Genomic DNA, 906553 nt, shown 5'->3' with positions numbered 1-906553 from the left:
CGGCGGAGCTCTGTGAAGCCGGCGATCCGGGCACGCCGCGACCATTGTGCCACGCGCCCACGCCCGGGGGCGAGCGGCCCGCGCCACCTTCGAAACACCACATCCCGTCCGAAACACCGCGCGTCGCCGGGTGTTTCGGACGGGATGTGGTGTCTCACCCGGCGGCGGGCGGGGCCGGCGGCGGGCGGGGCGGGTCAGATGACGGCGGCGCTCCAGGGGTCGGGCGTGCCGTAGCGGTGCGCCGTGATCGAGATCGACTGCTCGCGCAGGAACGGCGGCAGCTCGAGACGCCCGGCGGTGGTGACCTCGTCGGCGTAGACGGCGAGATCCGGATCCCCGGCGACCGCCGCGGCCAGCGCCCGGTGCAGCGCCGTGACGCTCTCGCGCGCGCCCACCAGCCGCGCGCGCGGAGGGCGAGGGGCGGATGCTGCGGCCTCGTCGCCGTCCGGGGTGCTCGGCGCGACCATCCGCTGCATCCACTGCTCGTCGGTCTCGACGGCGACGGGGACGCCGAGGTCGCCCAGGGCGCGCCGGACCTCGCCGGGGAGCCCCACCGGGGTGCTCAGCGTGAAGCCCCCGCCCGCCCGCACGCCCGCGAGCACGACGCGCAGCACCGCCTGCCACGGAGCATCCGCCGTCGCCCGCACCGCCACGCCGTCGACCGGCCGGTAGCGCAGCAGGTTGCGCTCGACGCCGAGACGGGAGACGTCCTTCACGCGGCCGAACTCCCGGTCCCACGCGATCGCGTCCGAGAGGGCGCCACGGCGGAGCCACTCGAACGCCTCGTAGTGCAGCGTCGACTGCGCGGCCTCGATGAGGCCCGTGATGCGCGAATCGAGCCCGCGCAGGTGCAGGGTCGAGGATGCGGGTCCGCCGCTGGTTCCCCGCCACGACCCCAGACCGACGAGGTAGTTCGGGCCGCCGGCCTTGGCGCCGGGGCCCACGGAGGAGCGCTTCCACCCGCCGAAGGGCTGGCGCTGCACGATCGCGCCTGTGATGCCGCGGTTGACGTAGAGGTTCCCCGCCTGCACGCGGTCCAGCCACAGCGCGAGATCGCCGGGATTCTGCGTGTACAGCCCCGCGGTGAGGCCGTACTCCACGGCGTTCTGCAGCTCGACGGCCTGCGCGAGGGAGGACGCGTGCATGATGCCGAGGACGGGTCCGAAGAACTCCTCGCGGTGGAAGCGCGACCCGGGCGACACGCCGGTGCGGATGCCGGGGGTCCAGTATCGACCGGCCTCCTCCGGGCCGAAGTCCAGCTCCCGCGGTTCGACCAGCCACCGCTCCCCCTCGTCCAGCGTCGTCAGCGCCCACGCGAGCTTGCCCTGCGGCGCCTCGATGAGGGGGCCGACCTCGCTCAGCGGATCGGAGGCGGGGCCCACCCGCAGCGACGTCGTGGCGTCCACGAGCTGCTGAGCGAATCGCCGCGACCGCGCGACGGGACCGACGAGGATCGCCAGCGACGCGGCGGAGCACTTCTGACCGGCATGCCCGAACGCGCTTCGGACCAGATCGGATGCCGCCAGGTCGAGGTCGGCGGAGGGCATCACGACGATCGCGTTCTTGCCGCTCGTCTCGGCCAGCAGCGGCAGGTCCGGGCGCCAGGAGCGGAACAGCTGCGCGGTCTCCCACGACCCGGTGAGGACGACCCGCTCGACGGCGGGATGCTCGATGAGCGATCGACCGAGGGTCTCCTCGTCGAGGTCGACGAGCGCGAGCACCTCACGGGGGATGCCGGCGTCCCACAGGGCCTCGGCGACCACGGCGGCGCAGCGGCGGGCCTGCGGTGCGGGCTTGAAGACCACGCCGCTGCCGGCGGCGAGCGCGGCCAGCACGCCGCCGGCGGGGATGGCGAGGGGGAAGTTCCACGGCGGGGCGACGACGGTCACCCGTGCCGGCGTGAAGACGGCGCCGGGGACGCGGTCGAGCTCGCGCGCCGTCGCGGCGTAGTAGTCGGCGAAGTCGACCGCCTCGCTCACCTCGGTGTCGGCCTCGGCGAACACCTTGCCGGTCTCGGAGGCGGCGACCTCGATGAGCAGCCCTCGCCGTGCGGCCAGGACTCGGGCCGCACGCGTGAGGATCTCCGCGCGCTCCGCCGCGGGGCGCGCCGCCCAGGCGGCGGATGCGTCCCGCACGCCGCCCACGACGGCATCCAGCACCGCCGCATCCGCCACGCGCGCATCCGCCAGCACGGCGTCGCCGCCGACCGAGGCGGGCACACGGGCGAGGACCGCGGCGGCCCACTCCCGGTTGGCCGGGAGTGCGGGATCCGAGTCGGGGGCGTTGCGGAACCCGGGCGCGCCGACGGCGGCCTCGTCGTCCTCCCGCGCGGAGTACACCGCCGTCTCCACGAACGCCTCCCCGCCGAAGACGACCCGGCCGGGATCGTCGTCGTCCGGCGTGGCCGATCGCGCGATGCCGAGCACCGCCTGGGTGAGTCCCTCCTCCGCGGCCGGGGGGTCGCGGAGGATGCGCGGCGCGTCCGGCGCGGGCTCGCCCTCCCGCTCCTGGCTGCGCCGGGCGCCGACGGGTAGTCGCGGATCGGCGGCGCGCTGGACGGAGGCCAGGTACCGCTCGCGCTCGCGGGCGAACAGCTCAGGATCATCTGCGAGATCGAACGCCGTGGAGAGGAAGTTCTCCCCCGCCGCGTTCTCCTCCAGGCGGCGCACGAGGTAGCTGATCGCCACGTCGAACTCGTCGGGCCGCACGACCGGCACGTACAGCAGCACGGCCCCGACCTCACGGGCCACGGCAGCGGCCTGCCCCTGGGCCATGCCCAGGAGCATCTCGACCTCGACGTCGGCGGTGACCCCGCGCTCGGTGGCGAGGAGCCACGCGTGGGCGATGTCGAAGAGGTTGTGGCCGGCCACCCCCACCCGCACCGCGGCGGTCGATTCGGGCCGGAGGGCTTCGGAGAGGCACCGCAGGTAGTTCGCGTCGGTGTCGAGCTTGCTGTCATAGGTGGCCGTCGTCCAGCCGTGGAGCACCGCGTCCACGCGTTCCATCGCGAGGTTGGCGCCCTTTACGAGGCGGATCTTGATGCGCGCAGCACCTCCCGCCACCCGCTGACGCGCCCACGCGGTCAGTTCCCGCAGGGCCGGCAGCGCGTCCGGCAGGTACGCCTGCAGCACGATCCCGGCCTCGAGCCCCGCGAGGCGCGGATCCTCCAGGACGCGCGTGAACACCGCGATCGTGAGGTCGAGGTCGCGGTACTCCTCCATGTCGAGGTTGATGAACGTGCCGTCGGCGGCGGCGCTGAGGTACAGCGGCATGAGGCGCTCGGCCACGCGCTCGACCATGTCGTCGAAGGCCCACAGCGACAGGTGCGACGCGATCGCCGACACTTTGACCGAGACGTAGTCGACGTCGGGTCGGCGGATGAGCTCGTGGATGCCGTCGAGCCGACGCTCGGCCTCTGCTTCTCCCAGCACGGCCTCGCCCAGCAGGTTGAGGTTGAGCCGCGCGCCGTTCTCCCGGAGCTTCGCGAGTGCCGGGCCGAGCTTGGCGGGGCGGGCGTCGACCACAAGGTGCCCGACCATCTCGCGCAGTGCGCGGCGCGCGATCGGCACGATGGGGGCGGGGAGCGCGGGCGCCACGGCACCGCCGACGTGGACGGCGCCGCGCAGGTACCACGGCAGGAAATCGGGCACGAGCGGGGCGATGCGGTGCAGCTGGGATGCAGCGGCCGAGAGGCTCTCGGGGCGCATGACCCCGTCGACGAAGCCGATCGTGAACGGCAGCCCCTGCGGATCGCGGAGCACGCCCGCCAGGCGTTGCGCGGACCGATCCGCCGGCTCGGCGGAGGACTCGGACACCCACCGGGCGGCGAGTTCGACGGCACGGTCCGCGAGGTCGGGCGGCAGCGCGGGCGCAGTCGTGCTCATGCTCGACAGCCTAGGCAGGTGCCCCCGGCGCCCGGATGCGCCGTGCCGCGCGCCACGGCAACTCTCCGTGCCGCCTCACGACCGACCGACTTCCGTATCGATCCGCCGGACGTGCCGTCAAGAGTGTCCGTAAAGGTGAACTGCTCGATAACCTGGCACCACGTGCGTCCGGCGGGGGTCCGGAACGGCGCGTTCCGAGGGGGAACACGTGCTCGCTTCCGTGCTCTGGTGGGTGGGTATCGCCGCAGCCGTTCTGCTGCTGGTCGCGGGCGTCCTGCTGGTGGTGTTCGGCGCCCGTCGCCTGCGGCGCCGTCCGGCCCCTGCGCCGACGGAACCGGCGGGGCCGACAGCGGCCGCACCCAGCCCCCACTACGCCCACTACGACCCGGCCAACCCGCACTACCGCGACGGCTGGCAGTTCATCCAGGGCCAGTGGACGCAGGTGCAGGTGTGGGATGCCTCGTCGCAGCAGTGGTACGTCCACGGGGTCGACGCCACCGGCGCCGCCACGGCCACGGCGGTCGGCGTGACCGCCGCCCCCGCCGTATCCGCTCCGAAGAAGCGGGCGGCCGGCATCGCCATGCTCACCGTCGGCGCCCTGCTCGCCGTGGCCGCGATCCCCCTCGGCGTGGCATCCGCCGGTCCGCTTCTGACCAGCACCGCCGCCGCCGGCAGGCTGCCGACGGACATCGTCTCGGAGTCCGACGAGTTCCGTTACACCGCCGCGATCACGATCGCCGACGATGAGGAACTCACCTTCCGGTTCCGTGTCGACCCGGAGCCCTACGACGACGCGGCGTACGAGAACAACGAGCGCAACACCGCGATGGTGGCCGCCTACTACGACTCCGACTTCAGCCAGCTGGCCGATTACTACCTCGGCTCGTCGTCCATCGACCACTCCGTCACGCTCTCACCCTCCCCGCCGAAGTTCCGAAACGCCGACGCCGATCCGCTCTTCGAGGAGGACCAGCGGCGGTCGTGGGCGCCGATGGACACGCTGTACGTCGTGCAGTACCTCGACCCCGACGGCAAGGAGTTCGACAAGCCGATCGTGACGATGGCGCACGTGCGTCCGACCACCGAGGTGCCGGCCACCCCGCAGGTGCAGTACACCGCCGCCGCCGACGGATTCCTCGAACTCACGTGGGCACCGGTCGAGGGCGCCGTGGAGTACGTGCCGCTGCTGGCCACGACGAATCCCGACCTCGGGTACACCGATTACGAGGCGCTGGGCACGGTGGACGGCTCCGCGACGGCCTGGTCGACGCGGGATGTCGAGACCGCGGACTGCTGGTTCAGCGGTATCGGCGACAGCGTGCAGAACTGCGCCCTGAGAGGGGCGTACCTCGCCCTCGAGAACGGCGAAGCCATCGGCTACGGCCTGATGGCGATCGGCGCGGATGGCGCCCGCTCGTTCATCGACCGCTTCGACGGCCGCATGCTCAACGCGATGCTGCCCGGCGAGGTGTCGATCGAACGCCCCGCCGGCACCACGACGGTGTACACCGGCACGCTGGACAGCTTTCCCACGACCGCGCGCACCCTCACTGTGGGAGCCACCCAGGGCGACGTGCCGCTCGTCTTCGACCGCGCCGAACGCGAGGGCGCGATCGGTTACATCCACGCGCGCGTGCCGGGCACCGTCGCGGCGGTCTCGCTCGGCTGGGATCACGTGGACGGCACGTGGGACGCGTTCGTCGAGGGGGTGCGCGCACGACTGGAAGCAGCGCTCCCCCGCCCCACCGGCATCTTCGAATCGTCGTACCAGGAGCTGGCCACGCCCGCGTCCGACGCTCCCGTGTCCCGGGAAGCGCCCGACGTGGACTTCCCGCTGCCCGACGAGTTCGGGGAGATCGGCGAATACGTCGCAGCGAACCTCATCGCGGGCAACGAGCGCATCGACATGGATGCGGTGGCCAACCCCTTCGCGCCCGGCGAGCTCGTGGAGGCCGTGATCAGTCAGACCCCGTACGCGATGGTGCGCACCTACAGCTTCCGGCAGGTCGACGAGCGCCTCGTGCTCGAGGTGGACTATCCGCTCCCCGTCGAGGAGATGCGCCGCGTGCAGGAGGAGACCCGCGCCAAGGCGCAGGCGGTCGTCGCGGAGGTCGTCCGCGACGGCATGGGCGAGCGCGACATCGCGCTCGCCCTGAACGACTGGATCACCGCCCACGCCGAGTACGACTACGTCGCCTTCGACGCCGTCCAGGCCGACCGCAGCCGCTGGTACGCGCCGGAGTACGCGCCGGCGTGGCGGGCCGACGGGATCCTGCTCGGCGGGTCGGGGGTGTGCGCCGGGTACGCCCTCGCCTACAAGGCCCTCTCCGACGAGGCCGGGATCGACACCGTGTACGTCCTGGGCAACGCCAACGCGACCGGTCACGCCTGGAACAAGACGTTCATGGACGGCAAGTGGCAGGTGGTCGATCCGACCTGGAACGATGCACCGACACCCAACGAGCTGTTCGGCATCTCCGACGAGGTCGCGCTCACGCAGTGGAGCCACGAGCTCAGTTCGACGCGATGGACGATCCCTTCGATGGTGGGGCAGTACGCGGCCGGCTGATCAGTCCCACACGCTGGGGGCGGGCCGGCGCTGCGAGGGCAGCGCGGATGCCGCGGCCCACTCGTGCACCCACGACTCGACGTCGGGCAGCCCCTCGGGGTAGCCGAGCGCGGTGAACAGCTCGTCGTGGTCGACGGTGCCGCCCGAGCGCTTGAGCATGCGGGCGCGGATGATCGCCCGCGCGTAGATCTCGCCGCGCACGACCGCCCGGTGCTCGAGGTACAGCGCCCGGTCGTCGTGGCCGATGAGGCGGGTCTCCAGCTCGAAGCGCTGCCACAGGTTGAGCGACTTTCGGAACGTGACCGTCTCGCTGGAGACGACGGGGTACCACCCGTGAGTGTTCATCTCCTCCAGCAGGCCCGTCCGCACGAGCAGATCCCACCGCCCCAGGTCGAACACCGACAGGTAGCGGCCGTTGTTCATGTGCTTGAGGATGTCGATGTCGGTGGGGAGCGTGGTCAGCCGGATGCGGCCGACCGCGCTGGGCGGGAGCCGCTTCCCCGAGCGGCGCACCGAGCGCCGAGCACGGGCGATGACCAGGAGGGTGCGCCAGAGGAGATTCACGATCCGCGATCGTAGCTTCCCCGGCCACCCACGCACACTCCGTTGTGGGATGGCGACAGTCCTGCCGCCTCCCGGCCCGGCCCCGTCCCGCCCCAGGCTCAGCCCCACGTTCGCGCCACATCCGTGCATCCGCGCCATTTCTTAACGGCGCGGACGCATCGAACAGGCGCGGACGTGGGATCGGGCCGAGGGACGGGGGTCAGGTGCGGGCGACGTCCAGCTGCACCACGGCCCACGACAGCGGGGGCAGCGTCGCGCGCAGCGTGCCGTCCTCGAGTCCGACGGAGCGCAGCGGCACCAGCCCTACCGTGTCGGGGGCGTCCTGCGTGTTGGCGGCGTGCCGGTCGCCGCCCTCCGGCAGCGTCAGCACCTCCGCGTCCCGCACGCCCGTGACCCCGAGCCCGCGCACCTCCAGGGTCACCGAAGCCTCCTCGTCCAGCGAGCGGTTCGCCAGGAACAGCGCGGCGCGGCCCGACTGCTCGTCCCACGTGGCCGCCGCATCCACCGCATCCACGTCGCCGAACTTCGTCGTCGCCAGCTGCGACGACTCCACCGCCAGGCGCAGGATGCGGCCGCGCGCCAGCTGCGCGATGCGGGCGAAGGGCCAGAAGATCGTCTGCCGCCACGCCGGGCCGTTCTCCTCTGAGCGGATCGGGGCGATGACGTTGACGAGCTGGGCCTGATTGGCGATCCGCACGCGGTCGCCGTGGCGCAGCAGGCTGTGCAGGAACGTGCCGACGACGACCGCGTCGGTGACGGAGTAGGTGTCTTCGATGAGCCGCGGATGCTCCCGCCACTGCCGCGCGACCAAGTGCGGCTGGTCGTCGGTCTGCAGCCCCTCCTGATACCAGACGTTCCACTCGTCGAAGGAGATGTCGACCTGCTTGGTGTGCTTGCCGGCCGCCTTGACGGCGTCGATCGTGGCGATCACGCCCTCGATGAACGCATCCATGTCGACGGCTTCGGCGAGGAAGGATGCCGCATCCTCGTCGCGCTCCTGGTAGTACGCGTGCATGGAGATGTAATCCACCTCCTCGTACGCGTGGGTCAGGACGGTGTGCTCCCACGAGCCGAAGGTCGGCATCTGCCGGTTCGACGACCCCACCGCGACCAGCTCGAGGTCAGGGTCGACGAAGCGCATCGCCTTCGCCGTCTCCTGCGCCAGCCGGCCGTACTCGTGGGCGGTCTTGTGCCCGATCTGCCACGGACCGTCCAGCTCGTTGCCCAGGCACCACAGCCGGATGTCGAAGGGCTCGGGCGACCCGTTGCGCCGCCGCAGGTCCGACCAGTACGTCCCGCCCGGGTGGTTGGCGTACTCCACGAGCGCGCGCGCCTCCTCGACGCCGCGCGTACCCAGGTTCACCGCCTCCATCACCTCGACGTTCGCCTCACGCGCCCACTCGACGAACTCGTGCAGGCCGAAGGCGTTCGTCTCGACGGTGTGCCACGCCCCGTCGAGACGCCGCGGCCGCTCGGCCACCGGCCCGACGCCGTCCTCCCACAGGTACCCCGAGACGAAGTTGCCGCCGGGGTAGCGCACGACCGTGGGCCCCATCTCCTTCACCAGTGCGAGGACGTCGCGGCGGAACCCGCGCGCGTCGGCCTCGGGGTGCCCCGGCTCGAAGATGCCGGTGTAGACGCAGCGGCCCATGTGCTCGACGAACGAGCCGAAGAGCCGTCGGGGCACCTCGCCCACGGTGAAGTCGCGGTCGATGACGATGCGGGCGCGGGGCATGGTTCTCCTGTTCGACGAGGGGTGGGGATGCTGCGCAGACGGCTCAGGTGCCGCCGAAGCCGGTCGTGGCCACGCCGCGGACGATCTGCTTCTGGAAGATCAGGAACAGCACGATCAGCGGCACCGAGGCGAGCACGGCCTGCGCCATGATCTGCGCGTACTGCACGCCGTACGCGCTGATGACGGTCTGCAGGCCCACCGGCAGCGTCATCAGGTTGGTGTCGTTGATGATGAGGAAGGGCCAGAGGAAGTTGTTCCAGGTCGTGATGAAGACGAAGATCGCCACGGCCGCGAGGATGCCGCGCGACAGCGGCAGCACGACCGACCAGAACACGCGCACGCGCCCCGCTCCGTCCACCCGCGCCGCGTCCTCGAGCTCGATGGGCACCTGATCGAAGAACTTCTTCAGGATGAACACCATCGCCGGCGCGACGACCTGCGGCAGGATCAGCCCCAGGGGGGTGTCGACGAGGTTGAAGGCGAGCATCTCGTAGAACAGCGGAATGATGAGCACCTGCGGCGGCACGACGATCGAGGCGATCACGACGCCGTAGAGGAAGCTCTTGCCCGGGAACTCCAGCCGCGAGAACGCGTAGGCCGCGAGAGCGGAGATGGCGATGGTGATGAGCGTGACCGCGGCGGAGGTCCACAGGCTGTTGAACGCCCAGATGTAGACGTTCCCCTGCGCCAGGATCGTGGAATACGCGTCGATGGTCGGACCGGTCGCTCCGATCCAGCTCCCCCCGGACGCGGCATCCGTCTCGGTCATGAACGACGTCGCCACGGCCCACAGGAACGGCAGCAGCCAGCCGATCGCCATGAGGGCGAGGGCGATGAAGGCGAGGACGTTGAGAAGGCTGAACCGACGGGCGCCCGGCTTCCGGACACGATCGGGGGTGTCCGCCGCGCCCTCGGGGGTGGCGAGAGGGGCGCGGGCCTGCGCGGTGGTGCTCATGACTGCTCCCCCCGGCGACGCAGTGCGAACGCCTGTATGACGCCGATGATGACGATGATCGCGAAGAAGACGTACGAGATGGCGGCGGAGTACCCGAAGCGGTAGCCGACGAACCCCGCCTCGTAGATGTACTGGACGATCGAGCGGGTCGTGTCGCTCGCGATGCCGCCGAGCATCTGGTACGCCTGGTCGAAGAGCTTCAGCGAGGCCAGGATCTGCAGGATGACGATGAGCACCGTCACCTGACCGAGCTGCGGAAGGGTGATCGACCACAACTGCCGCCACGGCCCTGCGCCGTCGAGGGACGCCGCCTCGTACTGCTGCTCGGGGATGTTCTGCAGCGCTGCGAGGTAGAGCAGGAAGTTGAAGCCCACCGTCCACCACACCGTGGCGATGACGATCGCGTACATGTTGGTGTCGGGGCTCTGCAGCCAGGCGAGCGGCTCGAGTCCGAAGGACTCCAGAATGCGGTTGGCGGCGCCGATCTGCGGGTTGAAGATCCACACCCAGATCTGCGAGATCACGGTGGAGGCCAGCAGATACGGCAGGAAGAACGAGAGCCGCCACAGCCATTGACCGGGAAGGCCGCGGTGCACGAGGAGCGCCATGACCAGCGCGACCAGCACGAGCGGCACGGTGGAGAGGATCGTGAACCACGCGGTGTTCCCCAAAGAGCGCCACATGACCGGATCGGTGAGCGCCTCGGCGTAGTTCGCGAATCCCACGAACGCTCCCCCGGCGCCGGTGAGGGACTGGTTGGTGAAGCTCAGATACAGCCCGTGCAGGAGCGGCCACACCAGGAACAGGAGGAAAGCGAGGAGGAAGGGCGCGAGGAAGCCCCACGCCGCGGCCGCCTTCCGTCGCTCCCCCGCATGGCGCCGGGTGCCGGCGGCGGCGCGCCCGGTCACCACGGTCGTGGTCGTGGGGGCGGATGCGGTGGCGGTCATGCCGTGCCCCCTTCCGGGTTGGCCGGATTGGGCGTTCTCAGTTGCGAGTCCAGCCGGGAGCGGAACCGCGCGATCGCCGCGGAGGGGTCGTCCCCGCCGAGCAGCACGTTCTGCACCGCCGAGCCGAACTCGGCCTGGAAGCGCGACCCCGAACCGGTGAACCACGCCGGCGGGTCGTAGCGCACGTACTCGGCGGCCTCGGCGTAGTGGGCCTGCGGAAGCAGGTCGGCGTAGTCGGGCGCCTCGGTCACGGGCAGGTACGCCGGGATGTGCCCGGCCCCGGCCCAGTCGAACGAGCCTTTCAGGATGTCGGCGACGAACCGGTAGACGAGGTCGCGGGTCTGCGGGTCGGGGGCGTTCTGGTGGGGCAGGGTGAACGCGTGCGAATCGGCATAGACGCTCGGGGTTCCGAAGAGGCTGGGGATGATCGTGGCGTCCAGCGGCAGATCCTGCTCCTGCATCGAGCGCAGCTCCCACACGCCGGTGAGGAACAGTCCGCTCCGACCGGTTGCGAATTCGGCGATCGCGGACTGGTAGTCGTTCTCGCGCGCGGCGATCTCGCCGTCCAGGAGCTGCTGCATGAACGTCAGGGACGCGACCGCCACGTCGTCGTCCATGTCGGCGCTGCCCCCTTCGGGCAGCCCGATCTCCATCCCGTGCTGGGTGTAGAAGGTGTAGAACAGGCGCCACATCTGGGCGCCGTCGCCGAGGTACCCGTACGACAGGCCGTGGCCCTCCGATTCCCCGGCCACAGCGCGGGCGAGTTCGAGGAACTCCTCCGGCGATGACACCGGACGCAGCCGCCCGTCGCCGTCCAAGACGCCGGCGCGCTCGCAGATCTCGGTGTTGTACATCAGGATGAACGGGTGCGCGTCCAGCGCCAGGCTGTAGAGGTCGTCGCCGACGAAGCCCTTCTCCCAGATCGCCGCGGGGAACGTGTTCTTCTCGACCCCCAGTTCGGCGAGCCGGCCCACATCCCACGGGTCCAGGAGGCCACCGGGGGCGTACCCCACCACGCGCGACGCGTGCATGACCGACAGGTCCGGCGCCCGCCCGCCGGCGGCCGCCATCGCGAGCTTGGTGTAATACGGCTCACCCCACGACAGCACCGTCGGGCGCACGAGGTAGGAGCTCTGCCCCGCGTTGGCGGTGTCGATCAGCCCCGACATCGTGACGCCGTCGGCACCGCTGAGCAGATGCCAGAACTCCAGTGGGCGCGCGCCGGGCGTGACCGCACCGGGGGTGCAGGCCGCCAGCGCTGCCGTTCCCGCCAGCGCCGTCGCCAGTCCGAGGAACTGCCTTCTGCTGAAGGCGGAAGGTGCCGTCATCGCCACTCCTTCGTGACCCGTCCAGGGGAGGATGGACAGCATCCTTACATCGATGTAACGGCGGGGCAAGTGCTTTCGCGGAACACCGGCACTCAGCCGGCCGGCGGGATGCGGGTCGCGGTGCTCTCCCTCTCCACGACGTGGTGCGGGATGGTGACCGCCTGCGGCGCCTGCCCGGGCCGGTCGATCCGCTCGACGAGGAGGCGCAGCGACTCGTGCGCGAAGAGGCGCCGATCGAAGCCCACCGTCGTCAGGGACGGAGTCGTGAACCGCGAGACTTCGATGTCGTCGAAACCGGCGACCAGCACGTCGTCGGGCACCCGCAGCCCGGCTTCGGCGAGTTCGCGGATGGCGCCGACGGCGAGGGAGTCGGTGAACGCGAGGACCGCATCGATCTGCACGCCGCGCGCGCGCAGTTCACGGACCGCCGCGGCACCCGTCGCCATGCTCCACGGCAGAAGGTTCACCTCGCGGGCGGGGTCCGGGTCCAGCCCCGATTCGATCAGCGCGTCGCGGAACCCGGCCAGCCGCAGACGACTGGTCGCCGTGGCGTGCTCGGGCCGGTCGTCGCCACCGATCGCGGCGATGCGCCGGGCGCCGCGGGCGATCAGGTGCAGCGCCGCATCCTTCGCCGCCCGGCGGCTGTCGATGAGCACGCGATCCGTCCGGTGCTGCTCCACCTCGCCGATCAGGACGACCGGCGGCAGGTCGTCGGCGCGGTCGATCACACTGTCCTCGAGCCGGATCGGATTCAGGATGAGGCCGTCCACGAGGTGCGCGCGTGCGCGGGAGAGCAGATCGCGCTCGCGCTGCGGACGGTCGGCGGTCTCCTCGATCTGCACCGCGAAGCCGCGCTCGTGCGCCGCCTCGACGAGGAAGTGCAGGAGGTCGGCCGAGTACGCCGTCGCCAGGTCGGGGAGCGCGACCGCGATGACCCCGGAGCGCCCGCTGCGCAGACCGCGCGCGCTCAGGTTGGGCACGAAATCCAGGGCGGTCATGGCCTGCTCGACGCGCGCCCGGGTGTCGGGACGGACGTGGACGGCGCCCGTGAGCACGTTCGACACGGTCTTGGGCGACACGCGGGCAAGTGCCGCGACGTCTTTGACCGTCGCGCGGGCCGTTCGCATGTGCTCAGGATAGGGCGACGGCACGACCGCGCCGGACGGGCCGGCATCCCCCGCGTCCTCTAGGCTGGCGCCGTGAACGCGGGGGCGCCGAACGGTGGGGGCGATCAGCCGTCCGCTCCTGCCCGCGGGCGGGGGCTGCGCTGGATACGCGCAGCGACCGACCGCGTCCCCACCACGTGGTTCGCCGGTCTCGCCACGGCGCTCTTCCTCGCCGGCACCGCGGCTTTCGGAGGCCTGTCGACGGTGGCGGCCGAGCCGGTCCGGGAGCTGTCGGCCGGCCAGGAGCACATCAACGACCAGCTCGCCCTTTCGGTGCAACGCGCGGTGCTCGTCGACGACCTCCCCGAAGTCGGCGTGGAGGCCGGGGCCGGGGAGCGGGTGCTCGCGCTGATCGCCATGGTCGAGAACCGCTGGACGCAACCCCTCCCCACCGTCGGCGACACGAGCGTGACGCAGGCCGTGCGCATCTCCGGCCTCGGCGACACCCGCCCCGACGCCGTGGCACGCTACGACGACGCGACGCACTCTCCGTGGCTGCAGCCGCGCGTGCCCGCGGAGGTCGTGATGGCGTGGACCGTGGATGCCGGCGCCTTCGAGGCGGGCGACACCCTCTCCGTCGAGCTGCACGACACCCGGCTGTCCGTCGGACGGCTCGTGACCGCCGGCGAGGCGTGGGTCGATCCGGTCCTGGCCGCGCGTGTCTCGGTGAGCATCACCGACGTCGGCGCAGGCGCGTCCACGGAGGAACCGCGATGAGACGCTGGCTGGCATGGCCGATGGGCGCCGCCCTGCTCTTCGGGGCGTGGCTGGTGACGCTGGCGACACCCACCGCGGACGCCGACGAGGCTCCCTTCGTGGTGCCCGCCGCCCTGGGCGAGGAAGCGCGGGGGCGGTCCATCACGGTCACGGTGACGGATGTGCGCCTGGCAGAACATGTGAGCGCCGGCGCGTGGGCCGGCGAAGGCGTATGGCTCGTGGTCGACCTCGACGCGGCCGCCGCGAGGGAGGAGGACCGCACGGCCCTGGGTGGGGCCAGCCTCGCGATCGGCGAGCGCACCTACCGCGCCAGTGAACGGCCGCCCTCGCTCTTCCAGCAGCCGCTGCTGGTCGGCATCCCCCGCGAAGGGAGCCTCGCGTTCGAACTGCCGCCGGATGCCGTGGACGAGCAGGCGGTCCTCCGCCTGTCCGGGGATTGGGAGACCCGGCTGGACTCGCTCATCGAGCTGCCTCTCGATCTGGCCGACCTCGACCCCGTCGACAGCGTGGAGCTGACGGAGACCGGGTGGGCGCGACCGTGAGCAGCCGATGGTTTCGCCGCAACGCCTTCGCACTCGTGGCGGTCGCCGTGCTCGTCCCCGCCACGGCGGTGGTCATCGGCGGGAACGAGTGGTGGTCGATGTTCGGCCGCGACCGCGTCTTCGCCGTCACCGTCGATCAGGACGCGCCGGTGGACTTCGGCGGCGCGAGCTACGGCCCGGCGACAGCATCCGTCGTTCCTGCCGGTGACACGCGAGATCTTCCCGACGGGACGAAGGTCGTGACCGTCGAGGTGCCCGTGCGCACGGGCGAAGGGCCGGCGACGTGCGGCTCCCCCATGCTCAGGGAGCTGAGCGGGGCCGGCCGGCAGTGGGATGCGGCGGGCGGGCTCTCCGGCATCCCCTACGACGAGCGTCCGGCGTCATGCGCGCCCGACCGCACCGGCGCCTACACCGTCGTCGTCCCGTTCCTCGTCCCCGACGACGTCTCGGGCCCGCTCGGCCTCGACCTCACGATCGTGCACGAGCTGCCGCGCTTCCTCCGACTCGTCGTCGACGTGCCCTGATGCCACCACCGGTGCGCCGATCAGCGCCCCCACGGTGGCGTCGTACGCGCTGGCGACCAGCACGGTGCGGAGCGGATCGGTGATCGCCAGCACCGCCAGCGCGAGGAGGGAGTCGGCCACGAGCCAGAACGTCCAGAAATCCTGCGGCCCGATCAGCCGCGTCACGCCCCACTCCAGCATCCGGCCACCCAGGACGAGGAGCGCGTAGAGCAGGACGTATCCGCCGATGAGGATCGGCCCGCCCCGCCACATCAGCACGAGAGCGCGCCAGATCGGGCGGAACCGTTCGCCCAGGCCCGATCCGATGTCGGTCAGGCGGCGCCGGAGCAGCTGGGGCAGGGCGCTGTACCGCCCGCGCACCCGCTCCAGGATGCGCGCACGCACCGTGACGCCCTCGGGCGCCACCGCCTGCCCGTAGATCACCCCGGCGATCGTCAGCCAGGCCAGGGGCAGCAGGACGACGCCGCCGATCTCGCCGACCAGCCACTCCACCGCATCCCATGTCCAGGCCACCGGCGACACCATCTCGGCGAGCCACGTGCGCAGATCCGCCAGCCACGCCATGGCCTGACGAGCCTGCACCCACGCGTTCACCTGTCCGAGCACGTCGGAGATGAGCAGCACCGTGAGGAAGACCCATACGGCCTCGAGGTACACCGCCCCCACCGCGAACCAGCGCGGCACCCGTGCGGCCCACTTCTTCCACGCCCACCGGCCGGCGAGGGCGAGCACGATGACGGCGATGGTCCACGGCTCGAATCCGAGCCGGTCGACCGTACCGGCGGTGTCGACGGCCGACACGCCCTCGGCGAAACGCCGTTCGGTCTGCACCTCCAGGGCGCGGGACAGGTACGCCACGACGTCTTCGCGAAGGAACCCCCACGCGGCGTAGACGGCGAAGAACGGCAGGATCGCCGCCAGCAGCGCATCACGGAAGGAGCGCCGGCGGGCGCGTGCGTCGGCGGGAAGGGGCGCGATCGCGCCGAGGCGGACCATGCCCTCGCGCAGCACGAGGAACATCGCCACGAAACCGACCAGGCGCGAGAGGATCGCCAGCGGCAGCAGGAGCAGACCGCCGATCGCGGTGAAGGCCCCGACGAAACCCGCCAGTTCGATGGCGAGGTAACGCCCCAGCATCCCCGCGAGGAACCATGCCAGCAGTGCCGGCCAGTGCGCGACGAGCAGCCGTCCGACCGAGCCGACCACCGCGCGCACGCTCTCACAGTAGCGGCCGGTCTGCCGCCGGGCGCCGCCTCGCCGCGCCGGGTCCGGCCGAACCGCACGTTCGCCACACATCCGTGCATCCGCGCCATCCTTAATCGGCGCAGTTGCACGGAAGTGGCGCGAACCCGGGATGGTGGCGGAGGGCCGGATCACGTCCGCCCGAGCCGGTTCGCGCAACGGCGCGACGCTCGATTTCCGCCGCCGGGGGGCCGCGCGTAGAGTCTGCCCCATGGAAGCCGAACTGCAGACTGACATCGTCGTCCGTCCGGTGCGGGACGTGGATGCCGAAGCCCTGGGGCGCGTGCACGCGACGTGCTGGCACGAGACCTACGACCACCTGATCAGCAAGGCCGCCTTGGAGCGCGTCTCCCCCAAGCGGATGGCGGAGCTGTGGACCCACTGGGCCGTCCAGGGCCCGGAGTTCACCATGCGCGCCGCGCTGGTCAAGGGCGACATCGTCGGGTTCGCCGGCTCGGGCCCGGCCCGCGACCGCGATGCTCCCCGCAACCGCGAGCTCTACTTCATCTACCTGCTCGACGCGTGGCACGGCACCGGCATCGGCCAGATGCTCTTCGACGCCGTCGTGACCAAGGACGAGCCGCTGTACCTGTGGGTGGCCGAAGACAACCCCCGCGCGCACCGGTTCTACACGCGCAACGGCTTCGCTCTGGACGGGGCATCCCACACCGAGCCGTTCCTCGGCGAGACCCTCACCGAAGTCCGCTTCGTCCGCTGACGTGCTGCAGGTGTGGGCCCTCGAGGGCATCGGGGAGGTCGCGCCGGGCACCGACCTCGTCGAGCTGATCGCCGAGGCCGCCCGCGGGGAGCTGCAGGACGGCGACATCGTCGTGGTCACCTCCAAGATCGTGTCGAAGGCCGAGGACCGCTTCGTCGTGGCCGACGACCGCGAAGCGGCCATCACCGCCGAGACCGTGCGCGTCGTGGCATCCCGCACGTCTCCCACCGGTCATGTCACGCGCATCGTCGAGAACCGGCTCGGCATGGTCTCCGCCGCCGCCGGCGTCGACGCCAGCAACACCCCGCAGGGCACCGTCCTCCTCCTGCCCGAGGATCCGGATGCGTCGGCGCGGGCGCTCGCGGCGGGCCTGCGGGAACGGACCGGCGCCCTCGTGGGGGTACTCATCTCCGACACCCTGGGACGGGCGTGGCGGGAGGGCCAGACCGACGCCGCGATCGGGGCGGGCGGGGTGCAGGTGTTCGAAGACCTGCGGGGCGGCGTCGACGCGGAGGGCCGCCCGCTCGTGGTCACGATGCCGTGCGTGGCCGACGAGCTCGCCTCCGCCGCCGACCTCGTCAAGGGCAAGGCGGCCCGTCTTCCGGTCGCCGTGGTGCGGGGCCGCGCCGACCTCGTCGGTGCGCTCGACCTGCCCGGCGCGCGCGCGATCGTCCGCCCCGCCGAGCGCGACATGTTCCGCCTCGGCGCGGACGAGGCCTACGCCGCCGGCCTCGCGGACGGCGCCGCATCCCACCTCCCCGACTGAGGCGCCTCGCTCCGGCTCCCTCTCCTTCCTCGCCCCGTACTCCTCAAAACCGACGCGCCGGCGGGCCCGATCGGCCCCTTTTCGGCGGATCGCGGCGCGGACTTGAGGAGTTCGGAACCGGAACCGCCTCCCGGACCTCGGGCGCGGGCACGCCAAGGCGGAGAGCAGCCGCGCGCCGCGCGGGGCCGCCTCCCCTCCGCCCGGACCTGTCCCGTCCCGAACTCCTCAACACCGACGCCCCGCCCGCCCGATCGGCCCGGTTCCGGCTCATCGCGTCGCGGTCTTGAGGAGTTCGGAACCGGCGGCGGCCTCCACTGAGGGCCGGGCGAGCGGCACCGGTACCGTAGACCGCGAAAGGCGGTGCCCCGTGCCCGGTCCCCGACGACTCCGGATCGACCCGATCGCTGAAGCCAAGCGGCAGTGGGTCGCCCACGGATGGACCGACGCCGCCCCCGGCATGGCGGCGGTGACCTCGATCATGCGCGCACAGCAGCTCGTGCTCGCCCGCGTGGACGCGGCGCTGCGTCCCTTCGGCCTCACCTTCGCGCGCTACGAGCTCCTCACCCTGCTGCGACTGTCGCGGAGTGGACGGATGCCGATGGCCTCCGCATCCGCACGCCTCCAGGTGCATCCCACCAGCGTCACCAACACGGTCGACCGCCTCCAGGCCGGCGGGTACGTCCGGCGCGAGCCACACCCCGAGGACGGTCGCGTCACCCTGATCGTGCTGACCGACAGCGGACGCGAGCTGTCCGAGCAGGCCACGGCGCGACTGAACGAGGAGGTGTTCGCGCAGCCGGGGCTCAGTGCGGAAGACACCGACGAGCTGGTCGCGATTCTCGCGCGCATGCGCAAGGGCGCCGGCGACTTCGACGACCCGCGGCCCCAGCCCGACCCGCTGTAGGCCCGCCTGATCAGCGCCCCGTGAACTCCGGGGAGCGCTTCTCCCGGAAGGCAGCCATGCCCTCCTTCTGATCCTCCGTGGCGAACAGCGACGTGAAGGCGGCGCTCTCGTACCGCAGGCCCGCGCTCAGCGGGGTCTCCAGCGCCGCGTCCAGCGCCGCCTTCGCTGCGTACAGCGACGGCAGCGACTTCGCGGCGATCCCGTCGGCGACCTCTCCCGCGACGGCGAGGAGCTCCCCCGCGGGCACGACGCGGGAGATCAGCCCGGCGCGCTCGGCCTCGTCCGCACCGATCCGGCGCCCGGTGAGCACGAGGTCGGCGGCCTTGTAGTACCCGAGCGCGCGCACGAGCCGCTGCGTGCCGCCCATCCCGGGAATCACCCCGAGCGCGATCTCGGGCTGCCCGAACGCCGCGGTGTCGGCTGCGAGGATGATGTCGCACATGAGCGCGAGTTCGCACCCGCCGCCCAGCGCGTAGCCGGAGACGGCGGCGATGACCGGGGTGCGCACGGCGGCGAACCGGTTCCACGCGCCGAAGTGGTCATCCAGCACCATGTCAACCGAGCTCTTGTCGGCCATCTCCTTGATGTCGGCGCCGGCGGCGAACGCGCGCTCGGATCCGGTGACGACGATCGCACCGACCCCGGAGTCGCGGTCGAATCCCTCGGCGGCCACGACGATCTCGTGCATCGCGCGCGTGTTCAGGGCGTTGAGCGCGCCCGGGCGGTTGAGCGTGATCCACCCGACCCGTCCACGCTGTTCGACGAGGATGGTGTCATAGCTGGTCATGTCGCTCCTTACGCGGCCTCACCGGACCGGATGGTGTGGATGATCCCGGAGAAATCCTGCCCTGCTCCGGGCCCCTCCGCGAACTGCGCGTAGAGCGCCTGGGCCAGCAGCCCCATCTGCGCGTCCACTCCGGTGCGGGCGATGGCGTGGGCGGCGAGCCCCAGGTCTTTCGCCATGAGGGCGCCGGCGAAGCCGGGGCGGTAGTCGTTGTTCGCGGGGCTCGTGGGCACGGGGCCGGGCACGGGACAGTTCGTCGTGAGCGCCCAGCACTGCCCCGACGCGTTGGCGGCGACCTCGAAGAGCGCCTCGTGCGACAGGCCCAGCCGCTCCCCGAGCACGAAGGCCTCGGCGACCACGATCTGGCTCACGCCCAGGATCATGTTGTTGCACACCTTCGCCGCCTGCCCGAGCCCCGGACCGCCGCAGTGCACGACGCGCCGCCCCATCCGTTCCAGCAGCGGGCGGGCTTCCTCGAGGTCGGCCTCGTCGCCGCCGACCATGAACGCCAGAGTCGCGTTCTCGGCGCCGACGACCCCGCCCGACACCGGGGCGTCGAGGCTGCGGTGCCCGGCGGCCTCGGCGAGCGCGTGCGCGGCACGCGCGTCGTCGACGGCGATCGTGGAGCAGTCCACGAACAGCGTGCCCGGCCGGGCGGACTGCAGGAGTCCCGCCGAGTCGTCCGACCCGCGATAGGCGGCGAGCACGTGGCGCCCTTCGGGGAACATCGTGATCACCACGTCGGCGGATGCGGCGGCCTCGGCGCCCGACGCCACTGCCGGCAGCCCCGCCTCCCGGCCGGCGTCCAGCGCGGCGGGGACCACGTCGAACACCACGACCTCATGTCCCGCGGATGCGAGGTTGCGGGCCATCGGCAGCCCCATGTGTCCCAAGCCCAGGAATGCGATCCTCATCGTGCGGTCTCCTTCGTCCGATCGGTCACGCGGCGACGAGGTGCCGGCCGATGATCACGCGCATGATCTCGTTCGTGCCCTCGAGGATCTGGTGCACCCGCAGGTCGCGGACCACCTTCTCGATCCCGTAGTCGTGCAGGTAGCCGTATCCGCCGTGCAGCTGGAGCGCGGCGTTGGCGACGCGGAACCCGGTGTCGGTGGCGAAGCGCTTGGCCATCGCGCACCGCACGGATGCATCCGGAGCCTTGGCGTCGACGGATGCCGCGGCGTCGAGCACCATCGTGCGCGCGGCGTACAGATCGGTGGCCATATCGGCGAGGGTGAACACGACCGACTGCCGCTCATCCAGCGGCTCACCGAAGGCCGAGCGCTCGTGCACATAGCGCGTCGCCCGCTCCAGCGCCCACTGCGCGCCGCCGAGGGAGCAGGCGGCGATGTTGAGCCGCCCGCCGTCCAGCCCCGACATCGCGATGGCGAAGCCCTGCCCCTCCCCGCCGAGGAGGTCCTCTGCGCGGACGCGCACGCCGTCGAAGACGACCTGCCGCGTGGGTTGGGCGTTCCACCCCATCTTCTTCTCGTTCGCCCCGAAGGAGAGACCCGGAGCGTCGGCGCGCACGAGGAACGCGCTGATCCCGCGCGCCCCCGGTCCGCCGGTGCGGGCCATCACGACGTAGACGGCCGCCTCGCCTGCTCCCGAGATGAACTGCTTGACGCCGGTGAGCACGAAGCCGTCGCCGTCGCGGACCGCGGTCGTGGTGATGGCCGCCGCATCCGATCCCGCCCCCGGCTCGGTCAGGCAGTAGCTGCCGAACCCCGTCATGCCCGTCAACTGCGGCAGCCATTCCCGCCGTTGCGCGTCGGTGCCGTACGCGTCGATCATCCACGCGACCATGTTGTGGATCGAGATGTAGGCGGCCACGGCGGGATCGCCCTTGGCCAGCTCCTCGAAGATGAGGACCGTGTCGGCGCGGCTCAGGGCACTCCCGCCGACGTCCTCGCGGACGTAGATGCCGCCCAGCCCGAGTTCGCCGGCACGGCGGAGGGCGTCGCGGGGGAAGTGCTTGCGTTCGTCCCACTCCAGCGCGTGCGGCGCGAGCTCGGCCTCCGCGAAATCCCGGACCGCCGCGACGATGGCGGCACGCTCCTCGGGATCCATGGGTTCGGTGGGCAGGGCGGTGGTGGTCATCGGATTCACGTCCTTGTGGGAGAAACCTGCGTGCGTCGGCGCGGGGTGGTGCGCGACGCCCTCACTTTAGCTGGACGCCCTAGGAGTCGCTAGCGCTCCGAAGTGTCTCCGCCGACGCACGCAAGCCTCAGGACGGTCCATCGTCGGCGAGCGCGGGGACGCTCGGGAACCGTCGCGCAGCGGGTGTCACCCGCTCCCCCCGGCACGCAGCCGGGGGAAGCGGTCGGGCTCACCGGCCGCTGACCTTGCCGAACAGACGCGCGATGGGCGCCAGCACGAGCGGCCGCGCCGCGATCCAGGCGGCGGCCATGACGACCACCGAGCCGACGAAGATCCAGAACCCGGTCCAGTTGTCCGCATACGCGTTCGGATCCACGGATCCCTGCGCCGCGTACATGTGGTTCAGGTTGCGCAGCGCACCCGTGGCGAACACCAGCGCGACGTGCGCGACGATGAACACCACGAAGTAGATCATGACGGGGAAGTGGATGCGCCGAGCCCACTCCAGCGGATACAGGCGGTTCAGCGTGGTCGCGTCCTTCGGCCAGATGCCGCTCATCCGCACGCCGGTCAGCGCAGCCAGGGGCGCGGCCACGAAGACCGTCGTGAAGTAGGCGAGCTGCTGGAGGGCGTTGTAGTTGACCCATCCGTTCTCGGTGGGCCAGTCCAGCGACACGTACTGCAGCGCCGCCGAGACGGCGTTGGGGAAGACCTCCCATGAGGTGGGGATGATGCGCATCCACTGCCCGGAGATGAACAGCAGGATGACGAACACCACGCCGTTCACGAGCCACAGGATGTCCAGCGACTGGTGGAACCACAGTGCGAGGCTGATCTTGCGCTTGGAGTTGCCGCGCGGCGACCAGAACACGCTCGGCCGCTTCTCCCGGCGCACCTGCAGTCCCGATCGGATGATGAGGATGATCAGGAACGCGTTGAAGAAGTGCTGCCATCCCAGCCACGCCGGGAACCCGACGGGGGCGCCCGCGGGAAGGTGGTATTCGCCCGGGTACTGCGCCAGGAAGCCCTCGCCCCACTGCGTCGACAGCAGCCACCGCACGAGAGCGACGGCCATTCCCGCGGCGATGAGCAGACCGGCACCGAGCACGACGACGGCGCCGGCCCACTGCAGGCGCGTGAAAGGCCCGTAGCGCCGGGGCTCCGCACGCTCCGCGGCCCGAGGAGCGGATGCGGCGGCTCCCGGCCACACCGCCGGCGTGAAGGGCAGCGGCGCGCGCGGCCCGGAGGGCACCGGCACGGCGACCTCGGCCGAGGCGGCAGGGGGCTGCTCGGAGACGACCGCCGCCACCGCATCCGGGTCCGCCTCGGCGGCGGGGGCGGAGGTCGGGGCGAACCCGGCGGGCGGCCAGGGCTCGCCGCCGGCTACGCGCGGCAGCCCTCGGCGCAGTGCGAGGCCGTCACCGGCCGCTGCAGCGGCGACGGGAGGAGCGGACGGACGCGCCGATGCGTGTGCGGCGGGGCTCTCCGCCGCGGCGGAGGACTGCGGCGCCGGCTCGGCGGAAGCGTGCGGGGAGGCGACGGTGGCCTGCGCTGCAGGGACGGCGGCGTCGGCCGGAGGCCACGGCTCGCCGCCGGGCACGCGCGGGAGCCCCCGGCGCACCTGAGGCCGTGACGCGGTCGTCCGGGCCGGCGCCGTGGCGGCGTCGTTCACTGCGGGAGCGGCCCGCTCGACGGCGGGCGCCGGCGCGGACGCGGCCGCGGGAGCCGGGGATGCGACGGCGGCAGCCGTGTCGCCCTCGGGTCCGTCAGCCGTGACCGCCACGACGTCGGCGGGCGGCCACGGGTCGCCCCCGGCCACGCGCGGCAGGCCGCGGCGCACCGATCTCGCGTACGTCGCCATGTGCGCGCCTACTTCTTCTTCGCCTCGAGCGCCGCGATCAGCTGCGGCACGACGGTGAAGACGTCGCCGACGACGCCGAAGTCGGCGATCTCGAAGATCGGCGCATCCCCGTCCTTGTTGATCGCCACGATCGTCTTCGCCGTCTGCATCCCCGCCTTGTGCTGGATGGCGCCGGAGATGCCGAGGGCGATGTAGAGCTGCGGCGACACCGAGACGCCGGTCTGCCCGACCTGGTAGGAGTGCGGCACGTAGCCGGCATCCACCGCCGCGCGCGAGGCGCCCACGGCGGCTCCGAGGGCGTCGGCCAGCTGATCGACCAGCTCGAACTTCTCCTTCGAGCCGAGTCCGCGGCCGCCCGCGACGACCTTGGCGGCGCCGCGGAGCTCCGGCCGGGTGGAGGTCGCCTGCACCTGGTCGAAGGATTCGACCGTGGCGGAGGGGGCGCCGGCCGGTGCCACCTCGAGCGGCACCGCGTTCAGCGGCTGCGCCTCAGCTCGCGCGTCGATCGCGCCCTGGCGCACCGTGATGACCGGCGCGCCGAAGGTGACGGCGGAATCGACGTTGTACGCGCCGCCGTAGACGGAGTGGTGCGCCACGATGCCCTCGTCGTCGCGTGAGACGCCGACGGCGTCGGCGGCGATCCCGGAGCGTGTGCGTGCGGCGAACCGTCCGGCGATGTCGCGCCCCTCGATGGAATTGGACACGAGGATCGCGTCCGGACGGACGAGCCCGGCCGCCGCGACGAGCGCGTCGACCGCCGGCGCCGAGAGGACGCTCGTGTCGCCGGTCGCCGTGAGCACCGTGTGTGCGCCGAGGGAGGCGGCCTGCTCGGCGGCCGCGGAGAGCAGCTCGGGCGTGGTCACGACGACGGCCACGGGGGTGCCGACACCCGAGGCCGCGCCCAGAAGTCCTGCGGCACTCTTGGCGAGCTCGCCCGAGGGCATGACGTCGACCATGACGAGGATGGAATCCGCTGCGAAATCAGTCATCTCGATGCCTCTCACACCAGGCGGTTCGACGCCAGGAAGTCGGCCAGCTTCTCGCCGGCGTCGCCCTCGTCGGTGATCTTCACGCCCGCCTCGCGCGGGGGCTTCTCCGAGACGGCGATCATGATGGATCGCGCTGCACCCGGGTCCATCGGGTCGACCTCGAGGTCGGCCAGCGACAGCGTCTCGAAGGGCTTCTTCTTGGCGGCCATGATGCCCTTGAAGTTGGGGAAGCGCGCGTCGGGAAGGGCTTCGGTGATCGAGATCACCGCCGGCAACGGTGCCGACACCGTCATGGTGCCCGCGTCGGAGGCGCGCGCGCCGCGCACGACGTCCTCGCCGATCTCCACCGAGCTCAGCGCCGTCAGATGCGGCACCTGCAGCAGTTCGGCGAGCATCGCCGGCACGACACCGCCCGTGCCGTCAGTGGACTGGTTCCCCGCGATCACGAGATCGAACCCGGTCCGCTTCACCGCGGCCGCGAGAACCTCGGCGGTCAGGCCCATATCTGCGCCCCGCAGACCCTCATCCACCACCTGCACGGCGGATCCGGCACCCATGGCCAGGCCCTTCCGGACCGTCGCCTGCGCGCTTTCGGGCGCCATCGACAGGACGACCACCTCGGTGCCGGCGTTCTTGTCCGCGAACGACAGCGCCACCTCCAGTGCGCGCTCGCCGATCTCGTCCAGCACGCTCTCGCTCGCTGCTCGATCGGCCAGACCCGTCTCCAGAGAGAGCTTGCGGTCCCCGTAGGTATCCGGGACTTCCTTGACCAGGACGACGATCTTCATGTCATCTCCTCACGATGCTTCGAGTCTACGGCGCGGAACGCAATGTACCCAATCCGGCGCCTGCGCGGTTCACCCGGGCACTCACACCGCGTTTATGTATACATACCGTGGCGCGCACGCGGCGGCATGTCGACCCCTGGTCTCGCGGTGGCGGCTCAGCAGTCCCACCGGCGGAGCAGAGCCGCGAGGGCCTGGCCTCCCCCGATGCACATCGTGACGACGGCGTATTCGAGGTCGCGGCGGTGCAGATCCATCGCCGCGCGCAGGGTGAGGATCGCGGCCGTCGCGCCGACCGGGTGACCGAGGGCGATTGCGCCGCCGTACGGGTTCGTCTTCGCCGGGTCCAGTCCCGCATCGCGGATGACGGCGATGGCCTGCGATGCGAAGGCCTCGTTGAGCTCGATGACGTCCACATCGCTCGGCGAGAGACCGGTCTGCTGCCACAGCCGATCCAGCGCGATCACGGGCGCATAGCCCATGATCTCCGGCTCGATGCCTGCCGTCACGACCGCCTCGATCGTGGCGAGGCCGCTCAGGCCGCGCTCGCGGGCGTCCGACTCGCGCATGAGCACCGTCGCGGCGGCACCGTCGTTGATGCCGGAGGAGTTGCCCGCCGTGACGCTGCCACCCTCCTCGAATGCCGCACGCAGCCCGGCGAGCACCTCGACCGTCGTGCCCGGGCGGGGATGCTCGTCGACGGAGACCTCGACGGGGCGGCGAACGCCCGTGGTGACCGGCACGATCTCCTCCGCGAACGCCGCACGCGCCGCATCCGATGCCGCCCGTCGCTGGCTCTCCACTGCGAACTCGTCCTGCGCCTGCCGGCTCACCCCGTAGCGCGTCGCCACCGTCTCGGCGGTGGTGCCCATGTGCCGGCCGCTGAAGGGGTCGGTGAGGATGGCGAGCGTACCGTCGAGGAGCTTCCGGTCGCCCAGCCGCGCGTTGGACCGCGCCTGGAAGTCGAGGAACGGCGTGCGCGACATGCTCTCGTCGCCGCCGGCGACGACGACGTCGACGCCGCCCCACAAGAGCTCCTGCGCGCCCGACCAGATGGCCTGCAGGCCCGATCCGCACAGGCGGTTGACCGTGAACGCGGGGATACGCGGGTGCAGGCCCGCGGCGAGCGCGACGCGCCGCGCGTTGTACGCGTCGGGACCGTTCTGGGCGATGCATCCCATCACGACTTCGCCGACGTCCTCGCCGGAGACGCCTGCCCGCGCGAGCGCCGCCGTGACCGCCGTCGCGCCCAGCTCGTGCGCCGGCACGCTCGACAGCGACCCGGCGAAGCTGCCGACGGGCGTGCGGGCGCCGGCGAGGATCACGACTTTCTCGGTCATCAGCCCGCCGCTTCCTCCGCGCGCTCGGCGACCTCGATCACCGCGGTGTCGGGGACGTACCCCTCGATGTGCCGCTCGTCGGGCCCGTTGTACTCCGACAGCGGGCGGATGAGGGCGTTGGCGGCCTGCTGCTCCATGATGTGCGCGGTCCAGCCCGTGATGCGGGCCGCGACGAACAACGGCGTGAAGGTGAGGATGTCGAACCCGATGAGGTCGTACGCGGGGCCCGACGGGTAGTCGAGGTTCGGGTAGATCCCCTTGCGCTCGACGAACTCCCGCTCCAGGGCGTCGTACAGCTCGGCAACGTCGGGGCGGTCGTAGTGGGCGACGAGGGTCTCCAGCGCCGCCTTCATCGTGGGCACCCGCGAGTCGCCGCGCTTGTACACGCGGTGCCCGAAGCCCATGATCTTGCGCTTCTCGGCGAGCGCGGCATCCAGCCACGGCACGACGTTCTCAGCCGTGCCGATCTCCTCGAAGATGTGCAGCACGGCCTCGTTGGCCCCGCCGTGCAGAGGACCTTTCAGCGCACCGATGGCGCCCACGACGGCGGAGTACAGGTCGCTGAGGGTCGAGGTGATGACGCGCGCGGTGAAGGTGGAGGCGTTGAAGGAGTGCTCGGCGTAGAGGATCATCGAGCGGTTGAACGCATCGACGACCACTGTGTCGGACTCCTCGCCGAAGGTCTGCCACAGGAAGTTCGCGGCGTAGTCGAGGTCGTCGCGGGGCTCGACGAGCTCCAGTCCCCGGCGCCGGCGCTGGCCATAGGCGACGATCGCGGGCAGCTGGGCGAACAGGCGGATGCTGCGATCCAGGTTCTCCTCGGGAGTGCCCACCGCGTCCATCACGTTGGCGATGCCGGCGGTGCCCTGCGCCCCGATGACGCTGACGGCGGTGCGCACCTCGTCCATCGGGTGCGCGCTGGTCGGCAGCAGGTCGATCGCGGACTTGACGTCGGGATGCAGCGCCCGATGCTGCCGCTCCGTGGCGCGCAGTTCCGCGAGCTGCTCGTCGGTGGGCAGCTCACCGTGCCACAGCAGGTACGCCACCGCCTCGAAGGGCTGCGTCGCCGCGAGCTCGTGCACGGGGTAGCCGCGGTAGAGCAGGCTGTTGGTCTCCGGGTTGACCTTGCTGACCGCCGTGTAGTCCACGACGACGCCGGCGAGGCCCTTCTTGATGTCGGTGTCGGTCATTGCCGTTCCTTAGAGGATGCCGCGTCAGCGGGCGACGGTGAAGTTGAACACGCTCGTGTCGAAGTGGTTGTAGCCCTCGTAGTCCATCAGGTCGTAGAGATCTGCGCGATGCTGCATCTCGTCGAGTTTCGACGTGAGATGGCCCTCGTCGACGAGCGTGTCCAGCGCGCGTTCGGCCGCCCCCATCGCCATGCGCAGCAGCGACACCGGCCAGATGACGATGTTCACGCCGACATCACGCAGCTGGTCGACCGAGAACAGGTCGCTCTTGCCGAACTCGGTCATGTTGGCCAGGATCGGCACGTCCACCGCCGCGCGCACCGCGGCGAACTCCTCCAGGGACCGCATCGCCTCCGGGAAGATCGCGTCCGCGCCGGCGTCCACGAGCGCCTTGGCGCGGTCGATCGCCGCATCCAGTCCGTCCACGGCGCGGATGTCGGTGCGTGCCATGATGAGGAAGTTCGGGTCGCGCCGCGCGTCGACGGCGGCGCGGATCCGCTTGACGGCGGTGTCGGCATCCACCACCGCCTTGCCGTCGAGGTGGCCGCACCGCTTGGGGTTCACCTGGTCCTCGATGTGCGTGCCGGCAAGGCCCGCGTCCTCGAGCGTCTGGATCGTGCGCGCGAGGTTCATCGGCTCGCCGAACCCGGTGTCGGCGTCGATGATGGCGGGGAGCTCCGTCATGCGGGCGATCTGCTGCCCGCGGCCGGCGACCTCGGTGAGCGTGGTGAGGCCGATGTCGGGCAGCCCGAGGTCGGCGGAGAGCACGGCGCCGGAGATGTAGACGCCCTCGAAGCCCTTCCGCTCGATGAGGCGGGCCGAGAGCGGGTTGAACGCCCCCGGGAACCGCAGCAGCTCACCCGTGGCGAGCCGCTCGCGGAAGAGGCGGCGCTTCTCGGCCGCCGGTGTCTGCGCGTACAGCATCAGCGTTCTCCTTCGTTGTCATGTCCGGAATTCAGGAGACACGCCGCGACGGCGCCGCTCCGGGGCATCCGGCGGCCGGTTTCTCCTGAGTTCTGAACAGGGCGGGGCATCAGAACAGCCCCTTCGGTGCGGGCGCCATGGCCAGCACGCCGGGCTTGGCGGTGATGTTCAGCTGCAGCACCTCGGCCGCGGTGAGCTCGGGAAGGCGCTGGGCCAGGTCGAGGAAGCGCTCGATCTCCTCCGGCAGCAGCACCGGCTCGGCCAGGAGCCGGAACTTGCGGACGTAGTCCTCCCGCGCGAACGGGCGGGCGCCGAGGGGGTGGGCGTCGGCGACGGCGATCTCGTCCTCGATCGTCGCGCCGTCGGCCAGCGTGATCACGACCCGGCCGCCGAAGGCCTTCTCGTTCGGATCCTCCGAATGGTAGCGGCGCGTCCACTCCGCGTCCTCGGCGGTGGTGACCTTGTGCCACAGCTCGACGGTGTCCAGGCGCCCCGCGCGCTCGGGGGCGTACGAGTGGACGTGGTGCCACGCCCCGTCCTGCAGGGCGACGGTGAAGATGTACGGGATGGAGTGGTCGAGGGTCTCGCGCGAGGCCGTCGGGTCGTACTTCTGCGGGTCGCCGGCACCGGAGCCGATCACGTAGTGCGTGTGGTGGCTGGTGTGCAGCACGATCGAGGCCACGTTCGCGGGATCGCGGAGCTCGGGATGCTCCGCCCCGAGGCGGCGCGCGAGGTCGATCCACGCCTGCGCCTGGTACTCCGCGGAGTGCTCCTTCGTGTACGAGTCGAGGATGCCGCGCTTGGACTCGCCCTCACCGGGGAGGGGCACGTCGTACGCCGCGTCCTTGCCGTCCAGCAGCCACGCGATGACGCCGTCTTCACCCTCGTAGATGGGCGAGGGACTGGTCTCGCCGCGCATCGCGCGGTCCACGGCCTCGACCGCCATCTTCCCGGCGAACGCGGGCGCGTGCGCCTTCCACGTGGAGATCTCGCCCTTGCGCGACTGCCGCGTCGCGGTGGTGGTGTGCAGCGCCTGGCCGACGGCCTGGTAGATCGTCTCGATGTCCAGGCCCAGCAGCGTCCCGATGCCGGCCGCCGCCGAGGGGCCGAGGTGGGCGACGTGGTCGATCTTGTGCTTGTGCAGCGAGATCGCGCGGACGAGGTCGATCTGGATCTCGTAGCCGGTGGCCAGGCCCCGCAGCAGCGCGGCGCCGTCACGGCCGGTGTGCTGGGCGACGGCGAGGATCGGCGGGATGTTGTCGCCGGGGTGGGAGTACTCCGCGGCCAGGAAGGTGTCGTGGTAGTCCAGCTCGCGCACGGCGACGCCGTTGGCCCATGCCGCCCACTCGGGGCTCGTGCGCCGCTCGAGTGCGCATCCGAAGACGGTGGCGCCGACGCCGCCGATCGAGACGGGGTGGTCCAGGGCCTGCTGACGGGCGGCGCTGACCGGGCGGCGGCTGAGGGATGCCGCGGCCACGGCGGCGTTGTCGATGACGCGGTTGATGATCATGTCGGCGACGTCTTCGTCGACGGCGACCTCGTCGGTCGCCACGCGCGCGATCGCCCACGCCAGCTGCCCCTCGCGGGGAAGGTCCTCGTCGCTGCGGTGCACGCGAACGTGGTGGGTGATGGTCATGGCTGTTCCTCCGGGAGGGACTCGAGGATGGTGGTCAGAGCGTTGTGCAGGTGCACGTGGGTCGCGTGCGCGGCGAGGTCGGCGTCGCCGGCGGCGATGGCGCTCGCGATGAGTTCATGCTCGCGCGCCGATTCGCGCAGGCGTACGGGGTTGTCCCGCGCCATCCGCCGCACCCGCACGAGGTGCGTGCGCACCGTGCGCAGGGCGGAGGTCAGGTATTCGTTGACGACGGCCGCGTCGATCGCCGCGTCGAAGCGGGCGATGAGGGCGTAGTAGGCGTCGGCCCGGTCCGAGGGTTCGGCGGCGGCGAACTCCGCCGCGAGGGCGGTGAACGCGGATCGGTCGGGAGTCGAAGCGGCGAGCCGCGCAGCCATCTCCTCAAGGGCACGGCGCACGGTGAACAGTGCCCGGATGTCATCGGCGTCGATGCCGGCGACGACGGTGACGCGCGGCGAGGCCTGCTCCACGAGACCGTCGGCGGCGAGACGCCCGAGGGCCTCTCGCAACGGCGTGCGGCTCACGCCGAGTCGCGTCGCCTGCTCGACCTCTGCGAGAACCGCACCGGGGGGCAGCGCACCGGACTGGATCTCGTCAAGGAGCGTCGCGTAGGCGCGGTCACTGGCCCGCATGGCTGCTCCTTCGGCGATCATCTGAACTCCAGTGTATACACCGAAGAGATCCGATCTCGAGATCGCCCGAAATTCACGCTTTTAGGTATACATCAGTTTCAGCAGCACGGGCGCCCGGTGCCGCATCCCGTCAGCCGTTGCTGCCCTCCGGGATGTAGACGGGCGACCAGTTCTCGGTGAGGTGTCCGATGATGAGGGCGCCCGCGGGCACCCCGGTCGGGGCGTCCCGCAGCTTCGGATGATCCGTCGCCAACTCGGCGAGCACGGCGTCCCGCACCCGGACCACCTGGGCGGCGCGGTCGCTCCCGAGTTCGGCCAGCACGTCGTTCTGGATCTTCGCTACCCCTTCCCGCAGGAGCGGAGCCGCGTTGAGATACGCCATCGGAATGGCCATGTCCATCTCGTGACGGGCCTCGGCATCCCGATGGCGCGTGGCCACCACCCACACCAGCGTCGCGAAGGACACGACGGCACCCGCCAGGGCGCCCTCCACTCCGGGCAGGTCCCCGTTCGCCAGCGCGACGGTCGTCACCGCGAGGAGCACGGGGGTCGGTGCCAGGGCGCGCGGGAAGGCACGGCTCAGGGTGCGCGTGCGTGCGACGGCGAGAAGCAGAAGGTCCATCGCGGCCACCGCCAGGCCCAGCCAGCCGGAGACGCCCGTGTCGGTGGGAATGCGTTGCACGCCGAGGGCGGTGACGAGCGCGAAGGCCGCCGCCAGGAGCGTGAAGAACAACAGCCACCCCAGCCATCCGCGATGGGGATCGCGCGGACCGAACCGCTCGCGGAGGGCCCGGTTCACCTCCCGCCGCGCGGACTCGGCCACGCCGCGCGCCGCGTGCCACGTGCGATCGGCCAGCCCCTCGCCGGCGACCCCGTCGATCGCGGCGCGCTCGACGTGCGCCGCGTTCAGGTGCCCGCGGACCACCTGCAGCGAGGCGATCCGGGTGTGGGTGATCAGCGCGTCATCGGACATCGTGCTCCTTCGCCGGCCCCAGTGTGCCGGGCCGGCATCGCATTCCGCAAATGCCGGTCCGGGGGGATGCCACCAACCCCGCACCGGCGTAGCGTCCCGCCCATGGAAGCTGTCATCCGCACGCGCGGGCTGCAGAAGCGCTACGGACGCGTTCTGGCGCTCGATGGGCTCGACCTCGACGTGTCACCCGGCGAGATCCACGGGTTCCTCGGCCCGAACGGAGCGGGGAAGTCGACGACGATCCGGATCCTCCTCGGCCTCGCACGCGCCGGCGGCGGCGAGGCGTCCGTCCTCGGAGGTCATCCGTGGCGCGATGCGGTCAGGCTGCATCGACGGATCGCCTCCGTCCCCGGCGACGTCAGCGTGTGGCCGAACCTCTCCGGCGGCGAAGCCATCGACCTCCTGTGCCGGCTTCGCGGGGGCGGGCGCTCCGCCGCCTACCGCGACGAACGGGCGCGCCTCCAGGAGGCTTTCCAGTTCGATCCCCGCAAAAAGGGCCGTGCGTACTCCAAGGGCAACAGACAGAAGGTCGCCCTCATCGCCGCGTTCGCCGTTCCCGCCGACCTCTACATCCTCGATGAACCCACGAGCGGGCTCGACCCGCTGATGGAGATGGTGTTCCAGCGGGAGCTGATGCGCGTGCGGGAAGCGGGGAGTTCGGTGCTGCTGTCCAGCCATATCCTGTCCGAGGTCGAGCAGCTGTGCGACCGGGTGAGCATCATCCGCGCGGGCCGGGTGGTCGAAAGCGGCTCGCTCAGCCAGCTGCGCCACCTGACCCGCACGCAGGTCTCCTTCGCCGCGCCGGACGGGCAAGTACTGCCACCCGTGCCCGACGCCCACGACCTGGAGGTGAGCCAGGGGCGCATGCGGTTCACCGTCGACAGCGATCGCGTGGTCGCGGTGCTTCCCGCCCTCGTCGACGCCGACGTCGCGGGGTTGCGCATCGAACCCGCCTCACTCGAGGAGCTTTTCCTCCGCCATTACGGCGACGACGTGGCCGGCGAGCAGGCGCCGTCGTGACGCGATTCCTCCTGCTCCTGCGTCACCGCGCGCGGCGCGACGTCCTTCAGCTGGCGCTGTGGATCCTCGGCACGGTCGCGCTCGCGGCCGCCGCCTACACCGGTGTCCGCGAAACGTTCGGCACGGAGCAGGATCGCACCGCGTTGCTGGCTGCGGCGATCGCCAATCCCGTCATCCTCCTCTTCCGCGGACTGCCGTCCGGGTCGGAGGAGGGCGCGTTCATCGCGTTCCTGATCCTGCCGTTCCTCGCCCTCCTGGCCGCGTTCATGAGCAGCTTCCTCGCGGTGCGCCACACGCGTGCCGACGAGGAGCTCGACCGAGCCGAGCTCGTCGCGGCCACTCCCGCCGGACGCGTCGTCCCCCTGGTCGCCACCCTGACGCACGGCGTACTGGCCAATGCGGTGCTCGCCCTCCTCGTCTCGACGACCCTTATCCTGCTGGGCCTGGGCAGGGGCGGGAGCATCCTCGCCGGCGCGGCCAGCGGCGTCACCGGCATCGTCTTCCTGGGCTTCGCACTGCTGGCGGCCCAACTCGTGCGCACCGCGCGCGCGGCGAACGCGGTCGCGGTCTGGGCGATCCTCCTCAGCTATCTGGCGTGTGGGATCGGCAACGCCCTCGGAACCCCCCGCGCCGACCTGCAGGAGATGGAGAGTGCGCCACTGGCGTGGTTCTCGCCGTTCGGCTGGGCGGAGAACACGCGCCCGTTCGATGCGGACGATCCGCGCCCGCTCGTCCTGAGCGCCCTGCTGGCCTCCGTGTGCGCGGCTGCAGCCGGTCTCGTGCAGGCCCGCCGCGATCTCGGCGGCAGTCTGCTGCCCGAGCGCCTCGCTCGTTCCACGGCGACGCGCGCTCTCGCGGGCCCGTGGGGACTGAGCTGGCGGCTGTCGCGGGGCGCGATGCTGGGGTGGGCGGTCGCCGGGCTGCTCGTCGGGCTGCTGTCGACCCGGCTGTCCGACCTCATCTCACGGATCGGCGACACCATCCCGTCGGTGGAAGCCCTCCTCGCCGCGCTCGGGACGAACGGAACGCTCGCGCAGGACACGGTGACGATCTTCTTCACGCTGACGGGCGTCCTGGCCGCGTGCGCCGGTGTGCAGACCGTCGTCCGCGCCCGCCAGGAGGAAGTGCGCGGCACGGCGGAGCCGGTGCGTGCCGCCGCCGTCGGTCCCGTGCGCTGGCTTGCGGGGTATCTCGTCATCGCGGGAGCGGCCATCCTGGCCACCGTCGGCAGCGCGATCGGAGGAGCGATCCTCGGCCTGGCGTCGCTGGAGGACCCGGATTGGTCCTTGGCGGAGGTGGCCCTGATCGCCGGCCTCGGTCAGGTGGCCGCGGCGGCGGTCTTCGGGGCGGCAGCCGCAGTCGTCTTCGTCGTCGCCCCGCGGCTGAGCATCGCCGTGGGCTGGACGCTCATCGCGCTCGCGACCGTCGTCGGCCTGTTCGGGCCGCTCCTGGGCTTTCCCGACGCCGTCGTGAACCTGTCGCCGATCGCCATCACCCCGGTCGTGGCCGGCAGCGACGTCGACCCGCGCGGGCTGTGGTGGCTCGTCACGGCGGCCGTCGCCGGCACCGCCCTGGCCCTCGCCCTCATGCGCGGGCGGCAACTGGCACCCGCCGAGTGAGGCCCCCGCCCGTCGCGCGGCAGGGTCAGATCTCCGCGAGGTGTGCGAGGAGGGCGTCGAGCGCGGGGCGCTGACCCTTCACGAGGCGCTCGCGTGCCTCGTCGGGCGTGCACCATTCGATGCGGTCGACCTCGGGAAAGCGCGCCGTCCTCCCCGAGCGGGGCGGCCACTCCAGGTCGAACTCGCCGAAGTCGAGCTCGTCGGCGGCCGGGTCGAATCCGTCACCGTCGGCGACGAACACCACGATCTTCTTACCCGACGAATACGCGAAGGTGCCGAGCGCCGCGTACTCGGCGTCGGGCGGATCGACCCCGAGCTCCTCGCGGAACTCGCGGCGTGCCGCATCCAGTGCGCCCTCGGCGTCGATGTCGTACTCGCCCTTGGGGATCGACCACGCTCCGGCGTCCTTGGACGCCCAGTACGGCCCGCCCATGTGCGCCAGGAGCACCCGCACCACGCCCTCGCCGCTCAGGCGGTAGAGCAGGATGCCGGCGCTCCTGGCCGCCATGTCAGGTCAGCCGGCGCTTCGGCGAGACGGTGTAGGTGTCTTCCGCGTCGCGGTTGACGGTGTCGCCGAGGGCCTCGTCGATCGCGGCGAGCGTGTCGGCGTCGAGCGTGACGCCCGAGGCCTTGACCGTGTCGGCGAGCTGCTCGGGCCGGGATGCCCCGACCAGTGCCGCGGCGACGTTGGGGTTCTGCAGCACCCACGCGATCGCCATCTGCGGCATCGTGAGCCCCGCCTGCTGGGCGATGGGCTTCAGGCGCTGGACGGCGGTGAGCACCTCGTCGCGCAGGAAGCTCTTGATGAAGGTCGCGCCGCTCTTCTCGTCCGTGGCGCGGGAGCCCTCGGGCACCGGCTGGCCGGGCAGGTACTTGCCGCTGAGCACGCCCTGCGCCATCGGCGACCAGACGATCTGCGAGATGCCGAGCTCTTCGCTGGCCGGGACGACCTTGCCCTCGATGACGCGCCACAGCATGGAGTACTGCGGCTGGTTGGAGATGAGCTGGATGCCGAGGTCCTTCGCGAGCGCGTGACCTGCGCGCAGCTGCTCGGCGGTCCACTCGGAGACCCCGATGTAGAGCGCCTTGCCCTGGCGGACGAGGTCGGCGAAGGCCTGGAAGGTCTCCTCCAGCGGCGTCTCGTAGTCGAAACGGTGGGCCTGGTAGAGGTCGACGTAGTCGGTGCCGAGGCGCGTGAGCGATCCGTGGATCGACTCGAAGATGTGCTTGCGGCTGAGCCCGGTGTCGTTGGGTCCCTTGGGGCCGGTGGGGAAGTACACCTTCGTGAAGATCTCGAGCGACTCGCGTCGCTGCCCCTGCAGGGCCTTCCCGAGGATGACCTCGGCGGCGGTGTTGGCGTACGTGTCGGCGGTGTCGAACGTCGTGATGCCGGCATCCAGCGCGGCGTGCACGGTCTTCACAGCCGCGTCATCCTCGACCTGCGACGCGTGCGTCACCCAGTTCCCGTACGTGATCTCCGAGATCTTCAGGCCGCTGTTTCCGAGGTACCGATAGTTCACCATCCCCCTACGGTATCCGCGTCGCGCCCGTGCCCGGCCCGTGCTCAGCGAGCCAGCAGGCCGAGCTCCATCGCCCTCGTGACCGCTCGGGTGCGGTCATCCACCTCCAGCTTCGCGAACACGTGCAGAAGATGCGTCTTGACCGTGGCCTCACCGACGTGCAGCCGGGAACCGATGGCGCGGTTGCTCAAGCCGGCGGCCACCAGGCTCAGGACCTCCCGCTCCCGCGGGGTCAGCACAGGAGCGGGCGGCCGCGGATGCGAGGCCTGACGAACCAGCACGCGCGCGACGCTGGGGGCGAGGGCCACCTCCCCCGCCGCGACGGCACGGATCCCCGCGAGCAGTTCGTCCTCCGGCGCGGCCTTGAGGAGGTAGCCGCTGGCACCGGCGCCGATGGCCCGCAGAATGGCGTCGTCGGTCTCGTAGGTGGTGAGGATGACCACACGGGCCTCGGGAGCGACGGCGAGGATGCGGCCGGTGGCCTCGTCGCCGTCCATCCCCGGCATGCGCAGGTCCATCAGCACGACATCGGGTGGCGCCGCTTCGACCGCCGCGACCGCATCCTCCCCCGTGGCCGCCGTGCCCACGACCTGGAGGTCGGGGGCGGCATCGACGAGACCCCCCAGCCCCGTGCGCACGATGGGGTGGTCGTCGACGATGAGGACCCGGATCATGCGGATGCTCCCGCCGGGACGCGGGCGAGGAGGGTGGTCGCACCCGGGGTGCCGTCCACCACGAGGTCGCCCCCGAGGAGGCCGACCCTGGCACGGAGGCCGCTGAGCCCGAACCCCGCCGACGGCGCGTCAGGGTCGAAACCGCGCCCGTCATCGCGCACGCGGAGCTCGGCCCATCCCTCCCCAGCCCGCAGGCTCAACCGCACGCTGCGCGCACCCGCGTGGGCGCGCACGTTCGCGAGGGCCTCCTGCGCGCACCTCAGCAGCGCGACCTCGCTCTCGCGGTCCAACGGGATCGCGACGGCCGCGTCCACATCGACGTGCGTGCCCGTCTCCCGCGCGAACCGGTCGGCCAGGGCCTGCAGCGCGTCGATCACGCCCCCGCCGCGCAACTCGATCGGGGCGTTGCCGGCCACGAGGGCCCGCGTCTCGGCGAGCGCGCTGCGCGCGGACTCCTCCAGCAGCGCCAGCGTGTCGTCGACCGCCCCGCCGCCGGCCGCCTCGCGGCGAGCGCGCTGCGCGAGCAGCACCGTGCCCGCCAGTGACTGCGCGATCGTGTCGTGAAGTTCGCGCGAGAGACGCGCGCGTTCGGAGGTGACGCCCGCGTGACGGTGCAGCGCCGCCACCTCGTCCTGGGCGGCCGTCAGCTCCGCCAGCAGACGTTCGCGCTCTTCGGCGTACTGGTAGACGTTCGTGATCCACAGCCCCAGCACGACGCTGACGCCGAACGAGATCGCCTGCGTCAGTGCGGCGTTCGCCGCCCATTCCGGGTCGGACCCCATGCTCACGGCGAAGCCGGCGAACACGACGACCGCGGCGACGGCGGAGGTGATGACGGCCGCGGGGATCGTGGCGGTGAGGACCCAGATCAGCGGATACATCCAGAACTGGAAGAGCGCGTTGCCGGCCTCCACCGCCGTGAGGGCGCCCGCCGCCGTCACCGTGACGACGACCGACGCCCATGCCCGCGCTGATCCCTCCGCCGCCGGCCGTGTGACGAGGGCGAAGAAGAGGACGTACGCGATGACCCCGGCCACCACGAGCGCGACGTCCAGCGCCGACCCGGCTCCCGACGCGAACTCGATCGCGGTGACCACGCAGCACGCCAGCGCGACGGCGACCAGCGCGACGGCCCACCACCGGGAGGGGACCGCGCGCCGGTCGCTGACCTGGTTCATTCAGCCATCCTTGCGGATCCAGCGGAATGTCGCCCGTACGACGATGAGCCCCCCGACCAGCCACGCGAGCGTCACCAGGAGCGTGAGGCCGTGCTCCCACGACCCCGTCGCCTCCGCGGTGGCGAAGGCCTCGGGGAGGAACACCGATCGCATACCCTGGGCGAGCCACTTCAGCGGGAAGACGCTCGCGATGTTCTGCAGCCATTCGGGGAGCACCGAGAACTGGATGAACACCCCGGAGATGAACTGCAGCACCAGCACGATCGGGATGACCACGGCCGTCGCGCTCCGCCCGCTGCGCGGGATCGCACTCAGGCCGATGCCGAGGATCGCGCACGTGGTCACACCGAGCAGGAACACCCACGCGAACGTCGCCCAGCGCTCGGGCTCGGTGGGCAGGTCGACCCCGAAGGCCAGCACGGCGACCGCGATCAGGAGCGCCGCCTGCAGCGCACCGGTCACCAGCACCTGGCCGAGCTTGCCGATGAAGTAGGAGATGGGCGACAGTGGCGTCCCGCCCAGGCGCTTGAGGGTTCCGTCGCTGCGTTCCATCGCGATGTCGATGGCGAGGTTCTGGGTGCCCGACAACAGCAGTCCCGCGGCGAGCATGCCCGGCAGGTAGTACGCGGCCGACGACACCTCGTCTCCCGGAGGGCCGAAGGTGTCGGAGCTGAACGCCACGGCGAAGATGAGCAGGAACAGCACCGGGAACAGGAAGGTGAAGAACACCGAGTCGCCCTGACGGAAGTACGAGCGCACTTCGAACCCGATGCGAGACAGGCCCCGTCGCAGCAGGCGCCGGCCACCACGCGGGGTGGCGGGGCGGCTCACGGCCGGGGCGGCGGTGGGAAGCGTGGCGGTCATGCGCTCACTCCTTCGGTCTGGATGGATGCGGAGGGCTTGAGGAAGGACAGGTAGATGTCTTCCAGGCTCGGCCGGACGACTTCGAGGGAGGCGGGTTCGCCCGCCTCGGCGGCGAACAGCCGCGCGACCAGTTCTGCGGGCTGCTCGGTGCGCTCTTCGCGCAGCCGCCCGCCGTCGTGCCAGCGCACGACCGGAACGCGTGACTGGGGGCCGCCGAGGCTGTCGATCGGTCCGAGCGAGGCCAGCTCGCCCCCGACCAGGATGGCCGCGCGCTGGGACAGCTCCGCGGCCTCGTCGAGGTAGTGCGTCGTGAGGAGGATCGTGGTGCCCTCCCCCTGCAGACCGCGGATGAGGTCCCAGAACTGCCGCCGCGCCTCCGGATCGAACCCGGTCGTCGGCTCGTCCAGGAAGAGCAGCTCCGGACGTCCGATGATGCCGAGGGCGACGTCGACCCGCCGCCGCTGCCCTCCGGACAGGCGACGCACGGGCGTCTTCGCCTTGTCGGCGAGACCGACCGCGCCGATCACTTCGTCGACGTCGCGTGCACGCGGGTAGAAGCCGGCGAAGTGCGTGAGGAGCTCACGCACGGACGCACTGGGGGCCTCGCCGGTGTTCTGCAGCACGATACCCAGCCGGGCCCGCCACTCCAGCGTCGCGCGATGGGGGTCGGTGCCCAGCACCGATACGCGACCGCGGCTGCGGTCGCGGTATCCCTCGAGAATCTCGATGGCCGTGCTTTTGCCGGCCCCGTTGGGCCCGAGTAGCGCGAAGGTCTCGCCCTGCCGGATGTCGAAACTCACGCCGCGGAGGGCGTGGAAGCCGCCGCGGTAGGTCTTGTGCAGGTTCTCCACCTGCACCACTGGATCTGTCATGGCCCCAGGCTCTCGCCCGGGGGCATCCCGCCGCGACGACCGTCCGGTGGGTTTCCCGTCTCCACCGACCGGTGGATGAGCGGGCCCGTCAGGCCGGGCGGGGATCGGCCTCGTCGTCACGGCGGGCCCCGCGGGACGTCCACCGCCGATCAGCTGTCCGCCTGAAACCGAACTCCTCAAAACCGGCACCGACATGCCCGCGAAAGCCGGCTCCAACCGATTCCCGTAGCGAGAATTGCGGAGTTCGGGCTGCGGCCCGCGCGCCCGGACCCGCCCTAAACCCGCGGCCGGCACGCCGGATTTCAGAGCACGCCGGCGCCCTCGGTCTCCCGCCGCTCGTCCTCGTCGGCGGCATCCGCATCGGGATCGGTGGCCGCGTGCTGGAACTGGGCGTTGTACAGGCGGAAGTAGGCCCCACGGGCGGCGATGAGCTGCTCGTGGGTGCCCTGCTCGACGATCGCCCCGTCCTCCATCACGAGGATGAGGTCGGCGTCCCGGATCGTGGACAGGCGGTGCGCGATCACGAACGACGTCCGCCCCTGGCGCAGCGCCGCCATCGCGCTCTGCAGGAGCAGCTCCGTACGCGTGTCGACGGAACTCGTCGCCTCGTCGAGGATCAGGACGCTCGGGCGGGCCACGAACGCCCGCGCGATCGTGATGAGCTGCTTCTCCCCCGCCGAGATGTTCGACGCATCCTCGTCGAGTTCGGTGTCGTAGCCGTCGGGGAGCGAGTGCACGAAGCGGTCGACGTAGGTGGCCCGCGCCGCCTCGAGGATCTCCTCGTCGGTGGCGTCGGCGCGCCCGTAGCGGATGTTCTCGCGGATCGTGCCCGCGAACAGCCACGGGTCCTGCAGCACCATGCCGGTCTTGGCGCGCACGTCGTGGCGCGTCAGCTCGGCGGTGTTCTGGCCGTTGAGCAGGATGCGCCCGCCGTCGAGCTCGTAGAACCGCATGATGAGGTTCACCAGCGTCGTCTTACCGGCGCCGGTGGGGCCGACGATCGCGACCGTCTGCCCCGGCTCCACACGGAAGGACAGGTCGGAGATGAGCGGGCGGTCGGGCGAGTACGAGAACGACACGGAGTCGAACTCGATCGTGCCGTCGCCGTCCACCGGTGCCGGCGCATCCGCCGCATCCGGCTCCTGATCGGGCTCGTCCAGCAGCTGGAACACCCGCTCGGCCGAGGCGGTGCCCGACTGCACGACCGCGGCCATCCCGCCCAGCTGCGACAGCGGCTGGGTGAACTGCTGGGAGTACTGGATGAAGGCCTGCACATCGCCGAGCCTCAGCTGCCCGCTGGCGACCATGAGCGCCCCGAAGACCGCGATGCCCACATACGTCAGGTTTCCGATGAACGTCATCGCCGGCATCATGATGTTGGAGAGGAACTGCGCCTTGAACGACGCCTGGTACAGCTCCTCGTTCTCGACGCGGAAGGCCTCGCGCGAGCTCTGCTCGCGGCCGAACACCTTCACCAGCGCGTGACCGGAGAACGACTCCTCCACGCGGGCGTTGAGCCGTCCGACCTTGCGCCACTGCGTGCCGAACGCCTTCTGGGAGCGCGGCCCGATCACCCCGAACAGCACGGCCATGAGCGGGAAGCTGATCAACACGACGAGCGTGAGCTGCCACGAGATCGACAGCATCATGATCAGCACGCCCAGCACGGTGAGCACCGAGGTCAGCGCGCTGGAGAGCGACTGCTGCATCATCTGGGTGATGTTGTCGATGTCGTTCGTGACGCGCGAGATCAGCTCGCCGCGCTGCGTGCGGTCGAAGTAGCTCAGCGGCAGGCTGTGGATCTTGTCCTCGACCCGCTCGCGCAGGCGCCACATCGTGCGCACCATGATGACGTTGATGACATAGCCCTGCACCCACGACAGCAGCGAGGCGGCGATGTAGAGCGCCATGACGGCGGCGAGGACCTGCCCGAGCCTGGTGAAGTCGACCCCCTCTCCCGGCCGGAAGTTCTGCAGGTTCGCCACGACGTTGGCGAGGTCCTGCTCGCCCGACGCGGCCAGGCCGTCCACGACCTGCTGCTGCGTCGCTCCGGCCGGTGCCATCCGCGACACGACACCCTCGAAGAGGATGTTCGTCGCCTCCGCCAGGACCTTGGGCGCGAGGACGGCGAGCACGACGCCGATGGCGCCCAGGATCGAGACGATGACGAACGCGACGGCGTTCGGGCGCAGCAGCCCCAGGAGCCGGCGGAACGACGGGCCGAAGCGCGCGGGCTTGCCGGGCGCGACCGCGCCGCTCCAGTCGTCGGCGCCGATGCGCGCCTGCTCGGCCTGCTCCAGGTCGCGCTTCTCCTCGTCGGTCAGTTCGTTCTCGCCGGTCATCCGGTCACCTCCGCGGCCAGCTGCGATTCGACGATCTCCCGGTAGGTCGGGTTGTTCTCCACCAGCTCGTCGTGGGTGCCCAGGCCCACCATGCGACCGTCGTCGAGCACGACGATGCGGTCGGCGTCGGTGATCGTGGAGATGCGCTGAGCGACGACGATCTTCGTGACGTGGGGCAGTTCTCGCCACAGCGCCTGGCGCAGTCGCGCATCGGTGGACAGGTCCAGCGCAGAGAAGGAGTCGTCGAAGACGAGGATGTCGGGCCGGTGCACGATCGCCCGGGCGATCGCGAGGCGCTGCCGCTGCCCCCCGGAGACGTTGGTGCCGCCCTGTGCGATGGGCGCGTCGAGCCCGCCCGGCATCTGCGCGACAAAGTCGCTCGCCTGTGCGATCTCCAGCGCCTCCCACAGCTCGGCGTCGCTGGCCTCCTCCCGCCCGAACCGGAGGTTCGAGGAGACGGTGCCGGTGAACAGGAACGGACGCTGGGGCACGAGGCCGATCATGCGCCACAGGGCGTCGAGGTCGGCGCGGCGCACATCGACGCCGCCGACGAGGACGGCGCCGCCGGTGGCGTCGAACAGGCGCGGGATGAGCGACACCAGCGTCGTCTTGCCGGCACCCGTCGACCCGACGATCGCGACCGTCTCCCCCGGCTCGGCGGCGAAGGAGACGCCGGCGATGACCGGCTCCGCCGCCCCGGGGTACGTGAGCGCGGCGTCACGGAATTCGACCCGGCCACGGGCGGGGAAGTCCCGCTGGGCGTCGGCAGGCCGGCTGAAGGACGCGGTCGTGTCGAGCACCTCGCCGATGCGCTCGGCCGAGACCGCCGCGCGCGGGATCATCATCGTCATGAAACTCGCCATCATGACGCCCGAGAGGATGATCATGACGTACTGCATGAAGGCGAACAGCGTGCCGATCTGCACCTCGCCGGCGTCGACCTTCATCCCCCCGAACCACAGCACGGCGATGACCGTCAGGTTCAGGATCAGCATGACCGCGGGGAACAGCAGCACGAACAGGGAGCCGACCTTGCGGCCGACGACCATGATGTCGGTGTTGGCCTCGCGGAAGCGCCGCTCCTCGATCGGCTCGCGCACGAACGCGCGGATGACGCGGATGCCGGTGAGCTGCTCGCGCATCACGCGGTTGACCGCATCCAGCTTCCGCTGGAAACTGCGGAACAGCGGCACCATGCGACTGATCACGAGGAAGGCGATCAGCAGCAGCACCGGCACCGCGACGGCGATGATCCACGACAGGCTGAGGCTCTGCGACAGAGCGAGCACGATGCCCCCGACCGCCAGCAGCGGCGCGGTCACCAGGAACGTCGCCGCCATCATGGCGAGCATCTGCACCTGCTGCACGTCGTTGGTGTTGCGGGTGATGAGCGAGCCGGCGCCGAAGGCGGTCACCTCGCGCTCGGAGAAGGCGGACACCCGTTCGAAGACGTCGTCGCGGATGTCGCGGCCCGCGCGCATCGCGGCGCGCGCGGCGAAGTAGGTCGCCACGATCGACGCCAGGATCTGGGAGAGCGAGATCGCGAGCATGAACACGCCCGTGCGCCAGATGAACTCGGTGTCGCCCCGGGCGATCCCCTCGTCGATGATCTGCGCGTTCAGGCTCGGCAGGTACAGGGACGCCAGCGCCGACGCGGCCTGGAACACGAGCACGCCCACGAGCAGCCAGCGGGACGGCTTGAGGTAACGGATGAGCAATGAGACCAGCACGAGGACTCCCGGGCAGGGCGGCGCGATCGGACGCGCGGGTGGATCAGGCAAGCCTGCCACGGCCCGCCGACATCCGCATCGGTCCTGTCACCGCGTCCGCTGACGGCGGATTCAGGCGTCTTTGCGGATCCAGCGGAACGTCAGCCGCACGGCGATGAGGCCCACCACGAGCCACAGCAGCGTCACGATCAGGGTGAGCCCGTGCTGCCACGTGCCCGACGGCTCCACCGACGCGAACGACTCCGGCAGGAAGACCGAGCGCATCCCCTGCGCGAGCCACTTCAGCGGGAAGACGCTCGCGACGTTCTGCAGCCAGTCCGGCAGCGACGAGAACGCGATGTACACACCCGAGATGAACTGCAGGATCAGCACGATCGGGATGACGACGGCCGCCGCGCTCCGGCCGGACCGCGGCACGGCGCTCAAGCCGATGCCGAGGATCGCGCACGTGGTCACCCCGAGCAGGAACACCCACGTGAAGGTGAGCCAGCGCTCGGGGTCGGTGGGCAGCTCGACGTCGAAGAGGGTCGCGGCCACGGCGATCAGCAGCGCGGACTGCAGGATGCCGGTGATCAGGACCTGCCCGAGCTTGCCGATGAAGTACGACACCGGGCTCAGCGGCGTGCCCGCCAGCCGCTTGAGCGTTCCGTCGCTGCGTTCCATCGCGATGTCGATGGACATGTTCTGCAGACCCGACAGCAGCACGCCCGCCGCGACCATGCCCGGCAGGTAGTAGGCCGCGGAGGAGATCTCCTCGCCGGGCGGGCCGAACCCGTCGGATGCGACGACGGAGAAGATCAGCAGGAGCACGAGCGGGAACAGGAACGTGAAGAAGAGCGTGTCGCCCTGCCGGAAGTACGAGCGCACCTCGAAGCCGATGCGCGACAGACCCAGTCGCAGCGTGCGGCCGATGCCGAAGGACGCGCTGCGCGCGGCGACGGCGGTCACGCCGTCACCTCCGACGCTTCCGCGGCGTCCTCGCCGAGGAACGACAGGTAGATGTCCTCGAGACTGGGGTGCACGACCTCCAGCCGCTCCGGCTCGCCACCCTCGGCGACCAGCTGAGCCACGCGCTCGCCGGGGCGTCGGGTGCGCTCCTCGTGCAGGCCGTGCTCGTCGGCCCACCGCACGATCGGCACGCGCGCCTCCTCGCCGCCGAGCGCGTCGATCGGGCCGAGCGACGCGATCCGCCCACCCACCAGGATCGCCGCGCGCTCGGAGAGCACCGCGGCCTCGTCCAGGTAGTGGGTCGTCAGCACGATCGTGGTGCCCTCGTCCTGCAGGGACCGGATGAGGCCCCAGAACTGCCGCCGGGCCTCGGGGTCGAAGCCCGTGGTGGGCTCGTCGAGGAAGAGCAGTTCGGGCTGACCGAGGATCCCGAGCGCGACGTCCACGCGGCGGCGCTGGCCGCCGGAGAGCTTGCGCAGGCTCGTCTTGGCCTTCGCGGTGAGGCCGACCGCCTCGATGACGGCGTCGACGCCCCGCGGGTTCGGGTAGAAGCCGGCGAAATGCGCGAGGAGTTCCCGCACGGTCGCGGTGGGTGCCTCGCCGGTGTTCTGCAGCACGATCCCCAGGCGCGCCTTCCACGCCAGCCCGCCGTGCTGGGGGTCGACACCCAGCACCGACACGTCACCGGACGAGCGGTCGCGATAACCCTCGAGGATCTCGATGACGGTGCTCTTGCCGGCACCGTTGGGACCGAGGAGGGCGAACGTCTCGCCGCGGCGGATGTCGAAGGTCACTCCGCGCAGCGCCTCGAAGCCGCCGCGATACGTCTTCCTCAGATCCGAGACCTGGATGACCGCATCCGTCATGTCGGCCCCGCCGGTCAGCCCACGGGCGTCGCGGCGGCGACGACCTGGTCCTCTTCTGTGGCCACGAGCTGGCCGCATGCGCCGTCGATCTCCTTGCCGCGCGTGTCGCGCAGCGTCGTGGGGATCCCGGCCGCGTTGAGCCGGCGGACGAACTCGTTCTGCACCGGCACGTCGGATGCGGTCCAGATCGAGCCGGGCGTCGGGTTGAGGGGGATGGGGTTGACGTGCACCCATCCGCGGCCGCGGGCGTTGAGCTTCTCGGCGAGGAGGTCGGCGCGCCAGCCGTGATCGTTCATGTCCTTGATGAGCGCGTATTCGATCGACACGCGCCGCCCGGTCTTGTCGAAGTACGCGCGAGCGGCGTCGAGGGCCTCGTCGACCTTCCAGCGCGAGTTGACCGGGATCAGTTCGTCGCGCAGTCCGTCGTCGGGCGCGTGCAGCGACAGCGCGAACGTGACGGGGATGTTCTCGTTGGCGAGCTTCGTGATGGCCGGCACGAGACCCACGGTGGAGACCGTGATGCCGCGCGCGCTCATCCCGAGGCCGTGGTCCTTGTCCACCATGACGCGCACGGCCTGCATGACGCGGGCGTAGTTGGCCAGGGGTTCCCCCATGCCCATGAAGACGATGTTCGACACGCGCTCGGGCGCCTGCCCCGGTCCATCGGCGGGGCGACGGCTCTTCCCACCGAGCCCGCCCTCGGCGATCAGGCGGTTGGCGCGCACGATCTGCTCGATGATCTCGGCCGCCGACATGTTGCGCGTGAGGCCCGCCTGCCCGGTGGCGCAGAACGGGCAGTTCATGCCGCATCCGGCCTGGCTCGACACGCACAGCGTGATGCGGCCGGGGTAGCGCATGAGCACCGACTCCACGAGCGCGCCGTCGTGCAGCTTCCACAGGAACTTGATCGTGTCGCCGCTGTCGGTCTCCAGGCGCCGCACCTCGGTGAGCAGCGGTGGCAGCATGCCGGCGACGAGTTCGTCGCGACCGGATGCGGGCAGGTCGGTCATGTGCGCCGGGTCGGAGGTGTAGTGCGTGAAGTAGTGCTTCTCGAGCTGCTTCGCGCGGAAGCCCGGGAGCCCGAGCTCCTGGACCTTGGCCACCCGCTCCGACGGCGTGAGGTCGGCCAGGTGCACGGGCGGCTTGCCGCGCTTGGGGCTGGCGAACTGCAGGAGCGGCCGGCCCTCGGCATCCTTCTTCTGCGACCAGCCTTCTGTGGTGGGGCGCACCTGGCGGGGCTTGGTGGTGCGCACGGGGGGCTGATCGGTCATGGATTCCAGGCTACCGGGGCCGCCTGCACGCAAGCTGTTCTTGCCCCAGCCCGCCGAAAGTGCATCGTCTCGGCGAGAGTGCACCGGATCCGGTGCGGATTCGCCGAGGTGATGCACTCTCCGGATGTGGGTGGGGTGCGCTCAGCGGGAAGGCGAGAGGAGGTGCGTGCGACGGGCGCCGACGGCGAGCAGGAGGGCGCCGGCCGCGACCCAGGCGGCGAGGGTCAGTCCCGCCGCCAGGCCGCCCGCGCCGCCGAAGTACGCGGCGGAGCGGACGAGCGTACCGGCGGCTCCGGGCGGGAGGATCTGTCCGATCGCGCCGAGCCCCGCCGGCAGCCACGCGGCGCCGGTCGCGATGCCGGCGAGGGGATTGCCGACGAACATCATGATCATCGCGCCGATCGTGAAGCCCTTGCCTCCGAACACTTCCTGCAGGCCAGCCAGCGGGAGCGCGAGGCCGGCGACCCCGAGGGCCATGGCCGCGGCGACCGGCCAAAACGCCGTCGTGATGCTGCCGAAGAGGAACATGAGGACGGCGGCCACCACGATGCCGCCCACGGCCGCGAAGGCGAGGATGCCGCCGACGGCCCAGCCGAGGCTGCGCGAGAACACCTTGCGGAAGGCCACCGCCGGCACGATCCCCCCGAACACGAGGGGGAAAGCGAGGCCGCCGATGCCGACCCCCGTCGGATCGGACTCGGGAAGGGGCACGACGTCCTCGATCTCCGCGCTCGTCCCGGCCTTCTCCGCCAGGCTCTGAGCCGTGCCGGAGATGGTCGCCGAGATCGCCGTGGACCCCGCGCCGACCACCAGCGCGTGGACCCCGCCCTCGTCCACGAGGATGCCACCGACCACGTCGCGATCGAGCACCGCGTCGCGCAGGGCGGCCTCCGATGCGAATGCCCGCGTCGTATAAGCGCCGGGGGCCCCCGCATCCAGGCCCTCCTCCACCTGCGTGACGGCGGACGACGGACCGGCGAGACCGATCGGGAGGTTGTGGGCGCCGCTCTTGAGCGACGGCATGATGAACAGCATCAGCAGCGCCACGAGGATGACGCCGAGCCCGGCGGTGAGACCGACCAGGAGAACGGGCTTGGACGGGGTGCGGCGCACCGTTGCGGGAGCGGCGTCGAGGGGGGTGAGGGCGGCCATGGGATCCAGACGGGATAAGTGGAGGTTAAGCCTCCGATTATACGGAGGCTCATCCTCCGATTTCGCTGGGAGTCGCGCCGCGGAGGGTTCCCCGACACGATGGATGCGGAGGTGGAGATGCGCTCGGATGCCGCGAAGCGACGCGCGACGATCCTGCACGAGGCCCGGCGACTGTTCGCCGAGCACGGCGGGTCGGTCGCGCTGGAGGCGATCGCGGAAGCCAGCGGCGTGGGGATCGCCACGCTGTACCGCAACTTCGCCACGCGCGCCGAACTCGCCGACGCGGTGGCCCTGGACATCCTGGCCGACATCCGCGCCGCCGCCGGCGCCGGCCTGGCCGTGGTCGATGACGCAGCGACGGCGGCGTGGGACGACTTCCTCACGCGCCTGGTCGGGCTCGAACTCGGCGCGCTCGCCGACGCCCTCGCCCTGCGCGCACCGGCGGAGCTGACCGCCGCCGTCCGCCAGGCGCAGGACGATGCGCTCGGCGAGGTCGCCGCCCTGCTGGCAGCCGCCCGCGCGAGGGGGATCGTCCGGGCCGAACTGGACCCCGTCGAACTCGTGCTGGCGATCGGCGTGATCACGCGGCCGCAGCCTGCCGCCCTCCAGGCCCGCGCCCCACACCTCACCGCGCGCCTGGCCGCGATCTTCGCCGCAGGCCTGCGCGCGTAGCCTGGCGCCGCTGCATCCGGTGGTGCGCCGGCCCCGCCGAAAGTGCATCGACCCGGCGAGAGTGCACCGGATCCGGTGCGGATTCGCCGAGGTGATGCACTCTCGCGGAGGAGGTCAGGCGGATGCGAGGGCGCCGAGGTTCACCAGGGTGCCGTCGGGGTCGCGCATTTGCGCCACCCGCTCGCCCCACGGCATGTCCGTCGGCTCCTGGACGGTGACCGCGCCGGCATCGACCATCCGCGCGAAGGCCGCGTCGACGTCGTCCACGTAGAACCACAGCGCCGCACGATCGCCGGTGGCGTCGGTGGCCGCTGCGTCGCGGCCGATCGCGAGGGTGGCGGCCCCGATCGTGAGCGACACGTACGCGTCGGCGCCGTTGTCATCCGTGAAGCGGTAGCCGACGACGGCATCCATCGCCGCCTCGTAGAACGCCACGAGCCGCGGCAGGTCGCCCGTCAGCAGGATCGGGAACAGCGACTGCACCGCCATGCGCGCCACAGTACCCCCGCCCTCCCGCCCCCGAAAGTGCATCGACCCGGCGAGAGTGCACGGGATTGGGTGCGGATTCGCCGAGGTGATGCACTCTCGGGATGCGGCGGGGGCGGCGGATGCGGCGGGGGCTCAGTCGAGGAAGATGTCGGGGAACAGGGCGCTGTCGGGGGTGCCGGGCACGGCGGCGTAGCGGGCGAAGTCGGTGACACCGGCCTCGGTCAGCACGTCCTCGACGATGAGCGACTGCCCGGTGCGCTCGCGCGAAAGCGTCGTGAGCACCTCGTACGCGGCGTCCGCGTAGATCTCCGGCGTGCGGCTGGCCGCCATGATCCGCTCGCCGCCGAGGATGTTCTGCACCGCGGCGGTCGCGATCGTCGTGCGCGGCCACAGGGTGTTCGCGGCGATGCCGCGGTCGGCGAACTCCTCCGCCATCCCGAGGGTGACCATCGTCATCCCGAACTTCGCGAGGCTGTAGCCGGTGTGGGCCCCCAGCCACTTCGGGGTGGTGTTCAGCGGCGGCGACAGCGACAGGATGTGCGGGTTGGCAGCGTCGGAGAGCATCGGGATCGCCGCCCGGGAGAGCAGGAACGTGCCGCGCACGTTGACGTCCTGCATCAGGTCGTACTTCTTCGTCGCCAGCTCCAGCGAGCCGGACAGGTCGATGACGCTGGCGTTGTTCACGACGATGTCGATGCCGCCGAACTCCCCCTGCGTCTTCAGCACCGCCTCGGTGATGTCGTCCTCGTTGCGCACGTCGCCGACGATGGGCAGCGCCTTACCGCCGGCCTCCTCGATCGCAGCGGCGGAGGTGTGCACGGTGCCCTCCAGGCGCGGATGCGGCGCATCCGTCTTGGCCAGCAGTGCGATGTTCGCGCCGTCCCGGGCCGCCCGCAGGGCGATCGCCAGCCCGATGCCCCGGCTGCCGCCCGACATCAGGATGGTCTTCCCGGCCAGGGTGTTCTCGCTCATGCGATCTCCTTCGCGTGTGACGTGGGGGTGTGCGTGCGCCGACGGCCGGGCGATCTTCAGGCGCGGGGCTTCGAGGATGCGGCGGCGAACGCGGCCACGCGCGCCTTCGCGTCGGCGGTGTCGAAGGCGGCGCCGATCGTGCGGGCCTCGTCGTCGAGGTTCTCGGCGAACGTGCGCTGCGCGCCGGTGCGGACCAGCCGCGCCGCCTGCCCGAAGGCGGCCGTGGCGTTGTCGAGCCAGAAGCGGGCGACCTCCTCCGACCGCGCGGCGACGGACGCGACGGGCACGACCTCGGCGACCAGGCCCCACTCCAGCGCCTCGGCGGCCGACAGCGAGCGGTCCTGCAGCAGCAGCTGCAGCGCCCGGCGCTGCCCGATCGCCGCCGGCAGCAGCGTCGAGACACCCAGGTCGGGGGTGAGCCCGATGTTGGCGTACTTGCTGACGAAGCGGGCCGACTCCGAGGCGACGATGTAGTCGGCGGTGAGCATGAGGCCGAGACCGCCACCGGCGACGGCACCCTGCACGGCGGCCACGACCGGCACGGGAGCTTCGACGAACGTGCGGATGCCCTCATGGATGACGTGCGCCGTCGCGGTCAGGTCGGCGCCGGCGGCACCGGAGGTCGCCATCGCCACGACATCGCCGCCCGCGCAGAAGGCCGGGCCCGCGGCATCCAGGATCACCGCGCCCACACCCGGGGCCGTAGCCGCGCGGGCGGCGTCGCGCCACCGCTCGGCCATCTCGAAGTCCATCGCGTTGAGAGACCCCGGACGGTTCAGCGTCACGCGGGCCAGCCCGCCCTCGATCGAGACCAGGATGCTGTCGCTCATCGTCGTTCCTTCGGTGGGGGCGGTCATCGCGGCGCCATGCGGATCGCGCCGTCGAGGCGGATCGTCTCGCCGTTGAGGTAGCCGTTGTCGACGATCGCGAGCACGAGGCGCGCATACTCGTCGGCTTCGCCCAGGCGCGCGGGGTGCGGCACCTGCTGCCCGAGGGAGTCCTGCGCCGCCTGAGGCAGGTTGCGCAGCATCGGCGTCTCCATGATCCCGGGCGCGATCGTGACGACGCGGATCCCATAGCGGGCGAGCTCCCGGGCGATCGGGAGGGTCATGGCGTGCACGCCGCCCTTGCTCGCCGAGTACGCGGGCTGGCCGATCTGCCCGTCGAAGGCGGCGACGCTCGCGGTGTTGACGATGACGCCGCGGTCACCGCCCTCGTGCACCGGCTCGGTGCGCGACATGACGGCGGAGGCCTGGGCGATGACGTTGTACGTGCCGACGAGGTTGACGCGCACGATCCGCTCGAACGTCTCCAGGGGCGTCGGCACGCCGTCGCGGTCGAGCACCTTTCCCGGCGGCGCGATCCCGGCGCAGTTGACCACGACGCGCAGCGGTCCGGTCTCGGCGGCGACGGCGACCGCCGCCGCCATCTGGTCGGGATCGGTGACGTCGGCCGGAGCGAAACGCCCGCCCAGGTCGGCGGCCACCTCCTCGCCCGGTGAGGAGGGCAGATCGACGATCGTGACGATCGCTCCGGATGCGGCCAGCCGTCGTGCAGTCGCACGCCCCAGGCCGCTCGCGCCGCCGGTGACGAGTGCGCTCGATCCCGCGATGTCCATTCGTGCCTTCCGTTTCGTCGTCGATCAGGAACCGGGTCCCACCCTAGCCGGGACTGAGGATCGACCCTGCGGCGGGCTCGGGGCCTCTCACCCACCCTGCCGTGCCCGGGGCAGGATGGGAAGGTGACGCTGCGCATCGAAGAGGTTCCCGTGGACGATCCCCGGGCGGTGAGCCTGCGGTCGCTTCTGGACGCAGAGCTGCAGAGCCGCTACGGTCCCCTCGTCGCCGGCGAGCCGGCCGAGATCACGGCGGCCCGCGATGCGGCCCTGGCCGTGCATCCCGGCGATGTCGTGGCGACCCTCCTCGCCCTCGATGACAGCGACGGCGGCGACGGCGGCGAGGCTCTCGGCCACGTGATGCTCCGGCGTCTCCGCGAGGAGTGGGAGCTCAAGCGGCTCATCGTGCCGCCGGAGGGACGCCGCCGCGGCATCGGACGCGCCCTCACCGATGCCGTGCTGCAGCGGGCGCGGGCCGGCGGCGCACGCCGGGTCATCCTGCAGACCGGCGCGCCGCAGCCGGAGTCGGTGCGGCTGTACGCCGCCGCCGGCTTCACCCCGATCCCCGTGTACGAGCCGTACGTCGCCACGATGTCGGAGTCGCTGTGCTTCGAGCGCATGCTCTGAGTCGCCCGCAGCATCCGACGTCAGGAGATATGCCCAAATCAGGCCGATTCGCCGCCGAAACCGCCTGATTCCGGCGTTTCTCCTGAATTCGGGTGCGCCCTCAGCGATCCCGCCGTGGCCGCTTCCTGCCGGTCATGTAGGGCAACCCCCTCCCCACGGCGGAGAAGGTGCTGGCAAGGCGCGCACCCAGCCCGAGCGCACGCGGTGGCGGGGGTGCCGCATCCAGAGAGCCGACATCGACGAAATGCGCGCCGATGCTGCCGATTCCCTCCAGCTCGGCGGCGATCTCCTGCCGAGTCTCCCCGAGCGCCGTCTCATCCGTGCGGAAGAGCTCATCCGTGAGGAGCACGTACTCGGGGATCGTCACATCGTTCTTCAGCAAGCGGTGGACGAGGATGACGTCGATGCCGACGAGCTTGGTCCGGCCCCGGATGCTCTGCGTGGCGACATCGCCCACGTGGGCGACGAACTTCAGCGTGAGGTCGCGCGCCTGCCGGCATCCCCCGCACGGGCACAGGTTGGCCACGACATAGGCGCGTTCGTCATGGAAGGCCCGATGCATCGCCACCGCGACAGCCAGCAGATTCGAGAGAGTGCCGTCCGGCTCTGCGGGACTCGTGCGACGAGCCAGGAACGCGGCGTCGCCCTCGATCTCGATGAGATCGAAGTCGGGCGCCGCGCGGATCATGCTCTCGAGCATGCGCGCGGTATTGACCTCGGCGTGCGCCAGGGTCATCCGATGCGCGCCCATGTAGTCGGTGTATCCGCCGATATCGGCGATCAGCAACGCCGTGCGTGCAGTGGTCACGAGTTTCGCTCCTCGGATTCGGGTGGGGACGGCTCTTCGACGACGGGGGCCTCGGGCGGTCCGACAGGGGTGAACCGGGCCAATCGTCCGTCGACGTCCTCGGTTGCCGCTGCCGCGCTGGGACCGTAACCGAGCACGATCCCGCCGAAGCGTTCCGATGTCAGGGACGACAGACGCACCGGCTCGCGGGCGACGACGGTGGCCGTGCGTCGGGTTCGGCGCAGAAGCGCGATCTCACCGAAGCCGTCGCCTCGACGCAGTGTCGCCACCACCCGCCCGTCTCCCACGACGTCCACGGAGCCCGCCCGGATCACGTAGTACCGATCGCCGATGTCGCCCTGCAGGAACACCGTCGCACCTTCGGGCAGGTCGACCGGCTCCATCGCGCGGGCGATCTGCTCGATCGCGGGCAGCGGAAGCGGGCGGAGCATCGGCACCTGCTGGAGCAGCTCCACGTCCTCGTCGAGGTCGCCCACCGAACGGTCGAGGGAACGCAGCCGCCGCCACGCGAGGACGGCGAGCACAGGGCAGAGGGCACCGATCGCCAGGAGCGCCCCTTGCAGACCCAGCCACGCGATCAGCGCGGAGGCGAGGATGGAGCCCACCCCGATCGACACGGCGACGAGGCTTTCCAGGACTCCGAAGACCCGGGCCATCACATCGTCGGGAGTGAGGCGCCCGATCAGGGTGAATCCGGCGAGGTCGATCAGCGCGTTGCCGACGCCCACGAGAGCGAGCAGCACAAGCGCGGCGGCCTCCCCGGGGAACAGGCCGATGAGGGCGAGCGGCAGTCCCCATAGAGCCACACCCACCGCGAACCAGCCACCCAGCCGAGCGGTGCCCACCAGCAGGGATGCGGCGGGGGACCCCGCGACCGCGCCGACTCCGACCGCGGCCATGAGCGTCCCGGCGCCGGACTCTCCGATGCCGAGCAGCTCGATCGCCACGACGACCGAGAACACCGTCAGGGCTCCCCGCGTGAGCGACTGCGCCGCGGCCAGACCCAGGATGAGACGCAGACCGCCGTTGCGCAGCACCGCACGCAGTCCCTCGGCCGCCTCGGTGAGCAGGTTCCGCCGCGGAGCGGCGGGTCGCGGAGCAGTCTCGTACCGCACGCGCGAGAGCAGAAGCGCCGCCCACAACGAGGCCGCGGCGGCCACGGCGAAGACGGCCGACACGTCGGCGAAGGCGAGGAGGAGGGCGGCGAGGAGGGGTCCGATCAGCGTCGCCACGGAGTCGAGCAGGCCGCGGACCACGTTGGCACTGGCGAGCTCGTGGCCGGTGCGACTCAGGGCGGGAAGGAGGGCGGAATGCGCGGGCCGGAACAGCGTGGCGGCGATGGTCGAGACGACGGCGAGGACATAGACGACGACCACCGGTCCGGAGAGGGCGACAACGGCCGCCGCGCCCCCTGTCGCCGCGCCGCGCAGCAGCGAGACGATCACGAGCACCCGCTCACGCCTGCCGCGGTCGGCGAACGGCGACAGGAGGGGCGCGAGCACCGCTGACGGCAGCATCCGCAGGAGGCCGACGAGTCCGACGGCCAGCGCGCCCCCATCCACGTACGCCACGATGCCGAGGCCCACCGTGAAGGCCCATTCCGCTGTCCACGCGCCGAGGAACCCCAACTGCGCGCGCCGCAGATTCCGATTGCGCCAATTGCTCGAAAAAGCCTCCGCGGCGTCGCGGAGGTTGTCGCGGGTCCCCACGCCCATGTGCGGACCCTAGAGCCTTGCTGCGGTCGAGACCAGGGGTACGGCGACACGGGATGATGGAGCGATGAACCCGGACGCACGGGAGACGTGGCAGCAGGCCTTCGCCCCGCCCACCACTACGCCGGTGCCCGCACATGTGCGCGACCTCGCCGAGGGCGCGGCGCTGGACCCGGTGTGGGAGAACGAGATCGGCGGATTGACGTTCCGCGCGAGTGGGGTCGAGGGCGTCCGGTACATCAAGTACGGCCCCCTCAACGCCGAGACGTCGATGGCGGCGGAGGCCGAACGGATGAAGTGGGCATCGGCCTACACGCCGGTGCCGAGGGTGCTCGCCGTGGGTGCCGACGACGCGCACGAGTGGCTCGTCACCTCGGGCCTTCCCGGCCTCTCGGCCGTCGACCCGCGGTGGACGGCCGAGCCGGCGACGGCGGTGCGGGCGATCGGGCGGGGGCTGCGGGCGCTGCACGAGGCTCTTCCCGTCGACGAATGCCCGTTCGACTGGACCGTTCCCACCCGCGTGGCGAACGCGGCCGGGCGCGGCATCATCCTCCCGGCGGCGCTGCGCGAACCTCCGCCGATCGACCGGCTCGTGGTGTGCCACGGCGATGCGTGCGCACCGAACACGCTCGTCGGAGACGACGGCGCGTGGAGCGGGCACGTCGACCTGGGCGCCCTCGGGGTCGCCGACCGGTGGGCCGACATCGCCGTGGCCGCCATGAGCACGGAGTGGAATTACGGTCCCGGCTGGCACGACGCCCTGGTGGAGGCCTATGGCATCAGCCCGGATCGCGAGCGCCTCGCGTACTACCAGGCCCTGTGGAACGCCACGTGAGGCCGAGGCCTGCCCGGGTCAGGACGGGCCGAGGATGAAGTTCCACGCACCCGTGAGCACGGCCGCGAGCACCGCGACGGCCGAGATCGCGGCTCCGACGGCGACGAGCGCGATGTCACCGGGGCCGAAGTGCGATTCCCGCGCCCATGTGCGCCGACCGGGTGCGCCGAAGCCGCGCGCCTCCATCGCCGTGGCGAGCTTCGAGCCGCGCCGGATGGAGAGGACCAGGAGTGCGAAGGCCATGCCCGCGAACCGGCGGATGCGGCCCCGGTCGGCGACGCCGCGCGCCCGCCGCGCGAGCTCGAGGGCGCGCCAGTCGTCCAGGAACAGCCCGACCATCCGCAGGCCCGCGAGCGCGCCGAGCACGAACCGGGCCGGCAGCCGCAGGATCTGCGCGAGCCCGTCGGCCAGATCGGCGGGGTCGACGGTGACGAACAGCACGACGGAGGGCAGCGCGATCGCCAGCACGCGCAGCAGGGTCGCGAGCGCGAGTTCGAGGGAGCCGTCGCTCACGCGCAGCAGGAGCCATTCGACGTAGACCCGGCCGGACGCCTCGCCGTAGAGCGCGATCGTGACGGCCGTGAGGGGCGCGGCCACCCACACCGGCCACGTGCGCAGCCAGAACTCGCGCCATCGCAGCCCCGCGAACGGCAGGAGCAGGCATTCCAGCGCCAGCGCGACACCCGCTGACACGGCATCCAGCGTCAAGATCAACGGCAGGGCGATGAGCGCGCTGGCGGCGAGCTTGGACAGCGGATTGAGCCGCGCGACCGCGCCCGTGCGCGCGGTGGCGTCCAGGAGGGTCACCGCAGCGCTCCGGCCAGGGCGAACCGACGGGCATGCAGTGCCGTCACGACGTCTTCGTCGTGGGTGACGGTGACCAGTGCCACGCCGTCGTCGCGCACCTCGGCCAGGAGGGCGACGAGCTCTGCCCATGTGCGGGCGTCCTGCCCGAAGGTGGGTTCATCCAGCACGAGCACGCTCGGGCGAGTGGCGAGCGCCGCAGCGACGGTGAGCCGCCGCTTCTCGCCGCCCGACAGCGTGTACGGGTTCGCCGCCGCGAGGGCGGACAGGCGCAGCCGCTCGAGGAGCTCGTCGATGCGGCGTGCGTCGACGGTGCCGAGCGCGGCGGGTCCGACCTCCAGTTCGTCCCGGACGGTGCGGGTGAGCAGCTGGTGCTCGGGGTCTTGGAACACCGTGCCGATCCGCGTCAGGAGCTGCCGCGACGTCCAGCGGATGGGCGACGCGCCGGCACCGTCGGCGAGGGCGGCGGATGCGGCCAGCTCGCCCGACGCGGACGGCAGGAGCCCTGCCAGGGTGAGCCCGAGAGTGGACTTGCCGGCGCCGTTGGGCCCGGTGATGGCCAGCGCCGCTCCCGCCTCCACCGCCAGATCGATCCCGCTCGCGACCGGTTGCCTGCGCACCCGTTCGACACTCAGATCGCGCGCGGTCAGCAGGGCGGGCCCGGGCGCAGCCTTCGGCGGCGCGGGGTGGGCCGGCGGGATGCCGGGGACCCACACGCCCGCTTGGGCCAGCGACTCGCCCTCGTCGGCGAGCACGCGCTCGGGCGATCCGTCGGCGATCACGCCGCCGTCGCCGAGGACGATCACGCGGTCCACGATCGGCAGCCACACGTCCACGCGATGCTCCACGACGACGAGCGTCGCCGGGTGGGCCGCGAGGCTCCGGTCGACGGCGGCGCGCACTTCGGCCACACCGGCGGGGTCGAGGTTCGCGGTCGGCTCGTCCAGCAGGAGCAGGCCTGGCCGCATCGCGATGGCTCCGGCCAGCGCCAGCCGCTGCTTCTGCCCGCCGGAGAGCGCCTTGGTCGGGCGCTGCAGCGGAACGTCCAGGCCCACCGCATCCAGCGCCGCCGTCACGCGCGGCCAGATCTCGTCGCGCGGGACTCCGAGGTTCTCGCATCCGAACGCGACGTCGTCGCCGACGCGGGCGAGGATCACCTGCGAATCCGGATCCTGCAGCACCAGTCCCGCGCGTCCGCGCAGACGCACCGCCGGAACGCCGTCCAGCAGCAGCTCGCCACGGGATTCGCCCTCCTCCTCGCCGCCGAGCACGCCGGCCAGCCCCGCGAGCAGCGTGGACTTGCCCGAGCCGGAGATGCCGAGGAGCAGCACACGCTCCCCCGGCGCGATGCGCAGCGAGACCTCGCGCAGCGCCCACGCCCGACGCGAGGCGTGCCGCCAGCCCCAACCGCGGGCGACGACCTCTGCCGGCCGCTCCACCGGGCTCAGACGCGCACGCGGGCGGATCGGCCCGCGGCGAAGCGGTCCAGCGCGCCGGTGGCGGCCAGCCCCCGGGCCAGCAGCCACGCGAGGCCGGCGGCGAGCACGGCACCGGAAACGGCCGTACTGACGAGGTAGACGACGGTGAACGCGGTGTCGGCGCCGGCGTACCACAACACGAGGTTGTTGATCCCGCCCGCGAGGGCTGCGCCGACGCCGGCGAGCACCGCGACGCCGAGGTTCCAGCGGCGGTAGAAGAACAGCAGGAACACCAGTTCGGCGCCGAGTCCCTGGACCAGGCCCGCCTCGATCGTGAGGAAGCCGCCCCACTGGTTGCCCATCAGCGCGGACACGACCGCGGCGAGGGTCTCGGTGTAGATCGCCGCGCCGGGTTTGCGGATGATGAGTGCCCCGAGCACACCGGCGAGCAGCCAGGGCCCGTCGAGAAGGCCCTGCACGCCGGGCAGGAGCGGTTCGAGCAGCGCTTTGGGGCCGAGGTACCCGATGTTCCAGAGCAGGAAGATGAGGCCCGACGCGACGCCGAGGACGCTCGCCACGACGATGTCGATGACGCGCCAGCGGAAGCGGTGCGTCCCGGTGGCGGTTCCGGTGGGCGCGGATGTGGACGTGGAAATGTTCATTTCGCTCCTCCCTGCGCTGGCATGACCCAGATCAGGTTCGACGGTCGAAGCGTGGATCGCTTCCTCTCAGCCCGGCTCACCGGACTCCCGTGGTTGTCGCGCCCGAGTATAGCGCCGAGGGAGGCTAAATTAGCCGGGTGACCACGGACGCGCCTCCCCCGACCCGGCGGGCGCTGCGGCGTGGCGACGGGGACGCCGACGGCGCCGCCCCGGACGCCGACGGCGCGGCCCCGGACGCGGCCGCCGACGCAGACGTGGCCCCGGAGGAGGACGCGGATCCGGGCGTGCTCGTGCTGCAGCAGCCGGCCGACCCGCCGGTCGCGGCGGAGACCTCCGGGCCGGTGGCGCTGGGCTGGGTGGACGAGGAGCGCATCACCCTGCCGGCCCCGGTGACCGGGCCGGCGGAGAGCGCACCGGATTCCGCACCGGACCTGCTCGCCGGCGTCCGCCGGCGCTCACCCTGGCGCCCGGGCGTTCTCGTCCCCACCGCATTCCTGGTCCTGGTCACGATGGCGTACGCCGCGATCACGCTGCTGTGGCCGCTGCACGCGATCCCGCCCCGCATCGAAGCCGTCGCGGTGCAGACGGCCCCCGCCCCCGCCGCAGCCCCCGCCTGGCCCGGGCAGGGCAGCGCGGCGATCTCGGTGGCCGGTATCGACGGGGCGCAGGCCTCCAGCGGGGACGCGGTATCCATCGCCAGCATCACGAAGGTCGTCACGGCGCTGCTGGTGCTGGATCGGATGCCGCTGGCGGTGGGTGAGAGCGGCCCCGAGTACCGGTTCTCCGCGGCCGACCGTGCGCGGTACTGGCAGTACCGCGCGAACGGCGAGTCGGCGCTGGATGTGCCCGTGGGCGGCAGCCTCACGCAGTACCAGATGCTCGAGGGGATGCTCATCGGCTCGGCCAACAACTACGCCGACCGCCTCGCGGCCGATCTCTGGCCCTCGGACGAGGTGTTCGGCGCGGCCGCCCGCTCGTGGCTGGCCACGCAGGGCATCCCCGGCATCACGATCGTCGACCCCACCGGCATCGAGGCGGGGAACACCGCCAGCCCGGAGGCGCTGCTGACCCTGGCCGCCCGGGCGATGCGCCACCCCGTGATCTCCGAGATCGTGCGGAAGCAGTCCGTCGAACTGCCGGGGGCGGGAAGCGTGACCAACTCCAACCCGCTTCTCCTGGACCCCGGGATGGTCGGCATCAAGACCGGCACGCTGGATTCCTACAACCTCCTCTCGGCCAAGGACGTCGTCCTGGGCGAGACGACAGTGCGCCTGTACGCCGCCGTGCTGGGGCAGCCCGACACCACGGCGCGCGACGACGCGACGCGTGCGCTGTTCACGCAGGTGGAGGACGAGCTGCGACTGCGTCCGTCGGTGACGGCCGGCACGGTCGCCGGCCGGGTGATGACCCGCTGGGGCGAATCCTCGGATGTGGTCACCGCATCGGATGCCTCGGTGATCCTGTGGAACGGCATCGCCGCCACGGCCGCGTCCGAGTTCGACCTCGGCGACCGGGAGAGCGAGGGCGACGCCGTGGGCACGCTGTCGGTGGCGGGGCCGCTGGACAGCACGACGGTCGAGCTGCAGCTGGCCTCGGATCTGGAGGGACCGACCGCCTGGTGGCGGCTGACCCATCCGCTGGACCTGCTGGGCCTGAACGGCTGACGCGGCCTCAGAAGGGCCAGATGAGGGGCACGTAGAGCACCGCGAAGGCCACGAACACCACAGCCAGGGGCAGCCCGAGCCGCCAGTAGTCGCCGAATCGGTAGCCGCCCGGCTCCAGCACCATGAGGTTCGCGGGCGTGGCGACGGGGGTCAGGAACGCGGCGGCCCCGGCCACCGCCAGGCCCACGATGAACGGCAGGGCGCTGACCTCCAGCGTCGCGGCGATGGAGACGGCCACCGGCGCGACCACCAGCACGGTCGCCACGTTGGAGATGAACTGTCCCAGGACGACCGTGACCAGGCACACCACCAGCAGCGCCAGGTGGGGCGAGGCGGTCCCCACCAGCCCCAGCACGAGGTCGGCGAGCGCGTCGGCGGCGCCGCTGTCCAGGACGGCGTTGGACAACGGGATCATGCCCGCGATGAGGATGATCGTCGTCCACGAGATGCTGTGGTAGGCCTCATCGGCGGGCAGCACGCGCGTGAGCAAGATGGCCGCGGCGGCGAGCAGGCCGGCCACCGCCGGCGGAACGAGCCCCGTGGCCAGCAGCACGACCATGACACCCGCGATGATCAGCGTGCGCCGTGCGCCGCGTCCGAGGCCGCCGGCGGCGCGGGGCACGCGGGTGGCACCCGTGCGCACGGTCTCCGGGACCAGCGCGAGGTTCTCCTCCTCACGCTCGGTGAGCGGGACGTGCGGTCCCGGGCCGTGGGCGGGGAGGGCGCGGGGAGCCCACACGAGCATGACCAGTGCGCTGACGATCAGGAGCGGCCCGCCCACGAGGGCGAACTCGACGAAGCCGATCGGACGCCCGACCGCCTCCTCGGCGAGTTCGGAGGCCACGACGTTCACGGGTGTGCCGGTGAGGGTGAGCAGCGATCCGGCCGATCCTGCGAAGGCCAGCGGGATCATCAGCTGCGACACCGGGATGCCCGACCGCCGCGCGACGACGGCGGCCACCGGCACGAGCGCGGCCACCGCCCCGTTGATGCTGATCAGCGAGGTCAGCAGGGCGGCGACCCCGATGATCCAGATCGTCACCGGCCCCCGCCGGCTGCCGGCCCGCGCCACGATGAAGCCCCCCGCCCAGCGCGTCACGCCCGTGGCATCCAGTGCCCCCGCCACCACGAACAGGCTCGCGATGAACAGCACCGTGGGGTCCCCGAAGCCTGCGAGCACCTCCGGGAGGGTGAGCACCCCGGTGGCCCACAGTGCCAGCGCGACGCCGATGGCGATGACCTCCAGCGGGATGCGTCCCGACAAAAAGGCCAGGATCGCCGCGGCGAGGATCAGGAGCGTCGCGAGAAGGGGATCCACGCCCCCACGCTAACCCGCACGGGCGGAATTCAGACGTGCCGTACGCGCTGCTGCAGCCGGGTGCGGATGTCGAACAGCTCCGTCCCGCCGATCTCGCGGGCGCCGGCGACCCCCTGCCGCAGCACCGTGGACAGCGCACTGCGGGCGGCGACGGCCACCGGGGTGCCGCGGACCTTCCCGAGCTGGGTGATCGCGTCGAGGGTGTCGCCGTCGGGCAGGACGACGATGGCGCCGCTGAAGCGCACGCCGGCCGACCGTGCGATAACGCGCAGCCTGCTGACCAGGCCGGTGACCGGGGCTCCGACGACGTGGGGCCCGACGATCTCGCCGCGGCGGAAGCCCACGGGGCCTCCGAAGTCCTCCGAGAGCACGGCGTACAGGCCGCTGGGCCCGAGCACGACGTGGTCGATCTTGTCGTCGGGAACGCCGTCGCGGGATGCGGCGACGTCATGCCACACGGTGTACCCCATCCCCAGGTCGGCCACGACGCGGGCCGTGGCCTCTTCGGCGAGCGCATCGGCGAGGAGGCGCCGCAGGTCGTGCGGGGCGGAGCGGACGAGCTGCGGATCGTACGGGTCAGCGAGGTCCACGCCGCGTCCGACCCACTCGCGGATCAGCGTCAGGTACCGCTCGCGGCGCCAGCCGCCGGGCTGGCCGTAGGAGCGGGCCCGCGGGCGGGTGTCGGGCCGCGGGGACGCGGGCGCCTGCGGCCCGGCCCACTCCGCGCTCGAGGATCCCCGGCCGCGGTCGTACGCCGCGCGGGCCTCGGGGGTGCCGATCAGCTCCCACGCCCGCTGCACCTGGATGAACACGGCCGCGTCGCCCCCCGCGTCGGGGTGGCTCTGCCGGAGGCGGAGACGGTACGCGCGGCGGAGCGCCTCGTCGTCGGCCTCGGCTCCCACGCCGAGCACCTCGTACGCCGACGCGGATACGGGACTGTCGAACACGTCTGTCAGGCTAATCCGCAGCGGATGTGGGTCGGCTGTCCGTTCGCTCTGGGCGCGCCCACTGCGTGCGCCGGCTCACGACTCCCACAGGGGCAGGGCGGGCGCGTGGGCGAACGCCTCCGCCACCGAATCCGGCGACGCCTCGCTCTGCCAGCGGGGTGAGCGGTCCTTGTCGACCACCTGCGCGCGGATGCCCTCGACCAGATCGGGCTGCGTCGTGACGAACCACATCACCAGGGCGTACTCCTGCGCCAGCGCCGCCCGGAGATCGGGCAGCTCCCGCGCGCGGCGGACGGCCTGCAGGGTCACGGCGAGCGAGGTGGGCGACAGCGCGGCGAGCGTATCGGCCGCCGCGGCGGCCTCGGGCTCAGACCTGGCCCGGAGGCGGCCGACGATCTCGGCCACCGTGCTGCCGGCGAACGCGTCGTCGATCCACTCGCGCGCCTGGGCGAGACCGGACGGGCGCGGTGTGTCATCGAAGAGCAGGACGAGCTCGGCGGGGTCGGTGCCGTCCGCGTCCGCCCCGAGCGCGTCGCGCAGCGCCCCCAGGCGCGTGGTGGGCACGAGGTGGTCGGCGAAGCCGGCGTAGATCGCGTCGGCCGCATCCATCGACGCCCCGGTGAGGGCGAGGTACTCCCCGAGACGGCCGGGGGCGCGGGCGAGGAGCCAGGATCCGCCGACGTCGGGGGTGAACCCGATGCGGGTCTCCGGCATCGCCAATCGGGAGCGCTCGGTGACCACGCGCAGCGCCGCGTGACCGGTGAGGCCGATGCCCCCGCCCATCGTGATGCCGTCGGCGATGCTGACCACGGGAACGACCGAGGTGGCGATCGCGGAGTTCAGGCGGTACTCGTCCCGGAAGAACCGGGACGTGTCGGCCGTGTTCCCGGCGACGATCTGCTCATACAGCTGCCGGATATCCCCGCCCGCGCAGAAACCGCGATCGCCGGCCCCGTCCAGCAGGACCGCGTCGACGTCGGGGGTGTCCTGCCATCCGGCCAGCGCGGTGGCGAGGTGCTGGATCATGGCGTGGCTGAGCGCGTTGAGCGCTTTCGGGCGGTTCAGCGTCAGCCGTCCGAGACGGCCGCCGACTCGTACGAGGACGTCAGCGTCCCCCTCATCCGTCATGTTCCCCACGCCGCCACGTTACCGGCCGACACGTCCGGGCGGCGTGAGCTCCCGCGTAATCCCGCGATATCCGGGAAGATAGGGGGAATCGCACAACGACGAGAGGTTCGGCATGCCCGAAGGACAGGTGCTGGAGTTCTCCGGCGTCACCAAGCGCTTCGGCCCCGTCACCGCCGTCACGGATCTGTCCGCACGCGTCGAGCCGGGGCTCGTCACCGGCTTCCTCGGCCCCAACGGCGCCGGGAAGACCACGACCCTGCGCATCCTGCTGGGCCTCGTGCGTGCGAGCGAGGGCACCGCGACGATCGGCGGCGTGCCCTACGCCAAGCTCGCCACCCCCCTGCAGTCCGTCGGCGCGGTGCTGGAGGCCTCGAGCTTCCATCCCGGTCGCACGGCCGCCAATCACCTCCTCGTGTACGCCCGGGCGGCGGGCATCCCCCGCGCCCGCGTCGACGAGGTGCTGGGCCTCGTGGGCCTCTCGGATGCCGCGGGCCGCAAGGTCGGCGGATTCTCCCTCGGCATGCGCCAGCGGCTGGGGCTCGCGTACGCGCTCCTCGGCGACCCGGGCGTGCTCGTCCTGGACGAGCCGTCCAACGGCCTGGACCCCGAGGGCATCCGGTGGATGCGCGGACTGCTGCGCGCCCTCGCCGCGGAGGGACGCACGGTCCTGGTCTCCTCCCACATGCTCGGCGAGGTGCAGCAGACCGTGGACGCGCTGCTGATCATCGCGAAGGGACGCCTGGTCTTCCAGGGCGGCATCGAAGACCTCGCCGAGGCATCCGATCAGGCCACCGTGGTCGACGCCGCCGACCGGGCCGCCCTGGAGGCGGCGCTGACGGCAGCCGGGCACTCGTTCGAGGTGCTGCGCAACGGCCTGACCGTGCGCACGGCCGAACCCGTCGAGGTGGGCGCGGTGGCGCAGGCGGCCGGGATCGCACTGTCGAGCCTGCAGCGCCGCGGCGCGACCCTCGAGGACGTGTTCCTCGAACTCGTCAGCGGCGAGCGCGTGCACGTGAGCGCCGGTGGAGCGGTGCCGCCGCCTGTGGCAGCCGAGGCCGCCGAGTTGAGGCCCGAGGCGCAGGCCGAGATCGAGCCGGAGCCACAGCCCGAGGCCGAACCGGCGCCGGAAGCAGAACCGGACGCGGAGCCGCCCCACGGCGGCGGCGACGAACCTCCCGCGGCCGCCGCATCCTTCGCCGTGGCAGCCACGGGCGTCATCGACATCGTGCTCCCCGCCCGCGACGACGACCACGTCGCCGATCGTGAGCGCTACCACTCCGAGGGGGGACAGCGATGAGCCTCGTCACGGCGAGCCGATCCGAGCTCACGAAGCAGTTCACGACCGCGATCTGGTGGATCCTCGGGCTCGTCCTGGTGATCTACGTCGGCCTGACCGCCGCGGGATTCGCCCTGTTGCTCACCTCCCTCGCCACCGGCGCGCTGGGCGGCACGGAGACGCCGCTGGTCCCCTCGGACTCCCTGCCCTCGGTGATCTACAGCACCGCCACCTCGTTCGGGTACGTCTTCCCACTGCTGGTGGGCACGCTCATGGTGACCACCGAGTTCCGGCACAAGACCCTCACCCCCACGTTCCTCGCCGTCCCCCGTCGCGGTGTCGCGCTCGCCGCGAAGGTCGTCATCGGCGTGGTGATGGGGCTCGTGTTCGGCGTGCTCGGGCTCGTCGCCACCGTCGGCCCGGGCGCCGTGATCCTCGCCGCGTCCGGCCTGGAGACCGGCCTGGCGTCGTCGGACACGTGGGCGCTGGCCGGGCGGATGCTCCTGGCCTTCGTGCTGTGGACCCTCGTCGGCATCGGCGTGGGGTCGGTCGTGCGCAACCAGGTCGTGGCCATCGTGATCGTGCTGGCCTTCACGCAGTTCATCGAACCGCTCGTGCGCCTGGCCGGCGGATTCGTCGAAGGCCTCCAGCCGGTGATCAACGCGCTCCCGGGGGCCGCCGGCGACGCCCTCGTGGGAGCCAGTGCGTTCTCGCTCGGCATGCCCACGGCGACTGATCCGCTGTCGTGGTGGGGCGGCGGCCTGGTGCTGCTCGCCTACGCGCTGGTGTTCGTCGTCCTGGGACAGTTCACCAGCTGGCGGCGCGACGTCAACTGACGCCGGGGGCCACGATCGGGCGGCGCGGACGCACCTTCGGCTTGCCCTTCACGCGCTGGGCCAGCACGGCGACGTCTTCGGGCTCGTCGGCGACCTCCAGCCGCAGCGCACGCATCAGCGCCACACCGTGCCGGGTCGTCAGGATGAGCCGTTCGAACTCCTCGTGGCCGGACAGGTCGATCACCACGCCGGGGCGGCGACGGCGGATGAGGGCGAAATCCACCCCGAAGGCCGACTTCCACGACCCCATCGCGACCGCCGACGGCAGGTAGGTGCCGGGGCTGGGCACGCCGCGCAGCCACGTCCACGCATCGTCGGTCAGCTGCGCCTTCACCATCTGCTCACGCGGCACGACGATGTTGCGCCGGCGGAACGACAGCGCACGCTCGACGGTCGAGAGCACGACCTCGAGCTGCGTCGAGTCCAGCAGCAGCGTCACCATGCAGACAGTCTGCCAGCGGCGCCGGACCACCATGTGCGCGGATGCTCACAGGTCGGCAACGATCCGACGCGGACGCGAGCGTCAACCCCCCGCTTCCACGGAGCCCGCCCCGACCGATCGGGATAGCCTGAAGGCATGACCACCGGCAGCGTCGAGCCGCAGGTGACACCCCGGGGCCTGCCTCAGACCGCCGTCCGCGATGTGCTCGCGCGGGCGGCGGCGGGAGCACCGCTGGATGCGGACGACACCGAGGTGCTGCTGGCGGCGACCGATCACGACCTCGAGGCGCTGCTGGATGCTGCGGCCGCCGTGCGCGACGCGGGGCTGGTCCACGCCGGCCGGCCCGCGGTGCTCACGTACTCGCGCAAGGTGTTCGTCCCGTTGACGACCCTCTGCCGCGACCGCTGCCACTACTGCGTCTTCGTCGACACCCCCGGTCAACTGCTCAAGAAGAACAAGCCGGCGTACATGTCGCCCGAGCAGGTGCTCGCCGTCGTCCGCCAGGGGCAGGCGCTCGGGTGCAAGGAGGCGCTGCTGACCCTCGGCGACCGGCCGGAGGACCGCTGGCCCGAGGCCCGCGCATGGCTCGACGAGCACGGCTATGCCTCGACGCTCGAGTACGTCGGGGCCATCGCGCGACTCATCACCGCCGAGACCGGGATGCTCGCGCATCTGAACCCCGGCGTCATGAGCGCCGAGGAACTGCGGGTGCTGCGCCCCACCGCACCCTCGATGGGCATGATGCTCGAGACGACGTCGACGCGGCTGTTCCTCGAGCCCGGCCAAGTGCACTTCGGCTCGCCCGACAAGGACCCCGCGCTCCGTCTCGCGGTGATCGAGAACGCCGGGCGGCTGCGGATCCCGTTCACCACCGGCATCCTCGTCGGCATCGGGGAGACGCTGCGCGACCGCGCCGAGTCGCTCATCGCCCTCCGAGACCTCCACGAGCGGTACGGCCACGTGCAGGAGGTGATCGTCCAGAACTTCCGGGCGAAGCCGCACACCGCGATGCAGGGGGTGGCCGACGCCGACCTGCGCGAATACGTCGCCGCCGTGGCCGCGGCCCGGCTCGTGTTCGGGCCGCGCATGCGCATCCAGGTTCCGCCGAACCTCTCCGATCCGGCGGAGTTCGATCTCCTCATCCGCGCCGGCGCCGACGACTGGGGCGGGGTGTCGCCGCTGACCGCCGATCACGTGAACCCCGAGCGCCCGTGGCCGCAGATCGACGAGCTCGCCCGGCTCACCGCCCACGCCGGCTACGCGCTGCGCGAGCGGCTGACGGCGCATCCGGAGTTCGTGCGAGACGCCGCGGAGTGGATCGACCCTGCGCTGCACCCGGCCGTGTCGGCCCTGGCCGACGCCGACGGTCTTGCGGTCGATGTGCGCCCGTCGCCGCTTCCCCCCGTTCAAAACTCAGGAGACACGCCGAGCGGAGGCGCCGCAACGGCCCCGGATGCCCCGGATCTCCTGAATTCTGCGCAGCTGAGCGAAGTGCGGCGGCTGGTCGAGCGCGCGGCCGGCGACCCGCTCGCCCTCGACGACGCCGAGTGGGAGACGCTGCTGCGCGCCACCGGCTCCGACCTCGGCGCCCTCACCGCCACCGCCGACGACGTACGCCGGTACACCGTCGGGGAGACCGTGAGCCTCGTCATCAACCGCAACCTCACCTCCACGGGCTACCGCGCGGCGGGGCGGGACGGGGCGGGCACCTTCGGGCTCGCCGATGCCGCGGCCATCGCCGCCGACGCCGCGCGCCTCGGCGCGACCGAACTGTGCATCCAGGGCCGGTTGCCCGACGAGGAGGATCCGCAGGCCTACCTGGAGATCGTGCGTGCCGCCAAGGGCGCCGCCGGCGACCTGCACGTGCACGCCTACCGTCCGCAGGACGTGTGGGACCTCGCCGAGCGCGCGGGTCTGGGACTGGGAGGCGCGCTCGGCGCCCTGCGAGCCGCCGGCGTCGACACCGTGCCGGGCACCGGCGTGAAGGTGCTCAGCGAACGCGTGCGCGCCCTCGTCGCGCCGGGCGACCTCGAAATCGATCGCTGGATCGAGGGCATCACCGCGGCCCATCGCGCGGGTTTCCGCTCGACGTCGGTGCTGTTCTACGGGCACGTCGAGACGGCGCGGGAGCGCATCGCGCACCTCCGCGCCCTCCGCGGCATCCAGGACTCCACGGGCGGCTTCACCGAGTTCGTCCCCATCCCGCTGCCGGGATACGGCACGCCCCTGGTTCCGGGTCGCCCTCGCTCCGACGAGCACCGGGCGATGGTCGCGGTGTCACGGCTTCTGCTCTCCGGCAGCATCCCGCACATCCAGATCCCCTGGACGCGCGTCGGCCGCGGCGTCGCGTCCGAGCTGCTGCGCGCCGGCGGCGACGACCTCGGCGGCTCGCTCCTGGACGGCCGCGTCCTGCCCGACACGGGCATCGAGCAGGGGCTCGAATTGCCGGTCGCGGATGCGGAGCGCATCGCCGCGCGCCTCTTCCGCCCGTTCCGCCAGCGCACCACCGACTACCGCACGCTCCGGCAGGCTCCGCGATGACCCGCACATCGGTGGCGATCATCGGCGCGGGATTCGCCGGGCTCGGGATGGCGATGGCGCTGCGCCGCGCAGGGCGGGACGACTTCGTCGTGCTCGAGCGCGGAGCATCCGTCGGCGGCACGTGGCGCGACAACACCTACCCCGGCGTCGCGTGCGACGTGCCCTCGCACCTGTACGGCTTCGCCGCCCACCCCAACCCGCACTGGTCGGCGACATTCGCGCCGGGCCCGGAGATCCACCGCTACCTCTCCCGCGTCGCCGAGACCGAGGGGCTCGGCGACCGCGTGCGGCTGCGCACCCCGATGCTCGGCGCCGAGTGGGACGCCGATGCGGCGGTGTGGCGCATCCGCACGGGCGGCGAGCCGGTCGTCGCCGACACCCTCGTACTCGCGTGCGGACGCCTCACCGAACCCGACGTCCCCGCGATCGCGGGGCTGGAGACCTTCCCTGGCCCGATCTTCCACTCCGCACGATGGGACCACGACGTGCAGGTCGCCGGCCGCAGGGTCGCGGTGGTGGGCACCGGCGCCAGCGCCGTGCAGCTCGTTCCCCAGCTGGCGCGGGTCGCCGGTGCGGTGACGCTGTTCCAGCGGACCCCGGCGTGGATCGTCCCGCGCGGCGAATCCACATACACGGCGGACGAGCAGCGCCGCTTCGCCGAGCACCCCGGCGAGCTGGCCCGCCTCCGCGCCGAGCTGTACGCAGAGGGCGAGGCGCGCTTCGCCTCGCGCTCGGGCGACGCCGGTGCCGCCGCCGCGGCGCGGGAGATCGCGCTGGCGCACCTCGAGTCCCAGGTCGCCGACCCGGCGCTGCGGGCAGCGCTCACGCCCGACTACGCGTTCGGGTGCAAGCGCGTGCTGCTCTCGGACGACTTCTACCCCGCCGTTACCTCGGATGCGGTCACCCTGGAGCCGTCCGCGCTGGCGGCGGTGGAGGGTTCGACGCTCGTCTCCGCGAACGGGACGCGCGTGGAGGCGGACGTGCTGATCCTCGCCACCGGATTCGCCGCGTCGCAGCAGCCGTACGCCGATCTCGTCCGCGGGGAAGGCGACCGGACGCTCGCCGAGCACTGGTCGAGCGGTATGACGTCGTTCGCCTCGACGGTGGTGTCGGGGTTCCCGAACATGTTCGTGCTGAACGGCCCCAACGCGAGCCTCGGCCACAACTCCTCGGTGCTCATGGTCGAGGAGCAGGCGGCGTACGCCGTGCGCGCCCTCGCCCTGCGCGATCGCCGCCCCGGCTCCGTCCTCCGCACCCGGCGCGAGGCCGAGGAGGCCTACACCCGCGAGATCGTCGAGGCCGCCGCATCCACACCGTGGGTCACCGGCGGATGCCGCAACTGGTACGTCGACGCCCGCTCGGGGCGTCTCACCCTGCTGTGGCCGGGAACCGTGCAGGCCTTCCGCGAGCGCCTCGCCGCCGCAGACGGGTCGGAGTTCGAGATGGAGCACGCCCCCGTCCGCGGGGCGAGGGGAGAGGAATCATGACGGTACCGCTGCGATTCGGCTACAAGGCCTCGAGCGAGCAGTTCGGCCCGACCGAACTGCTGGAGTTCGGGGTGCTGGCGGAGGAGATGGGGTTCGACTCGGTCTTCCTCTCCGACCACTTCCAGCCGTGGATGCACGACGGCGGGCACGCTCCGGCGGCGCTGCCGTGGCTCGGGGCGCTCGGTTCCCGCACGTCGCGGATCGTCATGGGCACCTCGGTGCTCACGCCGACCTTCCGCTACCACCCCGGCGTCATCGCGCAGGCGTTCGCGACGCTCGGCGTCATGTACCCCGGCCGCGTCATCCTGGGCGTGGGGACCGGTGAAGCGCTCAACGAGGTGACCCTGGGCCTCGACTGGCCGGAGCCGCCGGAGCGGTTCCAGCGCCTGAAGGAGGCGATCACGCTCATCGAGAAGCTGTGGGACGGCGAACGCGTCACCTTCGAGGGCACCTACTACTCGGTGAAGGATGCCACGATCTACGACCGTCCCGCCGCCGACGAGAAGGTGCCGATCTACATCGGTGCGTCCGGACCCGCCGCCACGAGGCTGGCCGGCCGCATCGCCGACGGGTACATCACCACGAGCGGCAAGGCGCCCGAGCTGTACACCGACACACTGCTGCCGGCCCTGCACGAGGGCTTGCGCAAGGCCGGCCGCGCCGAGAACGCGATCGACACGATGATCGAGGTGAAGGTCTCGTACCACCCCGACGCCGACACGGCGCTGAACAAGTGCCGCTTCTGGGCGCCGCTCGCGCTCTCGTCCGAGGAGAAGATGGGCGTGCACGACCCCATCGAGATGCAGCGCCTGGCCGACGCGCTGCCCATCGAGCGCGCCGCATCCCGCTTCATCGTCTCCACCGACCCCGAGGAGCACGTCGACCGGATCGCCCGGTACATCGACCTCGGCTTCCGTCACCTCGTCTTCCACGACCCGGGTGAGGACCAGGCGGAGTTCCTCCGCATGTACGGGTCGGAGATCCTCCCGCGCCTGCGCGCGCGCTATAGCTGACCCCCTTCCCCCTTCGGCGCCCGCGCGGCGCAGACTCGACACACGCAGGACGGACGACCGCATGACCCCGAAATCGCCCCTGGACCCGCTGGCGAACGAGCCGGAGCACGGCTCGGAGGGATGGGTGGTGATCGTGCCGGTGAAGCCGGCGACGGTCGGGAAGTCGCGCCTCGCCGAGGCCGCCGTCGACCGCGCGGCACTGGCCCGGGCGATCGCCCTGGACACCATCGCCGCCGCCGCCGGCGCGACCCGCGTCGCGCGCGTGGTCGTGGTCACCGACGATCAGGAGCTGATCCGGGCCGCGTCCGGCCTGCCGCGGATCACGACCGTGCCGGAGACCGAGGCGGCGGGCCTGGATGCGGCGATCGCCCTGGGTGCTGCGGCCGCCGGTCAGGGCGCACCCCGGGCCGCACTCCTGGGCGACCTCCCCGCACTGCGTCCCGCCGACCTCGATGCGGCGCTGGCGGCGGCCGGGTCGGTGGAGCGCGGGCTCGTGCCCGACGCGGAAGGCACGGGCTCCACGCTCGTGACCGCGCGCCCCGGCGCGGTGTGGACCTCGGCGTTCGGGGAAGACTCCGCCGCGCGGCACCGTCTGCTCGGGTGCACCGACCTCGACGTCCCGGAGGACTCGACGCTGCGCCGCGACGTGGACACGCCCGCACAGCTGGCGGAGGCGGAGTCCCTGGGCCTCGGGCCCCGCACCGCCGCGCTGCTGAGCACCGCACCCGTCGCATAGGCGGCGCGCGGACGCCAGAACGAGGGGCGTCAGGACGCGGCGGCGAGTGCGGTGTCGACGATCGCGGCCGAGGCGGCCACGTCGGTCATCCACAGCGGCGTCACCACCGGACGGATGCCCGCGGCATCCACCGCCGGCGCCGTGGCGGCGTCCTCCTCGGCGATCAGCCACGCGTCGAGCAGGCCGCCCGCGCGTCGCGCAGCGTAGTGCGCGGCGACGGCCGCCGCGGAGGTCTCCACGCCGATCGCGGTCAGGCACACGTCGGCCATGCCGCGCACGACCCGGCCGCCGATGATGGGCGAGACGCCGACGACGGCGGATGCGGCGGCCAGAGCCTCCCGCATCCCCGGCACCGCGAGGATCGGCCCGATCGAGACGACCGGGTTCGACGGCGCCACGAGCACGACGTCGGCCGCGGCGATGGCCTCGACCACGCCGGGCGCCGGAGAGGCGGCGGCGATACCGGGGTTGCCGAAGCGCACCGGCGTGAGCGCGGCGCGATGACGCGTCCACCACTCCTGGAAGTGCAGGTCGCGCTCGGCGCCGTCGGCGTCGCGCACCGTGACGATCGTGTCGGCCTCGGCATCGGTCATGGGCAGCAGTCGCGCGCCCAGATCCCAGCGGCGCGCCATCCGCTCGAGCACCTGCGTCGGGGTGAGGCCCTCGCGCAGCCATCCGGTGCGGGCCAGGTGCGTGCCGAGGTCGAGGTCGCCGAGCGCGAACCACGGCCAGCCCGCCCCCCACTCCTGGAGTTCGGCGTGAACGCGTTCGGTGTCGCCGGCCCGACCCCAGCCGCGGGAGGTGTCGTTGACACCCGCGAGGGCGTAGGTGATCGAGTCGACGTCGGGCTGCAGCCGGACGCCCGAGAGCCACACGTCGTCTCCCGTGTTGACCACGACGGTCGCCTCCGGCGCCCCGCGGCGGGCGAGGGCCGCGCGCACGCCGAGCGTGAACTTCGCGCCGCCGACCCCGCCGGCCAGCACGACGACGCGCGGGCCGCCCTCCCCCGCCGAAAGTGCATCATCCTGGCGAGAGTGCACAGGATCCGGTGCACTTTCGCCGGGATGGTGCACGCTCGCGGCGGCGGGACCGGGATCTGTCACGGCGCGACGGCGGATGCGGCGGTCCGCGCGGCGGCGGGGAGGGCCTCGATCACCCGTCCCACGGCGTCGTCGTCGTGCGCGGCGGTGAGGAACCACGCCTCGTAGACGCTCGGCGGCAGCGAGACGCCCGCGTCGAGCATCGCGTGGAACAGCGGCGCATAGCGCCACGACTCCTGCGTGAGCGCGGTGGCGTAATCGCGCGGGGCATCGGGGAGGAACGCGACGCCGAACAGCGACCCCGCCCGCGGCACCGCGTGCACAACGCCCTCGGCGGTGAGCGCCGCCGACAGCGCGTCGGCGATGGCGGATGCCGCAGCATCCACGCGCGCGTAGACCTCCGGCGTCGCCCCGCGCAGCGTCGCCAGGCCCGCCGCGACGGAGAGCGGATTGCCCGACAGCGTGCCCGCCTGGTACACCGGTCCGGCCGGGGCGAGGGCGTCCATGACGTCGGCTCGTCCGCCGAGGGCGGCCAGCGGCATCCCGCCGCCGACGACCTTGCCGAACGTGAACAGGTCGGGCGTGTACTCCTCGCCGGCGTCCTGCTGCAATCCCCAGAACCCGGCCGGATGCACGCGGAACCCGGTGAGCACCTCGTCGAGGATGAACAGCGCGCCGTGGGCGTGCGCGATGTCGGCGAGCGCGGCGTTGTAGCCGGGCAGCGGCGGCACGACGCCCATGTTCGCCGCGGCCGCCTCCACGATCACCGCGGCGATGCGGTCGCCGTGCAGCGCGAACGCCTCGCGCACGGCGTCGAGGTCGTTGTAGGGCAGCACGAGGGTCTGCGCCGCGATGGGCGCGGGCACGCCCGCCGATCCGGGCAGGGCGAGCGTCGCGATGCCGGAGCCGGCGGCGGCCAGGAGCCCGTCGGAGTGGCCGTGGTAGTGCCCGGCGAACTTCACCAGCAGGTCGCGTCCTGTAACTCCGCGGGCGAGGCGGATGGCGGTCATGGTCGCCTCGGTGCCGGTGGAGACCAGCCGCACCTTCTCGACCGGGTGGCGCGCGCCGGCGGAGACTCGGGACGCGATGACACCCGCCAGCTCCACCTCGGCCGAGGTCGGGGCGCCGAAGGAGAGCCCGCGGGATGCGGCATCCTGCACCGCGGCGACGACCTCGGGATGGGCGTGGCCGAGCAGGGCGGGACCCCACGACGCGACGAGGTCGACGTACGTGCGGCCGGCCTCATCCGTCACCGTCGCGCCGCGCGCCGACGCCAGGAAGCGCGGCGTGCCGCCGACGGACCCGTACGCGCGCACGGGCGAGTTCACCCCGCCGGGGATGACGCTGCGCGCCCTGTCGAACCACTCGTCGTTGCGGTCGGTCATGTGCGGTTTCCCTTCCACCCACGTCGGCGAATGTCGCGAAGGTCGGAGGATGCGGGGGACATCCTCCGACGTCGGCGCGATCCTCCGACGTTCACAGATCGGCGCGGAGCCAGCGGGCGGCCTCGGCCGCCCAATACGTCAGGATGGCGTCGGCGCCGGCGCGGCGGATCGACAGGAGGCTCTCCTCGATCGCGCGGCGACGGTCGATCCAGCCGTTCGCGGCGGCGGCCTCGACCATCGCGTACTCGCCCGACACCTGGTACGCCCACACGGGCGCGTCCACGGCGGCACACACGTCGGCGAGCACGTCCAGGTACGGCAGGGCGGGCTTGACCATGACGACGTCGGCGCCCTCGTCCACATCCAGCAGCGCCTCGCGCACGCCCTCGCGGCCGTTGCCCGGGTCGAGCTGGTAGGTGCGGCGGTCGCCGGTCAGCTGCGAATCGACGGCTTCGCGGAACGGTCCGTAGAACGCCCCGGCGTACTTGGCCGAGTAGGCCAGCAGCATCGTGTCGGTGAACCCCTCGGCATCCAGCGCCGCGCGCACGTGCGCGACCTGGCCGTCCATCATCCCCGACAGCCCCAGCATCGCCGAGCCGGCACGGGCCTGGGCGAGGGCCATCGCGGCGTAGCGCTCGAGGGTCGCGTCGTTGTCGACCGCGCCGCGGGCGTCCAGGACGCCGCAGTGGCCGTGGTCGGTGAACTCGTCCAGGCACAGGTCGGTCTGCACCACCAGCGCATCGCCCACCTCGGCCACGAGCGCCTCGGTGGCGACGTTGAGGATGCCACGGGGATCGTCGGCGCCGGAACCGACGGCGTCGCGCACGGCGGGGACGCCGAACAGCATGACGCCCCCCAGACCCGCGTCGGCGGCATCCACGGCGGCGGCCCGGAGGGAGTCGAGCGTGTGCTGGTGCACGCCCGGCATCGAGGAGATCGGTGCGGGCTCGGTGATGCCCTCGCGCACGAACAGCGGAAGGACCAGCTGCGAGGGGACGAGGTGCGTCTCACGCGCGAGACGGCGGACGGCCGGGCTCTGGCGGAGGCGACGCGGGCGATGCTGCGGGAAGCTCACGGCTGCAATTCGTCGGAGGCGTGCGGGAGGGGGAAGCGGGAGACGGCGTCGATGAGGGCGTCCACGGTCTGCTGATCGGCGATGACGTCCACGCTCAGGCCGGTGCGCCGGGCGTCCTTCGCGGTGCGGGGGCCGATGGCGGCGATCACGGTCGCCGGCGGGATGTCGGGGAACTGCGCGTGCACCTGCTCGGCGACCGACCCGCTCGTGACGAGAATGGCGTTGATCCGGCCGGATGCCACGTCGGTCGCGACCTTCTCGGCCACCGGAACCCCCACCGTCCGGTACGCGACGACGCTGCGCACCCGATGCCCGGCCTCGCTCAGCAGCCGCGTGAGGACGGGCTTGGCGATCTCGCTGCGCAGGGTGAGCACATCGCGCGGCTCGCCCTCGCGCGCGATCATCTCCTCGGCCAGCCCGGCGGCGGAGTTGTCGCGCTCGGGGACGAGGTCGACGCGGTAGCCGACGGCCTGGAGGGCTGCCGCCGTCGTCTCTCCCACGGCTGCGACCTTCGTCTTGGCGGGGATCTGGGCGCGGTAGGCGTAGAGCACATCCACCGTCGTCGCGCTGGTGACGGTGAGCCAGTCGAAGGCCCCGGCGGCGAGGTCGGCGAGCGCCTGGTCGAGGGTCGCCTGATCGTTGGTCGGGGCGAAGTTGATCAGCGGGGCGATCACCGGCACGGCGCCCTGCTGCCGGAGGGTCGCCGCCACGCCGTCGCCCCACGGGCCCCCGCGCGGCACGAGCACGCGCCAGCCCGCGAGGGGCTTGCCGGGTGCCGGCGTAGACCGGGAGCTGTGATTCATGGGGTCGACTCTCGTGGTACCAGGTCGGCCGCCCCGCGTTCGAGCAGCCGACGTGCAATGTCGAACCCGGTGCGCGTAGCACGCGCGATCGGGTCCGCGCCGTCGGCAGCATCCGCACCATCGCCGCTACCTGGGTACCCACCATACCCCCGCTCGTGCGGGGGAGGGACTTCCAGCCGCACGGTGCGGTCCAGACCCACCCGGTGCGCGCCGTCGAGGGCGTACACGATGGCGCGCACGCGCAGATCCCCGTCCGTCACCTCCGCATGCGTTCCGACCGGCGCGGAGCATCCCGCATCCAGTCCGGCCAGAACCGCGCGCTCGGCGGTGACGGCGGTGCGCGTCGCGGTGTCGTCGAGGAGGGAGATTGCCGCGAGCAGATCGGGGTCGGCATCGGTCGTCGTCTCGACGGCGAGCGCGCCCTGGCCGGGGGCCGTGGGCCAGTCGGCCAACCCCAGCGGCTCGGCGTGCAGCCCGCCCAGATCGCCGCCGAGCCGGGAAAGCCCTGCGGCGGCCAGGATGACCGCATCCAGCTCCCCGTCGCGCACGCGGGCCAGGCGGGAGTCGACGTTGCCGCGCAGGTCCTGCACGCTCACGCGCGGGTTCCGGCGCCGCACCTGGGCGATGCGCCGCGGGGAGCCCGTCCCCACGACCGCGCCGTCGGCCAGATCGCCCAGCGGCGTCCCGTCGCGGGTGATCACGACATCGCGTGCGTCCTCCCGCAGCGGGGTGGCGGCGATCACCAGACCGGGAGGCTGCGCGGTGGGCAGATCCTTCAGCGAGTGCACAAGCAGGTCGCAGCGCCCCGCCAGCAGTGCCTCGCGCAGCGTCGTGGCGAACACCCCGCGGCCACCCAGCTGGGACAGCGACGCCCTCGAGACATCGCCTTCGCTGACGATGGGGACGAGCTCGACGGACCGGCCCGACGCGGCCGCGAGCGCGTCGGCGACCTGCTGGGATTGGGCAAGGGCCAGCGCGCTGCGCCGTGTGCCCAGACGAAGGGTCATCGGCGCCTCACTGCAGCACCTCGGGCACCTCATGCACCTCGATGAGCCGTCCCGTGAAGAACGGAACCTCCTCGCGGACGTGGCGGCGCGCCTCGGTGTAGCGCAGCTCGCGCATCATGTCGACCAGATCGGTGAGCACGTCGGCTTCCATGGGCAGCAGCCACTCGTAATCGCCCAGGGCGAAGGATGCGACGGTGTTGGCGGTCACGCCGGTGAAGGCGGCCCCCTTACGGCCGTGGTCGGCGAGCATCGCACGGCGCTCGGCCTCGGGAAGGAGGTACCACTCGTAGCTGCGCACGAACGGGTACACCGTGAGCCACTGCTTGGCCGGAACGCCGCGGAGGAAACCGGGCACGTGGGCGCGGTTGAACTCGGCGTCGCGGTGCACGCCCATCGCGTTCCACACCGGCAGGAGCGGCCGCAGCAGCTCGGTGCGGCGCAGCCGGCGCAGATCGCGCTGCAGCGCCTCGGGGTCGGGGCCGTACAGCCAGATCATCAGGTCGGCGTCGGCGCGGAGACCGCTCACGTCGTAGAACCCGCGCACCGTGACACCGCCGCTCTCGATGAGGGCGACGATGTCGCTCAGTTCGGTGTCGTCGGGCTCGGCGACAGGGTTCTCCGGGTCGCGACGGAGCACGGCCCAGAGGGTGAACACGGATTCGGGAGAGTCCTCGGACATGCCTCCAGTCTGCTCCGCGGCGCCCGAGCCACCAAACGCGCTCACCTGGTGTAGAGCCGCACCAATCCCCAGACCGCCAGGCCGGCCGCCACGGCGACTCCGACGACGGCGGCTGCCGCGCCCGTGGGGTTGACGCGTGCGAACTCCCGCGCTTGCGCGACACCGCGGTCCACGCCATGCCCCACGCGCTTGGGTACGTTCGCCTTGACCTCGATGGCTGCCAGCGTCGCCTTCAACTCGGCGCGCGCCTTCTCGACGGGATCGGAGATACCCAGCGCGACGGCGGTGCGGGGGACGGGAACGGGTCGATCAACGCTCATTCGCGTGCCTCTTTCACGATCCGGATGTCTTCTGCGACGGCCTGGCCGGGATTCTCCCCGGAGCCGAGTCGACGGAATCGCATGATGCCCAGGAGCGCGAGGATCGCGACGAGAACCAGCATCACGCCGAACACCACGAGGGCCGACAGCCACACCGGCCACCACGACGACAGGCCGGCGATCACGAAGGCGAAGAAGACCGGCAGCGACCAGAACAGCACGAACAGGGCGCCGACGAACCAGCCGGCCCCGATCCCGGCCTGCTTCGCCGTTTCACCCAGCCACTTCTTGGCGGCATTGATCTCGGCGACGACGAGATTGCGCACGAGCTCGGGGATGTCCCCGAGCAGGGTGAACAGACTCTCGTCGGCGCGGTCGCGGAACCCGCGCGGCGTGGTCATCTCAGTCAGCTCCCGGCGCTGGTGGCGTTCTTGGTTTCGCCGGCCTGCGGCTGACCCGAGGTCTTCGCGTCGTCGGAGTTCTTCGTCCCGGCGGAGTCCGTGTCACCGGACGTGGAGCCGCCGGCGGCCTCTTCGGCGTCTTCCAGCGAGTCCTCCACGGCTTCTGCGACGTCGCGGGCGGCCGACTTCGCAGCCGCGGCGGCGCGCTGCGCCTTCTCCGACACGCTGCCCGAGCCGCCGGCTGCCGTGGTGACGCGCTTCGCGCCGTCCCACAGGACGCCGGGGACGACCTTGGCCGCCGAGGTGCCGAACGCCTTGGCCTTGTCGACCTGCTTCTGCACCGGGTCGGTGTGCCAGGCCTTCAGAGCCTGTTCCTTGATCTGCTCGTAGCGTTCGCGGCCCGCGCGACTGCCGAGCACGTATCCGGCTGCGAGGCCGATGACGAGTCCTACTTTGCCCTTCATGGGGCTCTCCTCACGATCGATGATGGGAGGTGCGGTGCGCTCCCACAGTAGCCCCGTATTCCTCTCGCGGCATTCGCCCTTGACATCCTCCGACCGGGAGGGCAGGGTCACGCGCCCGAGGCCGTCTCCCGCCACAGCAGCGCCGAGCGGACGCGCTCGGCTTCGGCGCGCGCGTCGGGAACGACCTGGGCGAGGCCCGTGCCGGACAGCCACGCGCCCGTCGCCCCGAGGCCTGCGACGGCCCGGACGGCGCCGCGGGCCGCGGCCGTCGTGGCGGCGCGGCCGATCGTGGCCGCAGGCTGCGCCTGCGCGTACCGTTCGCGCTGCGCGCCGCGCAGGCTCGCCGCGCCCAGTTCCACGCCCAGCATCCTGGCCGCCTCCGCCAGGGCGAGGGATGCGGCGGCGTCGTCGTCGAGGGCGGCGGTGGCCGGTTCCTCGCCCTGCGCGCCGAACGAGACCCGCAGCACGTGACGATCCCCGCCGGCTGCGGCCGCGACCCACTCCCACTTGGCGGTGGAGTGCGTGAGCGCCTTGGCCGGTCCCGTGCCCGGCACGGTGAGCACGCCGGATCCGCGGGGCGCGGCGTCGAGGGCGGCGGAATCGACGACGAGGGTGACGACCTCCACGACGGGCGCGGGCGCGGCCTCGCGATCCAGCAGCGGCGCCACCGGGGAGAGCAGTTCCCGCGCCGCGCGCTCGGGCACCGCGACGATGACGGCGTCGGCGCGCATCGGGGAGGCGCCCCCGGCTGCCGCATCCGGCTGCTCCCCCGCGGCCTCGCCGTCGGCCACGTGCACGTCCCACGCCTCCCCCGTGGCCTGCAGGCCGGTGACGCGTGCACCCGTGCGGATCTCCCCGCCCAGTTCGCGCACACGCTCGGCCAGAGCGTCCACGAGCGTCGACATGCCCCCGCGCAGGCCCTCGACCGCGCTCCCCGGTGCCGCCGTGCGGCCGCCGCGCAGCTCGGCGACGGCGCCGCTGAGCGACCCCGTCCGGGTCAGCGCGGCGTTCAGCCCGGGTGCCGCCAGGTCGACGTCGATGTCGTCGGGCCGGGCGGAGTAGACCCCGCTGGTGACAGGAGCAACGAGCCGGTCGAGCACGCGCGCGCCCATGCGGCTGCGCACGAGCGCCCCCAGGCTCTGCTGATGCCCGATCGTGAGCGGCGGGCGCAGCCGGTCGAGGTAGGCCCGCCATGCGCCGCGCCATCCGATGATGCGCCGCACCTCCGGGGCCCACGGGTTGTCGGGGATGCCCAGCACGCCGCCGCGCGGCAGCGGTGCCGCCGCCCCGCCAGGCAGTCCGGCGACCCACGCGCCGGCGGGGCGGGGGGTGGTGACCGCATCGCTCAGCCCGAGTTCGTCGACCAGGGAGCGGACAGTGCCGCCGCGGGTGGCGTAGCTCTCGGCACCCACGTCCAGGACCAGGCCGTCGATCTCGGCCGATCGCACGACGCCACCCACCCGCGGGTCCTGTTCGAGCACCGTCACGCGCACACCGACCTTCGCGCATTCCCACGCGGCGACGAGGCCCGCGACACCACCGCCGACCACGACGACGTGCTTCTGGCGGGCCTGCGCGGCGAGGCGGTCCAGCGGGCCCTCGCTCATGCGGCCTCCTCGTGGGCGAAGGCGACGATCCGGCTCAGGACTGCCGGATCGATGTCGGGCGGCACGCCGTGGCCGAGGTTGAGGATGTGCGCGCGCGCACGTCGACCGCGCGCCAGGACGTCCGAGACATGCGCGAGCAGGACCTCCTCGGGAGCGGACAGCAGCGCGGGGTCGATGTTGCCCTGCACGGTCGTGTCCTCCCCGAGCACCGCGGCCGCCTCATCCAACGGCTGGCGCCAGTCGACGCCCACCGCGTCGGCGATCCCGTCCAGGCGCATGTCGGCCAGGAACGGTCCCGTGCCCACGCCGAAGTGGATGCGGGGCACCGTCACCCCCTCGAACGCCGCGCGCGAGTGCGGCGCGGCGAAGGCCCGGTAATCGGCGGTGGAGAGGGAGCCGGCCCACGAGTCGAACAGCTGCACGGCCGAGGCGCCGGCCGCCACCTGGGCCTGCAGGAACGCCGACGACACGGCGGCGAGCCATCCGGCCAGGCGGTGCCAGGAGGCGGGATCGGAGTGCATCATGGCGCGCGCACGCAGGTGCTCCTTCGACGGGGCACCCTCCACGAGGTACGCAGCGAGCGTGAAGGGGGCGCCGGCGAATCCGATGAGGGGCGTGTCGCCGAGCTCGTCGGTGACGATCCGGACGGCCTCGCGCACGGGGCCTGCAGCCAGGGCGACGGCGGCCGGATCGATCGCCGTGACGCGCGCGACGTCGGATGCGGTGCGCACCGGGTCGGCGAAGACCGGGCCGCGTCCGGGCTCGATCTCCACGTCGATGCCGGCGAGGCGCAGCGGGATGACGATGTCGCTGAAGAAGATGCCCGCATCCACTCCGTGGCGGCGCACCGGCTGCAGCGTGATCTCGGCCGCGAGGTCCGGCGTCAGGCACGCGTCCAGCATGCGCGTGCCCACGCGCAGCTCGCGGTACTCCGGCAGGGAGCGGCCGGCCTGGCGCATGAACCACACCGGGGTGCGGTCGGGGCGGTCGCCGCGGAGGGCGCGGAGGAGGGGTGCATCGGGTGAGGCCACGTCTCCCATCCTCGCACCCGCCGTCCGGGCGCCGGCTGGGCGTCAGGCCGGGGCGCCGCGCCCCGCGAAGTCGGCCAGCAGCTCGGCCGGACAGGCGGCGCGGGCGTGCTCCGCTCCGGCGAGCGCGCCGAGCCGATCCAGGGCGGCGAGCGTGCCGATGCGGTCGGATGCGGCGGCCAGCGCGCGCACGAGCGCGTCGGCCGCCGCGATCTGGCGTGCCGGATCGCGCGCGTTGGTGGCGATCTCGAGGGCCTCGCTCAGGTGCCCGATGCGTTCACGGGGCTGGGCGGCGGCGGCGGCTCTGAGCATGAGGGCACGGTGCAGGCAGCGGAGGTCGCCGAGGCGGCGGAACGCGTCGACGAGGTCACCGAGGTCACCGGCCCCCGCCAGCCCGAGGCCTGCCTGCACCAGCTGCGCATGCGCGGTCTCGTGCGGGTTCTGCATCGCCTCGGCCGCCGCGCGCGCCTGCGCGGCCCACCCGATCGCCCGCTCACGGTCGTCCGGGTGCTCGGCGGCGACGGAGGCCATCATGTACCGCACATTGTTGACGTGCACGAGATCGCCCGCGCGCGCGTACGCGCGCATCGACGCCGTGAACGCCGCCAGCGCCGCGGCCCGGTCCGGCGTGGCGCCTGCCCGCAGAGCGATCCCCCGCGCCTGGAGGATGGCTCCCCGGTCCCAGTCCCCGCCGTGCTCGCCGACGAGCCGCTCCGCGGCCGCGCAATGCATCAGCGCGGTCTCGACATCGCCCCGGTAGGCGGCCGCCCAGGCGGACAGCTGCTCCGCGGCGCGCGTGCCGTCGTCGTCCGCGGCCCCGGCAGCCGCCCGATCGGCGAGGGAGCGGACGAGGTCGATGTCGACGAACGCGAGCGCCATGCCCACGGCCAGCAGCTGCTGCGGCGTGGCCGAGGCGAGCACTCCCTCATCCCGGGCGGCGTCGGTGAGCGCGTCGATGCTGTCGATGTCGGCCCCGTACTGCTCGACGCCGACGGCGAGGTCGGCCGCGAGTGCGATCGCATCGGGGTGACCGGCCGCGATCATCCAGCGCAGGGCGGCGTTGACCTCCGGGCACAGCACCGCCGAGCGGTGCGACGCCGACGCGCTCGCATCGGTGCGCGCGGTCCGGATGAAGGCCCGGGCGGTCTCGGTGACGGCGACGGCGTGCAGCTCCAGGACCTCGCGGATGGTCGCCGCCGCGGTGCGGGCGTGGACGAATTCGCGCATCACGGCCAGCAGCCGGAAGCGGCCGGGGTGCGTGCGCGTCGGGATGATCAGGGAGTGATCCAGCAGCCGCAGGACGACGCCCGTCGTTCCGGGGCCCGTCACGGCGGCCGCGAGGTCCATGTCGAACGTGCGGGGAAGGGCGGCCAGGCGCCGCAGCACATCCTGCTCCTGCATCGACAGCAGGTCCCACGTCCACCCGAAGGCGGTGTCGAGGCTGCGGTGGCGCCCGGGGGGAGCGGCACGGTCCAGCGTCGCGAGGTCACGCGCCAGGCGTGCGTCCAGTTCGGCCAGCGGGAGGTGCCGGGCCACGGATGCGGCGAGCTCCAGGGCGAGCGGAAGTCCGTCCAGCCGCTCCGCGATCCTCGCCACCAGGGCCGGCTCGCCGGCGTCCGCTCCGGCCGCGCGCAGGCGATCGGACAGCAGGGCGCACGCCGGCGAGTCCGCGCCCTCCGCCGCGAGCGGGCGGAGGGCGTGCACCGCCTCCCCCGGCGCGCCCAGCGGCGTGCGAGAGGTCACCAGGACGCGCACGGACGGGACGCGCATGCGGAGGGCGCCGACCACTGCGACGGTGGCCGGTCCGACCCGGTCGGCGTTGTCCAGGAGCAGCAGGTGCGGGCGCGCGGCCAGCGCGACCGAGACGGTGCCCTGCAGGTCGCCGGGGGCTGCCTCCAAGCCCAGCGCGCGGGCGATCCGGGGAGCCACGTCGTCGGGGGTGGCATGCTCGAGCTCCACGACGAGCGGCGTGCGCTCGCCGTCGCCGTGGGCGGTTTCGAGCCCGAGGCGGGTCTTGCCGACCCCTCCTGCCCCCACGATCGTGACCCACCCGTGGCGTTCGAGGAGCGTGCGCACGGCAGAGAGGTCCTCATCGCGGCCGTGCAGGGTATCCGCAGGAACCGGCACCGACGACTCGTGCCGCGCTCGGGCGGCTGCGACGAGGGCCGCACGGCTTTCGGCGGCGAGTTTCCGCCGGAGGCTGGCGATGTGGCTCTCGACGGTGCGCACGGAGATGAACAACTCCGCGGCGATCTCGGGGTTGGTCTGTCGCCGCTCCACCGCGGCGAGCACCGCGCGCTCGCGCGGTGTGAGGGCGGACCCGCTCACGGGCGCCACTCTACTCAGGCCAGGCCAGGGTGGAAGAGCGTGTCAGGACAGCGCCTGCAGCACAGGCTCCAGTGCGTCGGTGATCGCTCCGGCGGGCCTGGAAGAGCCGGGGTCGGCGGCGTCGGCCTCGAGCTCCGCGATCTGTACGCCGACCACTTCGCTCCGCGCGATCGCCCGCGCGCACGCGCTCAGCTGCGCGAGCGTCATCCCGCCGGGGACGCGATAGTCCGTCGGCACCGTTCCCGGCTCGAGCACGTCGCAGTCGATGTGCACGTACACGGGCCGGCCCGCGAGCGCGCGGCCGAGGTCGTCGTCCATATCGCTGCCCACGGGCACGAGGGGCACGGAGCCACCGTCGACGAGGCGCTGTTCGGCGGGGTCGAGGTCGCGGGCTCCCACGAGGATCACGTCCGTCAGGGCGAGCCCCGCTCCCCATCCGGAGTCCCACAACCCCACCGGACCGGACAGCGCGAGGCCGCCGAGGAAGCCCGTCGTCGTGGTCTGAGGGGTGTTGAGATCGGCGTGCGCGTCGAACCACACCACCACCGCATCCGGCCGGTGCCTCACGACGACCGGCAGCGTCGCCAGGGCGACGGCGCACCGGCTGAGGGCGGTGACGGGCGATGCACCGGCGCGGAAGAGGCGGTCGAAGTGCCCGGCCAGCTCCGCGAAGGCCGGCGCCGCGACGACCAGCGCCTCATCCCACGGGGACGGCTCCACGGGCCGGCGCTCACCGATCACGATGGGCTCGACCGCGAGTCGCTCCGCCAGCACCGCCGTCAGGACAGGGGAGGCAGCCATGGCGCGATCGCTGTGGTCACCGGCTCGACCGGCGAAGTGGGTCAGGACGACGGACACGGTTGCTCCTTCGGTGCGGCGAGCGCATGGCGGCGACCGCCACGGTAGGAGACCGTGGCCGGACGGGCAATGACCCGCCCGGCCACGTGCAGCGGATTGCCGCCATCCCCCGGCATGCCGCCCTGGTCACCGCACGGTGGCGGTCACCAGGAGGTACTCCCACTGCATCCGGCCGTCGACGATCGCCGCATCGGCCAGCGCGTCCAGCGCCGCATCCAGCGCCGCCACCTGCGCGGGGTCGTCGGCGATGCGCCGATAGACCGCGATGGTGGGCCCGTAGTGCGAGGCGAAGTACTCGCGGAACCGGCCGCCCGCATCGAAGCGGTCGATCGTGACCGTCTCGCGCACGGCGGAGAAGTCGGTGACGGATGCGCCGAACAGCTCGCGCACGTGCGCGTCGTCGCCCCACAGCGGTGCCGGCTGCGCTCCCGGCGGGGGCGGCGCGTTGAACGGCTTCATCGTGGCGAACATGCGGCCCACGAATCCCTGCGGCGTCCAGCTGAGCACGCCGATCCGTCCGCCGGGGCGCGTGACGCGCAGGATCTCGGTTGCAGAGCGCTCGTGGTGCGGCGCGAACATCACGCCGACGCTGGAGACGACCGCATCGAACGCATCGTCGGGGAAGGGGAGCGCCTCGGCGTCCGCCTCGCGCCATTCCAGTTCGGCCCCCGCCTCCCGTGCACGCCGGCGACCGGCGTCGAACAACTCCGGTGTGAGGTCGGAGGCGACCACCGTGGCTCCGCGCAGCGCCGCGGGGATCGCGGCATTGCCGCTGCCGGCGGCGACATCGAGAACGCGGTCGCCGGCCTGGACGCCGACGGCATCGACCAGGCGCGGGCCGAGCGACCAGATCAGATCGCTCGCGAGCGCCGGATAGTCCCCCGACGCCCACATCGCACGATGCTTCGCCTTGAGCGCGCGATCGGCCTCATCGACGACGGATGTCTGCGTATCGGTCATGTCCGTTCCTTCCTTGTCGCTCGAACACGGCCCACCCTCCTCCCCGTGCGCGACCGCGGCATCCGTGCACCGCACGGAGATCCGCACGCACGCGCACGCGCGGATCGCTCGGCGTCGAGGCATCGGGCCGCCCGGTTGCGGCACGCGGGTAGAATCTCCTCTCGTGCTGCTGTGCGTCTCCGCGAGTCACAAGACCGCGTCCTTCGAGCTCCTCGAGCGCCTCAGCGTCCCCTCCACGCCCGTCGCCCCCCTCATCGCGGCGCACTCCGAATGCGTGCAGGGCGCCGTCGTGGTCGCCACGTGCAACCGCTTCGAGGCCTACGTCGACATGGATGAACCGGTCACCGCCTCCCGCGTCGTCGGCGTGGAGGCCACGCTCGCCGCGATCGAATCGGCCACCGGCGTCTCCGCCGCCGAACTGGAGGGCTCGTACCGGGTCCTCGGCGGCGACGAGGTCGCCGAGCATCTGTTCGCCGTGGCATCCGGACTGGAATCGGTCGTCATCGGTGAAGGCGAGATCGCCGGACAGGTGCGCCGGTCGCTGAAGGAATCGCGTCGTCTAGGCACGACCTCGGGCGAGCTCGAACGGCTGTTCCAGCGGGCCTCGGAAGCCCAGCGCGGCGTGAAGAACGCCACGGCCCTCAGCCGCGCCGGGCGCTCGCTCGTGCGTCTCGCCCTCGAACTTGCCGACAGCCGGATCGCCGACTGGTCGGCGCTGCGCGTGCTGCTGGTGGGCACCGGCGCCTACGCCGCCGCCACCGTCGCGGCACTGCGGGACCAGGGCGCGCAGGACATCTCGGTGTACTCGCCGTCGGGCCGGGGCGCGAAGTTCGCGGCGAAGTACGGCCTGCACAACCTCGCCGCCGAGCGTTATCCGTCCGTCGCCGCGCACGCCGACCTCGTCATCACGTGCACCTCTGCGGAGCACCCCGTCCTCAGCGCCGACACCCTGGCAGCCGGCCGGACCGGGTCCGAAACGGTCGGCCCCGCAGCCGAGGTGCCCCCTGCCGGCCCCCTCGCGCGCCGGCTCGTGATCGACCTCGGCCTGCCGCGCAACGTCGATCCCGACGTGGCCGGGGTCCCCGGCGTCGACCTGCTCGATCTGGAGACCATCCGGCTGCACGCTCCGGTGGAGGAGCTGCAGGCCACCGACGCCGCCCGCGAGGTCGTGCGCGACGCCGCGCGACGCTTCGCCGTGGTCGGCGAGCGCCGCAACGTCACCCCCGGGATCGTCGCGCTGCGCACGCACGCGTTCGGAGTGCTCGAGGGTGAGATCGCGCGCGCCCGGGCGCGCGGAGACGACGACGGTCGCACCGAGCAGGCCCTCCGCCACCTCGTCGGCGTGCTGCTGCACGCCCCCACGGCGCGCGCGCACGAGCTCGCCGAACTGGGGCGCGGCGAGGAGTACTTCGCCGCCCTGTCGACGCTCTTCGGCATCGAGGTGGCCGACGAAGAGCCCGACGCCGCCGCATCCGATACCGGCGCCGCCTGATCCGATCCAGTCCCTACCCGCTCGCGCAGCCGGCGGGTTGGATGGTTCGTGCGCGCCATCCGGGCATCCCGGCCGACGCCGATGAGAGGAGTGAACGAGTGACGGAACCGACGACAGTACGGGTGAGCGTCATCATTCCCGTGTTCGAGCCCGGTGCCGGCTTCGACGACCTCATCGCGTCGCTGGACCGGCAGACACTCGACGCCGGTCGGTTCGAGGTCCTCCTGTGCGACGACGGCTCGGGCCCGGAGACCCGGGACCGCCTCGCGCGCGTGGCCCAGAGCCGGCCGAACGTGCGCGTGCTCACCCTCCCGCACACCGGGTGGCCCGGCGCTCCGCGCAACGCCGGCATCGACGCCGCCCGCGGGCAGTACGTCTTCTTCTCCGACCAGGACGACCGCCTGTTCGAGGGGGCGCTGGAGCACCTGTGCGACTACGCCGACCGTCACTCCTCCGACGTCGTCATCGGCAAGGTCGTGGGGGTCGGCCGGCGCATCCCGCAGATGTTCCGGCGCGACATCCCGCACGCGCAGCTCGGCAAAGACCCGCTCCTGGAACTCCTCACGCCGCACAAGCTCTTCCGCACCTCGTTCCTGCGCGAGCACGGCATCCGCTTCCCCGACGGCAAGGTGCGCCTCGAGGACCACCTGTTCGTGATGCAGGCGTACTTCGCCGCCACGACCATCTCCATCCTCTCCAGCGAACGCTGCTACGCGTGGCTGAAGAACCCCGGCAGTGCCAGCTCGTCCCGGATCGATCCGGAGACCTACTTCCCCCACCTGGAGGCCGTGCTCGACATCGTGGAGGAGCACACCACCCCGGGCCCGCTGCGCGACACACTCCTGCGGCACTGGTACCGCGGCAAGATCCTCAAGCGGCTGGGCGGACGGCGGATGGTCCGCTACCCCGACGACTACCGCGCCCGGTTCCTCGACGTCGTCATCCCGCTCTCGCGCCGCAGATTCGGGCCCGGCGTCCAGCAGGGCCTCGCCTTCCCGCTGCGCGTGCGGTCGGCGCTGCTGCTCGGCGATCATCGCGACGAGCTCGTCCGCCTGGCCGAGTTCGAGGCCGCGCTCACGTGCAGCGCCGACCTGACCGCAGCCCGGTGGATGCGCCGGGGCAAGCTCGTCCTCACCGTCCGCGTCGGCGCCCTGCGCGTGGGGGACCAGCCACTCGTGTTCGAGGAGCGGCCGGTCGCGGCCGAGCACGGTGCCGCGGATGCCGGCTCGGGTGCCACGAGGGCGCTCGTGTGGCGGCCCCCCGCGCACCTGGGCCTCGACGTCCTGCCGGAGGAGACGTTCGATGCGACGCGTGACCTGCGGGACGACCAGGTCGAGCTCTTCCTGCGCGACCGGCGCGGCCCCGCCCGCCGCGTCCCCGGCCCGGTGGCGAGGAAGCTGGACGCCGCGACGCTGACCATCGATCCGCTGCACACCTTCAGCCGTCGCAGCACCTCGCGCGGCGGCCCGCTCCGCGTGCGCGTGCAGCACGCCGGCTGGAGCGTCACGGTGCCGCTGCGGGCCGATCAGGCCACCGTCGACGCCGTCGGACGCTCGCCCCTGCTCGCCGGCCGCCGGTGCACGCTGACCGGCAACGACGACGGGACGCTGGCCCTGAAGCGCGAGTGGCCGCGCGGGCAGGCGCGCGACACGGTGGCCCGTGCTGTGCGCCGCGCCGGCCGGGCGGTGCGCCGCATCCGCCGGCGGGGCTCCGGCGCCGGTGGAAGGATGGCAGCATGAGCCTGCACATCACCGCCGACGCCGACGCCGACCAGCTGCTCAGCGACAATCCGCTCGCCCTCCTGGTCGGGATGCTGCTGGATCAGCAGATCGCGATGGAGACAGCCTTCACCGGGCCGCTGAAGATCCGCAATCGCATCGGGGCGATGGATGCCGCCACCATCGCCGGCTACGACCCCGACGCGTTCGCCGAGGCGTTCAAGACGCCGCCCGCCGTCCACCGCTTCCCCGGGTCGATGGCCGGTCGCGTGCAGGCGCTGTGCGCGGCCGTCGAGCAGGACTGGGGAGGTGACGCCGCCGCGATCTGGACGCAGGGCTCCCCCTCCGGCGCCGAGGTGCTCGCGCGGCTGAAGCGGCTGCCGGGCTTCGGCGAGCAGAAGGCGAAGATCTTCCTCGCGCTGCTGGGCAAGCAGTGCGGCTTCGACGGACCCGGCTGGCGCGACGCATCCGCCCCCTACGGCGAGGAGGGCTCGTTCCGCTCCGTCGCCGACATCATCAGCCCCGAATCGCTCACGAAGGTGCGTGAGCACAAGCGCGCCATGAAGGCCGCCGCGAAGCAGCAGTAGCGCCCGCGCCGGTCAGGCGCCGCGGAGGCGCTCGGTCAGGTAGGCGTGGAGGACGTCGAGGGGCACGCGCTCCTGCGCCATCGTGTCGCGGTCGCGCACCGTGACGGCGCGGTCGTCGAGCGAGTCGAAGTCGACCGTGACGCAGTAGGGCGTGCCGATCTCGTCCTGACGGCGGTAGCGCCGCCCGATCGCTCCGGCGTCGTCGAAGTCGACGTTCCACATGCCGCGCAGCCCGTCGGCGACCTCGCGCGCGAGCGGGGAGAGCCGCTCGTTGCGCGAGAGCGGCAGCACCGCGACCTTCACGGGAGCCAGGCGCGGGTCGAGCTTGAGGACGGTGCGCGTATCGACGCCGCCCTTGGCGTTGGGAACCTCCTCCTCGACGTACGAGTCGACGAGGAACGCCATCATGGCGCGAGTCAGGCCGAACGAGGGCTCGATCACGAACGGCGTGTACTTCTCCCCCGACGCCTGGTCGAAGAAGGTCAGGCTCTGACCGGATGCCTCGGAGTGGCTCTTCAGGTCGTAATCGGTGCGGTTGGCGACACCCATGAGCTCGCCCCACTCCTTGCCGGGGAAGCCGAAGCGGTACTCGACGTCGATCGTGCCGTCGGAGTAGTGCGCGCGGTCTTCGGCCGGGACGTCGTAGCGGCGCATGTTGTCGGCGTCGATGCCGAGGTCGATGAACCAGTTCCAGCACGCCTCCACCCAGTGCTCGAACCACTCGTTCGCCTCGGCGGGCGGCGTGAAGTACTCGATCTCCATCTGCTCGAACTCGCGCGTGCGGAAGATGAAGTTGCCGGGGGTGATCTCGTTGCGGAACGCCTTGCCGACCTGACCGACGCCGAACGGCGGCTTGCGCCGCGACGCGGTGAGCACGTTGCTGAAGTTGACGAAGATGCCCTGCGCCGTCTCCGGACGCAGGTAGTACAGGCCGCTCTCGTCGTCGACGACGCCCAGGTACGTCTTCACCAGGCCCGAGAACGCCTTCGGCTCGGTGTACTGCCCCTTCGTGCCGCAGTTCGGGCACGGGACATCCGCGAGCCCGTTCTCGGCCGGCCGGCCCTTGCGCGCCTCGAAGTCGTCGATCAGGTTGTCGGCGCGGAAGCGCTTGTGGCAGTGCAGGCACTCCACGAGCGGGTCGGTGAAGGTCGCGACGTGTCCGGATGCCTCCCACACGCGCTTGGGCAGGATGATCGAGGAGTCCAGCCCCACCATGTCGCCGCGCCCGCGGACGAAGGTCTGCCACCACTGGCGGCGGATGTTCTCCTTCAGCTCCGTGCCGAGGGGCCCGTAGTCCCACGCGGAGCGGGATCCGCCGTAGATCTCGCCCGCCTGGAAGACGAACCCGCGGTGGCGGGCGAGGGCGATGACCTTGTCGAGGCGGGACTGTTCGGCCACGGTGGCTCCAATGGTCGCAAGAGGTGGGATGCCGCGGAATCTCGGCCCCTCGATTCTACCGAGCGGCGCCCGGCCCCCTCGCCGCGCTGCTGTGGGGCTCCCGTGCGGCACGGCACTCGCGGAGCTGGCGCGTTGTCATGCGCCGCCGAAGCCGCACCACTCCGCGACCCACGACAGCATGCGCGCCTTCATCTCCGGCGGTGCGGGGATGTCGACCTCACCCCGCACGTCGCCGACGACCGCGTCGACGGTGAAGATCGTGCCGCGCTTGTCCTCCTGCACCACGTGGGGGTCGCAGCGCTGCGGCACCAGCGGGATCTCGACGGTGCGGGCGGATGCGGTGGGGCCGATCTCGATGCCGAGCGGGTGGGGAGCGGGCGGGGCACCGGCGGCGTACATGAGCAGCGTCGTCGAGTCGACCGCTTCCAGCCGAGCAGTGCCCGCACCGGTGGGCTCGATCGACAGGACCAGCGCGCCCGCGCGGCCGGCGGGGGCCGGCGTGAACCCGGAGATCGACACGGTCGCGACCTCGGCGAGCGCATCCGCGAGGCACTCGCGCGCGTACAGCTCGGGGAGGAACCCGAGCGTGTCGACGATGTCGGATTCCGCACGGTACGCGGTGTCGCCGACCTCCACCTCCATCGCGATGGTCGTGGTGGCAGCATCCGGCGCCGCGCAGTCCATCGGCGGCAGCTGCACGCGGACGTCCACTCCGCGGCCCGGTGCCAGCGTCGTGGCACGGTCCACGACGCGCGCGGCGACGCCGTCGAACCGCGGATCGGCGACCTCGACGGCGCCGAGCGTCACCGGCGCGTCGCCGTCGTTGTGCACGCGCACCTGCGCCTGCCGCGCCGCCACGTCCGAGCGCTGCTGCACGAGGCTCACCTCGACCCCGGGCGGGAGCCCCTCCGGCTGCGCACCGGCGCCGCCGCATCCGACGAGCAGCGCCGCCGCCGCGAGCGCGAGCATCGCGCCCCTGACCTCCTTCATGCGGTCAGGGTACTCGCGCTCCCCCGCCGCGCCGAGAGTGCATCACCCCGGCGAATCCGCACCGGATTGCGTGCACTCTCGCCGAAGTGGTGCACATCCGACGTGGAGGGGGCGGGAACGCTAACGCCGGGAGCGACGGATGTAAAGGGTGTCGGCGAGGGGAAAGCGTGCTCGTAGCGTCGAGCCATGGACACCTCCGACTTCTCCCCCCGCCGTGCCATCGTCACCGCCTCGGACTCGGGAATCGGCGCGGCGTGCGCCGTCGCCCTCGCCGAAGCGGGCATGGACGTCGGCATCACGTGGCACTCCGACGAAGAGGGCGCAGAGCGCACCGCCGAGGCCGTGCGCGCGCGCGGCGGTCGCGCCGTGATCGCCCGGTTCGACGCCACCGACCTCGCCTCCGCGGGCGGTGTCATCGACGGCCTCGCCGAGGAGCTCGGCGGCGTCGACGTCTTCGTCAACAACGCCGGCGGCGGCTCGGGCGGCGGCGCCCTCGACCTCGATCTCGACGGCTGGCGACAGGACCTCGGCCTGAACCTGGACGGCGCCTTCGTCGCCATCCAGGCCGCGGCGCGGCGGATGGCCGCGGCCGGAACGGGCGGCCGCATCATCGCGATCACGAGCGTCCACGAGCATCAGCCCCGCGTGGGCAGCGCCGCCTACGTCGCGGCCAAGCACGGCCTCGGCGGCCTCGTGAAGACCCTGGCGCAGGAGCTCGGCGCCCAGGGCATCACGGTCAACGCCGTCGCCCCCGGCGAGATCGCGACGCCTCTGAACGACATGGACTCCGAGGACGCGCAGAAGACGCACCGCCCGGGCATCCCCCTCGGTCGCCCCGGGCGGCCCGAGGAGATCGCCGCGGTGGTGGCATTCCTGGCCTCCCCCGCCGCCTCCTACGTCACCGGCGCGAGCTGGGTGGTCGACGGTGGGATGCTGCAGATGGGGCCGCAGGCCGGCTCCGACCTCACGAGCGACGACTGGCGCAACGCCGGCTGATCCACTTCGACGACCGCAGGAGAATCCATGAGCGACCCGCAGAGCGACCCCCAGAGCGACGAGGACAAGCGCACCGATCAGCTGACGACGGCGCCGAACGCGACCGAGGAGGACGCCGCACCCCGCATCGACGTGACCCACCGCGAGGGTGTGACGCGCGTGGACATCCGCGAGGATGCGGCCGTGCGACCCGGGCCCGGTCAGGGCGACCCCGCCGCCGAAGAGGACTGACCGCGCAGAACTCAGGAGATCCGGGCCCTGCGCGGTCGTTCCAGACCTGCGGGGCGCGATTTCTCCTGAGTTCTGCACGATCCCGCCCGCGGGGCCCCGCTAGGCCCCGACCTCGGCGAACGCCCGCACCGGGAACGTGCCGAATCCCTCCACCGCGGGCGGCGCCGCGGTGAAGCGGGCGCCTCGAGCGGGCACCTCGCCGAGCCGCGTGAGGTGCTCGACGATATGAACCCCGGCCGCCAGGAGCGTCGAATGCGCCGGGCGCTCCCCGCCGGATTCGATGTCGTCGATGTTGAGCGAGTCGATGCCCACGAGCGCGGCGCCCTCCTCGACGAGGAACCGGGCGGCCTCGCCGGTGAGGAACGGCGCGCCGTGTCCGTACTCCTCCCGACCGAACCACCGGTCCCAGCCGGTGTGCAGCAGCACGGCGGCTCCGCGCACGTCGCGATCGGCGAGCGTTTCCGCACGGATGCCGCGAGCCGCAGCATCCCACGCGTCCTCGAGGTGGAACACCTCGGCGCGCAGGCGCACGAGGGTCGCGAGGTCGAGCCCGGCCAGATCCGTCCCGCCCGCATACCGGTGATAGGGCGAGTCGAGATAGGTCCCCGTGTTGCCGACCAAAGTGATGACATCCATCGCGAACTCCGTCCCGGGTGCGTACCGGGCGCGGCAGTCCTCCCGCGTGAGGTGGGGCTCGATCCGCGGGGCCGGCAGCCCCGGGTAGGTGACGAGGCCGGCGCGGATGGGATGGCTCAGGTCGATGACCCGCCGCGACCGTGCGGGCGCCGCATCCACGCCGCGGCTGCCGCGATGCTGCTCTTCGACGAACCGCACATCCCGCAGCGTCACCTCGGCCACCAGCGCGAGCCCGAGATGACGCACGAGGAGCCGGGCCAGGGCGTCGTCGTCGAGATCGGCGGCGGGCACGTCCAGGCGGAACCCGGTGCCGGTCAGCCCTCCGCCGTTGGCGAAACGGATATCGAAGTCCACGTGCGCGCGATACTCGCTCATGGCGTGAGCCTAGGCAGGCCCGGCCGCACCCGGCATGCCGGAAGGCGCCATCGTCCGCACGGTTCCGGACGCGTGCTCAGGATGGGGCGGTGGCGGCGAGGTGGTTCTGGATGACGTAGCGGGCGATCGCGATGGAACTGGTCGCCGCCGGCGACGGGGCGTTGCGCAGCAGCGTGACGGCGCCGACCTGGTCGACCTGGAAGTCGTCCAGCAGCTCTCCTCCGCGCCCCCACGCCTGCGCGCGCACACCCGCGGCGGTCTTGTGCGTCAGGTCGGCCAGGCGCAGTTCGGGGATGAAGCGCCGGGCCTTCCGGTAGTACAGCGGCTTGAGCAGCGATCCGCTGATCTCGTCGACCCCCATGCGCCAGTGCTTCTTGGCCAGCGGCCACGCGCCCGGCCACCGCAGCGACTCCCACGTGTCCCGCGCCGACACGCTCAGCCACGAATAGCCCTCCCGCGCCAGCGCCGGAACCGCGTTGGGCCCGACGTGGACGGTGTCGTACACGCCCCGCGTGAAATGCACGCCGAGGAAGGGGAAGCGCGGGTCGGGGACGGGATAGATCATCCCCGCCACGAGATCGGTGCGGTCGGGCGCGAGCTCCCAGTACTCGCCGCGGAAGGGAAGGATCTTCGGCGCCGGGTCTGCGCCGACGTACCGCGCGACGACGTCGGAGTGCAGTCCCGCGCACACCACGACGCGGTCGAACACGTCGTCCGACGCCGCCGTGATCAGGCGGACAGCCCCCGCCTCCGAGCGGATCGCGGTCACCTCCTGGCCCAGGCGGATGCTGCCGCCGGCGGTGCGCACATCCTCCGCCATCGCCTCGGTGATCGCGGCGTAGTCCACGATCGCGGTGTGCGGTGAGTGCACCGCTGCGACGCCGGCGACGTGGGGCTCGATCTCCCGCATCCGAGCCGGGTCGTCGATGCGTGCGAGGCCCGGAACGCCGTTGGCGATCGAGCGACGCTCGATCTCGGCCAGGGCTTCCCGCTCGCTGTCGTCCACGGCGACCACGAGCTTGCCCACCTCACGGTAGGGCAGCGCCTTCTCCTCGCAGAACTCCCGGATGAAGACCCGTCCGGCCGCGCACAGCTGCGCCTTCAGCGACCCGGGCGCGTAATAGAGGCCAGCATGCACGACGCCGGAGTTCCGCCCCGTCTGATGCCGCGCGAGCCGGGTCTCCTTCTCGAAGACGGTGACCTGGTCGCCGCGCGCGCTCAGTTCGCGCGCGAGCGCCACGCCCACGATCCCTCCACCGACGATGCCGACGCGGTCAGCCGCATCCGTCATGTGCACTCTCCCCCAGGCGGCGAGGCTCGTGCCGCGGTCCCACCCGCGGCCCCCGCCGGTCCCAGCATCCCCGGGAACCGCCCGGATGGCAAGCGGCGCGGATGCCGCATGCCCCCGAGCCGCCGACCTCGAGCGCTCGCCGGGCGTCAGTCCTCGACGCCCGGCGTCAGTCGGCGTCGACGAGGAGGTAGCCGCGTTCGTCGTCGAAGCCGCCGATGCGGAGCCCCGCCTCGAGGTGCCTCTGCAACCCGCGCCGCACGGAGTTGCGCCACGCCGCGGCCGCCGCGGGCATCTCCCGCCGCATCGCGTCGATGTCGCCGGGGATCCGCACCTCCGCCGCCACGGCGCCGTCGGGGGTGGCCGCGGGCGGCTCGGCCAGCGCCCACGACACCAGCAGCCGATCGGAGGGGACACCGCGGTTGGCCGCATCCGGCATCGCCCCGTACTGATCGACGAGGTAGTCGGTGACGCGGGCGCCGAGCACGCGCAGAGTGAAGTGGGCGTTGCGGGCGATCAGCGGATCGAAGGTCCACGTGATGCGGCCCACCCCGCGCTCGAACGCCCAGTCGCGCTGGTGCTGCTTGAGCACGCGCCCGACTCCGCGTCCCTGGTACTCCGGCAGCACGCCGGTGACGTGGGAGTGCATCGTGCGTTCGGCGGGCGGTCCGAACCATCCGGCGGATGCCCCCACCATGCGCTCGCCGTCGTACACCCCGACGACGTAGTTGCCCGAGTGCTGCAGTGCACGCAGGGCCTGGGCGGGCAGCGCCTGGCGGTCGGACCGCCACACCTCGGCGAGCACGGCGGCGGCGGCGTACACCTGCGCGACGTCGACCAGTTCGCGGATCTCGATGCCGGAGGGCTCGCTCACACGCACAGTCTGGCACCGAGTGCGCTGGACCGCCCGTATGCGACCTTCTCGCCCGTCGCGCCCCGATAGCCTGGATCGGTGACGGGCGACGGGGACAGACGCAGACTGACCCGGCTCCCCCCTCAGGCCCTCATCGTCGCGGTGCTCGCCGTGGCCGGTCTGTGCTCGTCGTTCATGTTCACGCTCGTCGTGCCCATCCAGACGAGGCTCCCCGATCTCCTCGACGCCCCGCGGGAAGACACCGCGTGGGTGGTGACGGCGACGCTGCTGTCCGCCGCCGTGATCACCCCGATCGCCGGCCGGCTGGGCGACATGTACGGCAAGCGCCGCATCGTGCTGGTGCTGCTGGCGGCGATGGTGATCGGCTCGGTGATCGCGGCGCTGTCCACCGACATCGTCGGGGTGATCGTGGGACGGGCGTTCCAGGGTGCGGTGACCGGAGTGGTTCCGCTGGGAATCTCGATCCTGCGCGACGTGCTCCATGAAGACCGGATCGACTCCGCCATCGCCCTCATCAGCGCGACCCTGGGCGTCGGCGGATCGCTGGGGCTGCCGATCAGCGCCGTGATCGCCGACGAAGCCGACTGGCATTTCCTGTTCTGGATCTCCGCGGCCCTCGGGGTTCTCGTGCTCGTGCTCGTGGTGTGGATCGTCCCGGAGAGCGTCTTGCGCACCGCCGGCCGGTTCGACTTCGTCGGCGCGGCGGGCCTGGCCGTCGGGCTGCTGTGCGTGCTGCTCGCGGTCTCGCGGGGCAATGAGTGGGGCTGGACCTCACCGCTCACGCTGGGCCTGGCGGCCGGAGGGGTCGTCGTGCTCCTGGCGTGGGGATGGTTCGAGCTCCGCGTGCCCGAACCGCTGCTCGACCTCCGCGTCGCCGCCCGCCGGCCGGTGCTGCTGACCAACCTCGCGTCGGTGGCGATGGGATTCGCGCTCTTCAGCTCGCAGGTCTCCTACCCCCAGATGCTCGAGCTCCCCGCCGCCACCGGCGTCGGGTTCGGGTTGTCGCTGCTCGCGGCGAGCCTGGTGATCATGCCGTCCGGGCTCATCATGATGGCCCTCTCCCCGCTCTCCGGCCGGCTCGCCCGCCTGGTGGGCCCGCGCGTCCTGCTGATCGCCGGGGCCGCCTCGCTCGTGCTCGCCTACGGGTTCTCTCTCGCGTGGGCGACCGAGGTGTGGCACCTGCTGGTGGCGAACATCCTCATCGGCTTCGGGATCGGCTTCGGCTACGCCAGCATGCCGATGCTCATCATGCGCTCGGTGCCGCCGAGTGAGACCGGAGCATCCAATGGCCTGAACGCCCTGTCGCGCTCACTGGGGACGAGCACGGCCGCCGCGGTGGTCGGGGTGGTTCTGGCCAGCATGTCGACGACGCACGAGGGGATGCAGGTGCCCAGTGCCGACGCCTTCCAGACGGCGTTCGTCCTCGGCATCGGCGCCGCCGTGGTGGCTCTCGTGCTGGCCTTGCTCATCCCGGCGCGGCCGAGCTCGATCGAGCGGCACCCCTCGCTGCCCGAGCCGCCCCGCCGCTGACCCCGCCCTCCGCCATCCGCCGTGCCCGCGCCCCTCGTCACGCGCCGAGATCAGGCGAATCGCCCGGATCAGGACGCCTGAGGCACAATCCCTCCTGATTCCGGCATTTCTCCTGATTTCGGGCACGACCGGACCCCGGGTCAGGAGCGGTCGCGCACGGGTGCCGGGCGGCCGGCGAGGAGCACCCCGGCCCCTCCGGCGACGGCTGCTGCGGCCAGGACTGCGGCGGAGAGGGCGGTCGTGACCTGGGGGGCGGATGCTCCGCCCACCGCACCGCCGAGCCACGGTCCGATGGCGATCCCCACGTTGAACAGCACCACGATTCCGGCGCTGGCCAGCGTGCGGGTGCGGTCGGTGGCCGCGCGCATGAGCGTGGCCTGCAGCAGCGGGAAGATCGCACCGATCGCCGAGCCCCACAGGACGAGCGCCACGACCACCGCCGCCGGCGTGGACATCGCCGCGGCCAGCGTCGCCAGGGCGACGGCGAAGACCACGAGCGTCGCCGCCAACGCGCCCCGCGGGAAGCGATCCGCCAGCCACCCGGCCACCACGACGCCGATCAGTCCCGCCGTGCCGTAGACGAACAGCAGCGCCGCGGCCCACCCCTCGTCGAAGCCGGCGAACGACAGCAGCGGACGCACGTACGTGAACGTCGCGAACTGCCCGAGCGCGATGAGCACGGCGGCGATCCCGAAGGCGGCGATCGCCGGCAGCGACGGGTCGCGCCAGAACCCGCCCGCACTCCCCTCTTTGTCGGGGCGTGGCGGGCGCAGCCGCGGCATCCGCGTCACCACGAGCACCGCCATCACGAGCGCGGCGATGCCCAGGGCCGCGAAGGCGATCCGCCACCCGACCAGCTGAGCCAGCACGGTCCCGGCGGGAAGCCCCGCGACGGTGGCGGCCGTGCCCCCGGCCGTCACGATCGCCAGCCCGCGCCCCAGGTGCGAGGGCGAGAGCAGCGCCGTGGCGTAGACCATGACCACGGCCCAGAACACGCCGTGCGCGACGGCGGCGGCCACGCGCGTGGCCAGGGCGATGCCGTAATCGGGTGCCCACGCCGTGGCCACGTTCGCCAGGGCGAACACCGCCAGCGACCCGCCGACGACCAGGCGCCGGTCGACGAAGGCCATCACGCGCGCGAGCGGGATGCTGGTGACGATGACCGTCACGGCCCACACCGAGATGAGCAGGCCGACCTGCTCCGGCGAGACGCGCAGGTCGGCGGCCATTTCCGGGAGCATTCCGGCCGGCAGAGCCTCGGCCGTGACGGTCAGGAAGACACCCAGGGACAGCAGCAGGAGCGCGGCGGCAGGAAAGGATCGCACGGCGACCGGAACGGGTCGGGATTCAGCCATGCTCCGACGCTAAAGTGTGACATCAGTGTCAAGGTCAAGGGGGCCGCACATGAGGATCGGCGAACTCTCGCGTCGCACCGGGATCCCTCCGCGGATGCTGCGCTACTACGAGGAGCAGGGTCTGCTCACCTCTCACCGCACCGCGAACGGATACCGCGCCTACGCCGAGACCGCCGTCGCCGAGGCCGAACGGGTCCGCGGGCTCATCGCGGCCGGGCTGACCACGCGCATGACGCGACTGGTCCTCGACATCGAGCGCTGGGACGACACCCCCGCGCCCGCGGAGTGCACCCGCGGCCTCGCGGAGGAGCTGGCCGGCGAGCTCGCCGCCATCGAGGGACGCATCTCGTGCCTCACGCGCAGCCGAGACGCCCTCACGCGATACCTGCAGCGCACGCGGCACGGCGACCTCGTCGGGCATCCCGCCTCCGCGGGCGACACCCCCGCAGGGTGATCCGCGCCGCCCCGCGCGCCCAGATCAGGAGAATCGCCCAGATCAGGACGCCGGGGCAGGAATACGTCCTGATTCCGGCGATTCTCCTGATTCCGGGGGGCCGGGCGACGCGCGTCAGCGTCGCGGGCGGCGCGGCGCATCCAGCCCGAGGTGGACGCGCGTGCGCCGGCGCTCGAACACGATCATGACCGCACCCAGGAGCCACAGCGGCACCTGCGTGAGGAACGCGATCCGGAACGCGTCGAGGGTGTAGGTCTCGGGCGTGCCGGCGCCCTGCGCATCCATCGCGATGCCGATGAACAGGATCGCCAGGAGCCCCGCGAGGAACCCGCCGCCGTTGACGATGCCGGTGGCGGTGCTGAGCCGATGGCTGGGGTTGTAGGTGCGGGCATGGTCGAACGCGATCATCGAGGTCGGTCCGCCGGTGCCCAGCGCGAAGGCGAGGACGAACAGCAGCCACAGCGGCGCGGGGCCCGGCCACGCGATCACCGCGAGCCACGCGGCGGCCTGGAAGGCGACCGCCGGCAGCACCAGCAGACGGGATCGCCGCATCGGATGCCGCATCGACAGCGCCCCGATGACCGGTCCGAGCGCGATCAGGAACACGATGAACGAGGTCACCACCAGGGACGCGGCGGCGGGTGAGAGCCCCTCGCCGGCGGTGAGGAACGGAAGCCCCCACAGCAGGCCGAACGTGGTCCCCGCGAACGGCGTGGCGAAGTGCGACCAGAACGCCAGGCGGGTGGCCGGATGCGCCCACGACTCCCGGAACCCCTCCCGCAGGTCGGCGGCGGAGCGGACCACCTGGATGGCGCCGGTGTCGGTGTCGACGGCGACGTCCGACGTGCGTCCGGGCGGGCGGCTGCGGATGACGGCGAAGGCGAGCACCGCGAACAGCACGCCCATGCCCGCCAGCGCGCCGAACGCGATCGACCAGGAGGTCGCGTGGAGCAGCAGCGCCAGCGGGATCACCGACAGGATCTGCCCGAACTGACCGATGGTGGAGGTCAGCTGCACGAGCACGGGCGCCCGCTGGGCGGGGAACCACAGGGCGATCACGCGCAGGACGCTCGGGAAGATCGCCGCATCCCCCGCCCCGATGAGCACGCGTGCGAGCAGGCCGATGCCGACGTCGGAGGCGAGCGCCATGACGGCCTGCCCCACCGCCATGAGCACCATCCCCACTGTCACGATCGGGCGGGCGCCGAAGCGGTCCAGCAGCAGTCCGACGGGGATCTGCAGGCCGCCGTACACGGCCAGCTGCACGACGGCGAACATCGACAGGGCGGATGCGTCGGCGTCGAAGCGCACCGCCGCGTCCACGCCGACCGCCGAGAGCGAGCTGCGGTTGGTCACCGACAGCATGTACGCGCCCACGCCCACCGCCCACACGAGCCACACGCGCCATCCCGGGGCCAGAGCGGGCGCAGCGGAGGTCACGGCATTCCGGGGTGGTAGGAGACGGCGCGGATCGGCCGCGTCCAGCGTATCCCGCCCGGGGGTCCCCCTCGGGTCGCAGGACCCGTGTGCATCCGGCGACCCGGGATTAGCCTGACGCCATGTCGGATTCATCCCACAGAGGTGACGACACCGGCGCCACCGCCACGAGAGGCGACACCGGCGACGCCGACACGCGGTTCTTCGGCCAGCCGTGGGCCCTCGCCCATGTGTTCGGCGTGGAGATGTGGGAGCGATTCAGCTTCTACGGCATGCAGGGCATCCTGCTCATCTACATGTACTTCACCGTCGCCGAGGGCGGGTTGGGGATCGACCGATCGATCGCGGCGGGGATCGTCGGCGCCTACGGCGGGACGGTGTACCTCTCCACGATCCTGGGCGCATGGGTGGCCGACCGCCTGCTCGGCTCGGAGCGCGTGCTGTTCTACAGCGCGATCGTGATCATGGCCGGCCACATCTCCCTCGCTCTGCTGCCTGGGCTGTGGGGGCTGGGCGTCGGCCTCATCCTCGTCGCGGTCGGATCCGGCGGCCTGAAGGCCAACGCCACTTCGGTGGTCGGTTCCCTGTACCGGGCCGAGGACACCCGCCGAGACGCCGGGTTCTCGCTGTTCTACCTCGGCATCAACCTGGGCGCGTTCTTCGGCCCGATCATCACCGGAGCACTGCAGTCCACCGTCGGATTCCACTGGGGCTTCGGCGCCGCCGCCGTCGGCATGGGCCTGGGCCTGCTGCAGTACTCCTTCGGGCGCACGCAGCTGCCCGCCTCCTCGCGCACGGTGCCGAATCCGCTGCCGCCCGACCGCCGGCTGCTGGTCGTGGGAATCGCCGCGGCCGGCATCGTCGCGGTCGTGGCGCTCGTGCTGCTCGGGGTGATCCGCGCCGAGAACCTCGCCGTCATCGTGATCCTCGTCACGGTCGCGGCCGCCGTGGCGTACTTCGCGGTCATCCTGACCTCCTCTGCCATCAGCGCGACCGAGCGCTCCCGCGTGTTCGCGTTCATCCCGCTGTTCGTCGTGAACGTCGGTTTCTGGTCGCTGTATCAGCAGCAGTTCACCGTCGTCACGATCTACTCCGACGAGCGGCTGAACCGCGACATCCTGGGGTGGGTGATGCCGGTGTCGTGGGTGAACTCCATCAACCCGATCTTCGTCATCATCCTCTCCGGCGTCTTCGCCGCCGTGTGGACCAAGCTCGGCCCGAAGCAGCCGTCGACACCGACGAAGTTCGCGCTCGGCTCGATGATCATGGGGGCGGCGTTCCTGCTGTTCCTGCCGTGGGCCAACGGCGCCCCCAACTCCACGCCACTGCTGGCGATCGTCGCCATCCTCCTGGTGTTCACGCTCGCGGAGCTGTTCATCTCCCCCGTCGGCCTGTCGGCGTCGACGAAACTCGGCCCGCAGCGCTTCCACACGCAGATGGTGGCGCTGTACTTCCTCTCCGTCGCCCTGGGGACCTCGATCGCCGGATGGCTCGCCCAGTTCTACGACCCGAGCAATGAGGTGCCGTACTTCACCGTGCTGGGTGCCATCGCGATCGTGCTCGGCATCGCGCTGCTCCTGGCCGTGCGGCCCGTGCTGCGCCTCATGAAAGGCGTGCGCTGACGCGCTCCCGACGCGTGTCAGTCCTGCGCGAAGACCTCGGCGGCGATGCGGAAGGCGGTGTTGGCCGCCGGCACGCCGCAGTACAGGCCGGCCTGCAGGATGACCTCTCGGATCTCCGCCACCGTCAGGCCGTTGCGCAGGGCCGCACGCAGGTGCATCGCGAGCTCCTCGTGGTGCCCGAGGGCGATCAGGGCCGTCAGCACGGCGACCGAGCGCGAGCGGCGGTCCAGGCCAGGGCGTGACCAGATGTCGCCCCACGCGACGCGCGTGATGAAGTCCTGGAAGTCGGCGGTGAGCTCGGTGGTGCCCGCGACGGCGCGATCCACGTGCGCGTCGGAGAGCACCTCGCGCCGCACGACCATGCCCTGGTCGTAGCGCTCCTGGTCGCTCAGCCCCTCGCCGGCCGGGCGCGTCATGCGCGGGCCCCCGAGACGTCGCCGAAGAAGTCGCGCAGGAGGGATGCGGTGGCCGCCGCGTCGTCCGCCGGCGCGAGGTGCGCCGCATCCGCGATGCCGGCGGCGCGGCCGTTGCGGACGCCCTCGGCGATCTCGCGCGCGGACTCCTCCGGCGTCACGCCGTCATGGGCGCCCCACACCGCCAGCACGGGGGCGGTGATCCGGCCGAGCCGGTCGCGCACGTCGAATCCGGCGAGCGCCTCGCAGCACAGCGCGTAGCTCTCGTCGTCGGTCTCCTGCAGCACCCGCAGCAGGCGCCCGGTGATGTCGGGGTTCTTCTCGATCGACCCGGGCGCGAACCACCGCTGGGCCGAGCCGATGATGAGCGTCGACGTGCTCTGCGCACGGACCTGCGCGGCCCGCTCCTGCCACCCGTCGTTCGTGCCGATCGCCGCGCCGGTGCACAGGAGTGCGGCGGCGCGCACGCGGTCGGGGTGCCGCAGGAGCAGCTCGAGTCCGACGCATCCGCCGAGGGACACGCCGGCGTACAGGAAGGGCCCGGGGACGGCGTCGGCCACCGCATCGGCGAGGTCGGCGACGGTGAAGGGCTCCGTCGCCGGCGGCGCCTCTCCGTGCCCGGGGAGGTCCCACGTGAGCAGCCGGTACCGTTCGGCGAGGGCGGGCGCCGTGGTCTCCCACAGGACGGTGGATGTCCCCAGTGACGGACCGAGCACCAGCAGCGGGGCGTCAGCGGGCCCGATGGGTGCGCTCAGCGAGATCGGCGGGGTGCTCATGCGTTCTCCTGTCCTGCGGCGGGGTGCTTCGGGGCGACGACGTCGTCGACGAACTTCTCGGCGAGACCGGTGTAGCCGGCCGGATCGAGCAGCGCGGTCACGAACGCGCCGGAAGAGGATGCGCCACGCTCCTCCGCGACGGTGCGGACGGCGGGTTCTGCCGACAGCAGCGCGGCGAGGTCGTCCCCCTGTGCGGCGGCGCGCACGAGCTCCGACACGCGGGCGGCTCCCAGAACGGGTCCCAGGACGAGGGAGAGCCGCTCTGAGACGAGGAGCCCGCCGGTCGCGGCGACGTTGCGGGCAAGGGCCTCGGCGTCCACGCGCAGTCCTGCGGCCAGGGCCGCCGCCGTCGCCGTGGCGCCCAGTGCGAGGCGGAGCAGCTCGCGCAGCGTCGGCCACTCGGCGTGCCACGCGCCGTCGGGGCGCTCGTCGACGGCGAACGCTGCGGCCAGGTGCAGCGTCGCACCCAGCTGCGGGGCGCGCAGGGCGGCCGAGCGCACCAGCACGGATGCGGCGGGGTTCTGCTTCTGCGGCATCGCGGAGGATCCGCCGCCGGTGCCCTCGGCCAGTTCGCCGATCTCGGTCCGGCTGGCGGTGGCGACGTCGGCGGCGAGGACGCCGACGGCGTCGATCGCCTGGACGAGGGCGTCGCCGAGCTCGGTGACGGGCCAGCGGACGGTGTGCCAGGGCGCGTCGGGGGCGGCGAGCCCGAGTTCGTCGGCGAATGCTGCGGGCAGCGCGGTGGCGTCGCCTGCTCCGGCGATCTCCACGAAGGAGGCCAGGGTGCCGGCGGCGCCCCCGAGCTGCGCGGGCAGGCGGTCGCCCGCCTCGGCGAGCCGGTCGGCGGCCCTGCGCACGCCGCGCAGCCACATGCCGGCGCGGTGCCCGAGGGTCGTGGGCACGGCATGCTGCGTGAGCGTCCGGGCCGCAGCCACGTCGCCGCGGTGGGCGGCGGCGAACGCCGCCAGCGCCGCATCCACCGCGCGCAGCGACACCTGGATGTCGCCGACCGCACGGCGCGCGACGAGCATGAGGGCCGAGTCGAGGATGTCCTGGCTGGTGGCACCGCGGTGCACCCACACCCGCAGCTCGCCGGGCACGTGCTCCCGCAGCATCCCCACCAGCGGGATGACGGGGTTCCCGCCCGCGACGGATGCGGCGGCCAGCCGCGGCACGTCGGAGCCGACGCGCTCCCCCGCCGACGCCACGGCCTCCGCCGCTTCCGCCGGGGCGATGCCCAGCCGGACGTAGGCCCGCGTCAGCGCCGCCTCGACCTCGACGAGCGCGCCGAGGACCGCCGCATCCGTCACCGCCTCGTCGTGACCGACGGTCACCGGAGACAGCAGTCCGGCGTCCACAGCGCGTGCGGGGCCGGCGGATGCATCAGAAGGCAAGGAAGACGGTCTCCTTCTCGCCCTGCAGCCAGATGTCGTGGTGCAGATGGCCGTCGGACGTGCGTGTTGCGATGAGCGTAGCGCGCTCCTCGGGCTCGAGAGAGGACAGCAGGGCATCCTTCTCGCGCAGTTCCTCGTACTCGGGCAGGTAGATGCGCGTCACGAGCTTGTCGGGGAGACCCCGCGCGAACACGACGACCGAGAAGAACGGCGCCCCGCCGTCGACCGGTCCGGGGTTGCACGTCCAGAACTCGTAATGCCCGACATCCGTGGTCGCCGAACGTCCGAAGCCGGTGAAGGTGTGGTCGTCACGGCGGAGAGCGCCCTGATTGCGCGGGACCTGACCGTTCGCGTCGGCGCTCCAGATCTCCACGACCGCGTCGGGGATCGGCGCACCGGCGCCGTCGTACACGGTGCCGCCGAGCACGATCGCGCCGGGGCTGTGCGGGAAGACGACTTCGTGCTTCTTGGCGTAGTCGAGCCCGAACGCGAAGAACGGGCCGACGGTCTGGCCGCCGGTGGCTTCGTGCGTCTTGGGCTCCTGGGGGCGGCGGATGGCCATCAGTGTTCTCCCTCGGGCTCGAACCAGGTCGCGTCGGGGCCGTCCACGACGATGTCGAAGCGGTACCCCATCGAGAACTCGGGCACCGACAGGTCGTGATCGTAGATCCCGATCAGGCGGTCGCGGTCCTCCTGACGCCAGATCGTGTTGTAGATCGGGTCGAGGGGGAACAGCGGGTCGCCCGGGAAGTACATCTGGGTGACGAGGCGCTGAGTGAAGCCCGAGCCGAAGATGGAGAAGTGGATGTGCGCGGGGCGCCACGCGTTGACGTGGTTCTTCCAGGGGTACGGCCCCGGCTTGATCGTCGTGAAGAGGTACTCGCCGTTGTCGTCGGTGATCGTGCGACCGGCGCCGGTGAAGTTGGGGTCCAGGGGCGCGGGATGCTGGTCGCGCTGGTGGATGTAGCGGCCTGCCGCATTGGCCTGCCAGATCTCGATGAGCTGGTTGCGCACGGGGCGGCCCCACGAGTCCAGCAGGCGCCCGCGCACCGTGATGCGCTCGCCCTGCGGCTCGCCGGTGTGCTGCAGGGTCAGGTCGGCCTCGATCGCGGCGACATCGCGCTGGCCGTAGGCGGGCGACCACAGCTCGATCGTCTCCGGGTCGACGAGCTTGAGGTTCTTCGTCGGGTGGCGCAGAAGGCTGGAGCGGTACGGCGGGAAGTCGTGCAGGCTGATCGGGAGCTTCTCGCCGGCGTCGACACGGCGCTGCGCGGCGGCGTGGTAATCGACGATTTCCTGCGTGATCTGGTTCTGCGACGGCATATCGGGCGAGGCCAGCAGCGATTCGGGTGCTGCGGCGGTCGGCTCCGCGGGCGACGAGAACGCTCCCCGCTCCGGCGCGTCGGGCTGCGCTGAGGTCATGTGGACTCCTTTGACTCACCTGTCGTGTCCAGGGTCGCATCCGTCGCCGCGCGCTCCGGCCTTCATTCTCACCGAGTGGGAATCAAGCTGGGACGGGGGACCCCCGGCACTGGACTAGAGTCCCTGAGGATGGGCGAGGACACGAACGCGACGCGGCTGCCTCCCGCCGCATCCGGCATCGCCCTCATCGTCGCCGTGTGCCTGGTCGCGGCGAACATGCGGCCGACCGTGACAGCGGTGGGTCCGCTCCTGGACCGCATCGGCGACGACACCGGCATGTCGATCGCGACCCTCGGGCTCATCACCTCCATCCCGCTCATCGCGTGGGCGGTCGTGTCCCCGCTCGCTCACGACCTGAGCCGCCGATTCGGGCTGTCGCGGGTCGTGACGTGGGCGCTCGTGCTGCTGACCGTCGGCACGATCGTGCGCTCCCTTCCCGGCATGCCCGCCGCGCTGTGGCTGGGGACGGCGATCATCGGTGCCGCCCTCGCCCTGACCAACGTGCTCATGCCGGCCGCCGTCAAACGCGACTTCCCCGGGCGCACCGCCCTCATGATGGCGGTCTACACCGCGCTGCTCGGAGCCGTCGGCGCTGTCGCCTCCGGCGTCGCGGTGCCGATCGCGCAAGCCGTCGGCGACGACGCGGGCTGGCGCGTCGCGCTCGTGATCACCGGCGGCGGGCTCCTGCCCTTCGCGATCGCGGCCTGGGCGTGGGCCACACGCGGCACGCACCCGCCGCGCCCCCCGCGCGGAGCGGCGCGCCGGCGGCGGACGGGCATCTGGTCCGACGGCACGGCATGGCTCGTGGCCGGCTACATGGGGCTGCAGTCGTCCACCTTCTACATGCTCGTGACGTGGCTCGCGACGATCTCCGTGTCGACGGGGCGCAGTCCGGTCGTCGCCGGGTTCGACGTCATGATCTACCAGCTGTGCTCCATCGCCGGCTCCCTCGTCATCCCCCTCGTGCTGCGGGGCGCGGCGGAGCGGTTCGTCCCTGCGCTGATCCCCGTCCTGGGGGTCACGGGCACCGCCGGGCTCATGCTCGCCCCGGGCGCCATCCTCGTGTGGTGCGTGCTGCTGGGCCTGTTCGGCGGGGCTTCACTCGGGATGGCGCTGACCCTCGTGGCCCACCGCGCACGCGACCACGACACCGCGACCGTCCTGTCGGGCATGGCGCAGTCGGTGGGCTACCTCGTCGCCGCCGCCGGACCGGTCGCCTTCGGCGCCCTGCACGCGGCGTTCGGCGGATGGTTCACCTCACTGTCGCTGGTGCTCGCCGCGATGCTCGCCCAGTGCGTCGTGGGGGTGTTCGCCGGTCGCGACCGCTTCGTCCTCGAGCCGCGCCCGTGAGCGCGTTCAGTCGGCGGGGAAGGCCAGGCGGCGCAGCAGCAGGATGAGCTGGTCCCGCTCGTCTGCGCTGAGGTCGGCGTGCACGCCGGCCTCCGAGCGCCGCGCGGCCTCGGCGGCCACGGCGAACAGCGCGCGTCCCTCATCCGTGGCCACCACGACGTTCGCGCGCCGGTCGGTGGGGTCGGGCTGACGCTCGACGAGCCCGCGCGACTGCAGATCGTCCACGAGCGCGACGACCTGGCTGGGGTCGAGCCGGAGGAACTCCGCCAGCTCACGCTGCGACGGCCGCGCGTCGGTGGCCGACAGCGCGAGCACGGAGTACGAGCGCGCCCGCAGGCCGTGCTCGGCCAGAGCGGCGTTGCCGGCGGCGAGCGAGAGCGCGTTGGCCCGCGCGAGCAGGAAGCTCAGATCGTCGGTGAGCACCGAGTCGCCCAGACCGGCCCTCGAAGCGGCCGTGTCCGCGGGCTTCGACATGGCATCGATGTTAGCCGACTTGATGGACAACGCGAATGATTGACATCTTCAACGGTGTGCAGTTGGATGAGTCTGAACGAAGGAGTCATTCATGTCGCTCGAAGGCAAGGTCGCCATCGTCACCGGTTCGGGCCGGGGACTGGGTCTCGCATACGCGCAGGAACTGGCACGCCAGGGTGCCGCCGTGGTCATCAACGACGTCGACGCCGCCACCGCGGCCGACGCCGTCGCATCGATCGAATCCGCCGGGGGCAAGGCCGTCGCCGTCGTCGCGCCCGTCGGGCCGACCGAGACGGCGAAGCAGCTCGTGCAGACCGCCGTGGACACGTACGGCCGGCTGGACATCCTCGTCACCAACGCCGGGGTCCTGCGCGACACCGTGCTGTGGAAGATGAGCGACGACGACTTCGACACCGTCATCAACGTGCACCTGCGCGGGACGTTCACGACCGTGCGCGAGGCGGCGTCCTACATGCGCGCCAACGAGATCCCGGGGCGCATCATCACGATCGGCTCCCCCACCGGGCAGCGCGGCAACTTCGGGCAGACCAACTACGCCGCAGCCAAGGCCGGCATCGTCGGCATGGTGCGCACGTGGAGCCTCGAGCTGAAGAAGGCGGGCATCACCGTCAACGCCGTCATCCCCGTCGCCGCCACGGCCATGACGGCCACCGTGCCGTACTTCGCCGCCGCCGTCGAGGCGGACGAGAAGGGCGAGCCGATGCCGGCGTTCTTCCGCCACGACCTCGGTTTCGGCACGAGCGACGACGTCGCCGGCCTCATCGCCTACCTCGCGTCCGATGAGGCCGCCGGCGTCACCGGCCAGGCCATCGGCGTGGGCGGCGACCGCCTCCAGCTGTGGTCGCACCCCGAGCCGGTGGCCACGGCCTACCACGACGGCGGCTGGTCGTACCAGGCGCTGCAGGACGGCTTCGCCGACGCGGTGGGACCCCTGCAGTCGGTCGGCGAGAAGTTCCCGCCGCTGCCCGACGACCTGCAGCGTCCGGCGCCGGGCGCCTGACCCCGCGCGCCCAGGGCCGACGATGACCCGCTACGAATCCGCGATCGACCTCGACGCGATCACCGCGATCGACGTCCACGTCCACATCGAAGTCGATGGGCACGGGCACGCCTCGCTGCCGCCCGACCTCGCCGAAGCCGCCGCGAAGTACTTCAGCACCGACGGCGGCGCCCCCGACCTCGATGGCGTGGCCGCCTACTACCGCGAGCGGAAGATGGCGGCCGTGGTGTTCACGGTCGATTCCGAGAGCAACCTCGGCCACGCGCCGCTGTCCAGCGCCGAGATCGCCGACGGCGCCGCGCGCAACAACGACGTGCTGATCCCCTTCGGCTCGGTGGACCCGCGCAAGGGACCGGCGGCGGTGGAGCAGGCCCGCCGCCTCATCGAGGACCACGGCGTGCGGGGCTTCAAGTTCCACCCCACCGTGCAGGGGTTCGACCCGAGCGATCCGCAGTGGTTCCCGCTGTACGAGACGCTGCAGGACGCCGGTGTCGTGGCCCTGTTCCACACCGGCCAGACGGGGATCGGCGCCGGCATGCCCGGAGGCAGGGGCTTCCGCCTGGCGCTGTCGAACCCCATCCTGCTGGATGCGGTGGCCGCGGAGTTCGGCGACCTGCAGATCATCATGGCCCACCCCTCCGTGCCGTGGCAGGACGAGGCGCTCTCGGTGGCCACGCACAAGCACAACACGTGGATCGACCTGTCGGGCTGGAGCCCGAAGTACTTCCCCGAGCAGCTCGTGCGCGCGGCCAACTCCTACCTCAAGCGCCGCGTGCTGTTCGGCTCCGACTTCCCGCTGCTCACCCCCGACCGGTGGCTGCGCGACGTCGAGCAGACCAGCCTCAAGCCCGAAGTCATGCCGGGGATCCTCAAGGACAACGCCGCACGGCTGTTCGGACTGGGGGGCTGACGTTCCCGTGCTGGTCAGCGACGCGACGTTCGGCATCGACCCGCTCGGGTTCGCGCCGACGCATCTGAGCGCGCCGGCGCAGGACGCACTGCGCGGCCTGCAGCGCGTGCTCGACGACACCGTCCGGCCGCTCCTGACCGACGCGTGGGAGTCGGCGACCATGCCGCCGGCGATCCTCGAGGCCCTCGTCCCCCTCGACCTCATGCAGCCGCGGGGCGTGGACGCCGCCGAGGCGGAATCGAGCATGTTCTCGGGGTTCCGCAACTACGTCCTGGCCCGCACCGACGTGTCCGTCGCGACGCTCTACAACGCCCAGTCGGGACTGTTCCGCGCCGCCATCCGGCACGGCGGGTCCGCCGACCAGGCGGCCGAGCTCGACCCCCGCATCCGCTCGTTCGACCTCGCCGGCGTCTTCGCCCTGACCGAGCCGGGGCACGGCTCCGATATCGCCGGCGGGCTCGCCACCACGGCGCGCGCCGACGGCGACGACTGGATTCTCGACGGCCAGAAGCGCTGGATCGGCGGCGCGGACAAGGCCGACGTGATCACGGTGTTCGCCCGCGACACCGCGGACGCACGGATCAAGGCCTTCCTCGTCCCGCGCACCGCCGACGGGGTGCACCTGCGCACCATGACGGGCAAGGTGTCCCTTCGGCCCATGCAGAACGCCGTCGTCACCCTCGACGGCGTCCGGGCGCCGGCGTCGGCCCGCTTGCTGCAGGTGAACGGATGGCCCGACGTGGCCCGCATCCTGCGCGTCATGCGGTCGGACGTGGCGTGGATCGCGGCGGGCCTGCAGGCGGGCGCGCTGGACGCAGCCGTCCGCTACGTGCGCGAGCGCGAGCAGTTCGGCCGCCCCGTCGGCGGGTTCCAGCTCGTGCAGGAGAAGCTCGCGCGGATGCTGGCGAACCTGACGTCGTCGCTGGGCATCGTCGTCCAGCTCTCCGCCCGCCAGGACGCCGGCGAGTACGTGGACGAGAACTCCGCGCTCGCCAAGATGCAGACCGCGCGACTGGCCCGGGAGACCGTCGCCCTGGCCCGCGAAGTCGTCGGCGGCAACGGCATCCTCCTCGAGCACGACGTGGCGCGCTTCTTCGCCGACGCCGAAGCCGTCTACTCCTACGAAGGCACGCACGAGATCAACTCCCTCATCGTCGGCCGCGCCCTCACCGGCGTGTCCGCATTCCTCTGATCGAAAGGCACCACCATGACCACCATCGCCGCATACGCCGACGCCCCTGCCCTCGCAGGCACCGACCTCGGCTGGTCGGAGTGGCTCGAGGTCACGCAGGACCGCGTCAACCTCTTCGCCGACGCCACCGACGACCACCAGTGGATCCACGTCGACCCCGACCGCGCCGCATCCGGGCCCTTCGGCGCTCCCATCGCGCACGGATTCCTGTCGCTCTCGCTCACGGTGAAGTTCTGGTCGGAGCTGTTCGACCTGGAGGGCGTCACCACGAAGGTCAACTACGGCCTGGACAAGGTGCGCTTCGTCTCCCCCGTGAAGGTCGGCGCGCGCGTGCGCATGAACGCCGTCATCGCCGAGGTGACCGAGGTGGCCGGCGGCTACCAGTTCGCCGTCGATCAGACCATCGAGATCGAGGGCGGCTCCAAGCCCGCCATCGTCGCGCGGGGCCTGTACCGCTTCTACGCCTGATCCACGCCGCCCCTCGGGGCTCCGAGCAACTCGACGGAGAGTTCCATGCACAACCACGGCCTCGGCTCCTGGATGGCCAAGCGGCGACTGAAGTCGCCGGAGAAGACGGCGCTCGTCTTCGACGGGCGCGAGACGACGTACAGCCAGCTGGCCGACGCCGCCGACCGCGTGTCGGCGGTGCTGCGCCAGCGCGGCGTCGGCAAGGGCGACCGGGTGGCCTACCTCGGCGAGAACAGTCCAGAGTTCCTCCAGGTGCTCTTCGGCACCGTTCAGCTGGGCGCCGTGTTCGTGCCCGTCAACACGCGGCTCGCGCCCCCCGAGGTGACGCATGTGCTGACCGACTCGGGCGCCGTGGCGCTGATCCACGACCCCGAGTTCACCGAGCGCGTCGCGCCCGGGGTGGCGGCCGGGCGCATCGCCCACGTGCTGGTCACCGGGGAGGGGTCCGCGGATGCCGCCGGCCTGGCACCCGCGCTGCGCGGCGCGTCGGGGGGTCACGCCGACGCCGACGTCGAGCTGGACGATCCGGCCGCCATCATCTACACCTCGGGGACCACCGGACGCCCCAAGGGCGCCATCCTCAGTCACGGCAACCTCACGTGGGTGTCGATGAACTGCATCGTGGACTACGACGTGGTCTCCGCCGACGTCGCCCTGCTGATCTCTCCGCTGTTCCACGTGGCGTCGCTGGGGATGGGGGCACTGCCGGTGATCCTCAAGGGCGCGACGATCGTTCTGGAGAAGGGGTTCGAGCCGGGCCGGGCCCTCGCGCAGATCCAGCGTCATGGCGTCACGATGCTCAGCGGCGTCCCCACCACCTATCAGCTGATGGCCGACCATCCGGAGTGGGCGGCCACCGACCTCTCGACCCTCGCGAAGCTCACGTGCGGCGGTTCGGCCGTTCCCACCCGCATCCTCAACGCGTACGAGGAACGCGGCCTGTCGTTCTCGCAGGGCTACGGCATGACCGAGACCTCACCGGGTGCCACGTCGCTGGCGCCGCACATGACGCGTGCGAAGCAGGGCAGTGTGGGCGTGCCGCACTTCTTCACCGACGTGCGGATCGCGGATGAACACGGTGCGATGGTGCCCAGGGGCACCGTGGGCGAGATCGAGATCTCGGGGCCGAACGTGTTCCTCGGCTACCACGGGCTGCCCGAGGCCAGCGCCGACGCCTTCACGGCGGACGGCTGGTTCCGCTCCGGCGACCTGGGGTATCTCGACGGCGAGGGCTACCTCTTCATCGCCGATCGTCTCAAGGACATGATCATCTCCGGCGGCGAGAACATCTATCCCGCCGAGGTGGAGAACCTCGTCAGCGACATCGAGCATGTCACCGGCGTCGCCGTCATCGGGGTTCCGGACGAGCGGTGGGGCGAGGTGCCGTGGGCGGTGGTGACGGTCCGGGACGGCGCATCCGTCGACACCGAGACGGTCCGTGCGCACCTGGACGGCAAGATCGCCCGGTACAAGATCCCCAAGAACACGATCGTCGTCGACGAGCTTCCCCGCACCGCATCCGGCAAGGTGCGCAAGGGCGATCTGCGCGCCCGGTACGCCCCGCGCGCAGCCGACGCTCCGCGCCCCTGACGGCGGCTCTCCGCCGTCAGGGGCCGGGCCGGGCTATCCGGGAGACGCCTGCAGGGTGTACGGCCGGTTGAACGGCTCGGGCTGGAACGGGAGGAACCGGCTCTCCCCCAGCCCCAGGCGGGACGCGTGCGCGTTCATGCGGCCCGGCTTGTCGCGGTTGCCCCACGTCCCGGTGTCGAGGCGGTGCAGCAGCAGCTCGGCGGCGGCGACCCGCTCCGCCGCCGTGAAGGCGCAGTGGCCGGCGGAGTCGACGTAGGTCTGCCGCAGCAGGTCGGCGTCGCCGGCGCGGCGGGCCTCCGCCTCGTACTCCGACATCTGCGCGACGGTGGATATCTGGTCGCCGATGTTGCTCATCGTGACGACGGGGACGGAGATGCGGCCGTCGAACTCGGTGCCGCGCTCGAACCGCTGCACCGCGGCCGGATCCGCCGCGATCCGCTCGGCGCCGTCGACCGTGGACAGGTCGGCCCGGAGGGACAGACCCGCCTCGCGATACAGCCGCTCGACGACGCGCTTGACCTGCGGGGAGAGCGCCTGGAACTGCACGGCGTAGTCGACGCCGGTGTTCCACGAGGGGTTCCCGCCGATGAGCGTCTCGAGCGTCCGGCGGCTGCTCATGCCCTGCCCGATGTACGGCAGACCGTCGCCCGTGAGCGCGCCGTACCATCCGGCCTGGACGCCGTCGCGGTCGCCGGGCGCGGGGCGCGGAGCCGACTGCGAGTAGGCCGGCAGCTGCCCGATCGCGGCGGCCAGGGCGATGCGCGCGCGCCCGTCCGGTGTGGACTGCGCGGCGGCAAGGCTGGTCTGCCACGCCGCCACGGCCCCGGCGACGTCGGCGGGGATCCCGATGACCGGGAGGGTCCCGGCCGGATCGAGCAGCTCGGACAGCACGAAGACGGTGTCGAGCTTCTGGTTCCACTGCGACACCGACCCCGACAGCCCCCCGCACAGGGACACCACCCCGTCGATCTCGTCCGGATGCCACTGGGCGACTCCCGCCGCGACGGCGCCACCCATGGAGGATCCCATCGCGATCCTGCGCGAGGGCTCGCCGACCGCGTCGGCGAAGGCGTCGAGCGCCTCGACCTGGTTGTCGATGGCCCCGGGGATGTTCCACCCCGTCACCGAGCGCGTCGTGCCGCCGTACGCCGCGCCGTCGTCGAGGAGATGCTCGACGTCGGCGCCAGGTCTGGCTTGAGAGGCGAAGTCGAGGTCGACGAAGACGGTTCCGTTCCAGTCGGCGGGGACGAGGAATCGGTAGGGGGTGGAATCCGCCAGCACGCCGGCGATCACCCTGGGTGCTTCGGCGGCGGCGGCGGGTGTCGCGCCCGCGATCGCCGCGGGCACCGCCAGCGCGGCAGCCAGGAGGGTCGCACCGGCACGTCTGGACCTGGGGGGAATGGTCATCACCGCTCCTTCGACGACGTCGTCGCGGGTCGCACCATCGCGACGGAATCTCAGCCTGATTGAGACTCTTTTCGCGACCGTATCGTCCCATGCACGGCGCGTCAACGGCGACGAGGCGTCGCGGAAGCGCGCGTCAGCCGACGAGGTTCGCGAACTCGCGCACGGCGGGGAAGGCGAACTCGCGGTGACGCCGCTGGAAGAGCTCGAACGACCGGTCGGAGGGCCAGTCGGAATCCATGTACTGACGCGGGAGGCGCGGGTCGGCGCGCAGCAGCGCGAGCCAGTCGGCCACCAGGAGCACCCGCGCGGAGAGGGGATACGGCTCCTCCGCCTCGCCGTGGCTCTCCCAGCGGGCGGCGAACTCCTCGTGCGCCCGGCGGATCCCTTCGACGTCCCACGCGGCGCGCACGGCCTCGTCCATCGGGAACCCGGCCAGCTCGCTGGCGGCGAACGCATTCACCGAGCCCGGCGGGAGGTCGGGGATGATCGCGTCCAGCGCGGCGGCGAGATCCACCTCGCCCGGGGCGATCCAGAGTCCATCCCGCACGAGGGCGAAGCCCGACCAGGTCAGAGCCGCGCGCAGGCGGTGGCGGAGCGTGCGCATGTGCTCGGGGACGCTGAAGGTCACGAGCGTCCATCCGGCGCCCTTCGGCTCGAACGGGGCGGGGCCGTTGACGCGGCGCGAGGCCTCCCGCAGCACCTCGATGCCGTGCGGCGTCAGCTCGAACGCGATCTCGCGGCCGAGCCGACGCCGCTCCAGCAGTCCGCTGTGCACCATCCGGTCGAGGTTGGTCCGCACCGCCGACGCGGCCACTCCGGCGCCCTCGAGAACCGTGAGCAGCACGCTCGTGCGCAGCGGCTGGAAATACCGATCGCACACGTACTCGCCGAAGAAGGCCAGCAGCAGCTGCCGCGGCTTGCGGACCATGACGGCCCCTCCGGCAGCCGCGGCCGCGGATGCGGTCGCGGCCGCCGTGGTGGTCACGCCGGCATCCCCGGGCGGATGGCCTCACCGCGCTTGGCGCGCTGGATCTGCTCGTACACGTGCGTGCGGAGCTCGGTGAAGCGAGGCAGCGCACGCGTGGTGATCTGGTCGCGCTCGGGGGCGAGGTCGATCGCGAGGTCCTCCTGCACCCACGTGGGCGATTTCGACAGGACGATGACCCGCTCGCCCAGGTACACCGACTCGTCGATGTCGTGCGTGACGAACAGGATCGACATCCCGCGGTCGCGGTGCAGGGCGCGCACGAGATCCTCCAGGTCGGCGCGGGTCTGCGCATCGACGGCGGCGAACGGCTCGTCCATGATGAGCACCTCGGGCTGGTACGCCACGGCGCGGGCGATCGCGACGCGCTGCTGCATGCCCCCCGACAGCTGCCACGGGTAGCTCTTGGCGGCGTGGTCCAGCCCGACCGCCTGCAGCGCGTCGTCGATCAGGCCGTCGCGTTCGGCGCGGCTCAGCTTCTTGTGCTTGAGCGGGAGCTCGACGTTGCCGCGTACGGTCAGCCACGGGTAGAGGCTGCGGCCGTACTCCTGGAACACCAGCGCCATGTTCGGCGGCGGACCGGTGACCTTCTTGCCGTCCAGCTCGACCAGTCCCGCGGTGGGCCGCAGGAGCCCGGCGACGCACTTGAGCAGCGTCGTCTTGCCGCATCCGGAGGGCCCCACGATGCACACGAGCTCGCCGGCGTTCATCGTGAAGCTGATGTCGCCGATCGCCTCGACATCGCCCGTGGACGCTTCGTAGACCTTGTTCAGGTGCTCGACCTTGAGCAGCGTCTCAGGCATGCTCGACCTCCTTGATTCCGTGGTACCAGCGCAGCACCCGGCGCTCGGCGAACCCGAAGATCACCGCGAGCAGCACGCCGATGAGCCCGAGCAGCACGATGCCGCCCCACATCTCGGCGATGAGGTAGTTGCGCTGGAAGTAGACGATCTGGAATCCCAGACCGGATGACGAGAAGAACATCTCCGAGATCACCATGAGGATCAGGGCGATCGACAGGCACTGCCGCACGCCGGCCATGATGCGCGGGCTCGCGGCCGGCAGCACGAGGTAGCGCAGCCGCTCCCCCCTCGTGAGGGCGAACGAGCGTGCCGTCTCGGTCATGACCGAGTCGGTCGACCGCACGCCTTCGATCGTGTTCAGCAGCACCGGCCACAGCGCCCCGGTCACGATGACCACGACTTTCATGAGGTCGTTGGCCCCCACGAGCACGGCGACGATCGGGATCAGGACGGGCGGAGGGACCGCGCGGAAGAACTCGAAGACCGGCTCGAGGAGTTCGCGCAGCCACGGGACGAGCCCGATCACGGTGCCGGCGGCGATCCCGATGGCCACCGCCAGCACGATGCCGATCGCGAGCCGGCCGAGGCTGGGCAGGACGTCGACGAAGAAGGCGGGCCCGATCCACGTGCTGATGAAGGCGTCCAGGATCACGAGCGGACCCGGGAAGAACCGTGCCGACGACACGGTCGACCACAGTCCCCAGATCACCAGCAGGAGGAGCGGAAGGCCGAGGGCGAAGGCGGTGTTCTGCCCGAGCCTGGCCCACGTGCGCGACCGGCGCCGCGGGGTGACGACGGTGCTCGTGTAGAGGGCGCTCACAGGACCTCCTCCCCTCGGACGGACTGATGCCACGACAGCGAACGCCGCTCGATGACCCGGAAGATGAGATTGATGACGAGCCCGAGGAGTCCCGTGACGATCACCAGCGCGTAGACCGTCGTCCACTGGTTGGCCTCGCGCGCCATCATGAGCGCCCGGCCGATCCCCGGGTTGGAGATGAACATCTCGGCCGTGATGGCCAGGATCAGCGCGACCGTCGCCGCCAGGCGCAGGCCCGTCATGAGGTACGGCAGGGCGGTGGGGAAGACGAGGTTGAGGATGCGCGAGCCACGCGTGAGCCCGAAGCTGCGGGCGGTGTCGCGGGCGACCGTGTCGACGTCGGCGACGCCGTAGAGCACCTGGATGAAGACCTGCCAGAAACTGGCGAACACGATGATGAGCAGGGCCGACTGGAGCTGATAGCCGAACACCAGGATCGCAAGCGGGATGAGCGCGACCGACGGGATGGGGCGCAGGAACTCCACGGTCGTGTGCGTGGCCCGGCGCAGGAACGGCACGAGGCCGATGACGGTGCCGAGGACGACCGCGAGCACGGTGGCGATCAAGAGGCCCAGCCCCCACGCGGTGAGGGTGCGCCCGACGTTGCGCCAGAACTCCAGGTCCTGGAGGAGGACGAAAAGCTGAGCGATCGTGTCGCTCGCGGTGGGGAAGTAGGCGGGGTTGACGATGCCGATCGTGGGCAGCAGCTGCCACGTCAGCAGGAAGCCGACGATGCCGGCGACGCCGAGCACGAGCTTGCGCATTCCGCGTCGTCGCTTGCGCTCGGGTGCGCGGCGCGGCGCGGGGTGCGTCACCGCGGCCGGCAGACCGTCGGCGGTCGGGGAGTCGACCAGATCCATGGAGACCCTTCGATGGAGACGGACAGACAGAGGAGGGGCGGGGCGGGATGGCGCGGCATCCCGCCCTCGCTGCTTACTGCTGCTGGATCAGCCGGTCGTAGTCGGGCTCCGCGTCGATGTATCCGAAGGTCACGGCCATCTCGCCGAGCGTCTGGATGTCCTCGAGCGTCAGCTCCCACGTGAACACGGGCAGCGTGATGCCGGCCGCTGCCTCCGCCGGGATCTCGAGGTTGGTCGCGATGGCCTCCCGCACCGCCTCCTCGTTGTCGTTGGCCCAGGCCAGCGCCTCTTCCATGGCGGCGGAGTAGGACTCCACGAGCTCGGCATCGTTGTCGAGCATGTCCTGCGTGGTGATGTTGGTGAGCACGGTCAGGCCCGGGATCGTCACCTGGTAGGGCTGGACGACCGACACCCCGCCCTCGCCGAGGATCATGCCGCGGAACGGGTCGGGGACCCACGCGGCATCCATCGTGCCCGCCTCCAGCTGCGCGGGGACGTCGGGGAAGGCGACCTCGACGAACTCGATCGTCGAGGGGTCGCCGCCGTCGTCCTCCACGGCCTTCCGGATGGTCAGGTCACCGGCGGCGCCGATGGTGTTGACCGAGACCTTCTTGCCGGCGAGGTCGGCCGGGCGCGTGATGCCGGCGTCGGCGGAGGCGACGACGGCGTTGACGTCGGTGCCGTCGTCCAGGCTGTTGGCGTAGTCGCCGACGACGACGACGCCGAGATCCTGCAGGTCGGCGCGGATCGGACCGAACGGCTGACCGATCGCGAACTGGATGTCACCGCTGAGGAGGGCAGGGATCGCGTTGGCGCCACCCTGCGCGGGGACGACCTCGATGTCGAGGCCGTGCTCCTCGAAGATCCCCTCGTCGATCGCCGCCCACAGGGCGCCGGTCTCCGCGATGGGCAGGGCTGCGACGCGCACCGGGGTCAGTTCTCCCGAAGAGCCCTCGCTCGGGTCGGCGGAACCTGCGGGCGCGGCGGAGTCGGTGCATCCGCTCAGGACGAGAACGGCGGCCGCACTCAGTGCGGCGGCAGCAAGAGCCTTCTTCATTGACAGACCTCTTCACAACAGTGAGCGCGAGCTCATGGACGGGTAGGCGTCGACGCGGGCCCGAGCCCCGTTCCCCTGTCCGGGATCGGCACGACCGCGTGTCGACACCTGTGATCCTGTTGCCCCGCCTGGCCATTGTCAAGGGTCTCGTGACGGGCGTCACGAAACAATTGAATAAGATCCCTCCGGATCGGCTCCTTCCGCGCGGGGGCGCGGACTCAGAAATCCAGCGCGAACACGCGCCTCGCGATCAGTTCGAAGAAGGCCGCCTTCTCCTCGTCGCTGATCGGAAGGGCGTCCTGCGCCGCGACCTCCGCGGCGTCGAACTGGTAGGGATAGTCCATCGCGTACATGACACGGTCGGCCCCCACCACATCTCGCGTGAACATGATCGCCGGAGCCCAGGGCATGCCCGAGGTCGTGAGCCAGATGTTGCTGGAGAAGTACTCCGACGGCCGCTGGCGCAGCGGCTGAATCTGCTCGTAGCGCCCGGACGCGACCTGCTTCGCGTGCATGTGGTCGATGCGGTGGAGCCAGAAGGGCAGCCCCTCACCGAGATGCCCCACCACCAGTCGCAGATTCGGGTGACGGTCGAGGACGCCCGACGTGATGATCCTCAGCAGGTGCAGGCCCGCGCTCGCGCCGAAGCCGTAGACCGCGCCATCCAGCCCCGCCTCGCGATAGGGCTGGATCATGCTGTCCGGCGGCGTGTTCGGGTGCAGGTACAGCGGCACATCGAGTGCCTCGAGCTCGGCGAGGAGGGGAGCGAACCGCGGGTCGTCGATGTGCGAGCCGCGGATGTGATCGTTCAGGATCAGTCCCTTCAGGCCCAGCTCCGTCACGGCCCTGCGCACCTCGGTCACGGCAGCGTCGACGTCTTCGTACGACACCGCGGCCAGCGCGGAGAATCGAGTCGGGTTCGCCCGGCAGATCGCCGAGAGCCGGTCGTTCGCCAGCCGTGCGACTCCGATGCCCTCCTCGGCGTCCAGAACCTGCGTGCCGGGCGCGGTGAGCGCGAGCACCTGGTGGTCGATCCCGCTCGCATCCATGTCGGCGATCCGGCGCTCGGCCGCGTCCTGCAGGCGCTCGACGACGGCTCGCGGCTGGGGGTGCGAGGAGCCGAGGAAGTACCCCACAAGGCTGTGGAAGCCGATGTCGCGGATGGTCCCGTCGGCCAGGTGCCGGCGATACAGGTCGAACATCTCTGGCGGCGCCCAGGCTTCCTCCGTCGCGATGCGGAGGTAGGGACGTGGTTCGTCGGGGATGCTCATCGGTGTCCTTCCGGGTTCGAGTGGATGCGCCGGGCGCGGTCTTCGGTGGGAACGGGCTCGTCGGGTTGGCGGGAGATCGGGTCCATCCGTACGGTCACGACAGCCGAGGTCCCTGCCCGCACTTGCTCCAGTCCGGCGCGGAGCGCGCCCTCCAGCGCGCCGAGGTCGGAGACGATCGCGCTCCATGCCTCCCCCGCGGCGGCGGCGATGCCGCCGAAATCCGCGCTCTGCTGGAGATTGACCCAGTAGCGATCGGAACGGACGGCGACCCCGTCGGGATGGATCCGCTCGACGTTGCGTTTCGTCGCGTTCCAGCCGCCGTTGTCGAGGACGACGGTGAGCACGGGCAGCCCGTAACGGTGGGCGATCCAGTAGGTGGAGGAGGGGACGCTGAAGAAGAAGGTCCCGTCGCCGACGATGCTCACCACCGTGCGCTCCGGTGCGGCGAGCTTGACTCCCAGCGCTCCACCGCCGGACCACCCCAGCGACGTGCCGCGATTGCCGTAGAGGGTCCCCGGCCGCCGGCGGGGAAGGTGCTTCCAGACGGTGGGCGCAGCCGAGATCGCTTCGTTGACGACGATCGTGTCGTCGTCGAGCAGTCCGGAGAGCGTGGCCGACACGCTGGCGGGCGTGAGGCGACCGGCTCGGACGTCCGCCTCCACCTCGCCCGCCCACGCTCGTCGCACGGCGACACCGTCCTCGGCGGCCGCCTGGGCGCGGTGTGCGGCGCGGGCATCGCGCGTGGGAGCGCACCGCTCCTCGAGCTGCTCGAGGACGAGTGCACCGTCCGCGCGGATGAAGCGACCGGCGCGCACGTACCAGAGGGGAAGCGATTCTTGCAGGGGGTCTTCGTTCACCACGAAGACCGAGGCCTCCTTGCCCGGCGCCCGGATGGCATCCACCCATGGCACGTCCGTGTCGATCGCGAGGATGACGTCGGCGTCGGCGATCAGGCGGTGAGGGTCGTCACCGGCATGCAGCGGATGGTCGCGGGGGAAGTTCACGACCTCGGCGTTGTGCTCGACGACGGCGACCCCGAGTCGCTCGGCCACCCGGACGAGGGCTCCCACGGCGGCGTGCGAGCGCCCCAGGTACGTGGTGATGATGACGGGCCGCTCCGCCCCCGAAAGGGCCTCGAACAGATCGTCCACCGCATCCGGCGGCGCCGGAGACGGTTCGACGGGCCGCCACTGCGCCGCCACTTCCCGGCGCGGCTCCGAGACGCGCTCGGCGAGCACCTCCCGTGCCGCGGTCACGTAGACCGGGCCGGCTGGTGCGCTGCGGGCGATCTGCAGCGAGCGGTGCACGATCTGCGCGGCGTTGACGGCGGTGCGGATGTCGTAGCTCCACTTGACGTAGGGCCGCACGATGCCGTGCTGGTCGGGGACGTCCTGGAGGTGGTTGACGAAGGAATTCCGGCTCCCCGGCAGCTCGCCCTCGAGGGTGTAGGGCGTGAGCCCCGCGAAGACGAACACGGGCACGCGCGAGCGCGCGGCGTTGTGGACCGCGCCGCCGAGGTTGGCGGTCCCCACATCGGTGTGCACGAAAACCGCCTGGGGCTTGCCCGTCACCGCCGCATAGCCGTGGGCGGCACTCAGCGCGGTGTACTCGTGCGGGCACAGGATGACCACAGGGGAGTCGATCCCCGACTCACGGTCGGCCGCGAGAGCCTCGATGATCGCGGGGTGGTCGCTGCCGAAGTTGGCGAAGAGATGCGTGACGCCCGCCTCGCGCAGCGCGTCGACGATCAGCTGCCCGGCCGAACGCTCCGCACCGCTCACGCCGCACCACGGGCAGGCAGCGCCTGCACGTCGACGCTGTGGAACTGCAGGTACTCCTCGATGCCGTGGGGTGATCCCTCCCAGCCGATGCCGCTCTGCTTCCAGCCACCCATGGGGATCTCCCTCGTGCCCGTCGCGGAGAACATCGCACTGTTGACGAACGTCACTCCGGCTTCGAGCCGGTCCGCCACAGCGAGCGCCCGCTCGGGTGAGCGCGACCACACCGACGAGCACAGCCCGTAGTCGGTGTCGTTCGCCAGGGCGATGGCCTGCTCCTCGTCGTCGCATTCGATGACGGGGAGGATCGGCCCGAACTGCTCCTCGCGGACCACCTCGTCGTCGTGCCGGGCGTCGAGGACGAGGGCGGGGAGGAGGAAGTACCCGTCCGCCCATGTGCCCGGATCGAGCGGGGATCCCAGCACCCGGACGTCCCGACCTTGTGCGCGCGTGCGATCGAGGAGGGCCTGCACGCGCTCGAACTGGCCGGGGTTGTTCACCGGCCCCATATCGGCCCGCTCGTCCGTGGCGTCGCCGACCACCATGCGGTCCACGACCTGGACGAGCAGATCCCGGAACTCCCCGGCGATGCTGCGCGGCACGTACACGCGTTTCGTGGCGAAGCACACCTGACCGGCCCGCCGGTACGCCGACAGCGCGATGCGCTCCGCCGTATGGGCGAGGTCGGCGTCCTCCAGCACGACGGCGGGATCGTTCCCGCCCAGCTCGAGATGCACCGGGAGGAGCGACTCGGAGGCCTGGCGCATGATGTGGCGAGCAGTGGCGCCGCCGCCGGTGAACGAGACCTTCCGCACGCGGCGATCCGCCAGGAGCGCGCGCACGACCTCGGCGTCGCCGTTGACGACGTTGACCACACCCGGCGGCAGCTCGGCGGCGGCCAGCCCGGCCAGGAGCGACACCGCGAGCGGCGCGAACGGAGAGGGCTTGAGCACCACGGCGTTGCCTGCGGCGATCGCGGGGGCCAGCTTGTTCGCGGTCAGGAGGACGGGCGCGTTCCACGGCACGATGCAGGCCACGACGCCGTAGGGGCGCCGCTCGACCCGCACGAACTCGCCGGGCGCTGCGCCCTCGGCCGCAGACGGTTCCAGGACCGTCGGCAGGTACGCCGCGACCAGCCGGAACGACTCGGCAGCGGCGGCCACCTCGCGGCGGATGGTCGAGACGACACTCCCGTTCTCGCGGGTGGCCAGGTCGATGAGCGTGGCGGCGTGCGCGTCGATCGCGTCGGCGATCCGCAGGAGCCTCTCCGCCCGTTCCGCCACCGGCGTGGCCGCCCACTCCTGGGCCGTCGAGGCGGCGCTGTCCACCGCGGCCAGCGCATCCGCGGCGGTCCCGTCCGCGACGACTCCGACCACCTCCGAGGTGCGGCTGGGATTGTGCACCTCGAAGGTGCGGTCCCCCTGCCGCTCCGCACCGGCGATCAGGTGACCGAACACCGGTCCCGCGGCCTTCTCATCGATCATGGTCATCGCTCGTCCTTCCGCTGTTCGCCTGCCGGCGCTCTCACGACGCGTCCTTGGGCATCACCAGCGACAACAGGTGCCGCCGCAGCGCCAGGAACTGCTCGCTCGCCCGCGTCTCCACCTGGCTCCGCACGGTGCCCAGGCCGACGTCGACCACCTCGCGGACGACACTCGGGTTCTTGGAGAGGACGATGATGCGGTCGCTGAGGTAGATCGCCTCGTCGATGTCGTGCGTGACGAGGACGACGGTGATGCCCAGGTCCTCACGCACCTTGAGGATGAGATCCTCCAGATCGAACCGCGTCTGGGCGTCCACGGAGGCGAACGGTTCGTCCATGAGGAGGAGCTCCGGCCGGTACGAGAGGGCGCGCGCGATCGCGACGCGCTGCTGCATCCCGCCGGACAGCTCCCAGGGGTACTTCCGTTCCACATGGCCCAGGCCCACGCTGCGGAGGGTCTCCGTGACGCGGCTGGCGCGCTCGGCCCGCGACAGCCCCCGCGCCGAGAGGGGCAGCGCGACGTTCTCCCCGTTCGTCATCCACGGGTACAGCGAACGGCTGTAGTCCTGGAACACCAGGCCCAGCTGCTCCGGAACCTGCGTGAGCGGGCGTCCTTCGAACGTCACCGATCCCGCGCTGGGGGAAGCCAGCCCCGAGATGCAGCGCAGCAGCGTCGTCTTACCGGCACCGCTGGGTCCGACGATGCAGACGAACTCGCCCTTGTCGACATGGAAGGAGACCGAGTCGATGGCCATGTTGGCCTGCGCGGTGCCCTCGTTGTAGATCTTGCGGACCCCATCAACGGCGAGAACGGTCTCGGTGGCGGTGGGAGTGGAAACAGCGGATGCAGACATGTGGGTGGGTTCCTTACGACGATCCGAGCGCGCGTGACCGGTAGTACCAGCGGAGGGCGCGGCGCTCGACGAAGACGAACAGGTAGTTGAGGGCGGTCCCGATGAAGGCGAGGACCAGGATGCCGGTCCACATCTTCTTGATCGCGAACTCCGCCTGTGCTTGCAGGATGAAGACCCCGATCCCGGAGTTGGCGGCGACCATCTCGCTCACCACCATCAGGACGATGCCCACCGTGAGACTGGCTCGCAGCCCCGCCGCGATCTGCGGCGCCGCGCCGGGGAGGACGAGTCGGGTGTACGTGCGCCATCCCCCCAGCCGCAGCGCCCTGGCCGTATCGAACTTCACCGTGTCGATGCCCCGCATGCCGTCGAGGGTGTTCAGAAGCGTCGGCCAGATGGAGCCGAGCGCGATCAAGGCGATCTGACGGAGGTCGCCGATGCCGAAGATCGCGATCATCGCGGGAAGCAGCGCCGGGGCAGGGAGGACGTACAGGAAGTAGATGATCGGGTTGGCCGCCATACGCAGGTACTTCAGTCGCCACATCAGCGAACCGCCGACGACACCGATCAGCGTCCCCAGCAGATAGCCGATGAACAGGTTGCGCAGGCTCACGACCGCATTGGTCCAGGCTCCGAACACCACCCACTGATCCCACGTGTCGACGAGTATGTCGCTGAGCGGCGGGAAGAACGGCGACACCGACTCGGCGGACACGAACCACCACACGGCGATGAGCAGCAGTGGCAGCCACACCGGCGTGAGCGCTTGGCCGACTCGCCGCAGGGGGCTGCTCCCCCGGCGGACCCGTACCGTCGGCACGAGGCTCGTGGTCATCCTGCTCATGCCGCGCCCACCTTGTTCGATTCGCGGATGTTCCGCTGCGATTCGTGCCAGTGCATGACCCGCTTCTCCAGGAGGAAGAACGCCCCCGTGAGGGCGATTCCGAGGATCCCCGCGACCAGGATGTAGGCGTACATGGTCGGGTACGCCACCACTCCGGTGTTCTGCGCCAGCAGGATGTTGCGACCGATGCCCGCCGCCCCGCCGACGATCTCCGCGACGACGCACAGGATCAGTGCCTGCGCGGAGGCGATGCGCATTCCGGTCACCAGATACGGCGATGCGCTGGGCACGCTCACCATCAGGAACCTGCGGGCACCACGCACGCCCAGGGCCCGCGCGGTGTCCAGGACGATCGGGTCCATCGAGCGCACACCGTAGATCACCTGGATGAGGAACGGCCAGAACGCGGCGAAGCACACCAGGAATACCTTCATGGGGAGCGTGGAGCCGGCGATCAGGATCACGAGGGGAAGGATCGCGATCGCCGGGATCGCCTTGAAGATCTCGATGACCGGTGCCGCACTGCGCTGCGCGAAGGCGTTGAAAGCCAGTGCCGTACCGATGAGCAGCCCCAGCAGGATCGTGATCACCATCCCGATGACCCACCCTGCAAGCGTGGCGCCGATCGCCGGCCATACCCGGCCGGTGCCCACTTCCCGCCCGAGCGCCGCCATGGTGTCGGTCATCGTCGGGAACTGCGAGGGGCTCACCAGACCACCGGCGGTCACGGCCTGCCACGCCAGCAGGAGCACCGCCACGGTGACGATCGGCAGCGTCCACGTCAGCCAGGATCGCGAGGCGCTGCGCATCCCATCTTCTCCCTTCGCCCGCTCGCCGGTTCCTACAGCGCGCCCGGCCACACGATCGTGGAGACGTCGAGCTTCTCGAGGGCCGCCTTGGCGGATTCGTCGGTGCTGAACTTCACCAGCAGATCGCGAGCCACCTCGAACGCATCCACGTTGAGCGCCGGGTCGCCGCCGACGTTCCATCGCGCTCCCGCGGCCTGCTCCTCGGTGATCCCGAGGCCGTCGACGAGGGCGGCCTTCGCCGTCTCCGGGTCGGCACTGGCCCCTTCGATGGACTCGGCCATGGCGTCGGCGAAGGCGCGGACGGTGTTGGGGTTCTGATCCACGAACGACTGCGACGTGTTGAACAGCGTCGTGGCAGTGCCCTCGAACAGTTCGCGGTTGTTGTAGCCCAGCTCCACGCCTCCGGCGGCAAGGGCCTCCGCAGCGAAGGGCCACTGCATGATCGCGGCGTCGACGTCCCCGCTCTCCAGCGCGGCGGCCATCTGTCCGAAGGGCAGCTGGACCAGTTCGATCGACGCGGCGTCCGCGCCCGCGCGGTCGACGAGCTCCCACATCGTGAGCGTGTTGTGCGAGGACAGGCCCACGGTGGCCACGCGCCTGCCCTCCAGGCCGGCGAAGTCGGTGATACCCGACTCTGCGGACGCGATGGTGAGCGTGCCTTCGTCGTCTTCCTGGATCTGTCCCTCGATGGAGGTGATCGCGCGGATGGGGATCCCGTTGGCATTGGCCGTCACGGCGTGGACCACCGTGGCGAAACCGACGTCGTACGTGCCGCTGGCGAGACCCGACACGATGGCGGCGATGTCGGTCTGCGGGGTGATCTCCAGTTCCAGACCGTGCTCCTCGAAGATGCCCTCCTGCAGCCCGTAGTACAGGGGGGCGAACTGCGTGGACGGATTGATCGCGACGGTGAGGGACGCCTTCTCCGGGGCCCCTCCGTCGTCTCCGGTCCCGGCGTCTGCTCCGCCGTCCCCGCCGGAGCAGGCCGTGAGCGAGGCCGCGACGATTCCGGCGACCGCGATGGCGCCGAGGCGGCGCGTGAGGGATGTCTTCACAGTGAAACCTCCGATTCAACGGGCGCCTTCGGCGCCGCGTCGTGTCCCAGTCCGAGCAGCGCCGTGACGTTGCCGCTGTAGATGCGGTCACGGTCGGCGTCGGAAAGGATGTCCATGTCGTTCAGGTTCGCGATCGTGTCGCGGATGTAGCCCGGGCCCTTCTCGGGGTCGAACGGGGTGTCGGAGCCGAACAGGGTGTGGTCCACCCCGAAGAACTTGATCGCCGTGCGCATCGAGTCGCCGGCGCCGAAGTATGCCGTGTCGACGTAGAACTTCTTGAAGTAGTCGATCGGCCGCTGGGTGAGCGGATAGCCGGTGATGTCCTCCGCCTGATCGGCGGGGGTCCGAGACCCCAGCTGGTCCCAGCCCGGACCGACCCTGCCGGCGAAGTGCGGGATCATCGCGCCACCGTGGTGGATGAGGATCTTGATGTCGGGGAGTCGCTCGAAGACGCCGGAGAAGACCAGCCGCGACATGAACGCCGACAGGTCGTACTCCCACCCCAGCGTCCACCAGATCTCGAACTTCGACCGCTCCTCGGTCTTGTAGTCCGCCCAGCTGGCGTCGCGGCAGGGGTGGACCTGGATCATCTTGTCGCCACGGCGTGCCACGGCTTCGTAGAACGGGAAGAACCGCTCCTGATCCATCGGTCCGCCGTTGACGTGCGTGTAGATCTGCACCCCGACCGCGCCCAGGTCGTCGAACGCGCGATCCACCTCGGCGATCGCGTTGTCGACGTCGTCGAGAGCGACGGCGGCACAGAACCCCTCGAAGCGGTCCGGGTGGCGGGCCACGAGGTCGGCCATCCCGTCGTTGGCGATGCGCGCCAGCTCGGCGGTGCGCGCGCGGGGCCCCAGGTCATCCAGCGGCGGCGCGGCGGTGTTGATGATCTGCCGGTAGTCCGGTCCGAACTCGTCCATCACGCGGAAGCGCTCGTCCAGATCGACGAGGGCGGGCACGCCGCTCACGCGCTTCTGGATGTTGCGTGCCACGGCGCTGTCGGTGATCGCGAACAGTCGCTCCGCATAGGCGGTCGGCAGGAGATGGCAGAAAGCATCGATCTTCATCGAATCTGGTCCCTTCGACTCGGCGCGCTTCGTCGCGGCGCGAGTGATCCCGAGCCAATCAACCCGCGGGCGCTGCGGTAAAGCCGGCGCCTCGAGGGATTCCGCATCGCGGAATCGGCTGGCCCCCTCACCGGGCGAGATGCGCGCGGATGCCCGCGGCGCACCCCCGCAGGTGCACGACCACTTCGCGCGTGCGGCGGGACGTCAGCCGAGCGCTGGGGGCCGACATCGCCACGGCTGCGATGGTGGTCCCCCCGCGATCGCGCAGCGGCACGGCGAGGGCCCGGAGCCCCTCGACGCTCTCCTGGTCGTTGACGGCATATCCGCGCATGGACACGAGTGCCAGCTCATCGAGGAGCTGGGTGAACGTCCTCGTGTGCGGTGTGAAGCGTCGCAGCCCCCGGGGATAGAGGGCGCGCAGTGCTTCCCTGGAGAGTTCGGCCAGGAGCACCTTGCCGCCGGATGTGGCGTAGGCCGGGAGCAGGGTCCCCGTCAGCACGTGGGTGCGGGTCCGCTGGTCCGCTTCGAAGCCGGCGATGAACCGCACCGAGGACTCCTGGAGCACCATCAGGTTCACCGTCTCACCCAGCGCGATGCTGAGGTCGCGCAGATGGGGTTCGCTCACGCTTCTCAGGTCGATGGAGCGGGTGCTGGCGAAGCCCAGTTCGATGAGGGCAGGGCCCGTACGGTAGGCGCGGGTGATGCGGTCCTGGGTGACGAATCCGCGGTACTCCAACGTGGAGAGATGGCGATGAGCGGTGGAGGGCGACACGCCCAGCTCGCGGGCGACGTCGGTCACTCGCAGTTCGGAGTGCGTCCGCAGGAGGAGCAGAAGCTGAAGCGTCTGGTCGACAGCACCCACGGGGTGTCGCGGTGCCGACGCATCCTCGTCGATACCCACCTCATGAAGTTACCGCTCGAACCGTGGCGGCCGGAGTCGTCTGAAATCCCTCTTGCCATTACCTATCGCCATAGGTAACCTCAGGGAAGGAGACGCACTGCGGCGCTCCCCCTGTGAGCGGAAAGGACCTCGAACAGTGGCACATGCTTCCCCCACGGCGGACAACGCCGCCTCCCTGCGCCTCATCGACGGATTCTCGTTGGAGATGACCGGCAAGGACATCCCCGGCCTGGAAGAGGCACGGGACACCATCCCGGCCGGCACGAAGATCAACGTGACCTTCCTCGGCAACGAAGACCTCGACATGCGCGTCTCGGCCGCCAAGGCCGTCGCCGACATGGGCTTCGTCCCCGTCCCGCACATCTCCGCCCGGCGCCTGTCCTCTCAGGGGCAGCTCGAGGAGTTCCTCGGCCGCCTGCAGGAAGTGGGCGCCACCGATCACGTCTTCGCCGTCGGCGGCGACCCGGCCGAGCCCGAGGGCCCGTACCCCGACTCGCTCTCCGTCATCCGCTCCGGCGTCCTGCAGCAGTACGGCGTCAAGGAGGTGTCGATCGCGGGATACCCCGAAGGACACCCCGACATCCCCTCCGACGTGCTGTGGCGCCATCTGGAGGACAAGTCCGCCGCGCTCAAGGAGCAGGGCCTGGATGCGGTCATCCTGACGCAGTTCGCGTTCGATACCGACCCGGTGACCGCCTGGATCCAGGCGGTGCGCGACCGCGGCATCGACACGGAGATCCGCATCGGCACGCCCGGCCCTGCCGGCGTGAAGCGGCTGATCAACTTCGCCCGCCGCTTCGGCGTGGGCGCCAACGCGATGATCGTGAAGAAGTACGGCTTCTCGCTGACGAACCTCATGGGCACCGCGGGACCTGACCGCTTCGTGACCGACCTCGCGGCGCTGCTCGCGCAGAACCCGGCCTCCGGAAATGTCAGACTGCACTTCTACACGTTCGGTGGACTGCTCGCGACCTCCAAGTGGGCGCGGGACTACGCCGCCGCCCGCTCCTGAGGAGACAGCACCCATGCCTCTGCGCCCGCATTCCCTGCACGATCACGCGTGCCTCATCGTGCACGGCCCCGACCAGCCCGGGCTGGTGGCGGCCGTCACGTCGCTGATCACCCGCAACAAGGGGAACATCGTCACGCTCGACCAGTACTCCGACAACCCCGAGGGCGGAGCGTTCTTCCAGCGCGTGGTCTTCCACCGCCCCGACCTGGCCGCCGCGATGCCCGAGATCGAGGCCGACCTCGACAAGACCCTCGGCGCGCAGGGCATGACGTGGCAGCTCACGGATCAGTCGATGCCCAAGCGCATGGCGATCCTCGCCTCCACGAGCGACCACTGCCTGCTCGAGCTGCTGTGGCGGCACCGCCGGGGCGAGCTGAACGTGACCATCCCGATGGTCATCTCCAACCACACCAACACCGCAGAATCGGTGCGGTCGTTCGGCATCCCCTTCTTCCACATCCCCTCCCAGGGACCGGACAAGTCGGCCGCCGAGGCGGAGATCGTCAAGCTCCTGACCGGAAACGTCGACTTCGTCGTCCTGGCCCGGTACATGCAGATCCTCTCCGACGACTTCCTCACCCAGGTGGGGGTGCCCGTCATCAACATCCACCACTCGTTCCTGCCCGCCTTCATCGGCGCCGGCCCCTACAAGAAGGCCAAGGAACGCGGCGTCAAGCTCATCGGCGCGACATCGCACTACGTGACGAAGGACCTCGACGAGGGTCCGATCATCGAGCAGGACGTCGCCCGCGTCACCCACGCCATGAGCGCGACGGACCTGCAGGCCCGGGGCGCGTACGTCGAGCGCGCCGTGTTGTCCCGCGCCGTCCAGTGGCACGCCGAGGACCGGGTCATCCGGCACGGCAACCAGACCATCGTCTTCGCCTGACACCGGGCGCCTCGACCGAGGCGTCCACCGAGAGAACAGAGGAGTTCATCCATGGCCAACAACCTGCAAGAGCTGATCGACGGGCAGAACCCCGTCGAGATGCTGCGCAACTCGCAGATCGGCTCCTACATCTACCCCGTCGTCCCGGCGGACTTCCAGAACTGGATCAAGGAGCAGCAGGCGTGGCGCAACACCGCCGTGCTGTACGACCAGTCCCACCACATGGACAACGTGTTCCTCAAGGGCTCTGACGCGATCAAGCTCATCAGCGACACCGCCATCAACTCGGTCGCGAACTTCGCGGTCAACAAGGCCAAGCAGTACGTGCCGACCACGGCCTCGGGCCACGTCATCGGCGACGGAATCCTGTTCCGCGAGGCCGAGGACGAGTACGTGTACGTCGGCCGCGCGCCCGCGTCGAACTGGCTGATGTTCCACGGCGAGACCGGCGGCTACTCGAACCTCGACCTCACCGTCGACCGCCGCTCCCCCTCGCGCCCGTACGGGCACGCGGTGAGCCGTCAGTACTACCGCTTCCAGATCCAGGGTCCGAACGCGTGGGCCGTCATCGAGAAGCTCAACGGCGGACCGCTGGAGAAGATCGGCTTCTTCAACATGTCGACGATGCGCATCGCCGGCAAGGAGGTCCGCACCCTCCGTCACGGTATGGCCGGCGCACCGGGTCTGGAGATCTGGGGCCCGTACGCCGAGCACGACGAGATCCGTGACGCCATCGTCGAGGCGGGCGCCGAGTTCGGTCTCGTGCCGGTCGGGTCGCGCGCCTACCCGTCGAACACGCTGGAGTCGGGCTGGATCCCCTCCCCGCTCCCGGCCATCTACACCGGTGAGGCGGAGCGCGCGTACCGCGAGTGGCTCGGCGTCGACAGCTACGAGGCGACCGGCACCCTGGCCGGCTCCTTCGTGTCGGACAACATCGAGGACTACTACATGACGCCGTGGGAGCTCGGCTACGGCTCCTTCGTGAAGTTCGACCACGACTTCATCGGTCGCGACGCGCTCGAGAAGATGAACAAGGACGACCAGCGCAAGAAGGTGACCCTCGCGTGGAACGCCGAGGACCTCGGCAAGGTGTGGACCTCGCTGCTGAACGTCGACGGCCCGAGCTACAAGTTCTTCGACCTGCCGCTGGCCAACTACGGCTCGGCCAACTACGACTCGGTCGTGGACGCGGACGGCACCGTCGTCGGATTCTCGATGTTCACCGGCTACAGCGCCAACGAGCGCCGCGGTCTGTCGCTGGGCGTCGTGGACCCCAACGTGCCCGAGGGCACCGAGCTCAAGGTCGTCTGGGGCGAGCCGAACGGCGGCTCCTCGAAGGCGTCCGTCGAGCCGCACGAGCAGACCGAGGTCCGCGTCGTGGTCAGCCCCGTGCCCTACTCCACCGTGGCGCGGCAGACGTACCAGGGCGGATGGCGCACGGGCTACCAGGCCTGAACCCCGCATGACACGAGGGGCCCGGGCGCGTGCGCCCGGGCCCCTCGTTTTCCCTGGCCGCCGCATCCGCCCGTCGCCCCGGCACGGGCCCGCGTCGACCGACCGCACGTCTGAGGAGGAGGACCGATGAGCCTGCGTTACGCACTGCTCGCGCTCGTGCGGGTGGGCCCGCAATCCGGCTACGACCTGCAGAAGCAGTTCGCCGTGTCGGTGGGTCACGTCTGGCACGCTCCCGACTCCCAGATCTACCCCGAACTGCGGAAGATGGAGGCCGAGGGCCTCATCCGCGGCGAAGAGCAGACCCGCGGGGAACGCGGCACGCGCCGCATGTACCACGTGACCCCCGCCGGGCATCAGGCGTTCCTGGACTGGATGGCCTCGCCCCTCGAGTATCAGCGCGTCCGCGACCCCGCCCACCTGCGCGCCGCGTATCTGGAAGCCGCCACACCCGACCAGGCCCGCGCGTTCCTGCAGGCCCACATCGCGCAGTGGAGCGGCGAACTGGAGCAGTGGGAGGGCGAGCTGCGCCGCATCGACGCAGTCGACAACCCCATGCTGCTGCGCCGCCTGGCCGTCACTGCCGACGAGGACCGCGAACGTACGATCGCCTACAAGCGATTCGCCTACGAAGGCCTCGTGGATCGCGCGCGCGGCGAGATCGCGTGGGCGCGCCGCGGGCTCGCACTCGTGGACCGCCTGGAAGGAACGGCCGGATGACCACGGCACCTCGGACGGCGGACGCCGCTCCCGCCGTGGATCGCGAGCGCGCCGTCGCCGCGGTCCGCGAGCTGCTCTCGGCCGTCGGCGAAGACGTCGAGCGGCTCGGCCTCATGCGCACGCCCGAGCGCGTGGCCGACCTCTACCTCGAGCTGTTCTCCGGCATCGGGCGCGACCCCGCGTCGGCCCTCGGTGCCCCCGTCGCCCTCACTGAGAACGAACAGCCCGGCGAACTCGTCGGTGTCACCGGCATCCCGTTCCGGTCGGTGTGCGAGCACCACCTCCTGCCCTTCGAGGGCACCGTCGACGTGTTCTACGCACCCTCCCGTCACATCGCCGGGCTGAGCCGCGTCGCCCGCCTCGTCGACGCGGCCTCCCGGCGCCCGCAGCTGCAGGAACGCCTCGGCCAGCAGATCGTCGACGCCATGATGGCCGTCCTGAGCCCGCACGGCGTCGCGGTGCGGATCGAGGCGGCCCACGGCTGCGTCGCGCACCTGGAGCCGGCCGCCGCATCCGCGCGCGCGGTCACGGTCGCGACCGCCGGCACGCTTCCTGGCGACCTGTGGCGGCTCGCCGCAACGGCGCAGGCCTGAGGCGGCCCGCCCGGGGCCGGATCCCGAACTCAGGCAGAACTGAGCCGGATGCGCGGACGGGGGTGTCGCAACCGGTTCCCGGCCGCGGATCTGAGGAGTTCGGACACCCCGGTGGCTCCGCCGGCTCCGACCCCAACCCGAGCTGAGGCCGCATCGCCGACTCGGGCCGGCGCGTGCGCACCGGGACGGCGCATCCCGAACTCAGGCGGAACAGGGCCGGACGGCGCGGAACCCGGTGCCGCAACCGGTTCCGGTGCCCGGATTCGAGGAGTTCGGGCAGCGGATGATGCGGACCGCTGCCCGACGATCAGGCGGGGCCACCGGGGTCCGCCTCGATCCCGGCCGGAGCGGGCGATCCGCCGGGCCCGAAGAGGCCCGGCGGATCGGCCGCGGGATCGACCAGGTCGTCAGAAGACGCGGACGGCGATCTCCGCGGGGGCGGCCAGGAGCTTCTCGATCTCCTCGTCCACACGGACGGCGGTCACGGACAACCCGGCCATGTCGAGCGATGTGCAGTACTCGCCCACATACGACCGGGTGACCTGCGCCCCGCCGGCAGTGATCGCGCGGTGGGCGATGCCGTAGGCGAGATAGAGCTCGCTGATCGGAGTTCCGCCCAGCCCGTTGATCATCAGCGCCAGCCGGTCATCGCCGGACACCTGCAGGTCGGTCGCGACCGCCTCCACGAGGTCGGTCACCATCTGGTCCGCGGATGCGAGCTCGACGCGCATGCGCCCCGGCTCCCCATGGATACCCACGCCGAACTCCACCTTGTCCTGCTCGAGGTCGAACAGCGGCGTGCCCTTGGACGGCGGAGTGCATGCGGTCAGTGCGAGCCCCATGGTGCGCGTGGCGGCATTCACCTTCTCGCCGATGCGGACGAGCTCGTCCAGGTCGGCGCCCGCTTCTGCGGCGGCTCCGACGGCCTTCATGACGAAGAAGTTGCCGGCAACCCCGCGGCGGCCCACGGTGTAGAGCGAATCCTGCACCGCGACATCGTCGTCGACGAAGAGGGTGCGCACGTCGATCCCCTCGGCCGACGCCATCTCCTGCGCCATCTCGAACGCCATCCGGTCCCCCGTGTAGTTGTTCACGATGAGGAGGACGCCCTTGCTCGAGGCGAGCCGCTTGATGGTCTCGTAGACGTAGTCCACGGGCGGGGCCGCGAAAACGTCTCCCGGGCACGCGGCGGTCAGCATGCCGGGGCCCACGGTCATCACGTGCGCGGGCTCATGGCCGGAGCCGGACCCCTGGATGATCGTCACGCGCTCGTCGCTGGGGGCATCGCTGCGGTGGATCAGGTTGTACTCGGGGACGTAGACGAGCGTGTCGGGATTGGCCAGGGCCAGCCCCTGCAGCATCTCGGCGACGAAGTCTTTCGGGTCGTTGACGAACTTCTTCATGTCATTCCTTTCGTGGGGACGCGTCGCCGCCCTGACGCTCGGGCCACCTGTCGGCGACGCGCTCGGCGAGGACGGCCAGGGCCACTGCGCCGGCATCGGGCGACCCGATGCTGCGCTCGCCCGAGTAGCTCGCGCGGCCGCGCCGCGCCTGCAGCTGCGTCGTCCGCTCCGCGGCCGCCCTCATCTCCTGGGCGAAGCGCTGCACGGCAGCGGAGGAGTCGGCACCGGCGGCGACGGCCTCTTCGAGTGCATCCGTGGCGGGGACCAGAGCGTCCAGGAGGGTCTTGTCCCCCAGCTCCGCCTTCCCGCGGGCCTGGATGCCCTCGGCGGCGGCGCGGAGCATCGACACGACCGTCGCGCCATCCAGGCTCTCAGCCGTCTTGGCGGTCATCGCCGCGCGGAGGAATCCCGTTCCCCAGATCGGACCGGAGGTGCCGCCGACCCGGCTGGAGATCGTCATGGCGGCTGCTTGGATCATCGCCGCGACGCTCTGCGTGGGGTAGTCCGGCAAGTCCTCCAGAACCTTCTCGAACCCGCGCGCGAGGGAGAAGCCGAAGTCCCCGTCTCCCACCACGGCGTCCAGATCGCCGAAGTAGGTCTCCTGCTCGACGATCTCGGCGGCGACCGTCTCCAGCACGAACCGCGTCACATTGACGTCTGCGGCGCTCATGATTCCTCCGTCGTGTGTGCGATCCCGCGGGCCCGCACGTGTTCGATGTCTGTCAGGGTCGTCGCGGCCAGGTCTTCCAGGACGAGGGACGCCCCCCCGAAGTCCTCGCCGCCGGTGTAGGCGCTCTTGGTGACGATCGTCGCGATCCCCGCCCCACCGGCGGCACGCAGACCGATGGCACTGTCCTCGATCACGACGGCGTCCGACGCTCCGATGCCCAGTTCGGCGAGGGCATGCAGGTAGATGTCCGGCGCCGGCTTCTTGCGGGGAACGACGTCGCCGGCGAACACGCGGAACTCTGCCGCCAGATCTTCTCCGACGGCACGTGCCAGCACAGCCCGGACCGACGGCTCCGCGGAGGTCGACGCGACCGCGAGCGCCCACCCCTCCGCGTGAGCCTCGCGGGCCAGACGCTCCACCCCGGGACGCGGATCGATACGCCCCTCAGCGATGAGCGCCGTGTACAGCTCCGTCTTGCGACGATGCATGGCGGCGATGAGCTCGTCCTGCGCCGCCGCATCCCCCGGGAACTCCGCCCAGCGTGCAGCCAGTTCGGGCGTGAACTCGCTCCGCATGCGCTCCTTACCGCCCCCGATACGGACCTTCTCGCCATAGACCGCCGTCGACCACTCGATGGGGACCCCGAATTCGCGGAACGTCTGGTTGAAGGCCGGCAGATGTCCGTGCATCTCCGTGTCGGCGAGCACGCCGTCGCAGTCGAAGATCAGCGCGGGCATGTCAGGCCTTCCCCGCACTGCCGAAGGTGTCGCACAGGCCGGTCACGAGGTCGACGACCTCCTGGCGCGTGTGCCGGAACAGCGACGGCGGATCCCACTTGTTCGTGGCCTGCGCCCGGCTGAGGAAGTCCAGCTCTGCTCGCATGAACCGCTCCTTCAGCGCCGTGGAGATGTTGACCTTGGCGCACCCCCGCGCGATCAGGTCGCGGAACTGATCGTCGCTCAGACCGCTTCCCCCGTGCAGCGCGATGGGGACGGGGTGGCTCTCGACGATCTGCGTGATGCGCTCACCGTCGAGCACCGGTGTGGTCTTGTAGGCGCCGTGCGCGTTGCCGATCGCCGGCGCGAACACGTCGACCCCCGTCGCCTCCAGGAACGCGAGCTGCACCTCGAGGCTCTGTCGCCGGCTCTCCTCGTCGGAGCCGTGATCGTCCTCGACGCCCTGGATCGACTCGATCTCGCCCTCGACGTGCGCACCGAAGCGACGCGCTTCGGCGACGACTTCGATCGTCTGTCGCTGGTTCTCCTCGACGGGCAGTTCGGAGGCATCGAAGAGCACCGAGTTCCAGCCGTGCTGAAGACACGTCGTGATGACGTCACGGTCAGGGCAGTGATCCAGGTGCAGCGAGACCGGCACCGGGATGTCGCGGGTGAGATCGTCCCACATCGCCTTGATGAAGCTCGCGCCCAGGCTCCGCACCGTCTTGACGGAGGTCTGGACGATCACCGGCGACTGCGCCTGCACCGCTCCGGCGAGAACCGCCTCGAGCGTCAGGTCGTTGAAGATGTTGACCGCCGGGACGCCGTAGCGCTCTGCGAACGAGCGGCCGACGATTTCGGTGAGGGGGACGACAGGCATGGGCGTTCTCCTTGGGGTGTGGATCAGGACTCGCGCAGGCGCGCGGACTGGGCGCGGTACTCGTCGAAGGCTCGGGCGCGCTCGGCGGCCGCATCCGGGTCGGTGACGCAGTCGTCGTACGCGGCCAGGATGCTGTCGAAGTGCGCACGCAGGCCCTCACGGGTCTCCGGGAACGGCAGCACCCAGAACCGGTCGGCCACGATCGCATCGCGCACGTGCTGGGCGAGCTCCACCGGATCCATCCCGCCCGCGTACAGTCGGCGCTGCAACTCCACGAAGCGCTCGTCGGCGATGAAGCTCGACCCCGAGGCCAGTTCCGCGGGCCGGCGATCCAGCGTGTGTGCGATGTCGGAACGGACGCTCGCCGGGCACAGGAGGCTTACCCCGATTCCCTGGGCCGGGAGGGTCAGAGCGTAGCTCTCCATGAGGTTGATGACGGCGGCCTTCGAGGAGGCGTAGATTGCGGCGCTGGGGCTCCCCTGGAAGCCGGCCATGGATGCGACCGAGACGATGTGTCCTCCGGCGCCATGCGCGAGCATGCGAGGGAGCAGCGTCTGGATGCCGTTGACCATCCCGCCGAGATTGACGCCGAGGATCCAGTCGAAGTCGGCGTAGGTGGCCTTCTCCAGCGGGCCGAAGCCGTTCACCCCCGCCGTGTTGAACAGGAGCGACGCAGGAGCGCCCAATCCGTCCTCGATGTCGTCCGCCGCGCGCTCCCAGGCCTCACGGTCACGGATGTCCAGCCGTACCGGGTGCACCGTGATGCCGCGCGACCGGAGCGTTTCCGCCGCGGTCTCCAATGCTTCCTGGCGCACGTCGACGATCGCCACTTTGCAGCCGAGATCACCGAACACCTGCGCCTGGCCGAACCCGACCCCGGACGCCCCGCCGGTGATCACCGCCACCCGACCTGCGAAGTCCTGCACCGTGCGCTCCTTCCCGGCAGCGCTGCTCTGCGCGACCCTGACCAGCCTCACCCGGAATGGCACGCCGGGCGCGTCTCACTGTGAGACGCGCCTGGCCGTCAGAGACCGAGCGCCTGCGCCCGCCATTCGGTGGGCGACATGCCGAAGGCGGCCCGGAACTGTCGGGAGAAGTGTGCGGGGTGGCGGAAGCCGCAATCGGCGGCGATCTGAGCAACCCCCCGCTCCGACGCCGATGTCCGGGCGAGCGCCGCGCGAGCGCGCTCGAGGCGTCGGGTCCGAACCGACTGCGTGACGCTCGTCCCGTGCGCGGTGAAAGCCGCCTGCACCTGCCGCCGCGACACCGACAGAGCGCCCGCCAGCGCGTCGACACCCAGGTGGGGGTCCGCGATCCGGTCTTCGATCCTGCGCACGGCGCGGCTGTACACGTCGGTCAACCCGCCGGGGCCTACCGGCGGCGCTGCGGCGAGCAGGCTCGCCTCGAACATGCCGACGAGGCACCGCACCACGAGCGGCGCCGTCGGCCCGCGGAGCAGGTTCATGTCCTGGGCGAGCGCGCGAACGAAGGCCAGCAGAACCGGACCGACGCCCTCCCGGGATGCCAAGGGCTCGCCGAAGGGCACGTTCGGCCGCACCAGCGCAGCCCGGAGATCCTCCCCCGGCAGCCGTGCGACGAAGAGAGCGAACTCGGCGTCGAACTCCCACGAGGACGGCACACCCCAGGACGAGACCAGATGATCACCGGGGCGGAGCGTCCGAGTGCCGTTCTCCGTGGTCAATCGGCTGCTCCCCGACAGCTGGACGACGGCCAGCACGACGTCCCCCTCACCCGCGCGCACCTGGTCGGCCGAACGCACGATGGCGTGCGGGTGCGCACGCACCCGCAGAATCGCGATGGATGTGTCGTCGACCACCCGCCGGGTCACTGCGCCCTCGAATCCGTCCGCCAGGCCGTCACCGACCCACCCGGCGCCGCGGCGGATCACCGGGAAGTGCGTCGCCCACTCCGGGAAGCTCCGCGTCACAAGGTCCAGCTCCGTCGCCATATCCCTCTCCCGTCGGCGGACGCCCGCCTCCTCCGTTGCTATCACGATCGCGCAGACGACATGATCATCTGCGCAGACGGTGCCCGCATGCGCCGGGCGGTCTCGGATCCTGTCAATCGAGCGCGCCCGCCGCGCACCTGACGACCGATCCGGAGGACGCCGATGACCACCACACCGACGGAGCGATCTGGGCCGGGAGTCACCCCGGATATCGTCCGGCGACTGATTGCGATCGTCGGAGCCGGCGCGGTGACGGCGCAGGACGATCTGATGTCCGACCGCGAGTGGCCGTTGCGCGACCCGTACTGGATCCCGGGCGACGAAACCTACACCGCCGGCGTCGCCGTCCACCCCGAGACGACCGAGCAGGTGCAGGACATCGTGCGGCTGGCCCTCGAGACGGGCGTGCCTCTGGCCACCCATTCCCAGGGTCGCAACAACGGCTACGGCGGGTCTTCGCCTCGCGTCGGCGGCTCCATCTCCCTCAGCCTGCGGCGGATGAACCGGGTTCTGGAGATCAATGAGGAGCTGGCCTATGCGGTCGTCGAACCCGGTGTGCGGTGGTTCGACCTGTACGACGAGCTTCGCGCGCGCGGATCCCGGCTCCAGGTGTCGGTGCCTGACCTGGGTTGGGGCAGTGTTGTCGGCAACTCCCTCGACAACGGGGTGACCTACCTTCCCTACGGCGCGGACTTCCAGGCCCCGTGCGGGATGGAGGTGGTCCTGCCAGATGCGTCGCTCCTGCGGACCGGAATGGGCGCGATGCCCGACAACCCCGCGTGGCACACGTACAAGCGCGGCGTCGGCCCCACCCTCGATCCTTTCTTCATCCAGTCGAACTTCGGCATCGTGGTCCGGATGGGGGTGTGGCTCATGCCCTCGCCGGAGGCCTACGCGCCGCTGCTGCTCACCGTCGCCGCCGATGGGGATCTTCCGCGCGCGATCGACACGGTCCGAGAACTGCGCCTCGCCAACCGGCTGCGCGGGGTCCCGAGTCTCTACAACACGCTCATGGCGGCAACAATGACCGGGGTGGCCGACGTCATCGCGCGCGCCGAGAAGGGGTTTCTTCCCGACGACGACGTCCAGCGGATCGCCGAGGAGACCGGGTTGGGCCGCTGGTATCTCCGCAGTGCCCTGTGGGGGTCGCGGGAGGAGGTGGACCTGCAGGTTCGTCAGGTCCGGGAGGCATGGCAACGGATCCCTGGCGCCACCCTGACCGTCCAGGGGATCTACGCCCCCGACGAGTACGCCCGGATCGCGTCGATCTCCGATCGCATCACCGCGGGCGTGCCGAATCTGGATGTCATCAAACACAAGGGCGAAGGTTTCGGCCACATCGGGATCGCCCCGATCGTCCCGATGGTGGGCGAGCGCGTGATGGAGGTCGTCGATCTCGTGCGCGACATCATCGAGCAGCGCACCGGATTGAACTACAAAGCCGGGATCCTCGTCGTGAACGAGCGGTCCTGCGCCCTCGTGTCCTCGATCAATTTCGACCCGCGCGATCCGGAGCAGGCCCGCGCCGCCTATGCCACGGCGCGCGAGCTGGTGGCGGAGCTGGCCGCCAGGGGGTACAGCGAATACCGCGCCCATCTGGACTTCATGGAGGACGTCGCCGGGTTCATGTCGTGGAACGATCACGCCTATCGGCGGTTCGTGACCCGCATCAAAGATGCGATCGATCCTGCAGGGGTGATCAGCCCCGGTCGTTACGGCATCTGGCCGGCGCCGCCTGGCAGCCAGCCGCCGCGGTCGTAATCTCCCAGCGCCTCCTCGGCGAACGCGCGCAGTCGGTCGCTTCGCCCCGAGCTCTCGTGATCGCCGTACACCACGAGGCGCAGCCCTTCGTGATTGCCCTGGAACGTCCGCTCGTAGAGGTCGTGGCGGCCCGCGAACTCCGTTCCGACGGCATCCCAGAGCATCTTCATCGTCTTGACGCGCGCTTCGGCGGTCACCCCCTCCGATCCGCGAAGGTACCGTCTCAACGAAGGCGCCAGCTCGGGGACATCGAAGTCGCTGGCGTGGGAAGGCAGATAGATCAGAGCCGATCCCAGGTCCTGCAGCACGATCTCCCGCACGCGCGGGTACGCGATGGTACTGAGCCACCGATAGGCGTCCACGGCATCCGCCTGCGGCGACCACGTTCCGTCCTCCCCGCGACGCGGGTCGAGCACCATCGCGTCGGTGAGGGCATGGACCATGCTCCGCCACGCGAGCACCTCACCGACCCTCGTGCGCACCCCCCGGAAATCCCCCGTGCCGGTCGCTTCCAGCGCCTTCAGCAGGAGGCCGGCGAGGAAGTCGAACTTCACCCCCAGCCGCGTCGCGCCGTGCAGCGCCAGCCGGGAGGGGAAACCGGCGACCCCCGTGAACGCGCGGGCGCGATCGAGGTCTCGGTAGACCAGCAGGTCCTCCCAAGGGATGAGGACCCGATCGAGCACCAGGATCGCGTCGTTCTCGTCGAACCGACTGGTGAGCGGGTAGTCGAACGGGCTCCCGGTCGCCGACGCGGCTTCCGCGTACGACGTGCGGGCCAGCAGCGTGACCCCGGGTGCGGAGATCGGGACCACGGCCACTATGGCGAATGCCGGGTCTCGCAACGCTGCCCCCGTCGGCGCGATGAGGGCGAACTGCGCGCCCACCGCCCCCGTCGCGACCACCTTCGCGCCGGACACGACGACGCCGGCATCCGTCTCCCGCACCGCGTGCACCGCGATGTCGCCGATCTCGTCCGGGGGGAGGTGCCGGTCCACGGGCGGATCGACGATGGCGTGCCCGAAGAACGAGACGTGCTCCTGCGCGTGGCGATACCACCTCTGCGCGTTGGGGGCGTACTCCCCGTACCAGTCCTGGGTCGCGCCCAGCGACCCCAGGAATGCCGCCTTGTAGTCAGGGGTGCGCCCCATCCAGCCGTATGTGCGTCTCGCCCAGGCGCGGATGGCGTTGCGAGAGGCGACCAGGTGGTCGGGCGAGCGCGCCGCGAGGAAGAACGGGTGTGTCTGCCCTCCGCGTCCCGTGTCGGTAGGCAGCAGCGGGGTCGACCCGTCGTGCAGCGCGTCGTACAGACCGGCCACCGTGCGTGCGGTCTGCGCGAACGCCGGGTGAGCGGTGACATCGGCCACGCGATCGCCGCGCAGCCAGACGACGCGCTCGTCGCGCAGGCTGTCGAGGTAGTCCGCACCGGTCTGCGGCCGCGATTCCGCGAATTCCACCATCGGTTCCTCCCTCCCCTTCGGCGCGATTCTGCCAGCGGCGCCGGTCATCGGGCTGTCTCACCGTGAGACCCGGGTGGCGGAGGCGAGCGGATTACGGTCGTGACAGGTGCTTCACGGAGGAAGGAATCCCATGGGGAACGAGCATGCGGGAAACGTCCGCTACGGGATCGATCTGGGGCTTCCCGTCGTGGAGGAGAACGTCTTCCGCAACGTCGTCGGCCACTTCGCCTCGGGCGTGACGGTCATCACGACCGCTGATGGTGACGACCTGTTCGGCACCACCGTCTCGGCGGTGTCGTCCCTCTCCTCCGACCCGCCGATGATGCTCATCTGCCTCAATCGTTCGAGTGTGACCCATGACGCCGTGGCGCGGTCCGGTCGATACGCGATCAATATCCTCTCCGCCGCCCAGGGCGATCTCGCCCGCACCTTCGCACGGAAGGGCGATGACAAGTTCGCCGGCGTCGGGCACACGATCAGTCCGCGCGGCCTCCCCCTGCTGGCCGGCGCGCTCGCCTCCATCGAATGCGTGGTGGATGAGACGGCCGTCGGAGGAACGCACACCATCTTCCTCGGCCGGGTCGTCGCGGCCGAGGCACAGGACGGCGAACCCCTCGCTTACTACCGCGGGACCTTCGGCAACCTCGAGAGCGCCCTGGAGACCGCCGCGTACGAAGGGACCCGGGAGTGGGTGCTGCACCGGCGCACACCCCTAGGGGAGACGATCGACGTCTCGGCGGTGGCGTCCTCCCTCCGCCTCGAGCCGAAGCTCGTGGACCATGCCCTCCTCCGGCTGGCCACGGAATCCCTCGTCGAAAAACGCGAGGGCGGTCATTACGTACCCATCGCGATGACCCCCACGCTCGTGGACAAGCTCTACGGTGATCGCCTCACCATCGCGACGGGAGTCATCGAGCGGTACCTCACCGGCGCGTCGGACGAGCAGCTCGACCGCATCCGCCGGCTCAGCGACCAGGTGCTCGCTGCCGTCCCCACGTCCGCCGAGACACTGGAACAGTTCCTCGAGCTCAATCTGGACTATCACGCCGCAATCGTCGATCTCGCAGGTTCCCGCAAGCTGACCGCGAGCTTCCGGGCCCTCAATGTGACGACGGTGTGGCGGGAGACGTACGAGGCGGGCGATTGGGAGCGCCAGCTCGGCCCCACCTTCGTCCCGCGCCTGACCACAGCACTCGAGCAGCGTGACGTCTCCGCCGCGCAGCGCATCGCCTGCGAGCAGGTGGAGTTCGTCAAGGAAGGGGCCAAGGCGGTCATCGCCGCGCACGGCGGGGCCGTCTGACCGGGCTGCTCAGCGACTGCTGGGGATCTGAAACCCGAACTGGCGGATTCGCCGGTACATCGTCGCGCGCGAGATGCCGAGCGTCTTCGCCGCGGCGTCGCGGTTCCAGTTCGCCTCGCGGAGGGCGTCGAAGACCAGCTCCCGTTCGGTCCGGGCGAGCAGCCCCTCCCCCGTGTTCCGCCGTCCACTGCTGGCGATCTCGCGCGGCAGGTCGTCGATGGAGATGGTGTCGCCCTCGAGCCGCACCAGGATGCCGGCCAGAAGGCGCCGCAGCTGCGCCACATTCCCCGGCCAGGGATACCGCGCCAGGATGCTCATGACCTCCGGGGTACGGCGGGTGCGCGCCGCGCCGAGATCGGCGAGGAGAGCCTCCACGAGGGCGGGCAGATCCGCCGTCCGTTCCCGCAGCGGGAGGACCGCGACCGTCACCGGGAAGGTCGCCTCGAAGTCGGGGGAGACCGATTCCACCGTCGCCGCCACCCAGTGCGCACCAGCCCTGATGAGTTCCAGGACGCCGGGGCGCAGCGTCGGCGGCAGGGCGTCGAGGTGCCGGATCAGCACGTCCCCGCGGCTGAGCAGCTCGCGGCACTGAGCCATCCAGGCGGCGCCGTCGGTCGCGGCGGCCGCGGCATCCAGCTCGACCACGGATGCGACGGAGCGCACGCGGTGCGCCCTCCCCGATCCGGGCTCGCCGGTGACGAGGACGGGGAACCCCAGATCCTTCGCCCGCGCGACCGGATCGGCCGCCGGCGCCGGGGGCTCGAACCGCCTCCCGGGTGCCAGGACCGGGGGCGCGGCGACCCGGCTGAGCGAGGCCACCACGCCGTTCCTGCCCGCCGAGAGCTGCACGATCCGACAGTGCACCCGGTACCGCTCCTCCTCGAAGGTGAGCGTCATCAGCCGCGACCGGCCGGCGTCCGCCACGGCGAGGACGGCCTCACGCAACGCGTCGGTCTCCGCGCCGTCGCGGAGGAGCTGCTGAGCGGCGTTGTTCGCGATGTACACGTCTTCGCTGATGCCGACCACGGCCAGCGACGGTCGCCGGGAGTGGCGGGCGAACGCCTCGAACAGGGCGCGTTCGTCCCCGCTGGTGGCCAGGGCGAGCTGCTTCTCGATGGCGACGGCGAGCGTCTGCGTGTACGGCACGATCATGTGGTTGGCCGACGACAACCGCTGGCACATGAGCAGCACACCCGCCATCCGGCCGTACGGATCCCGCAGGGGAACGCCCACCGAGGCGAGGTTGTGCTCGGCCTCGCGGAAGTGCTCCTCGCCGACGACGAGGAAACTCTCCAGCCGTTCCACCGAGATCCCCGCACCGTTGGTCCCCACGACGGCTTCCTGGAACGTCGCGCCGAGACCGCCGCCGCGCTGCTCCCCCTCCCGCACGACCCGCGCGTCGCCGACGAGGGGGAAGACCTGGACGCACTCGCGGTCCAGCAGCATCCCCCATGCGTCGGAGTCCCGGCACTGGTCGGCGAGGTTGGTCATCACCGGCGTCGCCGCGTCGACCAGGCGGCGCGCGCGCGTCACGGAGAGCGGATTGAGGGGGACGGCCGTGCTGGCGGCGTCCACACCCAGTTCGCGCGAGCGGACCCAGGAGGTGTAGATCTCCGAGCTCACCCCGCGCAGGTCGGGCCGGGTCGCTCCGGAGAGGAATTCCTTTCGCGCCTGCCGCACGCGCGCCCGCAGGGCACTGTCGAATCGCGCGGCATCGCTCAGTCGGGAAGGTGCGTCAGCGAACGCCATGTCAGCTCCTTTGTCGACACGGTGCGCGCCGGGGCGCGCCTGTGATGATCCTACGTCGAGGACGGACCCCCGCCCTCGGCGGCCGCTCGGCGGAACTGCTGCAGCGCTTCGGTCCGCGCTGCCGCACCGCCGGGAGTGAGGTCGTCGACGACGGGGACCGCGTCCAGCACGCTGCCGAACTTCCGCTCCAGGTCCTCGCGCACCTCGGGATAGGGGATGGCGTAGAGCTCGCCGGCTTCCATCGCGCGCTTGAGGTGCAAGGCCAGGGCTTCGGGATCCATGCCGTGCCGGTACACCTCCGTCAGCGCCGAGACGAATCGCTGGTCGGTGCGGATGCCCGTGTCCACTCCGGCGTCGGGGCGAAGCTCGTGGGACGTCGCGATGTTGGACCGGATGTTCGCCGGACACAACACGGTCACACCGATGCCATGCCGGGGCAGCACCTGCGCGTAGCTCTCCATGAGGCTGATGACCCCCGCTTTGGCCGCGGAGTACGGAGCGGTCATGAGACCGCCCTCGAACCCTCCGACAGAGGCCACCGACGCGACGTGCCCGCCCTGCCCGGCCTCGATCATCCGCGGGACGAAGGTGACCATGCCGTTCACCACCCCGCCGAGGTTCACCCCGAGGAGCCAGTCGTAGTCGGCGAACGTGAGGGTTTCGGCCGATCCGAAGCCGTTCACGCCCGCCGTGTTGAAGAGCAGCGTGACCGGGTCGCCGAAGTGCGACTCCACGGCGTCCGCGGTCGCGGCATAGGCCGCCCGGTCGGTGACGTCCAGGGGAGCCCCCCAGGCCTCGATCCCCTCTGCGCGCAATCGGGTGACGGCGTCGTCGACGGCAGCCTCCCGCACATCCGCCACGGCGATGCGCGCACCGGCACGGCCGAACACGAGCGCCTGGCCGAAACCCGCGCCCGACGCCGCACCCGTGATGAAGGCGACGCGACCGGCGAACCGGCTCATGCGGTTCCCTCTCCGGAGGATGCGGTCCGACGGCGCCGCAGCGGCCGCGTGAGCCACAGGCCGAAGACCTTGAGGAGGTGTGTGAGTCCTCGCGGCTCGAACATCAGGATGAGGACCAGGAGCACGCCGTACAGCACGACGGGGAACTGTCCCACCGGAATGCCCCACGTCCCATCGGGTGTCGACGAGTTGGCCTTGAGGAAGGGGATGAACTCGGCGTATCGGCTGGCCAGGACGGGGATCGAGCAGATGATCAGGCTCCCCACGACCGGCCCCCACGCGGTGGCCAGTCCGCCCACCGTGACGATGATGATGAAGTTCAGCCCCATGGCGAGGTTGAACTGCTCCGGACTGACGAAGCGCAGCTGAGCGACGTAGAACGCACCGCCGAGGGCGCCCATCGCGCTGGAGATGGCGTACGCGCCGACCATCGAGCGCACCGGGTTGATACCCGCGACGCGCGCGGGGAGGTCCGCATCCCGCAGGGCCACGATGTGGCGGCCACCGGGGGACTTCATCAGCAGATGGACGAGGAACATGCACAGCGCGACGAACAGCCACACGAGCATGAACAGGCCCTGCTGGTAGTTGTAGGTCATACCGCCGACCTGCAGCGCTGCGAAATCCAGCGGCCCGACCGAGAGGTTCACTGCGGCCCTGCGCCCGGCCACGCCCCCGGTGAGGTCGCTCCAGTTCACGAAGATGTACTGGCCGATGAAGATCAGGCCGAGGCTCAGGACGATCTGATAGACGCCCTTCAGCCGCAGCGCCAGGGGCGCGACCAGCGCTCCCGACACGGCTCCCACCACCACGACCGCGAGCAGCCAGAGAGGCAGGGGCAGGTCCATGATCGACCCGAACCCCACCGCCGTGAAGGCGCCGATCGCGAGGAAGAACGGCTGCCCCATGTTGATCTGACCCGCATAGCCGTTCAGCACGTTCAGACCGATCGCGGCGATGGAGAAGAAGCCGACGGTGATGCCGAGTGACAGCAGGAAGGAATCGGCGGTACTCAGGGGCAGGACCACGGCGAGCAGGGTCAGGAGCACCGCTCCGTACCTGGTGACGGGTGACTGGAATATCCGCACTTCACGCCGGATGCGATCGTCGAACACACCCTGCGTCCGAAGGGTGCCGGTGCTTGCCAAGGTGGCCATATCAAGCCCTCCGGAACTCACGTGTGGCGAACAGGCCACTGGGACGGACGAGAAGAACGATGATCATGATGATCCAGGGCAGCACGGTCGCGAAGTGCTGACCGAAGGCCGCCGGGGCGTACCCGTTGGCCAGTTGCTGCAGCACCCCGAGCACGAGCCCACCGGCGACGCAACCGGGGAGGGATCGGATGCCGCCCAGGATGAGAGCCGGCAGCGCGGTGAAGGCGACGACATCCAGCGTCGGGCGCAGCCCCCCGCCGGCCTCCGTCGCCATGAGGACTCCCGCGATGACCGCGGCGCCGGCGCTCATGAGCCATGCGTACGGCGCCACCTTCCGCGGGCTGATGCCCTGAACGAATGCCGCCTGACTGTCGCTCGCAATGGCGCGCATCCCCACTCCCACGCGAGTGTGCTGGATGACCAGCCAGAAGATGATGAGGACGGCGATGCTCAGGACGATCACCCAGATGTCGCGCATCGGCACGTTGATGGCGCCGAGCCGGAGGGTGTTCAGGCCCCACGGGTCGCCCAGGAGGAGCACTTCCGCCCCCCAGGACGACACCGCCGTCGCCTGGCTGAGGCTCAGCAGGCCGATCGTGACGAGAAGGATCGCCAGGCCGGCGGCATGCTGGTCGGCGGTGCGGTCGATCCGCTGGAAGATCACATAGTGGATGGCGAGCCCCAGCGCCGTGACCAGGACGATCGCGATCAGCAGCGAGAGCCAGAAGTTGATGCCGAAGTTCTGATGGAACTGGAACAGCGTGTAGGCGCCGAGGAGCACGAACGACCCCGGCAGCAGGTTGAAGTGCCCGGTGGCCTTCAGCAGCACGACGAAGCTGAGCGACACCAGCGCATAGAGGAACCCGAGCGCGATGCCCGAAATGAGGATCTGGACGAAGGTGTCCATCAGCCTTCGCCTCCCTTCGTCGTTTTCACGGCCGACGCGTCGCCGGCGGCGGCGGCGCCCAGATATGCCTCCACGACGCGCGGGTTGGCCTGCGTCTCCGCGGGGGTGCCCAGTCCGATCGCCTGACCGAAATTGAGGGCGAGCACCCGGTCCGCCACATCCATCACCAGGAAGGTGTCGTGCTCGATGAGCACGATGGTCAAGCCCATCGCTTCCTTCAGCTCGAGCACCGCTCCGATCAACTCGTCCGTCTCGGCGTGGTTCAGCCCGGCAACCGGTTCGTCGAGCAGCAGCAGCTGCGGTGCGACGACAGCCGCCTTCGCCAATTCGATCCGTTTGCGCGTGCCGTAGGGCAGGCTCTTGATGGGCGTGTGGGCGAGGTCGGCCATCCCCATGACATCCAGCACCTCGTAGGCGTGCTGGCGCGCGTCGATCTCATCGCGGCGGGCCTTGCCGAACCATGCCAGACCGGCCGGGATTCCTGCGCCGATCTTGCTGGCTCGACCGACGAGCACGTTCTCGAGCACCGTCATGCTGGAGAACAGGCCCAGGTTCTGGAAGGTCCGGGCGATACCGTGCTGCGCGATCTGATCCGCCCGCTGGCCCGTCAGGGGTGTGCCGTCGAAGCGGATCTCGCCCGAGTAGCTCACGAGCCCGCTGAGGCAGTTGAACAGAGTCGTCTTTCCTGCGCCGTTGGGCCCGATGATCGCGAACAGCTCCCCCCTCTCGACGTCGAAGCTGACCTGGTCGACCGCCGTGACGCCACCGAATCTGACGGTCACATCCTGGGCGCTCAGCAATGCTCCACTCATCGGATCCGACCTCTCTTGCGCTCCTCGTAGGCCACACGGAAGGAACGCCGACCTTCGCCGGCGACACCCAGATACAGCTCCTGCACCACCGGATCCGCCAGCAGATCGGCGCCGGTTCCCTGCCGCGCGACGGATTTCCCATCGAGGACGTAGGCGTAATCGGCGATCGACAGCGCCATCGCGGCGTTCTGCTCGATCAGGAGGACGCTGGTCCCCTGGGCGTTGATCTCGACGATGTAGTCCTTGATCTGTTCCACGATGAGCGGCGCGAGCCCCAGCGACGGTTCGTCGAGCATGAGCAGCGTGGGACGCTGCATGAGCGCCCGCCCGATGGCGAGCATCTGCTGCTCACCGCCGGACATCAGGCCGGCGAGCTGCTTGCGCCGTTCGGCCAGGATCGGGAACATCCCGTAGACGCGCTCACGGCTCTCTTTCGCCTCCGCCAACGTCCTGGTGAAGCCGCCGGCGCTGAGGTTCTCCTCGACGGTCAGGTCCGGGAAGGTACGTCGCCCCTCCATGACCATCGAGATCCCCCGCTGTACGCGCGCGGACGCCGTCTTGGACTTCAGGTCCTGACCTTCGAACAGGACCGCGCCGGTGTCGAGCGAGCCTCCGGTGAAGGGCAGGAGTCCGGAGATCGTGGACAGGGCCGTCGTCTTACCGGCGCCGTTCACGCCGATCAGAACGACGATCTGACCGCGGTACACCCGCAGGTCGACGTTCTGGAGCGCTCGCACGGCGCCACCGGAGTAGCTGACGGACACCTCGGTCAGTTCGAGCAGGGGCAGCTCTCGCGCACCTGCTGCGGCATCGGATGCCATGGGGCACCTCTCTGTGAATCCGGCAGCTGCCGGAGACGGGTACGGAGCGGGCGGCGACGAATGCCGTCGCCGCCCGCTGAGACTCACGGAGCGACGGATTCCAGGTACTTCACCGCGACATCCGAGTCGTAGTTGTACGCCTCGAGCTTCAGGCCGGTGGGAACCGATCCGTCGATGCGGAACATCGACAGCTTGTGCGGGGGCACGTTCTCGGCGGCCGTCGCCCCGATCACGACATCGCCGCCGGTGAGGCCGAGCTCGTCCTCCCACGTGCCGATCTCCGTGGCCGCCGTGGCGATGCCTTCACGGCTGAGGTCGCCGTTCTCCAGCGCCTGGGCGAGGATGTCGGCGGTCAGCAGACCGTTGACGTAGCCCGTCAAGTGGGCGTTGGCGCTCGGGGTGTAGTCCGGGTTGATCGCCTCGAGGTCTTCGATGAGCATGGCCTGGCCCGGAGCGTTCTCTCCCAGCCACTCGTCACCGGGAACCGAGATGATCGCGTTCTCCGCCAGCCAGTCGGCGCCGGGTCCGGTCGCCAGGGTGATGTTGTAGGCGCTGTTGCCGGCCAGCACCAGCGGCGTGAAGTCCTGCTGCACCGACTGCACCGCCAGCGTCTGCAGGAAGCCGCCGGTTCCGCCGGTCATGACGACGTCACAGTCGGCGTTCTTCATCGAGGTGATCTGCGCGGTCAGCTGGTCGGCGTTCGGGGCGAAGGTCGTGTCGATGCCCTTCGTGAGACCCAGTTCCTCCAGGGTGAAGTCGAAGTTCTCCTGGATGTACTTGCCCAGCGTGTCTTCGACGGTCATGCTGCAGAACGTCGCGTCCTCCACGTCGTAGGTTTCGACCGCGTAGGGGATGAGGCTCGCAGCGTGGCTGCTGGTCATCGGCAGGCTCGGCACCAGGTGGTCGGCGAACTGGAGGTTGGGAGTCGTTCCACCCGGGATGAGGGTCATCTTGTCGGTCTCGATGGAGGGCAGCATGGCGTCGATGATCGTCGAGCCGAGCACGAGCGAGACCATCGCCACGTCGTCCTTGAATCCCTCGTAGAGCGGGATCGCGGTCGCGGCGTCGTACTTCGTGTCCTGGTTCACCACTTCGAGCGTCCAGCCCTCCATGGCACCTCCGGGCTGGGTGGCGCGGTGGAATGCGGCATCCATGCCTTCGATGTTCGTGATGGCGCCGGCGAAGACGCCGGAGACGGGGACGAGCGCTCCCACCTTGATCGTCTTCGTGTCCAGGTCGACACCCGGACCGCCCACGATTTCGCCGTCGCCGGCTGGGCCGGCGTCCGAACCACCGGTCGGGGTTCCGGCGCATCCGCTCAGAGCCAGGCCCGCGGCGGCGAGCAGTGCGATGGCACCGGTGACATGTGTTCTCTTCATTGAGTCCTCCTTGCTGTGATTTTCGGGTGGTGCTAGGGAGAAACGGGTTGCACGGGCAACACGATGTGGGACGGATGAGCGCCGTTGTGCAGGATCCGCTGCCGGGCCGTACGGCGCTGCTCCGGCGGCACGATCGCGTTGTTGCCGAGCACGCCGGCGTTGACATCCCAGTTCGGGTAGGACGAGCTGGCGATGTCGACGCGGAGGCGGTGGCCCGCCCGGAACAGCCAGCTCGTCGCCCACAGGTCGATTTCGTACTCCACGACCTCGTTCGGCCCAACGGGCGTCGCCTCATCCTGCCCGTTGCGGAATTTGGCTCGGACGATCCCGTCCACGACACCGATGGCGCGCCCGTCGGGGTGCACGTCGATGAGGCGAGCGACGAAGTCGGTGTCCTCGGCGTCCGTGGCCGCGAACAGCCGCACCGTCACCGGCCCGGTGACCTCGAGATCCTCGGCCAGTTCGTCGCCGGTGAAACGGACGATGTCGCTGCGTCCATCGAGCGGTCGCTGGTCACGCGGTCCGGCGGTCCATTCGTTGCCGCCCTCGAGGCCTCCCGCGAAGACACCGGACTGCCCTCCCCGCATGGGAACAGGGTCGTTCGGGTCGTGGATGTAGCGGGTCTCGCCGGTGTCCCCCTGCGGCGCCCGCGGGGAGAGCGACCCCCCCTCGCCGAGGAACCATGGCGTCCATCGCGTTCCCGGAAGGGGCCACTCCTGCTCCTCCCGCCAGCGTCCAGCCTGCATGACGTAGAGGCGAACCGGGGCCCCGGGCACCTCGCTCCCGTCGGCGGCCGCTCGCGCGAAGTCTGCGACCGCGGCCTCCAGTCCGAAACCGGCCGCCGAAGCCGGCGCGCCGAAGCTCATATCGCCGACGGTGCCGCTCTGGTCGATGTGCTGCCACGGACCGATGATGAGGCGCTGGCCGGCGCGGGCGCGCTCGGTGGCCGCCTCCGCGCGCAGACACGTGAAGTTCGCGATCGTCCCGCCGAGGAAGAGGTCGAACCATCCTCCGACGTGCAGCGCGGGCACCTCGACGTCGGACCGACGGTCGCGGTAGCTGATCGAGGGCCAGTACTCCCCGGTCGTGTCGGCAGCAGCCCACCGGCGCCACGTGGGGAGAACCTCGCTGAGCACTGGCGCGTCGATGAGCGCACCGGACCCGACCGAGGCATACGGATCGGCCGCATGCCGGAAGAAGCGGCCCATCACCTCGCGCACGTCCTCACCGTGCTGGGCGCGGTAGGTCAAGGACTGCAGCGTCTTCATGGTGTACCAGCCGGTGAGCTGCCCCATCTGGAACGCACCGGAGCGGTATGCCAACCGTGTCTGGTAGTCGTCCGGCGTCACGACCGGAATCATCCCGGCCAGCGCGCGGGGCTGGTCCACAGCGCCCGCGAACTGGACCATGCCGGAGTAGGACGCCCCGTACATCACGACGCGGCCGTTCGAGAAGGGCAGCGATCCGCACCACTCGATCGCGTCGACCGTGTCCGGCCCCTCGCCCTCGAACGGGACGAACTCTCCGTCCGAGTCACCCGTTCCGCGGCAGTCCTGGATCACGATCGCGAATCCGCGATCCAGAAGGGACCAGATGGGCAGGTTCCGCGTCAGCGGCTCGCCGTAGGGGTTCCGCACCAGCACGATCGGCTGCGTCTCCCGGTCCGCCATCCGGTGCACGACCGAACGCAGTGTGACGCCGTCGCGCGTCGTCATCGGCACGCCGCTGTCCACCAGTCGCCGGCTGGGCATGCCGACCTCACCCGTGCTGTCAACCATGATCGGGGCTCAGCGGGCCTTGGAGCCGCCGGCGATGCGGGCGTCGTAGTTGCGGCGCGCGGTCGGCATGACCTTCTCCGCGAACGTCCGCAGGCTGACCTCGGCCATCGACTGCGGCATACCGCCGAACGAGGGCGCCACGACGAGCTCGAACTGCCCCATCACGTCCTGCATCCAGTCCAGCTTCTCGATCAGCTGCTGCGGCGTCCCATACAGTGCGGCATCGGCGTAGTCGCGGCCGGCCTGATCGACGCCCTTCTCCCGCAGCGCCCCGGCCTTCTCGGCGTAGCGCTCGTACCCCTTCTGCGTCGCGAAGTGGTTGCCGAGGAACTCGTAGTGCTCGACGTTCTGGTGCCAGAAGTTGACGATGTACTCGTACATCCGGTCCTTCGCGACGTCGGGGTCTTCGTGGCAGTACATGTTGGCGTTGATGCAGATCGGGGCAGGTTCATCGTCCCACGTCTCACGCCACAGGTTGTTGTACAGCTCGAACGTCTCCACCAGCTTGTCGACCGGACGCAGGATGAAGGACATCACGCTGACGCGGTTCTTCACCGCGGCGATGATCGAGTCCTCCGAGCCGGCCACCGTGTACATGCGGCCCTTGAAGCTCCGGATCGGCCCCGGCTTGAGCTGGCGCCGCGGCTGCTCGTAGTGGGGGCCCTTGCCCTCGATGAAACCTGTCTCGAGCGCTTCGATGATCATGGGCACGGCTTCGTCCATGCGCTCGCGCGATTCGCCGACCGGGATGCGCAGGCCCTCGAATTCGACACGGGCAACCCCGCGACCCATTCCGAAGATCGCGCGCCCACCGGAGAGGTTGTCCAGCAGCAGCAGCTTCGACGCCACGCGCAGGGGATCGTTCCACGGCAGGATGACCGCGCCGGTTCCGAGGCGGATGCGCTCGGTCTTCGCCGCGACGTAGGAGAGCCACTGGATGTTGTCGGGCATGAAGGAGTAGTCGGTGAAGTGGTGTTCGACGGCCCACACGCTGTCGTACCCGAGGGGCTCCGACAGGATGGCGAGATCGGTCTCGCCCTTCACCACCTGGTACTCCGGGACGGTTTTGTCGTAGCGGCCGAAACCGAAGTTCACTCCGATGTGCATCGCCGATGCTCCTTCGCGATCGTGATCAGGGGCACCCGCGCACCCCGATTTCTGTTCAAGCTACTGAGGCTCGTGCGCGCCCCGACGTCTCATCGTGAGACGCCGGGGCTGCGTGACGGGAGACCGGCACCGACCCGTCTACCATCACTCGGATGCACCCAGAAACCGCTTCCCTGACGACCGGCCTCGCCGTCGCCTTCACGCAGCCCGGCGGCCCCGACGTGCTCCACGTGACCCGCGTACCGGTGGCTGAGCCCGGGCCCGGCGAGGCGCGCGTCCGTGTCGAAGCCGCCGCCGTACATCCGTCCGACATCGCCGTCCGGGCGGGAGTGATGCCCATCGCCGGACCCCCTCCGCACGTACCGGGCATGGCCTACGCCGGAGTCGTCGAGGCGGTCGGGCCCGACAGCCTATGGCGGACCGGTGACCGCGTCATGGGGATGGCCCTCCCCTCGAGTCCCTACGGAGGCGCCTATCGCGAGCGGCTCGTCGCACCGGACGACACCCTGGGCGCGGTACCCGATCACATCGAGCTCGACCAGGCCGCCACGCTGCCGATGAACGGCCATACGGCGATCCAAGCGATGCGCGTGCTCGATCTGCCGCCGGGGTCGACCGTCGTCGTCACGGGTGCGGCGGGCGCGCTGGGGGCGATCATCCTTCCCCTCGCTGCCGCCGAAGGGCTGCGGGTCATCGGGGTCTGCTCCGACGATGACCGTCCGATCGTCCTCGAACGAGGCGCGGCGTCGACCGTGGCGCGAGGTGACGATCTCGCCGAGCGACTCGTCGTCCACGCAGGTGGGCCGGTCGACGCCGCCGTCGATCTCGCCGTGATCGACGACGCGATCCTGCCGGCCGTCCGCCCCGGCGGTGTCGTGGTCACTCTGCGCGGCTGGGCGGGCTCGGGGGACAGCGGCGCTCGGGTCGTGCCGGTCATGGTCCCGCGCGAGTGGCACGCCGGCCGTCAGCTCCAGAAGCTCGCCGACGCACGCTACCTGACCCGGCCCCTCGAGATCTTCACGCCGCACCGGGCGGAGGAAGCCCACGCGCGCGTCCAGTCCGGACGACTCCGGTCCGGTGTCGTCATCGACTTCCGCTGATCGCCCGACGCCCCCGGGTCTGACCCCGTCGGCCGGGCGCTCGAAGACGCCCGGCCGACGGCCTCAGACAGATGCGGCGGCGGTCGCGTCGTAGTGCTGGCGGGCCTTGGGCATGACCTCGCGGGCGAACAGTTCCACGCTCTTGCGTGCTGTGTCATGCGACATCCCGCCGAACGAGGGCTGCAGCACGAGGTCGAACTGACCCATCTGCTCCTGGATCCAGACCAGCTTGTCGAGGATCTGCTGGGGCGTTCCGTACAGAGCGGCGTCGGCGTAGTCCCGGCCGGCCTTGCTCACGCCCTTCTCACGGATGAGCGCGGCCGTGTCGGCATAGCGCTCGTACCCCTTCGTGTCGGCGAAGTGCACCCCGTCCATCTCGTAGTGGGCCACATTCGCCTCGAAGAAGTTGCCGACGTACTCGTACATGCCGTCGAGAGCGACCTGTTCGTCCTCGTGGCAGTACATCGCGACATTCAGCGAGACGGGGGGCGCCTGCTCGTCCCAGACCTCGCGGTAGTAGTCGAGGTATGCCTGGAAGGTGGGCATCATCTTGTCGACCGGGCGGAGGATGAACGACATCAAGCGGCACTTGTTGTTCACGCCGGACACCATCGAGTCGTGCGAGCCCGCGACCGTGAAGATGCGGTCGCCCCACGGCGCGAAGGGACCGGGCTTGATGGGCGTGCGGGGCACGGGGAAGAACGGCCCGTCACCCTGCATGTATCCCGACTCGATGGCCTCGATGATCATCTTGGAGGACTCGTCGAAGCGGCCTCGCGTCTCCCCCAGCGGAATTCCGAACGGCTCGAACTCCTTGCGGGAGAGCCCGCGGCCCATCCCGAACAGGACGCGCCCCTCGGAGAGATGGTCCAGCATGAGCAGCTTCTCGGCGACACGGATCGGCTGGGTGTTCCACGGCAGGATGACCGCGCCGGTGCCGAGCTTGATGGACGAGGTCCGCGCCGCGACGTGCGCGAGCCACAGAAGGTTGTCGGGGCAGAACGCGTAGTCGCTGAAGTGGTGCTCCACCGCCCAGACACTGTCGTACCCGAGCCCCTCGGCGAGCACCGCGAGCTCTGTCTCGCTGCGGTAGACGTCGTGGTCGGACACCTCCGGGTCGAGTTTTCCGAAGCCGAAGTTCAGACCGATGTGCATGGATGCTCCTTTGCGCGGTGGGACGCCTGGACGCGCGAGTGCGTCGGACGGCCTCCACGCTAAGAGGGCGGCGACGGTCCGGGAGCTATCACCTTGAGACGACCAGCCCGCCGCGGCGCAAACTGAGACCTCCGTGCCCGCCCGAGGGCGACAGAATTCTCGGAGGCACGAAAGGAAGGTCCGATGGAGGGCATCAAGGATTGGAACGGCCGCGTGGCGGTCGTCACCGGTGGTGGCAGCGGCATCGGCAAGGGCATCGCCGGGGCGTTCCGGGAGGTCGGCGCCACCGTCGTCGTCGCAGATCGGGACGCCGCCGCGCTGGAGCGTGCGCGCGCGGATGGCTACTCCGCCTATGCCACGGATGTGACGGACGCGAAGGAGGTCTCCCAGCTCGCCGACGAGGTGCTCGATGCCTTCGGGCGCGTGGATCTCGTGGTGAACAACGCCGGAGTCGGGCCGAAGGCCGCGGCGAAAGACCTCACCCTCGAGGACTGGCGCTGGGTGCTCGACGTGAACCTCATGGGGGTCGTGCACGGAGTGCAGGCCTTCCTCCCCGCGCTTCTCGCTAATCCGCACGGCGCGTGGATGGTGAACACGGCGTCGATGTCGCGCTTCTTCACTCCCCCCGGCTACGCGCCCTACGTCGCCAGCAAGGCGGCCGTCGAGGGGCTGAGCCTGACCATCGCCGCCGAGTTGGAAGCCGCCGGCGACACCGTCGGCGTCACGGTGCTGCACCCGGGCGCCGTCCGCTCGAACATCAAGGACAGTCTGCGGAATCGACCGGCGGGCTCGACCGGCGGGCTCGTCGATTTCGACATCGCCCAGAAGATCACCGACACCGACATGTGGATCGAGCCGGAGGAGGCCGGGGCGATCGTCCTGCGCGCCGTGCGCAACGGCGATCGTTACGCGTTCACCCACCCCAACATGCTCGGTGACGTCGAATCATCCTTCGCGGGAGTGCGGGACGCGATGACGCGGTACTCCTGACCCGGCGCAATCCGTCCCCCTCGCAGCCCGAACTCCGGCAGTATGCGGCCGGAAGGCGGAGGACGCGCCCCTGCAACCGGTTCCCGGCAACGGTTTTGAGGAGTTCGGGCCCCGGCGCAAGGGGAGACGGGGCGGCCGTCGGTGGCCGCCCCAGTCCTGCTCAGTGCGCCATGCCGGCGAGCGCCTCGGGGTCGATCGTGGCGATCGAGCGGGTGTCCTGGAACGCCCGCACGCCTTCGATCCCCTGCTCGCGTCCCATTCCGGACTGCTTCATGCCGCCGAACGGGGCGCGCAGGTCCAGGCGCGTCGCGCCGTGGTCATTGACCCACACGTACCCGCACACCAGTTGCGATCCCACGCGCTGCGCGGCGGTGGGGTCGGCGGTCCACACCGAACCGCACAAGCCGCCCCACGTGTCGTTGGCCATCCGCACCGCCTCGTCCTCATCGTCGAACGGGATGATCGGGATGACCGGACCGAACTGCTCCTGCGTGACCACGCGCAGCTGCAGGTCGGGGTCGACCACGATCGCCGGGCGCAGGAAGTTGCCGCCGGCGAGATCGCCCGTGGGCAGCTCGCCGAACTCGCGCACGTCGGCGCCGGCGTCCTTGGCCTCCTGGATGATCTCCTCGACGAACGCCTTCTGAGCCGGCTGGTGCAGCGGGCCCATCGTCGTGCCCTCATCCAGGCCGTAGCCGAGGACCACCGTGTTCAGCCGCGCCTCCAGTCCGGCGACCAGCTCGTCCATGCGCGAGCGGTGCACGAAGACGCGCTTCGCATTCATGCAGATCTGGCCGGTGGTGTCGTAGATCGCCGCGAAGAGGCGGTCGAGGTGCGTGTCGTCGAGGATCGCGTCCTCGAGGAAGACGGCAGCGTCGTTGCCGCCCAGCTCCAGCGTCACCCTGGTGAGGGTCTTGGACGCCATCTCCATCATGCGCTTGCCGCCGTTGACCGACCCGGTGAAGCACACCTTCGCCACGTCGGTGTTCTGGATGAGGCCCGCCATGTCCGCATCGCGGCCGGTCACGACGTTCAGGACCCCGGGCGGCAGCTTCTCGGCCACCCGCTGCACCACGCGGGTGGTGGCCAGGGGCGCCGAGGGCGGCGGCTTCACGATCGCCGTGTTCCCCGCCAGCAGCGCGTGCGGCAGCGCCGCTCCCAGGATCGCGATCGGCCAGTTGAAGGGGACGATCACCGTCACCGCGCCGAGCGGCTGGTAGGCGACCTCCGTCGAGACGGGGATCGCTCCGGGCACCACCGGCAGGGTGTGCCCCTTCTCGACCTCGTCGGCGAGCATGAGCGCGAGGTTCCAGCGGATCTCGAACACGAGCGCGTCGACCCAGGCCTCCATCCGGACCTTGCCGTTCTCCTGCGACAGGATGGCGGCGTCCTCGTCGCGGTCATCGGCGATGCCGGCGATGGCCTCGGCCATCATCCGTGCCCGTTCGGCGGCACCCAGCGCCGCCCAGCCCGGGAACGCCGAATTCGCGGCAGCGACGGCATCCGCCACATCCGCTGCCGACGCCGCGGCGGCCTGCCCGACCACCGCGCCGGGCTTGGCGGGGTCGGCCACCGACAGCACGTCGTCGGTGAAGCGCTCGGCTCCCCCGATGTAGAGTCCGGTCCGCACTCCGGCAGACGTCTCGGTCATCGTCATCTCTGCGCTCCTCGCCTTCGACGCTGCCCGCACCGAGCGATGCGGCGCGGACCTCGGGATGCCAGCGCAGTGCCGCAGCGCTGCGGCATTCCATGTCCACGAATAATGCTAGCCGGATTGGTGCGGATGTCGGCGACAATATTCCTGACGCGGGAAGCCTCGCGCCGCCTGGCGGAAGGACCACGCATGACCACGCTGCCCACCGACGATCCGTCGTCGGCCGATTCGCCCGACCTGACCGTCCAGATCAGGGAGGCGATCCTGCGGGGCGAGTTCGTCCCCCACCAGCGGCTCGTGGAGGCCGACCTGTCCGAGCGCTTCGGCGCGACGCGCGCGTCGGTGCGCACGGCGCTGCTGAACCTGGCCGGCGAAGGACTCGTCGAACGCCTCCCCAACCGCGGCGCGCGGGTTCGGGCGATCTCCGTGCAGGAGGCGGTGGAGATCGTGGAGGTGCGCATCGGCTTGGAGTCGCTGTGCGTGCGCAAGGCGGCGGAGAACCTCACCGACGCCGGCGAGGCGCAGCTGCGGACGCTGCGCGACGAGATCCAGGCCGCCGTGGCCGCCGGGGACCTGTTCGAGTATTCGCGACTGAATCAGGACATGGACCGCCTCGTGCGCGAGCTCAGCGGCCATGCCACGGCGACGCTCCTGCTGGAACGCCTGCGCGCCCAATCCGCCCGCCACCAGTTCCGCCTCGCCTTCCAGCCCGGTCGCGCGATGCAGTCGGCGCCGGAGCACATCGCGATCATCGACGCGGTGCTCGCCCGCGACGCGGATGCGGCCGAGGCAGCCACCCGCGCGCACCTGCAGGGCATCGTTGAGGTGCTGCAGACTCTGGAATGACCCCCGCACGACGAACGGCCCGGGCTGTCGCAGCCCGGGCCGTCCGTCATCGCTTGCAGGGATGCGTCAGCCGAAGTCCTCGACCGTGGCGTACCCCTTGCCGTTGAACTTCTGCACGACCACCGTGGAGACGGCGGGCATGCCGCTCTCGGTGGTGTTGACCGCGGTGCCCTCGAGCATGAACGGCGCCTGGAAGTCCTCGATGGAGCGGAGTTCCTCCATGAAGTTCTCCCGCGTCGGCTCGGTCATGCTCTCGAAGACCTGCTGCAGCGTGGCGCCCACCTGGTAGCTCCACACGCAGTGCGGGAACGCCGGGACGTCCTGGTAGTCGGCGTACTCCTTGAGGTCGTCCAGGAACTCCTGGCCGCCCTCCTCCTCCGCGAACGTGGGGCTGGCCGCAGCCTGCGCGAAGGCGACGGTGTAGACGCCGGGGAACGCCGCGCCGCCACCGGGCTCGACGATCGCCGCCGGGCTGGAGGTGTTGGAGGGCAGGAACCAGCTGGGCAGCCAGCTGAGCTGCTGCGCCTTCTGCAGCGCGGAGATGGCCAGCGGCGTGATCGACATCGCGTTGAAGAAGACGTCGGCGTCGGTGGAGGCGAGCTCCGTCAGCTGGGCGTCGACGGAGGTGTCCGTGGCCTCATAGGTCAGCTCCTTGACGACCTCGACGTTGTCGGCGCCCTCGATGCCGGCCATGAAGCCTTCGACGTAGCCCTCGCCGTAGTCGTCGTTCTGCGCGAGGATGGCGACCTTGTGGTCTTCGCCCGACGCCGCCAGCAGCTCGCCGAACGCCTGGCCCTCGTTCTGGTAGATCGGCACGAAGCCCAGCTGCCACGGGCTCTCGTCCTCTTCGCTGAAGATGGGGTCGCCGGTCATGACCAGCACCTGGGGGACCTCATCCGCCATCGCCGCGTCGCGATAGGCGCGGTTTGTGGGGGTGCCCAGGCCCGCCGTCATCGCGAAGACGCTGTCCTTGAGCTGGTCGTAGTTGGACTTGGCCTTCTGCGGGTCGTATCCGTCGTCCAGCGCCTCGATCTCGACGGTCCGGGTCTTGCCGTCGCCGAACTCCACCCCGCCCGCCTCGTTGACCGCGCCGAAGTACGCCGTGATGCCGGCGACGGTGCAGGTGCCGGGGCCGGCGGTCCCGCCGCTGAGCGGGGTCGTGATGCCCAGCGTGATCGTCTCGTCGGTGATTCCCGGGCTGGCGGCGCCGCCGCCGTCGGATCCCTCCCCGCCGCCGCGCGCGCAGCCGGCGAGGGTGAGTGCGACAGCGGAGGTCAGGGCGACGATGCCCACCGCCGTCCTCGTGCTCTTTCGCATGTTCATGCCTGATCTTGCCTCTCTGTGTTGGTGCCCTCTGCGACGGTCTGCTCCGAAGCGGAGCGCGTCGGGGAGGTCGGGGGTGTCCCGGCTGGGCCGGGGTCACGGCGTCCCCCGCGCCGGGCACGCGCGATCACGCGCGGCAACGACACGAGGCCGCCGGGGAGGACGAACAGCACCAGCAGGAGCAGTGCGCCCTGCAGCAGTGCGGTCAGGTTCGGGTCGATGAGGTTGGTCAGCTGCGGCACGAGCACGTAGTAGGCACCGCCCAGGAGCGATCCCACGATGCTGGCGGCGCCGCCGATGACCATCGAGGCCAGGAGCGTGATGGAGTGGCCGAAGCTCATCGTCTCCGGCGACGTGTACTGCACGACCACCATGTACAGGAAGCCGGCGACGCCGCCGATGAGAGCCGCGACCGTGAAGGCGAGCACCTTGTAGCGATAGGGCGAGATCCCCATCGAGGAGGCGACCGCCTCGTTCGACTTGACGATCGCGAACGCCCGGCCGTACTTGCCGTGGACGAGATTGCGCGTGAGGAGGAAGACGATCCCGCCGATGATGATCACCAGGTACAGCTGCCACTGGTCGTTGTACAGCGCCGGCCACGGCGAGTCGGAGAACCGGGACGAGAGCCCCTGGGATCCGCCGGTCACCTCCGCCATGCGCTTGGCCAGCGGCACTCCGATGATCGGCAGCGCGATCGTGACCATCGCGATCGCGAGGCCCCCCAGCCGCGCCGCCGCCAGCGCGATCAGAAGCCCCATGATCCCGGGGATGAGGATGCTGAGGACGAACACCAGCACGATGTTCCAGTCCTGCTGCACGCCGTACGCGGTGACGTAGGCGCCGATGCCGACGAAGAAGATCTGACCGAGTGAGACCTGACCGGCGTATCCCATGACGACGTTCAGCCCGAGCACGGCCACCGCGAAGACGCCGATGCGCGCGAGGGTCTGGTTGGCGAATTCGGGCAGGATCAGCGGCAGCACGGCCAGCGCGACGACCGCGATCGCGACCAGGAGCCACCGCACCCAGGTACGGGAGAAGAGTTCTGCTGCTGCGGACATCAGACGCGCACCACCGCTTTCCGGCCGAACAGGCCCTGAGGTCGAACGATCAGCACGAGGAAGATGAGCGCGAACGGAACGGCGACCTTCAGGTCGTAACCGATGAACGGCACGTACACGGCGGCGAGGTTCTCCAGAACGCCGATCAGCCACGCGGCGAGGACGACGCCGATGGGGCTGGTGAGCCCGCCCAGGATGACCGCGGCCAGCGCGTAGACCAGCGCGGTGTCCATCATGCCGGGGGTCAGGGTCAGCTGCGGCGCCACCAGCGCTCCCGCCACGGCGCCCAGCGCCGCCGCCAGTCCCCAACCGGTCATCAGCAGCCGACCCACCGGCAGCCCGGAGTACGAGGCGGACTGCGGATTGATCGCGACCGCGCGCAGGGCGAGCCCGAGCTTGGTCCCGAGGAACAGGCCCTGCAGGAGGAGCATGATCGCGATGATCACGACGGTCGTGCCGATCGAGCGGATGCTGATGGACGCGCCGAAGACCTGCACCGTGTCCAGCGGGAACAGCGATGCGAACTGCTGGTTGTTGTAGGTGAACAGCCAGCCGCAGATCCCGGTGATGAGGGTCAGCAGTCCGATCGTGGCGACCACCGCCGTGTCGGGGTCACCGCCTTCGAAGCGGCGCATGACGTACCGCTCGATGAGGGCGCCCAGGACGAAGGAGATCAGGACGGAGAAGAGGATCGCGAGGATCAGCGGAACCCCGAGGCCCGTGAACCACCACGCGATGTAGGCCGCGAGCACCGCCATGCCGCCCTGGGCGAAGTTGATCAGGCCTGTGGCCTGGTTCACGAGCACGATCGCCAGTGCGAGCGCCGCGTAGATCGATCCGGTCGAGAGCCCGTCCACGACGAGCTGGATGAAGGTCCCCACGGTCAGCCTCCCAGGTAAGCGCGTCGGATCTCGTCCATGCCGCGAAGCTCGGCCGAGGTGCCGGTGAGCACGCTGCGGCCGGTCTCCAGCACCGTCGCGGTGTCCACGAGTGTGAAGGCGAGGTTGGCGTTCTGCTCCACGATGAGCATCGCGATCCCCGATTCGACCCGGAGGCGCGCGATAGCGGCGTACACGTTCTGCGCCGTGCTGGGTGCCAGCCCGAGGGATGCCTCATCCAGCAGGAGCAGGCGCGGACGGGCCATGAACGCGCGCGCGACGGCGAGCATCTGCTGCTCTCCACCGGAGAGCGCGGAGGCGTGCGAGGTGTACCGCTCCTTGAGGTTGGGGAACAGCTCGAGCATGTAGTCCATGTCGGACTGCACGCCCTTGCGGTCCTTGCGCTGGTAGGCGCCGACGCGGAGGTTCTCGCGGACGGTCAGACCACCCAGCGTCCCGCGCCCTTCGGGCACGTGCGCGATGCCGATCCCGGCGACCTGCTCGGGGCGCTTGCCGCGGATGTCCTTGCCGTCGAAGACGATGCGACCCCCTGCGCGCACGGCGCCGCTGATGGCCCGCAGCGTGGTGGTCTTGCCCGCCCCGTTGGCCCCCAGGATGCCGACGGCTCCCCCCTCGGGCACGCTCAGCGACACGCCTTCGAGAACCTGCACGGGTCCATAGAAAGCGGTGACCTCGTCCAGCTCAAGCAGCGTCATCGGTCGCGTCCTTTCCGAGGTACGCCTCGATCACGCGCGGGTCGGACTGCGCCTGCGCGGCCGTGCCCTCCATCAGCTTGCGCCCGTGGTCGAGCACCACGACACGGTCGGTCAGCGCGGAGATGAGTCCCATGTTGTGCTCGACGACGATGACGGTGATGTCGTCCTCGTCACGGATGCGGCGCACCGTCGTGATCAGGTGCTCCACCTCGGAGTGCGGCAGGCCGGCGGCCGGCTCATCCAGCAGCAGCAGCGAGGGCCGCGACAGCAGGGCGCGACACAGCTCGACGCCCTTGTGCAGACCGTGGGAGAGCTCGTCCGCGCGCATCTTGGTCGCCCAGCCCAGCCCGTGGCGCTCCAGCAGCTCAACCGCTTCAGCGCGGCGGGCGCGCTCGGCGCCTACGGTGCGCGGCAGGCGCATGCCCCACTGGAGGGGTCCGCCGGGCAGGCGCGTGTGCGCGCCGAGCAGGACGTTCTCCAGCACGGTGGCCTCCAACTGCAGCGCGGGGTGCTGGAACGTCCGGGCCAGTCCATGCGCGGCGAGGGTCGCCGGCGCGTTGCCCTCGACGGCGTTGCCGTCGATCGCGATGGTGCCGGAGGTGGGCCGGTAGTGACCGCTGATGCAGTTGAAGAGGGAGGTCTTGCCCGCACCGTTGGGTCCGACCAGCCCGAGGATCTGCCCGGGCTCGACCTCGAAGGACACGTCCTCCAGTACGGTGATTCCACCGAACCGCAGATTGAGGTCGTGCAGGGTCAGTTGCGCCGCCATCGGCCGCCTTTCGGGTCGTTGCGTCAATGCTCGCGACAGTAGCCCAGAGGGCCTTATGGGACCGTACGGACTTGCTTTCGGATTGTCAACGATTTTGGTGCCCGTCAGGCGCGATCGTTATCGAACACGCCGAGCAGCGCGGATCCGCCGGATTGTCGACGATAGTGGCGTGAATCCGCGCTCGTGGTTAAGGTGAGGCACCATGACGAGGATCGCGGTCATCGGCCTCGGCGAGGCGGGCTCCCTGTACGCGCGGGGCCTGCAGTCCGCCGGTGCGCGGGTGCGGGGTTACGACCCGTTCGTGCAGGCGACCGCCGATATCGAGCAGTGCGACGACCCCGCCGACGCCGTCGACGGCGCGGATGTCGTGCTGAGCCTGGTGTGGGCGCGCACGGCACTGGCCGCCGCCGAGCAGGTCCTGCCGCTGCTGCAGCCGGGCGCGGTCTACGCCGATTTGAACACCGCGGCGCGCGAGGTGAAGGAGCGCGTCGCCGGCCTCGGCACCACTCACCGCATCGCGGTGGCCGACGTGGCCGTTCTCGCTCCCGTCCCCCGCGCCGCCGAGCGGACGGCTCTGCTGGCCAGCGGCGACGGTGCCGCGCGGTTCGCCGCCGCCCTCACGCCGCTCGGGGTTCCGGTGGAGCTGCTCGCCGGCCCGGCGGGGGATGCGGCGGAGCGCAAGCTCCTGCGCAGCGTGTTCATGAAGGGGCTGGCTGCGCTCGTGATCGAGAGCCTCGAGGCCGCACGCGGCACGGGTGCCGAGGCGTGGCTGCGCGAGCAGATGGCGCGGGAGTTCGGAGCCGGCGGCGCGGCGAAAGTCGATCACCTGGTGAGCGGCACCCACCGCCATATCGAGCGGCGCGAGCAGGAGGTGCGCGACGCCCTGGCCGCCCTGGAGTCCGGCGGCCGTCATTCCGACCTCACGCGCGCGACTCTCGCGTGGTATCAGCGGATCCTCGCCGAGCGCAGCAGCTGACCGGCCTCACCTGAGCTGCGCACCGGGTTCAGCTGCGCACCCGGTTCAGCTGCGCACCCGGTTCAGCTGCGCAGCGCGCCGGGTGCCGGTGCGTCGGCGTCCGCGCGGGCGCGGTCGGCGATGACCTGCTCGCGGAGCCGCTCCAGGCCGACCTTGCCCGTGGGGGTGCGATCGAGGGCGCCCAGGAACAGGATGTGCCGCGGCTTCTTGTATCCGGCCAGCATCGCGCCCACATGGTCGACGAGATCCTCCGCCGTCACCAGCGGGTCGCGGCGGACCACGACGGCGGTGACGATCTCGCCGAACCTGTCGTCCGGCACGCCGACGACGGCGGCGTCCCCGACCCCGGGGTGCGCCATGATTGCTTCCTCCACCTCCTGCGGATACACCTTCTCGCCACCGGTGTTGATGACCCCGCTGCCCCGGCCGAGCAGTTCGATGTGGCGGTCGTCGAGCACCCGCACCCAGTCGCCGGGGATGACGTGGCGCACCCCGTCGATGAGCGGGAAGGCCGCCCGGGTCTTCTCCTCGTCGCCGTGGTATCCCAGCGGCAGTGCGCCCCGCTGGGCGAGGACCCCGACCGCACCCGGGCTGTCCTGGACGTCCCGTCCTTCCGCACCCCGCACCGTCGCGGTCGGCACGAGGCGGGGCCGGCCCGGCAGGTCGTGCGCACCGGTCGTCGTGGTGACCGCGAACAATCCGCCCTCCGTCGATGCGAGCATGTCGAAGATCGTGACCGGGGCGATCGCGTGGAGCCCCCGTTTGGCCTCCGCGCTGAAGCGCATGCCCGAACTCTGCACGACCTGGAGGGCGGGAAGACGGATGCCACGGCGCTGGGCCGCCGCGACGAGGGGCAGCACGATGGCGTCGCCGGCGACGATCAGCCGGTTGGCACCATGCGTGGCGGCCAGATCGAGCGCCGCGTCGGGGTCGAATGCGGCCGAAGACGTGATCAGCACCGTGCCGCCGAGCGAGAAGGTGTTCATCGACGTCGTCAGCGCGGTGCCGTGCATGAGCGGCACGAGCGGCAGGGTCGCCACGCGCGGGGTGGCCGCGTCGACGGCGATCGCGACCGCCTCTTCCAGCGTGGTCGGGAACGGCAGACCGGCCATGGCGTAGGTGGGGGTCAGCTGCGCGGCGAACATATCGCCGACGTTCCAGCGGACGGCCTTCGGGCGCCCCGTCGTGCCGCCGGTGTAGATCCACAGCTCCCCGTCGTCGGGCGCAGAGGGTGGCAGCTCCCCCGGCGCGGCCACGGCCTCCTGCCACGGGATGCCCGGCACCTCGTCCGCGTCATCGGCATCCGCGATGTGCACGGCCAGCGGCGGGCGGGCAGCCCCCGCCAGGGCGGCGGCGACGGTGTCGGCGGCGCTCGCGGGAAAGACGAGCGCGGCCGCATCGGAATCATCCAGCAGTTCGCGCAGTTCGCCGGCGCGGAAGCGGAAGTTCATCGGTGTCGGTGTCGCGCCGATCGCCAGGCACGCGAAGAACACGACCAGGAACTCGGGACGGTTGTACAGCAGGATCGCCACGCGCTCCCCCGGACCCACCCCATGCCTTCGCAGCGTCGCGGCGAATGCTGCCGCCTCCGCCGTCACGCGCGCGTAGGTCCACTCCTCCCCGGCGGCGGTGACCATGGCGATGCGCTCGGGAACGGCGCGGGCCACGCCCTGCCACAGGTCGGAGTACGGTGCGCGCATCAGCCGGCCTGCGGCCCGGAGCTCTGGGCGAGGCTCGAGAGCTCTCCCCGCCACGCCGCGTCGATCTCCTCGGCGCTCCACCCGCCGTCGCGGTCCGCTGTCCGCAGCACGGCGGGGTGGGCGTACAGCGTCAGCCGGTCGCCGCCGATCCCGATCGCCTGCCCGGTGACCGAGGCCGACGCCTCGGATGCCAGCCAGACGATGAGGGATGCCACGTCCTCGGGCGTTCCCAGCGCGTGCTCGCGCCGGTACTCGGCGGGGATGCGGCCGGTCGCCAGGAAGTCGTCGTACACCTGGGTGTAGGCGGGCATCGTGGCTGTCATGGGTGAGAGGGCGGTGGGGATGACCGCGTTGACGGCGATGCCCGCACGTGCCAGCTCGAGCGACCACGTCCGCGCCATCGCTACCAGCCCCGCCTTGGCCGCGGCGTAGTTGGTCTGGCCGAAGCTGCCGAACTGGCCGGCCGGCGAGCCGATGAGCACGATCCGTCCGCCCTCGCCCTGCTCCCGCATCCGCACGGCCGCCGCGCGCCCGCACGTGAACGAGCCGCGCAGATGCGTGTCGATCACGAGGTCGAAGTCGTCGTCGGACATCTTCCACAGCACGCGGTCGCGCAGCACGCCGGCGTTGGCGACCATGACGTCCAGGCGTCCGAACGACTGCACCGCCGCGTCCACGAGGGCATCGGCGGTGGCGGCGGGCCCGACCGCGCCCGGCACAGCGATCGCCCGTCCACCCGCGTCGGCGATCGCGGACACGGTGCTCTCGGCGGCGTCGGCGTCGAGGTCGTTGACGACCACGGCCGCGCCGGCGGCGGCGAGCGCCCGTGCGTACGCGCGGCCGAGGCTGCGCCCGGCGCCGGTCACGACCGCGACCCGGTCGTCCAATCGGATCGCGCCGCTCATGCGTAGTACCTCAGGACCAGCTCGGCCACGCACGCCGGTTTCGTCCCGCCTTCGATCTCGAAGGTGACCGGCGTCTCGATCTGCCATCCGCCCGCCACCTCGGCGACGGTCGCCACCTCGCCGCGCACCCGGATGCGCGAGCCCACAGGCACCGGCGCGGGGAAGCGCACCTTGTTCATGCCGTAGTTGACGCCCATGCTCGCGCCGGTGACCTCGAAGACCTCGGCCATCATCGGCACGACCAGCCCGAGCGTGAGCAGGCCGTGGGCGATGCGCGTGCCGAACGGCGTGGCCGCCGCGAAGTCGGCGTCCAGGTGGATCGGGTTGCGATCGCCCGTCACCGCGGCGTACTGGTCGACGCTCTCCTGCGGCACCGTCATCCACTCGCTCGGCCCGAACGTCGCCCCCGTCAGGGTCGGCAACTCTTCGATCGGCACCCGCACCGCGTTCGCACTCATCCTGGCTCCCTCGCCCGATGCATCACCGCATCAGTATCAGGCTAACTGAAACTTGAACGCCTGCGCTAGTCTCGCGTGCGTCGGGAAGGAACGGAAAGGATCCGCATGACCGAGGCAGGCGGATTCGTCTACGTGATCAAGCAGCTCGAGCTCGCGCTCCGCCCTCGCCTGGAAGCGGCGTGCGCGGAGGCGGGGATGACCGCCGCGCAGTTCACCGCCCTCACGGTGCTGCGCCGGCGTCCGGGGACCACGAGCTCGGATCTGGCGCGCCGCTCCTTCGTGCGGGCGCAGACCATGGCCGGAACGCTCGAGCCGCTGATCGAGGAGGGACTGATCCGCCGGGAACCCGACCCGGGGCATCGCCGCCGCATCCGGCTGTTCCTCACCGACGCCGGCGTGCGCGCGATCGACCGCCTGGAACCGCGCGTCGTCGAACTGGAGCAGACGCTGCTGAACGGCCTGGATGAGGACGAGCGCGAACTGTTCGCCGATTACCTGCGCCGGGCCCGTCACGCCATGCGCGACGAGCACCGATGACACGCGCCGGCGGGAGTTCGTCCTCGTCCGCCGGCGCGCGTCGTCCTACTTGGCGTTGGCGGTGCGCCATCCGCCCTGGTACTCGGTGCGGGCCGTCTCGGCGTACGGCACGGGGCTCACGATCGCGCGGATGGCGATCTGCTCGTGCGGCTCGACCGTGGTCTTGCCGGAGCCGCCGTCAGGCTCACCCCACACCACGCGCACTTCCGCGCCCACGGGGACGTCCGCATCCACCGTCGCCAGCGACAGTCCGCGCTTCTCGTTCGCCGTGACGCCGGTGAACAGCGACAGGCCGACCGTGTTGCCGTCCGCGTCGATGACGGCGTCGTAGTTGGACGAGCCGTAGTTGGCGTTGGGCAGGTCGAAGAACTGGTAGCCCGGCCCCTCGCGGTCCAGGACGCTCGCGAGCACCTTGGTGAGGTCTTCGTCGTTCCAGGCGAGCGTGACCTTGCGCCGCTGGGCCGACGGGTCGATCTTCTCGAGGGCGTCGCGGCCGATGAAGTCGTGGTCGAACTTCACGAACGATCCGTAGCCCAGCTCCCACGGGTTCAGGTAGTAGTCGTCGATGTCGGCCGACACGAACGACCCCGCCAGCGCGTTGATCGCCTCGTAGCTGTTGCCCGGAAGCCACTCGCGGTAGCGGCGCTCGATGTCGCCCCCGCTGTAGACGGCGGGCAGCGGTGAGGGGATCCAGCCCGACTCCAGCGTGTTGGAAGAATAGGCGCGCGAACCGCACGGCTCGATCCCGAACTCGGCACCGGCGGAGAGGATCGCGTCGCGGATCTTCTCGTGCTGCTCGTACGGGCCCCACAGCTCCAGACCGGGAGCTCCGGCCATCCCGTGGCGAAGCGTGCTGACCTGCTCGCCGGCGATGGTGAGGTGACCCATGTGGAAGAACTTCACCTTCTCCAGTGTCCCGCCGTTGAGCTTCTCGATGATGGCCCACGCGTTCGGACCCTGGATCTGGAAGCGGTAGTACTCGCGGTGCACGGCCTTGCCGTACGGGCGCGACGGCGAGCGGTCGTCATAGCGGAACTGCACGTCGTACCCGCCGGTCTCGGCGTGGAACTGCAGCCAGTTCGCCGCCGGCGCGCGGCCGACGTACACGTACTCGCCCTGCGTCTCGTGGAACAGGATGCCGTCGCCGATGACGCCGCCGTTGGATGCGGTGGGCACGAACTGCTTCGCGGTGCCGACGGGGAAGTTCGCGAAGCTGTTGATGCCGGTGTCGCTCAGCAGCTTCAGGGCGTCGGGGCCGGAGATGAAGAAGTTGACCATGTGGTGGGTCTGGTCGTAGAGCACGGCGGTGTGCCGCCATGCCTTCTGCTCCCGGCGCCAGTTCGTGAACTCCGCCGGCACCACCGGGTAGATGTAGGTGCCGAGTTTGGAGTCACGGAGCATCTGGACGATGCTCCCTCGCTCGTCCATCAGCTGCTGCAGGTTGTCCGCCATGTCGGCTCCCTCGACCTCGTCGTCCGTCGTGTGGGGTCCGGCGCACCGGTTCCCTCTGCCCATAGTGGTTTTCGTAACCAAGATTGTCAACAGAATCTTGCTCCGGAGACAGGAGTGTGGTTCGCTGTCACCGGATCGACCGGGCACGCACCGCGGCGTGCACCGATGACGATCCGCGACGGGAGTGGACATGGCAGAGGACGCGCTTCTGGTGATCAGCGCTCACGCAGGCGACTTCGTCTGGCGTGCAGCCGGCGCGATCGCCGCCGCCACGCAGCGGGGCGAGCGGGCGACGGTCGTGTGCCTGAGCTACGGCGAGCGCGGCGAGTCCGCCAGTCAGTGGCTGCAGGGCAAGTCGCTCGAGGAGATCAAGCAGATCCGCCGCGCAGAGGCCGAGGCCGCGGCATCCGCCCTGGGCGCCGACATCGAATTTCTCGACCTGGGCGACTACCCCCTGCGCGAGAGCCCCGAGGCCATCGCACGGCTCGTCGACGTCTACCGCCGCGTGCAGCCCACCGTCGTGCTCACGCACACCCTCACCGATCCGTACAACGGCGACCACCCCGCCGCCGCACGCATGGCGCTGGAGGCGCGCGTGCTGGCGCAGGCCATCGGCGTGGCGAACTCGGACGGCTCGTTCCCCACGAAGGACGACATCATCGGCGCGCCGCCGGTGTTCTTCTTCGAGCCCCACCAGCCCGAGCAGTGCGATTTCCGCCCCGACGTGCTGCTGGATATCACCGACGCCTTCGCGCGCAAACGCGCGGCCATGGAATGCCTGCCAGCACAGAAGCACATGTGGACGTACTACACCGACCTCGCGGTGCGCCGGGGCGTGCAGCTCAAGCGCAACGCCGGCCCCAACCTCGGTCTCGCACACGAGACGATGGGCGAGGCGTACATGCGCTACTTCCCGCAGGTCACCGGGACGCTTGCGTGAACCGGCCCGTCATCGTCACCGACATCGCCCGCGCCGACGCGGCGACGGTGGATGCCCTCGCGGGGCACGGCGTCGCGACGGTGCACGAGGCGATGGGCCGGACCGGCCTCGTCGGGCCGGGCATCCGGCCCATCCAGGACGGCGCCCGCACGGCGGGCACGGCCGTGACGGTCCTGCAGGCTCCCGGCGACAACCTCATGATCCACGCGGCCATCGAACAGTGCCAGGCCGGCGACATCCTCGTGGTCGCCACGACCTCCCCCTCCACCGACGGCGCCTTCGGCGACCTCTTCGCGACGGCGCTGACGGCGCGCGGCGTGCGGGGCCTGGTCACCACGGGAGGGGTGCGCGACATCGCCGACCTCCGCGACATGGGCTTTCCCGTCTGGTCGCGCGCGGTCCACGCGCAGGGCACGGTCAAGGCGACGCCCGGATCGGTCAACGTCCCCGTCGTCCTCGACGGAGCCGTCGTCCATCCCGGCGACGTCGTGATCGCCGATGACGACGGGGTCGTCGTGGTGCCGCGCGCCTCCGCGGCGGCCGCCCTCGCCGCGGCCGACGCACGCGTGGCGAAGGAGTCCGCCGACCGGGAGGCGTACGGCAGCGGTCGGGAGCTGAGCCTGGACCGCAAGGGACTGCGTCCCCTGTTGGCGGAGCTGGGCGTGACCTACCTCAGTCAGGCGGAGTACGACGATGGCGGCCGCTGACGCGTTCCGCGCCGGCGTGCGCTGCATGCTCATGCGCGGCGGAACCTCCAAGGGCGCGTTCTTCCTGGCCGAGGACGTGCCGGCCGATCCCGCCGAGCGCGACGACCTGATGCTGCGCGTCATGGGCAGCCCCGACGCCACCCAGATCGACGGACTGGGCGGCGCCCACCCCCTCACCTCCAAGGTCGCGATCGTCTCGCGGTCGACGCATCCGGACATCGACGTCGACTACCTGTTCCTGCAGGTCGCGGTGGACGAGCCGGTCGTCGCCGACGCCCAGACCTGCGGCAACCTGCTCGCCGCGGTGGGCCCGTTCGCCCTCGAGCGCGGGCTCGTCGCCGCCTCCGGCCCCCACACGACGGTCCGCATCCGCCTCCTCAACACCGGCGATGTCGCGACAGCCTCCTTCGCGACGCCCCACGGCGAGCCCGACTACGACGGCGACGTCGCGATCGACGGCGTCCCCGGCACGGCGGGCGGCATCTCGCTCGAGGTGATCGGGGGCGACAAGGCGCTCCTGCCCACGGGCCACGTGAGCGAGGAGATCGACGGTCACCCGGCGACCCTCATCGACAACGGGATGCCCGTCGTGCTGCTGCGGGCCGAGGAGTTCGGCGTCACCGGCGATGAGACGCCGGAAGAACTGGAAGCGCGCGCCGACCTCCACGCCGCCCTCGAAGGCCTCCGTGTCGAAGCCGGCCGGCGCATGGGGCTGGGCGATGTGACGGCCCAGACGGTGCCGAAGATGATCCTGCTCTCCCCGCCCTCGCACGGCGGCGCCGTCGCGACGCGCGCCTTCATCCCCGCCCGCGTGCACACCTCGATCGGCGTGCTGATGGCCGCGTCGGTGGCCGCCGGCATCCGCCTGCCCGGCGCCGTGGGTGCCGACTTCGCCGAGCTCACCGGCGAGGTCACCGATATCGAACACCCCACGGGGACCTTCCCCGCCACCGTCACGGTGTCGCAGGATGACGAGGGCCGCTGGCGCGCGTCGTCGGTCTCCACGCGCACCGCCCGCAAGATCTTCGATGGCACGGTCTTTCCCCGGCCGCGCCCCTGAAACGTCTGTCAGAGAGGACACCTTCATGGCCACCAGCGAGAATTTCGACATCGCCCACCTCGGCGGAGTCGAACTGTTCACCCCGAAGTTCGAGGAGAGCCTGCACTTCTTCCGCGACCTGCTCGCGATGCGCGAGGTCGCCCGCATCGGCGACTCCGCCTATTTGCGCTGCTGGGACGAGTACCAGCTGTACACGCTCAAGCTCACCGCCTCCGACACCAACGGGGTGGGACGCACGCTGTACCGCGCGTCGGGTCTGGAGGCGCTGGAGCGCCGTGTCGCGGCGATCGAGAAGTCCGGACTCGGCCACGGCTGGCGCGACCCGGAAGTGGGCGTCGGGCGCTCGTACGAGTTCGAGGACCCGGATGGGCACCTCATGGGCATCTACTACGACACCGAGCTGTACGTCGCCGACGACGAGGACCGCCCGGCGCTGAAGAACCAGGCCTCGGCGTTCCCGGGTCGCGGCGTGAACGTGCGGCGCATGGACCACATCAACTACCTCGCCGCCGACGTGAACGCGGCCGGGGAGTTCTGGCGCGACGTCATGTGCGCGCGCGAATCCGAGCGCGTGCGACTGGACGACGGCCGCTTCGGCGCGTGGTGGTTCCGCTTCAACCAGAAGTCCTACGACGTGGTCTACTCCGACGACTGGACCAAGCAGCGCGGACGCTTCCACCACTTCGCCCTCGCCCCCGACACGCGCGAGGACATCCTCAAGGCCGCCGACATCTTCCTCGAGAACGGCGTGCACATCGAGTACGGCCCGTACAAGCACGCCATCAACCAGACGTTCTTCCTGTACGTGTGGGAGCCCGGCGGCAACCGCATCGAACTGGCCAACGCGGGTGCGCGCCTGATCCTGGATCCCGACTGGCCCGTCGTGGAGTGGACGCAGGCCGAGCGCGCGAAGGGTCAGGCGTGGGGCATGAAGACGATCCCGACCTTCCACACGCACGGCACCCCGTACGTGGAAGGCCAGGAGGAGCTGGACCGCAAGGCGCTCGCCGGCGAGCTCTGAGCCGCGGGGGGCCTCAGCCCCAGACGCTGCCGGCCACGTCGAGGACGAGCCGCACCTTCGCCCACTGCTCGTCCTCGGTGAGGGTGTTGCCCTCCTCGGTGGATGCGAAGCCGCACTGCGGGCTCAGCGCGAGCTGGTCCAGCGGCGCGTACTGGGCGGCCTCGTGGATGCGGCGGCGCACGTCGTCCGCGTCCTCGAGGGCGCCGGTCTTGGTCGTGACCAGGCCGAGTACGACGGTCTTGTCGCCCTCGGGCAGGAAGCGGAGCGGCTCGAAGCCCCCCGCGCGGTCGCTGTCGTACTCGAGGAAATACCCGTCGTACGCGGTGTTGCCCAGGAGCTGCTCGGCGACCGGCTCGTAACCGCCGGAGGAGATCCACGTGGAGCGGAAGTTGCCGCGGCACACGTGCGTGGTCACGGTCAGGTCGTCGGGCTTGCCGTCGAGGATGCGGTTCAGCAGGGTCGCGTACCGCTCGGCGATGCCGTCGGTGTCGATGCCGCGCTCGCGCGCCTTGGCCAGCTCGACGTCGGAACAGAGGTAGGCCCACGCGGTGTCGTCGAACTGCAGGTAGCGGGCCCCGGCGTCGTAGAAGGCCGCGAGGGCGTCGCGATACGTGCGCACGAGGTCGTCCGTGATGGCGGCGTGCCCGTCGTAGACGGCGGGATCGATGTGCCCCGGTTCGACGCGGAAATCCAGCACCGTCGGTGCCGGGATGGTGAACTTCGGCGTCGCGCCGGTGGCGGCGGCATCCTCCTGCAGCGCGCGGAAGTGCGCGAGGAACGGGTGGTCGGCGGGGAAGCCGATCGGCCCGGAGATCTGGATGCCGCGCGGCTTGGTCTGCACGCCCTGGAACTGGATGCCGTGGTCGAGTTCGACGATGTCGACGCCGTCGAGCAGACCGAAGAAGTCGAAGTGCCACCACGAACGACGCAGCTCCCCGTCGGTGGCGACCTGCAGCCCGTTCTCGGCCTGCCGGCGTACGAGCGTCTCGATCGCGGCGTCCTCAGCGGCCCGCAGCTCCGCGTCGCTCGCCTCCCCTCTGCCGTGGCGGTGCCGGACGTCGGCGAGGGAAGCGGGGCGCAGGAAGCTGCCGACGATGTCGGCGCGGAAGGGAGGAGTGGACACCCTGCGAGCGTAACGACGCCGGGCGTCGGACCGAATCGCGGCGTCACGCGACGTCACGATAGCGTCGGGGTCGCCTCGCCCTCGGGCGATGTGCGTCGGCGAGCGCGTGCCAGCGCCCGATGGCGTGAGCCGGAACTACAGTGAAGTCGTGGACGACGTCGTGCCAGATCCCCGCGGGACTCCCGCGATCGACCGCCTCAACTACACCGCGTACCGCCTGTCGCGCGCGCTCAACCGCGCCGCGGAGAACACGGCGCTGGCGCGGGGGATCACCCAGCCCCAGCTGCTGATCCTGCAGGTGCTCGGTGAGGGTGTGCCGCTGTCCAACGCGCAGGTCGCCCGCCGCACGTTCGTCAGCTCTCAGGCCGCCCACGTCGTCTCGGAGGAGCTTCTGGCGGCGGGCTACATCGAGAAGGTCGCCCACCCCACAAATCGCCGCGTGCGGCTGGTCCGGCTGACGGAGAAGGGGTGGGCGGAGCTCCAGGAGTGCACCGCGGAGCTGCAGGAGCGCGAGCAGCGCCTCTCCGCCGAATTGGGCACGGCCCTCGGCGACTCGCTCGCCGACGTGCTGGCCCGCGCTGCGGGCGTGCTCGCCGGCGGCTATTTCGGTGACAAGGAAGCCGAGGCCGAGGCGGTCGCGAAGCGTCGCCGCCCGGCCCGCCCGACGCGGGGGCGACCGCGCACGTCGTGACCGGGTCCGGTCATCGCGATCGCGTGCGCGCGCGCACGAACGCCGCGCAGGCGAGCGCGGCGACACCCCCGATGACCATCGAGGTCTGCCACGACGTGGCGTCGATGACCGTCCCCATGAGGAACGCCCCCAGGGGCGCCATGCCGTAACTGCCCAGCGTCACCAGCGACATCGCGCGACCGAGCTGAGCGGGCGGCACGCTCACCTGCGCGGCGGCCTGCAGGACACCCAGGTAGTACCCGATCCCGATGCCCAGGACGGGCGCGAGGAAGAGGAAGACCCCGAGCGTGGGCGCGGCGGCGTTGGCGAGCAGGGCGAGACCGAACACCGCGCACGCCCACGCGAGCGAACGCACCGACACCGACACGGGGGTCGCCGCCAGCATGCCGCCGATGATCGCGCCCACCGCGTTGAGGGCGTGCGCGGCGCCGACCATCGTGGCGTCGCCGTCGAATCCCAGCGTCACGCTGGAGGTGATGACGACCATCATGTTCATCGCGAGCAGGGCGATGGCACTGTTGACGACGAGGATCGTCACGAAGTCGCGATTGCGCAGCGGCGTCCCCTGGGCCCGGCGGTGCGCCCGCCCCAGCCGCGGGCGCGCGTGCAGGCGCGACGGGCGGATGCATGCGACGGCCACGAGCACGACGGCGAAGGAGGCCGCGTTGATGACCATGCACCACGCCGCCCCGAGGCCCGCGAACGCGATCCCGGCGAGGCCGGGCCCGATCGAGCGCGCGGCGGCCAGGGCGATCGTGGAGAGGGAGACGGCGCGTGTGAGCGTCTCGGGCCCGGCGATCTCGAAGATGATCGCCTGGGCTGCCACGCGTTCGAACGTGTTGACGCAGCCGAGGACGAAGACCAGCCCGTAGATGAGCCGCAGCTCCGTCGTGCCGGCGACGACGGCGGCCGCGAGTCCCGTGGCGACCAGGACCGACGCGGCGGAGGTGACGAGCAGGATCGTGCGTGGGCGGAACCGGTCGGCCACGCGTCCTGCCGGGATCGCCAGCAGGAGCAGCGGCGTGAACTGCGCGATGGTGACCGCACTGAGCGCCTGGGCGCTGCCGGTGAGATCGAGGATCACGAGCGACAGCGCCAGGTTCTGGAACCACGTGCCGGTGTTGGAGACGACCTGCCCGGCGAAGTACAGCGAGAACCGCGGATTGGTGAACGGCCGCAGCGCGTCGAATCCCCGCACGGTCAGGGCCGGGCGGGCACGCGCGTGCGCAGGAACTCCGCGATGCGCTCTCCCACGCGTGCCTCCTCGGTGGAGCGCGCGTCGGCGTTGTTCGCGCGGATCTCCAGCACCGGGATGCCGCGTTCCTCGAGAGCCGCGCTGATGAAGGATGCGCCGGGGGTGTCGTCGGCGACGAGGTGCACGACACCGTCCACGCCGTGGGCCAAGGCCTCCTTCACGTACCAGCTGGAGGACATCGGCGGCACGTACAGCAGGTCGGTGATCCCGACGAACCGTGCCGCGAGGGCCCGGACGGGGTCGGGGCCGGAGCGGGCGTACCCGTCGGCGGCGATGGCGAGGTACATCGACCACACGAACACCGCCCCGAACTCCTCCTGGAACGCGCGGTACATCTCCAGGTCGGACCACAGGCCGCGCCCGATCCACATCAGCCGGCGTCGCTCCTCGCGGCAGACCGCGTCGCCCCGCTCGATCCGCGCGGCGACCTCGTCGTGCAGCCGCTTGGCGGCGGTCACGGCCCATTCGCTGCCCCGGTGCCACTGCGGCACCATCACGCTCGGGATGGAGTCGGTCACCGCGACGGGCGCGGGCCGTGCCGCGGCGAGCAGGTCGCGCGTGCGGCGGTTCCACTGCGCCTGCTCGTTGCCCAGCGCCATGATCTCCGCCAGGCGGGAGTGGTCGAAGCTCCGGCCGGTGCGCTCCTCGAGCCATGCGATCAGATCGTGGATCTCGGCGGCGAGCAGGTCGATCCGCTCACGTCCGAAGACCTCCTCCCACCCGTCGGCGACGCGCTCCCACCAGCCCTCGGGTGCGGGATCGGCCGCGGTGCGCGACAGCAGGAACGTCTCGGTGCCCGGGCGCTGCCCCCACAGTTCGAAGATCTTGTGGGTGACGTCGCCGCCGCGCTCGGCGACGGCGAAGGCGGGGGTGGGCAGGCCGCCCCACGGCGCGTCCTCCGCCGGCAGATCCTGGGCTCCCAGCGCCAGCGCGTCGTACTGGCGGCTGTCGTCGGGCAGCCCCAGCGCGGTGAGCCGGCGGAGACTGTCGGGGCCGCGGCGTTTGGCGGCGATGACCGAGGCCCACCACTGGTTGACGACGTAGGGGATGCCCATCGCCCGGAAGACCTCGTGCGGCGCGTCGGCGTTCACGAACGCGATCGGCGCGTCCGCTCCGCTGGATCGCCGCAGCGACTGGAACCACTCGCGCTGGTACGCCGTCGCGGCCACCGCGCTGTCGAGTCTGCCCTCAGGCATGGTGCTCCTCCCCGCCGCTCAGACCTGCCAGCACGCCGCCGACCGCGGCGTCGAGTCCTTCAGCGGTGATCCCCACGCTGCGCTGCAGCGCAATCCCGGTGTCCGCGAGGGCATCGGCCGCCGCGGCGAGATCCCACAGGGGCGCCTCATCTCCCCGCCGGATGAGGGCGAGCACGACGTCGGCCTGCGCCGCGACGGCGATCGCGCGCGTCGTGGCCGCACGCTCGGCGATCGTGGCGACGGCCGAGCCGCTCGTGCGCGCGAAGTGCGCATCGATCAGGCCCGCGTAGACGGCGTCGGCGTCCGCGGCGTCGACACCGGCTCCGAGCCACGAGAGGTCCCCGGTGTCGTGGTCGTCGGAGACGATCGTCGCCCCGGATGCCTCGAGGGCGGCGTACACCGAGGGGTCGGGATGGTTGCTGCCGGTCACGTGCACGCGGAGGCCGCCTGCGCGAGGCTCGGCGGCGGCATCCAGCAGTTCCACCGCGGCGGCGGGGGGCGCGGATGCGGCGGCCAGCAGGGCCGTCAGCGCCGTGGTCCCGCCGACCTCGGGCGGCTGGGCGCGGCGCCGCGCCTGCAGGCGCGAGACCGCGGCGCCCACGGCGCGCTCCTCGGCCGCGGCGTCACGCCACGCGGCGGCATCCGCGGTGCGGGCGGAGACCCGTTCGCAGAACGCCGTGAGGGCCGCGAGCTGCACCCGAGCGAAACGGCGGGTGGCGGGAGTGTCCTGCCGCGGCAGGTCCAGCAGGTGCACGGGCGGGATGCCCTCGCCGCGCAGCATCCGCAGCACGTAGAACAGCCTCAGGTTCGCCTGCGAGTCGTTGCACACCACGAGGGCGTCCAGCGCGTCGGTCGCTGCGCCCATGAGACCGGTGAGGATCACGGCGGCAGACCGGTCGACGGCGCCGAGGTGATCGGCCGCGACACGGTCGACGGCGCCGGCCCAGCTTCCGGTGAGACGCTGCGGGGCGGCGCCGGCGGCTCGCACGATCTGGCGGGGGACGTCGTTGCCGACGATCCCGATCGTGGGGGTCACAGCACGCCTTCGGACCGCAGCTGGTCGATGGTGGCGTCGTCGTACCCGAGCATCGCGCCCAGGACCACTTCGGTCTGCTCCCCCAGCCCGGGTGCCGGGCGGGACAGGTCGGTGGCGCTGCGGGAGAAGGTCACGGGCAGCCCGCTGCCGTAGAGGCCCTCCACGAATCCGAACTGCGGGTGGATCAGCGGCACGACCTCCTTGCGGGACAGGACGAGCTCATCGCGGACGGCCTCCGCGGTGTCGCGCACGGGGGCCGCCGGCACGGCGTGGGCCTCGAGCGCTGCGAGCACCTCGCTGACCGGACGGCGAGCCGACCACTCCTGGATGCGGCCGTGCAGGTCACCGGCGTTGCGCACGCGGGCATCGCGCGTGGCGTAGTCGGGGTCGTCGACGAGGTCGGGACGGCCGATGGCCCGCAGCAGCCCCGCCGCGAAGGCGTCGGTGGGAGCGCAGATCGCGAACCAGCCGTCCACCGCCCGGAAGGTGCCGAACGGGGCCAGGCGCGGGACGACGGCACCGGTGCGCAGCGGGATGCCGACCGATTCGAGGGCGTCGAACGGCTCGCACGCGACGAGGGAGGTGAGGCTTCCCAGCATGGACACGTCCACATGCTGGCCCTCCCCGGTCTTCTCGGCGTGCAGCACCGCGGACAGCGTCCCGATCACGGCGAACAGCGGAGCGACGAGGTCACCGACGGGCAGCCCGAACCGCACCGGCGGATCGCCGGGCTCCCCCGCCGTCATCATGACGCCGCTGAGGGCCTGGATGATCGTGTCCATCGCCTTGCCGTCGCCGCCCTGCGCGCCGAAGCCGCTGATGGAGGTGTAGACGAGCCGGGGGTTCACCTCCCGCACGGCGGCGTAGTGGATGCCGAGTCGCTCGGTCACCCCGGCACTGTAGTTCTCCACGACGATGTCGGCCTCACGGGCCAGGTCGAGGAACACCTCCCGGCTGCGCGGATGCTTCAGATTGAGGGTGATGCTCTCTTTGTTGCGCCCCCGCACCATCATCGACACCGACATGTCCTGCGCCGACGTGCGCCGCAGGCTCAGGCCCTCCTCGGTGACGTAGGGCGAGTTGTTGCGCGACGAGTCGCCGCCGCGCGTGGGGTTCTCGATCTTGATGACGCGTGCGCCCAGCCCTGCCAGCAGGAGCGTCGCGTACGGACCGGCCAGCGCCGTCGTCAGATCCAGGACCGTCTTCCCTTCCAGGGGGCCCCTCTTGGTACTCATCGTGCTGATCCTCCCTGCGCGACCAGAAGCCGGTCGTCGTGCCATGTGAAACTCGTGTCGAACCCGGCCTCGGCCGTGATGGCCCGGATGTACTCCCCGACCGACTCGCCTCGCCCGGATGCCCCGGTGGGCACGGGTCGGGCGTCGTCGTCGATCCAGCACGGCACCAGCGAGGCCGACACCGCCCCGTCGGCGGAGACGTCCGCGCGCGCGATGGCGGTGTTGCGACTCTCGGGGTGGAACGGGTAGTCGGGCATCGCCGGGTCGGGGACGAACCCGAACAGGCGCACGCGCTGGCGTGCCCACGCGGCCCGTTCGGCGGCGTCGCCAGGTTTGGCGGTGAGGGCCTGGGTGACGGTGGCGAAATTGCCGAGGCCATGGAAGATCGGCCGGTCGCGGTAGATCTCCACGCCCTTGAAGATGTGGGCGTGGTGGCCGAGGACGACGTGGGCGCCCGCATCCACCATCGCGTGGGAGATCTCGCGCTCGTAGTCGGCGATCTCGGCCGGCACGTGCACGAGTCCCTTGTGCAGCGCGACCACGACCACGGCGCCCGTGGCGGCGGTCTCGCGGACGGCGTCTGCCACGCGCTGCAGCGAGCGCTGATCGGCGAAGGTGTGGATGCGCGGCGGCCCGCCGGGGTTGGCCCCGCGCGTCTCGTAGTGGGTGATCACCTCGATGTAGGCGGCACCCGGCTTCAGCGAGGTCGCCCACGTCTCCCGCGGTCCGACGCAGTTGACGCTGAGGACGGCGACCCTGCGCTCACCGTCGGCGACGATCGCGGGGGCGAGGGCTTCGGCGAAGTCGTCGCCGGCTCCGGCGGTCAGCATCCCGCGGTCCGCGCAGTGCCGGCGGGTCTCGGCGATCCCTTCCGGCCCGAAGTCGAACACGTGGTTGCCGGCGAGGGTGAGCACGTCGAATCCCGCGGCGGCGACGGCGTCCAGCGCGCTGGGTGGTGCAGGGAGGGCGGGCACGTCGGTCGTGAGGACGCGGGCGCTGTGTACGTGCGGCACCTCGAGGTGACCGATCACGACGTCCCCGCCGGCCAGGACCGGGACGGCGGCGGCGAGCAGAGCGGTGGCATCCGGCGTCTCGAGAACGAGATCGCCGGTGGCGAGCACGGTGGTCATCGCGGCGGCGTCTCCGTCTGCGCGGTGCGCGTGAGGAAGGTCTGCAACCGGGTCGAGCGCGGGGACTCGAAGAACTCCTGAGCGGGCCGGTCCTCGATCACCTTCCCCTCGGCCATGAACACGCAGCGATCGGCGACGCTGCGGGCGAACGCCATCTCGTGCGTGACGACGACCATCGTCATCCCCGACACCGCGAGGTCTTTGATGACCTGCAGCACCTCGTCGACGAGCTCGGGGTCGAGCGAGCTGGTGGGTTCGTCGAACAGCAGCACGCGCGGGTTGGCTGCGACGGCGCGCGCGATCGCGACGCGCTGCTGCTGACCGCCGGAGAGCTGGCGCGGGTGCGCGTTGGCCTTGTCAGCGAGACCGACCCGCTCCAGCAGGTCCATCGCGCGCTGCTTCGCCTCTGCGGGGGGCACCCCGTGGACCGTGATGGGAGCCTCGGTGATGTTGCGCAGGACGGTCCAGTGCGGGAACAGGTTGAACTGCTGGAAGACCATGCCCATCCGCCGCCGCTGCCGCTGCACGTCGACGTCGCGGAGCGGCCGGATGTGGCTGCCGTGCACCTCGTAGCCGAGCAGCTCGCCGTCGAGGTACATCGCGCCCCCGTCGATCGACTCCAGCTGGTCGATGCAGCGCACGAGGGTCGACTTGCCCGAGCCGGACGGGCCCAGCACGGCGACGACCTCGGAGTCCTCCACGCGCAGGTCGACGCCGTCCAGGGCCGGGCGGTCGCCGCCGCCGCCGAACGATTTCCTCAGCCCCATGACCTCGAGGACGGGGATCGTGGTGCGTTCGACGCTCATGCTGCGGCCTCCAGACGTTGAACCGTGCGACGGACCCGGGTGGACCGCGACAGCCCGCGGCTGAACCGCGCTTCCACGCGACGCTGCACGAGGGTCAGCAGCGTCACCACGACGAGGTACCAGATGACGGCGACCAGCAGCATCGGCACCACCTCGTACGTGCGGTTGTAGATGACCTGCACCGAATGCAGCAGGTCGCCCATCGCGATGACGCTGACGAGCGACGTGCCCTTCAGCAGCGCGATCACCTGCGAGCCGGTGGGCGGGATGATGACGCGCATGGCCTGCGGCAGGATGACGCGGCTGAAGGTGCGCCACGGCGAGAAGCCCATGGCCTTGGCCGCATCCCGCTGTCCCTGGTCGACCGAGAGGATGCCGGCGCGGATGATCTCCGCCATGTAGGCGGCCTCGTGCAGGGACAGGCCGATGATGGCGGCCGTCAGGGGAGTGATGATGTCGTTCGTGTTCCACGAGAACAGCTCGGGGCCGAACGGGACGCCGACGGCGAGCTTGGGAACGAGGTAGGCGAGGTTGTACCAGAAGATCAGCTGCACCAGCGGGGGCACCCCGCGGAACACGCCCACGAACGCGATGCACGCCCACCGCACGGGTCCGAAGTCCGACAGCTGACCGGCGGCGAGCGCCGTGCCCAGAATCGATCCGAACACCATCCCCAGTGCGGTCAGCAGCAGCGACATGAGCAGCCCCAGGAGCACCGACGGTGCGAACAGGTACTGCGCCACGACCGGCCATTCGAACCGCTCGTTGGTGATGAGGAAGACCAGGAGCTGGACGACCACGAGCGCGAGGAGGACACCCACCACCACCCGCCACGGCCGGAACCGGGGGCGGGCGTCGGCGACATCCGCGGCTCCTGCGCGCGGTGGCGTGATGATCGGGGTGGTCACGGGTGCACTCCTCGCGCTCGGGCCCGGGCTACTTGCCGCTGGTGTTCGGGTTGAGGACGGGGGCGTCGATCTGGGCGTCCTCGATGTCGTAGTCGGCCATGATCTCGGCGTACCGGCCGTTGTCGAAGATGGCCTCGAACGCCGCCAGCATCGGTTCGGCGAGTCCCGAGTCCTTCGGCATGAACATCGCCAAGAGGTCCACTCCGGCACCCTGTTCGTCGGTCTGCATGACGTAGTCGTAGGTGTCCTGCTGCGTGGCGAGGAGGTCGATCGCGGACGCCTGCGTCGTGCCGACGAGGTCGGCGCGGCCGGAATTCAGCGCGAGGATCGTGGAGTTGGTGTCCTCCAGCCCGATGAACTCGGTCGGCTCGAGGCCCTCGCCGATGCACCACTCATCGAGGCGCTGCAGCTGGGTCTCCGTGACGGATCCGACGACACCGGCGACGCGCTGACCGCACACCGCTTCGCTGTCCGGGAAGTCGTCGGCACGGTCGGCCGGGAAGACGTAGCTCGTGCGCGTGGTCATCCACACGACGGCGTCGAAGTCGGCTTCGCGTTCGGGGGTCGCGCGGACGGGGCCGTTGAAGGCGTCGTAGCGCCCCGACAGCATGCCGGTGAGCATCGCGTCCAATCCCGACGACGTCACGATCTCGAACTCGACGCCCAGCTGCTCGGCGAGTGCGGCCTGCATGTCGGGGTCGATGCCGGTGAACGAGCCGTCCTCTTCGATCGTGCGGTAGGGCGGATGCGTGTCGCCGGCCATCGTGATGACGCCGGCTTCCTTGATCTCGTCGGGCAGCAGGTCGTACAGCGGCGCGTCCTCGCCCACGGGGGCGTCGACGGCGGGCTCCCCCTCCGACGCCGGATCACCGGATGAGGCGCAGCCGGCGAGGGCCAGGACGGCCACCAGCGGGACAAGAGCCATCTTTGCTCGCATGAGATTCTCCACATCGTTGTGAACTCGTGGCCCCGGGCGGGCCTCCTGTCAGAACATCATAAAACTTGATGATTGGAAACGTCAATGATTGCCGGGCGCACGTCGGCCCCAGCCGCGCCGGCCGGGCGCGCGCGGAGTCAGAACACGTACTCCATGAGGTCGAGGCCCAGGATGCGGAAGGCGTCGTGCGCGCGCAGCCGATGCGCGATGGACAGGTCGTCGAAGCACACGATCAGCGCGTACGAGACCCCGGCCCGCGGTCCGGCGAGCACGCCGGCCTCCGCACGCACGCCGTCGCCACGGCCGGTCTTGTTGACGAACAGCAACCCGTGGTCGTCGTTGTCGTGCGCGAAGGGATCCAGTCCCGTCGCCGAGGCGACCAGGCTGAGGTCGGCGTTGAGGCTCAGCCATTCCGCGACCTGCGCACTGACCCGCGCGGTGACCGCCCGCGAGTTCACGAGGGCGGCGAACAGTGCCGCGAGCTCGCGTGCCGACCCCAGCGCCACCTGCGGCGCGTCGTCGGGGCCGCGGCGGTCGCGGAACTGGTCGAGCAGCGCGGTTCGCTCCAGCCCCAGCCCTTCCAGGCGCGCGCGCACCGCGGGGAGCCCGACCCGGTGCAGCAGCGCGTTGGCCGCCAGTGCGTCACCGGTGGATGCGGCGAGCACCGCGAGATCCGCCAGCGGCAGCGCGGGCGCCTTCAGGTGCTGCCACACGCCCGACACCGACACCGGCTCCAGGGCGGCGCGGTCCACGATCTCGAGGGGATTGACGCGGCCGTCCTCGAAGGCCGCCGCCACCTCGACCAGCAGCGGGACGATCCCGAGTCCGCCGACGGGCAGCGTGTCGTTGTCGTCGCCGGCGAGCACCGTGGTGCCGCGGTCCAGATCCGCCACCCGCACGGCCACCCGAGCACCCGAGGCCGCGAGCTCGTCCAGGGCGGCGAGCACGGACGTGAACGATCGTCGTCCCGCCCCCGTCCGCCGCGGCGGGCGACGCCCGCCCGTGCGGCCCGAGGCACGCAGGGGCGCGGTGTCGCGCGACGAGTCCGGGGTGGGGGCCACGACGATGCTCCTCGGGTCTCAGGCGGTCGGTGGGGGTGACCGGATGCCGCTACCAGATCGTGACGCGCTCGCTCTCATCGAGCCACAGGGCGTCGGAGGGCTCCACGCCGAAGGCGTCATAGAACGCGTCGATGTTACGCACGATCTGGTTGCAGCGGAACTCGTTCGGCGAGTGCGGGTCGATCGTGAGCAGCCGGATCGTCTCGGCCTCACGACCCTTCTGCTGCCAGATCTGGGCCCAGCTCAGCAGGAGCCGCTGGATGCCGGTCAACCCGTCGATCTCCGGGGCGCCCGCTTCGGCGGTGTGCAGGCGATAGGCCTTGATCGCGATCCCGAGGCCCCCCAGATCGCCGATGTTCTCACCGATCGTGAGGGCGCCGTTGACGTGGTGCTCCGGCGACAGCCCCTGCGGCACGAGCGCGTTGTACTGCTCGACGAGCTTGGAGGTGCGCTGCTCGAACGCGGCACGGTCGGCCTCGGTCCACCAGTCCCGCAGCGATCCGTCGCCGTCGAAGCGGCTGCCCTGGTCGTCGAAGCCGTGGCCGATCTCGTGCCCGATGACCGCGCCGATGCCACCGTAGTTGGCGGCCGCATCCCGGTCGGCGTCGAAGAAGGGGTACTGCAGGATCGCTGCGGGGAAGACGATCTCGTTCATCAGCGGGTTGTAGTAGGCGTTGACCGTCTGCGGCGTCATGTACCACTCGTCCCGGTCGATGGGCTGGCCCACCTTCGCGAGCTGCCGGTCGTGCTCCCACACGTGTGCGCGGCGGACGTTGCCGACCAGGTCGGCCGCATCGATCTCGAGGTCGGAGTAGTCCTTCCACTTCACCGGGTAGCCGATCTTGGGCGTGAACGCGTCGAGCTTGGCGAGTGCCCGCTCGCGCGTGTCCGGGCTCATCCACTCCAGGTCGGAGATGCTCTCGCGGTAGGCGGCCACGAGGTTGGCGACGAGCTCGTCCATCGCCTCCTTGGCCGCGGGCGGGAAGTGACGCTCGACGTAGACCTTGCCGACGGCCTCCCCGAGCGCGGCCTCGACCAGGCCGACACCGCGCTTCCAGCGCTCGCGGTTGACCGGGACGCCGGTGAGCTGCGTGCCGTAGAAGGCGAAGTTCTCCGCCACGAACGGGTCGGACAGGAAGGCCGCGGCGGCGTGCACGACCTTGAACCGCAGCCACGACTTCCACTCCTCCAGTCGCTCGTCGGTGAGCAGCACGGCGAAGGATTCCAGGAAGCTCGGCTGGTAGACGACGACCTCGGCGAAGGCGTCGGGGTGTCCGGGCGCGATCGCCTCGCGCCACGGCGCCAGGTCGACGCCCGCGGCGGCGACCGTCTCATCCCACGAGCGCAGGTTGTAGGTCTTCACCGCGTCGCGACTGTCTTCACGGCTCCAGTGGTGGGTGGCGAGGTCGGTCTCCAGCGCGACCGCGCCGTCGGCAGCGGCAGCGGCATCCGCGACGCCGGCCAGCGTCAGGATGCGCTGGATGTGCGCGCGGTACGCGACGCGGGTCTCCTCGAAGTTCTCCAGCCGGTAGTAGCTCTCATCCGGCAGCGAGAGCCCGCCCTGGTAGAGCACGGGCAGGTAGCGCTGCGGGTTGCCGGGGTCGGGTTCGACGAACAGCGCGATGAGCCCGCTCACGCCGTCGCGCTCGAATTCCCCGATCGTTCGCAGGAGGCTCGGGATGCTGTCGACCGCGTCCACGCGCGCCAGCTGCTCGGCCAGGGGGGCCGCCCCCAGCTCCTCGATGCGGGCCGTGTCCATGAAGCTCGTGAAGAGGTCGCCGATCTTGCGGGTCTCGGTGCCGGGCTCGGCGTCCTGCGACTCCTCGACGATGGTCCGCACGTGCTTCTCCGCCTGCTCGGCGATGAGGTGGAACGACCCCCAGCGCGCCTTGTCGTCGGGGATCTCGGTGCGCTCGAGCCACTTCCCGTTGACGTGGCGGAAGAGGTCGTCCTGCGGGCGGATCGCGTCGCTGAGTTCGTCGAGCGCGATACCGGAGCGAGGGGTGTCGGTCATCGTTCCAGGGTAACCGCGCGCCCTGAGCGGCGGACGAGAGCCGGCGGGGGTCCCTGCGTCCTAGGCTCGACGCGTGAGCACCCGTGGCGCGTCGCTGAACCGCGACATCCTGCGTCTGGCGGTGCCGGCGTTCGGGGCGCTCGTGGCCGAGCCGCTGTTCCTGCTGGTGGATTCCGCGCTCATCGGGCACCTGGGTGTCGCACCGCTGGCGGGCCTGGGCATCGCCGGGGCCGTGCTGCAGACGATCGTCGGGCTGATGGTCTTCCTCGCATACTCCACGACGCCCGCCGTGGCGCGCCGGTTCGGTGCGGGCGACCCCACGCGCGCGGTGTCGGTGGGGATCGACGGGATGTGGCTGGCTCTCGCCCTGGGCGCGGTGCTCGCGCTGGCCGGCTCCCTCGCCACCCCGCTGCTGGTCGGCGCCTTCGGCGCGGAGGCGGAGGTGACCCGCAACGCCGAGACGTACCTGGGCATCTCGGTGTGGGGACTGCCCGCGATGCTGATCGTTTTCGCCGCCACCGGGCTCCTGCGCGGCATGCAGGACACCGTCACGCCGCTGTGGATCGCCGGCATCGGCTTCGGTGCCAACGCGGTGCTGAACGTCGTGTTCATCTACGGCCTCGGCTGGGGCATCGCGGGGTCCGCCTTCGGCACCGTCGTCGCGCAGTGGGGCATGGTCGCCGCCTATGTCGCGGTGGTGGGACGCCTGGCGCGCACGCACGCGGCATCCGTTCGTCCGCAGCGCGAGGGCGTGCGCGGCTCGGCCCGCTCGGGCGGGTGGATGTTCCTGCGCACCGTGAGCCTGCGCGCCGCCCTCCTGGCCACCGTCGCGGTCGCCACCGGTCAGGGAGCGGCCGAACTGGCCGGATGGCAGGTGGTGTTCACGATCTTCTCGGCGAGCGCGTTCGCTCTGGACGCCCTCGCCATCGCCGCCCAGGCGCTCGTGGGCAAGGGGCTCGGGGCCGGGGACGAGCGGGAGGTGCAGCGGGTGCTCCGCCGCACGACGGCGTGGGGCGTGTGGTTCGGTGTCGTCGTCGGCGCGATCGTGGCGGCGCTGTCCGGCGTCATCGGGCTCGTCTTCACCGGCGACCCCCAGGTCGCCGCCCTCGTCCAGCCCGCGCTGCTCGTCCTCGCGGTGGCACAGCCGCTGTCGGCGGTCGTCTTCGTGCTCGACGGGGTGCTCATCGGCGCCGGGGATGCACGGTATCTGGCCCTGGCCGGTGCGCTCAACCTCGTCGTGTTCATCCCGGCGCTCGCCGTCGTCGCCGCGCTGGGGGTGTCGGGGGCGGCCGGGATCGCGTGGCTGGCGGCGGCGTTCTCCGGCGCGTACATGCTCGCGCGCCTGGTGACGCTGGGATGGCGCGTGCGCGGCCGCGCGTGGATGACCGCGGGGGCGTGAGGGGTCTCAGCGCACCGCGGCGGGCACGGGTTCCGCGGCGGGCCGATCGGGCATGAGTCGGGCGGCGGGCCCGCTCAGCGCGCGCAGCGCGTAGAGGATCGTGGTGAGGTCGACCAGCTCCTGCACGAGCGCGCCGGCCACGGCGGGGATCACGCCGGTCATGGCGACGACCATGAGCCCCACGCTCAGCCCGATCCCGATCCAGATCGCCGTCAGGGCGACGGTCAGGGTGTGCCGGCCGATGGCGACGGCGTCGGCGACCGGGGCGAGGGAGTCCACCACGATGACGGCATCGGCGGCGTCACCGGCTGCCGTGGCTCCCTGTGCGCCCATCGCGATGCCGATGTCGGAGGCCGCCAGCACCGGGGCATCGTTGACGCCGTCGCCCACCATGAGGGTGGGGCGGGGCCGCAGCTGCGCCGCGAGGTGCACCTTCTCCGGCGGCAGCAGCTCGGCGTGCACGTCGGCGATCCCGACCTGGGCGGCGATCGCCTCCGCCGTCGGGCGCGCGTCGCCGGTGAGCATCACGATGCGCGCCACCCCGTGCTCCCGCAGCCACCCGATGACCCGGGCCGCCTCGGGGCGCGCGGCGTCGGCGAGGATGAGCGCGCCGGCGAACCGGCCGTCCACGGCGACGTACGCCGCCGCCTGGCCCGGTTCCACCGCCGCCGGCGACAGCCCCGGCGCCAGTGCGGCGATGTAGGCAGGTTTTCCGACGACGACGGTGCGCCCGGCGATCCGTGCCGTCACGCCGTTGGTGGCGACCTCGCTCGCCTCCTCGGCGGGAAGCAGCTCCAGCCCGCGGGCGCGGGCGGCGCGGCGGATCCCGTCGGCAAGCACGTGCGCCGAATACTGCTCGGCGGATGCGGCCAGCCGCAGCAGCTCGTCGGCGTCGAACCCCGCGGCCGGGCGCACCTCGACCAGATCGGGGCGCCCCTGCGTGAGCGTCCCGGTCTTGTCGAAGCACGCCGACCGCACGCGGGCGAGCGACTCCAGCACGACGCCGCCCTTCATGATGACGCCGGCCTTCGCCGCCCGCGACAGCCCGCCCAGGAACGCGACAGGGGCGGCGATCAGCAGCGGGCACGGAGTGGCCAGCACGAGCACCTCCGCGAATCGCGTCGGATCCCCCGACAGCGCCCACGCCGTGCCGGCGAGGACGAGGGACACGGCGGTGAAGGGCACCGCGAACCGATCCGCCAGTCGCACGACGGGAGCGCGCGAGCCCTGCGCCTCCCGCACGAGCGCCACGATCTGCTGGTACTGGCTGTCGGCGCTGCGCCGGATCGCCCGCATCCGCACGGCGCGCGTGCCGTTGACGGCGCCCGAGAGCACCTCGCCGCCCGCCGTTCGCGTCACGGGCATGCTCTCCCCCGTGAGCGAGGACTCGTCGAAGGAGGCGACGTCGCTCAGGAGCACGCCGTCCACCGGCACGACCTCGGCTGGGCGCACGAGCAGCACGTCGCCGGGAACGACGTCGTCCACTGCGACGTCCTGCAGTTCGTCGACATCGGGCGCGTGCGGGTGCACCACGACGTGCGCGACGCGTGGCGAACGGTCCAGCAGCGCGGTCAGGTCGCGCTGCGCCCGCCGACCGGCGAAGTCCTCGAGGGCCTCGCCACCGGAGAGCATGAGCACGATGATGAGCGACGCGATGTACTCCCCCACCGCGAGCGTGGCGACCATCGCGACCACCGCGAGCACGTCCAAGCCGACGTGGCCGCGGAGCACATCGCGCACCATCCCGGCCAGCGTCCACACGACGAACACCGCGACGTACGCCGTGGCGACCCACCGCCCCACGCCCGCCGCCCCCGCCGCGTGCAGGACGAGCACGGCGACCAGGACCACCACGGTGATCAGGATCGCCGGATACCGCCACCCCACCCCGCGCATCGTCATGCCCCTACCCTGCCCCTCGGATGCGCACGTCGCCAGGGCTCGGAGCCCGGGTTCACCGCCCGGGCTCACGGCGCTCCCAGGCGCGGCGCCTACCGTCGGAGCATGACGAGGCGCTCCCGGGCGATCTGGGCCCTTCTCCCCGCGGCGGCGGTGCTGACGGCGTGCGCCGGGCCGCCGGCCGCACCGGATGCCGGATCGCCCACGCCTTCGCTCACGGCGTCGCCCCCGGCATCCCCCACCGGCCTGCCCGCCGACGCGAAGGAGATCGCCGCGTGGGCGGCGATCGCCCTCCCCGAAGACCGCCCCGGCGGCGCCGGGTGGAGCGCGCAGGGGTCCGGGCGGATCGGCCCCGACGGGGCCGGCATCGACCTGGGCGACGTCACCGGCCGGACCGAGGCCGTGATCGCGTGTCAGAGCGCCGACGGGTCACCCGTGAGCGTGCAGGCCGGCGGCGAGGCCGTGGAGGTGCCGTGCACGCCGGCGGGAGGCGCGCCGGTGGCCGCGACGGCGGTGGTCGTCGACGCGCCCGCGACCGCGCTGGACGTGTCTGCGACGGCGGATGCGGTCTTCGCCTACGCGATCCGCCCGTTCACCGAGCCCGGGAGCTGAGCCCACCGCCGGCACCACTCGTACATCACCACGGCCGCGGCGGCCGAGGCGTTGAGCGACCGGGTCGACCCGTACTGGGTGATCTCGACCACACCGGATGCGGCGGCCACCGCCTCCGACGACAGCCCAGGCCCCTCCTGGCCGAACAGCAGCACGCACGCGCGCGGGAGTTCGGCGCGGTCCACGGGCACTGCCCCCTCGACGTTGTCGACCGCGAGGATCGGCAGCCCCGCGTCATCCGCCCACGCCCGGAACGCCGCGACGTCCTCGTGATGGCGCACGTGCTGGTAGCGGTCGGTGACCATCGCGCCGCGGCGGTTCCACCGCCGCCGGCCGATGATGTGCACCTCGGCGGCGAGGAAGGCGTTGGCGCTGCGCACGATCGAGCCGATGTTCAGGTCGTGCTGCCAGTTCTCGATCGCGACGTGGAACGGATGCCGCCGCGCATCCAGGTCGGCCACGATGGCGTCCATCCGCCAGTAGCGGTACTCGTCCACGACGTTGCGCCGGTCACCGTGCGCGAGGAGCTCGGGGTCGTACCGTTCGTCCTGCGGCCACGCGTCGGGTCCGCCCGGCCACGGGCCCACTCCGTACGGCAGGGCATCCTCGGCAGCGCCACCGGCGTCGGAGTCCTCGGTCACGCCTCCACGCTATCCCGCCGGACGGGGCGGATACCGGCGGACGGGCGGTGCCGGTTAGCCTGGATCGTGGCCTCTCCCGCCGTCGACGACTATCTCAAGACGATCTACCACCACACCGAGTGGCAGGATCAGCGGATCACGCCGTCGCAACTGGCGAGCGTCCTGGGGCTGGCGCCGTCGAGCGTCACCGAGATGGTCCAGAAGCTCGCCGCGCAGGGGCTGGTGACCCACCGGCCGTACGGCCCGGTGTCGCTCACGCCCGCGGGCGAGCGCCGAGCCGCGGCCGTCATCCGGCGTCATCGCCTCATCGAGACATGGCTCGTGCACGAGTTCGGCTACGGCTGGGACGAGGTGCACGACGAGGCGGAGGTGCTCGAGCACGCGCTCAGCGACCGGCTCCTGGCCGGCATCGACGCACGGCTGGGGCACCCGCGGTTCGATCCGCACGGCGACGCGATCCCGGATGCGACGGGCACGGTGCACCGCGAGCCGTTCGTCCTGCTGGCCCACGCGGCCCCAGGGCACACCGGGCGCGTGCTGCGGGTGAACGACCGCGATCCGCAGCTGCTGCGCGCGCTCCTGGACGCCGGAGTCGACGTCGGTCACACGCTCGAAGTGGGCCCGCCGGGCACCGCACGCGTGGACGGGACCCCCGTCACGCTCCCGGCCGGTGCGGCATCCGCCGTCTGGCTGACGGCGTAGCCGCACGCGCGGCCTTCTCGAACGGCCACCGCACCCCCATCGCGTCCTCGCCCGTGCGCCACAGGCGTGCGACGACCTCCGGATCGCGAGTGAGTGCCGCGGCGACGGCCTTGCGCGGCTCCCCCCGGACGAGGAAGCGCGGCCCCCACAGCTCACCGCCCCCGACCTGCGGGTCCACGAGCGCGCGGACGAGCGACGCCGCTCCGTCGTTCTTGGACTGACTGATCGGCGCCTGCAGGTTGTCGACGAACCGGGTGCTGCGCGAGGGCTCGTTGATGCCGCGGATACCGGGGGTGCGGCCGCTCGTGGAGTAGCCGGGGTGCGCCACGACGCTCGTGACCGGCACACCGGCCTCGCGCAGGCGACGGTCGGCCTCCAGGCCCAGCGCGGTGGTGGCGACCTTGGACTGCACGTACGCGCGCCAGGGCGTGTAGCCGGACACCAGCTGCGGGTCGAGGGGGTCGTACCGCCACAGCGAGGTGGCGACGCTCCCCACCCACACCATGCGTCCCTGCGCGCTCGCCAGCGGCTGCAGCAGTTCACCGGCGAGGGCGAAGTGGCCGAGGACGTTGGTGGCGAAGACGAGCTCGTTGCCGTCCACCGTCTCGCGCGTGCGCGGCGGATGTACGACCCCGGCGTTCAGGAGGAGGCCGTCCAGGCGCCCTCGGGCCCGCACGGTGGCCGCTGCGGCCCGCACCGAGCCGAGCTTGCTGGTGTCCATCAGCAGCGTCTCCATCGACGCCTGCGGAACCCGCCCGAGGAGCGTCACCTTGGCGAGGGCGAGCTTGTTCGGGTTGCGGCCGGTGGCGATGACGTGGGCCCCCGCGCGCAGAAGGTGCTCCGCGGAGAAGAAACCGAGCCCGGCCGTCGTGCCGGTGACGAGGTAGGTGCGGCCGGAGAGGTCGGGAAGGTTCCGCAGGTCCCACACCGCGCGCGTCATCCCCCTACGCTACCCCCGGCAGGCGTGCCTCCGACATGTCTTATGCCGATTCCGGCATAAGACTGGTAGGAAGGACCGGTGAGCACACCTCCCCCCGATCCGCGGCCTTCGCGCAGAGGCCGGATCATCACGTCGGTGCTGTCCGCGGTGGTCCTCGTCGGGTTCGCAATCTTCCTCGGCCAGGCGTATGTTCCGCTGCCCGGCGTCTCGGATTGCACGGTCACCGACATCATCGAGGAGGACGGGCGTCGCGGGAACCAGATCACGCTGTACGTGACGTCCTGCGGCGACTACTACTCCGATGAGGGCGACGGGATCGAGGTGGGCGAGACCTACGATTTCGCCCTCCGCGGCCTGCTCAAGCCGAACATCGCCGAGTGGACGCCCGCGTCCTGAGACAGCATCCCGTCGGATGCCGGGCATAGGGTGGGGCCATGCGCACGCGTGCGGACATCGAGTGCTGGCTGACCGACATGGACGGCGTCCTGGTCCACGAGAGCACGCCCATTCCCGGCGCCGCCGAGCTGCTGGAGCAGTGGCGCGATGACGGTACCCCGTTCCTGGTGCTCACGAACAATTCGATCTTCACCCCGCGCGACCTCAGCGCGCGGCTGCGCGCATCCGGTCTCATGGTGCCCGAGGAGGCCATCTGGACCTCGGCGCTCGCGACCGCGGACTTCCTCGCATCGCAGATGCCCGGGGGCACCGCCTTCGTGATCGGCGAAGCGGGTCTGACCACCGCGCTGCACGAAGCCGGTTTCATCATGACCGAGAGTGCACCCGACTACGTCGTCGTCGGGGAGACCCGCAACTACTCGTTCGAGGCGATCACGAAGGCGATCCGCTTCATCCGCGCCGGATCCCGCTTCATCGCGACCAACCCCGATGCCACCGGCCCGTCGGTGGAGGGCGTCCTGCCGGCCACCGGCGCCATCTCGGCGCTCATCACCAAGGCCACCGGCATGGAGCCGTATGTGGTAGGCAAGCCGAACCCGATGATGTTCCGCTCGGCGCTCAACCGCATCGGCGCGCACTCGGAGAACACCGGCATGATCGGCGACCGGATGGACACCGACGTCGTCGCGGGGATCGAGGCGGGCCTGCACACCGTGCTCGTGCTGACCGGCATCAGCGACCAGGCCGTGATCGAGCGCTACCCGTTCCGCCCCGACGAGGTGCTCGACTCCGTCGCCGACCTCGTGCGGTCGGAGCCGGTCGAGTCGGAGCTGCCGGATGCGGATCCGGCGCAGGGGCTCTGATGGGGGCGCTGGAGGACGGCGAGCGCGTCGAGGCGCGCGATGCCGACGCGTGGCGCGCGTGGCTGGCGGAGAACCACGCCACCTCCAAGGGCGCCTGGCTGATCCGCCCCCGACCCGGGTCGGGTCTGCAGCTCGTCGCCTACGAGGACGCAATCCTGCACGCGCTGTGCTTCGGGTGGATCGACGGCCCGGTGCGCACCTTCGACGAGACGCGCGGCGGGCTGTGGTTCGCGCCCCGGCGGCCCTCGAGCGGGTGGGCGGCGACCAACAAGGCGCGGGTCGCCCGGCTGGAAGCGGCCGGGCTGCTCGCCGAGGCCGGCATCCGCGCGATCGCGGTCGCTCAGGCGAACGGCTCGTGGAGCGTCCTGGACAACGCCGAGGCCCTGCGCGAGCCCGACGACCTCGCGGCGGCACTGGATGCGGCACCCGACGCGCGCGCGGCGTGGGACGCGTTCCCGCCCTCGACCCGCAAGCTCGGCATCACGAACGTCGACACGGCGCGCCGACCGGAGACGCGCGCCGCACGCATCGCGAAACTGGTGGCCGATGCCGCGGAAGGACGAAGGCCCTGATGGATGACCGCACGCTCCTCCTGCTCGTGGCGCTGGTGACGGTGTCGGGATCCCTCGTGGTCGTGATCCTGCAGTTCGTCCGCTTCCGCCGCCGCGACCGCGACTGACCCGCCCCGCCGCCCCGCCGCCCCGCCGCCCCGCCGAAAGTGCACCGACCCGGCGAGAGTGCACCGGATCCGGTACGGATTCGCCGAGGTGATGCACTCTCGGCGTGCCGGGGCGAGGCGAGCGGGCTACTGGGGCTGCAGGCCCAGGTCGTCGAGGTCGATCGCGGCGAGCCACTGCAGGCCTGCGGCCTCGACGGCGGCCTGCGCCCCGGTCTTGCGGTCGACGATCACCGCGACCGCGACCACCTCGGCGCCCTCGCGGCGCAGCGCTTCCACGGCCTTGAGCGCCGACTGACCGGTGGTCGAGGTGTCTTCGACGACGACGACCCGTTTGCCCGCGACATCCGCACCCTCGATCTGCCGGCCGCGGCCGTGGTCCTTGGGCTCCTTGCGCACGACGAAAGCATCCAGCGGCCGGTCGGCGCGGACGGACTCGTGCAGGACGGCGTTGGCGATGGGGTCGGCCCCGAGCGTCAGTCCTCCCACGGCCACGACGCCGTCGAGGTCGCGGATGAGGTCGAGCATGATGCGGCCGATCGCCGGGGCGGCGCGATGGTCGAGGGTGAGCTTTCGCATGTCGACGTAGTAGGTCGCCTTCTTGCCGCTGGAGAGCGTGAAGTCGCCGTGGAACACCGCCTCGTCCTGGATGAGGTCGATGAGGGCCTGGCGGTCGGCTTCGAGCTCGGGCGTGGAGGCGATCGTCATGCTTCCGAGTCTATTGAGCAGACGCGGCCATGCTCGGCCCTGCACAACGGCGGAGATCGTGGCGGACGCACCGGCGCATCCGGCCGCGGCACGGCGCGTCGCGCAGCATCCCCGCAGTTGGGCCGGCGCGCTGCGCGTCGGCGGCCGACCCTAGGCTGGAGGCATGCGCCTGGCCACCTGGAACGTCAACTCGATCCGCGCCCGCCTGCCCCGCATCGTCGACTTCGCCGTGCGCGAGCACATCGACGTGCTGGCGATGCAGGAGATCAAGTGCAAGACCGACCAGTTCCCGTACGAGGCGTTCGAGGAGGCCGGCTACCACGTCGCCGCGCACGGGCTGAACCAGTGGAACGGCGTCGCGATCGCCAGCCGCGAACCCCTGGAGGACGTCGAGATCGGATTCCCCGGCATGCCCGGGTTCGCCAAGGGGCACGACGGTCCGGATGCCCCGCAGGAGGCACGCGCGATCGGGGCGACCGTCGGCGGGGTCAAGGTGTGGAGCCTGTACGTGCCGAACGGCCGCGCGCTGGGCGATCCGCACTACTACTACAAGCTGGAGTGGCTGAGCGCGCTGCAGGAGTACACCTCGGAGACGCTCTCGCGCACTCCCGACCTCGCCTTCGCGCTGACGGGCGACTTCAACATCGCCCCCACCGACGCCGACAACGGCGTGCCCCAGATGGTGCAGGGCTTCTCGACCCACATCTCACCCCCGGAGCGGGAGGCTTTCGCCGCGCTCGAGGCCGCCGGCGTCGCCGACGTCGTCCGGCCGCTCATCCCGACCGGCTACACGTACTGGGACTACAAGCAGCTGCGCTTCCCCCGCAACGAAGGCCTCCGCATCGACTTCATCCTCGGATCGCACGCGTTCGCACAGGCCGTCACCGGCGCCCAGATCCACCGCAACGAGCGCAAGGGCGAAGTGCCCAGCGACCACGTGCCCGTCGTCGTGGACCTCGACCTCACGGGCCCGGAGGCGGACGAAGACCGCCCAATGATCTTCGGCTGACCCGTCAGTCGAACTGCCCGGTGGCCACCTCGGCCGACCCGGGCCCGTAGCGGAGCAGAAGCGCGCCCTGCGGTCCCGCCGCAGGCGGCTCGAGCAGGCGCAGGCCCCGCGCCGGCCCGTTCTCGGGGAACAGACGCTTGCCCGGCCCCAGGACGACCGGGTACACCCACAGGTTGAGCACGTCGAAAAGTCCCTCGGCCACGAGCGTGCGGGCGAAGTCGACGCTGCCGACCACGTGCACCTCGTCGTGGCGCTCCCGCAGCTCCGCCACCGCCGCCGGGATGTCGCGGCCGAGCAGCTGCGATCCCTGCCACGACAGATCGGGCGTGCCACGGGATGCGACGTACTTGGGGATCGCGTTGAACTTGCGGGCGATCTGCGACCCCGGCCCCTCGTACATCGGCCAGTACGCCGCGAAGATGTCGTACGTGCGGCGCCCGAGGAGCAGCGCGTCCATGCGGCCGATGCCCGCCATCACGTCCTCGCCGACGGCGTCGTCGTCGATGGGCGCCTGCCAGCCGCCGTAGGCGAATCCGCCCTCCGGATCCTCGTCGCGCGCGCCGGGCGCCTGCATGACCCCGTCGAGGGTGCTGAACAGATCGATGTGGATGGTCCCGGCCATGCTGTGCTCGCTCCTGTGCGATCGCGCCGCCGGCGCATCCGACGGTCCGCTCCGATCGTCTTCGGGCCGCCGCCCTCCTGTCAACCGCACCTGTGGCAGCACGAAGCCCGGAGGACCGACACGGGTCCTCCGGGCTTCGCGGCTCGGCGGCTCAGGCCGCGCGGGCCTCGCTGCGCTCCGCGCCCGCGGAGTAACGGGACACCAGCGCGGTGAAGGCTTCGAGGTAGCCGCGCAGGAAGCCGGCGGTGGTGTCGTCGGCGATCTCGCCACCGTCGGTCAGCAGACCCGGGTGCGACTGGATGAAGCCCTCCGGCTGGCCCAGGGTGGGCGCGTTGAGGTGGAGGAGGATCGCCTTGAGGTGCTGCTGGGCAGCGGCGGTGCCGATCGGGCTGCCCGACGTGCCGATGACGGCGACGGGCTTGTGGTCGAAGGCGCCGTCTCCGTAGGGACGGGCGGCCCAGTCCAGCGCGTTCTTGAGTACGCCGGGGATCGAGCGGCTGTACTCGGGCGTGACGATGAGCACGCCGTCCACGTCCTTGATGGCCTGCTTGAAGTCGGTGGCCACCTGCGGGAAGTCCGCGTCGAAGTCGGTGGAATAGAAGGGGAGGTCCTTGATCGGGATCTCCACGAGGGTCACGTTGTCGGGGGCGAGGGACTCCAGTGCCTGCGCCAGGCGGCGATTGATGGACGTGCTGGAGATGCTGCCGACGATGTAGCCGATCGTGTACGAGGTCACGACGATCCTTCCGTTGAGGTCTTGCGGGATTCCCCGCGTTCTATGCATGCGCAAGTAATTCTCCCGCGAGTCTATTCCCGCGCATCCGTCTCCCCCCTCAGACGGATGTCGCGCCCCGACGTCACCCCTACGGTGGAGGGGTGGCCCCGATGACCCCCGCGCAGCAGCGCACCGACGTGATCCTCGCCGTCGTCGTGTTCCTCGGCGCCCTCCTCAGCGCCGTGCTGTCGTCGATCTCCGGCCTGTACGGCGACGAGCAAGGGGAGATGGCCCTCGCCGTCGCCTACGCCTTCGCACTGGCCGTGCCCCTCGCCGTCCGGCGGCGCTGGCCGGCCACCGTCGCTGCGATCGTCTCGGTCGCCTACTTCGCCGCCGTGACCCTGCGCATCCCCGAGCTGTACGCCGGGAACATCGCGGTGTTCCTCGCCCTGTTCACTGTGGGCGCCTGGTCGGTCGACCGCCGGCGAGCGACGATCGTGCGCATCGCGATCATCGCCGGCATGTTCGTGTGGCTCGCCGTCGTCACCTTCCAGGACGTCACCTCACCGGCGACCGAGGAGGCACTCGCGGAGGCGGGGAGCCTGTCGCCGTTCGTCGCGTTCACACTGCTGACGGTGCTGATCAACGTCCTCTTCTTCGGCGGCGCGTACTACTTCGGCGATCGCGCGTACGCCCAGATGCGCGAACGCCGCGAACTCGAGGAGCGCACGCGCGAACTCGAGCGGGAACGCGAGGTCACCGCCGCGCAGGCGGTCGCCCTCGATCGTGTGCGGATCGCGCGCGAGCTGCACGATGTCGTGGCCCACCACGTCTCGCTCATGGGGGTGCAGGCCGGCGCCGCGCGCGCCGTGATGGCCCGCGACCCCGAGGAGGCGCGCCGCATCCTCGAGGCCGTCGAGGCGTCGGCTCGCGAGTCGCTCGGAGAGCTGCGTCAGCTGCTGGCCACCCTCCGCACGCCTGGGGCCGATCCCGAGCCCGAGACCGGGCCCACGACCCGCGGGCTCACGGGGCTGGCGGCGCTCGTGGAGGAGTCCACCGCGGCGGGGCTGCCCGCCACGCTCACGGTGGTCGGCCAGCCGGCGGAGGTGCCCGATCTCGTGCAGCTGAATCTGTACCGCATCGCACAGGAGGCCCTCACGAACGCGCGGCGTCATGCCGGCCCGGATGCCACGGCCGACGTGCGCCTGCGCTACGGCGCCGGGTCGGTCGAACTGGAGATCGTCAACACCGGTCGCGCCCGCCCTGCGCAAACGGGTCTCGGACAGGTCGGTATGCGCGAGCGCGCGGCCGCATCGGGGGGCACGATCGAGATGGGTCCGCGCGCGCGTGGCGGGTATCTGGTGCGTGTGAACGTGCCGCTGACCGGACGGGTGGCGGCGGATGTCTGAGATCCGGGTACTGCTGGTCGATGACCACGCCATGATGCGGGCGGGCTTCCGCACGATCCTCTCGCTCGAGGACGACATCGTCGTGGTCGGCGAGGCCGCCACCGGCGCGGAAGCGGTGGCCGCCGCATCCGCGCTCTCCCCCGACGTGATCTGCATGGACGTGCAGATGCCGGACATGGACGGCCTCGAGGCCACGCGCGCGATCGTGGCCGACCCGGCGGTGGCGGCGGCGGTGCTCATCGTCACGACCTTCGACCGCGACGAGTACCTGTTCGCCGCGCTGGATGCGGGAGCCAGCGGCTTCCTGCTCAAGAACGCCGGCCCCGAGCAGCTGGTCTCCGCCGTGCGCGTGGTGGCCGGCGGCGACGCGCTGCTCGCGCCGGAGGTGACCCGGCGCGTGATCGCGCGGTTCTCCCAGCCCGCCGAGGCCGCTGCTGAGGCCGCCCCGGAAGCCGCGCGACCGCCGGTGGCCCTGACCGAACCCCTCACCGAACGCGAAGCGGAAGTGCTCCGCCTCATGGCCGACGCACTGAGCAACGCCGAGATCGCCGAGCGTCTGTTCATCGGGGAGGCGACGGTCAAGACGCACGTGTCCAACGTGCTGCAGAAGCTCGGCGCACGCGACCGCGTGCAGGCCGTGGTCATCGCGCACCGGTCGCGCCTGGTGTGAGCGTCGGCGCCGCACCCCGTTGTCAAGGCCCGCGACGCGACGCGGCGCGCGCCTAGCCTCGATCGCATGAACACCCATGACGAGAGCACCAAGCCGGATGCGACCGACGCGCGAGCGGTGACCGGGGAGGCCCTCCCCGAGAGCGACGCCGTCCGCAAGGACATGTCCTACAGCCCGGCCAGCGATACCGACACGCAGCGCAAGCAGGACGACCCCCTCCCCGACACCATCGACGACGACATCGATCCCGACGATGTCCGGGCGGTCCCCGGGACCGGCGGGCCGGACGACGTCGGCGACGTGGACGTGGACCCGGAGGATCTGAACATGCCCGGACGCTCCTGATCCCGTGCCCGCTCTCCCCCTCACGGGGGAGGACGAGAACCCGCCCGGCGGCGGATGCGGCCGGGCGGGGCCCTCCGTACCGTGAATGGTGAGGTGCCCGACGGGTGCCGGAGGAGGAGGACACGTGCTCCAGTTGGAGAACATCACCAAGAGCTACGGCGGGCGCCGCGTGCTCGATGACGTGAGCTTCGAGATCGTCCCAGGGCGCCTGACCGGCTTCGTCGGCGGCAACGGCGCCGGCAAGACCACCACGATGCGGATCGCCCTCGGGGTGCTCGCGAAAGACGCCGGCACGGTCCTGCTGGAGGGGCGTGAGGTCACGACGGCCGACCGCCGCCGCTTCGGGTACATGCCCGAGGAGCGGGGCCTGTACCCGAAGATGAAAGTCGGCGAGCACATCGCCTACCTCGCGCGTCTGCACGGCTTCAGCAAGTCCGACGCGACGGCAAAGGCCGAGGCACTGCTGGACCGGCTCGGGCTCTCCGAGCGGCTGAACGACCTCGTTGAGACACTGTCGCTGGGAAACCAGCAGCGCGCCCAGATCGCCGCGGCGCTCGTGCACGACCCGGAAGTGCTCATCCTGGACGAGCCGTTCTCGGGCTTGGATCCACTGGCCGTCGACGTCGTCGCCGCCGTCTTGCAGGAGCGCGCCGCCGCCGGTGCGGCCGTGCTCTTCTCCTCGCACCAGCTCGACGTCGTCGAGCGGCTGTGCGACGACCTCGTGATCATCGCCGGTGGCCGCATCCGTGCCGCGGGCTCCCGCGACGCGCTCCGCGCCGAGCACTCGGGGCACCGCTTCGAACTGGTGTCGGCGGGAGACGCGGGCTGGGTGCGCGAGCAGCCCGGCATCACGGTGCTCGACTTCGCCGGCGGCTACGCCCTGTTCGAAGCCGACGACGACGGGGCCGCACAGCGCGTGCTCCGCCACGCCGTCGAGCGCGGCGACGTCGCCAGCTTCGCCCCGCAGCGCCCCACCCTCGCCGAGATCTTCAAGGAGGTCATCCGATGAGCACCACACCCTCATCCCCCAGCGAATGGCAGAGCGCGTGGCTCGTGGCCGAGCGTGAGATCGGCTCGAAGCTGCGCAGCAAGGCCTTCGTCATCTCTTCCGCGATCCTGCTGATCGCCGCTCTCGCCTCCGTGCTGTGGGGCGGTTTCGCCGCCGCCAACAGCGCCGACGAGGGCATCCCTGTGGCCGTCACGAGCCAGACCGAGCGTGACCTCGAGGGTCTGGAAGGGCTCGACGTCACCGTCGCGGACGACGCGGATGCCGCGACCGAGCTCGTCGCGGACGGCACCGTGGACGCGGCCCTCCTGCCCGACGACTCCGGCACCGGGTTCGACTTCAAGATCGTCGCCGACGACGGCGTGCCCAGTGGGCTCATGGCGATGCTCAGCCAATCGCCGACGGTCGAGCTGCTCGACCCGAGCGGCGGCATGGACGGCATCCTGCGCTACTTCGTCGCGCTCGGCTTCGGCATCGTCTTCCTCATGGCGGCGTCCATCTTCGGCTCCACGATCGCGACGAGCGTCGTGGAGGAGAAGCAGACGCGGGTCGTGGAGATCCTCATCTCCGCCATCCCCGTGCGCTCGCTCCTGGCCGGCAAGGTCATCGGCAACACGATCCTGGCGATGGCCCAGATCATCGCGCTCGCAGCGATCGCCGTGGTCGGCTTGTCGATCACGGGGCAGACCGAGGTGCTCGCCGGGCTGGGCGCGCCGCTGCTGTGGTTCGCGGTGTTCTTCTTCTTCGGATTCGTCCTGCTGGCGGCGCTGTTCGCCGCGGCCGGCGCGATGGTGTCGCGCCAGGAGGACATCGGCGCCACCACGACGCCGCTGACGATGCTGATCATGGCGCCGTACTTCCTGGTGATCTTCTTCAACGACAACCCGCTGGTGCTGGGCATCATGTCGTACGTGCCGTTCTCGGCGCCGGTCGGGATGCCGCTGCGGCAGTACCTCGGAACCGCCGAGTGGTGGGAGCCGATCGTGTCTCTGGTGATCCTCGCGGCCACGTGCGTGGCGGCCATCTGGGTCGGGGCCCGGATCTACCAGAACTCGCTGCTGCGGATGGGTGCGCGCGTGAAGCTCGCCGAGGCGCTGCGCGGCTGACGCGAACGCATCGGGAGGGGAGGCGCAAGGGGTCGGTGCGCCTCCCCTCCGCCTCGCTATGGTGTGCCCATGGCGGCGGAGACCACGACCCTTCTCATCCTCGGAGCATCCGGCGATCTCACCTCCCGCCTGCTGCTCCCGGCCCTCGGGCAGCTCCTCGCGCGCGAACCGGGCCGCCGCATCCACCTGCGCGGTGCCGGCATCGACGAGCTGGACGACGAGGCGTGGCGCGAGATCGTCCGCGCCTCCTTCGCCACCACCGACTCCGCCGGCGCTTTCGACGCCGTTGCCGACACCACCTACACCCGCGCCGACATCACCTCCCCCGACGACCTGACCGCTCTGCTGGCCGGTAACGAGGGCCGCGTGGCCCTGTACTTCGCCGTCCCGCCGGCCGTCGCCGAACGCGCATGCGAGGCCCTCACGGGCGTGGACGTGCCGGAGGGGCTCATCCTGGCGCTGGAGAAGCCGTTCGGCAGCGACGAAGCGAGCGCGCGGCGGCTGAACGAGACGCTGCGGCGGATCGTCCCTGAGTCGCAGGTGTTCCGCATCGACCACTTCCTGGGGCGGTCCACGACGCTCAACCTCGTCGGGATCCGACTGGCCAACCGCCTCATCGAGCCGGTGTGGTCGGCCGAGCACATCGAGTCCGTCCTCATCCGCTACGACGAGACGCTCGGACTCGAAGGCCGGGCAGGCTACTACGACCGGGCCGGCGCTCTCGTGGACATGATCCAGAGTCACCTGCTGCAGGTGCTCGCGATCCTCGCGATGGAACCGCCCGCGACCTTGGATGAGAGGGACTTCCGGGATGCCACGGCGGCGGTGCTGCGCGCCACGCACGTGTGGAACGACGATCCGACGGCCTCCTCGCGCCGCGCCCGCTATACGGCGGGGTCGATCGGCGACCGCGAGCTCCCTGCATACGTGGACGAGCCCGGGGTGGATGCGGCCAACCAGACCGAGACGCTCGCCGAGATGGTCTGCGAGGTGCGGACGGAGCGCTGGCGCGGCGTGCCCATCACGCTGCGCTCGGGGAAGGCCCTGGACGACGCCGATCGCGAGGTCATCGTCCGCTTCCGCCCGGTGCGGCATCTACCGGACGGTCTGACCGGCAGCACCGAACCGTCGGTGCTGCGCTTCTCGCTCGGGCCCGACCGCGTGGCGCTGGAGCTGAACCTCAACGGCGGCGACGATCCCTTCGAGCTGGAGCGCGCGTCGCTGCGCGCGGAGCTCGGCGCGGGAGCGCTGAAGGCCTACGCCGAGGTGCTGTCGGGGATCCTCGACGGTGACGCCACGCTGGCTGTCCGCGGGGATGTCGCCGAGGAGTGCTGGCGGATCGTGCAGCCGGTGCGGGACGCGTGGCGCGCGGACGAGGTGCCGCTGGACGAGTACCGGGCCGGCAGCGAGCGCCCCGACTCGTGGCCGCGGCATCCGGACGGCGCGCTCGGCCGCTCGTAGCCGAGGGCCCTACTGCTCCTCGGCCTGCAGCACCGACAGGACGTTGCCCGCCGGGTCGCGGAACCACGCGATCAGCGGCCCGCCCTCGCGCATGATGCCGCGGGAGTCGGTGGGGAACTCGGCGTCGTCGTAGATCTTCGTGACGACGCCCCGCGAGTTGAGATCGTCGACGGCCGACTCGATGTCTGCGACCGGGAAGTTCAGGATCGTGAAGGTCGCCGGCTGGTGGTTGGGCTTGGCGTACACCAGCACGTGGCCGCCGGATTCGAGGAGGAGTTCGAGGAATCCCATCTCGTCCTCGACGACCTCGAGCCCGAGCGTGTCGCGGTAGAACGCGCGCGCCGCGTCGATGTCATCCACCGAGAAGCCGCTGTATGCGGACGTCGCGTCGAACATGCTGCCTCCTTCGCGGCGCGGACGGCCGCCCGCTCCGATCGTCCGCCTCCGCTGACCCGCTGTCCAGAGGTCGCCGGCCGCGCTCCCGCTGATTAGCACGGCATACCCCGCCTCACCAGCCCCGGCCCCCTCACGGCTGGAGGTGCCTAGAGTGAACCATGACCGCCAGCATCCTCGGCTTCGGAACCGCTCTGCCTCCGACGCGTCTCGCTCAGGACGAGGTGCGCGAGATCATGGCCGCACAGCCCGACATCGACCGGCGTGCCCGGCGGATCATCACCGCCGCGTTCGCCGCATCCGCCATCGAGACGCGCCACACGGTACTGGCCGAGCTCGGCGGCGAGGCGTCCGGGCTGCACGTGCAGTCAGAGGGCCGCCTGCTCTCCCCCACCACGCGCGCCCGCAACGACGAATTCCGCCGCGCCGCGCCGCCGCTGCTGGCCGCCGCCGGGCGCGCGGCGCTCGCCTCCGCCGACGTCGACCCGGCCGAGGTGACGCACGTCATCACCGTGTCGTGCACCGGACTGTTCGCCCCCGGTCCCGACGCGCTGCTCGTCCGCGACCTCGGCCTGAACCCGTCCGTCGAACGCGACCACCTCGGCTTCATCGGGTGCGCGGCCGCCATGCCGGCACTGCGGATGGCCGCGCGCATCGTCGCCGCCACTCCGGATGCGGTCGTCCTCATCGCCGCCGTCGAACTGTGCTCGCTGCACATCCGCAGCTCCGACGACCCCGAGCAGATCGTGGCCGCCTCCGTCTTCGCCGACGGCGCCGCAGCCGCCGTCGTCTCCGGCGACCCGGCGCGCGGCCGGAGCCGGCGCCTCGAGCTGGGCGCATTCGCGACGCGCCTGAGCGATGAGGGCGAGCGGGACATGATGTGGATCGTCGGCGACGCCGGATTCGAGATGACCCTCACCGCGGAGGTCCCCCGCATCATCGGACGCCAGGTCCGCGGCATCGTCGACGACGTCTTCGGGGGGCCGGATGCGGTGGACGCATGGGCCGTGCACCCCGGCGGCCGCAGCATCCTCGACCGCGTCGAGAGCGGGCTCAGCCTCGCCCCCGACGCCCTGGCAGCCTCGCGTCAGGTGCTGCGCGACTACGGCAACATGTCCAGTGCGACGCTGCTGTTCATCCTGCGGGCGATCCTCGAGGACGACACCCGGCCCGACGGCCAGCGCATCGGGGCGATGGCGTTCGGCCCCGGCCTCACGGTGGAATCGGCCCGCATGACGGTGCGGGATGCGGCGGCCGCGCAGCATCCCGCGGAAGCTCGGCAGCCCGCCCTCGCGGCGCGATGAACCTGCGTGAACGCGACGCCGCGCTGACGGAGCTGATGGACGATCCGGCGTGCGACCCGGAGCTGCTGGCGGCGACCTACCGGCGGTTCGGCGTGGTGAACCGCCTCGTCTCCGGGTGGGGGACGGTGTGGCGGAGCACCCTGCGGCCGTATCTCAGCGGGCTGGGCCGGCCCGCGCGCGTGCTGGATCTCGGATCGGGCGGCGGCGACCTCGCCGAGCGGCTGGTCGCCCTCGCGCGGCGCGACGCACTGGCGGTCTCCGTCACCGGCGCCGACCCCGATCCGCGCGCCCACGCCGCGGCGATCACACGTGAAGGGTCGGGCGTGCAGTTCGTGTGCACCGACTCGCGCGCGCTCGTGGAGGCCGGCGAGCGGTACGACGTCGTGGTGTCCAATCATGTGCTGCATCACCTCGACTCGGAGTCGTTCGCGACCTTCACGGACGATTCGCGCGCGCTGTCGCGCGGCGTCGTGCTGCACAGCGACATCGCCCGCAGCCCCGTGGCCTACGGCCTGTACGCCGTCGGGATCACGCCGCTCGCGCCCGGCACGCTGCTGCGCACCGACGGGCTGCGCTCCATCCGCCGCAGCTACCGCCCGGAAGAACTGGAGCGAGAACTCGGAGACGGATGGCGCGTCTCGCCGGCGGCTCCCTTCCGCGTGCTCGCGGAGGCGCGCGGCCATGCCTGACGTCATCGTGGTCGGCGCCGGCCCCGTGGGCACGCTGCTCTCGGCCGAACTCGCCCGGCGCGGCGTCGACGTCGCCGTCGTGGAGCGACGGACGGACCCCTCCGAAGGGTCGCGCGCGATCGGCGTGCACGCGCCGGTGCTGGCCGCACTGGAGGGGTCCGGCGCCACCGAGCGCCTGCTCGCGGAGGCGCAGCGGGTCACGAGCGGTCAGGCCCGCTCGGGCGGCCGCGTGCTGGGCGTCGTGCGTTTCGACCGGCTCTCGCGGCGCTTCCCGTTCGTCGCGACCCTGCCGCAGCCCGCGACGCACCGGGCACTGGCAGCGGATGCTCCGGCCCCGATCGTCGGCGAGGTCACGGCGCTGCGCGGCGGGACGCATCCGGCCGTGGTGTTCCGCGCCGACGGCGTCGAGCGAGAGCTCTCCGCACGGGTGGTCGTGCTGGCCGCCGGGCCGCGCTCCCGGTCGCTGCTGTACCGGCCCGAGGCGGTGCGCGTCCAGCCCTACCCCGACCGGTACGTCATGGCCGATGTCGGCACGGGCGGGCCGGAGTACGCCGTCGTGCACCTGGACCGCGAGGGTGTGCTGGAGTCGTTCCCGCTGCCGGGCGGGCAGCGCCGGTACGTCACCCCCGCGCCATCCGGTCTGGACGATCCCACGGCACGCGCGGCCGTCCTGCGGGCGGCGCTGCACGCGCGGGGCGAGCACGCGGCGGCGGAGGAGATCGCCGCCGCCGACGGTTTCGCCATCCGCCGCACCGTCGCCCCGCGCATGCGCCGCGGCGCGCTCCTGGCCATCGGCGACGCCGCGCACGAGGTGAGCCCCATGGGCGGACAGGGCATGAACCTCGGACTCCTGGATGCGGTGACCCTGGCTCCGCTCGTCGCGCGCTGGGTGCGCTCGGGCGAGGCGCCCGATGCCGACCTGGCGCGGTGGGAGCGGCGGCGGCGGGCGTCCGCGCGCGTGTCGGGGGTCATCGCCACCATGAACACGTTCCTCGGCCGCCCGGCGTCCGCGCGCATGGACGCCGCGCGACGCACAGCGATGCGCGCGGCGCTGGCGACGCCGGCGGGGACGCTGCTCGCCCACGCCTACGCGATGGGCTTCGACCGCGACGCGTAGCTCTCCGTCGAGGCCCCTGCGTGGGCGGAACGGTGGCTATGCCGTGAGCGCGCCGCCGGTGGCGACGAGCTGCGCGGCCAGCAGGAGGGCGGCGAGCATCACGAGACGGAACACCGTGCGGTCGGGCGGACGCACGAGCACCCGGACGCCGGTCGCGGCGGCCGTCGCGGCGGCCGCCGCGAAGAAGATCCAGCCGACGACGGGCACGTCCCCCAGCTCCCCGGCGGAGGAGCCCACGAGAACGGAAAGCGCCCCGACGACGACGCCCGCCGCCGCGACGACGGCGCTGACGCGCGCACCCAGGCGGTGCGGCAGGCCGCGGATGCCGGTGGCCCGGTCATCGTCCAGGTCGGGGAGCACGTTGGTCAGGTGCACGGCGGCGCCCAGTGCCGCCCCCGCGATGCCCGCCCACGCCGGCGCGGGAGTGCCGCCGGGCAGCGACAGCGTCGCGAAGGACGGGAAGAGCCCGAAGCTCAGCACGAACGGGACGATCGAGAAGGCGGTGGCCTTGAGTCCGGCGTTGTACGCCCACGCCGCGGCCAGCGCGACCGCGTGGGCGGCCAGCATCCCCGCCCCCAGCGGTGCGGACAGGACGAGGGCGACGACGACCGCGCCCACCGCGACGCCGAGCGCGCCGCCGGCGGAGACGACGCCGGCGGCGATGGGCTTGTCGCGACGCCCGACCGCCTCATCGCGTGCGGCATCGATGGCGTCGTTGGACAGCCCGACCGAGACCTGCCCGCTGAAGACGGCGACCACCAGCAGCACGAGACGCCACGGCTCCAGCCCGGCAGCCAGGCCGAGCGCGAGCGACAGTGCCGTGACGACGAGGGTTGGGCCGGGATGCGTGGAACCCCACAGGGCCCGAATCACCCGCATCCGCCGCATCCCCCGACGCTACCGTGCGCACGAGACACCACATCCCGTCCGAAACATCACGCGATGCGCGGTGCCTCAGCCGGAATGTGGTGTCTCGTGGGTGGGTCAGTCGTCCAGGACGGCTTCTATCACCTCGTCGTCGTCGGACATGTCGGGCGGCGTGGGCGCACCGTCGGAGGTGAGCACGAGGCTCGACCCGTCGGCGGCGACATCCACCCGCACGACGTCACCGTCGCGCACGCGCCCGGCGAGGATCGCCATGGCGAGGCGGTCCTGGATCTCCGACTGGATGAGGCGGCGCAGCGGACGCGCGCCGAACACCGGGTCGTATCCGCGTTCGGCCAGCCAGGCCCGCGCGTCGGGGGTCACCGCGAGGGTGAGCCGGCGCTCGCGCAGGCGCCGCTGCAGGGCGTCGACGGCGAGCTCGACGATCTGGGCGAGGTCGTCCTCGCTGAGCACGTGGAAGATCACGATGTCGTCGAGGCGGTTGATGAACTCCGGCTTGAACGCCTGCCGCACCAGCGCCTGCACCTGCTCGCGCTTCTGCTCGGCCGACAGCGTCGGGTCGATCAGGATCGGCGAGCCCAGGTTGGACGTGAGGATCAGGATGACGTTCGTGAAGTCGACCGTGCGGCCCTGGCCGTCGGTCAGGCGGCCGTCGTCCATGACCTGCAGGAGCACGTCGAAGACCTCGGGGTGGGCCTTCTCGATCTCGTCGAGGAGGACGACGCTGTACGGGCGCCGGCGCACGGCCTCGGTCAGCTGACCGCCCTGCTCGTAACCCACGTACCCGGGAGGGGCGCCGACCAGGCGCGACACCGAGTGCTTCTCGCCGTACTCCGACATGTCGATCCGGACCATGGCGTGCTCGTCGTCGAAGAGGAACTCCGCGAGGGCCTTGGCCAGCTCCGTCTTGCCCACACCCGTGGGGCCGAGGAACATGAACGAGCCGACCGGACGGTGCGGGTCGCTGATGCCCGCGCGCGAGCGGCGGATCGCGTCCGAGACGGCCTTGACGGCCTCCTTCTGCCCGATCAGGCGCTTGCCGAGCTCGGACTCGAGGTGCAGGAGCTTCTCCGTCTCGCCCTGCATGAGCTTGCCGACGGGGATGCCGGTCCACGCCGCGATGACCTCGGCGATGTCCTCCTCGGTGACCTGGTCGCCGACCATCCGCTCACCCTCGGTCTCCTCGCGCTCGGCGGTCATGAGCTCGCGCTCGAGCGCCGGGATCTCCGCGTACAGCAGTCGCGAGGCGCGCTCGAGGTCACCCTCGCGCTGCGCCCGCTCGGCCTCGACGCGCGCAGCATCCAGCCGGGTCTTCAGGTCACCGACGCGGTTCAGCGACGAGCGCTCGCGCTCCCATCGCGCCTGCAGCTCGTTAAGACGGGCCTGCTCGCCGGCGAGGGTCTCGCGCAGCGCCGCGAGGCGCTCCTTGGATGCGTCGTCCTTCTCCTTCTTCAGCGCGAGCTCCTCGAGCTTGAGCCGGTCGACATGGCGGCGCAGTTCGTCGATCTCCAGCGGCGCGGAGTCGATCTCCATGCGCAGACGCGAGGCCGCCTCGTCGATGAGGTCGATCGCCTTGTCCGGGAGCTGGCGCGACGGGATGTACCGGTTGGAGAGGGATGCTGCGGCCACGAGCGCCGAGTCGGCGATCGCGACCTTGTGGTGCGCCTCGTAGCGCTCCTTGAGTCCGCGCAGGATCGCCACGGTGTCTTCGACGCTCGGCTCACCCACGTAGACCTGCTGGAAGCGGCGTTCCAGCGCCGCATCCTTCTCGATGAACTCGCGGTACTCGTCGAGCGTCGTCGCGCCGATCATGCGCAGCTCGCCGCGCGCGAGCATCGGCTTGAGCATGTTGGATGCGGCGACCGAACCCTCGCCGCCGCCCGCGCCCATCAGCACGTGCAGCTCGTCGATGAAGGTGATGACGCGGCCGTCGGATTCGGTGATCTCCTTCAGCACGCTCTTGAGGCGTTCTTCGAACTGGCCGCGGTACATCGCCCCGGCCACGAGGGCCGAGATGTCCAGCGCGACAAGCTCCTTGTCCTTGAGGCTCTCGGCGACGTCGCCGGCGACGATCCGCTGCGCGAGCCCCTCGACGACGGCCGTCTTGCCGACGCCGGGCTCGCCGATGAGCACGGGATTGTTCTTCGTGCGACGGGTGAGCACCTGGCTCACGCGCCGGATCTCGCTGTCTCGACCGATCACGGGGTCGAGCTTGCCCTGGCGGGCGCGGTCGGTGAGGTTGATCCCGAACTGCTCGAGGGCGCTCTGGGACTCCTCCTGCCCGGGCTGCGGGGTGGCGTTCATGTGTTCTCCTGAAAACTCGGTGCGCAAAGTTGAGTCGCGCTGGCTCAAGTTTATCGGACATCGGGCGATGCGGCAATGCACCCCCGGGCACAAAGGCCCCTACCGGCGCGCGGCGCGCGGGGTTAGCGTTCTGCGCGTCGACGCCAACGGGGGTGCCGAGCCACGGAAGGAACATGCATGTCGTTCACGAAGCGCAGACTGGCCGCCGTGATCGCGGCGGCGGCGATGGTGGGTGGGGGCGGGATCGCCACTCCGGCGTTCGCGGCCCGCGACGCCGACACCGTCGAAACCCTGACCAAAGCCGTCAAGGTCAACAACGTCCTCAGGCACCTGAAGCATTTCCAGCGGATCGCCGACTCCTACGGCGACCGCGCCGCCGGCCGCCCCGGCTACGAGGCATCCGTCGACTATGTCGTGAAGCAGCTCGAGCGGGCAGGCTACGCCCCCGAGGTGCAGGAGTTCCCCTTCACCTATACGGAGGAGAACAGCGCCCTCACCCGCCAGGATCCGGCGACGACGTGGGCGGAGGGCACCGACTTCCTGCGGAACTCGTTCGACAGCGGCAGCCCGGAGGGGTCGGCCACCGGCGCCCTCGTCCCCGTCGACCTCGTGACCCCCTTCCCGGCCGACGGCTCGAGCACGAGCGGTTGCGAACCGGAGGACTTCACCGGCTTCCCCGCCGGGGGCATCGCCCTCGTGCAACGCGGAACGTGCGATTTCTCGCTCAAAGCGCTCAACGCCGAGAACGCCGGAGCGGCGGGCGTCATCGTCGCCAACGACGGCCGTCCGGGCTTGGTCGGCATGATCGGCGACGCGACCGGCCTCACCATCCCCGCGGTGTTCGCGTCCTCCCCCGTGGGCGAGGATCTGGCGTCCACGCCCGGCGCGATCGTGACCGTCACGGTGGACTACTTCGCCGAGGAGCGCACGACGTACAACGTGCTCGCCGAGACGGGCACGGGCGATGACTCGAACGTCGTGATGGCCGGCGCGCACTTGGACAGCGTGCAGGATGGCGCGGGCATCAACGACAACGGCACCGGCAGCGCGGGCCTGCTGGAGACGGCGATCCAGATGAAGCGGGTCAAGCCCACCAACACCGTGCGGTTCGCGTGGTGGGGCGCCGAGGAGGAGGGCCTGCTCGGTTCGGAGTACTACGTCGCGAATCTCGCCGAGGAGCAGCTCGGTCAGATCGCGCTGTACCTGAACTTCGACATGATCGGCTCGCCGAACTACTTCACCGGCGTGTACGACGGTGACAACTCCGGCGGCACCGCCGAACCGGGCTTCATCCCGCCCGGCTCCGCCGAGATCGAGGACGTCTTCGAGCAGTTCTACACCTCGAAGGACCTCCCCTATCAGGACACCGATTTCTCCGGCCGCTCCGACTACGGCCCGTTCATCGCGGTCGGCATCCCCGCGGGCGGGCTGTTCACCGGCGCCGAGGAGATCAAGACCGAGGAGGAGGCGGCGCGGTACGGCGGCCTCGCCGGCGTCGCGTACGACCCGTGCTACCACCAGCCGTGCGACAACCTCACCGGTGAGGGCGCTGACCGCGCGCTCTACAAGCAGCTCGAGAGGGCCTACCGGCATCAGTTGAAGGGCAACGTCAACCGCATCGCGCTGGACGTCAACTCCGACGCGCTGGCCGCCGCCGTCATCACGTTCGCGTTCGACACGTCGACGGTGGAGGGCGCCGACGCGCTGCGACAGAAGGCGGCCGGCGCGCCCGTCGACCTCGACGCGCTGCGCGACCGCGCGGCGCAGTAGTCGCCCGGGCCCCGGCACCCCACGCGGTGCCGGGGCCCGCACGCGGTGCCGAGGCCCCGCACCTGCCGCCTGACCGAACTCCTCAAATCCGCGCCCGGACGCGGCGAGAACCGCCCCCCACGAGACCGAGGGCACCGGTCTTGAGGAGTTCGGGCTTGAGCCGGGCTGGCACGAGGAAGTGCGGGGAGCGGACCCCGACCCTCCGCTCGCGCGTCGCCGCCTGACCGAACTCCTCAAATCCGCGCCCGGATGCGGCGAGAACCGCCCCGCGCGACGCCGAGGGCGCCGGTCTTGAGGAGTTCGGGCGCGGCGGAGTTCGGGCGCGGCGGTGCGGAGGGCGCGGCCCGCTCAGGCGGCCTGGTCCTCGGTCACGTGGCGGAAGCGCGACCGGTAGGCGGTCGGCGTGAGGCCGAGGGTGCGCGCGAAGTTCTGCCGCAGGACCGCCGCGGAGCCGAAGCCGCTCTCGTATGCGATCCGGTCGAGGCCCAGGTCGGTCTTCTCCAGCAGCCGCTGCGCGTGCAGGATGCGCTGCCGAGAGAGCCATGCGGCGGGCGTGGCACCGAAGTCGGCCTTGAACCGGCGCGCGAAGGTCCGCGGAGACATGTGCGCGCGGGCGGCGAGCTGGTCGACCGAGAGATCGGCCCGCAGGTTCTGCAGCATCCAGTCGCTGACCGGCGCGAGCGACATGGATGCCGCCACCGGAAGAGGCTTGTCGATGAACTGCGCCTGGCCGCCGTCGCGCTGCGGCGGGACCACCATGCGCCGCGCGATCGTGTTGGTCATCTCCGCACCCAGCTCCTGTCGCAGCAGGTGCAGGCACGCATCCAAGCCCGCCGCCGTGCCGGCGCTCGTGATGATGCGCCCGTCTTGGACGTACAGCACGTCGGGGTCGACGTCCGCGCTCGGGTACATCTCGGCCATCCGCTGCGCGTACATCCAGTGGGTGGTGGCGCGGCGGCCGTCGAGCACACCCGCGGCGGCCAGGAGAAACGACCCGCTGCACAGACTGAGGACCCATGCTTCGCGCGCGACCGCGTGCCGTATGACCTCGAGCACGCGTTCGTCCACGTGTGCCCAGTACTCCGGCGTCGTCGGCGACACCACGACCAGGTCGGCTTCATAGGCGAAGGACAGGTCGTTCTCGATATTGATCGAGAACGGCATCTTGGATGCCACGGCGCCGGGATCGGGCGTGACGATGCGGAAGTCGAAGTTGGGAATCCCGTCGGCCGTCCGGTCCAGTCCGAACGCCTCGCATGCGACGCCGAATTCGAACGGGGCGAATCCGTCCTGCACGATCACTGCGACGGTCTTCATGGAGGCTCCTCGGGCTGGCAGTAATCGTTCGGGTCGTGGCTACTCTGCCACTGTTGGCAGGTTGAGCGCAAGCGTAGGTTTCCTGCCATGATCCTTCTTCTGCTTGCCACCGCCGCCCTCGCCACGGCCGCGATCGTCGCCACCGTCGGCGGCCTGGCCCGCGACGGATACCGGGCCGTTCCCTCCATCCCCTGCCGCGTGCCGGAGCGCTCGGCGTCCCTGCCGGATCGAGTGGCCCCCCTGCCGGAGCGATCGGCGCTCGTGCGCGAGCATTCGGCGCCCGTGCACGAGCGGCCGATGCCCCTGTCGGCGGCCGCCCACTCCGCAATCCGGCCTCCGCACGTCTTCGCGGCAGCCCGCCGGGTGCGCGTCTCTGCGCAGATGTGAGCGGATCGCGGGAACGTCCTCCGTAGACTCGGGATCCCCAGAGACGAGGAACCGTGACCACTCCACCGCAGTCGCCCGCCCCTTCTGCCCCCCAGGCCTACGGCACCCCCGCCGGATATCCGTCCCCCGCGGCCTACGCCCCGGCCGCCTCCGCCGTACGCGGAAATCCCTTCGGGCTGGCGTCGGCCGTGGTGGGCGCGGTGCTCCTGCTCTCCCTGTTCCTGCAGATGATCGTGCAGGTGGGCGCGATCGGCCGCGGCGATGTCAGCATGCTCGGCATCATCGGCGTGGCGACCAACCTCATCGAGGGGCTCCTGGCCGTCACCGCGGTCGTCCTCGGCATCATCGGACTCACCCGGCGCGGGCGCCCTCAGGCCCTCGCGGGCATCGGGACAGGGATCGGCGTCGCGATGCTGATCTCCACGATCGTGTGGGGGCTGCTGTACCCCGCAGTGCTCAGCCTGAGCTGACGCTGCGCCCCGCGATCGCCCGCTGATACACGTCCACCATCGCCGCCGTGCGGGACGACTGGCGGAACAGCTCCCGTATGCGCGACTCGGGGACGGGCGCCGTGCCGGCTGTGATGTCGGCGGCAGCCTGCCGGAGCGTCGCGGCCAGGGCCGTCGTCGAGGCATCCGCCACCGTCCAGGCGCCCGAGCCGAGCTCAGCGGCGATGTCTGGGTCGCTGACCACAGCAGGGGTCCCCAACGCAGCGGCCTCGAACACCGTCATGCCCTGCGTCTCGAAGCCGATCGAGGTCTGCACGACCGCGTCGGCCGCGGCGATGCGGCGCAGGGTCTCGGGGTAGGGCAGGCGGCCGGTGAAGACGACGGATGCCGCGGGTCGGCGCCGACGCACGAGCCGGCGGGCGGCACGTGCCTGGCCGCCTCCCCCGATGACCTCCACGTCGGCGGCGACGCCGGATTCGGCGAGGCCCTCGAGGAAGGGCAGGAGACGCTTCTCCGCGCTCATCCGGCCCACCCACACCAGCCGCGGAGGGCCGGGAGCGCGCCCGTCCGCCGGCGCTGCAGAGGCGGAGTCCAGGACGTCGTCGTCGATCCCGTTCCAGACGACGTCGACGGCGGGGTGGACCCCGTGCGCCTCGAGGCGGCGCGCGAAGTGGCCCGAGGGCGCCGTCACCGCGTCGACCCCGCCGGCCAGCAGACGCAGATACGACCACCCGTCGGATCCGGACCCCGCCGCGCGGGAGCTCACGCCGAGGACGCGTCGCGCCCCCGCGTTGAGCACGCGCAGAACCAGGCCGGGGAAGGGGGCGACCGCGGCGATTCCCACGTCGACCCGGTTGTGCATCGTGTGCACGACGGGCAGGCCGTGACGCCGGGCGAAGCGGTGCCCGATGAGCGCGCCCCAGAAGTCCGCCTGCACGTGGACGACGTCCACCGGCGGGCGGCGGGACATCGCCGCATCCACGAACCGGTCGGTGCGGGCGCCGGGAAGGCTCATCGAGTACTCCCGGTCGAGCGTGACGGGGATCGAGGGGAGGTCGACGTACGCCGCGTCGGGCGTGGCGCGGGCGTGCATGCGCGGGGCGACGATCGTGACGGTGTGGCCGGCGCGTTCGAGGAAGCGCCGCTGCAGGCGCATCGACACCTGCGCGCCGCCGGATGACTCGACGTGCTGGTCGCCGAACATCACGACGTGCACGGGCTACTCCGGCAGGGGCGTGCCGCGGTACAGGGCCTCGAACGTGTCGAGCGTGCGCTCGATGTCGTGCACCACCACGCCGTCCAGCGACGCCTGCTGCATGCGCAGGAACTCCTCCGGATCGGCCGTGAGCACGTCGGTGAGGCGCGCGGACATCTCTGCCGCGTTGCCCGGCTCGAACAGGTACCCGTTCTCGCCGTCGTGCACGAGGTGCGGCAGCGCGACGGCGTCGGCGGCGACCACGGGCAGGCCCGAGGCCATCGCCTCCATCGTCGCGATGGACTGCAGCTCGGCGATCGAGGCGATCGCGAAGACGCTCGCACGCGAGTACAGCGAGCGCAGGTCCTCTTCGCTGGCGTGCCCGTGGAAGGTCACGCGGCCGGAGATCCCCAGCTGCTCGGCGAGGGTCTCCAGGTTCTTGCGCTGGTCTCCGCCGCCGACGATGTCGAGGGTGACATCCAGCGCAGGGTCGAGCTGCTCCACGGCCCGCAGCAGCACGTCGATGCCCTTCTCCGAGGTCAGTCGTCCGACGAAGAGGATGCGGTTGGACTCGCGCGGTGCGAGGTGCGGGGAGTAGTTGCGCCGGTCGATGCCGCAGCTGACGGGAATCACGCCGTGGATGTCGATGGTCGACTCGAGGAAGTCCGCGGCCTTGCGCGTGGGGGTCGTCACCGCCCGGGTGAGGTTGAAGGTGCGCTTGGCGTCGGCCCACGCGAGCTTGACGACGACCTGGTTGAGTGCGTCGGGCAGCGTGGTGAAGTCGAGGATGTTCTCGGCCATAACGTGGTTGGTGGCGACGATGGGGATGCCGCGCTTGCGCGCCTCCCGAGCCAGTCCCCGGCCGATCACGATGTGCGACTGGATGTGCACGACGTCGGGCTTGACCGCATCCAGCACCTTGCGCGCATAGTGCTTGGAGCGCCACGGCCAGACGAACCGCAGCCAGTCATGCGGGGGCCAGCGGACGGAGGGCAGGCGATGCAGCATCATCGGCTGCCCCTCGATGACCTCCGTGCGCGGATGCGAGCGGCGATACGCGGTGTTGGGCGCCATGACGTGCACGTCATGGCCGCGCTCGACGAGTCCGGCCGAGAGGCGCTCGGCGAAACGGGCGGCGCCGTTGATGTCGGGAGCGAAGGTGTCGCAGCCCACCAGGACGGTGAGGCGAGGGGCGGCGTCGGGACTGTCAGGCGTCGCAGGGGTGGTCACGGCGGGTGGCTGCCTATCTGTGCGGCGGTAGGGGTCGCACGGTGCGGTGCATGCGCCCTGTCATCGTACCGGAGGCACCTCGCCGCGCCTGGGAAGCGCCACGGCGAGCGCGTGGCGGCGGAATCGACATAGCCTGGGAGGCATGCCGCGACTGCAGGCCGACGCCGATCCCGCCGTGTGGGTGCCCGTGACCGGATCCTTGGGGTTCCGGGGCCGGCGGCACCGGAAGGCGGCCATCCGGATGCTGCTGAGCCAGGCCAATCGCGCGGTGGGCGCGGTCGAGCGGCCGGGGAGCGGGTTCCTCGCGTGGGCGATGAGCCAGGCCGCTCCGCTCCTGCTCCGCCGCGCGGACGGCCGCGTGCTGGTGTGGGTGTGGAAGGACGACCCGGAACTGCTCGTCGCCATGGCGCAGCTGCAGGAGGCGACCCCGCAGCTGCGCACGGCCCGCGCGATGATGCCGATGGAGTACGACGACACCGAGGACTTCCCCAACCCGCACTTGGGCGTCGGGGAGAAGCTCGTGATGGACCTGCCCGCCGACCCACGCACACCGCCCTTCGCCAGCTACACGTGGGACACCGGATCGGCCTTCGTGACCCTGACGGCGGTGTGCTCGGACCGCGAGCGGGTGGGCACCGTGCTCGGCGCCGTCGACGCGATCGCCCGCACGCTCCGCGTCGTGGACGATCTCGCCGTCGACGAGTCCGGCACCATCCTGCGCCTTCCCCCCGCCTGAGCGCCGCTCGGCGGTCCCCGGCGGCGGCCGCCCGGCGGGCTCCCCACCGACGGCTCAGCGCGGATGCGGCGGAGTGTCGCCCGGTCGCGCGTTCAGGGCCGCGATGATCCGGTCGACGTCGGCGCGCGTGGCCGGCTGCTGCTCCGCGTGACCCCGTGTCGCCCGCTCGACGACCCACGAGGAGAAGCTCGCGACGATGAGCCCGACCAGCACCACCCCGCCCACCATGAGCAGCACGGCGAACGTCCGGCCCGCCGCCGTCACGGGGACGTAGTCGCCGTATCCGACCGTCGTGACCGTGCAGAACGCCCACCACAGGGCGTCCCCGAACGAGCGGATGCTGGCGCCCGGGGCCCTGCGCTCGGCCTCGAGCACGACGAGCGCGGTCTGCCAGATCAGCAGCAGCGCCGCCCCCGTGCCGTAGATCAGCAGCTTCGCCCGCAGGGAACTCCCCGCCGTCCGTGTGAACGACGTGATGCGCGTCAGGGCACCCAGCAGCCGCACGGGGCGGAGGGCGGGGATGAGGACGACGGCGAGATCGAACAGGTGGGTGCGGAACCATCGCGGCCGCGGGGAGGACAGGATGAGCCGTACGAGATAGTCGACGGCGAAGACCACCCACGCGAGCCGGATGACCGTCAGCGTCGCCACGCGCCATGCGCCCTGCAGATCCCCGATCACCTGGAAGGTGTAGGCCACCAGGAACAGGAACGCGATGACCGTGAGCGGCCAGTACGTGGCCGCTTCCCAGCGTCGCGTACGGGCCGTCTCGCCGCGGCCGTGTCTGTGCCTGCGGTGTGCGGTCGCGCGCTTGTCACCCTCGGCCATGCCCGCACTCTAGGACCGGCCGCACGGGGCGCGGCGCCGACCCGCTCAGATCCCGGCGACGCGGCCCACCAGATTGACCTTCACGCCGATCCGGTCGAACATCGCCGCCTTGGCGATGAGCGCCTTGTCGGCCGTCTCGGCGTCGGGGGCGTAGACGACCTGCGCGTGGTTGGCCTTGTGCCGCGCCATGAACTGATCGCGCGAGACGTCGTGCAGCACGACGTGCGCGATCGGCCACTCCGGGTTCGTCGCGGCCTTTCGCCGCTCGGTCTCCTCGGCGGGCAGTTCGACCGCCGTCCCACGGAAGATGTCGACCTGGAGGATGCCGTCGGCGATGAACACACGAGAGACGACCAGTTCGCCCGGGCGGGACACGCCGTTGACGGTGGAGCCGCCGGCGGGGAAGAACACCGGGTCCTGACGCCAGCCCTCCGCGTGGTCCCATCCGCCCAGGTGGGAGGCCGGGACCGACCCCGAGATCTCGTACACCCAGACGAACCGGCCGTCGTAGTCCTCGCCCCATCGCACGTCGTGCAGGGTGTTGTCGGACACGAGGCCCATGGCGCTCCACACGCGGTCGGTGACCAGCGCGTCCACGGCGACGCCTTCGTCGGCCTCGTTGAAGTGCGGCAGCGGACGGCCGGCGAACAGCTCACGCTCACCGTCGCGGGAGCGCACGGGCGGGCGCTCGGTGGAGTTCAGCATCCCTTCGGCGAGGTCGGAGGCCGGCACGAGATCCTTCAGGCCCTGCTGATACTGGATGCCGATGGCGTCCACGCCGAAGTCGTCGGCCATACGCAGGGCGGCGATGTACATCTTCATCTGCCACTGCACCTGGCCGCGCGTGAGCTCGGTGGCCTCATCCTCGCCGAGGCGGAAGGTCATGCCGTGGGAGACGAGCCACTCGTACGCGGCGTCGGCCTCCTCGTCGGGCACGCGCAGCATCTCGGCGTACAGCGCCGACTGCGAGAGCCGCTCCTTGTAGATCCCGATCGGGTTGAGCAGCTCGTCGTCGAAGATCGCGTTGTACATGCCCATGCAGCCCTCGTCGAAGACGCCGATGAGCGCCTTCTCGGCCAGCAGCTGGTCGCCCAGGGCACGTCCGAGCTGCACCTCGGCGGTGTCGGGGAGGGTGGGGAGCGCACGCACGTGGGAGGCGTCATGCGTGATGCGGCCGGTCTCGCACCACTGGCGGATGCCCTCCGCGAACCACTCGTCGGAGAAGTCGACCGACCAGATGCTGGAGTACTCCTTGCCCATCTTCGTCAGGCCCGCGTTCAGTCCGAGCAGGCCGACGAGGCCCGGCCAGTCCCCCGCGAAGTTCGCGACGGTGAGGATGGGCCCCTCGTGGGTGCGGAGCCCGGGCAGGACGTGGTGGGAGTACTGCCACACCGCTTCGGCGACGATCAGCGGGGCATCCACGGGAATGCGCGTGAAGACCTCGAGACCCATCCGCTGGCTGGAGATGAAGCCGTGCCCGGTGGCGGGGTCGACGTCGTTGGCGCGGATGACGCTCCAGCCGAGCGACTCGAACGCGCGCGTCACCGCCGCCTCCATGGCGGCCTGCGTGGCCCAGCCGGCGACGTTGGCCGACTCGCGGAGGTCTCCGCTCGCGATGAGGTAGGCGGTCTTCGGCTCGCTCTGGGGGCGGGTCACGGGGGCGGGCAGGGTGTAAGTGCTCATGCGTTGTCCTCGACTAGCTGACGGGCGTGGGATGCGGTGGCGGTGTGGCTCGCTCCGACTCCGAGACGGAGGCGAGCGGGGGTCTCGGAGGTGGTGGCGGAGATCGGCAGCTCGCGCCCGGCCAGCAGAAGGCGATCGAGCTCGAGCGTCCCGCCGTGCACGTGCAGCGCGACCGTCTCACCGTCGATCTCGACGCGCCCCCACCCCGTGCCCGTGGTGAACAACGAGCGGAAGGGCCGGTCGCCGACGGGGTCGAAGGCGAGCGTGCGGGTGGGCGCGTCCCACTGGACGCCGCTGAAGGCCAGCAGCAGTCCCCATGACGCGAGCGAGCGCGCATAGTGGTTGCCGCACTCGATCTCGTTCCACGGATTGCGCGCGTCGCCGGCGTACCGGGCGCGCACGGCGCGCTCGATCCGCAGCGCCTGATCCGGAAGGCCGGCGTAGACGAGGGATGCGGCCACCTGGTGCTCGACGCCGGTCCACACCTCGTCGGAGTACACGAAGGGGATGGCGGGCCGCCCGCCGCGCGGCCACGAGGCCAGCAGGAGTCCGCCCTCGTCGTTGAGGGCGTAGACGCGCTGCGTGCTCTCGTGCGTGCTGAGGTCGTCGCGGAAGTTGTGCGTGACGACGGCGCCCAGCGCGCTGCGCAGCCGGTGGCGCGGGAGGAGGTCGCCGAGCCCGTTGATCCACGCATGGAACTGGCCCAGCAGCTGGTCGGAGAGCACCCCGTCGCCGTACTGGTACCGGTGCGCGTCGACGTCGTCGATCACCTGCCGGTAATACTCCCCGTTCCACAGCACGTCATCCATGCCGCCGGAGGCGCGCTCGGCCCGGTCACGCCATCCCGCCGCCCGCGCGGAGTCGCCGAGGTGGTCGGCCATGCGCGCTCCCGCTTTCAGGGCCGCGGCGAAGAAGCCGTTCGCGAGCGGTTCAACACCGTGGAATTCGATGTCGTAGGTGTTGTGCAGCTCACCGTCGAGCAGTCCGTCCCCATCCCGATCCCAGGCATCGACCGCGTGCTCGAGGGAGCGGACGGCGGCCGGCCACAGTTCGCGGAGGAAGTCGTCATCGCCGCAGAACCGCCACTCCCGGTACAGGCGCAGGAACGTCCCGAGCTGGCCGTCGACGGCGGGCCCCATGAACCAGGACGGACTGCCGAACACGCGATTGGACCGGAACTTCTGCGCCCCCGCGGCATCCGTCTCCAGCAGGTACTCCACGCGTCGCGCGCTGCGCTCCAGTGATGGGAACAGCCACGCCATGGTCTGGGCGTACGACCACACGTGGGTGCACGTCCCCTCGCAGGACCCGGAGTGGTCGAAGGATCCCTCCCACGCCGCGAAGACCGGCCCCTCCCCCAGCTCCGGATTCGGCGTCTCGACGACGAAAGCGGTGGTGGATCGGGCTGCGGCGAGGTTCGCCCCCACCGCATCCGCTACGACCGGATCCAGTGTGCCGCCGTAGAGCGCGTCGACGAAGGCGAGTGTGGCGGCCTCCAGCTCGGGCAGCGCGCCGTGCAGGTGGCTCGCCGCCGCCCACGCATCCGGCCACAGCATCGCGTAGTGGTTGCGCACGACCTCGTCGGCATGCGGATCGTCGAACACGATGTGGCCCCGCCAGGCACGTCGCCGGTTCGGGAAGCTCCATGCCAGCACGAACTCGAATGCGCGGCTCTCGCCGGGGGCGATGTCGTGGACGATGCCGAGCGATCCCGTGCGCAGGCGGGGGAGCCGCTCGAACAGCTCCTCCTCCGTCATGGGTGCGGATGCGTCGGCCGGTACCGAGTCCGCGAACAGACCGCGCGGACGGTCCTCGAGGGTGAGCTTCGGTTCCGGGTCGAGGCGGCCGTCGTCGGAGAGGTCGTTCCAGAACAGGCGCGGTCCGTCGGGCCAGAACCCGGTCACCCACTGCGGCTTCACGGTGGTCGCCGCATCCGTGGTGGTGAGACTGAGGGTGCCGTAGCCGGGGTCGTCCTCGGGGAGGCGGATGCCGAAGTCCAGGCCCCGCACGTCGCCTTCGTCGCGCCACCGCACCGTCTGCGCGGCGCGCATGCCGAAGGGGCCCTCGCCGCGCCCGGCGGTATGGCTCACACTGCCGACGATCGTCACGGCGACGGAGCGGTCGCCGGGATTGGTGACGGTGTAGCGCAGCACCGCACCGGGAATCCCGGAGGCGTCGGCGTCGAGGGGGACGAGGGGCGTGAAGGCGCGAAGCGACACCTGGACGGGGAGGACGTCGTCGGCGAAGTCGATGTCGACGACCGGATACTCCCCGTGCATCGTCGCCGACTGCAGACGCGGCAGGCCGGCGAGCCGGTCGAAGGGGTAGCCCGCGTCGCCGTCGTGGCGGCCCGTCAGGCGCGCTTCCAGGACGCGGGTCACCGCGGGCCCGCTCAGCGGCGCGGCGTGGATCGCGAAGAAGGAGTACGGGTTGAACCGCCCTTTGTCGGGGAGGTTCTCCAGTTCCCAGTCACGGAGTTCTCCGCGGGCGCCGAGCGACACGTTCCCCGTGCCCAGTCCCCCCAGCGGGAACGCCGCCCGCTCCGCCGTGTGCGGGATGGCACGGGCCCGCCGCGTCACGCAGCCACCGCCGCGGGATCCGCAGGCGTGCGCGCCACGCCCGGACGGCTCGACGGCCGGTGCACGGGGGGTGCGTCATCGGCGCCGAGCGGGCAGCGGACGGACATCGGATCCTCCTCGATCGACGGCGGACGAGCCGCGTCCGCCGTACCGCGTTCACTTTAGACGAAATCGATTTCACGATCAACCGAGGGCACACGCCGGGAGTTTCGACGCGGCTACGGCCCTGAGCGCGGCGGAGTGACCGCGCGTCAGGCGGTGTTCGCGCCGCGTGCCGGGCGCACCTCGTTGCGCAGCACCACCGTGCGCGCGGGCTGATCATCGCCGTTGATGCGCTCGAGCAGCATCTTGGCCGCCGTGACGCCCATGTGGCGCGCGGGGAGCCGCACCACGGTGACGGCGTTGGGCGTCAGCGTCGTGAACGGGAGCGAGCCCACGACGGCCACGCCGATCTCGGGTGGGGTGAGCGCGTGCTCGGTGAGGACCTGGATCGCGCCGACGCCGAGGAGGTTGTTCGCCGCGACGACGGCGTCGGGCGGCTCGGGGAGAGCGAGGAGCTCCTCCATCGCCTCACGGCCGCCGTCGACGCGGAACGTGGAGTACCGCAGCAGTTCCTCGGAAGAGGCCTCCGGGAAGTGCCGCGCGACGACGCCACGCCACCCCTCCGCGCGCTCGTACGCCGTCTCGATGTGCTGCGGACCGGTGATGCAGGCGATCCGGCGGTACCCGGCCTGAACGAGGTTCTCGGTCGCCGCCTGGCCGGCGGTGCGATTGGCCATGACGACACCGTCGATGTCGTAGCCGGTGCCGCGGTCGACCGCGACGACCGGCCGCCCGGTGGCCAGGAGGTCGTCAAGGTTGGAGTGATCGGATGCCGCGGCCAGGATCACGCCCGCCATGTGCTCGGCGATCGCGATCTGGAGGTAGGTCGCTTCCTTCTCGATCTCGGAGTCGGTGTTGCACAGGACGACGGAGTACCCCGCCTGCGAGGCGACGTCCTCCACTCCACGCGCCATCTCGGTGAAGTAGGGGTTCTCGATATCGGGGATGACGAGCGCGATCACTTCCGAGGCCTGGCGGCGGAGGGTTCGCGCGGTGCGGTTGGGTGTGAAGTTCAGCTGACGCGCGGCCTCGCGCACGGCGAGGGTCTTGGAGTCCGACACCCCGATGCCGTTGAACACGCGCGACACCGTGGCCGGTGAGACGCCGGCGAGCTTCGCGACCTCGTAGATCGTGGCCATCTCACCCCATCCCGCGCCGCGGCCCGCGTTGACTTTCCCCGCGAGCCAACAGTACCGTGTTGAAATCGATTCCAAGCGCTCGCCGCTTCTTCGACGCCCCCGCGTACCGAGACGAGGATGTCCTGCCCGATGAATGCACCGCGCGTACCCGCCCCTGATCTTTCGTCCATCTCCGGTCTGCGGCCGCTGCAGACCCGGTCCATCTCCCCGGAGAACTTCGACGGCGCGGTGGGTGGAGGCGGCCGGGCCACGGAAGGCACGGGGGCCGCCAGTGCGCGCGATCTCGGGCCCGGGTGGAAGATCTCCCCGAGCGTCGACATCAAAGCCGGTGAGACGTTCGATCTGGCCGCGATCGAGGGCGCCGGGAAGATCACGCACATCTGGATCACCACGCACACCGACAACTGGCGCACCCTCGTCCTGCGGGCGTACTGGGACGGCGCCGACGAGCCCGCCGTCGAAGTGCCGTACGGCGACTTCTTCTGCAACGGGTGGGGCGTGTTCGCCCAGGTGAACTCGCAGCCGATCGCGGCGAATCCGCACGGCGGGTTCAACTCGTACTGGCCCATGCCGTTCCGAGACGGGGCGCGCCTGACGCTGGAGAACACCTCCGTCGTCGATGTGCGCGTCTACTTCCAGATCACCTACGAAATCGGCGGGGACTACACCGGAGACGGCTACTTCCACGCGCAGTGGCGGCGCTCCAACCCGCTCGGCGAGCTCGTCCCGCACACGATCCTCGAGGGCATCGAGGGGCAGGGGCAGTACGTCGGCACGTATATCGCGTGGGGTGTGAACTCCAACGGCTGGTGGGGCGAAGGCGAGATCAAGTTCTATCTCGACGACGACACCGACTATCCGACGATCTGCGGAACCGGCACCGAGGACTACTTCGGCGGTGCGTGGAACTTCGACATCCCCGGTCAGGGATACACCGAGTTCTCCACCCCGTACCTGGGGATGCCGCAGGTCGTCCGCCCCGACGGGCTCTACGTCAGCCAGCAGCGCTTCGGCATGTACCGCTGGCACCTGCTGGACCCGATCTTCTTCTCCTCCGGAGTGCCGAAGGTCGACATCCAGGCGCTCGGGTGGCGCAGCGGATGGCGCTACCTGCCGCTGCGCGACGACATCGCCTCCACGGCGATGTTCTACCTCGACCGGCCCACCGCGCGCCGGCCGAAGTCACCGACCGCCGACGACATGGAGGTCCACCTAGGGACCGCCCCCGTGCCCGACATCGGCGCCACCCCTCCCCGCGCGCCGCAGGACTGAGGACCATGAAGGCGCCGCGGGCCGCCGGGACGGGACTCCTCGTCGTGGCCCTGGCACTGTCGGCCTGCTCGGCGGCGCCTGAGGTGCCCTCGCCGGACGCCCCCCTGCGCGGCGAGGTCGCGGACGGCGTGACGGTGGTGGGGGTCTCCGACGGAGACCTGTGGCCCAGCTGCTGGGCGGACGACGACGCGCTCTACGCCGCGAACGGCGACGGCGGCGGATTCGGCTTCGAGTTCTTCGACATCGCGGTCAATCGCCTCACCGGTTCACCCGAAGACGAGGCGGGAGTGGAGGGCGAGTTCCTCGCCGGCGGAGACGCGCTCGGCCAGGTGTGGTCGGGCGCGCAGTTCACCCGCAAGCCCACCGGGATGCTGTGCACCGACGAGGCGATCTACCTCGCCGTGCAGGATCTGCGGCTCGACTTCAACGAGGCCCCGGCAGCGACGATCGCCCGCAGTGACGACTACGGCGAAACCTGGACGTGGGATACGGCCACCCCGATGTTCGGTGACGGCGTCTTCACGACGATCTGGTTCGCCGACTACGGAAAGGCGGGCCGGCACGCACCTGACCCGGAGTATGCGTACGCGTACGGCCTCGACGGCAATTGGCGCGACTCCTTCGACGACTCGGCGCCCGATCCCACCGAGCTCTTCCTGGCACGGGTTCCGCTGGCGTCGGTGCAGGACGCGGCCACGTGGGAGTTCTACGCCGGCGAGCCCGGCGCCTCCGAGCCGACGTGGAGCCCGGACATCGCGCGCAAGCGGCCGGTGCTGATCGACGAGCGGCGGAGATACCCGACGGACGCGGCGGTGCAGCCGGGACAGACCGTCGGGGCTCGGAACCTCAGCGTCCTCTCGCAGGGCGGGGTGACGTTCCTGCCGGCGCTCGAGCGATACGTCTACACCTCGTGGACCGAGCTCACCTTCGAGTTCTACGAAGCTCCCGCACCGTGGGGGCCGTGGGAGCTGTTCCTCTCCGAGGACTTCGGGCCGTACCCGTGGACTCAGGACCGCTTCGGCGGCTACGGCACATCGATCCCCTCGAAGTTCCTGTCCGAGGACAACCGCCGCGTGTGGGTGCAGTCCAACGTGTGCCCCTGCGCCCCGGCGGGCATGTCGTCGTATTGGTTCGGCCTGCGACCCCTCGACCTGGATCTGGACGGGTGAAGGCGGCAGCATCCGGGCATCGACGACGCAGACGCGTCCGCTGACGGAGCGGACCAGGCGAGGAGAGAAGGAGAGTGCGATGAGGCCTCGAAGAACAGCGGTGGCAGGAACGGCCATCGCGGGCCTGGCCATGGCGGGGGTGCTCGCCGTCGGCGGCATCAGTCCGGCGCTGGCCACGGATGCGAAGACCCCGGTGACGGTGGTGGAGAAGCTGACCGGCCCCGACGCCCCGAACAACACGTGGGGGCGGTGGGACATCAAGGCGACCGACCTGGGCGTGATGTGGGACGGCGGTGACGGACGCATCCTCACGGCGTTCGGCGACACCTTCGGCAACGGCTGGGTGGGGCCGGGCGGAGGGTCGGGACCCAACGGCAACTGGCGCAGCAACGTGCTGGTGCGCTCCAGTGACCGCGACCTCTCCGACGGCATGCTCTTCGAGAGCGCCCCGCAGTCGCCCCAGGGCATCGCCAAGGAGCTGATCCCGTCCAAGAAGGTCAGCGGCGACGAGATGACCACGATTCCCACGGCGGGGATCTCGGTGGGCGATCGTCAGTACATGGGGTTCATGTCGGTGCGCCAGTGGGGCGAGCCGGGCTACTGGGACACCAACTACGCCGGGATCGCCTATTCCGACGACGACGGGGAGAACTGGACGGTCTCATCCACGAAGTGGGAGAACGACGCCGACGGGACGAATCCGTTCCAGATGCAGGCTTACGTCAAGAAGGGCGGCGACGTCTACGTCTTCGGCACCCCCAACGGACGCCAGGGCGCCGTGCACGTGGCCAAGGTCTCGCCCCGGAAGATCCTCGACAAGGGCTCCTACCGCTACTGGGACGGCCGGCGCTGGTCGAAGTCGGAGGCGGATGCGGCGCCCGTGGTCCCCGCACCGGCCAGCGAGCTCTCCGTGCACTACGACAGCTTCAGCAAGCGGTTCCTGCTGATGACCCTGTCGGGCGAGGACATCGTCCTGCGCACGGCGAAGAACCCGGAGGGCCCGTGGACCGACCCGCAGGTCGTCGCCAGTTCGTCGGACTACCCGGGCCTGTACGGCGGGTACTTCCATCCGTGGAGCGCCGACGGCGTCATGTATTTCGCGATGTCGCAGTGGAGTCCGTACAACACCTACCTCATGCGCATGCAGATCGACCGCGACGGCGTCATCGTCAATCCCAACCTCGTGGCCGACCCGAGCTTCGAGCGCGGCACGACGATGGGCGACGGCACGAACGGCACGTGGGGGTGCACCCCGAACTGCGGGATCGACACGGCTCCTCCGGAGTCGTTCTCCGGTGATCGCAACGCGTTCGTGCGCTTCGACTCCGGTTGGCGGAACATCTGGCAGAACGTCGACGTGCAACCGGGAACCGACTACCGGCTCACTGGGTTCGTGCGCACCTCGATCAACAGCGATGCCGGGTTTTTCGGCGCACGCTCGCTGGACGGCCAGGTGATCGGCGAGGCCCACTTCATTTCGGTCGGTCCCTGGACGAAGTTCACCGTGGACTTCAACAGCGGCGCCCATGAGGACGTGCAGGTCTTCGCCGGGGTCTGGACGAACAGCGGGGACATCTGGCTGCAGGCCGACGACATCGCCCTGATCCGGCGGTGATGCGGGCGGCCGGTCCGCGGGCGCGCTGCCCCGGGCCGGCCGCCCCGGCCTCATCACGAACTCATCGAAGCGGCGACGGGCGCGCACGGGTGACCGCCTCGCGCACCCAGGCCTCCACCCGGGTGGCGACCTCCCGCGGCTGCAGGGCATCGGTGCCGATGACCTCGGCCGCCCAGCGAGGATCGCCCTTCGACCAGTCCGCCCACCGGCCCCACCGCATCCCGGTGGCGTTGTCGAGGCGGATCACCTCGGCGCCGTCAGCGGGATCGAGGGTGTGCCGCAGGAACCACTCGCCGAACCGGATGTGGTGCACGATGTCCGCTTCCGCATATCCGCGCCGTCGAAGGCGCTCGGCGCGAACGGCCGCCGAGCAGTGCAGCAGACACACCTCGATCGCGTCGAGACGATCCGCCGAGGGTGCGGCCAAGAGCTCTCCCATCGGCACCTGACCGAACAGCACGAGGTGCACGCCGCTCGTCTGAAGCGATACCGCCCTCTGCACCCACTGCTCGACTGCGGCGTGCCGCCACGCGGTGTCGGCGTCGGGCGGCACCCCCACGCTGTCGAACTCCGCGCACTCCAGCGGCAGGCCCCGGGCCGCATCGGCCAGTGCAGCAAGCGTGGTGGACTTCCCGGCCGCGCTGGCGCCGGTGACGAGGAGCAGCACGGTCCTCCTCGGGTCGTCTCGCCTGCGTCGCTTTCGGCGTCGCGGCTATTTGAGGCCGGCCATCTTGATGTTGCCGATGATCTGGCGCTGGAAGATCAGGAAGATGATGATGACCGGTGCCGCCGCGAGGGTGGACCCGGCCATGAGCAGCCCCAGCTCGGTCGCCCGCTCCGAGCGGAACGTGGCGAGGTACTGCTGCACGACGAACTGGTCGGGCGAGGTGATCGTGAGGATCGGCCACACGTAGGAGTTCCAGTAGGCGAGGAACGCCGTGATCCCCATCACCACGAACGGCGGCTTCGACAGGGGCAGGAAGACGTTGACGAAGATGCGGAAGCGTCCGCAGCCATCGAGCATCGCCGCCTCCTCGAGGCTCGAGGGGATGCTGAGGTAGAACTGCCGGATGAAGAAGATGGTCCCCGCGCTGGCCGCGCCCGGGATGACCAGGACGGCGAGCGTGTCGAGCATCTGCAGGTTCGTCACGACGATGAAGCTCGTCAGCAGGATGGTCATGCCGGGGATGAACATCGTCGTGATGACGATGACCCACAGCGTGCGCTTGAAACGGAAATCCAGGCGCGCGAAGGCGTACGCCGCGAGCGAATTGACCGACAGGGCGAGCACGGTGAACAGCACCGCTCCCAGGAAGGTCCACAGCATCGTCCGGGTGAAGGTCGGATCGGCCAGGATCTGCGCGTAGTTCTCCCACAGCCACACCTCGGGGAAGAACTGGAACGGCGTCTGCACGACCTCGGTGCGCGACTTGAAGCCGGCGATCACCATCCACGCGAGCGGGAACAGCGCGGCCAGGACGAAGACCACTCCGATGATCGCCTTGCCGACCGCGAACAGCCACCACCGCGCGTCGCGCGTGACGCGACGCGTCGGGAGGACGGCGGGGGATGCGACGGCCATCAGTCGACCAGCCTCTCGGAGTTGACGAATCGGAAGACCAGCGCCGAGACCGACCCCAGCACCACGAACAGCAGTAGCGCCGCCGCGATGGAGTAGCCGACGTTGATGTCGTTGCGGAAGTGGTTGAAGATGAACAGGTTCGGCAGCGTGGTGGAGTCCAACGGCCCGCCGCCGGTCATCACGAGGGGCAGTTCGAACTGCTGGATGGCCGCGACGAATCCGGTGATGAGGAGATACAGCAGCACGTTCTTCATCTGGGGGATCGTGATGTACCGCGTCTTCTGCCACCAGTCGGCGCCCTCCATCGCCGCCGCCTCGTAGTACTCCGTCGGCACGTCCACCATCGCCGCGACCATGATGAGCGAGGTCAGGCCCATCCCCAGCCAGATCGCCGGGATCGCGATGGCCAGCAGCGCCCACGCCGGGTCGCCGATCCACGCGATCGGGTCGATGCCGAACAGCGACAGCGTGGCGTTGAGCAAGCCCCCGGAGTAGTTGTAGATCAGCGCGAAGATGATCGAGGTGATGACGGCCGAGATGATCGTCGGGATGTAGATGCTCACCTTGAGCAGTCCGGCGAAGCGGCGCGAGACGCTCACGACGAGGCTGGCGAAGAAGAATGCCAGGATGAGCATCGGCGGCACGGTCATGGCCACGAACGCGAACCCGCGGCCGATCGCGGCCCAGAACAGCGGGTCGCTCAGCACGTTGGTGAAGTTCCGCCAGCCGACGAACTCCGGGTCTTTGTAGAAGCTCCAGTCCTGGAACGACAGGAAGGTCGCATAGACCGCCGGCCACGCGACGAAGATGCCCAGCAGCACCACCGCCGGCAGGATGAACAGGTAGGCGCTCCGGCCGTCGCGGAACCTCGTGCGGCTGACGCCGCCGCGGGGTCGGCGACCGGGCAGGATCATCGGCTCGGTCTCGGTCATCATCGTCTGCGTCGCGGTCACGTCGCACCTCCTCGTGCTCACACCGGCGACCCGGGGGCCGAAGCGATCGGCCCCCGGGTCGGGTGAGGTCAGTCCTTCGGCGCCTTGCTGGGCAGGTCGTCGCGCTGGATCACCGTAGTGATCGCGTCGCTCGCGGTCTTGATCGCGTCATCCACCGAGGCAGCGCCCTTCATGGCCGACTCCATCGCGGTGCCGACGGCCAGCGAGACATCCCACGGGTAGGTGGGCTCGGGGATGGCCGTGGGTGCGATGTCGTTCACGATGATGCCCGACCAGGGTGCATCCGCCGCCGCCGGGTCGGCGGCCACAGCCTCCTGCACGGCGTCGCGCACGGGCACCTTCGTGAACTGCGTGTTGACGAAGAACGGGACGAGGTTCTCGGCGTCGCCACCGATGGCCCACTCGAGGAAGGCGCCGGCGGCTTCGGCGTTCTTCGTCTTGGCGTCGACCACCCACTTGAAGTTGCCGAGCGTCGTGGCGGTGTCGCCGGCTGCGGAGTCGGCGTTCGGGAACGCGCCGATGCCGGTCGCACCGAGCAGGTCGGGGAAGTCCGAGCCGATCTCCGACATCATCCACGAGCCGGAGACCTTGAAGGCCACCTTCTCCTCGCCGAAGTCCTGGCCTTCGACGTAGGCGGCCAGCGCCTGCTTGGGCATGTAGCCCTCGTCCCACAACGACTTGTAGCTGTTCATCAGCTCGCGGTATCCGTCATCGTCGATGTCAGGCTCGCTCCAGTCCGATGACAGCGCGGTGTGACCGGCGAAGTTGTACTGCTGGCCGACGGTCGACCACGCGAAGGTCGGCGCATCGCTGGCCGGGGAGATGCAGTACTGACCCTCGCCCAGAGTGGGCTGGATGGCCGCGCACATGTCGAGCAGCTCGCTCCAGGTGGCCGGTCCCGTCTCGGGGTCGAGGCCCGCGGCGGAGAGCATGTCCTTGTTCCAGAAGAGCACGGTCTGCGGCTCGAGCAGGAGCGGGTAGGCGTAGAAGGTGTCTCCGACGGCGGACACCGGCTTCGCGGCGTCGATGATCTCCCCGAGCGCCTCGTCGGAGACGATCCCGTTGAGCTCGTGGAGCTGCCCGGCGTTGACGGCGTCCTGGATCGCACCCGGGTGGGTGTAGACGTCGGGCGCCTTGCCTGCGGCCTGAGCCGACTTCATCTTCTGGTCCCACGCGTCGGCCGGCACCTCCGTGGCGACGACCTTGACCTCGTCCTGGGACTCGTTGAACTGCTTGACGATGTCGGCGTACCACTCGTTCTCGGCAGGCGTGAACGTGCGGTGCCAGAACTGAACCGTAGCGACACCGTCCTCGCCGCTCCCGCCGCCGCTGGCTCCGCACCCCGCCAGCAGTGCGCCGATGCCGAGAGCACTGATCGCAATGACCGCGCCACGACGGCTGCGCGATGTCGTCCGCTTCATGACTTCCTCCTCAGGAGCCGACTCGTCGATGAGTCCTTCGCTGTATCCGACCTCCGTGGTCGGTCTTGGTGCCGAGCGGGCGGCGGCCCGGAGCCGACGTCATGAGCTCGTCGGGGCCACACTAGACGAAATCGATTTCATCTGCAACGGCGACGATCATCGTCACTTCTCGGGCCGCGTGGGTGTGCTTCCGGGAGCGGGGCGACCGCTGTCCTCGCGGCCCTCAGGCGAGATGTGCAAGCCCGCGCTAATCTCCAGACCTGAGTGCAATCGATTTCAGCACCGCGTCCGCCATCGAGTCGACGCCGCCGTACGCACCAGCCCGGGGCGGCGTCAAGCTCCCCGCGCGATGACGTGGCCGCGACGGCGTCCCGCGTGACGGCGCGCGCGGCGATCACCGGCAGTCCACCTCGCCCCCGCCCGCCGCCGGGCTGGGGTGGCGGTCACACGCCGCGCTCTGCGAGTGCAGAGAGGTCCGCGACTAGTTCCGACAAAGACCACCCGGCGGTCACCGGGTTCAACACCCCGGTCAGACGACTTAGGCCATGATCGGCGATCGGACTGCCGGCTGCGCCGCACAACGCACCGACGAGGGCAGGAAGGCTGTCCTGGTGACGCGTGATCGATAGCGCGAGGGGGAGCGCCCGCTCGTGATCACCGTCGGTGCCGCGCAGGATGGCCAGCGCCAGCGGCAGCGTCTCGGTGACAGTGCCGCCGTGGCTGTAGGTGCGCGGGGCGAACCGGGCCACGAGCGCCGGCACTGCAGCGAACGGCGAGGGCGCCGCATCCACAAGGGCGAACGCTTCGCGGATGCCGTCGACGAGCCAGTCGTCAGCGGCGGCGAGGTCGGTGGCGTCTTCGAGCGCCGTGGCGAGCGCCGTTTCCCCGAGGAGCGAGGAGACCAGCCGGGCGACGACGGCTGCCGCGTGCACGCCGACGTCGTCATGCGTCAGCGTGGCGAGATCGCGCGCGACCTCTGCCGCCACCCGAGGCTCAGCCACGGCGATACCGACCGCCAGGGATCCGGGCAGGGCGGTGTCGTCGTAGAACGCCGGGTTGTCCGCACCGGTCTGCGGCGGCCGGAGGCCAGCTGCCGCGTTCAGCAGCGCGGAGCGCTGCGCCGGTCCAGCCCAGGCGTCCTCCCCCGAGACGAGCCCGATCCAGGTCTCGAAGAGCGAATCGGCCGTCCACTCGTGCGTGTCCAGGAGCGTGCGCGCGGCGATGGCGAAGCCTTCGGCGTCGTCGGTGGCGACCAGCGGCGCTGCGCCGACCGCGGAGAGGACGAACGGAAGGACCGGACGGATGACGCGGCTGCTGTCCAATTGGGCCGCCCCCTCGCGGAGCATCCCCCGCACCCACGGGTCTCGTACCGTCCGGTGCTCGCTGGCCGGCGCCCCCAGCGCGTCACCCAGTGCGAGCCCGCGCACGAGAGCGGTCGCGCGGTGGCGGCGGTTCGAAGTCGTCATGCGCGTCGCTCCCGGTCGGCTTCGGCCCGGGCGACGAGTGCATCGGCGAGATCGATGAGATCGGTGCCGGCAGTCGCCTCGATGCAGCGGCCGGTGACCGCACGTACCCGTGCCACCCGATCCGGCGGAAGTGCCGCGGCACCGTGCAAGGCGCCTGCGACGGCTCCGCCCATGGCGGCGATCGTGTCGGAGTCGCGGCCGATGTTCACGCCCGACTCGATGACGTCCAGGCGGCCATCGACGGCGCGGAGCAGCCCCACGCACAGCGCGAGGGCCTCGGGAGCGACATCGGCCCACATGTAGTGGCGCAGCGGGATGGCCTCGAACAGCGTCTCCTCCGCTTCTGCCGGCGACGCGCAGCCCTCGACCAGGTCCAGCGCGCGGCGGACCAGACGCAGCGACCACGAGTCGGCAGGCAGGGCGGAGAGCATCGCATCCAGGACCGGCTCGAACGTCTCCGACACCATCGCGACGGCGACGCCGGCCGCCACAGCCTCGGCGCAGAAGACGCCGTCGCGCGAATGGCTCACCCGGGCATCGGCCACCGCCATACGACGGGCGAGGTTCACATCCCCGGCGGCGTAGACGCCGATCGGGGCGACGCGCATCGCGGCGCCGTCGCTCCACATCTCGGCGTTGCGACGACCGCTGGCCGGTGGCCGAAGGCCGGCCTGCAGATTCGCGATCGCGATCATCTCGCTGAACCCCGCTCCGTGGAACCCACCGCGCTGGCGCCGCAGCGCCTCCTGCCATGTCCGGGCGACGACGTCCGAGGTGAGGGCGTCGCCGGCAGCGAGCACCCCGCGAGCGCACAGCACCGCGTACTCGGTGTCGTCGGTGCCCGCGGCATCCTCCTCGACGAAGTCGGTCACCCGACCCCACCGCTCCCGGATCGCCGGCAGGGTCATCCCCTCGGTCGGGGCGCCCATGGCATCCCCGATGGCCAACCCCAGGAGGGCGCCCCGGGCGCGGTCCGTGTCCATGTGACTCACATTCTCAGAACGTTTTGCGTCTTATGTCGTCTTCTGCCTGCGACGTAACCAGGAATTTACACGGTCACGTTTGCGTCTGCGGTCCGATTCTCGCATGCTGGTGCAAAACCTTTTGCGATGTGAGGAGCACGATGGTCGGCATTCGCGACGTCGCCGAGGCCGCCGGGGTGAGCGCATCCACAGTGTCCCAGGTCGTCACAGGGAAGCGCCCCGTCGCCGCGACCACGCGCGCTCGCGTGGAGGATGCGATCGCCCGTCTCGACTACCGCCCGCACCCCGGCGCCGCGCAATTGCGCGGCGGACGCAGCGGCACCATCGCCCTGGTCGTCCCGACGCTGGAGAACCCGTTCTATCCCCTCGTCGCTGCCGGGATGCAGGACATCCTCGTGCCCCGCGACCTGCTTCTGACCATCACCGACTCCTCCGGACCCCGTCGTTCGGACAGCGCCATCCGCCGACTGGTCTCCAGGCGCGTGGACGGCATCGTGGCGGCACCCTTCGGTTTCTCCACCGAGACGCTGGCGGAGTTGCGCGACGCGGGAGTGCCGTTCGTCACGCTGGGCGCAGCGCCGGTTCCCGGGGGCGACCTCGTCCACACCGATGACGTCGAAGGCGCACGGGAGGTGACCGCCCATCTCCTGTCGCGCGGCTACCGCCGCATCGCGTTCCTCGGCGGCGACGAGAGCGCCACGCCCACCCGGCAGCGACTGGAGGGCGTGCGCAGCGCACTGGCGGCTGCGGGCGGCGATCCGGCTGCGGCCGCCGTCGCCTTCACCGACTTCACCCGCGAGGGCGGACGGCAGGGCACTCGCGAGCTGCTGGCCCGCGACCCCGCACCGGATGCGATCGTCGCGGCCAACGACCTGATGGCCATCGGCGCCATCGACGTGGCCCGGGAGCAGGGGTTGCGCGTGCCCGACGATCTGGCCGTCACGGGATACGACGACATCGAAGCCGCGTCGCTCATCACTCCGTCGCTGACGACCGTGGAGAACCCCGCGCGTGAAATCGGTCGCGCGTGCGCGCGCCTGCTGCTGGAGCGCCTGGACGGGGCAGTGGAGAACGTGACGCGAACCGTGGCCCTGTCACACCGGCTGATCATCCGCGAATCCAGCTGAGTTCCCCAGCATCCCCTTCAACCACCATCAGAAAGAGCAACATGAGCACAATCAAGCGCGGGCTCGCGGCGACCGGTCTCATCGCCGCCGCCGCGGTAGCCCTGGCCGGCTGCACCGGCAGCAGCACGTCCGAGGGCGTCAGCTATTGGGGTGCGTTCTACGCGCCCACCACCGAAGAGGCCTTCCAGGAGATCTTCGTGGACGGCTTCAACGAGGACAGCGATGTCGCCGTCTCGATGGAGGTCAAGGAGCTGATCACGATCGGTCAGCTCACCGATACCGCCGTCTCCGCCGGCCAGGCCCCTGACGTGATCTACACCGACGGCCCGTCGTCAGCATCCGACTTCGCCCGCGCCGACCGCACCCTGCCGTTGGACGAGTACGCGGCCGAGTTCGGCTGGGAGGACAAGCTCCTGCCGTGGGCGTACGAACTGAGCAAGGTCGACGGGAAGATCTCCTCCGTGCCCACCGGCTACGGCTCGATGGTCCTCTACTACAACGCCGAGGTCTTCGCCGAGAACGGGTGGACAGCGCCCACGACGCTCGCCGAGTTCGAGACGGTCGCTCAGGAGGCCGCGGACGCCGGACTCCTGCCACTGGGCGGCGGCAACGCGGGATACCAGGGCATGAGCGAGTGGCTCCTCACGGCCGTGCTCAACGCCGCGGTGGGTCCGGACAAGCTCTACGACGTGCTCACCGGCGAAGCATCCTTCACCGACGCCGAGTTCGTGGCCGCGATCGACCTCATCCAGTCGTGGCTGGACGCCGGTTGGCTCGCCGGCGGACGGGAGTCCTACTTCACCACCGATGACACGGCCAACGTCACCGGGCTCGCCAACGGCACGACCGCGATGTACCTCAGCGGCACGTGGTCGTTCAACTCCATGTCGCAGGTGTTCGAGGATCCGGACGCGTGGGAGTGGGCCCCGCTTCCCTCGCTCAGCGACGCCGTCGAGCCCGGCGTCTTCCCGCTGGCCATCGGCACCGCGCTTTCGGTCAACGCCGACGCGGAAGACCCGGACGCGGCGGCCGCCTTCATCGACTACCTCATCGGCGACGTCGACCGGACCCTGTCGTACACCGCCCGGACGGGGGAGAACCCGCCGCCCCTGGCCATCGGGGCGGACCAGTTCCCGAGCGACGTGGACGAGCGCACCGTTCGCCTGTACAGCGCCATTCCGGAGACCCCGAACGTGGGATACGCCTCGTGGACCTTCTTCCCGCCGCAGACGAACACGTACCTCATCACCGAGTTCGACAAGGTCGTGACCGGCGACATGACCTCCGCCGAATACCTGGCGGGCCTGCAGGCACTGTTCGACGAGGAGTTCGCCGCCGGCGAGACGCTCGCACCGTTCACCCCCGCCAGCCGGGGCTGATCCTTGGCCTCTGTCACGAGCTCACCGCAGACGCGGCGGGGTGCGCGCGCACCCCGTCCGCGTCGGCGGCGACCGCTCTCGAGCACGCGCACCGTCGCCTGGGTGTTCGTCGCGCCGCTGCTGATCGTGAATCTCCTGGTCATCACCGGGCCAGGGGCCGCATCGATCGTCTTCTCCTTCACGGACTGGGACGGCCTGAGCACTCCGGCGTTCGTCGGCCTGGCCAATTACGCCGAGATGCTCTCGTCAGGAGCCGTCCTCAACGCGTTCGTCCACAACATCCTCTGGACGATCTTCTTCCTGATCGTGCCGATGGCGATGGGCCTGGTCGGGGCGTTCCTTCTGTCCCGCATCCGCCGCGGCCAGATCCTCTTCCGCGTCCTGTTCTTCATCCCCTACGTCCTGGCGACGGTCCTTTCCGCCGCGATCTGGCGCCAGATCCTCGACCCTGAGGCCGGCATCGGCGCCGCCTTGGCCGGCCTGGGCATCCCGTTCCTCGCCGATGTCAACTTCCTCGGCAACCCCTCCCTCGCGCTGGGCTCGGTTGCCTTCATCAACACGTGGCAGTGGTGGGGCTTCCTGCTTGTGATCTTCCTCGCCTCCATGCAGGCCGTGGACCCCGCGCTGTATGAGGCCGCTCGCCTGGACGGAGCCGGTCCGGCGCGGGAGTTCTGGAACATCACCCTCCCCTCCATCCGGCCGACGTTCGTCTTCCTCGGTCTCATGACGGTCGTGTGGTCGTTCCTTGTCTTCGACTACATCTACGTGCTCACCCAGGGCGGCCCCGCCGGCTCCACAGACGTCCTCAGCACCGTGATGTACCGGGAGGCGTTCCAGAACCAACGTCACGGTTACGCGTCTTCGATCGCGATGCTGCTCACCGCCATCAGCGCGGCCACGGTCCTCGGATACCTCCTGCTGCGCCGCAAACTGAAATGGGACGTGTGATGAGCACAGCCACTCCGCCCGTCGCCCGCCGTTCCCGGCGCCGCCCGCAGGTCATCACCTGGATCATCCTCGCGATCCTGACCGTGTATGCGCTCGCACCCCTGCTCGTCTTCGCGTTCAATTCGCTGAAGTCCGCGCGGGAGATCGGATCGAACCCGCTCGGGCTTCCGCAGGCCTGGAACTGGGACAACTTCGCGACCGCCTGGGAGCAGGCCCGGATGGGCGGAGCACTGCTCAACAGCGGCATGATCGCCATCGCGACCGGTGTCGGCGTGGCCATCATCGCGTCGATGGCGGCGTACGCGATGACGCGTCTGGACCTTCCCGGCAAGGGCGGCTGGATCGTCTGGCTCCTGGTGTCGTCATCGCTGCCGATCCAGCTGTTCCTCGTCCCCCTGGTCTCATGGTGGTCCCAGCTCCAGCTCTACAACGAGCGCATCGGTCTGGTCATCATCTACTGGGCGGTCTACAGCCCCTTCGCCACTCTCCTGATCAGATCGTTCCTGGTCGGCGTGCCCCGGGAGTTCGAGGAGGCCGCACGCTTGGACGGTGCCGGCGAGTTCCGCCTGTTCTTCCGGGTGGTGCTGCCGATGGTGTGGCCCGGCGTGCTCACCGCGGGTCTGGTCGCTGCCCTACAGGCGTACAACGAGTTCATGCTCGCGGTGACCTTCATCCAGGACCGCGCCTATCAGCCGGTTGCCCTCTCGCTGTATTCCTTCCAGCAGGGCTTCACGACCGACTGGTCACTGGTGAGTGCGGCCGGCATCATCATGGCGCTGCCGGTGGTCATCCTCTTCCTGCTCATGCAGCGGAAATTCATCGAGGGTTACGCGGCCGGCGGGCTGGCCAACTGACCGCCCGCCACATTGCTTCGCTTCCGCGCCGGGACGGGCCCGGTCAGTCCTCGTCGTCCTGCGGGGGTTGCGGGAGATGGTGCCGCGGGCGCCACAGCACGACATCGGTCGCGCGCCGCAGGCGTACGCCGTGACGCAGCGGCACGACGCTGCCCGTCGCACCGGCGGCGAACACGCGCGCGCCGGGGCGCGACTCGCGTTCGTTCATGAGCTGTCGTTCGAGCTCCGACACGCGCCGGGACAGGGAGTGCACCTGCCCCTCGAGCGCGAGGAGCCGCGCGATGGCCGGCAGGCTCATGCCCTCGCCGGACAGGCGCGCGACCTCGCGCAGCTGCTCGACGTGCCGGACGGAGTAGCGGCGCGAGCCGCCCTGCGTGCGGGCAGGGACGACCAGGCCGATGCGGTCGTACTGCCGGAGCGTCTGCGGGTGCATGTTGGACAGCTCGGCGGCCACGGCGATCGCGAAGATCGGCGCATCCTCGTCGATTTCGTGCTCAGCCATTGTGCTCACCCCCGTACGAAATCAGGAGAATCACCGAATTCAGGACGCGCCATGCGGGATGCGTCCTGAAATCGGCGGATCTCCTGATCTCGGTCATGTCAGCTGCGCGCCTTCGACATGAGGTCGGCGCGCGGATTCTCTTTCGGTTCGAGCTCCGAGAACTTCTCCAGCGCCTCGCGGGCCGCGCCGTCCAGGTGCGACGGCACGACGACCTGCACCTCGGCGAGGAGATCCCCCGTGCCCTTGGCCGTCTGCACCCCGCGGCCCTTCACGCGCAACACGCGTCCCGACGGCGTCCCGGGTGCCACTCGGAGCTTCACCGGGTCGCCACCCAGAGTGGGCACCTCGATGGTCGCCCCGAGGGCCGCCTCCGTGAAGGTCACCGGTACGGTCACCCGCAGGTTCAGGCCCTCCCGCGTGAAGACCGGATGCGGCCGCACCGACACCTGCACGACGATGTCGCCGGGCTCGCCGCCATCCGGAGACGGCCGGCCACGACCGCGCAGGCGGATCTTCTGGCCGTCGGAGACCCCGGCGGGGATCTTCACCTTGAACGGCTTGCCGTCCTCGCCCTGGAGCGAGATCGTCTCGCCCTTGGTCGCGGTGACGAAGTCGATCGTCGTGCGGGCGGTGACGTCCGTACCCCGCTGCGGACCTCCGAAGCCCCGGAAGCCCCCGCTCGGCTGGCCGAAGCGGCCGGAGCCGAAGCTCGCGCCGCCCTGATCGAACATCGTGAAGAAGTCGTCGAAGCCGGCGTCGGTGCCGCGGGAACGTCCCCCGCGGCCCTGTCCGAACATGCTGAAGACGTCTTCGAAGCCGCCGGCGTCCGAGCCGCCCGCCGTGAAGCGGGCGCCGGAGCCCATGGCGCGGATCTGGTCGTACTCCGCGCGCTGCTCGGGATCGCTCAGCACGGCGTACGCCTCGCTGACCTCCTTGAACATCGCCTCGGCCTTGGCGTCGCCGGGGTTGGAGTCGGGGTGGTACTTGCGGGCGAGCTTGCGGTAGGTCTTCTTGAGGTCGGCTTCGCTGACGTCCTTATCGACGCCGAGCACCTTGTAGAAGTCCTTGTCGAACCAGTCCTGACTGGCCATGCGGATTAGTCCCCTGAGCTGGTCGAAGGATCAGCCGCCACGGCGACGACGACCTTGGCCGGTCGAAGCTCCACCGAGCCCAGGCGATACCCGACCTCCACGACCTCGAGGATCGTGGGCTCGGTCGCGCCCGGAGTCGGCGCCTGGAAGATGGCCTCGTGCTGCTGCGGGTCGAACAGCTCGCCGGCCTTCCCATACGCCACCACGCCCAGGCGCTCCGCCACGGCGCGCACCTTGTCGCCGATCGCGGCGAACGGCGTCCCCGGCTGCAGGTCGCCGTGCTGTGCGGCACGGTCGAGGTCGTCCAGCACCGGCAGGAGGCCCTTGGCAGCCTCGCCCTGCGCGCGCTCGATCTCGCGTTCGCGCTGCTCCTCGGTGCGCCGCCGGTAGTTGGCGTACTCCGCCTGCAGGCGCTTGAGGTCGATCACGAGCGCAGACTCGTGCTCGTCGGCACGCTCCGAGGGGGAGCCCAGGTCTTCCGCAGCGGCATCGGCGGTCTGCTCGGTCCCCAGGATGTCGTCGATCGTGAGGTCGTCCTGCGCGCCCGCCTCGCCCGACGGCGCGGGGCCGGATGCATCGGCATCCGACCCCGTCGTCTCGTCAGGAGCGGCGCCCTGGCCCCGTGCGTCGTCCGGCTCGGGGAACGTTGCGTCGTCCTTGTTCGTCATGATCCCTGCTTACTTCTTGTCGTCCTCGTCATCGACCACTTCGGCGTCGATGACGTCCTCCTCCGGGTTGGGCACAGTGCCCGCCCCGGGCTCGTTGGCGGCCGGGTCGGGGTTGCCGCCCGCGGCCTGAGAGGACTGGTAGATGGCCTCGCCGATCTGGCTCTGGCTCTGGCTGAGCTTGTCGAACGCGGTCTTCACCGCGTCGTCGTCCTCGCCGGCGAGCGCAGACTTCAGCGCGTCGACGTCGCCCTGGACCGAGGTCTTGACCTCGGTGGGCAGCTTGTCGTCGTTGTCCTTGATGAGCTTCTCCACCGAGTACGCGAGGGTCTCCGCCTGGTTGCGGGTCTCGGCCGACTCGCGGCGCTTCTTGTCCTCGGCGGCGTGCTCCTCGGCCTCGCGCACCATCCGCTCGATGTCCTCCTTGGGCAGCGAAGAGCCGCCCGTGATGGTCATCGACTGCTCCTTGCCGGTGCCCTTGTCCTTCGCCGAGACGTGGACGATGCCGTTGGCGTCGATGTCGAAGGTGACCTCGACCTGCGGGATGCCGCGCGGAGCGGGCGCGATGCCGGTCAGCTCGAACGTGCCCAGCGGCTTGTTGTCGCGCGTGAACTCGCGCTCGCCCTGGAAGACCTGGATCGCCACCGACGGCTGGTTGTCGTCGGCCGTGGTGAAGGTCTCGCTGCGCTTGGTCGGGATGGCGGTGTTGCGCTCGATGAGCTTGGTCATGATGCCGCCCTTGGTCTCGATGCCGAGGCTCAGCGGGGTGACGTCGATGAGGAGGACGTCCTTGCGCTCGCCCTTCAGCACACCGGCCTGGAGGGCCGCGCCCACGGCGACGACCTCATCCGGGTTCACGCCCTTGTTGGCCTCCTTGCCGGCCTCGCGCTTGACGAGCTCGGCGACGGCGGGCATGCGGGTGGAGCCACCCACGAGCACGACGTGCGCGATGTCGGCGACCTTGACGCCGGCTTCGCGGATGACATCCTCGAACGGCTTCTTGGTGCGGTCCAGCAGGTCCTTCGTGAGGTCCTCGAACTTGGCGCGCGTGATGGTCTCGCTCAGCGACACCGGGCCCGAATCCGTCAGCGACAGGTACGGCAGGTTGACGCTGGTCGAGGTGGAGCTGGACAGCTCCTTCTTCGCCTGCTCGGCGGCCTCCTTGAGGCGCTGCAGCGCGATCTTGTCACCGGAGACGTCCACGCCCGTGGTGTCCTTGAACTGCTTGATGAGGTACTCGACGAGGCGCTGGTCCCAGTCGTCACCGCCGAGGCGGTTGTCACCGGCGGTGGAGCGCACCTGGATGGTGGAGAAGTCGTCGTCCTTGCCCACCTCGAGCAGGGAGACGTCGAACGTTCCGCCACCGAGGTCGAAGACGAGGATGAGCTCGTCCTCCTTGCCCTTGTCCAGTCCGTAGGCCAGGGCCGCGGCGGTGGGCTCGTTGATGATGCGGAGCACGTTCAGGCCCGCGATCTCGCCGGCCTCCTTGGTGGCCTGACGCTCGGCGTCGTTGAAGTACGCCGGGACGGTGATGACGGCGTCGGTGACGGCGTCACCGAGGTACTCCTCGGCATCCCGCTTGAGCTTCTGGAGGATGCGCGCGGAGATCTCCTGCGGCGTCCACTTCTTGCCATCGACGTCGAAGGTCCAGGTGGTGCCCATGTGGCGCTTGACGCTGGAGACGGTGCGGTCGACGTTCGTGACGGCCTGGCGCTTGGCGGTCTCGCCGACCAGCACCTCGCCGTCCTTCGTGTAGGCCACGACGGACGGGGTCGTACGGAACCCTTCCGCGTTGGCGATGACCTTCGGCTCGCCGCCTTCGAGGACGCTCACGACCGAGTTGGTCGTACCGAGGTCGATTCCCACTGCACGGGGCATATTGGTCTCTCTCCTTCGTATGAGCCGCGTGGATGCGGCGGCTCGTGGTTGTCAGAAATCTGCGTGCGGCTGCACATTGAGCCGCGATGACTCAACGCTAACCCGGGGCGCCGCGAGTGTCAAGTGAACTTGATATGTCCCGGCTCAAGTTTTCGTCGGCGGGTGCGTCCTCCCGCCGACCCGCCCGGCTACTAGCCTGGGGGTGCGGCACGGGAGCCGCGCGTCGTCCCCCGGGACGGCAGCCGGATGTTCACCGAAGGGCACCACCGTGGCAGACACGTCCTCCTCGCCGGTCGCCGAATCAGCCGGGGCGGGCCCGGGCAGCACGCGCCGCGCCGTCGTGGCGTGGGGCCTGTGGGACTGGGGCTCGGCGGCGTTCAACGCCGTGGTGACGACCTTCGTGTTCACCGTGTACCTCACCGGGGAGAGCTTCGGCCCGTCGGGCCAGGTGGAGGCGCAGCTCGGGTGGGCGCTCGCGGCCGCGGGGGCCCTCGTGGCGGTCCTGGCTCCCGTCATGGGCCAGCGTTCGGACACCTCCGGGCGGCGCAAGCTGTGGCTGGCCGTGAACACGTATGCGGTCGTCGCGCTGACCGCCGCCATGGTCTTCGTCGCACCGGATCCGTCGTTCCTGTGGCTCGGGCTGCTGCTCGTCGCCGCCGGCAACGTCCTGTTCGAGTTCGCCGGCGTCAACTACAACGCGATGCTCTCCCAGGTGTCCACGCCCCGCTCCATCGGCCGCGTCAGCGGCTTCGGATGGGGCATGGGCTACCTCGGCGGCATCGTGCTGCTGCTGATCGTGTACTTCGGCTTCATCCAGGGGCTGTTCGGCATCCCGGACGAGGACGGATGGCCGGTGCGGCTGGCGATGCTCGTCTCGGCGGCATGGTTCGGGATCTTCGCGCTGCCGGTGCTGTTCGCGGTGCCGGAGTACCGCGGCCCGGGGGTCCGGCGCGAGAAGGTCGGTTTCTTCGCGTCGTACGCGCGGCTCGGCCGCGACCTCGCGCGACTGTGGCGCGAGTCGCGCCACACGGTGTGGTTCCTCCTCGCGAGCGCCGTCTTCCGGGACGGGCTGGCCGGGGTGTTCACGTTCGGCGGCGTGCTCGCCGCATCCGTCTTCGGATTCTCCGCGGGCGAGGTGATCCTCTTCGCCATCGCCGCGAACGTCGTGGCCGGCATCTCCACGATCGCCGTGGGGGCGCTGGATGACCGCCTCGGCCCGAAGCCCGTCATCGTGACGGCCCTCATCGGTCTGCTCGTGTCGGGGATGCTGGTGTTCCTGCTGCACGACGGCGGGCAGATCGTGTTCTGGACGGCGGGCCTGGCCCTGTGCCTGTTCGTCGGACCGGCGCAGTCGGCCTCGCGCACGTTCCTCGCCCGCATCATCCCGCCCGGCCGGGAGGGGGAGGTCTTCGGGCTCTACGCGACGACCGGGCGGGCGGTGTCCTTCCTCGCGCCGACCCTGTTCGCGGTGTTCATCTCGATCTTCGGCGAGCCCTACTTCGGGATCCTCGGCATCATGGTCGTCCTGGCCGCGGGCCTCCTGCTCCTCCTGCCCGTGCGCGCCCGGCAGAACGTCCTGACCTGACCGCTGTCGGCGGGGCGGCCGCGACGCGAGAGTGCATCAGGTCGGCCAGAGTGCACCGCATTCCGTGCACTCTCGCCGGGGTGATGCACTCTCGGCGAGGGGGCTCAGCGGGCGGGCCAGGCGTCGGCGAGCTTGGCGAGCAGCCGCGCGAGCTCTGACCGCTCCTGCGGAGTGAACCCTTCCAGGGCGGCTCGGACGGCGTCGCGCTGCGATCCGCGCACGCTGCGGACGAGCGCCTCGCCCGCGTCCGTCAGCGCTACGCGTGCCCGGCGGGCGTCGGCGGGATCCGGCTCGCGGCGCGCGAGTCCGAGCTCGACGGCCTGCTGGATGAGCCGTGAGGCCCTGGGCTGATCGACGCCGATCGCCTCGGCCGCCTCACTGACGCTGAGGGGATGTGATGCGGCGGCCACGGCATCGAGCAGCCGCATGCGCGCCGGCGCGCCCATCCGCCCGTGGCCCCCGGCCCAGGGCGGGCCACCGGCCCACGGCGGACCGCCGCGTCCGCCCGCGTGCTTCCCGCCCCGCGGGTCGGAACGGGGATGCGGGCCAGGACGGCTCGGGTCGCCCGGAGTCCACGGCCCGCGTTCTGCCCGCAGACGCGCGAGGGCGGCGGCGATGTCGTGGGCGGGATCGGAGGTGGTCATCCTGCCAATTTACATGCCACTTGACATGGATTGGAATCGCACGTCAGAGTACATGCACTTGCTTGTCATATGACATGCGTTATGCGGCCGCACGGTCGCCATCGAAAGGACACCCCATGGACACCCCTGACACCTCCCCCGACTCTCCCCCGGACCGCCCCCTCGGATTCTGGCTTCGCACGGTCGATTCCCTGCTCGACGACGCGTTCGCCGAGGTCCTGGCCGGCGACGACCTCTCCCGACGGGACTGGATGCTGCTGAACGCCGTGGACGGTCACCGCACCGCGCCGTGGCTCGCGCAGCGACTCGCGCGCCGCGGCGGGCGAGTGCGCCGGCTCGCCGAGCGCGGCTGGATCGAGGAGACCGCCGACGGCTGGGCGCTCACCGACGCAGGCCGGGATGCGCGCGAGCGGCTCGCCACCGCGGTCGGCGGCATCCGCGATCGCGTCGCCGGCGCCGTCGATCCCGAGGACTTCGCCTCGATGCTGACCTCGCTCGAGGCGATCGCCCGAGAGCTGGGATGGGACGAGACCCGGCCCGTCCCGGCCGCGAATCCGCGCCGATTCGGGCGTCGCGGCGGAGTCCGGCCCGACTTCGGCCCTGGCGAGCGGTCCGGTCGCGGCTTCGGCCCCGGCGAGCGGTTCGAGCGTGGCTTCGGCCCCGGCGAGCGGTTCGAGCGCGGCTTCGGCCCCGGCGAGCGGTTCGAGCGCGGCTTCGGCCCCGGCGCCCGGTCGGGCCGCGGGCACGGGTTCGAGCCTCATCGCCACGCCGGTCGGATGGAGCACCCCTGCGTCGACCACCGCTTCTGGACCGACCACGACGCCGACACCGCTTTCGAGCGGGGCTTCACGGCCGGTTTCACGCAGGGCCGCGCCGCAGCATCCCGCCCGGTCGCATGAGCGGCACCGCTGCCGCGCGCCCTCTTCGCAGTGCACGCGGCAGCGGGATCACCCGGGTGCGCCGACCGCTACGCGGAGTCGGTCAGATCGAACACGAGCCGCGCGGGAACCGAACCGCGCAGCACCTCCTCGATCGACTCCGCCGCATCCGCGAGGCGCCGCGTCTCGGCGATCACGCGCGTACGCCCCAGCGCGTGCAGTCGGAACACCTCGTTCAGGTCCTGCCGTGTTCCGACGATGGATCCGATGATCTGGATGCCCTTGAGCACCGTGTCGAAGACCGGCACCGTGAGCGTCGTGCCCTCGGGCAGCGACACGAGCACCATCCGGCCGCCGCGGTTGAGGCTGCGGAAGGACTGGTCGAACACCGACTGCGCGACGGCGAGGACGATCACGACGTCCGCTCCGCCGAGGGCCTGGATCGCCTCGGCCTGATCCTGCGTCGCGGCGTTGACCACGTGGTCGGCGCCGAGCTCCTTCGCCAGCTGCAGCTTCTCGTCGGACACGTCGACGGCGATGACCTCCGCCCCGACCAGCCGTGCGTACTGCACCGCGAGGTGCCCCAGTCCGCCGATGCCGACGATCGCGACGCGCTCGGAGGGGACGACGTGCGCATTCTTGATGGCCGCATACGTCGTCACTCCCGCACATGCCAGCGGCGCCGCATCCAGCGACGACACCTCGTCGGGAACCGGAACCGCGAAGCGGGCATCCGCCACCGCGTACTCGGCCCACCCGCCGTCGATGGAGTAGCCGGTGTTCTGCTGCGACTCGCACAGATTCTCCCGTCCGGTCTCGCAGTACCGGCATGACCCGCACGCACTGCCGAGCCACGCGAGAGCGACGCGCTGCCCGATCGGCGGCGAATCCACGCCGGGGCCGTGCTTCTCGACGCGACCGATCCCCTCGTGGCCGGGGGTGAAGGGCAGGCCGGGCTTGACCGGCCAGTCGCCGTGCGCCGCGTGGATGTCGGTGTGGCACAGCCCGCACGTCTCGATGTGGACGAGCACCTGCCCGGGGCCGGGTTCGGGGATGGGGATGTCCTCGACCGTGATGGGTGAAGTGAAGGATGAGACGACGGCGGCCTGCATGGCGGTTCTCCTGACATCATCGGCTGCGACCCGTTCGACAGCAGTGTCAGTGTGCGCCGCATCCCGTCAGCGGGCAGGAGTCTTTAGTCCCCTGCCCCCGCCGCGATCAGCGCCCGGGCGATCCGGCGTCGCTGACGCCGACGTCCGTGCGATGGAAGTTGAGGAACGACCGGGATGCCGTGGGCCCGCGCTGGCCCTGGTACCGGTTGCCGTACGTCCCCGAGCCGTAGGGGTTCTCGGCGGGAGAGGACAGCCGGAAGAAGCACAGCTGACCGATCTTCATGCCCGGCCACAGCTTGATCGGCAGCGTCGCGACGTTGGACAGCTCGAGCGTGACGTGGCCGGAGAACCCGGGATCGATGAACCCCGCGGTGGAGTGGGTGAGCAAGCCCAGGCGGCCGAGGGACGACTTCCCCTCCAGGCGCGCGGCGATGTCGTCCGGAAGCGTGATCTGCTCGTACGTCGATCCGAGTGCGAACTCCCCCGGGTGCAGGATGAACGGCTCGTCGGGGGCCACCTCGATGAGCCGCGTGAGCTCGGGCTGGTCTTCGGCCGGGTCGATGAAGGGGTACTTGTGGTTGTCGAAGAGGCGGAAGTAGCGGTCCAACCGCACGTCGACGCTCGACGGCTGCACCATGGTGCCGTCGGATGGGGCGAGTCCGATCCGTCCGGAGTCGAGTTCGCGGATGATGTCACGGTCGGAGAGCAGCACGCGCCCAGCCTAGAGCCGCCCGCCCTCCGGCGCGCGCCCGCGTCGCGCCGCTGCGGCCCGCGCCGCCCGCGTCGCCCCGCGCCGTCCACGTCGCCCCGCGCCGTCCGCGTCGCCCCGCGCCGTCCGCGTCGCCCCGCGCCGTCCGCGTCGCCCCGCGCCGTCCGCGTCGCCCCGCGAGACTGCACGCCCCCGGCGAGAGCGCGACATTATGTCGCGCTCTCGCCGGTGGGGTGCAGTGTGGCGGTGGCAGGCATGACGGCGTGGTTACCCCGGCAGCGGATGATCGACGAGGATCGACTCGAGGATGCTGCTGACCGTTCGTCGACTCAGTTCTCGCTCGACCGCCTCTTCGACCTCCTCGTACACGGACCCGAGCACCGGGCGAATGCCGTAGCCCACTGGACAGGTCTGCTTCGGTTCGTGCGGATGCATGGCGAACAGCCGCTCAGACCCCAACGCTCGTCGGACGTCGGAGAGTCTTATCTGGTCGGTCGGTCTCGCGAGCGTCCATCCCGAGCCGGGGCCGCGGCCGCTCTCCACTATGCCGGCGTCCCTCAGCGGTGCAAGCAGCCGCCGCACCAGCACCGGGTTGCTCGCCAAGCTGTCGGCGATCCGCTCCGACGTCAAAGGGCGCTCGCCTCGCCGGGCAGCGAGCTCGATCCAGCACAGCGCGTGGACGGCGATCGTGAAATGACTGTTCGCTGCCATCAGCAGGTGCCGGTCCTCAACTGGTCCGCGTCCACGTCATCACCCAGTTCGTCTCCCACGTCAGCCCATCGTCGACGGAGAACGCCTGCTCCCAGGTCGCCGCCTGAGAAGAGATCGAGTGCCACGTGTATCTTGCGAGGATCCTCTTGTCTTCGAAGGTGTCCGGTCCGACGGCGGTGAACATGCCGTCCGAATCCCAGCCGCCTCGCACGGGAGCCTGAAGATGGCCGGTCTGACTGTTCACCCAGTAGATCGTCCAGTCGTCGGCGACGCGGTCATGTACGCGGATCGATGTACCGGCGAAACCGAGTTCCGGGTACCACATCTCGTCGATACTGATCGCACCATTGTGAAGCGTCGTGGAGCGGGCCGTGGCGGGGGTCTCGTACCAATCGCCGCCACCCGAGAGTGGCCGTCTGAGCCGCCGGTTGGCGACCGACCATTCCCCGATGAGGAAGTCGAACCCGGACGTGCGCTTCTCGAGCGCTTCGATATGTTGCGGGGAGAACATCTTGCTCCATTACTGATCGATAGATCGTTGTGTGGCAATGGGGTCGAGCCGGAGAAGTTCGATGTCGATCTCCGGGTCGCTGCAGACGCCGGAGATCAGATCGACCCATTCGAGGTCGTCTGACAGCCGCACTACCGCGTCGTCACGCTCGCGCGCGGTGGCAAAAGAGGCCTGCCAGACCAAGGTCGGCTCGGGTCGGACAGGAAGCCGCGCGAAATCGTTGACGGCGGTCTCACTGACGAGGACGGATGCCCCAGCGTCCAGACGGGCCATCAGCGAAGCGTGAACTCGGGACGCGACCTCATCGGCGTCGCGGTGGTGGAGGTTCCGGATGACCATCGCGGCCGCCACGGCACACGCCTGACCGCGTCCGCCGATTTCGGCGCTCGCGGCGTGGGCGGCCCACCGGAGCAGCAGCACATCATCGCTCTCCAACATCGTTGCGTTGGCCGCGTCGCGATGCGCCGCCCACACCGGCCCCTCGTAGAAAGCCTCGAGTGCGGTGCGGCGAGACCGCATATCCGCAAAACCGCGCCACCACACGAACTCCGCCGGGGCGTCAGCATCGCGGTACAGCCGACCGATCCGCATCCCCGCAGCCGACTGGCCCGCGATCAAGTACCTCTGAAAGAGGTCATGCAACACATTCACATGCGCCGCAGATCGGAGCCGGTAGCGACGGAACTCCACCACCCCGGCGTTCGCCAACGTCGTCATCACGCCCCGCCCTCGAGTAATAGAGAACCACTATGGTTGCGTATCGTAGGCGTCGGGGCCCGGCCACGCTAGAGCGGGTCCCCCGAGAGTCGAACCCACGGGGGTCACCATCCGAGCTCCCGACGCCGGGTATCTTCGGCACTGCGCGGTCAGCGAACGGCAACCCCCGGTCCGACAGGTAAGCTGATGGGGTGGCGCCGAACTCGGGCACCACGCTCACGCGTATGCAAACCTGTACACGTCGCCTTGACTGGGATCCTCGATCCCAGTAATTTCAAGGCTTCCGGGGCTGTAGTTCAATGGCAGAACTTCTGCTTCCCAAGCAGACAGCGCGGGTTCGATTCCCGTCAGCCCCTCCACTTGTCAGTTCTCGACGCCAGTTGAGACGTTCTCGCGAGACCTGACACAACGAAGGTCGCAACTCGCGCTTCGCGAGAGCTAGCTCCGACCGTCCGCGGCACACCCTCCCTTGTTCACTCGTTCCATGCCCGAGTGCTCACGCAGACGCGCTTGAGCGTGTCGGTAGTCGCTGGAGGACCGACTTCGGTCATGCTGTCGTCATCGAGAACACGGCCCACAGCATCACTGGCCTCGGCTCGACCGCGCCAATTTCGGTGAAGGAGTTGCGAGCTGAACTCGATCCCGAGCAAGACGGGCCGTCTTTTGCAGCGAGTCGCCCTTTCTTGCAGGCGGAGACGAATTCGCGGTGAATCGCTCGATGCTGATGGCAGCGGCTGCGCTCCTATGCGCTGCGATATTGACGGGTTGTAGCACCAGCACCGGGCAGTACGCATATGGTTCCCAGGAATCGGACGTCGTCGGAGCCTGGACGACGCTCAACGGCCCGGAAATCGAGCTCGTACTCAACCCCGATGGAACTCTCGAAGCGCAGCAGTGGCCTGCACCACTGACCTGCCGCAATGTGGACGTCCCCGAAGTCGACGACTTCGCCGCGGAACCCACGGCAACGGTCACCGGCGAGTGGTCCGTCTTCGCAGGAGAACAGCCGGGAGGTTTGCCGACTGTGTCGCTGAGCATCACGGACACTTCATGCCCGGATTCTCACGTCGTCGCATATCTGTGGCGAGACGAGGAAGGCCACCTCAGCGCTTGCCTTCCACTCGAGTCGGTACTCCACCCCGATAACTTCTCGCCGAACAGGCTCTGGATGTTCACCCCTCGCAATGAGGATGCGGCTTCGGAAGCACCGTGCTTCGGTTGATGCCCTCGCCAGCGCTCGGCTGCTGAGGTGACACTGAGGCGACGGTTGTGTCGCGGACGGGCTTCGCTCACACGCGAAACCTTCCGCCTCGGAATCGGTTGCCGGAGTAGCGTCGAACGCGCTGCTTGATCTACGGGAGGCGTCGTCATGCCGAGTTGGATTCTTGGAACCGCAGCATCCGCGTGGGGGATCGTGATGGCGATCGCGCCGGTGCTGCAGATCATCCGGATGCTGCGGCGCCGGTCGGCGGAGGACATCTCGCTCGGGTACTTCGCGCTGCTGGTGCCCGGGTTCATCCTGTGGGTGGCATACGGGATCGCGACCGCGGACATCTTCCTGACCGCGCCGAACGCGCTCGCCACGCTCACCGCGCTCACCGTCATCGGCCTCACCTTGTGGATGCGCCGTGCCGCGGGAAACCGGCCCGAGAACGCTCCCCCGTCCGAACGCACCGCGGCGTAAGAGCCGGGCATGGCCGAGTTGAAGCTGGCGGAGAGCGATGTCCCCGCGTTCGTCGACCGCCTGCTCCCGCTGCAGCGACAGGCGTATGCCGTCGAAGCCGCCCTGATCGGCGACGACCGCATTCCGCCCCTCCACGAGAACGAGGCCGATCTGCGCGCGGCCGGCCTCTGCTGGCTGCTCGAAGTCGACGGCGACCGGGTCGTCGGCGCGCTCGGCTACCGCACGGAGGAGGGCGTAGTGGACCTCGATCGACTGATCGTGGATCCGTCGTTCCACCGGCGAGGGATCGCCTCGCGACTCGTGAAACGCGTGCTGGCCGAAGGATCGCGCGTCACGGTCTCCACCGGCCGCGAGAACGCGCCGGCGCGCCGGTTGTACGAGTCATTCGGTTTCGCCCACTGGGGGGACAGCGAAGTGCTCCCGGGCCTGTGGATCAGCGTCTACCTGCGCGTCTCGGAGGAACTCACGACGCACTGACGATCCGGCAGCCGTCGGGCTCACCGAATGCGGTGACACCGCCGCCAGCCTCTCCGGAGCGCGATCGGCTCGGTCGTCACCGTCCCACCGGCGCGGTCCAGGGCAGGTCCCTCATCGAGGCGAGCGACTCGATCGACGAGGTCGCCAGCAGCAGCTGTCGCGCCTGTTCGACTCCGAGCACCGGCACCGTCAGATCCTCGAACTTCCGCTGCAGCGCCGCGTCGTCGATGGGGTTCTGGGGGCTGCCGAGCCGGTCGCGCACCTCGGCCGTGAGGACGTCACCGGTGGTGAGGGTCACGGAGACGCGAGCGCCACGGCGGTGGGGAAAGTCCCGATCGAAATCAGCCGCGGCCTGAACGGTGGACTGCAGCACGAGATCCCGCACGCGAGGGTCGGTGATCCGCTCCTCATCGAAGGACGAGCGCGTCACCTCGCCCTCGACCAGCGCCACGGACACCGCATGTGGAAGACTGAACCGCGCTTCGGACGACTTCCGCGGTTGAAGGATGCCGGCTGTTTCCACCGCCGCCGAGTACGTCTCGATGCGTACGGACGAGATGTCCTCCGCTCGCACCCCCCGCTGCCGCAGGAGCAGCCCGGCGTCGATCGCGGCGAAGGTGTGTCCGCAGCACGGGTAGGGCTTGACTGTGAGCTCCTGCACGAGGAGGGCATCTCCCAGCGGCGCCCGGCACGCCGCCCACTGCGTGTCCGCCCCGGTGGCGACGCCCAGCCCGGACTCCCCCTCCAGCACATCGGGAGCGCCCGTCAGACCCGCGATCGCCGTGACCGCGGCGACGACGCCGGACTGCGCGGCGTGCCCGGCGTGCAGCGGCTTGGCACCGCCGTCCTGTCGGAAGGTCTGCTGCACTCCCCCCGCCATCGTGCCGGCGACGGCGATCGCTTGCGCGACCTGTTCGCGGGTCGCGCCCCGCGTCACGGCCGCGGCGACGGCTGCTCCGACAGCTCCTGCCGTCCCGGTGGTGTGCCAGTGGCGATAATGCGCCGGGCCGAGGTCGGCGGCCACTCGGCACCCTACTTCGATGCCGGCCACCACACCCCGCAGGAACTGCGCGCCCGTCACGTCAGAGCGGTGAGCCACCGCCATCGCTGCGGCGATCGTGGGGGCACCGGGGTGGTAGAGCCCCGGGGCATAGATGTCGTCGAGCTCCAGCGCATGCGCGGCGGTGCCGTGGATGAGGGCCGCGGTCTCCACAGACGCGAACAGGCCGCGGCCTCCGGCCAGCGGGACGTCGCCGGACCCTGCGCCGAGGGCGGCCAGCAGTGGAGCGGTGGCGGGAGCCGCACTTCCGCCCACGGTCACCGCGAACCAGTCGGTGAGGGTGCGCCCGATCGCGGGGGCGGCCTCCGGCGACGACGCGCGATCAGCCGCCTCCGAGGCGACGTCGCTCAGGACTGCGGCGAGAGGAGCATCACGCACGGCTCTGCGCTCCCCCCAAGACCTCGGCGAGGGCGCCGGATGCGGCCTCCTCGCGCGCTGCCGCGGCCACCACGTCGGCCAGCCGGGTGAGGGTGGCCGCGTCCTGCCGGCGCGCCCACCACATCGGCCCGCCCGCGAATCTGGGGAAGCCGAACCCGTTCACCACGACGGCGTCGACGTCGTCGGCGTGCCGCGCGATCCCGTCCTGCACGACCTTCGCGCCTTCCACGACCATCGCTCCGATGAGGCGCTCGACGATCTCCTCCGGCCCGATGCTCCGACGCCGGATGGACTTGCGCGCGGACTCCGCGACGATCATGTCGTGCACCTGAGGGTCGGGGATGCGGCGGCCCTCTTCGTACCGGTAGTAGCCGCGCCCGCTCCGGCGTCCCCACCATCCGCGGTCGCACAGAAGGTCGGGGATGTCGACGTACCGAGCGGGGAGACGGCCGGTGCTACGCCACCGGTCGCGAAGCGAGCGTGCGATCTGCAGGCCCGACAGGTCCGCGACCGCGAACGGCCCCATCCCGAATCCGAACCCCTCCATCGCCGCGTCGACGTCTTCGGGAAGCGCTCCATCCTCCAGCAGGTACTCGGCATGCCGGCGGTAGACCGAGTAGATCCGGTTTCCGATGAAGCCCTCCGCGTCACCGGCGAGCACCGCCACCTTCCGCAGCTGCTTGGACGCCTGCAGTGCGACCCCGAGGGTCCTCGGTGATGCCGTCGACCCGGGTACGAGTTCGACGAGCTTCATGACGTCGGCCGGATTGAAGAAGTGCATGCCGACCAGCCGGCTGGGGTCCTCCAGCGACTCGGCCAGCCTGGAGACGCTCAGATACGACGTGTTCGTGGCGAGCACCGCGTCGGGGGCGGCGACGGCTGCGGCGCGCAGCACGGACACCTTCACGTCGGGGTCCTCCACGACCGCCTCGATGACGAGGTCCGCGTCGCCCAGATCCGCCGAGTCCGTCGAAGCACCCAGTCGTGCCGACACGCCGACGGCTGCCTCCACGCTGAGGCGGCCGCGGGCGACGGCCTTGTCGAGGGTCTGCTGTATGCGCTCGCGGCCGCGCTGGGCCTGCGTCGCGTCGGTGTCGATCAACTGCACGCCGATCCCGGCGAGGGCGAATGCCGCCCCGATCCCTGCTCCCATGGCTCCGGCGCCGATGATGCCGACCCGGTCCACGCCCGGCTGCCGGGGCGTCGTGCCTGCTCGCCGCGACGCCGCCCGCTCCGCGAAGAAGATGTGGCGCAGGGCCGCGGCGTCGGGAGACAGACGAAGCTCGTCGAAGCGCTCTCGCTCCCGGCGCAGCGCCGTCTCGATGTCGCCGCTGCCCGCGCTGCCGACGAGCTCCAGCGCTGCCACCGCGTTCGCTCGCCGCGCCCCCCGGACCACGCGGCCTGCGACCGCCTCGAGGTCTTCGGTGGGGGAGTCGGGGACAGCCAGCTCGGCGACGCGACGCTTGCGGGCCGTCGTGGCGTACCGGACGGCGGCGCTCAGCAGGTCGCCGGTGACGATCTCGTCGACGATCCCGAGCTCGTGCGCCTCGACGGCGGGCACCCTCCGCCCCGACAGGATGATCTCGAGCGCCGCTTCCCGGCCGACCAGCCGTGGCAGCCGCTGCGTTCCCCCGGCACCGGGGACCATGCCGAGGGTGACCTCAGGCAAACCCACCTGTGCGCGCTGCGACGCAAGCCGCGCGTCGCAGCCCAGGGCCAGCTCGAGTCCGCCACCCAACGCGAAGCCGTCCAGTGCCGCCACGACGGGTTTGGCGCAGTCCTCGATGTCGGCGATGACGGAGGGCAGGAGCGGCTCGGGAACCATGCCGCCGAACTCCCCGAGGTCGGAGCCGGCCACGAAGGAGTCGCCGGCTCCGATGAGGACAGCGGCGACCAGCGCCGGGTCGCTCACCAGCCGCTGGATCCCCGCGGCGATGCCCGCACGCACGCCCTGCGAGCTCGCGTTGACCGGGGGGTTGTCAATCGTCAGGATGAGGATTTCGCCGTCGACGTCCTGGCGCACCTGTCCGCTCATGACCGCTGCCGTTCCTGGGCCACCCGCACCAGAGCGTCTACGGCGACGACGCCGTTGCCCTTCGTCATGACCATCACCGGGTTCGCCTCCGCTTCCTGCACGGCGCCATCCGAGACGATACCCAGACGTGAGACCGCCACCACGGCCTCTGCCAGGCCCTCGAGGTCCCCCTCGGGCAGGCTGCGATAGCCGCTCAACGCGCGCAATGCGGTGATCTCCTGCACCATTTCCCGCGCGACGTCGAGTTGCACCGGCGCGAGACGGAGGGTGCGGTCCTGGTACAGCTCGGCGAGCACACCCCCGGCGGCCAGCAGGACGATGGGGCCGACGGCGGGATCGTCACGGTAGCCGATGAGCACCTCACCGACGCCGGTGACCATCTGCTGCACGAGGACCCTCTCGACCGGCACCCCCGGGGCCTTCTCCGCCACCGACGCGACGATCGCGGCGGCGGCGGCATGCAGCCCCGCGCCGTCCTGCACTCCCAGGCGTACCCCACCCACGTCGGATTTGTGAGGGAGATCGGCCGACAGGACCTTCACGGCGACCGGACCCTCCACCGGCAGATGCTCGGGCAGGCTCCCCACGGCGAGTTCGGCGAAGGGGGCGAAGGTCAGGCCCGCGCCGGCGAGAAGCGCGGCGGATTCCGCCTCATCCATCACCCGCGTGGCGCCCTCCCAGCGCGATGCAGTCACATGCAGGTCGCGCGGCCTGCGGCGGGAGAAGGCGGAAACGATGGCATCCGCCGCCGCCTCAGGCGTGCGGAAGGCCGCGATCCCGCTCTTGCGAAGGAGTTTCAGCGCGTCGGGCGCATCGGGCATGACGAATGCGGCCACGGGCTTGGCGTACCCCGCGCTCTCCGCGATCGGTTTGACCGCATGCTCGGGGCTGAACCGCGCGGATGAGCCGGGCACGGCGAGGACGACGTCGAATTCGGGGGCCGTGCACAGGACGTCCAGCGCCGCTTTCATCACTTCGTAGCGTGTGCCCGCCAGGGTGAGATCGATCAGGGTGCCGTGCCCGACGCGCACACCCTGCGCCTCGAGCCGGGCGACCGTCTCCTCGCTGGGTGCCGTCGGAGCCGCGCCCGCCGCGCCGAGACAGTCGACCATCATCGCCCCGCCACCACCGGTGGTGGACACCACTGCCACGCGGGGCGCTCGGTGCGGGCGGTCCTCGAGCGGCGCGGAGGCGACGAGAAGTTGCGCCTCCAGCAGGGCCTCGAAGTTGGCGACCCGCGCGATCCCCAGGTCGGCGAAGAAGGCGGAGGCGACGGCGTCATCGCCGGCCATCGCACCGGTGTGGGACACCGAGAGCTCGGCCCCCGCGGCCGTCCGGCCGAGCTTGTAGGCGACGATGGGCTTGCCTCGCTCGGCGGCGCCGCGCGCGAATCGGCGCAGGTCCTCCGAGGCGTTGAGGTTCTCCAGGAAGAGGGCGTAGCTGGTGACCTGTGGGTCATCGAGAGAGCCCTCGCAGATCTCCCCCAGTGACAGGTCCAGCTCGCCGCCGGTGGAGACCAGGGCTGCCAGGCCGATTCCCATCTCCCGGCTGCGCGACAGCAGCGCGCCGATCACGCTGCCGGATTGCGACGCGACGAAGACGCCGCCCACGGGCAGGTCGCGCTCGGCGAATGCCGCGTTCGCGGTCAGCGCGAGCCCGCTGCGCACCTCTGCGACCCCGAGACTGCTGGGCCCCAGGATGCGCGTGCGGGTGCCGGCGATGGCCGCGCGAAGCGCCGCGATGCGTTCACCGCCCTGAGGGTCGCTCTCCACGAAGCCGTCGGCCATGACCGTCACGACCGGCACGCCGGTCTCGGCGCACTCCCGGACGATCCCGGCGACCAAGTCCGAGGCCGCCAGCACATAGACGTGGTCGGGCACCTCGGGGAGGGCCGTCACGCTCGGGTAGGCCTTCTCGCCGCGCACCGTGGACCGGGTGGGGTTGACCGGGTAGACGCTGCCCGCCCATCCCGCCTCCCGCAGGAATGCCAGGGGACGCGCCGTGGTCTTCGCCGGGTTGTCGGAAGCGCCGACGATCGCAATCGAGGCGGGATGGAAGAGGGCATCGTGAAGCGTCTTCATCGTCATGCCCCGGCTCGCTGGGAGAAACGGCGACCGAACACCCCCTCGGCGATGCGGTTCTTGAGCACCTCGGTCGACCCACCCGCGATCATCCAGCCCCGCGTGCGGCGGAAGCAGTACTCCACGAGCGCCTCGTCGCTGAAGCCGGTGCCGCCCAGGGCCTGCACCGCGAGGTTGGCGGCGCCGAAGCCCGCCTCGTTGGCGGCGTACTTGGCGATGGCCGTCGCCTGGGCTGACGGCATCCCGGCATCGGCTTCGACCGCGGCACGCATCAGGAGCAGCTGCGCGGATTCCAGCCGCACCGCCTGCTCGGCGAACATCCACTGCAGACCCTGGAACTCCGCGAGCGGACGCCCGAACTGCTCGCGCGTGAGCACGTGCTCGACGGCGAAGTCGAACGCGTGCTTGCCGACCGCGATCGAGCGGGCCGCGTTGCCGAGGCGTTCGACGTTGAACCCGCTGATCTGCTTCTTGAAGCCGCCCTCACCCAGCAGGACCTGGCTGGCGGGGATACGGACGTCCTCGAAGTAGATCTGGCTCCACTCCTCACCGTTCATGAACCGGGAAGGATTTCCCACGGTCAGTCCCGGCGCGTCCCGATCGATGATGACCGAGCCGATGCCGCCCACGCCGGGACCGAAGCGCACGTAGACGAGGTAGAAGTTGGCCTCCGCGCTGTGCGTGCCGAAGATCTTCGTCCCGTTCACGAGGAAGTCCCCGCCGTCCGCAACTGCCGTCGTCGCGAGATCGGTCACAGCCGAGCCCGCGCCCGGCTCGGTCATCCCGAGGGAGACGATGGCCTCCCCCGCCAGGAGCGGAGCGAGGTACCGGTCGCGCTGCTCGTCGCTGGCGTACTCCGCCAGAGTGCGGATCGCGCCGAAGTTGCCGGCCTGTATCACGTCGGCGCTACGAGGATCATGCTTGGCGATCGCCTGGATGGCGATGATCGCCTCCAGCAGAGATGCGCCCTGACCGCCCTTGTCCTCGGCGACCGTGAGCCCAAGCAGACCCTGCTCGGCCATCATCCGGGAGACATCCCAGGGGTACTCGGGGGAATGGGCCCGCTCGAGCGCGCCGGGGGCGAGCATCTTCGCCGCGAAGGACTCGACGTGCGTGCGGAGTTCCTTCACATCGTCGGGAAGATCAAAGTTCATGATGGGCTCCAGTTCCGGTCAGGTGGCAAATCGGCTGTGTCATACGTGTCATCGACCGGTCCACCGGGGAGCACGCTTCTCGGCGAAGGCGGCGACGCCCTCCACCCGGTCTTCACTGGTGTAGGGGTCGGGGTGAAAGTCGGCGCGCAGTGCGGCTGCCACGGGCAGCTCTCGTCCCCGCACGAGCGTGGCCTTGAAGCGTGCGATCGAGAGAGGGGCGCGGGTGGCGATCTCGTTCGCCATCTCCAGTGCGGCGCCGAGGGCGTCGTGCTCCACCACTCGGTTCAGAAGCCCCCACCTCTGAAGCTCGGTCGCCGCGACGAAGTCGCCGAGGTACACCCACTCGAAGTACACCGAGGACGGGACACTGCGCGCGAGGATCGTCGAGCCGAACACCGCCCCCAGCCCTCGCTTCGCTTCGGGCAGCGCGAACCGGGCGTGCGAGACGCTGACGCGGAGGTCGCACGCCAGTGCCACCTCGAACCCGCCGCCGACCGCGTCCCCATTGATGGCTGCGATGGTGGGCTTGCGGCATTCCCAGATCGCCTCGAAGGCGTTGCGCCGGAAATCCCGCATCGGCGGACGGGCTGACACGGCGCCCGCGTCCCTCGCTGCCCGTTCCTTCAAGTCCCGCCCGGAGGAGAAGGCCTGCGACCCGGCCCCCGTCAGGATGAGCGCCTTGATCGCGGGGTCCTCCTCGACGCGGACCGCGCACCGCACGATCTCATCCAGCGCCGCCTCGTTCAGCGCGTTGCGGACGGAGGGACGGTCGATCGTGAGCACGGCCACGCCACCGTGCGTCTCCATGCGGATCTCGTTGGACACCGTCGTCTCCTTCCCCACCGGGTCGTGATGGGCTACTGTACATTATATATAACGTACACTCCTGGAACCGAGGATGCTGTGTTCACCCATATCCCCGCGCTGGTCAACGACGACGCCGCGTTGCGTCGTCGCGGCCGCTTCGTCACGACCGCCTTCCTTGCCGCCGCCGGCGACGAGCATTACCTGTTCTCCGTCCACTCGGGGGAACTGACCGTCCGACCCGGACCCTTCGTGTCGCCGCGCTGGAGTTTCGCCCTGCGCGCGGAATCGGACAGCTGGCAGCGATTCTGGTCGCCCGCACCCGACCCCGGCTGGCACGACCTGATGGCGATGATCAAGTTCAAGACACTCGTAGCCGAGGGGGATCTGCACCCGTTCATGTCGAATCTGCTCTGGTTCAAAGACGTGCTTGCGGCGCCGCGTCGCCTCGCGCTCGCATCGGAGGCGAGCCGATGAGCGCGCTCTTCGACCCCATCATCGGTCGCTACGTCACGCTGGAGATCGGCGGGCGACCCCACCGCATCTATGTCGAGGAGGCGGGGTCGGGCACCCCGCTCCTGTGCCTGCACACGGCTGGCGCGGATTCGCGCCAGTGGCGTGGGGTCATGAACGACCCGGAGGTCACCGCAAACCACCGCGTCATCGCCTTCGACCTGCCCCGCCACGGGAAGTCGTCACCCCCCTCGGGGTGGAGCCTGGACGAGCCCGATTACGCCCTCACCGCGGATGCGTACATCGACACGATCTTGGCCGTGTCGGCGGCTCTCGAGCTGGATCGCCCCCTCGTGATGGGCTGCTCCATCGGCGGACGCATCGTGCTGCACCTGGCCATGCGTCACCCCGACCTGTTCGGCGGCGTCATCGGCCTGCAGTCGGGCGCGCACGTGGAGCCCTACTACGACCTGGAGTGGCTGAACCGGCCGGACGTCCACGGCGGGATGGTGTGCGCCGGCATCGTCTCGGGTCTCGTGGGCCCTGAGGCGCCGTCGGCCGATCGCTGGGAGACCCTCTGGCACTACATGCAGGGCGGCCCCGGGGTCTTCAAGGGCGACCTGTACTTCTACAAGCAGGACGGCGACATCCGTGAAACCGTGAGCCGGATCGACACCGAGACCTGCCCCGTTTTCCTTCTCTCGGGTGAGTACGACTACTCCGCCACACCGGACGACACCCGCGCGGTGGCTGCCGCGATCGGAACGGATGAGGTGACGATCATGCCCGGCCTCGGCCACTTCCCGATGTCGGAGAACCCGGCCGCGTTCCTGACCCACTTCCGGCCGGTGCTCGAACGGGCCGACCGCGCCAGGGCGCTGCGCTCGCGCTGAGCAGCGTGCGCGGAGGGAGCACGACGTTCCCTCCGCGCACGTTCAGCGCGCGGCGGGCGGCCGGTGCAGCGCGACGATTCCCTCGGGAAGATCGCCGCACGCGTATCTCGTCATGACCTCGGGGTCGTGCCCCGGGATGATGTGCTCCCACGTGTCGGCCAGTTCTTCGATGCGGACATACCCCTCGAGCATCTGCGGGAGGTCGACCACGGCCGGGAACGGGTCGCGGCGCTCGTGGTTGGCGTAGTAGTGCAGTGCGTCAGACGCGATCACGACCCAGCCGCGCTCGGTGTACACGCGGACGACCTGCAGGCCGCGGGTGTGCCCGCCGATGTGATGCAGCTCCACCCCGGGCACGAGCACTCTCGTCCCATCGATTGCCCGTACCGAGGAGGCGAAGATCCGCTCCAGCACCACCTTGAGGTCGTCGACGTCGAAGAAGTGGCTCAGCGACGGATGCCCCATGTCGGGGCCGAGCACATAGTCCAGTTCGCTCTTCTGCACCCACACGCGAGCGGCCGGGAAGTCTCCTATGCGCCCCGCGTGGTCGTAGTGCAAGTGCGTGATCACGAGGTCGGACACGGCATCCGGATCGATGCCGAGCTCACCGGCGGCATCCCGGGGCAAACGGTCCAGCCGCCTGCCCCGCTGCGGGTCCGCGCGGTCGCTCATGCCGGTGTCGACGGCGATGATCGTCTCCCCGCGACGGAGGAACCACATGTCGAAGTCCATCGTCATTTCGCCGGTCAGGTCCCTGGCGTGCAGGAAGTTGTCCCTCGCGGGGCGATCGATCCTGCCGAGGCGGACGGCGTACGCCTCGAACGGCTCCGGGATGCCGACGTCAGCCACGACCGTCGATGAGCTTGATCATCACGGGGTAGTACTCGTCCTCGTACCCGGCATCCCGCGTCCGCTCGAGCAGCTCCATCGTCTGGGTTGCTCCGGGCGCATGGATCCCGGCCTCCTGCGCGAGCGTGAGGGCCAGGCGCAGATCCTTGATCGCGTAGAGAGTGGGGAACCGCTTCGGAGCGTACTCGTCGGTCACGAGCGAGTCCATGGCCGCGTTGCGCAGCTGGAAGCTGTCGGCGGAGCCCAGCTGCAGCGTTTCGAACAGCACCTTGCCGTCGACGCCGGAGGCGCGGCCGATCGCCATCGCCTCGGCGAGGGCGTTGATGTTCTGGAACACCACCATGTTGTTGATGATCTTGATGACCTGGCCGCTGCCCAGTGGGCCGGCATGGACCACGTCGCTGCCCATGGTGGAGAGGAGGGGCAGCACGGTGTCGAAGTGCTCCCGCTCGGCGCCCACGGTGATGAGCAGAGTGCCGTCGATGGCGGCCTGACGCAGCCGCGCAACCGGAGCATCGATGAAGACGACGCCCGCCTCTGATGCACGCTCCCCCAACGCCCGGGTGCCGTTGACATCGCTCGTGCTCATGTCGACGATGATCTGCGGTCGGTCGTCGCCGGCCAGGATCTCCTCGACGACCTCCTCCACCTGCACGATGCTCGGCAGCGACAGGAACACCACATCCGCTCGCCGGGCCACCTCGGCGACGCTGCCCGCGCGGTCGGCGCCGACCTCCACCGCCTGGTCGAGAGCTGCCGCCACGCGGTCGAACGCCACTACAGGAAGGTCGGATCGACGCACCAGGTTGGCACACATCGCACCCCCCATCACTCCCAGGCCGATGAAACCGAGTGTGCGCACTACCATTGGTGACTCCTTCGCGCTTGGTCGTAGATCCGTCAGTCGAGCGACACGATGACGCTCTTGAGCTGGCTGTAGTGGTGCAGGGCCTCCATGCCCTTCTCCCGTCCCAGCCCGCTGGCCTTGTATCCCCCGAAGGGCACCTCGACCCCCGCGCCGGCGTAGCGGTTGACCTGCACCTGCCCCGCCTGAAGTCGCGCGGCCACGCGGTGGGCGCGACCCACGTCCCTCGTGAACACGCCCGCCGACAGCCCGTAGGGAGTGTCGTTCGCGATCCGGATGGCGTCCTCGAGCTCGTCGTAGGCGATGACCGACTGGACGGGGCCGAAGACCTCCTCCTGGGCGATGGTCATGCCGTTCTCGACACCTGACAGCAGCGTGGGGCGCACATAGAACCCGTCCCGCTCGGGAAGATCGCCGCCGGAGGCCACCGTGGCGCCCTCCGCTTCGGCTCCGGCGATCAGGTCGAGCACCGTCTCCCTCTGCCGCGCGGATGCCAGGGGTCCCATGTCGTGGTCGCCCAGCCCGTGCCCGATCGTGAGACCTTGCATGCGCTGCGCGATCTTGGTGATGAGCTCCTGCTCGACACTGCGGTGCACGATCAGACGCGTCGTGGCGAAACACGACTGGCCCGAGTTGCGGATGACCGCCAGCGCCCCCGCCTCAGCCGCGCGATCCAGATCCGCGTCCTCGCACACGATCGTGGGTGATTTGCCGCCGAGCTCGAGGTTGCACCCGATGATGCGCGACGCCGCGATCTCGCCGACGCGCTTGCCGACGGCGACGGACCCGGTGAAGGTGATGTGCTGCACGAGCGCGTGGCGCAACAGCGCCTCCCCGACCACGGACCCCTGCCCGAGCACCACGTTGCAGAGCCCGGCAGGCAATCCGGCCTCCGCCATGAGCACGGCGACGAACGCGGAGGTGATCGGCGTCACCTCCGCCGGCTTGACCACGACCGAGTTGCCCACCGCCAGGCTGGGGGCGACACCGCGCATCATCTGGCTGATGGGAGCGTTCCACGGCGTGATGTGGGCGATGACTCCGTAGGGTTCACGCCGCGTGTAGGCGAGCGTGGAGGAATCCTGCGGGATCGTCTCGCCCCCGAACTTGTCGACCCCGCCGCCGTAGTACTCCAGGTAGCGGGCGCTGACGGCGATGTCGGCACGTGCCTGCGACAGCGGCTTGCCGGTGTCGATCGATTCCAGCTGGGCCAGGACTTCCTGGTGGTCTCGGATGGTCTGCGCGCACCGGATCAGGATGCGTCCGCGATCAACGGGGGCCATCGCCGCCCACGCCGGCCAGGCGCGCTCGGCGCTCCGGACCGCCTCGTCCACGTGCGCCTGCTCCGACCGCTCGTAGGCCAGCACCGCCCGCGCGGTGCCGGGGTCGATGATCTGCTCGGTGTCCTCGCGACCCCGCTCGGTCCACCGGCCGTCGATGACGGCGGTGAGGATCTCGGGCAGGTTCGCGGCGCGCAGGACGTCCGCGACCATGTTCCCGTGTTCGATCGTCGAGGGCATCGAGCCCACCATCCTTTCGTGACGTCAGGAGCCTTGCTGAACCTGACGGAAGTGTTCGCTGGTCATGACGTGCGCGGCCATCAGCCGACCCGCTTCCGCGGCATCCCCGCGCACGATGGCGTCGAGGATCTCCCGGTGCTCCGCGAGGAGCACCTTGGCCTGGGACTCGACCTCCCAGATCGTCAGACGCGCCGGCAGTGCCGTCCACAGCTGCCCGATGAAGTTGGAGACGATGGGCGAGACGGCACCGTAGATGGCGAAGTGGAACTCGCGGTTCAGATGGGAGAGGTCGGTGGCATCGCCCTTGCCCTCGGTCGCCGCGAGCCGGTCGTGGGCCGCGACGATCCGCTCCATCTGCTCGGGTTCGAGGCGCTGCACCGCGGCCTCCACCGTGCTGCCCTCCGCCGCCGAGCGCAGGCGGTAGAGGTCATGGATCTCCTGCGGCTTCAGTTCTGAGACCACGACTCCCCGGTGCTGGGAGTAGGTGATCGTCCCGTCCGCCTCCAGCAGCCGCAGCGCCTCGCGCACGGGGGTCGCGCTCACGCCGTACCGGGCGGCGAGCTCTTGCTGCCGCAGGTTCGAGCCGGCGGCCACGGCACCCGACTGGATGTCGTCGCGCAGCCGTTCCAGGACGTACTCCACCTTGCTCAACGGACGCCGTGACTGTCCATCACCCTGCGACATGGGCTCCTCCTGGGATACCGGGACCTGGGGTCGTTGCCTCCATCATCGGGTACCGCCCCGGCCCGTCAATGCGACGACGAGACGGACAGGAACTTATGCTGCAGTTCCGGCGCCCGGGCGAAAGCGGCGGAATCCGACGCATGCACGACGTTGCCGGTCTCCAGGACGTACACACGCGAGGTCGTCTGCAGCACGAAGTTCAAGTTCTGCTCGGCGACGAGGACGGCCGCGCCCGTGCGCTGAGGCAGGGCGGCGATCGACTCCTGCAGCTCCTGGACGACCACTGGCGCGAGGCCCTCCGTGGGTTCGTCCAGCAGCAGGACCCGCGGTCTGGCCGCCAGTGCCCGCGCGATCGCCACGGCCTGCTGCTCGCCTCCTGAGAGCTGGAATCCCTCGCGATCGATGAGTCGGCCCATGATCGGCAGCAGATCGACGATCTCATCGACGTCGAGTTTCTGCTTGCGCATGCGCGCGGCGATCCGAAGGTTGTCCAGCACGGACAGACCGGCGAAGATGCGTCGTTCGGCCGGAACGATCGCGATGCCTGCGCGGGCGATCTGTTCGGGCACCATCCGCGTGATGTCGGCGCCATCGAAGAGGATCTGCCCGCGTCGGCGAACCTCCATTCCCATGATCGCCTTGAAGGTGCTCGTCTTTCCGGCGCCGTTGCGCCCGAGCACGCCGACCATCTCGCCGGCGTCCACCTCGATGTCGATCCCGAACAGCGCTCCGGCGGGGCCGTAGGAGGCGCTCACCCGGTTCAGCTGCAGAACGCTCATGATTCGACCACTCCCAGATACAGCTCTCTCGTCTCCGGCGCCTGCTCGACCTCGCTGGGGGTTCCTTCGATCACCACGACCCCCTGACCCATGAGAACGACCCGGTCGCTCAGGGCGAACACGACGTCCATGTCATGGGCAGTGAGGACCACCGTCATATTGCCGTGATCGGACCGGATGCGCTGCAGCGTTGCGATGGTGCGTGCGGTGTCGTCGAGCGACATCCCCGCTGTCGGCTCGTCGAGCAACAGCATCTGGGGATCCTGGACCAGCGCCATGGCCAGTTCCAGTCGCTTTCGATCGCCCTGCGGGAGGACGCCCGCCGGCACACGGGCGATGTCATGCAGGTCGAGCTCGTCCATGACGTCGGCCACGCGGGCCTGCGTCGCGCCCGCCCCGCCGAGCCGGTCCCAGAACCGTGCACCCCTGCCCTCGGAAACGGCCCGCGATATGGCGAGGTTGTCCTCGACGGTGCGCGAGGTGAACAAGCGCGCCACCTGGAAGGTGCGGCTGACGCCGTGCCGGGCCAGCCGGGCAGCGGACCACGAGGTGACGGATCGCCCTTCGAACTCGATCGTGCCCGCTGTCGCCCGGTGCTCTCCGGCGATCGTGCCGAACAGGGTGGATTTGCCCGCACCGTTCGGCCCGATGATCGACACGCATTCGGCCGGGGCGACATCCAGGTCGACCCCGCGGACCGCGTGGACGGCGCCGTAGGACTTCTTGAGCCCTCGGACACGGAGGATCGTGTCGGTCATCGGGTTGCCACCTTCCTGCGACGCTGCACAGCTCCAGCGATCTTCTTCGGCAGACTCAGCAGCCCTCCCGGCACCACGAGCACGATCACCAGCAGCGCCAGCCCGACCCAGAAGTCCGGGGCGCTGGTGGCATCCAGCAGGAAGTGCTTCACCAGGACGAGGAGGATGGCACCGATCACCGGGCCCCAGAACGAGCGCATGCCGCCGATCAGGCACATCACGATCACCTCGCCCGACAGTCCCCACGCGAGCATCTCGGGCGTGACGAGACCCTGGTGCTGGGCCATCAGAGCACCCGCCAGCCCCGCGAAGGCGCCGGCGAGGACGAACGCCCAGATGCGCACCGAGCGCACACTCACGCCCAGGGCCTCCGCACGGATCGGGTCGTCGCGTACGGCGTTCATGGCCGCACCGAAGGAGGATCCGCGGATGCGCCGCAAGATGAGCAGCGCGATGGTCACGATCACCACGACGTACCACCAGAAGGCCTGATCGGCGAACAGGTTCACACCGAGCAGCTCGCCTCGGCTGATCCCGGGGATCCCGTTCTCCCCGTGCAACTCGGGCACCCGGAAGGTCAGCAGCCACAGGATCTGACCGAAGATCAGGGTCAGCATCGCGAACTCGGTTCCGGTGATCCGGCTGGCGAGCAGCGCGTACGCCCCGGCCACGACCGCGGCGATGAGCATCGCCAGCAGCACGGCGAGAATCGGGTTGTCGATGAAGTCCTTGGTCAGGCCCACCGTGTACGCACCGACCCCGAAGTACGCGGCCTGGCCGAAGGATGACACGCCGGTCCATCCGAACAGGATGTTCGTCGCCGACGCGAACAGGGCGTAGATGACGGCCGTGGTGAGCAGGAACAGGAGCGAGCCGTCGAAGAGGGAACCAACTGCCAGCGCCACCACGATGCACGCCACGAGAACCTCGAGTGAGGGCGGCACCTTCGCCCGGAGGGCCTGCAAGCCCGTCAGGGGCTGCTTCGCCCTCCGGATGGCGACGACTGCCTGGGTCGGAGTGGTCATGTCAGTGTCCCCCAACGCGCTTCTTGGCGAGTCCTTGCGGCCGCAGGAGAAGTACCAGCGCCACCGCGATGTACAGACTGAATCCGGAGAGCCCGGGCGCGAAGTTCACCGCGAGACTGTCGGCGATTCCGAGGATCAGGGCTGCCGTCAGGGCGCCCCCGATCGATCCCAGCCCACCGATGATGACGATGGCGAAGCTCTGGATGGCGAAGGTGGGAGCCAATCCCACGTCGACGCTGACCAGCGGGGCCATGAGCGCGCCGGAGAGCCCCGCGAGCGCGGCACCTACGGCGAAGACGCCGACCTGCACCTTGCGGGCGGGCACGCCCAGGGCGCGCGCCATCTGCTCGTCGATCGAAACGGCACGAACGGTCTTGCCCATCTGCGTCTTCTGCAGAACGAAGAAGAGCGCTGCGCCGATGACGATCCCGATCACCAGCAGCAGGAGGTCGTAGGAGGCGATCCGGATGTCGCCGATACGGACGGAACCACCCAGACCCTCCACCGACGCCTGGCTCCGCGGGCGATTGCCCCAGATCATCAGCGCCAGTCCGTCCAGCGTCACCAGGAGCGCGTAGGACGCCAGGAGCGGGATCATGTGGTCGGTGCCGTACAGCTTGCGGAACACGACCGTGTCGGCGGCGGCGCCCAGGAGCGCCAGTGCGCCTGCCGCCGCGACGGCGGCGAGCAGGAACACCGGCAGGTTCACCGACTGACCGCTCAGCAGGGTGGTGAGGACGAAGGCGCCGAGCATGAAGAACGCACCATGGGCGAAGTTCAGGATGCGGAGGACGCCGAAGATCAGCGTCAGCCCGCTGGCCACGATGAACAGGGGCACGCCCTGAGCTATCCCCGAGATGATGGCTGATATGAGATCGCTCACGGCGCTCCTCTGAAGGTGATGAGGCGGATGCCTGTCAGTGCGTGTCGATCAGGTCCTCGGCGGGAACCACGAAGGTCTCGAGGAACTCGACGCCTTCCGGCGCGTCGGGGTTGCCGATCGACTGCGTGACCACGACGGGGGCGATGAGCTGGTGCGTCTCGGGATCGAATCGCAGCGTGCCGGATGACCCTTCGAACTCCAGTCCGGCAAGCGCTTCCACGACGGCGTCGGGGTCGGCCGAGCCAGCGGCGTCGATGGCCGCCACGTAGGCGTAGCCCGTGAGATAGCCGTCGTAAGACCACGCCATCGGGCGCTCGTCCGCCGCCTCGAGGAACTCTTCGACGAACCGGGTGTTGAACTCATTGTCGTAGGCGGCGTATGCGTAGTCGTACGCGTTCCACATCTCCGGCGCAGCGCCGCCCAGTCCGCGGGCGACGGGCTCGTAGCCGCCGGCGCTGGCCAGGAGCGCGACGCGATCGACGATCTCGAACGCTTCCGCCTGCTGCAGGAACGCGGTCGTGCCGGCGCCGTAGGTGGACAGGAACATCGCGCTGGAGTCGGGCTCGCCGAGTCCGTTCGACAGAGCGGAGACCTGGGAGCGGTAGTTGGTCTCGCCCAGCGGAACCCAGTACTCCTGATTCACCGCCGCGTCCACGCCGGCGGCCTTCACCCCGTCGATGTAGCCCGACCAGGTGTCGCGGCCCCAGGCGTAGTCGAAGCCGAACACGTTGTAGTCGGTGACGGTGGGGAACTGCTCGGCGAGGACGGTCGCCAGAGCGTCGCTGACCATGGTGTCGCGGGGCGCGACGGCGAACGTGCGCTCGTAAGGCTTCTCATCGGCGTACACCCCCGAGAGTTCGTTGCCGGCGCAGACCGAGGTGATGAGCACGCCGCCTGCCTGATCGGCGAGGGGGGCGACGGCGCTGCACGCCGGGGTCGTCAGCATCCCGCCGAGAAGCATCGTGCCGTCGGACATGAAGTCTCGAGCGGACTGCGCGGCGACCTGCGCGTCGGCCTGATCGTCCTTGACGTCGATCTCGAACGTGACGTCGGGGGCGAGTCCATCCTCCTGCGCGTGCTTCACGCCGAGCGCGAATCCTTCGCTGATATGGTCGCCCACCTGGGCGAAGTTGCCGCTCATCGGGGCGATGACGCCCAGCGAGACCGTGCCCGACGCGTCATCCGAGTCGGCGGCGTCGGTACCGCTGCACCCGGAGACGGCGAGCAGGATCGGGACGGAGATCAGAGCCAAAGCGGCCTTGCCATGCTTCATTGCATACCTTTCGGATCGGAACCGGGCGTTCACGACGGGATGACGATACTATATATTCTGGATAACACACAAAGCGCCTCGTTTCGGCGAAGACGTCGAGTGCGGCGTCGGCTGGACGCAGCGGCGGATCGGCCGGCTCAGGCGTACGCGTCGAGGCGCTGCAGCGCGGGCTGCGCCCCCGGCCTGGTGACCGCATCCGCCCCCACCGCGCACGCCGCCCGAAGCGCTCGCTCGGGGTCCCACCCCGCGTGGAAGGCGAGGGTCAGCGCCGCGCAGAACGCGTCTCCGGCGCCGACGGAGCTGACCGCCTGCACCGTCGGCGCAGCGACGCGCACCACCTCGAGCCCGCGACGGAACAGCGCCGCTCCGGCCGATCCGTAGGTGACCGCGACGAGCGGGGCCCGCGAGAGCTCGGGGAGCACCGCGTACTCGAGCTCGTTGACGAGAAACAGGTCGGCACGATCCACGAGCTCCGGCGGCAGCGGCTGGGCGGGTGCGGCGTTGACGGCGAGGAACCCCGGCACGGCGGTGGCGAGCGCCGCCACGACGGTCAGGGGGATCTCCAGCTGCGTCAGCACGGCTTCATCCGGCGCGAAGTCCACCCCGTCGACGGTCACGTCGTGGTTCGCCCCGGGGCACACGACGATGTGGTTCTCCCCCTCGTCGTCGACGGTGATGAGGGCCGTCCCCGTGGGCGCGTCGCCGAGCCACACGCCGCCGGCATCGACGCCGGCGTCGCTGAGGTTCTGCAGCATCGCCCGCCCGTCGGTGTCATCCCCCACGGCACCGACCATCCGCACGCGTCCGCCCAGGCGCGCCGCCGCGACCGCCTGGTTCGCGCCCTTGCCCCCGGGGTCGCGGGTCAACGTGCCGCCGAGCACCGTCTCGCCCGGCTTCGGAAGGCGGGCGACGGATGCGGTGACGTCCACGTTGATGCTGCCGACCACGCACAGGGAAGCGAGGGGAGAAGCCATCCCTCCATTCCACCACGCGGCTCGCGCGGGAATCGGGCGGCGCAGGTTGTATAACCGAACAGTGCTGCTTTCGGCGGCAGGTGGACGACGGGGTCCGCATCCGCGACGACCTCCAGGAGCCGCATGACCACCCCGATCCCCGTCTACCTCGACTGCGACCCCGGCGTCGACGACACGCTCGCCCTGGCGTACCTGCTGGCCTCGCCGAATGTCGAGCTGGTGGGCATCGGCACGGTGAGCGGCAACACCTCGGCGGCGCAGGCCGCCCGCAACACGCTCGACCTGCTGTGCCTCGCCGGCGCCCCCGCCATCCCGGTCGCCGTCGGCGCGCACGACCACCTCGACCACCCCTACGCCGGCGGCGCGGGGTCGGTGCACGGCGACAACGGCGTCGGCGGCGTGGAGCTGCCGCGCGCCCCTGGCGAGCCCGACGCCCGGAGCGCCGTGCAACTGCTCATCGACCTCTCGCACGAGTACGAGGGCCGCCTGCACGTGCTCGCGATCGGGCCGCTGACGAACATCGCGCACGCACTGGCAGCCGACCCCACCCTCCCCGCTCGCGTCGCCGAGGTCACCGCCATGGGTGGCGCCGCCCTCGCCCCCGGCAACATCACCCCCGCGGCCGAGGCGAACGTCTTCAACGACCCTCGGGCCGCGGCCGAGGCTCTCGCCGGCGACTGGGACGTCACCCTCGTCCCACTGGACGCGACGATGGAGCACACCCTCAGCGAGGAGCAGCGCGGGATGCTGCTGGCCGACGAGCGACCGTTCGTCCGCACCGTCGGGGAGATCCTCGACCACTACTTCGACTTCTACGTCGGCACCTACGGCCGGCGCACGTGCGCGCTGCACGATCCGCTCGCGGCGGTTCTCGCCGCCGGCGCCGTCACGCCCACGCGCGCACCGCGGGTGCCCATCGTGGTCGACGTCTCGGACGGCCCGGGCCGCGGCCAGACGATCGCCGATCTCCGCACCCAGCGCATCGGGGTCCGCGACCACGACGGCGTCCGCACCCGTCTCGTCCTGGACGTCGAGTCCTCGATCGGACAGCACCTGATCGACACGATCCTCGCCGGCTGAGCCCGCGGCCGGCGAGCCGCCCCGCGCCGCAGCGCCCGCGCAGCCCACGTAACCTTGGACGAGTGCACCTGAACGACTCGCGCGCGTGGAACCGCTTCTACGCCGAAGGAACCCCCGTCGACATCGAGGCGCCCACCGGCTCCCTCGTCGACCTGCTCGATGAACGCGCGGCGCAGTACGCCGACCGCCCCGCGGTGACGTTCTTCGGTGCGTCGCTGACCTATCGCGAGCTCGCCGGCCGGGTCTCCCGCGTCGCGAACGGGCTGCGGGAGCTCGGGGTGAGCGCCGGCGACCGCGTCGCCCTCGTGCTGCCCAACGCCCCGCAGCACGTCATCGCGTTCTACGCGGTGCTGCGCCTGGGCGGGATCGTCGTCGAGCACAACCCGCTCTACACGCGCGACGAACTCGAGGCGCAGTTCCGCGACCACGGGGCGTCGCACGTCATCTCGTGGGACAAGATGGCCCCCCTCATCCGCTCCTTCCCCGCCGACCTCGGCATCCGCACGGTCGTCTCCGTCGACATCACGCGCGCGATGCCGTGGACCACGCAACTGGCGCTGCGCCTGCCCGTGGCCAAGGCCCGCGCGTCGCGCGCGAAGCTGACCGCCGCGGCGCCCGGGATGGTGCCTTTCGCACGGCTGGAGAAGTCCGCGCCGCTGCCGGCCGGGTCCGTTCCCCGCCCCGGCGTCACCGACATCGCGTGCCTGCAGTACACCTCCGGCACCACCGGTGTGCCCAAGGGCGCGATCATCACACACGGCAACCTGTGGGCCAACGCCCGCCAGGGCGCCGCGTGGATGCCGCGGTTCACGCACGGCGACGGCCGCATCTACGGCCTCCTGCCGATGTTCCACGCCTTCGGCCTGCTGCTGTCGGTCATCTATGCCGTCGAGACCGGATCCAACGCGGTGCTGTTCCCCACGTTCGACCCCGAGTTGGTGTCGCAGGCGGCGAAGAAGCATCCGCCGACCTTCATCCCCGCCGTCCCGCCCATGTTCGACCGCCTGGCCCGCGTGGCCCGCGAGGGCAAGCTCGACCTGTCCGGCGTCGTGTACTCGATCTCGGGCGCGATGACCCTGACCCCCGCCGTGGTGAAGCGGTGGGAGGAGCTGGCCGGCAGCATGCTGAACGAGGGGTACGGGCTGACCGAGACGAGCCCGGTGGCCCTGGCCAACCCCTTCGACGACGCGCGGAAGATCGGCACCATCGGCATCCCGTTCCCCTCGACAGACATCCGCGTGGTCGACCCCAACGACCCCGCCCGAGAGGTGGAGCTCGGAGAGGCGGGCGAACTGCTCATCAAGGGCCCCCAGGTGTTCCAGGGGTACTGGAACCGCCCAGAGGAGACGGCCCAGGCGCTGCTGGAAGGCGGATGGCTGCGCACCGGAGACCTCGTGATGCAGGACGAGGACGGCTTCGTCACGGTCGTGGACCGCAAGAAGGAGATCATCATCACGGGGGGCCTGAACGTCTCGCCCAGTGAGGTGGAGAAGGTCCTGGATGCGGTGCCGGGCATCGCCGGTTCGGCCGTCGTGGGTGTGCCCCGCGGCGGCGGCGCCGAGGTCGTCACGGCCGTCGTCGTGCTCGAACCCGGTGCCGTCTTCGACGAGGACGCCGTGCGGGCGGCCGCGCGCGAGCACCTGGCCGAATACAAACGCCCGACCGCCTACCGCGTGTGGGAGGAGCTGCCCACGACCCTCATCGGGAAGGTGCTCCGCCGGCGCGTCCGTGACACGCTCATCGCCGACCGCCACGCGGTGCGCGCCGCGCCGGAGGACTGACGCGGGTCAGCCCGCCTGCCACTGCGCGGCCGGGGTGAGCGGCACGAGCGGCGGACGCTCTGCCGTCGTCGTCAGCTCGATCCGCCGCCCCTCGCGGGCGGAGTCCATGAGGCACGTCATGATCTCCAGCACGTGCAGGGCGATCGCGCCGTCGGCCCTGCGCCCACCGGCGACGAAGTCCAGCAGCCCGATTCCCCGCCCGGCGCCTTCGTATCCCGCGCGCACTCCGATGGGCGTCCAGTCCTCGTCGCCGGAGGGGCGCAGACGCACCTGCCCGTCGAAGTAGTTCGGGTCGGGCAGCGACAGCGACCCGGTCTCGCCGTGCACCTCGATCGGGGCCGCATCGGTGCCGGCCGCGTCGAAGCTGAACGTGACCGTCGAGATCGCCCCGCCCGCATGCTCGAGTATTCCGGTGATGTGCGTGTCGATCTCGACGGGGATCTGCTCCCCGGCCCGGGGGCCCGTGGCGATGCGGCGCAGTTCCTTCGGCCGCGACGACGCCCCGCTCACGCGGGCAACCGGTCCGAGGAGGTGGAACAACGACGTGAGGTAGTACGGACCCATGTCCAACAGCGGCCCGCCCCCGCGGCGGTAGTAGAAGTCCGGATGCGGATGCCACGCCTCGTGCCCCGGCGACACCCACGTGGCCACCGCGGCCACCGGGCGGCCGATCTCCCCGGCATCCACCACCGCCCGCGCCGTCTGGATCCCCGCGCCCAGCACGGTGTCGGGTGCGCACCCGACCCATCCGGATGCGGCCTGGGCCAGAACGCCGCGTGCCTGGTCGAAGGTCGCCGCCAGCGGCTTCTCGCCGTACACGTTCTTGCCGTGCGCGAGCCCCGCGAGGGCGATGTCGGCGTGCGCGGCGGGGATCGTGAGGTTCAGCACCGTGTCCACCGCGGGATCGGACACGAGTTCCTCCACCGAGAGCGCGCGGCAGCCGGGGAAGCGGGCGGCCACATCCGCGGCACGTGCCGCATCCAGGTCGGCGGTCGCCGCGATCCGCACCCCCGGGTGGGTGCCGAGGGTGGCGAGGTACTGCGCCGAGATGACGCCCAGACCGACTATTCCGACGCCGTGCGGCTCGTCCACAGCATCCCCCTCTCCACGATCGTGCGCACGTTGACGTCGCCGAGCACCGAGGGGCTGTGCCCCGGCGTCGCGACGAAGATGCGGCCCGCACCCCACAGTCGCGTCCACACCGCCGGGGAGGCGACCGGCCGGTGCCACGGGTGGTACGGCTGCACCGGATGCGTCGTCGTGGCCAGCACGTCGTTGAGGTCGTCGGCGAGCACCCAGTACTGCTCGGTGTCGAGCGTGAAGTCGTCGATACCGGCCATGATCCCGTGCGTGCGGCCGAGGTCGGTCACCTCGACCCGGTAGCGCAGGAAGTTGTCGGTCTCGTCACCTCGACGCTCGTCGGGGCGCTTCGACGGATGCGTCGCGAACTGGCCGCCGATGAGCTGGAGGTAGTCGGAGCTGTTGCGGTAAGAATCCGCGATCCCGCCGTGCCAGCCCGCCAGTCCGGTCCCCCGTTCGACCGCCGAGCGCAGGCCTTTCAGCGCCTGGTCCGAGATCGTCGACATGGTGACGCACTGCACGATCAGGTCGGTCTCGTCCATGACCTGCGCATCCGCGTAAACCTCGTTGGACTCCTCGATGCGCACGGCGAACCCCTCGCGCTCCAGGAAGGGAACGAACAGATCGGTGGCCTCGACGGGACGGTGCCCCTCCCATCCCCCGCGGACGATCAGCGCTCGGCGTGCGGACATGATGGCTTCCTCCACGGGGGTCTGGCGACCGGATGCTGCGGCGCGTTCGACGGCGGACACCACACGCTATCGCGCCCCTCACGCTGCGGGGCCCTCCGCGCAGGCACCACGTTTGCGCCACTTCGGTGCATCCGCGCCGCTTCGATGTGGCGCGAATGCACGAAAGTGGCGCGGCTGCGGTGCCTGCGGCGAGCGCCGAGCGGCGAAGCGCTGAGCGGCGAAGCGCTGAGCGCCGCGGGGGATTCGCGGCTCAGCCGATCGGCTCGGCCAGCGCCTCGCCCTCCGGCGGGGCGTCGCGGCGAGCGCCGCGGGCACCCGCACGCACCGCGCCGATGCTCGCGGCGATCACCAGCGCGATGCCGGCGATCTCCAGGAGCGACAGGTGCTGACCGAGGAGGAAGAACCCGGCGATGGACGCGGTGGCGGGCCCGAGGCTCATGAGGATCGCGAAGGCGGCGGCCGGGAGCCGGCGCAGCGCCATCAGTTCCAGGGCGTAGGGGATGGTGGAGGAGAGCACCGCCACGGCCGCGGCGAGCGCCAGCAGGTCGACCCGCAGCAGAGCCGAGCCGGCGTCGGCGATCCCGAGCGGCAGCGACAGCACCGCTCCGACGACCATGGCCAGCGCCAGGCCGTCCAGTCGCGGGAACTCCCGGCCGACCCGGGCCGAGCACAGGATGTAGAACGCCCAAGCCGCCGCGGCGCCGAGGGCGTACAGCACGCCGAGCAGGTCCAGCCGATCCCATCCGCCGCCACCCAGGGCGACCACACCGACCAGCGCGAGCGCTGCCCACACCAGCGCCGACGCGCGGCGGCTCGCGAGAATCGACAGCGTCAGCGGGCCGAGGACCTCGATCGTGACGGTCACCCCCAGCGGCAGCCGCTCCAGCGCGAGGTAGAACAGGCCGTTCATGAGCACCAGGACCAGCCCGAACAGCCCCACCGCGCGCCATCCGCGAGCGGAGTGCCCGCGCAGCCGCGGCCGGGCGATGGCGAGGAGGATCAGCGCCGAGAACACCAGCCGCAGCATGACCATGCCCAGCGGCCCGAGCTGCGGGAACAGCAGAACCGCCAGCGAAGCGCCGACCTCCTGGCACGCCAGGCCCACCACGACGAACAGCACCGCGACGCTCGAGCCGCGATTGCCCGGTCCGCCCCCGCGTGTCACTCGGCCGGAGGCTGGCAGATGGCGTTGGCGAGGATCGCGTCGTGCTGCTGCTGCGCCGTCCACGGCAGACCGGCCTCGGGGACGGTCTCTCCCTCCATGGCGGGAGCCTTCGACGCGATCGCTGCGAGCTCCCACGCCAGCCACGCCCCGATGTTGGGGTTCGCGCCGGAGTTGTTGAGCACGACGGCGACGGTCATGCCGGTGCGGGGGTCGGCGAAGGCCGCGGTGAGGTAACCGGGGATCGCCCCGTACTGCCCGATGAGCGCACCGGCCTGGTAGGCGCCCCCGGCTGCGGTGAACCACGTCGGCTGATCAGCGGCGACGGGAAGCGGGGACTCGAAGCGATCGGATGCGTCGGGCGTGAGCGCGCCGGTCGCCAGAGCCTGTGCGTACCGGCCGAGGTCGGTGATGTCGGTGACCGCGCCGGAGTCGGCGCCGCCGATACTCGCCGACATCTTCGTGACCTCGGGCGGCTCGGTGCAGTTCCACGCGCCCTCGGCGTTGGCGGTGGACCAGTATCCGGGCAGGACCGGGCCGTCCGCCGGCGGTGCGGCCGTACGCGTCGGCAGCGCTGTCACGGCGAGGTCGAGCGGTTCGGCGATGCGCTCCTCGAGGAGCTCGCGCATGCTCATGCCCGTGGCGCGCTCGAGAGCCGATCCCAGCAGCAGGTACCCGGAGTCGGAGTCGCGGTACTCGGTGCCCGGTTCGATGCGGTCCTGTCCCAGCCCGTACCCGGCGAGCTCGCGGGGATCCCACTGCCGCTCGAGGTTGGAGAAGAACTGCGACTGCAGCTGCGGCGTGTAGGCGCCGATCCCGGCGGTGCCGTCGCACAGCTGGCGCAGGGTGACATCCACCAGGTCGGGGAACCCGTTGACGTAGTCGGTGACGCTGTCATCGAGTTCGATGGTGCCTTCGGCCGCGACCTGGAACATCACGTCGCACGTCATGGCACGAGTGACGTCGGCCGCACGGAACGCCATGTCGGTGTCGACGGCACCGCCTCCGCCGGGGGCCTGCGTGCCGAGACCGGCGACCCAGCTCCCGCTCCACGGGGCCCACACCCCGACGATCGCGCCGGAGGATCCGGTGGCGGTCATGGCGCTGGTCACCGCCGCTTCCAGCTGCTGAGCCGTCTCGTCCGGCAGTGCACCCTCGACCTGCGGGGGCAGATCGATCTCGACCGACTCTCGTCCGGAGCATCCGCTCAACAGGGCGACGAGGGTGACCAGGCCCGCAGCGACGGCGACGACGCCGCGACTGCGAAGAGACCGCATCCTCACCCCCGGTGGAATCGAGCCGGCGCCGGATGACGCGCATATGCATTGAAACACACCGCCGCGCCCGCTCCCCCGGGTTTGACTGCATGCCCGGTCACGTCTACATCACATCTGTCCTTAAGGTGGGGCGCATGCCCCACGCCTTCGACGCCGCGGCCCTGTCGGGAGTGACCGGCCATATGAACGACGACCACGCCGACGACAATCTGCTCGTCGCACGCGCCTTCGGCAGGGCGGATGCGACGGCCGCGGTCATGACCGGCTTCGACGGCGACGGGGGCGACTGGGACGTGACGGGCCCGGACGGCACCGTGGCGCCGTTGCGTGTGGCGTGGCCCGGCGGCCCCATCACGGAGCGCCGCGAAGTACGGCGGGAGATCGTCGCCCTCTACGACGAGGCGTGCCGTCGATCGGGCGTCGAGCCGCGTCCGCACGACTGACCCGTAGCATCTTCGGGGTTAGGCTCCCCTAACCTGTCCCCTATGATGACGGCTATGAGCGACGTCATCCCCTTCTCGACCGCGCTGCGCGAGCGCTCGAGCGCCGCCCACCCCTCCAGCGAGCACTCCACCTTCATGTCCGACCTCATGACGGGCGAGGGCACGCGGGAGGACTACGTCGCCCTCGTCGCACAGCACTGGTTCATCTACGACGCCCTCGAACAGGCCGCCGAGCGCATGCGCAACGACCCGGTGGCCGCGGTGTTCATCTCCGACAAGCTCACGCGGCTGCCGGCGCTGGAGGCCGACCTCGACTTCCTCGTCGGGCCTCACTGGCGCGCCAGCATCCAGCCACTCCCGACGACCCGGCGCTATGCCGACCGCATCCGCGCGGTCGGCGCGACGTGGCCGGGTGGCTTCGTCGCCCACCACTACACGCGCTACCTCGGCGACCTCTCCGGCGGGATCTTCATCGGCCGGCTGATGCAGCGACGATTCGGGTTCGAGACCAACGGCATCGGCTTCTACCTCTTCCACGACATCGCCGATCCGAAGGCCTTCAAGGACGTCTACCGCGAGCAGCTGGATGCCGCCCCCTGGGATGCGGCGGAGCGCGAGCGCGTGATGGACGAGGTGCTCGTGGCGTACCGCTTCAACACCGACCTGTTCGACGACCTCGCCCACGCCAAGGCCGCGGCCTGACCCCGCCGCCGAGCGGCGCACTGCGCGGTCGCGTCAGGGGCGCGCGCGCAGGGCCGAGCTCATGAAGCGCTGCACGTCGGGGTCGACGCGGATGTCGCTCGGCCGCAGCGGCCGCGACAGGTACAGCCCGTCCAGGGAGGTCAGGCGGCTGAGGGCGACATAGGTCTGCCCGGGAGCGAACGCGCCGGAGCCCAGGTCGATCACGGCGCGCTCGTAGGTCTTGCCCTGCGACTTGTGGATCGTGACGGCCCAGGCCAGGCGCAGCGGGAACTGCGTGAACTCCGCCACGACGTCGCGCGAGAGGGTGCGCGTGCCGGGGTGGTAGTTGTAGCGGAACCTCTCCCACACGGCCGGTTCGACATCGTGCTCCGTGCCGTCGACCTCCACGCGCACGGTGTCGCCGGCGATCCGCGTGACGGTGCCGATCGTCCCGTTGACCCACCGGGGCGGCTCCCCGAACGACGACACGTCGTTGCGCAGGAACATCACCTGCGCCCCGACCTTGAGTCGCAGCTCCACGTCGGCGGGGTAGTTCGCGTCGCCACGGCCGAAGTCGCCGCTGATCTCGGCGTTGGCCGTCTGCATCCGCCCGACCAGTTCGTCCAGGTGGCGGCGGTTGATCGTGTTGACGATGTCGTTGCGGGTGGCCAGCGTGATGATGGGGTGCTCGCCGTCGGCCGGATGGGGCGGGGTCCGGGCACCGGCGCCGTTGAGGACTCCCGCCATCTCCGCCGTGACGCGGCCATAGCGCACCGCGTTCAGCAGCGCCTTGAAGGCGGGGTCGGCCTGCCGGTGGATCTCGGTGAGCTCCCGCACGTTCAGGTCGGCGCCGTGGCGGCCGAGGTCGAGGATCCCGTCGTCGCCGCCCTCACCGGCCCACACCTTGGCGTCGAAGAACCAGAACGAGCGGTAGTGGTCGCGGATGTACCGCATCTCATCGCCGCGGGGCGGCACCGGCGCCAGCTGGTACGGGTCGCCGAACATCACGATCTGCACCCCGCCGAACGGCTCCGCGCGGCGTCCGCGGGCCTGCCGCAGCGACCGGTCGATGCCGTCCATGAGGTCGGCGTTGACCATCGACACCTCGTCGAGGACGAGCGTGTCGATGGCGTTGAGCAGCTTGCGCGTGGCGTCGGACTGCTCGATCTCGCCGTTGGCGATCAGCCCGATGGGCAGGCGGAACAGCGAGTGGATCGTCTGCCCCTCGACGTTCAGCGCGGCCACCCCCGTGGGGGCGCACACCGCGATCTGCTTGCTCGTGTTCCACGCCAGGTGCTGCAGGAGCGTCGACTTGCCCGTTCCCGCGCGACCGGTGACGAACACGTGCTCGCGTGTGTCTTCGATGAGCCGGAACAGCGCCTCCTGTTCGGCGGAGAGGGACGGCGTGCTCACCGCATCATGCTAGTTCGCGTTCGCCGCCCGCCCGGGCGGGCGGTGCACGTGCGGGGGAATACTCGCCGTGTCTGCCTCGTTCCCCGGCACCAGAGCAGAGGAGAGACATGTACGACACGCTCATCATCGGCGGCGGCCCTGCGGGCCTTCAGGCCGCGCTCACGCTCGGCCGCGTGCACCGCACCGCCGTGCTGTTCGACTCCGGCGAGTACCGCAACGACGCCACGGCGCACGCGCACAACGTCCTCACCCTGGACGGGGTGGCACCGGGCGAGCTGCGCCGGCGCGGCCGGGAGGAGCTCACCGCGTACGACTCCATCGAGGTGCGGGGCGACGAGGTCACGTCCGTGCGGCGGGAGGGGGACGGGTTCGCCGTGACCCCGCATCCGGCAGCATGGTCACGGCGCGCACGGTGATCCTGGCCACGGGTCTCGCGACGATGACGGCCGCCAAGCTCCGCCCGATCGCCTCCGACGTCCGCATCCTCGCGCCCGGCGACCTCGCCCGCGTCGAGGAGACTCCCGACGGTCTGCGCCTGCACCTCGCCGATGGGACCGACCTGCAGGTCGCGGGCCTGTTCGCGGCGCCGCGCACCGCGCAGCGCGCACCGTTCGCGGCCGCGCTGGGACTCGCTCTGACGGAGTTCGGGGTCGTCGCCACCGACGGGCTCGGCCGCACGAGCGTGGACGGCGTGTGGGCCGTGGGCGACATGACCCAGAGTTCGGCGTGGCCGGCTCCGCTGACCTCGATCGTCCTGTCGATGTCGACCGGGCAGCTCGCGGCGTTCGACATCGTGCAGGGTCTCGCCGTCGCCGAGCTCAGCCGTGACGCCGGGTGAGCCGACCAGCGGTTTCGGAGGCGCTCTTTCCTAGACTGTGACGGTGGAGAGCCCCGGAACGACGCCTGCTCCGCGGCCCGAAGCGGTCGCGGACGACGCTCGTCATGCACGCCGCCGTCGGCGACGCCGCCTCGCCTCCGACCTCACCGCGCTCGCGCTGGTGGGCGCGCTTCTGATGGCCGCCTTCGCGGCGGGGGGCGTGGCCCTGTACCGCGAGCTGTACAGCCCCACCGCCTTCGTCCTGCGCTACCTCGATCTGCTCGCCGACGGCCGCGCCACCGACGCCCGGGCCCTTCCCGGCGTGGCGATGGATGCCGAGCAGCTGGCGGCCGCGGGCCTCCCCGCCACCGCGTCCGATGCACTGCTGCGCCGTGACACCCTCGCGACGCTCACCGACGTGGAGGTCCTGGGGGAGCGCGTGGACGGCGAGCTGACCCGCGTGACGGTCGCCTACCGGGCCGCCGGCGTGGAGGGGCAGACCACTTTCGCGGTCGTGCAGGACGGGTGGACCGGGGTCGCCCCGTCGTGGCGCTTCGCGACGAGCCCCCTCGCCGTCCTCGACCTCACGGTGCGCGGATCGATGCGCTTCGACGTCAACGGCTTCGAGATCGACAAGCGGCAGGTGTCGGCCGACGGCGTCGACGCCGATCCACTGGCGACGCTCCCCCTCCTGGTGTTCTCACCGGGGGTGTACTCCGTGGCCGTGGACACGGCGATCTCCGCCACCCCGGGAGTGGCCGTGCTCGCCGATGCACCGCGCGCGACCGTGCCGGTGGACATCCAGGCGCACGCGACGGAGGAGTTCATCGGCGTCGTGCAGCAGCGGATGAACGAGTTCCTCGGCGCGTGCGCGGCGCAGCAGGTGCTGCAGCCCACCGGGTGCCCGTTCGGATACCAGGTGCGCAACCGCATCGTCGACGCGCCCGCGTGGTCGATCGTTCAGCAGCCGGAGGTCCGGGTGGAACCGGACGGCGCCGGGTGGCGGATCGTCCCGGCCGAGGCGGTGGCGCACATCGACGTCGACGTCCGTTCGCTGTTCGACGGCTCGGTGCGCACCGTGCAGGAAGACGTGCGCTTCGTCGTCTCCGGCGGCATCACGGTGCTGCCCGACGGCACCGCATCCATCCAGGTGCAGGGCCAGAACGCCCCCTAGCCCGCGCCGCAGAAGCGGATCAGCGGGAGGCGCGGGCGTCGCGCTCGGCGAGGGCGGCCAGCTGCGCGTTGTACTCCTCGAGCTCGGCATCGCCCGTGCGGTCGGCGTGCCGGTCGCGGCGTCGCTGCATCCGGTCGTCCGAGCGGCTCCACTGGATCGCCACCGTGATGGCGAGGATGAGCGTCGGGATCTCACCGATCGACCACGCCACCCCGCCGCCGATGTACTGGTCGGCGAGCGGATCGGGGCCCCACGTGCGGCCCATCGCGCCGAACCACTCCGCGACCATGAGCCCGGACTGCATCATGAGCGCGACGCCGAAGAAGGCGTGCATGGCCATGACCGCGATGAGCAGCACGAGGCGCAGCGGGTAGGGCAGGCGGTAGGGCACCGGGTCGATCCCGATGAGCGAGAGCACGAACAGGTACCCCGTGATGAGGAAGTGCGCGACCATCCACTCGTGCCCGAGGTGGTCGTACAGCGACCACCGGAAGAGGTCGGTGTAGTAGAACAGCCACAGCGACCCGATGAACAGGCCCGCGGCGAGGTAGGGGTTGGTGAGGATGCGGGCGACCGGGCTGTGCACGGCCCACAGGATCCACTCCCGCCCGCCGCGGCTGCCGTCATCCCGTTTGCGGATGGCACGGGCGGCGAGGGTCACCGGCGCCCCCGGCACCAGCAGCAGCGGGATCGCCATGGTCAGCAGCATGTGGCCGACCATGTGGAGGCTGAACAGGTAGTCCTGATAGGCGTTGATGGGTCCGCACGTGACCCACAGCAGCAGCAGCATGCCGCCGACCCACAGGACCGTGCGGTACACCGGCCAGGAGTCGCCGCGGCGACGCAGGCGCCACACGCCGGCGAGGTAGAAGAACAGCCCGAACGCCACCGCGAACAGCCACAGCAGGTCGATGTCCCACGTGGTGAACCACCGCGTCACCGTCAGTTCGGGGGGAAGCGGCGCGCCGGTGAGGATCTCCGCGGGCGTGCCGAGCGTCGGCGCCGTCGCCGATCCGGGCGGGGCGGTGCGGGCCAGCGCCGCGGCGGCGCCGCTGGCGATGCCCATGAACGCCAGTTCCAGGAGCACGAGGCCCCAGAAGCGGCGGGATGACCCGTCCTCGTGGGTGCGCCCGATGAGCCGCTTGCGGTACCAGGCCCCCAGCAGGCCCATCGCCAGCAGCGCCGTGACCTTGACCAGCACGAGCACGCCGTAGGGCGAGAGGAGCGCGTCCCATCCGCCCAGGCCGATCGAGGCGCGCACGGTGCCGGAGACGGCGACCACGACAAAGGCCACCAGCGCGAGGCTCGAGTACCGCAGCAGGACCTTGGCGAGGGTCGCGCGGTCCAGGAGCGGGCGGATGAGGACGAGCAGGACGAGGCCGCCCAGCCACACCGCGGCGCCGATGATGTGCAGGACGAGGGCCAGCACCGCCGAATCGTGGTTGGCCTCCTCCCCGGAGTGACCCTGGGTCCCCATCGGGACGAGGGCGACGACGGCGAGGATCCCGACGAAGAGGGTGGGCGTCCAGGAGCGCACCGCGAAGGTGAGGACGGTGAGCACGGCGCCGGCGACGGTAGTGAGCAGCCACGTGCGGCCCACCTCGACCTCCACGAGGAACCGCCCCAGCTGCTGCCCGAAGAGCGCGTCGGCGCTGGGGGTCGCGTTCATCGTGTTGACGAACGTGAGGAAGCCCGTCGCCGCCGAGGCGACCGTGAAGACGGCGGCGCTGGCGGATGCGGTGTCCAGCGCGACGTCGAAGGCCCGCTCCCCCGCGGGCAGGGCGTACAGGGCCAGGACGAGCGACCCGACCATCCCCGCGGCCGACAGGTTGACCGCGAGGGTCGCCACCGGAAGCCCCCACCGCACGAGGGGACCGGGGTCGCCCAGGAGAAGAGGCGCGGCGCCGCCACCGTAGGCCAGCCCCCACACGAGGGCTGCCAGCGCGGCCGCGACCAGGAGAACCGGGCCCACCAGGCGCAGCGACCGCGCCGGGGCTGCGGGGCTCGAGTCCCCGCGCGACGGTGCAGCGCCGTGCGGAGCGGGTGCGAGAGTCACCCCTCCAGCCTACGTGCGCCTTCCTGAGGGAAGACGAAGGGGGGATGCCTCAGCATCCCCCCTTCGACCCGGCGCCGTCTTACTTGACGGCAGCCTTGAGCTTGGAGCCCGCGGTGACCTTCACGCGCTTGCCGGCGGGGATGGCGATCTCCTCACCCGTCTGCGGGTTGCGGCCGGTGCGCGCCGAGGTCTCGACCTGCTCGAACGCGATCCAGCCGGGGATCGAGACCTTGCTGCCCTTGGCGACTGCCTCGGACACGGTGGAGAAGAGGGAGTCGAGCACGCCCGACACGGCGGACTGGCTCTGACCCGTCGCGCTGGCGATGCTCGCGACGAGTTCGGTCTTGGTGATGGACTTGTCAGCCATTCGGTGGTCCTCCCGGGCGGCCGAGCGGCCGCCTTCGTTACATCGGACGGGGGCGGATGCCCCCGGTGGTCGGATCGACCGCCTCGAATGTATCAACAGACCCGCGGAATTCCGCGGATCTCGGGTCCTTTCGGCCCGAACTGCAGGCGTGTCGCGGGTCGGATGGGGCACATGTGGCGTCTGCGACGGCCTGAACGGACGCGGAAGGCGTCGTCACAGCGATCGCAGGGCGGTCACGACATCGTCCTCCCAGCGCCTGGCCGACGCCAGCGCGCCGACGAAAACGGGGGTGTCGTGGGTCACCCCCAGGTACCGCACGGCGCTGGCGGCGACCCCGGCGCGACGAAGCGCCGCCGCGTAGGCGGCACCCTGGCGGCGGAGCGGATCGTACTCCGCGGTGAGGATGACGGCAGGCGGGAGGTCGGCGAGGGAGGTGGCACGCAGGGGCGAGACGTAGGACGCGCGTGCGCGACGGGGGTCGCGCAGGTACGTGCGGGCGACCGAGCGCAGTTCGCGCAGCGCCAGGACCGCGGGGATGCCGAGAGCCCACGTGGCACGCAGGTCGATCCATCGCGCGGTGAGGTCGGTGACGGGCACCTCCAGGATCTGCAGCCGCATCGGCAGCCGCGCCCGATCGCGGTTCATGAGGGCGAGGACGGCGGCGATGTTCCCGCCGGCGGAGGTTCCCGACACCCCGATCCGCTGCGGATCCACCCCCAGTTCCCCCGCGTGCGCGTGCACCCACTCCCACGCGGCGTACGCCTGCTCGATCTGGGTCGGATGCCGGTGCTCGGGCGCGAGCGCATAGTCGACGGCGATGATCGTGACGCCGGACGCGGCGGCGCGGCGGCGGCATGCCGCGTCGGCGGTGGGGTAGTCGATCCCGCCGATGCGGAACGCCCCGCCACCGAAGACGAGGCACGCCGGCGAAGGCTCGACGCGCTCGTCCGGCAGGTACACGCGGGTGCGGACGGAGGGGTGCCCGTCGACGGGCACCTCGTGCTCGACCGTCCGCAGGGCCGGGCCGGGCAGGCCCACGGCACGCTGCTCCTGACGGTCCCACGCGAGTGCTGCGCGGCGGTGACGCTGGCGCGGGGTGAGCGGGGCGGCCGCAGCCCCCCGCTTCGGGGCGGGCGGCGCATCCGGAGCGGCGGCAGCATCCGTCGTCCGGAATTCAGGAGACACGCCGACGCGCGGGGCTCCAGCGGCGTCACCGGGACCGGATCTCCTGAGTTCTGAACGACGGGAGGCCCCGGATGCGGCGACCGGCAGGCGCGCGCGCAGCTTGTGCCACGCCTGGCCGAGGAGGTACCGGCGATGCACGCGGAGACGCTCGGCGAAGAACGGGTCGAGCGGCATGGGACCTCCGTGCGGAGCGGTGGAGGAAAAGCATAAGGGCGGGGATTCCGAAGAACCCCCGCCCTTGACGCGTCAGCGGTGCTGAGGCGTGAGAAGCGTCACCAGGACGACTTGGTCACACCGGGCAGCTCGCCGCGGTGCGCCATGTCGCGGAAACGCACACGCGAGATGCCGAACTTGGCGAGGTTTCCGCGGGGACGACCGTCGATGGCGTCGCGGTTGCGCACGCGCACCGGCGAGGCGTTGCGCGGCAGCTTCTGCAGGCCGATGCGGGCGGCCTCGCGCTGCTCGTCGGTGGCGGTGGGGTCGACGAGCTGCTTCTTCAGCTCGGCGCGCTTCGCGGCATAACGCGCGACGATCACCTTGCGCTGCTCGTTGCGCGCGATCTTGCTCTTCTTGGCCATGAGATCAGCGCTCCTCTCGGAATTCGACGTGCTTGCGGATCACCGGGTCGTACTTCTTCAGCACGATGCGGTCGGGGTTGTTGCGGCGGTTCTTGCGCGTCACGTAGGTGTATCCCGTGCCGGCGGTCGAACGCAGCTTGATGATCGGACGGACGTCCTGAGCCTTCTTGGCCATCAGAGCTTCACACCCTTCGCGATCATGTCCTTGACGACGGATTCGATGCCGCGCGCGTCGATCACCTTCATGCCCTTAGCGGACACGTTGATGGTGATCTTCCGACCCAGCGAGGGCACGAAATAGGTCTTCTTCTGCACGTTCGGGTCGAAGCGGCGCTTCGTCCGGCGGTGCGAGTGCGAGATGTTGTGACCGAAGCCGGGAACCGCTCCAGTCACCTGGCACACTGCTGCCATGGTGATGTCTCCTTCTGTACCGTGAAGCCGGACGGCTTCACCCAAGATCCCTTGTCTGCACCCTTCGACACGCTCAGGCACCGGGGATCCGGGCTGCGGCAGGAGGAGGGGTACGAACTGCGTGCTGGAGTGCGCGCAGACAAACAGTCAGTCTAGCACGGGCGGCCGCGCGACCTCGCCCGCCGCCTCCTGAGCGCCGCGGCCCCACCGGAAGGGTGACACGGTCGGGTCTCCGGGGATCCAGAAGCGCCACGGGAAGGCCGCCGTGCCCGCGACGCCGGCCACCCCGACCCGGGGGCCGGTCGCGATGTCGGGCACCGGATCCACGCGCAGCTCCAGACGCGCGGTGGCCCCCGCCTGCACCGCTCCCGTCACCGCGTCGATGCCGTCGTGCTGCGGATGGCGCAGGCCCACGGCGTCACCGAGACGCCCGGGTCCGCGGGCCAGGTCGCGCGGCGACCGCACCACGCCGCGCCGCTCGAGGCGCCGGCGGGTCGCCGCATCCTCGCCCTCGACGATCTCTCCGCCGCGCAGCAGGATTCCCCCGGCGACCCCTTCCGGGCCGCTGACGACGTTGACGCACGAGTGGATGCCGTGGCTGAGGTAGACGTACAGGTGGCCCGGCTCCCCCCACATCGTGGCGTTGCGCGCCGTGGGCCCCATCCGCGCGTGCGACCCGGGATCGGGCACGTCGCCGGTACCGCGGCCGTGGTAGGCCTCCACTTCGCTCACCCGCACCACGACCTCCTCGCCATCCACCTCGGTGCGCAGCAGCGCGCCCAGGAGCCGCGGCGCCACCTCGAGGGGGAGCCCGCCGAGGTCGGCGCGCGTGACGGGGCGGTGCGCACTCATGCCGGCGGCACCTGGCACCACGACAGACCGAATCCGCCGAACGCGGCGACCTCGACTGCAGTGCCGATCTCGATCACGCGCGTCTCCAGTCGCTGCGGGAGCGGGAGACGATACCGGTCGTACGGGTTGGCGGCGGCGTCGGGTGAGAGCAGGAGCGCCGCGTACCGCCCGTTGGGTGACACGCACGTCTGCACGAGGGCGTCGGCGGGGTCGAGGTCCAGGAGGGTCTGCACCGTCCCGTCGGCGGCGACGTGCACGACCGAGCTGGACAGCAACGTCGCGCCCTCCCCGATGCGGGCGTAGTTGCGGATCGTGCCCGCGTCGTCACCGGGCACGGGGATCACCGAGCCGGGCACGCCGAGGTCGTCCGCCGGCTCCGGCAGCGCCCCCTCCGTCCCGTCGGTGAGATCGACCACGACTCTGCCCTCGTTGCGCTCGATGACGGCCTGGCTCGATCCGCGGGCGATGCCTTCGATGCCGAGGGCGGTGCCCAGGGGCGCGGCATCCGCGCCGTCGGCGCCGGCCAGCACGAGGGCGCCGTCGAAGGTGAGCGCGAGGATGCTGTCGGTGTCGGGTACGAACCGCCACTCCGCCACGCTGGGGTCGGCACCGGGGAGGGCGACCCGGGTCGGCGGGGTGTCGGCGGCGCCTTCGGCCAGGGATGCGGTGAACAGCACGCTCTCCAGGCCCCCGTCCTCGCCGAGGGCGGCGTCGGAGAACGTGTACCCGATCCGCTCGCCGCGATCCGCGGACTGGAGGTGGGAGACGAACCCTTCGCCGGGGAGGGGCAGCGTGCGCACGTCGCCGGTGGCGGCATCCACCGCCAGCAGCGCCGAGTGCTCCTCCTCCAGGACGGAGACGATGAGGTGCGACGCGGTGGCGCGGTAGTCCTCGATGTGGGGGTGCGAGAACACCTCGGTGCTGCCCGCCCCCGCCAGCCCCGTGCGGTAGATGGCATCGTCGCCGGAGCCGCGCTGGAGGAGGAAGACCTCGGATGCCGGCGTGCGGAACGTCTCCTCGATCGTGGCGGCGGGCCCCGCCCCGAGACCGCGCACGTCGCGGATGCGCACGGTGTACTCGGTGTCATCGCGCAGCGGGAGGCCGAACCGCACGCCGACGCTGCGCCCGGAGGTGTCCACCGTGAACGGCGTGGCCGGTGCCACCTCCACCTGCGCGGGGTCGATGTCGTGCAGCGACTGCGTCGTGGTGAAGATGAGGCGCGACCCCGACGCCGCGACGGCTGCCTCCGGATCCACGCGCACCTCGGTCAACCGCGGTCCCTGTGCCACCGTCACGGCAGCGCCCACCCCGCCCACGAGCACGAGGGCTCCGAGGACGGCGGCGAAGACCGTGGCGAACCCGCGACCGCGTCGGCGCCGCGCCCGGGTGCGCCGGGAGTCAGTACTCATAGGGGTCCTGCGGCTCGTCGATGGGGGTGATGTCGTCGGCCTGGATGCGCAGCGAGCCGTCGGAGTCGGCGCGCACCGTGCCGGTGATGCTCACCCATTCGCCCGTGGCCGGCGGCGGTGTGCTCGCGGTGACGGGGAGGCTGGCCGACTGCGCGTCGATGACGCAGTGCGTGATCACCAGGCGGCTGAGGGCGAAGTCGCCGTCGTCCCCCGGCGTGACGAATCCGGTGAGGGTGACCGGGTCGCCGTCGAAGCGGTCGGGGTCGGTGGCCGACGCGAAGACGCCGGCCCACTCCCCCACCCCGAACTGCGCCGTGTCGCCGGAGGCGGCGAGGGTGACCACATCCGTGCCCGCGAACAGCGGCGCCGCTCCCACGTCGCGCGACATCGCCAGCTCGGCCGACAGCGTCGCGGGGGGCGTGACGAGCATCGTCACGACGACGCCCGACGCCAGGATGCCGCCGGTCGCCGTCATCACGGTCGCCACACGGCGGGGGCGCGGGTGGTGCACCGCTTCCGCTGGATGCTCCGCCGCATCCGCGGTGCCGTGGTCGTGACCGTGGTCCTCTTCGCCGCCCAGCGGCAGCGCGAAGCTCGCCACGGTGCCGATCAGCACGAGAACGGCCATCCCGACGGCGAACCAGGCCGACTCGGGGTTGATGTAGAGCGCGAGGCGGTCGGTGACGGCGAGTGCGATCGTCACCACGGCGAGGGATGCGGCCAGGCCCACCCCGAGCCAGCGGTTCGCGAGCGGGCGCAGCGCGGTGTCAGACAAGGAGGTTCACCACCGTTCCGAGGGCGAAGGCGGCCGCCACGACGATCGCGGTGATCCCCACGAGCACGCGGGTCGAGAACGTCGTGCGCAGCAGCGCGAGCATCTTCACGTCGGCGATGGGGCCGACAAGGAGGAAGGCGACCAAGGACCCCGGCGTGAACGCCGACGCGAACGACAGCGCGAAGAACGCGTCGACGTTCGAGCAGATCGACACCACCATCGCCAGGACGATCATCGTCGCGATCGACAGGGCGGGGTCCGAGCCGATGGCCAGGAGCGTCTGGCGCGGGACGAGCACCTGCACCGCCCCGGCGATGCCCGAGCCGATGACGAGCGCCGGCATGACCGCGCGCAGCTCGACGACGAACTGGGCGAGGCTCCGCCGCGTCCGGGTCGCGCGCGCGCCGGGGCCGTCCAGGCTGACGGCGCACGTCTGGCGGAACCGGTCGGTCACGAGCGCGTCGGGATCGGGGTGGCGGCTGTACAGCCACCCGAGCAGGTTGGCCACGAGGTATCCGCCGACCAGGCGCGCCACCAGGATGCCGTCGCTCCACCCGAACGCCGCGTGGGTGGTGAGGATCACGATGGGGTTCACGATCGGTGCGGCGACCAGGAAGGTCAGCGTGTCGGACACGGAGAACCCGCGCATCATGAGGCCGCGGGCGAAGGGGACGTTGCCGCATTCGCACACCGGCAGCAGCATCCCCAGCAGCGACAGCACGGCCCGCCGCGCCCACGCCCGCCGCGGCATCCATCGTTCGATCGCCCCCGCCGGCACCCACACCTGCACCACGACCGACAGCAGCACACCGAGCACGACGAAGGGAAGCGATTCGATCAGGACGCTGAGGGCGAGGGTGAGGCCGTCCTGCGCGCGCGTCGGGAGCGCGTCGGCGAACAGGGCCGGCGCGAATGCGTCGATCGCGAACAGCGCCACCACGACGGCGACGCCGGCGGCGAGCCAGGGCACCGCGCGACCGCGCGTGCGCTGCCGTGCGGGGGCCGGTCGGGTCTGGGTCACGCCTGCTCTCGCTGCGCGGCCGCGCACGACGCGCACCGGCCGAAGATGTCGACGACGTGCTCGGCTTCGATGAACCCGTGCTGGGCGGCGGTGGCGCGTGCCCACTGCTCCACGTCGGTGGCGGCGATCTCCACCGTCAGCCCGCACGAACGGCAGATGAGGTGATGGTGGTGGCCCGCGGACGTGCAGGCACGGAAGAGGTTCTCGCCCTCGGGGCTCTGCAGGGAATCGGCCTCGCCCTGCGCGGCCATTCCGGCCAGCGTGCGGTACACCGTGGCCAGCCCGATGCCGGTGTTCTCTTCGCGCAAGGTGGCGTGCAGCGACTGGGCGCTCACGAAGCCGCGGGCGTCGGTGAGCGCCTCACGCACGCGTTCGCGCTGCCACGTGTTGCGCTGGGCCATGCCCCGAATCCTACCGGCGCCCCCTGAACGCAGCCCGGGCGCGGGCGCGGCGCCGCTCCGCCGGCCTCACCACGGGGCGGGACGCTCGGCGTCGCGCGTGGCGTCGTCGGGCAGCTCGGGCAGCTCGTACCCACCGGCCCGGATGCAGATCCACCGCAGCTCCGAGTCGGCGTCGGGCAGGGCGCGCCACGTGCGCCAGACCCCCTGGCCCACGCGCACGACCGTTCCCGGGCCGACGTCGACGACGTCCTCGTCCAGCCCCATCTGCCCGCGGCCGTCGAGGAAGAGGTACACCTCCTCGATGCGGGAATGCGTGTGCCAGTACCCGGCCTCCTCGCCCGGTGCCAGCGCGTTGGCGGTGAGACCGATGTACTGCAGCGGCAGATCGAAGTCGACGACGCGGCGGCCCTCACGGGAGGTCTCCGGCCGGAAGCCGCCGAAGTGGGCGCGCCACTGATCCAGGGCGCCCAGTTCGGTCACCTCGTAGGGGCGCGTGGGTGCGGTCATGGCTCCTCCTGTCACTACCCGCGATTGTGCCGCGGCATCCGTGCGACAGCCAGCGGATGCCGCGGACTCGGCGCGAATCGAATGGTCGCTGGCCGGGGGATCGCGGTCATCCCTTCCGGGAGGAGCGCATGGCGGCCTTCTGCGTGAGGTCGGTGCGGCGCTGGAACTCGTCGTACTCGGGGGTGCCCAGGCCCACGAGCGCGACCCGCCCCTCGCCGTCGTGGTGCAACCCCCATCCGTATCGCTTGGGCAGCGGCGAGGCGCGCAGGCAGGCCTGATCCTTCGCGAAGAACCGCTCCCACTCCTCGGTCCGCCGCGCGTCGTCGATGCCCCAGCGGATCGCGTACACCGCGAAGAGGACCTCGTCCGAGGTCAGTTCGTACGGATGGTCGCGGAGAAGGTCGTACTGCAGCGACGCCACCGTGGGCGTGGCGCCGGCCGGTGGCGCCTCGGCCGCGGGGGCGGGGCAGTCCGGCGCGACGGCGATGAAGGTGTCCCGGTAGTTGGTGGTCACGCGCTCATCCTGTCGCCCGCCGGGCGTCGCGTATTGCAGAATTGCGCCAATGAGCGCGCGACGGACACGAGCGATCAGCGCGAGCGAGCGCACCGGAGTGCTGCAGCCGGCCAACCTCGCGCGATTCGATGCGCAGTGGATCGTCCCCGCCGACGACGTCCGCGAGATCGTGGACACCTACTGGGCGGCGCGCTGGCATCTCGACGCCGGCGAGTCCATCGCGCAGCGCATCATCGACCACCCCTCCGTCACCTTCAGCGTCGAGCACGGCGACGTGGACGCTCCGTTCGTCGTGACCTCGGCCCGCTCCCACGCGTGGACGCGCACCCTCGCCGGACGCGGCGACGTGTTCGCGATCCGGCTGCGGCCTGCGGGTCTCGCGGTCCTGTCCGACCTCGACCCGGCGTCGCTGGGCCCCGAGCAGGAGCTGACGGCCGCGTTCGACGCCCGCGCGCACGCGCTGCTCGAGCGGATCGCGTCCGCCCCCGACCCGGCGCGCCGCGCGGAGCTGGCCGACGCGCTCGTGCGCGCGCGGCTCGCCGAGCGGCCGCTGCGGGCGTCTCAGCGGATCGCGAACGCGGCGCTGGAGGCCCTCACCGCCCAGCCGCACGTGCAGCGGATCCACGACGTCGCGGCACTGCTGGGCACCAGCGAGCGGACGCTCCAGCGGGCGCTGCGGACGCACGTCGGGCGCGGCCCGGGCGAGATCGCGCGCCGCATCCGGCTCCAGGAGGTCGTGCGGCGTCTGTCCGTGGCGGACGGCGACATCGCCGGGATCGCCGTCGATCTCGGTTACGTCGACCAGGCGCATCTGACCAACGAGTTCCGCCGGGTCGCCGGTGTCACCCCCGGCGCCTACGTCGAGGCCCTCGCCCGGACGCAGGCCGCTCTTCGCGGGCCGGCCTGACCCCTAGCGGTCGTCAGGCGCGGGCCCGCACGACCCGGTCGCGTCTGGTCCCCACGACGCGGCACACGAGGTAGATGACGAACGAGATCGTGGTGATGTAGGGGCTCACCGGCAGGGTTCCGGCGACGGCGAGGAGGATGCCGCCCACGGCGGAGACGAACCCGAACACCGCCGCCAGCACCGGCACCGACACCGGCCCGGAGGCCACGCGCATGGCCGCGGCGGCGGGGGTCACCAGCAGCGCCATGACCAGCAGCGCGCCGATGATGTGCACTGCGACGGCCACGACGAGGCCGAGCAGCAGCATGAACGCGAGCGAGACCGCGGTGGTGGGCACCCCGCGCGCGGCGGCGGACTGCGGGTCGAGGGAGTCGAACCGCAACGGCCGCCAGATGAGCAGCAGCGCCACCAGCACCGCCGCGCCGATCGCGATCAGCCAGCCGAGCTGCCCGCTCTGGACCGACACGATCTGGCCCGTCAGCAGGCTGAACCGGTTCGCGCTGCGGCCGTCGTAGAGCGACAGGAAGAGGATGCCCAGCCCCAGGCCGAAGGGCATCAGCACCCCGATGATCGAGTTGCGGTCGCGCGCGCGGGCACCGAGCCATCCGATGATCGCGGCGGCCAGCACGGATCCGAGGATCGAACCGGTGATGACGTCGAAGCCCAGCAGCAGCGCCGCCGCCGCGCCGGCGAACGACAGCTCGCTGATCCCGTGCACGGCGAAGGCCATGTCGCGCTGCATGACGAAGACGCCGATGAGCCCGCCCACCAGCCCCAGCACGGCACCCGCGATGAGGGAGTTGGACACCAGGGCGAGGATCGCGCCGTAATCGGGGAGCCCGCCGAACAGGGCGTCCCACGCATCCGCGCCCATCAGTGCCCGCCCTCGGAGTCGTGGTGGTGGTGGTGCGTGTCCTCGGCGTCGGGGGCGCCGACCACGACGAGCCGGTCGGCGGCGCGGAGCACGTACACGGGGGCGCCGTAGAGGTCGCTGAGCACGCGGGAGTTGAGCACGTCGTCGGGGCGGCCCAGCATGAAACGGCCGCCGGCGAGGTAGAGGATGCGGTCGACCTTGCCGAGCACCGGGTTGATGTCGTGGGTGACCAGCATCACGGCGGCGCCGGTGTTCCGGCGGTGGCGGTCGATGAGGCGCACGACGGCCTGCTGATTGGCGAGGTCGAGGCTCGTGAGCGGTTCATCGCATAGCAGCAGCGCCGGAGCATCCGCGAGGGCCTGACCGACGCGCAGCCGCTGCTGCTCGCCACCGGAGAGGAGGCCGACCGGGCGGTCGGCGAAGTCCTCGGCGCCCACCTCCCGTACGAGGCGATCGATCCGCGCGCGGTCGCCGCGTCGCGGGAACGGGAAGCCGAACCGGTGCCCGTCGACGCCGAGGCCGACGAGGTCGCGCCCGCGCAGCGGGGTCTCGGCGGGCAGCGGCCGCTGCTGCGGGATGTAGCCGATGCGGCGGTTGCCGGGCCGGCGGACCTCGGTGCCGAGGGCGTGGATGCTGCCGGCGCTGAGCGGTTCCAGACCGAGGATGGCGCGCAGCAGCGTCGTCTTTCCCGAACCGCTGGGGCCCAGGACCGCGATGAGCTCGCCAGGCTGCACCTCGAGGTCCAGCCCGCTCCACAGCGTGTGGTCTCCGCGACGCAGCGCTGCCCCGCGGATCTGGAGGGGAGGTGCGGTCGTCACCGGCTCAGCGCGTCGGCCAGCGCCGCGACGTTCTCGTCCATCCACGAAAGGTAAGTCTGACCCTCCGGGAGCGTCTCCGCGAACTCCACCACCGGGATGCCGGCGGTTTCGGCGGCGCGGATGGCCTCCTCGGTCTCCGGCCCGCCGGTCTGGGCGTTGGCGATCACGACGCGCACGTCGCCGTTCCCGAGGAGGCGCAGGGCCTCCAGCAGCGTCGACGGCGGCACGTCCTGGCCTTCCTCGACGGCCTCGGTGAACGCGGGCGGGGTGACGTTGTGCAGGTCTGCGGCGGTGACGAGGTACAGCGCGACCGGCTCGGTCACGAACACATGGGCGCCCGCGTCGCTCGTCGCGACGGCGGCGAGCGCGTCCTCGACCTCGGCGATGCCCGCCTCGAACTCCTCGAGGTTCGCGGCGAAGTCGTCCGCCCCGTCGGGGTCGAGGGCGGTGAGCTCGTCGGCGATGGCCTCGGCGAAGTGCGCCATGGCGTGCGGGTCGTACCAGACGTGCTCGTTGAACCCCTCGACGTGGGCGTGGTCGCCGTGGTCGTGCTCGGTGTGCTCGTCTTCGGCGTCGTCGGTGTGCGCGGCCTCCGCCTCGTGGCCCGCGTTCTCGGGCCAGTCGTGGGAGAACTCCGCGGCGGTCAGGACCGGCGCATCCACGCCCGAGGACTCGATGAGGGCGTCGATGAACCCGTCGTAGCCGCCGCCGTTCTCCAGGATGAGGTCGGCGCGGCTCACCGCGAGCTGGTCCTGCGCGCTCGGTTCGAAGGAGTGCGGATCCTGCGCCCCCGACGTGACGATCGAGGTGACTTCCACCGCATCCCCGCCGATCGCCTCGGCGATCTGCCCGTAGACGTCGGTGGAGGCGACCACCCGGACCGCTCCGTCGTCGGCGTCGGGGCCGCTCGCGCAGCCGGCGAGCGCCAGGGCGGACACGGCGAGCAGCGAGAGCGGAGCCAGGCGCGAGGACGTCATGCCGCCACTCTACCGGCTAATGAGAATCGTTATCACCACACCGTGGGCGTGGGATGCCGTCAGTCCAGGAGGAGGGCGGGCTCCTCGAGGATCGAGGCGACGTCGGCGATGAAGCGGCTCATGCCGTCGCCGTCGATCACACGATGATCGAACGACCCGGCCACGGTGGTGACCCAGCGAGGACGCACCTCGCCGTCCACGACCCACGGCTTCTGTCGGATCGTGCCGAGCGCGACGATGCCGGCCTCGCCGCCGTTGATGATGGGTGTGCCCGCATCCATCCCGAACACGCCGATGTTGGTGATCGTGATCGTGCCGCCCCGCTGGTCGGCCGGGGTGGTCTTGCCCTCGCGGGCGGTGAGGGTCAGCTTCTCCAGCGCGCGGGCCAGCTCGCGCATGCTGAGGTCCTGCGCATCCTTGATGTTGGGGACGAGGAGCCCGCGCGGGGTGGCCGCGGCGATCCCCAGGTTGACGTAGTGGTGCAGGCGGATCTGCGCGCCCTCCTCGCCGTCGACCCATGCCGCGTTCACCATGGGCGTGCGCCGCACGGCCCAGATGACCGCGCGCGCCATGATCAGCAGCGGCGAGACCTTCACGTCGGCGAAGTCGGGCGAGGACTTCAGCCGCTTGACCAGCTCCATCGTGCGCGAGGCGTCGACATCGGTCCACACCGACACGTGCGGCGCGGAGTAGGCGGTGCGCACCATGCTGCTGGCCACCGCCTTGCGCACGCCGCGGACGGGGATCGACTCCTCGCGGTCACCGGCGGCGGGCGCCGCGGCCGCGGGCTCGGGGGCGGCCTCGGCGGGTACGGGGATCGTCTCCTCGCGCACGGCGCCCCACTCGGGCGTTTCGATGTTGCGGAAGACGCTGGCCTGCGACGCGTGCCGGACGACGTCCTCCCGCGTCACCTCGCCGGCCGGGCCGCTCGGGCTCACAGCGGACAGGTCGACGCCGAGGTCGCGCGCGAGCTTGCGGATCGGGGGCTTGGCGATGACCCCCACGGATGCGGCGACGGGACGCTCCGCGGGGCGCCGGCGGCGCGACTGCACGTGCCCGCCGGTGCCGTACCCGACGAGCACGGCCCCACCGGCATCGGCTCCGCCCGGATCGGAGGGTTGGGGGACGGTGGCGTCGGCAGCCGCAGCGGCCGCGGCATCCGCGATCGTGATGATCGGCGCGCCGACGTTGACGGTGTCGCCCTCGGCGGCGAGCAGGTCGCCGACCGTCCCGGCGAACGGCGAGGGGAGCTCCACGAGCGACTTCGCCGTCTCGATCTCCACGATCACGTCGTTGACGGCCACGGTGTCGCCGGGCGCGACCCGCCACGACACGATCTCCGCCTCGGTGAGGCCTTCACCCACGTCGGGGAGGAGAAAGGTCTGAGTGCTCATCGCATGTCCTTTCGACGACCGATCCGGCGACCGATCAATAGGCGAGGGCGCGGTCGACGGCCTCGAGGATGCGGTCGGCATCCGGTAGGTAGGTGGCTTCGAGCTTGGCCGGGGGGAACGGGGTGTCGAACCCCGACACGCGCAGCACGGGCGCCTCCAGCGAGTAGAACGCCCGCTCGGCGACCGTCGCGGCCACTTCGCTGCCCAGGCTCGTGAATCCCGGCGCCTCCTGGGCGTAGACCATCCGTCCCGTGCGCCGCACGGAGTCCAGGATCGGTCCGTAGTCCACCGGCGACAGCGAGCGCAGGTCGATGACCTCGCAGCTGGTGCCCTCGCCCTCCGCGAGCGCGGCGGCCTGCAACAGCGTCGTGACCATCGCGCCGTGGCCGACGAGCGTCACATCCGTGCCGCGCCGGACGATGCGGCTGGCGTGCAGCGGCAGGCCCGGCGCCGTGGTGTCGACCTCGCCCTTCTGCCAGTACTTGCTCTTGGGCTCGAGGAAGATGACCGGATCGGGCGAGGCGATCGCCTCCTGGATCATCCAGTACGCATCGTGGGAGGTGGACGGGCTCACGACCCGCAGCCCGGCGGTGTGGGTGAAGTACGCCTCGGGGCTCTCCTGGTGATGCTCGATCGCGCCGATGTGGCCGCCGTAAGGGATGCGGATCACGACCGGCATCTGCACGGCGCCCTCATGCCGGTAGGTGAGCTTGGCCAGCTGCGTGGTGATCTGGTCGAAGGCGGGGAAGACGAACCCGTCGAACTGGATCTCGCACACCGGACGGAACCCGCCCATCGCGAGCCCGATCGCGGTGCCCACGATGCCCGACTCTGCCAGCGGGGTGTCGATGACGCGCTGCGGCCCGAACTCCGCCTGCAGGCCCTCCGTGATGCGGAAGACCCCGCCGAGCGGCCCGATGTCCTCGCCCATCAGCAGCACGCGGTCGTTCTCGGCGAGCGCGCGGCGCATGCCCGCGTTCAGGGCCTTGCCCAGCGGCATGTTCTCGCTCATGACGCCCCCTCCTCGAACGACGCCTCGTACGCGGCGAGCCATTCGCGCTGCTCGTCGATGCGCGGATGCGGTTCGGAGTACACGTTGGCGAAGATCTGTGCGGGGTCCAGCGTCGTGGCGGAGTCGGTGGTGCGCACGCGGATGTCGTCGGCCAGCGCCTGGCCCTCGGCCTCCGCGTCGTCGAAGAACGCCTGCGAGGCGCCGCGGGACTCCAGGAACGCGCGCATTCGCACGATCGGGTCGCGCGCGACCCACGACTGCTCCTCCGCCGAGGTGCGGTACTTGGTCGGGTCATCGCTCGTCGTGTGCGCACCCATGCGGTACGTCATCGCCTCCACCGCGCGGGGCCCCCCGCCGGCGCGCGCCTCGTCCAGCGCGACCTTGGACACGACGTAGCTGGCCAGCACGTCGTTGCCGTCGATGCGGATGCTGGGGATCCCGTAGCCCGCGCTGCGGCGGTACAGCGGCGAGCGCGACTGGGTCGAGACGGGGACGGAGATGGCCCACTGGTTGTTCTGCAGGAAGAACACCTCGGGCGCGTTGAAGCTCGCCGCGTAGACCATCGACTCGTGCACATCGCCCTGGCTGGAGGCGCCGTCGCCGTAGTAGACGATGACGGCCTCGTCGCGCTCAGGGTCACCGGTGCCGCACTTGCCGTCGAACACCAGGCCCATCGCCAGTCCCGTGGCGTGCAGGGTCTGTGCGCCGAGGACGAGGGTGTACAGGTGCGTGTTGCCGTTGGCCGGATCGAAGGGATCCCACCCGCCGTGCGTGAGACCGCGCATGAGCCGCAGGATGTGCAGCGGGTCGACTCCCCGCACGCGCGCGACGACGTGCTCGCGGTAGGAGGGGAAGAGGTGATCCTGCGCGCGGGCGGCGCGCACCGAACCGACCTGCGCGGCCTCCTGGCCCCAGCTCGGCGGCCACAGCGCGAGCTGGCCCTGGCGCTGCAGGTTGGTCGCCTGCCGGTCGAACGCGCGGATGGAGACCATGTCGCGGTAGAACTGCTCCAGCTCGGCGTCCGAGAGCGCCTCGGCGATGCCGCGGTATCGCTCGGCGGCCGGCGTGGGCGCGAACGACCCATCCGCATCCAGCAGGCGCACCAATTCCTGGTCGTCGTGCGTTCCGGTCTCTTCGAGCCCTGTCACAGTTCCCACGCTAACGTGCGCCCCGGATGCCCTTCTGGGAGGGTACGGACAACGGATGCGGCGACGCGTAGGACCTTCTCGACAGACTCCTCCTCGCCGACCGACACCCGCAGGCCGTCGCCGGCGAACGCGCGCACGATGATCCCCTCCTCGGCGAAGGCCTCCGCGAACGGCTCGGTGTGCGCGCCGGCGGGAAGCCACACGAAGTTGCCCTGCGCGTCGGGGATGCGCCATCCCGCCTCCCGGAGCCCGGCGGCCAGGCGATCGCGGCGCTCCGCGATCGCGGCGACGCGCTCGAGCAGGGCGCCCTCGGCGTCCAGGCTCGCCAGCGCCGCGGCCTGGGCCTGGGCGGTCACCGAGAGCGGGATCATCGTCGCCCGGGCGGCATCCAGCACGCGGGGATGGCCGATGGCGTAGCCGATGCGCAGCGCGGCCAGTCCGAAGGCCTTGGAGAAGGTGCGCAGCGCCACGACGTTGGGCCGGCCGAGCAGGCCCAGGACCCGCATGCCGTCGACGGCATCGGGTGCCGTGACGAACTCGGCGTACGCCTCGTCGAGGATCACCATGACGTCGCGCGGCACGGCGTCCAGGAACGCGGCGAACTCGTCGTGGGTGACGACCGGACCGGTCGGGTTGTTGGGGCTGCACACGAGGATGACGCGGGTGCGCTCGGTCACGGCGGCCGCCATCGCCGGCAGGTCGTGGCGGGAGTCGTCCGTCAGCGGGATCTCGATCGCGGTCGCGCCACTGACGGCGACGAGGGTCGGGTAGGCCTCGAACGACCGCCACGCGTACATCACCTCGTCCCCGGGACCGGCGGCGGCGAGGATCAGCTGCGCGATGAGGGACACCGACCCCGCGCCCACGTGCACCGCTTCCACGGCGACGCCGTAGCGGGCGGCGAGACGTTCGCGCAGCCGCATCGCCATCGCGTCGGGGTAGCGGTTGAGCTCCGCTGCACCGCGTACGGCGTCGAGCACACCCGGCAACGGCTCGAAGGGGTTCTCGTTGCTCGACAGCTTGAACGCGTCGGCGGCCGCCTGGCGCCCCTGACGGTACACCGGCAGGGAGGCGATCTCGGGCCGGATGCGGGGGAGGACGGGGGCGTCGTCGTCGATCACCCGTAGAGCCTAACCGGGCGCCCTGTCCCTGCCGAGGGCGCTCTGCCATAGTGGGCGCGTGAGTTTCCTCCTGCGAGTCATCCTGAACGCCTTCGCGATCTGGCTGGTGTCCCTGATCCCCGTGCTCCAGGTGTACCTGATCCCGTTCGCGCCGGGGGACTGGTTCCAGGTGGCCCTGACGGCGCTGCTGGTGGGCCTCATCTTCGCGATCGTCAACGCCATCATCGGCACGGTGCTGAAGGTGCTGGCGATTCCGCTGTACATCCTGACGCTGGGGCTCATCTCCCTCGTGATCAACGGATTCCTGCTGTGGTTGACGGCGTGGATCACGACGCTGTGGAGCTTCGGCCTGCGGGTCGAGAGCTTCTGGTGGGGCGTGCTGGCGGCCCTGCTCATCACGATCATCAACGGCATCCTCGGGCTCATCTTCCGCCCGAGCCGCCGGGACTGACCCGCTCGGCGGCGTACTCCCGCGCCACCACGGTCTCCGCAACGGCCAAGCCCTCGAAGACGGAGGTGAGGCGCTGCACGCGCGGATCGTCCGACCCGTCCACGAGCGCGGCGGTCTCGGCGTACGCCGACATGTGATGGGCGGGCAGCGTCGCGTCGTGCAGGCCCGGCATCGGGTCCGCCGTGCGCTCGACGACGAAGCTGCCGGGGGCGCCGACCGAACCCGGATGCCCGCCGCCCTGCAGCGCGGCGATCGGGTCGTCGGTGTGACGCACCGTCACCGCGAGCGTGCCGGCGCCCACGTCGGCCTGCACGGGTGCGCCGAACGACACCAGCGTGCGGGTGTCGTACGGACCCTCCAGCGCCAGGCGCTCGGTGACCATGGCGCCCTGCGAGTGCCCGAACGCGTGCACCACGTCGCCGGGCCGTGCGCCGGCCTCGCGCAGGGCTTTCAGAGTGGCCTCGTACGACGCCGACTTCTCGCCGGCGTACAGCTGCAGGTTGGATCCGACGTCGAACGGATCGGATCCGCCCACCGAGCGGGTGCCGGTGACGTACACCGCGAACTGCTGGGAGCCGCCGGGCATCGTGTACCGCTCCACGCGCACGTGCCCCTCCCCCGAACCGGGGATGCGCGCCGCCGCCGCCGCGAGCGTGGCCGGCGGTGCGACGGAGCTCGCGGCCAGCGGCCGGACGGTGACGGGGTCGCCACCCCCGGTCAGCCGGTCGCGCGCAGCCACCGGGCCGAGGCCGAGCGCGTCGACGCCGAAGCCGAGCGCAGCCAGGGTGGCGGGAACGAGCATGCCGACCACCGGGTCGAGGCCGCGAGAACCCCACCACGCCTGGCGGGACAGATCACTGCCGTCGCCGCCGGCTGCCACGAGCTCGTGCGCCCTCCGCGCCACGTCGGGATGGTCCGCGACCACGCGCTCGAGTCTCGCGTCGAGTCGGTCCACGGCGGCAGCGTCCCCGGCCGCCGTCGCCACCGCTCGCTGTGCGAGCAGCTCCACCGCCTCGTACAGGTCCGCCGCCTCCTCCAGCGACGCGGCGAGTTCGTCGGCCTCGGCCGCGGCGTCGCGCAGGAGCGTGTGCACCGTCAGCAGCTCGCCCACCGACGGAGACCCCGGCACGGTGAGGAGCTGCTCGGGCGCGCCGCGCACGTGCGACGCCGCCGCATCCGCCTTCCCCGCGAGCGCCCGGAACCGCCTCCCCGCCGATCGCAGCGACGCCGTGTCGACCTCGATGCCGCCGCCGGAGCGGATGACCAGGTCGCTCACGGCGCCACCGCGGACGCCACGATCCGGTAGCGGGCGTGCCGCAGGTCGTCGGCCGCCTGGTCGAGGGTGGACCGGACGGTGCGCAGCATCCGCTCGAGCCCGTCCGCCCGGGTCGCGAACGCGCGGGCCGACGGCGCCTGCCATTGCACCGCGTCACGAGCATGCGTGGCGGCGGCCGCGAGGTCGTCGACGTCGTCCCGGAGGGCGGCCATCGCGTGCAGGACGGCGTCGATCGTGTGCAGGTGGGCGAAGGCCGGGCTGAGGACGGGGTAGGTCATCGCCCCACGGTGCCCGCCACCACCGCCCGCGCAGCGGCCGCGCGGGCATCGGTGGACGGTCGGCGGGACGGCTGGGCCTGTGCAGGAATGGTCGGCGGCGCCACAATAAGGGGATGACCGCGAGCGCCACGCAGCCGTTCCGCGTCGTCTTCGTCTGCAGCGGCAACATCTGCCGCTCACCGATGGCCGACGTCGTGTTCCGCTGGTTCGCGGATGCGTCGGGTGTGGGCATGCGGGTGGCGTCGTCGTCGGCGGCCACCGGCGACTGGCATGTGGGCGAACGCGCCGACTCCCGGACGCTGGAAGCCCTCATGCGCCGGGGCTACGACGGCTCCCGCCACCGCGCCCGGCAGTTCACCGCGAGCGACTTCGACCGCAACGATCTCGTCGTGGCGCTGGACCACAGTCACGAGCGCGTGCTGCGGGGGTGGGCCCGCAGTGAGGGCGACGCCGACAAGATCGCGCTGCTGATGTCGTTCGATTCGGCGGCGAAGTCCCTCGACGTGCCCGACCCGTACTACGGGTCGCCGGCGATGTTCGATGAGGTGCTCGGTATGATCGAGGGCGCGAGCCGGGCGCTGTTCCGCCAGCTCGAGCCCGCGATCCGCTCCGCGGTCTGACGCTTCGACCGCCCCCGACGGGAGACCCGTGACCTCTCTGCCCCCGCAGCCGCTCAGCCCTCTGGACGGCCGCTACCGCGCCGCGGTGTCGCCCCTGACCGATTACCTCTCCGAGGCCGGGCTCAACCGCGCGCGCGTCGAGGTCGAGGTCGAGTGGCTGATCGCCCTCACGGATCGCTCGCTGTTCGGCACCGCACCCCTCGGCGACGACGACAAGGCGCGGCTGCGCGCCCTGTACCTCGAGTTCGGCCAGAGCGAGATCGACTGGCTGGCCGAGAAGGAGGCCGTCACGCGTCACGACGTCAAGGCGGTCGAGTACCTCGTGCGCGATCGCCTGGCCGCGCTGGGCCTGGAGCCGGTGGCCGAGCTCACCCACTTCGCGCTGACCAGCGAAGACGTCAACTCCACCGCCTATGCCCTCACCGTCCAGCGCGCGGTCACCCGCGTGTGGCTGCCGCGGCTGGAAGCCGTCGCCGATGCGCTGGCCACGCTGGCCCGCGACACCCGCGATGTCGCGATGCTCTCGCGCACGCACGGCCAGCCGGCGACCCCCACGACGATGGGCAAGGAGATCGGCGTCTTCGCGTGGCGCCTGCGCCGCGTCGCCGCACAGGTGGCCGCATCCGACTACCTCGCGAAGTTCTCCGGCGCGACGGGCACGTGGTCGGCGCACCTGGCGGCCGACCCGGACGTGGACTGGCCCGCCGTGTCGCGGGTCTTCATCGAATCGCTCGGGCTCGGATTCAACCCGGTGACGACGCAGATCGAGTCGCACGACTGGCAGGTCGAGCTGTACGACCGCGTGCGGCACGCCGGCGGCATCCTGCACAACCTCGCCACCGACGTCTGGACCTACATCTCGCTGGGCTACTTCAGTCAGATCCCCGTCGCCGGGGCCACCGGATCATCGACGATGCCGCACAAGATCAACCCGATCCGCTTCGAGAACGCCGAGGCGAACCTCGAGATCTCCGGCGGCCTCTTCGGCACCCTGGCCTCGACGCTCGTGACCTCGCGCCTGCAGCGCGACCTGACCGACTCCACCACCCAGCGCAACATCGGCGTGGCCTTCGGGCACTCGCTGCTGGCGCTGGACAACCTCGAGCGCGGATTGCGGGAGATCTCCCTCGCCGAGGGCGTGCTCCGCGCCGACCTCGATGCGAACTGGGAGGTGCTCGCCGAGGCCATCCAGACGGTGGTCCGTGCCGAGATCGCCGCGGGCCGGTCGTCGATCACCGACCCGTACGCCCTGCTCAAAGACCTCACCCGGGGCCGGCGGGTGGGCGCGACGGAGCTTGCCGAGTTCGTGCACGGCCTGGACATCGGCGACGCCGCGAAGGAGCGTCTCCTCGCGCTCAGCCCCGCGACGTACACGGGCTTGGCTTCCGCGGTCGTCGACCAGCTCTAGGGCAGAGGAGCGGTGGATTCACCGATCACCAGCTCGGTGCTCAGCGTGACCTTGCGGACCTCGCGGGGGTCGCGGATGAGCGCGAGGGCGAGATCCACCGCCGCCTCCCCCATGCCCTCCTGATCTTGGCGGATGTGGGTGAAGCGGTAGCGCCCGGGGTCGTAGAACGCATCCGGGTGGTCGAAGCAGACGATCGAGAGGTCGTCGGGGATGCGCCGTTGCATGCGCTCCGCGGCCACGCGGAGCATCGCCGCGATGTAGTACTCGGTCGCCACCACGGCGGTGACTTCCGGGTGGTCCCGCAGATACGCCTCGAGGTGATTCACGTCTTCCGCCGGGCTGATCGTGCTGCCCGGGGTCGTGGAATGGACCAGATCGAACACCAGCGCATCGTCGTGAGGGATGTGGTGCATGGCGTGCGCCTTCACGTAGCCGTCGCGGCGCTCGCGCAGTGTCGACACCGTGCTGTCGGAGCTGACGAGTCCGACGTGCTCGTGGCCGAGGGAGAAGAGATACTCGGTCGCCTGCTGGCCGGCGGCGATGTTGTCGGAGCACACCGTCGACACCGGCACCCCGTCGAACCCGCGGTCGAGGATGACGACGGGAAAGTCCTTCGTGACCAGTTCCAGCACGGCCGGCGGAATGTACACCGACGAACTGGGCTGCAGGATGAGCGCGCGGACCCCGCCATCGACGAGCGCCCGGATGAGTCGGTCCTCAGCCGACGCATCGCCGAGGCTGCGCTTGACCAACAGGTTGGCGCTCGCGTTCGCGCGATCCAGCAGCCCGCCGAGGATGCGCGTGCCGAACGTGTCGTCGAAGTTCGTCACGATGAGGCCGACGAGCGGGTGCGTGAGGGAGTGTGAGGCCGGGGCCGCCGTGGCGACGTCGCTGATGACCGTCGTCCCGACTCGGGGGCGCCGGCTGATGTACCCGTCGTTGCGCAGCAGATCGAGCGCCTTTTTCACCGTGATGACGCTGACACCATGCTTCTCGGTCAGCTCGGCGTCGGACGGCAGGCGCTGGCCGACCGGGTAGTCCCCTCGCTCGATCGCCGCGCGAAGGTCGTCGAAGACCTTCTGGTAGAGAGCCACCATCCCGGGTCCCCGTCCTCCCCAATGAACATATTTAATTTAGCATCCGTGCCTGGCGTCGTGCCCGCAGTTCCAGCGCCATGATCGCGCTGAGGTGAGTGGAGAAGTCCACCCTGCCCGACGCGGACGCCGACCAGTCGTCCCCGGGGAGGAGCCACGAGTCGACCTGGGCGTTGCGCCACAAGGCGTCCGTGCTGCTGCGGAGGAACCCCTCCAGCGTCCGAGCGGCCTCACCGGCGGGATCGAGGTGTTCGAGGAGCGTGCCGACGTAGCGGTAGTAGACGCCCTTGAACAGCCCTTCGTCGCCGCCGGCTCCTTCCTGCCGGAAGATCCCCTCCTCGGCCAGCTCCCGCAACGCCGCCAGAGCAGTCTTCTCCGCGTCGTCGAGGTATCGGCGCTCACCCGTGGCCTCGAAGAGGGCGACGCCGGCACCGACGAACAGCCCCTGGTTATAGGTGAAGCGCCAGTGCCGGTCGAGCTCACCGTTCTCCTCCCGGTTGATGCCGTCCTCGACGAACCCATCCGGGCGCACGACCGTCGTGCCGAGCCAGCGATAGGCGGTGAGGGCGTAGTCGAGGTGTCGGCTGTCCTGGCCGCGGCGGAAGAGCCGTGCGGAGAGGATGACGAAGGGGCCGTTCGCCGGGGTGTTCTTGTAATACGGCTGCTGCTTGCGCCACGCCACGCTGGGCCCCATCGTGTCGTTCCACCCGTGGTCCACGACGTGCGTCCAGATGCTCTCCGCAGCGGCGAGGTGGCTCCGATCGCCCGAGGCGCCGTACAGCCGGAGGATCGCGAGGCCGTACCACAGCATGTCGTCGAAGTAGTCGTTGAACAGCGAGCCGCCATTGCGCTCGAGCACGTTGCGGTAGACCGTCTCCGCCTTCTCGAGCCACACGGCGTCTCCGGTGCGTTCGAACGCGTCGATGCGGGCATCGAGGAGATGCGCCAGCCACCAGTAGTTGAAGGTGGAGTCGTCACCGGCGGGGTAGCTGTTGTGAAGCATCTGGGGGTGGGCGGCGCCGAAGAAGTGATCGAGGCTGTTCTGCGCGATGGTGGCGCGCTCGTCCCACGTCGTCGTCTGCGAGGCGGTCGTCATGGAGTCTCCTGGAGAGGATCGGATGGCGCGGCGGGCGGCACCGTGCCGCCCGCCGCGCCGCAGCGGCTATCGGTTGTCGGCGAGGATCTGGTCGCCCAGTTCCTGCGCTTCGGAGAGCGCCTGCTCGGCGGTCACCTCGCCGGCGAGGAATTTCTCGAGGGCGGGGATGAGCGCCTTGCCCTCGACATCGGATGCTCCGGGGATGCGGGAGCGCACCTTGGCGTACTCCAGCGTCTCGATGAAGGCGGCGTACTTGGGGTTCTCGGTGAAGTACGCGTCGTTCGCCGCTTCGATGTTGGCCGGGATCCAGCCCGAGATCTCACCGAATGAGACGCCGTTCTCCGGTTGGGTCGTCCACCACTTGATGAACTCCCATGCCCCGTCGGCATTCTTCGCCCCCTGCGGGATGACGAGGCCGAAGCCGCCCATTCCGGCGCCTCGGTCACCGGTCGGGCCGGCGGGAGGCTGCACGATGCCGTACTCGGTATCCGTCTTGTCCAGACCCGACAGCGCCCATGGCCCGTCCAGCTTGAGGGCGACGTTGCCTTCGGCGAACGCATCGACTCCTTCACCGAAGCCGAGTTCGTACACCCCCGCGTCGAGCATGCTCTGCCAGAAGTCGAGCACCTCAAGACCCTGAGGGCCGTTGAACGCCGTCGTCTCTCCGTCCTCGCTGTACATCTGGCCGCCCGCCTGGGTGAGCCACATGTTGAACAGACCCGGGTCGTTGAGCTGGAAGCCGGCCCGCGTCAGAGTCCCGCCGTCGCGGACGGTCGTCGCCTCGGCGGCCGCCCTCAGCTCCTCCCAGTTGGTCGGCGGCTCGACGCCGGCCTCGGCGAGCGCGGTGACGTTGTAGAACAGCGAGCGGTTGTCCACGAGAAGCGGGATGCCGTAGGTGACGTCATCGATGACCAGCTCGCCGAGCGCCTGGTCGTAGAACTGTCCGAGGTCCACGCCGGCCTCGTCGATGTACTCGTCGAGCGGGGCGAGTGCGTTCTTGGGGACGTAGATCGGTGTGTTGTACCGGTCCCACAGCACGACATCGGGCACGTCGCCCGACGCCAGTCCGGTGAGCAGCTGCTCCTCGACGAGTTCCTGCGGGACATAGGTGACCTCGTAGTCGTCCTGCGACTCGTTGAAGGCGTCGGCCTGCGCCTCGAGTTGGGCGACCTGATCGCCCGACCAGGAGCCCCAGAAGACGACCTTCTCGGCGCCGGTGCCGGTGCCGGCCGTGTCGCCGCCCGAGCATGCGGCGAGGCCTGCCACGAGGACGGCGACGGCGCCGGCCGCGAGAACAGAGCGGTATGTGGTTCTCATTGCTGATCTCCGTTGCGTGTTGGGTGGGTAGGAGGAATCGGAGCGCCGGGTGGCGACTCCGCGACGATCACTTCGTGCCGGAGCTGGCGAAGTTCTGCACGATGTATTTCTGGGCGAGCACGAAGACGATGAGCACGGGGAGGCTCGTGATGATGGTTCCGGCCATGAGCGGTCCGTAGTCGGTGTCGTACTCGTTGACATAGGAGGCCAGCCCGACCTGCACGGTGAGCATCGCGGGGTCCCTGAGCACGATCAGCGGCCACAGGAAGCTGTTCCATCCGGCCTGGAAGGTCAGCACGCCCAGCACCGCCGCCCCCGCGGTCGACAGCGGGAAATAGACACTGCGGAAGATGCGGAACTCACTCGCTCCGTCGATGCGCGCAGCGTCCCCGAGCTCGTCGGGCAGCGCTTCGAAGACCTGCTTCATGAAGAAGACCGCGAACGCCCCCGCCGCGAACGGGATGAGCACGGCGCCGTAGTTGTTGATGAAGCCGCTGCCGCCCTGACCGAAGAGGTCGTTTCCCCCGGCGAGGGGGAAGTAGCGCAGCACGAGGAACGTCGGGATCATCGTGACGATGGCGGGGATCATCATCGAGGCCAGGAACGACCCGAAGACGGCCACCCTCCCCCGGAACTTGAGCTTGGCGAGGGCGTATCCTCCGAGGCTGCCGAAGAAGACGTTCGTGAGCGTTCCGCCGACGGCGAGGATGAACGAGTTCGTGAGGTACTGCGCGAACGGCCCGTCGACGAAGAGCGCGATGTAGTTCTCCAGCGTCGGTGTGCGCGGGATGATCTCGAGGTGGCTCGAAAGGATCTCGCTCTCCGGCTTGAGCGAGGTGGACAGCGTCCAGATCAGCGGCAGCACCGTCGAGATGCTCACCGCGATGACCGCGAGGTACCAGATGCTGCTGCCGACGAAACGCCGCCGCCGAGCGGTGCGCCGGGCGGGGGTGATCGCGGGGCCGGCGGGGGAGGTGGTGGTCGTGGTCGTCATCGTCAGACCGCCTTGCTTCGGGTGATGCGCGCGTTCGCAAGAGAGAACACGAGGATGATGAGGAAGAGGATGAACGACAGCGCCGACGCGTAGCCCATCTCCAGGCGGCCGAATCCGCGGTCGTAGATGTAGTACACGAGGGTCAGCGTGGAGTTGCCCGGCCCTCCCTTCGTCAGCACGTAGGCCTGGTCGAAGACCTGGAACGCCGCGATGAGAAGCAGAGTGGTGATGAGGAACGTCGTGCGCGAGATCGCCGGAAGCGTCACGTGCCAGAAAACCCGCCAGTTGCTCGCACCATCCAGTCGCGCCGCCTCGATGAGCTCTCTGGGCACGCCCTGGAGGGCTGCGAGGAAGATGATCATGTTGGCGCCGAAGCCGGCCCATACGCTCATCAGGACGATGGCGATCATCGCCCACTGCGAGTCGTAAAGCCACGCAGGACCCTTGATCCCGAACCACCCGAGCACGACGTTGAACAGTCCGTACTGCGGATTCAGCAGCCAGAACCAGATCGACGCGGTGGCGACGGTGGAGGAGATGACCGGGATGTAGAAGAGAGTGCGGAAGACCCGCACCGCCTTGGAGTTGCGGTTGAGCAGGAGCGCCGTGCCCAGAGCGACCACCAGGCCCAGAGGCACGAACAGAGCCGTGTAATAGGCGGTGTTGCGCAGCGCGATCCAGAAGATCGGGTCTTGGAACACCCGGACGTAGTTGCTGACCCCGACCCATTCGAAGTCGCCGATGACGGCGTAGTCGGTGAAGCTCGTCACGAGTGCGATCCCGATCGGGCCGAGCAGGAACAGGACGAAGAGCACGATGGGCACCGCCAGGAAGAGCCACGCGTTGCGCGTCTGCTGACGACGGGTCGCGCTCACCCCCGATGCGCCCCGCTCGGGCAGGCGGCGCCGCCATCCGGAGCGCTTCTGCGGGGGCGCCGTCTCCTCCTCCGCGAGCACCCGCTGCGTGACGTCGACGAGGGCGCTCATCGTGTCTCCGCATCCGTCGGGCGCCGCACGTGTGTGCGCAGGCCGGCGAGCTCCAGCGCGAGCTCGCAGAACATGGCGTTCGCCCACGAGAACCAGGGCCTGGTGTAGACGGCCGGATCGTCCTTGTCGAACGACTCGTGCATGGCACCGGTGCCCGCATGGGTCGACAACAGGGTGTCGAAGACGCGTCGACGCTCGGAGTCGTCGAGCGCGGTCAGCCCCTGCACAGCCAGCGCGATGGGCCAGATGGAGCCGTGTGGCGTGTGCGGGCTCCCGATGCCTTCGGCAGCTGTGCCCCGGAAGAAGGTGGGGTTGGCGTCGCTGAGCACGAATGCGCGGGTCGCCAGGTAGGTGGGGTCATCCGCCGCGCACCATCCGAACAGCGGCATCGACAGCAGGCTGGGCGTGTTGGCGTCGTCGGTCAGCAGTGCGTTGCCGCATCCGTCGATCTCGTAGGCGTAGATCTCCGATCCCGATGGGAGAGACACCACGGCGTGCCGAGCGACGGCGTCGACGACCTCGGCTCGCAGAGTCCGGGAGGATGCGGCGAGCTCGGGGTCGTCGAAGACACTCTCGGCGAGCTCGGCGATATCGCCGAGCACGGTGGCCGCCATCATGTTGCCGGGGACGTTGTAGTGGTGCACGCACGCGTCGTCGCTCGGACGGAAGCCCGACCACGTCAGCCCGGTGACGGCGGTGGGCCGGCCGAGTCCGTTCCGCTCCAGACTGTCGCTCGCCGGGCCGGTCGTGCGCTGGAACCGATAGGGCGACCGGGACTCATGCTCCTGTTCGATTCTCCACACCGAGACGACGGTCCGTGCGGCCGCACGAAAATCGCCCAAGTGGTCGGTGCGACCCGTCAGGCGCCAGATGTCGTGAGCCAGCTGCAGGGGGTAGGCGAGGGAGTCGATCTCGTACTTGCGCTCCCAGATCGCCGGCGACATGTCGGTGAGGTCGTCTTGATGCCCACCGCCGTCGGCCGCGCGGTTGAACGCGTTGGCATACGGGTCCTGCAGGAGGAAGGCGAGCTGACGGCGGGAGACAGCCACCGCCGTGTCGGCGAGCGCCTCATCCTCGACGAGGAAGTGCAGGTACGGCGTCAGTTGCACGGTGGAGTCGCGCAGCCACATCGCGGGGATATCACCGGTCACGACGAACGCCGTGCCGTCGGGGAGCACCTCGATCGTGCGGTCGAGCGTGTCGAGGAAACACCGGCGGAAGACGTCGCCCGCATCGGCGCCGAGGCAATCGACGACCGTGGCGACCACCCGGTTCGCCAGGTCCGGTGAGTAGAGGTTCACGAGGCTCCCTGCTCTGGTGCGACGGTGACGGTGATGGGCGCACTGCTCGTGGCACCCGCCGCGTTGGTGAATTCGACCCGGTAGACGTGCGCGCCCGGGACCGCGCCGGTCACGGAGTGGCGGGCCGTCTGAGCGGACGGAGTCGCGTCGGTGAGAGCCCCCTCGGTGATCACGGTGCTGCCCTCGAGGAAGCGGTACGAGGTGGCGTTCGTGCCCCACCACAGATTCGCGGTGAGCGTGTAGTCGCCGTCACCATCGTTGTTGTCCGAACTCAGCACCGGCACTCCGGGCCGAGCGTCGCGGACGGTCACCGTGAGGGGCGCGGTCGGCGTGGTGCCCTGGGAGTTCACGAGCTCCGCGGTGTAGACGTACTCGCCGTTCGCGCGGCCGCTGATCGCCTCGGACACCTGCTGAGGATTCGGTGAGGACGGGGTCAGCGTGCGCTCCACGAGAAGCTCTCCGTTCTCGTAGAGCCGATAAGTGCCGGCGTTCGACCCCCACCACAGGTTCATCGCCACGGTGTAGCTGCCGTCGTGGAGACCGGTGTCCCACCCGTTGTCGGAGCTCAGGACGGCCTTCCCGGGGGGCGCGGTCGCGCCGTCCGCTGCCTCATCGCACGTGCCGACGGGGAAGGACACCGGCTCTCGGGACGCGGAATCCGTCGGCGCATCGTGCACGTACCGGAGCGTCACATGATCGAGGTTCAGCCAGTTGCGGCTGCCCTCCGCCTCGTCGAGAACGACGGAGATGGTGTTCGCGCCGGATGCCAACGGCACGGCCGGCACGGTGACGGCCTGCCACGCGTCCCACGACGGGGTGCCGGGGAAGGCCTGGTCGGCAACGACCTCTGTGCCGTTCACCGCGACGTGGCGCGACGCGTCGCCGGCACCCGCGGCGTACCGCAGCGTCACGTCGTAGCGGCCCGCCTTCTCCACGGCTACTCCGAGGTCCACTCCCTGACCGTCGCCGTTCCACCCGGCGAGATATCCGTCGCCGGTGTGGCCGTTCGGGTTCGACTCCACGTCGACCCCCGAGCGGACGCCGGCCTCCGCCTCCAGCTGCCGGGACACGAGGAGCCGGTCGAGGTTGAGGAACTGGCTCGAACCCGAGCCGGCGGCGTACTCGACGCGGATGGTGTTGTGCCCGGCGAGGAGGTCGACGTTGTCGAGGTCGGTCTCCGCCCACGTCGACCACAAGCCCGTGCCCGGGAAACGGTGGTTGCTCCCCACCTCCGCACCGTTGACGAGGATGCGGCGCGTGGCGTCGCCGGCTGCGGCGGCGTAGCGCAGCCGCAACTCATGGGCGCCCGCGGCCGCGGTGTTCACGGAGAAGGTCACGGCCTGGCCGTCGCTGTTCCATCCGGCCAGGTATCCGCGGCCGAGGAAGCCCTCACTGGAGCTTTCTGCGCCGAGCGCGGTGGTGACGGCGTTCTCCGCGTCGTAGATGCCGGTGCCCGGCTGCGATCCGGAGTGACCGTCGAACGGCACCACCTGGAGGGCGCTGACCGCAGCGGCGGCGGTCAGGCTCTGGAGACGGCCGTCCGCGGTCGGCGCCGACCAGTTCCACCCGACGAGGTCGTCACCCGGGCGGCGATGATCCCATGCCTGGGTGACGTTGGCCTGCAGGAGCGGCAGGTACTGCGGCTGGTCGTGGACGGTCGCAAGGTAGGTGAGGTGCCGGACGAGCACGGTCTTGAACCCGGCGCCGTCGTTGATGCCTTCGTCGATGAAGGTGCCGCCGTTGGTCAGGTAGGTGGTCGCCCAGTCCGCGGCGGCGATCGCCTTGTCGAGGTACGCCGCGTCCTCCGTCGCCTCGTACAGGGCAGTCGCCGCACCAATGTAATTGCCGAAGTTGTAGGTGAAGTCCCATTTCACCAGCGTCCCGTCGCCCGGCCCCTCGAGGTGGTCGAACACGTGTCCGTCGACCTGCAGGTGGGTGTCGACCCAGTCGAACAGCTGCTCGGCCTTGTCGAGGTATGCGTCGTCTCCGGTGGCCTGATACAGCCGCGTCGCAGTGATCGATGCGGGCCCGTTCGTGGCGACGTTCTTCTGGTCGCGCGGATCTTTCCGCCACCAGATCCCGCCGCCGTAGGTGGAATCCCACTCCGCCCAGATGCCCTCGAAGAGCTGCTTCGATCGCTCAAGGTAGCGGCAGTCCTTGGTGAGTGCGTAGGCACGGATGGCACCCTGAGCCCACCATCCGATGTCATCGTTGAAGTTGTTCTCGAAGTCGGGGTGATACGCGACGAAGCCGTCGTAGACGTCGTCGATCATCTGCCGCTGCTCGGCATCACCTGTGCGCTGATAGGCGTCCATCACCGTTTCCCACAGCTGCGCCTCCCACCAGAAGTCGGTGTAGAGCCCCTCCTCGGGTCCGAAGGCGTGCGCGGGGTTGATCACATGGTCGCTGTTGGTGAAGAAGTAGTTCTTCGCCGGATCCCAGAACGCGTCCACGAACGCGTCGAACGCCTGATCGGCATCATCCGCCGTAGAGGCTGCCGCCGGCGTCGCGATGCCGACGCTGAGAGCAAGAGTCGCTGTCGCCAGCATTCCGAGGGCCGCACGCTGCGTCATCCGTATCTCCGTCGATGTGAATGGATCCGCGGCGTCGATGCCGACCGGACGCGATCACACTAACGAACATATTTATATACGTCTAGTAGGACTCTTTATACTCATTGTGACGATTGCGCGACACGGCGTAGCGCGGAGCGCGGGTGCTCCGCGCTCCGATCGCATGCTCATCGACGCCGCGGGGAGCCCGGCGCAATCGCGAGGATTCAGGGTGCGGAAGCGGCGTGCTGATCAGGTCGCGGGAGGGGTGCGGCCGTCGCGGCCCTCGGGATCGTCGGATGCGGCGTCCTCGCCTGGCAGCAGCACGGGGCGGTCGACCGGCTTGGCCACCTGCGCGGGGTCGACGGCGAGGAGCAGCAGCGCGACGATCACCAGCACCGCGATGAAGGCGATGCCCGCGGCGATGGCGCCGAAGACCAGGGCGCGCTGGGCCTGGCCGGCGGGGCCGTCCTGGAAGAACCCCATCGTGACCATCGTCACGATGCCGGCGAACGCCGCCGTCAGGAACGCCAGCCCCAGCAGGTGCAGCGGGCGCATCAGATCGCGGCGGGTGGGTTTGTCGGTCATGCGCCGACCTCCTCAGCAGATGTGGGGGCCGCCGCCGCGTCGCGTCGCGGCGAGAATCCGGCGATGCCGAGGTACACCGCGAGAATCGCGGCGTAGACGCCGAAGATCCCCACCGCGATGATCGTGCCGGTCAGGGTGAACGACTGGCCGGCCTCCTCGATGTAGTACTCCAGGGCGTATCCGGCGGGCACGACCGCGACGCCGACGGCGAAGGCGGCGCTGAGGATGCCGACGTTCAGCGTGTCGCGAGGCGCGCCCCGCTTGGCCTGCCCGCGGCGTTCGCGCACGCCCACGAGGATCTCCACGAGGCCGGTGAGCGCACCCCACGCGATGAAGACGATGAACAGCATCGTGGTCGTCCGCCACGGCGCGACGCCGACCACCATGCCGGCGGCGAGGTTGAGGGCCGCCAGCACCAGGACGGGAGCGCGGCCGCCGGCGGGATACACGAGCCACGCCGACAGGGCGAAGACCAGCCCGGTCGCGATCGCGAAGCCGCTGAAGACCGACAGCCCGAGCGCGGCGGAGTGGTCGGGCGAGAACGTGACCATCAGGGCCGCCAGCGCGGCGAAGAGCGCGCGGGCGAGCTGCAGGTGCCGCACCTCGAAGGCGCGGACGGATGGTGAAGCGGTCACGACACGTCCTGGAGAAGGGAAAGGAGGATGCCTCCAGTGTAGGTCGTGCCTACCTGAGTGCCCGCGGAGCGTCTCGCCGGCGAACGATCCGCCAGCCACCCCCGGCGGCTCGGCGAGAGTGCATCACCTCGGCGAGAGTGCACCGGATCCGATGCACTCTCGCCCGGAAGGTGCACTTTCGGCGTCGCGGGGCCGGTCAGACGCCGACCTGGGCGAGCCAGTCGGCGAGGAGGGCGGCCACGAGGGCGGGGCGCTCGTGCGGCAGGGCGTGGCCCGCATCGGCGACGGTGACCACCGTCGCCCGGGGGTAGACCGTGCCCAGCTCCTGCTGCCGCTCCCATCCCACCCATCCGTCCTGGCGGCCGCACGCGACGAGCACGGGAGCCTCGATCACGCCGGCGTCGGCGTCGAGGGCGTCCAGCGCCCGCTCGAAGACCGCGTCATCCACCGCGCCGGATGCCGGGGCCACCGCCGCGCGGAACCGGGCGAGGGTCTCGGCCGTGCGCACGACGAAGTACCCCTCGTAGGCGTCGCGCTGGTCGGGGTCGAGGTCGCCGGACACGCCGTCGTCGCGCACGACGGACGCCTGCGCCGGGCGCTGGGGTCCGTCCAGGTACGGGCACAGGAGCGCCAGACCCGCGACGCGGTCGGAGTACCTCGCCGCCATCGCGCGGGCGACGAGCCCGCCGACCGAGTGGCCCAGGAGGAGGAACCGGCCCCCGATCCCCTCCTCCTGCAGCAGCCGGTCGACGAGGTCGAACACGCCCTCCGCGCCGTCCACCCCCTCCGACGGGCGGGAGTCGCCGTGCCCGGGCAGGTCGACGTAGATTCGTCGCACAGGAAGCTCCTCGAGCATCGGCTCGAGGAATCCGCGCACCTCCCCGCGTGCCGAGTACGCGCCGTGGAGGGCGAGGAGCGGGACGCCGCGGCCCCGGACGTCGTACGCCAGGCTCGCGTCCGCACGCGTGCGGGCCCGGCGGGTGACGACGGGTCGCGCGGATGCTCCGTTCACCCCTTCACGGCGCCCTGCGTGACGCCCTCCATGACCCACCGCTGCGTGAACAGGTACGCGATGATCGCCGGCGCCATCGCCATCAGGTACGACGCGAAGGCGACGTTGTAGTTGTTGCTGAACTGGTTCTGGAAGAGGTTCTGGCGCACCGGCAGGGTCTGCATCGCCGGGTCCGAGATGATGAGCGAGGGCATCATGAAGTCGTTCCACGCGTACAGGAACGCGAAGATGCCGACGGTCGCGCTCATCGGCGCGAGCAGCGGGAAGATCAGCTGCCAGAAGGTCTGCCACGTCGATGCGCCGTCGATCCGCGCGCTCTCCTCGAGCTCGATCGGGATGGAGCGGAGGAACGCCGTGAACAGCAGCACGCTGAAGCTGAGCTGGAACATCGTGGCGAGGATCACGACGCCCACCGGGTTGTCGAGCCCGACACGGCCGGTCAGCTGGATCTGCGGGAGCGCCACGACGGGAAAGGGGATGAACATCGCCGCCAGCAGGTAGTAGAACGAGTACCGGAAGAGCCGGCGGTCCCAGTTGCGCACGATCGCGTAGGACGCGAATGCCGCCAGGACGATCGTCAGGACGACGGTGCCGGCCGTGACGAACAGTGAGACGGCGGCGCCGACGGGGAACTTCGTCAGGTTCCACGCCTCGACGAATCCGTCGAAGCTGAACGGTGCGGGAAACGAGAAGGCATTGCCATCCACCGCCTGCGCCGACGTCTTCAACGACATCGAGATCGTGACGTACAGGGGCAGCAGCACGGTGACCGTGCACAGGATCAGGATGATCGTCCACGACCAGCTGGTGCGCTCCTGGCCGGTGCGCCCGCGGGAGCGGGTGGGAGCGGGGGCGGATCCGCGCTCTGCGATGAGCTCGCCTTCTGCGGTCTCGGCGGCGAGGGCGGGTTGCGTGGTCATCAGAAGACCTTCCTTCCGCGCGTGAGCGAGAGTTGGAGGAGCGAGATGATCACGGCCACGATGAAGAAGATCGTGGCGTTGGCCATCTGGTAGGAGTAGTCACCGGTGTTGAAGCCGAAGATGATGCTCATCGCGACGCTGCGGGTCGCCGTTCCCGGCCCGCCGTTGGTCAGACCCACGATGACGTCGTAGGCGTTGAGGAAGTTCTTGAAGCTCAGGATGACGTTGATCACGACGTAGCCGGCGACGAGGGGGATCGTGATCCGCAGCATCTGCTGCATCTTGCCGGCCCCGTCGATGTCGGCGGCCTCGTACACCTCGCCGGGAACCGAGAGCAGCCCCGCGATGTAAATGAGGAGCGTCCCAGGGATGGCCTGCCAGGCCGTCACGATCACGATCGCCACCCAGGCCAGGTCGGGGTTGGCCAGGAGGCTGGACTGCAGCCACGTGAGGCCGGTCGCCTCCCCGACTGCGGGCACCGAGTTGGAGAAGAGGAAGTTGAAGACGTAGGCGATGATGATGCCCGAGATCACCATGGGGATCACGAAGATCGTGCGCAGGCCGGTCTTGAATCGGATGCGGGAGGTCAGACCCACCGCGAGCAGGAACGCGATGACGTTCACGACGATCACGGTCGCGATCGAGAACCCGAAGGTGAATAGATAGCTCTGCAGGATCGCCGGGTCGCTGAAGAGGGCGATGTAGTTCGTGAAACCGATGAAGTTCCAGTCGCCCAGCCCGATCGAGTCGGTGAAGCTGAAGAAGATCCCCACGATGCCGGGCACCGTGATCGCGAGGGTGAACAGGACGAGGGTCGGCAGCAGGAAGACGTAGTAGATCGGCTCGACGCGGCCCTTGGGGCGTTTGGCCGCCCGCGTGCCGCCGCTCACGATCGTCTCGGTGGCGGTCATCGCGAGGCCTCCTCTGCCTGGGCGTCGGTCTCGCTCGAGGGGATCGGCGAGCGGAAGGCGAGGCGCGCCCAGTCCGAGTCCATCGTGCGGAGGGTGCCTGCCGGGTCGGCACCCAGCGCGAGGGACTGCGCGTAGGCGAAGACGGGGATCGTCTTGGGGACCAGCACGGACGGACCTTGATAGAAGCGCCCCTCGTCGTAGTAGGCGGCCATCCCCTCCACGCGCGGATCGCTCGGGGGCGGCGCGTCCTCGGTAGGGGTGAAGCCCAGTTGCGACTCGTTGTACGACTGGATGTTCTCGGGCTGGTAGAGGAACTCCAGGAAGTCGCGTGCGGCTTCCTTGTGACGGGATTCCTCCGGGATCATGGCGGCGAGGTCGGTGTTCACGCGCACCTTCAGGTCGGCGGGGTCGTTCGTCATCGGCAGCGGGAACGTGCCGAGTTCGAGGTCGGGGGCGGTCTTCGCGATCTCGGCGAGCGCCCACGGCCCCTGCAGGTACATCGCGGCCTCACCCTTGCCGAACGCGAGATTCCCGTCGTTGTACGCGCGGCTCTCGGCGTCGTCATTGGCATACGTCGCGAGCTCGGCCATCTGGGCGAGCGGTTCGGCGAAGCCCTCCTCGAACGACACCGTCGATCCGCTCCCCACGTCGGCGCCCTGGTCGGCGAGCGTGTCGAAGAACTCCACCAGGTCCAGCGACCCGCCGATCGTGTAGTCGTACCATCCCTGCGCGACGGTCCAGTCGTCCTTGAACGTGGCGTAGAACGGTGTGACCCCGGCGGCGGTGAGCGCCTCGCATGCCGCGATGAGGTCGTCCCACGTCTGCGGCACCTCGATGCCGTTCTCTTCGAAGATCTGCGTGTTGTAGATCACGGATGCCGCCATCACCGAGTAAGGCAGCGCGCTCGTACGGCCCTCGCACGTGCCGTACTGGGCCATGAGCACGTCGAGGTCGTCGCGGATCGTGGCCGCCGCATCCGTTTCGGACAGATCCGACAGCGCGCACCGGTCCACGAAACGGGCGACTTCGTAGTTGTAGTTCGCGAGCATGAAGTCGGGCGGATTGCCGCGCACGAAGCTGGCGGAGACCACGTCGATGCCGGAGGTGTCCATCTCCACCCGTACCCGGTCCTGCGACGCGTTGTACTCCGAGACCAGCTCGCCCATGACGTCGAGCGCCTCGCGTTTGCTGAACGTGAAGCGGATCGTCTCGCGCCCGTCGGCGGAGCATCCGGCCAGCAGCGCCGCCGCGAGGGTGACCGCTCCGCCGAAGGCCAATGCGCGCGTCGCTGTCGAGGATCTGGAAGCCACGGTCGCCCCTTTCACCCGCGGCGCCCGTGCCGCGGAGTCGTCGGGCAGGGATCCCGTCGCCGGCGTCACCTGCCTCTTGCGCACTTTCGCAGGCGTGCACGGGGTGGTCAAGGGGTGGACAAGCGGCCTCCTGGCCCCTCGATCCGTGACGCGGTCAGGAGCCGTCGCGCAGCGCGGTGAGAGACGTCGCGGTGAAGCGGATGTCGGAGAAGGTCACGGCACATCCCTCGCCCACCGGCGCCTGCGCCTCGAACCCCACGCGCACGGATGCGGCGGTCGGGGCGAGCGCGAAATGCCGCACGAGTTGCCACCGCTGCCCGTCGAGGGAGGCGTGGTACGCGAACGCACGTCCGACGCGGGACACCCGCAGCCACGCCACGCCACCGTCGACGACGAAGGCGTTGGCGTCGTCGGAGACGTCACGATTGATCACCGACACGATCATCGCCTGGCCGTCGGGGGAGTACTCGAAGCAGAGCTTGGCCCAGTTCGCGTCATCGCACCACAGCATCAGCACGCCCGCGTCGTACATGTCGGCGAAGTCGACCGTGACCCGCGCACTGAACTGGAAGTCGCCGTCGGGGGCCGGCCCGAGCAGCGTCACGGCGTTGTGGGCCGGCGCGCCGGTTCCGGCCGGGTCGACGAAGAAGTCGCTTCGCGGCGCCGCGGTGCCGTGCACGCGATCGCCGGCGGGATCCACCGACCACGCGGATGCGTCCGAGGGGACGAGGTCGATGGGCATGCCGGCGACGGCGATGGATTCGGGCATGGCGGTCCTTTCGGGGTGCACCGGCGCGGGTCTCCGCCGCCGGAGGGTCTCCCCCGACATTAGGGTCGGCCGTGGCGGGCGCCCGAACTCCTCAAAAGCGCGGCCGGCAGGGGCGGGTTGGCCGATTCCCGCCGGATCCACGCACGGATGTGAGGAGTTCGGGACGCTCGGCGCCGACGCATCCCGGCGGGCTCGGCTCACATGTCCATCGCGCGCCGTGCGGTCACCTGATCGGTGACGATGGCGTCGATGAGTCCCGACTTCAGTGCGGCGACGACCGCCTGCCGCTTTCCCGGTCCGCCCCCGATCGCCACACGGGTGGGGACGCGCGCGAGCTGGTCGGTGGTCACACCGATGAGCCGCCCCTCCAGCGAGCGGACCACCCGCCCGTGCTCATCGAGCAGCGTCGTGCCGATCTCGGCCACCACCCCTGCCTCCAGCAGACCCTCCAGCTCACCGCTCTGCGCGAGCTGAGTGGCCAGCAGTGAGCTGGACGGCCATCCGCCGACCGTCAGGACGGCCATGTCGAGATGGTCCATGCGCTGCAGCGCCTGGGTGACCGGCGCCTGCCCGGTGATCACGCGGGCGGAGCGACGGTCGGTGGTGAGGAACGGCGCGTGCAGGGGGAACATGCGTCCCTTCGCGACGGTGCGCAACCGCAGGATGGCGTCCAGATAGGTCTCGGGCTGATCCGTCGCCACGCCGGTGAGCTGCACGACGTCGCACGTGTGGACGTCGACGATCCGCGCGCACATCTCCACGATCGTGCGCCCGGGTCCGAGGCCCACCACGTCGTCATCGCCGATCATGCCGGTCACCAGCCCTGCCGCCACGCCCGCCACGATCCCGCGGACCACATCGTCGGTGTCGATGTGCGAGACCACGACGAGAGCCGAGCGCAGCCCGTACCGGCGTGCCAGTGTCGCGGACAGCTCAGGATCGACCGGCTCGGGAAGCCGCGAGACCACCTCCACGAGTCCTTCGTCCCTGGCGCGCTTCACCATGCGCCCGATCGCGAACCGCGAGAGCCCGAGCTCGTCCGCGATCTCCGTCGTCGGGCGTCCCAGTTGCAGGTGCTGCAGCGCGACGTACACCCGCAGGGTCGCGTCGGCGATATCCGTGGTGCTCACCTGAGCAACCTACCCGCACGGCGGAGCAATGTCTCTACTCTTTTGTCCGGCAGTCGTCGCGCAACCGAGGCGGACCTGCCCCATGAGTGCAAGGGAGTACGACATGAACAGAGTCATCCGCCCCGGAAAGGCTCGGGCATTCGCGGCCGCCGCGATCGCCACGGCGGTCGCCATCACTGCGGCCGGGTGCTCGGCGGGCGAGACCGGACCGCAGTCGGCCGCCGATGTCGAATCGTTCGACTGGAAGAACTACGAGGGCGAGGAGCTGAACATCCTGCTCAGCCAGCACCCGCTGGCCGGCGCCATCCAGAGCAACGTCGCGCAGTTCGAGGAGCAGACCGGCGTCACGGTCAACATCGAGACGCTCAGCGAGAACGACTACATGGTCAAGCTCCTGACCGAGCTGCAGTCCCAGTCGGGCTCATACGACGTCTTCATGACGTCGCAGCCGATGAACTATCAGTACGCCGCCGCCGGATGGATCGAAGACCTCCAGCCGTGGGTCGACGACGACAAGCAGACCGCTCCCGATTACGACTTCGACGACTTCTTCCCGGCGCTGATCGAGGCGGAACGGTGGGACACCACGGACTTCGGCGGAGCGGGTGAGGGCGGCCTGTGGGCGATCCCCGCGAACGAAGAGGGCTATGCGCTGTTCTACCGTGCCGACATCCTCGAGGCCAACGGCGTCGCCGTGCCCGAGACCATCGATGAGCTCATCGCCGCCGCGGAGCAGCTGGACGGCATCGAGTTCGAGGGCAAGACCATCTCGGGCTTCGTCAGCCGTGGCGACAAGACCTATCCGACGCTGAACCCGTTCTCCACCTTCGCCGGGGCCTACGGCGCTCGCGACATCACCGACGGCAAGGCCACGGTCAACGACGAGGCCGGGGTCACGGCGGTCGAGAAGTGGGTCGAGCTGATGCAGACTGCGCCGGCCGCAGCGAGCACGTACACCTGGTACGAGGCGCAGCAGGACTTCATCGCGGGCAACGCGGCCTTCTACATCGACGCCGACCACATGGCACCCGACTTCGAGAAGGAGGGCAGCGCGATCGCCGGCAAGGTCGGGTACGCGCTGCCTCCGGAGGGTCCGGAGGGCCGGGCGTCGAGCCTGTGGCTGTGGTCTCTCGGCATGAACGCCGCATCCGAGCACAAGGGCGCCGCGTGGCAGTTCATCCAGTGGGCGACGTCGAAGGAGCAGCTCACCGCGGCGATCGCCGAGGGGAACATGAACCCCACGCGCATCTCCGTCGCCGAGAGCGAAGAGATGGCCGCAGCCACGGCGGAATGGGGCGACTACAACGAGGTGTGGAAGACGATCCTCTCCGACTACGCCTCGTGGCAGTACGCCCCGTCGGCCACCTGGACGGAGGTCGGCGACATCTGGGCCACCGCCATCCAGTCCGCCGTCCTGGGTCAGAAGCCCGTGCAGGAGGCGCTCGACGACGCCGCGGCGAAGATCGACGACGCCATCAAGTGACGCCCGTGGGGGCGGTGCTTCCGCGCGCGCACCGCCCCCACCCCCGACCTGGACGATGCAGTCAATGAGACACAAGCACTATCTCCCCTACCTCCTGGTCCTCCCGGCGCTGGCGATCCTGGTGGCGATCCTGTATCCCTTCCTCACCGGCGCCTGGTGGTCGTTCAACTCCTACCGCCTGAACCGGGGCGGCCCCGAGTTCAACGGCATCGAGAACTACATCGACCTGTTCACCAGCGGCGAAGGCCTGCGCGCGATCGGCGTCACGCTCACGTATGCGCTGGTCGTCGTCGTGATCGAGTGTGTGCTCGGGATCGCGCTGGCGATGCTGCTGAACAGCGGCAGGTACGGCAGTGTGTTCCGCCTCCTGATCGTGCTTCCGCTCCTGCTGCCGCCCGTCATCGCGGCCCTGATGTGGAAGGTGATGCTCACCGAGAACGGCGTCGTCAACTGGATCCTGGAGTCCCTCGGGCAGCAGAAGCTGCTGTGGCTGAACGGTCCGGACAGCGCACTGTGGTCGGTGATCCTCATCGATGTGTGGATCTTCACCCCGTTCGTCATCCTGCTCGCCCAGGCGGGCCTGAAGAGCGTGCCCGTCGAGCTGCGGGAGGCCTCCGCCATGGACGGCGCCGGCCCCATCCGCAACTTCGTCTCCGTGACGCTGCCGATGCTGATGCCCGTGCTGATCGTGATCATCGCCTTCCGCGGCATCGACTCGCTGAAGATGTTCGACATCATCTACACCACGACCGCCGGTGGACCCGTCGACGCGACCACGAATCTGCACGTGCTCGGATACCTCGACGGCATCCGCAACCTCAACTTCGGGATGGCCATGGCGGCCCTCATCGTGCTGTGGGTGCTGTGTTACCTCATGTCCTACTTCCTGCTGAAGGCACGTCGCGCGGAGGCCGTGAAATGACCGTCGATCTCGAAGGACAGGTCGCCACCGGCGGCTCTGCAGACACCCAGCGCCCTACCTCGGCGCGAACCGTCGATCCGCGTCAGCATCTGGCCGCACGGGCCAGGCGGCGCCGGAAGAATATCGCCAAGCACACCGTCGTCATCGCTCTGCTGAGCATCTGGACGGTGTTCGCACTGGCGCCCATCGTGTGGATCTTCCTGATGTCGCTGAAGCTTCCGCAGGACATCGTGGCCTACCCGCCGAAGTTCGTGTTCACGCCCACGCTCGCCAACTATGCGGACGTCTTCACGGGGCCGGAGTTCATGACACCGTTCCTGAACTCGCTGATCGTGACGGTCGGATCGCTTCTGCTGACCCTCGTGATCGGGCTGCCGACGGCCTACGCGCTGGCGCGGTTCTCCTTCCGGGGCAAAGAGAACATCGCCTTCGGCATTCTGTCGCTGCGATTCGCCCCTGAGCTGCTGATCATCCTGCCGCTGTACCTCGTGTTCCAGAACGTCGGCCTGACCGACAACTACCTCGGGCTGATCCTCGCGTACCAGCTGGTCACCCTGCCGATGCTGGTGTGGATGCTGCGCTCCTTCATCGAAGACCTCCCGACCGAGCTGGAGGAAGCCGTTGCGGTGGATGGCGGCACGCGCTGGACGGCGTTCCGGCATGTCCTGTTCCGGCTCATCGCCCCGGGTCTGGGCGCGGCCCTCATGCTGTCGTTCATCTGGGCGTGGAACAGCTACACGCTGCCGCTCGTGCTCAGCGGCCGGAACACGCAGGTGATCACGACCGGCATCCAGCAGTACATCTCCTTCCAGTCGATCGACTGGGGCCCCATGGCCGCCGCGACCGTCGTCTCGATGGTTCCCGGCATCCTCTTCGCCCTCTTCGCCCTCCGATGGATCGTCGGCGGCCTGACCGCCGGCACCGTCAAGGGCTGAGAACCGACACTCCGAAAGGACCCCATCCATGTCCCTCCCCGCCACCATGCAGGCCAGCGTCCTGCTCACGCCCGGCACGATCGAGCTGCAGGAGGTGCCCGTGCCCGCCGCCGGCCCGGGCGAAGTGCTCGTGCGCGTGACCGCCGTGGGTTCGTGCGGCTCCGATACGCACTTCTACGAGACGGGCGCGATCGGCGATCTCATCGTCCGCAGCCCTGTCGTGCTCGGGCACGAGACCGCCGGCGAGATCGTCGCCGTGGGCGACGGCGTCGACCCCGCACGGGTAGGCACCCGTGTAGCCGTCGAGCCTCAGACCCCGTGCCGCCGCTGCGAGTTCTGCAAGACCGGCCGCTACCACCTGTGCCGCGACATCCGCTTCTACGGTGCGTGGCCGATCGACGGATCGTTCGCCGAGTACGTGATCGTCGACGATGACTTCGCCCACGCCATCCCCGATTCCATGACGGATGAGGAGGCCGCCCTCGTCGAGCCGGTGTCGGTGGCCGTGCACGCCGCTCGTCGCGGCGGCGTCACCCGGGGCTCCAAGGTGCTCGTCACCGGCGCCGGCCCGATCGGGGTCATCGTCGCGCAGGTGGTGAAGTCGTTCGGAGCCGCAGAGGTCGTGATCAGCGACCCGATCCCCCATCGCCGCGACTTTGCCCTCAGCCACGGCGCGGACGTCGTGCTGGATCCGGCAGAAGCCGACCTCGGCCAGTACAGCGAGTACTTCGACGTCTACATCGACGCGTCCGGGAACGCGCGCGCGGTGCAGTCGGCGTTTCCGACCATCGTCCGGGGCGGCACCGCGGTGCTCGTGGGAATGGGCGGGAACACCCTGGAGGTGCCGATCGCCATGATCCAGCACCGAGAGATCACGCTCACCGGGACGTTCCGCTACGTCAACACGTGGCCCACCGCGATCCAGCTCGTCGCCAGCGGCACCATCGAGGTCGCCTCGCTCGTGACAGGGAGATTCGGTCTGGAGGACGTCGAGAAGGCCCTCATGCAGTCCAAGACCGACCCGGTCGCCATCAAGACGATGGTCATCCCCGGCCACCGCGCGACCGCCCCGGCAACCGCCGGGGAGTGAGCGGCTACCGAGCACCGTCCGCTCGCCTCCGGCGCCGTCCCGACAGACCTCGTCTGGACGGCGCGGGAGGTGGTCTGCCGACGCTCGGCGGGTCGTGCTGAAGCAGGTGTGGGGCCGTTATTGGGTGAGCTCGCGGTTCAACCGGTCCAGCAGTGCCTCCAGTGACACTTCGAATTCTTCGTCGCGGCGGTCCTCGCTGAGCAGTGTTCGGAGGCGTTTCACTTCGGGTGCAGCCTCCAAACTGACGTGCCCGTCGCCTTCGGGGATGGTGGCGTCGCCCTCGTCGAGGGGTTCTTCGACCGGGCCGGTTTCCGCGCCGCGCACGGCGGATTCCAGGAGCAGGTGGCCGAGCAGGAAGCTGCTGAAGGACCGGTAGGCATCCACGGCCTGCTGATCGGTGAAACCGTGCCCGATGAGAGTGCCGAGAAACGTGTTGACCACTTCGACGCTGCGTAGCGGGGGGCGCAGCCACGGTGCCGCCGGGTGCCGGGTGGCAACCAGCGGAAACGCGAGCGGATGATCAATCGCGATCTGGCGGACGTGGTGGGCGACGGTTTGCAGGAACCCCTGCCAGTGCTCGGCGAGCTCATCGTCAAGATCCGAGGTCAGGTTCTCCATCAGTAGAGCCACCACCCCCTCCAGCAGATCCTCTCGCCCGTGTACGTGCCGGTACAGCGACATCGCCTCTACACCGAGCTCCTGCCCCAAGGAGCGCATCGACAACCCCTGCGCGCCACGCCGGTCGATCTGCGCGAGCGCGGTCTCGATGATCAGGCCACGGCTCAGACGACCGGACTGCGCACCCGTCGGCTTCTTCGTCACCCGGACGCTCATAGCACATTCCCTCCCATCACGCGCAACCCCCCTCGCCAAGTCGTTTCGGGCGCTGTACTGTCACGCTAGTCTGCTTACGGTGTAAGCCGGCTGGTAGCCGGTCCGCACGTTTCGACTCCTGCGGCTCCGACGCCCCAACCCAAAGGGATCGAAACAATGGCAAACAATCGCACCGACAGCGCCGCAGCCCGACCTGTCATCGCAGACCACAACGACGACGCCGCGAAGGAGTCGCTGATCGGCACCGAAAGGGGTGGCCGCACCGCGAACATCTCGTGGGGGTCCGTCATCGCCGGGGTGGTGACCTTCCTGGCCGTCACCATCCTGCTCTCCCTCGTCACCGCCGGCATCGGCCTGGGTGGTTCAGGCATCGGGGCGACCATCTGGAGTGTCATCGCCCTAGTGATCGCTCTTGCCGCGGCCGGCTTCGTCGCTGGCGCGCTGGCCTTGCGCAGCGGGCTGCTGCACGGATTCTTGACCTGGGCGACCTCGCTGGTTGTCGGTCTCGCCCTGACTGTGTGGCTCAGCGCCAGCCTCCTCGGCGGCGTTGTCAGCTCCGCCACCCAGGCACTGTCCGGGACCGACGTCACCCAGGTCGTCGAGGACGTGCAGAGCAACGTCGACGAAGAAGAAGCGCAGGAGCAGACCGATGAGGCGCTGCAGGACGCGCAGCAGACGGCGGAGGATGCCGCCGAGACTGCTCAGGCCGCCTCGTGGTGGGGCTTCGCCGGGCTGCTGCTCGGCGCGGTGATCGCGGCCCTCGGCGGGATGCTCGGCGTGCGGAGCGTCGTCAAGCGTGACTCCGACACCACCGCCGTGCCGGTCACCACAACCCGGTGACACGGCTTCCGGTCGCGGGCCCCGCGCCGGTCTCAACACGTACGAACAAACGAACGATAGGAACAGTCATGATCAGCACAGAAAACATCGGCGGTCTCATGGGAGCAGCGGTGATCGACTCCGACGGGGAGAAGATCGGCACGCTCCAGCAGATCTACCTCGACACCGACACCGGGGCGCCCACCTGGGCAGCGGTGCGCACCGGTTTCTTCGGCACCTCGGAGTCCTTCGTGCCCATCGATGACGCCAACCAGGACGGCGAGAACCTCCGGGTGGGCTACGCGAAGGAGTTCGTCAAGAACGCACCGCGCATCGACGCGGACGGGGCGCTGGAGCATGCGCAGGAAGATGAACTGTACGTCTACTACGGCAACGGCTCCCGCAACGCCAGCGTCGACGAAGGCACCGGTACCGCCCGGGACGCCAGTGACGGCGCGGCGGATACGAGCACCGGGTATGACACGTCCGGTCCGACCACCGACGATGCGATGACCCGCTCCGAGGAGCGCCTCCGCGTCGGTACCGAGAAGGTTCAGACCGGTCGCGCACGGCTGCGGAAGTACGTCGTCACGGAGGAGAAGACCGTCACCGTCCCGGTGAGCCATGAGGAGGTGCGACTGGAGCGCGAACCCATCACCGACGCCAACGTCGCGGATGCCATGGACGGGCCGGCCATCAGCGAGGAGGAGCACGAGGTCGTCCTCACGGAGGAGCGGCCCGTCGTCGCCAAGGAGACCGTTCCGGTCGAGCGTGTCCGCCTGGGAACGGAAACGGTGACCGAGGACGAGACGGTCACCGAGCAGGTCCGCAAGGAACAGATCGACTACGACGACGGCACGGACCGCGCCGACCGCGCCTGACCCGTCAGTCGCGGGCCGCGCGCAGCCCGGCTGTCCGAGAAACCATGAAAGCCCGTGGGATTCCGCGGGCTTTCATGGGTAAGTGCACGTTCCGGTGAGTGATGTCCCGCATGCGGCTGCGATAGCCCGAAATGTCCATTGGAGCCCCTCGGTCACCGGCTCGGTCAAGAGCCGTCGCGCAGGTCGCTGAGCGGGTGGCGGTGAAGCGGATGCCAGAGAAGGTCAGCGCGGTCCATGCCTCCGGTCAGAGGCCGTGGCGGCTGAGAAACCCGCGCATCGCGGCGGTGAAGACCCGGGGATCCTCGAGGTTCGGGTAGAGCCATCCCCCCGAGCATCGGGCGCGATGAGGCGCCGCTCGGGGAGGCGTCCCGCTGCGGATTCCACATCCGACGGTTTACCGCACCGCCAGCTCGCCGCATCCGCACCGCCCAGCCCGACGTAGACCGCGTCGGCGTCGTCGGGGATTTGGGAGATGATCGTCGAGTCCGTGGTGCCGACGGGCACCCACGACGCACCGGTGCTCTCGACGCCCTCCCAGCCGACCGCTGGGCCGTCGTGACGTCGGTCTCGATTCCCACTCAATGGAAAAACGCGACGGGGCGGAGTGCCTCTGTTCGTAGCCTGGATCCGCTTCCCCGACACAGACGGAGGGTCGACGATGACCACGGATCCCACGACAACCGCAACCGACACCAGGGCCGAGTCGCTCGCACAGGCGATCGAGCGGGCAGGCAGCCCCGCGGAACTGCTGCGGAACCAGAACTGGCCGGCATTCACGTTTCCGGTGGCGCCCGAGTTCACCAACTGGCGCGACGAACAGCGTGCCTGGAACACCACGGTGGCGCTCATGGACCAGTCCCACCACATGACGCAGCTGTTCCTCGACGGAGAGGACCTCATCGCCCTGCTCAGCTCCATCTCGCCCAACACCTTCGCCACCTTCCGTCCCGGCGTCGCCAAGCAGCTCATCTCGGTCAACCAGGACGGCTACCTCATCGGCGACGGCATCCTGTTCTACAACTCCGATGGCCCGGAGGGTCTCGTGTTGATCGGGCACCACATCCTCATCGACTGGGTGCGCTTCAACGTCGAGAAGGCGCAGAAGGGCGGCAAGGATGTGCGCTACCGGTTGGAGCCGAACTCTCAGATGCGGCAGGGGCCGCCCACGTTCTACCGCTACGAGCTGCAGGGCCCGCACGCCGACTCCGTCATGGAGAAGGTCTTCGGCGGACCGGTGCCCCACATCAAGTTCTTCCACATCGGCGACGTGACGATCGCGGGCCGGCCCGTGAAAGCCCTCCGCCACGGCATGGCCGGCCAACCAGGTTTCGAGTTCTACGGACCGTGGGAGGACGCCGATGCGGTGCGCGACGCACTCATGGCCGCTGGCGAGGAGTACGGTATCCGGCGAGTCGGGGCGAAGGCGTACTCCTCGTCGCCGCTCGAGTCGGGCTGGGTGCCGACACCGTTCCCGGCTGTGTTCGACGACGACTTCGCTGAGTACCGCGAGTGGCTTCCTGCTGCCCGCATCGGATCGGTCGGCGGCTCACTGCACTCGCCGGACATCCACGACTACTACATGACGCCTTTCGACATCGGCCTCGGTCGCTCAGTGCGCTTCGACCACGAGTTCCACGGTCGCGAGGCCCTCGAGAATCACGCGGAGAACGTCCGCCGGCGCAAGGTCACACTGATCTGGAATTCGGACGACGTGGCGGCGGTCGTCCGCTCGCAGCTGGAGCCGGGCACCCCTGCCAAGTACCTCGACTTCCCCAAGGCGCGATACGGGTTCTACCAAATGGATGAGATCCAGAGGAATGGCGAACGGGTCGGCATCTCCACCGATGCCGGGTATGTGTCGTACGACCAGCTGTACATGTCGCTGGCGACCCTCGACGCCGACGTGCGAGACGGCGATGAAGTCGAGGTGCTGTGGGGTGAGAGCCCCGTCTCGCGCAAGGACTCGGTCGACGCCGATCACCGACAGGTGCGCATCCGTGCCACGGTCGCCCCGGCGCCGTATCACGACTACGCCCGAACGGTGTATCGCCAGAACGCCTGACCTCATCGACGGCCGGCGCCACCCAGAGCGGGGGCTAGCATGGCGGCGTCGTTGAGGAGGACGCGGTGGCACGAGAATCAGCCGGCGAATCGGTGCTGCGCCGCCACATGCGCGTGCTGGAGAGTTTCGATGCGTGGCACCCCTTCCTGACGCTCAGCGAGATCGCCGAGGCCAGCGGTCTCGCCGTCTCCACGGCCCACCGCCTGGTCGCCGCGCTGGAGGGCGAGGGCCTGCTCGAGCGGCTTCCCGATCGCACCTACCGCCTCGGCGTGCGGCTGTGGGAGTTCGCCAGCCGCACCCCCGGCGCCGTCGGGCTCCGGGAGATCGCACGGCCCTGGCTGGGCGCCGTGCATGAGCGCGTCCGCGAGCACGCCCAGGTCGGTGTGCTGAGCGGACGGGACGTGCTCTACATCGACCGGGTCTCCACCCGCGACGCCGTCGTCAACGCGACCCTCGTCGGCGGACGGATCCCCCTCCACGCGTCGTCGAGCGGGCTGGTTCTCCTGGCCCACGCGGATGCGACGCTCGTCGACGATGTCATCGCTCACGGCCTCCGCACCTACACCGAACGCACGATCCGCTCCGGACCCGAGCTGCGCGCACACCTGCGAAAGGTGCGCGACGAGGGATTCGCCGTGACGGACGGGCACATCCATCCGGAGTCCCGAGGCATCGCAGTGGCCGTCACCGGCCCCGGCGGGAGCGTCTATGCCGCGATCGGCGTCGTCGTGCCGAACGACGGCGTCTCTCCCCATCCGTATGTCGAACTGCTGCGGCGTGCGGCCGTCGGCATCACCCACGACCTCGCGGTGGCGTATCGCCCGGACGTGGACGAGCGCACGCACGGCATCCGCTCACTCGTGCGCGGGTCACGCCGTTCGATCGAGTACCTCGAGAGTCTCGACGCCGACCCGCACGACGCCCCGCTGCCTGGGTGCTCCCGGCACGACGACCGGCCCGCGGATGCCGCGGTCGTGACCTCTCCGCGGGGTGCTGCATCTCCGGGGCCATGTCGGTGAGAAATGTCCCGGACGGCGTCTCAGCCGGCCGCAGCAGTCTGCGCCCGCTCGTTCAGCAGGGCGTGGAGGTCTCCTGAAGCGCCGAGGAGCACGACGCTACGGCGGCTGAGGACGGTCAGCCGCTCGTCGAGAAGTGCTTGCGCCTCCGCCGTCAGGCCGTGCTGGCGAAGCTGGTCGAGTACGCGCGCGATCGGTGGGATGCGGTGCCCGCCGCTTCGCAATGCTGCGACGATACGTGCTTCGGTGATTGCCCGGGCGTTGTATCGACGGGTTTGGGACCGGCTGACCCGGTCGGGGTTGACGAGTCCTTCGTGCTCCCAGTGGCGCAGTGCCGATGCGCGAACACCGAGTGCCTCTGCGAGCTCGCTGATCGTCATGGAGTCGTGGTCGTCGAAGACGTGGGTCGTGTCGGTGAGGACGGCTTGGAGACCGCGGCTTGCTTCGCGAATGTGGTCTCGGCTGCGGGCGAGCAAGGCGTGCAGGTCGTCGATCTTCTCGGCGGCGGCGTCGAGGGTGCCCTGCACGAGCGTGGGCATCATCTGTCGCGCCGGCACGGGGCCGATCGCGGTGGCCAGTGCGCGATAGGCGCGGAGCGCGAGGATGTGGCGTTCCTGGTAGCGCCGGTATCCGTTGGGGGTGCGCTCGGCGGCAGGGAGGACTCCGAGCCGTTCAAGGTCGCGTACTTGTTGCGTGGAGTAGCCCACGAGCCGAGCGGCCGCAGCCGTCGTCCATCCCGCCTCTTGAGACTTGGTCGCTGGCATCCGTGCTCCCATCTAGCCAAGGTCCACATAAGCACTTGAAGCTGACGATTGAGGGATGGAGATGAAAGAGATCGTCCATGCTGTCAGCGGCTTCGAGGGCGTGCTCGTGGTCATTCCGGAAGAGGGGAGCGGTTCGCCGGCGCTGGCGTGGGGTGATGCGTTCTTCTACTACGCCCCGGATGGTGTGATGCCGGAGCGGACTCAGCCGTACGGGACGATCGTGACGAAGAACTATCCCGACGACGAGGAATCGAGACTCGACGAGCCTGGTCGGTTCCGCGTGAACATCACGTCGGGCGCGACCGTGCACCGCAGATCGTGGACGAGGGTGCGAGCTCTGCGGATACCGACGTGTTCGTTTCGCACCCTCTGTACGGGACGGCCGGATGGGTGTCAGTGGTGAACCCTGCCGCCTCGACGTCGGAGCAGGCCATCTCACTGCTCCACGACGCGCATGAGGCAGCACGAGCTCGCGCTTCTCGTCGTTCCGGCACTGCGTGATGGGATCGCCGCAGGCCTTGAGCGAGAACGATCGGCGAGTCGTGGCATGGTGGGCGGCGGACTGCGCCGAACGAGTCCTCGCGATGTTCGAGTGGGAGTCACCTACCGACTCGCGGCCGCGTGATGCCATCGCTCGCACGCGGGCATTCGCGCGCGGCGAGCTCGATGCCGCGGGAGAGATCCGTCGCCGTTTCGTCGCGGGACGCGCTGCACACGACGTCACGAACCCGGCGGCCATCGCGGCCGCGCGAGCAGCGGCGCAAGCCGCCGGCGTGGCGCACATGGGTGCGCATGCCCTCGGGGCGGCCGCATACGCGGCCAAAGCTGCGGGCTTGTCGAGACCCAATCAGGTCGACGCCGTCCGCGACGAGATCCGCTGGCAGCTCGACCAGCTGAGCCCGGAAGCCACGACAGCGCTACGACGATTGCCGCTCCTCGGTGAAGACACGAGCGGTCCGCTCGGACCCGGTCTCCTCAGCCGAGGCGTCCTGGCAGCGAACATCCGCGCCATCCAAGCTCGTCTGACGTAGTCGCGTCCGAGCGCGACATTCGTATTGGGAGACAAGGGCAGGTCCAGCGGGAATTCAGATCCAGGTGCAGGAATCGCTCGTACTTGTCCCGAGCGTCGTGGCAAGGGGGACTCGGCGCGCATTGACCCCGACTGCGCGCCCGCGGCGAGGGGGGAACTGTGGACCCGCTCGCCCCTTGCGTGTGTTCCGAGAACACGGTGTCGACTACCTCTCAGCGGGAACCGTCCAGGGGCCCGCGACGAATCGTCTGAGAGGAAATGTCGATGAGAAGCGCCAGAGTCCTGGTCCTGATCGTGGTCGTGATGGGCTGGATGGTAGCGGCGGGGAGCCTGCTGACCGGCATCGTCGATCTGCCGTCCCTGCCCGGGTTCGTGCAGAACGTGCTCGGGCTGTGGCCGGATCCCGCTACTCCCGCGAGCTGGGCGGTCCGATTCGCGTCGATCGGCGTGGTGATCGTCGGCATCGTCGTGTTCCGGGCCCTGGGAAAGGCGCTTGCGCGTCGGGACAGCGCTCGCGACGCCGCCGCGCGGGGTCTCCCGGTCGCGAAGTAGACGACCATGCGGATCGGAAGGGTGGCGCCATGCGTCACTCATCCGACGACGCGGGTCGCTACATCTCCGGGGCCATGTCGGTGAAGCGCGAGTAGTGACCCTGGAAGGCGACGGTGATCGTGTCGGTCGGGCCGTTACGGTGCTTGGCCACGATCAGGTCGGCTTCACCCGCGCGGGGGCTGTCCTTCTCGTAGGCGGCCTCGCGGTGCAGCAGCACCACCATGTCGGCGTCCTGCTCGATCGAGCCGGATTCACGAAGGTCGGACAGCGCCGGCTTCTTGTCGGCACGCTGCTCGGGTCCACGGTTCAGCTGCGACAGGGCGATGACCGGGCACTGCAGCTCCTTGGCGAGGAGCTTCAGCGCACGGGAGAACTCGCTGACCTCCTGCTGACGCGACTCCACCCGCTTGCCGCTGGTCATGAGCTGGAGGTAGTCGATGACGACCATCTTCAGCCCCTCGCGCTGCTTGAGCCGCCGGCACTTCGCCCGGATCTCCACGAGGGTCATGTTGGGGCTGTCGTCGATGTACAGCGGCGCGTCGTTGATGCGGCCGCGGGTCGCGGCGATCGTCGTCCAGTCGCGGGAGTCCAGCGTTCCTTTGCGCATGCTCTGCAGCGGGATTGCGCCCTCCGCGCTCAGCAGACGCATGGCGATCTCGCTGCGCCCCATTTCGAGGGAGAAGAAGATCGTCGGCTGGTTGTGCTTGATGGCGGCCGCGCGGGCGAAGTCGAGCGCGAGGGTGGACTTACCCATGGCAGGGCGGGCGGCGATGATGATCATCTGGCCGCCGTGCAGGCCGTTGGTGAGCTGGTCCAGCCCGGCGAACCCCGTGGGGATGCCGGTCATCTGGCCGTCCCGGCCGCGCGCCGCCTCGATCTCGTTGACGGCGGCGTCGACGGCGGTCGTGAGCGGGACGTAGTCCTCGGCGGTCTCGGCACCGGAGACGTTGTAGATCTCGGCCTGGGCGTTGTTGACGAGGTCGAGCGCGTCGCCCTGCCCCGAGTACCCCATCTGCACGATGCGCGTACCGGCCTCCACGAGCCGGCGCAGGAGTGCCCGCTCCGCCACGATGGAGGCGTAGTAGCCGGCGTTGGCCGCGGTGGGGACGATGGATGTCAGGGTGTGCAGGTAGTCCGCGCCGCCGGCGCGCTGGAGTTCACCGGTCTTGATGAGCTCGTCGGTGACGGCCACGACGTCGGTGGGCTCACCGTGCGAGTAGAGGGAGAGGACCGCCTCGAAGATCAGCTCGTGCTTGGGGATGTAGAAGTCCGCACCGTGCAGCGTCTCGATGACGTCGGCGACCGCATCCTTCGACAGCAGCATGCCGCCCAGGGCGCTCTGCTCGGCGAGGAGATCGTGCGGGGGCGTGCGTTCGGCCTGGCGGGGTCCGCCGAGGCGCTCTTCCGAGATGTCGGCGATCGACACGCGCTCTCCATTCTCCGTCGGGCACGGGTGGGTCCATCAAGGCAGCACGAGACGCCGCTGGGAGCAATGGTCTCCGGGCACGCGCCATCCCGCATTCCTATCGGAACACGGACCCCCGACACGCCCTCGTCGACCTGCAGCGGCTCGTCCTTGATGGACTGCACCCACGCTATGGAGGGGTCTTCCGGCATGCAAACCGGCCTGTGGATAAGTCTGTGGAAGGACTGCGCGAAACGCCGCCGAGCCTGTGCACAACACCTGTGGACAACTCCGGAAAACTTTTGGATAGTGAAGACGGAATCGCCGAATGACCTGCGCTTTCCCTTTCCACAGGTGACCGCCGTCGATGTGCTTTAAGTGTGGGTTGAAGGTTCGTGGATACGGGTTCGGGGTTGTGTACAAATCCGGGGATAACGGCGTGCGCCGTAGTGATAACCGCGCACTCTGTCAAGTCGTCTTGAGTCCCAGGGGTGGTAGGCCCTACGGTCTGTCCCACGAGCACACCGGCTCCGACGCTCACGCGGAGGTGAAGACGTGGACATCGCGCAGTACCGCACTCGGCTCCGGCCGACTCGCCTGGTGCTGCTCGCGGTGCTCGCCGGGTTCGCCTGGTGCGTACTGAGCATGTTCGTCTCGGCGGGCTCGGCGTCCGCCCAGGAGGGGTCTTCCGATCGCGGCTCGGGCCTACTCGGTGCCGTGGGGGAGTCGCTGGACGGCGTCGGTGACACGCTGCAGCACACCAGCGGCGCGGTGGACGAGGTCGTGGCGGACGTGGCCAGTCAGGTGGCCCCGCTGCTTTCGCGCACGGTGCCGCCCGAGGCCGAGCCGGTGGTCACGCCGGTCACCGCCGTCGTGGACGCCGTGGTGCGCACCGGCGACGCCGTGGTCGGTGCGACCGACGAGACTGTATCGACGGTCGTGTCGGCGACCACCGGGGCCATCACGGATGCTGCGCACGCGGGTGCGGTCACCGCCATCGTGGCGCCCGTGGTCGACGCCGGCTCTCAGCTCCCGGTCGTGGCCGACGTCCTCGTGGGCACGGGCATCGACGATGCGCTCCGCGCGGTCGCCGACGGCGTTGACGATGCCGTCGCCGACGTCGTCGGCTCCGCGGCATCCGCTGGACCGCTGCTGCCGAGCCTCCCGCTCTCGGGCCTCACCGCGCTCACCGATGCCCTGCGCACCCCGGACGCCGGCACGACCCCGGGCGCCGGGACGGATCCCGCCCTCTCCGAAGCTTCCGTCCTTCCCGCCGCGACATCGATCGCCGCAGCATCCGTCCACCCGCCCGCCGTTGACGGCGCGACGCCCCGGCCCGCCGCGCGGGCGCCCTCCTTCGAGCAGGCCACCGTTGTCGTCGCCGCCGCCTCCGCCGCGCAGGCGCCCGCTGGCGGGCCGAGCTCACCCGCGCCGCCCGGCGGCGCGACGGATGGGCCTGTCGGGATGGTGGCGGCTGGCGGCCAGGGCGGCGGCGCACTGCTCGCGCTGAGCCATGAGGACGCTCAGCACGCACGCGCAGCGTCGTCGTTGCACCACCTCGCCGACGACGCCCTCCCCGGCGCACCGGTATTCGACACCGACATCTCCCCCGACTGAGTGAGTGCTCCGCCGCGCCTGGGCGCGGCAGACGATCCCGCGCGTTCGCGCGCACCCATCTCACTCACTCACGAAGGGGTTACATCATGCGCAGGTTCATCAAGAGAGCGCTTCTCGGAGCGCTCGTGGGGGGCGGGCTCGCCGTCCTCGGAGCAGGGGTCGCATCCGCGGCCGAAACGTCCGGCGACGACGGTCTGCTGTCAGGCACTCAGGGTCTCATCTCGGTCGAGCTCCCGGTCACCGTGGGCGGAAACGCCATCTCGGTCCTCGGCGACTCCTCCTCCCGCGACGCCGTCAGCACGACGCCGGCACCGGATCCCGCAGCGACGGCGGAAACGGACGGATCAGGGGGCACCGTCTCCGGAACTCAGGCGGTGCTCGCGGTGACCGTTCCGATCACCCTTGCGGGCAACGGTGTCTCCGTCATCGGCGACAGCGCGTCCGCCGATGCCGCCACGGCGCCTCCCGCACCCACCGTCGCGGTGACGCCGCCGACGGAGACCTCGGGAGAGGCGAGCATCCTGGGCGGCACGCAGGCGCTCGTGGATGCGGCCGTGCCCGTGACCGTCGGCGGAAACGCCATCTCGGTCCTCGGTGACAGCCGGTCCTCGGATGCCGCCACCGCGGCTCCGGCAGGGGCAGCGGCCCCACCGGCCACCGGCAGCGGATCCGCTGCCACATCCGGCGACGAGGCGATCCTCGGCGGAACCCAAGTGCAGGCGCCGGTGACGGCGCCGGTCTCGGTCGGAGGAAACGCCATCTCGGTCCTCGGCGACAGCACGACCGCCGGTGCCACGACGGTGGCCTCACCCGGTAGCGGCACCGCCGGCGACGCCGTCACGGGCGGCGACGACAGCGTCGCGGGGGGGACCCAGGTTCTCGCTCCGATCGCCGCTCCGGTGACCGCGGGCGGCAACGCCGTCTCGGTGATCGGCGACGCGGAGACCGACACCGCGACCACGGTCGCAGTGCCGGGCGCGGGAACCACGGAGCCTTCCGCGGGCGGCACGGAGCCTTCGACGGACGGCGAGGGCAGCACCGCGGGCGGCACGCAGGTCGTGACACCGGTCGCGATTCCCGTCACGGTGGGCGGCAACGCGGTGTGCGGGGTGGGCGACTGCTCGACGGCGGATTCCACCACGGTCGTACCGCCGGCCATCGTCGACCCGGCGGATCCGGGCGCGCCGCTGACCCCGGCGGATCCGGCTGACCCCGCGACTCCGGCCGACCCGACCATGCCGGGTGCACCGCCGGCCGCGGCGGGCCCCGCCATCGCGGACGACGGCGTGATCGGTGCGCCGGTCGCCCTGGCCGCCTCCACCACCCCGCCGGCCACCCTGGCCGACACCGGAGGCACGGGCATGACCGCGACGCTGCTGATGGCGACGCTCCTCCTCGTCAGCGGCGCGGTGTTGTTCGCACTCCGGCGCGCCACGGCGTGAGACGGTGCGCCGACTCCGGCGCATCCCCCTCGCCGAAAGTGCACGAACCCGGCGAGAGTGCACCAGAATCGGTGCACTCTCGCGGGCCTGATGCACTTTCGTGACGGGGGCACGTGAAACGACGGATGCCGCGGACCACAACGGGTCCGCGGCATCCGGGTGCGACCGACGGGCGGACGCTGCACGCGTTACTTCGCGGCGACCACCTGGAGGGTGATCACAGCGGTGACGTCGTCACGCAGGCGGATCGTCGCCTCGTGCTCACCGACCGCCTTGATGGGCGAGGTGATGTGGATCTTGCGCTTGTCCAGGTCTCCGAAGCCGGCGGCCTTGACCGCGTCGGCGACGTCGCCGGTCTTGACGGATCCGAACAGGCGCCCTTCGGCACCCGCCTTCACCGACAGCTTGACCTTGTTGGACTCGAGCGTGTTCTTGAGCGACACGGCCTCTTCGTGGTCGTGGATCGCGCGGGATTCGCGGGCGGCGCGGATGGACGCCACCTGCTTCTCCCCGCCACGGGTCCACGCCACCGCGAAGCCCTGGGGGATGAGGTAGTTGCGGGCGTACCCGTTCTTGACCTCGATCACGTCACCGGCGCTTCCGAGCCCGGCGACCTCATTCGTGAGAATCAGCTTTGCCATGCGGGTGCCCCTTAACGGCCGGCGCCGGCGTAGGGCAGGAGCGCCATTTCGCGCGCGTTCTTGATCGCACGGGCGATCAGACGCTGCTCCTGCACCGAGACACCGGTGATACGACGGGCGCGGATCTTCCCGCGCTCCGAGATGAACTTGCGGAGGGTCGGGACGTCCTTGTAATCAATGACGCCGACGCGGGTGGGCTTCGCCGGAGCGGTGGGCTTGCCACCCTTCCGCGGCTTGCGGCGGTCGCCGCTTGACTTTCCAGCCATCTTTCCTTCTTTCGTATGAAGCGCGGATGCTGCGGCTCAGGGCTCGCGGCATCCAGCGTGAATCAGAACGGGGTGTCGTCCCCGTAGTTGCCGGGCGCGGACCACGCGTCTGCACCGCCGCTGGCACCGCCGCCGGCGGAACCGGGCGTGGACCACGGCTCATCCGCGGCGACCTGCTGCTGACGCGGCTGGCCACCGCCGCCGCCACCACCGGAGCTGGCCGCGCGCGTCACCTGAGCGGTGGCGTAACGCAGCGAGGGGCCGATCTCGTCGACCTCCAGCTCGATGGAGGTGCGGTTCTGGCCTTCGCGGTCCTGGTAGGAACGCTGCTTCAGGCGACCGGTCGCGATGACCCGCGCGCCCTTGGTGAGCGAACCGGCCACGTGCTCCGCGAAGTCACGCCACACGGATGCGCGCAGGAACAGCGCCTCGCCGTCCTTCCACTCGTTCGCCTGACGGTCGAACGTGCGGGGGGTGGATGCGATGGTGAAGTTCGCCACCGGCAGCCCGTTCTGCGTGTAGCGCAGCTCGGGGTCGGCCGTGAGGTTGCCCACGACGGTGATGACGGTTTCGCCGGCCATCAGGCGTCCTTCTGGGCCGTCCGGGTCTCGGCGGCCGCCGCCTTGCGGGCAGCCTTGGCCTCCTTGCGCTGCGCCTCGGAGGCGACGAGCGCGATGGCCTCTTCGGCACGGAGGACCTTGGTGCGCATGATCTGCTCGTTCAGCTTGAGCTGACGGTCGAGTTCCTGCGTGGCCTCGCTGCTCGCGGTGAAGTTCACGACGGCGTAGATGCCTTCGGTCTTCTTCTTGATCTCGTACGCGAGACGGCGGCGGCCCCAGATGTCGACGTTGTCGATGGTGCCTCCGTCGGTCGTGATGACCTTGAGGAAACCGTCGAGCTTCGGAGCGACCTGGCGCTCGTCGACCTCGGGGTCGAAGATGACCATGAGTTCGTACTGGTGCGTCACTAACCCACCTCCTTCGGACTAGAACGGCTGCCGGGCATTTCCCGTCAGCAGGAGGGTGTGTGCATGTCGTCCGGGGTGAGACGCGCACAGGCGTCGCCGGACAACCTTCACAGTGTATCGGATGGCACCGCCCCTCGCACATCGCGGCCCCGCCCCATCCGCGAGACACCACATCGCGTCCGAGACACCACGCGACGCGGTATGTCTCGGACGGAATGTGGTGTCTCACCCGGGGCTTGCTCGATAACGTAGGCGCATGCCGTGGACCGCCGACGTCGCCGCCCGTGTCGCCCCACTGCCGGGGCGCCGTCGGGGAAGCCGCGGATGACCGCGCCGGCGCCGGTCGCGTTCGACGCGCGGCCGCTGACCGATCCGGTCGACCGCGCCGCGGCGAAGGCGTTCGTCCGCGAGCTCCGCGCGCAGGGCAAGGCGCCCGGCTGGATGGCGGGATCCGGGGGCGCGGTGATCGCCGTGGCCGTCGTGCTCGGCATCATCGTTCTGGGCATGTCCGGCACGGTGTTCACGGCGCTGCTGGCCGTGCTCGCGAGCGGTGGAGGCTTCGTCTCGCTGTTCACCTTCGCCCCGTTCCTCATCATCGGGGGCGCCATCGCCGTGGTCATCGTGGCCCTTGTCCGCGGTGGCGGAGGAGGCGAGCGCTGGTACCGGCTGGACCGCTTCGCGCGCACGAACGGCATGAGCTTCCTCCCCACCGTCGCGAAGCCACCCCTGCCGGGGCTGATCTTCCAGCGCGGCAGCTCCCGGGCGTCCAGCGACATCGTCCGCGGGATGCAGCCGCGCTTCGTGGAGTTCGCGAACTATCGCTACACCACCGGGTCGGGCAAGAACCGCACCACCCACCGGTGGGGATACGTCGCGGTGAAACTCGATGTGCCGCTGCCGCACATCGTGCTGGACGCCGTCGGCAACAACGGCCTGTTCGGCGTCTCCAACCTTCCCGCGGCATTCGACCGCGACCAGCGCCTGAGCCTCGAGGGTGATTTCGACCGATTCTTCTCGCTCTACTGCCCGCCCGATTACGAACGCGACGCGCTGTACCTGTTCACGCCCGACATCATGGCGCGCTTCATCGACAACGCCGCCGCCCTGGACGTCGAGATCGTCGACGACTGGCTGTTCCTGTACGCCAAGCGCGACCTTTCGACGCTCGATCCGGCGACGTGGGCGTGGCTGTTCTCGGTGGTCGCCGCCCTGCTCGACAAGTTCGCGCAGTGGGCCCGCTGGCGCGACGACCGGCTGGCATCCGGCCCCTCTGTCGACACGGCGGCGGTGGCCGCGGGCGCCGCCCCCTCCTCCGCTCCGATGATCACGCCGCCCCCGGCGGGAGTCGCCCCCGGCGGCCAGCGCCTGAAGACCCGGACCTCGGTGGTCACGGTCGTCGTCGTGATCGTCATGGTGGTGGTGTGGTCGATGCCCACGATCCTCGGCCTCTTCCACTGACCGCCGCCCCCTCGTCCGGCAACGGCCGGGGCACCCTCAGGATGCGGGGGGAAGCAGACGCGCAGCGAGCGCCTCGACGACGGCGTCGGTGGGCGTGGCGGGATCGATCGGCGTGGTCAGCCGGTCCAGGAGGAGGCCGTCGATCGCATAGTGGAACAGCGCGATCTCCTCACGGCCGCCGGGCAGCCGCGCGCCGGTGTTGAATGCGACGTCGCCGTCGAATCCCGTCCGCAGCCACGTCCCGATCGCCTCGGCCACCTCCGGTCGCCGAGCAGATTCCAGCCGCAGCTCGAACAGCGCCAGCGTCACGTCGCGCTGGGTGCTGAGCCGCCGGACGATGTCGCGGAGGTACTCGGCGAACAGGTCCTTCGTCGGCGCCCGCTCCGACAACTCCGCGTGCACGAGCGGGTCGGGTGCGAGCCGCTCCCCGATGCGGGCGACGAGCGCATCCAGGAGCAGCGCACGGCTGCGGAAGTAGTTCGACGTCGTCCCGGCCGGCACGCCGGCTTCGGCATCCACGGCGCGATGCGTGAGTCCTCGCGCACCCTCCCGCGCGAGCACGGAGATGCCCGCGTCGGCGAGCGAGGCACGGCGGGACGGATTGCGGGCCATGCCCACACCCTAGCCAAATCACAACAGTTGTTGTAGTTTCGCTACCACTACTTCTGTCGTGGTAAAGGAGCAATCGTGCGTGAACTGACGTACTACGTCGCCGTGACACTGGACGGGCGCATCGCCGGCCCGGACGGCGAGTTCGACGCCATCCCCGTCACCGGCGACCACATCGACATGGTGTTCCGCGATTGGCGCGACACCGTGCCACGGGTGGGGCTGGAGGCCGTCGGACTCGAAGCCGACGGCCGGCGCTTCGACGCGGTCGTGATGGGTTGGGAGACCTACGCCGCGGGCCTGGCAGCGACGGATGATCCCTACCCGCACCTGGACCAGTACGTCTTCAGCCGCCGCCACCTGGATGCCGACGTGCCCGCGGGCATCACGCTGACCGACGAAGACCCGGTCGCGCTGGTGCGGCGCCTGAAGGCCGGCGAGGGCGTGGGGATCTGGCTGTGCGGAGGCGGTGTTCTCGCCGGTGCCCTCATCGAGGAGATCGACCGCCTCGTGCTGAAGGTGAATCCGCTCGTGTTCGGTGCGGGGCTTCCGCTGTTCTCGGGGGTCTATGACCCTCGGTCGTTCGTGCTGGAGCGCTCGACGCCGTACGCCTCCGGTGTGATCGTCAACGAGTACCGGCGCGCCTGACCCGGCGGATCAGCTGCGCGCGGCCCACCACTCCCGCAGCCGCCGTTCGGCCTCCTCCTCGCCGAGGGGGCCTTCGTCCAGGCGCAGCTCGAGCAGGAAGCGGTACGCCTCGCCGACCTCGCGCCCGGGGCGGATGCCGAGGATCTCCTGGATGCGGTTGCCGTCGAGGTCGGGACGCACCGAGTCCAGCTCCTCCTGCTCGCGCAGCGCGGCGATGCGGGACTCGATGTCGTCGTAGGCGCCGGCCAGCCGAGCGGCCTTGCGCTTGTTCCGGGTCGTGACGTCGGCGCGCGTGAGGATGTGCAGCCGCTCCAGCTGCTCACCGGCGTCGCGGACGTACCGGCGCACCGCCGAATCGGTCCACGCCCCCTCGGCATAGCCGAAGAACCGCAGGTGCAGCTCGATGAGGGTCGCGACCGAGCCGATCGTGTCGGAGTCGAACCGCAGCGCCTGCAGGCGCTTACGCGCCATCCGCGAGCCCTTGATGTCGTGGTGGTGGAAGGTCACGCCACCGCCGGGCTCGAGCCGTCGCGTGGCCGGCTTGCCGATGTCGTGCAGGAGGGCTGCCAGCCGCAGTGGCACGTCGGGGGCGGCCCCCGGGTGCCGCGCGTGCTCGAGCTCGATGGCCTGACGCAACACGGTCAGCGAGTGCTCGTAGACGTCCTTGTGGTGATGGTGTTCGTCCACCTCGAGGCGCAGGGCGGGCACCTCCGGCAGGAAGCGTTCCATGAGCCCGGTGTCCACGAGGATCCGGATGCCCCGCACGGGATCGTCGGTGGTGAGGGTGCGCACCAGTTCTGCCTGGATGCGCTCGGCGCTGACGATCGAGAGCGTGTCGCCGAGCTCCGCCATCGCGGTGAGGGTGGCCGGATCAACCTGGAAGCCGAGCTGTGACGCGAACCGCGCCGCCCGCAGCATCCGCAGCGGGTCGTCGCCGAAGCTCACGGCCGGATCGATGGGGGTGCGCAGGCGACCGGCGATGAGGTCCTCCACGCCACCGGTGGGGTCGACGAGCGTCTTGCCGGGCACGCGCAGGGCCATGGCGTTGACGGTGAAGTCGCGGCGCGAGAGGTCTTCCTCGAGCGTCTCGCCGAAGGCGACGGTGGGTTTGCGCGTGATCCCGTCGTAGCTGTCGGCGCGGTACGTCGTGATCTCCACCTGCTCGCCCGACACGCGCGCGCCGATCGTGCCGAAATCGCGCCCGACGTCCCACCGTGCGGAGGAGATCGGCGTGACGATGCGCAGGATCTCGTCGGGGCGGGCGTCGGTGGTGAAGTCGAGATCGTGGGTCTCGCGTCCGAGCAGCGCGTCGCGCACGGGCCCGCCCACGACGGCCAGTTCGTGCCCGGCGTCGGCGAAGGCGCGGCCCAGTCGGGCGACGACGGCGGAGTCGGCGAGCGCATCCAGGCGCGCGACACCCTCGGCCATGTTCAGCATGCGTCGAGCCTAACCGCGGCCCGGGGCCGGGTCAGTCGGCGAAGCGGAGGAAGCCCGTGAACGTCAGTTCGCGCACGCGGGGGAGGAGGTCTGCGCGCAGCGCCCCCGCATCCACCTCCAGCAGCTGGGCGATCGCGTCGACGAGGGCGCCCACGGCGAGGTCGCCGTCGCTCGCGCCCACCAGCGCGGCCAGCGCCGGATCCACCGACAGCGCCCGGCCGAATCCGCCGCCCTGGCGCAGCTCGATGACCGTGGGGGCCTCTTCGCCCGGGCGGTGGTGCCGCGCCTCGGTGACATCCGGCGCGACGACGAACCGGGATGCGGCCAGCGCGACGTCGTCCAGCCCGGCGAGCCGGTCGTGCGCGGCCAGCGCGGCGGCCAGGTGGGCGCCGGGCGCGGCCGCCACGGTGCCGGGCACGCGCTCGTACCGGGCGAGGCTGGGGCCGTCGTGGCGGGGCCGGCGCAGGAGCACGTATCCGAACCCGACGCCGGTGACCCCGCGTGCGGCGAAGTCGTCCAGCCACGCGTCGACGAGGTCGGCGAACTCGGGGGTCCCCGCCACCGTGCCGCCGTCGCGGACCCACAGCTCGGCGTACGCGAGCGGGTCCAGCCGCTCCCGCTCGATCACCCACGCATCCAGCGGCACCCCCGCGCCCTCGATCCAGCCCCGGACGCGCTCGAGCCCGTCCTGACCGTCGCTGGTCTCCCAGTTGCCGAGCATCTGGGCGACGCCGCCGGGGGCCAAGTGGGTGCCGGCGTCGCGGATCACGCCGGCCACGAGCGCGTCGCCGACGCGCCCGCCGTCGCGGTACTCGTAGGCGGGCACGCCGGACCGCCGCGGCGTGATGACGAACGGCGGGTTCGAGGCGATGCGGTCGAAACGCCCTCCGGCGACGGGGTCGAACAGGCTCCCCGCGCGCGTCTCGATGCCGTCCACGCCGTTGAGGAGGGCGTTCAGCCGCGTGAACGCCAGGGCGCGCTCGGACACGTCGGTGGCCACGACGCGCGAGACGCTCCGCCGCATCCGCAGGGCCTGGATGCCGCAGCCGGTGCCGAGGTCCAACCCCGTCTCCGCCGCATCCGGCACCTGCAGCCCGGCGAGGGTGAGGGATGCTCCGCCCACGCCGAGCACGTGGTCCTCCGGCAGCGCGCCGCCGCCGCGGGCCGCCTCGTCGAGGTCGCTCGCGATCCACCACTCGCCCTCTCCGGCGTCGTCGGCGAACGACTGCGGTCGGACCATGGCCGCGGCGCGCACCGTGTCGCCGGAGATCTCGGCTAGACCGAGGCGGGTCAGTCCCTCCGCTCCGGTGGCCGGGAGGGCGGCGTCCACCGCCGCCCGCGGCTGAGCGACTCCGAGGCCCAGGAGCCGCGCGAGCACCGCGAGCGCGTCGGTGCGGTCACCGAGCGCGCGCAGGGCGGGTCGGCGCAGGCCACGCGCGATCGCCTCGTCCGCCGGCGCGGTCCACGCCGAGCGCAGGCCGTCGGAGGTGTATCCGGCGGCACGCAGATCGGCGGCGAGGGCCGCGGCGAGAGCGGGTTCGGGGTGCGGCAGCATCCGTCCATTCAATCGTCCCGCGAGGCGCACGGGGGTCTCGGAGGCGCCGCCCGTAGAATCGCTGCGGTGCGGTCGCCCTCTTGCCCGCGCCGGAGCCACATGACCGACACCACATCCGCCCCGGCCCGCACGCCGCGTTCCCGCCCGTTGCGGCGCCTTCGCGCCGCCGGGCGCGCCGCGCTGGTGGTCGCCGCTCTGGTGGCGCCGATGCTGGCCGTTCCCGCGCACGCGACGCCGACACCGACTCCGTCGGGGCCCGAGCTGTCGGGCGAGGCCGACCTCACCCTGTCACCCGTGGGCAACGGCATCGTGCGCCCCGGGGACCAGCTGGCCGTGTCGGCGACCATCGCCAACGGCACCGAGGCGACCGTGCCGGCGACGACGGTGACCCTCGAGCTCGGCACCGAGCCGATCCCCGACCGGAGCGGTCTGGCGTCGTGGCTCGCCGACACGGAGCCGGCGGCGCTCCCGCCCGTTGCCGAGGCGCCCCTGGCGGCGGTGGTCTCGGGCGCCGACGCCACCTCGGCCATCGTCGTGCCACCGGAGGTGCCGGCCCTCGCCGAGCGCGGCGCGGGGGTGTATCCGCTGCGTGCCACCGCCGTCGTGGCGGGGCAGACGCTCGCCGCCACGAGCGTGTTCATCGTTCCCGACGACGCGGTGGCCGCGTCGGTGGGCGTCGTGGTGCCCATCACCGCCCCGCCCGGCAGCGCCGGACTGCTCGGCGTCGACGACCTCGCCGAGCTCACGGCGCCCGACGGTGAGCTCACGGCGCAACTGGATGCGGTGGAGGGGACCAGCGCGATCCTCGCCGTCGATCCCGCCCTGCCGGCCGCGATCCGGGCGCGCGGAACAGCAGCACCGGAGAGCGCCATCGAGTGGCTCGCGCGCCTGGAGGCGCTGCCGCTGACCCGTTTCGCACTGCAGTTCGGCGACGCCGATCTGGCCACGCAGGTGCACGCGAGCCTTCCCACGCCCCTTCAGCCGACCTCGCTGGTGTCGTACCTGTCCCCCGAGGTGCTGGCAGATCCGCCGACCCAGACACCCACCGCCACCCCCGACCCGACGGCGTCCCCCTCCCCGACAGCGTCCCCCTCCCCGACAGAGCCGGCGGACGACCCGGAGGGCACAGATCCGCTGCCCGATCTCGCACAGCTGACGGCCATCGGCAATCCGACGCAGGCGGGCGTCTTCTGGCCGGCGACCGGCTCCGCCGGCGGCGACGTGGTCGCAGCGCTCGGCGCGACCACGGTGGAGGGGGCTCCCCCCCTCACCCTCGTCCCTTCGGACACGACCTCCGCGGGCAGCGGGAACCACACCGTGCGCGCCCGCGCCACGGCCGCGGGTGCGCAGCTGCTCGTATACGACTCGGAGATCTCGGCGGCGCTGCACCACGCGGCCGGCGAGACCGACACGCCCCGCCGTGCCGCGTCGCTGACCGAGGCCACCGCGTACCTGGCGTTCGCGGCGCGCGAGAGCGGCGGGCAGCCGATCCTCGTCACCGTCGATCGCGGCACCGACCGTGAGCGCGTCGGGTTGCGCACCGCGCTGAACGCCGCGGCGCTCGCCCCCGGCGTGACCCCGGCGGAGATGCCGGTGCTCACCGCCGCCGAACCGGTCGACGTCGGCGTCGGCGATATCCCCGCCGACGCACCCCGCGTGGCCGAGCTCACGCAGCTGCTCGGCGACGAGGCCCAGATCGCGAGCTTCGCCACGATCCTGACGGACCCGGCGCTGCTCACCGGGCGCCAGCGCGCGGAGATCCTGCAGCTCCTGGCGGTGGCATGGCGGGCGGAGCCGGAGGCGGCCACCGCCGCGCTGACGGGACACCGCGAACAGACACGGGAAACCCTCGATGCCGTGGGCATCCTGCCCTCCAGCACGCTCAACCTCATCAGCTACGACGCGAACTTCGGCCCGTGGGTGCGCAACGACCTCCCCTACGAGGCGAACCTGGTCCTCATGGCTCAGCCCAACGACCCGCGCCTCGTCGTCACCGACCGCACCGAAGTCGTCGCCGCCGCCGCCCAGAACACGCGCGTGACCATCCCGGTGCAGGCCCGCATCGGCAACGGCAAGGTGACCCTGACGATGCAGCTGTACAGCCCGACGGGTGTGCCGATCGGCACGGTGCAGAGCGCCGAGGTCGAAGTGCGCGCCGAATGGGAGACCATCGGGCTCGTGATCCTCGTGAGCCTCATGGTGCTGTTCGTGGGACTGGGGATCTTCCGCACGGTGCGGCGCCGCCGCGCCCGCGCGCGCGAGCAGGCCGAAGCCTCGCTCGAACCGGAGGTCCGCACCGACGATCCCGGCCCGGAGGTCATCCCGTGAGCAGTCTCGGCCGCGCGAGCCTGCTCATCGGCGCCGGCACCGTCGTCTCCCGGCTCACCGGCTTCCTGCGAGCGATCGTCCTCGTCTCCGCGGTCGGCGCCACCACCGGCGCCGGCAACGCGTTCGCGACCGCCAACCAGCTGCCGAACAACATCTACGCGATCATCTCCACGGGCCTCCTCAGCGCCGTGGTCGTTCCCCAGATCGTCAAGGCCGCCGCGCACGACGACGGCGGCCGCGCGTTCGTGTCGAAGCTGTTCACCCTGGGCACCGTCGCACTCCTTGCCGTCACCGTCCTCGCCACCGCCGCCGCCCCTCTTCTCGTGCAGCTCTACGCCCCCGGATTCCCCCCGGAGCAGCAGGCGCTGGCGACCGCGTTCGCGTACTGGTGCCTGCCGCAGATCCTTTTCTACGGTCTGTACGCGCTCGTGGGCGAGGCACTCAACGCGCGCGGCGTCTACGGCCCGTTCACGTGGGCGCCCATCGTCAACAACATCGTCTCGATCGCCGGCTTCGGCGGGTTCATCCTGCTGTTCGGCTCCATCTCCGCCGTCGATTCCTGGACACCCGAGATGATCGCCGTGCTGGCCGGCACGGCGACGCTCGGAATCGTCATCCAGGCGGGCATCCTGTTCGCGTTCTGGCGCCGCACCGGGCTGCGCGTGCGCCCGGACTTCCGGTGGCGGGGCGTGGGGCTCGACCAGATCGGGCGGCTCGCCGGGTGGACGTTCCTCATGGTGCTCGTCGGCCAGCTCGCCGGTCTGGTGCAGTCGCGCGTGCTCTCCGACGCCGCCGAGGACTTCCCGGGCGTCATGGTGTCCCAGAACGCGTGGCTGCTGTTCATGCTCCCCTACTCGATCATCGTGCTCTCGATCGGCACTCCCTTCTTCACCCGTCTCAGTCAGCACGCCGCGGCCGGCCGCGACGACGACGTGCGCGCCGACATCGTCCGCAGCATCCGCATCCTTGGACTCTTCGTCGTGGCCGCCACCGCCGCCCTCGCCGTGGCAGCGGTGCCCGCCTCCCGGATCTTCACCGGCAGCACGGAGGAAGCCGTCGCCGCCGCCGGCGTCCTGCTGTGCTTCCTGGTGTGCCTCATCCCCCTCGCCGTGCTGTTCGTCGTGCAGCGCACGTTCTACGCCTACGACGACACCCGCACGCCCTTCTTCTTCACCCTCCTGCAGGCGGCCCTCGTCGCCGGGACGGCCCTGGGCGCACAGGCTGCCCTGAACGCCGGCGTTCTGGGCATCGAACACCTCGCCGCCGCGATCGCCCTGGGCCAGGCACTGTCCAGCACCGTGCAGGTCGTCGTGGCCACCGTGCTGCTGCGCCGGCGCCTCGGCGACATCGGCGTGCGGACGTGGCTCACCGCGTTGGGTCGCTTCGTCCTGGCCGCCCTGCCGGCCGCTGCGGCGGGATGGGGCGTCTTCCTCCTGCTCGGCGGCGTCGGGGGATGGACCACCGCCGACAAGTTCCTCGGCGCGCTGGGGGCGGGCATCATCGGCTCCGTCGTGCTCGTCGTGTACGTCGGCGTCCTCGCGCTCCTGCGGGCGCCGGAGCTGACCCCCGCGGCCGGGATGCTACGCCGTTTTCTGCCACGCGGATGACCCCCGAGCCCCGGAATACCCCGGGGCTACGATGGGTTGACACTCGAGGAAACACACGAAGGGGGCGACGCACGTGCGTCACGTCATCATCATCGGATCCGGCCCCGCAGGCTACACCGCGGCCATCTACGCCGCTCGGGCCAACCTCGAGCCGCTCGTGGTCGCCAGCTCCGTCGAGGCCGGTGGTGAACTCATGAACACCACCGACGTGGAGAACTTCCCCGGCTTCCCCGAGGGCATCCAGGGGCCCGACCTCATGACCCGCATGCAGGAGCAAGCCGAGCGCTTCGGCGCCGAGGTGGTCTACGACGACGTCGTCTCACTCGACCTCAAGGGCGACGTCAAGACCGTCACGCTGGGCAGCGGGGCGGTGCACACCGCCGCATCCGTCATCTACGCCACGGGCTCGGCGTATCGCAAGCTCGGCCTTGCGGGCGAGGAGCGCCTCTCCGGCAGAGGCGTGTCGTGGTGTGCGACGTGCGACGGCTTCTTCTTCCGTGACCGTACGATCGCCGTCGTCGGCGGCGGCGACTCCGCGATGGAGGAGGCGACCTTCCTGACGAAGTTCGCGTCGAAGGTCTACATCATCCACCGCAAGGACACCCTCCGCGCCTCGAAGATCATGCAGGAGCGCGCGATGAGCAACGACAAGATCGAGTTCATCTGGAACTCCGAGGTCGCCGACATCCTCGGTGAGGATGCGGTCAACGGCGTGGTGCTGCGCTCCACCGTCGACGGATCCACGCGCCAGCTGCCGCTGGACGGCCTGTTCGTCGCGATCGGAAACGACCCTCGCACGCACCTCGTGCACGGCATCCTCGAGCTGACCCCCGAGGGGACGATCTGGGTCGACGGCCGCTCCTCGCGCACCTCGGTACCCGGCGTCTTCGCCGCCGGAGATGTCATCGACCCCACTTACCGGCAGGCCATCACCGCCGCCGGCACCGGCACGGTGGCAGCCCTCGACGTCGAGCACTACCTCGCGGCGCGGGGCCAGGCGGGCCAGCCCGAGGTGACCGAAGACCAGATCGAAGGCCTCCCCGGCGCCGAAGCCGCCTGAGGAACAATCACGCGCGCCGGCGCGTTACCGCTAAGACAAGCTTCCCGAAAAGGAGATCAAGATGAGCGCTAAGGCAACGACCTCCGCGTCCTTCGAGCAGGACGTGCTGAACGCCGAAGGTCCCGTGCTGGTGGATTTCTGGGCCGAGTGGTGCGGTCCGTGCCGCATGGTGTCCCCCATCCTGGACGAGATCCAGGCCGAGAACCCCGAGAAGATCACCGTTCTCAAGCTCAACGTGGATGAGAACCCCGACCTGGCCATGAAGTACCAGATCACGTCGATCCCGGCGATGAAGGTCTTCCAGGGTGGCGAGGTCAAGACGACCATCATCGGCGCCAAGCCGAAGTTCGCCCTCGAGAAGGACCTCGCGCAGTACATCGGCTGAGCAGCATCCTTCGACGAACCCCCGGCGCCGCACGGCGACCGGGGGTTCTCCGTGTCGGGAGGCTCAGGATGCGTCGGAGTGAACTGACCGACCGGGGAGGCGAGGAGGAAGACTCTCACCGCGCTCACGCGCCGGTCAGCGGCGCGCACCACCTGCGCTGATGTCGATCTCGCCGTCGTACGCCGCCCACACGAGCCACCCCCCCGGGCCGATGGCCCGCGCCTCTGCGAGGACGTCGGCCGGGACGTCGGTCGTCTCGGCGAGGTCCGCCTCCCAGCGCTGACGCAGGTCCTCTCGCGCCGCCGTCCCGTCCGGCTGTGTGCGGGCCAGCGTCGCCGCGTACTCGAGCAGCCGCTTCGTCTCACGGCGCCATTCGGGGTCTCCGCGCCAGTTGACGCCCGCGGCGAGCTTCGCGCGCGCGCCCGCACGCCGCGCCCGCAGGGCGACGACGATGAGGAGCGCGAGCTGTGCGAATGTGAAGACGAACCAGAGCTGCAGCTGCGCCGCAGAGTAGGCGGTTCCCCCGGACGTCCCGACCACGGTCCGGTACCCGATGACGACGACCAGCGCGCCCGCGGCGATCACAGACATCACCGATGCCGACCCCGAACTGTCCCGCGCCGGTGGCCGCAGCAGCGCGGCAGCGCCGAGGGCGACGATCGCGAGGATCGAGGACGTCAGCATGAGCGGCACCGCTTCGGTCTGATCGAGACGGACACCCCGCAACGGCGCGTACATCATCGCCGCCGAGACGACGACCGCCGCAATGCCGACCCCCGCCAGCCATATCCACACGTCCGGGCTCGGCACGGGCGTAGCAGCCTGCTGCTGCGGCTTCTCGGCGTCGACCGCGGCGACGGCGACCCGCTTCGCACGCTCACGGGCGAGCGAGGACGTCGAGGTCAGCAGGCCGGTCATCGACGGATCCGCGGCGATGACCGCGCGCGCCCGCGCAGCCAGGCGCGCGATCGTCGCGTCGTCCCCAGGCAGCCGGAGGGGCGGTTTCCTCTTCACGTTCGACAGCGCCATGTCACGGAAGGGGATCCGGCCACTGGATGTGTGCGGCACGAGCCTAGATGCCCTGGGTCGAGGCGTTCACCGAGGCGTCCCACCGCCGGTGGGACTCGTCCTCTCCGAGCAGGCGCCATACCGCGCGCGTGAGCGGTGGGTAATCGATGGCGATCTGACGCAGGACCCGGTAGTGACGTGCGCGAGTGGGACGGACCCCACCGTTCTCCGTGATGTTCTCGGCCCTCAGGATGAGCACGACGAGTTCATCGACCGTAGGGAGGTCCTCCATGAAGTCCCACGGGTCTTCACCGCCCATGAGACGCTCGTGCACCAGCACCGACAATTCGTCGGCCGCCTCCGCGCGCAACAACTCCAGGCTCGCTCTGCGGCGCGGGGAGTGGTCGTGAGATGCCATGCATCCAGCGTACGACCGCCCGCCGTCACATCGACCGCCGCGGCCGAACCGGGGACAATCCAGGTTCATGCCTCCTCAGGCATGAACGATCGCCTCAGCCGCCGAATCCGTCCTCGCCCAGCTCCGCCAGGATCCGGTTGAGGTCCTGAATGGTCGCGAAATCGATCACGACCTGGCCTTTCTTGGCCGAGAGAGACACGCGGACGCGTGTGTTCAGTCGGTCGCCAAGGCGCTCCGCCACCTCCTCAAGGTGACCGCGCCGGGTACCCGGCTTGGGTGCCGTGCGGCGCACGCCGGCGTCCGTGCTCTTCGCCGCCGCCTCGGCGGCACGCACCGAGAGATCCTCGTTCACGATCTTGTCGGCGAGCTTGCGCATCGAGGCCTCGTCCTCGAGCGACAGGATCGCACGCGCATGGCCGGCGCTGAGAACGCCGGCGGCGACGCGCTGCTGAACCGGTACAGGCAGGCGCAGGAGCCGGATCGTGTTGCTGATCTGCGGTCGCGACCGCCCGATCCGGGACGCGAGCTCTTCCTGTGTGATTCCGAAATCCTCGAGCAGCTGCTGGTACGCGGAGGCCTCTTCCAGCGGGTTCAGCTGCGACCGATGCAGGTTCTCCAGCAGCGCGTCGCGAAGCAGGTGCTCGTCGGCGGTGTCGCGGACGACGGCGGGGATCGACGTCAGGCCCGCATCCCGCGCGGCGCGGGTACGACGCTCACCCATGATGAGCTCATATCGCCCCTCCCCCACGTCGCGCACGACGATGGGCTGCAGGACCCCGAACTCGCGAACACTGTGGACCAGCTCGGCGAGGTCATCGGCATCGAAGTGGGTACGGGGCTGGCGGGGGTTGGGGACGACCGAATGCGGGTCGATGTGGAGCAGGCGCGCCCCGGGAACGGCAACCAGGTCGCTCTGCTGCTCCGCCTTCTCCGCTGCCGCACGCTCGGCCGCCGCGTCGGCCGATGCACTCTCCGCCGCGCCGGGGAAGAAGACGTCGACCGGCCGCGCCTCCGACAGTTCCGTCGTCGGGATCAGCGCGCCGATCCCCCGTCCCAGTCCAGTCCGCTTCGCCATCAGGATTCCTTCTCTTTCGTGCCACGTTGAATGATCTCCACCGCTGCCTCACGGTAGGCGACTGCACCGGCGGATTGCCCGTCGTAGGCGATCACCGTCTGTCCGAAGCTGGGAGCCTCCGACACGCGCACCGAGCGCGGGATCACCGTCCGGAGGACCTCCTCGGGGAAATGCGAGCGCACCTCTTCCGCCACCTGCTGCGCCAGGCGCGTGCGCCCGTCATACATCGTCAGCATGATGGTCGACACGTGGAGGCCGGTGTTGAGGTGGCGCTGGATCATCCGGACGCTTCCTAGCAGCTGGCTGAGGCCTTCGAGCGCGTAGTACTCGCACTGGATCGGGATGAGCACCTCGGATGCTGCGGTGAAGGCGTTGATCGTGAGCAGACCCAGCGATGGTGGGCAGTCGATGATCACGAAATCCATGCGGTGCTCATCGGAGGCGAGGTAATCGTCGAGCGCCGTGCGCAGGCGGTGCTCGCGCGCGACCTGGGAGACCAGCTCGATCTCTGCACCGGCGAGGTGGATCGTGCTCGGCGCGCAGAAGAGATTGTCGGACTCCGGGCTCTTCTGCACGATGTCGGCGAGCGGGAACTCGTCAATGAGTACGTCGTAGACACTCGGGGTGTCGGCCGTGTGCGGAACCCCGAGTGCGGTGGAGGCGTTGCCCTGCGGGTCGAGGTCGATCACCAGCACGCGGGCACCGACGCCGGCCAGCGCCGCCGCCAGGTTGACTGCGGTCGTGGTCTTTCCCACGCCGCCCTTCTGGTTCGACACGGTGAAGACACGGGTGCGCGTCGGCATTTCGACCGCCACTTCTTCCAGAGCTCGTCGCCGGGCGGAGAGATCCGCCAACTCACGGGCGATCGGAGAGTCGAACGTGATGCCGGACCCGGAGTCGTCGGATTGTTTCACGTGAAACGCTCTCCCTTGCCGGTCGGATCCAGACGCTCCAGTCTACCCGCGGCGAGTGACACCCCCCGACGGCAGGCTGACGCGCGCGGATCCCGGCCGCGGATGTTTCACGTGAAACTTTCGGGCGCCAGCGGTGCGCCAACACCCGCGCGCGTCGCGCAGAACTCAGGCGAAACGGTGGTTTCGCCCCGGTCTTCGGCGCCAGCAGCTGGATTCGCCCGAGTTCTGGACCGGCGGCCTGACGAACTCACCTCCCGCCGAAGCGCCGTGTCGCGCCGCCCGCACTCCGAACCCATCGACACGGCGGCCCCGCGTGCCTCACGACCGACGTCATCGCCTCAGTTGTCCCCACGGTCGGCAGTGGAGCAGAACTCAGGCGCGATCCACCCCCCGGCGGCTTGATCCCGCGCCCGGGACCGGATCTCCTGCACGGCGACAGGAAGGCCGCGCGTGCGTCACCACCCCCGACGCATCCGTGCTTGTCGGTTGTCGGTTCGACGGCTATTCGCCGTCGGTCGTCGGGCGGTCGGTTGGCGCAGTTGCTTAGACCGTGCAGAACTCGGGCGAATGCGGGAGATTCCGGCGTCATCGGAAATTAGACGGCATCATCGCGTGAGTTCAGAGGGGCGGGCTCGGATGGCGGCTCCCACCACAGACCGCGGCTGGTCGCGCAGCGGGCGACGGCTGCGCCGAATCAGACCGTCTTTCGGGGTCAGTGCTCCCACGAGGCATCCCGCCCGGCGCGGTCCTCGTCACCGTACTCGACACTCCGCAGCAGGCTGCGAACGCTGTTCACGACCCGTCTCCGAGCAGAGTTCAGACCCGATCGGGTGTGCGCCGCCGCACTGGTCACCCTCAGCCTGAATCGCCTGAGTTCTGCGCGAGCGACCGAGTGTTGCCGCGGGCTCTGATGAAGTGTCCGACCCTCCCTGGCGCCGTAGCGCAACACAGCTGCAATCCATGCGGCGCACTCCGGAGCTGATGTTTCACGTGAAACCGCAGGCCTCGCGCCGTAGAAGGATGGGGTGTTGGGGCGCACACGGCTCACACGCCGGCGGAGCCTAACGTCCCACCGCTCGGAACTCAGGTCGAATCGACTCTCCGCGACTGGCGTCGCCCCCGACAAGGCGAATCGCCTGAGTTCTGCGTGAGGCACCGGGTTGCAGCGCTCACGCGTGAAGCATCCGACGCGCAACGGGCCGAGAACCAACGCAGCCGCAATGCATCCGCGGGACACCCCGGTGGCCGATGTTTCACGTGAAACGCCTAGCCCCCGGTAGGCAAATGAGACGAACTGCGTGGCGATGAGACGCACCGCGGCCCAGGCGCGCGGATTCGATCGCCGAGGTCACAACCGTCCGCGATGTTTCACGTGAAACGGACAGCGGCTGCGTCCGCGGTCACGGCCCGAACCTGGCAGGCAACTCAGGCCTGCGATCGCGTGCCGAAAGTCGCAATTGGAAGTACGCGAAGTGGGCTACGCCCGGACGCGCGCACGGACCACGCGTGTCGGTTCGTCGAGGAGGCCGGCGCCCACGGTTTCCACCCGCACGTCCGTCAGGCGATACGCACGGATCTGCTTGGCGGCCGCGTCGATCTCCTTCTGCGCACTGGCGCCTTTCAGGAGGATAAGTTCGCCACCATCGCGCACCAGCGGCGCGGTGAAGGGGATCAGGGTGCGCAGCGCGCTGACGGCGCGAGCGGTGACGGCGTCGAGGGATCCCGCCCCGGCCCAATCCTCGCCGCGCGAGCGCACGACCTCCACGTTGTCGAGCCCGAGGGCCTCGACCTGCTCCGTGAGCCACGCAGTACGGCGCTCCATCGGCTCGATCAGGACCCATGACACGTCCGGGCGCGCAATGGCGAGGACGAGGCCAGGGAGACCGGCGCCCGACCCGACGTCGCCCACGCGGCCGGAGAACAGCGGAGCGACGATCGCACTGTTGAGCACATGGCGTGACCAGATCCGCGCCGGTTCGAGCGGCCCGATGAGCCCCCGTTCCTCACCGTGGCGCGCAAGCGCCTCGGTGAATCTCCGGGCCAGGTCGATCCGTTCGCCGAACAGCGTCGCAGCGGCTGCCGGTTCGGGCTCGATCTCGTTCATCGATGTTTCACGTGAAACGGTCAAGCGCGACGCAGCACGGTGTGGCGGTCCGCGCCTTCGCCGTAGGACTCCGAGGCGAGGCCGCGGTCGGCGGCGATGTCGTGAATGAGCTTCCGCTCGTAGCTCGACATCGGCGGAAGGGATGCCTGCGATGCGCCGGTGTCAAGGCGCTCGACGGCACGGTCCACGAGCTCCTCCAGCTCACGCTGCCGCGTCTCGCGCGAGCCGGCGATGTCGAGGATGAGGCGGGAGAACCGTCCCGTGCGGTTCTGCACCGCCAGGCGTGTCAGCTCCTGCAGCGCCTGCACCGTGTCGGGATCCGAGATCCGCGACAGGGAATCGGATGCATCGGCCTCGACCGACACGTAGGCGCGACCCCCGCGGACCTCGAGCGCCAGGTCGCCGTCGATGTCGGCGATGTCGAGAAGCTCTTCGAGGTAGTCCGCCGCGACGTCGGATTCCTGCTCGAGCTGCTCGTCGCTCACGTCGACCGCAGCGGCGGGGGCGACGTCGGTGGATTCGGAGGTCATGATCGTCCTTCGTGCGTCAGGAGGTGGTGGGGGAGTCGGGAGACGAAGAGCCGTCCGCTGGCTTGGGCGCACCTCCGCTAGAGGGGCGCTTCTGTCCCTGCGCGCCCGGTCCGGGCTGCTTCGGCGCGGGCTGCTTCGGTCCCTGCTGCTTGGGCGCCTGCTTCTTGGCGCGCTGCTTACCGACGGGCTGCTGGCGCTTGGGGGCGGCGGCACGCGCGCGCTCCGCCTCCTCGAGAAGGCGCTGCTGCTCAGCTTGGTACTTCTCCATGGAGACGACCTTGCCGCTGGAATCGATCGCCTTGCCCTTGCGTGCGAGGCGCTCTTCGCGGGCCTTCGCCGCCTCGGAGCCGGGGGTGGGCATCTCGCGGATGACGATGAACTGCTGGACCATCGTCCACAGGTTGCTGACGAACCAGTAGATGACGACGCCGAGCGGGAAGAACACACCCGAGAAGATGAAGGCCAGCGGCAGGATGTACAGCATGATCCGCTGCATCTGGTAGGCCTGGCCGGTCTTGGCCTCGGGGGAGAGGTTCTTGGAGATGATCTGCAGCTGCGTGAAGAACTGCGACGCGATCATGAGGACCACGAGGATGACCAGGATCGTGATCGCGACCCCGTTGCTCGTCTCGACCGCGTTGATGAGCGTCTCGTGGAGAGAGGCCACGCCGAAGAGCTTGGCGTCGTAGAACTCCTGGGTGAGTTCGTTGTTGAGCAGACCCACGCCGCTGAACGTCGGATCCTTGGCGATCTTCTGGACGTCGTTGAGCACGCTGAACAGGGCAAAGAAGATGGGCATCTGCACGAGGAGCGGCAGACAGCTCGACACCGGTGTCGTGCCGTGCTTCTTGTACAGCGCCATGGTCTCGCGACTCATCGCCTCACGCGAGAGCTGATCCTTCTTGCCGCGATACTTCTCCTGAACTTTTCGCAGTTCAGGGGCGATTTCCATCATCTTCCGCTGGCTCTTGATCTGCCGTACGAAGAGCGGGATCAGCGCCGAGCGCAGGACGATCACCAGGCCGATGATCGACAGCACCCACGTGATGCCATCCGCCGGCGGAAGGCCGACGAGCGTGAAGAGTGCATGCCACCCGACGAGCACGAGTTCCACGACCCATTTGAGTGGCCAGAGGATGATTCCGATGAGATCCATTACGGATCAGTCCTTTCCAGGGGGCACGACGAAACCGTGCGGGGTGAGGTCGTAGCGGAAGGCGCGATGTGGTTTCACATCGTCGATGCCGCCCTGAGCCCAGGGGTGGCATCGCGCCAGGCGCGCCGCGGCCAGCGCCGCGCCCTTGACGAGTCCGTGCTGCTGGACGGCCCCGACCGCATACGCCGAGCAAGAGGGATAGTACTTGCACACATCCCCGTACAGATGGGAGATCGTTGCGCGATAGCCGTGAAGCAGCGCGAGTCCGGTGTTGCGCGGAACCAGCGGCAGCGAGCGAATCAGACCGGAGGCGGTGAGGCTGCCCGAGCCGATGAAGGCGGTGGGAAGGGTCGCGACGCTCATGCCGCCGCCCTCCGCTGCAGGCACCGGGTGACCTCGTCGCGCAGCGATGCGAAATCGGCGGTCGCCGCGCTGGGCAGTGCGCGGATCACGACGTCCACGTCGGGGCGAATCGTCGGGAGGACCTCGGCGCACACCGCCTTCAGCCGCCGGCGCACGGTGTTCCGCACGACGGCGGAGCCGACCTGCCGGTTCACGATGAAACCGAACCGAGCCACCGCGGGATCACCGGCACGACCCACGTAGGTGACCGTGTGCGCTCCTGCGCAGCGGTTACCTCGCCGGACGGTGGCCTTGTAATCCGATCCGCGGGTGAGTCGGTTCGGTTTCGCGAGCACTGGGGCAGGTCAGGCGGACAGCTCGGTGCGCCCCTTGGCGCGACGAGCGGAGAGGATGCCGCGACCGGCGCGCGTGCGCATACGCGCGCGGAAGCCGTGCTTCTTGGCGCGACGACGGTTGTTCGGCTGGAACGTACGCTTGCTCATGAGGTCACTCCGGAGGTGGTGTTCCCCGGGAGCTCATACCGGGGATGATGCGGATCGGGACTGCCGTGTAGGCATAAGTCAACCGACTAAGGCTACGTCGGGACGGGGCATAACTCAAACCGGGGGATCCGCGGGCGCACATTATCCCCAACCCGACCGCGCATCCTCGGGGGGACACGCGGGGCGGATTTCCGCAGAGGGTTTGCTCTCCGAACGGTCCCTGACTAGCGTGTCTCCGTCAGTTATCCACAGGCTCGATGTGCCGTTTCGGCGCGATTCGTCGCCATCGACCACCCTCGGGGGAGCCATGTCAGACAGCGATGCATCGGACGTCCCCATCTGGTCGGCGGTGCTCGCACTCCTCCTCGCCGATGACCGGGTGACGCCCCAGCTCCAGGGATTCCTGCACCTCGTGGTCCCGAGCGGCGTGTACGCCGGAGTGCTGTACCTCGACGTTCCCAACGACCTCACCGCGGCGCAGATCAACAAGCGCCTCCGTCTTCCTCTCCTCGAGGCCCTCACCAAGGTGGATGCGCCGGAGCCGGCCACCTCGTTCCGTGTCGCCGTGAATCCGGACCTCATCGACGCCCACCTGACCGCACCCATCTCCGTGCAGTCCTCGGCACCGCCGCCGCCCGCCGTCTCCCGCCCTGCGCCCGACGATGCCGGCGAGGCCGCATCCCCGGCGTCGCGCAGCGACACGCGACTGAACCCGAAGTACACGTTCGACAACTTCGTCATCGGCCAGTCGAACCGGTTTTCGCACGCGGCCGCGGTGGCCGTCGCCGAAGCACCGGCGAAGGCTTACAACCCGCTGTTCATCTACGGCGACTCGGGCCTGGGCAAGACCCATCTCCTCCACGCGATCGGCGACTATGCCGTGAGCATGTACGCCGGCATCCGCGTGCGGTACGTCTCCAGCGAGGAGTTCACGAACGACTTCATCAACTCCATCGTCAACAACCGCGGCTCGGCCTTCCAAGCCCGGTATCGCGACGTCGACATCCTGCTCATCGACGACATCCAGTTCCTGCAGGGGCGCGCGGAGACACAGGAGGCGTTCTTCCACACCTTCAACACGTTGCATGACCACGACAAACAGGTCGTGATCACCAGCGACGTGGCCCCCAAGCTCCTGACCGGGTTCGAAGACCGCATGCGCAGCCGGTTCGAGTGGGGTCTCATCACCGACGTGCAGGCGCCCGACCTTGAGACGCGCATCGCGATCCTCCGCAAGAAGGCGCAGAGCGAGCGACTCCAGATCCCCGACGAGGTGCTGGAGTACATCGCGAGCGTCGTGTCCTCGAACATCCGCGAACTGGAGGGCGCCCTCATCCGCGTCTCCGCGTTCGCGAGCCTCAACCGCTCGAACCTCGACATGTCGCTGGCTCAGACCGTGCTGCGCGACATCATCGATCAGGACGACGCCAACGTGGTGTCACCGACGGACATCATCACGGCGACGGCTCAGTACTTCAAACTCTCCGTCGACGACCTCTACGGGTCCAGCCGCTCCCAAGCGGTGGCGACGGCCCGCCAGATCGCGATGTACCTGTGTCGCGAGCGCACGAGCCTGTCGCTGCCCAAGATCGGGCAGCTGTTCGGCAACCGCGATCACACCACCGTGATGTACGCCTACAAGAAGATCAGCGACCTCATGAAGGAGCGCCGCTCGATCTACAACCAGGTCTCCGAGATCACCACCCAGCTCGGCCGCTCTCGCTGAACCACGCGACGCGCCCGGCAGCCGGGCCTTCTTGACACCGCTCTGCGGTGCCTTCATCATGCAGTTCTGCACAGTGTGGATAACCTGTGGATAACCGTGGATGACACGCCTGGGCCATGTGAGTCGATTTCCTCTTCGCTGTGGAGGACGCGGAATTACACGGATGTGATTACACGACGTTCTCCGAAGCCGTTCCGCAGGCGTCCCACATCTCACACGCGTGTAGTTCCCATGTCCCACCTGGCATCGCGCGATCTATCCACAGTTTCCACAGCTGTTAACAAGATGAAGAGAAATCCCTTCGAGGAAATCCACCCGATCACCTTGACGGTGAGAACGGTGCTTCCGGGAAGACACGACTCGGGCACTAGCATGGGTACGCCAGACGAAGCCGAGGGAGCACCCGTGAAGTTTCACGTCAATCGCGATGTGTTCAGCGAAGCCGTGTCGTTCGTCGTCAAGCTCCTTCCGCAGCGCAATCCGCAGCCGATCCTTGCCGGCGTTCTGATCGAAGCCGGCGAAGGCGGGCTCTCCCTCGCCGCGTTCGACTACGAAGCCTCGGCACGTACGACCATCGAGGCGACGGTGGACGAACCCGGCACGATCCTCGTGCACGGACGCCTCCTCTCCGAGATCGCCAGCCGCCTGCCCAACGCGCCGATCCAGATCACCGTCGACGAAGACGGGGGCATCCTGCTGTCCTGCGGCTCGGCGCGCTTCACGCTCGCGTCCATGCCGGTTCAGGAATACCCCGCGATCCCCGAAGTGAGCGGGCAGTCGGGCCTCGTCCCGGCCGAGGATTTCGCCACCGCGATCGCCCAGGTCGCCTTCGCCGCCTCCCGCGATGACGTCACCCCCGTCCTGACCGGCGTGCAGCTCGAAGTCACCGGAACCACGCTGAGCCTCGTGGCCACCGACCGGTACCGCGTCGCTCTCCGTGAGATCCCGTGGGACGGCGGCTCCGCCGCCGGCGACGAGCCGATCACCGCTCTGGTCCCGGCCCGTACCCTGCAGGAGGTCGGGAAGACCTTCGCGCACGGCGGCGATATCGCCATCGCCTTCTCCGGATCGGGTGACCGCGAGATCATCGCGTTCACCGCGGGCAACAAGACGGTCACTTCTCTGCTGATCAAGGGCAATTTCCCACCCGTACGGCGCCTCTTCCCCGCTCAGACGGAGCATCACGCGGTGGTCAACACCGCAGAGCTCGCCGAAGCTGTGCGCCGCGTGTCGCTCGTGCTGGACCGGTCCGCCCCGCTGCGGTTCACGTTCGCAGGCGACTCCGTGTCGATGGATGCCTCGGGCACCGAGCAGGCGCGAGCCACGGAGTCGGTCGACGCGACGCTCCTGGGTGAGGACGTGACGCTGGGTTTGAACCCGCAGTACCTGCTGGAATCGCTCGGCGCGGTCAAGAGCGAGTTCACCCGGGTGACCTTCACCTCGAGCGAGAACGCCAACAAGCTCAGCCCCGTGCTGATCACCCCGCAGACCTCGGTCGACAAGGGCGGCGCGGAGTCGTTCAAGTACCTGCTGCAGCCCAATCTCCTCCTGCGCTGACGCTCGAGCCGCGAGGTCCGCGGCGTCGCACGTCGGAATTAGGGTGGTCGCATGATCGTGGAGCAGCTCGGGCTCGTCGACTTCCGTAATTACACGGTCGCCGACCTCTCGCTGCACCCCGGTCCGAATGTCTTCGTGGGCCGCAACGGGCAGGGCAAGACCAATCTCGTCGAAGCCGTCGCCTATCTCGCGACTCTGGGCTCGCACCGCGTGTCCTCCGACGCACCGATGGTCCGCGACGGGGCGGAGGCCGCGATCGTGCGTGCGCGGCTGGCCCATGGCGACCGGCGCGTGCTGCTGGAGCTCCAGCTGAACCGCACCGGATCCAACAAGGCGCGCGTGAACGGCTCCGCCGTGCGCACCGCCGAGTTGCCGCGGTATGCGCAGGTCGTGCTGTTCGCCCCTGAAGACCTCCAGATCGTGCGGGGTGATCCCTCCGCTCGTCGTCGCTTCGCCGACGCGCTGCTCATCCAGCGCACACCGCGGTTGGCCGGGGTGCTGGCCGATTACGACCGTGTGCTGCGCCAGCGAGGCGCGCTGTTGAAATCGGCGCGGGCGCGCGGCATCCGCGGCGACGCGCTGTCCACCCTCGACGTGTGGGATGACAAACTCGTCGCCCTCGGCACAGAAGTGATCCAGGCGCGCCTGGCCCTTGCGGCCGACCTGTCCGAGCCGGTCGCGGCTGCCTACACCGCCATCGCCGGCGCCGACCACGAGCCCCGGCTGGAGTGGGCGCTGTCGGTGCGCGGCGGCGACCCCGAGGAAGGCGATTCGGCGTCCTCGGATGCGGCCGACCCCGCCTCCATCGCAGAGCAGTTCCGCGCGGCGCTGGCCGCCCGGCGCGCGGCGGAGCTGGAACGCGGGCTGAATCTGGTGGGCCCACACCGCGACGACCTCGTCCTGCGGGTGCGGGGCCTGCCCGTCCGCGGGTACGCGTCGCACGGCGAATCCTGGTCCGTCGCCCTCGCCCTGCGGCTCGCATCGGCCGAACTGCTGCGCGCCGAGTCCCGGCTCGGTGACCCTGTGCTCATCCTCGACGACGTCTTCGCCGAGCTGGACGCGGGCAGACGCGCGCGGCTGGCGGAGCTGGCGGGCGGCTACGAGCAGGTGATCGTCACCTCCGCCGTGGAGGAGGACGTGCCCGACGGCCTCCGTGCCCACGTGGTGCGGGTCGAGGCCGGCCGCATCCTCGAGGAAGCGGATGCCTGACAAGGGAGCACCCGAGGTTCCCGAGACCCTCGCGACCTATCTGCGCCTGCGCGGGCTGGAGCCCTCGAAGTACCGCCGCCGGCGCGGGCCCCGCCCCGTGGCCGATGAGAACCAGCCCTTCATGGGCGGGCGCGATCCGCACGGCGTCGGTGACGTCCTCGACACCCTGACGCGGGATGCCGGGTGGGAGCCGCAGCTCGCACGCGCGGACATCGCCCGGACGTGGGAGGAGGTGGCCGGTACCGAGACCGCGCAGCACACCCGCCCGGTCGCGCTGGATGCGGGCCTCCTCACTGTGCAGGCCGACTCCACGGCGTGGGCGAAGCAGCTGCAGCTCATGCGTGCGCAGGTGCTGTCGGAGATCATGCGGCGCTTCCCCGAGGCGGGGGTCGACGCGATCCGCTTCATCGGACCGGACGTCCCCTCCTGGAAATGGGGTCCCAGAGCCATTCCAGGCCGTGGTCCTCGCGATACCTACGGCTGAACCACGTTCTGGGCTGTCCGGGCGGATTTCAACGCGCCACAGCGCCGCACACGCATCGGAGGGGAGCTCCGGGTTGGTAGACTGGACGAACATCTGCCGACCTGTATGGAGCGCGCGAACTTATGACGTCCGAGAACCCCGCTAACGTTCCCGAAGAAGCCGCTTCCGCTCCCACCAAGAACACGCACGAGTACGGCGCCGACGAGATCCAGGTGCTCGAAGGCCTCGAGGCGGTGCGCAAGCGCCCGGGCATGTACATCGGTTCGACGGGCGAGCGCGGTCTGCACCACCTGGTCTACGAGATCGTGGACAACTCGGTGGATGAGGCCCTCGCCGGGTACTGCGACACGATCGGCGTGACGATCCTGCCCGACGGCGCGGTGCGCGTGGTCGACAACGGTCGAGGCATCCCGGTGGACATGCACCGCACGGAGAAGAAGTCGACCGTCGAGGTCGTCCTGACCGTGCTGCACGCCGGCGGAAAGTTCGGCGGCGGCGGGTATGCCGTCTCCGGAGGGCTCCACGGCGTGGGTTCCTCCGTCGTCAACGCCCTCTCCTCTCGTCTGGAGGTCGAGGTCCGGCGACAGGGACACGTGTGGCGGCAGTCGTTCCGCGACGGCGGCGTGCCGGTGGCGCCACTGGAGAAGGGCGAGGCCAGCGACGAGACGGGCACGACCATCACGTTCTGGCCCGATGAGAGCATCTTCGACACGGTCGACTTCGACTACGAGACGCTCCGCACGCGATTCCAGCAGATGGCCTTCCTCAACAAGGGACTGCGCATCGACCTGAGTGACGAGCGGCCGCAGGCGGTCTCGGTCGAGGCGAGCGAGACCGGTGAGGAGATCCCCCACCAGCCGCACGACAGCTTCCTGTACGAGCGCGGACTCGTCGACTACGTCGAGTACCTCAACAAGGTGCGTCGCTCGGAGGTCGTCAACGACGTCATCATCGACTTCGAGTCGGAGGACAACAACCGCAAGATCGCGCTCGAGATGGCGATGCAGTGGACGACGAGTTACAGCGAGAACGTCTTCACGTTCGCCAACACGATCAACACCCACGAGGGCGGCACCCACGAAGAGGGATTCCGCGCCGCGCTGACCACGCTGGTCAACCGGTACGCGCGGGCCAACAACCTGCTCAAGGAGAAGGACGACAACCTCACGGGTGAGGACGTGCGTGAAGGGCTGACAGCCGTCCTGTCGGTCAAGCTGTCGGAGCCGCAGTTCGAGGGTCAGACCAAGACGAAGCTTGGCAACACCGAGGCCAAGGCGTACGTCCAGAAGGTGGTCGGCGACCAGCTCGGCGACTGGTTCGACCGCAACCCGGTGCAGGCGAAGAACATCATCCGCAAGGCCATCGACGCCGCCACCGCCCGCTTGGCCGCGCGCAAGGCCCGCGAGACCGCGCGTCGAAAGAGCGTGTTCGAGTCGGCCGCGATGCCCGACAAGCTCAAGGACTGCACGAGCAAGGACCCCTCGATCAGCGAGATCTTCCTGGTGGAGGGTGACTCCGCCGGCGGCTCGGCCGTACAGGGACGCGACCCGCACACGCAGGCGATCCTGGCGCTGCGCGGCAAGATCCTCAACGTCGAGCGTGCGCGGCTGGACCGCGCCCTGGGCAACAAGGAAGTCCAGGCGATGATCCAGGCCTTCGGCACGGGCATCGGCGAGGACTTCGACATCCAGAAGGCGCGGTACCACAAGATCGTCCTGATGGCGGATGCCGACGTCGATGGCCAGCACATCACGACGCTGCTGCTGACGCTGCTGTTCCGCTACATGCGCGGGCTCATCGAGGCCGGCTTCGTCTACCTCGCGCAGCCCCCGCTGTACCGCATCAAGTGGTCCAACCACGCGCACGAATACGCCTACAGCGACCGGGAGCGCGACGCGCTGCTGGTGGCCGGCCAGGCCGAGGGCAAGCGCATCCCGAAGGACAACGCCATCCAGCGGTACAAGGGTCTGGGCGAGATGAACGACCACGAACTGTGGGAGACCACCATGGACCCGCAGACCCGCACGCTCCGGCAGGTGACGATCGATGACGCCGCCTCGGCGGATGAGATCTTCTCCGTGCTGATGGGTGAAGACGTGGAATCCCGCCGCGGGTTCATCCAGCGCAACGCCAAAGACGTGCGCTTCCTCGACATCTGAGCCTCACCGACGAAGAACTGAGAAGACATGTCTGACGACGCTTCGACCGGCGCGGGCGAGCCCCGCCCCGAGCCCATCCACGAGCACGGCAAGATCGACCAGGTCGACCTGCAGCTGGAGATGCAGCGCAGCTACCTCGACTACGCGATGAGCGTCATCGTGGGTCGGGCGCTCCCCGACGTGCGCGACGGACTCAAGCCCGTGCACCGCCGCGTGATCTACGGCATGTACGACGGTGGATTCCGCCCCGACAAGTCGTTCTCCAAGTGCGCCCGTGTCGTCGGCGAGGTGATGGGTCACTATCACCCGCACGGTGATGCCCCGATCTACGACGCCCTCGTGCGCCTCGTCCAGCCGTGGTCGCTGCGCTACCCGCTCGCGCTGGGACAGGGGAACTTCGGCTCCCCCGGAAACCAGGGCGCCGCCGCCCCCCGGTACACCGAGACGAAGATGGCTCCCCTCGCGCTGGAGATGGTGCGCGACATCGAAGAGGAGACCGTCGACTTCCAGGACAACTACGACGGTCAGACGCAGGAGCCCACGGTCCTGCCCGCCCGCTTCCCGAACCTGCTGGTGAACGGGTCGGTCGGCATCGCCGTCGGCATGGCCACGAACATCCCGCCGCACAACCTTCGCGAGGTCGCCGCCGGCGCCGTGTGGGCGCTGGATCACCCGGATGCCACGCGCGAAGAGCTGCTCGAAGCCCTCATGGCGCGCATCCCCGGGCCCGACTTCCCCACCGCCGCGCAGATCCTCGGCACCCGCGGCATCAAGGACGCCTACCGCACCGGCCGCGGCTCGATCACGATGCGCGCCGTCGTCAACGTCGAAGAGGTCCAGGGCCGCACGTGCCTGGTCATCACCGAACTGCCCTACCAGGTCAACCCCGACAACGTCGCGGTCAAGATCAGCGACCTCGCGCGCGACGGCAAGATCACGGGTATCGCCGACATCCGCGACGAGTCGTCGGGGCGCACCGGACAGCGCCTGGTCATCGTGCTCAAGCGGGATGCCGTCGCCAAGGTCGTGCTGAACAACCTGTACAAGCACACGCAGCTGCAGGAGAACTTCGGCGCCAACATGCTGGCGATCGTGGACGGCGTGCCGCGCACGCTGCCGCTGGACGGCTTCATCTCGTTGTGGATCGAGCACCAGGTCGAGGTCATCGTCCGCCGCACGCGGTACCGGCTCCGCAAGGCGGAGGAGCGCATGCACATCCTGCGCGGCTACCTCAAGGCGCTCGACGCGCTCGATGAGGTCATCGCGCTCATCCGCCGCTCCCCCACGGTGCAGGAGGCGAACGCGGGTCTGCAGCAACTGCTCGAGGTCGACGATGTGCAGGCGCAGGCGATCCTCGACATGCAGCTGCGCCGTCTCGCGGCGCTGGAGCGGCAGAAGATCATCGACGAGGCCGAGGAGCTGGAAGCCCGCATCGCGGACTACAACGACATCCTCAGCGACCAGGTCCGTCAGCGGACGATCATCCGCGACGAACTGAGCGTCATCGTGGAGAAGTTCGGCGACGACCGCCGCACCGAGATCGTGCCGGGCTACGACGGCGACATGAGCATCGAAGACCTCATCCCCGAAGAGGAGATGGTGGTCACCGTCACCCGCGACGGGTACATCAAGCGCACACGCAGCGACAACTACCGGTCGCAGCACCGCGGCGGACGCGGTGTGAAGGGCGCGCAGCTGCGCGCCGACGACGTCGTGGAGCACTTCTTCGTCACCACGACGCACCACTGGCTGCTGTTCTTCACGAACAAGGGCCGCGTGTACCGCGCCAAGGCGTACGAAGTGCCCGAGGCCGGGCGCGACGCGAAGGGCCAGCACGTCGCCAACCTGCTCGCCCTGCAGCCGGAGGAGGAGATCGCGCAGATCCTCGACATCCGCGATTACGAAGTGGCCACCTACCTCACCCTGGCCACGCGCGGTGGCCTGGTGAAGAAGACGCGCCTGTCGGAGTACGACACGAACCGTCAGGGCGGCGTCATCGCGATCCGCCTCCGCGAGGGCGACGAGCTCGTGAGCGCCCTCCTCGTGGACGAGGGCGATGACATCATGCTCATCAGCCGCCACGGCATGTCCTTGCGCTTCACCGCCACCGACGAGTCGCTGCGGCCGATGGGCCGGGCCACCGAGGGTGTGAAGGGCATGTCCTTCCGTGGGGATGACAGCCTCCTGTCGGCATCGGTCGTCTCCGAGGACGGCTACGTCTTCGTCGTCACCGAGGGCGGCTACGCCAAGCGCACCGCGGTGGACCAGTACCGGAGCCAGAGCCGCGGCGGTCTGGGCATCAAGGTCGCCCGCCTGAGCGATGATCGCGGCGATCTCGCCGGTGGTCTGATGGTGTCGGAGGACGACGAGGTGCTTGTGGTTCTTGCCAGCGGCAAGGTGGTACGCTCTGCCGTGGCCGAGGTGCCTGCCAAGGGACGTGACACCATGGGAGTCGTTTTCGCCCGCGCCGGTGGAGACGATCGCATCATCGCGATCGCCCGCAACAGCGAGCGGAGCATGACCGCCCTGGCCCAGGATTCCGAGCCCGTGGCCGATGCGCCCGCCGTCGATGCGGCCGCATCCGAAGCCTCCGCCGAGACCACCGAGGAGAGTACTGACGCATGAGCACGGTAGCCGACAAGCTCGCCAAGAAGTCCACCCACAAGACCGGTGCCAAGCAGGTGCGCCTGCGGCTGGTCTATGTGGACTTCTGGTCGGCGGTCAAGCTCTCGTTCCTGGCCGCCGTCGCCCTGGCGATCGTCACCGTGGTGTCGTTCTTCCTCATCTACATGGTCGTGAAGACCACCGGCCTCATCGACCGGGTGGATGAGTTCTTCACGAGCTTCTCCGACGGCGGCGTGTCGCTGGAGGCGTTCGTGGGGCTGCCACAGGTGATGGCGTTCGCGGCGATCGTCGCGATCCTCAACCTCATCGTCGTGACGGTGCTGGGCGCCGTGGTCGCCGGCATCTACAACCTCGCGGTGAAGGTCACCGGAGGACTCCTCGTCGGCTTCACGTCGAACTGATCCGATTCGGAAAAACCTCGCGCGTCGGGTAAAGTCGACGAGGTTGACGACATGCGCGTCAGCGCGATTCGGGGCTATAGCTCAGGCGGTTAGAGCGCTTCACTGATAATGAAGAGGTCCCAGGTTCAAGTCCTGGTAGCCCCACTTTCAACGCCCCGGGGCCTTAGCTCAGTTGGTAGAGCGCCTGCTTTGCAAGCAGGATGTCAGCGGTTCGAATCCGCTAGGCTCCACACTCCTGCATCCCCGGAGCCCTCCAGCGGCGTCAGTCCGGGAACAGCGCGGCCACCGCACGATCGTGCGTGTCGTCGAGGGTCTCGGTGTCGACGCCCTCCAGCAGGGCGAACTGCAATCCGCGCCACAGCGCCAGGAGCCGGGATGCGGCGGCCTCGGCATCGGCCTCGGCGTATCCGTGCACCACGAACGCTCGCTGGACCTCGCCTGGCCACACCGCGGCGATGTCGGTCAGCTGACTGCGGTTTCCGTCGGGGTCTCGCACGGCAGTGCCGAACGCCTCGAAGAACAGGCGGATGTAGGGGACGTTCTCCGGCGCCCGCAGCATGCGCCACGCCTCCCCCAGCTGCGTCCTGATGTCTCCCGGGCGCTGCAGATGCGCGAGCAGCGCCTGCTCGGCGGGCATGCCCTCGTACGCGCGTCGCAGCGCGGCGGCGAACAGGGCGTCCTTCGACTCGAAGTAATACAGCAGCATCCGGTTGTTCGAGCCGATGGCCCGCGCCAACTGCGACAGCGAGAGCTGACTCACGCCGTGCGTGAGCATGTGCTCGGCGGCCAGGGTCAGGAGCCGCTCGGCCTCGCTGCTTCGCGCCGCCGTCATGGCCCAATGATAAGAGCGCCCGGCGACAACCGGATGGGTAGGGTGTGGATTCATGGACATGAGGGTCGCCGCGTACGCCATCGTCGCGGATGCGGAAGGTCGAGTGCTGCTCGCGCACTGGAACGAGGGCCGCCACGCCGCCTGGACCCTGCCGGGAGGAGGATTGGAGCCCGGCGAAGACCCTGAACGCGCCGCGCGCCGGGAAGTGCTGGAGGAGACCGGCTTCCGGGTGGTCCTCGACGAGCTGCTCGGCATCCACTCCCGCGTGATCCCCGCCACCGATCGCCTCACCGGCGATGCCGCCGGTCCGCTCCAGGCGCTGCGGATCGTCTACCGCGCCCACATCACCGGCGGACGGCTGCGCGACGAGGTCGGCGGATCCACCGACAAGGCCGAGTGGTTCTCGCTCGAGCAGATCGAGGCGCTCCCGCGGGTGAAACTCGTCGACATCGGGCTGCGGATGGCCGGGCTGCGGGATCGACCCTGACCCGGGATGGATCAGGACGGCGGGCTCAGCTCGCGAAGGCGGCGGCGTACTCCGGCGCCGGAGGAATCTCCTCGATGACGTCGACGAGTACTCCGCCCGGACCTTCGAAGATGAAATGCCGCTGTCCGAACGGCTCGTCGCGCAGGTCCAGTCGCATCTCGACCTCTGCGGATTCCGCGAGCCGCCGGTACTCCCCCGCGGCGTCGTCGACCTCCACGTTCAGCAGCAGTCCGGACGCCGTCCCGCGGTGCCCGGCGGGGATCGTCGGGTGGTCGGCCTGGAGGAAGGCGACCTCGTGCGGACCGTGTCGCAGACTCACGTACCAGTCGGCTCCGAAGGTCTCCTCGAATCCGAAACTCCGGATGAAGAAGTCCGCCGCCTCCCGGGGCTCGGCGGTCTGAACGACGGGGTAGAAAGCGGTCAGTGCCATGGTGACTCCTTTACGTACATTGTGAACGTAAAGGAGGATACATGCGATGTGCACGTAAAGTAAGGGGATGCCACGCGCATCTGCCGCCGACGCGGCCCGCACCGCCCAGCGCATCCTCGACGCGGCCATCGACCGGTTCACCGCCGACGGGTATGCCGCCGCCTCCGTCGACGACATCGCGCGCGCTGCAGGGGTGACCCGGGGTGCGGTGTACCACCACTACGCCGACAAGCGCGGCCTCCTGCGTGCCGCGGCCCGGGCGGGGCACGAGCGCGTCGCGGCCGCCGTGGTTCGCCGCGCGGACGGCGAAACCGAGCCGGCGGAGCAGCTGCGGGCGGGATGCCATGCCTTCGTCGACAGCATCACCACCGACACCGCGGCCCGCCTCCTTCTGGTCGAGGCACCCGCCGTGCTCGGATGGTCGGAGTGGCGAGGACTGGATGCCGCGGCATCCGTCGCCGAGCTGCGTGAGGCGGTCGCCCTGGTGGCCCCGGCGAGCGACGTGGCGGCCCTCACGCAGTTGCTCTCCGGGGCGATGAACGAGGGCGCGCTGTGGCTCATGGAACGCGTCGGCGACGCGGAGGCGCGCGCAGCCCTCCACCGGTCCCTGGACCGGCTGATCGACGCGGTGGTCAGCTCGCCGGCGCCGCCACGGTGATGTCGGCGACCGTCGCGCCGTAGGCGGCGAGAAGCGCATCGGCGTCGACGAACAGGCTGTAGCCGTGCGCGCCCGCCCCCATCGCGATGCGTCGTCCCCGGATGCTCTCGTCGGCATACACCGGCCAGTCGGTGGTGCTGCCGATCGGGACGATCGTTCCGCGGGCATACCCCGTCGCCGCCAGCGCCCGCTCCGCGTCGGGGAGCTGGAGCCGGTTGACTCCGACCACTGCACGCAGCTTCGGCCAGGAGATCGCCCGGTCGCCGGGCACGAGCGCGAACAGATACGTGTCGTCCGCCCGTTTCACCACGAGCGTCTTGACGATGTCGGCGGGCGTCAGGCCCAGAAGGTCCGCTGCCTCGGTGAGGCTGGATGCGGCGGGCCGCCGAACCAACTCCACCTCGAGGCCGCGCGCGGCAGCCGCGTCACGGACCCTCGAGGTGGAGTCATCGCTCACGCGTCAGGCGCGCGCAGCGGGTCGTCGGCGACCCAGAGCTCGTCGTCGGCGCGCAGGGTCTGCCAGGCGGCGTAGACGACGCCGGCCGCAGCGGCGATCCCGAGAAGGATCGCGATGACCCCGCCGGCGCCCATGCCCGAGCGCTTGGGCTCGGCGAACTTCGCCGACAGCGCCTTGGTCGCCTTCTTGCCGTACTTGTCGGCCTTTTTCGCGTAGGTCTTCGCGTCCGGCAGGGCCAGGCCGCGGCCGGAGGCCAGACGTGCGCGGGTGTCGTGCGCTGCATCCCACACCGACATGGCGGACCCGACGACCGCACCCGCGGTGGGGACGACCTTGTCGGTCAGCAGGTGACGCGACAGCTGCACGCTCTTGTCCACGTAGGGAGCGGCGTACTTGCCGTAGCTCTGCTGTACGACGGGGACCACCTGCTCGCGGCCGTAGTTGCCGATCTGGCGCCCGGCCTCGCGGGCGACGTTCGCGCTCTGGTTCAGCAGCACCTGCTGCGATTCCCAGAGCTTGGTCGCCTGCTCCTGGAGCTTGCGGAGTTCTTTCTTACGCTTGCGGCTGACGCTCACGGTTGTGCCCTCCCGATCGATGGGACGTATCCGCCCATCTTGCCAGACGCGGCCTCCGACGGACGGAGGGGCTTGCAGATAACTCTGCGAGAATGTACCCATGCCTTCCCACAGCGCCGTCGCCACCATCCACACCAACCACGGCGACATCGTCGTCAACCTCTTCGGGGATCAGGCTCCCCGCACCGTGCAGAACTTCATCGGACTCTCCGATGGATCGCAGGCGTGGACGCATCCCGCGACCGGCCAGCCGGGTGAGGGACCGCTGTACTCCGACGTCATCTTCCACCGCATCATCCCCGGCTTCATGATCCAGGGCGGCGACCCGCTCGGCCAGGGCGTGGGCGGACCGGGCTACAACTTCAACGACGAGATCAGCCCCGAACTGGACTTCAACGCCCCGTACAAGCTGGCGATGGCCAACGCCGGGATGCGCCGCAACGCCATCACGGGCCAGCTCGAGGGCACCAACGGCTCGCAGTTCTTCATCACCACCGACCCGACCCCGTGGCTGCAGGGCAAGCACACCATCTTCGGCGAGGTCGCCGACGACGCCTCCAAGGCCGTCGTGGACGCCATCGCGGCCGTGCCCACGGCGGCGGGCGACCGCCCGATCGAGCCGGTGGTCATCAGCTCGATCGACGTCGTTCCGGTCTGAGCCGAGGGCCCCGGCGGTGACCACGGACGAGTTCCACCGCAACCGCGACAACTTCTGCTATCGGCATCCCGACCGGCAGAGTTTCGTCCTGTGCCAGCGCTGCCTGCGCACGATCTGCCCGGAGTGCCAGACGCAGGCCGCCGTCGGGGTCATCTGCCCGGAGTGCCTCGCCGAGCAGCGCGCGGCGGCGACACCGGCGCAGCGCAAGGCCGAGCGGCGCTGGTCGCGTCCCGCGGCGATGACCGCGGTGAGCGGGCGCCCCACGGTGACATACGCCATCATCGCCGTCACGGCGCTGGTGTTCGTCGTGACCCTGATCCCGGGGATCGGGCGGGTCGTCGAGGGGTACCTGTCGTTCTACGCGCCCGCGATCTATCCACAGGTCAGCGGTGTCTTCCAGCCGTGGCGCGTGCTGACGGTCGCCCTGGTCCACAGCGGGTTCTGGCACGTGGGTCTGAACATGCTCGCGCTGTGGTTCATCGGCCGGAGCCTCGAGCCGCTCCTGGGCGCCGCACGTTTCCTCCTGCTGTACGTGCTCAGCGCAGCGGGGGGATCCGTCGCCGTCGCGCTGCTGGCACCGAACGTGCCCGTGGTGGGAGCCTCCGGGGCGATCTTCGGTCTGTTCGGCGCCTTGCTGGTGATCGGGCGGCATCTGGGCGCGAATATCCGCGTGATCGCGATCCTGATCGGCGTGAACTTCGCGCTGCCGTTCGTGCTGGCGCTTCTCTCCGCGGCCGGAACCGGATCCTTCGCGGGGGCGCTTTCGGCCATCCAGATCTCGTGGCAGTCGCACCTGGGCGGGCTCATCGTGGGAGCCGCCGTCGGGCTGATCTACGCACGCACCCGCGCGGCGCGACAGGCGCGGCTGAGGGTGGGTCTGCTCATCGCGCTGACGGGAGTGCTGGTCGGGCTCCTCGCCCTTCCGCCGGTTCTCTACACGTGAGGGGACCGGCGGTTATCCACAGGTCTATCCACACATGGGGACAAAATCACACGCGTGTAATTAGCGCCAGCGGGTGGTCATCAGGAAGCCGATGAACGCGATGCCGAAGCCGATCGCGAGGTTCCACGCGCCGATGCCCGGGATCGGAAGATTGGTTCCGCTCAGGTAGAAGACGAGCACCCAGATCAAGCCGATCACCATGAGGCCCAGCATGACCGGCTTGAACCAAACCGGGTTGGGTGCCGCAGCACCTTCGCTGCGCTCGGCGATCGGGTCGTCGCCGTTGCCAGTTCGTGCCATGCCGACAGTCTAGCTGGCAGCTGCCGCATAGCCTGCGGCTCTAAGATCGCAACCGTGATGGCGAGCGAGACGGTGGTGACCCGGCGTGCAGGACGTGCACGGCCGCGGCGACGCGTCTCCATCGTCGGGATCCTCGGCGAGGTGCTCATCACCATCGGTGTCGTGGTGCTCCTCTACGTCGCGTGGCAGCTGTGGATCGGCGACGTGATCTACGCGGCGGAGAAGAACCGGGCCGGCGTCGAGCTGTCCGAGCAGTGGCAGCAGGAGGTGGCCCCGGTGGTTCCCACCGACGAGCCGGCGCCCGAGGAGACGGATGCTCCCACCGAGCCCGCTGCGGTTGAGCCGGTGATCCTCCCGCAGCCCGCGGATGCCGAGATCTTCGGAGTCATGCACATCCCGCGCTTCGGCGCGGACTACGCCATGCCGATCGCCGGGGGTGTGAGCCGCCCCCGGACCCTCGACCCCATCGGCATCGGTCACTACCCCGACACGGCGATGCCCGGGGAGGTCGGCAACTTCGCCCTCGCCGCGCACCGGACGACTTTCGGCAAGCCGTTCAACCGCATCGCGGAGCTGCGTGTTGGCGATCCGATCGTCGTCGAGACGAAAGAGGGCTGGTACACCTACCGCTTCCGTACGCTGGAGTACGTCACACCCGATGCGGTGGACGTGCTGCTGGATGTCCCGCAGCGGCCCGAGGTCCCGGCGGGAGAGCGGTACATCACTTTGACCAGCTGCAGTCCGATGAATTCCATGGCGGAGCGGATCGTGGGCTACGGCCTGTTCGAATCCTTCATGCCCCGCACCGGCGACGCGGTGCCGCCCGCGCTGACCGAGGCGGCGAGCTGATGTACGCCGCACTGTGGCGGGTGCTCCCCGGGCCGTGGTGGGTGCGCGTGCTGATCCTGCTGATCCTTGCGACCGCCATCGTGTACGGGCTGTTCATGTGGGTGTTCCCGTGGGTGAGCCAGTTCGTCAACCCGCAAGACGTCACCGTCCAGTGAGTGGCTTCCGCGTGGTCGTGGTGGACAACCATGACAGCTTCGTGCACACCCTGGCCGGCTACATCCGGCAATTGGGTGCGGACGTGGAGCTGATCGAGGCCGACGCAGTCGACCCGCACGACGCGGCATCCGTCGTGTCGCACGCGGACGCGGTGCTCGTCTCCCCCGGACCGGGCGACCCGGAACACGCCGGCGCGTCGATCGACATCGTCCGCGCGGCCGCGGAGCGCGATGTGCCCCTGCTCGGGGTGTGTCTCGGACACCAGGCCATCGGCGTCGCCTTCGGCGCCACCGTGGGCCACGCACCCGAGCTCATGCACGGCCTGACCTCGCTCGTCGAACACGACGCCACCGGCCTCTTCCGGGGCCTTGCCCGCCCCATGGTCGCCACGCGGTACCACTCCCTCACGATCGTCCCCGAGTCGCTGCCGCCGGAACTGGCGGTCACGGCGGTCACGGAGTCGGGTGTGATCATGGGCGTCGCCCACCGCAGCGCGCCGATCCAGGGCGTGCAGTTCCATCCCGAGAGCATCCTCACCGAGGGCGGTCACCGGCTCCTGGGCAATTGGCTGGCCTCGGCAGGCCTCGCCGAAGCCGAGGAACGCGGGCGCCGGCTGCACCCGCGAGGGGCGGTCACGGCCCCGTGCACACCGTGAGGACGATCTCCGAATGGATCGGCACCTCACCCGGACCGATCGACTGACGCGACACCGTCGGGGTCGCCGCCGCCGGGCACGCCGGGTCTTCCTCCGTGACGACGGTCAGCTGGATCTCGGGGCTCTGCAGCTCGCGGGTCGCGGCGTCCAGGGTGTAGCCGGCGTAATCGACGATCACGACGCGGCCGGTGGCCACGACGAGGTTCACCGTGGTCCCCAGCGGCACGGTGGCGCCCTCGGGCTGATCCGTCTCGAGCACCGTCCCGCCCGCCGCGCTCGGGTCGTTGCGCTGACGGATCGCGCCCACGGTCAGGCCGGCGTCGGTGATCGCCTGCCGGGCCGACTCCTCGGGGAGCCCGGCGAGGGTCGGCACGGTCGCCGTCTCCTCGCCGCGGGAGACGTAGACCGTCACTTCGTTCCGCCGCGCCACCGAGATGCCGGCGGCCGGGTCGGTGCGGATGACGTTGCCCTCGGCGACCGTCGCGCTGGATTCGTCGACGCGGATCGGCACGAGGTCTTCGGCGAGCAGCAGTTCCTCGGCGCGGTCCCACGCGACATCCGACACATCGGGCACGATGCGCGCGTTGCCGGGCACCTCGGTGGCCGGGCGGATCGACATGGTCCAGATCAGCACCGAGACCAGGAGCACGGCCAGCAGGGCGACTCCGGCCCAGATCCACGCCACCGGGGGGCCGGACTGCGTGCGACGCATGGTGGTGTCGGTGCTCAGCTGCCGCAGCGACCGTGCCGTCTCCGCCGCGTGCCGCGGGTTGGGTCCGTAGAGCTCGCTCGTCAGGGCGCCCAGCTGCTTCTTGCTGGGCTCCTTGCCGTCGACGGTGGCATCCAGCGCGGCACGGAAGCTCGCCGCATCCGGGAACCGCTGGAACGGATCCTTCGCCAATGCGCGCAGCACGACGGCATCCAGTGCGCGCGGGACCGTGTCGGTGATCTCCGACGGCGGCACGGGCGCTTCGCTGACGTGCTGGTAGGCCACCGCGACCGGCGACTCACCGCGGAAGGGAGGACGGCCGGTGAGCAGCTCGTAGAGCACGACGCCGGTGGAGTACAGGTCGGCGCGGGCGTCGACGGGTTCGCCCTTGGCCTGCTCGGGGGAGAAGTACGACGCCGTGCCGAGGATGGTCGTGGTCTCGGCGACCGTCGAGGAGGAATCCGACACGGCACGGGCGATGCCGAAGTCCATCACCTTCACCTGACCGGCATCGGTGACCATGACGTTGCCGGGCTTGATGTCGCGGTGCACCACACCGGCGCGGTGGGAGAACTCCAGCGCCTCCAGGATGCCGTCGACGTAGCGTCGCGCGTCGTCGACGGAGACCGGACCCTCGGAGATGACGTCCTTCAGCAGCTTGCCGTGGACGAGCTCCATGACGATGTAGGGCACCGGGTGCTGGGCGCCGTCGGTGCCGACCTCGGAATCCTCGCCCGCGTCGAAGACGCGCACGATCGCCGGGTGCGCCATGCGCGAGGCGGCCTGGGCCTCCAGCCGGAAGCGGGTGCGGAACGCAGCATCCTCCGCCAGTTCCCGTCGGAGGATCTTGATCGCCACCGCCCGGCCGAGGGTGACGTCGTACCCGCGGTACACGCTGGCCATGCCGCCTCGCCCGATGAGCTCATCGATGCGGTAGCGGCCGGACAGCACGCGTGTCTCGGTCGTCACGGTGCACTCCCCAGGTGGTGGAACAAGAGGCTAGTTTATTCCCCGTCGGTCGTCGGCGAAGGGTCCGGGGTCGGGGCCGCGGCGATCGAGACCTGCGACGTGGGCGAAGGTCCCGACTCGCGCTGCCCGCCCTGCCCGCTGCACAGGGCGACGTAGCTGGCGGTGATGTTCCCGGTGGCGGGCACCTGGATGTCGGCGGACTGCTCACCGGCGCCGAAGCTGCGCTGGGTCGTGCCGTCGGCGGCGAAGATCGCTCCCGTGATGGTCACGGTGTAGCCGCTCAGGGTGCCGGTGCCGCTCGGGCACGTGAACCCGTCCCACGACACCGTCGCCGTCCCGCCCGAGGGCGCGGGGTTCGGGGTCACGGTGGGCCCGTTCCCGGGGCTGGGGATCTGCGTCTGCTCCACGAAGCACGTCACCGTCAGCGCCTGGCCCTCATCGAGGTTTCCGCGCGCGGGATCGGTGGATTCGACCGTGCCGACCTGTTCCGCGCTGGGCGCCGCGGAGCCGTCGGCCCGGCTGGCCCGCAGACCCGCGTCGTTGGCGGCCTGGATGGCGGCGTCGCAGCTCATGCCGATGAGCCCGAGCGAGTCGAGGTTCACGGTCGCGGTCGTGGGTTCCGGTGTGGGCGTGTCTCTCGGCGTCGGTGTCCGGGGCGTGCTCGAGGTGGTGGAGCTCTCCGGGGCGGGGTCGCCCTGGTTCACGAAGAACGCGATGAGCGTGCCGCCGAGCACGAGCACGAGCAGGGCGATGAGGGCGATGAGCGGCCACGTCCACGGGCTGCGCTTGCGCTTCTTCTCCGCCGCATCCTCTTCCGGAGCCGGCGTGGTGGTGGCCAGGGTCGGGGAGGGGAGGAGGCGCGTGGCGGCCGCGGTGTCACCGCCGGCCGTGAGCAGCTGGGTGACGTCGTCGGCAGCGGCAGCCCCGCCGACCGCGGGGACGGCCGCGATCGCGGCGGTGAGGTCGCCTCGGCGCAGCGCCGACGCCGCGCGGGAGACGGCGGCGGCCGAGGCGGGCCGCTCCTCCGGCTTCTTGGCGATCATCGCCATGACCAGTCGCTGCACCGGCTCGGGGACGGTGGGCGGAAGCGGTGGCGGCTGCTCGTTGATCTGCGCCATCGCGATCGCGACCTGCGACTCCCCGGTGAACGGGCGCTTGCCGGCGAGGCATTCGTACGCGACGATGCCGAGGGAGTAGATGTCGGTGGCCGGCGATGCGGGGTGCCCCGACGCCTGCTCCGGCGAGAGGTACTGCACCGTTCCCATGACCTGACCGGTCGCGGTGAGCGGGACCTGGTCGGCGATGCGCGCAATGCCGAAGTCGGTGATCTTGACCCGTCCGTCGGGCGTGATCAGCAGGTTGCCCGGCTTGATGTCACGGTGGACGAGACCGGCGGCATGGGCGGCCTGCAGGGCGGCGGCCGTCTGCGCGACGATGTCGAGCGTCTTGTCGGTGGGCAGCGTGCCCTCGCGCTCGAGGATCGTGGAGAGCGCCTCGCCCGGGACGAGCTCCATCACCAGGAACGCGCTGCCGTTCTCCTCGCCGTAGTCGAAGACGCTCGCGATGCCCTCGTGGTTGACCAGCGCGGCGTGGCGGGCCTCGGCGCGGAAGCGCTCCAGGAAGCCCGGATCGCCCATGTACTCGTCCTTGAGGATCTTGATCGCGACCGTCCGTCCGATGACGTGATCGGTCGCCTCCCAGACCTCGCCCATCCCCCCGATCGCGACTCGCGACTCGAGTTCGTAGCGTCCGCCGAAGGTCACACCCTGTGTCGGTCTCATCTACCCAGCACCGCCTCCATGACCTTCTTCGCGATGGGAGCGGCGATGGTGTCTCCGCTGCCCGACTGTCCTTGTCCTCCGCCGGCTTCGACCACAACCGCCACGGCGACCTGCGGGTCATCCGCCGGCGCGAAGCCGGTGAACCAGAGCGTGTAAGGGCGGTCGCCGTTCTCCGCGGTGCCCGTCTTACCGGCCACCTCGACCCCGTCTATTCTTGCACCGGAGGCCGCACCCTCACGGACATTGGCGACCATCATGCCCGCCAGCTCGTCCGCGAGCGTCTCCTCGAGGGCACGGCCGTACTCGGTGCTGTCGAAGGTCTCCTGCACCGTCAGATCGGGGCCGATGACGGCGTCCACCATCCGCGGGTTCATCACGACCCCGCCGTTGGCCACGCCCGCCGACACCATCGCCATCTGCAGCGGCGTCGCGATGACCTGGCCCTGACCGAAGCCGGTCAGCGCGGTCTGCGCGTCATCCAGTCCGCTGGGGTAGGACGAGGGCGTCGAGGTGAGCGGCAGCTCGAAGGCGCGGTTGAAACCGTACTTCTCCGCCTCCTCGCGGATCGCGTCATCCCCCAGGCGCACCGCCAGCTCGGCCATGGGGATGTTGCAGCTGAGGCGCAGGGCGGTGGCGATCGTGACCTCTTCGCCCGGACCGCACGTGCCGCCGCCGGCGTTACGCACGGTGCGGGATGACTGCGGCAGCTGGTACAGCGCCGGGTTGGGCAGCGTCGAATCGGGCGTGTAGTCCCCCGACGCCAGCGCGGCGGAGACGACGACGAGCTTGAACGTCGAACCCGGCGGGTTGAGGTCTCCGGCGATCGCGCGGTCGGCGAGGGGATCGGCGGGGTCGTCCAGGAGCGCCTGGTACGCCGCCTCGACCGCTTCGGTGTCGTGGGAGGCGAGCGCGTTCGTGTCGTAGCTGGGGCTCGTGGCCATCGCCAGCACGCGCCCGGTGTCGGGCTCGATGGCGATGACGGCACCCTGCAGCCCGGCAAGGGCGTCGAAGGCGGCGCGCTGGACCACAGGGTCCAGGGAGGTCTCCACGTTGGATCCGCGCGGCGGCTGACCGGTCACGATCCGGTCGAGCCGGGAGAGGAACTGCGAGTCCGCGGTGCCGCTGAGGGCCTGCGTCATGGCCTGCTCGAGCCCGCGTGCAGAGCCCAGCACAGGGTTGATGTATCCGGTCACGGGGGCCCACATGTCGGCATCGACATACACGCGCTGCCAGCTGTAGACGTCGTCGGAGGGCACGGACGATGCGATGGCCGTGCCGCCGGCGATGATCGATCCGCGCTGGATCTCATAGGAGTCGTACAGTGCCCGGGTGTTGGCCGGGTTGCGGGCCAGGTCGTCGGCCTGCACGACCTGGATGACGCTGGTCGACCCGAACAGGGCGAGGAACATCACCAGCATGAGGATGCTGAGGCGGCGGAGTTCCTTGGTCATCCGATCACCACCCGGGGTCGGCTGCGCACGGCGTCGGAGATGCGCAGGAGGAGCGCGACGATGAGCCAGTTGGAGATGAGCGAGGATCCTCCCGCGGTGAGGAACGGTGTGGTCAGGCCGGTCAGGGGGATCAGCCGCGTGACGCCGCCGACCATGATGAACACCTGCAGCGCGATCGTGAACGACAGCCCCGTGGCCAGGAGCTTGCCGAAGTCGTCCTGTCCGGCCAGGCCGATCCGCACGCCGCGGCTGGCGAACACCATGTACAGGCACAGGATCGCGAAGACCCCCACGAGCCCCAGCTCTTCGCCGAGGCTCGGCAGGATGTAGTCGCTCTGCGACAGCGGCGTCAGGTACGGCCGCCCCTGACCCAGGCCCGTGCCGATCAGTCCGCCCTGAGCGAGGCCGAAGATGCCCTGCACGAGCTGGTAGCTGCTGCCGTTGATGAGGTCGGGGTTGAACGCATCCAGCCAGTTCGAGAAGCGCGCGCCCACGTAGGGCAGCACGCGTGAGGCCAGGAACGCGCCGCCGCCGGCGAGGACGACGCCGATGAGCACCCAGCTCGTCTTGCCGGTGGCCACGTACAGCATCGCGACGAACATGCCGAACAGCAGCAGTCCGGTACCGAGGTCGCGCTGGAGCACGATGATGCCGAGCGAGATCAGCCAGATGACCAGCAGCGGGCCGAGCTCCCGCGCGCGCGGCCACGTCATCCACAGGAACCGCGTGCCGACGGAGGTGAGGCTCTCGCGCGTGCGGACGAGGTACCCGGCGAAGAAGACCGCCAGGGAGATCTTCGCCAGCTCGCCGGGCTGGAACTGGAACAACCCGCCGACCGAGACCCACACGTCGGCGTTCTGGTTGGTGCCCAGACCCGGGACGAAGGGCAGCAGAAGCAGCAGGACGCCGGCCAGGCCGAACAGGTAGGTGTAGCGGAACAGCACGCGGTAGTTGCGCAGCAGCAGGACCAGGGCCAGCGCGCCGCCGATCGCGAGCGCCGACCACGCGAGCTGCCGCGTCGACGAGGCACCCCACCCCAGGTGGTCGCGCGCGATGTCGATGCGGTAGATCTCGGCGATCCCCAGGCCCGTCAGGAGCGTCGCGATCGGGAGCACGAACGGGTCGGCGTCGCGCGCGCGCAGCCGCAGGACGACGTGCAGTGCGAGGGCGAGGGCGGCGGGGAGCGCGCCGTACAGGGCGACATCGGTGCCGGGCGTGCGGCCGGTGCCCAGATCGACCAGCGTCACGGCGGCGAGGTTGAGCACGAGGGCGAACAGCAGCAGCGCCAGCTCGCGGTTGCGCTGGGTCTGCGGGACGCGCAGGAGCTTGAGCGCCCGCACGACGGCGGTATCGGTGCTCACGCCGTCGGCCGGAGCGGACGGGCGGGCAAGAGGCGTGCCGGCGGCCATCAGTTCTCCGCTCCCGCCATCTCGCGCAGGCGATCCACGATCAGCTCCGCGTCGGACAGTGAGCGCGCCGAGATCGTGCGCTCGACGGTGGCGCGTTCGAAGTCGGGCAGATCCGCCAGGGCGATGCCGGTGTCTTCGTGCGGGGTGGACAGGGGGATGGGGCCGATCGACTGCTGGACGCCGCGGTACACGACCACGGTGTCGTCGTCGGCGCCGATGTAGTAGCGGGTCTGCGTCCAGTTGTAGCCGACGGCCAGTGCGGCGGCGATGGCGGCCAGCACCAGGACGAATCCGACGATCCACCCGATGCGGCGCCGCCGCGCCCGTCGACGGTCCTCCTCGATGAGCTCCTCGAGGAACTCCGCATCCGGCTCGAAGTGCGTCGGCTCGTTGGCGGCCTGACGGTTCGGGTGCAGCCAGCTGCTGCGCCCGGGGCGGGCGGCGGGCACCTCCACGCCGATGGGGTTCGACGCCGAGCCGACGATCGAGGGTGTGCCCAGGAACACCGGATGCTGGCCGCCGACGTCGACGATCACGATCGTGACGTTGTCGGGGGCGCCGCCGTCCAGAGCGTGCTTGAGCAGCAGGTCGGCGGTGCGACCGGGGGCGAGGCCCTGGCTCAGCGCCTTGGCCGTGTGCGCATCATCCAGCACTCCCGACAGACCGTCGGAGCACAGCAGCCACCGGTCTCCCGGCTGCGTCGGCATGATGAACGTGTCGACCTCGGGGTCGGGGTCCATGTCGCCCAGCACGCGCATGAGCACCGAGCGGCGCGGGTGGTAGCGCGCCTCCTCGGGCGTGATGCGGCCGGAGTCCACGAGGCGCTGGACGAACGTGTGGTCGGTCGTGATCTGAGTGAGCGCGCCCTCGCGGTAGAGGTAGATGCGGGAGTCGCCGATGTGGGCGATGACGGCGTAGTCGTCGACCATGACCAGCGCGCTGACGGTCGTGCCCATACCGGCCAGCTCAGGGCGGCGGCCGACGGTCTCGATCAGCTCGGTCGCGGTGTCGGCGATCGAGTCGCGCAACGCCAGCTCTGCTTCGGCGGTGGAGGAGAACGGCTGGTCGAGGAGCGCGAGCCGGGCGATCGCGAGGCTCGAGGCGACATCTCCGCCCGCGTGGCCGCCCATGCCGTCGGCCACGACGAACAGGTTCGACCCGGCGTAGCCGGAGTCCTGGTTGTTGGAGCGCACCTTGCCGGTGTGTGAGATGGCGGCGCTCGAGCCCTGGAAGACCATGGAGGATCCGGTGCTTACTTCCGCAGCTCGAAGGTCGTCGCGCCGACCTTGATGGGCGCACCGATCTTCACCGGGACGGGAGCGGCCACGCGGGTGCCGTCATGGAACGTGCCGTTGGTGGAATCCAGGTCCTGGATCATCCACTTGTCGCCCCACAGCACGAGGCGCGCGTGGTGGCTGGAGGTGTAGTCGTCGCGGATGACGAGGGCCGACTCGCTGGACCGGCCGATCGTGAGCGGCTCGTTGCCCAGGGGCAGCTCGACACCGGCCTTCGGTCCGCTCGTGATGACGATGCGGGAGACGGTGCTGGTCGTCGCGGCACCCCCGGGCGCAGCATCCCTCGCCTTCGAGGCCGGCGCGGGACGTCCCACCGGCTCGGTGACGCCCGCCGGCCCCGCGGTGGCGGCCGCTGCCGCTGCCGGGGCGGGCTCGGGGAGTTTCCGCACCTTGACGCCGAACAGATCGGCGCGCAGCGAGTAGACGACGGCGAAGACGAAGAACCACAGCAGCAGCAGGAATCCGATGCGCAGCAGCAGGAGGGTGAGTTCGCTCACGCGGAGGGACCCCTCTCGGGCAGGCCGAACGCACGCGTCGCGTCCGCGTCGGCGCTGCGCGGACGGGCCGGCGCCGCCTGCGGGACCACGCGGAAGACGATGTCGGTGCGGCCGATCGTGACGGTGGAATCGGGGGGCAGCGGGGCTTCGGAGATCTTCTGGCCGTTCAGCTGCGTGCCGTTGGTGGACTTCAGGTCGCGCACCATGGCGCGCTCGCCGTCCCACAGGATCTCCACGTGCCGGCGGCTGGTGCCCGCATCCGGGATCGTGATGTCGGCGTCGCTGCCGCGCCCGATCACGGTGCGTGCCTTCACGAGCGGATGCCGCTGCCCGTCGATGTCCACCACCCCGCGCCACGACACCGTGCCGGCGGCCGTTTCCGAGTCCACGCGGAGCGTGCCGGTGGAGAGCGACTCGTCTCGCGTGAGGGAGATGCCCACCGGCCCGGCGAACGAATAGCCCTGCGTGCGGGCGTGCGCTTTCACGAGGGTGTCGAGCTCATCGCCGAGCGCGGCGCCGAGCTGCGCCATCCGTTCGTCGTCGGTGGGGGAGAGGCGCACCGTGAAGGTGTTGGGGGCCAGGATGCGGTCGCGGCTGACCACCGCGGCCTTCTTGTCGAGTTCGCTGCGCAGGGCGGAAGCGATCTCCACGGGCTGGATGCCGCTGCGGAAGGTCTTCGCGAAGGCGCTGTTGACAGCGCGTTCGAGACCCTTCTCGAAACTGTCGAGTAGTCCCACGAGACTCCTTCAGGCAGGCAGACCGGTGGGTACATCGTAGTCAGGGCGGCTGGGGAGGCCATGGACGCCGCTCTCCGGCTCGCCCGCCGCATCCGCTTCGCCGTTCAGAACTCAGGAGAATCCGGGGGTTTCCGGGGTGGTGGGGGTCGGATGTGGCGGAATCTCCTGAGTTCTGAACGGTGGTGCCGCCGGACCCGCTTCCGCCGGCTGGCCGTTGGCCTCGCTCCTCTTGCGCGGGCTGCCCCGTTCAGAACTCAGGAGGATCTGACGTTTTCCGGGGTTATGGGGGGCGGATGTGGCGCGATCTCCTGAGTTCTGAACGGTGGACCGGGGGAGCGCTTTGCGGTGGCGGGCGTGGGCCGTGATATCCTCGGGAAGTTGAGTGCGCGGGATCCGTTCCGCGCCTCGCGCGAGTGGCGGAATAGGCAGACGCGCTGGCTTCAGGTGCCAGTGCCCGAAAGGGCGTGGGGGTTCAACTCCCCCCTCGCGCACAGCGGGGCCTTGTATGTGAAATACAGGGCCCATGTGCTTCGACATACAGAGAAAGACCCGGCGAGAGCGAGATGCTCCGGCCGGGTTCTTTTGTTTCCGCTTCCGCGCTGGTGGACCGTTCCGGCATGGGAAGTTGCGTTCGCAACATAATGCACTTGCGGGCGAGCTCGCCGCGCAAGTCGTTGGTTTGAACTTCCGGGAGAGTCGATGCCCCAGTCCGTCAGAGCCGTGGCGTCGGTCCTGCCGCCGCAGTTCCGGTTCATGGGCGCCCTTTACGTGTGTGGGTTCGTGATCACCGGTTTCCTTTCGTTCGGCATCGCGTTTGCGCCCCTAGCAGCCGGTGAACCGGCCCAACCGCGGTGGATCATGCTCCCGTTCGGATTCCTGATCGTGGCGATCGTTCTCTCGGTGGTCGTCCTCCGCCACCGCGGGCTGAAGGATGCAGCCGAAGCGCAGGTGGAACGAGACGGCGGAAGGGTTTATCTTCTGTCGGCTGCCGCGATCTCGAAACAGTTGGGGCCGAAGAATCTGATCGCGCAGCTCGATCACCGCGCCAGCGGCGGATGGTTGTGGCTGGGAGAGGACTCTCTGAAGGTCTGGATCCGCGACGCGGGCGAGGTGCGAGTCGTGCCAGCCGGCGACCTCACCGGCGTCGCCGAGGTGCATGTGCTGGGCGGTGTGCTGACGGACACGCAGCTGGCGGTGTGGTTCTCGGACGGAAGCGTGCTCGAGGCCGTCCCGACCCGGTACGGGATCCGCAGCATGTTCCCCTACGGCAGAAGCCGTCTGCGTGCGCTGGCCGACCGGATCGACGCTCTGCCGTCATCCCGCCCCGCCGACGGCTTCTCGCGTTGATACTGCAACGCTACGGCGTTCCTGAAGGCCGCCGACAGTGACAAACCGCTCCCCTCTACGGCATCATCGACGGGACATCGACCTGCCGGTCGGTGCTTCGTCATCGTCGAGAGCAGTTGTGCCATGACTGATGATTCCACCCCGCCTCTGCAGCTTTCCCGCGCGCGGGGGAAAATCGGAACGGCCGCGTTCGTGGCTGCGATAATCGTCGGCGTGTCCGTCGCCGGGGCCATCGTGAACGCACGCCTAGGGGCTTCTCCGGGGGCTGTCGTCGGATGGGTAGGATTGGCGATTCCGCTGCCGGCCGCTCTCGCCCTGATGATGGCGACCAGCCACCGCGGTCTTGCACGGCAAGCCGATGCCCGCGGCGCTCAGGTCGTCTGTCTGTTCACCCGGGGATACGCGTTCGACGCGTCAACGGGCCGCGAACACCGTATCGGCGAAGGTTGGATACAGATGACGAACGGGACCCCCGAGATCCGGACTGCCGATGGTGGGCCTCCCGAGTCCGTCACCATTCCGGGTGCCGTGACGGTGCAGCGCGAGCATTTCCTGTCGCCGTTGATCGCCCTGCCCTCGCTGACCCTTCGCTCACCCGATGGTTCGGTCATCGAGTTGGAACTCGCCCGGACTGGTTTCCGTTCGCTGTCGGGCCCGTCCAACAAGTACGTGGATGAGGTCGCGGCGAGGATCTCCGCCGCACTTCACCAGGCCGTACCGTGAATCATGGCAACCACGTGGCGGCGGGTCGCGATCGGCGTCGTCGTGGGGTGGTTTCGCCGCCTACTGGGCGTCGATCGCGTTCGTGTGGCGGGTTCCGCTGTGGGGATACGTCGTGGGCGGGGTCGCGTGGCTGGCTGCGATCAGTGCGCTGTCGATCCGCGGGCGTCGTCGGCCGTCGGAGGCGGACCTCGTCGCGTCCGACCCCTACTCCGATGCCTACCTCGGACGCTCGGCCGCGACGCACCCGCACAGGGAGCCGGCCCAGTCCTCCCAGATCGACGAGTCATTCCGACCCGACCCGCTGCGCCTGCCGCCGGCGGATGAGACGAAGTCGCCGGGCCACTGACCCCGGTCGGTGAGGCCTACTCGAGCGTCGGCGGCAGGACGTAGCGGAGGGCGCCGTCGGCGGATGGCGTCGCCGGGGTGAACCCGATCCGCTCGAGCATCGCCTCCGGCGGCGCCTCGGATGCGGACACCCGCGCGTACAGCGGCCGCTCCGGCTCCAGGGTTGCGAGCAGACGTACGGTATGGCCGCCCACTTCTCGCCCGCGCGCGTGCGGGGCGATCCACCACGCCACTTCGCGCTCGCCGTCGACGGTGTACGCGGCCGCTGCTCCGGCGAAGGCGCCACTGTCGGTCACGACCTTGATCCAGGCGTCCGGATCCTGCCGCTGCCGGGCCACCCACTCGTCGATCTCGTCCCGATCGGCGGCGCCCACACCGGCAGGAGCGACCTCGTCCGGATCGATCAGAACTGCGCCCACGGCGTCCAGATCGTCGTCGTCGAGGTCGCGCAGATCGATGTGGGCCACGCCGACACCCTACGAAGACAAAGACGTCGACACGAGTTTGCCTCCGGCTATCGCGTTGGCCGGGGTGATGTCAGTAGAGTGAGGGCAGCCGCGCTCTGCGCGGCCTATCCGGGGGGATCCGTCGACGCCCGGGCTTTGAGCTTCTGGCTCGGCCCGGGCGTCGTATGGTTAACGGCTTCGCCGCCTCCGCCCGCGTGCAACGTTTCTGTCACCACCCCGTGACGCGGGCGCCCGCGAGCGTTAGCGTGGGAGACCCACGGCGCATGAGGGCGCCGGAAAGAACAGAACGGCATGCAATGAGCACCCAGGGCACGGTCAAGTGGTTCAACTCGGAGAAGGGGTTCGGTTTCATCGCGCCCGATGAGGGCGGCGCGGATGTGTTCGCCCACTACACGGCGATCGAGGCGTCGGGATACCGCTCGCTCGAGGAGAATCAGCGCGTCGAATTCGAGATCGCACAGGGCCCCAAGGGCCTGCAGGCGGAGAACATCCGCCCGATCTGATCGCTGAAGCGGCCGCCGTTACGGGTGGTCGGGTTCAGTGTGCGCCACGCACGAGCTCGCGCCCGGCGTCGGCGAACTGCCGCAGCGTCGCGGTGGGCAGATACGCGCGCGTGAGCGCCGCGGCGATGCGGGTGAGGTCGGCCTCGTCCCGATAGAGCAGATACATCTGCTCGTAGCGCGGCTGGAACTTCTGCTTGAAGCGGTGCAGCGACGCGAAGCCGTACACCGGCTCGATCAGACCCGCGACCCACGTGGTCACCTCCGCGATCGCGCCGGAACCGGGCGGATGCGTGAGCGGCGCCCCCGACAGCGACATGATCTCCGCCCCCTCCTCCGCGAACAGGGCGGCGGACGAGCCGATGAGGTACTCCATCACCGGGCCGAATCCGCCCTGGCGACGGCGCATGAGGTCGAGCGTCCAGCCGCGCACGCGCCCCTCGCCGTACACCGGCAACCAGGAGAGGAAGCCGTCGACATCGCCCACCGCCGAAACGGCGAGAGCGACGCGCACCTCCGGGTCGGCCGCCTCCTGCAGCGTCCCCAGGGTGAATCCCATCTCGGGCAGCCCCTTCTCGGCCACCCAGCTCTCCGAGATGGCCCGCAGCTGCTGCTGGATGCCCCACGGCTCGTCGCGCAGCCGCGTCATCCGGAACTGCATCCCCTCCCGCCCCGCACGGTTGAGCGCCGTCCGCACATCGCCCCATGCCTTGCCCCGGAACCGGAGGCCGGGCAGGTCGACGATCGCATCGTCGGCCACGACGAAGCTCCGCCACCCCCGCGGCACGGCGGCGTGCGTGGCCTCTCCGGCACTGAAGAAGCATGGGACGAGCCCCGCGCGCTCGGCGTCGCGGATGAACACCGTCACCGCGTCGGCACGGGATGCGGCGGGCCCGACCGGATCCGCCAGAGCCAGCGCGACTCCTGCCCTGCGCTGATACGCCACGATCCCGCCCGCGGCCCGGGCGTACTGGTTGCCGTCCCACGTCGTCATCCACGACAGCGTCCCGCCGCCGTGGCGGCGGATCTCGTCCTTGACCTCGTCGGTGGTCGGACGCGCACCCTGGCCGATGTGCGCCCTGCGCCGCGCGCGGAACGCGCCGCGGACCTCGACGAGATAGCCGAGCGTCACCGCTGCCAGCACCGAGGTCGCCAGCGCCACGCTCACGTCCGAGTCGATCGCCGCTTCCACCCTGTCGACGCCGAGGGCGGAGATCAGGATCATCAGCGCCGCCCCGAACAGCACGTTGACGGAGGTCAGCACGACGCTGACCACCCACGCCCAGCGCCGGCCCCGCCGCATCCCGTGGGCCACCACGACGACCACCACGACGTCGACGACGACATCCACCCATGAGGTCGCGAGGGGCGCCGTGCGGCCGAAGGGGCCGTCGGTGGGAACGAGGAGCGTCACGATCTGGATCGCGCCCAGACCCAGCATGAGGACGAAGGCGATGAGGCGCTGCTCGCGCACGGTCACCCGCTGGGGACGCAGCGACCGGTCCACGGCCAGGACGAGGGCCACGCCGAGGAGATGCTCGAGATCGGCGAGCGAGCCGGAGAACAGCACCATGAGGAGGACGATCGCCACCAGGGCGACCCACGCGCGCAGGCGCCACGGCGGGGCGAACAGGCTGACCGCCGCGGCGATGCAGGCCATCGTGCCACCCGAGGGCCCCGCATCCAGGGCGGCCGCCTGCTCCTGCGCCCACGGCCACGTCAGCATCGCACACAGCCACAGGAGCAGCATGGTGCCGAGGACCGCGAACAGCTGGCCGACCACGAAGTAGGTCAGCGCGACCCGCGATCCGCGCCGGTACTCCAGATACGCCATGCCCGCGAATCCGGTGAGGGCGACGGCGTACACCCACGGGCGGGCGAGGAAGAACGAGCCCGTCAGCGGCGTCCACCACCGGCCCGCCTCCAGAGCGGGCACGCCGTAGGCGATGCTCTCCCACAGCGGGGAGTCGATGAGGGGCGACCACAGCCCCTGCGTCACGACGCCGCCGGCGGTGACGACGGCCACGAGCGCGAGCGTGGCGGGGATGCGCCCGGCGAGATGCCGGATGCGGCCGGCCCACTTCGGCTGCTCGCCCATGCGCCCACCCTACGGCCGGGGCGGACGAGCGGACCCGGCTATGCGGGGGAGTCGGGAAGCAGGAGCAGCTGGGCCAGTTCGTCGGCGTCGTCGACCGCGGCCTGGGCGCCGTCGGCCTCGTGCGGCCAGCTGAATCCCCAGCGGACGAAGATGACGGGTACGCCGTGCTCGGCGGCGCCTTCGACGTCGTGGTGGCGGTCGCCGACGAGGACGGGCCGGCTGATGTCCACGCCGGCCGCGGACAGGCGCCGCAGCGCCTCGGCGACGATGTCGGATTTCGCGCTCAGTGTGCGCTCATCCGGTGTGGCACCCACCACGGCGGTGAAGTACTGCGTGAGTCCGAAGTGGTCCATGAGGGCGGAGACCTGCACCTCGGGCTTGGAGCTGGCCGTGGCCTGCGGGACGCCGGCGGCGCCCAGCGCGGCGATCACGTCCGCCACGCCGGGGAAGAGCTTGGCGCTGGAGGTGTATCCCTCTGCTTTGTTCAGTCCGCGGTAGAACGTCACCGCCTCGGTGGACTGCTCCGGGGTCATCCCGACGTTCGTCTGGAACGACTCGAACATCGGCGGTCCGATCCAGTGCGCCAGCTCGCCGCGCGTGGGCGGCTGCAGCCCGAAGTGCTCGAGGGTGGTGGTCAGGCGCCGGAGGATTCCCTCCGAGGCGTCGACGATGGTGCCGTCCACATCCCAGAGGATGCACGACCAGGGTGAGCGCGTGGGCATGCCCTCCACGCTATCGGCGGTCGCGGGTGCCGGCGTCCTGGGGTGACCGGCGGCAGGTCAGAACAGGCGGGGGGCGCCGGATTCGATCCCCTTCATCTCGGCGTAGTCGAGCGTGAGACAGCGGATGCCGCGGTCGGTGGCCAGCACGCGGGCCTGCGGCTTGATCTCCTGAGCGGCGAAGACGCCGGTGACGGGGGCGAGGTGCGGATCGCGTCCGAGCAGCTCGAGGTAGCGCGTGAGCTGCTCGACGCCGTCGATGTCGCCGCGGCGCTTGACCTCCACGGCGATGGTCCCCCCGGCCGGGTCGCGCAGCAGGAGGTCGACCGGGCCGATGGCGGTCGGGTACTCGCGGCGCACGAGGGTCAGGCCGTCGCCGACGAGGGCGACCTGTTCGGCGAGCAGGCGCTGCAGGTCAGCCTCCACGCCGTCCTTGACCAGGCCGGGGTCCACGCCGAGGTCGTGCGAGGTGTCGTGCAGGATCTCGTGGATGCGCACGAGCAGCGCATCGCCGGACTTGGCGTGGGTGACGCGCCAGCGCTGGGTGACGCCGTCCTCGAGGTCGGCCGCATCCGGCTCCTCGGCCGTGAGCGTGCAGGGCGGGCTCATCCAGTTCAGCGGCTTGTACGATCCGCCGTCGGAGTGCACGAGGAGGCTGCCGTCGCCCTTGTGCACGAGCAGGCGGGTGGCCAGGGGCAGGTGCGCGTTGAGCCGTCCGGTGTAGTGGACGGAGCAGCGGGCGATGACGAGACGCACCCGTCGAGCCTAACCGCCGCGCCGAGAGTGCATCACCTCGGCGAGAGTGCACCGGATCCGGTGCACTCTCGCCGGGTTGATGCACTTTCGCGGCGCGCTGGTTGAAGGCGGAGGCCGAGGCAGGGGCCGGAGGCGGAGCGGCGCCGCCGGTTTGCTGCGCGACGGGACAGACCCCTACTGTGTTCTAGTCATCTAGAAGAGTTCGATGAGGAGCATCCGTGGCCAACCGCCTGAGACACCGGCTGGCGCAGGCACGCGCCGAGCGCCGCGGCATGCTGATGGGCTTCCTGCCCGCCGGCTATCCCGACCCCGACCGCTTCCGCCGGGCCGCCGGTGCCGCGTTCGAGGCCGGGTTGGACGCGCTGGAAGTGAGCATGCCCGGGCCGGCACCCGCGCTGGACGGACCCCTCATCCAGGCCGCCGCCCTGCAGGCCTCGCACCACCTCGGCTCGATCGCGGAGGCGCTCGAGCTGGCCGCCTCCAGCCGCCGCGACCCGGGGGATTCGATCATCGCCCTCGCGTACGCCCGCACGCTGGAGCGCCTCCCCGCCGAGGAGTTCCTCGACGCGCTCGCCGCCGCCGACATCGACGGCGTGCTGCTGCCGCAGCATCCGGTCGCCGAGCAGCTCCGGATCGGCGCCCTGGCGCGTGAGCGGGGCATCGAGCCGGTGGTCTTCCTGCACCTGCAGGAGGACCTCGCGCTGCTGTCGTCGGGGGTGTTCCCCGACCCCTTCATCTACCTGCAGTCCGCCGAGGGCCAGACCGGCGGCCGCTTCAATGCGGCCAAGGCCGCCGAGCGCCTCGGTGAGCTCGCCGAGGCCTTCGGCCCGCGCCCGTACGGGGTGTGCGTCGGCTTCGGCGTGCGTGGCTACGAGGAGGTGCAGCGGCTCATGGTCGCCGGCGCGGACGGCGCGATCATCGGCACGCGCCTGGTCGCCGCCGCCAACGAGGGTCCGGAGGAGGTGGCGGCGATCGTCGACGAGGTCGCGCCCATCCTCGTGCGCCGGGACGAGGTGCGCGCATGACCGAGCGGACCCCGTGGAGCCCGCAGCGGATCTCCTTCAGCCGCAACGACGGCCTGCCCAAGTACCTCGCGATCGCCCGGGCCGTGGCGCTGGCGATCACCGAGGAGGAGCTCACCGCCGGCGAGACCCTGCCCTCCCAGAAGGAACTGGCCGAAAGCTTCGGTGTCACGGTCATGACCGTGCGTCAGGCCGTGCAGACCCTCACCGACCAGGGCCTGCTCAGCACCGAGCAGGGCAAGGGCACGTACGTGCGCAGCCGCCCGTATCGCCTGGAGATGGGCCCGCTGGCGAGCTTCGCGGCTCAGATCGCCGCGTCCGGGCGGACGCTGCGCACCGAGGTGCTCGGGTACGCCGCGATCGAGGTGTCGCCCCTGGAACAGCGGCGGATGGCGCTGCCCACGCGGGAGGCGTTCGAGCTCGTGCGGCTGCGTTACGTCGATGGCGAGCCCCTCATCCTCCAGACCTCGCTGCTCTCGCCCGCCGTCGCCGCGGGGATCGAGGTGGCGACGCTGGAGACGCGCTCGCTGTACGACGTGCTCTCCACCGACCTCGGCATCCGCATCGACCGCGCGACCGAGACCGTGCAGGCGACGAACCTCGACGCCGAGTCGGCCGGCCTGCTGCACCGCGCGGAAGGGGAGGCGGCGCTGCTGTCGGCCCGCCTGACGCTGAGCGCAGACGGGGTCGCGGTGGTGGATGACCGCGCCCTCACCGCCGGCGACAGCGTGGTGGTCTCCGCCGAGCGCCGCGCCGACGAGCCGGGCCTGGAGCTCGTGCTCTCCAGCGACGCCCCCATCATCGCCGACGAATCCACGCCGTTCGTACGCGGCGGTCGCTGACGACCGCCGGGAACAGGAAGAGCATGACCACCACCCTCACGGCCGCACCCGTGCTCGCCACGCGCGGCCTCAGCAAGGACTACGGCCCCGTCCGCGTCGTCTCGGACCTGTCGCTGGAGTTCCACGCCGGCAGCATCCACGCGCTCCTCGGCGAGAACGGCGCAGGGAAGTCCACACTCATCAGGATGCTCGCCGGCGTGATCGCCCCGAGCGGCGGCGAGGTCGTTCTCGACGGGGTACCGGCCGCCCTGCGCTCGGTGCGCGACGGACAGGCGCGCGGGGTCGTCGCCCTGCCACAGGAGCTCACGCTCGTGCCGACCCTGGGGGCGGCGGAGAACATCTTCCTCGGCACGCGCCGACGCGGCATCCCCGGGATCGTCGACCGCCGCAGGCTCGACCGCGACGCCCGTGCGCTCCTGGAACGCCTCGGCCAGGCGCTGCCGCTGAACGTGCCGGTGGGGGAGCTGTCCGCGGTGCAGCAGACCATGATCGCCCTCGCCCGGGCGCTCGCGCGGGATGCGCGCGTGCTGATCCTGGACGAGCCGACCGCGGCGCTCACCGACACCGAGACCGAGCAGCTGTTCGTCGTGCTCCGTGCCCTCCGCGACGCCGGGACGGCCATCCTCTACGTCTCGCACCGCCTCGAGGAGGTGTTCGCCCTCGCCGACACCGCCACCGTGATGCGCAACGGCCGGCACGTGTGGACCAAGCCGATCGCCCAGACCCACACCGACGACGTGGTGTCGGCCATGATCGGGCGCGAGCACGGCCAGGTCTACCCCGCCCGGGCCGGTACCGCCGGTCCGGTGCTGCTCGCGGTGGACGACCTCGGCGGCCACACCCTCCGCGGGGTCAGCCTGCAGGCGCGCTCCGGCCGCGTGCTCGGCATCGCGGGCCTGGCCGGGGCCGGGCGCAGCGAGCTGCTGAAGATCATCGCCGGTGCCGAGCGCGCGCAGACCGGACGCGTGCTCCTGGACGGCGACGACGTGACCCGCCTGGGACTGGCGCGGTCGATGGATGCGGGCATCGCCTACGTCCCGGAGGAGCGCCGCAGCCAGGGGCTCGTCATGACGCACTCGATCCAGGCCAACATCGCCCTCGGCAACCTGCGGGCACTGAGCGTGGCGGGCGTGGCATCCGCCCGGCGCGAGCGAGAAGCGGCCGAGCGCGGCCGCACCGACCTGCAGATCAAGACGACATCGGTGGGCCAGCCGGTGGAGGAGCTGTCCGGCGGCAACCAGCAGAAGGTCGTCCTCGCCAAATACCTCCAGCGGCGGCCCCGCGTGCTGCTCCTGGACGAGCCGACGCGCGGCATCGACATCGGCACGAAGGCGGAGATCTACCAGCTCATCCGGCGCCTGGCGGACGAGGGCGTCGCCGTCGTGGTCGTCTCCAGCGAGATCCCCGAGCTGCTGGGGCTGGCCGACGAGATCGCCGTGCTGCACGAGGGCCGGCTCACCGGCGTCGCCGACCCCGCCGCATCCACCGAAGAATCCATCCTCCACCTCTGCTACAGGAAGTCCGAATGATGTCCACGACCACTCCGCAGGCGCCCGCCGCCGGCACGCGCGGTGCAGCGCTGCCGGCGCGCCTGGCCTCCTACGGGACCCTGCTCGGCCTGCTCGCCCTCATCGTGCTGTTCGCGGTGCTCAAGCCGCAGGTGTTCCTCACCCCGGTGAACTTCACCAACATCCTCGAGCAGCTCGCGATCCTCGCCATGATCGCCGCCGTGCAGACGGTCGTCATGGTCGTGGGCGACTTCGACCTGTCGGTCGGATCGCTCGCGAGCCTCGTCGGCGTCATCACGGCGCAGCTCCTGGTGGGCGGGATGGATCCGCTGCTGGCCGTCGGGCTCGGCCTGCTCACGGGGCTCGCCGCCGGTGCGATCAACGGATTCCTGGTGGCCTACCTCGGCCTCTCGGCGTTCATCGCGACCCTCGCGACGATGACCTCCTTCACGGGCCTGGCGCTGCTGCTGTCCAACGGCGCCACCGTCTTCGGCCTCCCCGAGGGCTTCGTGTGGCTCGGCCAGGGCCGCGTGGGCCCGGTCCCCGTTCCCGTCATCGTCGCGATCATCCTGGTGCTGCTGGTGTGGTTCGCGCTGTCGAAGACCGTCCTCGGGCGCAGCTGGTACGCCGTGGGCGGCAACGCGGAGGCGGCACGCCTGTCGGGCGTGAACACCAAGCTCGTGCGCTTCTCCGCCTTCGTCGTGGCGGGCTTCGGCGCGGCCCTCGCGGGCATCGTGCTCACCGCGCGGCTCGCGTCGGGTCACCCCACGGCGGCCGACCCGCTCATGCTGTCCTCGATCGCCGCCGTCTTCCTGGGCATCACCCTGTCGCGGGCGGGCCAGCCCACCGTCGGCGGGACCGTCGTGGGCCTGGGCATCGTCGGCGTGCTCAACAACGGCCTGAACATCCTGCAGGTCAACAGCTACGTGCAGCAGGTGCTCACCGGCGTGATCATCGTCCTGGCCGTGAGCCTGAGCCGTCTCAGCAGGAAGCGGCGCTGACATGACCCTCATCGCGGGCCTGGATATCGGCACGTCGAGCGTCAAGCTCGCCGTGCTGACGTCCGAGGGGACGGTGATCGCGCGGGCCACCGCGTCGTACGACACCGTCCATGGCCCCGGCGGCATCGTCGAGCAGCGGCCGGAGGACTGGTGGGATGCGGCGTGCCGTGCGCTCGCCGACACCGGGGTGGCCGACCGCATCGACGCCCTGGGCGTCACCGGGCAGATGCAGGACCTCATCGTGGTCGGCGCCGGCGGCCGGTCGCTGCGCCCCGCGCTGCTGTACTCCGACACGCGCGCCGGCGCGCAGCATGACCGGCTGCGCGCGAGCATCCCGGAGTGGGAGCGGCGCACCGGCAACCATCAGGACCTCACGAACGTCGCCGCGAAGCTCGCGTGGCTCGCCGAGCACGAACCGCGCGTGCTGGCCGAGGCGACGCAGCTGTTCTTCGGTGCGGCCGGCTACCTGGCCTGGCGCGCGGGCGGCCGGGCCACGTGCGACGTGACGACCGCGTCCACGACGGGCCTGCTCGACATCGACGCGCGCACGTGGCTGGTCGACGCGATCTCGGCCGCCGGCGCACCCGCCGACCGCTTCCCCGTCCTCGTGGGGGCGGTCCCCGGCGACGCGTCGGCGGGGACCGTGTCGCCGACGGCGGCGGCCGAACTCGGCGTCCGCGCGGGCATCCCCGTCGTGGTCGCTCCCGGCGATGCCGGCTCGGCCACCGACGGGCTCGTCGGTTCCGCACCCGGCGACGCCTACCTGTACCTCGGCACCACCGGCTGGCTGGCGGGCGTGACCGCGGGTGCGCCGGCCGAGCCCTCGCCCATCCACTCCCTCGTCCTGCCCGGGTGGAACCATCGCCTGCGCATCGGCGCGGTGCAGTCGGCCGGATCGGCTGCCGCGTGGGCGCGGCGCACGTTCTTCCCGCGCAGCGACTTCGCCGACGTGGAGGCTGCCGTCGCGGAGCGCGTCGGCGACCTCTCCGCCCGGCCGCTGTGCCTGCCGGGACTGGCCGGAGAGCGCACGCCTGTGCGCGACGGGCACTTCCGCGGTGCGTTCGTGGGCGTCACCGATGCCACGGACGCCGTCGACCACTACCTCGCCGTCCTCACGGGTGTCGCGATGGGCCTGCGGCACGCGGCCGAGGCGATGCAGATTCGCCAGACCCGCATCCCCGCCGTCGGCGGCGCGGCCTCCTCGCCCGCGTGGCGGCAGATCCTCGCCGACGTCTTCGACGCGACGATCGTCACGGGCGACGCGGAGGACCCCGGTTGCGTGTCGGCGGCGCGCGCGGCCGCCGACGCGGCGGGCCTGGGCGGCGGCATCCGTCCGCTGCTGGGACCCGGAGCCGAGGCGGAGGAGACGCACCCCGGCCCGGCGCGCAGTGCCTACGCGCGTCTGCTGGCCACCCACCGTGAGCTCTATCCGGCTCTGGCCGGAACCTTCCACGCGCTGGCCGGCATGCCGCCGCAGGCGCCGTACGACGAGTGATCCCACTCGCACACCGTCCTCATCCATGAAAGGGAAGACAATGAAGTTGAACAGAACCCTCGCGGCTCTGACCGTGACCGCCGTCGCCGGGCTCGGACTGACCGCGTGCGCCGGTGGTGCGGAGGCCGGCGACGGCGGCGACGGAGTCACCGTCACGGTCGTCACCCCCTACCTCGCCAATGCCGCCACCAAGGAGGCCATCGACCTCTTCACCGCCGAGGGCGAGGAGCGCGGCTGGACCGTGTCCGTCGTGGACACCGCCGGCGACATGAACAAGCTCAACAGCGCGTTCCAGGATGCTGCCGCCCAGCAGCCCGACGCCATCGTTCTCGGCACCGGCGACCCGACGCAGATCTCGCTCGGGCTGAAGGCTGCCGCCGATGCGGACATCCCGGTGTTCGCGATCGACGCGGGCGCCGCCGACGGCATCGCGGCCAACGTCACGAGCGACAACGTCGACCTCGGTCAGCAGAGCGCCGGCGCCCTCATCGAGGCGATGGGCGGCTCGGGGTCGGTGGTCATGCTCACCCACGACCCGCACCCCGGCGTGCGCGCGCGGGCGGAGGGTGCCCGCGAGGCGTTCGAAGCCGCCGGCATCGAGATCGTCGAGGAGAAGCACGTCAACGTGCCCGGTCCCGTGGATGACGCCCGCACCTCGGTCCAGGACGTCATTTCCGCCCGCGGCGGCGACGTCACCGGCATCTGGGGCGGCTGGGACGAGCCGGCCCTCGGCGCCGTGCAGGCGCTGCAGGCGGCCGGGGTCAGCGACATCCCGGTGGTCGGGGTCGACGGTCAGGACTTCGCGCTCGCCGAGATCGAGAAGGGCGGACCGTTCGTGGCGACCGTCAAGCAGGACTGGGCCGCGATCGTCCTCCAGGTGGCAGACCTCATCGGCGACTTCGTCGAGGAGGGCACCGAGCCGGAACAGGGTCAGTACGAGCTGCCGGGGACGCTGGTCACCCAGCCCTGACGGCAGCACCGTGCACGACGATGCCCCGGCCCGACGGCCGGGGCATCGCTGCATCCGGTCGTGGCGTCAGCGCTCGGACGCGGGGGAGCGGGGCGGATCCGCCGCCGCGGCGGGGGCGGCGTCAGCGTCGGCGGAGGCCACCGCCAACGGTCGTGCGGCGGAGGAGAACAGGCCCGACAGCACGATCAGCACGACGATCACCAGGAGCGTGTTCAGCAGGCCGACGTTCTCGCTGATGAAGCCGAGGATCGGCGGACCGCACAGGAACGCGACGTAACCGATCGTCGCGGCGGCACTCACTCGGGCGGGGGCCTTCGCCGGGTCGTCCGCGGCCGCCGACATCCCGAGCGGGAAGCCCAGCGACGCCCCCGCGCCCCACAGCGCGGCCCCGACGAAGACGAGCGGGAGGTTCGGCGCGAAGATGAACAGGAGCAGGCCCGCTGCGGCGGTGAAGGCCAGGGTGCGCAGCACCGCCACGCGGCCGACGCGGTCGACGAGCGGACCGCCCAGCACGCGCACGACCGCCATCGCGACCGAGAAGACGGTGAGCGCCGCCGCGCCGAACGCCTCGTCGGCCCCGTGGTCCTCGACCACCGCGAGCGGCAGCCAGTCGTTGGCGCCGCCCTCGGCGAAGGCCATCCCGAGCATGATGACCCCGAGCGCGTACGTGCGCGGCTCCCGCCAGGCACTGACGGCGACCGTGAGACGCTCGCGGAACGGCGGCCGTCCGGCCGGCGCGGCAGCCGCCTCCGCGCTCTCCCGCGCGGGAACGCCGGCGACGCTGACCAACGCGATCAGCACGATCACTCCGCCCATGAGGCCCGTGTGGGCCAGCACGGTGATCCCCAGCGCGGCCGCCACCACCCCCAGTCCCGCGCCGATCACGGTGCCGAAGCTGAAGAAGGCGTGGAACAGCGGCAGCAGCGTGCGGCCGCTGGACTTCTCGATCGCCGCGCCCTCGACGTTCATCATGACGTCCACGGCGCCGTTGCCGAACCCGAAGAGCGCGAGGCCCAGCAGCACCACGGGGTAGGACGACAGCAGGTCGGTGCCGATGCCGATCGTGGCGACGCCGATGCCGACGATCACGAGGGCTGCCAGCATCCCGCGCCGCGCGCCCGCCCTGGCCATGACCATCGGTGCCACCGACAGGCCGACGATCGAGGCGATCCCGGCGCCCAGCAGCAGCAGACCGACCGCGATGTTGTCGATCTCCAGGCCCGACTTGATCGCCGGCACGCGAGAGGCCCACGTGGCGATGCTCAGGCCGCTGGCCAGGAAGATGGCGAAGGTCGCCGTTCGCCAGCGCACGAGCTGGGACCGGGTGAGGGCGTCGTTCATGCGATCAGGCTACCGAATCGATTCGACGGGCGGAGGGTACGATCGCGATATGAGCGCGCGCCGAGCCACCATCGCCGACGTCGCGCGCGCCGCCGGCGTGTCGCCGTCCACCGCATCGGTGGTCTTCAGCGGACGGGCGCCGGTCACCGATCCGACGCGACAGCGTGTGATGGACGCCGCCCAGCGCCTCGGCTACACCGGCCCCGACCCGCGAGCGGCGTCGCTGCGGCGCGGGAGCTCGGGAATCGTCGGGGTCGTCGTCGGAGCGCGCCTGGGGGCGGTCTTCTCCGACCCGGTCACCCGGCTGCAGATGGACGGCCTGGCCGAAGGTCTCGCCGGCGTCGGCGCGGGCCTGCTCCTGCTGCAGGACACCGGCGAGGATGCGGCCGGGCCGTCGCTGCTGACGACCCCCCTGGATGCCGCGGTGCTGGTGGGCTGCAACGCCCGTATGCGCGATTCGCTCCAGGTGCTGCGCGCCCGGGACGTGCCGGTCGTGGTGATCGAGGGCGACGGCGGCGCCGGGGTTCCGCAGATCAGGCTCGACAACCGCGAGGCGCAGCACCGACTCGCGGAGCACCTCGCCGAGTTCGGGCACCGCGACGTCGCGATCCTCACGCTGCCGACGGCGGCTGAGCGCCTGCCGGGGTGGCTGGATGCCGCAGCGGAGGCGGAGATCCAGGTCGACGTCGCCGCCGACCGCCTGGCCGGCGCCCGCGAGGTGTACCCGGATGCTCCGGCCTATGCCGCCGGCGCCAGCCTCATCGACGAGGGGCTGGCGGCGGGGCGGATGCTGCTGTCCGACCCCGCCGCGCGCCCCACCGCGGTTCTCGCACAGAGCGACCTGCTCGCCGCGGGTGTCGTGCGTGCCGCTGAGGAGGCCGGCCTCCGCGTCCCCCAGGACCTCAGCGTCACGGGATTCGACGGCGTCGTCGTCGACGGGCTCTCACCGTACGAGCTCACCACCGCGGTGCAGCCGGCGGCCGAGAAGGGCCGCGCCGCCGGCCACGCCGTCACCGCGATGCTGGCCGGGTCGCCGGCGGAGACGCTGCTGCTGACGTGCACGTTCCGCGCCGGGAACACCACGGGCCCGGCGCCGGCCCGCTGACGCGACGATCCGGCGGCGTCCGGACCGGGACGGAGTGCCCGCCGGATCGGGCGGCTGCGGGCGCCACGTAGAATGGACGGGACACCCCGAGAGCCCCGGGCCCCTGCCCGTCGAACCCGAGGAGGGCGCAGTGCTGCCGCTCCTTGGCGCGTTCTTCCTGGTCCCGCTGCTGCTGCCGTGGCTCGTGAAGCTCTTGGGCGCCCGCGCCTTCTATGTCGCGGCGCTGCTCCCGGTCGGGGCGTTCGTGCACGCGGCGTTGTCCACGGCCGCCGTCATGCGCGGAGATATTCCGTTCGAGACATACGAGTGGATCCCCGCCCTGGGCATCGAGATCTCGATGCGGATGGACACCCTCGGCTGGCTGCTCGCGCTCATCGTGACGGGCGTCGGCGCGCTGGTGATGTTCTACTGCCGGTGGTACTTCCGGGGCAAGACGCAGGGGGTCGGGCTGTTCTCCGCCGTGCTGCTGGCCTTCGCCGGCGCCATGTACGGCCTCGTCCTCACCGACGACATCGTGCTGCTGGTGATGTTCTGGGAGATCACGAGCATCCTGTCGTACCTGCTCATCGGGTACTACCACGCGCGCGGCGCCAGCCGCCGCGCGGCCCTGCAGGCGCTCCTGGTCACCACGATCGGCGGGCTCGTCATGCTCGTGGGGGTGGTGCTGCTGGTCGTGGAGACGGGCACGACGAGTCTGTCCGCGATCCTGGAACTGGCCCCCACCGGGGCGACGGTCGATGCCGCGCTGGTGCTGGTGCTGGTGGGGGCGCTGAGCAAGTCGGCGATCTTCCCCTTCCACTTCTGGCTGCCCGGTGCCATGGCCGCCCCCACACCGGTCAGCGCCTACCTGCACGCGGCGGCGATGGTCAAGGCGGGCATCTACCTCATCGCCCGCTTCGCTCCGGTCTTCGCGTTCGCCGCGCCGTGGCGCCCCATCGTCATCGCCCTCGGCGTCTTCACGATGCTCCTGGGCGGGTTCCAGGCCCTGCGCGAGAGCGACCTCAAGCGCGTGCTCGCCTTCGGCACCGTCAGCCAGCTGGGGTTCCTCACCGTCGTGCTGGGCTACGGCACGCAGGAGGCTGCGCTGGCCGGGCTCGCGCTGCTGCTCTCGCACGCGCTGTTCAAGTCATCGCTGTTCCTGGTCGTCGGCGTCATCGACCGTCAGCTGAACACGCGTGACATCGGCGAGCTCAGCGGCGTGGGCCGCCAGGCTCCGGTGCTGGCGACCTTCTCCGTCATCGCGGTGGCGTGCATGGCCGGAGTCATCCCGACGATCGGCTTCGTCGCCAAGGAAGGGGTGCTCGCCGCCCTCCTGGAGGAGACGCTGCACGGCGGCGCGTGGGCGCTCGTGGCGCTGCTGGGCGTCATCGCCGGCTCGATCCTGACGGCCGCCTACGGGCTGCGCTTCCTGTGGGGCGCGTTCGCCACCAAGCGCGATGCCGCCGGCGCGCGCCGCGAGCGCACCGAGTGGCCCGACCCGCCGCTGGGCTTCCTGGGCGCGCCGGTGGTCCTGTCCGCTCTCACCGTCGTCGCGGGCATCGCCACGCCGTGGCTGGACGCGGTGCTGCAGCCGTACGCGCGCACCGCGCCCGCCGCCAGCCCCGGCCTTCCGGCGCCGGAGAGCACGCCGCACCTCGCGCTGTGGCACGGGTTCGAACCGGCCCTGTGGATCTCGCTCGGGACGATCGTGCTGGGTGTCGGGGTCTTCCTGCTCACGGCACGCCAGGGCCGCTTCGCCACGATGCGGATGCTGCCGTTCACGGCCACCGACGTCTACAACGCCACCATCCGCGCGATCGCCCGTCTGGCGGTGTTCACCACCTCGCTCACCCAGCGCGGATCGCTCCCGGTGTACGTGGGGACGATCTTCGTCGTCTTCGTCGCGGCCGAGGGGACGGCGCTGCTGTCCGCGCCGGAATGGCGTGCCGATCTGGCAGCGTGGCAGACGCCGGTGCAGCTCGCCGTGGCACCCGTCATGATCGCCGCGGGGCTCCTGGCCGTCAACGCCCGCAAGCGGTACACCGGCGTCGTGCTCGTCTCGGTCACGGGCCTCGGCATGGTCGTGCTCTTCGCCACCAGCGGCGCGCCCGACCTGGCCCTCACGCAGATCCTCGTCGAGACGGTCACCCTCGTCGCCTTCGCCCTCGTGCTGCGGCGCATCCCGGCCCGCATGGGCGAGCACAACGCCTCGGTGTGGCCCATCGCGCGCGCGGTGCTGGCCACCGCGGTCGGGGTGACGATGGCGCTCGTGGCGATCGTCGCCACCAGCGCCCGCGTGGAGCGGCCGATCTCGGACTCGTGGCCGATGCTGGCGTATGAGATCGGGCACGGGCAGAACGTCGTCAACGTCGCCCTCGTCGACCTGCGCGGCTGGGACACCATGGGGGAGCTGTCGGTCCTGATCCTCGCCGCCACCGGCGTCGCGTCGCTCGTGTTCGTGACCCACCGCGCTGACACGCTGTCCGATTTCACCGCACCGCTGCCGCGCTTGCGCCGCCGCGTGCGCTCGCCGCTCGTGGAGACCGCCGAAGGCCCGCGCGCGCCGACTCCGGACACGCGTCACCAGCCGCAGACGTGGCTGCTGGGCGGTCAGAAGGTGCGCCCGGAGAACCGCTCGATCGTGCTCGAGGTGATCGTGCGCGTCCTGTTCCACTCGATCATCATCGTGTCGCTGTACCTGCTGTTCGCCGGTCACAACCTGCCCGGCGGCGGGTTCGCCGGCGGCCTGGTGGCAGGGATGGCGCTGGTCATGAGGTACGTCGCGGGCGGGCGCTACGAACTCGGTGCCGCCGCCCCTGCCGACGCGGGCCGGCTGCTGGGGGCCGGCATGACCCTCGCGGCGGCGTGCGCCGTGGTGCCGCTGTTCTTCGGCGAGGCGCCGCTGACGAGCGCGTTCATCGAGACCACGCTCCCCGTCATCGGGCATGTCGAGTTCGTCACCTCCACGATCTTCGACGTCGGCGTCTACCTCGTCGTGATCGGGCTCGTGCTCGATGTGCTCCGCAGCCTCGGGGCCGAGGTCGACCGTCAGAGCCAGGAGCTGCGCGACCGCGAGGCGGTGGCCGGATGACCGCGTCGCTGGTGCTCATCGTGATCATGGCCGTGCTCTTCGCGGGCGGCGTGTACGCGATGCTCGAACGCAGCCTCACGCGCGTGCTCATCGGCTTCCTGCTGCTGGGCAACGCCGCCAACCTGCTGCTGCTGATCGTCATGGGCGACCCGGGCGCGGCGCCCTTCTACGGTGCATCCGACCCGGATGCGGTGTCCGACCCGCTCCCGCAGGCCCTGACCCTCACGGCCATCGTCATCACCTTCGCCGTCTCGGCGTTCCTGCTCGCCCTCATCTACCGCTCGTGGCAGCTCGGCCAGGCCGACACCGTGCAGGACGACGCCGAGGACGTCGCCATCCGGGAGCGCCCCACCGACGAAGACGCCATGGACGTCGAGGTCGAGGAGGAGGACGACGACGCCACCACCGACTTCGTGGGAACCGAGGCCGCCCCCATCCGCCTGCTGCGCAGCGACGACGTGACCGCCATCCGCGATGACGCCCCCGCCGACCGGCCCTACCGCCGCACCCGTGCGGACGAGGACGGTGACGACCGATGAGCACGCTCGTTCCGCTGCTGGTCACCCTCCCGCTGCTGGGCGCGGGGATGGCGCTCATCGCCGGACGCCACCGCAAGACCCAGGTGGCGGTGTCGGTCACGACCCTGAGCGCGACGCTCGCGATCGCCCTCGTGCTGCTGTTCGCCGTGGACGCCTCCGACCAGCCTCTCGCGGTGTCGGTGGGCGGCTGGCCGATCCCGCTGGGGATCGTGCTGTACGTGGACCGCCTCGCCGCCCTCCTCGTGGTCATCTCCAGCGTCGTGCTGCTGGCGGTGCTGCTGTTCTCGGTCGGCCAGGGCGCAGCCGACGGAGACGACGACACCCCGGTGTCGATCTTCCACCCCTCGTACCTGATCCTGTCGGCGGGCATCTTCACCGCCTTCATCGCCGGCGACCTGTTCAACCTCTACGTCGGCTTCGAGATCCTGCTCGTGGCCTCGTACGTGCTCATCACGCTGGGCAGCACGGAGTCGCGCATCCGCACGGGCGTCGTCTACATCGTGGTGTCGCTGGTGTCCTCGATCCTGTTCCTGGCCGCCATCGCGATGATCTACGGCGCGCTGGGCACCGTGAACATGGCGCAGCTGTCGGATCGCATGGGCGAACTGCCGCCGGATGTGCAGCTCGTCCTGCATCTCATGCTGCTGCTGGCCTTCAGCATCAAGGCCGCCGTCTTCCCGCTGTCGTTCTGGCTGCCCGACTCCTACCCGACGGCGCCGGCCCCCGTCACGGCGGTGTTCGCGGGCCTGCTGACCAAGGTCGGCGTGTACGCGCTGATCCGCACCGAGACGCAGATCTTCCGTGACAGCGACGTGAACTTCATGCTCATGATCGTGGCGCTGGCCACCATGATCGTCGGCGTGCTCGGCGCCCTCGCGCAGGCCGAGCTCAAACGCATCCTGTCGTTCACGCTCGTCAGCCACATCGGCTACATGGTCTTCGGGCTCGCGATCGCCACGCCCGCCGCGATCGGCGCGACGATCTACTACACCGTGCACCACATCGTCGTGCAGACGACGCTCTTCCTCGCGATCGGGCTCATCGAGCGGCGCGCGGGGAGCACGTCGATCCTGCGCGTGCGGGGCCTCATGCGGGCAGCCCCCGTCATCGCGGTGCTGTACTTCATCCCCGCGATCAACCTCGGCGGCCTGCCGCCCTTCTCCGGCTTCATCGGCAAGTACGGCCTGTTCGACGCGGCGGCCGAGGTGGGCTCGCCCATCATGATCGTGCTGATCGTGGGCGGCATCGTGACCTCCCTCCTGACGCTGTACGCCCTCATGCGCGCCTGGAACCTCGCGTTCTGGCGCGAAGAGGAGGACTCGGCCGAGACCGAGGCCCGCATCGGCTACCTGGGATCGGCCCCCGCCGCCGGCATCCAGACCGAACGGCGCGTGATCCCGCGCATCATGACCGCCGCGACGGCCGGGATGGTGGTCGTCACGATCGCGCTGACGGTGTTCGCCGGCCCGCTCTACGCCGTGTGCGCGCGCGTGGGCGAGACGCTGCTGCAGCCCATCTCCGTCGTCCAGGTCGAGCAGGGGGTGGAGGAATGAAGCACGACGCCCGCACCCTCCTGCACCTGCTGTGGCGGCAGCTGCCGTTCTTCGTCTGGCTGATCGCGCTGTGGATGCTGCTGTGGGGACAGTTCACCGTGCTGTCGTTCCTGACCGGCCTGGTCGCCGCGATCGCGGTGACGCGCGTGTTCCGCCTGCCGCCCGTGGAGCTGTCGGGGCGGCTCAACTTCTGGTACGGCCTGGTCTTCGTCGTGACCTTCCTCACCGACGTCGTGCGGGGCTCGCTCATCGTGGCCGCGCAGGTCCTGGACTTCCGTCGTCAGCCGGGCGCGGCGATCATCGCCGTCCCCTTGCGCACGGACGACGACCTGATCATGACCCACGTCGGGGTCACTGCATCCCTCATCCCCGGCTCTCTCATCGTGGAGGCTGACCGTGACCGCCGCATCCTCTATCTGCACGTGATCGGCGTGCGCTCGGACGAGGACGTCGAGAAGCAGCGCGCCGCGGTGCTGCTGTTCGAGCGGCGCATCGTGCGTGCCGTCGGATCGCGCGCGCAGCTGGCTCAGGTGGAGTCGGCCACGGACACGCGGCGCACGGCGCCGCGTGGCTCGATGGGAGGCGTCGCATGAACGTCGTGCTGATCGCGATCTTCGTCGTCTTCACCGTCGCGGCGATCCTCACGCTGTGGCGCATCGTCATCGGCCCCTCGATCCTGGACCGGGCCGTGGCATCCGACGTGCTGCTGACCGAGGTGCTGTGCGTGCTGGGTGCGGAGATGGCGATCAACCAGCACACGCGCTCGCTCCCGATCATGCTGATCATCGCGGCCGTCGGCGTGTTCGGGTCGGTCTCCATCGCGCGGTTCGTCGCGAGGAAGGACAACACCGAGCGATGAACGCCTTCGCCGCCCTCGGCACCGATGTCGCCGCCACCCCGCTCCAGGCGTGGCTGGATGGCATCGCCCTCGTCCTGATCCTCTTCGGGGCCCTGCTGTGCCTGGTCGCCGGCATCGGCGTGCTGCGCTTCCGCGACGTGCCGGCGCGCCTGCACGCGGCGACCAAGCCGCAGGTGCTCGGGCTCATCGTGATCTGCCTCGCGATCGCGCTGTCGCTGCGGTCGTGGCCGGTCGTGGCCTTCCTCATCCCGGTCGTGCTGTTCCAGCTGGCCACCGCCCCGCTGTCGGCGCACATGGTGGGGCGGCAGGCGTACCGCAACGAGACGATCGACCGCACGAGCCTGTACGTCGACGAGCTGCGCGGCGAGAAGGAGACCCCGCCCGCCTCCGGCGGCTGAGCCGCAGCGGTCAGCCGAAGATGCTCGGCTGCAGGTCCGCGAGTGTGCGCCGGCGCGTGATGCGCGCAACGCCCACGGCCGACAGCACGAGGCCGGCGATGAGCCACATCGCCAGGACGCCGAGGTCGAGCCAGACCCGCGGGAGGCTGCCGCCGTACATCAGCTGCCGCATCCCGTCCACGACGTAGCCCATGGGCAGCACCTGGTGCGCGGCGGCGAGCGGCCCGGGGAGCGTCTGCCACGGGAACGTGCCACCGGCGGAGACCAGTTGCACCACCATCAGCACGAGTCCGAGGAATTCGCCCACCTCCCCGAACCACACGTTCAGGGCCAGCACGATCGCGGCGTAGGTGGCGGTGGCGGCGATGAGCAGGCCGAGCGTGGGCAGCGGATTGGCGAAGGAGAACCGCAGCGCGAAGGCGAGCACGGCGAAGAGCCCGACCATCTGCACCGCCCCGAACATCGCCGGGGTGAGCCATCCCGCCAGCGTCACGCGCACGGGGGCGTGCAGGGCCGTGACGGCGCGGCGGGAGATCGGCTTGACGATCAGGAACAGCGAATAGATGCCGATCCAGCCCGCCAGCGCCGCGAAGAACGGCGCGAGACCCGCGCCGTAGTTCTGCGCCTGGGCCAGGTCGCTCGTGGACACCGACACCGGATCGGACAGCGTCGAGGCCTGCGCGGACCGGGTGTCCTCGTCGCTTTCGGGGATCTGGCTGACTCCGTCGGCCAGCCCGGTCTGCAGCTGGGAGGCGCCATCCAGCAGCTCGGCGGTACCCGGGCCGAGCCGGGCTGCGCCGTCGTTGAGCTCCGCGGCGCCCGCTGCCGCCGTCGCCGTCCCCTCGGCCAGTCGCGCGCTCCCCTCGGCGAGCTGAGCGGCCCCGGCGGCGACCTCCTGCGCGCCGGCGTTGAGCTCGTCGATCCGGCCCACCGCGCCCTGGACACGGCTGTTCGCCGCGTCCAGCAGTTCGCCGACGGGGTCGAGGGCGGTGAGGATCCGCGCGGTCTCGCCGGGGTCCACCCCCGCGGCCGTCAGGGCCTGTGCGATGTCGTTGCGGGCGGTGGGCAACTGCGCGACGGCGCCCGCGGATGCCGCGCCCAGTTCGTCTGCGATGCGGTCGAGTTCGGCCGTTCCGCCCGCTACGCGCGCGGCGCCGGCGCTCAGTTCACCGGCACCGCCGCTCAGCTGCGCGGCACCGTCGCGCAGCTCCGCCGTGCCGGTGGCCAGGCTCGCGGTGCCGGCGGCGAGCTGCTCGGCGCCCGAGCGCGCCGTGCCGAGCCCGTCCACGAGCTCCTGCGCTCCGTTGGCGGCATCCGAGATCTTGACGCGGATGGTCTGCAGGTCGGCCAGGAGCGTCAGGCCCGCCTCGTCGATGACTTTGGCCACGATGTCCGCCTGAATTCGTTCCACCGCCTGCGACCCGATCGTGGAGGCGAGGTAGTTGTTGGCATCGTCGGTGCGCAGCTGGATCTCCGCCTTCTTGGGGTCGGAGGACGAGATGGAGGCGATCGCCGCGGAGAAGTCGGCGGGGATCACGATGACGAAGTCGAAGCGCCCGGACGCCAGACCGCCTTCCGCCTCCGCCGATCCGACGCGGCGCCAATCGAAGGTGTTGCTCGCCAGGAGCTCCTGAGCGACCTCGTCGCCGTAGCTGCGCTCCGCGCCGTTGACGCTCGCGCCGGTGTCGTCGACGACGATCGCGGCGGGAATCCGGGCGAGCTGCCCGTACGGATCCTGATTGGCCCACAGGTACAGCCCGCCGTAGAGGATGGGCACGCACAGCAGCGCGACGAGCGCCAGGAGCAGCATCGGCGTGGACACGAGGCGACGCAGCTCGGCATGGATGATCTGAGGGATCTTCATGATGACCCGCCCGTCTTGTCCGATTCAGCGCGGCGATCGGCGGTCCGACGCCGGTTCGGGGAACGACGGTGCCGGAGGGGAGGCGTGCCGGCATCGTCGGAGGCGGGCGCCGAGGCGGCGTCGTCGTCGGGAGCTCCCGCGTCGCCCAGGACGAGATGCGCAGGCACTCCCGCGATCGCCAGCACCGCGTAATCCCGCGCGGCGAAGTCCTCTACGATGCGCCACCACGCGTGCGGATCGCCGCCGTGCCGATCCGGCGAGACCAGCACGAGCCCCTCCACGTCGGGTCGGAGCGCGGCGCACTCGAGCACGATCCGGATCCGTGCCGCCGGCTCGATGTCGCCCACGGGCGTGGAGGCGAGGTCGCCGAATCCGTGCTCGTCCAGCCAGTGCCGAGCCCGGAACGGCGTCGGCGGGCGCCCGGCGAACATGAGCTCCTCGGCGACCATGCCCGCCACCGAGACGTTGGGCTCGGGCTCGGAGATGCCGGGCGCGTCCACGAGGGCCACCCGCCGGCGCAGCATCCGTGCATCCGGTGCACCGTCGATCAGGACGGTGCCGGCGCCTGGCCGCATGCGGCCGGAGGCCAGGAGTCCCAGAACGGTCGGACGCTGCTCCGTCTCGGCCACGACGCGTGTGGCCCGCGCGGACCCGTAAGACAGGGACGTCTCGGGCAGGGCGCGCCCGTTGCGCCCCTGACTGACCCTGCGCAGTTCGATCCTCATGAGGCCTCCGCCCGGTCAGGGGCAGAGTACCTGCGCGTCGTGGCCGTGTCTCGGGCCCTTCGGCCCGGTGCGGCGGTGCAGCGATCGCGGCCGGCGCGGACGCGCCGGCCGCGGGGTCAGTCGGTGCCGGAGTCGAACGCGGCGGCCTCGCCGGCCGCGTCGGTGGCCTCGGCGAGGGCCTCGCGGGCGGGATCCAGCGGTGTCGCCGGCTCGATGATCTCGTCGGCCTCGCCGGCGGTGACGCGGCCGACCAGCTCAGCGGTCGGACCGCCGATGAGCCCCATCCCCGCGTACTGCTCCAGGCGCGTGCGCGAGTCAGCGATGTCGAGGTTGCGCATCGTGAGCTGTCCGATGCGGTCGGTCGGGCCGAACGCGGCGTCGCCGACCCGTTCCATCGACAGCTTGTCGGGGCCGTACGACATGACGGGGGCCGTGGTGTCCAGCACCGTGTAGTCCTCGCCGCGGCGCAGGCGCAGGCGCACTTCGCCGGTGATGGTGGATCCGACCCACTTCTGGATGGATTCGCGCAGCATGAGCGACTGCGGCTCGAGCCAGCGGCCCTCGTACATCAGGCGCCCCAGGCGCCGGCCCTGCTCGTGGTAGGTGGCGAGGGTGTCCTCGTTGAGGATCGCGTTGACCAGGCGCTCGTAGGCGATGAACAGCAGCGCCATGCCGGGGGCCTCGTAGATGCCGCGCGATTTGGCCTCGATGATGCGGTTCTCGATCTGGTCGCTCATGCCCAGGCCGTGACGCCCGCCGATGCGGTTGGCCTCGAACACCAGCTCGACCGGGTCGGTGTATTCCACGCCGTTGAGGGCGACGGGGCGTCCGCGGTCGAAGGTCACCGTCACGTCTTCGGTGGCGATCTCGACGGCCGGGTCCCAGAACCGCACGCCCATGATGGGCTCGACGGTCTCCAGCGACACGTCGAGGTGCTCGAGCGTCTTGGCCTCGTGGGTCGCGCCCCAGATGTTGGCGTCGGTGGAGTACGCCTTCTCCACGCTGTCGCGGTAGGGGAAGCCGTGTTCGACGAGCCACTGGCTCATCTCGGTGCGGCCACCCAGCTCGGTGACGAAGTCGGCGTCCAGCCACGGCTTGTAGATGCGCAGAGCCGGGTTGGCGAGCAGGCCGTAGCGGTAGAACCGCTCGATGTCGTTGCCCTTGTAGGTGGATCCGTCGCCCCAGATGTCGACGCCGTCTTCCTTCATGGCACGCACGAGCAGGGTTCCGGTCACGGCGCGGCCCAGCGGCGTGGTGTTGAAGTAGGTGCGTCCGCCGGAGCGGATGTGGAACGCACCACAGGCGAGGGCGACGAAGCCCTCCTCGACGAGCGCCGACTTGCAGTCCACCAGCCGCGAGACCTCGGCGCCGTACTGCAGCGCACGGCCGGGGATGGCGGCGATGTCGTCTTCGTCGGGCTGACCGAGGTCGCCGGTGTAGGTGCAGGGCACGGCGCCCTTGTCGCGCATCCAGGCCACGGCGACGGAGGTGTCGAGCCCTCCCGAGAAGGCGATGCCGACGCGCTCGCCGACGGGGAGGGACTGGAGAACCTTGGACATGAGCCCAATTCTAGTTTCCGCCCTGTTCCGCGACGAACCGCGCCCGATGTCCTCCGCCTGCCGGGGAATGAGCACTGCTGTGATGGTTCACATCCCGGGCGAATGTGGACGAACGGGGTCAACGTGTGATGCCCTCAGTCAGGGGTCGTTACTCGATTGTTACCGCTCACATGCTGGTGCAGAGCGAAATGTGAAGGCTAACATTCGAGCCAGCAGACACCATGGCGGCGTCCGCGCCCCGGCTGCGAGCCGGACCCGAACGAGGAGGTTTTGGGAATGAAGAAGAAGATCCTGGCGGCAGCAGCCCTGCTCAGTGCGGTCCTCTTGACCGCGACCGGATGCGCGGGCAACGCGGGCGGAGGCGACGGCGGGGACGACGTCATCACGGTCGGCTTCGCACAGACCGGCTCGGAGTCCGGCTGGCGGGCGGCGAACACCGAATCGATGAAGGAGGCCTTCTCGTCCGAGAACGGCTTCGATCTGAAGTTCAACGCGGCCGACAACAAGCAGGAGGCGCAGATCGCAGCCGTCCGCAACTTCATCAACCAGGGCGTGGACGCGATCGTGATCGCCCCCATCACGGTCGATGGCTGGGACGACGTGCTCACCGAGGCCAAGGACGCCGGGATCCCGGTCATCCTGGAGGACCGTACGGTCAGCGCGAGCGAGGATCTGTACGCGTCGTGGGTCGGCCTGGACTTCGAGCAGGAGGGTGAGACCGCCGGCGAATGGGTCAAGGAGAACTTCGACGGCAAGGGCGCGAACCTGGTCGTCCTGGAGGGCACCACCGGATCGTCGGCGGCGCTGGATCGGGCCACCGGCTTCAACGCGGCGATCGAGGGCACCGACATCACCGTGATGGACTCGCAGACCGGCGACTTCACCCGCGACGGCGGCAAGAAGGTCATGGAGGGCTACCTGCAGAAGTACGGTTCGGACATCGACGTGCTGTTCGCGCACAACGACGACATGGGCCTGGGTGCGCTCGACGCGATCAAGGCCGCGGGCCTCGTCCCCGGCACGGACATCCAGATCGTCACGATCGACGCCGTCAAGGACGGGATGACCGCACTGGCCAACGGCGAGTTCAACTTCATCGTGGAGTGCAACCCGCTCCTCGGCGAGCAGGCCGCCGAGCTGGTCAAGAAGGTGCTCGCCGGCGAGGAGGTCGAGAAGGCGACCATCGTCGAGGACCAGTCCTTCACGCAGGAGCAGGCGAAAGAGGTCCTGGACTCGCGTCCCTACTGAGTCCGTCGCATCCGACACCCCGCCGGGACCGGGAACCCCGGTGCCCGGCGGTCCGCCTCGGAAGGAGGCCCGCATGACCGACGACACCGTCGTCCGTCCCCGGAAGCACCGGGACATCTCCGCCGCACCCGTCGCCGAGCTGCGCGGCATCACCGTCGAGTTCCCCGGGGTGAAGGCACTGGACGGGGTGGACCTCACGCTTCGCGCCGGTGAGGTGCACACCCTCATGGGCGAGAACGGCGCCGGCAAGTCCACCCTCATCAAGGCACTCACGGGGGTGTATCCGGTCGCCACCGGCACGATAACGATCGGTGGTGCGGCACGCGTGTTCCGCACCACGGCAGACGCCGAGGCGGCGGGGATCTCCACCGTCTACCAGGAGGTCAACCTCTGCACCAACCTCTCCGTGGGCGAGAACGTCATGCTCGGCCACGAGGTGCGCCGCGCGGGGGCGATCGATTGGCGGGCGACCCACCGGGAGGCAGCGCGCCACCTCGCCAACCTCGGCCTGGGCATCTACACCCGCTCGACGCTGGGGACGCACTCGATCGCCGTCCAGCAGCTGGTCGCGATCAGCCGGGCGATGGTGTCGGATGCGTCGGTGCTCGTGCTCGACGAACCCACCTCGAGCCTGGACCGCAGCGAGGTCGAGCAGCTCTTCGCCGTCGTGCGCGACCTTCGCGACCGCGGGGTCGCGATCCTGTTCGTCACGCACTTCCTCGACCAGGTCTACGAGATCTCCGATCGGCTCACTGTGCTGCGCAATGGGCGCTTCGTGGGGGAGTACCCGATCGATGAGCTCCCCCGCGGTGAGCTCATCGCGAAGATGATCGGCCGCGAGCTCGATGAGCTCGACGCGCTCTCCCGCACGGCGGCGCGGGAGATCGACCGATCGGCCGAGCCGGTGCTCTCCGCGGTGGGGGTGGGCCGCAAGGGAGTCCTCGAACCCGTCGACGTCGAGGTCTTCGACGGCGAAGTGGTCGGGATCGCGGGTCTGCTGGGCTCGGGACGCACCGAGCTCGCGCGGCTGCTGTACGGTGCCGACCGCGCGGACACCGGCCGGCACATCGTCCGCGGCCTGCCCGCACGCATCACGACGCCGCGGCATGCGATCGACCGGCGCATCGCGTTCTCGTCGGAGGATCGGCGGGCCGAGGGCATCATCTCCGATCTCACCGTCGCCGAGAACGTCATCCTGGGCATCCAGGCCAAGCGCGGCGCGCTGCGCAGGATGGGCAGGGCCGAGCAGGACGCGATCGTCTCGGAGTACATCGCGGCGCTGGGAGTGCGCCCGGCCGATCCGCACGCGCTCGTGCGCAATCTCTCCGGCGGAAACCAGCAGAAGGTGCTGCTCGCGCGGTGGCTGGCCACCGCCCCCCAGCTGATCATCCTGGACGAGCCCACGCGCGGTATCGACGTGGGCGCCAAGGCCGACATCCAGAAGAAGGTCGCCGAGCTGTCGGCCGAGGGACTGGCCGTCGTGTTCATCTCCTCCGAGTTGGAGGAGGTCATCCGGATCGCGCAGCGCATCGTCGTGATGCGCGACCGTCGTAAGATCGGCGAACTGGACGCCACGGAGGTCGACGTCGACGATCTCGTCGCCGTCATCGCCGATGAATCCCGCGAGACGGAGCCGTCTCGCCAGAGCCCGGAGACAGCGGCATGAGATCGACTCTGACGGGTGTGTTCCGACACCGCCTGGTATGGCCGGTGGCGGCCCTGGCCGTCCTGATCGTGGTGAACACCATCGCGCGGCCGTCCTTCATCGGCATCACGGTGCAGAACGGGCAGCTCTACGGCCCGCTCATCGACATCCTGCGCAACAGCGCGCCGCTCATGCTGGTGGCGCTGGGGATGACGCTGGTCATCGCCACGCGCGGCATCGACCTCTCGGTCGGCGCGATCATGGCGGTGTCGGGGGCGGTCGCCTTGACCTTCATCTCCTCCGCGCCCGACCCGGGGTCCCCGGCGACGGTGCTCACCGCGATCGCCCTGGGCGTGCTCGTCTCCCTCGTGCTCGGGCTGTGGAACGGCTTCCTCGTGTCGGTGGTCGGCGTCCAGCCGATCATCGCCACGCTCGTCCTCATGCTCGCCGGCCGGGGCGTGGCGCTGCTGATCACGGGCGGCTTCATCACGACGATCAACAGCGACCCGTACCGGTTCATGGCGCAGGGCTACCTGTTCGGGCTGCCCTTCGCGTTCTACGTCTCGGTGCTCGCGATCGCCGTCGTCGCGGTTCTGGAACGGCGGACCGCGCTGGGGGTGCTCACCGAGGCGGTGGGCATCAACCCCGAGGCCAGCCGTCTCGCGGGCGTGCGCTCGCGCGGAATCATCTGGGGCGCGTACGCCGCCAGCGGCGTCCTGGCGGGGCTGGCCGGCATCCTGTATTCCTCGAACATCATGGCCGCCGACGCCAACGCCGCCGGTCTGTACATCGAGCTGGACGCCATCCTCGCCGTCGTGCTGGGCGGCACGAGCCTCATGGGCGGGAAGTTCACGATCGCCGGCACCGTCGTCGGGGTCTTCACCATCCAGACGCTGAAGTCGACGATCACCTTCCTCGGCGTCCCGCCAGCGATCAGTCCGCTGTTCCTCGCGATCGTCGTGATCATCGTGGTGCTCGTTCAGTCGCCCCGCACCCGCGGTGGCCTCGCCCGGCTGGCGGCATCGGCCCGCCGCGCGCCCGCGACCAAGATGGGAGCCGCCTCGTGACCACCCTGACCGCCGGCACCGAGCGCCGCGGAGCCGTCACCACCGCCGTGCAGCGCTTCCGCAGCCGGCACGCCTCGTGGGTCCCCGTCTTCGGTGCCCTCGTGATCCTCATCGCGATGATGGGCGGCGCGCAGGCGTACTTCGGCACGTTCGTCACCCCGCGCGTCCTGTCCGCGCTCCTGCTGGACAACGCCTACCTGCTGATCCTGGCGGTGGGGATGACCTTCGTCATCCTCACGGGCGGCATCGACCTGTCGGTGGGCGCCGTGATGGCCTTCACCGGGATGCTGGGAGCGAGCCTGCTGAGCCAGGGGCTGCCCACCGCCGTGGTCGTCCCCGTCATGCTCCTGCTGGGGGCGGGGATGGGGCTTGCCGTGGGCGTGATGGTGCAGTACTTCGGTGTGCAGCCGTTCATCGCCTCGCTCGCCGCGATGTTCGCCGCGCGGGGGCTGGCGTTCATGGTGAGCCTGTCCTCGATCAAGGTGGAGGACCCTGCGATCCTGTGGCTGCAGTCCACGCGCATCCAGGGAGCGCCGGGGAGCTTCTATCTCACGCCCACCGGGATCCTCGCGCTGCTGGTGGTGGCCGTCGGCATCCTCGTCCTGCAGTTCACGCGCTTCGGCCGCACGATCTACGCCATCGGCGGCAATGAGCAGTCCGCGCGCCTCATGGGTCTCCCGGTCGTGCGCACGAAGCTGCTCGCCTACGTCATCAGCGGTGTGTGCGCCGGTCTGGCGGGCGTCGTCTTCACCGCGTACACCGGGGCGTCGTACCCCCTGAACGGCATCGGCACCGAACTGGACACGATCGCCGCGGTCGTGATCGGCGGGACGCTGCTGACCGGGGGAAGCGGATACGTGCTGGGGTCGATGATCGGCGTCTTCGTGTACGGCACGATCAAGACCGTCATCTCCTTCCTCGGCGCGGAGCAGGCCTGGACGCGCATCACGATCGGCGGCCTGCTCCTGATCTTCGTCGTCGTGCAGCGCGTCATCGTGGCGCGATCGGCAAGCCAGCGTTCTTGAACGGGATGCCGCGCCGCGCACCGGCATGATGGAGCCTATGGATTCGCGCCCGACGACGGTCGCGCCGGTGGTCGAGGTCACCGGCGCGACCGTCCGGTTCGGTGCGGAGACGGTGCTGGATGCGGTGGACTTCCGCCTCTTCCCCGGCGAGGTGCACTCGCTCATGGGGGAGAACGGCGCCGGCAAGTCCACGCTCATCAAGGCCATCACGGGCGCGCTGCGGCTGGACGAGGGGGTCGTCCGCGTCGCGGGAGAGCCCGTGCGCCTGCGCAAGCCGGCGGACGCGCTCGCCGCCGGCATCAGCGCGGTCTACCAGGAGATCGATCTCCTGCCGAACCTCACCGTGGCGGAGAACATCCTCCTCGGCCGCGAACCGCGCCGGTTCGGCGCGATCGACTGGCGCCGGCTGAACACGCGGGCAGCGGAGGTGCTCGCCGAGCTCGGGCTCGACATCGACCCCCGCAGCACCCTCGTGCGCCACTCGCTCGCCGTGCAGCAGCTCGTCGCCATCGCGCGGGCGATCTCGGTCGACGTGCGCGTGCTGATCCTCGACGAGCCCACGTCGAGCCTCGACCTCGACGAGGTGGCGGAGCTGTTCCGCGTCATGCGCGACCTGCAGCAGCGGGGGGTCGCGATCCTGTTCGTGTCGCACTTCCTCGACCAGGTGTATGAGATCTGCGACCGCATCACGGTGCTGCGGGGAGGGCGGCTGATCGGCGAGTACGTCCCGGACGAGCTTCTGCGCATCGATCTGGTCGAGAAGATGCTCGGTCGCACGAGCGAGGAGCTTCAGGTGCGCCAGGCGGTGGAGCCGACCCCGGGGGAGGCGGCGGCGTACGTCAGCGGTACCGGCATCACGGTCGGGGCGGCGGTCACCGACGCCTCCCTGGCCATGGCGGAGGGCGAGGTGCTGGGCCTGGCGGGGCTGCTCGGGTCGGGGCGCACCGAACTGGCGCGCGTGCTCACCGGCATCGACCGGCCGGATGCCGGCAGCATCCGCGTCGCGGGCGTGCCGACCGTGCTCGGCTCGCCGCGGCAGGCCATCGCGCTCGGCATCGTGTACTCCTCCGAGAACCGGCGCACCGAGGGGATCATCGGCGACCTCAGCGTGGAGGACAACATCACCCTCGCCCTCCAGGCCGAGCGCGGCGTGTTCCAGCTGCTGGGGCGCCCACGGCGGCGCGAACTCGCGGCCAGCTGGATCGAGGCGCTGGACATCCGTCCCGCCGATCCCGATCGCCCCGCCCGCACGCTCTCCGGCGGCAATCAGCAGAAGGTGCTGCTGGCGCGCCTCCTCGCCCTGTCGCCGCGGGCGCTCGTCCTGGACGAGCCGACGCGGGGCATCGACGTGGGCGCGAAGATCGAGATCCAGCGTCTCGTGGCCGACCTCGCCGACAACGGACTGTCGGTGCTGTTCATCTCCGCCGAGCTGGAGGAGGTCCTGCGCGTGTCCTCCCGGGTCGCGGTGCTGCGCGCGGGCCGGGTCGCCGACATCCTGCCCGCCGAGGCGCTCACCGTGGATTCGCTGCTCGCGCGGGTGGCGCGCCCCGAGGACACCCCGTGAGCGATGAGCGCGGCGCGAAATCCGCCAACATCTTCGACGTCGCGCGGCTGGCGGGCGTATCGCACCAGACCGTGTCCCGTGTGCTCAACGACCTTCCCAACGTCCGCCCCGCGACACGTGCGCGCGTGGAGCAGGCCATCACCCAGCTGCGATACAGCCCTTCGCCGGCGGCGCGGGCGCTCGTCACCCGGCGCACCCGCACGATCGGGCTGGTCACCCCGGGAAGCGCCGACTTCGGGCCGACGTCGATCGCGATGCACTTCACCGTCGCGGCCCGTGCCGAGCGGTACTCCGTCGACACGGTCACCTCACCCGATCCCGATCCGGCCAGTGTGCGCTCGGCGGTCGAGACACTCCTGCGTCAACGCGTGGACGCGATCGTGCTCGTCGTGACGGACGTCGGGGTTCTCGAGGTGGTGCGCGGTCTCGACCTCAGCGTTCCTCTGGTCGCCGCCGCCGCGACGCAGCGCCGGCATCCGCACCTGGTCTCCATCGACCAGTACCGCGGCGCCCGGTCGGCGGTGCGGCATCTCGCCGAGCTCGGGCACAGCCGCATCCTGCACGTCGCCGGCCCGCCGCGGAATCCCGATGCCCTGGAACGCGTGCGCGGATGGCGCGACGAGCTGGCCGCGCGGCGCCTCGTGGCCGAGGAGCCGCGCAACGGGGACTGGTCGGCGGCGAGCGGGTACGAGCTGGGGCGGGAGCTCGACCTCGGATCGGGCACGGCCGTCTTCGTGGGGAACGACCACATGGCGATCGGCCTGCTGTCGGCGCTGCGGGGCCGCGGACTGAGTGTGCCCGAGGACATCAGCGTCGTCGGCTTCGACGACGTGCCCGAGGCGCCCTACCTCATGCCACCGCTGACGACGGTGCGCCAGGACTTCCGCGCTCTGGGGGAGCTCATGATGCAGAAGGTGCTGCTGGCGGTCGAGGAGCCCGAGAGCCTGACCGAGGACACCCCCATCGCGACCCACCTCATCGTGCGGGAATCCGCCCGCGCGCTGGGGTGACCGCCGCGTCGGGAGCGGTCAGCCGACGGTGACCCCCGTGATGGTCACGGGCGTGGCCGGCGCGCCATCGGGCCGGCCGCCCTCGGCTCCCGCGGCGGCGATCGTGCGCACGACCTCGAGCCCCTCGGCGGAGAGCTGGCCGAACACGGTGTAGTCGGGGGCGAGCTCGGTGTCGTCGTAGACGAGGAAGAACTGCGATCCGTTCGTGTCCGGTCCGGCGTTGGCCATCGCGACCGTGCCGGCGGGGTAGGTCTCGGTGCCTGCGAGCTCATCCGGATAGCTGTAGCCGGGGCCGCCGCGGCCCGTGCCGGTGGGATCGCCGCACTGCAGTACGAAGATCCCGGATGTGGTGAGGCGGTGGCAGGAGGTGTCGGCGTAGTAGGCCTGCTCGGCCAGGGACACGAAGCTGCCGACGGTGCACGGAGCGGCGTCGGCGTCCAGGGTCATCGGGATATCGCCCGCCGAGGTCTGGAGGACCGCCGTCACCGTGCCGCTCACCGTGGGATCGGCCGGGGGCACGGTCACCTCGCGCGCGGCCCCGCCGCCCGCGACGTAGCCGCAGCCGTCGGCTGCGGTCGGGGAGGCCGCCGGCGGCGTCGTGGGGGAGGAGGATGCGTCGCCGGAGCATCCCGACAGGACGAGCAGGCTCGAGGCGGCCAGGGCGAGAGTGAGGATCCGGATGCGCACGCCCTCAGCGTAGGCGGCTCTCGTCCTCGATCGAAACGGACGGCCGCGACCGGGCGGTGCCCGCCGGGGCACGGAAGCGGAGCCGCAGCACCGCGACCACGCCGAAGGCCACGACGATGATCCCGGCGGCCATCGCGACGATGTAGCCGACCACCCCGCCCCATCCGTCGGGGCCGGCGTACGGGTCCAGGAACGGGTACGGGTACCAGTACGGCGCACCGGAGGACGGCGCCGTGACCAGCGGAGCGCGCACGAGCGTGTACGCGATCCACGCGAGGGGGAACAGCACGGTTGCCAGGGCGACCCGCCAGCGCACGCGGCGGTGTCCGGTGCCGAAGAGGAGGTCGACCATCAAGAACAGCGGCGCCCCCACGTGCATGACCTCGTTCGCCCATCCGACCGTGTCCGGTCCGATCGACACGGCCCGCAGCAGCAGGTTGTAGACGACGCACGTGATGAGCATGTACGTCGTCACCCACACCAGGCTGGCGGCGAGGGCCGGCGGGTCGACCGCATCCCGCCGCCGCCGCGGCAGGCGCGACAGCCCAGCCCAGGCGAGCACGCTCGCCGTGGCGGCGTTGGAGAGGATCGTGAAATAGCTGAAGAAGTTCGCGGTGGCGGTGGGCACGTGCTGCCCGGCCGCTACGGCGGCACTGATCGTGGAGATCCCCTGGGCGACGACGGCCGCGGCCACGACCGCTCCGACGACGAGACGGGCGATCATCCATGCCGTGTGCGCCCCTGCTGGCGGCTGCATGCGCTCACCCTAACCCGCGCCGAGGCGGCGGCCGGGGGACGGGCCTCGATAGGATGAGGCGTACCGCCCGAATCCACGCGAGGAGCGTCCATGCCCGCAATCGTGATCGTCGGAGTCCAGTGGGGGGACGAGGGCAAAGGCAAGGCCACCGATCTCCTCGGCGAACGCACCGACTGGGTCGTGAAGTTCAACGGCGGCAACAACGCCGGCCACACCGTCGTCATCGGCGACGAGAAGTATGCGCTGCACCTGCTGCCCTCCGGCATCCTCTCGCCCGGGGTCATCCCCGTCATCGGCAACGGCGTCGTGGTCGACCTGGAGGTGCTGTTCAACGAGCTCGAGGCGCTGAACGCGCGGGGAGTGGACACGTCCCGCCTGCGCGTGAGCGCCAACGCGCACGTCATCACGCAATACCACCGCACGCTCGACAAGGTCACCGAGCGCTTCCTGGGCAAGCGGCAGATCGGCACGACCGGTCGCGGCATCGGACCGGCGTACGCCGACAAGATCAACCGCGTCGGCATCCGCATCCAGGACCTGTTCGACGAGAACATCCTGCGCCAGAAGGTGGAAGGCGCGCTGGATCAGAAGAACCACCTGCTGGTGAAGGTGTTCAACCGCCGCTCGATCTCGGTGGATGAGATCGTCGACGACCTGCTGTCGTACGCCGAGCGCCTCCGGCCCATGGTGTCGGACACCTCTTTGCTGCTCAACGACGCCCTGGACCGCGGCGACGTCGTGGTGTTCGAGGGCGGCCAGGCCACGATGCTCGACGTCGACCACGGCACCTACCCGTTCGTCACGTCGTCCTCGGCGACGGCCGGCGGCGCGGCCACCGGCGCCGGCGTGGGGCCCAACCGCCTGGACCGGATCGTGGGGATCGTGAAGGCGTACACGACGCGCGTGGGGTCGGGACCGTTCCCCACCGAACTGTTCGACGAGCAGGGGGAGTGGCTGCGCTCGCGCGGCTTCGAGTTCGGCACGACCACCGGACGCCCCCGCCGGGTCGGCTGGTACGACGCTCCCATCACCCGCTACGCCACCCGCGTCAACGGCATCACCGACCTCGTGCTCACCAAGCTCGACATCCTCACGGGCCTGGACCGCATCCCCGTGTGCGTGGCCTACGAGATCGACGGCGAACGGTTCGACGAGATGCCGGTGAACCAGACCGACTTCCACCACGCGACGCCCATCTACGAATACTTCCCGGGGTGGAAGGACGACATCTCCGGTGCGCGCACGTTCGACGAGCTTCCGCGGGAAGCGCAGGACTACGTGCTCGCGCTGGAGGCGATGAGCGGCACGCGGATCTCCGTCATCGGGGTCGGCGCCGCGCGCGACGCGGTCATCGTGCGGCACGACCTCGTCGACTGATGCGGTTCTGGGTCGGCGGCTACGGCGAGGACCACAACGGCGCGCCCGCCGAGGGCATCGGGATGCTGGTGGCCGGTGAGCCCGACGGCGCCCTGGCCGGCGGGCCGCTCGCCTACACCGGCACCGCCGCGCCGGCCCCGTCGCCGTCGTGGGTGACGGCGCATCCGACCCTCGACGTCGTCTACGCCGCCCTCGAGGGCGAGGGCGCCGTGCAGGCCTTCCGCCGCGTGTCCGAAGACCGCCTTGCGCCGATGGGCGCACGCGTGCCCGCGGGCGAGGCGGCCTGCCACGTCGCCGTCGAGCCGAACGGCGCATTCCTGCTGGTCAGCTGCTGGGGTGACGGCCGCGTCGTGCGCGTGCCGCTGGGCGCCGACGGCGCGCTCGGCGACGCCCGCCTCGCGCCGGCGGCCGCCGACCCGTACGGGTCGGGGTCATCGGCAGCCGATGCGGTGGACCCGGGCCTCGCCGCGGCGGCGCGGGCTCTGCGAGCGGCGGCCGGGGCCGAGTACGCCGACCTCGTGCCCGGGTACGGTTCCGACGCTGGCGCCGACACCGAGCCGGCGGGGCCGGAACCGGAGCCCGGGGAATCGGCCCGCGTGTCCCGCGCGCACGAGGCGCTGTTCCTCCCCGGCGGCACCGTCGTCACCACCGACCTCGGCTTCGACCTCGTGCGGGTGTGGCACGCCGCGGGCGCGGGGCTGCGCCGTGGGCAGCAGATCGCCCTGCCCCAAGGGTGCGGTCCCCGCCACATGGTGTGGCACCCGAGCGGGCACCTGTACGTCCTGACCGAGTTCACGCACGAGGTGTTCGTGCTCGCCCCCGACGCGGAGGGCGTGTGGCACGTGCGCGGCGGTGCGCCGGCGGCGGTCGGCGCACTCGAGGGTGACACGGGAGCCGAGCTCGCGGCATCCCGCGACGGGCAGTTCCTCTACGCCGGGATCCGCGGCAGCGACACGCTGGGCGTGCTGCGGGTGCGGGGCGGGGGAGAGGCCCTCGAACCAGTCGCGCTCGTCGAGGCGGGGGTGCGACGTCCGCGGCACCACGTCGTCGTGCGCGACACGCTCCTCGTGGCCGGCCAGGCCTCGGACGAGGTCGTGTCGCTGTCGCTGGATCTGCGCACCGGGATCCCCGGCGGGGTGCGCTACCGCACCCCGGCTCCCGCGCCGACGTGCCTTCTTCCCACCCGCTGAGGTAGGGCGCGTCAGGTCTTGGCGTCCTGGCGCGGGATGATCACCTGCTTGACGATGAGCAGGATGGACGCGGTCACCGGGATGGCGACGAGCGCGCCGAGGAGCCCGAGCAGCGTGCCGCCCACGAGCGCGCCGATGACGACGAGGGCTCCCGGAACCGAGATGGCGCGGTTCATGACGCGCGGCGTCAGGATGTATGCCTCGATCTGCATGTAGATGAGGTAGGCGATCGCGAACACGAGCGCGGCGATCGGATTGCTGAACAGCGCCAGAACGGTGCCGATGATCCAGAAGAGCACCGACCCCACGAGCGGGATGAGGGTCAGGCAGAAGGCGACCACCGCCATGAGGGCCGGGAAGGGCAGCCCGAGCAGGAGATAGAGGAGGAAGGCGAAGACCGAGTTGCACAGCGCGAGGATGACCATCCCCATGAGGTATCCGCCGATGGAATCGGTGATCTGTTCGGTCATGTCCGCCACCCGGGTGCGGCTGCGGGCGGGCACGAGACGCACGAACGAGCTCTTCATCGCCGGCAGGGAGGCCAGGAAGTACAGGCTCAGCACCAGGATGATGATCGCGCCGGAGATCGCGGTGGCGATCGACACGCCCACCTGCAGGACGCCCCCGCCGATGGCGGCGATGTTCGCGGGATTCGTGGCGAACTTCTCCACCTCGCCGAGCAGATCGCTCACGCTCGCACCGAACGTGTTCTCCAGCCACGCGTAGAGGTCGCTGTCGGTGAACTCCTTCACGAGAGAGGGGGCCTGCTTGGCGAACTGCGTGACCTGGCGCACGACTGTCGGGATGATCAGAGCCAGCACGCCGACGAGCACGAGCGCGAAACCTGCGAAGACGATGACGATCGACCACCCGCGTGCCAGCCCGCGGCGCTCGAGGAATCGCACCAGCGGATCCAGTCCCAGCGCGGCGAAGAGGGCGAAGACCACGTAGATCGCCACGGTGGACAGGTGGGAGGCGGCCAGTCCCAGGACCAGCGCCACCAGCCCGCCCAGCGTCAGGAAGAAGCCGGCGGAGAACGGGCTGGCAAGGCTCGCCCACAGGCGGTCGGCACCGCGACGGGCGGGCGACGGTCCTGCCGCGGGGGGAGGCTCCGCGGCGGGCGGGGCCGCGGCATCCGTCGCGTCCGTCATGTCTCACACTCTAGGCCGGGAGCCACCCCGCCCCCCAGTGCCCCGCGGGCCTCGGCGCCGGCACCCGGTATCGTCGGAGGCGGAGGACGCCATGACCGATTCCCCTGTGGCCGCCGTCGATCCGCGCGAGGTGCTCGCCGGGCTGCGCGGCAGCATCGACAACATCGACGCCGCACTGATCTTCCTGCTGGCGGAGCGCTTCAAGGCCACCAAGCAGGTCGGAGTGCTCAAGGCGCAGCACGGCATGCCACCGTCGGATCCGGCCCGCGAGGAGCAGCAGATCGCGCGGCTCAAGCGCCTGGCGGCGGAGGCGGATCTGGATACGGAGTTCGCCGAGAAGTGGTTCAACTTCGTCGTGGCCGAGGTCATCCGCCACCACACCGCGGCCGCATCCGCCTGACTCCCCACACACGACGATCCGGGTGAGACACGACGCGATGCGTGGTGCCTCACCCGGATCGATCGTCGCCGGGCCTGCAGCGGGTGCTAGGCGACCATGCGGCGGAGCATGGGGAACGCGCTCGCGGCGAGGACAGCGGTCAGCAGCAGGCCCCACAGCGTGAGGCTCAGCGAACCCTGCGTCGCGAGCCAGCCGAAGACCTCGCCCCACGCCTGGGCCTGTCCGATCAGCCACAGGACGCCGAGGAGGACCACTCCGACTCCCAGAAGCGCGATCGTGAGCCCCATGGGCCCGAAGCGCTTGTAGATCGTCGCGCACCAGAACCCGACGGTGAAGAACAGCATCGCGAGGGTGAAGAAGAACAGGCCTGCGGCGAAGGCCCCGGGTTCCCAGATCCAGTCGAGGCGGAAGAAGTACGCGTTGATCCCCCATCCGCCGGTGACGATTTCCAGAAGTCCGCCGAGCACGAACACGATCGCCATGATGAGCGCGGTCAGCCCGGCGGTGAGGAGGGTTCCGAGGTAGAACTCGCGCCGCGTGACGCTCATCGCCTGCGAGAACGGGAAGCTGAGGGTGAGCGAGTACACGCCCACGGCCAGGAAGTACCACAGCGGGGCCTGCGCACCACCCCCGTACATGTTCACCTCCACGCCGGAGGAGCGCAGGATCGCGTGAATGGCGAGACTGACCGCCAGCGCTCCGCCCAGGATGATCAAGGGGAGCCAGATGAAGGTCTGGCGATTGACCAGCTGCATCTGGATGACGCGAAGTGTGCGGTTCATCGGAGGGCTCCTTCCTCGGCCGGCGTTGCCGCAGCATCCGCACCGGCGTGCTTCTGGGTGACGCGGACGATCAGCTGCTGCAGCGACACCGGTGTGATGTCCAGTCCCGCCGCCGCCACCTGGGCGCGGTCGGCCGCAGTAAGGGCGCCCAGGACCGTCACCGACGCGACGCGGCCCAGGCTCTCGCGATGGATGACGTCGCGCCCGGCGACGAAGGCGTCCACTGTCGCCGTGTCGCCCACGATGTTCGCGGCGCGGTCGCGCACGGCATCGGTGTCCTCGTCCATGACGATGCGCCCGCGGTCGATCACGAGCACCTTCTCGATGAGGTTGGAGACCTCGTCGATCAGGTGGCTGGAGAGGATCACGGTACGGGGGTGCTCGGTGTAGTCCTCGAGCAGCCGGTCGTAGAAGATCTGGCGCGCGACGGCGTCCAGACCCAGGTACGGCTCATCGAAGAACGTCACCTCGGCTCGCGCGGCGAGGCCGATGATGACGCCCACGGCGGAGAGCTGCCCACGGGAGAGCTTCTTGATGCGCGTCTTGAGGGGCAACTGGAAGTCGTCGATGAGACGCTCGGCGAGGGTCTGATCCCAGTTCGGGAAGAACAGCCGCGCGATGCGGAACGCATGCAGCGGCACCGCGTCGTCGGGATACTTCTGGCTCTCCCGCACGAAGCACATGCGCGAGAGCACGCGCGCGTTCTCATAGGGCGCCTCGCCGAAGACGCGCACGTCACCGGACGTCGCGAAGTTCTGAGCGGTGAGGATGGACATGACGGTCGTCTTGCCCGCGCCGTTGCGCCCGAGCAATCCGTAGATCTTGTCCTTCTCGATCGAGAAGCTCACGTCGTCGACGGCGAGGGTGTCGCGGTAACGCTTGGTGAGGTTCTTCACCTCGATCACGGCGGTCATGAGGCGGTCCTTTCGGTGGTGGTGTCAGTGTCGGTGATGCCGGTCGCCCGGTCGCGGATGAGGGCGGCGAGGTCGTCGGGGCCGAGCCCGAGCTTGCGGGCCTCGGCGATCAGCGGTTCGACGAAGCGATCCGCGAACGAGGTGCGGCGCTCGGCGAGGAGGAGTTCGCGCGCGCCGGGCGCGACGAACATCCCGATGCCGCGTCGCTTGTAGAGCACGCCCTTGTCGGCGAGCATGTTGACTCCTTTTGCAGCGGTGGCCGGATTGATGCGGTAGAAAGCGGCGAGTTCGTTCGTGGACGGCGCCTGGGTCTCCTCGCGGAGGCTGCCGTCGATGATCGCGTCCTCGACGTTCTCCGCGATCTGCAGGAAGAGGGCTTTGCCTTCATCGATCACACGCGCCTCCTTCTGTGGTTCATTACTTGACTAACTAACCATGCAGCCTGCGGATCTCCGTTGTCAAGCCGTCCCGCGAAACACGCGAAAACGTCTGAGACACCCGGCGTCGCCCGGTGTCTCAGCCGGGATGTGGTGTCTCGAGCGGGAGAGTGCGGGGCGGGGGTGCGGGGCGACGCGTTTTAGGATGTGGGCAGCAGCCGGCCGACGGGGGGCGCGGCCGTGAGGGGGAGGATGCGATGGCGCACGCGACGGTGCAGGATCTCGTGGAAGAGCAGGCGGAGTGGGGCGTCGAGGAGTGGTGGCGACTCGACCTGCGGCTGTTCGCCGACACACCGCGGGTTCAGCATGCGCTCGTCATGTTCGCGCCTCCGGCACCGCGCCGCCACGAGTACACGCGCTTCGAGCTTCGCTACGTCGTGCAGTCGATGGCCTACCTGTTCGGCCTCATCGCCCCGCTGATCGGTGCGGCGTTGATGGCGCGATGGGCGTCGACGGGGGCGTGGGACTCGGAGTTCCCCTTGGCGGCGGCGGGAATCCTGACGGCCGCGTCCCTGGCGGTGACCGCGTACAGCGAGGTGCAGGCACGCCGGTATCCGCGAGCGGCATCTCAGGCAGCCGTCCGGCAGCTCACGCTCATGCACATCGTTCCCGGCGCCGTCACGGTCATCGTCGCCCTCTGGCTCGGCGGCGGCCTCCTGAGCGACGGCGCGTGGATCTGGCTCGCCGTCATCGCGATCGACGTCGCCGTGCATATCGTGCAGCTGGTGCGCGGCCCCGTGCGCCCCGGCGGACCGCAGAATCTCGTCGACAATGTGCGCGTCAGCGTGGCGGAGCTGTCGGACGATGAGCGAGCACGCCTGCGGATCGAGCGCGGGCGGGCGATCAGCCGCCTGCGTGAGCGGGGCCTCATCGACGACGCCCTCGCCGCGCGCGCCGATGCCACGGATCTGGGTATGACGGCGCTCACGATCGCGCCGCCGCCTCTCCTCCAGCACCCGGCGGATGGATCGCCGCGGGCCGCGGACGCGCCGCGCTGACCACGCGACATCGTTTGCTAGCGTGCCAACCGTGGACACTCTGGAATCCGCCTCCGCATGGGCGCGCGAGCACTCGCTCGCCGCCGACGTGCGCCTGGCGCGCGTCGAGATCCTCGCCTTCCGGCGGCATCCCGAGATCTACCGCTACTTCGGCTCCGACGGCGCCCTCACGGCAGCGCGCGCGCTGACCGCGCGGCGCCCCATCGCCGTCCGGGCGGGAAACGGCATCATCGTCCTGCTCGCCGTGGTGGGTGTCATCGCCCCGGTGGCGGCGGTTTCGGCAATGGGGGGTGACCGCTTCAACTTCTTCCGCATGGATGCGGCGCAGTCGGTGCCGCTGGCCGGCGTGCTGTTCGCCGTTACCGCGCTGACCCAGCTCGTCGTGCTCCTCATGTGGCTGCGCAAGGGTGCGCGGTTCGACGGCTTCACCCTCGGCATCGTCGTGGTGGCCCTCGTCTTCTCGGGCTTCGGACTCATCGGCATGGTGAACGCCGGCGCGCTCGACGGCTACGACGGGTGGGGTGCGTGGTACCCGGCGGTCGTCGCCGCGTTCCTGATCTCGGCCGGATCGGCGATCGCGATGATCGCCCGCCGGCGCCATCGCGCGCCCGAGGCCGTCGCGCAGGCGGCGCAGCCCACCGATGGACCGCAGGCCGTCCAGGCCGCGCTGCGTGAGCTGGACGACGCGGAGCTGGGCGCCATCCGCGCCGACCGGGATGCGGCGTTGCACGTCCTCGGGGAGCGGGGCATCCTCGACCCGGAGACGGTTGCGCGGGCCCGAGCGGCCGACCTCGGCACGCTGTACCTGCTCGACCCGCCGCTGACCTGACGCCCGCCCGGCGTGCGCCCGCCGCATCCGCCCCGCGAAACACGCGAAAACGGCTGAGACACCAGGCGTCGCCCGGTGTCTCAGTCGGAATGTGGTGTTTCGGGCTAGGGGGTGGGCTTGGGGCGGACGATGCGGCCCGGCGCGGGGGTGACGTCGGACGGTGCCGCCGACGGGCCGGTCTTCGGCTCGCGCGCGGGCGGCCCCGAAGAAGGCGGGGGCGGCGCCGAAGGCGGCGCGGGAGGGGGCGTCAGCCGGGCATCCACATCGGCGGAGGATGCGCCACCCGGGCCGGTCGAGAATGCGGCATCCGCACCGGCGGAGGATGCGGCGCTCGCACGGGCAGAGGAGGCACCGGGGGAGGATGCGCCGGCGGGAAGCTCGAGCGCGACCTTCTGCTCGAGCACGTCGATGGCCTCGTCCGACAGCGACAGGAGCCCGTCCAGCTCCTCGCGCACGCGCCGGTAGGCGAGCTGGCGCTCGGCGGGGGTGGCGGCCTGGTCCACCGCGACCGTGAGCAGCTGCTGGGCGGTGTCGAGGCGCTTGCGCTCCGCCTCCGTGAAGGAGGAGTCCTTGATGCGCCGCGCGTCGCGTTCGGCCACATCGAAGGCCACCTCGTAGTCGGTGACGGCGTTGCGGTACTCCGTCAGCTCCTGGTGCGTCAGCCGCGCCTTGGCCGAGGCCGGGCGCAGGCCGTCGGCGACGCGCTTGGCGCGCAGGTACGCCGCGGTCAGCGGCTGACGGCCGTCGCTCATCGCGGGGAAAGCGATGAGCTTCGCGACATCCAGCTCGTACTCGAGCCAGCGGGCCGTGACGGCGTCGTGCGCGGCGAAGAGGCGCTCCAGCTGAGCGGCCTGCGACTCCGGGGCCGCGTCGGCGGGCGTGGCGCCGGCGAGGGCCTGCGACCGCAGCCCGGACTGCGCGGCCTTCAGCTCGCTCTTGGCCTTGAGGATCTCCAGGCGCCGCTTGTGACGTCGGCGGGCCGCCTTCTCCCACGCGCCGGCGACCCCGCCCGCCGCCCCGAGCAGCGGGAAGGCGAGCCACCAGTAACCGCCGACGAAGGCCCAGAAGTCCACGTCGCCATGCTAGTCGCGGGGTCGGCCGGGCACACCGGCCGCCTCATTCCTCCGGCGGGCGCCGGCGGTTCTTCCAGCCCGCCTCCGCGGCACGCGCGACCGCCTCGGCGGAACGGGCGATCGCGCGGCTGGTGGTGTCCATCACGTCGCGGGCGAGGTCGCTCCAGTGGTCGCCGGATGCGGGGGCCTCGGGTGCGTCCCCGCGGCCGCGCTGGGCGGCGCGCTCCGCGACGGCGAACGCGTACTCGGCCCGGTACACCGCGTCGCGGTAGGCGGCGTAGTCGGCCGCCTGCATCTTGACGTCGGGGCCGGACGGGCGCAGCCACTGCGCCGTGGACTGCGCGCGCAGGAATTCGGCGGTGAGCGGATCGTGCGGGTCGCTCATCGACGGGTAGTCGATGGCCTTCGCCGCATCCGTCTCGTACGCCAGCCAGCGCGAGAGGAGCGCGTCGTGGCGGGCGATCAGACGGCTCAGCGGCAGGGCTTCGATGCCGGCGCGCCGCGGCGGGACGGCGGCCCGCGCGGCGCGGACATTCGCGCGTCGCGCACGCAGGTCGGCGCCGGCGGCGCGCACGTCGCGCTCGGCCTGCTGCAGGGCGTGGCGGGCGGCGGCGACATCGGCGGAGGTGGCGCGACGGGCGAGCCGGTCGGCATCGGCGCGGGCGACGGCCGCGCGGGCGGCGAGCACGGCGGCGCGGGCGCGGGAGAGGTTGCCGGCGGCGACCCGCACGTCGTGCAAGGATGCCTCGACCTCCAGGTGACGCGCACGTCCGGAGCCGCGTGCCATGCTCACGGCGCCCCAGCCGACGGCTCCGGCGCCCACCGTCGCGGGCGCGAGCCACCACAGATCGGCGAGCATCGCCCAGAGCGGATCCACGCCCTCATGCTAATCGCGCGGCCGCCTGCCGGGCAGCCGGTGTGCGCCGCTTCGACCATGGGAACCGCCGGAAGTCAGCCGAGCAGGAGCGAGATCACGGTCGCACCGCCACCCACGATGATGAGCGAGGCGATGACCACCCACGCCACGATGCGGATGCGGCGCTGTCGGGTCTGTCCGAGCGGGCCGTAGTCCTCCTGGTCGGTCATGAGGACAGTCTAGGCGGCCGGTTCCACGACGGTCGGGCCGAAGGCGGCCGGCAGGGTGCCGCCCGACAGCTCCCGCAGTTCGGCCACCGGGATCGTGAAGACGTCCTGGATCTCCAGAGCCGCGCCGCTGCCGTCGCCGGGGACGTCGGTCACGCCGATGCGCAGCACCGGGTAGTCCCGGCCCGCGCACAGGCCGCGGAACTTCACGTCCTCCTCGCGCGGCACGCTCACGATCACGCGGCCCGTCGATTCGGAGAACAGCGCGGCCGACGCATCCACGCCGTCGCGCTCCATGATCTCCGTGAGCCACACGCGCGCGCCGACGCCGAAACGCAGCACGCCCTCGGCGAGGGCCTGTCCGAGGCCGCCGGAGGAGACGTCGTGCGCGCTGGAGATGAGCGACTGGTCGTTCGCGGCACGCAGCAGCTCCGCGAGCCGGCGCTCCTGCGCCAGGTCGACGCGCGGGGGCCGCCCGCCGAGGTGCCCGTGCACGGTGCCGGCCCACTGCGAGCCCGACAGCTCGGTCGAGGTGACGCCGAGGAGGTACAGGTTCTCGCCCGGATCCTGCCAGCCGCTGGGGATGCGGCGGGCCACGTCGTCGATGATGCCCAGAACGCCCACCACCGGCGTGGGGTGGATCGGGGTGTCGCCGGTCTGGTTGTAGAACGAGACGTTGCCGCCGGTGACGGGGATGCCCAGTTCGAGGCATCCGTCGGCCAGGCCCGCGACGGCCTGCGAGAACTGCCACATCACTTCGGGGTTCTCCGGGCTGCCGAAGTTGAGGCAGTCGGTCACGGCGGCAGGCGCCGCGCCGGTGACGGCGACGTTGCGGTACGCCTCGGCGAGGGCGAGCTTCGCGCCCTCGTACGGGTCGAGCTGGCAGTACCGGCCGTTGCTGTCGGTCGCGATCGCGAACCCGAGCCCGGATTCCTCGTCGACGCGGATCATGCCCGCGTCATCGGGGAACGACAGCGCGGTGTTGCCGAGCACGTAGTAGTCGTACTGGTTGGTGATCCAGGACGTGTCGGCCAGGTTGGGGCTGGTCAGCAGTTGCAGGAACTGGCTGCGGAGGGTCTCGGGGTCGCTCTCGCGGGGGAGGGCGGCGGCGGAATCCTCGCGGAGCGCGTCGATCCAGGCCGGGTAGGCGACCGGACGCTCATAGACGGGGCCGTCGACGGCGACCGTGGACGGGTCGACGTTGACGATCTCGTGTCCGTGCCAGTCGATCACGAGGCGTCCGTCGCCGGTGACCTCGCCCAGCACGCTGGTCTCGACATCCCACTTGCCGGTGACGGCGAGGAAGGCGTCGAGCTTGTCGGGCGCGACGATGGCCATCATCCGCTCCTGCGACTCCGACATCAGGATCTCTTCGGGAGTGAGCGAGGGATCGCGCAGCAGCACGTGCGACAGCTCCACCTTCATGCCGCTGCCGCCGTTGGCGGCCAGCTCGCTCGTGGCGCAGGAGATGCCGGCGGCGCCGAGGTCCTGGATCGCCTCGACGAGGCCGCCGTGGTACAGCTCGAGGCAGCACTCGATGAGCACCTTCTCGGCGAACGGGTCGCCCACCTGCACGGCCGGTCGCTTGGTCGGGCCGGTCGAGTCGAACGAGTCGGAGGCGAGGATGGATGCTCCGCCGATGCCGTCTCCGCCGGTGCGGGCGCCGAACAGCACGACCTTGTTGCCGACTCCCGACGCGTTGGCGAGCTTGAGGTCTTCGTGGCGGAGGACGCCCACCGCGAGGGCGTTCACGAGCGGGTTGCCCTGGTACACCGAGTCGAACACGGTCTCGCCGCCGATGTTGGGCAGGCCCAGGCAGTTGCCGTAGAAGGAGATGCCGCTGGTCACCCCGTGCACGACGCGAGCGGTGTCGGGGTGGTCGATGGCTCCGAAGCGCAGCTGGTCCATCACGGCGACCGGGCGCGCGCCCATCGAGATGATGTCGCGGACGATGCCGCCGACGCCCGTGGCGGCACCCTGGAAGGGCTCGATGTAGCTGGGGTGGTTGTGCGACTCGACCTTGAAGGTGACGGCCCATCCCTCGCCGATGTCGACGACGCCGGCGTTCTGGCCCATGCCGACCATGAGGCGGGTCTTCATCTCGTCGGAGACCTTGTCTCCGAACTGGCGGAGGTAGATCTTGCTGGACTTGTAGGAGCAGTGCTCGCTCCACATGACGGAGTACATCGCCAGTTCCCCGGAGGTGGGGCGGCGCCCGAGGATCTCACGGATCCGCGCGTACTCGTCGGGCTTGAGACCCAGCGCCGCGTACGGCTGCTCCTTCTCCGGCGTCGCGAGGGCGTTGTCGACGGTATCGGCCTGCGCTGCCGCTCTCGCGGCGGCGGTATCGGGCCGAGCGGTCGGGGTGACGGGGGCGGATGCCGCGGCCGCGGCGTTGTCAGCGGGGGTGGTCACGCGGCTGTACTCCAGGAATTCGGCCGAACGGGCTTTCGGGTGCCGGACCCGCTCAGTCTAGTTCTGCTGCGGCAACCGATCGTCCGTGTCAGTACAGGATCTGGAAGCCCGTGGGCACTCCGATGGTGAGGCTGACCAGGAGCGACACGATGCCGGCGATGAATCCCGCCGCGGCGAGCTCTCTCGCCCGGCGCGCGTTGAGGCTGATGAGGCCGCACACGAACGACACCGCAGCCAGAGCCCACACCGCGATCTGGGCGGCGCTGCTGTACTCGCCGAGGTGGACGCCGCCGAGGATGAGGATGCTGAGGTACCACAGCAGCACCGCGATCGCCGTGAGGATCGCGATCCAGGAGGCCACCCGGACGTCGCCCTTGGGCAGTGGCCTGCCCTGCGCGTCCACGGGTGAGGTGGGCGGTTCGGCCAGCGGGTCGGGAAGCCCCTCGTCGGCCACGGAAGCGCGCGCGTGCGTGGCATCGGGCGGGGGCGTCATACCGCGAGGTTACCCGGCGCGCGTGCGATGGGGCCGGAGCGGTGAGGAGACCTGCCGGATTCGCGGTGAGACGACATTAGATGCCAGGTGAGCGCGTCCAATTAGGAACAACCTCCGCTGGTTGCCATGACACTTCCCGCGGCGCCTTCCATTCGCGGTGGCGTCACTGGGAGTTGCTCCAAAGTGTCATCCCTTCCCAGCCGACAGGGAATCCCATGTTTCCCTCCCGCGAGACGACGACGGTGCCGTCCGGGGCCCGGAGGTTGATGTCCAGCTTCTTCGCTTGCGTCTTGAACGACATGTGCCAATTCGTTCCGGCGACGTGAGTGCGAAGCATGAAGGCGAGGACTGCGGCGTAGATGTAGAGGCGCTGCCGCGGCTTGGGTGACGTTGTGAAGTTGTCGACGACAACGTGGTCGAGCATGTCGCCTTTGGTCTCATGGCTCTTCAGTGAGAGGGGGCGTTTGAAGGCTCTGTTGAACAATCGGGAGCCGTGTGCGCAGGTGTTGCGTAGGTCCGCCATCATCCACAGCACCGCGCCGAAGCGGCGAGGGTGCTCAAACCCGAACGCGCGCGCCACCTCCCGAGCGTCTTCTGTCTTCATCAGTTCGAAGAGAAATGGCAGCTTCCCAAAGCTAAGGGCCTCAGTGACAGCCCAGATCGGAACCGGCTGATCGGGATACTTCAGGAGGTGGTGAGCGATGAAGTCCTCGTCTTCAGCCGCGGCCTTGATGGCGGCGTCGCATGTCTCCATCCAGGCCTCGAACTTCGTGCCTTCCCTCGCCGGGCGGCTGCACATCCGTTCGTCGAGACAATCGATACGGGTATGGGCGGAAACGTCCCTGGCCGCGAGCGTGTGGGCGATCGCCGCGCGCACGCGGACTTCGAAATCCAGTAATCCCTCAAGGCAGACGCGCGCGAGCTTGGAGTCGAAGGCCTCGAGTTGAACGACGAGACCGAAGCTCGCACCTGCGATGTACTGATCGGAACGGAACTCGCGGAGTCTCGGATCGATTCGCTCGGGCGGGAGCAGATCCCGCAGAACGTATCGGTACGCCCCCGAGCGGAAGTAGCCAACTCGAGTCAAGAACTGCAGCGCAGCGTGTCGGTCTGGGACCTCGAGTCCACGTTCCGCGAGCTGATCCAACAGCTCGTCTCGCTCCTTGAACTCCTTTGTATAGTCCACGACTCAACGTATATCGCACAATGAAAATCGCCCCCTTGAGCCGAAGCTCAGAGGGGGGCGATGTCTGATATTCCAAAGCTAGCACAGTACGCCGACACGGGGCTGTGAAGGGCAGGACCGACGTCCCCAGTATGCGGGTCGGACGCGAGGGCTGAGCGATGGCGCGCGATCCTTCGGCCTCGGGCTTTTCGATGTTGAAGCTGAAGAAGTTCAGCCCGTCAAGAAACCATGTTGTCGCCGTGGTGCCGGGCGTCGATGGGGGCGAGCTGAAGGGTAAGGGCAACCGGTGCCCGACAGTCGAAGACCGGGGGTTGACGGCGGCCGCGGCGAGGTTTAACGTACAACCAAATGGTTGTAGACAGTGAACTCGATGACGCGGCGGTGGACCGGATCTTCCGAGCCCTCGCCGACGCCACGCGACGTGACATCCTGCGCCGCACCCTGGTCAGCGAGCAGACGGTGTCAGCGCTCGCCGCCGAGTACGACATGAGCTTCGCCGCCGTACAGAAGCACGTCGCCGTGCTGGAAACGGCCCGGCTCGTGATCAAGCGGGCCGAAGGAAGGGAGCGGCTCGTGAGTGCCGACCCGGAGACGATCGCGCGCGCCCGTCAGCTGCTCAGCGCCTACGAGTGGCTGTGGCGATCGCGCATCGACCGCCTCGACGACCTGCTGCGGGAATCCTGAACCGGATGCTGCGGCATCCACTCGTCCGAAGGAGAACGCCATGCCCGTCACATCCGTCACCACCGACCCCGAGGCCCTCACGATGACCCTCGTCGCCGACTTCCCGGTCGGCCCCGAGCGGCTGTGGAAGGCCTTCTCGGATCCCCGTCAGCTCGAGCGCTTCTGGGGGCCTCCCGGGTATCCTGCGACCTTCGACGCGTTCGACCTGACCCCGGGCGGTGTCGCCACGTACGCGATGATCGGTCCGCGCGGCGACGTCGCGCGCGGGCGATGGGAGTTCCTCTCGATCGATCCCACCAGCGGGTTCGAGGTGCTCGACGCCTTCGCCGACGAATCGGGTGCCCCCTCCGCCGACATGCCCACTTCGCGCATGCGGTTCGCGATCGCACCGACGGACAGCGGGTCACGTCTGACGATCCTGACGCACTTCCCCTCGGCCGAGGCGCTCGAGCAGCTGGCGGCCATGGGCATGGTCGAGGGTGCAGCCATGGCGATGAGCCAGCTGGACGCCGTGCTGCGCGACCTGGGCGAGTACGCCGCCGGGCGGGGCACCGAACTCGAAGTGCTCGACGACACCCACGTCCGCATCACGCGCGTCATCCAAGGGCCGCGCGAGCTCGTGTGGCGCGCGCACCACGACCCGGAGCTGTTGCGGAAGTGGATGCTCGGACCCGACGGGTGGACGATGCCGGTGGCCGAGGTCGACCCGAGCGTCGGCGGGCACTACCGGTACGAGTGGGAGCCCGCACCCGGCCAGCCGGGGGAGCGGTTCGGCTTCGAGGGCGAGACGCTGCTGTCGGATCCGCCCCGGCGCGCCGTGACCACCGAGCGCATGATCGGGATGCCCGGCGAGGGAACCGTCAACGACATGACGCTCTACGAGGAGGACGGCGTCACGCTGCTCACGGTGCTGATCGAGTACCCCGACAAGGAGACGCGCGACATGATCCTGGCCACCGGCATGGTCGACGGCATGGAGACCAGCTACGCCCGGCTGGAGTCGCTCGTCCTGGCCTGACGCGGCGCGATTCAGGAAGAACCGGCGGAGGAAGCGGCATCGCCGGGGTCCCCCGCAGGGGTGAGGCGGATCTCCATCGCGCGCGGGAGGCTCCGCTGCAGGCTGCTGCGTAGCGTGGGGACCATGAGTGACGAAGAGAAGTCGGAGTCCAAAGGTCCCGCGAAGGGCACCGGTGTCGGCGTCGGCGTCGCGTTGGGTCTCGCCGTGGGCGCGGCCCTCGGGATCGCGGCCGAGAACCTCGCGCTGTGGCTGGCCGTCGGCCTGGCCATAGGACTCGCCTTGGGTGCGGCATTCGACGCACGAAGCAGACGTCGCGAGTAAGACACGCACGCGAGGAATCGGCTGCTCCCCGCACGGGGAGCAGCCGATCCGCGTCCGCGGCTCAGTGCGTGCGGCGGCGGTACAGGCGCATCGCGAGGGCGAAGGCCACCACGAGGATGCCGAGGCACCACGCCAGCGCGATCCAGATGTCGGCACCGACCGGCTGCTGCGTGAACAGGTCGCGCATCGAGTTCACGATCGAGGTGACGGGCTGGTTGTCCGCGAACCAGCGGACGGGGCCCGGCATCGTGTCGGTCGGCACGAACGCGGAACTGATGAACGGCAGGAAGATGAGCGGGTAGGAGAACGCACTGGCGCCGTCCACCGTCTTCGCCGACAGCCCCGCGATCACCGCGACCCACGTCAGCGCGAGGGTGAACAGGACGAGCATGCCGGTCACGGCGAGCCACTCCAGCACGCCGGCGCCGGAACGGAAGCCCAGCAGCAGCGCGACCCCCACCACGAGCACGAGCGAGATGGTGTTCGCCACGAGGGAGGTCAGCACGTGCCCCCACAGCACGGCCGAGCGTGCGATGGGCATCGACTGGAAGCGCTCGAAGATCCCGCCCTGCATGTCCAGGAACAGCCGGTACGCCGTGTAGGCGATGCCGGAGGCGACGGTGATCAGGAGGATCCCGGGCAGCATGTAGTCGATGTAGGACTGCGAGCCGGAATCGATCGCCCCGCCGAAGACGTAGACGAACAGCAGCATGAGCGCGATGGGGGTCACCGCGGTGGTGATGATCGTGTCGGGGCTGCGCAGGATGTGACGCAGCGAGCGCCCGGTGAGCACGGCGGTGTCGCCGAAGAAGTGGGTGGTCATGGCGGTTCCTTACTCGTCTGCGTGGGATGCGGCGGATGGGTCGGATGCGGCGGGTGTGCCGGGAGAGGCGGGGCGGCTCGCGCCGCCGGTGATGGCGAGGAAGATCTCCTCGAGCGTGGGCTGCTTCTCGACGTACTCGACCGTCGCGGGGGGAAGCAGCGTCTTCAGCTGGGCGAGGGTGCCGTCGGCGATGATGCGGCCCTCGTGGAGGATCGCGATGCGGTCGGCCAGCTGCTCGGCCTCGTCGAGGTACTGCGTGGTCAGCAGCACGGTCGTGCCGCCGGCGGCGAGCTCGCGCACGGCGTGCCACACCTCGATGCGCGCCTCGGGGTCAAGACCCGTCGTCGGCTCATCCAGGAAGATGACCGACGGCGCGCCGATGAGGCTCATCGCGATGTCGAGCCGGCGGCGCATGCCGCCGGAGTAGGTCGCCGCCTTGCGTGCGCCCGCGTCGGTGAGGCGGAAACGCGCGAGCAGGTCGTCGGCGATGCGGCCGGGATCCGGCTGGTGGCGCAGCTGCGCCACCAGCACGAGGTTCTCCCGCCCCGTGAGCACCTCGTCGACGGCGGCGAACTGCCCCGTGAGGCTGATCGATTCGCGGACGCCGCGGGGATCGGCGAACACGTCGTGCCCGTCGACGACGGCGGATCCGGCGTCGGCAGAGAGCAGCGTGGAGAGGATCTTCACGATGGTGGTCTTACCGGCGCCGTTGGAGCCGAGCAGCGCGAAGATGCTGCCCCGGGCGACGTCGAGGTCGACGCCACGGAGGACGGATACGTCGGCGAAGGCCTTCTGGAGGTCTCGGACGCGGATGGCGGTGGTCATGGTCGTTCCTTTGCGGGATGAGCGTGGGGTGGGGGAGGGCGCGAAATGGGCGCACGAAGCCATCGCTCCGAGCCCGCCGAGGCGGGAGGGCGTGGTGGGAGGCGTGGTGGGGCGGGGCGCAGCCCCGGCGGATCAGGCGGTGTCGTGGTGTTCGGCGGCCTCGATCGCGCGCTCGAGGCGTGCCCGCTCCTTGCGGATCCAGCTGCCGCCGCCGTAGTTCTCCATGAACGTCTCGGCGAAGGACACGGGGTCACTCCCGACGACGTCGCGGATCGGCGTTCCGGCCGCCGCGCTCTGCTCGAGCAGGTCGCCGAGATCGTCGAGCATCGCGACGAGGCTCGAACCGCTGTCGCTGGGCCCCAGGTGCAGCAGGTAGCGCTCGAGCGCGGCGGCGGTCTGCCGGTACGGCTCGGGCAGGCGCTTCACGCGCGCCTTGTACGCCAGGTAGCGCTTCTTCTCGCCGAGATCGCCGATGATCTTCTCGTACCAGGCCATGTCACTCTCCTTCCGTGCGGAGCTGTTCCAGCCGTTCGGCGAGGAAGCTCCAGGTGGTCCAGAATTCGGCGAGCTTTTCCCGCCCTGCGGTGTTCAGCGTGTAGACCTTGCGCGGCGGGCCCTTCTCCGAGGGCACCTTCTCCACGTCGACCAGTCCGCGCTGCTCGATGCGCACGAGGAGCGCGTAGATCGTGCCCTCGGCGATGTCGGCGAAGCCGCGTTCGCGCAGCCCCGCCGTGATCTCGTACCCGTATGCGGGGCGCCGCGCGAGGACCGCGAGGACGATCCCCTCCAGCACGCCCTTGAGCATCTCCGTGTCCTGCTTGCCCATGAGATCCGCTCCTGCATATCAGTGTCACTAGGTACCACTACATAGTAAGACCGACTACCGGTAGATAGCAACACTGAATACCTCGCGATGTCAGGACCGCGTGAGGAAGCGCCCCCGCCCCGTATGGATTCCGTGAGGGTGCCCGTCCGGAGCATCCGCCGGGTGTTGCATCGGATCCCGTGGCCGCCCGCGTGGCCACCCGCGCCACAGCAGTCGCGCGGTCGCACCCGTTCAAGGAGCTCCCGTGCTCGATGTCGTCTATCTCACAGCAACGCTCGCGCTGTTCGCGCTGGTCGCGGTGGTCGCCCGGGGGGTGGAGCACCTGGGGCCCCGCGCCCGCGGCTCCGCCCGCGAAGCGGTGGGTGGGGAGGAGCGGGGATGATCGTCTTCTCGCTGCTGGCCACCGTGCTCGCCGTCGCCGCCGTGGTGTACCTCGTGGTCGCCCTCGTGCGGCCGGAGAGGTTCTGACGTGGACGCCGGCACAGCGTGGTCGCTCGCCCTGACCGCGGCGACCCTCATCCTCGCCCTCGCCCTCGCCTACCGGCCGGTGGGGGATTACATCGCCTCCATCTACACCGCGCGCAAAGACCTCGCGCCCGAGCGGATGACGTACCGCCTCATCGGTGTCGACCCCGCCGGCGCCCAGACGTGGCAGGCCTACCTGCGTTCGGTGCTGGCGTTCTCGGCGGTGGGCGTGCTGCTGGTGTACGGCCTTCTGCGGCTGCAGCAGTTCCTCCCCTACGCCCTCGGCATGCCCGCCCCCGGCGAGGCGCTGTCGTTCAACACCGCCGTCTCGTTCGTGACGAACACCAACTGGCAGTCGTATTCGGGCGAGGCGACCCTGGGCTACACCGTGCAGTTCGCCGCGCTCGCCGTGCAGAACTTCGTCTCCGCAGCGGTGGGCACCGCCGTCGCGATCGCCCTCGTGCGCGGCTTCGCCTCGCGCCGCGGCGGCGTGATCGGCAACTTCTGGGTCGACCTCATCCGCGGCACCTACCGCCTGCTCCTGCCGTTCTCCCTCGTCGCGGCCGTCGTGCTGCTGGCCGGCGGCGTCATCCAGAACTTCGCCGGGTTCACCGACGCCGCCACGCTGACCGGCGCCGCGCAGTCCATCCCCGGCGGCCCGGTCGCCTCGCAGGAGGCGATCAAGCTCCTCGGCACCAACGGCGGCGGGTTCTTCAACGTCAACTCCGCCCACCCGTTCGAGAACCCGACGCCGTGGACGAACCTCTTCCAGATCTTCCTCATGCTCGTCATCCCCTTCGCGATGCCGCGGGCCTTCGGCCGCATCGTCGGCGACAACCGCCAGGGCTACGCGATCCTCGGCGTCATGGCCGGCATCTTCGTCGCGTCCACCGCGATCCTCACGGCGCTGGAGACGGCGGGAGCCGGTGCCGCGCCGCAGTTGGCCGGCGGCTCGATGGAGGGCAAGGAGGTGCGCTTCGGCATCTTGGGATCGACGCTGTTCGGCAGCACGAGCACCCTCACCTCCACGGGGGCGGTCAACTCCATGCACGACAGCTACACGGCGCTGGGCGGCATGATGCCGATGATCAACATGATGCTGGGGGAGATCGCCCCGGGAGGCGTGGGATCGGGCCTGTACGGGATGCTGGTGCTCGCGATCATCGCCGTCTTCGTCGGCGGACTCCTCATCGGTCGCACGCCGGAGTACCTCGGCAAGAAGATCGGACCGCGTGAGATCAAGCTGGCGAGCCTGTACATCCTCGTCACCCCCACGCTCGTGCTCGCCGGAACGGCGCTGAGCTTCGCGATCCCCGGCATCCGGGCGGACGTGGAGTCGACGTCGATCTGGAATCCCGGCGTGCACGGGCTGAGCGAAGTGCTCTACGCGTTCACCTCCGCGGCCAACAACAACGGATCGGCGTTCGCCGGGCTCACCGCCAACACCCCGTGGCTGAACACCGCCCTGGGTGTGGCGATGCTGCTGGGCCGGTTCCTGCCGATCGTGTTCGTCCTCGCGCTGGCCGGTTCCCTCGCCGCGCAGGACACCGTGCCCGCCACCGCCGGAACCCTCCCCACGCACCGCCCGCAGTTCGCGGGCCTCCTGGCCGGTGTCGCCGTCATCATCACCGCTCTCACCTACTTCCCGGTCCTGACCCTGGGACCCCTCGCCGAAGGACTCGCCTGACATGTCCGCCACCTCGCTCACCTCGGATGCCCTGTCCGTCCAGGAGCCCGAACGTCCAACGCCTCACCGGAAGACGCCTCCGCCGGAGCGGAGCGCCTTCAGCGCAGCGCAGGTCGCCGGGGCCCTTCCCGGAGCGCTGCGCAAGCTCAACCCGGCGGCGCAGTGGCGCAACCCGGTCATGTTCCTGGTGTGGGTCGGCGCGGCCCTCACGACCCTCATCGCGATCGCCGAGCCCTTCCTCGGCGGCCCCGACTCCTCGGGAGGCGCGGAGGTGCCGTGGGGATTCACGTGGGGCATCGCGGTGTGGCTGTGGCTGACGGTGTTCTTCGCCAACGTCGCCGAGGCCGTCGCCGAAGGACGCGGCAAGGCGCAGGCCGCCACCCTCCGCCAGACCCGCACCACCACCACGGCGCACCGCGTCCCCGGATACGACGGGACGACGGATGCGGCGGCCCTCGCCGCCGAGCTCGACGAGGTGCCCTCCGGCGAACTCCGCGTGGGCGACGTGGTGGTCGTGACGGCGGGGCAGCTCATCCCCGGCGACGGCGACATCGTCCACGGCATCGCGACGGTCGACGAATCCGCCATCACGGGCGAATCGGCGCCGGTGGTGCGCGAGTCCGGCGGTGACCGCAGCGCCGTCACCGGCGGGACGCGCGTCCTGTCGGACCGGATCGTGGTGAGGATCACGTCCAAGCCCGGGGAGACCTTCGTCGACCGGATGATCGCGCTCGTGGAGGGCGCCTCGCGTCAGCGGACGCCCAACGAGATCGCGCTGAACATCCTGCTGGCAAGCCTCTCGATCGTCTTCGTGATCGTCGTGTTGGTGATGAACCCGATCGCCTCCTACGCCGCATCCCCCGTGTCGATCCCGGTGCTCGTCGCGCTGCTGGTGTGCCTGATCCCCACCACGATCGGCGCGCTGCTGTCGGCCATCGGCATCGCCGGCATGGACCGGCTGGTCCAGCGCAATGTCCTGGCGATGTCCGGCCGCGCCGTCGAAGCCGCCGGCGACGTCACGACGCTGCTCCTGGACAAGACCGGCACCATCACCTACGGCAACCGGCGCGCGAGCGAGTTCGTGCCCATGCCGGGCGCGGACGCCCGGGCGGTGGCCGAGGCGGCGTCCCTGTCGTCGCTGGCGGATCCCACCCCGGAGGGCACCTCGGTGGTCGAGCTGGCCGCCGCCCAGGGAGTCGTGGCCGACATGCCGGCGGATGCGATCGCCGTGCCGTTCACGGCGCAGACGCGCATGAGCGGTGTCGACCTGCCCGACGGCACGCAGGTCCGAAAGGGCGCCGCATCCGCCGTGCTCGCGTGGCTGGAGACGGAGACCTCCGGCGTCGCCGCGCAGGTGCGTGCGCACGTGTCCGGCGAAGCCGACGCGATCGCGCAGTCGGGCGGAACGCCCCTCGTCGTCGCGGTCCTCCGCCCCACCCCGGAGGGACCGCAGGGCGAGGTGCTGGGGGTCATCCACCTCAAGGACATCGTCAAGGACGGCCTGCGCGAACGCTTCGCCGAACTGCGGGCGATGGGGATCCGCACCGTCATGATCACCGGCGACAACCCCCTCACCGCCAAGGCCATCGCCGCCGAGGCGGGGGTGGACGACTACCTCGCCGAGGCCACGCCGGAGGACAAGCTCGCCCTCATCATGCGCGAGCAGGAGGGCGGCAACCTCGTCGCGATGACCGGCGACGGCACGAATGACGCTCCCGCGCTGGCCCAGGCCGACGTCGGGGTCGCGATGAACACCGGCACGTCGGCGGCGAAGGAGGCCGGCAACATGGTCGACCTCGACTCCGACCCGACGAAGCTCATCGACATCGTCCGCATCGGCAAGCAGCTGCTGATCACCCGCGGTGCGCTCACGACGTTCTCGCTCGCCAACGACATCGCGAAGTACTTCGCGATCATCCCGGCGATGTTCATGGGCGTCTTCCCGGGCCTGGCGGCGCTGAACATCATGCAGCTGTCCTCGCCGGCGTCTGCGGTGACCAGCGCCATCATCTTCAACGCGATCGTGATCATCGCCCTGATCCCGCTCGCCCTGCGCGGCGTGGCCTACCGGGCGGCCGGAGCCTCGAGCATCCTCAGCCGCAATCTGCTCGTCTACGGGATCGGCGGCGTGCTCGTCCCCTTTCTCGGCATCAAGCTCATCGACCTCGTCGTGAGCCTCATCCCCGGCTTCTAGGAGCAACCCATGACCACCGCACGCACCTCCCTGCGCACCACCGGCGTCGCCGTCCGCGCGATGCTCGTCCTCACCGCCGTCCTCGGCGTCGGCTACGTGCTCCTCATCACCGCTGTCGGGCAGCTCGCCCTTCCGCATCAGGCCAACGGCTCGCTCGTGCGCGACGGCGACGGCGTCGTGGTCGGATCCGAGCTGATCGGGCAGGGGTGGACGGATGCCGAGGGCGCCCCCCTTCCGGAGTACTTCCAGTCCCGCCCCTCCGCCGCCGGGGACGGGTACGACGGCGCTGCCTCGAGCGGCTCGAACCTCGGTCCCGAGAACGACGACCTCGTCGCCGCGATCGAGGAGCGACGCTCCGCGATCGCGGACGGCGACGGCGTCGCACCGGGAGACATCCCCGCCGACGCGGTGACGGCGTCGGGGTCGGGCCTGGACCCCGACATCAGCGCCGAGTACGCCGCGCTGCAGGCCGACCGCGTCGCCGCGGCCCGCGGCATCCCCACCGGCGAGGTTCAGGAGCTCGTCCGCGCGCACGTGCAGCAGCGCGACCTGGGCTTCCTCGGCGAGGAGCGCGTGAACGTGCTGGAGCTGAACCGGGCGCTGGACGCGCTGCAGGACTGAGAGAATCCCGCCATGACCTCCCGTGCATCCTCCGCCGGCCGCCCCCCGGATGCGGACCCTCTCGCCGCGGCGGGAGCGACGGCGTGAAGCGCGGACGCCTGCGGGTGCTGCTGGGGGCGGCGCCGGGCGTCGGCAAGACGTACGAGATGCTCCAGGAGGGGCGGCGCCTGCGGGACGAGGGTCGTGACGTCGTGATCGCGGTCGTCGAGACGCACGGTCGTGCCGCCACGGCCGCGCAGGCGGAGGGGCTCCCCCTCGTGCCGCGCCGCAGCGTCGAGCACCGCGGCGTGACTCTGGCGGAGATGGACCTGGAGGCGGTGCTGGCGCGACACCCCGACCTCGCGCTGGTGGACGAACTGGCGCACACCAACGCGCCCGGATCGCGCAACACCCAGCGGTGGGCCGACGTCGAAGAGCTCCTCGCGGCCGGCATCGACGTCATCACCACCGTCAACGTGCAGCACATCGCCTCCCTCAACGACGTCGTCCAGCGCATCACCGGCGTCGTGCAGCGGGAGACCGTTCCCGACGGCGTGGTGCGCCGCGCGGATCAGATCGAGGTCGTCGACGTCGCCCCGCAGGCGCTGCGCGACCGCCTGTCGGCCGGCGTCGTGTATCCCGCCGAGCGGATCGACGCGGCGCTGTCGAACTACTTCCGGCTGGGCAACCTCACGGCTCTGCGCGAACTCGCCCTGCTGTGGCTGGCCGACGAGGTCGACAGCGCCCTGCGCTCCTACCGCGCGGATCACGGCATCGAGGGCTCGTGGCAGGCGCGCGAACGCGTCGTGGTCGCCCTCACCGGTGGCCGAGAAGGCGAGACCCTCCTGCGCCGGGGCGCGCGGATCGCGGCCCGGTCGGCCGGCGGCGAGCTGCTGGCGGTGCACGTATCCAGTCAGGACGGGCTCGCAGGCGCCGCCCCCGGCGACCTGGCCGCCCAGCGCGCCCTCGTGGAATCGCTCGGCGGCACCTACCACCAGGTGGTCGGCGACGACGTCGCGCGAACCCTCGTGGACTTCGCACGCTCGGTCAACGCGTCGCAGCTGGTGATCGGCGTGAGCCGTCGCGGTCGCCTGGCCGCAGCCCTCACCGGCCCCGGGATCGGCGCGACCGTCATCCGCGAATCCGGCGACATCGACGTGCACATCGTCACGCACGCCGCCGCGGGCGGGCACCTGACCCTGCCGCGCCTGCGCGGCGGGGCGCTCAGCGTGAAGCGCCGCATCCTCGGATTCCTCCTCGCGCTGGCCGGCGGACCGCTCCTGTCGTGGTTGCTGTACGTCACCGACGGACCCGACTCCCTCACCTCCGACGTGCTCGCCTACCAGCTGCTCGTCGTGATCGTCGCGCTCGTGGGCGGCATCTGGCCCGCCGTCTTCGCGGCGCTGCTGTCGGGTCTCACCCTGGATTTCCTCTTCATCGACCCGCTGTTCACGGTCGAGATCTCCGACCCCGCGCACGCGCTGTCGATCGTGCTGTACATCGTGATCGCGATCCTCGTGAGCCTGGTCGTCGACCAGGCGGCCCGGCGTGCCCGCTCGGCGCGGCGGGCGCTGGCCGAATCCGAGCTGCTGGCGACGGTGGCCGGAAGCGTCCTGCGCGGCGAGAGCGCGGTCCCGGCGATGGTCACGCGGGTGCGGGAGGCCTTCGGGTTCGCGGGCGTGCGTCTCCTCGCCGCCGACGGAACGGTGCTCGCGACCGACGGCGAACCAGTGCGCGATGACCGTGCCGTCCGCCTGCCCGTGGGACCCGACGGCGAGGCGCGTGCGACGCTGGAGCTGCACGGCGCAGAGCTCGACGCATCCGGCCGCCGGCTGCTGGATGTCATCGTCGCGCAGCTGGGCGCGGCGCTGGAGCGCACCGACCTCGCCGAGACCGCGCGGGAAGTGGGTGTCCTGGCCGCGACGGATCAGGTGCGCAGCGCGCTGCTGTCCGCCGTCAGCCATGACCTCCGCCGGCCCCTCGCGGCCGCCGTCGCGGCCGTGGGCGGACTGCGCGCGGCCGGCGGGCGGCTCACCGGCGATGACCGGGACGAGCTGCTCGCCACCGCGGACGAGAGCCTGGCCACCCTGTCGGGGCTGGTCACCGATCTGCTGGACGTCAGCCGCGTGCAGGCCGGCGTGCTGGCCGTGTCGCTCGCGCCGGTGGATGCCGCCGATGTCATCCTCGCCGCCGTAGAGGAGCTGCACCTCGGTCCCGACCAGGTCGACCTCGCGCTGGACCCCGAGCTTCCCGCCGTCACCGCCGACCCCGTCCTGCTGCAACGTGTGCTCGTGAACCTCCTCGCCAACGCGCACCGGCACGCTCCGGAGGGCGCCCGCGCGCGCGTGGCCACGAGCCGGCTGGGCGGAACGGTCGAGATCCGCGTGGTCGACACCGGAGCCGGCGTCCCGACCGAACGTCAGGGCGACATCTTCGCCCCGTTCCAGCGGCTCGGCGACACCGACAACACCGCGGGACTGGGTCTCGGGCTCGCACTTTCGCGCGGATTCACCGAGGGCATGGGCGGCACGCTCACCCCCGAGCACACACCGGGCGGGGGGCTCACGATGGTCGTGGCGCTGCCGGCGGCGGGCGCGGGGGAGGATGGGCCTCGATGAAGATCCTCCTCGCCGACGACGATCCGCAGCTGGTGCGGGCGCTGCGGATCACGCTCGCCGCGCACGGGTACGACGTCGTCACCGCCCCCGACGGCGCCGCCGCCGTCACGCTGGCCGCCCAGGAGCACCCCGACATCGTGGTGCTGGACCTCGGGATGCCGCGGCTGGACGGCGTGCGCGTCATCCAGGCCCTGCGCGGGTGGAGCGAGGCGCCCATCCTCGTCGTGTCGGGCCGCACCGGCTCGGCCGACAAGGTGGAGGCCCTCGACGCGGGCGCCGACGACTACGTCACCAAGCCGTTCCAGATCGATGAGCTGCTCGCGCGACTGCGCGCGCTCTCGCGGCGGACGGCCGCCGCATCCGCCGAACCCATCGTGCGGTTCGGCGACGTCGTCGTCGACCTCGCCGCCCGCGCCGTCACGCGAGCAGGTTCCCCCGTGCACTTGACCCCGACCGAGTGGCGGATGCTGGAGTTCCTCGCCCGCCACCCCGGCACGCTCGTGACGCGCCAGACGCTGCTGAAGGAACTGTGGGGCAGTGAGCAGGTGTCCGACTCCGGCTACCTGCGGCTGTACGTGTCGCAGCTGCGGAAGAAGCTGGAAGCCGATCCGGCCCAGCCGCAGCATCTCCTCACCGAACAGGGGATGGGCTACCGGCTCGTCGCGGACTGATCCGGGAGTGCCGAGCCGATCGGCCGCCGGCGGGCGTCAGGGCGATGCACCGAATCCCTGATTCCGTCTAGATTCGATCGATGATCCTCCGCCGTCCAGCGCCGCCTCGCCTCGCGCCCGGGCTCCGATCGCGGTGGTCCGTCGCCGCGTACGGCGCCGTCCCGTTCGCCGTCGCCCTTCTCGCGGTCTGGTGGGGCATCCGTGCCCTCCCGTCCGGATCGGTCGACCTCGTCCTCCCCGGTCGCCCCGCGCGCGCGGTGGATCTGGGGCCCGTGCCGGCGGAGGCCTATGTCGCCACAGCGGCCCTCCTGGCCTTCGCGGCGGTCGTGTGGGTGGTCGGGGCCGTCGCGTGGGACGCGGTGCCGGCGTGGTGGGTCGCCGGGATCCCGATCGTGCTCACCTTCGCGTGGACGGCGACGCTGCTGGGATGGATCATCGCGCAGGGCACGGACGACGGCGGTCGCGTCGTCCTCGCCCTCGTGGTCACGGCGATGTTCACGCTCTTGGCCGCGGTGGTGGGCACGCTCTCGTGGCGAACGATCCAGGGACGCGTCTGACCCCGACGGCGTCAGGGCCCGGCGGGGTGCCGGCTCTCAGGCCAGGAACTCCCGCGCGGCCACGACGAGGTTCTCCACGCCGCGGCTCAGGGTGGGCTGGAGCACCGGCGCGTAGAACGGCGAGTGGTTCGTCGGGATGTCGCGCTCGAGGGTCCCGGCGGCGGCGGCCTCGGCGTACGCCAGCGGGTCGACCCCGCCCCAGAACCAGAACACCAGGGGCGCGCCGGCGTCCCGCGCGAACCACGAGACGTCCTCGCTGCCGGTGAACATGCCCGGATCCACGACGCTGCCCTCGCCGAAATGGCGCTCGAAGGCGGACGTGACGCGCGCCGTGGCCTCGTCGTCGTTGATCGTGGGCGGCAGCGTGTGGTCGGTCGAGATGGTGGGGGTCTGCTCCGCCCCGGATGCCATCGCCTCGGCCCGCACGATCCGCTCCACCTTCTCCAGCACGCGGTCGCGGGCGTCGTCGTCGGGGTAGCGCAGGCTCAGCTCGAGCTTCGCCTCCGCCGGGATGATGTTGTTCTTCAGCCCGGCGTGGATGGAGCCGACGGTCACGACCGCGACGTCGCGCGGGTCGGTCTCGCGGGAGACGATCGTCTGCAGCCGCATGACGGTGGCCGCCGCCATCACGACGGGGTCGATCGTGGACTGCGGGCGCGACCCGTGTCCGCCGCGGCCGTGCAGGACGACGCTCAGACCGTCCGACGCCGCCATCTGCGTGCCGGGGCGCACGCCGACCACGCCGGCCGGCAGCGGGGTGACGTGCTGGCCGAGCACGATGTCGGGTCTCGGATACCGCTCGAGCACGCCGTCGGTGATCATGGCGCGCGACCCGGCGCCGTACTCCTCGGCGGGCTGGAAGACGGCCACGACCGTGCCCGACCACTCCTCGCGGGTCGCGACGAGGCGCTCCACGGCCCCGAGCAGCGCCGCCACGTGCATGTCGTGACCGCACGCGTGCATCACCGGGACCTCCGCGCCGGAGGGATCCACGCCGCGGGCGGTGCTGGCGTAATCGAGCCCCGTGTGCTCCTCGACGGGGAGGGCGTCCATGTCGGCCCGCAGCCACACGACCGGGCCATCGCCGGGCGCAGCGCCGTGCACCACGGTCACGACACCCGTGCGGCCGACGCCTTCCTCCACCTCGAGGCCGAGCTCGGTGAGATGCCGCACGATGACCCCCGCCGTCCGCGTCTCCTGGAACGACAGCTCGGGATGGCGGTGCAGGTCGCGGTACAGGCTCTCCAGATCGATGCTCATGCGTCGAGCCTAGACGCGGGCCCTCCGGCGGCGCGGACGACGGTCCGGCTCAGCGCAGCCGCGCCGTGGTGCCGCGGACGACGAGCTCGAAGGGCAGCCGCGCCGTCGGCTGCGGGGCCGACGCCGGCCCCTCCAGTTCGGCGAGGATCGCGTCGGCGGCCTGCTCACCCTGGGCGGTGGGGAACTGGTCGATCGTGGTGAGACGGAAGAACCCGCCCAGCTCGTGCCCGTCGATGCCGATCACCGACAGATCCTCGGGCACGCGGTAGCCGAGCTCGCGCGCGGCCAGGACGGCGCCGATGGCCATCTCGTCGGAGGCCGCGAAGATCGCGGTGGGTCGTTCGCCGGGGCGCCCCAGCAGCTGCTTGGCGGCGCGGAACCCGCCCTCGATCGTGAAGTCGGCCGGCTCGTACAGCGCCGGCAGAGCCGGGATCCCCGCATCCGCCAGCGCCTGCTCGAACCCCTGCCGGCGCTGGGTGGGGATGTGGAAGTCGATGTCGAACTCGGGGGTCGCGCCGATGTGGGCGATGCGGGTGTGCCCGAGGGAGAGCAGGTGCTGGGTCGCCAGGCGCGCCACGGCGACGTCGTCGACGGTCAGCGTCGTCAGCTGCGGGTTGGGCCCGCCGATCGCGATCACGGGAATGCCGAGGTCGTGCAGGCGCTGGGACTCCTCCCCGCCGAGGGCGATGGAGATCGCGATGACGCCGTCGATCCGCCGGCGGCGCAGAAACGTCTCGAACACCGTGCGGCGCTCGCCCGGGTCGTCGGTGACGCTGTAGAGGGTGATGTCGTACCCGCGCCGCATGAGCGCGGCGGAGATGCCGGCGAGCACCGTGCTGAAGAACCAGCGGTCCAGGAACGGCACCAGCACGCCGATGTTGCGCGTGCGGCCCGACGCGAGGCTCGATGCCGAGGCGGACACGACGTACCCGAGGCGGTCGGCGGCGTCGAGCACGCGCGTGCGCGTCGCGTCGGACACGTGGCCGCGGCCGCTGAGGGCACGCGAGACCGTCGCCGTGGACACGCCGGCCACGCGCGCGACCTCGTCGATGCTCACCATGTCGACCGCCTCCGCGGCGCTCCCGCGGATCAGTCCGCCGCGATCCAGACCGTCGTGTCGACCGGCACGCCCTCGGGTGCGAGCGGACCGCTCGCGGCCACCACCGTGCCGTGCGGGAGCGGCACCGTGGCGCCGTCGACGTTCGCGACGACCGTCAGGCCGTTGTTGCGGAACGCCACGACGCCGTCCCCGAAGCCGTCCAGCCACTCCAGGGCGCCGGCACCGAGCCCTCGGGCGCGGCGCTCGGCGAGCAGCGTGCGGTACAGCGACAGGGTCGACTCCGGGTCCGCCGCCTGCACCTCCCGGGCCAGCTCCCGCCACTGCGCGGGCTGGGGGAGCCAGCTCTCGCCGGTGTGGCTGAAGCCGAAGGCGGGGGCGGAAGGACTCCACGGCAGTGGCACGCGGCATCCGTCGCGTCCGTAGCGCTCGCCCTGGGTGCGGAACCACGTCGGGTCCTGACGCGCGTCGTCGGGCAGGTCGATGGCTTCGGGCAGGCCCAGCTCCTCGCCCTGGTAGACGTAGGCGGAGCCGGGGAGGGCGAGCATGAGCGCCGTCGCGGCGCGTGCGCGGCGCAGGCCCACCTCGGGGATCGGCTGGCCCGGGGAGGCCGGGCCGATGCCGTGTCCCTGGGGGTTCTCCGCCGTCAGCGCGAGCCGCGAGGCGTGGCGGACCACGTCGTGGTTGGACAGCACCCACGTGCTGGGTGCGCCCACCGCGGAGTAGGCCGCGAGCGATTCGGCGATGACGGCACGCAGCTTCGCGGCATCCCACTCGGTCTCGAGGTATTCGAAGTTGAACGCCTGGTGCATCTCGTCCGGCCGCACCCACAGGGCGGTCTTCGCGATGCTCGGCAGCCACGCTTCGGCGCACAGTGCCCGGTCGCCGTCGTACTCCGCGAGCAGTTCGTGCCAGTCGCGGTAGATCTCGTGCACTTCCGGCTGGCCCCAGTACGGCACCGAGCCCTCGTCGCCGCCCATGGAGCCGGCGTCCGGATTCGGGGTGTAGTCGGGCAGGCCCTCCTGCTTGACCAGCCCGTGGGCGACGTCGACGCGGAAACCGTCCACGCCGCGGTCGAGCCAGAAGCGCAGGATGCGGCGGAACTCCTCCCGCACCTCCTCGTTGGACCAGTCGAAGTCGGGCTGGGAGGTGTCGAACAGGTGCAGGTACCACTGCCCCGGCGTCCCGTCGGCTTCGGTGACGCGCGTCCAGGCCGGCCCGCCGAACACGGATTCCCAGTTGTTCGGGGGCAGTTCGCCGTGCTCGCCCGTGCCGTCGCGGAACATGTAGCGCGCCCGCTCGCGGCTCCCAGGGCCTGCGGCCAGGGCGGCCTGGAACCACTCGTGCTGGTCGGAGGAGTGGTTGGGCACGAGGTCGACGATGATGCGGATGCCGCGATCGTGTGCGCCGGCGAGGAGGTCGTCGAAGTCGGCGAGCGTGCCGAAGAGGGGGTCGACGTCGCAGTAGTCGGAGACGTCGTAGCCGGCGTCCTTCTGCGGAGAGCGCTGGAAGGGGCTCAGCCAGATCGCGTCGATCCCCAGCTCGCGCAGGTCGTCCAGGTGCGCCGTCACGCCGGGCAGGTCGCCCACGCCGTCGCCGGATTCGTCCGCGAAGGAGCGGGGGTAGATCTGATAGATGACCGCCGTGCGCCACCACTCCGACCCGGGGGCGGCTGCGGCCGCGTGCTGCGTCTCCTGCTGCGTCGAAGTCATGGCGTCCAGGGTAGTGCAAACGCTTACATCAGTGGTGGGAACGCTCAGGATCCGGCCGGTAGGGTGGCCTGGTGTCCGACCTCGCGCGTGCCGAAAGCCTGATCGGCAGCATCCCCGACTATCCCGAACCGGGCGTGATCTTCCGCGACATCACGCCGCTGCTGGCCGACGCCGCCGCGCTGCGCACGAGCATCGACGCCCTCATCGCCCCCTTCGCCGACGAATTCGACGTGGTCGCCGGAATCGAGGCGCGCGGGTTCCTCCTCGCCGGCGCCGCAGCGATCGCCGCGGGCGCGGGGCTGGTGCCGATCCGCAAGGCCGGGAAGCTGCCCCGGCCCGCCGCATCCGTCTCCTACGCACTGGAGTACGGCACCGCCGAGATCGAGATGCACGACGACATCGCCCCCGGCACGCGCGTGCTGCTGATGGATGACGTGCTCGCCACCGGCGGCACCATCGCCGCCGCGCGCGAGCTCGTCACCGGCCTCGGCGGCACCGTCGTGGGCACCGCGGTGCTGCTGGAGATCGACGCCCTCCGAGGGCGCGACGCACTGGGCGACGCTCCGCTGCACGCCCTCTTCCACATCTGACCCGCCGCTCCCGGCCGCCGCTCACGGCCGCTACGCCCCTGTCGCTCTTGCGCAGAACTCAGGAGATCCGGCCTTTCTCGGCCGCTGTCACCGGTGTCGGAGTCGGTATCTCCTGAGTTCTGCGCGCTCCGCTGCGCGCCGGGTGCGCCCGGCCAGGGCGCGACCCGAGGTGCGGCGCCCGGTCCGTGCGCCGGGTGCTCCGCCGGGTCGGCGACCGGGCGGCGGCATCCAGTCGCGCAGAACTCAGGAGATCCGGCCGTTCCGGGCTGCTGTCACCGGTGTCGGAGTCGGTATCTCCTGAGTTCTGCGCGCGCGGCTCGCCCGACCGTGGGCGGCTAGGCCAGGATGCCGCCGCCGAGGTTCACCGGACTGCCCTCGATGTTGCCGACGATGCCGCGGATCACCCCCGTGCCGTCCTCGCGCCGCAGGCCGTCGTACCAGGCCTGGGTCGCGGCGGGATCGAACGCGTGCGTCTCGTGCGCGCGCTTGCGGGCCCGCAGGACGAGGTCGCCGGCCCGCGTCGAGCGGATGTCCTGGTATCGGCGCAGCGAATCCTCGATGCCGAGGGTGTTGGTGGCGAAGACGATGCCCAGCGCGAAGCTGTCCTCCAGCGCCGAGCACGCCCCCTGCCCGATGTCGGGCGTGGTGTTGTGGGCCGCATCCCCGAGGATCGCCACCCGCCCCCGCACCCACGTGTGGAACGGGTCGATGTCCCAGATCTCGACGCGATTGAGGGATGCGGCGGGGTCGATGGCGTCCAGGAGCGCCCGCACACCGGGTGCCCCCCATCCGCCGAACGCGGCCTCCAGCGGGGCTTTGCCGTCGGCGGCGCGGTCGTAGGGGAGCCCGGCGGGCTGCGGCACGTCGACGAAGAAGTAGAACCGGTCGCCGGCGACGGGCATCACGGCGCAGCGCTTGCCCTCGGCGACGTAGGTCGTCCACTGGTCGGCGGGGCCGATGCGCTCGTCGATGGGGACGAGGCCGTTGAAGTTCGTGTACCCCGAGTAGGTGCGCTCGGGGCGGCTGGCCGCATCCGCCGTGACGTAGTCGCGCGTGAACGAGCGGGCTCCGTCGGCGCCGATGAGGAGGTCGGCGGTGTCGGTCGAGCCGTCGGCGAAGGTCGCCGTGACGGTGGTGCCGTCGTCCTGGATGCCTGTCAGCCGCATGCCCAGTCGGATGCGGTCGAGCCCGACTGCATCCATCAGCAGTGCCTGCAGGTCGGCGCGCGCGACGGGGTAGGGGCGCTGACCGGTCTGGGTCGTGACGGGGTCGAGGCTGAAGCGGCACATCTGCTCGCCGGTGTGCCCGTCGTAGTACGCCATCAGGTCCATGCGGCCACCGAGGGCGGCCACCGCGTCGCCGAGGCCCAGCCAGTTGAGCACCTTGACGCCGTTGGACCACAGCGACAGCGCCGCACCGACCGGCTTGTTCTCGCGCATCTGGTCGTAGACGACGACGTCGTGACCGAGGCGCTGGAGGGCGAGCGCGGCGCTCGTGCCGCCGACGCCGGCGCCGATGACGAGAACCTTCATGATCCGCGGTAGGTGGAGTAGGCGAACGGGCTCAGCAGCAGCGGCACGTGCAGGTGCCGCCCACTGTCGTCGACGGTGAAGGTCACCGTGACGGAGGGATGGAAGCTCGCCGTCCCCCGCGCGGCGAAGTAGTCGCCCGTGCGGAACGTGAGGCTGTACTCGCCGGGTTCCAGCCGGTCGGGGCCGAGGGCGAGGCGTCCGTCGGAGTCGGTCGCGCCGTGGGCCAGCGGCGTCGCGGCGGCGGCGAGGGTGACGGCGATCCCGGCGGCGGGCTCACCGCACACGGAGTCCAGGACGTGCGTGGTGAGGTGGGTCACTCGGCCTCCTCGGGCGCGCTGTCGGTGGCGAGGGCCGTCCGCAGGCGCAGCAGCGCGATCTCGGCCAGCTGCGCGGTGGCCTCGGCGGCCTCGACATCGGCCGGGTTGCCCAGGCGCCGCTGCAGTTCGCACAGCATCTCCGACGGTGTCCGCCCGGCGGCGCGGATGAGGAAGACCCGGCCGAACCGCTCCTCATAGGCCGCATTCCCCGCGGCCAGGGCGGCGGCGACCTCGTCGGGTGCGGCGGCCATGGACGCCTGCTCCCGCCGGGATGCCGCGGCCTCCGCGCCCGTGCCGGTCACGCGTGCGCCGATCCGCGGGTGGTGCGCGAGCGCGGCCTCCAGGTCGGCGGGCGCCCACGTGGAGGCGAGCGCACCGGCGTAGGCGGCGAGGGCGTCGACGGAGGCGTACGGGCGGCCCGCGACCACGGCATCCACCCATCCCGGCACGTCGGCCCACACCCGCACGACGCTCGCGGCCTCATCCGGATCGGCGGCGTTGAACTCTTCCAGCTCCATGCCGGTCACGGTAGCGCGGCCGCGTTTCCGGCTCGTGACGCGACGCGGGGGAGAGGAAACCACGGAACACGCGCACGAGATGTTGCCCTGGGTAACATCCGGGAAATGCGGAAACCGTACGGTGGCGCCATGACCACCCCCTCCTCGGTCTCGGCCGCCCGCGTGTACCTCGACGGCGCGTTCGTGCCGGCGACCGTCCGCATCGCCGGGGGCGTGATCGCGGCGGTGGATGCGTTCGACCCGGATGCCGACATCGTGCTCCCCGATACGCACGTTCTCCTTCCCGGCCTGGTCGACTCGCACGTGCACCTCAACGAGCCCGGCCGCACGGAATGGGAGGGGTTCGCGACGGGCACCGCGGCCGCGGCCGCCGCCGGTGTCACGACGATCCTCGACATGCCGCTCAACAGCATCCCGGTCACCACGACGCCTGCCGCCCTCGCCGCCAAGCGGGCCGCGACGGCCGGTCAGCTCGCCGTCGATGTGGGGTTCTGGGGCGGCGCCGTGCCGGAGAACCTCGGGTCGCTCGCGGCACTGGATGCGGCGGGCGTGGTCGGCTTCAAGTGCTTCCTGTCGCCGTCGGGCATCGACGAGTTCGGTCATCTCGACGCCGACCAGCTGGAGGCCGCCCTCACCGAGATCGCCGAGCTCGGCAGCATCCTCATCGTGCACGCGGAAGACCCCGCGCACCTGAGCGCCGACGGTCCGCTCGGCACCGACTACACCGCGTTCGAGGCGTCGCGCCCGGCCGCCGGCGAACGTGCGGCCATCCGCACCGTCATCGACGCGTCGCGGCGCACGCGCGGGCGCGCCCACATCGTGCACGTGTCGGACGGGGGAGCGCTCGCCGACGTGCGCGCCGCCAAGGCCGAGGGCGTGCCGCTGACGGTCGAGACGTGCCCCCACTACCTGACGCTGACGGCGGATGAGGTGCCCGACGGCGCCGCGGAGTTCAAGTGCTGCCCGCCGATCCGCGACGCCGCGAACCGCGACCTGCTGTGGGAGGGGGTGCTGGACGGCACGGTCGACGCGATCGTGAGCGACCACTCGCCCGCCACCCCGGCGCTGAAGGCCTCGCCCGACTTCGGACTCGCGTGGGGCGGAATCTCGGGCCTGCAGACCGGCTTCTCCGCGGTGTGGACCGAGGCCCGCCGCCGCGGCATCCCGCTCGAGCGCATCCTCCCGCTGTTCACGACCGGCCCGGCCCGCATCGGCGGGCTGGGCGGGGCGGGGCGGATCCAGGCCGGCGAGTCCGCGCATCTGGTCGCGTTCGATCCGGACGCGGCGCACACGGTGCGCGCGGGGGAGCTGGAGTACCGCAACAAGATGTCGCCGTGGGACGGGCGCAGCCTGCACGGGGTCGTGGCCGAAACGTGGGTGCACGGGATCCCGGCCTACCGCCGGGGCGAGGGTGTCATCGCCCGCGCCGGCCGGGAGATCCTGGCTGAGCCGGCCGCGCTGGCCGGATGGGGGAGTGACCGATGACGGCGCCCGATCTCGCCGCGCCGGGTACCGCCGCCACCCCCGCCGTCCCGATCCTGCAGCCGGGCATCGGCATCGAGCCGGGAGCGCGCTACCTGCCGTCCACGCCGGAGACGGTCCTGTGGGGCAGGCTGCCGTGCGCGACCGATGCCGCCGTCCTCACCATCGCGACGGGTGAGACCGTGACGATCGACACCGTGAGCCACGAGGGCATCCTCGATGACCAGGGCAAGGACCCGGTGGCGTTCTTCGCGCGGCACGGGGTCGCCGCATCCGACGTCCTCGACGATGCCGTGGCGATCGCTGCGACCGTGCCGAGGGATGCGGCGGCCGACGGCCCGCACGTGGTGACCGGGCCGATCCGCATCGACGGCGCGCGCCCGGGCGACCTGCTGAAGATCACCGTCGAGCAGCTGGTGCCCCGCGTGCCGTACGGCGTCATCTCCAACCGGCACGGCAAGGGCGCGCTCGTGGGGGAGCTGCCGCGCACGCCCGGCACCGTCAGCGTCTTCGCCGCCGTCGAGGAGCGCGACGGGCGGCTGTTCGGCACGCTCCCGGTCACCGACGGCGGCGAGCGGATCGTCGCCTTCCCGCTCGCGCCGTTCCTCGGCACGATGGGCGTCGCCGTGGCCGGCGGCGAACGGCCGCACTCCGTGCCGCCGGGCGAGCACGGCGGCAACATCGACATCAACCTGCTCGTGGAAGGCGCCGTGCTGTACCTGCCGGTCCAGGTCGAGGGCGCCCTCGCGTACGTGGGCGATCCGCACTTCGCGCAGGGCGACGGCGAGGTCGCGCTCACGGCGCTGGAGGCGTCGCTGCGCGCGACGCTGCGCTTCGACGTCGTGCCGCGCCCGGAGGCGCTCGCCGAGTTCGGCGAGATCACCGGACCCCTCATCCGCACCGACGCGTATCTCGTGCCGACGGGGATGGACATCGACCTCGACGAGGCCATGCGCCGCTGCGTCCGCGCGGCCCTGTCGCTTCTCCAGGCCCGATGGGGGCTGGACGAGCACCTCGCCTACGCCTACCTGAGCGCAGCCACCGACTTCGACATCTCGCAGGTCGTCGACATCATCAGCGGCGTGCACGCCCGCATCCGCGTCGCCGACTTCGCCGCTGTCGCGCGTCCGGCCGCTCTCCCCGAATCAGGAGAATCACCCGGATCAGGAGCATCCGGCCGAAATCGGCCTGATCTCGGCAGATCTCCTGAATCCAGCGGCGCGACCGGGACGGAGACGCGATGACAGGTGCGGAGATGACGGATGCGGCGGGGAACGGTGCGGCGATGACGGATGCGGCAGAGCCGGGGAGCGGGGCGGATGCGGCCATTCCCGACGACCTGCGGGCCGCCTTCGAGGCGTACGAGCGTGCGGTGGTCGAGAACGACCTTGACGTGCTCGACGCGTCCTTCGCGCCCGGCCCCGACGTGCTGCGCGGTGACGGGGCGGGTCTGCTCGTCGGGCACGACGCCATCCGCGCGTTCCGGTCGCGGCGCGGGGGCGTCGCGCGGCGCACGATCGACAGCATCCAGTACCGGCCCCTGGGCGAGGACACCGCGCTGCTGGTGTCGGTCTCGCGGTACGCCGGCGGCGGGAGCGGCCTGCAGACTCAGGTGTGGCAGCGCATCGACGGGCGGTGGCTCATCACCGCCGCCCACGTGACCCCGCGCGCGCAGGCGTTCGACCGATCGGTGTGGCGGAGCGTGGGCGACCCGTTCTTCCAAGGCGCGTGGGAGGGGCCGCTGGCCGGCCTCACGGTGGCCGTGAAAGACCTGTTCGCCGTCAAGGGATTCCGCATCGGCGCGGGCAATCCGACCTACCTGGAAGAGGCACGGCCGGAGACCACGACGGCGCCGGCCGTATCCGACCTGCTGCGCGGCGGAGCATCCCTGCGCGGCATCGCGCGCACCGACGAGTTCGCGTACTCGATCGCCGGCGATAATCCGCACTACGGCACTCCGCCCAACGGGGCCGTCCCCGGTGCGCTGCCGGGCGGGTCCTCGAACGGCCCCGCCTCGGCGGTGGCCACCGGGCAGGCCGAGATCGGGCTGGCCACCGACACGGCCGGATCGATCCGGGTGCCGGCGTCGTACCAGGGCCTGTGGGGCCTGCGCACGACGCACGGACTCGTCCCGCGTCAGGGCCTCCTGCCCCTCGCGCAGACCTTCGACACCGTCGGCTGGCTCACGCGCGACGGTGAGACGCTGCAGCGCGTCGTGGACTGGTGCCTGAGCTACGACGGCTCGGAGTCGACCGAGAGCGTCTTCGGCGCCTCGGGTGACGATCTGCCATGGCGCTTCGTCGTGCCCGCCGACCTGCGCGCGCAGGCGGAACCCGCCACGCGCAGCGCGTTCGACGCCCTCGTCGCGGCGCTGGGGGAGACGGCGGATGCGCCGGAGGTGACGCCCGCGGACGCCGGCGACCTCGGCGCCATCCTCGACGCCTTCCGCACCGTGCAGGGCGCGGAGGCATGGCGCAACCACGGCGAGTGGCTCCGCGCGCACCCGGGTGCCCTCGGCCCCGCGGTGGCCGAACGCTTCCGCGTCGCCGCCGCCGTCGACCCCGCGGCCGAAGCCGCGGCGCGCGAGGCCGTCACCGCCCTGCGCGGGCGGCTGACCGATCTCGTCCGCGGCGCCGTGCTGCTGTTCCCTACCGCCCCCGGACCCGCCCCGCTGCGCACAGCGGATGCGGCGGCCGTCGACGCGGCCCGTGCGGCGACCCTGCGGATGACGGCACCCGCCGCCGTCGCGGGCCTGCCGGCGATCTCCGTGCCGCTGCTGACGGTGCCCTCCCCGGTCGGTGAGGCGCCCGTCGGGGTCTCGCTCGTGTCGGCGCCGGGCACCGACATCGCGCTCGTGCGCCTGGCCCGCCGCCTCGCCCGAGCCCTCTCCTGACCCCGCCGCCCGCCCCGACCGGCCGACATCACTCCCGCCTCCCCGCCACCTCCCGACCCCCCATATCCCCCCCGAAACCCGACCATGACGGAGAACCTGTGACCGCCCCATCCGTGCCCGGCCCCATCGACCCTCCTGCACGCCTGCTCATGGGCCCCGGGCCCATCTCGGCCTACCCGAGCGTGCTGCGGGCGATGTCGGCGCCGCTCGTGGGGCAGTACGACCCGTTCATGACGGCGACGATGGCCGAGACGCAGGACCTGTACCGCCGCGTGTGGGCCACCGAGAACGACGCGACCCTCCTCATCGACGGCACCTCCCGGGCCGGGATCGAGGCGGCGCTGGTCTCCCTCATCCGCCCCGGCGACCGCGTGCTCGTGCCCATCTTCGGGAGGTTCGGCCACCTGCTCGCCGAGATCGCCGAACGCGCGCTCGCCGAGGTGCACACCATCGAGGTGCCGTGGGGCCGGGTGTTCCCGGTGTCGGCGATCCGCGAGGCCGTCGCGCGCGTGCGTCCGCACGTGCTCGCCCTCGTGCAGGGTGACACGTCCACGACGATGAACCAACCCCTGGAGGAGATCGGCGAGATCTGCCGTGCGCACGGCGTGCTGTTCTACACCGATGCCACCGCATCCCTCGGCGGCAACGAGTTCGAGGCCGACGCGTGGGGCGTGGATGCCGCCACCGCCGGTCTGCAGAAATGCCTCGGCGGTCCGTCCGGCTCCGCACCGATCACCCTGTCGGAGCGGGCGGTGGAGGTGATCCGGTCGCGGGCACGCGTGGAGGCCGGCATCCGGGAGGAGGGCGACCCCGACGCGGGGGACTTCGTCCGCTCGAACTACTTCGACCTCGGGATGATCCTGGACTACTGGGGTCCGCGCCGGCTGAACCACCACACCGAAGCGACGTCGATGCTCTACGCCGCCCGCGAGTGCGCGCGCGTGCTGCTGACCGAAGGGCGCGCCGCCGTCATCGCGCGGCACCGGCTGCACGGCGAGGCGATGCTCGCGGGCGTTCGCGGACTCGGCCTCGGGGTCTTCGGCGACCTCGCGCACAAGATGCACAACGTCGTGGCCGTGGAGATTCCCGAGGGCGTGCCGGGTGAGGCGGTGCGCTCGGCGCTGCTGGCGGACTTCGGCATCGAGATCGGCACGTCCTTCGGCCCGCTGCACGGGCGGGTGTGGCGCATCGGGACGATGGGCTACAACGCCCGCACGGATGCGGTGCTCCAGACCCTCGCGGCGCTGGAATCCGTGCTGCGACGGTTCGGCGCATCCGTCCCCGCCGGCGGCGGCGTGGAGGCGGCCGAAGGCGTGTACGCCTCGACCGACGCGCCGGGCGGGGACTGAGCCGTGCGGACGCGCCTGGAGACCTCGCCCGACCGCATCGCGGCGGCGGCCCGCCGGGTCATGGCGCGGTGCGACGAGCTCGCCCGTGTGACGGCCACCCCTGGGCGCATCGAGCGGGTGTACCTCTCGCCCGAGCACGCGCGGGTCAACCGGCTGGTCGCCGAGTGGATGCGGGAGATCGGGATGACCTCGTGGCAGGACGCCGCGGGCAACCAGGTCGGGCGCCTGGATCCCGATGCCGCCGGATCGCTCAGTGGCCTGGCCTCCAGCCGGTCGCGCAGCCTGCCCCAGCGGCCGGGACCCGCGGCGGACGCCGGCCCGCGCGACGCGCCGGCCCTCCTCCTCGGCTCGCACCTGGACACCGTGCCCGACGCCGGGCGGTTCGACGGCATCGTGGGCGTGCTGATGGCCCTCGAGGTCGCCCGCCTGCTGCGCAGCATCCGCGATGACGGCACCGTCTACGCGCCATTCCCGTTCGCCCTGGAGGTGATCGCGTTCTCCGACGAGGAGGGCACGCGATTCGGCAAGGCGCTGCTGGGCTCCTCGGCCGTCGCGGGCGCGTGGGATGACTCGTGGTGGGAGCTGACCGACGGCGACGGCGTGAGCCTCCGCCACGCGTTCCGGGAGTTCGGGCTCGACCCCGGGCGCATCGGGGAGGCCGCCCGGCGACCCGACGAGCTCGTCGGCTACCTCGAGGCGCACATCGAGCAGGGTCCGGAGCTCGACCGTCGCGGCGAGGCGCTCGCCGTGGTGTCGTCGATCGCGAGCGCCCGGAGGTTCCAGCTCGTGGTGGAGGGCGAGGCCCGTCACGCCGGCGGCACCCCCTACGACATGCGGCGGGATGCGCTCCTGGGTGCGAGCGAGGCGGCGCTCGCCGTCGAGCGGATCTGCCGCGGCGAGCACCACATCATCGGCACGGTCGGGCAGCTCGAGGCCTTCCCCGGCGCCGTCAACATCGTTCCCGGCGAGGCGCACTTCTCCCTGGACCTGCGGGGGGAGTTCGACGACACGCGTGACCGCGTGTGGCACGGGATCGCGCGAGAGCTCGACGTCATCATGGGCCGCCGCGGCCTGCGCTGGCATGCGCGCGAGGTGCACTCGGCGCCGGCGGTGTTCTGCGCGCCGCTGCTGCAGGACGTCGTCCGCGCCGGCATCGGCGCCACCCTCGCGCCCGGCGCCGACGGCCCCGCGCAGATCTTCAGCCGTGCCGGCCACGACGCGATGGCCATCGGCGGCATCACCGACGTCGGGATGCTGTTCCTGCGCAACCCCGACGGAATCAGCCACCACCCGGACGAGGCGGTGTCGGCGGCCGACGTGGGTGCCAGCATCCGCGCCCTGGCCGAATCGGTGCTGCACCTGGCCGCCGAGCCGCTCGCCTGACCAGGCCTCCCACCGGCGCCGCCCGGGCACCTTCGTAACCACGGCGAAACACACCGCCGTGTCCGCGTAACCCCCGTCTCGTAGCGTGCCGGGAGTCGCGGTCGCCCGGCCGCGCTGCTCCCACCCGAAGGATCCGCATGTCTCTCCTGGTCACCGGTGCCCGCCTGATCACCGTTCCCGCCGGCACCGACGACCCCGGATACCTCGAGCGCGGCTGGATGCTCATCGAAGACGGCCGCATCGCCGCCCTCGGTGAGGGCGCACCCGCGGTCACCGCCGATGAGGTTCTCGACGTCGACGGCGCCTTCGTCGCACCCGGATTCGTGTCGAGCCACTCGCACCTGTTCACCAGCGGCCTGCGGGGCCTGGGGGTCAGCGAGACGCTGTACGGCTGGTGCGACTCGATGCTCGGCATGACGGCGGGATTCGCTCCGGAGGACGCGTACTGGTCGACGCTGCACGGAGCGCTGGACTTCCTCTCGAACGGCGTGACCACCGCGTACAACTTCACCGACCCGCTGCAGGCGTGGGAGCCCATGATCGACGGGCGCCGCACCGGCACGGCGGAGCTGCGCCCGCTGGAGTACCACACGCGTCAGGCCGACGGCTGCCGCGACGCCGGCATCCGCTTCGTCGACGCGATCGGGATGGACGCCACCGCCGGGTCGGATGAGGAGATCTTCGACCGCTTCGCCGCATCCGTCGCCCACACCCGCGCGATGGACCCCGCCCTCGCCCTGGGCGCTTCGATCATGGGCCAGGTGCAGTGGTCGCCGCGGGTGGATGCGGCCGAGGTCGAGGTGGAGGCGATGCGGCGGTTCGGCGTCACGAACCAGGCGCATTTCCTCGAGTCGCCGGAGGCCGTGCCGCTGCAGCAGTCGAAGTTCGCGATGTACCGCGACGCGGGCGCCCTGGGCCCGGCGATGATGTTTGGGCACTTCATCCAGACCACGCCCGAGATCATCGCCGAGGCCGCCGCCGCCGGCTCGTCGATGTCGTGGCAGCCCGCCTCCAACGGGCGCCTGGCCTCGGGCATCGCACTCGTGCCGGAGATGATCTCGGCCGGCATGAAGGTCGGCATGGGACTGGACGATCAGGCCTGCACCGACGTGTCGGACCCGTGGCAGAACATGCGCATGGGCATCGCGATGCAGCGTGCCCGCACGAAGGATCCGCGCGCGATGATGCCCGAGCGGGTGCTCCGACTGCACACCCTGGGCTCGGCGGAGATCCTCGGCGTCGCCGACCGCGTCGGCAGCCTCGAGGTCGGCAAGTACGCCGACTTCGTCGTCGTCGACCCTCGCCGGCCCGACGTGGGTCCGCTGTGGCACCCCGTCCGCAATTACGTGCTGTCGATGACGCCCCGCAACCTCCGGCACGTGTACGTCGGGGGCGTGCTCGTGGATGACGGCGGCGTCTCGACGAACCCGCTCGCACCCGAAGCATCCGCCCGTCTGCACGCCGACCTGCCCGCCCTCGCCGCCCGCACCTCCCACCCCCGCTGAGCCGGGCGGGCCGCCCTTGCCGACCCTCCCGCCGCCCGAACTCCTCAAGTGCGCGCCGCAAAGGCCCGTATCCGGCCGATCCGCGCCGTATCGGGGCCGGTCTTGAGGAGTTCGGGCGGGTGACGGGTCGGTGACGCGCGGGCCGGCGGGTGCGTGCGCGCGCATCGGCGGCAACGCGGCTGCTCCGGCGTGGGTGTCCGCGGCGGCGGGCGGGCCAGTCTCCCCGGGCCTCTGCCGGCGTCTCCCGCCGCCCGAACTCCTCAAGTTCGCGCCGCAAAGGCCCGCATGCGGCCGATCCGCGCCCTTTCCGGGCCGGTCTTGAGGAGTTCGGGCAGGCGGCGGCCGGGCCGAACGGCGTGGACCGGGATGCGGCGGCGGCACGTGTAACGGCGCCGAAACACCGGGCCAGTGTTGGTGAAATCTACATCCCATACCGTGGCGAATGCCGAGGCCGGCTTCCGCCGAATGACGCACCGCGCACCGTCGAGTCCCGAGGGCGGCACCGCGACACCTACCCGAATGCACCACTGGCATCTGGAGACACAGCACATGACGTTCTTCTCTTCCCGGCGCGCACCGCGCGCCACCGCGGCCCTCGCCGGAGTCGCCCTGTCCGCCCTCGCCCTGACCGCGTGCGCCGGAGGCTCCGGCTCCGGCTCGGCCTCGGCGCCCTCGGATGACGGCGACGAGAGCTTCGGCGAGATCACCCTGCAGCTCAGCTGGATCCTCAACGAGGAGTTCGCCGGGGAGTACTTCGCCGACAGCAACGGGTACTTCGAGGAGGCCGGCTTCGACGCGGTGAACCTCGTGCCCGGCCCGTCCACGGGGGTCGCCGAGCTGGTCAGCGGCTCCGCCGACATCGCCCTGAGCGACTCGGTGGCCATCGGCACCGCGATCGCGAACGAGGGCGCACCGCTGAAGATCATCGGCGCGACGTTCCAGGCCAACCCGTTCACGGTCCTCTCGCTCGCCGACGGCGGCGACATCGCCACGCCCGACGACCTCAAGGGCAAGAAGATCGGCGTCCAGGACTCCAACCGCTCGCTGTTCAGCGCGCTGCTGGCTGCGAACGACATCGATCCCAGCGAGCTGACCATCGTCCCCGTGCAGTACGACCCCGCGCCCCTGGTCAACGGCGAGGTCGACGGCTTCATGTCCTACATCACGAACGAGGCCATCTCGGTGGAGATGGCCGGCCTGGCGACCACGAACCTGCAGCTCGCCGACAACGGCCTCCCCTTCGTGGCCGAGACCGTCACCGTCACGCAGGAGACGCTGGAGAGCAAGCGGGAGATGCTGAAGGCCTTCCTCGTCGCCGAGATCCGCGGCTGGACCGACGCCGTCAACGACGCCCAGGGCGGCGCCGACCTCGCCCTCGAGGTGTACGGCAAGGATCTCGACCTCGACCCGGCCAAGACCCTGGCCGGATCCGAGGCGCAGAACCTCCTCGTCGTCTCCGCCGAGACGGAGGAGAACGGCCTGTTCACCATCTCCGAGCAGCTGCAGGAGATGACCGTCAAGAGCCTCGCCGGCGCCGGCATCGAGGTCGCCGCCGAGGACCTGTTCGACCTCAGCCTGCTGGCCGAGGTCTACGAAGAGAACCCCGACCTCATCGCCTACCAGCGCTGAGATCCCGTTCAACGGAGCATCACGTGACCGACACGGCCACCCTCGCCGGTGCCCAGGGGACCACCCTGGGCACCGGCCTCCAGATCACCGGCCTCAACAAGGTCTTCAGCGTCGGACGCAAGAGCGTCGTCGCCCTGCAGAACGCCGATCTCCACACCGAGCAGGGCACGTTCCTGTCGCTGCTGGGACCGTCGGGATGCGGCAAGTCGACGATCCTCCGCATCCTCGCGGGCCTGGAAGACCCGACCAGCGGGACGACGCGCGTCGACGGCAAGAGCCCCAAGCAGCTGCGCAAGGCGAACGAGCTCGGCATCGCGTTCCAGGATTCCGCGCTGCTGCCCTGGCGCAGTGTGCAGTCCAACATCCAGCTCCCCTTCGAAGTGGCCGGCAAACCCGTCGACAAGGCGTACGTGAGCGAGATGATCCAGCTCGTCGGTCTGAAGGGCTTCGAGAAGGCCAAGCCGGCGCAGCTGTCCGGCGGGATGCGGCAGCGCGTCTCCATCGCGCGCTCGCTCATCATGAAGCCGTCGGTGCTGCTGTTCGATGAGCCGTTCGGCGCGCTCGACGACATGACGCGGCAGAAGTTGAACCTGGAGCTGCTGCGGATCTGGACGGAGAAGCCGGCGACGACGCTGCTGGTCACCCACGGCATCTCGGAGGCGATCTTCCTCTCCGACCAGGTCGCGGTGATGAGCGCGCGTCCCGGTCGCATCAAAGAGGTCATGACGATCGACCTGCCCCGCCCCCGCACTCCGGAGATGATGCGCACGCCCGAGTTCCACGAGTACGTCGACCATGCCTCCGAGCTGCTCTTCGGCGCGGGAGGCGCCGCCGCCGATGACCACTGACGCGGCGAAGGCCCGCGCCATCCAGTGGGAGGACATCCACCTTCCGGCGTGGCTCACGGGCCTCATCGGCGGCGTCGGCGTCGTCGCGCTGTGGTGGATCCTCGCCGCCACGGTGTTCTCCAACGTCGGCCCCGGCGGGGCGCAGGCGATCCCCACGCCACCCCAAGTCGTGGTGGAGTTCTTCGCCACCGGGTGGGAGTTCTACGCGCGCAACTTCGCCGTCACCCTCACCGAGGCCGGTATCGGCTACGCGTGGGGCAACGGGCTGGCCCTTCTGCTGGCCGCGCTCGTGCTGATCGTGCCGCGCCTGGAGGGCGTCGTCATGCAGGTCGCGATCCTCACCTACTGCGTGCCGATCGTGGCGATCGGCCTGCTCATCGTGGTGATCGTGCCCGTCCCCGCGCCCGGCGACCCCTCTCCCACCGCTGTCATCCTCGCCGCGCTCAGCTGCTTCTTCACGACCGTCGTCGGAGCGCTCCTGGGTCTGAAGGCCGCCGACAGGGCGAGCCTGGACGTCATCACCGTCTACGGCGGATCGCGTCTCACACAGCTGCGGAAGGTGCGGCTCATCGCCTCGCTCCCCAGCATCCTCAACGCCCTCCAGATCGCCGTGCCGGCCGCCTTCCTCGGCGCCGTCCTGGGGGAGTTCTTCGGCAAGATCACGGTGGGCGTGGGCCCGGCGATGATCTCCGCCCAGCAGGCGCTCAACGCCGCCCGCGTGTGGGATGTGGCGCTCGTGTCCGGGGCGGTCGCGCTCGCCGGATACGCGCTGCTCGGTCTCGTGGCGCGCGCCGTCGCGCCCTGGTCGAAGGGATCCGCACGATGACCGACGTCCTCGCCCCGCCCACACCGGTGGTCCCCGCTGCTGCCGAGCAGGTCACGCGCCTGGATGCGGACATCCGCCGTGAATCCCGCAGGGCGACGATGCGCGCCCTGGGTCGCAGCATCCTCACCTTCGTCCTCACCCTCGTCGCCGTGACGGTCATCTGGGTCGGGGCGCTGTGGGTGTTCCAGATCTCGCCGTACGTCGGCAAGGGGCCGCTGGAGGTGTGGAACTTCCTCGTCACCATGCCCAACGCCGCGGCCAACCGCGCCCAGTTGTTCGGTCAGCTGGGGGAGACGCTCGGCCACGCCGCCGTCGGCTTCGGTGCGGGTCTCGCCGTCGCGCTCATCGTCGCGATCGTGTTCCAGCTCAGCAAGGGCATCGAGCACGCGCTCATGCCCCTCGCAATGCTGCTGCGCTCGGTTCCGCTGGTGGCGATGGCCCCCGTGATCATCCTCATCTTCGGCCGCGACTTCGCCTCGGTGGCCGTGATCGGCGGCATCGTCGTGCTCTTCCCCGCCCTGGTCACGATCGCGTTCGGGCTGAAGTCGGCCTCGCCGCAGATGAACGACCTCATCTCGGTGTACGGCGGCAGCTCGTGGACGCGCCTGCGGAAGGTCGCGCTGCCCAGCTCCCTGCCGGAGTTCTTCGCCGCCGTGCGCATCTCCGTCCCCGGCGCGCTCACCGGTGCGCTGCTGGCCGAGTGGCTGGCCGTGGGCGGCGGCATCGGCGGTGCGGTGGGCGGCTACATCGCCGCCGCGCAGTTCTCCGCCATGTGGACGGCCGTCGTGCTCGTGACCGGCACCGCGCTCGTGCTGTACAACCTGGTGCAGATCGTAGAGTCGGTCGTGCTGGCCCGCATGGGGATGGCCGACCGTTCCTGAGCACCGTATGACCCCTCACCACCCGTTCGACCCGAAGGAACCTGAATGACCACCCCCGTCGATTTCGACCTCACCGCGTTCGCCCACGGCCTGCCCAAGGCCGAGCTCCACCTGCACCTGGAGGGGACGCTGGAGCCCGAGCTGAAGTTCGCCCTCGCTGCCCGCAACGGCATCGAGCTGCCGGAGAAGACCGTGGCGGAGGTGCGCGCGACCTACGACTTCACCGACCTCACGAGCTTCCTCGCGGTGTACTACCCGGCGATGCGGGTGCTGCAGACGGCCGAGGACTTCCACGACCTGGCCTGGGCGTACCTGCTGAAGGCGAAGGAGCAGGGGGTCGTGCACGCGGAGATGTTCTTCGATCCGCAGGCGCACACCAGCCGCGGCGTGCCGTTCGAGAACGTCATCACCGGCTACCGTCGTGCCGCCGTCCGCGCGCAGGACGAACTCGGCATCAGCGCCGAGCTCATCCTGTGCTTCCTGCGCGACTTCTCCGCCGAGTACGCCATGGCGACCCTCATGGAGGCGCTGCCGTACAAGGCGTGGATCCTCGGGGTCGGTCTGGATTCGGATGAGCGCGACAATCCGCCGGCGAAGTTCGCCGCCGTCTTCGCCCGTGCCAAGGCGGAGGGGTTCTTCCTGACGATGCACTGCGACATCGACCAGGTCGGCTCCATCGAGAACATCCGCGCCGTGCTGGAGGAGATCGGCGTCGACCGGATCGACCACGGCACCAACATCGTGGAGGACCCGGCGCTGGTCGCCCTCGCGAAGGAACGCGGACTCGGCTTCACGACCTGCCCCGTGTCGAACTCGTTCGTGACCGAGCAGATGAAGGCGGACGAGATCGTCGGCCTCCTGCGCGAGGGCGTGCGGGTCATGGTCAACTCCGACGACCCGGCCTACTTCGGTGCGTACGTGGGCGACAACTACGTCGCGCTCGCCCAGCAGGCGGGCCTGACCCCGACCGAGCTGGTCCAGCTCGCGGTCAACTCCTTCGAGGCGGCGTGGCTGACCCCGGCCCGCCGCGCGGCGTACGTCGCGGCCATCGAGGAGTACGCGACGGCTCAGGGTGTACCGCTCCCGGCGCAGGGAGTGCCGCTCCCGGCGTAGGAGCGCACCGACCGTGACGCCGCCGCCCGCCGACGACTCCGCGGGGGACGCCGAGGCCACCGCGCGCCTGGGCGCCTCGATCCGCCGCCTGCGGCACGCGCGCGCCAAGACGCTCGTGCAGCTGGCCGAGGCGACGGGTCTGTCGCACCCGTTCCTCAGCCAGCTCGAGCGCGGGCTGGCGCAGCCGAGCCTGTCGTCGCTGCGGAGGATCGCCGTGGCGCTGCAGACCAGTCCGATCGAGCTCATCGCCGCCGCCGATGCCCCCGGGCCGACCTCCGGCCGGATCGAGGTGCACCGGCGCGGCGAGGGGCGCGTGGACGAGAGCTTCGGGCCGGGCGACGCGCGCATGCTCGCGCACGGCTCCCGGCCGCTGCATCCGCTCGAACTGGAGGGATCGAACGCCGCTCCGGGGGAGGTGTTCACCCACCGGGAGGACGAGTTCCTCTACGTCGCCGAAGGGGACGTGCGGGTCGACCTCGGCGACCGGGAGGTGCGGCTCGCCGTCGGAGACTCGGTCTATTACGTCGGCGGTGTGCCGCACCGCTGGTGGTCGGCGACCGGGCGCCCGTACCGGCTGGTCGTGGTCAAGCAGGGAACCAGCGTCCCCGGCGAAGACGGCTGACGCCGACGCGCTCGCGTGAGCCGGACGGGAGGAAGGCGGATCCGGAGTCACCGAGGCGACCTCCGGACCCGCCCGTACTCATTCGGTGACCGGGACGGCGGCCGGGACGGCGGATGCTGCCGCAGCGGCCGGTGCTGCCGCGTGCGCGGAGGGCGCCTCGGGTGAGGTCGCCGCCGCCGTGCCGGCGGCGATCCCCTCACCCAGGGCACGGCCCTGGATGATCGCGGTCAGGTCGATGCCGGTGGCCGCGCGAACCGCCTCGAACGACGCGCGCAGGCCGGTGGCCGACTCCGTCGCCAGGTGCGAGCTGGCGCCGTCGCCGCCGAGGACCGTGATCGAGCCGACCTTGTCGTAGCCCTTGGCGAACTCGGCCATGAGCGGCACGAGCGCCTCGAGCGCGCGCTGGGCCAGGAGCGCCTCCTGGTTCTTCGCGAGGGCCTCGGCCTCCGCGCTGATCGCGGCGGCCCGGGCTTCGCCGCGCAGGCGCTCGGCGTGGGCATCGGCCTCGGCGCGCAGCCGGACGGCGGTGGCGTCCTGCTCGGCGATCTCGGCCTGGGCCTCGGCCGCCTTGACGTGCGCGTAGGCGTCGGCGTCGGCGCGCCGCTGGCGCTGGTACAGGTCGGCGTCGGCGACGCGGCTGACCTCGGATTCGAGGCGCGCCTGGGTGTTCTCCGCCTCCTGCACGAGGACCGCCTGCTGACGCTCGGCGCGGGCGAGGGCCTCGGCCTGTTCGGCCTCGGCGTTGGCGCGGCCGACCTCGGCCTTGGCCGCGGCGGTGTTCTTGTCCAGCGCGGTCTGCTCGATGAGGTTGGCCTCGTCCGTGGCGATCTGCCGGCGGCGGATCTCACGGTCGGCGTTGATCTTCGCGACCTCGGCGTCGCGCTTGACGCGCTCGACCTCGGTGGCGCCGAGAGCGCCGATGTAGCCGTTGGAGTCGGTGATGCCCTGGATCTGGAACGAGTCCAGGATGAGCCCCTGGCTGGACAGGTCGTGCTTGATGCCGTCGGCGATCTGGTCCGACAGGCGCTGGCGGTCGCGCATGAGCTCTTCGACGGTCAGCGTGGCCACGACGCCGCGGAGGGCGCCTTCCAGCTGCTCGGTCGTGAACTGCTCGATCGCCGCATCCTGCGACGCGAAGCGCTCCGCGGCGCGACGCACGGAATCGGGATCGGAGCCGATCTTCACCAGCGCGACACCGCTGACGTTGACGGTGACGCCGTTGGAGGACTGCGCCACCGGCTCCATCTTGATCTGCCGTGCGCGGAGGGAGATCATCTCCGCCCGCTGGGTGAGCGGGTTCACGATCGCCCCGCCGCCGGTGATCACGGTGATGCGCGAGGAGTCTCCGTCGGGAGTGATCCGCTGCTTCTTACCGACGATGACGAGCGCCTCGTCGGCGCGGGCGACGCGGTACCACGCGCGGATCAAGATGAGGATGATGATGAGCGCGACGACGGCGACGCCCACCCCGATCAGAACGAGGAGACCGACCCCTCCGAGAGCGACGAGATCCATGGATGCCCCTTCATTCGAGTTTGCTCTCAACCTATCGGGCCGTCGGCAGCCGTCATGGCCACGATGGCGTCGGCGCGTTCTCGCAGCGGCGCCGCCAGGCGCCACACGCGGTCGCGGGAGAAGGGCTGGTGATGACCGCGGATGCCGAGAGCCCGGGCAATCGCGTTGCCGATCGCGGGCGCCACCGGGTTGTAGGGGGACTCGCTCATCGACTTCGCGCCGAACGGGCCGACCGTGTCGGAGGTCTCGGCGAAGTAGACCTCGGTGTCGGGGATGTCGGCGAACTGCGGCACGCGGTACTGCCGGAAGACCGGATTGAGCACGCGTCCGTCCTCGAGGTGGACCTCTTCGTACAGCGCGCTGCCCAGGCCCTGCGCGACCCCGCCCTCGACCTGCCCGCGCACCTGCGCGGGGTTCATGAGGAAGCCCGCGTCGGCGGAGTGGACGGACTGGAGCACCCGGACCGTCCCGGTGTCCACGTCGACCGCGACGCGTGCGGCGTGCACGTTGAACGCCAGCGAGCGCACGTTCCCGAACTCCGCCCCCGTCGAGATGAGCCCCTCGGCAGTGCGCTCCTCGGATGCTGCGGCTCCGACGACGTCGGCGAACCCGATGAGGCGTTCCCCGACCCGCACCCCCTCCGCGGTCAGCTCCGCGGGCGTATGCGCGGGGGCGCCGGCGAGCGACGCGGCGATCCGCTGCATCCGCTCCCGCAGCGCGAGACACGCCGCGTGCAGCGCCTTGCCGGCGACCGTGATCCCCGCCGACCCGAACGCGCCGGTGTCGTGGCGCACCGCGTCGGTGTCGGCGGTGCGCAGCTCGATGCGGTCGAAGCCGGCGGACAGGTCGGATGCGGCGATCTGACGCAGCACGGTGGTGGTGCCGTTGCCGAACTCGGCCGTCCCGGCGCGCAGCAGGAAGGTGCCGTCGGGGCGGAGGGTCGCGGAGGTGTGGGCGATGTGGCCGCGCGGGGCCATGGTGGCGATCATCCCGAGCGCCATACCCTCCCCGACCCGCCAATTCGGGCCCGTCGGGGCCTCGACGCCGTTGCCCCGGGCCAGCGCCGCCTGGGCGAGGTCGAGGCACTGGTCCAGCCCGTAGCTGCCCCACACGAGGTCCTCCTCGAACGCGTCGTCGTCGGGATGCAGCGGATCCCCGGCGCGCACGACGTTGCGCCGGCGCAGCTCGAACGGGTCGATCCCGAGCTCTTGGGCCAGGAGGTCCATCGCCGACTCGACACCGAGCATGACCTGCCCGAGGCCGTAGCCGCGGAAGGCGCCGGAGGGCGGGTTGTTCGTGTAGACGGCTTCGGCGTCGATGCGGCGCACCGGCACCCGGTACACCGTCGTGGACTCCGCGACGCCGTGGAACAGAACCCCGATGGCGTGGTTGCCATAGGCGCCGGTGTCGCTGAGCACCTCCACCCGCATCGCGGTCAGGCGCCCGTCCTGCGTCGCTCCGAGTGACACCGAGACGCGCATCGGATGCCGGAAGGAGGTGCGCTGGAACTCCTCGGTCCGGGAGAGCTCGTACGCGACCGGACGGCCGGTGCGCAGCACCGCGAGGGCGACGAGATCTTCGGCGAAGATCTCCTGCTTGCCGCCGAATCCGCCTCCCACGCGCGCGGTGTGCACACGGACGCGGTCGGGGTCGAGGTCGAGGATCCGCGCGAGCTCGTCGCGCGTGAGGAACGGAACCTGCGTGCTGGCGCGGATCACGAGCCGTCCGTCGTCGTCGAGCCAGCCGACCGCGCCATGCGTCTCCAGCTGCGCATGCGACACGCGGCTCGTCTGCCACGTGCCGCTGACCGTCACGGCGCTTGCCGCGAGAGCGGCCGTCGCATCCCCGCCGTGCTCCTCGTGCATCGAGGCGACGACGTTGCGGGTTGCCTCGTGCACGCGATCGTCGGGGGTGCGGTCGGGGTGCAGCAGCGGTGCGCCCGGCCGGCGCGCCTCCTCGGGGTCGAAGACGGCGGGGAGAAGCTCGTACTCGACGCGGATCGCGCGGCGCGCGGCTTCGGAGGCCGCCGCCGTCTCTGCCACCACGGCAGCGACCCGCTGCCCGCGGAAGCGGACGACGTCGTCGAGCACGCGGGTGTCGTCGGGATCGTCGGTGCGGTGCTGGTGACGACCGGTCGAGAAGCGCGTCGCCGGAGCATCCTCGTGCGTGAAGATCGCGACCACGCCGGGGATGCGCGCGGCCGCCGTGGTGTCGATCGACACGATCCGCGCGTGGGCGTGCGGCGATCCGAGCACGCGGAGGGTGAGCGCGCCGGCGACCGGCTCGTCGAAGGTGAACGGCTCGAGACCCTGCACGATCCGGGCCGCCGCCGGGGGCGCGACGGAGGCTCCAACCCCCTCTCCGGCGGCCGCGCCGGAGGTCTCGCGCACGGGGCCGAGGACGGATGCGGTGATCGCCTCGCGGATCGGCCGGTACCCGGTGCAGCGGCACAGGTTCCCCCGCATCGTCCGGTCGAGCTCGGGCAGGTCGTCGGCGCACAGCGTCGAGGCGGTCACCGACATCCCGGGCGTGCAGAAGCCGCACTGGAATCCGAACCCGCTCGCGAGGGCCTCCTGCACCGGATGCAGCGCATCGCCGCGCGCGAGGCCCGCCGCCGTCGTCACGGCCCGTCCCGCCACGCGCTGGGCGGGCACGATGCACGAGTGCACCGGGGCGCCGTCCAGCAGCACCGAACAGGCGCCGCAGTCTCCGGCGTCGCATCCCTTCTTCACCTCCGTGTGCCCGCTCTCGCGAAGGAGGGTGCGCAGGCACTGCCCTGCGGCGGGATCCGCCTCGACGGGCTCCCCGTTGACCTCGAACCTCACGCCGCCTCCGCCAGTTCGCCGCGGATCCGCTCCGCCAGGGTCGTGCTCACTCCGCGCCGCCAGTCGGCCGACCCGAGCGGATCGCTGTAGTAGCCGGATGCCGCTGCGACCGCGGCGCGCAGGTGCACGGCATCCGGGAGTCCCGGGAAGCGCAGCACCGTGGGCCGCTCGGTCGCGGCGGTGATGCCGAAGACCGTCGCGCCGCTGGGGTCCAGCCGGCCGGTGACGACCGCGCCGGAGCGGCCGAACTCGGCGAGGGCGATCTTCCGCAGGACGAAGCGCGATGCCAGCGCGGCCGCGGGCAGCTCGATCGCGCGGATAACCTCCCCGGGGCCGAGGCTGTTCGTGCCGTTGCCGGTGACGAGGTCGGCGACGGGCGTGCGGCGCTCGCCGCCGTCGGGAGTCCAGATCTCGGCGACGCCGTCCAGCCCGGCGGCGAGGGCGACCATCCCCGCGGCCGCGAAGGAGCGCGCGACGTTCCCGCCGATCGTCGCGGTGTTCCAGATCTTGAAGCTCGCCAGAAGTGCGTTCGCCGCATCCGGGATCGTGGCGGCGGCCGGCCAGTCCTCGGGTGCTGCGGTGCGCGCCCAGGCCACCAGGCGCGCGATCGTGCACGTGGCGGCGATGCGGAGCCCGGTGGCGGAGATCTCGAGGTCGGGCCAGCCGAGGGTCGTGAGGTCGACGAAGCCGGTGACATCGGGCTGCGGTTCGCTCAGAAGCCACGTGCCGCCGGCGAGGAAGACCTCGCCCGCACCCAGGTCGAGGTCGGCGCGCGAGCCGGCGCGGCGGAAGCTCGTGACGGTGTGGATGTCCACGGCTTCCTCCGCTCGGTCGGGCTGCGAGCAGTCAAACACCGCCGGATTACCCGGATGTTTCCGTCATCAACATTCCGCGTGACACGCGGCCGAGTCCGGGTCGGCGAGGGGCCGAGTGGTTCGGAATTCAGGAGACACGCCGCGCGGCCGCCCGCCGGGGCCGGTGCGCGCCCCAGATCTCCTGAATTCTGAACACTCCCGGACGCCGGTGGATGCGGCGGACCGGGCCGCGGTCAGAGCGATTCGGCGATGTCGCGGATGGCGGTGAGGCGCTTCTCCCAGGCCGCGCCGATCTCGTCGAGCCGGCGGGCGGTCGCGCCGAGCTGCGCCCCCAGCACCCGGAAGCGCACTTCCCGGCCGGCCCGCACAGGCTCGACGAGCCCGGCCGTCTCCAGGATCGCGAGATGCTTGGCGATCGCCTGCCGGCTCACCGGCAGGCGATGGGCGAGCGCCGATGCCGAGGCGTCGCCCTCCCCGAGTGCGGCGAGGATGCTCCAGCGCGTGTCGTCGCCCAGCGCGGCGAAGACGGGAACCAGCGTCGCGCTCACTGTCCGCCTCCGAGGAGGGCGACGAGCGTGTCGAGTTCGATGGTCCAGCCCTCCCGGTGCGCCCGGAGATTGGTGAGTGGGTCGGAGGTCGCGGCGAACCCGGTCTCCACCACGGTCAGCTCGGTGCCGCCGTCCACGGCCGCCAGCGTGAAGGTGAACTCGGTCGCCCGCGCGTCGTCGTAGTGGGCGGGCAACGCCGCGAGTGCGTCGTCGTTGTTCCACCGGTAGGTCACCGAACGCGGGGCGTCGGCGGCGATCCGCCGGAGGGGAACCGCGCCGCGGCTGGGGAATACGATCGCGCCGGAGCCGGCATCGTCGAGGGTGGTGCGGGCGAACCACCGGGAGATGTGCTCCGGCTCGGTCACGGCCTGCCACACCTTCTCGACGGGCGCGGCGATGCGGATGCTGCGCCGTACCGTCAGCGTCGACTCGTCCAGGGTGGCGGCGGGGTTGTCGAGGGTCATGCGGGGTCCTTCCGGGAATGGGCGAGGGAGGCGGGCAGCGTGGTGGTCTCCGTGGGCGGCCGGAGGGGGGAGGTCACCAGGGCCGCGACGATGGCGAGCACGGCGACGACGGCGCCGGTAGCGGATGCGGCGGTCAGCCCCACGGTATCGACCCCGGCACCTCCGAGAAGCGACCCCGCCGCGATGCCGACATTGACCGCCGACGACGGCAGGGACGCCGCCAGCGGAGCGCCCGGGCCGGCGAGCTCAGCGACGCGATGCTGCATCGACGGGGCCATGCCCATGCCGAACACCCCGATGCCGGCCACGGCGAGCCCGGCGAGGAGCGCGCTGTCGCTGCCCAGCCACAGGAGGGCGAGGGATGCGGCGACTCCGATGCTTCCGATCACGAGCGTGCGCGCGGCTCCGGCGTCGGCGAAGCGCCCGCCCGCGGCCGAGCCGAGCGTCGTCGTGACGCCGTAGAGCATCAGGTACACGCCGACGGCGGGCGCGGCGACGCCGGTGACGTCCAGAAGAAGCGGCACGAGGTAGGTGAGGGCGGATTGGATCGCCGTGAACACCAGCGCGCAGACGGCGAGGAGGGCGAGCACGCGTGGAGCCAGGGCGGCGCGGGCCAGGCCGCCCATCCGAGTCTCGGACCGTGCGGGCACGGAGGGCAGCACGCGCCATCCCACCGTCAGCACGACGATCGCCACCGCCGTGACGACAGCGAACGACACACGCCAGCCCATCGCCTGCCCGAGCAGCGTGCCCAGCGGCAGCCCGAGGGCGCTGGCACTGGCGAATCCGGAGATCACGGTGGCCATGGCCCGGCCCGCGCGCGCGGGTGGGACGACGCTGGTGGCTGTCGTGATCGCTGCCGCGATGAAGAGTCCCTGCGCCGCTCCGCCCACACCGCGCAGCGCCAGGAAGAGGTCGTACGCCGGGAGGAGGACAGGCACGAGCGTCACCGCGACGAAGACCGCACCGGCGCCGAGCAGAACGCGTCGCCGGTCCCATCGCGCTGTCAGCGCGGTGAGGATCGGACCGCCGAGCGCGAGCCCGAGCGCGTTGGCGGTGACGAGAGCCCCGGCCGCGGCGATGGAGACCCCCAAGTCGGCGACCAGCAGGTCGAGCATGCCGACGACGAGCATCTCGGCGCTTCCCATCGTGAACGCGCCGGCGAAGAGCACCGCCAGCACGATCTTCGTGCGCGTGATCCGAAGCATCCCAGGTTCCCTTCGCTATCTGCAACTAGATAATTGCAGAGGAAGGAAGGTGGTGCAACCAGCAGGTTGCGGTCGGATACGAAACAGACGGTGTGACGATCCCGGGCGTCTTCGCCCGACCGGCGGGGTTACGCGGGCTGCGGCGCGGCGGCGACCGTGCACGAGGCCGCCGAGCGGTGCAGGGGTCCGGTGAGCTCTCGCAGCGGGAGGCCGGTGCCGCCGTGCCGCGCGGCGGTGATCTCGGCGAGGATCGAGATCGCGGTGCCGGCCGGGGAGGGGGCGCCGAGGTCCAGGCCGAGCGGAGCGTGGATGCGGGCGATCTCCGCCGCGTCCACTCCCGCCTCCGCGAGCAGCCGTGCGCGGTGGGCGACGGTTCCGCGGGCGCCCATCGCGCCGACGAACCCGGCGCCGAGCTCCAGTGCGGCCGCGAGCGTCGGCACATCGACGCGCTCGTCGTGGCTCAGGACGCACACGGCTGCGCGCGCGGGGTCGGGCCCCACGAGGTCGTCCAGGTGCTCGGCGGGCGTGCCCACGACGAGACGCTCCGCGGTCGGGAACCGCTCGGCCGTGACGAGCCGCTCCCACACGTCGCACACGGTGACGGCGAAGCCGGCCGCGGAGGCCACGCGGCACAGGGCGATCGCGTGTTCCCCGGCGCCTGCGATCACCAGGCGTCGCCGGGGGTCGCGCTGCACCACGAAGACGTCGGCGCCGTCATATGCCGATTCGAGAATGCGGGTCTCGGCAGGCAGCCCGTCGCCGGGGATCAGACGGCCCGCGGCCACCCCTGAGACGACGATGCCCACGCGGGCCGAGCGATCGACGGGGACCTCGAGCGCCGCCCGTGCCACCGCATCCGCGGGGTCGACGCGGTGGATGACGACGTCGACGCTCCCCCCGCACGCCAGGCCCGCGGCATGGGCCGCCTCGTCACTGAAGCCGAGGGAGGCCACCATGCCGCGACCGGTCGCGAGCACCTGCGTGGCGAGCAGCACGGCGTCGCCTTCGACGCATCCGCCGGAGATGGATCCGATGACCGAACCGTCGCGGTGCACGGCCATCGCCGCGCCCGGCCCGCGCGGTGCGCTGCGCGCCACGCGGATCACGGTGACGACCGCCACCGGCTCCCCGGCGTGAAGCACCGGCAGCAGGGAGTCGGCGAGTTCGAGCATGGCCACACGGTAGACCGGTGATGTTTCGCGGACGCTACGGGGCCGGGTCGGTCGATACGCTGTCGCGATGGCCGCTCCCGCCCTGCCCCGCGTCACCGGCGTCGTGCTGGCCGCGGGGGCGGGTCGCCGCTTCGGAGGCCCCAAGGCGCTGGCGTCGGGCGCGGACGGAAGCCCGTGGGTGCAGCGGGCGGTGGAGGCTCTGCAGGGCGGCGGATGCGACGACGTCATCGTCGTCCTCGGCGCCGGGGCCGAGGCGGCCGCGCTCCTGGTGCCGCCGCCGGCACGCGTCGTCGTGGCAACGGACTGGGAGGCGGGCCTGTCCCGCTCGGTGGTTGCGGGGCTGGATGCGGCGGTCGGCGCGGATGCCGTCATCCTGACGCCCGTGGACACCCCGGGGCTTCCCGCCGCGGCGGTCACCCGCATCCGCGCTGCCGGCGGGGACGATCCGCGGGTCGCGCTCGTGCGGGCGACGTACGGCGGAAAGCCGGGGCATCCGGTGCTCGTGGGCTCGGCCCACTGGGCGGAGCTGCGAGCATGGCTGTCGGGCGATGCGGGCGCCGGGGCGTTCCTCACCCGCGCCGGCGCGACGGCGGTCGAGTGCGGCGACCTGTGGGACGGCGCGGATCACGACCGGCGACCGTGACGCGGACGTCACGCCGCGTGCCGGGCGTCGCGCGAGGCGCCACGCCGGGCGAGGCAGCCGCGCCGGCCAGCGCCCGACGGCAGCGGATCAGCCGCCGAGCACGACGTTCAGCGGCGGCTCACCGGCGTGCAGCCGCTCGATCTGGGTCTTCACGAGGCGTGCGATCCGCGGCCGCATGGCGGTGGTCGCGCCGCCCACGTGCGGCGCGATGAGCACGCCCGGCAGCCCCCACAGGGGGTGCCCCTCGGGCAGCGGCTCGGGGTCGGTGACGTCCAGCGCCGCGCGGATCCGCCCACGACGCACGTGGTCGACGAGGGCGTCGGTGTCGATGAGCGGTCCTCGCCCGACGTTGACGACCAGCGAGCCGTCGGGCAGCGCCGACAGCGCGGCGTCGTCGATCAGGTGCGTCGTGGACTCTCCGCCGGGAAGAGAGGCGATGAGCACCTCGGTGTCGGCGAGGACCTCGGCGAGGTCGTCGATCGCGGCGACCTCGATGCCGTCCTCTGTGCGGGCTCGGCTGGCGACGGCGCGCAGCCGAACTTCGAATCCGGCCAGGCGCGCGGCGATCGCCTTGCCCACGCCGCCGTAGCCGAGGAGGGTCACGCGGCGGTCGGCGAGGCTCTCGGCGAAGCCCTGCGACCACTTCCCGGCATCCTGCGCGCGCACGAAACCGGGGATGCCGCGCTGGACCGCAAGGGTCAGCGCCACGGCGAGTTCGGCCGTGGAGGTCTCATGCACGGACGACGCATTCGCGAAGGCCTGCCCCTCCGGCAGCACGGCGTCGACCCCGTCATAGCCGATCGACTGGCTCTGGATGAGTCCCACCTCGATGCCGCTGAGGTTCTTCAGCACCGTCGCGAGGCCCATGTACGGCGGCACGACCATGTCGAACCGATCCCGCGGCGCGGGGGAGTCGAGATCCCACACGACCACATCGACCCCGTCGGGCAGCGGCTGGATGTCGGCGGCGAGCTGTTCGGTGGGTACGGAGACGACGACGCTGGTCACCCTCCCACCGTAGTGGCGACCCACACGCGCCGGCGAGAGTGCATCGACTCGGAGAGAGTGCACCGAATCCGGTGCGGATTCGCCGAGGTGATGCACTCTCGCGAAACGGCGGGCTCGGTAGCGGCGCCGCGGCCTCAGTAGCGGCGCCGGGCGCGGATGCGGCGGCTCAGGCGGCGGCGGCGACCACGGCGGACAGTGCCGAGGAGAAGAACCCGAGACCGTCGACACCGGAGCGCATGGCGACGGCGGTGCCGGGGCCGAAGCCGGGCTCGACCGCGTGCTCGGGGTGCGGCATGAGGCCGACGACGTTCCCGCGCTCGTTGGTGATGCCGGCGATGTCGTCGATCGACCCGTTCGGGTTCACCCCGAGGTAGCGCAGGGCCACGAGGCCTTCGCCGTGAACCCGCTTCAGAGTCTCGGCGTCGGCGATGTAGCCGCCGTCGGCGTTCTTGAGGGGGATGACGATCTCCTCGCCCTCGGCGAAGTCACTCGTCCACGCCGTCGAGGCGTTCTCCACGCGAAGTCGCTGGTCGCGGCGGATGAACTGCTGGTGGGCGTTTCGAATCAGCCCGCCCGGCAGCAGGTGCGCTTCGACGAGCATCTGGAATCCATTGCAGATGCCGAGCACGGGCATGCCCTTGGCCGCAGCATCCTTCACCTCGGCCATGATCGGCGCGAGGGCGGCGATCGCCCCCGCCCGCAGGTAGTCGCCGTAGCTGAAGCCGCCGGGCAGGACGAGCGCGTCGACGCCCTTCAGGTCGTGGTCGCCGTGCCACAGCGCCACCGGCTCGCCACCGGCGATCGAGATCGCGCGCTGCGCGTCGCGGTCATCGAGTGAACCGGGGAAGGTGATGACCCCGATGCGGGCGGTCACGGGACCACCTCGATGCCGACGACGTCCTCGATGACGGCGTTGGAGAGCACCTCGTCGGCGATCCGGCGGGCGGTGGCGAGCACGTCGTCGTCCACCTCGCCCTCGACCGTCAGTTCGAAGCGCTTGCCGATGCGCACATCGGAGAAGTTCTCGACGCCCATGCGGCTGAGTGCTCCCGACACCGCCTTGCCCTGGGGATCCAGCAGCTCGGCCTTGGGCATGACGTCGACGACGATGGTGGGCATTCGAGCTCCAGGAATCGCGGGAAAGCAGGCGCTCCCATCCTATGGGCCCGCCCGCCGGGAGGCGTCGTTCCGGCCTCACCGCACGGCTCCGACGCGCCATGGGAGCGCTCCCTTGACTTCGTGGGAGCGATCCCATACGCTGACCGTCAATCCGGTGAGAGCGCTCCCACGCTGAAGCCGTCCGAACACCACCCACAAAGGAGTGACCTGTGTCATCACGCGTCCTGCGACGCTCCGCCCTCGTGGCAGCCGTCGCATCCACCACAGCTCTCGTGCTCGCCGGCTGCGCCGGCGGGGGCGCCGCAGAGGGCGACTCCGACGGCGACATCACGCTGTCGATCACGACCTTCGGCACCTTCGGCTACGACGACCTCTACGCGGAGTACGAAGAGCTGAACCCGAACATCACCATTGAGGCGACCAACATCGACACGGGCGGTAACGCCCGCACGGATGCGTTCACCAAGCTCGCCGCCGGCTCGGGCCTGTCCGACATCGTCGCTATCGAAGAGGGCTGGCTCGGGGCGATCATGGAGGTCTCCGACAACTTCGTCGACCTGCGCGATCACGGCATCGAGGATCGCAAGTCCGACTGGGTGGAGTGGAAGTACGACCAGGCCACCGACCCCGAGGGTCGTGTCATCGGCTACGGCACCGACATCGGCCCGGTCGGCCTGTGCTACAACGGCCCGGCATTCGCCGCCGCGGGCCTGCCCACCGACCGTGCCGAGGTCGCGACCCTCCTCGAGGGTGACTGGCAGAACTACTTCGACGTGGGCCGCCAGTACAAGGAGACCACCGGCAAGGCCTGGTACGACCACTCCGGGTTCGTCTGGAACTCGATGGTCAACCAGCTGCCCGAGGGCTACTACACCGCCGACGGCGAGCTGAACGTCGAAGGCAACACCGAGTTGCAGGACCGGTTCGAGCTGCTCGGCGCGGCCGCTGAAGACGGCCTGTCGGCCGCGCAGGCGGCGTGGGACTGGAACGGCGGCAAGTCGTTCGTCGACGGCACCTTCGCGACGTTCGTCTGCCCCGGTTGGATGCTCGGCGTCCTGCAGGGCAACGCCGAGGCCGGCGGCGGCGACGCCACCACCGGTTGGGACTTCGCCGACGTCTTCCCTGGCGGACCGGTCAACTGGGGTGGCGCCTTCCTCTCCGTCACCGAGACCTCCGAGCACAAAGAAGAGGCCGCGAAGCTGGCCGACTGGCTGACCCAGCCCGAGCAGCAGGTGAAGCAGTCCGCCGCAGCGGGCAACTTCCCCAGCACGATCGAGGCGCAGGAGGCGCTCGCCGCCGAGGCCACGCCCCACGAGTTCTTCAACGACGCTCCGACCGGTGCCATCCTCGCCGAACGCGCCCAGGGCGTGATCGCGCAGTTCAAGGGACCGCAGGACTCCGTCATCCAGGAGAACGTGTTCGGCCCGCCGCTGTCGGCACTGGACCGCGGCGAGACCGACACCGACGGTGCCTGGCAGCAGTCGCTCGACCTGCTGAACGACCTGGTCGACTAGCGATCGGCTGACGCATGCGGGGTCTCCGGACTCGTCCGGGATCCCGCATGCGCCTTCCTCGAGAGGACTCGACATGACTGCCACCGCGATCCGCCCCGACACCGTCGCCGCCGACGCCCCGCCTCCCGCTCCCCGCCGTTCGCGCTTGCGTCAGCGGATGTCCAAGGCCGACCAGAAGGCCTCGCCCTACCTGTACATCGCGCCCTTCTTCCTGCTCTTCGGGCTCGTCGGGCTGTTCCCCCTGATCTACACCCTCAACGTCTCGCTGTTCGAATGGGACCTGCTCAAGGGCCAGGGGGAGTTCGTCGGATTCGGCAACTTCGTCGAGATCCTCGGCGACCGGATGTTCTGGAACTCCATCTTCAACACCCTGAGCATCTTCCTGCTCTCGGCGATCCCGCAGCTCGCCGTCGCACTGGTGGTGGCCTACCTCCTCGACCGTGGTCTGCGGGCGCCCACCTTCTGGCGCATGAGCGTCCTGCTGCCCTTCGTCGTCACCCCCGTGGCGACCGCGCTGATCTTCTCGAGCATCTTCAACGAGGCCGACGGCCTCGCCAACAACCTGCTCAACCTCATCGGCATCGCCGACCAGCAGTGGAAGCACGACACGTTCCTGAGCCACCTCGCGATCGCGATCATGGTCAACTTCCGCTGGACCGGCTACAACGCCCTCATCCTGCTCGCGGCGATGCAGGCGGTCCCGCGCGACCTGTACGAGTCGGCCGCGATCGACGGCGCGGGGGCGGTGCGCCGGTTCTTCTCGATCACGATCCCGACGATCCGTCCGACGCTCATCTTCGTCGTCATCACCGCGACGATCGGCGGGCTGCAGATCTTCGCCGAGCCGCGCCTGTTCGATGTCTCCACCGCGGGCGGCATCGGCGGAAGCGACCGGCAGTTCCAGACCACCGTGCTCTTCCTGTGGGAGCTGGCGTTCTTCCGCCGCAACCTGGGCGAGGCGTCGACGGTCGCCTGGCTGCTGTTCCTGCTGATCGTCGGCATCGGCATCATCAACTTCCTGATCGCCCGCCGCATCGCCACCGGCGAGGGCAGGCCGACGCGTCGGGCGCGCAGGGCTGCGCGCCGCGGCGCACAGAACGGAGCGGACGCATGAGCATCACGATCCCCGAGCCCCTTCCCCCGGTGCAGGTGGATGCGGTCGAGCCCGACCGCCCGCGCAGCCCGCGACGCGCCGGCGGCCGCAAGCCGCGCGAGGCGGGTCCCGCCGGCATCGGCAGCCGCCCCGGCTTCCTCACCTACGGCCTGCTGGCGGCGTTCATCATCGGCAGCGCCTACCCGCTGTGGTGGTCGTTCGTCGTCGGGTCGGGGACCAACGCCACACGCGGCGAGACGCTGCCTCTCATCCCCGGCGGCAACTTCCTCGCCAACGCGGCGCGCGTGTTCGACGCGATCCCCTTCTGGCTCGCGCTGGGCAACTCGGTGCTCGTGTCGGCGATCATCACCCTGTCGGTCGTGACGTTCTCCACGATCGCCGGATACGCCTTCGCCAAGCTCCGCTTCCGCGGCCGCGACGGCCTCCTGGTCTTCGTCATCGCCACCATGGCGATCCCCACGCAGCTGGGCATCATCCCGCTGTTCATGGTCATGCGCGAACTCGGCTGGACCGGGACCATCGGCGCGGTCATCGTGCCGACGCTCGTGACGGCGTTCGGGGTGTTCTTCATGCGCCAGTACCTCGTCGACGTCATCCCGGACGAGCTCATCGAGGCTGCCCGCATGGACGGGGCCAACCAGTTCCGCACGTTCCTGACGGTGGGTCTGCCCGCGGCCCGCCCGGCGATGGCGATCCTCGGGCTGTTCACCTTCATGACGGCGTGGACCGACTACCTGTGGCCGCTGATCGTGCTCAGCCCGTCCAACCCGACGCTGCAGACGGCGCTGAGCCAGCTGCAGTCCGGCTTCTACATCGACTACTCGATCGTCCTCACCGGCGCGGTCCTGGCGACGATCCCCCTTCTGGTGCTGTTCATCATCGCGGGCAAGCAGCTGATCAGCGGGATCATGGCCGGGGCCGTGAAGGGCTGAGGCGTGACCGACATCCGACGAGAGGATCCCCCTTCCATGACCACCACCGCCCTTTCGGCGCGCCCCGGACTGCGCGAGTTCCCGCCGAGCTTCCGGTTCGGCGCCGCGACGGCCGCCTTCCAGATCGAGGGCGCCGCGTTCGAGGACGGCCGGCGTGCGAGCATCTGGGACGCGTTCTGCCGCGTGCCGGGTGCCGTGCTGCGCGGTGACAACGGCGATGTCGCGTGCGACCACTACCACCGGTACCCGCAGGACGTCGCGCTCATGAAGGAGCTCGGCCTGCAGACCTACCGCTTCTCCACGTCGTGGTCGCGCGTGCGCCCCGACGGCGGTCCGCTGAACCAGGCGGGCCTGGACTTCTACCGCCGGCTCGTCGACGAACTGCTGGATGCCGGCATCCGCCCGTGGCTGACGCTGTATCACTGGGACCTGCCGCAGGCGCTCGAGGAGCGCGGCGGATGGACCGTGCGCGAGACCAGCGAGCGCTTCGCCGAGTACGCCCTCGACATGCACGACGCGCTCGGCGACCGCGTGCAGGACTGGGCGACCCTCAACGAGCCGTGGTGCTCGTCGTTCCTCAGCTACACCGCCGGTGCGCACGCACCCGGCCACTACTCGGCGGCCGAGGGGATGCTGTCGGCCCACCACCTGCTGCTGGGTCACGGCACCGCGATCCGCGAGCTGCGCGCGCGCGACGCGTCCCTCAACCTCGGCGTCACGCTCAACCTCACCGTCGCCGATCCGGTGGATGCCACGGATCCGGCCGACGTCGATGCCGCCCGTCGCATCGACGGGCAGTTCAACCGCTGGTTCCTCGACCCGGTGTTCCGCGGCAGGTATCCCGGCGACATCCTCGACGACTTCCGTCGCGTGGACCCCGAGGCCGTGGCGGCCCTGGAAGCCGCCGTGCACCCGGGCGACCTGGAGACGATCGCCGCTCCGCTGGACACCTTGGGCGTCAACTACTACCACGGCGATTTCGTCGCGGGTCGCCCGCCGGCGGATGCCCCCGGCGGCGGCGACGCGCCGACGTCGCGCCGCACGCAGTCGCCGTTCCCGGCGTCGGAGAACATCTTCTGGCACGATCGCGGGCTGCCCCGCACGTCGATGAACTGGGAGGTGCAGCCGGAGGGTCTGACCCGCCTGCTCCGCCGCGTCCACGAGGAGTACACCGCCGAGCGCGGCGTGGCCCTCGTCGTGACCGAGAACGGCGCGGCGTACGAGGACGAGCCGGTCGTCGTGGACGGCCGCGTGGAGGTGGACGACGCCGAACGCACCGAGTTCGTCGAGCTGCACCTCGGGGCGATCCTCGACGCGATCGACCAGGGTGTGGATGTCCGAGGCTTCTTCTACTGGTCGCTGCTGGACAACTTCGAATGGGCGTGGGGTTACGACAAGAGGTTCGGCATCGTGCGTGTGGATTACGAGACCCAGGAGCGGTCGATCAAGCGCTCCGGGCTTCGATACAGTCGCATCATCGCCGACCGCGCGCTGGACGATCCCGCCCACGCGTAGCGTCCCGCTCGGCGAGGAGGGGCCGATGAGCTTCATGACGCGGGAAGCCGTCACGATCGAAGAGGTCGCGGCGCGCGCAGGCGTGTCGCGTTCGACGGTGTCGCGCGTGGTCAACGGATCGACGGCCGTCTCACCGACGGCGCTGGATGCGGTGCGCCGCGCGATCGCCGACCTCAACTACGTGCCCAACCGAGCCGCGCGCTCGCTCGCGCGCCGGCAGACCCACGCGATCGCCTTCGTGATCCCCGAAGACACCGACCGGTTCTTCGGCGATCCGTTCTTCGCGTCGATCGTCGCCGGCGTGCACGAGCGGATGGCCCAGTCCGAGTACGTCCTGAACCTCATCATCGCCAGCGACGATCCGCACGACAAGGCGACCACGTACCTGCGCAGCGGAAGTGTGGACGGGGTCATCGTCGCGTCGCACCACACGAGCGACACATTCCTCGACCTCATCGCCGCCGACCTGCCGGTCGTCTACGGCGGCCGCCCCGGGCGTATCGGTCCGTCGGATTACTACGTCGACATCGACAACGTCGGCGGCGGCCGGGAGGCGGCGCGCTATCTCGTCGAGCAGGGGCACCGCCGCCTGGCGAGCATCTCCGGACCGGCGACGATGACCTCGGCCACCGACCGGCTCCGCGGCTTCCGCGAGGCGGCCGAGAAGGCCGGACTGGATCTGGTGGCCGTCGAGGACGGCGACTTCTCGGAGGCGGGGGGCGCCGACGCGATGCGCCGCATCCTCGAGTCCGGCGCGGCCCCCGACGGGCTGTTCGTCGCCAGCGACCTGATGGCGCGCGGGGCGCTGGCCACGCTGCGCGAGGCGGGGGTCTCGGTGCCCGGGGATCTCGCCCTGATCGGCTTCGACGACTCGCCCGTGGCGACGGCGGTCACCCCGGCGCTCACGACGATCCGCCAGCCCTCCCGCGGCCAGGGCGCGAGCATGGCGGCGGTGCTGCTGGACCTGCTCGCGGGCAGGGACGCCGCGCACTCGACGATCCTGCCCATCGAGCTCGTGGTGCGCGAGTCCGCCTGAGTCCTGACGGACGGATGCGGCGGGGCCGCCGCGCGGACGGACGCGGCGGCCGGCGCCGCGCGAGCGGTGGGCGCCGGCCGCCGCCGGGTCAGCGGGGGTCGCTGTCGAGCGGGTCGCCGCCGAGCTGCCCGACGGCCGGGATCGGCCCGCCGTCATCGGCACCGGTCTTGCGGAGCCGGGCGACGAGGTTGCCGAGGTGGTAGATCACCAGGGCCGCCGCGGCGCCGAGCACGATCGGACCGAGGGAGAACTCGCCCCAGACCATCGTGAACCCGGCGATGGCCATCACGAGCGATACCGCCGCGGTGTACTGGTTGACCGGGCGGGAGAAGTCCACGCGGTTGTCGACCCAGATCTTGATGCCGATGATGCCGATGAGTCCGTACAGGGCCGTCGTGACGCCGCCGAGGACGCCCGGCGGGATGGTGTTGAACACCGCGCCGATCTTCGGCGACAGGCTCAGCACGATCGCGGCGGACCCGGCGACCCAGTAGGCCGCGGTGGAGTACACGCGCGTGGCGGCCATGACGCCGATGTTCTCGCCGTAAGTGGTGGTGCCCGAGCCGCCGAAGGCGCCGGCCAGGGTCGTCGCGGCGCCATCGGCGATGAGCGCGCGGCCGGTGGAGCGGTTCACCGAAGGGTCGGTCATGGTGGCGACGCCGCGCACGTGTCCGACGTTCTCGGCGATGAGGACGAGCACGACCGGCAGGAACATCGCGATGACGCTCCACGTGCCAGGCGACGCGAAGTCGGCGAGGTGGAACTCGGGCAGCCCGATCCACGCGGCATCCGCCACCGGGGCGAAGTCGATGAGCTGCTCACCCGTGACCAGCTGCAGCACGACGGTGACCAGGTAGCCCACGACGACACCCAGGACGATCGAGATGCGACCGAGGAAACCGCGGAACATCACGCTGAAGAGGATGACCGCGGCCAGGGTGATCGTGGCGGGCAGCGGCTGCTGCTGGTAGCTGTCCCACGCCACGGGGGCGAGGTTGAAGCCGATGAGTGCGACGATCGCGCCGGCCACCACCGGCGGCATGAGCTTGTCGATCCAGCCGATGCCGGCGAACTGCACGACGAAGCCGATCGCGGCCAGCAGCACGCCGACGGCGACGATACCGGCCAGCGCCGATCCCATCCCCGCCGAGGCGGTGGCGGCGGTGACCGGCGCGATGAAGGCGAACGAGGAGCCGAGGTAGCTGGGGAGCTTGTTGCGGGTGACGAGGAGGAACAGCAGCGTCCCGATGCCGGAGAACAGCAGCGTCGTGGAGACGGGGAATCCGGTCAGCACCGGGACGAGGAAGGTCGCGCCGAACATCGCGACGACGTGCTGCACGCCCACCGCGATCGTCGCGGGCCAGTTCAGCCGCTCATCGGGGCGCACGACCGCGCCGGGCTCGACGGTTCGGCCGTTTCCATGCAATTTCCACACCGGCATCGGGGTCCTCCTCGGGTAGCGCCTCCGACACCATAGCGATACGCGGCGTTTCGGCGCGGTTACGCCGCGTCCGCCGTCGGTCGCCCCGCGCCGGATCTCAGTGGCCGGTGAGCCGCTGCAGCAGCTCTGCGTACCGGGCCTGCGTGCGCTGCACGATGCCGTCGGGGAGTGCCGGCGGCTCGCCCTGACGGTCCCAGTGCTCCGCAAGCCAGTCCCGCACGATCTGCTTGTCGAAGCTCGCCATCCGCTCGGCGGGGGTGGCGCCGGTCCGCCATGCGGCGGCATCCCAGTATCGCGACGAGTCGGGGGTGAGCACCTCGTCGGCGAGCACGAGGGCACCGGCGGAATTGCGCCCGAACTCGAACTTCGTGTCGGCGAGGATGAGGCCGCGCTCCTCGGCGGTCGCGGCGGCGCGGCGGTAGATCTCCAGCGACAGGTCGCGCAGCTCAGCCGCGGTGTCGGCGCCGACCAGTTCGACACTGCGTTCGTAGGAGATGTTCTCGTCGTGCTCGCCCATCGGCGCCTTGAAGGCCGGGGTGTACAGCGGCTCGGGAAGCCGGTCGCCGTCGCCGAGGCCCTCGGGCAGCGGGATGCCGCACACCGTCCCCGATTCGCGGTACTCGGCCCATCCCGACCCGGTGAGGTACCCGCGCACGACGCATTCGATCGGCTGCATGTCCAGGGCGGCGACCACCATCGCGCGGCCGGCGACCTGCTCCGGGATGAGCTCGAGCGCCGCGTCGCCCACGAGCACGTGGTCGGGGATGAGGTGGTTCGGGATGCGGCGGCCTCCGTCGCCGCCGGCCAGGCGGTCGAACCACCACAGGCTCAGGGTGGTGAGGATCGTGCCCTTGCCGGGGATTCCGGGGGAGAGGACGTGGTCGAACGCGCTCACGCGGTCGCTCGCCACGACGAGCATGCGCGTCGGCCGGGAACCCTCGGATGTGCCCTGCGGCACGTACAGGTCGCGCACCTTGCCGGAGTACACATGGGTCCAGCCGGGAAGTTCCAGGGTGTGGGTCACCCGGCCCATTATCCCGGTGCCCGGCGTCAGGTCTCGAGGACGCGGTCGGCGATGTCGGTGCGGTACTGGGCGCCCTCCAGGCCGATGCGGCCGATGGCGTCGTACGCGCGGGTGCGCGCCTCGTGGAACGTCGTGCCCAGGCCGACGACGCTGAGCACGCGCCCGCCCGAGGCGACCAGGTAGGCACCGTCGCGCACGGTGGCGGCGTGGGCCAGGTGCACGCCGTCGACGGCGCCGGCCTCCTCCAGGCCGCTCAGCGTCCGGCCCGTGACCGGCGCCTCCGGGTACCCCTCGCTCGCGAGGACGACGGTCACGGCGGTCGCCTCGGCGAAGGCGGGGCGCGGACGGTCCTCGAGATGACCGGATGCTGCGGCCAGCAGCAGCTCGGAGAGCGGATCCACCAGCCGCGGCAGCACGACCTGCGTCTCGGGGTCGCCGAAGCGCGCATTGAACTCGATGACCTTGACGCCCTCGTCGGTGAGGATGAGGCCGGCGTAGAGGAGCCCGATGAACGGCGTGCCCTCCTCATCCAGCTGCCGGATGACGGGACGGGCGATGTCGCGGGTGACGAGGTCGACGAACTCCTCCTCGCCGCCGAAGCGCTCGGAGAGCCATGGCAGCGGCGAGTACGCCCCCATGCCGCCCGTGTTGGGGCCGGCATCGCCGTCGCGCAGGCGCTTGTAGTCCTGCGCCGGGCTGAGCGGCAGCACGCTGTCGCCGTCGCTGAGGAAGAACAGCGACACCTCCGGGCCGGAGAGGAACTCCTCCACGAGCACCGGGGCGCCGGTCAGATACGTCTCGGCGTGGGCGAGCGCGGCGGCGCGGTCGTCGGTGACGAGCACGCCCTTGCCGGCGGCGAGCCCGTCGGCCTTGACCACGTGCGGAGCTCCGAGCTCGTCGAGGGCGTCGGCGACCTCCGCGAGGGTGTGGGCACGGATCGCGCGGCCGGTGGGGACGCCCGCGGCATCTATCACGCGCTTCGCGAAAGCCTTGGAGCCCTCCAGCTGCGCGGCCGCCTTGCCGGGGCCGAACACCGGGATGCCGCGGGTGCGCAGGGCGTCGGCGACGCCGGCGATGAGCGGCGCCTCGGGTCCGACGATGACGAGGCCGATGCTCTCGGTGCCGGCGAACTCCGTGACCGCGACCGGATCGCTCGGGTCCAGGGCCACGAGGTGGGCGTCGGCGGCGATGCCGGCGTTGCCGGGAGCGGCGAAGATCGCGTGATCGGCGTCTTCGGACCGCAGGGCGAGGATGAGGGCGTGCTCGCGGGCACCGGAGCCGAGGACGAGGATTCGCACGCGCCCAGCCTACCCAGCCCGCACCCGCCCGCCCGTGGCCGCGCGCCACTGCGGTGGCGGCGTAGCGTGGAGTAATGCCGCGAAGGATCGACACGGCCGAGGGCCGTCGTGCACTGGCCGCCGTCTCCGAGGCCCGCACGGCCGGTGCGGCGCCGGCCCGCACCGACCTGGCCACCGCCGTCCGCTACCTGCTGCAGCTGCTGGCCGAGAAGGCGCCGGGCCAGACCGTCGAGGTGCGCGTGCCGCCCTTCGGTGCCGTCCAGGTGATCGAGGGTCCGCGCCACACGCGCGGCACACCCCCGAACGTGGTGGAGACCGACCCGCAGACGTGGATCGCCCTCGCCACCGGCGGGGAGTCGTGGGCGGATGCGGCGGACTCGGGCCGCATCGCCGCCTCCGGCGTCCGGGCCAACCTGACCGAGCTTCTGCCGCTGCGTCCCTGACGGATCCAGCCGGTGGGCACGAGCCGGCCGCCGACCGCGGTGCGACAATAGAGGCATGTCCGATCAGCAGCCGCCGTCCGTGCGGGACGACATCGAGACGGTGCGCGTGCGCCGCGCTCCCAAGTACGGCGTGTTCCTCGCCCTGGGGGCGGCGCTCGGCCTGCTGGTGGCGATGATCCTCACCTTCGCCTTCGACGGCACCTCGATGGTGAGCCCGAACTCGGGCATGCAGTACTCGAGCCTGCAGGTGTTCGGGTTCATCACCCTCATCTGCGTGCCCGTGGGGATCGCCCTCGCCGGCGCGATGGCGTTGATCCTCGACCGTGTCGTGGGCAAGCGCACGCGCGACGTGCGCGTCGACCACGAGTCGGTGAACCGGCCCGGCTGAGCCCTCAGGCCAGCTCGGCGATGATCGGGTGGATGGCCGCGTCGAAGGCGACGACATCGCCGCGCAGACCGTCGGTCACCGCCACCGTCAGCGATCCGATCCACCACACGCCACGCTGGGACAGCGGAAGCACCTGCACGTTCAGCTCGAACGAGTGCGCGCGCCGGCCCACCTGACGTTCGTGCTCGGCGATGGCGCTCGCGTACGCCCGGTACGACACACCCGGCTTGGCGTTGACGCGGTAGCGCTCATGTGCGGTTCGGGCGAACCCGACCGCCGACTCGGAGTACGGCATGATCGCATTGCGCAGCGCGCCCGCGGACGAAGGCAGCGCGACGAGCGTGTCGAATCCGTCGACCAGGTCGAGCGGTTCGGGGGACGGATGCGCCTGCGGTTCGACCGTCATCGCCCAGTACGCGCGCCACTGGCGCTCCAGCAGCGCCTGGAGGTCGTCGGGCCGGTTGTGCTCGATCCGCGGGGGCGCCCCGCGGAGGTGGGGGAGCTCGTCGGGGGAGCGGATCCCCAGGGCCTGTCGCAGGTAGAGCGCGACGAGCACCGGCTGACCCGCGTCCTCGCGGATCACCCACTCCGGACCGTTCCCGTCCCGCATGCCGCCCATCATAGGAGCCTCTCCGCACCCCTTTCCTCCCCTTGCGCGCATCATTCCGGCCGCGCCGCACCCGCCCCGCTCGCCGAACGCCCGCACGCGGCGCCGAGGCCTCCGGGAGCGCCGCTAGGCTGAGGGCGTGGCGTCCCACAACCCCTACACCGAAGCCGGCGTCGACACCGCGGCGGGTGACCGAGCGGTCGAGCTGATGAAGTCGGCGGTACGCCGCACCCACGGGCCGGAGGTCCTCGGCGGCGTAGGCGGATTCGCCGGGCTGTTCGACGCGACGGCGCTGCGGGCGTACACGAAGCCGCTGCTGGCCACCAGCACCGACGGCGTGGGCACCAAAGTGGCCATCGCGCAGGCCGTCGACAAGCACGACACCATCGGCATCGATCTGGTCGGCATGGTCGTCGACGACATCGTCGTGGTGGGGGCGAAGCCCCTCTTCCTCACCGACTACATCGCGTGCGGCAAGGTCGTGCCCGAGCGCATCGCGGCGATCGTGGCGGGCATCGCCCGCGGATGCTCCGAAACCGGGACAGCGCTCGTGGGCGGCGAGACGGCCGAGCACCCCGGCCTGCTCGGACCGGACGACTACGACGTCGCGGGTGCGGCGACCGGCGTCGTCGAGGCCGACAAGGTGCTCGGGGCCGAGCGCGTCGCCGCCGGCGACGTCGTGCTGGCCCTGGCCTCCAGCGGATTGCACTCCAACGGCTATTCCCTCGTCCGGCACATCGTCGCCGGCCGCGGCATCGGCTACGGCGATCACGCCGCCGACTTCGGCACGACGTGGGGTGAGGTGCTCCTCGAGCCCACGCGCCTGTACACGGCCCCGCTCCTGCGGCTGCTCTCCGGCGACGCCGGCGTGCACGCGCTGAGCCACGTCACCGGCGGAGGCATCGCGGCCAACCTGGCCCGCGTGCTGCCGCGGGGAACGTGGGTCGACGTCGATCGCGCCACGTGGTCGCCGCCGCCCGTCTTCCGCGTCCTCGCCGACCTCGGCGACATGCCGCTGGCCGCCACCGAGTCCACGTGGAACCTCGGCGTGGGCTTCCTCGTCGTCGTCGCCGCCGAGCACGCGGATGCGGCGGCCGCCGCCCTCGCCGCCGACGGCATCGCGACGTGGCAGGTGGGTGTCGTCCGCGACGGGCAGCGCCCGGACGGCGACTTCGAGCAGGGCGCCAAGGGCGTCGACGGCGGCGCGGTGCGCCTCGTCGGCGCGTACGCGGACAGCGGCGGCACCCCCGCCGGCAGCACCGGGTCACCCGGGAACGGAGCGGAATAACACCCCATGTGCGGCATCGTCGGCATGGTCGGGCGCGGCCCGGTCAATCAGGAGATCTACGACGCCCTGCTGCTGCTGCAGCACCGTGGGCAGGATTCCACCGGGATCGCCACCGCGGAGGCGAACGGCGTCTTCCACATCAACAAGCAGCGCGGCATGGTGCGCGAGGCCTTCCGCACGCGTGACATGCGCACGCTCCTGGGTGAGATCGGCCTCGGCCACGTCCGGTACGCCACGAAGGGCACCGCCTCCAGCGAGGAGGAGGCGCAGCCGTTCTACGTGAACGCTCCGTACGGCATCGTCCTGGTGCACAACGGCAACCTCACCAACACGCGCGAGCTCACCGATCAGCTCTTCCACAAAGACCGCCGGCACCTGAACACCACGTCCGACACCGAGCTGCTGGTGAACATCCTCGGGTCAGAGCTGCAGTCCGAGATCACCGAGCCCGACCTCGATCCCGACCAGGTGTTCCGCGCGGTCGCGCGCGTACACGAGCGGGTCGAGGGATCGTACGCGGCCATCGCCCTGATCGCCGGGCACGGGCTCCTCGCCTTCCGCGACCCCTTCGGCATCCGGCCCCTCATCCTGGGGACCCGTCCCGTCGCCTCGCCGACCGGCTCAGGCACCGCCGGGTACGAGTGGGTCGTCGCCTCCGAGTCGCTCGTGCTGGAGAACGCCGGTTTCGAGGTGGTCCGCGACGTGATGCCCGGCGAGGCCGTCTTCGTCACGCTCGACGGCACCCTGCACACGCGACAGGTCGCGTCCGCCCCCGTGCTGAAGCCCTGCTCCTTCGAGTACGTGTACCTCGCGCGACCGGACTCGATCATGAACGGCATCTCGGTGTACGAGGCACGGCTGCGGATGGGGGAGCGGCTCGCCGACACCATCGCGAAGTACACCCCGCCGGGAACCATCGACGTCGTGATGCCGATCCCCGACTCCTCGCGGCCGGCGGCGATGCAGGTCGCCCGCAAGCTCGGGCTGGAGTACCGCGAGGGCTTCTACAAGAACCGGTACGTCGGCCGCACCTTCATCATGCCCGGGCAGGCGGTGCGCAAGAAGAGCGTGCGCCAGAAGCTCAACGCGATGTCCAGCGAGTTCAAGGGCAAGAACGTCCTGCTCATCGACGACTCGATCGTGCGCGGGACCACGAGCCGCGAGATCATCCAGATGGCGCGGGATGCGGGAGCCAAGACGGTGACGTTCGCTTCGGCGGCCCCGCCGGTGCGCTATCCCCACGTGTACGGCATCAACATGCCCTCACGCCAGGAGCTCGTCGCCCACGGCCGCACGGTGCCCGAGATCGCCGAGGAGCTCGGCTGCGACTACCTGGTCTACCAGGAGGTCGAAGACCTCAAGGCGGCGATCCTCGAGGGATCCGACGTCGAAGACCTCGACATGAGCTGCTTCGACGGCCGGTACGTCACGGGCACCGTCACCCCCGAGTACCTCGCGTGGGTCGAGGGCAGCCAGCAGTCCTGACCGCGCCGCGCGCACAGCGAAACGGTCGGCCGCAGCACCGCTGCAGCCGACCGTCTTCGCTGACGGGCCTGCCCCTCAGTGGGGTGTCAGGCCTTTTCGCCTTCGAGCTTGTCCTCGTGCTCGTCGGCCCACTTGTCGACGTATTCGTCCTCGCCGTTGTGACCGAGCTCTCGCTCGAGGGCGGCGAGGTTCACCGAGTACGTGTCGTACTTCAGCTCCCGGGCGATTTTGGTGTGCTTCGCCTTTTGACGGCCACGCCCCATGCGAGACCCCCTCATGTTCGACAACGCGGGCTGTTCGCGGCCCGACGCATTCACGGATCCGGATAGAAACCGGTAAGAGTAGCATTCAGGATATCACGGTGGCCTTCCGCCCTCTCTGCGCGGCGGCCGGACGCGAGGGGATGCAGATGGTCGACGAAGCAGCCGGCAGTCCGGAGCAACGAGCCGCCGCCGCCGCGGATGCTCCACACGGTGCGGTGATCGTCGGCGCCGTTCCCGGGCAATCCCCCCGGGTCATCATCGAAGCCGCGCGTTATGCGCGGCTGCTGTCGGCGCCACTGGTGATCGCGCACGTGGATGTCACCCGCTTCGTCACGTTCGAAGACCCCGACGGCTTCGTGCACTCCGCGCCCATCGATCTCGACGTCGGTGGAGGCGAGGTCGAGCTCAACGAGGTGCGCGCGGCCGCCGAAGCGGCCCTGGCCGAGTGCCCTGTGCCGTGGAGCGTGCATCAGCTGGTCGGCGATCCGGCCCTCGCCATCAAGCACCTGGCCGAGCGCATCGACGCCAAGCTGCTGGTCGTCGGCACCCGCAAGCGCGGCTTCGGCGACTCGCTGCGGGAGTTCTTCACCGGCTCGGTGGCGGCGCGGCTGAGTCACCGTCAGCACCGGCCGCTGCTCGTGATCCCGCTGGGCGATCCGGTGCCCGACGATCAGGACATCGTCTGGAGCTGACCCTCAGCCCCGAATGGCGCGGACGATCGCGCCGGATGCGTCATCGAGCGCCGTCTCCAGTTCGTCGATGACTGCGGAGCTCAGTTCTCCGCCGCGGGCGACGTGCGTGCGCAGGTCGGCGCGCACGCGGGCGCGGAAGCCGTTGACGATCGCGTCCGCGCGGTGCAGCTGTTCCCGGCTGCGCGTGCGGACGTCGTCGGCGGGGGTGGCCGGCGCGCTGCGGCGCTCCTCCTTGGCCGCGGCGGCGAGGTCGGCGCGAAGGCTCCGCATCGCCTCGCGGACGCTGCCGCGCACCTCGTCGGCGATCAGGCGCACGCTGTCGGCCAGTCCCGCCTGAATCCCGTCGAGCTCGCCCGCGCGGGCGGCGACCTCGGCCCGGCCCGCATCGGTGATCTCGTACACCGTCTTGCGTCCCTCGACCGTCTTGGTCACGAGCCCCTCCTCCTCCAGCTTCGCCAGGCGGGGGTAGACGGTGCCGGCGGAGGGCGTGTACGTGCCGCCGGTGCGATCGGACAGCGCCTGCATGAGGTCGTACCCGTGGCGCGGCGACTCGTCCAGAAGGCTCAGGAGGTACAGGCGCAGGTCGCCGTGCGAGAAGACGGCGGCCATCACCACTCCTCCTCGGCCTCGAGGTCGGACTGGCGCACACCGGATGATCCGCGGCGCAGGACGGTGACGTTCCCGGAGACGGAGTGGGCGCGCACGTCGACGAAGGAACCGCTGAGTTCGCCGGTGGACCCGGTGTAGTTGGTCGGTCCCGACCCGGAGCGGGTCTGACCGTCGATGAGGATGCGGCCACTCACGCTGCGCACGGCGTAGTTGGCGGGAAGATCGTCGTCCAGGCGGATGGTGGCGTTGCCGCTGACCGTGTTCACGCCGATGGAGTGGACCGTGCCGCGCGAGTCCACCAGCATGGCTCCCGAGACGGTGTCGATCGACGCCTTCGACACGCTGCCGGTCGCCGCGATGTCACCCGAGACGCTGTTGGCGCTGAGGGCACCCTGCAGCTGGCGCACCTGCACGTCGCCGGAGACGGCGTTCACGCTGAGATCGCCCGTCAGGCCGTCGACGATGATGTCGCCCGAGACGGTGTTGAGCCGCGCGTCGGTGTGCAGCCCCGACAGCAGGGCGCTCGCGCTGACGACTCCGAGGGTGAGGGCGATGTCACGGGGGACCGCGACACTGATCTCCGCGCGCGGGCCGCCCGCTCCGAAGTTGCGGAACACCTCCAGGAAGTTGTCCCACCGCAGCTGAGGATGATCGATCTCGAGGCTGTCGTCGGTGATCTCGATGCGCAGATCTTTCACCGTGACGCCGTGCACTTCGATGCGGGCGCCCGGCTGGTCGTGGGCGACGATGTCGATCTGGCCGCCGACCAGGCCGACCTTGAGCGAACGAACGGTCTCGATGTCGATCACGCGCGTCTCGCCCGGGTGGATGAGCCACTTCTCGAGGGTCATGAGAACTCCTGAGGGTGAAGAGGGTGGATCGCGATATATCGCGTCTGGGCAGAGTAACACGATATATCGCGTCTGTGTCAAGAGCTGAGGGGACGAAGGCGCTGAGATGAGCTTGACATTGACGCGACGTCAACTTCTACCGTGGAGGGGAAAGGGGACGGACATGGAATGGTCCATTCAGCAGATCGCGCAGCTGACCGGCACGACCAGTCGCACGCTGCGCCATTACGGCGCCGTCGGGCTGCTGCATCCCTCCCGCGTCGGCGGCAACGGGTACCGGTACTACGACGAGGACGCACTCGTGCGGCTGCAGAGGATCCTCCTCCTGCGCGAACTGGGACTCGGCCTGGCCCAGATCGCCGAGGTGCTGGCTCGGGAGGGTTCGGAGGAGTCGGCGCTCGCCACGCATCTGGCCTGGTTGCGCCGCGAGCAGGAACGGCTGACGCGGCAGATCGCCGCGGTGGAGAAGACCCTGGAGAAGAGAAGAGAAGGTGGACGCCTGATGGCACAGGAGATGTTCGACGGATTCGATCACACGGAGCACCGGGAGGAGGTCGTCCAGCGCTGGGGGAGTGATGCCTACGAGCGCTCGGACGCGTGGTGGCGTGCGCGATCGACCGAGGAGAAATCGGAATGGTCACGGCGCACGGCCGCTCTCATCCGCGAATGGATCGACGCGGCCGAGCGCGGCGACGATCCGGCCGGTGAGGCCGCACAGGACCTGGCTGCGCGCCACGTCGCCTGGCTGACGGAAGTGCCGGGTACGCCGGCCGCGCAGCCCGGAGGCGATGTGGCGGGCTATGTCCTCGGACTGGCCGACATGTACGTCGGCGACCCCCGCTTCGCACGGACCTACGCAACGAGTGCCGGCGGGACGGCCGGGGCGGAGTTCGTGCGGTCGGCGCTGAGGATCTACGCCGAGACGACCTGGTGAGGGAAAGAACGGATGCCACGTCCCTTGGGGGGAAGGACGTGGCATCCGTGGTCGCGATCGATCAGATCGCGCAGGCGATGAATCCGGCGCACCCGAAGCGCCGATCCATCCAGGGGGTCAGACGCTCTTGCGTCCGCTGATGACGCGGAACAGGAATGCGATCAGCGCGATGACGCCGACGATCAGTGCCACCCAGAGCAGCCAGTTGAGCGCGGTGTTCAGACCGCCCACGATGGCCAGCACGATGGCGACGACGATGATGATGAGGAGGGCGATGTTCATGTCGAGGTCTACTCCTTCTCTAGGACGACGCCCCGCTGGAGGGCAGGGCGTCGGGCGCCGTGTGCGGCGCTCATCCACAATGCCCGGTGTACCTCCGCGGATGCGAGGGGTTGACGACCGCGGAAGCCGGGTGCTAGCACGCGCGTCGCGCGTAGGGAAGGGGCGTTCCCTGTCAACCCCATGTCAGTCCCGTTCCTGGCCTCGTACCTTCGGACCGTCGAAAGGAGTCGCGATGCCCGCTGGACGTGGATCGAACCTCAAGGACCGCGAGATGTACGAGGAGCTGCGCAAGGACGGCGCGTCGAAGGAGAAGGCCGCACGCATCTCCAACGCCGCCGCGGCGCAGGGGCGCTCGAAGGTGGGCAGCCGCGGGGCCAACGCCGAGAACTACGAAGACCGCACCGTGGCCGAACTGCGCAAGCGTGCCAAGGAACTCGGCCTGAGCGGCTACTCGGGCAAGAAGAAGTCCGAGCTCATCTCCATGCTCCGAAACCACTGAGGGTGGCACGACTCATCCGGGTCCGGCCTTTCGAGGACCCGGGGTACCGTCGCGTGCGCTCGGGGCGCGGATTCCGCTACGTCGACCACCGGGGCCGTCCGGCTCCCTCGGAGGACGCCGAACGCGCACACGCACTGGTCATCCCGCCCGCGTGGCGTGAAGTGTGGATCTCCCGCGAGGCGCGCGGTCACATCCAGGCCGTCGGCACCGACGACGCCGGCCGGCGCCAGTACGTCTACCACCCGGAGTGGTCGAAGAAGCGCGACAAGGGCAAGTACGCGCGCGCGCTCGAACTCGCCGCCGCCCTTCCGCGTGCCCGGCGACGGGTCACGCAGTCGATCCGCCGCGAGGAGCTCGACCGTGAGCGTGTGCTGGCGGTGGCCTTCCGGCTGCTCGATCAGGTCGCCCCGCGGGTGGGGTCCGCGCGGTACTTCGCCAGCAACGGCAGTCGCGGTCTCACGACGCTCCTGCGCCGGGATGCGGAGGTCGACGGCTCGCACGTCACCTTGTCGTTCCCGGCCAAGAGCGGCAAGCGCGCCCTCCTGGAGCTGGACGACGAAGACCTCGCCCGCGCCGTGTCGGAGCTGGCCGCGGGCCGTCCCCGCGCGCACCTGCTGGCGTATGTCCGCGGCCGGCGCCGCGTGCCCCTGACGCCGGGCGACGTGAACGCGTACGTGCGCGCACTGACCGGTGGATCGTTCACCGCGAAGGACTTCCGCACCCTGCGCGGCACCATCCTCGCGGCCGAGACCCTCGCGCGCATCGGCACCGTCGACACCAAGACGGACCTCAAGCGCGCAGAGCTCCTCGCCGTGCGCGCCACGGCGGAGAAGCTGGGCAACACTCCCTCCGTGGCGCGGGGCAGCTACATCGATCCGCGCGTCTTCACGCTCTACCGGCGCGGGCAGCTCATGGACCTGGACGGCTCCCGAGACGCTGCGATCCGCCGCCTCATCCTCGGGGAGTGAGGCACCGGGCTAGGGTGTCGGTGTGTTCTCGTGGGTCCACCTCGCGCTCGTGATCCTCGGCGGGGTGATCGGCACCGCCGCACGGCTGGGCATCACGCTTGCCTTCGGCGAGGGGCTGGGGCCCGCCCTCGTGCCGGTCGTCAACGTCACGGGAGCCTTCCTGCTCGGGCTCGTGCTCGGCGGAGGCACGCGGTCCAGGCCGGCCCGGACCCCGGCCGGCGCACAGCACTTCCTCGGCGCGGGCATCCTGGGCGGCTTCACGACCTACAGCGCCCTCGCCGTGGAGTCGGTCGATCCGGCCGGTCTGGCGTGGGGCGCCGCCACCGTGATCGCGGGCACCCTGGCGGCGTGGGCCGGCGTCGTGGTCGCACGTCGGCGGAAGGCACCGCGATGACGCCGTCCCTGTTCGCCGCGGTGGCGCTGGCCGGCGGTGCCGGGGCGGGGCTGCGCTACCTGCTCGACCTGGTCGTGCAACGGCTCGCCGGTTCGCGTGTGCCCTGGGGGATCCTCGTCGTGAACCTCTCCGGAGCGTTCGCCCTCGGGCTGATCTCGGCGGGCATCGTGGACTCCACGGGTCTCTGGGTGCTCGGCGCGGGTCTTCTCGGCGGGTACACCACCTTCAGTTCGGTGGCCGTATCCACCGTGCTGCTGGCCGAGGAGCGTCGCCCGCGCGCGGCGGTCGGCTACGCCGTCGCAACGTTCGTCGGCTCGGTGATCTGCGCGCTGCTGGGAGCGGTGTGCGGGGCTCTCCTCACCTGAGAAGTGCCCAGGTGACGCGTGGGATACTGAGGGCCCGGCATCGGTGTCGGTCATCCCACGTCACGTCCGAAGGGCATCCGTGTCGAATCTCGCCGTCCTGAGCCTCAAGAACCGCGCGCTCATCGCCCTCATCACGATCGTGGCCGCGGTCTTCGGCGGGCTCGCCCTGGTGAACCTCAAGCAGGAACTGATCCCCTCGATCGAGTTCCCGCAGCTCGCCGTGGTGACCACCTACCCGGGGGCGTCGCCCGAGGTCGTCGAGAACGACGTCTCCACTCCGATCGAGACGGCCATTCAAGGTGTGCCGGGACTGGAATCCACGAGCGCGACGAGCACCACCAACGCCTCGATCATCTCGGCGTCGTTCACGTACGGCACCGACCTGGCCACCGCCGAGCAGAAGATCACTCAGGCCGTCAACCGCATCAACAGCGAGCTGCCGGAGTCGGTCGAACCCAACGTGATCTCTGCGAGCATCGACGACTTCCCGGTCATCCAGATCGCCGTCACCGGGTTCGATGACGCCGAGAACGCTCAGGCGACCCTGGAGGCCACGGTCATCCCCGACCTCGAGGACGTCGACGGCGTCAACGCGGCGCAGATCGTCGGCGGACTCGGGCAGCGGGTGACGATCACCCCCGACCAGGCCCGTCTGGCCGAGCGCGGATTCTCCCAACAGGCCATCACCGACGCCCTCGACCAGAACGGGGTGCTCTTCCCCGGCGGCGAGATCACCGAGAACGGCCAGAGCCTCACGGTTCAGACCGGCGCCAAGCTCACCTCCGTCGAGGACGTCGCCGCCCTTCCGCTCGTCCCCACCGTGGCGGGCCAGTTCGGCGCGGCAGTCACCACGATCGGCGACGTCGCGACCGTGGCCGAGGAGACCGATCCGGTCTCCAGCGTCTCCCGCGTGGACGGCGAGCCGGCGCTGACGATCGCGGTGACCAAGCTCCCCGCGGCCAACACCGTCGATGTCTCCCGCGGCGTGCTCGCCGTCCTCCCCGACCTGGAGGAATCGCTGGAGGGCGCGTCCTTCACAGTCGTGTTCGACCAGGCGCCCTACATCCAGCAGTCCATCGAGGCCCTCGCCGAAGAGGGGCTGCTGGGTCTGGCGTTCGCCGTCCTCGTGATCCTGCTGTTCCTGCTGTCGGTGCGCTCGACGATCGTGACCGCGATCTCGATCCCCACGAGCGTGCTGATCACCTTCATCGGGATCCAGGCGTTCGGGTACTCCCTCAACATCCTGACGCTCGGTGCGCTCACCATCGCCATCGGCCGCGTCGTGGACGACTCGATCGTCGTCATCGAGAACATCAAGCGGCATTACGTCGGCGACGCAGACAAGCTGCGGTCCATCATCCGGGCGGTGAAGGAGGTCGCCGCGGCGATCACGGCGTCCACGATCACGACGGTGGCCGTCTTCCTGCCCATCGCCTTCGTCGGCGATGTCACGGGCGAGCTGTTCCGGCCCTTCGCCCTGACGGTCGCGATCGCGATGACCGCGTCGCTGTTCGTCGCCCTGACGATCGTGCCCGTGCTGGCGTACTGGTTCCTGCGGCCGGGGAAGCAGCTGGTGGACGCGGAGGGTCGTCCGATCGACCCGGAATCGCCCGAGGCGCCCCCCAGCCGGCTGCAGAAGGCCTACCTGCCGGTGCTCACCTGGACGCTCAAGCACTCGTGGGCCACCCTCGGGCTCGCCGTGCTCGTCCTGGCCGGCACCGGCGCGGCCGCTCCCTTCCTGAAGACCAACTTCCTCGGCGACTCCGGTCAGAACACGTTCACGATCACCCAGAGCATCGGTCCGGCGCCGAGCCTGGAGGCAGAGGATGCCGCCGCGCTGCGCGTGGAGGAGGCCCTCGCCGAGGTCGACGGCATCGAGACGGTGCAGGTGTCGATCGGCTCGAGCGGATCGGCGCTGCGGGATGCGTTCTCCGGCGGCGGCAGCGGCGTGACGTACTCCGTCACCACCGACCCCGACGCCGACCAGGTCGCCGTGCGGGAACGCGTGCAGGCGGCCGTCGCCGACCTCGAGGACGTCGGAACGGTCACCGTCGCCGCCGCCGGCGGCGGATTCGGGTCGACCGACATCGCGATCGACGTGAGCGCCCCCGACGGGGAAGCGCTGCAGCAGGCCGCCGACGCCGTCGTGGCGGAGCTGGACGGGCGCGCCGGCGTCGGGCAGGTGTCGAGCAACCTCGCAGCCTCACTGCCCTACATCTCGGTCGCGGTCGACCGGGATGCGGCCGCCGAGCGCGGGCTCTCGGAGGTCGCCGTCGGCGGGCTCGTGTCGGCGGCGGGACAGCCCCGTCAGGTCGGCACGGTGGAGATCGACGGCACCTCGCTCACGGTGTACCTCGCCGTCTCCGACCCGCCCACCACACTGGAGGAGCTCCGGGCTCTGGAGGTCCCCACGGCGGCGGGCCCGATCCGGCTGGACGCCATCGCCACCGTGGGGGAGAGCGAGGGGCCCGCCTCGATCACGACCCAGCGAGGTCTGCGCACCGCCACGGTGACCGTGACCCCCTCGACGGACGACCTCACCGCCGCATCCGCCACGGTCACCCGCGCGCTGGCGGCGGCCGACCTGCCCAGCGGCGCGCGCGCCGAGATCGGCGGGGTGCTCGCCGACCAGACGAACGCGTTCTCGCAGCTGGGGCTCGCCCTGCTGGCGGCGATCCTCATCGTCTACATCGTCATGGTGGCGACCTTCAAGTCACTGCGTCAGCCGCTCCTGCTGCTGATCTCGGTGCCGTTCGCCGCCACGGGTGCGATCCTGCTGCAGCTGGCCACGGGTGTGCCGCTGGGAGTCGCGTCGCTCATCGGCGTGCTCATGCTGATCGGCATCGTGGTGACCAACGCCATCGTGCTGGTCGACCTCGTGAATCAGTACCGCGAGCAGGGGCTCAGCGCCCACGACGCGACCATCGCGGGCGGATCCAGGCGGTTGCGGCCCATCCTCATGACGGCGCTGGCGACGATCTTCGCTCTGACTCCGATGGCTCTCGGGATCACGGGGCAGGGCGGGTTCATCTCCCAGCCGCTCGCGATCGTCGTGATCGGCGGACTCGTATCGTCGACCGTGCTGACGCTGCTGGTCCTGCCGACCCTTTACAACCTGGTCGAGGGCTGGCGGGAGCGGCGGCCCGAGCGGCTGGCCGACGATACCGGCCGGAGGGGCGAGCGGGCGCGCCGCCGACGCGAGCGACGGGCAGCGCGAGCCGGCTCGGACGCCACGGCCGCGACTCAGACGCACATGAGCGAATCGGAGGCGCCGGCACCGGCTCCGGCGACACGGCGCGGACTGCGTCGGGGGCGGCCGGCCGGCTGACCGGGGCCTTCGCCCGCTCGCCCAGGCAATGGGTGAAGACGCCCGACCAGGCGAACATCGCGCTGAAGGCGATCACTTCGAACAGAGCGAGGTTGATGGTGCCGTCGACGAACAGCCATCCACCGGCGAACAGGCATCCGAAGATGGCGAGGGTCGTCAGCAGCAGGCGCCGCGGCATCCGGTGCAGGAGCACCGGCGACGTGAGCAGGAGCGCGGCGAAGCCCAGGACCATTCCCGCAGCGACATTGTCGTGGACGGACTGGTTGACGTTGAGGGGAACGCATCCCACCAGCGCCAGATTGACGCCGATCGTGGTGAGGAACACCTGGGCGGCCCAGCCCGAGCCCCGGCGGCCGACGAGGGCGCCCAGGCGGACGAGATCGCGGCGTACCCGGTACGCGTAGACCGCCACGAGGGTGCCGCCGACCACGAGGGTGCCGTTGAAGAGGGCGCCGGAGGTGTCGTGGAAGGTGCCCAGCTGGCTGAAGTGCAGGTGCCACCACAGCGGATCGGTCGTCGTCAGCACCGACAGCAGGATGCCGCCGATGAGCACGACGAGCACCCCGAAGGCCAGCTGCATCGACGTCAGACGCGCGACGAGTGCGCGTGGTGACACGATGAGAATCGTTCGGGTGACGGGTACGACGGCACTCATTCTCGGGTAACTCCACCCAAACGGACAGGGCGCCCATTGCCCGCCGAGCTCCCCGCTCCCCATGTGCCCGTCGGTCAACGAACGCCGGACGGCCCACTAACTAAACCCCCAGCGCGACGGCATGCCGTCTCGGTCATGCTATCGCCCGAGGGGCATGTGAAAGTAGGCCAAAGCACCCCTGTCACCGGGAATTTACGTCGGCGTGGCGGCTTTTTCTTCGGCGAAGTCTTCTGGGAGCGGTGCCACATGCCGGTGAGCGGAGCGCGGGGCATGTTCCCAGGCTCGTGCACTAACGTGGACTCGTCGGCTTTGGACACTGCGCTGCGCGCGGATGGGTTTGTGAGTCCAAGGGGCCGATGGGAGGAGCGAATCCGCTCCGACGATCATCAGAGTTAATGGCCCCGGCCGACGGATGTCCGGGTTTGTGCCGTGCCGTGCGCACGGCGCGTGCTGTTTGCGCGAATACAACCCAGGAAGATTCCCCATGCCCAAGAACAAGAAGCCGGCCGGCGGCCGGCCCGCCCAGAACTTCGAACCGCGCTACGGCGACAAGCCCGCGTTCCAGGACCGCAAGCGCCGCACCGATGACGCGCGGCCCGCAGCCTCGCGACCGGGCAGCAAGAGCCCGAACCACCGCGGTCACCGCCCCGCCGAGGCCGGCACCGCCGAGCCGAAGCGCCGCTGGACCGCACAGGAGCGTGCCGGTCGCGACGAGGCTCGCGCCATCCGGTCCACCGACCGTCCTCGTCGCTCCTTCGACGAGCGCCCGGCGCGTTCGTTCGATGACCGCCCGGCGCGTTCGTACGGCGACCGTCCGGCGCGCTCGTTCGATGACCGTCCGCGTCGGGATGACCGTGCGGCACGGGATGACCGTCCGGCGCGTTCGTACGGCGACCGCCCGGCGCGCTCGTTCGATGACCGTCCGGCGCGTTCGTTCGATGACCGTCCGCGTCGGGATGACCGTCCGGCCCGGGATGACCGTCCGGCGCGTTCGTACGGCGACCGTCCGGCGCGCTCGTTCGATGACCGTCCGCGCCGGGATGACCGTCCGGCTCGTGATGACCGTCCGGCGCGTTCGTACGGCGACCGTCCGGCGCGCTCGTTCGATGACCGTCCGCGCCGGGATGACCGCCCCGCTCGTGATGACCGTCCGGCCCGCTCGTACGACGACCGCCCGGCGCGGTCGTACAGCGACCGCCCGGCTCGTGATGACCGTCCGGCCCGTTCGTACGGCGACCGTCCGGCGCGTTCGTTCGATGACCGTCCCCGCCGGGATGACCGCCCCGCGCGGTCCTTCGACGACCGCCCGCGTCGCGACTTCTCCGACCGCCCCCGCCGCGATGCCGGACCGAACCGGTCCGATTGGAAGTCGGAGACGGCCTCGAAGGCGCACGAGCAGCACGTCGACGTCGTGCACGAGAAGCTTCAGGCCGAGGCCGTTCAGACGCAGGAGACGTCGGATGTGACGTTCACGAGCCTCGGGCTGGGCGACAACATCGTCCGCACGCTCGCCGACCTCGGTGCGGCCACGCCGTTCCCGATCCAGGCGGCGACCGTCGCCCCGATCCTCGAGGGCCGCGACGTTCTCGCACGCGGCCGTACCGGCTCGGGCAAGACGATCGCCTTCGGTGCCCCGCTCGTGGAGAGCCTCCTGCGCGCGCAGGCCGGTCAGAAGCGTGCCTTCGGTCGCCTGCCGCAGGCGCTCATCCTCGCTCCGACGCGCGAGCTCGCACTGCAGATCGATCGCACCGTGCAGCCCATCGCCCGCAGTGTGGGCCTGTTCACCACGCAGATCTACGGTGGCGTGCCGCAGGCCCGTCAGGTGGGCGCGCTCCGCAAGGGCGTCGACATCATCATCGGAACCCCGGGCCGTATCGAAGACCTCATCCGCCAGGGCAAGCTCGACCTCTCCGACGTGCGCATCGTCGTGCTGGATGAGGCCGATCACATGAGCGAGCTCGGATTCCTCGAGCCGATGCAGCGCATCCTCCGCCTCGTGCAGGACGGCGCGCAGAAGCTGATGTTCTCGGCGACGCTGGACCGTGAGGTCGCCGCGCTCGTGGACGAGTTCCTCGTGGACCCTGCGGTGTACGAGGTCGCCGGCGAGACGCAGGAGTCGAGCACCATCGACCACCGCATCCTCGTCATCGACCACCGTGACAAGGCCGAGATCCTCACCTCGCTGGTGGACCGCGACGGCAAGACGCTGGTCTTCGCCCGCACGCGCGCCTTCGCCGAGATGCTCGCCGAGCAGTTCGACGACGCCGGAATCTCGGCCGTCGCCCTGCACGGTGACCTCAACCAGGCCAAGCGCACGCGCAACCTGGAGCGGCTCACCTCGGGACGCGTCAGTGTCCTCGTGGCGACGGATGTGGCAGCCCGCGGCATCCACGTCGACGACATCGACCTGGTGATCCAGGCCGACGCTCCCGACGAGTACAAGACGTACCTGCACCGCTCAGGCCGTACCGGCCGCGCGGGTCGCGCGGGCACCGTCGTGACGCTCATCCCGCGTCAGCGCCGCCGCCGCATGACCGAGATGCTGCAGCGCGCCGAGATCGAGGCGCCGTTCGACGAGGTGCGCCCCGGCGACGACCTCCTCGAGCAGCTGCGCTTGGGCGCGACCGCCGACGTCGCCGACGCGTCCGAGGTGTCCGACGCATCCGAGGTCGCCGACGTGTCCGAGGTGTCCGAGGTGTCCGAGGTCGCCGACCCGGCCCACGTCCCCGCCTGACGCGAGGCCCACTCCGCGAGACCGCATCGCACCGACGAGACCGCGACATCATGTCGCGGTTTCGCCGGTGGGGTGCGGTCTCGCCGTTCGCCGGTTCATCGTGTGCCGCCTGCGCGGTCGGCGACGAGCCTGCCGACGCGGCGGACGTCGTCGGCCGTCCAGTCCAGCGCCGGATCGGCGGTCGTCATCTCCGCCAGCGCGCCGCCCCCCTCCTCCGCCCACCATCCGTGCAGGAAGCGCCATCCGGTGGTCTCTGTGACCTCCAGCACCGCGCGGTTCATGTCGGCTGCGCTCGCCTCGGCGCGGACGAAGAACTCGCGGGGCCGGGGAGCGGAGGGGAGCGGCCGCATCCCGACGTCGTCGAGAGCGCCGGCGATCACACCGGCGTGGGCCGTCCACATCGGTACGCGCGAGACGCGCTCATCGAGGCCGCGCAGCGCGCCGACGACCGCGGGCCAGGCCGAGAAGAGTTGCCCGCCGTAGCGGATCCGCCACGTGCGCGCGCGATCGATGAGCTCCGCGTCGCCCGCCAGGGCGGCCCCCGACATCGCTCCCGGCGCCTTGTACAGGGAGAGGTAGACCGAGTCGGCGAGTGCGGCGACCTCGGCGGTATCCCGTCGCCACACCGCCGCGGCGTCCCACAGGCGCGCGCCGTCGAGGTGCACGGCGGCGTCGGCCGCGCGGGCCGCCCCGACGGCGGCACGGAAGTCGGCCCACGGCGGCAGTTCGTATCCGAGGTCCTGGAAAGGCACCTCGAACACGACGGCCGCGGCACCTCGCGCGGCCGCCCCCGTCTCCTCGGCGGTGGCGTAGCGCGGTTCCTCCGTCGCGAACACGGGGGTCAATGCCGCGAGCGCGGTGACCGCGTCCTCCTCGTTCAGCAGGGTGTGGTGACGCGGATGCAGCACCACCCGCGTCGTGCCGGCCCGCTCCGCCCAGCAGCGGAGGGCGATCTGCTGCGCCATCGTGCCGGTGGGCAGCCACAGCGCATCCGGCATGCCGAGCATCGCGGCGATGCGCTCCTCCAGCTCGCGCATGACGCCATCTCCGTAGACGTCTCCGCGCCGGTCCAGGTCGGCGCTCCCCGCGGTCAGGCGCTCGAGCTGCTCGGTCATCGTGAGGGGCCGCTCGCCGGAGAGCAGGTGGTGGGCACGGCGACTCGCGTCCCACATGCGGCGGCGGTCGTCCGTCGAAGCGGTGTCGGTCATGCTCGCCGATTGTCCTCCGCGCGGGGTGGCCACGGAACCCCGCCGGGAGGCGAACCAGACTCCGCGAGACCGCATCGCACCGACGAGACCGCGACATGATGTCGTTGTTTCGCCGGTGGGGTGCGGTCTCGCCGTTCGCGGGCTTATCGCGGGCACCGCCCGCGGCGCCTGCGTCGTCAGAAAAGGGTGGGCGCGCTGGCGGGTGCGACCCGCGGCCGCGTCTCCTGCACCGGCCCGAGGCCCCGCAACGCGCCCGGATCGCCCTCGACCGGGCGCAGGGCGCGATCGGCGAGGCCTGGCACGGGCCGGCCGCGCGGATGGTCGTCCTCATCGCGCCCGTCCAGGCGATGCAGCCGCAGCAACGGCCGCACCCGGGTGGCGAGCCACTTCCGGTACCCCTTCGGTGCCTGCGACGAGACCCCGGGATACAGGCCGCGGTACGAGGAGACGAGCTCCGGATGCTCCCGCTCCAGCCATGCGAAGAACCACGGTTTCACGCCCGGGCGCAGATGCAGCGCGCCGTATACGACGCGGTCGGCTCCGGCTTCGCGGATGCGACGCAGCGCGTCGTCGAGCGCCGCGACCGAGTCGGTGAGATGGGGCAGGACCGGCATGAGGAAGACAGTCACCCGGAATCCCGCCTCGGTGGCCGCCTTCACGGTGTCCAGGCGTGCCTGCGCGGTCGGCGTCCCCGGTTCCATCGACTTCTGCAGCACATCGTCGAACACCGCGATCGACATGGCCAGCGAGACGCGCACCGACGCCGCCGCATCCGTGAGCAGCGGCAGATCGCGCCGCAGCAGCGAACCTTTGGTGAGGATCGAGAACGGCGTGCCCGACTCGGTCAGCGCCGATGCGATCTGCGGCATGATCCGATAGCGCCCCTCGGCGCGCTGGTACGGGTCGGTGTTGGTGCCGAGCATCACCGGGTCTCGCGTCCACGAGCCGCGCCGCAGCTCGGTGCGCAGCACGTCGGCGACGTTGACCTTGACCACGATCTGAGAGTCGAAATCGCTGCCGGCGTCCAGATCGAGGTACTCGTGGGTCCCGCGGGCGAAGCAGTACGTGCAGGCGTGGCTGCATCCGCGGTACGGATTCACCGTCCAGTCGAACGGCATGGCGGATGCGCCGGGCACGCGGTTCAGCGCCGTCTTGCACAGCACTTCGTGGAAGGTCATGCCGGCGAACTCCGGTGTCGTGACCGAGCGGACGAGGCCGTCCATCCGCTCCATGCCCGGGAGAGCGGACGGGTCGTCGACTCCCAGCTGCTGCCCTTGCCACCTCATCGTTCCATGGGAACAGACGTACGAATCTCTGTCAAGACGGTCGCACAGAGATTCGAAGCGTCGGCCGTGCGCTGACGCGCGAGGCGGCCTGGGGGACAATGGGAGCGTGACGGCACCCGACCCGCACACCCTGACGCGCCGCGCGCTTCGCGAGGCCGCGCAGCGGAGTGCCCGCACCCGCGTGACGGCGCCTGCGCAGCACGCACGCCGCCGGCGACCCGGGATGCGCGTCGTCGTGGCGCTCTCCGGAGCCCTCCTGCTCGCAACGGGCGCCGCCGCGGCGACCGGCGCCGCCCTCACCGCCCCGGCCCTGGCCGAACCGGCGGCGGCGCCGTCGAGCGCGGCCCCGCAGGAGACGGTGGAGGCGCTCATCCAGCCCATCCCGGCCGAAGGGCTTCCCACGCCCGTGATGTCGCCCGCGCCGACCGGCGGCACGACCGGAGGTGGGACGCTGTGCGAGGACCCCGCACTCGCCGCCGCCGTGGCAGCCGGCGACGACGCCGCGGCGATCGCGGCCGCCGGGGGTCCCGAGCTGTTCCGCTCCGCGGTGGCGACCGGGACGGCGCCGTGCATCCGGCTGGACGATCCGGCCCGCGTGTGGGTGGTCATCAACAAGCAGCGCCCCTACGTCCCCATCGACGTCGAGCCGAACCCGCTGCGCGCGCCCGAGGGCGTGCGCACCCTCGCCGACACCGCGCTGCGAGAGGATGCGGCATCCGCCCTGAGCGCGCTCGTCCAGGCGGCGGCCGGCGCCGGTGCGGGCGAGATCGCCGTGGAGAGCGCGTACCGCTCGTACGCGACGCAGCGCAGCACCTACGGGGGGCACGCCGCCGACCGCGGCGTGGAGGGCGCCGACCTCGTCAGCGCGCGGCCGGGCTTCAGCGAGCACCAGTCCGGCCTCACGGCGGATGTCGTCCCGTGCGACGGCTCGTGCGCGACGATCGACGACCTCGCCGGCTCCCCACAGGGGCGGTGGATCGCCGAGCACGCGTGGGAGTACGGCTGGATCGTGCGGTACGTCGAGGGCCGGACGGATGTGACCGGATACATGCCCGAGCCCTGGCACCTCCGGTACATCGGACCCGACCTCGCGCGCACGTACCACGAGGGCGGGTGGACCACCCTCGAGGAGTTCTTCGGCCTGCCTCCGGCCCCCGGCTACGCGCAGTAGGCCGGCATCTGGCGCCATCCCACAACGCGGCACCGGGTATCACCGTCGGTGGGATGCGGTTCCGACAGCGGACGTCCGGCGCGGCGGAGCGCTCCCTTAGAATCGCTCGGGCAGCACGGTCGATCGGCCGGAGCCCACAGCATCCACTCGGAGCAGAGAGGGAGTCGGCATGGACCGCGACATCTACGACGAAGACCACGAGGCGTTCCGCGACGTGGTGCGCGAATTCGTCAAGCGCTACGTCTCCAACCAGGCGCGCGAGCGCTGGGACGCCGAAGGGGAGATCGACCGCGAGACGATGCTCGCGGCGGGCCAGTCCGGCCTCATCGGCCTGTCGGTGCCGGAGGAGTTCGGCGGCGCGGGGATGCTGCAGGACTACCGCTTCCGCACGATCGTGATGGAGGAGGTCATCCGCGCCGGTGCCGGTTCGCTCGCCGGCGCCTTCGGCATCCAGGACGACCTCGCGGTGCCCTACCTCGCCCACTTCGGTACGCCGCAGCAGAAGCAGAAGTGGCTGCCCGGCATGGCGACCGGTGAGGTGATCGGCGCCCTCGCGATGACCGAGCCCGGCGCCGGCAGCGACCTGCGCGGCGTGACCACGACGGCGAAGAAGGTCGACGGCGGATACCTCGTCAATGGCGCCAAGACGTTCATCTCCAGCGGCAAGACCGCCGACCTCGTCGTCACCTTCGTCAAGACGGGCGAGGGCAACCGCCCGGATGCGTTCAGCCTGGTGCTCATCGAGAACGGCATGGCGGGCTTCGAGCACGGCAAGAAGCTGCACAAGATGGGCTTCCAGGGCCACGACACCGCGGAGCTGTCCTTCAGCGACGTCTTCGTGCCCGAGGAGAACCTCATCGGCGGTGAGGAGGGGCACGGCTTCATCCAGCTCATGCGCAACCTGCCGCTCGAGCGCCTCTCGATCGGTGTCGCCGCCGCCGCGGCCGCGGACGCCGGCCTCGCGTGGACGCTGGAGTACGTCAAGAGCCGCGAGGCGTTCGGCACGCCCGTCATCGACTTCCAGAACACGCGGTTCCGGCTCGCGGATGTCGCGACCACCGTCGACGTGCTCTGGGCGTACGTCGATCGCGCGATCGCCCTGTACGGCGAGGGCAAGCTCACGCCCGAGGAGGCCGCGAAGGTCAAGTTCTGGACGACCGAGCGCGAGGGCGAGGTCCTCGACACGTGCGTGCAGCTGCACGGCGGCTACGGGTACATCACGGAGTACCCCATCGCCCGGGCCTACCTCGACGCGCGCGTGCACCGCATCTACGGCGGCACGAACGAGATCATGCGCGAGATCGTCGGCCGCCAGCTCGCCGGGCGGCGCTGAGCCCAGCCGTCAGCGCGCAGAATTCAGGAGACACGCCGGGCCGGGGTGCTGTGGCGGCCGCCGGGGGCGCGGATCTCCTGAATTCTGCGCACACGGGTGCGCGCCGGGCGACCCCGGCGGGGGCCGGGTTACTGGGAGAGGTTTCCGGCGGAGCAGGTCTCCTGCGCGGCGGTGGAACCCGTCACGCTCGGGGGGAGGGCCACGGCGTCGGAGGGCGCAGTCGGAGTGGCCGTCGGCGTGGGTGCGGCCGTCTCCGTCGGCGGCGCGGACGGGTCGGTGGGCTCGGGGGTGACCTCGACGACGCCGTTGTTGGCGCCGACCTCGCCCGTCAGTTCGATCGGACGGTTCTCGGCCAGCGCCTGCCACAGCGGTGCGGCGGCGCTGTAGTTCGGGACCAGGCGGTCCTCGTCCGACGGCGCGGTGAGCGTCGGATACTGCACGAACACGATCTCCTCGAAGGGCACGTCCTTCACGGCCAGCGCGATCTGCACGAGGGTGAGCGGGTTGGTCAGGGTGGTGGACGGATCGACGTTGCGCAGCCCCGTCGCCGCCAGCCGGTAGAGCGTCGCGGGGTCGGAGAGCACCTCGTCGCTCACGAGCTTGCGGGCCAGGCGCGACATGTACTGCTGCTGGTTGCTGACCCGCGCGAGGTCGCTGCCGCCCACGCCGTAGCGGGTGCGCAGGAACTGCAGCGCCTCGATCCCCGCGACGGTGCGCGGCCCCGCGGGCCAGTCGATGCCGGTCTCGCGGTCGCGCATGCCCCGCGCGAGGCACACCTCCACGCCCCCGACGGCATCGGTGATCTCGATGACGCCACCGAAGGTCACCGTCGCGGCGAAGGGGATCTCCTGGTCGCTGAGGTCGGCGACGGTGTTCGCGATGCAGTTGAGTCCGCCGATGGAGTACAGCTCGTTGATCTGGACCGTCCCGCCGCTCCAGCGCGACCCGTCGGTGCGGGTGCAGCCGGGTGCCTGCAGGATGAGGTCGCGGGGGAACGACACCACCGTCACGCGCCGGGGAGTGTCGGAGATGTGCAGCAGGATGTTGACGTCGTTGAGCCGGCTCGCGGCATCCTTCCCGGTGCACCGGCTGCCGAAGAAGTGGGCGTATTCCGGTTCGCACTCGTCGATGCCGGTGACCAGGAGGTTCACCCCGCCCTCGATCGCCCCGATGTCCGGCGGCGGTGACGGCTGGTCCTCCAGCTCGACGGCGTCTTCGGTGAAGCTCGCGGCCAGGTCGTACGTCGCGTACGCGACGGTGCCGGCGGCGGCCACGAGTACGACCGCCACGGCGACGGCGACCAGGGTCAGCAGCTGCCCGGCGATGCTGGGCGAGCCCAGGCGGGCGTGCCGGGCCACGGTTCTGCGTCGCCGTGCCATGGCGTCTCCCCTCCGCGCCCGGTCGAGGCGTTGGGCCGATTCTAGGGAATGTCTAGCCGGATGCTGCGGCGCGGGGCCGTCAGGCGCCCCACGCGCGCACCACCCAGAACAGCGCGACGGTGACCACCCAGAACCCCGCGACGAACGCGGCGTCGCGGGTGCGGAAGGGCACGAGGTGGCGTTCGGTGCGCTCGGGGTACGCGCCGAACGCGCGCGCATCCATCGCGAGGGCCACGCGCTCGGCGTGACGGATGGCGCCCGCCAGCAGCGGCACCATGTAGCCGACCCATCGGGCGATGGCGGCGAAGGGTCCTCGGCCGCCGTGGGCCCCGCGGACGCGATGAGCCTGGCGGATGACGTCCAGCTCGTACCCGAACCGCGGCACGAAGCGGAACGCGGCGAGGGCGGTGTAGCCGATGCGGTACGGCACACGCAGCTGCTGGACGAGGGCGCGGACGAGGTCCGGCCCCGTCGTGGTCATCCCGCCGATGAGGGCGAGGACGAGGATGGCGGCCAGTCGCAGCGCGGTGGAGAACCCGCTCTCCACAGCGCCGGCGTACCACGTCCATCCGCCCAGCTGCACGAGGACGGCGGTGTCGTCGACGCGGCTCGCATCCGCCCACAGCGAGAACGCCACGCCGACCGCCGCCACCCCCACCGGCACGACAACGCCCAGCGCCATGCCCAGGCGCCGCGTCCACGGGGCGCCCACCACCAGCACCGCGTACCCCAGCACAAGGAAGGTCAGCGGGGTGATCACATCACGGGCGAAGAGCACGAGCACGATCGCCGGCAGCGGCGCCGCGAGCTTGGCGAGGGGATTGAGGCGCGGCAGGAACCGCAGCCGCCCCGTCGCGAGGGGGGCGGCGTACGGGTCGACGCGCGCGCTCATCCGCTGCCGCCCGGGAGGTCGGCGAGGCGTGCCACGGCGGACAGCTCCGGATGCTGCGCGAGTGCGTGCAGCGCGGCCCGCAGCGGCGGCGGCCGGAGACCCGCGCGCGTGAGGAGGGCGTCATCGGCGAAGACCTCGGCGGTGGGGGCGGCGGCGAGTACACGTCCGCCGGCGAGCACGACGGCATGATCGGCGTGCTCGGCCACGAGCTGCATGTCGTGAGTGACGACGATGATCGTCGTGCCCTCGCGGCGCAGGCCGTCCAGCAGCGTCAGGAGCTCGTCGGCCCGCGCGCGATCCTGACCGAAGGTGGGCTCGTCGAGCACCAGGATCCGCGCACCGCCCACGAGCGCGGTGCCCACCGACAGTCGCCGCTTCTGCCCGCCGGAGAGGAGGAACGGATGCGTCCCGGCGTATCGGGTGAGGCCGAATCGCTCGAGGATCTCGTCCGTGCGGGCGCGGACGACGTCGTCGGCCAGCCGCTGCATCCGCAGGCCGTGGGCGATCTCGTCGAAGACGGTGTGCGCGATGAACTGGTGCTCGGGGTTCTGGAAGACGAAGCCGACGCGCCGCGACAGGGTGTGGGCGTCGGCGGAGTGCACGTCGAGTCCATCGAGCCGCACCGTGCCGCGTGGCGGGCGCAGCACCCCGGCGACGGCCTGCACGAGCGTCGTCTTGCCGGCGCCGTTGGCCCCCACGACGGCGACGAACGCGCCCGCCGCGACGTCGAGGTCGACGCCGTCCAGGACGGTGGTGCGGGCCGCCCCGCGCCCGCGGGTCAGGGTGAGCCCCCGCACGCGCACGATCGGCTCGCCTCCGGATGCGGCCGGCCGCCCGCGTCCGGCCGCCTCGGACGCCGCCGCCGGCGGCGGCGTCCGCTCGAGCGCGGCGCGCAGTTCGCCGGGGGTGAGGGGGAGCGGATCGATGGCGTACCCCGCGCGGCGCAGCCGCAGCGCCGCGAGGAGCGATGTCGGCAGCCACACCCCGATCGCCTGCAGCTCCTCCGCACGGCCGCGCAGGACGTCGTCGACGGATCCGTCGGCGACCAGTCGCCCGGCCCCATCGAGGACGACGACCCGGTCGACCAGGCCCACGGCGGCATCGAGGTTGTGCTCGACGAGGAGGATCGCCCGGTCGCCGGCGGCGACGACGTCGGCCAGCGCGGCGTACACCTCTTCGATCCCGCGCGGGTCGAGGTTCGCAGTGGGCTCGTCGAGCACGAGCAGGGGCGAGCCCATGGCGAGCGCCGCCGCGATCGCGAGGCGCTGCCGCCCTCCGCCGGAGAGCAGATCCGGGTTGTCGCCGCGTCGGTCCCACAGGCCCACGCGGCGCAGAGCCGCCTCGGCCCGCGTGAGCACGACGTCCACCGGCAGCCGCAGGTTCTCTGGGCCGAAGGCGACCTCGTCGAGCACGGTGCCGGTGACGATCTGGGCGTCGGGATCCTGGAACACCATTCCCACGCGCGTGCTCAACGTGGCCACCGGTGTGGTCGCCGCATCCATGCCGGCCACCTCGATCGAGCCCGTCACCGTCGCGGGGACGGCGTGGGGGATGAGGCCGTTCAGGGCGAGCGCGAGGGTGGACTTGCCCGAGCCGCTGGGCCCGAGCACCAGCACGACCTCGCCCGGTGACACGTCGAACCCGACGTCGGCGGGGGTCGCCACGTCGGCTCCGTCGTGGGTGATCGCCACGCCGCGCAGGCGCAGGAGCGGCGCGGCGGAGATCCCGGTCACCGCCGGGTCGCGGTGCGGGCGACGCCGGCGCGGCGCAGGCCCGTGCCCACGGCCAGTCCCACCGCGGTCCAGGCGACGGGTCCGAGCAGGAACAGCGCCACGAAGGCCACCTGCACCCACAGCTCGAAGCCGGCGACGCCGAACGCGAACCACATGGGCACGGCCAGCACGAGGCCCGTCACCGCTGCCGAGAGGAAGAAGCGCCACGGCTCCCAGTGGCGATAGCGGGTGAGAGCGGCGACCCCCTCCTGCACGCCGCCGAAGACGACCGCGGCCAGGATGTAGCCGGCGAGCATCGTCGGGGCGATCGCCGATCCCACGATCGCCGCGATCGCATGGGTGATGAGGGCGACCCACGGCTGGCGCAGCATCTCCTGCGCGATGACGCCGGGCAGGGCGTGGAATCCGAGCACGAGTCCGTACAGCGCGACGGCGCCCACGGCGGTGATGGCGTGCAGCACGGCCCAGCCGGCCGACAGCAGCCCCGTTGCGACACCGATCGCCGCGCAGATCAGCAGGACGCGCGTGGGGAGTCGGGATGCCGCGGCCACGCGTTCAGCGTACCCCTGGCCGCTGAGAGCCTGCCCGCCGCGGGCCGGGAGAATCCAGAGGCGATGTGACCATTGGCTGGTAGTGACCTGTGAGCTATGTTTGTGCAACGCGCGGCAGAGCTGTCACGCATTTCGCTCGATACATCCCCCCGTCTGGAGCGCATTATGGGTCGACCCCTGCGTTCGGTCGCTGTCGTGGCGGTTGCCGCGCTCCTGACCGGCCTGTCCGCCACCGCCAGTTACGGCGCCGTCGCCGCGGGGGAGGTGACCAGCCCCGTTCCCGTGGACGCCCCCAGCGGTCAGTACATCGTGCTGCTGGATGAGGCGCCGGCCGCGACCTACGACGGCGGCGTGTCCAACCTGCGCTCGACGCAGCCCGACGAGGGCGACAAGCTCGACGCGAGGGCACCCGAGGTGCAGGAGTACACCCAGTTCCTCGACGACCGCCAGCAGGAGGTCGCGGCAGAGGTGGGGGCCGACCGCGAGTACTCGTACACGCTGGCGGCCAACGGGTTCAGCGCGCAGCTGAGCGCGCAGCAGGCCGCGAAGCTGGCGGCCACCGAGGGCGTGGCCGCGGTGGTGCCCGACGAGATCCGTCACCCCGACGCAGTCCCTTCCACGGAGTTCCTCGGGCTCGAGGGCGAGGGCGGCGTGTGGGAAGCGGTCGGCGGACCGGATGCGGCGGGCGCCGGCACGGTCGTCGGCGTGATCGACACCGGCATCGCACCGGAGCATCCGTCGTTCGCCGGTGAGCCGCTGGGCACCTCGCCCGGCGCGGAGCCGTACCTCGACGGCAACGAGGTCGTCTTCGCCAAGAGCGACGGCACGACGTTCCGCAGCGAGCGCGTGACCGGAGAGGAGTGGGACGTCGACGACTACTCCACGAAGCTCATCGGCGCGAAGTACTTCAGCTCGGGTGCTGCCGCCGCGGGCTACGACTTCTCCGCCGACGTGCTGTCTCCGCGTGACGGGGACGGGCACGGATCGCACACCGCCGGCACCGCCGCCGGCAATCACGCCGTCGCCGCGAGCGTGGAGGGCATCGACTTCGAAGAGATCTCCGGCGTGGCGCCGGGGGCCAAGGTCGCCGCCTACAAGGCGTGCTACTCCGGTCCCGACCCGCTGGTCAACACCGACGACATCTGCGCCCTGAGCGACCTGCTCGCCGCCATCAACGCCGCCGTGGCGGACGGCGTCGACGTCATCAACTACTCCATCGGCGGTGGAGCGGCCACCACGACCTTCTCCACCGAGGACCGCGCGTTCTTCAACGCCGCCGCCGCCGGGATCTTCGTGTCCGTCAGCGCCGGCAACGCCGGGCCGGGAGCAGCGACCGCCGACCACGCGTCGCCGTGGTACACCACGGTCGCCGCATCCACCGTCCCCACCTACGAGGGCACGGTGCAGCTGCCCAACGGCTTCGAGGCCGCGGGCGCATCGGTGTCGGTGCCGTCCGGCGAGGAGGTCACCGGTCCGGTCGTGTACGGCGGCGACATCGTCGCGGACGGCGCCGATCCCGCGCAGGCGGCGCTGTGCTACATCGGGGCGCTCGATCCGGCCGAGGCGGAGGGCAGGATCGTCGTGTGCGACCGGGGCGAGAACGCCCGCATCGAGAAGTCGCAGGCCGTCGAGGAGGCGGGCGGGATCGGCATGATCCTCGTCAACGTCACGCCGTCTTCGCTGGACAACGACTTCCACTCGGTGCCGACCGTGCACATCGCCGACACCTTCCGTGCCGCGCTGCTCGAGTACGTGCGGAACACTCCGGATGCCACGGCCACCCTGATCGGTGAGAACGTCACGGGGGTGGAGACCCCGACCCCCGTGATCGCGGGCTTCTCCAGCCGCGGGCCGATGCTCGCCGACGGCAGCGACATCCTCAAGCCCGACCTCACCGCCCCCGGCGTGGCGATCCTCGCCGCGACGCAGAACCGCGCGGGCGAAGACCCCACGTTCGGCTTCAAGTCGGGCACGTCCATGTCGGCCCCGCACATCGCCGGGCTCGCCGCGCTGTACCTCGGGGAGCGTCCGAACGCGACGCCCGCCGAGATCAAGTCGGCGATGATGACCACCGCGTACGACACCGTGAACGACGACGGCTCCACGGCCACCGACCCGTTCGCGCAGGGCGCCGGTCACGTCGACCCGACCCGGTTCTTCGAGCCGGGGCTGCTCTACCTGAACGGTCCCGACGACTGGGCGGCGTACCTGCAGGGCAAGGGCCTGTACGACTTCGGCGTGGAGCCAATCGACGGCAGCGACCTCAACCTCGCCTCCATCGCGATCGGATCGCTCTCCACGCCGCAGACGGTGACGCGCACGGTGACCGCGACGCAGGCGGGCACCTTCACCGCATCCATCGACGTACCGGGCATCGACGCGGTCGTCGAGCCGGCCTCGCTGACCTTCGGTGCGGCCGGGGAGACCCAGTCGTACACGGTGACGTTCACGCGCAACGGCGCTCCCGCGGAGGAGTGGACGAGCGGACGGCTGACCTGGACCAGCGGGGAGACCACGGTGCGCTCGCCCATCGTCATCCAGCCGGTGACGGCGGATGCTCCGGCCGAGGTGTCGGGCACCGGGATCGACGGCAGCACCGACGTGACCATCACGCCGGGGATCACGGGCGATCTGCCGGTGAACCTCAGTGGCCTGGCGCCGATGGAGCTCTTGGCCGATCCGGACAACCCCGTCGACGGCCACACCGGCGATGAGAATTCCGGTGCCGACAGCGAAGGGTATGTGAGCTGGATCGTGGAGGTGCCCGAGGGTACCGCCCTGTCGCGGTTCACGCTGGACTCCTCCGACGACGAGACCAGCGACCTCGACCTGGCGGTGTACCGCGTCGTCAGCCCCGACGATCTGCGCTACTACGAGGTGTGGCAGTCGGCGACGGGCGCGGCGGACGAGCAGGTGACGCTGCAGGAGCCGACGGCGGGCACGTACCTCATCGAGGCGAACGTGTTCTCCTTCACCGACCCCTTCACGTGGGACCTGTGGTTCGGCAACGTGCCGGCCGAAGGCGGCGAGGGGGCGCTGACGGCGACTCCCAACCCGATCCCCGCGGAACAGGGGGTCGAGACCACCTACGCACTGTCGTGGTCGGGCCTGCAGCCGCAGACGCGGTACCTCGGCGTCGCGCAGTACGCCGACTCGGCGGTGCGCACGGTGCTGACGGTCGACTCGGGTCAGGCGGCGCCGGCGGCCACGGAGGCGCCGACGATCTCGGGCGACCCGCGCGTGGGCAAGACGCTCACCGCGACGCCGGGAACGTGGGAGCCGGCGGAGGTCGAGGTCGCCTACCAGTGGCTGCGCGACGGTCAGCCCATCGAGGGCGCCACCGCGCAGACGTACAAGGTGACCAGGGCCGACGTGGGCACGACCCTCTCGGTGCGGGTGACGGCCACCGCCGCCGGCAACCCCACCCCAGGGGTAGCCGACAGCGCCGGGGTCTTCGTGAAGTTCACGTCGCAGACCAAGGTCACGCTCAACCGCTACGTGGGCACGTCGTCCCAGGACTACGCGGTCACCGTCGCCGTCACCCCCTCCGGCGGCGAGGCGGCCACCGGTGAGGTCGAGGTGTGGGTGAACGGCCGGTCCTACACCGGTGCGCTCGCCGAGGGCACCGTGACGATCCCGCTGCCCGCGCAGTCCCGCGGGGTCAAGGTCGTGATCGCGCAGTACGACGGCAGCGACACCGTCGCGTCGTCCACGGGGGTGAGCGGATTCCTCGTGTTCCGCTGATCCGTCGCATCTGAGGGCGTCCGGGCTCCGGCTCGGGCGCCCTCGCGCGCTCCCCGCTGACCGGGGCTCCCGCTCCATCCCGGGTTCATCAGTCCCTGGTTCCGCAGACGCGGCGGGCCCTAAGAACGGGATATGGACACGGGAACAGGCGACACCGAGCACCGATCGGCAGCGGAGGTCGCAGCCCTGCAGCGCGAGTGGATCTTCGGCTGGGACCGCGTCGAGGGTGACCCCCTGCGCGCCTTCGCCGACGCGTTCTGGCCGACCTTCTCGGGGCCGGACGGATGCGTCGGGGTGGCACATCCTCCGCGACCAGACGGCCATCTACCCGATCTCCCAGGCGGAGGCCGACTCCTCCTTCGGGTAGGGCTCAGGGGTGTTCGGGGTTCTTCCGCTTCCATCGATGTCGGTCGACCGAGACGCCGGCTCTGTCTGGTTGACTGAGGGCGACCTGGTGCCACGGCAAGCGGGGAGATGTCGGGATGTCGTTCTGGATCTGCGCCACCTGTGCGGTGGAGCATGCCGCGCGTCCCGAGGTGTGCGCGATCTGCGCCGATGAGCGTCAATGGGTGCCGGCGAGCGGTCAGCGCTGGCTGACGCTGGAGGAGATGACGGAAGCCGGCTACCAGACCGCGATCGCCGAGCTCGAGCCCGATCTGTGGGGCATCCGCAGCTCTCCGGAAGCCGGCATCGGCCAGCTCTCCAAACTCGTTCGAACCGAAGAGGGATGTCTGCTGTTCGACCCTCTCGGGTTCATCGACGAGGCGGCGGTGCGCAGCATCCGGGACATCGGCCCGGTCGTGGCGATCGTGGCCAGCCACCCGCACATGTACGGCGTGCAGCTGGAGTGGAGCCGGATGCTGGGAGGCGTGCCGGTGCTCGTGGCGGAGAAGGACCGCTCGTGGCTGGCACGGCCGGGCGCGGCGATCCGGTTCTGGTCCGACGACATCGAGATCCTGCCCGGGGTGACGCTCACGCAGCCGGGCGGACATTTCCCCGGGAGCGCGGTCGCCCATTGGGTGGCGGGAGCGGAGGGCAGGGGAGTGCTCCTGTCCAGCGACACCATCTTCGCGAATCCCGACCGGGCCAGCGTGAGCTTCATGCGCAGCTTCCCCAACCGGCTGCCGCTCTCGGGTGCGGTCGTGGACCGCGTCGCGCGACACGTCGAGCGCTTCGCGTTCGATCGGCTCTACGGGAACTTCGACAACGTCATCCCGGCCGACGCCCGCGAGATCGTCCGCCGGTCAGCGGACCGCCACACCGCGTGGGTGCGCGGCGATTTCGATCACCTGACCTGAGGCGTGCCGACCGTCAGGCGGCGACTCCGTCGGCTCACGTCAACGCATCCAGCCTACGCTGCAGCCCCGCCCGTTCCGCCGCGTTCTCGGTGAGATCGATGGCCGTGCGGTAGGCCTGCCGGGCCTCCTCGGCGCGGCCCGCCCGCCGGAGAAGATCGGCGTGCGCGGCGGCGACATACGGGTAGACCTGCGCGATCGGATCGGCGATCAGCGGGGCGAGTGCCTGCAGTCCCGCCTCGGGTCCGTCGCGAAACCCGACCGCGACCGCGCGGTTCAGGCCGACCACGGGCGAGGGCCATTGCTGAGCCAGGAGATCGTAGAGGTCGACGATCTCCGCCCAGTCGGTGCTCTGCCACTCTCCGGCCTGTGCATGCACCGCCGCGATCGCCGCCTCCAGTCCGTATCGCGTGGGGCGGCTCCGCAGGCTCCGGCGCACGAGCGTCGCGCCCTCCGCGATCATGGCGCGGTCCCAGCGAGACCGGTCCTGTTCGGGCAGGGCGACCGGCTCGCCCGTGGCCGCGACGCGCGTGCCCCGCCTCGCCGACGTGAGCAGCATGAGGGCGAGCATCGCCGCCACCCGGGCGTCGTGCGGCATCAGGTCGTGCAGGAGCCGGGCCAGGCGGAGCGCAGTGTCGGCGAGATCGTCGCGTACCGCGGATGCTCCGGATGGTGCCGCGTGCCCCGTCGTGAACACGAGGTAGACGACCTGGAGGACGGCGTCCAGCCGCTCCGGGAGCCGGTCGTCGTCGGGGATGCGGAACGGGATACGCGCGACGGCGATCTTCTTCTTCGCCCTCGTGATGCGCGCCGCCATCGTCGGCTGCGGTACGAGGAAGGCGCGGGCCACCTCCGACGTGGACAGGCCGCAGACCAGCCGGAGCGTCAGCGCGACCTGCGCAGGGCGATCCAGTGCCGGGTGGCAGCAGGTCAGGATCAGCCGCAGCCGGTCGTCGTCCACGCCCGTCCCCGCCCGGTCGCCCGGGTCTCCGCGGGCTGTGCTCTGGTCCATCACCAGCAGCGGCAGGAGGCGGGCCGCGCGTCCCTTGCGGCGGAGCACGTCGAGCGCGTGGTTGCGCGCGACGGTCGTGAGCCATGCCCCCGGCCGGTCGGGGACGCCGGTCGCCGACCAGCGGGTCAGCGCCGACGCGAACGCCTCCTGCGCGCAGTCCTCCGCCAGATCGAGGTCGCGCGTGACACGCGCGACGCTCGCAACCACGGTTGGCCACTCCTGCCGGTACGCCGCCGTCACCGCATCGGCGACGGCGGCGGACCCCGACTCAGGGGGCATCGACGACGGGCCGGATCTCCACGCCCGCGGAATAGGGCGCCGCCGTCTCCGGGAGCAGCGCGGCCAGCTCGATCGCGGCATCCAGGTCGGGCGCGTCGACCAGGTAGTAGCCGCCGACCACCTCCTTCGTCTCCAAGAACGGTCCGTCGGTGACCTCCGGCTGACCGCCCCCGCGCGAGCGCACCGCGGTCGCCGTGCTGGCCGGAGCCAGCTCGTGGCCCGCGAGAATCGCTCCGGCCGCCGTCTGCGCGAACCGGCGGTGACCGTCGTCGATGCGACGGCGCTCGGCGGGCGGGATGTCCTCCCAACTCTCCCGGTCGCCCGTGATCAGCAGCATGTACGTCGCCATGTCCTCCTCCTTCGCGTCGTGCGGACGGGAAAGGAGTCCGCTCACTTCACCGACGAACCGCGATCCGCCCGAATCGACAGGATCACCGTCTCTTCCGAGTGTGTGCGCGATACCGGGCGGCTGTCGATCCCCGGTGGCCGGCGAACGTCGGCCTTGCAGGGCAGGAGACAGGAAGGACTGCACGATGATGCATCGCGAACGGCCGGGAGGAATCGGGGTCGGGACGTCGAGAGCGGCGTGGCAGGCACGCGCGGTCTTCTTCCTGAACGGCCTCGTGTGCGCCAGTTACATCGCCTCGCTTCCGGCGCTGAAGGGGGTGTTCCGGCTGGATGACGGTGCATTGGGCGGGGTCGGCTTCGCCTTCGCCTTCGCCGCGCTCGTGGGGATGCAGGCGATGGGTCCCCTGACCGCGGCCGTGGGCGCCGGAACCGTCCTGCGAGTCTCGCTCGCCGCCCTGCCGCTGCTGCTGATCGCCCTCCCGTCGGCTCGCGGGCTCGGGGGCCTGCTCGTGGCCGTCGGCGCTTTCGGGGCCGTGCACGGCGCGACGGATGCGGCGATGAACGTCTACGCGGTCGGCATCGAACGCGCGCACGGTCGACGCCTGGTGAACTCGTGCCACGCCGCGTGGAGCGCGAGCGCGGTGGTGGCGTCGCTCGCGATGGGGGTGACCACCGCGGCCGGGCTGGACCTTCGCGTCCGCACGACTGTGGTGGCGGCGATCGCCCTCGCCGGCGGGATGGTCGTGGCGTCCACTCTCACGGCGGGTGATCCCGTCCGCCCCCGCCGCCGGGGCGTCCGGACACGGCGGGGGCGGTGGCCGCGCTCCCTGATTGTGTGGGGTCTTGCCGGGACGGTTCTGCTGCCGTTGCTCTTCAGCGCGGTCGGGCGCGCCGCATCCGATGACGCGGACTCGGGCCTGCTCGTCACCCGCTTCACCGGCTTCGTCTATACCGGGATCCTTCTCGGGCCCGCCGTGCTCGGGGTCGCCGCGGGCCGCGTCGGGATCGCCGTCGCGATGGGGATGCTCGTTCCGGTGCTGGCCGCGGTGACCATCGTGGCGGGGCGGGCGATGAGCAGCGTCCCGCACACGTGACCCGCTGCGCCCGCGATAGGGTGGAGGTGGCGCGTCGGGAAGTCTGGTCGACACCTCTTTCGTCGACTCTCAGGGATCCTCGTGACTCGTACCCCGCCCGTTCGCACCCCCGCCTGGCCCGGCTACGCCGAGGTCACCCGCGTGACCGCGCTCCTGCGCACCGAGGCCGTCGGCGGTGGCCTACTGGTGCTCGCCGCCGTGATCGCCATCGTGTGGGCCAACTCCCCCGTCGCCGACGGGTACTTCGCGCTGCGCGATCTGCGCATCGGATACGAGCCATGGCATCTGGAACTGAGCCTGGGGGCGTGGGCGGCCGATGGGCTGCTCGCCGTGTTCTTCTTCCTCGTGGGGCTCGAGCTCAAACGCGAAGTGGTGGTCGGAGACCTGCGCCGGTTCAGTACCGCGATCGTCCCCGTGACCGCCGCGGCGGGCGGCGTGATCGTGCCGGCGCTCATCTACCTCGCCATCGTCGGACCGCAGTCCTCGCTCGCGCAGGGGTGGGCGATCCCCACCGCCACCGACATCGCCTTCGCGGTGGCCGTGCTGGCGCTCGTGGGCTCGCACCTGCCGAGCCCGCTGCGGATCTTCCTGCTGACCCTGGCCGTCGTGGACGACCTCATCGCCATCGCGATCATCGCGATCTTCTACACCAGCGAGATCGAGGTCCTTCCCCTCGTGATCGCGGTGGCGGTCATCGCCGTCTACGGCGTCATCGCCCAGCGCTACCGCGCACTGTTCGCCGGGCGGCCCCTGGCGGCGTGGCTCGTGCTGCTGCCGATCGGGTTCGTCGCGTGGGCGTTCCTGCACGCCTCCGGGGTGCACGCGACCATCGCCGGGGTGGCGCTGGCCTTCACGATCCCGGTGCGCGCCTCCCGGCGCGACCGCGGCGAGGGCTCGCGACGCGACCTCGCCCAGGAGTTCGAGCACCGCTTCCGCCCGCTGTCCTCCGGGTTCGCGGTGCCGGTGTTCGCGTTCTTCGCCGCCGGGGTGGCCATCGGCGGCACCGACGGGATTGCGCGCGCGGTCACCGACCCCGTCACGATCGGCATCGTCGCGGCCCTCGTGCTGGGAAAGCCCATCGGCATCCTGCTGTCTGTGCGCCTGCTCACCCTCGTCGGCCGCGTCCGCCTGGACCCGGCGCTCCGGTGGGTGGATCTGCTCGGCGTGGGCCTGCTGGCTGGGATCGGCTTCACCGTCTCGCTCCTGATCGCAGAGCTGAGCTTCGGCGAAGGGTCGCTCCACAACGACGACGCCAAGATCGCGATCATGCTCGCGTCGGTGCTCGCGTCGCTGCTGGCCTCGAGCATCCTGCTCGTGCGCAACCGCCGCTACCGCCGCATCCACGAGGCCGAGCGCATCGACGACGACGGCGACGGCGTGCCCGACGTCTACCAGGCGCCGCTGCCGGAGAAGAAGCCGCGTCCGTCCCGCCGGGGCCGGAGCGAGTGAGCGGGCGCCGCCCGGATCAGCCGGAGCTCTCGGACGGGGATGCCGCGTCCTCGGGAGCGTCATCCGCCCAGTCCACGACGAGCCCCGCGACCTCGTTCTCCCGCAGGTAGTTCACGACGAAGGGGCACGTCGGGCGGACGGCGTCGCCGCGGCGGGCCAGATCCGCGAGCGCCTCGCCCACCAGGGTCGTCCCGAGCCCCCGGCCCTTGAACGCCGAGTCGACCTGGGTGTGCGGCAGTTCCACCGCACCTTCGTCGGAGGGCTCGAGCACGAGGAATCCGCCGAGGGTGTCGCCCACGTGGATCTCGTAGCGCGACTCGTCGTCGTTGCGCGTCACGGTGATGTCGTCGTCGGTCATCGGATTTCCTTCCGGTCGCTGTCCCCAACGTAGGCGCGGCCTCGTCTGTTCCGCCATCCTCCCGTGCAGGGCGGATGCCGTTCACCGCACGGATGCCGCCGCTCGGCGCACCGCGGCGCGCCCGCGCGGCGGGGATCGGGCCCGATCCGTAGCCTCGTCGCGTCCGCAACGACGCGCTCGAGGAGAACCATGTCCGCATCCCCCGTCGGATCCGACCGTCCCCCCGTCGACGACACGATCCAGACCGATCCCTCGCTTCCCCCGGTGGCCGTGCCGGCCGATGAGCTTCGCACGCGGTGGACCTGGCCGAAGATCGCCCTGTGGGTCGCCATCGGGCTGCTGGGCGGCGTCGCCTGGACGATGCTCGCCCTCGTGCGCGGCGAGACCGTCAACGCCATCTGGTTCGTCTTCGCCGCCGTCTGCACGTACCTCATCGGCTATCGCTTCTACTCGAAGGTCATCGAGCGCTACATCGTGCGTCCCGACGACCGCCGGGCCACGCCCGCCGAGCGCAAGCAGGACGGCAAGGACTACGTCCCCACCGACCGCCGCGTGCTCTACGGCCACCACTTCGCCGCCATCGCCGGCGCGGGCCCTCTCGTCGGGCCGGTGCTGGCCGCGCAGATGGGGTATCTCCCCGGGACGATCTGGATCATCGTCGGGGTCGTCCTGGCCGGTGCCGTGCAGGACTATCTCGTGCTGTTCTTCTCGATGCGCCGAGGCGGCCGCACGATCGGGCAGATGGCCCGGCAGGAGCTCGGCCGGGTCGGGGGGACCGCGGCCATCATCGCGAGCCTGCTCATCATGCTCATCATCGTCGCGATCCTCGCTCTCGTCGTGGTCAACGCGCTCGGCGAGAGCCCGTGGGGTGTGTTCAGCGTGTCGATGACGATCCCGATCGCGCTGTTCATGGGCTGCTACCTGCGCTGGATCCGTCCCGGCCGGATCACGGAGATCTCCCTCATCGGGTTCGTGCTGCTGATCGCCGCGATCATCGCGGGCGGCTGGGTCGCCTCCACCGAGTGGGGCGCGGCGATCTTCACCCTCGACCGCACGACGATCGCGTGGGGCATCATCATCTACGGCTTCGTCGCGGCGGTGCTGCCGGTGTGGCTGCTGCTGGCCCCCCGCGATTACCTGTCGACCTTCATGAAGATCGGCGTGATCGTCATGCTCGCCGGCGCGATCATCCTGGTGCGCCCCGAGATCGACGTGCCCGCCTTCAGCGAGTTCGCCGGCGGAGAGCTGGGTCCGGTGTTCACCGGCCCGATCTTCCCGTTCCTGTTCGTCACGATCGCGTGCGGCGCGCTGTCGGGCTTCCACGCCCTCATCGCGTCGGGGACGACGCCGAAGCTGCTGGAGAAGGAGCGCCAGGCGCGCTTCATCGGCTACGGCGGGATGCTGATGGAATCCTTCGTCGCGATCATGGCGCTCGTCGCGGCCCTCTCGATCGACCGCGGTATCTACTTCGCGATGAACTCCTCCGCCGCCGCGACCCTGGGGACCGTGGAGGGCGCCGTCGCGTTCGTGAACGGACTGGGCCTGGCCGGGGTGAACCTCACGCCGGAGATGCTCACCTCGGCGGCCGCCGCTGTCGGCGAGGAGACGATCGTCTCGCGCACCGGCGGTGCGCCCACCCTCGCCCTGGGCCTGGCGAACATCATGCAGGCGGCCCTGGGCGGGCCGGCGCTGACAGCGTTCTGGTACCACTTCGCGATCATGTTCGAGGCGCTGTTCATCCTGACGGCCGTGGATGCGGGCACCCGCGTGGCGCGGTTCATGCTGCAGGATTCCCTCGGCACGTTCCTGCCGCGGTTCCGCGACGTGTCGTGGCGACCGGGGGTGTGGATCTGCACGGCCATCATGGTGGCCGGATGGGGGTCGATCCTGATCCTGGGCGTGACCGACCCGCTGGGCGGCATCAACACGTTCTTCCCGCTGTTCGGCATCGCCAACCAGCTGCTGGCCGCCATCGCGCTGGCCGTCGTGATGGCGATCGTCGCCAAGCGCGGACGCAGCTACGCGAAGTGGCTGTGGATCGTCGCCGTGCCACTGGCCTTCGCCTCGGTCGTGACGATCACCGCGTCGATGTACAAGATCTTCTCGCCCGTGCCGGCGGTGGGGTACTGGGCGAACAACTTCGCCTTCCGCGCCGCGCTGGACGAAGGACTCGAGGAGTTCGGGACGGCGACCAGCCGCGAGGCCATGGAGGCGGTGGTGCGCAACACCGCCGTGCAGGGCACGCTGTCGATCATCTTCGTGACCCTCGCGATCGTCGTCATCGCGTTCTCGGTGTGGGTGACGATCGTCGCGGTGCGCCGGGGTGGCGGCGAGAACACGGAGGACCCGCCGGTGCCCTCGCGCCGGTTCGCCCCCGCGGGGTTCCTCGCGACCAAGGCCGAGCGCGAGATCGAGAAGGAGTGGGAGGCGCTGCCCGACCGCGACCGGGCCGACACGTCACCCGCTCACTCGTGACGGGGGTGACGGACATGGCCGCTTCGGATGCTCCGGCTCCCGCCGCGCGGGGGGTGCGCGTGCGCGACCTTCTCGCCAGGGCGAGCCGGAGCATCCGGTGGTACGTCACGACCCTCATGGGCGACCGAGCGTACGACACCTACGTCGCGCACCTGCGCGCCCGCCATCCTGCACAGCAGCCGATGAGCGAGCGCGAGTTCTGGCGCGATCGGCTCGACCGGCAGGAGCGCAACCCGGGGGCGCGGTGCTGCTGACTAGGCTCTGAGGATGCCGGACGCCGCGCTGCTGGGAGGGGCGGTCGGGCTCGTCGCGGGTGTGCTGCTGACCCTCGCGCTCGTGTTCGCCCGGCGGCTCGGACGGGCCTCACGCGACCTCGGCAGCGACGCGGAACGGGCCACGCACCGCACCCTGCACGTGGCCGCGCAGGCCACCGAGGCGCTGCGGGGCGGACGCGCCGAGCCCGACACCCACCGCGCGGTGCGACACCTGCGGACGCTGCTGGGCGGCTCGGCCGTCGCGATCGTCGGCCCCGGCGACGCCGTCGCGCTCGACGGTGCGGACGACCTGGGGCCCGCCGCCCTCCGCGTGGCCGCACGCGTGCGGGCGACGGGGCGCCGCCAGGTGTTCCCGCATCCGGAGGGTCCGGCACCGGATGCGGTGGGCGCGCCGATCGTCGTGGACGGCGCCGTGTGGGGAGTCGTGGTGGCGTTCGCCTCGCCGGTGCGCGGTCCCCTCGTGCGGGCGGCGGGGGATGTCGCCGGCTGGTGCGCCGCGCAACTGGCGCTGGGGGAGCTCGACGCCTCGCGCACGGCGCTCGCCGAGGCGGAGCTGCGGGCGCTGCGGGCCCAGATCAGCCCGCACTTCATCTACAACGCCCTCACCGCGATCGCATCGTTCATCTCCACCGACCCGCCCCGGGCCCGCGACCTCGTGCTGGAGTTCGCCGACTTCACGCGGTACTCCTTCCGTCGTCAGGGCGAGTTCACGACCCTCGCGGAGGAGCTGCGCAGCATCCACTCGTACCTCGAGCTCGAGCGCGCCCGCTTCGGCGACCGTCTGACGGTGCGCCTGCGCATCGCACCCGAGACGCTCACGACCGTCATCCCGTTCCTGTCGGTGCAGCCACTCGTGGAGAACGCCGTGCGACATGGACTGGAACCCGGTGAGGAGGGCGGCACCATCACGGTCGCGTCGCGGGATGACGGCACGCACACCGAGATCACCGTGGAGGACGACGGTGCGGGGATGGATCCGGTGCAGCTGGCCGAGCTCCTGGGCAGCGAGACGCCGTCCGCGCATGTGGGGCTCCGCAACGTCGATACGCGGCTGCGCCAGTTCTACGGCAGCGGCGGCGGTCTCGTGGTGGAGACCAACCTCGGCGCGGGTACCTTGGTGCGCATGCGCGTGCCCAAGTCGCAGCCGCAGCACGACGCGGGGCCGACATGAGCCTGGACGTGCTCGTCGCCGACGACGAGCCGCCCGCCCTGCACGACCTGGCCGCCATGCTGCGCGCCGACGACCGCATCGGGGTCGTGCACACCGCGCGCAACGGAGCCGAAGCGCTGCGGATCCTGGAGACCGCCGTCGTGCAGGCCGCCTTCCTCGACATCCACATGCCCGGCATGAGCGGGCTCGACCTCGCCCGGGCGTTCGCCCGGCTGCGGGCGCGTCCGGCGATCGTGTTCGTCACCGCCGACGACGCCGGCGCGGTCGAGGCGTTCGATCTGGATGCTGTGGACTACGTGCTCAAGCCCGTGCGCGTCGAGCGCCTGCGGCGGGCCATCGGCCGTGCGGTCGAGGCCGCTGCGGAGGCAGCCGCCGGCGCGAGTGACGGTGGGCCCGAAGCAGCAGCGGCCGCCGGGGAGAGCGAGACCATCCCGGTCACGGTGGGGTCGACCACGCGCATGGTGCGCCGCAGCGACGTGCGGTGGGTGCAGGCGCAGGGCGACTACTCCCGGCTGCGAACCGCCGTGGGCGACCACCTCGTGCGCGTCCCGCTCTCGGAGCTGGCCGAGCGTTGGGCGCACGCGGGCTTCATCCGCGTGCACCGGTCCTACCTCGTCCACCGCGACGCCATCGTCGAGGTCCGGCTGTCGGGCCCGGCGCCCACGGTGGGGCTGGCCGAGATCGAGCTGCCCGTCAGCCGCCGGCTCGTGCCGGCCGTGCGCGAGGCGCTGCTCCCGCGCCCCACCCGGGGGCAGGCGTGAGCGGCGAGCGGCCGCCCGCGCGGGTGCGGGTCACCGCATCCGCGACCGGCCAGGTCGCCGGGGCGGCGACGCGCGGGATCGCGCTGCCGGGATCGCGCACCGACGAGGCCGACGCCGTCTTCTCCCGGGGCCTCGTGCGCGCGCAGCTGCGGCTGGCGTCGGCGTGCCTCCTGGGTTTCCTCGTGGTCGCCGGCGCGCTCACCGGCGCGCTGTTCCTGCTGCCGGTCGTCGCCGACCCGGTGGTGTGGGGCGTGCCGCTGTCGTGGCTGCTGCACGCGTACGGCTTCTATCCGGTGATCCTGGCGTTCGCGGTCGTGTACGCGCGCGGGGCGTCGCGCAACGAACGGCGGTACCGCGCGCTGGTCGAACCGGAGCACGGGCCGTGAATCCCGCGCTGGATCTGGCCGCCGTCGGGCTGTTGATCCTCGTGACCGCCGTGCTCGGATTCGCCGGCATCCGCCTCTCCCGCACCACGAGCGATTTCTTCGTCGCCTCCCGCAGTGTCCGGTCGGTGTGGAATGCGTCGGCCATCAGCGGGGAGTACCTCTCGGCCGGCACGTTCCTGGGGCTGGCCGGGCTCGTGCTGCTCTCGGGCGCGGAGGGCTTCTGGTTCCCCGTCGGGTACGCGGCCGGTTACCTGCTCGTGCTGCTGTTCGTGGCCGCACCGCTCCGCCGGAGCGGGGCGTACACGATCCCCGACTTCGTGCAGGCGCGGCTGGAATCGATCGGCGCGCGGCGCGTGACGAGCATCGTCGTGCTCGTCATCGGGTGGCTGTACATCGTGCCGCAGCTGCACGGAGCGGCCATCACCCTCGGCGTCGTCGCCGATCTCCCGCCCTGGGTGGGCGCGGTTCTCGTGGCCGTGCTGGTGGCCGGGATCGTCGCGGCCGGCGGGATGCGGGCGATCACCGCCGTGCAGGCGTTCCAGTACTGGCTCAAGCTCACTGCCCTGCTGGTACCCGCCGTCTTCCTGCTCGTGGCGCTGTCGGGAGGCGGCTACGACATCGACCCGCACGCGGTGTTCCCGCTCGAGCGGGGTCCGGCCGCCGCCGACGCGTACGCCACTGCATCCCTCATGGTGGCGCTCCTGCTGGGAACGATCGGCCTGCCGCACGTGCTCGTGCGCTTCTACACCAGCCCCGAGGGCGGATCGGCACGGCGCACGACCGTGCTGGTCATCGCGATGATCGGTGCGTTCTACGCCGTGTCGTCCACGATGGGCCTCATCGCCCGCGTCGTGGCGCCGGACCTCGCGCAACCCGGGGTCGCCGACGCCGTCGTCCTGCTGCTCCCCTCCCGCGTCTTCCCCGGCCCGGTCGGTGAGCTGCTCACGGCGCTCATCGTGGCCGGGGCTTTCGCCGCCTTCCTGGCGACCTCGTCGGGGCTCGTCGTCTCCCTCGCCGGGGTCGTCAGCCAGGACCTGTTCGGTGGCACGGTCCGCTCCTTCCGGCTGTCGGCGGTGCTGTGCACGGCGGTTCCGCTCGGAGTGGCGCTCGTGGCCGTGCCGGAGGGGCTCGTCTCCACCGTGGGCCTCGTCTTCGTCTTCGCCGCGTCGAGCCTGTCGCCGGTGCTGCTGCTGGGGGTGTGGTGGCGCGGCCTCACCGCACGCGGCGCGGTGGCCGGCATGGCCGTGGGCGCGATCTCGTGCGGCGGAGCGCTCATCGGGGGAGCGCTCGCACGGAACGCGGGGGAGTGGGCGGTGGTGTTCAGCCAGCCGGCGGCGTGGACCATCCCGCTGAGCACCGCCGTCATCGTCGTGGTGTCGCTCCGGGACCGGCGCGGTGCGCCGCCGCGGACCGAGCGCTTCCTCGCGCGCCTGCACACGCCGGAATCCTGAGGGAGCGCGCCTACCCTGACGCGGGCAGCCGCGTCACCGCGAAGCGCGCGACCGGTTGCACCGACAGGTCGACGGCGATCTCCTGCGTGATCCCGGCGGCCGGGTCGACCAGCGTAGCCGGGTCGATGTCGGCCGTGACGGAGTAGACCGCCGGATAGATGAGGAAGCTCATCGTCGCCGCAGCCGGGTCGTCGACCTGGGTCACGGTCGCCCCCGGGACCTCGAACGACACGAATTTCATCTCGATCCGGCTGACTTCCGCCGAGACCATCAGGTTCGTGGTCAGCGAGTCGGTCAACTGCCATTCGTCCGCCTCGGCGTTCCAGGCGACGGTGAGCACCGACCGCTCCTGCTGCCCGGCCAGCTCGTAGCCGAACGTCACGTTGCGCGTGTCCTCGTCGCCGGTGGTGCCGGCCTCGACCGTCACGTTCTCGATGCGCTGGGCTCCGGCCAGCACGGCGTCGGTGCGCAGCGTGTCGGCGTCGACATCCGGCAGCTGCGGGTCGCCGATGGCAGCGGCGTCGAGCTGCCGGGCCCTGGTGGCGTCACCGGCCGCGATGGCGCCGAGGTACTCCGCGACGACCTCGGTGGGATCGGGGCGCGGCGGCTCGGATGTGGCGCACGCGGTGGTCCCCCAGACCAGACCGGCGACGACAACCGCTGCCAGCGCGCGATCAGCATTCCTACGTCCTGTCCCGACCACGGACATCCCTTCCCCGGCGGCGCGGCCGTGCGCCCCGCGCAAATCTAGCGGACCCACGCCGGCCCCTCCGCCGCCGGCGTGGGCGGGCCGTCCACCGATCGACGGCTCGGGTCCGCCTGCGTCGGGGGCGCGGGTTACCGTGGAGGGGTGAGTGCGCCCGGCTACGACCCCGACCCGGGATACGCCGACCTCGATGACCCGTACGCCGGGTTCGACTGGAACCCCGACGACGCCCCGCCCCCCGACGACCTCTACGCGCCGCCCCCACCCGATGCCGGGGGCTTCGGGCCGGTCGCCGGCGCAGCATCCGTCCCCGGCCTGACCGCCGCAGTGCGCGACTTCACGGGGCGTGACCCGCGCGACGTGCTGCACGAGGTCTACGGTTACGACACCTTCCGCGGCGATCAGGGCGACGTCGTCTCACACGTCATCGGCGGCGGGGACGCGGTCGTGCTGATGCCCACCGGTGGCGGCAAGAGCGTCACCTATCAGGTGCCCGCGCTCGTGCGCCCGGGCACCGGGCTGGTCGTCAGCCCGCTCATCGCGCTCATGCACGACCAGGTCGACGCGCTCGTCGCCAACGGTGTGCGAGCGGCGTACCTCAACTCCACGCAGAGCCCCGCCGAGCGGCAGCAGGTCGAGCAGGCCTATCTCGCCGGAACCCTCGATCTCCTGTACGTCGCCCCCGAGCGGCTGAACGGCGCGCAGACGCTGAACCTGCTCACGCGCGGACGGCTCAGCGTCATCGCGATCGACGAGGCCCATTGCGTCTCGCAGTGGGGTCACGACTTCCGTCCCGACTACCTCGCCCTCGGCGACCTCGCCGACCGGTTCCCCGGCGTCCCGCGCATGGCGCTCACCGCGACGGCGACGCCCGCGACCGCGCGTGAGATCGTCGAGCGGCTGCGCCTGGACGGAGCCCGCCGGTTCGTCGCGAGCTTCGACCGCCCGAACATCCAGTACCGCATCGCGCCGAAGGTCGAGCCGCGCAAGCAGCTGGCGGCTTTCATCCGCGCGCAGCCGGAGGGGTCCGCCGGCATCGTCTACGCCCTCAGCCGCAAGACCGTCGACCAGACCGCGGAGTTCCTGCGCGGGCAGGGGATCGACGCTCTGGCCTATCACGCCGGCCTCGACGGCTCCGTCCGCGCCGCCCACCAGTCCCGGTTCCTCCGCGAGGACGGCGTCGTGATGGTCGCGACCATCGCGTTCGGCATGGGCATCGACAAGCCCGACGTGCGGTTCGTCGCCCACATCGACCTGCCCAAATCCGTCGAGGGGTACTACCAGGAGACCGGTCGCGCGGGCCGCGACGGCGAGCCGGCCGTGGCGTGGATGGCGTATGGACTCGGCGACGTCGTGCAGCAGCGCCGCATGATCGACCAGTCGCCCGGCGACCGCACCTTCAAGATGCGCCTGGGCCAGCACCTGGACGCGATGCTGGGGCTCTGCGAGACCGTCGCCTGCCGCCGGCAGAACCTGCTCGCGTACTTCGGCGAGCACGCCGGCCCGTGCGGCAATTGCGACACGTGCCTCGAGCCGCCCGAGACGTGGGACGGCCTCGTCGCCGCGCAGAAGCTCCTCTCCACCATCGTGCGGCTGCAGCGAGAGCGCGGCCAGTCCTTCGGAGCCGGGCACCTCGTCGACATCCTGCGCGGCGCCAAGACCGAGCGCATCTCCCAGCAGGGGCACGACAAGCTCGCCACCTACGGCATCGGCGCGGACCTTTCGGATCAGGACTGGCGCAGCGTCGTGCGGCAGCTGCTCGCGCGCGGGCTTCTCGTCGCGCAGGGGGACTACGGCACCCTCGCCCTCACCGAGGCCAGCGGCGGTGTGCTGCGCGGCGAGACACCCGTGCCGCTGCGCCGCGACACGCTCGGACGCACCGGCGGCGGGCCGCGCGTGCGCAAGCCTTCCGCGGCGGAGTCGGTGGATGCCGGCGACCGCGACCTGTTCGAGGCGCTGCGCGCGTGGCGGGCCGAGCAGGCGCGCGAACAGGGCGTTCCGGCCTACATCGTCTTCGGCGATGCGACCCTCCGGGCGCTCGCCGCCGCCCGTCCCGCCTCGCTCGGCGACCTGGACGGCATCACCGGCATCGGCGCCAAGAAGCGGGAGGCCTACGGCGACCGCATCCTCGCCGTCGTCGCCGCCCACTGATCACCGTGACGTCCACACTCCCACCGCGTCCACGCAACGCTCGATGAGGGCCGCGTCGGCGGGGGCTCGTTCGATGGTCGCCCGGTAGTAGAGGGGGCCGATCGCGAGGGCGGCCGCATCCGACGGCTCTCCCCGCAGCGAGAGCTCGCCCGCCTGCTCCGCTGCCGTGAGCGCGGCGGCCAATCGTCGCGACAGGACGCCCGCGAAACCGGCGCGGCGCGCGTCCATGCCGGGGTTCCACAGGGCCGCGTTGGCGAGGGTCGTCGCGACGGCTCGAACCTCATCGAGTTCCAGTTCGCGTGCGAGCGAGGTGAACTCACCGGCCAGCCACGGCCGGAACGGGGAGGCGGGCGCCTCGAAGAACGGCAGCGGAACAGTGGCCATCGCTTCGGCCAGAAGCTGTTCCGGCTGCGGCCAGTGCCGGTACACGGTGGCACGGCCGATCCCGGCGTGCTCGGCGATGCGGTGGTGGGTGACCGCGCCGGGGCCGTGCGCGAGCAGCAGCTCGCGCGCCGCATCCAGGATCGCCTGCCGGCTGCGCAGGAAGCGGGGGTCGGGGTCGTCCGTCACGGCACCAGTCTATGAGACATGTTGACTCAGAGACCATCGCGTGCGACTCTTCGTCTATGAGACATAATGTATCGAAACGCAGGGTTCTCGTGCTCGGCGCGACCGGACGGACCGGTCGCCACGTGGCCGCGCGGGCCGCCCGCGCCGGGCACGCGGTCATCGCCCTCGTCCGCCGGGAGGGATCGTTCTCGCCCGAGCGCGGAGTGCGTGAAGTGGCCTGGGCCGGCGCCTCGGACACGGCGGGCCTGAGCGCCGCTCTCGAGGGGGTGGACGTGGTGATCAGCGCCCTGGGGGGATCGGAGACGGGGGTCACGACGGTGTGCACCGACGCGATGCACACCCTGGTGCCTACCATGACCGCGGCCGCGGTTCCCCGGCTCATCGTCGTGAGCGCCCACGGGGCGCGCGAGAGCCACGACCGGTCGCTGTACGCGAGGGCGGTGTGGTCACGCGTGGGCGAGAAGATGGCCGACAAGGAGACGATGGAGCCGCTCATCGCCGCCTCGGGTCTGGAGTGGACGATCGTCCGCCCGCCCATGCTCAGGGACAGCCCGGCGACTGGGCGATACCGGACCGGGGAGGACCTGCCGATCCGGCTCTGGCACTTCATCGGCCGCGCCGACCTGGCCGACTTCCTCGTCCGCGAGGCGGAGGAGCCGCAGTACGTGCGCCGCTACCCCCGGATCCGTCGATGAGCGCCGGTCGACGCGTCGCCGTCGTCACCGGCGCCACCGGCGGGATGGGGCGGGTTCTCACGCGGGAGCTCGTCCGGAACGGCCTGCATGTCGTCGCCGTGGCTCGGGACGCCGTCCGGGCAGACGCCCTCCTCTCGCCCGACATGCCGGGTGGGGGCACGTGGGAGGTGGTCGCCGGTGATCTCTCCCAGCGAGCGGGCGTCATCCGGGTCGCCGGTGCGATCGCAGAGCGTCACGACGCCGTGCACGTCCTGATCAACAACGCCGGCGCGCACTACGCGCAGCATCGCCGGTCACCCGATGGCATCGAGCTGCACATCGCGGTCGACTATCTGGCCGCGTTCGGCATGATCACGCAGCTCGAGGAGCAGCTTCGACGTGGCAGGGCGCGGGTCGTCAACGTCGCCTCGGACAGCCTCCGCGACGCCCGCCGCATCACGCTCCTGGGCACGCCGCGGCCGGCCACGATCGACGCGGGAGAGCTGGATGACCTTGCGCGCCTCAACCCGGCGGCGGGCTTCATCGCCTTCGATGCCTATGCGCGGGCGAAGCTGCTGACGGTCACCGCCGGCTACAGCCTCGCCCGCTCCTTCGCCGGGGAGGTCACCGTGAACGCGGTGCACCCCGGCATCGTCTCCACCGAGATCATCGACAGCCTCATCCCCGCCCCGCTCCGGCCGCTGGAAGGGCTCATCCGGCGCGCCCTGCTCACCCCCGAGCAGGGCGCCGCGGCCGCGCTCCGCCTCGCCGTCGATCCGGCGATGGAGGGGGTCACCGGACGGTATTTCGTCCGCGACATCGAGACGCCGACGCCGCCCGTCTCCCGCGACCCCGATGTGCAGCGTCGGCTTCGGGAAACGAGCGACCGCTTCTTCCGCGGCGCCGCGGAATGTGCCGACTGTGCGGGGAGCACAAGCCGGGGCGGCGACATGGACGAACCAACTTGTGGGGAGTGACCAACCAGCTTGGAGGGCGGTTGTGGGAAGCCTACGGTGAGAGTCGATTCTCGTCCCGCCGAAAGGTGTTGAACATGGCTGACGCCGCCGTCCGACCGACCACGCCCGCCGAAGACAAGCGCACCCCCGCGGGGGGCGCCCCCACCGCCGCACACACCGCGGCCGAAGCATCCGAAGCCCAGATCGACGTCACCGCGGTGACGAACCTGCTGCTGGGCACGTGGGCCGACACGCGCCGCACGGCGCGCGAGATGATCAAAGACCCCGCCTTCTGGCGCGTCGACGGCCTGTCGATGCCGGAGCACCGCGAGCGGGTCCTGAGCCAGCTGCACCTCCTGGTGGAGAACAAGGCCGTGCATCGCGCGTTCCCCAAGCGCTTCGGCGGCGCCGAAGACAACGGCAGCAACATCGCCGGCTTCGAAGAGCTCGTCGTGGCCGACCCGAGCCTGCAGATCAAATCCGGCGTGCAGTGGGGCCTGTTCGGCGCCGCGGTGCTGCAGCTGGGCACGAAGGAGCACCACGACAAGTGGCTCCCGGGCATCATGAGCCTGGAGATCCCCGGTGCCTTCGCGATGACCGAGACCGGGCACGGCTCGGATGTCGCGGCCATCGGCACGACCGCCACGTACGACCCCGAGACCGAGGAGTTCGTCATCAACACGCCGTTCCGCGGGGCGTGGAAGGACTACCTCGGCAACGCCGCACTGCACGGCATCGCCGCGACGGTGTTCGCGCAGCTCATCACGAACGGCGTCAACCACGGCGTGCACTGCTTCTACGTGCCGCTGCGCGACGACAACGGCGACTTCCTCCCCGGCATCGGCGGCGAGGACGACGGCCTCAAGGGGGGCCTCAACGGCATCGACAACGGACGCCTGCACTTCGACAACGTGCGCGTCCCGCGCACGAACCTGCTCAACCGCTACGGCGACGTCGCCCCCGACGGCACCTACACGAGCGAGATCTCCAGCCCCGGACGCCGCTTCTTCACGATGCTCGGCACGCTCGTGCAGGGCCGCATCTCCCTCGACGGCGCCGCATCCTGGGGCTCGGCCCTCGGCCTGTACATCGCGATCACGTACGCCAACCAGCGCCGGCAGTTCGACTCCGGCCTCGGGACGCCCGAGGTCGTGCTGCTGGACTACGGCAAGCACCAGCGCCGCCTCCTGCCGCGCCTGGCGACGACGTACGCGCACATCTTCGCGCACGACGAGTTCCTGCAGAAGTTCGATGCCGTCTTCAGCGGCGTCACCGACACCGACGAGGACCGGCAGGATCTGGAAACCCTCGCCGCCGCGCTCAAGCCGCTCTCCACATGGCACGCGCTGGACACGCTGCAGGAGGCTCGCGAGGCGTGCGGCGGAGCGGGCTTCCTGTTCGAGAACCGTCTGGTGGGCCTCCGGCAGGACCTCGACATCTACGCCACCTTCGAGGGCGACAACAACGTCCTGCTGCAGCTGGTGGGCAAGCGCCTGCTGTCGGACTACGGCCGGCAGTTCAAGGGCAAGGATGCCAAGTCCCTCGCCGCCTTCGCCGTCGGTCAGACCGCCGGCAAGGTGTTCCACGGTGCGGGCCTCCGCCAGCTCGGCCAGGCCGTCAGCGACTTCGGCTCGACCGCGCGGGCTGTCGAGCGCGGACTGCGCGCCGATCAGCAGCACGAGCTGCTCGCCGGGCGCGTGCAGCAGATGGTCGCCGATCTGGCCGGTCGCCTGCGTCCGGCCGCGAAGCTCTCCCCCGAGGACGCCGCGGCCCTGTTCAACGCGAACCAGGCCGAGCTCATCGAGGCCGCCCGCGCCCACGGCGAGCTGCTGATGTGGGAGGCGTTCACGGATGCGGTCAACAAGACGCAGGGCGACGGCACCCGCAAGGTCCTGACGTGGCTGCGCGACCTCTTCGGCCTGACCGTCATCGAGAAGCACCTCGCGTGGTACCTCATCAACGGGCGCCTGTCCGCCCAGCGCGCCGCTGCGGTGTCGAGCTACATCGACCGCCTGTGCCTGCGTCTGCGGCCGCACGCCCAGGACCTCGTCGACGCGTTCGGCTACGAGCCCGAGCACGTGCGAGCGCCTCTCGCGTCGGGTGCCGAGCAGGCCCGCCAGGACGAGGCGGCGGCGTACTACGCCGAGCTCGCCGCATCCGGCAACGCCCCCGTGCCCGAGCGCAAGCCCGCGAAGTAGCCGCGCGCCGGCGGGCGGCTCAGCCGTCCGCCGGCCGCCACGCGGCCACGAACTGCGTGACCGACATCTCGTCGAGGTCGCGCCGGGTTGCCTGGAGCATGCGGTCGGCCTCCTGCGGCTGCCCCGCAGCGACGCGCAGCACCTCCGCGCCCGTGTCGATGCGGGTGACGACGAGGTCCATCCCGGGCAGCAGTTCGTCCGTGGCGCTGACGCCGACGAGCGCGATCGCGTAGGACGAGACCACCCGCAGCGCCTTGTTCAGTCGGCTGACGCGGCGGTCCTCCAGCCTCGCCCGCAGGATGTCGGCGGCGCGGGTGCGGGAATCCGGATCGGGAGAGACCATGCGTCCACCTTTCCGCATCCGCGCGTCGGAGCGCACGGATAGGGTGGCGCGGTGACCACCGACGTGCGGACCGGAGCCGACGGCGTCGCGCGCTGCGCGTGGGCGGCGGATGATGCGGAGTACCTCCGCTACCACGACGAGGAGTGGGGCGTACCGCTCCACGGCGACCGCGCGCTGTTCGAGAAGATGAGCCTCGAGGGCTTCCAGGCTGGCCTCGCGTGGATCACGATCCTGCGCAAGCGACCGCGCTTCCGGGAGGTGTTCGCCGGGTTCGAGCCGGAGCGGGTGGCCGCCTTCGGCCCCGACGACATCGAGCGCCTCATGCAGGATGCCGGCATCATCCGCAATCGCGCGAAGATCGAGGCCACCATCTCCAATGCGCGCCTGGTCGCGGGCATGGCCGACGGCGAGCTCGACGCGCTGATGTGGTCGTTCGCGCCCCCGCCGCGCCCGCAGCATCCGGTGTCGTTCGCGGAGGTTCCCGCCGTCACGCCCGAGTCCACGGCGCTGAGCAAGGCGCTGCGCGCCCGCGGATTGCGCTTCGTCGGCCCCACGACGATGTACGCCCTGATGCAGTCCGCCGGCATGGTCGACGACCACGTCGAGGGGTGCTGGCGCGCCGGGTGAACCGCCGGCGACGCGTCACGGGGTAGACTGGACCCACTGCGGAGCGATTCCTGCTCCCTGCGTCGTCGAACGCATCGGCCCTTCCGGCCCGAACTTTCCACGGCGAACGGATGCGTCACCCGGCGCCTTCGCCCTCCTCTGCGGCTCGGCCGCATTCTGATCCGCCATGCGCGCCGCTGCGCGCCGGCATGAAAGACACATGACTTCCTCCACCACTTTCGCCGATCTCGGCGTGCCCGCTCCCCTGGTCGACGTCCTCGCTTCGCAGGGCATGACCGAAGCGTTCCCCATTCAGGCCGACACGCTCGCCGACACCCTCGCCGGGCGCGACGTGCTCGGGCGCGGCAAGACGGGCTCGGGCAAGACCCTCGCCTTCTCGCTCCCGCTCGTGGCACGCCTGGGCGCGAAGACCTCGACCCGCCGCGGTCGCAAGCCCCGCGCCCTCGTTCTGGCCCCCACGCGTGAGCTCGCCAACCAGATCGACGCCGTCATCAAGCCCCTCGCCGCCGCATACGGCCTGACCACCACGACCGTGTACGGCGGGGTCAACCAGCGCCGTCAGGTCGACGCGCTCGCCGCCGGCGTCGACATCCTCGTCGCGTGCCCCGGGCGCCTGGAGGACCTCATCTCCCAGGGCTTCGCGAGCCTGGACGACATCGAGATCACGGTGCTCGACGAGGCCGACCACATGGCCGACCTCGGCTTCCTTCCGGGCGTCACGCGCCTGCTCACCCGCACGCCCGCCGGCGGGCAGCGCCTGCTGTTCTCGGCGACGTTGGACAACGGCGTGGACAAGCTCGTGCGCAAGTTCCTCCGCAACGAGGTGCTGCACTCGGTCGACGAGGCCACGTCGCACGTCGCGGCGATGACCCACCACGTCTTCGTCGCTGCGGATGCCACGGCCAAGGCCGCGCTCGTGCGCACCCTCGCGTCCGGCTCGAGCCGCCGCATCCTGTTCACCCGCACGAAGCACCAGGCCAAGAAGCTGGCCCGCACGCTCACGGCCGCGGGCATCCCCTCGGTCGACCTGCACGGCAACCTGTCGCAGCCGCAGCGCGACCGCAACCTCGCCGCGTTCAGCGCCGGCACCGCCCGCGTCCTCGTGGCCACGGATGTCGCCGCGCGCGGCGTGCACGTGGACGACATCGCCCTCGTGGTGCACGTCGACCCGCCCGTCGAGCACAAGGCGTACCTGCACCGCTCGGGCCGCACCGCCCGAGCCGGCAGCGCGGGTGACGTCGTGACCGTGATGCTCCCCGAGCAGCGCCGCGACACGCTCGACATCCTCCGCAAGGCCGCCATCAAGGCCACGCCCACCCCCGTGACCTCGGATTCGTCCGAGGTGACCGCGCTCGTCGGCGAGGTCGCCGCATACGTCACGCCGGCCCCCGTGGTCGCCCCGCAGCGCGGTGGCGGGCAGTCGCAGGGTGCCAACGCGCAGCGCAAGCGCGCCGCCCGCGGTGGCGCACCGGCCGGCTCCGGCCGTTCGGGCGGTTCGGCGGGCGGCCAGGGTCGCCGTTCCGGTGGCCGCGGTGCCGCGCCGGTGGCCGCCGGTGCCGCTGCCTCGACCGCGGGCTCCCGCTCCGGCGGCGGATCGCGCTCGGGCGGATCGGCGTCCGGTGGACGCGGATCCGCCTCGGGCGCACGCCCCGGCGGCATCCGCGTCGGCGACGTCGTGCGCGGCAACGCGCGCTCGAACCGCCGCGCGCAGGGCTGACGCCGCCGCACCCTCCACTTCTCGTCCGCGAGACTGCACGCCACCGGCGAAACCCCGACAATATGTCGCGGTCTCGCCGGTGGCGTGCTGTTTCGCGGGAACGGAGTTCGCGAGGGGCGAAACGCTGAAACGGATGAGTCATCCGTTTCGGGAGTACGCTGAGGCGCATGACCCGCCTTCGAGCCGACGCCGCACGCAGCCGTGACGCGATCCTGTGCGCCGCGCGGCGCATCCCTCGCGGCGAGCTGAGGCTCAACGACGTCGCGCGCGAGGCGGGCGTCGGCGTCGCGACCGTGTATCGGCACTTCCCGACGGTCGCGGCGCTGTCCGAAGCGCTCTCGCTCGATTCGATCCAGCGCCTGCGGGTCCTCGCGGGCGAGGCGGAGCGCACGCCGGACGCCGGCGCCGCACTGCACACGCTCTTGGCCGCCGCGCTCGAGCTGCAACTCGCCGACGAAGGCGTGCAGGCGGTCATCACCGCGCCTGACGCCGAACTGGGTGCCGCCCGCGAGGCCAAGTGCGCATTCGTCACGAGCCTGCGCGCGGCACTCGAGCGCGCACAGGATGCCGGGGCCGTGCGTCCGGACATCACCGTCGACCACGTGCGGCGGATGCTGTGCGGCGTCGAGCACGCGGTGCGCCTCGGCTCACCCGATGACCGGCCGGTGCTCCTCGACGTCGTCCTCGGCGGCCTCCGCCCCGCGCGGGCCGCCGAACCCTCTTCTTCTTCCCCCACCCCTCAGACAGCAGGGAGCTGACATGGATTACGGTCACGGACTCGAGTTCGGAGCCTTCATCACACCCACCGCGGCCGACCCGCAGGTTCCGGTCACCCTCGCGCAGATGGCGGAGGCCTTCGGGCTCGACCTGGTCACGTTCCAGGACCACCCGTACCAGCCGGCGTTCTTGGACACCTGGACCCTCATGACCTACGTCGCCGCGCAGACGGAGCGCGTGCGCATCGCGCCGAACGTGCTGAACATGCCGCTGCGTCCGCCCGCCGTCGTCGCGCGCGCCGCCGCGAGCCTCGACCTCCTCTCCGGCGGACGCTTCGATCTCGGCCTCGGCGCGGGCGCGTTCTGGGATGCGATCGAGGCCATGGGCGAACCTCGGCTCACGCCCGGTCAGGCCGTGACGGCCCTCGAGGAGGCCATCGTGGTCATGCGCGAGCTGTGGGACACGTCGGCGCGCGGCGGCGTCTTCACCGACGGCCGGTACCACCGCGTCCACGGGGCCAAGCGCGGCCCGCGTCCGGCACACCGCATCCCGCTGCTGATCGGGGCTCTCAAGCCGCGGATGCTGGCGCTGACCGGTCGGCTCGGAGACGGCTGGCTGCCCTCCGAGGCCTACATGCAGCCTGGCGACCTCGCGCGCGGAAACGCCGCGATCGACGAGGCGGCCGAGGGGGCCGCGCGTGACCCGCGGGAGATCCGCCGCCTGTTGAACGTGGCTCCGCCCAGCGGTGATGTGAGCGCGTGGACCGCGAAGGTGGCCCGGTATGCGCTCGAGGATGGCGTGTCGACGTTCATCGTGGCCAGCGACGATCCGCGAGTGTTCCAGGTCGTGGGCCAGGAGCTGGCACCGGCGGTGCGTGAGCTGGTCGCCCGCGAGCGCGGAACGCGCGGCACCACGGAGGCGCCGGTGCGATCGGTCGCCTCGATCGCGCGGCGACGGGCGGGCATCGACTACAACGGCGTGCCCGCGGGCATGCGCGCGATCGAGCCGGGCGACTTCGCGTACGCCGACGTGAGCTCCACCTACCTCCGCGGCGGTGCGCCGGGCATCGTCCTGCAGCCCGACTCCACGGCGCAGGTGGTCGAGGCCGTCGCATATGCGCGGCGACACCGAGGGGTGCCGCTCGGGATCCGCAGCGGCGGGCACGGCATCAGCGGGCGCAGCACGAACGATGGCGGCATCGTGATCGATCTGCGCCGGCTCAACGCCATCGAGGTGCTCGACGCGTCCCGCCGGCTGGTGCGCATCGGTCCCGGGGCGCGGTGGCGAGAGGTCGCCGCAGCGCTGGATGAGCACGGCTGGGCGCTCAGCTCGGGCGACTACGGCGGCGTCGGGGTCGGCGGGCTCGCCACGGCCGGCGGCATCGGCTTCCTCGTGCGCGAGCACGGTCTCACGATCGACCACCTGCGTGCCGCCGAGGTGGTACTCGCCGACGGCTCGGTCGTGCGCACGGATGCCGGCACCCGCCCCGAGCTGTTCTGGGCGATCCGCGGCGCGGGCGCGAACGTCGGCATCGTGACGAGCTTCGAGTTCGAGGTCGACGAGGTCGGCGAGGTCGGATGGGCACAGCTGGCGTTCGACGCCTCCGACACCGAGGAGTTCCTCACGGGCTACGGTGCCGTGATGGCGGCGGCTCCGCGCGATCTGACGGCGTTCCTCATCATGGGCGCCCGCCGGCCGGGTCAGCCCCGCATTGCGCAGATCATGGCGATGGTCGACTCCTCCGATCCGGACACGATTCTCGCGCGACTGCAGCCGTTCGCCGAGCTCGCGCCGCTCGTGCAGCAGTCGGTGCAGGTCACGAGCTATGCACGGGTCATGGCCAACGCCGACCTCGGGCCGCAGCACGGGCGCGGAGAGCCGCACGCCCGTTCGCTTCTGCTGAGTGAGATCACGCCGGAGTTCGCGGCGGAGGCCGTGCGGATGCTCGATGCGGGCGCGTCGTACTTCCTTCAGCTCCGCTCCGTCGGCGGGGCCGTGAGCGACGTCGGAGAGGACGACACCGCGTACTCGCACCGCGCGGCGCAGTTCTCCGTGGTGGCGCTCGGCGCCGATCCGGTACATCTGGACGCGGCGTGGGAGGCGGTGCGCGTGCACGGACGCGGCATGTACCTGAGCTTCGACTCGTCCACGAGGCCCGAGCGCATCCTCGACGCTTTCCCGCCGGACAAGCTGGAGCGGTTGCTCGCCCTCAAGCACGAGGTCGATCCGGACGGCCTGTTCGTGGACAACTTCTCCGTGGCGCAGTACGACGCCGCGGAGGTCGCCGCCGCGTCCTGACCCCGCTACGCAGCGAAACCGCATCCTCGCGACGAGACCGCGACATGATGTCGCGGTCTCGTCGGCGCGATGCGGTCTCGCGGATGTGTGGATGGGAGAGGCGGACACCGCGTGTCCGCGATGTGCGGAACACTGGGCACACCGACCGAGGAGGAGCACGCATGGCCGCAGCATCGCCCGAGTCCACCGCATCCGCGCCGGACAGCCACGACGTGATCCGCGTCGTGGGGGCGCGGGAGAACAACCTGCAGGGCATCAGCGTCGAGATCCCCAAACGGCGCCTCACCGTGTTCACCGGGGTGAGCGGATCGGGGAAGTCGTCGCTCGTGTTCGGCACGATCGCCGCCGAGTCGCAGCGGCTCATCAACGAGACGTATCCGACGTTCGTGCAGGCGTTCATGTCCACGCCCCCGCGACCCGAGGTCGACGCGCTGGAGAACATCAGCCCCGCGATCCTCGTCGACCAGGAGCGCATGGGCGCCAACGCCCGCTCCACCGTGGGCACCGCGACCGACGTGCACGCCATGCTGCGGATGCTGTTCAGCCGCCTGGGCGTCCCGCACGTCGGGTCGCCGCAGGCCTTCTCCTTCAACGTCCCCTCCGTGCGCGGCGGCGGCGCGATGACCTCCGAGCGCGGCGGCAAGACCGTGAAAGAGCATCGCTCGTTCGAGATCACCGGCGGGATGTGCCCGCGGTGCGAAGGCCTCGGCGAAGTGAGCGAGATCGACCTGGATCAGCTGTTCGACCGCACCAAGTCGCTCGCCGAGGGGGCGCTGACGATCCCCGGCTACAACGTCGACGGCTGGATGGTGCGCCAGTTCACGGAGTCGGGATTCCTCGACGCGGACAAGCCCATCCAGGACTACACCGAGCAGGAGCTCGCCGACTTCCTCCACAAGGAGCCGGTCAAGGTCAAGATCCAGGGCATCAACATCACGTACGAGGGCCTCGTCCCCAAGATCACCAAGAGCGTGCTGCAGAAGGACCGCGACTCGCTGCAGGCGCACATCCGCGCCTTCGTCGACCGCGCGGTGCGGTTCACGGCGTGCCCCGACTGCGGCGGCACGCGCTTGAACGAGGGCGCCCGCTCATCGAAGATCGACGGGGTCAGCATCGCGGATGCGGCGGCCATGCAGATCACCGACCTCGCCGCGTGGCTGCGGACCATCGACGACTCCGCCGTCGCCCCGCTGATCACCGGGCTCCGCGACACCGTCGACTCCTTCGTCGAGATCGGCCTGGGCTATCTGTCCCTCGACCGCGCCAGCGGCACGCTGTCGGGCGGCGAGGCGCAGCGGACGAAGATGATCCGCCACCTGCGCTCCAGCCTCACCGACGTCACCTACGTGTTCGACGAACCGACCGCGGGGCTGCACCCGCACGACATCCAGCGGATGAACGCGCTGCTGCTGGCCCTGCGCGACAAGGGCAACACCGTGCTCGTGGTCGAGCACAAGCCGGAGGTCATCGCGATCGCCGACTTCGTGGTCGACCTCGGCCCCGGCGCGGGGCGCGACGGCGGCCGCATCCAGTTCACCGGCGACGTCGCGGGCCTGCGGAAATCCGACACGCTCACGGGGCGCCACCTCGACCATCGCGCGCGGCTGAAGGACTCCACGCGCACGCCGCAGGGTGCGCTGGAGATCCGCGGAGCCACCCAGCACAACCTCAAGAACGTCGACGTCGACGTGCCCCTCGGCGTGCTCACCGTCGTCACCGGCGTCGCGGGGTCGGGCAAATCGTCCCTCATCCACGGCAACCTCGCGGGCCTCGACGACGTGGTCGTCGTCGACCAGGCGCCCATCCGGGGGTCGCGGCGCAGCAGCCCGGCGACCTACACGGGAGTGCTGGATGCGGTGCGCTCTGCGTTCGCGAAGGCCAACGGGGTGAAGCCGGCCCTGTTCAGCGCCAACTCCGAAGGCGCGTGCATCGCGTGCAAGGGGCTCGGCGTCATCATCACCGACCTCGGGTTCCAGTCGACGGTGGAGACGGTGTGCGAGGTGTGCGCGGGCACCGGGTTCTCCGACGAGGTGCTGCAGTACCGGCTGGAGGGGAAGAACATCTCCGAGGTGCTGTCGATGTCGGCCGCCGACGCGGCGGAGTTCTTCCCCAAGGGTCCCGCGCACACGACGCTCGCGCGCATGGTCGACGTGGGCCTGGGATACCTGACCCTCGGCCAGTCGCTGAACACGCTGTCCGGCGGCGAGCGTCAGCGCCTGAAGCTGGCGATCTCGATGGCCAAATCGGGGGCGGTGTACGTCCTGGACGAGCCGACGACCGGCCTGCACCTCGCCGACGTCGACAACCTGCTCGGCCTGCTGGACCGGCTTGTGGATGCGGGCAACAGCGTCATCGTGATCGAGCATCACCAGGCGGTCATGGCGCACGCCGACCGGATCATCGACATCGGGCCGGGGGCCGGACGCGACGGCGGGACGATCGTGTTCGAGGGGTCGCCCGCCGACCTCGTGGCCGCCGCATCCACCCTCACGGGTCAGCACCTCGCCGCCTACGTCGCGTCCTGACCTCGTCGCGGAACACAGCGGGCACGTCGGCGCCCCTAGACTGAGCGCCGGCCGTCCTCCGCAGAAAACCGTGACCTCGAACCCGACCTCCCCTCGCGCGCCGATCCGGCGAGACATCCAGGGGCTGCGTGCGCTCGCGGTCGTGATGGTCATCGCCACCCACGTCGTGGGGGAGCCCAGCGGCGGGTTCGTCGGAGTCGACGTGTTCTTCGTCGTCTCCGGCTTCCTCATCACGGGGCTGCTGCTGCGGGAGGTCGCCGACACCGGCCGCATCTCGCTGCAGGACTTCTTCGCGCGCCGCATCCGCCGCCTGATGCCGGCGGCCATCCTGGTGCTCCTGGCCGTCTCCGTCGCGGCGTTCTTGGTCTTCAACCGGGCGCGGGCCGATGCGACGTGGGTGGATGCGGTGGCCGCGGCGCTGTTCGTGTCGAACTGGCGCTTCGCCGCCGATGGCACGGACTACTTCTCGGAGGCGGCGGTCAGCCCGTTGCAGCACTTCTGGTCGCTGTCGGTCGAGGAGCAGTTCTACCTGGTGTGGCCGGTGCTGCTGCTCATCGTGGTGCTCGTGGTGCCCCGTGGCGGGCGCCGGGGACGTGCGGGGCGCGCGGCGGTGGGCGGCGCGGTGGTGCTGGTGGGCGCCGCGTCGTGGGCCTGGGCCGTCGCGCAGACGGCCGCCGAACCCACCGTGGCGTACTTCTCCACGGCGACGCGGGCGTGGGAGCTCGCCGTCGGGGCGCTCCTGGCCGTGGCGTCCCCCGCGCTGGCGCGCATCCCGGCCGTGCTCGGCGGGCTGCTGCAGTGGGTGGGGCTTGCCGGTGTGGTGTGGTCGTGCGTGGTGATCGATCCGGCCTCCGCCTTCCCCGCGCCGTGGGCGGTGCTGCCGGTGACGGCCACCGCGCTCGTCGTGGCCGGGGGAGTGGCCGGCGATCCGCGCCACCGGCACCTGTTCCCGCTCACCAATCCGGTCGGCGTGTGGCTCGGAGACCTGTCGTACGCGCTGTATCTGTGGCACTTCCCGGTGCTCGTGTTCGCGGGCGTGCTGCTCCCCGCCGGCGACTGGACGACCGCGATCGTGCTGGCCGCGACGGCCGTCCTGGCCGTGTCGACGTACTACGGCGTGGAGCAGCCCCTGCACCGCTCGCCGCTCCTGCGCCGCCGCGCGGCGGCGCTCGCCGCGGAAGGGGATCCGGCGCACGAGCCTGCGTCGGCTTCCGGGTCCGGGCCGGCAGATGAGCCCGGGCCGGCCTCCGGGCCGGCGCCCGCGCCGATCCCCGAGCCGGCGTCCGCGCGGCACGGCGTCGGAACGACGCGCCCCGCCGGGTGGGTGCCGGGGCAGCGGTACTACCCGGGCCGGCAGCCGCGCCCGGACACGGGTGCCCCGTCGTCCGCGTCGATCGCACCGGCCGCGCCGCGGCCGTCCGCCCCAGCCTCCCCGCCCGCCGCGCCGCGGCCCTCCGCCGCATCCGCCCGCCCGCCCGCGTCCCCACCCGCGGACGTGCGGCGGATCGGGGAGCCCCCGGCGGGAACCCGGGAGCCCGCCCGCCCTTCCCCGTGGGCGCAGTGGCGTGCGCGGTACCGCGGACAGATGGGGATGTCGGCGGCGACCCTCGGCATCGGCGCGATCGTCGTCGTCCTGATGCTGCAGACCGGCTTCGGCTCGCCCGTGATCGGGCCGCTCGTCCCGCCGGTCGCCCACCCCGTGGCGGCCCCCGCGGAGGATCCGACGGCGGCCCTGCAGGCCGAGCTCGCCGAAGCGGTGACGGCGGAGGCGTGGCCACACCTGCGGCCGTCCCTCGACGAGGTGATGGCGGCATCCTCCAGCGCCAATCCCGCGCACGATTGCTTCGACCCCGACGTGCCCGTCGACGCCGGCCGATGCACGTGGGGGGATGCGGATGCCGCCCGCCACATGTACCTCGTGGGTGACTCGACGGCGATGTCGTACGCGCCGGCGTTCAAGAAGCTCGCGGAAGACAGCGGCGGCGCGTGGCGCGTCACCACGGTGGGACTGTACGGATGCCGCTTCACCGACGTGCTCGTGCAGAACCCCGACCCCGCCGTCATGGCCGCCTGCCCGCAGCGCAAGCTCGACGTGCGCGCGCTCGCGGGAGCCGACCCCGCCGACCTCGTGGTGGTGTCCAACGCGTACACGCTGGGCCGCACGGTCGACGGACGCGACCTGTCGCCGGCCGATCTGCTCGCCGCGACGCATGCCGAGCTCTCCGCGTATGGCGCGGGCGGCGTCGTGTACCTCGCGCCGCCGCCCCAGGGCGGCGACCTCGCGCGCTGCTTCTCCCCGGTGACGGGCCCCGCGCAGTGCCTGACGGCGGTCGACCAGACGTGGCGCGACATGCACGCGGCGGCCGAGGCGAGGGCCGCCGACACCCAGGCCCACGCGATCGGCTCGCTCGAGTTCAGCTGCTGGCAGGATGCGTGCCCCGCCTTCGCCGGCGGTCTGCCGATCCGCTACGACGCCACCCACCTCACGGTGCCGTACGCGGAGCACATCACGGGATTCCTGGCGTGGAGCCTGGGCGCGCGGGGGCTCCTCTGAGCCGTTCCCCGCAGTCCCGTCGCCGGCCGAACGTGCCGGAAACGGCATGCACCGGGTATCAGAGGGCGGAACGGTTCGGCAAGCGTGGACGGCCGGTGGCGGGCGGTCGAGTACGCTCCCGCTAGGCTGAGGGGGATTCCGCCCGCATCGACGGGAATTCCGGCTCGTTTCCGCCCCGGGGAGGCAGACGTAGCGTGAGGTCGTTCACATGGCTGCGACGACGCCGTCGGACGCTGATGTCCGCCGGTGTCGTCACCGTCTCCGCGATCGCGGTCACCACGATGGCGGTCGCCTATCAGGGCTTCCCCACCACCGAGGTCGACCTCCACGATGGCGGGGTGTGGATCACCAAGCAGTCCAGCGTGCTGGTGGGGCACTTCAATCATGAGTCCCGCGTGCTCGACGCGGGGCTGCGCGCCGCGAGCGACGAGTACGACATCCTCCAGGAAGGCTCCACCGTCCTCGTCCTGGATCAGGCCGAGTCCACCGTGACGGCGGTCGACCCGGCGATGGTCATGCTCACCGATGCCGCAGACATCCCCGCCGGCGCCAAGGTCGCGCTCGGGGGTCCGACGATGGCCGTGCTCGACCCCGCGTCGGGTTCGCTGTGGGTCGCCCCCGCCCGCGCTGCCGGCGCGTTCACGGTCGAAGGCGTCGAGCCGGTCACCGAGCTGGGCAAGGGCGCCGACGTCGCGGTCGGCCGCGACGGCACCGTCTACGGCGTCTCGGCGGAATCCGGTGAGATCGTCACGGTGCCCGTCACCGCCGACGGCGAGACGGGGGATGCTGCCCGCCGCGGCATCGAGGGCGTCGACGAGAACGCCGAACTGTCGATCACGGTCGTGGGGACGACGGCGGCGGTCCTGGATGCCGACACCGGCACGGTGCACACCACCGGGGGACTGAGCACCGAAGTGGACGGGGGCGAGTCCGCCGTCCTCCAGCAGCCCGCCGCGACCGGCGATGCGCTGGTCCTGGCCACCGCATCCGACGTCGTTCGGGTTCCCTTCGACGGCGCCGAACCCTCCACCACCCCGTCCGGCGCGGGGGAGGGGGCGCCCACGGCGCCGGTGACCCTCGCCGGCTGCACGTATGCCGCGTGGAGCGGCTCGGGTGCGTTCGTGCGCGACTGCTCCGGCGACGCGAACGACCTCACGATGCAGATCGAAGACTTGGAGCCCACCGCGCAGCTCCGCTTCCGGCAGAACCGCGACGTCGTGATCCTCAACGACGTCGTGGGCGGCGCCGCCTGGATGGCCACCGACGCGATGCAGCGCGTGGACAACTGGGACGACATCATCCCGCCCGAGGGCGAGTCGGAAGAGGACGAGCAGACCACGGAGGAGACCGTCGAGACGACACTCCCCGAGCGCACCGAGGTCAACACCCCACCGATCGCCGTCGATGACGACCTCGGGGTGCGCCCCGGCCGCACGACCGTGCTGCCCGTGCTCGACAACGACACCGACGCCGACGGCGACATCCTCGTCGTGACCCTGCCCGACGGCGAGCCCGGGCTGGGCGAGGTGCAGCCGATCCACGACGGCTCCGCCTTGCAGATCGCGGTGCCCGAGGACGGGTCGGGCTCCGAGACCTTCCGCTACGAGATCGACGATGGCCGCGGCGGCACCGACACCGCCAACGTGCGGCTGAACGTGCGCGGATGGGACGTCAACGCGCCGCCCGAACCCAAGCGCGTCACCACGGTCGTCGTCGAGGCCGGCGGCGCGATCACCTACAACGTCCTGCCGGATTGGACCGACCCCGACGGCGACGAGATCTTCCTCGCCTCCGTCGTCCCCGCCGAAGGCGACGAGGCCGACTTCACCGCCGACGGCCGCATCACCTACCGCGCGATCGGCGGCACGCAGGGCCGCAAGGACGTGCCCATCATCGTGTCCGACGGCTCCGAGGTGACCGAGGGCATCGTCCGGTTCGACGTGCGTCCCGCGGGCTCCACCGTCCCGGTCACCAACGCCGATCACGTCGTCGTCCGCGCCGGGCAGTCCGCGACCGTCGCTCCGCTGTCCAACGACACCAGCTCGGGACGGGAGACCCTGCGCCTCACGCGAGTGGACGAGGTTCCGGGCGCCGAGATCGTCCCCGACTACCCCAACAAGACCTTCACGTTCCGCTCCTCGGCGCCGGGCACGTACTACGCGCAGTACCTCGTGGCCGCCGGCCCCAACGCCGTGCCGGGCCTCGTGCGCATCGATGTGCTCCCCGACGCCGACACCGACCTGCCGCCCGTCGCGGTGCGCGATGTGGCGCTCCTGCCCAGCGGCGCCGACGTGCTCGTCAACGTCCTCGCGAACGACAGCGATCCCTCCGGCGGCATCCTCGTCGTGCAGTCGGTGACGGTGGATCCCTCCAGCGGCATCTCGGTCGCGGTCATCGGGCACGAGACCCTGCGGATCACCGACCAGTCGGCCCTGAGCGAGCAGACGCGCATCTCCTACCGCATCTCCAACGGCCAGCAGACCGCGGAGGGCGAGGTCGTGGTCATCCCGGTGCCCGCGCCCGACCAGCTGCGCCCGCCCGTGGCCAGCGACGACACGGCGGTCGTCCGCGCCGGCGATGTCGTCACCATCCCCGTGCTCGACAACGACTATCACCCCAACAACGACACGCTGCGCCTCGCCCCCGACCTCGTGGAGCCGGTCCCCACGGCGGAAGAGGGCACGATCTTCGTGTCGCAGGACACCGTGCGCTTCCGGGCGAGCGATGAGCCGGGCACGGTGTACGCCACCTACGAGGTGGAGGATTCCACCGGCCAGAAGGACGCCGGATACGTCACGATCCAGGTGCTCCCCGTCGACGCCGACACCAACCAGGCCCCGCGCCCCCGCGACATCACCGGCCGCGTGCTGGCGGGGTCGGAAGTGCGCATCCCGGTGCCGCTGGACGGGCTCGACCCCGACGGCGACTCCGTCGAGCTGATGGGCATCGACTCCGCCCCGTCGAAGGGACGCGTCAGCGAGGTCGGCGCGAACTTCCTCACGTACGAGGCGTTCGAGGGCGAGACCGGGCCGGACGCGTTCACCTACCGCGTGCGCGACCGCTTCGGCGCCAAGGCGATCGCCTCGATCCGCGTGGGCATCGCCCCGGCGGAGGCGGCCAACCAGGCCCCCTACGCGGTGAAGGACGCCGTCGTCATGCGGCCCGGCCGCGAGGTGGCGGTGCCGGTGCTGGCGAACGATTCCGATCCCGAGGGCGACGCGCTGACCCTCGTCTCCGACGGCCTCATCATGGCCGACTCCGGCGGCCTGGAGGCGCGCGTGCTGGGCGACCGCGTGGTCGTCACCTCCCCGGGCGAGCCGGTCGAGACGAGCCTGCAGTACACGATCCGCGACGCACGCGGCGCTGAGGCGCGGGCCGTCCTGCAGGTCACCGTGGCCGAAGACGTGCCGCTGCAGCGTCCGATCGCCCGCGATGACCGCGTGCGCCCGTCCGACGTGGAGGAGGAGGACTCCGTCGACCTCGATCTGCTCGCGAACGACGAAGACCCCGACGGCACGGTGGACGCGCTGGAGATCTCGGTGGATGCCGCGGGCGCGCGCGTGCTGGAGGACGGCGTCGTGCGGCTGCCGATCCTCGAAGAGGCGCAACTGGTGACCTACACGATCACCGACCGCGACGACCTCACCGCCTCCGCGTTCATCCACGTGCCGGGCCTGCGCGACCTGCCCCCCGTGCTGATCTCGACCGAGGGGGTTGAGGTTCAGAGCGGAGAGACCATCAGCATCCCGCTGTCCGAGCACGTCCGCGCCGCCGGGGACCGCGACGTCGTCATCACCGAGGCGGGCAAGGTCAGCGCCACGCACGCGAACGGCGCCCCGCTCGTGGAGGACGAGAAGACGCTCGTCTACACGTCGGCCGACGGCTACTTCGGTCAGGACGCCATCACGTTCGAGGTCACCGACGGCACCGGCCCCGACGACCCGGAGGGGCGCAAGGCGACGCTCACGCTGCCGGTCACGGTGCTGCCGCCGGACAACCAGCAGCCGACCTTCGTCAACGGTCAAATGGACGTCGCCCCGGGGGAGGACGCCACCGGCCTCGACCTCGTCGCGCTCACCACCGACCCGGACGAGGGCGACCTCGAGGGGATGCGGTACACGATCGTGGGCGGGTCGCCCAGCGGCATGAACGCCTCCGTCGACGGCCAGACGCTGCGGGTCAGCGCCGACGCCGACACGCGCAAGGGCACCACCGCCGAAGTGCAGGTGCGGATCGACGACGGCGAGACCGATCCCATAGAAGGGACCGTGACGGTGCGGGTGACCGCATCCACGCGCCCCCTCCCCACGGCCAACGACGACGTGCTGCCCGAGGCCGATCAGGGCCGCACGATCTCGGTGCCGGTGCTCGCGAACGACTTCAATCCGTTCCCCGAGACGCCGCTGAAGGTCGTCGCCGCCGCCACCGAGACCGGCGAGGGCGTCGCCGAGGTCAGCGGCGACCAGGTGTCGGTCACGCCGTCGGCGAGCTTCTTCGGCACGATGGTCGTCCGGTACCGCATCCAGGACGCGACGGCCGACGTCGACCGCGAGGTCGAGGGCCGCATCCGCCTCACCGTGCAGGGCAAGCCGGACGCGCCGGGCGTGCCGACGGTCTCGAGCGTGCAGGACCGCACGGTCGTGCTGTCGTGGACCCCGCCGCCGAACAACGGCGCCCCGATCACGGGGTACACCGTGACCTCGACGGCGGGGAACTACACGCGGGAATGCCCCGCCACCACGTGCACGCTCAGCGGGCTGACCAACAACGTCGAGTACAACTTCGTCGTCACCGCCACCAACCGCGTCGGGGAGTCCGACCCGTCGGCCCCCTCGGAGACGGCCCGTCCCGACGCGCGCCCCGACACCCCGGCTCCGCCGACGCTGCGCTTCGGCGACCGCTCGCTGAACGTCGCGTGGACGACCCCCTCGACCCCGGGATCGCCGGTGGAATCCTTCACGCTCGAGATCTCTCCGGCGCCGCCCTCGGGCGTCACGCAGAAGACCGCGTCGGGCAACTCGCTCGTGTGGGAGGGCCTGGAGAACGGCACCGCCTACCAGGTGCGCGTGCAGGCGCACAACCGCGCCCCCGAGCCGTCCAGCTGGAGCGCCTACTCCGCGACGGAGATCCCCGCCGGTCCGCCGACCGCTCCGGGGGCACCCTCGACGACGCGACTGGACCCGGTCGGCTCGCAGGCTCAGCTGCAGGTGTCGTGGGCGGCCCCGAACCCCAACGGCGACGCCATCTCCGGCTACCGCCTCAACGTGCTGCGCGGGGGCAGCGTCATCAACACGATCTCCGTCGGCGCCGGCCAGACCTCGCAGGCCGTCGTGGTCGAGCCGAGCCGCACCGACTACTCCTTCACCGTCGCCGCCGTGAACAAGGCCGGGTGGGGCCCTGACAGCGCCCCGTCCGCGCCGCGGCGCGCGTTCACGCCGCCCGGTGCGCCGCAGGGCGTGAGCGCCTCGACGCCCGGGCCCGACAACTCCATCCACGTCGCGTATCAGCCGGCGGAGACCAACGGCGCCGATCCGGGTGCGGTGCGGTACGAGTACAAGCTCAACGGCGGCGGGTGGGCGCCGCTGAACGGCACCCGGATCACCAGCGGCATCTCCAACGGCTCCGGGTACACCGTCACGCTGCGCGCCGTCACCACGCAGGACGGCACGACGTACGCCAGCCCCGACTCCAACACGACGGCGCAGGTGATCCCCTACGGCCCGATCCAGCCTCCGGGAGCGTCGGCGCGCGGGAGCGGGACGCAGATCGAGTTCGGATGGTCGCCGCCCGCCGCGAACGGGCGCGCGATCACGAAGCTGGAGATCAAGATCGCCGGGGGCGGCTGGGAACAGGTCGCTGTCCGCAGCGGTTCCCGCACGGTGGACTTCGGATACGACCAGAACCACACGATCCAGGTGCGCGCCACGGATGCGGCGAATCAGACCTCGACCGCGAGCGCGCAGGCCCGCACCGCTGAAGCGCCGAAGGCGCGCGCGTGGGTGACCAAGGGCAGCCGCGTGAACAGCGGCGAATGCTCGTCGGCGTCGTGCGCGTACTTCGAGCTGAACACGTCGAACTTCCCGGCCGGCAGCTACAACGTGGTGTGCGTCAGCAGCCGGAGCGGCGAGTTCGCCGGTGGGGGACGCCGCTTCGATGTCCCCCGGAGCGGGTCGATCCAGCTGGGCTGCTTCTACGGCTACCCCGATACCGAGGTCTGGGTGCGCATCGACGGCTGGGGTAACTCCGAGCGGTACACCTGGCGCTAGCACTACGACGACGAGAACGAGGATGACCGCATGACCATGACCCCCGACCAGGCCGCCTGGTTCGAGACCACTTTCACGCGCCTGGTGGACAACGTCGACCGTGCTCTGATGGGCAAGCGCGAGGTCGTCAGTCTCGTCCTGTCGGCGATGCTCGCCGAGGGACACGTGCTGCTGGAGGATGCGCCGGGCACGGGCAAGACGAGCCTGGCGAAGGCCCTGGCCGCCACGGTGCAGGGCACGAGCGCGCGCATCCAGTTCACACCCGACCTGCTGCCCTCCGACGTCACCGGCGTGACGATCTACGACCAGGCCAGCCACAAGTTCGAGTTCCACCGCGGCCCCGTGTTCGCCTCGATCCTGCTCGCCGACGAGATCAACCGCGCCTCGCCGAAGACCCAGTCGGCGCTGCTGGAGGTCATGGAGGAGTCGCGCGTGACCGTGGACGGCGTGGCGCACGAGGTGGGCCGTCCGTTCCTCGTCATCGCTACCCAGAACCCCATCGAGCAGGCCGGCACGTACAAGCTCCCCGAGGCGCAGCTCGACCGGTTCCTGATCAAGACCTCGATCGGATACCCCGACCTCGCCATCGCCGAGCGGATCCTCGCCGGCGCCGCCGACCGCAACCCGTCGGCGAGCCTCCCGGCGCTGATCACCACCTCCGCGGTTGCCGACATGGCAGACCTCGCCGCGAGCGTCCACGCCGAACCCGCCGTCCTGCGCTACATCGCCCAGCTGGCGGAGGCCACGCGCACCGACCCCTCCACCCGCGTGGGCGTCTCGGTGCGCGGGTCGCTCGCGATGGTGCGCATCGCCAAGGTGCGGGCGGCCTCGCAGGGCCGCCACTACGTCGTGCCCGACGACGTCAAGGAGCTCGTGGCGCCGGCGTGGACGCACCGTCTCGTCCTCGACCCGGAGGCGGAGTTCAGCGGCGTCAGCGCCGCGACGGTGATCGCCCGCACGCTCGAGTCGATCCCGGCACCGCAGGCGAGGTCTGCGGCCTGATGACGAGCGAGACGCTGGGCACCACCGTGCCCGCCGGCACCACCCGCACGGAGGCGCTGCGTGAACTCGCCGCGCCGCTGGCGGCGCGCGTGCTGCGCGGGACGCGGGAGGTGCTGAGCGTCGTGCGGCCGCTGGGCTGGGTCGTGTTCGTCACGGCGGTCGTCCTGTGGATCACCGGGCAGATGCTCGGCTGGCACGAGCTCATCGTCGCGGCCCTCGTGCTGACCGCTGTGCTCGTGATCTGCGCCGGGTTCCTCATCGGCCGCACCGACTACGACGTGGGCCTGGACCTCACCCGCACGCGCGTGGTCGTGGGGGAGCGGGCCGTCGGTGCGCTGACCCTCGCGAACACCGGCTCGCGGGCGATCCTCCCCTCCCGCGTCGTGCTGCCCGTCGGCGCCGGCCGCGGCGAGTTCGCGGTGAAGCGCCTGGCCCCGGGTGAGGAGGCCGAGGAGCTGTTCGCGATCCCCACGAATCGTCGTGCCGTGCTCGCGGTTGGACCCGTCAGCGTCGTCCGCGGCGACCCCCTCGGGGTGTTCGAGCGCGTGCACCGCCGCGATGAGCCGGTCGACCTGTACGTGCACCCCCGTACCGTGCTGTTCGACGGGCAGTCGCTCGGATTCCTCCGCGACCTCGAGGGCCTTCCCGCCACCGACCTCTCCCGCGATGACATCTCCTTCCACGCGCTGCGGGAGTATCAGCCGGGCGATGACCGCCGGAACGTGCACTGGCGCTCGACGGCGCGCACGGGAACGCTCATGGTGCGCCAGTTCGAGGAGACGCGGCGCTCCCACTTCGTGATCGGACTGTCCCGGAACCCGGGCGACTACGCCGACGCGGACGAGTTCGAACTCGCCATCTCGGCGGCCGGATCGCTCGGCCTGCGGGCACTGCGCGACTCCCAGCGCGTCGAGGTGCGCGTGCAGGGCGCCGAGCTGCCCTCGGGCACCGGCAAGCAGTTCCTGGACGGACTGTCCGGGCTGTCGTACGCGCGCGGGCGCACGGGGGACATCGTCGATCTGGCCGGGCACATCTCCGCCACCGCCCCGGCGGCCAGCGTGGTTGTGCTCCTGTGCGGCAGCGCCGTGAATGCCGCGCGCCTGCGCGTCGCGTGCGGTCGCGTGCCCTTCGGCGCCCGGGCCCTGGTGGTCGTGGCTGACACGACGGTGGATGCGCCGTCCCTCCGCCGCATCGCCGACGCCGACGTGCTCTCCCTCGGCGCCCTCGACCAGCTGCCCTCCGCCCTCGCGCGGGTGCTCGCATGACCGCGCCCGCCCGCCCCGACGGGGAGCCGCGCGTGATCGGCGGTCTCGAAGTGCGCCGGTGGGCGCTGGATCTGGGGGCGACGACGCTGCTGCTGGCCGTCGGGATCGCCGGTTTCTGGCCGACCTTCGGCGGACCGGCGTACCTGCCCGCCGCTCTGGGCGGACTGCTCCTCGGCCTGGCCATCGCCGCCGGCGCCACGTGGCGCCGCTGGGGCGTGCTCGTCATCGCGGGTCTCACCCTCGCCGCCTACATCCTCTTCGGCACCGTCCTCGCGGTGCCGCATATGGGGCTCCTCGGGTTCATCCCGACACCGGAATCCCTGTGGCGCCTGGTTCTCGCGATCGTGACGTCGTGGAAGGAGCTGCTCACCACCGTCGCGCCCGTGGGCACCGGCGACAGCCACCTCGTGGTGCCGTTCTTCCTCACCCTCGTCGCCGCCGTCCTGGTGGCAAGCCTCGCCCTGCGCGTCCGGCCGGCGGCGTGGGCCCTGGTCCCCGCGGTGGCCTACCTCGTCGCCCAGATCGCACTGGGCACCGTCGAGCCGGCCGCCCCGATCGTGCAGGGGGTCGTCTTCGCCCTCGTCGCGGCGGTGTGGATCGCCGTGCGTCAGGCCTGGCAGCCCGTCCGCGCGGCCATCTCGGTAGGAGAGGGCGGCGAGCCCACCGGCATGCTCGCGCGTCGCCTGATCGCGGGGGCCGCTGTCCTGGCGGTGGCCACCGGCGCGGGCGTCGCCGTCGGCGCGGCCGCGGCGCCCGAGGGCCCGCGCTACGTCCTCCGCGACGTCGTCATCCCCCCGTTCGACGTGCGGCAGTACCCCAGCCCCCTGCAGTCCTTCCGCGGGTACGTGCGCGACTTCGCCGACGAGCCCCTGTTCACCGCCTCGGGCCTGCCCGAAGGCGGCCGCATCCGCCTGGCGACGATGGACGCCTACACCGGAACCGTCTACAACGTCGCCGATGACGGCGCCGGATCCTCCAGCGCGTTCACGCCGGTGCGCAGCATCATGTCGCCCGATGCCGAGGGAACCCCCGCGACGATCCGGATCGAGATCGCGGGCATGCGCGGGGTGTGGCTTCCGGATGCCGGGGCCGTGCGCTCGGTCGCCTTCGACGGGCCGCGCGCCGACGAGCTGCGCCGCAGCGCGTATTACAACGACGCCACCGGGACCGGCGTCGTGACGATGCGCCTCGGCGAGGGCGACGCCTACACGCTGGAGACCCTCCTGCCCGGCGACCCGAGCGACGAACGGCTGGCCGACGAGAAGTTCGCGCCGCTGCGCATGCCCAAGCAGAAGGGCGTGCCGCCGGAATTCGCCGAGATCGCCTCCGACATCGTCGGCGACGCCGCGACCCCGATCGAGCAGGTGCGGGCCCTGGAGCAGACCCTGTCGCAGGACGGGTTCTTCAGCCACGGGCTGGAGGGGCAGGTGCTCTCGCGCGCCGGCCATGGCGCCGAGCGCATCGCGACGCTGCTGCGCGGTGACCAGTGGATCGGCGACGACGAGCAGTACGCCGTCACCATGGCGCTGCTGGCCGGGCAGCTCGGCATCCCCGCTCGCGTCGTGATGGGCTTCTACCCGGAGGAGGACGACGCCGGCGGACTGTTCACCGCGACCGGCGAGACGCTGCACGCGTGGGTCGAGGTCGCCTTCGAGGACTCGGGCTGGGTCGCGTTCGACCCCACGCCGCCCGAAGACCAGGTGCCCACCGACCAGACCACCAAGCCCCGTGCCGACCCGAAGCCGCAGGTGCTGCAGCCGCCCCCGCCCGAGCAGGAACCGGTCGACCTCCCGCCCACCGTGCCCGACGAGCGCGGCGCGGAGGACGAGGAGAACCCGCTGGCGGGCATCCTCGGGCTCATCGCGATCGTGCTGGCCAGCATCCTCGGGGTGCTCACGCTGCTGCTCGGGCCGTTCCTCGTCGTGGGCGCGCTGAAGGCGGCACGCCGTCGCCGCAGGCGCGAGGCCGAGCGTCCGGCCGACCGCATCAGCGGCGGCTGGGACGAGCTGATCGACCGCGCGAGCGACTACGGCACCCCCGTCCGCCGCGGTGGGACGCGCAGGGAGGACGCCTCGGTCGTGAGCACCGCTTTCGATCAGCCGAACGTGTCCACCCTCGCGCGCCGGGCCGACGCGGAGGTGTTCGGGCCGTCCGAGCCGACTCCGGCCGAGATCGAGGAGTTCTGGCACGAGGTGGACGGCATCGTCGGCGGGATGGGGAAGCGCGTCGGTTTCTGGCGTCGCCTCAAGGCCCGCCTGGACGTGCGGTCGCTCCTGGCCGGCACGCGATTCGCGCTGCCCGATCGCCGGGTCGTCCGCGCCAAGCCGGTGCGTTCGGCGCATGCCGCGGCGTCGGATGACGGAACCGACTCCGCCGTGAAGCGCCGCCCGTTGCGCGAACGCGCCACCGCCGTCGGGCAGGGCGCCGCATCGCAGTGGCAGCGCGTGAGGGCCGCGGTGCGCGGCATCCGGTCGTCGCGCGACGAGGGGAGCAGCTCGTGAACCCGGTCGCCGTCCTCACCTGGGACACCGGAGAGCAGGTCGCGGTGTACGGCCGGACGGTGTTCGGCCGCGACCCCTTCGGCGGGCCGTGCGCGACCGTGGTGGTGCGCGACGAGACGCTGTCGCTGTCGCGGACGCACTTCGAGATCGGCGGCGAGCACACCGAGGTGTGGCTGGCCGACCGCTGGTCGCGCAACGGCACCGTGCTCGTGCGCGACGGCGTGCGCACGACCCTCCGCCCGGGAGAGCGCGTCGCGCTGCGCCCCGGCGACCGCCTCGAGCTCGGCGACCGCAGCGCGACCGTGAGCGGGCCGGCATGAGCGGGGCAGGCGACATCGGCCGGCCGGACCCGCCGGTGACCGTGGTGTGGGGCGCGGCGACCGACGTGGGCCGCCGCCGCTCCCTCAACGAAGACGCGTTCCTGGCGATGCCGCCGCTGTTCCTCGTGGCCGACGGGATGGGCGGGCACCACGCGGGCGAGATCGCCAGCGCGACCGTGATCGACGAGTTCGCGCGGCTCGCCGGCCGGGAGAGCCTCACGATCCACGACGTGCAGGCGGCGCTGCGCGCGGCGCGGGGCCGCATCGACGCGCTCCCCGAGGGTGGTGGCGCCGGCGCGGGCACGACCCTCGCCGGAGTCACGATCGCCGACGTCGAGGGGGAGGGGTACTGGCTCACCGTCAACCTCGGCGACTCCCGCACCTACCGCCTCAGCGACGGCGTGCTCGAGCAGGTGAGCGTGGACCACTCCGTCGTGCAGGAGCTCATCGACTCGGGCCAGCTGGACGCCGCCTCCGCCGCGAAGGACTCCCGCCGCAACGTCATCACGCGCGCCATCGGCGCCGGCAGCGACAGCGAGCCGGATTTCTGGCTGCTGCCGGCGGAGGAGGGCGACCGCATCCTGATCTGCTCCGACGGACTGCCCACCGAGATCGATGCCGAGCGGATCGATGCGATCCTCCGCTCCGAGCGCCACCCGCAGGCCGCCGCCGAACGGCTCGTGCGCGAGGCGGTCGAGGCGGGCGGACGCGACAACGTCACCGCGGTGATCGTCGACGCGCTCGCGGTGCGCATCCGCGGCGTCCGCGACGGCAGCGAGACCATCCCGTCCACGTCCTTCGACGAGATCGAGGGCGACACCCTGCCACGCGCGCAAGCGCGAGTCCGAGGAGGACTGCAATGACCGTCGTGCGCTACACCCCCGGTTCCCTGCGCGCCGTCGTCGCCCCGCACGCTATCGCCGTGCTCGGTGAGCCTGCGACGGATGCCACGGCCGAGGCCGTGTGGGAGCAGCTGCACCGCGGCGCAGGCCTGGCCGGCGTCGTCGACGCGCTCGCCGCGGGTGGGCCGCTGTCCGCCCTCCCGCCCTTCGCCGTCGCCCTCGACGAAGACGGCGGGTGGCGGATCGCGGTCCGCGGCGACCTGACGGTGTCGCTGGGCACGGACGCCGCCGCCGAGCGGGTGGACGGCGCCGGGGTCTCCACGTGGATCGAGCGCAGCATCCGATCGGCCGACACACTCGTGATCGGTCCCGCCGCCCCGGTCGCCGCCGCCCTGCCCCTGCGCGACGGCGTCGTCGCGGCGGCATCGGTTCTGATCGCCCGGGAGGAGAACGCGTCCCCCGCTCCCGCCGCGCAGCCCGCGGCCGCGCCGGCCGGGCCGCGCCGCTCGGGCGCTCCCGTCGAGCCGGTGCAGCCGCACAGCGTGGCCGAGGTGCGCCAGGAGGCGGACGCGCCGTCGGTTCCCGAGCCTCCGGCCGCGCCGGCGGTTGCCGACGCCCCGGCCGCGTCCGCAGCCCCCGATGCGTCGCCGACACACCCCACTCCGGCCGCGCCCGAGGTGCCGGCGCCCGCCGCCGCCGTCCCCACGCCGGCGGCGCCCGCCCCCGCGACGGCCCCGGCGCCCGAGGTGCCGGCGGCCCCGGCCGCCGCGGTGCCGCCTCTGGACGAAGACATCGAAGCCACGATCATCCGCGGCCCGGGCGAGGCAGAGGGGGAGTCCGAGGACGCCACCATCACCCTCGAGGAGGCACGCCGGCTCCGCGCCGCCGGGGAGCTGCCGCCGGTCGCGCCGCCGCTTTCGCCGCCCGTGCCCTCCGCCGCCGCGGGGCTGCTGCGGGTCTCCAGCGGGCAGAGCGTGCTGCTCGAGCGCACCGTCATCATCGGACGCCGTCCCCGCTCGACCCGCATCAGCGGCGCCGACCTGCCGCACCTCATCGCCGTGGACAGCCCGCAGCAGGACATCTCGCGCAACCACCTCGAGGTGCGCGTCGAGGGCGACAGCATCCTGGCCACCGACCTGAACACGACCAACGGCACGCGGCTGCTGCGCCGGGGCGCGGAGCCGGTGCGTCTGCACCCGGGCGAGCAGACGATCGTCGTCCCCGGGGACGTGCTCGACCTCGGCGACGGGATCACCGTCGCCGTCGAGGATGTTCCGTGAGTTCGCGCCGCGCGCCGCAGTCACCCCCCGACCTGCCCGGGTTCACGTTCGTCGAACTGCTGGGCTCCGGCGGGTTCGCCGACGTCTTCCTCTACGAGCAGCACCTGCCCAAGCGCAGGGTCGCCGTGAAGGTGCTCCTCACCGAGCGCATGACGAGCGGGTCGATCGTGGAGTTCACCGCCGAGGCCAACGTCATGGCGATGCTGTCGACGCACCCGGCGATCGTCACCATCCACCAGGCCGGGGTGGCCGGCGACGGCCGCCCGTACCTGGTGATGGAGTACTGCTCCCGGCCCAACCTGCAGGCCCGCTACCGGCGCGAGCCGTTCTCGGTGGCCGAGGCCCTGCGCGTGGGCGTGCAGGTCGCGGCGGCCGTGGAGACCGCCCACCGCGCCGGCGTGCTCCACCGCGACATCAAACCCGCCAACATCCTCGTGACCGAGTACAACCGTCCGGCGCTGACCGACTTCGGCATCGCGTCGACGACCGCCGGCGCCGCCGACGCGGGCGGGCTGTCGATCCCGTGGTCACCCCCGGAGGCGCTGGCCGCGGTGCCCACCGGCGACGCGCGCTCGGACGTGTGGTCGCTGGGCGCCACGGTGTACAGCCTGCTGGCCGGGCGGTCCCCGTTCGAGCTCGTGGGCCACCGCAACACCGGCGCGGAGCTCATCTCCCGCATCGAGACGCTGGCGCTGCCGCCCCTGGGCCGGCCGGATGCTCCGCCCTCGCTGGAGCGCGTGCTCGAGCGGGCGATGGCCAAGTCTCCCGCCGACCGGTACGACACCGCACTGGCGTTCGCGCGTGCGCTGCAGAAGGTGCAGATCGAGTCCGCGCACGCCGTGACGCCGATCGACATCCTCGACGACGGCACGCCCGACGGGGTCGTGGACGACGAGGATGACGGCCTCACCCGCGTCCGCGGGGTCGTGAGCATCGACCCGGAGACCCACCCCGCCGCCGGCCCCACGCGGCCGCCGCTTCCGCGGCACGACCAGTGGGCGCCCGAGGCGGCGACCGGCCGCGCCGTCGCCGACGACGCCACCCGCGTCCGGCCGCCGTCGGTGATCCCGCAGGCCCCGGCCGCGCGCATGTCGGCCGCACCTCTCCGGCCCACGCATCCGGCCGGTCCCGCCGTCCCGCCCCCTGCTGCGGCCGCGCCCGGCGGCGCGAGCGCCGGTGCGGCGACGTACACCCAGCCGACCCCGGATCTGTCGGGCGACCCGGGCGCGCCGGCTCCCGAGGCCGCACCGCCGGCGTCGCGCCGCGGACTGTGGTTCGCCGTCGGCGCCGGCGCGTTCGTCCTCGTGATCGCCGTCATCCTCGCCCTCTCCCTGCCCACGGTCCTCGGTGGCGGGGGCGAGCCGACGCCGACGGCGGCACCCACCGACGAGCCGATCGATGTGATCCCCGTCACGGCGGCGCCTCCGGCCGATCTCACCGGCACGGTCACGCCCGAGGGCGTCGTCTTCACGTGGGTGAACCCCGACCCCGCGCAGGGCGACGCGTACCTGTGGGGTGTCGTGGAGCGCGGAGGCGGCGACACGGCGCTGCAGTCGGTGTCGGAGACCACCGTCACGGTGCCCGCCGACCCCTCCGGAACCACGTGCGTCGAAGTGCTCATCCGCCGCGCGAACGGGCAGGCCTCCGACCCGGCCACCGCCTGCGCCCCCTGACCCCATCCTTCCCTCCCCTCCCCGCGGCCTCAGCAGGCCGGGACTTCGGCGCGGCTGCATCCAGATCGGGCGTTCGGGCGGAATAACCCTGTGGACGCCCGCTCACCCCCGGTCGGGTGCCGCCATCGAAGGAGCTGGAAGATGAACAAGACGCTGCGCCTCACCGTCGCCCTCGCGGCCGCCGCGGGTCTCGCGCTCGCCGCCGCCCCCGCGCACGCCACGGGAGGCTCCGCCCCGTCCGGGACCATCGTCGACGTCGCCGTCGGCGCATCCGGCGGCGGCACTCCCGACGGCAACCCGTGGGACTACGACCTGCTGGTGCAGGCCGTCGTGGCCACGGGGCTCGATGCCACGCTCGCCGACACCTCGACCGCGTACACGGTCTTCGCACCGAACGACCGCGCGTTCCTGCGCCTGGTGGAAGATCTGACCGGATCCCGTCCGGCGTCCGAGGCCGATGCGCTGGCGGCGATCACGTCGACCTTCACGACCGAGCAGATCACCACCATCCTGCTGTACCACGTCGTCCCGGGTCAGAAGCTCGGTCCGATCCGCGTGATCACGTCGAAGTCGCTCACGATGGCCGACGGCGGCACCATCCAGCCGCGCGGCATCACCCTGCGCGACGAGTCGCCGGCGCTGAAGGACCCGAAGCTCGTGCCGTGGGCCATCGGGATCCCCGCGACCAACGGCGTGATCCACACCATCGACCGCGTGCTCGTCCCCGCCCTCTGATGCTGGGTGTCCCGCGGCGCCCGGTCCGGGCGTCGCGGGGCAGGGTTCGCGCAGTACGGAATGCCCGCGGCCGCATATGCGGCGCGAGCAGGGGTAGGGAAACCCCGAACGAGGCGTCGGGAGAACTCGGGGGCGGTGGCGCGCCCCCGGCTCTAGCGTGGGGACATGACCTCGAACACCGCTGCGGCGCCCGCGTCGCCTCCCGCACCCGCGACCGGGCCCGCACCCGGGTCCCCACCCGCGGACGGCCCCCGCCCCGCCGCGGCCTCCGCCGTCCGCTCACCGGTCGCCTCCCCCGTGCGGGTTCTGGTCGCTCTCGCGCAGCTCGCCGCGCTCGGGGTGGTCGGACCGGTCGTCTTGACCGTGCTGATCACGCTCCTGAGCACGGGGATCGGCACGGCCGTCGTCCTCGGGATCGGTCTGCTGCTGCTCATCGGCTTCGTCTACGCGCTGTGGGCCGTGGCATGGCTGGAGGCGGCACGGATCGACGGGCTGTACCACGTCGGCGTTCCCGCGCCGGCGCTGCGCCGCCGTCCCCGTCCCGGATTCGGCGGCGTCCTGCTCATGTTCTGGCGTCAGGCGATCGATCCGGGCGTGTGGCGGGGCATCGCGAACTTCGCCATCGCGACCGCGCTCGGCCTCGTCACGATCCTGCTGGTCGCGGTCCTGGTGTCGGGCATCGCCCTGACCCTGTCGCCGCTGCTGGCCGGTGAAGGCGTCTCCCGCCTGTGGGGCTGGGACCTGGAGCTGCCCGCGACGTGGGCCTTCGTGGTCGGGCCGGTCATGGTGGCGCTGTCGGCCGCCGCGCTCATCGGTGTCGCGATCCTGCACGGCGTGCTCTCGCGCCTGATCATGGTGCCTTCTCGCGAGGCGCAGCTGGCCGCGCAGGCCCGGCAGTCCGCCGAGCAGCGGGCCGGGGCCGTGCGGGCCGCCGACGTCGAGCGCACCCGCATCGAGCGCGACCTGCACGACGGCGTCCAGCCGCGCCTCGTCTCCGTCGGCATGACCCTGGGCCTGGCGCGGCAGAAGATCGACGACGACCCGGCCGCGGCCACCGCGCTCATCGAGGAGGCGCACACCTCCACCAAGGCCGCCATCACCGAACTGCGCCAGCTGGCCCGCGGCATCCACGCATCGGTCCTGGACGACCGCGGTCTGGATGCGGCGCTGTCGGCGCTCGCCGCCCGCTCGCACGTGCCCGTGCAGCTGGACGTACGCATCGAGGGCCGGTGCGAGCGCAGCGCCGAGGCGGCGGTGTACTTCGCCATCGCGGAGTCGCTCACCAATGCCGCCAAGCACTCCCGCGCGAGCGCCGTGCGCGTCGTGGTCCGCCGGCGCGACGACGGGACCCTGTGGGCCCGCGTCGAGGACGACGGCATCGGCGGCGCACGGATTCTGCCCGGGGGAGGCCTGGACGGCATCTCCAACCGCATCGTCGGCGCGGGCGGCACCTACCGCCTCGACAGCCCCCACGGCGGCCCGACCGCTCTGGAGGTGAGTGTGCCGTGCGCATTCTGATCTGTGAAGACAGCGTTCTTCTGAGGGAGGGGCTCGTCCGGCTCCTCGTCGACGCGGGGCACGACGTGGTCGCCTCCCTCCCCGACGCCTCCGTCCTGGACGAGACCGTCGCTGCGACCGCCCCCGACCTCTGCATCCTGGACGTGCGGCTCCCGCCCACCTACACCGACGAGGGCATCCGCGCCGCCGCCCGGCTGCGGTCGCAGCATCCGGAGCTTCCCGTCCTCGTCCTCTCGCAGTACGTCGAGGAGCGCTACGCCACCGACCTCATCGGGGGAGGCGGCGGCGCGCTCGGGTACCTGCTGAAGGACCGGGTCGCCGATGTGGCCGAGTTCCTCGAGTCGGTCGCACGCATCGGCGAAGGTGCCACCGTCCTCGACCCCGAGGTCGTCGCGCAACTGCTCGGCCGGCGCAGCCGCGACGAGCGGATGCAGCGGCTGACCGAGCGGGAACGCTCGGTGCTCGCCCTCATCGCCGAAGGCAGGTCGAACCAGGCGATCGCCGCGACGCTGTTCGTGTCGGAGGCGAGCGTCGAGAAGCACATCACCGCGATCTTCCAGAAGCTCGGGCTCGAGCAGGACGAGTCGGGGAACCGGCGCGTGCAGGCCGCGCTCGCCCACATCGAACACGGCGGATCCACGCCGCAGACAGGAGCAGGACGATGACCAGCACGCTCACCCCGCCGCCGCTTCCCCCGGCCGCCGAGCCGGTCGGACCGCGCCCCAATCGCGACGCCGCCCGGGTGATCACGATCCTCGTCGCGCTGCTCGGCGCCGGCGTGCTCGTGGCCGTCGTGTGGAGCGGCATGCGTGCGAGCATGGCCTCCGCGTTCGCGTACACCGGCACCAGCAGCATCGAGGTGGACCGCGTGAGCGACCTCGACATCGAAGTCGGTGCCGCCGACCTCACGGTGCGCTTCGACGACGTGACGGAGGCGACCCTCGACGTGCGCAACTCCACGAACGGCGAGTGGACGCTCCGGCACGACGGGCAGACGCTGCTCGTGCACAGTCCGCGCGTGATGTGGGGGTCGTGGTTCGGCAACGGCAACGGCCGTGCCATCCTGACCCTGCCCGCCGAGCTGGAAGGCTCCGACGCGCGGCTGTCCGTCGGGGCCGGCTCCCTCACGGCCGACGGCGCGTTCGGCGAGCTGGATCTCGGCATGGGTGCGGGCGAGATGACCGTCACCGGCAGCGCCGACATGCTCGTCGCCGACGTCAGCGCCGGCCGGGCCGACATCGACATCGACGGTGTGCGGGAAGCCGATCTGCAGGTGAGCGCAGGCGACCTGTTCGCACGCCTCGGTGGCTCGGCCCCGTCGGAGGTCCGCGCCACCGTCAGTGCCGGATCGCTCCAGCTGACCCTCCCCGACGACGTGTACGACGTGCGTTCGGACGTCTCGGCGGGCGGGTTCGACAACGGCCTGCGCACCGCGTCCGACGCATCCGCCCAGGTGTTCGTCGAGGTCGCCGCCGGCAACGCCCGTCTCCTCGCCGACTGACTCCGCCCCCGCCGCCTCCGCGGCCCCGAAAGTGCATCGACTCGGCCAGAGTGCACCGTATCCGGTGCACACTCGCCGGGTCGGTGCGCTTTCGGCGAGAGGGTGGGCGTCAGCGGCCGGTGTCGTAGAGGTGGCGGCCGCCGTGGCCGAGCACCTTCACCACGACGCCGCGCGCGTGCAGCTCGGAGACGGCGCGGGTCTCCTCCTCCAGCGTCGTCCCGAGGGCGTGGACGTTGGCGACCACGAGCACATCGCCGCGGCCCAGCGTCGCGAAGAACCGCGCGAGTCGCTCCGACCAGTCCTCGAGCGTTTCGGGCGAGGGATGCCGGAAGCCTTCGATGGGCACGCCGAAACGGGTCAGGTCGTCGCGCTGCTGCACGACCGACGGCATGCCAGGTCGCGACACCACGAGCCCCACCAGGCGCGCGCCGGCGGGGCGGGCGAGCCACCAGTCCCGGTCGCGCTGGAGCTCGGTGAAGCACTTGGGGCATTGGGCAGCCGGATGCGGCAGATGCAGCGGGCTCGTGTCGGCCCGGGGTGCCTGGGGCCGGGTGTGCGCGATCTCGGCCATGTCTCGCATGTCGCTCATGACACCTCCCGCCCTTCTATTGTGCCTGTTTCCGGCCCGCGGCGAGGGGTCAGTCCTCACCGTCGAGCCGCAGCTCGAGACTCAGCTGGTCGGCGTCCAGTTCTGCGAGGGCCTGCCGCAGGGCCGCGGTGCTGAAGCGCCCGTCGCGCGACACCGCCACGAGGCGCTCGCGCATCACCGCGATGAGTGCGACCCGCAGTTCCAGCAGCTCGCGTGCGCGGGCCGTCTCGTCCTCTTCCGGCTCGCGTGTCAGCCGTGCCGTCACGTGCCGGGCGACATCCTCGGGGAACGCCCCGCCGTCGCGACGACGCACGCGCCCGGCGGCGATGGCCTCCGCCGCGGCGGCCTGCAGTTCGGCCCAGAGCGACTGCTGATCGTGGCGGGACGGACGGTCGGTCCCCTCGCCCGACAATCCCAGCCTGGCCACCAGCCACGGCAGGGTGAACCCTTGCAGCGTCAGGCTGAGCACGGCGACGAGGAACGCGACGAAGACCAGCAGTGACCGGTTGGCGGTCTCGGCCGGCAGGGTCTGTGCGGCCGCGAGCGTGACCACGCCCCGCATCCCCGCCCACACGATCACCGTGCCGTGGCGCCACCCGAGGGGGGAGTCGCGGTAGTAGTCCAGGTCTCTCATCATTCGCGTCATGCGTCCGCGCATCCACGCGAGGCGGCGCCGCAGGCCGCGCACGCGGGCTTCGGCCGCCTTGCCGGAAGCATCGGCGGTGTCGGCGGGGAGGCGCCGGTTGAGCCGGGCCTCGAGGTCGTCCAGACGCTCGCCCGCCGCATCCGCACGCACCCGGCGCCGCGGGTGGCTGCGCCGGCCCTGCGCCCAGATCAGCACCGACACGTACGCCGCTCGCACAGCCAGCGTGATGCCCAGCGCCGCCAGGGCCAGGGATGCGGCGTACCAGACGCCCTCGTGCTCCTCCACGTTCGCGCGGACGATCTCCTTCAGTTCCAGTCCCATGATGAGGAACACGGCACCTTCCAGCAGCAGCTCGACCGTGCGCCAGTTCAGGTGGTCGCTCATGCGCTGCTCTGGCGTGAAGCGACGCGCTGCGCCCTGCCCCGTCACGATGCCCGCCATGACCGACGCCACCAGGCCGGAGCCGCCGAGCGCCTCGGTGGGGAGGTACGCGAGGAAGGGGACGGTGAAGCTCAGGGCGGTGTTGGCCGCCGGATGCGCCACCCACTGCCGCACGCGGAGGTTCACCCACCCCATTCCCGCTCCCAGCGCGAGGGCGATCGCCACGGCCCAGACGAACGCCCACACGGTGTCGCCGAACGCGAAGCCGCCCGCGATCGCCGCGACCGCCGTGCGCAGCAGCACGAGCGCCGTGGCGTCGTTGAGCAGGCTCTCGCCGTCCAGCATCGTCACCACGCGGGGCGAAAGTCCCAGACGTTTCGCGATGGAGGTGGCGACCGCATCCGTGGGGCTCAGGATCGCGCCGAGCGCGATGCCCAGGGGCAGGCCGATGCCGGGGATCAGCAGCGTGAAGACCACCCCCAGCACAACGGAGGAGAGAACCACGAGCAGCACCGACAGGCCCGCGATCGGCCCGAGATCCCGGCGGAACTCCACGGCGGGCAGCTGGACGGCGGCGGAATACAGCAGCGGCGGCAGGATCCCGACGAGGATCCACTCGGGGTCGATCTCCCACGCCGGGACGAACGGCAGCACGCTCACGCCCAGGCCGATGGCCATCAGCACGAGAGGCCCCGCGACGTTCACGCGCGGAGCCAGCGCCGTGGCCAGGGCGATGACGACGACCGCGACGACCACGACCAGGAGCGTCTCCAGCACCCTCAGAGCATAGGGCGGCCCCCGCGCGCCGTGACCGGGTCCTGTTCACCGCTACGGTGAAGTCATGAGTTCGAAAGGACACCGAGCGTGAGCGCGCCGGCCCACCTCGACGACATCCTGTATCCCCCGCTCGAGCCGTACGAGACGGGGATGCTCCTGGCCGGCGACGGCCAGCGGCTCTACTGGGAGCAGAGCGGCAACCCGCAGGGCAAGCCGGTCGTCTACCTGCACGGCGGCCCGGGGGGCGGCTCCAGTCCCTGGCAGCGACGCTTCTTCGACCCGGAGAAGTACCGCATCATCCTGTTCGATCAGCGCGGATGCGGCCGGTCGACGCCGCACGCGAGCGATCCCACCGCCGACCTGCGGCACAACACCACGTGGCACCTCGTCGCCGACATGGAGCTGCTGCGCCGCAATCTCGGGATCGCGCAGTGGCAGGTGTTCGGCGGATCGTGGGGGAGCACCCTCGCCCTCGCGTACGCGGAGGCGCACCCGGATGCGGTCAGCGAACTCGTCCTCCGTGGCATCTTCACCCTCCGCCGTCACGAGCTGGAGTGGTTCTACGAGGGCGGCGCGTCGGCGCTGTTCCCCGACCTGTGGGACGAGTATGTCGCCCCCATCCCCGTGCTCGAGCGCTCACGCATGATCGAGGCGTACCACCGGCGCCTGAACGATCCCGACCCTGCCGTGCACGGCCCCGCCGCGCTGGCGTGGACCCGCTGGGAAGCCGCCACCGTCACGCTCGTGCCCGACGAGGGGTTCATCGCCGAGATGAGCGACCCGGCCACGGCGACGGCGTTCGCCCGCATCGAGAACCACTACTTCGTTCACGGCGGGTGGCTCCGGGAGGGGCAGCTGATCGAGGACGCCGTGCGCCTGCGCGGCATCCCCACCGTCATCGTGCAGGGCCGGTACGACGCCTGCACGCCCATGATGACGGCGTGGGATCTGCACCGGGCGTTGCCGGAGGCCGAGTTCGTCGTGGTGCCCGACGCGGGCCACTCCGCGACGGAGCCGGGGATCGCCCGGGCCCTGCGCGGGGCCGCCGACCGCTTCGCCTGACCCCGGCGACGGGTCAGGCGCGGAAGGCCTTCGCGAGGGTCGCCGCCAGACCCACGGGGCTCCCGCCCGCACGGAAGCGTGTGAGCCCCTCGCTCACCTCTGCACCGGTGCGCGCCGTGACGAACCACGGCGGCTTGGGCAGCACCGTGAAGGTGCCGCGGCCGCGCACCGCTGCGGGGATCATGCGGGGGAAGGGGCGGAACGGCCCGCGCATCACGGAGCGCTCGACCCGGTCGAGCAGGCGCGCGTTGTGCACGACGCCGATGCCGCTGCCCACGTGCTCGAGGGTGCCGCCGGGGAAGGCGCCCCACGACAGGCCCGGCACCGTGAACATCGCACCGGTCCACGCGTTGACCGCGATGCTGCCGTAGCGCAGCCCGGCGAGCGCGTCGTCGAGGCCGTCGCCGAGCTCGGCCTCGGTGGCGGGGTCGATGAGCACGTTGGCGCCGAGGGTGCCGGTGAGCCGGTCGTTGGCGTGGGCGACGGCGGCGTCGAGGAAGGCGCGTCCGGTTCCGGGGAGCGCCAGCACGCCGAGCACCGGGGCGAAGTACTCGGTGGTCTGCACGGCATCGGCGGCGGCATCCCGGTCGACCTGGACGATCGCGCGCGTGCCGTCCGCCGACCACGTCGCGTCGGGGTAGGCCTCGGCCACCGCGGCGAGGGTCTGGCTGCTGCGGGGATACCAGACCGTGCGGGCTGGCGCCGCGGCATACGCGGTGCGCAGTGCCGCGAGGAAGGCGCCGCGCTGGGGCCAGTCGGCGCTGAGGAGGACGACCTGCCCGGCGACGCAGTTGTGCCCGCTGTTCTGCAGGCGCATCGTGACGATGTGCTCGGCCTGGAAGCGGAGGTCGGCATCGCTCCACCGCCCCGGCACGACGATGATCGGCGACACCCCACCGAGCTCGGCGGTGATCGGCACGCTCAGGGCGGGGTCGCCCGCGGCTCGGCGGCGCGCCGCATCTTCGCCGGTACCCCACACGATCGTGTCGAAGGTCGCCGCCGACCCGGTGATGTGCACGTGCGAGAAGGCCGGATGCTGCGTCAGGTACGCGCCCACGTCGCCGCCGCCCCGCACGATGCGCAGCAGGCCCAGTTCGATCAGCGGTGCGAAGGCGCGCTGGAACACCGGGACGAGGGCGTCCTGCGTGGGGTTCACCTTCAGCATGCAGACGCGGTTGGCCGAGAGCAGCTCGTACAGCACGTCGAGGACCGGGATGGAGGTGACGTTGCCGGCCCCCAGCACCAGGCCGATGCCGCCCGAGCGCGTGGGCGTGCGCTGTCCCAGTCCCGCGGCGGCGACCGCCTCGGCGCGTGTCACCCCGGGCTCGAGCCACACCTCGCCGCGGAATCCCGACAGCAGTACGCGGTCGATCGGCTCGGCCGGGAGTACGTGCGCGCGGATGCGGCCGCCGGGGGCGTCGGTGAGACGCACGCCGTCGAGGGGGCTGCGCTCGCCGGCGAGGGCGCGCAGCGTGCGCACCGCAGCATCCAGCGCCGTGAGGGTCGTGTACGGGCCGCTCAGCCACTCCTCGCCCCGCAGCGGTGAGCCGGCGGGGAGGGCCTTGGAGACGGCGGCGGTGAGTGCCCAGTCCTCGGCCGCGGCGCCCACGGTGTCGCGCAGGCGCCCCAGCAGACGCGCCCGCTGGTCGAGGCCGAGGGTCGACCACACGCGCGAGCCGGTGGTGAGGGCCTCGAGGTCGGCCTCGATCTGCTCGCGCGGAGCGTCGGGGAGGATGGCGGCGGGCTGCTCGAGGGTCACGGGAGCTCTCCTTCGGTGGCACCCAGCATAGGCGCGGCCCCTGAAGGGCGTCCGATCAGGCGGCCTGCAGCAGCCTCGCGACCGCGCCAGCCCCGGCCAGAAATCCGGTGAGGTTGCGGTCGGCCAGCGGCGGCTGCAGGATGACGCGGGTGGCGCCGGCGGTGAAGTAGGGCTCCAGCGCGGCGGCGACCTCCTCCGGCGCGCCCGCGACGGGCGCGGCACCGTCAGCCGGGTCGACCGGTGCGGAATCGCTCGCGGCCGGATCGCTCGCGGCCGGCGGAGCATGGCGGGGATCGAAGGCCGCCTCGACGAACACGACGAGCTCGTGCGGTCCGGGCCGGTCCGCCGCCGCGCGGCCTTCCCGGGCCAGGGCGAGGGTGCTCGCCACGCGCTCGGGTGTGCTGCCGGCCGGGAGTACGGTGCCGTCGCCGACCTCCCCCGTGAGGCGCACGGTCTTCGGGCCCTCCCCGGCGACCATGACCGGCGGCGGGTCGGCCGGAGGCCAGTCGAGCCGGACGCGGTCCAGGGACACGTAGCGGCCGGAAGCGCTCGTCTCGGCGCCGGCCAGGAGTGATCGCAGCGCGGGTACGTACTCGCGCATGAGACCCAGGGGCGAGGCCACGCGAGCGCCGATCTGCTCCATCCACGATTGCACGCCATGCCCGACGCCGGGGATGAGGCGGCCGGGGAACATCCGCTCGACGGTGGCGATCTCCATCGCCGTGAGCGCGACGTTGCGCATCGGCATGGGCGCCACACCGATGCCCACGCGCATCCGCGTCGTCCATGCCAGGACGGCGGAGGCGGTGGCGAACGCCGACTCGCGGAAGCAGTCCTCCCACAGCCACAACTCCGGCACGCCGGACTCCTCGGCGGCCTGCGCGGCGTCGCGCAGCGCCTCAGGCGGGAAGTACGGGGTGAAGATCGCGCCGATGCCGTTCATGCGCTCACTCTGGCACGGGCCGCCGACGCGCGGGTCAGATGAGGGCGAGCTCCCGGAGCTTGGTTTCCACCTCGGCGTTGGTCGGCTCGACGTGGTGGGAGGCGTCGGGGTAGACCACGACCGGGATGTTCGTGCGTCCGGAGATCTCCCGCGCGACGTCGGCCGCGGCCGGGTCGGCCTCCAGGTCGACGTACCGGTACGTCAGGCCGAGCTCGTCGAGCTGGGCCTTCGTGCGGCGGCAATCGCGGCACCAGTCGGCGCCGAACATCGTGACGGGATCAGTAGAAGACATGCCTTCCACGCTAGGGGAGCGCCGATGGGAGACCCCTGGGCGCTCAGGCGGCGCGTTCGTCGGCGGCGACCGGCGCTGCGGCGGCGGGCGCAGCCGCCCCGGCACGCTGTCGCTGGGGCGCGTAGACGATGAGGGCGTGGAAGACGAAGCGCACCACGAAGGCGGCGACGAGGGTGAGCGCGGCCGCGACGACGCTGGGGATGTGCGTGGCCTCCACGATGACCCACAGCACCGGGATGCGGATGACCGCCTCAAGGTTGTTGAACGTGAAGGACTTCAGGAACCGGTGGCGCATGAGACCGGAGTCGGCGCGCATGTCGGCGAAGACGAGGTACTCCAGCAGCAGGAAGTTGCTGATGATCGTCACCTCGCTGGCGATGATCGCCGCCCACACGTACTCCATGCCCAGGGCGATCAGCGCCCACATGATCGCGAGGTTCGCGACGGCGCCGACGCCTCCGACGACCGCGAACGCTGACATGCGCCCGAACCGCAGCATCGTCAGCTGCGCCAGGAACCGCACCCCCTGGGTGAACGAGGCCTTGGATGCGCCGGCGTGCCGTTCGGCGAAGTCGAAGGGCACTTCGGCCAGGCGCAGCTGCCGGCGCGCGAGGATCTCCAGCAGGATCTTGAACCCGCGCGGGCGGAGCGTGTCGAGGTCGATGGCCGGACGGTGCAGCAGGAAGAAGCCCGTCATCGGGTCGGAGCATCCATGGAGCTTTCGGGGGAACATCGCCTTCGTCAGCAGAGTGGAAAGGCGCGACACCGCGGTGCGCACCGCGCCGGCCAGGCCCTTCGAGGTGCCCCCGGAGATGTAGCGCGACGCCACCACCACGTCGACGTCGCCGCGCGCGGCCCGGGCGAGCAGCTGGGGGATGACCTCGGGTGGGTGCTGCAGGTCGCCGTCCATCACGACGCACCAGTCGGCGCTCGCCGCCTGCACTCCGGCGACGACGGCGCCGCCGAGCCCGCCGGCGGCCTCGGTGCGGTGGATGAGCCGCACCGGTGCGTCGCTCTCGGCCGCGGCCGCGCGGATGATGTCGGGGGTGTCGTCGGTGGAGTCGTCGACGAAGATGACCTCGTACGCGGTGCCGTCGAGGGTCTGGGCGAGCCGGCGCAGCAGTTCCCGCACATTCGGACCCTCGTTGAAGGTCGGAACGATCAGGGACAGGTCCATGGGAACTCGCGATTCGGTCAGGGCTCTCAGCCTAATGCGCCCACCTCGCGCCACCCCGAGAGTGCATCGACTCGGCCAGAGTGCACCGGATCCGGTGCCGTCTCGCCAGGATGATGCACTCTCGGCGCAGGGCCGGATGTGTGGACGGGTTCCACCGTGGGGAGGGACCTATCGAATACCTAGCGAAATCAATCGATTAACGATAGCCTGAGCGGCATTCCCCGAGTGAAGGAGTCGCCATGGGCACCGTCACCATCGTGCTTCTGCGGATCGTCATCGCCCTGTCGCTGGTCGGATCGGTCCTGGTCCAGACGGTCATCGTGCCGCTGATGTGGGCGGACCTCGCCGGGGAGCCGCTGTGGGGGCGCATCACGCTCGTCGTGCTCGCCGTACTCGGCGTCGGCACGCTGCAGGTCTTCGCCGTGTGCGTATGGCAGCTGCTGACCCTCGTGCGGCGGGGGGCGGTGTTCTCGGATGCCGCGTTCCGCTACGTCGACGTCGTGATCGGCGCCATCGCCACCGCATCCGCGCTCACCTTCATCCTCGCTGTCGTGCTGGCGCCGGGGGAGGTCGCGCCCGGGATCGTGGGACTCATCTGCGGCGCGGCCCTTGTCTTGGCCGGGATGGCGCTGCTGGTCGTGGTTCTGCGGCGGCTGCTGGCGCAGGCGATCGACCGGGAGGACGAGGCGCGCGGGCTGCGCTCGGAGCTGGACGAGGTGATCTGATGCCCATCGTCGTCGACATCGACGTCATGCTCGCGCGGCGCAAGATGAGCGTAGGCACGCTCGCCGAACGGGTCGGGATCACCCCCGCCAACCTCGCGGTGCTCAAGAACGGACGCGCCAAGGCCGTGCGGTTCTCCACCCTCGATGCGCTCTGCCAGGCGCTCGAGTGTCAGCCGGGCGACCTGCTGCGGTGGGAGCCGGCGGATGCAGGGGAACGCCTCCCCGATGCATCCCTGTCGGACGAGCGGTGAGAGCGGGGCCGTCAGCTGTCCTGTGCCTCCTCCTCGGGAGGCTTCCTCGCCCACCAGCGGTGCCGGGCGACGCGCGGTTCGCGCTCGCGTGGCAGGATGCCGTCACCATAGGCGGCGCTCATCGCGCTGGTCCAGACCGCGTTGCCGTCACCGTGTGATCCGAAGTCGTCTGCGGCGGCCATCGCTGCTCCTCTCGCCCGTTCTGTGCGCAAGGATCCGCCGGGGTCGGCGGGCACGGCACGGGCTTGACAGTCGCGCGTCGACCGCCCTCATCGAACGGATCCGGATCGCGATGTCGATTCCGCTCCGCGCCGTTCGACGCGATAGTGGAGGGGCCGGATCGAGGCCCTGCAACGAAGGAGAATCTCATGGCCAAGTACATGCTGATCATGCGCAACAGCGAGTCGGTCGAGAACTACGAAGACATGGACTTCGAGACGATCATCAACGCGATGGGCGCCTACAACGAGTCGATGCTCAAGGCCGGCGTCATGGTCGGCGGCGAAGGGCTCACGGATGCGTCGCAGGGTTCGGTCGTGGAGTTCACGGGTGAGGCGCCCGTCGTGACCGACGGCCCCTACGGCGAGACGCACGAACTGTTCAACGGCTACTGGATCCTGGAGACCGCCACGAAGGAGGAGGCCGTGGAGTGGGCGTGCCGCGCGCCCCTAGGGCCGGGCAACAAGATCGAGGTGCGCCGGGTCACCGACGAATCCGACTTCGCGGACTACGCCGACAACGAGTACATCCAGAAGGAGAAGGAGTGGCGAGCCCAGGAGGCCGCCGCCGCGGAGTGATCATGGCCGAGGACATCCACCGCACGGTCGACGGCGTCTGGCGCATCGAGAGCGCGCGCATCGTCGCGACGCTCACTCGGGCCACCGGCGACGTCGGCCTTGCGGAGGACCTCGCTCAAGAAGCGCTCGTGGAGGCGCTGGAGAAGTGGCCCCAGACCGGCGTCCCCCGCAACGCCGGCGCGTGGCTCACGATGGTGGCCAAGCGTCGCGCGATCGACTCGTGGCGACGTCGCGCCGCGCTGGACGAACGTCATCGCGCGATCGCCCACGCGCTCGCCGAGACCGCCGAAGACGAGTGGGAGCCGATCGAGGACGATGTGCTCCGCCTGGTGTTCATCGCGTGCCATCCGGTGCTCTCGCGGGAGTCGCAGATCGCCCTGACGCTGCGGGTGGTCAGCGGACTGTCCACGCAGGAGATCGCACGGATGCTGCTGGTTCCGGTGCCGACGGTGCAGGCGCGCATCACCCGCGCGAAGAAGACGCTCGCGGCGGCGCGCGCACCGTTCGAGACGCCCGAGCCGGCGGAATGGGCGGCGCGGCTGGCGGGGGTGCTCGGGGTCGTCTACCTCGTCTTCACCGAGGGGTACGCCGCGACCGTGGGGGATCTGTGGATCCGGCGGGAGCTCGCCTCCGAAGCGCTGCGGCTCGGACGAGTCCTGGCGGGCATCGTGCCCCGCGAGCCGGAGGTGCTCGGGCTGCTCGCCCTGATGGAGTTCCAGGCGTCGCGATTCTCCGCGCGCGTGGCGCCGGACGGCTCGCCCGTGCTCCTGGCGGATCAGGACCGGACGAAGTGGGATCGCCCCCAGATCCTGCGCGGGCGCGTCGCGCTCTCGCGCGCGGACGCGCTCGGACGAGGGCGCGGCCCGTATGCGCTGCAGGCCGCGATCGCGCAGTGCCATGCCACTGCCGCGAGCGTCGACGAGACCGACTGGGAGCGGATCGTCCTGCTGTACGAGGCGCTCGGCCGCCTGGCGCCGAGCTCCGTTGTCGCACTCAACCGGGCGGTGGCCGTCTCGATGGCGTGGGGGCCGGATGCCGCACTGGAGATCGTGGACGCCCTCGCCGACGCCGCCGTCCTTCAGGGATCGCACCTGCTCCCGAGCGTGCGCGGCGAGCTGCTCGCCCGCGTGGGTCGCACCGCGGAGGCACGCGCCGAGCTGCTCACGGCCGCCGCCCTGGCGACGAACGCGCGGGAGAGCACCGTGCTCCGGGCCAAGGCGCAGCGCCTGGCGCCCTGACCGTGCGTCAGAGCGTGTAGCTGATGCTGAACATCCACTTGCGCGCGGCACCGGCGTACAGGCAGCCCTCGCCCGCGTAGATCTTGCCGCCCTTGCGCAGGATGTGCGTACGCCACGAGTTCTGCGCGTAGACGCAGTCCGCCTTCTTGTGGATGCCGTCCACCGCGATGCGATGGTCGGCGGCGACGGCGGGTGCCGCAGTGACCACCGTCCCACCCGCCATGACGGCGGTGGCGATCGCGGCGGCGGCGAGGCGGGACTTCCAGCGCATGAACTCTCCTTCATCGGGGTGTTATATACGAAGCGTGGCATGAGCGGCTTCCGCTTCTCAAGAATCGGTGTTTCGGCCCCTGGCCCCTGGCCTCCAGCCTCCGATCGTCCTACAGTGCGGGGACAGCCCGATCACAACCCGTCATCCAGGGGGCCACCGTGTCGTTCCAGGCATACCTTGACAGCATCGAGACGAAGACCGGCCTCACGCCGCGGCAGTTCGTCGAGCAGGCCCATGAGCGCGGGTTCGGTCAGCAGACGAAGGCCGGCCCCATCCTGGAGTGGCTGAAGAACGAGTACGACCTGGGGCGCGGGCACGGCATGGCCCTCGTGCACGTCATCACGAAGGGCGACCGCATCGATTCGAAGCATGTCGGCTCGGGCAGCGCCCACAGTGACGACAGCGACCGCCTCTGGCTCGACGGGCAGGCCACTCGCCCGTCCGCCTGACGCGCCGCCGCCCGACCGCCGCAGGCGGGATAGCGTGAAAGGCATGCCCTCGACTGCGTTCTCCTCCCTCGACGAGTACATCGCCCTCCCGCGCATCGAAGCGCTCGCGCTGTCGCCCGACGGCCGGCGCGTCGTCCTCACGGTCGCAACGCTCACGAAAGACCGCACGGCGTACGAGCGGTCGCTGTGGGAGGTTCCGGCTGAGGGAGCCGGCGCCCCCCGGCGCCTGACCCGTTCGGCCAAGGGGGAATCCGGCGCGGTGTTCACCGCGGACGGCGATGTGCTGTTCATCAGTGCTCGACCGGACGCCGAAGCCGAGGAAGACGGCGAGTCGGGTCAGCTGTGGCTGCTCCCCGCCGGTGGCGGAGAGGCGCGGCCGGTCACGCGCCTGGCGGGCGGCGTGGGCGGGATCGCGGCCGTGGCCGAGGCATCCGCTCGCCTGGTCCTGTCGGCTGACCTGATGCCGTCGGCCCAGACGCTCGAAGACGACGCGCGGCTGCGCGCGGACCGCAAGAAGCGGAAGGTCTCCGCGATCCTGCACGACACCTACCCCGTGCGGTTCTGGGACCACGACCTGGGCCCGGCCCAGCCGCACCTGCTCGCGCTCGACCTCGATGCCCTGGCCGACACCATCGACTCGGTGGCGGAAGAAGACCCAGCGGAGGACGGGGAGGGCGAGGCGGATGCGGCGACGCCGTATCCGTCCACGCTCCCGCGGCCGCGCGACCTGACCCCGCACCCGGGCCGCACCGCCGACATCGCCGGCGCCGCCCTCACCCCGGACGGCACGACGCTGGTCGCGTCGCTGCAGATCCCCGAGGGGCGCGACTCCCGCCACATCCTGGTGGCGATCGACACCGCCACCGGGGAACGCACAACGCTGTTCGATGAGCGCAGCACGGACGTGGAGATGCCCGCCATCAGCCACGACGGCACGATGCTCGCCTTCGTGCGCTCGGGCTTCGGGTCGCCGGAGGGCCCCGACGACCAGGAGCTGTGGGTGTCGGGCATCGACGGCTCGAACCCGCGGCGGCTGGCGGAGGGGTGGGATCGGTGGCCGACCGCCCTCGCCTTCGGCGCGGACGACTCCGCCCTCATCGTGACGGCCGACCAGGACGGGCGCGGCCCGATCTTCCGCGTGCCGCTGGACGGCGGCCCCGTCGTGCAGGTCACCTCCGACGAGTTCACCTACACCCATGTGCACGTCGACCGCGCGACCGGCGACCTCGTGGCGCTGCGCTCATCGTGGATGGCGCCGCCGCACGCCGTGCGGGTCGGCCGGGACGGCGCCGTGACCGCGCTGGCGTCGCCGGTCGCGCTCCCCGAGGCGGCCGGGTCCATGACCGAGGTCGAGGCGACGGCGGGGGACGGCGCCCGCGTGCGCGGCTGGCTCCTGCTGCCGGACGGCGCCTCGGCGGAGCATCCGGCTCCGCTCCTGCTGTGGATCCACGGCGGACCGCTCAACAGCTGGAACGCGTGGAGCTGGCGGTGGAACCCGCAGCTGGCCCTCGCGAGCGGCTACGCGGTGCTCCTCCCCGACCCGGCGCTCTCGACCGGCTACGGGCTGGACTTCATCGCCCGCGGGTGGAACAGCTGGGGCGGCAAGCCCTACACCGACCTCCTGGCGATCACCGACGCTGCCGTCGCCCGCGACGACATCGACGAGACCCGCACGGCGGCGATGGGCGGATCGTTCGGCGGCTACATGGCCAACTGGGTCGCCGGCCACACCGACCGGTTCCGCGCCATCGTCACGCATGCGAGCCTGTGGGCCCTCGACCAGTTCGCCGGCACGACCGACTCCTCGGCGTACTGGCAGCGCATCTTCACGCCCGAGGCGATGGCCGAGAACTCCCCGCACCGGTTCGTCCGCGACATCCGCACTCCTCTCCTGGTGATCCACGGCGACCGCGACTACCGCGTGCCGATCGGGGAGAGCCTGCGGCTGTGGTCGGAGCTGAACGAGCACTTCGGGGCGGACGACGGGTCGCTCGTGCACCGGTTCCTGTACTTCCCCGACGAAAACCACTGGGTGCTCAAGCCCCAGCACGCCGTGGTCTGGTACGAGACGGTGTTCGCCTTCCTCGCCCAGCACGTGCTCGGAGAGTCCGCGGAGGTGCCGGATGTCCTCGGCTGACCCGCGCGTACTCGACGCTCCGCCGCGCGACGGCCTCGACATCCGCCTCGTCGCCGTCGACATGGACGGCACGCTGCTCGACGGGGAGGGCCGGCTGCCACGCGGTTTCGACGCGCTGCTGGAGCACATGCTCGCCCGCGGAATCCTCTTCACGCCGGCCAGCGGCCGGCAGTACGCCACGCTCCGCCGCGAATTCGGCGCATCCGCCGACGACCTGGCCTTCATCGCCGAGAACGGCACGATCGTGATGCGCGACGGCGTCGAACTGTCGAGCGACGTCATGGACTCCGCGTTCGTGCAGCACGTGCTGGCGCGGTTGCGGGAGGTCGCCACGCGGCACGACATCGGCGTGGTCGTGTGCGGCAAGCGTTCGGCCTACATCGAGCGGCGCGATCCGGCGTTCGTGACCGAGGCCGAGCGCTACTACGCCGAGCTCGCGCGGGTCGACGACCTCACGAGCGTGGACGACGACGTGCTGAAGGTGGCGGTGTACGCCTTCGAGAGTGCCGAGGAGTCGGTCTACCCCGAGCTCGCCGACATCGCCGCCAGTCATCAGGTCGTGGTCTCGGGCCGGCACTGGGTCGACATCATGAACAGCGACGTCAACAAGGGCACGGCCCTCCGCCGGCTCCAGGAGACGCTCGGCATCACGCGGGAGCAGACCGTCGCGTTCGGCGACTATCTCAACGATCTCGAGCTGCTGGATGCCGCGGCCTGGTCGTACGCGATGGCCAACGCGCATGACGAGGTCGCCGCGCGGGCCCGATTCCGTGCGCCCGCGAACACCGAGTACGGCGTGGTCACCGTCCTGACGGAGCTGCTGGGCCCCTGACGCGGGCGCGGTCCGCCGAGCCTGCTGGTTATGCTGCAGCGGATGGACCTCTTGCGGCTGGCGGGCGCGGCCGGCGTCGGCAAGTCGACGACGGCATGGGCGATCGCACAGCGCCTCGTGGCCGAGGGCGTCGCATCCGGGTTCGTCGATATCGACCAGCTGGGCATGTGCTATCCGCCGCCTGCGGGCGACCCGGATCGGTGGGCGCTCAAAGAGCGTGCGCTCACGGCGGTCGCCGGCGAGTTCGCGCGTGCGGGAGTGGCTCGGCTGGTCGTCTCGGGAGTCGCGTGGCCGGATGACCCACCGCCGACGATCCCCGGGATCTCCGTGCACTCCGTGTGGCTGGATGCCTCGGAGGAGACCCGGCGCGAACGCCTCGACGTGCGGCGGAACGAGCCGGAGCAGGTCGAACGGTCCCTCGCCGCCGGCACCGCGGAGGCGGCACGAGTCCATCCGGCCTGGGAGCGGGTCGACACCGAGAGACGGTCGGCTGCGGCGACCGCCGAGGACGTGCTGGCGAGGTGGCGTGTCACCGCGATGCCCGGCGAGAGCGCCGAGCCCGCCGGCCCGGACGCGGGGTTGGGAGGTGGCCGCGTCCTGTGGATCACGGGCCCGCGGCTGGCGGGCGCCTCGCGGATCGGCTGGGAGGTGGCGACGCACGACTGGGAGGCGGGAAGGCACGTGGGATTCGCCGATGTCCGTCAGCTGTCGTTCGCGTGGAACGCTGATCGACCGGTCGGCCTGGCGAATCTGGCGCGCGTGCAGGCGACCTTCGAGCAAGCGGGTGCCCGGCGGTTCGTCGCGGTCGCACCGTGGGAGATCGAGCCGGAGGCCGTGCGCGCGGCCCTGCCCACGTCGGAGGTCGTCTTCCTCCGGCTGAGTGCTCCCGATGCCGAGCGACGTGCGCGCGCCCTGTCCCGCCGTGACGAAGGCGGTCCGCTGCTCGCGGGCGACGACATCCTGCACGCCTCCGATGCCGTGATCGCCCGCATCATCCACACGTCGGGCGCTCGGTGGAAGGTGCCTCCTCGTGACGAGGAGCAGATCATCGAGGTCGGTGATCTCTCTCTCGCGGACGCCGTCGCGGCGGTGCGGCGCAGCAGCGGTTGGTGAGAGGGCCCACCAAGGACCTCGCTCCGCCCAGGGCACCGCGCTACCCTCGGCCATGGCCTTCGACGATGTGGTTCGCGTTCTGGATGAGACCCGCGTGGTCGCCGTCATCACCCGCCGCGCCGACGGCACGCGTGTCGCGACCCCCATCTGGGCGATGGTGGTGGACGGCGTGCCGTACCTGCGATCGGCCTACGGGCCGTCGTCATGGTGGTACCGCCACGTGCTCGCCGGGCGTGACGTGGAGTTCGCGCTGGGGGACGGCAGGATCGCCGAGCGCGACCGTCAGGCCGCGCTCGAGCTGCCGTCCGAAGCCGTGGCGGTCGAGTCCGTCCCCGAGGACGACCCGATCCAGCGCGACATCGACCGGGTGCTCGACGCGAAGTACGCCGCCGAGCCCGACTCGATCGCCGCGATGAAGAGCCCGGAGGCCATGGGCTGCACACTGCGCGTCGTCGCCCCCTGACCCTGCCCGGGTGGGTTCGCGCCCGGCCTTCCTCGCCTGAACTCCTCAAGAGTGAGGCGCCCCGCGTCGTTTCGCCCGGTTGTGGGCCCGAATGGGCGGGACTTTGAGGAGTTCGGACGGTGGTGAGGCGGTGAGGCGGCCGGACGCGGGCGCGTCCGGGACCTGTTGTCTCCCGCCGGCCTCGGACTTCGACTCTCGCCCGAACTCCTCAAACTCGATCCCATCCGCGCCATTTCGGCGGGTTGTGGCCGGATGGGGCGCAACTTCGAGGAGTTCGGGACGGTGATGACCCTGTGAGGTAGCCGGTCGTGCCGGAGAGAGCGGGCAGGGTGGCGCCGACGGAGGCGAAGGCGGAGATCGGGCCGCCGCGGCGGATCGACCCGTGATCCGCCGCGGAAGCGGTGTCAGCCGCCAGCGAGCCGTTCGACGATTTGGGCCAGCTCCCCGGTGCCGTCAGCCAGCGACTCCAGGATGTCGAAGTGGTTGTTCTCCCTCACCAACACATCTACGGGGTGTCCGCTTGACGAGACCATGGCCGCGAAATCGATCGACTGGCGCTCGAACTCCGGCGTCTCGTCGTTCCCGTACGCGACGACGAGCGCAGGGACTACGGGTGGCGTGCTGAGGACGCTGATGTCCTCGGCTGCACTCTCGTCCAGGTGCAGGTCGGCGTTGAGGAAGGTGTGAACGAGTGGGCGAAGGTCGAAGACCCCGCTGATGGGCAGCGCGCCAGCGAATGGTTGGCGAGGAAGCCCGTACTCGCCGGCCCAGTCAGCCTGCATCAGCGTGGCGACAGCGTGGCCTCCTGCCGAGTGGCCCGATATGACGATGCGGCGGGCATCGACACCGTAGTCCGCGGCATGCGTGAAGAAATGCGCGTAGGCCGCGCGATGCTGGCGGACGATTTCGGCGACGCTCACGCGTGGGCACAACGCGTAGTTCTCCACTGCCACAACGAAACCCCGCGCCGCCAGGCCCCGGGCGACGTAGCTCCAGACCTTGCTCGTCGTGGCCTTCCAGTAGCCGCCGTGGATGAAGAACAGCGCGGAGCGGGGGCCCGGGGTATCCGTCTGCGGGAGAAAGACGTCGTACGTCTCATCGAGGGTCGGTCCGTAGCGCACGTCCAGCAGACCTCGGGCTTCGTCGCGGTACGCGGCGCTGCGCGCGACGAAGTCGTCGGCATACGCGCCGAAGTCGGGCACTGTCGCCTCGATGTCGTAGGCGCGGTTCAATTCGTCCACGCTCGTGAAGTCGCGGTACAACGGCGTGCTTCCGGTCATTCCTTGCTCCTTGAGTAGGGGGCGGATCAGCGTAGGAGCCGAGGAGCCCCATCGGGACGACGCGATCGATCGTTCTCGCGAAGATTGAGCTCCGCGATCGAGTTGCCACTGGGGGAGAGCCAAGAGCTGTGCCGTAGAGCGACTTCGGGATCGTGGCCGGGGATGATTCTGCTCGTCTCGCCCTGCAGCTCCTCCTGGAGCGTCTGGTACAGGCTGATCAGGTTGAAGGTGTTGCCCTGCACGTAGCCGGGCGCCCACATGCCTTCGATGTTGGAGTACCAGTACACCGTGTCTCCGGCGGCGACGAAGGGGCCGTTGCGAGTCTGGATCTTGAACCACTGCGATCCGAAGGTGTGCGAATCCCTTGCCAAGCGGGCGGTCACGCCGGGAAGGAGCTCCTCGTCTCCATGAACGAAACGGATCCGTCCGTCGGCGATGCCCTGGGCGGCTTTGGCGAGATCGAGCGGGTCGAAGGAGGAGAAGATCCATGCTTTCTGTTCTTCGGTGGTCATGTGGTTGGCCAGGTCCACAGCCGACGACCACCCCGTGAACTCCTCGTACTGCACATAAAGCTGCGCGTTGGGGAACGCCTCGAAATTGCCGACGTGGTCGAAGTGCATGTGCGAGACGAGGATGACGTCGACGTCTTCGGGGCTGATCCCCACATGCCCGAGCACCTCGGTAGGGCTCTCCCAGTTCGAGAATGCGTAGCGCTCGAGCCAGTAGTCGTTGCGGAATCCGCAGTCCACCAGTGCGACGTGCTGCTTGCCCCCGACTTCACCGCCGATGAGCAGGGTGTAGAGCATCGGGATGCGAATGATGCCCCTGTTGCTGAACAGGCCGGACCCTCCGAAGAAGTCGTGCGGCATATCCGCGTGGCAGTACTCGAGAGACCAGATCGAGTAGTCGGTATCGGCTGCTGCCGGGAACTTCGTCGAACCACTGATGTTCATGACACTCCTTCGTGTCGTCGGCTCCGCCTCGTGGCGTCGCGCGGGCATGTTGGGTGGCGTGATGCCCAGGCCGCTCAGGCCCGCGGCAGTAGGGGCGTCGAGCGGCGTCAGGAGACGGCGTCAGACGGCGGCGATCGCGTCGACCTCGATCGTGGCGCCGTTGTACAGCGAGTAGACGCCGATCACGGTGCTGGCGGAGGGCTCGGGGGCCCGCACGATGCGGTCGCGGGTGCGCCGCCAGGTCGCGAGCTTCTCCTGGTCCAGGTGGGTGATGTACACGTTGACGCGCACCACATCCTCGTACGTCGCCCCCGCCGCCGTCAGCGCGCGCTCGAGCTCGCCGTACGTCAGTTCGATCGCCCGCTCGAAGCTCTCCGGCACGGAGCCGTCCGCTTCGAATCCGACCTGGCCGGAGATGAAGACGAGGTCGCCGCTCGTCACGCGCGTGCTGTCGGAGATCCCGGGCACGGTGGGGGAGGCGGTACGGCTGATGCGGTCGTTGGTCATGAATGCTCCTTGGAGGGGTTTCGATCGGATGCGGCGGAAGAAGCGGTCAGTCGCCCCGCCCGTAGACGGCGTAGAACGGCACGACGGTGCGGGGGAGGGCGGCGTGCTCGTTCAGCACGAACCATTTGCGGTCATGGTAGACGAGCGGATGCGGTGACCTCTCCGGCGTCTCCGCGCGCGGCTTGGCCTCGATGGCCTCGACCACGACGAGGGTCGAGCCGTGCACGTCCAGCCGTTCGATGACCCGTCCGCGCAGCCACGCGTTCGCGCGCGGGTAATACGGCTCACCGGTCGGCAGCCGGCCCCACTCCACGTCGTCACCGAAACGCTCGACGCCGCTGCGGGCCCCGAGCTTGGCCAGCTCGACCTGATCCGAGGCCAGCAGGTGCACGACGACCGTCTCCGCCCGGCGGATCGTCGGCGTGCTGGAGGAGCGACCGGATGCGGAGAACACGAGGGTGGGCGGATCGATGGCGACGGATGCGACCGAGCTCACCGTCATCGCGACCGGACCGTCGCCGGCGTCGGCGGTGATGATGGCGACGCCGGCGGGGTGGTGGCGGAACGCGTGCGTGAAGTCGCCGGCGGAGATCTGCGGCTCGGAGACGGTGGAATTCATCGTGAGCTCCTCTCGGAGGGGTGCCCGCCGGTCAGACGATCGGCAGGACGAATCGTGCGTCGTCCTCGCGGCCGAACAGCACCTTGCCGTAGGCCTCGAACCCGCTGGCGGCGAGGGTGTGGCCGTGACGGCTGGCCGTGGCCTGGTCGCGCCACACGCGCTGGAGCGGGGCCGACTCGGCGAAGCCGGCCGAGCCGTGGGCGGTCATCAGGTCGTTGATCATCGTGGTGATGGTCTCCACCACCCACCCGGCCTTCGCGCGCATCTCGATCCGCTCCGCGTACGGCGCGTACGTGCCGTTGGCGGAGCCGTCGTAGATGCGGTCGGCCAGCTCGCGCGCGACGAGCTCCGCCGCGTCGAGCTGAACGGCGGCCTTGGCGATGGCGCTCTGGAAGACCGCTGAGTCCGCTTGCTTCTCGTAGCCGGTGTACGCGATCGCCTTGCTCTCGGCCTTGGAGATGACGTAGTCCAGCGCGGCGCGGCCCATTCCCAGGTGCGGGCCGATGAGCTTCATGAACAGGGACGGGACGAAGACCGTGCGGTAGGTCTGCTCGTCGTTGCCACCCAGATACCCGCCTTCGACCGCGGCCGTGAGGGGGAAGACCCGATGTGCGGGGACGAAGACGTCGTCGGCGATCTGCATGACGCTGGCGGTGGACTTCATGCCCGCGACGAACCAGTTGTCCTCCATCGACAGCTCGGAGGTGGGGATGAGGGCCAGGCCGGCGTCCACGACCTCACCGGCCTCGTTCTTCAGCGGGATCCCCAGCAACGACCAGTCGGCGTGCAGGCTCCCCGTCCCGTATCCCCACTTGCCCGTCACGCGGTACCCGCCGTCGACGCGCTCGGTGTCGGAGGTGGTGGCCAGGACGATGGAGATGAAGGAGTTCACGCCCTTGTCGGTTCCCCACACGTCCTGTTGCGCCTGCTCGTCCATGAGCGAGACGACCCATGCGCCGGAGTCGAGGATGCCGTGCACCCACGCGATGCTGCCGTCGCCGCGGCCGATGGCGCGGGCCACCGCGTGGCACTCGGCCGTGTTCGCGCCGAGCCCGCCGACGCTGGTCGGAGCGGAGATGCTGAATGCGCCCGTCGCCGCGACGGCGTCGAACGCATCCTGCGGGATGCGGCGGTCGCGGTCTGCGTCGCGTCCTCCCGCGGTGAGCGTGGGACGCAGTTCGTCGATCTGGTTGACGATCGTGCTGATCTCGGGACGGAGTGCCGTGGCTGCCATGAGTGACTCCAATGTCGACGCCGAAGTGTTAAACAGAGCGTGACATTGAGGGGTCACTATGTCAATGCACAGTGAACACCGAATTCAGCGTCAATCGAGGTGGTCGAACCGACGCAGCACGTTCAAGGGATTGGCGGGCGGATGCGGCCGCCAGCGCCCGCCGTCGGCAGCAGGCTCCGCCTCGAGCCCCGCGCCGTTGCGGTCCATGACGAACCACACCCCGCGGGCCGGCGCGGTGCTGCGGTTGAGATAGAGGTGCGGCCGCGCGGACTCGAACTGCAGAGAGTCACCGGGTCCGAGGACGTACTCGTCGAACTCGAGCCGGAGGATGAGCTCGCCCTCCAGGATGAAGGCCTGCTCGAAGCCGGAGTGCCGGGTGAGCTTGCCCGTCGGGGAACTGGAGGCGCCCGCCTCGTATGTGACGAGGAGCGAATCCGTGCGGCCATCCGGGCGGCTGGCGAGCCGCTCCCAGCGGACGCCGTCCTCCATCTCGATCATCGGATTCTCGCTCGCGCGCTGCACCTCCGGGGTGAGAGGGGGTGCGGCGGCGAAGCTCGGGACGCTCGTGGTGCCTTCGATCCCCAGCAGTTCGTCGGCCGAGACTTCGAGCAGGCCGGCCAGGGAGTACAGGGTCGCCACCGACGGGCGGCTCTTCCCTGTCTCGACCTGGGAGATGAGGCTGGGGGAGACGCCCAACTGCTGCGCCACCTTGCGCAGGCTCACGCCGCGCGCTTGCCGGATGCGGCGGATGCGCTCGCCGATGTTCTCTGCAGTGGACATTCGCTCTCCCGCTGGGCCTACTGCACCCTACCGCGCACCAAGACGGATGTGTAGGAATACTTAACACCACGCCACCGGGTGTAGTCAGGTCTCGTCGACCTCCGCGACGTGGATGCGCCCGCGGAGGAACGGCAGCGCCGGCGCGCGATAGACGAGCGATGGCCGGTCACCGGGATCCAGGGAGAACTCCGCCTGGCCGAACCGCCACGCGCGGTTGAACAGGTACGCACCCACCGTCACCGAGCGGTCGGCGGGAACCTGCCACGTGCCCACGCCCCACTGTGCCGGCTGGCCACGCCCGGCGATGACGAGCGTGGGCCGAACCCCGGCGTAGAGCGCGAACCAGGGCTTGCGCAGGCTCAGCTGAATGCGACGCGTCGCCTCGTCTCCATGACTCACGTGTGCATCGACTCCTGTCGCATCCTCGGCATCGCCGCGGGTGTGACGACGGCGCCCCCAGCAAACATAAGCGCTGCGGTGCGCCCAGGACGGGAGGGCGCTCTTGGGCTATGCCACCGAAGCGGGCTCCGCGACCTCGAGTGCCAGCAGGACGGCGACGACGCCGAGGAGGCCGCCGGTCGCACGGCGCTGCCACACCGTCCACACCGGTCGCGCGGCGAGGAAGGCGGCGATCGATCCGGCCGCCAGGATGATCGCGGCGTTGACGGTCAGGCTGACGGCGATCTGGATGCCGCCGAGGAGGAAGCCCTGGAGGGCGGGGCTGCCGGCGGAGGGGTCGACGAACTGGGGGATGAGCGCGAGGTACATCACCGCCGCCTTCGGGTTGAGCAGGTTGGTCACCAATCCCATGCGGAACAGCTTCGCCGCCGAGTCCCTGCGCAGCCCCCGTGTCTCGAACACCCCCCGCCCGCTCGGCTTCAGCGCCTGCCACGCGAGATATGCCAGGTACGCCACGCCGGCGGCCTTCAGGCCGATGAACAGCCACGGCACCGCGACGAACACGACGGCGAGCCCGGTGCCTGCCATCGTCAGGTAGACGAGGAACCCCGTACCCGTGCCGGCGAGGGACACGAGCCCGGCTGCGCGCCCCTGGCTGATGCTCCGGGAGACGAGATAGACCATGTTGGGGCCGGGCGTGAGAACCATCAGGAGAGCGGCCAGCGCCATGCCGCCCGCCGCCGCGAGCGATACTCCGGTTCCGAGGATGGTCATCGGTGGCTCCGGACAAGTGCAGGAGGGGTCTGGTGGCTCATCTGGCCAGAGTGCTGTAATGCCCTTATGCACCTCAACCCTTACGGCGAGTACGCCGTACTGATGGCGGCATCGTTGGCCAACGACTGGCCGGACGATCGCGAGGGCATCGTCGCCCGCACGCGCGAGTTCGGCATGACGATGGACTTCCTCGCCGGCGCCGACGACCTGGCGGCGTCGCGCGCCGTGCTGGACGAGTGGCTGCGCGTCGTCGACGAGGTCGACCCGCACGCCCGCGCGGCACTCCTGAACGCCGCCCTGGCGGCAGCATCCGCCTACCCCCGCCTGACCGACCACAACGGCGAGGGCTGGCACCTGCACTACCGGGATGCCGATCAGACCCTGCCCCACGTGCTCGCGGCCGTCATCAGTGTCGGCACCGCCCTGCACCTGACCACGCGGGGGATGCACCGGCTGCGGCGTTGCGCGGCGGGTGACGGATGTCGCAACGTCGTCGTCGATGTGACCCGCAACGGCAGGCAGCGCTACTGCTCGGTTCGCTGCGCCAATCGCGCCGCGGTCCGGCGGCACAGGGCGCGGGGCCCGATCAGCGCAGCGTGACGGTGCGTTACCGCGCATCGTGACGCCGCGTTACCGGCGGCGAGCGCCCGGCGCGATGCGCGACCTACGCTCGCGGCCATGACACTTGCTGACACCATCGTCGTTCCCGAGACCACCTCCGCCGACCGCGCCGCCCGGCTCACCGCAGCCGGCACGGCGTGGGGCGAGCGGATCGCGACCGATCCCCGCAGCGCCCAGCTGACCTACCGCGTCAGCGGTGAGGGGTCGGGATCGGTCGCGACCGTCGTCCGCGCCGGAAAGCACCAGTTCTTCGTCGACGAGCCGGCCGCGCTGGCCGGCGACGACGTGGGCGCGAGCCCCGTCGAGTACGCACTCGCCGCACTGATCTCCTGCCAGGTCGTCGTGTATCGCCTCTATGCGCAGGCGCTCGGCATCCAGGTCGACGACATCCGCGTCGAAGCCGAGGGCGACCTCGATGCGCGGAAGCTCTTCGGCGTCGACGAGTCGGTGCGCCCGGGGTTCACGGGCGTTCGCCTGCACGTCACGATCGACGGACCTGAGACCGAGCGGCGGTACGACGAGCTCAAGGCCGCCGTGGACGAGCACTGCCCCGTGCTCGACCTCTTCGCCAACCCGACCCCGATCACGGTCCGGGTGTCCAAGGCCTGACACAGGTGGGGTCGACCGTCACCGGTCATGCGTCAGGCCGTGTGGTCGTCCTTGGTGCGCACCTCGATGTGCGAGCCGGCGACCCGGGTGAACCTCACCTGCATCCACTCCGCCCAGCCGCCACCGGGCTGCCGCGTCTCCCACACCGCGCGCATGGAATCCGGGGCGTCGAAGGTGAGGATGGCGCGGGCGTCGCCGGCGTCGTTGAGGTACCGGCCATGCTCGTCGAAGCTTCCCACCGCGTGCTCGACGGTGCCATCGGCGTCGAAGGAGGTCTGATCGAAGGTGTCCATCGATGCTTCGCGAGGCGTGAAGAATTCCATCGCCTCTTTCCGCGCGCCGAAGATCTCAACGTCCACCCGATGGACCATCTGCCGGGCTCCGGGGAACCATTCGTAGACATCCCAGCCGGCCCACTTGTGGCCGCCGTGCTCGCTGCCGCCGACGATGATCCCCTCGGTCCGCCAGGTCCCGACCAGCCGGTCGAGCTGGTCCTGCAATGTCGAGTCGCCCGTCATCGCACCACCACAGCACGGCGGGCCAGCCCGCACAAGGGAGACGCTCAGATCGTCATGTGCGAGCGGCGCCACGACCCGCCCGTCCGCTCGTAGATGACGCGCGTGTGGTGGCGATCGGGTGCGCCCTGCCAGAACTCCACGTGCTCCGGTTCGATCCGCCAGAGCACCCAGTCCTCGGGCGGGATGCCGGCTCTCGCCGACGCCGACCGAGCGGCCAGGTCGGCGGCGCTCTCCTGGCGCGTCGCCTCGGACACCGGGCCGCGCACGCGCACCGAGCGCACCACCGGCTGCCACCAGAAGTTCAGCGCCGCCACCGGGTGGGCAGCGAGCTGAGCGCCTTTGGCAGAGGAGCGCCGGCCGGCGACAGCCCAGCCGATCGGCCCGACGTCTTTCAGGAGGAGCGTGCGGGCATCGGGTCTGCCGGCGGCATCCACTGTTGCCAAGGTGGCGGCATGCGGTTCGGCAACGCCCGCGTCCGCGGCATGGAGGATCCACGCCAGGAACAGCTCAACCGGATCGTCGGGCAGCGCCGCGACATCGAACGGGGGCGCGGTGCCCACGAGTGAGCCTTGCGCTCGCAGCCATTGCGCCATGCTGCCCGGCCGCGTGGACGTCACGTTCTCGTCGCCCGTACCCGTCATGCGTTCACCGTGTCGGGCTCGAGCCATCCGCGCAAGCAAGGAGGCGGCCACGAGAAGGCGCTTTGCCGCCGCGTCCGTCACGCGACGGCGGTCGCCTCCAGCTCGAACGAATCACGACACCCTGTGTCAGGGCTTCCGGGACAGTTTCCACATGCGGCCGGATCGTTTGGTCTCACTCGTGCTGCTGCTCCGGTGGTCGCTCGCGGGGCCGGTTCATCCACCGGCGGGTCGAGAGCCAGCGACGCTGTGATCTGTGGCGGCGCCGACGCGTGCGCGCCATGCTGGGTGCATGCTGACCGTCCTCCTCCACGGGCGCGGCGGCTCGGAGCGCGACATGCAGCCCATCGCTGCCCGTCTCCCTGGTCGCACGCTCTGCCTGCGTGCCTCTCACGTGAGGGGGAAGGGCTTCGGGTGGTTCGACTGGCGGGGCCGGCCGCCGCATGTCGACGAGGCGACTGGTCCAGCGGAGGAGGTGCTGCGCGTCATCGAGGACGAGGCGGCGGACGACGAGCCCGTGACGGCGATCGGGTGGTCGGAGGGATCCACCCTCATCGTCGAGGTCATGCGGCTGCGGCCCGCGAGGATTGCGAAGGCTGTGCTCGGCACGGGTTTCCCCGTGGCTGGCAACCGGCTCACCGACCTCGAGTTGGCGCGCCTACGGCCGCCCACCTACTGGGTGACGGGTGACTCCGACGGCGTGATTCCGGCGGACGCTGAGGGAGCGGAGTTCCGCCGGTTCCTCGACGAGCACACCGCCCTCCACGCCACGGTCCTCACCGGTGTCGGGCACGAGTTGCGTGGAGGGATGAACGAAGCTCTCGTCGCCCGAGCCCTCGCCTGACCCCCCTCAGACGGATGCGGCCGCGCGCCCGATCTGGAGCACCTGGCTGGGCAGAGCGCAGCATGACCCTCCGGCGGCGTCGAACGCGCCGGCCCCGCCGCACACCCCCGTATCGGGCAGCACGAGTTCTCTGCGCCGGGCTGCCTCGTGATCGCCCGCCAGCTCCGCGACGACGCTGCGCACCTGCTCGTACCCCGTGAGCGCGAGGAATGTCGGCGCACGCCCGTACGACTTGGCGCCGACGAGATAAAAGCCGGGCTCCGGCTGGGCCAGGTCCGCGGCGCCCGTCGCCGCGACGGACCCGCACGAATGCACGTTAGGGTCGACCTCCGCGGCGATCCGCACAGGAGCCTGCAGGGTCGGGTCCAGCTCCAGCCGCAGCTCTGACAGGAAAGAGAGGTCGGGCCGGAACCCCGTGAGCACAACGACACGATCTGCCGTGAGCATTCGCCCGTCCTCGGCGATGAGCACCGGTCGGTCGTGCTCACGGACGACGCGTTCCACTCGGAAACCCGTGACGAGCGAGACCAGTCCGGCGTCGACGAACTCTCTGGCCGTGACGCCGAGGGCGCCACGCGCGGGCAGCTCATCCGCACCCCCGCCGCCGAAGGCATTGCCGGCGGTCGCGCGACGCAGCGCCCAGGTCACCGTCGTGCTCGGGTCGCGGCGGGCCATCCGCGCGAGAGCGAGCACCGCGGTGATCGCCGAATGCCCGGAGCCGACGACGACCGTGTGCTTGCCCTCGAAGCCTCCGCGGTCGCGGAAATCCGGGATGCGGTAGGACAGCAGGTCAGCGGCGGCCCGTTCTCCGAGTGCGGGCAGGCCGTCCGCGCCGGCCGGATTCGGCGTGGACCACGTGCCGGAGGCGTCGATGACGGCCCGCGCCTGAAGTCGGTACTCCTCGCCCTCGGCCGGTTGCACATGCACGGTGAAGGGCTGCTCGCCGCGCCCGGCGTCGACCAGAAGGTCGCGGCCGAGGCGGGACACCCCGACAACGCGGGCGCCGTAGCGGATGCGTTCGCCCAGCGCGGCGGCGAGCGGCGCGAGGTACCCCGAGATCCACTGTGCGCCCGTCGGATACCCCGTCGTCGGTGCCGTCCAGCCGGTGGGGGCCAGGACGCGTGCGCCGGCCGCGTCGATCAGCTCGGGCCATCCGGAGAAGAGGCGCACGTGCCCCCAGTCGGCCACAGCCGCTGCGGGTCCGTCGCCGGCCTCCAGCACGACGACCGGCGAGGCCCGCTCAGCGAGATGCGCGGCGGCGGCCAGCCCCTGCGGGCCCGCTCCGATGACCACGACCGGCAGTGCATTCCGACCCACGACCACTCCTCCACACATTGACGAACTTCGATGGATCGAGAGTGGTCGATATATCGACAGATGTCAATACGAGTGGCATAATCGTGCCGTGCCCGCCGTGCTGCCTCTCCTGACCGATGATGCCGCCGTCGCCTGCTGCTCTCCGGTCACCGAAGGTGTCCTCACCGCCGACGAGGCCGAGCGGATCGCTCACACCTTCAAGGCTCTGGGTGACCCCACGCGGGTGCGACTGCTCTCGCTGATCGCTGCATCCGATGACGGGGAAGCGTGCATCTGCGATCTCACCGAGCCGGTGGGCCTGTCGCAGCCGACGGTGTCGCACCACATGAAACTGCTCGTCGACGCGGGGCTCGCGACACGAGAGCAGCGGGGTCGCTGGGCCTACTTCCGCGTGGTCGCCGGCGCCCTGGAACAGGCCTCGCGCGTCCTGCGCCCCTGAACCCGCCCGACCCGACCTTCCACCGCCGCCGACCCGTTCAGGTGGCGAGTATCGTGCGACGCGCGAACCGGCGCTGCCCGGGCGTTTCGATGGCACCCGGGCGGTAATTGGCCCGCGTCCACGCGACGGCATCCTCCGCCGCCACGCCCGCGTAGCGAGCCAGGATGGCGATGGCCGTCCCCGTTCGCCCTGTGCCGCCGTCGCATGCGACCTCGACCCTCATGCGGGGCGCGCGCTCGTAGGCGTCGTGAAGTGCCGCGAGCAGCTCCGACGGCTCTCGGGGAAGCCGGAAGTCCGGCCATGCGATCCACCGCGACTCCCACCGTTCGGCGTATGGGCGCGAGGTGAAGTACACCCCGAAGTCAGGTGTCAGGTCGGGGGTGAGCGTACCGGCTCGGAGCGCTCGGCCCCGGACCAGGCGGCCGCCGGGCAGTGCGACCACGCCATCCTGCCCCGTCTCCCAGCTGCGCACGCATCCATAGTGACCTGATTGCCGAGTTCGCACACGTCCATGTGCGTCCCCGGCCGCGGTCTGTCTGCATCGGTGACGGGATGCATGGGGTCTGCGGCCTGCCGGTGTGCGCGTTCGGAATCCCGCATCCCCAGGCGGTGGAGCCGATCACGTGCATCCGGCAGGCCGCTGGATGTGTCCGAGCTGCCCCCAACGGCCCGACCACACACGAACGGTAACCCCGGATCATCGTTCTTCTTGGTTTGCTGCGGCACCCTCGCGGGAATCTTGATGAGCCCGGGGCCCGGACGCGGATGGCGACGAGTGACGAGGACCCCGGCTCCGCCCTCGAAGGCGGAGCCGGGGTCCACGGATGCCCCGCCATCCGGCGGGGCAGAGCCGTCACTCTCGGGCGAATCGACGGATTCCCGTGATCAGCAGACCGAGGGCGAGCGCCCCCACGCCGCCGAGCAGCACGGGGAGCCCGACGCCGCCCCCACCCGTCTGAGCCAGAGGCGTCGTCTCAGCCGGCGCCGCGGTGTCGACGGCCGCTGTGGTGTCGACCGACGCCGTCGTGGTGTCGACCGCCGCGGGAGCAGCGGGGCACTCGACGGCCGGGTGGTAGATGTACTTGACGACCGCCGGGATCGCGGGCTTGCCGGGGACCCCGGGGATACCCGGGACGTACTCCTGATCGATGACCTTCACCTCTTCGGTGATGGCCGGGTGCTCGACGGTGTGCGTCTCCGCCTCGTGGTGGACGATCTTGGTGACCGCCTCGAGGTAGAACCAGTCGCCGTTGCCCGCGTTGCCGTGGGAGCGGAAGTACGCGCCCGCGACACCTACGCCGTGAGGATCGCCCTGCACGTTGGCCTGCCAGTCGCCGCTCGGGAACGCCGGGGCGCTGTCAGCGGTGTGCGGTCCACCGGTCCACGAGTAGTGCTGCCAGTGATCGAACACCTCCTCGTCCCAGGCCTCCTTGTCGACGACCGTCTCGGTCCAGGCTTCCTGGATGACGACCGTCTCCATGTGGCTGATCTCGGGGATCTCCGGAACGGCCGGGATCTCCGGGACGGCCGGCACCTCCGGGGAGACGATGATCGTCTCCGTCCAGGCCGGACTCGAGATGCACCTGCCGACAGCCGCGCCATCCGCCGCATCCTCCGCAGGGGCCGTATTCGTGGTGACGGCGGCATCCGCCGTCTCCGTCGCGACGACGGTGGGCGTGGGTGCGACCTCCGCGGCGTGTGCTGCGGGTGCGGCGGATGCGCCGACCAGGAGCGGACTCGCACCGATGAGGAGTGCCGCGAGGGCACTCGCGATGAATTTCCTCATTTGGGTCTCCTTTTCGAACTCGGCAGCCGTTCGTTCGGAGTTCCCCCTCGGTGCGGATGACGTCAGCGCCGGGCCCAGGGCATCGCACTCCATGCGCCGGAGCGGATGCGGCGACCGCCCGCCGTTCGGTGGCTTAGCTCCATCGGCTGCCGCATCCATCCCACGCCTGCAGCGGTGGGGTGCCGTCGTCGGAGGGGGCAATAGAGCACAGCTTCAGGCGGAGATCCGCACCGCGGCCGCACGGGCTGAGCACCGATGACCCCGGCTGTGAGCACAGCCGGCACTGTTGTGGTGTTATGGTGTCCATATACAGTAGGGAAAAAGCATGCGTGTAGTGATCTCGACGAGCGCGTCGGTACCGATATACGAACAGATCAAGACCCAGGTGCGCTCGGCGATCCTGTCCGGCGACGTGCCGACAGGCAGCACGCTGCCATCACTGCGTCAGCTCGCGGCCGACCTGCGGGTGAGCGTGATCACCGTCACACGCGCCTACAACGACCTGGTGGCCGAGGGCTTGGTCCGCAACGAGCACGGACGCGGGTTCGTCGTGCGTGACATCGACCCGGCCATCGCCACCGAGGAGCTGGCGAAGCGCGTCGACACGGCGCTGCTCGAACTCCGGGTGGCTGCGCGCCACGCCCGCATCGACATCGACGAGATACACCGACGCCTGGACGAGGCATGGAGGAGTGAGGCTGATGACTGACGACATGGTGCGGGTCTCGAATCTGCGCATCACCCGGCCGGCCTTCGAGGTCGGCGACATCTCGTTCACGATCCCCCGTGGCGCCGTGGTGGGGCTCGTCGGACCGAACGGTGCCGGCAAGACCACCGTCATCCGCTCGCTCCTCGGTCTCCTGACCGCCGATGCCGGGCAGATCGAGGTGCTCGGAGAGCCCGCCGGGTCGCGCGCGGCGTTGTCGAAGACGGGCATCGTGCTGGATCAGCCCACCGCCGCAGGCGACTGGCGGGTCCACTCGGTCAGCCGCCGCCTCGCGCCCTTCTATCCGGACTGGGACCACGAGCGGTTCACCGAGCTCCTGGAGCGATTCGGCGTGCCGCGCGGCCAGCGCGTCGACGAACTGTCCCGCGGTCAGGGCGTGAAGCTCTCCCTCGCGTCAGCGCTCGCGCACCATCCGGAGCTTCTGATCCTCGATGAGCCGTCGAGCGGGCTCGACCCCGGGTCTCGTCGCGAGATCAGCGACGTGATCCGGCAGTTCATGGTCGATCCGCAGCACGCCGTGCTGTTCTCGACGCACATCACGACCGACCTCGATGACCTCGCGGATCAGCTCATCGTGCTCGTCGGCGGCCGGATCGCGCACCACGGCATTCTCCCCGACGCCAAGGAGGACTTCGCCATGGCGCGAGGGACCGGCGAGGTGCCGCGTGGCGTCCTCGGTCCTCAGCGCGCCGGAGCGCAGTGGTCCGCGCTCATCCGCACCGACGATTCCGCCATGTTCGGGCCCGAGGTCGTGCTCGACGACGCGACCATCGACGACATCATCATCCATCTGGCCGCCGCGCACGAGGAGGCAACGGCATGACGCTCGCATTCACCCGTTTCGACCTGATGTCGTGGTTCGCTCAGAGGCAGATGCTGCTCGCACTGGCGCTCATCGTCGTGGTCGGGATCATCATCCCCGTCCCCGGGATGGCGATCGTCGCTTCCGCTTTCGTGACCTCGATGATGCTCTCCACGCCGTTCCTCGGCGACGAGCGCGACCGCCTCGACACGCTCTACGGTGTGTTGCCGGTCTCCCGGCGCGCGATCGTCGTCGGCCGCGCGCTCTCGATCCTTCTCTACGGCGTCGTCGCGCTGATCGTCGCAACCCTCGCGACGCTGGGTGTCGCGGCCGTCCGCGGCACGATGATCGCACCTGAACTGCTGGCGATCGCATATGCGGCCGCCTTCGCCATCGTCGGCCTGTCGATCGGCGTGCAACTGCCGGTGCTGTTCCGCGTCGGATACTCGCGCGGGCGCCTCATGGTCTACGCACCGACCATCCTCATCGTGGGCGCCGCCTGGATCGCGCAGGCCGCCGGTGTCATCGACGGCGACGTCCTGGGCTCGATCCCGTTCGCGCTCGGCCTCGGCATCTGCGCCGCCATCGGGGTGCTCGGCATCGTCGTCGGCACGCTCATCGCCGTTCGTCTCTACTCGACGCGCGAGCTCCGCTGAGTCTCAACGGAGCCTGGCCTCTGCGTCATTCCGGCGCGGTCCACACGCCGTAGCGGGCTGCCATGTCGAACAGGCTCACCCCGCCCTGCCCGGACTGGGCGAATCCCATCGGGCCGAGCTGCCCTGCCGCGGTGCGCAGATCGACGGGTTCGGTGCCGCCTGTCGACTCCACCCCGGCGACAAGGTCGATCGCGTTCGGCTCCCACGGCAGGGCCTGCCAGATCGCCTCGGTGACGGCATCCAGTTCCTCCGCGCTGAAGGGTTCGGTGACGTCGGTCAGCAAGGTGAGTTCGAGGCGCTCGCCGAGGCCGTTGCGCGAGCGGCCGGGATCGGTGACGGCGACCACGCGGGGCGCGGCGGTGGTCACGGCCTCGGACAGATTCCCGTACTCCGCGAGAACCTGCTCGGTGCCCTGCGGTGGCGAAGGCTGCGGCGTCGGTGAGAGCGCGCTGCATCCGGTCATCCCGAAGGCGAGCGCGCCCGCCAGCGCGATCGCCGGCAAGGCGCGACGTGAGCCGATCCGTCGCATCATCGTCATCCGTTCCATCCGTTCCATCCGTGTCGAAGGGCGTGGGTCTGCCCATCATTACGGAAGAACGCCACAGCCCCGACAGGACGAAGGGGGTGCGTCAACACCCGTCAGGTGCCGTTCGAGCGCTGCCTCCTGCAATGCCCACTGCCTCTCGTACATCGTCGCGGAGAAGCCGATGGTATCCAGACATCTCTCGGGCTCCGAGCTCCTTCGGGTCCGTTGCTGTGCTGCGCAATACTGTGTGGTTAGCACACGGTTACCGGGTTCGAGCGGGACTCATGAGGCCGGGACGGGGACCACTTTGGCAACTCTCTTGGGTCGTCTCACGGAGCGCGACGCCATCGACCACTTGCTCGCCGAGGCGCAGGCCGGTCGTAGCGGGACGTTGGTGGTGCGGGGCGAGGCCGGCATCGGCAAGACCGCGCTACTCGAGCATGCCCGCGAGACCGCGACATCTCTCGGGCTCCGAGTCACGGGATGCTGCGGGGCCGAGTCCGAGACGCAGTTCGCTTTCGCAGCCCTCCACCAGATGTGTGCGCCGCTGCTCGACCGTGTCGATGCGCTGCCGGAGCCGCAGCTGGCTGCTCTCGGCGTGGCCCTCGGGCTGCGCAGCGGTGCGGTGCCCGACCCCTTCCTCGTCGGGCTCGCGACGCTGAGCCTCCTGGCCGAGGTCGCCGAGCAGGGCCCACTGCTGTGCCTCATCGACGACGCGCAATGGATAGATCAGGCCTCGGCGCAGGTCTTGACCTTCGTCGCCCGACGCGTTGCCGCCGAGGGAGTCGTGCTGTTGTTCGCCGCGCGCGACGTGGGCATCGACGACGTCGATCCCGTGGCCGGCCTGTCACCCGAGCTGCGCGTGAACGGTCTCGGCGAGAACGACGCCCGGATGCTGCTGGCGGCAGGAGTCCGAGCCCCTCTCGATGACGAGGTGCGTGACCGGATCATCGCGGAGTCACGTGGCAACCCCCTCGCGCTCCTGGAGCTGCCACGGAGCGCGTCGCCCAGCCGGCTCGCGGGCGGGTTCGAGCTTCCGGACACGCTCACCATCCCGCGCCGCATCGAGGAGGTCTTCCATCGCCGGTCGGCTGAGCTGTCCGCGCAGGCGCAATTGCTGCTGCTGCTCGCCGCCGCCGAACCGACCGGCGATGGGGCTCTGCTCTGGCGAGCGGCCGAGCACCTCGGGGTGCCCCTCGAAGCTGCGGGGCCTGCGGAAGACTCCGGGCTGCTGGAGATCGATACCAGTGTGCGATTCCGTCACCCGCTCGTGCGCTCAGCCGTCTACCGCGCGGCCTCGCCGACCGATCGCCGACGCGTGCATGCGGCGCTCGCCGCCGCCATCGACCCGCAGGTCCACCCGGACCGTCGTGCCTGGCATCGAGCGCAAGCGGTGTGGGGGCAGGACGAGGAGGTCGCGGCCGAGCTGGAGCGCTCGGCCGAACGGACACGCGAGCGCGGCGGGGTGGCGGCCGCCGCCGCGTTCCTGCAGCAGGCTGCGGACCTCACACCCGAACCGGCCGCCCGCGCCCGGCGGGCGCTGGCGGCGGCGCACGCAAAGCACGACTCCGGGGCGTCGATCGCGGCGGCGGAACTCTTGGACGTGGCGGCTGCCGGGCCGCTGGACGAGCTGCAGCGCGCGCGACTCGAGCTGCTCCGAGCCCGGATCGCCTTCCAGCTGACCCAGGGTGCAGAGGTGCCGGGCATGCTGCTCGACGCCGCGGAGATTCTCGCCCCGCTCGATCCCGCCTTGGCTCGCGAGACGTACCTCCACGCGATCGATGCCGCAATGATCACCGGCGGGACCGGAGATGTTCGCGGCGCGCGCGAGGTGGCGACGGCGGCTCTCGGAGCGCCGCCGCCCCCGGGGCCGCCGACACCGCCGGATCTGCTGCTCGAGGGCTTGATCGTGACCTTCACGCGAGGGTACGTGGCGGGCGCGCCCGCGGTGAAGGATGCGCTGAGGGCGTTCCACGATCGCGGGTTCGACGGGGAGGCGCTGGGCGAGATGGGCAGCCGCCGCTGGCTTTGGCTCGCGACTCGGAGCGCGGCCGCCCTGTTCGACGAGGAGCGGGTACGTGTGCTGGCGGCACGGAACGTCCGGCTGGCCCGCGACTCCGGTGCGTTGGCCACGCTGCCGGGGGCGCTCGTCGGTCACGCCGGGATACTGGTGCTCGCCGGCGAGCTGTCCCTGGCGGCGGAGCTGTGCGCCGAAGCGTCCGAGATCACGCGTGCAACAGGTGCTGTGCCGCTGCCGTACGCCGACATCATCCTGGCGGCTTGGCGCGGTCACGAGACCGAGACCGCTCAGCTCTACGCCGCGAACGTAGAGAAAGCGGCGGGGCACCGGGGCGGCGCGGAGATGGCCACCGCCAACTACTCGTTGGCCGTGTTGCGCAACGGAACGGGCGATTACGAGTCCGCGGCGACGGCGGCGGCCGAGGGGTGTGAGACGAACGAGCTCTCCAACACCGGCCTCTCTCTGCTCGAGCTGGTCGAGGCCGCCACTCGCGCCGGACAGCCCGGACTTGCGGCGACCGCGCTGACCGAGCTCTGCGCCCGCGCCGAGGCCAGCGGCGCCCCGTTCGCACTCGGGGTTGCTGCGCGCTCGCGCGCGCTGGCGAACTCGGGACCCGCTGCCGAAGACGAGTACCTCGAAGCGATCGCCCGAATCGGGGCGTCCCGGATGACGGGCTATCTCGCCCGCACGCACCTTGTGTACGGGGAGTGGCTGCGCCGGGAGGGGCGGCGCCAGGATGCCCGGGAACAGCTGCGTGTCGCGCACGAGCTGCTGTCGACTATGGGCGCAGAGGCGTTCGCCGAACGCGCCGCGCGGGAGTTGCGCGCGACAGGCGAGTATCCGCGAAAGCGCACCGCCACGCCGGCAACCGCGCTCACTGAACACGAGTTGCAGATCGCTCGACTGGTCGCGACGGGCGCGACATCGCGTGAGGTCGGTGTGCAGCTCTTCCTGAGTCCTCGGACGATCGAGGCTCACCTGCGCAACATCTTCCGCAAGCTCGGCATCACGTCTCGGCGCCAGCTCAGGGAGATGCGGCTCCCCTGAACCCCGATCTCGGACCACTTCGGATGTCCGTGGGGATGTCGATGACAGGGAAATGAAGAAACCCCCGTGAGTAGAAGCCTCACGAGGGTTTCAGTGGCTCGACCAAAAGCTCGGGCCTTGGCTGCCCCGCGCAGGAGGCGGGGTCGCCTCGTTGGTCGCTCCGCAGTAGGCAAATCGCCGGGTGGAAAGCAACCTAGGTTGGCACGCAGGAGCGAGCCTTGGCTCCAACCTCGGGCGTTGTAACGCGACGGCGATCAATCGCCCGCTTCCAAGGGCGGGTCGTCGCTGAGGCCCCCGACACGTGGAGCGCGGGCGTTCGGCCACTCCCACGCACCACGTCCGGCTGCCGGCCGGGGCCCCTCGCCGGGGACGCCGGGCTCGGTTCCGATAACGGTGCGTCCGGCCAGCAGGCTCTCTGTCGTCCGAGCGATCAGCTGCTGCAGCCCCGGGTGCGCTCCAGAATGCGGAATCTCGCGCTGCGCTACCTCGAGGGTCACGGACAGTGCTTCATCCACGATCGTGGACGCGTCGGCAACGCCCCATGCCTCGGCTTCCTCGACGATCAGATCGCGGTGTATCTGCGCGTAGTCGAAGACGCCCACCACCGACAGCGCGAGTTCTCCGTCGTTGTCGTACTCGGGGAAGTGCTGCGGGACGACGTCGTACATCGGTGCCAGCACGTACCCTCCGTCTGCGTCATGCAAGAGCGCGATGTTCTTCAGGTGCATGTCGAGATTGCCCACCGCAATGGAGAGCGCGACCATTCGCAGGAGCTTCTCGCGGTCTCCGGGGGTGAGGATCTTCGCCACGTCGCTCAGGCCGCGTTTGCCGTAGATCTCGTACTTCTGATCGCCGCGGCAGCCCAGCACCTGGTTGAAGTCCTCCTGATGGATCCGGCCATCTGCGGCGCTGCCCGAGCGGTCGTAGCGCTCGATCACCAGTGCCTTCTCGCCGGCGAAGGTCATCACCTCGGTCGAGAAGTCAGCCAGACCCAGCACGCGGGCGAACCGGGACCCATACTCCTCGTCGAAGATCATGCTCGGGTACCTGCCGACGATCGGCTTGACGATGTGGGTCGAGGGAAATCCGTCGAGCGAGCGCGCCCAGCCGGTCTCGGTCCGCACGAGCACGATCTTGTCCTGCACGCCATTCAGCGAGGTCTTCCCGCGACGCGGCTTGTTGCCCAGGGGGTGAATCCCGACATCGCGAAGGAGGCGCGCGACGCCTTCATCATCGAGCGGCTCGGTCGCCGGTGTGCGCGGCTCGCCAGGCAGCGCTGCATCCCAGACCTGGATCGCTCCGGCGACGTCGCGGCCGTACACGCGGAGCATGGCGATGACATCGTCGGCGTCGAGTCCGGCCTCCAGCGCCAGCCGTCGCCGCGCGTTACCCTCGGGCAGCAGCTCGGCAAAGAAGTTCTGTCGTACCGGCCGCGTCGAGGCCGCAGGGCGGGGCGCGAGCGGGATCGCCGCAGAGAGCACTCGGCTGCCCAGCCCATACCGCCGGACAGCATCACCGGTCGGGGTGAAATCGAACGCTGCGCCGCGATCGCTGAGCGTGCCGATGACTCCCCCGTGGAGTGCGACAGTGAGCTCAGCCATCGGTCGCCGGACCCTCTGGGATGCTCACGGTGATCTCCGCGCCTGTCTCGCGCAGCGCGTCCAGCAGGCGCACAAGAGCAGGGGCCGGCTTCCCGGACTCGAGTTCCCAGATGTAGCGCTGGGTTGTGCCAACTGCCTGGGCAAGGTCCCGCTGCGTCATTCCCGTGGCCATGCGGGACTGCTGCAGCGCGAACCCGAGGTCCTGGACGCTCGCGATCTTCGCGGTGAACATAGCGCTCCTGACTACTGGGAGGTAGTCGGCCGAGCTGACTACCTGACGGTAGTCGATCATAACGACTACCCGAGCGTAGTCAAGCAGCCGGGCTCCCTCATGATTCGGTCCGGCAGAGCATCACTAGTCGTGACCTCCACGGAGACGGAAGCTGAGATCGTGACGCGTGTCCTCGGTATTGGGCCCACGGAGGTTACCGGAAGGGGGTAGCGCTTGGGTCTGGTCGAGTTCGTGACCACGACGCTTGGTCGCTCGAGGTCGACACCCTCGTGAACACGGATGAGGACCAGACGGGCACGCGAGCGCTCAGAGATCTCCTCGATCGATGCCGCCCCGCGTTCGGACGCGTCGGGGAGCTGCCGGCCGATTGCGAAGCCCGGATCTGGTGGTCCGCCGACTCCGACTCGGTCCAGGGCGGGTTCGTACTACCTGCAGATCTGGCCCGGGCAGATCGCCGAGCTCGGTGTCGACTTGTACGCCACGATCTACCTTGAGGACGACGACCGCGCTGAGCAAGACAAATAGGGCGGGCTGCTGCATCGGCGCGATGGCGAGTGCCCGGAGCCAGGTGAGGCCGCACGCCACCAGGGAAAAGCGAAACCCCCGCCATGTAGAAGCTAGGCGAGGGTTCCTAGGGTGACTGTAACGGTCACCCGTGTGGCTCCGACGGGCGTCGATCCCGTGACCTCACGATTTTCAGTCGTGCGCTCTACCAACTGAGCTACAGAGCCGCGTGGCATCCGTATCGCGAACGACGCAATGCCACGTCCTAGACGAAGGGCCTCCTCGAAAGAAGGCCCGTCGCTCGGAGCGACCCTGACGGGACTTGAACCCGCGACCTCCGCCGTGACAGGGCGGCACGCTAACCAACTGCGCTACAGGGCCATGCTTATTCAATTATGGGTGGAACGTGACCCCAACGGGATTCGAACCCGTGCTACCGCCGTGAAAGGGCGGCGTCCTAGGCCGCTAAACGATGGGGCCGAAATGAACCCCTTCGCCACGCGGGCTCAGCGCTCACTTGCCGACGCCCAAGCATACGCAATCCCGCACGGATCCGCCAATCGAGGGCGCGTCGTCCCGAGATCAGCGGGATTCGCACGCACCATTGAGGTCGCGGAGACGGCGGCGGACATCTGTTGCGCTTGTTACTGCTGTTGCTACTGTGGTGCGAGTTGTGGCCGCGGAGGGGAAAGGTGCTGTCGTGACGCTCGACCGCCTGGACGACGAGGAGTGCAACTGCGCACCCAGCCCTCGGGAACGCCGGATGCTGTGGCCCTCTCTCGACCGGCGAGGCGCCCTCACCCTCGGTGCGATCGGCGCGGTGTCGCTCGGCGTGCTGGGCTCGACCGGCGGTCCGCTCCTGGCTCCGGCTTTCGCCGCCGGATACCCCTCGTGGCCCGACGTCGAGCGCGCCAAGGCCAACGAGGCGTCCAAAGCCGCCGAGGTCGCCCGCATCCAGGGCCTGATCCAGGGTCTGGCCGCAGAGGTGCAGCGCACGCAGGCCGAGGTCGTCGCCCGCTCGAACGAGTACTACGAGGCGCAGCAGGCCTACCTGCAGGCGGCGTACGAGGCCGATCAGCTCCAGGCCCAGGCCGATGCGCAGGCCGCAGCAGCGACGGAAGCCGCGAACAAGGCCGGCCGCGTCGCCGCCCAGCTGTACCGCAGCGGCGGCGACGACACGTCGCTCGACCTGTTCTTCGCCGGGTCCGCGACCTCAGCCGAAGATCTGCTCTCGCGCCTCGGCACGATGGACAAGCTCATCGAGCGCAACCAGTCGGTGTACGCGCAGGCGGTCACCGCCCGCGACAGCGCGCAGAGCCTGAGCGACCAGGCGGAGGTCATGCGCGCCGAGCGCGACCGCCTGCAGAAGGTCGCCGAAGAGAAGATGCTCGCCGCCCAGCAGGCCGCCGACGCGGCACAGGCGGCGCTGACCGAGCAGCAGGCCAACCAGGTGACGCTCGAGGCGCAGCTTGCGGCTCTCAAAGACACGACGGCCAAGACGGTCGCCGACTACCAGGCCGGCGTCGAGGCCGAGCGCAAGGCCCGCGAGGAGCGCGAGCGTCGTGCCCGCGAGGAGGCCGAGCGCCGGGCCCGTGAAGAGCGCGAGCGCTGGGAGCGCGAGCAGGCCAACAACGGCGGCGGCGGTGGTGGCGGCGGCGGCGGCGGCGGCGGCAACGGCGGCTCCGTCGGCGGCTCCGGATGGGCGCGGCCCTCCTCGGCAGGGATCAGCTCCGGCTATGGTCCCCGGTCCGGCCAGTGCACGCCCAGCTACTGCTCGACCACGTGGCACCTCGGCCTGGACTTCGGGGCCGGGTGCTGGGCGCCGATCTTCGCCGCATCCAGCGGTACCGTCACCTACGCCGGCTACAACGGCGGCTACGGCAACTACATCCGCGTCGATCACGGTAACGGCGTCGCGACCGGATACGGGCACATCTCCAACGGCGGCATCTACGTCTCGCGCGGGCAGTGGGTCAACGCCGGGCAGCAGATCGCCGGCACCGGCGCGACCGGCAACTCGTTCGGCTGCCACCTGCACTTCGAGGTCTATACCGGCTCCGGCACAGTGAATCCTGCGCCCTTCCTGCGCGACCGCGGCGTCTGGGTCTGACGCCCTCACGACACGAAGAAGCCCGGCCGAATCGGCCGGGCTTCTTGCATATCCGTGCGGGTCAGAGCGAGTTCGGCGCCTCGCCGGAGCCCTGCGTGCGGGTCTCGCCCTCGTGGTGCTCGAAGCGCTCGAACGCCTCGCTGACCAGGCGCTCGGCCTCCGCCGCACCCGCCCAGTCGTCGACCTTGACCCACTTGCCGGGCTCGAGGTCTTTGTAGTGCTCGAAGAAGTGCGCGATCTCCTTCTGGGTGTACTCCGGGATGTCGCCGACGTCCTGGATGTGCGCCCAGCGCGGGTCCTTTGCGAGCACCGCGACGACCTTGTCGTCGCCGCCGGCCTCGTCGCTCATCTTCAGCACGCCGACCGGACGCACCTTGGCGAGGATGCCGGGGGCGAGGTCGTGGTCCAGGAGCACGAGCACGTCGAGGGGATCGCCGTCTTCGCCCAGCGTGTTCTCGAAGAACCCGTAGTTCGTGGGGTACCCCATCGGCGTGTAGAGGATGCGGTCGAGGAAGACCCGCCCGGTGCCGTGGTCGACCTCGTACTTGATCTTGCTGTTGCGCGGGATCTCGATGACGGCGTCGTACGCGCCCATGCGTGTGCTCCTTCAGTCTGGGAATACCGCCCACCAGCCTACTGCCGGTGCCCGGACATCACCGGGGACGGAGGGGTGCACCGACCCCAGCCCGCCGGGGCACCGGGCCATCCGGAGACAGCCCAGCGACCCCGGTAGCGTGGGACTGTGGACCGCCGCCCCGCCCTCGCCCCCGCCGTCGCCGAGGTGCGCCGTGCTGTGCGGGAGGCCCTCGAGCCGCTGCGCGCGGATGGCAGCCCGCCTGTGATCGTCGCGCTCTCGGGCGGAGCGGACTCGCTCGCGCTCGCCGCCGCGACCGCGTTCGAAGCGCCCAAGCTCGGCCTCCGGCCTCTCGCGATCGTCGTCGACCATCATCTGCAGCCGGGGTCTGCCGAGGTCTCCGCCCGCGCCGCCGACGCCGCCCGGGTGCTGGGCATGGACGCGCACGTGGTCGGTGTGACGGTCGACGGCCGCGACGGGCCCGAGGCGGCCGCCCGCAGTGCGCGGTATCGCGCCCTCACCGAGACGGCCCGGGCCCGCAGGGCCGCCGCCGTGCTCGTCGGCCACACCCTCGACGACCAGGCCGAGACGGTGCTGCTGGGCCTGGCCCGCGGATCGGGCGCTGCCAGCCTCCAGGGGATGGCCGCGTCCTCCGAGCTGGGTGGAGTCACGCTGCTGCGTCCCCTTCTTAGCGTGCGCCGCGAGACCACGCGGGCGGCGTGCGCCGCCGCGGGGATCGAGCCGTGGGAAGACCCGCACAACTCCGACCCCCGCTTCGCTCGCGTGCGCGTGCGCGAACGGGTGCTGCCGACGATGGAGGCCGAGCTCGGTCCCGGCGTGGCCGAGGCCCTCGCCCGCACCGCCGAGCAGCTGCGGGAGGATGCTGCCGCCTTCGCCGACATGATCGACGAGGTCATCGAAGACATCGTCGAGCACGCCGAGGCCGGCATCTCCGTCTCCGCGGCGGCCCTCGCCGCCAACCCCGCAGCGCTGCGGCACCGCATCATCCGTCACATCGTCGCGAGCGAATTCGGTCAGAGCCTCACCCGCAGGCAGACCGTGGAGGTCGCACGCCTCGCAGTCTCCTGGACCGGGCAGGGCCCGATCCACCTGCCCGGATGCTCCGCCCGCCGCAACGGCGGCCGCATCGAGTTCACCGCCGACGGCGCGCTCAGCGCCGACGTTTAGGATCGGAAGCATGCGCGCGGCCGACATCCCCGAGGACATCACCGAGATCCTGCTGACCGAGGAGCAGATCCACGAGAAGCTGGCCGAGATCGCCGCCCAGGTGGCGACCGACTACGAGGGCAAGAACCTCCTGCTGGTCGGCGTGCTCAAGGGCGCGGTCATGGTGATGGCCGACTTCGCGCGCCTGCTCCCCGGTCACATCGCGATGGACTGGATGGCGGTGTCCTCCTACGGCGCCGGAACCCGCTCGAGCGGTGTCGTGCAGATCCGCAAAGACCTCGACACCGATCTGCACGGCCGGCACGTGCTCATCGTCGAGGACATCATCGACTCGGGCCTGACCCTCAGCTGGCTGCTGGAGAACTTCGCGTCGCGTGGCGCGGAGTCGATCGAGGTTCTGGCGCTGCTGCGCAAGCCCGAGGCCATGAAGGTCCACGTGGACTGCCGGTACGTCGGGTTCGACATCCCGAACGAGTTCGTCATCGGCTACGGCCTGGACTACGCCGAGCGCTACCGGAACCTGCGCGACGTCGCCGTCCTCGCCCCGCACGTCTACTCCTAGGCGTCGCCCGGGCGGTGCGGCGTACGCCGTGGGCGAATGCACAGTCCGGGCATAGGCGGCCCGCGATACCCTGAGTGCACCGCCGCATGGGCGGATCCCCAGATGGAAGGGTCATGGGCCCCGCCCAACCATGGACTTCAAGAAGCTGACGCGCAACCCGATCCTGTACGTGCTGCTGATCGGGATCCTGCTGATCGTCGGGTTCTCGCTCATCACCAGCCTCAACGGTGCGAAGCAGATCTCCACGCAGCAGGGACTCGAGCTGCTCGACGGCGGCACGGTCACCGAGGTGACCAACACCGACGGTGACCAGCGCGTCGACATGGTGCTCTCCGAGCCGTTCGAAGGCGCGACCGACGTGCAGTTCTACTACGTCACCGACCGCGGGGACGAGGTCGTCCGCGCGATCGACGCGGCCAACCCCTCCGACGGCTTCAACGACCTCGTTCCCCGCCCGACGTGGTTCGACGGCTTCATCTCGCTCCTGCTCCCGCTGGTGCTGCTGGGTCTGCTGTTCTGGTTCCTCCTGTCCAGCGCCCAGGGCGGCGGCGGCCGCGTCATGCAGTTCGGCAAGTCGCGCGCGAAGCTCGTGACCAAGGAGAGCCCGACCGTGACGTTCCAGGACGTCGCCGGCGCGGATGAGGCCATCGAAGAGCTGCACGAGATCAAGGACTTCCTCAAAGACCCGGCCCGCTTCCAGGCCGTGGGCGCCCGCATCCCCAAGGGCGTGCTGCTGTACGGCCCTCCCGGAACGGGTAAGACCCTCCTCGCCCGTGCCGTGGCCGGCGAGGCCGGCGTGCCGTTCTACTCCATCTCCGGTTCGGACTTCGTCGAGATGTTCGTCGGCGTCGGCGCCAGCCGCGTGCGCGACCTGTTCAACCAGGCCAAGGAGAACGCCCCCGCGATCATCTTCATCGACGAGATCGACGCCGTCGGCCGCCACCGCGGCGCCGGCATGGGTGGCGGGCACGACGAGCGCGAGCAGACCCTGAACCAGATGCTCGTGGAGATGGACGGGTTCGACCCGAAGGCGAACGTCATCGTCATCGCCGCGACCAACCGTCCCGACATCCTCGACCCGGCGCTCCTGCGCCCCGGCCGCTTCGACCGGCAGATCGGCGTGGACGCGCCCGACCTCAAGGGCCGCCAGAAGATCCTCGAGGTCCACGGCCGCGGCAAGCCGCTGGCCGACAGCGTCGACCTCGAAGTCGTCGCCCGCAAGACACCCGGATTCACCGGTGCCGACCTGGCCAACGTCCTCAACGAGGCCGCGCTGCTGACGGCGCGCTCCAACGCGCAGCTGATCGACAACCGCGCCCTGGATGAGGCGATCGACCGTGTCATCGCCGGGCCGCAGCGCCGCACGCGCGTCATGCGCGACAAGGAGAAGCTGATCACCGCGTACCACGAGGGCGGCCACGCCCTCGCCGCGGCGGCGATGAACCACACCGATCCGGTCACGAAGGTCACGATCCTCCCGCGCGGCAAGGCGCTCGGCTACACGATGGTGCTGCCGCTGGATGACAAGTACTCCGTCACGCGCAACGAGCTGCAGGATCAGCTCACGTACGCGATGGGCGGACGCGTGGCCGAGGAGATCGTGTTCCACGACCCCACCACCGGTGCCTCCAACGACATCGAGAAGGCCACCGGCATCGCCCGCAAGATGGTCACCGAGTACGGCATGACCACCGAGGTCGGCCCGGTCAAGCTCGGATCGTCCTCGGGCGAGGTGTTCATGGGCCGCGACATGGGTCACGGCCGTGACTTCAGCGAGCGGATCGCCGAGCGCGTCGACGCGCAGGTACGCGCACTGATCGAGCAGGCCCACAACGAGGCCTACCAGGTGCTCAACGACAACCGCGAGATCCTCGACCGGCTCGCGCTCGAGCTGCTGGAGAAGGAGACGCTCGACCACCTCGAGCTCGCCGAGATCTTCAAGGACATCAAGCGCCTGCCCCCGCGTCCGCAGTGGCTCTCCAGCAGCGAGCGTCCCGTCTCGGCCCTGCCGCCGGTCGACGTGCCGCATCGCCGCGAGCCCGCCGGTGTCGCCGCCAGCGTGGAGGTGGAGGCGGAGACCGAGAAGGCGCCGCGCCGCCGCGCGAGCGGGCAGGCCCGGCCGGCCACCGCGTAGGCGCGACCGTGGCCGTCGACCGCGCACGCGTCGCCGCGCTCGTGCGCGACCTTTTGGCTGCGATCGGAGAGGACCCCGATCGCCCCGGGCTCCGTCAGACGCCGCAGCGCGTCGCCGACGCGTACGGGGAGTTCTTCTCCGGTATCGGCGAGGATGCGGCGGCCCCTCTGGAACACACCATCTCGGTCGCCCAGGGTCCGGCGCCCGAGACGCTCCCCTCCGGCGCGGTGCTGCTGCGCGACGTCGCGTTCCGCTCGATGTGCGAGCACCACCTGCTGCCCTTCCGCGGACGCGCCCACCTCGCCTACCTCCCCGGCGAGCAGGTCGTCGGCCTCAGCGCATTGCCCAAGGTCGTCGACATCCTCGCGTCCCGCCCGCAGGTGCAGGAGCGTCTGGGTGAGCAGATCGCCGACACGATCGCGGCGTCGCTGGATGCGCGCGGCGTGCTGGTGGTGCTGGACGCCGTGCACGAGTGCGTCACGATGCGCGGCGCCCGCCAGCCCGACGCATCCACCGTCACCGTCGCCGCGCGCGGCGAACTGCTCGACCCCGCCGCGCGCGCCGAGCTCATCGCCCTGATCGGCGTCGCGCGCGCATGACCGTCGTGATGGGCATCGTCAACGTCACGCCCGACTCGTTCAGCGACGGCGGCCGCTACGTCGATCCGGCCGCTGCGATCGCGCACGGCGAGCGGCTGCGCGCGCTCGGCGCCGCGATGATCGACGTCGGCGGGGAGTCGACCCGGCCCGGCGCCTCCCGCGTGGCGGAGGGCGTGGAGCAGGAGCGGGTGCTGCCGGTGGTCTCGGCCCTGGCTTCGGCCGGGATCGCGGTGAGCATCGACACGATGAACGCCGCCACCGCAGTGGCCGCAGTGGCGGCGGGCGCACGGATCGTCAACGACGTGTCGGGGGGACTGTCCGACCCCGAGATGCTGACCGCCGTCGCCGCCACCGACGCCGACATCGTGCTGGGCCACTGGCGCGGGCCGTCGGAGGACATGTACGCCACCGCGTCGTACCGCGATGTCGTGCGGGAGGTGACCGCCGAGCTGCTCGCCCGGGTCGAAGCCGCCGCGGCGGCGGGCATCGCCCCCTCGCGCGTGATCCTGGACCCCGGCATCGGCTTCGGGAAGAAGGGCGCCCAGAACTGGGACGTCCTGCGGGCGCTGCCCCAGCTCACGGGGCTCGGCCCGCGCGTGCTCGTGGGCACGAGCCGCAAGCGGTTCCTCGCCGACGCACTGGGCGACGATGCGTCGACCGAACGCAAGGATCTCGCGACCGCCGTGACGAGCGTGCTCGCCGCGCGTGCGGGAGCATGGGCGGTGCGCGTGCACGACGTGGCGGCCACGTGCGATGCTCTGCAGGTCGCGGAGCGCTGGGAGGGCATCGGAGCATGAGCAGAGACGACGTCGTGGACGAGATCACCCTGACGGGGGTGCGGGCGTTCGGATATCACGGGGTCTACCCCGACGAACGTCGCGAGGGTCAGGAGTTCGTCGTCGACCTGACGCTGCACGTGCCGACGGGGCAGGCAGCCGCCTCGGACGACGTCGCCGACACCGTGCATTACGGCGAACTGGCCGAGAAGGTCGCCGCCGTCGTGACCGGTGAGCCGGTGAACCTGCTCGAGCGCCTCGCCCAGCGAATCGCCGATGTCGTCCTCGCCGACGACCGCGTGCAGCTGGTGGAGGTCACCGTCCACAAGCCCTCCGCGCCGATCCCCGTGACCTTCGGTGACGTCTCGGTCACGGTGCGCCGATCGCGTCCGCTCGCCCGCACCGCGGGCTTCGCCTCGGAGCCCCGGTGACCACGGCGGAGCCCCGCGGCGGGGAGCCCCTCGGCACGGAGGCCGTCATCGCGCTGGGCGCGAACCTCGGCGATCGAGCCGAGACCCTCACCGCCGCCCTCACCGCGATCGGCGAGCTGCCGCTGACAACGGACCTGCGGGCCTCGCGCGCGTTCGAGACCGTCGCGGTCACCGTGGCCGGGGAGAACGAGGATGCCCCCCGGTACCTCAACGCCGTCGCCCTGGTGCGCACGCGACTGGCCCCCTCCCTCCTGCTGCAGGCGCTGCACGGCATCGAGGCCGCGCACGGGCGTGTGCGCCGCGAGCGATGGGGCGACCGGACGCTGGATCTTGATCTCATCTCCTACGGCCGGCTCACCTCGACCGACCCGGCGCTGACCCTGCCGCATCCGCGGGCCGCCGAGCGGGAGTTCGTCCTCACGCCGTGGCTCGACGTCGATCCCGAGGCCCAGCTGCCCGGGGTCGGAGCCGTCCGCGATCTCCGCGAGCGCCTGCAGGACCGCTCGTGAAGCGCACCGGCGCCGGTTCTCTCCTCCTCGCCGCCGTGCTGGGGGCCGTGGCGGGCTTCCTCATCGACAGCGCGTTCAGCGCCGCCGGGCGCCCCACCTTCACCCCCGCGGTGAGCCTCCCGATCCTCCTGCTGCTCCTCGGGGCCCTCGTCGTGGTCCTGGCCATCCCGGTCTACCGCGCCAGTCGTGGACGCACCGCGGCGGCGATCGATCCCTTCCGGGCGCTGCGCATCGCGATGCTCGCCAAAGCCTCCAGCATCGTGGGCGCGGCGCTCGGTGGTCTCGGCGTCGGGCTGCTCGCGTTTCTGCTCACGCGGCCGGTCGTCCCCTCGCTAGGCTCGATGGGCACGGTCATCGCGACGGCGGTCTGCGGCGGCCTCCTGATCGCCGCCGGGCTGGTGGCGGAACAGCTGTGCACGATCCGGAAGGACGACGATGACGATCAACCCGGAAACCCCTCCGGAGTCGATGCCACCGACCGCTGATCACCGTGGTGACGACGTGCTGGACCGGGGCACCTTCGAGTCCATCCGGGAGCCGCGCAGCGCCGGCCGGCTCCCACTGGGAGACGGCCAGTGGCACCAGCTCGCGCAGGCCTATGTGTGGGTGCAGCTCATCTCCACCGCCACGCTGCTGATCGTCGTGCTGGGCATTGCGCTCGTGCTGCAGCTGTGGCTCGAGCAGATGTGGGTGTGGATCCCCGCCGGCGTGTTCGCGCTGATCTCGGTGTGGGCCCTGGCGATCACGCCGCGCCAGGCGCGCTCCTACGGGTATCAGTTGCGCCAGGACGACCTCGTCTTCCGTCGCGGGATCCTGTGGCAGCGGGTCGTCGCCGTCCCGTACGGCCGGATGCAGCTGATCGACATCACCCACGGCCCGCTCGACCGCGGTTTCGGCATCGCACAGCTGAAGCTCGTGACCGCCGCGGCCACCACCGCCGTCACGATCCCCGGCCTGACCCAGGATGCGGCGGAGCGGCTGCGCGACACGCTGGTGGACGTCGCCGAGACCCGCCGGACCGGCCTGTGAGCGAGCCGTCCCCATCGGCCCCTCCCATGGAGGAGGTGCGCTCGGCGCTGAGCGACGGCGAATGGCACCGCATGCACCCGCTCACCCCGCTGCTGCGCGGGGGACTGTTCCTCCTCGTCGTCATCGGCATCGTCGTGGCCAACCTCCGCGAACGTCTCGTGGCATTGTTCATCCCCGACTTCTCCGACGAGGGGGAGGTGCCCGGCGACCCGGTCGACTACGTGCTCTCCAACAACCTGCTGCTCGTCGCCGGGCTCGCCCTGCTCGGCACCCTGGTGGTGCTGACGGTCATCTTCTGGGTGTCGTGGCGGTTCCACACCTTCCGCATCACCGGAGACGACGTCGAGGTGCGCACCGGCGTGTTCTTCCGGACGCACCGCCGCGCCCCGCTGGACCGGGTCCAGGGCGTGAACCTCACGCGTCCGCTGGTCGCCCGCCTGTTCGGGATGGCCAAGCTGGAGGTCATCGGGGCGGGCCTGGATTCCAACGTCAAGCTCGAGTACCTCTCCACCTCCAACTCCGAGACGATCCGGGCCGACATCCTGCGCCTGGCCTCGGGGCGCCGGCTGGGGGAGGCCTCCGCCGCCGAGGGCGCCGTGGACGCGGGCTCGCGCGTGCACCAGGCGGCCAACCTCGTCAGCGCCGGCATCACCGGCATCATCGAGGGCGAAGACCTCGAGGCGGCCGAGGTCGAATCCGTCGTCCACATCCCCGCCGGCCGGCTCGCGGCATCCCGCGTGCTCAGCACATCGACGCTCGGGCTGCTGGCCTTCCTCGCCGTCGTGATCGTCGGTGCCGTCATCGGCGAGCCCTGGGTCCTGTTCGCCTTCGTCCCCGCGCTCCTCGGATTCGGGGCGTACTGGGTGCGCTCGTTCGTACGCTCGCTGCGCTACTCGATCGCACCCACCTCCGGTGGCGTGCGCATCACCTTCGGGCTGTTCACGACGGTCAGCGAGATCCTGCCGCCGGGGCGGGTCCACGCCGTGGAGGTGCGGCAGTCGCTGATGTGGCGCCCGTTCGGCTGGTGGTCGATCGCGGTGAACCGCATCTCGGGGCGCGCGATGACCGACGCGGGCACCGACCAGCTCACCAGCGTGCTGCCGGTGGGCACGCGTGCAGACGTCGAGAGAGTCGTCCGACTCCTGCTGCCCGCCCTCCCCGAAGACCAGCTCGCGCTCGTGTTCGAGCAGGGGATCCTCGGCCCCGCGCCGGGAGATCCCTACGCCACCACGCCCCGGCGGGCACGCGTGTTCCGCCCGTTGTCGTGGCGTCGCAACGGCTTCCTCCTCACACCGGATGCGCTGTTCCTGCGTCGCGGGTTCATCTGGCGGGCGCTCGGGGTCTTCCCGCTGGCGCGCATGCAGAGCATCCGCATCAGCCAGGGTCCGGTCGATCGCGCCCTGCGTGTGGCGAACCTGACGGCCAACGTCGTCAGCGGCACCGTCACGACGACGGTGGGAGTCGTCGATCGCGATGACGCCCTGCGGGCGTTCGAGGACGCCGCCCAGGGCATCGTCGCCGCCTCGGCGGGTGACCGCACCCACCGGTGGGCGCGGTGAGCGGGACGCGCGACGGACGGCTCGGCGTCGGCGTGCTGGGCGCCGGCCGGGTGGGTCCCGTGATCGCTGCGGCGCTGCGCAACGCCGGACATGCGGTGGTGGGCATCACCGCCGGAAGCGACCCCGACCGCGCCGACGCGGTGCTGCCGGGAGTGCCCGTCCTCGATGCCGACGAGGTGGTCCGGCGCGCCGAACTGGTCGTCCTGGCCGTCCCGCACGATCAGCTGCCGGGATTGGTCTCCGGGCTCGCCGACATCGGGGCGTGGCAGATCGGCCAGCTCGTCCTGCACGTCGACCCCGGCTACGGCGTGGACGTGCTCGCCCCGGCGATGCGGTCGGGGGCGATCCCGCTCGCGATCCACCCCGCCATCTCCTTCACCGGCACTTCCATCGACCTGCGCCAGCTCACCGAGAGCTACGCCGCCGTGACCGCCCCCGGTCCGGTCCTGCCCATCGCGCAGGCCCTCGCCGTCGAGCTGGGCTGCGAGCCGGTCGTGGTGGCAGAAGCCGATCGCCCCGCGTACGCGGAGGCCATCGCCACGGCGACGGAGTTCTCCCGCTCGGTCGTACGCCAGGCCTCGGGCCTTCTCGCCGGTGTCGGCATCGACAACCCCGGCGGCTACCTCTCCGCCCTCGTGCGTTCCACGGTCGACCAGGCGCTGGCCGAGGGGGCGCCGTCTGGTCCGGACACCCTCCCGCCCGAGGCTACGCTCGACGGATGATCAGCACCGTCGCGGAGCTGCGCACCCGACTGGCCCAGGCCAGAGCCGCAGCCCCCACCGGCCGGCCCGCGCCGACCGTCGCCCTCGTGTCCACCCTTGGTGCGCTCCACGATGGGCACGTGGACCTCGTGCGCCTCGCCCGCGAACGCGCGGACATCGTGGTGGTCTCCACGTTCGTCAATCCGCTGCGCTTCCGCACGACCGACGACGCCGCCGCCTACCCCACCACGCCGTCGGTGGACCGCGCGCTCCTGGATTCCCTCGGCGTCGACGTGGCGTTCGCGCCGGCAGCCGCCGAGCTGCTGCCCGCCGGTTTCGCCACGACCCGCATCAGCGCCGGCGACCTGGGGCTGCGTTACGAGGGCAGGTCGCGTCCGTACTACTTCGACGGACTCCTCACCGTCGAGGCGCTGCTGTTCCACCTCGTGCGCCCCGACGTCGCGGTCTACGGGGAGCGTGACCTGCAGCGGGTCTTCCTGGTGCGCCGCATGGTGCGCGATCTCGCCTTCGACATCGACGTCGCGACCGTCCCCACCGTCCGCTCGGACGATGGCCTGCCGCTTTCCAGCCGCGTGGCGCTCCTCGACGACGACGACCGCCGGGCGGCCGCCCGGCTTCCCGCGGCGCTCGAAGCGGCAGCATCCACCGCCGACCGGGGGGTGGACGCCTGCATCGCCGCGGCGCAGTCCACGCTCATGGGCGAGGCGCGGATCCGGCTGGACTACCTCAGCGTCGTGGACCCGGACACCTTCCTGCCGGTGGACGAAGGGCACGCCGGACGTGCGCACATGCTCATCGCCGCGACCGTGGGCGGGCACCGCTTCGTCGACAACACCGACATCTACGTGCACTGAGCCGGCTAGGTGATTGAGCCGGGGGCGTCGGCGGTCTTCGAGGGGCTGCCGGGCCCGCACGTAGACTGGAAGCGAATCCCGAGGAGCCCCAGCGATGACCGACGCGCCCGCATCCGCACCCGCCGCATCGTCCGACGACGATGCCGAGCGGGCCGAACTGAACGACGCCTTCGAGCAGAAGGCGGTGCGTCTGGCCAAGCGCGAGCGCCTGCTGACCGAGCGCGCGGATGCCGCGGGCGGGCCGTACCCGGTGGTCGTGCCGGTGACCGACACCATCCCCGAGGTCCGTGCTCGTTTCGGCGAGCTGGAAGCGGGCGAGGAGACCGGTGTCACCGTCGGCGTCGCCGGCCGTGTGGTCTTCAGCCGCAACACCGGGAAGCTGTGCTTCGCCTCCCTGCAGTCCGGCGACGGCAGCCGCATCCAGGCGATGGTGTCGCTCGCGGTCGTGGGCGAGGAGTCGCTCCAGCGCTGGAAGGACCTCGTCGACCTCGGCGACCACGTGTTCGTCTCGGGTGAGGTGATCTCCAGCCGCCGCGGCGAGCTCTCGATCATGGTGCACGACTGGCAGATCGCGTCCAAGGCCGTCCTGCCGCTGCCCAACATGTACACCGAGCTCAGCGAAGAGAGCCGCGTGCGCAGCCGGTATCTCGACCTGATCGTGCGCGACCGCGCTCGCGAGACCGTCGTGGCGCGGGCGAAGGTCAACGCGAGCCTGCGGGCGACCTTCGCCGAGCGTGGCTTCCTCGAGGTGGAGACCCCCATGCTGCAGGTGCAGCACGGCGGGGCCACTGCACGACCGTTCGTGACGCACGCCAACGCCTTCGACGCCGACCTGTTCCTGCGGATCGCGCCCGAACTGTTCCTCAAGCGCGCCGTGGTCGGTGGCATCGACCGGGTCTTCGAGATCAACCGGAACTTCCGCAACGAGGGCGCCGACTCCACGCACAGCCCCGAGTTCGCGATGCTCGAGGCGTACCAGGCCTACACCGACTACTCCGGCATCGCCGACCTGACGCAGGCGCTCGTCCAGAACGCCGCCGTGGCCGTCGCCGGCTCCACCACCGTCACGTGGGCCGACGGCACCGCCTACGACCTCGGCGGCGAGTGGGACCGCCTGTCGATGTACGGCTCCCTGTCGGAGGCGGCCGGGCAGGAGATCACCCCCGCCACCTCGATCGAGGAGCTGCAGGCGCTCGCCGGGAAGGCGGGCGTGGACGCCCCGCCGCATCCCACCCACGGCAAGTGGGTCGAGGAGCTGTGGGAGCACTTCGTCAAGACCGGCCTGACCCGACCGACGTTCGTGATGGACTTCCCCGTCGACACCAGCCCGCTCGTGCGCGAGCACCGGTCGATCCCGGGTGTCGTGGAGAAGTGGGACCTGTACGTGCGCGGGTTCGAGCTGGCCACGGGGTACTCCGAGCTCGTCGATCCCGTCATCCAGCGCGAGCGGTTCGTGGAGCAGGCGCTGCTGGCCGCCGGCGGCGACGACGAAGCCATGCGCATCGACGAGGAGTTCCTGCGTGCCCTCGAGCACGGCATGCCGCCCACCGGTGGGATGGGCATGGGGATCGATCGCCTGCTGATGGCGATCACCGGGCTCGGCATCCGCGAGACCATCCTCTTCCCCCTCGTGAAGTGACCTGATTCACGACTCCACCCGTCGCGAGTCGATGAGGTGGGTCACCGGATCAGACGGCACCGACCGGCGGTACACCCACTCCGGCAGATGACCGCTGGCGGCGAAGGTCAGCACGATGCCGGCCATGCCGTGGCCCGGGTCGATCTCACGAGCCATCTCGGCGTAGCGCCCGGCATGCGTCGAGCGACCCAGCGCCCACGCCACCCATGCCGCCGCGGCGAGGATCCCCGGGCGAGCGGGGCGGGGAGCCGCAGCGGCCAGGTGGCGGGTGAGCGCGAGCGCCGCCTGGAGCCGGTGCGGGTCGGGTGAGGGCCCCTCGCCCCAGATGGGCGCGGCGAGATGCTCCGGGTACTCCCCGCCGTCGGCGTAACGCATCTGGGCGGCGAACGCCTCGTCGCCGGCGGCGAGGTCGCGCGCCCACTGCACGAGCGCGACATCGCGCAGACCGGGGCGCATCAGGCACCACACCACCGCGGCGGCTTCGTAGGGGTCCATCTCCGCGGGGGCGTACTCGATCGCCTCCTCCAGCAGCAGCGGTACGTCGTCCATCCGCCCGACGGTCGAGAGGGCGTCCCGCGCGAGAGGGCGGTCCGAGGGCTGGCGTTCGTCGCCGAAGAGCGCGCTCATCGCGCGATCGATCTCGCGCAGAGCGAGTCCGAGTCGTTCCTTCTCGGCCAGGTCGACCGTGGGGAGGTCGGCCCCCGAGGCCTGATCCTCGGTCGGGAGGGGCTCGTCGGCGAACGCCTCATGGTCGTACGGGATGTCGGTCAGCGGGTGCCCCCCGGGAGGGCATCCGGCGTCGAGGTACGACCCCCATCCGTCCGCGGCGACGCACAGTGCCTCGCTGACGCGGAGACCGCACAGATCGGCCTGGGCGAGCAGTGCGCGGACGAGCTCCCCCTGCGGTGGCCCCTCCGAGGCCGCGAAGGTCTCATCGGTGTAGGCGATGACAGCCACCGCATCGGCATGGCTCACCTTGCACACCATTCCGATGTAGGTCGAGCACATGCTGTCCAGTTCGGTGCGACCGAGGGTGGCCGGCAGGTCCAGACGCAGGCCGCCCAGGGTGCGGTTGCCGTCGAACGGAATGAGGACGAGGCTGCGGGTGGGTCGGTAGCCCAGGAGGCGCGGCACCAGCGCGAGGAAGTCGGCGGCTCCGGCCGCGCGGAAGATGGTCGTCATGCCGATCACCCTCGTCGGCGGCCGCGCACTCGCACGGGCCGCGGGAGCTGACGGTGGATGACCGCATCCGCCGACGTGGCTGGGGAGGAGAGGTGCACCCCGGGCGCCGCATCCGATCCGGTCCGGATACAGCGCCGGCCGCGCGGCGTATCCTGGGAGGGTGGACCCCTACTGGACTGCTGTGATCTGGTCGCTTCTGCCGACCCTGGCGGTGTCGGCGGTGTTCTACTTCATCCTCCGCTCCATCCTGCGCATGGACCGCACGGAGCGGAAGGCGTACGCGCGCGTCGAGGCGGAGGAGCGCGCGAAGCGCGGGCTCCCGCCGCAGCCCGCTGCATCCGACCGCTGACCCGCTCGAACTGCCCTGTCGGCGCCATTCGATACGCTGAGAGGGTTCACCGGCGGGGGGTGCAGTGGTCGAAGTCACCTTTGACGCCACGTGGTGGGTGGTCGTCGCCCTCATCGTCGACGTGACGATCCGCGTCGCCGCGATCATCATCGTTCCGCGAAACCGCCGTCCGACCTCCGCGATGGCGTGGCTGCTGGCCATCTACTTCATCCCGTACGTCGGGGTGCTGCTGTTCCTGCTGATCGGAAATCCGCGGCTCCCGCGCAAGTTCCGGCGCAAGCAGGAAGCGCTGAACGACTACCTGCGGGAGACCAGCGCGTCACTGGACTTCGGGACGCTGCGGCCGAACGCCCCCGACTGGTTCCGCGCCCTGGTGACGCTCAACCGCAACCTCGGGGCCATGCCGCTCGCGGGAGACAACGGCGCGACCCTCATCTCGGATTACCAGAAGAGCCTCGACGAGATGGCCGATGCGATCCGGCAGGCCGAGCACTACGTGCACGTGGAGTTCTACATCCTCCAATCGGATGACGCCACCGACAACTTCTTCCGTGCGCTGGAGGAGGCGACCGCGCGCGGCGTCGTGGTCCGGGTGCTGCTGGATCACTGGGCCAACCGCGGCAAGCCGTATTACCGCCGCACTCTGCGCCGCTTGAAGGCGATGGGGGCGCACTGGCACCTGCTGCTGCCGGTGCAGCCCCTGCGGGGCCGGACCCAGCGCCCCGACCTGCGCAACCACCGCAAGCTGCTGGTCGTGGACGGCAAGGTCGCCTACATGGGCTCGCAGAACGTCACCGACTCCACCTACAACCTGCACAAGAACATCCGCCGAGGCCTGCACTGGGTCGACCTCATGGTCCGCGTCGAGGGTCCGGTGGTCGCCAGCATCAACGCCGTGTTCCTCTCCGACTGGTATGGCGAGAGCGACGAGATCCTCTCCGACGAGATCGGTCTGTTCGATGTGACTCCCGGGGCGGGAGACCTGGACTGCCAGATCGTCCCCTCCGGGCCGGGCTTCGACTTCCAGAACAATCTCAAGCTGTTCCTGGCGCTCATCTACGCGGCCCGCGAGCGGATCAGCATCGTCAGCCCGTACTTCGTGCCGGAGGAGGCGCTGCTGCTGGCCATCACCACCGCGTGCCAGCGCGGAGTGAGCGTCGAGCTCTTCGTCTCCGAGGAGGGCGACCAGGCCGTGGTCTACCACGCACAGCGCAGCTATTACGAGACGCTGCTGCGCGCCGGGGTGAAGATCTGGATGTACCGCAAGCCGTACATCCTCCACTCCAAGAGCGTCACGATCGACGACGAGGTGTCGGTCATCGGGTCCAGCAACATGGACATGCGCTCGTTCGGCCTGAACCTGGAGATCTCGATGCTCGTGCGCGGCGGCGAATTCGCCCGCGAGATGCACGCGGTGGAAGACACCTATCGCAGCCTCAGCCGGGAGTTGACCCTCGAGGAATGGTCCAACCAGCCGCTGCGCTCCACGCTCCTCGACAACCTCGCACGCCTGACCTCTGCCCTCCAGTAGCGGGGGATCGGCCGCCGCGGGCCGCCACGGATCGTGATGGGGGTGTTACCGGATCCGTTGGGTTCGCCCAGACAGGTTCGGGAGGATGGTCGGAGGCCTCCTCCGATGGACGGCCGCCGCTGCATCCGGAGGTCTCATGTCCCGTCGTACTCGTTCGCTCGTCGCCGCGTGGGGCGCGGCCGTACTGGCCATCGGAATGCTCTCCGGATGCGCATCGGCCGGGGGCGGCGCATCCTCCGCTCCGCCGCCGACCGGCGACACCGTCGATGTCGGGGCCACGTGGTTGGACGGTGGCGCGATGGTCGGCGTGCTCGTGGCGGGCAGTTCGACCTGCAAGCCCTTCGCCGAGGAGGTCGCCTATGACGAGGGCGTGCTGAGCGTGTCGGTCATGGAGCCCGACGGCGCTTGCACCCGCGACTACGTGCTGCGCGGGGTGGCCGTGCCCGTTCCCGAGGGTGTCGATCCGGCCGAAGACCTCACGATCGAGGTGCGGGGATCGGGCTACGTGGGCCGCGCCGACCTTCCCGGCGTCGCCGGCCTCACCCCGGGCGCGGGCATGGATGGCGGCCAGCCGAGCGCCGGATGGGCCGGCCCGAGCACCTTCGCCATCCTCACGTGGGGTTCGTCGAGCTGCGCGCCGCAGGTCGAGTCGGCCGCGGTCTCGGCGCCCGGTGAGATCGCCGTGGCCTTCGTCGACCCGGCGCCCGACCAGATCTGCACGGCCGACATGGCCGCCCGTGTCACCGTCGTGGAGGTGCCCGATGTGCCCGCCGGCGTCGCCTACGAGGCGGCGCTCTCGGGCGACACGTACGACGGCATCCGCGTCCCCATCGCCGGCCAGCCCTGACCGCGGCTCGACGGCCTGCCCGCACGGACGCTGCTTCACCGCGCGATCCCACGTTCGCGCCTGTTCGGTGCATCCGCGCCGTTAAGAGATGGCGCGGATGCACGGAAGTGGCGCGGACGTGGGGCTCGGGCGGCGCGGCGCGCGGCGCGGGCATCGCGGGACGCGCCCCGTACGCCACGATGAGAGGCATGGATGCCGCCATCCCCGCCCTGACCGAGATGCCCGCGCCGCAGTTCGTGATGACCGACGACGGCGTCCGGCTCGCCACCTACACGTGGGGTGAACCGGACGCACCCACGGTGTTCTGCGTGCACGGGTTCGGCTCGAGCACGCGCGACAACTGGGTCAGCACGGGGTGGGTCCGCGAGCTGCTGCGCCGCGGACTCCGCGTGCTCGCCGTCGACCAGCGCGGGCACGGCGCCAGCGACAAGCCGCACGACGCCGGCGATTATGCGATGCCGGTGCTCGTGGGCGACCTCACCACGATGCTCGACACGTACCTGCTCGACAGCGTGCGCTACCTCGGATACTCCCTCGGCGGGCGCGTCGGCTGGCAGCTGGCCGTCGATGCGCCGGAGCACGTCGAGCGGGCGGTGCTCGGCGGCATCCCCGACGGCCGCCCGCTCGCGCGGCTCCAGGTCGAGCAGGCGCGCGCGTACGTCGATTCCGGCGAGCCCGTCACCGATCCGGTCACGCGGCGGTACGTCGCCCTCGCCGAGCGGGTCGCGGGCAACGATCTGCGGGCGCTCATCGCCGTGGCCGAGGGGATGCGCATCGGCGACAGCGATCCGGATCCTGCCGCCCCGCCGCACCAGCGGGTGCTGTTCGCCACCGGGAGCGACGATCCGATCATCGAGGAGTCCCGGCACCTGGCCGGCCTGACCCCGAACGGCATGTTCTTCGAGATCCCCGGCCGCCACCACACCAACGCGCCCGGCGCACGCGCGTTCCGGCAGGCCGGGGCCGACTTCCTCGCCGAGCCCTGAGTCAGTCCCGGGCCAGCACCAGCAGGTCGCCGACCTCGCACTCCAGCGCGCGGCAGATCGCCGACAGCGTCGAATAGCGGATGGCGCGGGCCCGGTCGTTCTTGAGCACCGACAGGTTCACGATGGACACGCCCACCAGCTCCGACAGCCGCGTCAGCGTCATCCCGCGCTCGGCGAGCAGCTCGTCCAGGCGGCAGTGGATGCCGCTGGGTCCGTCGTCCTCGGCGGGGCTCACACCAGCCCCTCCGAGTCGCGCTGCAGGCGGATGCCGCGGCGGAAGGCGAGCGAAATCAGCCCCAGCACCGTGGCCCCGATCCAGACGGCGAAAAACGGCCACACCAGCGCCCACGAGTTCGGATCGAAGTCGGCCAGGCCTGCGGCCGCGAGGACCCCGTTGCGACCGAGCGTGTCGAGGAAGTACACCGCGAGGGCGCCGGCGAACATCGTCCACCCCGCCGCATCCAAGAGGCGCGGGTTCGTCGCGTCGAAGAACCGGCCGCGCAGGAAGCGCAGCGCGAGCACGGCAAACAGGGCGATGACCGTGAGGGCGGCCGCGGCGCCCACGACGATCGACGCCGCCAGCGACAGTACGGAGAGCAGGTTGGTGCCCTCGGCGGCCACGTTGCCCCACGTGACATCGACGGCGGTGGGCGGGAGGTCGTCCTGGGGTGAGAGCTCCGTGGGAACGAATCCGAACGGCACGGCCACGGAGGTGCCCTCGGGGGTGAATGTCTCGAGCCACCGGATCACGGCAGCCAGGAGGACGAACACGGCGAGGACGCCGCTGACTCCGAGCGTGGAGAGGATCTCGTTGCGCTCCTTCTTCGTCGTCTGCTCCATCACACCAGTCCTTTCGTGTCGTGCTGCATACGCGTCCCGATGGCGAACACGGCCGAGAGCAGGGCGATCCCGAGTCCCCAGCCGATGGGGCTGAGATCCAGCGACAGGGCGAAGATGAACCCCTCCGCCACCCCGCTGCCGTCATCGTGCGAGGTGATCAGCTGGGGTGGACCGAGGGAGGAGATGATCTCAGCGCGCGCGATCGCGCCGAAGACCTGCGTGCCCAGACCCGCCGCGACGACGACGATCGCGGCGCCGCCGAGGGCCACCGGCAGCGTCCGGGCGAAGGGAGCGCCCCGCAGGAGCGCGAAGGCAAGCGACGCGATCCCGACGGCGAGGACGAGCGCGAGCGCCATGGGAAGCGCGGCCTCCGCCCACAGCAGCCAGCGCGGCCCGGCAGGGAGGTCGGCGACCTCAATCCATGCGGTGTCGTACCCCGCGCCCGTGACGGCGGTGGCGGACTCGAGGAAGCCCGGCGCTGTGCTGCCGCCCAGGGGCAGGTCGTCCACGCGCAGCACGGGCGCGCTGGCGAACCACACCGCCGAGGCGAGGAGGCTGTACACGCTCAGCGGGATCGCGACGAGCGCGCCGCCTCCCACGATGGCGACGACCACGCGCTCCCCGCGGGTGAGAGCTGATGGCGAGGCGCCCTCAGCCGCCGCGTCACGCCGGCGGGCCCAGGCCACCAGGGCCGCCGCGCAGACGAGCGCGGCGACGGCGATGGCGAGCATCCCCAGATTCGTGCCGATGGCGTCCATCACACCAGTCCTTCCGTGTCGGCTTGCAGGGCGGCTCCGCGCCGGAACGCGAACGAGATGACGACGAGGATGCCGCCCACCCCGGCGAGCACCCAGTTGGCGTGGCGGATGACGACGCCTGGGGAGGGGAAGCGGTCCAGCAGGAGGGCCGCCGGTCCTTCGGATGCCTCGTACACCACGAGCCCCGCGGCATCCGCGGTGCGCAGGCCGAGGTCGCTCACCATCGCCGCGGTGGCTTCCAGCAGCAGCGCGGGGGAGAGGAAGGCGGCGAGGGTCGCCAGGATGCCGAGGGTGAGCAGGCTCGCGGCGGCGAAGCGCGAGAACGGCCGGCCGGCACGCAGACGGCGGGCGAGGGTGAAGGCGACGACGCACCCGGCCAGCACGACGACGGCGACCGCGGCGTATCCGCCCCACTTGAGCGCGCGGGCCACGGCGGGCGGATCGGGGTGGACGACGCGGACGGTGTCGAAGAACACCCACGCGTACACGTCTTCCTGCTCTACCTCGGGCACGCTGTCCAAGTCGGGCACCAGCGGAACGGACGCGGAGAACTCCCCGAACGCGATGCTCGCCGTCATGAGGATGCCGAGGAGCACGGTGCCGGCGGCCAGGACGACGGCGAGCACCTCCACCGCGCGCAGGAGGGGCCGCAGGACGGCGGGGGCGAGCCGGTTCACACCAGGCCCTCCGTGTCCCGCTGGAGCCGGAGACCGCGCCGGAAGGCGACCCCGAGCACGCCGATCGCCAACGCGGCGAACCACACCGGTGCGTACGACCAGAAGGTGGCCGGATGCAGCGGCTCGCCTTCACCTTGACCCAGCGCGGCCAGCACACCGTTGCGGCCGAAGGTGTCGAGGCCCAGCACGACGATGGTGCCGAACGCGAGCACCAGGGCGATCGCGTCGATGAGCCGCGCCGTCGCGGGGACGAAGAACCGGCCGCGGAGGAAGACCGCGCCGAGCGAGAGCACCAGGCCGATGATGGCGAGGGCGATGAGCACCTGCAGCACCAGCGAGGCCCCGATCGAGACCGCCGAGACGACGTTCACATCGGTGACGTGGACGGTCAGCGCGGTCGCCGCCCCCGACACGGGCTCGCCGTCGGCGGTGATCGCCGCCGTCACCTCCGTCTCCTCGATCGGGAAGCTCCACGCGATCCCGGCCGGCGTGAACGTGCGGGCGAACCGGGCAGACCCCTCCGCGGCGATGGCGACCATCGCGATCCCGCCGGCGATCACCATCCAGACGATGTCGGTCCGCTCCCGGGCCTCTGCGCGTGTCATCTCGGTCCCTCCCCGGCCATATCGATAATCGTTGTTATCGAGGAACGATATGTCCGACGGAAGGGGGTGTCAAGGCCTCGCTATGCCGACGGCGAACACGGCCGCCCCGCATCCGAGCGCTGGTTAGTCTCGATGTACGGCGCGCGGAAGCGTGCCTATCGACCCATTCTGGAGGGTTTGAGGATGTTCGAAAGATTCACCGACCGTGCCCGTCGAGTTGTGGTGCTCGCCCAAGAAGAGGCGAAGATGCTCAACCACAACTACATCGGCACCGAGCACATCCTGCTCGGGCTGATCCACGAGGGCGAGGGCGTGGCCGCCAAGGCCCTCGAGTCCCTCGGCATCTCGCTCGACGCCGTGCGTGAGCAGGTGCAGGACATCATCGGCCAGGGGCAGCAGCAGCCGACCGGGCACATTCCCTTCACGCCGCGCGCGAAGAAGGTGCTCGAGCTCTCGTTGCGCGAAGCGCTGCAGCTGGGCCACAACTACATCGGCACCGAGCACATCCTGCTCGGACTCATCCGCGAGGGTGAGGGCGTGGCCGCGCAGGTGCTCGTCAAGCTGGGCGCCGATCTGAACAAGGTGCGCCAGCAGGTCATCCAGCTGCTCAGCGGATACCAGGGCAAGGAGCCCGCGGGCGTCGCATCCGGCGCCGGCGAGCAGACCTCCGCCAGCGCGCAGGGAGGTTCCGCAGTGCTCGACCAGTTCGGCCGCAACCTCACGCAGGCCGCGCGCGACAACAAGCTCGACCCCGTCATCGGACGCGAGAAGGAGATCGAGCGGGTCATGCAGATCCTCTCGCGCCGCTCCAAGAACAACCCCGTCCTCATCGGCGAGCCCGGCGTCGGCAAGACCGCCGTCGTGGAGGGCCTCGCGCAGGCCATCGTCAAGGGCGATGTGCCCGAGACGCTGAAGGACAAGCAGGTCTACTCGCTCGACCTCGGATCGCTCATCGCCGGGTCCCGCTACCGCGGTGACTTCGAGGAGCGCCTGAAGAAGGTCACCAAGGAGATCCGCACGCGCGGTGACATCATCGTCTTCATCGACGAGATCCACACGCTCGTGGGTGCCGGTGCCGCCGAGGGCGCGATCGACGCCGCGTCGATCCTCAAGCCGCTGCTGGCCCGCGGCGAGCTGCAGACCATCGGTGCGACCACCCTCGACGAGTACCGCAAGCACTTCGAGAAGGATGCCGCGCTCGAGCGTCGCTTCCAGCCGATCCAGGTCGCCGAGCCGAGCCTGCCGCACGCCATCAACATCCTGAAGGGCCTGCGCGACCGGTACGAGGCGCACCACAAGGTGCAGATCACCGACGGCGCCATCGTGGCCGCGGCCAACCTCGCCGACCGCTACATCAGCGACCGGTTCCTGCCCGACAAGGCGATCGACCTGATCGACGAGGCCGGCGCCCGCCTGCGTCTGTCGATCCTGTCGAGCCCGCCCGAGCTGCGCGAATTCGACGACAAGATCGCCAAGGTGCGCGAGCAGAAGGAAGTCGCCTCCGAGGAGCAGGACTTCGAGAAGGCCGCGTCGCTGCGCGACGAGGAGAAGTCGCTCCTGGCCGAGCGTCTGCGCCTGGAGAAGCAGTGGCGTTCGGGCGACGTGGCATCCCACGCCATCGTCGACGAGGGCCTGATCGCCGAGGTGCTCGCTCAGGCCACCGGCATCCCGGTGTTCAAGCTCACCGAGGAGGAGTCCAGCCGGCTCGTCTTCATGGAGAAGGCGCTGCACCAGCGGGTCATCGGTCAGGAAGAGGCCATCTCCGCCCTGTCCAAGACGATCCGCCGCCAGCGTGCGGGTCTGAAGGACCCGAAGCGTCCGTCGGGCTCGTTCATCTTCGCCGGCCCCACGGGTGTCGGAAAGACGGAGCTGGCCAAGGCGCTCGCCGAGTTCCTCTTCGACGACGAGGGCGCGCTGATCTCCCTCGACATGTCGGAGTTCGGTGAGAAGCACACCGTCTCGCGGCTGTTCGGTGCCCCTCCCGGGTTCGTCGGCTTCGAAGAGGGTGGCCAGCTCACCGAGAAGGTGCGGCGGAAGCCCTTCTCGGTCGTGCTCTTCGACGAGATCGAGAAGGCGCACCCCGACATCTTCAACTCGCTCCTGCAGATCCTCGAGGAAGGCCGTCTCACCGACGGTCAGGGCCGCGTGGTCGACTTCAAGAACACCGTCATCATCATGACGACCAACCTGGGCGCGCGTGACATCGCGGGCGGCCCGGTCGGGTTCCAGGTCGAAGGCGACAGCGCCACCTCGTACGACCGCATGAAGGGCAAGGTCAACGAAGAGCTCAAGCGGCACTTCAAGCCCGAGTTCCTCAACCGCGTCGATGACATCATCGTCTTCCCGCAGCTGAGCAAGCCCGAGCTGGTGCAGATCGTCGACCTGTTCACCAAGCGCCTCGCCGAGCGCCTGCTCGACCGTGACATGACGATCGAGCTGTCGCAGGCGGCCAAGGAACGGCTCATCGAGATCGGGTTCGACCCGGCTCTCGGTGCGCGCCCGCTGCGCCGCGCGATGCAGCACGAGGTCGAGGACCGCTTGAGCGAGAAGATCCTGCACGGCGAGCTCGAGTCGGGCGATCACGTGAAGGTCGACGCCGAGAACGGGGAGTTCCTCTTCGAGACCGGCCCCCGCGGTGAGAAGGTCGCCGTCGGTGTGACCGGCGGCGGGGAGATCACCGCGACACCGGACATCGTCGCCGGATCCTGAGCGACACGAAGGGCGGATGCTGCGGCATCCGCCCTTCGTCGTTCCTGCGTGCGGGTCAGCGTGCGGCCAGATGCGCGTGGACGGCGGAGATCACCACCGAGCCCTCGCCCACGGCCGAGGCGACGCGCTTGAGGGAGCTGCGCCGGGTGTCGCCCACCGCGAACAACCCGGGGACGGAGGTCTCCAGCGACCCGGGCGGTGCACCTCCGCGCCACGGGTCGGGCAGGTCCTCGTCGGGAGCGGAGGACCCCGTCACGAGGTAGCCCCAGCGGTCGCGGAGGACGTCATCGGGCAGCCACTCGGTGTGTGGACGGGCACCGATCGTGACGAACAGTGCGTGGCAGGGGCGCAGTTCGCGCGCTCCGTCCGCGACGCGCTCGACCTCGACGGCGCCCAGACGCCCGTCGGCATCGGGCTGTGCCCCCACCACGCGCGACCCGGGCAGGATCTCCACGCCCAGGGCCTGAAGCTGCGTGATCAGGTAGCTCGACATGCTCGCCGCCAGCGACGGACCGCGCACGAGGAGGGTGACGGATGCGGCGTACCGGGCGAGGTGCAGCGCCGCCTGCCCGGCGGAGTTGCCGCCGCCGACCACGAGCACCGCTCGGCCGCGCTGGGCCCGGGCCTCGACGGACGACGCGCCGTAGAACACCGACGTCCCCACGAAGGGGCGCAGGGCCGCGACCGACAGTCGGCGGTACGCGATTCCGGTGGCCAGGACCACGCTGCCGGCCACCACGTGCTCGTCACCCGGGCCCACGGTGAGCGTGAACGCGGCATCCCCCTCGGCGCGCGCCAGGCCCGTGGCCTGCCGGGCGTGCGCGAACCGAGCTCCGAACGCCCACGCCTGCTGATAGGCCCGCCGCGCGAGCTCCGCCCCGGCCACGCCGCGGGGGAACCCGAGGTAGTTGCGGATGAGCGAACTCGACCCGGCCTGACCGCCCACCGAGCCGGCTTCGACGACGAGGGTCGACAGGCCCTCGGATGCGGCGTAGACCGCCGCGGCGAGGCCGCTCGGTCCTGCCCCGACGATCGCGACATCGACGGGGGAGTGCGGAAGCTCGGTGGACAGGCCAGTCGCGTGCGCGATCGCGCGGTCATCCGGGTCCTCCAGCAGGCTTCCGTCCGCGATCTGGACGACGGGTGCGCCCCGGTACGACCGGCCGGCGCGCTCGAGAAGCTCCGCCGCCCGCGGCGAGGCCGGATCCAGCCGCGTCGCCGCCAGACCGCTTCGCGCGAGCTGCGCGGCGAGCAGGTGCGTGCGGGGCGCGACGTCGGAGCCGATGATCGTGAAACCGCGTCGCTCCGGCGTGGTCGCGCGCCAGTCGCGGAGGTACTCGGTTACGGCGTGGTGGAAGTCCTCGTCGCGGGGATCTGCCGGACGCACCACGTAGAAGTCGATCAACAGATCCGACATCAGCGCCAGCACCCGGGCCGCGGTGTCGGCGTCCGCCCACGTACCCCACTCGATCAGGAGCGCGCGTCGCGCTTCCGGGAACAGGCCGGTGGCCCGGGAGAACACGGCTCTGACCGGATGCTCGGCGTCTCCCGCCGATGCCAGGACCAGCGCGACGGCCCCGCCGCCGGCGTGCAGGGTCGCCAGGGACTCCCCGCCTCCGTCGAGGGTCACGACGTCGTAGTGGGACGCGTACCGCTCCCGCAACGCGCGGACGACCCGCTCGGCGGGGTCGGGATCGACCACCGCGATGACGGGGCGGGGCGGCGACGGAGCGGGCATGACACTCCCACGGTCGGGGTGGACCCCGGCAGTGTAGACCCTCCCGCCGAGCCGCGGCCAGGCCCACTCGTTCTAGGCTGGACACATGAGCGCGTTCACGGTCCGGCCCGCCCGCACGGCCGACGTCCGCGGCATCCATCGGCTCCTCGACCCGTACGTCCAGCGGCGCATCCTCCTCGGCAAGGACCTCGTGGTGCTCTACGAGTCGGTGCAGCAGTTCGTCGTCGCCGAGGCCGACGGCGAGCTCATCGGCTGCGGCGCGCTCCACGTCATCTGGGAGGATCTCGCCGAGATCCGCACCCTCATCGTCGTGGACGAATGGCTGCACCGCGGTGTGGGCCGAGCACTCGTGGCCGCGCTGGAGGACGAAGCGCGCGAGCTGGGCGTGCAGCGCCTGTTCTGCCTCACGTTCGAGGTGGACTTCTTCACCCGGCGCGGCTTCGCCCCGATCGGCGAGCAGGTCGTCGACCCCGACGTGTACTCGCAGCTGGTGCGCAGCCCCGACGAGGGCGTCGCGGAGTTCCTCGACCTCGCCCACGTCAAGCCGAACACCCTGGGCAACACGCGGATGCTGAAGACGCTGTAGCGCGTCACACCGGGCGTGCCGCCCGGGCGCCCGGCGCTGCCGCGCCTACCCTGGGAGCATGAGCGGTTCCTCTCCGCGACGGCGGCACTCTCCGGCGGTCTACCGGCGCCGTCGGCTCGTCCTCCTGCTCGTCGTGCTGCTCGTGGTGGGCGGGCTCGTGTGGCTGTTCGTCGCACAGCCGTGGCGCAGCGCCGCCCAGCCCATCGCGACGCCGAGCCCCAGCCCGTCGACCAGTCAGACCCCTACCACCTCCCCGACCCCGTCCGAGGCGCCCACCGAGACACCTCCGGCTGAGGGCGAGGAGGAGGTCCCCAACCCCGAGCTCACCCCGACCGCGGATGCGTGTCTGCCCGGCGATCTCACGATCGAGGCGCTCACCGATCAGCAGGCCTACGCCGCAGGACAGAACCCGCAGCTGTCCATTCGCCTGGTCAACCGCAGCGACACCGACTGCACGCTCAACGTCGGCACGAGCGCGCAGTCGTTCACCGTCTCCAGCGGGAGCGACGTGTGGTGGCGCTCCACCGATTGCCAGACCGAGCCCAGCGACATGATCGTGCTCCTGACGGCAGGTCAGGAGACCACGAGCTCGGCTCCGCTGACGTGGGATCGCACGCGGTCATCCGTCGACACGTGCGACGGTGACCGCCCGAGCGCGCCCGGTGGCGGAGCGACGTACCACCTCAGCGTGTCGATCGGCGGGATCGCGTCGACGAACACCGCCCCGTTCATCCTGCAATGACCCGGGACTTTTGTCCCCCAAACGGCGGACAGACGTGAACCGATCGGTGAAGCTACAGTAGATACGCTCCTGCATCCAAGGATCGCACGGCTGTCCCCAGCAGCCGGGCCCCCGGTGTTCCCCAAGCGCCCATGGCCCGCGGTCCTGCAGAACGCACGAGGCCCTCTCGAATCCGCCAGCCCCCAACTGGGGGATCCGAGAGGGCCTCCCCTTTTCCGGCAGCCGGGTGACCGCGGCTTCAGCACCGTGAGGGTCCGCCGTTAGGCTGAAGGGATGCCGAGGAAGAAGGGGCGCAAGGACGCCGAGCTGGAGTTCCGCAACACGGTGCTGGCCGATGCGCTGCAGACGCAGGACATGGCAGCCGTCGCCTTCGCGCTGCGCCACGGGCCCACCGTGGTGCCGCTCCTGCGGATGGGTGCCCGGGACAACCCGCTGGATTCCGGCGAGGTCTGGACCTACCGTGACCCCGACACCGGCGACATCGCCCTCCTGCTCTTCAGCGACGCGGCACACAAGCCCGCGACGCTGCCACCGGGGGTCGCGCTGCAGTCTCCCGCCTGGCTGCGCGCATTCCTGCAGGCCCACAGCGATCGCATCACGACGGTCTTCTTCGACATCGCCGGTCCGCATCCCCTGCAGGCGACGCCTGCGGATCTGCTTGCCGCGCTCGACCTCTGACCCGTTCAGGGAAGCGGCGACACTCCGCGTGAACTCGCGCGGACGCGGTCTGAGGTGGCAGACTCGGCCGGATGGAGTACCTCCTCGTCGGCGTCGTGTGCGCCGCAGGCCTCGTCCTACCGGTCGTCCTGGGCTTCGCGCAGCAGCAGCAGCAGCGCCGCCGCCGCACCGGTCCTCCCGGCCGTTCGCACGGCGCCTTCTGACCGACCCTCGACAGCTTCAGGGGTCGACCCGGGTTCCGTGGGAGGCCGAGGCGCTCAGAAGTCCGGGACGTCGCCGGGGTCGGCGCGGCGACGGGTCTGCAGGTCGCGGAGTGCGCGATCGATCGAGCGCGAGGACGCGTCGAGCACCGTGTGATACCCCAGACGGGATGCCTCGCCCGCGCGCTGTGCGGACTGGGTGACGGGCCGGATCTCACCCGTCAGCGTCAGCTCTCCGATGGCGGCCGTGCGGTGGGAGATCGTATGGTCGCGCACGGCGTTGGCCACCGCGATGGCGATGGCGAGGTCGGCGGCCGGCTCGACGAGGCGCACGCCCCCCACCGTCGAGACGTAGACGTCCTTGTCCGACACCTTCACACGCGCCCTCCGCTCCAGCACCGCGAGCACCATCGCCACACGCGCCGAGTCGACGCCGTTCACGACGCGGCGCGGGTTGGGGGCGGTCGTGTCGATCGTGAGCGCCTGCACCTCCACCGGCAGCGCGCGCCGGCCCTCCAACGCAATGGTCACGCACGTGCCGGGAACGGGATCGCCGTGGCCGAGGAACAGCGCGCTGGGGTCGGGCACCTCGGCGATCCCCGCACCGGTCATGTCGAAGCATCCGACCTCGTCGGTGGGGCCGAACCGGTTCTTCAGGGCGCGCACGAAACGCAGCGACGTCTGCCGGTCGCCCTCGAACTGGCACACGACGTCGACGAGGTGCTCGAGGATGCGGGGGCCGGCGATGGAGCCGTCCTTCGTCACGTGCCCCACGATGATGACCGGCAGCGCACGCTCCTTCGCCACACGGATGAGCGTGGATGCCACTTCCCGCACCTGGCTCGGCTGGCCGGCGGCTCCGTCGCTCAGCGCCGACGACACCGTCTGCACGGAGTCGACGATGAGCAGCTCGGGCCGCACCTCGTCGATGTGCCCGAGGATGGTGGCCAGATCGGTCTCCGCCGCCAGGTACAGCTCGTCGTGCAGCGCTCCGGTCCGCTCGGCACGCAGCCGCACCTGCGCGGTGGACTCCTCCGCACTGGCGTACAGGACCCGGCGACCGGCGCGCGCGCTCTGCGCCGCCACTTCCAGGAGCAGTGTCGACTTGCCCACGCCCGGCTCGCCGCTGAGCAGGATGGCGGCGCCGGGGACGACGCCGCCGCCGAGGACGCGGTCGAACTCGCCCACACCGCTCGTGCGACGCGGCGCATCCTGGGTGTCGATCGCGGTGATCGGACGTGCGCTCCTCGAGGCGCCGGGGGCGACGGCGGCCACCGTGCGGGTGATCCCGGTCTGCTCGGCGGCTTCCACGACGGTGCCCCACTGCTGGCATTCACCGCAGCGGCCGACCCACTTGAGGGTCGTCCACCCGCACTCGGTGCACCGGTACGGCACGGTCGTGGAGGGCTTTCGCGCGGGCATGCCTCCAGGCTACGCGTGCCCACCGACAGCGCTCCCGCGGAGTCTCCCCGCGCTTCTGTAGAGGCGCGGAGTCGCATGTGGTAACGTTGCCACAATTTCGCAGCGCTCCCCGCCCCGCGGAGGAGCACGAGCCCCGATCCGATGATGGGCAGACGTCCATCCAGAGGAGTGCAGAGCGTGACCGAGGACGTCATCGGCGTGGGGGTCGCGGGCTTCTGGCACGTGCATGCGGACGACTACGCGCGCGAAACCGAGGCTCATCCGGGAACCCGCGTGGCCGCCGCGTGGGATGACGAACCGGGCCGGGCCCGGGAGGGCGCGGCGCGCTGGGGCGTCGAGCGCGCCGAGAGCCTCGACGCGCTGCTCGCGCACCCGCGCGTCGACGCGATCACCGTCACGACCGCCACCGCCGACCACACCGGCGTCATCGGGCGGGCGATCGAGGCGGGCAAGCACGTCTTCACCGAGAAGCTCCTGGCGCCCACCGTGGCGGAGTCGCAGCGACTCGCCGACGCGGCCGCAGCCAAGGGCGTGGCGCTCGTGGTGTCGCTGCCGCAGCTGACGAACCCGGTGATGGTCGCCGCCGCCGACCTCGTCGACCGGGGCACGCTCGGCGCCGTCACCTACGCCCGCGTGCGGATGGCGCACGACGGCTGGCTCACCGGATCGCTGCCCGACCGCTTCGCCGACCCGGTCGCCGCCATCGGCGGGGCGTTCACCGACCTCGGCTGCCACCCCGCGTACCTCGTCCAGCGCCTGCTCGGCGCGTATCCGGAGAGGGTGTCGGCGGTCTACACGCGCGTCACCGGCCGCGAGGTCGAGGACAACGCCGTGGTCGTCGCGGCCTACCCCGACGGGGCCCTCGGTGTCGCCGAGGCCAGCTTCGTCACCACGCCCGGAGCGCTGGCGATGGAGGTGCGCGGCACCGAAGCGTCGCTGCTCCACGGATTCGGCAGGGGCGGACTGCACGCCAAGGGCGGGCCCTTCGGCGACGAATGGGTCCCCGTGCCGCTGCGTCCGCCGCCGCCCACGCCGTTCGAGCTGTGGGTGGACGCCATCCGCGGGCGAGCGGATGCCTCCGCCAACGTGTCGGCCGCGATCGACCTCACGCGGTTCATCGTCGCCGCCAACACCGCCGCCGCCGCGAATCCGCGTGCCGGCTTCGACCCGGAAGGACCCTCATGACCGGCAAGGTGCGGATCGGACTCATCGGCGCGGGCGGCATCGCCGGCGCGCATGTCGACGGGTACCGCCGGAACCCCGAGACCGTGGAGCTCGTGGCGGTCGCCGACCCCGTCCGGGAGAGCGCGGAGAAGCGCCGCGGGAGCGCCGGCGTGCGCATCTTCGCGGACTATCGCGAGATGATCGCCGCCGGCGGGCTGGATGCGGTGGACATCTGCCTGCCGCACCACCTCCACGCCGACGCGGTCATCGCCGCCGCCGACGCGGGTCTGCACGTGCTGTGCGAGAAGCCCCTGTGCCTGACTCTGGAGGAAGCGGGGGCGATCACCCGGGCGGTGGAGCGCAGCGGGGTCACGGTGATGTGCGCGCACAACCAGCTCTTCCTGCCCGCCGTCGCCGAGGCCAAGCGCCTCATCGACAGCGGCGCGCTCGGCCGCGTGTACGAGGTGCGCACGACCGACAGCTTCTTCAACGACTTCACGCCGGAGAGCATGGGATGGCGCGCGCGTGCGGAGACCTCCGGGGGCGGCGAGCTCATCGACACCGGCTACCACCCGCTCTACCTCATGCAGCACCTCGCCGGGGGAGCCCCGGTGGAGGTCGCCGCGATGCTCTCGCGCCACCGCCTCGAGTTCATGGAGGGCGAGGATTCCGCGCAGGTGCTCGTCCGCTACGACAACGGGGTGGTGGGTCACGTCGTCACCAGCTGGGCGTACGAGCCGGCCCTGGGGACGGAGAAGTTCTCGCTCGTGGCCGAGCGGGGTTCGCTGAGCTCGGACGGCATCACACTCACCTACCGGGTGCGGGGCGAAGCGCCGGTGACGCGCGAGTTCGCTCCCGTGCACGAATTCGAAGCCGAGGTGGGCCACTTCGCCGACAGCGTGCGCAACGGCACGCGCCCGATCCAGACCCACGAGGAGGGGATCGATGTGCTCGGGGTGATCCTCGCGGCCTACGAGTCCTCCCTCACCGGCTCGATCGCGCGCGTCGGGGCGCACCCCGTCGGGCATCGCTGAGGCCTCGTCCGCTCCGCTGCGGCCTCATACCTTCTCGGGCTCGGCCCGCGGCAGGGCGAGCTGGGCCAGCAGCACCTCGGCGAGGTCGCGGGGCCGCTCGATCTGCGGCCATCTCCCCGACGGCAGATCCACGAGCGTGAGGTCGGAGATGCGGGCGAGCTCGCGGACCGGATCGATGCCGGCGGCCACCCACCGGCGCACATCGTCGGTGGTGAACTCCGTCGCCACGACCGTGGCGGGTACCGCGAAGCGCCGGTCGTCGGTGAGGCGCTGCACGGCGTCGAGCACGTGTGAGGCGTTCTCGCTCATGCGCCGGTGCAGTCCGCCCAGACCGGGATCCACGGCGCTCAGCCCTGCCGTGTGGGTCGTGACCCCGCGGGCGTCCACCGTGAACCCGCTCAGCACCCGCGCGCCGTCCGCGCTCGGGAACCCGCCGACGTGGATGGCGCAGGCGACGCCGTCGGGGCGCTGACTGACCGCCGCGTGCACGAGCCCGCACGCTTCGGCATGGCCGACCACGACGACCTTCCCCTCGCACTGGTCGATCGCGGCGACGATGGCGGCCACGTGATCGGCGAGCCAGATGCCGTTGCGGTTCGCGGTGCGCGAGTGCAGTCCCTGCAGCGTCAGCGCGGACGGGCGGTGGCCCGCCGCGGCCAGCAGCTCGGAGACATCCGCCCAGGAGGAGGCGTCGAGCCACAGGCCGGGAACCAGGATGACATCCATCGCACCTCCTCGCCGGCGATTCCTCGCCGCACCGACATGCTCGCGCAGCCCCGGCCCCGGCGGAAGGGCTTGTGGCCCCGGGACGCCTGTGGGGTCACCGGCGGCCCGTGGCATCCGTGACGCCGGGCGGGCTCATGCCGGCTCCTCACCGAGCGGCCACTCCAGCAGGTCGACCTCGACGATGGGGGCTTCGGGGTCCAGCGGGATGCGGAAGGTACGCACCTGGTGCGGGCCGAAGTCCTCTTCGATCGTGCGGCCGACCAGCGGGAGCGCGATCCGGGCCGACCCCGGCAGGCCGCGGGTCTCGACGGCCCGCACGATGAGGCCGGCCGCTGCCGCGTCCGGGACGTCTTCGCTGCCTTTGACCGCGGTGACCATGACGGCGCCGCCGCCGTCGTCGACGAAGCTGCCGCGGGGCGGAAGGTCGCCGGGGTGGAACGACTCCAGCTGCGCACGCACGGGCGACCCGAGCACCGCGGCCCGCCGCGTCGGCTGAGCGGCGCGCCAGTCGCCGCCGTGCGGGATGAGCTCGAGGCTGAACCGCTGCACGCCCTGGTCGTGGAAGGAGTACACGCCCTCCGGATCGAGCAGGCGGGGATCGTGCCACGAGTACACGGGGCTCCGCACCGCCGTGATGCCGATGCTCGCCGTTCCCAGCCCGGCGGTGCCGGCGGGGGAGACGTCCCACCCGTGCTTGGTCGTGCACACGACCGTGAGCCCGGCGGGGGTCCCGGCGATCGTGCCGGTGAGATCGACCCACGACTGAGCGGGCTCCTCGGCGCCGTCGACGGGGCGTTCGAGGGTCGCGTAGGGGATCTCGTACGTGGCGGCCGGATGCTCGAGCCCGACGGGGAACCGGAGCTTCAGCAGGTGCGCGTGCTCGCGCCAGTCCAGCGTCACGTCCACCCGCAGCGCGCGGGCGTCGTGGGAGAGGAGGTACTCCTCGACGAGAGTGCTGGCGCCCCATCCGCGTTCCACGCGCACGCGCGAGCGCAGCGGGCCGGTCTCGCGCACGACGATGCGCTTCAGGTGGAAGGCGGCGCCGGGCCAGGCGTAGGAGATGACCCGGTGGCCCCACGTGTCGGTGGGGTCTTCGCAGACGGCGGTGCGCGGCTGACCGCGCGTGCCGGCCAGCGGGTCGACGCCGGTGGTCTTGTCTCGGAGCGAGACGACGTCGCCGGTGGCGGCGTCGAGCTCCACGCGCAGATGTGCGTTCTCCAGAACGGTGCCGTCGCCGGCGACACGTACGCCCTCGTCCGCGGGAAGCGCGGGCCCGGGGAGCAGGCGGTAGAGCGCGTAGCCCAGCGCGGGCACGTCGGCGCGGAAGGTGACCGCCCCGCGGCTGAGGTCGCTGGTCGTGGCCGTGGACTGCGTGGCCTGCGACAGCACGGAGGTGCCGACATGGTCGACGACGCGCACGCCGTGCGGCTGCGCGCTGTACTGCAGGTCGACGTCGACCGACACCGGCCACGGATGCGGATTGAAGACCACGACCGGCTGGGTCGCGGCATCCGCGGGGATGTCGATCCGCCGGGCGATGCGGTTGTGCACCCGCGTGATGATGCGCTTCGAGATGGCGACGGCCTCGCCCAGCTGGTCGCGCGCATCGTCGTACGACGGTTCGATCGCCGACCCCGGCAGGATGTCGTGGAACTGGTTGAAGAGGATCTGCTTCCAGGCGCGCTCGAGGTCGTCGCGCGGGTAGAGGGCCCCCGTGAGGGCGCCCTCGACCGCGGCCCACCGCTCGGCGGACAGGGCGGCGAACTGCGCGCGGCGCTGCCACGCCTTGATGCCCGAATGCGAGGAGTAGCACCCCGGCGCGTGGTGCTGCAGGTCGTCGCGGCGCACGGCCAGGGTGTCGAGGAACCCCGCCCCGCGCGTGAGCATCTCATCGAAGTACGCGCGCGGCGACGACATCGTCATCCTCCCGAAGGTGCCCATCCGGTCGTAGCGGTGGATCGATTCGATGTTGGCCTTCGTGGGCCCGCCACCATGGTTGCCGACGCCGTAGAACACCATCATCTGCCCGAGCGAGCGGTCGAGCTGACCGAGCGATTTCTCCGTCTGGAACGACACGTCGCCGGGCGCGCTGCCGTACTCGAAGGGGATGCGGTAGGTCAGCACGCGGGATCCGTCGGGCGACTCCCAGTGGAACAGCGTGTCGTCGAGGTCGCCCTCGTGCGGACCGGGCCGCAGGAAGCAGTAGGAGTCCATGCGCTGGCCCCGCAGGATCTGCGGGATCGTCGCGCTGTGCCCGAAGGGGTCGACGTTCATGCCGACGGTCGCGATCCGCCCGAAGCGGGAGTGCAGGTAGCGCTGACCGTACAGCCCCTGGCGCGCGAACGACTCGCCCATCGGCATGTTGCAGTCCGGCTCCACCCACCACCCGCCGACGTTGACCCACCGCCCCTCGGCGACGCGGTGGGCGATGCGGGCGAACAGATCCGGGTCCTGCTCCTCGACCCACGACAGCAGCACGATCTGATCGCACGTGAAGACGAAGTCGGGGTACTCGTCCATCCGGTCCAGGGCGCTCGCGAACGTCGCCCGCGCTTCCTGGTACCCCTCCTGCCACGGCCACAGCCACACCGGATCCAGGTGCGCGTTGCCGATCATGTGCAGCGTGCGGTCGGGGGTCGCGGCCGGCCGCGGGGACGGGGCGAGGCCGTGAGGCTGCCGGCCGGAGGGTGCGTTGGCAACCGGTGCGCGGTGGGCAGGCATCGATGCCTCTTCGTTCACGTCCGGTTCCCCCTGGCGTGTCGCGACGCGCGTCGTCGGTCCTGGGAACGATGCCGGTGTGACATCGTTCCCACATAGTATCGACGCGTACGCATGCGCCGCCAGTGTCGCATCGAGGGCGGCGGATGCGCCGTTCGAGGAGGAGATCCCGGTGACCGCTGCATCCGCTCCGACGTCGCACCCCCGCCCCGACGTGCTCGTCATCCAGTGCGACTCACTGCCGCCCGACCTCGTCGGCGCGTACGGAGACCCCCATGGCGCCACCCCGGCGATCGACGCCCTGGCTGCGCGCGGCGCGGTCTTCGACGCATCCTGCAACGCGCCGCTGTGCACTCCGTCACGAGCCGCCATGGTCACCGGGCGCCTGGCCAGCCGCCTGGACTGCTACGACAACGCCGGCGAGTTCTCCGCCGAGCATCCCACGATGGCCCACGCCTTCGGCGCCCTGGGTTATCGGACGGCGATCATCGGCAAGATGCACTTTCTCGGCCACGATCAGCACCACGGGTTCGATGAGCGCCTCGCCCTCGACACCGACTACAGCACGGGCTACGACCCGCGGCTGTACGCCCTCGCGTACGACTGGGACAGGCCCAGCGGAGGCAACCCGAACAGCCCCGACATGATGGGCGAGTCCTACCTCGCCGCCGAATCGAGCTCCGCCTATCGCGAGCGCTTCCGGCCGGGACTGCACGACGAGCGTGATGCCCGCATCCATGCCGAGGCACTCGCCTACCTCGGCCGCGACCACACCGAGCCGTTCCTCGCGATCGTCTCCTACCACGCGCCGCACAACCCGTTCTGGGCTCCGGATGACGACGTGGCACGCTTCGACGGCGCGTTTCCCCGCCTGCGCGCCGAAGTGGTGGCCGAGGCGGGGATCATGGACCGCTGGCTCAACGACTTCCACTACGTGCCGCAGGTGCAGGAGCGGCTGATGGATGCGGCCAACCTGCGGTGGATGTACGCGACGGTCTACGCGATGCTCCACGAGCTGGACCGGCGGGTGGGGGAGCTCCTCGAGGCGCTGCCGCATCCCGAGCGCACCGTCGTGGTGTTCGTCAGCGACCACGGCGACATGCTGGGGGACCGCGGGATGCTGCAGAAGCGCACGTTCTACGAACGGTCGGTGCGCGTCCCGCTCATCGTGAGCGGACCGGGCATCGCGGAGGGCGTGCGGTGCGCGACCCCCGTGAGCCTCGTGGACCTGTTCCCGACGCTGGCGGGGCTCGTCGGCGCACCGCTTCCGGCCGACCTGGACGGGGTGGACGTGGGCGCAGCGCTCGCGGGTGGCGACGCGTCGCAGCATCCGGTGGTCTCGGAGTACCACGGCGAGGGCGTCCATGCGCCGTGCTTCCTGCTGCGCGAGGGCGATGTGAAGTACGTCCTCGTGCACGGCTTCGAAGAGCGGCTGTACGACCTGGCCGCCGATCCGGGGGAGCGCGCCGACCTCGCAGGCTCGCCCGAGCACGCCGCGCTGCTGACCCGGATGCGCGCCGACCTGCGGAGGCTCGTCGATCCGGACGACGTGGCGCGCCGCGCTCGCGCCTCCCAGCGGCGGCGGGGCTACATCCATCGCGCCGTCGTGGGCTCCGCCGCATCCGGCTGACGCCCTTCGCGCGTGCGCGCCGTCGGAGGATCGCACGAAGGTCGGAGGATGCGGCGCGCATCGCCCGACGTGGGTGCGATCCTCCGACCTACGTGCGGGCGGGCGGGGGTAGGTGCGGGCGGGGTCAGGCGGGGGGAGGGGCGATGGAGCCCCGGTCGATGAACGTCGTGGGCATCACGATGGTCCGCACCGGCGCGGCCGGCGACTCGATGCGCTCGAGCAGGGCCCGCATGGCGGCGGATCCGAGCGATCCGACGTCCTGCACGCTGGTGGAGACACCCGGCTCGACGATCGTCATCCACGGGGCGTCGTCGAAGCCGACGATGCTCAGCTGGTCGGGCACCGGCAGCTCCAGGGCGGCGGCGGCGCGCCACACGCCTTCGGTGAGCACGTTGTTCGCGGCGAAGACGGCGGTGGGGCGGTCTGCGCGCGAGAGCAGCTCGCGCGCCGTCTCGGTCGCCGCGGCGGTGTCCCACCCGGCGGGGACCACGAGCGACTCGTCGACCGGGATGCCGTGGGCCGTGAGGGCGTCGCGGTACCCGCGCAGGCGCTCCTCACCCGTCGTCCACTCCGTCTCGTCGATCAGCAGCGCGATGCGGCGATGGCCGGCGTCGATCAGCCGGGAGGTCGACTCGCGCGCGGCAGCACGGTTGTCGACCACGACGGCGTCGGTGGCTTCGCTGTCGAACCGGCGGTCGACCTCGATCAGTGGAACGCCCACCCGGCTCAGGAAGGCGCTCAGCTCGGCGGAGACGGGCGTCGCGATGACGCCGGATACGCGAGAGGCGACGAGCGCCTCGGCGGCGGCGAGTTCGTCCTCGGCCTCCCGGTGGAGGTCGACCAGCACGAGCGTGCGACCGTGGATGCGGGCCTCACGGCCGATGCCCGAGGCCAGCTCGGCGTAGAAGACGTTCCGCAGGTCGGACACCAGCACGCCCACGGCCCGGCTCGTCCCCTGCTTGAGCCCGCGGGCGGTCGCATCCACGACGTAGCCGAGCGTCTTCGCGGCGGCGCGGACGCGTTCGCGCACGTCGCGCGCGACGTAGCCGTTGCCCGACATGGCCCGCGAGGCGGTCGACCTGGACACCCCGGCCGCTTCGGCGACCTCGCGGATGGTCGGGCGGGTGACGCTCTCCCGCGCCGTGGTCATGAGCGCGCGTCCGCGACGTCCACGACGGCCTCCGCGTGCTGGCCGAGCAGGAGGTCGGCGATGGCGACGTCGATGGCGATGCGCTGCCTGCGCCCCACGGAGGACGGCACCACGGTCAGCTGCACGGTGGACTCCTCGTTCGGTGCGAGATCGACCCTCAGCTCGGACTCGGACGAACGCCAGCCTATCGGGAGCACGGGTGTCACCCGTGCGACCGCCCGCTCGTGCAGGGGGTTGCGCACCCGAACGGTGTAGTGGATCGGCTCGCCGACCTCGGCGCGCGCGCGGTAGGGCTGGAGCCGGGCGGCCTGCCCATCGGGTCCGATGGAGAGCTCGTCCAGCGGCAGGAGACTCCGGTGGAGGTCGTCGACGAGCCGGCCCGATTCGGCGAGGTACTCCAGGTAGGCCTCATCCGTCCACCGCGGCTCCCAGTGCCCCGACGCCATCAGCCCGGGCGCGATGGAGCGGTACAGCTCCGCGCTGCGCGAGTAGTCGCCGAGCCGGAAGAGATTGCGGTACTGGTAGCTCATGAGGTCTCGGCGACCGTCGCGTCCGCCCAGGCCTTCCTGCTGATCGCCGGTGAAGACCACCCTGACGCCGTCGACCTCGACGGCGTAGGCCACGGCGTAGAGGGTATGACCGGGTTGTTCGTGCGCGGTGAAGGTGTACTCGTTCCATACGAACGGCTCACCCAGCGGCAGCACGCGGTCGGCGACGATGGGGTCGTACCACTGGCACGGCAGATCCTCCTGCCACGGATCGGCCATCGTGGGCGCGACGTTCTCCGGGATCCACAGTGCCGTGCCCTCCACGTCGCGCAGGAGCGGCATGCCGGCGATGTGGTCGTCGTGGTAGTGGGTCGGCAGCGCGACGGTGATGCGCGTCACGCCGTAAAGCTCGCGCAGAGCCGGGAGGGACGCCAGCCAGGGCCGGCGGGCGGCGCGGTCCTGGCCGGCAGCGATCCCCGTCGACATGTCGTATCCGTAGTCGACGATGAGCGCCTCGCGTGTCGCCGAGAGTATGACGTACGAGCACGAGTTGGACGTGCGATTGAGCAGCAGGTGCGGGGTGAGGGCGATGTACGGATCTTCCAGTCGCGCTCTGAGGTCGGTCGGATACGAGCGCCGGGAGTTGACGTACTCCTGCATCGCCTGCGCCAGCAGCTCCAGCGCGCGGTCGGGATCGCGCATCACCTCGCCATGCGAGGGGGCGATGGCCGACAGGTGATAGCGGTGCAGCAGAAGCGCGCTGAGCACCGTCATCGCCGGGCCCTCGTTCTGCGTGTAGGACCACTGGGTCGCCGCGAGGGACCACACCTTCCCCGGCGCGTAGAGCAGATCGCCCGTGAAGGCCAGTCGCTCGCCGTCGCGATCGAGCAGGTACGTCACCGAACCCGTGGTGTGCCCGGGGGTGGGCAGGACGAACAGGCGCATCCCGGCGAGCTCGAGGGTGCGGTACTCGGGCACGCTCGCATGCACCGGCACCGACGCCAGGAGCGAGAAGCGGTCCTGGCGGAGGTTGTAGTCGTTGTCGAGAGGGCGCCCCTCCCACATCTCCTCGACGCGGTCGAACAGGTCGCGCTCGACGGGGGGCACGTGGATGCGGGCGCCGTGGCGCACCGCGAGCGGCAGGCCCTGACCCTGGTCGCGGTGGTGGTGCGTCATCAGGACGTCGGTGACGCGGCGGATGCCCAGCTCAGCGAGGTGGTCGAGCACCCGGCCCGATCCGAAGTCGATGGTGACGCCGTCGCGCTCGCCGTCGGGCGCGTCGGGGTCGGCGAGCAGATAGACGTTGCATGTGTCGCCGATGTGCCAGACCCCGCGCGCGATCGGGGTGACCGTCATGTCAGGGTCCCTCGATGCTCGTCCCACGCGCGCCCGATGACGGCGAGATGGTCGGCTTCGATCGGCTGCGCACGTACCCGGTCGATGTAGTAGAGCGCGGGAACGCCCAGCCCCGGCTGTGCTCGTGCGTAGTCGAGCCATTCGTCGCGGCTGGGCATCGGCCACTGATCGGTGTCGATCGGATGGTGCGGAAGCACCGCCTGCACCACCTGGTGGCGGGCGCGCAGCTGGGCGGCGACGGAGACGCGCTGACCCGTGAGATCGCGTTTGAGCACATCGTTCGTGCGGATCATGTCGGTCACGTCGCCGAAGCCCGGGTGGACGGTGTGGGTGATGACGAGGGCGTCGGGTTTGATCCGCTTGACCGCGTCGTGAAGGCGCTCGACGAGCCGGTGCAGCGCCGCGATGCCCCACACCCCGTCACCGTCGGGCGACGAGCGGAGGGTCGCGCCGCTGGGGGCGCGCTGGGTGAAGTCCACCTTGAAGCCGTCGGCATCCAGTTCGCCTGCGGACACGAGCCGCTCAACGATCGCGTCCAGGCGCGAGAGGTAGGCGGGATTGCCGGGGTCGGCGGCGATGGGCCGGCCCGACGCATCCGTGATGCACTCTTCGACCGGAAGTCCGCCCGGATCCCACGCCTTCCACCACAGCAGGACGCGTCGGCCCTCCGCGTGCCGGCGCGCGATCCAGCCCCGGAGGTCGGGCCAGGCCTCCGTGTCGGGCTCGGCCGTGCCGTACTCGGCCTGCCACCGGTCGTCGATGACGACGGTGCCGGGGTCGAGCCGCGCCGCGGCCAGGAGGTCGAGGAACTCGTCGTAGACGTCCTGTCGGCACAAGCTCGATGCCGCCCTGCCCGCGCGTGCGTACTGGGCGCCCCAGCCGCAGAACAGCGGCTCGAGCCACCAGCGGTGCAGCTCGGGCGCCGCATCGGGTGCCGTGCGGGTGCGGACGGCGTCGTTGCGGTATGCGCGCAGGGCGGTCAGCGGCGACTCGACGGGGCGGAGGACCACGGTGGGCGAGCGCCAGGAGCCGTCGACGTGCGTGTGGCCTTCGTAGGCCAGGCGCAGCAGCCCCGCCCCGTCGAGCGGATCGAAGCGCATCGCCGTGAAGCCGAGCTCGGAGACGGGCGCCCGCAGCCACGCCGCCAGCCACCCGCCGGCGGCCGGCGAGAACGGGTCGGCGGTCGCCGCGCGCCCGAACGCCAGCGCCAGCGGCGGGGGTGAGAAGATGCCGTGCAGGCGCCCCGGGGTGGCGTCGCCGACCACGCCGAGGGATGCTCCCGCCCACGCCGGACGCACGAAGGCGACCGGCTCGGTCGGGGCGGGGACGTACATCGACTGCGCGTGGATGCCGGAGCGGAAGGTCCCGGAGGCGCCGCTGGGCAGGGCGCCGTCGCCGCCGAGCATCGTGACGTCGGTCAGGGAACCGGTGCCCGTGCATTCGAGTGTGATCTCCAGCTGCGCCGCCGTGCAGCGGAGCACGAGGACGCGCTCGGTCCACGCGGGGGACTCGGTGCGGATCCGCAGCACGACGGCGTCGTCCTCGACGGATACCTCCGGCTCGTGGACGCGTGTGGCCTCGTCGCGGGCCTGCGCGGTGTGGATGCTGGAGAGCACGCACAGCCGCATCCACCGGGCCCCGTCCGCGTCGCGCAGCGCGAGGTGCGGAGCGTGCGTGAGCCCACGCGCCCCGGTGCGCCAGGAGAGGGTGAAGGTGTCGGCAGTGACGGTCGCGCGGTGGGCGCCTTCTACCAGCGCAGGGCCGGAGGTCATGCCCGACATCCTATGTGACAACGTTCCCAGATGGGAGATGAAGACGCGTCTGCGGACGCCGATTCACCTCAGTGAGCGTGCCCGTCCGGCGGCGATGCGTCGGGCACCGAAGCCGCGAAGGCCGCGGCCCCCGACTCCGGAGACGTGAGCACGCGCGGGTCCTCTCCCGCGCCGGTGGCCATCGAGGCCTGGGCGAGCACGATGACATCGGCATCGCCGGCGGTGACGGCATCCGCGATGAGGCGGTCGTGCCGCTCCTGGTCGCCTGCGCTGCGCGCGTCGGCGGCGCCGGCGACGACCTCGGCGGCGATGTCGAAGGATCCGCGGCCCGCCGCAGCCGCCTCGACGAGCCGCCGCGTGGGTCCGAGGGTCGCCGACAGCGTCGCGAGCACGAGGATGGCGCGACCGCCGGCGGCCGCGCGGGTCACCGCCTCCGCGGCCATCGCCGCATCCACGCGCACGACGGGAAGCCCCACCGTCGCAGCGGCGGCCGCGGCGGCCTCCCCGATGGAGGAGCACGTCACGAGCACCGAGGATGCGCCGGCGTCGCGCAGGCCGGCGAGGTGCCCCCGCAGATCGCGGGTCACGTCGTCGGTGACGCCGCCGGCCGCGACGGCGCGCGCGAGGAGCGACGGATCTGCGACATGGACGATGTCGAGGTCGCCGCGGCGGGCCGTGAGCAGCCCGTGGAACACCGGGACGAGAGCCGGAACGGTGTGCAGGACCCCCACTCGCGCGGTCATGCGTCGCTCCACGGCCGGGCCGCCTCGTCGACGACGTCCGCCAGTCTCCGCAGGCGGTCGAGCGACCGCGTGCGGAGCTCGGTCCGCACGTCGTCGCTGCCGACCACGTCGCTCCACAGCGCTCGGCCGGCGAGGAATCCGCTGGCGCCCTCGAGGCACGCGGCCCGCACCGCGTCGGCGAAGCGATCGCGTTCCACCCCCTGCGACAGGACCACCCATGGTCCCCTCATGCAGGCGTGGAGTGCCGCGCTCGCCGTGCGCTGCGAAACCTCGTCGCCTGCTCCGGCGAGCGGGACCTGGGCCTTGTACAGGTCCGGATGCACCGCGGACAGCTCGCGCGCGGCCTCCCGGATCGCCGCATCCGGGTCGAACCCCTCCTCGCCCGGCGCGGCGCGCACGACCGGCTCGAGCACCGAGAGCACCCCGTGCTCGCGCGCCACCTCGACGAAGCGCTCCGCGAGCGCGACACGGGCCTCACGGCGATCGTCGCGGCGCCAGATGACGAGGAGCTTGAGTGCCGAGACGCCGCCGGGGATGGTCGCCACCGCTCCCTCGTCCAGCGCCGTGTCCTCCACCGGTCCGCCGTCGGCCTGATCGAGGGCATCGACGGCGAGGATCAGACCCGTCGCCGGGGGAAGGGCGGCGCGGACCGCGTCGAAGCCGTACTGCGCGTCGGCGAGGAACCCCGAGGCGTACGGCCCGAGGGTTTCGGCGACGGCGACCTTGAAGTCGATCAGCACGTCGTCGCCGGGCCGGCCGCGCCCCGCGGTGTCGAACATGTGGCGCAGGCTCTCGCGCTGGTCCATGGCCACCATCGCGAAGGCCCCCGAGGGCTGGGCGATCGCGTCGAGCGTGACGGTCATGATTCTCCTTCGGAGGCGACGGCGGCGAGGAACCGTCGGTAGGCGTCGGTCAGCCCGGGCGCGCGGGCGGCGGCGACGGGGCGGCGGGGAAGGGCGAGGGAATCGGATGCCGCGCCCGCGCGCACGGCGGACAGCAGCGCCGCAGCGGCGGCGACGGGTTCGTGGAGCGCGCTGCGGTGAGTGGTTACACCCGTCGCTGCGACGAGCGGCGCCCACGCCGGTACGCGGTCGGCGAGCGAGCCGAGCACGGTGACGTCGGTCGAGGTGTCTCCGGCGAGCTCGTCCGCGGTCTCGCGCATCCACCGGGCGTGGGCGACGAGGGACTGCAGCAGCGCCCTGGCGCGATCGGTGGGGCCGGTGCCGGGCTCGAGCACCCGCACGCGCGCGCCGGGGTCGGGGCGCGGGCACTGCCTCCCGGCCGGGTAGGGGAGGACGGTGGTCTGCGTGGTCCGCCACTCGTCGGGGCTCAGGTGACCGAGTGTTGCGAGCGTATCGTCGCCGGGGTGCTCCGTCTCCCACCACTGCAGCATCGCTCCGCACGCGGGGCTGCCTCCGAGGATCGTGGTGCCGCCGCCGTCGACGGTGCGCCCCATCGCGAAGCCCGCGGCCACGACGCGTGCGGGCGACGCGACCGCCGTCACCCGCACGATCGCCTCGGCGGTGCCGAGGGAGTCGGCGACTTCGTCGGGCCGGCGCACGCCCGCGCCCCACGCCCCCACGACGTGGTCGTGACCGGCGACGTACACGGGGATCCCCGGTCCCAGACCGAACCGGCGCGCGTGCGGCGACGTCGTCGCGACCGCGTCGCCGGGAGGGCGGATCTCGGGCAGCGTCTGCTCCTCGATGCCGAGCCAGGCCAGGACCGCGGCATCCCACGCCTCGCCGATCGCGCCCGCCATCATCGTGCGGGTGGCGAGGGTGTGGTCGGTCGCGCGGACGCCGGTGAGCGCGTGGGCGACCAGGTCGGCGACGCCGCCCCAGTATCGCGTGGCCGCGAACACCGCGGGGCTGTCCTGGCGGAGCGCCGTGAGGGCGACGACGGCGGGCTTGCCGGTGGCCGGCACGCCGGTGGTCGCGGCCAGGTCGGGATGCTCCGCCCACACGCTCTCCGAATGCCGTGGCTGCACCGGACGATCCCAGCGCAGCAGCGGCGTGAGGGCGTGGCCGTGCGCATCCAGCGGGGCACCGCTCTCCGCCATCGAGGCGATCCCGACGGCGGAGACGGGGGTGCGCGCGGAATTGACGCACTGCCGCGTGACGGCGGCGAGGGTGTCGAGGAGCCCCTCCACGGTCGCCGGTGTCGCTGCGCGGGCGACGCGGCGCACGGCGACCGCATCGGTCAGCTCGACCAGCGATGCCTTCACGGTCGAGCTGCCCACGTCCAATCCGACCGCGAGTGTCACCGCGCCAGTGTGTGACGAATCGGACAGATTTGGCAAGCATGTCCGATAATCGACATCGACGAGAGGAGCGGGGATGCGGTACACCGAGGCGCCCGCGCGCCGCGCGCAGCTGCAGCGCGAAGTCGCCGCCGACGGCTATCTCTCCTCGGCCGACGCGGCCGAGCGGCTCGGGGTCTCGGAGATGACCGTGCGACGCGACTTCCGGATTCTGGAGGAGCAGGGGGTCGTGAGCCGGGTGGCGGGAGGCGCCAAGCTGCCTGCCGGTCTGCCTTTCGAGCGGCGCGGCGCGGTCGGCACCGCCGAGAAGCGCGCCATCGCCGAACTCGCCGCGCGCGAGGTCGCCGGCGCCGCCACGGTCGCCATCGACGCCGGGACCACGACGCAGGCCGTCGCCCCGCTGCTGCGCGATCGGACCATCGTCACGCATTCACTCCCGGTGATCGAGGCGCTGACGCGCATCGGATCGCCGGGCCTCGTCGTCGCCGGCGGGCACTACCAGCCCGACACGCGATCGTTCGCGGGACCCCTCGCCGAGGAGACGCTGCGCAGCATCCGCTGCGACGTCGCCCTCCTGTCGGCCACGGCACTCGACGCCGAAGGCCTGTGGGGCACGAACGTGCTGGACGCCGCCATCAAGCGCGTGCTCGCCGCGCAGTCCAGCCGCGTCATCCTCCTCGCCGACGCGGACAAGCTCGACCGCGCTTCTCCGGTGCGGATCGCGCGACTGCATCTCATCGACGTCCTGATCACCGACCGGCGCGCCGACGCCGGTTTCCTGGCCGGTCTGGAAGCAGCGGGCATCGACGTGAAGCTGGCCGGATGAGCCTGCAGCTGGGGGTCGTCGCGGACGACCTCACCGGCGCGTGCGATGTCGCCGCCGGCGTGCATGCCCTGGGCGTCGACGCGGAGGTGCGTCTGGGCGTGCCCGATTCCGGTGCCGCGCCCGAGGCCCGGGTGGTGATCGTGGCGCTGAAGTCGCGCACCGCGCCGGCCGCCGAAGCGGTGCGCGACAGCGTCGCATCGGCCCGGGTGCTGCGTTCATGGGGTGCCCGCCGGCTCTATCTGAAGTACTGCTCGACCTTCGATTCCACCGACGAGGGCAACATCGGCCCCGTCGCGGACGCGCTCCTGGACCTCGCCGGGGAGGACGCGGCCGCGGTGGGCACGCCCGCGACCCCCGCCGCGGCGCGCACGATGCATCGCGGTCATCTGTTCGTCGGCGATCGGCTGCTGTCGGAATCGTCCCTGGCGCACCATCCGCTCACGCCGATGCGCGACGCCGACCTCATCCGCGTCCTCGCGCGTCAGACGCCCCGCCCGGTCGCCGGGATCCCTCTCGAGATCCTGCACGCCGGGCCCGCCGCCGTCGCCGGACGCATCGCCGAACTGCGGGCGCAAGGCGTCCGCCACGTCCTGCTCGACGCGGTCGAGGACGGCGATCTGGATGCTGCGGCAGCGGCCGCCGCCGGTGCGCCGGATCTCATCCTCACGGGTGCGGCGGGGTTCGCCGCCGCCCTCGCGCGCTCCCTCGGCGGGGCCGCGGCCCCCTCCGTGGAGCCGCCGCCGGACGGTGCGCGGCTGATCCTGTCCGGAAGCGGCTCCGAGCGCACACGGGCGCAGGTGTCGGCGTACCGCGGGCCGTCGCATCCGATCGACGTCTCTGCACTCGTGGCGGAGCCGACCGCCGTGGTCGCCGAGGTGATGCGATTCGTCGGCCGCGCCGCCGGTACGCCGCTCGTGACCGCGACGGCCGAACCCGAAGAGGTCGCACGGCTGCAGGCACGGTGGGGTCGAGACCGGACCGCGGCGCTCGTGGAGGACGCCCTCGCGCGCGTCGCCGTCGCCGCCGTGGAAGAGTGCGGCGTGCGGCGGGTCCTCGTGGCCGGCGGCGAGACCTCCGGCGCCGTCGCCGCCGCCCTGGGTGCGACCGTCCTGCGCGTGCGTCGTATCGCTGCGCCGGGGGTCGCGTGGACGACCGCGACGGACCCATCCGGCCGGGTGCTGGACCTGTGCTTCAAGTCGGGCAATTTCGGCGGCACCGACTTCTTCGACCGCGCCTGGGACTGATCCCACCCGGAGACCGGCGGGAGGTGGCACACGCGCCAGTGCTCTGGGAACCCCGTTGCGGTAGAAGCACCCGTGGACGTAAAGTCCAGCAAATGTCGTAGGTGGTAACGATGCCACATACGGACGCAAGCACCGGAGGTACATGATGCGCAGGTACGTCCTACGCCCGGCGGCTCGGCGATGAGCGCCGCCACCGGCTCCACGGAAGCGATCACGACTCGAGACGACGGCAGCCGCACGCCGCGGCGCGGACGCAAGCCCCGCCGGGTGAAGGAGCACTACAACAAGCGGGAGGCGCTCGCGGGCTACCTCTTCATCTCGCCGTGGATCATCGGCTTCCTGGTCTTCACCGCCGGCGCCATGGTCTACAGCCTCTACATCTCCTTCAGCGCGTACAACCTGGCCACCAACACCGCCCGGCCGATCGGATTCGACAACTATGCCCGCCTCTTCGAGGATCCGCGGGTGGGGGTCGCGCTGGCCAACACGCTGTTCTTCGCCGTGATGGCGGTGCCGCTGGAGATCGTCTTCGCTCTGGTTCTGGCGCTGCTGCTGAACCGCACCAACAAGGGCGCCGGTTTCTTCCGCACGGTGTACTACCTGCCGAAGATGACCCCCGCCGTCGCCACCGGCGCCATCTTCTTCCTCCTCCTCAACGGCAACACCGGCGCGATCAACCAGGGGCTGCGCGCGATCGGCATCGAAGGTCCGCAGTGGCTCGTGGATCCGGCGTGGGTCAAGCCGAGCATCGTGATCATGACCCTGTGGACCGTCAGCGGCACGATGGTCATCTTCCTGGCCGCACTGAAGAACGTGCCCGTGGAGCTGTACGAGGTGGCGTCGATCGACGGAGCGGGGCCCATCCGCAAGTTCTTCTCCATCACGCTGCCGATGATCTCCGGTGCGATGTTCTTCAACGTCATCGTCCTCTCGATCGCGGCGTTCCAGGTGTTCGACCAGGCCTACATCCTGTTCTGGCGAGATCAGAGCAACTCCTCACCGGAGGCGTCCCTCTTCTACGCGATCTATCTGTTCCAACAGGCGTTCCGTCAGTTCAACTTCGGCTTCGCCGCCGCGATGGCGTGGCTGCTGTTCGTCATCATCATGGTGATCACGGTCATCCAGGTGAAGTTCGGCAATCGCTTCGTCTACTACGAAGGAGACCGCTGATGTCGCTCACCCAGGAAACGCCCGGTGCCCCGGCCACCATGCCGGCGGCATCCATCGTCCCTCCAGCGACGTCGGCCGCCCGAGGCCGGAGAGGCCGCAGAGGCCCGAAGTCGCTCATCGGCAGGGTCGTCCTGTGGATCCTCCTGCTCGGCTTCTCCCTGCTGTTCATGTACCCGTTCGCGTGGCTGCTGGCGGCGAGCTTCAAGCCGCGCGGTGAGGTCTTCGACAACAGGCTGATCCCCAAGACCTTCATGCCCGAGAACTACGTGGAGGTCTGGAATCAGCTGCCGCTGCTGAGCTGGATGTTCAACAGCATCGCGATCGCGCTGCTGGCGGCGACGGCGGTCGCGGTGTCGAGTTCGATCGTCGCGTTCGGGTTCGCCTACTTCCGCTTCCCCGGCCGCGGCCTCCTGTTCGGCCTCGTGCTGGCGACGATGATGCTGCCCGGTGCCGTGACCATGATCCCGATCTACCTCATCTGGAAGGAGACCGGGCTGCTGGGGACGTGGGTGCCGCTATGGGGCATGAACCTCTTCGGCTCCGCCTTCTACATCTTCTTGCAACGGCAGTTCTTCCTCGGCCTGCCCAAGGAGCTGTTCGAGGCGGCGCGGCTGGATGGCGCGAGCTACTGGGGCCTGTTCTGGCGGATCGCGATGCCGCTGTCGGTCCCGTCGTTCATCATCGTCTTCCTGTTCGAGTTCCAGGCCAGCTGGAACAACCTCCAGGCGTCGCTGATCTACCTCAACGCCGGCACGGTGGACGAGTTCACCGCGCCCCTCGGGATCGCGTACGCGATGACCAAGTACAGCCCCACCGCCGGCGGCCAAGGCGACTACCAGTACGTCATGCTCGCCTCGCTCGTGGTGACCCTCCCGATGCTGATCCTCTTCGCGTTCGGCCAGCGCTACTTCATCGAGGGCGTCGCGACCCAGGGGCGCAAGGGGTGACGCCGCGCGGGCACACCCCGACCTCCAGCTCATCAACCAGTGAACACGCGGTACCACCACCGTCGCCCAACGGCGCGACGAGGTGGTGGCCCCGACCGAAAGGGAAAGAGATGCGCAAGCGCATTACAGGAATCGCCGCGGTGGTCGCGGCATCCGCTGTCGTCCTCACCGGCTGCGGCGGCGGAGGCGGCGGGGATGCGGCCGCCGACGTCGACTTCACCGCCGAGCCCACCGGCACGCTGTCGGCGTGGGGCTTCGAGAACGCCGACGACGTCGGCACCTCCCGCATGGACCATGCCGCGGAGGAGCTGAGCGAGGTCGAGGTGGACCTCGACGCCACCGCCTTCGACGCGCAGAAGTTCACCACCCGGCTCGCCAGCGGGGATGTCCCCGACGTCGTGCAGATGGACCGCCGCTACGTCACGACGTACGCCGCGCAGGACCTCGTGATGCCACTGGACGAGTGCTTCGAGGCCCACGACGTCTCGCCTGACGAGCAGTGGTACCCCTTCGTCGTGGACGACGTGACGTACGAGGACGCGGTCTGGGCTGTACCGCAGTTCTACCAGCCGCCGGCGATCATGGTGAACAAGACGGTGCTCAACGAGGCCGGCGTGAGCGTCGAGGAGATCGACACGTCGAACCCCGACGCGCTGATCGGGGCGATCGAGAAGATGTACCAGGCGTCCGGCGGCGTGCCGACCCGACTCGGCCTCGACCCCCAGACGACGGGTCAGTCGGGTCTGTGGATCCTCGGCATGGGCGGGCAGCTCATCGACGAGGAGGGCGCCCCGACGCTGGATGACCCCAGCAACGTCGCCGGCATCGAGCTGCTCCAGCAGATCGCCGACGCGCAGGGCGGGTACGCATCGGTCAAGAGCTTCACCGACTCGTTCGACACGTTCGGTGAGAACAACCAGTTCGTGGCCAACCAGGTCGGCGCGCAGGTGAACGCCCAGTGGTACCCGAACGTCCTGTCCACCTACGTCGACCAGATCGACGTCGAGGCGGTTCCGTTCCGCGACTCCGAGGGCGAGCCCTTCTCGGTCGCCTCCGGCACGGCGTTCGTGATCCCCGCCGGTGCGGAGAACCCCGCGGCAGCGTGCGCGTGGATGATCAATCTGACCTCGGACGACGCATGGATGGCGGCCGGTGAGGCGCGCGGCGCGACGCGTGCGGCGGACGGTGGCATCAACACCGGACTGTTCACCGGATCGCCCGCCGCCGACGAGGCGATCCGCGAGGAGTGGGTCGCGGAGAGCGGCAACGCCGGCTTCGACCAGGTGATCTCCACGTACTACGACGTCGTCGAGTACGGCGAGTCGTTCGGATCTTCCCCCGCCGGGCAGGAGATCCAGAACGAGTTGAACAACGCCATCACCGCCGCGCTCCTCGGTGACAAGACGATCGAAGAAGCCCTCGGCGACGCGCAGGAAGCCGCGATGCGGGCATACGACAACGTGACCGCGGGCTGACGCCCCACCGGTCGCTGGAGAAGGGGCGGGCCGACCTCGGTCGACCCGCCCCTTCCTGATCCGAACGCGCGCACTCCGGAACGAGGAACGCATGGCCATCCGGCAGATCCTGCTCGTCGGTCACACCCACCACGACGTGGGGTACACGAACAGCCCACGGCTGATCGATCGGATGCATGCGGAGATCGTCGGCCGGGTCATCGACCTCGCCGAGGAGCATGCCGGCGACGGCCCGGATGCCTTCCGGTGGACCTTCGAGGTTGCGCGGCCCGTGCTGGCGTTCCTGCGGCGCGGCACGCCGGAGCAGCGCGCGCAGCTGTCGGCGCTGGCCCAGGCCGGTGCGGTCTCGGTCACCGGCGGGTACCTCAACATGACGCAGCTGCCGAGCGCTTTCGAGTTCGACGCCGCGTACGAGCTGCTCGGGGAGATCCGGCAGGCCGGCATCCCGGTGCGCACCGAGCAGCACGGAGACGTCAACGGCATCGCGTGGGGAACCGTCGATCAGATGCGCGACGCCGGCATCGAGCGGCTCGTGATGGCGCTCAATCCCGACCACGGTCGCGCGCCCTTCACCCAGCCGAGCGGCTTCTGGTGGGAGGGCCCGTCGGGCCGCCGGGTGTTCGTGTGGCTGTCGACGCACTACGGCTTCGGCGAGGAGTGGGGGATCGTGGACGGCGACACCGCACTCGCGCAACGTCGCATCCGCGCCTTCGTGGACGAGCTGGAAGCTCGGGCGGATTACCCGTGGACCACGGCCGTCGTGCACGCGGGCAACGACAACCGGTGGCCCACCGCCCTCTTCCTCGACGTCGTGCGAGCATGGAACGCCCACCACCCCGACCTGCCCATGCGCACCGCGACGATCGACGAGGCACTGGACGACCTCCACGCGCAAGCCGGCGGCCAGGACATCCCGACCGTGCGCGGCGAGTGGGCCGACTGGTGGTCGCACGGCCACGGGTCCACCGCACGAGAGGTGGCGGTGTACCGGGAGGCGCGAACGTTCGCGCGCGCCGCCCAGAGCACGTTGGCTCTCGCGGCGCTCGCCGAGCCCGGAGATGTGCCTCGGTTCGACGTGCTCGGGTATCGACGGGGCCCCGTGCGCCTGCGCTCCTCCGCCGAAGCGGCCGAGGCGATGCGGCACATCGAGGAGCAGCTGCTGCTGTACGGGGAGCACACGTGGGGCAGCTGGGAGACCTACTCCAAGCCGCATTCGACGTTCAGCCACTCGCATCACAACGCCAAGTCGGGCTTCGCCTATGACGCCTTCGACCATGCCCGCGACCTCGCGATCGAGGGGTGGTTCCGTTACGCCTACGCGAGGCCGGGCGCGGACTCGCCCGCGATCGCCGCGGATGCGACGGGGGAGGGGATGCTCGTCGTGGTCAACCCGACGGAGGCGCCGCGCCGAGAGCTGATCGACGTCGAGGTGGCGGGAGCACGCCGCGTCCGCGCCCTCGCGGAGGTGGGTCCGTTCGCGGTGGCGGTGATGCCCATCCCGGGGATGGGGGAGGACGAGGTCGTGACCGGGCCCGTGGAGGCAGGACGATACCGCGTCAGCGTGGACCCGGCCCGCGGCGGCATCGTCTCACTCGTGGACATGGCCACGGGCCGCGAGCTCGTCGCCGCCGCGGCCGCCACGCCGCTGGGCGCGCTCGTGGATGAACGGGTCGCCGCCGGATCGCGGCATCCGATGCTCACCGAATCGCCCAAGCACTTCCACCCCGACCACCCCGGGCCCGAGTTCAGCCGCGCCGTCGCCACGGGCGACGCGCCGCCGCGCGTGCGACGCGGGCCGGGCGTGACGCAGATCACGTGGGAGGGCTCGGCGCGGGGCATCCCGAGCGTCGTCACGACGCTCGCCATCGCCGACGACAGCCCCGACCTCGAGCTGGACGTCTGGCTGAGCAAACCCGAGCGCTTCGGACCCGAGAGCGTGTTCGTGGCGTTCCCCTTCCGAGCGGCGAACCCGGAGTTCCTCCTCGAGACGGCCGGGGCGGTCTTCACTGCTGACCGGGAGCAGCTGCCCGACACGAGCAAGGACTGGTACTCCATCCAGCACGCCGTCGGCGTCGCGGGGGAGGGCGGCGGCGTCCTGTGGGGGACGCGGGACGCCCCCCTCGTGCAGGTGGGCGACTTCCACACGGGGCGATGGGCGCGCCGCCTCGACGCCGTCGGCGGCCACGTGAACAGCTGGCTCATGAACAACCTGCACTTCACCAACTTCCAGGCCCGGCAGGAGATCACGCGGGTCTTCCGCTACCGGTTCCGGCCCGTGGACGCGGTGAGCGCGGGCGATGTCCGGAGGTACGGTCGCGACCTCCTGGAACCGCTGCACGCGCGCCACGCCCTCGCGCCCCCGCCGCCACGGGTCGTTCCGCCCGTGACCGTGGAGCCTGCCGAGCGCCTGCTCGCAGAGCTGCGGCCGACGGGCGAGGGGCACGTGCGCGTGCGGCTGCGCAACCTCACCGATGAGGCGGTGGCGGCCGTCGTGCGTGGCCGGGGCGTGGACGCGCCCGTCGACGTTCCTGCTGCCGGCGTCGCGGACGTCCTGCTCCCGTCCACCTGACGACCGGCTCAGACGATCCCTCGCCCCGGGAGGCGTATGGTGGCGCCATGCGAGCCGAGCGTGCGACCCGACACATCACCGCCGACCCGGAACGGGTCTTCCGTGCCTTCACCGATCCCGACCTCTTCGTGTCGTGGATTCCGCCCGAGGGGATGACCGGCGCGCTGGAGGAGTTCGACCCGGAACAGGGGTACCGCATGGTTCTCCGCTACGAGAATGCGCCCGAGGGAGGCGGCAAGGCCACGGCCGACACCGACGTCAGCGTCGCGCGTCGCGTGCTCGTCGATCCGCCCCGCACGGTCGTCGAAGAAGTCGATTTCCCCTCCGGCGACCCGGCCTTCGCCGGCACCATGCGGATGACGTGGACCTTGGAGCCGGAAGCGGCCGGGACGCTCGTCACGGTGGAGGCGACCAACGTACCCGCCGGCATCGACCAGGACGTGCACGTGGGAGCGATGATCTCCTCGCTCGCGCAGCTGGCCCGCGCCGTGGAGCACGGCACCGTAGGCTGACGCGTCGGTGCGGCCGGCCTTACTCCCGCAGGCTCTCCGCGACGGTCCGCAACGCGTCACCCGACTTCTGGAGCAGCGCCATCTCGTCCTCGGAGAAGGCCGTTTCCCGAATCGGCACCGCCCCCGATGCGCTCACGATCGACGGCACCGACAGGGCCACCCCGTCGAGCCCGTGGAAGTCGTCGAGCACCGTGCTCACCGGGAGGACGGTGTGCTCGTCGCGCAGGACGGCCTCGACGATCCGGGCGCTGGCGAGCCCGATGGCGTAGTTCGTCGCGCCCTTGCCCTCGATGACCTTGTAGGCGGCGTCGCGCACGTCCACCGCGATGCGGTCGAGCTCCTCGGCGCTCATCCGGGGGTGGCCCGGCGACTCCCATTCGAGGATCGGCACCGTGCCGATCGTCGCGCGCGACCACAGCGCGAACTCGGTGTCGCCGTGCTCGCCCACGATGTAGGCGTGCACGTTCGAGGTCGCCACGCCGGCGCGCTGGGCGAGCTTCCACCGCAGGCGCGAGGTGTCGAGCACCGTGCCCGAGGAGAAGATGCGCTCCGGCGGCAGGTTCGTCGCTTCTCGCGCAAGCACCGTCAGGACGTCGCACGGGTTGGTCACGATGACGTAGATCGCATCGGGAGCGACTTCGAGCAGCTGGGGCATCATCGACCGCAGGATGCCGGCATTCACTCCCGCCAGTTCGATGCGCGTCTGGCCGGGCTTCTGCTTCGCGCCGGCGGTGATGACGACGACGTGCGATCCCGCGGCGACGGAGATGTCGCTGCCACCGATGATGTCGCTCGATCCGGTGAACTGGGTGCCGTGGGCGAGGTCGAGCACTTCGGCATCGACCTTCTGCGCCGCGATGTCGTACAGCGCCACGTGCCGCGCCGATCCGCGGATGAGGGCGGCGTACGCGACGCTGGCCCCCACGCTTCCCGCGCCCACCACCGTCAGCTTCGAGTTCTCGATCACGCTCATGGGCTCAGTCTTACAGCCGCCCTCCCGGCCCGGCTACGGTCCCGGGCCTGCCATGATGCGCCGATTCGCGGGGTTGCGCGTGGTGTCGTAAGCTGGTCGGCGGTGACGTGTCCGAGCGGCCGAAGGTGCAACTCTCGAAAAGTTGTGTAGGGTAACCCCCTACCGTGGGTTCAAATCCCACCGTCACCGCCACCGTGGAAGCCCCGCAATCCCTTGAGAACACTGGGATCGCGGGGCTTTCGTCCTTCCCGGAAGCGCCCCGTGAGCAAGATCCGAGCAAAACCGTTGCTTGAGCTGGAAACTGGGGGGTCTGGCCCGCTGGGGCCTAGCCCGGACGGCAACGCGCAGGGGGCTCGCGGGTCGGGCCGTGCGCTACCCGGGGGAGAAAGCTCTGGCCACGGTCGAGGCGAGAGCTTCTCGGCGACGTGCGTGCAGTTCCTCGGGCTCCGATGCGCTGGCGGCGATAAGCGGACTGGCCGGAGACCATGACATCGACATGGCCGTGACGAGAGAAAGCACGTCGTGTGGGTCCAGTGTCGGGTCGATCGAGCCGGCCCGTTGCCCTTCGCGAATGGCATCGATCTTCAGGCGGTTGTGGTCCGTGCCGTCGTCGTACAGGTCGCCTGCCGGCCGGCGCTCGAGCCTCGCCCAGGTGGTCAGACGCACGATATCGGGGCGGGCCAGATAGGCGTCATACAGCGCTACGGCGTAGCCGGGCAGATCGTCGCCGCGGAGCGGTACCGAGTTCACCATCCAGCCGATGTGCTCGGCGTAGGCGGCATCGAAGAGCGCGTCCTTGCTGCCGAAGTAACTGTACATCTGGCTCTTGTTGGACTGCGCTTCGGCGGCGATGCGATCAACCCGGGCTCCGGCGATGCCGCGCTCGGCGAACTCCGCCGACGCTGCATCGAGGATGCGTCGCTTGGTCGCTTCGCCCTTCGGGGTCGACATGTGCACATTTTATCTACTAACCCGTTGGTTTGACGGCACCCGTGCGCGCGCGTATCGTGAAAGAACGAACTAGTTGGTTGGTTTACGAGAGGGTTCACCATGACGAAGACAGTCCTCATCACCGGGGCAGGCAGCGGGTTCGGGCGCCTCACCGCGTTCGATCTGTCGCGCCAGGGCTACCGCGTCATCGCCGGCGTCCAGATCTGGCCGCAGGCTTGGCAGCTGCGGCAGGAGATCGCCGCTGAGGGTCTTGAGAACATCGAGGTCATCAAGCTCGACCTGCTGGACGACATCGACCGTGCGCATGCGCTGCGCTACGACGTCGACGTACTCTTCAACAACGCCGGGGTTGCTCACAGCGGCACGCTGACGGATGTGCCGATGTCGCTGCTGCGGGCGAACTTCGAGACGAACGTGTTCTCCGTCATGGAACTCACCAAGGGCTTCATCCGCCAGATGATCGAGCGGGGCAACGGCAAGATCGTGTTCAACTCCTCCGACGCGGGCTTGCAGACTCCGCCGTTCGGCGGGGCCTACAGCGCAACGAAGTACGCGATCGAAGCGATCGCGGCGACGTTGCGCGAGGAACTCAAGCCGAAGGGGATCGCCGTCGCCACTGTCCAGCCCGGGCTCTACCTCACCGGCTTCAATGACACCGCGCTGGAGGCCTCCACGTACTGGTACGACCCGGAGACCGCCCTCCTGCCGGGTTGGGAACCCCCGTTCACCCTCGCCGGGCAGGAAGATCCCCAGGGGATGGTCGACGTCATCGTCAAGGTCATCACAGGGGAAATCGCCACCTATCGGAATGTCTACCCGCCTTCGATGGAGCACGAGACGCGCGAGGTGCAGGCCGCGGAGTGGGACCTGACCGTCTGATCCACCCAGCGTCCCGCCCGCACCGACATGTCGGGCGGGACGTGGACAGCATGAATCGGAGAGAAGATGACCAACCTGAGCGCGATCATGCGCGCACTCGATATCAACCATGACTCGACCGCCTGGCAGCGCACCGTCGACATCACCACGATCGGAGCCCGTTCCGGTAAGCCCCGACGGATCGAGATCTGGTTCCATCACATCTACGGCCGCTGGTACCTCAGCAGCACACCCGCGCGTCGCGACTGGTACGCCAACCTCGTGGCGAATCCGCAGTTCACGTTCCACCTCAAGCACGGCATCCATGCCGACCTGCGAGCCACCGCCATCCCCATCACCGAGCCCGCTCAGAAGCGACCGATCTTCGAGTACATCGTCGACGACTTCAATCAGCCGCATAACCCGGCCATCGTCCGGCAACCCCAGCGCGTCGAAGACTGGATGGCCGGAAGCCCTCTCATGGAGATCATCTTCACCGACCTCCCTTCCCCCATGAGAACAAACGATTGATAGCTCCAGCCAGAGCGGTTGGCATCTCGCTTCAGTGCGTGAGCCTGGCGGCACGCGAACTCAACCCTCCGCGGGCACGATGTAGAAGTTGTCGCGGAACAGGCCCGTCGGGTCCCAGCGACGCTTGAGGTCACGCAGCCGCGCTAGGTGCGCGGGAGGGAAAGCGCGGGCGACAACCTCGGGACCGGTGTCGGTCTCGAAGCTCAAGTACATGCCCTCCGCGCGGTCGCGTACTCGCCTCCAGCGTGCCTCGAAGTCGGGAGTGCGTCCGCCGAGGGCCGCGATGAGGAAGTTCGCGCTGCGCCAGGCGTAGGCGGTGGCATCCGACGCGGTGTTCCCGGCTGCGCCGCCGGCGGAGCGCACCGAGAGGAGGAATGGCGAATCCGCTTCGAGCAGGTCGGCGAGCGCGGCGGCGACGTCATCGCTCAGACGGCGGAACAGCGCGGAGTGCGCATGCGGTTCGCCGCGGCCCTGCTGCTGCTCACCGAGGGGCGTCTCCAGGAGAGCGGAGTACGGCACCAACTGCACGGACTGGCTCGCGAGCGGTGCCAGCGGGGCGAAGGGCTGCAGTCGCTCTACGACAGTGCCGGCGTCGTCCGAGTCGACCACGAGCATAGCCTGCACGGCGATCTGGCCCACCCCCCGCCCGCGGGCGGCGATCATGAGCGTTCCGGTGACGCTGGGATGCGCCGATTCCAGCGTCGTCCCCCAATCACGGAGGAACCCGGCCATGTCGTCGACGGCGTACGTGAGCATCGCGAAGCCGACCGACGGGCCGACGGGGTGCGCCTCGAACTCGAACGACACTCCGACGCCGAAGTTCGCGCCCGCCCCGCGCATCGCCCAGAACAGGTCCGGATTCTCCTCCGCGCTGGCGCGCACGAGCTCGCCGTCGGCAGTGACGACGTCGACGGAGCGCAGGTGGTCGATCGTCAGTCCGTGCTCGCGCACGAACCATCCGATGCCGCCGGCGGTGGCCAGGCCCCCGATCCCCACGCCACCGGAGTCGCCCGCCGTGAGCGCGAGCCCGTGCGGAGCGAGCGCACTGGCCACTCCAGCCCAGTCGGCGCCCGGCCCGGTCCGGAAGTGCCGGCCTCTCAGCATCTCGATGCTGTTCAGTGCGTCGACGGCGATCACGATGCCGTCGTTGTTGAGCGAGCGGCCCGACAGTCCGTGGCCGCCGCTGAGGATGCCCAGCGACACGTCGGTGTGACGAGCAGCGAAACGCACAGCATCCTGCACTTGCGCAGGCGTCTTCGGCCGCAGTACGAGACCCGGGCGAGCGCCGCGGAAGTACCCGGACGTGTATCGGGTGTACCCCGTTCCAGCCGGGGTGAGGGCGGACGCGGCGAGCGATTCCGGTACGTCGTCACCCTCGAAGCTCGGCACAGACGGGCCGCCGCCTCCTGTCGCCGCCTCCCGCGCGCGGTGCTCTTCGAGACGCTCGCGCACCTCGGGCGCGACCACCTGCGCGAAGCGGCGGATCTCCGCGGGGTCATCACTCGCGACGATGAAGACGCTCACGCCGTCCTCGATCGCAAGCCGGGCAAGCTCGTCGGCGGTGGTCTGCGGGAAGACGTTCAACAGCCGCACGATTTTGCGCGGGTCGCGCCCGGCGCCGCGGGCCGCCTCGTCGACGATCTCGTTCGCCCGGGTCACGCCCATCTCCAGCCAGGGAAGGCTGGGGAGCCAGCCGTCGGCCTTGCGTCCGACGAGTCGAAGCATGCGCGGCTTGAAGGCGCCCACCCAGATCGGCAGGTCGTGGGCCGGGTTCGGCCCGCGCTTGGCGCCACTGATCTGGTAGTACTCGCCGTTCATATACAGCGGTGTCGGGTCGTTCCCGGCCCAGATCCCGCGGATGACGTCGATGGCCTCGTCCAAGGCGCTCACCGCCTGACCGACGGTGCGATCGGGGCCTCCCATCGCCGCGATGGCACCGCCGAACCCTCCGGTCCCCAGCCCGAGGGCGACGCGGCCTCCACTGAGCAGGTCCAGGCTCGCGCTCGCGCGCGCGAGCACGGCGGCGGGGCGAAACGGCAGGCTGTGCACGTTCGCCGCGACATGGATGCGGGACGTGCGCGCCGCGACCCAGGTCAGAAGCGTGGCGGTGTCGAGGAACGTGGGCTGGTACGGATGATCCTGGAAGGTGACGACATCGAGCCCCACCTCCTCGCTCAGAACCGCGAGGTCGACGGGGAGCTGGGGGCTGTCGCTTCGGGGAGTGATGAAGCTTCCGAACTTCACCGGGTGACCGTAATCAGGCATGCGGCCATGCTGTTCTTCTTGGTCAGACCGGTGCAAACACCCCGTAACTGACTTACCATGAGTAAGTGACTCTGCCATCCGCTTCCCCTGCCCAGCCGACGACCGCCTGGGCGCACGCCGACGAGCGCGACTGCGAGCGGACCGGTGCGATGCTCGAGGTCGTCGGTCAGCGCTGGTCGGCAGGCATCCTCCTCGCACTCGCCCGCGGCGCGGAACGGTTCAGTGAGATCGTCGCCGCGGTCCCCGGTCTGTCCGCCCGTATGCTCACCGTGCGCCTGCAGCAGCTCGGTGCGGCGCAGCTGGTCGAGCGAGAGGTCATCCCGACCATCCCCGTCAGCGTGCGGTATCACCTGACCGAGCGTGGCAACGACCTGATGTCGGCCATCGAGCCGATCTCGGGGTTCGTGCGACGCTGGGACGACCCCGAGGACTGAGCGCCTATCCGGAGTTACGTCGGTCGAGATATCCACCCGCGACCGCGAAGTGCACGCTCTGCGTTCAGTCGAGGTCGTCGGCTGTGAAGTGGTCGGTCAGCACCGACCGCACCTGCTGGTAGAGGTGTCGGACGGATGCCTTCTGGCCGCGTTCGGCCCGGCGCGCCCACTCGTCGTAGGCCAGGCGGACGTTCGTGTTGATCGCGGTGACGACAGCGCGGGCCTGGATCTCATCGGCGTCCGGGTCGTCGTCGGCGCGCAACACGATGGTGGTGAGGGCCTGCACGTATTCGTCGTCACGGGCGAGGGCGCGGGAGAGCAGGCCCGGCTCGGCGAGAACGAGGCGACGCGCCCGCAGGATGCGCGTGTGGGTGTCGGGCTGCTCGGCGTCGAAGGCATCGATGGACGCCAGGTAGGCCTGCTCGATCGTGCGTCTCACCGCGGGCCCCGCTCCGTCGACGGCGCGCACGCGGGCGATCAGCCGCTCCATGGAGTCGTCGTCGACGAACAGGGCGTTCTCTTTCGTCACCGCGTGGCGGTAGAAGGTACGCGGGGCGATGCCGGCGGCTTCGGCGATCTCCTCCACCGTCGTGGCGGCGACACCCTGGCGCTCGAAGAGCTCGATCGCCGCGTCGGCGATATCGCGACGGGTCTCACGACGTCGCTGTTCGCGCAGGCCGCGGTGGGCGTCAGGGTCGTCGGCGGGACCGGTGATGTTGCGGTGCCGATCGTCGGGTTCGAGCATCCGCCCATTCTCGCACCCGACGAACCGATAGTGGCAGTCACTGCCATATACTGATCGGGGCGTTCGTGCAGCTCATCCGGCGCCCCTCCCGCAACAGTGTGCAGCCCTGCAGATAGAAAGCCCTTCGTGACGCTCGAGAAAAACCCCGACACCGCTTCGATATCCGTGCCCGCCGCAGCGGCTGCGCCCCGGACCGGCCCCGTGATCGCCCTCCTCGTGGCCTCGGCCTTCGTCGTCATCCTCAACGAGACGATCATGGGCGTCGCCCTGCCCCGGCTCATGGACGACCTCGACATCACCGCCGCCACCGGGCAGTGGCTGACCACCGGGTTCCTTCTCACCATGGCGATCGTGATCCCGTGCACCGGCTATCTGCTGGCGCGGTTCCCGCTACGAGGCCTGTTCTTCACCGCGATGTCGCTGTTCGCTGCCGGAACGCTCATCGCCGCGCTCTCGGCGGGCTTCGGGATGCTCCTCGCCGGCCGCGTGGTGCAGGCGTCCGGCACCGCGATCATGATGCCCCTGCTGTTCACCACCGTGCTCAACGTCGTGGCGCCCACCCACCGCGGGCGCATGATGGGCGTCATCTCCATCGTCATCGCCGTCGCGCCGGCGGTCGGTCCGACGGTGGCCGGTGTCATCCTCTCCGCCCTGGACTGGCGCTGGATGTTCTGGCTCGTGCTTCCTATCGCCCTGCTCGCGATCGCGCTCGGCGCCGTGTGGGTGCGCAACGTCACCGAGACCTCGCGGCCTTCATTCGACCCGCTCTCGGCCGTGCTCGCGGCCTTCGGCTTCGGCGGGCTCATCTACGGCCTCAGCCTCATCGGTGAGTCGGCGTCCGGTCACGCACCCGTGCCGGTCTGGATCCCGCTCGTCGTCGGCGTCGTCTCGCTCGTCGTGTTCGTGCTGCGCCAGCTGTCGTTGCAGAGGACGGATGCCGCCTTCCTCGACCTCCGCACCTTCACCTCGCGCTCCTTCAGTCTCGCCGTCGTGCTCGTCGTCGTCGTCATGGCGGCGCTGTTCGGTTCGCTCATCCTCCTGCCGCTGTTCCTGCAGCAAGCGCTGGCTCTCGACACCCTGACGGTCGGCCTCATGATGCTGCCCGGCGGCATCCTGATGGGCGTCATCGCCCCGATCGTGGGGGCGCTGTTCGATCGCTTCGGGCCGCGTCCGCTGGTCTTTCCCGGGATGGTCGTCGCCGCAGCGGCGCTGTGGGGCATGACGACGTTCGACATGAACACCGAGATCTGGTGGATCGTGCTCATCCACGTGACCCTCAACCTGGGGCTCGGTTTCGTCTTCACGCCACTGCTCACCTCCGCACTCGGGTCGCTGCCCCGCTCCCTCTACTCGCACGGCAGCGCGATCACGAGCACCCTCCAGCAGGTGGCCGGCGCCGCCGGTACCGCCCTGTTCGTCACGCTCATGTCCGTGGGGACCGCCAGCGCCCTCGCGGCCGGCGACGCCCCCGGCGAAGCGATGACCGCGGGTGTGCACACTGCGTTCGTGGTGGGAGCGGCGATCGCGAGCGTCGCGGTCGTGCTCACCCTCTTCGTGCGCAAGCCCGCCGACGTCGAGGAGCCGCTCGCGCACCCTGCCGCGCACTAGGCCGAGCCGCCGCCGGCTGTGGCGCCGGACCTGTTCCGGCCACTTGCGTGAATCGGCCGCTGAACGCGCCCGCTCAGGGTGTGTTGCTCAACCCTGTGATGTCGCCGGGTTCCAGGCCGCTGCGATAGGCGAGGAGTCCCTCGACACCACGTAGGAAGGTCGCGCAGATGGGCTCCGGGTCGGTGAGGGAGCCGGCGGCCATCGCGCCATCTCGGAGCATCACGAAATGTCGGGCTGCGGGTTCGGCGTCGATCTTTCCAGTCTGAGCGAAGAGCTCGGTCATCGTCGTGAGAAACCACTCCCGGTGCTCGAGCACGGCATGGTGAACCGGGTGGTTGGGGTCGGGGTACTCCGCGGCGGCGTTGAGGAATGCGCATCCGCGGAAGCCGGCGCCCCGGATGTCGTCGGCGATGGCCTGCGCGATCGTTCGGATGATGTCGTCCGTGTCGCCGCCGGAGTTTCGGGCGGCGTCGGTCCGCGCGCGGATCCCCTCGTCGATCTGCGTGAGGTAGGCGACGAGCAGGTCGTCCTTGCTCGGGAAGTGCCGATAGAGCGTGGCGCGGGTGACCTGTGCTTCGGCGATGACGCGATCGATTCCGACGGCGCGCAGCCCGTCGGCGTAGAAGAGCCGGCTGGCCGTGTCGAGCAGTCGAGTTCGTGCGTCGGACATGTGTGCCTCGTTCCCAAATATTGCTGTGCCTCCCACGTTATCAGAGAGACAGAACGATCGGTCTTGACAGATGGGTCGAGTCGGTTCATGCTCGGTGTACCGACCGTTCTATCTACAAGAAATGGGAGCACATGTCCGCCTCAGTCCATACCGGGGATCCGGGGGTCGCCGTACGCGCCGCCAGCAGTACGAGGGCGCTGCGAAACCTCTACTTCGCGAGATTCGGATTCGCTGTCACCTGGGCGATCCTGCTCATCGCGACCGCGACGTCGATCAACGCAGGCTCTATCGCTCTGCTCGTCATCTATCCGTTGTTCGATGTCGCGGCAGCGATCATCGACTTCCGCTCTTCCGGGTCCAGTCGGCCGAAGGCCCCGCTTTACATCAACATCGCGCTGAGCCTCGCGGCTGCGATCGGCCTCGCCGCTGTCGTCGGCTCCGGTATCCCGGACGTCCTGCGGGTGTGGGGGATCTGGGCGATCACCGCGGGAATCGTCCAGTTGATCGTCGCGGTCCTGCGCTGGCGCATCGGAGGCCAGCTGGCACAGGTCCTCAGTGGCGGACTCTCCGTCTTCGCGGGTGCGGGCTTCCTTCTGGTGGCCGCGGGGCCGAATGCCGCGCTGACCATCGCCGGCGGCTATGCGGCCCTCGGCGGCGTCTTCTTCCTGATTTCGGCGATCCAGTTGCACCGCGTCATCCGAAAGGCGGGGAAGTGATCATGACTGAAGTCACCCGTCCGTCCCTCATCGCATCCGACGTAGACGGCGATTCCGTCGTCGACGTGATCGTCATCGGCGCGGGACCTGTCGGCGAGAACGTCGCCGACCGAGTCGTGCAAGGCGGCCTGACCGCGACCATCGTCGAACGTGAACTCGTCGGTGGTGAGTGCTCGTACTGGGCCTGCATGCCCACCAAGGCACTCCTCCGTGATGCTGCGGCGCTCCGAGCTGCCCGTGCCCTTCCCGCCGCGGGGCGAGCTGCGAGCGGCATCCTCGACCCGGCCGCGGTGTTCGCCCGTCGGGACCGGTTCGCCGAGCACTGGCACGACTCAGATCAGGTCGATTGGCTGCGCAGTGCCGGCATCACGCTGGTCCGCGGACAGGGACGGATCAGTGGCCCTCGCACGGTGACCGTCACCGACACCGCCGACGGCACGACGACGCACCTGCGGGCACGCCATGCCGTCGTCGTAGCCACCGGCAGCAGCGCACACATGCCGCCGATCGCGGGACTCGCGGACGTCACGCCGTGGACGAACCGCGAAGCCGCGGCCACACAGAAGGTCCCGGACCGCCTGGCCATCATCGGGGGCGGAGTGGTCGGCGCCGAGATGGCGACGGCATTTCACGCACTCGGCTCCCACGTGTCACTGATCTCTCATACGCGCCTGCTTCCGCGAGCCGAGCTGTTCGCGAGCGAGCACGTGACGGAGGCGCTCCGCTCCGCCGGTGTCGCACTCCACCTGGACGCCGACGCCGTTGAGGCTCGACGGAAGGATTCCGGCATCCTCGAGATCACACTGTCGGACGGCAGCACCGTCGCGGCGGACGAGGTTCTCGTCGCGACCGGACGGGTGGCGAATACGACGGACATCGGTCTGGACCGGATCGGCCTGGAAGCGGGCAGGTGGATGACGGTCGACCACACCCTCGCCGTTCTCGACCAGAACGGTCAGCCGATCGGCGACGAGACCGGTGCCGACCCTGGTGCAGCCTGGCTCTTCGCCGCCGGCGACGTCAACCGTCGCGCACCGCTGACGCACCACGGCAAGTACCAGGCCCGCGCGCTGGGCGATGCCATCGTCGCGCGAGCGAACGGCGCGGAACCCGGCCTGGATCCGTGGGGACGCCACGCCGTGACCGCCGACGAACGGGCGCTCGCGCAAGTGATCTTCACCGAGCCCGAGGTCGCCACCGTCGGGCTCACGGCACAGGAAGCCGCGGCAGCCGGACGAGACACACGGGTCGTCGACTACGACCTGGGGAAAGTCGCCGGTGCCGCGCTGCACGCCGATCACTATCGCGGCCAGGCCCGCATCGTCATCGACGCCACCCGCAACACCGTGATCGGTTTCACCGCCGTCGGTCCGGACGTCGCCGAACTCCTCCACGCCGCGACGATCGCCATCGCCGGGGAGGTCCCGCTCGACCGCCTGTGGCACGCGGTGCCCGCCTACCCGACTATCAGCGAGATCTGGCTCCGCCTGCTCGAGACAGACGGCCGAGATCACGTCACAGCATCCGTCGCTCTCGTCACGGCCGACTCCGCGACCGACGCGGCCGCCGCCTGAACCCCCATCCACATCACCACTCGACGCAAGGAGCTCCGCATGCCCACGAAAATCACCCTCATCTTCGACAACCCGGTTGACCCGGACGTGTTCGAGTCCGGTTACGCCGAATTGGTCGACCGAGCCCGGAGATTCCCCGGTCTCATGAAGATGGAGACCTCGAAGGTCTGGCCCAAGGAAGACGGCACCGCCACTCCGGCCTATCGCATGATCGACCTCTACTTCCCCGACTACGCGGCAGCCAACGCGCCCTTGGGAACGCCCGAAGCGGGGGCCTTCTTCCGGCGCGCCGGCGAACTCGCGACCGGAGGAATGACAGGACTCTTCTCCGACGTCGAGGAGTCCTGAACCCCCTCCGGTGTACGCAACGAACCATCCATCACGACAACACACGAAAGGAAACTCACATGAACACTGACATCTCGACCGCCGGCGAGCAGCCGGCCGCGAAGCCCACCGTCGTCCTCGTGCACGGCGCCTGGGCGGACTCGAGCGGCTGGGGCGGTGTGATCAGCAAGCTCCAGGAGGACGGCTACCCGGTGCTCGCCGTCGCCAACCCGTTGCGCGGCCTGGCGTCCGACTCGGCGTACGTCCGCAGCATCCTCGACTCCATCGACGGCGACGTGGTCCTCGTCGGCCATTCCTATGGCGGCGCGGTCATCACGAACGCCGCCACCGGCGCCGGCAACGTCCGCGCACTGGTGTTCGCAGCGGCCTTCACGCCCGACGAGGGCGAGACCATCGCCCAGTTCAACGACCCGGTGACGTACCCGGGTGCCGAGCTGACGCCCGACTCCCTCATCGTGCGGCCCTACCCCGGCGGTGCCGACGCCACCATCGTCCCGGCCCGGTTCCGGCAGATCTTCGCGGCAGACGTGCCTGTTCGGCAGGCCGACATCATGGCCGTGGCCCAGCGCCCGACCAACGTGGCGGTCCTCGAGGAGCGGACCGGGGAGCCGGCGTGGAAGACGATCCCCAGCTGGTACCAGATCTCCAACCAGGACAACGCGCTCTCGCCGGTCGCGCAGCGCTTCTTCGCTGAGCGGATGGGTGCGCACACCACCTCGATCGACGCGTCGCATGCCGGTTACGTCTCCCACGCGGCGGAGACGGCGGAGCTGATCGAGGCGGCCGCCCAAGCGCCCAGCTGATCACCCCTCCTCACGCACGGGGCGTGCGGGCCACCCTGGCCGCACGCCCCGTGCGTGTCGGACGACGAGCATCCCGACGCATGTTCGTTCGGAGTCGAACGCGCGGGCGACTGGCGACGTCCGCTCCGCGGGACCGCGCCATCAGGCGGGATGTGTGCGGCCTGGGGCTGCCGGGGCACGCCGATCGCCACCCTCGAGGCGTAACCGTCATCGGCACCCTGTACGCCACACGCGTGGTGTTGATCTCCTACCGGGTCGACGCGGAATCACGTAATCTCTCCGGCCGCGGACGACTGCACGTATGCCATCCCCTCCTGGAAGCGCGGATCCTCCGCCCGCCGCTCCATGTCGGCGAAGTCGATGTCCAACTTCTGGAACGCCCACCAGAGGTGGCCCTGCGGGTCGCGGAACCGGGAGACGACATCGCCCCATGCGAGCTCGGTCGGGCGAGTGACCACCCGAGCCTCACCGGATTCCGCGCGGGTGATCACCGCATCCAGGTCGTCCACATAGACGCGCAGGTACGCCGGTCTTGTCTCCTGGGCATCGAACAGCATGACGACCGAGTCGCCGATCGCGAGTTCGGCATGCGCCACGCGTCCGCTGGCGTCCAGCAATGGCTCGGCTCTCGCAACGGCGCCGAAGACGTCGCTGAGGAACGCGATCTCTGCGAGCGTGTCGGCGGAGATGATCCACGGGTCGACCGTCGTGTACTCAGCCATGCGACGACGCTACGTCGGAGCACCGGCGGCGATCAACACGCTCAGCTCGTAGGTGTCGGGGGCTGCCGTGGAAGCGCGGAGGCCAGGGCACTCGCTGTTCGTGCTCCTGCAGTGCGGCCGTGACGCGGTCCAGGAACTCGCTGACGGCATCCATGTCGTAAGAGCCGCCGTGACGCGTGGAGGTGCGGAACTGCCGGGTCACGACGTCCTCACTGCGCAAGCGGGGCGTCCCGCCGCTCTCGTAGGCGTGGAGGGCGACTTCGCACTCCTGCAGGAAATCGTCGACGTCCTCTGCGGAGAACCCCTCCACGCGGAACAAGCCCTTTCGCTTCCCCGGGGGGAATCGGACGTCGCGGAGCTCAGCGCTGTGCATGCCCCGACACTAGCGCCGCGGGCACCTCGTTGCGGAGCGCGGTCGGCCACCGGCTTCGTCCCTCATCCGGCCGGTTCCACCTGGAAGTCGACGGAGCCGAATGGGAACGGCCAGATGTAGGTGCCTGAGTCGTCGATCCCGAAGAGCGGGATGACGGAGAACCACACGTTCGCGACGACGATCGCCGTCACCGCGAGGGCGGGAATCGCGACCGCTGCGCGGTTCAGAATCCGCAGAGCGGAGGGTTCGTCGGCGGCACGGCGCAGCACGCGGGTGAGGGCGCCGACGAGCACGCCGGCGAAGATGAGGTACATCAGGACGCTCGGGCCATCCTCGGGCAGCCCAAGCGAGTCGGAGCCGTGAGTCCATGGTCGTGAAGGAGGGTGCGCGTGTGCGCGACATCCCATTCCTCCGGCTCGAAAACGGGAAACTCGATGTGGTCGAAGCTGGCTCGCACCGCACCGGTCACCGCCTTCTCGACGCCGGCGCGGTCGAACTCACCGGTCCAGACGAGGGCGTGGGCGCCGATTCTCATGCCATTTTCCTTTCGTCGGTATCCGGGCGGTCAGTCGGCGAGCAGCGCGTCGGCGCCGCCGGCCTCGAGGCGCTGGACCGCATCCATGTACGCCGCGACGAACTTGTCCGAATCCGCCAGAGGCGCCAGTGCAGAGAAGGCGGTCAGGAAGTCCCCGGCTTCACCGGCGGAGACATCGAGCAGGTGTTGCGCGGATTCGTCGTCGAGGACGAAGCGCCCGAGCGCGGCCTCCCGGTTGAACGCGCGCCAGCTGGCGATGAGCCGCGCTCCGGCACGGGCATCGGAGCCGGCGGCCACACGATCGCGCAGGGTCGGCGCGACGAACTTCGGGATGCGGTTGGAGGCGTCGGCGCCGAGCCTGGCCAGTGTGTCGGCGATGCCGGGGTTGCCGAAGCGACGGAACAACTCCTCGATGTACCCCGGCAGGTCGAAGCCGGCGGGAACGCTCAGCGTCGGCACGCCCTCGGTCATCATGTAGTCACGAACAAACGCCTCGATGCGAGGGTCAGCGAGCGCATCGTGCACGTAGGCGTACCCGGCGAGCTGTCCGATGTATGCGAGCGCCTGGTGGCCGCCGTTGAGGAGGCGGATCTTTATCATCTCGTACGCATGCACATCGTCGACGACGGTGGCTCCCACCGATTCGAAGTCCGGACGGCCGGTGGGGAAGTTGTCCTCGATAACCCATTGCGTGAAGGGCTCGCTCGCCACCGGCCACGCGTCCTCCACGCCGGCTCTCTCGCGGATGCGCTGCCGGTCGGCCTCGACGGTTACCGGCGTGATGCGATCCACCATGGTGGAGGGGAACGCCACCTCTGTCGCGATCCAGTCGCCGAGCTCGGGATCGACCAGGCGAGCGACGGCGACCACGCTCTGGCGGGTCACTCCGCCGTTGCCGGGGATGTTGTCGCACGACATCACGGTGAACGGCGGGGTGCCGCGGCGACGACGCTCGCGCAGAGCCGCTGCGATCCAACCGAAGGCTGTGCGCGGCTCCGTGAGCGCGCTTCTGGCCTCGGCGACCACCAGCGGATCGTCGGCGGCACGTTTGCCGCTCGTCGGATCCTCGACGTAGCCGCCCTCGGTGATCGTGAGCGAGACGATACGCACAGCTGGTTCGGCGAGCTGTTCGAGCACGGTCGACAGGTCATCCGGTGCGTGGAGGAAGCGCCGGATCGAGCCGATGACCCCGACCTCGTCGGTCCCGTCGGGATGCCGCAGGGTCAGGGTGTACAGACCGTCTTGGCCATTCAGCGCGTCCCGCATCCCGGCGTCGCGCTCCAGCAGGCCGATCCCGCAGATCGCCCATTCACGACCGACTCCGGAGGAGAGGAGCCGGTCCACGTACATCGCCTGGTGCGCTCGATGGAAGTTGCCGACCCCGAAGTGGACGATTCCGACTCCTGTGGCATTGTCCAGGTACGCCGGTCGTGAGATGTCCTCGGGCAGCGAGAGGAGGGAGGAGCGGCTGAGACGTTGCACGGCGTCATCCCTTCCCATTCACGTGCACAAGGATGCGCGCGGTTTGGGCGGGCGTCGCGCCCCTGACGGTCAAGCGCAGCCAGTTGCCGAAGTTGATCAGGGGTATCTCGGCGATCGTGTCGCCTGCCGGCAGGGTGGTCGGGGTACCGCGCCGGATCCAGTTGATGCCGTCGGGCGACACCTCGGCCGACAAGGTCAGGTCGGGGTGTGCGCCCTCGGTCTGCAGGAAGATGACCACCTCGCGTGCCCAGCCCGCTTCGTAGGGCAAAGTGGCGTAGTCGCCATCGAGCGTGACGCGCCGAGCGATGACGGATGTGTAGGTCTGTTGCATGTCGTTCGCCTGCCCTTCAGGTCTCGACGGCGGTGGTCGAGACGTTGTCGAAATCGACGATCGCGTTCTGCGCGATCAGCGTCTGCCGCAGGAGGCCGACGTCCGGATCGGACATCGAGAATCCGTGCTCCACCGCCAGAGCCGCTGCAGTGCCGGCGCCTTGGCCCATAGCCATGCAGGTCGCCATCACGCGGACAGAACCGAAGCCTGGGCCGTCGGCGCACAGCGTGCGCCCGGCTGTGATGACGTTGACGCTTCCTTGCGGGATGAGACAGCCGAGCGGCACGTTGTAAGGCTGCCTCAGGATGACGAAATCGTCCTGATCGATGCTGTGCCCTCGATGGATGTCGATCGTGTGCGCGCCCTTCGCGACCGTGTCCTGGAACGCCTTGGGGTTTATCACATCATCCTTCGTCAACTCGTAGCGACCGACGATGTGGTAGGTCTCCCGGACGCCGGTCTGGATGCCCGACTTGGCGAGCCATGCGTGGCGGAATTCGGGGAACTCCCGCCGCATCACCTCGATGATCAGGTGCATCTTCTCGCGCAGGTTCGTCTCCGTGGTCGAGAATCGCTCGGGATCGCTGGCGTCCGTCGACTCGCGCAGGACGTTGATGCTTACCAACCCGTCGTGGAAGAAGCGGTTGATCCAGGGGCCCCCGAATAGCGGGACTTCGCCGGCGGCATGGAGGTCAGCCAAGCGCGCCCGGATCGACGCAGACACGGGCAGGATTCCATCCACCGCGTCGCCGAAGACGTACTCCAGTGCATCGGTGTCCACGCCGCCGAGTTGGAACCATAGGGTGGCCGGCTGCAGCACGTCGCCCTTCGTGGTGGGGAGCGCCGCCGCCCGCACGACGTCGGCGTCGCCGCTGCAGTCGACCACGACGCCGCATCCGTATGCCACTCGACCGGTCTTGTTCTGCAGGATGACGTGACTGACGTGCCCGCGTTCGGCGACGACGTCGGCGAACCAGGTGTGCAGCAGAAGCGTCACGCCGCTTTCCAGAAGGAGTCGCTGCGCCGCCAGCTTGAGGATCTCGTCGTTGACTGGCCAATTACCGCTGTCCCGGTCGAGCTCGGCGCCTCCGAGCTCCGCGGCGCGCCGCATGAGTTCGAGCGGGATGCCGCCGATGTGCTGGCGCCCGCCCACCCGAAACTCGCTGATCGGCGTGACCAGGGCGCTCGCGGCCATGCCGCCGACGAACCCGTAACGCTCGATCAGGAGCGTTCGTGCGCCGGTCCGCGCAGCCGCGATCGCCGCTATGACCCCGGCCGGGCCGCCACCAACGACGACCACGTCGTAGTCGCCGACGACCGATGTCGTGCGTGGAGGCTCCTCGATGAACACGGCGGATGAGGTCCCCTCATTCCGTCGAGTAGACGACGGAGTCGAGGAACAGGTGGACGGAGCGATCGGTGTCGGTCTCGACGAAGAACACGGGGTTGATCAGATCCTTGATCGACTTGTAGCCCGGTGCCAGCGTCGGCTGGAGACCGCGCATGTCGAAGACCTGATCCATCGACTGCAACTCCACGTACTGGCGCTGCTTCACGTCGACGGTCAGGCGGAAGTAGAGCCAATTGATCTTGTCGGGGCTCTCGTTGTAGAGCAGATCCTGCTCGCCTCCGGGCACCCACTGGTAGCCGTCGCCGCTCCCGTCCTCGAAGCGGCGGCCGTACCACTGGTTGTCGACGCCGGGAACGCACCATCCGTCCTCGACGCCGAAGTTCCAGTCCTTGCGGCTGACCCCGTCGGCGACCCGGTAGTACTGCCACCTCTTCACCGGCTGCCCGCCCAGCGCGTTCACGTAGCGCACTCCGGGCATGTACCGGTACTCCGAGTCCTGCACGTCGAAGAAGAAGCCGAAGGCGCGGATGTCCTCCTCGCCGAGACCGACCCGGTCCTGTGCCGGTGTGTACGAGTACCAGGCTTCGATCTGGATCAGGCGGGGATCTCCGAAGCGGGACAGCCGCTTGATCGCGTGGCCCATGCTTCCCGGGCGCGGCGGCTCGGTGTGCGGCCCGCCGGTCGGCGCCGTCGTCAATTTGAGCGAATACGTTCCCTCCATCGAGCCGCTCGATGACGCGAATCGCATCGATGCGGAGCTGAGCTGCGTGGCGGGCCAGCTGGAGAGGTCGACGGCCGACGGGAACGACTCGTAGTCCTCGTAGACGTAGTTGGGTGTGAGGTCGAGCCAGCCGTTGAAGCCGGTGTCGAAGTCGTCGTAGGTGATGACGCGGGCGAGCGGGTTGAACCGCTCGAGACCGCGATCGTAGCTGAGGAATCGCTCCACGTGTCCACGTCCTGTCGGGGCCGGAAAACTCAAGGGCTGAAGAGAGACGCGGTGGGGAGGCGCGAACGCATCCCCACCGCATCCTGGATCACTGCGTGAGATACACCGTGCTGAAGTCGATGAACTCCGTCGGCGGGATTGTCAGACCCTGCACGTTCGAGCGTGCCGCGACGTTCGCCTTCACCTCGAACAGGGGGATCGCCGGCATGTCCGTCGCCATGATGTCGGCGACCTGCTGGTAGAGCTCGGTGCGCTCGTCCTGATCGGTGGACTGCTGAGCCTGCGTCATGATCGTGTCGAGCTCTGGGTTGCAGTATCCGAGTCGCTTGGCCGCGCAGCTGTACAGCCGGTTCAGTGTGTAGTCGGCATCGCCCGTGATCGTCTGGTTGGGCTGCACGTCCATGTCCCAGTTGAGGGCCTGGAACTCGGCGAGCCAGGTCGCCGAGTCCATGCCGCGGGGCTCGACGGTGACACCGATCTCGTCCCACGCCGACACCATGGCCTGCACGAGGTTGTTCGTGCCGGCGACAGCCGTGTTGAAGATCACGTCGGTCGAGAACCCGTCGGGGTACCCGGCCTCGGCGAGGAGCTCCTTCGCGTGCTCCGGGTCGTAACTGGGCAGCTCCGCCGGCAGGCAGCCGAAAGCGGACGCGGGGCAGAACGAGTCCATCGGGGTGACAGTGTCGCCGTAGAGGCTCTCGATGATGGTCGGCAGGTCCAGCGCCTCCCGCATCGCCTGGCGCACGCGGGCGTCGTCGAGCGGTGCGTGCTCGTTCTCGAACCAGAGGAACCAGTAGTTGAGGCTGTCGACCTGGGTGAAGGTGACGTCGGGCAGCGCCTCCACGGTCTCGATCTGGTCGTAGGGGATGCCGTTGATGACCTGGACCTCGTTGTTCGACAGACCGGTGACCTTGCCGTTGACATCCGGGATCGTGCGGAAGGTCAAGGTTTGCAGCTTCGCCGTCTCTCCCCAGTAGCTGTCGTTGCGCACGAGCGTGACGCGGTCGTCGGCGACGTACTCGTCGATGACGAAGGCGCCGGTGCCCAGCGGCTTCACCCACCAGGCGTCGTCGGTGGAGTGGTCGCCCTGTCCGATGTAGATCATCGACAGGATGCCGACGAGCGTGCCGGTCGGCGCCTTGGTGTTGATCACGACGGTCAGGTCGTCGGGCGCTGAGTAGTCGGTGATGACCGACAGCACCGCCGCGAGCGGACCGTTCTGCGCGATGTAGCGGTCCAGCGTGCCGACGACATCCGCCGACGTCAGCGGCGTGCCGTCCGAGAAGGTGACGTCCTCGCGCAGCGTGAACTGCAGGCTGGTGGGCGTCGTCCACTCCCAGTCGGTGGCCAGCACGGGGCTAATCTCTTCACCATCGAAGCGCACCAGTGGCTGCATGACGTTCGACATCACCTGGTTCACGCCGATCTCGAGCGGAGCCTTCGAGATGTCGAGGGTCTGGATGCCGTAGTTCGGCACGAACGTGAGGTTCTGCTCTTCGTCAGGCAGCGGATCCGATGAGGCGCCGGTGGGTGCCGATCCACCGCCGCAGGCGGTGAGGGCGAGGCAGGCGACGACGACTGCTCCGGCAGCCATCGTCAGCCTCGAGCGAAGGGATGTCATCTCGATCTCCTTTGATTGTTCGACATGCGATGCGGGACCGTCCGCCGCCCCCCGGCGGCGTGACGTCTAGGGCGTGGTGTTCAACCAGGGCCGTACCACGGGGACGGCAGCGATCAGGCGCTTCGTATAGGCGTCTTGCGGGTTATGGAAGAGGTCGGTGGCGGGGCCCTCCTCGACCACCACGCCGCCGTTGAGCACGAGCACGCGATCGCAGATGTGCTCGATGACCGACAGGTCATGGGAGATGAAGAGGTATGCCAGCTGCAGTTCGCGCTGCAGGTCGTCGAGGAGGTTCAGCACCTGCGCCTGGACCGAGACGTCCAGTGCCGACACCGCCTCGTCGCAGATGATGAGCTTCGGCTTCAGCGCCAGGGCGCGGGCGATGCCGATCCGCTGCCGCTGACCGCCCGAGAACTGGTGCGGATACCGGTCGGAGTAGTCCGGATTGAGGCCGACCCGCTCGAGCAGCTCCTTAGCTTCCGCGGTCCACCGCGCGCGCCTGACCAGCCCGGGATGCACGCGCCAGCCCTCCGCGATGATGTCGCGCACGGTCAGGCGCGGATTGAGGGAGGCGTACGGGTCCTGGAAGATCATCTGCATCTCGCGCCGGACGCTCTTCAGGCGCCGCGGTGAGTAGTCCGTGATGTCCTGCCCCTCGAAGATCACGCGTCCGGCGGCCGGCTTCACGAGACCGATGACCGTCCGGGCGACGGTGGACTTGCCCGACCCGGACTCTCCCACGAGCCCGACCGTCTGACCGGCCGAGAGCTCGAAGTCCACGTCGCTGACCGCGATGTTCTCGCCGGTCTTGCGAAGGAGGATGGACGAGCGGATCGGATAGGCGACGCGGAGGTGGTCCACCTTCAGTAGCGGTGCAGTATCAGCCATGCGGAAGCACCTTCTCGGATCGGAGGCACGCGGCCAGGTGCCCGGGTTCCCAGCCCTCGGGGTGTCGCAGTTCTGGCACGGTCGTCCGCGTCGCCTCCGTGGCGAAGGGGCAGCGCGGATGGAAGGCGCATCCCGTCGGCAGGGCGAGGAGGTTGGGCGGCGATCCGACGATGGGCTTGAGACGCTCGCCGACGGCCGCTGCACTCGGGATCGAGTCGAGCAGTCCCTTGGTATAGGGGTGTGCGGGGTGGTCGTACACCTCGCGGATGCGTCCCGTCTCCACGATGCGCCCCGCGTACATGATGGCGGCGCGTTCGGCCACGTCCGCGACCACCCCCAGGTCGTGGCTGATGAGGATCATCGCCATGCCGGTCTCGGCCTGCAGGTCGGCCAGTAGCTTCATGATCTGCGCCTGCACGGTGACGTCGAGCGCGGTGGTCGGCTCGTCGGCGATGAGAAGCTTCGGGTCGAGCGCGATCGCCATCGCGATCATGATGCGCTGGCGCTGGCCTCCGGAGAATTGGTGCGGGTAGTCGTTGATGCGGGTGTCGGCGTCCGGGATGCCGACACGCTTGAGCAGCTCAAGCGCCTTGGCCCACGCCTCGCGCTTGCCCATTCCGAGGCGCCTGCGGAAGGGCTCGGCCACCTGGTACCCGATCCGGAAGACGGGGTTCAGCGAGCTCAGCGGATCCTGGAAGATCAATGCGATCGCGGTCGCGCAGAGCTCCCGCACCCGGGCCACGGGTTCTGCCGCGAGGTCCACACCGTCGAAGAGGATCCGGCCGCCGGCAATCGACCCGGCCGGCTTCGGTAGGAGAGCCATGATGGCCTGGGCGGTGACCGACTTGCCGGATCCGGACTCGCCGAGGATCGCGAGCGTCTCGCCCGCGGCGACGTCGAAGCCCACGCCGTCGAGCGCACGCACCACGCCGGCCGAGGTGGAGAACTCCACGGCGAGGTTCTGTACGGAGAGGAGCGGAGCTGCCGGCGGCGAGGTGCGGGTGGACTCGATAGTGCTCATCAGGCGCTCCTCAGCCGCGGGTCGAAGCGGTCGCGGATGGCATCGCCCAGGATGCCGGTGGCCAGCACCAGGATGAGCAGGACGATTCCGGGGAAGGTGGAGATCCACCAGGCCGTCGTGAGATGGGCGGTGCCGTTGGAGATGGTGCTGCCAAGGCTTGGCGTTCCAAGTGGCACGCCGACGCCGAGGAACGACAGTGCTGCCTCGGCCAGGATGACCTGACCGAACTCCACCGTCAGGATCACCAGGATCGGCGCGAGTGAGCCGGGCAGCAGCGTGCGGAAGATGAGGTGCGCGTGCCCCGCGCCCAGAGTGCGCGCGGCTTCGACGTACTCGCGGTTCTTGAGCGTGAGCACCTGGGCGCGGGTGACCCTCGCGATGATCACCCAGTTCGCGATCGATAGCACGATGATCACGTTCATGATGCCGGGGCCGAGGACGGAGGCGATGAGGATCGCCAGTAGGATCGCGGGGAAGGCGAGCTGGATGTCCGCGATGCGCATCAGGGCCGTGTCGAGCTTGCCGCCGAAGTGGCCGGCGAGCAGGCCGAGCAGGACGCCGACCAAACCGGCGAAGACGAGCGTCATCGCGCCGACCACGAGCGACACCCGCAGGCCCTCCATGATCTGTGCGAACAGATCCTGACCGACCTGGTCTGTGCCGAGGATGGCGATCGATCCGTTCGGCAGTCGCGATCCTGGAGGGAGCAGCCGCGACGCGAGATCCACCCGCAGGGGATCGAAGTTGTAGAGGATCGGCACAAAGACGGCCCCGATGACCGCGAGACCCATGACGATGAGCGGTCCGACGATGCGCAGCGTCACACCGCTGCGACTGCGGCGGGCGACCTGCAGCGCTTGCATCGCGATGGTGGGAGGGGCACTCATGACGCGAGCCTCACTCTCGGATCCAGGTAGGCGTACAGCAGATCGACGATGAGGTTGATGACGACGAAGATCGCGGCGATGACGACGACGCAGGCCTGCACCACGTTGTAGTCGCGAGCGAGGATCGCCGACACGAGCAGTCGCCCGATTCCGGGGAAGGCGAACACCGTTTCAGTGATGACCGCCCCACCGAGGAGCGTGCCGAACTCGAGTCCGACGACGGTCACGATGGGGATGAGCGCGTTGCGGATCGCGTGCGGGAAGATCACGGTGCGCTCCGACAGCCCCTTCGCTCGCGCGGTGTTGATGTAGCCCTCGCCGATCACCTCGAGCAGGCCGCTGCGGGTCAAGCGGGTGAGGATCGCGACGAAGGGGAGCGCGAGCACGATGGTCGGCAGGATGAGGCTCTGCGGGCTGCTCAGCCCTGAGCTGGGCAGCCATTGCAGGGTGCGGGAGAAGATAAGGATGAGGACGACGCCTACCCAGAAGCCCGGGAGCGCCTGAACCAGGATCGAGCTCACGCTGACGAATCGGTCGGTGAACTTGCCTGCCCGGAGAGCGGCTGCCAGGCCCAGCGGGAGGCTGATCACCAGCGCGAGCAGGCATGCGAGGAACGCCAGGAGCGCGGTGTTGGGCAGCACCTGCGCGATGAGGCTCATCGCGGGCACGCCCTGGCGGTAGGAGTCGTTGAAGTCTCCGACCGCGGCATGGGCCAGGAAGTCCGCATACTGCGCGGGCAGGGGCAGATCCAGGCCCATATCCATGCGCAGCGCCGCCAGCTGCTCCTCGGTCGCGGAGTCCCCCGCGATGAGGAGAGCCGGGTCGGAGGGCACCATACGGACGATGACGAAGACGACCGTCGCGACGCCCCAGAGCACGAAGACCGCGAGCAGGACCCGCCGCACGGTGTATCCGAGCACTGTCCACCTCCGTTGGTCGGCTAACACTCAGTCACGGTCGTCGTCGAGCCGTGACGTTATCGTTCATGTACCTTGGCGCATCGTCGCGGCCGTTGTCAACGTCGGTTCTCCGGTGTGCTAGCACGACGGGGCGTTGACCATTCCGGAAGGAAGCACTTCATTGACGACGCGCGAAGATAACGCTAATGTTCCCGAAATGCGGCGCCAGGACGGCGCCCGCATACCGACATCGACGTCTAGGAGTCATTGGTGACCACCCCAGAAACGGCGGCGACGGCGACAGCGTTGCGCGAGGCGATCCGCAGCAGTGATCCCCGTCTTTCGAAGTACAATCCCCTGTCGCGGCTCTTGACATTCGACGACTTCAACCACGGCGCCCACGGGTGGGTGGAACTCGGCGGAAACTATGACGGACGCGGGGATCTGGCATCCCTGGATCATCACTTCCGCGATATGCGCCCCCCTCAGCTGTCGAATCAGAACTTCTTCGACGTCGGCACGCACGGGGCCATGACGGGCACGTACTCGCTCAAGCTCGCCACGCGCAAAGCGCCCGGCCACACGGCCACCGCGATCCGCCGGCTGACGATGGCCGGACGGGGACTGCTCCAGATCGAGGCGCACCTGGCCTGGAAGGTGGAGGCCAATTTGGGCGGCGGCGAGGAGGCGAACCGCTACGGCGACATCGAATGGGATGCCAACTCGCATCCCTCGGAGGCGCAGTTCGGAGCCTTCACCGTCGCAACCGACCTCAGCCACGAGGGCGTGCGGTACCACAACGTCATGCGGTTCCAGAACTCGGATGCAGACGGCCACATCATCCAGAAGTGGATGTACCCGGTAGTCGCCGAGCCGACGCCGCACGAGCGGTTCAAGGGCGTGCACGATTACGGCCGGTACGCGGATTTCACGGCGCCCAACCCCGACGACTGGCGGTACCTGAGCGACGACCGCCAGGAAGCCTGCTACAACGAGGTTCCCACCAAGGTGAACTGGCACTACCTGCGCTTCCTGATCGACACGTCCACCCGGTCGAACGTCGAACTGCAGTTCAACAACGATGTGTACGACCTGCGCGACGTCCCCGTCCCGCCCTACGCCGAGAAGTACCAGTCCCTGGAGGGGTTGCTCAACTTCTACTTCTCGGCGCGGACGCTGGGGCCGCACCGCAACTTCCTCTTCCTCGACTCCGTCGTCATCTCGGCAGATTGGTGATCACGAATATGCGTCAGTCGCAGAGCGCCGTCCTCGAGCGGGGTGTCGACCTGGTCGACACACATGAGACCGAGCCTTTCGAGGTCGCCTGGGCCGGCGAGGCCCGTTGGTACGTCCACTTCCTGCGTCCCGCTGCGGGGACTACCGTCGAGTTCCGTGTGCAGATCTCTCCCGACGGGCTCAACTGGATCGATCATGAAGCAATCGAGCCCCGGGAGACGGAGGCGATCGGGTTCATCTCGATTCCCGTCACGTCCTTCGGGCACTGGCTTCGGCTGCAGAGCCGCATCACGTCGGGGAGCGAGAATCCGCTGCTTCGCATCTACCTCGCACTGAAGGAGTAGTGGGAAGGCCCGCCATGCCCGCCAGAGCCGGGGGATCCCGTCGACGTACGCTGCAGGACGTCGCCGAGGTCGTCGGGCTGTCCGTCAATACGGTGTCGCGTGCACTGCGGGATCTTCCCGGCGTCAGCGAGCAGACCCGGGCGCGGATCAAGGCCGAGGCGGAGCAGATCGGGTACTTCCCCAACGCGCACGCCCGCTCGCTCGTCCTCGGCTCGCACAAGACGATCGGCGTGATCCTCACGGATCTGGCCAACCCGTTCTTCAACGACCTGGTGACCGAGATCGAGGAGCAGGCGATTCTGGCCGGGTACACCATCGTCCTGCTGCTGTCGGACGAGGACCCAGATCGCGAGCAGACGGCCGTGGATACGGCGCTGCGTTCGGGAGTGGACGGCATTCTCGCGGTGCCCGTTCAGGGACGGTCCAATCCATGGACGACGGTGATCCGCGCCGGCATCCCGCTCGTGCTCATCGGTCGGGAGTTGCCGGGTCTTGATCTGGACTTCTTCTCCACCGACAACCGCGCGGGGCGACGGATGACCGCCGAGACGGTGATCGCGCGTGGCGCGCGGGACATCATCCTCGTCGAGGAGGACCTGCGGGTCTCGACGGTGGCGCACCGGCTGGACGGATTCCGGGAGGCGCTGGAAGCGAACGGCATCGCCTTCGACCGGCGACGGACTGCGCTGGTGCCGTCGCGGCGCACCGCGCGGGGAGCGAGCCTGTGGCGCGGGGAAGACGCGTACCGCGTGGCCAGCGACCTCTTGGAGAGCGGCCGCGTTCCCGACGCCTTCCTGGTGGGCAACGACTATCTCGGGCTCGGCCTGTATGCCGCGCTGCGGGAGCGTCGCATCCGGGTGCCGGAGGAGGTGATGGTCATCGGATGGGGGGACTATCCCTTCTCGCGCTACCTCGATCCGCCCCTGGCGTCCGTGCGCCTTCCGACGATCGAACTGGCTCGGCGCGCGGTGTCGCGCCTGCTTTCGCTCCTCGACGGGACGGCTGATCCCGGACCCGTGACCGAGCTCTTCCCGTCGGAGCTGATGCTCCGAGCGTCCGCGAACCCCTGAACGGAAGGATCACCTCGTGTCGAACCTCGCAGCTGTCATGCCGGAAATCGGACGAATCGAACTGCAGGATGTCGGCGAGCCGACGCCGCAGCCACGTGAAGCGCTCGTGCGCATCGAAGCGGTCGGCGTGTGCGGCTCCGACACCGCTTACTACACGGTCGGCTACATCGGCGACTACGTCGTGGACGGGCCCATCATCCTCGGCCACGAATGCGCCGGGCAGGTCATCGCCGTCGGTGCCGACGTCACGCAAGTCGCCGTGGGCGACCGTGTCGCGATCGAGCCGGGCAAGCCATGCCGAGACTGCGAAGAGTGCATGGCGGGTCGCTACCACCTCTGTCCCGACCTGGTCTTCTTCGCCACGCCGCCCTACGACGGTTCGCTCGTGCAGCGCATGGCCATCGACGAGCGCCAGCTGTTCCGGATCCCGGACCAGATGTCCTATGAGGAGGGGGCGCTCTGCGAGCCGCTCTCGGTGGGCATCTGGGCTTGCCATCGCGCGCATCTGGAGCCGGGGGACCGCGTGCTCGTGACCGGTGCAGGTCCGGTCGGCCTCCTCGCGGCTCAGGTCGCCCGCGCGTTCGGGGCGGGATCCGTGACGGTGACGGATGTCGCCGAGTTCCGCCTCGACATCGCTCGCGGTCTCGGCTTCGACACCGAGCTCGCGGGCGAGGGCACCGGTCGCGATTACGACGTCCTGATCGAGTGCTCCGGCGCGCCGAACGCGCTCGCCGACGGCCTGTGGCGGCTTCGCACCAACGGGCGTGCCGCGATGGTCGGCATGCCGAAGCAGGACGTGACTCTCGCGTTGTCGCGGCTGAACGTCAACGAGCTGACCATCGGGCTGGTCAACCGCTACGCGCACACGTGGCCCACGGCCATCGAACTCGTCTCGAGCGGGCGGGTCGACGTCGCATCCCTCGTCACACACCGTTTCCCCCTCGACCGGACCGCAGACGCCCTGATGATCGCCAAGACCGTGCCAGACGCGGTCAAGGCCGTCATCGCCCCGCAGCTGGTGGAGTCGTGACGTGACGGAACCGGCGAGCGCGACCGGCGCTACAGCGTCGCACTATGTGGAGCCGAGCCGCGAGGTCCCGGTCTTGGCCGAGGTGGACGTCCTCGTCGTCGGCGGCGGCCCGGCGGGAGTGTCGGCGGCTGCGGCTGCGGCGCGCACCGGTGCGCGAACTCTCCTCGTCGAGGAGAGCGGCGGTTTCGGGGGCATGTGGACGCAGGGTTTGGTCATCACGCTCGCGGGCTACAACTCCTGGCTCGCCCCTGACCGGCTACGGGTCGTCGACGGCGTGGGCGGGGAGTGGCTCCGCAGGGCCGCCGCCATCGGCGGCGCCGCCGACCACGACGGGTGGGTGCTGAACTCGGACCCCGAGAAGATGAAGCTCGTCGCCGACGAGCTGCTTGCCGATGCCGGCGTCGACTTCCTCCTGCACGTGCTGGCCACGTACCCGATCGTGGAGGACGGCGGGGTCGTCGGCTGCCTCGTCGAGACGAGAGAGGGCCGGATGGCCGTCCGGTCGACGGTCACGGTGGATGCGACGGGCAATGGCGACGTGATGGCGCGCTCAGGGCCGGACTGGGTGAAGGGCGACACGCTGCAGCCGCTCACCATGCCGATGTACATCTCCGGCGTGAGCCCCAACCCCGATCGTGACCACCTCGCCCCGGCTCATGTACGTATCGGCCCCGGCGCCGCAGACCTCGACAAGGCCGGTCTCGAGGACTCGCAGGCCGCTCGCGACGACGTCCCGCTCGACGTGGCGGCCATGCGCGCCGAGAGGTCGCGCGGCGAGCTGCCCGTCTTCGGTGGACCGTGGTTCGGAGGGCTCGAGAAGGACGTCGTGTGGGTCAATGCCGTGCGCATCGTCGGCGACGCGACCGACAACCGCGAACTCACCCGCGCGGAGGTGCAGGGGCGAGCCGATGCGCGACGCCTGTTCGAGTACTTCCGCACACACGTGCCGGGTTTCGAGAACGGCCGCCTCGAGCGCACCAGCCCGACCATCGGCATCCGCGAGACCCGACGGCTGATAGGCGTCACCACGCTGACCGGTCGGCAGATCCGCTCCGGCGAGCAGGCGCCTGGTGCCATTGCGCTCGGCGCATGGCCCATCGACGTGCATCCTGCCGATGGAGACGTCGGCGCGCACACCATGTTCGTGCCCGAGCCGTACGGCATCCCCTACGGAACCCTCGTGCCCGCGAAGACCGACGGGCTGCTCGCCGCGGGGCGCTGCATCTCGGTCGATCGCGAGGCGCTCGGCTCGGCGCGCGTGGGGGCGACGTGCACTGCCACGGGTCATGCGGCCGGCACGGCCGCTGCGCTGGCCGCGCTCACCGGCGTGCGACCGCGGGACCTCGACGTCGACGAGCTCCAGCGCACCCTTCGTGCGCAGGGCGCATTGATCTCAGCCGGAGACCTCGGCAGGGGCTGACGGCGTCGCGCCGTGCCGGGCAGCACGGCCGGCCAGCCCGACGGATGATTCCCGCACGACGAGCTCGCCGCCGACCAGGCGATGTGTCGCCGGTCCCGTGTCGCCGGCGATGCGTCGCGCGAGGAGCGACACGGCCGCTTCGGCGATGAGGCGAGTCGGCACGGACACCGTCGTGAGTGCCGGCCGCAGGTAGCTCGAGTACGGATGGTCGCCGTATCCGAGCACGAGCGCGTCGTCGGGGACGCAGAGGCCGTGCTCGGTGAGCGCTCTGATCGCGCCGAGCGCGTAGTAGTCGTCTTCGAACAGGAGTGCGTCCGGCCGTTCTCCGGCGGCGAGGATGTCGTTGACGGCGCGGTAGGCCTCCTCCGGCTGCCACGGGTGGGTGCGACTTTCGAAGCGGCGCGTGGGGATGGAGATGACACGGCCGACGGCCGCCTGGTTCGTCGCCACCGCGGCCTCGAAGCTGCGTACGCGGTCGCGGTTGGACGACACGTCCAGATCCTCGTCGAAGAAGTACAGCGCGCGGGCGCCCTGCGCCAGGGTGTGACGGGTCAGCGCATACATGGCCGCCTGCTGGTCCATCGCGACCAGATCCGTCTCGAGGCCTGGGATCTCGCGTGCCACGGCGACGATCGGACCGAAGTCGTCGGCCACGGACGCCCATGGGCTGTGGGGCCCCTGAACCGGGATGACAATCGCTCCAGCGATGGCGGCGCCCGCAAGGCGCTCGATCGTCTGCCGCTCCACCTCCATCGATTCCTCGGTGACGAACAGCTGAAGCGAGAAGCCCTGGGCACGCAGGGTCGCCTCGACGGCGGTGATCAGCCGCGAAATGAAGACGTTCGTCGAGCTCGTGACGACGAGGGCGACCGTGCGGGCCGCGCGACGCGTCGCCGTCGCCGACGGCGGGATGTAGCCCAGGCGCTCCGCTTCCCGCGCGACGATGTCGCGGGTCCGGGCGGAGACGCCGTCCTTGTTCGCCAGAGCGCGAGACACGGTGTTGGCGGACATTCCGACCGCCTCCGCGAGGTCCGCCAGGGTTGCCCTTCGATGTTTCGCCACGACACTCCTGCTCGACTGTGGGTCGTCCCCGCTGGAGCCCGTCGCCGAACCCCAGCGGGGCATAACTTACTCCTTGAGTTCGAGATAGATCCGCAGCAGGACCTCGTCCGCGCCTGTCGTGCGCGCGGTCTTGAGGCGAAGCCACAGCCCGAAAGCGCGGACCGTGATGGTGGCCAGCCCGACGGCAGGTGTGTGGATCTCAGGAGACTCATGGTCGATCCAATTGAGCCCATCTGGCGAAATCTGCACCTGAAGCGCGACTTCGGAGGAGGGTGAGCCCTTCAGGAAGTGGACGTACCAGCGGGCTTCGCCCGCCCATCCGGCTTCGAACGGCTCGGTCACGTGTTCTTCGCCGAGCGGGACGCCTCGCTCGAGGACGGCGCTCTGAGAGTCACGCATGATGCCCCTCACCAATCCGTGGAGATCACGACGGAGTCGATGAAAAGGAAGTTCCGGTGGTTCGAGAGGGTGCGCACCGAGAAGTAGAAGTTGAGCAGATTACCCAGCGCCTTCCACCGGTCGGGGTACGGGGGCACGGGCACGTCGCGCAGATCGATCACGCGGTCGTTGAACTGCAACTCGACGTTCCTGCGGGCCTCGGTGTCGATCACGAAGCGGATGTAGTGCCAGTTCGTCTTGGTCGGCACCTCGTTGTAACAGGTTTCCTGATCGTCGGCGACGGTGGCCCAGTCCGCAGGATTCGGCGCCGTGAAATCGGCCAGGGGCCCGTAGTCGTGATGCTCACCGAGTCGTTCGTGGGGCGTTGGCTCGGGCACCGTGGGATACATCCACCGGCGGACCAGCCGGTGGTCCTCGTCGGTGTTCTGGAAGCGCATGACGTTGTGATATCGGATGCCGCCATCGCCGCAGATGTCGGTCGCGACGGTGAACGCCCCGAACTGCGCCTCCGACGGGTGCTGGTTCGCGTCGAAGGTGATCTCGCCGAACGTGTTGTTCTCGATGCCGCCGCCCAGGGTGGCTTCCGCCTTGTAACAGAGGTAGGCCTCGATCTGAACCAGACCGCGCGCCGCCATCGTGAGCCGGCGGATGCCGACGGCGGTGTGTCCCGCCTGCGGACGGGTCGCCAGCTTCAGCGAGTACGTGCCCGTGACGGCGCCGTGGGTGCCGACATCGAAGAAGTTGGCGTTCGAGAGCTGCGGCGGGCGCATGTCGATGAACTGCGGATCGATCGAGTCCAGCGAGCCCGTGCCGTCGTAGTTGCCCGAGAGCTCGACCCAGCCGTTGGTTCCCTGATTGAAGTCGTCGAACGTCAAGATCCGGGGGAGAGGGTTGTACTTCGACAGTCGCGGATCGCTTCGACGCAGCGCGTCGCTCAAGTCGCGCGCCGTACCTGACTCGGCCATGTGAGAGACGCTCCTTCGCGAAAACGACGTCCTTCGTCGCCCTCTACGACATTTGTAACGTGAACAATCTGTAAATACAATAAGTACATGCGTAGAGTTGATGCATGTCCTAAGCCGCGGACGGCGGGGTCGACGTGACACGTCGCGCGCGGGCGACGTCGATGCGGTGGTCGCAGACCTCGTGAATCGGTTGCGTCAATAGGCGGGCCACTTCATCCTTGGGAGCGCGGGAGCGCCGGCCGAAACCGTTTCGGCTGCGCGGTCAATACGTGTACCCGGGGGGCAAATCGTCCGAAGGATGAGCATGGCGAGAACGAGGAAATCTCAATGCTCCTTCCGTCCATTCCTTGGCTCACTGGGTCAGAACGTCGGGGCGGCCGTTCACTGATAGGCGCGGTCCGACCCGCAGCTGAGTGGCACTCCCATTTTCGTGCTGGTCGATGGATACATAGCCGCGGTGAGGATCAAAATCGCGGGCCTCGCCATACGGCTCATCGAGCGCGCTCCATCTCCGCGGCGATTCGGAGGTCGTCGAGGGACGCCTGATTCTCTGCCCGGTCGGTTCCAGTCAGGAGCATGGTCTGCGCGACAGAATGTCGGTGTAGTCGAGTCCCCGCTCGGGGCGGGGGAGTGAATTTGATCGTAATGCGCGTTCACCTCTCCGAGCCGTGACTTGCACCAACCCCGAGGGCGGCCCGTACTGACCTGCTCAGTGGTCGACAGTTCATGGTCCTCGGCGCCGAAGCCGCGGTTGTCATGAAGGCGTTCGTCGCTCTCCGGCCGGTTCCACCTGGAAGTCGACGGAGCCGAATGGGAACGGTCAGATGTAGGTACCTGAGTCGTCGATCCCGAAGAGCGGGATGGCGGAGAACCACACGTTCGCGACGACGATCGCCGTCACCGCGAGGGCGGGAATCGCGAGTCCTGCGGGGTTCAGAATCCGCAGAGCGGAGGGTTCGTGCAGGAGGTGGCTCGTCCGCAATGGCTGACGCTTCGGAGCGGCTCACGCTGCTGTAGTTCAGAGCGCCCCGGTCGGGCCGGCGTGGCGGCGGCGGATCGCCCAGCGCGCCGCGAGCCCGATCGCGGCGATGAGGATCGTGGCCACGATGGGGCGCAGCGCGAGTTCCGGGATCAGGAGGGCGCTTGCGAAGACCTGAAGCGCGTACTCGATCATCGCGGCCGGGTTGGAGGCGAGTACGCGACTGCCGGCGGCGCTGCTGATCCCCGTGATGGCGGCCGGCGCGACCCAGACGACGATGAGGCTCGTGAGAGCGGCGACGACGCGCCCAGGCGAGGACACGCCCGTCCACGCGATGGCTGCTCCGGTGAGCACCGGGGTCACCCAGGCGATCAGCCCCACCACGGGAAGCAGCCAGTCCGGCCCGAAGAGCGTGAACGGCTGGAGGAAGCCGCCGATCCACGAGGACGCGGCGACCGCCGCGATCGTGAGGCCGAGGAGCGCGCCCGCCCGAGGTGCCACGGCGATGAGGGTCTGGGAGAGCATCCCCACCAGAACGGACAGCACACTGACCCCGACCAGGGCGGTCAGATACAGCGCGGCCTGACCCGTGTCGGCCAGTCCGCTGCGAACGGCAACGGCCGTCTGCACGACCGCGATCAGCTGCAGCGCCGGAACGACGCCGAGCAGCAGTATCCGTCCCCTCCGGCTGAGCCGATCCCGCAGTGCCCGCGCCACGACCCCCGCCGCGGCGGCACCGACGACCAGAACAGCGAAGATGAGCATGAGCGAGTACTGACTGAACGGCAGCAGCACGAGCGGCATGTCCTCGGCCGCGGTGGGCAGGAGCCAGAGGTTCTGCAGCGGCAGCCGGAGGCCCGTGGCGAGCCACGGCAGCAGACCCACGACGACGGCGGCGACGGCCAGGAGCACAGCGACTTCGTCGCGAACACCACGCGACGGCGCGTCTCGAGCGCTCGCGGTATCGACGCCGGTCTCCGTCATGGTCTGTCCTCGTTGGTCTCACCTGTTGCGTGCTCGACGATCTCCACGACGACCCGGGGGGACATTCGTTCGGCCATCGCCGCTAGCCCTGACGGACTGCGCCGAGCGATGTGCCGGGCGGAAGTGAGGGGCAGGTGGCCGACTCGTGAATGGCGGCTATCTGGGCCCGCACGGCAACGCCCTCGCGCGTCTGGGCGACCGAATAGACGATCCCTTCCTGGGCTTCATGAGCCGGCACCTGTCCCACGTTGACGCCATCCGGCCATACGTAGTAGCTGTTGAAGTCGGCAGGGGGCCGCGACGAGCTGACGGCTCCGGGCGGCAGAAGAGCCGCGTCCAGCCAGGCCTGAGCTCTCTCCTGCGCAGCCGCGGCCTCCGCCGCCTCCGCAGCATCCGGCTCCGCCGCCTCCGCAGCATCCGGGTCCGCGGACTCCGCAGCGCCGGTGGGGTCAGGAAGGTGCGGTCCACCGTCACCGAACTCGGATGTGCACCCGGTGAGCGCGCTCAGCAGCAGCAGGCCGATTGCAAGTCCCGGCCACCGTCGCATGCCTTCAACCTATGGCGAGCAGCTCGCGCGCCTCAAGCGCACGCCACCAGAACCTACGCCGTTGTCCACCCGCGCAGTCGTCAGATGGTGACGCTGATGTCGCCTGGGGGACGACGCCCGGACCCTGCCCCGCTCCTTACCGTGACGGCATGTCACACGCAGCAAGCCTCCACTCCGAACCGCAGCCGCTCCCACGCCGCTCGGGCCTGCCCATCATGGCGATCATCGCGCTCGCCGCGCTGCGCGTACCGGGACCCGTCCTGGAAGACCTCGGCATCCTCGAGGCAGGTGAGTGGACCTCAGTGCTGTTGTCGTGGGCGCCGGTCGCGCTGTGGATCGCCGTCGTGGTCATTCGACCCGTTGCCAGACCGTTCCTGACGGTTCTGGCGATCGGAGCGACCTCAGGCGTGTTGCTCGTCATCGCCTATCAACTCCTCTGGAACCAGCTCTTCGAGGATGACCCCGCATCGGTCGGGGGCGGCGGCATGCCGATCCGCCTCGTGGCCATTCTCGGCGGCTTGATCACCGGCGTCGTCGCCGGTGCCGTCGGGGGACTCATCGCCTGGGCCGTTCGTGCGGTGGTGAACCGTCGCGCCGGCGTCACCTAGGGCGGGCCTCCCGCCCGCCGCCGCACTTCATCGACTCTCCGGGGAGCAGCAATGCGCATTCACGCCAGAACCACGCCGAGCAAGAACCAGCGCCGCGGGACGGGGCGCTGCCTCGGGGTGCTGTCCGCACTCGTCCTCACGGCAGGAGCGCTGAGCGCGTGCGACGCGACCGCTCGGGCACCGGTGGTGGACACCGCCGGTCAGGTCGAGTTCACCAACCCGCTCGCCATTCCACCGCTCGACCGCGGCACCGTGGCTTCCGACGGCGTGCGGGAGTTCGCCCTGCTCGCAGACGAGGGGACCACCGAGTTCACACCCGGGGTGCGGACGACGACGTGGGGATTCAACGGGAGCTATCTGGGCCCCACGCTCGCGGCGACGATCGGCGAGCCGGTGAGAGTCCGCGTCGACAACGAACTCGCGGTGCCCACGACCGTGCACTGGCATGGGATGCACCTCCCGGCGGAGATGGACGGCGGTCCGCATCAGGTCATCGATCCGAGTCAGACCTGGTCGCCCTCGTGGACCATCGATCAGGAGCCGACGACGCTGTGGTACCACCCGCACGTCCACGGCGAGACCGAGGAGCACGTGGAGATGGGGCTCGCCGGGATGTTCCTCCTCGAGCCCCCCGACCCCGGCCGGTTCGGGCTGCCCCATAGCTACGGCGTCGACGACATCCCGGTCATCGTCCAGGACAAGCAGTTCACCGACGCGGGGCAGTTCACGCTGTCGACGCGAGGTTTCGTCGGCTCTCTGGGTGACACCGTGCTCGTGAACGGCACGGCGGCGCCGTATCTCGATGTGACGACAGAGCGTGTGAAGCTCCGGGTGCTCAACGCGTCGTCGGCGCGCACCTATCGGTTCGCATTCGACGATGGCCGATCCTTCGATCTCGTCGGTACCGACGGCGGGCTCCTCGAAGCACCACACCGCACGGGGGAGGTGCAGCTGTCGCCCGGCGAGCGGGCCGAGATCGTCGTGCAGGTCGAGGCCGGAGAGCAGCCGGTGCTGCGCTCGAGCACGCCCGATCTGGGCATGCCGGACGCGGTCGCGGAACTGAATGGAGGCGCAGACACCCTGGACGTCCTGCAGCTGCGCGCTGCATCTGTACTGGAGCCCAGCCAGCCGTTGGCCGATCGCTTCGCGGACATCCCGCGACTCGATGAATCCGATGCAGGGCAGGAGCGTCAGTTCGAGATGGACGGCCTGCAGATCAACGGTCAGTCCATGCAGATGCACACGGTGAACGAGGTCGTCGAGGTCGACACGGTGGAGGTCTGGGCCGTGCGCAACCGCATGCAGTTCGCGCACTCGTTCCACGTGCACGACGTGCAGTTCCACGTGCTCACCGTCGACGGGGAGCCACCGCCGCCCGAACTCGCCGGCTGGAAGGACACCATCTACACCCGCCCGGGAGTGCAGTACCGACTCATCATGCGGTTCGAGGACTACACCGATCCCGACACCCCCTACATGTACCACTGCCACTTCCTCACGCATGAGGACGCGGGGATGATGGGCCAGTTCACCGTGGTGGAGGACGCGTCGACCGCGCCGTCGACGATCCGCACGGAGGGCGCGGACCATGGCGCAGCCCACTGATGGCGCCGGCGGCCGGCGCGCAGACACCGGCGAGGAATGACCGACTCGCCTCGCACGTTGCGCAGTGCACACGCGGGGGAATGAGTGGAGGCGGGATGCGCATCGACGACGTGCGGATGGGGACGGCGGATGTCACGCAGGCGGCCGCGTTCTACCGCGACGTGCTCGACCTGCCGGTCGCGGTGGCCGGGCCGCGCGCCACGGTCACCGTCGGACGGAGCACCGTGACCCTGGACGAGCGATTGCCGATCGAGGAGTCGAATCATCTCGCCTTCACGATCCCGAGCAATCGGTTCGCCGATGCCAAGGCGTGGCTTCAGCCCCGCGTCGAACTGATGTCGTGGGGTGGCGGTGAGAGCGAGCTTCGCCTCGGCGAGCCGTGGAACTCGGAGTCGCTGTACTTCCTCGGCCCTGATCGCGTCATCCTCGAGCTGATCACCCGCGCGCATCTCGATAATCCGTCGGAGGAGCCCTTCTCGGGTGCCCAGCTGCTGTGCGTGAGCGAGGTGGGCCTCGGTGCGCCTGATGTCGGGCAGGCGTTCGCGAGCGCCCGCCGGACGTTCGGCGTCGAGACCTTCGCCGGCGAGTCCCGCCACTTCACCACCGCGGGTGACCAGGACGGCCTGCTCATCTTCGTCACCACCGGCCGTCCGTGGTTCCCGACCGCGGACATGGGTGCCCGCAGCGGCGGGGTCCACGTGACGATCAGCGGTGTGTCGCCCGGGGCCGTCACGTCCGAAGCCGGCTGGAGCGTCACCGCTCCGACATAGGTTTCGAGGGTCTTCCTTCGCGGACATCCGGTGTCCTCGGTGAGGCGTAGCGTCCGCCAGATCTGAAGGAGGACACCATGAACTGGAAGATCGAACTCATTTTCATTCCCGTCACCGATGTCGACCGTGCGAAGGCGTTCTACACGCACATCGGATTCGTCGCCGACTTCGATCAGCAGGTGAATGAGGAGTTGCGCTTCGTGCAGCTGACTCCGCCGGGCTCCGCGTGCTCCATCGCCTTCGGCACCGGGCTCGGATCGGCCGTCGCCCCCGGCAGCCTGGATGTCATCCAGGTCGTCGTGCCTGACGCGGATGCCGAGCTCCTCCGGCTCCGTGAGCTCGGCGTCGACGCCGACGGCGTGGACGAGCAGGACTGGGGTCGGTTCGTGCGTTTCGCCGATCCGGACGGCAACTCGTGGACGCTGCAGCAGCTGCCGGCCCGACCCTGAAACGCCGGCGAGTGCGCGGCCTCGAATCCTCGCACCCCACCACGCATTAGCGCGGATTGACCAGGGGTTATCCGTCGCTGCAATGTCGGTGGCCCTCGTCAGAATAGGGGTCATGGAGATCCTCGCCGACACCCTCCGCCACGTCGAGCAGCAGCTCGGCGAGGCCCTGGGTGCGGCGTTCGGAACCGATGAGCTCCGCCGGCTGGATGAGGCCTCGGTGATGTCGCTCGTGGCCGCCGCGGCGGGCGTCGTGCACCAGGCCGAGGCGCTGCTGGTGGCGACGGTCGCGGAGGTGCAGGAGCGGGCGGATGTCGCACCCTTCGCCGAGCGACCGACGACGCGGAACGGGTGCCGGTCGATGACGGAGCTCGTGCAGCGGACGACGCGGGAGTCCGGTCGCACCGTCGCCGACGTGCTGCGCGCGGCGCGCGCGATCCGCCGGCCCGTGTCGCCGTCGACGGGAGAGGTCCTCCCCGCGGAGTACCCCGCGATGCGGGAGGCGGCAGCCGCCGGTCTCGGGCTGGATGCGCTCGCCGCGGTCGCCGGCGCACTGGATGCCGCATCGTGCGCACCCGCGGCCCGCGCGGCGGCCGATCTCGAGCTGGCAGCATCCGCACGCGGCCTGGGTGCAGGCGGCGGACCGGCCCCGGACGCCGACGAACTGCGGCTGCAGGCGCAGGTGTGGGCGATGTACCTCGATCAGGACGGTGCCGAGCCGCGCGAATTCCGTGCGATGCGCAAGCGCGCCCTCACTGTGGGCGTGTGCCGCGACGGCATCGTGCCGGTCCGCGGCAATCTGCTACCCGAAGTGGCCGCGCAGCTGCAGCGGCTGTTCGACAGCGTCCTGAATCCCAAGGGCGATGGCCCGGAGACTCCGACGGGGCCGCGCTTCGCCGACGACGAACCGGTCGCTCCGCACGAAGACTCCGCCGACCTGCGCTCGCGCGCCATGAAGCAGCACGATGCCCTCGCGGCGATCCTCGCGGTCGCCGCACGCTCGGGCGCCCTGCCGACCATCGGCGGGGCCGCGCCCACGCTCGTGGTCTCCGTCGACGCACGCGACGCCCGCTCGGGCCGAGGGCACGCCCACATCGACGGATGCGACGAACCCGTCTCGCTCGGGGTGGCTCGGCAGGTGGCGTGCGCCGGGGCCGTCGAGCGGGTCACGACCGACGCCGGGCGCATCCTGGCGATCGACATCCTCGACCGTGTCTTCGCCGCACATCAGCGCAAGGCGATCTCCCTGCGCGACGGCGGATGCGTCATCCCCGGCTGTCACGTCGCGGCCGCGTGGTGCGAGATCCACCATGTCGTGGAGCACGCGGCCGGTGGGCCAACCCACACCGACAACGGCGTGCTGCTGTGCTGGTACCACCACCGCACGCTCGACTCGAGCGGATGGCGGGTACGGATGCGCAACGGCGTTCCCGAAGTGCGGGGGCCGTCCTGGTGGGATATCTCGACGCAATGGCGGCCGACCACGAAATCGCCCGTGCGCTTGCGTCACGCGGTGCGTGCGCGCAGCCCCGGCGGCTGAACGCGACCGGTACCTCGTGGATTCATAGCCTCTCCCGGAGTCAGATGCCAGTCCCCCGGGCGGGGAGATCCGAGTCCGTACCCTTGCGGGATGGCGCGCGACGAGTTTCGGCCGGAGGACCTGTACACCGGCCCCATTGATCTGCCGGGAATGGCGACCTTGGACCACGAGGAGGCCGATCCCGAGAAGATCGAGATCAGTTACGACGAAGCGCGCTATCCCGCTCGTCCGCGGCGGCTGCGCCCGCGAGACCAGTTCCGCGGGGGGAGCGTGCGCCGCATCCGCACCGACCCGCGTACGGCGAACGGCACGAACCCCTCGTACGTCGAATGGCTCGTGCGGCAGTCGATGCTCAAGGATGCCGACGTCCTTGCCCGCCAACTCGCGGGCCAGCCGGCGATGTGGCGCAACGCCTATGCCCGACCCGATGCGCGACGGGCCATCGCGACCAGCGATGTGTGGTTCACGGCATACCCCATCTCGCTCATCACGCGCCCGGGGCAGTCGTTCCTGGCGGCGCTCGGTGACGAGGAGCTGTGGGAGGCATTCGACCGCGTGGGCATCACCGCGGTCCACACCGGCCCGGTGAAGCGAGCCGGTGGCATCGCCGGATGGCGGGAGACCCCCAGCGTCGACGGGCACTTCGACCGCATCAGCACCGAGATCGACCCCGCGTTCGGCACCGAGGAGGAGTTCCGCGCGCTCTGCGACGTCGCGGACACCCACGGCGGCAGCGTCATCGACGACATCGTGCCCGGCCACACCGGGAAGGGCGCCGACTTCCGGCTCGCCGAGATGGGCTTCAAGGACTACCCCGGGATCTACCACATGGTCGAGATCCTCCCGGAGGACTGGGGGCTGCTCCCCGACGTGCCCGAAGGGGTCGACAGCGTCAACCTCGACCCCACGACCGAGCAGGAGCTCGAGGGGCGCGGCTACATCATCGGCGCCCTCCAGCGCGTCATCTTCTACACCCCCGGGGTGAAGGAGACGAACTGGAGTGCCACGGCACCCGTGATCGGCCCCGACGGCATCACGCGCCGCTGGGTCTATCTGCACTATTTCAAGCAGGGGCAGCCCTCGATCAACTGGCTGGACCCGACCTTCGCGGGCATGCGCCTGGTCATCGGCGACGCCCTGCACTCCCTCGGAGAGCTCGGCACGAGCGCTCTGCGCCTCGACGCGAACGGCTTCCTCGGAGTTGAGAAGAGCGCGGAGGGCCTGCCTGCCTGGTCCGAAGGGCATCCGCTCTCCCACGCGGCGAACCACATCATCGCCGGGATGGTGCGGAAGGTGGGTGGCTTCACGTTCCAGGAGCTCAACCTCACGATCGAAGACATCCGCGACACCGGGGCCGTGGGGGCAGACCTCTCCTACGACTTCATCGGGCGCCCTGGCTACCACCACGCTCTCGCGACGGGGCAGACGGAGTTCCTCCGGCTCGCGCTGACGACGTCGCTGGAGTTCGGCGTGCATCCCGTGCAGCTCGTGCACGGGATGCAGAACCACGACGAGCTCACCTACGAGCTCGTGCACTGGGCGACACGGCATGGCGACGATCTCTACCGCTTCCGCGGAGGCGAGATCACGGGCAGTCAGCTCGCCGAACTCGTTCGCGCCGAGCTCACCGAGGGGCTGACCGGGACGGCCGACTACAACCGCGTGTTCACCCAGAACGGCATCGCGTGCACGACGACCTCGCTCATCGCGGCCACGCGGGGGATCGGTCGACTGGACGACATCGCCGATGCCGACGTTCCCATCATCCGCGACGCCCACCTGCTGCTGTGCGCGTACAACGCATGGCAGCCCGGCGTCTTCGCCCTCTCCGGATGGGATCTCGTGGGCATGCTCACCGTCCCCTCCGACGAGGTCGCCGATCTGATCGCGTCCGGCGACACGCGCTGGATCGAACGCGGGGCCCACGATCTGCTCGACGTGGACCCGAAGGCCACGCGCTCTGCGGCAGGCATGCCGCGCGGGCGCGCCCTCTACGGCCCGCTGCCCGCGCAGCTCGACGATCCGGAGTCGTTCGCCTCGCGTCTTGCCGGCATCATCGACCTGCGCCGGGAGTACGGCATCGCGACCGCATCGCAGGTCGACATCCCCGAGGTTGCGCACGCCGGGATGCTCGTCCTCGTGCACCGCCTCGACGACGGCGACCCGGACGCGGACGCCCGGATGCAGGTGACCGTGCTGAACTTCTCGTCCGAGCCGACGGAGGGCACCGTGCGGTCGGAGCAGCTCGTGCCCCAGAGTGAGGTGGTGGACGCCGCCTCCGGCGAGACCGTCGGACGCGTCGACGACCTGCAGAGCTTCGCCGTCTCGCTGCCCGCCTACGGGGCGCTCTTCCTCGTGCTGGAACCGGTGGAGCCGCCGGCCGAGTGATTCAACCGGGCAGGGCCTCGGGCGCGAGGGCGGCGTCGATGCCTGCGAGCGGCACCGGCAGCCAGTCGGGCCGGTTGCGCGCCTCGTAGGTCGACTCGTAGACCGCCTTGTCGAGCACGAGCGCCCGCAGCAGCACGGAGTCCAGCGCGACCGCGCCGGCCGCACCTGCGTACGCATCCAGGAACGCCGCCCGGCACGCGGCCGCCCACTCGCCCGCGTCCGGCCCGCCGCCGACCGCGCCGGCGTAGTCGAAGGACCGCAGCATCCCGGCGACGTCGCGTGGCGGCAGGTCGGGGATCGCGCGCTCCTCCATCGGCCGGAGCGGCTCCCCTTCGAAGTCGACGATGCGCCAGCCGCCGTCGGGCACCGCGAGCACCTGCCCCAGATGCAGGTCTCCGTGGATCCGCTGCATGCGCGGCCACGGGCGATCGAGCGCGGCCCGGTAGACCGCGTCGATCGCGGCGAATCGATCGGCGACGGCGGGCACCTCGGCCGCGGCGATCTCCAGCCTCCGTCGCCAGGCGGCCGCGGTGGCGATGACGTCGTCGGGCCGGGCATCGGCCGTCTCCAGCGCGGCGCCGAGTGCTCCGTGCACCCCGGCCACGGCGGTCCCGAGGTCGCGGGCCGCCTCGGTGAAGTCGCGCCCATGCCGCGCCGCTTCCAGCGCGATCTCCCATCCGTCGCGCACGCCGCGGAGGAAGTCCTGCGCGAAGCACAGCGTGCCGCTCGCGACGCCCGACTGCCGCCCGACATCGGGCCACTCCGCATCGAGGCTGCCGAGGAACCGAGGCACGTGCGGCGATCCCGCGCCACTGAGAACGCGCTGGACCGTGACGTCGGGATTCTCGCCGTGATGAAGGGTGCGGAAGAGCTTCAGGATGATCGTCGGCTGCCCGTCCTCGTCGAACACGATCGAGGTGTTGGACTGCTCGCCCGTGAGCACCCGGGCGCCCGTCACCCGGCTGATGTCGACCGCCATCTCGGCCAGCAATCCGATGGCGAAGGAGGGATGCCGCGTGGCATCGATGAGGTAGCCGTCGGCGTCCTGGGTGATGACGGTATCCGACGCGGTGGGCGCCGCGACCCGGACGAGCGGTACGTGGTAGAGCGCGGGCAACGATCCCGCGTCGTCCATGAGCAGGTACCGCGTGGCACCCCCGGGGGCCGGTTGGGCGTCGAGGATCCGGAACCGGGGCTCGTGGCTCTTGCCCGCGTACCAGCGCTGCTGCGCCACCCAGGCGCTGAGGTCATCCGTGAACTGCACACTCCACCTTGACCCGGGGTGGGAACCGCGAGGAAGGGGTGGACGGGCGCGGGAGGCGCGTAGTACGTCGGGCTATCGGCGGGTCCCGATGTAGACCGTGTTCGAGGAGATTCCGCCGGTGAGACGGTTGTCGAACTCCACGACGTGGGCCGCGCAGTCGTTCAGCACAGAGGAGAGCGTGGTCAGGAAGCCCGCGTCGGGCGGGTCGTCCGACCACAGGGCGAAGACGCCCCGGTCGGTGAGGTGCCGAGCGAGGGATTCGATTCCTGCCGAGGTGTAGAGGTCGGCGTGACTTGGATCGAGAGTGTGCTGCGGAGAGTGATCGACATCCAGCAGGACGACGTCATAGCGCGTGTCCTCGGGTGCGGGTGGGCGGCGCACCACGGCGAAGAAGTCGTCGTGGACGAGGGTCACCCGGGGGTCTCGCACCAGCTGCGCCGACATCGGGAGCAGCTCCCGCTCATGCCACCCGATCACCGCGGGGAGTGCGTCGATCACATCCAGCTTCCGCACGCGGCTGTCGTGCAGCGCGGTCGCGGCCGTGTAGCCGAGCCCCAGACCGCCCACGAGCACGTGGAGGTCGCTGCCTTCTGCGGCGGCGAGGCCCAGGGTCGCCAGCTGCTCCTCGGCCCGAGTGAACAGGCTCGACATGAGGTATTCGTCCTTCAACTTCACCTCGTAGATGAGCTCACCCGTGGCCGGGTCTGCGCGACGGCGGAGGGTGAGCTCGCCCATCCGCGTCTCCTGCCAGTCGAGCTCCTCGAATCGAGCGATCATGGCGTGCTCTCGTTCTCTCACTTCGGGGATTGACGTCGGACGGATGTCGCGTCGTCGCTCCATCCTCGCGGATCGAGGCGATCGTCACGGCCCCCCTGCCCGCGAGCGGAGGTGACTCAGGGTGACAGCAGATCGATCAACTGGGCCTTCGTGAATCGAGAGAAGCCGCGGTGACCTGCGGCTCTCGCGCGCTCGCGCAGCTCCACGACCGTCAGTGACGCCAGGTCGGTCGTCGGCAGGATGGCGCGCAGGGCTTCGTCCAGGAGGGCGGCGGGGGCCGCGGATTCGGCGACAGGGGACTCCGCGGCGCTCCCGGCCTCAGCCTCGGCCGCGGCCTTCTGCACGCGGGCGGTCGCGGCGACCGCCTTCTTCTGGACCTTTCGGGGGTGGCGCGCGATCTTCTTCTTGGATGCCTGCGACGCCTTCTTCGCTTCGTCCGCCAGCGCCCGCAGCTTCTTCGCGACCTTCTTCGGCAGGGTCTTGCTCAGACGCTTGGCGTCCTTGGCGGCTGCGGCTGCAGCATCCATCGCCTCGCCGACGGCACTCGTCGCTTTGCTGTTCTTGGCCATGGGAAACCTCTCTCAGTCCTCGGAGGCGGACGTGACGCGCTCGACTCCACCATGACGCGGGGGGACCCGGGACGGAAGGGATGGACGTGCCCCGGACCGACGTAGTACTGCAACGGGCCCGCGGGCCGGCTCCTACCGCGTGCGGCGCGCCCACCGCGGACGCCACGATCGGCGGCGGTGCGTCTCCGATCGGGGAGCGGTCACGGGGGCGTCGGGCAGCGCACTGCGCATGGGGAAGGAGTCGTATCGGCTGGGGTCGCCGCCGGCCTGGATCGCCAGCAGGGCCGCCGCGAAGCTCATATCCATGATCTGTTACCTCCAAAGCCTTGTTTAGTGGAAACACTACGACTCGCCTCCGACATTCGCGGGTAAAGTGGGTTTCGGTGGAAACAGCAGCGGAGGTCTCGCGCACACGTTTCGTCGGCGGGACGCTCGCCCTCGACTTCGTCAACACGCGCGACGGGGGTCCGGGCGCAGAGCCCGACGACCTCGTCGTGAGCTACGGGCACCTCGTCTCCTGGGCCCGATCGGCCGGGGTGCTCGATGCCGGATCGGCCGACGCATTGCACGCGGCTGCGCACGCAGTCCCGACGTCGGCCGGTGACGCGTGGCAGCGGTCGCTCCAGGTACGAGGCGCTCTCGACGCCGTTCTCCGCCCGATCGCTGCGGGACTGCGTCCGGATGACGACGCGCTGGCGCGTCTGGCGGCCGAGGAAGCCGAGGCGCTCGCCGCGGCGACCCTGATGCCTGCGCGGCACGGGCAGGAGCCGGAGTACGAGTGGAGCTGGGACGCCGACGCCTCGCTCCACCGCCCGCTGAGGCAGATCGTGCATTCGGCCACGCAACTGCTCACGAACCCGACGGCCATCACGCGGCTGAAACAGTGCGCGGGCTGCGACTACCTCTTCATGGACGAGAGCAAGAACCGCAGCCGCAGGTGGTGCAGCATGCAGGACTGCGGCACGACTCAGAAGGTGAGCCGCTACGTCGCGGCCCGGCGCGCACGCTCGGAGGGCACCGCCTCGTCCTGAATCGAGTTCGGTCGCCGGGAAGCTTCGGCCCCGACCGAAGCTTCCCGCTCCTACGCTCGCGTCATGACCGACCACCACTACGCCACGACCCTCATGTGGACCGGCGACACCGGATCCGGATATGCCGGCTACGGCCGCGCGCACGACGTCCAGATCGGGGGCGACATCGTCACACTCAGCGCGGATGCCGCATTCCGCGGTGACGCGTCGCTGCCCAACCCGGAGCAGCTCCTGCTCGCCGCGGCGAGCTCGTGCCAGCTCTTGTCGTTCCTCGCCGTCGCCGCCCGAGCCGGCGTCGCCGTGCTCGCCTACCGCGACGACGCGACGGCGGTGATGCCGGCCGGGACCACACCCATGCGGGTCACCCGCGTACATCTCGCCCCGCGCATCGAGGTGCGGGGCGTGGATGCTGCGGTCGTGCGCCGGTTGGTCCACGACGCCCACGACGCCTGCTTCGTGGCCAACTCCCTCTCGGCGGAAGTCGTCGTGGTGCCCGACGTGGAGGTGGTGTCGTGAACGACCTCGCGATACCTGTGACCGACGTCGCGGCCGAGGTCGGTCACATCGGCCGCGTGCTGGGTGCGGCGGGCATCGGCCTCGAAGGCGGCGGGGTGTGGGCCGGGGAGGCGCACTACCTCGTGGCCGACGGCGCGGCAGCGGTCGCGGCGCTCGAGGTCGCCGGCGTGCGGGGAGCGCGGGTGACCCCAGCGCTGGTGACACCGCTGCGCGCAGACGTCCCGGGCGAACTCGGCCGCATCATGTCGGCACTGGCTCTTGCCGGTGTCGTCATCGGTGCCCAGTACAGTGACCACGACAACCGCAAGGTGTTCGTCGTCGACGACATCGAGCATGCCCGGGAGGTCCTGCGATGACCCAGCCTCGCGCATCCGTCGAATCCCTCGGCCAAGCCCTCGCCGAGCCGCGCCGGCTACGCATCCTGCTGGAGCTGCTGGGCGGCGTTCCGCTCCCGGCCGGCGCGCTCGCCGCACGCATCGGCGTCGCGCCATCCACGGTGAGCGGGCATCTCGCCCGCCTGCAGGAGGCGGGGCTCGTCCGGGTGGAGCAGCGAGGGCGCGCGAGGTGCGCGATGCTCGCCGATCCGAGCGTCGCCGAAGCCGTCGAGGCGCTGCTGCGGATGTCGGCTGAGCCGGCCGTCGCGTCGTGGTCGGGAACGACCGCCGGCTCGCGATGCGGCGGGCGCGGTCGTGCTACGACCACCTCGCGGGCGACCTCGGCATCGCGATGACCGATCACCTGGTTGCGCACGGCTGGGTGGACCCGGACGTGGGCTCCGCCATCGCTCCCGTCGACCGCATCGCACGGGGCCTCGGCCTGGCGCTGACGCTCGCCGAGTCACCGCGTCCCCTCGTGCGCGGCTGCACCGACTGGACGGCGCGCCGCTCCCACCTCGCCGGGCGTCTGGGCGCGGCCATCCTGACCGCGCTCCTGACGGAGGGATGGCTCACACGTCGGCGCGACGACCGCTCGCTGCGCATCACGCCGCGCGGGGAGGAGGGGTTCGCCCTGTTCGGAATCCGGATCCTCGGCTGACCACCGCGCCCGCTGCGGCCGAGGTCTGCGGTCGCCGACCGCGCGTGCGCGCGTCGGCATGACCCGGCGCATCCCTAGAATCGTAGACACGAGCGCGCGACGATTCCCCCGTCGTGTCATGACGATGGCGTCACCCGTGTGACGCGGCCAGGAGAGACACACGTGACGATCGAGAGCTTCACCTCGCACCGCGAGGCCTGGGCGGCTCAGGAGGAGCTTGCCGAACAGCTGATCCCGCGCATCGGGCGGCTGTACCGTGACCACGGCGTGGTCACCTCGATCCACGGGCAGAGGCTGATCAATCTGTCGGCGACCGGCGTCATCGCCGTGCACGAGCGCGCCACGCACCTCGGCCACGAGAAGCTGCGGCTCGAAGAGACGGCGCGCGTTCTCGACGCCCTGCTCGCCGTCGCGCCGCGGCCCGCGTCCGTCGATGTGGCGCGGCTCGCGCAGGCCCTGCGCGCCGAGGATGCGGCGGCCGAGGACGTGCTCGGCGAGCTGCTCGCCGGCCTCCCCACGCGGCGGGCCGAGGGTGCCGACGTCGTGCTGTACGGTTTCGGCCGCATCGGCCGGCTGCTCGCCCGCATCCTGATCGGGCACGCGGGCAACGGGCGTGCCCTGCGGCTTCGGGCGATCGTGGTGCGCCGAGGGTCGGACAACGACCTCATCAAGCGTGCGAGCCTGCTGCAGCGAGACTCGGTGCACGGTCCGTTCGAAGGATCCGTCACGGTCGACGCGGACGCGGATGTCCTCATCGCCAACGGCACCCGCATCCAGGTCATCTACTCCGACGACCCGGCGAGTGTGGACTACACGGTGTACGGCATCCAGGATGCGATCGTCGTGGACAACACCGGACGCTGGCGTGATGAGGAAGGTCTCTCGCGCCACCTGCAGAGCCCAGGAGTCTCGCGTGTGCTGCTCACGGCGCCGGGCAAGGGGGCGCTGAAGAACATCGTCCATGGCATCAACCACGACACGATCACGGCGGCCGACCGGATCCTCTCCGCCGCATCCTGCACGACCAACGCCATCACCCCGGTGCTGAAAGCGATCGACGACGCGTTCGGAGTCGAGCGCGGACACGTCGAGACCGTGCATTCGTTCACGAACGACCAGAACCTCATCGACAACTTCCACAAGGGCGACCGCCGTGGTCGTTCTGCCGTGCTGAACATGGTCATCACGGAGACGGGCGCGGCGACGGCAGTGGCCAAGGCGCTGCCGAAGCTCGCCGGCCGGCTGACGGGCTCCAGCATCCGCGTCCCCACGCCGGATGTGTCGCTGGCGATCCTCAACCTGACGCTGGCGAGCCCGGCCACCAAGGAGGAGATCAACGACTACCTGCGGCGCACGTCGATGCACTCCGACCTGCGGCAGCAGATCGACTACGTGGAGTCCCCCGAGGTGGTGTCCACCGACTTCGTGGGCTCGCACCGCGCCGGCATCGTCGACGGCCTCGCCACGATCGCCGACGGGGTGAACGTCGTGCTCTACGTCTGGTACGACAACGAGTACGGCTACTCGTGCCAGGTGATCCGCGTCCTGGAGGAGATGGCCGGCACCCACCCGGTCGTCGTGCCGCCGCGCACCGAGGTGCGTCGGGAGCTCACCGGAGTCTGAGGCCGGCCCGCCGTCAGGGTCGGGGTCGGCTGCCGCGTGTGAGGGCGGGCAGGAGCACATCGTCCACCAGGTGCTCGACCGTCTCCGGATCGAGCGCTCGCCGCTCCAGTGACACGCGACCGAATGCCACGGCCGGCACGATACCCGCGATCAGGGAGACCGGCACGGAGGGGGGCACCGTCCCCCGCTCGATCCATCGTTCGATGACGGCGACGATCGCCGCGACCGGGGGTGAGCCGATCGCCGAGCGGGCGGCTTCGCGGAGTTCCGTGTTGCCGCCCAGTTCGCTGAGCAGGCTCGCCAGCACGCGGGCGGAGCGGTCGTCGGCGCGCGCGTAGTGCATCGCCACCTCGACCAGGTCGTCTCTGAGCGACCCGGTGTCCGGCGTCGCGCCGCGTGACGCCAGTGCGCGCACCGCGGCGACCACCAGATCGATCTTGCCCGGCCACCGGCGGTAGATCGCGGCCTTGCTGCTGCCGGCAGCGCGAGCGACGTCTGCGACGGTCATGCCCGCGTAGCCCTTGTCGATGAGCAACTCCTGCGTGGCGTTCAGGATGCTGCGCTCCACGTCCGGATCGCGGGGTCTCCCCATGCGCTGCTGCTCGCTCGCGCCAAGGGTCATGAGGGCATTGTAGCTTTCGAGACTCCTTGGTACCGTATGCGTGATACGAGACCAGCGGGACTCGTATTGTGCGTCATCCGGACCCGCCTCAGATCGGAGAAGAACGTGACTGCCACAACATCCGCCCCTGCTCGCACCCGTCCGTCGGCTGGTCGGGCAGCGGTCATCCTGGTGATCGCCGTCGCGGTCGCCGTCGCGGGGAATGCGCTGATCGCCACACTGGCGGTCGCGGCCGGGGCGCCCGCGAGCTTCGGGCCGCTGACCTTCCCGGCCTACACGCTCTTCACCGCGCTCGGAATCGCCGCTGGATGGCTCGGGTGGGTCATCGTGAGTCGTCGTGCCCGCGACCCGCGGCGCGCGCTACTCATCCTCGTCCCCGTCCTGACCGTGCTGTCGTTCGTCCCCGACGTGCTGCTCCTCGCGACGGGCTTCATCCCCGGCACCACGACGCCCGCCGTGCTCGCGCTCATGTGCATGCACCTCGTGGTCGTCGCCGTCGCCGTCCCGGCGTACCGGCTCGCGCTGCCGGCGCCTCCGCGCTGAGATCATCGCCGCCGGCGGGCGTTCGGTCGGATCCTGCAGGCGAGCGCTTGACCGCCGTTCGCGTCGGGATCTAAGGTCCCTGGGGCCGCACGCTCGGACGGCGAAGCGGCGGGGAGGGGGTCCGGTGGACGACACGGCTTTCCTCGAGGAGGTCGCCGAGCGTCTGTTCTCGCTGGGGGGCGCGGAGGCCGTCGCCGTGGGCGGATCGCGGGCGCAGGGCACGGCACGCGCCGACAGCGACTGGGACCTCGCCGTGTACTATCGCGGTGCATTCTCACCGCAGGAGCTTCGCGATATCGGCTGGGAGGGCCACGTCTCCGAGCTCGGCGAGTGGGGCGGAGGGGTGTTCAACGGCGGTGCGTGGCTCACCATCGCAGGACGGCGTGTGGACGTGCACTACCGCGACCTCGATGTCGTGGAGCGCGAAGTCGCCGAAGCCGAGGACGGGCGATTCCGGATCGAGCCGCTCATGTTCCACCTGGCCGGCATCCCCACCTACCTTCTCGCGGCCGAACTCGCGGTGAACCGCACGCTGCGAGGCGAGCTGCCCCGGCCCTCCTACCCTGCTCCGCTCCGCCGGTCCGCGCCGGCGCAGTGGTGGGATCGTGCGGATGCCCTGTTCTCCTACGCCCGCTCGGGCCACGCGGCCCGCGGCCGGGTCGCTCAGGCCGTCGGCATGAGCGTCGAGGCAGCCACGTGCGCCGCGCACGCGGCCACCGCCGCCCGCGGCGTGTGGGTGACGAACGAGAAGACGCTGCTCGAGAGGACGGGGCTGCACGAGGTTCTCGACGGGTGCGTCCGCCACGTGGGGGAGGACGCGGTGGCGTTCGTCGACGCCGTCGCGCGCCACTGCGAGGATGCGGTCGCTGCCGCTCGAGCAGACGTGAGCGATCCCTCACCGCGCTGAGGACAGTCGCTCCACCTCCTCGGCGGTGAGCTCGAGCGACACCGCATCCATCGCCTCGTCGACGTATTCGACGCGACTGGCGCCGATGATGGGCGAGATGTCCTGCGCCAGCAGCCATGCCAGGACGACCTGGTTCTTCGTCGCCCCGCGCTCCCGCGCGACGTCGCCGAGAGCGACAAGCGCGCGCGTCGTCCCCGGGTGGTCGTACGGCTCGGAGAACGGCTTGTCCTCCCTCACGTAGCCGCCGTGCAGCAGCGGCGTGTACGCCCACACGGCGATGCCCTCCTCGTGCGCGAGATCCAGGTCGTCCGGCGTCAGCAGGCGGTGCCCCGCCTCGGGCAGAACCGTGAGGGGCCGCGGCTGGACGAGCGAATGGCGCAGCTGGAGGGCCGTCCACGGCTCGAGGCCGGCGGAGCGCGCGATGGTCCTGGCTCGCTCGACGCGCCAGCTCGCGTGGTTGGCCGCTCCGACTCGGCGCACCGCGCCCTCTGCGACCAGTTCCCCGAACGCGCGCACGGTCTCCTCCAGCTCGACGCTGCGATCCTCGGCGTGCGCCCACAGCAGGTCGACGGAGTCGACGCCCAGCCGGTCGAGGCTCGCGGCCACGCCCGCCCTGATCGCCGACCGTGACAGGCCCTCCGCGCTTTCGGGCCATCGGTGGGGGATCAGCGGATCCTGGCGCACTTTCGTCGCTATCCGCACCGCATCGCGGGCGCCGGATCGCGAGGCGAGCCACTCGCCCAGCACGCGCTCGCTCGCGCCGCCGACGCCGGATGGGTCGACCCAGAAGGAATAGCAGTTGGCGGTGTCCAGCCATCCGCCGCCGCGTTCGACGAATCGATCCACGACGTCGAAGGCGCGGTCTCGGGGGACCACGGTCCCGAAATCCATCGTTCCGAGGACGATGGATGCCGATGCCGTGGTCTGCGGATCTGTCATCGATGACTCCCTTGCGTGATTGGGGTTCGTGCGGCTTTTGCCGCCCCATCGTGCCACAGTTGTCATCCCTGGGGCGACAGCTGTGGACGGCATTCTGGGAGCCGGGCGCGGGATGGCTTCTCTCGCGCGACCTCGCGTCGTAAACTCAGGGGCGACAACGGCTGAGAGAAGGACGCGCGCATGCAGAACTCCATCGACTCGGCCGACGTCCAGGCGTTGGAGTGGGACGCCGTGCTGGCACACCGGAGCGATGCGACGACGATCGCCCAGGTGCGCGACCGGTTGGTCGATCACGGGGTCACGCCCGAGGCGGTGGCGGCGGCGTTGCGCGACGGCGGGTCGGACCTGGCGGCGGCCGCGACGAGCGACCGCGACGACTGGGCCGCTCCCTACGGCGGCCTCGTGGCCGTCGCGCTGATCTCCGCGGAGGTCGCCGCCTATTCGTCGCACCTCGTCGCGCGCGCCTCCGCCGTCCGATCCGTCGCCGTCGACGCGCTGCTCGAGGATTTTAGTGCTGTCTCGGTCGCGGGGGAGCTGGGGGTTTCCCGGCAGAAGGTCTACGAGATCGCCCGCGACAGCGGCAAGCGGCGAGCATCGATTGCGAGACACCATGGCCGATCGTCCTGATGCGCGGGCCGAGGTAGGGCCGCGGCTGCTGCATCCCGTCGAGGTGCGGGGTGCGCGGGTGGCGTACGCGAAGGCCACGGCACTGCGCATGGCGTCGTCGCCGCACTCGATGATCGCGATGACGCTCGTGCTGTGGGCGATCAGTTCGAACGTCGTGACGCCGGTGCTCGGGGCCGTGGTCGGGCTCGGCATCTGCGCCTACGTCGAGCGACACCACCGCGCCGAGGCCTGGGCGTTCATCCCCCGGCGGCGGCAGCATCCCGGGCGTGACGAGCCGGCACTGTGGTCGGCGGCGGGCAAGCTCCTCCCACTGTGCGCACTCGCATGGGCGCTCGGTGCCTATGTGTCGGTGCTCGGCGTCCGGGAGGCTCCGACGCTGGCCGGGTCGATGGCCGTCGGCGCGCTGGCGGCACTCGCGCTGGCTGAGCTCGCGGCCCTCCTATGGGACCGGCTCGCCCCCCGGGATCGTCGCGTGGATGCAGCACCCGCCGTGGTGGTCACCACGTCCGTCGTCGGCTCCCTCCTCGTGCTGGCCACCGGCATCGTCACGATCCTCGACCGCAGCAGCTGGGAGCAGTCGGGATTCCTGGTCGGCGCCGGCGTGCTGGTGGCCTACGTGACGCTGCTCCTCCTGCTCCGTCTGGTGCCCCGCAGCATCCGATGCGTGCCGGCGAGCGTCCTCCCCGCCTGAGCCCGCAGTGACACCCCGGGGTTGACAGATCCCGACCGCGCCTGCCAGTGTGTCACCCCAGGGGTTACGCCTGCGCGATTTTGGGAGGATCACATGCCAGCGGTTGTCGTCGATGCGCTCCGCAAATCGTTCGGAGACGTCAGAGCCGTCGAGGACGTCGGCTTCATCGTGGCGGAGGGTGAGGTCTTCGGCATCCTCGGACCCAACGGCGCGGGGAAGACCACCACCGTGGAGTGCGTGGCCGGTGCGCTCGCCCCGGATTCGGGCGCGATCCGGGTGCTGGGGGTCGACCCTCGTCGCTCGCCACGGTTGGTGAAGGAGCGGGTCGGGTACCAGCTGCAATCGTCCGCTCTGCCACCGGCCCTCCGCGTCGGAGAAGCTGTCGACCTGTTCGCCGCGTTCTACGACTCTCCGGTCGGCACCGCGGAGATCCTGGACCTCGTCGGGCTGGCCGCAGAGCGTCGGCGCCCGTACGGAAAGCTCTCCGGCGGCCAGCAGCAGCGACTCTCGATCGCCCTCGCACTGGTGGGCTCGCCGAAGATCGTCGTCTTCGACGAGCTCACGACCGGGCTCGATCCCATCGGCCGGCGGCTCGTGTGGGACCTGGTCGACCGCATCCGCGCCAGCGGCGTGACCATCCTCCTCGTGACGCACTATCTCGACGAGGTCGAGCGCCTCTGCGACCGGGTGGCCGTGATCGACCGGGGGCGGACCGTCTTCGTGGGCACGCCCGCGCAGCTGCGTCAGCCAAAGGAGGGCGGCGCGGAACAGCCGGCCACGCTCGAAGACGCGTATGTGCGCCTGCTCGGCTCCGGCCGGTCGGGCCGGAAGGAGGAGAGCTGACATGCGGGCGACGCGTGCACTGACGAAGGTGGAGTTCGTGCTCTTCCTGCGCAACCCCACGAGCGTGTTCATGGCACTTCTGCTGCCGTCCCTCCTGCTGCTCCTGCAGGGATACATCATCGGGGGGACCCTCGAACCGGTCGCCGCCTCCGGGCAGCGGGCCATCGACTTCTTCCTGCCGATCGCGATCGCAATCGCGGTGACGAGTGTCGCGATCACGAATTACCCGTCCGCCATCGGCGCGTACCGCGAGAGCGGGGTGCTGCGGCGACTGGGCACGACGCCCGTCGGCGCGCACCGGGTGCTGCTCGCGCAATGGCTGGTCAGCGGCGCGACCCTGCTGGCGTCGATCCTCGTCGCGTCGGTCCTCGCCCGCCTGGCCTTCGGCGCCGTCGCGCCGCGCAGCGCACCGCTCGTCGTGGCCGTGATCCTCCTGGGCGCCGTGGCCATGATGGCGGTGGGCTCGGTCATCGCCGCCGTCGCCGCGAGTGCTCAGATCGCGTACGGCATGGGGTTCCTGGTGTTCGTGGCCTGCCTGTTCACCGCGGGTGTGTGGACTCCGGGCCCGCTCATGCCGGAGCCGGTCCGGACCGTGTCATCGTTCACCCCGGTGGGGGCGATGACGCAGGCCCTCACCGACGCCTGGTACTCGGGGGGCACGACATGGTCGCCCTTCCTCGTCATGGGCGCCTGGGCCGTGGTCGCCGGGGTCGTGGCGCTGCGGATCTTCAGGTGGCGGTGACGCTCGCGGCGATCCGCGCGAGCAGCGGGTAGGGGAGCCGCCGCGGCCGCATCTGGTTGACGGTTCCGGCGATCAGCAGGCCGCTCTCCGGGTCGGCGAACAGCACACTCCCGAATGCCCCGGCGTGCCCGATCATGTCGGGCACGTGCAGTGGGAACGACTGCCACCGCGGCAGCGAGAACCGCATGACGCCCACCCCGTGCTGCAGGGGCACCGCGCCGCCGAGCGCGGAATTCCACTGCGCCGTCATCTCCGCGAGGTAGCGGGCGGGGAACAGCCCGCCGGAGAGGAACGCCCGCAGGAACTCCACCTGGTCCTCCGCCGTCGAGACGATGCCGCCGTCGGGGGCGAACGACGCCATGGTGCGCGGGATCCACAGGTGCCTCCGGCCGTGGCGGACGGATGCCACGGCGTCGTAGCGATCCAGGGTGTCCCGGGTGAAGAGCCACGTCGCCGAGAGCCCGAGGGGGTCGATGATGCGCGTGCGCACGAGATGCTCGAACGAGCTGCCCGTGCGCAGCTCGATCAGGCGCCCGAGGAGTTGATAGTTGGTGTCGCTGTAGTGGGCGCGACCAGGGGATCCGGGCGCGAACGGAGCCGGCAGTTCACGGGCACGTTGGAGGAGGGCATCGAACTCCCAGAACTCGTCGCGGATCAGCATCCGCTCGGCCACGGAGGTGCCGTCCGCACCGCGAAGCTCGAAGTAGTCGGGGATGCCCGAGGTGTGCGCGAGAAGCTGGCCCACCGTCACCTTCGCCGATCGATCCGCTCCGTCGATGACCGCCAAGCCGCGCATCGTCGCCGGTCCGAGGATGTCGATGGCCCGGGTCTCAAGCGTCAACCGGCCCTCGGCCCGCAGCTGCATGATCAGCGCCGCGGTGAACAGCTTCGTGATGCTGGCGACGAAATACGGCCGGTCCGCGGTCCACGACCATGCGAAGCCGGTGGGCGGATGCGCGACCGCCAGGCTCAGCCAGCCGACTGCCGGCCTGCGTGCGTAACGCCCCGCGAGGCGGTCGAGGCGGCGGCTCAGGTCCCCACTCGAGCGGATGGACGACATGCCTGCATGTTAGCGCCTATATAGGCGACATCCAGTAGCCATGCGGAATGCGCTGACATATCCCCCTCAGGTCGCGCGCGGCCCATACTTCCGAGTGATGTGGCCGCCGGGTTCGGGTTCGTAGCGTCGAAGCGTGGACGTCATCAACGATTTCGTGGTTCAGGCCGCCGCTTCGCCGTGGGTCTTCCTCGTCATGTTCGCCACCGCGGTCATCGACGGCGTCTTTCCGCCGATCCCCAGCGAAACGGTGCTCGTGGCGGCCGCGGCCGTGGCGGCGGCGAGCCAGTCCTATCCGACCATCGCGCTCCTGTGCGCGGCCGCGGCGCTCGGCGCGGTGATCGGCGACAACCTCGCCTACGCGCTGGGCCGTGGCGTGGGGACCACGCGGTTCGCATGGATGCGGCGTCCGCGGGTGGCTGCGATCTTCGCTCACGCGCAGCAGGGGCTCGCGCATCGAGGTGCTCCGCTGATCCTCGGTGCCCGCTACATCCCGGTGGGGCGCGTCGCCGTCAACGTGTCGGCGGGAGCGCTGGGCTACCCGTGGCGGCGCTTCCTGCCCCTCAGCATCCTGGCCGGCAGCACCTGGGCGATCTACAGCGCCGCGATCGGCGTTCTTGCGGGCGCGTGGCTGGAGGGCCAACCGCTGCTCAGCGCCGCCCTGGGTGTGGGCGTCGCCATCGTGATCGGGATCGTCATCGACCGTGCGCTGGCCGCTCGACGCCGGCGAGCCGCTGACGCGGCGTGCGCGGAGAGCTTCAGGCCTGCTGCTCGAGTCGGCTGAGCACCGTCTCGATCCAGTCCAGTTCCGTCCTGACGTGCTGCAGGCCGTTGTCCAGGGTGGCGGCCCGCAGGAGCTCCGCGACGGTGGCGGGTTCGCGGGGCGCCTCGACCGACTCGAGCTCGGCCAGCTGCGCGAGCATCTCCGCCCGGCGACCCTCGAGCAGTTCCCGCACGGCCGCCGGCGGCAGTCGATCCGCGAAGAAGAGCCGCGCGAGGAAGGGTTCGCGGGTGGGCTCGGGGGGAAGCGGGGAGGTCAGCCACGCGTCGAGGGCCTCGCTCCCGGCTTCGGTGATGCTGTGCAGGTGCAGGTTCGGCCGGTCATCCTGCGGCACGGTCCGCCGCGTCGCGAGGCCGTCCGTCACGAGAGCCGCCAGGGTGCGGTAGATCTGCGACTGGTCGGCGGTCCAGAAATGCCCGACGCTCGCGTCGATCACCTTCTTCACCTCGTACCCGCTCATCGGCCGGCTCGACAGCAGGCCCAGGATAGCGAAGCGCAACGACACGTCTGGAGGCTAACAGCCGCAGGATCGCGGTGAGTCGAACCTGCTCCGGGCCGCGCCGGAGAGTGCGTGGCCGGGTGCCATCGGAGCGCTGTCGTCCGCCGGCGAGCTTCCCCCGTTCGCGCCTGTTCGGTGCGATCGCGCCGGTAAGAAGTGGCGCGGTTGCGCGGATGTGGCGCAGAGGCCGCGGCGGCGGGCAGGCATTTCTGAGCTGACGGTGGAGAAGAGTACAGGGGGAGCGGCCGCGAGGCGAGGGGCGGCTGACAGCGGGGCGAAGGAGGAGGCTGGAAGCACGAATCCACACCCTGGAGGTTTCATGTACTTTCACGTTCAGCAGCTGATCAACGAGATCGAGCAGGACGAGCCGGATCCCGCCGCCGCCAACGCGCTCCAGGAAGGGCTCGGCGGCCAGTTCGGCGAGATGCGCACGATGATGCAGTACCTGTTCCAGAGCATGAATTTCCGTGGTCCGTCCGCGAAGCCCTACAAGGACCTCATCCAGGGCATCGGCACGGAGGAGATCAGCCACGTCGAACTCATCGGGACGACCATCTCGCGCCTGCTCGACGGATCGCCGCGCTACCAGGGCAAGCCCACCGATCCCGTCGACGCACCCGGCGCCAAGGGCGCCATCCCGTTGAACATCGCGCTGTCCGAGAGCAACATCCACCACTACCTCGTCGGCGCGCAGGGCGCGATGCCGGTGGATGCGGCGGGGAACCCGTGGCTGGGCAGCTACGTCTACAACTCGGGAAACCTGGTCCTGGACCTGCTCTACAACCTCATGCTGGAATCCACCGGGCGGCTGCAGAAGTGCCGCCTGTACGAGATGACCGACAACAAGACCGCGCGCAGCACGATCTCGTACCTGATCGTGCGTGACCAGGCGCACGAGAACGCCTACGCGAAGGCGCTGGAGACCCTGGGCGTGAACTGGCGGACGGCGCTGCCGATCCCGAAGACCAACGCGGAGAAGTTCCCCGAGGTGGCCCGGCTCCTCGAGATGGGGCTGCAGAGCAAGCAGTACTCCTTCGATCTCACCAACCAGTCCGAGGCGGGCAAGATCTACCAGGGCCTGTCGCCGTCGGGCGACGGGACGCAGCTCGACGCCAGCGAGCAGGCGCCCGCGGGTGCGCCCATGACGATCGGCGCCGAGCGCTTCGAGGAGTTCGCTCCCGGCGCCGATGCCGACCTGCAGGAGCTCATCGCCGCCACTGCGGCGATGGAGATGGCCGACATCGACCGGACCTTCGGCGAGATGCGCTGACCCGTTCCGTGCGCCGGGCGGGCTCCGCCCGGCGCACGGAGCCCCCGGTGTGTGGTGCGCGGGCGACTCAGCGGGGGTGCAGCGACCGTGAGCGGACGGCGTCGTACGTCGAGCGGATCGCTGCGACGGAGGCGGTGTAGTCGGCCTGCACGACGCCGATGAACAGGCAGTCCACGACCATGAGCTGCGCGATGCGGCTGCCCAGCGCGCCGGAGCGGAAGGGCGTCTCGCGTGCCGCGGTGTAGAGGGCGACGTCGGCCTCACGCGTGATCGAGGAGTCGGGAACGTTGGTGATCGCCACCGTCGCCGATCCGGCCGCGCGGGCCAGACGGAGGAACTCCACCGTGTCCATGGTCTCCCCGGAGTGGGAGATCGCCACCGCCACGCTTCGCGGCCCCAGGACGGCGGCTGCCGTCCAGGCCGTATGGGCGTCGGGCCACGTGATCGCGGTCCGTCCGATGCGGCTGAGCTTGCGTTGCAGGTCGATGCCCACGACAGCGCTGGCGCCCACACCGAAGACATCGATGCGGTCGGCCTGGGCGAGGGCTGTCACGGCCTGCGCGAGCGCGCCGGTGTCGAGTACGTCAGCGGTGTCGCTGATGGAGAGCGTCTCATCCCGCGCGACCTTGGCGACGATCTGCTCAAGGGTGTCGTCGGGGGCGATGTCGCTCGCGGTCGCGGGGACCGACTGGACGAGCAGGCTGGCGCGCAGGGTCTCCTGCGCGAGGTCGTGCTTGAGGTCCTTGAATCCGGTGAAGCCGAGGCGCCGGTAGAAGCGCACGACCGTGGTGGTCGACGTTCCCGCCGCGTCGGCGACCTCGTTGATGCTGAGCGTGGAGAAGGCCTCCGGATCGGCCAGCAGGCTCTCGGCCAATCGCTTCTCGGAGGGGGGCATCGAGGGGATCAGCGCCCGGACCGTGGACAGCAGCGGACGTGCGGTGTGGGTGGGCGCGCCGTCGGGGCGCTGTCCGGTCATACCGACACGGTAGCCGAATCGGGTTCTCGGCAGTAAGTTACTTCCAAGAAACATCGGTCGTAAATAATTGACCAATCCGAGGCGGTCGGCAACGAGGCCGCCGGTACCCGATCTGGAGAACCTCATGAAGAGAGCTTCCGTTCCCCGCGCCGCCGTCGGTGCTGTGGGCACCCTCGCCGTCGCGGCGATCGCTCTGACCGCCTGCTCGGCCCCCGAAGCCTCGGGTGAAGGATCCGACGCGCCGCAGAATCTGGTCATCGGCGTCACGGCCGACGTCGACACCCTCCTGCCGTGGACGAGCACGCAGTTCCAGGCGACGCACGTGCTGCAGAACCTGTACGGCACCCTCACCGAGTTCGACGACGACCTCGCCGTCACGGAGGGTCTCGCCGAGTCGTGGGAGACGAGCGAAGACGGCCTGACTGTGACGTTCCAGCTCCGCGAGGGCGTCGCCTTCGCCGACGGCAGCGACCTGGACGCCGAGGACGTCGTGGCGTCCTACCAGGCGATCAAGGATGAGGCCACCGCGGCCGTCTCGGCGACCAACCTCGCCTCGGTCGAGACGATCGAGGCCGTTGACCCGCTGACCGTGCAGCTGACGCTGAGCGCTCCCGACGCCGCGCTGTTCTCCAAGCTCGCCGTCATCACCACCGCGATCCTGCCCTCCGACGTCGACCTGGCGGCGCTGGAGACCGAGCCCAACGGGACGGGCGCCTTCGTCTTCGAAGACCGCACGCCCAACCAGTCGCTGATCCTCGCCGCCAACCCGGAGTACTGGGGCGGGGAGCCGGAGGTCGACACGGTGGAGTTCCGCGTCATCCCCGACCAGTCGGCGATCGTCTCCGCACTGCAGGCCGGCAGCGTCCAGATGGCCGTCTTCGACGACCAGCTGGTGGCCGACACCATCGGCGGATCCGTCGAGGTGACCGAGACGCCGCAGCTGAGCTACCACGTGCTGCAGATCAACAGCCGGGTCGCGCCGCTGGACGACGTCAACGTCCGCCTCGCGATCGCGTGCGCGATCGACCGTCAGGAAGTGCTCGACACCGCAGCCCTGGGCGCCGGCGAGGTCACCGGACCCATCACCTCGCCCGCCTTCCGCTCCGACCCCGATGCCCGCCCGTGCCCCGAGGCCGACATCGACGCTGCGAAGGAGCACTTGGCGGAGGCCGGGTACGAAGACGGTCTGACGCTCCGCGCCATCGTCAACCAGGACGGATACTCCACCGCGGTTGCCGAGGCGGAGAACATCCAGGCCCAGCTGAAGAACGCCGGCATCACGCTGGAGATCGAGTCGCTCGAGTCGGGCGCGTACGTCGACCGCTGGGTCGCCGCCGACTTCGAGCTCGCCGTCGCGCTCAACGGCGGCCAGCCCGATCCCGACGCCTCCTACGGCCGGTACTTCACCAGCACCGGCAGCCTGAACCCGGTCGCCGGCTACAGCTCGGAGACCCTCGACGCGCTGTTCGCCGAGGGCAAGGCCGAGTCGGACGAGGCCGCGCGCAAGGCGATCTACGACGACGTCGCCGCGGAGCTGGAGGACAACGCTGCGTGGGTGTGGCTGTTCACCTCCTACAACTACACCGCGACCGCCGAGGGCGTCTCCGGCTTCGTGCCCCTGTCCAACGGCTCGCTGCAGAACCTGCGCGACGTCACCATCGACTGAGCACTCGCGGGCCGGACGGGCCGCTGCGCCCTGTCCGGTCCGCGTGGGAGTCCCATGCTGCACCGCATTCTCGTCTCGCCTGTCACGCGCCGCGTCGGCAGCGCGCTCCTGACCCTCTTCGGCGTCGCCGTGGCGGTGTTCCTCATGCTCCGGGCCCTCCCCGGTGACCAGATCACGGCCGCGTACGGCACGGAGGCCGCCGCGCTGTCCCCGGAACAGCGCTCCGCGCTGGAGGCCTACTACGGACTCGACCAGCCGCTCATCGTCCAGTTCTTCACATGGCTGGGCGCGGTCGCGACGGGAAACCTCGGGTTCTCCGCGCGGGCCCAGCAGTCGGTCCTGGAGATGACCGCGCTCGCTCTGCCGGTCACGCTCGAGCTCGCGCTCCTGGCGATCGTCATCGCCCTGGCCATCGGCATCCCACTCGGCATGCTGTCGGCCTCCCGTCCGAACTCGCTGCGGGACTGGGTGGGGCAGGGCGTCGGACTGGCCGGCCTCGGTGTCCCGGCCTTCCTCCTGGCCACCACTCTGCTGGCCGTCTCGGCCCAGGCGTTCGGGTTCAATCCGAACGGGCTGGGCTTCGCCCGGCTGTGGGAAGACCCCGTGCGCAACCTTCTGCAGATGCTGATGCCGGCGCTCGTCCTCGGCTTCGGCATCGCCGCGCCGATCATGCGCACCACGCGGACGGCCGTACTTGAGGTGCGCGGGCTCGATTTCGTCCGCACCGCCCGCGCCAAGGGCGTACCGCCGCGCCGCCTGCAGTGGCGGCACGTGCTGCGCAACGCCCTGATCCCCATCGTGACCATGACCGGTCTGCAGTTCGGGTACCTCCTGGGCGGCGCCGTCGTGGTCGAGCAGATCTTCTCGCTTCCCGGAATCGGCCGTCAGGTCCTCCTCGGCATCAACCAGAAGGAGTTCGCCGTCGTGCAGAGCACCGTGCTCGTGATCGCGATGCTCTTCGTCATCGTGAACCTCCTCACCGACCTGCTGTACCGCCGCATCGACCCGCGGGTGCGTGCCGCATGAGCGATACCGTCGCCGCCCCCGCCGTCCCGCCCCGCTCCGCCGGGCGCGCCTTCGCACCGCTGCTGCGCAGCCCGAGCGGCCTGACGGGGCTCATCATCGTCGGCGTGTTCGTCCTGCTGTCGATCGCCTCCGCGTCGGGCCTGCTGGGTGATCCCAGCGCCCAGGACACCACCTCCCGTCTGCAGCCGCCCTCCGGCGCGCATCTGTTCGGAACGGATCAGTTCGGGCGTGACGTGTTCACCCGCGTCGCCTCCGGGGTCGTGAACTCGGCGCTCGTCGCTGTCGTGGCGGTGGGCTTCGCCGCTCTCGTGGGCACCGTCGGGGGCATCGTCTCCGGATACCTGCGCGGCGTCGGCGACAGCGTCATCGGCGGCATCACGAACGTGCTCTTCGCCTTCCCCCCGCTGCTGCTGGCCCTGACGCTGGCATCGGTGTTCACGCGCAACTGGTTCACCGTGGCCGTGGCCATCGCGGTCGTGTACACGCCCATCTTCGTGCGCGTGACGCGGGGCCCCGTGCTGTCGCTGCGCGAGATCGACTACGTCAGCGCCGCCAAGGCCACCGGCATGGGCAGCGTCGGCATCATGGCGCGGCACATCCTGCCCAACATCACCGGCATCCTCATCGTGCAGATCACCCTCTCGCTGTCGTGGGCCGTGCTCACCGAGGCCTCGCTGAGCTTCCTGGGCTTCGGCACGCCGCCGCCGGCCGCGTCGCTCGGATCGATGGTGTTCGACGCGCAGACCCTCATCGTCGCGGCGCCATGGACGATGGCCGGCCCCGGCCTCGTGCTCATCCTGCTCATCATCGGGCTCAACCTCCTCGGCGACGGACTGCGCGACGCCCTCGACCCCAATCGCAAAGGACGCTGACCGGTGAATTTGGAAGCGCTGACCACCGAAGCGGCCGACGCACGCTACGCCCGGATCGACACGCTCGAGGTGGCCGAGTTGGCCACCCTCATGAACGAAGCCGATCAGGCGGTGCCGCTGGCCGTCCGCGCGGCGCTGGGGCAGATCATCCCCGCGATCGAGGGTGTGGCCGAGCGCATGGAACGGGGCGGACGGCTCTTCTACGTCGGGGCCGGCACCCCCGGGCGCATCGGCGTGCTGGACGCGTCGGAGATCCCGCCCACCTTCTCCACCCGCGACCGCGTCATCGGAATCATGGCCGGCGGGCCGCGGGCGGTGGTGGAGGCGGTCGAAGGCGCCGAGGACGACGCCGCCGCCGGTGCCGCCGCGATCGATGCCGCCGGTGTGGGGCCGGACGACTCGGTCATCGGCATCGCGGCGAGCGGGCGGACCCCCTTCGTCATCGCAGCCGTCGCGCGGGCGCGCGAGCGAGGTGCCCTCGGCATCGGGCTGTCGTGCAATGCCGGCACGGAACTGAGCCGTGCCGCCGATCACGGCATCGAGGTGATCGTCGGCCCGGAGTTCGTCAGCGGGTCCACGCGGCTGAAGGCCGGTACCGCCCAGAAGCTCGTGCTCAACATGTTCTCGACGATCGCCATGGTGCGCCTGGGCAAGACCTACGGCAATCTCATGGTCGACGTGAAGGCGTCGAACGACAAGCTCCGACTGCGGGCGACGCGCATCGTGGCCCAGATCGCCGGAGTGGACGACGCGCGGGCACGCGAGGCACTGGAACAGGCGGGGTACTCGGTTCCCGTCGCGGTCGTCGCCCTGCGCCGGTCGCTGCCCACCGAACAGGCGCGCGCCGCGCTGGAAGCGGCCGACGGCCGCTTGCGCGTCGCGCTGGACGAAGAGCAGGAGGAACGGCCATGAGGATCCTCGGACTGATCTCGGGTACGTCGCACGACGGCATCGACAGTGCCGTCGTCGAGTTCCACCCGAACGAGGACGGACTTGAGGCATCCGTGGTGACGCACGGATCGGCGCCGTACGCCGCAGGACTGCGTGACCGGCTCGTACAGGCGCTGCCGCCGCGGAGCACCACTTTCGAGGAGGTGGCGCAGCTGGACACGCTCATCGGGCAGGCCTTCGCCGAGGCCGCCGTCGCGGCGATCGCCGACGCGGGGCCGGTCGACCTGATCGTGTCGCACGGCCAGACGGTCTACCACTGGGTCGAGGGGGCCCGCGTCATGGGCACCCTGCAGGTGGGGCAGGCGGGGTGGATCGCAGAGGCCACCGGAACGCCGGTGCTGTCCGACGTGCGCATCCGCGACATCGCCGCCGGAGGGCAGGGCGCACCCCTGGCGTCCACGATCGACGAGCTCATCCTCGCCGGGCGCGCGACGGGCGGCCGGCCCGTCGCTGCGCTGAATCTCGGCGGGATCTCCAACGTGACGGTCGTCGGCGCCGATCTCCCGCGGGCGTGGGACATCGGTCCCGCCAACGCCCTCATCGACGCGGTCGTCCGCGAGCGGGGCCTGCACGCCGCCGGATACGACGAATCCGGCGTCATCGCGGCGTCCGGACGCGTCGACGAGGCGCTCCTCGCGGCGCTCATGGACGAGCCGTACTATCGCCTCCCCGCACCCAAGAGCACGGGCAAGGAGCTCTTCCACCTCGACTACGTCCACGCGGCGCTCGAGCGGCTCGGACGCGACCTCGCCGACGCCGACCTCGTCGCGACCCTCACGGCGCTGACCATCCGGACCGTCGCCGACGCCCTCGCGTCGCTGGATCCCGCCGAACTGCTCGTGTCGGGAGGCGGCGTACACAACCGCGTCGTGATGGACGGGATCGCACGCGCGCTTGCGGGCGCTCGCGTCGGACGCACGGATGAGCTGGGACTCGGGGCGGATGAGAAGGAAGCCGTGCTGATGGCGCTCATCGGCTGGCTGTCGTGGCACGGGCTGCCCGGCACGACGCCGAGCGCCACGGGGGCCGGCGGGGGACGCATCCTCGGGACTCTCACCCCTGGTGCGGAGCCGCTGCGGCTCCCCGAGCCGTGCCCGCGTCCGGCCTTCCTGCGGATGACGGCGCCGCAGGCGAGGACGCGGGAGCATGGCTGAGATCACGCGCATCCGCACGCACGCGATCCGCCTCCCGCTGCGGCGGCCCTTCGTGACCGCGGTGCGCTCGGTCACGGCGCTGGATGCGGTGATCGTGTGCGTCGGCGACGCCGACGGTCGCACCGGGTGGGGAGAGGCGGCCGTGAGCTGGCGCGTCACAGGGGAGAGCGCGGCGAGCGTGGACGCGGTGACCGCCGGCCCCCTGTCGGAGTCGCTCCGCGGACTTCCCGCCGACGACCCGTCGGTGTGGGGCCCTGCTCTGGCCGCAGCCGTCGTGCACAACACCGCCGCGAAAGCCGCGGTCGACGCCGCGCTGTGGGACATCGCGGCCCAGACCGCGGGGCTCCCGGTACACCGGCTGCTCGACGCGGAGTCGACGAGCACGGTGCACACCGACATCACCGTGTCGGCGGCGGAGGAGGACGCGGTGCTGCGCGCAGCCGCGGAGCATGTGGCCGACGGTTTCGACGTCGTGAAGGTCAAGCTCGGGCGCGACGCCGACCGCGACGACGCCACACTGCGCGCGCTGCGGCGCAGTGCCCCGGCTCACATCCGGATCCGGGTGGACGCCAACCAGGGGTGGAGCGCGGACGAGGCGATCCGCCTCATCCGGGGCTGGGAGGACGACGATCTCGGCGTCGAGCTGGTCGAGCAACCCACGGCCGCCGCCGACATCGCCGCACTGGCCCGCGTGACGCACGCGACCGCGACACCGATCCTCGCCGACGAAGCGCTGTGGGGGCTCCGCGACCTGCACGAGATCGCGCGCATGGGGGCGGCCGACCTGGTGAACGTGAAGCTGGCGAAGTGCGGCGGCATCTCCCCGGCGCGCGAGCTGATCGCCCCCGCCCAGGCGGCGGGCATGCGCGTGCTCGTCGGGTCCATGCTCGAATCCGTCGTCGGCGTGACGGCGGCGGCGCACCTGGCCGCCACCCTGCCCGGCCGTGTCCATGACCTCGACGCCGGGCTGTGGCAGCGCAGCGCCCCGGTGCACGGCGGTGCGCGGTACGAGCGCGACCGCGTGGAGCTGGGCGACGCCGCCGGCTTCGGCATCCTCGCCCTCCGGGAGGACCTGTCGTGAGCGACACCCTGCTGGTGCCGGCCGTCGCGTGCGTGACCGCTCCGCGGACGGAGGGGCACGCTCCGACCGGGGCCGTGTTCGCCGTCGTCGAGGACGGTCGCACGGACATCGTGGCGAGCGGGATCGCCGACCTCGGAACGGGCACGCGGATGACCGTCGGGCACGCCTTCGACCTCGCCTCGGTGAGCAAGACGCTCACGACACTGGCCGTCCGGCGGCTCATCCACCTCGGGGCGCTCGCCGAGGACACGCCGGTCGGTTCGATCCTGGGTGCGCGCGCGGGGGTCGCCGCCGAAGCGACGATCGACGACCTCCTCCGGCACCGCGCCGGACTGAGGGAGTGGTGGCCGCTGTACCTCCTGCCGGAGGCGGAGGAGGACCCCGTGGCCGCGGCGCTGTCCTTGGCGCCGCGCTATCCCCGCGGGGCGGGACGGCACTATTCCGATCTCGGCATGCAGGCTCTCGGCGCCGTCATCGCGCACGTCACCGGCTCGGCCTTCGCGGAGGCCGTCCGGCAGGTCCTGCTCGACCCGCTCTCCGCCGCAACCGTGTCACCCGGTGCCCCGGCTGCGGGCATGTCCGTGGTGGCAGGCCCCGACGGCGACGCCATCGAACGCGAGATGGTGCGCAGCGGTGTGCCGTATCCCGTCGACGTGGATCCCGCGGGATTCGCGTGGCGGAGCGGCATCCTGCGCGGGGAGATCGCCGACGGCAATGCCTTCCACGCCTTCGGTGGCGCGGCGGGCCACGCAGGGTGGTTCGGCGACGCCGACGGGATGCTGCGGATCGCCGCCGCGATCGCCGCGCCCCAGGCGTGGGGACTCGGCGCCGCGAGCGCTGCGGCCTTCCGAGCCGCCGTCGACGCAGGGCAGGGGCAAGGTCTCCTGCACCACCGCATGCGGTGGCGGGGGACGGATCGGCTCTTCCTCGGCCACAACGGGTTCACCGGAGCACTCGTGGCCGCCTCGCCGGCGACCGACGATCAGCCCGAGGTGCTCACCGTCCTGCTGACCAACCGGCTGCACGGCCGCCCGGCACCTGGGCGCGACCGCCTCGTACCGGTCGACCTCCTCTGGCGCGAGGCGATGTCCCGTGCCGACGCCCTCCTCCATCCCTCCACGACGGGAGCCACTCCGTGACCGCCCCTCTCCTCTCCGTCCGCGACCTGCGGGTCTCCTTCACCACCCCCAGCGGCCCCTTCGACGCCGTCAAGGGGGTGAGCTTCGACGTCGCCGCGGGGGAGACCGTCGCGATCGTCGGCGAGTCCGGCTCCGGCAAGTCCACCGTCGCCGCGAGCATCAATCGCCTCCTCGCCGGCAACGGGCGCATCACGGCGGGGGAGATCCTGTTCGAAGGGCGCGACCTCGCGGGGCTGCCGGAGCGCGACATGATCTCGCTGCGCGGAGCCGGCATCGGCATGGTGCCGCAGGACCCGATGTCCAACCTCGACCCCGTGCACACGGTGGGCGCTCAGATCCTCGAGGCGCTCCAGGTGCACGGCCGGCCCGGCGGCCGCGCCCGCGTCGTGGAGCTGCTGGAGTCCGTCGGCATCCCCGATGCGGGGCGCCGCTACGAGCAGTACCCGCACGAGTTCTCCGGCGGTATGCGGCAGCGGGCCCTCATCGCGATGGGGCTCGCGTGCGAGCCGAGGCTGCTCATCGCCGACGAACCGACCAGCGCACTGGACGTGACCGTGCAGCGGCGCATCCTCGACACGCTGGCGGAGCTGACCGGGGGCGCCGGCACCGCCGTCATCCTCATCACCCACGATCTCGCCCTCGCCGCCGAACGCGCCGACCGGGTGCTCGTGATGTACCGCGGGGAGCTGGTCGAGTCCGGGCCCGCCCGGGCGATCCTCGAGTCGCCGCGGGAGGAGTACACGCAGCGGCTGGTGGCGGCGGCGCCGAGCCTGGTCACCGTGCCGCTGATCGCACCTCCGGCGCCCGGCGCGGCGCCGGAGACCCTCGTGAGCCTGGAGGGAGTCGGCCGCAGTTACCGGATGCGGGGCACTGCGCGCGGCGAGGAGTTCTGGGCCGCTCGCGATGTCAGCTTCACCATCCCGCGAGGGCGCACGGTCTCGGTGGTGGGAGAGTCGGGATCGGGAAAGTCGACGACGGCGAAGATGCTGCTCGGGCTGGAGACCCCCAGTGAGGGTGTCATCCGCATCGGAGGGAAGGACCTGTCCGCGCTGCGTGCGCGGCAGATGTTCGCCGTGCGCCGTCAGGTGCAGCCGGTGTTCCAGAACCCGTTCGCCTCGCTCGACCCGCGCTACACGATCGCCCAGTCCATCGCCGAGCCGCTGCGCGTGCACGGCATCGGCGACCGCAAGAGCCGCAGCATCCGTGTCCGCGAACTGCTCGAGCAGGTGGCGCTGGCCGGCTCCGTCGTCGAGCGGCTGCCGCACGAACTGTCCGGCGGACAGCGCCAGCGCGTCGCGATCGCACGCGCCCTGGCCCTGGAACCGGAGCTCATCGTCCTGGACGAGGCCGTATCCGCCCTCGACGTGCTCGTGCAGGCCCAGATCCTCGAACTGCTCGTCGCGCTGCAGAACCGACTGGGCCTCAGCTACCTCTTCATCAGCCACGACCTCGCCGTGGTGAACATGATCTCCCACGAGGTCCACGTCATGCAGCGCGGGCGGATCGTGGAGTCGGGTACGCCGGAGCAGATCTTCCGGGCACCGGAGCAGGACTACACGCGCGAGCTGCTCGCCGCGATCCCGGGAGGGGCGCTGGCGTAAGACGGCGGCGCGGCCGTGCGACGGCGCGAGCTCAGTGCGAGGGGAGCTTGATGGTGCCGGTGCCGGGGTGCTCGCGGGGCATGCGGTCGCGGTCGTACGTGATGTCGGTGTAGCCGTGCGGAGCGGGTCGTCCCTCGGCATCGAGGTTGACGAAAACGATCTTCTCGATCGTGAGGATGCGCTCGCGCGTGATCATGTTGCGGACGACGGCCCGCATGGTCAGTGACGTCTTCCCGAACCGCGTCGCGGTCAGCCCCATCTCGATGAGGTCGCCCTGCAGGGCGGATGCCTCGAAGTTGATCTCCGAGATGAGCTTGGTGACGACCCGGTGGTTGCCCATCTGCAGGATGGCGTAGATCGCCGCCTCCTCGTCGATCCACCGCAGCAGGCTGCCGCCGAAGAGGGTGCCGTTCGCGTTCAGATCCTCGGGGCGCACCCATTTGCGGGTGTGGAAGTTCACGCCCTCTTCGGACCAGTACCACCCGTCTTCCTTCTTCTTCTTCGCCATGCCCCCACGGTACGCCGGATGGCGTCGGCGACCCTTGACTCCGGGACCCAGAGGGCATTAACTTAGGTCAATGCCTAAGTATCGAGAGGATGTCGACCGGGTGCTTCGCGCGCTCGCCGATCCCACCCGCCGTGGGATCGTCGAGCGGCTCGCGAAGGCGCCGGCGGCCGTCTCGGTGCTGGCGGAGTCGTTCGACATGTCGCTGCCCTCGTTCGTGCAGCACCTGGGCATCCTCACCGACGCGGGCATCATCACGTCGGAGAAGACCGGCCGGGTGCGCACGGTGAGCCTCCGGCCCGGTGCGCTGGACGTGCTGCACCTGTGGCTCGACGAACAGCGCACCGACGCCGAGCGGCGCGCCGACCGGCTCGGCATCCACCTCGCCCGTCATTCCGAAGGAGCCCCCTCATGACCCGTGTCCGCGTCGATCTCAACATCTCCCTGGACGGTCGCGCCACGACCGTCGACCAGACCCCCGACGATCCGTTCGGGCAGGACTGGGGCCGGCTGACGGAGGCGTACGTCGCCACGCGCACGTTCCGCGAGCGTGTGCTGCACGACACCTCCGGCGCCGGCACCACCGACCTCGACGACGAATTCGCCGCCCGCTACTTCCAGGGCATCGGCGCCGAGATCCTCGGCGCCGGCATGTTCGGGCTCCACGCGCACCCGGATGACCCGGAGTGGCGCGGATGGTGGGGCGACGAGCCGCCGTTCCGGGTGCCCGTGTTCGTCCTCACGCACGAGCGGCGTCCGTCGCTCGAGATGGCCGGCGGCACGACCTTCCACTTCGTGACCGCGTCGCCGGAGGAGGCGCTCGCCATGGCGACGGAGGTGGCAGGCGGCGGCGACGTCCGGGTCGGTGGCGGCGCCACGACGGTCCGCTCCTTCCTCGCCGCAGGGCTCGTCGACGACCTGCACGTCGCGATCGCGCCGATCATCCTCGGCCAGGGCGTCAACCTGTGGGACGATCTGCGCGGCCTCGAGCGGGACTGCCGGATCGAGACCGTCGTCGCCCCCAGCGGCACCATCCACGTCACCTTCACGCGGGAGCGGCGATGAGCGCGCCAGCCGGCCGCAGTGTCGCGCACGCGGGCTTCACGCTCGTGCGGGACTACCCCGTCCCGGTGGGTGAGGTGTGGGCCGCGTTCGCGGAGGAGGAGCGCAAGCGGGAATGGTTCGGCGAGAGCCCCGAGTGGGAGACGGGGGAGTGGCGTTTCGACTTCCGCGTCGGCGGACGCGACGTCGCGGTGGGTGCCTTCCACGGCGGGCCGGTGTCGCGCTTCGAGGCGACGTACACCGACATCGTCGCGCCCGAGCGGATCGTCGTCACCTACGACATGTGGCTCGACGGTACGCACATCTCGACCTCGGTCGTGTCGTACGAGTTCGAGGAGATCGAGGGCGGCACGCGGTTCACGCACGGCGAGCACGGCGTCCACCTGGACGGGTTCGACGACGGGTCGATGCGGGAGCGGGGCTCGGAGGGGGTCCTGGATCGCCTCGGCAGCTACCTGGAGTCGCGCCGCGGCTGACGGGTGGGCGACCCTCGCGGGGTCAGGGGGTGTGGGCGCTGACGTCCCGCTCGACGATGCGTCCGGCCTCGGCGAACAGGTCGCGCATCCAGGCGTGCTCGGGGTCACGCGAGTGCACCGGATGCCACCACAGCGCATTCACGATCGGGGTGGGCGGAAACGGCAGGCGGAGGACGCGCGTCCCGCCCAGCTGCGCGGCGAACGGCGCGAGTGCCCCCTGGATGAGCCCCACCCGGTCGGTTCCCTGCACGAAGTGGGGGAGGCTCAGGAAGCTCTCCACCACGACGGCGACGCGCGGCTCGACACCGAGCTGCTGGATCTGGCGGCTCACGAACGTGAACGCGCTGCGGGAGGCGTAGGTCATCACCACCGGGAGCATGCCGAGGTTCTCCATCGTCAGCTCCTCGCCCACGGCGGGATTGTCGTCGGCGACGAGGGCGAACCAGTCGTCGCGCCACGCGTCGCGATAGGGCAGATCGCTCAGGAAGCCGTGCGGGATGATCATCGCGTCGGCCGAGCGCAGGCGGTTGGCGGCATCCTCCACGACCGCCGGCGTGTGCAGAATGAAGCGGAAGCGCACGCCCGGGCTGCGTTCGGCGGCGAGGCGGGAGACGACGGTGCCGATCGTGGCGAAGCCGTAGTCCGAGCCGTAGATGGAGAACTCGCGCGTCGACTCCGCCGGGGCCCATGTCGCCTGACTGTCGAACACGCGCCGCGTCGCCTCCAGCGCCGTCGTCACGTGCTCGGACAGCCGCAGGGCGAACGGCGTGAGTTCATGCGTGTTCCCGCGACGGGCCAGGATCGGATCGTTGAAGTGCGTGCGCAGGCGCGACAGTGACGCGCTCAGCGCGGGCTGCGTCAGATGCAGGCGCTCGGCGGCGCGCGTGACGCTGCGCTCGGTCAGGAGCGCGTCCAGGGCGACCAGGAGGTTGAGATCCAGACGGTTCAAGCGGGAGCGGTCCACCATAAGAACGGATGATATCCCACATCGGTAGGATCGACTTCCTTTATGCGTCGGCTGCTCCCAGGATGGACCCAGGGCGGATCCGTGCCCGCAGCTCTTCCGAAAGGATCGACGATGATCAAACTTCTCGCGCACCTCTCCTATGTCGCGATCACCACCCCCGACGTGGACGCGTCCGTCGAGTTCTACACGACGCACGTGGGGCTGACGGAAGTCGCCCGTGAAGACGGACGTGTCTACCTGCGGTGCTGGGGGGACTACTACTCCTACTCGGTGGTCGTGGTCCCCGGCGACGAGCCGGCACTGGAGACGATGGCCTGGCGCACCTCCAGCCCCGAAGCCCTGGACGAGGCGGCCCGCCGTCTGGAGGCTGCCGGCGTGGAGATCGAGTGGTTCGACGGCTACAAGATCGGCCGCGCCCTGCGCTTCGTCGGTCCATGGGGTCACCCCATGACGCTGCACTGGGACGTCGAGCGCCACCAGGCGCCGGGCCACGTCGCCTCGATCTACCCCGACCGCCCGGAGAAGCGCTCCAAGGTGGCGGGGGCGCCTCGCCAGCTCGACCACGTCACGATCGCCACGAGCGACGTCGACGGATTCGCGGCCTGGTACAACGAGGTGCTCGGCTTCCGCATCATGGCGCGGACCGTGCTGGACGAAGCCCCGCTGTCGGTCTTCTCGGTGCTCACCACGAACGAGAAGTCCCACGACCTGGGTGTCGTCCTGGACGGCTCCTCGCGCGCCGGACGCGTGAACCACTACGCCTTCTGGGTGGACACGTACGAAGAACTCCTCATCGCCGCCGACACGCTCATGGAGCACGACATCCCGATCGAGTACGGTCCGTCCATCCACGGCATCGGCGAGCAGACCTTCCTGTACTACCGCGAGCCGTCCACGATGCGCATCGAGCTGAACACCGGCGGGTACCGCAACTACGTCCCGGACTGGACTCCCAACACGTGGAAGCCCTCGCAGGGTTCGAGCAACTTCTATCGCAACGGCGCCATGCCCATGTCGATGACCGAATCCTTCCCGCCCGCAGACGGGCCCTCGGCGACCGAGGAAGGCGTGCCGGAGGAGATCCGCGCCGCCCTCATCAACCCGTACACGCAGCACGGCTGAGCCCGGCATGGAGACCCCGATGACGACGACGTCCACCGGCCTGACGGCCCCCTTCGCCCTGGCCCGCATCGAGGAGGGCGGGCAGGCGCGCCCGGCTCTGGTGGCAGGCGACCGCATCCGCCCGCTGGCGCCCGCCGAGCTGGGCGACCTCAACGCCTTCCTCGCCGACCCCGATTGGGACCGGCTGGGAGCGCTGGCCGGGGAGGGGGGCGACGCGTGGCGTCCGCTCGGCGAGGCGAACCTGACGGCGCCGGTCGAGCCCCGGCAGGTGCTGCAGGCCGGAGCGAACTACCGCACGCACGTCGTGCAGCTGATCGTCGCGGGGCTGACGAAGGGCGACGCGACGCGCGACCCGGAGGAGGCGCGCGCGCACGCGGAGCGGATCATGGATGCGCGCGCGGCGAGCGGGCGGCCGTTCGTCTTCATCGGCCTGCCGCAGTGCGTCGTGGGCGCAGGCGAGCCGCTCGAGCTGCCCGCATACAGCCAGACGCACGACTGGGAGCTGGAACTGGCCGTCGTCATCGGGCGCCCCGCGTTCCGGGTCGATCGGGAGCACGCGATGGAGCACGTCGCCGGGTACACGATCGTCAACGACATCACGACCCGCGACCTCGTCTTCCCCACCGACGTCGGCGACATCGGCGCGGACTGGTACCGCGCGAAGAACGCTCCCGGGTTCCTGCCGACCGGTCCGTTCCTCGTCCCGGCGCCCTTCGTGGATCCGGCGGACCTCCGCGTGCGGCTCGAGCTCAACGGCGACGTGATGCAGGATGCGACGACGGCTGAGCTCGTCTTCGACGTCCCTTCGCTCGTGGCCGCCGCCTCCCAGACCGCGCCGCTGAACCCCGGCGACCTCCTCCTGACCGGCAGCCCGGCCGGCAACGGCCAGCACTGGAAGCGATTCCTGCAGGACGGAGACGTCATGACCGGCTCGATCGAGGGTCTGGGCACCCAGGTGGTGCGCTGCGTCGCAGAAGCAGGTGCACGATGACCGCTCAGGAGAGCGTCGCTGCGCCGTCGGAGAATCCGGCGGACCTGGACCGGGGGAACCCCGAGGCCGAGATCGCGGCACGGGCCGAGGCGTACCGCAACTGGGGTCGCTGGGGGCAGGACGACGTGCTGGGCACCCTGAACTTCATCGACGAGGGCAAGCGCGCCGACGCCGCGCGGCTGGTCACCCTGGGGCGCGTGATCTCGCTGTCGCAGAAGTTCGACACCGACGGCCCGCAGAAGGGGTGGCGCCGGCGCATCAACCCCGTGCACACGATGACCGACACGGGCACCGATGCCGAACGGGGCACCCAGGGCTTCCCGCACGGCATCGGCGGCGCCGACGACTACGTCACGATGCCCCTGCAGTGCTCCACCCAGTGGGACGGGCTCGGGCACATCTTCGACCACGGCAACGCGTGGAACGGGCGCCGCGCCGGTGATGTCGTCACCAGCGACGGCGACCTGGTCACCGGCGTCGAGCATGCCCGCGACGTCATCGTCTCCCGCGGCGTGCTGCTGGATCTCGGCCGTCACCTGGCTCCGGAGACCGGAGAGCTGCCCGACGGCTATGCCATCACCGCATCCGACCTCGACGCGTGCATCGCCGCACAGGGCGCCACGAGCGCCGTCGGCCGGGGCGACATCGTCCTGGTGCGCACCGGTCGCTACACGCGCGCGCTCCGCGAGGGATGGGGCGAGTACGCCGGCGGACCGGCCCCCGGCCTGTCGCTGACGACGGCGGGATGGCTGCACCGCACCGAGATCGCCGCGATCGCCACCGACACGTGGGGATTCGAAGTGCGCCCCAACGAGTTCGACGCCGCCGCCTTCCAGCCGCTGCACCAGATCGTGATCCCCAACATGGGCCTGACGATCGGCGAGATGTGGAACCTCGACGAACTCGCCGCGACGTGTGCCGAACTCGGGCGCTGGGAGTTCCTGCTGTCGGCACCGCCGCTGCCCATCACCGGTGCCGTCGGATCCCCGATCAACCCCGTCGCCCTCCTCTAACCCGCCACGATCCAGAACAGAGAGGTTCTGACCATGACCGCAGTGAGCAAAGTCGCCATCGTCGGCAGCGGCATCGCCGGACTGGCCGCCGCCATCCAGCTGTCCAAGGCCGGTGTCCACGTGGACGTCTTCGAAGCCAAGCCCGAGCTGACCGCGCTGGGCTCGGGCATTTCGCTCCAGGGGAACGCCCTGCGCGTGTTCGACGCGCTCGGCGCGTGGGACGACATCCGCGCCGCCGGGTTCGCCTTCGAGGGCCTGACCCTCCGCGCGCCCGGCCCCGACGCTCCCGTCGTGGCCGAGCTGCCCGACGTGAAGACCGGCGGCCCGGATTACCCCGCCGGCATGGGGATGCCGCGGGCGGAGCTGGCCCGTATCCTCCTCGCTCACGCCGAGCGGGCGGGAGTGACGGTGCACTTCGGGGTGAGGGTGACGGCGCTCGAGCAGTCCGACGCATCCGTGGAGCTGTCCGTGGAGGGAGCGGACGCGAGGCGGTACGACCTCGTGATCGGCGCCGACGGGCTGAACTCCACGGTGCGCGAGCTGATCGGGATCGACGTGAAGCCGCAGCCGACGGGGATGGGCATCTGGCGGACCTTCGTCTCCCGCCCCGCCGAGGTGCAGCGCAGCGAGCTGTACTACGGCGGGCCGGTCTACATCGCCGGGTACACCCCCACCGGGGAGGATTCGATGTACGCGTTCCTCGTCGAGGAGGCGCAGGACCGGTCGCGCGTGAGCGACGAGGAGGCGACCCGCATCATGCTGGCCGAGTCGCGCGCCTACGGCGGGCCGTGGAACCACATCCGCGCCGACCTCGAGCGCGGGGCGCGGGCCCACTACACGTGGTTCACGCACCACATCGTCCCCGCTCCCTGGAACCGCGGGCGTGCCGTGATCATCGGCGACGCCGCGCACAGCTGCCCGCCCACGATCGCCCAGGGCGCCGCGCAGGGCTTGGAGGACGCGTTCGTGCTCACGCAGCTGCTCACCTCCCGCGACGAGCTGGACCAGGACCTGTGGGACGAGTTCCACGCGCGGCGGCTGCCGCGGGCGCAGGCGGTGGTCGACGCATCCGTCCAGCTCGGGCAGTGGCAGATCGACGGCGACCGCGATGCCGACGCCGGCGGGCTGATCTTCGGCATCGCCCAGAAGATGGCGCAGCCGGCATGACCGGCCCCGTGAGCGGTGCCCCTGGCACCGGCGTCACCGACGTGCACGCCCACCTCCTCCTCCCCTCGCTGCACGCCGAGGTCGAGCGTCGCGTCCCCGAGCTGGTCGCCGAGGCCGCCGCCCTGGAGCTGCGCCGACACGGCGCGGCCAGCCAGGCCGTGTCGGGGCCGATGGTCGGCGCCCGCATCCCGAAGCTGACCGACGTGACCGTGCGCCTGGCCGACATGGACGCGCAGGGCGTGGATCGGCAGTGGGTGAGCGCGTCGCCGAACCACTTCTATCCGTGGGCGCCCGAAGGGCTGGCCGTGTGGGTGGCCGGCGAGGCCAACCGGCTCATCGCCGAGCACGTCGCCGCGGCACCGGATCGCCTCGTCGGCCTGGGCCTCGTGCCGCTGCAGCACCCCGAGCGCATCGTCGAGTACCTCGACGATGCCGTGCTCGGCCGGGGCCTCGCGGGCGTGGAGATCTCCTCCTTCGCCGGCGACGTCGAGCTGTCCGACGAGAGGCTCGAGCCGTTCTGGGCGCGGGCTGCCGAACTCGGGATCGTCGTCTTCCTGCACCCGTTCGGGTGCAGCCTCGACGAACGACTCGACCGCTTCTACCTCGCCAACACGGTGGGCCAGCCCACCGAGAACGCCGTGGCCCTGTCGCACCTCATTTTCGCGGGCGTGCTGGACCGCCACCCCGGGCTCCAGCTCGTCGCCGCCCACGGCGGCGGCTATCTGCCCACGGTCATCGGCCGCTCCGACCACGCGTGGCGCGTGCGCCCGGACGCCCGCGGCTGCGCGCATCCGCCCTCGACCTACCTGCGCAAGCTGTGGTTCGACACCGTCGTGCACGACGACCGCACGCTGCGCGCGCTCATCGAGGTCGCCGGAGAGGATCGCGTCGTGCTGGGCAGCGACTACCCGTTCGACATGGGGCTGGACGATCCGGTCGCCACGATCCGCGCGGCGGGACTGCCCGAGGAGACCACGCGTCGCATCCTCGCCGGTAATGCCGCCGCACTGCTGGATGCCAGGAGGCACGCATGAGAATCGCCCGGTGGCGCGACGGCGCCGCGATCGCGGAAGGCTTCGTGGAGGCCGATCACGTCGTCCCGTTCGCCGACGGGGGGAGCGTCGCGAGCGTCCTCGCCGCGGGCCTGGATGCCGCGCACGAGCTGCACGCCCGGACCCTGCGCGACGCGCGCGGACGCCGACCGATGTCGGAGGTGCGCCTGCTGGCACCCGTGGCGCCCCCGTCGGTGCGCGACTTCGTGACCTTCGAGGAGCACGTGGAGGGCGTGAGCGCCGGTGTCGAGGGCAAGAGCAACGTCGCCGACGAGTGGTACGACGCCCCCACGTTCTACTTCACCAATCCGCACACCATCCTCGGCCCCGGCGAGCCGGTGCGCCCGCCGGCCACCGAACGGCTCGACTTCGAACTGGAGCTCGCCGCCGTCATCGGCGGCGTGCCCGGCTCCGACGGTGCGGACCTCGACCCCGAGGCGGCGGCGGCCCACATCTTCGGGTACACGATCATGAACGACTGGTCGGCGCGCGACCTGCAGGCCCGCGAGATGAAGGTGCGCCTGGGGCCGTGCAAGGGCAAGGACTTCGGCACGAGCCTCGGTCCGTGGATCGTGACCGCCGACGAGCTCGCCCCGCTCCTGGATGACGACGGCTACCTCGCGGTTCGCGCGGAGGTGCGCGTCAACGGCGAGCTCATCGGCGACGACCTCATGTCGAACATGGGCTGGCCCTTCCCCGAACTGGTCGCCTACGCATCCCGCAACTCCCGTGTCGTCCCCGGTGACGTGCTGGGCTCGGGCACGGTCGGAAACGGCGGATGCCTCGGCGAGCTGTGGGGCCGGAACGGCCGGCTTTCACCGCCGCCCCTGGCAGAGGGCGACGTGGTCGCCATGAGCATCGAGGGTGTCGGGGAACTCACCGCTGCCGTCGGGCCCGCCGTGGACGGCGGGCCGATCGCGGTCGCCCGTCCGCGCCCCAGGCGCCGTCACCGGGCCTGACGACCGGCGCTCACTCCTCCAGCACGACCTCTCTGCCGTCGACGACGTCGAGCCCTCCCGTGCGGAACGGTGCGGGCTGGAGGGCGTGATAGGTGGTGCCCTCGTCGAGGATGGACGCCGCCACGACCCGGAACCCGGTCGCGGGGTCGTCCGCGTCGAACAACCGCTTTCCTGCGCCCACGGCCACGGGGAACCGGATGAGCCGGTACTCATCCACAAGGCCGGCCCGATGCAGGGTGCGGGCGAGCTGCCAGCTGCCGTGCACCTGGAGCTCGCCGTCTCCGGCGGCCTTGAGGCGCTCCACCTCGGCCACCACGTCCCCCGGGAGGACGGTGGTGTTGTGCCACGCCGGGCCGGTCAGGGTCGAGCTGACGACGTACTTGGGCAGTGAGTTCAAAGCGATGCCGACCGGGTTGTCGGGGTCGTCGACCTGGCTCCAGTACGGGTGCATCATGTCGTAGGTCGAGCGGCCCAGCAGAAGAGCATCCGCGCGCGCGAACCAGTCGCTGACGACCTGCCCCCAGCGGGGCTGAGCGGCGAAGGGTGCGATCCAGCCGCCGCGGTCGAAGCCGTCGCTGCGGTCCTCCTCGGCACCGCCCGGACCCTGCATGACGCCGTCGAAACTCAGGAACTCATGGATGACGAGTCTCATGGTGATGGTTCTCCTCTTCTGACGTGGCGGCCCGAAGACGGCCTCCGTCCACGATGCCGTCCGATCCGCCGCGTGTCATCGACCCGCGTCGACTCCTGCGTCGCCCTGCGTCGACAATCGTCCGTCTTCTCTTGCCCGAGGGTCGGCCGATGATTACGTTCAACCGATCGGTTGTACACCGATGGGTTGAATGAAGGGAGGAGGCGTGGCCTCGGACGAACTGAGCCGGACGTTCGGCGCACTGGCCGACCCCACCCGCCGGCGGCTTCTCGGGCACCTGCTCGAGGGGCCGGCGACGGTCACTGCGCTCGCAGAGCCGATCGCACTCACCCTCGCGGCGGTGTCGAAGCATCTTCGCGTGCTGGAAGAAGCGGGGCTGGTCAGGCGCGAACGCAACGGGCAGTACCGCCCGGTTCTGCTGGACGTGCGTCCGTTGCAGGCGGTGTCGCAGTGGCTCCGTGACTACGAGGCCTTCTTCCAGCGCAGCTTCGACGCGCTGGAGGAGCACCTCGCCACGGGCGCGCGCATCCCGCCCCCTCCCGACCCACACGACAAGGAAAGAAGGAGATCATGACGAACGACACGCTCATCATCACCCGCCGGTTCGCGGCACCCACCGAAGACGTCTTCGACGCCTGGATCACACCGACCCGGTTCGCGCAGTGGTTCGGCGGGGCCGACGCCCACGTGCCGGTGGAGGAGCTGAGCCTGGATCCACGGGTCGGTGGCCGGTGGAGCGCCACGATGCACCTCCCCGAGGGGATGATCCTCACGTGGGGCGGTGAATACGTCGAAGTGACGCGGCCGCGGCGGCTCGCCTTCACGATGAGTGACGAGCCCGGTCAGCCGGCCGGCGATCCGATCACGGTCGACTTTGTCGAAACCGATGGCATGACGGAGATGACCCTGCGGCAGGCCGGTACCGGCGGCTTCACCGAGGCGGAGTTAGAGATGACCCTCGCGGGATACCGCGAGTACTTCAACGCCCTCGAGCGCGAACTGATCACAGTCCACTGAAACGTGCGCCGGCACTGATCGCCCCGCACTCACGGGTGCGGGGCGATCAGCACCTCCGTGCGCCTGCACGACAAGGAGTGTCATGAAAGCAACCACACGCGAGTGGATCGGGCTCGCCGTCCTCGGCCTGCCCACCCTCCTGATCTCCATCGACGTCGGCGTCCTCTATCTGGCGCTGCCATCGATCACCGAATCGCTCGGCGCGAACACCATCGAGCAGCTGTGGATTCTCGACGTCTACTCGTTCCTGCTGGCGGGCTTCCTGCTCACGATGGGGAATGTGGGCGACCGCATCGGGCGGCGAAGACTGCTCCTCATCGGCTCGGCCGCGTTCGCCGTCGCCTCGCTGTGGGCCGCCTTCGCCTCGACGCCCGGTGAGCTGATCGCCGCCCGCGCAGGCCTCGGCGTCGCCGCGGCGACGCTTGCGCCATCCACCATGGCGCTGCTGCGGAACATGTTCCATGACCCGCAGCAGCTGGCCACCGCCATCGGAGTGTGGTTCGCGTGCTTCATGGGCGGCGTCGTGGTCGGCCCGCTCATCGGCGGGATGCTGCTGGAGTGGCTGTGGTGGGGATCGGTCTTCCTCCTCGCCGTCCCGGTGATGGTGGTCCTTCTCATCCTCGGGCCGCTTCTGCTCCCGGAGTACCGCGTCCCGCACCCGGGACCGATCGACGGTGCGAGTGTGGCGCTGTCGTTGGCGACCGTGCTGCCGGTGGTCTGGGCGGTCAAAGAGGTGGCGCGGGATGGATCGGTCACATGGACACCCCTCGTGGCCGCGATGGTGGGACTGGTTGCCGGCGCCGTGTTCGTGCGGCGGCAGCGGAATCTGGCCACGCCGCTGCTGGACCTGTCGATGTTCCGCACCCGGGTGTTCAGCGGGTCGTTGGTGATCGTCCTCGTGACCGGCGTCGCCATGGCCGGTCTGTCTCTGGTCGCCGCCGTGTATCTGCAGTCCGTTCTCGGCCTGTCGCCGCTGGCGGCCGGTGCACTGCTCATCCCGCAGAGCGTGGCGATGCTGGCTGGCTTCCAGATCGCGCCGGCGCTTTCTCGTCGCCTCCCGCTCATCGCGGTCGCCGTCATCGGCTTGTCGCTGGCGTCGGCGGGATTCCTCGTGGTGGCCGTGCTCCCCGTGATGCCCGGCTCAGGCGTCCTCGTCGTCGGCCTGTGCGTGGCGAGCTTCGGTGCATCCTTCCCGATGGCCGTGCTCAGTGCGGTCATGCTGGGCTCGGTCGAGCCGGCCAGGGCGGGGGCAGCCGCAGCGGTGAACGAAGCCAGCGGGGAACTCGGGGTGGCGATGGGCGTCGCGCTGCTCGGCAGCCTTGCCGCCGGCGTGTACGCCGTGACGCTTGCGGCTCTGCAGCCAGAGGCCTCCTCGCTCGCCTTGGCGTCGCTGGAGAGCGCGGTGCGCGGCGAGGATGCAGTCGTGGCCAGCGCTGCCCGAGAGGCGTACACGGTCGCCGTCTCCGCGGTGGGGTTGGCGGGCGCGGTCATCTTCACGGCGCTCGCCGGTGCCGCCGGTCCGCTGCTGCGACGCGGCACCGCACCCGAGGGCGCGGCGGAGGATGCTGACGCCGCGCACCATGCGTGAGCGGGCGGGCGGATCCCACGGTCACGTACGCGGGGCACCGAGCAGATCCTCCGCCACGACATCCCAGTCGGTTCCGCCCGGCCAGCGGGCCATCGCACGCGCGGACGCATCCCTCACCAGCGCGGCCGCGGCCGGGTCGATCCCCGCGTCGCGGCTGGTCTGGACGATGCGGTCGAGGAAGGCGAGACACATGTCCAGGCGCGCCTGGCCGCTGTCGTAGCGTCGCCGCACGACGGCGTCGGTGAGGTCGGCGAGCGACTCGCCGACGGTCGCCACGGCCGATCGCGCATAGGGGAGGAACCGGCCGGGATCGATGCCGAATGTGCCGGCGAGGGCGGTGGCGTGCAGGTGCGTGTAGATGCCGACGAAAGAGAGGTCGAGTATCGCCAGATCCAGCGCCGCGGGAACGGCGTGGTCGTCGCCGAGGACGTCGCTGGTGCCGCCCAGGGCGGCCATCACCGGCGCGAGGGCACCCCGGTCTTCGGATGCACCGGCGTAGAGCACGGCACAGTCCGCCGTGCCGACCAGTGGCGTGGGCACCATGACGGCTCCGGTGACGTAGCGGATGCCCCGGCCGGCCGCATCCCGTGCCGACGCCACGGTGTCTTCGGGTGTTCCGCTGGAGACGTTCAGCACGACGCGGTCGCCCGCCGCCGGTGCGATCTCGGCCAGGAGCGCACCGCTGGCCGCATGGTCGCGGACGCACACGATGACGATGCCGGCCGCCGCGACCGCCTCCACGGGTGTGTCCGCGACCGCGACGTCGCCGGGCAGGCCCAGCTCCGGCGCGGTGCGACGCGTCCGGTTCCACGCGACGACCTGATGCCCTGCCGCGGCCGAGGCGCGTGCGATGGCCGCACCCATCGGTCCCAGGCCGAGCACCGCGATGACTGGCGGTATTCCGTTGGTGTTCATCCCCCGATCGTCTGTCGCCGCTGCGGCCGCGTCCAGTACGCACATATAAGTAAGGAATGCGCAGGGGAGAGAGGTCGGGATGAGCGCCCCAGACGATCAGTGCGGAGTGAACGTCGTCCTCGCCCTCGTCGGCTCGAAGTGGAAGCCGACGATCCTGTGGCGCCTCGCCGAGGGCGACCACCGGTTCGCCGAGCTGCGCCGCTCGGTGGGCGCCGTCTCGGAGAAGGTGCTCACCGAACAGCTCCGTGAGTTGGAGCGGGATGGGCTCGTCTCGCGCACCGAGTACGATGGCTTCCCGCGCCGGGTGGAGTACCGGCTCACCGGTGCCGGCCGAGAACTCGACGCGATGCTCGAGCCCGTGGGCGAGTGGGGGCACCGTTTCGCGGCGTCGCCACAGCCGCAGGCCGCGGGAGCCGGCGGCGCATGAGCGCGCCCGCCGGCGACCTGTCGCTGCCCCGCGTCGACGTGAACTCCGTACGCGTGGCCGCGTCGGCCGAACGCGTGTGGGACACGCTCATCGAGAGCATCCCCGCCGGGCTGGCGTTCCCCTCGCCGTTCCTCCGCCTCATCGGCGCGGATCCCGCCGCCCCTGCGGGGGCCCTCCCCGAAGCCGGGGCCGCCATCCCCGGCTTCGCCGTCGCCGACGTGCTGCCTCGGCGACGCCTCACCCTCGTCGGTCGCCACCACTTCTCGCGGTACGAGCTGCTGTTCACGGTCGAACGGGCACCTCTCGGCGCGATGCTCTCCGCGTACACGAGGGCCGAGTTCCCTGGACTCCTGGGATGGGGCTACCGGCTCCTGGTGATCCGCTCAGGCGCGCATCGGGTCATCACGCGGCGCTTCCTCCGAGGGATCGCCCGCAGGGCCGTCCGCGCGCCTCGGGCCTGACGCTCGGGCGGCCGAACGGCGCTGCGTGGTCAGATCGCGAAGCAGAAGACGAACGTCGCCACGCAGATGGCGAGCATCCCCAGCGCGTTCAGGTAGAAGTCCCGCCCGAGATAGCGTGCGCGGATGTGCATGGTCGCTGCGACGAGGAAGTAGAGCACCAGTGCGCCGGAGGTGACAGCCCCGAGGTAGGGGATCCAGATCCCGGCGATGAGGCCCGCGGCGGCGGCGAACTTGATCGGCGGCATCAGCCACCAGTACCGGCGCGGCCACTTCACGCCTTCGAAGCAGCGGGCGATGAAGCCGGCCGGTCGGAGGCACAGGAGGCCATCGACCAGTTGGATCGCGGCCAGCACGATGACCGGCCACACCGGATCAGGCAGAGACCACATGACAGTCCTTCCGTCGAGTTGCCCTACCATACCGTATGGTACGGAGCGGCGACAGGGCAGACGCGGTCTCGGTCGATGCGCCGTCCCCGCCGCATCCGCCGTCACCCCTGGGGAGCAGGGCCCGGTGCGTCGGGAACGAGCGGCAGCAGCAACTCGAACACGCCCTGAAGCTCTTCCGCGCCGACCGGCGGCATCGCCATGGCCCCGCCGACTGCGACCAGGTACGGCAGCAGCGCGGCGGCGTGCGCCTGCGCATCGCTGTGCACCAGCGGACGCCACACGCTCTGCAGTGCGCGGACGCGTGCCTCGTCGACGCGCGCCTGAACGGTGCGCGCCTCCGCATCGGTGGTCGCCCAGGCGCGCACCGCGACTTCCAGCTGCGGGCGATACAGGCCCGCATCGTGCGGTTGGATGAGCGCGGTGAGCCGCGCGAGGATCTCGCGCGGCCCGGCGTCGGCGTCCGAGTCGCCCTGTCCGGCGATGGCATCGTCCAGTGCGTCGATGCACAGGTGCTCGAAGCACTCGAGCACGGCACGCTTGTAGGCCTCGGCGCCATCGAAGTGGTGGTGGAACGAGCCCTTCGACAACCCGATGCGCGCCGCGACCCGATCGATGCGCAGCCCCGCGGCGCCTTCCTCTGCGAGGACGCGCAGGCCCTCGTCCAACCAGCGATCCCGTGCAGCGCTCATCGGCTGACCGTACCATCCGGTACGGCACGGAGGAGCCGTATGGCCGCCGGACGTTCATCCACTGCCAACCTCGGCCGGGTCGACACCGGACGCTATCGCAGCGCATGAGTGCGCGGTTAGCATGCCCGCCATGACACGACCCGACCGCCCGCACGGCGTGGGCGCCGCGACCGCGACCGCGACGCCGAGGGTCACCGCCTTCGGTTGGACTCCGCTGATGCAGGCGGCGTGGAATTCCGTCCGCGCCGAGGAGGAGGAGGCCATCTTCCACCACAGCGTCCGGGTCTACCTCCTCGCGCTGGCACAGGCCCCCGAGATCGGCGCGCGCCCGGACCCCGAGGCCCTGTTCCTGGCCTGCATCTTCCACGACTACGGAACCGCCCCCGACGAACCGGGTCCGGAGCGGTTCGAGGTCGAGGGAGCGGATGCCGCAGCCCGGTTCCTCACGGAGGCCGGCTGGGACGCCGCGCGCATCGACGAGGTGTGGCAGGCCATCGCCCTGCACACCACGCCCGGCATCGCCGAACGGAGGGGACCGATCCCCCTTCTCACGCGGCTGGGCGTGCGGGCCGACTTCGGCGGAGGCACCGTCTCTCCGGCGATCAGGCGCGACGTCGAACACGAGTATCCGCGCCTGGAGATCGAGCGCGTGCTGGCCGACGCCGTCGTGCGCCAGGCCTTGGACCGACCGGAGAAGGCACCCTCCGGCTCGTGGGCCGGGGCGATGAGAGCGGCCTTCCTGGCCGATCCCACTCGCCCCGGCCTGAACCCTGCCTTCTGACCGGCCCGCACCCATGGACATCCCCGGCGCCGCGCTCCTGTGCGTCCTCGCGGTCCTCGGCGCCGGCCTGCAGCGGATCTCCGGCATGGGATTCGCCCTGACCGTGGCCCCCTTCGCTGTCGTCGTGGCAGGACCGGGGGGCGGAATCGCCGTCGTCAACGCGTGCTCGGCCCTGTTGGCGGCGGTGCTCACGGTGCACCTGCGGCAGAGCATCGACCTGCGCCGGGCGGCGGTGCTCACGTGCTTCGGGATCGTGGGCGTCGGTGCCGGGGCCCTGATGGCACGCGTCGTCCCGGGCGCGTGGCTAGAGATCGTCATCGGCGTGCTGGTGATCGCGTCGATCCTGCTGGTCAGCCGTCCCCGGCTGCCGGGGGCGCGAACCCGCGGCGGCGGAACGGTCGACGCGGGCCTTGCCAGCGGCTTCATGAGCGTGACCGCCGGGATCAGCGGTCCGCCGCTGGCGCTCTACGCCGTCGCCACTGGGTGGGAGCCGCAGCGCTTCGCCGCGACCGTTCAGCCCGTCTTCCTCGTGCTGGGCGCGACGTCGTTCGCCACGAAGGTGCTCGTTCCCCGCGGCGCTCTGGACGGATCGGTGAACGGGATGCTGCTGGCAGCCGTCGCCGCCGCCGCCCTGTGCGGCGCCGCCCTGGCCGGGACGCTGGCGCGCATCATCCGCGCCGCCGTGGCCCGCCGCATCCTGCTCCTCGTGAGTGCCGTGGGTGGCCTGCTGGTGCTCGGGCGCGGCGCTGGGGACCTGCTGTCCTGAGGCCCGGAGACGTCCCTCGGAGCGGTTGCCCCGTCACGCCGGCGCACGTCGGGAGGCGGCGAGCCAGGCCGCCAAGCCCAGCAGGATCGCTCCGCAGACGCGTTCGATCCACACCGCCCCGCGCCGCTTGAGCAGACGGATCGCCTGCGCGCCGAGAAGCGCGTAGCCGAGCATGATGGCGAAATCGAGCGCGCAGAACACGATCCCGATGAGCACGTACTGCCCGAGCGGGGGCGCGGTGGGAATGATGAACTGCGGCAGCAGCGCGCCGACGAACAGGTAGCCCTTGGGATTGGTCACCGCGACGAGGAAGCTCTTGAGGAAGAGCGCGTGCCGCGAACCGCGCGGATCGGCAGCCGGGTCGCCGTGGAGGAGGCTGCCTCGAGCGATCAGCATGCGGAAGCCGAGGAAGACGAGGTATGCGACGCCGATCCACTTCACGATCGAGAACGCGGTCTCGCTCGCGAGCAGGAGCGCTCCGAGCCCCACCCCGACCGCGACGACGAGGACGACGTCCGAGGCCACGGCCCCCAGCATCCCGAACATCGCACGGCGCGTGCCGTAACGCGAGCCGTTGGCCAGGGCCAGCAGGACCGTGGGTCCGGGGATGGCGATGGCCACCGTCGCCGCGACCACGAACGCGAGGAGAGTCGGGGCGTTCATGTGCACCGGCCTACCAGGCCGGGCCGCTCGCTGTCCACCGTCCGGTCCTCCTCAGTGCGTGGCATGACCGCCGGAGCCGACCCTGCCGCCGTCGCGGCTGGGCTCTCCGCGGGTCACGATGAACTGCGACATGAGCCCCTCGTCCTCGTGGAGGAGGAGGTGGCAGTGGATCATGTACGGATGCTCGTCGTCGGCGTAGTCCTCGAACCGCATGATGATGCGGTACTGCCGGCGCGGCTCCAGGTAGATCGTGTCCTTCCAGCCGAGCAGCTCGGGCGGGGGCGGCGCGCCGTCGATGTCGAGCACCTGGAACTGCACGTCGTGCACGTGCCAGTTGTGCGGGAACAGGTCGCGGTTGGTGACCTCCCACACCTCGGTCGAGTCGACCTGCATCACCTCGTCGATGCGGTTCATGTCCATGCGCCGGCCGTTGATCTCGCGGTTCTGCACCTCGAAGCTGCGCTCGGTGTCCGCGTCGGCGGCGTCCAGTCGGGGGATGTCGGCGAACCGGTCGGCCAGCGGCGGCGATGCGGCGAGGGTCGGCGCCGCGCGCACGCGGAGGACATCGAACGTGTCCTCGCCGCCGTACGCGGAGGGCAGGACGACATCGCCCAGATCCGGCGGGAACGACTGGAGCATCGCCTCGGTGCCCGCCTCCACCGACACGACGATCTCCGCGCGCTCGCCGGGGGAGAGGCGGACGTGGTCGGTCTCGGAGGGGGCCTCCAGCAGCCCGCCGTCCGTGGCGACGAGGGCGAAGGGGCGGCGGTCTTCGAATCCGAAGTCGTACGTGCGGGCGCTCGATCCGTTCAGCAGCCGTAGCCGCACCCGCTCGGTGGTGGCGTCCAGGACGGCGCCCCAGGCCCCGTTGGTGAGGACGACGTCGCCGAGCAGACCCACTTCGTTCCCCTGCGCGTCGAGCTGGAACTGCCCGTCGTCGAGGAACTTCTTGTCCTGGACGATGACGGGGATGTCGTCGACGCCGTACTCGGAGGGCAGGCCGAAGTCCTGCTCCTCCGCGCTGTCGATGAGGAACATGCCCGCCAGCCCGCGCACCACGTGGTCCTCCGTACTGCCGTGGGGATGCGGGTGGTACCAGAGCGTCGCCGCCTCCTGATCGATGCGCCACGTCGGACGCCACTGAGCGCCCGGCTCCACCATCTGGTGCGGGCCGCCGTCCATCGCCGGTGGCAGGTGCATGCCGTGCCAGTGCACCGTGGTGGCCTCGGGAAGGTCGTTCTGCACCTCCACGGCCACCTCCTCGCCCTGCTGCGCCCGCAGGGTGGGTCCGAGGAAATCGTCGTTGAACCCCCACGTCGGAGTGGTGCGGTCATCGCGCAGGAGCTGCTGCGACCCCTCCTGGGCCGTCAGGGAGAACACGCGCACGCCGTCGACGACCTCGGATTCGGCCAGTGGGGGGATGGGCAGTGCCGTCTCGAACGACGGCGGCCCGTCCGGCACGAACGCGGGGCCGCTGGAGGGGAAGGAGGGGAGGACCGAGCACGCGGTGACCGTCGCCACAGCGGTGAGCACGGTCGCACCCGCCAGCAGCGCCAGGCCGAGGAGGCTGCGGCGGCGACGGGAAGCGGAGCGGGCAGGGCGGGTTCTCATGCGGCCACCGTAGGAACGCCCGCACGGCGGCGCGTCCGGGGAGGATCGACATGTGGCGTCGCCCGGCGTCTACATCCGCTCCCGCAGGGATGCGACGTAGCTCGAGGGCATGCCGACCTCCCGGAGGTAGCGTGCCGAGGCGGTGATGTCGCGTCGCTGGTACGGCGAGTCCAGCCGCCCGTCGTACCAATGCCGTGCCAGCCGCCACAGCGTGGGGATGTCCACGACGGTCTCGACCGGTACGCCCGATCTCGCGCTCCAGCTGTCCACGCACGCCGCCCCGCAGAAGGCGCGCTGCAGGCTGCAGGTGCGGATGACGTCGTCCCACGCCCTTGCGGCGGGGACGGGGAAGGCAACCGCCTGATCCCCCGGCGGAGGTGCCTGCCGGTCGACGACCCACGCGTGTGCCGTGCCGCAGGCCGGGCACACGGTGGCCACCAGCGCGCGCGGCTCGCGGTCGACGAGCTGGGGGATCGCGAACGCGTCCCACGCGCAGCCGCCCCACCACAGCGTGTGCGCACCCTTCACGGAGAAGCCGAAGTCGCGCGACGCGAACGGGTGCGCCAGGACGATGCGGCCTCGTTCCCGGACGATGTGGTGGGCGTTCTCGAGCACGCGGAGCCCTTCTTCCCGCCACTGTGCGGAGCGGCCGGTCGACGTGCGGAGCTCGTCGTCGTCCGGTGGGCGACCACGGGCGGCGAACGAGTCGTACACGGTGCGACGCAGCGCTTCGTGCTCGGGGCTCAGGGACACGGCTCCTCCTCGTGCCCGGCACCCTAGCGGCGGGGGCGCGGCCGGCGCCACGCCGTGGAGCGACACGTGCCATCGGCGGCCGTCGACATCGGGCCGCTGAGGTGTCGACCGCCGACGACTTCGGGCGGGGGCGGCGCGACGCTATCGTGTGCGCATTCCGCCGCACCCGGCGACGGAGGTCATGAGGGGAACGTCCGTGTCGTCACCGCTGCGCCCTCTCCGCGCCGTCGTGGCGGGCGCCGGCATCGCCGGCCTCGCCGCCGCGAATGCGCTCGTCGCCGACGGGTGGGAGGTCGAGGTGCTCGATCGCGCCCCCGCGCTTCCGCGCGGCGGGACGGCCCTGGGGATGTGGCCCGCCGCCATGGCGGTGCTGGACGGGCTGGGCGTCGGTGATCCGGTACGCAGTCATGCCGTCCAGGTGCGGGGTGGAGCGATCCTCGCGCCCGACGGGGCGACCATCGGACGCATCCCCGCCAGCCGGAGCGCGCACCTCGTCTCGCGCGCGCGGCTGCTGGAGACGCTGCACGACGCGCTGCCGGCGGGGACGGTGCGGTGGTCCAGGCCCGTGGAAGCCGGTGAGCACTTCCCCGGCGCCGATCTCGTGGTCGCCGCGGACGGCATCCACAGCCGGCTGAGATCCGGGCGCTGGGCGGATGCGGCGGCCCGGCCGCTGGGTACCGTCGCGTTCCGCGGAGTCGTGCCGGGGCACGTCGACACGGTGACCGAGACATGGGGACGAGGCGCGATGTTCGGCATCACGCCGTCCAGCGACGCGATGGTGAACTGGTTCGCGTGCCTGCACCCCGACCTCGTCGACCCGGGGGCATCGAGCCCGACGGCGCTGCTTCGGACGGTCTTCGCATCGTGGCACGGGTCGATCGCGCGTGTCCTGTCCGCCATGGCCGACGACGCGGTCGACCGCCGCGACCTGTTCGATGTGCACGTGCCGGGACGGTTCGTGCGGGGAAACCTCGCCCTCGTCGGCGACGCCGCCCACGCGATGGCACCGAACCTCGGCCGCGGCGCGTGCGAATCGCTTCTGGACGTGTGGGCGCTGTCCCGGAGCATCGCCGCGGACGGCGTGGAGGCGGGGTTGCGGCGCTACGACCGGATGCGCCGCCGCCGCGTGCAGCGGATCGTGACGGCAGCGCGGCTGGTCAACCGCGTCGCCACGACGCAGCGGCTGCTGCCCGCGCGCACTCGCGCGGCCCGCCTGCTGCTGGCATGACGCTGATCCACCCCGTCCTCCGCCGCGGGCCTCGCGGCGGATGTCGCCCGGGGACGACACACGAGCGCCCCCGATCGCCCTACGATCGCAGCATGTCGCGCACCGCCGTCGACGTGCAGGACGCGGCCGCCCAGCCGGCGCCGTGGGTGCTCGACGTGCTCCTGGCAGCGGCGGTGACCCTCACGATCTCCCTCATCATCGCGTCGAACGCCGGGGGAGGCGCGTCCACGGGCTGGGCGTACCTGTGGGCGATCGGTCTGGGTGCCGTCCTGCTCCTGCGGCGGCAGCATCCCGTGCTGGTGGTCGTGGTCTCGGTGGTGGGGGTGCTGGCCTATCACGCGGCCGGGAACACCCCCATCGGGGTGGCGGTCCCCATCGCCGCGGCGGTCTTCTCCGCCGCGAGTCTCGGCTGGACGTGGGTGTCGGCCGCCGGGTCGGCGGCCATCCTCGTCGTCTCCGTGGGCTACCGGCTAGCGGAGGGGCAGGATCCCGCTTTCGTGGTGCTCTACGAGCTGCCGCGGGAGGCCATCCTGCTGGCCGGGGCGATCGCGTTCGGCTACAGCGTGCGCTCTCGGCGCCTGCTGCGGCGGCAGGCGGAGGAGATCGCACGGCTCACCGCGGAGCGCTACGCGCGCGCCGCCGACCAGCGCGTGATGGCCGAACGCCTCGCGCTCGCGCGCGATCTGCACGACACGGTCGGGCATTCGCTCACCGTCATCGGTCTGCACACGCAGGTCGCGCAGGAGGCGCTCCCCGCTGACGAGAGAGCGGTCGCGCGCGCCCTGCGGACGATCTCCGACACCACGGCCGACACGTTCGCCGACCTGCGCAGGACCGTCGCCGGCCTGCGCAGCGACGAACCCGCCGCGCGCTCGCCCCGCGCCCTCTCCGATCTGGAGACGGCGATCGCCCCGGCCCGGCAGGCGGGCCTGGAGGTGTCGGTGGCCGTGTCGGTGCCGACGAAGCTCGCGCCGGTCGTGGAGACGGCGATCTACCGCGTCGTGCAGGAGTCCATCACCAACGTCGTGCGCCATGCCGATGCGAGAGGAGTGGCCGTGGACATCCATGAAGAAGAAGAGGGACCCTCGGTGTCGGTCGCCGTCGTCGACGACGGCCGCGGGGAGCCCGGCGTTGCCGGCGCGCCGGGCAACGGCATCATCGGGATGCGCGAGCGGGTCGCCCTGCTGGGCGGGACGTTCACCGCGGGCCCGGAGGATTCCGGCTTCGCCGTCCGTGCGCGCATCCCGCTGGAGGTGACATCGTGACCTCGGTCGTGCTGGTCGATGACCAGGACCTGGTGCGCGCGGGGTTGCGAGCGCTGCTGACGCGGGATACCGGCATCGAGGTCGTGGCCGAGGCGGGCGACGGGCGGTCGGGCATCGAGGCGTCCGTGAGATACCGCCCCGACGTGGTCCTGATGGACCTGCGGATGCCGCGCATGGACGGCATCGCCGCCACCCGGGCGATCCGGGGCGACGAGCGCCTGGCCAGGACCCGCGTGGTCGTGCTCACGACCTTCGACGACGACGCCGACATCGTCGAGGCCATCAGGGCCGGGGCCAGCGGGTACCTGCTGAAGAACGCGCCCGCCGACGACCTGCGTGACGCCGTCGAGCGGGCGGGACGGGGGGAGTGGCTGCTGTCGCCCTCGGTGACGCAGCGCGTGATGAAGCTCGTCGCCGCGGGGCAGGCCGCCCCCAGCCCCGATCCACGGCTGGCGTTCCTCAGCGCGCGCGAGATCGACGTGCTCACGCGCATCGGGCACGGCGACACGAACGAGGAGATCGCCGCCGTGCTGCACCTGAGCCCGGCCACCGCACGCACCTACGTCAGCCGCATCCTCGCCAAGATGGGCGCGCGCGACCGGCCGGAGCTCGTCGTGATCGCCCATCGCTCGGGCCTCGTCCTCGACTAGAGCACGGCGGCTGCGGCGGAGCTGTCAGTGCGACGCCGGCCGCCGCAGGAACCAGCACGGGACGCCCAGGACGTTCTCCTCCGCCACCACGACGTAGCCGAATCCGGTGTAGAACGGCACCGCTTCCGGGCGGTCGGTCTCGAGGTAGCCCACCGCACCGACGGCGTCGAGGGCGGCGGTGTGCCGGAGCAGCAGGAGCGTTCCCAGGCCCTGCCGGCGCATGCCGGCGTCGACGGCGACCGGCCCGAGGTGCACGTGCGCCTCCTCCAGGTCATGTCCGGCCCAGGCCGACTGCCAGGCCACCAGGCGGGAGGCGGCCCGCGGCCCCATCCGCATCGCGGTGAGCGTCAGCCGCGCGCGCTCGCCGCCCGCCGGCCGGCATGATCCGGGCGGCGCCCATCCCGCGACGGCGACCAGATCGTCTCCGCGGAATGCTCCCTCCATCCGGAGCCGGCTCCGCGAGAGCATCGTCCGCATGATCGCGGCATGACGGCGCTCTCGCGCGCGCTCGCTGTTCCCGTAGACGACGCGATGGATGGGGTTGTCGGACATGCCGACACCGAGCAGCTCGGCGGCGCGGTCGGCGTCGCGTGGAACGAGCTCGCGAACCACGAGATAACGGTGCAACGCGGTCATGAGCCACCTCCGGGTGTCTGTGAGTTCTCGATTGTGGACAGCCGCGTGCGGGGGCACGGCCTGCCGGCGGCGACGGATGCGACGACGCCGGGCGAGGGCGGAGTCGTCCGGCGGCGACCTCCGCTGTCGCCGGAGGCTGCTATCGCGCCCGCCGGACCCGGGAGACATCCGGGATGTCGAGCGAAAGCGACTCCGGAACGCGCCTCCGGGCTGGTGACCGGGGGAGCGCGGCCTCCTACCGTGGCGCCATGCTCGATTCATCCCACACCGGTGCTCAACCGCCCCGCCGTGCCCCCCGCCCTCTCAGCTGGCTCGCCGTGCTCGGATTCGGCGCCCTCGCCCTCCTGTGGCCGCTGCTGCGGATCCTCGGCCTGGAATCGGCGCTGGGCGACCCGGTCGCCGGCATCCTCACCGCCGTGATCGTCCTGGCGGCGTGGATCCTCGGTGCCGGCTTCGGCGACGTCCCCCGTCCGGTGGCGACCCTGGCACTCTCCGGCGTCGTCTTCGCCGTGCTGCTCCTGCTCACGTCGCTCCTGCTCGGCCTGTGGCGCGGGGCCGGTGTCGCCCCGTTGGTCTTCGGCGTGGTCGTCGAAGCCGGCCTGTGGGGAGGGCTCGGCGCCCTCGCCGGACTCGCCGCCGCCGGCATCCAGCGGGTCCGGCGGCGCGGCGGTGCCCACCCGGCTTCCCCGCCGTCGCGGCGATGACGGGGCTGTCGTCCGAATGCGATGGTCGTTGTCGCCCGCGGCAGGGCGAGGGGCACCATCGGTTCCTCCTACCGTGACGCCATGACCCAGAACCCGCAGACCTCGCCCCCGGCCACGCGACGCAGCCCCTTCGGGATGCCGGTGCTCGCGCTCTTCGGCCTCGCCGCCCTCGCCCTCCCCCGGGTGATCCTCCACGACCTCCGCCTCATCGATCCCGGTGGCGTGCTCACGTGGATCCTCGCGATCGGGCCGATGATCGTCTGGATCGTCGTCGCCGTCGTCCGCCGGGTACCGAACCCGTTCCTGACGCTCCTGCTGGTGGGAGCCATCTACGGCGCGCTCTCGGTGATCATCCACCAGCTGCTGTGGGTGAACGCGTTCGCCGGGGATGTCCCCAGTGCCGGCGGGCCGGCCGGATCCGTCGTCGCCCGCGTGGCGGCCGTTCCCAGCGGCCTGATCACCGGCGCCGTCGTGGGCGCGATCACCGGGCTCATCGCGTGGGGCATCAGCGCGATCACCCGCAGCCGCGGGCGCTCCTGACAGCTCGGCTCAGCGGCTGCGCATTCCCCCTCGTCAGCCGCTGAGCCGGGCGCGCAGGGCCGCCAGCTCGGCGTCGGTGAGTCCGCCCTGCTGCAGGTAGGCGGCCGATCCGCCGCGCGCATCCACCCACGCCAGAGCCTTCTCGATCGCCTCGACCGGCGTGCCGGCGACCAGCTCACGGATCTGATCGGTCACGGGGACGCCGAGCGTCTGGACCATCGCGAACATCCGCTGTGCCCACGGCCCGTCCAGATGCTCCTGCGACGCGTGGTAATCGGCGACGACGGCCGCGCGCTCGACGCCGACGGCGTCCAGGATCAGCGCCGTTGCGATGCCGGTGCGGTCTTTGCCGGCCGTGCAGTGCACGAGCACCGCCGTGGGCGGGTCGACGGTGGCCGCGCTCACCACGCGCGCGAGTTCCGCGAACGTCGCGGCGCCGTGCTCGAGCATCTCGACGTACACGTCTCCGAGCGGCGGGATGAGCGCGAGCGCGGCCTCCGCGGTCGCCGCCAGCACTGCCGGGTCGGTGCCCGCCGCCACGGCCTCGGCCCCCTGCTGGGCGAGTCCGACCAGTGCCCCCTCGGTGACCGGCAGCTCGACGACCCGGAACGGCCGCGAGGCGGGGAGACGATCGGGCGCGAGCTCCCGTTCCAACGCCGTGCGCAGGTCGACGACGACGCCGATGTCCGTGGCCGCCAGCACCTCCAGCCCCGCCGGGGTCAGGTCGCTCAGCGCGTCCGAGCGGTAGAGCACGCCGAAGGGGGTCGCGCCCCCGCCGGCCAGCGGCATCCCGCCGGTGTCCCGGAAATTGAAGGTCCCCGCAAGCTCGCTGGTCATCGCGTCAGCCTAACGACCGCACCTGTGGGGGTCCCTGTCGGGCCGGGCTCAGGAAACGGCGAGGAGAATGGTGGGGGCGGCCGATGGGCGGTCGCCGTCAAGGAGATCCTGCATGCCCCAGGCCGGCGTCTCGCAGCCCGCTTCCGCGCGACACTCACTGAGCCTCGTCCCCCAGGGGACAGAGCCCTCGCTCGCGGCCGACACGTTCAAAGCGGCGTTCCGCACCCACCCCGCCGGGGTGGCCGTCGTGACGGCGGATCCCGGCGGGCGACCCGTCGCGATGACCGTCAGCTCGCTGGCTTCGGTGAGCACCGAGCCGCCGCTGCTGGTCTTCTCCGCCTCCGTGCTCTCCTCCAGCACGCCCGTGCTCGAAGACGCCGAGACGCTCGTCGTGCACCTGCTGACCGACGAGCAGCTGTGGCTGGCCAAGCTGGGCGCCGACAAGGGCGCCGACCGCTTCGCCGACGCATCCGCGTGGCAGCGACTGCCCACCGGTGAGCCGCTGTACCCATCCGCCTTCGCGTGGATCCGGGGACGCGTGGCGCACCGCCTCGAGGCGGGCAACTCCATCCTCTACGTCGTGCACGCCATCGAAGCGAGCGTGCCGGCGGATGCGGACCAGGCGGGTGACCCGCATCCGCTCGTCTACCACGACCGCACGTGGCACCGCCTGGGGCCGTGGTCCACGATCTGACGGGACCCGTGATCCGGCTACCATCGGCACGGTGACCAGCACGACAGCGCAGCGCACCCGGTGGGCGATCCTCGGGCCCGGAGCCATCAGCCGCGACTTCCTGGCGGGCCTGCACGCCTCCCGCTCCGGGATGCTCGCGGCGGTGGGGAGTTCGGACCGCGGACGTGCCGAGCGTTTCGCCGCCGAGGCCGGAGCCGCCTTCTCTGGGACGTACGACGAGGTGCTCGGGCGCCCCGAGATCGACGCCGTCTACGTCGGCACGGTCCACACGACCCACGCCGACCTCGCCGTCCGGGCACTGGAGGCGGGCAAGGCGGTGCTGTGCGAGAAGCCGGCGAGCCCCACCGCCGCCGAGGTCGACCGCATCCTCGCCGCGGCGGAAGCGGCGGACCGGCCGTTCGTGGAGGCGTACAAGAACCGGTTCGGCCCGTGGGCCGACGCGCTCCGCCAGGTGCTCGCGGACGGGGCGGTCGGCCGCCCTGTCCGGGTCGAGGCGGCATTCGGATTCGAGGCCGGTTCACGCAGCGGGCGGCTGTTCGATCCGGCGCTCGCCGGTGGCGCGATCCTCGACGTCGGCTGCTATCCGGTGTCGCTGGCCGTCGAGGCGGCGTTCGCCTCGCGTGCCCTGGCCCCGGACGCCGTCGTGGTGGCAGACGCCGTCGGTGAACTCGTGGCCGGCGTCGACGGGGAGGCGCGGGCGCTCATCCGCTTCGGCGCGGTGGAGGGTGCGCTCGCCACGTCGATCGTTCGCGAGCTGCCCTCCTCCGCGGTCATCCACTGCACCGGAGGCTCCATCGAGCTGCCCGACGCGTGGGGCGGGCGGGCGGAGAGCCCGACGACCATCGTCGTGCGCCCCGCCGAGGCCGAGCCCACGGTCGTGACCGTTCAGGCCGTGCAGCCGATGGCGGCGGAGGCGGATGCCCTCAGCCGAGCCCTCGCCGAGGGTCGCCGCGAGGTGCCGGAGATGCCGTGGGCGCACACCCGCGCCGTGGCCGCCGCGCTCACGGCCTGGCGCTCGCGCATCGTCCCCTCCGCGCCCTGATCCGCCCGGGCGCCCCGCGTTCGCGCCATTTCGGTGCATCCGCCACGCTTCAAAGCGGCGCGGATGCACCGAACAGGCGCGGACGTGGGACGTGCGCGTCCCGGCCGGCGGGCGCGCGGTTACGCTGGGACCTCGACGCCCGGTGGGGACCTCCCGCCGCGGGGGAGGAGGCCGCTGATGCCCGAGTTCGCTCATCGACGGACGGACGCACGGATCCGCCTCCTCGGCCGCGACGGCACGCCGCTCGCGGGAGCGGCGGTGACCGTCGCCCAGACCCGGCAGGCCTTCGGCTTCGGCAACATCGGCTTCGACTTCATCGACCCGATCGCCGGCCCCCCGCCGCAGGAGATCGCCGCGGCCACCGACCGCGGCGACGCGGAGCCCGAGGACACCGGTGCCGGGGTCGATGTGCTCGCCGACGCCTACCTCTCCCTCTTCAACGCCGTCACCCTGCCGTTCTACTGGCGCCTCTTCGAACCCGTGCGGGGCGTCACCGACGCCGCGCGGCTCCGGCGCACCGCGCAGTGGTTCCGCGACCGCGGCGTGAGGGTCAAGGGGCACCCCCTGGTGTGGCACACGCTCGCCCCGACGTGGCTGCTCGACCTCGACGACCGCGCCGTGGAGGAGGCCGTCCGCGAACGGATCCGCACCGTCGTGGCCGGATTCGCCGGCACCGTGGATCTGTGGGACGCCATCAACGAAGCCGTCATCCTGCCGGCGTTCACGGCGGAGGACAACGCCCTCACGCGCCTCGCGCAGCGGCACGGCCGGCTCGGGATGGTGCGGATGGCCTTCGAGGAGGCGCGGGCGGCCGGGCCCGACGCGCGCCTGGTCCTCAACGATTTCGACCTGTCTCCGGCCTACGAGCGGATCATCGACGAGAGCCTGGACGCCGGGGTGCCCATCGACGCGATCGGGCTGCAGACCCACATGCACCAGGGTTTCCGCGGCGAGGAGGAGATCGGCGACGTGCTCGACCGGTTCGCTCGCTTCGGCCTGCCGCTGCAGCTGACCGAGACGACGCTCGTGTCGGGCGACCTCATGCCGCCGCACATCGTCGACCTCAACGACTACGTCGTCGACCAGTGGCCGTCCACCCCGGCGGGCGAGGCGCGCCAGGCCGACGAGATCGTCCGCCACTACCGCACGGCCTTCGCCCATCCCGCCGTCGAGTCGGTCACCTACTGGGGGCTGACGGATGCCGGCGCGTGGCTGGGTGCCCCGGCGGGTCTCGTGCGGGCGGACGGGTCCCGGAAACCGGCGTACGACGCGCTGCACGACCTCATCCGCGGCCAGTGGTGGACTCCGCCGGAATCGGTCGCGGCCGACGCCGACGGAGTCGTGGCGGTGCGCGGGTTCGCCGGGACCTACCGGGTGACCGTGGATGCTGCCGGAGCCGAGGATGCTGCCGGAGCCGAGGATGCTGCCGGAGCCGACGTCGAGCTCCCGGCCGGCCCGTTCGTGGCCGATGCGGTGCTGGTGGAGCAGAGATGACCGCGGGCCGGCGGCGGAACTGGGCGGGAAACCTCGTCTACTCCGCGGCCGAGACGGTGTCGCCGACATCGGTCGAAGAGCTCGCCGCGGTGGTGTCGCGCGCCGCTCGTATCAAGCCCTTCGGCACACGCCACAGCTTCAACGCCGTGGCCGACACCGACGGCGTCGCCGTCTCGGTCGCCGCGCTCCCGCCGGAGGTGTCGATCGATCCCGATCGCGGCGTCGTCCGGGCCGCAGCCGGCCTGCGGTACGGCGACCTCGCCGCGCGGCTCGAGCGCGACGGGTGGGCGCTGGCCAACCTCGCCTCCCTCCCGCACATCTCCCTCGCGGGGGCCGTGGCCACCGGCACGCACGGATCGGGTGACACCGTGGGGTCGCTTGCGTCGGCCGTCGCCGCGGTCGAGCTCGTCACCGCCGGCGGCGCCCTCCGCACCTTTCGCCGCGGCGATCCCGATTTCCCCGGCGTGGTGGTGTCTCTCGGTGCACTCGGGGTCGTCACGACGCTCGAGCTCGACATCGTGCCGCGCTTCGACATCGCCCAGACGGTGTACGAGGAGCTCCCCCTGGATGCCGCGCTCACCGGGTTCAGCGCGATCACCGCCGCCGGATACAGCGTCTCGCTGTTCACGACCTGGCTCGACCCCGACGTCATCGACCAGGTGTGGGTCAAGCGCACCACCGAGACCGGACCCGCACCGGACACGCTGTCGGGTGCCCGCCGTGCGACGGTCAAGCGGCATCCGCTGCCCGGCGTCGACCCCGAGCACTGCACCGATCAGCTCGGCGTGCCGGGCCCCTGGCTCGCGCGGCTTCCGCACTTCAAGCTCGAGTACACCCCGTCCAGCGGCGATGAGCTGCAGACGGAGTACCTCGTCCCGCGACAGCATGCGGGCGACGCCCTGCGCGCTGTGCGGGCGCTGGCCGGCGAGATCGCGCCGCTCCTGCTGGTGTGCGAGGTGCGCACGGTCGCCGGCGACGACCTGTGGCTCTCACCGGCCCAGGGCGGCGGCGTCGTGGGCATCCACTTCACGTGGCAGCCGCGGCAGGCCGAGGTCGAGGCGGTCCTCCCCGACATCGCACGCGCCCTCGAGCCGTTCGCCGCGCGGCCGCACTGGGGCAAGGTGTTCGACGCGGATGCCGCGGCGCCCCGGCTGCCCGGCCTCTATCCGCAGTGGGACGACTTCCGCTCGCTGCGCCGCGCCCTCGATCCCTGCGGCGTCTTCGCGAACGCCTTCCTCGACCGCCTCGGGGTGTAGCGGGGCGGGACGGCGCGGATGCTCTGACCACGGTGCGGGTTTCCTGAGGCGGTCTTGAGGTTCGCCTGCTCGAGCGAGGACGAGGGTGTCCGAGACCCTGCGGCAACCCTGCGACGAGGCTGGCCATTACCCGGGCCGAACGTTGCGGCAGGGGTTCAAGACTGTAGATGTCGCAAGGGCAGCCGGTCCGGATCGGATCGGGAACAGGCCCGCGGCATCCACCCCTCATCTGCGGCCGACCGCCGCGAAGCAAAGGACATCCCATGAAGAAGTTCGTCAAGGCCTCGATCGCCACCGCCGCGGGCGTCACCCTCCTCCTCGGCGGCGCCGGCACCTTCGCCAGCTGGAACGCCTCCGCCACCACCGCGGGTGCGACCATCGCGTCGGGCAACATGGTCGTCGAAGACTCCGGCGTCGCCGGCGTCTGGACCGCGAACGGCAGCACCATCGACCTCGCCTCGTATGCCATCGCACCGGGCGACGTCCTCACCTACAGCAAGACCATGTCCGTCAGCGCCGAAGGCGACAGCATCCAGGCCACGCTCGGACTCACCGGCGGCTCGATCGCCGCGGCAGACGCCACCGACGCATCCGACCAGGCGCTCGCCGGGTACCTGCAGGAAGGCGCCACGCTCACCGCCTCCGGCGAGGGCATCAGCGGCACCGGCCCGACCTTCACCGTCGCTCCCGGCAGCGGCGTCGTGGACGAGGACGTGACCGTCACGGTCTCGATCGCCTTCCCCGCCGGCGACACCGCAGGCGGCAACAACGACGCCATGGGCGGCGCGGTGAACCTCAGCGACCTCACCGTCACACTGACGCAGAACACCAACTGACCCACCCCGCGGCTACGCCCCGGGCGCGAGCCCACCACACGGATGAGGACCAGGATGATTCGCCCCCGCCCACGCCCCGCGCGACGCGCGCAGCAGCAGCACCGCGCTTCGGCGCCGGTGCGGATGCTACTCGCCGCGCTCGGCACGGCGGGGGCGATCGTCCTGGGGATCGTCGCCGGCGGCGGAACGTTCGCCGCGTGGGCCAGCAGCGCCCCCGCTGCCGACGCGGTCACCGTGACCGCCGGATCTGCCGCGCTGTCGCTCACCCCCCTCGCCCTGAACGCCACCGACCTGTACCCCGGCAAGACCGTGTACGCCGCCACCACCGTCCGCAACGACGGCACGACGCCTCTGTCCCTGTCGGTGCAGGGCTCCTCGGCCGCGACGACGCCATTCACCTCGGCGCTCGTCGTCTCCGCCGGCCGCGGCACGGCGGCGGACTGCACGGCCGGTAAAGTGGCGCCCACGGTGACCACCCCCCTCGGATCCCCCGCCGACCTCGCCCAGACCCTGGCGCCGGGTGCCGCGGCGACCCTGTGCATCGGGGTGGGCCTGCCCGTCGCCGCACCCGCCGCGGCGGCCGGCGCTGCGGCCGGCGCCCTGTCCCTCACCGTCTCCGGATCCCAGGTGTCCCGATGACCCGCCGCCGGCTTCTCGTCTCGATCGTCGCGGTCGCGACGTTCGTCGCGCTGGCCAGCGGCGGAGCGGCCGCGGCCGCCTGGCTGGCGAGCGCCACCGTGACCGCGCAGGCGTCCTCCGCCACGGTCGCCACGACCCTCACGCAGGCCGGCGGCCTCACCACCACGTATCGGTACGCCGGCACGGCCTCCCAGACGGCCCGCGGAACGCTCGCGATCGCCAACACCGGCCGCGCACCCCTCACCTACACCCTCGCCAGCCAGTCCACCGGCAGTGCGGCCCTCGCTCAGAAGACCACGCTGCAGCTGTGGACGGGGACGTGCGGCACGACGGTCCCGAGCACGGGCGTCATCACGACGACCCTCGCCGATCCCGCCCCCGCGCTCCCCGCCGGCGCGCGCACGATCGCCCCGGGCGCCACCGTCACGGTATGCGTGGCCACGCGGATCTCCGGAACGGATGCGTCCGCCGCCAACGCCGCCCTGCAGGGGCAGAGCGTGACGGTCGCGTTCCGCGTGACCGGTGCCGTCGGGTCGCACTGGACGGCCACCGCCGAGTCCGCGCCGTTCACGCAGACCGCCTACCGCATCGACTCGGCCGCCGCGCCCTCGTGCACCGCGTCGCGCTGGGGAGAGGTCACCCTCGCCTGGACCGCCCCGGCCAACCGCGTCGCCGGCTCGCCCGTCACCTACCGCCTCTTCGACACCGCCTCCGGTGACACGGTCGACACCGTGACCGCCGACGCGGCGACGGCATCCGTTACCCTCGGCGGCTACGACCTGCCCCGCAACGGCACGTTCGCCCTCGCCATCGAGGCGCGGGATGCCACCTCGGGCACCACCGCCGCACCGAGCCAGCCGGTCTCGGTCATCCGCACGACGCCGTGGAACCTCGGCATCCTCTTCCCCTCCCTGCGCTGCTCATGACCCACACCACTCCCGATCCCGACTTCCGCCCGACCCGGCGCTCCCAGCGCGCGGCCGCACGCGAGGAAGCACGCAAGCACAGCCTGCTGCACTACCTCGGGGTGTCGCTCAGCGCGGCCGTCCTCATGCTGATGCTCGCGGTGGCCGCGGCCGTCATCGGCGTGCCGGCCCTCGTCGGCGGCAGCGCCATGACGGTGCTCACGCAGTCGATGGAGCCGCGGCTTCCGCCGGGCACCCTCGTGGTCATCCGGCCCACCGACCCCGAAGACATCCGCGTCGGCGACGTCGTCACCTATCAGATCCGCTCGGGGGAGGCCGCGGTCGTGAGCCACCGCGTCGTGTCCAAGACGTACGAGAACGGCGAACTGACCTTTCTCACCAAGGGCGACAACAATCCCGGCAACGATCCGGAGCCGGTGCACGCCGTGCAGATCCGCGGGACGCTCTGGTACAGCCTGCCGCTGCTGGGCTGGGTCAACAACGTCCTGAACGGCCCCAACCGCGTGATCGTCCTGGCCGTGGTGGCCGGCGGACTGTTCGTGTACGCCGCCGGCGTGTTCTTCACGTGGGTGCGCGGGCGGCGCCGCCTGGCCCGGGCGGAGTGCACCGAGGAAGACCCGGCGACCGCGATGTGACCCGGCGGATCGGCGCCTGGACCCGGCACCGCCGCATCCGTCAAGCCCCCGTGGCGCCGTCGGGCCCTCCGCCTAACATCGAACGCATGTCCGATTCGAACGACTCCGCAACGAACGACGACCGCGAGATGCTCGGCGCGACCGGGAATCCCGACAACTCCGCCGAGAAGGACCCGTCGACCTGGGTGACCGGCGACGAACCCATGACCGCGCCGCAGCGCAGCTACCTCGACACGCTCGCCCGCGAGGCGGGGGAGGAGATCCCCGCCGACATCAGCAAGGCGGAGGCCTCCGAGCAGATCGACCGCCTGCAGAACAAGACCGGTCGCGGCACGGAGTGAGCCCCGCGGGCGCCGTCGATGCCCAGCGCATCGACGCCGGTCTGGTGCGCGAGCTGCTCGCCGAGCAGTTCCCGCACTGGGTCGGCCTGCCCGTCCGCCCCGTCGCGGCGGGGGGCAACGACCACCGCATGTTCCGCCTCGGCGATGAGCTGAGCGTCCGGCTGCCCAGCGCCCCCGGCTACGTGCCGCAGGTGGAGAAGGAGCAGACGTGGCTGCCGCAGCTGGCCGCCGCCGTGCCCCTGCCGATCCCGCACGTCCACGGGCGGGGGCGCCCGAGCCCCCTCTTCGCGGCACCGTGGTCGGTGTACGGGTGGATGCCGGGGACGCCGGCGGCGCAGGCTTCCATCGACGACCTCGAGCGGTTCGCCGCCGACCTCGCCGCCTTCCTGGTGGCCCTGCGCGCGGCCGATCCCGCGGGCGGGCCGGGGCCGGGGACGCACAGCGCCCACCGCGGCGGTCCGGTCGGGCACTGGGATCAGGAAGTCCGCGACATGCTCGACCGCGTGTCGGGTCGCGAACGGGCCCTCGCCGAAGGGATCTGGCGCGACGCCGTGGCGGCGGACGGCGAGGCCGGACCCGCGCGCTGGCTGCACGGCGACGTGGCCGCGGCGAACCTGCTGGTGCGCGATGGGCGACTGGCGGCCGTGGTCGACTTCGGATGCGCGGCCGTGGGCGATCCCGCGTGCGACACCGTGCCGGTGTGGACCTTCGTCTCCGGCTCCGCCGCAGCGGTGTTCCGGCGCGACCTCGCCCTCGACGACGCCACGTGGGCGCGCGGGCGCGGCTGGGCCCTGTGGAAGGGCCTCATCATGCTGACCAACACCGCGCCCGGCCAGGCCGACTTCGCCCGTCGCGTCCTCTCGAACCTGTTCGCCGAAGCCTGACCCGCCGCCGCCACGGCCCCGCGTCGGCGGAATGTTGCCGTGTGTGACGGGCGGAATGGGGAGGGAGGGGGTGCGCGGCCTAGCGTGGCGGGGCGGCCGTGACGCACCCGGGTCACGCCGCCCTGCTCAGCGAAAGAGGACGTCCATGCGCAATCCCCGCACCCTTCTCGCCGGAACCGCGGCGCTCGCGCTGCTGCTGACCGGATGCGCGTCCGCCCCATCCGGCGACGGCGGCGAGACCGCCGAGAAGACCACGATCACCGTCGGCTTCAACCCCGGCCCGTACCTGGAGATGTTCCAGGACGGCATCGTGCCTCTCCTCGAGGAGGAGGGCTACACCGTTGAGACGGTGGAGTTCACCGACGGCATCGTCACCAACGTCGCCGTGGACACGGGTGAGATCGACGCCAACATCATGCAGCACCCCGTCTACATGGAGTTCGTCAACGCCCAGGAGGGCCTGGACAACGCCGCCCTCGTGCAGATCCCGACCCCTCGGATGGGCCTGTTCGGCGGCAAGAAGGACTCCCTCGACGACGTCGCCGAGGGTTCGACCGTGACGGTGCCCAACTCGCCGTCGAATCTCTACCGCGGGCTGCTCATCCTGCGCGAGGCCGGATGGATCGACTTCGACGACGTCGAAGACCCCAACACTGCCGACCTGTCGATCATCACCGAAAACCCGTACGACCTGGACATCACCGACATCGAGAACGCCCAGCAGGTGCCGGCGCTGCAGGACGTGGACTACGCCACGATCCAGGGGAACTTCATCATCGCCGGCGGGCTCGACTACGACGACGCCTTGGCGGTGGAGGACCAGCCGGTGGAGTTCTCCAACGTCGTGACGGTGCGCGCCGCCGACGTCGACTCCGCCTGGGCCGAGGCGATCAAGGCCGCGTACGAGTCGCCGGAGTTCATCGAGTACATCACCTCCTCGCCCCAGTACGCGGGCTTCAACCTGCCCGCCTGGTTCGAATGAGCGGCGCCGGATCGGGGACGATCGTCTTCGACGACGTCTCCAAGACCTTCCCCGGGAGGGCCGCCGACACGGCGGCCCTCCGCGGCGTCTCCCTCGAAGTGGCCGAGGGCACCGTGTTCGGGGTCATCGGCTACAGCGGGGCCGGCAAGTCCACCCTCATCCGCATGGTCAACGGCCTCGAGCAGCCCACCACCGGCCGCGTCGTCGTCGACGGCGTCGACATCGGTGCGCTCCGCGGGCAGGGCCTGCGCGACGCGCAGAAGCACACCGGCATGATCTTCCAGCAGTTCAACCTCCTGGAGACCGTCCGGGTGCGCGACAACGTCGCGCTGCCGCTGCGACTGGACGGCGTGGGCAAGGCGCGGGCGCGGGCCCGCGCCGAGGAGGTGCTGGATTTCGTCGGGCTCGGCGACAAGGCCGACAGCTTCGCCGGTGAGCTCTCCGGCGGGCAGAAGCAGCGCGTCGGGATCGCCCGCGCACTCGTGCGCAACCCGCGCATCCTGCTCTCGGATGAGGCCACCAGCGCCCTGGACCCCACCACGACGGTGCAGATCATCGACCTCCTGCGCGACATCAACCGCGAATACGGCACCACGATCCTCGTCGTGACCCACGAGATGGACGTCATCAAAGACCTCGCCCACGAAGTGGCGGTCATGGCCGAGGGCCGCGTGGTGGAACGCGGCAGCGTGCTCGAGACGTTCCTGCATCCGCGCGCCGGCATCACGCGCGACTTCGTCTCCACCGTCGTGCCGCAGGGGCTCCCGCGCCGGGTCGTGGACCACCTCGGCAGCGAGGGCCTGTGGCGCCTGCTGCTGCTGGACGAGGAGGTGACGCAGCCGCTCGTGTCCGACCTCATCCGCGACCTGGACGTCTCGGTCAACATGCTCCACGCCGACATGACGGAGATCCGGGAGCACACCGTCGGGCAGATGATCCTCAAGGTCACCGGCGACCCGACGCGCGTCGCGGCGGCGCGGGCCTACCTGTCCGAGCGCGTCGTCGACCTGAAGGACGTGATCGCGTGAACGGCGACCGCTGGACCCTCATCACCCCCGACATCTACCTCACCGCGCTCGCCGAGACGCTGCAGATGCTCGGCGTCGCGCTCGTGCTCGGGTCGATCCTCGGGATCGCGATCGGCACGGCACTCGCCCTCACCCGACCCGGCGGCGTGCTGCCGAACCGGGCCGTGAACCTCGTCCTGGGGATCGTGGTGAACATCGTCCGCTCGCTGCCGTTCATCATCCTGCTCGTGGCGATCCTCCCCTTCACCCGCTTCCTCGTGGGAACGAGCATCGGCGTGTGGGCGGCAATCGTGCCGCTGACGGTCATGATCGCGCCCTACATCGGCCGGCTCGTGGAGAACTCGCTGCTGGAGGTTCCCCGCGGGGTCATCGAGGCCGCGCGGGCGATGGGCGCCTCGCCGTTCCAGATCTTCTGGCGCTTCCTGCTGCCCGAGGCCCGCGGGTCCCTGATCCTCGCCGTCACGATCGCGACGGTGGGACTCATCGACGCCACCGCGATGGCCGGCACGGTGGGCGCCGGCGGCATCGGCGACCTGGCGCTGTCGTACGGCTACCAGCGCTACGACGGGTTCGCGATGGTCGTCACCGTCATCACGCTGATCGTGCTGGTGCAGGGCATCCAGATGATCGGGTCCTCGATCGCCCGGCGATTCCGGCGGCGCTGACGATGACCGAGTTCCGCGCCGCCGCCCGCGTCCAGGCCCTGCCGCCGAACTTCTGGGGTGGGATGGACCGCGAGATCGCGCGGTTGGCCGCGCTCCCCGGTCCCGAGATGATCGACGTCTCCAAGGGCAATCCGGACCTCCCCACGCCCGAGCACATCGTCGCGGCGATGCAGCGGGAGGTCGCCGACCCCGTCAACCACCGGTACCCCGCGTACGCGGGGCGCCCGGCGCTGCGCCGCGCGATCGCGCAACGGTACCGCGACGATCACGGCGTCCACATCGACCCGGAGGCCGAGGTCGTGGTCTCGCACGGGTCGCATGAGGCGCTCCTGGCCGCCGTCATGGCCCTCGCCGATCCCGGCACGAACGTCGTCCTGCCCGACCCGGGGTACCCGCTCTACACCTCGGCGACGGGACTGGCCGGCGCGCGCACCGTGCCGCTGCCCCTTCCGCAGCCGCACTACCAGCCCGACTTCGACGCGCTCGCGGGCGTCGCATCCGCCTCGGTGCTGCTGCTGAACTACCCGAACAACCCCACCGGCGCCCTCGCCACGCCCGCGACGTTCGAGGCCGCTGCCGCGTTCGCGCGGCGCACGGGGGCGGCGTTCATCCACGACTTCGCCTATTCCGCCTTGGGCTTCGACGGACGCCGTCCGCTGTCGGCGCTCGCCGTGGACCGCGGCCACGACGTCACGGTGGAGGTCCAGACGCTGTCCAAGACGTACAGCATGGCCGGATGGCGCGTGGGGTTCGCCGCCGGAAACGCCTCCCTCATCGCCGCCATGGGCCGCTATCAGGCGCACGCCTTCAGCACGCTGTTCGGAGCGGCGCAGGAGGCCGCCGCGACGGCCCTGTCGGGCGATCAGACCGCCGCCGCGGAACTCGTGGCGATGTATCAGCGCCGGCGCGACGTCGTGGTCGCAGGACTGCGGCGCATCGGATGGGACGTGGCGACGCCGGACGGCTCGTTCTTCGTGTGGGTGCGGGTCCCCGGCGGCGGTGACGCCGTCGAGTTCGCCCGCCGGCTGCGGGAGGAGCAGCGCGTGGCCGTCGCGCCCGGCGACGGCTTCGGCGACCGCGGGCGGGGATTCATCCGGCTGGGCCTCGTGCGCGAGGAGGCGACGCTGGGTGAGCTCGTCGAGCGGCTGAACGCGTTCGCGTCAGGCCAGGGCGTCGCGTAGCGCCCACGCGTCGCGCACCGCGTTGCCGCCGAGATCGTTGTTGAAGTAGGCGTACACGTCGCGCCCCTGCGCGAGCCACTCGCGGATGCGGTCGGCCCACCACGCGATCGCCTCGCGGCCGTACGAGCCGTTGTACAGCGTGTCGTCGGGCCCGTGCAGGCGCACGTACACGAAGGAGGTGGTGGCGCGCAGCACGCACGGCAGCCCCGCACCGCTCATGACGCAGTAGGCGGCACCGTACTGCTCGAGGATCTGGAAGACCGCCTCATCCACCCACGACGGATGCCGCAGCTCCATGACGGGACGCGAGTCCGGCGGGAGCCCCTCGAGGAAGGACGTGAGCCGGGCGTCGTCGCGCTCGGCGCCCGGCGGCAGCTGCGCCAGGAACGGGCCGCGCGTGCCGCCCAGCGCCGCCAGGCCCGCCGCGATCCGCTCCTGCCACTCGGGGGTGAGCTGGAGGCTGCGGGCGTGCGTGACCCCGCGCGGCGCCTTCACGGCGAGCTCGAACCCGGGCGGCAGTCGTTCGCGCCACGCCACGAACCGCTCCGGCCGCGGCCACCGGTAGAAGCTCGTGTTCAGCTCCACCGTGTCGAACTCCCGGACGTACCGCGCGAGCTGGTCGCGTGTGCCCGGCTCGTACAGCACGCCGCGCCAGTGCGGGTAGCTCCACCCGGAGGTGCCGATCCAAGCCCGCGGTTCGCCCATGCCGCTCCTTCCCGCATCGACCCTCGCCGATCGCATCGGCGGGTCGCAGCGGGTTGACCCGGCGGCGGGGCGGCGCTATCGGCGCGGCAGCGACTGCGTGGCAGCGGTCAGGGCGGTGGCCTCGGCGAGGTAGCGCTGCTCGGCACGGTGCAATTCGTCGAGGAACTCCACCACGATCCGCCGCTCCTGAGCGCCCAGCCCGGCGGCCGCGGACGACACGGCCACGCTCCGTACCGCCAGGAGCCGCCGCGCGGGGGAGCCCGGAGGCACCGTCGCGCGGATGAGGACGCTCCGCCGGTCCTGCGGATGCGGCTGGCGCTCCACCCACCCCGCGTTCACGAGACGGTCGATGAGGGCGGTCGTCGCGGCGGAGGAGATCCCGAGGAGGTCGGACAGGCTGCGGGGCGTCGTCGTGGTGGTCCCGCTGGATTCCAGGTCGAGCAGGTGCCGCAGCACGGCGGCGTCGTTGGGTCCGATGCCGAGGGCCTGGAGGATGGCACGGTCGACGGACTTCTCGACGCTGACCAGATCGTCCAGCGCCTTCACGACGTTTCCCGCCGACGCGGTGTGCCTCACAACATCCCTCCCCGCCATTCAGCTTGAATAGCGAGATACTTCCGGTCGGAGCAAGTAGCCTGACAACCCTTCGATGGTACCCCCGCGTGGGCGGAGACGGTCTGCAGACTCCCCGCGAGGGGTGGACGACACGCACCGGTGCTGGCATAGGATGCCGGACGTGGGTGAAACGCGGGCCGAGTCGTCGCGCTATTGGTACGGCGCGTCCGAGGAGGAACGCCGATCGCGAGCGGTCGAGGTGCTGCAGGCCTTCCGCGTGTACCGCGCGGCGGAGATCGCGATGCGCCGGCGCACGCGTGAGTCGATGTCGATGGGCGAGAACGAGCTGCTCGTCCTCCGCTACCTCCTCAAGGCCTCCGGAGAGGGCCGGTCGGTCTCCCCGAGCGAGCTGACACGCTACCTCGGCGTATCCACGGCGTCCACGACCGCGATCATCGACCGCCTGGAGAAGTCCGGTCACGTCACCCGCGTGCCGCACCCCTCTGATCGGCGCAGCATCCTCGTGGTGGCCACCGCCGAATCCGACGCCGAGGTCCGGGCGACGCTCGGGAAGATGCACGAGCGCATGATGTCCGCCGTCATCGACATGACCCCCGAGGAGAGCGCGATCGTCGTGGCGTGCCTCGCGCGGCTCCAGGAAGCGGTCGACCAGGTCGATCCGCACGGCGCGGACGAGGAACCGGCCGGGCCGCTGCCGACCGCGATCTGACCCGCGCAGGGCGATCGCTAGGCAGGTTGGATACCAGTTCGCGGAGCATTCGCGTTTGCCGAATCGGCGTGAAACGATGAGCGCATGGACGACAAGGCGGTAGACGCTGGGCAGTCGGCGATCCCGCCCGAAGGGTCTGTTCTGCAGATCGAGGGCGTAGCCGTGACGTCCTTCACGGAGGTCGTTCAGCGCCTGCGCACCGACTACCCCGCCGTCGCCGCCGCGCGCATCGAGACCATCCTGCTGCGCGAGTGGGACGCGTTCACCGCGGGTCGTCCGCTCGTGGTTCCCACCGCCGTGGAGGCAGGGGTCCGGGAGATCCTCGACCAGCTCTGACGTCTACGCTGAGGGCGACTCGGGGGGCTCCGCCACGAGCATCAGACCGCCGGAGGAATTGGCGGAGTTGGCCAGTTCCTCCATCCAGGCGCGGCTGAGCATCGCCGGCTCCGGGTCGTCGAAGACGAAGCGCAACGGGATGGACGGGTGCAGCCACACGGTGCTGCGTCCCGGTTCCTGCCCGTCGCCGTGCGTCCAGGACAGCGTGAAGCTCTCCCCGCGTCGCAGCTTCGTCGCGATGACCACCTTGAGGTGAGCCAGTGCGCGATCCTCGATCTCGATCGGGGTGGCGGTGTCGCCGTAGAAGATCGTTCCCACCCCACCACGATACGACTCCACGCACGCGCGAGGCCGGGCTTGCACTCCGGGCTCCGTCTGCATAACGACGGCGGGTGTGCGTCTGTCGTCCCGGCCCCGGGCGGCTAGGCTCGGCGCATGGGCAGATTCATCTACGACACGATGCCGAACTCCGTCGACATCGACGATCGCACCCTCGCACACCTTCGCATCGTCGTGATGAACAAGCTGCGCCGCTCGGAGTCGTTCATGTTCGATGTCGAGGTCGGCGACGGCAGCGGGCGCCGCAGCTTCTGGATGCACCCCGCCGTCCCGATCCAGTTCCACTTCTTCGGCAGCCGGAGCCCCCGCATCAACCGTGCGTGGGTCGAGGAGCTCATGCTGGTCGCGAGCGGACCCAACGGCCTCTCGATCGTTCCCGAGCCGGCCGAGGACTCCTTCGTCGAAGAGGGCTGACGCCGGTCCTCGGCGCCCCGGGCGTCAGGACGTCTCGCTGTGCTCCGCGGGCACCTCGAAGTGCTCGGCGACGAGCATGATGCCTCCGGAGGAGTTGGCCGAGTTGGCCAGTTCCTCCACCCACTGCCGGCTGAGGGTCGCCGGCTCAGGGTCGTCGAAGACGAAGCGCAGGGGGATGGACGGGTGCAGCCACAGGGTGCTCCGTCCGCGCGGCTGGTCGTCGGGGTGTCGCCACGACACGGTGAAGCTCTCGCCGCGACGCAGCTTCGTCGCGATCACCACCTTCAGGTGCGCGAGTGCACGGTCCTCGATGTGGACCGGTGTGCCGGAGCCGCCGTAGTAGATGGTGCCCATGCCGACCACCCTAGCCGCCCGAGGCAGCGCGCGGGATACGCCCCGACCGGGGCGGCTGTCAAGGGGATGCGCGAGCACACCGCGGTTGCGAGGCTGGGGGCGTCGGAAGGAGATCACCGTGAGCCCACGTCGGGAACCGGCCAAGCCGGACGATGAGGACGCCACGGAGGGTGCTCCTCGCGTCGACGACGCGTTCGCGGGTCTGACCCCCATCGACGTCATCGAAGGTGAGTTGGTGCCGCGCGCGCGGCGCCGTTGAGCTTCACCCCCCAGGCGGGACCGCGCCGCCCCGATCATCGATCGAGGCGGCGCGGGCGTGTGCGTCAGAAGCGGTTCGGTCCGTCGGGCAGGGGAGTCGGCTCCGCCGGGGACGGCGCGAGCGGCTCGTCCGGATACGGGGCGAGCGGCTCGTCGGGGTGGGGGGCGAGAGGTTCGGCCGGAGGTGCGCCCGGGGCAGGGCCGGGCAGACCGGGGGAGACGGGCGCGTCGGGAGGCAGGGTCGGATCGCTCATGCGCCTACTCTCCGGCACGCGCGCCGCCGGCGCGACGGGTTGCCCGGCTCAGCGGGCGGGTGTATCCGCAGGCACCCGCACGGCGCCGGCGGGATCCTCCAGCAGCGGCTCGAACGCTGCCTCGGCGGCGCCGATGAGGAGACGGTCGGCGGCCAGGGAGGCCACCCGCACGTCGAGACCTTCGGCGTTGGCGGGCATCGCCTGATCCGCGACCGCGTCCGTGAAGGCGGGGAGGTCCAGCTCGGCGAGGGTGGCGAGGAACCCGCCGAGGACGATGACGGAGGGGTTGAGGACGTTCACGGCGTTGGCGAGGGCCGTGGCCAGGATGCGGCGCTGACGTGCGGTCTCCGCCGCCACCGCGGGTGCTGACGACGCGGCCAGGGCGGCCGCGAGCGCCGGATCGTCGGCCGCAGTCATTCCGAGGACGTCCAGAAGGCGGGCGCGGCTGACCTCGTCCTCGAGCACCCCGCCGGGCGCGCGCCGGTCGCTGTCGGCGACGATCCCTGGGCGGTTCTGCCCGAATTCGCCGGCGTACCCGCCCGCGCCCCCGACGGCCATCCCCTGCACGATGAGCCCGCCGCCGATCCCGCTCGCACCGCCGTTGAGGTACACGACATCGTCGATGTCGCGCGCGGCCCCGAAGCGGTGCTCGGCCAGGATGCCCAGGCTCGCGTCGTTGGCGACCACGACGGGCAGGCCGGTCGCCTCGGCTATCAGGGTGCGCAACGGGACGTCGGTCCAGCCCAGGTGCGGTGCCGTGCGCACGACGCCGTCGGCGCCACGGACGAGCCCGGGTACGGCCACGCCGATCCCGGCCACGATGGCACCCGGCGATTCCGTGTCGCGCCAGCGGTCGAGCTGCTCGCGCACCAGCCGCGCGGTCTCCTCCGGGGCCAGCAGGTGGTCCATCTCCAGCCGCACGCGGTGGGGGATGCCGCGGTCCAGCCGCACCGCGGCGATCTCGAGCGCATCCACCTCGGGGTTCACCGCGATCGCGATGACCTCGGGAGAGGTCGCGACCACGGGCGAAGGGCGCCCGACGCGGCGCTCGGGGCCGGGTGCGCTCTCGCGCACGAAGCCCAGCTCCACGAGCTCGCCGACGAGGTCGGCGATCGTCGAGCGATTAAGCCCGAGCTCGGCGGTGAGCGTCGCACGCGAGGCGGCGCCGGAGACGTGCACGCGCCGCAGGATGCGTCCCAGGTTGCCGGCGCGGACCCCCTCTATCCCGGTGCGCGGCGTGGTCATCGTCCCAGGCTATCGACTGAGCGGGCGTCGCTCCGCACGTTTGTTGCCCTCGAAGACGAATTCGCGGATCCTCGCATCCACGTGGCCGTGATGGTTGACCGCCGCTCGCAGGGCGGATAGGTTGTGTGCGGCAACATTTTTCGACGACGAAAGCGTGGCACTCATGCCTACCCCCACCCCCGCGGACAAGTTCTCCTTCGGACTCTGGACCATCGGCTACAACGGCAACGATCCCTTCGGCGGCCCCACCCGCCCCGCGCTGGACGTGGTCCATGCGGTCGAGAAGCTGGCAGAACTGGGCGCGTACGGACTCACCTTCCACGACGACGACCTCTTCGCCTTCGGCTCCACCGAGGCCGAACGTCAGACGCAGATCGACCGGCTGAAGGGCGCGATGGCCGACACCGGCATCGTGGTGCCGATGGTGACGACGAACCTGTTCAGCGCCCCCGTCTTCAAAGACGGCGGCTTCACCTCCAACGACCGCGCGGTCCGCCGCTACGCGCTGCGCAAGGTGTTCCGCCAGCTCGACCTCGGTGCCGAGCTCGGCGCGCAGACGTTCGTGATGTGGGGCGGCCGAGAAGGCGCCGAGTACGACTCCGCGAAGGATGTGCGGGCAGCGCTCGAGCGCTACCGCGAGGCCGTCAACCTGCTCGGTGATTACGTCACCGACAAGGGCTACGACATCCGCTTCGCCATCGAGCCCAAGCCCAACGAGCCGCGCGGCGACATCCTGCTGCCCACGCTCGGGCACGCGATCGCGTTCATCGACTCCCTCGAGCGCCCGGAACTGGTGGGCCTGAACCCCGAGGTCGGGCACGAGCAGATGGCGGGCCTGAACTTCGCCGCCGGCATCGCGCAGGCGCTGTACCACGGCAAGCTGTTCCACATCGACCTCAACGGTCAGCGCGGCATCAAATACGACCAGGACCTCGTCTTCGGCCACGGCGACCTGCACAACGCGTTCGCGCTGGTGGACCTGCTCGAAAACGGCGGCCCCGGCGGCGTGCCCGCCTACGACGGTCCCCGGCACTTCGACTACAAGCCCTCCCGCACCGAGGACGAGACCGGCGTGTGGGAGTCGGCAGCGGCCAACATGCGCACCTACCTGCTGCTCAAGGAGCGCGCCGCGGCCTTCCGCGCAGACCCCGAGGTGCAGGAGGCGCTGGCCGCCGCGCGCGTGGACGAGCTGTCGGTGCCGACTCTGAACGAGGGCGAGTCCTACGACGACTTCCTCGCCGACCGCTCCGCCTACGAGGACTTCGACCCCTCGGTGTACTTCGGCGGTAAGGGCTTCGGCTTCGTGCGGCTGCAGCAGCTCGCCACCGAGCACCTGATGGGTGCTCGCGGCTGACGCGATACCGTGAGTGTCCGGGGCATCCCGATCGGCGCCCGCGCGCCGGTGCCCCGGACACTCATCGTGGGAGAGAAAGCGAGCATCCGATGGCGCTGGTAGCCGGGGTCGATTCGTCGACGCAGTCCTGCAAGGTCGTCATCCTCGACGCCGACTCCGGGCTCATCGTGCGGGAGGGCCGCGCGACGCATCCGGAGGGCACCGAGGTCGACCCCGAGCACTGGTGGCAGGCCCTCCAGGCCGCCATCGCGGATGCGGGGGGATTCGACGACGTCGCCGCCGTCTCGATCGCCGGGCAGCAGCACGGCATGGTGGCCCTGGACGAGCGCGGCCGGGTCATCCGCCCGGCGCTGCTGTGGAACGACACCCGCTCCGCCGCCGCCGCCGCCGACCTGGTCACCGAGGTCGGTGCGGAGGCCTACGCCGCGCGCACGGGGGTCGTGCCGGTGGCATCGTTCACCGCCAGCAAGCTGCGGTGGCTGCGCGACGCCGAGCCCGACAACGCCGCGCGGGTCGCGGCGGTGGCGCTGCCGCACGACTGGCTGACGTGGCGCCTGCGCGGGTACGGCCCCGACGACCCGCAGCTGGATGCGCTCACGACCGACCGTTCGGACGCGTCGGGGACGGCGTACTGGGGAGCCGACGGCTACGACCGCGAGCTGCTCACGATCGCGCTCGGCCACGACGCGATCCTGCCGGTCGTGCTCGCGGCCGGGGAGAACGCCGGGACGACCCCTGGGGGCGTGCTGGTGGGACCCGGGGCCGGCGACAACGCCGGTGCGGCGCTGGGGATGGATGCCGCCCCCGGCGACGTCGGGGTCTCCATCGGCACCTCCGGCACGGTGTTCGCCGTCACCGATCACCCCGTCGCCGACCCCACCGGAACCGTCGCCGGTTTCGCGGACGCCGCCGGGGGATACCTGCCGCTCGTGGCCACGCTCAATGCCGCCCGCGTGCTGGACGCGACGGCCCGGCTGCTGGCCGTCTCGCACGACGAACTGGCCGCACTGGCCCTGGCTGCCGAACCCGGCGCCGGCGGTGCCGTGCTCGTGCCGTGGTTCGAGGGTGAGCGCACCCCGAACCTGCCCCACGCGCGCGCGTCGCTGTCGGGGCTGTCGCTCGGCAACACCACGCGGGAGAACCTCGCGCGCGCCGCCATCGAGGGGATGCTCGCGGGCCTCGCGACCGGCCTGGACGCCATCCGCTCGCTCGGGGTGACCGCGGAGCGCGTGCTGCTGGTGGGCGGCGCGGCCCGCAGTCCCGCGGTGGCCGCGATCGCGGCGCAGGTGTTCGATGTGCCCGTCGCCGTTCCCGCACCCGGCGAGTACGTCGCCCTGGGGGCCGCCCGTCAGGCGGCCTGGAGTCTCACCGGCACCCGGCCGACGTGGCCCCTCGCACTCGAGCGGGCCGCGGCATCCGATCCGCGCCCGGAGGTGCGCGCCGCCTACGACGCCGTCGCCGCGCGGCGAGCAGAGGAAGCCGCCTCCCCCTGGCGCTGACGCCCGCAGGCGCGAGGGTCACACCTCGGCGATGGGGAAGCCGGTGGATTCGCGCGCCACGACGGTGAAGGCGGGCTGGATCGTGCGCGCCGGCTGGCGCGGGCCCTTCTCGGCGATGCGTTCGAGGAGCAGGTCGACGGCGACTTCGGCGATGCGCTCCTTCCCGGCGTCCACGCTGGAGAGCGAGGGGACGGAGAATCGCGCCTCGTCGATGTCGTCGAACCCCAGGACGGCGACGTCGTCCGGCACCGAGATCCCCTCGCCCGCTAGTGCGCGCAGCGCACCGAGCCCGAGGGTGTCGTTGAGGGCGAACACCGCGTCGAAGTCCACGCCCTCGGCGATCATCGCGTGCACCGCCTCGGCGCCCGCCGCACGAGACCAGTGCGCGCAGGGACGCACGAGGGTCGCATCGGCGGCGATACCGGCCGCCGACAGTGCCTCCTGATACCCCCGCAGCCGCAGGCTCGCCGAGCTCGGCTCGGCCGGATCGCCGTGGGTGCCTCCGAGCACGGCGATGCGGCGGCGCCCGATGCCCAGGAGGTGCTCGACCCCGGCGCGGGCGGCGGAGGTGTTGTGGATGGCGACATGGTCGGTGGGGCCGCCGAAGATGCGGTCGCCGAGCAGGACGAGGGGGTACTGCACGTCCAGGAGCGCGGCATCGGCCTGGCCGAGCTGCACGGGGCTCAGCAGCAGCCCGTCGGTGAAGCGGCGGCGTCCGCCGGAGACGGCGAGCAGCTCGGCCTCGCGGTCTCCGTTCGTCTGCTCCACCACGACGCCCACCCCGCGCGTCTCCGCCGCGCGGATGATGAAGTCGGCCAGCTCGGCGAAGTAGTTCTCCCGCAGGGCCGGCACGGCCAGGCCGATGATGCCGGTGCGCCCCGAGCGCAGGCCGCGCGCCGAGGCGTTGGGGCGGTAGGCGAGCTCGGCGATCGCCGCCTCGACGCGGCTGCGGGTGCCCGGCCGCACGTGGGGGTAGTCGTTGATGACGTTGGACACCGTCTTGATGGATACGCCCGCCACGCGCGCGACGTCATGCATCGTCGGCCCCATGGATCCCCCTTCCGGTGGCACGTGAACCCACTCTAGGGCCCGATGCCTCGCCTGAATCCTGCCAGGGGACCGGCCCCGCCCGGCTGGGGGGCGGATTCCTTGACACCCGCGCGGAGCGCGCCCTATCGTTTCTACAACGTTGCTCTACAACGTTGTAGAAGCGCTCACCCCGCCCTGCGCCCGAGCGTGGTCCTGCATGACGAAGAGGTCTCAGCATCCGAAAGGACACCCCGGTGAAGATCAAGCCCGTATTCGCTGCCGCGGCGACTCTCACTCTCGCCGCCGCTCTCGTCTCCTGCTCCGGCGGAGGCGGTGGTGGCACCGGTGGGAACGACGCCACCAACTGCACCAACACCATCCCCAAGGAAGACCTGCCCGTCGTCACGATGTGGGCGTGGTACCCCAACATGGAGCTCGTCGTCGACAACTTCAACGAGCAGAACGACGAGGTCCAGGTGTGCTGGACCAACGTCGGCCAGGGCGGGGACGAGTACGACAAGTTCCAGACCGCGATCACGGCGGGCACCGGCGCCCCCGACGTCATCATGATCGAGGCCGACCGCATCCCGACCTTCCAGATCCAGGAAGCGATCGTCGACATCAGGGAGTACGGCTACGACGACGTCGAAGACGACTACAGCGAGGGCGCGTGGAAGGACGTCTCCGTCGGCGACGGCGTCTACGGCGCGCCGGTGGACGGCGGACCGATGGGCATGATCTACCGCGCCGACGTCTTCGAGCAGTACGGCATCACTCCTCCCACGACGTGGGAGGAGTACGAAGTCGCGGCCCAGACGGTGAAGGACGCCGGGGGTCCGCTCTTCGGCGACCTGGGGGCGAACGTCCCGGCGGTGTTCATGGCGCTGCAGTACCAGGCGGGCGCGCAGCCGTTCACGTACGACTCCGCCTCGCCCGAGACGATCGGCATCGACCTCAACGACGACGCGTCGAAGAAGGTGCTCGACTACTGGGCCGGGCTGGTCGAGAAGGGCCTCGTCGGCACGCAGGACCAGTTCACGCCGGAGTACATCTCCGGCGTGATCGGGGGCGACTACGCCACCTACATCTCGGCGGCATGGGCTCCCGGTTACCTCACCGGCGCAGGCGTCGGCGAGGGGGATGACGCGGGCGTCTGGAAGGTCGCGCCGCTGCCGCAGTGGGAGGGCGCGGAGCCGGTCTCGGTCAACTGGGGCGGGTCCGCCTTCTCGGTGACGAGCCAGGCGGCCGACCCCGAGCTGGCGGCCAAGGTCGCCTTCGGGGTCTACGCCGACGACGCGTCGCTGCTGGACGGATGGCAGAACCAGGTGATCTTCCCGCTGAATCTCACGGCGCTGAACTCCCCGGAGTTCGTCGACTACGAGGTGCCGTTCTTCGGCGGGCAGCAGGCGAACAAGGAGGTGTACGTGCCGGCGGCGAACGCCTACGGCGGCATGACCTACACGCCGTTCGGGCAGTACTACTTCGATGCCTTCACCGAGCAGCTCGCGTCCATCAACGAGGGCTCCATCACGGGCTCGGAAGCCGCCGACCGGCTGCAGGAAGATGTCGTCGGCTACGCGGAGGAGCAGGGCTTCACCGTCGAGTGATGCCGCCGCACGAGGGCCGGTCCGCCTCGCCGGGCCGGCCCCGTGCGCGGCGCATCCCTTCCCACCGGAGGTTTCCATGACCGTTGATCTGGCGCAGAGCGCCCCCGCCGTCGCGGCGGCACCCGCCCGCCGACCACGCCGCCGCATGCGGCAGAGCCTCGTCGGATGGGGCTTCGTCGGCCCTTTCGCCGTCGTGTTCGTGGCATTCCTGGTCGCGCCCCTGCTGTTCGCGCTGTACCTGAGCCTGTTCCAGAACCAGCTCATCGGCGGGACGCGCTTCGTCGGATTCGGCAACTACGTCAAGGCGTTCACCGATCCGAACTTCCTCGACGGCATCTGGTTCGTCATCCGCTTCTCCATCGTTCTCATCCCGCTGCAGATGGCGGTGTCCCTCGCCGTCGCGCTCATCCTCGACGTCGTGACGGGGGCGTTCGCCCGCTTCTCGCGCCTGATGATCTTCCTGCCGTACGCGATCCCCGCCGTCATCGGCGCGCTCATGTGGGGGTTCCTCTACAGCAAGAGCTTCGGGCCGCTGGCGGAGCTGTTCGGCATGTTCGGCCAGGCCGGCCCCGATTTCCTCTCCCGCGAGCTGATCTTCTTCGGTCTGCTCAACATCGTGACGTGGCAGTGGGCCGGCTACTACATGATCATCCTGTACGCGGCGCTGCAGGGCATCGACCCGACCCTGTACGAGGCGGCGCGCATCGACGGGGCCAGCCAGTGGCAGATCGTGCTGCGCATCAAGATCCCGCTCATCGCGCCGGCGCTCGTGCTGATCCTGGTGTTCGCCCTCATCGGGACGCTGCAGTTCTTCAACGAACCGCAGATCCTGCGTTACCTGGCCGCCGGTGCGATCCCCGCCGACTTCACCCCGAACATGTACGCCTACCAGCAGGCCTTCGCCCTCGCCAACTACAACTACGGCAGCGCGATCTCCTTCGCCCTGGGCGCCGTGGTCTTCGTGTGCGTGTACATCTTCCTGTTCATCACGCGCAAGCGGGGGAGCTTCCTGTCATGACCACGACTCTCGAGCGATCGCGCCGCGCAGCCGCCCGGCGCCGCTACCTGCCGATGCAGATCCTGCTCGGATTCCTGGTGGTGTACTTCCTCATCCCGTTCTGGTGGGTTCTCGTCAACAGCTCCAAGACGGCGGCCGGGTTGTTCGGCGGCGGCAGCGCCCTGTGGTTCGACGACGTCGTGGACTACGCCGGCAACTTCGCCCAGCTGTTCACCTTCCAGGACGGCATCTACCTGCGCTGGCTCGGCAACTCCGCGCTGTACGCGTTCGCCGGCGGCGTGGGGGCGACAGTCCTGGCCGTGGCCGCCGGGTACGGTTTCGCGAAGTACCGTTTCGCCGGGCGTCGCATCAGCTTCGCCATCCTGCTCGGATCGGTCATGGTGCCCACGACCGCGCTGGTCATCCCGACGTTCATCATGTTCGCCGAGCTGGGCATCACCAACACCATCTGGGCCGTCATCCTGCCGACCCTGCTCAACCCGTTCGGGGTGTACCTCATGCACGTGTACGCGCGGGACGCCGTCCCGGACGAGCTGCTGGACGCCGCCCGCGTGGACGGCGCGAGGGAGTTCCGCATCTTCGCGCAGGTCGCCCTGCCGATGCTGCGCCCGGCGATCGTCACGGTCCTGCTGCTGTCGATCGTGGCCTCGTGGAACAACTATTTCCTTCCCCTGGCGATGCTCTCGGACAACCGCCTGTTCCCCGTCACGGTGGGGATCGGGCTGTGGCAGGGCATCGCCTCGGCGAACAACTCCGGCGGCACGTCGCTGTGGAGCATCATCATCCTCGGCTCCCTCGTCTCGGTGATCCCCCTCGTGATCGCATTCCTCACCCTGCAGCGCTACTGGCAGGGCGGATTGTCGATCGGCAGCTTGAAATGACCTGGCCGACCACGGCCGCCCCGCACCACCCGGAAAGAGGAGCATGACTTCTGCACGTGTCACCATCGACCCCCACTTCGTGGTCGGAGCCGTCGACCGCCGCCTGTTCGGGTCGTTCGTCGAGCATCTGGGCCGCTGCGTGTACGACGGGATCTACGAGCCGTCGCACCCGTCGGCGGATGCGGACGGCTTCCGCCAGGACGTGATCGACCTCGTGCGCGAGCTCGGGGTCTCCACCGTGCGGTACCCGGGGGGGAACTTCGTGTCGGGGTACCGCTGGGAGGACGGCGTCGGGCCGCGCGAGGACCGCCCGCGCCGCCTCGACCTGGCGTGGCACTCCACCGAGACCAACGAGATCGGCCTGGACGAGTTCGCGACGTGGTCGGCCAAGGCCGGCGGCGAAGTGATGTACGCCGTGAACCTCGGCACGCGGGGGGTTCTCGAGGCGCTCGACGTGCTGGAGTACGCGAACCTGCGCTCGGGCACCTTCTGGTCGGATCGCCGCGTCGCCAACGGACACCCCGAACCCCACGGCATCCGCATGTGGTGCCTGGGCAACGAGATGGACGGCCCCTGGCAGCTGGGCCACAGCACCGCGGAGGAGTACGCCGCCCTCGCCGCCAAGACCGCCAGCGCCATGCGACAGGTCGACCCGGACCTCCAGCTGGTGGTGTGCGGGAGCTCGGGGGCGCAGATGCCCACGTTCGGCGAGTGGGAGCGGGTGGTGCTGGAGCGCACGTACGACGACGTCGACTTCATCTCGTGCCACGCCTACTACGAACCCCGCAACGGCGACTACGGCAGCTTCCTCGCCTCGGCCACCGACATGGACCGCTTCATCGACACCGTCGTCGCCACGGCCGATCACGTCAAGGCGATCCGCCACAGCGACAAGACGATCGACATCTCCTTCGACGAGTGGAACGTGTGGTACCAGTCCCGCTACAACGACGTCGACAAGATCACCGACGTCGAGCAGTGGCCGGTGGCCCCGCGGCTGCTCGAGGACACGTACTCCGTCGCCGATGCGGTCGTGGTCGGGAACCTGCTCATCTCGCTGCTGCGCCACGCGGACCGCGTGAAGTCGGCGAGCCTCGCCCAGCTGGTCAACGTGATCGCCCCGATCATGACGGAGCCGGGCGGACCGGCGTGGCGCCAGAGCACGTTCTTCCCCTTCGCCGTCACGTCGCGCCTGGCGCGCGGGAACGCCCTCGAGGTGCGCCTGGAGTCGCCCGAGTACGACACCGAGCTGTACGGCGCCGTGCCGATGGTCGACGCCGTCGCCACGCACGACCCTGACACGGGCGAGACGACCCTGTTCGTCGTCAACCGGAATCTCACCGAGGAGGTCGCGCTCGAGGTCGACGTCACGATGCTGGGGGCGGTGGCGGTGCGCTCGGCGGTGACCCTGCACGACGACGACATGCACGCCGCCAACACGCTCACCGAGCCCGACCGTGTGGGCCTGCGTGACATCGCCGCCGACCTCGGCGACGCGCACACCGTCTCGCTGACCCTCCCCGCGGTCTCGTGGACCGCGGTGACCCTCGGCTGAGCGGCGCGCATGACCCGCGCAGATCTCGCCCCCGACGACGACAGCACCGCCCCGCCGCAGCCGTGGCGGGATCCGACCCTGGATCCCGCCGAGCGCGTCGACGCCCTGCTGGCATCGATGACCCCTGCGGAGAAGCTGGCGCAGCTGGGCAGCCACTGGGAGGACACCCGTGACGCCTCCGAGATCATCGCGCCGATGCAGGATGTCCTCGGCCGAGGGCGACTGCCGTTCGAGACGGCCGCCGCCGCCGGCATCGGCCACCTCACGCGCGTGTTCGGCACGACGCCGGTGCCGGCACGCGCGGGTATGGCGAAGGTGCGCGCGGCGCAGGCCTTCCTGCGCGAGCGGACGCGCCTGGGCATCCCCGCGATCGTCCATGAGGAGTGCCTGACGGGCTTCACGACGCTGGGGGCGACGGTCTACCCGATCCCGATGGCGTGGGCGGCGACGTTCGATCGCAGCCTCGTGCGGAAGATGGCGCGGGCGATCGGCGAGGACATGCGGGCGGTCGGCGTGCACCAGGGGCTCTCGCCGGTGCTCGACGTCGTCACCGACTACCGGTGGGGTCGCGTGGAGGAGACCCTCGGCGAGGATCCGTACGTGGTGGCCACGCTCGCGACGGAGTATGTGCGCGGGATGCAGGAGGCCGGTGTCATCGCGACGCTCAAGCACTTCGCCGGGCACGCCTCCTCGCGCGGCGGTCGCAACCATGCGCCCGTCTCGATGGGCGAGCGGGAGCTGCGCGACCTCGTGCTGCCGCCGTTCGAGATGGCGGTGCGCTCGGGCGGTGCCGGCAGCGTCATGAACTCCTACACCGAGACCGATCGTGTGCCGGCCGCCGCCGACCGCTGGCTGCTCACCGACGTGCTGCGCGGCGAGTGGGGGTTCGAGGGCACGGTGGTGTCGGACTACTGGGCGATCGCGTTCCTGAAGTCCAAGCACGGCGTGGCCGGGACGATGGCGGATGCGGGCAGGCAAGCGCTGCACGCCGGCATGGATGTCGAGCTTCCGGATACCTCCGCCTTCCGCCTCCTCGACGAGGACGATCCCGATCCCGAGCGCACGCGGGCGGAGGTCGACACGGCCGTCCGGCGCGTGCTGCGTCAGAAGCTCGACCTCGGCCTCCTCGACGAGGGGTGGACGCCGCCGGACCCGGCCGATCACGATCTGGACAGCCCGCGCAACCGCGACCTGGCCCGGCGGCTGGCGGAGGAGTCGATCATCCTCCTGGACAACCCCGCCGCCGCGCTGCCCCTGCCCGGCGGCCTCCGCCGCGTCGCAGTGGTCGGTCCCGGCGCGAACGACCCGCGCGTGCTGATGGGCGCCTACTCCTACCCGATCCACGTGCTCCCGCGCCATCCCGGCCTCGGCCTCGGCATCGCCGCCGAGCCGGTCGCCGCGGCGCTCGCCGACGCGCTGCCGGGGACCGAACTGGTCGTCGAGGAGGGCGTCCCGCTGGTGGATCCGCCTGCCCCGGGCGCGCTGGATCGTGCGGTCGCCGCCGCGCGCGAGAGCGATGTGGCGGTGGTCGTCGTGGGGGATCGGGCCGGGATGTTCGGGAAGGGGACGTCGGGCGAAGGGTCCGATGCGCCCGACCTGGAGCTGCCGGGCCATCAGGGACGGCTCGTGGAGGCGGTCCTGGGAACCGGCACGCCCGTGGTCCTCGTCGTGGTGTCGGGACGGCCCTATGCCCTGGGCCGCTACGTCGGGCGGGCGGCCGCTCTCGTGCAGGCCTTCCTCCCGGGCGTGGAGGGAGGCGGGGCACTCGCGCGCGTGCTCACCGGCGCGGTGAATCCGTCCGGCCACCTCCCCGTCCAGATCCCGCGCAGCGGCGCGGCGATCCCGCACACCTACCTCGCCCCGCCGCTCGGCCAGGACGGCGATCGCATCAGCAATCTGTCGATCGCGCCCGCGTTCTCGTTCGGCCACGGTCTGTCCTACACGGAATTCGAGCTGGACCCGCTCGCCCTCGACGCCGACTCGATCGACGTCGCGGGGTCGGTGCGCGCGCGCACCCAGGTGCGCAACGTGGGCGCGCGGGACGGAGCCGTCGTCGTGCAGCTGTACGCGTCCGATCCCGTCGCCTCGGTCACCCGTCCCGTCGTGCAGCTCGTGGGCTATGCGCGCGTCGAGCTCGCCGCCGGCGCCGCCGCCGAGGTGACGTTCACCCTCTCGGCCGATCGCTTCGCCTTCGTCGGGCGCGACCGGCGCCGTGTCGTCGAGGCCGGGATCATCGAACTCTCCGCCGGACTGTCGCTGGCGACCGCGACCGCGCCGGTGGTCGTGACGCTGACCGGCCGCACCAGGGAGGTGCCGGCACCGGTCCTGGACACGCCGGTGCACGTCGCGCCGCTGACGGAGGTCGCCGTTCACAACGTTGGAAACTCCTCTTGACCGGGGCGTGACGCCCTGCCAGAGTGTCGGCGTACGGCATTTACGACGTTGTAAATCCCCTCCCGGAGAAGTCGGCGTCGTCGATTCCGTTCCCCCCAGCCGGCCCGTGCGGGCCTCCTTCGTCGCGCCTGCGCACGGTCGGACACGTCACACGAGATGAGGAATCGATGGAGATCACATCCGAGACCCGGCCACCGAGCCGGTTCCCGCGCGCCAGGCGCGCGGTCGCGCTGCTGACAGCGGCGATCGTCGCGCTCACCGCGCTCGCCGGCGCGGTGCCGGCGGCAGCCGCCGAGCCGTGGATCACCGTGCAGGACGACGGCTACCTGCGGATCGCCGTGCCCAACGCCGCGGTCGAGGAAGCGGTCGGGCCCGTGTCGCAGGTGGTCGTGGAGGGCAACTTCGGTCCCTCCGCGAACTGGGCGCAGATCGGCCTGCAGCGCAGCGGCGCCAACTGGACCGCGACGTACGGACCGTTCGCGCCGGGGCTGTACTACTACCAGGTCACCGGCGACGACAGCAAGGTGCTCAAGGACGCGAGCAACCCCACGACCGTGGCATCCGAGCCGGAGTGGAGCACCTTCTTCATCCCCGGCGAGTCCGCTGCGCTCCTGGCCGACGCGCCCGAGGAGGCCGGCACGATCGAGACCCTCACCTACGACAGCTCGGTGGCGGGCGAGGAGCGCGAGGCGCTCGTGTGGGTGCCCCCCACCTACAAGCCCAAGGGCAAGAAGCTGCCGGTGCTGTACCTCCAGCACGGCGGCGGGCAGAGCTACCGCGACTGGGTCGAGGTCGGCCGCGCCGAGCAGATCCTGGACAACCTGTGGCTGTCGGGGCGCCTGGAGGACATGCTCGTCGTGATGGGCAACGGCAACGTGCCCGACTTCCCGACGGAACTGCTGGAGAACATCGTCCCGGCCGTCGAAGACGCCTACCGCGTCTCCCCGTCCAAGAAGAAGCGGGCCCTGGCCGGCCTGTCGATGGGCGGCGGGCAGACCTTCGAGGTGTTCAGCGAGCACCCGGGTGAGTTCTCCCAGATCGGCACGTTCGGCGCGGGCCGGTTCGGTGACCTGGACGACATCCCGGTGCGCAAGATGAACAACCGCACCGACCTGTTCCGCGTGTATGTGGGCAACCCCACCGACGTGGCGCACAACGACGTCTACGACTCGTTCCAGAAGTTCGACGAAGTGGGCCTCGAGTACCAGTTCGACGGCGTCAATCCCGACGCCGGCCACAACTGGAACGCGTGGCAGGAGAACCTGATCGACTTCGCGCCTCGGCTGTTCACCGGCCAGGCGAGCGACCCCGCGATGAGCGAAGGGCACACCGCCCTCACCGAGCGGTTCGAACCTCCGGCCCCCGGCACGACCCCGACCCCGTGGGTCTCCGAGGGCGGCTTCGTCACGTTCGAGACGACGACCGAATTCGCCGACGCCGAGTACGTCTCGGTGTGGGCCAACTGGGCGCCCGGCGGCAGCTGGCTGCGCGTGGAGATGACCAAGGTCGGCGACCGGTGGCGGGCGACGGTGGGACCGCTGGAGTCGAAGTTCTACCACTACCGCTTCATCGTCGACCGTCAGCCGGTCAAGGACGCCTCCAACCCCACGTTCGTGACGAGCGAGCCGGCGTGGAGCACGTTCCTCGTGCCCGGTGAGGGGGCACGCCTCCTCACGGATGTGCCGGCCGGGTCAGGTGGAGACCTCGAGGTGATGTCGTACCAGAGCTCGGTGGCCGGCCAGGAGCGCAGCGCGTACGTGTGGACGCCACCGGGGTACGACGCCGAGCGGCCGGAGCCGTATCCCCTGTTCGTGCTGAACCACGGCGGCGGCCAGAGCTGGACGGACTGGGTCGAGGTGGGGCGCGCGCGTCAGATCCTCGACAACCTCTTCCTCGACGGCGCGATCGAACCGATGGTCGTGGTCATGCCCAACGGCAACGTCAGCGACTATCCGAGGGAGCTCCTCGAGAACGTCGTGCCCGTCACCGAGGAGCGGTACAACGTCAGCGGCAACCCCGCCAAGCGCGCCCTCGCGGGCCTGTCGGCCGGGGGAGCGCGGACGGTGTCGGTGCTCAAGGCACATCCGGGGGCGTTCGCGTACATCGGCACGTTCGCGGCCGGCTTCGGGGGCACTGCGGGCGTCGATGCCGAGGCCATCAACGCAGGCACCGAGCTGTTCCGCCTGTACACCGGAGACATCACCGACTTCACCTACACCTCGGTGATGAACTCGCTCCCCGTGCTGGACGAGCTCGGGATCGAGTACGAGTTCAACGGCGTGACGCCCGGCCCGCACGGGTGGGACGTCTGGCAGAAGAACCTGATCGATTTCGCGCCGCGGCTGTTCCAGAGCGCCCCGGCCGATACGACCCGCCCCGAGGTGGCACTGGTGTCACCGACGACCGCGGGACCGTTCGGAGCGCTGGAGGTCCAGGTCGACGCCTCCGATCTGGGTGGACTCGAGCGCATCGTGGCGAACGTGTATCAGGGCGGCACGCTGGTGCGGAGCACCCAGACGGCGATGAACGGAGCCGAGAGCGGCACCCACACCGCCACCGTCGCGCTGGCGTCGGGGGAGTACACGCTGCGGTACAACGCGCACGATCGGGCGGGGAACATCTCCCGCACCGGGACGTTCGCGTTCACCGTCGACGCGGATGCGCCCACGGCGACCGTGAAGGAGGGGGCCGACTTCACCGTCGGCACCGCCGAAGGGTACGACGTCGTCAGCTACAAGCTGTACGACGCCGGACGCATCGACAAGGTCGTGATCAACGGTGTGGAGAAGGACCTGACCGACAACGCATGGTCGGATGTCAACTTCCTGCGCCCTGGCACCTTCGGGGCCGTGCAGGGGGCGAACACGCTGATCGTGCACGACGTGGTGGGCAACACCGCGACGATCTCGTTCGTGCTCAACTGATCCGAGCGCCGGTGCCCTCCTCCGCCACATCGGCGGGGGAGGGCACCGGCGTCGTGGCCTCAGACGCGCGAGGCGGTCAGTGCGGCGTCCTCCGCCGCCGGGGTGCGGAGAGCCGGTCCCACCGTCGCCGTCGCCACGCGGGCGTCTCCCGGCGAGACCGGGTGCACGTCGCCGGTGACCTGTACGACGGACTCCGCCTCGCGCTGCGCGCACGACGGCCCGACCCACACGTCGACCCGGCCGGGCTCGACGATGCGACGCCCGGAGCGGTCGGTGAAGGCCAGGCGTGCGGTGGGCACCGTGAAGGTGACCTCCCGGGCCTCTCCCGGCTCGAGCCACACGCGCTGGTACGCCAGCAGCTGGGCGAGGGGCCGCGTGATGCTGCCGTACACGTCGTGGCCGTACAGCTGGACGACATCCGCGCCCGCGACCGCGCCGGTGTTGCGCACCGTCACGGCGGCGGTGAAGACGTCGCCGGCTGCCACCGTAGGCGTCACCTCCAGCCCGGCGTGCTCGAACGTGGTGTAGCTGAGCCCGTGACCGAACGGCAGGACGGGCGTGGGATCGGCGCTGGTGATGCTGCTGGGTCCCCCCAGGAAGGGGTGCAGATACGTGTACGGCTGTGCGCCGGCCGAACGCGGCAGCGACACGGGGAGCCGGCCGGACGGGTTCACCCGGCCGGACAGCACCGCGGCCACCGCATCCGCCCCCTCCTCGCCGGGGAAGAAGGTCTGCAGCGCGGCGCCGACCGGGTGCGGCCCGGTCAGGGCCCACTCCAGCGCGTAGGGGCGTCCGGAGACGACCACGAGCACGACCGGGGTGCCCGTCGCGGCGACCGCTTCGACGAGGTCTCGCTGGCGTCCCGGCAGCTCGAGATCCTCGACGTCGTTGCCTTCGCCGACCGTGCCGCGACCGAACAGGCCCGCGCGGTCGCCGACGACGAGGACCGCCACATCGGCCTCCGCCGCGGCGGCCACGGCGCCGGGGATGCCGGAACCGTCCTCACCCTCGACGTCGCATCCGCGCACGGCGTCCACCGCCGCGTCGGGGAACTCCGCGCGGACGGCGTCCAGCACCGTCGGGATGGCGATGCCCAGCGCGACATCGGGGTGGTGCGCGAGGACGTGGTTGGCGAACGAGTAGCAGCCCATGAGCGCCTCGGACGAGTCGGCATTGGGTCCGATCACCGCGACGCGGCGCACGGTCGCGGCAGGCAGCGGCAGGACGGCGTCGTTGGCCAGCAGGATGACCGATTCGCTCGCCAGGCGCCGCGCGATGTCGCGGTGCCGCGGCGAGTCGAGGTCGATCGAGGCGGGGGGCTCGGCGAAGGACTCGTCCAGCAGGCCCAGCTGCTCCTTCTGCGTCAGCACGCGCAGGACCGCGGCATCCAGCAGCGCCTCGTCGGCGATGCCCTCCCGCACGCGCGCGAGCAAGGGCTCGGCGTACGCGTCGCCGGTGGGCAGTTCCACGTCGATGCCGGCGGCCAGGGCGAGCTCGGCGGCCTCGCCGAGGTCGGCGGCGACGGCGTGCGTGGAGTGCAGGAACGCGACGGAGAAGTAGTCCGAGACGACGACCCCCTCGAATCCGAGCTCGCCACGGAGCAGGTCGGTCAGATACGCCGGGCTCGCCCCGACGGGGTCGCCGTCGATCTCGGCGTAGGAGTTCATGACCGACCGCGCCCCGCCGTCGCGCAGCGCCATCTCGAAGGGCGGCACCAGCACGTCGGCGATCTCCCGGGGTCCGGCGTGGACGGGGGCGTGGTTGCGCGCCGCCTGCGAGGCGGAGTAGCCGACGAAGTGCTTGAGGGTGGCGTGGATGCCGGCATGCTGCAGGCCGCGCACGTACGCGGTGCCGATCGTGCCCACCACGTACGGATCCTCGGCGATGCACTCGTCCACGCGCCCCCACCGCGGGTCGCGGATGACATCGAGCACCGGAGCGAGGCCCTGGTGGATGCCGAGCTCACGCATGGAGTCGCCGATGCTCTCCGCCATCTCCTGCACGAGGTCGGGGTCGAAGGAGGCGCCCCACGCGAGCGGCGTGGGGAAGGTCGCCGCCTTCCACGCGGCCAGGCCCGTGAGGCACTCCTCGTGGACGATGGCCGGGATGCCCAGGCGCGTCTCCGAGCGCAGCCGCCGCTGCTCCTCCCACAGCCACCGTGCGCGCTCGACCGGTTCGACCGGCCGCGTGCCGTACACGCGCGTGAGGTGTCCGAGCCCGTGCACGGTGGCGTCGGCGTACTTGGTGGAGGTGACCATCTCGTCCGCGAGCGGGGCGACGACCTCCCCGCCCTGATCGACCCAGTAGCCGACCAGTTGCGCCGCCTTCTCCTCGAGGGTCATGTCCGCCAGCAGCGCGCGCACGCGCGCCGAAGGCTCCGAGCGTTCCTGAGACATGTCAGCCCTTCACCGCGCCCGTGAGGCCACCCACGATGCGCCGCTCGAACAGGCTGAAGAACACCAGGGCGGGCAGCATCGACAGTGACGTGAACGCGAGCACGCGTGCGGTGTCCACGGAGTACTGCGACGAGAACGCCTGCACGCCCAACGGCAGGGTGAAGGCCTCTTCGTTGTTGAGGATGAACAGCGGCAGCAGGTAGGCGTTCCAGCTGCCGATGAAGGCGAGGATGCCCACCGTGATGACACCGGGCACCGCCAGCGGCAGGACCATGCGCCAGAAGAAGGCCAGGCGTCCGCATCCGTCGATGTAGGCGGCCTCCTGGATCTCGTCCGGGATGGCACGCAGGAACGGCACCAGGATGATCACCGTCGTGGGCAGTGCGAACGCGATCTGGGGCAGGATGATGCCCGGCAGCGTGTTCATCAGGCCGAGGCTGCGCACCACGATGTACAGCGGCGTGATGGCCACGGTGATGGGGAACATCAGCCCCGAGGCGAACAGGGCGTACAGGGCGCCACGCCCGCGGAAGCTGTAGCGCGCGATGACGTAGCTGGCCATGAGACCCAGCGCGACCGCGCCGACCGTGGTGGCGAGGGCCACGATCGTGGAGTTGCCCACCTGCGTCCAGAACTGCCCGCTGGTGATGACGCCGAGGTAGTTCTCGAAGTTCCACGGCGCGGGGAAGCCCGCCGGCTCGAGGGTGATCTGCGAGTTCGTGCGGAAGCCGCCGATGATGATGTAGATGACCGGTCCGAGCATGAGCGCGATGATCACCAGGGCGATGAAGTAGACGACCGGGGGTCCCCACGGCAGGCGCTGTCGCGTGCGCGAGAGGGGCGTCGCGCGACGTGTGGTGATGGCCATGGTGCTCATCGAGCACCCCTCTCTGTGATCGCGCCGGCGGTGTCGCGGCGCAGGATGAAGCGCTGGTAGACGAGCGCCACGATCATCGAGATGACGAAGATCACCACGGCCACGGCGTTGCCGTACCCGAAGTTTCCGGAGTTGCGGCCCGTGGCCACCATGTAGATCGCCATCGTGTTGGTGCCCGCCACGGAGGAGACGTACTGCCCCCAGATGATGTAGACGAGGTCGAACAGCTGCAGCGCTCCGATGATCGACAGGAACGCCCAGATGCGCAGGGTCGGGGCCAGCAGCGGCAGCGTGATGCGGCGCTGGATCTGCCAGTACGACGCGCCGTCGATGGCGGCCGCTTCGTAGAGCTCCTCGGGGATGCCCTGCAACCCCGCGAGGAACAGGATCACGGCGAAGCCGATGTACTTCCACGTCAGGATCGCCATGAGCGTCCAGATCGCGATCGAGGGGTCGGAGAGCCAGTCTGCGCGGAGGAACCCGAGCCCCAGGTTCTCCAGCGCGCCGTTGGCCGCGCCGTTGGTGGCCAGCAGCAGGCTGAAGCCGGTTCCCACGACGACCTCGGCGATGACGTAGGGGACGAAGATCAGCACGCGGATGACGGACTGCCCGCGCATCCGGCGGTTCAGCAGGAGCGCCAGCAGGATCGCGAGCGGGCCCTGCAGCACGAGCGACATCACGACGATGAAGCCGTTGTGCAGCAGCGCTGCCTGGAAGTTGGGGTCGGTGAAGATGACGACGTAGTTCTGCAGGCCGACGAAGTCGGTCGCCGGGCCGAAGCCGGACCAGCGGAAGAACCCGTAGTAGGCGGCCATGATCACGGGGAGGATCACGAAGCCGACGAAGAAGAGGACGGCGGGGCCGACCATGACCAGCACCTCGAGGCGCCCGGCCCAGCCCAGCCCACGCGGGCGGCGGCGATCCCGCGGCACGGACGGGGGCGGCGTGACGCCGCCCCCGTCGTGCTGCGCGAGATCGGAATCGCCCGTGGAGGACATCTCGCGGATGGACATACTCAGCCCTGCGCACCCGCCGTGTTGACGGTCTCGATGAACTGCTCGGGCGAGCTGTTGCCCGCCAGCATGTCCACGACGGCCACGTTCAGCGCGTTGCCGACGTTCTGGCCGAGCACGGTGTCCAGCCACTGCGACACGAACGGCGCCTGGTTGTAGGCCTCGAGGATGCCGACCAGGTAGGGCTCGGTGACCGCCTCCTGCGCGACGGAGTTCACCGGCGGCGACTGGAAGGCCTCGTAGTACTTCGTCTGCTGCTCGGCGCTGGCGACGAAGTTCAGGAAGTCGGCGCACTCCTCAGGAGCCTGCGCAGCGCACGAGTAGCCGTCGAGGCCGCCCATGAGCGACCCGGGCTCCCCCTGACCGCCGTCCACCTCGGGGAAGGGGAACCACGCCAGGTCGGGCAGCGGCTTCTCGTCCGGGGTCAGCGACGCGATCACACCCGGGTTCCAGGCCCCCATGAGCTCCATCGCGGCCTGACGGTTGGCGATGAGACCGGCCGAGCTGTTGGCGCCCTGCTGCGGTTCCGTGGTGAGGAAGCCGTCGTTGAACGGGTCGATGGATGCGAAGTCCTCGAGGTCCTCGGCGGCCTTCAGCCAGCATTCGTCGCTGAAGTCCTTGGTCTCGCTGGTCTCCTCGATGACGTCCGAGCTGCACTCGCGCAGCGCGAAGAAGTAGTACCAGTGCGCGGCCGGCCATGCCGCCTTGGCGCCCAGGGCGATGGGGGCGATGCCGGTGGTCTTCAGCTCCTCCGCCGCGGCCTTCAGCTCGTCGACCGTGGTGGGGTTCTCGGTGATGCCGGCGGCGTCGAACGCGTCCTGGCTGTAGAAGAACCCGCCGGGCAGCACGGAGAGGGGCATCGCCCAGATCTTGTCCTCGTACGTCTCGGCGGCGAACGCCACCTCGGAGATCTCCTCCTTGAGGCCGTCGTCGATGAGGTCGGTCAGGTCCATCAGCTGGCCCGCGTCCACCATGGCGGCCATCTTGCCGCCACCGCGCTGCAGGAAGATGTCCGGCGGGTCGCCGGCGTTCAGCGCGGTCTGCAGCTTGCCGTCCATGTCCTCGTTCTGGACGGACTGCATCTTGATCGTGACGTTCGGGTTCTCCTCCTCGAACGCCGCGATGGCGTCCTTCCAGAACTGCTGGCCGGGTCCCGTGGTGGAGTTCTGCCACAGCGTCATCTCGACCGAGCCGTCGCCCGAGTCCGAGCCGCCTCCGCCGCCCCCCGAACACGCGCTCAGAACGAGCGCACCTGCCGCGAGCGCCACCGCCCCCGCTGCGAATCGCTTGGTTCTCATGTGATCACCTGTCTCTTCATTGAGTGCACTCTCGCCCATCGAGGTGCCGCATCCCGCGCGTGTGCATCGCCGGGTGCTCAGCCAGTGTGCGCAGGGCGCGGGATCGCGTCAAACGTTTTCGAAAACATTTTCCATCACGCTAGGATCGGCGCCATGTCGCGGCGTCCCACCATCAACGACGTCGCCCGTGCGGCGGGTGTCTCCGTCGCCACCGTGTCCAAAGCGGTCAACGGGCGCTACGGCGTCTCACCCGAGACCGTCGAGCGCGTGCTCGCTGCGGTGGCCGAGCTCGGGTACGCCTCCAGCCTCGTGGCCAGCAGCATGCGCGCCCGCAGCACGGGCGTCATCGGGGTGCTCGTGGCCGATTTCGAGCCGTTCAGCGCCGAGATCCTCAAAGGCGTGGGCCGCGCGCTGCGCGACACCCACTACGACCTGCTCGCGTACAGCGGATCGCGCCAGCAGAACGGCGAAGGGTGGGAGCGGCGCTCGCTCAGCCGGCTGAGCGGCACGCTGATCGACGGCGCCATCATGGTCACGCCCACGATCCTGGGCGTCTCCGTCGACGTGCCGATCGTCGCGATCGACCCGCACACCGGTCGTGCCGACGTGCCCACCGTGGAATCGGACAGCTTCACGGGGGCGTGGGAGGCCACCCGCTACCTCGTGGAACTCGGGCACCGCCGCATCGGCTTCATCGCGGGCCGGCCGGATCTGCGCTCGTCGATCGCGCGCGACGCCGGGTACCGTCGCGCCCTGTCCGAGGCCGGCATCGCGTACGACCCCGCGCTGGTGCGGGTCGGCATGTACCACCCCGAGACCGTCCGTGAGCAGGCCCGGCTCCTGCTGGATTCGCCGAACAGGCCCACGGCGGTGTTCGCCGCCAACGACCTGTCGGCCCTCGGCGTCATCGAAGTCGCCACGCGTCTGGGCCTGAGCATCCCCGGCGATCTGTCGGTGGTCGGATTCGACGACATCCCGGAGTCCTCGCAGGCGGCGCTGCCGCTCACGACGGTGCATCAGCCGATGCAGCTGCTGGGGGCGACGGCTGCGACGCTCCTGGTGACGCTCATGCGGGGAGACGTGCCGGATGCCACTCAGGTGGGCCTGGCCACGCGCCTGGTGGTCCGGTCCACGACGGCGCCGCCGGCGTGAGGGTCACCGTCCCAGCACGGCGTCCAGAAGTCGCACCAGGTCCGCCTCGCGCAGCGGCTCGCGACTGAGGGCGCGGAGGATGACCGCGCCCGAGAGCGCCTCGGCGAGCTCGTCCACCGGGGTGTCGGGAGTGAGATTGGGGGCCGTGCCGATCGCCGAGCGCAGGCGTCCGGCAACCGATCCCGAGCCGGTGAGGCTGTCGCGCAGCCGGCGGCCGGTGTCGGCGTTCTCGGCGGCGGCGGCCACGAGCGAGCGCAGTAGCGTCTCGCCCTGCTCTTCGCCGAGCAGAGCGAACACCGTCGTGAGCCACTGCGAGAGGTCGCGCCGGATGTCGCCGGTGTCGGGGACGAGGAGGCGCCCGGGCAGGATCTTGCCCTCCAGCAGGCACTCCGCGATGACGGCTCCCTTCGAGGGCCACCAGCGGTAGATCGTCTGCTTGCCCACCTCGGCGCGCGCGGCGATGCCCTCGATCGTGAGTGAGTCGTACCCCCGCTCGGTGAGCAGATCGGCGGTGGCCTGCAGGATCGCCTGCCGTGCGGCCTCGCTGCGCACGGGTCCGCTGCGGGGCAGGGGCATGGCGGCTCCGATCTGAAGACGAGACGGTCCGTGTTATCTTAGCTGCTGCTCGTCGGCGTCGAGGGTGCCCCTCGGCGGGCCTGCCCTCACGAAACAGAGGATCCGCATGGCCGAACTTCTCCACCGTCTGGGAACCTTCGCCGCGCGCCGCGCGTGGGCGGTCGTGATCGCCTGGATCGCCCTGCTCGCGCTGGCCGGTGGCGGCTTCGCGCTGGGCTTCAAGGGGCTCAGCTCGAGCTTCGACATCCCCGGAACGGCCTCAGGGGAGGTGATCGCGGAGCTCGAGGACACCCTCCCCGAGTTCAGCGGCGCCTCCGGCACGGTGGTGTTCGCCGCCGACGACGGCGAGGCGCTCACCGATGCCCAGCGGGAGGAGATCGCCGCCCTCGTGGCGACGGCGGGAGACCTGCCCGATGTCTCGGACGTCATCGATCCCTTCGACGCAGAGCAGGAGCTCGCCGACCAGCGCGCCGAGGTGGAGTCCGGGCGTGCGCAGCTGGACGACGCCCGTGCGCAGACCGACGCCGGCCGCCAGCAGCTGGAGGCCGGGCGTGCGCAACTGACCGACGCGCAGGCGCAGCTGGACGCCGGGCGGGCGCAGCTGGAGGCGGGGCGTGCGCAGGCGCAGGCGCAGGGGCTCCCGACGGCGCAGCTGGACGCCCAGCTCGCTCAGCTGGATGCGCAGCAGGCGCAGCTGGACGCCGGTCTCGCCGAGCTGGATGCGCAGCAAGCGCAGCTCGAGGAGGGCGAGGCGACGCTCGCCGAGCAGGAGGCACAGCTCGAGCGGGGCGCCGAACTGCTGTCCTACGCCGACGGCATCCGGGTCGTGTCCGAGGATGGCGCGACCGCCCTGGTCAGCGTGTCGTTCACCGAGCCGCGACTGGAGCTGCCGGAGAGCTCGAAGCAGGCCGTCATGGACCACTTCACGGCCGAGCCGATCGACGGGGTGGAGGTGTCGTTCTCGACCGACATCTCCCAGGGCGTCCCGGAGATCCTCGGTGTCGGCGAGGCGGTGGGCGTCGCCATCGCCGGCATCGTCCTGGTCGTCGTGCTGGGCTCGCTCCTGGCGGCGTCGTTCCCCATCGTCACGGCCCTGACCGGCGTGGCGATCGGCGCCCTGGCGACCCTGTCGTTCTCCGGCGTCGTGCAGATGGCGTCGGTGACCCCCATCCTCGGCGTCATGCTGGGCCTGGCCGTCGGCATCGACTATTCGCTGTTCATCCTCTACCGCCATCGCCGCCAGCTGCTCCAGGGGGCCGACGTGGGGGAGTCGATCGGGCTGGCCAACGGCACCGCCGGCAATGCCGTCGTGTTCGCCGGGACGACGGTCATCGTCGCGCTGCTCGCCCTCAACATCACCGGCATCCCGTTCCTGGGACTCATGGGCACGGCCGGGGCGGCGAGCGTCGCGATCGCCGTGCTGATCGCGGTGACGCTCACCCCCGCCCTCCTGGGGCTGGCCGGGACCCGCGTGCTCGGCCGGCGCGCACGGGCGCGCGCGGCCGCGCATGCCGACGCGCCGCAGGAGTCCCGCGCGCGCGGACGGGCCGTGACGCCCATGTCGACGCTGCGGGCGGTCGTGACCGCGGTCGTCGCGGTCGTGGCGCTGCTGGTCGTGGCGATCCCGGCGCTGTCCATGCGCCTGGGCCTGCCCGACGGCGGCTCGGAGGCCGAGGACTCCCCGGCCTACCGGGCCTACACGGCGACCGAGGAGGCGTTCGGCGAAGGACTCAACGGGCCGCTCCTGGTCACCGCATCCCTGCCGGCGGGCCTGGACGAGGACGCCGTGCAGAACGCGCAGCTCACGGTGGCCCGCGAACTGGCCGCGCAGGAGGACGTCGACGCCGTCGCCCCGGTCGCGATCGCCGAGGACTCCTCGCTCGCGGTCTTCCAAGTGGTTCCCGCAGAGGGCCCCAACAGCGTCTCCACCGAGCGGCTCGTGCGCGATCTGCGCGAGCTGCCGCCCATCGACGGCGACATCGTCCTGGGCGTGGCGGGGCAGGCCGCCATCAACATCGACATCTCCGAGGGGCTGGCCGACGTGCTGCCGCTGTACCTCGTCGTGGTCGTGGGCCTGTCCTTCCTCATCATGGTGATGGTCTTCCGGTCGCTGCTGGTGCCGCTGCTCGCCACGGGCGGGTTCGTGCTGTCGCTGTTCGCGACGTACGGCGCCGTGACGGCGGTGTTCCAGTGGGGCTGGCTCGGTGCGCTGTTCGGCATCCACGATCCGGGCCCCATCCTGAGCTTCCTGCCGGTCATCCTCGTCGGGATCCTGTTCGGGCTCGCGATGGACTACCAGCTGTTCCTGGCGACGGGGATGCGGGAGGCGTACGTGCACGGCGCACCGGCGCGGCTGGCCGTCGCGCAGGGCTTCCGCGCCGGGCGCACCGTCGTGATCGCCGCGGCGCTCATCATGATCTCGGTGTTCGGCGGCTTCATCACCTCCGAGTCCGTCATCATCAAGTCGATGGGCTTCGGGCTGGCCTTCGGTGTGCTGCTGGACGCCATCGTCGTGCGGATGCTGCTGGTGCCGGCCGTGACGCACCTGCTCGGCCGGTCGGCATGGTGGCTGCCACGGTGGCTCGACCGCATCCTGCCCAACGTCGACGTGGAGGGTGCGGCACTGGAGCGCCGGCATCCGCACCACGCGGCGGTGTGACCGTCATCTCACAGAAGGCTCGTAGCCGGCGTCCGTAGATTCGCGGGCATGCCGGAATCGCTCGAAGAGCAGCAGATCACCGTGTCGGGTTCGGCCCTCCGGGCGATGCGCGACGAGTTCCAACGGTTCCTCATGGAGTACCGCTTCGGCCTGGCCGAGGTCGAGACGAAGATCTCGATCCTGCGCGAGGAGTTCCAGGAGGTGCACGACTACAACCCGATCGAGCACGTCACCAGCCGCGTGAAATCACCGGACAGCATCGTCGCGAAGGTGCGGCGCAAGGGACTCGAGCCCGGCCTCGCTTCGCTGCGGACCTCCCTCATGGACATCGCCGGCATCCGCATCACGTGCAGCTTCGTCGAGGACGCCTATCGGCTGTTCGACCTGCTCACCCAGCAGGACGACATCACCGTGCTGAAGGTCAAGGACTACATCGCCGAGCCCAAGCCCAACGGCTACAAGAGCCTGCACGCGGTGCTCGAGGTGCCGGTGTTCCTCTCCACCGGGCGGGTGGGCGTGCCGGTCGAGGTGCAGTTCCGCACGATCGCGATGGACTTCTGGGCGAGCCTGGAGCACAAGATCTACTACAAGTACGACCGGCACGTGCCGGAGGAGCTGCTGGAGAACCTCAAGTCGGCCGCCGACACGGCCGCCGAGCTCGACGCGCGCATGCAGGGGCTGCATCGCCAGGTCCGCGGGTCTGCCTCCACCGCCGTGTGACGCGGGCCAGAATGGGCGCATGGCGGATGCGGTGGCAGAACTCGACGCGGCCGCCGACGCCCTGTACGGTCTGCCCCCGGCGGAGTTCACGGCCGCCAGGAACGAGCGAGCGGCGTCGGCCACCGGCGCGCTGGCGAAGCAGATCAAGGCGCTGCGCAAGCCCTCCGTCGCCGCGTGGGCGGTGAACCTGCTGGTGCGCGACGGGCAGCTGGCCGACGCGCTCGAGCTGTCGCAAGCCCTGCACGAGGCGCAGGACGAGCTGGACGCGCCCGAGCTGGCGAAGCTGGGCAAGCAGCGGCGCGCCCTCGTCGCCGGACTCGCACGCCGCGCGGGGGCCCTCGCCCGCGATGCCGGCACGCCCCTGAGCCGAGCGGTCCTGGAGGAGGTCGAGCTGACCATCAACGCCGCGATCGTGGATGCGGCAGCCGGCGCGGCGATCCTCACCGGCCGGCTCGTCCGGACGGTGCACGCCGACAGCATCGATGCGGCCGATCTGGTCGACGCGGTGGCGGGATCCGTTCCCGGAGTGCCCGACCGCCCCGCCCCCGGCCGGGACGATCTCGCCGCACGGCGTGCACGGAAAGCCGCAGAGGCAGCGGCGCGCGACGCCGACCGCGCCGCATCCGAGGCCGACCGGGAAGCGGCGCGCATCGAAGGGAAGCTCGCCAAGGCGCGCGAGCGCGCCGATCTGCTCCACGAGCGGGTGGACGACCTGCGCGCAGAGCTCGCGCGCATCGAGCGCGACGCGGATGCCGCGGACGAGAAGGTCACGGATCTGCAGGACGAGCACACACAGGCTCGCGATCGGGCGAAGACGGCGGCCCGGGCGGCGCAGCGGGCGCGAGCGGCGGTCGAGGACGCCGGATGACGGCACACGGCGTGCGGTCAGGAGAGGGTGTGAGCGAGCCCTAACATCGGAGCGTGGACTTCTCCCTCGTCATCACGCCCGACCTCATCGCCGTGTTCCTCACGCTGTTCGTGCTGGAACTCGTCCTGGGCGTCGACAACGTGATCTTCATCTCGATCCTCGCCTCCAAGCTCCCTGTCGCGCAGCAGGCGCGGGCCCGCAATCTCGGCCTGACCCTCGCGATGGTCCTGCGAGTGGGCCTGGTCTTCCTCGCCGGGTGGATCATCACGCTGACCGCCGACATCCTGCAGATCGGCGACCTGGGCTTCTCGATCAAGGACTTCATCCTGATCCTGGGCGGCCTGTTCCTCGTCTACAAGGCCGTCCACGAGATCCACCAGAAGCTCGAGGGGGCGGAGGAGCACGCGGACTCCGGCGGCGGCACCGCGACCTTCGGGTCGGTGCTCCTGCAGATCCTCGCCCTCGACCTCGTCTTCTCCCTCGACTCGGTCATCACCGCGGTCGGGATGACGACCAACATGATCGTCATCATCACCGCCGTTGTGCTCTCGTTCGGCATCATGCTGTTCGCGTCGCGGTTCATCTTCACGTTCGTGAACAAGCACCCCACGGTCAAGATGCTGGCACTGTCCTTCCTCCTGCTGATCGGCGTGTTCCTCATCGCGGAGGGCTTCGGACTGCACATCGACAAGGCGCTCATCTATGGCCCGATGGCGTTCGCGGTCTTCGTGGAGGCGCTGAACCTCATCGCCTCCGCCCGTCGCGCCAAGCGCTCGCAGAGCCGGCGCACTCCGGTGACGCTGCGGCCCCGCTACCCCGACGTCGATGAGTCGGTCGCAGTGTCGGCGGCCACCTCGCGCGGCGCCCGTGCGGTCGGGCTCTCACGCGGCCCGATCGAAGGAGAGGGTGCGCGGGAGGAACGGGCGGGGCTAGGTTAGCCCCATGCCGGCGACCGAGTTCCCGCGCGACCTCGCCACGATCGGCGTCATCTTCGGGCTGGCGGCGTTCGTGTGGGCCGGATGGGGCCAGGAGCGGCCGCCGTCGCGAGGCTGGCGGATCGCACTGCTGGTCCTGTGCGCCGCGGGGCTCGCGCTCGTGGGTTTCGGCATCCCGGCCGCGATCAGGACGTGGGACACCGGCACGGCCATCGAGCCGGGGACACCGGCTTTCATCGGGTACGTCGTGGCCTTCTGGCTCGAGGTCGTGGTCGCCGTGGTCGGGGTGCTCGTGCTCCGGCGGCGGGCGCGCCCGGAGCTCATCCCGGTCCTCATCCTCCTCGTCGTCGGGGTGCACTTCTTCCCGCTCGCCGTCCTCTTCGGGCAGGGCGTCCTCGCCGTCGCAGCCGTGCTCCTGGTGGCCGCCGCGGTGCTGGCCTACCTCCTGCGCCGACGCGCCGCGCCGAGCTTCTGGTGCGCCATCCTCGGCGCCCCGGTCTTCGTGATCGTCGGCGCGTGGTGCCTCCTCGGCGGCATCGCGGCGGCATGAGCGCGCAGCCGGGCGCCGGAGACGGAATCGAGGACCTCCTCGCCCGGGCGCGCAACCGTCTCGACGGGGCGCCGCGGGAGCGTCTCGGCGAGCTGCGGCGGCCCCGCCGCATCCTGGGCATCCCGCGTTCCCCGCGGATCGTGCCCGCCGGAGCGGCGTGGCACCTGGGGGTGCTCCTGCTGACCGAGGACGCGGTGCTCGCCACCGGTGACGTGGTCCGCGCGCGCACGGAGGCCGTCCGCGGCTACACGGCCGAGTCGCAGCGTGCCAGGGCCGGCCTCGCGCACGCCGCCAGCCGGGGCGGATTCGCCGACGGTGAGACGGTGCACGTGGGCTGGACGCGGCTGGAGCCGGCGGAGCTGGCTGCGGGCACCGTTCCGCTGGCGGTGCAGGAGGGGGTGCCCGTCGTGCGGTGGAGCGCGGCGGGCGGGTACATGCCGCTGTCGCGATACCTCGACGAGCGGATCGGGCTCCTGCTCTCCCCGCCCGAGCGCGCATAGTGCGGCGAGGGCCGCCGGTCAACTCCCGAGCGCCGATTTCTCGCTCACGTAGTGTTTCCCCGTGCAGGTATGGCCAGGATCCAGTTATCCCCTCGGTGCGACGTTCGACGGCAACGGAACGAACTTCGCGCTCTTCAGTGAAGGGGCCGAACGCGTCGAGCTCTGCCTCTTCGGAGAGGACGGCTCGGAGACCCGCGTCGACCTCGTGGACGTGGACGCGTACGTGTGGCACGCGTATCTCCCCACCGTGCAGCCGGGGCAGCGGTACGGCTACCGCGTGCACGGCCCCTACGACCCGGCGAACGGTCAGCGGTTCAACCCGAACAAGCTGCTCCTGGACCCCTACGCCAAGGCCGTCGACGGTCAGGTGCAGTGGGGGCAGTCGCTGTTCGGCTACAACTTCGGCGACCCCGACTCCCGCAACGACGACGACTCCGCCGCGGCGATGATGAAGGGCGTCGTCGTGAGCCCCTTCTTCGACTGGAGCGGCGACCGGCAGCCCAAAACCCCGTACGCGGACTCGTTCATCTACGAGGCCCACGTGAAGGGCCTCACGCAGCTGAACCCGAACGTGCCGGAGGAACTGCGGGGCACCTACAGCGGCGTCGCCCATCCCGCCGTCATCGACCACCTGCAGAAGCTCGGCGTCACGGCGATCGAGCTCATGCCGGTCCACCAGTTCGTGAACGACTCGACCCTTCAGGAGAAGGGGCTGTCGAACTACTGGGGCTACAACACCATCGCCTTCTTCGCTCCGCAGAACACCTACACCTCCACGGACCAGCACGGCCAGCAGGTGCAGGAGTTCAAGGCGATGGTCAAGTCGCTGCACGCGGCGGGGATCGAGGTCATCCTCGACGTGGTCTACAACCACACCGCCGAAGGCAACCACCTGGGGCCCACCCTGTCGATGCGCGGCATCGACAACGAGGCGTACTACCGCCTCGAGCAGGACGACAAGCGGTACTACACCGATTACACCGGCACGGGGAACAGCCTCAACGTAGGCAATCCGCACGCGCTGCAGCTGATCATGGACTCGCTGCGGTACTGGGTGCTGGAGATGCACGTCGACGGCTTCCGCTTCGACCTGGCCTCCACGCTCGCCCGCGAGTTCTACGACGTCGACCGGCTGGCCACCTTCTTCGAGCTCGTGCAGCAGGACCCGGTGGTCTCGCAGGTCAAGCTCATCGCCGAGCCGTGGGACGTCGGGCCCGGTGGGTACCAGGTCGGGAACTTCCCCCCGCAGTGGACGGAGTGGAACGGCAAGTACCGCGACACCGTGCGCGACTTCTGGCGCGGCGAGCCGCAGGCCCTGGGCGAGTTCGCCTCGCGTCTGACCGGATCCGCCGACCTCTACGAGCACTCCGGACGCCGGCCCGTGGCATCCATCAACTTCGTCACCGCCCATGACGGCTTCACGCTGCGCGACCTCGTGTCGTACAACGACAAGCACAACGAGGCCAACGGCGAAGACAACAACGACGGCGAATCGCACAACCGCTCCGACAACATGGGCGTGGAAGGCCCGACCGACGACCCGGCCGTCCTGGCTGCCCGCGCCCGCCAGCAGCGGAACTTCATCGCCACGCTCCTGCTCAGCCAGGGCGTGCCGATGCTGCTGCACGGCGACGAGATGGGCCGCACCCAGGGCGGCAACAACAACGGGTACGCGCAGGACAACGAGATCACGTGGGTCGACTGGGCCAACGCGGATCAGCCCCTCGTGGAGTTCACCGCGGCGCTGTCGCGGCTGCGCAAGGAGCACCCCACCTTCCGCCGCAGCCGCTTCTTCAACGGCCGCCCCGTGAAGATGGAGGAGGGCGCGCCGATGCCCGATGTCGTGTGGCTGCGGCCGGACGGCTCGGTCATGCAGCCCGAGGACTGGGAGTCCGGCTTCGGCCGCGCGATCGGGGTCTTCCTCAACGGCCAGGGGATCCGCGAGCGCGACCGTCGGGGCGAGCAGATCTCCGACCGCCACTTCATCGTGCTCTTCAACGCCGGCGACGAGCGTGTGGACTTCCGCATCCCCGACGTGAAATTCAGCCCGGAGTGGGACGTGCTCGTGGACACGGCGGGGGAGCAGGCCAACACGGCGCCTGTCGAGCCGGGCGCGGTGGTGCCACTGGAGGGGAAGTCGCTGCTCGTGCTGTGCGAGCACGACCTGCCCGAGCCGGAGGTGGATCACTCCGTCGCTGCGTCGCTGACGTTCCACACGAGCGCGATCGACATCGTCCCCTCCCCCTCGCCCAAGCCGGAGGTGGGATGACCGCGCGACCCCTGACCACCTACCGCCTGCAGGTGCGTGCCGCGTTCGACCTGGATGCGGCGGCCGCGGTGACCGGCTACCTGCGGGAACTCGGGGTCTCCTGGGCGTACCTCTCGCCGCTGCTGCGCGCGACGCCTGGCTCGGACCACGGCTACGACGTCGTCGATCCCACGCTCGTCGACCCCGAGCGCGGGGGTGCGGAGGGGCTCGCGCGCTTCTCCGACGCCGCGCGCGCGGCGGGCCTGGGGATCCTCGTGGACATCGTGCCCAACCACATGGGCATCTCCGCTCCGCGGGAGAACCCGTGGTGGTGGGACGTGCTGCGCCTGGGGCGCGACTCGGCGCACGCCGACGCCTTCGACATCGACTGGGAGTACGGCGGCGGGCGCGTGTGCGTCCCGGTGCTGGGCGCGTCGCTCGACGAGGTGCTCGCGGCCGGCGAGCTCGTGGTCGATCCCACCCCGGCGGCCGATGCCCCCTCCGGCGTGCTGCGCTACTTCGACCACGTCTTCCCGCTCACGCCGGGATCGATCGACGACGGCGGCCCGGTCGCCGTCTCGCAGGACGGCACGACGGCGGCGACGGCGACGCCCTGGAGCGACCCCGAGGTCGTGCGGGCCGTGCTCGAGCGACAGCACTACGAGCTGCGGTTCTGGCGCGACGAGGCCGCCGAACTGAACTACCGGCGGTTCTTCGCCGTGACGACGCTGGCCGGCGTGCGCGTGGAGCGGCCGGAGGTCTTCGAGGCCACCCACGCCGAGATCCTGCGGTGGCTGCGCGAGGGCCTGGCCGACGGTCTGCGGGTCGACCACCCCGACGGGCTGCTCGACCCCGGCGGCTACCTCGAGCAGCTGGCCGGCGCCACCGGCGACGCGTACGTGCTGGTGGAGAAGATCCTCGAGCACGGCGAGGCGCTGCCGGCCTGGTGGGCCACGGACGGCACCACGGGGTACGACGCGCTGGCCGAGTACGGCCGTGTCCTCACCGACCCCGTCGGCGAGGAGGGCCTGAACGCCCTCGACGCGCGGCTGCGCACGCAGACCGGCCTGCCCGCCGCATCCGCGTGGCACGACCTCATCCACGACACCAAGCGCATGATCGCCGAAACGATCCAGGTCGCCGAGATCCGCCGGCTCATCCGCGGACTCCCGATCCCCGTCGGGCAGGGCGACCGGCAGCGACTGCAGGACGCCCTCGCCGAGCTGCTGGCGTGCTTCCCGGTGTACCGGTCCTACCTGCCCGCCGGCCGAGAGCACCTCGATGCCGCCGCCGCCGAGGCCTCCGGTCGCCGCCCCGACCTCGCCGGCGAGATCGCCGAACTCGTCCCCGTCCTCGCCGACCCGTCGCTGGAGGTCGCGCGCCGCTTCCAGCAGACCACCGGCCCCGTCATGGCCAAGGGCGTCGAGGACACCGCGTTCTACCGGTACAACCGGCTCGGCTCCCTCACGGAGGTCGGCGGCGACCCCTCGCAGTTCGCCCTCCCGGTGGCCGGCTTCCACGCCGCGCAGGCCGCCCGCCAGTCCGCGTGGCCGCACGCCATGACGACGCTGTCCACACACGACACCAAGCGCGGCGAAGACGTGCGCGCGCGGCTCACGGTCCTGTCGGAGATGCCCGAGCGCTGGTCGCGCGTGCTGGAGGAGTTCCGCCAGGTCGCCACCACCGGGCACGGGCCCTTCGACACGCTGCTGTGGCAGGCGATCGTCGGCGCGTGGCCCGGGCTCCCCCTGCCCGACGACTTCGCCGCCCGCCTGCACGCGTACGCCGAGAAGGCGGCGCGGGAGGCGGCGGAGTCGACCGGATGGTGGGACCCGGTGGAGCCGTTCGAGTCGGCCATGCACGCCGTCGTGGATGCGGCGACCGGGCACGCCGCCGAGCTCGTCGACGGGTTCGTCCGCGAGATCCTCGCGCCCGGGTGGGTCAACGGCCTCTCGCAGAAGCTCCTGCAGCTCGCCGGACCGGGCGTGCCGGATGTGTACCAGGGGTCGGAACTGTGGGAGCTCTCGCTCGTGGACCCCGACAACCGCCGCGCGGTCGACTTCCCCGCGCGCGCCGCGATGCTGGCCGACGTGGACGCCGGATTCGACCGCGGGGAGCTCCCCGACGTCGACGCCACCGGGGCCGCCAAGCTGCTCCTGACCTCGCGGACCCTGCGGCTGCGGCGCGACCGGCCGGATCTGTTCACGCGTTACACGCCGCTGACGGTCGTGGGCGAGGCATCCGCGCATGCCGTCGCCTTCGACCGCGGCGGTGCCCAGGCGGTGGCCACACGCCTGCCCCTCGGGCTGGCACGGCGGGGCGGATGGGGCGACACGGCGCTGCTGCGGCGTGAGACCCCCGCCGTCGACGTCCTCACCGGGCGACGGTACGAGGGCGGCGTGATCCCGCTGGCCGACCTGCTGTCGACGTATCCCGTCGCACTCCTCGTCCCCGAGGACGCGGCAGTGCACACCCCGCGCGAAGGAGGAACGCGATGATCGAGGTATGGGCGCCGCGCGCCGAACGAGTGCGACTGCAGCGACTCGGCGACGACGGCACGACCCTCGTCGAGGAGGTGCCGCTGCGACGCGGCACGGGCGGTCCGCATCCGGGCGCGGGATGGTGGTTCGCCGAGGTCGACCTCGCCGACGGCGAGCGCTACGGCTTCGTCCTCGACGACAGCGGCGAGCTCCGACCAGACCCCCGCTCGCGCCGCCAGCCCGACGGCGTCCACGCGGCATCGGCGTGGTTCGACCCGTCGCGGTACGCGTGGAACGACGCATCCTGGACGGGACGCCAGCTGGCCGGCGGCCTCATCTACGAACTGCACATCGGGACCTTCACGCCCGAGGGCACGCTGGATGCCGCGATCGGCCGCCTCGATCATCTCGTCGAGCTCGGCGTCACCCACGTCGAGCTCCTGCCGGTCAACGGCGTCAACGGGGTGTGGAACTGGGGATACGACGGCGTGCTCTGGTACACCGCCCACGAGGCCTACGGCGGGCCGGAGGCGTACCAGCGCTTCGTCGACGCCGCGCACGCAGCCGGGCTCGCCGTCATCCAGGACGTCGTCTACAACCACCTCGGCCCCAGCGGCAACTACCTCCCCGAGTTCGGCCCGTACCTGCGCACCGGCAGCCGCAACACGTGGGGCGACTCGGTCAACCTCGACGAGGAGGCCGTGCGGTCCTTCATCATCGACAACGCCCTCATGTGGCTGCGCGACCACCACGTCGACGGGCTGCGGCTGGACGCCGTGCACGCCCTCCACGACGAGCGCCCCACGCACATCCTGCGCGAGCTCGCCGAAGCCGTCGACGCGCTGTCGGCGCATGTCGGGCGGCCGCTCACGACGATCGCCGAGTCGGACATGAACGACCCCACCCTCATCCTCCCGCGGGAGGCCGGGGGCTACGGCCTGACCGCGCAGTGGAGCGATGACTGGCACCACGCCGTGCACGTCGCCGTGTCGGGGGAGACCGTGGGCTACTACGCCGACTTCGCCGACGCGCAGGCGTTCGTCAAGGTGAGTACGAGCGGGTTCTTCCACGACGGCACGTACTCCTCGTTCCGCGGGCGCGACCATGGCCGCCGCATCCCCGGCGAGGTCCCGGCGTGGCGCCTCGTGACCTTCGCGCAGGACCACGACCAGATCGGCAACCGCGCCACCGGCGACCGTCTGTCGCAGAACCTGCCGTACTCGCGCCTGGCGGTGACGGCCGTGCTGACCCTCACGACGCCGGGCACGCCGATGCTGTTCATGGGGGAGGAGTGGGGGGCGTCCACGCCCTGGCAGTTCTTCACCTCCCATCCCGAGCCCGAGCTCGGCGAGGCGACGGCCAAGGGACGTATCGCGGAGTTCGCGGAGATGGGATGGGACGAATCGGTCGTTCCCGACCCGCAGGATCCCGACACCTTCACACGGTCCAAGCTCGACTGGGACGAAGCATCCCACGGCGACCACCGGCGACTGCTGCAGCTGTACCGCGACCTGGCGCAGCTGCGGCGGGAGCGCCCCGAGCTGACCAACCCGAGCTGGTCCGCTCGCGACGCCCGGGTCGACGACCGACCTCACGGGCGCACGTATCACCTCGCGTGCGGCGACCTGACGGTGTTCGCGAACCTCACCGATGCTCCCGCCGACTGCGCGGTGGCAGCGGATGCGGTGGTGCTGCTGGCCACCGACGGAGCGACGATCAGCGGCACCGAGGATGCGCGCATCGTCACGATCCCGCCGGAGTCGGCCGTGGTGACGGGCCCGGCGCTCTAGACCGCCTCGCCCCCCGCGTCGTCCAGGCGCACGCGGCGCTCGTCGTCGAGGGGCGGCTCCTCGACGAGATCGGCGGGGTCGACGGGGCGTTCGTCCTCGGGCACGGGCCCGAGGAGGCTCTCATCCGGGTCGGCGGGCCGGTCCTCATCCACCGGCTCGTGCTCCAGGGGGGAGTCGGATGCGGGCGAACCGTTCGACATGACTGCTCCTCGGTCGTGCTGTGCGGGGATCGGATGCAGCGACCCTAACCCGTGCCGGCCAGGGAGACACCCCTCTTGCGCCCGCCCGAGGTCGGCGCAAGTGCCGCTGTCAACCCGGCGCGGCCGGAAGAGGGGAAAACGTACCGTCGAGGGCATGACCACGACCACGACCCCGGCGCGCCCGCTCGACCTCGTCCGTCAGATCGTCGTGCTCTCGGCGGTGTCGTTCATGCTGATCTCCGCCCTGCTGGGCACGGGCTTCCTCGGCGGCACCTCGGTCGAGAACACGCAGAGCGGATCGCTCGACTCCGATTCGACCTACCTGGCGCCCGCGGGCCCGGCGTTCTCGATCTGGTCGGTGATCTACGCCGGGCTCATCGCCTATGCGGTGTGGCAGGCGCTGCCGGGCCAGCGGGCGAACCCCCGTCAGCGCGCGCTCGGCTGGCTCATCGCTCTGACGGCGGTCATCAACGGCATGTGGCTCGTGGCCGCGCAGTTCTGGGCGCTGCCGCTGACGGTCGTGGTGATCGTGCTGCTGCTGATCGCGCTGGCCATCACCTTCCGCGTCGCCGTCGTGACGCGCACGCCCCGCGACGGGGCGGTGGACTCCGTGCTCATCGACGGCGTGACGGGCCTGCACCTGGGCTGGGTGAGCCTCGCCACCGTCGCCAACACGACGGCGTGGCTGACTGAGACGGTGCCGCAGGAGTGGGGCGAGAACCCCGCCGCCTTCGGCATCCCCGTCCTGATCGTCGTGGGCGTGATCGGGCTGGCGATGGCGTGGGCCAGCGGATGGCGCGTGACGCCGGGCCTCGCGATCGGCTGGGGAGCGGCGTGGCTCGCGGTCGGGCGCCTGACCGAGGAGCCGCAGAACACCGCCATCGGCGTGACCGCGATCGTGGTCGCGGCCGCGGTCGCGCTCATCCCGCTCGCCGTCGCCGGATTGCGCCTGCTGCGCCCCCAGGGTGACTGACTCCCGTCGCCCGTCCGCCGTTCGCGACGTCGGAGATTCGCGCCGACGTCGGAGGATGCGGCCCGCATGCTCCGACCTGGGTGCGATTCTCCGACCTCGGTGCGCGGCGTCAGGCGGAGAAGGCCGAGGCGGTGGCGGCGAAGCGCTGCAGGAGACGGGCGGGCTCGGACACGGATGCCGCGAGCACGCGCGCCGACAGCCGGTCGAAGTCCTCCGCCGGGAAGTACCCGTCGTTGCGGTAGATCGCCATGCGCGCCGTGAACGCGTGCGTGGTGGGCTCGGGATGGAACTGCGTCGCGTACAGCCGGTCGCCCACGCGGTACGCCTGTACGGGGCACGCGTCGTTCTCCGCCAGCAGCATGGCCCCCGGCGGCACCGCCGCTGCGCCCTCCTTGTGGGCGGTGAGCGCCGTGAACGGGCTCGCGAGCCCGCCGAAGACGGCGTCTCCGGCCGCGTCGGCGGTGAGCCGGATCTCAGCGGGGCCGGTGTCTTCGGGGAACGCGCGCGACACTTCGCCCCCCAGCATCCGTGTCACGACGCCGATGCCGTAGCACGTGAACAGCGCCGTGGTGGCGGATGCGGCCGCCTGGGCCGCGATCTCCTCGAGGCCCGATTCGACCTGCCGCTGGGCGTCGGTCTTCTCGCCGTCGGGATCGGTCAGGTTGAACGGGCTGCCGCCGACGACGAAGCCCGCGTACCGGTCGAAGACGTCGTCGGGCAGCGGCGCGCGCACGAGGTCATGGCGTGCGAGGCCCGACTCGTCGCGCTGCATCCCTTCGCGGAACGACGCGTACTCGGCGGCTGCGGCCTCCTCCTGCGGGCGCACGCAGACGTAGAGGAGAGGCAGGGGCACTCCGCGATTCTATGGCGGTGCGGTGGGGGCGGCGTGCGAGGAGAATCGGGCGATGGACCGTGCGCCCCACTCCCTGCTCGCCGAGGATGCGGCCGCCGTCGCCGCGATCGTCGCCGAGGCCGACCGGCGGGGGTGGGATGCGCGCGCCGAGGCGCTCGGGGAGGTCGCGCCGGGGAGAACCGCCGCCTTCCCCCCTGCCGTGCGCGTCTGGCTGACCGCGCGGCCTGGCGCGGCGGCACCGGACGCGCGCATCCTCGTCCGCGCCCTTCGCAAGGTCCCCGGCGTGCTGCTGGATGAGACCCGCCGCCTGCACTGAACCGGTCAGGGGCGCAGGCCATCCAGCCCGGGGATGTCCCACCTCTTCGCCGTGATCGTGAGCTCGTCGGTGCCGTCGGTGGCGCGCATCCCCTGCACGACGAAGTCGGCGTTCTCCGCGCGGAAGACCTGCCCGTCCTCGAGGGTGAACGTCCATTGGCCGCTCGCCGCGATCCACTGGCGGTACACATCGATGCGATTCGATTCCTGCAGAACGAGGTGGAACGAAGGGAGGGCGGGTGGGACGCCGTCGAAGCGCACCTCATGCTCGACGCCGGCCCACCCGTATGCCAGACCGCCCAGGGGCAGGGCCGCAGTCCAGGCGGGGGGCAGGCCATCGAAGGCGTCACTCACCTTCGCGCCCGACGTGAGCCAGACCTCGGTGTCGCCGGAGGCGGTCGAGGACGACGTGTGCGTGGTCACGGGAACGTCCGGCAGCGCCGCCATCCACGCCGACACCGCCTCGTCCGACGTGCCGTCCACCACAAGGGTCGCCTCACGAAGGCTGCCGTCCACGCCGACGGCGAACCGGATGCTCCGAACGTCCAGGCCGGTGGGCGGGGGCATTTCCCGCGCCCACACCGCCGGCTCGCCCCAGCCCGCCCCGGCCGCAGGTGACAGCCCTGCCGCGGAAGCCTCCGCCGGCGTGGCGAACTGCGTGCGGACGACCCAGGCGAACGCGTCGGAATCCGGCATGCCGCGGGTGGCGGCGGCGAGCGCCGACAGCACGGTGGGGATGTCGATGCCGGCATCCTCCCACCGCTCGCGCGTGCCGCCCGCGAGATACGGCTCCGGCGCCAGCGCGATACCCAGCATCCGGGACACCTCCTCGACGTCGTAGCCGGCCTGGAGCAGTTCCTCCGGCGGGAAGGCGCCGAGGATGCCCTCGACGATGAGCTCTTCGATCGCCTGAGCCTTCGAGATCCCCGTCTCCTCAACCCGGATTCCGGCCTGACGCTCGATCTCGTCCTGCAGGCTGAGCGATCCTACGGCTGCCGGCGGAGGCTCCGCCGCGCCGCAGCCGCTGACGGTGAGGGTCAGGGCGGCAGCCGCCGCGACCAGGACGAGCGAACGGCGCATGATTCTCCAGAGGTGGGCACGAGTGTTTCCCGCGGGGAGCGGCGGATGACCGCCCGCGCCACGCTAGGCGCTGCGCCGGCATAGACCCGCCCCGACCGCGGATGTCCGGACACCCCCGGACACCCGTTCTCGTGTCCGGGCCTGTCCGGAGTCGCCCCAGTGGTCGTCGTCGACCGTCGCGATGCCTTTGGCTGTAAGCACCCCCGGTGCGCCACATCCGTCCACAGACAGGTCCACCATGCTTCGCGCGCCGCGTCTTGCCCTTCTCACCATTGTGCTCGTCGCCGTCGCCGGTCTCACCGCGTGCGCGCCCAGCGACCCGGCCGCCTCGATCACGGCGAAGGCGGAGGGAGTCACGGTGACGGTGGCCGCTCCGCCGGGCGCCGACGACGACGCCGTCGTCGCGCCGGCCGTCGCTGCCGCGCTCGAGCTCGCGCCGGGGGAGTACCTCATGGCGCGCCCGGCGGAGATCACCGCCGACGGCGAGATCCCCGCATCCGGCGTCGCGCTGTCGATGACCCTGCCGCAGGAGCTGCCCGCAGACGCATCCGGCGCCTTCGCCTACTTCGACGAGACGGCGGAGGCCTGGATGCCCGTGCCGACGACGATGGAGGGCGCGGTGGCCACGGCGACGGTGGATCACCTGTCGCTGTGGACGCTCGTCGTCACGGGTCCGCAGGAGGTGCTCGCCGATCTGGCCGAAGGATTCGCCGAGGCGGGCGAAGGCATCGTGGAGGTCGCCGAGGGAGTGGGCGATTCGGTCGCCGACGGACTCACGTGGTGGAGCCAGGAGGGACCCGGCGACTGGATCTACCGTCAGGGCGGGCTGCTGCTGGGAATCCAGACCGAGGCGCCCGACTGCGGGCCCGGCCCGTTGCCGGCATGGGTCGCGCACACCGACATCTCGATCCTCACCGGTTACTCCGAGAGCCACTTCGCCGTGCTGAGGTGCGTGGGCGCCGCCGCCGATCCCGAGCGCGTGCTGGTGAAGGCCGCGATGAACCGCGGCTACGGCTTCGCGGTGAGCTTCGCCCAGGATGTCGTGCCGGCGGATCTGGAGTGGACGGTGGGCGACGATCTGGTCGCCCTCGACGCCGATGCGCTCGGCGAGCTGTTCGCCGCCGCGGCCGCCGGGGGCGGCTACCTCGATCCCGCCGATGTGCTGATCGGTACGACGGAGGTGTCGTTCACGGTGGGCGAGGAGGAGGTCCGTGCGCTCGGGGGGCAGCCGGTCGTGCAGTTCGCCCAGGCGGCACCGGAGCAGGCGGTGCTGTCGGTGGTCTATAAGGCCCTGATCGGCATGGTCGAGGACTCCATGGGAGCCGTCGTGGGGACGATCCTGGCGATGCGGGACTGCGACCCGGGGGACCTGACGGCGCAGTCCGACACGACCGCGTGGGCAGGCTGGGTCGTGGCGTGTCTGCAGGCGGTCGGCGACGAAGACTTCCAGAAGGGCATCGACGAGATGGCCACCCGCGCGGCGGGGCAGGAGGCCTGGCCCGAGGAGATCGAGCGGCTGTGGACGGCGGAGGGGACGAAGACCCTGCGCAAAGCGCTCTCGGCGCTGAAGTGGATCGACGTCGTCTCGCTGGGGCTCACGCTCATCGACTACGCCGGCGACGACGACCCGTACTACGTGGCGATCGCGGCAGTCGATCTGCCCGCAGCCAACCCGGTCTGGGAGGACATCGACGGCACATGGTGCGCCGCCGACGGCTCCAGCTGCTTCGCCATCACTCTGCCGGGGGCATCGACCGGCGAGCTGGTCGAATTCGAGGGCATGCGGGAGGGGTGCTTCGCGGGGTTCATCTACGACCCGGCGACGACGGGCGCCAACATCATGTACTGCCCGGCGGGCGCCGCCACGCCCGCCGCGGAGGCCCCGATGTTCGAGGGGGATGACGCCACCCGGGATCGCCTGTGGGTCTGGCAGGGATTCGGCGCCCCCACCTGGTTCCGGGGCTGAGCGGCCCCGCTCGCCCTCTCGCGGTCACCCGCGTGCGACCGGCGCGGTCGGGTCGGCCGCCGTCACCCCCGGTAGCATCGGGTCTGCCGGAGCCGGGGGGCAGGCGGAAGCGGGGCGAACGTGGCGGCGATGCCGAATGAGGGGGCGACCGAGCCGGAAGTGTCGTTCGATGTCCTCGCCGCCGATCTGCAGCGACTGCGGAGGGAGGCCGGCGACATCTCGTACGCCGAGATCGCCGCCCGCATCGCCGCCCGCCGCGAATCCGAGGGCATGAGTGCGGGCGCCGCCCGCATCGCCCGCTCCACCGTCTTCGACGTCTTCCGCCCGGGCCGGCGGCGCGTGAACGCCGACCTGGTGCGCGAGGTCGCGCTCGCCCTCGGCGAGGACGAGCAGTCGGCGGCGCAGTGGCGCCAGCGGAGCCTGGACGCACGGGGGAGCCTCACCGCGGACGTCCCCGCCGCCCCGGCTCCCGCACCCACGCCGGTCGCACCTGCCGTCCACGGCCCGGGAGAGGGTGCCCTGCGGGTCGCGCTTCTGGTGGCGGTGCTGGTCGGATGCACCGGGCTGAACCTCTTCGGAGCAGCGGTGGTCCGCCGCTGGGACCTGCCCATATTCCTCGACATGATCGGCACCGCGACGGCGGCGTTCGCGCTCGGGCCCTGGTACGGCGCCCTCGTCGGCGTGACGACCAACGTGCTGGGCGGCATCATCCTGGGCCCGGAGAACGTGCTGTTCGCCGTCGTGAACGTCACCGGCGCGGTGGTGTGGGGCTACGGCATCCGCCGTTCGGCCCGCACGATCCCGCGCTTCGTCGTGCTCAACGTCGCGGTCGCCTTCGCGTGCACGCTCGTGGCCGTGCCGGTGAACGTCCTCTACGACGGCAACGGCGGTCATCTGAGCGACGCCGTCATCGCCGCGATGCGCGACGCCGAGGGCCTGTGGGCGGCGGCCTTCTCCGCCAACCTGCCCGTCTCCGTCGGTGACAAGGTCATCGCCGGGTTCCTCGCCCTCGCCTGCGCGCGCCTGCTCGGCCCGTTCCGCCTGCGCGAGCCCCAGCCCCCGCTTCTCGTGCCGGGCGGCGGATCGCCCGCCCACCGGACCCGGATGACCGCCTGAGTCAGCGGGACGAGTTCGGCGTGCGACCGCGCACGATGCCGACGAAGGCCTGCACGTCGGGGGTGTCGCCTTCGCGCAGCCAGGCGAGGGCCATCGTCGAGGGCGGTCCGTCGGTGAGCGGCCGGTGGGCCACATCCCGTCGGGCGTGCAGCCGGGCCAGCGACATGGGCACGATGACGATCCCGACGCCGGCTGCGACCGTCGCGACGGCGTCGGCTGTGGTCCCGGGCGGGTCGAAGGCCGGTGCGACCCCGCCGGGGACGACCGGGCGGAGGACGTCGTCCCGCGGCACGATGACGACCTCTCCGGCGAGGTCTGCGACCTCCAGCTCCTCGGCGGCGGTCAGGTGCGACTCCGCCGCCACGACGGCGACGGGAACCTCGGTGTAGAGGGGGATGACGTGCAGTCGGTCATCCTCCAGCGGCAGGCGCACGAGTGCCGCATCCACCGTCCCCTCGGTCAGTGCGGTGTGCTGCTCGGCGACGGTCAGCGGGACGAGCTCCAGGGTGACCGCCGGCACCCGTTCGCGCCACGCGGCGATCCACTTTCCCGGTGTCGCTCCGGGCACGACGCCGAGGCGGAAGGTGCGCGCCTCCGGGCGAGGGGCGCGCTCACGGGCAGGGCGGGGCGGGGATGCGCCGGCGCCGCGGGGCGCAGACCGGCCGCGCGGCGCGGGACGGCCGCTCTTCCGCGCGGGGCGGGAAGAGTTCGACCCGCCGCTTCTCGCCATGCTGCCAGCGTATCCGGCGCGCTAGGTTCGAGCCCATGGTGGCGATCCTCGCGACGGCGCTGGGCGCGTTGGCAGCCCTGGTCCACGTGTACATCTTCGTGCTCGAGAGCATCCGGTGGAGGGCTCCACGGGTCTGGCGCCGGTTCGGGGTCGCCGACCAGCAAGCCGCGGACACGGTGCGTCCGATGGCCTACAACCAGGGTTTCTACAACCTGTTCCTCGCCGTGGGGGCGGCGCTCGGGCTGGCCCTGTTCTGGGCCGGCGGTCCCGGGACCGTCGCCGACGTCGCCGGGCGGACGCTCGCCCTCTTCAGCCTCGGCTGCATGGCCGGCGCGGCGCTCGTGCTGATCACGACGGGCCGGCGCTATCTGGCAGCAGCCGCCATGCAGGGCGTGCTGCCGCTGGCGGCGTTCGTGCTGTTCCTGTTCGCCTGATCAGGCGGCCAGGCGCAGGCCCCGCCGGTCCGTGGCCACGGTCTCGCCGTCGGCGATGCTCTCGTCGTCACCGATGAGCGAACCCACCGCGACGCGAGCCTGCGTGCCGATGTGCGCCCGTACCCCGATCTTGGCTCCCGCACCCACGGCGGCGCCCGATCCGATGTGCGCGTGCGGCGCGATGCGAGCCTGGGGACCGATGACGGCGTCGGATTCGACCCACGCGCCACGCCCGATCTGGGCGCCCTCGGCGATCAATGCTCCCGGTTCGACATACGCCCCCGCTTCCACGAGCGCGCTCGGGTGCACCTTGGCCCCGTGCGCGATGAGGCCGCGACCGTTCACGTGCTTGCGGTAACGCAGCGTCTCGCCCCGGTCGTTCTCGATGTCGATGTAGTTCTTACCCACGATCTCCTCCGGCAGCGGCATTCGGCACCGTCATGAATACCCAACGGTCGGCCGCCGGAATTCATTCCCGCGCATGATCCGTCGCGCGGGGCGTCCGCGACGGTACGGGTCCGAACACGAGGATCTCCCGTGGGCATCGATCTCGTCAGAGACTTGACAACGACGCCCGCGCGTGCCGGATCGACGGCACGCGCGGGCGGAGGCGCTACGTACGGCTCAGGCGGGCACGCTCGCACGGTACGTCGTCCGGGCCTTCTCCGTGAGCGGAGCGGGCTGCACGGTCGCGCGGATCTTGACCTGCACGTGGTCTTCGACCTGCAGCTTGGAGGACGGTGTGTCCTCACCCCACACGACCTCGACCTCGGTCCCCGGCTCGGCGAACTCGGGTTCCACGACGGCGAGGGAGAGGATGGCGCGCTCGTTGGCGGAGTATCCGGTCCAGGTCGACAGTCCCACGACCCGGCCGTCGGCTTCGACGCGATCGAAGTGGAAGGTGTCGTACAGCGCCATCGGGAGGTTGAAGTATTTCGCGCCCGGGCCCTCGTGGAACATCGAGCCGACGGCCTTCTCGACGTCGTCGCCGTTCCATACGAGCGTCACCTTCCGCCGCGCGGAGTCGGACCCTTCCGCGGCTCGCCGCTCCAGTGCTTCGCGGCCGATGAAGTCGTGGTCGAACGCGACGATGCGGCCGTAGTCCAGTTCTTCCGGCGTGACGTAGTAGTCCTGGATGTCGGGGGAGTAGAAGCTCCCGCCCAGCGGGGAGATGGTCTCGTACGCGTTCGCCGTCAGCCAGCGGCGGTAGTCGGCGAGGCGCTCGTCGGTGTAGATGGCCGGCAGCGGCCGGGGGAGCCACCCGGACTCCAGAGCGTTGGTGTGGTACGCGCGCCCGCCGACTTCCACGAGATCGAACTCCTTGCCGGCCTCCAGGAGGGCAGAGTGGACCGCCTCGTGGTCCTCCCACGGTCCCCACATCTCGAACCCGGGCTCGCCCGCCATACCGTGGCGAAGCGCGCGGACCTCCTTCCCGCCGATCGTGAACCGGGTCATGCCGAAGAAGCGCAGCTTGGGCGGCTGCGCCCCCGTCGCCCGTTCGATGACGTCAAGGGCGCCGGGGCCCTGCACCTGGTAGCGGTAGACGACAGGGTCGCCCTGGCGGACGAGGGAGTTGTCATCGCGCCAGATCTCCACGTCGTACCCTCCGGTCACGGCGTGGTAGTGCAGCCAGTTGATCGACGGCGGGATGCCCACCGCCTGGTACTCGTCGTCGTCGAGGTGGAAGAGGATGTTGTCGCCGATCACGTAGCCGTCGTGGTTGACGGCGACGAACTGCTTGGCCATGTCGACGGGGAAGTTCTCGACGCTGTTGACGGCGAGGTCGCGGATGAGCTTCAGCGCGTCGGGACCCTTGATGTTCAGATCCGCCATGTGGTGCGACTGGTCGAACAGCACCGCGGTGCGGCGCCAGGCGAGCTGCTCGTCCCGCCAGTTGCGGAATTCCTGGACGACGCGGGGCACCACGGCCGGCGGCGTCTGGGACTCCCACAGCAGTTTGACCGGGCTGCCGGCGGCGGCGATGGCTTCTTCGAGATTGTTGGGCACTTCGGTTCCTCCTTGAACGTGGCCGTACGACCGTCCCGCCATTGTTGACACGGACCAGGCCGCAGGTAAAACATGTTTATTTCACGTCCCACCACAGGAATGCTGGTCAGTGCCGTCCATCCCCTTCACCCTGCGTCAGCTGGAGTACTTCGAGGCTGTCGCCGGCGAGGGCTCCCTCGCCGCCGCCGCCGAGCGATCCCGCGTGAGCGCGGCCGGCCTCGCGCTGGCCATCGACGAGCTGGAGCGCCACCTCGGGGTGCAGCTGTTCGTGCGGCGCAAGGGACGCGGCATGACCCTCACCGGTGAGGGGTCGCGGATGCTGGCCCACGCCCGCCGCGTCCTCTCCGGCGCCGAACTTCTGGGAGCCGAGGCCTCGCGGGCCGCCGGGTCGTTGAGCGGCCGCCTGTCGGTGGGCTGCTTCTCGACGCTGACCCCGTACTTCCTGCCGGCGATCCTGGAGCACTTCGGCCGGGAGCATCCGGACGTGCAGCTGGACTTCGTCGAGGCGGATGCCGCGTCCCTCGACGAACTGCTCCTGCGCGGTCGCATCGATGTCGCGCTGCTGTACCGCGTCGACGTGTCGCCCCAGCTGGCCTTCGACCCCGTCCGCAACTACCGGCCGCACGTCCTCGTGGCCGCGGATCATCGTCTCGCCGGCCGGAAGGGCGTGCGCCTGGCCGAGCTGGCCGACGAGCCGCTCATCGCACTCGACGTGAACCCGACTCGGACCAACACGGAGCGCATCTTCCATCTCCTCGGCCTCGAGCCGCGCGTCGGTCATGTCTCCGGGAACTACGAACTGGTGAGGTGCCTGGTCGGGCGCGGCCTCGGCTACGCCGTGATGTTCCAGCGGGCCTCCGCCGACCGCACCTACGACGGGCATGACGTGCGTCGACTGACGCTGCTCGATCGCGTGCCCCCGTCTCTCGTGGGCCTCGCGCGTCCGGCCGGCGCGCCCCGCACGGCGCGCTACGCGGCGCTGTTCGACATGCTGGTGTCGACCTCGGGTGCCCGCGAAGGGCGTGAGTCGATCGCGGCCTCCGCACCGGAGGTCCGGGCAGGGCGCGCGTAGCCTGCGTGCGCCGCCTGCCATACTCGTGGGCGAGGAGGCACGCATGCCCGCAGGCCAGGAGGGACGCCGGCTGCCGCTGCGCAGCCCGGAGGAGCTCGACCCCGAGCAGAGCGGTCTCTACGCGCGGATAGTGGGGGGACCGAGGGCGTCGCAGTCCGTCCCGGTGACGGCGCCGGATGGATCGCTGCTCGGCCCCTTCGCGGTGATGGCGCTGGCCCCGGAGGTGGGCGACGCGGTGCAGCAGCTGGGCGCCGCCCTGCGCTTCTCCACGGGCCTGGACCCGGTCACGCGGGAAGGCGCCATCCTTCTGGTCGCCGCGCACCACCGCTGCGAATTCGAGTGGTTCGCCCATTCGGCGCCGGCCGGCCGCGCGGGGATCACGGAGGAGCAGCTGGCTGCACTCCGAGACGGGCGGGTGCCGGAGGGGCTTCCGCCGCTCACCGCGGCAGCGCTCCAGGTCGTCCGCTCGCTGCTGCGGCATCGCTCGCTGGACGATGCCGAGTACGCCGCGGCGGTGGCGTCCCTGGGCGAACGGACGCTCGCCGAGGTGGTGTGGCTGACCGGGTACTACGCCATGCTGGCCGTGGCTCTGGCGACCTTCGAGCCGCCCAACCCGCTGAGCGGCGGCGCGACCTTTCCCTGACCCGGATCAGGGGGATTGGCACACGGGACACCAGAACACGTTGCGTTCGCTCGTCGCGGTGGCGCCCAGGGAACCCGCGAGGATGGTCGCGCCGCATCGGCGGCACGGTTTGCCCTCGCGCCGGTACACCCAGGTCCGGCGTCCGGGGCGGGAGTCGCCGGTGAAGGTGCGCGCGGGCCGGGAGAGGTTGGCGCGGATCATGCGCACGCCGACGTCCAGCAGCGCGGCCGCATCGATCTCGGCGGCCGGGCGCGTGGGCGGGATGCCGCGGACGAAGAGCATCTCGTTGGCGTATTCGTTGCCGAATCCGGCGACGTTGCGCTGATCCAGCAGCGCCACGTGCGCGGCCCGAGGGTCCGCGCCCAGACGGCGCGCCGCCTCCGCCGCATCCCAGTCCGGCCCCAGCGGGTCGGGGCCGAGGTGGCCGACGATGCGGTCCTCGTCCGCCGTGGGCAGCACTTCCACGAGCGCCAGGTGGAACCCGACCGTCTCGGCGTGCGCGGTGCCGACCACCGCACGGGCGGCATGCGTGGGTGCTGCCCAGCGCTGCCCCGGCCGGTACACGTCCCACCGGCCCTCCATCTTCAGGTGGGAGTGCAGCGTCCACGCGCCGATGCGCTCGAGCAGGTGCTTGCCGCGCGATACGACGGCGACGACCTCCTCGCCGCGCAGGTCGGCCGTCGCACTGCGCGGCACGCGGATGTCGAACCGCGTGACCTCGTGCCCGACCAGCGCATCGGCGAGGCGTCGCGCGGTGCGGTGGACGGTGTCGCCCTCAGGCACGGGCAGCCTCGCGGAGGGTGTCACCCGCCGTGAGCCGGCGGAGCGTGAGGCCCCGGGGCGACTCCACGAAACCGGCATCCCGCAGCGCACGGCCGACGGCGGTGCCGTACACGAAGGCGTCGTTGACCTGCTCGATCGTGAGGGTGTCGAGTCGTCGGGCCCGGGCGGTGGCGACCAGGTCCCGCGCAGCGGCGGCGAGGCGCTCGTCGTCGTCGGTGAAGGCCAGCGCGCTGCGCCCGCCGCGCTCGAGGTACAGCGTCAGCACGCCGTCCACGAGAACCACGAGCCCTCCGGCCTTGCGCCCAGGGCGGTGCGAGACGCCTTCGATCCCCGGCCACGACAGGGCCGCGCCGTACGGGTTGGCCGGGTCGGTGGCGGCGAGGGTCACGGCGCGCAGGGGCGGCGGGTCGGGGAGGCCGGCGAACTCCCGCAGCCGGTCGACGGTCGTGGAGGCGGCGAACTGCGCCGCGCCGAGCTTCTCGATGACATAGCCCCGGCGGCAGTGCCCGGCCTCTTCGAAGCCGGAGAGGATGCGGTACACCTGCGCGAAACCGCCCGGGACGCCCTCGGACTGCACGGCGCCGCGCGTGACGACGCCGTAGCGGTCCAGCAGCAGGCTCGCCGTCGCGGTGGCCCGCAGTGCGGCGTCCGGTTCGGCGGCCGGCAGGAGCGACCACCGTCCGCCGATGGCCGGCGGGCGCGGGGGGGCCGAGGTGCGTGGGACCGCGGCGCCGCGGTACAGCCGCGAGCGCGGCGTGCGCCGGGCGACGCGGTGCGACTGCCCGCCGCCGCTGAGGAGCGTCCGCACGGGGGCGAAGGTGTCGTTCGTCACGCGTCCGACCCACGTCAGCGACCACAGCGCCTCGATGACCGACTGCTCGTTCTCCGCCTCGGCCAGCGTGCGCAGCTGCGCGGCGAAGTACGCGCCGCCGGAGGCGAGGGCGGCCAGCACGCGCGCCTCGAGGCTGTCGGGCGCGATCTGGTCGTCGGGGTCGCGCAGAGTGAGGGGTGCCGCATCCGCGGGGTGCAGTGCGATCCAGCCGTCACGACCGGGGAGGGTGCCCTCGCCCGACCACACGACCTCGCCGGTCGCGGTGAGTTCGTCGAGCATCGCGGGGGAGTAGCCGCTCACGCGCGCCGGGAGGATGAGCGACTCCCACGCGCTGGCGGGGATCGGCAGGCCGGCGAGCTGCTCCACGACCGCCGCGACGCCGTCCACGCCTTCCAGCGGGCGCGCGACGTGCTGCCACACCGGGAGGAACCGCGCGTACGCCTCGGGGGGAACCGGTTCGACGCTGCCGCGGATGGCGGCCAGCGACCGCATCCGCAGGCGCCTGAGCACCTCCGCGTCGCACCATTCGGTGTCATCCCCTGTCGCCGTGCCCGGAGTGGGGTCGGGGAGGAAGTACCCGCTCGCGATGCGCCCCTGCGACTCCAGGCGCTGCAGCGTGAGACGCGCCACGGCGACGCCCACGCCCAGCCGCTCGGCCACCGCGGACGCGCGGAAGGGCGCGTGGGTGCGCGCGTAGCGGGCCACGAGGTCGCCGAGCGGATCGGCGAGCGGCTCGAGGAACGCATGCGGGATGCCCACCGGCAGCGCGGCGCCCAGGGCGTCGCGCAGACGTCCGGCGTCCTCGATCCCGGCCACGCGGGGGACGCCGGCGATCGTCACGGGGATCGCCCGCCGGTCGGTGACGAGCCGGTCCAGATGGGCGGCGGCCTCGGCCAGGGCATCGCCGTCGGTGTCCAGGCGCGCCGCCACCTCGGCGGCGTCGAGCGGGCCCAGCACCCGGAGGAGGTCGGCGACCCCCTCCACCCCGCGCGCGCGGCGTTCGGGGTCGAGCCGCTGGGCCTCGCGCTCGAACTGCGCGATAACGTCGGGATCCAGCAGCTCCCGCATCTCAACCTTGCCGAGCAGTTCGCCCAGGAGCGCCGGATCGACCGAGAGCGCCGCCGCGCGGCGCTCGGCCAGCGGCGAATCGCCCTCGTACATGAACGCGCCGACGTACCCGAACAGCAGATCCCGCGCATACGGCGAGGGCTGCGACGTCGTCGTCTCCACGAGGCGGATGCGGCGCTCCCCGATGCCGCGGGCGATCTGCAGCAGCGCGGGCAGGTCGTACACGTCCTGCAGCACCTCGCGGAGGGTCTCCAGGATGATCGGGAACGTCGGGTGGCGCCGCGCCACCTCCAGCAGCTGCGCCGACCGCTGACGCTGCTGCCACAGGGGCGCGCGCCGGTTGGGGTTCAGGCGCGGCAGGAGCAGCGCGCGCGCCGCGCATTCGCGGAAGCGCGAGGCGAACAGGGCCGAGCCGCCGACCTCGTCGGTGACGATCTGCTCGAGCTCGGCCGGGTCGAAGACGAACAGCTCGGCGCCCGGGGCTTCGGCCGCCGCATCCGGCACTCGCGCGATGATGCCGTCGTCGCTCGCGACGGCGGCTCCCTCCACGCCCAGCCGCTCGCGGATGCGGGCATTGACCGCCAGCGCCCACGGCGAGTGCACCTGCATGCCGTAGGGGGAATGCAGGATGACGCGCCAGTCGCCGACCTCGTCACGGCTGCGCTCGACGGTGAGGGTGCGGTCGGTCGGCAGGCTCCCGGTGGCCTCGCGCTGCTCGGCGAGGTAGGACAGCAGATTGGTGATGGCGTTGTCGTCCAGGCCCGAGCCGCGCAGCCGCTCCTGGGCCTTCTCCGGTGTCGCGGCGGCGACGTCGCGAGAGAACTTCCCCAGCGCCTCGCCCAGCTCCGCCGGGCGGCCGATGCCGTCGCCGTGCCAGAACGGCACCTTGCCGGGCTGGCCGAATGCCGGCACGACGTTGACCCGGTCGTGGGTGATCTCCACGATGCGCCAGCTCGTGGTACCCAGGGTGAACACGTCGTTGACGCGGGACTCGTAGACCATCTCCTCGTCCAGTTCGCCGACGCGCGCGTTCTGGGACTCGCCCGCGACGAACACCCCGAACAGGCCCCGGTCGGGGATGGTGCCGCCGCTGGTGACCGCGATGCGCTGCGCGCCGGGGCGTCCGGTCAGCGTGCCGGCGTCGCGATCCCACACCACGCGAGGGCGGAGTTCGGCGAACTCGTCGGAGGGGTAGCGCCCCGCGAGGAGGTCGAGCGTCGCCTCGAACACCGAACGCGGCAGGGAGCGGAAGGGGGCGCTGCGCTTGACGGTGTCGAACCAGTCCTCCACGTCGATCGCGCCCAAGGCGGACGCGGCCACCGTCTGCTGCGCGAGGATGTCGAGCGGGTTCTGCGGGACGGAGATGGCCTCGATCTTCCCGCCCAGCATCCGCTCGGTGACGACGGCGGTGTGCAGCACATCGCTGCGGTGCTTGGGGAACAGCGCCGCGCGGCTGACCTCGCCCACCTGGTGCCCGGCGCGGCCCACGCGCTGCAGCCCGGATGCGGCGCTGGGCGGGGCCTCGACCTGGATGACGAGGTCGACGGCGCCCATGTCGATGCCGAGTTCGAGGCTGCTGGTGGCCACGACGCAGCGGAGCGCGCCCGATTTCAGCTCTTCCTCCACCTGGGCGCGCTGCTCCTTGGACACCGAACCGTGGTGCGCCTTGGCGAGGATCGCCGGTGCCCCCGCGTTCGATCCCGCCTGCGCCATGATGGCCGCGGGGACGGTCGGCTCGGGCAGGTGGATCCCGAGCCGCTCGGCGTAGATCTCGTTCAGCCGCCCGGTGAGGCGTTCGGCGAGACGGCGGGAGTTGGCGAAGACGATGGTGGAGCGGTGCTGCAGGATGCGGTCGACGATCGCCTCTTCGACGTGGGGCCACACCGAACCGGTCACCTCGGTGTTCTCGGCGAACCACTCCTCACCCGCCTCCGGGGCGTCCACGCCGGGGGGCGGGGGCGGATTGAGCATGTCGTCGACGGGCACGACGACGCGCAGGTCGAACTCCTTCGTCGAGCGCGGCGCGACGATGTCGACCGGCTGCGCGCCGCCGAGGAAACGCGCGACCTCGTCGATCGGGCGGACCGTGGCCGACAGTCCGATCCGCTGCGCGGGCCGGTGCTCGGCCTCCCGGCCCTCCTCCGCGGCGGCCGACCGGCGCAGCGCGTCGAGCCGCTCGAGGCTGACGGCGAGGTGCGCGCCGCGCTTGGTGGCGGCGACGGCGTGCACCTCGTCCACGATGACGGTGTGCACATCGCGCAGGGTCTGCCCGGCCTGGCTCGTGAGCATGAGGTAGAGCGACTCGGGGGTCGTGATGAGGATGTCGGGCGGTGCCGTGATGAGCTTGCGCCGGTCGCCGGCGGGGGTGTCGCCGGAGCGCACACCCACGGTCACGTCGGGCGCCGGGATGCCCAGGCGTCGCGCGGACTGCCCGATGCCCACCAGCGGGGAGCGCAGGTTGCGCTCGACGTCGACGCCGAGGGCCTTGAGGGGGGAGATGTAGAGGACGCGCGTGCCGCGCGGGGTCTTCGCGCGCTTGGCAGGTCGCTTGCCGGGTGCTGCCGCGGGAGGATCGGGCGGCTGTTCGCGGAACACGCGGTCGATCGCCCACAGGAACGCCGAGAGCGTCTTGCCCGATCCGGTCGGGGCCACCACGAGCGCATTCCGTCCGGCCGAGATCGCCTTCCACGCGCCCTCCTGGGCGGCCGTGGGCGCGGCGAACGCGCCACGGAACCAGTCCTGCGTCGCAGGGCTGAACCGTTCGAGCACATCGCTCACCCGTCCATCTTCTCCCGTGCCGCCGACACCGGCGCGGCCTTGACGAGCCGCCGGCAGTCCGGAGGTGATCTCCGTCGGACGGGGGAGGCATCCCGGCGGCGCGCTCCGTAGCGTCGGAGTATGACGGGGGACACACGGGCAGGATCGCGTGGATGGGCGTGGTTCGGGGGTGCCGCGATGGGTGCCGGTCTGGGACTCCTCTTCGGCCTCACGCAGGACAACCTCGCCCTGGGCATCGGGCTCGGAGTGTCGTTCGGACTGACCTTCTTCTTCCTCTTCTCCTCTCCCTCACCGCGCACCGGTCCCTCACCGCGCACCGGTGGGGACGAAGACGGCGGCGGAGGAGGCGCTGCTGCCTCCCCGGCGAGCGAGGACGGCTCTGTCGCCTCGGCGGACTGACCGGCTACCCCAGCACGCCGACCGTCTGACGAGGAGTGTCAGCGTTCGACGACACCTTCCGCCGTGAGTTCGAGCGTCAGATCGGGGCCAAGTCGGGCGAGGAACGCGTCGTCGTGGCTGACGATGAGCACCGCCCCGCGGTACGCCGCGAGCGCCTCCAGCAACCGGTCGACCGTGTCGAGGTCGAGGTTGTTGGTCGGCTCGTCCAGCACCAGCAGCTGCGGTGCGGGATCGGCCAGCAGGATGCGGGCCAGCGCGACGCGGAAGCGTTCCCCGCCGGAGAGGGTCGCGACCTGTCGCTGCACCGCATCCCCGCGCAGGAGGAAGCGCGCGAGGCGGTTCCGAAGCTCCACGACGGGCAGGGCGGGCGCTGCCGCCCGCACGTTCTCCAGCACCGTCGCCGCCTCGTCCAGCCCGTCCACGCGCTGCGGCAGGTACCCCACGTGTTCCACGAGCAACTCCGCCCGCACCGTTCCCGAGATCTCGCCGGATCCAGGCTCCGAGTGCACGAGACGCTCCAGGAGGGTCGTCTTGCCGATGCCGTTGGGGCCGATCAGCGCGACGCGCTCGGGTCCCTGCACGATCCACGAGTGCTCCGCGTCGCCGACGCTGAGGATGCGCCGTCCCGCGGCGACGCCGGGATCGGGGAGGTCGATGCGCACGGCCTGGTCGTCGCGCACGCGGCGTTCGGCCGCATCCAGGGCGGCGCGGGCTTCGTTCTCCTTCTCCCGCACCTCGGTGCGCAGGCGCCCCGCAGACACCTCAGCGGCCCGCTTGCGGTTGCCCGAGACGATGCCCGGGACGCGCTTCTCCACCTGTGCCTTGTGGCCCATGTGGGCGCGGCTGGCCAGCGTGCGCTCGGCCGCGACCCGGTCGCGCTTCTCGCGCCGCAGCACCTGTGCCGCGGCGCGCTCGGCCTGGCGGGCCGCATCCTGCTCGGCATCGAGCCATGCCCGCCACTGCGAGTACGGCCCACCGAAGACCGACAGCGCGTTCGCATACAGCTCCGCGGTGTCGTCCATGAGTTCCAGGAGCGAGACGTCGTGGCTGACCACGACGAGAGTGCCGCGCCACGACCGCACCATGTCGGCCAGGCGCGCGCGGGCACCGCGGTCGAGGTTGTTGGTGGGTTCGTCCAGCAGCGTGATCGGAGCGCCGCCGAGGCGGATGCCGGCGATCGCGGCGAGGATCGCCTCTCCGCCGGAGAGCGACCCGATGGTGCGCTCCAGCGCGCCCGACGGCAGCCCCGCCTCGGCGAGCGCGGCGGTCGCACGCGCCTCGACGTCCCAGTCGTCGCCCAGCGCGTCGAAGTGCCGCGGGTCGGCGTCGCCGGATTCGATCGCCCGCAGCGCGGACAGCGCGCCCGCGACCCCGAGGAGCTCGGCGACGGGCCGGTCGACGTCGAGGCTCAGGCGCTGCGGAAGGTAGGCCACCTCCCCCGAGCGGATGACCTGGCCCGAGGTGGGGGCGAGATCGCCCGCCGCGATGCGCAGCAGCGTCGACTTCCCCGAGCCGTTGCGGCCCACCAGCCCCGTGCGGCCGGAGCCGAACGAGCCGGAGACGCCGTCGAGGGCGAGCGTGCCGTCGTCCCACACGAGCGAGACGGAATCGAACAGGAGGGCAGGAGAGAGGGTGGGCATGATGCTCCGGTGTGTGCATGCGCTGACACCCACACCGGCCCTCAGACGGGCGGGTCCACCGAGCTACGGCGGTTCGACGGTTCAGCGCGCGGACAGGGGCGCGGAAGCGGCGTCGATCTTCACCGGAGGAATCCTCACACTCGGGACAGGACCCGGCCACGGTAGCCGAGCCCGCCCCCGCCCGCAACCCTCCGTGACGGCCTCACCGCGTGGCCGGGTCGTCCAGGCGCTTGCGGAGGAAGGCGTGCACGTCGGCGAGCTCGGCCTGCGAGACGCTGTGGGTCAGGCCCGGGTACACGCGGCCGCTCAGGTCGGAGTGGGCGGGCAGCCACTCGACGGTGTGCGCCACCAGCGCCTCGGGGATGACGTCGTCGTGTGTCCCGCGTCCCCAGAACACCGGCGGCTTCTGCTCGGCCAGCGTCGCATCCCCCGGGAGGGATCCGGGCGCCACGTACCCGGAGAGGTTCACCACGAAGGCGATGCGCTCGGGCTTCAGGCGCAGGGCCTGGAGCGCCACGGACGCCCCCTGCGAGAACCCCAGCAACCCGACACTCGGAGCGTCGACGGCGGCATCCAGCCACTCCAGCAGGCCGGTGGCCGCGCCCGTCACCGCAGACGGATCGCGTCCGTTCAGCCCCTCGATGGGGTACCACGAGTAGCCGGGCGAGGGCCACGGCGGCGCGAGCGGCGCGCGGACGGCGGCGTACGCGAACTCCTCGGGGAGGTGCTCGGTCAGGGCGAGCAGATCGCGTTCGTCGGCGCCGTACCCGTGCAGCAGGATCAGGGCGGGCCGGCCGGCGCGCCCCTGGGGAGGGGTGGCCCACACGACCAGGTCGGGGTCGATGCGCGGAGACTCGCTCATGTCCTCATCTTCTCAGTCCGTCCGGACACCGCCGTTTTGCCCCGGCCCGGATCCGGGCGTTTTCGGGGCGCGTTGGGTATACAGGGAGCATGCCAGTGCGCACTCCCGACCCCGACCCGTCCGACGACGGCAACGGCGACGACGCCCGCCGCGAGCCCCTCGGTTCCCCCTTCGACCAGGCCACCGGACCGGCCGCCGCCGGCAATCCGGGGTGGCTCAGCGAGGTCGAGCTGACCGAGATCCGCCGCCGCATGCCCATCCTGTACGTGGAGGCCGTGCCCGTGCGCACCGACGGCATGGGCGCCGTCGTGCAGGTGGGGATCCTGCTGCGCGCCACCCCGATCGGCGAGATCAGCCGCACGATCGTGTCGGGGCGGGTCCGCTACGGGGAGACCGTGCGGGACGCGCTGTTCCGGCACCTCGAGAACGATCTCGGCCCCATGGCCTTCCCCCTCCTGCCCCCGCAGGTCACTCCCTTCACCGTCGCGGAGTACTTCCCCCTGCCCGGGATGACCGCGTTCCACGACGACCGTCAGCACGCGGTGTCGCTCGCGTTCGTCGTTCCCGTCACCGGCACGTGCGAGCCGCGTCAGGACGCGCTGGAGGTGACGTGGCTCTCGCCCGAGGAGGCGTCCTCCGACGCCCTCGCCGCCGAGATGGAGGGCGGCCGCGGCACCCTCATCCGCCTGGCGCTCGCGAGCGTCGGCGCGCTGCGCTGATCCCGCCCCCGAGCGAGGGCGCCCTGCGCTGATCCCCGCCCCCGAGCTGATCCCCTCCTCCGAGACTGCACGCACCCGGCGAGACAGCGACATGATGTCGCGGTCTCGCCGGTGCGCTGCAGTCTCGCGAAACAGCGAAACAGCGATGCAGCGAAACAGGGACGCGGCGGGGAGGCGGGCCTGGCCGAGTGATCCAATTTCCCATAGGATTTAGGAAAGCAACCTCGCCTAGGGAGACGCGATGACGCGGCTGTTCAACGACCCGGACGACTTCGCCGAGGAGATGATCGAGGGCTTCGTGGCCGCCTCCTCCCGCTGGGTGCACCGCGTCAGCGGAGGCGTCGTGCGCGCCACGCGCGGGCCCGAACCCACCGTCGCGGTCGTCATCGGCGGGGGCAGCGGACACTACCCGGCCTTCGGCGGCCTGGTCGGACCGGGCCTTGCCCACGGCGCCGCGATGGGGAACCTCTTCGCGTCCCCCTCCGCGCACCAGGTCCACTCCGTCGCCGCAGCCGCCCACGAGGGACGCGGCGTGCTGCTGAGCTTCGGCAACTACGCCGGCGACGTGCTCCACTTCGGCCAGGCGCAGGAGCGGCTGCGCGCGGAGGGCGTCGACTGCCGCACGGTGCTCGTGACCGACGATGTGTGGAGCGCGCCGAAGGAGGAGCTCGACAAGCGCCGCGGCATCGCCGGTGACCTCGTCGTGTTCAAGGTGGCCGGCGCGGCGGCCGAGGAGGGGCTCGACCTGGACGGCGTCGAGCGGGTGGCGCGCCTGGCCAACGCCCGCACGCGCTCGTTCGGCGTCGCCTTCAGCGGCTGCACGCTGCCCGGCGCCGACGAGCCGCTGTTCGAGGTGCCGCCCGGTCGCATGGCCGTCGGGCTCGGCATCCACGGCGAACCCGGCATCGACGAGGTCGACATCCCGACGGCCGCGGGCCTGGCCGAGATGCTCGTGGACAAGCTCCTGGACGAACTCCCCGAGGGGGTCGCCGCCGCCGGCGCCCGCGTCGTGCCGATCCTGAACGGCCTGGGCAGCGTCAAGTACGAGGAGATGTTCGTCGTCTACCGCAGCATCCACCGCCTGCTCGAAGACGCCGGCGCCGTGGTGGTGTCACCGGAGGTGGGGGAGTTCTGCACGAGCTTCGACATGGCCGGGCTCTCGCTGACCCTCGTGTGGCTCGACGACGAGCTCGAGCGGCTGTGGCTGGCCCCCTGCGACACGCCCGCCTACCGCCGCGGTGCGGTCGAGGGTCGCCGGGAGGTCTCGGCCGACGAGATCGCCGACGCCGACGAGGCGCCGGAGATCGGCGCGGCCGGCGACGCCTCGCGCCGCGCCGCCGGGGCGCTGGCCCGTGCGCTGGAGGGGATCGCCGCCGCGCTGGACGGAGCCGCCGACGAGCTCGGGCGGATGGACCGGGTCGCCGGGGACGGTGACCACGGCATCGGGATGCAGCGGGGCAGCAGGGCCGCCGCGGATGCCGCGCGCACCGCGGCGGACGCCGGCGCGGGCGCCCGCACCGCGCTGCAGCGCGCGGGCGACGCGTGGGCCGACGTCGGCGGGGGGACCTCCGGGGCGATCTGGGGCGAGATGCTCGCGACCCTCGGGGCCGTCCTGGGCGACGAGGACGAGGTGACAGCGGCCGGGATCGGCGACGGCGTGGTGGCGATGAAGGACGCCGTCATGACCTTCGGCAAGGCGCAGCCGGGAGACAAGACGATGGTCGATGCGATGGTGCCCTTCGCCGACGAGCTCACGGCACGCCTGGGAGCGGGAGACCCGCTGCCGGTGGCGTGGGCGCGCGCGGCCGAGGCCGCCGATGCCGCGGCGCAGGCCACGGCGGAGATGACCGCGCGCGTCGGGCGGGCCCGCGCGCACGGCGAGAAGAGCGTGGGCACGCCCGACCCGGGGGCCGTGTCGTTCGCGCTGGTGGCCCGCACCGTGCGGGGAAACCTGAAGGAGGAGGACTGATGGGATTTCGACTGGTGGTCGGCAGCGATGAGGCCGGCTTCGACTACAAGGAGCGCATCAAGGCCGACCTGCTGGCCGATGACCGCGTGGACGACGTCGTGGATGTGGGAGTGACCGCCGACGGCGCCACGAACTACCCCACGATCGCGATCGCGGCCGCCGAGCGCGTGGCCGCCGGTGACGCCGACCGCGCGATCCTCATCTGCGGCACGGGGCTGGGGGTGGCCATCGCGGCCAACAAGGTCCCCGGCATCCGGGCGGTGACGGCGCACGACTCCTACAGCGTGGAGCGCTCGATCCTCTCCAACGACGTGCAGGTGCTGTGCATGGGTCAGCGCGTCGTCGGCCTCGAGCTGGCGCGGCGCCTCGCGCGCGAGTGGCTCGGCTACACGTTCGACACCTCCAGCGCGTCGGCGGACAAGGTCGCGGAGATCTGCGCCTACGAAGGCGTCTGACCCCTCGGGGAGCTCGGGATGCTGATCGGCTCGAGCCTGAAGATGTACTTCTCGCACGCCCGCACGCTGGCGTGGGTGCGGGAGGTGGCCGGGATCGTCCGGGATCATCCCGCCGTCGCGGCAGGGCTCCGGCCGTTCGTGCTGCCGCAGTTCCCCTCGATCCCGGCATGCGCGCAGATCGGCGCGGCCGCGGGTCTCGCGGTGGGCGCGCAGGATCTCTCCGCGGAGGATGAGGGGCCCTACACCGGTGAGGTCAGCGGTGCGGTGCTGGCCGAGGTGGGGTGCTCGCTCGTCGAGGTGGGCCACGCCGAGCGGCGGCGTCTGTTCGGGGAGACCGATGAGGTCGTGGCCGCCAAGCTCGCCGCCGCACTGCGTCACGGGCTCATCCCGCTGCTGTGCGTGGGAGAGGACCGGCCGGGGGATGCAGCGGCCGCCGTGGACGCGTGCCGCCGGCAGATCGACTCCGCGGTGGGCCCCGCACGTGCCGCCGGGCTGACCGGACCCGTCACGATCGCCTACGAGCCGCTGTGGGCGATCGGCGCACCCGACCCCGCCGGACCCGACCACATCACCGCCGTGTGCGGGGCCCTGCGTGAGTACGGCGCGGAGGGCGGGCAGGCGCAGGCCGTCATCTACGGCGGCAGCGCACGCCCCGGTATGCTGGCCGAGATCGCCGGTTCGGTCGACGGCCTGTTCCTCGGCCGCTTCGCCCACGACCCGAGGGCGTTCGGCGCGATCCTCGATGAGGCGGCGGACGTGCTGCGTGCACAGGCGGAGGTGCCACGATGACCCTGGAGGCGGCTCCGCGCGGCCTGGAGGCCCTCGCCGGCGGCGTGGAACGGCGCGGTCTGCGCGACCACGTGTACGAGCGGATCCTGGGTCTGCTGCTCAGCGGCGAAGTGGCCCCCGGCGCGCGGCTGTCGATCGACACGATCGCCCGCCAGCTGCACGTCTCACCCACCCCCGTGCGCGAGGCGATGGTGCAGCTGGAGCGCACGGGCCTGGTCACGCGCGAGGCGCTCAAGGGCTATCGCGTCGCCCCGCCGCTGCGGCCCTCGCAGCTGCGCGAGCTCTTCGACGCCCGACTCATGCTGGAGACGACCGCCACGCGCCTGGCGACACCGGCGACAACCGAGATGGTCCGCGAGCTGCGTGCGGCGCAGCAGGCGCACCGCGCCGTGGGCGACCGCGTCATGGCGGCGATGGCTGGGGGCGACTCCGATGTCGCGCTGACCACCGCGTATTTCGCGGCGGATGCGGCGTTCCACCGCGTCGTGTTCGATCACTGCGGCAATCACTACCTCCGCGAGATGAGCGAGACCCTCGGGGCACAGCTGCACCGGATGCGGCAGGCCGCCGTGCACGGCGTCACCGACGTGCGCGAGGCCATCGCCGAGCACGAGGCGGTCGTCGACGCCTTCGCCGGCGACGACCGCGACGCGCCCGAGCAGGCGATGCGCCGTCACGTCGAGCTCGTCGGCGAGCGCTCCCTGGCCGCCGCCCGCGCCGAGTAAGCCCCCCGTCCCGCCCTCGGCGGTGATCCGCCGTGCCCGCGGGACACCGACGGCACGGAATGCACCCTTGTTCCCGAGGGTAGATCCTGTAGGATCTACGAAACGACCGGATCGGTGCCGATCCGGAACACGCCGATGGAGCCGTCATGACCGCAGCGTCCCTTCCGCCGTACGACCGCGACACGTGGCCGATCGCCGTGTGCATGCACGGGTTCCCACCCGTCGCCGCCGACGGCACGCGCCTGCACGACGCCGCGCCGGAGGTGTGGGACGACCTGTTCGCGCAGGTGGCCGCGCTGGGCTTCACCGCCATCGAACTGGCCGACAGCCACATCCGCCCCGCCGACCTGGACGCCTCGCGCCGCGCGGAACTCCTCGCCATCGCCGCAGCGCACGGGGTGACCCCGATCTCCGTGCACGTGCAGCGGCAGAGCGTCATCCAGCCCGGTCGCGGCGAGGAGAACCTCGCGTACGCCCACCGCACGATCGACGCGTCGGCCGAACTGGGGCTGCAGGTCTTCTCCACCGGTCTGCACCAGCCGTTCAGCGACGCGCAGCGGAAGGCGCTGTGGTTCTGGACGGCTCCCGGCCCCGTCGACCCCGACGATGCCGAGACCCGCGCCCTCGCGGTGCGCCGGCTGCGCGAACTCGGCGAGCACGCGGCATCCGTGGGCCTGCCGATGGCGCTGGAGATGTACGAGGACACCTACCTCGGCACCGCCGACAGCGCCGTGCGCCTCATCGAGGAGATCGCCCTCGACAACGTCGGGCTCAACCCCGACATCGGCAACCTCGTGCGCCTGCACCGCCCGATCGAGGACTGGCGAGAGCTGCACGAGAAGACACTGCCGTACGCGAACTACTGGCACGTGAAGAACTACATGCGCGACGAGGCCGGCGACGGCAGCTGGGCGACGTCGGTGCCCACGAGCCTCGAGCTCGGGCTGATCAACTACCGGGCGATGGTGGCCCGGGCGGTGGAGCTGGGCTTCAGCGGCCCCTTCCTCATGGAGCAGTACGGCGGCGACAGCCTCGGCGTGTGCGCCACCAACCGCACGTACCTGCAGTCCCTGCTTCCCCCGTCCGCCGGCCCCGCACGAAAGAGATGACCATGACCGATACCCCGCGCCCCGTCTACGCCGTCGTCGGCAGCGGATATATGGGCGGCGGAATCGCCCAGATGCTCGCCCTCTCCGGCGCCGACGTGCGCATCGCCGACGTCGACCTCGACGTGGCGCAGCGCAATCGCGAGCGGCTCATCGGAGAGGCCAAGCAGTTCGCCGCCGACGGGCTTTTCCCCGTCGACGCCCCCGCCGTCATCGCCGAGCGGGTCACCGCCGCCACGATCGAAGACGCCGTGCCGGGGGCGAGCTTCATCGAAGAGGCGGTACCGGAGAAGATCGAGATCAAGCACGCCACGCTGCGGCGCATCTCCGAGGCCGCCGCCCCCGATGCCGTCATCGGCAGCAACACCTCCACGATCCTCATCGGGCGTCTGGCCGAGGCGGTCACCCGGCCCGAGCGATTCCTCGGGGTCCACTTCTCCAACCCCGCGCCCTTCATCCCCGGCGTCGAGCTCATCCCGCACGCCGGCACCGACGACGCGGTCATCCCGGTCGTGGAGCGAATCGTCGCCGCCACCGGCAAGGAGACGGCCCGCGTGAAGGATGCCACGGGCTTCGTGCTGAACCGTCTGCAGTACGCGCTCTTCCACGAGGCGACGCAGCTGGTGGAGGAGGGCGTGGCCACCCCGGAGGACATCGACACGATCGTGCGGACGACCTTCGGGTTCCGGCTGCCCTTCTTCGGGCCCTTCGCGATCGCCGACATGGCGGGGCTGGACGTGTACGCGTTCTGCTACGCCTCGCTGCAGACCGAGTTCCCCGAACGGTTCGCCACCCCGCGGATCCTGGACGACCTCGTCTCCGCCGGGAAGCTGGGCACGAAGTCGGGCGCGGGCTTCCTCGACGTTCCCGCCGACCGCACACCCGAGCTCGTCGCGTACCGCAACAAGGCCTACGTCGCGATGAAGAAGCTGCTGCAGGAGTTGGGCCCCGCCCCGATCGCGCCGGCGGGGGAGGAGCCACGGCAGTCATGAAGGCAGCCTTCCCCGCCGAACGCACCGTGATCCTCACGGGGGCGGCCAGCCCCCGCGGCATCGGGCGGACGACGGCGCACCACCTCGCCGAACACGGATGGCACGTGGGCATCGTCGACGTCGACGGCGATGCCGCCGCCCGCACGGCCGAAGACCTCTCCGACCGCTACGGCGTGCGCGCGCTCGGGGTGGGCGCCGATGTGTCCGACCGCGCTCAGGCGGTGGCCGCGGTGGACGCGCTCGAGGCGGACCTGCCCCAGCTGGTCGCGGTCGTGAACTTCGCCGGAGTCTCCTCGCCCGTCCCGTACCTCGAGGTCACGCCCGAGGAGTGGGAGCGCGTGCGCGCGATCAACCTCGACGGCGTCCACTGGGTGACCCAGCGGGTCGCCCAGTCCCTCGTCTCCTCCGGCGTGGGGCGCATCGTGGGGATCTCCTCCGTCTCGGCGCAGCGCGGCGGGGGCACCTTCTCCAAGACGCCGTACTCGGCCGCCAAGGCGGGCATCATCGGGCTCATGCGCTCGATCGCGCGGGAGCTCGGCCCGTTCGGGGTGACCGCCAACGTCATCTCCCCGGGCCCCATCGACACCGACATCATGGGCGGCACCCTCAGCGAGGAGCGGAAGTCGCACATGGCGGCCGACGGCGTCCTGCCCCGCATCGGCACGCCGCGCGACATCGCCGCCGCCGTCGCCTACCTCATCAGCGAGGACGCCGGATTCGTCACGGGCCACACCCTCAACGTCGACGGCGGCCTCTACATGCATTGACGCCGCCTCCGGCGGCCTTCACGAAGGAGTGACATGACCACATCCCCCGCTCGCCCCCGGCCGGACCGGAGGCCTTGACCATGGCCCGCACGTGGTCCAAGGGGCGCATCGCCTACCTCGTGATCGGCGTCGTCTGCGTCGCCATCGGGATCGCCCTGATCCTGCCCGCCCTCGGCTCCTGAGCCCCCGCTCCCATCCCCCCGTTCAGAGGAGTTCCCCCGTGACAACGCCGTCCGGCGCCCCCTCGGCGCAGACGCTGCTGGCCAGCCCGCACCTGGCCAGCGGCATCAAGAAGGCCACCTACCGGCTCATGCCGATGCTCATCATCCTGTACTTCGTCGCGTTCCTGGACCGCACGAACGTCGGGTTCGCCGAGGCGGCCCTCGAGGTCGACCGTGGCATCACGGCCGGCGCGTTCGCCCTGGGCGCCGGGATCTTCTTCATCGGCTACGCGCTGTTCGAGATCCCCTCGAACCTGCTGCTGAACAAGCTCGGCGCGCGGTTCTGGCTGGCCCGCATCGCCATCACGTGGGGCATCGTCGCGTCGCTGTTCGCGTTCGTGGTGGATGACACGATGTTCGTGATCTTGCGGTTCCTCCTCGGCGTGACCGAGGCGGGGCTGTTCCCGGGCGTGATCATGTTCCTCGCGCAGTGGTTCCCCAACAAGCGCCGCGTGCAGATGTTCGCGCTGTTCTACCTCGCCCAGCCCTTCTCGCAGATGCTGGGGGCGCCGCTGTCGGGCGGCCTGATCAGCTTCGGCGAGCAGTTCACGCCGTGGGCGGGGTGGCAGGTGATGTTCTTCACCGAGGGGATGCTGGCCGTCGCCGCGGGCGTGGCGGCGCTGTTCCTGCTGGTGGACTCCCCGCAGAAGGCGAAGTTCCTCGACGACGACGAGAAGGCCGCGATGAAGGCCGTGATGGACCACGAGGACGCCGTCAAGCACGACGACGGGCCCCGCGGCATCGGCGCGGCGATGATCAACTGGAAGGTCTGGTACTTCACCGTCATCTACTTCTGCCTGCAGATCGCGGTGTACGGCACGACGTTCTACCTGCCGCAGCAGGTGTCCGGTCTCATCGGCCGGGACGTCGGGTGGGAGGTGGGCCTGGTCTCGGCCATCCCCTGGGCGGTGGGCCTGTTCGCCTGCTACTACGTCGGCAAGTTCGCCACGACGATCCGGCGCAGGCGCGTGTGGGGCACCATCTTCTTCACGATCACCGGCGCCGCCATCCTGCTGTCGGCGTGGGCCGGTGCCAACGGCCAGGCGCTGCTGGGGATCGTCGCGATCACGATCGCCGTGGCGTCCTTCCTCTCGGTGGGGCCGCTGACGTGGTCGTTCCCCACCGCGTTCCTCGCCGGCGCCGCGGCGGCCACCGGCATCGGCCTGATCAACTCGCTCGGCAACCTCGGTGGATTCGTCGCGCCCATCATGCGCACGGCGATCAACGAGGCCGTCCCCACCGATTCCGGGGCGTGGGGCGTCGTGTCGCTCGGGGTGTTCGCGTTCCTCGCCGCCGTGATGATGGCGTGCACGCGGTTCTTCCGGGCCAAGGCGGATGCCCTGCTCGACGAGGAGAAGGCCCCCGCCGGCACCTGAGGCGGGTCAGGCGGAGGTCTCGCGCGCGATCGCGGCGACGAAGGCGTCGATGTCGTCCTCGGTGGTGTCGAAGCTGCACATCCAGCGCACTTCGCGGCGCACCGCATCCCAGTCGTAGAACCGGAAGCTCTGGCGCAACCGGTCGGCCACGCCCGCCGGGAGCGTCGCGAACACGCCGTTGGCCTGCGTCGGCTGCGTGAACGCCACGCCTCGGATGGTGCCGTCCGCGAGCCCCGCCTCGATGCCGGTGCGCAGGCGCTGCGCCATGGCGTTGGCGTGGGAGGCGTTGCGCAGCCACAGGTCACCCTCCAGCAGCGCGATCAGCTGGGCCGAGACGAAGCGCATCTTGCTGGAGAGCTGCATGTCGAGCTTGCGCAGGTACGTCAGGCCGGCGGAGGCCTCGGGGTTCAGCACCACGATGGCCTCGCCGATCATGGCGCCGTTCTTGGTGCCCCCGAAGCTCAGCACGTCCACGCCGACGTCGCGCGTGAAGGCGCGCAGCGGCAGACCCAGGGATGCCGCGGCGTTGGCGATGCGCGCGCCGTCCATGTGCAGGCGCATCCCGCGCTCGTGCACGTGGTCGGCGATCGCCCGCAGCTCCTCGACGCTGTAGAGGGTGCCCAGCTCCGTGGATTGCGTGATCGAGACCACGAGCGGCTGCGCGCGGTGCTCGTCGCCCCAGCCCCATGCCTCCCGGTCGATGAGCTCCGGGGTCAGCTTGCCGTCCTCCGCGGGGACGTTCAGGATCTTGATGCCCGCCACCCGCTCGGGCGCTCCGCCCTCGTCGACGTTGATGTGCGCGGTGGAGGCGGCGATCACGGCGCCCCAGCGCGGCAGCATCGACTGCAGCCCGACGACGTTCGCGCCGGTGCCGTTGAACACCGGGTACGCCTCGACGCCGTCGCCCAGGTGGGCGGCGAAGACCTCCTGCAACCGCTCGGTGTACACGTCTTCGCCGTACGAGATCTGGTGCCCCTCGTTGGCGGCGGCGATGGCGGCGAGCACCTCGGGGTGCACGCCGGAGTAGTTGTCGGAGGCGAAGCCGCGCACGGCGGTGTCATGCAGAGAGGTCACGGCATCCCAGCCTACGTGCGCCTGGGGCACGCGGGCGGAGCGTCAGACCGCGGGGGTGAGCTCGATGACGGCGTCGTGCCACACCGAGGCGTCATCGTCCCACAGCGCGACGAATGCGTCGGCGAGGGCGTCCTCCAGTCCTGCGAGGGTGCCGACGCGGAAGATGACGGCGGCGGCGGTCTGGGCGGCGCCGGCATCGCGTGCCGACTTGGCGAACCCCTGACCCACCGCGCGCGTCCAGGCCTCGCTGGCGGCCTTGACCGCGGCGTAGTTCGCGCCCCCGGCCAGCGGCCGCGTCACGGCGGGAGAGGACACGATCGCCAGGCGCCCCGCCGTGGAGGCGCGCAGGTCGTCGTCGAACGCACGGGAGACGTGGCGCAGTGCCGTCAGCGACACCTCGAGCACGCGGAAGTCGGCGTCGGTCTGGCCGGCCAGGCCCCCGCCGCCGCGCCATCCGCCCACCAGCTGCAGCACGCCGTCGACGGGTCCGTGCTCCGCGTGCACGCCCTCCACGAGGGCCGCGACCGCGTCTTCGTCGGCGAGGTCGCACGCGACCGTCGCGATTCCCGGCACGTCTGCCCGGAGCGCGTCGAGCTTCACCGGATCGCGGCCGGCGACCACCACGCGCGCATCGGCGGCGTGCAGGGCGCGGGCGGCGGCGGCGCCGGCGGCACTGGTGCCCCCGGCCAGCAGCACGAGCCGGCCGGCGACGAGTTCGTCCACGTCGGTGTCCACGCGGCCAGTGTAGGGCCGCCGGACACCGCCGTGCCGGACCGTCAGCGGACCGGCTCCACCAGGCGCACGCGGTTCCACTGCCCCGGCTCGGCCAGCTCCCCATAGGCCAGGTCGACGCCCTCGGGGCCGACGGTCGCCGCGCACACCAGCAGCGACAGGGTCTCCACGCCGTACGGGCGGTTGTCGCGCACGATGGCGCGGTCATCGGTCGGCGGCAATTCGGCACTGTGCTCGAGCAGCAGCATCCACTCCCGCCACCACGGCGCGGATGCGGCGGCAGGCGGCGCGGCGGCGAACTCCGGCAGCCACCGCACGATGCGCGGGGTGGCCGGGTCGTCGACGTCGTCGTGCGCGATCATGTGCACGCCCGGTTCGAGCACGCTCTCGCGCACCGAGGTGCCGTCCCAGCTGGTGACCCGGGCACCCTCGCGGTCGACCACGACGAGGTTGAACCCGTTCGTGCGCGGCTGCGCGGGGCGGCGCCCGTCGACGGCGTCGAGCACGACCTCGCCGCGCGACTGCGTGGCACCGGCCACCTCGCGCCGGTTGAGGATCACGGCCAGGCGCGAGCGCGCGGAGTCGGCGGCGAGCCACGCCCCACCCGCGCGGGCGTCGCGCACGCCGACGACCCCCGGATGGCTCTCCGGCCACCACGGGCCCGGAGGATCCCACGCGCGCGCGGGATCCTCGTCGCGGATCGCCAGCACGTGCGCCGGGGCGCCCGACTCCGCCGGAACGTGCAGGATGACGGTGCACATCGACAGCTCTCCCGCCTGCGCCCGGCCCCGTGGAAGGATGGGCGCGTGTTCATCGTCGTCGGCGTCACCGGAGGCATCGCCGCCTATAAGACCGTGCACCTGGTCCGGCTGCTGGTGACCGCCGGACACGAGGTCCACGTGATCCCGACCGAAGACGCGCTGCGCTTCGTCGGTCTCACGACGTGGGAGGCGATCAGCCGCCACCCCGTCACCACCAGTGTGCACGAGGATGTCGCCGAGGTGCGTCATGTCGCCCTCGGCCGCAGGGCCGACCTCGTCATCGTCGCCCCGGCCACCGCCCACACCCTCGCGTCGATGGCGGCGGGCCTGGCCGGCGACCTGCTCGGGACGACACTGCTGGCGGCGTCCGCGCCGGTCGTGGTCGCCCCGGCGATGCACAGCGAGATGTGGGCGCATCCGGCCACGCGGGCGAACCTGGCGACGCTGCGTTCGCGCGGCGTGCACGTCGTCGGCCCCGACGACGGACCGCTCACCGGCGGCGATGCGGGGCCCGGCCGCATGAGCGAGCCGGAGACCATCGTGGCCGCCGCGCTCGCGGTGGTCCCGGCCCGTTCGGACCTGTCGGGCCTGGAGGTGGCCGTCTCCGCCGGCGGCACGCGCGAGCCGATCGACCCCGTGCGCTTCGTCGGCAACCGTTCGAGCGGCCGCCAGGGCGTCGCGCTGGCCCTCGCGGCCGCCGATCGCGGTGCCGACGTCACGCTCGTCGCGGCGCACGTGGACGACGGCGTGCTGGCGGAGGTGTCGCGGCATCCGCGGGTGCGGATCCGGCGCGCCGGGACGGTGGACGAGCTGGCCGCGGCGATGGCCGAGGCCGCCGGCGTGGCCGACGTCGTCGTGATGGCCGCCGCCGTGTCGGACTACCGCGCCGCCGAGGTGAGCGAACGCAAGCTCAGCAAGGAGGACGCCGGCGGCGAGGAGGTGACGCTGCGCTTCGTGCGCACGTCCGACATCGTCGCGGGCCTGGCCGACCGGCGCCGCCCCGGGCAGACCGTGGTGGCCTTCGCCGCCGAGACGGAGGACGACGCCGACGCGCTGGTGGACCGCGCGCTGCGCAAGGCCGCGCGCAAGGGCGTCGACCTGCTCGTGGCCAATCGCGTCGGCTGGACCGCCGGCTTCGGCGCGTCCGAGAACGCCGTGGTCATCGTCTCGGGCGCCGGTGATGTGCTGGCCCGCGCGGAAGGGGCGAAGCGGGAGGTCGCCGACTCGGTGTGGGACGCCGTCCTCTCCGCTCGCCACCCCCGCTGATCAGTCGCTGCCGCGGATCCCCGCCGTGGCGGCGATGACCGGGCGCATCTTCTTCTCCAGCGCCTCGTAGAACATCGACAGCGGGAACTCGTCGTCCAGGACCGCGTCGGTGTACCCCTTCGGCGGACCGGCGAGCACCTCGTCGGGGAGCCCCCGAGCCCACTGCGAGGCCGGATGCGGCGTCAGGACGCCCCGCACGAGCTCGTACGCCGCGAGCCAGTGCGCCGTCTTCGGGCGGTCGATCGAACGCCAGTACAGCTCGTCGATCGCATCTCCCAGCGCGACGACGGCGGCGGGGACCTCCGCCCAGTCGAACGCGAGCGCGGTGTCGGTCCAGTGCAGCACGCCGCGCTGGTGCAGCCACGCGAACAGCAGCTGCCCGCCCACCGCGTCGTAGTTGCGCACGCGCGTGCCGGTGATGGCGAAGCGGAAGATCCGGTCGAAGATCACCGCGTACTGCACGAGCACGGCGTTTCCGAGCATCGCCTGCTCCGCCGCATCCAGCGGGTCGGTGCGCTCCTGCAGCCGGCGCTGGATCGCGACGCTCTCCCGGAAGGCGGTGAGGTCGCACCGCAGCTCCTCCAGCGAATAGAGGAAGTACGGCATGCGCTGCTTGATCATGAACGGATCGAACGGCAGGTCGCCGCGCATGTGCGTGCGGTCGTGCAGGATGTCCCACATCACGAACGCCTGCTCGGCGACGCCCTGGTCCGTGAGCATCCGCTCGGCGTCCGCGGGCAGCTCGAGCTTCGTGATCTCCGCCGCCGCCCGAACGACGCGGCGGTAGCGTGCGGCCTCGCGATCCTGGAAGATGCCGCCCCACGTGAAGGCCGGGATCTCCCGCATCGCGACGGTCTCGGGGAACAGCACCGCCGAGTTGGTGTCGTAGCCGGGCGTGAAATCCACCAGGCGCAGCGACACGAACAGCCGGTTGGCGTACTCCGTCTCCAGTCGGGCGATGAACTCGGGCCAGATGACCTCGACCAGCAGCGCCTCCACGTGCCGGTCGCGCGAGCCGTTCTGGGTGTACATCGGGAACACCACGAGATGGCGGATGCCGTCGACCCGATGACGCTGCGGCTGGAACGCCACGAGCGAGTCGAGGAAGTCGGGAACGCCGAACCCCTGCTCCTGCCACCGGGCGAAGTCGGCGACGCAGGCTTCGAGGTACTCCGCGTCGTGGGGGAAGGCGGGGGCGAGCTCACCGATCGCGCGGGTGATCTCGGCGACCAGGGATGCGGCGGCGTCGTGATCGGCGGCGTCCGGGACCGACCCGTCCTGGGCCTGCAGGCCCTGCAGCGCCGTCGCGGCGCGCTTGAGCGTGATCCAGGCCGCGGAGTCCTCGACGCCGGGGGCCCGGCCGTCCTCGACGACCTCGGGTTCGCCGATGATGGCCTTGTGCGCACGGGAGGTGGCGGCGGAAACGGGCATGGGAACCTCCGATCTTCGAGGTCGGGCCGGCGCGGGTGCGCGGCGTCGATCAGGTGCCGCCAGCCTACCTCCGGCCCGTCAAGCGTCCCCGGCCCACCGCCTCCGGCCGCTATCGTCTCGTCATGCCCGATGATCATTCCCCGGCGCGTCCCGACGGCCGGGGTCTCGTGCTCCTGGCCAACAGCAGCGCCGGACAGTCCGTGGCCCGGCTCGACCCGCTCCCGGGGATCCGCCGGCGCCTGCCCGCGGCCCGTGTCGTCGAGCTCGGCCCCGACGACACCCTCGACGACGCGGTGGCCGAGGCGATGGCCGGCGACGATCCGGCCGCCGTGCTGGGCGTGCTCGGCGGCGACGGATCGGTGTCGCGCATGGCGCACCTGGCGCGACGTCACGACGTGCCGTTGCTGGTGCTCCCGGGCGGCACGTTCAACCATTTCGCCCGCGCGGCGGGTCTCGACGACGTCGACACCGCTCTGGCGGCGTTCGTCGACGGGCGCATCCGCACGGTCGCGGTGGCGGAGGTGTCCGCCGACGACGGCGAGCCGGTCACCGTCCTGAACGCGGTGTCGCTCGGCGCCTACCCCCAGTTCCTCTCCGAGCGCACGCGCCGGGGGAACCTCGGCAAGTGGCTCGGCGGGGTGGTGGCCACGTGGCGTGCGCTGCGCGGTGCGCGCCCCCTCGGCATCGTGCACGACGGACGGCGCGCATCGGTGTGGTCGGTGTTCGTGAGCGTGGGGCGCAACGACCCCGACCGGCACGCCATGATGCAGCGCGCGCGACTGACCGATCCCGTGCTGGATGTGCGCATCCACCACGCGCGCGGCTCCCGCGTGCGCGCGATGGCCTCACTCGCGTTCGGCCGCCGCACGATCGCGGTGCTGCGCGCGCTCCGTCTCATGCCGCCCTCGTCGGATCTCGAGCGGTTCGTCGAAGCGGAGTGGGACATCGACGTGCGCCCGGGCGACGCTCCCGCGGTGTACGTGCACGACGGCGAGCTCGAGGAGGCCGACCCCGCGGGGTTCACCTTGCGCGTCCGCGCCGTGCCCGACGCGCTGCGCGTGTACGCCCCGTAGACCCGGTTCAGATCCAACCGCTCTCCTCGGCGCGGCGTGCCGCATCGGCCACGGTCACCGATCCGAGTTTCTGCCGGCACGCCGTGAGGACGTTGCGGACGGTGCCGCGGGCCACGTGCAGCCGCAGCGAGATCGCCGCGACGTCCATGCCCCGGGCGGCGAGGCGGAGCACGTCCCGCTCGCGCTCGGTGAGGGGCGAGGGTGGCAGGCTCAGGGCGTCGGCGGCCAGGGCCGGGTCGACGTAGCGCTGGCCGCCGTGCACGCGCCGGATGACATCGGCCAGCGTGGCCGCGGACGCGCCCTTCACGACGAAACCGCGTGCGCCGGCGGCCAGGGCCGCCGGCAGGTGGACGGGGCGGCCGCGGCCGGTGAGGATGACGGTGCGGCACGCGGGCAGCGCACGGGCGAGCTCCGCCGCGACGCCCATGCCGTCCAGACGCGGCATGTCCAGGTCCACCACCGCGACGTCGGGGCGGTGACGGGTCGCCGACTCCACCGCATCCCGTCCGTCGGCGGCCTGTGCGACGACGTCGAGGTCGTCCTCGAGGGCGAGGAGCTGGGCGAGGGCCACGCGGATGAGCTCCTCGTCGTCGGCCAGCAGCACGCGGATCACGCGCGCACCCCCACGCTGGCCCGCAGCTCGAACTCGTCGTTCCGGCGCTCCACCTCGAGGCGGCCGCCCGCTTCGCGCAACCGCTCGCGCATGCCGTCCAGGCCTCCGCTGGAGGCGTCGCCGGAGAGGTCGTGCCCGCGGAAGGCCACGCCGTCGTTGGTCACGAGGAGCCGCACGAGGGTGCCGTCGCTGGTGAGGGAGATGACGCAGTGGGTGGCGGTGCTGTGACGCAGGACATTGGTGACGGCTTCTCGCGCGATCGGCGCCAGCACGGCGTCCCGATGCCCGGCTGCGGCGGGGTCCACGTGGATGGTGCAGGCGATTCCGGAGGACTGCAGCACCTGGCCCAGGGCCCCGACCTCCGCGGCGAGGTCGACGCGACGCGAGTCCGCGACGGCGGCGCGCACCTCCGTCAGCGCGGAGGCGGCGAGCCGGCGGATCGCCGCCGCTTCGGCGCGCGCGTGCGGGGCGTCCGGCCCCCGCTCGATCACCTCGGCTTTCAGCGCGATGACGGAGAGGGTGTGGCCGAGCAGGTCGTGGACGTCGCGGGCGAACCGTAACCGCTCCTGGTCGACGGCGAGCGCGGCGACGGCTTCGCGTCCCGCGTGCGCGTCGGAGAGGAGATTCCACAGCCACACCGGACCGAGGTTCACGAAGGCGAGACCACCCCCGGCCAGGACGACGATGAGAAGGCTCTGCAGGGGGGATCCGCCCGTGACGGCGGCGACGACGAGGGCCACGGCGCACGCGGCCAGCGTGCCGGCGGCCGCGAGCACGGGCCGCAGGAGGAGGGGGAGGGTGCCGACGATCGCCGCGCCGATCCAGGCCCACGTCTGCCACGCCCCCGCCGCGACGGGGCCGACCAGCACCGTCGACAGTGCGGCCGCGACGCCGAACGCGACCTGCCAGGCCCGCCGCACGCGCGTGCGCGCCTGCGGTGTGACGCTGTCGTACAGGACGCCCGCCTGCGTGAGGGCGAAGCCGGCGATGCCCACCGCTCCCAGCGCTGTCCACGCCGGCCGCGTCTCGCGGAGCAGCCCCACGCCCGGCATGAGGAGACTGCTGAGGACGGTGGTCGACAGCCACACCAGCGACAGCAGCCGCGCCCGGCGCACGCGCTCGGAGACCCGGTCGGCGGGCGCCGTGAGGATCATGGTGGCCGATTGTAGACCCGCGGCGTTCCCGGTGAAGCCGTGCACGTTTCACGCCCCCTCGTGCACGGCTCACGGGTCCCCGGGCACCGGGTCGCCCGAGGCTGGGCGCATGAACACCACATCCACCCTCACGCCGCCCCGCTCGTCCCTCACGGGCCCGTCCGCGACCGCCTCCGCCGGCCGCTGGCTCCTCGCCGTCGGCGAGCTGATCCTCGTCGCGACCCTGTCCATGATGCTCGTGGATCAGGTCACCGGCGCGGTGATCGGCGCCTTCGGGCTCTTCCCCCTGATGGCCCACCCCGCCGGCATCGCCCTCGTCATGACCGTGGACGTGCTCGTGGGCACGGTGCTGTGGCTCGTCCACCGCGGCCGCTCGACATCGGCCGTCCTCGCGGTGGCGGGGGCGACCGCCCTCGGTTTCGCCGCTCCGCTCGTGCCGTTCGGGCTCGGGGTGTGGGACGCGGCATCCGCCGTCCTGGCCGGTCACGTGCTGGCCGCCGTGGCGCTCGTGGTCGTCGTCAGCAGCATGCCCGCGCATTTCGGCATCGCTGCCCGCCCCCTTCGCTCCGTCAGCCCCTCGCCCGTGCGTCGCGGGGTGGAGCGCGTCGCGCGCCGGTGGCCGACGGTGCTGGCGCTCCTGCTCACGTTCGGCGAGTTCCTGCACCCGGGGGTCTCGCCTGCGTGGGTCCTCGTCCTGCTGGGCGCGGAGTACCTCGTGATCGGCGGAATCCGCCGTCAGTTCGGGGATCGCCGGATCCTCGCCCTCCACATCGCCGGCGCCCTGGCATACGCGGCACTGGCCGTCGCCGCCCTCAACGTCCCGCCCGTAGCAGCCGGCCTCCTCATCGGCGTGGGCTGGATCCTGCACGCCGGGTGGGATGTCGCGCTGCACCGCGCCGACATCGTCACGTGGCGCTGGTACGCGGAGGCGTGCATCGTCATCGACCTCGTGGTCGGGGTATCCGCGATCGTCGCGGTGCTCTCCCGCATCTGACCCCGCACCCGGGCGCCCGCAGACACACGACCGTCTGCGGGCGCTCGGCGCGGGCGGCGGATACATCCGCAGGCGGATGCCGAGGGCTGACGGCTCCGCGTAGCCTCGGAGACGATGTTCCGTCCCCTGCGCCGCTACCAGATCACCGTCGACGTCGTCGTGGCGGCGGTGTTCGGGCTCTTCGCGCTGCTGGTGGACGTATCGCTGCTGAGCATGGTCAGCAACCCGCAGCTGCTGGCCGGCGTCGGTGCTACGGCGCTGCTCACGCTGGCGCTGCTGTTCCGTCGCCTCTCGCCGGGGCTCGCCCTGGCCCTGGCGTGGCTGAGCGCGATCGTGCAGATGGTGGCCCTGCTCAGCCCGTCTCCCACCAACGTCGCGATCTTCGCCGTGCTGTACGCCACCGCCGCCTACGGCAGCCGCCTGGTGTACTGGCTGGGCTTCGCGTCGGCGTTCGCGGGCGCACTCACGATCTCGGTGTACGTGTACGCCATCCTCCCCGGCTGGGCCAACCCCGACCTGCTCACGGTGGGGATCGCCGTGCTCATCGCCGCGACGTTCGCGCTGCTGCTCGCGTGGGTCACGGGAGCACTCGTGCGCACGGCCCTCGCGGCGCGCGAGGCGCGGCGGGCGCGCGTGGTCGCGGAGGCCGGTGCGGTCGCCGAGCAGGAGCGCGTGCGCATCGCGCGCGACATGCACGACGTCGTGGCCCATTCGCTCGCGGTCGTCATCGCCCAGGCCGACGGTGCCCGCTACGCCGCGGCATCCGACCCGGCCGCAGCCGCCACCGCGCTGGGCACGATCTCCACCACGGCCAGGGCTGCGCTCTCGGACGTGCGCCTCCTGCTCACGCAGTTGCGGCACAGCCAGGGCGAGGGTCCCCAGCCCACGCTCGCCGACGTGGAGGGGCTGTACGCGCAGGTGCGGGCCTCCGGCGTCGACCTCACGGTCGACGTCGACCCGGCACCGCTGAGGGAACCGTCCGCCGCGGTGCAGCTGGCGGTGTACCGCATCCTGCAGGAGGCCCTCACCAACGCCCTGCGCCACGGGGCGAAGGGGCGGGTGTCGGTGCACTTGGCGTGGCACCCCGATCACGTGGACCTGACCGTGCGCAATCCGCTGCCGCCCGTCCCCGCTCCGCCCCCGGCCGGCGGGCACGGGCTCATCGGCATGCGCGAACGCGCACAGCTGGCCGGTGGGATGCTGGAAGCCCGGCCCGACGGCGGCCATTTCGCCGTGACCGCACGGCTCCCGATCGAAGAGGCGGCATGACCGATCCCATCCGCGTCGTCCTGGTGGACGACCAGGCACTGTTCCGTGCCGGCATCCGCATGGTGGTGGACTCCCAGCCCGACCTCTCGGTCGTGGGCGAGGCCGGCGACGGCAAGGAGGCGCTCGCCGTCATCGCCCGGACGCAGCCGGATGTCGTGCTGATGGACATCCGCATGCCGGTGATGGACGGCCTGGCCGCCACCGCCGAGCTGCTGGCGCGTCCCGACCCGCCCCGCGTGGTCATGCTGACGACGTTCGACCTGGATGAGGCGGCCGCCCGCGCCATCCGGCAGGGGGCGAGCGGCTTCCTCCTCAAGGACGCCGACCCCGAATTCCTCCTCGCCGCCATCCGCACGGTGCACGCCGGCTCCGCCGTCATCGCCGCCGCGGCCACGCGCGAGCTGTTCGCCGCCGCCGGTCCGGAGACGAGGCCCGTGCCGGCGTCGTTCCAGACCCTCACCGACCGGGAGCGCGAGGTGTTCGCGCTCGCCGCGCGAGGGCTCAGCAACGCCGAGATCGCCGCGCGCGAATTCCTCTCCGAGGCCACCGTCAAGACGCACATCAGCCGCATCCTCACGAAGCTCGCGCTCCGCGACCGCGTGCAGCTGGTCGTGTTCGCGTACGACCACGGCCTGAACTGAGCGGACGTCATCCTCTGGATGTAGGCGGATGAGCCCGACGGCCGACGCGCCGGGGACCGCGCCGTTCATAGCCTCGAGGGCATGGAGATCACATCGACCGACCTGGGCCTGGCAGCCCGGGTGCAGCACCTCACCAAGACCTTCGGCGACGGGGAGAGCGCCGTCCGCGCCCTCGACGGCGTCTCGGTGGGGATCCGGCGCGGGCAGTTCACCGCGATCATGGGCCCCTCGGGTTCGGGCAAGTCGACCCTCATGCACGTCATGGCGGGCCTGGATGCCCCGACCTCCGGCCGCGCGTGGATCGGCGACACCGAGATCACCGGGCTCGGCGATCTGGAGCTGACGATCCTGCGCCGCCGGCGGGTCGGATTCGTCTTCCAGGCGTTCAACCTCGTGCCCACCCTCGACGCGATCGGCAACATCCTGCTGCCGTTCGACCTCGACGGCCGGCGCCCCACCGCGCTGGAGCGGGCCCGCATCGACGGCCTCATCGAGACCCTCGGATTGACGCCTCGCCTGCACCACCGCCCCCACGAGCTCTCCGGCGGGCAGCAGCAGCGCGTCGCGATCGCGCGGGCCCTGGCGACCGCACCCGACCTCGTCTTCGCCGACGAGCCCACCGGCAACCTCGACTCGCGCTCCGGGCGCGAGGTGCTCCAGCTGCTCGCGGCCGCGAGCCGCACGCACGGTCAGTCGATCGCCATGGTCACGCACGACCCCGTCGCCGCCTCCTACGCCGACCGCGTGCTGTTCCTCGGCGACGGCCGGATCGTCGCCGACAAGCCGCCGCAGACCGCCGAGCAGATCTCCGCGCACATGCTCGCCGCCGACGCGGGCGTGCAGGCATGAGCGTCGTCACGGAGGAGCTGCGGATGCCCGCCCGGGGGCGCATCGCGTGGCTGCGCGAACGCGGCATGGGTGCCAGCATCCTCGTCGCCGCCCTCTCCAGCGCGTTCGGGGTCGTCCTCCTGGCCACCACGACGTTCATCGGCGCGGTGCTGCGCGCCGACCCGTATCTCGCCGGGAGCGGGACGCTCGAGGTCGTGGTCCTCATCCTCGCCGTTCTCCTCCTCGGCGTCGCGGTGTACGTCGCGGCGATCGTGACGGCCAACACGTTCGCCACCGTCGTGGCCGGGCGGACGCGCCGCATCGCCCTGCTGCGCCTCATCGGCGCCTCGGCGCGCTCGCAGCGGGCGGAGATCGCGCGGCAGGGGCTCGGGGTCGGCGCTCTCGGTGCGTTCGCGGGCCTGCTCGTGGGCACCGTGCTGTCGCTCGCGGGCGCCGCGCTCGCCGTCGACCTGCTGGGGCTCCCCGGCGAGGTGGACGACGGCATCATCCAGCCGGCGCTGGTGGCGCCGGCGGTGGCCGTCACGCTCACGACGTGGGCGGCGGCGTGGGCCGGGTCGCGCCGCGTGCTGAAGGTCACGCCCCTGCAGGCGCTGGGCGGCGCGGTCGAGGCCTCGCACGAGGCCGTCGCGCAGCGGACGGGCCGCAACCGCACGGCGCTCGCGCTGCTGCTGACCGGTGCCGCGCTCCTCGTGCTCGGCATCCTCGCCGGGCTCGTCTCCCCGCTGGGCGTGGTCGTGGCGTTCTTCGGCGGCATCCTGTCGTTCACGGGACTCGCGCTGGGTGCGACGCTCGTGATGCCCCCCGTGCTGCGGCTGGTGGGCCGCGCGTTCGGGCGGTCGGCGACCGCCCGGCTCGCCGCTGAGAACGCCCTCCGCTACCCCGAGCGCTCGTCGCGCATGGCGATCGGCGTCGTCATGGGCGTGACGCTCGTGGTGATGTTCGCCGTCGCGCTGGAGTCGGTCAAGACCATGATCCGCATCTCCGGCGGCGGGACGCTGGAGCCGGAGTTCGCAGCCCTCATCGACACGTTCTCGGCGGTCATGATGGTCCTGGTGGGCGTCAGTGCCGTCATCGCCGCGGTGGGACTGGTGAACCTCCTCACGATCGGCGTCGTCCAGCGCCGGCGCGAACTGGGTCTGCTGCGCGCGCTCGGCGTCTCCAGCGGTCAGGTGCGCGGGATGGTGCTGCGGGAGGCCGCGCACATCACCGTCGCGGCGCTGGCGACGGGTCTCGTGCTGGGGATCCTGTACGGCTGGGCCGGTGCGCAGTCGCTCCTCGGCTCGATCGCGATGCCGCCGGCGTGGTCATCGCCCACGTTCGTGTGGCCGTCGATCCCGCTCGTGCCGATGCTCGTGGTCGTCGGCGCCACCGCGCTGCTCACGCTCGTGGCCGCGGTCGTGCCCACGCGGCTCGCCACGCGCGTCACCCCCGTGCAGGCGCTCGCGGAGTAGCGGCGCCGAGGGGCGACGCGGACGTGCCCCGCGCCGTCCGCGTCTTCCGAACTCCTCAACGCGCGAGCCGGAAGGTGCCGAAACGGGCTCTCCGAGCCGGCGGGGGCTCGATGTCGAGGAGTTCGGCAAAGTGTGGCTCCGCTCCCGGTCCCCGAGAGCATCGGGCGCACCGAGCTTCGGGCCGTGTTGCGCCGCGCGGGCTGACGGTCGCGGGGGCGCGGCCGGGAAGCGCGGGAGCGGGTTTCGGCCGCGCCGACGGCCGCCCGAACTCCTCAAGAACCGGGCCTGAGATGCGCGGGGCAGGGGGATCGGGGCGATGCCGTCCCGAGTTTGAGGAGTTCGGGCGACCGGAGGCGCCGCGGGCGGCGGCGGGTAAGCCGCGGAGAGCGGACGGGGGGAGCGGCGCCTCAGCGCGCCATCCGCACCTCGTGCAGGACCTCGCCCCACCGGGCGTCCTGGCGCAGCGCACCGTCGAAGGCGAAGCCGTGCTTGGCGTAGAAGGCCTGCGCGCGCGGATTGTCCTCGAGCACCCACAGCGTCGCGGGGCGGTCGCCGAGAGCCGCCTCCAGCAGGGCCGATCCGGTGCCCGAGCCGTAGTGCGCGGCGCGCAGATAGATCGCGTACAGCTCGAGATCCTCCAGCCGGCGGTCGGGGTCGCGGCAGGGCCCCGAGGTGGAGAACCCGATGATCTCGTCATCAAGCACTGCCACCCACGACCGCCCCGTCGGCTCGCCCGGCGCGTGGCGGCCCCCGAGGATCTCGCCCCACCGCTCGGTGTAGCGGGCGACGTCCATGCGGTCCAGGAGTGACGCGGGAATGCGGCCGGTGTACGCCTCGCGCCAGGACTGCACGTGCACGCGCGCGACGCCGCCCTCGTCGCCGGGGCGTGCCGGGCGGACGATCGCCGCCGTCATCCGCCCTCCCCGGGTGGGTCGGCGCGCGTCTCGGGGTCGTGCGCCCACGTGGGGGCCAGCGCGCGGATGCGGGCGGCGCGCCACTGCCACGCCGACCACAGCGCGGGCCACAGCAGCGGGGCGGTCGGACCGCCGATCACAAGGCGGTCGCGCCACAGGGTGCGGGCCGGGTCGCCCGGTGCGGGGGAGACCGCCATCTGGTGATCCCACACGTCCAGGCTCGACAGCGGGCCCGTCAACGGGATGCCGCTGTCGCGGAACACCCGCACGGGGCCGTGCGCATCGGAGGTCGTGCGATCGCTCACGGAGATCAGCTGGCGGCCCATCGGCACCGCGCCGGCGAGGGAGAGCTGCACGGGCAGGTCGCTGCCGGCCTCCCACGCGGTGGGGGGCGTCGCGAGGGGCTGCATGGCCAGGAGGGGTCCGTACAGCTCGGCGACCGCCCGCGGCGAGTGCAGCGCGCGCCAGGCCGCATCGGCGTCGCAGTCGATCACGAGCTTCAGCAGGATGCGCATGCCTCATCCTTGCTCGGGCGCGGCCGTTTCGCGAGCGCGCCGCCGCCCTGAGGTGCGGCGCGGTCACCGGGGGGTCTGGGCGGCGAGCCGGGTGGCGGGGGTGATCTCCCGGCGCGACCACGTGAAGGCGTTGCGCGGATCGAACTGCGGGGCGCACTTGGCGCACGAGGTCGGACGCGTCGCGCGGCGATGCCGGTAGGCCACGTGCCCCGCCGGGCACACCCCCACCCACGGCGCCAGTTCGGTCGCCGTCTCGCCCGAGTGGGTCGTGCCGCCGGTGTAGCCGAGGTCGCGGGCCACGCGCTTCCACTGCGGTCCGTGGCCGGCGGCGGGGCCCGCGACGGCGTGCGCCACCTCGTGCAGCAGGGTCTGGTGGTTCGTGTCGTCGTCGTAGCGGGCGGCGAGGTAGCGCGACACGCTGATGCGCCGCCGCGTGTAGTCGCACAGGCCCGCGCGCCGCTTGGCGTTGTCGAAGCCGAACGACCACGTCGCATCCAGGTGGAGGGAGATCAGTGCCTCCGCCCACGTGCGCACCCGCTGCAGATCCGACATGACCGACGAGCGTAGAGCAGGCCGCCGACAGTCAGCTGGCGACCGAGGTGCGCGAGCGACGGCGGTCGGCCGCGTCGATGGCCAGCAGCGTGGATTCGAGCTGCTCGTCGGCCGCGCCGGCGTCCTGACGCAGGAACAGGGCGCGCTTGAAGTCGGTGCGCGCCTCGTCGTAGTCGCCGGCGTCGTACGACACCTTGCCGCGGTGCTGGAGTGCGAATGCGGCGATGCCCGACCACTCGGCGCCCTCGGCCTCTTCGGCGCACGTGGTGAGCTCCTGCATCGCCGCCGGCAGCGCACCGCGGGCCTGGAGGACGGTCGCGTGCAGGATGCGGGCGCGCAGGAGATCCTTGCGCGTACCGGCCATGCGGGCCACGCGCACCGACTGCTCGGAGATGACCAGGGCCTCGTCCAGACGCCCCAGCACCTTCAGCAGCCATACGCGCTCGAGCAGAGCCGGGAGGCTCCGCTGCGGGCCGATCTCATCCAGACGCTCCTGGCACTCGCGCAGGTCGACGATCTCACGGAGCGTGTCCGGGTCGTATCCGCGGATGTAGCTCATCGTCGTCTCCCTTCGCGACTTACGTCGTGCGCGCCTCTCGGCGCGCTGGATCCAGTCTGTGCCAGCGCGCCGCCGGGCGGCGGAAGGCACGCCGGGGTCAGCGCTCGAACAGCGACGACGTGGGCTTGGGGGAGGGGGTCGCGTCGGCGTCGGTGGCGGGCCGGGCGGCACGGGCGAACTCGTCGAGCTCGGCCCCGTGGGCCACCTTCGCCGGGTGGGGGCCCGCCGCCATCAGGCGCGGCAGCCACTCCACCGGCAGGGGGGCGGGGGATGCCGCGATCACGAGGTTGCCGAAACGCCGGCCCTTGAGCACCTGCACCTCGGCGAGCACCGCCACATCCGGGAGCACGGCCCGCACCGTCGCCACCTGGCGGCGGGCGAACGCGAGTCCCGCCCCGTCGGCGACGTTGACCAGCAGCACGCCGTCGGGGGAGAGGAGGCGCGCCGCCTCGCGGTAGAACTCCGTCGTGGTGAGGTGCGCGGGGGTCTGCGCGCCGGCGAACACGTCGCTCACGAGCAGGTCGACCGCGCCCACCATGCCCTGCGGCAGGCGCGCGAGGCCGGCGCGCGCGTCTCCGATGCGCACGCGGATCGACGCTCCCCGCGGCAGCGGCAGCGTCGAGCGCACGAGCTCGACGAGAGGCTGCTCGAGCTCGATCACCTGCTGCCGCGACCCTGGGCGCGTCGCCTCGACGTAGCGCGCGAGGGTCAGCGCGCCGGCGCCCAGGTGCACGGCGGTCAGCGGCTGCCCGGGCAGCCGCAGCCGGTCGATGACCGCGCCCATGCGGGCGACGTACTCGAAGTGCAGGTGCGTGGGGTCGTCGAGGTCGACGTGCGACTGCGGCGTCCCGTCGACGACGAGCTCGTAGCCGGTCGTGTACGGGGAGGGCACCACGCGGGCGATCGTCCCGTCCGACAGGCGCGCCGAAGCGATCTCGGCTGGTTCGACGCGGGCACGGGCCATCCCCCCACGCTAGCCGGGGCCACGCGGCGGGGCGTCGTGGTCGAAACAAGATCGATACACACCGGCCATGGGTCGAAGGGCCCTGGACGGGTACGGTCGGTAGATCGGCACAACCGAGCCTGCGGGGCACGCAGACGTACCTCGCGATCGGTCCGCCATTCCCCACATGGAAGGTGCACACCACATGGCACACACGATGAGACGACGCCTGCTCACCGGCGCGGCTGCGGTCGCGATCGGGGCGCTCGCCCTCTCCGCCTGCTCCAGTCAGCGTGACGGCGGCGGCGGGGAAGAGACCGCCTCCGGCGATGTCGATTCCACGTTCGTCTTCGGCGCATCCGGAGACCCCTCGAGCCTGGACCCCGCGTTCGCGAGCGACGGCGAGTCGTTCCGCATCTCCCGCCAGATCTTCGAAGGCCTCGTCGGCGTCGAGCCGGGCACGGCCGACCCCGCGCCGCTGCTGGCCGAGAGCTGGGAGCAGTCCGAGGACGGACTGTCCTACACCTTCCAGCTCAAGGAGGGCGTGACCTTCCACGACGGCACGGAGTTCACCGCGGATGCGGTGTGCTTCAACTTCGACCGCCAGAACAACTTCACCGGGATCGCGCAGAGCGAGAGCCTCTCGTACTACTGGGGCAAGATCATGCGCGGCTACGCCGACACCGGCACCTCCATCTACGACAGCTGCGAGGTCGTCGGCGACACCGAGGTCACGGTCAACCTGTCGCAGCCGTTCGCCGGCTTCATCGCGGCCCTCTCGCTGCCGGCGTTCGCGATGCAGAGCCCGGCTGCGCTGGAGGAGTACAACGCCGACGACGTCGGGGGCACCTCCGAGGCGCCCACGCTCAGCGAGTACGCCACGGCGCATCCCACCGGCACCGGCCCCTTCATGTTCGACTCGTGGGAGCCGGGCTCGGAGACCACCGTCACGGCATACGAGGACTACTGGGGCGAGCAGGGCCAGGTCGAAGAGGTCATCTTCCGCGTGATCGGCGACACCACCGCCCGCCGCCAGGCACTGGAGTCGGGATCGATCGACGGCTACGACCTCGTCGCCCCCGCAGACCTCGGCGCGCTGGAGGACGCCGGCTTCACGCTGGTCAACCGCGATCCGTTCAACGTCCTGTACCTCGGCATGAACTCCGCCGACCCCGCGCTGTCGGACATCCGCGTCCGCCAGGCGATCGCCCACGCCATCGACAAGGAGCAGCTGGTCAGCCAGGTGCTGCCGGAGGGCACCGAGATCGCCGAGCAGTTCATGCCCGACAGCGTGATCGGCTTCAACGACGACGTCACGACGTACGAGTACGACCCCGAAGCGGCCGAGACGCTGCTGGCCGAGGCCGGGTTCAGCGAGGCGAGCCCGCTGACGCTGACCTTCAACTACCCGGTCAACATCTCCCGCCCGTACATGCCCAACCCGGAGCAGATCTTCACGAACCTGCAGTCGCAGCTGGAGGCGGTGGGCATCGTGCTCAACCCCGTCTCCAACGAGTGGGCCGAGTACCTCGACCTCATCCAGGGCGGCTCGGACCACGGCATCCACCTCCTCGGGTGGACGGGCGACTACAACGACCCCGACAACTTCGTGGGCACCTTCTTCGGTGCGCCCTCGAGCGAGTGGGGCTTCGACAACCCGGAGCTGTTCGCCGCCCTCACGGAGGCGCGCGGACTGGCGAGCGTGGACGAGCAGGAGCCGGCCTACCAGGACGTCAACGAGCAGATCGCGCAGTTCCTGCCCGGCGTGCCGCTGGCAAGCCCGGTGCCCACCCTCGCGTTCGCCGAGCGTGTCGTGTCGTACCCCGCCAGCCCCGTGCAGGACGAGGTCTACAACATGATCGAACTGTCCGAGTGACGTAGCGGACGCAGCGACCCGGGCCTCTTCGCGGCGCCCGGGTCGCTGCATCCGTGCCCTCCCCGACTCCGGAGTCCCCGTGCTACGCACCATCGGCAGGCGTCTGCTCCTGCTCATCCCCACCCTCTTCGGGTTGTCCGTCCTGCTGTTCCTGTGGGTCCGCGCGCTTCCCGGCGGCCCGGCCGTCGCGCTCCTGGGTGAGCGCGCGACACCGGAGGCCGTCGAGCGCATCAACGAGCTGTACGGCTTCAACGAGCCGCTGTACGTGCAGTACTTCACGTGGCTCGGGCGCCTCCTCACCGGCGACTTCGGTTCGTCCATCCAGACCGGCCGGCCCGTGCTGGAGGAGTTCTTCCGCCGTTTCCCGGCGACCCTGGAGCTCTCCATCGCGGCGCTCATCATCGCCGTGGGCATCGGCATCCCGCTGGGATACTGGGCCGCCCGCAAGCACGGCAAGGCGTGGGATCACATCGCCGTCGTGCTGAGCCTCGTCGGCATCACGATCCCGGTGTTCTTCCTCGCCTTCATCCTCAAGTACGTCTTCGCGGTGCAGCTGGGCTGGCTCCCCTCCGACGGGCGGCAGAACCCGCGCATCGACGCGACGCACTACACGAACCTGTACGTCCTGGACGGCCTGATCACGGGCGAGTTCGACGCGGCGTGGGATGCGCTCCTGCACCTCGTGCTGCCGGCGCTCGCGCTGGGGACGATCCCGCTCGCGATCATCGTCCGCATCACGCGCGCCTCGGTGCTGGACGTGCAGAACGCCGACTACGTGCGCACCGGCCGGGCCAAGGGCATCGGCCAGTCGACGCTGCGCAACCGCTTCATCCTGCGCAACGCCATGCTGCCGGTGGTCACCACCGTGGGCCTGCAGGCCGGGCTCCTCATCTCCGGGGCGGTGCTCACCGAGACGGTGTTCGCCTTCCCCGGCATCGGGCAGTTCCTCGCGCGCGCCATCTTCACGCGCGACTTCCCGGTGCTCCAGGGCTTCATCATCTTCATCGCGATCCTGTACGCCCTCATCAACCTGCTCGTGGATGTGTCGTACAGCGTGATCGATCCGAGAGTGAGAGTGCAGTGAGCTCCAGCATCCTGCCCCCGGCCCCCAGCGGCGGGCCGGTCGACGACAACGCGATCGTCGACACCGCCCTCCTCGGGGCGAAGACCCGCGGCGGCTTCTGGCGCGACGTGTTCCGGCGCCTGCGGCGCAACCCGACCGCGTGGATCGGCGCCGTCATCGTCGCGCTGTTCCTCCTCGTCGCGCTGCTGGCACCCCTGCTCGCGCCGTATCCGGCCGAGTCCCTCCCCGGCCAGCGCTACATCACGCCCACCGACATCCCGGGCCCCGGCGAGCTCCCGCAGTTCCCGCTGGGCCTGGACCGCTTCGGCGGCGACGTGCTGTCCAAGCTCATCTGGGGCGCGCAGGCGTCGCTGCAGATCGGCATCATCTCCACGGCGTTCGGCCTGCTCGGCGGGATGCTGCTGGGCCTGATCGCGGGGACCTTCGGCGGGTGGGTCGACAACCTCGTCATGCGCTTCGTCGACATCCTCCTGTCGGTGCCGAACCTGCTGCTGGCGGTGTCGATCGCGGCGATCCTGGGGCAGAGCCAGCTCGCGATCATGATCGCGATCGGAGCATCCCAGGTGCCGGTGTTCGCGCGCCTGCTGCGCGCGTCGATGCTGCAGCAGCGCGGCGCCGACTACGTGCTGTCGGCGCAGACGCTCGGCCTCTCGCGCCGGTCGATCACGATGAGCCACGTGCTGCCCAACAGCCTCGGGCCCGTCATCGTGCAGGGGACGCTCACCCTCGCGACGGCCGTCATCGACGCCGCCGCGCTGTCGTTCCTGGGCCTGGGCGGCGGGCTGCCGCAGACGGCCGAGTGGGGCCGCATGCTCACCTACGCCCAGTCCGAGCTCGCGATCGCCCCGTGGCTGGCGTTCCTCCCCGGCATCTGCATCGCCGTGACGGCCCTGGGCTTCACGCTCCTGGGCGAATCCCTCCGCGAAGCGATGGACCCCCGCACCCGCGCCCGCTGACCCCCGGCGCCCCGGCCCGACCGGCCCGACCCGCCCCGGCCCCATCCGCGAGACCGCACGCCACCGGCGAGACCTCGACATTATGTCGCTGTCTCGCCGGTGGGCTGCAGTCTCGCGAATCCGGGTAGGGCCGGGCGCCGGGGGGAGCGACGGACGGTGCAGGGTCAGCCGGTGAGGCCGAGCTCGTTCCCGGGGATGGAGGCGAGCAGGCGCCGCGTGTAGGGGTCACGGGGGTTGGTGAAGATCTCCTCGCTGGATGCGGCCTCCACGAGCCGGCCGTCCTTCATGACGCACACGTAGTCGCTGATGAGGCGGACGACGGCGAGGTCATGCGAGATGAAGAGGTAGCTCAGGCCGTATTCGCGCTGCAGGTCGCCCAGGAGCGTGAGGATCTGGTCCTGCACGAGCACGTCCAGCGCCGACACCGGCTCGTCGCACACGACCACCTCGGGGGAGAGGGCGAGGGCCCGCGCGATCGCGACGCGCTGGCGCTGCCCGCCGGACAGCTCAGACGGGTACCGGCGCAGCATCGACTGCGGCAGCGCGACGTCGTCCATGAGCTTGCGCACGCGCGCCGATCGCTCCTTCGAGGAACCGCGCTTGTAGAAGGTCAGCGGCTCCTCGATGATCCGCTCGATCGTGAACATGGGGTTCAGGCTCGAGTAGGGGTCCTGGAAGATCGGCTGCACCTTCTGCCGGAAGTCCTTCAGCGCCGCGCCCTTGAGGGTCGTGACGTCCTGCCCCTCGTAGCGGATGCTGCCGCTGGTGGGTTCGATGACCTTCAGCAGCATCCGGGCCGTCGTGGTCTTCCCCGATCCCGACTCGCCCACGATCGCGACGGTCTCCCCGCGCGGGATCGACAGGGACACGTCGTCGACGGCGCGGAAGTCCTCCCCGCGCCCGCGGGTCGGGTACACCTTCGTGAGGTTCTCGATGACGACGACGTCGTCGCGTGCCGCGGCCGGCTCGCCCGCGACCTCGAGGGTGCGGGCGCGGAAGGCCTCGGGGCGCAGCCGGACGGCGGCCACCGACGGCGCCGCCGCGACGAGGGACTTCGTGTACGGATGCTGCGGAGCCTCCAGGATCTGCCGCGCCGGCCCCTGCTCGACCACGCGCCCGCGGTGCATCACGATGACGCGGGCGGCCCGCTCCGCGGCGAGCCCGAGGTCGTGCGTGATGAGCAGCACGGATGTGCCCAGCTCCGTGGTCATTCGGTCGATCTGGTCCAGGATCGTCCGCTGCACCGTGACGTCCAGGGCGCTCGTGGGTTCGTCGGCGATGAGCAGACGCGGCTTGCACGCCATCCCGATCGCGATGAGCGCCCGCTGGCGCATCCCGCCGGAGAACTCGTGCGGATACTGCTTGGCGCGGGCGGCGGCATCCGGGAGGCCGGCCGCCTCGAGCGTCTCGACGACCCTGTCCTGCACGTCCGAGCGCGTCGCCATGCCGTGGGCGAGGAGGGTCTCGGCCACCTGCGTGCCGACCTTGGCGACGGGGTTGAGGTTGGACATGGGGTCCTGCGGCACGAGGCCGATGTCGCGCCCGCGCACCTCCCGCATGCGCGCCTCGCCGAAGCCCGTGAGGTCTTCGCCGTCGAGCAGGATGCTGCCGCGGGCCACCGATCCGCCGGAAGCGAGCAGCCCGATGATCGCCATCGCGGTGGTGGATTTGCCCGAGCCGGATTCGCCGACGATCGCCACGGTCTCGCCGGCGGCGATGTCGAAGTCGACGCCGTCGACGGCGCGCACGGGTCCGTCGATCGTGGCGAAGTCGACGGCGAGGTCGCGGACGGACAACAGCGGCGCGGCGGGAGTCATCCGTCCATCCTGCCCGCCGCACGGTGTCGCCGCACCCCCGGATGCACATCGTCACGCACCCGTGACCGCTGCCGGCGCCGGCCGCGCCGGTAGCGTGGTCGCCATGCGCACGATCGACCTCAACGCCGACCTGGGCGAGACGGTCGCGGGCGTGCCGACGGCCGACGACGAGGCGATGTTCGCCGTCGTCTCCAGCGCGAGCGTCGCATGCGGCGGACATGCCGGGGATGCCGCGTCCATGCGCGACGCGGTCGCCCGCGCCGCCCGGTTCGGTGTCGCGGTGGGGGCCCATCCCTCCTATCCCGACCCGGATGACTTCGGCCGCACGCCGCGGTCCCCCGAGCCGGCGCAGCTGCGCGCCGAGGTCGCGGCGCAGCTGGCGGCGCTGGCGGAGGCGGGCGCGGAGCTGCGCTACGTCAAGCCGCACGGCGCGCTGTACCACGCCGTCACCGTCGACCCCGGGCAGGCCCGCGCGGTCGCGGCCGCGGTGGCAGACCTGGCGGCGCGTGTGGGGCGCGCGGTGCCGCTACTGGGCCTGGGCGGCGAGATCGCGCGAGCCGCGGCGGCGGCCGGACTGCCGTTCGTGCGGGAGGCGTTCCTGGACCGCGCCTACACCGCCGACGGCGGGCTCGTGTCCCGCGCCGTGGCCGGGGCCGTGCTGCACGATCCGGCCGCCGTGGCGGAACGGGCCGTGCGCCTCGTGCGGGAGCGGGTGGTGGCGGCGGTGGACGGCGCACTGGTCGCCACCGATGCCGCGTCCCTGTGCCTGCACGGCGACACCCCCGCCGCGGTGGCGATGGCCCGCGCGGTGCGGACGGCGCTGGAGGCGGAGGGCGTCGCGGTGCGCGCGCCATGGTGAGCACGGCATGGTGAGCACGGCATGGTGAGCGCCCTGCTGCGGCCGATGGGGGAGCGGGCGGTGCTGGCCGAGGTCGAGTCGCTCGCCGACGTGCTGGCGCTGTCGGCGGCGCTGCACGCATCCCGCCCCCGCGGGGTCGTCGACGTCGTGCCGGCGGCCCGGACGGTGCTCGTGACGTTCGACCCGGGCGTGGTTCCGGGTTCCGTCGTGCGCGCGTGGATCCGCTCGGCGGGCGCGGATGCGGCGGCGGCGGCCAGGCCCGCCGGCCCGGTCGTGGAGGTGCCGATCCGCTACGACGGACCCGACCTGGCGGAGACCGCCGATTTGCTCGGCATGAGCGCGGCCGAACTCGTCGCGCGACACCGCGGCGCGCAGTGGTCGGTCGCATTCTCCGGGTTCGCCCCCGGGTTCGGGTACCTCGTGAGCCCGCAGTGGGCCTTCGACGTGCCCCGGCTGGCGTCCCCCCGCACGCGCGTTCCGGCCGGCGCGGTGGGCCTGGCGGGGGCATTCTCGGGCGCGTACCCGCGCGAGACGCCCGGCGGGTGGCGCCTCATCGGCACGACGGACGCGCCCCTGTTCGACGCATCCGCCGACGTGCCCGTCCTGCTGCCCCCCGGTGCGCGCGTGCGCTTCGTCCCCGCCAGCCCCGTCCGGGGTGAGACACCACTTTCCGTCCGAGACACCGGGCGACGCCGGGTGTCTCAGTCGGAAAGTGGTGTCTCGGCGGAGGGTGGGCTGCGCGTCGTCGAGCCCGGCCTGCTCGCCACCGTGCAGGACCTGGGCCGGCCAGGGCACGCGGCGCTGGGGATCGCCCGCTCCGGCGCGCTGGACCGGGCGGCGCTGCGCCGCGCGAACCGCCTCGTCGGCAACGCCGAGGGCGCGGCCGGGGTCGAGATCACGATGGGCGGCTTCCGCGCGGTGGCCGGGCGGGACGGATGGATGGCGGTGGCCGGCGCGACCGGACCGATCACGATCGGCGGGCACTCCGTCGACCCGCACACCGCCGCGGCGTGGCCGGCCGGCGCGGAGCTGCACGTCGGTCCGTTCGCCTCCGGCGCGCGGGCCTACCTCGCGGTGCGCGGCGGCATCGACGTGGCCCCGGTGGCCGGCTCCCGCGCCACCGACGTCCTGGCCGGGATCGGCCCGGCGCCGCTCCGCGCGGGCGACATGCTCGCCACCGGGCCCACGCCGGCCGCACCGGTCCCCGCCGCCGACCTCGCGCCATGGGGTGCCGCCGCCGACGAGCGGATCGAGGTCGAGCTCGCGCCGGGCCCGCGGACAGACTGGTTCGCCGCATCCGCCTCCCGCGCCCTCTTCGAGGAGGAGTGGACGGTCTCCGCCGCCGCCGACCGGGTGGGGATGCGCCTGGACGGAACGGAGCTCGAACGCGTCCGCGGGGGAGAGCTGCCCAGCGAGGGGATGATCCCCGGCGCCCTTCAGGTGCCGCCGTCCGGGCGCCCCACGATCCTGCTCGCCGACGGCCCGGTCACCGGCGGCTACCCCGTCATCGCCGTGGCGACCGAGGCGGCGCTGGACGCCCTCGCCCAAGCGCGCCCCGGCACGCGCGTGCGCTTCCGCCACGCCCGCCCGCTGCCCTGACGCGCCCGCGCCGTGCGAGGCGGAATACCGGCCAGGTCGCTCGCGGTTATACCGCACGTGACGGAACGCGTCAAGAATGCCGCTGGACACGGCGCGTCATCCGTCGTATAGTTGCTGTTTGCGCTCCCCTTTCCCCTGCCCTCATATGGTGGTCGGCTGTTCCTGCGCGTCCCCGCTCTCGCGGTGTGCGACGCGTCAGGTTTCGGGGCCGGGAGCACTCCACCCTGACGACAAGGAAATCACGAGCCCTCACCGGGCTCTGCGGAGGTTATTCCCTTGGCTGCTGCGCGCAACGCATCCAACCCCACCACCACCCCTAAGAACGGCCGCGGAGCATCCCGGCTTTCGTTCGCGAAAATCTCCGACACGCTGACGGTCCCCGACCTTCTCGCGTTGCAGACCGAGTCCTTCGATTGGCTCGTCGGCAACGAGGCGTGGAAGGCACGCGTCGCCGAGGCCAAGGCCGCCGGTCGCACGGATGTGCCGGAGATCAGCGGTCTCGAGGAGATCTTCGAGGAGATCTCTCCGATCGAGGACCTCAGCGAGACGATGCAGCTGTCGTTCACGAACCCGTACCTGGAGCCGGAGAAGTACTCGATCGAGGAGTGCAAGGAGCGCGGCAAGACCTACGCCGCCCCGCTGTACGTCGAGGCCGAGTTCATGAACCACCAGACCGGTGAGATCAAGACCCAGACGGTCTTCATGGGCGACTTCCCGCTGCAGACGGGCAAGGGCACCTTCATCATCAACGGCACCGAGCGTGTCGTGGTCTCGCAGCTCGTCCGCTCGCCGGGCGTGTACTTCGACAAGACCCCCGACAAGACCTCCGACAAGGACATCGTGTCGGCCCGCATCATCCCCAGCCGCGGTGCGTGGCTGGAGTTCGAGATCGACAAGCGCGACCAGGTCGGTGTGCGCATCGACCGCAAGCGCAAGCAGTCGGTCACCGTCTTCCTCAAGGCCCTGGGCCTCACGAGCGAAGACATCCTCGCGGAGTTCTCCGGGTTCGACTCGATCGAAGACACCCTGAGCAAGGACACGATCCTCACCAAGGAGGACGCGCTCCGCGACATCTACCGCAAGCTCCGTCCGGGCGAGCAGGTCGCCGCCGAGGCCGCCCGCGCGCTGCTGGACAACTTCTACTTCAACTCCAAGCGCTACGACCTGGCGAAGGTGGGTCGTTACAAGATCAACCAGAAGCTGGGCCTCGACCTGCCGCTGAGCGACTCGGTGCTGACGGTGGACGACATCGTCGCGACCATCAAGTACCTCGTCCGCCTGCACCGCGGCGACGAGACCTTCCCGGGTCTGCGCGGCGGCAAGCCGGCCGACATCCGTCTGGACACCGACGACATCGACAACTTCGGCAACCGCCGCATCCGTGCGGTCGGCGAGCTCATCCAGAACCAGGTCCGCACGGGCCTGTCCCGGATGGAGCGCGTCGTGCGCGAACGCATGACGACGCAGGACATCGAGGCGATCACGCCGCAGACCCTGATCAACGTGCGCCCCGTCGTCGCCGCGATCAAGGAGTTCTTCGGAACCAGCCAGCTGTCGCAGTTCATGGACCAGAACAACCCGCTCGCGGGCCTGACCCACAAGCGCCGCCTGTCGGCGCTGGGCCCGGGTGGTCTGTCGCGTGAGCGTGCCGGCGTCGAGGTCCGTGACGTGCACCCCTCGCACTACGGCCGCATGTGCCCGATCGAGACCCCGGAAGGCCCGAACATCGGCCTGATCGGCTCGCTCGCGTCCTTCGCGCGCATCAACGCGTTCGGTTTCATCGAGACCCCGTACCGCAAGGTCGTCGACGGCCGGGTCACCGACCAGATCGACTACCTGACGGCGAGCGAAGAGGCCGACTTCATCGTCGCCCAGGCCAACGCGCCGCTCAAGGCCGACGGTCACTTCCAGGAGGACCGCGTCCTCGCCCGCAAGATCGGCGGCGAGGTCGACCTCATCCCCGCCGACGAGATCGGCTACATGGACGTCTCGCCGCGCCAGATGGTGTCGGTGGCGACCTCGCTCATCCCGTTCCTCGAGCACGACGACGCCAACCGCGCCCTCATGGGTGCGAACATGCAGCGTCAGGCCGTTCCGCTGGTGCGCAGCGACTCGCCGCTGGTGGGTACCGGTATGGAGGGCTACGCCGCGGTGGACGCGGGCGATGTCATCACCGCCGAGAAGCCCGGTGTCGTGATGGAGGTCTCGGCCGACGTCGTGACGGTGCAGCTGGACGAGGGCGGCACGCAGGACTACTTCCTGCGCAAGTTCGACCGCTCCAACCAGGGCACGTCCTACAACCAGCGCGTGGTCGTCTCGGCCGGTGAGCGCGTGGAGGCCGGCGAGGTCATCGCCGACGGCCCCGCGACGCAGAACGGCGAGCTGGCCCTGGGCAAGAACCTCCTCGTGGCGTTCATGACGTGGGAGGGTCACAACTTCGAAGACGCGATCATCCTCAGCCAGGAGCTCGTCAAGAACGACACCCTCTCCTCGATCCACATCGAGGAGTACGAGGTCGACGCCCGCGACACCAAGCTCGGCAAGGAGGAGATCACCCGTGACCTCCCCAACGTCAGCCCCGACCTGCTGAAGGACCTCGACGAGCGCGGCATCGTCCGCATCGGCGCCGAGGTCCGCCCCGGCGACATCCTCGTCGGCAAGGTCACGCCCAAGGGCGAGACCGAGCTTTCCGCCGAGGAGCGCCTGCTGCGCGCGATCTTCAACGAGAAGAGCCGCGAGGTCCGCGACACGTCGCTGAAGGTGCCCCACGGTGAGCAGGGCACGATCATCGCGGTCAAGGAGTTCAACGCCGAGGACGGCGACGACGAGCTCGGCTCGGGCGTCAACCGCCGCGTCGTGGTCTACATCGCCCAGAAGCGCAAGATCACCGAGGGTGACAAGCTCGCCGGACGCCACGGCAACAAGGGCGTCATCGCGAAGATCCTGCCCGTGGAGGACATGCCCTTCCTCGCCGACGGCACCCCCGTCGACGTCGTGCTCAACCCGCTGGGCATCCCCGGCCGCATGAACTTCGGCCAGGTGCTGGAGCTTCACCTCGGCTGGATCGCGCAGCAGGGCTGGAAGGTCGAGGGCACCCCGGAGTGGGCTGTGCGCCTGCCCGAGCAGGCCTTCGAGGCAGCTCCCGGCACGAAGGTCGCCACCCCGGTGTTCGACGGTGCCAGCGAGGACGAGATCGCGGGTCTGCTGGACTCGACCCTCCCCACGCGCGACGGAGAGCGCCTCATCGGCTCCTCGGGCAAGACGCTGCTGTTCGACGGACGCTCGGGAGACCCCTTCCCGGCACCGGTCTCGGTCGGCTACATGTACATCCTGAAGCTGCACCACCTCGTCGACGACAAGATCCACGCCCGCTCGACCGGTCCGTACTCGATGATCACCCAGCAGCCGCTCGGTGGTAAGGCGCAGTTCGGCGGTCAGCGCTTCGGTGAGATGGAGGTGTGGGCACTCGAGGCATACGGTGCCGCCTACGCGCTCCAGGAGCTCCTCACGATCAAGTCCGACGACATCCTCGGCCGCGTCAAGGTGTACGAGGCGATCGTCAAGGGCGAGAACATCCAGGAGCCCGGGATCCCCGAGTCGTTCAAGGTCCTCATGAAGGAGATGCAGTCGCTCTGCCTGAACGTCGAGGTCCTCTCGGCCGACGGCACCGCGGTCAACCTCCGCGACACGGATGACGACGCCTTCCGCGCGGCGGAAGAGCTCGGCATCAACATCTCCAGCCGCTTCGAGTCCTCGTCCATCGACGAGATCTGACCCGGCCAGGCAAACAGCAGAATTCCGACACAGGAGAAGTAGTGCTCGAATCAACCACTTTCGATCAGCTTCGCATCGGCCTGGCTACGGCTGACGACATCCGTCGTTGGTCCTACGGCGAGGTCAAGAAGCCCGAGACCATCAACTACCGCACGCTCAAGCCGGAGAAGGACGGTCTCTTCGGCGAGCAGATCTTCGGACCCTCCCGCGACTGGGAGTGCGCGTGCGGCAAGTACAAGCGCGTGCGCTTCAAGGGCATCGTGTGCGAGCGCTGCGGCGTGGAGGTCACCAAGTCCTCTGTCCGCCGCGAGCGCATGGGCCACATCGAGCTCGCCGCACCCGTGACCCACATCTGGTACTTCAAGGGCGTCCCCTCGCGCCTGGGGTACCTGCTGGACATGGCTCCGAAGGACCTCGAGAAGGTCATCTACTTCGCCGCCTACATGGTCATCTCCGTCGATGAGGATGCGCGTCACCGCGACCTCCCCACGCAGGAGAACAACATCCGTCTCGAGCTGAAGACGCTCGGCGACCGTCGCGACTCCAAGATCGCGGCCCGCCTGGCCAAGCTGGAGGAGGAGCTCGCCGCTCTCGAGGCGGAAGGTGCCAAGGCCGACCAGAAGAAGAAGGTCAAGGACGCCGCCGAGAAGGAGATGTCCCAGATCCGCAAGGGCGCCGACGAGCAGATCGCCAAGCTCGAGCGCGTGTGGGAGGACTTCCGCACGCTCGAGGTCGGCACGCTCAAGCCCGAGGACGACGTCTTCCACGAGCTGCAGGACCGGTTCGGTCAGTACTTCGAGGCCCACATGGGCGCGGAGTCGATCAAGCGGCGCCTGGAGGCGTTCGACCTGCAGGCCGAGGCCGAGAACCTGCGCCTGCAGATCTCCGAGGGCAAGGGCCAGCGCAAGATCCGTGCGATCAAGCGCCTGAAGGTCGTCAGTTCGTTCCTGCAGACCGGCATGAGCCCGGCCTCGATGGTGCTCGACGTCGTTCCGGTGATCCCGCCGGAGCTGCGCCCGATGGTGCAGCTGGACGGTGGCCGCTTCGCGACCAGCGACCTCAACGACCTGTACCGCCGCGTGATCAACCGCAACAACCGCCTCCGTCGCCTGATCGACCTCGGTGCCCCCGAGATCATCGTCAACAACGAGAAGCGGATGCTGCAGGAGGCCGTCGACGCGCTGTTCGACAACGGCCGCCGCGGTCGCCCGGTCACCGGCACGGGAAACCGTGCGCTGAAGTCGCTGTCCGACATGCTCAAGGGCAAGCAGGGCCGGTTCCGCCAGAACCTGCTCGGCAAGCGCGTGGACTACTCGGGCCGGTCGGTCATCGTCGTCGGTCCCCAGCTGAAGCTGCACCAGTGCGGTCTGCCCAAGCAGATGGCGCTGGAGCTGTTCAAGCCGTTCGTGATCAAGCGCCTCATCGACCTCGGTCACTCGCAGAACATCAAGGCCGCCAAGCGCGCCGTGGAGCGTACGCGCCCCGAGGTGTGGGACGTGCTCGAGGAGATCATCCGCGAGCGTCCCGTGCTGCTGAACCGTGCGCCCACGCTGCACCGCCTGGGCATCCAGGCGTTCGAGCCGCAGCTCGTGGAGGGCAAGGCCATCCAGCTGCACCCGCTCGTGTGCGCGGCGTTCAACGCCGACTTCGACGGTGACCAGATGGCCGTGCACCTGCCGCTGTCGGTCGAGGCCCAGGCCGAGGCCCGCATCCTGATGCTCGCGTCGAACAACATCCTGAAGCCGTCGGACGGCCGCCCGGTGACCCTGCCCTCGCAGGACATGATCATCGGCCTGCACCACCTGACCACGCTCAAGGAGGGCGCGACCGGCGAGGGCCGCGTGTTCGGCTCGGTCGGCGAGGCGATCCTGGCCAAGGACGAGGGCACCCTCGACCTGCAGGCCAAGGTCCGCATCCGCATCCCGGGGCTGAGCTTCCTCGAGGGCCAGGCCCCCGAGGGCTACGAGCGCCACGGCCTCGTGGACACCTCGCTCGGCCAGGCGATCTTCAACGACACGCTCCCCAAGGGCTACCCGTTCGTGCGGGAGCAGGCCGACAAGGGCAAGCTGTCGCAGATCGTCAACAAGCTGGCCGAGGAGTATCCCAAGGTGGAGGTCGCCGCGACCCTCGACCGCATCAAGGACGCCGGCTTCTACTGGGCCACGCGTTCGGGTGTGACGGTGGCGCTCAGCGACATCCTGACGCCTCCGAACAAGAAGGAGATCGTCGCCGGCTACGAGAAGCAGGCCGCGAAGGTCCAGGCGCAGTACGAGAAGGGCCTCACCACCGACGCCGAGCGTCGTCAGGAGCTCATCAAGATCTGGACCGAAGCGACCGACGAGGTCCAGAAGGCGATGCGCGACAACTTCCCGGAGGACAACACCATCAACCGCATGGTGTCCTCGGGAGCGCGTGGTAACTGGCTGCAGATCCGGAACATCGCCGGTATGCGAGGCCTGGTGAACAACCCCAAGGGTGAGATCATCCCCCGTCCGATCATCTCCTCGTACCGCGAGGGTCTGTCGGTGGCGGAGTACTTCATCGCGACGCACGGTGCCCGTAAGGGTCTGGCCGACACGGCCCTCCGTACGGCCGACTCGGGGTACCTCACGCGTCGTCTGGTGGACGTCTCGCAGGATGTCATCATCCGCGAGGAGGACTGCGGCACGTCGAAGGGCCTCGAGCTCCCGATCGCCGCGGCCGGTGCCGATGGCACGCTCGTCAAGGACGCGAACGTCGAGAACTCGGTGTTCGCCCGTACCCTCTCGTCCGACGTGGTCGACGCGCAGGGCACGGTCCTGGCCGAGGCCGGCGACGACGTGGGCGACGTGCTCATCAACAAGCTCGTCGAGGCGGGCGTCGAGAACATCAAGGTCCGCTCGGTCCTGACGTGCGACTCGGCGGTCGGTGTGTGCGCGAAGTGCTACGGCCGCTCGCTGGCCACCGGCAAGATGGTCGACATCGGTGAGGCCGTGGGCATCATCGCCGCCCAGTCGATCGGTGAGCCCGGCACGCAGCTGACGATGCGCACCTTCCACACCGGTGGGTCGGCGTCGGCGGAGGACATCACGCAGGGTCTTCCCCGTGTGCAGGAGCTCTTCGAGGCGCGTACCCCCAAGGGTGCCTCGCCGATCGCGGAGGCCGACGGCCGCATCGTGATCGACGAGACCGACAAGGCCAAGAAGGTCATCCTCACGCCCGACAACGGCGACGAGCCGGTCGTGTACCCCGTCCTCAAGCGCGCGACGCTTCTGGTCGAGGACGGCCAGCACGTCTCGGTGGGTCAGCCCCTCCTGGTCGGAACGCTCGACCCCAAGGAGGTCATGCGCGTGCAGGGTGCCCGCGAGGTGCAGAAGTACCTCGTCAACGGCGTCCAGGGCGTGTACCGCTCCCAGGGTGTGCCGATCCACGACAAGCACATCGAGGTCATCGTGCGCCAGATGCTGCGGAAGGTCACCGTGGTCGACCACGGCGACACGACGCTGCTCCCGGGCGAGCTGGTCGACTTCAAGAAGTACCAGAACATCAACCGGGAGACCGTGGCCGAGGGCAAGCGCCCCGCGTCGGGCCGCCCCGAGCTGATGGGTATCACGAAGGCGTCGCTCGCGACGGAGTCGTGGCTGTCGGCGGCATCGTTCCAGGAGACCACCCGCGTCCTGACGCAGGCGGCCATGGAGGGCAAGAGCGACCCGCTCGTCGGCCTCAAGGAGAACGTCATCATCGGAAAGCTCATCCCCGCCGGAACCGGACTTGCGAAGTACCGCAACGTCACGGTCGAGGCGACGGAGGAGGCCAAGAGCGAGCGGTACCCCAACCGCATCTTCGCCTCGGACGGCGCGTACAGCGACGCCGACCTGAGCTACGTCGACTTCGACAGCTTCTCGACGGACGACTTCACGCCCGGCACCTACAACTGATCGCCTCGAAGGCCCCGGTCCCTGCGCACGCCGCAGCGGCCGGGGCCTTCGTCGTCCCCTGGCGTGGCACTCCGGTTCGCCGCGCCGCAGCGCTTACCGTGGCCGGGGAGGGGATGCCATGGCGCGGGTGAGCGGGCGCAGCCTGTGGGTCGCGTGGCCGGCCGGAGTGCTGTGCGCAGCGGTGATCGCGGCCCTGCTGTGGCTGGCCGCGCCCGGCGTCCCGGGAGCGGTCGACATGATCGGGGCCATGCTGCGCGGTGCCACGGCCACGCCCTCCGCCGACGGGGCGGGGGATGCCGCCACCGACGCGGCGCCGGCCACGGACTGCCGCGACCTGTATCCGGATCCGCTGTGGGCCGAGCTCACCTGGACGCCCGACGTCCTGCTGTCGCAGAACACCGATCCGCCGGCCACCGCCTCCGCGCTGGCCACGGCGCTGACCCCGGCCGTGCGCTTCACGTGCACGTGGCGCACCGGCGACGGTCGCTCGGTGTCCACGACCGTGGCGACGGTGCCGGTGGACACCGCGCCGGTCGCCCACGCCGCACTGGCCGCGGAGGGGTTCGACTGCACCCTCGAGGACGGCGCCGCCCGCTGCGAGCGCGCCCGCGGCACCGTCAGGGAGGTGCACGATCTGCGCGGTGATGTGTGGCTCTTCAGCGTCCTGGACGACTGGCTGCCCGAGGACTACAGCACCCAGGTCGCGTCCCGCGTCTTCCCCGCCCAGCCGGAGGGGACCTGAGGGCGGATCGCGACCGACATCCTCATACGACATCGACACACGACGGCACGCCTCCCGAAGCACGCGGGGCACGCGCGTTACCCTCGCACAGCGGGGATCCACCCCGCGTGAGGAGTGCTGGCGATGAGTGACCCCAGATCGTCGTACGGCGACCCTGTCGACGAACCGACGGACGCCGAGCGCGACGCCGACGTGGTCGGCCGCGCACGGGAGGGGCTCGCCGAGGCCGAAGCCGCGCGCGCAGACCTTCCCGCCGAGCAGACCGAGCCCGACCGTCCCGCCGACGCGCCCGAGACCGTCGTGGTGGAAGAGACCGTGGTCGTCCAGGAGCGCGTCGAGGACGAACCCGACGACGACCGCTGGGCGATGTACGCCGCGTCGGCCGACGAGTCCACGCGCGCCGACGACATCCCCGTGGAGGACGCCCGCCGCGCCGACGTGCGCGCCGACGACACCCCCACGCAGGTCGCCGCCGCGCCCGTCGTGACCCCGAGCGAGCCGGCGTCCCAGCCGGCCTCCCAGTCGGCTTCGGCCTACCCCGGTGCGCAGCCGATCTTCGTGCAGGCGCCCGAAGCCCCCCGGCCCCGCGGGAACCGCGGTGCCGCCGGCGCCATCGGCCTGCTCGCCGCTCTCGTCTTCGCCGTGCTGTACCTCGCGGCCGCACTCGGCCTGGGGCTGCTCGACGGGGTCATCGAGCTCACCGACGTGCCGGAGACCGCATTGGCAGGGCTGACCACGTGGTCGCTGTGGGTGCCGGTCGTGGTGTTCTTCCTGGCGTTCTGGCTCCTGGGCGCGGTCATCAACCGCGGCCGGTGGGGTCACTGGGTGGTGTGGGGCCTGCTCGTCGGGTTCGCCGCCTACGCCGGTCACATCCTCGGCGCGTTCTTCGAGGCGCCGTTCTGGATGCTGACCGAACGTGAGGGCGCACAGCTCCTCGAAGCCGAGGTGCTCGCGCCGCTGGCGATCGTCGCCTTCGTGCTCGGCCGCGAGCTGACGATCTGGTTCGGCGCGTGGGTCGCTGCGCGCGGGCGCCGCGTCACGGAGCTGAACGAAGAGGCGCAGCGCGAGTACGAGCGCACGCTCGAGGCCGGCCCGCAGCTGCACCGCGCCTGAGGATGACGCGCGACGCCGGTGCGGGCGGGGGCCCGGTGGCCCCTGGCATCGCACTGGTGTTCGCCGTGGTCGGCTTCGTCGCGCTCGCCATCGCGGGCCTCGGGCTGACGAGCCTGATCCTCGACGCCGACGTCATCCAGACGCCCGGGCTCGGGCAGATCCCCGGCGTGATCGGGATGCTGCTGGCCACGGGTGGATTCGCGGCGGCCCTGTGGTTCGGACTGCGGGCGCCGCATCCGACGTTCTGGACCGCCCTGGGCACCGCCCTGTGCGCGTATCTGGGCGAGGTCGTGGGTGTCGCCGTCGGTGCGCTGATCAGCGGCAGAGACCCCGCCGCGGGGTTCGCCGCAGCCGGCGGAGTGGCGATCGGGTGGCCGGGCGTGGTTCTCGCCCTCGCGGGACTCGTGGCCGGATGGGGCGGAATCGCTCTCGTGCGCACGCGCGCCGGTCGCCCGCGATGGCCGTGGGAACGCGACGAATGACGCCGCAAGCGGCGCGCCGCGCACTAGCGTAAAGACCGTGGAGCGCTCGCTCGAGACGCAGGTCAGCCAGGCGGTGGACGCCTGGCTCCGCTGGCTGCCGCGCTGGGAGCCGGCGACCCACCGTGGGCGGGTCGCACCGTGCCGCCGCTGCTTCGGATCGCCGGTGCTCTCGGCGGCGGGGCTCGGCGCCGACGTCCCGCACGGCGTGCAGCACGGGCTGTCCACGAGGGTCAAGGCGATCGTCGACGCCGCGGTCGCCGACTACACCGCGCGCAACCTCCCGATGTTGCAGGCCGAGCTCGAGCAGCAGGCCGCGCGCAACCGGGCACGCAGTTACCGCCCGGCCGAGGGGCTCGAGCCCGAGTTCGAGGGGCTGCCGCTGGATCCCGATCCGGTGCCGGGCGCGCCGTTCCTGTTCACGGTGTCCGGCCTGGCCGCCGAGGAGGAGGCCGCCATCCCCGCCCTCCCGCCGCTGAGCGATGAGGCGAAGGCGGCCCTGCGGCAGGAGGTGGGTCTGGCCGACGACTACGCGAACATGATCGGCCGCGAGGTCTGCGCGATCCTCCTGCATCACCGCCTGCGCATCCAGGGGGCCGTGTCGGAGTTCGTCGAGCCGCAGATCGCCGCGATGCTCGAGGAGCTGACCCGATCGCTGGACTCCCCGTTCGATCCCCACGACCCGGGGCCGCCGACGCCCTGAGCCGACGGGCCCCGCCGAGGGCCGGTGGCGATGACGGCGTCGCGGATTTGTTAGCATGACCGAGCCTGACAACAGGCGCGTCGTTGACTGACGCCAGGGGAGTTCCGACCGGGGGAGGGCGGGTTGCCGACACGCCTGCCCGCCGCGCCTCCGATCCTTCCCGGCCTGGCGTACATCCGCCCGCTCGGATCGGGGGGTTTCGCCGACGTCTTCCTGTACGAGCAGGACATGCCGCGCCGCAGCGTCGCGGTCAAAGTGCTCCCGAGCGACGTGCGCGATCCCGATCTGCTGCGCATGTTCAACGCCGAGGCCGACGTCCTCGCCCAGCTGTCGGCGCATCCCTCGATCGTGACGGTCTACCAGGCCGGCATCTCCGCGGATGGACGGCCGTACATCGTGATGGAGTACTGCCCGGGGTCTCTCGCGCAGCGCTACCGTGTGGAGCGGATCCCCGTGCCCGAGGTGCTCGCCATCGGGGTGAAGATGGCCAGCGCACTGGAGACCGCACACCGCGCGGGCCTCGTGCACCGTGACGTCAAACCCAGCAACATCCTCATCACCACCTTCGGCGCCCCCGTGCTGGCCGACTTCGGAATCGCGTCGGCCCTGACCCGCCAGACCGCCGACGAGGTGCTCGCGATGAGCGTGCCGTGGAGCGCGCCGGAGGTCGTCGCCGAGCAGACCGCCGGGACCGTGCCCAGCGAAGTGTGGAGCCTGGGCGCCACGATCTACTCGCTGCTGGCCGGTCACAGCCCCTTCGAACGGCTCGAGCGCGGTCAGAACACGCGCGAGCAGCTGCGCCGGCGGATCGCGCGCGCGAGCTACACCCAGATCGCACGTGCCGACGTGCCGCCCTCGCTGCAGACGCTCCTGGCCCGCACCATGAGCCGCGACGCGCGGGATCGCTTCGCCAGCGCGCTGGAGCTCGGGCAGGCGCTGCGGGTCGTGCAGGCCGAGCTGGGGCTGCCGGTCACGCCGCTGGAGGTGGCGGCGGACGAATGGGCCCCGGGAGCACGCTCGGTGGACTTCTCCGACTCCTCGGTGCGTGGTCCGGTGCGCAGCTCGGTCGAGCACAGCGGACGGCGGAAGTCGCGCTCGTCCTCGGGGGTCGCCGGTCTCGCGCGGGATGAGGACACCGAGATCTCGTCCCCGGAGCGGCGCACGCGCACGGCGGTGCCGTGGGTGCTGGGGGCAGCCGCCCTCATCGCGGGGGCCGCCGTGACCGTGACGGCCCTGTTCGCGACGGGGATCCTCTGATGCGTCGACGCAGCATCGCCGGCATCGCCGCCGGGTCCGCAGCCCTCGCCCTCGTCATCGGCGTGAGCATCGTGTGGCCGGGGCTGGACGCCCAGGAGACGCCCGAGGTCGACGCATCGGTGTGGGCGCTGCAGACCGCCGACGGCCGGCGGTACGCGCGCGTGAACACCGCGATCGGCGAGCTGGACACCGTCCGCAGCGTCAGCAACCCGACCGCCGTCGCGCAGTCCCCCGACGGGGCGTTCCTCTTCTCCGACAGCTACAGCAAGCTCACGCGGATCGACGAGGCCCTTCCCGCCGACCTGGACGAGGAGGCCCTCCGCTCGTCGGAGTCCACCCCCGCCGGCACCACCGAGGTGCTCACCGCCGGCGACTTCGTGGCGTACCGCACCGACACCGGGGCGGTGCACGCGGGGCGGCTCTCCACCGCCGACGCGGCCCAGCTCGACCCGTTCGCCTCCGCGGAGGAGGACGAGGAGGACGGGCCGCAGTACACGGCGGAGGCGGCCGCGGTGAACGAGGACGGTCTGCTGTTCACCTACTCGGCGGCCGACGGGTCGGTGCTGCGCTACGACATCGCCGAGGGGGAGGTGCGCGGCCGCGACCCCATCTCGGCCGAGGTCGCCGCCCCCGCTCTCACCGCCGCGGGCGACACCTGGGCGCTCGTTGACCGCGAGTCGGGCGAGGTGCACCTGCGCGGCCGCGAGGAGCCGGTGAGCGTCGACCTCTCCGGGGACATCGTGGTGGGAGCGCCCGACCCCGACGGCACCGACGTCTGGATCGCCGGCGAGAACGGGCTCGCCCGCGTGGCCTCCGACGGTGCCGTGAGCGTCGAGGTCGATCGCGGCGCGACGGTGCTCGGCACCCCGGCCGCGCCGATCGTGCACGAGGGGGAGACCTTCGCCGCGTGGCTGGGACCCGCCGACGGCGGCGGCACCCTGTGGAGCTCACGCGCCGGCGAGACGGCGCTGGACTACAACGGCGAATCGCTCGGCGACGAGCGGCGGCCCGTCTTCGTCGCCACCGGCGCCGCCGTCATCCTCAACGAGGTGCGGACGGGCTGGGTGTGGACCCTGCCCGACGGGCGCCTGGTGCCCTCCAGCCAGGACTGGTCGCTGGATGACCGCACCGACCCGGCCGCCGTCCCCAGCGAGGAGCAGCTTGCCGTCGTCATCGACCCGAAGCCACCGATCGCCGAACCCGACGCGTTCGGGGTGCGGGCGGGGCGCCTGGCCACCCTCCCCGTGCTCCTGAACGACCACGACCCCAACGAGGACGTGCTGAGCATCGATCCGGCCTCCGTGACGGGCCTGGACCCCGGGTTCGGCACGGTGCGCGTGACCGACGACGGCCAGCGCTTCGCCGTCCACGTCGCCCCCGCCGCATCCGGCAGTGCGACCTTCACGTACGGCGTGACCGACGGCACCACCGCCGACGGAATGGTGTCACCGCCCACCACCGTGACCCTCACCGTCTCCGGCGGGGAGGGTGCTCCGCAGTGGTGCGGCGTGGAGAAGTGCCTCGTGCCGTGGCCCGCTCCCGAGGTCGCGCGCGGCGGCACGGTGACCGTGCCCGTCCTGCCCGGGTGGGTCGACCCCGACGGCGATCCGCTGCTGCTGTTGTCGGTGGAGAACCCCTCCGGCATCGGCACGGTCGCCTCCTCGCCCGGCGGCGACGTGGTCTACCAGCATGCCGACGACGGCAGCGGCGGCGAGCAGCTGATCGAGCTCACGGTCAACGTCGCCGACACCGCGGGACAGATCTCCAGCAAGGCGCTCGTGGTGCGGGTGACCCCCTCGCCGGCGCTGAGCGTGCAGTCCTTCGCGCGGGTGGACACCGTGGACGGCGGCATGACGGTCGACGTCGCCCCCCACGTCACGGGGACGGCGGGCACGCTGTCGCTGACCTCGGTGCGGGTCCTCGACGACGGCGCGGCCACCGCGACCGTCGTGGGCGGGACGACGACGTTCGACTTCGCCGCGAGCGAGCCGGGCACCTTCCGCGTCGGCTTCACCGTCACCGACGGGGCCTCGGACGCCACCGGCACGGCCCGCATCACGATCCTCCCGCCCGATGCCCCGGCGCAGCTGGCCACCTCGCCCGTGGTCGCCTTCGTCCGCCCGCAGGAGGACGTGACCCTCGACGTGTTCGCCGCGGTGTCCAATCCCACCCGGCGCGTGCTGCTCCTCAGCGACGTCGTGGCCTCCGCCGACGAGGGCGCGACGCTGTCGGTGGATGCGGTGGGGCAGAACAACCTGCGCGTGTCGGGCACGACCGCCTCCGGCGCGGCCGGGCGCCTGGGCACCGTGTCGTACACCGTCAGCGACGGCACCGAAGACGCCGGAGCGCGTGTGGCGGGGGAGGCGACGGTGTACCTGCTGCCGCCGGCGCCCGAGCTCGCCCCCATCGCCGTGGACGACACCGTCACGGTGCGCGCGGGCGCCCAGGTCGACATCCCGGTGCTCGCCAACGACATCTCCCCCGCCGGCGGGCGCCCGAGCCTGGACCCCTCGTCGGTGACCTCGAGCACACAGGAGGCGCTGGCCTTCGCCTCCGGCGACCTGCTCCGCTACCTCGCGCCCACCGAGCCGGGCGACTACGGCGTGGAGTACTCCGTCTACACGACCGGATCTCCCGCGCTCGTGGACACCGCGACCGTGCGCATCCGCGTGCTGCCCGATGACGCCAACCGTCCGCCGCTGCCGGCGACGCTGGAGGGGCGCGTGCTCAGCGGCGGCACGACGACCGTCGAGTTCGACGGGTTCGGTATGGACCCCGACGGCGACGTCGTGACGCTGGACCGGATCCTCACCCAGCCCGAGCGCGGATCGGCCACGATCTCCGCCGACGGCTCCGCGATCGTGTACTCCTCGCTGCCGGGTGATCGCGGACAGGTGTCGTTCCGCTACCGCGCGGTGGATGCCGCGGGGGCGACGGGGGAGGGCACCGCCCGCATCGGCGTCCTCGACGCGCAGGCCAACCCGAGCCCCATCACCTTCACCGATTACGTCCAGGTGCAGGCGGGCGCGGACAACACGATCCGCATCAGTCCCCTCGCCAACGACATCGACCCCACGCAGGGCTCTCTGACCCTCACGGATGTGCGCCCGGATCTGCCGGAGACCTTCGCCGACGACGGCAGCGACAACCCCGAGTACGCGCGGCTGAAGGGGCAGATCCTCTCCGTCACCGACACCGGCGTCGTCCTGGCCGCGGGCGAACTGCCCGGCACGATGTCGTTCCTCTACGACGTGGAATCGGACTCCGGCAACACCGGTCGCGGTCTCATCGTGGTCAAGGTCGTGCGCGAGAGCGTGCCGGACTACCCCATCGTCTCGGACACCGTGCTCACTGCGGAGAACCGCGAGGAGTTCACCTCAGGCGTCGACGTGCTCACCGGCAAGGCGACCTGGTCGCGCGGCGACGTCGACGACCTCGAGGTGAGCCTGTGGGGGGAGCCGGAGGGCATCGGGCTGAGCGGACGCGAGCTCAGCGGCGAGCTGCCGGCCACCACGCGCCTCATCCCCTTCGCCGTGCACGGGGTCGTCGGCGAGGAGGAGATCACCACCTACGCGTTCCTGCGCGTGCCGGGCGACGACGACCTCTCACTCGCGCTGCGCTCCGGGACGGCGCCGCAGGAGGTGTCGGAACTGGAGTCGGTGACCTTCGACATGGCCGAGCTGGTGGCCCTGCCCCGCGGCGCCGAGCTGGAGGTCGGCGCCGAGGTGGCCGCCTCGGGCGCCCGGGCGGAGGCGGCATGCGCCCTGGAGGGGGGCACGCGCGTGCGGTACGACGCGGGTGCGGGGGCGCCGTGGACCGACGCGTGTCAGGTGCCGGTGCGTGTGGCCGGCACTGACGAATGGACCTACCTGTCGGTGCCGATCACGGTCGCCGCGCGCGACCCGCAGCCCGAGCTGCGGCCGGCTTCGCTCACGGTGGGACCGGGCGAGACCGCCACGTTCGACCTGCGAGACATGACCACGTGGCAGCTGGCGCGGGAGGATTGGAACGCCATCCAGTACACGCTGGAGTACGGCGGCCCCGCGTTCGAGGTGACGCTGTCGGGATCGATGGTCACCGTCGTCGGCGCCGATCGCGCCGTGCCCGGCAGTGAGAGCGCCGCCGTCGTGGGGGTGAGCAGTCACCCCTCCGTCGCCCCCGCCCGCCTCCTGCTGCGCGTCGGGGCAGCGCCCTCCACCCTCCCGCAGGGCGGGTCGGTGACCCAGCAGTGCTCGCAGGCGTCGGGGACCTCGTGCACGATCCCCGTGATCGGCGTCGGCGGCGAGGTGAACCCGTTACCGCGCACACCGCTGGAAGTGGTCGACGTCCGTCCCACCGGTGCGTGCGTCGGCGTGAGCTTCCGCGTCGCCTCGGCCGGCGCGGTGGCGGCGTCGTGGACCCCGGATGCGCCGGGGGCGACGTGCACCGCGACCTTCTCCGTGCGCGACGCGCAGGGCAGGGCCACCGCATCCGAGCGCGACGGCCGCATCCTGCTCGACCTGCAGGGCTATCCCAAGGCACCCGCCGGCGTCCGTCAGAGCGCGTACGCCGACGGCACCGTGACGCTGCGCGTGGACGCCGGCGAATCGCGTCTGGCCTACCCCGGGCTCAGCGGCTTCGTCGTGCGCAGCGGCGGCGCCGAAGTGGCCCGCTGCTCGGCGGACGGCGTGTGCCCCGCCATCTCCGCGCCCAACGGCGAACAGCGCACGTACGAGGCGTGGGCCGTCAACGCCACCGGCGAATCCCGCACGAGCGTGCGCACGATCGCGTGGGCGTACGACGTCCCCGCGACCCCGCGCGCGCTTTCGGCGCGTCCCATCGTCACCGCCGGGGAGGGGAACCGGGTCGCCCTCACGATCGGGGAGGTGGATTCGGCGTCCACCGGCTCGCTGCAGATCAGCAGCCCCGCCGGCGATCAGGTGACGGTCGCGGTGCCAGCGGGGCAGAACCGCGTGGAGATCCCGGACTACCGGGTCGGGACGAACTCCCGCTCGCTCATCACCGTCACCCCCATCTCGCGCTTCAGTGTTCCGCCGGGGCTGCCCGGCAGCACCGCCGGCGGCGCGGCGACCGTGACCGGCAACGGCATCGGGGCGCCGATCGCGCCCGCCCTCACGCTCTCGTCCGAGTCGCTGGGCGATCGGCAGTCGCGCATCACCGCCAGCGGATCGGCGAACCCCAACGGCGACGGAGCGGAGCTGCGGTACGCGTTCTCCGAGCCCGTCGAGAGCGACCGGGGAGGTGCGTGCGGTGCCAGCGGCACCCAGGCCGGCCGGTCGTTCACCGTCGCGGACGGCCGTGTCTACCACGTGCGGCTGTGCGTGGAGACGTGGTTCGAGGGCAAGCGCTTCGGTGAGGCGAGCGTCGTGGCGAGCGTGCGCGCCGTGCAGCGGGCCGACGCCCCCACGGGCTACCGCTTCGTCGTCGACGGGACGCCGACCGTCGACGGATCGTCCGCGTTCTGGACGATCAAGGCGGCGCCCACCTCCCCGGAGGAGGAGCCGTTCCTGAACAAGGCCGAATTCAACCGGGCACTGCCGATCGCCACGATCGGAGGCGATCCGGGCCTGCAGGTGAGGTACTGCCACACGCTGTGGGGCACGTGCGGCAACTGGGGCGCGGTGATTCCTGCGGACGGCCGAGCGCCCTACCAGCTGCGCGCCGACTGGTCCATCACGCGATGCGAGGGCGGATCGCCGCTCACCGTGGGCGGCACGGTCACCCGCGGCGACGGCACCGTCGCGGCGGGCACGACCGCCGCCTCCGTGCGTTACCTCGACGCCGCCGGGAACGTGCTGCCCCGCCCCGAGGACGGCACGGTCCCCGTCGGGGCCGTCACCGTCGAGGGCATCCCCATCACCGTGAGCATCGGCAAGTGGGGCCTGAGTGACGCGGGAGCCACCCTCGCCGGCCGCTGCCTCCCGAATCTTCCACCGGATGAGGGCACGCCTCCCGGTGGAACCACGCCCTGACCGACCCCCTGACCTCGCCCCACAGCATCCCGACCGAAGGACCCCACCGATGACCCTCACCCAGGAGCAAGCCACCTGGTTCGCCACGACGTTCGGCCAGCTCGCCGACAACGTCGAGCGCGCCGTCCTCGGAAAGCGCCACGTCGTCGAGCTCGTGCTCACCGCGATGCTCAGCGACGGCCACGTGCTGCTGGAGGACGTGCCCGGCACCGGAAAGACCTCGCTCGCGCGGGCGATCGCGCAGTCGGTGCAGGGCACCAACACGCGCATCCAGTTCACGCCCGACCTGCTCCCCGGCGACATCACCGGCATCACGGTGTACGACCAGAAGACCGGTGAGTTCGAATTCCACTCCGGCCCGATCTTCGCCAACATCGTCCTGGCCGACGAGATCAACCGCGCGAGCCCCAAGACCCAGTCCGCGCTCCTGGAGGTCATGGAGGAGGGCCGCGTCACGATCGACGGCGTCACGCGCCCCGTCGGCGTGCCGTTCCTGGTGCTGGCGACGCAGAACCCCGTCGAGCAGGCCGGGACCTACCGGCTGCCGGAGGCCCAGCTCGACCGCTTCATGATGCGCACCTCGCTGGGCTACCCCGACCACGCCGCGACCGTGCGCATCCTCGACGGCGGCTCCACGGCGACGGCGGAGCTGACCCCGGTCATCACGCCGCAGGCGCTCGTGGGGATGGCCGACCTCGCCGCCGACACGTACGTGGACGCCCTCGTGCTGGACTACATCGCGCGCCTGGTGGATGCCACGCGCTCCGCGGATGAGGTGCGCCTGGGTGTCAGCATCCGCGGTGCCCTCGCCCTCACGCGTGCCTCACGCGCTCGCGCGGCGTCGCAGGCGCGCACCTACGTCACCCCCGACGACGTCAAGGCGCTCGCCGTCGCGGTGCTCTCGCACCGCCTGATCCTGCACCCCGAGGCCGAGTTCGACGGCGTCACCCCCGAAGCCGTCATCGGGCAGGTGCTGCTCGACGTCGCCCCGCCCACTCAGCGCGAGGCGGTATGACACCGACCGAGGCAGGCCTGACGCGCACGTCGTTCTCGTCCACCGCGACGGCGTCGCGCACGTCGGTGACCTCGACGACGACCGCGCGGCGCGGGCGCGGGCTCGTCCGCGCCGTCGTGTGGGCGACGGCGGCGTGGCGCGCGGTCGTGCGCGCCCTCGCCGCCGCCGTGCGCTGGTGCGCGGGCACGGTGCGCCCGGCGGGGGCACTCGTGGTCGTGGCGGCCACCGCGGGCCTGGTCCTCGGGATGGTGTTCGGCTGGGTCGAGTGGATGGTCGCGGGCGCGGCGGCCCTCGTGCTCCTGGCGATGAGCGTGCCGTTCCTGTTCGGCGCGCGCGCGTACGACGTCGACCTCAGCCTCGCGCACGAGCGGATCGTGGCCGGCCAGGGGGTGGAGGGCGAGATCGTCGTGCGCAACCACGGCCGGCGCATCGCGCTCCCCGGACGCCTGGACATCCCCGTCGGACGTGGGCTGGTGGAATTCGGCGTCCCCCTGCTGCGGCCGGGGCACACCGTCGCGCAGCCGCTGGAGATCCCCTCGCTGCCCCGCGGCATCGTGCGGGTGGGTCCGGTGACCACGGTGCGCAGCGATCCGCTCGGACTGCTGCGCCGCGAGCACGCCTTCCCCGACCAGCACGAGCTGTACGTCCACCCGCGTACGGTGGGCCTGCCCTCCACGAGCGCCGGCCTCATCCGCGACCTGGAGGGCAACCCCACGCGGCGGCTCGTCAACGCGGACATGTCGTTCCACGCCATCCGCGAATACGCCCCCGGCGACGCGCAGCGCCAGGTGCACTGGAAATCCACCGCCAAGACCGGCCGGCTCATGGTGCGCCAGTTCGAGGAGTCCCGCCGCTCGCGCATGGCCGTGGTGCTGGCCACCGCCCAGCAGGAGTACTCCGACGCCGACGAGTTCGAGCTCGCCGTCAGCGCCGCCGCCTCCCTGGGCCTGCGCGCCGTCCGCGACGCGCGCGACCTCGACATCGTGATCGGCTCCGAGATCCCCCGCGTCGTGCGCGGGCGGCTGCGCGCCATCCAGCACATCCCCACCGTCGCCCCGCGCCCGATGCTCGACGGGTTCAGCGCCGTGAACCGGCTCGAGAACACCATGAACATCGAGGACATCTGCCGCCTCACCTCCGAGGCCAACGAGCGCCTGTCGATCGCCTTCGTCGTGGTCGGCTCCCTCGTCCCGCTCGTGCGGCTGCGGCAGGCCGCCCTCACCTTCCCCCTGGACACCACCGTCGTCGCGGTGATGTGCGACGAGCACGCCCACCCCCGCATGCAGTCGCTGTCGGGCATCTCGGTGCTGACGATCGGCACGATCGAGGACCTCTCCGGCCTGCTCCTGCGCGGAGCCGCGTCGTGACCGCGCGGCGCGTGGCCGGGGGATCGGTCTACGTCGGCGTCACCGCGGTCGCCGCGGCGGTGGCGGCCTGGCCGGTGTACGCCTCGTGGCAGTTCGTCCTGCTCGCCGCGGTCGCCGCGACCGTGGGCGCCGTCATCGCCGCGCTCGTGTTCTGGCGCCGGTGGAGCCCGTGGCGGACGGCGGCGCTGCTGGGCGGAGCGTTCCTCCTGCTGTGCGTGCCGCTGGCGGTGCCCTCACGCCTGGGCGGACCGGGGGAGCTCCTGCGCGGCCTCGGGGAGGCCGCCGCCGGCGTCGTCCTGGCGTGGAAGGACCTCGTCACCGTCGACCTCCCCGTGGGGGCGTACCGCAACCTGCTCATCCCGGCGCTGCTGATCTTCCTGGCCGGCACGTGCGGGGCGCTGCTGCTGTCGTGGCGCGACGACCGCTGGGCGATCGCCGCCGTCCCCGTCGGGTTCGGGATGCTGGGATTCGGGCTCTTCTTCGGACGTGCCGAGGTGAGCGACCCGTTGCGGGCGGGCAGTCTCACCCTCCACGCCCCGATGGAGACGCTCCTGGGCGTGGTCGGGCTCCTCTCGGCGGTGCTGTGGCTCGCGTGGCGCACGCACGACGAGCGGGTTCGCGCCCTGCACCGCGCCGCCACCGCGAGCGGCGTGCGGGTCTCCCGCCGCCCCTCGCGCACCGACCGGCGCCGCACGGCACTGGGGGCGGCGATGGTCTCGCTCGCCCTGGTGGCCGCCGTCGCCATCGTGCCGTGGGCCGCCCGCGGCGCCGACCGCGACGTGCTGCGATCGGCCGCCGGGCCCGAGCGCGAGCTCGCCGCCGCCGTCAGCCCGCTCACGCAGTACCGCGCCCTGTTCGCCCCCGACCGCCCCGACGACGTGCTGTTCCGCGTGTCGGGGGAGGGGCCGCTCCCCGAGCGCGTGCGGGTGGCGACGCTCGACACGTACGACGGCGAGACTTTCCGTGCCGGCGGCGACGCCGACGCATCCGCGCCGTTCGTGCGCGTGCCGGCGGCGCTGGATGCCGGTGAGGGGACCGCGGTCGACGTGGAGGTCGCGATCGAATCGCTCGAGGGCATCTGGCTGCCCACGGTCGGGCGCGTGTCGTCGGTGGAGTTCACCGGACAGCGCGCCTCCGCCCTCTCCGACCGCTTCTACTACAGCGCCCCCGCGCAGGCCGGCGTCGTGACCGCCGGCGGTGGGGCCCGCGACGGCGACGCGTACCGCGTGCGCGCGGTCGAGCCGCCCGCCGCGGAGCTGGCCGCCCTCGAGGCGCCCGGCTACGACACGTCCGAGCTGCCGGCGCCGGACAACCTGGTGCGGTGGGTCCAGGAGCACGCGACCGGTTCGGACGGCGCGGCGCTCGCGGCCCTCGTAGAGCTCCTGCGCGAGCGCGGCTTCCTCAGTCACGCGTTGACCATCGACGAGGATGCGCCGCCGCCGTGGATGCCCGAGCTGGCTCCCTACACGTTCCAGCCCAGCGCCGCGGGGCACTCCCTCGCCCGCATCGACACGATGTTTGCGCGTCTGCTCGAGCGCGAGAGCGACCCGCGCGCCGTGGCATCCGACAACTTCGTCGCGGCCGTGGGGGATGAGGAGCAGTTCGCCGTGGCCACCGCGCTCATCGCCCGCGAGCTCGGCTTCCCCGCCCGCGTCGTGGTGGGCGCGCGGCTCAGCGCCGCCGACACCGGCGTCTTCACGTGCGAGGACGGCGTGTGCCGCGCGCAGGACCTCGCGGTGTGGACCGAGGTCCGCGACGTCGACGGAGCCTGGACCGCCGTCGACGTCACGCCGCAGTGGAACCGGCCCCCGAGCCTGGAGGTCACGGAGCAGCGCGACCCGGAGAACGTCACCGAGGTGCGCCCCGACAGCGTCGAGGAGGTCGTGCCGCCCGAGCCCGTGCAGGAGGACACCGCACGCGACGACGACGGCGACGAGGGCGCCGGCTGGGACCTGTCGTGGCTGTGGCCGATCCTGCGCGTGGCGGGCTTCTTCCTGCTCGTGCTGCTGGTGGTCCTCGGCCCCTTCCTCCTCATCGTCGCGGCCAAGGCGCTGCGGCGCCGGGGCCGCCGGCGGGCGCCGGACCCGGTCGAGCGGATCGCCGGCGGATGGGACGAGTACGTCGACGCGGGCATGGATGCCGGCCGCCCGGCGCCGCAGGCCGGCACCCGGGCCGAGCTCGCCGCGGCCTTCGCGACGTCCTCCGGCGCCCAGCTCGCGGCGGAGGCCGATCGGGCGGTGTTCTCGGGCCAGACGGCGACACGGGACGACGCCGAGGAGTTCTGGCGCATCGTGGATGCCGAGCGACGCGCGTTGACGCGCGGAGCCGGATTCCGGCGCAGCATCCTCGCGGCCCTATCTTTGAGATCATTCGTCCGCGTCGTCGCGCCGCGGGCGTCCGAGCGGGTAGCTCGCATCGTTGAGAGGGGGAAGCGCCGGCGGCTGAGCCGCGGGCGCACAACGTCATGAACATGGATGTCATCACGATCGCGATGGGAGTGACCTCGTTCATCCTGTTCGTGGTCCTCTACCTGTGGATGGCGCTGGCGCTGTCCGCCCTGTTCCGCAAGGCCGGCGAGGAGGGGTGGAAGGGCTGGGTGCCCGTGCTCAACCAGGCCGTGCTGCTGCAGCTGGGCGGGTTCTCGCCATGGCTGATCCTCCTGATCCTCGTCCCGGGCCTGGGCGCTCTGGCGGTGTACGTGCTGTTCGTCATGGCCGCGCACCGCATCAACCGCTCGTTCGGCTACGGCGCCGGGATGACCGTCCTGGCGGCGCTGCTCATGCTCATCTGGGCCAGCGTCCTGGGGTTCGGCTCGGCGCGCTGGATCGGCGAGCCGCCCGCGCACGTGCGCCGCGCGAGCGAGCCGGCCGCCCCCGCCGCGCCGCCGCTGGTGGGCGGGTGGACCCCGTCCGCACCGCCGCCCCTGCCCCCCGCTGCGGCGGCGCCGGCCGCGGCATCCGCCCCCGCCGGCCCGGCCGCTCCCGCGTGGGCGCCCTCCAGCCCGCCGCCGCCTCCGCTGCCGCGCGTCTCGGCCGCAGCCGCGCCCGCGCGCGGCCCGCTGTCGCCCGAACTGGAGGACAGCGCGGTGGACCCGGAGGACCGCGTGCCCGCCGCCGCGCCCCAGCCCGCCGGGTCGTTCACGCCGCCGCCGATTCCGCCGGCCTCCGCTGCCCCGCCCGAGCCGATCACCCCCATCTCCTCCGTGCCCGGCATGCGTTCCGCTCCGCCGCCCGCACCGGCCCCCGCTCCCGTGCAGAGCGTGCCGGAGACCCCGCACCCGGCGCCCGAGCCCGAGCCGTGGGCGCCGGCCCCCGTGACGCAGGCGCAGCCGCCGGTGCAGCACGACACGTTCGGTGAGCTGTCCGAGGCCGTCTCGGCGGTGTCGGGTGCACCGGATGCCGGGGCTCCGCGCTCGGCCCGGTCGTCGGTGTCGGCGCTGTATGCCGAGCCGGGCATCGGCGACGAGCAGTTCGGCGCGGGCGACCCCGCCGCCGACGAAGAGGCCTTCGACCAGACGGTCATCGCCAAGCGCCGCCGCACGCCGTGGAAGCTCGTTCCGCCGTCGGGTGCACCGCTGGACATCTCCTCCGACGTCGTCATCCTCGGCCGCAAGCCCGCACCCGACCCGGCGTACCCCGACGCGCAGCTGGTCTCGATCCCCGACGAGACCCGGACCGTCTCCAAGACGCACGCGCGCCTGGAACTGCGCGGGGAGACCTGGTACGTCACCGACCTCGGCTCGACCAACGGCGTGCTGTTCGCCACGCTGATGGGCACCGAGGTGGAGGCGCAGCCGGGCCAGGAGCTGGAAGCGGGGGAGCGCTTCTTCCTCGGCGACGCCGAAGTGCGGCTGCGCCGCACCGACGCCTGAGCGGAGCATCCATGGGCCAGGCCGACGACCGCGACGAGGACGACGTCACGCTGTGGGCGGGCCGCCTGCGGTCGTGGCCGAGCGCCGACGACGCCGTCGACGATGCCGTCGACGACGCCACCGCGCTGGCCGGGAGAGGGCCGCGGCGGCGCACCGAGAACCCTGCGCCGGAGGAGCCCGAGGCCGGATCCACCGTCGTGGCCCGTCGCGAGACGCGCCGCCGGGCGACGCGGCCGCCCGAGGACGCCACGGCCCTGCGCCCGCGTCGCGACCCCGTCACCCCGCACCAACCGTCGCCGCCGGACGGACGGCGGGTCGCGCGCGTCCCGGACGGGCAGGAGCGCGAGATCTACCGTCCCCGCGCCGCCGCGCCCGAGATCGTGGAACGTCGGGCTCCCGCACCCCGTGCGCCGCAGCATCCCGTCGCCGAGGGCGCCGCGGTCGCGCGTGAGCGCCGCCGGCGGTGGCGCTGGGCGGGATGGGCCGCGGGCGGGGCGGGCCTCGTGGTGCTCGCGGCAGCCGCGGTCGCCCTCGTGCTCGCTCTGGGCTGAACCGCGCGTTTGCCACCTCTCTCCCGCGGGCGTATCATGGATCGGGTGTGCGCACACGCGCGCCCTGCGTCGCGCCTCGGTGCGGCGAGGGCAGCGAGTCGCCCGCATCTCAGGGAACGGCCTGCGAACAGGCCACCCCCACGGCATACCCACCACCACAACGCGGCAGTTCTCCTGCCACGCCGGTGGGTCTGTGGTGAAACCACATGGCTGTCACCGTGCAGCACTATCAAGGAGAGAACGTGCCAACCATTCAGCAGTTGGTTCGCAAGGGGCGTACGCCGAAGGTCTCGAAGACCAAGGCCCCGGCCCTGAAGTCGAACCCGCAGCAGGCGGGCGTGTGCACCCGCGTGTACACGACCACGCCCAAGAAGCCGAACTCGGCGATGCGCAAGGTCGCCCGTGTCAAGCTCCGCAACGGCACCGAGGTCACCGCCTACATCCCCGGCGAGGGCCACAACCTGCAGGAGCACTCGCTCGTGCTCGTCCGCGGCGGTCGTGTGAAGGACCTTCCCGGTGTGCGTTACAAGATCGTCCGTGGCGCCCTGGACACCCAGGCCGTGAAGAACCGTAAGCAGGCCCGCAGCCGCTACGGCGCGAAGAAGGGTTGAGGTAGATGCCTCGTAAGGGTCCCGCCCCCAAGCGTCCCGTCGTCAACGACCCGGTGTACGGCGCCCCCGTCGTCACCCAGCTGGTCAACAAGATCCTCGTGGACGGCAAGAAGTCCCTCGCCGAGTCGATCGTCTACGACGCCCTCCGCGGCGTCGAGTCGAAGAACGGTCAGGACGCCGTCGCCACCCTCAAGAAGGCGCTGGACAACGTCCGGCCCACGCTCGAGGTCAAGTCGCGCCGCGTCGGCGGTTCGACCTACCAGGTGCCGGTGGAGGTCAAGCCCCACCGCGCCAACACGCTCGCCCTGCGCTGGCTCGTCAGCTACGCCAAGGGTCGTCGTGAGAAGACCATGACCGAGCGCCTCCAGAACGAGATCCTGGATGCCTCGAACGGCCTGGGTGCGGCGGTCAAGCGCCGTGAAGACACCCACAAGATGGCCGAGTCGAACCGCGCCTTCGCGCACTACCGCTGGTAATCAGCTTTTCTGCGTTCGGCCGGGGGCAGAACCCCCGGCCGGACGCACCACACAAGACGTAAAGGAAAACCCCGTGGCACAAGAAGTGCTCACCGACCTCACGAAGGTCCGCAACATCGGCATCATGGCCCACATCGATGCCGGCAAGACGACGACGACCGAGCGCATCCTCTTCTACACGGGCGTCAACCACAAGATCGGCGAAACGCACGACGGCGCTGCCACCACTGACTGGATGGAGCAGGAGCAGGAGCGTGGCATCACGATCACCTCCGCTGCCGTGACGTGCTTCTGGGACAAGAACCAGATCAACATCATCGACACCCCCGGTCACGTCGACTTCACCGTCGAGGTGGAGCGCTCGCTGCGCGTCCTCGACGGCGCCGTCGCGGTGTTCGACGGCAAGGAGGGCGTGGAGCCCCAGTCCGAGACCGTGTGGCGTCAGGCCGACAAGTACGACGTCCCGCGCATCTGCTTCGTCAACAAGATGGACAAGCTCGGCGCCGACTTCTACTTCACCGTCGACACGATCGTGAACCGCCTGAAGGCCAAGCCCCTCGTGCTCCAGCTGCCGATCGGCGCCGAGAACGACTTCGTCGGCGTCGTCGACCTGGTCGAGATGCGCGCGCTGGTGTGGCCCGGTGACTCCAAGGGTGATGTCACCATGGGCGCCAAGTACGAGATCCAGGAGATCCCCGCCGACCTCGCCGACAAGGCCGCCGAGTACCGCGAGAAGCTCATGGAGACCGTCGCGGAGTCCGACGAGGCCCTGCTGGAGAAGTACTTCGGCGGTGAGGAGCTCACGGTCGCCGAGATCAAGGGCGCCATCCGCAAGATGACGATCAACTCGGAGCTGTACCCCGTGCTGTGCGGCTCGGCGTTCAAGAACCGCGGCGTGCAGCCGATGCTCGACGCGGTCGTGGACTACCTCCCGTCGCCGCTCGACGTCCCCGCCATCGAGGCGCGCGACCCGAAGAACGAAGAGACGATCATCGAGCGTCACGCCGACCGTGACGAGCCGTTCGCGGCCCTCGCGTTCAAGATCGTGACGCACCCCTTCTTCGGTCGCCTCACCTACATCCGCGTGTACTCCGGTCACCTGGACTCCGGCGCCCAGGTCGTCAACGCGACCAAGGGCAAGAAGGAGCGCATCGGGAAGATCTTCCAGATGCACGCCAACAAGGAGATGCCGATCGACTCGGTCACGGCCGGTCACATCTACGCCGTCATCGGCCTCAAGGACACCACCACCGGTGACACGCTGTCCGACAGCGCGAACCAGGTCGTCCTCGAGTCGATGACCTTCCCCGAGCCGGTCATCGAGGTCGCGATCGAGCCCAAGACCAAGGCCGACCAGGAGAAGCTGGGTCTGGCGATCCAGAAGCTCGCGGAGGAGGACCCGACGTTCCGCGTCGAGCAGAACTCCGAGACCGGTCAGACCGTCATCAAGGGCATGGGCGAGCTGCACCTGGACATCCTCGTGGACCGCATGAAGCGCGAGTTCAAGGTCGAGGCCAACGTCGGAAAGCCCCAGGTGGCGTACCGCGAGACGATCCGCAAGACCGTCGAGCGTCACGACTACACGCACAAGAAGCAGACCGGTGGATCGGGTCAGTTCGCGAAGATCCAGTTCGCGCTCGAGCCCCTCGAGGTCACGGCCGACAAGACCTACGAGTTCGAGAACAAGGTCACCGGTGGCCGCATCCCGCGCGAGTACATCGCGCCGGTCGACCAGGGCTTCCAGGACGCCATGAACGTCGGCGTGCTCGCCGGCTACCCCATGGTGGGCGTGAAGGCGATCCTCACCGACGGTGCGTCGCACGACGTCGACTCCTCGGAGATGGCGTTCAAGATCGCCGGTTCGATGGGCTTCAAGGAGGCCGTCCGCAAGGCGAACCCCGTCATCCTCGAGCCGATCATGGCCGTCGAGGTGCGTACTCCCGAGGAGTACATGGGCGACGTCATCGGCGACCTGAACTCCCGTCGTGGCCAGATCCAGTCGATGGAGGACGCCGCCGGCGTCAAGGTCGTCCGGGCCAACGTGCCGCTGTCGGAGATGTTCGGCTACATCGGCGACCTGCGCTCGAAGACCTCGGGCCGCGCCGTGTACTCGATGGAGTTCGACAGCTACGCCGAGGTTCCTCGCGCCGTGGCCGACGAGATCGTCCAGAAGACCAAGGGCGAGTAACACCGCCCCGGATGCGGGGGCCCACCGCCCCGCGGGGGTCCCCGCATCCAGCAAACTCAATACCGACTCTCTAGTAATCTGAGAACCAACCCCGTAGCTGACCGGTCGCAACCCAGTGCCCGGAACCTCTACACGAACGTCCTGAGGAGGACCCAGTGGCTAAGGCCAAGTTCGAGCGCACCAAGCCGCACGTGAACATCGGAACGATCGGTCACGTCGACCACGGCAAGACCACGCTCACCGCCGCGATCTCCAAGGTGCTCGCCGACAAGTACCCGTCGGCCACCAACGTCCAGCGCGACTTCGCGTCGATCGACTCGGCGCCGGAAGAGCGCCAGCGCGGTATCACCATCAACATCTCGCACGTCGAGTACGAGACCCCCAAGCGTCACTACGCCCACGTCGACGCCCCGGGCCACGCTGACTACATCAAGAACATGATCACCGGTGCCGCTCAGATGGACGGCGCGATCCTCGTGGTCGCGGCGACCGACGGCCCGATGGCCCAGACCCGTGAGCACGTCCTGCTCGCCAAGCAGGTCGGCGTGCCGTACCTGCTGGTCGCCCTGAACAAGGCCGACATGGTCGACGACGAGGAGATCCTGGAGCTCGTCGAGCTCGAGGTCCGCGAGCTGCTCTCCAGCCAGGACTTCGACGGCGACAACGCTCCCGTCGTGCGCGTCTCGGGCCTGAAGGCTCTCGAGGGCGACGAGAAGTGGGTCAACTCGATCGTCGAGCTCATGGAGGCCGTCGACGAGTCCATCCCCGACCCGGTGCGTGACAAGGACAAGCCGTTCCTCATGCCCATCGAGGACGTCTTCACCATCACCGGCCGTGGCACGGTCGTCACCGGTCGCGCCGAGCGCGGCACGCTCGCGATCAACTCCGAGGTCGAGATCGTCGGCATCCGCCCGACGCAGAAGACCACGGTCACCGGTATCGAGATGTTCCACAAGCAGCTCGACGAGGCGTGGGCCGGCGAGAACTGCGGTCTGCTCCTTCGCGGCACCAAGCGTGACGACGTCGAGCGCGGCCAGGTCGTCGTCAAGCCCGGCTCGGTCACCCCTCACACGAACTTCGAGGGCACCGCGTACATCCTGTCCAAGGACGAGGGTGGGCGTCACAACCCGTTCTTCACGAACTACCGCCCGCAGTTCTACTTCCGTACCACGGACGTGACCGGCGTCATCACGCTGCCTGAGGGCACCGAGATGGTCATGCCCGGTGACACCACCGAAATGTCGGTCGAGCTCATCCAGCCGATCGCCATGGAAGAGGGCCTCGGCTTCGCGATCCGTGAGGGTGGCCGCACCGTCGGCGCCGGCACGGTGACGAAGATCCTCAAGTAAGTCCTCGGACTTTCCGACTCAGGGGTCGGGCCTTCGGGCCCGGCCCCTTCGTCGTTTTCCGGACTCGTGTGTTACGGGCGGATGAAGACTTCGCCGAGGGAGGACGACTTCAGTTGTGTATTTCCTTTGAATGCCGATAGCCTGGCGAGACATCGCGGGAGAAGGTGCCAGTTTCCCCCGCTGCTCGATCCCCAGGTCGATGCCCCCTGTCCTCGTCCCCCCGACCCCACCATCGGAGAACACGAATGAAGAACGTTCGCGCCAAGTTCGCAGCCGTCGTTATCGCGGCCGCCGCCCTCGTCGCCATGCCCGTCGCCGCATCCGCAGCGACCAACGACTACAGCCCGGCCGTCCCGCCGGCAGAGGTCGTCGCGGTTACGCCCGGCGAGCCCGCTCCGGTCACCTTCACCGGATTCGCGCCGTCGGAGACCGTCACCTTCACCCTGACGGGTGAGGGAATCGGCGCCGGCAACCTCGCTCTGGTCAAGGCCGCCCCCACCTCCACCTCGGTGCAGAAGACGGCCACGGCCGCCGGCGCGGCCACCGCCACTGTCACGCTGCCGGCCAACGCCACGGGCAGCTACTCGCTCACCTCGGACAGCGCTTCGACTGCGCAGCAGACCATCACCATCACGGTCGCCGGTGAGGGTGATGGGTCGGCCCTTCCCCCCACCGGTTTCGACGCCGCGTCGATGACCGGTGTGTGGATCGGTGGCGGCGCGCTGCTGGCCGCCGGTATCGCCGTCACGAGCGTCGCGATGATCCGTCGTCGCCAGGCCGAGCAGGCGTAACGCTTCACCTTTCCACGAAGGCCCCCGTCCACGGACGGGGGCCTTCGTCGTTTCCCCACCGCGGGTTCGGCCTCTCCTCCCCCGCACGATCGTCGACGTCATCCGGGTCGTGTCGGTCGAGGCCGCCGTCGCATACTTCGACGCGACGCTGCGCACCGTCGCCTGGCACCGACACGGGCAGTACGATCTCACCGCCGCCGAAGCCTTCCGCGCCGGCATCCATGCGCGTCTGGATGCCATGCCGGGGGCCCGCGGCATCCGGCAGGCTCGATTCGTCACCGACTTCGCGGACGGGCGGGCGCAGCTGCCGGGGGAGAGCGTGTCGCGTGGCCTGTGCTCCGTCGCTTCGGCGAGTTCGACGGCGAGGGCAAGTACCTCGACCCGACGATGACCCGTGGACTCTCCGTCCGCGAAGTCCTGCGCGCCCAGCGCACCCGGGAGAGCGAGTTGTGCGCGGCGACGGGCTGGACGCCCGTGCGGTGGGGGAGCGAGCGCGCCAGAGTGCACCCAATTCGGGCCCCTTTCGCCGGGATGATGCACTTTCGGCGGGCGGGGCTTAGGGCCCGGACCGCTGCGGCCTGCCGGGCGGCGGGACGTAGGTCCCTTCCCGCCCGGAGAGCGCCGGGTCTACGTTCGGGCTCACCAGCGGGTGCCGGTCAGCCGTTGCGATGCGTTCACGAGGTGGTCATGAGCAGAAGAAGACTCGCCCTGCGGCACCGGTGGTACGGCGGCGCAGTGGCCGCCCTCCTCACCGGGGTGCTGGTGTTCACGGGTGCGGGCTCGCCCGCCCTCGCCGCCGTCGCGGAGCCCTCCGCGCCGTCGGAGTCCGCCGCATCCGTCCCGCCGGAGCAGGACCCGGCGCCGCCGGCACAGGACCCGCCGCAGCAGGAGCCGGCCGAGCCCACGCAGCCCCCGGCGCCCCCCGCCCCCGAGACGCCGGTCGCCCCGCCCGCCGAGGTACCTGCCGCCCCGACCAGCGAGCCGGCTCCGCCGACGGACGACCCGAGCACCGAACCCACCACCGCGCCGACCCCCGCCGCCCCTGAGCCCACCGAAGAGCCCGCGGATGTCGGCGTCCTCGCCGTGCCCCAACCCGGCGCCACGACAGCCGTCATCACCGTGAAGGTCGGCTCCGATCGCGTCGGCGTCACCGGAGTGTCGAACCTGGCCGGTGTCGTCCTGCTGCTGAACGAGGGCGGCGCCGGCGGACCCAACGGCACGCGCCCCGACGGTGTGGCCGGCACCGGGGAGGGGTGGGCCAGGTGCGTCTCGGATGCCGCGGGCGACTGCTCCTTCATCGTCCCCAACACAGGCCTCGGGCCCTTCGGGTTCCCCCAGGCCAACCGCGACGACCGGTACTGGGTCGTCCAGGCCAGCGTCCCCGACGGGTACTACGCCAATCCGTCGCTGCGCACCGGACCCGGCACCGGAGGCGGTGCGGCCACCGCATACCAGTTCCGCACGGGCAACCAGCTGCGCGCCGGCAACGTCTACAGCTCGCAGAACGCGAGCGACTTCATGCTGTCGTCGGGCTCGCAGGCCACGGCCTCCGGAGGCATCTGGCAGCAGTCGCGCAACAACGCGCCGCTGGATGTCTCGTGCGGCCTGGACGTCGCACTGATCCTCGACCTGTCCGGGTCGGTCGGCTCCGATCTCGCGCAGTTGAAGAGCGCGGCAAACACCTTCGTGGACTCCCTCCAGGGCACCCCCTCCCGCATGTCGCTGTTCTCCTTCTCCACCGTGTCGCCGGCAGAGGGCGCCAGCGCGAACTTCCCGAGCCTGACCTCCGTGGCCACCGCGACGCAGGCGGATGCCTTCAAGAACCGGTACGCGGGCTGGACGGCGGTGGGCGGCACGAACTGGGACCGCGGACTCGGCGTGGCCGCCGCGGCGAACACCGCGGCGAACAACTTCGACCTCGCCGTCATCATCACTGACGGCGACCCGACGTTCTACAACCAGCCGCAGCAGGGGCCCGGCAACTTCAACCGCTTCCGCGAGACGGAGAACGGCATCTTTTCCGCCAACGCGCTGAAGGCGGGACCGGCGGGCGGATCCCCCACGCGGCTCATCGCCTTCGGCGTCGGTGACGGCGCGAGCGGCACGGCCACGGCCCTGAACCTTCGCGCGATCTCCGGTCCGGTCGCCTATGACGGCTCCAACGGCGCGTCGGCCGACTATTACCAGACGGCCGACTACGCCGGGGTGGGGCGGGACCTGCGCAGCCTCGCGCTGGGCACCTGCGAGGGAACCCTGAACGTCACCAAGCAGATCGTCCCGCAATCCGCTCCCGCCGGCTCGATAGAGGGGGCCACGCCCGCCGGCGCCGGCTGGCAGTTCACCAGCGAGATCGGCACGGCCGGGGTCACGACGCCCGAGCCGGTCCGGACGACGACCGCGGATGCCACGGGCACCGTCAGCTTCCCGCTGCAGTTCCCCGGCGGCACGGATGCCGCCTCGGTCACCGTCACCGAGGCCCAGCAGCCCGGATTCACGCTCCAGCCCGTCGACGGGCAGAACGCCGTCTGCACGAATCTGAACACCGGTGATCCGGTCGTGCCCACCGGCTCGCCCACCGACGGCTTCACCGTCACCGTGCCCAGCACGCAGGCGGTCAACTGCACCGTCTACAACCGTGCCCCCAGCCCGGAAGCCGACATCACGGTGACGAAGAACTGGGTCGTGAACGGTGTCGCGTACGCCGAGGGCGCCCAGCCCGGAGGCCTGTCCGCGCAGCTGCAGCTCACCGGTCCCGACGACGCCGCCGCGAGCAACCAGGGGTGGGGCGTGACCCGGTCGGGGTACGCGCAGGGCGACACCGTGACGGTCACCGAGCAGGTCTCCCTGATCGATACGACGCTGTGCACCGACGACGCGGTGGTGACGAGCCTCAACGGGGCCGCCGTGGACATCCCCCTGGGCACGGGGTACGACCTCACGCTCTCCCAGGCGCAGAACACCGCGACGATCACCAACACCGTCACATGCGAGAGCCGGCTGACCCTCGCCAAGGAGGTCGACGGCGGCGACGCCGACCCGACGAGCTGGACACTGAACGCGTCGTTCCTGGCCGGCGCGCCGGTCGAAGAAGGGCTCCCCGGGTTCTCCGGCGTCGACGGTGCCCCCGGCACGACGTCGCAGCCGGTCACCCCCAATGCCCGCTATCAGTTGTTCGAGTCCGGTGGCGACGCGCGGTACATCCAGGTCGACGAGCGCACGGACCTGCAGAGCAATCCGCAGTCGACCGGATCGGCGACGTGCATCCGCGTCGACGAGAACGGTGACCCCTACCCGAACAGCGGATATTCCGACGGCATCAACGGCGGCGTGAACGTGCCGCTGGGTTACCGCGTGCAGTGCACCTTCGTCAACCAGGACGCCCAGCTCACCCTCCTGAAGACCGTGGTCAACGACGACGGCGGCTCCGCCACGGCAGACGAATGGGATCTGACCGCCACCCCGGCGACCCTGGCGGGTCTGACCCCCACCACCGTCGCCGGTTCCGAGGAGGTGGTGGCGGAGAGCATCATCCAGCTGCGCCCCGACCACGTGTACACCCTCACCGAGTCGACCGTCGAGGGGTACGAGTTCTCGCGCCTGCAGCAGCGCGTGGGCGAGGAGTGGGTGGACGTCGAGGCCAACCCCGATCCGGCCGGCTACCCGCGGCAGAACGCCGACGGAGACTGGGAGGTCACGGTGCCCGCGCTCGGCGCACCGGTGTACCGCTTCGTCAACGACGACATCGCCCCCACCCTCACCCTGGAGAAGGAGGTCGTCAGCGACAGCGGCGGCACCGCGGCCCCCACGGACTGGACGCTCACGGCGACGACCGCGGATGGTCCGAACCTCAGCGGCCCGACGGGAACGTCGGGGGAGGTCGCCGCAGGCGCTGTGTACACGATCGGTGAGACGGGCCCGGACGGATACGACTGGACGGACCTGACCTGCACCGGCTATCCCGACACGACGAGGGCCGCTCCGGAGCTGACCCTCCAGCCCGGCGACGCGGTCACGTGCACCCTGACCAACGACGACGTCATCGTCCCGGTGACGATCGAGAAGTCCGACGGCGCCGTGGCGCAGGCGGCGGGCGGGGTGTGGACCATCCGGTACCCGGTCGTCGTCACCAACACCAGCAGCACCCTGCCCACGACGTATTCGCTCACCGACGTGCCCGGCTTCGACGCCAGCTTCACCGTCCTCACGCAGGGCTGGGAGGGCGCGCCCGATGTGACCGACGTGCCGCTGGAGGCCGGCGGCACGGACGAGTACACGTACGTGATCACGGCCGAGGTGAACCGCACGCCGGTCGACGCGTCGGCACTGGAGTGCTCGCCGACGACCGGCGGCGGGTTCTTCAACACCGCCGAGGCGGCGTACCCCGGCGGCGAGGCGAGCGACACCGGATGCGCAGTCCCGGCCGCCCCGACCGTCGAGAAGATCGCGCAGCCCTCGGTGCAGGACCTCGCCACCGGCGCGTGGACGCTCAGCTATCGGATCGCCGTGGCCAACCCCAGCGACATCGAGCTGACGTACGACCTCACCGACATCGCCGGGCCCCTCCCGGCCGGAGTGTCCGGCGGGCAGTGGACGGCCTCCGATCCCGTCGCCGTCGGCGGCGGCACCTTCGTGCGCAGCCCCGACCCGGTGGGAGACGGCCCGCTGGCCACCGGCACGCTCCCGCCGGGGGCCACGCACACCTACACCCTCTCGCGCACCGTGACGGTGGCGGCATCCGTTCCCGACGAGGCGCTCACGTGCGGCGCGGTCGTGGGCGAGGGTGGCGGAGTGTGGAACACCGCGACCGTCACCAACGGGATCGCAGAGCCCTCCTCGTCCGACTGCGCGGAGGTCGAGCGGCCCGACGCCGACGTCACCAAGACGGTGACCTCCACGGTCCAGCTCGCCGACGGCACGTGGCAGATCACGTACGACATCGCGGTGGCGAACTCCTCCGAGACCCTCGCGGCCGTCTACAGCCTCGACGACGCGCTGCAGTTCGGCGGCGACATCACGGTCGACGGCGCCACATGGACGGGCCCTACCGGCACGGGCGACTTCGCCGCCGACGGCACGGCGACTCTCGCGACCGATCGCGCGCTGGCCCCAGGGACGACCGAGACGTACACCGTCGTGGCACAGGCCACCATCGACGCGGCCGCCTGGGAGGGCGGCGACCTCGCGTGCGAGGGGACGACGGCCGGCGGGTTCCTGAACACCGCGACCGTCACCGTCGCCGGTGAGCAGGTCCCCGCCTCCGACTGCGCGGAGCCGGCCCTGCCGACGATCGAGAAAGTCGGCGTCGCGGCGACCCAGGACCCGGCGGACCCCGAGCGGTGGACCGTGACGTACGACGTCACCGTGACCTCGGGCGGGTTCGACACGTTCTACTCGCTGGCGGACACGCCGGGCTTCCCCACGGGCATCGAACCGGTCACCGGCACCGCGCAGCGGACCGACCTCGCCGGCCAGCCGGTGCTTCCGGTGACCCCGGGGACGGAGTTCGTCACCGGGGTCGAGCTGGCCGCCGGTGCCACGCACGTGTACCGCGTGACGTGGGTCGTGCAGCTGACCGACGCTTACAGCGAAGACGACGCCGCCTGCACCGGCGAGCCGGGGAGCGGGTTCTTCAACGCCGCGCAGCTGGGGGTGGGTGACATCCCCATCGATGCCACCGACTGCATCCCCGTCGACGAGCGGGTGTACCCGTCCGTCGCGAAGACGGTGACGAGCACCGAGCAGGATCCGGAGACGGGCCTGTGGACCATCCTCTACGACCTCGAGGTGACCCTGCCCCCGGTCGGCGAAGACAACCCGAAGGGCCTGTCCGCGGCGTACGACCTCACCGACACGCTCGACTTCGGCGACGGCATCGACATCCGCAGCGCCTCGTGGTCTGGACAGTCCTCGGGCGACTTCACGTTCTCGCCCGACCCGGCGGTGCTCGCCTCCGGCACGGCGATCGGCCCCGGGGTCACGCACACCTACACCGTGCGCGTCGTGGCCGCCGTCACCGCCGCCGCCGTGGAGGGCGGCACGACCGTCTGCCTGCCCGACGGGGCGGGCGGGTTCCTCAACACCGCTCAACTGACCTCGGCGAGCGTCGAGACCGATGTGCGCGCGTGCGCCGAGCCGGTCTTCCCGGAGATCGAGAAGACGGCTGTCGGCGACGCGGTGCTCGACCCCGACACGGGGCTATGGACCGTCGTCTACGACATCGCGGTGCGCTACCCGGCGAGCACCGCCGACCCGCTTCCGACGCTCGCGTACGTCCTCACCGACGTCCCCGACCTGCCAGACGGCGTGGAACTGGCCGGTGAATGGACGGCGGAGGCCGGCACGACCGACACCCCCGCACCCGACGCCCCCTCGTGGGACGGCACCGGCACGTGGACGATCGTGAACGGCACCTTCGATCCTGCCGCCGATGAGGTGCGGGAGCACCTGTTCACCATCACGGCGCAGGTGCGCGCCACCGCGACGCCGACCGGCGAGCCGGTGCAGTGCGGCGACGTCGAGGCGCCCGGCGTCCCCATCGCCAACACCGCGACCGTGGTGTCGGGCGGGTACAGCGCCGACGACGACGCGTGCGAGCTCGTGCCCTTCGACGACGTCGGCATCACCAAGACCACCGACGGCGTCGAGGGCCCCCTGGAAGCAGGCGACGCGTTCGACTACGTGCTCACCGTGACGAACAACGGCATCGTGGATGCGACGGACGTGCGCGTCGCCGACCCCGTACCGAGCCGCCTCACCGTCACCGCGATCGACCTCTCCGCGGCCCCGGGCTGGTCGAACGACAACGCGCCCGCGCTCGTGGACGCGGACAACGCCGTGGCGCTGAGCGCGGCCAGGCTGGCGCCGGGTGCGAGCGTGCAGATCCGCCTCTCGGTCACCGTGAACGCGCTGCCCGCGCCGCCCGTCGTCGCCCTCGGTCCGGATGACCCCGCCCCGACTCCCGAGCTGCCCGAGAGCATCCTCGTCAACGAGGCGTGCGTGACGGCGGTCGGGGACAGCGATCCCAGCAACGACTGCGACGACATCACGGTCCAGACCCGCGACATCGCTGCGGCGCTGTTCACGCGCTGCGTGACGGACGTGCCCAGCGTCGGCTTCACGCTGGTGAAGACCGGTGACCTCGTGGACGAGCCGCTCGAGCTGTCGTGGACGCCGGATGGCGCCAGCCCGGTCACCGACCCCGCCTCGGTCGAGCGGTCCTATCCCGGCGGATCGACGAGCCACGCGGACGAGTTCCCGTGGGTGGGTGTGCGCACCACTCCCGCCGGTGTCGGCATCGACAACGCCGGTCTGCGGCCGCTGCGCGCGTCGGACTACGCCCCTGGTGGCGGGTACTACCTCCCCGGGACCACCACGGTCATGACACCGGAGCAGCAGGCGCAGTTCGTCGTGAACGGGCTCATCCTCGACCCCGGCGAGGCCGACTTCGCGTGGCGCGGTCCGAGCACCCTGACCCTCACCGTGAACCCCGCCCTGACGTTCCAGATCCCCGAGATGCCCGCCGGCGGCGACTGCGCCGCCGCCCGCCACTCCGACGTGCGCATCGAGAAGACGGCCGCCCTCGAGCGGACGGCGCCGGGCGGCTCCTTCACCTACCGGCTGGAGGCCGTCAACGTCAGCACCGACTCCGCCGCCGAGGGCGTCGTCGTCACCGACGCGATCCCCGCCGAGATCCGCGTCACCGACGTGAGCTGGCCCGGGCAGGGCGACGCCGAGGCGTTCCCGAACTGGCGGACCTGCGCGGTGACCGGCCAGAACGCCGCCGGATACGGCGGGACGCTGCGGTGCGAGCTGTTCGGACCGCTGCATCCGGCCGGGTCGGGCCTCGGAGCATCCGGCGCACCGCCGATCACGCTCGCCGCCACCGTCGATCCCGGCGTCGGCTCGACCACCATCCGCAACGTGGCAGTGGTCGACTCCCACACCTTCGGCGACCCCGGCGACGCGGGCCGCGACAGCGACGACGCGGCCGTGCGGGTATCGTTGCTACCGCCCACGGGAGGCGGGCCGCTCGCGGCCTTCGTCCTGCTCGGTGTGCTGGCACTGGCCGGGGGAGCGACCGCTCTGACCGTGCGGCGCCGTCCGCGCGAGGACGTCGCGGCGGGTTCGTGACCCGGGGCCCGGGTCGCGACACGCCCGGGTTTGCGACACGCCCGGGCTGCACGTAGACTAGTTCAGTTCCACATTCCGAGTGCCGCCGCGTGCGTGCGCTCCGGATCACTGCCAGGGCTGTGCATAGGCAGCGCGCAAGCGCGAGACCTAGGCCGCGGGCAGCAGAACAACACACCGACCCCCTCTGCTCCCTCCGGAGCCGTGCGTCCGCGCGCGGGGAGGACGGGCCGGATGCGCAGGCGTCCGGTTTGACAGCAGAACAGCGGTGCAGCATCGCCCGAAAGGGCGCCGAAGTGCCCGGCGCGCAAGCGCCATGGTGCGTCCAATGCCCGTGTTCCGAATGAACACAGCGGTAAGACGCGAGAAAGAGAGTGAGCAGACAATGGCGGGACAGAAGATCCGCATTCGCCTGAAGTCGTACGATCACGCCGGACTGGATTCGTCCGCGCGCAAGATCGTCGACACCGTGACCCGCGCCGGCGCCACCGTCGTCGGCCCCGTGCCGCTGCCGACCGAGAAGAACGTCGTCGTCGTCATCCGGTCGCCCCACAAGTACAAGGACAGCCGCGAGCACTTCGAGATGCGCACCCACAAGCGCCTCATCGACATCATCGACCCGACGCCCAAGGCCGTCGACTCGCTCATGCGTCTCGACCTGCCCGCCGACGTCAACATCGAGATCAAGCTCTGAGGTCCGACATGGCTGATATCAACTCCAAGGTTTCGAAGGGCCTGCTGGGCACCAAGCTCGGCATGACCCAGGTCTGGGACGAGAACGGCAAGCTCGTTCCCGTCACCGTCATCGAGGTCGCTCCGAACGTCGTCACCCAGGTGCGCACGCCGGAGAAGGACGGCTACAACGCCGTCCAGATCGCGTACGGGCAGATCGACCCCCGCAAGGTGAACAAGCCGCTCACCGCCCACTTCGAGGCGGCCGGCGTCACCCCTCGCCGCCACCTCACCGAGGTCCGCACCGCGGATGCTGCTGACTACTCACTCGGTCAGGAGCTCACCGTGGACGGCCTCTTCGAGGCGGGCCAGCTGGTCGACGTCGTCGGCACCAGCAAGGGCAAGGGCACCGCGGGTGTCATGAAGCGCCACAACTTCAAGGGCGTCTCCGCCTCGCACGGTGCGCACCGCAACCACCGCAAGCCCGGTTCGATCGGCGCATCGTCGACCCCGAGCCGCGTGTTCAAGGGCATGCGCATGGCCGGCCGTATGGGTGGCGAGCGCGTGACCGTCCTCAACCTCAAGGTGCACGCCGTCGACGCCGAGAAGGGTCTGCTGCTCGTCAAGGGCGCCGTCCCCGGCGCGCGCGGCCGCATCGTCTACGTCCGCAACGCAGTGAAGGGTGCCTGATCTCCATGGCTGACTCGACTCTCGCGCTCGACGTCGTGAAGGCAGACGGCGGAAAGGCCGGCTCCGTGGAGCTGCCCGCCGCTCTGTTCGACGTCAAGACGAACATTCCGCTCATCCACCAGGTCGTCGTCGCGCAGCGCGCGGCGGCTCGCCAGGGCACGCACTCGACCAAGCGTCGCGGCGAGGTCTCCGGCGCCGGCCGCAAGCCCTTCAAGCAGAAGGGCACGGGTAACGCCCGTCAGGGCTCGATCCGCGCGCCGCACATGACCGGCGGTGGCATCGTGCACGGCCCGAAGCCCCGCGACTACGGCCAGCGCACCCCCAAGAAGATGATCGCCGCCGCGCTCCTGGGCGCGCTGAGCGACCGCGCACGCGGCGACCGTCTCCACGTCGTGGACTCGTTCGGCATCGAGGGCGCGCCCTCCACCAAGGCGGCGGCCGCCGTGCTGTCGGCTCTCGCCCCGACGAAGAAGAACGTCCTCGTCGTGATCGAGCGCGGTGACGAACTGACCGTCAAGAGCGTGCGCAACCTCGCGTACGTGCACGTGCTCACGTTCGACCAGCTCAACGCCTACGACGTGCTCGTCTCCGACGACATCGTCTTCACCAAGGCCGCCTACGACGCGTTCGTCGCGTCCAAGGCCGGCGCAACCCAGGAGGTGTCGGCATGACCACCGTCAACAAGGATCCGCGCGACGTCATCCTCAAGCCGGTCGTCTCGGAGAAGAGCTACGGGCTCATCGACGAGGGCAAGTACACGTTCTACGTGGACAGCCGCGCGACCAAGACCGAGATCAAGCTCGCCATCGAGAAGATCTTCGGCGTCAAGGTGGCCGCGGTCAACACGCTCAACCGTGTCGGCAAGGCCCGCCGCACCCGCTTCGGGATGGGAAAGCGCAAGGACACCAAGCGCGCGATCGTCACCCTGAAGTCGGGCACCATCGACATCTTCACGGCAGTCGGCTGACGGTCGGGACAGAAGGACTCCAACTATGGCTATTCGCAAGTACAAGCCCACGACCCCCGGTCGCCGCGGCTCGTCGGTGGCCGACTTCGCCGAGATCACCCGATCGACGCCTGAGAAGTCGCTGCTGCGCCCGCTGTCCAAGACCGGTGGCCGCAACAACCAGGGCCGCATCACGACGCGTCACATCGGTGGCGGTCACAAGCGCCAGTACCGTCTGATCGACTTCCGTCGCAATGACAAGGACGGCGTCGACGCCAAGGTCGCGCACATCGAGTACGACCCCAACCGCACCGCGCGCATCGCGCTCCTGCACTACGTGGACGGCGAGAAGCGCTACATCCTCGCGCCGAACAAGCTGAAGCAGGGCGATGTCGTGGAGTCGGGTGCCGGCGCCGACATCAAGCCCGGCAACAACCTGCCGCTGCGCAACATCCCCACCGGTACGGTCGTGCACGCGATCGAGCTCCGCCCCGGCGGCGGTGCGAAGATGGCCCGTTCGGCCGGCGCCTCGGTGCGTCTGGTCGCCAAGGACGGCCCGTACGCGCAGCTGCGTCTCCCCTCGGGCGAGATCCGCAACGTCGATGCGCGCTGCCGCGCGACCATCGGCGAGGTCGGCAACGCCGAGCAGTCGAACATCAACTGGGGCAAGGCCGGCCGCAAGCGGTGGAAGGGCGTGCGCCCGACCGTCCGCGGTGTCGCCATGAACCCGGTCGACCACCCGCACGGTGGTGGTGAGGGTAAGACCTCCGGTGGACGTCACCCGGTGACGCCGTGGGGTCAGCCTGAGGGCCGCACCCGCCACGCCAACAAGGAAAGCGACAAGCTGATCGTCCGCCGTCGCACGGCCGGCAAGAAGCGCAAGTAGGTAGGAACAGAAGATGCCACGCAGTCTTAAGAAGGGCCCCTTCGTCGACGAGCACCTGCTTCGCAAGGTCGTGTCGCAGAACGAAGCGGGATCCAAGAACGTCATCAAGACCTGGTCGCGACGCTCGATGATCATCCCGGCGATGCTGGGTCACACGATCGCCGTGCACGACGGTCGCAAGCACATCCCTGTGTTCGTGACCGAGACCATGGTCGGCCACAAGCTGGGCGAGTTCGCGCCCACCCGCACCTTCCGCGGCCACGTGAAGGACGACAAGAAGGGCCGCCGCCGCTGACGCGGAGGCGAAGAGGAGAGAGAAATGGTGGAGTCCATCGCACGCGTGCGACACATCCGCGTGACCCCTCAGAAGGCTCGTCGTGTCGTCGCGCTCATCAAGGGCAAGCAGGCTCAGGAGGCCCTGGCCATCCTGAAGTTCGCGCCGCAGGGCGCCAGCGAGCCCATCTACAAGCTCGTCGCCTCGGCGATGGCGAACGCTCGCGTCACGGCCGACAAGGAGAACGAATTCCTGGATGACGCCGACCTGTACGTGTCCAACGCGTACGTCGACGAGGGCACGACGCTGAAGCGTTTCCAGCCCCGCGCACAGGGCCGCGCGTTCCAGATCAAGAAGCGCACGAGCCACATCACGGTCGTGCTCTCGACGCCGGAGACCGCTGACGCTCCGACGAGCTCGGCGACCGGCACGAAGAAGAAGGCGAGCAAGTAATGGGCCAGAAAGTAAACCCGTACGGCTTCCGCCTCGGCATCACCACTGACCACGTGTCGCGGTGGTTCTCCGACTCGACGAAGCCCGGACAGCGCTACGCCGACTACGTGGCCGAGGACATCAAGATCCGCAACCTGCTGAAGAAGCAGCTCGACCGCGCCGGCGTCTCGAACATCGAGATCGAGCGCACCCGTGACCGCGTCCGCGTCGACATCCACACCGCCCGCCCGGGCATCGTGATCGGTCGCCGCGGTGCCGAGGCCGAGCGCATCCGCTCCGACCTCGAGAAGCTCACCGGCAAGCAGATCCAGCTCAACATCCTCGAGGTCAAGAACCCCGAGGCCGACGCCCAGCTCGTGGCACAGGGCATCGCCGAGCAGCTCTCCGCCCGCGTGGCCTTCCGTCGCGCGATGCGCAAGGGTCTGCAGGGTGCTCAGCGCGCCGGCGCCAAGGGCGTCCGCGTCCAGGTCTCCGGCCGCCTCGGCGGCGCCGAGATGAGCCGGTCGGAGTTCTACCGCGAAGGTCGTGTGCCGCTGCA

At 70.9% G+C, this 906553-nt stretch carries 864 protein-coding genes, 8 tRNA genes and 1 riboswitch (1 of these 873 only partly in view); of the genes, 444 read left to right on the top strand and 428 right to left on the bottom strand.

Annotated elements, in window-relative coordinates:
• Positions 1-194 precede the first annotated feature (194 nt).
• A complete protein-coding gene (locus E4V99_RS08160; RefSeq protein WP_135116897.1) occupies positions 195-3884 on the bottom strand; it encodes a bifunctional proline dehydrogenase/L-glutamate gamma-semialdehyde dehydrogenase in 3690 nt (1229 codons plus the stop codon).
• A 208-nt stretch (positions 3885-4092) separates the two neighbouring features.
• Between E4V99_RS08160 and E4V99_RS08155 the strand changes: the two genes are divergently transcribed.
• Positions 4093-6453 (top strand): transglutaminase family protein, encoded by a 2361-nt coding sequence (locus E4V99_RS08155; protein WP_135069693.1) that lies wholly within the window; start codon positions 4093-4095, stop codon positions 6451-6453.
• Here the strand turns inward: E4V99_RS08155 and E4V99_RS08150 are convergent, their stop codons facing one another.
• From E4V99_RS08150 to E4V99_RS08125, 6 genes are all read right to left on the bottom strand, one after another.
• Positions 6454-7017: a thioesterase family protein gene (locus tag E4V99_RS08150; protein WP_135069696.1), complete on the bottom strand. Its 564-nt coding sequence runs from the start codon at positions 7015-7017 to the stop codon at positions 6454-6456.
• A 199-nt stretch (positions 7018-7216) separates the two neighbouring features.
• Positions 7217-8752, bottom strand: a complete 1536-nt coding sequence (locus E4V99_RS08145) for an alpha-N-arabinofuranosidase (RefSeq protein WP_135116895.1) — start codon at positions 8750-8752, stop codon at positions 7217-7219.
• Between the two features lie 43 nt (positions 8753-8795).
• Positions 8796-9707 (bottom strand): carbohydrate ABC transporter permease, encoded by a 912-nt coding sequence (locus E4V99_RS08140; RefSeq protein WP_135116893.1) that lies wholly within the window; start codon positions 9705-9707, stop codon positions 8796-8798.
• Entirely contained in the window at positions 9704-10654 is a 951-nt protein-coding gene (locus E4V99_RS08135) for a sugar ABC transporter permease (protein WP_135069705.1), read from the bottom strand. Before E4V99_RS08135 ends, E4V99_RS08140 begins: the two co-directional genes overlap by 4 nt.
• Positions 10651-11982, bottom strand: a complete 1332-nt coding sequence (locus tag E4V99_RS08130; protein ID WP_135116891.1) for an extracellular solute-binding protein — start codon at positions 11980-11982, stop codon at positions 10651-10653. Before E4V99_RS08130 ends, E4V99_RS08135 begins: the two co-directional genes overlap by 4 nt.
• A gap of 92 nt (positions 11983-12074) precedes the next feature.
• The gene (locus E4V99_RS08125; RefSeq protein WP_135116889.1) at positions 12075-13109 is read right to left on the bottom strand and encodes a LacI family DNA-binding transcriptional regulator; all 1035 of its coding nucleotides are present in this window, start codon (positions 13107-13109) and stop codon (positions 12075-12077) included.
• A 72-nt stretch (positions 13110-13181) separates the two neighbouring features.
• Here E4V99_RS08125 and E4V99_RS08120 point away from each other — a divergent pair, with 72 nt between their 5' ends.
• Together E4V99_RS08120 and E4V99_RS08115 are read left to right on the top strand one after the other, a co-directional pair.
• The gene (locus E4V99_RS08120) at positions 13182-13865 is read left to right on the top strand and encodes a hypothetical protein (RefSeq protein ID WP_245233139.1); all 684 of its coding nucleotides are present in this window, start codon (positions 13182-13184) and stop codon (positions 13863-13865) included.
• Complete coding sequence (locus tag E4V99_RS08115) at positions 13862-14407, top strand: hypothetical protein (protein ID WP_135116887.1); 546 nt, start codon at positions 13862-13864, stop codon at positions 14405-14407. The genes E4V99_RS08120 and E4V99_RS08115 overlap by 4 nt, the downstream gene beginning before the upstream one ends.
• Before the next feature lie 380 nt (positions 14408-14787).
• Here E4V99_RS08115 and E4V99_RS08110 read toward each other — a convergent pair whose 3' ends face one another.
• Entirely contained in the window at positions 14788-16146 is a 1359-nt protein-coding gene (locus E4V99_RS08110) for a hypothetical protein (protein ID WP_245233138.1), read from the bottom strand.
• A gap of 238 nt (positions 16147-16384) precedes the next feature.
• Here E4V99_RS08110 and E4V99_RS08105 point away from each other — a divergent pair, with 238 nt between their 5' ends.
• The 3 genes from E4V99_RS08105 to E4V99_RS08095 all read left to right on the top strand — a co-directional run bounded on the left by E4V99_RS08105 (position 16385) and on the right by E4V99_RS08095 (position 18561).
• On the top strand, positions 16385-16891 hold the full coding sequence (locus E4V99_RS08105) for a GNAT family N-acetyltransferase (RefSeq protein WP_135069719.1): 507 nt from the start codon (positions 16385-16387) through the stop codon (positions 16889-16891).
• A gap of 1 nt (position 16892) precedes the next feature.
• A complete protein-coding gene (cofE, locus tag E4V99_RS08100) occupies positions 16893-17657 on the top strand; it encodes a coenzyme F420-0:L-glutamate ligase (protein WP_135116885.1) in 765 nt (254 codons plus the stop codon).
• A gap of 367 nt (positions 17658-18024) precedes the next feature.
• Positions 18025-18561 carry a MarR family transcriptional regulator gene (locus E4V99_RS08095; protein ID WP_135069725.1) on the top strand — a complete coding sequence of 179 codons (537 nt, stop codon included), beginning with the start codon at positions 18025-18027 and terminating at the stop codon, positions 18559-18561.
• A gap of 10 nt (positions 18562-18571) precedes the next feature.
• On the opposite strand, the gene E4V99_RS08090 is transcribed toward E4V99_RS08095, so the two are convergent.
• From E4V99_RS08090 to E4V99_RS08035, 12 genes are all read right to left on the bottom strand, one after another.
• Positions 18572-19348, bottom strand: coding sequence for an enoyl-CoA hydratase-related protein (locus tag E4V99_RS08090; protein ID WP_135116883.1), 777 nt, complete (start codon positions 19346-19348; stop codon positions 18572-18574).
• 8 nt (positions 19349-19356) lie between these two features.
• Positions 19357-20259: a 3-hydroxyisobutyrate dehydrogenase gene (mmsB, locus tag E4V99_RS08085; protein ID WP_135116882.1), complete on the bottom strand. Its 903-nt coding sequence runs from the start codon at positions 20257-20259 to the stop codon at positions 19357-19359.
• Between the two features lie 25 nt (positions 20260-20284).
• Entirely contained in the window at positions 20285-21445 is a 1161-nt protein-coding gene (locus E4V99_RS08080) for an acyl-CoA dehydrogenase family protein (protein WP_135116881.1), read from the bottom strand.
• Between the two features lie 229 nt (positions 21446-21674).
• Positions 21675-23306, bottom strand: coding sequence for a cytochrome b/b6 domain-containing protein (locus tag E4V99_RS08075; protein ID WP_135116880.1), 1632 nt, complete (start codon positions 23304-23306; stop codon positions 21675-21677).
• 8 nt (positions 23307-23314) lie between these two features.
• The gene (locus E4V99_RS08070; protein WP_135069739.1) at positions 23315-24295 is read right to left on the bottom strand and encodes an electron transfer flavoprotein subunit alpha/FixB family protein; all 981 of its coding nucleotides are present in this window, start codon (positions 24293-24295) and stop codon (positions 23315-23317) included.
• An 11-nt stretch (positions 24296-24306) separates the two neighbouring features.
• Complete coding sequence (locus tag E4V99_RS08065; RefSeq protein ID WP_135116879.1) at positions 24307-25083, bottom strand: electron transfer flavoprotein subunit beta/FixA family protein; 777 nt, start codon at positions 25081-25083, stop codon at positions 24307-24309.
• Positions 25084-25238: 155 nt separating this feature from the next.
• Entirely contained in the window at positions 25239-26420 is a 1182-nt protein-coding gene (locus E4V99_RS08060; RefSeq protein WP_135116878.1) for a thiolase family protein, read from the bottom strand.
• On the bottom strand, positions 26420-27610 hold the full coding sequence (locus E4V99_RS08055; RefSeq protein ID WP_135116877.1) for a bifunctional 2-methylcitrate synthase/citrate synthase: 1191 nt from the start codon (positions 27608-27610) through the stop codon (positions 26420-26422). Before E4V99_RS08055 ends, E4V99_RS08060 begins: the two co-directional genes overlap by 1 nt.
• Before the next feature lie 24 nt (positions 27611-27634).
• Entirely contained in the window at positions 27635-28534 is a 900-nt protein-coding gene (prpB, locus tag E4V99_RS08050; protein ID WP_135069751.1) for a methylisocitrate lyase, read from the bottom strand.
• Positions 28535-28643: 109 nt separating this feature from the next.
• Positions 28644-30170, bottom strand: a complete 1527-nt coding sequence (locus E4V99_RS08045) for an MmgE/PrpD family protein (RefSeq protein WP_135116876.1) — start codon at positions 30168-30170, stop codon at positions 28644-28646.
• Complete coding sequence (locus E4V99_RS08040; RefSeq protein ID WP_135116875.1) at positions 30167-30799, bottom strand: GntR family transcriptional regulator; 633 nt, start codon at positions 30797-30799, stop codon at positions 30167-30169. The genes E4V99_RS08045 and E4V99_RS08040 overlap by 4 nt, the downstream gene beginning before the upstream one ends.
• 130 nt (positions 30800-30929) lie before the next feature.
• Positions 30930-31772: a hypothetical protein gene (locus tag E4V99_RS08035; protein ID WP_135069759.1), complete on the bottom strand. Its 843-nt coding sequence runs from the start codon at positions 31770-31772 to the stop codon at positions 30930-30932.
• Between the two features lie 102 nt (positions 31773-31874).
• On the opposite strand from E4V99_RS08035, the gene E4V99_RS08030 reads away from it, so the two are divergent.
• Together E4V99_RS08030 and E4V99_RS08025 are read left to right on the top strand one after the other, a co-directional pair.
• The gene (locus E4V99_RS08030) at positions 31875-32792 is read left to right on the top strand and encodes an ABC transporter ATP-binding protein (RefSeq protein WP_135116874.1); all 918 of its coding nucleotides are present in this window, start codon (positions 31875-31877) and stop codon (positions 32790-32792) included.
• Positions 32789-34411 (top strand): polyketide antibiotic transporter, encoded by a 1623-nt coding sequence (locus E4V99_RS08025; RefSeq protein ID WP_135116873.1) that lies wholly within the window; start codon positions 32789-32791, stop codon positions 34409-34411. Before E4V99_RS08030 ends, E4V99_RS08025 begins: the two co-directional genes overlap by 4 nt.
• Positions 34412-34436: 25 nt before the next feature.
• Here the strand turns inward: E4V99_RS08025 and E4V99_RS08020 are convergent, their stop codons facing one another.
• The 12 genes from E4V99_RS08020 to E4V99_RS07965 all read right to left on the bottom strand — a co-directional run bounded on the left by E4V99_RS08020 (position 34437) and on the right by E4V99_RS07965 (position 47828).
• Entirely contained in the window at positions 34437-34919 is a 483-nt protein-coding gene (locus E4V99_RS08020; protein ID WP_135069768.1) for an NUDIX domain-containing protein, read from the bottom strand.
• A 1-nt stretch (position 34920) separates the two neighbouring features.
• Positions 34921-35934: an aldo/keto reductase family protein gene (locus E4V99_RS08015; protein ID WP_135116872.1), complete on the bottom strand. Its 1014-nt coding sequence runs from the start codon at positions 35932-35934 to the stop codon at positions 34921-34923.
• A gap of 41 nt (positions 35935-35975) precedes the next feature.
• Positions 35976-36605, bottom strand: coding sequence for a response regulator transcription factor (locus E4V99_RS08010; protein WP_135116871.1), 630 nt, complete (start codon positions 36603-36605; stop codon positions 35976-35978).
• Positions 36602-37783 carry a sensor histidine kinase gene (locus E4V99_RS08005; protein WP_135116870.1) on the bottom strand — a complete coding sequence of 394 codons (1182 nt, stop codon included), beginning with the start codon at positions 37781-37783 and terminating at the stop codon, positions 36602-36604. The genes E4V99_RS08010 and E4V99_RS08005 overlap by 4 nt, the downstream gene beginning before the upstream one ends.
• On the bottom strand, positions 37784-38647 hold the full coding sequence (locus tag E4V99_RS08000) for an ABC transporter permease (RefSeq protein WP_135069780.1): 864 nt from the start codon (positions 38645-38647) through the stop codon (positions 37784-37786).
• Positions 38644-39519 (bottom strand): ABC transporter ATP-binding protein, encoded by an 876-nt coding sequence (locus tag E4V99_RS07995; RefSeq protein WP_135069783.1) that lies wholly within the window; start codon positions 39517-39519, stop codon positions 38644-38646. The genes E4V99_RS08000 and E4V99_RS07995 overlap by 4 nt, the downstream gene beginning before the upstream one ends.
• A gap of 302 nt (positions 39520-39821) precedes the next feature.
• A complete protein-coding gene (locus tag E4V99_RS07990) occupies positions 39822-41861 on the bottom strand; it encodes an ABC transporter ATP-binding protein (RefSeq protein WP_135069786.1) in 2040 nt (679 codons plus the stop codon).
• Positions 41858-43591: an ABC transporter ATP-binding protein gene (locus E4V99_RS07985; protein WP_135116869.1), complete on the bottom strand. Its 1734-nt coding sequence runs from the start codon at positions 43589-43591 to the stop codon at positions 41858-41860. The genes E4V99_RS07990 and E4V99_RS07985 overlap by 4 nt, the downstream gene beginning before the upstream one ends.
• Positions 43592-43702: 111 nt before the next feature.
• Positions 43703-44539 carry an ABC transporter permease gene (locus tag E4V99_RS07980; protein ID WP_240742742.1) on the bottom strand — a complete coding sequence of 279 codons (837 nt, stop codon included), beginning with the start codon at positions 44537-44539 and terminating at the stop codon, positions 43703-43705.
• Positions 44536-45405, bottom strand: coding sequence for an ABC transporter ATP-binding protein (locus tag E4V99_RS07975; RefSeq protein WP_135116868.1), 870 nt, complete (start codon positions 45403-45405; stop codon positions 44536-44538). The genes E4V99_RS07980 and E4V99_RS07975 overlap by 4 nt, the downstream gene beginning before the upstream one ends.
• A 14-nt stretch (positions 45406-45419) precedes the next feature.
• Complete coding sequence (gene rlmN, locus E4V99_RS07970) at positions 45420-46676, bottom strand: 23S rRNA (adenine(2503)-C(2))-methyltransferase RlmN (protein ID WP_135069793.1); 1257 nt, start codon at positions 46674-46676, stop codon at positions 45420-45422.
• Positions 46677-46817: 141 nt separating this feature from the next.
• Entirely contained in the window at positions 46818-47828 is a 1011-nt protein-coding gene (locus E4V99_RS07965) for an ABC transporter permease (RefSeq protein ID WP_135116867.1), read from the bottom strand.
• A gap of 99 nt (positions 47829-47927) precedes the next feature.
• Between E4V99_RS07965 and E4V99_RS07960 the strand changes: the two genes are divergently transcribed.
• Positions 47928-48500, top strand: coding sequence for a helix-turn-helix domain-containing protein (locus E4V99_RS07960; RefSeq protein WP_209305599.1), 573 nt, complete (start codon positions 47928-47930; stop codon positions 48498-48500).
• A gap of 114 nt (positions 48501-48614) precedes the next feature.
• On the opposite strand, the gene E4V99_RS07955 is transcribed toward E4V99_RS07960, so the two are convergent.
• From E4V99_RS07955 to E4V99_RS07940, 4 genes are all read right to left on the bottom strand, one after another.
• On the bottom strand, positions 48615-48989 hold the full coding sequence (locus tag E4V99_RS07955; protein ID WP_135069799.1) for a VOC family protein: 375 nt from the start codon (positions 48987-48989) through the stop codon (positions 48615-48617).
• A 132-nt stretch (positions 48990-49121) separates the two neighbouring features.
• Positions 49122-49961, bottom strand: a complete 840-nt coding sequence (locus tag E4V99_RS07950) for an NAD(P)-dependent oxidoreductase (protein ID WP_135069802.1) — start codon at positions 49959-49961, stop codon at positions 49122-49124.
• Positions 49962-50017: 56 nt separating this feature from the next.
• The gene (locus tag E4V99_RS07945) at positions 50018-50791 is read right to left on the bottom strand and encodes an enoyl-CoA hydratase-related protein (RefSeq protein ID WP_135069805.1); all 774 of its coding nucleotides are present in this window, start codon (positions 50789-50791) and stop codon (positions 50018-50020) included.
• A 23-nt stretch (positions 50792-50814) separates the two neighbouring features.
• Positions 50815-51579 (bottom strand): SDR family NAD(P)-dependent oxidoreductase, encoded by a 765-nt coding sequence (locus E4V99_RS07940; RefSeq protein WP_135069808.1) that lies wholly within the window; start codon positions 51577-51579, stop codon positions 50815-50817.
• Between the two features lie 123 nt (positions 51580-51702).
• Between E4V99_RS07940 and E4V99_RS07935 the strand changes: the two genes are divergently transcribed.
• Complete coding sequence (locus E4V99_RS07935) at positions 51703-52203, top strand: GNAT family N-acetyltransferase (protein ID WP_135116866.1); 501 nt, start codon at positions 51703-51705, stop codon at positions 52201-52203.
• 100 nt (positions 52204-52303) lie between these two features.
• Here E4V99_RS07935 and E4V99_RS07930 read toward each other — a convergent pair whose 3' ends face one another.
• On the bottom strand, positions 52304-53011 hold the full coding sequence (locus E4V99_RS07930; RefSeq protein ID WP_135069815.1) for a DUF2652 domain-containing protein: 708 nt from the start codon (positions 53009-53011) through the stop codon (positions 52304-52306).
• Positions 53008-54726 (bottom strand): MFS transporter, encoded by a 1719-nt coding sequence (locus tag E4V99_RS07925; RefSeq protein ID WP_135116865.1) that lies wholly within the window; start codon positions 54724-54726, stop codon positions 53008-53010. Before E4V99_RS07925 ends, E4V99_RS07930 begins: the two co-directional genes overlap by 4 nt.
• 64 nt (positions 54727-54790) lie before the next feature.
• On the opposite strand from E4V99_RS07925, the gene E4V99_RS07920 reads away from it, so the two are divergent.
• Entirely contained in the window at positions 54791-55558 is a 768-nt protein-coding gene (locus tag E4V99_RS07920; RefSeq protein WP_135116864.1) for an aminoglycoside 3'-phosphotransferase, read from the top strand.
• An 18-nt stretch (positions 55559-55576) separates the two neighbouring features.
• Here E4V99_RS07920 and E4V99_RS07915 read toward each other — a convergent pair whose 3' ends face one another.
• The 3 genes from E4V99_RS07915 to E4V99_RS07905 form a co-directional block, all read right to left on the bottom strand.
• A complete protein-coding gene (locus tag E4V99_RS07915; RefSeq protein ID WP_135116863.1) occupies positions 55577-56365 on the bottom strand; it encodes an energy-coupling factor transporter transmembrane component T in 789 nt (262 codons plus the stop codon).
• Positions 56362-57732: an ABC transporter ATP-binding protein gene (locus E4V99_RS07910; RefSeq protein WP_135071554.1), complete on the bottom strand. Its 1371-nt coding sequence runs from the start codon at positions 57730-57732 to the stop codon at positions 56362-56364. The genes E4V99_RS07915 and E4V99_RS07910 overlap by 4 nt, the downstream gene beginning before the upstream one ends.
• A 74-nt stretch (positions 57733-57806) precedes the next feature.
• Positions 57807-58442, bottom strand: a complete 636-nt coding sequence (locus E4V99_RS07905) for an ECF transporter S component (protein WP_135116862.1) — start codon at positions 58440-58442, stop codon at positions 57807-57809.
• Positions 58434-58543: riboswitch (TPP riboswitch) on the bottom strand. Its footprint overlaps the gene before it by 9 nt.
• Positions 58544-58579: 36 nt before the next feature.
• Here E4V99_RS07905 and E4V99_RS07900 point away from each other — a divergent pair.
• Complete coding sequence (locus E4V99_RS07900; protein WP_245233137.1) at positions 58580-60106, top strand: D-alanyl-D-alanine carboxypeptidase; 1527 nt, start codon at positions 58580-58582, stop codon at positions 60104-60106.
• A gap of 7 nt (positions 60107-60113) precedes the next feature.
• Here the strand turns inward: E4V99_RS07900 and E4V99_RS07895 are convergent, their stop codons facing one another.
• The 3 genes from E4V99_RS07895 to E4V99_RS07885 all read right to left on the bottom strand — a co-directional run bounded on the left by E4V99_RS07895 (position 60114) and on the right by E4V99_RS07885 (position 63499).
• Positions 60114-61424, bottom strand: a complete 1311-nt coding sequence (locus E4V99_RS07895) for an SLC13 family permease (protein WP_135069832.1) — start codon at positions 61422-61424, stop codon at positions 60114-60116.
• A gap of 29 nt (positions 61425-61453) precedes the next feature.
• On the bottom strand, positions 61454-62371 hold the full coding sequence (locus tag E4V99_RS07890; protein WP_135116861.1) for a nuclease-related domain-containing protein: 918 nt from the start codon (positions 62369-62371) through the stop codon (positions 61454-61456).
• Positions 62372-62446: 75 nt separating this feature from the next.
• Positions 62447-63499: an enoyl-CoA hydratase/isomerase family protein gene (locus tag E4V99_RS07885; RefSeq protein WP_135071560.1), complete on the bottom strand. Its 1053-nt coding sequence runs from the start codon at positions 63497-63499 to the stop codon at positions 62447-62449.
• A gap of 112 nt (positions 63500-63611) precedes the next feature.
• Here E4V99_RS07885 and E4V99_RS07880 point away from each other — a divergent pair, with 112 nt between their 5' ends.
• Entirely contained in the window at positions 63612-64796 is a 1185-nt protein-coding gene (locus E4V99_RS07880) for an ABC transporter ATP-binding protein (protein ID WP_135069838.1), read from the top strand.
• Complete coding sequence (locus E4V99_RS07875) at positions 64793-65611, top strand: ABC transporter permease (RefSeq protein WP_135069844.1); 819 nt, start codon at positions 64793-64795, stop codon at positions 65609-65611. The genes E4V99_RS07880 and E4V99_RS07875 overlap by 4 nt, the downstream gene beginning before the upstream one ends.
• On the opposite strand, the gene E4V99_RS07870 is transcribed toward E4V99_RS07875, so the two are convergent.
• Positions 65604-66053 (bottom strand): hypothetical protein, encoded by a 450-nt coding sequence (locus E4V99_RS07870; RefSeq protein WP_240742744.1) that lies wholly within the window; start codon positions 66051-66053, stop codon positions 65604-65606. The two genes, E4V99_RS07875 and E4V99_RS07870, sit on opposite strands and share 8 nt — an antisense overlap.
• 135 nt (positions 66054-66188) lie before the next feature.
• Here E4V99_RS07870 and cofG point away from each other — a divergent pair, with 135 nt between their 5' ends.
• The 4 genes from cofG to cofC all read left to right on the top strand — a co-directional run bounded on the left by cofG (position 66189) and on the right by cofC (position 71830).
• Positions 66189-68594: a 7,8-didemethyl-8-hydroxy-5-deazariboflavin synthase CofG gene (gene cofG, locus E4V99_RS07865; protein WP_135116860.1), complete on the top strand. Its 2406-nt coding sequence runs from the start codon at positions 66189-66191 to the stop codon at positions 68592-68594.
• A complete protein-coding gene (locus E4V99_RS07860; RefSeq protein WP_135116859.1) occupies positions 68591-70081 on the top strand; it encodes an NAD(P)/FAD-dependent oxidoreductase in 1491 nt (496 codons plus the stop codon). Before cofG ends, E4V99_RS07860 begins: the two co-directional genes overlap by 4 nt.
• Positions 70078-71094, top strand: a complete 1017-nt coding sequence (gene fgd / locus E4V99_RS07855; protein ID WP_135069853.1) for a glucose-6-phosphate dehydrogenase (coenzyme-F420) — start codon at positions 70078-70080, stop codon at positions 71092-71094. The genes E4V99_RS07860 and fgd overlap by 4 nt, the downstream gene beginning before the upstream one ends.
• A gap of 61 nt (positions 71095-71155) precedes the next feature.
• On the top strand, positions 71156-71830 hold the full coding sequence (gene cofC, locus E4V99_RS07850) for a 2-phospho-L-lactate guanylyltransferase (protein ID WP_135069856.1): 675 nt from the start codon (positions 71156-71158) through the stop codon (positions 71828-71830).
• Positions 71831-71859: 29 nt separating this feature from the next.
• On the opposite strand, the gene cofD is transcribed toward cofC, so the two are convergent.
• From cofD to E4V99_RS07780, 14 genes are all read right to left on the bottom strand, one after another.
• Positions 71860-72870: a 2-phospho-L-lactate transferase gene (gene cofD / locus E4V99_RS07845; RefSeq protein ID WP_135116858.1), complete on the bottom strand. Its 1011-nt coding sequence runs from the start codon at positions 72868-72870 to the stop codon at positions 71860-71862.
• A 59-nt stretch (positions 72871-72929) separates the two neighbouring features.
• The gene (locus E4V99_RS07840) at positions 72930-74255 is read right to left on the bottom strand and encodes a glutamate-1-semialdehyde 2,1-aminomutase (RefSeq protein ID WP_135116857.1); all 1326 of its coding nucleotides are present in this window, start codon (positions 74253-74255) and stop codon (positions 72930-72932) included.
• Positions 74256-74346: 91 nt separating this feature from the next.
• Positions 74347-75330, bottom strand: coding sequence for a porphobilinogen synthase (hemB, locus tag E4V99_RS07835; protein WP_135069865.1), 984 nt, complete (start codon positions 75328-75330; stop codon positions 74347-74349).
• Positions 75327-76133 carry a uroporphyrinogen-III synthase gene (locus E4V99_RS07830; RefSeq protein WP_135116856.1) on the bottom strand — a complete coding sequence of 269 codons (807 nt, stop codon included), beginning with the start codon at positions 76131-76133 and terminating at the stop codon, positions 75327-75329. The genes hemB and E4V99_RS07830 overlap by 4 nt, the downstream gene beginning before the upstream one ends.
• The gene (gene hemC / locus E4V99_RS07825) at positions 76130-77140 is read right to left on the bottom strand and encodes a hydroxymethylbilane synthase (RefSeq protein WP_135069871.1); all 1011 of its coding nucleotides are present in this window, start codon (positions 77138-77140) and stop codon (positions 76130-76132) included. The genes E4V99_RS07830 and hemC overlap by 4 nt, the downstream gene beginning before the upstream one ends.
• A 7-nt stretch (positions 77141-77147) precedes the next feature.
• Positions 77148-77819 carry a hydrogen peroxide-dependent heme synthase gene (hemQ, locus tag E4V99_RS07820; RefSeq protein WP_135069874.1) on the bottom strand — a complete coding sequence of 224 codons (672 nt, stop codon included), beginning with the start codon at positions 77817-77819 and terminating at the stop codon, positions 77148-77150.
• Positions 77820-77860: 41 nt separating this feature from the next.
• Positions 77861-78139, bottom strand: coding sequence for a hypothetical protein (locus E4V99_RS07815; RefSeq protein WP_135069877.1), 279 nt, complete (start codon positions 78137-78139; stop codon positions 77861-77863).
• A complete protein-coding gene (locus E4V99_RS07810; protein WP_135069879.1) occupies positions 78136-78540 on the bottom strand; it encodes a phage holin family protein in 405 nt (134 codons plus the stop codon). Before E4V99_RS07810 ends, E4V99_RS07815 begins: the two co-directional genes overlap by 4 nt.
• Positions 78541-78545: 5 nt before the next feature.
• Positions 78546-79004 carry a hypothetical protein gene (locus E4V99_RS07805; protein ID WP_187270445.1) on the bottom strand — a complete coding sequence of 153 codons (459 nt, stop codon included), beginning with the start codon at positions 79002-79004 and terminating at the stop codon, positions 78546-78548.
• A 107-nt stretch (positions 79005-79111) separates the two neighbouring features.
• The gene (gene hemG, locus E4V99_RS07800) at positions 79112-80611 is read right to left on the bottom strand and encodes a protoporphyrinogen oxidase (RefSeq protein WP_135069882.1); all 1500 of its coding nucleotides are present in this window, start codon (positions 80609-80611) and stop codon (positions 79112-79114) included.
• Positions 80608-81642: a uroporphyrinogen decarboxylase gene (gene hemE, locus E4V99_RS07795; RefSeq protein WP_245233136.1), complete on the bottom strand. Its 1035-nt coding sequence runs from the start codon at positions 81640-81642 to the stop codon at positions 80608-80610. The genes hemG and hemE overlap by 4 nt, the downstream gene beginning before the upstream one ends.
• 42 nt (positions 81643-81684) lie before the next feature.
• Positions 81685-83967: a LuxR C-terminal-related transcriptional regulator gene (locus tag E4V99_RS07790; RefSeq protein WP_135116854.1), complete on the bottom strand. Its 2283-nt coding sequence runs from the start codon at positions 83965-83967 to the stop codon at positions 81685-81687.
• Between the two features lie 42 nt (positions 83968-84009).
• A complete protein-coding gene (locus tag E4V99_RS07785) occupies positions 84010-84825 on the bottom strand; it encodes an arginase family protein (protein ID WP_209305598.1) in 816 nt (271 codons plus the stop codon).
• 126 nt (positions 84826-84951) lie between these two features.
• Positions 84952-85785 (bottom strand): methyltransferase domain-containing protein, encoded by an 834-nt coding sequence (locus tag E4V99_RS07780; protein ID WP_135116853.1) that lies wholly within the window; start codon positions 85783-85785, stop codon positions 84952-84954.
• 163 nt (positions 85786-85948) lie between these two features.
• Here E4V99_RS07780 and E4V99_RS07775 point away from each other — a divergent pair, with 163 nt between their 5' ends.
• The 3 genes from E4V99_RS07775 to E4V99_RS07765 all read left to right on the top strand — a co-directional run bounded on the left by E4V99_RS07775 (position 85949) and on the right by E4V99_RS07765 (position 89582).
• A complete protein-coding gene (locus E4V99_RS07775; protein WP_135116852.1) occupies positions 85949-87277 on the top strand; it encodes a glutamyl-tRNA reductase in 1329 nt (442 codons plus the stop codon).
• A gap of 98 nt (positions 87278-87375) precedes the next feature.
• Positions 87376-89016: a glycosyltransferase gene (locus E4V99_RS07770; protein WP_167758098.1), complete on the top strand. Its 1641-nt coding sequence runs from the start codon at positions 87376-87378 to the stop codon at positions 89014-89016.
• Complete coding sequence (locus E4V99_RS07765; protein WP_135116850.1) at positions 89013-89582, top strand: HhH-GPD-type base excision DNA repair protein; 570 nt, start codon at positions 89013-89015, stop codon at positions 89580-89582. The genes E4V99_RS07770 and E4V99_RS07765 overlap by 4 nt, the downstream gene beginning before the upstream one ends.
• 12 nt (positions 89583-89594) lie before the next feature.
• On the opposite strand, the gene E4V99_RS07760 is transcribed toward E4V99_RS07765, so the two are convergent.
• Together E4V99_RS07760 and E4V99_RS07755 are read right to left on the bottom strand one after the other, a co-directional pair.
• Positions 89595-90980: a glycine--tRNA ligase gene (locus E4V99_RS07760; protein ID WP_135069901.1), complete on the bottom strand. Its 1386-nt coding sequence runs from the start codon at positions 90978-90980 to the stop codon at positions 89595-89597.
• Positions 90981-91115: 135 nt separating this feature from the next.
• Positions 91116-91970 (bottom strand): hypothetical protein, encoded by an 855-nt coding sequence (locus tag E4V99_RS07755; protein ID WP_135069904.1) that lies wholly within the window; start codon positions 91968-91970, stop codon positions 91116-91118.
• Positions 91971-92156: 186 nt separating this feature from the next.
• Here E4V99_RS07755 and E4V99_RS07750 point away from each other — a divergent pair, with 186 nt between their 5' ends.
• Positions 92157-92966: an SDR family oxidoreductase gene (locus E4V99_RS07750; RefSeq protein ID WP_135069907.1), complete on the top strand. Its 810-nt coding sequence runs from the start codon at positions 92157-92159 to the stop codon at positions 92964-92966.
• Between the two features lie 27 nt (positions 92967-92993).
• Positions 92994-93197, top strand: a complete 204-nt coding sequence (locus E4V99_RS07745; protein WP_135069910.1) for a multidrug transporter — start codon at positions 92994-92996, stop codon at positions 93195-93197.
• A gap of 99 nt (positions 93198-93296) precedes the next feature.
• Here the strand turns inward: E4V99_RS07745 and E4V99_RS07740 are convergent, their stop codons facing one another.
• The 3 genes from E4V99_RS07740 to E4V99_RS07730 all read right to left on the bottom strand — a co-directional run bounded on the left by E4V99_RS07740 (position 93297) and on the right by E4V99_RS07730 (position 96370).
• A complete protein-coding gene (locus E4V99_RS07740; protein ID WP_135116849.1) occupies positions 93297-94208 on the bottom strand; it encodes a cyclase family protein in 912 nt (303 codons plus the stop codon).
• A gap of 76 nt (positions 94209-94284) precedes the next feature.
• Positions 94285-95499, bottom strand: coding sequence for an L-2-hydroxyglutarate oxidase (gene lhgO, locus E4V99_RS07735; protein WP_135069916.1), 1215 nt, complete (start codon positions 95497-95499; stop codon positions 94285-94287).
• Positions 95500-95665: 166 nt separating this feature from the next.
• A complete protein-coding gene (locus E4V99_RS07730; protein WP_135116848.1) occupies positions 95666-96370 on the bottom strand; it encodes a GNAT family N-acetyltransferase in 705 nt (234 codons plus the stop codon).
• 78 nt (positions 96371-96448) lie between these two features.
• Here E4V99_RS07730 and E4V99_RS07725 point away from each other — a divergent pair, with 78 nt between their 5' ends.
• The gene (locus tag E4V99_RS07725) at positions 96449-97900 is read left to right on the top strand and encodes an MFS transporter (protein WP_261799205.1); all 1452 of its coding nucleotides are present in this window, start codon (positions 96449-96451) and stop codon (positions 97898-97900) included.
• A gap of 140 nt (positions 97901-98040) precedes the next feature.
• Here the strand turns inward: E4V99_RS07725 and E4V99_RS07720 are convergent, their stop codons facing one another.
• Positions 98041-99255: an MFS transporter gene (locus E4V99_RS07720; RefSeq protein ID WP_135069921.1), complete on the bottom strand. Its 1215-nt coding sequence runs from the start codon at positions 99253-99255 to the stop codon at positions 98041-98043.
• Between the two features lie 49 nt (positions 99256-99304).
• Between E4V99_RS07720 and E4V99_RS07715 the strand changes: the two genes are divergently transcribed.
• Positions 99305-99709: a MerR family DNA-binding transcriptional regulator gene (locus E4V99_RS07715; RefSeq protein WP_135069925.1), complete on the top strand. Its 405-nt coding sequence runs from the start codon at positions 99305-99307 to the stop codon at positions 99707-99709.
• 114 nt (positions 99710-99823) lie between these two features.
• Here E4V99_RS07715 and E4V99_RS07710 read toward each other — a convergent pair whose 3' ends face one another.
• Positions 99824-101074, bottom strand: coding sequence for an MFS transporter (locus E4V99_RS07710; protein WP_209305611.1), 1251 nt, complete (start codon positions 101072-101074; stop codon positions 99824-99826).
• Positions 101075-101268: 194 nt separating this feature from the next.
• Between E4V99_RS07710 and E4V99_RS07705 the strand changes: the two genes are divergently transcribed.
• The gene (locus E4V99_RS07705) at positions 101269-102768 is read left to right on the top strand and encodes a peptide MFS transporter (RefSeq protein ID WP_135116846.1); all 1500 of its coding nucleotides are present in this window, start codon (positions 101269-101271) and stop codon (positions 102766-102768) included.
• Positions 102769-102785: 17 nt separating this feature from the next.
• On the opposite strand, the gene pcaC is transcribed toward E4V99_RS07705, so the two are convergent.
• From pcaC to pcaH, 5 genes are read right to left on the bottom strand one after another with little or no spacing between them, the layout of a single operon-like run.
• Positions 102786-103184, bottom strand: a complete 399-nt coding sequence (gene pcaC / locus E4V99_RS07700; RefSeq protein ID WP_135069933.1) for a 4-carboxymuconolactone decarboxylase — start codon at positions 103182-103184, stop codon at positions 102786-102788.
• Entirely contained in the window at positions 103181-103957 is a 777-nt protein-coding gene (locus E4V99_RS07695) for an alpha/beta fold hydrolase (protein WP_135116845.1), read from the bottom strand. The genes pcaC and E4V99_RS07695 overlap by 4 nt, the downstream gene beginning before the upstream one ends.
• Positions 103954-105351, bottom strand: coding sequence for a lyase family protein (locus tag E4V99_RS07690; RefSeq protein ID WP_245233135.1), 1398 nt, complete (start codon positions 105349-105351; stop codon positions 103954-103956). The genes E4V99_RS07695 and E4V99_RS07690 overlap by 4 nt, the downstream gene beginning before the upstream one ends.
• Positions 105341-105913 (bottom strand): protocatechuate 3,4-dioxygenase subunit alpha, encoded by a 573-nt coding sequence (gene pcaG / locus E4V99_RS07685; protein ID WP_135069939.1) that lies wholly within the window; start codon positions 105911-105913, stop codon positions 105341-105343. The genes E4V99_RS07690 and pcaG overlap by 11 nt, the downstream gene beginning before the upstream one ends.
• Positions 105913-106773, bottom strand: a complete 861-nt coding sequence (gene pcaH, locus E4V99_RS07680; RefSeq protein ID WP_135069942.1) for a protocatechuate 3,4-dioxygenase subunit beta — start codon at positions 106771-106773, stop codon at positions 105913-105915. Before pcaH ends, pcaG begins: the two co-directional genes overlap by 1 nt.
• A gap of 129 nt (positions 106774-106902) precedes the next feature.
• Between pcaH and E4V99_RS07675 the strand changes: the two genes are divergently transcribed.
• Positions 106903-108123: an MFS transporter gene (locus E4V99_RS07675; RefSeq protein ID WP_135069945.1), complete on the top strand. Its 1221-nt coding sequence runs from the start codon at positions 106903-106905 to the stop codon at positions 108121-108123.
• A 6-nt stretch (positions 108124-108129) separates the two neighbouring features.
• Here E4V99_RS07675 and E4V99_RS07670 read toward each other — a convergent pair whose 3' ends face one another.
• A complete protein-coding gene (locus E4V99_RS07670; RefSeq protein ID WP_135069948.1) occupies positions 108130-108597 on the bottom strand; it encodes a MarR family winged helix-turn-helix transcriptional regulator in 468 nt (155 codons plus the stop codon).
• 91 nt (positions 108598-108688) lie between these two features.
• Between E4V99_RS07670 and E4V99_RS07665 the strand changes: the two genes are divergently transcribed.
• The 5 genes from E4V99_RS07665 to E4V99_RS07650 are packed head-to-tail and all read left to right on the top strand — an operon-like array spanning position 108689 to position 113778.
• Complete coding sequence (locus tag E4V99_RS07665; protein WP_135069951.1) at positions 108689-109618, top strand: SDR family NAD(P)-dependent oxidoreductase; 930 nt, start codon at positions 108689-108691, stop codon at positions 109616-109618.
• Between the two features lie 22 nt (positions 109619-109640).
• Complete coding sequence (locus tag E4V99_RS18610) at positions 109641-110528, top strand: amidohydrolase family protein (protein WP_240742747.1); 888 nt, start codon at positions 109641-109643, stop codon at positions 110526-110528.
• A gap of 7 nt (positions 110529-110535) precedes the next feature.
• Positions 110536-111720, top strand: a complete 1185-nt coding sequence (locus E4V99_RS07660; protein WP_240742748.1) for an acyl-CoA dehydrogenase family protein — start codon at positions 110536-110538, stop codon at positions 111718-111720.
• Positions 111721-111735: 15 nt separating this feature from the next.
• Positions 111736-112188 carry a MaoC family dehydratase gene (locus tag E4V99_RS07655; protein WP_135069958.1) on the top strand — a complete coding sequence of 151 codons (453 nt, stop codon included), beginning with the start codon at positions 111736-111738 and terminating at the stop codon, positions 112186-112188.
• Positions 112189-112233: 45 nt separating this feature from the next.
• Positions 112234-113778: a long-chain fatty acid--CoA ligase gene (locus E4V99_RS07650; protein WP_135116844.1), complete on the top strand. Its 1545-nt coding sequence runs from the start codon at positions 112234-112236 to the stop codon at positions 113776-113778.
• A gap of 33 nt (positions 113779-113811) precedes the next feature.
• Here the strand turns inward: E4V99_RS07650 and E4V99_RS07645 are convergent, their stop codons facing one another.
• The 15 genes from E4V99_RS07645 to E4V99_RS07575 all read right to left on the bottom strand — a co-directional run bounded on the left by E4V99_RS07645 (position 113812) and on the right by E4V99_RS07575 (position 129772).
• The gene (locus tag E4V99_RS07645) at positions 113812-115185 is read right to left on the bottom strand and encodes a hypothetical protein (protein ID WP_135116843.1); all 1374 of its coding nucleotides are present in this window, start codon (positions 115183-115185) and stop codon (positions 113812-113814) included.
• A gap of 133 nt (positions 115186-115318) precedes the next feature.
• Positions 115319-116170 (bottom strand): PaaX family transcriptional regulator C-terminal domain-containing protein, encoded by an 852-nt coding sequence (locus tag E4V99_RS07640; protein WP_240742749.1) that lies wholly within the window; start codon positions 116168-116170, stop codon positions 115319-115321.
• Positions 116167-116973, bottom strand: coding sequence for an ABC transporter ATP-binding protein (locus tag E4V99_RS07635; RefSeq protein WP_135069964.1), 807 nt, complete (start codon positions 116971-116973; stop codon positions 116167-116169). The genes E4V99_RS07640 and E4V99_RS07635 overlap by 4 nt, the downstream gene beginning before the upstream one ends.
• Positions 116966-117793, bottom strand: a complete 828-nt coding sequence (locus E4V99_RS07630; protein WP_135116842.1) for an ABC transporter permease — start codon at positions 117791-117793, stop codon at positions 116966-116968. Before E4V99_RS07630 ends, E4V99_RS07635 begins: the two co-directional genes overlap by 8 nt.
• Entirely contained in the window at positions 117790-118653 is an 864-nt protein-coding gene (locus E4V99_RS07625; RefSeq protein ID WP_135116841.1) for an ABC transporter permease, read from the bottom strand. The genes E4V99_RS07630 and E4V99_RS07625 overlap by 4 nt, the downstream gene beginning before the upstream one ends.
• Positions 118654-118726: 73 nt before the next feature.
• Positions 118727-119710: an ABC transporter substrate-binding protein gene (locus tag E4V99_RS07620; RefSeq protein WP_135069973.1), complete on the bottom strand. Its 984-nt coding sequence runs from the start codon at positions 119708-119710 to the stop codon at positions 118727-118729.
• 218 nt (positions 119711-119928) lie between these two features.
• The gene (locus E4V99_RS07615; RefSeq protein ID WP_135069976.1) at positions 119929-120981 is read right to left on the bottom strand and encodes an amidohydrolase family protein; all 1053 of its coding nucleotides are present in this window, start codon (positions 120979-120981) and stop codon (positions 119929-119931) included.
• On the bottom strand, positions 120978-122762 hold the full coding sequence (locus E4V99_RS07610) for a thiamine pyrophosphate-requiring protein (protein ID WP_167758097.1): 1785 nt from the start codon (positions 122760-122762) through the stop codon (positions 120978-120980). The genes E4V99_RS07615 and E4V99_RS07610 overlap by 4 nt, the downstream gene beginning before the upstream one ends.
• Positions 122759-124249 carry an aldehyde dehydrogenase family protein gene (locus E4V99_RS07605; protein WP_135116839.1) on the bottom strand — a complete coding sequence of 497 codons (1491 nt, stop codon included), beginning with the start codon at positions 124247-124249 and terminating at the stop codon, positions 122759-122761. The genes E4V99_RS07610 and E4V99_RS07605 overlap by 4 nt, the downstream gene beginning before the upstream one ends.
• A gap of 34 nt (positions 124250-124283) precedes the next feature.
• Positions 124284-125096 carry an ABC transporter ATP-binding protein gene (locus E4V99_RS07600; protein ID WP_135069985.1) on the bottom strand — a complete coding sequence of 271 codons (813 nt, stop codon included), beginning with the start codon at positions 125094-125096 and terminating at the stop codon, positions 124284-124286.
• A 13-nt stretch (positions 125097-125109) separates the two neighbouring features.
• Complete coding sequence (locus E4V99_RS07595) at positions 125110-125940, bottom strand: ABC transporter permease (RefSeq protein ID WP_135069988.1); 831 nt, start codon at positions 125938-125940, stop codon at positions 125110-125112.
• The gene (locus E4V99_RS07590; protein ID WP_167747835.1) at positions 125937-126749 is read right to left on the bottom strand and encodes an ABC transporter permease; all 813 of its coding nucleotides are present in this window, start codon (positions 126747-126749) and stop codon (positions 125937-125939) included. Before E4V99_RS07590 ends, E4V99_RS07595 begins: the two co-directional genes overlap by 4 nt.
• Before the next feature lie 32 nt (positions 126750-126781).
• Positions 126782-127804 (bottom strand): ABC transporter substrate-binding protein, encoded by a 1023-nt coding sequence (locus E4V99_RS07585; protein WP_167758096.1) that lies wholly within the window; start codon positions 127802-127804, stop codon positions 126782-126784.
• Positions 127801-128871 (bottom strand): amidohydrolase family protein, encoded by a 1071-nt coding sequence (locus tag E4V99_RS07580; protein WP_135116836.1) that lies wholly within the window; start codon positions 128869-128871, stop codon positions 127801-127803. Before E4V99_RS07580 ends, E4V99_RS07585 begins: the two co-directional genes overlap by 4 nt.
• A gap of 127 nt (positions 128872-128998) precedes the next feature.
• A complete protein-coding gene (locus tag E4V99_RS07575; protein WP_135116835.1) occupies positions 128999-129772 on the bottom strand; it encodes an IclR family transcriptional regulator in 774 nt (257 codons plus the stop codon).
• Positions 129773-129977: 205 nt separating this feature from the next.
• Here E4V99_RS07575 and E4V99_RS07570 point away from each other — a divergent pair, with 205 nt between their 5' ends.
• The 5 genes from E4V99_RS07570 to folE (E4V99_RS07550) all read left to right on the top strand — a co-directional run bounded on the left by E4V99_RS07570 (position 129978) and on the right by folE (E4V99_RS07550) (position 134438).
• The gene (locus E4V99_RS07570) at positions 129978-130784 is read left to right on the top strand and encodes a methylenetetrahydrofolate reductase (RefSeq protein ID WP_135071573.1); all 807 of its coding nucleotides are present in this window, start codon (positions 129978-129980) and stop codon (positions 130782-130784) included.
• A 13-nt stretch (positions 130785-130797) separates the two neighbouring features.
• Positions 130798-131673 carry a formyltetrahydrofolate deformylase gene (gene purU, locus E4V99_RS07565; protein WP_135070003.1) on the top strand — a complete coding sequence of 292 codons (876 nt, stop codon included), beginning with the start codon at positions 130798-130800 and terminating at the stop codon, positions 131671-131673.
• A gap of 51 nt (positions 131674-131724) precedes the next feature.
• Positions 131725-133128, top strand: coding sequence for an aminomethyltransferase family protein (locus E4V99_RS07560; protein ID WP_135070006.1), 1404 nt, complete (start codon positions 131725-131727; stop codon positions 133126-133128).
• Positions 133129-133254: 126 nt separating this feature from the next.
• Entirely contained in the window at positions 133255-133845 is a 591-nt protein-coding gene (locus E4V99_RS07555; protein WP_135116834.1) for a PadR family transcriptional regulator, read from the top strand.
• On the top strand, positions 133842-134438 hold the full coding sequence (gene folE / locus E4V99_RS07550; protein WP_135070012.1) for a GTP cyclohydrolase I: 597 nt from the start codon (positions 133842-133844) through the stop codon (positions 134436-134438). Before E4V99_RS07555 ends, folE (E4V99_RS07550) begins: the two co-directional genes overlap by 4 nt.
• A 407-nt stretch (positions 134439-134845) precedes the next feature.
• Here folE (E4V99_RS07550) and dhaK read toward each other — a convergent pair whose 3' ends face one another.
• From dhaK to E4V99_RS07520, 6 genes are all read right to left on the bottom strand, one after another.
• Entirely contained in the window at positions 134846-135841 is a 996-nt protein-coding gene (gene dhaK / locus E4V99_RS07545; protein WP_135116833.1) for a dihydroxyacetone kinase subunit DhaK, read from the bottom strand.
• A gap of 1 nt (position 135842) precedes the next feature.
• On the bottom strand, positions 135843-136511 hold the full coding sequence (dhaL, locus tag E4V99_RS07540; protein WP_135116832.1) for a dihydroxyacetone kinase subunit DhaL: 669 nt from the start codon (positions 136509-136511) through the stop codon (positions 135843-135845).
• Positions 136508-137248, bottom strand: a complete 741-nt coding sequence (locus E4V99_RS07535) for an HAD-IA family hydrolase (protein ID WP_135116831.1) — start codon at positions 137246-137248, stop codon at positions 136508-136510. The genes dhaL and E4V99_RS07535 overlap by 4 nt, the downstream gene beginning before the upstream one ends.
• A gap of 1 nt (position 137249) precedes the next feature.
• The gene (locus E4V99_RS07530) at positions 137250-138107 is read right to left on the bottom strand and encodes a class II fructose-bisphosphate aldolase (RefSeq protein ID WP_135116830.1); all 858 of its coding nucleotides are present in this window, start codon (positions 138105-138107) and stop codon (positions 137250-137252) included.
• A gap of 23 nt (positions 138108-138130) precedes the next feature.
• On the bottom strand, positions 138131-139033 hold the full coding sequence (locus E4V99_RS07525; protein ID WP_167758095.1) for an SDR family NAD(P)-dependent oxidoreductase: 903 nt from the start codon (positions 139031-139033) through the stop codon (positions 138131-138133).
• A gap of 98 nt (positions 139034-139131) precedes the next feature.
• Complete coding sequence (locus E4V99_RS07520; protein ID WP_167758094.1) at positions 139132-140076, bottom strand: AraC family transcriptional regulator; 945 nt, start codon at positions 140074-140076, stop codon at positions 139132-139134.
• Between the two features lie 162 nt (positions 140077-140238).
• On the opposite strand from E4V99_RS07520, the gene E4V99_RS07515 reads away from it, so the two are divergent.
• The gene (locus tag E4V99_RS07515; protein WP_135116827.1) at positions 140239-141837 is read left to right on the top strand and encodes an FAD-binding oxidoreductase; all 1599 of its coding nucleotides are present in this window, start codon (positions 140239-140241) and stop codon (positions 141835-141837) included.
• On the opposite strand, the gene E4V99_RS07510 is transcribed toward E4V99_RS07515, so the two are convergent.
• Positions 141789-143294, bottom strand: a complete 1506-nt coding sequence (locus E4V99_RS07510; protein WP_135116826.1) for a 4-hydroxyphenylacetate 3-hydroxylase N-terminal domain-containing protein — start codon at positions 143292-143294, stop codon at positions 141789-141791. The two genes, E4V99_RS07515 and E4V99_RS07510, sit on opposite strands and share 49 nt — an antisense overlap.
• Before the next feature lie 130 nt (positions 143295-143424).
• On the opposite strand from E4V99_RS07510, the gene E4V99_RS07505 reads away from it, so the two are divergent.
• Positions 143425-144594, top strand: a complete 1170-nt coding sequence (locus E4V99_RS07505; RefSeq protein WP_135116825.1) for a flavin reductase — start codon at positions 143425-143427, stop codon at positions 144592-144594.
• A gap of 9 nt (positions 144595-144603) precedes the next feature.
• Here the strand turns inward: E4V99_RS07505 and E4V99_RS07500 are convergent, their stop codons facing one another.
• From E4V99_RS07500 to E4V99_RS07460, 9 genes are all read right to left on the bottom strand, one after another.
• Entirely contained in the window at positions 144604-146343 is a 1740-nt protein-coding gene (locus E4V99_RS07500) for a helix-turn-helix domain-containing protein (protein ID WP_135116824.1), read from the bottom strand.
• A gap of 50 nt (positions 146344-146393) precedes the next feature.
• Positions 146394-147305 carry an SDR family NAD(P)-dependent oxidoreductase gene (locus E4V99_RS07495; RefSeq protein WP_135116823.1) on the bottom strand — a complete coding sequence of 304 codons (912 nt, stop codon included), beginning with the start codon at positions 147303-147305 and terminating at the stop codon, positions 146394-146396.
• Positions 147302-148462, bottom strand: coding sequence for a branched-chain amino acid ABC transporter permease (locus E4V99_RS07490; RefSeq protein WP_135070050.1), 1161 nt, complete (start codon positions 148460-148462; stop codon positions 147302-147304). Before E4V99_RS07490 ends, E4V99_RS07495 begins: the two co-directional genes overlap by 4 nt.
• A 1-nt stretch (position 148463) precedes the next feature.
• Complete coding sequence (locus E4V99_RS07485; RefSeq protein ID WP_135070053.1) at positions 148464-149369, bottom strand: branched-chain amino acid ABC transporter permease; 906 nt, start codon at positions 149367-149369, stop codon at positions 148464-148466.
• Positions 149369-150181: an ABC transporter ATP-binding protein gene (locus E4V99_RS07480; RefSeq protein ID WP_135071576.1), complete on the bottom strand. Its 813-nt coding sequence runs from the start codon at positions 150179-150181 to the stop codon at positions 149369-149371. Before E4V99_RS07480 ends, E4V99_RS07485 begins: the two co-directional genes overlap by 1 nt.
• Positions 150178-151002, bottom strand: coding sequence for an ABC transporter ATP-binding protein (locus E4V99_RS07475; protein ID WP_135116822.1), 825 nt, complete (start codon positions 151000-151002; stop codon positions 150178-150180). The genes E4V99_RS07480 and E4V99_RS07475 overlap by 4 nt, the downstream gene beginning before the upstream one ends.
• Positions 151003-151085: 83 nt before the next feature.
• Positions 151086-152381 carry an ABC transporter substrate-binding protein gene (locus E4V99_RS07470; protein WP_135070059.1) on the bottom strand — a complete coding sequence of 432 codons (1296 nt, stop codon included), beginning with the start codon at positions 152379-152381 and terminating at the stop codon, positions 151086-151088.
• Positions 152382-152413: 32 nt separating this feature from the next.
• Positions 152414-154159, bottom strand: coding sequence for a CocE/NonD family hydrolase (locus tag E4V99_RS07465; protein ID WP_135116821.1), 1746 nt, complete (start codon positions 154157-154159; stop codon positions 152414-152416).
• Between the two features lie 9 nt (positions 154160-154168).
• Complete coding sequence (locus E4V99_RS07460; protein ID WP_135070065.1) at positions 154169-155266, bottom strand: LLM class flavin-dependent oxidoreductase; 1098 nt, start codon at positions 155264-155266, stop codon at positions 154169-154171.
• A gap of 152 nt (positions 155267-155418) precedes the next feature.
• Here E4V99_RS07460 and E4V99_RS07455 point away from each other — a divergent pair, with 152 nt between their 5' ends.
• Entirely contained in the window at positions 155419-156366 is a 948-nt protein-coding gene (locus E4V99_RS07455) for an NADP-dependent oxidoreductase (protein ID WP_135116820.1), read from the top strand.
• A gap of 63 nt (positions 156367-156429) precedes the next feature.
• Here the strand turns inward: E4V99_RS07455 and E4V99_RS07450 are convergent, their stop codons facing one another.
• Entirely contained in the window at positions 156430-157521 is a 1092-nt protein-coding gene (locus E4V99_RS07450) for an LLM class flavin-dependent oxidoreductase (RefSeq protein WP_135116819.1), read from the bottom strand.
• 183 nt (positions 157522-157704) lie between these two features.
• Here E4V99_RS07450 and E4V99_RS07445 point away from each other — a divergent pair, with 183 nt between their 5' ends.
• On the top strand, positions 157705-158511 hold the full coding sequence (locus E4V99_RS07445; RefSeq protein WP_135116818.1) for an SDR family NAD(P)-dependent oxidoreductase: 807 nt from the start codon (positions 157705-157707) through the stop codon (positions 158509-158511).
• Positions 158512-158671: 160 nt separating this feature from the next.
• Here E4V99_RS07445 and E4V99_RS07440 read toward each other — a convergent pair whose 3' ends face one another.
• Complete coding sequence (locus tag E4V99_RS07440; RefSeq protein ID WP_135070077.1) at positions 158672-160168, bottom strand: aldehyde dehydrogenase family protein; 1497 nt, start codon at positions 160166-160168, stop codon at positions 158672-158674.
• Positions 160169-160354: 186 nt separating this feature from the next.
• Here E4V99_RS07440 and E4V99_RS07435 point away from each other — a divergent pair, with 186 nt between their 5' ends.
• A complete protein-coding gene (locus tag E4V99_RS07435) occupies positions 160355-161011 on the top strand; it encodes a GntR family transcriptional regulator (protein WP_135070080.1) in 657 nt (218 codons plus the stop codon).
• A gap of 66 nt (positions 161012-161077) precedes the next feature.
• On the opposite strand, the gene E4V99_RS07430 is transcribed toward E4V99_RS07435, so the two are convergent.
• From E4V99_RS07430 to E4V99_RS07410, 5 genes are read right to left on the bottom strand one after another with little or no spacing between them, the layout of a single operon-like run.
• Positions 161078-162334: an ABC transporter substrate-binding protein gene (locus E4V99_RS07430; RefSeq protein WP_240742750.1), complete on the bottom strand. Its 1257-nt coding sequence runs from the start codon at positions 162332-162334 to the stop codon at positions 161078-161080.
• Positions 162331-163398 carry a branched-chain amino acid ABC transporter permease gene (locus tag E4V99_RS07425; RefSeq protein ID WP_135070083.1) on the bottom strand — a complete coding sequence of 356 codons (1068 nt, stop codon included), beginning with the start codon at positions 163396-163398 and terminating at the stop codon, positions 162331-162333. The genes E4V99_RS07430 and E4V99_RS07425 overlap by 4 nt, the downstream gene beginning before the upstream one ends.
• Positions 163398-164279 (bottom strand): branched-chain amino acid ABC transporter permease, encoded by an 882-nt coding sequence (locus tag E4V99_RS07420; protein WP_135070086.1) that lies wholly within the window; start codon positions 164277-164279, stop codon positions 163398-163400. Before E4V99_RS07420 ends, E4V99_RS07425 begins: the two co-directional genes overlap by 1 nt.
• Positions 164280-164281: 2 nt before the next feature.
• A complete protein-coding gene (locus E4V99_RS07415; protein ID WP_135070089.1) occupies positions 164282-164992 on the bottom strand; it encodes an ABC transporter ATP-binding protein in 711 nt (236 codons plus the stop codon).
• A complete protein-coding gene (locus E4V99_RS07410; protein WP_135070092.1) occupies positions 164979-165761 on the bottom strand; it encodes an ABC transporter ATP-binding protein in 783 nt (260 codons plus the stop codon). The genes E4V99_RS07415 and E4V99_RS07410 overlap by 14 nt, the downstream gene beginning before the upstream one ends.
• A gap of 202 nt (positions 165762-165963) precedes the next feature.
• Here E4V99_RS07410 and E4V99_RS07405 point away from each other — a divergent pair, with 202 nt between their 5' ends.
• Positions 165964-166737 carry an NAD(P)-dependent oxidoreductase gene (locus E4V99_RS07405; protein ID WP_135070095.1) on the top strand — a complete coding sequence of 258 codons (774 nt, stop codon included), beginning with the start codon at positions 165964-165966 and terminating at the stop codon, positions 166735-166737.
• Positions 166738-166799: 62 nt separating this feature from the next.
• Here E4V99_RS07405 and E4V99_RS07400 read toward each other — a convergent pair whose 3' ends face one another.
• The 3 genes from E4V99_RS07400 to E4V99_RS07390 are packed head-to-tail and all read right to left on the bottom strand — an operon-like array spanning position 166800 to position 169800.
• Entirely contained in the window at positions 166800-168437 is a 1638-nt protein-coding gene (locus E4V99_RS07400; RefSeq protein ID WP_135116817.1) for an AMP-binding protein, read from the bottom strand.
• Positions 168437-169342 carry an SDR family oxidoreductase gene (locus tag E4V99_RS07395; RefSeq protein ID WP_135116816.1) on the bottom strand — a complete coding sequence of 302 codons (906 nt, stop codon included), beginning with the start codon at positions 169340-169342 and terminating at the stop codon, positions 168437-168439. Before E4V99_RS07395 ends, E4V99_RS07400 begins: the two co-directional genes overlap by 1 nt.
• Positions 169339-169800: a MaoC family dehydratase gene (locus E4V99_RS07390; protein WP_135070104.1), complete on the bottom strand. Its 462-nt coding sequence runs from the start codon at positions 169798-169800 to the stop codon at positions 169339-169341. Before E4V99_RS07390 ends, E4V99_RS07395 begins: the two co-directional genes overlap by 4 nt.
• A gap of 105 nt (positions 169801-169905) precedes the next feature.
• Here E4V99_RS07390 and E4V99_RS07385 point away from each other — a divergent pair, with 105 nt between their 5' ends.
• Positions 169906-170337: a MarR family transcriptional regulator gene (locus tag E4V99_RS07385; RefSeq protein WP_135070107.1), complete on the top strand. Its 432-nt coding sequence runs from the start codon at positions 169906-169908 to the stop codon at positions 170335-170337.
• 45 nt (positions 170338-170382) lie between these two features.
• Here E4V99_RS07385 and E4V99_RS07380 read toward each other — a convergent pair whose 3' ends face one another.
• Positions 170383-171789 carry an aminomethyltransferase family protein gene (locus E4V99_RS07380; RefSeq protein WP_135116815.1) on the bottom strand — a complete coding sequence of 469 codons (1407 nt, stop codon included), beginning with the start codon at positions 171787-171789 and terminating at the stop codon, positions 170383-170385.
• Between the two features lie 190 nt (positions 171790-171979).
• Between E4V99_RS07380 and E4V99_RS18555 the strand changes: the two genes are divergently transcribed.
• The 4 genes from E4V99_RS18555 to E4V99_RS07360 are packed head-to-tail and all read left to right on the top strand — an operon-like array spanning position 171980 to position 175517.
• A complete protein-coding gene (locus E4V99_RS18555) occupies positions 171980-172729 on the top strand; it encodes a PIG-L deacetylase family protein (protein WP_135116814.1) in 750 nt (249 codons plus the stop codon).
• The gene (locus E4V99_RS07370; protein ID WP_209305597.1) at positions 172726-173436 is read left to right on the top strand and encodes a 4-carboxy-4-hydroxy-2-oxoadipate aldolase/oxaloacetate decarboxylase; all 711 of its coding nucleotides are present in this window, start codon (positions 172726-172728) and stop codon (positions 173434-173436) included. The genes E4V99_RS18555 and E4V99_RS07370 overlap by 4 nt, the downstream gene beginning before the upstream one ends.
• Positions 173423-174496 (top strand): 4-oxalomesaconate tautomerase, encoded by a 1074-nt coding sequence (locus tag E4V99_RS07365; RefSeq protein ID WP_135070113.1) that lies wholly within the window; start codon positions 173423-173425, stop codon positions 174494-174496. The genes E4V99_RS07370 and E4V99_RS07365 overlap by 14 nt, the downstream gene beginning before the upstream one ends.
• Positions 174497-174521: 25 nt before the next feature.
• On the top strand, positions 174522-175517 hold the full coding sequence (locus E4V99_RS07360; RefSeq protein WP_135070116.1) for a VOC family protein: 996 nt from the start codon (positions 174522-174524) through the stop codon (positions 175515-175517).
• A 13-nt stretch (positions 175518-175530) separates the two neighbouring features.
• Here E4V99_RS07360 and E4V99_RS07355 read toward each other — a convergent pair whose 3' ends face one another.
• Complete coding sequence (locus E4V99_RS07355) at positions 175531-176640, bottom strand: 5-methyltetrahydropteroyltriglutamate--homocysteine S-methyltransferase (RefSeq protein ID WP_135116812.1); 1110 nt, start codon at positions 176638-176640, stop codon at positions 175531-175533.
• Between the two features lie 148 nt (positions 176641-176788).
• On the opposite strand from E4V99_RS07355, the gene E4V99_RS07350 reads away from it, so the two are divergent.
• On the top strand, positions 176789-177331 hold the full coding sequence (locus tag E4V99_RS07350) for a MarR family transcriptional regulator (RefSeq protein WP_167758093.1): 543 nt from the start codon (positions 176789-176791) through the stop codon (positions 177329-177331).
• Positions 177332-177341: 10 nt separating this feature from the next.
• Here E4V99_RS07350 and E4V99_RS07345 read toward each other — a convergent pair whose 3' ends face one another.
• From E4V99_RS07345 to E4V99_RS07300, 10 genes are all read right to left on the bottom strand, one after another.
• Positions 177342-178529, bottom strand: a complete 1188-nt coding sequence (locus tag E4V99_RS07345) for an MFS transporter (protein ID WP_245233134.1) — start codon at positions 178527-178529, stop codon at positions 177342-177344.
• Between the two features lie 2 nt (positions 178530-178531).
• Positions 178532-179782, bottom strand: a complete 1251-nt coding sequence (locus E4V99_RS07340; protein ID WP_135116810.1) for a 2-hydroxyacyl-CoA dehydratase family protein — start codon at positions 179780-179782, stop codon at positions 178532-178534.
• On the bottom strand, positions 179775-180818 hold the full coding sequence (locus E4V99_RS07335) for a 2-hydroxyacyl-CoA dehydratase family protein (RefSeq protein WP_135116809.1): 1044 nt from the start codon (positions 180816-180818) through the stop codon (positions 179775-179777). Before E4V99_RS07335 ends, E4V99_RS07340 begins: the two co-directional genes overlap by 8 nt.
• The gene (locus E4V99_RS07330) at positions 180815-182053 is read right to left on the bottom strand and encodes a CoA transferase (protein WP_135070152.1); all 1239 of its coding nucleotides are present in this window, start codon (positions 182051-182053) and stop codon (positions 180815-180817) included. The genes E4V99_RS07335 and E4V99_RS07330 overlap by 4 nt, the downstream gene beginning before the upstream one ends.
• Complete coding sequence (locus E4V99_RS07325; RefSeq protein ID WP_135116808.1) at positions 182050-183183, bottom strand: CapA family protein; 1134 nt, start codon at positions 183181-183183, stop codon at positions 182050-182052. Before E4V99_RS07325 ends, E4V99_RS07330 begins: the two co-directional genes overlap by 4 nt.
• Entirely contained in the window at positions 183180-183989 is an 810-nt protein-coding gene (locus tag E4V99_RS07320; protein ID WP_135070158.1) for an amino acid ABC transporter ATP-binding protein, read from the bottom strand. Before E4V99_RS07320 ends, E4V99_RS07325 begins: the two co-directional genes overlap by 4 nt.
• Positions 183986-184897 carry an amino acid ABC transporter permease gene (locus E4V99_RS07315; protein WP_135070161.1) on the bottom strand — a complete coding sequence of 304 codons (912 nt, stop codon included), beginning with the start codon at positions 184895-184897 and terminating at the stop codon, positions 183986-183988. The genes E4V99_RS07320 and E4V99_RS07315 overlap by 4 nt, the downstream gene beginning before the upstream one ends.
• A 28-nt stretch (positions 184898-184925) precedes the next feature.
• Positions 184926-185822 carry a transporter substrate-binding domain-containing protein gene (locus E4V99_RS07310; protein ID WP_135116807.1) on the bottom strand — a complete coding sequence of 299 codons (897 nt, stop codon included), beginning with the start codon at positions 185820-185822 and terminating at the stop codon, positions 184926-184928.
• A 149-nt stretch (positions 185823-185971) separates the two neighbouring features.
• On the bottom strand, positions 185972-186895 hold the full coding sequence (locus E4V99_RS07305; protein ID WP_209305596.1) for a serine hydrolase: 924 nt from the start codon (positions 186893-186895) through the stop codon (positions 185972-185974).
• A 49-nt stretch (positions 186896-186944) separates the two neighbouring features.
• Positions 186945-188909, bottom strand: a complete 1965-nt coding sequence (locus E4V99_RS07300) for a M13-type metalloendopeptidase (protein ID WP_135116805.1) — start codon at positions 188907-188909, stop codon at positions 186945-186947.
• Positions 188910-188982: 73 nt separating this feature from the next.
• On the opposite strand from E4V99_RS07300, the gene E4V99_RS07295 reads away from it, so the two are divergent.
• Complete coding sequence (locus E4V99_RS07295; RefSeq protein WP_135070173.1) at positions 188983-190308, top strand: MATE family efflux transporter; 1326 nt, start codon at positions 188983-188985, stop codon at positions 190306-190308.
• 6 nt (positions 190309-190314) lie between these two features.
• Here the strand turns inward: E4V99_RS07295 and E4V99_RS07290 are convergent, their stop codons facing one another.
• Complete coding sequence (locus tag E4V99_RS07290) at positions 190315-192204, bottom strand: heavy metal translocating P-type ATPase (protein WP_135117239.1); 1890 nt, start codon at positions 192202-192204, stop codon at positions 190315-190317.
• A gap of 108 nt (positions 192205-192312) precedes the next feature.
• On the opposite strand from E4V99_RS07290, the gene E4V99_RS07285 reads away from it, so the two are divergent.
• Complete coding sequence (locus tag E4V99_RS07285; RefSeq protein ID WP_135116804.1) at positions 192313-192819, top strand: hypothetical protein; 507 nt, start codon at positions 192313-192315, stop codon at positions 192817-192819.
• Here the strand turns inward: E4V99_RS07285 and E4V99_RS07280 are convergent.
• A complete protein-coding gene (locus tag E4V99_RS07280; RefSeq protein ID WP_135116803.1) occupies positions 192783-193460 on the bottom strand; it encodes an RNA methyltransferase in 678 nt (225 codons plus the stop codon). The genes E4V99_RS07285 and E4V99_RS07280 overlap by 37 nt on opposite strands.
• A 66-nt stretch (positions 193461-193526) precedes the next feature.
• Here E4V99_RS07280 and E4V99_RS07275 point away from each other — a divergent pair, with 66 nt between their 5' ends.
• A complete protein-coding gene (locus E4V99_RS07275) occupies positions 193527-194162 on the top strand; it encodes a metal-dependent transcriptional regulator (protein WP_135070185.1) in 636 nt (211 codons plus the stop codon).
• Here the strand turns inward: E4V99_RS07275 and E4V99_RS07270 are convergent.
• Entirely contained in the window at positions 194116-195102 is a 987-nt protein-coding gene (locus E4V99_RS07270) for an SDR family NAD(P)-dependent oxidoreductase (RefSeq protein WP_135116802.1), read from the bottom strand. The genes E4V99_RS07275 and E4V99_RS07270 overlap by 47 nt on opposite strands.
• A 78-nt stretch (positions 195103-195180) precedes the next feature.
• Between E4V99_RS07270 and E4V99_RS07265 the strand changes: the two genes are divergently transcribed.
• Genes E4V99_RS07265 through E4V99_RS07255 form a run of 3 tightly spaced genes read left to right on the top strand, consistent with a single transcriptional unit; the run spans position 195181 to position 196933 of the window.
• Positions 195181-195498 (top strand): hypothetical protein, encoded by a 318-nt coding sequence (locus tag E4V99_RS07265; protein ID WP_135116801.1) that lies wholly within the window; start codon positions 195181-195183, stop codon positions 195496-195498.
• Between the two features lie 38 nt (positions 195499-195536).
• Positions 195537-196361, top strand: a complete 825-nt coding sequence (locus E4V99_RS07260) for an HAD-IIA family hydrolase (RefSeq protein ID WP_135116800.1) — start codon at positions 195537-195539, stop codon at positions 196359-196361.
• Complete coding sequence (locus E4V99_RS07255; RefSeq protein ID WP_135116799.1) at positions 196361-196933, top strand: YdeI/OmpD-associated family protein; 573 nt, start codon at positions 196361-196363, stop codon at positions 196931-196933. The genes E4V99_RS07260 and E4V99_RS07255 overlap by 1 nt, the downstream gene beginning before the upstream one ends.
• A 233-nt stretch (positions 196934-197166) precedes the next feature.
• Here E4V99_RS07255 and pyrE read toward each other — a convergent pair whose 3' ends face one another.
• The gene (gene pyrE, locus E4V99_RS07250) at positions 197167-197745 is read right to left on the bottom strand and encodes an orotate phosphoribosyltransferase (RefSeq protein ID WP_135116798.1); all 579 of its coding nucleotides are present in this window, start codon (positions 197743-197745) and stop codon (positions 197167-197169) included.
• Between the two features lie 163 nt (positions 197746-197908).
• Here pyrE and E4V99_RS07245 point away from each other — a divergent pair, with 163 nt between their 5' ends.
• A complete protein-coding gene (locus E4V99_RS07245) occupies positions 197909-198754 on the top strand; it encodes an exodeoxyribonuclease III (RefSeq protein ID WP_135070203.1) in 846 nt (281 codons plus the stop codon).
• 4 nt (positions 198755-198758) lie between these two features.
• On the opposite strand, the gene E4V99_RS07240 is transcribed toward E4V99_RS07245, so the two are convergent.
• Entirely contained in the window at positions 198759-199376 is a 618-nt protein-coding gene (locus E4V99_RS07240; protein ID WP_135070206.1) for a dihydrofolate reductase family protein, read from the bottom strand.
• Positions 199377-199527: 151 nt separating this feature from the next.
• Positions 199528-200112, bottom strand: coding sequence for an NADPH-dependent FMN reductase (locus E4V99_RS07235; protein ID WP_135070209.1), 585 nt, complete (start codon positions 200110-200112; stop codon positions 199528-199530).
• A gap of 149 nt (positions 200113-200261) precedes the next feature.
• Between E4V99_RS07235 and E4V99_RS07230 the strand changes: the two genes are divergently transcribed.
• The 6 genes from E4V99_RS07230 to E4V99_RS07205 all read left to right on the top strand — a co-directional run bounded on the left by E4V99_RS07230 (position 200262) and on the right by E4V99_RS07205 (position 206088).
• Complete coding sequence (locus E4V99_RS07230; protein WP_135117238.1) at positions 200262-201500, top strand: histidine kinase; 1239 nt, start codon at positions 200262-200264, stop codon at positions 201498-201500.
• Entirely contained in the window at positions 201493-202170 is a 678-nt protein-coding gene (locus E4V99_RS07225) for a response regulator transcription factor (RefSeq protein ID WP_135116797.1), read from the top strand. The genes E4V99_RS07230 and E4V99_RS07225 overlap by 8 nt, the downstream gene beginning before the upstream one ends.
• 66 nt (positions 202171-202236) lie before the next feature.
• A complete protein-coding gene (locus E4V99_RS07220; RefSeq protein WP_187270443.1) occupies positions 202237-202515 on the top strand; it encodes a hypothetical protein in 279 nt (92 codons plus the stop codon).
• Positions 202516-202639: 124 nt separating this feature from the next.
• Positions 202640-203524, top strand: a complete 885-nt coding sequence (locus E4V99_RS07215; protein ID WP_135116796.1) for an ATP-binding cassette domain-containing protein — start codon at positions 202640-202642, stop codon at positions 203522-203524.
• A complete protein-coding gene (locus E4V99_RS07210) occupies positions 203521-204627 on the top strand; it encodes an ABC transporter permease (protein WP_135116795.1) in 1107 nt (368 codons plus the stop codon). The genes E4V99_RS07215 and E4V99_RS07210 overlap by 4 nt, the downstream gene beginning before the upstream one ends.
• 69 nt (positions 204628-204696) lie before the next feature.
• Complete coding sequence (locus E4V99_RS07205; protein WP_135070222.1) at positions 204697-206088, top strand: glucose-6-phosphate dehydrogenase; 1392 nt, start codon at positions 204697-204699, stop codon at positions 206086-206088.
• 9 nt (positions 206089-206097) lie between these two features.
• Here E4V99_RS07205 and E4V99_RS07200 read toward each other — a convergent pair whose 3' ends face one another.
• Entirely contained in the window at positions 206098-206484 is a 387-nt protein-coding gene (locus E4V99_RS07200; RefSeq protein WP_135070225.1) for a VOC family protein, read from the bottom strand.
• Between the two features lie 158 nt (positions 206485-206642).
• Here E4V99_RS07200 and E4V99_RS07195 point away from each other — a divergent pair, with 158 nt between their 5' ends.
• From E4V99_RS07195 to E4V99_RS07185, 3 genes are read left to right on the top strand one after another with little or no spacing between them, the layout of a single operon-like run.
• Positions 206643-207785 carry a type III polyketide synthase gene (locus E4V99_RS07195; protein WP_135116794.1) on the top strand — a complete coding sequence of 381 codons (1143 nt, stop codon included), beginning with the start codon at positions 206643-206645 and terminating at the stop codon, positions 207783-207785.
• Entirely contained in the window at positions 207782-208474 is a 693-nt protein-coding gene (locus E4V99_RS07190) for a methyltransferase domain-containing protein (RefSeq protein ID WP_135070231.1), read from the top strand. The genes E4V99_RS07195 and E4V99_RS07190 overlap by 4 nt, the downstream gene beginning before the upstream one ends.
• Complete coding sequence (locus E4V99_RS07185) at positions 208467-209591, top strand: NAD(P)/FAD-dependent oxidoreductase (RefSeq protein WP_135116793.1); 1125 nt, start codon at positions 208467-208469, stop codon at positions 209589-209591. Before E4V99_RS07190 ends, E4V99_RS07185 begins: the two co-directional genes overlap by 8 nt.
• Before the next feature lie 36 nt (positions 209592-209627).
• Here E4V99_RS07185 and E4V99_RS07180 read toward each other — a convergent pair whose 3' ends face one another.
• Both E4V99_RS07180 and E4V99_RS07175 read right to left on the bottom strand, forming a co-directional pair.
• Positions 209628-210470: a UbiA family prenyltransferase gene (locus tag E4V99_RS07180; protein WP_135116792.1), complete on the bottom strand. Its 843-nt coding sequence runs from the start codon at positions 210468-210470 to the stop codon at positions 209628-209630.
• Positions 210471-210575: 105 nt separating this feature from the next.
• Positions 210576-212780, bottom strand: coding sequence for an AAA family ATPase (locus E4V99_RS07175; RefSeq protein WP_135116791.1), 2205 nt, complete (start codon positions 212778-212780; stop codon positions 210576-210578).
• Between the two features lie 177 nt (positions 212781-212957).
• On the opposite strand from E4V99_RS07175, the gene E4V99_RS07170 reads away from it, so the two are divergent.
• A complete protein-coding gene (locus E4V99_RS07170; RefSeq protein WP_135116790.1) occupies positions 212958-214550 on the top strand; it encodes a M28 family peptidase in 1593 nt (530 codons plus the stop codon).
• Between the two features lie 348 nt (positions 214551-214898).
• Here E4V99_RS07170 and E4V99_RS07165 read toward each other — a convergent pair whose 3' ends face one another.
• Positions 214899-215867: a helix-turn-helix domain-containing protein gene (locus tag E4V99_RS07165; RefSeq protein WP_135070244.1), complete on the bottom strand. Its 969-nt coding sequence runs from the start codon at positions 215865-215867 to the stop codon at positions 214899-214901.
• Between the two features lie 87 nt (positions 215868-215954).
• Between E4V99_RS07165 and E4V99_RS07160 the strand changes: the two genes are divergently transcribed.
• Both E4V99_RS07160 and E4V99_RS07155 read left to right on the top strand, forming a co-directional pair.
• Positions 215955-216254, top strand: coding sequence for a hypothetical protein (locus tag E4V99_RS07160; protein WP_135116789.1), 300 nt, complete (start codon positions 215955-215957; stop codon positions 216252-216254).
• A 53-nt stretch (positions 216255-216307) separates the two neighbouring features.
• Entirely contained in the window at positions 216308-216724 is a 417-nt protein-coding gene (locus E4V99_RS07155; protein ID WP_135116788.1) for a hypothetical protein, read from the top strand.
• Here E4V99_RS07155 and E4V99_RS07150 read toward each other — a convergent pair.
• Together E4V99_RS07150 and E4V99_RS07145 are read right to left on the bottom strand one after the other, a co-directional pair.
• On the bottom strand, positions 216711-217919 hold the full coding sequence (locus E4V99_RS07150; protein ID WP_135116787.1) for a glycosyltransferase: 1209 nt from the start codon (positions 217917-217919) through the stop codon (positions 216711-216713). The two genes, E4V99_RS07155 and E4V99_RS07150, sit on opposite strands and share 14 nt — an antisense overlap.
• A gap of 3 nt (positions 217920-217922) precedes the next feature.
• Positions 217923-219128, bottom strand: a complete 1206-nt coding sequence (locus tag E4V99_RS07145) for a glycosyltransferase (RefSeq protein ID WP_135070256.1) — start codon at positions 219126-219128, stop codon at positions 217923-217925.
• A 142-nt stretch (positions 219129-219270) separates the two neighbouring features.
• On the opposite strand from E4V99_RS07145, the gene E4V99_RS07140 reads away from it, so the two are divergent.
• Positions 219271-219864, top strand: coding sequence for a hypothetical protein (locus E4V99_RS07140; protein WP_135070259.1), 594 nt, complete (start codon positions 219271-219273; stop codon positions 219862-219864).
• A 54-nt stretch (positions 219865-219918) separates the two neighbouring features.
• Here E4V99_RS07140 and E4V99_RS07135 read toward each other — a convergent pair whose 3' ends face one another.
• The 4 genes from E4V99_RS07135 to E4V99_RS07120 form a co-directional block, all read right to left on the bottom strand.
• On the bottom strand, positions 219919-220692 hold the full coding sequence (locus E4V99_RS07135; protein ID WP_135070262.1) for a potassium channel family protein: 774 nt from the start codon (positions 220690-220692) through the stop codon (positions 219919-219921).
• A 45-nt stretch (positions 220693-220737) separates the two neighbouring features.
• A complete protein-coding gene (locus tag E4V99_RS07130; RefSeq protein ID WP_135116786.1) occupies positions 220738-222375 on the bottom strand; it encodes a fucose isomerase in 1638 nt (545 codons plus the stop codon).
• Positions 222372-224954 (bottom strand): GH116 family glycosyl-hydrolase, encoded by a 2583-nt coding sequence (locus E4V99_RS07125; RefSeq protein ID WP_135116785.1) that lies wholly within the window; start codon positions 224952-224954, stop codon positions 222372-222374. The genes E4V99_RS07130 and E4V99_RS07125 overlap by 4 nt, the downstream gene beginning before the upstream one ends.
• A gap of 251 nt (positions 224955-225205) precedes the next feature.
• A complete protein-coding gene (locus E4V99_RS07120) occupies positions 225206-226195 on the bottom strand; it encodes a LacI family DNA-binding transcriptional regulator (RefSeq protein ID WP_135070271.1) in 990 nt (329 codons plus the stop codon).
• A 129-nt stretch (positions 226196-226324) separates the two neighbouring features.
• Between E4V99_RS07120 and E4V99_RS07115 the strand changes: the two genes are divergently transcribed.
• The 3 genes from E4V99_RS07115 (at position 226325) to E4V99_RS07105 (ending at position 230251) form a co-directional block, all read left to right on the top strand.
• Positions 226325-227467, top strand: a complete 1143-nt coding sequence (locus E4V99_RS07115; protein ID WP_135116784.1) for a glycoside hydrolase family 172 protein — start codon at positions 226325-226327, stop codon at positions 227465-227467.
• Positions 227468-227472: 5 nt separating this feature from the next.
• A complete protein-coding gene (locus E4V99_RS07110) occupies positions 227473-228636 on the top strand; it encodes a DUF4185 domain-containing protein (protein ID WP_135116783.1) in 1164 nt (387 codons plus the stop codon).
• A 100-nt stretch (positions 228637-228736) separates the two neighbouring features.
• Positions 228737-230251 (top strand): DUF4185 domain-containing protein, encoded by a 1515-nt coding sequence (locus tag E4V99_RS07105; protein WP_167758092.1) that lies wholly within the window; start codon positions 228737-228739, stop codon positions 230249-230251.
• 61 nt (positions 230252-230312) lie between these two features.
• Here the strand turns inward: E4V99_RS07105 and E4V99_RS07100 are convergent, their stop codons facing one another.
• The 6 genes from E4V99_RS07100 to E4V99_RS07075 all read right to left on the bottom strand — a co-directional run bounded on the left by E4V99_RS07100 (position 230313) and on the right by E4V99_RS07075 (position 236656).
• The gene (locus E4V99_RS07100) at positions 230313-230918 is read right to left on the bottom strand and encodes a hypothetical protein (RefSeq protein ID WP_135070280.1); all 606 of its coding nucleotides are present in this window, start codon (positions 230916-230918) and stop codon (positions 230313-230315) included.
• A 45-nt stretch (positions 230919-230963) separates the two neighbouring features.
• On the bottom strand, positions 230964-231833 hold the full coding sequence (locus tag E4V99_RS07095) for a carbohydrate ABC transporter permease (RefSeq protein ID WP_135070285.1): 870 nt from the start codon (positions 231831-231833) through the stop codon (positions 230964-230966).
• A complete protein-coding gene (locus E4V99_RS07090) occupies positions 231833-232786 on the bottom strand; it encodes a sugar ABC transporter permease (protein ID WP_240742752.1) in 954 nt (317 codons plus the stop codon). Before E4V99_RS07090 ends, E4V99_RS07095 begins: the two co-directional genes overlap by 1 nt.
• Positions 232787-232854: 68 nt before the next feature.
• On the bottom strand, positions 232855-234207 hold the full coding sequence (locus E4V99_RS07085; RefSeq protein ID WP_135070288.1) for an extracellular solute-binding protein: 1353 nt from the start codon (positions 234205-234207) through the stop codon (positions 232855-232857).
• A gap of 443 nt (positions 234208-234650) precedes the next feature.
• Positions 234651-235673: an ADP-ribosylglycohydrolase family protein gene (locus E4V99_RS07080; RefSeq protein WP_135070291.1), complete on the bottom strand. Its 1023-nt coding sequence runs from the start codon at positions 235671-235673 to the stop codon at positions 234651-234653.
• Complete coding sequence (locus tag E4V99_RS07075; protein WP_135070293.1) at positions 235670-236656, bottom strand: ADP-ribosylglycohydrolase family protein; 987 nt, start codon at positions 236654-236656, stop codon at positions 235670-235672. Before E4V99_RS07075 ends, E4V99_RS07080 begins: the two co-directional genes overlap by 4 nt.
• Before the next feature lie 140 nt (positions 236657-236796).
• On the opposite strand from E4V99_RS07075, the gene E4V99_RS07070 reads away from it, so the two are divergent.
• The 4 genes from E4V99_RS07070 to E4V99_RS07055 all read left to right on the top strand — a co-directional run bounded on the left by E4V99_RS07070 (position 236797) and on the right by E4V99_RS07055 (position 240964).
• Positions 236797-237783: a LacI family DNA-binding transcriptional regulator gene (locus E4V99_RS07070; RefSeq protein ID WP_167747842.1), complete on the top strand. Its 987-nt coding sequence runs from the start codon at positions 236797-236799 to the stop codon at positions 237781-237783.
• Between the two features lie 41 nt (positions 237784-237824).
• The gene (locus E4V99_RS07065) at positions 237825-239162 is read left to right on the top strand and encodes an extracellular solute-binding protein (RefSeq protein ID WP_135116781.1); all 1338 of its coding nucleotides are present in this window, start codon (positions 237825-237827) and stop codon (positions 239160-239162) included.
• A gap of 102 nt (positions 239163-239264) precedes the next feature.
• Positions 239265-240110 carry a sugar ABC transporter permease gene (locus E4V99_RS07060; protein ID WP_135070302.1) on the top strand — a complete coding sequence of 282 codons (846 nt, stop codon included), beginning with the start codon at positions 239265-239267 and terminating at the stop codon, positions 240108-240110.
• Positions 240110-240964 (top strand): carbohydrate ABC transporter permease, encoded by an 855-nt coding sequence (locus E4V99_RS07055; protein WP_167747843.1) that lies wholly within the window; start codon positions 240110-240112, stop codon positions 240962-240964. Before E4V99_RS07060 ends, E4V99_RS07055 begins: the two co-directional genes overlap by 1 nt.
• A 43-nt stretch (positions 240965-241007) precedes the next feature.
• On the opposite strand, the gene E4V99_RS07050 is transcribed toward E4V99_RS07055, so the two are convergent.
• From E4V99_RS07050 to dnaK, 4 genes are all read right to left on the bottom strand, one after another.
• Positions 241008-241466, bottom strand: a complete 459-nt coding sequence (locus tag E4V99_RS07050) for a MerR family transcriptional regulator (RefSeq protein ID WP_135070308.1) — start codon at positions 241464-241466, stop codon at positions 241008-241010.
• A gap of 98 nt (positions 241467-241564) precedes the next feature.
• Positions 241565-242557 carry a DnaJ C-terminal domain-containing protein gene (locus E4V99_RS07045; protein WP_135070311.1) on the bottom strand — a complete coding sequence of 331 codons (993 nt, stop codon included), beginning with the start codon at positions 242555-242557 and terminating at the stop codon, positions 241565-241567.
• A gap of 5 nt (positions 242558-242562) precedes the next feature.
• Complete coding sequence (gene grpE, locus E4V99_RS07040; protein ID WP_135070314.1) at positions 242563-243225, bottom strand: nucleotide exchange factor GrpE; 663 nt, start codon at positions 243223-243225, stop codon at positions 242563-242565.
• Between the two features lie 9 nt (positions 243226-243234).
• A complete protein-coding gene (gene dnaK / locus E4V99_RS07035) occupies positions 243235-245100 on the bottom strand; it encodes a molecular chaperone DnaK (RefSeq protein WP_135116780.1) in 1866 nt (621 codons plus the stop codon).
• A 268-nt stretch (positions 245101-245368) separates the two neighbouring features.
• Here dnaK and E4V99_RS07030 point away from each other — a divergent pair, with 268 nt between their 5' ends.
• Positions 245369-246685 (top strand): MFS transporter, encoded by a 1317-nt coding sequence (locus tag E4V99_RS07030; protein ID WP_135116779.1) that lies wholly within the window; start codon positions 245369-245371, stop codon positions 246683-246685.
• 104 nt (positions 246686-246789) lie between these two features.
• Here the strand turns inward: E4V99_RS07030 and E4V99_RS18605 are convergent, their stop codons facing one another.
• Positions 246790-247329 carry a MarR family winged helix-turn-helix transcriptional regulator gene (locus tag E4V99_RS18605; protein WP_245233133.1) on the bottom strand — a complete coding sequence of 180 codons (540 nt, stop codon included), beginning with the start codon at positions 247327-247329 and terminating at the stop codon, positions 246790-246792.
• A gap of 116 nt (positions 247330-247445) precedes the next feature.
• Here E4V99_RS18605 and E4V99_RS07020 point away from each other — a divergent pair, with 116 nt between their 5' ends.
• Entirely contained in the window at positions 247446-248228 is a 783-nt protein-coding gene (locus E4V99_RS07020) for a hypothetical protein (RefSeq protein ID WP_135116778.1), read from the top strand.
• Between the two features lie 68 nt (positions 248229-248296).
• On the opposite strand, the gene E4V99_RS07015 is transcribed toward E4V99_RS07020, so the two are convergent.
• The 5 genes from E4V99_RS07015 to E4V99_RS06995 form a co-directional block, all read right to left on the bottom strand.
• Entirely contained in the window at positions 248297-249319 is a 1023-nt protein-coding gene (locus E4V99_RS07015) for a zinc-dependent alcohol dehydrogenase (protein ID WP_135070326.1), read from the bottom strand.
• Positions 249320-249425: 106 nt separating this feature from the next.
• The gene (gene dcd, locus E4V99_RS07010) at positions 249426-250031 is read right to left on the bottom strand and encodes a dCTP deaminase (protein ID WP_135070329.1); all 606 of its coding nucleotides are present in this window, start codon (positions 250029-250031) and stop codon (positions 249426-249428) included.
• A gap of 264 nt (positions 250032-250295) precedes the next feature.
• Positions 250296-250739, bottom strand: a complete 444-nt coding sequence (locus E4V99_RS07005; protein ID WP_135070332.1) for an Rrf2 family transcriptional regulator — start codon at positions 250737-250739, stop codon at positions 250296-250298.
• Between the two features lie 16 nt (positions 250740-250755).
• Positions 250756-251250 (bottom strand): hypothetical protein, encoded by a 495-nt coding sequence (locus E4V99_RS07000; protein ID WP_135070335.1) that lies wholly within the window; start codon positions 251248-251250, stop codon positions 250756-250758.
• 9 nt (positions 251251-251259) lie between these two features.
• Positions 251260-251970 carry an NIPSNAP family protein gene (locus E4V99_RS06995; protein WP_135116777.1) on the bottom strand — a complete coding sequence of 237 codons (711 nt, stop codon included), beginning with the start codon at positions 251968-251970 and terminating at the stop codon, positions 251260-251262.
• Between the two features lie 282 nt (positions 251971-252252).
• On the opposite strand from E4V99_RS06995, the gene E4V99_RS06990 reads away from it, so the two are divergent.
• The 4 genes from E4V99_RS06990 (at position 252253) to E4V99_RS06975 (ending at position 254128) form a co-directional block, all read left to right on the top strand.
• A tRNA-Gly gene (locus tag E4V99_RS06990) sits at positions 252253-252326 on the top strand.
• Between the two features lie 347 nt (positions 252327-252673).
• A complete protein-coding gene (locus E4V99_RS06985; RefSeq protein WP_135116776.1) occupies positions 252674-253189 on the top strand; it encodes a hypothetical protein in 516 nt (171 codons plus the stop codon).
• A 147-nt stretch (positions 253190-253336) separates the two neighbouring features.
• On the top strand, positions 253337-253651 hold the full coding sequence (locus E4V99_RS06980) for a SemiSWEET family transporter (protein ID WP_135070344.1): 315 nt from the start codon (positions 253337-253339) through the stop codon (positions 253649-253651).
• A gap of 9 nt (positions 253652-253660) precedes the next feature.
• Entirely contained in the window at positions 253661-254128 is a 468-nt protein-coding gene (locus tag E4V99_RS06975; protein WP_135070347.1) for a GNAT family N-acetyltransferase, read from the top strand.
• Positions 254129-254204: 76 nt separating this feature from the next.
• On the opposite strand, the gene E4V99_RS06970 is transcribed toward E4V99_RS06975, so the two are convergent.
• From E4V99_RS06970 to E4V99_RS06950, 5 genes are read right to left on the bottom strand one after another with little or no spacing between them, the layout of a single operon-like run.
• Positions 254205-255566, bottom strand: coding sequence for an MmgE/PrpD family protein (locus tag E4V99_RS06970; protein WP_135070350.1), 1362 nt, complete (start codon positions 255564-255566; stop codon positions 254205-254207).
• The gene (locus E4V99_RS06965) at positions 255559-257601 is read right to left on the bottom strand and encodes a 3-hydroxyacyl-CoA dehydrogenase NAD-binding domain-containing protein (protein ID WP_135116775.1); all 2043 of its coding nucleotides are present in this window, start codon (positions 257599-257601) and stop codon (positions 255559-255561) included. The genes E4V99_RS06970 and E4V99_RS06965 overlap by 8 nt, the downstream gene beginning before the upstream one ends.
• Complete coding sequence (locus E4V99_RS06960) at positions 257598-259682, bottom strand: acetate--CoA ligase family protein (RefSeq protein ID WP_205805832.1); 2085 nt, start codon at positions 259680-259682, stop codon at positions 257598-257600. The genes E4V99_RS06965 and E4V99_RS06960 overlap by 4 nt, the downstream gene beginning before the upstream one ends.
• 2 nt (positions 259683-259684) lie before the next feature.
• The gene (locus E4V99_RS06955) at positions 259685-260836 is read right to left on the bottom strand and encodes an acyl-CoA dehydrogenase (protein ID WP_135070359.1); all 1152 of its coding nucleotides are present in this window, start codon (positions 260834-260836) and stop codon (positions 259685-259687) included.
• Between the two features lie 48 nt (positions 260837-260884).
• Positions 260885-261661, bottom strand: coding sequence for an enoyl-CoA hydratase-related protein (locus E4V99_RS06950; protein ID WP_205805834.1), 777 nt, complete (start codon positions 261659-261661; stop codon positions 260885-260887).
• 78 nt (positions 261662-261739) lie between these two features.
• Here E4V99_RS06950 and E4V99_RS06945 point away from each other — a divergent pair, with 78 nt between their 5' ends.
• Entirely contained in the window at positions 261740-262117 is a 378-nt protein-coding gene (locus E4V99_RS06945; protein WP_187270428.1) for a hypothetical protein, read from the top strand.
• Positions 262114-262986 carry an alpha/beta hydrolase gene (locus tag E4V99_RS06940; protein WP_135070362.1) on the top strand — a complete coding sequence of 291 codons (873 nt, stop codon included), beginning with the start codon at positions 262114-262116 and terminating at the stop codon, positions 262984-262986. The genes E4V99_RS06945 and E4V99_RS06940 overlap by 4 nt, the downstream gene beginning before the upstream one ends.
• Positions 262987-263028: 42 nt before the next feature.
• Here the strand turns inward: E4V99_RS06940 and E4V99_RS06935 are convergent, their stop codons facing one another.
• From E4V99_RS06935 to E4V99_RS06890, 10 genes are all read right to left on the bottom strand, one after another.
• Complete coding sequence (locus E4V99_RS06935) at positions 263029-263835, bottom strand: N-acyl homoserine lactonase family protein (protein WP_135070366.1); 807 nt, start codon at positions 263833-263835, stop codon at positions 263029-263031.
• The gene (locus E4V99_RS06930) at positions 263828-264703 is read right to left on the bottom strand and encodes an NAD(P)-dependent oxidoreductase (protein WP_135070369.1); all 876 of its coding nucleotides are present in this window, start codon (positions 264701-264703) and stop codon (positions 263828-263830) included. Before E4V99_RS06930 ends, E4V99_RS06935 begins: the two co-directional genes overlap by 8 nt.
• A gap of 32 nt (positions 264704-264735) precedes the next feature.
• Complete coding sequence (locus E4V99_RS06925) at positions 264736-266220, bottom strand: aldehyde dehydrogenase family protein (protein WP_167747844.1); 1485 nt, start codon at positions 266218-266220, stop codon at positions 264736-264738.
• A gap of 24 nt (positions 266221-266244) precedes the next feature.
• Complete coding sequence (locus E4V99_RS06920) at positions 266245-266904, bottom strand: GntR family transcriptional regulator (RefSeq protein ID WP_135070376.1); 660 nt, start codon at positions 266902-266904, stop codon at positions 266245-266247.
• Between the two features lie 65 nt (positions 266905-266969).
• Complete coding sequence (locus tag E4V99_RS06915; RefSeq protein ID WP_135116774.1) at positions 266970-267683, bottom strand: ATP-binding cassette domain-containing protein; 714 nt, start codon at positions 267681-267683, stop codon at positions 266970-266972.
• A complete protein-coding gene (locus E4V99_RS06910; RefSeq protein WP_135116773.1) occupies positions 267680-268441 on the bottom strand; it encodes an ABC transporter ATP-binding protein in 762 nt (253 codons plus the stop codon). The genes E4V99_RS06915 and E4V99_RS06910 overlap by 4 nt, the downstream gene beginning before the upstream one ends.
• The gene (locus tag E4V99_RS06905) at positions 268438-269466 is read right to left on the bottom strand and encodes a branched-chain amino acid ABC transporter permease (protein WP_135116772.1); all 1029 of its coding nucleotides are present in this window, start codon (positions 269464-269466) and stop codon (positions 268438-268440) included. Before E4V99_RS06905 ends, E4V99_RS06910 begins: the two co-directional genes overlap by 4 nt.
• A gap of 1 nt (position 269467) precedes the next feature.
• Positions 269468-270349, bottom strand: coding sequence for a branched-chain amino acid ABC transporter permease (locus E4V99_RS06900; RefSeq protein WP_135116771.1), 882 nt, complete (start codon positions 270347-270349; stop codon positions 269468-269470).
• A gap of 34 nt (positions 270350-270383) precedes the next feature.
• Positions 270384-271622 carry an ABC transporter substrate-binding protein gene (locus E4V99_RS06895; protein ID WP_135070393.1) on the bottom strand — a complete coding sequence of 413 codons (1239 nt, stop codon included), beginning with the start codon at positions 271620-271622 and terminating at the stop codon, positions 270384-270386.
• A gap of 137 nt (positions 271623-271759) precedes the next feature.
• Positions 271760-272596 (bottom strand): ribokinase, encoded by an 837-nt coding sequence (locus E4V99_RS06890; RefSeq protein ID WP_135116770.1) that lies wholly within the window; start codon positions 272594-272596, stop codon positions 271760-271762.
• A 123-nt stretch (positions 272597-272719) separates the two neighbouring features.
• Between E4V99_RS06890 and E4V99_RS06885 the strand changes: the two genes are divergently transcribed.
• Both E4V99_RS06885 and E4V99_RS06880 read left to right on the top strand, forming a co-directional pair.
• Positions 272720-273676, top strand: a complete 957-nt coding sequence (locus E4V99_RS06885; protein WP_135116769.1) for a nucleoside hydrolase — start codon at positions 272720-272722, stop codon at positions 273674-273676.
• Between the two features lie 62 nt (positions 273677-273738).
• Positions 273739-275457 carry a long-chain-fatty-acid--CoA ligase gene (locus E4V99_RS06880; RefSeq protein ID WP_135070402.1) on the top strand — a complete coding sequence of 573 codons (1719 nt, stop codon included), beginning with the start codon at positions 273739-273741 and terminating at the stop codon, positions 275455-275457.
• A gap of 6 nt (positions 275458-275463) precedes the next feature.
• On the opposite strand, the gene E4V99_RS06875 is transcribed toward E4V99_RS06880, so the two are convergent.
• The 4 genes from E4V99_RS06875 to E4V99_RS06860 all read right to left on the bottom strand — a co-directional run bounded on the left by E4V99_RS06875 (position 275464) and on the right by E4V99_RS06860 (position 279668).
• The gene (locus E4V99_RS06875; protein ID WP_135116768.1) at positions 275464-276549 is read right to left on the bottom strand and encodes a Gfo/Idh/MocA family oxidoreductase; all 1086 of its coding nucleotides are present in this window, start codon (positions 276547-276549) and stop codon (positions 275464-275466) included.
• The gene (locus E4V99_RS06870; RefSeq protein WP_135070408.1) at positions 276522-277229 is read right to left on the bottom strand and encodes a ThuA domain-containing protein; all 708 of its coding nucleotides are present in this window, start codon (positions 277227-277229) and stop codon (positions 276522-276524) included. Before E4V99_RS06870 ends, E4V99_RS06875 begins: the two co-directional genes overlap by 28 nt.
• Positions 277230-277479: 250 nt before the next feature.
• Complete coding sequence (locus tag E4V99_RS06865) at positions 277480-278394, bottom strand: EamA family transporter (protein WP_135070411.1); 915 nt, start codon at positions 278392-278394, stop codon at positions 277480-277482.
• On the bottom strand, positions 278391-279668 hold the full coding sequence (locus E4V99_RS06860) for a serine hydrolase domain-containing protein (protein ID WP_135116767.1): 1278 nt from the start codon (positions 279666-279668) through the stop codon (positions 278391-278393). Before E4V99_RS06860 ends, E4V99_RS06865 begins: the two co-directional genes overlap by 4 nt.
• A 134-nt stretch (positions 279669-279802) precedes the next feature.
• Between E4V99_RS06860 and E4V99_RS06855 the strand changes: the two genes are divergently transcribed.
• Together E4V99_RS06855 and E4V99_RS06850 are read left to right on the top strand one after the other, a co-directional pair.
• Complete coding sequence (locus tag E4V99_RS06855) at positions 279803-280111, top strand: DUF2470 domain-containing protein (protein ID WP_135070417.1); 309 nt, start codon at positions 279803-279805, stop codon at positions 280109-280111.
• Between the two features lie 54 nt (positions 280112-280165).
• Positions 280166-280813, top strand: coding sequence for a biliverdin-producing heme oxygenase (locus tag E4V99_RS06850; RefSeq protein WP_135116766.1), 648 nt, complete (start codon positions 280166-280168; stop codon positions 280811-280813).
• Between the two features lie 33 nt (positions 280814-280846).
• On the opposite strand, the gene E4V99_RS06845 is transcribed toward E4V99_RS06850, so the two are convergent.
• Entirely contained in the window at positions 280847-282205 is a 1359-nt protein-coding gene (locus tag E4V99_RS06845) for an AAA family ATPase (protein WP_135070424.1), read from the bottom strand.
• A 107-nt stretch (positions 282206-282312) separates the two neighbouring features.
• Here E4V99_RS06845 and E4V99_RS06840 point away from each other — a divergent pair, with 107 nt between their 5' ends.
• Genes E4V99_RS06840 through E4V99_RS06830 form a run of 3 tightly spaced genes read left to right on the top strand, consistent with a single transcriptional unit; the run spans position 282313 to position 284196 of the window.
• Positions 282313-282621: an FAD-binding protein gene (locus E4V99_RS06840; protein ID WP_135116765.1), complete on the top strand. Its 309-nt coding sequence runs from the start codon at positions 282313-282315 to the stop codon at positions 282619-282621.
• Positions 282600-283043 (top strand): FAD-dependent oxidoreductase, encoded by a 444-nt coding sequence (locus E4V99_RS06835; RefSeq protein ID WP_135116764.1) that lies wholly within the window; start codon positions 282600-282602, stop codon positions 283041-283043. Before E4V99_RS06840 ends, E4V99_RS06835 begins: the two co-directional genes overlap by 22 nt.
• Positions 283044-283086: 43 nt before the next feature.
• Positions 283087-284196 carry a hypothetical protein gene (locus E4V99_RS06830; RefSeq protein ID WP_135116763.1) on the top strand — a complete coding sequence of 370 codons (1110 nt, stop codon included), beginning with the start codon at positions 283087-283089 and terminating at the stop codon, positions 284194-284196.
• Positions 284197-284215: 19 nt separating this feature from the next.
• On the opposite strand, the gene E4V99_RS06825 is transcribed toward E4V99_RS06830, so the two are convergent.
• From E4V99_RS06825 to E4V99_RS06765, 13 genes are all read right to left on the bottom strand, one after another.
• The gene (locus E4V99_RS06825; protein ID WP_135117237.1) at positions 284216-286171 is read right to left on the bottom strand and encodes a cytochrome c oxidase assembly protein; all 1956 of its coding nucleotides are present in this window, start codon (positions 286169-286171) and stop codon (positions 284216-284218) included.
• 160 nt (positions 286172-286331) lie between these two features.
• Complete coding sequence (locus E4V99_RS06820; RefSeq protein WP_125133173.1) at positions 286332-286619, bottom strand: HU family DNA-binding protein; 288 nt, start codon at positions 286617-286619, stop codon at positions 286332-286334.
• Between the two features lie 213 nt (positions 286620-286832).
• Complete coding sequence (locus E4V99_RS06815; protein WP_135116762.1) at positions 286833-287978, bottom strand: alpha/beta hydrolase; 1146 nt, start codon at positions 287976-287978, stop codon at positions 286833-286835.
• A 98-nt stretch (positions 287979-288076) separates the two neighbouring features.
• Complete coding sequence (rpsN, locus tag E4V99_RS06810) at positions 288077-288382, bottom strand: 30S ribosomal protein S14 (protein WP_135070436.1); 306 nt, start codon at positions 288380-288382, stop codon at positions 288077-288079.
• A gap of 4 nt (positions 288383-288386) precedes the next feature.
• Entirely contained in the window at positions 288387-288557 is a 171-nt protein-coding gene (gene rpmG, locus E4V99_RS06805) for a 50S ribosomal protein L33 (protein ID WP_005051772.1), read from the bottom strand.
• Positions 288557-288793: a 50S ribosomal protein L28 gene (gene rpmB / locus E4V99_RS06800; RefSeq protein ID WP_135071608.1), complete on the bottom strand. Its 237-nt coding sequence runs from the start codon at positions 288791-288793 to the stop codon at positions 288557-288559. Before rpmB ends, rpmG begins: the two co-directional genes overlap by 1 nt.
• A gap of 147 nt (positions 288794-288940) precedes the next feature.
• Positions 288941-289645 (bottom strand): DNA-3-methyladenine glycosylase, encoded by a 705-nt coding sequence (locus E4V99_RS06795; protein WP_135116761.1) that lies wholly within the window; start codon positions 289643-289645, stop codon positions 288941-288943.
• Complete coding sequence (locus E4V99_RS06790) at positions 289642-291054, bottom strand: hypothetical protein (protein WP_135116760.1); 1413 nt, start codon at positions 291052-291054, stop codon at positions 289642-289644. The genes E4V99_RS06795 and E4V99_RS06790 overlap by 4 nt, the downstream gene beginning before the upstream one ends.
• On the bottom strand, positions 291044-291829 hold the full coding sequence (locus E4V99_RS06785) for a TIGR03943 family protein (protein ID WP_245233132.1): 786 nt from the start codon (positions 291827-291829) through the stop codon (positions 291044-291046). The genes E4V99_RS06790 and E4V99_RS06785 overlap by 11 nt, the downstream gene beginning before the upstream one ends.
• Positions 291822-292850, bottom strand: coding sequence for a permease (locus E4V99_RS06780; RefSeq protein WP_135116759.1), 1029 nt, complete (start codon positions 292848-292850; stop codon positions 291822-291824). Before E4V99_RS06780 ends, E4V99_RS06785 begins: the two co-directional genes overlap by 8 nt.
• Entirely contained in the window at positions 292847-293251 is a 405-nt protein-coding gene (locus E4V99_RS06775) for a transcriptional repressor (RefSeq protein WP_135070448.1), read from the bottom strand. The genes E4V99_RS06780 and E4V99_RS06775 overlap by 4 nt, the downstream gene beginning before the upstream one ends.
• Positions 293252-293317: 66 nt before the next feature.
• Positions 293318-293758 carry a cupin domain-containing protein gene (locus E4V99_RS06770; RefSeq protein WP_135070451.1) on the bottom strand — a complete coding sequence of 147 codons (441 nt, stop codon included), beginning with the start codon at positions 293756-293758 and terminating at the stop codon, positions 293318-293320.
• Positions 293759-293864: 106 nt separating this feature from the next.
• On the bottom strand, positions 293865-294272 hold the full coding sequence (locus E4V99_RS06765; RefSeq protein WP_135116758.1) for a DUF6157 family protein: 408 nt from the start codon (positions 294270-294272) through the stop codon (positions 293865-293867).
• Between the two features lie 49 nt (positions 294273-294321).
• On the opposite strand from E4V99_RS06765, the gene E4V99_RS06760 reads away from it, so the two are divergent.
• The gene (locus E4V99_RS06760) at positions 294322-295179 is read left to right on the top strand and encodes a helix-turn-helix transcriptional regulator (RefSeq protein ID WP_135116757.1); all 858 of its coding nucleotides are present in this window, start codon (positions 294322-294324) and stop codon (positions 295177-295179) included.
• Between the two features lie 13 nt (positions 295180-295192).
• Here the strand turns inward: E4V99_RS06760 and E4V99_RS06755 are convergent, their stop codons facing one another.
• Genes E4V99_RS06755 through E4V99_RS06725 form a run of 7 tightly spaced genes read right to left on the bottom strand, consistent with a single transcriptional unit; the run spans position 295193 to position 302523 of the window.
• Entirely contained in the window at positions 295193-296053 is an 861-nt protein-coding gene (locus E4V99_RS06755; protein ID WP_135116756.1) for a metal ABC transporter permease, read from the bottom strand.
• Entirely contained in the window at positions 296053-296871 is an 819-nt protein-coding gene (locus E4V99_RS06750) for a metal ABC transporter ATP-binding protein (protein WP_135116755.1), read from the bottom strand. Before E4V99_RS06750 ends, E4V99_RS06755 begins: the two co-directional genes overlap by 1 nt.
• Complete coding sequence (locus E4V99_RS06745) at positions 296868-297848, bottom strand: zinc ABC transporter substrate-binding protein (protein WP_135116754.1); 981 nt, start codon at positions 297846-297848, stop codon at positions 296868-296870. The genes E4V99_RS06750 and E4V99_RS06745 overlap by 4 nt, the downstream gene beginning before the upstream one ends.
• Before the next feature lie 59 nt (positions 297849-297907).
• Complete coding sequence (locus tag E4V99_RS06740) at positions 297908-299242, bottom strand: dihydrolipoamide acetyltransferase family protein (RefSeq protein WP_135116753.1); 1335 nt, start codon at positions 299240-299242, stop codon at positions 297908-297910.
• A gap of 34 nt (positions 299243-299276) precedes the next feature.
• The gene (locus tag E4V99_RS06735) at positions 299277-300254 is read right to left on the bottom strand and encodes an alpha-ketoacid dehydrogenase subunit beta (RefSeq protein WP_135116752.1); all 978 of its coding nucleotides are present in this window, start codon (positions 300252-300254) and stop codon (positions 299277-299279) included.
• Positions 300251-301402 carry a thiamine pyrophosphate-dependent dehydrogenase E1 component subunit alpha gene (locus E4V99_RS06730; RefSeq protein ID WP_240742755.1) on the bottom strand — a complete coding sequence of 384 codons (1152 nt, stop codon included), beginning with the start codon at positions 301400-301402 and terminating at the stop codon, positions 300251-300253. Before E4V99_RS06730 ends, E4V99_RS06735 begins: the two co-directional genes overlap by 4 nt.
• Positions 301399-302523 carry a histidinol-phosphate transaminase gene (locus E4V99_RS06725; protein ID WP_245233131.1) on the bottom strand — a complete coding sequence of 375 codons (1125 nt, stop codon included), beginning with the start codon at positions 302521-302523 and terminating at the stop codon, positions 301399-301401. The genes E4V99_RS06730 and E4V99_RS06725 overlap by 4 nt, the downstream gene beginning before the upstream one ends.
• 58 nt (positions 302524-302581) lie before the next feature.
• On the opposite strand from E4V99_RS06725, the gene E4V99_RS06720 reads away from it, so the two are divergent.
• Positions 302582-302974 carry a phage holin family protein gene (locus tag E4V99_RS06720; RefSeq protein ID WP_135070477.1) on the top strand — a complete coding sequence of 131 codons (393 nt, stop codon included), beginning with the start codon at positions 302582-302584 and terminating at the stop codon, positions 302972-302974.
• Here E4V99_RS06720 and E4V99_RS06715 read toward each other — a convergent pair.
• Together E4V99_RS06715 and E4V99_RS06710 are read right to left on the bottom strand one after the other, a co-directional pair.
• Positions 302946-304250 carry a hypothetical protein gene (locus tag E4V99_RS06715; protein WP_135116751.1) on the bottom strand — a complete coding sequence of 435 codons (1305 nt, stop codon included), beginning with the start codon at positions 304248-304250 and terminating at the stop codon, positions 302946-302948. The genes E4V99_RS06720 and E4V99_RS06715 overlap by 29 nt on opposite strands.
• Entirely contained in the window at positions 304247-304528 is a 282-nt protein-coding gene (locus E4V99_RS06710) for a hypothetical protein (RefSeq protein ID WP_135116750.1), read from the bottom strand. The genes E4V99_RS06715 and E4V99_RS06710 overlap by 4 nt, the downstream gene beginning before the upstream one ends.
• A 113-nt stretch (positions 304529-304641) precedes the next feature.
• On the opposite strand from E4V99_RS06710, the gene E4V99_RS06705 reads away from it, so the two are divergent.
• Both E4V99_RS06705 and purB read left to right on the top strand, forming a co-directional pair.
• Positions 304642-305148 carry a low molecular weight protein-tyrosine-phosphatase gene (locus E4V99_RS06705; protein ID WP_135070486.1) on the top strand — a complete coding sequence of 169 codons (507 nt, stop codon included), beginning with the start codon at positions 304642-304644 and terminating at the stop codon, positions 305146-305148.
• Positions 305149-305176: 28 nt separating this feature from the next.
• Positions 305177-306556 carry an adenylosuccinate lyase gene (gene purB, locus E4V99_RS06700; RefSeq protein WP_135116749.1) on the top strand — a complete coding sequence of 460 codons (1380 nt, stop codon included), beginning with the start codon at positions 305177-305179 and terminating at the stop codon, positions 306554-306556.
• On the opposite strand, the gene E4V99_RS06695 is transcribed toward purB, so the two are convergent.
• The 15 genes from E4V99_RS06695 to E4V99_RS06625 all read right to left on the bottom strand — a co-directional run bounded on the left by E4V99_RS06695 (position 306553) and on the right by E4V99_RS06625 (position 323171).
• Entirely contained in the window at positions 306553-307653 is a 1101-nt protein-coding gene (locus E4V99_RS06695) for a GntR family transcriptional regulator (protein WP_135116748.1), read from the bottom strand. The genes purB and E4V99_RS06695 overlap by 4 nt on opposite strands.
• 31 nt (positions 307654-307684) lie before the next feature.
• A complete protein-coding gene (locus tag E4V99_RS06690; RefSeq protein ID WP_135116747.1) occupies positions 307685-308746 on the bottom strand; it encodes a glycoside hydrolase family 76 protein in 1062 nt (353 codons plus the stop codon).
• Between the two features lie 66 nt (positions 308747-308812).
• Complete coding sequence (locus E4V99_RS06685) at positions 308813-310063, bottom strand: ABC transporter substrate-binding protein (RefSeq protein WP_135116746.1); 1251 nt, start codon at positions 310061-310063, stop codon at positions 308813-308815.
• A gap of 67 nt (positions 310064-310130) precedes the next feature.
• Positions 310131-311057 carry a carbohydrate ABC transporter permease gene (locus tag E4V99_RS06680; protein ID WP_135070501.1) on the bottom strand — a complete coding sequence of 309 codons (927 nt, stop codon included), beginning with the start codon at positions 311055-311057 and terminating at the stop codon, positions 310131-310133.
• Positions 311058-311059: 2 nt separating this feature from the next.
• On the bottom strand, positions 311060-312043 hold the full coding sequence (locus tag E4V99_RS06675; protein WP_135070504.1) for a sugar ABC transporter permease: 984 nt from the start codon (positions 312041-312043) through the stop codon (positions 311060-311062).
• Positions 312040-313344, bottom strand: a complete 1305-nt coding sequence (locus E4V99_RS06670; protein ID WP_135116745.1) for a glycoside hydrolase family 125 protein — start codon at positions 313342-313344, stop codon at positions 312040-312042. Before E4V99_RS06670 ends, E4V99_RS06675 begins: the two co-directional genes overlap by 4 nt.
• Positions 313341-315917: a glycoside hydrolase family 76 protein gene (locus tag E4V99_RS06665; RefSeq protein WP_135116744.1), complete on the bottom strand. Its 2577-nt coding sequence runs from the start codon at positions 315915-315917 to the stop codon at positions 313341-313343. The genes E4V99_RS06670 and E4V99_RS06665 overlap by 4 nt, the downstream gene beginning before the upstream one ends.
• Positions 315918-316148: 231 nt before the next feature.
• Entirely contained in the window at positions 316149-316484 is a 336-nt protein-coding gene (locus E4V99_RS06660; protein ID WP_135116743.1) for an amino acid transporter, read from the bottom strand.
• Positions 316481-317119, bottom strand: coding sequence for an acyl-CoA synthetase (locus tag E4V99_RS06655; protein WP_135116742.1), 639 nt, complete (start codon positions 317117-317119; stop codon positions 316481-316483). The genes E4V99_RS06660 and E4V99_RS06655 overlap by 4 nt, the downstream gene beginning before the upstream one ends.
• Positions 317120-317315: 196 nt before the next feature.
• On the bottom strand, positions 317316-318131 hold the full coding sequence (locus E4V99_RS06650; protein ID WP_167758091.1) for an alpha/beta hydrolase: 816 nt from the start codon (positions 318129-318131) through the stop codon (positions 317316-317318).
• Entirely contained in the window at positions 318128-319051 is a 924-nt protein-coding gene (locus E4V99_RS06645; RefSeq protein WP_245233130.1) for a carbohydrate ABC transporter permease, read from the bottom strand. Before E4V99_RS06645 ends, E4V99_RS06650 begins: the two co-directional genes overlap by 4 nt.
• Positions 319051-319962: a sugar ABC transporter permease gene (locus tag E4V99_RS06640; RefSeq protein WP_135116740.1), complete on the bottom strand. Its 912-nt coding sequence runs from the start codon at positions 319960-319962 to the stop codon at positions 319051-319053. Before E4V99_RS06640 ends, E4V99_RS06645 begins: the two co-directional genes overlap by 1 nt.
• Positions 319959-321272: an extracellular solute-binding protein gene (locus E4V99_RS06635; RefSeq protein WP_135116739.1), complete on the bottom strand. Its 1314-nt coding sequence runs from the start codon at positions 321270-321272 to the stop codon at positions 319959-319961. The genes E4V99_RS06640 and E4V99_RS06635 overlap by 4 nt, the downstream gene beginning before the upstream one ends.
• A gap of 154 nt (positions 321273-321426) precedes the next feature.
• The gene (locus E4V99_RS06630; RefSeq protein ID WP_135116738.1) at positions 321427-322041 is read right to left on the bottom strand and encodes a DUF1349 domain-containing protein; all 615 of its coding nucleotides are present in this window, start codon (positions 322039-322041) and stop codon (positions 321427-321429) included.
• Positions 322042-322238: 197 nt separating this feature from the next.
• Positions 322239-323171: a sugar-binding domain-containing protein gene (locus E4V99_RS06625; protein ID WP_135116737.1), complete on the bottom strand. Its 933-nt coding sequence runs from the start codon at positions 323169-323171 to the stop codon at positions 322239-322241.
• Between the two features lie 103 nt (positions 323172-323274).
• Here E4V99_RS06625 and E4V99_RS06620 point away from each other — a divergent pair, with 103 nt between their 5' ends.
• The 4 genes from E4V99_RS06620 to E4V99_RS06605 all read left to right on the top strand — a co-directional run bounded on the left by E4V99_RS06620 (position 323275) and on the right by E4V99_RS06605 (position 327601).
• Complete coding sequence (locus E4V99_RS06620; RefSeq protein WP_167758090.1) at positions 323275-324654, top strand: sugar ABC transporter substrate-binding protein; 1380 nt, start codon at positions 323275-323277, stop codon at positions 324652-324654.
• Positions 324655-324718: 64 nt separating this feature from the next.
• On the top strand, positions 324719-325576 hold the full coding sequence (locus E4V99_RS06615) for a sugar ABC transporter permease (RefSeq protein ID WP_167758089.1): 858 nt from the start codon (positions 324719-324721) through the stop codon (positions 325574-325576).
• The gene (locus E4V99_RS06610) at positions 325573-326511 is read left to right on the top strand and encodes a carbohydrate ABC transporter permease (RefSeq protein WP_135116734.1); all 939 of its coding nucleotides are present in this window, start codon (positions 325573-325575) and stop codon (positions 326509-326511) included. Before E4V99_RS06615 ends, E4V99_RS06610 begins: the two co-directional genes overlap by 4 nt.
• Before the next feature lie 28 nt (positions 326512-326539).
• Complete coding sequence (locus tag E4V99_RS06605; RefSeq protein WP_135116733.1) at positions 326540-327601, top strand: NAD(P)-dependent alcohol dehydrogenase; 1062 nt, start codon at positions 326540-326542, stop codon at positions 327599-327601.
• 117 nt (positions 327602-327718) lie between these two features.
• On the opposite strand, the gene E4V99_RS06600 is transcribed toward E4V99_RS06605, so the two are convergent.
• Complete coding sequence (locus E4V99_RS06600) at positions 327719-328423, bottom strand: TetR/AcrR family transcriptional regulator C-terminal domain-containing protein (protein ID WP_245233129.1); 705 nt, start codon at positions 328421-328423, stop codon at positions 327719-327721.
• A 168-nt stretch (positions 328424-328591) separates the two neighbouring features.
• On the opposite strand from E4V99_RS06600, the gene E4V99_RS06595 reads away from it, so the two are divergent.
• From E4V99_RS06595 to E4V99_RS06580, 4 genes are all read left to right on the top strand, one after another.
• Positions 328592-329275, top strand: coding sequence for a hypothetical protein (locus E4V99_RS06595; protein ID WP_205805837.1), 684 nt, complete (start codon positions 328592-328594; stop codon positions 329273-329275).
• A 68-nt stretch (positions 329276-329343) separates the two neighbouring features.
• Positions 329344-330135, top strand: coding sequence for a PRC and DUF2382 domain-containing protein (locus E4V99_RS06590; RefSeq protein WP_135070549.1), 792 nt, complete (start codon positions 329344-329346; stop codon positions 330133-330135).
• 658 nt (positions 330136-330793) lie between these two features.
• A complete protein-coding gene (locus tag E4V99_RS06585) occupies positions 330794-332197 on the top strand; it encodes an aminomethyltransferase family protein (RefSeq protein WP_135070553.1) in 1404 nt (467 codons plus the stop codon).
• A 65-nt stretch (positions 332198-332262) separates the two neighbouring features.
• The gene (locus E4V99_RS06580) at positions 332263-333216 is read left to right on the top strand and encodes an IclR family transcriptional regulator (RefSeq protein WP_135070556.1); all 954 of its coding nucleotides are present in this window, start codon (positions 332263-332265) and stop codon (positions 333214-333216) included.
• Positions 333217-333236: 20 nt separating this feature from the next.
• Here E4V99_RS06580 and E4V99_RS06575 read toward each other — a convergent pair whose 3' ends face one another.
• Entirely contained in the window at positions 333237-333977 is a 741-nt protein-coding gene (locus tag E4V99_RS06575; RefSeq protein ID WP_135070559.1) for a MerR family transcriptional regulator, read from the bottom strand.
• 55 nt (positions 333978-334032) lie between these two features.
• Between E4V99_RS06575 and E4V99_RS06570 the strand changes: the two genes are divergently transcribed.
• From E4V99_RS06570 to E4V99_RS06560, 4 genes are all read left to right on the top strand, one after another.
• Positions 334033-334380: a DUF6194 family protein gene (locus E4V99_RS06570; RefSeq protein ID WP_240742759.1), complete on the top strand. Its 348-nt coding sequence runs from the start codon at positions 334033-334035 to the stop codon at positions 334378-334380.
• Complete coding sequence (locus E4V99_RS18720) at positions 334296-334478, top strand: DUF6194 family protein (RefSeq protein WP_348630733.1); 183 nt, start codon at positions 334296-334298, stop codon at positions 334476-334478. The genes E4V99_RS06570 and E4V99_RS18720 overlap by 85 nt, the downstream gene beginning before the upstream one ends.
• On the top strand, positions 334478-335008 hold the full coding sequence (locus E4V99_RS06565) for a putative immunity protein (protein WP_135070562.1): 531 nt from the start codon (positions 334478-334480) through the stop codon (positions 335006-335008). Before E4V99_RS18720 ends, E4V99_RS06565 begins: the two co-directional genes overlap by 1 nt.
• 263 nt (positions 335009-335271) lie before the next feature.
• Positions 335272-335559 (top strand): hypothetical protein, encoded by a 288-nt coding sequence (locus E4V99_RS06560; RefSeq protein WP_135070565.1) that lies wholly within the window; start codon positions 335272-335274, stop codon positions 335557-335559.
• Between the two features lie 58 nt (positions 335560-335617).
• On the opposite strand, the gene dnaB is transcribed toward E4V99_RS06560, so the two are convergent.
• Positions 335618-336985, bottom strand: coding sequence for a replicative DNA helicase (dnaB, locus tag E4V99_RS06555; RefSeq protein WP_135070569.1), 1368 nt, complete (start codon positions 336983-336985; stop codon positions 335618-335620).
• A gap of 534 nt (positions 336986-337519) precedes the next feature.
• Between dnaB and E4V99_RS06550 the strand changes: the two genes are divergently transcribed.
• Together E4V99_RS06550 and E4V99_RS06545 are read left to right on the top strand one after the other, a co-directional pair.
• Positions 337520-338581, top strand: coding sequence for a hypothetical protein (locus E4V99_RS06550; RefSeq protein WP_135116731.1), 1062 nt, complete (start codon positions 337520-337522; stop codon positions 338579-338581).
• Positions 338582-338667: 86 nt separating this feature from the next.
• On the top strand, positions 338668-340023 hold the full coding sequence (locus tag E4V99_RS06545; protein ID WP_135116730.1) for a chaplin family protein: 1356 nt from the start codon (positions 338668-338670) through the stop codon (positions 340021-340023).
• Between the two features lie 188 nt (positions 340024-340211).
• Here the strand turns inward: E4V99_RS06545 and rplI are convergent, their stop codons facing one another.
• From rplI to rpsF, 4 genes are all read right to left on the bottom strand, one after another.
• A complete protein-coding gene (rplI, locus tag E4V99_RS06540; RefSeq protein ID WP_135070578.1) occupies positions 340212-340664 on the bottom strand; it encodes a 50S ribosomal protein L9 in 453 nt (150 codons plus the stop codon).
• 11 nt (positions 340665-340675) lie between these two features.
• A complete protein-coding gene (rpsR, locus tag E4V99_RS06535; RefSeq protein ID WP_135070581.1) occupies positions 340676-340930 on the bottom strand; it encodes a 30S ribosomal protein S18 in 255 nt (84 codons plus the stop codon).
• 62 nt (positions 340931-340992) lie between these two features.
• Positions 340993-341511, bottom strand: coding sequence for a single-stranded DNA-binding protein (locus E4V99_RS06530; protein WP_135070584.1), 519 nt, complete (start codon positions 341509-341511; stop codon positions 340993-340995).
• The gene (gene rpsF / locus E4V99_RS06525; protein ID WP_135070587.1) at positions 341511-341897 is read right to left on the bottom strand and encodes a 30S ribosomal protein S6; all 387 of its coding nucleotides are present in this window, start codon (positions 341895-341897) and stop codon (positions 341511-341513) included. Before rpsF ends, E4V99_RS06530 begins: the two co-directional genes overlap by 1 nt.
• A 324-nt stretch (positions 341898-342221) precedes the next feature.
• Here rpsF and E4V99_RS06520 point away from each other — a divergent pair, with 324 nt between their 5' ends.
• Entirely contained in the window at positions 342222-343355 is a 1134-nt protein-coding gene (locus E4V99_RS06520) for a hypothetical protein (protein ID WP_135070590.1), read from the top strand.
• A gap of 36 nt (positions 343356-343391) precedes the next feature.
• Here the strand turns inward: E4V99_RS06520 and E4V99_RS06515 are convergent, their stop codons facing one another.
• Positions 343392-343967 (bottom strand): TetR/AcrR family transcriptional regulator, encoded by a 576-nt coding sequence (locus E4V99_RS06515; protein ID WP_135070593.1) that lies wholly within the window; start codon positions 343965-343967, stop codon positions 343392-343394.
• 75 nt (positions 343968-344042) lie between these two features.
• Here E4V99_RS06515 and E4V99_RS06510 point away from each other — a divergent pair, with 75 nt between their 5' ends.
• Positions 344043-344612, top strand: coding sequence for a dihydrofolate reductase family protein (locus E4V99_RS06510; RefSeq protein ID WP_135070596.1), 570 nt, complete (start codon positions 344043-344045; stop codon positions 344610-344612).
• A gap of 9 nt (positions 344613-344621) precedes the next feature.
• Here the strand turns inward: E4V99_RS06510 and E4V99_RS06505 are convergent, their stop codons facing one another.
• A complete protein-coding gene (locus E4V99_RS06505; RefSeq protein ID WP_135070599.1) occupies positions 344622-346049 on the bottom strand; it encodes a CCA tRNA nucleotidyltransferase in 1428 nt (475 codons plus the stop codon).
• 31 nt (positions 346050-346080) lie between these two features.
• Positions 346081-347604 (bottom strand): class I SAM-dependent methyltransferase, encoded by a 1524-nt coding sequence (locus E4V99_RS06500; protein ID WP_135116729.1) that lies wholly within the window; start codon positions 347602-347604, stop codon positions 346081-346083.
• A 99-nt stretch (positions 347605-347703) separates the two neighbouring features.
• Here E4V99_RS06500 and E4V99_RS06495 point away from each other — a divergent pair, with 99 nt between their 5' ends.
• The 4 genes from E4V99_RS06495 (at position 347704) to trxA (ending at position 352984) form a co-directional block, all read left to right on the top strand.
• Complete coding sequence (locus E4V99_RS06495; RefSeq protein WP_135116728.1) at positions 347704-349932, top strand: DUF6049 family protein; 2229 nt, start codon at positions 347704-347706, stop codon at positions 349930-349932.
• On the top strand, positions 349929-351539 hold the full coding sequence (gene murJ / locus E4V99_RS06490) for a murein biosynthesis integral membrane protein MurJ (RefSeq protein ID WP_135070608.1): 1611 nt from the start codon (positions 349929-349931) through the stop codon (positions 351537-351539). The genes E4V99_RS06495 and murJ overlap by 4 nt, the downstream gene beginning before the upstream one ends.
• Positions 351540-351612: 73 nt before the next feature.
• Entirely contained in the window at positions 351613-352599 is a 987-nt protein-coding gene (gene trxB, locus E4V99_RS06485; RefSeq protein ID WP_135070611.1) for a thioredoxin-disulfide reductase, read from the top strand.
• Positions 352600-352660: 61 nt separating this feature from the next.
• Entirely contained in the window at positions 352661-352984 is a 324-nt protein-coding gene (trxA, locus tag E4V99_RS06480) for a thioredoxin (protein ID WP_135070614.1), read from the top strand.
• 135 nt (positions 352985-353119) lie between these two features.
• On the opposite strand, the gene E4V99_RS06475 is transcribed toward trxA, so the two are convergent.
• From E4V99_RS06475 to rpmH, 10 genes are all read right to left on the bottom strand, one after another.
• Positions 353120-354052, bottom strand: a complete 933-nt coding sequence (locus tag E4V99_RS06475; RefSeq protein ID WP_167758088.1) for a hypothetical protein — start codon at positions 354050-354052, stop codon at positions 353120-353122.
• Positions 354053-354056: 4 nt separating this feature from the next.
• Positions 354057-354410: a tryptophan synthase subunit alpha gene (locus E4V99_RS06470; RefSeq protein WP_135070622.1), complete on the bottom strand. Its 354-nt coding sequence runs from the start codon at positions 354408-354410 to the stop codon at positions 354057-354059.
• A 94-nt stretch (positions 354411-354504) separates the two neighbouring features.
• Complete coding sequence (locus E4V99_RS06465; RefSeq protein WP_135070625.1) at positions 354505-355485, bottom strand: ParB/RepB/Spo0J family partition protein; 981 nt, start codon at positions 355483-355485, stop codon at positions 354505-354507.
• The gene (locus E4V99_RS06460; protein ID WP_135070628.1) at positions 355485-356399 is read right to left on the bottom strand and encodes a ParA family protein; all 915 of its coding nucleotides are present in this window, start codon (positions 356397-356399) and stop codon (positions 355485-355487) included. The genes E4V99_RS06465 and E4V99_RS06460 overlap by 1 nt, the downstream gene beginning before the upstream one ends.
• A 1477-nt stretch (positions 356400-357876) precedes the next feature.
• Complete coding sequence (gene rsmG, locus E4V99_RS06455; RefSeq protein ID WP_135070631.1) at positions 357877-358503, bottom strand: 16S rRNA (guanine(527)-N(7))-methyltransferase RsmG; 627 nt, start codon at positions 358501-358503, stop codon at positions 357877-357879.
• Between the two features lie 20 nt (positions 358504-358523).
• Positions 358524-359033, bottom strand: a complete 510-nt coding sequence (locus E4V99_RS06450; RefSeq protein WP_135070634.1) for a R3H domain-containing nucleic acid-binding protein — start codon at positions 359031-359033, stop codon at positions 358524-358526.
• Positions 359034-359049: 16 nt separating this feature from the next.
• The gene (gene yidC, locus E4V99_RS06445; RefSeq protein WP_135070637.1) at positions 359050-360189 is read right to left on the bottom strand and encodes a membrane protein insertase YidC; all 1140 of its coding nucleotides are present in this window, start codon (positions 360187-360189) and stop codon (positions 359050-359052) included.
• Between the two features lie 6 nt (positions 360190-360195).
• Positions 360196-360552, bottom strand: coding sequence for a membrane protein insertion efficiency factor YidD (gene yidD / locus E4V99_RS06440; protein WP_135070640.1), 357 nt, complete (start codon positions 360550-360552; stop codon positions 360196-360198).
• Entirely contained in the window at positions 360549-360887 is a 339-nt protein-coding gene (gene rnpA, locus E4V99_RS06435) for a ribonuclease P protein component (RefSeq protein WP_135070643.1), read from the bottom strand. The genes yidD and rnpA overlap by 4 nt, the downstream gene beginning before the upstream one ends.
• Before the next feature lie 9 nt (positions 360888-360896).
• On the bottom strand, positions 360897-361034 hold the full coding sequence (rpmH, locus tag E4V99_RS06430) for a 50S ribosomal protein L34 (protein WP_055952712.1): 138 nt from the start codon (positions 361032-361034) through the stop codon (positions 360897-360899).
• A 307-nt stretch (positions 361035-361341) separates the two neighbouring features.
• Between rpmH and dnaA the strand changes: the two genes are divergently transcribed.
• From dnaA to E4V99_RS06385, 9 genes are all read left to right on the top strand, one after another.
• Entirely contained in the window at positions 361342-362760 is a 1419-nt protein-coding gene (dnaA, locus tag E4V99_RS06425; protein WP_135062360.1) for a chromosomal replication initiator protein DnaA, read from the top strand.
• Between the two features lie 405 nt (positions 362761-363165).
• Positions 363166-364317 (top strand): DNA polymerase III subunit beta, encoded by a 1152-nt coding sequence (dnaN, locus tag E4V99_RS06420; protein ID WP_135062362.1) that lies wholly within the window; start codon positions 363166-363168, stop codon positions 364315-364317.
• Positions 364318-364368: 51 nt separating this feature from the next.
• On the top strand, positions 364369-365526 hold the full coding sequence (gene recF, locus E4V99_RS06415) for a DNA replication/repair protein RecF (RefSeq protein WP_135116727.1): 1158 nt from the start codon (positions 364369-364371) through the stop codon (positions 365524-365526).
• Positions 365519-366010, top strand: coding sequence for a DciA family protein (locus E4V99_RS06410; RefSeq protein ID WP_135062366.1), 492 nt, complete (start codon positions 365519-365521; stop codon positions 366008-366010). The genes recF and E4V99_RS06410 overlap by 8 nt, the downstream gene beginning before the upstream one ends.
• A gap of 122 nt (positions 366011-366132) precedes the next feature.
• A complete protein-coding gene (gyrB, locus tag E4V99_RS06405) occupies positions 366133-368169 on the top strand; it encodes a DNA topoisomerase (ATP-hydrolyzing) subunit B (RefSeq protein ID WP_135062368.1) in 2037 nt (678 codons plus the stop codon).
• Between the two features lie 27 nt (positions 368170-368196).
• Positions 368197-370794, top strand: a complete 2598-nt coding sequence (gyrA, locus tag E4V99_RS06400) for a DNA gyrase subunit A (RefSeq protein ID WP_135116726.1) — start codon at positions 368197-368199, stop codon at positions 370792-370794.
• A complete protein-coding gene (locus tag E4V99_RS06395) occupies positions 370791-371195 on the top strand; it encodes a DUF3566 domain-containing protein (RefSeq protein WP_135062372.1) in 405 nt (134 codons plus the stop codon). The genes gyrA and E4V99_RS06395 overlap by 4 nt, the downstream gene beginning before the upstream one ends.
• Positions 371196-371265: 70 nt before the next feature.
• Positions 371266-371339, top strand: a tRNA-Ile gene (locus E4V99_RS06390).
• A gap of 13 nt (positions 371340-371352) precedes the next feature.
• Positions 371353-371425: transfer RNA gene (locus E4V99_RS06385), tRNA-Ala, on the top strand.
• A gap of 32 nt (positions 371426-371457) precedes the next feature.
• Here E4V99_RS06385 and E4V99_RS06380 read toward each other — a convergent pair.
• Positions 371458-372027: a TetR/AcrR family transcriptional regulator gene (locus E4V99_RS06380; protein ID WP_167758087.1), complete on the bottom strand. Its 570-nt coding sequence runs from the start codon at positions 372025-372027 to the stop codon at positions 371458-371460.
• A 52-nt stretch (positions 372028-372079) separates the two neighbouring features.
• On the opposite strand from E4V99_RS06380, the gene E4V99_RS06375 reads away from it, so the two are divergent.
• Positions 372080-372514: an NUDIX hydrolase gene (locus E4V99_RS06375; RefSeq protein ID WP_135116724.1), complete on the top strand. Its 435-nt coding sequence runs from the start codon at positions 372080-372082 to the stop codon at positions 372512-372514.
• Positions 372515-372539: 25 nt separating this feature from the next.
• Here the strand turns inward: E4V99_RS06375 and E4V99_RS06370 are convergent, their stop codons facing one another.
• Entirely contained in the window at positions 372540-372944 is a 405-nt protein-coding gene (locus E4V99_RS06370) for a VOC family protein (RefSeq protein ID WP_135116723.1), read from the bottom strand.
• A 67-nt stretch (positions 372945-373011) separates the two neighbouring features.
• Here E4V99_RS06370 and E4V99_RS06365 point away from each other — a divergent pair, with 67 nt between their 5' ends.
• Entirely contained in the window at positions 373012-373602 is a 591-nt protein-coding gene (locus E4V99_RS06365) for a TetR/AcrR family transcriptional regulator (protein ID WP_135116722.1), read from the top strand.
• On the opposite strand, the gene E4V99_RS06360 is transcribed toward E4V99_RS06365, so the two are convergent.
• Both E4V99_RS06360 and E4V99_RS06355 read right to left on the bottom strand, forming a co-directional pair.
• Positions 373577-374059: a YbaK/EbsC family protein gene (locus tag E4V99_RS06360; protein WP_135116721.1), complete on the bottom strand. Its 483-nt coding sequence runs from the start codon at positions 374057-374059 to the stop codon at positions 373577-373579. The genes E4V99_RS06365 and E4V99_RS06360 overlap by 26 nt on opposite strands.
• Positions 374056-374634 (bottom strand): DNA helicase, encoded by a 579-nt coding sequence (locus E4V99_RS06355; RefSeq protein ID WP_135062384.1) that lies wholly within the window; start codon positions 374632-374634, stop codon positions 374056-374058. Before E4V99_RS06355 ends, E4V99_RS06360 begins: the two co-directional genes overlap by 4 nt.
• A gap of 100 nt (positions 374635-374734) precedes the next feature.
• On the opposite strand from E4V99_RS06355, the gene E4V99_RS06350 reads away from it, so the two are divergent.
• Together E4V99_RS06350 and E4V99_RS06345 are read left to right on the top strand one after the other, a co-directional pair.
• Positions 374735-375292 (top strand): peptidylprolyl isomerase, encoded by a 558-nt coding sequence (locus tag E4V99_RS06350; RefSeq protein ID WP_135062386.1) that lies wholly within the window; start codon positions 374735-374737, stop codon positions 375290-375292.
• 16 nt (positions 375293-375308) lie between these two features.
• Positions 375309-376235 carry a rhomboid family intramembrane serine protease gene (locus tag E4V99_RS06345; RefSeq protein ID WP_135116720.1) on the top strand — a complete coding sequence of 309 codons (927 nt, stop codon included), beginning with the start codon at positions 375309-375311 and terminating at the stop codon, positions 376233-376235.
• Between the two features lie 60 nt (positions 376236-376295).
• On the opposite strand, the gene E4V99_RS06340 is transcribed toward E4V99_RS06345, so the two are convergent.
• A complete protein-coding gene (locus E4V99_RS06340) occupies positions 376296-376535 on the bottom strand; it encodes a cell division protein CrgA (protein ID WP_135062390.1) in 240 nt (79 codons plus the stop codon).
• A gap of 57 nt (positions 376536-376592) precedes the next feature.
• Between E4V99_RS06340 and E4V99_RS06335 the strand changes: the two genes are divergently transcribed.
• From E4V99_RS06335 to E4V99_RS06330, 3 genes are read left to right on the top strand one after another with little or no spacing between them, the layout of a single operon-like run.
• Complete coding sequence (locus tag E4V99_RS06335) at positions 376593-377384, top strand: class E sortase (RefSeq protein ID WP_135117233.1); 792 nt, start codon at positions 376593-376595, stop codon at positions 377382-377384.
• Positions 377384-377539 (top strand): hypothetical protein, encoded by a 156-nt coding sequence (locus E4V99_RS18440; protein WP_167758086.1) that lies wholly within the window; start codon positions 377384-377386, stop codon positions 377537-377539. Before E4V99_RS06335 ends, E4V99_RS18440 begins: the two co-directional genes overlap by 1 nt.
• The gene (locus E4V99_RS06330; RefSeq protein WP_135062392.1) at positions 377536-378195 is read left to right on the top strand and encodes a gamma-glutamyl-gamma-aminobutyrate hydrolase family protein; all 660 of its coding nucleotides are present in this window, start codon (positions 377536-377538) and stop codon (positions 378193-378195) included. Before E4V99_RS18440 ends, E4V99_RS06330 begins: the two co-directional genes overlap by 4 nt.
• Here the strand turns inward: E4V99_RS06330 and pknB are convergent.
• From pknB to E4V99_RS06295, 7 genes are read right to left on the bottom strand one after another with little or no spacing between them, the layout of a single operon-like run.
• Positions 378173-379873 (bottom strand): Stk1 family PASTA domain-containing Ser/Thr kinase, encoded by a 1701-nt coding sequence (gene pknB, locus E4V99_RS06325; RefSeq protein WP_135062394.1) that lies wholly within the window; start codon positions 379871-379873, stop codon positions 378173-378175. The two genes, E4V99_RS06330 and pknB, sit on opposite strands and share 23 nt — an antisense overlap.
• Positions 379874-379908: 35 nt before the next feature.
• A complete protein-coding gene (locus tag E4V99_RS06320) occupies positions 379909-381654 on the bottom strand; it encodes a serine/threonine-protein kinase (protein ID WP_135062396.1) in 1746 nt (581 codons plus the stop codon).
• Complete coding sequence (locus E4V99_RS06315) at positions 381651-383105, bottom strand: penicillin-binding transpeptidase domain-containing protein (protein WP_135062398.1); 1455 nt, start codon at positions 383103-383105, stop codon at positions 381651-381653. Before E4V99_RS06315 ends, E4V99_RS06320 begins: the two co-directional genes overlap by 4 nt.
• Complete coding sequence (locus tag E4V99_RS06310) at positions 383102-384514, bottom strand: FtsW/RodA/SpoVE family cell cycle protein (RefSeq protein ID WP_135116719.1); 1413 nt, start codon at positions 384512-384514, stop codon at positions 383102-383104. Before E4V99_RS06310 ends, E4V99_RS06315 begins: the two co-directional genes overlap by 4 nt.
• Positions 384514-385752 carry a PP2C family serine/threonine-protein phosphatase gene (locus E4V99_RS06305; RefSeq protein WP_135062402.1) on the bottom strand — a complete coding sequence of 413 codons (1239 nt, stop codon included), beginning with the start codon at positions 385750-385752 and terminating at the stop codon, positions 384514-384516. The genes E4V99_RS06310 and E4V99_RS06305 overlap by 1 nt, the downstream gene beginning before the upstream one ends.
• Before the next feature lie 14 nt (positions 385753-385766).
• Complete coding sequence (locus E4V99_RS06300) at positions 385767-386306, bottom strand: FHA domain-containing protein (RefSeq protein WP_135062404.1); 540 nt, start codon at positions 386304-386306, stop codon at positions 385767-385769.
• Positions 386303-387043: a DUF3662 and FHA domain-containing protein gene (locus E4V99_RS06295; RefSeq protein WP_135062406.1), complete on the bottom strand. Its 741-nt coding sequence runs from the start codon at positions 387041-387043 to the stop codon at positions 386303-386305. Before E4V99_RS06295 ends, E4V99_RS06300 begins: the two co-directional genes overlap by 4 nt.
• Positions 387044-387450: 407 nt before the next feature.
• Here E4V99_RS06295 and E4V99_RS06290 point away from each other — a divergent pair.
• The 4 genes from E4V99_RS06290 to E4V99_RS06275 all read left to right on the top strand — a co-directional run bounded on the left by E4V99_RS06290 (position 387451) and on the right by E4V99_RS06275 (position 389459).
• Positions 387451-387534 (top strand) — tRNA-Leu (locus tag E4V99_RS06290).
• 208 nt (positions 387535-387742) lie between these two features.
• Entirely contained in the window at positions 387743-388390 is a 648-nt protein-coding gene (locus tag E4V99_RS06285) for a hypothetical protein (RefSeq protein WP_135116718.1), read from the top strand.
• Between the two features lie 123 nt (positions 388391-388513).
• Positions 388514-389113: a hypothetical protein gene (locus E4V99_RS06280; RefSeq protein WP_135062410.1), complete on the top strand. Its 600-nt coding sequence runs from the start codon at positions 388514-388516 to the stop codon at positions 389111-389113.
• 82 nt (positions 389114-389195) lie between these two features.
• The gene (locus tag E4V99_RS06275; protein ID WP_135116717.1) at positions 389196-389459 is read left to right on the top strand and encodes a hypothetical protein; all 264 of its coding nucleotides are present in this window, start codon (positions 389196-389198) and stop codon (positions 389457-389459) included.
• A 16-nt stretch (positions 389460-389475) separates the two neighbouring features.
• On the opposite strand, the gene E4V99_RS06270 is transcribed toward E4V99_RS06275, so the two are convergent.
• A complete protein-coding gene (locus E4V99_RS06270; protein WP_135116716.1) occupies positions 389476-389925 on the bottom strand; it encodes a GNAT family N-acetyltransferase in 450 nt (149 codons plus the stop codon).
• Positions 389926-390221: 296 nt separating this feature from the next.
• Between E4V99_RS06270 and E4V99_RS06265 the strand changes: the two genes are divergently transcribed.
• Positions 390222-390428 carry a cold-shock protein gene (locus tag E4V99_RS06265; RefSeq protein WP_135062416.1) on the top strand — a complete coding sequence of 69 codons (207 nt, stop codon included), beginning with the start codon at positions 390222-390224 and terminating at the stop codon, positions 390426-390428.
• Positions 390429-390462: 34 nt separating this feature from the next.
• On the opposite strand, the gene E4V99_RS06260 is transcribed toward E4V99_RS06265, so the two are convergent.
• From E4V99_RS06260 to nucS, 3 genes are read right to left on the bottom strand one after another with little or no spacing between them, the layout of a single operon-like run.
• Positions 390463-392523, bottom strand: coding sequence for a DUF2156 domain-containing protein (locus E4V99_RS06260; protein ID WP_135116715.1), 2061 nt, complete (start codon positions 392521-392523; stop codon positions 390463-390465).
• 38 nt (positions 392524-392561) lie between these two features.
• Positions 392562-393245 carry an HAD hydrolase-like protein gene (locus tag E4V99_RS06255; protein ID WP_135116714.1) on the bottom strand — a complete coding sequence of 228 codons (684 nt, stop codon included), beginning with the start codon at positions 393243-393245 and terminating at the stop codon, positions 392562-392564.
• Positions 393246-393302: 57 nt separating this feature from the next.
• Positions 393303-393998, bottom strand: coding sequence for an endonuclease NucS (gene nucS, locus E4V99_RS06250; RefSeq protein WP_135062422.1), 696 nt, complete (start codon positions 393996-393998; stop codon positions 393303-393305).
• A 218-nt stretch (positions 393999-394216) separates the two neighbouring features.
• Between nucS and E4V99_RS06245 the strand changes: the two genes are divergently transcribed.
• The 6 genes from E4V99_RS06245 to E4V99_RS06220 are packed head-to-tail and all read left to right on the top strand — an operon-like array spanning position 394217 to position 400836.
• Positions 394217-395023, top strand: coding sequence for a tryptophan synthase subunit alpha (locus E4V99_RS06245; RefSeq protein ID WP_135116713.1), 807 nt, complete (start codon positions 394217-394219; stop codon positions 395021-395023).
• Positions 395020-395862 carry a GntR family transcriptional regulator gene (locus tag E4V99_RS06240; RefSeq protein ID WP_135116712.1) on the top strand — a complete coding sequence of 281 codons (843 nt, stop codon included), beginning with the start codon at positions 395020-395022 and terminating at the stop codon, positions 395860-395862. The genes E4V99_RS06245 and E4V99_RS06240 overlap by 4 nt, the downstream gene beginning before the upstream one ends.
• A 23-nt stretch (positions 395863-395885) precedes the next feature.
• The gene (locus E4V99_RS06235; RefSeq protein ID WP_135116711.1) at positions 395886-397391 is read left to right on the top strand and encodes a sugar ABC transporter ATP-binding protein; all 1506 of its coding nucleotides are present in this window, start codon (positions 395886-395888) and stop codon (positions 397389-397391) included.
• A complete protein-coding gene (locus E4V99_RS06230) occupies positions 397388-398371 on the top strand; it encodes an ABC transporter permease (protein ID WP_135062430.1) in 984 nt (327 codons plus the stop codon). Before E4V99_RS06235 ends, E4V99_RS06230 begins: the two co-directional genes overlap by 4 nt.
• 1 nt (position 398372) lies before the next feature.
• Positions 398373-399866, top strand: coding sequence for an FGGY family carbohydrate kinase (locus E4V99_RS06225; protein WP_135116710.1), 1494 nt, complete (start codon positions 398373-398375; stop codon positions 399864-399866).
• 40 nt (positions 399867-399906) lie between these two features.
• Positions 399907-400836 (top strand): sugar ABC transporter substrate-binding protein, encoded by a 930-nt coding sequence (locus E4V99_RS06220; protein WP_167758085.1) that lies wholly within the window; start codon positions 399907-399909, stop codon positions 400834-400836.
• Between the two features lie 66 nt (positions 400837-400902).
• Here E4V99_RS06220 and E4V99_RS06215 read toward each other — a convergent pair whose 3' ends face one another.
• Entirely contained in the window at positions 400903-402177 is a 1275-nt protein-coding gene (locus E4V99_RS06215) for an MFS transporter (protein WP_135116708.1), read from the bottom strand.
• A 49-nt stretch (positions 402178-402226) separates the two neighbouring features.
• On the opposite strand from E4V99_RS06215, the gene E4V99_RS06210 reads away from it, so the two are divergent.
• The 7 genes from E4V99_RS06210 to mnhG all read left to right on the top strand — a co-directional run bounded on the left by E4V99_RS06210 (position 402227) and on the right by mnhG (position 409701).
• Positions 402227-403282 carry a LacI family DNA-binding transcriptional regulator gene (locus E4V99_RS06210; protein ID WP_135116707.1) on the top strand — a complete coding sequence of 352 codons (1056 nt, stop codon included), beginning with the start codon at positions 402227-402229 and terminating at the stop codon, positions 403280-403282.
• Between the two features lie 130 nt (positions 403283-403412).
• Positions 403413-406352 carry a Na+/H+ antiporter subunit A gene (locus E4V99_RS06205; protein WP_135116706.1) on the top strand — a complete coding sequence of 980 codons (2940 nt, stop codon included), beginning with the start codon at positions 403413-403415 and terminating at the stop codon, positions 406350-406352.
• A complete protein-coding gene (locus E4V99_RS06200; RefSeq protein WP_135116705.1) occupies positions 406349-406891 on the top strand; it encodes a Na(+)/H(+) antiporter subunit C in 543 nt (180 codons plus the stop codon). The genes E4V99_RS06205 and E4V99_RS06200 overlap by 4 nt, the downstream gene beginning before the upstream one ends.
• On the top strand, positions 406888-408444 hold the full coding sequence (locus E4V99_RS06195; protein ID WP_135116704.1) for a Na+/H+ antiporter subunit D: 1557 nt from the start codon (positions 406888-406890) through the stop codon (positions 408442-408444). The genes E4V99_RS06200 and E4V99_RS06195 overlap by 4 nt, the downstream gene beginning before the upstream one ends.
• Positions 408441-409037: a Na+/H+ antiporter subunit E gene (locus E4V99_RS06190; RefSeq protein ID WP_135116703.1), complete on the top strand. Its 597-nt coding sequence runs from the start codon at positions 408441-408443 to the stop codon at positions 409035-409037. Before E4V99_RS06195 ends, E4V99_RS06190 begins: the two co-directional genes overlap by 4 nt.
• Positions 409034-409303, top strand: coding sequence for a monovalent cation/H+ antiporter complex subunit F (locus E4V99_RS06185; protein WP_135116702.1), 270 nt, complete (start codon positions 409034-409036; stop codon positions 409301-409303). The genes E4V99_RS06190 and E4V99_RS06185 overlap by 4 nt, the downstream gene beginning before the upstream one ends.
• Positions 409300-409701 carry a monovalent cation/H(+) antiporter subunit G gene (mnhG, locus tag E4V99_RS06180; RefSeq protein ID WP_135116701.1) on the top strand — a complete coding sequence of 134 codons (402 nt, stop codon included), beginning with the start codon at positions 409300-409302 and terminating at the stop codon, positions 409699-409701. Before E4V99_RS06185 ends, mnhG begins: the two co-directional genes overlap by 4 nt.
• 10 nt (positions 409702-409711) lie before the next feature.
• Here the strand turns inward: mnhG and E4V99_RS06175 are convergent, their stop codons facing one another.
• From E4V99_RS06175 to argG, 3 genes are all read right to left on the bottom strand, one after another.
• A complete protein-coding gene (locus E4V99_RS06175) occupies positions 409712-411565 on the bottom strand; it encodes a YhgE/Pip domain-containing protein (RefSeq protein ID WP_135116700.1) in 1854 nt (617 codons plus the stop codon).
• Positions 411562-412290 (bottom strand): hypothetical protein, encoded by a 729-nt coding sequence (locus tag E4V99_RS06170; RefSeq protein ID WP_135116699.1) that lies wholly within the window; start codon positions 412288-412290, stop codon positions 411562-411564. Before E4V99_RS06170 ends, E4V99_RS06175 begins: the two co-directional genes overlap by 4 nt.
• Before the next feature lie 116 nt (positions 412291-412406).
• A complete protein-coding gene (argG, locus tag E4V99_RS06165) occupies positions 412407-413849 on the bottom strand; it encodes an argininosuccinate synthase (RefSeq protein WP_135116698.1) in 1443 nt (480 codons plus the stop codon).
• 276 nt (positions 413850-414125) lie between these two features.
• On the opposite strand from argG, the gene E4V99_RS06160 reads away from it, so the two are divergent.
• From E4V99_RS06160 to E4V99_RS06135, 6 genes are all read left to right on the top strand, one after another.
• Positions 414126-415097 carry an ABC transporter substrate-binding protein gene (locus E4V99_RS06160; protein ID WP_135116697.1) on the top strand — a complete coding sequence of 324 codons (972 nt, stop codon included), beginning with the start codon at positions 414126-414128 and terminating at the stop codon, positions 415095-415097.
• Positions 415098-415170: 73 nt separating this feature from the next.
• Positions 415171-416763, top strand: a complete 1593-nt coding sequence (locus tag E4V99_RS06155) for a sugar ABC transporter ATP-binding protein (protein WP_135116696.1) — start codon at positions 415171-415173, stop codon at positions 416761-416763.
• Entirely contained in the window at positions 416760-417809 is a 1050-nt protein-coding gene (locus tag E4V99_RS06150; RefSeq protein ID WP_135116695.1) for an ABC transporter permease, read from the top strand. The genes E4V99_RS06155 and E4V99_RS06150 overlap by 4 nt, the downstream gene beginning before the upstream one ends.
• On the top strand, positions 417806-418834 hold the full coding sequence (locus E4V99_RS06145; RefSeq protein WP_135116694.1) for a sugar ABC transporter permease YjfF: 1029 nt from the start codon (positions 417806-417808) through the stop codon (positions 418832-418834). The genes E4V99_RS06150 and E4V99_RS06145 overlap by 4 nt, the downstream gene beginning before the upstream one ends.
• A gap of 37 nt (positions 418835-418871) precedes the next feature.
• Positions 418872-420398: a sugar ABC transporter ATP-binding protein gene (locus E4V99_RS06140; RefSeq protein WP_135116693.1), complete on the top strand. Its 1527-nt coding sequence runs from the start codon at positions 418872-418874 to the stop codon at positions 420396-420398.
• A complete protein-coding gene (locus E4V99_RS06135; protein WP_135062466.1) occupies positions 420395-421408 on the top strand; it encodes a LacI family DNA-binding transcriptional regulator in 1014 nt (337 codons plus the stop codon). The genes E4V99_RS06140 and E4V99_RS06135 overlap by 4 nt, the downstream gene beginning before the upstream one ends.
• Positions 421409-421426: 18 nt before the next feature.
• Here E4V99_RS06135 and E4V99_RS06130 read toward each other — a convergent pair whose 3' ends face one another.
• Complete coding sequence (locus E4V99_RS06130) at positions 421427-422095, bottom strand: peptidylprolyl isomerase (RefSeq protein WP_245233128.1); 669 nt, start codon at positions 422093-422095, stop codon at positions 421427-421429.
• Between the two features lie 4 nt (positions 422096-422099).
• On the bottom strand, positions 422100-422852 hold the full coding sequence (locus tag E4V99_RS06125; protein ID WP_245233127.1) for a Pr6Pr family membrane protein: 753 nt from the start codon (positions 422850-422852) through the stop codon (positions 422100-422102).
• 90 nt (positions 422853-422942) lie between these two features.
• Here E4V99_RS06125 and E4V99_RS06120 point away from each other — a divergent pair, with 90 nt between their 5' ends.
• Both E4V99_RS06120 and E4V99_RS06115 read left to right on the top strand, forming a co-directional pair.
• Positions 422943-424229: an adenylosuccinate synthase gene (locus tag E4V99_RS06120; protein ID WP_135116692.1), complete on the top strand. Its 1287-nt coding sequence runs from the start codon at positions 422943-422945 to the stop codon at positions 424227-424229.
• Positions 424229-425419, top strand: a complete 1191-nt coding sequence (locus E4V99_RS06115) for a beta-propeller fold lactonase family protein (protein WP_135116691.1) — start codon at positions 424229-424231, stop codon at positions 425417-425419. Before E4V99_RS06120 ends, E4V99_RS06115 begins: the two co-directional genes overlap by 1 nt.
• 11 nt (positions 425420-425430) lie before the next feature.
• Here the strand turns inward: E4V99_RS06115 and E4V99_RS06110 are convergent, their stop codons facing one another.
• Positions 425431-426570 carry an AI-2E family transporter gene (locus E4V99_RS06110; protein WP_135116690.1) on the bottom strand — a complete coding sequence of 380 codons (1140 nt, stop codon included), beginning with the start codon at positions 426568-426570 and terminating at the stop codon, positions 425431-425433.
• A gap of 91 nt (positions 426571-426661) precedes the next feature.
• Between E4V99_RS06110 and E4V99_RS06105 the strand changes: the two genes are divergently transcribed.
• Positions 426662-426970 carry a chorismate mutase gene (locus tag E4V99_RS06105; protein WP_135116689.1) on the top strand — a complete coding sequence of 103 codons (309 nt, stop codon included), beginning with the start codon at positions 426662-426664 and terminating at the stop codon, positions 426968-426970.
• A gap of 86 nt (positions 426971-427056) precedes the next feature.
• Here E4V99_RS06105 and E4V99_RS06100 read toward each other — a convergent pair whose 3' ends face one another.
• From E4V99_RS06100 to E4V99_RS06090, 3 genes are read right to left on the bottom strand one after another with little or no spacing between them, the layout of a single operon-like run.
• Positions 427057-427752, bottom strand: a complete 696-nt coding sequence (locus E4V99_RS06100; RefSeq protein WP_135116688.1) for a hypothetical protein — start codon at positions 427750-427752, stop codon at positions 427057-427059.
• Positions 427749-428666, bottom strand: coding sequence for an ABC transporter ATP-binding protein (locus tag E4V99_RS06095; RefSeq protein ID WP_135116687.1), 918 nt, complete (start codon positions 428664-428666; stop codon positions 427749-427751). Before E4V99_RS06095 ends, E4V99_RS06100 begins: the two co-directional genes overlap by 4 nt.
• Positions 428663-429061: a GntR family transcriptional regulator gene (locus E4V99_RS06090; protein WP_135116686.1), complete on the bottom strand. Its 399-nt coding sequence runs from the start codon at positions 429059-429061 to the stop codon at positions 428663-428665. The genes E4V99_RS06095 and E4V99_RS06090 overlap by 4 nt, the downstream gene beginning before the upstream one ends.
• Before the next feature lie 239 nt (positions 429062-429300).
• Here E4V99_RS06090 and E4V99_RS06085 point away from each other — a divergent pair, with 239 nt between their 5' ends.
• Together E4V99_RS06085 and E4V99_RS06080 are read left to right on the top strand one after the other, a co-directional pair.
• Positions 429301-430101, top strand: a complete 801-nt coding sequence (locus E4V99_RS06085; protein ID WP_135116685.1) for a hypothetical protein — start codon at positions 429301-429303, stop codon at positions 430099-430101.
• Between the two features lie 31 nt (positions 430102-430132).
• Positions 430133-430930, top strand: a complete 798-nt coding sequence (locus tag E4V99_RS06080) for a hypothetical protein (protein WP_135116684.1) — start codon at positions 430133-430135, stop codon at positions 430928-430930.
• A 104-nt stretch (positions 430931-431034) separates the two neighbouring features.
• Here E4V99_RS06080 and E4V99_RS06075 read toward each other — a convergent pair whose 3' ends face one another.
• From E4V99_RS06075 to E4V99_RS06055, 6 genes are all read right to left on the bottom strand, one after another.
• Entirely contained in the window at positions 431035-432003 is a 969-nt protein-coding gene (locus tag E4V99_RS06075; protein WP_135116683.1) for a hypothetical protein, read from the bottom strand.
• A gap of 43 nt (positions 432004-432046) precedes the next feature.
• Positions 432047-432880, bottom strand: coding sequence for a hypothetical protein (locus E4V99_RS06070; protein WP_135116682.1), 834 nt, complete (start codon positions 432878-432880; stop codon positions 432047-432049).
• A gap of 74 nt (positions 432881-432954) precedes the next feature.
• Positions 432955-433089: a hypothetical protein gene (locus E4V99_RS18715; protein WP_261799196.1), complete on the bottom strand. Its 135-nt coding sequence runs from the start codon at positions 433087-433089 to the stop codon at positions 432955-432957.
• A 9-nt stretch (positions 433090-433098) separates the two neighbouring features.
• The gene (gene purL, locus E4V99_RS06065) at positions 433099-435501 is read right to left on the bottom strand and encodes a phosphoribosylformylglycinamidine synthase subunit PurL (RefSeq protein WP_135116681.1); all 2403 of its coding nucleotides are present in this window, start codon (positions 435499-435501) and stop codon (positions 433099-433101) included.
• An 88-nt stretch (positions 435502-435589) separates the two neighbouring features.
• On the bottom strand, positions 435590-435994 hold the full coding sequence (locus E4V99_RS06060; RefSeq protein ID WP_135116680.1) for a hypothetical protein: 405 nt from the start codon (positions 435992-435994) through the stop codon (positions 435590-435592).
• Positions 435995-436157: 163 nt separating this feature from the next.
• On the bottom strand, positions 436158-437180 hold the full coding sequence (locus tag E4V99_RS06055) for an Abi family protein (protein ID WP_135116679.1): 1023 nt from the start codon (positions 437178-437180) through the stop codon (positions 436158-436160).
• Between the two features lie 348 nt (positions 437181-437528).
• Between E4V99_RS06055 and E4V99_RS06050 the strand changes: the two genes are divergently transcribed.
• The 3 genes from E4V99_RS06050 to E4V99_RS06040 all read left to right on the top strand — a co-directional run bounded on the left by E4V99_RS06050 (position 437529) and on the right by E4V99_RS06040 (position 439203).
• A complete protein-coding gene (locus tag E4V99_RS06050; RefSeq protein WP_135116678.1) occupies positions 437529-437864 on the top strand; it encodes a metalloregulator ArsR/SmtB family transcription factor in 336 nt (111 codons plus the stop codon).
• A gap of 40 nt (positions 437865-437904) precedes the next feature.
• Positions 437905-438882, top strand: a complete 978-nt coding sequence (locus E4V99_RS06045) for an SRPBCC family protein (RefSeq protein ID WP_135116677.1) — start codon at positions 437905-437907, stop codon at positions 438880-438882.
• Between the two features lie 123 nt (positions 438883-439005).
• A complete protein-coding gene (locus E4V99_RS06040; protein ID WP_135116676.1) occupies positions 439006-439203 on the top strand; it encodes a hypothetical protein in 198 nt (65 codons plus the stop codon).
• Positions 439204-439264: 61 nt separating this feature from the next.
• On the opposite strand, the gene E4V99_RS06035 is transcribed toward E4V99_RS06040, so the two are convergent.
• The 4 genes from E4V99_RS06035 to E4V99_RS06020 all read right to left on the bottom strand — a co-directional run bounded on the left by E4V99_RS06035 (position 439265) and on the right by E4V99_RS06020 (position 441677).
• Positions 439265-440026 (bottom strand): ABC transporter permease, encoded by a 762-nt coding sequence (locus tag E4V99_RS06035; protein ID WP_135116675.1) that lies wholly within the window; start codon positions 440024-440026, stop codon positions 439265-439267.
• 9 nt (positions 440027-440035) lie between these two features.
• Positions 440036-440851, bottom strand: a complete 816-nt coding sequence (locus E4V99_RS06030; protein WP_135116674.1) for an ATP-binding cassette domain-containing protein — start codon at positions 440849-440851, stop codon at positions 440036-440038.
• A gap of 132 nt (positions 440852-440983) precedes the next feature.
• Positions 440984-441346 (bottom strand): DUF1048 domain-containing protein, encoded by a 363-nt coding sequence (locus E4V99_RS06025; RefSeq protein WP_135116673.1) that lies wholly within the window; start codon positions 441344-441346, stop codon positions 440984-440986.
• Position 441347: 1 nt separating this feature from the next.
• A complete protein-coding gene (locus tag E4V99_RS06020) occupies positions 441348-441677 on the bottom strand; it encodes a PadR family transcriptional regulator (RefSeq protein WP_135116672.1) in 330 nt (109 codons plus the stop codon).
• Between the two features lie 244 nt (positions 441678-441921).
• On the opposite strand from E4V99_RS06020, the gene E4V99_RS18435 reads away from it, so the two are divergent.
• The 8 genes from E4V99_RS18435 (at position 441922) to E4V99_RS05985 (ending at position 450469) form a co-directional block, all read left to right on the top strand.
• Entirely contained in the window at positions 441922-442059 is a 138-nt protein-coding gene (locus E4V99_RS18435; protein ID WP_167758084.1) for a hypothetical protein, read from the top strand.
• The gene (gene kdpF / locus E4V99_RS06015; protein WP_135062510.1) at positions 442056-442145 is read left to right on the top strand and encodes a K(+)-transporting ATPase subunit F; all 90 of its coding nucleotides are present in this window, start codon (positions 442056-442058) and stop codon (positions 442143-442145) included. Before E4V99_RS18435 ends, kdpF begins: the two co-directional genes overlap by 4 nt.
• Position 442146: 1 nt before the next feature.
• Entirely contained in the window at positions 442147-443829 is a 1683-nt protein-coding gene (gene kdpA, locus E4V99_RS06010) for a potassium-transporting ATPase subunit KdpA (protein ID WP_135116671.1), read from the top strand.
• 1 nt (position 443830) lies between these two features.
• Positions 443831-446023, top strand: a complete 2193-nt coding sequence (gene kdpB / locus E4V99_RS06005) for a potassium-transporting ATPase subunit KdpB (protein ID WP_135116670.1) — start codon at positions 443831-443833, stop codon at positions 446021-446023.
• Between the two features lie 9 nt (positions 446024-446032).
• Positions 446033-446644 (top strand): potassium-transporting ATPase subunit KdpC, encoded by a 612-nt coding sequence (kdpC, locus tag E4V99_RS06000; RefSeq protein ID WP_135062516.1) that lies wholly within the window; start codon positions 446033-446035, stop codon positions 446642-446644.
• An 83-nt stretch (positions 446645-446727) separates the two neighbouring features.
• Positions 446728-449241: a DUF4118 domain-containing protein gene (locus E4V99_RS05995; protein WP_135062518.1), complete on the top strand. Its 2514-nt coding sequence runs from the start codon at positions 446728-446730 to the stop codon at positions 449239-449241.
• Positions 449238-449912 (top strand): response regulator transcription factor, encoded by a 675-nt coding sequence (locus tag E4V99_RS05990; RefSeq protein ID WP_135062520.1) that lies wholly within the window; start codon positions 449238-449240, stop codon positions 449910-449912. The genes E4V99_RS05995 and E4V99_RS05990 overlap by 4 nt, the downstream gene beginning before the upstream one ends.
• Positions 449913-449992: 80 nt before the next feature.
• Entirely contained in the window at positions 449993-450469 is a 477-nt protein-coding gene (locus E4V99_RS05985) for a hypothetical protein (RefSeq protein WP_135062522.1), read from the top strand.
• A 36-nt stretch (positions 450470-450505) separates the two neighbouring features.
• On the opposite strand, the gene E4V99_RS05980 is transcribed toward E4V99_RS05985, so the two are convergent.
• Genes E4V99_RS05980 through E4V99_RS05970 form a run of 3 tightly spaced genes read right to left on the bottom strand, consistent with a single transcriptional unit; the run spans position 450506 to position 454498 of the window.
• Positions 450506-451729, bottom strand: a complete 1224-nt coding sequence (locus E4V99_RS05980) for an amidohydrolase (RefSeq protein ID WP_135062524.1) — start codon at positions 451727-451729, stop codon at positions 450506-450508.
• A gap of 49 nt (positions 451730-451778) precedes the next feature.
• Positions 451779-452789 carry a LacI family DNA-binding transcriptional regulator gene (locus tag E4V99_RS05975; protein ID WP_135062526.1) on the bottom strand — a complete coding sequence of 337 codons (1011 nt, stop codon included), beginning with the start codon at positions 452787-452789 and terminating at the stop codon, positions 451779-451781.
• 29 nt (positions 452790-452818) lie between these two features.
• Positions 452819-454498, bottom strand: coding sequence for a glycoside hydrolase family 13 protein (locus tag E4V99_RS05970; protein ID WP_135062528.1), 1680 nt, complete (start codon positions 454496-454498; stop codon positions 452819-452821).
• Positions 454499-454566: 68 nt separating this feature from the next.
• Here E4V99_RS05970 and E4V99_RS05965 point away from each other — a divergent pair, with 68 nt between their 5' ends.
• Entirely contained in the window at positions 454567-455088 is a 522-nt protein-coding gene (locus E4V99_RS05965) for an adenine phosphoribosyltransferase (RefSeq protein ID WP_135116669.1), read from the top strand.
• Between the two features lie 335 nt (positions 455089-455423).
• Here the strand turns inward: E4V99_RS05965 and hpxO are convergent, their stop codons facing one another.
• The 3 genes from hpxO to uraD are packed head-to-tail and all read right to left on the bottom strand — an operon-like array spanning position 455424 to position 457455.
• Complete coding sequence (gene hpxO, locus E4V99_RS05960) at positions 455424-456620, bottom strand: FAD-dependent urate hydroxylase HpxO (protein ID WP_135116668.1); 1197 nt, start codon at positions 456618-456620, stop codon at positions 455424-455426.
• Positions 456617-456937, bottom strand: a complete 321-nt coding sequence (uraH, locus tag E4V99_RS05955; protein ID WP_135116667.1) for a hydroxyisourate hydrolase — start codon at positions 456935-456937, stop codon at positions 456617-456619. Before uraH ends, hpxO begins: the two co-directional genes overlap by 4 nt.
• Positions 456934-457455: a 2-oxo-4-hydroxy-4-carboxy-5-ureidoimidazoline decarboxylase gene (uraD, locus tag E4V99_RS05950; RefSeq protein WP_135116666.1), complete on the bottom strand. Its 522-nt coding sequence runs from the start codon at positions 457453-457455 to the stop codon at positions 456934-456936. Before uraD ends, uraH begins: the two co-directional genes overlap by 4 nt.
• 129 nt (positions 457456-457584) lie before the next feature.
• Here uraD and allB point away from each other — a divergent pair, with 129 nt between their 5' ends.
• The 12 genes from allB to E4V99_RS05890 all read left to right on the top strand — a co-directional run bounded on the left by allB (position 457585) and on the right by E4V99_RS05890 (position 471986).
• Positions 457585-458940: an allantoinase AllB gene (gene allB / locus E4V99_RS05945; protein WP_135116665.1), complete on the top strand. Its 1356-nt coding sequence runs from the start codon at positions 457585-457587 to the stop codon at positions 458938-458940.
• Positions 458937-460181: an acetamidase/formamidase family protein gene (locus tag E4V99_RS05940; protein WP_135116664.1), complete on the top strand. Its 1245-nt coding sequence runs from the start codon at positions 458937-458939 to the stop codon at positions 460179-460181. The genes allB and E4V99_RS05940 overlap by 4 nt, the downstream gene beginning before the upstream one ends.
• Positions 460178-461830 (top strand): AtzH-like domain-containing protein, encoded by a 1653-nt coding sequence (locus tag E4V99_RS05935; RefSeq protein ID WP_245233126.1) that lies wholly within the window; start codon positions 460178-460180, stop codon positions 461828-461830. The genes E4V99_RS05940 and E4V99_RS05935 overlap by 4 nt, the downstream gene beginning before the upstream one ends.
• A gap of 149 nt (positions 461831-461979) precedes the next feature.
• Positions 461980-463179, top strand: a complete 1200-nt coding sequence (locus E4V99_RS05930; protein WP_135117230.1) for an alanine--glyoxylate aminotransferase family protein — start codon at positions 461980-461982, stop codon at positions 463177-463179.
• A 3-nt stretch (positions 463180-463182) separates the two neighbouring features.
• Positions 463183-464562 (top strand): Zn-dependent hydrolase, encoded by a 1380-nt coding sequence (locus tag E4V99_RS05925; RefSeq protein ID WP_245233125.1) that lies wholly within the window; start codon positions 463183-463185, stop codon positions 464560-464562.
• A gap of 137 nt (positions 464563-464699) precedes the next feature.
• Positions 464700-466067 (top strand): amidohydrolase family protein, encoded by a 1368-nt coding sequence (locus tag E4V99_RS05920; protein WP_135116663.1) that lies wholly within the window; start codon positions 464700-464702, stop codon positions 466065-466067.
• 549 nt (positions 466068-466616) lie between these two features.
• Entirely contained in the window at positions 466617-467696 is a 1080-nt protein-coding gene (locus E4V99_RS05915; protein WP_135116662.1) for an ABC transporter substrate-binding protein, read from the top strand.
• A 23-nt stretch (positions 467697-467719) separates the two neighbouring features.
• Positions 467720-468544 (top strand): ABC transporter ATP-binding protein, encoded by an 825-nt coding sequence (locus tag E4V99_RS05910; RefSeq protein ID WP_135062547.1) that lies wholly within the window; start codon positions 467720-467722, stop codon positions 468542-468544.
• A complete protein-coding gene (locus E4V99_RS05905) occupies positions 468534-469370 on the top strand; it encodes an ABC transporter permease subunit (RefSeq protein ID WP_135116661.1) in 837 nt (278 codons plus the stop codon). Before E4V99_RS05910 ends, E4V99_RS05905 begins: the two co-directional genes overlap by 11 nt.
• Positions 469367-470251, top strand: a complete 885-nt coding sequence (locus E4V99_RS05900) for an ABC transporter permease subunit (protein ID WP_135062551.1) — start codon at positions 469367-469369, stop codon at positions 470249-470251. Before E4V99_RS05905 ends, E4V99_RS05900 begins: the two co-directional genes overlap by 4 nt.
• Before the next feature lie 45 nt (positions 470252-470296).
• Positions 470297-471364 (top strand): adenosine deaminase, encoded by a 1068-nt coding sequence (gene add, locus E4V99_RS05895; RefSeq protein ID WP_135062553.1) that lies wholly within the window; start codon positions 470297-470299, stop codon positions 471362-471364.
• A 13-nt stretch (positions 471365-471377) separates the two neighbouring features.
• Positions 471378-471986, top strand: coding sequence for a cupin domain-containing protein (locus E4V99_RS05890; protein ID WP_135062555.1), 609 nt, complete (start codon positions 471378-471380; stop codon positions 471984-471986).
• Positions 471987-472064: 78 nt separating this feature from the next.
• Here E4V99_RS05890 and E4V99_RS05885 read toward each other — a convergent pair whose 3' ends face one another.
• From E4V99_RS05885 to E4V99_RS05855, 7 genes are all read right to left on the bottom strand, one after another.
• A complete protein-coding gene (locus E4V99_RS05885; RefSeq protein ID WP_135116660.1) occupies positions 472065-473501 on the bottom strand; it encodes a flotillin family protein in 1437 nt (478 codons plus the stop codon).
• Positions 473502-473527: 26 nt separating this feature from the next.
• Positions 473528-476326 (bottom strand): molybdopterin cofactor-binding domain-containing protein, encoded by a 2799-nt coding sequence (locus E4V99_RS05880; RefSeq protein ID WP_135116659.1) that lies wholly within the window; start codon positions 476324-476326, stop codon positions 473528-473530.
• Positions 476323-477141, bottom strand: coding sequence for an FAD binding domain-containing protein (locus tag E4V99_RS05875; protein ID WP_135062561.1), 819 nt, complete (start codon positions 477139-477141; stop codon positions 476323-476325). Before E4V99_RS05875 ends, E4V99_RS05880 begins: the two co-directional genes overlap by 4 nt.
• A 233-nt stretch (positions 477142-477374) precedes the next feature.
• Positions 477375-477689 carry a metalloregulator ArsR/SmtB family transcription factor gene (locus tag E4V99_RS05870; RefSeq protein WP_135116658.1) on the bottom strand — a complete coding sequence of 105 codons (315 nt, stop codon included), beginning with the start codon at positions 477687-477689 and terminating at the stop codon, positions 477375-477377.
• Positions 477686-478153: an SRPBCC domain-containing protein gene (locus tag E4V99_RS05865; RefSeq protein WP_135116657.1), complete on the bottom strand. Its 468-nt coding sequence runs from the start codon at positions 478151-478153 to the stop codon at positions 477686-477688. The genes E4V99_RS05870 and E4V99_RS05865 overlap by 4 nt, the downstream gene beginning before the upstream one ends.
• Complete coding sequence (locus E4V99_RS05860) at positions 478150-479361, bottom strand: MFS transporter (protein ID WP_135062567.1); 1212 nt, start codon at positions 479359-479361, stop codon at positions 478150-478152. Before E4V99_RS05860 ends, E4V99_RS05865 begins: the two co-directional genes overlap by 4 nt.
• A gap of 128 nt (positions 479362-479489) precedes the next feature.
• Positions 479490-480533, bottom strand: a complete 1044-nt coding sequence (locus E4V99_RS05855) for an XdhC family protein (RefSeq protein ID WP_135116656.1) — start codon at positions 480531-480533, stop codon at positions 479490-479492.
• Positions 480534-480600: 67 nt separating this feature from the next.
• Here E4V99_RS05855 and E4V99_RS05850 point away from each other — a divergent pair, with 67 nt between their 5' ends.
• Positions 480601-481176, top strand: a complete 576-nt coding sequence (locus E4V99_RS05850) for a nucleotidyltransferase family protein (protein WP_135062571.1) — start codon at positions 480601-480603, stop codon at positions 481174-481176.
• An 87-nt stretch (positions 481177-481263) separates the two neighbouring features.
• Here E4V99_RS05850 and E4V99_RS05845 read toward each other — a convergent pair whose 3' ends face one another.
• The 3 genes from E4V99_RS05845 to purS form a co-directional block, all read right to left on the bottom strand.
• Positions 481264-482184: a 2-hydroxyacid dehydrogenase gene (locus E4V99_RS05845; RefSeq protein WP_135116655.1), complete on the bottom strand. Its 921-nt coding sequence runs from the start codon at positions 482182-482184 to the stop codon at positions 481264-481266.
• Between the two features lie 166 nt (positions 482185-482350).
• Positions 482351-483058: a phosphoribosylformylglycinamidine synthase subunit PurQ gene (gene purQ, locus E4V99_RS05840; protein WP_135062575.1), complete on the bottom strand. Its 708-nt coding sequence runs from the start codon at positions 483056-483058 to the stop codon at positions 482351-482353.
• Entirely contained in the window at positions 483055-483303 is a 249-nt protein-coding gene (purS, locus tag E4V99_RS05835) for a phosphoribosylformylglycinamidine synthase subunit PurS (RefSeq protein WP_135062577.1), read from the bottom strand. The genes purQ and purS overlap by 4 nt, the downstream gene beginning before the upstream one ends.
• A 209-nt stretch (positions 483304-483512) precedes the next feature.
• Between purS and E4V99_RS05830 the strand changes: the two genes are divergently transcribed.
• The 5 genes from E4V99_RS05830 (at position 483513) to E4V99_RS05810 (ending at position 489414) form a co-directional block, all read left to right on the top strand.
• Positions 483513-484817, top strand: a complete 1305-nt coding sequence (locus E4V99_RS05830) for an ABC transporter substrate-binding protein (RefSeq protein WP_135062579.1) — start codon at positions 483513-483515, stop codon at positions 484815-484817.
• 73 nt (positions 484818-484890) lie between these two features.
• Positions 484891-485931: a sugar ABC transporter permease gene (locus E4V99_RS05825; RefSeq protein WP_135116654.1), complete on the top strand. Its 1041-nt coding sequence runs from the start codon at positions 484891-484893 to the stop codon at positions 485929-485931.
• Positions 485928-486863 (top strand): carbohydrate ABC transporter permease, encoded by a 936-nt coding sequence (locus E4V99_RS05820; protein WP_240742763.1) that lies wholly within the window; start codon positions 485928-485930, stop codon positions 486861-486863. The genes E4V99_RS05825 and E4V99_RS05820 overlap by 4 nt, the downstream gene beginning before the upstream one ends.
• A 36-nt stretch (positions 486864-486899) precedes the next feature.
• A complete protein-coding gene (locus E4V99_RS05815; protein ID WP_135116653.1) occupies positions 486900-488378 on the top strand; it encodes a GH1 family beta-glucosidase in 1479 nt (492 codons plus the stop codon).
• A 25-nt stretch (positions 488379-488403) separates the two neighbouring features.
• Positions 488404-489414, top strand: a complete 1011-nt coding sequence (locus tag E4V99_RS05810) for a LacI family DNA-binding transcriptional regulator (RefSeq protein WP_187270431.1) — start codon at positions 488404-488406, stop codon at positions 489412-489414.
• A gap of 88 nt (positions 489415-489502) precedes the next feature.
• On the opposite strand, the gene E4V99_RS05805 is transcribed toward E4V99_RS05810, so the two are convergent.
• The 3 genes from E4V99_RS05805 to purD form a co-directional block, all read right to left on the bottom strand.
• On the bottom strand, positions 489503-490855 hold the full coding sequence (locus tag E4V99_RS05805) for a solute carrier family 23 protein (protein WP_135116652.1): 1353 nt from the start codon (positions 490853-490855) through the stop codon (positions 489503-489505).
• Positions 490856-490952: 97 nt separating this feature from the next.
• A complete protein-coding gene (locus tag E4V99_RS05800; protein WP_245233124.1) occupies positions 490953-491879 on the bottom strand; it encodes a phosphoribosylaminoimidazolesuccinocarboxamide synthase in 927 nt (308 codons plus the stop codon).
• A 26-nt stretch (positions 491880-491905) separates the two neighbouring features.
• On the bottom strand, positions 491906-493177 hold the full coding sequence (purD, locus tag E4V99_RS05795) for a phosphoribosylamine--glycine ligase (protein WP_135116650.1): 1272 nt from the start codon (positions 493175-493177) through the stop codon (positions 491906-491908).
• Between the two features lie 74 nt (positions 493178-493251).
• Between purD and E4V99_RS05790 the strand changes: the two genes are divergently transcribed.
• Together E4V99_RS05790 and E4V99_RS05785 are read left to right on the top strand one after the other, a co-directional pair.
• A complete protein-coding gene (locus tag E4V99_RS05790; protein ID WP_135062591.1) occupies positions 493252-493620 on the top strand; it encodes a sterol carrier family protein in 369 nt (122 codons plus the stop codon).
• Positions 493621-493675: 55 nt separating this feature from the next.
• Positions 493676-494008 carry a potassium transporter Trk gene (locus E4V99_RS05785; protein WP_135062593.1) on the top strand — a complete coding sequence of 111 codons (333 nt, stop codon included), beginning with the start codon at positions 493676-493678 and terminating at the stop codon, positions 494006-494008.
• Between the two features lie 4 nt (positions 494009-494012).
• On the opposite strand, the gene E4V99_RS05780 is transcribed toward E4V99_RS05785, so the two are convergent.
• Positions 494013-494618 carry a zinc-binding alcohol dehydrogenase gene (locus E4V99_RS05780; protein ID WP_135062595.1) on the bottom strand — a complete coding sequence of 202 codons (606 nt, stop codon included), beginning with the start codon at positions 494616-494618 and terminating at the stop codon, positions 494013-494015.
• 136 nt (positions 494619-494754) lie between these two features.
• Between E4V99_RS05780 and purM the strand changes: the two genes are divergently transcribed.
• Both purM and purF read left to right on the top strand, forming a co-directional pair.
• On the top strand, positions 494755-495903 hold the full coding sequence (gene purM / locus E4V99_RS05775; protein ID WP_135116649.1) for a phosphoribosylformylglycinamidine cyclo-ligase: 1149 nt from the start codon (positions 494755-494757) through the stop codon (positions 495901-495903).
• Positions 495904-495909: 6 nt separating this feature from the next.
• Entirely contained in the window at positions 495910-497388 is a 1479-nt protein-coding gene (purF, locus tag E4V99_RS05770; protein WP_135062599.1) for an amidophosphoribosyltransferase, read from the top strand.
• Between the two features lie 86 nt (positions 497389-497474).
• On the opposite strand, the gene E4V99_RS05765 is transcribed toward purF, so the two are convergent.
• Positions 497475-497651 carry a DUF3073 family protein gene (locus tag E4V99_RS05765; RefSeq protein WP_135062601.1) on the bottom strand — a complete coding sequence of 59 codons (177 nt, stop codon included), beginning with the start codon at positions 497649-497651 and terminating at the stop codon, positions 497475-497477.
• A 98-nt stretch (positions 497652-497749) separates the two neighbouring features.
• On the opposite strand from E4V99_RS05765, the gene E4V99_RS05760 reads away from it, so the two are divergent.
• Positions 497750-498343 (top strand): universal stress protein, encoded by a 594-nt coding sequence (locus E4V99_RS05760; protein WP_240742765.1) that lies wholly within the window; start codon positions 497750-497752, stop codon positions 498341-498343.
• Between the two features lie 3 nt (positions 498344-498346).
• Here E4V99_RS05760 and E4V99_RS05755 read toward each other — a convergent pair whose 3' ends face one another.
• Positions 498347-498952 (bottom strand): helix-turn-helix transcriptional regulator, encoded by a 606-nt coding sequence (locus tag E4V99_RS05755; protein WP_135062603.1) that lies wholly within the window; start codon positions 498950-498952, stop codon positions 498347-498349.
• Entirely contained in the window at positions 498952-499803 is an 852-nt protein-coding gene (locus tag E4V99_RS05750; RefSeq protein ID WP_135062605.1) for a DUF4097 family beta strand repeat-containing protein, read from the bottom strand. Before E4V99_RS05750 ends, E4V99_RS05755 begins: the two co-directional genes overlap by 1 nt.
• Before the next feature lie 163 nt (positions 499804-499966).
• On the opposite strand from E4V99_RS05750, the gene E4V99_RS05745 reads away from it, so the two are divergent.
• Positions 499967-500737, top strand: a complete 771-nt coding sequence (locus tag E4V99_RS05745) for a MerR family transcriptional regulator (RefSeq protein ID WP_135062607.1) — start codon at positions 499967-499969, stop codon at positions 500735-500737.
• 117 nt (positions 500738-500854) lie between these two features.
• Here E4V99_RS05745 and E4V99_RS18430 read toward each other — a convergent pair whose 3' ends face one another.
• Positions 500855-501019: a DUF2207 domain-containing protein gene (locus E4V99_RS18430; protein WP_147911271.1), complete on the bottom strand. Its 165-nt coding sequence runs from the start codon at positions 501017-501019 to the stop codon at positions 500855-500857.
• Between the two features lie 232 nt (positions 501020-501251).
• Here E4V99_RS18430 and E4V99_RS05740 point away from each other — a divergent pair, with 232 nt between their 5' ends.
• From E4V99_RS05740 to E4V99_RS05710, 7 genes are all read left to right on the top strand, one after another.
• Positions 501252-501518, top strand: coding sequence for a Rho termination factor N-terminal domain-containing protein (locus tag E4V99_RS05740; RefSeq protein ID WP_135116648.1), 267 nt, complete (start codon positions 501252-501254; stop codon positions 501516-501518).
• A gap of 2 nt (positions 501519-501520) precedes the next feature.
• Positions 501521-502486, top strand: a complete 966-nt coding sequence (locus E4V99_RS05735; protein WP_135062611.1) for a DNA topoisomerase IB — start codon at positions 501521-501523, stop codon at positions 502484-502486.
• A gap of 22 nt (positions 502487-502508) precedes the next feature.
• Entirely contained in the window at positions 502509-502880 is a 372-nt protein-coding gene (locus tag E4V99_RS05730) for a CrcB family protein (RefSeq protein ID WP_135062613.1), read from the top strand.
• The gene (locus E4V99_RS05725) at positions 502877-503245 is read left to right on the top strand and encodes a CrcB family protein (RefSeq protein ID WP_135062615.1); all 369 of its coding nucleotides are present in this window, start codon (positions 502877-502879) and stop codon (positions 503243-503245) included. Before E4V99_RS05730 ends, E4V99_RS05725 begins: the two co-directional genes overlap by 4 nt.
• Positions 503246-503324: 79 nt before the next feature.
• Positions 503325-506573 (top strand): efflux RND transporter permease subunit, encoded by a 3249-nt coding sequence (locus E4V99_RS05720; RefSeq protein ID WP_245233123.1) that lies wholly within the window; start codon positions 503325-503327, stop codon positions 506571-506573.
• 28 nt (positions 506574-506601) lie between these two features.
• A complete protein-coding gene (locus E4V99_RS18600; RefSeq protein WP_240742767.1) occupies positions 506602-507186 on the top strand; it encodes a hypothetical protein in 585 nt (194 codons plus the stop codon).
• Positions 507187-507712: 526 nt separating this feature from the next.
• Positions 507713-509962 (top strand): DEAD/DEAH box helicase, encoded by a 2250-nt coding sequence (locus tag E4V99_RS05710; RefSeq protein WP_135062619.1) that lies wholly within the window; start codon positions 507713-507715, stop codon positions 509960-509962.
• Between the two features lie 95 nt (positions 509963-510057).
• Here E4V99_RS05710 and E4V99_RS05705 read toward each other — a convergent pair whose 3' ends face one another.
• Positions 510058-511170, bottom strand: coding sequence for a beta-eliminating lyase-related protein (locus E4V99_RS05705; protein ID WP_167758082.1), 1113 nt, complete (start codon positions 511168-511170; stop codon positions 510058-510060).
• 176 nt (positions 511171-511346) lie between these two features.
• Positions 511347-512456 (bottom strand): Rv2578c family radical SAM protein, encoded by a 1110-nt coding sequence (locus E4V99_RS05700; protein WP_135062623.1) that lies wholly within the window; start codon positions 512454-512456, stop codon positions 511347-511349.
• A 106-nt stretch (positions 512457-512562) separates the two neighbouring features.
• Here E4V99_RS05700 and E4V99_RS05695 point away from each other — a divergent pair, with 106 nt between their 5' ends.
• Positions 512563-513627: a M15 family metallopeptidase gene (locus E4V99_RS05695; RefSeq protein ID WP_135062625.1), complete on the top strand. Its 1065-nt coding sequence runs from the start codon at positions 512563-512565 to the stop codon at positions 513625-513627.
• A 169-nt stretch (positions 513628-513796) separates the two neighbouring features.
• A complete protein-coding gene (locus E4V99_RS05690) occupies positions 513797-514960 on the top strand; it encodes an acyl-CoA dehydrogenase family protein (protein ID WP_135062627.1) in 1164 nt (387 codons plus the stop codon).
• A gap of 128 nt (positions 514961-515088) precedes the next feature.
• Here the strand turns inward: E4V99_RS05690 and E4V99_RS05685 are convergent, their stop codons facing one another.
• The 4 genes from E4V99_RS05685 to E4V99_RS05670 all read right to left on the bottom strand — a co-directional run bounded on the left by E4V99_RS05685 (position 515089) and on the right by E4V99_RS05670 (position 519515).
• Entirely contained in the window at positions 515089-516339 is a 1251-nt protein-coding gene (locus E4V99_RS05685) for an LCP family protein (protein WP_135062629.1), read from the bottom strand.
• 79 nt (positions 516340-516418) lie between these two features.
• A complete protein-coding gene (locus tag E4V99_RS05680) occupies positions 516419-517231 on the bottom strand; it encodes an energy-coupling factor transporter transmembrane component T (protein WP_135062631.1) in 813 nt (270 codons plus the stop codon).
• A complete protein-coding gene (locus tag E4V99_RS05675) occupies positions 517228-518964 on the bottom strand; it encodes an energy-coupling factor transporter ATPase (RefSeq protein WP_135062633.1) in 1737 nt (578 codons plus the stop codon). The genes E4V99_RS05680 and E4V99_RS05675 overlap by 4 nt, the downstream gene beginning before the upstream one ends.
• Positions 518961-519515, bottom strand: coding sequence for an ECF transporter S component (locus E4V99_RS05670; RefSeq protein WP_135062635.1), 555 nt, complete (start codon positions 519513-519515; stop codon positions 518961-518963). The genes E4V99_RS05675 and E4V99_RS05670 overlap by 4 nt, the downstream gene beginning before the upstream one ends.
• A gap of 165 nt (positions 519516-519680) precedes the next feature.
• Between E4V99_RS05670 and E4V99_RS05665 the strand changes: the two genes are divergently transcribed.
• Positions 519681-523259 (top strand): S8 family serine peptidase, encoded by a 3579-nt coding sequence (locus E4V99_RS05665; RefSeq protein ID WP_167758081.1) that lies wholly within the window; start codon positions 519681-519683, stop codon positions 523257-523259.
• Positions 523260-523741: 482 nt separating this feature from the next.
• Positions 523742-524557, top strand: coding sequence for a hydrolase (locus E4V99_RS05660; RefSeq protein WP_135116644.1), 816 nt, complete (start codon positions 523742-523744; stop codon positions 524555-524557).
• Positions 524558-524591: 34 nt separating this feature from the next.
• On the opposite strand, the gene E4V99_RS05655 is transcribed toward E4V99_RS05660, so the two are convergent.
• Together E4V99_RS05655 and E4V99_RS05650 are read right to left on the bottom strand one after the other, a co-directional pair.
• The gene (locus E4V99_RS05655) at positions 524592-525845 is read right to left on the bottom strand and encodes a sigma-70 family RNA polymerase sigma factor (protein WP_135116643.1); all 1254 of its coding nucleotides are present in this window, start codon (positions 525843-525845) and stop codon (positions 524592-524594) included.
• Complete coding sequence (locus E4V99_RS05650; protein ID WP_135062645.1) at positions 525835-526194, bottom strand: YciI family protein; 360 nt, start codon at positions 526192-526194, stop codon at positions 525835-525837. Before E4V99_RS05650 ends, E4V99_RS05655 begins: the two co-directional genes overlap by 11 nt.
• Before the next feature lie 184 nt (positions 526195-526378).
• Between E4V99_RS05650 and E4V99_RS05645 the strand changes: the two genes are divergently transcribed.
• Together E4V99_RS05645 and nhaA are read left to right on the top strand one after the other, a co-directional pair.
• Positions 526379-527287 carry a hypothetical protein gene (locus E4V99_RS05645; protein WP_135116642.1) on the top strand — a complete coding sequence of 303 codons (909 nt, stop codon included), beginning with the start codon at positions 526379-526381 and terminating at the stop codon, positions 527285-527287.
• Positions 527288-527368: 81 nt separating this feature from the next.
• The gene (gene nhaA, locus E4V99_RS05640; RefSeq protein WP_135116641.1) at positions 527369-528736 is read left to right on the top strand and encodes a Na+/H+ antiporter NhaA; all 1368 of its coding nucleotides are present in this window, start codon (positions 527369-527371) and stop codon (positions 528734-528736) included.
• A gap of 16 nt (positions 528737-528752) precedes the next feature.
• Here the strand turns inward: nhaA and E4V99_RS05635 are convergent, their stop codons facing one another.
• Positions 528753-529094, bottom strand: coding sequence for a GNAT family N-acetyltransferase (locus tag E4V99_RS05635; RefSeq protein WP_135062651.1), 342 nt, complete (start codon positions 529092-529094; stop codon positions 528753-528755).
• Between the two features lie 189 nt (positions 529095-529283).
• Here E4V99_RS05635 and E4V99_RS05630 point away from each other — a divergent pair, with 189 nt between their 5' ends.
• From E4V99_RS05630 to E4V99_RS05605, 6 genes are read left to right on the top strand one after another with little or no spacing between them, the layout of a single operon-like run.
• A complete protein-coding gene (locus E4V99_RS05630; protein WP_135116640.1) occupies positions 529284-531569 on the top strand; it encodes a carbon starvation CstA family protein in 2286 nt (761 codons plus the stop codon).
• A gap of 14 nt (positions 531570-531583) precedes the next feature.
• The gene (locus E4V99_RS05625; protein WP_135116639.1) at positions 531584-531823 is read left to right on the top strand and encodes a YbdD/YjiX family protein; all 240 of its coding nucleotides are present in this window, start codon (positions 531584-531586) and stop codon (positions 531821-531823) included.
• A 13-nt stretch (positions 531824-531836) separates the two neighbouring features.
• The gene (locus E4V99_RS05620; protein WP_135116638.1) at positions 531837-533015 is read left to right on the top strand and encodes a histidine kinase; all 1179 of its coding nucleotides are present in this window, start codon (positions 531837-531839) and stop codon (positions 533013-533015) included.
• The gene (locus E4V99_RS05615) at positions 533012-533776 is read left to right on the top strand and encodes a LytTR family DNA-binding domain-containing protein (RefSeq protein ID WP_135116637.1); all 765 of its coding nucleotides are present in this window, start codon (positions 533012-533014) and stop codon (positions 533774-533776) included. The genes E4V99_RS05620 and E4V99_RS05615 overlap by 4 nt, the downstream gene beginning before the upstream one ends.
• Entirely contained in the window at positions 533773-534162 is a 390-nt protein-coding gene (locus tag E4V99_RS05610; RefSeq protein ID WP_135116636.1) for a heavy metal transporter, read from the top strand. The genes E4V99_RS05615 and E4V99_RS05610 overlap by 4 nt, the downstream gene beginning before the upstream one ends.
• Positions 534159-535613, top strand: coding sequence for a cation acetate symporter (locus tag E4V99_RS05605; protein ID WP_135116635.1), 1455 nt, complete (start codon positions 534159-534161; stop codon positions 535611-535613). Before E4V99_RS05610 ends, E4V99_RS05605 begins: the two co-directional genes overlap by 4 nt.
• A gap of 10 nt (positions 535614-535623) precedes the next feature.
• Here E4V99_RS05605 and E4V99_RS05600 read toward each other — a convergent pair whose 3' ends face one another.
• Positions 535624-536316, bottom strand: coding sequence for a hypothetical protein (locus tag E4V99_RS05600; protein ID WP_135116634.1), 693 nt, complete (start codon positions 536314-536316; stop codon positions 535624-535626).
• A gap of 147 nt (positions 536317-536463) precedes the next feature.
• Between E4V99_RS05600 and recQ the strand changes: the two genes are divergently transcribed.
• Positions 536464-538470 carry a DNA helicase RecQ gene (gene recQ / locus E4V99_RS05595; RefSeq protein WP_135116633.1) on the top strand — a complete coding sequence of 669 codons (2007 nt, stop codon included), beginning with the start codon at positions 536464-536466 and terminating at the stop codon, positions 538468-538470.
• Here the strand turns inward: recQ and E4V99_RS05590 are convergent, their stop codons facing one another.
• Positions 538471-539040 (bottom strand): TetR/AcrR family transcriptional regulator, encoded by a 570-nt coding sequence (locus E4V99_RS05590; protein ID WP_135116632.1) that lies wholly within the window; start codon positions 539038-539040, stop codon positions 538471-538473.
• 56 nt (positions 539041-539096) lie between these two features.
• On the opposite strand from E4V99_RS05590, the gene E4V99_RS05585 reads away from it, so the two are divergent.
• The 3 genes from E4V99_RS05585 (at position 539097) to E4V99_RS05575 (ending at position 542868) form a co-directional block, all read left to right on the top strand.
• A complete protein-coding gene (locus tag E4V99_RS05585) occupies positions 539097-539735 on the top strand; it encodes an NAD(P)H-binding protein (protein ID WP_167758080.1) in 639 nt (212 codons plus the stop codon).
• Positions 539732-540691, top strand: coding sequence for an SDR family NAD(P)-dependent oxidoreductase (locus E4V99_RS05580; protein WP_135062661.1), 960 nt, complete (start codon positions 539732-539734; stop codon positions 540689-540691). The genes E4V99_RS05585 and E4V99_RS05580 overlap by 4 nt, the downstream gene beginning before the upstream one ends.
• Before the next feature lie 74 nt (positions 540692-540765).
• The gene (locus tag E4V99_RS05575; RefSeq protein ID WP_135116630.1) at positions 540766-542868 is read left to right on the top strand and encodes an acyl-CoA dehydrogenase; all 2103 of its coding nucleotides are present in this window, start codon (positions 540766-540768) and stop codon (positions 542866-542868) included.
• Positions 542869-542887: 19 nt separating this feature from the next.
• On the opposite strand, the gene E4V99_RS05570 is transcribed toward E4V99_RS05575, so the two are convergent.
• Positions 542888-543211, bottom strand: a complete 324-nt coding sequence (locus tag E4V99_RS05570; RefSeq protein WP_135116629.1) for a hypothetical protein — start codon at positions 543209-543211, stop codon at positions 542888-542890.
• Positions 543212-543262: 51 nt separating this feature from the next.
• Here E4V99_RS05570 and E4V99_RS05565 point away from each other — a divergent pair, with 51 nt between their 5' ends.
• From E4V99_RS05565 to E4V99_RS05480, 18 genes are all read left to right on the top strand, one after another.
• Entirely contained in the window at positions 543263-543838 is a 576-nt protein-coding gene (locus tag E4V99_RS05565) for a DNA-3-methyladenine glycosylase I (protein ID WP_135116628.1), read from the top strand.
• Between the two features lie 199 nt (positions 543839-544037).
• On the top strand, positions 544038-545555 hold the full coding sequence (locus tag E4V99_RS05560) for a DEAD/DEAH box helicase (RefSeq protein ID WP_135116627.1): 1518 nt from the start codon (positions 544038-544040) through the stop codon (positions 545553-545555).
• A 167-nt stretch (positions 545556-545722) separates the two neighbouring features.
• The gene (locus E4V99_RS05555; protein ID WP_135116626.1) at positions 545723-546313 is read left to right on the top strand and encodes a TetR/AcrR family transcriptional regulator; all 591 of its coding nucleotides are present in this window, start codon (positions 545723-545725) and stop codon (positions 546311-546313) included.
• 1 nt (position 546314) lies between these two features.
• Positions 546315-548570, top strand: coding sequence for an LLM class flavin-dependent oxidoreductase (locus E4V99_RS05550; protein WP_135116625.1), 2256 nt, complete (start codon positions 546315-546317; stop codon positions 548568-548570).
• Between the two features lie 161 nt (positions 548571-548731).
• Complete coding sequence (locus E4V99_RS05545) at positions 548732-551095, top strand: excinuclease ABC subunit UvrA (RefSeq protein ID WP_135116624.1); 2364 nt, start codon at positions 548732-548734, stop codon at positions 551093-551095.
• 70 nt (positions 551096-551165) lie between these two features.
• Positions 551166-553649, top strand: a complete 2484-nt coding sequence (locus E4V99_RS05540; RefSeq protein WP_245233122.1) for an acyltransferase family protein — start codon at positions 551166-551168, stop codon at positions 553647-553649.
• Positions 553650-553843: 194 nt separating this feature from the next.
• Complete coding sequence (locus E4V99_RS05535; RefSeq protein ID WP_135116623.1) at positions 553844-559915, top strand: Ig-like domain-containing protein; 6072 nt, start codon at positions 553844-553846, stop codon at positions 559913-559915.
• Between the two features lie 30 nt (positions 559916-559945).
• Positions 559946-560917 (top strand): MoxR family ATPase, encoded by a 972-nt coding sequence (locus E4V99_RS05530; protein WP_135062679.1) that lies wholly within the window; start codon positions 559946-559948, stop codon positions 560915-560917.
• Positions 560917-562182, top strand: coding sequence for a DUF58 domain-containing protein (locus tag E4V99_RS05525; protein WP_135116622.1), 1266 nt, complete (start codon positions 560917-560919; stop codon positions 562180-562182). Before E4V99_RS05530 ends, E4V99_RS05525 begins: the two co-directional genes overlap by 1 nt.
• Positions 562179-564683 (top strand): transglutaminase-like domain-containing protein, encoded by a 2505-nt coding sequence (locus tag E4V99_RS05520; RefSeq protein ID WP_135116621.1) that lies wholly within the window; start codon positions 562179-562181, stop codon positions 564681-564683. The genes E4V99_RS05525 and E4V99_RS05520 overlap by 4 nt, the downstream gene beginning before the upstream one ends.
• Positions 564680-565003, top strand: coding sequence for an FHA domain-containing protein (locus E4V99_RS05515; protein ID WP_167747683.1), 324 nt, complete (start codon positions 564680-564682; stop codon positions 565001-565003). Before E4V99_RS05520 ends, E4V99_RS05515 begins: the two co-directional genes overlap by 4 nt.
• The gene (locus tag E4V99_RS05510; protein ID WP_135116620.1) at positions 565000-565866 is read left to right on the top strand and encodes a protein phosphatase 2C domain-containing protein; all 867 of its coding nucleotides are present in this window, start codon (positions 565000-565002) and stop codon (positions 565864-565866) included. The genes E4V99_RS05515 and E4V99_RS05510 overlap by 4 nt, the downstream gene beginning before the upstream one ends.
• Entirely contained in the window at positions 565863-567125 is a 1263-nt protein-coding gene (locus tag E4V99_RS05505) for an FHA domain-containing protein (RefSeq protein WP_135116619.1), read from the top strand. Before E4V99_RS05510 ends, E4V99_RS05505 begins: the two co-directional genes overlap by 4 nt.
• Complete coding sequence (locus E4V99_RS05500) at positions 567122-568798, top strand: serine/threonine-protein kinase (protein ID WP_135116618.1); 1677 nt, start codon at positions 567122-567124, stop codon at positions 568796-568798. The genes E4V99_RS05505 and E4V99_RS05500 overlap by 4 nt, the downstream gene beginning before the upstream one ends.
• Before the next feature lie 141 nt (positions 568799-568939).
• Positions 568940-569533: a fasciclin domain-containing protein gene (locus E4V99_RS05495; RefSeq protein ID WP_135062693.1), complete on the top strand. Its 594-nt coding sequence runs from the start codon at positions 568940-568942 to the stop codon at positions 569531-569533.
• Positions 569534-569698: 165 nt separating this feature from the next.
• Positions 569699-571051, top strand: coding sequence for a histidine kinase (locus E4V99_RS05490; RefSeq protein ID WP_135116617.1), 1353 nt, complete (start codon positions 569699-569701; stop codon positions 571049-571051).
• Positions 571039-571716 carry a response regulator transcription factor gene (locus E4V99_RS05485; protein WP_135062697.1) on the top strand — a complete coding sequence of 226 codons (678 nt, stop codon included), beginning with the start codon at positions 571039-571041 and terminating at the stop codon, positions 571714-571716. Before E4V99_RS05490 ends, E4V99_RS05485 begins: the two co-directional genes overlap by 13 nt.
• Positions 571713-572552, top strand: coding sequence for a hypothetical protein (locus E4V99_RS05480; RefSeq protein WP_135062699.1), 840 nt, complete (start codon positions 571713-571715; stop codon positions 572550-572552). Before E4V99_RS05485 ends, E4V99_RS05480 begins: the two co-directional genes overlap by 4 nt.
• A gap of 109 nt (positions 572553-572661) precedes the next feature.
• Here E4V99_RS05480 and E4V99_RS05475 read toward each other — a convergent pair whose 3' ends face one another.
• A complete protein-coding gene (locus E4V99_RS05475; RefSeq protein ID WP_240742918.1) occupies positions 572662-573132 on the bottom strand; it encodes a dehydrogenase in 471 nt (156 codons plus the stop codon).
• A gap of 58 nt (positions 573133-573190) precedes the next feature.
• A complete protein-coding gene (locus tag E4V99_RS05470) occupies positions 573191-574945 on the bottom strand; it encodes a sodium:proton antiporter (RefSeq protein WP_348630731.1) in 1755 nt (584 codons plus the stop codon).
• Between the two features lie 87 nt (positions 574946-575032).
• Here E4V99_RS05470 and pip point away from each other — a divergent pair, with 87 nt between their 5' ends.
• Positions 575033-576007, top strand: coding sequence for a prolyl aminopeptidase (gene pip, locus E4V99_RS05465; protein ID WP_135116616.1), 975 nt, complete (start codon positions 575033-575035; stop codon positions 576005-576007).
• A gap of 13 nt (positions 576008-576020) precedes the next feature.
• Here the strand turns inward: pip and E4V99_RS05460 are convergent, their stop codons facing one another.
• From E4V99_RS05460 to E4V99_RS05445, 4 genes are read right to left on the bottom strand one after another with little or no spacing between them, the layout of a single operon-like run.
• A complete protein-coding gene (locus E4V99_RS05460) occupies positions 576021-577766 on the bottom strand; it encodes an aldehyde dehydrogenase family protein (RefSeq protein WP_167758044.1) in 1746 nt (581 codons plus the stop codon).
• A gap of 55 nt (positions 577767-577821) precedes the next feature.
• Positions 577822-578709 (bottom strand): LLM class flavin-dependent oxidoreductase, encoded by an 888-nt coding sequence (locus tag E4V99_RS05455; protein WP_135116614.1) that lies wholly within the window; start codon positions 578707-578709, stop codon positions 577822-577824.
• 34 nt (positions 578710-578743) lie between these two features.
• Positions 578744-579001 carry a glutaredoxin domain-containing protein gene (locus E4V99_RS05450; protein ID WP_135062707.1) on the bottom strand — a complete coding sequence of 86 codons (258 nt, stop codon included), beginning with the start codon at positions 578999-579001 and terminating at the stop codon, positions 578744-578746.
• A 43-nt stretch (positions 579002-579044) separates the two neighbouring features.
• Positions 579045-580178, bottom strand: coding sequence for a glycosyltransferase (locus E4V99_RS05445; RefSeq protein ID WP_135062709.1), 1134 nt, complete (start codon positions 580176-580178; stop codon positions 579045-579047).
• A gap of 239 nt (positions 580179-580417) precedes the next feature.
• Between E4V99_RS05445 and E4V99_RS05440 the strand changes: the two genes are divergently transcribed.
• On the top strand, positions 580418-580903 hold the full coding sequence (locus E4V99_RS05440; RefSeq protein WP_135062712.1) for a DUF2975 domain-containing protein: 486 nt from the start codon (positions 580418-580420) through the stop codon (positions 580901-580903).
• Positions 580903-581154: a helix-turn-helix transcriptional regulator gene (locus E4V99_RS05435; protein ID WP_135062714.1), complete on the top strand. Its 252-nt coding sequence runs from the start codon at positions 580903-580905 to the stop codon at positions 581152-581154. Before E4V99_RS05440 ends, E4V99_RS05435 begins: the two co-directional genes overlap by 1 nt.
• Positions 581155-581165: 11 nt before the next feature.
• Here E4V99_RS05435 and E4V99_RS18425 read toward each other — a convergent pair whose 3' ends face one another.
• Positions 581166-581336: a hypothetical protein gene (locus tag E4V99_RS18425; RefSeq protein ID WP_167758079.1), complete on the bottom strand. Its 171-nt coding sequence runs from the start codon at positions 581334-581336 to the stop codon at positions 581166-581168.
• A 186-nt stretch (positions 581337-581522) separates the two neighbouring features.
• Here E4V99_RS18425 and E4V99_RS05430 point away from each other — a divergent pair, with 186 nt between their 5' ends.
• On the top strand, positions 581523-581951 hold the full coding sequence (locus E4V99_RS05430; protein ID WP_135116613.1) for a YciI family protein: 429 nt from the start codon (positions 581523-581525) through the stop codon (positions 581949-581951).
• 2 nt (positions 581952-581953) lie between these two features.
• Positions 581954-583189: an RNA polymerase sigma factor gene (locus E4V99_RS05425; RefSeq protein ID WP_135116612.1), complete on the top strand. Its 1236-nt coding sequence runs from the start codon at positions 581954-581956 to the stop codon at positions 583187-583189.
• Between the two features lie 7 nt (positions 583190-583196).
• On the opposite strand, the gene E4V99_RS05420 is transcribed toward E4V99_RS05425, so the two are convergent.
• Positions 583197-583460: a hypothetical protein gene (locus tag E4V99_RS05420; RefSeq protein WP_135062720.1), complete on the bottom strand. Its 264-nt coding sequence runs from the start codon at positions 583458-583460 to the stop codon at positions 583197-583199.
• A gap of 158 nt (positions 583461-583618) precedes the next feature.
• On the opposite strand from E4V99_RS05420, the gene E4V99_RS05415 reads away from it, so the two are divergent.
• From E4V99_RS05415 to E4V99_RS05395, 5 genes are read left to right on the top strand one after another with little or no spacing between them, the layout of a single operon-like run.
• The gene (locus E4V99_RS05415; RefSeq protein ID WP_135116611.1) at positions 583619-583909 is read left to right on the top strand and encodes a DUF4287 domain-containing protein; all 291 of its coding nucleotides are present in this window, start codon (positions 583619-583621) and stop codon (positions 583907-583909) included.
• 43 nt (positions 583910-583952) lie between these two features.
• Positions 583953-586046, top strand: a complete 2094-nt coding sequence (locus tag E4V99_RS05410) for an alpha/beta fold hydrolase (RefSeq protein ID WP_135116610.1) — start codon at positions 583953-583955, stop codon at positions 586044-586046.
• Positions 586033-586878, top strand: a complete 846-nt coding sequence (locus E4V99_RS05405) for a Cof-type HAD-IIB family hydrolase (protein WP_135116609.1) — start codon at positions 586033-586035, stop codon at positions 586876-586878. Before E4V99_RS05410 ends, E4V99_RS05405 begins: the two co-directional genes overlap by 14 nt.
• A gap of 42 nt (positions 586879-586920) precedes the next feature.
• A complete protein-coding gene (locus E4V99_RS05400) occupies positions 586921-587991 on the top strand; it encodes a hypothetical protein (protein ID WP_135116608.1) in 1071 nt (356 codons plus the stop codon).
• A 52-nt stretch (positions 587992-588043) separates the two neighbouring features.
• The gene (locus E4V99_RS05395) at positions 588044-588454 is read left to right on the top strand and encodes a DUF2255 family protein (protein WP_135116607.1); all 411 of its coding nucleotides are present in this window, start codon (positions 588044-588046) and stop codon (positions 588452-588454) included.
• A gap of 404 nt (positions 588455-588858) precedes the next feature.
• On the opposite strand, the gene E4V99_RS05390 is transcribed toward E4V99_RS05395, so the two are convergent.
• The 8 genes from E4V99_RS05390 to E4V99_RS05355 form a co-directional block, all read right to left on the bottom strand.
• The gene (locus E4V99_RS05390; protein WP_135062732.1) at positions 588859-589734 is read right to left on the bottom strand and encodes an alpha/beta hydrolase; all 876 of its coding nucleotides are present in this window, start codon (positions 589732-589734) and stop codon (positions 588859-588861) included.
• 26 nt (positions 589735-589760) lie between these two features.
• Positions 589761-590687: an N-acyl homoserine lactonase family protein gene (locus E4V99_RS05385; protein ID WP_167747686.1), complete on the bottom strand. Its 927-nt coding sequence runs from the start codon at positions 590685-590687 to the stop codon at positions 589761-589763.
• 120 nt (positions 590688-590807) lie between these two features.
• Complete coding sequence (locus tag E4V99_RS05380) at positions 590808-591194, bottom strand: Rid family hydrolase (protein WP_135116606.1); 387 nt, start codon at positions 591192-591194, stop codon at positions 590808-590810.
• A gap of 46 nt (positions 591195-591240) precedes the next feature.
• Complete coding sequence (locus E4V99_RS05375; RefSeq protein WP_135062740.1) at positions 591241-591813, bottom strand: flavin reductase family protein; 573 nt, start codon at positions 591811-591813, stop codon at positions 591241-591243.
• Between the two features lie 31 nt (positions 591814-591844).
• A complete protein-coding gene (locus E4V99_RS05370; protein ID WP_135116605.1) occupies positions 591845-593047 on the bottom strand; it encodes an acyl-CoA dehydrogenase family protein in 1203 nt (400 codons plus the stop codon).
• A gap of 90 nt (positions 593048-593137) precedes the next feature.
• A complete protein-coding gene (locus tag E4V99_RS05365) occupies positions 593138-593827 on the bottom strand; it encodes a helix-turn-helix domain-containing protein (RefSeq protein WP_135116604.1) in 690 nt (229 codons plus the stop codon).
• 84 nt (positions 593828-593911) lie between these two features.
• On the bottom strand, positions 593912-594226 hold the full coding sequence (locus E4V99_RS05360; protein WP_135062746.1) for a hypothetical protein: 315 nt from the start codon (positions 594224-594226) through the stop codon (positions 593912-593914).
• A 108-nt stretch (positions 594227-594334) separates the two neighbouring features.
• A complete protein-coding gene (locus E4V99_RS05355) occupies positions 594335-595000 on the bottom strand; it encodes a LysE family translocator (RefSeq protein WP_205805851.1) in 666 nt (221 codons plus the stop codon).
• 66 nt (positions 595001-595066) lie between these two features.
• Here E4V99_RS05355 and E4V99_RS05350 point away from each other — a divergent pair, with 66 nt between their 5' ends.
• Both E4V99_RS05350 and E4V99_RS05345 read left to right on the top strand, forming a co-directional pair.
• Positions 595067-595600, top strand: a complete 534-nt coding sequence (locus E4V99_RS05350; protein ID WP_135062748.1) for a CGNR zinc finger domain-containing protein — start codon at positions 595067-595069, stop codon at positions 595598-595600.
• A gap of 78 nt (positions 595601-595678) precedes the next feature.
• Positions 595679-596230, top strand: a complete 552-nt coding sequence (locus tag E4V99_RS05345; RefSeq protein WP_135062750.1) for an OsmC family protein — start codon at positions 595679-595681, stop codon at positions 596228-596230.
• 32 nt (positions 596231-596262) lie between these two features.
• Here the strand turns inward: E4V99_RS05345 and E4V99_RS05340 are convergent, their stop codons facing one another.
• Both E4V99_RS05340 and E4V99_RS05335 read right to left on the bottom strand, forming a co-directional pair.
• Entirely contained in the window at positions 596263-596820 is a 558-nt protein-coding gene (locus tag E4V99_RS05340; protein ID WP_135116603.1) for a hypothetical protein, read from the bottom strand.
• Positions 596793-597389, bottom strand: a complete 597-nt coding sequence (locus tag E4V99_RS05335; RefSeq protein ID WP_240742769.1) for a pyridoxamine 5'-phosphate oxidase family protein — start codon at positions 597387-597389, stop codon at positions 596793-596795. Before E4V99_RS05335 ends, E4V99_RS05340 begins: the two co-directional genes overlap by 28 nt.
• A gap of 289 nt (positions 597390-597678) precedes the next feature.
• Between E4V99_RS05335 and E4V99_RS05330 the strand changes: the two genes are divergently transcribed.
• Positions 597679-598230, top strand: coding sequence for an alpha/beta fold hydrolase (locus tag E4V99_RS05330; RefSeq protein ID WP_135116602.1), 552 nt, complete (start codon positions 597679-597681; stop codon positions 598228-598230).
• A 6-nt stretch (positions 598231-598236) separates the two neighbouring features.
• Here E4V99_RS05330 and E4V99_RS05325 read toward each other — a convergent pair whose 3' ends face one another.
• Positions 598237-599547: an FAD-dependent oxidoreductase gene (locus E4V99_RS05325; protein ID WP_245233121.1), complete on the bottom strand. Its 1311-nt coding sequence runs from the start codon at positions 599545-599547 to the stop codon at positions 598237-598239.
• 100 nt (positions 599548-599647) lie between these two features.
• On the opposite strand from E4V99_RS05325, the gene E4V99_RS05320 reads away from it, so the two are divergent.
• Positions 599648-599986, top strand: a complete 339-nt coding sequence (locus E4V99_RS05320) for a metalloregulator ArsR/SmtB family transcription factor (RefSeq protein WP_205805925.1) — start codon at positions 599648-599650, stop codon at positions 599984-599986.
• A 37-nt stretch (positions 599987-600023) separates the two neighbouring features.
• Here E4V99_RS05320 and E4V99_RS05315 read toward each other — a convergent pair whose 3' ends face one another.
• The gene (locus E4V99_RS05315) at positions 600024-600458 is read right to left on the bottom strand and encodes a protein-tyrosine phosphatase family protein (protein WP_135116600.1); all 435 of its coding nucleotides are present in this window, start codon (positions 600456-600458) and stop codon (positions 600024-600026) included.
• A 381-nt stretch (positions 600459-600839) separates the two neighbouring features.
• Positions 600840-601772: a hypothetical protein gene (locus tag E4V99_RS05310; RefSeq protein WP_135062760.1), complete on the bottom strand. Its 933-nt coding sequence runs from the start codon at positions 601770-601772 to the stop codon at positions 600840-600842.
• A gap of 325 nt (positions 601773-602097) precedes the next feature.
• On the opposite strand from E4V99_RS05310, the gene E4V99_RS05305 reads away from it, so the two are divergent.
• From E4V99_RS05305 to E4V99_RS05295, 3 genes are read left to right on the top strand one after another with little or no spacing between them, the layout of a single operon-like run.
• Entirely contained in the window at positions 602098-602481 is a 384-nt protein-coding gene (locus E4V99_RS05305; RefSeq protein ID WP_135116599.1) for a GntR family transcriptional regulator, read from the top strand.
• Complete coding sequence (locus E4V99_RS05300; RefSeq protein ID WP_135116598.1) at positions 602474-603322, top strand: ABC transporter ATP-binding protein; 849 nt, start codon at positions 602474-602476, stop codon at positions 603320-603322. The genes E4V99_RS05305 and E4V99_RS05300 overlap by 8 nt, the downstream gene beginning before the upstream one ends.
• Positions 603319-603957: an ABC-2 transporter permease gene (locus E4V99_RS05295; protein ID WP_135116597.1), complete on the top strand. Its 639-nt coding sequence runs from the start codon at positions 603319-603321 to the stop codon at positions 603955-603957. The genes E4V99_RS05300 and E4V99_RS05295 overlap by 4 nt, the downstream gene beginning before the upstream one ends.
• A gap of 25 nt (positions 603958-603982) precedes the next feature.
• On the opposite strand, the gene E4V99_RS05290 is transcribed toward E4V99_RS05295, so the two are convergent.
• Complete coding sequence (locus E4V99_RS05290; protein ID WP_167747671.1) at positions 603983-604495, bottom strand: hypothetical protein; 513 nt, start codon at positions 604493-604495, stop codon at positions 603983-603985.
• A gap of 307 nt (positions 604496-604802) precedes the next feature.
• On the opposite strand from E4V99_RS05290, the gene E4V99_RS05285 reads away from it, so the two are divergent.
• On the top strand, positions 604803-607550 hold the full coding sequence (locus tag E4V99_RS05285) for a LuxR family transcriptional regulator (protein WP_240742772.1): 2748 nt from the start codon (positions 604803-604805) through the stop codon (positions 607548-607550).
• 254 nt (positions 607551-607804) lie between these two features.
• On the opposite strand, the gene E4V99_RS05280 is transcribed toward E4V99_RS05285, so the two are convergent.
• The 5 genes from E4V99_RS05280 to E4V99_RS05260 all read right to left on the bottom strand — a co-directional run bounded on the left by E4V99_RS05280 (position 607805) and on the right by E4V99_RS05260 (position 610367).
• Positions 607805-609151: a HipA domain-containing protein gene (locus E4V99_RS05280; RefSeq protein ID WP_135062764.1), complete on the bottom strand. Its 1347-nt coding sequence runs from the start codon at positions 609149-609151 to the stop codon at positions 607805-607807.
• Positions 609144-609383, bottom strand: coding sequence for a helix-turn-helix domain-containing protein (locus tag E4V99_RS05275; RefSeq protein ID WP_135062766.1), 240 nt, complete (start codon positions 609381-609383; stop codon positions 609144-609146). The genes E4V99_RS05280 and E4V99_RS05275 overlap by 8 nt, the downstream gene beginning before the upstream one ends.
• Positions 609384-610041: 658 nt before the next feature.
• A tRNA-Phe gene (locus E4V99_RS05270) sits at positions 610042-610114 on the bottom strand.
• Between the two features lie 80 nt (positions 610115-610194).
• Positions 610195-610268 (bottom strand) — tRNA-Asp (locus E4V99_RS05265).
• A 26-nt stretch (positions 610269-610294) separates the two neighbouring features.
• Positions 610295-610367 (bottom strand) — tRNA-Glu (locus tag E4V99_RS05260).
• Between the two features lie 220 nt (positions 610368-610587).
• Here E4V99_RS05260 and E4V99_RS05255 point away from each other — a divergent pair.
• Positions 610588-611997 carry a M23 family metallopeptidase gene (locus tag E4V99_RS05255; RefSeq protein WP_245233120.1) on the top strand — a complete coding sequence of 470 codons (1410 nt, stop codon included), beginning with the start codon at positions 610588-610590 and terminating at the stop codon, positions 611995-611997.
• A gap of 61 nt (positions 611998-612058) precedes the next feature.
• Here the strand turns inward: E4V99_RS05255 and ppa are convergent, their stop codons facing one another.
• Complete coding sequence (gene ppa, locus E4V99_RS05250; RefSeq protein WP_135062768.1) at positions 612059-612592, bottom strand: inorganic diphosphatase; 534 nt, start codon at positions 612590-612592, stop codon at positions 612059-612061.
• Positions 612593-612739: 147 nt separating this feature from the next.
• On the opposite strand from ppa, the gene tilS reads away from it, so the two are divergent.
• The 13 genes from tilS (at position 612740) to lysS (ending at position 624573) form a co-directional block, all read left to right on the top strand.
• Positions 612740-613759, top strand: a complete 1020-nt coding sequence (gene tilS / locus E4V99_RS05245; protein ID WP_135116596.1) for a tRNA lysidine(34) synthetase TilS — start codon at positions 612740-612742, stop codon at positions 613757-613759.
• Positions 613760-613769: 10 nt separating this feature from the next.
• Entirely contained in the window at positions 613770-614321 is a 552-nt protein-coding gene (hpt, locus tag E4V99_RS05240; RefSeq protein ID WP_135062772.1) for a hypoxanthine phosphoribosyltransferase, read from the top strand.
• Positions 614322-614451: 130 nt separating this feature from the next.
• Positions 614452-616455, top strand: a complete 2004-nt coding sequence (ftsH, locus tag E4V99_RS05235) for an ATP-dependent zinc metalloprotease FtsH (protein WP_135116595.1) — start codon at positions 614452-614454, stop codon at positions 616453-616455.
• Between the two features lie 8 nt (positions 616456-616463).
• Entirely contained in the window at positions 616464-617054 is a 591-nt protein-coding gene (gene folE, locus E4V99_RS05230) for a GTP cyclohydrolase I (RefSeq protein WP_135062776.1), read from the top strand.
• Positions 617051-617851 carry a dihydropteroate synthase gene (gene folP / locus E4V99_RS05225; protein WP_135116594.1) on the top strand — a complete coding sequence of 267 codons (801 nt, stop codon included), beginning with the start codon at positions 617051-617053 and terminating at the stop codon, positions 617849-617851. Before folE (E4V99_RS05230) ends, folP begins: the two co-directional genes overlap by 4 nt.
• Complete coding sequence (gene folB / locus E4V99_RS05220) at positions 617848-618261, top strand: dihydroneopterin aldolase (RefSeq protein ID WP_135116593.1); 414 nt, start codon at positions 617848-617850, stop codon at positions 618259-618261. The genes folP and folB overlap by 4 nt, the downstream gene beginning before the upstream one ends.
• Positions 618258-618770, top strand: coding sequence for a 2-amino-4-hydroxy-6-hydroxymethyldihydropteridine diphosphokinase (folK, locus tag E4V99_RS05215; protein WP_135062782.1), 513 nt, complete (start codon positions 618258-618260; stop codon positions 618768-618770). The genes folB and folK overlap by 4 nt, the downstream gene beginning before the upstream one ends.
• Entirely contained in the window at positions 618767-619255 is a 489-nt protein-coding gene (locus E4V99_RS05210) for a DUF3180 family protein (RefSeq protein ID WP_135062784.1), read from the top strand. Before folK ends, E4V99_RS05210 begins: the two co-directional genes overlap by 4 nt.
• The gene (locus E4V99_RS05205; RefSeq protein ID WP_135116592.1) at positions 619206-619799 is read left to right on the top strand and encodes a PH domain-containing protein; all 594 of its coding nucleotides are present in this window, start codon (positions 619206-619208) and stop codon (positions 619797-619799) included. The genes E4V99_RS05210 and E4V99_RS05205 overlap by 50 nt, the downstream gene beginning before the upstream one ends.
• A gap of 26 nt (positions 619800-619825) precedes the next feature.
• The gene (locus E4V99_RS05200) at positions 619826-621358 is read left to right on the top strand and encodes a PH domain-containing protein (protein WP_209305594.1); all 1533 of its coding nucleotides are present in this window, start codon (positions 619826-619828) and stop codon (positions 621356-621358) included.
• A complete protein-coding gene (locus E4V99_RS05195; protein ID WP_135062790.1) occupies positions 621346-622080 on the top strand; it encodes a DUF2520 domain-containing protein in 735 nt (244 codons plus the stop codon). Before E4V99_RS05200 ends, E4V99_RS05195 begins: the two co-directional genes overlap by 13 nt.
• The gene (panC, locus tag E4V99_RS05190; protein WP_135062792.1) at positions 622077-622934 is read left to right on the top strand and encodes a pantoate--beta-alanine ligase; all 858 of its coding nucleotides are present in this window, start codon (positions 622077-622079) and stop codon (positions 622932-622934) included. The genes E4V99_RS05195 and panC overlap by 4 nt, the downstream gene beginning before the upstream one ends.
• 94 nt (positions 622935-623028) lie before the next feature.
• A complete protein-coding gene (lysS, locus tag E4V99_RS05185) occupies positions 623029-624573 on the top strand; it encodes a lysine--tRNA ligase (protein WP_135062794.1) in 1545 nt (514 codons plus the stop codon).
• Positions 624574-624579: 6 nt separating this feature from the next.
• On the opposite strand, the gene E4V99_RS05180 is transcribed toward lysS, so the two are convergent.
• Positions 624580-625755 (bottom strand): DUF4192 family protein, encoded by a 1176-nt coding sequence (locus tag E4V99_RS05180; protein ID WP_135116590.1) that lies wholly within the window; start codon positions 625753-625755, stop codon positions 624580-624582.
• 160 nt (positions 625756-625915) lie between these two features.
• On the opposite strand from E4V99_RS05180, the gene E4V99_RS05175 reads away from it, so the two are divergent.
• The 4 genes from E4V99_RS05175 (at position 625916) to E4V99_RS05160 (ending at position 629468) form a co-directional block, all read left to right on the top strand.
• Positions 625916-626104, top strand: coding sequence for a hypothetical protein (locus tag E4V99_RS05175; protein WP_135062798.1), 189 nt, complete (start codon positions 625916-625918; stop codon positions 626102-626104).
• 64 nt (positions 626105-626168) lie between these two features.
• Positions 626169-627635: a cardiolipin synthase gene (gene cls / locus E4V99_RS05170; RefSeq protein ID WP_135062800.1), complete on the top strand. Its 1467-nt coding sequence runs from the start codon at positions 626169-626171 to the stop codon at positions 627633-627635.
• 136 nt (positions 627636-627771) lie between these two features.
• Positions 627772-628482: a hypothetical protein gene (locus E4V99_RS05165; protein WP_135116589.1), complete on the top strand. Its 711-nt coding sequence runs from the start codon at positions 627772-627774 to the stop codon at positions 628480-628482.
• 188 nt (positions 628483-628670) lie between these two features.
• Positions 628671-629468 (top strand): alpha/beta fold hydrolase, encoded by a 798-nt coding sequence (locus tag E4V99_RS05160; RefSeq protein WP_135116588.1) that lies wholly within the window; start codon positions 628671-628673, stop codon positions 629466-629468.
• Position 629469: 1 nt separating this feature from the next.
• Here the strand turns inward: E4V99_RS05160 and E4V99_RS05155 are convergent, their stop codons facing one another.
• Genes E4V99_RS05155 through E4V99_RS05135 form a run of 5 tightly spaced genes read right to left on the bottom strand, consistent with a single transcriptional unit; the run spans position 629470 to position 632348 of the window.
• The gene (locus tag E4V99_RS05155; protein WP_135062804.1) at positions 629470-629703 is read right to left on the bottom strand and encodes a helix-turn-helix transcriptional regulator; all 234 of its coding nucleotides are present in this window, start codon (positions 629701-629703) and stop codon (positions 629470-629472) included.
• Positions 629700-630308 carry a DUF2975 domain-containing protein gene (locus tag E4V99_RS05150; protein WP_135116587.1) on the bottom strand — a complete coding sequence of 203 codons (609 nt, stop codon included), beginning with the start codon at positions 630306-630308 and terminating at the stop codon, positions 629700-629702. Before E4V99_RS05150 ends, E4V99_RS05155 begins: the two co-directional genes overlap by 4 nt.
• Positions 630308-631066 (bottom strand): hypothetical protein, encoded by a 759-nt coding sequence (locus tag E4V99_RS05145; protein WP_135116586.1) that lies wholly within the window; start codon positions 631064-631066, stop codon positions 630308-630310. The genes E4V99_RS05150 and E4V99_RS05145 overlap by 1 nt, the downstream gene beginning before the upstream one ends.
• On the bottom strand, positions 631066-631743 hold the full coding sequence (locus E4V99_RS05140; protein ID WP_135116585.1) for a hypothetical protein: 678 nt from the start codon (positions 631741-631743) through the stop codon (positions 631066-631068). The genes E4V99_RS05145 and E4V99_RS05140 overlap by 1 nt, the downstream gene beginning before the upstream one ends.
• The gene (locus E4V99_RS05135; protein ID WP_135062809.1) at positions 631740-632348 is read right to left on the bottom strand and encodes a hypothetical protein; all 609 of its coding nucleotides are present in this window, start codon (positions 632346-632348) and stop codon (positions 631740-631742) included. Before E4V99_RS05135 ends, E4V99_RS05140 begins: the two co-directional genes overlap by 4 nt.
• Before the next feature lie 183 nt (positions 632349-632531).
• On the opposite strand from E4V99_RS05135, the gene E4V99_RS05130 reads away from it, so the two are divergent.
• Entirely contained in the window at positions 632532-635057 is a 2526-nt protein-coding gene (locus E4V99_RS05130) for an ATP-dependent Clp protease ATP-binding subunit (RefSeq protein WP_135062811.1), read from the top strand.
• A gap of 55 nt (positions 635058-635112) precedes the next feature.
• Here the strand turns inward: E4V99_RS05130 and E4V99_RS05125 are convergent, their stop codons facing one another.
• The gene (locus E4V99_RS05125) at positions 635113-636795 is read right to left on the bottom strand and encodes an FAD-dependent oxidoreductase (RefSeq protein ID WP_135116584.1); all 1683 of its coding nucleotides are present in this window, start codon (positions 636793-636795) and stop codon (positions 635113-635115) included.
• 85 nt (positions 636796-636880) lie between these two features.
• On the opposite strand from E4V99_RS05125, the gene E4V99_RS05120 reads away from it, so the two are divergent.
• From E4V99_RS05120 to E4V99_RS18710, 4 genes are all read left to right on the top strand, one after another.
• Complete coding sequence (locus tag E4V99_RS05120) at positions 636881-637381, top strand: amino-acid N-acetyltransferase (RefSeq protein WP_135062815.1); 501 nt, start codon at positions 636881-636883, stop codon at positions 637379-637381.
• Positions 637382-637439: 58 nt separating this feature from the next.
• Positions 637440-638123, top strand: a complete 684-nt coding sequence (locus tag E4V99_RS05115; RefSeq protein WP_209305593.1) for a hypothetical protein — start codon at positions 637440-637442, stop codon at positions 638121-638123.
• Positions 638124-638396: 273 nt separating this feature from the next.
• The gene (locus tag E4V99_RS05110) at positions 638397-638801 is read left to right on the top strand and encodes a dehydrogenase (protein WP_135116583.1); all 405 of its coding nucleotides are present in this window, start codon (positions 638397-638399) and stop codon (positions 638799-638801) included.
• 71 nt (positions 638802-638872) lie between these two features.
• Positions 638873-639004, top strand: coding sequence for a hypothetical protein (locus tag E4V99_RS18710; protein ID WP_280790768.1), 132 nt, complete (start codon positions 638873-638875; stop codon positions 639002-639004).
• A gap of 54 nt (positions 639005-639058) precedes the next feature.
• On the opposite strand, the gene radA is transcribed toward E4V99_RS18710, so the two are convergent.
• Positions 639059-640423, bottom strand: a complete 1365-nt coding sequence (radA, locus tag E4V99_RS05105) for a DNA repair protein RadA (protein WP_135062819.1) — start codon at positions 640421-640423, stop codon at positions 639059-639061.
• A gap of 177 nt (positions 640424-640600) precedes the next feature.
• Between radA and E4V99_RS05100 the strand changes: the two genes are divergently transcribed.
• Complete coding sequence (locus E4V99_RS05100; RefSeq protein WP_135116582.1) at positions 640601-641608, top strand: Gfo/Idh/MocA family oxidoreductase; 1008 nt, start codon at positions 640601-640603, stop codon at positions 641606-641608.
• Positions 641605-642621, top strand: coding sequence for a Gfo/Idh/MocA family oxidoreductase (locus tag E4V99_RS05095; protein ID WP_135062831.1), 1017 nt, complete (start codon positions 641605-641607; stop codon positions 642619-642621). The genes E4V99_RS05100 and E4V99_RS05095 overlap by 4 nt, the downstream gene beginning before the upstream one ends.
• 24 nt (positions 642622-642645) lie before the next feature.
• Here the strand turns inward: E4V99_RS05095 and E4V99_RS05090 are convergent, their stop codons facing one another.
• Together E4V99_RS05090 and E4V99_RS05085 are read right to left on the bottom strand one after the other, a co-directional pair.
• Positions 642646-643347 carry an alpha/beta fold hydrolase gene (locus E4V99_RS05090; protein WP_135116581.1) on the bottom strand — a complete coding sequence of 234 codons (702 nt, stop codon included), beginning with the start codon at positions 643345-643347 and terminating at the stop codon, positions 642646-642648.
• 132 nt (positions 643348-643479) lie between these two features.
• Positions 643480-646068, bottom strand: coding sequence for an alpha-mannosidase (locus E4V99_RS05085; RefSeq protein WP_135116580.1), 2589 nt, complete (start codon positions 646066-646068; stop codon positions 643480-643482).
• A gap of 169 nt (positions 646069-646237) precedes the next feature.
• Here E4V99_RS05085 and E4V99_RS05080 point away from each other — a divergent pair, with 169 nt between their 5' ends.
• The gene (locus E4V99_RS05080) at positions 646238-647695 is read left to right on the top strand and encodes a sulfatase-like hydrolase/transferase (protein ID WP_167758077.1); all 1458 of its coding nucleotides are present in this window, start codon (positions 646238-646240) and stop codon (positions 647693-647695) included.
• A 124-nt stretch (positions 647696-647819) separates the two neighbouring features.
• Here the strand turns inward: E4V99_RS05080 and E4V99_RS05075 are convergent, their stop codons facing one another.
• The 6 genes from E4V99_RS05075 to E4V99_RS05050 form a co-directional block, all read right to left on the bottom strand.
• A complete protein-coding gene (locus E4V99_RS05075; protein ID WP_135062839.1) occupies positions 647820-648845 on the bottom strand; it encodes a LacI family DNA-binding transcriptional regulator in 1026 nt (341 codons plus the stop codon).
• On the bottom strand, positions 648842-650689 hold the full coding sequence (locus E4V99_RS05070; protein ID WP_135062841.1) for an MBL fold metallo-hydrolase: 1848 nt from the start codon (positions 650687-650689) through the stop codon (positions 648842-648844). Before E4V99_RS05070 ends, E4V99_RS05075 begins: the two co-directional genes overlap by 4 nt.
• On the bottom strand, positions 650686-652461 hold the full coding sequence (locus E4V99_RS05065; RefSeq protein ID WP_135062843.1) for a hypothetical protein: 1776 nt from the start codon (positions 652459-652461) through the stop codon (positions 650686-650688). Before E4V99_RS05065 ends, E4V99_RS05070 begins: the two co-directional genes overlap by 4 nt.
• 68 nt (positions 652462-652529) lie before the next feature.
• On the bottom strand, positions 652530-653204 hold the full coding sequence (locus tag E4V99_RS05060) for an aspartate/glutamate racemase family protein (protein WP_135062845.1): 675 nt from the start codon (positions 653202-653204) through the stop codon (positions 652530-652532).
• Positions 653201-654067, bottom strand: a complete 867-nt coding sequence (locus E4V99_RS05055) for a hypothetical protein (RefSeq protein WP_135062847.1) — start codon at positions 654065-654067, stop codon at positions 653201-653203. Before E4V99_RS05055 ends, E4V99_RS05060 begins: the two co-directional genes overlap by 4 nt.
• A complete protein-coding gene (locus E4V99_RS05050; RefSeq protein WP_167747691.1) occupies positions 654064-655470 on the bottom strand; it encodes an FGGY family carbohydrate kinase in 1407 nt (468 codons plus the stop codon). The genes E4V99_RS05055 and E4V99_RS05050 overlap by 4 nt, the downstream gene beginning before the upstream one ends.
• A 73-nt stretch (positions 655471-655543) precedes the next feature.
• Between E4V99_RS05050 and E4V99_RS05045 the strand changes: the two genes are divergently transcribed.
• From E4V99_RS05045 to E4V99_RS05015, 7 genes are all read left to right on the top strand, one after another.
• A complete protein-coding gene (locus tag E4V99_RS05045; protein WP_135062851.1) occupies positions 655544-656293 on the top strand; it encodes a DeoR/GlpR family DNA-binding transcription regulator in 750 nt (249 codons plus the stop codon).
• A complete protein-coding gene (otnK, locus tag E4V99_RS05040; RefSeq protein WP_135062853.1) occupies positions 656290-657537 on the top strand; it encodes a 3-oxo-tetronate kinase in 1248 nt (415 codons plus the stop codon). The genes E4V99_RS05045 and otnK overlap by 4 nt, the downstream gene beginning before the upstream one ends.
• Before the next feature lie 180 nt (positions 657538-657717).
• Positions 657718-658707, top strand: a complete 990-nt coding sequence (locus tag E4V99_RS05035) for a sugar ABC transporter permease (RefSeq protein ID WP_135062855.1) — start codon at positions 657718-657720, stop codon at positions 658705-658707.
• Positions 658707-659654 carry a carbohydrate ABC transporter permease gene (locus E4V99_RS05030; protein ID WP_135062856.1) on the top strand — a complete coding sequence of 316 codons (948 nt, stop codon included), beginning with the start codon at positions 658707-658709 and terminating at the stop codon, positions 659652-659654. The genes E4V99_RS05035 and E4V99_RS05030 overlap by 1 nt, the downstream gene beginning before the upstream one ends.
• Positions 659655-659764: 110 nt before the next feature.
• A complete protein-coding gene (locus E4V99_RS05025) occupies positions 659765-661129 on the top strand; it encodes an extracellular solute-binding protein (RefSeq protein WP_135062858.1) in 1365 nt (454 codons plus the stop codon).
• A 91-nt stretch (positions 661130-661220) separates the two neighbouring features.
• Entirely contained in the window at positions 661221-663698 is a 2478-nt protein-coding gene (locus tag E4V99_RS05020) for a hypothetical protein (RefSeq protein WP_135062860.1), read from the top strand.
• A gap of 47 nt (positions 663699-663745) precedes the next feature.
• Positions 663746-664210, top strand: coding sequence for an SRPBCC domain-containing protein (locus E4V99_RS05015; RefSeq protein WP_135062862.1), 465 nt, complete (start codon positions 663746-663748; stop codon positions 664208-664210).
• 19 nt (positions 664211-664229) lie between these two features.
• On the opposite strand, the gene E4V99_RS05010 is transcribed toward E4V99_RS05015, so the two are convergent.
• Entirely contained in the window at positions 664230-665183 is a 954-nt protein-coding gene (locus E4V99_RS05010) for an L-lactate dehydrogenase (RefSeq protein ID WP_135062864.1), read from the bottom strand.
• A gap of 101 nt (positions 665184-665284) precedes the next feature.
• On the opposite strand from E4V99_RS05010, the gene E4V99_RS05005 reads away from it, so the two are divergent.
• Positions 665285-665375: transfer RNA gene (locus tag E4V99_RS05005), tRNA-Ser, on the top strand.
• Positions 665376-665555: 180 nt separating this feature from the next.
• Here E4V99_RS05005 and E4V99_RS05000 read toward each other — a convergent pair.
• On the bottom strand, positions 665556-666134 hold the full coding sequence (locus tag E4V99_RS05000) for a TetR family transcriptional regulator (RefSeq protein WP_135062950.1): 579 nt from the start codon (positions 666132-666134) through the stop codon (positions 665556-665558).
• A 99-nt stretch (positions 666135-666233) separates the two neighbouring features.
• Here E4V99_RS05000 and E4V99_RS04995 point away from each other — a divergent pair, with 99 nt between their 5' ends.
• Positions 666234-667013 (top strand): SDR family oxidoreductase, encoded by a 780-nt coding sequence (locus E4V99_RS04995; protein ID WP_135062952.1) that lies wholly within the window; start codon positions 666234-666236, stop codon positions 667011-667013.
• 66 nt (positions 667014-667079) lie between these two features.
• Entirely contained in the window at positions 667080-667523 is a 444-nt protein-coding gene (locus E4V99_RS04990) for a nitroreductase/quinone reductase family protein (RefSeq protein WP_135062954.1), read from the top strand.
• 60 nt (positions 667524-667583) lie between these two features.
• Here the strand turns inward: E4V99_RS04990 and E4V99_RS04985 are convergent, their stop codons facing one another.
• A complete protein-coding gene (locus E4V99_RS04985; RefSeq protein WP_135062956.1) occupies positions 667584-669788 on the bottom strand; it encodes an LLM class flavin-dependent oxidoreductase in 2205 nt (734 codons plus the stop codon).
• A gap of 65 nt (positions 669789-669853) precedes the next feature.
• Between E4V99_RS04985 and E4V99_RS04980 the strand changes: the two genes are divergently transcribed.
• A complete protein-coding gene (locus E4V99_RS04980) occupies positions 669854-670222 on the top strand; it encodes a helix-turn-helix domain-containing protein (protein ID WP_240742779.1) in 369 nt (122 codons plus the stop codon).
• A gap of 64 nt (positions 670223-670286) precedes the next feature.
• Here the strand turns inward: E4V99_RS04980 and E4V99_RS04975 are convergent, their stop codons facing one another.
• The gene (locus E4V99_RS04975; protein ID WP_135062958.1) at positions 670287-670967 is read right to left on the bottom strand and encodes a TetR/AcrR family transcriptional regulator; all 681 of its coding nucleotides are present in this window, start codon (positions 670965-670967) and stop codon (positions 670287-670289) included.
• Between the two features lie 126 nt (positions 670968-671093).
• Here E4V99_RS04975 and E4V99_RS04970 point away from each other — a divergent pair, with 126 nt between their 5' ends.
• Entirely contained in the window at positions 671094-672575 is a 1482-nt protein-coding gene (locus E4V99_RS04970; RefSeq protein ID WP_135116578.1) for an MDR family MFS transporter, read from the top strand.
• A gap of 73 nt (positions 672576-672648) precedes the next feature.
• Here E4V99_RS04970 and E4V99_RS04965 read toward each other — a convergent pair whose 3' ends face one another.
• Entirely contained in the window at positions 672649-673245 is a 597-nt protein-coding gene (locus E4V99_RS04965) for a TetR/AcrR family transcriptional regulator (protein ID WP_135062962.1), read from the bottom strand.
• A gap of 131 nt (positions 673246-673376) precedes the next feature.
• Between E4V99_RS04965 and E4V99_RS04960 the strand changes: the two genes are divergently transcribed.
• Genes E4V99_RS04960 through E4V99_RS04950 form a run of 4 tightly spaced genes read left to right on the top strand, consistent with a single transcriptional unit; the run spans position 673377 to position 676686 of the window.
• Positions 673377-673961 (top strand): hypothetical protein, encoded by a 585-nt coding sequence (locus tag E4V99_RS04960; protein ID WP_135116577.1) that lies wholly within the window; start codon positions 673377-673379, stop codon positions 673959-673961.
• Between the two features lie 2 nt (positions 673962-673963).
• Complete coding sequence (locus E4V99_RS04955) at positions 673964-675535, top strand: NAD(P)/FAD-dependent oxidoreductase (protein WP_135116576.1); 1572 nt, start codon at positions 673964-673966, stop codon at positions 675533-675535.
• A 39-nt stretch (positions 675536-675574) separates the two neighbouring features.
• Positions 675575-675883, top strand: a complete 309-nt coding sequence (locus E4V99_RS18550; RefSeq protein WP_209305592.1) for an EthD family reductase — start codon at positions 675575-675577, stop codon at positions 675881-675883.
• 59 nt (positions 675884-675942) lie between these two features.
• Positions 675943-676686: an alpha/beta hydrolase gene (locus E4V99_RS04950; RefSeq protein ID WP_209305591.1), complete on the top strand. Its 744-nt coding sequence runs from the start codon at positions 675943-675945 to the stop codon at positions 676684-676686.
• A 266-nt stretch (positions 676687-676952) separates the two neighbouring features.
• On the opposite strand, the gene E4V99_RS04945 is transcribed toward E4V99_RS04950, so the two are convergent.
• The 13 genes from E4V99_RS04945 to E4V99_RS04885 all read right to left on the bottom strand — a co-directional run bounded on the left by E4V99_RS04945 (position 676953) and on the right by E4V99_RS04885 (position 687763).
• The gene (locus E4V99_RS04945; protein WP_135062970.1) at positions 676953-677408 is read right to left on the bottom strand and encodes a VOC family protein; all 456 of its coding nucleotides are present in this window, start codon (positions 677406-677408) and stop codon (positions 676953-676955) included.
• Complete coding sequence (locus E4V99_RS04940; protein WP_135116574.1) at positions 677401-677781, bottom strand: DivIVA domain-containing protein; 381 nt, start codon at positions 677779-677781, stop codon at positions 677401-677403. Before E4V99_RS04940 ends, E4V99_RS04945 begins: the two co-directional genes overlap by 8 nt.
• Positions 677782-677843: 62 nt before the next feature.
• Positions 677844-678095: a hypothetical protein gene (locus tag E4V99_RS04935; RefSeq protein WP_135116573.1), complete on the bottom strand. Its 252-nt coding sequence runs from the start codon at positions 678093-678095 to the stop codon at positions 677844-677846.
• Positions 678095-678316: a hypothetical protein gene (locus E4V99_RS04930; RefSeq protein WP_135116572.1), complete on the bottom strand. Its 222-nt coding sequence runs from the start codon at positions 678314-678316 to the stop codon at positions 678095-678097. The genes E4V99_RS04935 and E4V99_RS04930 overlap by 1 nt, the downstream gene beginning before the upstream one ends.
• 30 nt (positions 678317-678346) lie before the next feature.
• Entirely contained in the window at positions 678347-679798 is a 1452-nt protein-coding gene (locus tag E4V99_RS04925; protein WP_209305590.1) for a mannitol dehydrogenase family protein, read from the bottom strand.
• Between the two features lie 4 nt (positions 679799-679802).
• The gene (locus E4V99_RS04920) at positions 679803-680129 is read right to left on the bottom strand and encodes a DUF6385 domain-containing protein (protein WP_135116570.1); all 327 of its coding nucleotides are present in this window, start codon (positions 680127-680129) and stop codon (positions 679803-679805) included.
• Positions 680130-680145: 16 nt separating this feature from the next.
• Positions 680146-681480, bottom strand: a complete 1335-nt coding sequence (locus tag E4V99_RS04915; RefSeq protein ID WP_135116569.1) for an FAD-dependent oxidoreductase — start codon at positions 681478-681480, stop codon at positions 680146-680148.
• 16 nt (positions 681481-681496) lie between these two features.
• Positions 681497-682426 carry a DUF6772 family protein gene (locus E4V99_RS04910; RefSeq protein WP_135116568.1) on the bottom strand — a complete coding sequence of 310 codons (930 nt, stop codon included), beginning with the start codon at positions 682424-682426 and terminating at the stop codon, positions 681497-681499.
• A gap of 88 nt (positions 682427-682514) precedes the next feature.
• The gene (locus E4V99_RS04905; protein WP_167758076.1) at positions 682515-684020 is read right to left on the bottom strand and encodes an ABC transporter substrate-binding protein; all 1506 of its coding nucleotides are present in this window, start codon (positions 684018-684020) and stop codon (positions 682515-682517) included.
• Between the two features lie 93 nt (positions 684021-684113).
• Positions 684114-684935: an ATP-binding cassette domain-containing protein gene (locus E4V99_RS04900; RefSeq protein ID WP_135116566.1), complete on the bottom strand. Its 822-nt coding sequence runs from the start codon at positions 684933-684935 to the stop codon at positions 684114-684116.
• Positions 684928-685956, bottom strand: a complete 1029-nt coding sequence (locus tag E4V99_RS04895) for an ABC transporter ATP-binding protein (RefSeq protein WP_135116565.1) — start codon at positions 685954-685956, stop codon at positions 684928-684930. Before E4V99_RS04895 ends, E4V99_RS04900 begins: the two co-directional genes overlap by 8 nt.
• Complete coding sequence (locus E4V99_RS04890) at positions 685956-686843, bottom strand: ABC transporter permease (RefSeq protein WP_209305589.1); 888 nt, start codon at positions 686841-686843, stop codon at positions 685956-685958. Before E4V99_RS04890 ends, E4V99_RS04895 begins: the two co-directional genes overlap by 1 nt.
• On the bottom strand, positions 686840-687763 hold the full coding sequence (locus tag E4V99_RS04885; protein WP_135116564.1) for an ABC transporter permease: 924 nt from the start codon (positions 687761-687763) through the stop codon (positions 686840-686842). Before E4V99_RS04885 ends, E4V99_RS04890 begins: the two co-directional genes overlap by 4 nt.
• A gap of 249 nt (positions 687764-688012) precedes the next feature.
• On the opposite strand from E4V99_RS04885, the gene E4V99_RS04880 reads away from it, so the two are divergent.
• From E4V99_RS04880 to E4V99_RS04860, 5 genes are read left to right on the top strand one after another with little or no spacing between them, the layout of a single operon-like run.
• On the top strand, positions 688013-688978 hold the full coding sequence (locus E4V99_RS04880) for a DUF6772 family protein (protein WP_209305588.1): 966 nt from the start codon (positions 688013-688015) through the stop codon (positions 688976-688978).
• An 8-nt stretch (positions 688979-688986) separates the two neighbouring features.
• Positions 688987-689322: a hypothetical protein gene (locus E4V99_RS04875; RefSeq protein WP_135116563.1), complete on the top strand. Its 336-nt coding sequence runs from the start codon at positions 688987-688989 to the stop codon at positions 689320-689322.
• Positions 689323-689336: 14 nt separating this feature from the next.
• On the top strand, positions 689337-690392 hold the full coding sequence (locus tag E4V99_RS04870; protein WP_135116562.1) for a LacI family DNA-binding transcriptional regulator: 1056 nt from the start codon (positions 689337-689339) through the stop codon (positions 690390-690392).
• A 16-nt stretch (positions 690393-690408) separates the two neighbouring features.
• On the top strand, positions 690409-691422 hold the full coding sequence (locus E4V99_RS04865) for an NAD(P)-dependent alcohol dehydrogenase (RefSeq protein ID WP_209305587.1): 1014 nt from the start codon (positions 690409-690411) through the stop codon (positions 691420-691422).
• Positions 691423-691468: 46 nt separating this feature from the next.
• Positions 691469-692842: an FAD-dependent oxidoreductase gene (locus E4V99_RS04860; RefSeq protein ID WP_135116561.1), complete on the top strand. Its 1374-nt coding sequence runs from the start codon at positions 691469-691471 to the stop codon at positions 692840-692842.
• Here the strand turns inward: E4V99_RS04860 and E4V99_RS04855 are convergent.
• The 6 genes from E4V99_RS04855 to E4V99_RS04835 all read right to left on the bottom strand — a co-directional run bounded on the left by E4V99_RS04855 (position 692816) and on the right by E4V99_RS04835 (position 697778).
• Positions 692816-693967 (bottom strand): LacI family DNA-binding transcriptional regulator, encoded by a 1152-nt coding sequence (locus E4V99_RS04855; RefSeq protein WP_135116560.1) that lies wholly within the window; start codon positions 693965-693967, stop codon positions 692816-692818. The genes E4V99_RS04860 and E4V99_RS04855 overlap by 27 nt on opposite strands.
• Positions 693968-693970: 3 nt before the next feature.
• Positions 693971-694246 (bottom strand): DUF6385 domain-containing protein, encoded by a 276-nt coding sequence (locus tag E4V99_RS04850; protein ID WP_135116559.1) that lies wholly within the window; start codon positions 694244-694246, stop codon positions 693971-693973.
• Positions 694247-694311: 65 nt separating this feature from the next.
• The gene (locus E4V99_RS04845) at positions 694312-695268 is read right to left on the bottom strand and encodes a DUF6772 family protein (protein ID WP_135116558.1); all 957 of its coding nucleotides are present in this window, start codon (positions 695266-695268) and stop codon (positions 694312-694314) included.
• 820 nt (positions 695269-696088) lie between these two features.
• On the bottom strand, positions 696089-696250 hold the full coding sequence (locus E4V99_RS18420; RefSeq protein WP_167758074.1) for a hypothetical protein: 162 nt from the start codon (positions 696248-696250) through the stop codon (positions 696089-696091).
• A 36-nt stretch (positions 696251-696286) separates the two neighbouring features.
• The gene (locus E4V99_RS04840; protein WP_135116557.1) at positions 696287-697231 is read right to left on the bottom strand and encodes a hypothetical protein; all 945 of its coding nucleotides are present in this window, start codon (positions 697229-697231) and stop codon (positions 696287-696289) included.
• Between the two features lie 82 nt (positions 697232-697313).
• A complete protein-coding gene (locus tag E4V99_RS04835) occupies positions 697314-697778 on the bottom strand; it encodes a hypothetical protein (protein ID WP_135116556.1) in 465 nt (154 codons plus the stop codon).
• A gap of 149 nt (positions 697779-697927) precedes the next feature.
• Between E4V99_RS04835 and E4V99_RS04830 the strand changes: the two genes are divergently transcribed.
• The 6 genes from E4V99_RS04830 (at position 697928) to treS (ending at position 705135) form a co-directional block, all read left to right on the top strand.
• Entirely contained in the window at positions 697928-698386 is a 459-nt protein-coding gene (locus E4V99_RS04830; protein ID WP_135116555.1) for a hypothetical protein, read from the top strand.
• A gap of 51 nt (positions 698387-698437) precedes the next feature.
• Positions 698438-699991, top strand: a complete 1554-nt coding sequence (locus E4V99_RS04825) for a multicopper oxidase domain-containing protein (protein ID WP_135116554.1) — start codon at positions 698438-698440, stop codon at positions 699989-699991.
• A gap of 95 nt (positions 699992-700086) precedes the next feature.
• Entirely contained in the window at positions 700087-700761 is a 675-nt protein-coding gene (locus tag E4V99_RS04820; protein WP_135062984.1) for a hypothetical protein, read from the top strand.
• A gap of 77 nt (positions 700762-700838) precedes the next feature.
• On the top strand, positions 700839-701210 hold the full coding sequence (locus E4V99_RS04815; RefSeq protein WP_135062986.1) for a VOC family protein: 372 nt from the start codon (positions 700839-700841) through the stop codon (positions 701208-701210).
• Between the two features lie 112 nt (positions 701211-701322).
• Entirely contained in the window at positions 701323-702747 is a 1425-nt protein-coding gene (locus E4V99_RS04810) for an HNH endonuclease signature motif containing protein (RefSeq protein WP_167747698.1), read from the top strand.
• 90 nt (positions 702748-702837) lie between these two features.
• A complete protein-coding gene (treS, locus tag E4V99_RS04805; protein WP_135062990.1) occupies positions 702838-705135 on the top strand; it encodes a maltose alpha-D-glucosyltransferase in 2298 nt (765 codons plus the stop codon).
• Position 705136: 1 nt separating this feature from the next.
• Here the strand turns inward: treS and E4V99_RS04800 are convergent, their stop codons facing one another.
• From E4V99_RS04800 to E4V99_RS18415, 4 genes are all read right to left on the bottom strand, one after another.
• A complete protein-coding gene (locus E4V99_RS04800; RefSeq protein WP_135062992.1) occupies positions 705137-706399 on the bottom strand; it encodes a phosphotransferase in 1263 nt (420 codons plus the stop codon).
• A gap of 72 nt (positions 706400-706471) precedes the next feature.
• On the bottom strand, positions 706472-707176 hold the full coding sequence (locus tag E4V99_RS04795; protein WP_135062994.1) for a spermidine synthase: 705 nt from the start codon (positions 707174-707176) through the stop codon (positions 706472-706474).
• A 116-nt stretch (positions 707177-707292) separates the two neighbouring features.
• The gene (locus tag E4V99_RS04790; RefSeq protein WP_135062996.1) at positions 707293-707745 is read right to left on the bottom strand and encodes a hypothetical protein; all 453 of its coding nucleotides are present in this window, start codon (positions 707743-707745) and stop codon (positions 707293-707295) included.
• A 132-nt stretch (positions 707746-707877) separates the two neighbouring features.
• Positions 707878-708051 carry a hypothetical protein gene (locus E4V99_RS18415; protein WP_167747699.1) on the bottom strand — a complete coding sequence of 58 codons (174 nt, stop codon included), beginning with the start codon at positions 708049-708051 and terminating at the stop codon, positions 707878-707880.
• Between the two features lie 77 nt (positions 708052-708128).
• On the opposite strand from E4V99_RS18415, the gene E4V99_RS04785 reads away from it, so the two are divergent.
• The 6 genes from E4V99_RS04785 to E4V99_RS04760 all read left to right on the top strand — a co-directional run bounded on the left by E4V99_RS04785 (position 708129) and on the right by E4V99_RS04760 (position 711950).
• Positions 708129-708776, top strand: a complete 648-nt coding sequence (locus E4V99_RS04785; protein WP_167747700.1) for an ABATE domain-containing protein — start codon at positions 708129-708131, stop codon at positions 708774-708776.
• Between the two features lie 63 nt (positions 708777-708839).
• On the top strand, positions 708840-709292 hold the full coding sequence (locus tag E4V99_RS04780; protein ID WP_135063000.1) for an OsmC family protein: 453 nt from the start codon (positions 708840-708842) through the stop codon (positions 709290-709292).
• Complete coding sequence (locus tag E4V99_RS04775; RefSeq protein WP_135063002.1) at positions 709289-709648, top strand: amino acid-binding ACT domain-containing protein; 360 nt, start codon at positions 709289-709291, stop codon at positions 709646-709648. The genes E4V99_RS04780 and E4V99_RS04775 overlap by 4 nt, the downstream gene beginning before the upstream one ends.
• Positions 709645-710022 carry a helix-turn-helix domain-containing protein gene (locus E4V99_RS04770; protein ID WP_135116553.1) on the top strand — a complete coding sequence of 126 codons (378 nt, stop codon included), beginning with the start codon at positions 709645-709647 and terminating at the stop codon, positions 710020-710022. Before E4V99_RS04775 ends, E4V99_RS04770 begins: the two co-directional genes overlap by 4 nt.
• The gene (locus E4V99_RS04765) at positions 710019-710327 is read left to right on the top strand and encodes a hypothetical protein (protein WP_135116552.1); all 309 of its coding nucleotides are present in this window, start codon (positions 710019-710021) and stop codon (positions 710325-710327) included. The genes E4V99_RS04770 and E4V99_RS04765 overlap by 4 nt, the downstream gene beginning before the upstream one ends.
• Positions 710328-710495: 168 nt before the next feature.
• Positions 710496-711950, top strand: coding sequence for a glyceraldehyde-3-phosphate dehydrogenase (locus tag E4V99_RS04760; protein WP_135070717.1), 1455 nt, complete (start codon positions 710496-710498; stop codon positions 711948-711950).
• A 13-nt stretch (positions 711951-711963) separates the two neighbouring features.
• Here the strand turns inward: E4V99_RS04760 and E4V99_RS04755 are convergent, their stop codons facing one another.
• On the bottom strand, positions 711964-712572 hold the full coding sequence (locus tag E4V99_RS04755) for a TetR/AcrR family transcriptional regulator (protein ID WP_240742780.1): 609 nt from the start codon (positions 712570-712572) through the stop codon (positions 711964-711966).
• A gap of 105 nt (positions 712573-712677) precedes the next feature.
• Here E4V99_RS04755 and E4V99_RS04750 point away from each other — a divergent pair, with 105 nt between their 5' ends.
• Positions 712678-713115: a DUF6069 family protein gene (locus tag E4V99_RS04750; RefSeq protein ID WP_135063006.1), complete on the top strand. Its 438-nt coding sequence runs from the start codon at positions 712678-712680 to the stop codon at positions 713113-713115.
• Between the two features lie 124 nt (positions 713116-713239).
• Positions 713240-714022, top strand: a complete 783-nt coding sequence (locus tag E4V99_RS04745) for a nucleotidyltransferase domain-containing protein (RefSeq protein WP_135116551.1) — start codon at positions 713240-713242, stop codon at positions 714020-714022.
• Here E4V99_RS04745 and E4V99_RS04740 read toward each other — a convergent pair.
• Entirely contained in the window at positions 714011-714961 is a 951-nt protein-coding gene (locus E4V99_RS04740) for an aldo/keto reductase (protein WP_209305586.1), read from the bottom strand. The two genes, E4V99_RS04745 and E4V99_RS04740, sit on opposite strands and share 12 nt — an antisense overlap.
• 180 nt (positions 714962-715141) lie before the next feature.
• On the opposite strand from E4V99_RS04740, the gene E4V99_RS04735 reads away from it, so the two are divergent.
• The 4 genes from E4V99_RS04735 (at position 715142) to E4V99_RS04720 (ending at position 717864) form a co-directional block, all read left to right on the top strand.
• On the top strand, positions 715142-715588 hold the full coding sequence (locus E4V99_RS04735; RefSeq protein WP_135063010.1) for a hypothetical protein: 447 nt from the start codon (positions 715142-715144) through the stop codon (positions 715586-715588).
• Positions 715572-716279, top strand: a complete 708-nt coding sequence (locus tag E4V99_RS04730; RefSeq protein WP_135116550.1) for a hypothetical protein — start codon at positions 715572-715574, stop codon at positions 716277-716279. The genes E4V99_RS04735 and E4V99_RS04730 overlap by 17 nt, the downstream gene beginning before the upstream one ends.
• A gap of 93 nt (positions 716280-716372) precedes the next feature.
• Complete coding sequence (locus tag E4V99_RS04725; RefSeq protein ID WP_135116549.1) at positions 716373-717122, top strand: ABC transporter ATP-binding protein; 750 nt, start codon at positions 716373-716375, stop codon at positions 717120-717122.
• 1 nt (position 717123) lies between these two features.
• Positions 717124-717864 carry an ABC transporter permease gene (locus tag E4V99_RS04720; RefSeq protein WP_167758073.1) on the top strand — a complete coding sequence of 247 codons (741 nt, stop codon included), beginning with the start codon at positions 717124-717126 and terminating at the stop codon, positions 717862-717864.
• On the opposite strand, the gene E4V99_RS04715 is transcribed toward E4V99_RS04720, so the two are convergent.
• Positions 717851-718924 carry a serine hydrolase domain-containing protein gene (locus E4V99_RS04715; RefSeq protein ID WP_135116547.1) on the bottom strand — a complete coding sequence of 358 codons (1074 nt, stop codon included), beginning with the start codon at positions 718922-718924 and terminating at the stop codon, positions 717851-717853. The genes E4V99_RS04720 and E4V99_RS04715 overlap by 14 nt on opposite strands.
• A gap of 133 nt (positions 718925-719057) precedes the next feature.
• Here E4V99_RS04715 and E4V99_RS04710 point away from each other — a divergent pair, with 133 nt between their 5' ends.
• Positions 719058-719705: a VTT domain-containing protein gene (locus E4V99_RS04710; RefSeq protein ID WP_135063020.1), complete on the top strand. Its 648-nt coding sequence runs from the start codon at positions 719058-719060 to the stop codon at positions 719703-719705.
• On the opposite strand, the gene E4V99_RS04705 is transcribed toward E4V99_RS04710, so the two are convergent.
• Complete coding sequence (locus E4V99_RS04705) at positions 719680-720207, bottom strand: PadR family transcriptional regulator (protein WP_135063022.1); 528 nt, start codon at positions 720205-720207, stop codon at positions 719680-719682. The genes E4V99_RS04710 and E4V99_RS04705 overlap by 26 nt on opposite strands.
• 313 nt (positions 720208-720520) lie before the next feature.
• Here E4V99_RS04705 and E4V99_RS04700 point away from each other — a divergent pair, with 313 nt between their 5' ends.
• A complete protein-coding gene (locus E4V99_RS04700) occupies positions 720521-721471 on the top strand; it encodes a manganese catalase family protein (RefSeq protein WP_135063024.1) in 951 nt (316 codons plus the stop codon).
• Between the two features lie 67 nt (positions 721472-721538).
• Here E4V99_RS04700 and E4V99_RS04695 read toward each other — a convergent pair whose 3' ends face one another.
• Positions 721539-722447, bottom strand: a complete 909-nt coding sequence (locus tag E4V99_RS04695; protein ID WP_135063027.1) for a MurR/RpiR family transcriptional regulator — start codon at positions 722445-722447, stop codon at positions 721539-721541.
• Between the two features lie 124 nt (positions 722448-722571).
• Here E4V99_RS04695 and E4V99_RS04690 point away from each other — a divergent pair, with 124 nt between their 5' ends.
• Genes E4V99_RS04690 through E4V99_RS04655 form a run of 8 tightly spaced genes read left to right on the top strand, consistent with a single transcriptional unit; the run spans position 722572 to position 731937 of the window.
• Positions 722572-724113 carry an ABC transporter substrate-binding protein gene (locus E4V99_RS04690; RefSeq protein ID WP_135063029.1) on the top strand — a complete coding sequence of 514 codons (1542 nt, stop codon included), beginning with the start codon at positions 722572-722574 and terminating at the stop codon, positions 724111-724113.
• 54 nt (positions 724114-724167) lie between these two features.
• On the top strand, positions 724168-725139 hold the full coding sequence (locus E4V99_RS04685; protein WP_135063031.1) for an ABC transporter permease: 972 nt from the start codon (positions 724168-724170) through the stop codon (positions 725137-725139).
• On the top strand, positions 725136-726011 hold the full coding sequence (locus tag E4V99_RS04680) for an ABC transporter permease (RefSeq protein WP_135116546.1): 876 nt from the start codon (positions 725136-725138) through the stop codon (positions 726009-726011). Before E4V99_RS04685 ends, E4V99_RS04680 begins: the two co-directional genes overlap by 4 nt.
• Before the next feature lie 3 nt (positions 726012-726014).
• On the top strand, positions 726015-726923 hold the full coding sequence (gene murQ / locus E4V99_RS04675) for an N-acetylmuramic acid 6-phosphate etherase (RefSeq protein ID WP_135063035.1): 909 nt from the start codon (positions 726015-726017) through the stop codon (positions 726921-726923).
• Positions 726920-728116 (top strand): anhydro-N-acetylmuramic acid kinase, encoded by a 1197-nt coding sequence (locus tag E4V99_RS04670; protein WP_135116545.1) that lies wholly within the window; start codon positions 726920-726922, stop codon positions 728114-728116. The genes murQ and E4V99_RS04670 overlap by 4 nt, the downstream gene beginning before the upstream one ends.
• Entirely contained in the window at positions 728109-729197 is a 1089-nt protein-coding gene (locus E4V99_RS04665) for a dipeptide epimerase (RefSeq protein WP_135063039.1), read from the top strand. Before E4V99_RS04670 ends, E4V99_RS04665 begins: the two co-directional genes overlap by 8 nt.
• The gene (locus tag E4V99_RS04660; protein WP_167747702.1) at positions 729194-730336 is read left to right on the top strand and encodes a serine hydrolase domain-containing protein; all 1143 of its coding nucleotides are present in this window, start codon (positions 729194-729196) and stop codon (positions 730334-730336) included. Before E4V99_RS04665 ends, E4V99_RS04660 begins: the two co-directional genes overlap by 4 nt.
• Positions 730333-731937, top strand: a complete 1605-nt coding sequence (locus E4V99_RS04655; protein WP_135063043.1) for an ABC transporter ATP-binding protein — start codon at positions 730333-730335, stop codon at positions 731935-731937. Before E4V99_RS04660 ends, E4V99_RS04655 begins: the two co-directional genes overlap by 4 nt.
• A gap of 31 nt (positions 731938-731968) precedes the next feature.
• On the opposite strand, the gene E4V99_RS04650 is transcribed toward E4V99_RS04655, so the two are convergent.
• Positions 731969-732445, bottom strand: a complete 477-nt coding sequence (locus E4V99_RS04650; protein WP_135063045.1) for an acyl-CoA thioesterase — start codon at positions 732443-732445, stop codon at positions 731969-731971.
• A 70-nt stretch (positions 732446-732515) separates the two neighbouring features.
• Between E4V99_RS04650 and E4V99_RS04645 the strand changes: the two genes are divergently transcribed.
• From E4V99_RS04645 to E4V99_RS04635, 3 genes are read left to right on the top strand one after another with little or no spacing between them, the layout of a single operon-like run.
• On the top strand, positions 732516-732857 hold the full coding sequence (locus E4V99_RS04645) for a metalloregulator ArsR/SmtB family transcription factor (protein ID WP_135063047.1): 342 nt from the start codon (positions 732516-732518) through the stop codon (positions 732855-732857).
• Positions 732854-733507 carry a dihydrofolate reductase family protein gene (locus E4V99_RS04640; protein WP_135063049.1) on the top strand — a complete coding sequence of 218 codons (654 nt, stop codon included), beginning with the start codon at positions 732854-732856 and terminating at the stop codon, positions 733505-733507. Before E4V99_RS04645 ends, E4V99_RS04640 begins: the two co-directional genes overlap by 4 nt.
• The gene (locus E4V99_RS04635; RefSeq protein WP_135063051.1) at positions 733504-733980 is read left to right on the top strand and encodes an SRPBCC domain-containing protein; all 477 of its coding nucleotides are present in this window, start codon (positions 733504-733506) and stop codon (positions 733978-733980) included. Before E4V99_RS04640 ends, E4V99_RS04635 begins: the two co-directional genes overlap by 4 nt.
• A gap of 22 nt (positions 733981-734002) precedes the next feature.
• On the opposite strand, the gene E4V99_RS04630 is transcribed toward E4V99_RS04635, so the two are convergent.
• Positions 734003-734947, bottom strand: a complete 945-nt coding sequence (locus E4V99_RS04630; RefSeq protein ID WP_135063053.1) for a LysR family transcriptional regulator — start codon at positions 734945-734947, stop codon at positions 734003-734005.
• 111 nt (positions 734948-735058) lie between these two features.
• Between E4V99_RS04630 and E4V99_RS04625 the strand changes: the two genes are divergently transcribed.
• Genes E4V99_RS04625 through E4V99_RS04600 form a run of 6 tightly spaced genes read left to right on the top strand, consistent with a single transcriptional unit; the run spans position 735059 to position 741251 of the window.
• Complete coding sequence (locus tag E4V99_RS04625) at positions 735059-736069, top strand: VOC family protein (protein WP_135063056.1); 1011 nt, start codon at positions 735059-735061, stop codon at positions 736067-736069.
• Between the two features lie 19 nt (positions 736070-736088).
• A complete protein-coding gene (locus E4V99_RS04620) occupies positions 736089-737060 on the top strand; it encodes a fumarylacetoacetate hydrolase family protein (protein WP_135116544.1) in 972 nt (323 codons plus the stop codon).
• Positions 737057-738073, top strand: coding sequence for a cyclase family protein (locus E4V99_RS04615; protein ID WP_135063060.1), 1017 nt, complete (start codon positions 737057-737059; stop codon positions 738071-738073). Before E4V99_RS04620 ends, E4V99_RS04615 begins: the two co-directional genes overlap by 4 nt.
• A gap of 33 nt (positions 738074-738106) precedes the next feature.
• Positions 738107-739240, top strand: a complete 1134-nt coding sequence (locus E4V99_RS04610; RefSeq protein ID WP_135063062.1) for an FAD-dependent monooxygenase — start codon at positions 738107-738109, stop codon at positions 739238-739240.
• Entirely contained in the window at positions 739237-740274 is a 1038-nt protein-coding gene (locus tag E4V99_RS04605) for an amidohydrolase family protein (protein WP_135116543.1), read from the top strand. The genes E4V99_RS04610 and E4V99_RS04605 overlap by 4 nt, the downstream gene beginning before the upstream one ends.
• Positions 740271-741251 carry a fumarylacetoacetate hydrolase family protein gene (locus tag E4V99_RS04600; RefSeq protein ID WP_135116542.1) on the top strand — a complete coding sequence of 327 codons (981 nt, stop codon included), beginning with the start codon at positions 740271-740273 and terminating at the stop codon, positions 741249-741251. Before E4V99_RS04605 ends, E4V99_RS04600 begins: the two co-directional genes overlap by 4 nt.
• Positions 741252-741261: 10 nt before the next feature.
• Here the strand turns inward: E4V99_RS04600 and E4V99_RS04595 are convergent, their stop codons facing one another.
• Positions 741262-741903, bottom strand: coding sequence for a dihydrofolate reductase family protein (locus tag E4V99_RS04595; RefSeq protein WP_135063068.1), 642 nt, complete (start codon positions 741901-741903; stop codon positions 741262-741264).
• Between the two features lie 205 nt (positions 741904-742108).
• Here E4V99_RS04595 and E4V99_RS04590 point away from each other — a divergent pair, with 205 nt between their 5' ends.
• The 3 genes from E4V99_RS04590 (at position 742109) to E4V99_RS04580 (ending at position 744508) form a co-directional block, all read left to right on the top strand.
• Complete coding sequence (locus E4V99_RS04590; protein WP_240742781.1) at positions 742109-742477, top strand: metalloregulator ArsR/SmtB family transcription factor; 369 nt, start codon at positions 742109-742111, stop codon at positions 742475-742477.
• A complete protein-coding gene (locus E4V99_RS04585) occupies positions 742474-742920 on the top strand; it encodes an SRPBCC domain-containing protein (RefSeq protein ID WP_135116541.1) in 447 nt (148 codons plus the stop codon). Before E4V99_RS04590 ends, E4V99_RS04585 begins: the two co-directional genes overlap by 4 nt.
• An 82-nt stretch (positions 742921-743002) precedes the next feature.
• Positions 743003-744508 (top strand): MFS transporter, encoded by a 1506-nt coding sequence (locus E4V99_RS04580; protein ID WP_135116540.1) that lies wholly within the window; start codon positions 743003-743005, stop codon positions 744506-744508.
• Between the two features lie 21 nt (positions 744509-744529).
• Here the strand turns inward: E4V99_RS04580 and E4V99_RS04575 are convergent, their stop codons facing one another.
• A complete protein-coding gene (locus E4V99_RS04575) occupies positions 744530-745423 on the bottom strand; it encodes an NAD(P)-binding domain-containing protein (RefSeq protein ID WP_135116539.1) in 894 nt (297 codons plus the stop codon).
• 79 nt (positions 745424-745502) lie between these two features.
• Here E4V99_RS04575 and E4V99_RS04570 point away from each other — a divergent pair, with 79 nt between their 5' ends.
• On the top strand, positions 745503-745850 hold the full coding sequence (locus tag E4V99_RS04570; RefSeq protein ID WP_209305585.1) for a helix-turn-helix domain-containing protein: 348 nt from the start codon (positions 745503-745505) through the stop codon (positions 745848-745850).
• A complete protein-coding gene (locus E4V99_RS04565; RefSeq protein WP_135063078.1) occupies positions 745847-746311 on the top strand; it encodes a hypothetical protein in 465 nt (154 codons plus the stop codon). Before E4V99_RS04570 ends, E4V99_RS04565 begins: the two co-directional genes overlap by 4 nt.
• Positions 746312-746340: 29 nt before the next feature.
• On the opposite strand, the gene E4V99_RS04560 is transcribed toward E4V99_RS04565, so the two are convergent.
• Together E4V99_RS04560 and E4V99_RS04555 are read right to left on the bottom strand one after the other, a co-directional pair.
• Entirely contained in the window at positions 746341-746700 is a 360-nt protein-coding gene (locus E4V99_RS04560) for a DoxX family protein (protein ID WP_135063080.1), read from the bottom strand.
• Between the two features lie 101 nt (positions 746701-746801).
• Positions 746802-747389 (bottom strand): TetR/AcrR family transcriptional regulator, encoded by a 588-nt coding sequence (locus tag E4V99_RS04555; protein ID WP_135063082.1) that lies wholly within the window; start codon positions 747387-747389, stop codon positions 746802-746804.
• A gap of 130 nt (positions 747390-747519) precedes the next feature.
• Between E4V99_RS04555 and E4V99_RS04550 the strand changes: the two genes are divergently transcribed.
• On the top strand, positions 747520-748170 hold the full coding sequence (locus tag E4V99_RS04550; protein ID WP_167747703.1) for an HD domain-containing protein: 651 nt from the start codon (positions 747520-747522) through the stop codon (positions 748168-748170).
• Between the two features lie 13 nt (positions 748171-748183).
• The gene (locus E4V99_RS04545; RefSeq protein WP_135116538.1) at positions 748184-748936 is read left to right on the top strand and encodes a sulfite exporter TauE/SafE family protein; all 753 of its coding nucleotides are present in this window, start codon (positions 748184-748186) and stop codon (positions 748934-748936) included.
• Between the two features lie 33 nt (positions 748937-748969).
• Here E4V99_RS04545 and E4V99_RS04540 read toward each other — a convergent pair whose 3' ends face one another.
• The 3 genes from E4V99_RS04540 to merB all read right to left on the bottom strand — a co-directional run bounded on the left by E4V99_RS04540 (position 748970) and on the right by merB (position 751963).
• Positions 748970-749599, bottom strand: coding sequence for a LysE family translocator (locus E4V99_RS04540; protein ID WP_135116537.1), 630 nt, complete (start codon positions 749597-749599; stop codon positions 748970-748972).
• A 51-nt stretch (positions 749600-749650) separates the two neighbouring features.
• A complete protein-coding gene (locus tag E4V99_RS04535) occupies positions 749651-751210 on the bottom strand; it encodes a multicopper oxidase domain-containing protein (protein ID WP_135116536.1) in 1560 nt (519 codons plus the stop codon).
• A gap of 69 nt (positions 751211-751279) precedes the next feature.
• Positions 751280-751963, bottom strand: coding sequence for an organomercurial lyase (gene merB, locus E4V99_RS04530; RefSeq protein ID WP_135116535.1), 684 nt, complete (start codon positions 751961-751963; stop codon positions 751280-751282).
• Between the two features lie 196 nt (positions 751964-752159).
• Between merB and E4V99_RS04525 the strand changes: the two genes are divergently transcribed.
• The 3 genes from E4V99_RS04525 (at position 752160) to E4V99_RS04515 (ending at position 755106) form a co-directional block, all read left to right on the top strand.
• Complete coding sequence (locus tag E4V99_RS04525) at positions 752160-753191, top strand: FAD-dependent monooxygenase (RefSeq protein ID WP_167758072.1); 1032 nt, start codon at positions 752160-752162, stop codon at positions 753189-753191.
• A 92-nt stretch (positions 753192-753283) separates the two neighbouring features.
• Positions 753284-754456 (top strand): sensor histidine kinase, encoded by a 1173-nt coding sequence (locus tag E4V99_RS04520; protein WP_135116533.1) that lies wholly within the window; start codon positions 753284-753286, stop codon positions 754454-754456.
• A complete protein-coding gene (locus E4V99_RS04515; RefSeq protein WP_135063098.1) occupies positions 754453-755106 on the top strand; it encodes a response regulator transcription factor in 654 nt (217 codons plus the stop codon). Before E4V99_RS04520 ends, E4V99_RS04515 begins: the two co-directional genes overlap by 4 nt.
• Positions 755107-755130: 24 nt before the next feature.
• Here E4V99_RS04515 and E4V99_RS04510 read toward each other — a convergent pair whose 3' ends face one another.
• The gene (locus tag E4V99_RS04510) at positions 755131-755742 is read right to left on the bottom strand and encodes a GNAT family N-acetyltransferase (RefSeq protein ID WP_167747705.1); all 612 of its coding nucleotides are present in this window, start codon (positions 755740-755742) and stop codon (positions 755131-755133) included.
• Between the two features lie 248 nt (positions 755743-755990).
• Between E4V99_RS04510 and E4V99_RS04505 the strand changes: the two genes are divergently transcribed.
• Positions 755991-756446, top strand: a complete 456-nt coding sequence (locus tag E4V99_RS04505) for a hypothetical protein (protein ID WP_135063102.1) — start codon at positions 755991-755993, stop codon at positions 756444-756446.
• A gap of 81 nt (positions 756447-756527) precedes the next feature.
• A complete protein-coding gene (locus E4V99_RS04500) occupies positions 756528-756986 on the top strand; it encodes a hypothetical protein (RefSeq protein ID WP_135063104.1) in 459 nt (152 codons plus the stop codon).
• A 33-nt stretch (positions 756987-757019) separates the two neighbouring features.
• Here the strand turns inward: E4V99_RS04500 and E4V99_RS04495 are convergent, their stop codons facing one another.
• Positions 757020-757823, bottom strand: a complete 804-nt coding sequence (locus E4V99_RS04495; RefSeq protein WP_135063106.1) for a tyrosine-protein phosphatase — start codon at positions 757821-757823, stop codon at positions 757020-757022.
• A gap of 112 nt (positions 757824-757935) precedes the next feature.
• Here E4V99_RS04495 and E4V99_RS04490 point away from each other — a divergent pair, with 112 nt between their 5' ends.
• The 14 genes from E4V99_RS04490 to E4V99_RS04425 all read left to right on the top strand — a co-directional run bounded on the left by E4V99_RS04490 (position 757936) and on the right by E4V99_RS04425 (position 770426).
• Positions 757936-758517, top strand: coding sequence for a flavin reductase family protein (locus tag E4V99_RS04490; RefSeq protein ID WP_135063108.1), 582 nt, complete (start codon positions 757936-757938; stop codon positions 758515-758517).
• 31 nt (positions 758518-758548) lie between these two features.
• Complete coding sequence (locus E4V99_RS04485) at positions 758549-759559, top strand: Gfo/Idh/MocA family oxidoreductase (protein WP_245233119.1); 1011 nt, start codon at positions 758549-758551, stop codon at positions 759557-759559.
• Positions 759560-759736: 177 nt separating this feature from the next.
• Positions 759737-761053 carry an endo-1,4-beta-xylanase gene (locus E4V99_RS04480; RefSeq protein WP_135063112.1) on the top strand — a complete coding sequence of 439 codons (1317 nt, stop codon included), beginning with the start codon at positions 759737-759739 and terminating at the stop codon, positions 761051-761053.
• Positions 761050-762309 carry a D-arabinono-1,4-lactone oxidase gene (locus E4V99_RS04475; RefSeq protein ID WP_135063114.1) on the top strand — a complete coding sequence of 420 codons (1260 nt, stop codon included), beginning with the start codon at positions 761050-761052 and terminating at the stop codon, positions 762307-762309. Before E4V99_RS04480 ends, E4V99_RS04475 begins: the two co-directional genes overlap by 4 nt.
• A gap of 263 nt (positions 762310-762572) precedes the next feature.
• The gene (locus E4V99_RS04470; RefSeq protein ID WP_167747706.1) at positions 762573-763145 is read left to right on the top strand and encodes an alternate-type signal peptide domain-containing protein; all 573 of its coding nucleotides are present in this window, start codon (positions 762573-762575) and stop codon (positions 763143-763145) included.
• Between the two features lie 54 nt (positions 763146-763199).
• Positions 763200-763784 (top strand): hypothetical protein, encoded by a 585-nt coding sequence (locus E4V99_RS04465; protein ID WP_135063118.1) that lies wholly within the window; start codon positions 763200-763202, stop codon positions 763782-763784.
• Entirely contained in the window at positions 763781-764710 is a 930-nt protein-coding gene (locus E4V99_RS04460) for a hypothetical protein (protein ID WP_135116531.1), read from the top strand. The genes E4V99_RS04465 and E4V99_RS04460 overlap by 4 nt, the downstream gene beginning before the upstream one ends.
• Complete coding sequence (locus tag E4V99_RS04455) at positions 764707-765345, top strand: signal peptidase I (protein WP_135116530.1); 639 nt, start codon at positions 764707-764709, stop codon at positions 765343-765345. Before E4V99_RS04460 ends, E4V99_RS04455 begins: the two co-directional genes overlap by 4 nt.
• Positions 765346-765431: 86 nt before the next feature.
• Entirely contained in the window at positions 765432-765686 is a 255-nt protein-coding gene (locus E4V99_RS04450) for a DUF3072 domain-containing protein (RefSeq protein ID WP_135063124.1), read from the top strand.
• Positions 765683-766570, top strand: a complete 888-nt coding sequence (locus tag E4V99_RS04445; RefSeq protein WP_135116529.1) for an aminoglycoside phosphotransferase family protein — start codon at positions 765683-765685, stop codon at positions 766568-766570. Before E4V99_RS04450 ends, E4V99_RS04445 begins: the two co-directional genes overlap by 4 nt.
• A 145-nt stretch (positions 766571-766715) precedes the next feature.
• Entirely contained in the window at positions 766716-767552 is an 837-nt protein-coding gene (locus E4V99_RS04440; protein WP_167747707.1) for a MetQ/NlpA family ABC transporter substrate-binding protein, read from the top strand.
• Positions 767549-768580, top strand: a complete 1032-nt coding sequence (locus E4V99_RS04435; protein WP_135116528.1) for an ATP-binding cassette domain-containing protein — start codon at positions 767549-767551, stop codon at positions 768578-768580. Before E4V99_RS04440 ends, E4V99_RS04435 begins: the two co-directional genes overlap by 4 nt.
• A complete protein-coding gene (locus E4V99_RS04430) occupies positions 768577-769245 on the top strand; it encodes a methionine ABC transporter permease (RefSeq protein WP_240742783.1) in 669 nt (222 codons plus the stop codon). The genes E4V99_RS04435 and E4V99_RS04430 overlap by 4 nt, the downstream gene beginning before the upstream one ends.
• 2 nt (positions 769246-769247) lie before the next feature.
• A complete protein-coding gene (locus E4V99_RS04425) occupies positions 769248-770426 on the top strand; it encodes an aminotransferase class I/II-fold pyridoxal phosphate-dependent enzyme (protein ID WP_135116527.1) in 1179 nt (392 codons plus the stop codon).
• On the opposite strand, the gene E4V99_RS04420 is transcribed toward E4V99_RS04425, so the two are convergent.
• Positions 770406-771131: a DUF72 domain-containing protein gene (locus E4V99_RS04420; protein WP_135063134.1), complete on the bottom strand. Its 726-nt coding sequence runs from the start codon at positions 771129-771131 to the stop codon at positions 770406-770408. The two genes, E4V99_RS04425 and E4V99_RS04420, sit on opposite strands and share 21 nt — an antisense overlap.
• Before the next feature lie 75 nt (positions 771132-771206).
• Positions 771207-771707 carry a MarR family transcriptional regulator gene (locus E4V99_RS04415; protein ID WP_167747708.1) on the bottom strand — a complete coding sequence of 167 codons (501 nt, stop codon included), beginning with the start codon at positions 771705-771707 and terminating at the stop codon, positions 771207-771209.
• Positions 771708-771867: 160 nt separating this feature from the next.
• Between E4V99_RS04415 and E4V99_RS04410 the strand changes: the two genes are divergently transcribed.
• Both E4V99_RS04410 and E4V99_RS04405 read left to right on the top strand, forming a co-directional pair.
• A complete protein-coding gene (locus E4V99_RS04410) occupies positions 771868-772416 on the top strand; it encodes a MarR family transcriptional regulator (RefSeq protein ID WP_240742784.1) in 549 nt (182 codons plus the stop codon).
• A gap of 84 nt (positions 772417-772500) precedes the next feature.
• Positions 772501-772752, top strand: coding sequence for a hypothetical protein (locus E4V99_RS04405; protein ID WP_135063140.1), 252 nt, complete (start codon positions 772501-772503; stop codon positions 772750-772752).
• A 3-nt stretch (positions 772753-772755) separates the two neighbouring features.
• Here the strand turns inward: E4V99_RS04405 and E4V99_RS04400 are convergent, their stop codons facing one another.
• Complete coding sequence (locus E4V99_RS04400; RefSeq protein WP_135063142.1) at positions 772756-773070, bottom strand: hypothetical protein; 315 nt, start codon at positions 773068-773070, stop codon at positions 772756-772758.
• Between the two features lie 117 nt (positions 773071-773187).
• Between E4V99_RS04400 and E4V99_RS04395 the strand changes: the two genes are divergently transcribed.
• Positions 773188-773505: an ATP-dependent DNA ligase gene (locus E4V99_RS04395; protein ID WP_135063144.1), complete on the top strand. Its 318-nt coding sequence runs from the start codon at positions 773188-773190 to the stop codon at positions 773503-773505.
• Positions 773506-773529: 24 nt separating this feature from the next.
• On the opposite strand, the gene E4V99_RS04390 is transcribed toward E4V99_RS04395, so the two are convergent.
• A complete protein-coding gene (locus E4V99_RS04390; RefSeq protein ID WP_135063145.1) occupies positions 773530-773859 on the bottom strand; it encodes a hypothetical protein in 330 nt (109 codons plus the stop codon).
• 118 nt (positions 773860-773977) lie between these two features.
• On the opposite strand from E4V99_RS04390, the gene E4V99_RS18410 reads away from it, so the two are divergent.
• Complete coding sequence (locus tag E4V99_RS18410) at positions 773978-774118, top strand: hypothetical protein (protein ID WP_167747709.1); 141 nt, start codon at positions 773978-773980, stop codon at positions 774116-774118.
• A gap of 64 nt (positions 774119-774182) precedes the next feature.
• Here E4V99_RS18410 and E4V99_RS04385 read toward each other — a convergent pair whose 3' ends face one another.
• Both E4V99_RS04385 and E4V99_RS04380 read right to left on the bottom strand, forming a co-directional pair.
• The gene (locus E4V99_RS04385) at positions 774183-774371 is read right to left on the bottom strand and encodes a hypothetical protein (protein WP_187270410.1); all 189 of its coding nucleotides are present in this window, start codon (positions 774369-774371) and stop codon (positions 774183-774185) included.
• A gap of 48 nt (positions 774372-774419) precedes the next feature.
• Positions 774420-775616 (bottom strand): ROK family transcriptional regulator, encoded by a 1197-nt coding sequence (locus E4V99_RS04380; RefSeq protein WP_135063147.1) that lies wholly within the window; start codon positions 775614-775616, stop codon positions 774420-774422.
• A gap of 163 nt (positions 775617-775779) precedes the next feature.
• On the opposite strand from E4V99_RS04380, the gene xylA reads away from it, so the two are divergent.
• Both xylA and xylB read left to right on the top strand, forming a co-directional pair.
• Positions 775780-776970 carry a xylose isomerase gene (gene xylA, locus E4V99_RS04375; protein ID WP_135063149.1) on the top strand — a complete coding sequence of 397 codons (1191 nt, stop codon included), beginning with the start codon at positions 775780-775782 and terminating at the stop codon, positions 776968-776970.
• A gap of 89 nt (positions 776971-777059) precedes the next feature.
• Positions 777060-778469, top strand: a complete 1410-nt coding sequence (gene xylB, locus E4V99_RS04370) for a xylulokinase (protein WP_135063151.1) — start codon at positions 777060-777062, stop codon at positions 778467-778469.
• Positions 778470-778487: 18 nt separating this feature from the next.
• Here xylB and E4V99_RS04365 read toward each other — a convergent pair whose 3' ends face one another.
• Entirely contained in the window at positions 778488-779519 is a 1032-nt protein-coding gene (locus E4V99_RS04365) for a LacI family DNA-binding transcriptional regulator (RefSeq protein WP_135063153.1), read from the bottom strand.
• Positions 779520-779752: 233 nt separating this feature from the next.
• On the opposite strand from E4V99_RS04365, the gene E4V99_RS04360 reads away from it, so the two are divergent.
• The 6 genes from E4V99_RS04360 to E4V99_RS04335 all read left to right on the top strand — a co-directional run bounded on the left by E4V99_RS04360 (position 779753) and on the right by E4V99_RS04335 (position 789877).
• Positions 779753-781105, top strand: coding sequence for an extracellular solute-binding protein (locus tag E4V99_RS04360; RefSeq protein ID WP_135063155.1), 1353 nt, complete (start codon positions 779753-779755; stop codon positions 781103-781105).
• A 76-nt stretch (positions 781106-781181) separates the two neighbouring features.
• Complete coding sequence (locus E4V99_RS04355; protein ID WP_135063157.1) at positions 781182-782123, top strand: sugar ABC transporter permease; 942 nt, start codon at positions 781182-781184, stop codon at positions 782121-782123.
• Positions 782120-783004, top strand: a complete 885-nt coding sequence (locus E4V99_RS04350; protein WP_135063159.1) for a carbohydrate ABC transporter permease — start codon at positions 782120-782122, stop codon at positions 783002-783004. The genes E4V99_RS04355 and E4V99_RS04350 overlap by 4 nt, the downstream gene beginning before the upstream one ends.
• A 43-nt stretch (positions 783005-783047) precedes the next feature.
• Positions 783048-784559, top strand: a complete 1512-nt coding sequence (locus E4V99_RS04345; RefSeq protein WP_135063160.1) for an alpha-N-arabinofuranosidase — start codon at positions 783048-783050, stop codon at positions 784557-784559.
• A 9-nt stretch (positions 784560-784568) separates the two neighbouring features.
• Complete coding sequence (locus E4V99_RS04340; RefSeq protein WP_135063161.1) at positions 784569-786953, top strand: glycoside hydrolase family 3 N-terminal domain-containing protein; 2385 nt, start codon at positions 784569-784571, stop codon at positions 786951-786953.
• Positions 786954-787120: 167 nt separating this feature from the next.
• Positions 787121-789877: an alpha/beta hydrolase-fold protein gene (locus E4V99_RS04335; RefSeq protein WP_135063163.1), complete on the top strand. Its 2757-nt coding sequence runs from the start codon at positions 787121-787123 to the stop codon at positions 789875-789877.
• 59 nt (positions 789878-789936) lie between these two features.
• Here E4V99_RS04335 and E4V99_RS04330 read toward each other — a convergent pair whose 3' ends face one another.
• Genes E4V99_RS04330 through E4V99_RS04315 form a run of 4 tightly spaced genes read right to left on the bottom strand, consistent with a single transcriptional unit; the run spans position 789937 to position 795461 of the window.
• Positions 789937-792273 (bottom strand): glycoside hydrolase family 3 N-terminal domain-containing protein, encoded by a 2337-nt coding sequence (locus E4V99_RS04330; protein ID WP_135116526.1) that lies wholly within the window; start codon positions 792271-792273, stop codon positions 789937-789939.
• Between the two features lies 1 nt (position 792274).
• Entirely contained in the window at positions 792275-793141 is an 867-nt protein-coding gene (locus E4V99_RS04325) for a carbohydrate ABC transporter permease (protein WP_240742920.1), read from the bottom strand.
• Positions 793142-793146: 5 nt separating this feature from the next.
• Entirely contained in the window at positions 793147-794163 is a 1017-nt protein-coding gene (locus E4V99_RS04320) for a sugar ABC transporter permease (RefSeq protein ID WP_240742785.1), read from the bottom strand.
• Between the two features lie 2 nt (positions 794164-794165).
• On the bottom strand, positions 794166-795461 hold the full coding sequence (locus E4V99_RS04315) for an extracellular solute-binding protein (protein ID WP_135063169.1): 1296 nt from the start codon (positions 795459-795461) through the stop codon (positions 794166-794168).
• Between the two features lie 153 nt (positions 795462-795614).
• On the opposite strand from E4V99_RS04315, the gene E4V99_RS04310 reads away from it, so the two are divergent.
• A complete protein-coding gene (locus tag E4V99_RS04310; RefSeq protein WP_135063171.1) occupies positions 795615-796613 on the top strand; it encodes a LacI family DNA-binding transcriptional regulator in 999 nt (332 codons plus the stop codon).
• A gap of 3 nt (positions 796614-796616) precedes the next feature.
• On the opposite strand, the gene E4V99_RS04305 is transcribed toward E4V99_RS04310, so the two are convergent.
• A complete protein-coding gene (locus E4V99_RS04305) occupies positions 796617-797189 on the bottom strand; it encodes a TetR/AcrR family transcriptional regulator (protein ID WP_135063173.1) in 573 nt (190 codons plus the stop codon).
• Positions 797190-797295: 106 nt separating this feature from the next.
• Here E4V99_RS04305 and E4V99_RS04300 point away from each other — a divergent pair, with 106 nt between their 5' ends.
• The 9 genes from E4V99_RS04300 to treZ all read left to right on the top strand — a co-directional run bounded on the left by E4V99_RS04300 (position 797296) and on the right by treZ (position 809939).
• The gene (locus tag E4V99_RS04300) at positions 797296-799848 is read left to right on the top strand and encodes an MMPL family transporter (RefSeq protein WP_135116525.1); all 2553 of its coding nucleotides are present in this window, start codon (positions 797296-797298) and stop codon (positions 799846-799848) included.
• A 48-nt stretch (positions 799849-799896) separates the two neighbouring features.
• Complete coding sequence (locus E4V99_RS04295) at positions 799897-800568, top strand: GTP pyrophosphokinase family protein (RefSeq protein WP_135116524.1); 672 nt, start codon at positions 799897-799899, stop codon at positions 800566-800568.
• Between the two features lie 19 nt (positions 800569-800587).
• Positions 800588-801436 (top strand): transposase, encoded by an 849-nt coding sequence (locus tag E4V99_RS04290; RefSeq protein WP_135116523.1) that lies wholly within the window; start codon positions 800588-800590, stop codon positions 801434-801436.
• A 53-nt stretch (positions 801437-801489) separates the two neighbouring features.
• Entirely contained in the window at positions 801490-802374 is an 885-nt protein-coding gene (locus tag E4V99_RS04285; RefSeq protein ID WP_135063181.1) for a TerC family protein, read from the top strand.
• A 4-nt stretch (positions 802375-802378) separates the two neighbouring features.
• Positions 802379-802921, top strand: a complete 543-nt coding sequence (locus E4V99_RS04280) for a hypothetical protein (protein ID WP_135063183.1) — start codon at positions 802379-802381, stop codon at positions 802919-802921.
• Positions 802918-803421 carry a glutaminase gene (locus E4V99_RS04275; protein ID WP_135063184.1) on the top strand — a complete coding sequence of 168 codons (504 nt, stop codon included), beginning with the start codon at positions 802918-802920 and terminating at the stop codon, positions 803419-803421. Before E4V99_RS04280 ends, E4V99_RS04275 begins: the two co-directional genes overlap by 4 nt.
• Positions 803422-803482: 61 nt before the next feature.
• A complete protein-coding gene (gene glgX / locus E4V99_RS04270; RefSeq protein WP_135063186.1) occupies positions 803483-805690 on the top strand; it encodes a glycogen debranching protein GlgX in 2208 nt (735 codons plus the stop codon).
• Positions 805687-808167, top strand: a complete 2481-nt coding sequence (treY, locus tag E4V99_RS04265) for a malto-oligosyltrehalose synthase (RefSeq protein WP_135116522.1) — start codon at positions 805687-805689, stop codon at positions 808165-808167. The genes glgX and treY overlap by 4 nt, the downstream gene beginning before the upstream one ends.
• Positions 808164-809939, top strand: coding sequence for a malto-oligosyltrehalose trehalohydrolase (treZ, locus tag E4V99_RS04260; RefSeq protein WP_135116521.1), 1776 nt, complete (start codon positions 808164-808166; stop codon positions 809937-809939). Before treY ends, treZ begins: the two co-directional genes overlap by 4 nt.
• Here the strand turns inward: treZ and E4V99_RS04255 are convergent.
• Complete coding sequence (locus E4V99_RS04255; RefSeq protein WP_135063192.1) at positions 809936-810139, bottom strand: hypothetical protein; 204 nt, start codon at positions 810137-810139, stop codon at positions 809936-809938. The genes treZ and E4V99_RS04255 overlap by 4 nt on opposite strands.
• A gap of 154 nt (positions 810140-810293) precedes the next feature.
• On the opposite strand from E4V99_RS04255, the gene E4V99_RS04250 reads away from it, so the two are divergent.
• A complete protein-coding gene (locus E4V99_RS04250) occupies positions 810294-811112 on the top strand; it encodes a tryptophan-rich sensory protein (protein ID WP_135063193.1) in 819 nt (272 codons plus the stop codon).
• Between the two features lie 109 nt (positions 811113-811221).
• On the opposite strand, the gene E4V99_RS04245 is transcribed toward E4V99_RS04250, so the two are convergent.
• Positions 811222-811965, bottom strand: coding sequence for a GMP synthase (locus tag E4V99_RS04245; RefSeq protein ID WP_245233118.1), 744 nt, complete (start codon positions 811963-811965; stop codon positions 811222-811224).
• 52 nt (positions 811966-812017) lie between these two features.
• On the opposite strand from E4V99_RS04245, the gene E4V99_RS04240 reads away from it, so the two are divergent.
• On the top strand, positions 812018-812281 hold the full coding sequence (locus E4V99_RS04240) for a hypothetical protein (protein ID WP_135063195.1): 264 nt from the start codon (positions 812018-812020) through the stop codon (positions 812279-812281).
• A gap of 5 nt (positions 812282-812286) precedes the next feature.
• Here E4V99_RS04240 and E4V99_RS04235 read toward each other — a convergent pair whose 3' ends face one another.
• Entirely contained in the window at positions 812287-813360 is a 1074-nt protein-coding gene (locus tag E4V99_RS04235; RefSeq protein ID WP_135063197.1) for a hypothetical protein, read from the bottom strand.
• A gap of 238 nt (positions 813361-813598) precedes the next feature.
• Here E4V99_RS04235 and E4V99_RS04230 point away from each other — a divergent pair, with 238 nt between their 5' ends.
• Complete coding sequence (locus tag E4V99_RS04230) at positions 813599-815326, top strand: hypothetical protein (protein WP_135116520.1); 1728 nt, start codon at positions 813599-813601, stop codon at positions 815324-815326.
• Positions 815327-815455: 129 nt separating this feature from the next.
• Positions 815456-816442, top strand: coding sequence for an ECF transporter S component (locus E4V99_RS04225; protein WP_135116519.1), 987 nt, complete (start codon positions 815456-815458; stop codon positions 816440-816442).
• Position 816443: 1 nt separating this feature from the next.
• Here the strand turns inward: E4V99_RS04225 and E4V99_RS04220 are convergent, their stop codons facing one another.
• Positions 816444-817172, bottom strand: coding sequence for a LysR family substrate-binding domain-containing protein (locus E4V99_RS04220; protein WP_135116518.1), 729 nt, complete (start codon positions 817170-817172; stop codon positions 816444-816446).
• Between the two features lie 35 nt (positions 817173-817207).
• Here E4V99_RS04220 and E4V99_RS04215 point away from each other — a divergent pair, with 35 nt between their 5' ends.
• Positions 817208-817606 (top strand): DUF1304 domain-containing protein, encoded by a 399-nt coding sequence (locus tag E4V99_RS04215; RefSeq protein ID WP_209305584.1) that lies wholly within the window; start codon positions 817208-817210, stop codon positions 817604-817606.
• Here the strand turns inward: E4V99_RS04215 and E4V99_RS04210 are convergent, their stop codons facing one another.
• Positions 817607-818014, bottom strand: a complete 408-nt coding sequence (locus E4V99_RS04210; protein ID WP_135070741.1) for a transferase — start codon at positions 818012-818014, stop codon at positions 817607-817609.
• A 216-nt stretch (positions 818015-818230) separates the two neighbouring features.
• Entirely contained in the window at positions 818231-819613 is a 1383-nt protein-coding gene (locus E4V99_RS04205; protein ID WP_240742789.1) for an aminomethyl transferase family protein, read from the bottom strand.
• Positions 819614-819722: 109 nt separating this feature from the next.
• Here E4V99_RS04205 and E4V99_RS04200 point away from each other — a divergent pair, with 109 nt between their 5' ends.
• Entirely contained in the window at positions 819723-820685 is a 963-nt protein-coding gene (locus E4V99_RS04200; RefSeq protein ID WP_135116517.1) for a LysR substrate-binding domain-containing protein, read from the top strand.
• A 43-nt stretch (positions 820686-820728) separates the two neighbouring features.
• Positions 820729-821328 carry a carboxymuconolactone decarboxylase family protein gene (locus E4V99_RS04195; protein ID WP_135116516.1) on the top strand — a complete coding sequence of 200 codons (600 nt, stop codon included), beginning with the start codon at positions 820729-820731 and terminating at the stop codon, positions 821326-821328.
• Between the two features lie 6 nt (positions 821329-821334).
• Here the strand turns inward: E4V99_RS04195 and E4V99_RS04190 are convergent, their stop codons facing one another.
• On the bottom strand, positions 821335-822111 hold the full coding sequence (locus tag E4V99_RS04190) for a DNA-formamidopyrimidine glycosylase family protein (RefSeq protein ID WP_135116515.1): 777 nt from the start codon (positions 822109-822111) through the stop codon (positions 821335-821337).
• The gene (locus tag E4V99_RS04185; protein ID WP_135116514.1) at positions 822104-826789 is read right to left on the bottom strand and encodes an ATP-dependent helicase; all 4686 of its coding nucleotides are present in this window, start codon (positions 826787-826789) and stop codon (positions 822104-822106) included. Before E4V99_RS04185 ends, E4V99_RS04190 begins: the two co-directional genes overlap by 8 nt.
• 120 nt (positions 826790-826909) lie before the next feature.
• Here E4V99_RS04185 and E4V99_RS04180 point away from each other — a divergent pair, with 120 nt between their 5' ends.
• Positions 826910-827188 carry a hypothetical protein gene (locus E4V99_RS04180; protein WP_135063215.1) on the top strand — a complete coding sequence of 93 codons (279 nt, stop codon included), beginning with the start codon at positions 826910-826912 and terminating at the stop codon, positions 827186-827188.
• A gap of 38 nt (positions 827189-827226) precedes the next feature.
• Here the strand turns inward: E4V99_RS04180 and E4V99_RS04175 are convergent, their stop codons facing one another.
• Together E4V99_RS04175 and E4V99_RS04170 are read right to left on the bottom strand one after the other, a co-directional pair.
• Positions 827227-828828 carry an ABC-F family ATP-binding cassette domain-containing protein gene (locus E4V99_RS04175; protein WP_135063217.1) on the bottom strand — a complete coding sequence of 534 codons (1602 nt, stop codon included), beginning with the start codon at positions 828826-828828 and terminating at the stop codon, positions 827227-827229.
• 202 nt (positions 828829-829030) lie between these two features.
• A complete protein-coding gene (locus tag E4V99_RS04170; RefSeq protein WP_135116513.1) occupies positions 829031-829690 on the bottom strand; it encodes an alpha/beta hydrolase-fold protein in 660 nt (219 codons plus the stop codon).
• Positions 829691-829779: 89 nt separating this feature from the next.
• Here E4V99_RS04170 and E4V99_RS04165 point away from each other — a divergent pair, with 89 nt between their 5' ends.
• The 9 genes from E4V99_RS04165 to E4V99_RS04125 all read left to right on the top strand — a co-directional run bounded on the left by E4V99_RS04165 (position 829780) and on the right by E4V99_RS04125 (position 838809).
• A complete protein-coding gene (locus tag E4V99_RS04165) occupies positions 829780-830409 on the top strand; it encodes an NUDIX hydrolase family protein (protein WP_135063221.1) in 630 nt (209 codons plus the stop codon).
• Between the two features lie 241 nt (positions 830410-830650).
• Positions 830651-832378 carry a dihydroxyacetone kinase family protein gene (locus E4V99_RS04160; RefSeq protein ID WP_135116512.1) on the top strand — a complete coding sequence of 576 codons (1728 nt, stop codon included), beginning with the start codon at positions 830651-830653 and terminating at the stop codon, positions 832376-832378.
• Positions 832378-832833 (top strand): ribose-5-phosphate isomerase, encoded by a 456-nt coding sequence (locus tag E4V99_RS04155; protein WP_135063225.1) that lies wholly within the window; start codon positions 832378-832380, stop codon positions 832831-832833. Before E4V99_RS04160 ends, E4V99_RS04155 begins: the two co-directional genes overlap by 1 nt.
• 18 nt (positions 832834-832851) lie before the next feature.
• Positions 832852-833622: a triose-phosphate isomerase family protein gene (locus E4V99_RS04150; RefSeq protein ID WP_135116511.1), complete on the top strand. Its 771-nt coding sequence runs from the start codon at positions 832852-832854 to the stop codon at positions 833620-833622.
• Positions 833619-834347 (top strand): GntR family transcriptional regulator, encoded by a 729-nt coding sequence (locus tag E4V99_RS04145; protein WP_135116510.1) that lies wholly within the window; start codon positions 833619-833621, stop codon positions 834345-834347. The genes E4V99_RS04150 and E4V99_RS04145 overlap by 4 nt, the downstream gene beginning before the upstream one ends.
• A gap of 146 nt (positions 834348-834493) precedes the next feature.
• Complete coding sequence (locus tag E4V99_RS04140; protein ID WP_135116509.1) at positions 834494-835456, top strand: sugar phosphate isomerase/epimerase family protein; 963 nt, start codon at positions 834494-834496, stop codon at positions 835454-835456.
• A 2-nt stretch (positions 835457-835458) separates the two neighbouring features.
• On the top strand, positions 835459-836445 hold the full coding sequence (locus E4V99_RS04135; RefSeq protein ID WP_135116508.1) for a 3-hydroxyacyl-CoA dehydrogenase family protein: 987 nt from the start codon (positions 835459-835461) through the stop codon (positions 836443-836445).
• Positions 836442-837212 (top strand): SDR family NAD(P)-dependent oxidoreductase, encoded by a 771-nt coding sequence (locus E4V99_RS04130; RefSeq protein WP_135116507.1) that lies wholly within the window; start codon positions 836442-836444, stop codon positions 837210-837212. The genes E4V99_RS04135 and E4V99_RS04130 overlap by 4 nt, the downstream gene beginning before the upstream one ends.
• Before the next feature lie 220 nt (positions 837213-837432).
• The gene (locus E4V99_RS04125; RefSeq protein WP_240742790.1) at positions 837433-838809 is read left to right on the top strand and encodes an MFS transporter; all 1377 of its coding nucleotides are present in this window, start codon (positions 837433-837435) and stop codon (positions 838807-838809) included.
• Positions 838810-838815: 6 nt separating this feature from the next.
• On the opposite strand, the gene E4V99_RS04120 is transcribed toward E4V99_RS04125, so the two are convergent.
• From E4V99_RS04120 to E4V99_RS04110, 3 genes are read right to left on the bottom strand one after another with little or no spacing between them, the layout of a single operon-like run.
• Positions 838816-839883, bottom strand: coding sequence for a low specificity L-threonine aldolase (locus E4V99_RS04120; protein WP_135116506.1), 1068 nt, complete (start codon positions 839881-839883; stop codon positions 838816-838818).
• Positions 839884-839925: 42 nt separating this feature from the next.
• A complete protein-coding gene (locus E4V99_RS04115; RefSeq protein ID WP_240742791.1) occupies positions 839926-840618 on the bottom strand; it encodes an SDR family oxidoreductase in 693 nt (230 codons plus the stop codon).
• Positions 840619-840659: 41 nt separating this feature from the next.
• Positions 840660-841376 (bottom strand): NRDE family protein, encoded by a 717-nt coding sequence (locus E4V99_RS04110; protein ID WP_135116505.1) that lies wholly within the window; start codon positions 841374-841376, stop codon positions 840660-840662.
• 45 nt (positions 841377-841421) lie between these two features.
• On the opposite strand from E4V99_RS04110, the gene coaBC reads away from it, so the two are divergent.
• The gene (gene coaBC / locus E4V99_RS04105; protein WP_135116504.1) at positions 841422-842642 is read left to right on the top strand and encodes a bifunctional phosphopantothenoylcysteine decarboxylase/phosphopantothenate--cysteine ligase CoaBC; all 1221 of its coding nucleotides are present in this window, start codon (positions 841422-841424) and stop codon (positions 842640-842642) included.
• Here coaBC and E4V99_RS04100 read toward each other — a convergent pair whose 3' ends face one another.
• Complete coding sequence (locus E4V99_RS04100) at positions 842643-844073, bottom strand: DUF6421 family protein (RefSeq protein WP_135116503.1); 1431 nt, start codon at positions 844071-844073, stop codon at positions 842643-842645.
• Between the two features lie 122 nt (positions 844074-844195).
• On the opposite strand from E4V99_RS04100, the gene E4V99_RS04095 reads away from it, so the two are divergent.
• Positions 844196-845146: a diacylglycerol kinase family protein gene (locus tag E4V99_RS04095; RefSeq protein WP_135116502.1), complete on the top strand. Its 951-nt coding sequence runs from the start codon at positions 844196-844198 to the stop codon at positions 845144-845146.
• A gap of 7 nt (positions 845147-845153) precedes the next feature.
• Here the strand turns inward: E4V99_RS04095 and E4V99_RS04090 are convergent, their stop codons facing one another.
• On the bottom strand, positions 845154-845759 hold the full coding sequence (locus E4V99_RS04090) for a response regulator transcription factor (protein WP_135116501.1): 606 nt from the start codon (positions 845757-845759) through the stop codon (positions 845154-845156).
• Positions 845756-846913 (bottom strand): histidine kinase, encoded by a 1158-nt coding sequence (locus tag E4V99_RS04085; protein ID WP_135116500.1) that lies wholly within the window; start codon positions 846911-846913, stop codon positions 845756-845758. Before E4V99_RS04085 ends, E4V99_RS04090 begins: the two co-directional genes overlap by 4 nt.
• A 109-nt stretch (positions 846914-847022) precedes the next feature.
• Between E4V99_RS04085 and E4V99_RS04080 the strand changes: the two genes are divergently transcribed.
• From E4V99_RS04080 to E4V99_RS04060, 5 genes are all read left to right on the top strand, one after another.
• Positions 847023-847907, top strand: coding sequence for a hypothetical protein (locus E4V99_RS04080; RefSeq protein WP_135116499.1), 885 nt, complete (start codon positions 847023-847025; stop codon positions 847905-847907).
• Positions 847908-848021: 114 nt separating this feature from the next.
• Positions 848022-849176: a histidine kinase gene (locus E4V99_RS04075; RefSeq protein WP_135116498.1), complete on the top strand. Its 1155-nt coding sequence runs from the start codon at positions 848022-848024 to the stop codon at positions 849174-849176.
• Positions 849173-849817 carry a response regulator transcription factor gene (locus E4V99_RS04070; protein ID WP_135063255.1) on the top strand — a complete coding sequence of 215 codons (645 nt, stop codon included), beginning with the start codon at positions 849173-849175 and terminating at the stop codon, positions 849815-849817. Before E4V99_RS04075 ends, E4V99_RS04070 begins: the two co-directional genes overlap by 4 nt.
• 81 nt (positions 849818-849898) lie before the next feature.
• Positions 849899-850666 (top strand): ABC transporter ATP-binding protein, encoded by a 768-nt coding sequence (locus E4V99_RS04065; protein ID WP_135063257.1) that lies wholly within the window; start codon positions 849899-849901, stop codon positions 850664-850666.
• Complete coding sequence (locus E4V99_RS04060; RefSeq protein WP_245233115.1) at positions 850663-852117, top strand: ABC transporter permease; 1455 nt, start codon at positions 850663-850665, stop codon at positions 852115-852117. The genes E4V99_RS04065 and E4V99_RS04060 overlap by 4 nt, the downstream gene beginning before the upstream one ends.
• Positions 852118-852524: 407 nt before the next feature.
• On the opposite strand, the gene E4V99_RS04055 is transcribed toward E4V99_RS04060, so the two are convergent.
• The 5 genes from E4V99_RS04055 to E4V99_RS04035 all read right to left on the bottom strand — a co-directional run bounded on the left by E4V99_RS04055 (position 852525) and on the right by E4V99_RS04035 (position 855621).
• A complete protein-coding gene (locus E4V99_RS04055) occupies positions 852525-853031 on the bottom strand; it encodes a GNAT family N-acetyltransferase (RefSeq protein WP_135063259.1) in 507 nt (168 codons plus the stop codon).
• The gene (locus tag E4V99_RS04050) at positions 853028-853546 is read right to left on the bottom strand and encodes a hypothetical protein (RefSeq protein ID WP_135116497.1); all 519 of its coding nucleotides are present in this window, start codon (positions 853544-853546) and stop codon (positions 853028-853030) included. Before E4V99_RS04050 ends, E4V99_RS04055 begins: the two co-directional genes overlap by 4 nt.
• A gap of 63 nt (positions 853547-853609) precedes the next feature.
• Positions 853610-854098 (bottom strand): SprT-like domain-containing protein, encoded by a 489-nt coding sequence (locus tag E4V99_RS04045; protein ID WP_135116496.1) that lies wholly within the window; start codon positions 854096-854098, stop codon positions 853610-853612.
• Between the two features lie 31 nt (positions 854099-854129).
• Positions 854130-854657 (bottom strand): tetratricopeptide repeat protein, encoded by a 528-nt coding sequence (locus E4V99_RS04040; RefSeq protein ID WP_135063265.1) that lies wholly within the window; start codon positions 854655-854657, stop codon positions 854130-854132.
• Positions 854658-854754: 97 nt separating this feature from the next.
• A complete protein-coding gene (locus E4V99_RS04035) occupies positions 854755-855621 on the bottom strand; it encodes a fused MFS/spermidine synthase (protein ID WP_135116495.1) in 867 nt (288 codons plus the stop codon).
• Positions 855622-855805: 184 nt separating this feature from the next.
• Between E4V99_RS04035 and E4V99_RS04030 the strand changes: the two genes are divergently transcribed.
• The 3 genes from E4V99_RS04030 to E4V99_RS04020 all read left to right on the top strand — a co-directional run bounded on the left by E4V99_RS04030 (position 855806) and on the right by E4V99_RS04020 (position 859516).
• On the top strand, positions 855806-857476 hold the full coding sequence (locus tag E4V99_RS04030) for an ABC transporter substrate-binding protein (RefSeq protein WP_135063269.1): 1671 nt from the start codon (positions 855806-855808) through the stop codon (positions 857474-857476).
• A 79-nt stretch (positions 857477-857555) separates the two neighbouring features.
• Complete coding sequence (locus E4V99_RS04025; RefSeq protein WP_135063271.1) at positions 857556-858560, top strand: ABC transporter permease; 1005 nt, start codon at positions 857556-857558, stop codon at positions 858558-858560.
• A 53-nt stretch (positions 858561-858613) separates the two neighbouring features.
• Positions 858614-859516: an ABC transporter permease gene (locus tag E4V99_RS04020; protein ID WP_240742921.1), complete on the top strand. Its 903-nt coding sequence runs from the start codon at positions 858614-858616 to the stop codon at positions 859514-859516.
• A gap of 164 nt (positions 859517-859680) precedes the next feature.
• Here E4V99_RS04020 and E4V99_RS04015 read toward each other — a convergent pair whose 3' ends face one another.
• Positions 859681-861333, bottom strand: a complete 1653-nt coding sequence (locus tag E4V99_RS04015; RefSeq protein ID WP_135063275.1) for an ABC transporter ATP-binding protein — start codon at positions 861331-861333, stop codon at positions 859681-859683.
• Positions 861334-861436: 103 nt separating this feature from the next.
• Between E4V99_RS04015 and pxpA the strand changes: the two genes are divergently transcribed.
• The 30 genes from pxpA to rpsC form a co-directional block, all read left to right on the top strand.
• Complete coding sequence (gene pxpA, locus E4V99_RS04010) at positions 861437-862192, top strand: 5-oxoprolinase subunit PxpA (protein ID WP_135116494.1); 756 nt, start codon at positions 861437-861439, stop codon at positions 862190-862192.
• A gap of 21 nt (positions 862193-862213) precedes the next feature.
• Positions 862214-863791 (top strand): urea amidolyase family protein, encoded by a 1578-nt coding sequence (locus E4V99_RS04005; RefSeq protein ID WP_135116493.1) that lies wholly within the window; start codon positions 862214-862216, stop codon positions 863789-863791.
• A gap of 276 nt (positions 863792-864067) precedes the next feature.
• Entirely contained in the window at positions 864068-867565 is a 3498-nt protein-coding gene (rpoB, locus tag E4V99_RS04000) for a DNA-directed RNA polymerase subunit beta (RefSeq protein WP_135063281.1), read from the top strand.
• A gap of 41 nt (positions 867566-867606) precedes the next feature.
• Positions 867607-871482: a DNA-directed RNA polymerase subunit beta' gene (gene rpoC / locus E4V99_RS03995; protein ID WP_135063283.1), complete on the top strand. Its 3876-nt coding sequence runs from the start codon at positions 867607-867609 to the stop codon at positions 871480-871482.
• Between the two features lie 118 nt (positions 871483-871600).
• Positions 871601-872224: a hypothetical protein gene (locus E4V99_RS03990; protein ID WP_135116492.1), complete on the top strand. Its 624-nt coding sequence runs from the start codon at positions 871601-871603 to the stop codon at positions 872222-872224.
• Positions 872225-872347: 123 nt separating this feature from the next.
• A complete protein-coding gene (locus E4V99_RS03985) occupies positions 872348-873337 on the top strand; it encodes an ABC transporter (RefSeq protein ID WP_135063287.1) in 990 nt (329 codons plus the stop codon).
• A gap of 35 nt (positions 873338-873372) precedes the next feature.
• Positions 873373-873819, top strand: a complete 447-nt coding sequence (locus tag E4V99_RS03980) for a hypothetical protein (RefSeq protein ID WP_135063289.1) — start codon at positions 873373-873375, stop codon at positions 873817-873819.
• 37 nt (positions 873820-873856) lie between these two features.
• Positions 873857-874519 (top strand): spermidine/putrescine ABC transporter substrate-binding protein, encoded by a 663-nt coding sequence (locus tag E4V99_RS03975; RefSeq protein ID WP_135063291.1) that lies wholly within the window; start codon positions 873857-873859, stop codon positions 874517-874519.
• Between the two features lie 123 nt (positions 874520-874642).
• The gene (locus tag E4V99_RS03970) at positions 874643-875776 is read left to right on the top strand and encodes a serine/threonine-protein kinase (protein WP_135063293.1); all 1134 of its coding nucleotides are present in this window, start codon (positions 874643-874645) and stop codon (positions 875774-875776) included.
• On the top strand, positions 875776-881748 hold the full coding sequence (locus tag E4V99_RS03965; protein WP_135116491.1) for an Ig-like domain-containing protein: 5973 nt from the start codon (positions 875776-875778) through the stop codon (positions 881746-881748). The genes E4V99_RS03970 and E4V99_RS03965 overlap by 1 nt, the downstream gene beginning before the upstream one ends.
• A 49-nt stretch (positions 881749-881797) precedes the next feature.
• Positions 881798-882763, top strand: a complete 966-nt coding sequence (locus E4V99_RS03960; RefSeq protein WP_135063297.1) for a MoxR family ATPase — start codon at positions 881798-881800, stop codon at positions 882761-882763.
• Positions 882760-884130, top strand: a complete 1371-nt coding sequence (locus E4V99_RS03955; protein WP_135116490.1) for a DUF58 domain-containing protein — start codon at positions 882760-882762, stop codon at positions 884128-884130. Before E4V99_RS03960 ends, E4V99_RS03955 begins: the two co-directional genes overlap by 4 nt.
• A complete protein-coding gene (locus E4V99_RS03950) occupies positions 884127-886598 on the top strand; it encodes a transglutaminase domain-containing protein (protein ID WP_245233114.1) in 2472 nt (823 codons plus the stop codon). Before E4V99_RS03955 ends, E4V99_RS03950 begins: the two co-directional genes overlap by 4 nt.
• Before the next feature lie 2 nt (positions 886599-886600).
• Positions 886601-888001 carry a DUF5684 domain-containing protein gene (locus E4V99_RS03945; protein ID WP_167758071.1) on the top strand — a complete coding sequence of 467 codons (1401 nt, stop codon included), beginning with the start codon at positions 886601-886603 and terminating at the stop codon, positions 887999-888001.
• 11 nt (positions 888002-888012) lie between these two features.
• Positions 888013-888552, top strand: a complete 540-nt coding sequence (locus tag E4V99_RS03940) for a hypothetical protein (protein ID WP_135063303.1) — start codon at positions 888013-888015, stop codon at positions 888550-888552.
• A gap of 242 nt (positions 888553-888794) precedes the next feature.
• Entirely contained in the window at positions 888795-889163 is a 369-nt protein-coding gene (gene rpsL, locus E4V99_RS03935; protein WP_029145644.1) for a 30S ribosomal protein S12, read from the top strand.
• Positions 889164-889168: 5 nt separating this feature from the next.
• Entirely contained in the window at positions 889169-889639 is a 471-nt protein-coding gene (gene rpsG, locus E4V99_RS03930) for a 30S ribosomal protein S7 (RefSeq protein ID WP_135063307.1), read from the top strand.
• Between the two features lie 73 nt (positions 889640-889712).
• The gene (gene fusA, locus E4V99_RS03925; RefSeq protein WP_135063309.1) at positions 889713-891827 is read left to right on the top strand and encodes an elongation factor G; all 2115 of its coding nucleotides are present in this window, start codon (positions 889713-889715) and stop codon (positions 891825-891827) included.
• Positions 891828-891982: 155 nt separating this feature from the next.
• Positions 891983-893176, top strand: coding sequence for an elongation factor Tu (gene tuf, locus E4V99_RS03920; RefSeq protein ID WP_135063311.1), 1194 nt, complete (start codon positions 891983-891985; stop codon positions 893174-893176).
• Positions 893177-893421: 245 nt separating this feature from the next.
• Positions 893422-893967 carry a hypothetical protein gene (locus tag E4V99_RS03915; RefSeq protein WP_135063313.1) on the top strand — a complete coding sequence of 182 codons (546 nt, stop codon included), beginning with the start codon at positions 893422-893424 and terminating at the stop codon, positions 893965-893967.
• A gap of 109 nt (positions 893968-894076) precedes the next feature.
• Positions 894077-894358: a hypothetical protein gene (locus E4V99_RS03910; protein ID WP_135063315.1), complete on the top strand. Its 282-nt coding sequence runs from the start codon at positions 894077-894079 to the stop codon at positions 894356-894358.
• 296 nt (positions 894359-894654) lie between these two features.
• On the top strand, positions 894655-902097 hold the full coding sequence (locus E4V99_RS03905) for a DUF11 domain-containing protein (RefSeq protein ID WP_135116488.1): 7443 nt from the start codon (positions 894655-894657) through the stop codon (positions 902095-902097).
• 382 nt (positions 902098-902479) lie between these two features.
• Positions 902480-902788 (top strand): 30S ribosomal protein S10, encoded by a 309-nt coding sequence (gene rpsJ / locus E4V99_RS03900; protein WP_045246810.1) that lies wholly within the window; start codon positions 902480-902482, stop codon positions 902786-902788.
• An 8-nt stretch (positions 902789-902796) separates the two neighbouring features.
• A complete protein-coding gene (rplC, locus tag E4V99_RS03895; protein ID WP_135063319.1) occupies positions 902797-903456 on the top strand; it encodes a 50S ribosomal protein L3 in 660 nt (219 codons plus the stop codon).
• 5 nt (positions 903457-903461) lie between these two features.
• Entirely contained in the window at positions 903462-904127 is a 666-nt protein-coding gene (gene rplD, locus E4V99_RS03890; protein ID WP_135063321.1) for a 50S ribosomal protein L4, read from the top strand.
• Positions 904124-904423 carry a 50S ribosomal protein L23 gene (gene rplW, locus E4V99_RS03885; RefSeq protein WP_135063323.1) on the top strand — a complete coding sequence of 100 codons (300 nt, stop codon included), beginning with the start codon at positions 904124-904126 and terminating at the stop codon, positions 904421-904423. Before rplD ends, rplW begins: the two co-directional genes overlap by 4 nt.
• A 25-nt stretch (positions 904424-904448) precedes the next feature.
• Positions 904449-905288, top strand: coding sequence for a 50S ribosomal protein L2 (rplB, locus tag E4V99_RS03880; protein WP_135063325.1), 840 nt, complete (start codon positions 904449-904451; stop codon positions 905286-905288).
• Positions 905289-905301: 13 nt separating this feature from the next.
• Entirely contained in the window at positions 905302-905583 is a 282-nt protein-coding gene (gene rpsS, locus E4V99_RS03875; protein WP_135063327.1) for a 30S ribosomal protein S19, read from the top strand.
• 24 nt (positions 905584-905607) lie between these two features.
• Entirely contained in the window at positions 905608-906015 is a 408-nt protein-coding gene (gene rplV / locus E4V99_RS03870; RefSeq protein ID WP_135063329.1) for a 50S ribosomal protein L22, read from the top strand.
• A protein-coding gene (gene rpsC / locus E4V99_RS03865) for a 30S ribosomal protein S3 (protein ID WP_135063331.1) crosses the window boundary here: on the top strand, positions 906015-906553 show its 5' portion. Its footprint extends 232 nt past the window's final position; 539 of the gene's 771 nt are visible here — the first part of the coding sequence; the start codon lies at positions 906015-906017; its stop codon lies beyond the right edge, outside the window. The genes rplV and rpsC overlap by 1 nt, the downstream gene beginning before the upstream one ends.

Source organism: Microbacterium sp. dk485 (assembly GCF_004570445.1).
GTDB classification, from domain to species: domain Bacteria; phylum Actinomycetota; class Actinomycetes; order Actinomycetales; family Microbacteriaceae; genus Microbacterium; species Microbacterium wangchenii.
Note: the sequence above shows the minus strand (reverse complement) of the source record. Positions and strands in the feature narration are given on the sequence as shown.

Coding starts and splice junctions, on each gene's coding strand:
- E4V99_RS06470 (WP_135070622.1), bottom strand. CDS start 354,410: ATGGCATCTCACGACCACTCCCCGCGCCGCAGAGCGAGCCTGGAGTTG.
- E4V99_RS07430 (WP_240742750.1), bottom strand. CDS start 162,334: ATGAACATGCGAAAGAGCACGAGGACGGCGGTGGGCATCGTCGCCCTG.
- E4V99_RS05205 (WP_135116592.1), top strand. CDS start 619,206: ATGACGATCAACCCGGAAACCCCTCCGGAGTCGATGCCACCGACCGCT.
- E4V99_RS18415 (WP_167747699.1), bottom strand. CDS start 708,051: ATGGATATGAGCTTCGCGGCGGCCCTGCTGGCGATCCAGGCCGGCGGC.
- E4V99_RS07505 (WP_135116825.1), top strand. CDS start 143,425: ATGGGGAACGAGCATGCGGGAAACGTCCGCTACGGGATCGATCTGGGG.
- E4V99_RS06980 (WP_135070344.1), top strand. CDS start 253,337: ATGCCGAGTTGGATTCTTGGAACCGCAGCATCCGCGTGGGGGATCGTG.
- rplB (WP_135063325.1), top strand. CDS start 904,449: ATGGCTATTCGCAAGTACAAGCCCACGACCCCCGGTCGCCGCGGCTCG.
- E4V99_RS05115 (WP_209305593.1), top strand. CDS start 637,440: ATGAGCGGTTCCTCTCCGCGACGGCGGCACTCTCCGGCGGTCTACCGG.
- E4V99_RS04380 (WP_135063147.1), bottom strand. CDS start 775,616: ATGACCACGCCGCGCACCGGGATAGAGGGGGTCCGCGCCGGCAACCTG.
- E4V99_RS04035 (WP_135116495.1), bottom strand. CDS start 855,621: ATGGCCCGTGCCCGCGTCGAACCAGCCGAGATCGCTTCGGCGCGCCTG.
- E4V99_RS06595 (WP_205805837.1), top strand. CDS start 328,592: ATGGCAAACAATCGCACCGACAGCGCCGCAGCCCGACCTGTCATCGCA.
- E4V99_RS06105 (WP_135116689.1), top strand. CDS start 426,662: ATGACCGATTCCCCTGTGGCCGCCGTCGATCCGCGCGAGGTGCTCGCC.
- E4V99_RS04110 (WP_135116505.1), bottom strand. CDS start 841,376: ATGTGCACCGTCATCCTGCACGTTCCGGCGGAGTCGGGCGCCCCGGCG.
- rpsR (WP_135070581.1), bottom strand. CDS start 340,930: ATGGCTGGAAAGTCAAGCGGCGACCGCCGCAAGCCGCGGAAGGGTGGC.
- E4V99_RS06110 (WP_135116690.1), bottom strand. CDS start 426,570: ATGACGGACGCGACGGATGCCGCGGCCCCGCCCGCCGCGGAGCCTCCC.
- E4V99_RS07875 (WP_135069844.1), top strand. CDS start 64,793: ATGAGCCTCGTCACGGCGAGCCGATCCGAGCTCACGAAGCAGTTCACG.
- E4V99_RS05160 (WP_135116588.1), top strand. CDS start 628,671: ATGGATGCCGCCATCCCCGCCCTGACCGAGATGCCCGCGCCGCAGTTC.
- E4V99_RS07190 (WP_135070231.1), top strand. CDS start 207,782: ATGAACCTGCGTGAACGCGACGCCGCGCTGACGGAGCTGATGGACGAT.
- E4V99_RS04350 (WP_135063159.1), top strand. CDS start 782,120: ATGACCACGACTCTCGAGCGATCGCGCCGCGCAGCCGCCCGGCGCCGC.
- E4V99_RS04075 (WP_135116498.1), top strand. CDS start 848,022: ATGTTCCGTCCCCTGCGCCGCTACCAGATCACCGTCGACGTCGTCGTG.
- E4V99_RS05615 (WP_135116637.1), top strand. CDS start 533,012: ATGAGCCTGGACGTGCTCGTCGCCGACGACGAGCCGCCCGCCCTGCAC.
- E4V99_RS05030 (WP_135062856.1), top strand. CDS start 658,707: ATGTCGCTCACCCAGGAAACGCCCGGTGCCCCGGCCACCATGCCGGCG.
- E4V99_RS04875 (WP_135116563.1), top strand. CDS start 688,987: ATGCGTCAGTCGCAGAGCGCCGTCCTCGAGCGGGGTGTCGACCTGGTC.
- E4V99_RS07535 (WP_135116831.1), bottom strand. CDS start 137,248: ATGCCCGCGCTGATCTTCGACTGCGACGGCGTGCTCGCCGACACGGAG.
- mnhG (WP_135116701.1), top strand. CDS start 409,300: ATGAACGCCTTCGCCGCCCTCGGCACCGATGTCGCCGCCACCCCGCTC.
- E4V99_RS04600 (WP_135116542.1), top strand. CDS start 740,271: ATGAGAATCGCCCGGTGGCGCGACGGCGCCGCGATCGCGGAAGGCTTC.
- E4V99_RS06210 (WP_135116707.1), top strand. CDS start 402,227: ATGAGCGCGCGCCGAGCCACCATCGCCGACGTCGCGCGCGCCGCCGGC.
- E4V99_RS05430 (WP_135116613.1), top strand. CDS start 581,523: ATGGCCAAGTACATGCTGATCATGCGCAACAGCGAGTCGGTCGAGAAC.
- E4V99_RS07695 (WP_135116845.1), bottom strand. CDS start 103,957: ATGAGCACCCCGCCGATCTCGCTGAGCGCACCCATCGGGCCCGCTGAC.
- E4V99_RS04040 (WP_135063265.1), bottom strand. CDS start 854,657: ATGAGCTACATCCGCGGATACGACCCGGACACGCTCCGTGAGATCGTC.
- E4V99_RS04255 (WP_135063192.1), bottom strand. CDS start 810,139: ATGTCGAACGGTTCGCCCGCATCCGACTCCCCCCTGGAGCACGAGCCG.
- E4V99_RS04470 (WP_167747706.1), top strand. CDS start 762,573: ATGAAGAAGTTCGTCAAGGCCTCGATCGCCACCGCCGCGGGCGTCACC.
- E4V99_RS05650 (WP_135062645.1), bottom strand. CDS start 526,194: ATGGCGACGTACATGCTGCTGATCACGGGCGACCGGGAGAGTTGGGAG.
- folE (WP_135070012.1), top strand. CDS start 133,842: ATGACCACGGCACCTCGGACGGCGGACGCCGCTCCCGCCGTGGATCGC.
- E4V99_RS08075 (WP_135116880.1), bottom strand. CDS start 23,306: ATGGCGACGTACGCGAGATCGGTGCGCCGCGGCCTGCCGCGCGTGGCC.
- rpmG (WP_005051772.1), bottom strand. CDS start 288,557: ATGGCCAAGAAGGCTCAGGACGTCCGTCCGATCATCAAGCTGCGTTCG.
- E4V99_RS06760 (WP_135116757.1), top strand. CDS start 294,322: ATGAGCGCGCGACGGACACGAGCGATCAGCGCGAGCGAGCGCACCGGA.
- E4V99_RS04335 (WP_135063163.1), top strand. CDS start 787,121: ATGGAGATCACATCCGAGACCCGGCCACCGAGCCGGTTCCCGCGCGCC.
- E4V99_RS03990 (WP_135116492.1), top strand. CDS start 871,601: ATGGCGCGGGTGAGCGGGCGCAGCCTGTGGGTCGCGTGGCCGGCCGGA.
- E4V99_RS04500 (WP_135063104.1), top strand. CDS start 756,528: ATGACCCAGAACCCGCAGACCTCGCCCCCGGCCACGCGACGCAGCCCC.
- E4V99_RS06155 (WP_135116696.1), top strand. CDS start 415,171: ATGACCGACGACACCGTCGTCCGTCCCCGGAAGCACCGGGACATCTCC.
- E4V99_RS06955 (WP_135070359.1), bottom strand. CDS start 260,836: ATGAACTTTGATCTTCCCGACGATGTGAAGGAACTCCGCACGCACGTC.
- E4V99_RS04070 (WP_135063255.1), top strand. CDS start 849,173: ATGACCGATCCCATCCGCGTCGTCCTGGTGGACGACCAGGCACTGTTC.
- E4V99_RS04145 (WP_135116510.1), top strand. CDS start 833,619: ATGACCCTGGAGGCGGCTCCGCGCGGCCTGGAGGCCCTCGCCGGCGGC.
- E4V99_RS08005 (WP_135116870.1), bottom strand. CDS start 37,783: ATGAACCAGGTCAGCGACCGGCGCGCGGTCCCCTCCCGGTGGTGGGCC.
- E4V99_RS06365 (WP_135116722.1), top strand. CDS start 373,012: ATGCCACGCGCATCTGCCGCCGACGCGGCCCGCACCGCCCAGCGCATC.
- E4V99_RS07400 (WP_135116817.1), bottom strand. CDS start 168,437: ATGCGCGCACCGTACTCCGACCTGTGGCAGGGCGTGGCCCGCGCCGTT.
- E4V99_RS07385 (WP_135070107.1), top strand. CDS start 169,906: ATGACCGAGGCAGGCGGATTCGTCTACGTGATCAAGCAGCTCGAGCTC.
- rplI (WP_135070578.1), bottom strand. CDS start 340,664: ATGGCAAAGCTGATTCTCACGAATGAGGTCGCCGGGCTCGGAAGCGCC.
- E4V99_RS07140 (WP_135070259.1), top strand. CDS start 219,271: ATGCCGCGACTGCAGGCCGACGCCGATCCCGCCGTGTGGGTGCCCGTG.
- E4V99_RS06620 (WP_167758090.1), top strand. CDS start 323,275: ATGAACAGAGTCATCCGCCCCGGAAAGGCTCGGGCATTCGCGGCCGCC.
- E4V99_RS03985 (WP_135063287.1), top strand. CDS start 872,348: ATGAGTGACCCCAGATCGTCGTACGGCGACCCTGTCGACGAACCGACG.
- E4V99_RS04790 (WP_135062996.1), bottom strand. CDS start 707,745: ATGGCCAAGAACAGCAAAGCGACGAGTGCCGTCGGCGAGGCGATGGAT.
- E4V99_RS04645 (WP_135063047.1), top strand. CDS start 732,516: ATGCCTAAGTATCGAGAGGATGTCGACCGGGTGCTTCGCGCGCTCGCC.
- E4V99_RS07205 (WP_135070222.1), top strand. CDS start 204,697: ATGGCGGCGGAGACCACGACCCTTCTCATCCTCGGAGCATCCGGCGAT.
- E4V99_RS05490 (WP_135116617.1), top strand. CDS start 569,699: ATGACCTCGAACACCGCTGCGGCGCCCGCGTCGCCTCCCGCACCCGCG.
- E4V99_RS07495 (WP_135116823.1), bottom strand. CDS start 147,305: ATGAGCCGGTTCGCCGGTCGCGTCGCCTTCATCACGGGTGCGGCGTCG.
- E4V99_RS04100 (WP_135116503.1), bottom strand. CDS start 844,073: ATGCCCGTTTCCGCCGCCACCTCCCGTGCGCACAAGGCCATCATCGGC.
- E4V99_RS07475 (WP_135116822.1), bottom strand. CDS start 151,002: ATGGCATCCGATGCCGCAGCAGGTGCGCGAGAGCTGCCCCTGCTCGAA.
- E4V99_RS04845 (WP_135116558.1), bottom strand. CDS start 695,268: ATGGCCGAGTCAGGTACGGCGCGCGACTTGAGCGACGCGCTGCGTCGA.
- E4V99_RS07080 (WP_135070291.1), bottom strand. CDS start 235,673: ATGACGACTTCGAACCGCCGCCACCGCGCGACCGCTCTCGTGCGCGGG.
- hpxO (WP_135116668.1), bottom strand. CDS start 456,620: ATGAAGGTTCTCGTCATCGGCGCCGGCGTCGGCGGCACGAGCGCCGCG.
- E4V99_RS06340 (WP_135062390.1), bottom strand. CDS start 376,535: ATGGCACGAACTGGCAACGGCGACGACCCGATCGCCGAGCGCAGCGAA.
- E4V99_RS04685 (WP_135063031.1), top strand. CDS start 724,168: ATGCTGCACCGCATTCTCGTCTCGCCTGTCACGCGCCGCGTCGGCAGC.
- E4V99_RS04930 (WP_135116572.1), bottom strand. CDS start 678,316: ATGAGAATCGGCGCCCACGCCCTCGTCTGGACCGGTGAGTTCGACCGC.
- E4V99_RS07070 (WP_167747842.1), top strand. CDS start 236,797: ATGGTCGGCATTCGCGACGTCGCCGAGGCCGCCGGGGTGAGCGCATCC.
- E4V99_RS04180 (WP_135063215.1), top strand. CDS start 826,910: ATGACGGGGGACACACGGGCAGGATCGCGTGGATGGGCGTGGTTCGGG.
- E4V99_RS06660 (WP_135116743.1), bottom strand. CDS start 316,484: ATGACCGACAAACCCACCCGCCGCGATCTGATGCGCCCGCTGCACCTG.
- E4V99_RS07255 (WP_135116799.1), top strand. CDS start 196,361: ATGGGGGCGCTGGAGGACGGCGAGCGCGTCGAGGCGCGCGATGCCGAC.
- E4V99_RS08115 (WP_135116887.1), top strand. CDS start 13,862: ATGAGACGCTGGCTGGCATGGCCGATGGGCGCCGCCCTGCTCTTCGGG.
- E4V99_RS06045 (WP_135116677.1), top strand. CDS start 437,905: ATGCCCGTCACATCCGTCACCACCGACCCCGAGGCCCTCACGATGACC.
- E4V99_RS04635 (WP_135063051.1), top strand. CDS start 733,504: ATGAGCGCGCCAGCCGGCCGCAGTGTCGCGCACGCGGGCTTCACGCTC.
- E4V99_RS06775 (WP_135070448.1), bottom strand. CDS start 293,251: ATGGCCCAGCGCAACACGTGGCAGCGCGAACGCGTGCGTGAGGCGCTC.
- kdpF (WP_135062510.1), top strand. CDS start 442,056: ATGATCGTCTTCTCGCTGCTGGCCACCGTGCTCGCCGTCGCCGCCGTG.
- E4V99_RS07955 (WP_135069799.1), bottom strand. CDS start 48,989: ATGGCGGTGCAGTCGCTGTTCCCGATCCTGCTGACGGGCGACCTGCCG.
- E4V99_RS05545 (WP_135116624.1), top strand. CDS start 548,732: ATGGCCGCAGCATCGCCCGAGTCCACCGCATCCGCGCCGGACAGCCAC.
- E4V99_RS06885 (WP_135116769.1), top strand. CDS start 272,720: ATGACCACCCCGATCCCCGTCTACCTCGACTGCGACCCCGGCGTCGAC.
- xylB (WP_135063151.1), top strand. CDS start 777,060: ATGGCGCTGGTAGCCGGGGTCGATTCGTCGACGCAGTCCTGCAAGGTC.
- E4V99_RS06860 (WP_135116767.1), bottom strand. CDS start 279,668: ATGCGGTCTCTTCGCAGTCGCGGCGTCGTCGCCGTCGCTGCGGGCCTG.
- E4V99_RS04770 (WP_135116553.1), top strand. CDS start 709,645: ATGACCCAGCCTCGCGCATCCGTCGAATCCCTCGGCCAAGCCCTCGCC.
- E4V99_RS04555 (WP_135063082.1), bottom strand. CDS start 747,389: ATGAGCGCTGCACGGGATCGCTGGTTGGACGAGGGCCTGCGCGTCCTC.
- E4V99_RS07515 (WP_135116827.1), top strand. CDS start 140,239: ATGACCACCACACCGACGGAGCGATCTGGGCCGGGAGTCACCCCGGAT.
- E4V99_RS07590 (WP_167747835.1), bottom strand. CDS start 126,749: ATGCGCAGCGCCTCGCGATCCTGGCTGACGTGGACGCTGCCGATCGTC.
- E4V99_RS05680 (WP_135062631.1), bottom strand. CDS start 517,231: ATGAGCGCGCGCGTCGACCCGTACGCCGCCCCCCTCGCGACGGGGCGG.
- E4V99_RS05645 (WP_135116642.1), top strand. CDS start 526,379: ATGATGCATCGCGAACGGCCGGGAGGAATCGGGGTCGGGACGTCGAGA.
- E4V99_RS06085 (WP_135116685.1), top strand. CDS start 429,301: ATGGCGCACGCGACGGTGCAGGATCTCGTGGAAGAGCAGGCGGAGTGG.
- E4V99_RS07330 (WP_135070152.1), bottom strand. CDS start 182,053: ATGAGTACCAAGAGGGGCCCCCTGGAAGGGAAGACGGTCCTGGATCTG.
- E4V99_RS06125 (WP_245233127.1), bottom strand. CDS start 422,852: ATGCAGCCGCCAGCAGGGGCGCACACGGCATGGATGATCGCCCGTCTC.
- E4V99_RS07270 (WP_135116802.1), bottom strand. CDS start 195,102: ATGACGCGCGCGGTGTGGGACCTGCGGAACCTTCCCGACCTCTCCGGC.
- E4V99_RS05065 (WP_135062843.1), bottom strand. CDS start 652,461: ATGACCTCCGGCCCTGCGCTGGTAGAAGGCGCCCACCGCGCGACCGTC.
- E4V99_RS07310 (WP_135116807.1), bottom strand. CDS start 185,822: ATGGCTCTTGTCCCGCTGGTGGCCGTCCTGGCCCTCGCCGGCTGCGCC.
- E4V99_RS05850 (WP_135062571.1), top strand. CDS start 480,601: ATGGCCGCTCCCGCCCTGCCCCGCGTCACCGGCGTCGTGCTGGCCGCG.
- allB (WP_135116665.1), top strand. CDS start 457,585: ATGACCACCCCCTCCTCGGTCTCGGCCGCCCGCGTGTACCTCGACGGC.
- E4V99_RS04700 (WP_135063024.1), top strand. CDS start 720,521: ATGTACTTTCACGTTCAGCAGCTGATCAACGAGATCGAGCAGGACGAG.
- E4V99_RS08090 (WP_135116883.1), bottom strand. CDS start 19,348: ATGACCAGCTATGACACCATCCTCGTCGAACAGCGTGGACGGGTCGGG.
- E4V99_RS05885 (WP_135116660.1), bottom strand. CDS start 473,501: ATGGATCTCGTCGCTCTCGGAGGGGTCGGTCTCCTCGTTCTGATCGGG.
- E4V99_RS06870 (WP_135070408.1), bottom strand. CDS start 277,229: ATGTCCGCACGCCGAGCGCTGATCGTCCGCGGGGGATGGGAGGGGCAC.
- E4V99_RS04280 (WP_135063183.1), top strand. CDS start 802,379: ATGCCGGCGACCGAGTTCCCGCGCGACCTCGCCACGATCGGCGTCATC.
- E4V99_RS06690 (WP_135116747.1), bottom strand. CDS start 308,746: ATGACGACCGCCTCGCAGACGACGACGTGGGACGAGCGCGCCACCATC.
- E4V99_RS06770 (WP_135070451.1), bottom strand. CDS start 293,758: ATGACCGCACCCACGCGCCCCTACGAGGTGACCGAACTGGGCGCCCTG.
- E4V99_RS05790 (WP_135062591.1), top strand. CDS start 493,252: ATGCCGCGAAGGATCGACACGGCCGAGGGCCGTCGTGCACTGGCCGCC.
- E4V99_RS05395 (WP_135116607.1), top strand. CDS start 588,044: ATGGCCTTCGACGATGTGGTTCGCGTTCTGGATGAGACCCGCGTGGTC.
- E4V99_RS05805 (WP_135116652.1), bottom strand. CDS start 490,855: ATGCCGGTGTGGAAATTGCATGGAAACGGCCGAACCGTCGAGCCCGGC.
- E4V99_RS05035 (WP_135062855.1), top strand. CDS start 657,718: ATGAGCGCCGCCACCGGCTCCACGGAAGCGATCACGACTCGAGACGAC.
- E4V99_RS04135 (WP_135116508.1), top strand. CDS start 835,459: ATGACCGATACCCCGCGCCCCGTCTACGCCGTCGTCGGCAGCGGATAT.
- E4V99_RS07745 (WP_135069910.1), top strand. CDS start 92,994: ATGAGCGACCCGCAGAGCGACCCCCAGAGCGACGAGGACAAGCGCACC.
- E4V99_RS06240 (WP_135116712.1), top strand. CDS start 395,020: ATGACCGAGCGGACCCCGTGGAGCCCGCAGCGGATCTCCTTCAGCCGC.
- E4V99_RS05330 (WP_135116602.1), top strand. CDS start 597,679: ATGCTGACCGTCCTCCTCCACGGGCGCGGCGGCTCGGAGCGCGACATG.
- E4V99_RS04585 (WP_135116541.1), top strand. CDS start 742,474: ATGACGAACGACACGCTCATCATCACCCGCCGGTTCGCGGCACCCACC.
- E4V99_RS05685 (WP_135062629.1), bottom strand. CDS start 516,339: ATGGCACGGCGACGCAGAACCGTGGCCCGGCACGCCCGCCTGGGCTCG.
- E4V99_RS07880 (WP_135069838.1), top strand. CDS start 63,612: ATGCCCGAAGGACAGGTGCTGGAGTTCTCCGGCGTCACCAAGCGCTTC.
- E4V99_RS06585 (WP_135070553.1), top strand. CDS start 330,794: ATGACCACGGATCCCACGACAACCGCAACCGACACCAGGGCCGAGTCG.
- E4V99_RS05165 (WP_135116589.1), top strand. CDS start 627,772: ATGTCCCGTCGTACTCGTTCGCTCGTCGCCGCGTGGGGCGCGGCCGTA.
- E4V99_RS07135 (WP_135070262.1), bottom strand. CDS start 220,692: ATGGCCGAGGGTGACAAGCGCGCGACCGCACACCGCAGGCACAGACAC.
- E4V99_RS04250 (WP_135063193.1), top strand. CDS start 810,294: ATGACCACGACCACGACCCCGGCGCGCCCGCTCGACCTCGTCCGTCAG.
- E4V99_RS04985 (WP_135062956.1), bottom strand. CDS start 669,788: ATGCCTGATTACGGTCACCCGGTGAAGTTCGGAAGCTTCATCACTCCC.
- E4V99_RS06095 (WP_135116687.1), bottom strand. CDS start 428,666: ATGACCGCCGTGATCGAGGTGAAGAACCTCACCAAGCGTTACCGCGAC.
- E4V99_RS04440 (WP_167747707.1), top strand. CDS start 766,716: ATGCGCAATCCCCGCACCCTTCTCGCCGGAACCGCGGCGCTCGCGCTG.
- E4V99_RS06465 (WP_135070625.1), bottom strand. CDS start 355,485: ATGGCGAAGCGGACTGGACTGGGACGGGGGATCGGCGCGCTGATCCCG.
- pcaH (WP_135069942.1), bottom strand. CDS start 106,773: ATGACCTCAGCGCAGCCCGACGCGCCGGAGCGGGGAGCGTTCTCGTCG.
- treS (WP_135062990.1), top strand. CDS start 702,838: ATGGCGCGCGACGAGTTTCGGCCGGAGGACCTGTACACCGGCCCCATT.
- E4V99_RS06225 (WP_135116710.1), top strand. CDS start 398,373: ATGACCCTCATCGCGGGCCTGGATATCGGCACGTCGAGCGTCAAGCTC.
- E4V99_RS07780 (WP_135116853.1), bottom strand. CDS start 85,785: ATGACCGATACGCAGACATCCGTCGTCGATGAGGCCGATCGCGCGCTC.
- E4V99_RS04715 (WP_135116547.1), bottom strand. CDS start 718,924: ATGTCGTCCATCCGCTCGAGTGGGGACCTGAGCCGCCGCCTCGACCGC.
- E4V99_RS07520 (WP_167758094.1), bottom strand. CDS start 140,076: ATGGCGACGGAGCTGGACCTTGTGACGCGGAGCTTCCCGGAGTGGGCG.
- E4V99_RS04325 (WP_240742920.1), bottom strand. CDS start 793,141: ATGGCCATCACCACACGTCGCGCGACGCCCCTCTCGCGCACGCGACAG.
- E4V99_RS07665 (WP_135069951.1), top strand. CDS start 108,689: ATGTCGCTCGAAGGCAAGGTCGCCATCGTCACCGGTTCGGGCCGGGGA.
- argG (WP_135116698.1), bottom strand. CDS start 413,849: ATGTCCAAGGTTCTCCAGTCCCTCCCCGTCGGCGAGCGCGTCGGCATC.
- E4V99_RS05810 (WP_187270431.1), top strand. CDS start 488,404: ATGAGCTTCATGACGCGGGAAGCCGTCACGATCGAAGAGGTCGCGGCG.
- E4V99_RS06100 (WP_135116688.1), bottom strand. CDS start 427,752: ATGAACCGCACACTTCGCGTCATCCAGATGCAGCTGGTCAATCGCCAG.
- E4V99_RS07570 (WP_135071573.1), top strand. CDS start 129,978: ATGACCGGCAAGGACATCCCCGGCCTGGAAGAGGCACGGGACACCATC.
- E4V99_RS07710 (WP_209305611.1), bottom strand. CDS start 101,074: ATGCTGTCGGTGACCAACCGCAGCTCGCTCTCGGCGGTCGGCGTGGAC.
- E4V99_RS07605 (WP_135116839.1), bottom strand. CDS start 124,249: ATGACCATGATCGATGAGAAGGCCGCGGGACCGGTGTTCGGTCACCTG.
- E4V99_RS04340 (WP_135063161.1), top strand. CDS start 784,569: ATGACCCGCGCAGATCTCGCCCCCGACGACGACAGCACCGCCCCGCCG.
- E4V99_RS04795 (WP_135062994.1), bottom strand. CDS start 707,176: ATGATCGCTCGATTCGAGGAGCTCGACTGGCAGGAGACGCGGATGGGC.
- E4V99_RS04575 (WP_135116539.1), bottom strand. CDS start 745,423: ATGAACACCAACGGAATACCGCCAGTCATCGCGGTGCTCGGCCTGGGA.
- E4V99_RS06710 (WP_135116750.1), bottom strand. CDS start 304,528: ATGACCTACCCCGTCCTCAGCCCGGCCTTCGCCCACCTGCACACGATC.
- E4V99_RS08045 (WP_135116876.1), bottom strand. CDS start 30,170: ATGACCATCACCCACCACGTTCGCGTGCACCGCAGCGACGAGGACCTT.
- E4V99_RS18610 (WP_240742747.1), top strand. CDS start 109,641: ATGACCCGCTACGAATCCGCGATCGACCTCGACGCGATCACCGCGATC.
- E4V99_RS07840 (WP_135116857.1), bottom strand. CDS start 74,255: ATGACCGACCGCAACGACGAGTGGTTCGACAGGGCGCGCAGCGTCATC.
- lysS (WP_135062794.1), top strand. CDS start 623,029: ATGACCGACGCGCCCGCATCCGCACCCGCCGCATCGTCCGACGACGAT.
- E4V99_RS07110 (WP_135116783.1), top strand. CDS start 227,473: ATGAAGGCGCCGCGGGCCGCCGGGACGGGACTCCTCGTCGTGGCCCTG.
- E4V99_RS07990 (WP_135069786.1), bottom strand. CDS start 41,861: ATGACCGGCGAGAACGAACTGACCGACGAGGAGAAGCGCGACCTGGAG.
- E4V99_RS07380 (WP_135116815.1), bottom strand. CDS start 171,789: ATGGCGGACAACCTGCAGCAGCTGATGGACGAGCGAGGGAGCATCGTC.
- rplV (WP_135063329.1), top strand. CDS start 905,608: ATGGTGGAGTCCATCGCACGCGTGCGACACATCCGCGTGACCCCTCAG.
- E4V99_RS06375 (WP_135116724.1), top strand. CDS start 372,080: ATGGACATGAGGGTCGCCGCGTACGCCATCGTCGCGGATGCGGAAGGT.
- E4V99_RS04095 (WP_135116502.1), top strand. CDS start 844,196: ATGCCCGATGATCATTCCCCGGCGCGTCCCGACGGCCGGGGTCTCGTG.
- E4V99_RS05020 (WP_135062860.1), top strand. CDS start 661,221: ATGGCCATCCGGCAGATCCTGCTCGTCGGTCACACCCACCACGACGTG.
- E4V99_RS05725 (WP_135062615.1), top strand. CDS start 502,877: ATGACGCCGTCCCTGTTCGCCGCGGTGGCGCTGGCCGGCGGTGCCGGG.
- E4V99_RS06940 (WP_135070362.1), top strand. CDS start 262,114: ATGAGCGCGCTCTTCGACCCCATCATCGGTCGCTACGTCACGCTGGAG.
- E4V99_RS04725 (WP_135116549.1), top strand. CDS start 716,373: ATGCCAGCGGTTGTCGTCGATGCGCTCCGCAAATCGTTCGGAGACGTC.
- E4V99_RS07115 (WP_135116784.1), top strand. CDS start 226,325: ATGAATGCACCGCGCGTACCCGCCCCTGATCTTTCGTCCATCTCCGGT.
- E4V99_RS04505 (WP_135063102.1), top strand. CDS start 755,991: ATGCTCGATTCATCCCACACCGGTGCTCAACCGCCCCGCCGTGCCCCC.
- E4V99_RS03915 (WP_135063313.1), top strand. CDS start 893,422: ATGAAGAACGTTCGCGCCAAGTTCGCAGCCGTCGTTATCGCGGCCGCC.
- E4V99_RS05900 (WP_135062551.1), top strand. CDS start 469,367: ATGACCGACGTCCTCGCCCCGCCCACACCGGTGGTCCCCGCTGCTGCC.
- E4V99_RS05510 (WP_135116620.1), top strand. CDS start 565,000: ATGAGCGGGGCAGGCGACATCGGCCGGCCGGACCCGCCGGTGACCGTG.
- E4V99_RS04960 (WP_135116577.1), top strand. CDS start 673,377: ATGTCCGCCTCAGTCCATACCGGGGATCCGGGGGTCGCCGTACGCGCC.
- E4V99_RS04510 (WP_167747705.1), bottom strand. CDS start 755,742: ATGACCGCGTTGCACCGTTATCTCGTGGTTCGCGAGCTCGTTCCACGC.
- E4V99_RS04720 (WP_167758073.1), top strand. CDS start 717,124: ATGCGGGCGACGCGTGCACTGACGAAGGTGGAGTTCGTGCTCTTCCTG.
- E4V99_RS06410 (WP_135062366.1), top strand. CDS start 365,519: ATGCCTGACAAGGGAGCACCCGAGGTTCCCGAGACCCTCGCGACCTAT.
- E4V99_RS07460 (WP_135070065.1), bottom strand. CDS start 155,266: ATGCACATCGGAGTGAACTTCGGTTTCGGCCGCTACGACAAAACCGTC.
- hemG (WP_135069882.1), bottom strand. CDS start 80,611: ATGAGCGAGGGCCCGCTGGACCGCCTCGCCGCGCAGGCCCGCCAGAAG.
- E4V99_RS04755 (WP_240742780.1), bottom strand. CDS start 712,572: ATGACCCTTGGCGCGAGCGAGCAGCAGCGCATGGGGAGACCCCGCGAT.
- E4V99_RS05525 (WP_135116622.1), top strand. CDS start 560,917: ATGACGAGCGAGACGCTGGGCACCACCGTGCCCGCCGGCACCACCCGC.
- E4V99_RS07050 (WP_135070308.1), bottom strand. CDS start 241,466: ATGGCTGAGCACGAAATCGACGAGGATGCGCCGATCTTCGCGATCGCC.
- E4V99_RS05940 (WP_135116664.1), top strand. CDS start 458,937: ATGACGGCGCCCGATCTCGCCGCGCCGGGTACCGCCGCCACCCCCGCC.
- E4V99_RS07620 (WP_135069973.1), bottom strand. CDS start 119,710: ATGAAGAAGGCTCTTGCTGCCGCCGCACTGAGTGCGGCCGCCGTTCTC.
- rpsJ (WP_045246810.1), top strand. CDS start 902,480: ATGGCGGGACAGAAGATCCGCATTCGCCTGAAGTCGTACGATCACGCC.
- E4V99_RS05000 (WP_135062950.1), bottom strand. CDS start 666,134: ATGTCGACCCCGAAGGGCGAAGCGACCAAGCGACGCATCCTCGATGCA.
- E4V99_RS04520 (WP_135116533.1), top strand. CDS start 753,284: ATGTCGCGCACCGCCGTCGACGTGCAGGACGCGGCCGCCCAGCCGGCG.
- E4V99_RS05015 (WP_135062862.1), top strand. CDS start 663,746: ATGCGAGCCGAGCGTGCGACCCGACACATCACCGCCGACCCGGAACGG.
- E4V99_RS06905 (WP_135116772.1), bottom strand. CDS start 269,466: ATGACCACTCCGACCCAGGCAGTCGTCGCCATCCGGAGGGCGAAGCAG.
- E4V99_RS05915 (WP_135116662.1), top strand. CDS start 466,617: ATGACGTTCTTCTCTTCCCGGCGCGCACCGCGCGCCACCGCGGCCCTC.
- E4V99_RS07065 (WP_135116781.1), top strand. CDS start 237,825: ATGAGCACAATCAAGCGCGGGCTCGCGGCGACCGGTCTCATCGCCGCC.
- E4V99_RS05110 (WP_135116583.1), top strand. CDS start 638,397: ATGCCGAGGAAGAAGGGGCGCAAGGACGCCGAGCTGGAGTTCCGCAAC.
- E4V99_RS04465 (WP_135063118.1), top strand. CDS start 763,200: ATGATTCGCCCCCGCCCACGCCCCGCGCGACGCGCGCAGCAGCAGCAC.
- E4V99_RS07555 (WP_135116834.1), top strand. CDS start 133,255: ATGAGCCTGCGTTACGCACTGCTCGCGCTCGTGCGGGTGGGCCCGCAA.
- E4V99_RS04670 (WP_135116545.1), top strand. CDS start 726,920: ATGAGGATCCTCGGACTGATCTCGGGTACGTCGCACGACGGCATCGAC.
- E4V99_RS04175 (WP_135063217.1), bottom strand. CDS start 828,828: ATGCCCACCCTCTCTCCTGCCCTCCTGTTCGATTCCGTCTCGCTCGTG.
- E4V99_RS05370 (WP_135116605.1), bottom strand. CDS start 593,047: ATGGCAGCCACGGCACTCCGTCCCGAGATCAGCACGATCGTCAACCAG.
- E4V99_RS05585 (WP_167758080.1), top strand. CDS start 539,097: ATGAGACATAATGTATCGAAACGCAGGGTTCTCGTGCTCGGCGCGACC.
- E4V99_RS07650 (WP_135116844.1), top strand. CDS start 112,234: ATGCACAACCACGGCCTCGGCTCCTGGATGGCCAAGCGGCGACTGAAG.
- E4V99_RS05820 (WP_240742763.1), top strand. CDS start 485,928: ATGAGCATCACGATCCCCGAGCCCCTTCCCCCGGTGCAGGTGGATGCG.
- E4V99_RS05450 (WP_135062707.1), bottom strand. CDS start 579,001: ATGTCTTCTACTGATCCCGTCACGATGTTCGGCGCCGACTGGTGCCGC.
- E4V99_RS04425 (WP_135116527.1), top strand. CDS start 769,248: ATGACCGAGTTCCGCGCCGCCGCCCGCGTCCAGGCCCTGCCGCCGAAC.
- E4V99_RS07285 (WP_135116804.1), top strand. CDS start 192,313: ATGACGAGGCGCTCCCGGGCGATCTGGGCCCTTCTCCCCGCGGCGGCG.
- E4V99_RS06395 (WP_135062372.1), top strand. CDS start 370,791: ATGAGCACGGTAGCCGACAAGCTCGCCAAGAAGTCCACCCACAAGACC.
- E4V99_RS05700 (WP_135062623.1), bottom strand. CDS start 512,456: ATGAGGTGGCAAGGGCAGCAGCTGGGAGTCGACGACCCGTCCGCTCTC.
- E4V99_RS06745 (WP_135116754.1), bottom strand. CDS start 297,848: ATGACGTCCTCGCGCCTGGCTCCGCTCTCGCTGCTCGCCGTGTCCGCC.
- E4V99_RS03960 (WP_135063297.1), top strand. CDS start 881,798: ATGACCCTCACCCAGGAGCAAGCCACCTGGTTCGCCACGACGTTCGGC.
- E4V99_RS07830 (WP_135116856.1), bottom strand. CDS start 76,133: ATGAATCACAGCTCCCGGTCTACGCCGGCACCCGGCAAGCCCCTCGCG.
- E4V99_RS07940 (WP_135069808.1), bottom strand. CDS start 51,579: ATGGACATCGCGGGATCGAGCGCACTCGTCACCGGCGGCGCGAGCGGC.
- E4V99_RS07045 (WP_135070311.1), bottom strand. CDS start 242,557: ATGGCCAGTCAGGACTGGTTCGACAAGGACTTCTACAAGGTGCTCGGC.
- E4V99_RS08035 (WP_135069759.1), bottom strand. CDS start 31,772: ATGTCCGATGACGCGCTGATCACCCACACCCGGATCGCCTCGCTGCAG.
- E4V99_RS04920 (WP_135116570.1), bottom strand. CDS start 680,129: ATGCAACAGACCTACACATCCGTCATCGCTCGGCGCGTCACGCTCGAT.
- E4V99_RS07975 (WP_135116868.1), bottom strand. CDS start 45,405: ATGACGGATGCGGTCATCCAGGTCTCGGATCTGAGGAAGACGTATCGC.
- E4V99_RS06320 (WP_135062396.1), bottom strand. CDS start 381,654: ATGAGACCGACACAGGGTGTGACCTTCGGCGGACGCTACGAACTCGAG.
- E4V99_RS04940 (WP_135116574.1), bottom strand. CDS start 677,781: ATGCACAGCGCTGAGCTCCGCGACGTCCGATTCCCCCCGGGGAAGCGA.
- rpsS (WP_135063327.1), top strand. CDS start 905,302: ATGCCACGCAGTCTTAAGAAGGGCCCCTTCGTCGACGAGCACCTGCTT.
- E4V99_RS06965 (WP_135116775.1), bottom strand. CDS start 257,601: ATGAGCGGACAGGTGCGCCAGGACGTCGACGGCGAAATCCTCATCCTG.
- dnaA (WP_135062360.1), top strand. CDS start 361,342: ATGTCAGACAGCGATGCATCGGACGTCCCCATCTGGTCGGCGGTGCTC.
- E4V99_RS05520 (WP_135116621.1), top strand. CDS start 562,179: ATGACCGCGCCCGCCCGCCCCGACGGGGAGCCGCGCGTGATCGGCGGT.
- E4V99_RS04560 (WP_135063080.1), bottom strand. CDS start 746,700: ATGTGGTCTCTGCCTGATCCGGTGTGGCCGGTCATCGTGCTGGCCGCG.
- xylA (WP_135063149.1), top strand. CDS start 775,780: ATGCCTACCCCCACCCCCGCGGACAAGTTCTCCTTCGGACTCTGGACC.
- E4V99_RS04345 (WP_135063160.1), top strand. CDS start 783,048: ATGACTTCTGCACGTGTCACCATCGACCCCCACTTCGTGGTCGGAGCC.
- E4V99_RS06855 (WP_135070417.1), top strand. CDS start 279,803: ATGCCCCACGCCTTCGACGCCGCGGCCCTGTCGGGAGTGACCGGCCAT.
- E4V99_RS06120 (WP_135116692.1), top strand. CDS start 422,943: ATGCCCGCAATCGTGATCGTCGGAGTCCAGTGGGGGGACGAGGGCAAA.
- E4V99_RS06190 (WP_135116703.1), top strand. CDS start 408,441: ATGAAGCACGACGCCCGCACCCTCCTGCACCTGCTGTGGCGGCAGCTG.
- E4V99_RS06350 (WP_135062386.1), top strand. CDS start 374,735: ATGCCTTCCCACAGCGCCGTCGCCACCATCCACACCAACCACGGCGAC.
- E4V99_RS05335 (WP_240742769.1), bottom strand. CDS start 597,389: ATGACGGGTACGGGCGACGAGAACGTGACGTCCACGCGGCCGGGCAGC.
- E4V99_RS05380 (WP_135116606.1), bottom strand. CDS start 591,194: ATGACCAACGACCGCATCAGCCGTACCGCCTCCCCCACCGTGCCCGGG.
- E4V99_RS07410 (WP_135070092.1), bottom strand. CDS start 165,761: ATGGCGGCGCAACTGACCCTGCACGACCTCAATCTGCGGTTCGGTGGA.
- E4V99_RS04455 (WP_135116530.1), top strand. CDS start 764,707: ATGACCCACACCACTCCCGATCCCGACTTCCGCCCGACCCGGCGCTCC.
- E4V99_RS06790 (WP_135116760.1), bottom strand. CDS start 291,054: ATGAGTACTGACTCCCGGCGCACCCGGGCGCGGCGCCGACGCGGTCGC.
- gyrB (WP_135062368.1), top strand. CDS start 366,133: ATGACGTCCGAGAACCCCGCTAACGTTCCCGAAGAAGCCGCTTCCGCT.
- E4V99_RS04160 (WP_135116512.1), top strand. CDS start 830,651: ATGACGCGGCTGTTCAACGACCCGGACGACTTCGCCGAGGAGATGATC.
- E4V99_RS08145 (WP_135116895.1), bottom strand. CDS start 8,752: ATGCCCCGCGCCCGCATCGTCATCGACCGCGACTTCACCGTGGGCGAG.
- E4V99_RS06215 (WP_135116708.1), bottom strand. CDS start 402,177: ATGAACGACGCCCTCACCCGGTCCCAGCTCGTGCGCTGGCGAACGGCG.
- E4V99_RS06495 (WP_135116728.1), top strand. CDS start 347,704: ATGACCGACACCACATCCGCCCCGGCCCGCACGCCGCGTTCCCGCCCG.
- E4V99_RS04490 (WP_135063108.1), top strand. CDS start 757,936: ATGCCCCAGGCCGGCGTCTCGCAGCCCGCTTCCGCGCGACACTCACTG.
- E4V99_RS07615 (WP_135069976.1), bottom strand. CDS start 120,981: ATGAGCATCCCCGACGAACCACGTCCCTACCTCCGCATCGCGACGGAG.
- E4V99_RS04630 (WP_135063053.1), bottom strand. CDS start 734,947: ATGGTGGACCGCTCCCGCTTGAACCGTCTGGATCTCAACCTCCTGGTC.
- E4V99_RS06305 (WP_135062402.1), bottom strand. CDS start 385,752: ATGGTCTTCCAGGGCTCGAGCGCCGCCATCTCACACACCGGCAAGGTG.
- E4V99_RS04495 (WP_135063106.1), bottom strand. CDS start 757,823: ATGACCAGCGAGCTTGCGGGGACCTTCAATTTCCGGGACACCGGCGGG.
- E4V99_RS06910 (WP_135116773.1), bottom strand. CDS start 268,441: ATGACCGACACGATCCTCCGTGTCCGAGGGCTCAAGAAGTCCTACGGC.
- hpt (WP_135062772.1), top strand. CDS start 613,770: ATGCGCGCGGCCGACATCCCCGAGGACATCACCGAGATCCTGCTGACC.
- E4V99_RS06850 (WP_135116766.1), top strand. CDS start 280,166: ATGAGCGACGTCATCCCCTTCTCGACCGCGCTGCGCGAGCGCTCGAGC.
- E4V99_RS07210 (WP_135116795.1), top strand. CDS start 203,521: ATGAGCACCACACCCTCATCCCCCAGCGAATGGCAGAGCGCGTGGCTC.
- E4V99_RS07440 (WP_135070077.1), bottom strand. CDS start 160,168: ATGACGATGACCGAGACGTCTGCCGGAGTGCGGACCGGACTCTACATC.
- E4V99_RS04815 (WP_135062986.1), top strand. CDS start 700,839: ATGAACTGGAAGATCGAACTCATTTTCATTCCCGTCACCGATGTCGAC.
- E4V99_RS07500 (WP_135116824.1), bottom strand. CDS start 146,343: ATGGCGTTCGCTGACGCACCTTCCCGACTGAGCGATGCCGCGCGATTC.
- E4V99_RS03940 (WP_135063303.1), top strand. CDS start 888,013: ATGGGCCAGGCCGACGACCGCGACGAGGACGACGTCACGCTGTGGGCG.
- E4V99_RS06170 (WP_135116699.1), bottom strand. CDS start 412,290: ATGAGGATCGAACTGCGCAGGGTCAGTCAGGGGCGCAACGGGCGCGCC.
- E4V99_RS07055 (WP_167747843.1), top strand. CDS start 240,110: ATGAGCACAGCCACTCCGCCCGTCGCCCGCCGTTCCCGGCGCCGCCCG.
- E4V99_RS06740 (WP_135116753.1), bottom strand. CDS start 299,242: ATGAGCACTCAGACCTTTCTCCTCCCCGACGTGGGTGAAGGCCTCACC.
- E4V99_RS04955 (WP_135116576.1), top strand. CDS start 673,964: ATGACTGAAGTCACCCGTCCGTCCCTCATCGCATCCGACGTAGACGGC.
- E4V99_RS05045 (WP_135062851.1), top strand. CDS start 655,544: ATGCGGTACACCGAGGCGCCCGCGCGCCGCGCGCAGCTGCAGCGCGAA.
- E4V99_RS06755 (WP_135116756.1), bottom strand. CDS start 296,053: ATGGGCGCGGATGCGTGGGACGCCCTGTTCGGCGGGCTCCCCGATTAC.
- E4V99_RS07000 (WP_135070335.1), bottom strand. CDS start 251,250: ATGTTCTCCCCGCAACATATCGAAGCGCTCGAGAAGCGCACGTCCGGG.
- E4V99_RS08135 (WP_135069705.1), bottom strand. CDS start 10,654: ATGACCGCCACCGCATCCGCCCCCACGACCACGACCGTGGTGACCGGG.
- E4V99_RS04390 (WP_135063145.1), bottom strand. CDS start 773,859: ATGGGCACCATCTACTACGGCGGCTCCGGCACACCGGTCCACATCGAG.
- folP (WP_135116594.1), top strand. CDS start 617,051: ATGACCGTCGTGATGGGCATCGTCAACGTCACGCCCGACTCGTTCAGC.
- E4V99_RS05060 (WP_135062845.1), bottom strand. CDS start 653,204: ATGACCGCGCGAGTGGGGGTCCTGCACACCGTTCCGGCTCTCGTCCCG.
- E4V99_RS07445 (WP_135116818.1), top strand. CDS start 157,705: ATGGAGGGCATCAAGGATTGGAACGGCCGCGTGGCGGTCGTCACCGGT.
- prpB (WP_135069751.1), bottom strand. CDS start 28,534: ATGCTGTACGCGCAGACACCGGCGGCCGAGAAGCGCCGCCTCTTCCGC.
- E4V99_RS06195 (WP_135116704.1), top strand. CDS start 406,888: ATGAGCACGCTCGTTCCGCTGCTGGTCACCCTCCCGCTGCTGGGCGCG.
- trxA (WP_135070614.1), top strand. CDS start 352,661: ATGAGCGCTAAGGCAACGACCTCCGCGTCCTTCGAGCAGGACGTGCTG.
- E4V99_RS05440 (WP_135062712.1), top strand. CDS start 580,418: ATGGGCACCGTCACCATCGTGCTTCTGCGGATCGTCATCGCCCTGTCG.
- E4V99_RS05145 (WP_135116586.1), bottom strand. CDS start 631,066: ATGGACGCCATCGGCACGAATCTGGGGATGCTCGCCATCGCCGTCGCC.
- E4V99_RS05555 (WP_135116626.1), top strand. CDS start 545,723: ATGACCCGCCTTCGAGCCGACGCCGCACGCAGCCGTGACGCGATCCTG.
- E4V99_RS06835 (WP_135116764.1), top strand. CDS start 282,600: ATGGTCACGGCGCGCACGGTGATCCTGGCCACGGGTCTCGCGACGATG.
- purS (WP_135062577.1), bottom strand. CDS start 483,303: ATGCCCACCATCGTCGTCGACGTCATGCCCAAGGCCGAGCTGCTGGAT.
- E4V99_RS04540 (WP_135116537.1), bottom strand. CDS start 749,599: ATGAACGCCCCGACTCTCCTCGCGTTCGTGGTCGCGGCGACGGTGGCC.
- E4V99_RS04690 (WP_135063029.1), top strand. CDS start 722,572: ATGAAGAGAGCTTCCGTTCCCCGCGCCGCCGTCGGTGCTGTGGGCACC.
- E4V99_RS04535 (WP_135116536.1), bottom strand. CDS start 751,210: ATGAGAACCCGCCCTGCCCGCTCCGCTTCCCGTCGCCGCCGCAGCCTC.
- E4V99_RS07015 (WP_135070326.1), bottom strand. CDS start 249,319: ATGCAGGCCGCCGTCGTCTCATCCTTCACTTCACCCATCACGGTCGAG.
- hemQ (WP_135069874.1), bottom strand. CDS start 77,819: ATGTCCGAGGACTCTCCCGAATCCGTGTTCACCCTCTGGGCCGTGCTC.
- E4V99_RS04155 (WP_135063225.1), top strand. CDS start 832,378: ATGGGATTTCGACTGGTGGTCGGCAGCGATGAGGCCGGCTTCGACTAC.
- E4V99_RS07365 (WP_135070113.1), top strand. CDS start 173,423: ATGGCGGCCGCTGACGCGTTCCGCGCCGGCGTGCGCTGCATGCTCATG.
- E4V99_RS07765 (WP_135116850.1), top strand. CDS start 89,013: ATGAGCCTGCACATCACCGCCGACGCCGACGCCGACCAGCTGCTCAGC.
- E4V99_RS07395 (WP_135116816.1), bottom strand. CDS start 169,342: ATGAGCGGCGCGATCCGATTGGACGACCGGGTCGCGGTCGTGACCGGC.
- E4V99_RS07675 (WP_135069945.1), top strand. CDS start 106,903: ATGGGCGAGGACACGAACGCGACGCGGCTGCCTCCCGCCGCATCCGGC.
- E4V99_RS05705 (WP_167758082.1), bottom strand. CDS start 511,170: ATGACCGACACCGCTTCGACGGACGACCGCCGCCGCATGTGGGACGCG.
- E4V99_RS05085 (WP_135116580.1), bottom strand. CDS start 646,068: ATGCCTGCCCACCGCGCACCGGTTGCCAACGCACCCTCCGGCCGGCAG.
- purU (WP_135070003.1), top strand. CDS start 130,798: ATGCCTCTGCGCCCGCATTCCCTGCACGATCACGCGTGCCTCATCGTG.
- E4V99_RS08140 (WP_135116893.1), bottom strand. CDS start 9,707: ATGAGCACCACCGCGCAGGCCCGCGCCCCTCTCGCCACCCCCGAGGGC.
- E4V99_RS04130 (WP_135116507.1), top strand. CDS start 836,442: ATGAAGGCAGCCTTCCCCGCCGAACGCACCGTGATCCTCACGGGGGCG.
- E4V99_RS04990 (WP_135062954.1), top strand. CDS start 667,080: ATGACCAACCTGAGCGCGATCATGCGCGCACTCGATATCAACCATGAC.
- rplC (WP_135063319.1), top strand. CDS start 902,797: ATGGCTGATATCAACTCCAAGGTTTCGAAGGGCCTGCTGGGCACCAAG.
- E4V99_RS07220 (WP_187270443.1), top strand. CDS start 202,237: ATGAACACCCATGACGAGAGCACCAAGCCGGATGCGACCGACGCGCGA.
- E4V99_RS07560 (WP_135070006.1), top strand. CDS start 131,725: ATGGCCAACAACCTGCAAGAGCTGATCGACGGGCAGAACCCCGTCGAG.
- E4V99_RS06820 (WP_125133173.1), bottom strand. CDS start 286,619: ATGGCTGACAAGTCCATCACCAAGACCGAACTCGTCGCGAGCATCGCC.
- E4V99_RS06575 (WP_135070559.1), bottom strand. CDS start 333,977: ATGCCAGCGACCAAGTCTCAAGAGGCGGGATGGACGACGGCTGCGGCC.
- E4V99_RS05055 (WP_135062847.1), bottom strand. CDS start 654,067: ATGACCGTCACGCTCGACGCGATCGCCCAGCCCTCGGGGGCCTTCGCG.
- E4V99_RS07670 (WP_135069948.1), bottom strand. CDS start 108,597: ATGTCGAAGCCCGCGGACACGGCCGCTTCGAGGGCCGGTCTGGGCGAC.
- E4V99_RS06115 (WP_135116691.1), top strand. CDS start 424,229: ATGCGGTTCTGGGTCGGCGGCTACGGCGAGGACCACAACGGCGCGCCC.
- E4V99_RS05575 (WP_135116630.1), top strand. CDS start 540,766: ATGGCTGACGCCGCCGTCCGACCGACCACGCCCGCCGAAGACAAGCGC.
- E4V99_RS07130 (WP_135116786.1), bottom strand. CDS start 222,375: ATGAGCACTTACACCCTGCCCGCCCCCGTGACCCGCCCCCAGAGCGAG.
- E4V99_RS05295 (WP_135116597.1), top strand. CDS start 603,319: ATGACGCTCGCATTCACCCGTTTCGACCTGATGTCGTGGTTCGCTCAG.
- E4V99_RS04015 (WP_135063275.1), bottom strand. CDS start 861,333: ATGACTCCCGCCGCGCCGCTGTTGTCCGTCCGCGACCTCGCCGTCGAC.
- E4V99_RS05655 (WP_135116643.1), bottom strand. CDS start 525,845: ATGCCCCCTGAGTCGGGGTCCGCCGCCGTCGCCGATGCGGTGACGGCG.
- E4V99_RS04460 (WP_135116531.1), top strand. CDS start 763,781: ATGACCCGCCGCCGGCTTCTCGTCTCGATCGTCGCGGTCGCGACGTTC.
- E4V99_RS06675 (WP_135070504.1), bottom strand. CDS start 312,043: ATGAGCGCCCTCGTCGACGTCACGCAGCGGGTGCTCGCGGAGGAGGAG.
- E4V99_RS05075 (WP_135062839.1), bottom strand. CDS start 648,845: ATGACCACGGCGCGGGAGAGCGTCACCCGCCCGACCATCCGCGAGGTC.
- E4V99_RS05560 (WP_135116627.1), top strand. CDS start 544,038: ATGACTTCCTCCACCACTTTCGCCGATCTCGGCGTGCCCGCTCCCCTG.
- E4V99_RS07750 (WP_135069907.1), top strand. CDS start 92,157: ATGGACACCTCCGACTTCTCCCCCCGCCGTGCCATCGTCACCGCCTCG.
- E4V99_RS07340 (WP_135116810.1), bottom strand. CDS start 179,782: ATGCCTGAGGGCAGACTCGACAGCGCGGTGGCCGCGACGGCGTACCAG.
- E4V99_RS18600 (WP_240742767.1), top strand. CDS start 506,602: ATGGGTGAAGACGCCCGACCAGGCGAACATCGCGCTGAAGGCGATCAC.
- E4V99_RS07580 (WP_135116836.1), bottom strand. CDS start 128,871: ATGAAGATCGATGCTTTCTGCCATCTCCTGCCGACCGCCTATGCGGAG.
- E4V99_RS07805 (WP_187270445.1), bottom strand. CDS start 79,004: ATGAAGGGCAAAGTAGGACTCGTCATCGGCCTCGCAGCCGGATACGTG.
- E4V99_RS08000 (WP_135069780.1), bottom strand. CDS start 38,647: ATGACCGCCACGCTTCCCACCGCCGCCCCGGCCGTGAGCCGCCCCGCC.
- E4V99_RS05935 (WP_245233126.1), top strand. CDS start 460,178: ATGACAGGTGCGGAGATGACGGATGCGGCGGGGAACGGTGCGGCGATG.
- E4V99_RS05620 (WP_135116638.1), top strand. CDS start 531,837: ATGCCGGACGCCGCGCTGCTGGGAGGGGCGGTCGGGCTCGTCGCGGGT.
- E4V99_RS05345 (WP_135062750.1), top strand. CDS start 595,679: ATGACACTTGCTGACACCATCGTCGTTCCCGAGACCACCTCCGCCGAC.
- purF (WP_135062599.1), top strand. CDS start 495,910: ATGTGCGGCATCGTCGGCATGGTCGGGCGCGGCCCGGTCAATCAGGAG.
- E4V99_RS07120 (WP_135070271.1), bottom strand. CDS start 226,195: ATGGCCACGATCTACGAGGTCGCGAAGCTCGCCGGCGTCTCACCGGCC.
- E4V99_RS05125 (WP_135116584.1), bottom strand. CDS start 636,795: ATGCCCGCTCCGTCGCCGCCCCGCCCCGTCATCGCGGTGGTCGATCCC.
- yidD (WP_135070640.1), bottom strand. CDS start 360,552: ATGAGCGTCGCGACCCTTCCCACCGCCTTCATCGGCTCGGGCAGCCTC.
- E4V99_RS05375 (WP_135062740.1), bottom strand. CDS start 591,813: ATGAATTCCACCGTCTCCGAGCCGCAGATCTCCGCCGGCGACTTCACG.
- E4V99_RS05755 (WP_135062603.1), bottom strand. CDS start 498,952: ATGGCCGCCGTCTTCTCGCACGGCGACCTGCGCCTGTACCTCCTGAGC.
- E4V99_RS05905 (WP_135116661.1), top strand. CDS start 468,534: ATGACCACTGACGCGGCGAAGGCCCGCGCCATCCAGTGGGAGGACATC.
- E4V99_RS04195 (WP_135116516.1), top strand. CDS start 820,729: ATGCCCGCAGGCCAGGAGGGACGCCGGCTGCCGCTGCGCAGCCCGGAG.
- E4V99_RS04140 (WP_135116509.1), top strand. CDS start 834,494: ATGACCGCAGCGTCCCTTCCGCCGTACGACCGCGACACGTGGCCGATC.
- E4V99_RS06025 (WP_135116673.1), bottom strand. CDS start 441,346: ATGGCCTGGTACGAGAAGATCATCGGCGATCTCGGCGAGAAGAAGCGC.
- E4V99_RS07195 (WP_135116794.1), top strand. CDS start 206,643: ATGACCGCCAGCATCCTCGGCTTCGGAACCGCTCTGCCTCCGACGCGT.
- E4V99_RS04365 (WP_135063153.1), bottom strand. CDS start 779,519: ATGGGGCCGACGATGCATGACGTCGCGCGCGTGGCGGGCGTATCCATC.
- E4V99_RS06255 (WP_135116714.1), bottom strand. CDS start 393,245: ATGCCCACGCGCTCACCCTGGTCGTGCATCCTCTGGGATGTGGACGGC.
- E4V99_RS07465 (WP_135116821.1), bottom strand. CDS start 154,159: ATGGTTGACAGCACGGGTGAGGTCGGCATGCCCAGCCGGCGACTGGTG.
- E4V99_RS06795 (WP_135116761.1), bottom strand. CDS start 289,645: ATGAGTGCGCACCGCCCCGTCACGCGCGCCGACCTCGGCGGGCTCCCC.
- E4V99_RS04580 (WP_135116540.1), top strand. CDS start 743,003: ATGAAAGCAACCACACGCGAGTGGATCGGGCTCGCCGTCCTCGGCCTG.
- E4V99_RS07740 (WP_135116849.1), bottom strand. CDS start 94,208: ATGAGCGAGTATCGCGCGCACGTGGACTTCGATATCCGTTTCGCCAAC.
- E4V99_RS06175 (WP_135116700.1), bottom strand. CDS start 411,565: ATGAAGATCCCTCAGATCATCCATGCCGAGCTGCGTCGCCTCGTGTCC.
- E4V99_RS04740 (WP_209305586.1), bottom strand. CDS start 714,961: ATGACAGATCCGCAGACCACGGCATCGGCATCCATCGTCCTCGGAACG.
- E4V99_RS04045 (WP_135116496.1), bottom strand. CDS start 854,098: ATGTCGGATCTGCAGCGGGTGCGCACGTGGGCGGAGGCACTGATCTCC.
- E4V99_RS04080 (WP_135116499.1), top strand. CDS start 847,023: ATGAACACCACATCCACCCTCACGCCGCCCCGCTCGTCCCTCACGGGC.
- E4V99_RS06605 (WP_135116733.1), top strand. CDS start 326,540: ATGTCCCTCCCCGCCACCATGCAGGCCAGCGTCCTGCTCACGCCCGGC.
- E4V99_RS06645 (WP_245233130.1), bottom strand. CDS start 319,051: ATGACCACGCAACCCGCCCTCGCCGCCGAGACCGCAGAAGGCGAGCTC.
- E4V99_RS04405 (WP_135063140.1), top strand. CDS start 772,501: ATGGACGACAAGGCGGTAGACGCTGGGCAGTCGGCGATCCCGCCCGAA.
- recF (WP_135116727.1), top strand. CDS start 364,369: ATGATCGTGGAGCAGCTCGGGCTCGTCGACTTCCGTAATTACACGGTC.
- E4V99_RS07180 (WP_135116792.1), bottom strand. CDS start 210,470: ATGCGGGTGATTCGGGCCCTGTGGGGTTCCACGCATCCCGGCCCAACC.
- E4V99_RS08125 (WP_135116889.1), bottom strand. CDS start 13,109: ATGCGAACGGCCCGCGCGACGGTCAAAGACGTCGCGGCACTTGCCCGC.
- E4V99_RS07405 (WP_135070095.1), top strand. CDS start 165,964: ATGACGAGGATCGCGGTCATCGGCCTCGGCGAGGCGGGCTCCCTGTAC.
- E4V99_RS06030 (WP_135116674.1), bottom strand. CDS start 440,851: ATGACCACCGCCATCCGCGTCCGAGACCTCCAGAAGGCCTTCGCCGAC.
- E4V99_RS06695 (WP_135116748.1), bottom strand. CDS start 307,653: ATGGTGGCTCTCTACCAGAAGGTCTTCGACGACCTTCGCGCGGCGATC.
- E4V99_RS04895 (WP_135116565.1), bottom strand. CDS start 685,956: ATGAGCACTATCGAGTCCACCCGCACCTCGCCGCCGGCAGCTCCGCTC.
- E4V99_RS06680 (WP_135070501.1), bottom strand. CDS start 311,057: ATGACGACCACGACCACCACCTCCCCCGCCGGCCCCGCGATCACCCCC.
- E4V99_RS05530 (WP_135062679.1), top strand. CDS start 559,946: ATGACCATGACCCCCGACCAGGCCGCCTGGTTCGAGACCACTTTCACG.
- E4V99_RS06960 (WP_205805832.1), bottom strand. CDS start 259,682: ATGAAGACGCTTCACGATGCCCTCTTCCATCCCGCCTCGATTGCGATC.
- E4V99_RS04230 (WP_135116520.1), top strand. CDS start 813,599: ATGCTTCGCGCGCCGCGTCTTGCCCTTCTCACCATTGTGCTCGTCGCC.
- E4V99_RS04220 (WP_135116518.1), bottom strand. CDS start 817,172: ATGGCGAGAAGCGGCGGGTCGAACTCTTCCCGCCCCGCGCGGAAGAGC.
- E4V99_RS07075 (WP_135070293.1), bottom strand. CDS start 236,656: ATGGACACGGACCGCGCCCGGGGCGCCCTCCTGGGGTTGGCCATCGGG.
- E4V99_RS04830 (WP_135116555.1), top strand. CDS start 697,928: ATGTCACACGCAGCAAGCCTCCACTCCGAACCGCAGCCGCTCCCACGC.
- E4V99_RS04170 (WP_135116513.1), bottom strand. CDS start 829,690: ATGAGCGAGTCTCCGCGCATCGACCCCGACCTGGTCGTGTGGGCCACC.
- E4V99_RS04570 (WP_209305585.1), top strand. CDS start 745,503: ATGAGCGCCCCAGACGATCAGTGCGGAGTGAACGTCGTCCTCGCCCTC.
- E4V99_RS07085 (WP_135070288.1), bottom strand. CDS start 234,207: ATGAAGCGGACGACATCGCGCAGCCGTCGTGGCGCGGTCATTGCGATC.
- E4V99_RS06315 (WP_135062398.1), bottom strand. CDS start 383,105: ATGACCAAGGAACTCCGCCGCCTCAGCATCCTCATGCTGGTGATGTTC.
- E4V99_RS04565 (WP_135063078.1), top strand. CDS start 745,847: ATGAGCGCGCCCGCCGGCGACCTGTCGCTGCCCCGCGTCGACGTGAAC.
- E4V99_RS07325 (WP_135116808.1), bottom strand. CDS start 183,183: ATGACCACCGTGCTCGCCACCGGCGATCTCGTTCTCGAGACGCCGGAT.
- E4V99_RS04275 (WP_135063184.1), top strand. CDS start 802,918: ATGAGCGCGCAGCCGGGCGCCGGAGACGGAATCGAGGACCTCCTCGCC.
- E4V99_RS05975 (WP_135062526.1), bottom strand. CDS start 452,789: ATGGTGAGCATCGACGAGGTCGCGCGCGTGGCCGGCGTGTCCACGGCG.
- rplD (WP_135063321.1), top strand. CDS start 903,462: ATGGCTGACTCGACTCTCGCGCTCGACGTCGTGAAGGCAGACGGCGGA.
- pyrE (WP_135116798.1), bottom strand. CDS start 197,745: ATGACGATCGCCTCCACGCCCGAGCTCGAAGCCGACCGCCAGGCCCTC.
- yidC (WP_135070637.1), bottom strand. CDS start 360,189: ATGGATCTCATCGGAATCATCCTCTGGCCACTCAAATGGGTCGTGGAA.
- E4V99_RS05400 (WP_135116608.1), top strand. CDS start 586,921: ATGGACCTCTTGCGGCTGGCGGGCGCGGCCGGCGTCGGCAAGTCGACG.
- E4V99_RS05445 (WP_135062709.1), bottom strand. CDS start 580,178: ATGGACCTGTCCCTGATCGTTCCGACCTTCAACGAGGGTCCGAATGTG.
- rpsN (WP_135070436.1), bottom strand. CDS start 288,382: ATGGCCAAGAAGAGCAAGATCGCGCGCAACGAGCAGCGCAAGGTGATC.
- E4V99_RS07470 (WP_135070059.1), bottom strand. CDS start 152,381: ATGAAGAGAACACATGTCACCGGTGCCATCGCACTGCTCGCCGCCGCG.
- E4V99_RS06705 (WP_135070486.1), top strand. CDS start 304,642: ATGACCGCGAGCGCCACGCAGCCGTTCCGCGTCGTCTTCGTCTGCAGC.
- pxpA (WP_135116494.1), top strand. CDS start 861,437: ATGCGCACGATCGACCTCAACGCCGACCTGGGCGAGACGGTCGCGGGC.
- E4V99_RS07965 (WP_135116867.1), bottom strand. CDS start 47,828: ATGGCCGCCCTCACCCCCCTCGACGCCGCTCCCGCAACGGTGCGCCGC.
- E4V99_RS04855 (WP_135116560.1), bottom strand. CDS start 693,967: ATGCCCCGCTGGGGTTCGGCGACGGGCTCCAGCGGGGACGACCCACAG.
- E4V99_RS05390 (WP_135062732.1), bottom strand. CDS start 589,734: ATGACCGGAAGCACGCCGTTGTACCGCGACTTCACGAGCGTGGACGAA.
- E4V99_RS07415 (WP_135070089.1), bottom strand. CDS start 164,992: ATGACGCTGCTTGAGCTGGACGAGGTCACCGCTTTCTATGGACCCGTG.
- E4V99_RS03905 (WP_135116488.1), top strand. CDS start 894,655: ATGAGCAGAAGAAGACTCGCCCTGCGGCACCGGTGGTACGGCGGCGCA.
- E4V99_RS06040 (WP_135116676.1), top strand. CDS start 439,006: ATGAGTGACGAAGAGAAGTCGGAGTCCAAAGGTCCCGCGAAGGGCACC.
- E4V99_RS06520 (WP_135070590.1), top strand. CDS start 342,222: ATGACCGCGCCGGCGCCGGTCGCGTTCGACGCGCGGCCGCTGACCGAT.
- E4V99_RS07705 (WP_135116846.1), top strand. CDS start 101,269: ATGTCGGATTCATCCCACAGAGGTGACGACACCGGCGCCACCGCCACG.
- E4V99_RS06050 (WP_135116678.1), top strand. CDS start 437,529: ATGGTTGTAGACAGTGAACTCGATGACGCGGCGGTGGACCGGATCTTC.
- E4V99_RS08105 (WP_135069719.1), top strand. CDS start 16,385: ATGGAAGCCGAACTGCAGACTGACATCGTCGTCCGTCCGGTGCGGGAC.
- E4V99_RS06370 (WP_135116723.1), bottom strand. CDS start 372,944: ATGGCACTGACCGCTTTCTACCCCGTCGTTCAGACCGCCGAGCCCCGG.
- E4V99_RS07390 (WP_135070104.1), bottom strand. CDS start 169,800: ATGAGTGCGAACGCGGTGCGGGTGCCGATCGAAGAGTTGCCGACCCTG.
- E4V99_RS07005 (WP_135070332.1), bottom strand. CDS start 250,739: ATGGCAGCGAACAGTCATTTCACGATCGCCGTCCACGCGCTGTGCTGG.
- E4V99_RS06280 (WP_135062410.1), top strand. CDS start 388,514: ATGACTGATGATTCCACCCCGCCTCTGCAGCTTTCCCGCGCGCGGGGG.
- E4V99_RS05860 (WP_135062567.1), bottom strand. CDS start 479,361: ATGCTTCGGATCACGCGCACGAAGATCGTGCTGGCGGTGCTCTTCGCC.
- E4V99_RS07425 (WP_135070083.1), bottom strand. CDS start 163,398: ATGTCCGCAGCAGCAGAACTCTTCTCCCGTACCTGGGTGCGGTGGCTC.
- E4V99_RS04610 (WP_135063062.1), top strand. CDS start 738,107: ATGACCGCAGTGAGCAAAGTCGCCATCGTCGGCAGCGGCATCGCCGGA.
- lhgO (WP_135069916.1), bottom strand. CDS start 95,499: ATGACGGATGCGGCTGACCGCGTCGGCATCGTCGGTGGAGGGATCGTG.
- E4V99_RS06615 (WP_167758089.1), top strand. CDS start 324,719: ATGAGACACAAGCACTATCTCCCCTACCTCCTGGTCCTCCCGGCGCTG.
- E4V99_RS05570 (WP_135116629.1), bottom strand. CDS start 543,211: ATGGTCTCTCCCGATCCGGATTCCCGCACCCGCGCCGCCGACATCCTG.
- E4V99_RS07185 (WP_135116793.1), top strand. CDS start 208,467: ATGCCTGACGTCATCGTGGTCGGCGCCGGCCCCGTGGGCACGCTGCTC.
- gyrA (WP_135116726.1), top strand. CDS start 368,197: ATGTCTGACGACGCTTCGACCGGCGCGGGCGAGCCCCGCCCCGAGCCC.
- E4V99_RS07510 (WP_135116826.1), bottom strand. CDS start 143,294: ATGGTGGAATTCGCGGAATCGCGGCCGCAGACCGGTGCGGACTACCTC.
- ftsH (WP_135116595.1), top strand. CDS start 614,452: ATGGACTTCAAGAAGCTGACGCGCAACCCGATCCTGTACGTGCTGCTG.
- E4V99_RS05455 (WP_135116614.1), bottom strand. CDS start 578,709: ATGAACGGCATCGGCGCGATCTTCACCCCGTACTTCCCGCCTGAGGCG.
- E4V99_RS05740 (WP_135116648.1), top strand. CDS start 501,252: ATGCCCGCTGGACGTGGATCGAACCTCAAGGACCGCGAGATGTACGAG.
- E4V99_RS04825 (WP_135116554.1), top strand. CDS start 698,438: ATGCGCATTCACGCCAGAACCACGCCGAGCAAGAACCAGCGCCGCGGG.
- E4V99_RS06035 (WP_135116675.1), bottom strand. CDS start 440,026: ATGACCACCCACTTCTTCGGCGACACCGCCGTGCTCACCGGGCGCTCG.
- E4V99_RS05280 (WP_135062764.1), bottom strand. CDS start 609,151: ATGGCTGAGCTCACTGTCGCACTCCACGGGGGAGTCATCGGCACGCTC.
- E4V99_RS06060 (WP_135116680.1), bottom strand. CDS start 435,994: ATGACGCCCCCGCCCGATGCCACGCACGCGCGCGCTTCCGTGGCCGAC.
- E4V99_RS08015 (WP_135116872.1), bottom strand. CDS start 35,934: ATGGTGAACTATCGGTACCTCGGAAACAGCGGCCTGAAGATCTCGGAG.
- E4V99_RS04225 (WP_135116519.1), top strand. CDS start 815,456: ATGCCGAATGAGGGGGCGACCGAGCCGGAAGTGTCGTTCGATGTCCTC.
- E4V99_RS04475 (WP_135063114.1), top strand. CDS start 761,050: ATGACCGCGGGCCGGCGGCGGAACTGGGCGGGAAACCTCGTCTACTCC.
- E4V99_RS05425 (WP_135116612.1), top strand. CDS start 581,954: ATGGCCGAGGACATCCACCGCACGGTCGACGGCGTCTGGCGCATCGAG.
- E4V99_RS06265 (WP_135062416.1), top strand. CDS start 390,222: ATGAGCACCCAGGGCACGGTCAAGTGGTTCAACTCGGAGAAGGGGTTC.
- E4V99_RS07200 (WP_135070225.1), bottom strand. CDS start 206,484: ATGTTCGACGCGACGTCCGCATACAGCGGCTTCTCGGTGGATGACATC.
- E4V99_RS05420 (WP_135062720.1), bottom strand. CDS start 583,460: ATGCGCTGGAAGTCCCGCCTCGCCGCCGCCGCGATCGCCACCGCCGTC.
- E4V99_RS06570 (WP_240742759.1), top strand. CDS start 334,033: ATGGAGATGAAAGAGATCGTCCATGCTGTCAGCGGCTTCGAGGGCGTG.
- E4V99_RS05405 (WP_135116609.1), top strand. CDS start 586,033: ATGTCCTCGGCTGACCCGCGCGTACTCGACGCTCCGCCGCGCGACGGC.
- E4V99_RS04450 (WP_135063124.1), top strand. CDS start 765,432: ATGTCCGATTCGAACGACTCCGCAACGAACGACGACCGCGAGATGCTC.
- uraD (WP_135116666.1), bottom strand. CDS start 457,455: ATGGAGCTGGAAGAGTTCAACGCCGCCGATCCGGATGAGGCCGCGAGC.
- E4V99_RS04650 (WP_135063045.1), bottom strand. CDS start 732,445: ATGGCGAAGAAGAAGAAGGAAGACGGGTGGTACTGGTCCGAAGAGGGC.
- E4V99_RS06590 (WP_135070549.1), top strand. CDS start 329,344: ATGATCAGCACAGAAAACATCGGCGGTCTCATGGGAGCAGCGGTGATC.
- E4V99_RS07240 (WP_135070206.1), bottom strand. CDS start 199,376: ATGGCCGGGACCATCCACATCGATCTGTTCAGCACCCTCGACGGGGTC.
- E4V99_RS07450 (WP_135116819.1), bottom strand. CDS start 157,521: ATGCACATCGGTCTGAACTTCGGCTTCGGAAAACTCGACCCGGAGGTG.
- E4V99_RS04480 (WP_135063112.1), top strand. CDS start 759,737: ATGCCCGAGTTCGCTCATCGACGGACGGACGCACGGATCCGCCTCCTC.
- E4V99_RS07170 (WP_135116790.1), top strand. CDS start 212,958: ATGTCGTTCACGAAGCGCAGACTGGCCGCCGTGATCGCGGCGGCGGCG.
- E4V99_RS04060 (WP_245233115.1), top strand. CDS start 850,663: ATGAGCGTCGTCACGGAGGAGCTGCGGATGCCCGCCCGGGGGCGCATC.
- E4V99_RS04215 (WP_209305584.1), top strand. CDS start 817,208: ATGGTGGCGATCCTCGCGACGGCGCTGGGCGCGTTGGCAGCCCTGGTC.
- E4V99_RS04665 (WP_135063039.1), top strand. CDS start 728,109: ATGGCTGAGATCACGCGCATCCGCACGCACGCGATCCGCCTCCCGCTG.
- E4V99_RS05710 (WP_135062619.1), top strand. CDS start 507,713: ATGCCCAAGAACAAGAAGCCGGCCGGCGGCCGGCCCGCCCAGAACTTC.
- E4V99_RS04695 (WP_135063027.1), bottom strand. CDS start 722,447: ATGACCGGACAGCGCCCCGACGGCGCGCCCACCCACACCGCACGTCCG.
- E4V99_RS04085 (WP_135116500.1), bottom strand. CDS start 846,913: ATGATCCTCACGGCGCCCGCCGACCGGGTCTCCGAGCGCGTGCGCCGG.
- E4V99_RS04935 (WP_135116573.1), bottom strand. CDS start 678,095: ATGTACCTCATCTTCGCCGGCGTGCTCGTCGGCGCCCTCACCCGCGTG.
- E4V99_RS07320 (WP_135070158.1), bottom strand. CDS start 183,989: ATGAGCGTCGAACGCACCACGATCCCCGTCCTCGAGGTCATGGGGCTG.
- E4V99_RS04150 (WP_135116511.1), top strand. CDS start 832,852: ATGCTGATCGGCTCGAGCCTGAAGATGTACTTCTCGCACGCCCGCACG.
- E4V99_RS05200 (WP_209305594.1), top strand. CDS start 619,826: ATGGAGGAGGTGCGCTCGGCGCTGAGCGACGGCGAATGGCACCGCATG.
- E4V99_RS04295 (WP_135116524.1), top strand. CDS start 799,897: ATGCCGGAATCGCTCGAAGAGCAGCAGATCACCGTGTCGGGTTCGGCC.
- E4V99_RS18715 (WP_261799196.1), bottom strand. CDS start 433,089: ATGACCGACCAGGAGGACTACGGCCCGCTCGGACAGACCCGACAGCGC.
- E4V99_RS05275 (WP_135062766.1), bottom strand. CDS start 609,383: ATGTTCACCGCGAAGATCGCGAGCGTCCAGGACCTCGGGTTCGCGCTG.
- E4V99_RS07885 (WP_135071560.1), bottom strand. CDS start 63,499: ATGACGGATGAGGGGGACGCTGACGTCCTCGTACGAGTCGGCGGCCGT.
- E4V99_RS05435 (WP_135062714.1), top strand. CDS start 580,903: ATGCCCATCGTCGTCGACATCGACGTCATGCTCGCGCGGCGCAAGATG.
- E4V99_RS05480 (WP_135062699.1), top strand. CDS start 571,713: ATGACCAGCACGCTCACCCCGCCGCCGCTTCCCCCGGCCGCCGAGCCG.
- E4V99_RS05095 (WP_135062831.1), top strand. CDS start 641,605: ATGACCGGCAAGGTGCGGATCGGACTCATCGGCGCGGGCGGCATCGCC.
- E4V99_RS07625 (WP_135116841.1), bottom strand. CDS start 118,653: ATGGATCTGGTCGACTCCCCGACCGCCGACGGTCTGCCGGCCGCGGTG.
- E4V99_RS06450 (WP_135070634.1), bottom strand. CDS start 359,033: ATGACCTCCGAATCCACCGACGTCGCCCCCGCCGCTGCGGTCGACGTG.
- E4V99_RS04640 (WP_135063049.1), top strand. CDS start 732,854: ATGACCCGTGTCCGCGTCGATCTCAACATCTCCCTGGACGGTCGCGCC.
- dhaK (WP_135116833.1), bottom strand. CDS start 135,841: ATGAAGAAGTTCGTCAACGACCCGAAAGACTTCGTCGCCGAGATGCTG.
- E4V99_RS04300 (WP_135116525.1), top strand. CDS start 797,296: ATGGCCGAACTTCTCCACCGTCTGGGAACCTTCGCCGCGCGCCGCGCG.
- E4V99_RS04030 (WP_135063269.1), top strand. CDS start 855,806: ATGGCACACACGATGAGACGACGCCTGCTCACCGGCGCGGCTGCGGTC.
- rpsG (WP_135063307.1), top strand. CDS start 889,169: ATGCCTCGTAAGGGTCCCGCCCCCAAGCGTCCCGTCGTCAACGACCCG.
- E4V99_RS07020 (WP_135116778.1), top strand. CDS start 247,446: ATGGACACCCCTGACACCTCCCCCGACTCTCCCCCGGACCGCCCCCTC.
- E4V99_RS05495 (WP_135062693.1), top strand. CDS start 568,940: ATGAACAAGACGCTGCGCCTCACCGTCGCCCTCGCGGCCGCCGCGGGT.
- E4V99_RS07245 (WP_135070203.1), top strand. CDS start 197,909: ATGCGCCTGGCCACCTGGAACGTCAACTCGATCCGCGCCCGCCTGCCC.
- E4V99_RS08130 (WP_135116891.1), bottom strand. CDS start 11,982: ATGACGGCACCTTCCGCCTTCAGCAGAAGGCAGTTCCTCGGACTGGCG.
- E4V99_RS18440 (WP_167758086.1), top strand. CDS start 377,384: ATGTACGCCGCACTGTGGCGGGTGCTCCCCGGGCCGTGGTGGGTGCGC.
- E4V99_RS05985 (WP_135062522.1), top strand. CDS start 449,993: ATGATCCTCCGCCGTCCAGCGCCGCCTCGCCTCGCGCCCGGGCTCCGA.
- E4V99_RS05815 (WP_135116653.1), top strand. CDS start 486,900: ATGACCACCACCGCCCTTTCGGCGCGCCCCGGACTGCGCGAGTTCCCG.
- E4V99_RS04550 (WP_167747703.1), top strand. CDS start 747,520: ATGACACGACCCGACCGCCCGCACGGCGTGGGCGCCGCGACCGCGACC.
- rpmH (WP_055952712.1), bottom strand. CDS start 361,034: ATGAGCAAGCGTACGTTCCAGCCGAACAACCGTCGTCGCGCCAAGAAG.
- E4V99_RS05865 (WP_135116657.1), bottom strand. CDS start 478,153: ATGACCCTCGACAACCCCGCCGCCACCCTGGACGAGTCGACGCTGACG.
- rsmG (WP_135070631.1), bottom strand. CDS start 358,503: ATGAACGAGATCGAGCCCGAACCGGCAGCCGCTGCGACGCTGTTCGGC.
- kdpC (WP_135062516.1), top strand. CDS start 446,033: ATGACCACCGCACGCACCTCCCTGCGCACCACCGGCGTCGCCGTCCGC.
- E4V99_RS06160 (WP_135116697.1), top strand. CDS start 414,126: ATGAAGAAGAAGATCCTGGCGGCAGCAGCCCTGCTCAGTGCGGTCCTC.
- E4V99_RS06310 (WP_135116719.1), bottom strand. CDS start 384,514: ATGGCCGCCGGCACGCCTCTTGCCCGCCCGTCCGCTCCGGCCGACGGC.
- E4V99_RS07920 (WP_135116864.1), top strand. CDS start 54,791: ATGAACCCGGACGCACGGGAGACGTGGCAGCAGGCCTTCGCCCCGCCC.
- rpmB (WP_135071608.1), bottom strand. CDS start 288,793: ATGGCAGCAGTGTGCCAGGTGACTGGAGCGGTTCCCGGCTTCGGTCAC.
- E4V99_RS07480 (WP_135071576.1), bottom strand. CDS start 150,181: ATGAGTGGAGCATTGCTGAGCGCCCAGGATGTGACCGTCAGATTCGGT.
- E4V99_RS05010 (WP_135062864.1), bottom strand. CDS start 665,183: ATGAGCGTGATCGAGAACTCGAAGCTGACGGTGGTGGGCGCGGGAAGC.
- E4V99_RS07755 (WP_135069904.1), bottom strand. CDS start 91,970: ATGAAGGAGGTCAGGGGCGCGATGCTCGCGCTCGCGGCGGCGGCGCTG.
- E4V99_RS08020 (WP_135069768.1), bottom strand. CDS start 34,919: ATGGCGGCCAGGAGCGCCGGCATCCTGCTCTACCGCCTGAGCGGCGAG.
- E4V99_RS05355 (WP_205805851.1), bottom strand. CDS start 595,000: ATGACCATCCTCGGAACCGGAGTATCGCTCGCGGCGGCGGGCGGCATG.
- E4V99_RS05180 (WP_135116590.1), bottom strand. CDS start 625,755: ATGACGACCATCTTCCGCGCGGCCGGAGCCGCCGACTTCCTCGCGCTG.
- E4V99_RS08160 (WP_135116897.1), bottom strand. CDS start 3,884: ATGAGCACGACTGCGCCCGCGCTGCCGCCCGACCTCGCGGACCGTGCC.
- E4V99_RS06380 (WP_167758087.1), bottom strand. CDS start 372,027: ATGACGGCGGCGCGAAGCAGCGAGGCCGAGCGGCTCCTGACCCTGGCC.
- E4V99_RS04235 (WP_135063197.1), bottom strand. CDS start 813,360: ATGCGCCGTTCGCTCGTCCTGGTCGCGGCGGCTGCCGCCCTGACCCTC.
- grpE (WP_135070314.1), bottom strand. CDS start 243,225: ATGACGAACAAGGACGACGCAACGTTCCCCGAGCCGGACGACGCACGG.
- E4V99_RS08065 (WP_135116879.1), bottom strand. CDS start 25,083: ATGAAGATCGTCGTCCTGGTCAAGGAAGTCCCGGATACCTACGGGGAC.
- E4V99_RS04595 (WP_135063068.1), bottom strand. CDS start 741,903: ATGAGACTCGTCATCCATGAGTTCCTGAGTTTCGACGGCGTCATGCAG.
- E4V99_RS06220 (WP_167758085.1), top strand. CDS start 399,907: ATGAAGTTGAACAGAACCCTCGCGGCTCTGACCGTGACCGCCGTCGCC.
- E4V99_RS05130 (WP_135062811.1), top strand. CDS start 632,532: ATGTTCGAAAGATTCACCGACCGTGCCCGTCGAGTTGTGGTGCTCGCC.
- E4V99_RS05745 (WP_135062607.1), top strand. CDS start 499,967: ATGGAATGGTCCATTCAGCAGATCGCGCAGCTGACCGGCACGACCAGT.
- E4V99_RS06890 (WP_135116770.1), bottom strand. CDS start 272,596: ATGGCTTCTCCCCTCGCTTCCCTGTGCGTGGTCGGCAGCATCAACGTG.
- E4V99_RS04310 (WP_135063171.1), top strand. CDS start 795,615: ATGTCGCGGCGTCCCACCATCAACGACGTCGCCCGTGCGGCGGGTGTC.
- E4V99_RS04050 (WP_135116497.1), bottom strand. CDS start 853,546: ATGCGCATCCTGCTGAAGCTCGTGATCGACTGCGACGCCGATGCGGCC.
- pcaG (WP_135069939.1), bottom strand. CDS start 105,913: ATGGCCATCCGCCGCCCCCAGGAGCCCAAGACGCACGAAGCCACCGGC.
- E4V99_RS18550 (WP_209305592.1), top strand. CDS start 675,575: ATGCCCACGAAAATCACCCTCATCTTCGACAACCCGGTTGACCCGGAC.
- E4V99_RS05310 (WP_135062760.1), bottom strand. CDS start 601,772: ATGAGGAAATTCATCGCGAGTGCCCTCGCGGCACTCCTCATCGGTGCG.
- otnK (WP_135062853.1), top strand. CDS start 656,290: ATGAGCCTGCAGCTGGGGGTCGTCGCGGACGACCTCACCGGCGCGTGC.
- E4V99_RS05150 (WP_135116587.1), bottom strand. CDS start 630,308: ATGGAGCAGACGACGAAGAAGGAGCGCAACGAGATCCTCTCCACGCTC.
- E4V99_RS05855 (WP_135116656.1), bottom strand. CDS start 480,533: ATGCTCGAACTCGCCGACTCCCTGCTGCCGGTGCTTCACGCCGGGGAG.
- E4V99_RS04870 (WP_135116562.1), top strand. CDS start 689,337: ATGCCCGCCAGAGCCGGGGGATCCCGTCGACGTACGCTGCAGGACGTC.
- E4V99_RS07950 (WP_135069802.1), bottom strand. CDS start 49,961: ATGAGCGAGAACACCCTGGCCGGGAAGACCATCCTGATGTCGGGCGGC.
- E4V99_RS07715 (WP_135069925.1), top strand. CDS start 99,305: ATGAGGATCGGCGAACTCTCGCGTCGCACCGGGATCCCTCCGCGGATG.
- E4V99_RS06815 (WP_135116762.1), bottom strand. CDS start 287,978: ATGCCGCTCGACCCGTTCTTCGCCGAGCGTCTCCGCGTGCATCGCCGG.
- E4V99_RS18555 (WP_135116814.1), top strand. CDS start 171,980: ATGGCAGAGGACGCGCTTCTGGTGATCAGCGCTCACGCAGGCGACTTC.
- E4V99_RS05930 (WP_135117230.1), top strand. CDS start 461,980: ATGGGCCCCGGGCCCATCTCGGCCTACCCGAGCGTGCTGCGGGCGATG.
- E4V99_RS06335 (WP_135117233.1), top strand. CDS start 376,593: ATGGCGAGCGAGACGGTGGTGACCCGGCGTGCAGGACGTGCACGGCCG.
- E4V99_RS07925 (WP_135116865.1), bottom strand. CDS start 54,726: ATGGGCGTGGGGACCCGCGACAACCTCCGCGACGCCGCGGAGGCTTTT.
- E4V99_RS07720 (WP_135069921.1), bottom strand. CDS start 99,255: ATGGCTGAATCCCGACCCGTTCCGGTCGCCGTGCGATCCTTTCCTGCC.
- E4V99_RS07600 (WP_135069985.1), bottom strand. CDS start 125,096: ATGTCTGCATCCGCTGTTTCCACTCCCACCGCCACCGAGACCGTTCTC.
- E4V99_RS04680 (WP_135116546.1), top strand. CDS start 725,136: ATGAGCGATACCGTCGCCGCCCCCGCCGTCCCGCCCCGCTCCGCCGGG.
- ppa (WP_135062768.1), bottom strand. CDS start 612,592: ATGGGCGCGTACGACGCCGTCATCGAGATCCCGCGCAACAGCAAGATC.
- E4V99_RS08010 (WP_135116871.1), bottom strand. CDS start 36,605: ATGATCCGGGTCCTCATCGTCGACGACCACCCCATCGTGCGCACGGGG.
- E4V99_RS06500 (WP_135116729.1), bottom strand. CDS start 347,604: ATGCTGCCGCACCCCGAACCCGCTCTCGCCGCGGCCCTCGCCGCCGAT.
- E4V99_RS05580 (WP_135062661.1), top strand. CDS start 539,732: ATGAGCGCCGGTCGACGCGTCGCCGTCGTCACCGGCGCCACCGGCGGG.
- E4V99_RS04765 (WP_135116552.1), top strand. CDS start 710,019: ATGACCGATCACCTGGTTGCGCACGGCTGGGTGGACCCGGACGTGGGC.
- E4V99_RS05120 (WP_135062815.1), top strand. CDS start 636,881: ATGAGCGCGTTCACGGTCCGGCCCGCCCGCACGGCCGACGTCCGCGGC.
- E4V99_RS06920 (WP_135070376.1), bottom strand. CDS start 266,904: ATGTCGCAGGGTGATGGACAGTCACGGCGTCCGTTGAGCAAGGTGGAG.
- mmsB (WP_135116882.1), bottom strand. CDS start 20,259: ATGAGGATCGCATTCCTGGGCTTGGGACACATGGGGCTGCCGATGGCC.
- dnaK (WP_135116780.1), bottom strand. CDS start 245,100: ATGCCCCGTGCAGTGGGAATCGACCTCGGTACGACCAACTCGGTCGTG.
- E4V99_RS05825 (WP_135116654.1), top strand. CDS start 484,891: ATGACTGCCACCGCGATCCGCCCCGACACCGTCGCCGCCGACGCCCCG.
- E4V99_RS06915 (WP_135116774.1), bottom strand. CDS start 267,683: ATGAGCGTTCTGCAGCTGAACCGGGTGAGCGCCTCCTACGGCCCCGCC.
- E4V99_RS05665 (WP_167758081.1), top strand. CDS start 519,681: ATGGGTCGACCCCTGCGTTCGGTCGCTGTCGTGGCGGTTGCCGCGCTC.
- E4V99_RS04735 (WP_135063010.1), top strand. CDS start 715,142: ATGCAGAACTCCATCGACTCGGCCGACGTCCAGGCGTTGGAGTGGGAC.
- E4V99_RS06020 (WP_135116672.1), bottom strand. CDS start 441,677: ATGGGCAAGCAGGACACGGAGATGCTCAAGGGCGTGCTGGAGGGGATC.
- E4V99_RS04810 (WP_167747698.1), top strand. CDS start 701,323: ATGGAGATCCTCGCCGACACCCTCCGCCACGTCGAGCAGCAGCTCGGC.
- E4V99_RS07810 (WP_135069879.1), bottom strand. CDS start 78,540: ATGACCACGCCGCGCGGGTTCCGCGACCGCGCCGACGAGAGTCTGTTC.
- E4V99_RS07655 (WP_135069958.1), top strand. CDS start 111,736: ATGACCACCATCGCCGCATACGCCGACGCCCCTGCCCTCGCAGGCACC.
- E4V99_RS04055 (WP_135063259.1), bottom strand. CDS start 853,031: ATGACGGCGGCGATCGTCCGCCCGGCACGCCCCGGCGACGAGGGCGGC.
- E4V99_RS06840 (WP_135116765.1), top strand. CDS start 282,313: ATGTACGACACGCTCATCATCGGCGGCGGCCCTGCGGGCCTTCAGGCC.
- E4V99_RS07455 (WP_135116820.1), top strand. CDS start 155,419: ATGCACCCAGAAACCGCTTCCCTGACGACCGGCCTCGCCGTCGCCTTC.
- cofG (WP_135116860.1), top strand. CDS start 66,189: ATGACCACCGGCAGCGTCGAGCCGCAGGTGACACCCCGGGGCCTGCCT.
- panC (WP_135062792.1), top strand. CDS start 622,077: ATGATCAGCACCGTCGCGGAGCTGCGCACCCGACTGGCCCAGGCCAGA.
- E4V99_RS06685 (WP_135116746.1), bottom strand. CDS start 310,063: ATGAGAACCACATACCGCTCTGTTCTCGCGGCCGGCGCCGTCGCCGTC.
- E4V99_RS06545 (WP_135116730.1), top strand. CDS start 338,668: ATGCGCAGGTTCATCAAGAGAGCGCTTCTCGGAGCGCTCGTGGGGGGC.
- E4V99_RS03955 (WP_135116490.1), top strand. CDS start 882,760: ATGACACCGACCGAGGCAGGCCTGACGCGCACGTCGTTCTCGTCCACC.
- E4V99_RS04435 (WP_135116528.1), top strand. CDS start 767,549: ATGAGCGGCGCCGGATCGGGGACGATCGTCTTCGACGACGTCTCCAAG.
- E4V99_RS07175 (WP_135116791.1), bottom strand. CDS start 212,780: ATGAACGCCACCCCGCAGCCCGGGCAGGAGGAGTCCCAGAGCGCCCTC.
- E4V99_RS05365 (WP_135116604.1), bottom strand. CDS start 593,827: ATGTCCACTGCAGAGAACATCGGCGAGCGCATCCGCCGCATCCGGCAA.
- E4V99_RS18430 (WP_147911271.1), bottom strand. CDS start 501,019: ATGAACATCGCCCTCCTCATCATCATCGTCGTCGCCATCGTGCTGGCC.
- E4V99_RS06930 (WP_135070369.1), bottom strand. CDS start 264,703: ATGGTAGTGCGCACACTCGGTTTCATCGGCCTGGGAGTGATGGGGGGT.
- E4V99_RS05290 (WP_167747671.1), bottom strand. CDS start 604,495: ATGACGATGATGCGACGGATCGGCTCACGTCGCGCCTTGCCGGCGATC.
- E4V99_RS07095 (WP_135070285.1), bottom strand. CDS start 231,833: ATGGCCGTCGCATCCCCCGCCGTCCTCCCGACGCGTCGCGTCACGCGC.
- E4V99_RS05550 (WP_135116625.1), top strand. CDS start 546,315: ATGGATTACGGTCACGGACTCGAGTTCGGAGCCTTCATCACACCCACC.
- E4V99_RS04900 (WP_135116566.1), bottom strand. CDS start 684,935: ATGGCTGATACTGCACCGCTACTGAAGGTGGACCACCTCCGCGTCGCC.
- rplW (WP_135063323.1), top strand. CDS start 904,124: ATGACCACCGTCAACAAGGATCCGCGCGACGTCATCCTCAAGCCGGTC.
- E4V99_RS06630 (WP_135116738.1), bottom strand. CDS start 322,041: ATGCCCGAATCCATCGCCGTCGCCGGCATGCCCATCGACCTCGTCCCC.
- E4V99_RS05970 (WP_135062528.1), bottom strand. CDS start 454,498: ATGACTTCGACGCAGCAGGAGACGCAGCACGCGGCCGCAGCCGCCCCC.
- E4V99_RS04315 (WP_135063169.1), bottom strand. CDS start 795,461: ATGAGAACCAAGCGATTCGCAGCGGGGGCGGTGGCGCTCGCGGCAGGT.
- E4V99_RS07530 (WP_135116830.1), bottom strand. CDS start 138,107: ATGCCTGTCGTCCCCCTCACCGAAATCGTCGGCCGCTCGTTCGCAGAG.
- E4V99_RS05090 (WP_135116581.1), bottom strand. CDS start 643,347: ATGGATGTCATCCTGGTTCCCGGCCTGTGGCTCGACGCCTCCTCCTGG.
- E4V99_RS18710 (WP_280790768.1), top strand. CDS start 638,873: ATGGAGTACCTCCTCGTCGGCGTCGTGTGCGCCGCAGGCCTCGTCCTA.
- E4V99_RS06975 (WP_135070347.1), top strand. CDS start 253,661: ATGGCCGAGTTGAAGCTGGCGGAGAGCGATGTCCCCGCGTTCGTCGAC.
- E4V99_RS06735 (WP_135116752.1), bottom strand. CDS start 300,254: ATGAGCGAGAACATGCCGCTGGGCAAGGCCCTGAACGCGGGCATGCGC.
- E4V99_RS03945 (WP_167758071.1), top strand. CDS start 886,601: ATGGATGTCATCACGATCGCGATGGGAGTGACCTCGTTCATCCTGTTC.
- E4V99_RS04615 (WP_135063060.1), top strand. CDS start 737,057: ATGACCGCTCAGGAGAGCGTCGCTGCGCCGTCGGAGAATCCGGCGGAC.
- E4V99_RS08040 (WP_135116875.1), bottom strand. CDS start 30,799: ATGCGGGCCAGTGACCGCGCCTACGCGACGCTCCTTGACGAGATCCAG.
- E4V99_RS07960 (WP_209305599.1), top strand. CDS start 47,928: ATGGATGCGGAGGTGGAGATGCGCTCGGATGCCGCGAAGCGACGCGCG.
- E4V99_RS05625 (WP_135116639.1), top strand. CDS start 531,584: ATGGCCGCTTCGGATGCTCCGGCTCCCGCCGCGCGGGGGGTGCGCGTG.
- E4V99_RS05630 (WP_135116640.1), top strand. CDS start 529,284: ATGTCCGCATCCCCCGTCGGATCCGACCGTCCCCCCGTCGACGACACG.
- treY (WP_135116522.1), top strand. CDS start 805,687: ATGACCGCGCGACCCCTGACCACCTACCGCCTGCAGGTGCGTGCCGCG.
- E4V99_RS05635 (WP_135062651.1), bottom strand. CDS start 529,094: ATGACCGACGACGACATCACCGTGACGCGCAACGACGACGAGTCGCGC.
- E4V99_RS07290 (WP_135117239.1), bottom strand. CDS start 192,204: ATGCGCGGGGTGGGGTGGCGGTATCCGGCGATCCTGATCACCGTGGTG.
- E4V99_RS07870 (WP_240742744.1), bottom strand. CDS start 66,053: ATGGTGACGCTGCTGCTGGACTCGACGCAGCTCGAGGTCGTGCTCTCG.
- E4V99_RS05920 (WP_135116663.1), top strand. CDS start 464,700: ATGTCTCTCCTGGTCACCGGTGCCCGCCTGATCACCGTTCCCGCCGGC.
- pcaC (WP_135069933.1), bottom strand. CDS start 103,184: ATGACGCGCCCGGCCGGCGAGGGGCTGAGCGACCAGGAGCGCTACGAC.
- E4V99_RS06150 (WP_135116695.1), top strand. CDS start 416,760: ATGAGATCGACTCTGACGGGTGTGTTCCGACACCGCCTGGTATGGCCG.
- E4V99_RS04620 (WP_135116544.1), top strand. CDS start 736,089: ATGACGACGACGTCCACCGGCCTGACGGCCCCCTTCGCCCTGGCCCGC.
- E4V99_RS06565 (WP_135070562.1), top strand. CDS start 334,478: ATGGGATCGCCGCAGGCCTTGAGCGAGAACGATCGGCGAGTCGTGGCA.
- dhaL (WP_135116832.1), bottom strand. CDS start 136,511: ATGAGCGCCGCAGACGTCAATGTGACGCGGTTCGTGCTGGAGACGGTC.
- E4V99_RS04945 (WP_135062970.1), bottom strand. CDS start 677,408: ATGGCTGAGTACACGACGGTCGACCCGTGGATCATCTCCGCCGACACG.
- E4V99_RS06140 (WP_135116693.1), top strand. CDS start 418,872: ATGGATTCGCGCCCGACGACGGTCGCGCCGGTGGTCGAGGTCACCGGC.
- E4V99_RS05660 (WP_135116644.1), top strand. CDS start 523,742: ATGTCGTTCTGGATCTGCGCCACCTGTGCGGTGGAGCATGCCGCGCGT.
- E4V99_RS18425 (WP_167758079.1), bottom strand. CDS start 581,336: ATGGCCGCCGCAGACGACTTCGGATCACACGGTGACGGCAACGCGGTC.
- E4V99_RS04305 (WP_135063173.1), bottom strand. CDS start 797,189: ATGCCCCTGCCCCGCAGCGGACCCGTGCGCAGCGAGGCCGCACGGCAG.
- E4V99_RS04950 (WP_209305591.1), top strand. CDS start 675,943: ATGAACACTGACATCTCGACCGCCGGCGAGCAGCCGGCCGCGAAGCCC.
- E4V99_RS07165 (WP_135070244.1), bottom strand. CDS start 215,867: ATGAAGACCGTCGCAGTGATCGTGCAGGACGGATTCGCCCCGTTCGAA.
- E4V99_RS05025 (WP_135062858.1), top strand. CDS start 659,765: ATGCGCAAGCGCATTACAGGAATCGCCGCGGTGGTCGCGGCATCCGCT.
- E4V99_RS05785 (WP_135062593.1), top strand. CDS start 493,676: ATGTCCGATCAGCAGCCGCCGTCCGTGCGGGACGACATCGAGACGGTG.
- E4V99_RS07435 (WP_135070080.1), top strand. CDS start 160,355: ATGACCACGCTGCCCACCGACGATCCGTCGTCGGCCGATTCGCCCGAC.
- fgd (WP_135069853.1), top strand. CDS start 70,078: ATGACGGTACCGCTGCGATTCGGCTACAAGGCCTCGAGCGAGCAGTTC.
- hemC (WP_135069871.1), bottom strand. CDS start 77,140: ATGACCCTTCGTCTGGGCACACGGCGCAGCGCGCTGGCCCTTGCCCAA.
- E4V99_RS05135 (WP_135062809.1), bottom strand. CDS start 632,348: ATGACACGCGCAGAGGCCCGGGAGCGGACCGACATCGTCTGGATGGTG.
- E4V99_RS06610 (WP_135116734.1), top strand. CDS start 325,573: ATGACCGTCGATCTCGAAGGACAGGTCGCCACCGGCGGCTCTGCAGAC.
- E4V99_RS04330 (WP_135116526.1), bottom strand. CDS start 792,273: ATGTCTCAGGAACGCTCGGAGCCTTCGGCGCGCGTGCGCGCGCTGCTG.
- E4V99_RS04965 (WP_135062962.1), bottom strand. CDS start 673,245: ATGTCCGACGCACGAACTCGACTGCTCGACACGGCCAGCCGGCTCTTC.
- E4V99_RS04005 (WP_135116493.1), top strand. CDS start 862,214: ATGGTGAGCGCCCTGCTGCGGCCGATGGGGGAGCGGGCGGTGCTGGCC.
- E4V99_RS07485 (WP_135070053.1), bottom strand. CDS start 149,369: ATGGACACCTTCGTCCAGATCCTCATTTCGGGCATCGCGCTCGGGTTC.
- E4V99_RS07300 (WP_135116805.1), bottom strand. CDS start 188,909: ATGACCGACACCCCTCGCTCCGGTATCGCGCTCGACGAACTCAGCGAC.
- rlmN (WP_135069793.1), bottom strand. CDS start 46,676: ATGACCGATCAGCCCCCCGTGCGCACCACCAAGCCCCGCCAGGTGCGC.
- E4V99_RS03965 (WP_135116491.1), top strand. CDS start 875,776: ATGCGTCGACGCAGCATCGCCGGCATCGCCGCCGGGTCCGCAGCCCTC.
- radA (WP_135062819.1), bottom strand. CDS start 640,423: ATGCCCGCGCGAAAGCCCTCCACGACCGTGCCGTACCGGTGCACCGAG.
- E4V99_RS05305 (WP_135116599.1), top strand. CDS start 602,098: ATGCGTGTAGTGATCTCGACGAGCGCGTCGGTACCGATATACGAACAG.
- E4V99_RS04545 (WP_135116538.1), top strand. CDS start 748,184: ATGGACATCCCCGGCGCCGCGCTCCTGTGCGTCCTCGCGGTCCTCGGC.
- E4V99_RS04065 (WP_135063257.1), top strand. CDS start 849,899: ATGGAGATCACATCGACCGACCTGGGCCTGGCAGCCCGGGTGCAGCAC.
- E4V99_RS05750 (WP_135062605.1), bottom strand. CDS start 499,803: ATGACCCTCGAGAAGTGGCTCATCCACCCGGGCGAGACGCGCGTGATC.
- E4V99_RS06285 (WP_135116718.1), top strand. CDS start 387,743: ATGCCCCAGTCCGTCAGAGCCGTGGCGTCGGTCCTGCCGCCGCAGTTC.
- E4V99_RS05505 (WP_135116619.1), top strand. CDS start 565,863: ATGACCGTCGTGCGCTACACCCCCGGTTCCCTGCGCGCCGTCGTCGCC.
- E4V99_RS07995 (WP_135069783.1), bottom strand. CDS start 39,519: ATGACAGATCCAGTGGTGCAGGTGGAGAACCTGCACAAGACCTACCGC.
- E4V99_RS04995 (WP_135062952.1), top strand. CDS start 666,234: ATGACGAAGACAGTCCTCATCACCGGGGCAGGCAGCGGGTTCGGGCGC.
- E4V99_RS04355 (WP_135063157.1), top strand. CDS start 781,182: ATGACCGTTGATCTGGCGCAGAGCGCCCCCGCCGTCGCGGCGGCACCC.
- E4V99_RS04240 (WP_135063195.1), top strand. CDS start 812,018: ATGGACCGTGCGCCCCACTCCCTGCTCGCCGAGGATGCGGCCGCCGTC.
- E4V99_RS04385 (WP_187270410.1), bottom strand. CDS start 774,371: ATGAGCGATCCGACCCTGCCTCCCGACGCGCCCGTCTCCCCCGGTCTG.
- E4V99_RS04905 (WP_167758076.1), bottom strand. CDS start 684,020: ATGGCTGCCGGAGCAGTCGTCGTCGCCTGCCTCGCCCTCACCGCCTGC.
- E4V99_RS18605 (WP_245233133.1), bottom strand. CDS start 247,329: ATGACCACCTCCGATCCCGCCCACGACATCGCCGCCGCCCTCGCGCGT.
- E4V99_RS07160 (WP_135116789.1), top strand. CDS start 215,955: ATGATCCTTCTTCTGCTTGCCACCGCCGCCCTCGCCACGGCCGCGATC.
- E4V99_RS06925 (WP_167747844.1), bottom strand. CDS start 266,220: ATGCCCTCGACGATCGAACACGGGAACATGGTCGCGGACGTCCTGCGC.
- E4V99_RS07860 (WP_135116859.1), top strand. CDS start 68,591: ATGACCCGCACATCGGTGGCGATCATCGGCGCGGGATTCGCCGGGCTC.
- cofC (WP_135069856.1), top strand. CDS start 71,156: ATGACCCCGAAATCGCCCCTGGACCCGCTGGCGAACGAGCCGGAGCAC.
- E4V99_RS06200 (WP_135116705.1), top strand. CDS start 406,349: ATGACCGCGTCGCTGGTGCTCATCGTGATCATGGCCGTGCTCTTCGCG.
- E4V99_RS04420 (WP_135063134.1), bottom strand. CDS start 771,131: ATGGGCGAACCGCGGGCTTGGATCGGCACCTCCGGGTGGAGCTACCCG.
- E4V99_RS07635 (WP_135069964.1), bottom strand. CDS start 116,973: ATGCCTGAGACGCTGCTCAAGGTCGAGCACCTGAACAAGGTCTACGAA.
- E4V99_RS05475 (WP_240742918.1), bottom strand. CDS start 573,132: ATGCGAGACATGGCCGAGATCGCGCACACCCGGCCCCAGGCACCCCGG.
- E4V99_RS07260 (WP_135116800.1), top strand. CDS start 195,537: ATGCGCACGCGTGCGGACATCGAGTGCTGGCTGACCGACATGGACGGC.
- E4V99_RS07360 (WP_135070116.1), top strand. CDS start 174,522: ATGGCCACCAGCGAGAATTTCGACATCGCCCACCTCGGCGGAGTCGAA.
- E4V99_RS07645 (WP_135116843.1), bottom strand. CDS start 115,185: ATGACCATTCCCCCCAGGTCCAGACGTGCCGGTGCGACCCTCCTGGCT.
- E4V99_RS07905 (WP_135116862.1), bottom strand. CDS start 58,442: ATGAACATTTCCACGTCCACATCCGCGCCCACCGGAACCGCCACCGGG.
- E4V99_RS08080 (WP_135116881.1), bottom strand. CDS start 21,445: ATGACCACCACCGCCCTGCCCACCGAACCCATGGATCCCGAGGAGCGT.
- kdpB (WP_135116670.1), top strand. CDS start 443,831: ATGTCCGCCACCTCGCTCACCTCGGATGCCCTGTCCGTCCAGGAGCCC.
- E4V99_RS04605 (WP_135116543.1), top strand. CDS start 739,237: ATGACCGGCCCCGTGAGCGGTGCCCCTGGCACCGGCGTCACCGACGTG.
- E4V99_RS04290 (WP_135116523.1), top strand. CDS start 800,588: ATGGCGGATGCGGTGGCAGAACTCGACGCGGCCGCCGACGCCCTGTAC.
- E4V99_RS04730 (WP_135116550.1), top strand. CDS start 715,572: ATGGCCGATCGTCCTGATGCGCGGGCCGAGGTAGGGCCGCGGCTGCTG.
- E4V99_RS04320 (WP_240742785.1), bottom strand. CDS start 794,163: ATGTCCATCCGCGAGATGTCCTCCACGGGCGATTCCGATCTCGCGCAG.
- E4V99_RS06235 (WP_135116711.1), top strand. CDS start 395,886: ATGACCACCACCCTCACGGCCGCACCCGTGCTCGCCACGCGCGGCCTC.
- E4V99_RS06665 (WP_135116744.1), bottom strand. CDS start 315,917: ATGACGCAGCGTGCGGCCCTCGGAATGCTGGCGACAGCGACTCTTGCT.
- E4V99_RS05385 (WP_167747686.1), bottom strand. CDS start 590,687: ATGAACATCAGTGGTTCGACGAAGTTCCCGGCAGCAGCCGATACCGAC.
- E4V99_RS05350 (WP_135062748.1), top strand. CDS start 595,067: ATGCACCTCAACCCTTACGGCGAGTACGCCGTACTGATGGCGGCATCG.
- E4V99_RS04975 (WP_135062958.1), bottom strand. CDS start 670,967: ATGCTCGAACCCGACGATCGGCACCGCAACATCACCGGTCCCGCCGAC.
- E4V99_RS05980 (WP_135062524.1), bottom strand. CDS start 451,729: ATGAGCATCGATCTGGAGAGCCTGTACCGCGACCTGCACCGCCATCCC.
- E4V99_RS07945 (WP_135069805.1), bottom strand. CDS start 50,791: ATGAGCGACAGCATCCTGGTCTCGATCGAGGGCGGGCTGGCCCGCGTG.
- E4V99_RS06185 (WP_135116702.1), top strand. CDS start 409,034: ATGAACGTCGTGCTGATCGCGATCTTCGTCGTCTTCACCGTCGCGGCG.
- E4V99_RS04165 (WP_135063221.1), top strand. CDS start 829,780: ATGCCAGTGCGCACTCCCGACCCCGACCCGTCCGACGACGGCAACGGC.
- E4V99_RS08070 (WP_135069739.1), bottom strand. CDS start 24,295: ATGACTGATTTCGCAGCGGATTCCATCCTCGTCATGGTCGACGTCATG.
- E4V99_RS05780 (WP_135062595.1), bottom strand. CDS start 494,618: ATGCGGGACGGGAACGGTCCGGAGTGGGTGATCCGCGAGGACGCGGGT.
- E4V99_RS08055 (WP_135116877.1), bottom strand. CDS start 27,610: ATGACCGACACCGACATCAAGAAGGGCCTCGCCGGCGTCGTCGTGGAC.
- E4V99_RS06505 (WP_135070599.1), bottom strand. CDS start 346,049: ATGCTGAACATGGCCGAGGGTGTCGCGCGCCTGGATGCGCTCGCCGAC.
- E4V99_RS04890 (WP_209305589.1), bottom strand. CDS start 686,843: ATGAGTGCCCCTCCCACCATCGCGATGCAAGCGCTGCAGGTCGCCCGC.
- E4V99_RS05690 (WP_135062627.1), top strand. CDS start 513,797: ATGGACCGCGACATCTACGACGAAGACCACGAGGCGTTCCGCGACGTG.
- E4V99_RS06530 (WP_135070584.1), bottom strand. CDS start 341,511: ATGGCCGGCGAAACCGTCATCACCGTCGTGGGCAACCTCACGGCCGAC.
- E4V99_RS06515 (WP_135070593.1), bottom strand. CDS start 343,967: ATGGCCCGCAATCCGTCCCGCCGTGCCTCGCTCGCCGACGCGGGCATC.
- E4V99_RS05410 (WP_135116610.1), top strand. CDS start 583,953: ATGCCCTCGACTGCGTTCTCCTCCCTCGACGAGTACATCGCCCTCCCG.
- E4V99_RS06260 (WP_135116715.1), bottom strand. CDS start 392,523: ATGGGCGAGCAGCCGAAGTGGGCCGGCCGCATCCGGCATCTCGCCGGG.
- E4V99_RS07595 (WP_135069988.1), bottom strand. CDS start 125,940: ATGAGCAGGATGACCACGAGCCTCGTGCCGACGGTACGGGTCCGCCGG.
- E4V99_RS08060 (WP_135116878.1), bottom strand. CDS start 26,420: ATGACCGAGAAAGTCGTGATCCTCGCCGGCGCCCGCACGCCCGTCGGC.
- E4V99_RS06895 (WP_135070393.1), bottom strand. CDS start 271,622: ATGAAGCATGGCAAGGCCGCTTTGGCTCTGATCTCCGTCCCGATCCTG.
- E4V99_RS05765 (WP_135062601.1), bottom strand. CDS start 497,651: ATGGGGCGTGGCCGTCAAAAGGCGAAGCACACCAAAATCGCCCGGGAG.
- E4V99_RS04395 (WP_135063144.1), top strand. CDS start 773,188: ATGGGCAGATTCATCTACGACACGATGCCGAACTCCGTCGACATCGAC.
- E4V99_RS04820 (WP_135062984.1), top strand. CDS start 700,087: ATGCGCATCGACGACGTGCGGATGGGGACGGCGGATGTCACGCAGGCG.
- E4V99_RS06230 (WP_135062430.1), top strand. CDS start 397,388: ATGATGTCCACGACCACTCCGCAGGCGCCCGCCGCCGGCACGCGCGGT.
- E4V99_RS07815 (WP_135069877.1), bottom strand. CDS start 78,139: ATGAGCGTTGATCGACCCGTTCCCGTCCCCCGCACCGCCGTCGCGCTG.
- E4V99_RS04780 (WP_135063000.1), top strand. CDS start 708,840: ATGACCGACCACCACTACGCCACGACCCTCATGTGGACCGGCGACACC.
- E4V99_RS08030 (WP_135116874.1), top strand. CDS start 31,875: ATGGAAGCTGTCATCCGCACGCGCGGGCTGCAGAAGCGCTACGGACGC.
- E4V99_RS07230 (WP_135117238.1), top strand. CDS start 200,262: ATGACCCCCGCGCAGCAGCGCACCGACGTGATCCTCGCCGTCGTCGTG.
- E4V99_RS04840 (WP_135116557.1), bottom strand. CDS start 697,231: ATGACGGAGACCGGCGTCGATACCGCGAGCGCTCGAGACGCGCCGTCG.
- add (WP_135062553.1), top strand. CDS start 470,297: ATGACCACCCCCGTCGATTTCGACCTCACCGCGTTCGCCCACGGCCTG.
- E4V99_RS05990 (WP_135062520.1), top strand. CDS start 449,238: ATGAAGATCCTCCTCGCCGACGACGATCCGCAGCTGGTGCGGGCGCTG.
- E4V99_RS06560 (WP_135070565.1), top strand. CDS start 335,272: ATGAGAAGCGCCAGAGTCCTGGTCCTGATCGTGGTCGTGATGGGCTGG.
- E4V99_RS04835 (WP_135116556.1), bottom strand. CDS start 697,778: ATGCGACGGTGGCCGGGACTTGCAATCGGCCTGCTGCTGCTGAGCGCG.
- treZ (WP_135116521.1), top strand. CDS start 808,164: ATGATCGAGGTATGGGCGCCGCGCGCCGAACGAGTGCGACTGCAGCGA.
- E4V99_RS04625 (WP_135063056.1), top strand. CDS start 735,059: ATGATCAAACTTCTCGCGCACCTCTCCTATGTCGCGATCACCACCCCC.
- folB (WP_135116593.1), top strand. CDS start 617,848: ATGAGCAGAGACGACGTCGTGGACGAGATCACCCTGACGGGGGTGCGG.
- E4V99_RS06640 (WP_135116740.1), bottom strand. CDS start 319,962: ATGACCGCCACCGAGACGATCGTGAGCGGCGGCACGCGGGCGGCCAAA.
- E4V99_RS05070 (WP_135062841.1), bottom strand. CDS start 650,689: ATGACGGTCACCCCGATCGCGCGCGGGGTCTGGCACATCGGCGACACA.
- E4V99_RS07490 (WP_135070050.1), bottom strand. CDS start 148,462: ATGGCCACCTTGGCAAGCACCGGCACCCTTCGGACGCAGGGTGTGTTC.
- E4V99_RS05300 (WP_135116598.1), top strand. CDS start 602,474: ATGACTGACGACATGGTGCGGGTCTCGAATCTGCGCATCACCCGGCCG.
- E4V99_RS07225 (WP_135116797.1), top strand. CDS start 201,493: ATGTCTGAGATCCGGGTACTGCTGGTCGATGACCACGCCATGATGCGG.